Origin of the sequence: Streptococcus sp. NCTC 11567 (assembly GCF_902141215.1) — a bacterium.
In the GTDB taxonomy this organism is placed as follows: domain Bacteria; phylum Bacillota; class Bacilli; order Lactobacillales; family Streptococcaceae; genus Streptococcus; species Streptococcus dysgalactiae.
The window spans coordinates 1,383,316-2,147,716 of the sequence record NZ_LR595857.1; the positions used below are offsets into that span (position 1 = coordinate 1,383,316).

Genomic DNA, 764,401 nt, shown 5'->3' on the forward strand with positions numbered 1-764,401 from the left:
AACAAGGTATTAGCATTGATTTTTTCAGCAGGGTAGTAAATGTACTGACAAAGCAGGTCAATGGTCCCAGGGTCTTTGTCGGGAAAACATTCCTGTAATTTCTTTTTGATGGATCCAGAACCATTTCGCAAGAGGTAATCAAAGGCCTCATATTCTCCATGAAGATCACTCAGAAAATGCTCGGTTCCTTTGGGCAAATGGCAAATGGCTTCTAGGTTAATCATTTCGGTAGCCAGAGAAGACTTTGTTGGGAATTTTTCTTTCAAGAGACGATAGTACTTTGACATGTTCGGTAACCACTCCTTATCGCTTGTCATCATATCAAGAAGCTAGACATCACTTACAGTGGTCCAGCTAACTACTTTTTCATTGTAAAGGTTATTCATCAAAAATGCCAGTAAAAAGTTGAAAGCGCATTCTTTTACATAGATCAAAAAGGCCTTGGGAAATAGCATCCAAGACCTTCCTATCTTAATGTACTTGAGAGTTTCAGAGCAATAACCTTTGCCTCACATGACTAAAACTGCTCAATTGTTGCACAAAGTTGCATAAGGTGATCGATATTAGCATCAGCCTCTTGTTGATCAATCCCGTAACGGTAATCAGTAACAGCAACAACCGTCAGATTAGCAGCTTTCGCGGCCGCAATCCCTTTTTGACTATCTTCGACGACTACTAAGGTTTCTTTTGGTAAACCGAGTGACTGCGCAGCTTTTTCATAAATATCAGGATAAGGCTTGCCACGAGAAACATCCTCACGCGCCAAAATAACCTCAAAATAGTCCTTAATATGACTCGTCTCTAAGGCTAATAAAATATCATCACGATTTGAATTAGAAGCTAAGGCTAACTTGATATTCTTATCTCTCAAAGCTTGGAGACAAGGCCTAACCTCAGTAAACAAGACCTCTGCGTATGGGGGCTTATGCTGTAATTTGTAAGATTCATAAGCTTCAGCGACTGCTTTTGCTTCCTCAGGGGTAAAATGCTCATCTAGCAAGTCCTTCCAGAGTTCTTGAAGATTACCTCCAATAAAATCTTTGGCGCTCAAATGATCAATTGTAATCCCCTTAGCCTGTAAAAAGGCTTCGCGTCGCTGAAAATAGAAGGGCTCTGTATCAAACAATACACCGTCCATATCAAAAATAATTCCTTGAATCATAGCATCCTCCTTTAGATTAGTTTATCACAAGTTTCCAAAACAATCAGCAAAAGCACTAAAAAGAGAATCGCCAAAGGCAAATCCTCTTTTGAAATTCGCAAAATTCCCAACACTTCACGGATTTCTGGAAACTATAGCTTAGTTAAACCAGGATTTTCTTCCTAAATGCAAGACCGCTCCATCAAATGCAAAACAGTGTTTATTTCCCCAAGCATAACCCCGACTGGATGTATACTATAAAAGTAGACAAAACTTTGTGTGTTACAATCTGTTTTAAAAGACACAAAAACGAAAGGACAACCTATGTCAACAGTTAAACGCTACGATGAAGAATTCAAACAATCTCTTGTCAACCTTTATCAAACTGGAAAAACTCAGTCTGAACTCTGTAAAGGCTATGGGGTATCCGCTTCTGCGCTTGCAAAATGGATCAAACAGTATTCTCAAGTCAAACTCGAAGATAATTCTGTACTTACTACCAAGCAAATACAAGAGCTACAAAAACGTAATGCGCAGCTTGAAGAGGAGAACCTTATCCTAAAAAAAGCAAGTGCCATATTCATGCAAAACTTAAAGTAAGACTCCTTGCTGTCTATCGGTTACGCTTTGAACACGCCACAACAACCTTGTGTCGTGTTTTACGTGTCAATCGCTCCACTTACTATAAATTTCTAAAACATAAGCCCTCAAAAAGAGAATTGGATAATCAAATTTATAGAAAACAAATACTTGAAATTTATACCAAAGCAAACAAAAGACTTGGTGTGAAGTCTATCAAGGTCATTCTTCAAAGAGACTACGACACAAAAATCTCTGAAGGAAGAATTTACCGTCTAATGAAGAATATGGCGCTCCCTAAAATGGCTACCATTAAGCCAAAAACAGCTCTTAAAAAGACTCAAAAAACGTATCCTCAAAACTTACTCAACCAGAAATTTTATCCTGACAAACCTAATCAAGTATGGTCTACTGACTTCACCTATATTTCTATTGGATATAAGAAATATGTCTATCTCTGCGCAATACTTGATCTCTATTCTAGAAAATGTATTGCTTGGAAATTGAGTCACCGTATGGATGCAAAGTTAGCATGTGACACTCTAGAATTAGCTCTTAATAAAAGAAAGATTGAAGAAACACTTCTCTTTCATTCCGACCAAGGGTCACAATTTAAGGCCAGGGAATTGAGAAAAATAATTGATGACAATAATATCATGCATTCTTTTTCTAAACCTGGATATCCTTATGATAATGCCGTAACGGAAGCTTTTTTCAAGTATTTAAAGCATAGACAAATCAACCGAAAAAAGTATCAAAATATCAAACAGGTTCAATTAGACTGCTTTGAATACATTGAAAATTTTTATAACAATTACAACCCACATACGGCTAATCTAGGACTAACCCCTAATCAGAAAGAAGAAAATTAGTTTAACGCAATAAAATAACACGGTTTTCTGTCTACTTATTTGACATTAGTCCAAAAATCATTCCTTTCTTCTTCCTAAATTTCCATTATTTTCCATTATCTTTCTGCTTTATTAGTGTTATTAATTTCTTCTAGTCGCTTTTCAACTAGGCTTTTGTTAGAATACCAGTATGACACGACTTGCGATAATGAGCGACCTTCACCTGGACCTCAATCACTTTGGACCTTTTGAGCGTGAGACACTTATCGAAGTGCTCAAGCACGAAAAGATTGATCATCTGCATTTAGCAGGGGATATGACCAACCATTTTTACAAGGACACTGAGCCCTTTCTTATTGCCTTGGCTCAAGACGTCACCGTTACCTTTAACCTGGGCAACCACGATATGCTAGATTTGACTGAAGCTGACATTGAAGCGCACGATTTCAAGACTTACCCTATTGCTCCTAAACTCAGTCTTCTTGCTTTTCACGGTTGGTATGACTATGGTCTTTCTGCTGAAAAAGCTGACGCTGATCATCTTGCCTTCAAGAACCGTTTCTGGTTTGACCGGCGACTAAAACGGCCCTTGACAGATCCTGAACTCACAAACCAGATTTGTCAAGCATTAGAAAAGGCATTGGCTGCGCTTTCTGATCAAACGGTGATTGTAGCAATGCACTTTGTCCCCCACAGCATTTTCACCCTCAAACACCCAAAGGTTAAAGCCTTCAATGCTTTCTTAGGGAGTCCTGCCTTCCATGACATTTTTCGACGTTATGGCGTGAAAGAGGTTGTCTTCGGCCATCAACACAAGCGTTTTTCTCCTCAGACCATCGATGGGGTCACCTATCACTCAAGACCACTAGGGTATGCAAAAGAATGGCAGCTCACTCGTGCGTTTATCAGACAAACAACTCTTTTGACTATTAGAGGAAGATCGACCCCTAGCAAAGCCTACTGTGCTATTAAAGAATTGAAGGCTTTTAAAGACTACTTCGCGCAGCAGTTAGCAGCCGAATTGAGAGATGCCATGACTATTTTTGACAGTAACGAGATGAAAGGATGGACATATGAATATTAAACGACAAACCCGTTTGGTCAGAATGGGCGCCCCAGTAACCATCTTCATTGGAGACAAGCACAAAGCCGCTCTCTATAATGGTGACAGCCTGGATATTGACCTTCCAGATGGTCAAACTCAACTGAGTGTTAAACATAGCAGGCAAACTGCCATAACAGTCAGTGACGAAGATAAGCTACTTCTCAAGGATAATCCTTTAAACCTTCTCTTATTCTGGCCTGGTGTCTTTCTTATTTTAGGAAGTCACGTCTTACTCAGTTTTGATAATCCTTTACTTTTTTACCTGACTCTGGCGGGATTTATTAGCCTGGCTAGTAGTTATTTCGTTCCCCGATTTCACTGGGAACACAACTAAACCCAAGTCGATATGACTTGGGTTTTTCTTTTTTAATCGCTAGGTAATAAGTCCTTAGAAAGCAATTTAAAGACGTTTCCAACTTTCTGATAAAGGTACAAACCAGCTTTTTCAAGTGTCAATTGATCATTAATTCTTTGAGGACCATCATGGTAGTTGACGACTGTCCAGAGGTCTTGTTTGTGATCATGAAGAATTTGAAGGTCACTATCGTTACGCACAACCTCGATAGATGATTCTGTTCGAGCTTTATCAAAGTCTTCTTGACTGACATTTGGCAATAAGGTATAAGCATAGGTATCATTAGCTTGCTGATGCCTTTGGCTAATGGTTATAAAGGTTTGTGTGACTAACTCTTTATTTGTTGACCCTTTGTTAATATCAGACCAGCGTCCTGACTGTTCTTGGCGTGAGAACACTAAGGTTGTCGGTTTATCAAAGAGATAGCCAATATTATTCTTGCCATCTTGAGACAACAACAAGACACTTGTGACATGATCTTTTTCAAGGGTGTCATTTGTCAGGCTGACTTCTTGACCATTAACCAATAGACGATAAGGATTTTCTGGATTATCCTTTCGCTGATCAATGGTTGTGCTAACCGCCTGATCTTTGGTGCTCTGGATGCCAGCTCCTAAGAAGACGATACGGTCATCGAAAATCCCCCAAGCTTTCTTGGCACTGACCGTCCGATCCCAATTCTGGAAATCCATAGCAGCTAAGGCTATTTTGTCATCTCCTTTGATAGCCCCCACAAATGAAGATGGGAGGGTGGACATGCCAGCTTCTTCCTTTGCTTTTTCCTTATAATCAATGGTTAGTTTTTTCAAATAGTCATCTGTAACATCTTCTCGCTTGCCTTCAGCCTCTGTTGTGCCTGGCATTTTTAGAGGATTAACAGTTGGCCAATACTTGTCCGAATAATGGGTCAAATCATGATTATAAAGGTAGAACATGCCATCACCTGTGTACCAACCACGTGTATTTTCATTATTCATGGCTTCAAAATTAAGGGTCCTATTAGAATGCATGGATAAGGCAAAGCCAAAATCTTTGTCAGTATGGTAATAAGCTAATTTATCCATATTCTGAAACACAGAGAGGTTGGTTGACATCGGCATGAGCTTAATAACCTCATTAGCAAGAACCTGTTCAAACAAATTGATGTCATAGTAGCTAGATAAGCTACTCAACATCCTTTCTTTATCATGGAAGGCCAAAATCGACTTTAATTGACCTTGAATCCTATTCTTGTTTGCCTCAGGCAAGACTTGCGATAACCTTAGAATACCACGTAAAGCTTCTAACGCCGCCATCCTTGACGAAGCATTTTCACGACTGATAGAGCGACCACGACTCATGTCCATTAATTCGCCATGAATCAGCAATGGGAAGAAGGATTTTTCAATCCAGTGCTCTATAACCTCTAATTTTTGTGCATTTAAGGCCATCGGTGATGCCTGAATCAACGGGATTAATTGTGACAAGCCATCTATAAGGACATTTCCATAAGCTCCGGTATAAGCCACATTGGTATGGTCAATGTAAGAGCCGTCTTTATAGAAACCTTCTCCTTTTGAACCATCCCTTTGAAACTCAAAAAGTGTATCTAGAGCTTCAATACTTTCTTTCAATTTTACATCATCTTGCGTCAGCAAGGCCTCAATGATTTTCACACGTCCCATGTCCACAAGATTTCCGCCAATGGCCTTAAAAGGATTGACCAAGGTTGAACGAAACTGTTTTGGATCCGGAACAAAATGAGAAATGCTCTTGGTCTGCGCTTTAATTTCGTCTTGAGTAAAATAAGGATAAAGTAACGTCAGCGTATTAACAATGGCTCTTGGAGTCCCAATTTCGTAGTCCCACCAGTTAGCATTGCCTTCGATATCCTTCTGAGGATTATAGTAGTTAAGGTGTAGCCAGGCCAATTTGTCTTTGATTAACCTGATTAACGCTGTATCTTGATAGTACTTCGAAGCTGGGCTATTGACCTGTTTTGCCATTTCTTCCAAACGTCTGTAAGTCGCAGTCATATGAGATGACTTCCCAAAATCCTTTAAGTCTTCCCACAAGTAGGCTTCCTTTTGATTATTGACAAGACTGTTGAGGTTTTTGGTCACACTGTCATCTAGTTTTTGGTTTAATGCCTGCATAGCAGGGTTCGATACGCTATAGGAATCTGCCCCCAGAATCATTTGACGCCATTGAGAAATCAAAGCGGTCATTTCACTGTCATCTTTACCTGTTACTTCAAGAGGCAGATCAGCTATTTTTTGACCTTCTTTGGTAAAGACTTCTAGCAGCGTGTGCCCTTCTTGCAAAGGCTCTACCGTACCATTATCGATACGCACAATTTGGTTTGCCCCAGCAGCTACCTGATAGATATAGTCAGGTATGGCAAGGAGATGCTTTTTAGACAAAGACAAAGCAATTCGCTCTTCCAATGAATGAGTAACCTCCTTGATAGCACCACTAGGTTTGTCACCCGCTTCTCTTAAGGAAATGTTATCAAAAATCACTTGACCTTGACCAGTTTCGTAAAAGAGCTCTAGTTTAATCTGGTTAACCTTTAATTTAGGGACATAAAGCTTTTCTTGGTGTTTCTTCATGGTTCCTGTCGCCATTGGAGAGAGCCACAGACGTTGCTCTTTTAAGGTGTTGTTTTCTTTAATTTCTTCGATAACACGCACAAAGGCTTGCCCTGTCTTGTCCTTTGTTTCAATATCAAAAGAAACCAAGTATTGTTTTTCAGGATTAATGGCAACCGTCTGATGGACACATCCCCTTAACTTCTTGCCTGCTTCATTGGTCATGGTTAATTGCTGTTCAGAGGCATCAATTTGAGGACTACCAACTGTTTGCTTACTATCTTTATAAACTTGCCAACCCTCAGCTGCTTCTTTAGACCATCCCTTGTCTTTGTCTGTTGAAGTCGTTGAAGCTGGACTAGTTTGGTCAAATTGAGGGTTCTTCAAGAGATTTTCACCGGTTAAAGTGACTTGACTCTCGAGATCTGAGTCTCCTTCTTTTTCTGTTGTTGTCACTGCTACATCATTTTGAGATGTCACTTGGTGAGAAAGATCTGTAATTTGTTGCGGTGGCTCTATTTCCTGTGACGTTGGTAAGGCAGTTGTCCCAGATGAGTCTTCGTCTGCTAAAACCGTTGGCGACCATAGCAAGCAGGCTAATAGAATGCTAGAACAAATGTAGGGATAGTATTTTTTGTGTTTCATTTGACACCTTCTTCATTTTTGAAGTTAATAATCCTTTGTTAACTTAACGTATGCTGCTGCTCTTTGGGTGATGGTCTCAAATCGCCCTTGACTGGCCAAGCGGTTAAAATCACCACCAATTCCTAGCACTTGTGCCCCAGCAGCCAACCAATCTGTGAGGTTACCTTCGTTGACACCACCTGTCACCATGACCTCTACCTGAGGCAAAGGAGATTTGATTGCCTGGATAAAGGACATGCCAACTGTAGAACCAGGGAAAAGTTTCACCATATCAACACCTGATTCCAGAGCAGTTACCACTTCATTAACCGTCATACAACCTGGTAAATAAGGTATGCTATAACGATGACAAATCAAAGCCACTGCTCGATTGAAATTAGGACCAACAATAAACTGTGCTCCTGCTAAAATAGCTTGGCGGGCAGTGACATCATCCAAAACTGTCCCAGCACCTATCAATACCTCAGGATCTTCTTTGAAGCGTTCAGCTAATTGACCGATAACCTCACTAGCAAAGGGGTTAGTATAGGTGACTTCAATTGTCTTAATGCCACCTTCAATACTGGCCAGGCTGCAAGCTAAAGCTTCCTCACTAGACTCTCCTCGTACAACTAGGACAAGCCGATTAGCCTTAAGTTTGGTTAAGATTTCTATTTTTCCCATATCATCACCTCTGGATATCTCGTTGATTAGCTAAGACTGCTTCTACTTGTTGGACCCTGTGATAGAGCTGATCTTCAGCTACTGTACATTTTAGGCTCGCTGTTGCCACAGCAAAATCAAGGTTGCGCTGCTTTTCGTTACCTTCTAACAACTGATAAAGCAAACCCGCCACAAAAGCATCTCCACTTCCAACCCGTTGCAAGACTGGGGTCGTCACTTCACAGGATTCATAAAACTGCCCATCATAGGCATAAGCCTTGAAATGATTACTGCCTTGGGCATCATTTGAACGCTCCGTATGGTAAATAGCTTGTAACTGATAGCGCTGATAAAGTCCTGCCAGACGTTCTCTAATCATCGTAGTATCTGCCTTATTCCTATCAAACATGGCAAAATCGTCACTGTCTAACAGCAAAGGTTCCATGCCAAAAATAATATCCGCGTATTGAGCAAAGTGAGAAAAGAGTCGTTTAGCATCAGCTACCGCAATCATACTAGATCTAAAGTTAAGATCAAAAGAAATACAAATATCCCTTTTCTTAGCTTCTCTCGCAAGTATTTCAATCAGGTCCTGAGTTTTTTTGCCCAGCGCCAAACTGATCCCACTAAAATGAAAGTGACGAATGCCTTCAAAAATGGCAGCTAAATCAAGACTATCCTTATCTAAGGCCGAAAAGCTAGAGCCACAGCGGTCATAATAAACCTGACTAGCCCGACAGCCAAAGCCATTTTCAAGGTAATATAGCCCAACGCGATGACCTTGCCAAGCCGTCAAGGACATATCCACGCCGCTTTGCTTCAAAAACTGATGAAAAGCGTGACCAACAGGATTATCTGGTAGGGCCGTAAATAGCCTTGCTTCTAAGCCAAAACCGCCTAGAGTTCTTGCAATATTAACTTCTGAACCGCCGAAAAAAAGCTGAGCGTCGCAGGCATTGGTCAAAGGCTGAAACTGATTGGGGCTAACGCGAATCAGCGGTTCACCAACCAATAATAACTTAGACATGTGACCTCCTTTCCTCGTCAAAATGGAATTACTGTTCAAGTACTGATTTCAAATAAGTAACTAATTCTGACGGCTCCGCATTGGCAAAGAAGTACTCTTGGAAATGAGCGCCAGAAATCGTTTCTTTGAGGAAATCTTGGTCGATGTCTTTGACAATTGCCAACAAATCTCTGTAAGTAATTTTTTTCAAATCACTTAAAATACGTGCATTCCGCTGTTCAGGAATAGCTCGCTCTTTAGGGTAACCGCCACCCATTGGTTCTGCAAAGAGGCGTTCAAATATTAAGGTCAAATTCAACTCTGCTCCCCAACCAAAACCTTTGGCAAAAGGAATGGACAAGGCATTACCACCATTGATTTGAGAAAAGAGATAAGCTTCTGTTGGCTCACTCGCAAAACCACAGGTAACCCCTGGGAAGCTGTTCAAGGCCAACATAGCTCCAACACCTGTTCCACAACCAGTCACCACAAAATCGGCCGCCTTAGTGGTCAATAAAATAGAAGCTAAGAGTCCATTTTGAACATAGGTCAACTGGCTTTCACCTTCTGTGCCATACATGCCATAGTTAAAGACTTGGTAGCCGTGTTTATCTGTCACTGAGGTAAGGGCATCGTAAATAATACCATTTTTAGCCGCTTGGCTATTTTCATTAATTAATGCAATTTTCATATAAAATCTCTTTCTAGTGTGTGATTAAGGTTGTTTTCCAATATAAGCTAAGATGCCACCGTCGACATAAAGGATATGGCCGTTCACAAAATTACTGGCATCGCTAGCTAGAAAAACAGCTGGACCAGCTAAGTCTTCTGTTGCCCCCCAACGTGCTGCTGGTGTTTTAGAAATGATAAATTGATCAAAAGGATGACGGCTACCATCTGCTTGTCGCTCTCTCAACGGAGCTGTTTGTGGTGTCGCAATGTAGCCAGGACCAATCCCATTACATTGAATGTTGGCTTCTCCAAACTCAGAGGCTATATTTTTGGTTAACATTTTCAAGCCACCTTTAGCCGCCGCGTAGGCACTAACTGTTTCACGACCCAATTCACTCATCATAGAACAGATATTTATAATTTTACCATGTCCTTTTGCAATCATCGATGGCAAAACTGCTTTTGACACAATAAAAGGTGCATTTAAATCAATATCAATGACTTGACGAAAATCTTCTGCGGCCATTTCAAGCATCGGCGTACGTCTAATAATACCTGCATTGTTGACCAGAATATCAATAACACCTACTTCATCTTCAATTTGACTAACCATCTGTTGGATACCAGCTTCATCAGTCACGTCACAAACATACCCATGCGCTTCTATCCCTAACTCTCGATAGGCAGCCAACCCCTTATCAACTAACTCTTGTTTGATGTCATTAAACACAATAGTTGCACCCGCTTGAGCATAGGCTTTGGCAATTTCAAAACCAATACCGTAGGATGCTCCGGTAATCAAGGCAATCTTACCTTGTAACGAAAACATATTTTCCATAGGATTCTCCTTTTTGTTATTAGATTAAGTAAACCTGTTTACCAAGACTATAACAAAGTAAACTAGTTTTGTCAATCATTTTAATGAAAACGGTTCAAAAATTTAAAAGAGTACTCTTATCCAAACTGTCATTCTTGTTTAGTCTTGTCCTATACTTAATAGCTATTAAGACTTTTCTACATTAAATAGTGACAAAAAAGACCATTTTTGATTCTTTTTTAGCACAACTGCTCACTTTTTCTTTTTCAAAAATCTTTTAAAAAAAGTATTGACAAAGAATTTTGAAAGCGCTACAATGTTTTTAAGTAAACCGGTAAACTAAAGGAGATCTATTTATGATTGCTATTATTGTTATGGGACATGGACACTTTGCAAGTGGGATTGTCTCATCCCTAGAGTTAATTGCAGGACAACAAGAGAAGGTAACTGCAATTGATTTTACTGCTGAGATGACCGCCGCTGATGTGCAGGACCAATTATCTCGTGCTTTAATCCCAGAAGAGGAAACCTTAGTTCTTTGTGACCTTCTAGGAGGTACCCCTTTTAAAGTCGCTGCAACCTTAATGGAATCTCTTTCAAACACGACGTGTAATGTTCTTTCTGGCCTTAACTTAGCCATGCTGATTGAAGCTAGTTTTGCAAGACAAACAGCAGCTTCTTTTGACGACTTAGTGTCAGGACTTATAACATGTTCTAAAGAAGGCATTGTTGACTGGAAGACTCTTTCTCAGCAAGAAGACGGTACGACAGACGATGAGTTAGGAGGCATTTAATGACACGATCTTTAAAAACCATTGCTCTTGAACCTATCAAGCAGCCTGAACGATTTACCAAAGAAGATTTCCTAAGCCAAGAAGACATTACTCAGGCCCTTGACTTAGCCCTCAAACAAGTTCGGCTTAACATGGACTACTTCAAAGAAGATTTTCCAACGCCAGCTACCAAAGATAACCAATACACCATTATGGACAACACGGAATGGACCAATGCCTTTTGGACTGGCTGCCTCTGGTTAGCTTACGAATACAGTGGAGATGATGCCATTAAAGCTCTGGCTCAAGCAAATGACCTTTCTTTCCTAGATCGAGTAACAAGAGACATTGAGCTAGATCACCATGATTTGGGCTTTCTTTACACCCCTTCTTGCATGGCTGAGTGGAAACTTTTAAAAACTTCTGAGGCTAGAGAAGCTGCTTTGAAAGCGGCCGACAAATTAGTCCAACGCTATCAAGACAAAGGCGGCTTTATTCAGGCCTGGGGGGAGCTGGGTAAAAAACAAGATTATCGTTTAATCATTGATTGTCTCCTAAACATCCAATTACTCTTTTTTGCTAGCCAAGAAACTGGAGACAACCGTTACCGTGACATGGCGATCAATCATTTCTACGCCTCAGCCAATCATGTCATCCGAGATGACGCCTCTGCTTACCACACCTTCTACTTTGATCCAGAAACAGGCGATCCTATTAAAGGGGTCACCCGACAAGGTTATAGCGATGATTCGGCTTGGGCCAGAGGGCAAGCTTGGGGCATTTATGGCATTCCTTTGACCTATCGTTTCCTAAAAGAACCTGAACTCATTCAACTCTTCAAGGGCATGACCCATTATTTCTTGAACCGTCTTCCTAAAGACCAGGTGTCCTACTGGGATTTAATTTTTGGAGATGGAAGTGGACAGTCTCGTGATAGTTCAGCAACCGCCATTGCCGTATGTGGTATCCACGAAATGTTAAAAACCTTACCAGACAGTGATCCTGATAAAAAAACATATGAAGCTGCCATGCACAGCATGCTAAGAGCCTTGATTAAGGATTATGCTAACAAAGATCTCAAGCCTGGTGCTCCTCTACTGCTTCACGGAGTCTATTCTTGGCACTCTGGAAAAGGGGTTGACGAGGGAAATATCTGGGGAGACTATTACTATCTTGAAGCTCTGCTTCGTTTCTACAAAGACTGGAACCCTTACTGGTAACAAACACCGATACCTACATTTAAAAAGGAGATTTTATGACACAACCAAACATTATCATGACGCGAGTTGATGAGCGCTTGATTCACGGACAGGGGCAATTATGGGTCAAATTCCTCAACTGCAACACTGTTATCGTCGCTAACGATGCCGTTTCTGAAGATAAGATTCAACAATCCCTCATGAAAACAGTTATCCCATCCAGTATTGCCATTCGTTTTTTCTCCATTCAAAAAGTGATTGACATCATTCATAAAGCAAGTCCTGCTCAAAGTATCTTCATCGTGGTCAAAGATTTGCAAGATGCCAAACGCCTAGTTGAAGGGGGTGTTCCCATCACAGAAATCAATATCGGTAATATTCATAAAACTGATGATAAGGTTGCGATTACCCAGTTTATTTCGCTGGGAGAAACAGACAAGTCTGCTATTCGTTGCCTAGCCCATGACCACCAAGTGGTTTTTAACACCAAAACAACTCCAGCTGGCAATAGCGCCTCTGACGTTGACATCTTAGATTATATTTAATGAATAAAGGAGATTGATATGGATATCAATTTGTTACAGGCACTTTTAATTGGTCTTTGGACAGCCTTTTGTTTCAGCGGAATGTTACTTGGCATCTACACCAACCGTTGTATTATTCTGTCTTTTGGTGTAGGGATTATCTTAGGTGACTTGCCAACTGCACTTAGCATGGGAGCTATCTCTGAATTAGCTTATATGGGATTTGGAGTGGGTGCTGGTGGTACCGTTCCTCCTAATCCTATCGGCCCTGGTATCTTTGGTACCTTGATGGCTATTACCAGTGCTGGTAAAGTCACCCCAGAAGCGGCACTAGCCTTATCAACACCAATCGCAGTTGCCATCCAATTCCTTCAAACATTCGCCTATACAGCTTTTGCTGGCGCTCCCGAAACCGCTAAAAAACAATTGCAAAAAGGCAATATTAGAGGCTTCAAATTCGCTGCCAACGGCACTATCTGGGCTTTCGCTTTTATGGGATTAGGCCTTGGTTTATTAGGTGCCTTGTCAATGGATACTCTCCTTCACTTGGTTGATTATATCCCACCTGTCTTGCTCAATGGATTGACTGTCGCTGGTAAAATGTTACCTGCTATCGGATTTGCCATGATCTTATCTGTTATGGCCAAGAAAGAATTGATTCCTTTTGTACTAATTGGTTATGTTTGTGCAGCCTACCTCCAAATTCCAACCATTGGTATCGCTATTATTGGTATCATTTTCGCCTTGAATGAATTTTACAACAAACCTAAACAAGTCGATGCAACAACTGTCCAAGGAGGCCAACAAGATGACTGGATCTAATAAATTAACCAAGAAAGATTACCTCAAAACAGCTCTGAGAGCTTTCTTCCTACAAAATGGGTTTAATTACAGTAATTACCAAGGTATCGGATATGCCAATGTCATCTATCCTGCCTTGAAAAAACATTTTGGCAGTGATAAAAAGGGCTTATATCAAGCTTTAGAAGATAACTGTGAGTTTTACAATACTAACCCTCACTTCCTTCCTTTCATCACCAGTCTGCACTTGGTCATGTTAGAAAATAATCGCCCTGAAGAAGAAACCCGAAACATCAAAATGGCACTTATGGGACCTTTAGCTGGTATCGGTGACTCCTTATCACAATTTTGCTTGGCGCCACTCTTTTCAACGATTGCAGCTTCCTTAGCTAGTGATGGTCTGGTTTTGGGACCAATCCTCTTCTTCCTAGCCATGAATATTATCCTAACCGCTATTAAAATCGGTTCTGGACTCTATGGCTACAAGGTCGGCACAAGCTTTATTGATAAATTAAGTGAACAAATGGCGGTTGTGTCGCGCATGGCAAATATTGTCGGCGTTACCGTTATCGCTGGACTAGCAGCTACTTCTGTTAAAATTACTGTTCCCATTACTTTTGCCGCTGGCAAGGTGGATGCAGCCAATGCAGCACAAAAATTTGTGACAATCCAAGGGATGCTTGATAAAATTGCTCCTGCCCTTCTCCCAGCTCTCTTTACCCTTCTAATGTACTACCTCATTAAAAACAAAAAATGGACAACCTACAAATTGGTTCTCCTCACTGTTCTTATCGGTATTATCGGTAGCTGGTTAGGTATTTTAGCTTAATGGTTCACAGAGACCTGTTATGAGCATAGGGAAATAGTTCCTAAGCACATGATGAGGTCTCTTTTCTTTTGGAAAGGAAACGTCCTATGTCTCTTGCTTTCGCACGCTTTAAAGAAACAGTCAATCCAGACTTTTGCAGGAATTACCTGCTAGACTATCAGGCTAACAGCTATGCTGATCAAAAAAGGATAGCTGACCTACTCTTAACCAATACCTTTTTATTTGAAGATAATTGGGATATGGAGCCCTGCCACATTCCTTACCACTTAGATCCCATTACTTGGCAAGAGGCTGTCACAGATGATCCTGAGTGGAATTTTATGTTAAATCGACAGACCTATCTCCAAAAATTAATCCTCGTCTACCTTGTTGAAAGAGATGAACGGTATCTCTTAACAGCTAAAGGTTTCATTCTCAATTGGATTGAATCAGCTATTCCTTTAGACCCTAAGGGGTTAGCTACTAGAACCTTAGATACTGGCATCCGTTGTTTTGCTTGGGTCAAATGTTTGATTTACCTTAATCTTTTTAACGCCTTAACCAAGCAAGAGGAAAGCCTCATCCTAGCTTCCCTGGAAAAACAACTTCACTTCCTCCATGCCAACTACCTTGATAAATACAGCCTCAGCAATTGGGGAATCTTGCAAACCACTGCGATTTTATTAGCTGATGCCTACTTTGGTTCCAACCTTGATATTGCTGCAGCAACAGCTTTCGCTAGAAAAGAATTGAGGCAACAAATCGCACTACAAATTCTCGAAGACGGCAGTCAATTTGAACAATCAACCATGTACCATGTGGAGGTGTTAAAATCCCTTTTGGAATTAACTGCTCTAGTCCCTGATTATCTTCCACAGCTTAGACCTACTTTGCTTGCCATGAGTGATTATCTCCTCAAAATGACTGGTCCTGACCACAAACAGATCCCCTTGGGAGATAGTGATTTTACCGATACCAGAGACATTCTAACACTAGCAGCCACTATCCTTGAAGAACCACACTTAAAAGCTGCTGCTTTCCCCACACTTGATATCGATAGTCTTCTCCTTCTAGGAGAAAAAGGTGTCCACACTTTTGAACAGTTACCCATCCAAACCTTACCAACTTTTGCGCATCACTTTGAACACTCCGGGCACATTACCATCAATCAAGAAAATTATTATCTTTTTTTCAAAAATGGGCCCATCGGTAGTTCCCATACCCATAGCGACCAAAATAGTCTCTGTCTCTATTATAAAGGACAACCACTTTTCTGTGATGCTGGGCGATACACTTACAAAGAAGAACCATTACGCTATGCCTTAAAAAGCGCTAGCCATCATTCTACCGCCTTCTTAGAAGAACAATTACCTGAGCAGATTGATAGCTCCTGGGCTTACCTTTCTTACCCCAAATCCAATTATTGTCACCTTCGACAAAATGGACACATTTACTTTATTGATGGTAGCTACCAGACGCAATTCTCTGATAGGAACAACTACCAACATGACCGACAAATTCTCATCTTACCACCAGGAATTTTTCTTATCATTGATACGATACAGGCTCAAGGCAACCACTGTCTTGTCAGTCAATTTATTCTTGATAATCACTTAGAAGTAAAGACAGATCACCTTAGTGACCTCAGACTAATCAGTGACTGCCCTTTCACTATCGAAGAAACGATTTTGTCAAAAAAATACAACCAATACCTGACTAGTCACAAACTCATCAAACGAAAACTCTTTAAAGATAAGGGTTACACCAGTACCCTGTTAGTCCCTGACGATACCAAAGTTACTCCCTTAACACCACTTCAAACAGGCAAACGCAACCCAATTGAGACCGCTCTTGCTTGGCATTTAAAAGGAAAGCAGTTTGACTACAGTATCTGTGTTCTCCAAGAGGATTTAATTAAAGGAGAAAAACTAGTTCTCCTAAATGGTCACAAAATCAGAGGAAAGGTGGTTGTTATCAACCATATCACGAATGAGATTATTCGATTGAAACACTAAATCTTTTACGAGTCCTTATGTTATAATATGACTAACCATTACTAAATTAAAGGAGTGTATGCAATGCAGCGCAAAGTAACCATCAAAGATATTGCTGAATTGGCTAAAACTTCCAAAACGACAGTTTCCTTTTACTTGAACGGTAAATTTGACAAGATGTCAGAAGAAACTAAAAATCGCATTAAAAGCACGATTGAAGCTACCAACTATAAACCAAGCATTGCTGCCAGAAGTCTAAACGCCAAATCTACCAAACTCATTGGCGTGGTTATTGGTGATATTACCAATAGTTTTTCCAATCAAATTGTTAAGGGAATTGAAAGCAAAGCCCAGGAATTTGGTTACCAAATTATCATCGGAAACAGCAACTACGACCCTTCTCGCGAAGATGAACTCATTGAAAAGATGCTGAACCTCGGAGTGGATGGCTTTATCATTCAACCTACTTCTAATTTCAGGAAATATTCTCGCATTATCGATATTAAGAAGAAAAAAGTGGTCTTTTTTGATAGCCAGCTTTACGAACATCGCACAAACTGGGTCAAAACAAATAATTATGATGCGGTTTACGATACTATTCAACAATGTATCAACAAGGGTTACCAACATTTCATCATGATTACTGGTAATCCTAATCTCTTGAGCACACGTATTGAGCGAGCTTCAGGCTTTATTGATGTCTTAGAAGCTAACCATCTAACGTATCAACAAATGATTATCGATGAAAATCAAACCTCTTCTGAAGCAATCGCTCAATTTTTACAGACTTCTTTAAAGAATCAAAGTTTGATTTTTGTCCCTAACTGCTGGGCTCTGCCCAAGGTTTTTACAGCTATGAAAGCCCTAAATATCAATCTACCAGAAACTGGTTTAGTAGGGTTTGATAACACCGAGTGGACCAAATTCTCCTCTCCAAGCTTAACCACTATCATTCAACCAGCTTATGAAGAAGGAGAGCAAGCAACCAAGATCTTAATTGATGATATTGAGGGTCATAGTAAAGAAGCGAAACAGCAGATTTTCGACTGTCAAGTTAACTGGCAAGAATCAACCTTCTAATACCCCTTTGCCACTCATTAAGCAAACTTACTGAAAAGCAACAAATAAATTGAGATTATCTGTTGTCGCTCTTCTTAAACATGATAAAAAAAGTAACTGCCATTAAAGTATCCAGTAGAAATGACATTCAGAAGAGGTTTATCATGACAATCACCATTATTTCTAACTTATTCTTTCTCAACTCACTAGAAGATAAAGTGATTTTTATCAATAAAGATTATCTGACTACTGTTCCTAATCATAGTTCCATAACCCTCTCACTTCCCAAGAAAACTAATGGCTCAGAAACTTATTCTTTATCCTGCAATCGGCTAGGTCTCCCCGCTATTAAAGTGGAAGACGGAGACACCATTCTTATTGTCAATAATCCTTACTTTAGGATTGCCATTATCGTGGTTTTACTCTGCTTTCTAAGTGTCATTTATTTGAGCTTTTCATCTATCCAAATCCCCTCCTTTTATCAGCAATATCCTCTATTACTTAATTTCCTCTTGATATTAATCACAAATGTCATTCCCCGTTACCGTCTGATCAAAGATGCCCCCAACCTACACACTTAGATATTAAAAAAGGTTTGAGACCTATCGTCTCAAACCTTTTTAGCACCTATTAGATAGCTTTTTCATCTTGACCAAGTGATCGTTGAACAGCTTTGACAAGCTCAACAAGAACCACCATCAAGAGACTTCCGATAATAACCACTAACCATTGTGTGATCGTCAAGTGTGTCACATGGAAGAATTGATTAAATCCAGGAACAACAACTGTTGCCATCAATGCTACAAAGGCCACTGGAATAGAATAGTTGAACAATTTGTTTTTGAACAACCCAACAGTAAAGATGGATTGGTAAACAGATTTCACGTTGTAGGCATGTACCAACTGAATCAAACCGAGGGTCACATAGGCCATGGTCAAAGCATCTGCATGGACATCATGGTAGCTTGTGTGTTCTGGGAACATCAAGGCAAAACCATAAACCCCAAGAACCAGCATGGTTTGGAAGGCACCTTGGTAAAGAATGGCTTCCTTCACCCCACCATCAAAGAAGCTTGACTTACGTCCACGAGGTTTATGCTTCATCACACCAGGCTCAGCAGGTTCAACACCAAGAGCAATAGCTGGTAGCGTATCTGTTACCAAGTTAATCCAAAGCAAATGAACTGGTTGAAGGACATCCCAACCAAACAAGGTTGCAAGGAAGATGGTAGAGACTTCAGCCATGTTTGCAGAAAGCAAGTATTGAATTGTTTTTTGAATGTTTGAGAAGACCTTACGTCCTTCTTCAACAGCTACAATAATGGTTGCAAAGTTATCATCGGCAAGAACCATGTCAGAAGCCCCTTTAGAAACCTCTGTACCCGTAATTCCCATTCCAATACCAATATCTGCCGTTTTAAGAGATGGTGCATCGTTAACCCCATCACCAGTCATGGCAACAACTTTACCTTCATTTTGCCAAGCCTTAACGATACGAACTTTATGCTCAGGAGATACACGGGCATACACGGAGTATTGTTTAAAGACTTTTTGGAACTCTTCATCTGATAACTCGTTGAGTTCAGCACCTGTAAAGACATGATCAACGCCGTCTTCTTCGATAATACCAAGACGTTTGGCAATGGCTTCTGCCGTATCTTGATGGTCACCAGTAATCATGATTGGGCGAATACCAGCTTCCTTAGCTACTTTAACAGCCTGTGCTGCTTCAGGACGCTCAGGGTCAATCATTCCTACTAAACCAGAGAAGACAAGATTAGCCTCAACAACTTCTGTTTCTAGTGTTGGAAGAGCATCAGAATATTTGTAAGCCATCATCAAGACACGAAGGGCTTGTTTAGCAAGACTCTTATTGGTGTCAAGAATAGATTGTTTATCAGCGTCAGTAATAGGACGAATTTGCCCATTTTCTTCAATCTGTGTGACACGCTTCAACAATTGGTCTGGCGCACCTTTAACAGCGATGAAATATTTGCCATCAGCTTGTTTATGAATGGTTGACATCAACTTACGGTCAGAATCAAATGGTAATTCTGCCACGCGCGGTTCTGCCACCATAGCCTCACGTACGTCAAAATTGTGGTCTAACCCAAACTGCACCAAAGCTGTTTCTGTTGGGTCACCAATTAACTTCCCTGAAGGATCAACTTTAGTATCATTAGCAAAGTTCATCACACGGAGGGTATTATTGTCAAAGGCAATATCAGCTGATGAACTTTGAAGTGCCCCGTTGGTATAAACTTTTTCAACGGTCATTTGATTCATTGTCAAGGTACCCGTTTTATCAGAAGCAATGATTTCAGTTGATCCTAGCGTTTCAACAGCTGGTAATTTACGGATAATGGCGTTACGTTTAGCAAGTACTTGAGTTCCAAGAGAAAGCACAACAGTAACAATCGCAGGAAGTCCCTCTGGAATAGCTGCAACAGCAAGTGCAACGGAAGTCATCAAGCCTTCAAGCGGGTGTTGCCCACGCAAGAATACTCCAACAGCAAAAGTCACCGCTGCAATCACAAGGATCGCATAAGTCAAAATCTTAGAAAGGTTGTCAAGGTTTTGCTTCAATGGTGTATCTGTTTCATCAGCATTAGCAAGCATGCCAGCAATATGCCCAACCTCTGTGTACATTCCAGTGTTGGTAACAACTCCCATTCCGCGACCGTATGTCACGTTTGAGTTTTGATACCCCATATTAACACGGTCACCAATACCAGCATCTTCTGAAACAGCAGTTGATAAATCTTTCTCAACCGGTACAGATTCTCCAGTAAGAGCTGCTTCCTCGATTTTTAAAGAATTAACTTCCAACAAGCGCATATCAGCAGGGACAACATCTCCTGCTTCTAGCAAGACAATATCTCCAGGAACCAATTCTTTAGAATCCACTTCGATCACGTGGCCATCACGGCGAATACGAGCCAGTGGACTTGACATTGATTTCAAGGCTTCAATAGCAGCTTCGGCTTGTCCCTCTTGGTAAACACCAAAAGCGGCATTTAGGATAACAACGGCCAAGATAATGATGGCATCTGTCAAGCCTTCCATCCCCTCTGTAAGAACTGAAAGAAGGGCAGCTACAATCAAGATAATAATCATCAAATCTTTGAATTGATCAAGGAATTTCATGAATAAACTTCGTTTTTCGCCTTCATCAAGCTCATTACGTCCATACTCTGCTAAGCGTTCTTTTGCTTGGGCAGACGTAAGGCCTTCGCGACTGGTCTCTAATTGAGCCAGTACGGTCTCTTCACTTTGCGTATAAAACGCTTCATGTCTTTGTTCTTTAGACAAATTAGTACCCCCTTGGTCTTTTTATCCCATGTTCAAATAAAAAGACCTGTTTATTTTCTTAAACAAGTCTCGCTGTTTCAGATTGTACCGGAAATCGAAATTCCGTATTGACGATACAATCACGGCTAACCGTCTGCTACTCCCTTGATATAATAATTATTATAGTAAAAATATCAACGAAAAACAAGAAAAAAACACTAAAAAATAGAGAAAAAACCAAAAATCATCAGATGATTTTTGGTTTTATTTGTTGTTTTTTTATTATATTTTAACTTTTTTGGTGTTATTTAGGGATTCTTATAACTTTTTTATCTGATGATTTTTTTGATTACTCGTCATCAGCCTCAGGAAAGGTCCAACTTAACTCCAGTTGATAACTGGCAAAAGATGCTTCTGTATGAGCTTGTAATAAGTCATAATGAAGAGCCAACTGTTGACTCGCATGATCCAATTGGTAATGTCTGGTATCTGTCAAAAACTGTTGAATCCCCATCGGAGTAGGTAAGGCAATCAAGACCTTTTTACCTGCAAAAAATTTCATGATGGACTGAGGGGTCGAAAAACGGCTCATGGTTAATTCGTTCTCATTGTACTTGATAACAACTTTCTCTTTCTCATCGTTTTGATAAATCAGGTATTGGTAATCACCTTTTTGTCGCCATTCAGCATCGTGAACTTCATGGATGATTTCTGTGTCATCCCCAAATCGAATATGATTCCTTATCTGTAATTTCATGACTTCTCTTTCTGTTCTAGTCTCGTCTGTCTATTCTATCAGTTTCTTCTTATTTTTTCAATTTTTGGTATAATATAAACCATGAATGAAAAAGTATTTCGTGACCCCGTTCACAACTATATCCATATTAATCATCAGCTTATTTATGATCTTGTTAATACCAAAGAATTTCAACGGTTACGACGCATCAAACAGGTCCCTACAACTGCGTTTACCTTTCATGGAGCAGAACACAGCCGCTTTTCCCATTGTCTAGGGGTGTATGAAATTGCCCGGCGTGTCACCGAAATCTTCGAGGAAAAATACCCTGATAATTGGGACAAAGATGAAAGTCTTGTTACCATGACGGCTGCCCTCCTACATGACATTGGTCATGGTGCTTATTCCCACACCTTTGAGACCCTCTTTCATACAGACCATGAGGCCTTTACTCAAGAGATTATCACTAATCCTGAAACGGAAATTAATGCTATTTTAGTGCGTCATTCTCCTGATTTTCCGGATAAGGTTGCTAGTGTCATCAACCATACCTATCCTAATAAACAAGTCGTTCAGCTCATTTCTAGCCAAATTGACTGTGATCGTATGGATTATCTACTGAGAGACTCTTACTTCTCTGCTGCCAATTATGGGCAGTTTGATTTGATGCGAATTCTACGAGTCATTCGTCCTGTTGACGAAGGAATCGTCTTTGACCGCAATGGCATGCATGCTGTGGAAGACTATATCGTGAGCCGATTTCAAATGTACATGCAGGTTTATTTTCATCCTGCTAGCCGTGCCGTGGAACTGATCTTACAAAACCTTCTTAAACGGGCTAAAACCTTATATCCTGAGCAGAAAGCCTATTTCCAAAAAACAGCGCCTGGTCTTATTCCTTTCTTTGAGAAAAATGCCAAACTAACCGATTACCTTTCTTTAGATGATGGGGTAATGAACACTTACTTCCATGTTTGGATGGCAAGCGAAGACCATATTTTATCAGATTTAGCTGGTCGCTTCATCAACCGAAAAATTCTCAAATCGGTCACCTTTGATCAAGAGTCACAAGAAGACTTAGAGCGCTTACGACAGCTGGTGGAGGCTGTAGGATTTGACCCTGATTATTACACTGGTATCCATGTTAACTTTGACCTACCTTATGATATTTATCGACCAGAACTAGCAAATCCAAGAACTCAAATCGAAATGGTGCAACAAGATGGCAGCCGTGCTGAATTGTCCCAATTATCACCTATTGTCAAAGCTCTAACAGGTACTACTTACGGAGATCGCCGCTTTTATTTTCCAAAGGAAATGTTGGAGCTAGATGATCTGTTTGCTTCTAGTAAGGAAGCCTTTATTAGTTACATTTCCAATGGACACTTTCACTTCAGCAATTAAAGTCCTTCTAGATTGAAGAAAAAGTCTGCTTTCTTCAAAGTTCATATTTTTATGATACTTGACTTAGCTAGCACGAACAATAACAACTCCCTACGGGATTTCATACCTAGATGTTGAGCCTAGATCTCAAAAGCTCCGAACGCCAGAAGCGTCATGTTTCTGGCGTTTTTGCTATGGTGTAACGTATCGAGTTTTGGATTGCTTCACTCGCCTATGATTCATACAATGCAAACACTGATACTATTTTTTGATAACATTGTGCACAAATTCTCTTAGAGCTACTTTATCCAGAGATTAAAGTAGAAGACCTTCTTCAATCTTTTTTTGATGGTAATGACAAACATCAGCCTAGATTAAAACGTTTTCTCTTACTTTTCATTCCATTCCTTCTTCTATTTCATGACAAAAACACCTATTTTTAGTATGATAGAGTTTAGAGCATTTTTATAATGACAGTTAAGTATAAATAAGGAGAATGCGATGTCTATCAAATTGGTTGCTGTCGATATTGACGGCACATTAATCACCGATGACCGCCGTATCACCGATGACGTTTTTCAAGCTATCCAAGAGGCTAAGGCTCAAGGTGTCCATGTGGTAATTGCTACTGGCAGACCTATTGCCGGAGTAGTTTCATTACTCGAACAGTTGGAACTTAATCATCAAGGAAACCACGTCATTACCTTTAATGGTGGATTGGTGCAAGATGCTGAGACTGGCGAAGAAGTTGTTAAAGAATTGATGACTTATGAAGACTATTTAGAGATTGAATACTTAAGCCGAAAACTAGGCATACACATGCATGCGATTACCAAAGAAGGTATCTTTACCGCTAATCGTAACATTGGCAAATACACCGTGCATGAGTCAACATTAGTAAACATGCCGATTTTCTACCGAACTCCAGAGGAAATGACAGGTAAAGAAATCATCAAGATTATGATGGTCGATGACCCCGAATTGCTGGATGAAGCAATCAAGCTTATCCCACAAAACTTCTTTGATCACTACACGATTGTTAAATCAACACCGTTCTACTTAGAGTTTATGCCCAAAACCGTCAGCAAAGGTAATGCCATTAGACATTTAGCTGAGAAGCTTGGACTAGACATGTCACAAACCATGGCCATTGGTGATGCTGAGAATGACCGTACCATGTTAGAAGTTGTTGCCAACCCTGTTGTGATGGAAAATGGGGTTCCTGAATTGAAAAAAATCGCCAAGTATATCACTAAATCAAACAATGACAGTGGTGTGGCACATGCTATTCGCGAGTGGGTGTTAAACTAATGTATACGTATAAAATTGGAATATCTCCTGAAGAACACGATCAGTTTGTCTTGTCTCAACCTCAAGCAAACCTACTACAAAGTTCGGACTGGGGACACATCAAAGATAATTGGAAACATGAACGGATTGGCTTTTACGAAGATGGTATTCAAGTAGCTGCTGCTGCTTGCTTGATCAGGCCTCTTCCTCTTGGGTTTAGCATGATTTATATCCCTCGTGGACCAATCATGAATTACTCGAATTTTGAACTCCTTGATTTTGTGATTAAAACCCTCAAAATTTTTGGAAAAAGCAAGCGCGCTCTCTTTGTTAAAATGGATCCAAGTTTACAAATCAAACAATCATTTTTAGGGATAGACAGCGAAGAAAATGACTTCACCCTCTCAATCATCGCTTTTTTAAAACAACTTGGGCTGGAATGGTCTGGCAGAACAAAAGAGCTTGATGAAACGATTCAGCCAAGAGTGCAGGCTAATATCTACGCCAAGGACTTTGAGTTTGAGAACCTGTCTAAAAAAGCAAAACAATCCATTCGCACTGCGACCAACAAAGGGGTTGAGATTATTGTCGGAGGAGCTGAATTGCTAGATGATTTTTCTAGCCTCATGGCTAAGACAGAAGAGCGAAAAGGGATTATCTTACGGGGGCAGTCCTATTATCATAAGTTACTGACCACTTATGCCGATCATTCTTACATTACTATGGCCTTCCTAGATTTACCCAAACAGAAGAATCTTCTTTCTCAACAATTAGACAAAGCAAGCGCAGAACAAGCCAAATTTAATGAAAAAAGTAAGCCTAGCAAAGTCACTGAGAATCAAAAGACTATTGAGCGACTTGAGAAAGAGCTAACAGTCTTAAATACACAACTTTTACAAGGACAAAAGCGAATTCCTTTAGCTGCGACCTTAACTTTAATTTATGGGGATACCTCAGAAAACCTTTATGCTGGAATGGATGATGATTATCGCAACTATCAAGCCCCTCTCCTTACTTGGTATCATACTGCTAAGGAAGCCTTTCAGCGAGGTTGCCGATGGCATAATCTGGGGGGCGTGGAAAACCAGTTAGATGGCGGTCTCTACCATTTCAAAGCTAGATTAAACCCAACCATCGAAGAATTCGCCGGTGAATTTAATATTCCTGTGAACATCATCTCCAAATTAGCTACCGCCGCTTATAACCTACGAAAAAAAATAAGGAGCACCCACCACTGATGGCACTAATCGAAATATCCCAAGAAAGATTTGCCCATTACTGCCAAAGCCTAGACCACCATTCCTTTATTCAGACACCAGAAATGGCTCAGCTATTAACAAAAAGAGGGGCAGAGCCCCATTTTCTAGGCCTTGAAAAAGATGGCGAACTGAAAGTTGCAGCCATAGTCTTTCGTCAAAAAGTCTTAGGAGGTTGGCGTCTTGAACTGAATGCTGGTCCCAATACCAATTCCCCAGAATACTTGAAAGAATTTTACAGCCAACTCAAAGCTTATGCTAAAAAACATCATGTCATTGAATGCATTGTAAAACCTTATGATGATTATCAGCAATTTGATAGCAATGGCAATCCTTTATCCGAAACCAATGAAGAATTGATTGCGCTTCTAACGTCCTTAGGTTTTCAACATGATGGTTTTAAAATTGGTTATCCAGAAGGAGAGCCCGTTTGGCATTATGTTAAAAACTTAGAAGGAATCACTCCTTCTCAACTATCTCAATCTTTCAGCAAAAAAGGGAAAGCATTACTCAAAAAAGCAAACACTTTTGGCATTACGTTACGTTCTCTCAACCGAGATGAGCTCCACCATTTCAAAGAGATTACCGCTGCCACGTCAGATCGTCGAGATTATTCTGATAAGTCCTTATCCTATTACCAAGATTTTTATGATAGTTTTGGAGACTATTGTGAATTCGTGGTAGCAACTCTTAATTTCAATGACTATTTGACTAACCTCAAGCAAAAACAAAATCAACTTGGGGTAAGAATTGAAAAACTTGACAATGAGCTTATGACTCATCCCCATTCTGAAAAAAAACAAAATCAACTTCGTGAACTATCAAGTCAATTTGAGACCTTTGACGTCAGAATTTCTGAAGCTCTTGATTTTCTTAAAGAGTATGGTGCCAAAGAAATAATTCTCGCAGGTAGTCTCTTTTTGTACACTCCCCAAGAGGCAGTTTATCTCTTTTCAGGCTCCTACCCAGAATTTAATCGATTTTATGCCCCTGCTCTACTTCAAGAACATGCTATGTTAACCGCTATAGCAAGAGGGATTAAAACTTATAATTTTCTCGGTATTACTGGTGAATTTGATGGCTCAGATGGTGTGTTAAGGTTCAAACAAAACTTTAATGGTTATATTTTGCAAAAACCAGGAACTTTCCGATACTATCCACGCCCTATGCTGTTTCAATCGATTCAATTCCTTAAAAAGTTATTGAAACGCTATTAATAGTCCCAATATTATCCAAGTTTTAGGGTTTCAAACGGATCCTAAAACTTTTTCGTTTCATTTATTACTATGTAGTATTATTTTAGTTATATCATCACTAACAGTTACCTGTTAATAATAGAAATGAGGACTAGGATTATGACAATGATTAACGGTTATCAACAATCAGATCGTGAAGAACGTTTAGAAATTCTAAACCTTCCGAGTTTACAGCAACGTGCCCAACAAATTATCCCTAAGGGAGGCTTTGGATACATTACTGAAGGTTCTGAAGATGAATTGAATAGGTTACACTAAACTAGACAGTCTTATAAAGTGTTCTACACTTAAGAAAAACGGGAGAAAAACCATGTCTAGAAAAGTACGTCGCCACTTCACCGATGATTTTAAGCAACAAATTGTTGACCTTTACAATGCTGGTAGAAAGCGTAGCAGTCTCATCAAGGAATATGAGCTAACCCCTTCCACCTTCGATAAGTGGGTTAGACAAGCCAAAACAACAGGTTCATTCAAGTCTGTTGATAATTTGACAGATGAACAGCGGGAGCTGATTGAACTCAGGAAACACAATAAAGAACTCGAAATGCAATTAGATATCCTAAAGCAAGCAGCGGTGATTATGGCACAAAAAGGGAAATAATCACTGCTAATAAGGATAACTATAGCATTTCAGCCATGTGTCGTTGGTTGAGCATTCCTCGTTCTAGCTATTATTACAAAGCTGTAGAACCAGTATCTGAAGCGGAACTTGAAGAAAATATCAAAGCTATTTTTCTCGAGAGCGAGTCCAGATACGGATTCAGAAAAATCAAAATATGCTTGAATAACGAAGGTATCACACGTTCACGTCGTCGGATTCGACGCATTATGAAGCGACTCAATTTGGTTTCTGTTTATCAGAAAGCCACCTTCAAACCACATTCCAGAGGCAAGAATGAAGCCCCTATTCCCAACCACTTAGACAGGCAATTTAAGCAAGAAAGACCACTACATGCCTTAGTCACTGACTTAACCTATGTTCGTGTAGGCAATCGTTGGGCTTATGTTTGCCTCATCATTGACTATACAACCGTGAAATCATCGGCCTGTCTCTTGGTTGGCACAAGACCGCTGAACTCGTTAAGCAAGCCATACAAAGCATCCCTTACGCCCTGACCAAAGTCAAGATGTTCCATTCAGATCGTGGCAAAGAGTTTGATAATCAGTTAATTGATGAAATATTGGAAGCCTTTGGAATCACACGTTCGCTTAGTCAGGCTGGTTGTCCTTATGACAATGCCGTAGCTGAAAGTACGTATCGTGCTTTCAAAATTGAATTTGTTTATCAAGAAACCTTTCAATCGCTGGAAGAACTAGCTCTTAAGACTAAAGACTATGTTCATTGGTGGAATTACCACCGCATTCATGGTAGTCTCAACTACCAAACACCAATGACTAAAAGATTAATTGCCTAGAAAAACACTTTATAAATGTTGTACAGAAAAGTGTTGCCTTTTCAAGTTCTAAAAGAATAATCTCATTTGACTTATCTTTAAAATTTACAATAAAAAGAAGAGGGCATTGAACTGCACCCCAAAAGTTAGACAACAAATCTAACTTTTGGGGTGTTTTTCTATGAAATTAAGTTATGAAGATAAAATTGAAATCTATCGCTTACGGCAATCTGGTTGGACATGGCCTAAAATCAGTCAAACATTTAATATGAGTAAGTATAACCTTCAATACATGGTCCGCCTTATTGATATACACGGATTGGAAAGTGTTTGTAAAAGGAAAAATAGGTATTATTCTCCTGAACTAAAGCAGGAAATCATAAACGAAGTTCTGATGAAAGGTAGGTCTCAGCTAGAGGTTTCTCTAGATTATGGATTACCAAATAAGGGAATGCTTCCTAATTGGATAGCGCAATACAAGAAAAACGGGTATACTATTCTTGAGAAATCAAGAGGGAGACCTGTAAAGATGGGACGCAAACCAAAGAAAAAACTTGAAGAAATGACTGAATTAGAGCGTCTTCAATATGAAAATGAGTACCTTAGAGCGGAGAATGCCGTACTAAAAAAGTTGAGAGAACTCCGCTTGAGGGACGAAGCAAGGCTCAAAGAGCAACAGAAATCATTCAAGGACTAATCAATGTATTTGATTTAAGAATCCTACTTAATATTTTGAAGCTGTCTCGATCAACCTACTATTATCAGGTTAAACGTCTAACTCAGGGAGATAAAAACAAAGAATTAAAAGAAGCTATTCAAGATATTTATTCTGAGAACAAAGGGAGATATGGTTACCGTAGAATTCACCTCGAACTTAAAAATCGAGGCTATAAAGTTAACCATAAGAAAGTTCAACGTCTGATGACAGAACTTGGGTTGAAAGCTAGAATCCGTGCGAAACGTCGCTATAACTCTTATAAAGGTGAGGTGGGCAAGAAAGCTGATAATCTCATTAAGCGTCAATTTAAAGCTGCCCAACCACTTAAGAAGTGTTGTACCGATGTCACAGAGTTTTCAATTCCTGCTAGTGATCAAAAATTGTATCTATCACCAGTTCTTGATGGCTTTAACAGTGAGATTATTGCATATCATTTATCTACCTCGCCAAACTTACAACAACTTAAAACGATGCTTTCCGAGGCTTTTCCTGAACAAACTTATCAGGGCACTATTTTACATAGTGACCAAGGATGGCAATATCAACACACTTACTACCATCATTTTCTTGAGGAGCATGGAATGAGACCGTCCATGTCGCGTAAAGGAAATAGCTTAGATAACGGCATGATGGAATCTTTTTTTGGAACATTGAAGACAGAAATGTTTTATGGGTTTGAGAAGGAATTTACTTCCCTCGAAACATTAAAAACAGCTATTTCAGAATATATCAACTACTACAACACTAAACGAATCAAACTGACATTAAAAGGACTAAGTCCTGTGCAATACAGAACTCAATCCTTAACTTAAAATATAATGTCCAACTTTTGGGGGTCACTTCAATAGTGACTTCTTGTTTTTTAAGGTCGTTAATAATTGCCCAAAAACGTTTCCGAGTAGAGGTATCCATACCACTAGTTGGTTCATCTAAGAACAAGAGCTCTGGTTGCCTAATCAAAATCAAGACAAAGGACAAGAGTCGTTTCTGACCACCTGATAATTTTTCTGCTAATTGATGGTATTGCTGTTCGGAAAACCCCAATAGTTTTTGAATAGCTCCCATATCTAAAGGATTATCCACAATCTCTTGTTGAAAACGAATTAAGTCCAAAACTGTCATTTTTCCTTCAACCCTATTTTCTTGAAATAAAACAGCTCGTCGATGATTTAATGTTGGAGATTTAGGTGCTTGTTCAAAAATGCTGATAGCCTGCTCTGCTGTATTATAATCCCCCAATAAACAGTTAAATAAAGTTGTTTTTCCAGCGCCATTTGGCCCAATCACGGCGACACAGTCGCCCTTTTGAATTTGAAAAGTAATATCACTTAATATGGTTCTCTTTTTTGTGATCTTGGTTAGTTGCTTAACATTGATAATATTTTCCACCAATATGCTCCTTTTCTACTTATCTATCTGTTATTCAGTTTAAACTAATAGAGCATCAGATACCAGTCGGTTCTGTCATCATTTGAGATGACAATTGTCAATTAAAAAACCCTAGCCACTTTGGTGACTAGGGTTAAGGTATTATAACATCCCTGCTTGTAATTGATACATTTTATAATAGGTACCTTTTTGATTAAGCAATTCTTCGTGACGTCCATGTTCAATAATTTTTCCTTTATCAAGCACATAGATACAATTAGCATCTTGAATGGTTGATAAGCGATGAGCAATAGCAATGGTTGTACGGCCTTGTCGCATTTTAGCTAGAGAGCGTTGTACAATAGCTTCTGTTTCAGAATCGATATTGGCAGTCGCTTCATCAAGAATTAGAATTTTAGGCTTGCTGGCTACCGTTCTTGCAAATGCTAATAACTGCCGCTGACCTGTCGAAAAGCTTGCCCCTCTTTCACTAACAGGAGATTGGTACTGGTCTGGTAATTTTTGAATAAATTGATCCGCATCGACAAAAGCAGCAGCAGCTTTGACTTCTTCATCACTTAGGCTTTGATACATCCGAATGTTAGAAGCGATAGTCCCATGATATAAAAATGGATCCTGCAAAACTAACCCAATAGACTGGCGCAATTCCTCTTGAGAATAATCACGAATATCATGCCCATCAAGTAAAATATGTCCCGATTGGAAGTCATAAAAGCGCATGAAAACGTTAATGATAGAAGACTTCCCAGAACCTGTCGCTCCTACAAAAGCGATGGTCTCTCCTTTCTTAACCTCAAAAGAAATATTATCCAAAACCTTTTGTTTACCATCATAAGAGAATGACACGTTTTTAAAGGAAATATTCCCTTCTGTGACTTTAATTGGTTGATTAGCTTGCTGTGGTTCAAAGGATTCTTCGTCAATTAATTTGAAGACACGACCTGCTGACACCATCGAGGTCTGCAAAGTTGAAAAGTTTTGAGTAACTTCAATTAAAGGATCAAATAAACGATTAATGTACTGGATAAAGGCGTACATCATCCCAGCCGTAATGGCACCATTAAGTCCTTTGAAACCAAAATAAGCCATTAATACCGCATACGCTAACAGTTTCAAAAGGGACATGGCTGGACGTAAGAAAATACTATCTAAAGCTACCGATTTGTTGGCATAACGAACATGCTCTTGATTGATGACTTCAAACTCATCTTTCAATCGATCCTCTTGTCCAAATGCCTGAATAATACGAATCCCTTCGATACTTTCTGCCAGTTTGCTGTTGATATCGCTGAGTAAACTTCTTGTTTTATCAATCACTTGCACCGATTTTTTTCGATAAAGATTGACCAAAATCACAATAAAAGGAAGAAAAATCACGACTAGGCTTGTTAAGGTCACATCTAACAACAGCATGGTATAAAGGGTCACAGAAAAAATAAAAATAGCAGAAATAAAACTAGATAATATGCCCGAAAACATATCACTGATAGCTTCGGTGTCGTTGGTTATCCGAGAGACAATAGAACCTGCTGGCGTTTTATCAAAATAAGCCATACCTAACACCTGCATTTTAGCAAAGGCATCCCGTCTGATATCTCTGACAATACTATATGACACACGCGCAAAAAAGAGATTCCCAAGGTATTGAACTACACTTTGAATGAGATACATGCCATAGTAACCCAATAAAAGTAGGAAAGCTGGCTGATTCAAAGCTGTCAAATAGTGATCAATGAAGCGTGACGCAATCAACGGTATGATACTTTTGATAACAGTGGTTAACAATAAGAGCGCTAAGGCAAATAGAGTGAGCCATTTATAAGGTTTCAAATAGGATAAGAGGCGTTTAAACACTTGCCATTGATTATTTGTCCTCATGGTCTTCTACCTCCATTTCCAATTGTTGTGAAGCATAGGTTTTAGCGTACCAACCTCCCGCTGCTACCAAATCCTCATGACGGCCACTCTCAATAATACGACCATGTTGTAAAACCAAAATCAAATCTGCGTGAACAACCGCACTCAAACGGTGAGCGGTAATAATGGTTGTCTTATCTTGTCTTGTTTGTTTCAGGTTCTCAATAATAGCATGCTCTGTTTTGGCATCAACAGCTGATAAGGAATCATCTAAAATTAAAATATCTGGGTCCAATATCATCGCACGACTCATCGCAATTCGTTGTTTTTGCCCACCAGATAAGGACACCCCTTTTTCACCGATTAAGGTATGAAAACCTTGTGGCATTTCCATAATATCATTATAGACATGGGAGAGACGTGTCGCTGCTTCTACTTCCTCAACCGATAACTTAGGATTACCAAAACGAACATTTTCTAAAATACTAGTCGCAAATAAAAATTGGTCTTGAGGAACATAGCCCATTAAATGCCGCAAATCTTTAAGACGATAATTCTTAATATTGTGATTATTCAAGCAAATAGCGCCATCAGTCACGTCATATTCTCTCAATAGAAGCTTAATAAGACTTGTTTTACCCGAGCCTGTCTGTCCAACCAATCCTAAGGTTTGTCCTTTTTCTAACCTGAAATGAATATCGGTCAATGTTTCTTCTTTATCGTAAGAAAAATGATTGATATCGTAGGTCAAAGAACCATTAGAAATTGTTGTTAAGGGATGACTGCTTTCTTCAACATCCGAGGCTTGTTCTAATAATTGACTGATACGCTCATAAGAGACACTTCCCCGTTGAACCATATTGAATAAAAAGCCAACTGCCATCAAAGGCCAGACGAGCATATCGAGGTAGGTCATAAAGGTCACTAAATTCCCAATCGTTACTTGCCCAGCCTTGATCATAAAAGCCCCAACTAATAAGGTTAGCACATAGGATAAGCCAAGAAAAAGAAGCACCACCGGATCAAACATGACATCATAAAACATCGTTCTCATGTTCTTCTTAAAGGTCATCTGATTGATTTCCTGGAAAGAAGCTACTTCATCCCTTTGATAGCCAAACGATTTGGTCACTTTAATACCAGCTACACTTTCTTGAACTTTGTTATTCAATTCTGAGAAAGCTGCCTGAGATTCTCCAAATGCCTTATGAGTTTTGCGCCCTAGACGACTAGTTGCGTAAGCCATCAGGGGCAAAGGCAAGACTGCAATGACTGTCATTTGCCAAGAAATTGTGAGGAGCATGGTTAATAAGGTCACAATTGCTGTTATCGAGGCGTCAACCGCAGACATAACCCCACCTCCTGCCAAACGAGTAAGGGAATTAATATCATTGGTCGCGTGGGCCATCAAATCTCCTGTTCGATAACGTTGGTAAAAAGAAGGAGACATCTTGGTAAAGTGCTCAAAGAGTTTAAAACGCATGACACGTCCTAATCGATAAGACGTCCCAAAAATACAGATCCGCCAGACGTAGCGTAAGGCATACATTGCTAAAGCAGCTATGATAAGCCAAAAAAGGTACCAAAGCAACTCGCTTTTAGTTAGTCTCTGGCTAGTAATCCCATCAATCACAATCCCCATGATTTTTGGGGGAATTAAATTCAAAAAAGCCACCAAACTTAAGGATAAAATCCCGATAAGATAGGGTTTCTTTTCTTCCTTAAAAAACCACCATAAGTTTTTCAAAATAGACATTAACTCTCCCTCCGCATTAATATATCTTTCAATCTAATCTTATATCAGTAATAAAAAGTCTCTCCATTGGAGAGAAATTTAGCTTAAATTCGTCTTACAAAGACCTAGACAGGCGATGATGCAGCCATCGATAACTATAAAAGGCCAATAAAGCACCCAAGCTATTTGTCCACAAGTCATCCAACTCAAATACTCGATTAGCATCTATCAGAACATCAAGCAACAGTTGGGTCAATTCGATGATCAAACTGATTCTAAACCCTAGCCATAAACTTTTGCTTGGGCTGTGCCAATTTTTCCATAGGCAATGAATCATAAAAACCAAGGGATAGAGTAAAAAAACATTCATTACATTTTGCCCAATAACCCAGCTAAGTTCCAAAGGGGTTGACAATTGAGGTAGCGACCATAGGCTATTCAAAGGTACCACGAGGAAACGAAGACGTCCAACTTCTATGACATGTGGTGTTTGTATGCCTTTAAACAAGTTGGGTTGAGGGGTAAAACACATCAAAACAATGGCCAAAACATAAGCCGCTAAAACAAGGAGGAAAAACCACCGCCATTTTCTCCTCACTAATCCTTCCTGATTAAAGACTTGCTTTAGCATCCTCTTATGCGTTGGTTGCTGCAGCTTTTTCACGGTCTTTTTTCATGGTATTGGAACGTAATTGTCCACAGGCCGCATCAATATCGGTACCGTGCTCTTGACGCACGACACAGTTGACACCGTTTTTCTTCAACACATCGTAAAATGCTGAAACGCGTTCTTTAGGACTTCTACTGTATTGGTCGTGTTCTGAAACAGGATTGTAGGGAATCAAGTTAACGTAAGACAATTTGCGAATATTTTTAGTCAGGTCTGCCAACTCCTGAGCCTGCTCAACACCATCATTGACCTCATTTAACATGATGTATTCAAAGGTTACACGACGGTTAGTTGTTTCAATATAATACTCAATGGCTGCAAAAAGTTTTTCGAGTGGAAAAGATCGGTTGATTCTCATGATGCTTGAACGTAAGTCATTATTAGGGGCATGAAGTGATACCGCTAAATTAACCTGCACTCCTTCGTTGGCAAACTCACGAATCTTATGCGCCAAACCGGAAGTTGATACCGTGATATGGCGAGCACCAATAGCTAGACCATTGTCATCATTAATCGTCCGTAAGAAACTCATCACATTTTGGTAATTGTCAAATGGCTCACCAATTCCCATAACAACCACATGACTGACACGTTCGTCTTGACCACGCTCATCAAAATATTTTTGAACCAGCATAATCTGAGCTGTGATTTCACCACTGTTTAAATCACGCTGTTTTTTGATTAAACCGCTAGCACAGAAGGTACAGCCAATATTACAACCAACTTGTGTGGTAACACAAACAGAATGCCCATAATGCTGACGCATCAAAACTGTTTCAATGAGCATACCATCTGGTAACTCAAACAAATACTTAACAGTTCCGTCAGCTGACTCTTGAACAATGCGTTGCTTCAGAGGATTGACGCAAAAATTTTCCTTTAAGATAGCAATAAAATCTTTGGAAATATTAGTCATGTCATCAAAAGACTGAACACGTTTTTTATAGAGCCAATCCCAAATTTGGGTAGCTCTAAATTTCTTTTGTCCGTGGTCAATAGCCCAAGCAATTACGTCTTCCCGGGTCAAGCTGTAAATGGATGGTTTCATGGATTACTGATCCTTCTTTCTGATAATAAAGTGATCAGACTTAGCATTAAGCTGCTTGGTCTGATTACGTTTCGACTTGCTCTTATTGTTTTCTTTACGCTTTTTACTAGTAAAGGTTTGTTTGTCAGCTGGTTTTTCCTTTTGAGAACGCTTCTGTTTGTTTTTTTGAGGTGCTACCTGTGGATTTGTTTGACCTGATTTCCGTCGATTTGGTTTTGACTTAGAGGACTTTTTCCGTCTTGGCTGACACTCCTCTTCGAAAGTGATTTCTTTAGGATTAGGATTTTCCAAAACAAAATAGGCACAGCCAAAATTGCAAAACTCTTTAATATAGTCTTCTAAGCGTGAAATGCGGTTTGTTTTTTTAACGTCATTACTGTCCTTGTAAAACCCTTTGAGACGTAGTTGCTCATTTCCCCAATCGCCAACAATATAGTCGTACTTGAGTAAAATCTCTGTATAACGTTGACCAAAACTGGTCGTATCAAAGGCATTTTTAACATTTTCAAGCAAGAGGAACTCTATACCTTCTGCTTTGACCTGCTGGTCAAAGTGACTAAATTCTGGCCCAGGAAATTTATTGTAGTTATACATTTCTGGTGAAATGTCTTTTTTCATGTGACTCCTTTCATAAGAATCCTTAAATATCAATGGTTAGGTTATTTCAATTGTGGTAACTCCTGCTACTCTTGTCAATCATGTGGGAATAGTTTACTTCCTTAGAATTAGAGTGACTGACAAAACCGAGTTTCAACGTTACCCGTAACTCATCTATTATACACTATTTTTAAGCTTTTGTAAGTAGGAAACAAGTCATCATAGCAAGAACGGCTACCAATCACCATTGGTCTAAATTAAATCTCTCACTTAAGATGCTTAAGAATGATTCTCTGTTAAGAACTGGTCTAAGGATTTAGCTGGTCGTCCTAAAACGGTTTCGATAGCTGGGGAAATACCCGATTGTTCACCTGCAGCTATAGCTGTATAGGTACTCACCCAGGCATCGTATTCCCAGTCTTGAGCTGGCCAATATTGACGAGAGGCATAAGCTTCTGGAACGGTTTCTGAACTATAAGGAATGCTTTTTTGACACCAGTGACTAAGTTTCTGGGCAATAACTGACAAACTTAGGTTCTCAGGACCAGTCAGATTCAAGGTTTGGTTCTCCCAATTTTGAGGGTGTTGACTGATTGTCGCTATTACTTCTGTCACATCAGACCGTACGACAGCTGACACTTTCCCCTCTGCAGCTGGCCCTCTTAATTCACCATCTCTTAAGCCCAAGTCAAACCAAAAATCTAGGTAAAAATTATCTTTTAAAAAAGTATACGTTAACCCATTTTCTTTGATGTAAGCTTCGGTTACGGCATGATCTCTAGCTAAGGTAAAGATCGAATTGGGGCTGGCTTGATAAAACGAGGTGTAAATGATGTGTCTAACTCCTGAAATTTTGGCTGCATCAATAAAAGCTTTGTGCTCTTCCAAACGATTAAGGCTCTCATGGGCTGATACCATCACCAAGACATCTACTCCTCGTAAAGTTTTCTGTGTTTCTAAACTACAATCATAGTTGGCTTGGTGAATGGTGGTATTAGGCAATGGAGCAACCTTATGTGGTCTTCTTGCCAATTGGCGAAAAATACTCCTTCTTTAGCTAAAGCCTGTGCGACAGCCTGTCCTAAATGTCCAGTCATTCCTGTAATGGCTAATGTTGCCATAATTATAATTTATTCCTTTCGTTTCACTCAAGGCACAACACTGAATGAAAAGGTGTTATGCTCTTTATTTTTGTCTATAATAACAGTGAGAAGCCCTATCACTACTACAAATCACGGGGAGGAGAGTAAGTGAGTAGTTCAGCTACTACCTCGAATAATTATAGGTGTGGTTCTTCCTATCAAGCACAACTAACTGTGACTAAGAGCACGTAAACTTATACTTGGATAAGCGACTCGTTTGTGAAAGGGAAGAGCAGTCAAGGGATAGGAGCTTCTCTACTTTTGAGAAAGGAGTTTCCTCCTATGTTAAAAATCGTTTATCCTAATTGTTGTGGAATTGATGTGCATAAAACTTTTGTCGTAGCAGTTATTGCCATCGCCAATAATCAAGGAATTACTGAGTACCATCGTAAACGCTTCTCCACCTTTACCAATGGACTCACTCAGCTACGTGATTGGTTGGAATATTATTCCTGCTTCGATGTCTGTATGGAATCTACTGGTAAATACTGGATTCCTGTTTTCAATATCCTAGAAGAACAGACCAATGTCTGCTTAGCTCATCCCAAATATGTCAAAGCTATTCGAGGAAAGAAAACCGACAAGAAAGATGCGCAATGGATAGCCGACCTCTTCAAGCATGATTTAGTTGCTTCTAGCTTTATTCCCCCGCTCAAAATCAGACAACTCCGTGACCTTTTCAGATATCGCATGAAGCTAACACAACTTCAGGTTGGCGAGAAAAATCGGTATCAGAACTGTCTCACTTGGTCTAATCTTCAAATTGCAAGTGTCGTTTCCGATGTTTTCGGAAAAAGCGCTCAAGCTATTATTAAGAGCATCCTTGACAATCCACAAGATAAACCCAATATTGAGCAACTGGTTCACAAGAGAATGAAGAATAAAGTCCAAGACTTGGAAATCGCTATGGAAGGTGCTTTAACATCTGAACAAGCTGAGAAAATCAGAGTCATCAAAGCTCATTATGATGCCTTAGCTATCTGTAAAGAAGATTTGGAACAGATGATTCGGGAACTGGGACAAGACTATCAACATCAAGTAAAACTAATTCAAACCGTACCTGGTTTCAAAGAGGACTTATCTGCTCTCAGAATCATCTCAGAAATTGGTTGCGATATGACAGTCTTTGATTCAGCTGCCAAACTGTGTTCCTGGGCTGGACTTGTCCCTGCCAACAATGAAAGTGCTGGGAAAAAGTTTTCTACGCGCATTTCTAAAGGGGGAAAATACTTGAAACCTTTCCTTGTTCAAGTCGCAAACGCTGTTGTCAAATCTGATAAGCATCCAGAATTGAGAAACAAGTATCTTAAACTCAAGAAACGCCGGGGACACCGAAAAGCAATTAGCGCTATCTGTCGCAGATTACTGGTTTCTGTGTACCAAGTGCTACGGAAACAAGAAGACTACAATCCTGTTTTACAAGGACTGACCGAAATACGAAATCCTGATAAAACGATGTCTGTTCAAGACGCTGTTCGTTTTGCACAACAGCACGGATTCAATGTCGCTTAATCTCAAAAATCAGGTTTCAACACCTCTTTTTAGTGCGCCCAAAATCAGGATAAACAATAAATCAATTAGCTTTTATTTTTTTCAAACTTCTCCTTAAGGATCTCTAGCTTGAGCGAAATGATTAGCAGTCTGTTTGAACCCACTATAGCACTTTTGAAGTTTCCATGCTAATGATTACTTTTAAAAAAAGCCCTTAAGCCTAAGCTTAAGAGCAGTTATAGTTAACTTACCAATTGTATTTGTCAACATTTTCTTTGGTAACAAGGTAAATTGGTGATACGGTCTCTTTATCCACTTTTTTTCCATTGTAGTGGTCAATAGCCGCTTGGATAGCAATTTCACCCATTTTAGCAGGTTGTTGAGCGATTGTTGCTGTAATATCACCTTTTTCAATAGCTTGGTGAGCATCTGGTTGACCATCAATACCAATGATTAAAACATTTTGAAGACCTGCTGATTTAACAGCTTGAGCAGCTCCGAGTGCCATTTCATCGTTTTGGGCAAAAATGACTTGAACGTCTTTGTTTCCTTGAATCATGTTTTGTGCTGTGTTCAAGGCTTTAGCACGGTCAAAGTTAGCTGACTGACTTGATAAAACTTCTAATTTTTCTTTTGCAACTTTATTAAAACCATTACCACGGTCTACAGTCGCTGAAGCTCCTGGAACGCCTGACAATTCAAAGGCTTTTGCTTTTTCACCAAGCTCTTTCACAATGTAATCAGCAGCCATTTTACCCGCTTCAACATTATCAGAAGCAACTGTTGTTAAAACATCACCACCATTGCTACCACGGTCAATAAGAATAACAGGGATACTAGCATTGTTAGCAGCTTTAATCGCTGGCACAATGGCGTCTGAGTCCACTGGATTAATCAAAATAGCATCCACATTTTGGCTAATAAAGTTTTGCACATCGTCCGCTTGACGTGCTGCATCATCTTGAGCATCAGCAACTTTTAAGCTCACTTCTTTTTTATCAGCATACTTGTCTAAACCATCTTTCATAGCGACGAAGTAAGGGTTATTCGTGGTGGAAATAGATACCCCTAATTTCAAGTCTTTAGCAGCTTTTTTTGTCACCTCTTTGCTTGTTCCAGAAGAATTTCCTAGACCAGTTTTTCCGCAAGCTCCTAAGACAAGAAGCATTGACATAAGTAAGGCTAGAAAGCCAAGTTTTTTCGTAAATTTCATGATGTCTCCTTTTTAAAAATTGTTTAACACTAAGACCGTACATGCATTAGCATGCCAACAATAACTGAAACATTTCTCTTATTTTGCAACTTTAAAGCGATCTAGTAACACGGCAATCAAGATAACAATCCCTTTTACCACTTGTTGCCAAAAGGCTGATACACCAATAATGTTTAACCCGTTATTAAGGACCCCAATAATCAAGGCACCAATCAATGTTCCTAGGATACGCCCTTTACCTCCTGATAAAGAAGTTCCTCCAAGAACAACGGCTGCAATAGCATCCATTTCATAACTGCTACCAGCCGTTGGCTGAGCAGAGCTCAAACGAGAAGTAATGATTAGCCCAGAAATAGCAGCCATCATTCCTGAAATGGTATAAATAATAAGTTTGACTTTATTGAGTTTAACACCTGAGGTATACGCTGCTTTTTCATTGCCTCCTAGCGCGTAAACAGATTTCCCAAAGGCAGTTTTGTGCAAGAGCACATACAAAATAAGAAAGACGATAAACATAAGGATAACTGGGAAAGGAATACCGACAATATACCCTTGTCCTAAAAACTGAAAGAGGAATGAGTCAGACAATCCTTTAGTAATGGGATTCCCATTAGTATACACAAGCGTTGCTCCTCGGAAAATAGTCATGGTAGCCAAGGTGACGATAAATGGCGCCAATTTCCCATAAGAAATAAAGAGACCATTTACCATTCCAAATAAGCCACCCATGATAACAGCTAATAAAATAGCTAAAGGAACAGGCACACCTGAAGCTATAAATCCAGTTGAGAGAGCACTAGAGAGAGCTAAAATCGAACCTACCGATAAATCAATCCCACCAGTTAAAATGACAAAAGTCATCCCAAAGGCAATAAAACCATTAGCGGTTAACTGCAAAAGTAAGTTTAATAAGTTGTTTGTGGTTAAAAAGTTAGGATTAATCAGCGTGATGACAATCATTAACCCAACGAGTGCGACCAGAGTGGTTAACTCTGACATGTATTTCATTACTTGTTTCACCTTAATTTCCTCCTGTTGCCAACTGCATGACTTTTTCCTGACTAGCTTCTTCACGAGAAAGTTGGCCAGCAATACGTCCTTCGTGCATAACCATAATCCGATCACTAACGCCTAATACTTCTGGAAGGTCTGAAGAGACCATAATAATAGGCACACCTCTCTCTGCCAATTCATTCATTAATTGGTAAATTTCGCGTTTGGCACCAACATCCACCCCTCTAGTGGGTTCATCTAAAATCAATACTTTTGGAGCAATGCCAATCCATTTCGCAAGGACAACCTTTTGCTGGTTCCCACCAGAAAGATTTCCCACCGGTAAAGTGGGCGTCCCGGATTTTATACGCAAGCGGTTAATTAATTGCTCAACAAAGGTGGTACTGGTTTTGTCGTCGAAGAAACCATGCTTACTGAAATCTTTGGTACTTGGCAAGGTCATGTTATCTTTGATACTAAAGTCTAAAATCAACCCCTCATCTTTTCGATCTTCCGTCAAAAATCCGATGCCGTGCTTAATCGCCTGAGCTGGATTATGAATCATGACTTCTTTCCCATCAATCATAACCTGTCCTGACTGTTTAGGATCCAAACCAAAAATAGTTCGCATCACTTCGGTTCGACCAGAACCCATTAACCCTGAAAAGCCAAGAATTTCGCCCTGTTTTACTTGGAATGAAACCCCTTGAAAAGTTTGTCCGGATAATTCCTTAACTTCAAAGGCAACTGATCCAATAGTAGCTGTTTTTTCTGGATAGTAATCTTCGATATCACGTCCAACCATTTTTTTGACCAGTTCATCTGGAGTCGTCTCTTGAGTTGGTTTCGTGTCAACGACAATCCCGTCTCGCATGACCGTTACCATATCAGTAATTTTGAAGATTTCTTCCATACGATGGGAAATATAGACAATACCAACACCTTCTTCTTTTAAACTGCCAATAATCTTGAAGAGATTTTCAGTTTCGCGATCAGTAAGAGCGGCTGTCGGTTCATCCATAATTAATAATGACACTTCAGACAGGAGGCTTTTAGCAATTTCAATCATCTGTTGCTGACCAACTGAGAGATCTCCAATACGCTTATCCAAGGGAATAGACACTCCTAATCTTTTGAATGCATACCTAGCCTTCTCCTTCATGGCCTTATCATCTAGAAGTCCAAAAGATTTTTTGATTTCTCGCCCTAAAAAGAGGTTTTCGAGTACTGTCATCTCGGGCCATGTGTTCATTTCCTGATGAATAAAGCTAATACCAAATGCTTCTGCTTCTTGTGGATTAGCAAAGGCCATTTCTTTTCCATCAATCAAAATGGTTCCAGAACTTGCTGGAAAAAGTCCTGTCAAAATGTTCATCAAGGTAGACTTACCTGCACCATTTTCTCCCATCAAGGCATGAACTTCTCCTGAAGTCACCACTAAATCAATGGCTTCCAGTACCTTGTTGGTTCCAAAAGATTTGGAAATCCCTCTCATGTCAATTTTCATGCTAGTGTCCCCTTTCTAAATCATCACCCCTGACTGCAAGATGACATTGGAATAAGGAGTATTTTCACCTGTTCTTACAACAGCTTTAGTTGACTTGGTCAACGCTTTTAATTCCTCGTGGCTAACGTACTCCACAATAACTGAACTATCCAATCTAGCTAATAAATCCTCTAATTGTTTTGGATTTTGGCTTTTAATTTCTTCTGCTAAGATAACTTTTTCGACTAACACATGCTCTAAGTAAACTGCTAAGACGTCTTGGAAATTAGGTTGTCCTGGTTTGAGTGCCAAATCAATTTTAGCAACACCGTCTGGAACAGGAAGTCCTAAATCACCGATACAGACACGGTCTGTGTGTCCTAAATCATCTGCCAGTTTAGCCAAATGACTATTCAAAATCCCATGCTTTTTCATAAGCGTCGTGCTCCTTCATTTCTGATAATGTTGGCATGCCACCTTGGGCACCAAATTGTTGAACAGATAAGTGTGAGGCCAAGGTCGCAAATTTTAAAGATTCACGCATGTCTAATCCTTTTGAAACAGCAAAACCAAAGGCTCCGTTAAAGGTATCTCCAGCACCTGTCGTATCAATAGCTTCAGTCTTAATGGCTGGAATCAGTTGAATAACTTGCCCATCAAAGTAAGTAGATCCCTTAGTTCCCAAAGTAACGATAAGACGATTTGGATATGCCTCAAGAATAGTGTCCAATTCTTTATCTGGGAAGAGTTCTTGAACTTCATGTTGGTTTGGTGTGAAATAGGTGACCAAGTCTAGCATCTCTTTATCTGTTTCTCTCGCAGGGGCTGGGTTATAGAGCACCTTGATGCCTTTATCATGACAAAATTGAGCTATGCCCAAATTAGCTTGGTGCGGGATTTCATTTTGAAGAATAACCAAATCAGCTGCTTCTAATAAATCCCATTCTTTTTCCCAAAGAGTTGTGTCAACCTCTCCATTCGCTCCGGGACAATAGATAATTCGGTTGTCATGGTTAAAAATGGTGATTTGAGCAATACCAGACGATGATGGTACCGTTCCCACAAAGTCCACGTTAAGACCGTTATCTGCTAAATTTTGTAATAAGAGATGGCCAAAGGAATCCTCGCCCACAGCTCCCAGCATGTTAATCTGATCTTTTTGGGCGGCTAAGCGACCAACTGCAACAGCTTGGTTAGCCCCTTTACCACCAGGAACCATAGCAAAGCTATCTCCAAAAACCGTCTCTCCCTCTTGCGCAATCCGATTGGTCTTCATCACAAGGTCCATGGAGATACTGCCGACAATAACAATCTTACTCATTTTTTCTCCTTATAGTCTCACGTTCCACATAGTGAACTGGTAATTTTATGCGATTAGCTTCCACTGGCAACTGATTGGCAATGTTATAAACCAGTTCAGCTGCATAATGCCCCATCAAATAAGAGGATTGATGAATGGTTGACAGGGAAGGGTAAATAAATTGACTCATCAAAATATCGTCGTAACCCATCACTTGCACATCCTGAGGAATTTTCTTTCCACGGGAATGCAGCTCGTGAATATAAGCAATGGCGTGAATATCTGACGGGGCTATAATACTATCAATGATTGGATAGACGTCGAGGTTCTTACTAGCTTCCAACTGAATGCTTTCAAAATCAAAACTCTGGCTATCGCAGATGCGAAGGGTAACCTCTTTTTCGTGTAGATAAGAGAGGCTTGCTTCAAACCGTTCATTAATATTTTCGGCATTGTCTAGCGGTCCTCTAATCAAAAGCACTTCTTCTGTTCCCGCTTGCCAAACCGTTTGAGCAGCTAAGAGCCCTCCAGCTTTATTATCTGAAAAGACACCATACTGCGTTTCTTGGTCAACACGGTCTACCACCACAACTGGAATAGGCAAGTCGGGGTAACGCTTGGTAAAGTCATGAGTCGTAATAATACCTGCCGCATTGCTTTGAAGAAGGACATGAACATATTCTTCTTCTAGGGCTTCACTGTCTGAAATATTACCCAACATGACCCGATAACCTTTTTCTTTCAGGTATTCTTCGGCTCCCCTTGCTAGGCGCGGAAAGAAGGGGTTAGAAATATCAGGAAGGAGGAGACCAACTAACTGATTCTTTTTAGTTTTTAAAGACTGGGCCAAGACGTTGGGACTATAATGTAATTTGTCAATGGCAGCCTTAATCTTATCTCTAGCTTCATCAGAAACATAGCCTTTTTGAGAAATATATCTGGAAACTGTTGATTTGGATAAGCCTGCTTCTTCAGCGACTTGTTTGATCGTTGCCATTAGTTGTCCCCCTTTCTATTCATTTGTGGAACCGTTCTCACGTTTGTTATTGTAACCGTTTTCTTTTTGCTTGTCAACTATTTTCTAGCATTTTAAAGAAAGAAATCATTCTTTTTTAGAACCACTAGTTCAACCTGTAAGCTATTAGAGCGTCGATCATCTTGTTGCTACCAGCTAAAGTTTTTAAGGCATATAAAAAAGCCAGCTAGATGAGGTCAAAACACATCTAACTGACTCAACTGTTTCACGATTCAGTTGTCTTCTAGAAGACTAACCTCGTTTATTGACGAAGGTAGGCTAGGGCATCCTGAACAGTTGTTACAGGAACAATTTTCATTTTTGTTTTTAACTGCTTGGCTGCTCGCTTGGCCTCTTCATAATTGCTAATAGCTTTTGGATTGGCTTTTTTAACAGCTTTATCCACAGGATTATTCGGCACAAAGAAAATCTCAGCACCAGCATCTGCAGCAGCAACGACCTTAAGACCCGCACCGCCAATATCTCCAACTTCACCATCTTTACCAATGGTTCCTGTCCCGGCGATATGTCTTCCTTTACGAAGGTCTTCTTTATTAATTTGGTCGTAGATATCTAATGTAAACATTAAGCCTGCGCTAGGACCCCCAACACCTTGGGTACTAAACTCGATTTTGTCTGCTGAATTGACTTTAGTATGGTCTGTTAAAGCAATGCCGATACCATTTTTACCATTTTTTAGTTTGATGATACGACCTGTTTCAGACTTAGGTTCGCTATTACTAATAAACTGCACAGTCACCTTATCACCAAGTTTTAAATGAGAGACATAGTCCACAAGTTCTGTTGAACTCGTAAATTGTTTGTGATTCACTCCCGTTACCGTATCTGCTAAGTTTAAAGTACCTTTAAAGGTTGAATCCTTGCTAATATCTAACACATATACCCCTTTGTAGTCCAAAGTAACTGGTTTGTCTGCCAAGGTCAATGCCTGATAGACCGCAGCATTTTGTGAGGTTTCCATGTAGAATTGATTAATGCGGATATAGTCTGCATCGCTATAACCGCCTGTGGTATCCTCAACTGAACTGATTTCAGTAAAAGGGGTTAGCCAAGCATAGAGCAACTGAGCTAAACTGGCTCGACTGAGACTGACTGCCACAAACTGATAGGAGCCTTTATCTTTATCTTCTTTGCCATTAACCTTGACCACAGATCGAATGTCATAGGCTCCGCCAGGCATTTCAACATAATAAGGAAGAGGGAAAAAAAGGACGATAAGCAGAGCCACGAGGGCAATTAGACTAATCAGCCACCATTTAATTTTTTTAATTGTTTTCATTCATTTTCTCCACTTGAGTCATAACTGATTGAGGCACTAGTCCTTCCAAAGAGGACTGAAAATGAATCAACTCTCTGACTCGACTCGAACTAAGTTGTTGCCATTCATTTCTAGAAATGAAATAAACGGTCTCAAGCGTCGGAGCTAGCATGTGATTGAAATACTCCAAATTGGCTTCGTAATCAAAATCAGCACCGTTTCGTAGTCCTCTAACCAAGTGAGTGACCTGCAACTCTTTGGCTACATCAACAGCTAAGCGATTTTCTGCCATCACGACACTCACATTGGTCATTTCTGCTAAAGCCTGTTTAAGCATCAGTTGACGCGTTTGAGGGGTAAATAGCCCTTCCTTTATAGGATTATAAAAAATCCCGACATAGAGATGGTCACATAATTGGCTGGCTCGCTTAATAATATCCAGATGCCCATTGGTGACAGGATCAAACGATCCTGTATAAAGTCCTATTTTACTTGACATATACTGTTACCTTACTAATACCATAGGTTTTCTCTTTCCAAATCCCTAAGTTTGCAATTTCCTCTGGTAAAACCACGTTTTTATCCGTTTCGCACACCACCATAACGTCGTCACTCAATAACTCATTGGCAGCCAGAGCTTCAATGTTAGCGACAATAGTTTCCTTAGCATAAGGAGGATCCAAAAATACCAAATCAAATTGACCACTCAACTGATGAATAGCACGTTCAGCCTCCATTTTCAGGAGAGTAAACTGTTGTTCTGCTTTGGTCATCTTGATGTTTTCTTGGATAATGGCCTGCGCCTTACGATCACGTTCTACCAAAACAGCAGATGACATGCCGCGAGAAACCGCTTCAATAGACAAACCACCAGACCCTGAAAATAAGTCTAGAACCCGACCCCCATCAAAATAGGGTCCAATCATGTTAAAAATCGCCCCTCTAACTTTATCAGATGTGGGACGAGTTGTTTTACCATCGAGCGTCTTCAAGGGACGCCCGCCAAATTCACCAGATACAATTCTCATACCATTCATTATAGCAAATTTCTAAGGTCAAACCTTAAAAATAATTTCTTTTTTCAAAATTCTTAGTAACTAACCTTAAAAAAAGGCTAGGACAAGGGTCCAAAGCCTTTACTGAGTTCAAAAATAATCGTCACTAAGATTAAAAGTAATCCGAGTCGCCTGTCTGTTTTACCCACAGAATTCTGCGATTAGCTTACAAGATATTATCGTAGCTATCACGAACCTCTTGAGGCCATACGGAAGTTTGGACTTCTCCAATATGTTTTTTGCGCAACAAGAACATGGCCATACGTGATTGACCAATACCTCCACCGATGGAGAGTGGGAAGAGCCCATTTAACAAGGATTTATGCCAATCAAAAGCTAATCGGTCTTGGTCACCAGTAATTTCTACCTGACGTTTTAGGGCTTCCTCATCCACACGGATTCCCATTGAGGATAATTCAAAGGCTGAGCCAAGCTGGTCATTCCAAACCAAAATATCACCATTGAGGCCATGATAGCCATTTTCAGATTCTGTTGTCCAGTCGTCATAGTCAGGAGCACGACCATCATGCGGCTTGCCATCAGGTAGGATGCCACCAATACCAATTAAGAAGACTGCACCAAATTCTTTGGTAATCGCATTTTCGCGTTCTTTGGGTGTCAAGTCAGGGTATTTAGCTACCAATTCTTCGGTGTGAATGAAGGTAATTTTCTTTGGTAGAACCGCTTCAATATCATAACGGGCTTCAACAGCTAACTCGGTTAGACGAATCACCTTATAAATGGTTTCAACGGTTTCTTTGAGATAGGCTAGGTTGCGCTTGCCATCAGGAATGACCTTTTCCCAATCCCATTGATCAACATACACCGAGTGGGTTTGGTCAAGTGAATCCTCATCAGGCCGGAGAGCCTTCATATTAACAACAAGACCTTCACCTTCATTAAAGCCAAAACGGGCTAAGGTGTGACGTTTCCATTTTGCTAGTGAATGCACAACTTCAAAGGTTGCATTAGGAATATTCAAGACATTGACAGATACTGGATTTTCAATACCGGACAAATTATCTTGCATACCATCCCCGACCCGACTTAAAATGGGTCCTTGCACTTCAACAACATCAAGCTTAGCAATCAAATACTGTGTGAACGTATTTTTAACAAAGGAAATCTCCTCTTGTTGATGAATAAAACTTTTCTTCATAGCTCCTCCTTCTTTTTTGGTGACCTCTTGAGTCTATTAGAATCAGCAACATTAGTAAAAGCTGAACCTAGCCTACTCTTATTTAACTTATTGTTGAAAAATAAAAAATAGTATGACTATTATACACTTATTAAAAGTAAAAGAAAAGACCAATTTCATTGAAATTTAGCCTTTCTTGTTAAATATAATGAGTCCTATCGTGAGAGCTATCATGAGGATTGAAAGCGTTAGAAGAGTCAAATCAATGACATCATCAAGAACAAATGATTCGTCGTTCCCGAATGGATTGTCTGACTAGTCAGTGACTTGACGAAAGTCCTCTTGTTTAGCCTGCGATAATTTGTGTGCCAGCATTTGCTGATAGTACATTGTCAATATTTTCGAGTGATGTGATAATGGCTTTGGCATTTGGTTTGTTTTCAACAAAAGCAATGGCAGCTTCCACTTTTGGTAACATACTACCTGGTGCAAATTGGTCTTGTGTGATGTACTCTTTCATTTGAGAGACCGTTACTTCTTCCAATTTTGTTTGATCAGGTTTGTTGAAGTTAACATAAACATTGTCAACCCCTGTCAAAACGATAAAGAGGTCTGCATCCACCAATTCTGAAAGGGTTTGGCTAGCAAAGTCCTTGTCAATAACGGCTTCCACACCCGTAAGGGTCTTGCTAGCTGCATCTTCCACAACAGGCACACCGCCACCACCAGCACTAACCACAACAACGCCAGAATCAACCAGACTTCTGATGACGTTGGCTTCTTTAATGCCAACTGGTTTTGGTGATGGTACAACCTTACGCCAGCCACGACCAGCATCTTCTTTGAAACTTGCACCAGACTCTGCCATCTGTTTTTTGGCATCTTCTTCGGTAAGGAATGGGCCAATTGGTTTTGTTGGGTTTTCAAAAGCTGGGTCTTTGGCATCCACGATCACTTGAGTGACAACAGCTGCCACTTCTTTTTGAATGCCTTGGGCTTGCAATTCATTATCAAGGGCATTGACTAACCAAAAACCAATGCTACCTTCTGTCATGGCAACACAAGTGTCTAAAGGCATTGCTGGATTTTTTTCAGAATCCGCTGCTGCTTGTTGTAACAAGAGGTTACCAACTTGTGGGCCATTGCCGTGGGTCACGATAACTTCATGACCTTCTTTAATTAATTTAACCAATGATTTTGATGTGGAAATCAAGGCTTCTTGTTGTGCTTTTGCTGACGCATCTGTTGAAAGAATAGCATTTCCTCCAAGTGCGACCACGATTTTTTGTTTCGCCATAATTATAATTTATTCCTTTCGTTTCACTCAAGGCACAACACTGAATGAAAAGGTGTTATGCTCTTTATTTTTGTCTATAATAACAGTGAGAAGCCCTATCACTACTACAAATCACGGGGAGGAGAGTAAGTGAGTAGTTCAGCTACTACCTCGAATAATTATAGGTGTGGTTCTTCCTATCAAGCACAACTAACTGTGACTAAGAGCACGTAAACTTATACTTGGATAAGCGACTCGTTTGTGAAAGGGAAGAGCAGTCAAGGGATAGGAGCTTCTCTACTTTTGAGAAAGGAGTTTCCTCCTATGTTAAAAATCGTTTATCCTAATTGTTGTGGAATTGATGTGCATAAAACTTTTGTCGTAGCAGTTATTGCCATCGCCAATAATCAAGGAATTACTGAGTACCATCGTAAACGCTTCTCCACCTTTACCAATGGACTCACTCAGCTACGTGATTGGTTGGAATATTATTCCTGCTTCGATGTCTGTATGGAATCTACTGGTAAATACTGGATTCCTGTTTTCAATATCCTAGAAGAACAGACCAATGTCTGCTTAGCTCATCCCAAATATGTCAAAGCTATTCGAGGAAAGAAAACCGACAAGAAAGATGCGCAATGGATAGCCGACCTCTTCAAGCATGATTTAGTTGCTTCTAGCTTTATTCCCCCGCTCAAAATCAGACAACTCCGTGACCTTTTCAGATATCGCATGAAGCTAACACAACTTCAGGTTGGCGAGAAAAATCGGTATCAGAACTGTCTCACTTGGTCTAATCTTCAAATTGCAAGTGTCGTTTCCGATGTTTTCGGAAAAAGCGCTCAAGCTATTATTAAGAGCATCCTTGACAATCCACAAGATAAACCCAATATTGAGCAACTGGTTCACAAGAGAATGAAGAATAAAGTCCAAGACTTGGAAATCGCTATGGAAGGTGCTTTAACATCTGAACAAGCTGAGAAAATCAGAGTCATCAAAGCTCATTATGATGCCTTAGCTATCTGTAAAGAAGATTTGGAACAGATGATTCGGGAACTGGGACAAGACTATCAACATCAAGTAAAACTAATTCAAACCGTACCTGGTTTCAAAGAGGACTTATCTGCTCTCAGAATCATCTCAGAAATTGGTTGCGATATGACAGTCTTTGATTCAGCTGCCAAACTGTGTTCCTGGGCTGGACTTGTCCCTGCCAACAATGAAAGTGCTGGGAAAAAGTTTTCTACGCGCATTTCTAAAGGGGGAAAATACTTGAAACCTTTCCTTGTTCAAGTCGCAAACGCTGTTGTCAAATCTGATAAGCATCCAGAATTGAGAAACAAGTATCTTAAACTCAAGAAACGCCGGGGACACCGAAAAGCAATTAGCGCTATCTGTCGCAGATTACTGGTTTCTGTGTACCAAGTGCTACGGAAACAAGAAGACTACAATCCTGTTTTACAAGGACTGACCGAAATACGAAATCCTGATAAAACGATGTCTGTTCAAGACGCTGTTCGTTTTGCACAACAGCACGGATTCAATGTCGCTTAATCTCAAAAATCAGGTTTCAACACCTCTTTTTAGTGCGCCCAAAATCAGGATAAACAATAAATCAATTAGCTTTTATTTTTTTCAAACTTCTCCTCATGTATTGCTATCGCGTTAGTCGGTAAATAGCTTCCGCATAAATATCCATAGCGCGGTAAGCATCCGCTAAAACGATGTGTTCATTTTCTTGGTGTTCCGTTTGAACAGCATCAGGGAAAAGGGCACCAAAGGCAACACAATTGTCCATTGTTCTGGCAAAGGTTGCCCCTCCTGATGATTGGGCAGGGCTTTGATCACCGGTTTTTTCTCGATAGACTGTTAATAGGGTCGTTACCAATTCACTCTCTAATGGCACATATAAAGGTGCCAAATAATCAAATTCTTGGTAGGTTAGACCATATTCTTGCGCTTTTTGGCTTAATTGTTGGACCAATTTTTCCTTATCCGCCAGAACTGGAATCCGAATATCTAGGCGAATTTCTGCCTTGTCTTTGGTTAAGGTAAGCCCTGCGGCATTAAAGCTTAATTTGCCTGAAGGTTCATCTTCAACTGGTCCAAAAATGTTGAGTGCTCTGCCATCTTCATCAACGACATTGGCAAGAAAATCAAGGGTTTCATTGGGTTCAAGGACGACTAAGGCTTTGGCAAGTCTGATGAGGGCATTGATCCCATCCGGAGCATCTTTAGCATGCTGAGCAAGACCATACACCGTTAAGCTGTCCTCTTTGACGACGTACTCAAAGCCAAGCTTATCTAGTTCTTTTTGTAAAGCCTCCAGCTTATCACCTTGATAAGAGGCTCTTGCAGGAACAACATTGTAGGCTTGTCCGATTTCAAGTGACAGTTTATCATAACCTTTCCCCACTAATTTTGCCTGAAGTAGGCCTTTTTCGGCATAGGTTAAAGGGAAACTTGAATCAGGAGCAAACCCAAAGGTAGCCTGTTCTTCTACATCATTGTAGCGATTCATGCACCGCCACAAGGTTTCTTCGTCTGTCCCGAAAATAAAGCGAATGCGTTTATTAAAGGTTACACCTGCGTCTATCAAGGCTTTGGTGGCAAAAAGTGCCATCATGCTAGGCCCTTTGTCGTCTTGAGTACCGCGCCCAAACAAACAACCATCGGCTTCGACACAGTCAAATGGATCTGTCTGCCATAACTGACGGTCCCCTTCTGGAACAACATCTAAGTGGCACAGAATAGCCAAGACCTCTTTTTGATTACCTAATTCAGCATAGCCATAGTAACCTTTAGGATCAATATAAGTATGAAAGCCAAGACCTTGACATAAGTCTAAGGTTGCTTCGAGAACATCTTGAATGGCCTGTCCAAAAGGTGTGCCATTTTCCCCTTCATGACAAACAGAAGGGTAAGAAACGATCTGTTTAATGGCAGCTACACAGGCCTCTTGATGTTTAGGTGTGATATAGGATTCCATAGGAACCTCCTATCTGTTAAAAGAATGTTGCAACTACAAGTAATAGCACGCTTACAAGCATCACCATTACAATAAATTTACCAATGAATTTCCACCAAGTACCAAGGTCAACGCGACCAAGCGCAAGAGCTCCCATAACGATCGCTGAAGTTGGAGAAATCATGTTCAAAATACCAGAAGCTGATTGGAAGGCTGTAATAACAAGGTGGGCGGGAACATTTGAGAACTGTCCAAGCGGTGCCATAATACCCATTGTTGCCCCAGCAAGCCCTGATGTTGATGGAATCAAGAAGGACATTGGGAGATAGAAAATATAGGCAAGAATAATAAAGACTTGAGAAGACAATCCTGAGAGTCCAGTTTCACCCCAGTGAAGAATAGTGGCTGTAATCATACCGCCGTTCATGATAACTTGAATACCACGCGCAATTGCACAGATTATGGCTACGCCCAAGAATTCACCTGCACCAGTCAAGAAGGAACTAAGGAAATCATCTTCACTCATACGATAAACGATAGCAACCAATACCCCCATCATGATAAAGAGCATAGTAATTTCTGGAAAGTACCATGTACCAAATGCTCCCATGGTTTTCCCAATAGCGCCACCTAAAATAGGCATAGTGGTTAACCAAGTATTAATATTAGTAAATAGCTTGATGCCAAAATCTTCCCACGGAATCAAACTAAGAATCATAATGACAAAAGTCAAGGTAAAAATGGTCAAAACGTTTCGTTGGCGTTTGCTTAACTCTTCACCAGAATTTTGCAATTGGAAAAATTCCTTATGCTCTTCTGCCTTGTCTGCAACCAACGATTTGCTTGGATCTTTTTCAATCTTACTAGCGTAATTGTAAACGAACCATATGGACATGCCGACAAGGATAAACCATTGGATAATCCGCCAAATCATCCCGTCTGCAATGCTAACACCAGCAGCATCTGCTGCTACACCTGTGGCGAATGGGTTAATTGTTGAAGCCAAACACCCAATTTGAGAACCAATCAGAATAATAGCCACAGCAACAATACTGTCAAAGCCAACGGCAATCATTACTGGAATCAAAAGTGGGTAGAAAGCCATGGTTTCTTCACCCATACCATAGGTAGAACCACCTAAGGCAAACAAAGGAATCAAAATGGCAATCAGCATTTTTTCTCTGCCTTTGTTTTTACGAACAACAGATGCGATTCCTGTATCAAGGGCACCTGTTTTATTGACAACTCCTAAAAAGCCACCAACCATTAAGATAAAGAAAGACACTTGAATAGCTCCATCAGTACCTTCAACACCCAACATGCCTCGGACAGGCGCCATCAAGATGTCAAAGAAACCTTGAGGATTGGATGCCACAGTTTTGTAAGTGCCTGAAATAACGCCACCGTCTTTGGCAGTTTCATAGGCACCAGCTGGAATAAACCAGGTTAATACTGCCATAATAGCAATAATGATAAAAAGAACGGTGTAAGAAGAAGGGATTCTAAAACCCCGTTTTTTTTCTTCTGTCATAATGATTACCTCTTACCTTTTCATAAAAATAAGCCGTCCCAGTTCCGGTCAAGGACACGAGAACCAGAACGACTTGTCATGTAGTTAAAGTACGTTTTTTAAGTAGTTAAATTGTTAAATTAAAGGGGTCACATTGATATGTGAAATGAGTTAAGGAGTACCAGTCCTTATTACACTTTTGGAATAAAGAGGTTACCAAGGGTTGCTGCCATAACCGCTTTAATAGTGTGCATACGGTTTTCAGCTTGGTCAAAATGACGAGCGTATTTGCTACGGAAGACTTCGTCAGTGACTTCCATTTCTTTCACGCCGAATTTTTCAGCAACATCTTTACCATAAACGGTGTTGGTGTCATGGAAAGCTGGCAAGCAGTGCAAGAAGATAAGCTTGTCATTTCCTGCTTTTTTAACAAGGTCCATGTTGACTTGATATGGTTGAAGCAATTCAACACGTTCTTTGAATTTGTCTTCTTCACCCATTGATACCCAAACATCTGTGTAAAGCACGTCTGCGCCTTTAACAGCTTCGTCAGCATCTTCCGTGATGAGGATTCGAGCGCCGCTTTCTTTAGCATAGCCTTCAGCCAATGTCACGATGTCATCTTCTGGGAAGAGTTCTTTTGGTGAGAAGATATGAACGTTAACACCAAGGATAGCACCAGTCACAAGAAGGGAATTGGCAACGTTATTACGTCCATCACCACAGTAAACAAGGGTAAGGCCTTCAAGTTTGCCAAAGTTTTCTTTCACTGTTAAATAGTCAGCAAGCATTTGGGTTGGGTGCCATTCATCAGTCAAACCATTCCAAACTGGCACACCTGAGAATTCTGCCAATTCTTCAACCATGCGTTGGCTAAAGCCACGGAATTCAATCCCATCAAACATACGACCCAATACTTTGGCAGTGTCTTCAGTTGATTCTTTTTTACCAAGTTGGATGTCATTGGCACCAAGGTATTCTGGGTGAGCACCTAGGTCAATGGCTGCTGTTGTAAAAGCTGCACGCGTACGAGTTGATGTTTTTTCAAACAAGAGGGCAATGTTTTTACCTTCTAAGTAGTGATGAGGCACACCACGTTTTTTCAAATCTTTCAAATGAGCTGAAAAATCAATAAGGTATTCTAATTCAGCGCGTGTAAAATCTTTTTCTGCTAGGAAGCTACGTCCTTGAAATACTTGTGTCATCTATTGTCTCCTTCGAGTATTAACTTAATCTTTGGGTTCATTATTTTTTGTGAGATAGAGATAGCAGCCTAATAGACCACCAACAATCGCAACTAGCATTGCTATGTCCATATTCTTCTCCCATTAAGCAATGGTTTTAACAAGGGATTGACAATACTCACCATCTTCTAAATACTTGGGACCATAGGCCTGATAACCTAGGCTTTCATAAAAGGTTTGTGCTGTCAATTCGCTGTGAATGGTTAGTTGGCGAAAGCCTTCCTGTCTGGCATAAGTTTCGAGCGCTTCAATGACTTTAGCACCATAACCCTGCCCTCGATAGTCTGCTAAGGTTGCAATTCGTGTTAATCGTGCTTCTGTTTTCGTTTCAGCTAAAAATCGTCCTGTTGAAACGGGCTGGTCATCATCATAAACAACTGCATAAACCGTTCTTGTTTCGTCATTGGCATCAAATTCATCTGCCATGGCAATGTTTCGTTCAAGGACAAAGACACAGAAGCGAAGATACAGACTAGCTGCCCTTTGAAAAGGCTCCTGACCTACAATCACCTTTACCATAACTTACTAAATATCTTCACGTTCAAATGGCATTGACATACAACGAGGTCCACCACGACCGCGAACCAATTCACTTCCGTGAATCTTGATCAACTTCAAGCCTTTAGATTCAAGAATGGCATTGGTAATGGTGTTACGGTTATAAACCACAACCACACCTGGTGCGATAGTAAGGGTGTTAGAACCATCGTTCCATTGTTCACGACCTGCTGCTACTAAATTGTCACCACCACAACGGATAAGGTCAACTTTTTCAACACCAAGGTTAGCAGCAAGAAGTTCTGCTAAATCACCTTTTTCTTCAACGATATGAAGTTCTTCATTGTCGTAAGTGACAGAGTAAACACGAAGGTCGCCTTCAATTTCTGGGTGAATGGTAAATTTGTCATAGTCAACCATGGTAAAGACAGTATCTAAGTGCATGAATTTACGGTTATTTGCAAATTCAAAGGCCAATACTTTCTTGAAGCCAAGGTTTTGTTTAAAGATGTTAACCAACAATTTTTCAATAGAAGCAGCATCTGTACGTTGAGAAATACCAACCGCAAGCACATCTTTTGAAAGAACAAGTTCGTCCCCACCTTCAATGCGAGTGGTTTCATTACGGTCATAAACCATAGGCACTTTGCCACCACCATAGATTGGGTGATGAGTGAAAATGTATTTACCATAAAGGGTTTCACGGTTACGCGTTTCTGAGAACATATGGTTGAGAGAAACACCTGTACCGATAGTTGCAAATGGGTCCCGTGTGAAATAAAGGTTTGGCATTGGGTCGATCGCAAATGGGTAATTGGATTCAACCAAGTCAGTCAAGCCTTTTTCAGATGCTGGGATCTCTGGAAGTTCAGATTTTTGAACCCCTGCCATGGTTTTTTCAATCAATTCTTGATTGTCTTCGATAGACATCAACAATTCACGAATAGCTTTTTTAGTAGCTCTTCCACGAATGTTAGCTTCGCTTAGGTATTCATCGATGAAAGCTTCGCGAATTTCTGGAGTGACAAGAGATTCTGCAGCTAAGGTTTCAAGGTACAAGACTTCAATACCTTCGTCACGTAAAGCTTGGGCAAAAGCATCATGTTCTTTTTGGGCATCCTCTAAGAATGGAATGTCATCAAACAACAAGCGTTCCAAGTAGTCTGGCATAAGATTTTCAATTTCCTTACCAGGTCTGTGGAGCAACACTTTTTTTAATTTTCCAATTTCAGAATAAACATGAATTGGTGTTTGAGCAGTCATAAGAATTACCTCTTTCTAAATGGTTTTTTGTGAATTCACCGTCAAGATTCTTAACTCTTGCTTACATCCTTAGTGTACTCTATACCTGAGATAAAAATAGGATATTTCTCACGTTCACTTTGTGTAATCGCTTACACTTTTTTACTCAAAAATCTATCTTTATAAATTTGTATTCGTTTACTTGTATGTTTTTTACGTTTTAGTGTAAAAATTTATAGTTATAAATTAAAAAAAGTCAGAAAAAACTTTAAAAAAGTGTTTTTCTGACGATTTGGTCATTTTGTATATTGTAAAAAGTAAGCTTTGTCTAAATAGGTCAAGTATTTCCCTTTAATGGTGATTAATTTGTCTTTTTTTAAATCTCTCAACACATGGCTGACTGTTTCTCTTGTGGTCCCACTCATCTGGGCAATGTCTGTTGTGGTCAACTGAAATGGTAAGGTATCACTATCTTTGCCCATTTCTACCAGCAAAATAGCCAAAGATTGAATCACACGAGAACTGGCGCTTGATGTAATCAAGTTTCGTACCCTCAACTCGTGTAACTCGAGCAGCTTAGACATCTTACTATAAAGATGTTTCATTTGTTGGCGATTTTGAAGCGAGTAGTCTTCAAATAAGTCCGTAGGCAGGTAAAAATAGGTCACATCTGTCATGGCTACCACTGAAAAATGGTAATAATCATCTGTAAAGAGGCCACCGTAAGGAAAAATGGTGCCGTGTCTGATGAAATCCGTATACATGAAAGTTCCTGATTGATCGGACTGCTCCACCTTGAAATAACCAGAGGTCACTAGAAAAAGCTTGTCTCTCTTATCGCCTTCAAAAAAAAGGATATGGTCCTTTTTAGCTTTTCGGAATTCCATTTGACCCACAATTTTGTCAAATTGTTCAATAGAAAAGTGACGAAAATCATTTAATTTTCTAAGGTATTGATAATCTTCTCTTCGAATCACATAAGCCTCCTTTTCTAAACGTCACTTTCATTTTATCATAAAAACCCATATTTTGTAAGCGGTTCATCAAAAACTTTACACCTTCTCCTCTTTTTGCTATACTCGGATTGTTATCAATTACGTTAAAGGAAAATTATAACAATGAATAAGAAAGAGACACGTCATCAACTCATACGTTCCCTCATCTCCGAAACAACCATACATACTCAGCAGGAATTGCAGGAGCGATTGCGTAAAAATGGCATTACCATTACACAGGCAACCCTATCTCGTGACATGAAGGAATTGAATCTGGTTAAAGTGACTTCTGGTAACGATACACACTATGAAGCGCTAGCCATTTCACAAACCCGCTGGGAACATCGGCTTCGTTTTTACATGGAAGATGCCTTGGTCATGTTAAAGGTGGTTCAACATCAAATTATTTTAAAAACGTTACCTGGACTAGCCCAATCCTTTGGCTCCATTTTAGATGCCATGCAAATTCCAGAAATTGTAGCAACAGTTTGCGGGGATGATACTTGCTTGATTGTCTGTGAAGACAATGAGCAAGCTAAGGCCTGTTACGAGACCCTTAGTCATTACACACCACCTTTCTTCTTTAGTAACAAATAAAACTTCACAGAAAACCTTTATGTGATATACAATCTAGTCATCACCTTAGTTCTCACCTTTTACTAGGGCAGCAGCAAGATCTCATCAAAAAGCGAGTAAACGAAAACCTAAATGACAGGACATTCGTTTACTCGCTTTTTTGTTAACCTTCTATTTTACAAAACTCATCATACTAATCTAGTTTTCTGTAAAAAGTGGCACGTGTGGATTGTCTTTATCCAACATATGCAAAGAAGTGATTGCATGAAGGTACATTTTTGCGCTGCCTTCAATGAATTTCAGAGCTTCTTGCAATCTATTTTGACCTTCTTGATCAAGAGCTTCGATAATCAGAAATGCATTTTTGGTGTGTTCTGTCACCATGGTGCGTTCGCCATCTCGCCAGTTAAGGCAACGACAAACCGCTCCAATATCATCTTTATAACACAGCTCATTTGGCAAGGTTGGGTTGTTATCAGCATCCCCAATCAAGTAAAAGTCGTCACCACCATCTGTTATCGTCAGACGCAAATCTCCGATAAAACTGTCACTATCTTCGGCTCCAACAGGTAAACCAAAACGTAGACTAGCCGCATTATAAATATCCACTAGCGGATTGATCGACGGAATGCTTTGACCATTTGACACCCGCTTGAGAAGGGCTTCAATGCTAGAGCGAGCTCCTTTTTTGGTTTTAAAGTGTTGATAGGCCTTGCGGTAGACTTGAACCACCTGATTATCACTAAAATTGTCTGCTGTTAAATAAGCTTTTGCTAACTCATGGCTATCTGCTAAGAGCTGTTTGACATCTTCTGGTGACTCTGCTTGATTCTGAACATCCTTTAATAAGACGACACCTAGTTTGGCATCTGGAAAAAGTTCCCAAAAACTTTGATCTGCTACAAATTCAACCATCTCTTATTCTCCTTTAGTTGTTCTCTTTAAAATACTCTTTTTCCTTTAAAAATGCAATTAATTGAGGGCTTAATCGTCTTGGCCCTCTCACTGCAGCTACGCCATGTTCTTTCATAAGGTCAAGAGACAAGAGACCATCCTTGTACTGTTGGCATTTTCGGAGACGCATGAGTTTGTCAATGTTAGGATTTTTACGATAACCCTCGTTAGGTATATCAGTTTCTAGAACTTGGCAGGCATAGCGAATGGATTTGACTGGGGCTGTTATATAAATCAGCACGTAGTCTCCCACGGCAATACCAGCTTTTTGGGTCCATAAAATCACATCATTGGCTGCAAATTCTGCATCAATATCATAGTATTTCAAATTAGCTGGAATGACCCAATAATCAGGACTATTAGGATTAGAAAGACCGTTGGGGTTGACTAGTTGACGACTTTGCGTAGCTAACCCCCAAAGCTGATCATCTGTTACTTTATCATCCAAGACAACACTAACCCAATTGTTTTTTGACATATGGTAGGCAGGGTAAATGCCCTCTTGCTGCAGTAACTGAGGTAAATCCTTGGGATTAACTTTGACAGTCATCACTTCACATGTCTGTCCTACTAATCTCTCTGGTATCTGGTCTAATTTATCAGCCAAGAGAGAAAAAATCATAGCATACCATTTGCCCCCTACCCGGTAGGTTGCAAGGTCTGGGTGCTTCTCAAAAGGATAGTCCATTGGGTCAGACCATTCTTTGGTGATATGCTTAGCAAGTCTATTAGCTTGCATTGACTGAAAAGGAGTGACTTCAAAACAGGCTACTGATAAGCGCTCCAAGAGTTCCAAATAGGCTGCTCTAACCTGCCCAGTATAGGTTCCTTGCCAGGCTGCTTGTTGTAAAGGCAAATAATCCTCCTCCAAATCACAATCAATAACCCGATCCCAGATATTGCCAGCCTCATCAATCCTAAGCTGCGCCTCAAATTCTCCTTCCATAAACCGTTCGTTATAGAAATAACCATTATCTCGTTTTTCAAAACCGTAAGCCACTAGCTTTTCAACTATGGGGGTCTGTCGGCTAAAATAGTCAGTTGCTAAACTCATGATATCCTTTCTAAGGTTCTTATCTCCAATACCCTAACTTAGGGAAATGGCTGACATGCACTTCCTTTAACCTTACTCGTTTTCCTGTGTGTCGTCTGCCATTAACTCATGCATTTTAGGAAGGCTTAATTGTATTTCAGTGAAGTGGTCTGACTGGCTATGAATGGTCATGTGGTAGCCTTCACCATAGTGAAGTTTTAACCGCTGGTCAACATTTTTAAGGCCCACACCTCCCCTAGCTAACAAGCTCTGACTATTGGTCAGTGAAGAGTCTTCAATGCCTTTACCATTATCCCAAACAGTCAACATCAGATGCTGAGCTGTATCAGATACCGTAATCTTGATCATGCCTTTGCGATCGACTTCTTTGATGCCATGGTAGATAGCATTTTCTACTAAGGGCTGTAAGATAAGCTTAGGAATAACAAAGTCTGCGTAGACATCTAAGCCTTGAACGTCATAACTTAGCTTGTCTCCATAGCGCTGTTTTTGAATAAAGAGGTATTGGCTAACGTGATCCAGTTCATCTGCCAAACGAATGTATTCGTTCCCCTGATTAAGGGCCAAACGAAAATACTTAGCTAGAGACTTGGTCACTTCTACCACGCGCTTGCTGTCATTAAATTCTGCCATCCAAATAATAGTGTCCAAGGTGTTATAGAGAAAATGCGGGTTAATCTGACTAGCCAAGGCTTGTAACCTGTACTGCCCAATCGCCTTTTCCTTATCCGCAACGGCAACCATCAAGCTATCAATTTGATCTAAGAGCGCATTAAACTGATGGGCAAGGTCTGTCAATTCCGGAGAACCTGTTTCTTGGGCACGTAACTGACGATCTCCTTTTTGAATAGCAAGAATAACTTGCTGCAATTGTTGAATGGGACGAATCCATCTGCGTAAGGCTAAGACAGTTGCAAAGCCACAAATCAGACAGGCTAGAAGCCCTGTTCCAAGAAAGGACCAAAAAATTTGGCGCTGCACCCGGTGCAACTGGTCCAAGGAAGCAACACCAATCAAAGTCCATTGACTGTTGGGAATGACCCTTTGATAAACAAAGGATGATTTATCCTTGGCGTAGCCATTTTTAATAGCCAAATAAGGCTTCATCGCAGCCATCTCCTTAGAAGAACTGTAAACACTCTTTTTGGGATGGTAAACAAATTCATGCTTATCATTCACAATAAAGGCAAAGCCTTGGCGGCCTAGCTGAAGCTGATCTAAAGACGCTTCAATAGTCGGGTATGCAATATCAAGTCTTAGCACGCCTAAATTATGACCAGCAGCATCCACTACCTCTTGGGTCACAGAAACTACCCATTCTTTTTTAGAAGAAAGGGATAATTGCCGAGCTGGGGTTAAGATTGGCATGGATTGACGGTCTATGGCTGCTTTATACCAGGGTTCTGCCATCATATCACTGGAGGTTTTCATAATCAACTGAGGATTGGTAGAAACGGTTCGGCCATCCTTAGTCACCAGAACAGCTGCTTGTAAATCGGAATTGGTCGCAAGAACCATCTTCATGAGCTGAAGAACCTGTTTGTCATTTTCTTGATGAATTTGACTAGCAAAGGCTTGAATTTCCGAATTTTTCGCCAGCACCGAAGTTGTTTCTTTAAGAGGCTTGATGTAAGCGTCAATAAATTGGGAACTTTGCCGAATGCTCTGCCGAGTATCACGTTCAATTAACTGCCTGATATTACGAGAACTGGTCTGGTAATAGAGTAAGCCCAGTGTGGTAATAAGGGCAATTACGATCACAAAGACATACGAAATCAACTGGACCAGTAGGGGATAACGCTTCATGCCTGGCCTCCTTTTTTATACTGACTTGGGGTAACGCCTACTAGTTGCTTAAAGCGCTGAGAAAAATAATTCATGTCCTCAAAGCCCACTTGCTCCGCAATTTCATAGATTTTAAGATTACTGGTTAACAAGAGAAGCTTGGCTTTTTTCAACCGTTCTTGTACCAGATAATCTTGAAAGGGCATCCCTAACTCTTTTTTAATCAAGACGCTAAGGTAATTAGGGCTAAAACCAAGCTGCTGAGCCAAGCTTTTTAGGGTCAAATCAGAATCTGCCAACCGCTCATGGATAGCCATTGCTATTGCTGATACTTCTTTTTGAGGCTGCTCAACCAATTCCTGAATGGTTTCTGTTTTCTTGGAAAGGTCTAATTTTTGCTGGAGCTTTCCTAACATATCTTCCACATCGGCCTTGGAAAAGGGTTTGAGCAAGTAATCATCTGCCCCTAACTTCAAAGCAGATAAGGCATAGTTAAAATCATCGTAGCCCGTCAAAAATACCAGATGAGTTTGGGGGGACTCCTGTTTAATGAGTTCTGCTAGTTGAATCCCATTTAATTTGGGCATATTGATATCCGTCAAAACAATATCATAAGGCTCTTTCTGAAACAAGTCCCAAGCCAACTGGCCATTTTCTGCTTCGTTGACCCGATCAATCTTGAACTGGCTAAAATCAACCAAAGAACGAATACCTTGGCGGATAAGGTATTCGTCTTCTACAATTAACAATGAGTACACACGGTGTCTCCTTATCTTTATAAAGGGCCTTGCATGACCCTCTCATACTAGTCTTTCTTCTATTATATCAGATTTTTAGGCCTAACCCTATTCTACAGATGATAATAAATAACCATAGCCCTTAGCTTCCATATCAGCTTTTGGAATAAAGGTAATAGACAAGCTATTGATGCAGTAACGAAGGCCACCTTGGTCTTTAGGTCCATCAGTAAAGACATGTCCCAGATGAGAATTGCCAGAACGGCTGCGCACCTCTGTTCTCGTCATATTGAAACTCTTATCTTCCTTGTAACGAATAACATCTGGGCTGATGGGGCGGCTAAAACTTGGCCAACCACAACCTGATTCAAATTTGTCTTTTGAAGAGAAAAGCGGTTCTCCTGTCACAACGTCTACGTAAATTCCTGCATCAAAAGAATCCCAGTAGCGATTAGAAAAGGCTTTTTCAGTTTCGTTTTTTTGCGTCACTCGGTATTCGTCTGCAGATAGTTTTGCTTTGATCTCAGTGGCACTTGGTTTTGGGTACTTGCTTTCATCAATCACAGGATAAGTCGCTTGGTTGATGTCAATATGGCAGTAGCCATTTGGATTTTTCTTGAGGTAATCTTGGTGGTAGTCTTCTGCCTTAATAAAGTGTTTCAATGGTGCTTTTTCAACCACTATTTTTTTCTTGTAATCCTTAGCTTTTTCTTTGAAGACCTCATCAATAATAGCTAAATCTGCTTTGTCAGTATAGTAAATCCCAGTTCGGTATTGACTACCGCGATCATTTCCTTGCTTATTAAGACTGGTTGGGTCAATAATTCGGAAAAAATGCAGTAATAATTCTTTCAAGCTAATACGGTTCGCATCATAGGTCACTTCAACGGTTTCTGCATGACCAGTCTGATGAATTAACTGGTAGTTGGTGGTATCGCCTCTACCATTGGCATATCCTGACACCGCATCTAGAACGCCATTCACTTGTGAAAAATATTCTTCAACGCCCCAGAAACAGCCACCAGCTAGGTAAATCACTTTTTGATCAACAGGGACATTGGGATCTACTTTAGTGGATTTGACTTTTTTAGCTGGTAGTTGAGGCTTGCCTTGACTAAAAGCCTTGGCTTGACCTTTCTGAATGAGAACAGAAGCTCCGCCTATTAACAAGACCACTCCAACGATAAATAGCCATAATTTCCATTTGTGTTCCATAAACTCAACTCCTTTTTTCTAATGCCTATCAGCTGGTCCTTCCTAATGTATACCTTTAAGGGTCTTTTTGATGTCTGATTTTTTGGCATAACCAATGTGTTTTTTAGCAAGAACACCATCACTTCCAATGAAAACTTCTGTTGGGTAAGATCTGACGCCGTAAGCTTCCAATAGCTTGCCATCCGGATCTAACAAGACTGGTAAGCCCTTATAGTCTGTTCCTTGGAACCATTTTCTAAAGTCTGCTTCTGATTTTTCCCCTTGATGACCTGGCGAGACAACTGTTAGGACCACATAGTCTTTATCTGACATTTTAGCCAGGTCTTCGGTATCTGCCAAGGTTGACAGACAGATTGAACACCAAGAGGCCCAAAATTTCAGATAGACTTTTTTACCTTTTAAGTCTGATAGGCGATAGGTCTTACCGTCTACACTTTTAAGCTCAAAGTCAGGTGCCATAGGGCCTTCGTTGGTCATCTTCTTATCTGATGACTTATCTGTCGTCATGGACTTGTCCTTTGATGTTGACATCTTATCGTTTGTCTTTGTTGCCATGCTCATCTTGTCCTGAGTCATTTCCTTTTTAGCCATATTGTCTTGGGCTGAGCAAGCAGTCAACAAACCGAGACAAGCCAAAGCAGTTGTTACTAATAGTCCTTTTTTCATTGTGTTTCTCCTTTATCCAAAAAGTTGTGCTAAGTTATTTAAGGTTCCTGTCATGAGCAGAATCCCCATAATAATAATCAGAACGCCTCCCACTTTTTTCAGTAAAAACATATGGGGTTTGAGTTTATTAAAATGTTTCAGAACAAAACCAGATGCAAAAGATAAGAGCAAGAAGGGAATGCCTAATCCTAGCGTATAGACAATCATGAGCAGACCACCTTGCCAAGCGCCATTGCCACCGGAAGCAACCAAGGCGAGAACAGAGCTCAAAACAGGTCCTACACAAGGCGTCCAACCAAAGCTAAAGGTTAAACCAAGGATAAATGCATTGAACAAACCGTTGCGATTCTTGTTATTATGGAAAGTCAGTGATTTTTGAAATTGTAAGCTCTTAATGGTAATGAGGCCCATCTGATGAATCCCCAGAATGATGACCAAGGCTCCCAGGAAGTACCGAAACCATACCGCATAAAGGATATTTCCTAAAAAACCAGCCCCATAACCTAAAATCACAAAGATAGTGGATAACCCAAAAATGAAGGCTATGGTCTTGACAATGCCATACCAATAGAGTTTTTTACCAAATATAGTCATTGTCCTTGAATCATCTGCATCCAGTAAAATGCCTAAATAGACAGGAAGGACCGGGAAGATACACGGAGAGAAAAATGATAACAAGCCTGCCGCAAAAACGGAAGCGATTAAGACGATTGATAAGGTCATAAGCAACTCCTCTCTAAGGTTATCCTTATTGTATCTAAAGCAAGACAGACACACCATAGACTGGGGTATGCAAAAACTTGAATTTGATACGCTATCAGATAAATGATTGACTAAAGGGACGTAAAAACCCGACCTCTCTTTTAATGAGGTCGGGTTCATGACGAAAATCATTTTCCATGCTATGTCAAACGTTACAGTAAATAAGGCTAACAAGAAAAGTTAAATACGCTTAGACGCATTGCGATTTCTCTTATGCACATACCAGTACATGACAACCATAATCAACAAGGCTACAAGGCTGGTTGTTAGTACAATCCAGAACCACACACTATCAACTTTGGCAAAAGGCAACTTCACATTCATGCCATAAAAACTAGTAACCATGGCAATAATTGAAATCCCTATTGAAAAAATCGTCAAACTGGTCACATTATTGTTCAAATTGTTGCTGAGGACGTTGTTATAAGAAGACGAAATCTCCTTGAGTACACGAGTGTTTAAATCACACATATTAGACAACTGCCTAGCCTCAATAATGGCATCGCGGAGCTGCTCTGCCTCATCTTCTTCGAGGTCCTGCTGGCCAGGCATGTTTTTTAATTCTGCTAGCATTTGTTCATTTTGCTTAGAACCCATGAGGATGTAAACAGTGCCACTTTGCAAGTTAGCCAAACTTTCCAGATTCGTCTTATTGGCTTTTTGACGCAAGGCTTCAATCAACTTGTCTCGCTGCTGCGCTATTTCATCCATCAGGGGCACGTACTGTTTAGTAAAAGCCGTTAACAGCTGAAACACCAGGTGACGCGGCGAGCGACTCTCATCCAAGTCAGGGAAAACTTCTTCGATTAGCGTCAAACTATGATCATGCCCCAAAATATAGAGAGACTGATCATTCAAAAAGAGAGTAATCGGAATCACACGGGGAATATGGTTGGGATGATAAGCTTCTTCTTGACGATCCAAAATCTGAAAAACAATAGTCAGTTTTTCCTTGTTTTCCTCCATAAATGAGGTTTCATTTTTATCTTTAGCGTAATCAAAGACCTCAGCGTCAATGAGACCTTCTGAGACCAGTGCTTCTTGATCGTGCTCTGTAAGCTGATCAAGATTGATTAACGTGATTGCCGAACTGGCTTTAGGAAGTGTTGGCATAGCAAATCTCCTTTGGATATCTTACGCCTATTATGGATTAAAGGGATGGAATACACAAGTCAAAGGCTTGAGAATTGCCTTCACTGAATCGTTATTTCCCCCAAGAACGGTAAAGTTTCTCAATCAAGCCAACGCCCGACAGGGTTAGGGATTTGGTCATCACAGGACTCGTCAATTGACCTTCTAAAATCATCTGACTGACATGATGAGCTTCTGCCTCAAAATCACTAAACATGGTCGCCTCAATGACAGAACGACTCCCATCAGGTCTGACCAAAGTGGCATGCGTGGTTTTCCAAAAATGAGGAATTTCCAAACGCCCCTTAGTCCCATAAATCACTAGTTCATGGGGTAAGCTGAGATGAGTGGTCAGAAAAATATCCACTAAAACCCCGTTTGATAAAGCCAAAACCAGCTTAGACTGGCTATCACTTTGTCCTTTAGGAAAATGGGCTACACCACTAGCCGACACAATATCAGCATCAAAGAGATAAGGCAAATAAGAAAGAGCGTAAGGCGCCATAAAATGCACAGTTCCCCCACCTTTTTCCAAATCTCTAAACCAGGTCACATGATCAATATTGGGGTAGGCCGTTGTTGACGAAACCGATACAATATCACCCAATTCCCCAGCAGCAATGAGGCCTTTTAAACGCTGTGTCATAGGAATAAAGACAGCCTTCTGAGCCTCCATCAAAAACAAGCCGTGCTCTTGCGCTAAAGCAAAAAGTTCTTCAGCCTGAGCAGCTGTCAAGGTAAACGGTTTTTCCACCAGAACATGCTTGCCTGCCAGCAAAGCCTTCTTAGCCGCAGGAAAATGGTCCTGATTGATACTTGCTACATAAATGGCATCAATCGACGCATCCAACAACATGTCATCAAGACTACCATAAGCCTTAGGCAACTGATGCGCTGCCGCAAAAGCCTTTGCCTTATCAAGTGACCGACTGGATACCGCCACAACCTCGCCATTGCCAGCCAAACGCATCCCCTCAATAAAACGAGGGGCCACCTGCGCCGTCGACACAATCCCATACCGAACCTTAGCCATTCTAACTCCTTTACCATGCATTTGTTAAGCTTATTATAGCATATGTGAGGGGGAAAGAGAGGGGAGAAAATAAATGGAAATTTATGAGTGAAGAAAAACTCAAAATAGATCCATCAAAAATCTAGGATGCAATCCACTCACCCGCGAAGGGTGAGACATGATGTCTTTACGGTGGTCGACAGTACTAAAGAATTTCAATCCACTCACCCGCGAAGGGTGAGACGCGTACATAAACGAAGCGACATTAGCGAATAAAATTTCAATCCACTCACCCGCGAAGGGTGAGACCGTGTATGTCTGTGTGACCTGCACCAAGGTAGGTATTTCAATCCACTCACCCGCGAAGGGTGAGACAGCGCCAAATGACACAGTTTATAGAGAAACGGATGGAAGACATAGAGGTGTTTTAAGCCTTTTTATCTCCATTTCGCTTCTTTTTTAAGTTATTTTTGCGCGAGCAAGCTAGGGTTTTCTGTGAAACCTAGGTTCGCACAAGAGATTTTTACAATAATAAGACACCTTTATCTGGGTCATAGCTGTCTGAGCGACCAAGTGTTTCCACACGCCTCTGCCAATTCTTACCCAATAAATAAAAGCGAATACTATCTGTTTCCCCATCAATGATTTGTGTTAATCGGTGCTTTATATCCACAAATTCCGCGGGTGTCACAGAACATTCAAAAACAGAATTTTGAACACGTTGCCCATAGTCCACACAGAGTTTAGCAACATGACGCAATCTTTTTCTGCCCGCCGATGTTTCAGTATTTACATCATAAGTGACTAAAACCATCATATAACATCTCCTAAACCATAAAAGGTGGATAGCTTTCTAAATCTCCTCGTATGGCCTTAGCTAAAAGCTGCGCTTGCACATAGGGTAATAACATAAGTTTTACTTTTTCTTTTGTAAAAGGATGCTCTACCTCAGTATGCTTACGCTTCTGCCACAAATCAATAAAAATAGCTCTGCCATTTTCCGTCAATAAAATACTACCATTTTCTTTAAACTCAAAGTGTTTTTTCTGAAGTTGTCCTTTATTAATTAACGAAAAGACAAAACGATCAACAATATATGAGCGGAACTCTTCAACTAAATCAAGCGCTAAACTAGCACGCCCAGGACGATCCGTGTGAAAGAAACCAACATAACTGTCTAAACCGACAGCTTCCAAGGCAGATTGACATTCAAAGGTCAGCAAACTATAACCAAAAGACAAGAGGGCGTTAACACAGTCCAAGGGCGGTCGTTTACTCCGACCTTGGAAGTAAAACGTTTTTTTATTTGTTAGCACCAGGTCATTAAATATGCGAAAATACTGATTAGCAGCTTGGCCTTCAATTCCTCTTAAAGAGTCTTTATTATCTGCTGCCTGAACCATCCCTAAAGCCCATATCAATTCGTCATTAACAGCCTCAAAAAGTGTAGTATCAATCTGTTGACGATGATCTCGTTTAAAGCGTAGCAAGTATTTCCTTGAATTGGAAATTTTAGCCAAAATAAACCGCTTTGCGTATTCTAAAGATTCCTCACGATCAGATAAGCGATAATGCTCTCTACGCAACAACACATTCCCATTGGTTGAACCAATATAGCGACCACAAAAACGCCCTTGTGGTGTGTGAAATGATAAATTAATCTGATTTTCCGTACATAATTTAACCAAAGCAGGTGACACACCCAAATAAGAAAAACAGACAATACCGTCAATAATCCGAAACGGAAACCGTTTAAGAACCTTCCCTTCTTGCTTGATGACAATATTGTCACCCTCTTTGGTGACATAAAAATCTTCTTGCGTCAAATACAGGGTATTTAGCAACTTTTTCATAGGTTCATCTCCTCACTTGTCATAGCCTCATTGATGTAACGCGACACACTCCTTGTTTTCTTACTCAATCTGGGCTTACAAATATCGACTAAAGAACAAAGCTGACAGTTTTTAAAATAAGCTGCTTTAGGTAGCATTTGACTCTGATAAACCTTATGCATCTCTGTGGTTAATTCCCTTACCTCTTGACGCAAAGCTGATGTCATTTCAACAGTCACTCTTTGATTGACACTATGGTAATAAAGACAACCTTCGTTAATGTGACAGCCTAGCGTTTCTTCTAAACACATGGTCTGAGCCACCAACTGGACGATATCCCTTGTATCTTTCTTAGGTTTTCCGCGCTTGTATTCCACAACTTTTGGCAACCATTTCCCACGTTTTCCCCTCAAAGACACACCTTGATCATCTTTATAAAATTCCACCACATCCATAATTCCTGAAAGTCCAAGTTCTGCAGAAGAAATGGGCATAGCACGTGAGACCAAAAGATCTTTTCGTTTTTCTTTAATGTAAGGATTATCTGCTTTAGTATGTAGAATTTGTCCATGCGCTGTCGCTTCATTATCAAGCCATTGTTGCTCAATATGGATCAACGCCCATTGACGTTTACAAAATTGGAAATGCTGAATACCTGATAGCATTAAATAATCATCTTCGGCATAGACCATACTAGAGTCCTTCTAGGATTTCAACCGTTAAACCTTTCGCTTCATATTTAGCCAATTTTTCTTGATTTAGATGAATCTGATAAGCGTCATAAGTACTTTTCTCTTCTATTGATTGATGATACTCTAACAAGTCAAAGACACGCGCACTTGAAACATTTCCCAATTTGCTTGAATGCGTAAACCAAAAGACTTCACAAACTCGCATAGAGCCTTCCGGACGTGCAGACGACGCATCATTTTCAAACAAGCTAACCAAAACTTCTTTAATAGCCTCAGCATCTTCCTGAGAAAAACCAGTCTTTTCAGCAAAATAAGCATTGATAGAACCTTTAAGTACATACACACCATAATCTACAAAATGTTTTGTCCCCATAGTATCAGAAGAGCGGCCACTATTATTCTTAGCTTCCATACCATTGGTACTACGCGTAATTTGAAGGCTGGAAATGACAATCGGCTCCAAGGATTTAGCCATACTGATGGAAACTGGTCCACGCACCCCAATTGATTTTTTCAGATAAGTAAAAACTTGTCCAAAAGCACGAACATCAAACCATAATGCATTTGCTTTTTCTTCAATTTCTTTGTCAGGTGTCTTAGCTGTAAAATGTTGTGAAAAGCGTCTTTCTAGTGAACGAAAGTCATCTTCAATACGTTCATTAGCTTGCACAAAAATAGACTTCCCCATATCTTGCAAACGATTACGAATCTTACGTTTGATGGAGACATCACTCATCACACCATATCCTTTGGCATCTGTACGAGGCATGTTTCCATTTAAGGGATCACCATTTGCATTTGCTTCTTTCACTTCAAGAGTTACCATAAAATCAATTTTGTGTTCCAACATCTTTTTACTCCTCACTTTCTGTTACTTCAGTGTTTTGTTTTGTATAGTAATAGTTTTTCTCAGCATAATACCCAAAAATAAAGCGGTAATCTAAGGGTTTTTCCATTGTTTCTGTTTCTAACAGAGGATTTAACAGTTCTAAAATCTCTTCTTTTTCTTTTTCTAATTTCATCCAACTGCCACGACGATTTAATTTCAATGGTTCTTCGTAAGGCTTAATTTTATTTTCCAATAACATCATCAATTTTGTTGGTTGTCCAGTATAGGCTGTCCAATAACGTTCAGCATTGGTAATACGGTCGTTATTGTTTCCATCCAAGCCATAACGCAAGGTCTCGATTAATTCAAAAATTGCTAATAATCGTCCAAAAAGATAGGAACGATTTTGATTGGTATGATCTAGCATCGGTGAAAATTCCTCCCCATTTTGTTTGTGTAAAATTGCTAAGCAGACCTGCTCAACTTGATACCAGTGCTTACGGTAACGATGTCGTTCTTTAACATTGTTACCTAACTTTTTGACAATGGACTGTGGCATCGGTTTACCATCAATCAAACTTGCCACTAACTTTTGAATTTGATCACTTTTGAAGTTATCATTATCTAATTCAAGGAAGCGATCCCTATCAACCCCGTAGGACACATTAAGGATGTCATGAAAAGTAGGGGTTCTTAAGCGACTTTTCCCAAACTTAGATCGCGACTCCCAACTGTATGTTTCCTGCCACTTGTCAAGATTGGTGAGTAATTGGGACGCTTGAAGCTGACGAAAATATTTTAAAGCAATCCGCCCATTGCTGGTTTTATTCAAAATAGCAACGTAGTAAGTGGCATCATTAGCAAATAATTTTTGTCCCTTGATGAATGATTTACCAATTCTTTTATTGTCTTCAGTTGCTAATGCTATAACAGGAGGCGTATCGTCATCATCATCTTCTTCAAGTCCATCATCAAAGATTGGTGATACAATATCCAACCGACTATCATTTGTTAAATCATCGCTGAACCAGTTGATTAAATATTGAGAGGACCCTAACCAAGTACTGGTATTTTTATTTTCTAAAAGATACTTGATCATTAAATGAATCTTTTCGGAAGTTTCATAGCCAACACTAAAAACATCTTCGCGTTCTCTAAAACGTCCTTTATAAGCTTCTCTTTTATTACTAACAGAGATGATTTTAGCATTCCCCATCAAACCTCTATGCTTATCGGTAAGCTGTTCCTCTCGTCCACTAATATTACAAATACCAAGATTTTCACGATTTGCTTCAACAAAAGAAATATAGGATTGGTGTAAGGCTTTAAATGTCGAAACCGATTCATTTTTAAAGCCCTGGAACTGATCAATTGAAAATTCTAAAAAGCAAGCTGATAAATCAATTAATTTTTCTTTTCCAGTGGCATCACAAAATGTGACTTTTAATTGATTATGTTGATAATCAGGACCAATTAAAGAATCAAGAATCAGTGTCAGAAATTCTGGTTTCAAAATAAATTGCTGAACAATGGTTAAAAACCTCTTGACGTCACCCTCCTCACAATAATCAATCCAGTTATTCAGTTGCTTATGAAAAGAATCATACTGAGTCTGCCCCATTTCAGCACTATAATAAGCAAATTTATCGACTAGGGGATGCGGTGCAGGATGACTACCTGACCTAGCAACAGAATCAGCCGTTACAGGAAAAATAATCATTTGCTTATCTGCCATAAATTCTGCCTTGTGAAACTGGCCATCTTTGTCAAGTTTCACTGAAATGATATTTTTACCATTTGACTTTAAACTCGTATGATAAAGCGGCAGTAAAACCGGCTCATTATTTCTTTTTTGATGATCAACCAAGTCTGCTAGCTCTGCTTTTTCATAAGTCTTCAAGAGAGAAGTAAAAAAATCCATCAGTTTTCTCCTTTCTCCATGGCATCATACTCCATGCATTCATCGTTAACCGATTTTATCTCCTCTGGTGCTTTAAAAGCATAACTAGAGAGCGTGTTAACAATATCGCATTCAGACTGTGCTTTAAACGTAATAACTCCATTTTTCATCACAGTCTTTGTAAAGTATGATTTTAATGGTGTCTTTTTGTCCTTCGGATAGGCAAAGGAATGGAACATGATTCCCAAGTCGATATTGACACCATTATAATACGACACAGTAGTCTCATACTCTTCTTGGCTGATATCATCTACAAGCCCTAAACATTCTCTTGTACCCAAAAACACATCTCGACGTCCCCCTTTACGAATAGAACGCTCCATAATGGCTTCATGTTTAGCTGGAAGTCTATCTGAGTTCAAATCTTTTCTATCTTCATTCCAAACAAAATGAAACTTGATCAGATAAACAACATCACTCAAATAGGATACATAACTTAAATCTGCACTATAATCATGTAACAGAGCCCTGACACCCTGTAATTCGGTTTGAATCTGGTTAATAATTTTAACCTCTGTGACGATATTAGTAAAGGTCGGCTTATAATAGATGGCATCAACTATACCATTCAGCGCCTGTCTAGTTGGAACCGAATAGGATGCACGTTCCGATCCCCCTTTTGTGGCTGGATTTGTAAAAAGGGCTCGCTGACCACTTACTCTCACGTAGAAGTCTCTAGATTTGTACAAGCTACTTTCCTCCTTCTGTCTTTGATAATCTTATTTTATCAATAAGTGCTTAAGATGTCAATATTTTTATTTCTATATTTAGTTGTTATTATTTATGTAGTGTGTAGATTGAGCAAATTGAAATGATAGAATAGTTTTGATACAATGTACTTATCATAGTACTTCCTATGTGGATTGAAATTATATTTAGTTATTATGAGCGATGATTGGCAGGTTAACAAGGTCCTCTACCGACCTTTTGTTAATCTGCTTTCGTTTTGAGTTAGAAGTAAAAGCTAGCTGAATCGTATTTAACTCCTCTTTCTGTGTCATAATACTCCGACGTCAAAACCAGAATCTGACCATTTAGATAAGTTTTTGTTGCCTCAAGGAGAGGATCGTTCTCGCGGACATTAACCGTGAAAGGTTGTAAGTCTTTTAGTAATGATTTTATCGTTTGATAATTTTCTGCTGATAAAAAATGTGACGCACCTAATTCTTCTAAATAAGCTAACTTTTTCTTAGCAACACCATAAGGTACGAGAATTCCTATCATGTCATTATTGATGAGGTTCATTTTGGCTCCTGCTGTTTTAAAAGCTTGTTTTAACTTACCTTTGAACTTTTTATTTGCCGTCTGATAAATATTAAGGCTTAAATAGTCGTAGATTGATAGGTTGTCTTCCAAAGGATAATCCATCAGTCCCTGATTATTGGCATAATAATACTCAAAAAAGTCACGGTTTAAAGTTGAGATATCAATTGGAGACCCAATCTTATGAAGAATAGATTCTGTGGCTTCTTTTTTAGCTTTTATTTCTGTCAGCCTAGAAATATTTTCCTCTTCATTGGTCAGATTGACAAGAGTGACTTGCCCTTTATCTCGTTTGCCTTCTCGATTACATCGTCCAGCAGCCTGAACAATAGAATCAATCCCTGAATAGGAACGAATGACACGATGAAAGTCAACATCTACACCTGCTTCTATTAATTGTGTGCTAATACAAATAATAGGGGTATTATTTTGTAACTCCGTTTTGATCTTAGCAACCAAGTCAAGCCTATGCTGCGCACACATATTCGTCGAAAGCTGATAGATCGGTCTATCAGTCATGTCTTTGAGCATAGTATAGCAGTTATGAACCGTTTTTTTCGTGTTAAAAATAGCAAGAACTGAGTTTTCCTCTCCTAAAATAAGATTAATAACATCAGTCAAGTAAACTTTCTGATCACTATCATCAAATTTTCTAAGCTCTGTCCTTGAAAAAATCTGTTTTTCTTCAATCGTTAACTCAACGATTTCAGCTAATTCTCCCAAATTCCCTCCATAACAGATACGATGGTCAATCTCTGAAGAATCATAAGCAGGTTGTGTTGCTGTACAAAGAACGATGGTTGTATCCATAACTTTATTTAAAAAATTCATCGTTAAATTAAACAAAGTGGTGACTTCAATAGGCAGTGACTGAACTTCATCTAGAATCACAACACTATTAATCAAACTTGAAAAACGTCTCAAATTAGCCGATTTTGTTTTAAAAAGCGTTTGGAAAAATTGAACCATAGAAGTCAATACTACTTGACTATCCCAGCTATCAATAAGATAAGCTGACAATAAACTGTCCTTGTCATCATCTTCATTAGCCTGTTTAACCATATTGGAATGGTGTTCTAGAACGCCAAGGTCACCCGTAACTTTTCTAATTTCGGAAGCATTTTGCTCAAGGACCGAAAGAAAGGGCGTTATGTAAAAAAATCTTGATTTGTCTTGATGAACTAATTGGTGAAACGCATAGCGCATACTAAGATTAGTCTTGCCAGCTCCTGTCGGTAAATCTAAGCGATAGATCCCTTTGGAATCCCGTTTACCTCTTTCTTTAACACGCTCAGCAATTTCTGTCCGGATAATATTTAACTGATTGTTTGGTCGTCCAAAGCTAGCATATTTTTGTTCGATGGCAGCTAAATAGGAGTGTTTTAGAAAGGATCGCTCTGTTTTATCCATAGGACTTATCTTAAGGCCATAGGCATTTACTGTGTCCAAAATATCAGCGTTTTTTAAGAGTGACAAGTAAAGTCTCACCATACAAGACTGATAATAATCCCACTCACTCTTATCTTGCCAGTTTAAGGAAGACATGGCTTGTTGGTAATTATCAAAAGCTTTATCAATAAGCTCCCTTAAATCTTTGTAGCCATAATCACATAATTTTTCTTCTAATTTTAGAGCGTACCCTTTAATATCTTCATGATAGTGATAACCATCTAAGTCTCTATTGATACGATTTTTAAATTTATTAAAGCTATAATATTCAGCATCGTCAGAAGAGTAGCATAAATCATACATCCCATGATGAGCAGAGATGACATACCCCACCATTTCGTTGAATGTCATTCTCTCATTTTTATCAACCCCTCGGTTTTTTAGATGAGGCCCAATAATAGAACATAAGTATTTTGCCCCTGCATAAGAGTGATCAACATGCCGATTGGGATTATTTAATAATTTATCTTGAAAGGCTCGATCAGCTTTGCCTAGATCGTGGTATAGACCAATTAAAAAAAGCACATCTCCTTGACCAATTATAGATGCTTCCTGTCGACTAGAACAGGCCACATGCCATAAGTGCTCATCTAAAGACTGCTTTTTTTCAGATTCTTGTTCTGTTTTCTTTTGATAATGTGCCAACGTTTGCTTAGTCATCATCAGCTTCTCTCCCTTGTCGCTAACTCATATCCCTAAATGATATATTAACATTTTTGCAAACAAATGTAAACGGATACAATAGTTGATACTTCCCAAAAAGGCCTCTAAATTAGTTGAGAAAAAAACAAGAATCTTGATGACTCAAGATTCTTATTAGGAGTTCTGTAAAAAGAAATTATTTTTCGGCTAAGCGTAGTTTAGCTTAGGAAACTTAAACCTAGCTTAATTGGAGGGTAAAGTGCCCTATTAAGAGGGAGCTTGGCTACTTACCCTACCAACTTTTGCATCTCTACAATCCGTTCTTGGGTTGCGTCGTATTTGGCTTGGTAGTCAGCTTGTTTGTCTTTTTCTTTTTGGACAACTTCTGGTTTGGCGTTGGCAACAAAGCGTTCGTTGCCGAGTTTTTTGCCGACCATGTCCAGTTCTTTTTGCCATTTAGCCAGTTCTTTATCTAGGCGAGCGAGTTCTTCTTCCACGTTAAGCAAATCTGCTAGTGGCAAGTAGATTTCAGCACCTGTGATGATGCTGGTCATAGCCAGCTCTGGCGCAGCAATGGCTGAGCTGATTTCTAATTTTTCAGGATTGGTGAAACGTTTGATGTAGTTCACGTTGCTGGTGAAGAAGTCTTCCAACTCACTATCTGCTGTCTTCACCAAAATGGTGATTGGTTTTGATGGTGCCACGTTAACTTCAGCGCGCGCATTACGTACAGCACGGATAAAATCTTTCAGACTTTCCACACCTTTATGCGCAGCCTCATTTTCAAAAGCAGGAGTAACCGTAGGGTATGCTGCGGTCACAATAGAACCTTGGGCATATTGGGCATAGATTTCTTCGGTTACAAATGGCATGATTGGGTGAAGGAGACGCAAGATTTTGTCCAAAGTATAAAGAAGGACAGAGCGCGTGATAACTTTCTCAGCTTCGTTGTCGCTATACAGCACTTCCTTGGTCAACTCCACATACCAGTTGGCAAATTCTTCCCAAATAAAGTTGTAAAGAATGTGTCCTGCCACACCAAACTCAAACTTGTCAAAGTTTTCTGTCACTTTAGCGATGGTTTCATTGAGATTGTGGAGAATCCACTGGTCAGTCACATTTCCAGCATCTGAGGCAGCTACCTTAGCCACATTACTTTCAGCTTCTTCCAAGGTCAACCCTTCATTATTCATGAGGATATAGCGAGAAATGTTCCAAATCTTGTTGATGAAATTCCAAGAGGCGTCCATTTTTTCGTATGAGAAACGCACGTCTTGTCCTGGGGCAGAGCCGTTTGAGAGGAACCAACGTAAGCTATCGGCACCGTATTTCTCAATGACATCCATCGGATCAATCCCGTTCCCCAATGATTTAGACATTTTGCGTCCTTCTTCGTCACGAATAAGACCGTGAATCAGGACATTTTGGAATGGCTGACGCCCGGTAAATTCAAGCGATTGGAAAATCATACGTGACACCCAGAAGAAAATGATGTCATAACCTGTTACTAAGGTTGAGGTTGGGAAATAACGTTTGAAATCTTCTACATCTGTGTCAGGCCACCCCATAGTTGAGAACGGCCATAAAGCAGATGAGAACCAAGTGTCAAGAACATCTTCATCTTGAGTCCAGCCATCACCTTCTGGTGCTTCTTCGCCAACGTAAATCTCACCTTCTGCATTGTACCAAGCAGGAATTTGGTGACCCCACCAAAGCTGACGCGAGATTACCCAGTCATGGACATTTTCCATCCATTGGAGGAAGGTATCGTTGAAACGTGGTGGATAGAAATCTACTCGGTTATCTGTTTCTTGATTGTCCATAGCTTGTTTAGCAAGCTCATCCATTTTTACAAACCATTGGGTGGATAGACGAGGCTCAACGACTGCACCAGAACGTTCTGAGTGACCTACTGAGTGAACACGTTTTTCGATGTTTACTAGGGCACCAAGTTCTTCAAGTTTAGCAACGGTAGCTTGACGAGCTTCAAAACGGTCCATGCCTGCAAAGTCGCCAGCTAACTCATTCATGGTACCGTCATCGTTCATGACATTGACTTGTGGTAGATTATGGCGTTGACCAACCTCGAAATCGTTAGGATCATGGGCAGGCGTGATTTTCACAACTCCAGTCCCAAATTCAGGGTCAGCATGCTCGTCACCCACGATTGGAATCAATTTATTCACGATTGGTAAAATAACATTTTTGCCAATCAAATCTTTGTAACGAGGATCTTCTGGGTTTACGGCAACGGCAACGTCTCCAAACATGGTTTCTGGTCGCGTTGTTGCCACTTGAAGGGCGCGTGAGCCATCTTCCAACATATAGTTCATGTGATAGAAAGCTCCCTCAACATCCTTGTGGATAACCTCGATGTCAGAAAGGGCAGTTCTGGCAGCAGGATCCCAGTTGATGATGAATTCACCACGGTAAATCCAGCCTTTTTTGTAGAGGTCAACAAAAACCTTGCGAACTGCTTTTGACAAGCCCTCATCAAGGGTGAAGCGCTCACGGCTGTAGTCCACAGAAAGCCCCATTTTGCCCCACTGCTCTTTAATCGTAGTGGCATATTCGTCTTTCCACTCCCAGACCTTGTCTAGGAATTTGTCACGACCAAGGTCGTAACGAGAAATCCCCTGCTCGCGCAGACGCTCCTCTACCTTAGCCTGTGTCGCAATTCCTGCATGGTCCATCCCTGGAAGCCAAAGCGTATCAAAGCCCTGCATGCGTTTTTGACGAATGATAATATCTTGAAGTGTTGTGTCCCAAGCATGTCCCAAGTGCAACTTACCAGTCACATTTGGCGGTGGAATCACGATAGAATACGGTTTTGCTTTTTGGTCTCCTGATGGCTTGAAAACATCTGCATCAAGCCATTTTTGATAGCGACCTGCCTCAACCTCGGCAGGATTGTATTTAGGTGATAGTTCTGTCATCTTAGTTCTCCTTGATATGAGTCATTTTTTGGATAATAAGCTGCGCTGTTTCAGCAGCGGTGAGATGGGTATTATTGATTTTTTGGTAATGCGTGAGCGTTTTGGGTGGTTCTTCTGGATTAAAAACAGCATATGCCATCGTGGATTGAATATCTTGTTCTGACCACTCGATGTTGCGTTTAAAAGGTTTATGTTTGAGACGATTTTCTGTGCGATTGCGCTTGAGGCGTTCATTGACATCTGTTTCCAATTCAACAAAGAGAACCTCTTGGTCATAAGACTGAAAAACAGCCTGAATCTTGTCAAGAAATGCCACATCATTTGGATCATTGAAATCAATCACGATGGTGAAAATCATTTCTTGGCCATTCTTGGCAAAAGTCTCAAAAAAGTTAAACCGAAGACGCTCTATCAAGGCTGTGCTCTCTTGAGACCAAGGCATAAAGCGCAAAACAAAATCAATGGAATCGTGATTATGAAACAAGGTCATACCTGTCTGCTCGGCAATTTCCTGCCCAATAGTCATCTTACCCGACGCTTGAGCTCCGATAATGATAAGGTTCATTTCCTTTTCCACGCCTCCCACTCACTTCTGAGTAAGCCAAAACGCATGTCGCCACAGCGTCGGCCTTGAACGTCCTTACGGTCACGAACATTAGCTTCCAAGATAAAGCCTAGTTTGCGAGCGACTGCCTGACTTTGCTTGTTGTAGTCGTAGCAGCCCAGCTCAATTTTATGCAAATCGATCAGGGTAAAGCCAATCTCAATCAGGGCGGCAGCCGCTTCTGGGACAATGCCCTGTCCCCAATAGTCTGGATGGAGCAGGTAGCCAATCTCAAAAACATCATCTGCCCGTCGATGATTAAAGTCAATTGAACCAATCACTTTGTCATCGCCTTTTAGGGTAATACCATAGCCTGATGGTAGTCCCTCTTTTTCAAGATTGGCGGGATAAATGTCTTGAAGGTAGGTGATTTCATCTGCTAAACTTTTAACAGGCGGAAAACCAGCAGGATAACTGACCTCAGCCAGTTTAGCAAAGGCAAATATGTCCTCGGCGTCCTCTAATTTTCGTTGACGTAATACTAGCCGTTCTGTTTCCACTTTGGGCAAAGCTTTGCCATTGTATGCTTCTAGCATCTTAACGATCATCCATCACCTTCTTTCAATTCCCCACCACCTCTATTTTGATTCCATCTGGGTCTTCAAAATAGAGAGCGTAGTGATTCTCTCCTCCTGCGTAGGGATAGCGGTCCTCGTAGAGGAGATTGACACTTCTGGTAATCAAGTCTTTTCTCAGTTGGTCAACTTGTTTACGACTGCCACCATAAAAAGCTAGATGATTGAGGCCTATTCGGCAACGATGGTAGCCTACTTCAAGGAACTCAGCTGGTGTTTGGACAAAAACGATGTAGTGTTCTGACTTTTTGAAAGAGAATCCATCCTCCCATTCTTGATAGGGATAATAGCCTAGTTTATTCAAAAGTGGTTCATAAAATTCACGTGACTTTGCTAGGTTAGATACATAAACCTCAACATGATGTAACATGATTTCCTCCTTTTGAAACTACCTGTCTCAACAAAAATTTCTAGTGGACTTTTCCTATTCCATACATTAGTTTTGACAAAAATTCGATAATAATTTTTCCAAAACGTCAAAATCCCCATCCAGCTTACACTAGACAGGGACGAATTTCGTATTACGATTTCCGCGGTACCACCACTGTTTCAGACCACAAAATGGATCTGCTACTTTTCATATCTGATTTCTGATCCTCAGCTACCAGCCTTGACATCTGTGCGGATTTCTCAACACCACCGCTCTCTGTAACAGACCAACTCAATGCACCTCTGATTGCTAATATTCTAACAAATTTATAGGCATTAAGCAACGAGAAGATGACTATTTTTTCAAGCTTGCGCCATTTTCGACCAATTTTTTAACCGTTGCTGGACCAATACCTTTAAGAGCAAGAAGGTCTTTTTCCGTCCACTCCTTAAAAGCTTGCGCTGAATGAATGCCTTCTGCATATAAGGTTTCCACAAGATCTGAGCGAATCCCTTCCACAACTGCTAAGGCTGAAAACTCATCTAGAGAGAGGCTTTCATGAGGAGTGGTTAGGTTGCTGATGGTTTGGCTTCCTTTTTCCACAAGGTCCTTGCTGACTGTCATCGTCTTGTCCACAGCTGTCCCCACACTTTCAACTGCCTTATCAAAAACTTGACCTGCTTTTTTTAACAAACCATTGCGCTTCATTTCTAACTTCAATGCTTTTTTACGATTTTTTTGTTTTGCCACTGTTTCGTGTCTCCTTGTCCTTAATAATGCCTTGCTCCAAATAGGTCATCCGGAATATCATGAAAGGCTTTGCCATTTTTATAATTGTCAAATTTACCTAGTAAAAATTCGTAGGCATCTAATTTGCTTTCGTAGCGAATAAAGGCGTCTTTAGCTCTCTCATCGCCATCTTCTTGAGCTACCTGTTGACTGGTGGTCATGGCTAGCTGATTGACTTGAATCTGGGTTTTAACCCAGTCTTCAAAATCTCTTAAAAATTCTGCTTCATAAGACATGTTGAGTTTCCTCTTTCTGAAATCATCCTTACTATTATACCATAAGGCATGGCTCTTGTGCTATCTTATTCAAAAAAAGCTCATCAGTAATAGGATATGACTTAGAATGGAATGGTCATTGAGAAAACACTTTCCTTAATTTTTTTAGATAATCCTCTAGAAAAAAGATAGGAAGCTATGTTATACTATTGTTCCATAGGAAACGATGTATTTAGAAAGGAAAGACAATGCCTAATCATCATATTGGTATTTTAATCAAGATGGCCAGTCTAGCTTTTGACCGTACTGCCAATCAGTTACTAGCCGATGCTGACTTAACACCAAGTCAGTTTAAAATTCTTAAATACCTAAGCACTCACCAAAATCAGTTAACCAGACAGATTGATTTGGAAACCTTCTTTAAAATGTCCAACCCAACCGTTACTGGGTTATTACAGAATTTAGAGAAAAAAGGGATGATTGAACGACACCCTCATCCTCAAGATAAACGTTGCAATATCATTAGATTGAGTGAGGCAGCTAGCTTGAAAGCTGATGATTATTTGCAAAAAAGCCAAGTCATTGAAGAGCAGTTTACTCAAGCACTGTCTGAAGCAGATCGGTCTCAGCTCAGACAACTGCTACAAACTCTCATTGATCACAACCCTCAACAAAAGCATTGATAGAAAGGACACCATGCAAACCAATAAATTACAAACAGCTCCTATTCCAAAATTACTAGCCACTATGGCTATGCCAGCGATTATCGCCAACCTCGTTAACTCCCTCTATAATATTGTAGACCAGATTTTCATTGGACACGGAGTTGGGTATTTAGGAAATGCAGCAACTAGCGTCGCCTTCCCCCTTACGATTATCTGTTTAGCCTTCGGCTTAACCCTTGGTTTAGGAGGGGCCTCTAATTTTAATTTATCTTTAGGCCGTGGGCAAAAAGAACGAGCAGCTCATGTTATCGGAAATGCTATTTTCCTATCATTGGCCCTCGGAGTACTCATTGGTGCAGTGATTATCCTATTGTTAAAGCCTCTACTTATTTTATTTGGGGCTACTGATGCAACCTTGGCTTATGCCGTTGATTACACTGGTATCACAGCATTCGGGATTCCTTTTTTAATGTTTACCATGAGCCTCAATCCCTTGGTCAGAGCGGATGGCAGCCCAACTTATTCGATGATGGCCATTGTGGTTGGGGCCATCTTAAATACGATTTTAGACCCTATCTTTATTTTTGGCTTTCAATGGGGAATTAAGGGGGCAGCATTTGCAACCTTAATTAGTCAAATTCTTTCTGCCCTCTTTTTAGGCCTTTACTTTAGACGATTCAAATCCATTCACCTCAAAAGTAGTGACTTTAGGTTGGACCGTGATGTGATTAAAAGCATTGTCAGCGTTGGCTCTTCATCTTTTATCTTTCAATCGTCCACCATGTTGATTCAAATTGTCACTAACAATATGTTGCGTAAATATGGTGCCGAATCCATTTATGGTAGTGATATTGCCATTGCTGTCGCTGGGATTGTTATGAAAATTAATTCCCTTTTTATTGCGGTTATTATCGGACTGGTTCAAGGCGCTCAGCCAATCGTTGGGTTTAACTATGGGGCACGTCAGTTAGAGCGCGTTAAGGAGACCACTGCTCTGATGCTAAAAACAGCTATTGTCATTTCTCTGGTTGCCTTTTTAGCCTTTGAACTCTTCCCTAAGCCTTTTTTGACCTTATTTGGTCATGGCTCTGCCCTTTATTTCCAGTTTGGTATCAAATACGTCCGCGTTTTCCTCTTTTTTGTCATTCTTAATGGGGTTCAAATCGCATCCACAACCTTTTTCCAAGCTATTGGTAAAGCCAGCATTGGCGCCTTCTTGTCTCTAACCAAACAAGTTATCTTTCTCTTACCTCTCTTATTTATCCTCCCACATTTCTTTGGTGTAGAGGGCGTGATGTTTGCTGGGCCGATTTCGGATGCTATTGCTTTTATCACTGCTTTAACTTTCCTAAGACGGGAATTTAAGCGCATGCCCCACGATTTACGGGTGACGCATTAACGAACATTAAGCTGCCTAAAAGGCGGCTTTTAAAATCGATTTTTTTGAAAGAAAGGCTTGCACCAACTCACAAGTTATAGTATTATAGAAAAGTAGCCGCTATAGTTAAATGGTATAATAAAGCAATGGTAATGCTTCGTTCCGAGTTCGATTCTCGGTGGTGGCATCTTTTATATGAGGAAACCTTATTATGAGAAGGTTTCTTATTTTTTTTATTCAACCTGATATATTTCCGAAAAACACTCTTATCTTTTCTACTTCTAAATTTTCTTTTCATTAATAAGATGTTTATACCTTTTTTTATCTGCAAATCTAAAGAAATTGCTTCAAATTCAGCTTCTTTTTTCGTGGAGAAAGCTGAATTTGATTTTACTAAATTTTCTTCACAAAATACTTTCGTTCTACTATCCCCAAAATAATATCTTCATCCTTTATTTCCAGAATAACTTACAAACCCTTTTTGGAGAATTTTTTATAAAAAACATTAAAACAATCCACCGACTCCTTTGTATTTTTCAACCAGTTCACTGATTTTTTCAAATACGGTTTGTTTTTTTGTTCGGTAGGCTGGGTTTAGGGGGCTTAATTTTGGTAGGGCTTCGTTGAGTTCTGTCCCATTTTCACTGGCATACTCACGTTTGAGCGAGGTCATGATGTAGCGTTTGGCATTTGCTTCATTAAGTCCTTCTTCGATAATCAGTGCTTGGACTTCTTTTTCTTGTTCTTTGCGAGCAAAGGCGAAGAATCTTTCGATGATATCTGCTTTGTCAACAAGGGCATCTAAGTCTGTTCGATGGATAAAGTCGACGATTAAGCCTTCTTTGGCACGGTTTCCGAGGCTTGCTCTGATAGTTCTGGTGATTTCTTCAATCAAATCGGACTTGTTAGTCCCTTTTTTATTACTTTCAAAGATGAGTTCTAGGATGTAATCTAAATTGATTTCCTGTGATTTCAACAACTCAATTTCAAAAGTGATCTCGTCCCAATTAACTTTTGATTTCTCGTCCTCTTTATTGCGACGCTCGTTGTCATACCAATCTTTGATATCGTTGTAGGTTGAGCGGTAGTCTTGGACTTGTCTTGGTGTTGGAATCGACAATTGTGATAGGAAATCAAACTTATCTTGGTCGAGTTGGTATTTGGTCACAAAGCTCTCAACCTGATCTTGATCCTCAAAATCAATAGTTTGTAAAACTTGCAATTGGGTATACTCATCATAATTGCGAAGAATATTATCCAGTTTCAAGAACTTACCAAAGAGCTTCACGAATTCCTTTTTATCCGCCTCCTTGATGATTTTTTCGGGATTAGGGAATCGCTCTTGCAACTCTTTAACAACATCTAGATAACCACTTTGTACTTGACCACCATCAGTGTAGCCATTCATATAGTCTTCATATTGGCGTTCCAAAAGAATTTCAGCGGTATGCGTTTTACCAAAAAGTTTTATAGCATCAGTTGTGGCCGCTTCAAGATCACGGAAGGTGACGATATTACCAAAGGATTTCGTCGCATTATAGATACGATTAGTCCGTGAAAAAGCTTGGATTAAACCATGGTAACGTAAATTCTTATCAACAAATAAGGTATTAAGGGTTGGAGCATCAAATCCTGTCAGGAACATGCCAACAACAATGATTAAATCAACCTCACGCTGTTTGACCCGTTTTGCCAAATCACGGTAATAATTTTGGAAATCATTGCCATTAATGGTAAATGTCGTTTGGAACATGCGATTGTAATCATCAATGCAGGCACTCAAAAATTCCTTGCTACTAATATCCGTCATATCTTCCGGTGAGAAGGTTTCATCGATAATGTCCCCTTGCGCTGCTTGTTCTTCATTAGCGGCGTAGGAGAAGATGGTCGCAATTTTAAGGGGATTTTCTTTACCGCTTTGTTGGTTTTTAAATTCCTGATAATAGAGTTTCGCTGCTTCGACACTAGTCACGGCAAACATGGCGTTAAAACCGTTACCAGCTGACCGATGGGTTTTCATCCGATAGTTCTCTAAAATATAGGAAGTGATATGACTAATTCTTTTTGGGTGTAATAAGGCTTTTCGATTTTCGGCAGCTGATAACTTGTCCAAGTTCTGTTCGGTCTCAATTGATTTAAATTGAGGACGGACATCATTGTAATCAACCATGAACTTGAGTACCTTCTGATCACGAATGGCATCAGTGATGACATAAGAGTGAAGTTCTTTACCAAAAACAGAAGCTGTCGTTTCCGAACCCAAAGCATTTTCAACCATTATTGGAGTCCCAGTAAAACCAAACTGAGAGTAACGTTTAAATTTCTTTTGCAGGTTCTTTTGAGCTTCACCGAACTGCGAGCGATGACATTCATCAAAGATGAAGACCACCTGCTGATTGTATACCTCATGGTTAGCTTCAGTCTTCATGAAATTATTGAGTTTTTGAATGGTTGTAACAATAATTTTATTATCCGTTTTTTCAATATTTCGTTTGAGACCAGCAGTGTTTTCAGAACCATTGACAGAATCAGGAGAGAATCGTTGATATTCTTTCATAGTCTGATAATCTAAATCTTTGCGGTCCACGACAAAGAAGACTTTGTCAATGCCATCCATCTCAGTTGCTAGTCTTGCTGCTTTAAAAGATGTTAAAGTCTTACCAGAACCGGTTGTATGCCAAATATAGCCACCGGTTTCAATGCCACTTTTAAGTTTACTTTCAAGTGTCGATTTAATTTTCCAGATAATGCGCTCAGCAGCAGCAATTTGGTAAGGACGCATAATCAACAGGGTATTACTGGTATCAAAAACAGTGTAATTGATTAAGACATTTAAAAGAGTATTTTTACTTAAAAAGGTTACTGTGAAATCCTTCAAATCCTTGATAGGGTCATTATTTTTCAAAGCCCAATTCATGGTGAAGTCAAAAGAATGTTTTTCTCTTTTGGTGGTGTTGGCAAAATAGCGGGTATCTGTCCCATTTGAAATGATGAAAATTTGCAGGTATTTATAAAGAGAAGTTGATTCATTAAAACTTTCTTTGGTGTAACGATGCATCTGGTTGAATGCTTCGCGAATAGCAACACCACGTCTTTTCAATTCAACCTGAACCATTGGCAAACCGTTGACTAAAATGGTCACATCATAACGGTTAGAGCTGGAACCCTCTTGGGTCATTTGATTAATGACTTGGACCTTATTGCGATTAATATTCTTCTTATCAAGCAAGTAAATGTTTTGCAGGTGACCATCATCAAAGGTCAAATCATAGATATAATCATCATGCAGTCTCCGCGTACAATCAACAAGGTTATCACTAGGTTTATTGATGTATTCCGTCAATAATCTGGTCCATTCCCGATCAGTAAAGGAGACATTATTGAGGGTTTCAATTTGCTTTCTAAGGTTAGAAACAAGCGTTTCTGGCGTAATGACATAATTTAAATACTCATAACCCTGCTTTTGTAAATCAGAAATTAATTCTTTTTCTAAATCAGCTTCCGTTTGATAGGATGACGGTTGCTCTTGCTTGAGGTATTTTTCTAAAATAATAAAATGGTTGGTTTCAGCAATGGTTGCTGATTGCTTAGTTTGATTCACACACTTCTCCTTTATTGATTTGGAAGAATATTAGTCAAAGGTCAACAGTTTATCGCGATAGTACTCGTATTGTTTTTGACGAAGTTCAATTTCTTTGGGAAGGCCTTCTGACAAGTCAGAACAAATTGTATTAAATTTATCAAGGTTATTTACAATTTCAGTTTGAACTTTAATATTAGGTAAAATGAACTGTATATTTTCTATTGATGAACGCGATAACCTCGGAATACTAGCCATTCTTACTTTGCTTTTAAGCTTATGCTGTTGATGTAATAACACATAATAAATATATTTACTAACAATATTTTCTGAGTTATCAATAGTGAAAATATCATCTGCAGCCCAAAAAGGTATTTTAGAAAACCCAACCTCACCCGCTGCTCCTGCACAAACAATAAAAGTGTTTTTTGCCTGTCTATTATTTCTTTCAAAATATCCAAGAGGGGTTAAACTATTTTGAAATACTGGGTAGCCATTAGTTAAGCTTAATTGACTTTTAACTACTCGTTTTCCACGTTCTAAATCACAGATAGACCCTAACTTAACTTTTATTGGACCAAAGACCCATTGTAAGAGCCTAATTATGTCTTGTCTGTACTGTACTGTCAGTATACATGCCTTCGGCGGCAAAGGTCAACAACTTATCTCTAAAAAATTCATACTGTTTCTGACGAAGTTCAATCTCTTTGGGTAGTCCAATATTTAAATCATTACAAACCGTATCAAAATTATCTAATACCTGAACAATACGTGATTGAATTTCGATGGAAGGAATTGGAATTGACTTATTATTAATCATTGGCTTTGTCAATTGGGGAATTCCAGTCTTAGGAACATCATATCCATCTTCAATATGTTTCATATAATGATATGCATATCTCAAATTTAATGGTATTTTCGGGGTAAGAACCAATAATCTAACAATTGGATAGAATGGTTCAACTTGATGACTTGTCCAACCTATAGTCCCTCGAGCAGAAATTGTCAAACTAGGCTTTTCTATTTTAGGAATGTCAGTCCACCCATAAAGTGATTTGTCATCAATTCCATTTGACAAAATAGGAATATTGTAACGTTCTGTTTTTTGTTCAGAAAAGTTATTTTTGGGAACATCGCCACCAGCAATAACATCAAAGACCTGCTCAATTGTCTTCCATTCCACCTCATAAAACTCATTTTCAATCGACAATAGTTTATCTCGATAATAGTCATATTGCTTTTGGCGTAAGGTCAATTCTGTGGTCAATTCTGTGGTCAATTCTGTAACATAATCAGTGAATTTGTCAAGGATTTTGACAATTTCTTCTTGAATTTCAAGAGGTGGAACAGGGATTTTTATTTCAATTAACTTACTTTTGGTTAATTTTGCTCGAGTACCTCCAGTTAAATAAGTTGAAAAATTCATATATTTAAAATAATGAAATAAAAATCCATTTATTACTTCGTCTTTTCCACGTATTACGTGAACATGGTTATTTGCCCAAAATTTTCCTTTTACTCTTTGTACAGAGTAATTCTCAAGACTTGCTGATCCATCCTCAGCTATTAAAATGTAGTCTCCATCATGTGTATACCCATTTACATAATCCTGAATATTATTTGCACCGTAATATGGAATGTTACCACTTTCTCTTAAAGAAGATTTAACCGGTTTTCTTCCACTATTTGCAATTTCACATGATTCCCCTAATGACTTCCACTCTACACCATTTGGACAAAGTTCTTTAATTAATTTTTCAATTTTATTCATGACTTTCTCCTTATTTGCTTAAATCGAGAACGATTTTGTCGATTTCGAGGCGGAGTTGGTCAATTTTCAAGACGGTTTCTTTAATTTCATTGTTGAGGACATCAATATCTATTTCTTCTCGGGTGTCTTCCTTTTCCAGATATGTTGAAACCGATAAGTTGTAATCTGAGTCAACAATTGTTTGGTAGGGCACGACTTGTGCAAAATAATCTTTATTTTCCTTCTTGTCAATGCTCTCCAAAATTTTATCGATATTTTCTTCCGTTAAAATATTGTTGTTCGTTGCTTTTTTAAATTCAGCGCTAGCATCGATAAATAAGGTGTCGGTGTTGGTTTTGTTTTTTGCTAAGACTAAAATACAGGTTGCGATGGATGTTCCGAAGAACAAATTATTAGGGAGCTGAATAATAGCTTCAACGAAATTATTATCGACGAGGTATTGGCGAATCTTTTGTTCTGCCCCTCCACGGTATAGTATTCCAGGGAATACTACGATGGCTGCTCGGCCTTGTGCAGAAAGATAGGACAAAATATGCATGATGAAGGCAAAGTCAGCTTTGGACTTAGGTGCTAGGACTCCTGCTGGAGCATAGCGGTCATCATTAATGAGAGTTGGGTCGTCTTTACCAATCCAGTTGATAGAATAGGGTGGGTTAGAAACGATGGCATCGAAAGGTTTATCATTACCATGTTTTGGATCCAGTAGGGTGTCTCCCCGTTGGATATTGAATTTATCGTAGTTGATGTTATGTAAGAACATGTTCATACGAGCCAAGTTGTAGGTGGTCATATTGATTTCTTGACCATAGAAACCATCTTCAATAACATGCTCGGTAAATTGTTTCTGCGCTTGTAATAGGAGCGAGCCCGAACCCTCTCGTGTCAAGCAACTGACACAAAATACATTGTCTATTTTTAGACAGCAAAAAGAGAGTGATTTCTCACTCCCTATTGCGTCTATTTCCATATGGTTTTTTGAACTATACTACCTTCACAGATAACTGACTCAACATACTTTTCCATAAGTTCTCGTGTGAGTTCATTATCTGTTACTACTTCTGTTTCATTAGAATATAGTTTTATCTTTTCTTCCAGGTTGCTAATTTCATTATCTATCTGGTTTTTATTTTCTACAAACTTAGCTTTCGTCATTTTACCAAGCTTATACTTTTCAAAATCAGCCATCTTCTTCGCCTGAAGCTTTTCTATCTTCTTTTCTATATCTTTAATACTTATTTTTTCTTTGGGCTTTACCTCTACTTCACCATATTTCTCTTTAATAAGTGCAAGCACCTGATCCTCTAACTTATCTACTCTTGAGTTTCTATGTTCTACATTATTACACTTACAGATCCTACAATGAAAATACTTGTGTATTCTCATACTTCCATCTGGTCGTTTAAACTTTGATTGAGTAAGTCCCAGAATATGGTTACAAGTAGGACATCTTGCAAATCCTTGCAATGGCGATTTTGTCCTCCAAGGGTAATCAGTATTCTTTCCTTTTAAGAAACTATTCTTTTCTTTTATTTCTTGAACCTTATCAAACTCTTCTCTTGAGATAATAGCTTCATGATGGTCATAAACTCTACCCCATTCTTCTTTAGGATTAAATTTAAAGCTACCAGGAGTCAATACCGACTTTTCTTGCATATTGAAGACATAAGTGCCTGTGTAATTTTCATTGGATAAAATATCTACCACTGTACCATTTGTCCATGTTGGTGCATCTCTTGTATCTGATGACACTATGTTATATTCATAATCCATATTGGTAAGTTCTTTTTTACGCTCGTTTGGTGTTGGTATATTCTCTTCATTCATAACTGCTGCAATCTTTCTTGATGCAAGTCCTGTAAGTGCTAAGTCATACACCTTCCTCACAATCCAAGCTGTTTTTTCATCAATAATGATGTTGTGTTTATCGTCTGGATCTTTCATATAACCAAATGGTGGACTCCAGGCAAGAAACTTTCCTTGCTTCTTAAGTTCAGTAGTAACTGTCTTTACTTTCTGCGAAATATCTTTTGTATAGAAGTCATATAACAAACCTTTAAACTGAATATCTAGGTCTGTTCCATTTCCTTTTTCCTTAGCACTATCATAGCCATCATTAATCGCAATAAACCTAATACCAAGAAAAGGAAAAATGTTCTCCAGATAATCACCAAGCGAAATATAATCTCTCATAAACCTCGATAAGTCTTTTACAATTATGGCATTGATTTTACCATTCTTAACTTCTTCTAGCATTCTTTGAAAAGACGGTCTTTTCTCATTTGTGCCTGTATAACCGTCATCAATGTATTCTTCTCTTTGGAAGCTTTTAAATTCATCATTTCTATCAAGAAAATCATTCAGAAAATACCTTTGGTTAATGATACTTTCGCTCTCATCTTTCTTCATCTGATCTTCTACAGATAATCTGATATAAAGTGCAATTTTACTCATCTTTCACGCCTCCCATCAAACTATCCATATTAAATTTAAAGATTATTTCAAAGTTATGATTGCCATAGACAATTATCTTCTCTACTAAGCTATGAATTAAATCAGCTGGTAATTTTTCAACTTTTTTTGCTGAAAATACATCCTTAATCCACTTAATAGATAATTTCTTATCTCTTTCAAGGTCTTTTACAACCTTTTCAACCGAAATAACTTCATTATTGATTGTTGCAATATGGCTAAGAGCAATCTCTCTTTTTAGACTATATTCTTCTCTATCAATCTTACCTAAGCTATATTCTTCATAAGCTTTTTGAATTAGGAGTTCTTCCTTCCCAGTCTTAGTTTTGAGCTTTGAAATATCTTCGTTTAGCTTATCTATACTTTCATAAAACCTTGCAGACACTCTTTCTATTAGCTTTGCCTTACTTGTAGCTTTAGTGATAAACTCTGCTACCTTTTCAGACATCGCTTTATCAAGTTCTCTTTCCATAATAAATACTCTTACTTCATTATCTATCTTGCCTGTACAAGTATCATTTTGAAATGAGTAGTAAAGTCTATCATGGTTTATCCCATAAATTCTAGTTCTTCGATAAAGCTCTTTGCCTGTTGCATTATTGAAAATCAATCCCTTATATCTATTCTCATAATCTCTTTCAAAGTTATGCATTTCTGCACCAAAAGCATTATTCTTTAATCTCTCAGCTCGTCCTTGTAGCACTTTTTCAAAGTCTTCTTTTGAGATAATTGGTTCATGAGCATTTTCATAAATAATATGCTGGCTTTCATCTACATATTGTTGCTTCATTCCTTTTGCAAGATTTTGTTGCTTAACACCTTGCACTAAAGTCCCTGTATAAGCTCTGTTAGTAAGCATTTTGGAAATAGTAGCTTTATTCCACTGTGGATCGCCATCTTGTCTATAAATTCTACCTGTTTTGTAATAGACCATTCCTGTCGCATAACCCTTAGTATTAAAGTGTTTTGCAACCTCATATTGGCTTTTCCCCTCAAGTGTCAATCGGAACATTTCTTCAACAATGAACCTAACATTCTCATCAACTTCTAATTTCTGTCCCTCTTTTAATTTCACAACCTTATATCCATAGGGCGGAACGGAACCAATAAAATATCCATTTCTTGCCCTATTGTGCTTACTTGTCTTTATCTTTACCGAAATATCTTTAGCATACATATCGTTGACGATATTCTTAAGAGTTACTTCAAATGATTTCTTAGAATCTAAATCCTTAACGGTATCAACCTTATCACTAACAGAAATAAACCTTACTCCCAAGAATGGAAATACCTTGTCTATGAGTCTTCCCATCTCAAGATACTCTCTTCCAAGTCTTGATAAGTCTCTTATGATAATACAATTAATTCTTCTTTCACGAATATCTTGCATCATCTCTTGAAATTGTGGTCTTTCAAAGTTTGTTCCACTATATTCATAGTCTATGTAAATATTTACGACTTTGATATTTTCCTTTAGAGCATACTCTTTACAACAAAGCACTTGTGTTTCGATAGACGATGATTTCTCACGCCATTCTTCTTTTCTTTCACTGGATAATCTTGTATATACTCCAGCTTTATAGAATACTTTTTGTGCTTGTTCTTCGTTTTTTCTTATATATCTTTTGGAAGTCCTTGCCATTAACAAACACCTCCAACTGCAAGTTTAGGTTCAACTCTTTCTAAATGCTCATCAAATAACTTGCCCATTGATATTAGTCTCACCTTATGTGTGTTATTAGCTTTAACCTTATCACTATCCACAATCGCTTGAAGCAGATTCACTGTTTCAATATTGTTGAAGACAAAGTTAATTACATTATCCTCTCCAATCTCAATACGATCTATAAAAGACACTAAAGACAGTCGATTCAATTCATCACTTTCAGGATTAGGAACTATCTCAGAAACGAAACTACCTTTATCGTTCATTTTCATTTTCAGTTCATTTACGATATTTTGCTTTGTAATAATTTGTTTCTCAATTTCTCTAATCTTGATAAGATAATTTTTTCTAAATCGTTCAAACTCCTCAGTTGTTATAAGTTCTTCTTCTAAGTCCATATAAAGAGATTGTCTAAGTCTTTCATACTTCCTTTTTTCTGCATATAATGACTCAAAATCAACCTTTAATGTAAACTTTGAAACATCTATTTCGCTAACTTTTTTCAGCAGCTCATTGTACTTAGATAGATATTCATTTAATGCATGAATAGTTGCATGAGTCACATAGTCTTCTTTTACACTATGCCTTGAACACTCTCCAGCATTGTTATATTCAGAGCAAATGTAGAAAATCTTCTCTCTTACTTTTCGCCTGATCATAGGACTTCCACAATCTTTACAATAAAGCATGCCTGATAGAATATAAGGTTTATCTTTAGACTGTTTCACATCACGAAGTAGCATTTTGTTTGCAAGTGCAAATATAGATTTTGATACTATGCTTTCATGAGCATTTTCTATTGCTATCCAGTCTTCTTTTGAAACATATACTTCATGCTTTGATTTATAATTTAATTTTGTGGTTTTTCCTTGTTCCAGAACACCAATATAAACCTTATTTGAAATAATACGGTTTACCATCTTAGCATCCCATTTTGCTTTTTTCACAATAAAACCAGTATTGAAGTTATCACCATTGTTTTTCTTATGCTTTGATGGTGTAACTGTTCCAATACTGTTTAGAAAGTCGGCAATAGCCTTTGAGGAATAACCCTCTATTTTCATATTAAATATTCGCTCAATGATATGAGCTACTTCTGTATCAACTACAAGCTGATGTTTGTTCTTATCATCTTTCTTATATCCAAAAGGAGCAAATGAGCCAATAAACTCACCATTCTTCCTTTTCACTGCTTTTGATGATTTCACTTTCATAGAAATATCTCGACAATAACTGTCATTGATAAAATTTCTAATTGGAAGTATTAAATGTGTATCACTAACATCCGCATTATCACTATCATAGTTATCATTTACAGATATGAAGCGAATACCTTTTTCAGGAAATATCTTTTGCAGATACTTCCCAGACTCAATATAATCTCTGCCAAAACGAGATAAGTCTTTTACCATAATGATAGAAAACTTTCCTTTATTCAGGTCATCAATCATATTCTTGAAATTTGGACGCTCAAAATTAGAACCACTATGTCCATCATCTACATATTCATAAGATAGATCTATGTTCTTTTCTTTTGCGTAAGATTTGATTATTTGTCTTTGATTTGAAATAGAGTTACTTTCATTACTGTCCCCATCTTCTCTTGAAAGACGAAGATACATACACGCAGTATTTCTCATAACAATCCTCCTAAAATGATATTTTGGCAAATAGTCATTTCGGAAGATTACTTCTACCACCTATATTTTACCGCACCCTATTTCTCTTTGTCAGCCCCTCAAATCTTGACACAGGATTTACATAGATACATCTCAACAATATCAAGTAAATCAAGCTTTTCACTTTCGCTTGTAGAGTAGGTTATTTTCTTAGAATAATCATCGGCTATTTGCTTCTTATCCTTATCTTTCTTAACTTCTTTTTTCTTATTCATAGTCTTAACCTCACTATTTTTTTAATAAGTTTTATGACATTGGTAGGTGCATTGGCTGCTACATTGGAATCTCACCACCGCCTCTTATTAAGACGAGCCGGCTTAAACTATTGAAGTATCATTATCACCATTTGCATCACAGAGATAGATTGCCACATCTATCCTTTATGTATTCCTATTTATCGCTCTTTTTCTTTTATCCTTGGCACTTACCAGTATTCATTTAAACCAATCTCTCAGCAGAAAAGTCTTGGCGTAGGTCATAATTCTCCACAAATGGATAACGTCCCACCTTGGTCTATTCAGTTGTCAAAGATCAATTAGCTTTCTGCTATGTAGGATTCTTTGCTTAATAACGGAATAAATTTTCTCTTCTACCTCAAAAGCAAAAAGGATAAATTCCCCCCTACACTTTAATAGTGAAAATTTATCCTTCTTGGTAACCATATTTATGAATTTTTTTGAAAAAGAAAAGCACCTCCGTAGAGATGCCTTTCAAATAAAGTTTTAGCAATATAATGGTTCTTGAAGTTTCTAGTCATTAAGGCAAACATTAAATCCTATCTTCATAGCTTCGTAAACATCAGTCATAGTTCCGCCAAACAGTAGTATTTCGTTCTCAATATCTTCCTTTTCCCAACCTTTTGAGCCATCATTTTCTTTTGCAAACTTGTCCAATACTTTTTTAACAACATTTCAATCATACCTTTTCCTCCTGTAACCCATTTTATTAAGTTTCTATAGGTTAAAAGAATTTATCTTAAATTACAACCCACTTGTAAGAAAAAGGTATTTTAATGTCGATATTAAGTATATTTTTGCTGTTTTTTCGTAATGACCTAAATGCTATTTTAAGTCTTTCAGCAATTCTCTTAACTTGTCCAGTATCTTATTTCTTCTCTTGATAAGAGCAGGATGAGATATTTTTTTCGTTTCAGCTACTGAACGAAGTGTTTCATCATTAAAATAAAGTCTATCAATGATTTCTCTTTCTTCATCATTCAATTTTGACAGTGCATCTCGCACTGCCTCTATCATCATCTGTGTCTGAACAATCTTATCTACATCAAATCCCTCATCAACTATACTATCCTCAAAATGTCCATCATGATCAAAAGACGAGAAAAAAAGCAGGTGATTTTTTCTATCCACCTGCTTCAAATATTTTTCATGATTTTTTTCTTGCCAGTAGACTTTATAAATCTCTTCACTAACCTCCACTTTTTTTCCATTTACAAACAAGAAATAATTTTTTCGCATTTTTATTTCCCTCCATTTCTTTGTTTTCTTGTTTAAAACAAAAAAGGAGGACTTCGGCATTTATGCATACCGAATCCTCCATAATGGATGAAAAATATTAAATTATTTACATGGTAATCCTTATGATTTACTAAATTGAAAATATAAAAAAGGGCTTATATTAAGATATGTATCGTATTTAGTTCTTTGTGACACCATCTTTAAAAGTTCTCCTTAACCTTTTGTATTATTTCTATTTTCTAAAAATCAAATATACTAAGTTGCCTAGTTATTTCTCTTTCTTCAAATTCTTTCAAGTAGCCAAAAATAATATCATTGTCATGCATTATTTTCTCTTTTTCGCAAAAGTCATGGAAGATCTTCATTAATTTAGAATTATTCTTGCTGTTAGCAATATAGCTATTTCCAAATGTTTTAATATATTTATCTTTAACCTTTGGGAATTTTTTATCTAATGCACAATAGAAATACTCTCTATTCCCTTCTCTTAGGGTGAGACCTATACCAAAGCAAATTATCCCCTTTACTTCTGCTTCCTTGCAATAATTTAAAATGCCTGTTAAATTCTCTTCAGTGTCATTGATAAAAGGTAAAATTGGACTTAACCATACAATTGTAGGTATTCCTTCATCTCTTAAAGCAAGCAAGGTCTCAAATCTTTCCTTTGTTGTAGAAACATTTGGTTCAAGCAATTTACATAGCTTTTCATCATAAGTAGTAAGTGTCATTTGAACAACACACTTAGTCTTGGCATTTATTTCTTTCAATAAATCTAAATCCCTTAACACATTTGATGATTTTGTTATAAGCGTTATGCCGAATCCATATTTGTTCACTAACTCAAGTGCCTGCCTTGTATAATTTAATCTAAGCTCTTCTTTAATGTATGGATCTGTCATAGAACCTAATCCAATCATACATTTTTTGCGTTTTCTTCTTAAAGAATCTTCTAAAAGTTGTAGGGCATTTTCTTTAACTTCTACATCTTCAAATCTATGGTTTATCTGATAGCATTTACTCCTTGAGTCACAATAAATACAACCATGTGTACAGCCTCTGAATAAATTTATTCCATTTTTTGAAGATAATATTCCTTTTACCTTCGTAAAATGCATTCTATCATCTCCATGTCTGCTTATTTTTTATTACAATTTTTTTGATGTGCTTTTAATTTCTTCATCGCCCAATCATAATGGCTTGAAGTAGTGCTTACAAAATACGAACCGAGTACACTTCCTCCTACCCACTTATAGACATCTTTTGAAAACAATTCTTCGTTTGTAAATCTCTCAGCTAATTCTAAAATATCTTTATGGGATTTCTGAAACATTTCTTTTGCATCTTCAAGAGAAGTATTTTGATGTTTTTTCCAAAACTCTACATTCATATCTCCATAAGTTTTCCAATTATATGGAGCTGGAATAAAAGGTTTTGCCACTCCCTTTAAATTTGTATTTACCCAATTCAAAAGAAGCTGGTGCCATTCATATAAATGGATCAAAATATCTCTTAGATTTTTATCTCTCTTCCAATGAGCCTCTTTCTTTTTTTCGTCACTTGAAAAGTCAAAAGGTGTGCTTAATTCTTCATCAGACAGCTTAGTAATTAATACGTTTAACTTATCATAGTTTTCTTTCGCTGCAATCATTAAATCTTCTTTTGTTCTTGGTCTTGGCATAATATTTCCTCCTACTTTACGCTATATCTCAATATGGTTTTTAAGTTTTCTTCTGATGTTCTATTCTTGTTGCTCAAATAGATTTCTGTATGATAATCAAATTTTCTTAAAAGACCATGTTTTTCCATAAAACTTTCTAGTTTTTCAAATGAATATGGTTCTGTGTCAAAACTTCCAATATGTAAAATCTGTACTGCTTTGCCACCTTCTACATTATCAAAAATGATTTCATCATATAATTTATTCGGTTTTTTCTCTCTAACATTCTTAATAGCTAAATCAAAAATATCTCTTGTAATAAAATCTGGCTGTTTAATCATAATTGCATATTTCAATTTATTTTTATCAAATTGTTCTCCAAAGTTTTTTCTCCAGATGCCTTCGAGTGGAAATACAGCAAAGTCTTTGTAAGAAGAATTATTTTCATCTATATTCGTCTTTTTAAATAACATTTTTTACCATATGCTAATGTAAACAATGCCGAAACTCTATCTGAAAAATCAGCTAAATTGGGATTACCTTCTCCATTTATCATAATGAACTTCTGATTAGGAACATCTATTATCTCCGCTTTTTGCTTCGCTCCATATAAATATTTTTCTTCTTTTTTCCATTCATATTTCATAGCAAAATTCTCCTTTGTACTGATAAATATATTATACAAAAGTTAACTTGACACCATCTGTCATATTCTATATTTTTTAGTCATAATGTTTATTTTGTTTTTAATTTTATCTCGAATTTCTTTCGGTTCTAACACCTCTGCCGCATCTCCATAGGAAAATATATAGTTATATAAATTGTAATCGTTGGGAAGTTCTACTGTAGCATATAAATTTCCATCTTCATCTTCTTCAATAGCACTGGATACTTCATCATATACTCTAAAAGCCATTTTTCTATCAAATTTTACTCTAACAAATACAGTTTCCTCATACTCCATTTCTTTTTTTAAGACGATACTATCAAAATCATCTTCAAAGGTATTTGGTAAAATTTCAAATTCTTTTATGCGTGACAGCTTAAAATATCTAAAATCATTTCTTGACAAACAAAATGCATACACATACCAATCCCATCCTTTAAATAGGAGTCTGATTGGCTTTACTTTTCTGCTTGTTTCTTTTTTATTACTGGAAAAATATATAAAACGAACAATATTTTTATTGATGATTGCTGATTTTATATCTTTAAATAATTCATCATAAGATTTACTTCGTTGCCAATTTGTAAAATCAACTTCTATCCAGTTGGTATTTTTCGTTTTAAATAAAGCGGTTAATTTGGTTAAAAGTTCATTTCCGTACTCCTTATTTGTCAGTTCTAAACCTTTTAAGGCAATCAAAATCTGTTCTTGCTCGTTCTCAGAAAGAAATGATTTTTTCAATACAAAATCATCCGCTATTTCTATTCCACCACCTTTCCCTTGGGTGGCGTAGATGGGAATTCCAGCACTACTAAGGACATCAATATCTCTATAAATTGTCCTTATTGATACTTCATATTTTTCCGCAAGTTCATTTGCCGTTACTTTTCCTTTTTCCAGTACATAATACAAAATTTTAAACAATCTATTGTTTTTCATTATTTAACCACTCCTAGTAGTTACTATTATACCATAAATATGACATTTTTTGTCATGTTATAAATGTGTTTTAGATAAAACGCTGACATTAACTTCTATACTTGGTATAATTAAGACACAAACTCATATCTCGCTTAACGCTTGCTTTACAAATCATTCTTATGTAGCAAGCACAGTAAGTGTGTACCCACTTACGAAAAATCGATGAAGCAGCCCCCTCGTGGAGTTGCTTCTTTTTTTATCAATTTTAGCTTGTTAGGGAGTACCCTAATACCCCAGATTTTATGAAAGGAAGTAACAAACATGGCAAATAGAATTAGAAATGTTCAGCTGAAAATAAACTTAACAGAAGAAGAAAAAGCACTTTTTGAAAAGAAAATGAAGATGTCAAAATGTAAAACCATGAACCATTTTCTAAGAAAAGTAGTATCTGAATCAGATATTTTTGTTGTTGATTTACAGCCATTTAGAGAAATACAAGGATTGCTTTTTAAGTATGCAAGTAGCGTCAACCAAATTGCTAAACGAGTTAATTCGACTGGTGTTATTTATAGCGATGACATCAAAGATATGCACTCCCAAATTGAACATCTATCAAAAGAAATATGGCAGATACATTCCCTACTACTCAATAAAACTACCGATAAAGGAGATGACATATAAGTGGCAATTACAAAAATTCATCCTATAAAATCTACTCTTAATCTTGCTATTGCATATATAACAAATGAAGAAAAGACAGATGAAAAAATATTGATAAGCACGAATAAATGCTTTGCTTCTACTGCCCATACTGCTTTTATAAAGACTAGAGAAGATAATAAAGTTAATGGAACTGTACTTGCAAGACACCTCATTCAGTCATTTATGCCTGGTGAAACTACGCCAGAAATGGCACATCAAATTGGAATGGAACTTTGTAAGAGAATACTTAAGGATCAATACGAGTTCGTACTTTCTACCCATATAGACAAAGGTCATATTCATAACCATATCATCTTCAATAATGTAAATATGGTTACAGGCAAGTGCTATCAGTCCAACAAGAGAAGCTATCATCAAATTAGGTATCAAAGTGATAAATTGTGCAAAGAAAATAATCTATCTGTTATTGATGAGTTCTACGAAACTTATAGAAAGAAATATAAGACTAATGGTAAGTCATGGTATGAAAACGACCAATTTAAGAAAGGTGCTTCTTGGAAAAGCAGGCTTCAATTTGATATAGATAGAGCTATTAAACAATCCAATGATTGGGATGATTTTCTAAAGAAAATGACTACCCTTGATTATGAAATCAAGTATGGAAAATACATTGCGTTTAAGCACAAAGACAAAGAAAGATTTACACGAGCTAAGACTATTGGAGAAGATTATACTGAGGATAGATTAAAAGAGCGTATCTTAGACAAGACTAATCAAAGAACCTATGCTGTAAAAAAACGTGTAGGAAATATTATAGATATTGCAAATAATGAAAAGATAAAATCAAGCAAAGGCTATGAGTATTGGGCTACAAAACATAATTTAAAAACTGCAGCCGATACTGTTCTTTTGATGCGTGAAAAAGGATTTAAATCTATATCCCAACTTGATGAATACATTAAGGAAAGTGCAGATAAAAGGCAAAATCTACAAGATGAAATCAAAGTTATAGATAAGAAAATTTCAGTTCTATCAAATACTATAGAACAAGTTCATACCGTAAAAATGTATCGCCAAATCTATCTGGAATATAAGAAAGATCCATCTGATAAAGCTTTTTTTGAAGAACATAAATCAGAAATAACACTCTATAAAAATGCCCTTTCAGCCCTAAAAAAATCTTACTCAAAACTTCCAAATTCCAAGGATATTTTGAAAGAGCTTGATTCATTGCATGAAAAAAAGAATACCCTAATGCAAGAGTATTCTTCTGCAAAAACCGATATAAAAGAACTGTATCAAATCAGAAAAAATTATGAGAAATATATGGGTAAGGAGATGGAGAGGTAATTCATTCTCCTTTTTCTCCTCTCAAAAAATCTATAACGGCCATTGCAATTTTTTTAGATAGAATTGGTGGAACAGCATTGCCTATCTGTTTAAATGCAGCTGTTCGTGAATGTTCAAAATAAAAATCATCTGGAAATCCTTGTATTCTAGCTGATTCTCTTACTGTAATTGAACGATTCTGTCTTAAATCTGGATGAATATAGTAATGTCCATCCTTCGCAATATGAGCAACAACTGTATGACTAACAGAGCCATAATCCAAAGCTTTATATCTATCTAAAAAAGATGTTGTATTAGAATGCGTTTGTAGTTCTTCAGGTATATCGATATACCTTAAATTCTTACCTTTTTTCTTAGCTTTTAGTACCAATTTATATATCTTCAAATCATTTTCATTATGAGGTCTTGCGGTATGTTGTGTTAAAATATCATCTTTTTTACGAATATATTTTTCAACGAACTGACTCGAAACATCACAACGATACTTATGAGAACTTCCTCCAGACTTTATACTTGGCAAGTCCTCAAACAATTCTTTTATAGTTGGGGCGGTCTCAACATATTCAGCCAAACAGTCAAAAAATGAGTTATCGAACACTAAATCTTTTCGATGTCCGACAAGTATTAAACGTTCTCTTTTTTGTACTACACCATAATTACTTGCATCTACTATTTGATAATCTACCTCATATCCGCACTTATCAAATTCGCAAATTATTTTTGGCAAGAGTAACTCTCCTGATAAATCCTTAAAAGAAAGCAACCCTTTAACATTTTCAAAAACAAAGAACTTTGGTTTATATTTATCCAGAAAATCTAAATAATGTTTATATAGATAAATTCTTTTATCAGTAGATTTTTTCGACTTGTTATTGGCTCTACCGATTGTAGAATATGCCTGACATGGTGGCCCGCCAATAATACCATCTAACTCATTATTGCCTAATCTTTGGTCAATGAATTCAAAAATCGAAGGTATGGTATCTTTACTGATTTCCTTATTCAATATATCTTTAGTTAGATCTCTTGGTATAATCGAGTACAAATCATCTCTCGAGATTTTACCTTGAATATATTCAAAATATGGAGATAGGTTATTTTCTTTTTTTAAATAGTAATATATATTTCTTAATTCTAAAGAAGAGCAAGCATCTTTGTCCATTTCTATATGACAAATAAAATTATAATAGTCTTTATACCTAAATCCTTCGGTTAATCCACCCGCTCCTGAAAACACATCTACTATATTTAGCATAACCACACCTCCTTTCGTCTTTGATTAAATCAATTATCATACACTTCTTTAATTTCTTCGTATTTATTTATAAATTCTTGATTAAACTTTTTTGCATCTCTTAACAAGTCTGAATATGATCTAATAAATAAATCACCACTTTGTTCTAATGAATTTGCAGTAGTTCTAACTATAGGATCCATATCATATCTGTCAGACATCAAAAATGTTGTTACTTTATCCAATTTATAATGTTTTTGAACAAAAATTTTATAATCTAATGCTTGATTTATCTCCTCTGTTTTAATTTTAATATTCGGTCTCTTCAATTCAATAATAATTAATTCACCATTTACTAAATTACAAAGAAAATCAATCCTACGATTACTTCCCTCTAGTTTTTCATCTGAAAAATTATCTTTTAAAATTTCACTATATGTTTTTTCTCTTTCAAATGTTGTAATTCTAGGATCTAAAATCCAAGGAAACTTTTCTAGAAATGGTTGAATTACTTTAGATTCACTCTCATTTCCATTAACATACTTTTCAAATTGTTCTATAGCTTTTATTCTACCAACTGCAACTTTTGCAAGCTCTTTAGCCTCTATATATTCCCAATCCGAAGTTATTTTTTCAACTTCATCAACTGTTAAATTCTCTTCTTTCAAGTTTTCTATATATAACTGAAAGCTCTCAAATTTATATAAATTTTTTAAGTTGTCCAAAACACGTTTAATTGATTCTATATCATCTGTTTCTGTGGAATTTGTTAATAATGTATCTTTAACTTTCTTGATACTACTTATCTCTGTTGGTGTTAATCCCTTAAAAAATGATTCATCTAAAGTAATAAGTTCTTCTTTTTTCTTTCTCCTATTTTCTCTCCATAAAGATGATATTTTTGAAATCAACTTATTCAAATCATGTTTTAATTGAATTGTATTTTCATTTTCTTCCCAAAGGATTGACTGTCTAGCTGTAGATATATAATCCTCTTCATCTGAGTCATCTATAAAATCAATATTAAAAAATCCAGTTACATAGCTATTAAATCTATCATTTGCCCTATCATCAAAAAATACATTTTCTGAAGCCAATTTGTTTCTAACATATAGTAAAAAACCACTATCCTTTTTCCTTAAAGGAGTCGATTTAGTATATACCCTTCCAGTAATACCATGATCTTTTAGTCTTTTAAATTCTTCTACGCTATTAATATCATTCATAAAGTCTTCTGGAAATTTCCATTCAAATTCTTTTTCTAACTTCTCAAAATAAATTGATTTTGTAATAGGTTGCTCTTGTTGTGAATTTTCATCAATGAGTTTAACCTCAAACTCAGCATCATAAAATGAAAATCTTCTGGACAAGTTATATGCTAAATCCTCAATGCCCATTATTGTACTTTGCTTAATTTCTTTGATTTTAACCACAGTCCCAGATTGTTCATTGGTATTTTCATTTTCACAAATAACTTTTGGCTTATATTCTGATTCACTTTCTGCTTTCATTTCATCATAATTAATACTAAAAGCATTTTTCACGCCATCTTTTATAGAATATACCTCTATAGTCTTTGCAATACCAAATACAGCTAATTTACCTAGACCTTTCTTTCCTGTCACTTTTCTTTTTTTTACTTTAGAAACGCCTGTACCTTCAGCTTTTCTTCTGTTCCTACCGATCACCAAAAAATTCTGATTTAATTCATTATGGTTCATTCCTGTTCCATCATCTGTAACTGTTACTACCTTTTCATCATAGTTGATTTTTATCTCAACATTTTCAGCATCTGCATCGTAAGAATTTGAAATTAATTCAGCGATAACAGGAGGGAATGAACTATATAATTTTATCCCTAAATGATCAATTGTATTCTTATCAAATTTAATTTTAAATCCACTATTTTCCATAATATTACATCTGATAAAACTATCAGACCCTCCTATCATTCCTATTTCCATCTACAATCTATCGATATAATTGTTGTAGGCATACCTATAATTTGTATATCAAACTTCAAACTTGATTCAACCTTAGTCGAAGCATTATGAATTCTGAAACTAAATTGCCAACCGCCATCAAGGTATAGTTCCAATGTATTCTTACTGTCTGGTTTATATTCCAAGCTAACAATCCTTGTTGGAAGTGTTGATATTGGCAATTCAACGCTTCTTTTACGCTTTTTACCCTGTCTATTCAATGTTCCTCTCAAATTGTAGCTTTGAATTTGAGTTATCTTTTTATTATCAATCCCAATTACTTTATAAAAATCAAATTCTCCAAGCAAATACTCAACCATCAATCTAGGAATATCTTTACCAAACAAGCAATTTTGTCTCTCCAGTTCCCCTTTAAATGCATTTAATAAAGGAACATATACATCGTCTTCTTTACTAGGTAATTCACTCCACTTAGAACCCCTTTGTTTTTCAGAATCAAGATATTCAAATATTGGTTTAATATCTTTCCAATATTGTTCAGAACAATCTATTCCATACCACTTTTTTCCAAAATCCAAATTCTTAGATAATCTACTATGTTTTACAGCAAAATGGTTGTGTTTTACGCTAAGACCAATTTCCCACTCAATACCTCGTCTAATAATTAGTACATCTCTTACATCGCCTTCTTTGCCCTTGTCATCTGATTGAATTTTCAATTCCAGCTCATCTAATCCATCATCTAAAATCAAAGGTTCAAGTTCAAATATAGTATTTACTCCAGCTAATGCACTAATCTTGTATATAGCTTTTTCAGAATCAGCTAAAGTATTCCATGCACGTTCTGCAGCATAAAAACTACTGTTTTTTTCTATCTTTGCCGGACGAACTTTTGATATTTCTTCAAACAATGTAGTTAAATAAGAAAACTCATATGCCCTTCCTTGATTATTACTTTTTTCACTCATAGATTCCCTCCGCCTAATTATCTGTGCCTGTTTTTAGGAGACTCAAATTTGAACTAGAATTACGCAAAGCTTCTAAAATGGACTCAGCCATAACATACGCTAAGTTCACAGGAACAGCATTACCGATCATTTTATACGCATCGTTCAAATTCGTATAATAAAATTTAAAATTGTCCGGAAATCCTTGTATTCTTGCACACTCTCTCACGGTTAATCTTCTATATAGTGCTTCCTTACCAGGTTCAAATATATTTTTATTTTTGTCTACTTTAGGCATAACTGGTGCTTGTGGATGCAGTTGACACTGTCTACCAGATGCCTGGACCGTAAATGCCTGTTCATCCCATTGTCTAACTCTATTTCTACTCATAAATATTGGCGAATAGGCACCAATAAAGTATTCATGATTCAAAACTTTACAGTTATCACCATTTGTCTTATTTTTTTCTAATGCTGGAATTGCCGAATCTTTTAAATCAAATATCGCATCTTTAAAAGTCAACTTTGACTCGTATGGTTTAGGCGGTTCAAATTTGATGTTTAAATCCTTCCTAAATCCAACATAGAAAACTCTTTTTCTATCCTGAGGAACACCATAATCACTAGCATTTAACAAATGAATGAAAACATCGTAACCAGCTTCCTCAAATTGAGAAACAATATTTTCAACAGCACTATTATGCCTTTTCGCCATCATTCCTTTAACATTTTCTGCTAAGAAGAACTTCGGTTTTTTATCTTTCAAAATGCGTATGTACTGATAAAATAATTGCCCTCTTGGATCGTCAATGCCCTTTAATGACCCTGCCTCACTCCAAGACTGACAGGGAGGACCTCCTATAATACCATCACATTCAGGAAACATCTCTGAAGGAATACCACAAATGTCACCCTTAATGAGTTTTGTATCATGATTTTTTTCATATGTTTCCCAAATTGTTTTATCGTATTCATTAGCAGCTACCACATTAAACCCTGCTTTTTCAAAGCCCAAGTCTAATCCCCCCGCTCCTGAAAACAAACTAATTAAATTCATTTTATATTTCCTCCGAAGAATCATTAACACATTCCACAATCTCTGAAATATCACATTCCAATACATTACAGATTCTTAGTAACACATCAGTTGTGACATTATCGCCATTTTTAATTTTATAGAATGTACTTTTACTCACTTTTGCTTTTTTCATCAGTTCAGTATTTTTCATATCTTTATCTATCAATTTTTTAAACAATTTTTTATAGCTGAATTTTGACATGACTAACCTCCAGTCATTTTCTTGTTAAAATCATATCGCCTCTATTATACCACAAAACTAGTACTTATAGTACACTTTTATTCTCTTTTCTCGAACCGATTTTACAAAAAAATAATCGGTGCAGCCCTAAGACCACACCGACATATCTTATCTCTCAGTTTCCTTTGAAACTTCTTTCTTCTCCATAGGTTTTGCTTTTTCTTCAGCCTTATATTTCTTTATTGCTCCAAGTACAGATTCTTTCTTTTCTTCTTGGTTCTTCATCTGTTCCTTTGCTTTTAAAAGCTTAGAAGATAGGATTCTGACATTAGTATGTTCCTTTCCGTTATCATCAATGGATGTTCTCACCTGACCAAAAAGCTTTACAAAGTCACCTTGCTTAAAATCCTTTGGAATATCTCCCTTATCTCCATAAGCTGAGCAATTAGTGTAAATTTTATTTCCCTCACCATCTTTTGATACAACTGAGAAATTAACTACTTTAAAAGCTTCTCCATTCTTATTTTCTCTTTCAATTGTTTCAACCTCACCTATGACATTCCCAACAAGGTTCACCAAATCATTATCTTCTTTTTCGATTGCTGCACTTTCTTTAATCTGTCCATTTTCTCTAAGTTCATCAATCAAATAATCAAACTCGTCATTAAGTAAGCTCATACTGTCATTATCCATATATTCCTGGTATAACTTGTCCAATGCATCTTTATCATTGATTCCTTTTTCAAAGCTAATTAGTGCCTTAGCAAAATCTTCATGATTTTCGTTTGCCATTTGTTCTAGTGCATTTCTCATTTCTTTGTAGTTCATAATATACCTCCATAGTTTCTACAAAAGCGAAAAGGAGCTTGTAATAAGCCCCTTAGCGTTCATCGTGTTCTTTTGATTTATTTTCTCGTGTTTCTGTTTGTTTTTCTTCCAACTGATATGACTTAATCTGTCCTAGGATAGACGGCTTTTCAGATACCTTTTCTTTACTTTCTGCCCTTGTGTGAATATTATCCTCTACATCATAAGTAGTTTCAAAGTAGTCACTGTCTCTAAAGTCATTATCGTATCTATCTGGTACACCATCATTATCCAAATCTTTTGCAAGTGGATCATAGATATTACCATCGTCATCTCTTTCAAGACCTAGTGCTTTTTTAAGGTCATTATCATCAATAGATACAAACTCTCCAAAATCTCCATATTCCATTTCTTGTTTTAGAAATTCTAATGCCTTTTCTTCACCTCCAAGGTCTTTGAGATAATCAATCTTTGTAATTGGTTCTCCATTGATATATTGAGTAGCTGTAAAGTCTTCTAAGCTAATTTCATATTGAATTTCATGCTTTTCATCTGGTGTAGTCGTATAAGCAATTCCAATATGGGCAAGGTCAGGAAATAGATTATTAAAGTTTTCATAGGTATAACTGTCATCTTCATATTCCCTTTTACAAAAATCTACAATAGCTCTTTTTACATCTTCAATTAGTGGATTAGGATTTTCTTTTTCTTCCACTTCTCCCATATCAAGTAGCTTGTTTAATTCTGCAAGTCTTAATACTTTTGTCTTTAGCTCATCTGCTTTTTCAAAAGGCTTTTTCAGTTCCTCTTTGGCATTTTCCAGTTGTTCCTTTGTGATAATGAGTTTTTCTTCAAGACGATTTAACCTTTCAGGCATTTTATCAATAGTATTATCAAGTCTTGTGATATTACCATCTGCACTTGTACCAAGTTCTCCTGAATGGTTTGTAGCACCTTTTAAAGTGAAATTATGCTCATTGGTAAAGAAGTTATAGCTTACCTCTAAATCCATATTTCGGTACTGTCCTATGACCTTACTTTCATTAATTTTTATGCCTTTAATCGCTTCTAAGAGCTTTTCTCCAGCTATCTTTTTATCTCGAATTATCTCGCCATTAATCTTGATAGAAGTGAATTTATTTTCACCACTTCCTTGTGGTTCAACATTTTCTATATCTTTTTTCACTGATTCAATTAGCCTTTCAGTCCTTTCTATTTCTTCAGGATATGTCTTTGCAACCTTATCCTCTAATCTATATCGATTGGACTTATAGTTTGCTTCAAGCATTTTAAGTTTCGTAACTTCATTATCCAAATCCATCTTTTCTTTTATCTTTGGATCACCAGTAGCAAGAGCTTTAATCTCAGCATAGTTCAAACTACTTTCATCTACATCTTCTGCAACACGAACAGGAGTCTTTGAAGTCATAATCTGTGAAATAAATTTCTGCTTATTCTCTATCGTCTGCCAAAGGTAAGCATCAAAGGTATTCTCAGTGATGTAACGATAAATATTAACCTCTTTATTTTCATTACCCTGGCGAACAATTCTGCCACTTCTCTGCTCAAGGTCAGCAGGTCTCCATGGCACATCCAAATCGTGCATTGCAATAAGTTTATTTTGCACATTTGTACCAGCACCCATCTTCTGAGTAGAACCTATTAAAATACGAATTTCACCTTTTCTTACCTTTGCAAAGAGTTCATCTTTTTGCTTATCGGTATTGGCTTCATGAATAAAGGCAATTTCTTCCTTTGGTATTCCTAAGTCTACAAGTTTATCTCTAATATCATCATAGATATTAAAGCTGCCATCACCTTTTGGTGCAGACATATCTGAAAATAGAAGCTGTGTTGATTTTTCTTCTTTTGTCTTATCCCAAATAGAAAATACATTTTTAACACATACATTCACCTTTGAGTTTTCATCATCTGGAAGTAATGGATTGATTAAACGCTGATCTAATGCAAGTTTCTTACCATCATTGGTAATCTTAAGCATATTATCTTCTTCAGGCTCTACGGACTTATTACGCACCTTATCAGCCCTTTCAGACAAGCTCTTTAGTATTTCTTTTTGCTCTTCACTTGGTTCAGTTTTAATAACTTTAAAATGAGCTTCTGGAACAGGAAGATTGAGCATATCTGCGGTTTGAATATCTGCTACTTCCTTAAACATACTCATAAGCTCAGGTAGGTTATAAAACTTAGAAAAACGAGTCTTAACTCGGTAACCTGTTCCCTCTGGAGATAATTCAAAAGCAGATTGTGTTTCTCCAAAAGTTGAAGCCCATGAATCAAAATGCTCTAGTCCATTCTTTTTCAGAGTGTCATACTGTAAATATCTTTGCATAGTATAAAGCTCCGTCATTGAATTTGATACTGGAGTTCCTGTCGCAAAGACAATTCCTTTGCCACCAGTCATTTCATCCATGTATCGGCATTTCATAAACATATCCGATGATTTAAAAGCTTCAGATTGTCCAATACCTGCAACATTTCTCATTTTTGTATAAAGATATAGGTTCTTATAGTTATGAGCTTCATCAACAATCAGCTTATCCACTCCCAACTCTTCAAAAGTAATAACATCATCCTTTTTGAAATCATCATTTAACTTTTCAAGTCTTGTTTCTAGTTTTTTTCTGGTCTTTTGAAGCTCTTTTACTGTAAAGTTTTGATTTCTGTCATGCTTATACTCTTCTACATAATTGATAATCTCATCAATCTGATCTTGAATGTGCTTTTGTTGGTATTCCTTAGACATTGGAATTTTTTCAAACTGACTATGACTAATAATAACTGCATCATATTCACCTGTTGCAATTTTTCCTATAAATCTCTTTCTATTCTTTAGTTCAAAGTCTTTTTTATCGGCCACCATAATATTAGCTGATGGGTATAGCTGCATAAATTCACGACCAATTTGCCCTGTAAGATGATTTGGCACAACAAATAGTGACTTAGTACACATTCCAAGTTTCTTAGCTTCCATAGAACTTGCCACCATTTCAAAAGTCTTGCCTGCTCCTACTACATGAGCAAGTAAGCTGTTACCACCATAAAGTATTCTTGCAATTGCATTCTTTTGATGTGGACGAAGCGAAATATCTGTACTCATTCCATCAAAACTTAAATTAGATCCGTCATATTCTCGATTACGAATAGAATTAAATTTTTCATTATAGGCTTTTACAAGTCTATTTCTTCTATCCTGATCGTTAAATATCCAGTTCTTAAACTCTTCTTTTATAAGCTCTTGTTTCTGTCCCGCAAGCATAGTTTCTTTCTTATTTAGTACCGAAGTCTTTGAACCATCTGGATTGAAAATTTGGTCAAATACCTTTGTTTCTTTTAGGTTTAGAGCATCTTCAATAAGCTTATAAGCACTTACTCTGCTTGTACCATACGTCATTTCTGCGAAGTCATTCCCCCTGTCTTTGCTCTTACCTTCAACATTCCATTCACTGGTTAAATATGAAAATTTGACTTTAATATCCCATCTGGCATATCCTGGAGTCTTTAATGTTTCAAACATGAATCTTTCAATATCCTTAGGTGGAATCCATGTTGCACCAAGCCTTACATTGATTTCACTGGCTTCAAGTTCTTTTGGCATTACTCTTTGAAGTTCTGCTTTTTGATATTCCAGTCTGCTTAGTTCATTTACAAGTGTTTCCCTTTCGTTTTCACTTTCTTCTGGAAGCATTTGTTCTGCTTGTCGTAACCTATTGATATAACTACCTACAATACCTATTTTTTCTCTAATATTTCCACTTAGGTACTCATCTTTCGTTACATAGGTATACTTAAAGGAGTTAGTTTCATCGCTACAAGCAAACGGCAAATCACCATCTTCCAAGTCAAAAGAAAGCTTCTGATTAAAACTAACATCCTCTTCCCTAATATTTAGAAAGATTTCTCCTCTAAGTTCTTCTATAAGAGTATTTCTATCCTTATCCGTTAGATTTGTCATGTAACCAAAATCTACATAACCTTTTTGTGAAATAGATAGTACTAATGCCTCAAGTGAAGAATCTACATGGTCAATAACTTTCGCTTTTGTGATAGTTCGTTTAGAAAAAATATCGCCTTTTGCCTTGAAGTTTTCTTCTTCATCCAGTATCTCAATAGAAGCTACCAAAGGGAAATTACTATCTTCTCTTAAGGCTCTGGTGTTACTTAAATTATTTACAAAACCATGTTTCTTAGAAAATCTATCATAAACTGTGTTTAATTTATCCTGAGATTCTTTGATTTCAGCTTCACTAAAGTCTTCTTTCTGCTTGTATATTACATCCTTTAATGCATCATTTAATTCGAGATAATCCTTAATTTTTTCCTTGTTTTTGTCCGATACTTCTTTCTTAATGAAAAGTGAATTTTCTCTGTAATACACCTCACCATCTATGATTGTGTAGGAAAAGTTTTTTACATCATCTGTTGCTGGGATTGATGTTACTTCATCATCTAACAGCTCTATCTCTTCATACTTCGCATCTTTTGATATTCTCTCGCCTGCAGCTTCAATATGATCTTTTAGAGAAGACATATTTATTTCATAAGGTAAAAATGCTATTGGCTCACAAGTAAGAGTTTTTCCAAATCTTCCGCTTACTTCTCTCATGTTTCCAAGAACTTGTTCTGGATGGTCTACAAAATATTTATTATATACAAGACCATTTTCATCTTCCGCTAAATGCACCCAGTCATCATCACGCTCAAGTACACTATCTCTTTTCTTCAGGAATATAATATCTGAGGTTACTTCTGTACCGGCAACACCCTTAAAGGTATCGTTAGGAAGTCTTATTGCACCTAAAAACTCTGCTCTTGCATTTATATATTTACGGATACTTTCGTCTTTCTTGTCCATTGTTCCAGATGATGTGATGAAGGCTATAACACCACCATTTCTCACCTTATCAATGGATTTTGCAAAGAAATAGTCATGGATAAGGAAGTTATTACGATTGTATTCCCTATCATTAACCTTAAATTCACCAAATGGAACATTCCCAATTGCCACATCAAAGAAGTTATTTGAAAAACTTGTCTCTTCAAATCCTTTAACTTGTATATTGCTTTCAGGATAAAGAAGCTTTGCAATTCTACCACTAACAGAATCAAGCTCAACTCCATAAAACTTTGACTTATTCATTTCATCTGGAAGATTACCAATAAAATTTCCAACTCCCATCGATGGTTCTAAGATATTTCCATTCTTGAATCCCATTTCTGAAAGCGTCTTATATACTCCATCAATTACAATTTTAGGCGTATAAAAAGCTGTTAAGGTAGATTCCTTAGCAGCCTCATATTCTGATGGTGATAAATTTTCTTTTAAGAAAGCTCTTGCTTCTTTCCATTGTCCGTCTTTACTTTCATCAAAGACATCAGCCAGTCCACCCCACCCAACATATTTAGCTAAAGTTTCCTGCGCTGTAATATCTAAATCCCTTTCCCCTTTTTCTATCCTGTTAAGCATTGAAATGGCTTCAAGATTATTATTTAACCTTTCAATTGGAGTAAGTTTATCAGGGAAAATATCTTCTGTAATTCTAAAGTTTGATACTTTCTCCTGTTTCTTTTCTTCAAGTCCAAAAAGTCTTTCTAAGTCACTTTCTAATCTATAAGGAATAACTTCTGAACCCGTAATCATTCCTCCAAGAAACTCAACATTATCTTTTATTGTAACAGTCTTAAGACCACCACCCATCTTATCAAAGCGAGTTATAGTGTAGTCTTTATCTTTATAGTGAACTTCGTCTCCAACAAGTAGCTTAGGTCTATCAAAGCCAATCTTTTCTAGTAACTCTTTATCATCTGTAAAACTTACTATAGGCATCATATGATTGCCATTTCTTAGAGGAGCAAGTCTTAAGTCATTCTTTTTTAGAATCTCATTAAAGCTCACTTCATCATCAATCTTATATGCCTCATGATCCATGTAGACCGTTTTTCCAATAGATAAGTCTAATGATTTTTCCTTATCTTCTTCTGGATTAAGGTAATCAAATAGCGTCTCTTGTTTTACTTCAACTTGATTAGCTTCTACAACATAATCAGCAATCTTATATGCTTCATATTTTTCGCTATCAATTAAAGCATCAACCTTTGTGCTTTCCTTAAAATTGACTCCTCGATTAAGTGAATATTCCACTCCATCAAATTCTACTTTTCTTCCAGTATCTTCAAGGCTTATTCCTAAACTATCTTGTTTACTTGCAAGTATAAATTCATTGCCGACTTTAACTGCTATTTTCTCATTCTGATTGTTATATGCGTAGTCTTTAAGGCTATCAACAAACTCGCTCATCGTAACAAAGTCGATATTATCCTTAAAATCTTCAATCTGACTTATGCTTACTTCATCATTTATAAGATAACCTTTAAGCACATTAAACTTAGCAAGTTCAATATCTAACTCTTTCAGATACTTGATCTTTTCTAATGTAACACCGTCCAAGCCTTTGTTCCAATCATCAATAAGCCATTTTAAATGTTCCATCTTCCATACAGGTAGTTTAGGATCTGCAATCTCAGTAATTTCATTGTCATAAAAATCATACTCCTTTATGGCACTCATAATCTGTTCTAATTGTTTGAAATTAAAATCACCAATTCCAATGTTTGTGCCTTGAAGAGCTTCTTCTAATTTACTTGTAGCAAGTCTACTAATTGCAACATCTTTTTCTACTTCGTATTCTTCCATAATAGAGCCAACTTCTTCAGCAAAATTAGGACTTAATTCTTCTTCAAATTCATTTATTACTTCATTGCTAGTTTCTTTAGAAATTACATCATCTTCAAAACTAAGTTCCCCATTAAAGACCATTTGAAGCTCATGCTCATCCATCTGCTTTTTTAATTCTCTGTCTTTAAGTTCTCTAAAAGTCTTTGGGAAATCTTCTAAAATAAGTCTTTGAGCATTTAGTTCTTCAAGCTCATGAATATTAAAATATCCCCACTCTGGTTCAATTCCTAAAACAAGACCAAATGCATCTCCTGTTTCCCTATCATATTCCGTCATATACCATGTCCAGTTGCTTCTAAATGGAATGATATATGCTGCATGAACCTGAGTATCTGCCAGATCAGTATGCTCTTGGTCATAAAGTTTTGGAACACGCTCCAGCATTTCATCAGTCATTAAATTATATGGATCTTCTTTAGAATAGAAAAAGGAAGCATTTTCTGCTCCCTCGTTTATTTTCTCAATGCTATTTTCTAAGCTTCCACTATTTCCTTGATTGCCGTCTCTTTCAAAGCTGAAATCATCGCCTTGTATTCTGAACTCGTTTCGCTCTCTATTTTCCAAGCTTCCATCATCTTCGGCTTCTCTTTTCTCATAAAGTCTATGGCTCTCTTTTGAACCACCATCAAGTGTTTCACTAGACTCTTCTCTTTGTAAAGGTCTATTAGCATTTGATAGTGTTTCTCCTCGCTGCTCTCTGTTAGAAAATCCAATCTCATCACTGCGTAAATTGGATTCGGAAATTCTTCCATAAATTTCTTCTCTTCCTCCAGATTGTTCAAAGTCTTCTCTTTGATTATCGAAATTATCTCGTCCGTATTCTCCATCCCTGAAAATTCGGTTTCCATCATTATCATCTCTTTCGTCATTTGATCGAATAGCATTCTCCATACCTCCTAATTCTTTATTATTTTCATTAAGCTTATTATAATCGGCACCTATACTCTTTGTCAGGTCTTGATTGACAGATAAATTTCTTGTTCTTAACATTGTAGCTTCAATAATATTGCTACAAGCATTGGAAATGCAATTACCAGCACTCATTAAAGAAATTCTATCTAAGTACTTAAAATTTTCTTGTAAGTCATCCATTGAAATAGGATAATCCAAATTAAATCTATTTGAAATTGCAAAGCTAATAGAATTTCTCATAAAGTTTACAAATGAGTTTCTATCTTCATCAGCAATCCTCAGATTATTCGCAAGCTCATATATGCTTCCATCTGCGTATATTCTGCTAAGTGAATATAAGTTCTCTGATAGGCTATTACTTGAATCATAGCCTTGTAGTTCAATCATATCTTTTAATGCATTTTCATGCTTTTCTCTATCAAAAGACCATAGTTCCACTTCATTCACATTTCTATCCATCGATACCGTCTGACTAATATCGAAGATATATCCTACCTTTTGGAAAGCATTACTGTCATTTAGAATAGGTATCCCTTTTTGCCCTCTCATAACAGTTCGATTAAATCTTTCCCTCCACATATCAAAGCTTGCACAAGCAGTTGCGTTGGGATTTTTATCATAGATACTAAGTTGACTTAAAAAGTCATATCTCTGATTATTTCCAATGACCTTTAAGAGTTTTAGATATTCTCTTTCACTATCTAAAACATCTCTTTTTACAAGCTCAATTATGTTGTAAAAATCATTCGTTCTCATCTTTACCTCCTAGTTCTTCAAAATTTCTTTTAATATTGCTTCTAACACGTTCACGACAATGCTATTTCCAGCTTGTTTATACAGTATTGACGATAATTTACCTTTTCTTCCTGGATATATAGCTTTAAGTTTATTAAAGTCTTCATCATCAAAACCCATAAGTCTAAAGCATTCTCGCTCTGTTAAATATCTATATTTACCATTACCTAGATCAATAATTCCTGAATTTGGAATACGCACTTGCTTGGTGGAAATTGTGTAGGCAAACTTATCTATCACTTTAAGTCTTCCTCTAAAATTATTATTCTTAGGATCTCCTCTTATATGTCGAAGCATTGACTCTTGCCTTACTTCATAAAGATTGGAAACATCTTTCTCTATAAATTCAGATATGTCCATTGCTTGCATTTTTTCGAGTTTAGCGAAGTTAAAAAGATTATTTCCCAAGATGCTCACAACAAAGATACGCTCTCTTTTCTGTGGTATTCCAAATTCTATAGCATTTAGAATTTCATATTTGTTCTCATATCCCAGTCTCTCCATTTCTTTTAAGTAATGAAAAAAGGAAGCTCTCAAATTTCTATCGAGAACTCCCTTTACATTTTCCCAAAGCACAACCTTGGGCTTGATATTCATTTCTTCTATTATTCGTATAGTTTCAAAAAGAAGACTACTTCTTGTACCGCTACCTTTTATGCCACCTTTCTTTAAGCCACTTCTACTAAAATCTTGACATGGACTACCATGCATTAATAAATCTATTCTTTCATCTGGTGGATGATAATCTACTATACTTTTAGGCTCAAATTCTTCACCATAAAGTGCATTATAGCTTTTAACACAGTTCTTATCTATCTCTACATAATCAACTGTCTTGTGAGGTATTTTTTGCCTAATTAAAGCTTTTTTAATAGCACCAATACCACCAAACAATTCTAATACATTCAACTCATCTATTTTCATCACCTCCAATAAAACAAGGAGACAAGAATAACTCTCATTCCCTAAAAACTATTTACGATATATTCCTATTGTTTCTCTTATCTTTTCCTCTATACCTTTTAAGAAGTCATCCTTATTTGCCTTGCCATTAGCAATGTCAGATAGTCTCATTTCCCATTCAGCAGTAGTTTCTGGCGATTTAAAAGTATCTGAAACAATAGTCACCAAACTAATTCCTTTATTGGTTGCAATTAGATTCTTTTTATCTCTTTCGATAAAACCTTTGAAAATTAAGCTTTCAATAATACCTGCACGAGTTGCCGGTGTACCAAGTCCTTTTCTTTCTACCTCAATGCCTTTTTCTAATGCTTCATTACCTGCTACTTCCATAGCCTTTAAAAGCGTATCTTCCGTAAAATGTTTAGGTGGTGTTGTATATTTCTCTTTTACTTCTTTATTTTTAATTTCAAATACATCTCCAACCTTTATATCTGGAAGTAGTATATCTTCCGTTTTCTTCGTTTTATATTCTTTTAGATACTTAGTGAATCCCTCATCAATAATCACTTTGCCACTACTACTAAATTCAAAACCATCAAACTCAGCAATAATTTTTGTAGTATTTTCTACCAAAGGGTATCCAACACTTGCATGAAGTTTATTTGATATAAGTCTATATACTCTTGCTTCACTCTCTGGAATCCTTTCAATATCTGCTTGTAGTGAACTTGCTGTCGGTATAATCGCATGGTGATCTGTAACTTTCTTTGAATCAAACACCATTTTAATTCTTTCAGTATCAAAGTCATTCTTACCTAAGATATTGTTAATAGTGCTTGTAATCATATCTTCCGTAAGATAACGACTATCCGTTCTTGGATAGGTAATAAGTTTCTTCTCATAAAGACTTTGAGCATAATCAAGTGTCTGTTTAGCACTATATCCAAAATACTTATTGCACTCTCTTTGAAGTGTTGTCAAATCAAATGGTAGCTCTGGTTTTGTAATCTTTTCCTTCTTAACAACATCTGTAATCTCTATATTATTTCCTACTAAGTTCAGCAGTTGATCTGCTATATCCTTATTGTCTATTCTTTCCGTTGAAACTGTGAAACCATTTAGATATAGATCTACTGTATAGTATTTTTCTTTCTTGAAATTACTGATTTCATCATCCCTATTTACAATCATTGCAAGTGTAGGTGTTTGCACTCTCCCTACACTATAATTTTGCTTATACAAGCAAGAATAAAGCCTGCTAATATTCATTCCGACTAACCAATCAGCAATCGCTCTTGCCTTGGCAGATTCAAATAAATCATCATAGTAACTTCCATCTTTTAAGTTATTGAAACCATCTTTAATTGCACTATCTTCCATTGATGAAATCCAAAGTCGTTTCATCTGCTTCTTACAGTTTGCTTGATTGTAAACAAGTCTAAAAATACTTTCTCCCTCACGACCTGCATCACAAGCATTTACTACATTCCCTACTTCTTTATCATTCAATAGTTTCTTCAAGATACTAAATTGTTTCTTAGTAGATTTTGAAACCTCATACTTATATTCACTCGGAATAATCGGTAAATCTTCCATATTCCACTTAGCATACTTTTCATCGTAGCTATCAGGATTTGCCATCTGAATCAGATGACCTACGCACCAGGATACCCTATATCCACTTCCCTCGTAGTATCCTTCTTTCTTTTTTGTAGCTCCTATTACCTTTGCAATTGATATAGCTACACTCGGTTTTTCTGCAATAACTAAATCCATATTATCTCCAATCTTTCAAATAAAATAAGGCGAAAGATAATACTCCCTCGCCTTTAAATTGCACCAAAAATCATATAGTTTATGGTGCATTTTATTCTTCATCTTCTTCGATTTCTTCAACCTCTATTTCTGATGTTTCTTCACTTTCATCAGCTTCAGAGAAAAAATCATCGTCATCATCTTCTAATGCTTCAAGTTCTTCATTCTCTTTCTTTTTAACAACCTTAAAGTAATAACCTGCACCTAATGCTCCAACTACTACAAGAATCAGAATTAAGTATGTTCCCATATTACTACCCTCTTCTTTTTTCACTGGTTTAGGCTCTTCTTTTATTGGATCTTCCTTTACAATCTCCTTTTGTGTTGCTTTCTTTTCAACCATATTTAACAAATCATCTTCTGAAACTTCTGTTAAAAGCATTACATTCTCGCTATCTTCATCATGATTAATGATTAGATGAAAAGTCTTTCCATTTTTAGTTGTAAAAGTTACAAACTGTCTTGCGTCTGCTGAATACATATCCGTAGGCTTATTATCTTTACCATCGTTGTGGTGAATTGGATAATCTTTGTTTGCATTATCCTTATTCTCTGTAACAGATCCTCTTGCCTTTGATGGTGCTGACGCTACTCCTTTATTGGTATTTACAGGCTTACTTGTTCCATCCATAGAAGACGTATCTTCATTACTTGAAGTCTGTTTAGGTGTTAGCTTATTCGGATAACGGATTTCCTGTTTCTCCTCTTTTTTATCCGACTTAGTTTCTACCTTATTTTCTGTCTTAGATGTTGGTGTTGAAATATTACCAGAAGCATCGCTTCCTTTTCCTGTATTTATAGATGTGCTTGGAATAAAACTACTAAATGATCCACTGTTTTTAGGTACTGGATTTGAAATAGTTGGATTAACATTAGTTCCTATCTTATTTACAGAATTAAACTTTTTCTGTAGTTCCTTAGTCTTCTTTTCTAACTCTTCAATAGATTTTTTAAGCTCAATATTTTCTTTTGAAGAATCAATAGAATCCTTATCCTTTTTGATTTTCTTTTCCAAAGATTCAATTTCATCTTCAAGATTTTTGATTTTATCTTTTTGCTTATCACTTAGCTTGTTTTTGTCCTTAAGTTCCCTACTAAGATTATCCACCTTTTCTTTTAACTCTTTAGACTCCTTATCCATCTTGTCTAAATCATTTTGAGTAATATTAGTTTGAGTTGATGAATCTTTCTTAGGTTCTTCTGTTTGAGTGGCTTTATCCTGTTTTGCTTCATCAGACTTCTTTTCTTTATCTTTCTCATTTTCAGTCTGAGTTGCTTCATCTTTTACAATCTTTTCTACCTTACGGATAATCTCATCTTTCCCATCGCCTTTTACTTCATAATAAAGAAAATTATCAATGAACTTCATATCATCAGGTAACATTGGTAAATCGCCACTATCAAGGATTTGTCCTTTATTCGCTTTTATAATTTCATCCTTAAATACTTTCTCGTCTGAAAATACATATTTAACCTTTACTTCAAATTTCTCTTCCGTTTCTGCAAGAGCTTCAATCGGATTAAGCATTGAAAGTACAGTTCCATCTTTTGCAAATACAATCTGCTTATTTACAGTCATCACACCTATAATTGAAACCAAAAGTAATGCTACTCCAATAAGTGCGACCAATACTTTCTTATTCTTCAATTTGCTTTTCATTACTATATTTCTCCTTTTCTTTTTTCTCTTTAAACATCTTCACTAATTCTTCAAGAGTGATTTTATTCTCTCTACAAATCACTACATATTCCTGGTCTAATAGTTCTTCTTTACGAATAAATAAAGGCTCTAAATCTTTATCGATCTGAGCCTTCTTATCTAATAACTTTTGAATTTTTTTATTAACAGTATTCAGTTCCCTATTCACATTTCCCGCTCCTTTCTATCTTTGTACATTTGGTGGAAATCCAAAGCCTACTGGATGATGTTTACAGAATGTCGCAATCCAATCATCTAAGGTTGTAACCCTTACTACGCCAATATTATCCATTACCTTACCATCACCAATATAGATACCGACATGACCATAAGTAAGTCCAGCTTGTCCACCACTACTGCTACTTTCAACAGCTACAAGCATTCCTACTTTTAACTTTGATCTATCGGAAGTAAATGTATGGTTTCGATACATATCATTAGCATTACCTCCTATATATCCAAGACCTGCATTTTGATATACCTGAGAAACCCACATTGCACACCAACCAGCTCCAGGTGATGGAGTAATATATGCTGCATTTACAATTTTCTTTTGAACATCAGACGATGCTTCGTATTCTTTTCCTCCACCAATGCCACCATTTGCAGTAATGAGATTCGTGTTTCCAAACATTTCACCCATATTCCCCTGTGCAAGGAATAGTGCCTCATAATGCTTTAAATTGTCTGGATACTTGGCGAAGACTTCTCTAACCACACTATCCATTTCCTTTTTACTTAAAGTAACAATGAGTTTTTTATACTCATACGGTTCTTCATGGCTCTCGGTATATTCATTTCCTTCTTCATCAGTGTAAGTTTCAGTTACAGTCTTATACCTTATCTCTATTTCCTCTTTATAATCGACATGGTACATAGTCTTAAATAAGTCATCTAAAATATTACTAACTTCAGATAAATTCTTTACTTCACCACATCTTGAAGTGATATAGGATAAAAGTTCATGAACATTATGACCAATATCTCCATTTTTTCTTACGATATATTCATCATATCCTGGATTATTCTTTTCTACATTTTCAAGCTCACTATATAAGTCATTCTCCTTGTTTGAGAAACTTTGATTAATCTCAGTTAAAACATTTGGTCTTGATAAATATGATGTTGTTAAAACACTACTTGTAGAATTAGCAAATCCACCCATTGTCATGCTTGCAAAGTTAAATACAAAAGTTCCAAAAAAAATTATGGCAACCACTACTATTGCTGCCACTTTTGCTTTTCTTATGATGAAGTCTTTAGATACCTTGAATGTATCCATCAGTGTCTTTTTAACTCTATCTCTAATTCTTGTCTTATTTTGCTTATAGATAGCTGACTTCATCTGTTTCTTCTTTTGAAACTTTTTATAAGTATTTGCTTTTTTATATTTGTCGGTTTTTTTAACCTCATCCATGCACTTTCTAAACTCAAGTTTGGACTTTCTACTTTTAATTTTCCTATCGCTCTTTTCTAAATCATATAGCTTCTTTCTTTTTCTCTTATCCGAATAATTCTTTACGCCATGAATAAGTTTAGAGGAACTTCCTAAGCCTTTTTCAGCAGCTTCAACCGATGCATTTTCATCACTACCAGATGATAGATAAGTACTTGTAACTTCACCAAGTTTTGCGGCTCCAATCACACTTCCACCGACTAAGGTTTCTTTGTTATACCTTTTATAAATCTGATTTTTCTTTTCCCTATCTTTGATGGCTTCTTTACCAGTTTTAGAAGCTTTAGTATTATCTTCCTTTTTCTTATCCGTCCCTTTTCTTGTAAAGAGCTTATCAGAATAGTTCTTTCTTTTAAGTGACCTTTTCTGCTTTTCATAAAGTTTGGATTTTTTATTACCTAAAGGCTCATATGATACATCACTGTCTCTAAAGTCATTATCGTATCTGTCAATAACTCCATCACCATCTTGGTCTTTTGCCAAAGGATCATTGATACGGTTTTCTTTAACCTCTGTTTGATAATCTGACTTGGCTACTTCGGCTTCCAAACTATTACTTCGAGTATTTCTTTTTATTGCATTTTTACTCTTGTTACTTGTGTCTATTTCACTAGTAATATCAGCTCTTTTACTTATCTTCTCATGAATTTTTTCTTGAAACCTGTTTTCTTCTTTGACTACCTTATCCCTGTAATCATCTCCAGTTTTTCTTTTGTAATCCAAGACATCAGCTGTTTCAGCCTTTGTGATGCTTTTCTCTTCTCTTGCCTTTAACTTTTCATTCAAATCTCGCTTTCTTTTTTTACTCATAAGACGCTACCTCACTTCTTCAGGTTTAGTAGTCATCTTTTGATATAGGATTGTGTCTTTAGGGAAATTATCTACAAATGGAACAATGGTGTTTCCAAAGAAAATTAAACCTTCGCCTGCTCTTGAATTGGTGACGAATTTTTCCTGATCCTTTGAGATTTTAAGCTTTACAACAAGCCAATCTCTATCACCTGTTGCTTGATTAAGCATTAGAATAAAATCCGTATTATCGAAAATATTTTCAATTTCTTTACTTGCAAGTAGGTCTTTAACGTTCTGTGTAATTCCTGTTGGAATACCACCCCATTTTCTAAATCTCTTCCAGATTTCCACCGAATACTGTGAAGTCTGTTCATCCTTTAAAAGCAAGTGAAACTCGTCAATGTAATACCTTGTACTTTTGCCGGTATTTCTATTTTGAGAAACCTTATTCCAAACCTGGTCTTGAATAACAAGCATTCCTATTTTCTTAAGCTGCGTTCCAAGTTCCTTAATATCAAAACAAATTAACTGCTTATTTAAGTCCACATTTGACTGATGATTGAAGACATTAAGACTTCCTGAAACATAGATTTCCATTTCTGTTGCAAGTTTCTTTCCTACCTTTTCTTCTTGCCCTTTTAACATATTGTAAAGGTCTTGGAGTATAGGCATATTCTCTGGAATAGGATTTTCAAAATACTTCTCATAAATTCTTGGTAAGCACCTATCTATAACAGACTTTTCTTCTGCCGTAAGTCCGCTACCACCAACTACAAGTTCAAGCATAGATATAATAAAGTTTGCCTTATCCTTAAGTGGTGCATCACCATCTCCATAGTTCATATTTATATCCAGTGGATTGAGATAGTCTTTACTCTTTGCACTAACCTTAATGACTTCTCCCTTGAACTGTTTAACAAGATTGCCATATTCACCCTCTGGATCACAAATAATGACATCATCATCTGTTGTAAGAATAGCATTTGCCATTTCACGCTTTGCAGAAAATGACTTACCAGAACCAGGCGTACCTAAAATTAAGCCATTTGGATTTTTAAGCATTTTTCTATCAGCCATAATAAGATTATGGCTTAGGGCATTTAATCCATAGTACAAGCTATTTGATGAGTTTATGAAAAGCTCCTCTGTTGTAAATGGTAAAAAGACTGCTGTAGATGATGAGGTTAGCCCTCTATCTATTTCAATCTTATTTACTCCAAGAGGTAATACACTGATAAAACCTTGTTCTTGACTATGATCTAAGCGTTTAATCTTACAATTATGCTTACTTGCAATAGATGAAATCTGAGAAATAGTCGTATCTAGCTTTTGTACTGTCCTTGCAAAATTCATAAAGACAATCGTTACGATAAACATACGCTCATCTCTTGTCTGGAGATCTTTTAAAAGCATCTTGATATTATCACCATAGGTAATTAAATCACTTGGCAAGATGTCCATATCATATCCACTTCGAACCGCCTTTTTGTTTTCCTCAATCTTCATCTTATCAATATCTGTATTTTTTCTTTTCACCATTTTAATAGCTTCTGTCTGCTCAACTGCCTTGATATGAAAAGAAATATTGATGTTGTCATCTATATCTAAAAATTCTGCAAGCATTCTATCCGATAGCTCACTTGCAAGTATTTGAAGATGACTTACTGCTCCAATATATTTTCCAAACTTAAAATACTTACTTGGCACGAAGTTAAAAGAATCTGGTGCAATAACAGTCTTTGTACTTTCTCTTGGTTTTAAGTCTTTATAGGAAAAAGAAAAGAGCTTATCTGGATTTAAAATATCATGTAAGACTTTTAGTCTTTCTGTTCCAGTTAAGCCCTCAGCACGAACTCCCATACTCTTTAGATTTGACAATATATCAATCTCAAGTCGCTCAAGTTTTGCAGTCGCTTGCTCCAAACTATCCGCTTCCACTCCAAAAGTAATATACCTCGATTTCTTTAGCCCGTTGTTTCCCTTTGCAAGCTGACTTTTTAACATCTCACGAAACTCTAATCGAATATCATCATAACCATCATTTTTATCCGGTATCTGAATAGCTGTTTTTAATTCATTATTTCTTCCAAGCTGATTGATATATGAAAATTCAATGTCTACACTTGGATCAAAAGAGTTTAAGACATTCACAAATTGATTGAAAATCAAATCTTTATCCTCTTCTAAGGCAAGCTGATAGTTTATATCTTGAAATGCAATACACTTATTAAAGTGCTTTTCATCAAGCTGGCATATTCCACTTTTTAGCATTCTCAGATAAGGTATTGTGTCTTCAACAGTGTATCTCTTAGGCTCTTTCTTAAATATTAAGTCGATTAGAGAAGCTTTTTTCTTCTGCTTAGTCAGCTTTTCTTTTTTCAGGTTTCTTTTGTTTTCCTTTAATATCTTTTGATTTTTTTCTAACTGAATTTGCTGTATTTTTCTTTTCTTGTTCAAGGTAAACCTCCTTTCTCACTCGCTTCTGTGGTTGATAAAACTTGTGTAGATATATGTGCTTAAAATATTTCTCAAAGGTAAGTCCATCTTTTTCAAATAGTGTTACAAAGAAGATTGGAAGCGTTGATACAATTAAAAACAGTATCGCTATATCATTTGGTATAAACTTTCTCATAAATAAATAGACTGGTATACCAACCAGTCCAGCAAGTGTAAATCCTATTAATTGTCTTCTTGTAAGATTAAAGGCTACCTTTGTTTTTACCTTTTTTAAATCTTTGGGAATTGGTACATAGCCCATAGCTTACCTCCCATCTTCTTTTTCCTTTGAAAATGCTTCAAAATGCTCATAGCATGAAGCAACTTCATTTCTCATCTCTTCTAATTCTGACTCAATGAATGCATTTTTCTGCTCTTGATAACAAAGAATAGATTTCACATCATCTCTTGTACTTTTTACTTCATATTCTAAATTCTTTAATTTTTTCCTGTAAAAAATCGAGATAGCAAATGCTCCAATCCCTACTACAATAATTGAAACAGGAAACAACTTTTTCTTTACTTCTATCATTAAAAATCCTCCTTAATGTGCATTTAATACACTCTTTGCAAGCGTTCCGCTCTTTAACATCATTAGACCAAGAAGTAATGCATAGCCTAATATCATAAAAGTACTTGCATGAATGTCTGTTATCTTTATCGTCTTTACTAAAACTGCGTAAATACCCAAGCATATAATCAAGAATAAGCCTTGAAGTCCAATAGCAAACAGACCTTTGATATAGTTTGTTCCAATTTGTCCCCACTCCTTATTTCCCATAGTGGCAAATGGAATTGCTGAAACCGAACAATAAACATATATCTCAAACATTCTGCCATAGACGACTAGCATAATGACTACCGACATAACCTGTATTGCAACTTTAACAAGCGAGGTTTCAAAGAGTATCATCACCAGTTCTCCAAGTCCTTTGTCTTTTAATCCCTCAACCATCTGAACAATTTGATCACCTGAAACGGTGGCAGAAGTATTGATTACTCCTGCCGCCTGATTTACAAGGTGTTGTGCGACATCGAAAACTGCCATTGAGAATGTAAAGGCATGAGATACTAGCCATACAGCTATCCACATCTTTATCATGTATTTAAAAAACTCAAAGGTATCTGTATCGGTTGATATTTGTCAACAAAGTTTTTCAAATATTTACAAATAAAAAAAGAGGTAGCCACCATTTTTAGTAGTTACCTCTAATCTCATCTATATTTTACTTGTCGTAGTTTATAAGCCTTATTGTTTCTTTTTTTACATCTACCTTTACAATATCATATCCTGCATTATAAATAGAATTTCCCATAGGTCTATCTTCACTTGCATACCAATAGCTTGGATAGGTTCTTGCTGATTTGCAAAGTTTTCTGCCTATAAGTTCTTCCACCTTTGAAAAATCAAGCTCTATTTCTCTGTCTTGCCCTTTCAGATATTCTGTTATCGGTGAAAATCTGCTGTCTTTGTGAATATACTTTTTATCTTCTTTTTCCTCTATATAGGTATCTTCCTTTATTTCATCATCCTTTTCTATTTCAAACTTACCGATAAAGTTAAAGTAAATATCTATCCTTTGAGTAAACTTATATCTTTTAAGTTTTTGTTTTTGGTAGATTATTATTTTATCTATCAGTTGATTTATCATTGAGGTTGTGAGTATCGAAAAATCAGTAAAACTCTTAATGGTTTTAATAAACTGTTCTGTGTTATCACTAACGGATTGTAATTTCTCCGTTACCTCCTCAAGTTCAACTATTTCAGTATTTAGTGTCTTTTGCTCCTCTGTGTATTGAACAGCTATCTTATTAAAGGTTTCATCGTTTATTCTGCCACTTGCATTATCTTCATATAGTTTTACAAACAGCCTATCTATCACAACAAGCCTATTTTTATCCGCTTTTAATTTCTTTATATTTTCCTTTTGACTTTTCTCCATTTCTTCAAGTCTTGCAGATATAACGATGTTTTTAAATTCTTCCTCATTATTCTCAATATATTTACTAATATCTTTTAAGGCTTCTAAAATAAGTTCTCTTACTACTTTTGTTCTGATATAATGTGCAGAACATTCATTTCTATGTTTCTGATAGGTTGAACATATATAATTATCGTACCTGACATCTTCTTTGTAATGTCCTGTACCCTTTCTATTTATCCCTCTTGAATTATATAGTTTTTCTCCACAATCTCCACAAAACAGCTTGCCTGTTAGTGGATTTACCGTTCCCTCTCTTGACTGCCTTCTTGTCGTTTTCAAAAGGGAATTGGCAATTTCCCATGTTTCTTTGTCAATAATCGCTTCATGAGTATTTTCAAAAATAGCCCAATTTTCTTTTTTATTGGTGTACCTTCTCTTATCCTTAAAGCTTGGCTTGATGGTCTTAAAGTTTACAGTATGACCTAAGTATTCTTCACGTCTTACAATACACGAAATACTTGTTCCCCACCAACGATATGGTGTGTCAAATTCCTTATTGATACGATTCCCATAGCCATTCATAGCCATATAGTACGATGGAGAATAGACTTTCTCTTTGTATAATAAATCTGCTATCTGATAGGGTCCAAGTCCACTTACAACTAAAGAGTAAATCCTCTTTACAACTTTTGCAGCTTCTTCATCAATAATCCACTTATCCTTGTTATCAGGGTCTTTTTTATATCCATATATGGCATGGCTTCCTGTATGCTTTCCCTCAAGTCCCTTTGCCCTATATACTGCCTTAATTTTTCTACTGGTATCTACTGCATAGATTTCATTAATAATATTTTTGATTGGAATACTTATATCTGTTTCCATATCGGTAGTAAAGGTATCTACATTATCATTTATGGCAATAAATCTTACATTATGCTTCGGAAAAAATTCTGTTGTATAGATCCCTACATGAAGATGATTTCTTCCAAATCTGGACAAGTCTTTTACAATTACTGTTCCTATTTCTCCATTTGCAACCCTTGTTATCATATTTTGAAATTCAGGTCTGTCAAAATTTGTTCCTGAGTAGCCGTCATCAATGAAAAATTCACACTGAAAAAAGCCACTCTGCTTGGCAAACTGGCTTAAAATCTTCTTTTGATTTGTAATGGAATTGCTTTCTCCTTGAAGTTCATCATCTCTTGATAAACGACAATAAAGAGCTGTTTTTCTGTTAGCTTGAATAGACATATTTTCCTCCTGTCTATCAAGCCTACCTACGATATTTGTATTATACTCCTTTTTCATAATTTTTTCCACCATTAATTGTCGCTATTTTTTATAACTTCCTGCTTAATGATTGATTTCATCTTATCTTTCAGCTCTTTTCCATTTTTCTTACAAAAGATATTTACAGTGTATTTTGTATTTCCAATTTCTTTTTGAATTACTTTAGTTTTTTTATTGTCTGTGTTTTCTGTTTGTATGGTATTCATAAATTCTCCTTCCTGTAAAATAAAAAAAGCGATTAGAATTTCTACTTTTCCAATCGCCTTTACTCGTCTATTAAGTTTTGTGCTTTCTTCAGCTTTTCTTTACTTTGTATTTTTCTCCTATCAAGTCCTATTACCCTAAGAGGTAAGCACATTTCTATTATCCTTGAATAAATCCTGCCAAGCATTATATCTTCCTGTTCTTTCTCTATGTCTTTGAAATTTAGGTTTGTAGTTATAATGGTCAGTCTTGCCTTTAGGTATCTTGCATTTATCACATTGTAGATTTGCTCTAAGGCGTATTCTGTATTCCTTTCTATTCCAAAATCATCAAGGATTAGTAGAGTAGGATTTGTTATTTGCTCTATATATTCATTTCTATCAAGGTTAAAGCCACCTTTTTGTAAATCATTTAGTATCTGTGCAAAGTTTCTCATTTTAACAGTATAGGAATACTCTGTGATTATGGCATTTGCTATTGAACAAGCAAGATAGGTCTTACCACTTCCTACATTTCCATATAAGAGTAAACCTACATTGTCCTTTCTCATTTCTTCAAAATGCTTTACATAGTTTTTAGTTTTTTTGATGATTTCTTTGTCGGTATCTTCATCAGCATTTTCAAAGGTATAGGCTATTTGATTTTTGGATATAAAGCAGTTTTTTCTAAGTCTATCCTGTTCAATCTGCTTTTCTCTTAATTTTTCTTGCTCTGCTCTATCTCTATCACATTTACAAGCATTTCTAATTATCATTAGCTTTTTATCTAACATTGGAATAGGCTTTCCGTCTATTCTTTCATTACAAGTCTTACAATAGATATGTCCGTCTTTTTCATAGTGAGTTTCTTTGTTGTAGGTAAAATCTGTACCTTGTATTTTTGTAGTTATCATATTTTGAGTATCTTTGTTATTCATAGCTTTCATCCTCCTTGTTCTTATTTAAGTGGTGGAATGCGTTTTAAGGCTTATTTTTTATATTGGGTATACTCTGATACCTCTTTCAGCTTTAATACTCTAAAAACACCTTTCCACCTTGTTATATGATATTTATAGGCTGTCGCTGTCCTCATAGTTGGTTGAATAGGTTTTAGAACTTTTATTTTGAATATTTTTCTGTGTTAGTTTCTCTTTGTCCTGTTCATACCAATTAAGGATTGTTACATAGTGGTCTTTGTAGTCTTTTCCTGAACCTTTGATATATCTTGATAATTTTTCAATCATCGTATCGGTATGTCCTTTTAGCCTATCCTTTAGCTTTTGGTATTCCTCATCAGTTAATCGAATATTTTTATATTCTCCGTAAAGAGAAAAGGGGCTAGCCTGTTCTATGCTCCCCTTATCTATACTAACCTTATCTAATCTACCCTTACCTATACTATGCGGACAAACGGTTGACACTTGGTTGTCATTTGGTATACCAAGATTTTCAAGCCTTATATATGCTCCGTTTTCTGTTTGTGTTAAACTTTGTTTTTCCGTAATATACATAGTTTCTTTTCGTCTGTCATTTCTGATGTAGTTATTTATCTTCCAATGAGTAATGACTATAATTCCTCTCTCAAAGACAATTACAAATCCCTTTGTAATTAGGATTTTTAAGTCATCTTCATTTGCTCCTATAATTTTTATTATCTTCTTAGGATTATCCACAAATCCGTCATCATCTGCCCTCATTGATAGATGAAAATATAGGCACTGACTACTTAGTGGCATATCCAAAAATAAGTCACTATCCACTATCTTTAGTGAAAACATTCTTTTATCTGCCATGCTCTCCTACCTTTCTTCAAATAAAAAAGACGATAGTTTCTTACTTCTATCGCCTTTTGTAAGTTCATATTTTATTTTTCTGAATCTAATTCTTTTATAGACTCTTCTATTTCTTCAATAGATGGTAAGCTACTTTTATATTCCTGCTCAAGTAATTTGCTAATTTCATACTTACTTATTCCTATTGGCTGTGAGATATTTTCAAGCGAATATTCAGCGACTACATTATCTTTATCTCTGCAAATTAGTATTCCTATGGTTTGATTATCACTATTTGATTTCATATTCTTATTTACAGCTGTTACATAAAAATTGAGTTGACCTGCAAATTCCGGCTTAAATTTTTCTGTCTTTAATTCTACTACAACATAAGAGTGTAGTTTAACATGATAGAAAAGTAAGTCCATATAAAAATCACTTTCTCCAACCTTGATATGGACTTGCCTACCCATGTAAGAAAATCCTGTCCCAAGTTCCAAAAGAAAAGAAGTTATTTGATTTACTAATGCTTCTTCCAACTCTCTTTCATCATATTTATCCCTTATTGTTAGAAAATCAAAGTTGTATGGATCTTTTATTGTTTGCTTAGCTAATTCAGATTGGACAGCCGGTAACCTATTATCAAAATTAGTAACTGCATTCCCAACCCTTTTATATAAATCTCCATCAATCTGATGTTCCAAAACCGTCCTGCTCCATCCATTTTCAATAGTCTTATCTATATAAAACAAAGCCTCTTTGACATCTTTACACTTATACATAATCCTTTGATTATGTCCCCAAGGAATACTTTTTATTCTTCTTTCAATATCCGATAATTGGGTTACAGCTTGTAACCCAATTAAGTAATCATTATAAAAGTTATACCAATATCTTATGTGTTTTAAGTTTACGGCTGAAAATCCTCCCATGTCTGGAAATTCTTTTCTTAAATCACTACTCAATAATTTTAGAAAACTATCACCCCAAGAATATTGCTTTTGTTTTTCAACAATTTCTTTCCCCAAGTTCCAATACAAATCAAGCAACTCATAATTAACTTTTACTGCTGCTTTTAATTGACTGCGTCTAACTTTTTCCTTTAAATCTAAAAGTAATTTTTTATATTCACTATCTCCTATAATAGCCAAATCTTTTTTATCCATTCTAATCACTCCAATCTGATTCTTTAATTTATTCTGTTTCTTACACCAATGGTGGGAGTTTTAATCTTTTTATCATAATCAGCTTACGGTTAACAAGCTCATTTTATCATCAAAGTTTTATTTTAATTGACATAATTATACCAAAAATAAAGGCTCTTTTCTATCTTTCAGTTTCCTTATGAATATGGTCTTTATTCTTGTAATACTTCTTTGCCCATGCTTTTTGCCTATCCTCTTTTTTAATCTGCCTTTGAAATTCTTCTAATGCCATTTTTACACTTGGTTTTTCTCCTCTTGCAATAGCCTTTTTATAGGCTATTTCTATCTCAATATTTATAACTATTCCAAAGTCTTTATTTACTTCTCCTACTACATATTTGATATGGTTTATTTGAGTAATTTCCTCTTTTATAAATTTTTGGTTAAAAGTGAGATGATTTATATCTGTCTGCAACTCTCTTTTTTCTTTCTCCCATTTCTTTGTTTCTATCTTTTCACTTCCACTTAATTTTTTTAGAATAGATTTTGCTCTAATATATTTATCAATTTCTTCTTTATGGGAATTGTAATATTCTTCTTTACTTGTTCCTGCTATTTTACTGAAGATAGAATTACCAGCTCCTTTGTATCTATCATAGACAGTTTTATGTTCTCTCATTATTTTAGCCTGTTTGATTATAGTTTCTATGTTCTTAATTTGCTTATTACAGTCGGCTATGCTTTCCTTATTTTCTTTTAGCTTTGTCAATACTTCATCTTTTTTACACTGTATATCTATGATTGTCTTTAGGTTATTGCTGCTCATATAGGATAGGGCATTAACATATTTTTTAGAGTCAAAATGTTCTTTTCTCATTCTACTGTCATAACTTAGATTTTTAGAAAGTTCCTTTTGAATTTTATAGTAGGTTTCAAGATAGGAATAAACATCAAAAAGGTCTGGAGTTAGGTTATATTCTTCTTGTTTTTCTTTAGAAAATCCTTTCAACAGTCCTTTTACCATATTTATCAAACTTAAAATCCAACTGCTTATTTCTGCAATTTCTTCTTTTAATTTTTTGAACTCTTTATTTAAGGCTATGATTTTTCTGTTTTGGTTTCCTCTCTCTGTCTGTATGCCTTTTTTCTCCATCTGATAACTGCTTGTGCCTAAATGAATTTGTGGGAGTTCTTCTCTGCCTTGTTCTTTAAAGGTGCGTGGATCTATCCTTTTATTTATGTTGTTCCTTGCCAAGTATTCGTTTGCTTTCTTTGAAAAGTTTTCTCTCCACTCTTTTGCTTTGTCAGGTTCGTTCCAATCGTTCAAATTTACTTTTCTTGATTTAAAGTTTCCGCTTTTCAGTTTTATCTTTTCTCCGTTTTCATCAAGGATATATTCTTTTCTGCATTTCGGTTTCCAATTCCCTTTTTCGTCTATTTCTCTAAGGGTAAGTAAGATATGGGCGTGTGGTTGTTCTTCATTATCGCTTGCCATAGGATTATGAATATTACAGTCTGCTATCATACCTTTAGAAGTAAAGTTTTCTTCTATAAATTCGCTGATTAATTTTATTCTGTCCTGTTCATTTAATTCTCTTGGAAGTGTAAAGAGCAGATTTCTTGCAAGTTGTGAATTTTTACTTTTTTCGATTTTCTCAACTTCATTCCATAGGTATTCTCTGTTTGAAAACTCTTTCGGGATATGTTCCGGCAGAAATATTTTTGAGAATACAAGGTCTTCTTTTTTAGAATAATCATGTGTTTTTCCATAGTATTCATCTTGTAATTTATCTCTTGCATTGTATGCAGCTTTTGCAATCACGCTATGCCCTTTTGACCTTGAAACTATATCTACATGGGTATGTAGGCTTTTGATTTCCATTCTTTTTCGCTCCTTTCCATTTATGATTTTTATATTTTTAGGCATAAGAAAAGCAGATAGATTTTTCTTAAAATTTTTCTATCTGCTAATCTCTATACGATATTTAATTTTTATATTTTAGTATCTTTATGATGTCAGGTATCTTCGCTCCCTTTTTCAAAGGGCGCAAAGATACACCGTTTAACTACGGTGCTTTGCGTTCCTGCGGAAAGCCTATCGCTCCGCTAAGAAATTCAAAAGGATAAATCCATTTTGAATTGTAAGGGGGCTACTCCCCCTTAAACCCCTGTGGACTTTGCTTTTTGTAGATTTACCAAGTCAACAAAAAAGCAAAGTGTTAAAAGTTCTCTCCACTTTGCACCATCAATTCTCATATTTACTTTTCATAAAAGCCACCTATCTAATCCTTATTTTTAATCTTCACTTTCTAAAAAATCATCCTCCATATCTTCATCTGAGTTTTCTACTTTCTGATTGTCTAACTTGTCATTTTCATCATTAGGATTTTTAGTTTCTTCTACATCAATTTCTTTATCTTTAATATGAATTTCCGTAAGTTCCTTTAGCTTTTCTCTGTTCCTGTTATCTGATAGTACATAGTCTAAAAAGGCATAAACTAAATCATTATTTGTATCTTCTTGCCTACCTGTAATTTCTCTTTCAAAGGCTTCAAACACTCCGCCCTTTTGAATTTTTCTTTGTGTCTCAGCTTTTCTTTTTAATTGATTTTTCTTTTGATTAAGTAGCTTTTTTCTATTTTGTGCCTTTTCAATTTTGCATGTTTCTTTCTCAATTTCTTCCATTATTTTTTCTAATTCTTTCATCACAATTTCCTCCTTATATATTTTTTCAAACAAAAAATACTAAGCACTCATCTAAATACTTAGCATTTCTTTCAATAATATATATTTTCTTGATTCTTCCCAATTTTACTAAATAACACGCCTATTATTATAAAAATCCCAGATAATGACATAACAAATCTTATTCCCATATACTCCGATAGCATTCCCAGTATTATTATGCCAAATGGTGTAGCAACACTAATTATTGTTTGAATTACAGAAAATACCCTCCCAATATATCTTTCAGAAGTTATGCTTTGAATTATAATATTATTAAGAGTAGAATATAGTGTCATCGCAACACCCGAAACAAACAAAATTATTAAATATAGTATAAAATTAGACACCACACCCAAAAGAAATATTGAGAGTCCAAACACAATTACAGCTTCTTTTATAGTAACAGCATATTTCTTTATGGTATTGTTTTTTGCAAAAAAAAGCAATATCCCTCCAACAAGAGTACCTACCGACCACATTGTCTCATTTAAAGTTAATTTCATTATAGAGCCAACATATACTTGGCTAACCAAAATTGGTGTGAAAAATGCAGGTATTGACACAAAAAAATTGAATAAAACACAAAACACTATAAGGCGATTTAATATTGTACTTTTCTTAATATGATTCCAAACATCATAAATATCTCTTGGGTTAAATATTTTATCTCCAGTATTATTTTCTTGTAATATTTTATACTTTATCTTGCTTAAAATTAAAATAGATATAATAGCAGTCAAAACATCAATGAGCAGGCTGCCCTTAAATCCAAATGTAGCTAATATAACTCCTCCTATCCCTGGAGAAACTAACTGTATCAAAGAATTCACTGTTGAATTTAAGCTATTCACTTTTTTTAACTCACTATTATCACAGATGTTTGGTAAAAACGAATTAACCATCGGTAACTGTATGCCCGCTCCAAAAGAACGTAAAACACATGTGATATAAATATATTTGAGCGAATCATATCCTTTGCTAATCATTATATACAATAATAACGTCACAAAAGCGGTAATAATATCACCGATAATTATTAAAACCTTTTTATTATATCTATCCCCTATATGACTCAGCCCCAATGCTATCAAAGCTTGCGGAATATATGTGCAAAGTATAGTTATTGTCAGAATATATGACGATGAAGTTTTTAATACCAAGTACCATATTATACTAAAATTTACGACTGAAGAACCTAACACTGAAATGCCTTGGCTCAAAATGAATTTTACAGCATCCCTATTTATTTGATAGTTAATCTTATTTTTCATTTTTTAAAATCCTTCAAGAGTTAATTGACCATTTATAATTTTTCTATTAACCCTTTCTTTTATAACATCATCATTATATATTTTATCGCACAAAATCGGACTATTTAAATCGTACTTACTCATAACATTCACCCCTCTATCTGCATAACAATAAGTGCAACCATTGCCACAAGTATTATATGCTCCTATATCAACACTTTCCAAACATAGACACTCCTTTCTCTGTCCTTTATCTTTTTGGTAGTGTGCGTCAAGCCCCGTAACACTTTTTATTAGCTCGCAACTTATACATGCTGTTTTTCTCAAATATTGGGCTTCTGTTTGTTGTTCACAACATAAGTGTATCGGGATACCTTTTGGTTTAGCTATGTCAAGAAAATTTTTCAATATATCAAGTTTCCTCTCCTCACTTACCTCTTTGAAATAATCTTTATTCCTTGTATAAATATCAATAAAACTTATCACCACATGGTCGCAATACTCTCCAATTTGTTCGCATAATTCTTTAAATGATTCTTTATGAAAATTCAAGTCGTATCTATCATTAAGTAAAATTGGATCGTATCTCCAAATCATTTTTTCCTTTCCAATCCTTTTACTTAATAATATAAAATTATCTACAATTTCTTTCTTATTAAACAGATATCTCTCAATGTCGTTCGAATAGTTAGTTATGGTATACAAAAAACAATATTTGTCGTATCCTATTTTTTCAATTTCATCTAAATATTGAACTAATGGGATTGCGTTTTTAGTCCAAAAAACTATAGCTTCCACCAAATCTGGACTTAAAATGATTTTACTTACCATCTTACGATTAACTGGATTTCTTGAGTATACAAATCCCTCTTTTAATCTTTTCACAAACCACTCAGAATAAAAAGCAGGTATATCTGTTCGCCTTGAAACAGATAATATCATATCGAAGACTCCTTACTACATTCTATACTTTTAAAAATATATTCAATATCTGAAGTGAATTTAATTTCAACATTCTTCCTATAATCAATATATTTACCATCAATCAAAAACTCTTTAAATCTTTTTATCATTTCACTACTATCTTCTATTATGAATATAGGTATATTATTCAAATATGCAAGCGTTATTTCGTTCAAAGTTCCATTGCAGCCACCAACAACAATCAATGAATCAGACGATTTAATCGCTAAAACACTCCTACCATCCCACCCCATATCTGTATATACATTGTATTTAGCATTTGTACTTAGTTCTTTTTTTTCTGTAGCTTTATCTCTATAAAGAAATGCAATAGAATCTCCATTAAAATTCTCTGAACCCTCATTGGCAGCAAATGGAATTCCACTTCCGCCACCTGACACTAATGTCCAGCCTTTCTCCGCTACTTTCTCACCAATTCTTTTTGCTAAATCTAGAATTTCTATATTATTTTCGTCCCATGCTCCCGCAATCATAACATTCATAATCTACCTCTTATTTTCTTTTGTTATAATTCTCTTATATCCATTTTTTTTCGAAGGCTTCATTTTTAAAAGTCTATCTAACTTTTCATTAGTAAGCTTTAATATGTCTATATCATATGCAACACAATTTCCTAGCAACAAAATCAACAAATCTGCATGTTCCTCTTCAAAATTATCTAGATCTTTTGTTATAGCCTCAGAAATCTCTCCTACTTCTTCCATAATCAAAGCCATTCTAAAAAGTTTATCTTCTCCGCCATTTGCCTTAAAATTATTTTGTTTATGCAATTGTTTTACTTTATTTAATAACTCTATCATACTTTTCTCCTATAAAACTATTTTTGCAAAACGTATGCAATATGATTAAAATCCTTATTGATACCAAATCTTTTTATCTCAATAATATCAAAATCACTTTCGTTTAAAAGTTTAATCATTGACTTATTATCATGATAATTAGAGGGAGCTCCATGTTCATACTTCCTGCTATGAGATTCAAAGTCATATGCGTTTCCTAATAATGCTAAATCAGGAACCAAATCAATAATTATAACCCTAGAATTTTTACAAACAATTTGATACAGTGATTTCAACAGATTCTCTTGGTCTAAAACGCTATGAAACATAAACGCTGAATAAATATAATCAAATTCACCTATACTACCAATCAGTTCAGAATTTATGCACTCCAAAGAACCATAGATTCCCTTTTTCTTTGCATGTTCCAACATATTTTGGGATATATCTATACCTGTCAACATCAACTTGCACTTACTATTTTTTACTACATTAAGTCCAAGAAGCCCTGTTCCTGTTCCCAACTCCAAAACTTTTATAAACTCACTATTTATTGGCATAAATTTATCAGCTATATATTTACCAAGTTCATCATAAGAATATCCTCTAAGTTTTAATTTTTCGTCCGCTTCTTGCTCATACGTATTAGCCCAATCATCAAAAGCACCAACTATATTTTCATAATAATTATTCATAATGTCCTCCTAACCTTTTTTCCCTAAAATATAGTAACTATAATCAAAATCTACCTGAATTTCGTTAGTTTGGCTCAGTGTCATACCAAACAATTCAATAAAATCACCTATAACACTATACTTTTCACTTTCATAGGCAAATATTTTTTGTATTGACCCAATTGAATACAAGAAACTAAAATAATCCTTCAGGTTCTTATATTTCACAACACAATGAGTATCTATAATGTCTAAAATTTCCATGTCTAAATTACTAACATATTTCTCCATACTAACCCTATTTATTCTTCCTAATAAGTCATTCTCCTCTTTAAATGGTAGTATAGTAGATTGATACTTCTCATTAGGAAACATCATGATTATTTTCCCATCAGATTTTAGTAACTCTTTCATGTGTTTCAGATTATTTCTTTTATCTCTCATGTGATGGAATACCTGCTTTAGGATAATTACATCAAACTTCTTATCACAAAAGTACTCCTCAAAATTCTTTTCCAGTATTTCAATATTGGGATACTCCAAAAGATTATAAGCTTTACTTATCATATCTTTGCTCATTTCTATCCCAGTGATGTTAATATCAGTTTTGTAATGCTCATATAATTTTTTAATAAGCTTTGCTGTCCCACATCCAATTTCTAAAAGCTCTATATCATCAGATAACAGACTATCTATCTCATTGGATATAAGTTCCATCATAAGATTATCCGATCCTTTTATGTCAAAAATGTAATTAGATTTTGTTTCCCATCCCTCTGCTACAGCTCCAGAAAAAGTATCTTTAACTCTATCGACATAATCCATTCAAAAAACCTCCTTATTATTTCATTTTCAACCCACGTTACATCTATATCATATTTCATCACATAACTTTCCAATTCTTATTTAACTTTAGATACATCAAAAATACTATGATAATTATTCGTCACAATCATCACATGAATAAGTTTCGTTACCGTCCAAATCAAAAACTCTATATATACAAGTCCCCAAAGCTCTTGCTATCTCATTCGCCACTCTAAGCGATGGTGGTTCAGATTCCGAATTCCTCTCAAATTTACTTATATACTGTCTTGAAATACTAGCTTTTTTTGCTAAATCAAGTTGCGTAAGTCCTAATTCTTTTCTTCTTTCTTTTATCCTATTCCTCATTTGAGCCATTTCTTTACAATCCTTTCTTTAATTATTATATCATTTTTAAGCAAGATTTGCAACTATATGTGTCATTTATTTCAGTTGCATATTTTGTCGGTTACATCTGATATAGTTCCTGCCCCTGAATCTCACAGCGACGTTTTGTTCTACTTGACAAGCTCTTTTCTGATGCTCAGAATGTCATCGCCTACTTCCCCATAGACACATATCCTTACAGACCGCTCATTCAATTGTCAAAGAACACTTTTCTTTATGTCTGTATGATATTGTATTTTTGCTATTCTTCCCGTATGTCCTAAATCTTGGAATATACGTTTTTGTTCCCACTTTTCCACGTTTGTGGAAATGGTATGGTATAATATTTATAAGAATATTTTGTATCAAGGAGGTTATCTTTTATGAAATGTAAAATAACCTTACAGGAACGCTTAAAAGATTTAAGAGTTGCACACAATCTAAATTTAGAGGAATTGGCTAAACTAACAGGTATTTCAAAATCTGCTTTAGGTAACTATGAAAATGATGATTACAAAGAAATAAATCATGGTAATTTAGTTACACTTGCACAGTTTTATAATGTTTCTACCGACTATTTACTTTGTCTTACCGAAAATAAAAAGCACCCAAATACAGATTTAACTAATCTACATTTGAGTGATGATATGATTGATTTATTGTTAAGTGGTTTTATCAATAACCGTTTACTTTGTGAAATTGCTACACATGATAAGTTTAGGGAGCTTATGGCTGATACGGAGATTTTTGTTGACGGTGTTGCTACTAAGCGATTTAATGACTTAAATTCTTCTCTTGAAACTGTCAGGGCTGAAATCATTAGTCAACATCCCAATATTGATAATGACCATACTTTAAGGACTCTATCGGCTGCTCAAGTGGGTGAAGAAGATTTCTTTTGTCATATTACTCATAAAACATGGGATACTATTCTAAAAGATATTCGTAAAAAACATGAACAGGATATTGATAGTATTCCTGAAGATGATGATACTTTATCATTGCAAAAAATTCGTCAAATCATGGTTTCTTCAGGGAACAATATAGACAAGTTCATTGAAATTTTCTGTAATTCCTTTCAACTAAAGTATAAAAGGTTATCTGAAGATGAAAAGGAATTTTTAAGGAGACTATTCAAGAAATCTCCTATCATTAAAAACTCCGGTATTAACTTTAGGAAAAGAAAAAAGTAGTTCCAATATTTCTAATTCATTTATTTGGTTGTAACAATCGTAAATAGGCTTGATAATTTGTATTTTATATTTGAGGTTATTCTATATTGGAATAACTTCTCTTATAGAATACAACATCGTGCATATTGTTCTTTTGCATAACCATATTTATCAGCTCAATACATAAAACTGCTGTAATGATTAAACCTGCAATTGGAATAATGACACTATCATTGATACTCTTGATAAAGTTAAATACCTCTGAGTTCCATCCCATTGGTGTCTTGCCTATATCAGTTGCAACTGCTCCGACTTTATCATTAATGTCGATAAACATTGACTCAAGATTTGCTTGGATACCTCCGAGAAGAAGCTCTTTAAAAAATTCCTCTATCTTATCGAAAATACCAAACATAAGATACTCTCCTTACTTCAATACGTTTGAAAGCAATGGAATTAGTTTTAAGCCGATTAGGACAATACCGCCACCAGCCATTAGCTGCTTTATGCCTAATTAGAGATTGTAAAATACTTGTAGTGTGTCTGTATTTCCTATGAAATTGTAGTAAATATCAATTGTTTGGGTGATTTCTCCATTCACTACTTCTTTTTCGTGAACATAGATTTTTGAGATGAGTTCGTTTAAGGTTTCTTTGTCCAGCTTCTTTATATCCCTATGTTTTTTTATGAGTTCAATCCATTTTTTGACATTAATATCTTCAAGATCTTCTTTAACAATCAATTTTTGATTATCTTCTATTCTTTGGTTTAGATAGTCTTGTTCGTTTTGTGATTTTTCAAGAATTTTTTGGAAGTTACTTTCACTTATATTATTATCTAGCCAGTCATCATATAGTCTTTCAATCTTTTTAGTTAAGTCTTCCACTCTTATCTGATCTTCGTAAATCTTATCCATAATGAATTTTTGTTCTTCTTCATTATCAATTTCTCGTGATCTTTCAAGTGCTTTTATGATTTCTTTTTCGTCTTTCAATGCTATTTCTGCATTTTTTCTAATATCTTTTAGCACTATCTCATAAAGAGTATCGTAATAAATTCTATGTTGACTACATAAAGACTTTCCATATCTTCTATAAGTGTTACAAGTGAGTAACTTTTCTCTTTTTTTTGATTTGTTTCTTCCAAGATTTAAAGATTTTCCACAATCGGGACATTTTACAATGCCTGCAAATATGCTTTCTTCTCCATTTTTAAATGGTCTTCTCCTGCTCTTTAATTTTTCATTTGCTATATTATAAATATCTTCAGAAATAATGGGTTCGTGTGTGTTTTCTACGATTATCCATTCCTCTTTGGGTTTATCTGATAACCAACCTACTTTGAATTTATAATTAACTTTTTGACTAGCAATATGACCAATATAAACTGGATTTTCAATAATTTCTTTTAGGGTTGTGCAGTCCCACCAATACTCTCCACCATCTACGGTCATTTCTAACTTAGTTTTTTTATTTCTAAGTCCTTTTTTTCTATTCCACCAGGTAGGTGTGGGTATTTTTTCTTCAAAAAGTCTTCTCCTAATTGCTTGTACTCCATAGCCACTAAAAGCTAGATCAAAAATTTTTTCAACAATCCATGAAGTTTCATCATCGATTACTAATTTATGTGGATCATCATTGTCTTTCCTATATCCTATTGGAGCAAGACAACCAATAAATTTTCCTTGCCTTGCCCTTGTCATATAGGCAGATTTCATCTTTTTGGAAACATCTCTTGAATAAAACTCGTTTAAAACATTTTTAAAAGGAACTATTTCGTTGTTTTCTTGAAAGGTATCTACTCCATCATTTAAAGCTATATATCTGACATTGTTCTTTGGGAAGAAATTTTCTGTATAGTATCCAGTCTGCAAATAGTTTCTTCCAAGCCTTGATAAGTCCTTAGTGATGACTATATCCACTTTCTTATTTTCAATATCTCTAATTAGTCTTTGAAATGATGGTCTATTTGTATTTAATCCAGTATATCCATCATCTATATATACATCGTAAATACTCCAACCTTTTGATTTTACATAGTTTTCTAAAAGTTCCTTTTGGTTTTGTATGCTGGCACTCTCTCCTTTCTGCTCATCATCTTTAGATAGTCTGCAATAAATTGCAGCTTTGAATGAAAAGTGATTTGAATTTGTTTGTATCATTTCCTATTCCTCCTTATTTGAGTTTTCAGAAATAACACAACTTTCTCTAAAACTATTTTTATTATAGCACTCTTTTTCATTACTATCAATATTATATTTGTTATACTCAATTTCATTGTCCTTACTTATTTTGCTTGATTTTTTTATTAATCTTAGAAAAGCGTCTGTGTCTGTTCTTCTATTATCATAATTTCTTTTTACAATATATTTTGTTTGTCTTTTTGTCATAGCTTATCCTTTCATGCAATAAAAAAAAGCGATTAGATTTTTAATTTTCTAATCGCCTTTTAAGTGTCATATTTATCTTTTTATTATCTCTGGCATACTTTGATACCTTTTTAGACTTAAAGTCTTTAATAGTGGCTTTCCACCTCTTTTTACCTATAAAGATTCTCCTACATCATAGTTCATTTTTTTATTTCCTCCTTGATGGTTTAGTTTTTCTTTATCTTCCTCATACCATTTTAAGATTGTCGCATAGTGGTTTTGATAGGTCTTACCACTGCTTTCCATGTATCTTGATAGTTTATTTATCATTTTTTCTGTGTGTAAGTTTAATTTTTCTTTTAAATTTTTATATTCTTCTTTGCTTAACCTTACATTTTTGAATTCTCCATAAAAAATGGGGGTGGACTGTTCTTCTCTCCCCTTATCTATACTAACCTTATCTAATCTACCCTTATCTATACTGGGTTGACCACTTGACAACCTTTGGTTAACCAGATGACAACCAACTTTTTCTTCTGAAATATATGCTCCATTGTCCGTCTGATAAAGCTGTTGTTTCTGTTCGATATACATTGTTGGCTTATATCTGTCTTTTCTAATAAAGTTATTTATCTTCCAATGAGTAATGACGATAATTCCTTGATCAAATACTATTACAAAACCTTTGGCAATAAGTATCTTTAAGTCATCTTCATTAGCTCCGATAATCTTGATGATTTTCTTAGGATTATTTACAAACCCGTCATCATCTGCTCGCATTGATAGATGAAAATACAGGCATTGACTACTTAGTGGCATATCCAAAAATAAGTCGCTATCCACTATCTTTAGTGAAAACATTCTTTTATCTGCCATGCTCTCCTCCCTTTCTTCAAATAAAAAAAGACGATAGTTTTTACTTCTACCGCCTTGCGTATTGCTATAATTTAACATAATTATATATTAAATTTTTAAGCCTTTATTATTTAACATCTTACTAAACATATCATTGTACATATCTTTAGAAGATTCTTCTATCTTGGTAATACTTGATATTTTATTTCCCGCATCCTTTGACGAAGCTCCGCAAAGATAAAAGGCTTCATTTTCTGTTCCATAGTCTATTGCTATATATCTATCGTGATACTTTTTACCTGCTATCTTCAGTTTCAGGTCTATATTAGGATAGTCTTTTCTAAAATCATCTAAGATATTTTTTGTAAGCATATCCTTGTTCTTGACATTATCACTAAAGACTACAATTTGAATCTTATCTCTTGCAGCTCTTAAAAGTTCTAATGTTTTAAGTCCTATATAGTTATCTATTACATAAATACTTTTCTTTGCTGATTTATATATTTTTGTATAGGCAACATCAGCTTCTATCTTATCTCCATTCATCAAAAGAAAATGTTTATATGTTTCCGGGTCTATAAAATTATCCATTACCTTTTTTAAATCTTCTTTAGTAGCTAGTGTGTTAATCTTACTATCTATCCTTGCAATATCATTTGTGTTTTGATTTGTTTGAATTGCTATTTGAACTAATTCCTTTGAGCTGATAAAATCTTGGTTTTCAATGATGAAGTCTTTCATCTGCTTAAACATTCGTATTAAAGCCTTGCTCTGTCTAACGGCAAGTTCTCCTCTTAATACAGTCATAAGCATATAAATACCCTGCTCTGTAAAAGCATAAGGTAGTTTTCTACGACCGCCCCAACTTGATGTCGATTTTTTCGATATCAAGTTTTCAAACTCTGATTTCGTCAACTGAAACATAAAATCATCATCAAATTTCTCCGAATTGTTTTTTACTTGCTCGTTAAATCTTGTCGTTGTATATCCATAGATTTCAGCAAGTTCAAAATCAAGCATAACCTTTTGATTTCTTATATAGTAAATCCTATTCTTAATCGTATCTTCATTGATTACTACTATTTCTTTATTTTGATCTGCCACAAAATGCACCTCCAGTATATTTTTTGGACTACAACTTGTAGCCATTTTCTCTTCATTTCATTCAGCTTACAGCTTGTAAGCTAATTCTCCATCATATCTTCAAAGTATAATTGCTATAATTATACCAAAATTATTAAATCTTTTCTATTTCTCCCTCTCTCTCTTTCTCTATCTCTATATCTTTCTCTATCTCTATCTCTTGTCGGACATGGGTTGGACTCATTAAGGACAATGTCTTCTTTTAATTTTATCCAATAATATCTTTTGTTTGTTGCCATATCTGCTCCTTTCTTGATTTTCGATAATCGAAATTCTTGATTTCCGATTTTCGGAAGTCTTGTTATTATGGTTATTTAAGGGTGTAACTTTTCGTTACTCCCTTAGATTTCTCTGGTCATATCTTTTTTGCTTGGTTTTACTTTTTCTTTTACTTTCCTTTTTACTTTTTCTTTTGTCTTATCCTTGTTATTGGATAGATCTTTGTATTTCTTTATTTGTTTTAGGATACTTTCTTTTTCTTTTTTATTTTCTTTGGCTATGACTTGTTTAAAGGCATATTCCATTACTTTTATGTCTTTGGCTTGGAAGAATACTTCATAGTTTTGGCTTTCTTTGTTTTTCATTACTGAAAAGCTTACTCCAAGTTTGTTTAGTTCTTTTTTTAAGTCTTTGAGGTTGCTTTGATCTATGCTTATATTTTCTAGTTGTCCTTTCTTGTAGAGGTCTTTTATTTTCATTTCATCGCCCATAAGGCTTTTTAGGTTTCCGTTTGCTTTTTCTAAAGTTTCATTCATCTTTTTTCTTATTTCTTTGTCTAAGTTGATTGATTCTTTTGCTGCCTTTATTGTGTATGTTATTATGGTTTGTGCTGCTTGACCTGCTTCTTTGCTTATTTCTTCGTTTATCATGTTTTCTCTCCTTTGTTTGAATTAAAAAAAGGGAAGTATAGGCTTTAATTTTTCTATACTTCCCTTTGATTGTTTTTATTTTATTGTTGTTGGTGGTGGAATGCTTTATTTTGATATTTTTATATATTTCTTAGGTCTTTGTACCTTTTATTGTTTTTCTGCTCTTATTTTGCTTTTCCACCTTTAGTAGTTTGTGTGTGTTCTTTTGTCTGATAGATAGTTTTTCATGTTGGAATATATAATCTGTATTTCTTCATTGTTCATTGCTTTTATTTCTTCTGTGCTTTTATATGTTTTGTATGTTCCATCTTGATCTGCTTTTATGAGTTCATCTATTAGCTCTTGCCTTTTATTCATCTCTATTACCTCCTAGATCTGCCTTTATTTTCTTGGTCATATTATAGCTTGGATAAGATATTTTTACCAGGTCTTATATTTCTTGATCCATTTTCTTGTTTTTCATCATTTCTCTGTATTCATTGTCTTTAATAACTTGGTCTTGGAATTTTTTAATCTGTGCTATTACACTTGGTTTTTCTCCTTGTTTTATTAACTTATCTATTTCTATGGATAAGTCTATGCCAAGTTCTTTATTTACAAAATCTACTGAATATTTTATATGATTAATTTCCTGGTATTCATCTTTTATCTTGTCTTTTTCTTTATTTATTTCTTCAAGATTTGCCATTAAAAGATTTTTTTCTTCATTCCATTTTTTAGGACTTAGTTTTTCCTTATCTGATAGAAGTTTTTTTAATTTCTCGCTTACTACTTTATACTGGTCTATGTCTTTCTTATGTTTGTTATAGAATGTATCTTTTGTGAATATATTTTTCTTTTGATATTCTTCATAAACTTCTTTTTTTTCTTTGTAGATTTCATAGTATAGAATTTTCTTTTCTACATCTTCCATTTCTTTATGGATTGTCTTTGCTTTTTTATTTAGCCTATAGCTATTAGATTTTAAATTTTCTATTTTTGTTTGTAACTGACCTATGGTTTCTATGTCATTTTTTCTTAAATAACTATATGCACTCGTTAGCTTTTTGAAGTCATATCTTTCTTTATTAGTTTTTGCATATCCTTTTAGGTATTTACTTTTTTCTTTTTGAATTTCTGAATAAGTTAATAAATAATTTGTTAGATTAAAAAGTTTAGGGTTGTCTATTACCTTATCTCTTTTTATATCCTTAAATTTTTCATAAGCAGTAGATAGGTTATCTAATAAATTTTCTATCCAACCCTTTAATGTTTTTATCTCTTCTTTTATTGTTTTTACAAGGTTATTATATTTTCTTATTTCTCTATTATAGTTTCCCTTGTCAGTTTCTATTCCCTTTCTTTCCATTGCACTTGCTGCTGATCCTAAATGGATTGTCGGTAGATAATCTGAATTTTGTCTTTTAAAACTCCTATGGTCTACTCTTTTTTCTATCTTGTTTTTTGCTAGGTATTCGTTGCAAAGGTCTGAAAAATTTTCTCTCCATTTTTCTACATTGCCTTTATCGTTCCAGGTTGTTAGTTCTACTTTTCTTGTCTTTGGTTTTCCATTTTTGTTTAAAATCTTTTCTCCTTTTTCATCTAGGATATATTCTTTTTTTGACTTTGCTAAGAACTCTCCTTTTTCGTTTATGGGTCGCATTATGGTCATTATATGACAATGAATATTTCCATTTTTATCTTGACTCTCATCATGAATTGCATAATCTACTATCATTCCTTGTGATGTTAGATTTTCTTTTATAAACCTTTCAACTAGGTTTATGTTTTCACTTAAAGATAATTCTTTTGGTAGTCCTATTATGAATTGTCTTGCTAGTTGTGCATTAGAATTTTTTTCTGCCATTTCTACTTTATTCCATAAGGTCGACCTATCATTAAATTCTTTTGGTATATGATCAGGCAATATTATATTTTTTACTAATACTTTTTCTTTTCTTGTATAGTCATGGGTTACTCCATCCCATTCATTTTTTATTTTTTCTCCACTTATATATGCTGCACTTGCTACTGCACTTTTGCCTTTTCCTCTTGATATTATGTTTACTGAAAAATGAAAACTGTCTGCCATTTTTATCACTTCCTTTCTTTCTTTGTTGTTTTAGGTGGAGGCTTAGAAGATTTTTATATCCTCTTTGTGAATGAGCGTTTTGAAATGATAGAATAGAAAAAGCCGACTACTGAATTAATTTTTGTTGTTTCAGTATGTCGGCTTAATTGTTACTTTCATTTCAAATTTTAAAAGTCAAGGGCGAGCGTTAGCGAGTTTATTTACCCTTGACTTTTAAAAAGCGAATGGTTGTTGCTCCCTGCAAAGGTTTGGCTCCGCAGGACGCAATCACCCTTTAGGGTGTATAATTGCGCCCTTAGAAAATCTAAGGGAGATTTGATTATTTTATTTTTCTTAATTTTCTCTCATTATTTTTAATGTTTCTTTATATTCTTTTGTCTTTGTTGCTTCTTCTAGTAGAATTTTTATTTCTTCATCTGTTAGTTCTTCAGCATTTGCTATAAGGCTTTCTAAGATTGCTCCTCTTGTTATGATTCTATGAGTTCTTTCTTTTCTTCTTTTTATTATGTCTTGTTTTAATATCTTCTTTTCTTGATTTTTTAGTTGCCTTAGTCTTTCTTCTGTATCGCCTATTTTATCTTTTATTTCTTTTGACTCTTGTCTTATTTTTTCTAAATTTTTCATACTAATCTCCTTTCTTGTATTAAAAAAGAGATAACATTTCTGCTATCCCTTTCAAAGTTTCACTATTAAAATTTTATGTCTTTTGAAATATCATCTATGTATCTATAATGATTTTCTATTTTTTATTCTTTCTCCATTTGTTCCATTATTTTTTTATTATTTTATAATAATTTCCTCAAATTTAAGATTTAAAAAGGCTAAGTTTTTCTTACCAATATATCTTATATTGAATTAAAATTGCTACCTTAAATATCTTTCCGATTGTCGCATATACATATTATAATACTCTCCTTTTTTTGCCATCAATTGTTCATGTGAACCACTTTCTTTTATTTTACCATTTTCTAAGAAGTATATTGTATCCATTTTATATAAATTAGACAGATGATGAGATATTAATATTAGAGTCTTATCAGAGCATTTCTCCATCAATAAATCAAATATTTCACTCTCAGCAAGAGGGTCTATATTACTTAATGGTTCATCAAAAATGTATATTTTTTTGTCTTGAGAAAAAATTCTCGCTATTGCAATACGTTGCTCCTCTCCTCCCGAAAATAAAGTCCCTTTATTACTAAATTCTCTAGATATTTCTGTGAATATCCCGTTATCACATTTTTCTATCCTTTGCAACATTCTTAGTACTCGTAGCACTTCTATTACATTCCCAAAATCAACATCTTTCTCTGTTACTTCTTTCATTAAAACATTATCAATTATAGGTAACGAATACATTTTGAAATCCTGAAAAAGAACACTTATATTGTCCCTTATAATATTTATTTTTAAATCTTTATATAATTCATTTTTAAAATATAAACGACCCGATGTGGGATCATATAATCTACACAATAATTTTATTAATGTAGATTTACCTGCTCCATTTTCACCAACTATAGCAACTTTCTCTCCTTGCTTTATTTTCATATTTAAGTTTTCTATGGCATATACATTTGTTTCTGGATACATATAACTAACATTTTCTAACTGTATCTCAAGATTTTTCTCATCAACATAATCTACTTCACCATCATATACTTTTACATTGTATTCCAAAAAATTGAATAGATTTTCTAAATACAAACCATGTTCATATATTTCTGGAATAACCCTGAATAATGTGCTGATATACTCAATCAATCGCTGGTTACTGCCGGCTAGTGCTACAAAATCTCCTATAGAAATTAATTTAAAGAAAACTTTTCGTACAATATAAATTACTGTAATCAGATTAACGCCTTGAACAATCAAGTTCTGAAACACTAATACATATGAGTATTTTTTAGAAAAACTTTTAATTATTTTAATTATATTTGATAAATTATAGTTAAATTTCATTTTAATCAAAGATACGAATCCAGAGTGCATTCTTACATCCTTAGCATATTCTCTATCAGTACTAATTTTAAGAAAATAATCCACTTTTCGCTCTAATGGTGTTATTTTTTCATAAAAATCATATTGCATACTTATAGCTTTTTTATTTAAAAATAAGGACATTAATACACTTGAAAATGAAAATATAATTACAATTGGTTCCATAGTTATTATTAAACCAATAAATGCACCAATTCCTAAAATTGATGTCACAAAATTTGAAAGTGTTTCTTGAATATCTTCTATTCTTTTCTCTATCTGATCTTTAGATTTTTTAAATTCATCGTAATATTCCATTTTTTCAAAACACTCTAGCTCAAATTTAACACTCTTATCAAGCAGTAATTTTTGAAAATGACCCACTATAATTCTTTTGTTTTTAGCTATAAAAAACTTTTCTATAAATATATTTATCATTAAAATAATCATATTAGTAAAGAAAATTATAATTATATTTGTTATCAAAGCATCGTATTCAACTTTATTTATTAACATATTAAAAACATACTTAAACAACAAAATATTTATAATGGCTTGAACACTTTTTAAAACGGCATTTGCTATAATCAATGGAATTTGACTAGGTGTACATTCTTTTATTATTTTAACCACTTTTATGTTATAAACTATGCTTTTTTTCTTTTTCATTTCCACACCACAATTATTTAATTACTTCTTAAAATGAAATAAGAAAGCTCATTTACGAGCTTTCTTATTTTTTTAACACCTAACCTATAAAAAATCCACCTGTACAACCTTTGCACCCTGAGCTACAGCCTGTACAAGCATTTCTACAACCCTTACATCTGTCATGATATCCACAAGCAAAAGGTACTATGTCAGGTGTATTTGGCTTTGTGTAAAGCATAAAATCCATACAATGCCCTCCTTTCCAAATATATTTATAATTGAATTAATGCAATTATAGCAATGTTAAAACGCAGGATTCATAATCTACCCTGAACCCCAAATCTTTTTGCAATTTGTATTTTTCACAAATTTCATTCCACCATTTTCTACAATTTTTATCAGCATATAAAAGCTCAGTCTCAACATTTGCAAATAAGCTTTCGTCCATATCAAATTCACCAACTATATTAGGATTATTTCTTATAATCAAGTCAATAGTTCTAATCGAATTAAATTTTTGAACTCTAATCATAAGATTTTTTACTTCTTCTGATGTTAATTCTATATTCCTCTCACAATCCATTTTTATACCTTCTCACTTAATAATTCCATTTATCAGCAATTGCTCTCTCATCATTAAAAATCATTTTTGAAACATAATCATTGTATTTCAATATCTTAATATCATCTGGAATATATATATTTAAAACTTCATTATTTTCTTGCAATAAGTTTGCAAAGTATTTCTGTGCATTTGCCTCTACGAATGATATTTTGCATTGAGTAGATGAAGGAACATTTACCTCACCTGTTGTAATTTTATTATCTAATAAACATCTCTTACATGTATTTGCATCACATTCTAAGCACATTGCCGACTTGCCCCTAAAATATTTACGCTTTTCAGAGAAATCTATTCCATCTTTTAGATTCCCTATATTCCAGTCAGGATTAGTAAAATAGAATCCTGGGCATACATAAAATTTACCATTTGGAGCCAGTGCAACTGAATTTATCCCTGCTGCACAATCCCTAGTCTCGTTCTTTTCTAGCATTATTCTGTCACTCAAAACATTTATCTGTAAAAAAACACCTCTTTCAACAAATAAATCTACAACATACTCACATAATCCATGCAATTGATCTTCATATAGTGTAATGTCACTATCGTTCCACAAATTCATATCACTAATAAACAGATTTATTCGTTTAATTCCGTTGTTGCAAAACCTCTCAATTGTGTTTTTTAACTTTCTAATCTCATTTTTTCTCAAAATGTAGTTTATAACTGGTGTCTCTATATTTTCTGAATATTCATCAACTACAGTTATAGATCTTTGCGGATTTTTAAAAATTCTTCTCCTGTCTATTTCAAAGAACACTTTCTTTTCACTATCTAAATCAATTTCATAACTACCCAGAAAAATAGGCAATACCTCATTGTCTAGACAAAATTTCAAAGCATTATCATATAAGTCCTTAGACATATAATTCCCCTCATTATATCGCTTTGTATAATTGCAAAAAGAAGGTGCATCATCTGATGTAATAAAATAAACATATTTAAGTTCATTATGTTTTGAAAACAACACCTTTTCAATAACTCTATCTGATGTCTTCCCTGTCTCTAATTCATATCTTTTCCAAAAATATTTATTTGCCCTCACATTAGCCTTATGCATTTCGCATATATGCTTTACTCTATTATATAAAGAGCCATTCTCCTGATAATTTTGTGCTACACACCAACCACAATCAGTTCCAACATTACAATTATTACATTCTTCATCACTTACAGAAGTCCAAGTAGTTCCACATAAAGCTCTCAAGGCATTATAATCTACACCTTTATCTATACTTCCAACTATCATTCCCTTTTTATCATCAGAACACATTTCTAAAAATCGTATACACGGATAAATATTCCCATCTGTATCAAATGCTAAGCTCTTATATCCAGCTCCACACCTATTTTGATTCAACGAATTACTAGCAAGTGGTAACCCTCTTCTTTTTTCAAAATACGCTACACTATGGGTCAAATATCTACCACTTTCAAACATGTAATCCGCAAGTTCTTTAAGTTGATTTTCAAATATACTTGGATCTTCTTCTTTCCAAACATCTTCATAAACTAAATTCGACTCAACATTTTTAAATCCAAGATCCCATAAGTGAATTATACTATCTTTTAGATATACTAAATCCTCACTTGAAAATGTCGATTTTTGAAATATTTCATCCTCATAGTCTTGTTTGTATTTGTAAAACGATTTAATAACCTTGTCATAAGAACCTTTTCCATCCCTAGTAATTCTTGTTAAATCATGTTTTTCTTTAGTTCCATCAATACTGAATCCAAATCCAGCATGATACCTGTGCTTTTTTAAATAATCTTCCATTATTTTTGAATCATATAATGTCCCATTTGTGGAAAAGGAAAATTGAAGATTATTAAACCATTTATGCCTTTTGCTATATAGCAACAGACAGATATAATCGCTTATTTTATCTATCAATTCCATTTCTAATAATGGTTCTCCACCAATAAAATCAATCAATAAATTATCTGATAAGTTATTACAATATGGATCATTCACAATAAAGTCTATTATTTTTTTGGCTGTTTCAAATGTCATCTTTTTGAAATTATTCTTCCCAACCATATAACAATATGTACATTCCAGATTACATTCTTCTGTTACACACATAGTTACATTTAAATAATTACCTTTTTCCCATGATATTTTAGAAATCCTATCATTTCGAAATGATCTACTAAGTATTGAATTTATGTCTGCTATAGCCATCATTTTCCTCCTAAGTATCTAATTTTAGATTTTCCATTCTTTTTGAATTCAATACGCATGATGTTATAAATAGCATCAAATATATTACACAAAGTGCAACATTTCCACCTGACTTAGAAAATCCAAGTTTATTAACCACAAATATCTCTATAGCTACAAGCACAATAGAGCCAATTAGCCCTATTACTAACCACAAATCACCTTTATCTAAATCAATAAAGTACAAAGCCAAGTAAAATATTGATACCATTTGTAGAATAAAAGCTAACAAAATATTTAATAAAATAATAAAATCCGAAAAACCATAATCAAAATAATGCTTACCTGCATGAATTGATATATAATTCAGGATTACTAACATTAATACAGACAGAAAAATAATAACTATTTGACTTACATATTTTGACAAAATTATGTTTTTCTTTTTTATCGGTAACATGAACTCGTATTTATACAATTTTAAATCATAATCTTTTCTCTGTGATAAAAGTATTAATAAACTGTTGGAGAATATTACAACTGTGCAATATGCAAAAACAAGCATTTGCGTGCTAGAAAAAAGATTTATCAAAATCCAAATTGTAAGCAAAAACGCATTCATTACACATATGTTTTTAATATTTTTATAATATATTTCTAATAATAGACCTTTCATATATTAGGATTCTCCTCCCTCTGTCAAAATCAGCAAAATTTCATCAAAATTAGGTTTATTTACAACAAATTCTTTATACTTATTCTTTATCTTCGATATATCTTTTACTAAAATATTTACTCTCCCATATTCTCTCCTATATGAAATTATGTCTGTTTTATCGACTTTTTCTAAATCCGTATCATTACAACGAAGTATCCCATAGTTATATAACAATTCATCTTTTTCTTCGCTCAACACGACTTTACCATTATCCATAAAAACTATATAATCAGCTATTTTTTCCAAGTCTGTTGTAATATGTGATGATATATATACCGAGTGTTCTGGGTTTTCTATAAATTCTAATAATATACATAAAATCTCATCTCTACTTACTGGGTCTAACCCTGAAGTAATTTCATCTAATATGAGAAGTTTTGTTTCATGAGACAATGCTATAGCCAACGATAACTTTTTTTTCATTCCAAATGAAAATTGCTTAGTTTTCTTGTCTATTGGCAAATTAAATCGATTCAAATAATTTTTAAAACTATCTTCTTCCCAATTACTATAATTAAATTTCATTACCTCATTTATCTCATTAGGCGTTAATAATAATGAAAAGTTTGGGTCATCTAAAACAACACCTATGTGTTTTTTAATATCTACTTGATTACAATCTTCAGTACCAAATATCTCTATTTTTCCATCATCTTTTTGAAACATTCCAAGTATACAAGAAATAGTAGTACTTTTCCCCGCTCCATTTCTTCCTATATTTCCTACAATAGATCCATAAGGTACTTCAATATTTATATTTTTCAAAGAAAAATCATTTGTTTTATTATTTTTATTTAATCCAGATACCCTTAATGCTAATTTATTTTCATATGAATCCATCATTGCCCCTCCTCATATATCTTTTTTATTAAATCTATCAAATCATCTATTGAAATAGAACTTGATTGTATGCTCTTGACAATTTTCTTAGCTAAATCTTCCACTTCTTTATATGTTTCTATTTTTTGTAATTCAATATTTCTTGCTGATATAAAACTGCCTTTGCCATGAATAGTTTCAATAAATCCATCTTTTTGTAAATTTTCATAAGCCTTTTGAACTGTAATTACAGCTACCTTAAGATTTCTAGCCAATACTCTCATAGATGGTATAGAATCTCCAGTTTTCAAATCTTCATTCATAATTTGTTTTTTTATCTGATTTTCGATTTGTTCATAAATCGGTTCGCTAGAATCGGTATTTATTATAATATTGATATTGCACCTCCTGTTTCAGAAGTGTACTTATGTGTACTTGTTATTTTAATAATACCACCAATAAAAATTTTTTTCAACCCCCTTAATTTCCCAATTTTGAGTATAAAAAAAGACGATATAGTTTTAATTTCTATCGTCTAAATCAAATTATTCTAATATACGTCAAAGTTATGTTACTAAAGTACTAATTTCTTCCATTTTCTAACCTTAGTTCTAAATGTACCAAATGGTGCTACTGTATTTACATGAATAAATTTATACACTTCCCAAGTTGCTGTTTTTGTTGCTTCATCTGCCCATTTTCTCATATGAGGTTTAAATAATTCTTCTTCTGTTAGCTCATCTATCATAAGATAAATATCTTCAATATTTTTTGTTAATTGTTCTTTTAGTTCCTTTAAAGATTTATGAGCGTAAGCTTCTGTAAACCATTGATATAATTCGGCTAATTGATTCCACTTGAATTTATCTGATGGTGTTTTTACTTCAAGTCCTTTTTTCTCATCTTCTTCCCATTTCAATACTAAAGCTGTCCAACCTACTTGATAGGCAAGATTTTCTGCTGGTGTCCTATCAACTTCGTCTACTCTTTTATCTTTTAATTCTTCTGGGATATTATCAAACTCTGAAATATATTTTGCAAAAGTTTTTTTAATCTCATTTTTTAATTCTTCCTTACTTTCATAAGACCTCATATGCCTACCTCCATGGTTTGTATACAGATATTTTACCAAAAATAATTATATCTTAATATTTAATCATAATCTTCCAGTAACTTGTAATTCTTATGTTTTGTGATATCAAATTTATCAGATAGTAAAAGTCTTACTACTCTTATCTGGTATATACACGTGCCTCCATCCATTACTGTTATTTCAATAAAATTTTAGATAACTTTATTAAGATTTTCTTTGATTTCTTATAAATCAAGTTTAAAGAACTATAAGAATTTAAATCTCTTGTTCAAATTCATCTTCAAAACTAATAATATCATTAGGAGTGCAAGATAGAGCCTTACATATTTTTTCTAAATTCTTAAATGTAATTGGTTTATCCTTTCCCATTTGTGCCATAACATTTGTTGTAAGTCCTGCAATGGCTATTACATCTGTTTTCTTTAATCCCTTTTTTGCTAACTGTATCCATAATGGTTTATAGTTAAGTGCCATAATATCCCTCTTTTTCTCTGTATTAGATTTATTTAATTATAGCATAAATATTGATTTCATTCAATCTTACATTGGTTTAGTGATTTGTTTTAGAGAATTTGTTGTGTTATTCCGTCTTTATTTTGCCATAAATTGTTTAATACCCTGAGATTTTGCTCCAGATAGTGATAGGTAATCCTTTGATATTATCTTCGGATTTTCCCCCACTTCACACCGTGCATGCGACTTTCACCGCACACGGCGTTCCATCACAAGAAAGATTTTCACGTTTTAACTAAGACTTACACACTTCGTAACAAATTATTTTTTTCTCTAAATTAGTGGCAATTCTGCCATTTTTCTAAGCTTATTACATTTCTCAATCTGCTTGACTGTTAACCCAAGCTCTTTTATATATTTTTGGATTGTATCTTCTTTTGTTGCATGGATGAGTATATGAACTGCTTCTGTAACAAGAATTAAGTTGCTGTAACTGTCTGTACCGCCTTGTTCAAGCGGTGTCTTGTGATGGCAATGTATATCGTTTGGTGTAAGTTTTATACCTGATACTCCACATCTGCCATATTGAGCTGCAAAGAGCGAGATTCTGTTGTCTGCAAACTCTATGCTTTTATCAAGCACAGGATGTTTCATCAGCCAGACAAGTGTATCTACATCAATTTGTAGATTTTTATGAATGAAAGCTCTGCCTTTTACAGTGTATTTATTTACAACCTTTTTCTTGTGTTTTGCGTCCTTTGTCCTGATATATCCCACTGGAATTAACGGATGTCCATTAAGAAAGCGAAGCTGTTTACTTTTTCCATATTTTTCTTTGATAAATCCTTTGTTTAGTGTTCCACTGATTTTAATATCCAGTCTGTTGTTCATCTGTTTTTTAATGTGAAAGGCTATTTTAGCAAAGTCCAAACTCACGTTTGTTGCTATTTGGTAATAATTATGCAAGCCTGAAACAGTGGCATTATACTTAGCTATTGCTTTGTACTGTTCCTTTTCGTTTGCAGGTCTTTTTATATCTGCAACACTTTTAGAAATATTTTCTTTTGCATTTTTCAGTGCCTTATCACTTATATGCGACTGTACAACAAACTTTTTGCCTTTTGGTTTAACCTTAAGCTTGAAGCCTAAGAACTCCGAGTACCTTTGTTTTAGATTTGTTATTTTAGATTTTTCTTCACTTACATTTAGTTTTAATCTGTCTTGCAACCATTTTGTAACTGCCTGATAGGTTCTTTTTGCATCGTAGTAATTACGGCAAAATATCTTGAAATCATCGGCATACCTTACAATGTATATTTCTTTCAGGTTGCTTGTTCTTAAAGCTCTGTAGGTATGGCTTTTTATCTCTGTTCCTTGACTGTTCGTTCTCTGTTTATATGGATAATGAGTGGGCATTGTCAGCCATTGAGAGGAAACCCACCAATCTAATTCGTTCAAGACTACATTAGATAATAGCGGTGATAATATACCGCCTTGTGGTGTTCCCTTTGTTGGTGTAATTACCTTTTTATCGGGCATAACTATGTCTGCTTTCAGCATTTCCTTAATGATACAAAGTAGCTTTTTGTCTTGGATACCCAAATTCCAAAGTTGCCTTATGAGCTTTGCATGATATACATTGTCGAAAAATCCTTGTATATCAATATCAACCACATAGTGTAAGTGCTGTATCTGCATTAGTCTTGCACATTCTGCGATAGCGTGTTCCGTACTCCTGTTAGGTCGAAACCCATAGGAACTGTCATGAAACTTGGCTTCACATATCGGCTCCAATATTTGCAAGATACATTGTTGTACAATTCTGTCTACAATAGTCGGTATTCCTAAAGGTCTTATTTTCCCATTAGGCTTTCTCATTTCCACTCTCTTTACAGGGCGTGGTTTATACCAATGAAACTGTTTTTGTATGAGAGAAATGTATTCTTCTTCATTTAGCCTTGATAGATGTTTTATTGTTCTGCCATCTACTCCGGCTGTATGACTGCCTTTGTTCCCTTTGATACTACGATAGGCGAGTTTAATATTTTCTCTTGAAGTTATCAGCTCCATTAAATTTGAAAATACTTTATTCTTACTGCTATCTTCATATAAATCATCAAGGACTTTTTGCAAGTCATAGTATTCCGTATAACGGATTTTGCTTTGTTTCAGTGTTTGTTTCGAAGTGGACACAGTCACCATCTCCTTTCGGATTTGATTTTCTTTGTCATACTCGAAGCTGTGTTTGTCTTAATTTCAGTTCTTGTACTTTCCTGTGACTGGTGGCTATCCCTCCACGAACTTATTATTTTCGCTTCATAGGTACTGTGCCACCGCTTTCACCAAGATAAAGAACGGTTATATGCTGTTTTTACAGTCATTTTCCCATTCAACACTTCATTAGCATTAGACTGCTTCCGTGTTCTTGGTTTACCACGTTCCGACAATCTTATCTTTGAATACGTTTAGGTTCTTCCTCTAAGCCTGTGTTTAGCTTTCGCCATATCGCCTGTAACGATATATGGATTTTCATAACAACCATTCTTACTCATCCACAAACACCCCATCTTTGATGGGAATTGCCGTTAGGCAAATTCAAACGTTTAGACTTGTACATTCGGAAGTACGTCAGTGCTTTGGTATACACATTCTCACCATGCGTATTCGACACCCGACATATAGGTAGCACCGTCCACCTCTGAACAGCTTTCGTGTCTGATATGAAATACCAGTCTTACGGCTACTCTCTGCCGACTTCACCGAGCTTTTGACAATGAAATAGTCTAATATTCATTGCCAATCGGAGTATCAGTGTAGGCATTTCAGGGCGTTACCCCGTCATTCTACCTATCAGATTGTCAGTTCTCCTAAGTTTTGAACTTTTAGTCCTTCGACTTAGTGCATAAGCTTTTCACTTATGAACGTGTCGCACGATTATCATTACCATATCCCTCCATAAGGTTAATAACGCCCCATGCTCCGAGACCAGCACCTACTGCCATTACCAAAATCTTTAATACATTAACTGCCTGTGTAAAAAATTCCATGATTTATTCCTCCCCATTTTCTTCTTTCTTTTCAATTTTGTTCATAGACATAACTACAAAATTCTTATATGTTTTTCCATTTTTAGTTCGTTTGTTGAAGCAACCATATACATGAATGAAATCACCTTCCGAAAATTCCTTAGCTACTTCAGATTTATTGCCATAGGCTGCACAGTTGATATACTCTCTACCTTTTCCATATCCTTTCGAAAGAGCAAAATTTACAACTTGAACCTCTTCATCACCTCTTGTAAAAGTTCCAAAAGTAGGTTCTTTTAATAGATTGGCATTGATATTAATCATTTCTTTGTCCATTTTTTCCTCCAATTAAAAAGCGACTGAAAAGTTAATTCCAATCGCCAAGTATTTGTATATTTAGTTGTCTATTAGGTAGGGCTTCTTATCCTTATCATCTTTTCTCCTTTACTTTCTGTAACATATTTAATGGAACTAGCATTTTGTCGTGTATATATTAGTGAGAGGCATTTGAAATACTAGTTAGCTTCTCTGTGAGTTTTTCCTATTTATTGATCGCAATATAAATTGAAAATAGGCATGAAAAAAGACGATAGAATTTTTACTTTTCTATCGTCTAATATGATTTATAAATTTAAGTTTTGTAGAACTTGAATTCATACAAAGTTATCATTCTTGATTTCTTTTGATTACACGTGGATTAGGAAAACCATCAGTGAATACTCTAGTAAGATATTCCTTGCAATTTGGACAATTTACATCCTCAAAATCTCTATTTCCTTCCCAAACAGATTTATCCTCAAACTCTACTGTACATCCACATTTAGGACACGTTACTTGTTTCATAAGAACCTCCCCTGTACTTTCCGTAATATACTATTTAACACAATCTATTTTTATGTTTAAATCTTTTGAACAAAACTTGCTTCTTCACAATTTAACACTTTCTTTAAATCTCTAAAATACAGTTTCTGTTGCTTTTTTAAATATGAACCTATAAATGGCTTAAATATAAGTTTTTTAGAAACTATATTTTCAGTAAAGCCTAAAGTAGTTTTGTCACCATGCGAATAAAATTTTCCTACCCAAATTCCCTTGATATTTTGGTTTTCTATTTCAAATGACCAACATTGATTTTGAATACATTCTGTAACTTCAAAATATGTTTCTATTCCATCTTTAGAAATCTCCACAAATTTATTGTCATCTATAATTCTTATATTCTTTAAATCACTTCGCCAAACAAAATCGTTTAAGTCAGTTACCTTATTCCATACCTTTTCTATTGGACATAATAGTGTGACCTTAATGTTAGCAATAGCCATAATGGTGCCTCCTATAAAACTCTATTTTGTTTATTATACCAAATATACCCATACCACATAAAGCTATAACAGAAAAATATTACAATCTTGTAATTACTGTATTTCCATTAAGCTTAACTTTTCCTTTTCTCTTGATATAGTCTTCAATATCAAACACATTCTTTTTATTATAGTCCTCCAAGAACTTGTAATTCTTGTGCTTTGTAATATCGAATTTATCTGATAAAAACGGTCTAACACCTCGAAGCTGAAAGATACATTTACTGCCATCCATAACTGTTATCTCGTCTTGGCTCATTAGCTCCTTCCCTGTCTTTTGATAATTCAGTCCATAGCTATTGGCATTTGATCTTGTTTCCGATGTGTTATACAGGTCTATGGTTTCTTTACCCAGTGTTTCAGATAGTTCTTTAAGTGTGGTCTTTTCCTTTCCGCCAAGAAACAGGGTACTATCACAGTTACCTACAATTGTATCTGCATTATCCTTGTAAATTGCCTTTAGCTGAGATTGTGCTTGCAATATAATACTTGCTGAAATCTCTCTACTTCGGATTGTTGCAATCAATTTCTCGAATTTGGGAATTAAGCCGATATTTGCAAACTCATCAAGCAAGCACCTTACATGAACAGGTAATCTTCCCCCGTACTCATCATCTGCCTTATCACAAAGCAAATTAAATAACTGTGAGTACATGATGGATACAACAAAGTTAAACGTATCATCTGTATCTGAAATAATAACAAAGAGTGCTGATTTTCTATCTCCAAGTGTATCAAGCTCAAGTTCATCTTCTTTCATCAAGTCCCTAAGCTCCTTAATATCAAAGGGAGCAAGCCTTGCACCACATGAAATAAGAATAGACTTAGCTGTTTTTCCAGCAGCAAGTTTGTATTTTTTATATTGCTTTACTGCAAAATGTGTAGGCTCTTTCTTTTCCAGTGCTTCAAATAGCCTATCAATAGGATTCATATAGGTTTCATCATCTTCCCTGACTTCTGAAGCGTCTATCATATCCAGTAGTGTCGCAAAATTCTTTTCTTCTTTTGGAGCTTCATAGAAGATATATCCAATAAGAGCTGTATAGTAGAGTTTTTCGGCTTTCACCCAAAAATCCTCCCCTGCTTTTTCTCCTTCTCCTTTGGTGTTTGCAATGATTGTCTGCACCAGTTTCAAAATATCTTTTTCAGAACGAATATAGGCAAAGGGATTATATTTCATAGACTTTTTGAAGTTAATGGTATTTAAGATTTTTATCTCATATCCGTTATCTTCAAGCATCTTGCCGCACTCAAGGACTATCGTTCCTTTTGGATCGGTTACACAATAGCTACTGTGCATTTGCATTAGGTTCGGCTTTACATAAAACCTCGTTTTTCCACTTCCTGAACCACCTATAACAAGTACATTCTTATTTCTTGCATACTTTGGATTAGCAGGTCTGCCATTCATTGTTAATCGCTCAGTCTGAGTAAGTAGAATGTTGTTTTGGAACTTCTCATCCATATATGGCTCAATATCTTTTTTATTTCCCCATCGAGCTGATCCATACTCTTTTCCCTGTCTGAACTTTTTAGCGTTTTTACCTTTGGTATAGACAATAAATTTAATTAAAGCTGCTACTCCCACACCCATTAAAATATCAGTTGGATGAATACTTGGAATAAAGCTCATGGTATTAAGCTCTAATATACCTTGAAAAATTTTATCTATCACATCTCCACCAGTATAGGCTCTTACATGGTGAGAAAAGATATTTCCAACATAGAAAAATGCAAGATAGGGAATGTTCTGTTTTAGAAACTTTGCCTTATCTTGCACTTTGAATAAGCCTTTGACGTCTTTTAGTATCTTATCTATCATAGGCTTTGCTCCTTTTGTTTATTCTTGACTTTATCTTTAGACATAGAGTTCTTTGCCATCTCTTTAAATTTCTCTATGTTTTTATGAATTGACTCCTTATTTTTCTCTTTCTTCTCAATATTTGAAAGTACATTTTGAAAAGCTTTATTCATAACTTTTGTATCTTTTGCTTGGAAGAATACCGAATGTGTCCCTGTTTCCTTATCTTTCATCACTGAGAATTTAACACCATGTTTATTCAATTCTTTTTTTAGTTCTTTTAATTCGCCATCTTTAACATTGATTTCTTCAAGCTGCCCTTTCTTAACCATATCTTTGAGTTTGACCTCATTTCCCTCAGCCTTTATAAGTTTATCTAAACCACCATGTTGTTTTGATCTCTGTTGCAACTTCTTTACTTGGCTCAAGATTTCTTGATATGTTGCCTTTAAGACATTAACTTCAATATTAACTACTCTATTAGAAATTTCCTCATTTATCATCAGTAACCTCCTTCCCTCATATCATAACTAACAAGTGCTGTATAATAGGCATCCATATTGCTTGGTGCATTATATGCTGCCGTTAAAATAAATGCTCTTACATTTCTTATTTTTGATTCGTTCTCTGATAAAGCATCTACAAGATACTCCATATGCGAAGAATCTAATTCTCTAAATCGCTCTTGAACAACATATGCTGGTAATTTTGTTTGATTTATTGTAACTGTATCTTCTGCATTCAGTACCATAACATCAGCTAAAACTTTAATTATTTCATCAAATGTTTTAGCAATAATCTTATTGCCCAGCTTCATGTGTTCGTTATACCCTGTACTTTCTCTTAATTCTTCTAAACAAGATTTATATGATTTTATTTTTTTACATCCTTCCTCCATTCCGTCCCTTAAATAAAATATGTCTTTTTCATAGATGGGTAGGTGGAAGGAATTATCTGTAGAAATATATGAAGTAATCTTTGATGAATTATTTGTAGTAATCTCTGGTAATGGTTCATGCAAGTTGCCATAATGCACTGGTTGATTTTCATCAAATGCATCGGTGCTAAATACCTCATTGCATTGGTGGATTTTGCCTTCTTCCATTGGTGCATTTTGCCCTAATGCATTAGGCATAGCACTTTTACTTGCTTGTTCTAATATTTCTCGTTCTTTCTCTTGCTTTCTTTGATTTAGTTCAAGATAAAGTTCTTCTAATTTATTGTCATTTATTGTGTACCACTTCGTTTTATCTCTAGGATCTTTATTATAGTTTCCAACTAAAAGATAGCCCGCTTTTTCAAGCTTAGAAAAAGTTCGTTTAACTGTATCAACACTTAAATAATCGAAATCTTTTTCTTGCCATGCTCTTATTGAGTTATATGTCCAATACTTGCCATCATGATAATTGTTGCCAGACTTCTTATTTATTTCAATCCAGTAATTTATTTGTTGAAGCACAAGAGCTTCATTTAAGCCTAATTCTCTGGCTAACGCCTTATTTGCCAGTATAGGCTGTTCATCAAACAAATACTTACTCATACTATCGCCTCCTTTCTCTTAAATTTAGGCATAGAAAAAGACGATAGATTTATATTCCATCGTCTTAACTCCCTTATATTTCCTTTAATGTATCTTTCGCTACTTCAAGGTATGCTGTAATCCACAGTGCAATTTTAGGTAGCCCATAAGGACTGATTAAGAATGCTAGTAGCATCGCTACCATTCCAGTTGCCATTTCTTTTTGTACAAAGCAAGCTACTGCTCCTATAAATACTAGAAAAGATATTATACCTAAAATCATTCCACTAACTTTTATAATAAATTTTAGAAAAGCAATTAGTATCGACAAGAGCAATATTATTGGAAATAAGATAATTTTCAATGCCCATATCATAACACACCTCTCTACTTCTTTGACTTATCCTCTAAACTCTTAATTCCTGTATTGTTCAACTTCTCAATTGACATCAGCTGAGTTCTGGCAAGCTTTCTAAGTTCTATCATTCTTTCTTTTTGTTCCATACCTTTACCAATAAGGATTGCATTATAGCTTTCCATATTTGCTAGTACCAATAACTCATTCAGACTTGCATAGTCTCTCATATTTCCCTTTAAGTCAGGACTTTCTTCACGCCACTGTTTTGCTCTTTTATTAAATAAGGCAACATTGAGCATATCTGCTTCACTTGCGTATTTATAAGATAATTGTTCGCTAGTAAGATCTTTTAAGAGATATTCTTTGATTGCATCTGTATGGATTTTGTAGTTAATCTTAGAAATTTCTCTATTCAAATTCCAGCCTAATGATAGCTTAGAGTTTTCATCTGACTTAAGTCTTTTGTAATCCTGAATTACATACATCTTAAATTCAGCAGAAATCCATGAAGCAAATTCAAAGGCAATATCTGTATGTGCAAATGCACCACCATATCTTCCGCCTTTTGAGATAATTCCGATTGCTTCTGTTTTCTCTACCCATTTCTTAGGAGACAATGTAAAGGAATTATATCCAGCTTCCGATTTAATTCGGTCGAATTCGACCGAATTAAAATTCATGTTGTTTAAGCTTTCCCATAAACCAAGAAATTCAATAGTATCTTTTCTTCTCATCCAATTTTTGATTACATCACTTGGCTCATCGCTTTTATATCTTGCAATATCCGTTAGACTTATATAGTCGTTTTTAAAGTCTTCAGTATAAATTTGAATAGCAAAACCTTTTGCTTCAATCGTGTCTTTTTTCACCTTAGACATATGAGTTCCTCCTTTATGCTGATGTACTGTTTACAACATTTATTTTCATAATAACTGCTCTAAACAGCACACCAACTATTCATTTTTTTGATTTTAAACTTTGGTAGAAGTTCTAAAACCCTTGTATTTACTTGACTATTTGCCTGTGTCATTATTATGACACGAAACCCACATGCTGGGTCGTAAATTTTATTGATTTTGTTGGTTTCACTACGTCCAAGCATAACAATTTTGGCTAAGAGTTTGGAAACATTTTGAGGTGTGAAAAATTCACCTCCAGATTTACCTGCATTTGAGGCATAGTTGGAAATGAGATACTCGTATGCATCGCCAAAAAGGTCAATTTTATTGTCTTCAAAATTGCCAAAATTTAAACCGGCAATTCCTTCGAGAATATCAGCTAAGCGCTTATTTTTTTCAGGAACTGTATTGCCGAGACGATTACTAGTTGTATCGACATCATCAAAAAGTCCTTTAATATCATTTTCACTTTCATAACCAATGGCACTGGCTTGAATGTCATCAAAAATAGACTTTAAATCAGTATTTAAATTGTCATTGTTTCTAGCATTTTTGACAACATTGGAGAAAAGCTGACTAGGCATAATAAAATACCCTTTGGTTTTAACGGCATCATCTTTTATTTCGTCTGTAATGACAGATTCTGGAGTGTTAGCATAATCAACATTTGGATCATCAGATTCAATGAAATTTTTAAAATTTTCACTGATAAAACGGTAGAACAAGATTCCTAAAATATACTGTTTAAAATCCCATCCATCAACGGCTCCACGAACATCGTCCGCAATTTTCCATATTTTTGAATGCAATTCTTGTCTTTGTGCTTGTTCTGACATCTTAATTCTCCTTGACTCTAATAGTTCTATTATATCAGGAATTCGACTGCAAAAAAAGACAACTCTTCTTATTATTGTAATTTGTCTTTAAAATTAGTTAACCTTTGAAACCCCCATCACAACTCTAAGAAAAAGCTATATTGAATCGGTTACACTAAACTAGATAGTCTTATAAAGTATATTACACTGAAAAAACAGGAGAAAACAAATGTCTAGAAAAATTCGCCGTACCTTCACCGATGATTTTAAGCAACAAATTGTTGATCTTCACAATGCAGGTAGGAAACGGAGTGAGTTTATTAGTGAATATGATTTAACACTATCTACCTTTGATAAATAGATCAGACAAGCCAAAACTAAAGGCTCATTTAAGTCTATTGATAATCTAAGTGATGACCAACGAGAGTTGATTGAACTCAAGAAACGAAACAGATAACTTAAAATGCAGTTAGATATCTTAAAGCAAGCGGCAGTGATTATGTCACAAAAAGGGAAGTAATCACTGCTAACAATAAGAAATCCAAGATGTCAGCTGTTCGTATTGGTAGGCGATGGGCTTACATTTGTCCTGTTATAGACCTTTTTAATCATGAAATAATGGGACTATTGGTTGGCTGAAATAAGACAGCAGTTTTAGTTAAACAAGCCATACAGAGCGTCTCTTATGTCCTGACCAAGGTCAATCTATTTCACTCTGATTGTAGAAAAGAGTTTGATAATCAGTTAATTGGTGAGATATTGGAATCCTTTGGGACTACCCGTTCGTTTAATCAGGCTGGCTGTCCTTATGATAATACCATAGCTGAAAATACCTATCGTACTTTCAAAATTGAATTTATTTATCAAGAAGCCTTTCAATTGCTAGAAGAACTAACGCTTCAGACCAAAGATTATGTCCATTGGTGGAATCATCACCGTATTCATGCTAGTCTAAATTACTAGACCCCTATGGCTAAACGAGTCATCAATTGAGAAAAGCACTTTATAAAAATTGTTCAGAAAAGTGTTGCCTTTTCACAACGGTGATTCCTAAGCCTAAATAAAGGGCATTTAACACTAGTCGTAACATCCACGTGATATCAGTCATAACTTTTCCTCCTAAAATGGTTCATGATAGCATTTGTTTTAACAAATCCTCCAAGAGTCATGACAAGCTCTCAAACCCCAGTCGTTACTTGCTATTTCACCTTGTTTATGGTATCATTTCACAGGTTGTAGGTACGTATTTTGAACATAAAGAGCCTTCTATGAATCAGCTCATAACTTGTTTACCTCACTTCTTAGTTAGACATTAACCCAAAGCAGTTTGCTATGGCTATAAATCACATTAGTATTAGTAAAGGAATCAACTGAATGAAAGACATCATGTCAGATTTTCGGAATCAGGGATGCTCAAAGAGAAACTTTATCGTAGGACCCTGCTCCATTGAATCTTATGATCACATTAGATTGGCAGCTTCAAGCGCCAAAAAATTAGGATACACCTATTTTAGAGGAGGTGCTTATAAACCGAGAACCTCACCTACTTCTTTCCAAGGGTTAGGCCTCGAAGGGATTAAATATTTACATGACGTTTGTCAGGAATTTGATTTAGTCTCTGTCAGCGAGATCATGTCTGACAGTCAGTTAGAAGAAGCCTATGATTACTTGGATGTGATTCAAGTTGGCGCTCGAAACATGCAGAACTTTGAGTTTTTAAAAACGTTAGCTCATGTTGATAAACCAATCCTGTTTAAACGTGGTTTGATGGCTACCATTGAGGAATTTATGGGCGCGCTCTCCTATCTTCAAGAAGCAGGAAAAACAAATATCATTTTGTGTGAACGTGGTATCCGTGGTTACGATGTGGAAACCCGAAACATGCTTGATATTATGGCTGTGCCTATTATTCAGCAAAAAACTGATTTGCCCATTATCGTGGATGTGTCTCACTCGACAGGTAGACGTGACCTTCTCTTACCTGCTGCTAAAGTCGCCAAGGCTGTTGGAGCTAATGGCATTATGATGGAAGTCCATCCTGACCCTGATCACGCCTTGTCAGATGCTGCGCAGCAAATTAATTACGACCAATTAGACCAACTTGGGCGTGATCTCTGGCAAGATTAGGCCATAAGCTGCGCTCTATTGTTACTGTTGGTTAGCAACAAGGAAAGGAATGATTATGCCACAAACACTTCATGTCCATTCTCGGGTTAAGGACTATAATATCCTATTTACCGATGATGTCTTAACTACCTTGGGTGATTGCCTTGGTGAGCGCAAACAACGCAAACTGTTGTTCCTCACTGACCAAACCGTCTATGACTTGTATCACCCCCTCTTCCAAGACCTATGTCATCGCTATACCGCCTTTGTTCACGTTTGTTCGCCAGGTGGTCAATCCAAATCCCTGGACCGCACCAGTGCTATCTATGAACAACTCATCACTGAGAACTTTTCAAAAAAAGACATGATTATCACAGTTGGTGGCGGCGTTATTGGAGATCTGGGAGGCTTTGTTGCGGCTACTTTTTACCGTGGTATTCCCTATATTCAAATCCCAACCACCTTGCTAAGCCAAGTAGACAGTAGCATCGGTGGCAAGGTTGGTGTTCACTTTAAAGGGTTGACCAATATGATTGGGAGTATCTACCCTCCTGAATCCATTATCATTTCAACTCGTTTTTTAGAGACCTTGCCTCAGCGAGAATTCTCCTGCGGCATCAGTGAAATGCTGAAAATTGGCTTCATTCATGATAGACCGCTTTTTCAGCAGTTGCTTGCTAGTCCAAAAATAGGCCCTTATCCGGGACTTGAAGACCTCATTTGTCAATCGATTGCCAACAAAAAACGCATTGTTGAACAGGACGAGTTTGAAAATGGCTTGCGCATGTCCTTAAATTTTGGGCATACCCTTGGCCATGCTATTGAATCGCTCTGCCACCATGATTTTTACCATCATGGTGAAGCCATCGCCATTGGTATGGTAGTGGATGCCAAATTAGCTGTTTTAAAAGGACACTTATCTCAAGAAGACTTGGATAGTCTCCTTCAAGCCTTTGAACGTTACCAGTTACCAACCAGTCTCGAGAAAAATGAGGTATCCGCTCAAGCTCTCTTTGACGTTTTTAAAACTGACAAGAAAAATTCTGACCAGCATATTCTCTTTATATTGCCCACAGAAACAGGTTTTACCACCTTAGCCATTGCCAAGGATGACCAAGCATTTGTTAAGACTTTAGAAGATTTGCTTTAAGATATTAAAAGAACCTTCACAGCCAATTGTCTGTGAAGGTTCTTTTGAGTTATTTTTCTTTTCGATAGAGACCTGAAAATTCTTTGGTAGTAATATTGAGATCGCCAGATTCTGTCACTTCATAGGTGGCAGTTTCTTCGACTTCTTTTCCGAACACCGTACCTTTAAAGGCAATTGTCTTATCTTTTTCATTAATCGTGCCATCAAAGGTGTAAGTCCCAAATAAACTTTCAACGGTTAGGTTGGCTGACTTATTATCGATAACTACTAAGGTTGATTTAGTACCCTCGGTTTTGTTAATATAAGTCCCTTTTAATGACTTGCTACAAGCCACTAAACAGAGTGTCGCTAGAAACACAATGACTACGGATAGTACTTTTTTCATTGATTAAACCTTTCCCCTCGCTCTCAAGTATTAGTAGTGTTTTCTCATGTAAGAGCCTACCAATGGGAGTGATCCTATTAAAAGCATGAAAGCGCCCAAGACCGTTACGGAGTTTGTTACTTCTCCTGTTTTTGGAAGCAAGGCTTGATAAGCTGTCGCTTTTGGACCTGTAGCCATGACCCGGTTGGTCACTTTTTGGACAGGCTGCATCTCGCGAGATACTGCTTGATTACCTTTATCAGCTACGACTTTTTTACCAGACACGTCCGATTTAGAAATGTTATCCATTTTTGATGGAATAGAAGCCTCTGGTTTTGCAGAGTTGTTTGGCGTCATAGGTGTAGACGGTGCTTCTTCTGGTACTGCTGGCACCTGAGGAATAGCTGGTGTGAGTTTCTCTGGTTGAACAGGTTTACTTGGAGTTTCAACGTGTGCTTCTGGATTAGCAGGAACTGTTGCAAGAGCAGCTTTTAAATTATTTAATTTAGCAGTTGCGCTATCGAGAGCGGCTTGCATATCTGCAAGGTTGCGAGCTGTTTGTGCTTTACGTTCTACCGCAGAAGTGACAAGTGCTGACAGATCACCAGATTGAACGTTACCCAATTGTGCTTGTTGTTCTTTTAATTGAACAACTTTGTTAGTTAATTCAGCCACATGAGATTTAGCAGCTTGAAGTTTTGATTGTTGGGTAGCGAGTGCTTGAGCTTTATTAGCTGCAAGGGTACGTGCGGATTCTAATTGTTTTAAAACTTCTTTGGCTTTTGGATTAACTTCTCCCTGGTAAGGATTAAGAAGTTTGGTTGTGTCAAATTTATTAGCATCTTGAATGCGAGATTTTGGTACTTGTAAAACATGTACGGTTACAACGTCACCAACTCGAGAAATAGAAATACCTAAGTATTCCCCTGAAAGACCAGTACCAACTAGAGATTCTGTGTGTTTCCAGTTAGAATTCACATCTTTAGAAATCATACCACCAATAACTTCAAAAATGCTACGTTTTAAATCTTCCATGGTAAATGTACGATTTATAAAGGTAGATGACCGTGACATGCCGGCATCCTCATATGCATTCTCATTGGAAACTGCTTTAAGTCCATTATCAGCCGCGGCTCTATTAATAGCTTTAACATCATGAGCATCTTTAACGGTATCCCAATTATCATTACGATAGTTTTGAGCGACATCTTTGGCAAATTGTACAGCACCTTTAGTAACAAATGTATTACCAACCGTTAGGTTAACACCTGCTTTTTGAGCTTGATCACGAACTTGGTTAATTAAAGATGATGCATAATTAGACAAATCAGTCAATTGATCATCGGTTAAGTTATCAATATCAACAGTTTGCTCGTCACCAGGATTTGTAACGAATGTAAAGTTATTATCACCACCCATCATGTTAAGGTCTTCTGAATAATCGGGGTTGGTATTTTTAGTTCCTAAGGCTTCTGCAAAATCTTTATCTAATTCAACAGTGCTTGGTTGTTTTGTTTCGGTTGATGTTTTAGCAGCTTCGTTTTCAGCTACTTTAAGTGCATCTTGGGCTTGTTGGTTTTCAGCGTGTGCTTTTTCAACGTCTTTAGTTTCAGTTGCAACATCTTCGTTAGCAACTTTAACATCATTTTCAGCAGTTGCCATTTGGTTAGCAACTTCGGCTTTTTGAGCGTCTACATTACTTGCAGAGGCTTCATTAGCTTTGGCTTGTTCAACCGCCTGTGCTGCTGCTTCATCATTCTTTTTAGCTGTTTGAACTTTTTTAGTAAGTTCCGTTACCACTTTTTCTTGATTTTGAACCTGTTGCTCTAATGATTGACGATCTGTCCCCATAGCCACCGTTTGAGGGGAACTAGGTTTTTCAACCGTTTCTGACTGAGCTTGTACTGTCGTGCTAAGAACAGCTGTCAATAAAGCAGCAGATGTCAACATGACTTTGGTATGTTTTGATGTCATAACTCTCTCCTTTTTCCTTTTGGAACATCGTTTTATGTTCATTGTAGCAAAAAACAAGATGAAAAACAATACAATTTGTAATACAATTAAAATAATTTACTTTCTGCCAATTTTGTCTTACAATAAAGCTAGATAGGAGACAAAAATGGCATTTCAACTCAAATCAGATAAAAAAGAATCCGAAATTAAAACCATTCGTTTTCCCTCATCTCTCGTTGAAGATATTGAAAAAGCGATGGTGAATAAAGACGTTACTTTTTCAAGTTTTGTCCTTCAAGCCTGTCAATACGCATTAGACAATATAGATAAGGATAACTGAATATCATAAAAGCACCAAGTGATTGGTGCTTTTATGATGAGTTTATTTAGCTAACAAAGAGAATGAGAACAGTCATCAAGATGATGCTGATGACAATACTAAGGGAATTAACTGGTGCTGGTAGAGCACTCTCGCTACCTAGTTCTCTGGCATAAAGAGGCGTGACAACTGAAATCGGAGCTATCAGGCAAATAGTCAACATTTTTTTGATGACCAGATCAATAGGTAATTGAGAAAGACAGACCAGCATGAGAAAACTAGCAAAGAGGCGGAGCCCTATCAACTGTCCTAATTCTTTCAAGTCTTGTCTGGATAATCTAAAATCAACCATGAGTCCAAGTGTCAGCATGGCAACGAAGGGATTGGCATCTGCTCCTAGTTTGGCTAGGGTTAAGAGAGCTGTTGGAAGAGTAATATTCCACAAAGAGAGCCCAAAACACAGCAGATAGGTGCAAAAAGGAACCGATCGAAACAGTTTTTTGAAGATTGCTTTCAAGGTCACTTGTTCCCCCACTCTTGACACCAGACTGGTAATGGTGTAGTTACCACCAAATACCATTAAGGCATTGCCTGTATCAAAGAGAATGACCTGCATCAGGTAGCTAGCCGGGAAAAAAGACTGAACAAAAGGGAAAGCGAACGTTCCTATATTATATCCAACAAGTTGGATCATGTCTTGTGCTTGGGCAACGGGTTCTTTATGACGACCTCTGAGGTAACCGATACCTAGCAACAAAAGATTACCAGCTATGCCTAACCCCATGGGAATCAAGAGAATAGCACTCATGTTCAGACTTCTTGTAGACACTAGTAAAGCACAGGGAAGGGTAACGGTCATCAAAATGGTAGAAAAGCCCCTACCATGTTCAGACGTAAGAATGCCTTTTTGTTTTAACACATAAGCCAATAAAATCACTAAAATAAAGCCACTGGCCTTTACAATAATAGGTAACACGATTTTCTCCTTTATCTTTTTAGGATATCATGATGCGACTCCTCCTTAACACAGTCCTTTTTTAATCATCCCCAAACCCGCTAGTGATTATAGCCCTTGTTGACAGTCATCTTTAAGGGAATTGACAATCTTGTTGACTAGTTACGATGTTTTGCCGATGTTATCCTTAAACAGCAACGTTTTGATATCATCAACTGGCATTTCCTTACCGGTAATTAAGGCAAAGGCCTCTGCTCCTTGATAGAGAACCATCCCTAACCCATTAATGGTTTTTTGGGCACCATGCTGACGAGCAAAGGAGAGGAGCTTTGTCTCGGTCGGGTTATAGACAATATCAAAAACCACTAAATCTGGACGAATCAGCTCAGGATCTGTAATCAGACTTTTATTTTCTAAGGGTTTCATTCCCACACTTGTGGCATCAATATAAATGTGAGATTGCTTGATAGACTGATGGAAAGCTGCCTGATCTTCCAAGTCCTTCAGCGTTACCTGAGTTGTCGTTGTGTCATTAAGGGTTGTTACCAGTTCTTGAACACCATGCAGACGACTGGCTTGTCGGTTAAATAGGTGTACCTCTTTGGCACCCTCAAAGGCGAGTTGGACAGCAATAGCTTTTCCTGCGCCTCCTACACCTGCAAGGGTAATGACCTGGTCTTTCACAGATACCCCTTCTTCAGCTAAAGCCCTTATAGCTCCAGTGCCATCCGTTATATGCCCTACCAAGTAGCCTTTGCCATCCTGATTGACCACAGTGTTGACAGCCCCCACAAGTTTGGCGGCTGGAGACACCTCATCTAATAAGGGCACAATGGCTTCTTTATTTGGCATAGAGACATTGGAACCACGGATACCCAAGGCACGAATCCCTTGGACCGCATTCGCAAGTTGTTCGGTCCCCACTTCAAAAGCAAGGTAAGCATAATCCAAGCCCAGCTTCACATAAGCTTCATTGTGCATTTTGGGAGATAGGCTATGACGGATGGGAGTAGCAAGTAAAGAGACCAGCAAGGTGTGGCCCGATAGTCGTTGTGACATTTGGAATCTCACTTTCCATTTCAAACTTGTAAAGGCGTCTTCCTTTGAAAAAGACGCCTGCTTTCTATATTATACCTTATTTTTAGAAATCTATCAGTCCCCTTAACAGAGATTGACTTGATTTAGACCAAATCCCAGAGACCAATCTGAAGGCCAGCTTGCTCCAAATCACCCTTTGTTCCTGCAACCAGTTCAAGGGTAATCTCTAATTGCAAGACATCCATCACCTCTTCTAAGAAAATAACAGTTTCTTGCTCCGTCACTTGAACCTGCTGTTGTTCCAAGCAAATCTGGCTAACCGACGATTGACTAGCAGAGCGAAGACTTATGTTCAGAGTGAGAGGATGAGTGGTCCTTTGCCGTAAACTAATGGCACCAAGAGCTTGGATGGTAGCGTACTGATACCGATAAATCAGACGGTCCCGAGACGAGGCAAGCAAGGATTGTTTAGCCACCAAGCTAATATCCTGATGTCGTCTTTTTTCCTCTTGACGTGGGCTAAGCCTTGCTTCTACTGGGATGAGATGACCGTAACAGTTTGCTTGTCCTCTTATCACTACTGACTGGGTAAAAGTTTTTGTCGTAAAATCCCAAGTGATGGGGAAAGCTTTTTTCACCAAATGTCCTTGAGCATCCGTAGCCTGAAGCCATTCTGGTAAGATAATATCTTGCCCTAAATCACCATAAGCCTTATAAGGTGTGAAAGATAAGGGCCAAGCCAGAGCATGCCAATAGGTCATGACTGAAAAATGCCCTTTATCAAACCGCAACTCTTTCTCTTGAACCCTATTGTCAGTATGCATTTTACTAACGTCTGTAGTGAGCTGCTCAAAAGAAATCGTCTTTCCTATCGGGATTTCCCGAAGAGGGTATTTATCTAAAAATGTCGTCAAGAGGTATTCCTGTGAGACACGCTCAGAGACCTCTTTTTGAAATAAGGCTCGCAAATCTCCTGGACCATAGGCACTTACCTTCACTTGTCCTACTTCTCCTGTTAGAGCGAGAATAACCAATAATTTCCCACCGTAAGCTTGTCGGGATGACAAATGATACAGGGTATGGTCAACAGGATTGCCATTATCCACTGCCAGTAACTGTGCTGGTCCTTCGACTTCAATCCGAATCAACTCTTGAGCATGGCTGACCAACTCGCCTGATTTATCTAAAAGCGATAATTCCAGATAAAGCAATTCTTGTGTGGTCTCAAAAGGTGCTTCAAAGGCTTGCCACGTAAGCTGTGCCACTGCTCCATAGGTTCTGACCTGAGAACGTCCACTAGTCTTTTGAATTTGTTTCCCAGACGCATCATAGGCCACTGCTCTTAACAGACCTTTTTGATAAGGAATCCGCCAGGTCAGGTAAAGATTCTCATGAGGAGTTTCAGACGCGTCATCCCCTTGATAGAGCTGATAAGCATATCCCATTGGAGTAGTCATGGTATCAAATGCCTTCGTCCCATAATTCTTTAAACCACCCTGCTCATCTTCAAACAGAAGCTGAACACTGGTAGCATTGCTATAAACCACAACTTCTACTAACCCCTGATCGTCAAGGTAAAGACAGTCTTCTCGCCAGGCTGGCAGGAGGTGGAGGGTAGTCTGATTGTTTGCCCACTGGCTCTGGTAAAAATAATAACTGTCTTTTGGAAAGCCCGCAGTATCTAAAATACCAAAGTAAGCGTTCTTGGGAGACGGCCAAGTGTCCGCAGCACCGCTGTCAATTTTATTCCAAGGCGTTGGTTCACCTAGATAATCAAAACCCGTCCAAACGCATTCTCCTGCAACAAAATCACGGGTAATCGTATCATACCAAGCTTGACTAGCGACAGCTCCCCAATCTACTGTGGCGTGATCGTAAGAGGTCAAGCCATAGGTATCATGAACGATCTTCTTCGTCTGCTGATAATAGGAACGGCTGTTAATGGCAGATGCTGTCTCTGAACCATATATTATCCAATGGGGGTGTTGTTGGTGAAGTCGGTCATAATCGTCTCCATTGGCATAATTGAGACCTACTACTCCTTGAGGCGACTCTAATTGACTAAGCAGCTCTGCCATTTGTGTCGCCTGCTTGTTCCAATAGAAATCACTTTCCTTCAGCTTATTGTCACCAAAGGTAATGGGCCTAGAGGTATCAATCGCAGCAAGCCACTGGCAAATGGCTCTCATCACGTCAGGATAGTGGCTGACATCTGCCGAAAAACCTTCCATCAATTCATTACCGACAGACCACATCAAGACCGACGGGTCATGTTTGGCAGACCAGACCATGGCCTCTGTACTATACTGAGCCCAACTGGTTGCCTGAGAATGAACCCTTTTTAAGTGGGCAGCATTCTCCTCTCCGACGGCTTGATGAAAATAACGTGATAAATCATTGACATTGCCATTTTTAGCATAGGTCCAGGTGTCAAAGGCTTCTTCAATGACAAAAAAACCGAGTCGATTAGCCAATTGACGTAACTTTGGACTGCTGGGATTATGAGTGCTGCGAATGGTATTAGCTCCCATAGCTTTTAGTAAGGTTAACTGCCTTGCGATAGCATCTTGATAGGCACAGGCTCCTAACCCACCTTGGTCATGATGAAGACAGACCCCCTTGATTTTTGTAGCTTTGCCATTCACTAGCAGCCCCTGGTTGGCATCAAAGACAATCTGTCGAAAACCGGTTTCCCGATAAAAAACATCACACGTTTTACCCTGATGCCAAAGGGTCAATTCAAGGTCATACAAGTGAGGTTGATCAGGTGACCACAGATTAACTCTAGGCAAAGTGATGGTCGTACCATATGGTTCTATCCCATCCAAGTCCTGCAGAGACTGCTCAGCTTGTTGATAAACAAGTTGACGATTTTGACTTCCGAGCGTTTGTTCCCACAACTTCAGACTAACCTGATAGTCAGCTGGTGAAACCGGTTGACTAAGGTCAAGTTGCAAGGCAAGTGCGGCTAATCCCTGATTGATATCATCAGTTGGTGCGATTAAGCTAAGGTTGACTTGGTCGTCCTCAAAGTGAACCTTGGGAAGCACAGACAAGCTCACTTCTCGGTAAAGGCCGCTACCCGAGTACCAACGTGAACTGGGAACCTTATTGTCTACCTTGACAGCCAGAAGGTTCTCAGCTCCAAAAGTCACAGCACCAGAGATATCATAGGTAAATTCCTGATAACCATTTAAGTGTTTACCAATGAATTGTCCATTAACATAAACTTCTGTTTCCATATAGGCCCCCTCAAAAGTGAGGGTAACATGACAACCCGCTAACTCCTCATCTAACACAAGGTAATGCCGATACCACCCCACTCCACCTAATTTATAAGCACTTTCTGCTTCTCCATTTCGCGTATAGGGTTGAGCAAGGCTAAAATCATGCGGCAGATTGATACATGACCAATTGGAATCATCAAATGAAGGGTCTTGAGCCAATTGCACATCTGCCCTTAGAAAGCGCCAGCCCTTGTTAAAGGGCTGCTTTCTTCCTTCTTGACCAATATAGTGGTATTGGTATGCCTGCTCCTTGCTATCTGGTGTCATATCAGTCTCCTGCTCCTCGTTACTGTTCGCCCTTAATGGCCTGGTAGTTATCTTTGTAACGGTCTCTGAACTCTTTTGGCGACAAGCCATTTAGTTTCTTAAACATTTTAATAAAATAATGGTTCGTATTGTACCCTGTTTTGTAGGCAATTTCATTGATGGATTGGTTGGTGTAAAGCAATAATTGCTGAGCTTTTTGAATGCGTACCTGGTTTAAATACTGGGCAAAACTACGTTCCGTTTCGTTTTTAAAACATTGCCCCAAATAAACCCCATTAACATGCAACCGATCAGCAATAGCCTTAAGGGTTAATTCCTGATGATATTCTTGACGGATACAGTCAATGGTTTCACTGACCAAATCAGAATACCGTTTTTCAGGTGCACGACTTTTATTGGTCAAGTTCAAGACTTTTTGCAATTCGCTTAAGATTCGGTCAATCGATTGGCTCTCATGGATGGTTTTCACCATGGACAAGTAAGTCATCTTGTCTAAAATAGGAAATTGACGATAAATGTCAGAGAACAACAAGAACGACACATGCTTCACATCCTCTGGTGAGAAGTTCAAGGCCTTCATTTCATGAAAAATGGCTTCTAATTTGGCCAAGATGGTTGGCTCATCACCAATCATTAATGCTTTGTTAAAGGCAAAAAATTGCAACCGAGATTCTGGCATCGCAAGCTTACTGTTGCCTTTGTCAGTTGGTTGTGACATTTGGCTATTGTAAAAAAGACTCTGGCGCACCTGATTGTAGCTCTCATAAACATTTTCCCAGTCATCAACCGTTTCTCCTAAGATGATTTGTTGGATGTCCTCTGAAAATTGCTTTTGTAGATTACTGGTAAAGGCTTTGGCTTGCTGGGCTCTCCCAAGTAAAATCGCCAAGTAAATCTTCTTGTCTTCTTCTTTCTTGAGGTAGCAGGGTTGTTCTTCTTGCTTAAAATAAGCCTCTATACCTTCTATCCACTCGGAACACTCCACATACAGCACCGTAAATCCTGTTAGGGCATGCTCGGGGAGATCCTGGCTAAGTTGATGAAATTCTTTTTCACTAAGTTCATCTGTTAACCACAGCGTCAGAAGGCTGTCATGATAGGTTTCTTGCCGGATTGATTCAGCCTGCTGGGCATCCAACCAGTCTTTAAATTGTTTCATTTTAGCCTGCAATTCTGCCTTATCCACAGGTTTTAGCAAATACCCCTTGGTTTCTAATTCCATAGCCTTTTGCACATAGGAGAATTCTTGATAACCAGATAAAATCAAGGTTTGTAGCTGAGGATGATTAGTTTTAGCTGCTTCTATTAAATCCAACCCTGTCATCCCAGGCATGTTGACATCTGAAATCATGACATCGACTGGGTACTGAGCCAAATAGGCTAAGGCTTCCTGGCCTGATCTTGCTGTTGAAACGACGTCAAAACCAAGAGCCTGCCAATCAATAATCATGGTTAATCCTTGTAGAATCATGTATTCATCGTCAACTAATAATACCTTATACATTAAACATCCTTTCTAATCCTAATTTGAATGATAAAACCACCTTCTGGTGCTTGCGCCATGGTCCAAGTGACCCTATCTCGAAAATGATGAAAGAGACGGAGGTAAACATTTTGCAACCCAATTGAGCTATTGCCTGTTGTTTGTTGCTCTTGAAGTCTTTTTTCCATGTCTGTTAAGCGCTCTTGACTAATACCACGCCCATTATCAAGTACCTGAATCAAAAGATGATCCGTCTCATCTAATGCCTTGATACTCAATGCATTGTCATGGCGACTATAATCAATCCCATGCACAAAATAATTTTCAACGAGAGGTTGAATGACAAATTTAGGAATGGCTAAATCAGCAATACTCTCATCAATTTTAACGTGATAAGCGAAGCTATCTGGATACCGCATTTGATAAAGGTAAATGTACTTTTCACAAAAAGCCAGTTCTTCTTTTAAGGTGGTCATCTTATCTTGGCTAATATTGTTGCGAAGCAGACTCGCAAAGGCATAAATGACATCTGCTAATTCTTCTTGTTGACAACTAAGGGCGTACATCCGAATATACTCTAACGTGTTGTATAAAAAATGAGGGTTGATTTGAGACTGCAGTGCTCTCATTTGAGCATCTCGTTGCTCTACCTCTAACACATAAACTTCGTCAATATAAGCTTTAATGCTGGCCAACATCTGGTTAATGGCTTCTGAGATATGATACAATTCCAATTCCATATGGCTGTTGTCGATAGTTAAAGATAGATCTCCTGCTGCCACCATTTCAACGGTATCCGTAATTTCAGAAACTTGTTTAATGTAATTACGAAAAACTCTAAAAAGAAGTTGAAGCAAAATCCAGGCCAATAACAGACAACAAATACCATACGAAAAGAGCGTCCTGACAGCTTCTTGGAAAAGGTAGGATTTTTTAATGGCAACATAGGCTAGTAAATCACCTGAACGGTTGTATTGAATCTTGTAAGACCTTTTGAGATGGCTTAGATCACTTGCCTGATCAGACTTGATAGCCTGTTTCACATCTGCTTCCAGATGGGGGAAATCTTTTCCTCCTTGATGAAATAATTTACGGCCATAGTAATCAAAGGCAAAGGTTGCCAAGTACTTAGTCTGTTTCTCTTGAACCAGACCGATTGGCTTATCAAAGGTAAGGTAAAGGCGGCCTGTCACATCCCCTGATTCTGGATTTCGAATAGAGCGAACTAAAAAATTTCCAGTCATTTTCTCAGGCTTATTATAGAGCAAGCGACCTGTCTTAATAGCCTTATCAGCGTAAAGATAGGCATTGCTATCATCTAATAGAATCGTCATGGATTCCAAATCAGGATAGAGGTCAAAAAGACGTCTCACTTCTTCTGAAAATAAAACCGTCTCCTTTCCTTTCTCCCAATCATCAAAAACCTTTGAAAAATATTGGTTTGGGGTTAGCATCATGTACTGGTAAAGGTTCCGGTAATCTTCTGCCCTCCCAACCAATTGTTCTAAGACCCGTAAGGTAATATAATTTTGTGATTGTAATGTCCCCAACGTGTCTTCCAAAAGGATCTGTGCTTCGACATCTACCTTTTTATAAGTACTGCTGATAGAGTAACTGCTCAATCCGATAGCAGCTAATAAAAAGAAGGTGACAATGAATAGGCTATATAATTTCATCAACCGATTAATCAAAAAGCCTTGTTTAAAATGCTTGGTGATGTATTCTCCAAATGCTTTAACGCTCATCAATCACTCCATCGACTTGTCTACGATTAGCCTTGGTAACAAAGTCCAAGCAAAAGACTAAAGCCCCGAAGGTTAAAAAGAGATAAAGACCTTTGTATTGCCAAGTCACCAGGGTAATTCCCAGCAAAACGCTCAGCATGAGTAAAAAGGATTTAAAACTTAAAAAGACGCTGATAAAGGCTAATTTCATGTTGTTCCAAAGGTTAATCTCATAACTCACCGCATAAAAACCCATGTAAACATAAGTCATGGTCAGCCAAACCATAGCTATTAAAATCAAGAAAGACACGGTAAACCAGAACAAGGATTGGAACTGCACTGCCCAATGCAAGTTAAAGGTCAAAAAAAGGAAAGTCAAGGCAAAAAGACCAAATCTTAGATTAGCTTCTTTGAAACAGGACTTCCAAAGCTGAATAGCCTTTTTCAAAGAATAGTGTTTTTCTTCTTGAGGTGTTTCTAAAAATAGGGTCACAATCGTCTGCCAGGCAGGCCCAACGCCAAAAATAATGAGTCCTACGAGGGTCAAGAGGTGAAAAATGAGGGTCAATTGGATCATTTTCCAGATGACAAAGCAAGCTTTTTCAATACCGTTCATGAGATTATCCTTTTCTTCTTGCTATTCTTACTAATAATGATACGTTTTTAGAATTAGTGACGTTTCTCCCAGCCAACTTGGCAGTGAAACCTTTCCTCTGATTAATGGATAGGACTCTTCTAATATAGCACAATTTAGAGACTTTGGGAAACGCTTTACTAAGCCAGGTAAGATCGCTTTTATTGGCTAATCAACCGTCTTCTTCCCCATACCTTCTACTGATGTGATGAACAGTTCTCCCCACTAATCAGAAGAAAAGGACCGAGATTTTCCCAGCCCTTAACTTATGATCAGGAAAATGGATTCCTTACTTGTCTTTAGCTACAAAGTCGTCCAACTGTTTTTGAACTTCTTTTTGCACCTTGTCCCAACCAGCACCTTTAAGGTCTGCAAGTAATTTTGGAAGAGCCTCATCAGGGTCTACTGTACCAGTGTTAATACTAGCTTTATAGCGGTTCATGACATTTGAAATATTTGACAATTCTGTTTTGATAGCTTTGGTGTCAACAGTGAAACCAAGGATTGGAGATTCTTTAGCATCCTTGATTGATTGGTCACGTTTAGCAATCATGTCGTCAGTAATGGATTCTTGAGTGTAAAGGATTTTATTGTTACCAGTATTCCAAGCACCCATGTGCATTTTTGGTTGATAGCCATCAAGCAATTTGATTTTCTTGTCGCCAGTTTTTTCCCAAGCTTTGCCTTCGACACCATAAACAAGACCATTTAACAATTCTGGATCGCTGTTAAGAAGAGAAAGTACTTCAACCGCTTTTTCTTTGTTTTTAGATACGTTTGATACTACAAAGTTTGCCATTTGTGCTTGTGATGTTGTTTTTAGCGGTTTAGTCAATGGACGAGACACGATGTCTTTGCCTGCAGCATTGGTCAAGATGGTATCGCCGTAGTCCATAGGACCTTGGGTTTCTTCACGCATGAACCATGTGTTTCCTTCAAGAGGGTAACCCTCTGTATTAGTCGCCGCATCTGTTGGAATCAAGCCTTCTTTATACCATTTGTGCATCAAACGAAGGTTGTCTTTAAAGGACTCGTCTTCGTACTGATTAATGATAGTTGGTTTGTCTTCGTCAATTTTCACAGCAAAGGGTTGGTTTTTGGTTAATGGGTAGTCATAGTCACCTGACATGCTAAAGACTTGGCCAATAGCAAAGGCTGCTGTGTTAGGTTCTTTTTCATGGAATTGTTTCAAGACTGCTTCAGCATCTGCATAGGAATTAATGTTTGAAATGTCAAGGCCATATTTGTCCACTAATTCTTTATTGAAAGAAAGCATTTGCTGAGCATAGACGTTAGCATCCACTGGAAAGGCATAGAGTTTACCATCAATGGTATTTCCTTTAATGTAAGCTGGGTCTAAGTTTTTATAAGTTTTCTTAGCATATTTCGGCATCAATTTTGTCAAGTCAGCAAAAGCACCTTTTTGAGCATTGACTACATAGTTGTTAGCGTAGGCGATATCGTAATTTTCACCAGAGGCAATGATGGTACTCATCTTATCGTCCCAGTCACCCCAACCAATGTATTGAAGGTCAACCGTTGCACCTGTTTTTTCCTTGATACGTTTATTAGCGATTGTCATCAATTCATCGAAGTTATCAGGTTTATCACCCACTTGATACATCAATAATTTGACATCACCATCCTTAGAAGCTGACTTGCTTCCGCAGGCTGCTAAACTAGATGCTGCCAAAACAGTTCCAGTTACACACAAGATTCTTTGCCACTTTTTCATAAGTGAAGCCTCCTAAAAAATGTTTTCTTTTGTTACGATAAGTTATGCAAGATTGACCTTTTTGGCCAAGTCCTAAGGGTTATTCTTTCACTCCGCCAATGGTTAGACCACCAACAAAGTATTTTTGGAAGAATGGGTAAGTCAAGGCAATCGGCAAGGTTGCAATAACCACGATAGCCATACGGACAGATTCCTTCGGCAGCGATGCTAAGCTATCCGCCATTTGAGCACTCATACCAGCATTTTGAGCCAAAGCCTGCAAATTACTTTGAATTTTCATCAGTAAGTACTGCATTGGGTAGAGGTTTTCACTTTGCACATAGAGCAAGGCATTAAACCAATCATTCCAATAAGTTAAGGCTGAAAACAAACTGATGGTTGCAATCCCAGGAACAGCTAATGGTAAGACAATTTTCATAAAAATCATCCATTCACTAGCCCCATCCATACGAGCTGATTCAATAATGCTATCTGGAACTGTCTTTTTAAAGAACGTTCTCATGACCAAGATGCCAAATGGGCCCAGAGCCATTGGTAAAATCAAGGCCCAAACCGTATCCTTCAACTGAAGGAGATTGCTGACCACCAAGTAATTGGCAACCATTCCGGGAGCAAAGAGCATAGTGATAAGCGCATAAACAGTGAAAAAGCGTCTGTATGGGAAATAAGGTCTTGAAATCGCATAAGCATAGGTTGATGTCATCGTTGTGTTAATAGAGGTTCCCACCACTGTAATAAACACGGATATCCCAAATGACCTCATGATTCTATGGGACATGGCTCCCTGAAAAATATACTGGTAAGCCTTAGTTGACCAGACATCTGGAAAAAAACTATACCCATGATTAATCAAGTAACTTTCATCTGTAAAGGAAATAATAATCACGAAGACGAAAGGAATGATACATGAAATGGCAAAGAGGGCAATGAGGATATTAAAAACAGCATTGGTTTTTTTGTCAAAGGTTCTAACGTTGACCTTTTCGACTTTTTTCTTTTTCTCCATGGTTTCCTCCTAGAACAAGGCTGCATCAGGATCCATGCGACGAACAATCGCATTGGTGACTAACAAGATGCTGGTCCCAACCACTGACTGATAAAGGCTAGCTGCCGATGCCATCCCAATATCTCCTGTAGCAGTCAAGGCATTGTAGACATAGGTATCTAACACACTGGTCACGTCATAAAGCGGGCCTGAATTCTTAGGAATAACGTAGAAAAGTCCGAAGTCAGATTTAAAGATATTACCAATATTAATAATCAACAGGATAGACATCATTGGCAATAATTGTGGAATGGTGATGTTCCTAATTTGTTGCCATTTGCTTGCACCATCCACCATAGCAGCTTCATAATAAGTATCAGAAATCCCTTTGACTGAAGCATAGTAGATAATGCTATTGTAGCCTAGCCCTTTCCAGACACTCATAAAGAGTAAAATCAAGGGCCACCAAGTGGGATTGGAATACCACTTAATTGGATCTGCTCCACTGCCAACCAAGAGCTGATTAATGAAACCTTTATCTGTATTTAAAAAGGCAGAAACAAAGTATTCAATAACCACCCATGATAAGAAATAAGGCAACAAGGACATGGTGTGATAGACCTTAACCGTTCTCTTATTTCGTAACTCACTCATGATAATGGCAAAAGCAATCGCAAAGAAAACATTAAAGAGTAAGAAAATCACATTGTAAGCGATGGTATTTCTGGTAATCAACCAAGCATCTTTGGAAGCAAAGAGGTATTTGAAGTTATCCAAACCAACCCAAGGGCTCTCCTTCAAACTTTCCATAAAGCCTCCTGCTGAGTAATGGAAATCTTTAAAAGCAACCACATTGGCCAAAACTGGAATATAAAAGAAAAAGATGAACCAGATGAAACCTGGTAATACCATTAATAATAAGGCGCGGTATTTAATCACATTTTTCCAAAAGGATGTCTTTTTGTTGGTCTGTCTTGTCATTTCCCAACCTCCCTTTGTGTTAATCAGGTTATGGTTTAAGTATAACAAGCGCTTTCATGATTTAAAAGCAACAAATTATAGGTATGATAACACAAAGTATAGAATCGCTTAGAAAGCCTTTTCATTGTTGCTTAAATCTGTCATACTAAGATGAGACATGATCGTCTATTCTACTATAATAAAGGAGAACACCTCATGAGCTTGTTATGTATTGATATAGGAGGCACTTCCCTTAAATTTGCCCTCTGTCACAATGGCCAATTAAGCCAGCAAAGCAGCTTTCCCACTCCCTCTAGTCTGGAAAAGTTTTACCAATTACTCGACCAAGAAGTTGCTCGTTACTCTGCTTACCATTTCTCAGGTATTGCCATCAGTTCACCTGGGGCAGTCAATAAAGAAAAGGGGGTTATCGAAGGCACCAGCGCTATTCCCTACATTCACCATTTTAAAATACAAGAGGCCTTAGAAGAACGGCTACATTACCCTATTTCTATCGAAAATGATGCCAATTGTGCCGCCTTAGCTGAAGCTACCTTAGGAGCAGGAAAAGGCGCTAGTAGCCTAGCCATGCTCGTTCTTGGTACTGGAGTTGGAGGAAGCTTGGTCATTGATGGCAAGATTTACCATGGTGCCCACTTATTTGGGGGCGAATTTGGTTTCATGATCATGAACGACCGCTACCAAACCTTTAGTCAGTTAGGGACAGTGGTAAATATGGCCAAGCGCTATAGTGCAATCGTCAATAACGGAAAAGATTATGATGGTAAAGAAGTGCTCGCTCTAGCAGAGCAAGGAGACCACCTAGCAATCAAGGAAAGGCAACTCTTCTTGCAAACACTGGCCATTGGGATATTTAATCTCCAACATGCTTTTGATCCTCAAATGATTTTGATTGGAGGCGGTGTTTCTCAAGCCGACTTTCTCTTACCAGCTATCGAAGCAGAATTGGACAAGCTCTATCAAGCCGTTGGCATTTCTAATCTCAGGCCTCAATTAGCCATTTGTCACTTCAAAAATGAAGCTAATCTCCTCGGCGCTGCTATTGATTTTTACCAAGAACACAAGGAGAACTAATCCATGGATCGTTTAGACTTTATCGACACGCGCTTTGGCACCGCCAACCAATACGCCTTTTCACAAGGCAATTGCCTACCTCTGACTGGGGTCCCTTTTGGCATGAACTATTTAGCGGTGGAAAGTCACCAAGACCGTGGCGCTTGGTGGTTTCACCCTGACGACCATACCTTTACAGGCATTCGATTGACCCATCAGCCTAGCCCATGGATGGGGGATTTTGCCACCATGACCCTACTCCCCGTTAGTGGCCCAGTCATCAAAGGGGATGTTTTTCATAACCAAACCTCTTACCGACCAAAAGAAGCCCGTTTTCAACCACATCTTATTGAAGTATTTAGCCAGAGACATCGCATTCTTAGTCGGGCAACAGCCTCCATGTATGGTTTTCACTGTGACTTTTCTTTTGAGAATGGCAGGGCAGGGCTGATTATCCACAACCCTGGTAACAGTTTTTGGCAAGTAACAGCAGATGGCAAGACCCTACTGGGTTGTGTTCAAAACGTGTCTGATTGCCATGACAAAGACCTTTGTATGTATGTTCATTTGCAATTTAGCCATCCTGTCACCCACAAATACATAGGTGAGCAATTGAAACACGTTTCTTTAGACGATAAAACAAAAACCTCCTTTACCTACCTCCAGTTTGATGAGACCCTCAAACACTTAGACGTCACTGCCGCCACATCCTTTATTAGTTTTAAGCAGGCTGCTCTTAATTGGCAAAGAGAATTTCCACAAGATTTTGAAACTTCCTTCGTCAAAAATCGTGCCCAGTGGACTCATTTTCTAGACCGTATCGCCGTTGAAGACAGAGATTTTGATAAGGTCAAGTCCTTTTACCACCATTTTTACCGAGCGCTGCTATTTCCACAAAGGTGGTACGAAAAAGATGACAAGGGAGACCCTATTCATTACAATACTTTATCCAAGAAGGTCGTCAATGGTAAATGCTATACCAATAATGGCTTTTGGGATACTTACAAGTCTCTTTACCCCTTACTATCATTGATTGCCCCTGAAGTTTATGAAGATATTCTAGAAGGACTGCTAAGCAGCTATAAAGACACGGGCTTTCTCCCTAAATGGCTCTCTCCTGATGAACGCGGTATGATGCCTGGAACTCTAGTGGATGCCGTTATCGCAGATGCTGCCGTAAAAGGTATCGGAACCCAATTGATGCCTGCCCTGTTAGAAGCCATGCTGGATACTGCCAATAAGCAAAGCGATAATCCCAAATTTGGTCGTTTGGGAGCAGATGACTACCAAGAACGAGGTTATATCCCTAACCATTATCATGAAAGTGTTAACCAAACCCAAGATTATGCCTACAGCGATTTTTGCATTGGCCAAGTGGCGGGCACTTTAGGAAAGGCAGAGCTAAAAGCTAGTTACCATTTCCGCTCCCTTAACTACCGTCAGCTGGTTGATAAAACCAGTGGTTTTCTCAGAAGTAAAGACGCTAAAGGACATTTGCGTCAAAATTTTGATTCTCTTAACTGGGGAGAAGATTATACCGAAGGCTCCAGTTACCAAAACAGCTTTGCCTGTTACCATGATATTTTGGGGTATATTCGATTGATTGGAGGCAATGATGTTTTCGCCAAACGCTTGGAGAACCTCTGTAATCAGGATCCGCAATTTCAAGTGCATGGCTATGGTTTTGAAATTCATGAAATGAGCGAATTAGCAGCCCTTGATTTTGGGCAAATCGCTATTTCTAACCAACCTAGTTTTCATTTGCCATACCTTTATCATTACATCGGCCAACCATACTACGGACAACTTATCTTAAAGAATTTGCTCAACCATGCTTTTCCTAATGATGGCTATCCTGGAGACGAAGACAATGGTAGCATGAGTTCTTGGTATATTCTCAATAACCTTGGTTTTTACCCAGTCACTCCTGGAACAGGACAATATCTTATTGGTATTCCAAATCTTGACAAGGCCTGCCTTTGTCTTCCAAATGGCAAACACATCACTATTAACTGCAAGGGAAATGTTCCTCAATATCAGTTTGTCAATCACGTCGATTATAATCAGCAAGCTTACCATAAACTCTACTTAACTCATGAAGACCTTATCCAAGGCTGCCAGCTGGATTTTCAACTAGGTCTTGTTCCTCCTCATCACCATTATAGCTCTTCTGACCTCCCTTATTCCCTAACCACTTAATAAGTTCATCTAAACAAATTCCCCACTCAGTGATTAACCAAGTGGGGAATTTGTTTAAGTATCAAAAAGATGTTAGTTAACTCTCACAACCAGTCTTAAGCAGTAATATCTGATTAAGACAATCAAAAACCATTACGAACATCAAACTGGGACGTAATGGTTAGTCATCCTTAAAAAAGTGCATTTTTAGTCACTGTTCGTTTGGCCCAGCGGTCTAAAATAGTCACTAAAACAAACAGTAAGAAGAGATACCCAAGCACAATCCATTGCTTTAATGTTTGACTGGTCACCCCTATGTAGGAAATATCAAGCAAGCTATAATAAGCAAGCATCGAAAGGGTTGTCACCACTAACAAGCATCGATAACCTAAAGATTGAAGTTTAGTTTTCCAATGATTAAAGTTGTATCTCAGAAGCTTTATCATAGTATAAGTTAAGAAGATACCAACATACACTAAACCATAAACCAAAAAATAATTAGCAGCAGCTTTATCAGGCGTTAGGTTCAACAAAGGAATCACAAATAAACCAATAAACCAATAAACCGTAAAAAGAGATTGGGAGCGATAAAGGTAAAGAGAGCATAAAATGGTAGCAGCAGATTTGTTCGTGACTTACCATAATAAAAAGCTATGCCTAAAAAGAAAATGAGGCGCCCTACAGAGACAATATCTATACTCAAATTATCCGTAGAAAATGTCAAAAATATTGCTTCAATGGTAATAATACCAAGTGATAAGTAAAAAATTCTTTTGAAGGGAACGCTAATGGTACTAATCCTACTAAATAATGTTAGCAGTAACATTATTTCAATAATATCTAAAAAGATAAAGCTTAAAAATTGAAGAAACTCAATAATCATTCCTCATCCTCCTTTCTTCGGTCTTATGTTTAAGGTTATGACATCGTCTATGAGCCTAAACAAACGATTCTTTGTCAATAAATCTGAAGTCATTTTCCCTGTCAGCTATCATTATTTTTTCATGTTGACTTTTTTATTTTAATCGTAGTCTCTATTTTATCATAAATTTTGTCGTTCTGATAGCTAAATTTCAAAAGGTTCTTGCGCTAAAGTTTCAATCATAAAATAGACTCTATTTCTCCAATTAACAGCAATAAAAAAGAGTAAGGAAGACAGTTCGCCGTAACGAATTCTTCATTTACTCTCTAGTTGTTACTATTCACAAGATACATCTTTTCTATAAAGGTCTAAATGATATGACAGGATCCTTATCAGTTCACGTTTGGTTTAAGTTAAGCGATTATGATTAGCCACTTCCTTGAACCAATAAGCTGAAGCTTTAGGACGTCGCACTTGGGTATGGATATTATTTTCCACAAGGCCATAGCGGTTTTTGTAGGCATTGAGCCAAGACCAGCCATCAATTGGTGTCCATACATGGTAACCAAAACAATTAGAACCTGCTTCTATTCCTTTGTGGAGATAGGTTAAATGTTCTTTCAAAAATTGGATGCGATAATCATCTTGAATCTGGCCAGTTTCATCACGGTAACGGTCTTCTCCTGAAATCCCTACACCATTTTCAGATAAGAACCAAGGAATATTGTCGTAATGGTCACGCATCTTGATGGCAATATCATAGACAGCCTCAGGATAGATCTCCCACCCCTTATCCACGTTCATGCGGCGGCCAGGCATCAGGTAGGGGTCATAATACCATTCAGGACTCCAAGATGGGCTAATCACTGGAATGACATCCGGAGCCTTCACGCGCTTAGGATGGTAAAAATTCAATCCCAAATAATCCACTCTATTCTCAGCAATAAGAGCCAATTCTTCTGGCGTTGATTGCCACAAAACCCCATCTTTTTTCAATACCGCAACCAATTCTTCTGGGAATTTCCCATGAACAGCAGCTTCCATAAACAAGTCATTGTTCCAAAGTTCTGCAAAATCCGCAGCAGCCATGTCCGCTTCTGATTGACTAGCTGGGTAGGCTGGCGTCAGATTGAGAATAGTTCCAATACGCCCATCACTAAGTTCTGCTGGACCTTGCCTGTAAGCTTGAATAACCTTGGCTGTGGCTAGGGCTAGATTATAGGCGACCTGCACTGCTTTTTTCCCATCCACGATAGCAGGGTAATGAAATTGCATTAAGTAAGAGCCTTCCACAACGACCATAGGTTCATTGTGGACAAACCAATCCTTAACCCGATCACCGAATTCTTGAAAACAAACCTTACTAAAGGCGACAAATAAGTCCACAACATGCTTGGACTCCCAGCCACCATATTGTTGATAGAGGGCAATTGGCAAGTCAAAATGATGCAAATTAATAACAGGACGGATACCATTGGCCAAGCAAGCATCAATCACTCGATTATAATAAGCAAGCCCATCGGGATTAATCGTCGCTTGCTCAAAGTCATCAATCAAACGTGTCCACTGAATAGATGTACGGTAGGAATTGTGACCTAGTGAAGCTAACAAGGTCAAATCAGATTCAATCTGATGATAGGCATCCGAAGCCGTATCAGGTCCCACGTAATCGTAAAACAAGTCAGGCTCCTCTTCATACCAATAATCAAAGAGATTGCGGTGCTGCTTAGCAAAACGCCCCTCACTTTGAGGGCCTGAAGTGGCTCCTCCCCACCAAAACTCTTTTGGAAATGCTAACATATCATTCCTTTCTAGCTCGTATGACTAAGCATAATCTTCAGGTCTTGCTTGGGTAACTTGACCTTGATTAGCTGTTAGTTTATCTTGCTGTTGGTAGTAGATGCGATAGTAACGACTTGGAATGTCACTTCCAATACGGTAGTTATGTTCTTGCACATCGGCATAAAGTGTTTCCAACTGAGGCTCCTGATTTAACATAGCCTGCCAAAACACCTGATCTTTTGCCACCCGTTCAAACCAAGGAGCAATAGCTTGTTGAAACGCTGGCTTATCTAGCTTTCTCAAGGTATTGACACGTTCGACCAATTCATCTACCCAAGCTGATAACGTTGATACATCCTTAGCCAGGAGAGCTTCTTCCACTTCAAAAGGAAGGTCCCTGTGCAGATGACGATTGCCATTATGCCAAGCAAATGCCTGTAAAGCTAAGGCTAATTCAGCATCTCCTGTATAGTCTGTTAAGGTTTCTAGCCAAGAGTTACTAGGCTGATAACGGTTAGCATCCCACAGATAATGGCTCATGTCTGTCAAGGTCAGCTTAGATAATTCCCAACTAATCATAGGGTTAGAAACAATCCCCTTGACCTGATAGTCTGGCTGGCATAAAAATGGCGAGCGATTAGCAAAAGGGGTTAAAAAGAGACGTTCTGGATCTTTTTGATAATCATTAACAGGAATATTGTCCCAAATAATGATAGGCCGTTGATATACTGCTGCCATAGTTTCAATATCTGCTTGCGAGATTTGACTCGCTAGCGTGCTTGGGCCTGTCCAGAAAAAGGCGATTTCTTTAGGAATCCTTTCTGACAGCTCTTGCAAATAGATAGAATCATGGTGGTTGTCGTATTCTGTCGGACAGATCACCAATTCTGGCGCCGCATGTTGTTGGTTTAAAAAGTGATGAACCTCAGTTGCCAAGTGGGCCTGGGCATAGGCAGTCTTTTTGAATCGTCTCTCAACAGCATCTACAATTTGGTAGTCAATATCATCCAGCAAAAGCCCAAAATGACAAACACCTAACGCTAGAAGTTGTTGCAATTTTTGATAAAGTAATTGGTAATCTTCTTCCTTGGTATAATCAAAATCAAGTCCCGGACTAATCATATACCAAAAATCAATCCCTTCTTCCTTGGCTACTGCAAGTAGCTCTTTGAAATAAGTCACCCAATCCTCAGGATAGAGGTCTCGCCATTGTTTTCGCTGGTAATCATCATCTTTCGGAGCATACATGTAAGTATTCATCCTTTTACGTCCAATGAAACGTAGGCAATCTAACCGCTCTTCTCGTGTCCACGGTGTTCCGTAAAAGCCTTCAATTATCCCCCGCATAGCAAAAGAAGGACTATGCTTGACAGATACAATCGGTAAATAAAGTTTATCCCCTTTGAAAGTCATCACTTTAAGCAAAGCTTCTTGGGCGTAACGAAAACCTCTAAGGTTTTGGCTTTCAATAATAATTTCCTTATCTTCTGAAACCTTCAGGGTAAAGGCATCCTTATCCAGCTGACGGTTAAAGAAATGTTTAACGGTCAACTCTGCTTGGCCTTCTTCAATCCACTGAAAATACTTTGACGTTGCCAATTCTGGTAACATGGCCGTTTGATTTTCAAAACGGAAAAAACGACCGACAAATCGGCATGTCAACGGCATGTCAAAGACAAGATAGTCTCCTCTTGTCATGACTTCTTGATAATCCCTTAAGGCGTGATAAATGGTCATTTCTGGTCTCCTTTACCTGAGCTAAACGGCTCATGCTATTAACGTCTTTTTTAGTGACTACTTTCTCTAATAAATAACTGGACAGGTAACTGGCAAGAAGTTACAACTTTCTGAGGGCTTTCAATTTTTTGCAGTAGTAATCTTGCTGCCTCTTGCCCCATTTGGTAAAAATCTTGAGCTGCTGTGCTTAATTTGGGATTCAACAAACGGGAGGCTTGACTATTATCAAAACCTACAATAGCAACTTGATCAGGAATAGATAAGCCCGCCTGTATGCTTTTTTGAATCAGCTGAATAGCCAACCAATCATTTTCCACTACCAGGCCTGTCTTAGAGCCTGTCATCTCCGATAAAACGGTCACTAAGCGGTTCAGATAAGCATCAGAGGTTTCAGCTTTTTCCTTGGGAAAATACGAGGATGGCAAAGAAGTTTCTGCCATTGCCGCTAAGTAACCCAAATAACGGTCTCTAACAGATGATACTTCTCCAAAAGAGCCTGTTGCCACAAAACTAATCTGGTCACAGCCTTGCTCAATCAAGTGCTGAGTCAATTGACAGGCACCGCCTTTATTATCCGCTACAACAGCCGGAAACTGAAAAAGATCTAGAGATTTATCCAACAAGACTAGAGGAATGTGATGATGGTCGCAGTAAAACAGGAAATCAATACTGTGATTGACATCTTCTGGGTAATAAATAATACCAGCATAGTCTGATAGGGTGTCTAGCCTTACCGTACTGGCCAATTGAACCATGAGACGGTAACCTGTTTCAGCAATATAAGTCATAATGCCTTTGGCATAATCTCCCAATTCATAATCAGAAGCAAAAGGAAGAATCAACAATAAATCCTTATTCGCTTCAGGGGACGTCACTTGCTTTTTAGCTACGAAGCTTCCTTTCCCACGACTTCTCGTAATCAAGCCTTCTTGCTCCAGTTCTACAAGCGCTCGCTTAGAAGTGATACGGCTAACCGAGAACTGTTCTGACAATTCTTTTTCAGTAGGTAGGCGGTCACCAATTTGCAAACGACCTGATGCTATCTGCTCTTTAATGAAATGATATATCTTTTTGTATAATAATTCTGTCATTCTTTACTCCTGCTATCAGTATATCATGTCAAAAAAGAATTGTAAACCTTTTCAAAAACTTATAGACAAAGTTTAACTTATCATTTATAATGAAACCGAAGATAAATGATATATCATTTGGAGGATATGACATGACAAGACCAATTCCAACTAGTGTAAAGCAATTTATGGCCAAGGTGGAGACCCTTTGCGGAGACCAACACCCTGATTGGGCTCTTAATTTCAAAACCAGCTTTGCCAATACCTTAGAGACAACCCTAAAAACCTACGAAGATGGCACTAGCTTCCTTTTAACTGGCGATATTCCTGCCATGTGGTTACGTGATTCCACTGCGCAAATGAAACCTTACCTCTTCCTCGCCAAGGAAGATGAAGAAATTAGAAAGATTATTGCCGGCTTGGTCAAACGCCAATTCCGCTACATTTGTATCGATCCCTATGCCAATGCCTTCAACGAAGAAGCTAACGGAAAAGGACACCAAACAGATCGTACCCAAATGAACCCTTGGATTTGGGAACGCAAATATGAGATTGATTCCCTCTGCTACCCTATTCAACTGGCTTACTTGCTCTATCGTGAAACAGGAAGCACCGATCAGTTTAATGACGATTTTCATCGTGGGGTAGAACTCATTCTTGACCTATGGACAGTTGAGCAAGATCACTCCCAGTCTCCTTACTTGTTTGAACGCGATACTTGGCGCAAAGAAGATACCCTAACACATGCTGGAAAAGGAAGTCCTGTCGCACCAACAGGGATGACCTGGTCAGGCTTTAGACCAAGTGATGATGCTTGTCAATATGGTTACCTCATTCCTTCAAATATGTTTGCAGTGGTTGTGCTTTCCTATCTAGAAAATTTATATAACAACCTTTTTCACAATGAACCAGTAGCTACTCGTGCCAAGCAACTGAAAGAAGCTATTCAATCAGGTATTGCAGACCATGCCCTTGTTCAAAACAGCAAGGGAGAAACCATTTACGCTTATGAAGTGGATGGTCTGGGACAGTTTTCCATCATGGATGATGCTAATATTCCAAGCCTCCTCGCTGCACCTTACCTTGGTTTTTGCGCTAAAGATGACCCTATCTATCTGGCAACGCGCCGCACCATTCTCAGCCAAGAAAATCCTTATTATTATCAGGGAAATGCAGCAGCAGGCATCGGTTCTTCCCATACACCAGAAAATTATATCTGGCATATCGCCCTTGCCTTACAAGGATTGACCGCTCTTGACCAAGACAGTAAAAAAGAGATGCTTGATTTGCTTGTGGCAACAGATGCTGGTACCCACTTAATGCACGAGGGTTTCGATGTCAATGATCCTTATCAATACACTCGTGAGTGGTTCTCTTGGGCTAACATGATGTTCTGTGAACTACTTCTTGACTATCTTGGCTTTAGCATTGCTCCTTAGAAAGTGAGGCCACTATGGCAACTAAAAAAGTACATATTATTTCACACAGTCACTGGGATCGCGAGTGGTACATGGCTTACGAACAACACCACATGCGTCTGATTAACTTAATAGATGACCTGTTAGAAGTTTTTCAAACGGATCCTGATTTTCATAGTTTTCATTTGGATGGTCAAACCATTATCCTAGATGATTATTTGCAAGTACGCCCCGAACGAGAACCTGAGATTAGACAAGCCATTGCTTCGGGAAAACTCCGTATCGGACCTTTCTATATCTTACAGGACGATTTTTTGACCAGCAGCGAGTCCAATGTGCGCAATATGCTCATTGGCAAGGAGGGTTGTGACAAATGGGGCGCTAGTGTGCCACTTGGTTATTTTCCAGATACCTTTGGAAATATGGGACAAACACCACAGCTGATGTTAAAAGCCGGCCTACAAGCTGCTGCCTTTGGTCGTGGCATTCGTCCAACTGGATTTAACAATCAAGTAGATACCAGTGAAAAATACAGCTCCCAATTCTCTGAAATCAGTTGGCAAGGCCCAGATAACAGTCGTATTCTTGGACTCCTTTTCGCCAACTGGTACAGCAATGGCAATGAGATACCGACAACAGAAGCTGAGGCGCGTCTTTTTTGGGATAAAAAACTTGCTGACGCTGAACGCTTTGCCTCGACCAAGCACCTTCTGATGATGAACGGGTGTGATCATCAACCCGTACAACTTGATGTCACCAAGGCAATCGCCTTAGCCAACCAACTCTATCCTGATTACGAATTTGTGCATTCCTGCTTTGAAGATTACTTGTCTGATCTCGCAAATGATTTACCAGATAACCTTTCAACCGTCCAAGGAGAGATTACCAGTCAAGAGACAGATGGCTGGTATACCCTAGCTAACACGGCTTCTGCTCGCATTTACCTCAAACAGGCTAATACCAGAGTCTCTCGTCAACTCGAAAACATCACCGAACCCTTAGCAACAATGGCTTATGATGTAACAGGTACCTACCCTCACGACCAACTGCGTTACGCTTGGAAAACCCTCATGCAAAATCACCCTCATGATTCTATCTGTGGTTGTAGTGTTGATAGCGTTCATCGGGAAATGATGACGCGCTTTGAAAAAGCCTATGAAGTCGGACACTATCTAGCAAAAGAAGCTGCTAAGCAAATTGCTGACGCCATTGATACCAGGGATTTTCCAATGGATAGCCAACCCTTCGTCTTATTTAATACCAGTGGTCATTCCAAAACAAGTGTTGCTGAGCTCAGCCTGACCTGGAAAAAATATCATTTTGGCCAACGCTTTCCTAAAGAGGTTTACCAAGAAGCTCAAGAGTATTTGGCAGGACTCTCCCAATCTTTCCAAGTCATTGATGTATCAGGAAACACTATCTCAGAAGCAGACATTTTGGACACAAGCATCGCCTTTGACTACGATTTGCCCAAGAGAACCTTCCGAGAACCTTATTTCGCCATCAAAGTGAGATTACGGCTACCAATAACTCTCCCTGCCATGTCTTGGAAAGCCTTAGCATTACAACTAGGAAACGAGACAGCTCCTTCAGCAACGGTCCCACTCTACGACGATAGTAATCAGTGCCTTGAAAATGAGTTTCTAAAAGTTATGATACAAACCGATGGCCGTCTAACCATCACCGATAAACAGTCAGGGGTGAGCTATCAAGATCTCCTACGGTTTGAAGATTGTGGCGATATTGGAAATGAATACATTTCCCGCCAGCCAAATCATGACCAACCTTTCTATGCGGACCAAGGGACCACCAAGCTTAAGATCATTAGCAACACCGCTCAAGTTGCTGAACTTGAAATCCAGCAAACCTTTGCCATTCCTGTCTCCGCAGATAAGCTCTTACAGGCTGAAATGGAGGCTGTCATTGACATCACGGAACGCCAATCAGGACGTTCACAAGAAAAAGCTGAACTGACCTTAACAACCCTTATCCGCATGGAGAAAAACAATCCTCGCCTCCAATTCACCACAAGTTTTGATAACCAAATGACTAATCATCGCTTGCGCGTCTTATTCCCAACGCACCTTAAGACAGACTATCACCTAGCTGACAGTATTTTTGAAACTGTCAAACGTCCAAATCATCCAAATGCTGCCTTTTGGAAGAATCCAAGTAATCCACAGCACCAAGAATGCTTTGTGAGTCTCTTTGATGGTGAAAAGGGGGTCACTATTGGTAACTACGGCCTCAACGAATATGAGATCTTACCAGATACCAACACCATTGCCATCACTCTCTTACGTTCTGTTGGTGAAATGGGCGACTGGGGGTATTTCCCTACTCCTGAAGCCCAATGCCTCGGCAAACACAGCCTATCTTATAGTTTTGAAAGCATCACTAAGCAAACACAATTTGCCAGCTATTGGCGGGCACAAGAAGGCCAAGTTCCTATCCTAGTCGAACAAACCAGCCATCATAAGGGAAGCTTAAGAGCAGAGCATAGCTATGTCACTGGGGCAGACGATCAAGTCGCTCTAACGGCTTTCAAACGTCGCCCATCAGACAATGCCCTTATCACGCGCAGCTACAATCTCTCAAACGATAAAACTTGTGATTTTAGCCTAAGCCTGCCAAATCACAAAGCCAAGGTCACTAATTTGTTAGAAATAGAGAGTAAGCAAACAGCGCCCAACCAACTTGGCAAAGCGGAAATCCTGACCCTAGTCTGGCAAAAAGAATAAACTCTCTTTTACTCCTGACAATGCAATATACTCAAAAAAGGAATAGGTTCTAAATCCTATTCCTTTTCATCTATTATTTTCTAATTCCATACCGTTCAAGGTGACTAACTCTTTTCCAAATCAGTCTCAGCAGTATTACTCCGGGACTCGGTTTTACCTTGACTTAGTTGCTGGCAAAAGCCAATCCAGTCATTCTGATACGTTTTCAGATTAACAATAGCCTCTTTTAAATCTAGCACACTGCTAATCCCTCGTTCTTGACAGGCTAACACACAAACATCATAATAAGGCCAGTCATCAGCATCGTCATAAATCACTGGAATCCTTTCCCAGCCTAACTCTAGAGCACAAAAAGCTCTACTATGACCATCTAAAATCACATCTTGCCCATCCATTTTCCTAATGATAATAGGCTGCATCACCGCTTCATCCTTAGTTAACCAATCCCTGACAGCTCTTAATTTATCTTCTGATAGGTAGTATTGACTCGGCTGCAAACTAGCAATTATTTTTGTCATTCACTAATACCTCTTGAATGGATTTTGGCTTCGTAATAGCCAGGTTATGGTCACCCAGCATTTTTTCCATCCAAATCATATCAAACCATTGGTCAAATTTATAACCCACTTGGTGGAATTTTCCTACGAGCTGATAACCCATTTTTTCATGAAACAGCTGACTGTGGTTCGCTAAATAAGGAGATTCACATGCTGTGCTAGCAATACAGGCATTGCAATTCAAAATACCCATCTTAGTCAAGTACCTTTCTAACGCTTGATACAATTTGGTGCCAAACCCTTTTCCCTTATTCTCCATAGCAAGGTAGATGGTCACTTCAGCTGACCAGGCATAGGCCGCTCGTGCATGAAAAGCACTAGCATAAGCATAGCCCAAGATAGAGCCTGCTTCTTCTGCTACCAAGTATGGGTAAAAAGCCATTATCTGTATCATACGCTTTTTGAAAGCTTCTAAGTCCGGTACTTCATAATCAAAAGTGACCGCAGTATCGGTCACATAGGGGGCATAAATAGCTAAGAGTGCTTCCGCATCCTCTAAGGTCGCCAAACGAACGCTTACGCTCATCACATCTCCTCCTCTTTTATTTATCCTAGTCTCCAATGCTTAGTTATCTCATTCTAACATGTTTTTTATCAGCCCGAAATGGTTTCTCCTCAAAAAGTACCTATTCTCCTGCTAAATCCGCTATACCCCAATTGATTAAGACAAGCAATCCATAGCATCATATCACCAAAGACAGTTTATCCTTTTCTGATTCTGCTTAAATTATCAGACCAAAGAGGAAATAAAGGAGACAACACCCTGCTAAACCCCTTCAAACTAATTGACCAACAATTTACTCACTTGGAAACCTTTCGAAAATACCTCAATTTTCAAGGCTCTTTAATCGCAGTCCTAGATTTTATATTGCATCCCTATACAAGTTGTGGTAACTTATCTAACCGGGACTATCTCGTGTATCCTATCATTCCTTATAATGATTGTTGAAACCTACTATCAATGGTATTGGTATCAATTTAGAAAAAAACATCAGAACAAGCAAAAAGATAACTAGCCTTGTTGTCCTCTGATGACAGCTCGCTTTCTCAGCAGTTACTTTATTCATAAAAACACGAGAACACTGATGACAATGTTCTCGTTTACGTTGAATGTTCTAACTATTGTGTCTCCCATAGAGAGGTCAGATAACATTACTCCCTTTTACCACTTTTCAGACTTTTGTTCAGCCCTCCAAGGTCAGCAGGGACAAAGTTAATATAGTTGAAAAACTACTTAAAATCAAGGAATGTCAGCATTCCTTTTTCTGTAGTTTCACGACAGCCACAACGCTATTATTTTTATCCGAACTTATTCCCATGTCCTCTTCGATAAATGGAAGTTTGAAACGAAGGGATTTCCCCACTTCTATCATATCGTTAGGACTTGTCTGCTTTAATCAAACTTATAGGTATAATTCTGCCATGAGTTCAAGACTTCTGATACGTTGTTTCAGTCCCGGAACTAAAGGAATAACCAAGACTTCACTCGCTTGAGTAGCTTCAATCAAGACATCCAGTTGTTTTTTAACAGTTTCCTTATCACCGATAATAGCTCTTGTTCGGTTGTCTTTTATTAGCTCTTTTTGGTCTTGAGTGAGTGGATAAGCAGACGCATCGTCAGTATCGGGATACTGTGTGAATTCATTAAAGCTATCATTTCCTAACATCCAGATATCTAAGGTCTTCGCCATGGCTTCTGCCTCTTCAGCAGTATCAGCAATGACAATAAAGCTAGCTAATGTAAGATGTGGTTGTGAGCCTTGTGATGACGGCTTAAAGTTCTGGTGATAAATAGCTGAAACTTTTTTAGCTTCTTCCATAGTATTCAGTGGCATATAAGGGAAAATACCAAATACATATCCCAACCCTAATTCTGCCGCTAGTTGAGCCGTTTCTTCACTATGACTGAGAGTCCAGAGTTCTGGTTCCGTATCAATTTTGGGATTAACAGCTATCGGAAGAGGATTTTCTTTATCATGATGCAGGTAAGCATCTAAATCTCTAATAACTTGAGGATAGTCATCCTTAGTATGAATACTCTTCATCGCAGACTGCACTAAAGGATTACCTAAAAAATTGCCTACCCCGAGATCAATACGATTAGGATATCTTGCTTCTAGGGTCTTTATGATTTCTGCAACCTTGTAAGCACTATAGTGAAGGGCCATGATGCCTCCTGATCCTAATCGGATGTGAGACGTTTTCATCCCCAATTCCATCATCATTAATTCAGGACTACTAATAGCAAAAGCCGCAATATTATGATGTTCAGCCACCCAGAAACGATGATAGCCTAATGCCTCAGCTTTTTGCGCCAATTCAATGGTTTCATCTAATGCTTCTTGGGTGGTTCTATTCTTATCAATTAATCCATAATCTAAAACATTCAGTTTCATGTTAATTCCCTCTCTTATTATCCTCTTCCAAGCCGCTGAATCAATGACGTGATTGTCCTGACATCCTCAATCTCATTGATGATCAATTATTTTTTAAGGATGTCGGAATCTAAAATCACTTCCTATATTACCATTATTAGCAAAACTATAGAAGACTTTTAGTTGTTTTTTAGTGGATTTCTCGAAAGGCTTCCATATAATCTTCTTTTAGTTTATATTTTAAAATTTTACTCGCTACCGTTTCTGGAAATTCCTTAACAAAAACAATTGACTTGGGGGTTTCAAATCCAGCTAACCGTTGACGTCCATAGGAAATCAGTTCCGACTCCGTTAGCTTGCTATTATCTTTTTTGATTACAAAGCCAACAACAACTTCTCCCCACTTATCATTAGGAAATCCTAGGACAGCTGCATTTCTAACATCATCATGGCTTCGTAAAATGGCCTCAACACGACTTGAGGATACCGATTCGCCACCTGTCTTAATGATATCCTTATCCCGATCAACCATTTTTGCTAAATGATGATCATCAAATTGAATGAGGTCTCCAGAATGGAACCATCCGAATGCCAATGCTTCTTCGGTAGCTTTTTCATTTTTATAATAACCCGAAAACATTTGTGGAGATCTATAAACAACTTCCCCAGTTTTACCCGGTCCCTCAATCAAGTCCCCCTCATCCGTCATCAAAGCTGCTGCTAAACTAGGATCAGGCTTTCCTAGGTAATTGGTCAGAGGACAATTTTGGTAATAATGCTCTGCAAATTGATCGTGGAAAAAGCGAAAACCAGCAATTGCCTCCGTCTGAGAAAAGGATCCCCAGATAAGCACCTGATCACTACAGATAGCTTTTAAGGTATCATGATAACGAGGTGCTAGTGCTGTGTAGCCATATATAATTGAAGTAAGACTCTTAAAATTATAGACAGTTTCATGTGATTGATAATGTTCAATCAAGTCTCTGAGGGATTCAGAAGAGCCCGCCCATAGTGCAGACACCTTCTCTCGACTAATCATGTCAGCAAGTCCCTCCATAGATTGCTTACGACCAATTAGCAAGGTACCTCCCATTAAAAATGCGGAGCCTGGTAACGTTTGATCGGCTACATGATAGATAACTGGAAGAAAACTAGCAACTTTATAGTCTGTTTCCAGATGAAGACCTCGGGATAATTTCATTCCATAATTGTAGGAAGCGAAGTAAGTGTTGTGATGTGAAATCATAGCCCCTTTGGGCATGCTTGTTGTTCCTGAGGTAAATAGAATTTCCCAAATATCATCTCCGTGAATACGAATTTCAGGTGCTGAAGGTGACGATTGCTCTAAAAAAGCCTTAAAATCTTGACTGTCATTTGAAACTTCTCCACCAAGAGGGATGACGACATTAATCTCAATGCCTTTTTCGTTTAAAAGACCAGAAATAGTAGAAACATGCTCAGCATCTGCTAGAACAAATTTCGGTTCCGTTAACTCAATAATATGCGCAGTGACATCTAATGCCACCATGGTATTGACAGGCACAACAACAAGTCCAGCTTTGGCAATACCTAGTTTAGCAATCATGGCCTCAGAAGAATTATCACAATACAATAAAACCCGATCTCCTCTTTCCAAACCAGTTGCTAAAAGACTGTTTGCAAATTGATTGGCAGCATTTTCTGCTTCTTGATAGGTTAAACGAGCAAAGTCTTGATAGGCATAGGCACCTTCATAAGCCACTATAGCCTCTTTATGGGGATAACTATAAGTCACGCGTTCCAAAAAATCACCAACACTCACCCTATCCCAACGATTGTCACGACGACGATTATATAAACTCGTCACATCAATTGCCATTGAATCACTCCTTCTATTTTTGACGTTGCTGAGACTACATAAAACATTGAAATCAATTATTTCGAACCAGTTTGCTTAGGAGGAAATAAGCGATCAACAATGACCTGAACCGTTTCTATCCTCCTAATTGCAGCAGCAACCTGACCCGCTAAATAGCAACCATGGTCTGTTTCGCTGACAACGGCTTGATGGTAAGCATCTCCAATACAGGCATCTAACTCTTCTTTTGATGCCCCTGAAAATTCTTTTTCCGCATAATCAACAACCAAAGTTGTCTTCAAACTACGAACGGGATGGCCGTATTTTAAACCTGTCACAATAGTTGCAGGCTCATTAGCATCCAGTAACTTTTCTTTATAGGAATTGGGAATTTGGCACTCTTGACTGGCTAAAAATATGGTACCCGCCTGAACCCCTTTGGCACCCAAAGCAATCATAGCCGAAATAGAACGATGATCATAAACACCACCTGCTCCAATGACTGGTACTGAAACAGCATCGACGACTTGGGGGATTAAGACCATGCTAGAAATCTCTCCAATATGGCCGCCAGATTCCTGTCCTTCTGCAATGATCGCATCAACTCCTAAAGCATCCATTTTTTTAGCATGATAAACAGACCCTACCACAGCTAATACTTTGATACCGGCTTCTTTAAGGGCTCGCAAATAGGGAGCTGGATTCCCAGCTCCAGTTGTCACAAATGGTACCTTCTCTTGCACAATGACTTCTACTAATTCAGCAATATTGTTTTGTTGTAACATCAAATTAACACCAAAAGTATGACTGGTTAATTGACGAACTTCGTCAATCAATGCTTTTAATGATGTAGGAGTTTCGCCAACAGATGTTAGGATACCAGCGCCACCAGCTTCGCTAACAGCTGCGACGAGTTTGGGTTGGGAAATGTAGGCCATTCCCCCTTGCAATAAAGGGTAACGACAGTTCAATAATTTTTCAATACTGGTCATGTACTTGCTCCTAAATTTTCAATAATCCCTGCAGCCCCCATACCGCCACCGACACACATACTGATTAAGCCATATCTCTCTCGACGGCGTTTGAGTTCGGAAAGAGCTTTGATGGTCAATACTGTCCCTATCGCACCATTAGGGTGACCTAAGGCAATTGCTCCACCATTAACATTAACTTTATCATCAGCTAGATTTAATGCTTTAATACAGGCCAATGCTTGAGCAGCAAAAGCTTCATTTAATTCAATCAGGTCTATATCTTTTTGTTTTAAACCTGTTTTTTCGAGAACCTTAGGGATAGCTGTGATAGGACCCAATCCCATGAGTGCTGGCTCACAACCAGTCGTATGGCATCCCAAAAATCTTGCAAGTGGTTTAAGCTGATAGCGTTTAACAGCTGCTGGAGAAGCAAGAACTACAAAAGCAGCCCCGTCACTAATTTGTGAAGAAGTTGCAGCCGTGACTGTCCCTTCTTTCTTAAAAATCTTAGGTAAGTGCTCAAGTTTCTCGATACTGGAATCCGTTCGAATCCCTTCATCCTTATCAATGACATGGTCTTCAAGGACAATATCACTTCCTATACGCTTTGGTCTCTGAACCACTACAGGAATAATCTCCTCTTCAAACTTACCAGAAACCTGAGCCAAGTGAGCCTTTTCATGGCTTGTAAGGGCAAAGCGATTTTGTTCTTCAGAACTAATAGAATACTTTTCGGCAACATTTTCAGCAGTAATTCCCATCCAAGGACTGTATGGATTAGGAGATGATTCTAACAAAAGGCTATTGGTCATTTCTGGACTAGTTGCTGGTGTGGTACTGGCAAATTCAAGACCACCAGCAATCAGGAAATCAGCCTGCTGAGACTGGATAAAGGCTGCAGCTGTTGCAATACTCTGTAAGCCAGAAGCACAAAAACGGTTAATGGTTTGACCCGGAACACAAACATCTAAACCAGCTAGCAAACTGATTTTTCTAGCAATGTTCATGCCTTGAAGGTTTTCAGGAACTGAACAACCTACAATCACATCCTCAATGGCGTGAGTGGGAAAACTTTCTCCTAAGGTAGTTAAGACCCCTCTAAGCACCTGAGCAGCAATTTCTTCAGGTTTACTGTAATAGTAAGTTCCCTCTTCCTTTCCTTTACAAATTGGAGAACGTCCATAAGCAACAATATAGGCTTCGGTCATCGCAACCTCTTTCTAATCTAAATTCGTGAATGATACCCTAAGGCTTAGCAAACTGTGACAGTTTTTCAATAGTATCTGGATTTGACAAAAGCTGTAGAAAACATTCTTTTTCTAGGTTTAAGAGATGTTCAAAGTCAATTTTAGTTCCCATTGGCAAAGAACCCCCTCCTAAAACAAAGGCAAGTTTTTCCAGAACAGGAACCTCCGCAGCTGAAATGAAACCTCCTGCTCTATAATTGGCAATCATTCCTTTCATAATCGCAATAAATTCATTGCCAAGAGCACGATAGGATTGAGGTTCCACAGGAATGTAACCTGCCTTATCCAAAAACAGGACACGACTGATTGCCAATTCTACCAAATCTGCCTGTCGTTTCACAATAGTGGTATTAGCTTTTAATAAGCCTAAACGAACTGCTTCATAGGCGTTATTGGACACCTTTTGACCTGAAACTAACAAAAAGCGGTCTACCAAGTCTGTCTTCTTTTGAGCCCTGCTATAAGATGACATCAGAACCGTTTCAGCCAAATAAGCCAAGCCACCACCACCAGGCAACAATCCAATACCATACTCAACAAGGCCGATTTTAAGATTAACATCAGCCAGAACTTCTGAAGAAAGCATTGCAATTTCCGCTCCGCCACCTAGGGCTTTCCCATGTAGCGCAGAAATGATTGGTTTTTTGCTAAATCGCAGAGCTTTCAAAAGCTCGTGTGTCTTAGGATACTGATCTTGTAAGGAAGATAAAAGAGTTTTCTCCTCGATTTGTCTTGACATCAACTTAATGTCATAACCAACTGAAAAATGCTTTCCTAGACTATGAATCACAAGCCCCTTATTATCAGATTCTTCAAGCAATTCAATAGCTTCACTTAAATCATTTAACAACTGGGGATTGATTACGGATTTTGGAGTTGCCATGCTAAATAACAACACACCATCCTCTGTTTGCCTCAGAGAACTTTGGTTAGGTCGATCCCAAATAAGATTTGGTGCCACCTGCATTATCTCCAGAGACGAATCATAGGGATTTTGAGCATAAAAACAGCCATTAATATGATCAAGCCAGTTCGGTAATGGTCCAAATCTTTTTTGCAAGTTTTCTTTCACTTGATTGAAGCCAAGTAAATCCCAAATTTCAAATGGTCCCAACTGCCAATTATACCCATAACGCATAGCTTTATCGATAGACTTATAATTCTCAGTCGCAAAAGGAACTTGAATAAGGGCATAATATAAGACATTTTCAATAACCTGCCTTAAAAATAAACTCAAGGGATCATTATTAACCATGATGTCATGAAAGACAGTTTTTGGAGATGCATTCTTATATCTTTCAAACCATTCTTTTGGAATAGGAGACATTGCTTGATAGTGATAGGTTTTGGGATTGATGACAAGTTTTTTCCCCTCAATGATTTGATAATAACCCTTACCATAACGAGCGCCAAAATAAGAACGATTGACCATTTCTTTAGGTAAAGACCGTTCTTGAAAGAAAGGCGCATCTCGTTTGCTTTGAGCATAGGTTTTTTGGGCCTCATCAGATAACAATAAGCCAGTATAATCGGTCAAAGCGTAAGGGCCCATCGCTGATCGTTTTAAAGCATGAACAGATAGAAAATCAATAGCTTCAATCCCTATATCGGCTTCCTCACCCAGTCTCATCAAGTCGTAATTAGCATAAAAACCTATCCGATTAGCAATGAAACCTAGCACATCATTGGCAATAATCATTTCTTTTCCTAAGGTTTTTGCAACGAATTCTTCCATAAGAGGTTTATACTGCTCTTCAAATTCCGAATGATAACACACTTCTACTAAGGGCATCTGACGAACAGGAGCGAAAAAATGAAGCCCCAAAAAACGTCTCGTCATATCTGGATTCAAAGAACTAGCTATCTTTTCAAGACTTAATGATGAGGTATTAGTAGCAATAAAGGTATGCTCTCCAAGCTGAAAACTAAGTCTTTGCAATAAAGACTGCTTTACCTCTAAGTCCTCCACAACTGCTTCAATCATTAAATCAGCATCAATCCTCTGTTCCAAATAAGCCTCCAAAGACTGGAAGTGAAAATGCTGAATATAAGAAGCTTCATATAAGCGTTTCTTGATATAAGAGAGGACAGCTTGCTCATCCTCTTGCAAATTCTGCGAAGAACTGACCTTGACCAAGGTAACCTCCAAATGGGAATTGAGCAAAAAAGCTGCTAGTTGTTTCCCCATCATTCCCGTTCCCAAAATGGTAATACGTTTTATCATGATTCCTTCTCTCTCAATTAATCTTTAATGTCACGGTATGTGGCCTTATTTTTTGATGTTAACATCTTTCATATCGTCTTCAGTCATTTATGATGGTCATCGATATGTCGTTTGGACAATTTCACAACTGCCTCGGTCCTTGCCGTATGAGGGAACATGTCTACACTTTGGATATAGTGAACATCGTAAACAGTTGCTAGCTGTATCAAGTCGCGGGCTAAAGTAGAGGTATTACAAGACACATACACCATCTGTTTAGGCTGATAACGAAGAATGGTTTTTAATAATTTATCATCTAAACCAGTTCTTGGCGGATCGACAATGATAGCATCCGCTCGGTAACCTTGTTTATACCATTTAGGAATAATATCCTCTGCCTTCCCTGCCTCATAGTAAGTATTATCAAAGCCCATGGCCTTGGCATTTTTCTGTGCATCCTCAATGGCTTCTGGAATGATATCCATCCCTCGCACAGACTTGACTTTCCCTGCAAAGGCAAAGCCAATTGAACCAACGCCACAATAGGCATCGATAATGTGATCTGTGACCCCTACATCCAAGGCCTTGACCACCTCGCCATACAAAACCTCTGTCTGCTCTGGATTAAGCTGGTAAAAAGCCCTCGGTGACAAAGCAAATCCATAGTCCAAAACTTCTTCATGGATCGCCTCTTGTCCCCATAAGATTTCAGTTTCTTCCCCATAGATGTCACTCGATTTAGAACGATTAATATTCAAGGCAACCGTCTTAATTTGAGGAAAAGCCTTGGTCACGTCTCCAATGAGCCCGGCCAAACTAATGTCCTTACTGCTCACAATAATAATCTGCACCTGATCACTAGCCTGTGCTTTCCGAACCATTACCGTCCGAATACCAGCAATATTGCGTTCATTGTAAACAGGCAATCTGTATTTATCCACTAACTGAGTGATGGAATTAATGATTTCCTGTGTCAATGCATCCTGAACCAAACAATAATCAATAGGAACCAAACGGTGACTCCCTTGTGAAAATAGACCAGCTTTGACCGATCCCCCAAATGATCTTAACTGAAACTGCAATTTAGCTCGGTAGTGGTCTGGCTTCTTCATTCCCTTGGTATGCCTAATCTCAAATTGCTCATAACCAGCTGGTTTGAATTTTTTAAGGGCCTGCCTAATCACATCATCTTTGAAATCTAGCTGTTTAGGATAGGCTAAATGCATGATTTGGCAACCACCACAAGTTTCATAAATAGGGCAAGCTGGTTTGACACGATTCTTAGAAGCCTTATTTACCGTTAACAGCTTGGCCTCTGCAAAATTACGCTTAACCTCCGTGACTTGGCAAAAAACATCTTCTCCCTTTAAAGCACCAGGAACGAATACCAAGGTTTTCTGGTAAAAACCAATCCCTTCGCCATTAATCCCCATTCGTTTAATTTTTAAAGGAATTTTCTGTTTAACCTTTATGACCATGTCTTCCCCTTACTCTGTAACTTTTTTAATCTCACTGCCAAAGTCACTCACGAACTAACCTATTTTAGCAGTATTTTCATTTTCTATTTTACCATTTTTGATATAATCAAAGTATGAAAATCACTAAAATCGAAAAGAAAAAGCGTCTGTATCTCGTTGAATTTGATGACAATGACGCTCTGTATGTAACAGAAGATACCATCGTCCACTTTATGCTGAGTAAAGATAAAGTCCTTGACAATGATCAGCTTGAAGACATTAAACATTTTGCACAACTGTCCTACGGTAAAAACCTAGCTCTCTATTTTCTTTCCTTCCAACAACGCAGCCAAAAGCAAGTCAAGGACTACCTGCTTAAGCACGATATTGACGAAAGCATTATTCCGGACATCATTCACCATCTCCAACAAGACAGGTGGTTAGATGACGCCAAATTAGCGGAGACCTATACCCGCCAAAATCAGCTAAATGGTGATAAAGGTCCTCAAGTGTTAAAACAAAAGTTATTACAAAAAGGCATTGCAAGTCATGACATTGATCCTATCTTATCTCAAACTGACTTCAACCAACTTGCACAAAAAGTATCCCAAAAACTCTTCAGTAAGTACCAAGGAAAACTTCCTCCCAAAGCTTTAAAGGATAAACTGATGCAATCCTTGCTCACCAAAGGCTTTTCCTACGATTCGGCTAAACATAGCCTCAATCAACTTAATTTTGACCAAGATAATCAAGACATAGAAGATCTTCTTGATAAAGAATTAGACAAACAATATCGTAAACTCAGTCGCAAATATGATGGTTATACCTTAAAGCAAAAGCTCTACCAAACCCTATACCGAAAAGGTTACCCGAGTGATGATATTACCAGCAAATTAAGAGATTATCTCTAAGTATGACAAAATTAAGTGATTTATTCACACATTTATGATAGACTATAAGGGATAAGTTTAATTGTAGAAAGTTGGTAAGGCATGAAATTACCTAAAGAAGGCGACTTTATTACAATTCAAAGTTATAAGCATGATGGTAGATTGCACCGAACCTGGCGCGATACTATGGTACTCAAAACAACTGAAAATGCCCTTATTGGAGTTAATGATCACACTCTTGTCACAGAAAGTGATGGTAGACGCTGGGTTACTCGTGAGCCTGCAATCGTTTATTTTCACAAAAAATACTGGTTCAACATTATAGCCATGATTCGAGATAATGGCGTCTCTTATTACTGTAACTTAGCTAGTCCATACATGATGGACACTGAGGCCCTTAAATACATTGATTACGATTTAGATGTCAAAGTTTTTGCGGATGGTGAAAAGAGATTACTTGATGTTGACGAATACGAGGTTCATAAAAAAGAAATGCAGTATTCAGCTGATATGGACTTTATTCTAAAAGAAAATGTCAAAATATTAGTTGACTGGATTAATCATGAAAAAGGACCATTTTCCAAGGCCTATATCAGTATTTGGTACAAACGTTATCTTGAACTGAAGAATCGTTGATAGTTGTCTAGCACTCCACAGGAGTGCTTTATTACTAGAGAGGAAAAATTTTTATGGCATTTCAAAAAGCAAAGGAACGCTATGCCAGTTTTGGTGTAGCAACTAGCCTTCCTCCCGAATTGGTTGATACGTTTTGGGAAATCATCGATCACTACCTAAAAGGTGTTTTTCCCCTTAATAATCTCCTTGTTTTCAAACTAATTAAAAACAAACAATACCTTTCTTATGAGTATATTGATCGAAAACGTGGACTACGCATCGTTTTTGATTACAAAGCTCGGTTTGATCCTTTTTACCCAAGAACAATCTATGTAGTCGACAATTCAGGTATTGAAACGATCTTACTCCCTCATGAAATCAATTAAACGAATGCTTGACTTATAGCTACATGCATAATCATACTAAAAAGATGTCCGCTGATCATATTTCAAAGGATATCTTTTTTGTATTCCAAATAATACTAATCCCCTATCAAAAGAGTCAAACAAGAGAAAGGAACTATACATTATCAAAAGGCCAAACTCTATTTCAACTAAAAACCTCTAAACAGATCAATCCCTGACAGAAAACTCAAAAATAGACAATAAAAAAGAAGATCTTAATGATCTTCCGAGGATTTTGAATTTTACCAATTATAAATCATGATAAAAAACAGAATTATAGTCCGTACGGGATTCGAACCCGTGTTACCGCCGTGAAAAGGCGGTGTCTTAACCCCTTGACCAACGGACCATAATAATATAGATAATGGGCACGAGTGGACTCGAACCACCGACCTCACGCTTATCAGGCGTGCGCTCTAACCACCTGAGCTACGCGCCCAAGCTAACAAGCTTGGAAAAACTAATCTTATTAGTTATGCCGGCTACATGACTTGAACACGCGACCCTCTGATTACAAATCAGATGCTCTACCAACTGAGCTAAGCCGGCTAATCTTTTATGCGGGTTAAGGGACTTGAACCCCCACGCCGTTAAGCGCCAGATCCTAAATCTGGTGCGTCTGCCAATTCCGCCAAACCCGCTTCTATGACCCGTACTGGGCTCGAACCAGTGACCCATTGATTAAAAGTCAATTGCTCTACCAACTGAGCTAACGAGTCTTTCCTTCAAAAAATATGACTACTCTTTGAACGGTCCCGACGGGAATCGAACCCGCGATCTTCGCCGTGACAGGGCGACGTGATAACCGCTACACTACGGGACCTGTATCTTTTCAAATACTATGGGAGTTAACGGGATCGAACCGCTGACCCTCTGCTTGTAAGGCAGATGCTCTCCCAGCTGAGCTAAACTCCCATTGAGTGGCCTCTAAGCTAAGCGACTACCGTATCTAACAGGGGGCAACCCCCAACTACTTCAGGCGTTCTAGGGCTTAACTACTGTGTTCGGCATGGGTACAGGTGTATCTCCTAGGCTATCGTCACTTAACTTTTGAACCTCCTTATTCTCATAAGGACTGTCCACTCAAAATTGAATACCTATATTCTAACAAGAACCTTCTACGCTTGTCAATCTCTTTCTTCGGATAAGTCCTCGAGCTATTAGTATTAGTCCGCTTCATGTATCACTACACTTCCACTTCTAACCTATCTACCTGATCATCTCTCAGGGCTCTTACTGATATAAAATCATGGGAAATCTCATCTTGAGGGGGGCTTCGCACTTAGATGCTTTCAGCGCTTATCCCTTCCCTACATAGCTACCCAGCGATGCCTTTGGCAAGACAACTGGTACACCAGCGGTAAGTCCACTCTGGTCCTCTCGTACTAGGAGCAGATCCTCTCAAATTTCCTACGCCCGCGACGGATAGGGACCGAACTGTCTCACGACGTTCTGAACCCAGCTCGCGTGCCGCTTTAATGGGCGAACAGCCCAACCCTTGGGACCGACTACAGCCCCAGGATGCGACGAGCCGACATCGAGGTGCCAAACCTCCCCGTCGATGTGAACTCTTGGGGGAGATAAGCCTGTTATCCCCAGGGTAGCTTTTATCCGTTGAGCGATGGCCCTTCCATACGGAACCACCGGATCACTAAGCCCGACTTTCGTCCCTGCTCGAGTTGTAGCTCTCGCAGTCAAGCTCCCTTATACCTTTACACTCTGCGATTGATTTCCAACCAATCTGAGGGAACCTTTGGGCGCCTCCGTTACCTTTTAGGAGGCGACCGCCCCAGTCAAACTGCCCGTCAGACACTGTCTCCGATAGGGATAACCTATCCGGGTTAGAGTAGCCATAACACAAGGGTAGTATCCCAACAACGCCTCCGTCGAAACTGGCGTCCCGACTTCAATGGCTCCTACCTATCCTGTACATGTGGTACAGATACTCAATATCAAACTGCAGTAAAGCTCCATGGGGTCTTTCCGTCCTGTCGCGGGTAACCTGCATCTTCACAGGTACTAAAATTTCACCGAGTCTCTCGTTGAGACAGTGCCCAAATCATTACGCCTTTCGTGCGGGTCGGAACTTACCCGACAAGGAATTTCGCTACCTTAGGACCGTTATAGTTACGGCCGCCGTTTACTGGGGCTTCAATTCAGATCTTCGCTTACGCTAAACCCTCCTCTTAACCTTCCAGCACCGGGCAGGCGTCACCCCCTATACATCATCTTACGATTTAGCAGAGAGCTGTGTTTTTGATAAACAGTTGCTTGGGCCTATTCACTGCGGCTGACCTAAGTCAGCACCCCTTCTCCCGAAGTTACGGGGTCATTTTGCCGAGTTCCTTAACGAGAGTTCTCTCGATCACCTGAGGCTACTCGCCTCGACTACCTGTGTCGGTTTGCGGTACGGGTAGAGTATAATTAAACGCTAGAAGCTTTTCTTGGCAGTGTGACGTCACTAACTTCGCTACTTAACTTCGCTCCCCATCACAGCTCAATGTTATAAAGATAAGCATTTGACTCATCTTACACCTCACTGCTTAGACAGGCTCTTCCAATCGCCTGCTTTAGTTAGCCTACTGCGTCCCTCCATCACTTTATACTCTAGTACAGGAATATCAACCTGTTGGCCATCGGATACACCTTTCGGTCTCTCCTTAGGTCCCGACTAACCCAGGGCGGACGAGCCTTCCCCTGGAAACCTTAGTCTTACGGTGGACAGGATTCTCACCTGTCTTTCGCTACTCATACCGGCATTCTCACTTCTATGCGTTCCAGCGCTCCTCACGGTACACCTTCTTCACACATAGAACGCTCTCCTACCATGACACTAACGTGTCATCCACAGCTTCGGTAATATGTTTTAGCCCCGGTACATTTTCGGCGCAGGGTCACTCGACTAGTGAGCTATTACGCACTCTTTGAATGAATAGCTGCTTCTAAGCTAACATCCTAGTTGTCTGTGCAACCCCACATCCTTTTCCACTTAACATATATTTTGGGACCTTAGCTGGTGGTCTGGGCTGTTTCCCTTTCGACTACGGATCTTAGCACTCGCAGTCTGACTGCCGATTATATCTCGTTGGCATTCGGAGTTTATCTGAGATTGGTAATCCGAGATGGACCCCTCACCCAAACAGTGCTCTACCTCCAAGAGACTTAACATCGACGCTAGCCCTAAAGCTATTTCGGAGAGAACCAGCTATCTCCAAGTTCGTTTGGAATTTCTCCGCTACCCACAAGTCATCCAAGCACTTTTCAACGTGCCCTGGTTCGGTCCTCCAGTGCGTCTTACCGCACCTTCAACCTGCTCATGGGTAGGTCACATGGTTTCGGGTCTACAACATGATACTAAGTCGCCCTATTAAGACTCGGTTTCCCTGCGGCTCCGTCTCTTCAACTTAACCTCGCATCATATCGTAACTCGCCGGTTCATTCTACAAAAGGCACGCTCTCACCCATTAACGGGCTCGAACTTGTTGTAGGCACACGGTTTCAGGTTCTATTTCACTCCCCTCACGGGGTGCTTTTCACCTTTCCCTCACGGTACTGGTTCACTATCGGTCACTAGAGAGTATTTAGGGTTGGGAGATGGTCCTCCCAGATTCCAACGAGATTTCGCGTGTCTCGCCGTACTCAGGATACTGCTAGGGCTCAAAAGAATTTTAAATACGAGGCTATTACTCTCTTTGGCTTACCTTCCCAGGTAATTCTTCTATCCTTTTAAAGTCCCACGTCGCAGTCCTACAACCCCGAGAAGTAAACTTCTCGGTTTGCCCTCCTGCCGTTTCGCTCGCCGCTACTAAGGCAATCGCGTTTGCTTTCTCTTCCTGCAGCTACTTAGATGTTTCAGTTCACTGCGTCTTCCTTCTCATAACCTTAACAGTTATGGATACTAGCCAGTAGCTAGTGGGTTCCCCCATTCGGACATCTCTGGATCAGCGCTTACTTACAGCTCCCCAAAGCATTTCGTCGTTAGTCACGTCCTTCTTCGGCTTCTAGTGCCAAGGCATCCACCGTGCGCCCTTATTAACTTAACCTTATCTTTTACTAGTATATCTTAACTAGAAAAACTCTTGATTATTCACAGCGTTTTCGGTTTATTTTCTTGTTACTATTCGTACAATCAATTTCTTGATCGTGGAATTTGATATAGATATTCAATTTTCAATGGACAGTTTCTAGGATATCTCTATCCTAATGGAGCCTAGCGGGATCGAACCGCTGACCTCCTGCGTGCAAAGCAGGCGCTCTCCCAGCTGAGCTAAGGCCCCACAAGACCTCTCAAAACTAAATAAGACGACCCTAACGTGTTCCATTTCCTTAGAAAGGAGGTGATCCAGCCGCACCTTCCGATACGGCTACCTTGTTACGACTTCACCCCAATCATCTATCCCACCTTAGGCGGCTGGCTCCTAATAGGTTACCTCACCGACTTCGGGTGTTACAAACTCTCGTGGTGTGACGGGCGGTGTGTACAAGGCCCGGGAACGTATTCACCGCGGCGTGCTGATCCGCGATTACTAGCGATTCCGACTTCATGTAGGCGAGTTGCAGCCTACAATCCGAACTGAGATTGGCTTTAAGAGATTAGCTTGCCGTCACCGGCTTGCGACTCGTTGTACCAACCATTGTAGCACGTGTGTAGCCCAGGTCATAAGGGGCATGATGATTTGACGTCATCCCCACCTTCCTCCGGTTTATTACCGGCAGTCTCGCTAGAGTGCCCAACTTAATGATGGCAACTAACAATAGGGGTTGCGCTCGTTGCGGGACTTAACCCAACATCTCACGACACGAGCTGACGACAACCATGCACCACCTGTCACTCCTGCCCCGAAGGGAAAGCCTATCTCTAGACCGGTCAGGAGGATGTCAAGACCTGGTAAGGTTCTTCGCGTTGCTTCGAATTAAACCACATGCTCCACCGCTTGTGCGGGCCCCCGTCAATTCCTTTGAGTTTCAACCTTGCGGTCGTACTCCCCAGGCGGAGTGCTTAATGCGTTAGCTCCGGCACTAAGCCCCGGAAAGGGCCTAACACCTAGCACTCATCGTTTACGGCGTGGACTACCAGGGTATCTAATCCTGTTTGCTCCCCACGCTTTCGAGCCTCAGCGTCAGTTACAGACCAGAGAGCCGCTTTCGCCACCGGTGTTCCTCCATATATCTACGCATTTCACCGCTACACATGGAATTCCACTCTCCCCTTCTGCACTCAAGTTCTCCAGTTTCCAAAGCGTACAATGGTTGAGCCACTGCCTTTAACTTCAGACTTAAAGAACCGCCTGCGCTCGCTTTACGCCCAATAAATCCGGACAACGCTCGGGACCTACGTATTACCGCGGCTGCTGGCACGTAGTTAGCCGTCCCTTTCTGGTTAGTTACCGTCACATGGTGGATTTTCCACTCCCACCATCATTCTTCTCTAACAACAGAGCTTTACGATCCGAAAACCTTCTTCACTCACGCGGCGTTGCTCGGTCAGACTTCCGTCCATTGCCGAAGATTCCCTACTGCTGCCTCCCGTAGGAGTCTGGGCCGTGTCTCAGTCCCAGTGTGGCCGATCACCCTCTCAGGTCGGCTATGTATCGTCGCCTTGGTGAGCCGTTACCTCACCAACTAGCTAATACAACGCAGGTCCATCTCATAGTGATGCAGTTGCACCTTTTAAATGTTTAACATGGGTTAAACACTTTTATGCGGTATTAGCTATCGTTTCCAATAGTTATCCCCCGCTATGAGGTAGGTTACCTACGCGTTACTCACCCGTTCGCAACTCCTTGGACCGGTGCAAGCACCAGTCCTCAGCGTTCTACTTGCATGTATTAGGCACGCCGCCAGCGTTCGTCCTGAGCCAGGATCAAACTCTCATTAAGATGTGTTTGAACTTACTCGTTCTTTCTGTCGCTGACAGATTTATTTCTCGTTTTTGACGGGTAATATGTCTCCATATCACCCTCACGTTTGGTTCGTCTTATTCAGTTCTCAAAGGTCTTGCCCTCTTTCGAGACAACTATTTTATTCTATCAACTTTTACTAACTTTGTCAACAACTTTTTTACTCTTTTTTTCAAAAATACTTTCAAGTGATAAGTCGCCAAATTTCAAGTTGAAGTTAGCCAGTTTTAACATTTCTACTGGCAACTTGAATAGTATACGATAGGTCATCCTTATTTGTCAACTATATTTTCTCTCTTTTTTCAAAAAAAATAGAACGCAAGTTGTCAAGTCAAGTGCAACCAGTTCATAGATAACTAGAGTTCCAGAGGTTAAGTTGTTCGGGATAGCTCAAACAGGAATGTTGAGGATTGATATTGAAGAAGTCGTCTTGGGCGCTCATTGATGGCTGTAAGATAATTGTCAAGTTCTTCAGAGGTTAGTGGATTAAGTGAGATTCCTTTAGGGACATATTCTCTGAGGAGGCCATTGAAGTTCTCGTTTGTTCCTCTCTCATGTGAAGAATAGGGATGTGCAAAGTAAACGTCAACAGCTTCTAGGTTTGAGAGTAAACTAAACTCAGAACCATTATCCGCTGTGATGGATGCAATAGGATACTGACTGATGAGATGCGTGACAGCGCGGTTAATGGTTTGGGACTGCTTGTCTTCTAGCTTAACTCCTAGTGCATAGCGTGTCTGGCGCTCTACCAAAGTCAACATAACAGCTTCACCTTTGGTTTTCTTGCCGAGAACCAAATCAATCTCCCAATGCCCAAATTCAGAACGATCATTAATATATTCTGGACGTTCTTCGATAGATTTACCTAAAGTCTTCTTATTCGTCTTCATGACTTTCTTAGAACGTTTTCTGATACTAACCATCTTAGGCAAATCGATTGGTTTAATAGCTAACAACCCCTCTTTGATATAACGATAAATCGTTTTGGTATAGGGGACGACTTCTTCAGGATGGTTTACTTTGTAAGTCTGAACAAAACTATCCACACTATGGAGACGAATGTTAGCCGTCAAGGCAGATTCTAATTGTGCAATGAACCTAGCGGAGCAGCCATTCAATTTGAGGTAAGAACTCTTTTGACGATTGGTTTCATAGACACGTTATCCACTATCAGCAAAATAGGCGTTGAAGAAGGTTTGTTTTCCATTCTTATCCTTTACCTGTTCTACTGAACAACGTTTTATTTCTCGGCAGATTGTAGAACAGTGACAACCCAGGAGTCGAGCAATATCAACGGGTTGCTCTCTCATTTTAAGATAAGCAGCAATTTCACCCCGTTCTGTGGCTGAAAGATGAGAATAGGAGGATTTTCTGGTAGAATTAATATTAGACATGTTCATCTGCTTTCCATACTGAATTGGGGAATTCTAGTATATCAGACAAACATGTCTTTTTTGTTGCACTTCATTTTACAACGCGGGAAAAAAATAGAAGTAAGCTGACTTACTCCTATTTGTTAAACTTTATTTGGCTTCAATTAACCCTAAATCACCATCTTCACGACGGTAAAGAATGTTAGTTTCACCATCTTCGGCATCAGTATAGATAAAGAAATCATGCCCTAATAATTCCATTTGTAAACGTGCTTCTTCAACATCCATTGGTTTTAATGTGAGGTTTTTAGTGCGAACCACTTTTACTTCTGGTGTTTCATCTACTTGCTCTGCTTCAAATTCTGTTGTGAAGACTTGACCAGTTGGAACTTTTTCACGATGTTTTTTTGCAATTTTAGTTTTATTTTTTCTGATTTGACGTTCAATCTTATCAACGACTAAATCGATTGAACCATACATATCTTGTGATACATCTTCTGCACGAAGTGTTACTGAACCAAGTGGGATAGTAACCTCTACTTTTGAAGATTTCTCACGATAAACTTTCAAATTAACACGCGCATCTATTTCTTGCTCTTCAACAAAATACTTTTCGATTTTAGTAAGCTTTGATTCTACATAATCGCGAATAGCTTCTGTCACTTCGATATTTTCTCCACGAATACTGAACTTAATCATAGGATACCTCTTTCTCGCGCTTGAAGCGCTTTCTTTATCTTTAATACTATTATACCGCTTTCATGAAAATTTGCAAGTTTTAACGTGCAATTGACAAACTTTTGATGTCACTATTTCCAACATGCATTAATAGTTTTTTCAAAGCGATAATGGTGCTACCGGTAGTGTAAATATCATCAATAATGAGGATTTTTGCTGGTAATTCAGAGAGGGTGGAGAGACGATAGGCATCTTTGGATAATAATCTTTCATTTTTAGTTTTAGAAGACTGACGGCTAGTATCCATTCTTTTAAAAAGCATGCAATAGTTAATATTCCCTGCTTCAAGTATAGCAGTCACTTGATTGAAATGACGTTCTTCATAACGCTCCTTACTGATAGGAACTGGAACAGGAGTAAAATCTGGATAGTCTTTTTTAATAACTTGGGCTAATTCTTGAGCAAAGACATGTCTTAGCAAGTAGTCTCCTTGAAACTTATATTGGCTAAAATAAGCTTTCATAGCAGCGTTATACTGATATAAACTTTTGTGATTAACCTCGTATCCTTTGACTTTCCATTCTAAACAATCAGAACATGGAGAGCTTTGGGAAGGAGCGTTACAGGTTTGGCAACTCGTGAAGCTTATCTTTTGAAACCCTTGTTGACACTCCTGACAGAGAGTTGTTGTTTGAGGTTTCAAAAAGAGAATATCCGTTATTCGCAAGGGTAATGGACTAAATTGTTGACATAGGAGGCATATCATTCAAATAACCTTTCTGATTCATTTCTTTAATTTCTTTTCTTGCATTGCGCATTGCTTGGCTAATCCCATCGTGAAAGAAATACACCTTCCCTGTTGGCCTTTCGATAGATCTCCCCACACGACCTGCGATTTGAACCAAGCTTTGAGAACTGTATCCTCGATGCTGTGCCATAAGCACAAAGACATCCACGCCTGGGAAAGTAACACCCCTTTCCAATATTGTGGTGGTCACCAAAATACCTTTCTTTCCTTGACGAAAGGCATCAATGTCTTTAACTCTGTCAGCTGATTGGCTAGAGACACAGGCAATTTGTTCCTCTGGAAAAGCTAACTTTAATAATTCAGTAACTAATTCTGCCATGGCAATAATAGGAAGAAAAATTAGCAGTGGACATCCTGTTTTCCTTTGTTGACTGATAGATTTAACAAGAGCTCGAGGAAGTTTTTGACAGTGAATTTTTTTTAATAGACCAAAACTCCTGATAAATTTCGGAAGAATTAAAGGATTATCGTGGAATCGTCTAGCTAATGTCAACTTCTCTAGTTCCCCACTTTTGACCTGCTCTTCCAGTTCTTTGGTCGATGTCGCGGTCAATACGATACTACTAGCGCCTTCTTTAGCGGCTTGCTGCGCTGCATATTGTAGTTGATGATTATTGACAAAAGGAAAAGCATCAACTTCATCAATGATTAAAAGATCAAAAGCCTTATAAAAGGTCAGTAATTGATGGGTAGTAGCTACTATAATAGGACTTCTTTGATAAGCTTCTGAGTCAGCATGTAAAAGAGTAACCCGGCAAGAAAAAGCAGCTTTTAAGCGATTAGCAAGTTCTATACAAACATCGACCCTTGGGCTGGCTAAACAAACCCAACCTCCAGCATTAACAACTGCTGCTATGGCTCCATAAATCATCTCTGTCTTGCCGGCTCCGGTAACAGCATGCACTAAAGTAGGTTTTTTAGCATGAACATTCTTGACTAATTGGTTTGAAATACTTTCTTGGTAGGGCGTTAATATCCCCTTCCATTGAAGATAATTGGCTATAGGAAAAGGATGTGGAGGTATATAATAAAGAGGCCTATCAGCTTGATTTCGGCCAAAAACGAGACAGAAGCGGCAGTAGTAAGTGCCACTTGGTAATCTCGCTTCTGCGGTTATCTGATAATGACAGCGTTGACAAGTGACTTTACCTTTTATGGCTACTATACTTTCCAAGGTCTTTGCCAGATGATTTACTTCTTTTGGCAATTGATGTTTTAAAAATAAACGACCGTAACTGTTTTCGATACCTTCCATACTTTATTATTCGACTTTCTTTGCTAATTTTGACCTTTTCTTGTAAAATTTTCTTATGGAAAACTACAAAACAATCAAAGACAATGGTCTTTTTGAAGAAGAGGTCAAAAAATCTCGCTTTATTTGTCAGATAAAACGTATCACTACGGAAGAAGAAGGCAAAGCCTTTATTATAGCAATCAAGAAAGAACATTACAAGGCTAATCATTCTTGCTCTGCGATGATTATTGGTGATAAGAGTCAAATCAAACGTTCTAGTGATGACGGCGAACCTTCTGGCACGGCCGGTATCCCAATGCTTTCCGTTTTAGAAAAGCAAGGTCTAACCAATTTAGTTGTTGTTGTCACTCGTTATTTTGGTGGTATCAAATTAGGAACAGGGGGACTGATTCGAGCTTATTCCGGCGTTACTGCTGCTGCTATTAAAGAACTTGGAATTGTTGACGTCAAGAAACAAGCCGGGCTTGAGGTAACCTTGACTTATCCCCAATACCAAACCTATGCTCAATTTCTCGAACAAGTAGCTTTAATGGAGACTGAGACCCTGTTTTCAGACACCATCACAACCGCTATCTATTTTGATCCGGAACGCGAAGAAGAAATCCTGGCTATCTTGACAGATTATTACCACGGTAAGGTTCAGTTCACAACAATTGACCCAAAGATTATTGAAGTTCCTATCATGAAAGAGTGATAGAACTTTATTATCAGAGTGATAGTAAATCTGTATTTTACTTTGGACTAGTATCCTCTTATACTTGAACTAGACTATGATGATAGAGAAATGAGGAAATTCTATGACAGCCATTTACCATAATATAACTGAATTAGTTGGACAAACACCTATTGTGAAACTTAACCACTTGGTGCCTGAAGACGCAGCCGATGTTTATGTCAAACTAGAATCCTTTAACCCAGGTTCTTCAGTTAAAGATCGCATTGCTTTAGCGATGATTGAGGCGGCTGAAGCTGAAGGAAGGATTCAACCAGGAGATACCATTATTGAGCCAACAAGCGGAAACACAGGAATTGGTCTTGCTTGGGTGGGGGCTGCTAAAGGATATCATGTTATTATTGTCATGCCTGAGACCATGAGTGTGGAAAGACGTCAGATTATCCAAGCTTATGGGGCAGAACTTATGCTAACACCTGGAACAGAGGGGATGAAAGGTGCTATTGCTAAAGCTGAAACTTTAGCGACAGAATTAGGTGCTTGGATGCCTATGCAATTCAATAATCCTGCCAACCCAGCTATTCATGAGAAAACAACAGGTCAAGAGATCTTAGAAGCTTTTGGTGAAACCAAAATAGATGCCTTTGTTGCTGGTGTTGGTACTGGTGGAACTGTTTCTGGCGTTTCACATACTCTAAAAATGGCGAGCCCTACTACTGCTATCTATGCTGTTGAAGCTGAGGAGTCTGCTGTCCTATCTGGTCAAGAACCTGGCCCACATAAAATCCAAGGCATTTCAGCAGGGTTTATCCCCGATACCTTAGATACCAAAGCCTATGATCAGATTATTCGCGTTAAGTCTGAAGATGCTCTAGCAACTGCTCGATTAACAGGTGCTAAGGAAGGATTTTTAGTGGGTATTTCTTCTGGTGCTGCTCTTTATGCTGCTATTGAAGTCGCTAAACAATTAGGAAAAGGCAAACAGGTCTTGACCATTTTACCTGATAATGGGGAACGCTATTTATCAACTGAACTTTATAATGAACCATCAATGCCGTAACAATAGTTACGTAATTGCTCTGCCATTTTCCCAGAGATAGCAACTATCCAAGGAAGGATTTTATTTTCTTGGGAAGAGAACCCTGACCGTAAACTTCTGATTGTAAGAATAACGAAAAAAGAGTCTGGAACGATTACATTCCAAACTCTTTTTTAGTGTTCTTTTTTTAAATACTGCAAGCTTTCTTTAATCCACTGCGGTAATTGCTCTTCAAGTGGCTTAAAGCCAATCTTGTGCCGACTATTGGAAAAGCGATGACGATGAGCAACATGGTGTTTATCTTCTTCAAGGGTTCTGAGAGATAGACTTGCCTTGTGGGTAAATTCATCCACATCAACAACCTGAACCAGTACCTTATCCCCGATTGTCAATAACTGATTGATATTATCAATGAAACCTGTCTTTATTTCTGAAATATGAATGAGACCTGTTGTCCCATTTTCAAGGGCAACAAAGGCTCCGTATGGTTTAATCCCAGTGATGGTGCCATGCAGTTTGTCACCAATTTTCATTAGTCAAATACCTCGATTGTTTCAATGATAACGTCTTCTTTAGGTTTATCCTGTGCGCCAGTTTCAACGCCAGCAATCAAATCCAAAACTTGGAACGAAGTTTCGTCCACAAGCTGACCAAAGACCGTATGACGACGATCAAGGTGAGGAGTTCCACCATTTGCAGCGTAAGAAGCTGCAATTGGAACCGGCCAACCACCACGTTCTAGTTCTTTTTTGGCATAAGGAATCTTACTATTTTGAACAATAAAGAACTGACTGCCGTTAGTATTTGGTCCCGCATTAGCCATCGACAAGGCCCCACGGAGATTATAGAGTTCATCCGAAAATTCATCTTCAAAACTTTCACCATAGATGGATTGTCCACCCATTCCTGTTCCTGTTGGATCGCCCCCTTGAATCATAAATTCAGGAATAATACGGTGGAAGATAATCCCATCATAGTACCCTTCTTTAGCCAAACCTAAGAAATTGGCTACTGTTTTAGGAGCATGATCTGGGAACAAGACCAGGGTCATATCGCCATGGTTTGTTTTAATGGTTGCTTTTGGTCCTTTATGGTTTGGCAAATCCAATTGTGGAAACTGTAATTCTTTGTCAATCAATCCTAATTCCTCCAAGGCATATAAAATGCCATCTTCTTCAACTTTTTTTGTGATAAAATCTGCTTTTTCTTGCAGTAATGGATGTGATACTCCCATTGCAATACTGATACCAGCATAGTCAAATAACTCTAGGTCATTGAGTTCATCTCCAAAAACCAAAATGTTTTCAGGTTTTAATCCTAAATGGTCAACTACTTTTGAAACACCTAGCGCTTTTGACGTACCTTTCAAGACAACATCTGATGAGTTATCGTGCCATCTGACCAAACGAAGGTGCTCTGCTAATTCAGCAGGCAACTGCAAGCCATCTCCCTTGTCCTCGAAAGTCCACATCTGGTAAACATCATGATACTCATTATAATCCGGACAGACCTCTAGTTGAGCGTAGACATTATCAATAGCATTGCTAATCATATCATTTCGGGTGGATAACACTGCTTCATGACGCCCTGCCATTCCATAGTAAATCCCCATCTCATCTGCCCATTTTTTATAGGCTACAACAACATCTGCTGGAATCGGAGCTTGGAAAATAATATTTTTAGCATCATCTTTGACATAAGCACCATTTAATTTGACGCAATAGTCAGCATGTAAATCTTGAACTTCTTGTGGAACACCATAACGAGCGCGACCTGAAGCAATGCCAACCAAGATCCCTTTAGCTTTCAAAGCCTTAAATACTCTTTGAATCGACTCAGGCATATAGCCCGTATCTTTAACCCTCAAGGTGTCATCGATATCAAAGAACACCATCTTGATTTTTTTAGCTTTGTATTTTAATTTTGCGTCCATACATTCCTCCAATTTGCTATCCCATATATTATAGCACTAATTATCATCTTGGGGGACTAAATGGTGTCGGAAAGCGTATACAACAGCTTGAGTTCGGTCATCAACTTCTAACTTGGCTAGAATATTGGACACATGTGTTTTGACGGTTTTCAAGGAGATGAAAAGTTCATCCGCTATAGTTTGATTATCATACCCTTTAGCTAAAAGATGTAAAATATCATACTCGCGCGCGGTTAGCTCTTCATGCAAATCCGGGTGTTGGTCATGCGCTTTAATTTTTTTGTCTACCTCTGTTTCAATGGCCAATTCACCTTTTGAAACTTTCCGAATAGCATTTAGAATTTCGGCTGCACTAGAAGTCTTTAACATGTAACCTTTAGCACCAGCATCAATGACAGGGTAAATTTTCTCATTGTCCAAATAAGAGGTCAAGACCAATACTTTGGCATCTTTCCACTTATCGAGGATTTCCAAAGTCGCCTCAACCCCACCTAATTCTGGCATCACCAAATCCATAACCAGCACATCTGGTTTTAAGGCTAAGGCCAACTCAACTCCCTCACGTCCATTAGAAGCTTCGCCAATAACGTCGATATCTGGTTGTAAATTCAAAAAACTTTTAAGTCCCATACGGACCATTTCATGATCATCCACTAGTATCACTCTTATGTTACTCATCGTCATCTCCCCTCACTATTGGTAATCGAATATCCATAGATACTCCTTTGCCTTTTTGGCTAATTAAATGCATCGTTCCTGCTAAATCATCTACTCGATCCTCAATATTTTTTAAGCCATAACTTAAATCTCTTACCTCATCCATATCAAATCCAATTCCATTGTCAAGCATCTTCAGTTGCAACTCACTTGGTGTCTGATTAAGGTAAACTTCTATACGGCTTGCCTTGGCGTGTTTTAAGGTATTGCTGATAAATTCTTGCGCAATTCGAAAAAGATTATCTTCCATCGCCCTCGGTAATTCGCCGATATTTTCTTTGTAGATGACTTCAATGTTGCTTTTATCGGTTAATTCTTTGAGAATCATATGGAGGCCCTCAGATAGGGTGCGATTGGCTAATTCTGTGGGTCTTAGATGCAAGAGTAAAATCCGTAAATCATTTTGAGCATTTTGCAACATGGCTTCGACAGTCACCAGCTGAGTTTGCAGTTGTTCCTTATCCAGTTGCTCTAAACTCATGGAAACACCGGATAGAATCAGCGAAGAGGCAAACAATTCTTGACTAACCGTATCGTGTAAATCCCTAGCAATCCGCTTACGTTCCTGCTGAACAATTTCTTGGCTATCAATAATATAAGCACTTTCTTTTTTCTGCATGTTAGTTGTCATATGAGACATCTTCTCAGAAAGTCTGCTTAAATTGGTGTTAATTTCAGAAGTTTCCTCTAAATGAATGCGCTGATTATTGAGAATGCGTTTCAAATTTTGATTAATCGTGCGTTTGCTATTATCGTCTAAAATAATCCATAACAAGAGCAACAAGAGGGTCACTGAAACAATTAATAACAAAATAGAAAACCCTAGCCGTTCAACCTGCCACAAGTGACTGCGAAGGTAAGCAAACGTGATACCTAAGTTGTCCATAACCACAAAAACGATGGATAGGATAGTGATGGTAGAATAGAGCCAAACAAGTGCATAGTAACGTTTTTTCATCGTCTATCCACCTCAACGTTTCCTGCAATCGTGGTGACTACAATTTTTACCTTCTTTAGTTGCTGATTCTCTACTTCTCTTAGCTTGATAGATTCATTACGAAGATCATATTGCTGACACTCAAAAAAATCAACACTGCCATATATTGAGCTAACATTCAAGGTAACAGCTACATCAATTGGAACTAAAATTTTGGTATTTCCAAAAATTTTACGAATCACGATAATATTATCCATACCTGTTACAATAACATTAGTTAAGTCAATAATGTCGTTGCCTGAGATGCGAATAATGTTAATATCATCAAAGGAATAATAATCACTTTCATAGTTAGCTGCACCAATCCACTGATGCTTGGTGTTGTCCACATCAATCTTTTCTTCCTTAAAACGAATCAAGGCAAAGCGATTTTTCTTTTTAACCTGAGAAAAATGATTAATAAAAACGTAAATAATCCCCAGTAAAACAGCCAAGATAATATAAGGATTCAGCATAAAAATTAAGAAAAGGAGCAATAAACTCACTGTTAAAAGAAAATTATTGCGGCTATCTTGATTGTAGAAACGTAAAGCCAATAGAATCAATACTAAAATTAGAATAAAACTTGATAAATCGTTGTCCAAAATGGTCATAATTCCCATTGCTAAGAGCAAACATTCAACAAGTAAAAAAAATTGAAATTTTTTCATTAGACCCCTCTCATTTCCTTGTATTTTATCAAAAAAGAACTGAAAATGCACCTTTACACGGTAACTCACAAAAAAGAATAGCCAGCTTAATGCTATTTTAGCATGAAACTAACTATTCTTTGGTTTTATGGGGTTTGACCAGTTGATTCCGATGGGCTTAATTCAGTATTACTACTTGTTCCCGTTCCATCATTTGTTGAGGAACTGCTAGAACTTGCCTCAGAACTGGTTGAACTACTTGAAGAATGCGTTTCTTCTGGGTAAAGGTAAAGGCTTATCTCACCTTTTTCAGAGAGGCTCAATGTGGTACCGTAATAAGGGGTTTGACCACTGACAATAGCTTTTGAACTTGGAGAATTAACCTGAACAAAACCTGTTGCTGAACTTGAGCTTGGAGCATAAGCTTTAATCCTTGAAGCTTCAATACCTAATGCTGTCAAAGTATTTACTGCATCAGCATAGGTATATTCTGTTACCATAGGCATAATGACTGTGTCACTCACGGCAACACTAAGAGTAATTTTAGATTTCCCATTAGGATTAAATTTATCCCCTGCACTCGGAGATTGGCTAATAACAGTATTTTCCGTGTATTCATTGGTCACGATTCGTTCAATCTTAATCTTCGATTTAGGAACACCGTAAGTTTCCATCAAGCTAGCCATGGCTTCTTGATAATCAATCCCTTTGTAGTTTTCCATCTCAAACCCTTTATTACCAATTGACAAGTAAACTGTGATAGCTGAACCCTTGCGCTTGGCTGTTCCCGTTGGTGGATCCGTTCGGACAACATTCCCTTCCGCAACAGTATCACTTTCAATCTGTCTCACCTTACCAACTTTCAAGCCTAAATCTTGCAGTTCCTGCTTTGCAACTTTAAGACTGACACCTGTCACGTTAGGAACTTTTACTGAGGTAGGTTTTGTTAGCACCAAGTAAGTGAAGAGAGCCACACCTACAATAAAAAGAGAAAAGAGGATTTTTAACAAAGTACCCAAGAAACGACCATTTCGCTTCTTTTTTTGTGGTTTCTGGAGCGTATCCATCTGATTAGTGTGTTCTAAACGACTTTCAGTTGTGGACGTAACAGGAGTTGGAGCTACTTTTGGCGTCGTTACTGGTGCCGGTGTTACTTTAGGGAGAGGTTTTGTGCTTTCCACATCATCAAAAATAACTTTCCGTTCACGACTCCGGTTATAACTGAGAGCCGTCATCAGATCACGACTCATTTCAAAGGTTGATCCGTAACGATCGCTTAATTTCTTAGCTGTTGCTCGGATAACCACATTCTCTAAAGCTTGCGGTACATTGTGGTTTTCGTCAATAATAGACGGAAGAGGCTTTTGGAAATGTTGCAAAGCAATGGTAACAGCACTATCGCCATCATAAGGGATATGTCCTGTCAACATTTCAAAGAGCATAATTCCCATCGCATAAATATCACTTTGAATGGTCGCTTTTGAGCCGCGAGCCTGCTCAGGCGATAGGTAATGGACGCTTCCCAACATAGAGTTGGTTTGAGTCAAACTCGTTTCCGCAAAAGCAACGGCAATCCCAAAGTCAGTTACCTTAACCACACCATTTTTAGTTAAAAGAATGTTTTGAGGTTTTAAATCTCTATGAACAATCCCTTTCTGGTGAGCTAATGTCATGGCAGAAAGCACCTCTTCCATGATTCTGACCACTTCATTATTGGATAGAGGAGCATGATCTTGAATATACTTCTTTAAGTCAGCGCCATCTACGTATTCCATTACTAAAAATTGCTGTCCGTCTTCTTCACCTATATCCCGGATGGCAACAATATTAGGATGGTTTAACTCAGCCATGGCACGCGCTTCCCGTTGGAAACGGGCAACCGCTACCTGATCTGTCTGATAATTGGTACGTAAAACCTTGATTGCAACGTCTTCATTATCCAAGATTAGATCATTTGCTAAATAAACATCCGCCATACCACCGCGGCCAATAGATTTTAGAATGCGATAACGACCAGCAAATAACTTGCCAATCTGAATCATTCCATGTCCTCACTTTCGTTGTGAACCAAAGCGATAGTGATATTATCTAGACCCCCTCTTAGGTTAGCCAAGTTAATCATTTCTTGATTTTTCTCATCAAGGCTGAGTTCACGACCTAAGATATCGACAATCTCATCATTGGAAATCATATTGGTCAAACCATCGCTGTTAATCACAAGGTAATCACCTTTTTCTAGAACCTTGATTCCTAGGTCAGGTTCTACTGGAGCAGCTTGACCGATAGATTGAGTGATGATATTTTTTTGTGGGTGGCTAGCGGCTTCTTCTTCTGTGATTTGACCTGCCTTAACCAATTCATTCACCAAAGAATGATCACTGGTCAATAAGGTATAATGCCCATCATGAACAAGACCAATTCGTGAGTCGCCAATATGAGCATAAATAGCGTTAGATTCAACCAAAGCAACTGCTTCAACGGTTGTTCCCATCCCTTTAAAATCTTCGGATTGTCCTAAGTCGTAAATGCGCTGATTTTCTGACTCAATAGTGGTTAACAACCAATCTCTAATCTCACTTAATTCTGTAAAGTCTGTTTTGACCCATTCCCTACCAAGATCTGTAACTGTCATCTCGCTAGCGATATTACCAGCTCTATGACCGCCCATACCGTCTGCTAACACTAATAGGGTGATGCCTTTTTTATTATCAAACTTGTTGATAAAATCTTGATTGTTTGAGCGTTTTTGCCCAATGTCTGTTTTTAATGAAATCTTCATACGTTTTTTCTGACTCAGTCAGTTTCCTCCTAAAATACTACAAGACTCGTCTGACTTGTCCAATAAAGAAGCCATCAGTCTGGTATTGTTCTGGTGTGATAATAAGATAACCATCCTTGACAATATCTGCTTGTGTATGGTTCAGTTTTACTTGTTCAAAATTAGGATGACTTTGTAAAAATGCTTCGATGACTTGACGATTCTCCTCATCAAAAATAGTGCAAGTACTGTATGTTATTATACCACCTTTACGCAAGGTTTGACAAACACTAGACAATATCTCTAGCTGGATAGCTTGCAGAGCATTGAAATCTTGACTTTCTTTATTATATTTGATATCGGGTTTTCGACGAATCAAACCAATTCCTGAGCAAGGAGCATCCACCAAAATCTTATCAAAGCTATCCTTTTCAAAATGACGATGAACCTCTCTGGCATCTAGTTTTCTTGTCTCAATGTTATCAGCAACCCCTAAGCGATTAGCATTTTCCTTCACCAACTCTAGTTTATGATCATAGAGATCTAAGGCAATAACTTTACCTGTTTTTAAGTAAGATGCTATATGAGAGGTCTTGCCCCCTGGAGCGCTACACGCATCAAGAATTATCTCGTCACCGTCAATGCTTAAAGTAGGGGCCACGAGCTGACTGCTTTCATCTTGAATGGTGATATCCCCATTTGCAAAATAATCACTGGCTGCAAAATGACCTGACGCTTTGGTTAAACCAGTTGCTGATAAAAGGGAACGCTCGGCATCTAAATCTTCAGCAATTTTCTCTAACTTCAAAGGGTCTGTCACGCGAATACTAGCCTTACTACGCACAAATAAACTTTCCATGATGGCCACTGATCTGTCAGAACCAAATTGATCTTCTAACTTTTTAACCAACCAAACAGGCAGTGAATACTTGACCGAATAATACTTATTTCGACGCTTAATTGTTCCCATATCTGGGAGAGGATGGCTGGTGAATTGACGTAAAATAGCATTGACAAACTTCTCTGCACCTTTTTTATTGCCACGATTTTTGGCAATACCAACCGCATCGTTAACAATAGCATGCGCTGGTAACTTATCTAAATAAATCAGTTGATAAAGACTGAGCATAAGGAGATAATAAACCCATTTGTCCAATTTATCTCGGTCTTTGACATAATGGGCTAAATACCATTCCAAGCTAATTTTACGTGAAACGGTACCATATACAATCTCAGTTAATAGAGCCCTGTCCTTGGTAGATAAAGCTTTATTGCTTAGCTGCTGATTAAGCGCTATGTTTGTGTAAGCTCCCTGATCAAAAATATGTTCTAAGGTTAGAAGTGCTTTTCCTCGAATACTTATTTTCCAATTATCTGCCAATGAAATCACCCACTTCAAGTTTTCTACCAAGGCCATTTAAGAAATCTGCAATAGCCATTTTAGGTTTCCCCGCAGGTTGCACAACCAGCAATGACAGGGCTCCTTGACCAGCAGCTACCACTAACATATGTTTTGTTTTGGCAATAATTTCTCCTGGTTGTCCTTCCCCTTCAGCTAATTGAGCTTCATAAATTTTAAAACGTTGACCGTATAAAAAGGTATGCGCTACTGGCCAAGGGCTCATCCCCCGGATGTGGTTAAAGACCTCCCGAGCAGGTTTCGTCCAATCAAGTTGTTCTTGCTCTGGTGAGATGTTGGGTGAAAATGTCGCTTGGCTGTGGTCTTGAGGAATAGGTTTTAGTTCGCCAGAAAGGTAACCTGGCAAACTATCCAACAAGAGGTCACGGCCGACAAGAGCTAATTTTTCAAATAGAGTCCCCACATTATCGGTTTCAAGAATTGGCGTACTTGCTTTAGCCACCATATCACCAGCATCCATCTCTTTAACCATTTCCATGATGGTAACTCCAGCTTCTTTTTCCCCATTCATGATGGCATAGTGAATAGGTGCTCCACCACGGTACTTCGGTAACAAGGAAGCATGGACGTTGATAGCGAACGAAACAGCATCCAATAGCTTAGTCGGTAAAAATTGTCCAAAAGCTGCTGTGACAATGCCGTCAGCCCCGAGGCTCATGAGTTCTGCCAATTCTTGCGAACCTGATAATTTATTAGGTTGATAAACAGGCAAATCATAGGCAAGTGCCAATTCTTTGACAGGAGTCATTTTGATTTCTTTTTTTCTGCCAACAGAACGGTCTGGCTGTGTCACAACCGCTAAAATCTCATAGTTAGGATTTTCCAGTAGACCTTTCAATACAGTGGCTGAAAATTGGGGAGTCCCCATAAATAATAATTTTGTCATTAATATCCTCTTTTGTCTTTTTGTCATTATAACACGTTCATCCAATGAGCCAGTCGTAGCTCGCTTACATAAACTGTTGTGGTTCATGGTCAATAATTACTTTTAGATCCCGATTGCCAGCTTCTTGACTCCAGTCAAGAAGGCGATTGAGCGTGTCTTCTAAACGGTCTTCAAAGCGGTACTTCAAGATAATCTGATAGTGGTATAGGTTATGCGTCCGGGCAATGGGTTTCGGAGTTGGCCCTAATATCCTAATATTTTCTGACAACCCTTCTTTAAGAAGCCCCATCACTTGGTAAGCTTTTTTGACCACATCTTCTTCTGTGTGATGGGAAAGTGTAATCCCCACAGTAAAATAATAAGGGGGATAAGCCATCTGACGGCGAATCGCCATTTCATAACGGTAAAAGGCTTCAAAATCTTGTTTCTTAGCTAATTGAATAGCATAGTGATCGGGATTATAAGTTTGAATCAAGACTTCCCCTGGCTTATGGGCACGGCCTGCCCGACCAGCAACCTGTGTTAACAATTGAAACGTTTTTTCTGACGCTCGAAAATCTGGCAAATTTAAGGAGGTATCTGCATTTAGTACCCCAACCAGCGTTACATTTGGAAAATCCAACCCTTTGGCAATCATCTGAGTGCCTAATAAAATATCTGCCTGATGCTTCCCAAAACGATCTAAAATAGCCTCATGACTTCCCTTTTTTCGTGTAGTGTCCACATCCATCCGTAATATCCTAGCTTCTGGAATAACGTCTTGTAGTTCGTCGAAAGCTTTTTGCGTCCCTGTTCCATAATAGCGGATACTATTACTACGGCACTCAGGACAAGCACGTGGGATAGTTTTTTGAAACCCACAGTAATGGCAATTCATGCTCTTGGTATCCATGTGAAGGGTTAAGGAAATGTCACAATTAGGGCACTTATCCACATAGCTACAGTCCCGACACATGATAAAACTAGAGTAACCACGGCGATTTAACATCAAGACAACCTGCTCTTTTTTGGCCAGGCGATCTTTAATCTTATCAATTAAGTAAGGGGTAAAGTTACTAATGGTTTGCTGGCCAAGGTAATCTCGAAAATCAACAATTGTGACTTCTGGAATCTTAGCGAGAGGGTTGGCTCTTTTCGTTAATTGAATAAAATGATAGACACCCTTACTAGCCCTGGCTCGGCTTTCAATACTTGGCGTAGCAGAACCCATAACCACAACTGCTTGATGATGTTTGGCTCTGAGCAAGGCAACCTCTCTGGCATGGTATCGTGGATTACTTTCTTGTTTGTAAGTTGACTCATGCTCCTCATCGATAATAATTGCACCAATACGTTCTAACGGGGAGAAAATAGCAGAGCGGGCACCAACCACAACCTTAGCCTGCCCTGTTTTTATCTTACGCCACTCGTCAAACTTTTCACCATCTGATAAACCTGAATGCATAATAGCCACTTGCTTTCCGAAACGAGAAATAAAACGAGAGGTCATTTGAGGAGTCAACGAAATCTCTGGCACCAAAACAATGGCTGTCTTGTCCTGTTTTAAAACTGCTTCGATGATATGAAGATAAACTTCTGTCTTACCCGAACCTGTAATCCCTTCAATCAAGAAAGGTTTACTCGGTTTACCAATTTGTTCAACAATATCAGTAACAGCTGACGCTTGCTGTGCATTTAAGGTTAAAAAAGAAGACGGTTTGACTTGGTCAAAATAGGGCTCACTGCGATCAATTTGACGCTCATCAATACGAATTAAATTATTTGCCACAAAGTAAGCCACCACGTCTCGAGAAAAGTCTTGATAAAGCGTTGCAAGTTTAGCTTCCTTCGTATGGGTTAGCAGATAGTCTTTTAATAATTGACGCTTTTTGGCACGACTAGAGATGGGATGTACCGCTAAGGCGTCTAAGTCGACGTGATAATATTTTTCTGTCTTTAGGTTTTTCTTGTCTTTGGCTAAATAACTAACAGTAATATGCCCAGCTTGTATAGCCTTAAGAGCTATTTTTTCCTTCTCGCGGCCTAAGGTAGAATATAAGACTGATGGTTTTCCTTCAAAAAGAAAGTCTCTATCAGCCTCTTCTAGACCTGGCTCTGGCCTTAGTTCTTTATCATAATTAGAGTTGAGAAGATTAGGAATCATTGCTTTTAAGAGCGTGATTTTATAAGAAAAAACTGTTTTTCGAAGCTGATCAGCAAGGGTCAATTGTTCTTGGTTTAGAACCGGTTCAGGATCTAAAACGGTCTGAATCAGTTTAAGAGAGGTTGAATCCTCCTGGCCAAAACCAATAACAAAGCCTTGCAACAAACGATTCCCTTTTCCAAAAGGAACATGCACTCGAGAACCAAGCTGCACGAGAGAAACTAACTCTTTTGGAATACCATAAGAAAATGGCTTGTCCGTTTGCATCAAAGGAATATCCACAATCACGTGAGCTACTTTTTCCATTTGCTTCTCCTTTCTGTCCCATTTGCCTAGGGAAATATGAAAAAATCTAAGATTTTATCAACCTTAGATTTTTTCTCCTTCTTCTTCTTTTTCTTTAGCAATTTGCTCTTTAATTTTACGCTCTTCTTCTTCTTTTGCCAAGCGTTCTGCTTCAATCTTTGCACGAACAGCTGCCCGTTTTGCTGAAGGATCTGGATGAATAACAACATTTCCTGACTCAATTTCTTCAAGGGCTTGAAGAGTTGATTTGACTGATTTAAAGCCTTGAGTCGGAGTTGCTCCTGCTTCTAATTCGTGGGCGCGTTTTGCTTGCAAAATCACAAGTGAGTATTTGGATGGAACTTTATCTAATAAAGTGTCAATGGAAGGTTTTAACATCATAACATTTGCTCTTTTCTATCGATCATCGAAAGTCTTTGTCGTTTTAATCATCTTGTCATAACGGCCAATAACGCGTTCAACACGGAAATGCTCCGTCTCAATAATGTGCTTCACACGCTCTGCCGCCAAAGGAACTTCATCGTTTACCACTGCGTAATCATATTCACGCATAAGGGCAATTTCTTCTTTAGCTCTTTCAATACGTTGCGCAATAACTTCTTGGCTATCTGTGCCACGTCCTACTAAACGATCTTCTAGTTCATCTAAATCTGGTGGGGTTAGGAAGATAAACACACCATCTGGCACTTTGGACTTCACTTGAAGAGCCCCTTGGACTTCAATTTCTAAAAAGACATCAACTCCCTTATCAAGAGTCTCATTAACATAAGTTAAAGGGGTGCCATAGTAATTGCCAACATATTCAGCATACTCTAGCATTTGACCATTTTTTATCAATTCTTCAAATTCTTCTCGTGTGCGGAAGAAATAATCAACCCCATCAACTTCACCTGGTCTTTGCGGACGAGTCGTCATTGAAACTGAATATTCAAATTTATGATCTGGCGTTGAAAAAATTTCTTGTCTCACCGTCCCTTTTCCCACACCTGATGGGCCAGAGAAGACGATTAACAAACCGCGTTCAGACATTGTATTCTCCTTATTAGTTGCTTTTTAATAGTTTATCAAAAAGGCTAGTCTTTTTCAAGAACATTTTCAAAGGCAAGTCATAAAGAAAAAGAGGATAATTCCTCTCTTTCTACTTGGCATAATCAACTGCTCGCATTTCACGAATAACAGTCACTTTAATGTTTCCTGGGTAATCTAAGTTGCTTTCAATCTTTTCTCTCACTTTATGTGACAAAATAACAACTTGATCATCTGAGACTTTTTCAGGTTGCACCATGATACGGATTTCACGTCCTGCTTGAAGGGCAAAACTATTTTGAACCCCATCAAAGCTTGTTGCAATCTCTTCTAAGTCACGAAGACGCTTGATGTAATTCTCCATCGACTCATTACGAGCACCTGGACGAGCCGAACTGAGAGCGTCCGCTGCAGCTACTAGCACAGCAATAACCGAATCTGGCTCCACATCTCCGTGGTGGCTAGCAATAGTGTTGACAACAACTGGATGTTCTTTGTATTTACGCGCAAATTCCATTCCAATTTCCACGTGACTACCTTCAACCTCACGGTCAATAGCTTTACCCATATCATGCAAGAAACCTGCACGACGGGCAAGGGCAACATTTTCACCTAACTCACCAGCCAAAATACCAGCTAGTTTACCAACCTCAACAGAGTGACGTAGGACATTTTGACCAAACGAGGTACGGAATTGAAGACGTCCCATGATTTTGATCAAATCAGGATGAAGGTTTGGTGCCCCAATCTCATAGGCTGCAGCTTCACCGTACTCACGAATACGATTATCCATTTCAAGACGATTTTTCTCAACCAATTCTTCGATACGAGCTGGATGAATGCGACCATCTGCAATCAGAGATTCCAAGGTCATACGAGCAATCTCGCGACGAATAGGGTCGAATCCTGACAAGACAACCACCTCTGGCGTATCATCAATAATAACGTCAATACCAGTTAGACTTTCTAAGGTACGAATATTACGACCTTCACGTCCAATAATACGTCCCTTCATGTTATCATCTGGGAGGTGAACACTAGTGATGGTTTGTTCCGTCACATATTCACCAGCAAGACGTTGCATGGCTTGTGACAATAAATCTTTGGCTGTTTTGTCTGTTCTATCTTTGATGTCACGTTCGGCATCTCGAATGCGCGTCGCAATTTCATGGGTCAGTTTGTTTTCCGTCTCCATTAAAATCACTTCACGCGCTTCTGCAATTGTCATCGCAGCAACTTTTTCCAGTTCTGCTTTTTTCTCCTCTTCAAGTTTTTCCACTTGAAGTTGCCGCTCATCAATATGTTTAGATTTATCGGTCAGACTTTGTTCTTTACTATCCAGTACTTTTTCTTTACTTGATAGGTTTTCATCTTTACGGTCAAGAGTTAAGGAGCGCTCCGCTAAGCGTGTCTCGAGTTGTTTAAGCTCTTGTCTTTCAGACTTAAATTCTTGTTCAATCTCTTCACGATATTTTCTTGCCTCTTCTTTTGCTTCTAAAAGTAATTCTTTACGATTTGCTTTACTTTCACGTTTAGCTGTTTTTTTGATGTGTTCAGCATCTACTTCTGCTTTGCCACGAATATCAACAGCTTCTTGTTCAGCGTTTAAAAGAGTCAACTCTGCAGCTTCCTTCGCAGACTTGAGTCTAATCGAAATAAGTGCATAACCTAATATTAAACCAATGAGGGCAGAAACAATTAATAAAATAATATTAACCATGTTTGTACCTCAATATATTCTAGATTTCATTAATAGAAAGCCATCTCTTAGTTTATCATAAATTGAGCGTTTACACAATTGGTATTCTTTCTCACAAACCAAGTACTAGTTGCATTTCTAACTCTGTTATTTTGAAAATGACTGTAACAAATCATCCATAATAAATGATTCGACCTCGGAATAATTTTTTTATGTAGACGGGTTAAAACCACTCTCCAAGAAATTGGCTGTTCCATAGGAATACAATTAATATCGTTTAACTGGTATAATTCTGTAATAGGTGTAGGACATATCGTTAAAATGTGATGGTTTATTTTCGTAGAGTTGAGCATAAAGTCCCAGGAAGAGGACGTCAAAATAATATTAGGTCTGACTTGGTGACGCTCACAGGCCTCCATCACTAAATGGTGGACCATAAAACTCGGATCAAATAGGGCAAGTTGTTCATCTGTTAAATCTTCCCACTGAATAACTTTTTTAGAAGCTAAACGATGGCGTGGAGACAGGCATACAGATAATTCTGATCTCTGGATTTCATAAGTCTCAACCAAATTATCAGCGATGCCTGTTGGGGATAACAAGACTGTGACGTCAACATTTCCCACGAGTAGTTCATTTTTTAGTTGGTAAGCACCAATCTCCTTAAGATTGAATTGAATTCCCGGATTTTCTAAAATCAGTTTTGGCATTACTTCTGAGAAAACAACTGATAAAATAAGAGGAGGAATACCAATATTGATACTTCCCTTTAACCCTTTACTGTGATCATGCAATTTCAAAAACATGTCATCATAGAGACTGAGAACCTTTTGAGCGTCCTTATAATAATTATCACCAAGATAGGTTAACCCAATAATACGTCCCCGTTTGCGTTTAAATAGTTTAACATTTTCTCTTTTTTCAAAATCGTTAATCATCATACTCAGCGTCGGTTGAGAAACATATAGTAATTCTGCTGCTTGACTGAGGTTAAAATGATTTTCAACAATGGCAATAAAATAACGAATTTGTTTAATATCCAAATGGTTATCCCCTTGTCTATTAGTCTTTTTTCCGATAGTATTAATTCCATTATGACATAAGTGATTTTTAATTGCTATTGCCAAATCTATCAAAAAAATTTATATGCTTATAAAAATTCTATATTTTTATTTTGAGCGTTTTCTTGTTATCTTAGAAGTACGGAAAGCGCTTTCTAAAACTGAAAGGATGTTTATTTTATGAAAAACATAGTTATCGTTGAAGCTTTACGAACTCCTATCGGAGCTTTTGGAGGCTCCTTTAAAAGTGTCTCTGCTGTTGAACTTGGAACAACTGTACTGAAAAAAATCCTTGATAAAACGCAAGTAAAGCCTGAAATGGTTGATGAAGTCATCCTAGGAAACGTCCTTCATGCAGGCCTAGGACAAAATGTGGCAAGACAAGTTGCAGTCCACTCAGGAATTCCTGAAAATAAAACAGCTTTCACATTAGATATGGTTTGCGGTTCTGGACTTAAAGCAATCCAATTAGCTACGCAAAGCATCATGCTTGGTGACGCTGATATCGTTATTGCTGGTGGTGTGGAAAACATGTCACAGGCAGCCTATGTGTCAACTCAGCACCGCTTTGGTCAACGTCTTGGTAATAGTCAATTGATTGATACTCTTGTTCATGATGGTTTAACAGATGCTTTTAACAATTACCACATGGGTATTACTGCTGAAAACGTTGCTCAGAAATATGCCATCTCAAGAGAAGAGCAAGATCAATTTGCTTTAGAAAGCCAAGAAAAAGCTGCTAAGGCATTAGAAAATCATCGTTTTGCTGACGAAATTGTCCCTGTCTCTGTGCCTCAACGACGCAAAGATCCTTTAATTGTTACGACGGATGAATACCCAAAAGTTGACACAAGCCTTGAAAAATTACAGCAATTACGTCCTGCTTTCCTCCCTAAAGAAGGAACCGTTACTGCTGGAAATGCCTCAGGAATAAATGATGGTGCAGCCTTATTGATGTTAATGACTGAAGAAAAAGCTCTTGAATTAGGGTTAACACCTTTAGTCACTATTGAAAGCTATGCTAGTGCAGGTGTTGCACCTGAACTGATGGGAACTGGACCAATTCCTGCCACTCAAAAAGCCCTTAAGAAAGCTGGATTAACAATTTCTGACTTGGACTTAGTGGAGTCCAATGAAGCATTTGCAGCACAGTCCTTGGCGGTTTTAAAAGATTTAAAGTTAAACCCAGAAATCGTGAATGTGAATGGGGGAGCCATCGCTTTAGGTCATCCTATTGGTGCCAGTGGCGCTCGCATTCTAGTCACATTAATCCACGAAATGAAAAAACGCCAAGTGGCCAGAGGACTAGCAACACTTTGCATTGGTGGAGGTCAAGGAACTGCTGTTATCGTGAAAAACAATACTTAGTCTCGTGAAAGTTGGTAGAAAAAATGTGTAAATAAATCACAATAAAAGAAGCGGTAGCTCACGTTAAAGACGGTGATACCATTATGGTTGGTGGCTTCATGACAAATGGCACACCAGAAAAATTAATTGATGCACTTGTGGAAAAAGGTGTCAAAGGCCTCACTTTAATCTGTAACGATGCCGGTTTTCCTGACAAAGGCGTTGGTAAGATGGTTGCCAATAAACAGTTTTCAACTATTATTGCTTCCCATATCGGTCTCAACCGTGAAGCGGGCCGACAAATGACTGAGGGCGAGACTGTAATTGATCTTGTACCTCAGGGAACATTAGCTGAGCGCATCCGCAGTGGCGGTTTTGGGCTAGGCGGTTTTTTAACACCTACTGGAATAGGAACCGAAGTTGCCAAAGGAAAAGAAGTTATTACTATTGGTGGCAAAGAATACCTTCTTGAAACGCCTTTAAAAGCTGATGTGGCTCTTGTATTTGCTAACAAAGCAGATAAAAATGGTAATCTGCAATATGCTGGTTCTGAAAACAACTTTAACCATGTCATGGCAGCAAATGCGAAAACCACCATTGTTGAAGCAAGAGAAATTGTTGACGTGGGGCAAATGGATTCTAATTTTGTCCATACTCCTGGCATTTTTGTTAACTACTTAGTGAAAGGAGCCTAACATGGGAACATCAGCTACTGTTCTTTCAAAAGAAGAGATTCAAACACGTATCGCTAAGCGCGTTGCACAAGAATTAGAACACAATACACTGGTCAACTTAGGCATAGGTTTGCCAACAAAAGTAGCCAACTATATTCCTGAAGGCGTAACCATTACCCTGCAGTCCGAAAATGGTTTTGTCGGTCTCACTGGATTAACAGATGATCACTACGATCCTACTATTGTTAATGCTGGTGGGCAACCTGTTAGTATTGCTCCTGGAGGGGCTTTCTTCGATAGCTCAACTTCCTTTGGTATTATTCGAGGCGGCCATGTGGCCGCAACCGTCTTAGGTGCCTTACAAGTTGATAAAGAAGCTAGCATTGCTAATTACCTGATTCCTGGAAAAATGGTTCCTGGGATGGGAGGGGCCATGGACTTATTGGTAGGTGCTAAAAAAGTCATTGTTGCAATGGAGCATACCAATAAAGGCAAAGCAAAAATTTTAGACAAATGCACCCTTCCTCTGACTGCTCAAAATGTTGTTAACCTAATCATTACTGAAATGGGAGTCTTTGAATATCAAGATGAAGGTCTATGCGCCCTTGAAATTAACCCAGATTACACCTTTGAAGACGTGCAAAACGTTACCGAAGTTACCCTAATTGATAAAACAAACTAAAGACTAACCAAGAGAAAGACGAGGACATTATCATGACACATACTAAAGAAGTTGCATTTATCACTGGTGCTGCAAGCGGAATCGGAAAACAAATCGGGGAAACCTTCTTAAAAGAAGGTAAAACGGTTGTCTTCTCAGATATTAATAAAGAAAAGCTAGATGAGGTGGTTGCAGAATACACCAATGAAGGTTACGATGCCTTTAGCGTTGTGTGCGATGTTACTAAAGAAGAAGCTATCAACTCTGCCATTGATACTGTTGTTGAAAAATATGGACGTCTTGATATTCTTGTTAACAATGCAGGCCTTCAACACGTTGCAATGATTGAAGACTTTCCAACTGAAAAATTTGAGTTTATGATTAAAATCATGTTGACAGCACCATTTATTGCTATTAAGCGTGCCTTCCCAACAATGAAAGCTCAAAAACATGGACGTATCATTAATATGGCATCCATTAATGGTGTCATCGGCTTTTCTGGAAAATCAGCTTATTTGTAGTCATGTTTGCTGTGTTACCATTAGCACGTAGTCTTTTCAAAAAAATTGACCTCTCCTGGCACCTCATTCAATCTCCACTTTGGCTTGGAATTGCGACCTTTACGATGACAATCTTACCTGGAACACCCTCTATCCAAAATGTCATCCCCATCCAATACCTCAATACGTCTCTAACAGCCGCTGCTATTCCCAGTGTCTTAGGAGCTATAAGTTGTGTTATCTTTGGTCTCTTTTATATGAAACACTGCCTCAATAAAAGCCTTGCAAAGGGTGAAACTTATGCCACCTATGCTTTAGATACTTCTGAGGTGATTGAAGAAAGAGAACTCCCTCAATTCTTACCAAGCATTGCCCCTCTTGCTTCTCTTATTGTCATTGCTTTAGCGGGGAGCATTTTGGGCAGCGAATTCGTGAAGAAAAACATTATCTACATTGCCCTACTTGTGGCTATTTTACTAGCCGTTGTCTTGTTTAAACGTTTCATTGCAGAACCTCTAAAAACAATTAACTTAGGAGCTGTAGCTTCCATCAGTCCCATTTTTGCTACTGGTTCTGCCGTTGCCTTTGGCTCTGTAGTGGTAACCTCTGTCGGTTTTAATGTTTTTTCAAAACTCATTTTAAACCTTCCAGGTAATCCTTTGATTAGTTTAACGGTTTTAACTTCTTCCATTACGGCTATCACTGGTTCTTCCTCGGGATCGTTAGGAATTGTTTTGCCAAACTTTGCTCAATTTTATTTGGATAAAGGGGTTGAGCCAGAGATGATTCACCGGGTATCTGCGATTGCGTCAAACATCTTTACAGTCGTTCCACAAAGTGGCGTTCTCCTCACTTTCTTAGCCTTAACAGGCTTGACTCATAAAACTGGTTTTAAAGAGACTTTTATATCTGTTGCCGGAAGCACTTCCATTGCCTTAGTCGTGATTATCCTTTCCAATATGGTACTTCACTAAAGAAAGCTTCCACTTTCCTATCAAAAGCAATTCAGAGGACCAGCCTAATAAAATAGTTTATCACTCACTAGGCTGAGACTGACTAGTGAGAAAAAGAATAGCCTACGCTAGTGCTTAACCTGTGGCCAATCTCCTCCACTTAGCTAAGCAAACGGCGTATAAAAACTACCAAAAAGTCCAATGAAGGGCACTGCACCCCATTGGACTTTTTTTCGATGCTTCCATAACGTCTTATTTTTAAGAACTACTGATGACTTACCCAGGCAATACATACTCTTTGAGTTTATTTAATTTATCAAACTTCAACCAGTTTCATCCCTAGTCTTTTTATGTTATGATGAAAAGGTAACCATAAAGGAGATTGAAATGACAAAAGAAGTTATCGTCGAAAGTTTTGAACTAGACCACACTATTGTAAAGGCTCCCTATGTCCGCCTTATTTCTGAAGAATTCGGTCCAAAAGGTGATGTCATTACCAACTTTGACGTCCGCCTAGTGCAACCTAATCACAATTCCATTGAAACTGCCGGTCTACATACTATTGAACACTTACTGGCCAAGCTAATTCGTCAGCGTATTGACGGCATGATTGACTGTTCACCCTTTGGATGCCGAACAGGGTTTCACCTGATTATGTGGGGAAAACATAGTTCAACCGATATTGCCCGCGTGATTAAGGCGAGCTTAGAAGAAATTGCAACTGGAGTTACCTGGGAAGATGTTCCAGGAACAACCATTGAATCCTGTGGGAACTACAAAGATCATAGTCTTTTTGCTGCCAAGGAATGGGCTCAACTGATTTTAAGCCAAGGTATCTCAGATGATCCTTTTGAGCGTCACGTCATCTAACACTCATGTCTTGCATAACAAGATAGCTTAATGAATATCACAAAGACCAGCCACCTTTAAAAAGGTGACTGGTCTTTTTCGTATTATTGGTATTAGTAGATACTAGCTCTATTTCAATAGTCTAAAGCATCTGAGTACCCTTTGGCATTTCCTACAAAATAACCGGTTTTGCAATTAATAGAGAAAAGATATGTCCCATCAGGCTTAAACATATTATAGTAACCATTGCCATTAATAATATTAACAGGTTCTAAAATATACTGATTGCCTGAGATGTACCCTCTTGCCTGTGAGGTAGCAACAATTTTCTCGAGAATCCCTGGATTAAAAGCCCAAGCAGGATTACCACTATCAGCAATAAGTGAATCGTTGTAAGGTACACGAGACAATTGTCTTTGAAGGCTTGCAGGGTTATAGGCCGTGATACCATAACCAGATGATGTAACCGTTGCACTAGACGTCTGAGCTGCCGGTACTTCTGTAGCCTGCTGTGATTGAGCTGCTGCCTGGTCACTTGCCGCTTTCGCTGCTTCAGCCTTAGTTGCTAATTGTTGGCGACCTTCTGTAATACTTGCCTGTAAAACAGCATCCAAGTTGGCATTGCCTGTTGTTAATGTAGCACTTGATAAGTCATCAAAGTTAGCATCTGGCTTGACCTCGGCTGCAACCTTATTCCCGTCTACAATAGTATCTGAAACAAATTTCCCATTGACAGCTGTAATCGCTGTGATTGCTTTTTTCAGCGCATCTACCTTTTCTTTTGCCTTATCATAATAACTAGAACCTTCTAGAGATTTCAGGGCTTTTTCTAACTCTGGTAAGTTTGTAAAAGCACTATTTTTTAGGTTGCTTTTTGTCGCATCCGTATAAAAGGCACTATATTTTTTCTCAAAAGCTTTAACATCAGCCTTCAACTGCTGCGCTTTTTTAGAAGCCGCTGTTTTTGAGGTCTGAGTTGTTGGACTACTTGCAGCTTTGTTTGTCTTAGTATTATCTTGTTTAAGATAATTCCAGCCAAATACAGTAGCAAGGATGGCTAAGAGCAATAAAAGTAAGGCGATTAACCACCCTCTTTTTTGCCTTGGGTTGCTAGCATCAGTATCAGTAAAGAATTGTTCTCTTACAGGTTGTTCTTGTGTTACCTGAGGTTCTGGAATTGTCTTTTCCACTGGATCCGTTACAGGAACCATTGCTTCGACCGGAATACCTGTTGTGACTGCAGCAGCCTCCACAGAAGCCAATTCATCAGGGACACCCTCACTTGAAGGCTCTGATAATTCGGTAGCATCTGGCTCATTCTCTACAAAATCGTCATCAACAAGACCAGCTTTACTCAACTCTTCTCGTTGCTTTTTGATAAAGTTATCTAAACTAGCTGTATCAAGTTCTGTGTACTTAGCATCAAACTTTTGAGAAGAAACTTCGTCACGGTGTTGCTTAATGTACTTATCTAAAATGCTATCATCCTCAGTAACACCTGCTTTTATCTCTGACTCTTTGCGTACCGCTTCACCAACTGTCATTGACTTGGCTTCATTGAGTCCCAATGTTTGCGATTCTTTTGTTACTTCGACTTCTTTGCTTTCTTCTGACACGCTTATTACCTCTCTATATCAGATGTCGCTTTACCCGTTCCCCGTAAAATTGATATAAATCAACTCTTAGGGTACCGTTATAAAGTTTACGCTTCTTGTCAGCCGTCTGGCCGTATTTTTTTTCAAACTGTTCATCACTAGTTAGGATAAATTTACTCCATGTTTTCAAAGGAGCAAATGTTTGTCCCATTTCATTATACAAGATGTCAACTGCTTTGTCATCAAGCAACCTTTCCCCATAAGGAGGATTTGAGATAATCACTCCGTTAACCTTGTCTGTGCGGAAATCTTGAAGACGCATTTGCTTAAAGGTAATCACATCGGACAAGCCTGCTTCCTCAGCGTTACTTTTAGCAATCTCAATCATACGACCATCAATATCAAAGCCAGAAATATCCAATTCAGCATCATAGCGAGCCTCTTGTTCAGCCTCATCACGAACTTTTTGGATGATTTCCTTGTCGACCCAACTCCACTCTTCAAAAGCAAAGGAACGGTTAAACCCTGGCGCAATGTTCATTCCTATCAAAGCAGCCTCGATGCAAAACGTTCCAGATCCACAGGTGGGATCAACCAGGGGTTTATCTGGAAACCAGTTAGATAATGCCAAAATAGCGGCTGCCATATTTTCCTTGATCGGTGCTCCACCTTTTTGAACGCGATAACCTCGTTTAAATAAGCTAGATCCTGTAGTATCAATCATAACAGTAGCTTGGTCTTTTAAAATAGACACCTCGATATTAACAGTTGATCCAACTTCCTGCAGTGGGACTCCTTCTGGCCTATGGAAGTACTTTTGTAATTTTTTAACAACGGACTTTTTGGTAATCGCTTGAACACTTGGCTCATTGTGCAGCTTTGACTTGACACACTTGGCTTTTGAGATTGGAAAGTTAGCTCCTAGAGGGATATAATTTTCCCAATCCAAGGCAAAGACACCTTGAAACAGTTCCTCAAAGGTTCTAGCAGGAAACTGGCCGACGATAATTTTAACGCGGTCTGCTGCCCGTAACCAAAGGTTCGTTTTAGCAATAGCTTCTAAATCACCTTCAAAATAAACTTTTCCGTTTTCGACCTGACAGTCAAAACCTAATGCCCTTACTTCTTTGCCAACAACGGCTTCCAATCCTGCAGCTGCAGTTGCCACTAATTTAAACGTTTCTTTCATAGTTCTCTTTCTTTTAAATCAAATAAAAGCTAGCAAGTGCTAGCTTAACCTATTATGCAATTTTCTATAAGCCATGTTTTGTTCCAGAAATGACTAGGTCTCATCTCTTTCGATAATCATCTGTCTACTGTCTAATAACAGTCAGGATAGCTTGTTCGTTTCCAACTATCCCATGCCCCTACCAAAGTTTGGGTTGCTAGCTTGAGGGGTTTACCGCGTTCCATTTTTTACGTTTCCATAAAAACTTCGTCACTGTGGCACTTTCAGAAGTACTTTGGCATATCCAAGGACTTAGCCATTTTCTTCGCCGTAATGTATAAGCACATCCCTAGGCTTATTTGTTCGCCTAGCACAATCACTACTGGCATCACAGCCAGTGCTAGCATGGACTTTCCTCATAGTATTGAAATACTACGCGATTATCCAAAAATTGCACAGTTTTAATTACTCAATAATTTGTTTACCAAAAACTTCTTTTTCCAACCGACTAATGCGTTTTAGAATGTCAAAATTGGTAGCTGACTGTGTCACACGTGTTGGTTGTGGCATGGTCTGCTGAGAAGTAGCCGACACTGTGTTCCGAGCTTGAAATTTAGCTTTTTTCAAAGCTTCGTTCTCAGCTTTTAAAGCTTCAATCTGGGCACTAAAATTCTCATAATCTTTGATAACGTTATCAAGAAATTCATCGACTTCCTTCTTATCAAACCCTCTCATACTAGTCTTAAACTCTTGCTCAAAAATGTCCTTTGGACTATAAATAATACCTGTCATTCTATGCTCTCCATACGGTCAATCTTTTTACTAAACTACGATTTAGTATCATTATTAATGATACAGAAAAATGGTTTAAAAAGCAAGTATTTAAATACCAATCCCACGCCGTACGCATGAAAACTTTCTCTTCATCCTTTTGTGCCCGGACATCAATTTTGAAAAGATTCCTTTTTAAATCAATGATCTGCTTAGCCTCTTTCTCCAAATAATTGGACTAAATAATCTTCCAAATGGACAGAAATATACCGTTGTTTGCGACGATAACTGAGGTCTTTTTTAGGAAATACCATCACTTTGAGAAAATATAAGCACATTTTTCGGATAAGATTTAGGTTAAATGCGGCTCTTTTATCCAATGTCTGATGATGATCTTCATGATAAACAACGTCCAATAACCAGTGCATACTCTCTATCTGCCAATGACCTCGTACACAATTGGCAAATGTGAGGACATCCGGCTTAAAGCTAAAGATAAAATAACGATTCTCTTGACTCAGCTGACCATCCTTATCAATCGTGTTACGAGTCATCCCAATACCACGTAACTTATGCCATTTGGGATGATTTTGACACAACCATTTGATCTCGGAAGACACCCAGTATTCTCTAACTTCAATCTGTCCCCTAGATTTTTCAACAGTCTGATAATACTGTCCATTTTCTTGGAGTTCTTCCAATAAGTTGACATCACTAAAATAAAGAGCAATATCATCATAAAGTGTTTCTTGATTTCCTTTGACGGCTAAGCAATAGTCTGCTTTACCTTTAATAATCGTATCAACGATAGCCGTCTGCGTGCCCATTGCATCTATCGTTACAATGCTTTTACGGATATCAATCGTCCGCAATAACTGAGGAATGGCAACAATTTCATTACTTTTCTCCTCAACCGCTACCTGTCCCAAACTAAGATGATGACCCCCATCATAAGCCGTTACAATATGAACAGGCTTCTGATTGTTACCTCGATTGCCTCGAATCGTTTTACCGTCCACTGAAATCAGTTGATGAACGGCATCTAAGCTTGTCAATGATTGCTCAAATTGAACTTTAAGCTCTTTTAAACGGTCTGAATTAACAAGACTAATCACACGCTCTAAGGTATCATGAGACGGACAACCTTCACTCAAATCAACGTAGGTCGCAAACAATGGTTCATTCATTTCAATAAAATCTTCCATCTCCTTCCAGGTTTCAATGCCAGCTAACTGACAAACGAAGACAAGAAATAGAATGGTTGATAAGGGGTAGCGAATTTTCCAAGATTGACGACTATCCAATTCAACTGCGCAATCATCAATAGAAATAATAAAATCAATCATCGTAGTCACCTCATCTATAGTGTACTACTTTGATTGATTTTGTCATTATGAATCTAGTTTTCTGAAAACAAAAGTTTCTTCATGCGTTTGGCGTGTACCAATCCTTATTAAAAATGCATTACTATTCTTCTACAATCTCATTTAAGCGTTCAAAGGTCAGAAAGGATAAGTCATAATCTGGAAGCTGTTTCATTTTTGCAACCAAGTATTTAAGATTGGTTTCATGTTCTGTATCATAAAAAACATAGGCTCCTTCTGTATTTGCTAATAAAAATTGATAATAGGAGCTAAATTGTTGTGGATTTTCATAAGTTGGAAAGCTATATTTGACAAAATCTACCGCTTTAAATTGGCTTAGTAGTTCCTGATTTTGTTCACTCCAGTTGTGTCCATGGGTTTCAAAAGGAAATATAGTTGCCACTTGTAAAAGGTACTCTGTTTTCAGGTCGTTCACAACCTCCAATGCCCACTGTTCAAATCCTAAATTTCCTGTAAAAATGAACCAGTCCACTCCTTCTTCCAAGTAATTGATTAGGTCTTTGCGAATAGCTGTTTTTATCATCGAAATCCGCTGGTCTTTGGAACTAAAAATTCCCAGCTCAAAGCTTCGATAACCCGTTATCAGAATTGCAGTCATTCAGTGTTATCCTTTCAAAAAATATGTTATAATGAGAATGCTTAAATTTTTAGCATTAAGTAGATGATGTTAGGAGAACAATGGTCAACTACCCTCATAATCTTATTCGACAAAAAGCACCTTCCGTGCCAAAGCAATCAAAACAAAATAAGGTAGATTTTGCCAATCGAGGCATGTCTTTTGAAGCGGCTATCAACGCGACGAATGATTATTATTTATCGCGGCAAATTGCTGTTATTCATAAAAAACCTACCCCCATCCAAATTGTCAAAGTGGATTACCCTAAACGCAGTCGTGCGAAAATCATTGAAGCGTACTTTAGACAAGCTTCAACGACAGATTATTCTGGGGTTTACAAGGGGCATTATATTGATTTTGAGGCCAAGGAAACCAGACAAAAAACAGCCATGCCTATGAAAAATTTTCATCTCCATCAGATTGAGCACATGGCAGCTGTTGTGGAACAAAATGGAATTTGCTTTGTCTTACTTCACTTTTCAACACTGAAAGAAACCTACTATCTGCCTGCTCGGGCTCTTATTGCTTTTTATCAGATTGATAAGGGGAACAAATCAATGCCCCTCGATTATATCAGAAAACATGGCTTTAAGATAGTTATTGGAGCCTTTCCACAAGTCCCTTATCTAGACATAATAGAACAAAATTTTTTAGGCGGTGATTACAATTAAAAATCCAAAAATCCTTAAATGGCTAAAATATGTACTCGGTGCTATCCTTAGCCTTACCATTCTTGTTATTGTTATTGGTGGTCTTTTATTTGCCTTCTATATTAGTAGCGCTCCCAAACTATCAGAAGCTGAGTTGAAATCAACCAACTCTAGTTTGGTCTATGATGGCAATAACAATCTGATCGCTGATTTAGGCTCTGAAAAACGCGAAAATGTGACGGCTGATAGTATTCCAATCAACTTGGTCAATGCTATCACTTCAATTGAGGACAAACGTTTCTTCAATCACCGCGGAGTTGACCTTTATCGTATTTTTGGTGCTGCTTTCCATAATTTAACCAGTAAAACTACACAAGGTGGATCAACTCTGGACCAGCAATTGATTAAATTAGCTTATTTCTCAACCAATGAGTCAGATCAAACCTTAAAACGTAAGGCCCAAGAAGTTTGGCTTGCCCTTCAAATGGAGCGTAAATACACCAAACAGGAAATCTTGACGTTCTATATTAATAAGGTTTATATGGGAAATGGGAACTATGGTATGTTAACTGCTGCGAAGTCCTACTATGGTAAAGATCTCAAGGATTTATCGTATGCTCAGTTGGCCTTATTGGCTGGTATTCCACAAGCTCCAAGTCAATATGACCCTTATACACAGCCTGAAGCAGCTCAAAACCGTCGTAATGTCGTGCTACAACAGATGTACATGGAAAAAAACATTACGAAAGCTGAGTACGAAGCCGCTCTTGCCACTCCTGTAGCTGACGGTCTTCAACCCCTTCAACAACGCTCGACCTATCCAAAATACATGGATAATTACTTGAAACAAGTCATCGGCGAGGTTAAGAAGGAAACCAATAAAGATATTTTTACCTCTGGACTAAAAGTTTATACTAATATTATTCCAGAAGCGCAACAAACCCTCTACAATATCTATAATTCCGAAGACTACGTTTATTATCCAGATAAGGATTTCCAAGTAGCTTCAACGATTGTCGATGTGACCAATGGCCATGTGATTGCCCAATTAGGTGGTCGTAACCAAGACGAAAATGTTTCTTTTGGAACCAATCAGGCTGTCTTAACAGACCGCGACTGGGGCTCTACCATGAAACCCATCACCGATTACGCTCCCGCTATTGAATCCGGTGCCTATAATTCAACGGCCCAATCTACGAACGACTCTGTTTACTACTGGCCTGGCACAACAACTCAGTTATACAACTGGGATCGCAAATACAACGGCTGGATGACTATCCAATCTGCCTTAATGCTCTCACGTAACGTCCCAGCGGTTAAAGCCCTTGATGCAGCTGGCCTTGACTATGCTCGTTCTTTCCTAAGCGGACTTGGTATTAACTATCCTGAAATGCATTATTCAAATGCAATTTCAAGTAATAATAGCAGTTCAGAAGCTAAATATGGAGCAAGCAGTGAAAAGATGGCTGCTGCTTACGCTGCCTTTGCCAATGGTGGTATTTATTATAAACCACAATATGTCAATAAGATTGAATTTAGCGACGGAACAAGTAAAGTCTTTGAAGAAAAAGGCAAACGTGCAATGAAAGAAACAACTGCCTATATGATGACAGACATGCTGAAAACCGTTCTTACTTACGGTACCGGTACTGCTGCTGCCATCCCTGGAGTTGCTCAAGCTGGTAAAACAGGTACCTCTAACTATACCGATGAGGAACTTGCTAAAATTGGTGAAAAATACGGTCTTTATCCAGACTATGTCGGTACCATGGCACCAGATGAAAACTTCGTTGGCTACACTAACCAATACGCTATGGCCGTCTGGACTGGTTACAAGAACCGTCTTACCCCAGTTTACGGGTATGGGTTAGAAATTGCTGCAGATGTTTACCGCAACATGATGACATACTTGACAAATGGTTATAGTGAAGACTGGACCATGCCAAGTGGACTCTATCGTAGTGGAGGATTTCTCTACTTAAGTGGTACTTACACAAGCAACAATGACTACACTAATTCAGTGTACAATAACCTCTATGGTAACAACACGTCAACATCTTCAAGCCAGTCCTCTTCAGATGATTCAACTGATGCAACTGATGCCAACACTTCAACAAATACAGAAAATGGAGCTGAGCATTCCGCTAATGAAGATAAAAAAACAAACCATTAACCTCAAAAACCTTTCGGCTGGTAGACCGAAAGGTTTTTTTACTGTATTAGGCTAAAGCTCCCATTGGGTCCCATGGTGCTAGAACTTTTGCTTCTGCTTCATAGGCCGCTAATTCCTCTGCACTTAGGAACTCTTTGCGAACAACGATTTGATAGGTATAGTTGTCCATCCAAGCATCGGAAGCGACAAAGTAACCTTTGTCTCCAACTTTATCTCCCCACGAATTTTCAACTTTCCATTTTAATGGTTTTCCAGTCTCATCTAAATCTACACCTGTTAAAACCATCGCATGTGTCATCAAACTTTCACTGTAATCTAAACGCCCTGCCTTATCTTGGCTTAAGGTGATGTCCATGCTAGCTTCAAAATCATAGGTATTTGTTGCTAAAATCCCCTTTTGACGATCTGAAACTTGACCCACATCAGAGCCAAACCAAACAGACTCTCCTGCTTGTAGCTGTTTGATAGCAAGCTCTTTAAAGCGTTCCATCTCTACATTGAGGTAGCGAACCTCACGGCTTCCTACCACATTGCCTAGCATATCAACGGTATAAGATTTGCCATAAGGCTTATCGGCAGTTGGGGCATTGATGACAGATACATAATCAGATAACTTTAAGCCAACAAATTTATCGTAAAAAGCTTGAGGGGTCAATGCTTTTTCAAGATGATACTCATCATCCTTGTCACGGTAAGCAAAGTCAAATTGACGCGGTGGCAAGCCCAAGGTCATGGCTAAAAAGTTAAAAATCTCTTGAAGAAGCTCTGCTTTTCGATCCTCAACTTGTTGGGTATTAGCACCTGATGCAATCAAATCACGAAGAATTTGAGCATCTTGTCGCAACAGTTTATTCAAATATTGGTTTAGCTCACGACTGTTGCTTGAAGCAATAGACTCTGGGTAAACGGATTTTGGCACAACTCCATATTTTTCAAATAAGGACACCACCATATCCCACTGTCCTCCATCTTGTTGAGGAACATCTAAAAGAAATGTCACCTTTCGACTAGTCAAGTCTTGATCAGCTGTTGCTATGACCTGCTCCATAAACCAGTTAGCTTTTTCATACTTATCCCAAAAGAAGGTATGTGCTTGTGAGAGTTCGAAGTTTTCTAATTTAAACTCTGTGATTAATTTGTGCCTGAAAGTGTTCAAAGCGGCAAACATCCAGCAACGACCTGATGCTTTTTGGTTAGACACCTTGTCTTTGGTTAAATCAATAGAGAAGACAAAGTCATTGTCCACTTCACTTTGACGTGTTTCCAATGATTTCAACAAGCCATTGTGGGTAACAGCATTTTCAATAGCTGAAAATTTGGCACTGGCTTCGTAATTAGCAAATAGTTGTTCTGTAAATGTCTCTGTTAATGCTGACATTCGTGTCCTCCTAAAATCATAAGATTAAACCCAGCTGAAAGAAAATTAGCAATCGGGGGCAACCTAGCTAATTTCAATCTAAAGGATTACTTCTATTATAGACCTTATATGATTTTGTTCAAGAAAAAAGTTAGGCTAACCTAACTTTTTTGTATTTTTTTAAAGATCTTTCTTTTTGGATCATTTCCAAAAGTCATCAAAGATGGTAATTGGCAGGTGGCGCTTGTGTTGCCCTTTATGCCACCATTTTTCAATAGTTGCTTGAGCTGCTTCGGAAATCAGCTTCCCTTCCAAATAGTCGTCGATTTCTTGATAGGTAACTCCGAGGGCAACCTCGTCAGCCAAGCCTGGTTTTTGATCTTCTAAATCAGCTGTTGGAACTTTTTCATACAAAGCAGAATCTGCTCCTAAAACCTGTAAGAGCGCCTTCCCTTGACGTTTGTTAAGCCTAAAGAGTGGGAGAATATCTGCTCCACCATCACCAAATTTAGTAAAGAAACCAGTAATGTTCTCTGCCGCATGATCCGTTCCAATAACAGCACCAGCCATTTGGCCAGCAATGGCATATTGACTGATCATCCGCTGACGTGCTTTGATATTACCTTTGTTAAAATCAGAAATCTCAACGCCTGCTGCTTGTAGAGCCTCTACTTGGCCATCAACAGCTGCCTTAATATTAATAGTCAGTGTTTGGTCTGGCATGATAAAGGCCAAGGCCTTTTGCGCATCTGCTTCATCAGCCTGAACCCCATAAGGCAAGCGAACAGCTATAAATTGGTAAGCTTGATCACCTGTTTCCTCCCGTAACTCTGCAATGGCCATCTGGGCTAGCTTTCCTGCGAGGGTAGAATCCTGACCTCCAGAAATGCCTAAGACATAAGTTTTCAAAAATGAGTGCTTACGCAGATAAGCTTTTAAAAAATCAACAGTTTTCCGAATTTCTTCTTTCGGATCAATGCTAGCCTTGACACCTAATTGTCGAATTATCTCTTCTTGTAATGTCATGTCACTCACTCTTTCCATAAGCATCTTTGCGAATTTTATCAATTAAGGTCATCTTGTTTTGCCACACATCACGAGCTAAGTCTACTGGGTAGTCTTGAGGATTCAAGACACGCTTGTATTCATCCCAAAGCTTGTCAAATTCTTTTTTAGCATAAGCCTTGATTTCAGATAAGGTCGGTAGCTGGTAAACTAATTCTCCCTTGACAAAAATATCAACTAAGAGAGGAATTGCATCAAAATTTCTGACAGTTTTCTTAATATAGGTATAGGTCGGATGGAACATCTCAATCTCAGTTAATTCATTAACATTAATATCAGTAAACGTGATATAGTCGCCTTCTGATTTGCCTTTTTCACGACTGGTGATGCGCCAAACTTGTTTTTTACCTGGTGTGGATACTTTTTCTGCATTATTTGATAATTTGATCGTATCACGCATGCTACCATCTTCTTGCTCAATAGAGACAATCTTATAAACAGCGCCTAAGGCAGGCTGATCATAGGCTGTGATTAATTTGGTCCCAACACCCCAAACATCAATCTTAGCCTTTTGCATTTTTAAGTTAAGGATGGTATTTTCATCGAGGTCATTGGAAGCATAAATCTTAGCCTGAGTAAAACCGGCATCGTCTAACTGCTGACGAACTTTTTTCGAGAGGTAAGCCAAGTCCCCAGAATCCAAACGAACTCCTAGGAAATTGATTTTATCTCCCATCTCTTTGGCTACTCGGATAGCTGTTGGCACACCTACTTTAAGTGTGTCATAGGTGTCAACAAGAAATACACAATCTTTATGGGTCTTAGCATAAGCCATGAAAGCATCATAATCATTACCATAGGCTTGCACTAAAGCATGAGCATGCGTACCTGAAACAGGGATACCAAAGCGTTTACCTGCCCTCACATTACTTGTTGCATCTGCTCCACCAATCATCGCTGCGCGGGTTCCCCAAATCGCAGCATCTAGTTCCTGTGCACGACGGGTGCCAAATTCCAAAAGGGGTTCATCCTCAATCACAGAACGAATACGAGCAGCCTTTGTAGCAATCAAGGTCTGGAAGTTAACAATGTTTAAAAGAGCTGTTTCGACCAACTGACACTGACCTAGAGGGCCTTCTACTTGCACAATCGGCTCATTAGCAAAAACCAAATCTCCTTCTTTAGCTGAACGGATGGTCAATTCTAATCGTAACTCTTTAAGGTAGGTCAAAAAGTTTTCTGGATAACCCAGTTCTTCAAGGTAAGCCAAATCTGTTTCTGAAAATTGAAATTGCTCTAGGTACTCCACCATGCGCTGTAAACCGGCAAAAACAGCATAACCATTGTTGAAAGGTTCCTTGCGGAAATAGACTTCAAACACCGCATGACGATTATGAATGCCCTGCTCAAAATAAACTTGCATCATATTAATCTGATACAAATCAGTATGGAGAGTTAAACTATCATCTTTATACATAAAGGGGACTCCTTTGAATTATTGTTACTATTATAACATATTTTAAAAAGGACTCTTTGGCTAGGATTTAGAAATAACTTGAGTTATCGCTAAAGTAAAAAAGAACCGATCCATCATAACATCCTCAAATAAGAAAGAGTTAATGGATTCAGTTCTATATCGCTAATTATTATTTAAATTTGACATTGCTATAAATCCCAAAAACAATAATCCAAATCGTTGCTCCAATGGCACCGATATAGGTGGATTCTTGTAAGAAAAGAGAGATAAAGACAAAGGCAAAGAAAGCAAGGGTCAAAGGCGTTGTCACCTTATATTTTGGCATCAAATAACCATCTGCCATAAAGTCCTTAGATTGACGGTACTTCCAGTGAGCAATCATGGTTAAGGCGTAGATAGCAATGTATACACCTGACGAAGATGCCGTAATGAGTGAGAACGCATCTGCAACTCCTGGTAGGATATTAATCAAAGCTGAGATACCAACCACAACCGCTGAAGCAATAATGGCACGACTTGGCACCCCTTGTCGAGATAAAGTGTTAATCTTTAAGCGATTGGTCAAGGCATTTGGAGTCTCATTAGCAATTTGATAGAGATGACGACCGGTTGAATAAAGCGTTGAGTTAAGCGCTGACGCTGCCGACGTCAAGACCACAAAGTTAATCAAGGCTGCTGCCCATTTAATACCAATCAATTTGAACACCATCACAAAAGGAGATTCATCAACTGGTAACTGATGCCATGGCACAATTGCCATAATAGAGACCAAGGCTCCCACATAAAAGATCACAATGCGGGTTGGAATTTCTTGAATAGCCTTTGGTAGAACTTTTCTTGGGTTAGCCGTTTCAGAAGTGGTAATCCCCACAAATTCGATAGCTTGATAAGCAAAGAAAACCATTTGGAAGGTCATAAAGAACTTCAGCTTTCCATTCGGAAACATGGAAAAATGATCAAAAACATTGGAAAGGCTAGCATGGCCTGTGTGAGTTTCAAAACCTGTCAATACCATGAAAATAGCTGTTGCAATCAAAGCCAAAATAGCTACAATCTTAATCATGGCAAACCAAAATTCAGTTTCTCCAAAGACGCGCACAGCAATTAAGTTGATCGAGCTAAGTAAAACTAAGAAAACCAATTGAATCAACCAGGCTGGCCAGGTTGGAAACCAAAATTGCACATAGGAACCAACAGCAGTGATTTCTGCCATGCCTATAAAAATTAAGGAAATCCAATAAGATAGACCTGAAAAATAACCCCATCCTGGACCAATATATTTGGTGATAAAATTGATAAAGGTGTGTTGATCTGGATCATAATAGAGCATTTCACCGATGGCACGCATCATCATAAACATGAAGGCACCTGTAATCATATAAACGAAAATGATAGACGGCCCTGTCAAGGCAATAGAGCGGCCTGCTCCTAAAAAGAGACCCGTTCCAATCGTTCCTGCAATCGCAATTAGTTGAACATGACGATTTTCTAAGCCCCTTACCATTCCATTTTCTAGTTCGTTATTGTCTTTCTGATCTTTTGTAGACATCATAAACTCCATTCACTAAAGTACTACTTATTATATCCTTTTTTCAGAAAATTTTCAACATTTATCTAAGGGAGAATTGAGCAAAACTGAGGGCTCTACCAGCGGGGTTTAGCCAACAGACCAATTAAAAAGAGTGGGCAGCTGCTCCACTCCTTCTAGCCTTATGACGGCATATTCTCAATGTAATGATAAACTCCTTGACCAGCAATTGCACCATCTCCAACAGCTGTTGTGATCTGACGAAGGTCTTTTTGACGAACATCTCCAATCGCAAAAATACCAGGAATACTTGTCCTCATATGATTATCTGTGACAATCCAACCTTCTGAATCGGTAATCCCTAGTTCACTTACCATACCTGTCACAGGAATCATACCAACATAGATAAAGACACCTCCAAAAGCATGGTCAGTGACTTGGCCTGTTTTCACATTTTCGATTAGGACATTGGAAACTTTAATATCATTGCCTTGAATTTCTTTGACAACAGAATCCCAGATAAAGTCAACCTTCTCATTAGCGAAGGCACGGTCCTGCAAGATTTTCTGAGCTCTTAGTTGGTCACGGCGGTGAACGACGGTTACCTTTTTAGCAAATTGGGTAAGGTAGATAGCTTCTTCTACAGCTGAGTCTCCTCCCCCTACTACAAGTAAATCTTGATTTCTAAAGAAAGCGCCATCACAAACCGCACAGTACGAAACACCTCGACTGGTATAATCTTCTTCTCCTGGAACACCTAAGACACGGTATTTGGCCCCTGTTGCAATAATGATGGTTTTGGCTTCATAGCTGTCATCTTCAGTTGATACGCGCTTGTAAGAGCCAAAATCCTCTACTTTTTGAACAATACCATAAATATTTTCAACCTTAAATTTTTCCAAAGGTTCATACATCTTCATCGATAATTCTGGTCCTGAAATATGATCATACCCTGGATAATTCTCGATTTCAGAAGTATTGTTCATTTGACCACCTGGGGCACCTTGTTCAATAATGCCCACACGTAAATTACTTCTTGCTGCATATAAAGCAGCAGTCATGCCTGCTGGTCCTGAACCTATAATTAATGTATCATACATGCTCTAACTCCTTTGAATAATTCTGTCAACATTGTAGCAATCTCAATTCTTTATTGCAATGATTATGATTTCAAGACAACCAAAATACTCATAAAAGCAAACGATAAAATTGGGATGGTTAAAATAGCAATCATTAACGTCTCATATAAAAATGCCTGTCTTTCAGCCAAACTCTTATCCTTCTTGGTTTTTGCTCGCCATAGCGTCCATAGTAAACACACAGATACCATGGTTAAGCTTGATAAGATGAGTCCTTTAAGATAAAGGCTAAAAATTTCTACTAACATATTTCCACCTAGTCATTCTTACTTTTCCACAAACTTTTCCATAACATCAGATAAGAAAAGCCCAGGAATACCTAGACCTTTTTATTATAACAAAAGAATAGCATTAAATGTATGTTTTTGAATAGCTTGCGAAAAATTCTTTGGTTCGTTCTTTTTGAGGATGTCTAAAGACTTCTTCAGGCGTTCCTTGTTCCAAAATTTTACCTTGATCTAAAAAGAGAACTCTATCAGCCACTTGGTAAACAAAATTCATGTCGTGACTAACCAAAACCATGGTCTGTCCAGATTTAGCAGCATCTGCAATCGATTTTTCGACTTCACCCACTAGCTCAGGATCTAGAGCTGAAGTCGGTTCATCTAAGAGCAAGACATCCGGTTTCATAGCGAGGGCTCTAGCTAATGCCACCCTCTGTTTTTGCCCACCGGATAAGTGACGAGGGTAATGATTTTCGCGATCTGCTAAACCAACCTTAGCCAATTCTGCTCGTGCCAGTTTAGTCGCTTCTTGGTCAGACAGTTTTTTGACCACCTTAAGACCTTCTTTGACATTCTCCAGTGCTGTACGACGTTCAAACAGGTTAAATTGTTGAAAAACCATGGCAAGTTTTCGGCGTAACATTAAAACTTGCTCTGTGGTGATGGTCTCAAAATCAACCGTAAAGTCATCAATGCTAATAGATCCCGAATCTGGTTTTTCAAGATAGTTCATGCTACGAAGGAAGGTCGATTTCCCTGCTCCTGAAGCACCTACTAAAGCAATTACTTGACCTTTTTCAATATCAAGATCCAGACTATCCAAGACTTTCTGACCGGAGAAAACCTTGCTCAAATTTCTAATCTTAATCATCAACGCAATTCTCCTAACCTTTCATTCCTAGCTTGTTCTGGTGCTTTTATGGCCATCCTATTTTCAATCAAGCGACCTACTTGCTCAATTAAAATACTGATAGACCAATAGACAAGCGCAACAGAGATATAACGTTCAAAATAACGGTAATCTGAACCACCCAAAATTTGTGCTTGGGCAAACATTTCGACAATACCTGCATTAAAGGCAAGCGATGTCCCTTTTGTTAAGCCTATCAAGCCATTAATCAAGGTTGGAATAGCCACAACAGCTGCATTGGGAATGATGACACGACGATAAACCTGAACAGAGGTCATGCCTAAACTTTTAGCAGCTTCAATCTCTCCTGTGTCAACAGATAAGATAGCTGCACGAATAGTCTCACTCGCATAGGCTGCTTCATTAAAAGCAAAGGCTGTAATGGCAAAGACGGAAGCTGGAATGGCATTAATATTCCAATCAAAGCCATACTTTTGGTTGAGAAACTTGAGAAAAAGAGGAATACCATAATAAGTCAACATTAGTTGAACGAGAATAGGCGTGCCTCGCAAGAAACTCACAAAAACGGCTTGAATAGGATATAAGATTTTGACTTTATTAATTTTAACAATAGCAAAAATCAAAGCCAAAATTAAGCCGAAAACAGCACCTGCCAGTGTCAAACCAAGGGTAATTGGAAGGCGTTGGATAATATTTGGAATGGCATCAAAAACAGCATGCCAACTAAAAAGTTTCCCATGTGGAATAGGTGAAATGAGTTGATCATACCAAGCCCAACCACTGGTTAAAAACACTGATGTCATGGATTTCCCCTTTATACTTCTTGTCTTAATATTCTAACACTCTTACACCCACATGTAAAATAGTAAATCTATATTATAGCAATAACCAAAACTTATCACGACAGCTTTTTTTGTCAGTCTCTAAAGCCAGATGTGTCAAATCGTTCACTTCCTAGGAAGCTCCGAAACAAAGTCTCCTCCAAAAAAGTTCTGACTGTAAGTTTTTAATTGACCTGACTCTTGTAACTTGGTTAATCCTTTATTAACAAATCTTTGCAGTTCTTTCCCTTTTTTATCCTTAGCAAACACATAATATTCTAGACCATCTTGATGACTGACCACTTTTTCGGTGAGGTGATTCACTTTCAAAGAAAATCCCTGCTCTTTAATAGCCGTCTTTAAAGAAATAGCATCGTAAAAAAGAAAATCTAGCTGACCTTGTTCAACTTGCTGCAAGCGCTGGGGAAGAGGAACTTCTCCTGAAGCGTAACCAAGCTTAATAGGTTTCTGGTTGGGATGAGTTTGATTCCATCTTTCTAAAACCTGCATGTAGTTGGTCCCTGCCATGCCTTGTGTTTTTTCTCCTGAAAGATCCTCAAAACGACGGTAAGCTCGTGATGGTTTGCTTGCTATAGCATAATGAGATTGTGAAATAGGCTTTGAAAAGAGGTATTTTGCTGCTCTTTCCTTACTATAACCAAAATCGTTAGCACCAATATGGTACCGTCCAGAATCAATCCCAGATAAAATTGAAGGAAAAGAAATTGTCTTAATGGTGAGACGATAGGTTTTGGAACCTTTAAAGATTTGTTTCAACACTTCAATGTCATAGCCAGTATGTCGCTCTCCTTCTTTATAGGTAAATGGTTTAGTAGCTGCATCTGTGGCCACGATAACCTCTTCTTTTTGAGAAGCACTGACCTGAGAGATTGTAGCTAATTGAATCAATCCAAGACCTATTAATACGATTCTCGTCACTTTATTGATATACCGATTCATGATGTACCTCTAGTCTGTAATCTTCTCACAAGTCTAACAAAAATAAAAGACTTTGCCTAATACCATTTAACTATCAAACCGATCAAAATATTAATCACATCCTCATTTAGGAGAGGTTTAAGCCTTTAGCATAAGACATATGAATACAAAAAAACAGAGCCTCCATCATATTGCTGGAGGCACCTGTCTTTTACTCTTAAAAACTTTGTTTTTTAGCCTTACGCTCGGCACGGCCTTTGGCACGGTTTTCAGCGCGACGTTCTTTGCGACGTTTTTCATCAACCGCCCACTGAATTTTTTTCTTATAACCTGGTTTGACTTTTTTCTTTTTCTTCTTCACCAAACCAATCATTTCCGTGTCTAATTTTTGATAAGATTTCTCACGGTTTTGACGACGATCTCGGTCATAGGTATCTTGAAATTCTCCATTTTTGAGCATCTTCGGTGTAAAGACAATTCCCATTTTTTCCAACTCTTTGATATCGGAGTCATCACTTGGTTGATAAAGGGTAATAGCAGTTCCTGCCATACCATTTCGACCTGTCCGGCCTACACGATGGACAAAGAAAGATAAATCTTGTGGAATAGCATCATTGATGACATGGCTGACCCCTTCAATGTCAATTCCGCGCGCTGCCAAGTCAGTAGCAACAATGTATTCAAAGTCCAACTTTTTAACTTGGTTCATGATACGCTTACGTTCTCTTGGAGGAATGCCACCATGAATCTTGGCTACCTTCAAACCATTGGCCACTAAAAAGGCATGCAAGTCATCTGCGCGCTCTTTAGTATTGACAAAAAGCATTGCCATATAGGGCTGCATCGTTTTAAGAATCTCTAAAATTTGCCCATTTTTATCCATGCCTTTTGTCGACACAAGCCAGTTATCAATCGTATCAGCAATAACTGTCTCTGTTTTGATTTGTTCAATAACAGGATTGGTTAAGTATTTTTTCAAAAAGGGCTGTAATTTCTGTGGAATGGTTGCTGAGAACACCAAAATCTGAACAGACTTTGGAAGAGAGGCTGCAATCTTATCAACCGTATCCAAAAAGCCCATGTCCATGGTCATGTCAGCCTCATCCACAACGAAAGTCGTGGCCTTATGAATCGCTAAGTCACCAGATTTAACCAAATCATAAATACGACCCGGAGTTCCAATGACAATGTGTGGCTGGCCGCTTTTTAACTTTTCAATTTGGCGTAATTTATCCGTACCTCCCACATAGTTAGCCAAACGGATATCTTTGGGAGAATGCTTAGCAATTTGTTTACAGGCATCAAAAATTTGAGTAGCTAATTCACGGCTAGGAGCTGTAACAACAACTTGCACTTCTGCTTTAGCTTCATCAAGTTTTTCAAAAATGGGCAATAAAAAGGTGTGGGTTTTCCCTGAACCTGTTTTTGATTCCCCAACTAAGTCACGGCCGGAGTTGACAATAGGAATCAAGCGTTGCTGGACTTCTGTTGGATTGACAAAGCCAATTTCCTCCAGTGCTTGCTGGATGTATTGCTTAAAATGATAATCTTTAAATGACATGTTTTACCTCGTTTTCTTCCATATTATATCATTAATGTTAGAGACAAGCAAAAAGAGTGGGACAACACTCACAAAATCAGCCTTTGTGGGTCATCTCCACTCTCTCATCGATTACATTAATCAGAATGCTTTTGACTTTTCTTGGTAGTCCCCTTAGAACACGTATAAGATAGCCAAGACCAGTAAACTTGCTAGGCTTCCTACTCCCCATAGAAAAGCATCTACCTGCCACTCTGACCATGTCTTGTCTTTTCCAGATAGACCACCTAATTCTAAATGGTGGTGGAAAGGCGTCATCCTAAAGATACGACGACCTTCTCCGTATTTTTTCTTAGTATATTTAAAGTAGGATACTTGTAACATCACAGAACTTGTTTCAAGAACGTAGACAATTCCGATAATGAGTAAGGTCCATTCTTGACGCAGGGCAATGGAAATAGCTGCCAACATAGCTCCCAAGGCCAAACTCCCCACATCCCCCATAAATACTTTGGCAGGCTTGTGGTTAAAGAGGAAGAAGCCAAGTAAAGCACCAATCATGGTTCCAATCAATAACAAGACATCAAATTGCCCCTGAACGTAGGCAATAACGCCGTAAGTCAATAAACTAATCACCACTGAGATGGAAGCTAAACCATCGATACCGTCTGTCAAATTAACAGCATTTGAGAAACCAACCACCCAGAATAGAACAAAGAATAGGTAGAAAATTCCCAGCGGCAGCTGATAACCAAACACATTGATCGAAGAAATGCCACTTGGACTAACATGTAAAAAATAGAAAATCAATCCTCCAACCAACTGCAAGGCTAACTTTTGTTTGGCAGTTAACCCTTCATTGATTTGTTTAAAGATTTTTAAAAAGTCATCCAAAAAACCAATGATGCCGTAAATGAGAACTACAGACAGAATCCCTGAGATTAATCCTAGACTTTGACCATCGTGGAAAGAGAAGAAACCAATCAGAAAGGAGATGCTGGTGGCCACTAGAAGAAAAACAGTTCCTCCCATTGTAGGTGTTCCAGCCTTAGCTAAGTGCTGCTTGACGTCTTCATGCATCTGTTGCCCACCAATTTTTTTTAGTTGGTAGAACTTGATAAAATGAGGCATTGCAAAAGCAGTTAACATAAGGGCTATGATTCCTGCGATAAGGGTTAAAAACATGTTAGTCTCCTAAAGTTATGGTAATTTTTTTGATTTTTTTCAAAGATTTGCCAACATCTAGACTCTGTTTAGTAACGCGTCCAGAATCCGATCCTTTAAAGGTTACATCAATTCCCGTCCATTTGGCAAATGTTTTGACATTGGACTTGGTCCATCCATACATATCTGGCAACTCAGTAAAATGGTCAGATAGGATAAGAATCTGCTGGTTTTCCGACAAGCCTTTGCCTGCTTTTTGTGAGATTTTCTTAATCTTACTACCAGTGCCAAGAACAACAGGTTGAACGAGATTGCGGCGTAATTCGCTAGAAGTTTCACCAGGATTTTTACCAATAAAATCTGGCAATTGATAGGTTGTCTTATGTGCATCATCTGCTGCAACAGGTCTTGTCAACGTATCTTGCATTAAGTAAGCTTCTTCTAAAACAGGATTAACCACATCCTGCCAAAAAAGTGGGCCAAAATGTTCTGGCTGTGTCATGGTAACATACATCACAAAATCTGGTTTGTCAGCTGGAACCATGGCAACAACCGAGTAAACATAGTTAGTCAATCCACCATCTTGGTAACCACTTCCATCCTCGGCACCAATCTGAGCAGTCCCTGATTTAACGGCAACTGGAAGATCACCAACCTTGATAATGGGACCATAAGTTTTAGAATAAAGGGTTCCAAACTCAGGGTCTGTTCCTACCCCAATCATGTAATGTCTGGTATCACTAGCAGCTTTCTTAGAAACAGGTTTTCCAACAACTTCTTTTTGGGCAGTCCTAAAACTGGCAGTGTTTGGATCATAAATTTGGCTAACAAATTGAGGTTCCAACATCTCACCATCATTAGAAATAGCCGTAAAAGCTCTTAGCATCTGAGCTTGGGTTACTGAAATCCCTTGTCCAAAAGCACTCATGGCTTGCGTAACGATATTGTCAGAAGGAAGCATTCCAGCATACTCATCTTGTAGACCAAAGCGAGTCGGGAAACCAAACCGGAATTTGGTCAAGTAGTTCATCCACTTAGCATTTCCCATCTTCTGTTCCAATTTGGTCATCCCCACGTTACTAGAAAAAGCAAAGCCTTGGGCATAGTTCATGTATTGCCCTGTAGAGATACCTTCGTTGATTGCCCAGTCTTGAATCGTTGCATCAGCAATGGTCAGCCCATTAGCGTTACTAAACGTTTCATTTGGGTTAAAGACTTTGTCGTCAATAGCTGCCGCTAAGGTCATAACCTTCATGGTTGACCCCGGTTCAAAGTTTCCTTGATGCAGCGCACTATACCACTTGTAGTCTTTATTTTCCAACCCTTTAAGAGTATCTGCGTTGTAGGTTGGTCGTTGTGTCGTGGCTAAAATTTCACCGGTTTTAGCATTTACAAGTGTTGCCGTCGCTAGTTTACCATTAGATTTTGCTTGAAAAATATCCATCTGGGTTTCTAAAAACGTCTGGATAGGTTCAGACAAAGTGGTGTAAATATCTTTTCCATCAACAGCCTTTTTGACAGTCTTACCCGTTCCTAACAAGGTATTTCCATTTCGGTCTTTTTGATAGGTAATCACCCCGTCTTGCCCTGATAAAATCTTGTCAAAAGAGGCTTCTAAACCTGATTTTCCAACTAAGCTTTTGACACCAGTCTTTTTATCTTCGGTCAACGACGCTAATCCAATAAATTCGGAAGCAAAGGTTCCATTAGGATACATACGTCCAGGACTAGCAGAAAAAGCGATTCCTTTGATTTTAGCAGCCTCCATCGCTTTTTGAATGGTAGACATGGTGCTATAAGAAATACCTGACCCTGAAGTTCCAAAGGAGACTTGAAAAAGTCCTTTACGTTTCAATTGTTTGATAACGTCCTTTTTTTTCATTCCTAAATGTTCTTTTAAAATAGCAGCTACCTTATCGTATTGAGACGGCTGTACATACAGTTTTTCATCAGAAGCAGAAACAAAAGACTTATCAAGAATAGCGTAAATGCTGTAAGTTGTTGAGTCCACTGCAATAGCTGTCCCATTACGATCGTAGATGGTCCCACGTTTAGCTTGAACTGTGACAGTTTCTTGATAAACCTTTTTCGCACCTTCTGACAAACTAACCCCAAATTTCTGGTCCGTGCCAATAATAATCATGAAGTTAATAATGAAAATAAAGAAGACGAAGATGGTTAAAAGCATCATGTTTTGCCCAACTCGGACACGGTTTTGAACTGGCGTCCGGCGGTCACGCACAACATAATCTAAAAAATATTTTTGCCATTTTCTCATAGATTACTCGACTTTCTTGATATTCTCATTGCGGTTACTCAAACCTGCTTTACCAGCGATATCAACAATGCGATCACGACGTGACAATTCATTAACTTCTTGCTTAGCATTATTAAGTTCAATTTTCTGGTCTGAAATTTGGCTGTTTAAGCTTGTGATATCTTGTTGCAACTGTAATTTACGGCTTTGCAGGTAAATAATGCTCACTGCCATGCTAATTGCCGTAATAATAATCGTAGCATAAAAAGCTTTCTCAATTCGTGAGAAAGTTCTTATTCTTTTTTGGAGGGCATTTGAGACTGCCTGAGTTCTTTTTTCATTTGTCATAAGCTTATTTCCGGATTTTTTTGGCAACACGTAATTTAGCCGAATGTGCTCTATTATTGGCTGCTAGTTCTTCCTGACTAGGTAAAATTGGCTTGCGTGAGACAAGTTCAAATGTCGGTTTCATATCCTCAGGGATAAACGGTAGCCCTTTAGGCACATCCACCGTACTAGCTTCTTTAAACAACTGCTTGGTCAAGCGATCTTCTAAAGAATGGAAGGTAATGACTGAGATACGACCATCGAGGGCTAATAATTCCATAGCATCCTGAATAGACTCATCAGCTGCACCAAGTTCATCGTTAACTTCAATGCGGATGGCTTGAAAAATCTGTTTTGCAGGGTGACCTTTTTTCTTCAATTCTTTGGCTGGTTTTGCTGCCTTGATTAATTCTGCTAACTCTGTTGTTGTCTCAATAGGCTTGATAGCTCTTGTTTGCTCAATTTTCCGAGCAATCTGCTTAGAGAATTTATCTTCACCATATTTGAAAAAAATCTTAACCAAGTCATTGAATGGATAAGTGTTAACCACATCATAGGCAGTTAAGGGAGCTTGACGATCCATGCGCATATCCAAAGGAGCATCTTGCTTGTAAGAAAACCCTCGTTCCCTTTCATCCAATTGTGGGCTGGAAACACCAAGGTCGTATAAGATACCATCAATTTCATCAACTCCAAGCGCTGTTAAACGTGCTTTGAGGTGTCTAAAATTATCTTTAATAAAAGTTACCTGTCCTTTGTCAATATAAGATTTGAGGGTAACTTGTGCATTGTCAATAGCCTTTTGATCTTGATCAAAACAATAGAGATGCCCTTGTTCACTAAGTTTGGACAACAAATAAGCTGAGTGGCCTGAACCACCTAGCGTTGCATCAACATATATCCCATTAGGCTTGATGTCAAGCATATCCACTGTTTCGTGAAGGAGTACGGTCACGTGATGAAATTCTTTTGTCATAACTTTAATTGTACCATACTTCAAAAGGTTTACAAATGAAAAAGTAAGAGAAAAGGGTTTCATTCCCGAGAGAATCTTCCTTTTCTCTTACTTTATCCTTTTTGTTAGTTATCAGCTAAGTCAACTTAGCAAGTGCTAATTTAGCCGCTGCCTCTAGAGTTTCAACTGCTTGTAAAAGATTTTTAGCTTCTTTAATCACACAACAATCTGTCAGCGGGTTGTCTAACCAAATACCAAAGGTTTGGTTCCAACTCGTATTCGGTAAGTCAGCTAGTAATCTCCTATCGACGTCTGCCAGCTATCTTCGGCAGTTTTGAAGAGTAACTTGTATGTTTATTAATAATTGGTTAACCTTGCTCATTTTTCGACGTTTGATCCAGCTGACAAGCATACCATCTCCAAAAAGATCAAAATAGTCCCACTTACGAACCAACTCCAATTTCTGATGAAGGACCTGTATCTGGTCTAACAAGCCATGTAAAGCAGCCCTTGCTTCTTATTTTTTCTCTTTCATCAGACATTAAGGGACCTTCTAGTAACTTATTTTCTGATATGTCCATCCCCATTAATATAAAATTTACTACTAGTCAAGGCTTCCAATCCCATAGGCCCACGGGCGTGCATTTTTTGAGTAGAAATCCCAATTTCAGCACCCAAGCCAAAGACAAAGCCATCGGTAAATCGTGTTGAAGCGTTGACATACACAGCAGCAGCATCCACTAAATCTTGGAAGGTCTCTGCTGCCTTAATATCCCTTGTGATGATAGCTTCGGAATGGTGACTAGTATGCTGATTTATCCAAGAAATAGCTTCTTCCAACGAGGAAACAATCTTAACAGACATGATGTAATCTAAAAATTCGGTCTCAAAATCCTCTGCTTTTGCAGGCATTGCCTGCTCAAATAACGGCAAAGCCTTGTCATCTACCCGCCATTCTACTGGCTGAACCTGATTGATAGCTTTTTCAAGCATAGGAATAAACCTTGCTGCTACAGCTTCGTGAATTACCAATCCCTCAGCTGCATTACAAACACTTGGGCGTTGGGTTTTAGCATTGATAACAATCTTAGTAGCCATATCTAAGTCAGCTTGAGCATCCACATAGATGTGCACATTCCCCACACCTGTTTCGATGACAGGTACTTTTGCTTTTTCCTTAACGGTCTGAATTAATTTAGCACCACCACGTGGAATCAACACATCCACATAGTCCGTTGCCTGCATCAATTCTTCAGCAACAGCATGTGAAGGATCCTCAACTAGCTGGACAGCATCTGGAGTGATACCTGATTCTTCCAGACTTTGTCGGATCAACTTCACCAAAGCCTTATTGGAGTAAAGGGCATCCTTTCCCCCCCTTAGGATGATGGCATTATTGGTTTTGAACGCCAGACTAAAAGCATCCACTGAAACATTCGGGCGACTCTCAAAAATCATCGCAATCACCCCTAGAGGAACTCTCTTTTGGAGGATTTTAAGGCCATCGAGGTTAGTGTAGCCCTTAATGACTTGTCCGATTGGATCAGCTAAGTCAGCAACCTGTTGAACCCCTTGTGCTATCGCTTCAATCCGTTCTGCGGTTAGGCGCAGGCGGTCAGTCATGATATCAGAAATACCATGTTCTTTAGCATTCGCTAAATCTTTTTGGTTAGCGGCTAAGAGAGTCTGTGTATCGTCAACTAATGCCTTTGCTAAGGTGCTTAAAAAGCGATTTTTAATTTGCGTCGACAAAGGTGCTATTAAAAGACTAGCTTGTTTTGCCCTTTGCCCTAACATTGTTATATCAGTCATGCCTTACCTCTTCTATTTGTTTAAACCATGTGCCTAGTGGTTGCCCTTCAAGCACCCTTAAAATATCTCTGGGATTAGCTCCATTCATCAAGACCATCTGTCCTTTGTTTTCAAATACCATCTGGGCAGATTGAATTTTGCTAAGCATCCCACCTGTGCCAAACTTACTGCCCGCACCACCTGCTGAAGCAATGATTTCTTGCGTAATGACCGTAACATGGCTGCGTAGCTGCGCATCCTCATAAATAGTAGGGTTTTTATCAAAAAGGCCATCAATATCAGACAACATGATTAATAAATCAGCTTTTGTAATACCAGCAACGACAGCAGATAGACGGTCATTATCTCCAAATTTTGTCGCATGATCCATTTCATCCACACTAACCGCATCGTTTTCATTAACAATAGGCACAATGCCCAAACTAATCAGACTTTCAAAAGCATTGGTAACATTCGCTAGACTTTCTGGGAAAACCACAACATCTCTCGTCAATAAAATTTGTGACACGTTGGTTTGGTAGTGTGCAAAAATTTGTGAATAAAGACTCATCATGGCGACCTGACCAACACTGGAAACTGCCTGTTGTTTAGCAAGATCGGTCGGACGTTTTTCCATTTTCAAAATATCTAGTCCAAATCCCATCGCTCCCGATGATACTAAAATAACTTCCTTGCCCTTATTCATCAAACTTGAAATCACAAAAGCCAGTTGGTCGATTTTTTCTAAATTGATTTTACCTGTTGGTAGCACTAATGAACTAGTGCCAATTTTAATTACGATACGTGTTACGTCTTCAAATTGTCGTTTCATCATACCCAAATTATAGCATAAAAAACAGCCCCAGAGGACTGTTTTTCCGAATAATGACCTCTCTTTGTTAAAGCTTCTCTAAGCTTTTCCGGAAGGTTTTTTGAATCCATAAGTGAGCAAGTCCTAAAACCATTAGTGTCAAACAACTCAGTAGAATACTAATCAACAGAGGTTGTTGGATAATATTGGCAATGATAACAGCTCCAAAACCTACTGCACCTGTGACTATTAAATTACCAAAGATAAGGCCCATTGTTAGCCACTGCCCATTTCCTCTGGTAAAGAGTTGTGTCATGTCTTGCCATTTTAAATCCAGAAGCCGGTAGTCACGACGATACATCAATTCCCCTTGCACAATCAGGGACAGGGCGTAGCCAAGACAAAAAGCAATCGTTAGCAGGGGATGGAGGTGTAGCACAAAGAGACCAAGTACAAGATAAATAACCATAGGCACGATCAGTTGCAAACCGACGAGCAAGCAAAATTTATCCAGCAAGAATTTTTTTAACGTTATTGGTAAGCTTTTAATAAAGGTAAAGTTATCCTTTTCAAGTGAAATACCTACTCCAATAAAGCTGGTTGGTGTTGCACACATGATACCCAAACTGACCCCAAATAATAAGGCCACCCCAAAGTAATCTGGGGAAATATGCTTAAAGAAACCTGTGCTACGTGACAAACTTGGACCGATAAAAAGCATCACATACATCAGGGGCATGAGATAGGTTTGTGTTAGTAAAGTTGCATTTTGTAACGTTAATAGGTGATGTTTTCGCAACAACTGCGCCAGTGATTGATTCTGATGAGGACGATTAACTGGTTTTTTAGTTTGCTTGGCTTTGTTCTCGTTACTAATATAAAAAGCCTCACGATAATAAGTTGGCATCACTTTTGTGACAATACCATATACCATAGCTAGAACCAGTAGCAATGGCAACCAAAAGTTAAGGAGGGCCGCAGTAGAAAACGGTGCCTGAATAACATCATAGAATCCTTTGAAATACGGAATAGTTGGGTAATCAGTAAATACGCCATCCGTCATCGTACGATTGTTGTTACTAATATTAATCGCAAAAATTAAGACGAAAGCGCCAAAAGTTGAAACAAACATCATGATAGTTGAAATGAGTTTCCGCTTGCGACTCCTTACAATGATTTTGCCCACCCAAGCATTGATATAAATAGCTAATACCATCGAACTCACTAGTAACACTAAAAAGAGCACGATAGCTACTAAAATAGACAAAGGATTTCCCAATAGTTGCCAGTAGGCAATTAAGAGAAGAGAGATCAGAGGCATCAAAAAGACAGCACCCATCCCTAGCGACGAGACAATTTTTGCAATATAGAGTTCTTCTGACGTTACTGGTAAGTGAATATAAAGTTTTAGGTCATTACTTTCATAAAAAATGGTGTAAAGAGAGCTAAAGGCTGTCAAGGTTGACATGATAAAAAACATAGCAACGTCAAATGAAAAAAGTCCTGGGTAATGACTGAAATCGACACCAATAAACATAAAGAGGTAAATCACCAAAAACATGGCAATCATTAAGGCCTGTTGCCTCATCATGCTTTTATAAGCTTTGAAGTTTTCTTTCGGGTGTTTTTCCTGACGCTTTTTGAGGTTAGCTAAACTTTGTGGATTGGAATAAAGAATATTTATCTTGATAAGTTCCCAAATAGTAGACCAATTCATCCCATCACCCCTCTTCTTGCGCCTTACGCCCAGCGAGTTCAAGGTAGATGCTCTCCAAGTCTTTGTCAGGATGGTGTTCTTTCAACTCATCAATCGTTCCAACAAAAATCAATTTCCCTTTTTTTAGAATCCCGATACGATCACATAACTGTTCAGCGACTGATAGCACGTGAGTCGAAAATAAGACCGTATGTCCAGAAGCTGCATGAGCTTTCATCATTTCCTTAAGGTCAAAAGAAGCTTGAGGATCTAACCCTGTTAATGGTTCATCCAAAATCCAGATGTTAGGATTTGATACAAGAGCACCAATCACAATCACTTTTTGGCGCATCCCATGTGAAAAACTATCAATGGTTTGATTAACTTCTTCCTTCAGTTCAAAAAGTGTTGTCAGCTGTACTAACCGTTCTTCTCGATCCTCATCTGACACCCCATAAATTTTAGCTAAAAACTGCCAATACTCATTTGGAGTTAGATTCAAGAAAATATCAGGAGAATCTGGCACATAAGCAATTTGTTTTTTGATAGCTTCTCTATTTTCTGTCAGAAGTTGACCATCCACAAATACTTCGCCATAACTCGCTTCGATAATAGAAGTCAAAATGCTGATGGTCGTGGTTTTACCTGCACCATTATGTCCGATGAGGCCAAAAATTTCACCGTCATTAATGGTGACGTTTAAATCGCTAAGAGCTTCTTTATCGCCATACAACTTTGAAACGTGTTTAAATTCTATCATGGTATCCTTTTTCCTTTTCTTCTCTATATCTCCCTAGACTGATGAGACTTCCTCTAAAATATAGTTTTCCAGTGCTTTTTTTAAGGGGCAAAGTGACTTTGGGAGTAATAAGTCATTATCAAGCAAGTAGTGATCCAAGTCTTGATTCAACTGGTGCGCAATAACCAGAGGATTGCTCTGCTTAATTAATTTATTGGAAGCCGATAAAAATAACTGTGATAAGACGATATTTTCACGATTTTCCGGGTAATCATAAGCCTGTCTAATCACATCGTATAAGCGCCGTCGTTTCTTTTCCATTTATACTCCTTTATTTTTGTACTTTTACGCTAATACAATAACAATTAAATTATAATTTTTATGAATCGTTTTGTCAATGACTTCCTATCAAAAGAAGTGTATTAGGCAGTTTGAGGAAAAGAAAGAACTGGTTATTTTATTTTAAAAAAAACAGAATAAATCAAATGATTTACTCTGTTTGGGATGTTTAACTTAGAGTGATTTGTATAACTCAGTTGCATTTGCCACAGTGAAACCATATTCTTCGAAGATACGATTTCCTGGAGCTGAAGCACCCCAAGTGTCAATGGTCAATGTTTTTCCTGCTAGGCCAACATATTTTGCCCAGCCAAAGCTTGAACCTGCTTCGATAGCGAGACGTTTAGTCACAGCTACTGGTAGAATACTTTCTTTATACTCTGCTGACTGTTCGTCAAAGATATTTTGTGATGGCATAGATACCACGCGCACATAAATGCCTTCTGCTTCAAGAGCTTCTTGAGTATCCATTGCCAGTTTCACTTCTGAACCTGTTGCAATCAAGATACCGTCAAGGTCACCTTTGGCTTCTGACAAGATGTAAGCTCCTTTGTTAAGGCCATCTTCTGCCAATTCTTTTGTGCCCTCAAGCACTGGAAGGTTTTGACGAGTCAATACAAGCATAGTTGGACGATCTGTTTCAGCAATGGCACGTTTCCAAGCAGCATTTGTTTCGTTACCGTCTGCTGGACGAATAACGTTCAAGTTAGGCATTGAGCGAACACTTGCCAATTGTTCAATTGGTTCGTGCGTTGGCCCATCTTCACCAACAGCGATAGAATCATGTGTCATGACATAAACTGTTGGCAAGTTTTGGAGCGCTGCCATACGAACAGCTGGAAGAAGATAGTTTGAGAAGACAAAGAAGGTTCCGCCGTAAACGCGTGTCCCGCCGTGAAGGGCAATACCGTTCATGGCTGCAGCCATGGCAAATTCACGAACGCCAAACCAGATGTTACGGCCTTCGTAGTGACCTGGTTGGAAATCTGTTTCAGCCTTAACCATTGTGTTGTTAGATGCTGAAAGATCTGCTGATCCACCCCAGAAAGAGGCTACTTGTTCTGAGATTTGTTGGATGGCTTGTTGGCTAGAAACACGACTCGCCATTGAGCTGCCAAGTTCGTGCGCTTCAAGTTCAACTTGAGCAGCTTCGTTAGCAAAGGCTTTTTGGTATTCTGCTGCCAATTCAGGATATTCTGCTTGATAAGCTGCAAACAAGTCATTCCAGGCTTGTTCTGCTTTTTCACCACGTGCTTGAAGTCCTTGAGCAAAACGTTCAGTCACTTCAGCAGGTACTTCAAAATCTTGATGAGTCCATTGGTAAGCTTTTTTGGCAAAAGCAATGCCTTCTGCTCCAAGAGGAGCGCCGTGAACAGCTGAAGTTCCTTGTTTTTCGGCACCAAAACCAATAATGGTTTTGACTTCGATGATGGTTGGTTTCTCAGTTTCAGCTTTAGCTGCTTCAATAGCAGCTGCAATTTCTTCTAAATCATTTCCATCTTTCACAAGGATATGTTGCCAACCGTAAGCTTCGAAACGTCCTTTAACATCTTCTGTAAAGGACATTGAGGTTGGACCATCAAGAGAGATATCGTTTGAATCGTAAAGCAAGACCAATTTGCCAAGTTTTAAGTGTCCTGCCATACTTGCTGCTTCTTGACTGACACCTTCCATAAGGTCACCGTCACCATTCAAAGCAAATGTGTAATGATCAACGATGTCAAAGCCTGGTTTGTTAAATTTAGCTGCTAGATGAGCTTCTGCCATGGCCATACCAACAGCATTTGCGATCCCTTGACCAAGAGGTCCTGTAGTTGCTTCCACACCATCGGTATGATTAACTTCTGGGTGACCTGGTGTTTTAGAACCCCATTGACGGAAGTTTTTCAAATCCTCTACAGATAAATCATAACCAGCTAAGTGTAACAAGCTATAAAGCATAGCACTTCCGTGTCCCGCTGATAGGATAAAACGGTCTCTGTTTGACCAATTACGGCTTGTTTTTGGATTAATGTTCATGAAGTGATTCCAAAGAACGTAGGCCATAGGTGCAGCACCCATTGGAAGGCCTGGGTGTCCAGAATTTGCCGCTTGAATGGCATCCATTGATAGGGTGCGGACAGTATTTACTGCCAACTGGTCAATTGCATCAAATGTCATAAGTAAAACCTCTCTGTTTATTACAACTAAAATTAAACGTTTTCTATTGTCTATTGTATCACAAAAATAGACGCTTTTTTCAGAAAATCCTCCAAAGTCCCTAAATTCTTTTTCTCTATTTTGCCAGAAAAAAACTAGTTTGGACATCATTGGTGAATTCTTTTTGACGATGAATATAAGAGAGCCTGTTGACACAGTGGCCACAGACTCTTTAGCCTTATTTTTTAAAGGAAGCCCAATCTTCCATAAAGGTTTTCAAACCATTTGTCGTTAAGGGATGTTGCGTCATCTTAGCAAACAAGGGATCTGGAATGGTCGCAATGTGTGCGCCTAATTTAGCAACAGCTTCCACATGGGCTGTTGTACGAATACTTGCTGCGATGATTTCTGCTTGGAAATCGTACAAGTCAATGATTTCACGAAGGTCGCTGATTAATTGATAAGCATCTGTGCCAATATCTTCTAAACGACCGATAAATGGGCTAATGTAAGTTGCGCCTGCTTTCATTGCCATTAAACCTTGGCTTACTGTGAAAATCAAGGTCACATTAGTTTTAATCCCTTCTTTTGAAAGGATGTTTGTTGCTTTTAACCCTTCTGTGGTCATTGGAATTTTAACGACGACATTGTCATGCCACTTAGCAATGCTTCTAGCTTCTTCTACCATAGCATCTGCTGTTAACCCTGTCACTTCAGCACTGATTGGGCCATCGACGATGTCACAGATTTCTTTGATAACTGTTTCAAAATCACGTCCTTCACGTGAGATAATGGTTGGATTGGTGGTGACACCATCTACAACGCCAAGTTCATTAATCGCTTTAATAGCGGCTACATTAGCTGTATCTAGGAAAAATTTCATTGTTTACCTCCAAAGTTTTTCAATATATTAACGCTCTAATTGACAACAGTTTATCACCTATCGCCTAGAGTACCTACCTAATTATTATAAAAGTCTGACAGCCCTTAGAAAAGACCAAGTATCACACAGAGTTGTGTTCAAAACTAGACTTAGCTTTTGGGCTAACCAGCGGTTCTTCCTCTTGTTTATTTTTTTGTTGAAAGAGTGATTTGAGAAAATCCTCTAAGGCAGCAAGTTCGTAGGGAGAATTGTACTGCTTTAAGTGATAATAAGGCAAATCTCTCCTCGGTAAGTGAGCATTTTGATAGGTTATTAGGCCATCATACTCTTTTTGAGGATTATAGATTTCTAACTGAAAATCTCGATTATTGCCCAACTGTCGCCGGATGGCAAGCTCTACAATGGCCGACACTACCTTGTTTGACCCTAGTGACAAACCTATTGCAAGGGGGACTTGATGTCGCTCAATAGAAAAAATTAATAATTCTAAGATGTCGTCACTTAGACACTGGCTAAAGTCATTTTCCTGACTAGCTAACCTCCCTGTTTGAAGCATCAAATGATTCATCATGACAGTTAGAATGTCTCGTTTTTCATCATCAACTAGCTGGTAAAGTTGTTCTTTATCCTTTGATTGACTGATTATCGCTCCCTTAAAGAAATAGCTTTTTGCAAAAAAGAGTCCTAAACCATAAATGATTTCTTCTTTGGTCTGCTCTGCAATCACTTGAGCCTTCTTCAAAAGCCATAAAGCTTCTGAAATCCTATCTGCAATCGGACCACCAAAACCTAGAATATACTCCATGCTGGCAACTGGAAGCAAAGGATAGGAGTGCAGAAAAGCAAATAAACTCTTGGCTTCAAAACTGTCAAATTCAAGAGCATAACGTCTTAAATAGTGCAAGAGCACACTTTCTAAACGCTTGAAGAACCTATTAGAGACGATAAAGTCACTATCTTTTAAAAGATTGGAACCTTCGCCTTTTTGGAAAGCCATACGCCTCTGAGAGATCGCTAACCAAATCAACAATTGCTCTAGAGCATCTTTAGATAGAGCTTGACCAATCAAACGCTCAAATAGATTAGCTAAATGCGGTGCATCTATACAACTTGTTAAGTCATTAAGCCCTTTTTTAGTCAACGTATGCCGCCATAATTCAAAGTAGAAATAACGCCACTGCAGTTCACTGCCAACTTGTCTTCCCTGTGACAAAGCCAAATCAAATTCAGCCAATAACTGATTGAGATGGGCTAGCTGCCTGTTCAAGGTTGCTTCACTAACCATTAGTTCCGCAGACAGAGCTGTAATGTTGAACTGTTCATGACAGCACAAGTAAGTCAAGACTTGATAGGCGACCGATTCTTTCAAAAGCGCTGCGACCAATTCTTGCCAAGTCAGCTGCCCATTTTCTTCCAAAAAGACGATATCTTTTTCTAACACCACCTGACAAGCTAAGCCTTGCTCTTGACACAAATGATTAAGGTTATCAATGTATTTCAAAAGGGTCACCTTAGACAAATGGGATTGCTTCATCAAATCTTTTAGCAATAAGCTATTTTTGGAAGCATAGAGAGCCTGCAAGAGACGATATTGAGCTTTTCGTTCTTTATCCATTAACTCTTCAATCTTCATGACTATGCCTCTTTTCAAAGAGTTTTAGACAAGCTTCATGAAGATGATAGGCGGCATCACTGTGGCCTTGTAAAAAGAGAAAATCTTGAAAAGCAAGATGATCATCAGTTAATTTCAGGGCAACTGCTTGGCCTAATTGATTAGCTAGCAGCAAAGTATTGGACTTGGACAAGAGCTGAGCACCAACTAGAACCCCATCCTCTTTCCGAGCTATTAATTTCAGCCAGAAAAGATCTTCTGAGTAGCCGAATTGGTACAAGTAACTACAAGTATCCATGTACAGTTCTGCTTCTTCCTCGGTTAATCCAACACTAGCACGATAATACCCAAAATGATGGCTCCCAAACACCTTAACCGTTTGGAGTGGCGGAATAGGGTAGCCCGCCAAATGAAGTGCCAGAGCTTGTCCTGTTTTTATGGCCTGGTTAATCAAAGGCGTGTAGTATGCCATTCCGAGAACACCAAAATAGGAAGGAATTAAATCTCCAATGGCATAGATGTTCTCCTGACTGGTCTGTAAATGCTCGGTCACCAAAATGGTTTTGTCCAAGGCACAAGACACTTGACCTTCTAAGAGATGACTATTTGGTTTAAAGTTAATCGCCAAAATTGCCAAATCTCCTTGAAACGATTCCCCTTGTTCTGTTTGGGCTACAATTGCCTCATCCACTTCTTTGATGGCTTTCACACGAGCATTCTTGATAAAAGTGACCTGCCTAGCAGACATATCGCTCATAATAGGAGCAATCATCTCTGCATCTGTCTGGTAGACATCTGGACGGTCAGCCGCCTCAAGAAGGACAACGTCTTTTCCTCGCAGCGACAAATTATAAGCAAGATCGAGCCCAATCAAGCCCGCACCAATGACCAAGATTTTCTGGCTGTTCTCAATCAGGTCTAAACTGCTCTGGCTATCATGATAATATTTGGTTACTAAAATCCTACGACTGGGTTGAACCTCCATATAATGAGACTCAGGAGTCGCCCCCATCGCACAAACCAAAGTCTCATACGGTTCTTCAAAAATCCGTCCTTGGCTATCTTTGAGAATCAAGAGATTTGAAGACGACCGGATTGCCAGGACTTCTGCCTCAATAAATTTATGTTGAGAAGGCGGATCCTGATAAGGGCTTTGCCACATGGCTTCAGATAAGTTGCCGATATCTCCTCTCAATAGTTGATTAAGCCCATTGGGAATATAGCTCGGTGCTTTTTCCTTATCAATCACAATCAACTGGCAATCGGGGTTGATGGATTGGTATTTGTCTACAAAAGCCTGTCCAGCAAAGGAAGCCCCAATAATATGTATTGTTTTCGTTCTTGATGTCATAATCATATTATAGCAATTGTTTTCAAGATATGAAAACGTTTTACTGTTATCCCTTAAAAGAAGTCATCAAGGGATTGACTAAGCTAGCCAATCCCTCAATTCAGGAACGTTTAAGACATTATTTGGAAGAGCAAGACCGCTAAAGCTGCTCCAATCATTGATCCTACAACAGGAATCCAGGCATATGACCAATCAGAATCTCCCTTGTTCTTTATGGGCAAGATGGCATGAATCAGACGTGGTCCAAGGTCTCGAGCGGGATTAATCGCATACCCTGTCGTTCCTCCTAAAGATAAGCCGATCCCAATTACTAGGAGACCCACACAAAGGGTTCCCAAACCTGCTGGCATATCGTACAGACCAAAAGCTAAAATACCAAGCACAAGGACAAAGGTCCCAAAAATTTCACTTAATAAGTTTGAACTATTATCTCGAATAGCTGGGCCTGTTGCAAAAGTTCCTAAAATATCAGCTGGATTATCTGCAGCGACATAATGTGGTCGGAATTGAAGGAATACCAGAACTGAACCCAGCATGGCACCTAGCATCTGAGCCAGACTATAAACAATAGCTGTTGGCCAAGCAATGGTTCCCTTCATAGCAAAGGCAAGGCTGACAGCAGGATTCAGATGAGCTGGAGCTATTTTCCCGCTGATAAAAGCTGCCACAGCAACTGCAATTCCCCATCCAGTGGCAATAACGATCCACCCAGAAGCATGGGTTTTCGTTTTGGGCAAGACAACCCCTGCTACCACACCATTTCCTAGTAAAACCAATAAGGCTGTACCCAAAAATTCACCAAAGATATCCATATTAACCCTCCTGATGGCCTTTTAGGGCACTCAAATCATTGTCTGCAATCACGCGACGAAGATCGTCTTCTTGTGCCACTCTTTCCTGATCAGACCATTCAAAATGTTTAGCCATTTCATTAATCACTGGGTCAATCAAAGCATCTAGGCTATCTCGCATAAATAAGAGGTGATTTGTTCTTCTCAAGAAATAATCTGTCGGTTTAAGGGCCATTTCATAATCCATCGCATAATGTAAGGACAAGGTTTCAGCTAAACTTAACCCTTCAGCTGCTGTTAATTGACGAGTTAAGGCAAAGACTTTTGGCGCATTAGAACCATAAAGGTTTGCCAAATACCTAGCATCATCCATCGAAAGACCACTAAGAGTTCCTAATTGAGCATAGGCTTCTATTTCTGAATCTACATTGGCTGGATTGATTTCACCTCCTGAAACAGGATAGGTTTTTGAATTGATAAGCTTGAAGGATTTGCCAAACTCTTCTTTGAGGGTTTGAATAATCCCTGTCAATGCTCCTTCAGCCATTTTGCGATAGTCGGTAATCTTACCACCTGCCAAGGTAAAGAGTCCATTCTCATCACGGTCAAAACTTGAACCTCGTGACACTGCAGACGGATCCAATTCTTTTTCAGATGTGCTGGTTTCAACCTGCTTAATAGCTTTCTCGACTGCTTCTCGACTATCTTCATGGTTAATGTAGGCTTTAACGGTATCAATTAAGTGGTCAAAACTGTCATCGCTGAGTTTACCACTATTGCCACCATTGTAGTCAGAGGCACTATTGCCTGACAACAAGGGGCGAAGACCAGCCCAACTGCTTTCAATATCATCAATGGTCACGTTGGCATTTGGAAAGCGGTTATTGACAACGCCTAACAAATAATCCACATCTTCTTGAGTAACTTGTGGGTGCTCCAAGTCTCCAGTGTAGTCCGTGTCCGTTGTTCCAAAATAAGTTTTTTCTTCACGTGGCAAGACAAAGACCATACGACCATCATTTAACCCTGTGTCAACATAGACAGGTTGAGACACTGGTAATTTTTGACGGTCCACTACCAGATGCACCCCTTTTGTAGGGCGCATTTGATGAATCGGTTGTCCCTTATGAGAGAATTGACGAATCTCATCACTCCATGGTCCTGTGGTATTGATGACCAATTTAGCCTTGATGATGATTTCTTGATCTGTTAATAAATCACGCGCCTTAACACCGATAATCTGCCCTTTATCATCTAGCAAGAAATCTTCTGCCTTCACGTGGCTGGCAATAAGAGCCCCATCACGATTAGCACGCTTAATATTCTCAATAACAAGCCTTGCATCATTATTGCGGAAATCAAGGTAAACGCCACCACCAAGCAGGCCTTCTTGTTTTAAGTCTGGTTCTCGTTTTAAGACTTCTTCTTTGGTTAACACCTTGTTGGCCGCTGGCGTATTGGACACGCCTGCTAAAAGATCATACAAATCCATAGCGACCTTCAAACGGAACATGCTAAAGGTGCTGCCAGGTTCGTCATAAACAGGTAATAACATAGGATCTGGCTTAGGAATATGAGGTGCAATCTGTTGGACCACAGCACGTTCTGAAACAGTATCTGAGACGACTTCAACGTCAAACTGTTTCAAGTAACGAAGTCCCCCATGAACCAATTTGGTCGACCGACTGGAGGTTCCTTCCGCAAAATCTTGCATCTCAATCAGACCGGTATCTAGGCCACTAGCTGCCGCCTGAAGCGCCACACCAGCACCCGTAATACCTCCCCCAATAATCAGTAGGTCTAAATCTCTTTCTTGCATTTTTTGGAGAGCTAAACGTCTTGTCTCTTTTGAAAATTCCATTCCATCCTCCTCTAATTATTCTGCGTCATCGTCTTGCGTGAACACTTGAGTTGCTTTAACAGCGCGTTTCCAACCTTTATACAATTTTTCCTTGCGAGATTCATTCATGCTAGCCTTAAAGAGCTGTCCTGTGGCATTTAACTCTTTCAAAGCATCCATATCTTCCCAATACCCCACAGCAAGTCCTGCCAAGAAAGCTGCTCCTAGAGCTGTTGTTTCTAAATTTTTAGCACGAGCGATGTCAATCCCCAAAATATCAGCCTGGAATTGCATGAGCATATTATTCATGGCTGCACCGCCATCCACGCGGAGTTGTTGAATGTCAATACCTGAATCCACCTGCATGGTATCAATAACATCTCGCACTTGATAGGCGATAGATTGCAAGGTTGCTTTGACAAAGTCTTCTTTGCTGGTACCACGTGTCAACCCAAAGACAGATCCACGCGCATTAGAATCCCAGTAAGGAGCTCCTAAACCGGTAAAGGCAGGCACAACGTAGACTTCATCATCACTGGTAGATGCTAGTGCCAGCTGTTCAGACTCTGGTGAGGTCTCAATCATTTTAAGACCATCTCGCAACCATTGAATGGCAGAGCCTGCAATAAAAATAGAGCCTTCTAAAGCATAGTGAACCTTCCCATTAATCCCGTAACCAATGGTGGTCAAAAGGTTATTACTCGATAGCTGCATCTCATCACCAGTATTCATGATGATGAAAGAACCGGTTCCATAAGTATTTTTCACCATACCAGGCTCAAAGGCTATCTGACCAAATAGGGCTGCTTGTTGGTCACCTGCCATACCAGAAATAGGCACTTCCCCACCATAGAAGTGGAAAGGAGCCGTTTTGCCATAAACTTCAGAATTGGATTTAACCTCTGGCAGCATCGCCTTAGGAATATTTAGCAAGTCAAGAATCTCATCGTCCCACTTGAGCTCTTTGATGTTATAAATCATGGTTCTGGCAGCATTGGAGTAATCCGTCACATGAACTGCTCCATCTGTTAATTTCCAAACCAACCAAGTATCAATGGTTCCAAAAAGTAACTCACCTTTTTCAGCTCGTTCTTGAGCACCTGGCACATGGTCTAAAATCCAACGGATCTTAGTTGCAGAAAAGTAAGCATCAATAACCAAGCCTGTTTTTTCGTGAATCATTGCGGTGTGACCATCTTGTTTGAGTTGCTCAGCAATTGGAGCGGTTTGGCGTGACTGCCACACAATAGCGTTATAAATCGGAAGACCTGTCTTTTTGTCCCAAACAACAGTTGTCTCACGTTGGTTAGTAATACCAATGGCATCAATTTGTTCCGGCTTGATACTGGATTCAATAAAAGCACCAGCAATCACAGACTGGACAGAATTCCAAATCTGATTGGCATTGTGTTCTACCCAACCTGCCTGTGGAAAAATCTGTGGGAACTCTTTCTGGCTACTGCTAATCTTTTCTCCTTTTTTATTGAAAATGATTGCCCGTGAACTAGTGGTTCCCTGGTCAATGGCCATGATGTACTTTTCTTGTGACATGCGTCATCCTCCTTTTTAGTAAGCGTTTTCTTTTTTCTTGTTTCTATTATAACGAAATTTGATGCAAATGTATTATCAGAAATTTTTAAAGGGTCAAAAAAACTGATAAGATACCTATCTCACCAGTCAATTTTTTCTTAACCTTTCTCAACAATGATACCTGCTAGTATCTCACATGTCTTTCAAAAAAAGGGCCCTATGGCCACTCTAAAGATTCAGAGTCAGCGCCTAGAGCCGTAGAGAACTATGTCTCTTAACCATCAGGGCATTATTCCCAACGTCTAAGAGACTATAGGCCATTGGACACGATTGTCATTTCTTTGATGATTATGAAGCATTCCTACTCATTAATCGGTTCAGAGGATTTTTCCACAATGTCACCTGTGTTAGCATCAATAGTGTAGCTGTATTCCTGATCTTTATGATGGAATTCAATGTCATAGACTGCCATGCCATCTTCATTTTCTTGACTAACGGTTACCATTTGAACATCTGCTTCTGACACAGAAGCATCCTTAAAAGCAATTGATTTTGCTTTGTCTTCTGAAAGTTTAACTTTCTTGCTAGTTTGACTTGTCTTTGGTTGATTATCCATGTGATCATCTTTATCATCCATGTCACAAGCAGCAAGACTAAGTAAAGAGAGGCTGGCTATGGCTAGTAGGGAGAATTTTTTAATTGTCATAAGTACTACCTTCTTTCTTTGATTTCTTCTATTATAACTCAAACACATGGTTTTTCCCAATATTTTGACTACACAATATAAAAACGTGTGGTCACTTTGAAGTATCATACCATTTAAAATAAAAGCTAACAGTCATCACGATAAACAAAAAGCAGTTCAGAGCTGCTTTTTGTCTTATGATTTTGGGTCATCTAATGAACGGCCGTGCAAGCCTTTTTCACGTTGCACCTGTCTTAATTTTTCAGGGGTCACGTCGTTTCCTTCTTCGTCCACCAATTTGATGCCTTCGATATGGTGTCTAACAGAACGACGATAGCCTTCAATGTATTCTTCACGGAGTTTTGCCTGTTCCACTTTTTCTGGACCGGTTAGTCCTACCGTTTTTTTCTTTTTAGCAAGCTCATTGATACGAGCGATTTTTTTAGGATCCATACGGTGTTACTAAGGGCAGTTGACAGCAACAAGTTATGTGGGAGTCTCTTCTTATTCTTCAGGAAAGAAATGCCTGCTTCTTTACTTGTCACAAAGGAACGTCTCTAGAACATCTAAGAGTTTCTTCTCAACTGTCCTCTCCTTTCTAATTACTTGGTGTTTAACTGATTAAATGCTGCAATACTCTTGGCCTTGCCAACCAAGGCAGCTAAGAGAGCTAAACGGTTGTTCTTAAGGGCTTGATCTTCTGCCATAACCATTGTGTTATCAAAGAAATCATTAATCACTGGGCTAAGGGCAAAGACCTGCTCTAACTGCTGGGCAGCACTGCCTGCTAGAGTCAAGCCTTGAATAGCTGCAAACAAAGTGTTTTCTTGCTCATTTTCAAAGAGGCTAGGGTCCACCTGAACAGAAGCGTCCGCTTTTTCTGCCAAATTAAAAGCACGTGACAAAGATTCAACTGCTGGTTTGTAGTTTTCCGTATGGCTGGCTTTGACAAGTGCTTCAGCTGCCGCTAACATTTCAGGAACCACAAAGGTTGAACTCTCTAAAACTGCTTCACGAATATCTTTTGGTGCGGCTTTGCCCATCATCTTATCCACACGAGCACGGATAAAGTTCATCACATCCGCCTTATTGGCATAGGTCAAACTATCAAAGGACAGGTCATATAAGCTATCTACCAGCTTATCCATTGGGATGCGCCATCCAAAATGATCAAGAATACGAACGATACCCTGCGTTGCCCGACGAAGCGCATAAGGGTCGTTTGAACCAGATGGAATCAAGCCAACAGAAAAGAATGACAAGAGAGTATCCAATTTATCTGCCAAGGCCAAGACAGCGCCAACTTTGGTTTCAGGTAGCGCACCTCCTGCAGTATCAGGTAAGTAGTGTTCTCGGATAGCCCTTGCCACAGCAGCATCTTCACCAGCTAGAAGGGCATATTTTTCACCCATAATCCCTTGCAGCTCATCAAATTCACCAACCATACCTGTTAAAAGGTCAAATTTGTAAATTTGGGCAGCACGGTCAACAGCTGTGACTTCCTCAGCAGATAGGTTGGCTTCCTTAGCAAGTGATGCGGCAATGACACGCGTACGATCCATGTGTTCAGCAAGAGAGCCGATTTTTTCATGGAAGGTCACATTGGTCAATTTGGCAACCAAATCAGCAATTTGCAATTTCTGATCCTCACGCCAGAAGAATTCACCATCTTCTAAGCGAGCTACCAAAACTTTTTCGTTCCCTTTAATAACATTTTCAATGGCTTGATCATTCCCATTACGAACTGATACAAAGTTTGGCATCAAGTGACCAGCCTGATCACGTACTACAAAATAACGTTGGTGGTTTTTCATTGATGTCACAAGCACTTCCTCGGGAACATCAAGGTATTTGGCATCAAAACTTCCCATAAAGGCCGTTGGGAATTCGACCAAGTTCAAGACCTCGTTGAGCAAGTCAGCATCAATATCCACTTGTACTCCTTGGGCCGCCTCAATTGCCTTGATTTGCTCCACAATCATCTCTTGACGCTCTTTAGCATCAGCGATAACAAACTGGCTGCGCAAATCATCCTCATAAGAGTCTGCACTGGTGATGGTCGTCTCTTTTCCAAGGAAACGGTGGCCACGGCTAACGCGTCCAGAATGGATATCCAAGAAGTCAAGGTCCAGAGCTTCATCATCCAAGAGTACAGTCAAGGTGTGAACAGGACGAATGTATTCAAAACTATTTTTAGCCCAGTGCATGCTGACTGGGAAAGTCATTGCTGTCAACACTTCTGCAACCCCTAGAAGCACTTCCTTAGCAGGTTTTCCAGCTTCGTGTTTAGTCACATAAACGTATTCTTCTCCTTTGACTTCGCGGAATTCGATAGCATCTGTGGTTAAACCTTTCCCACGAACAAAACCTTGTGCCGCCTTTGAGAAGTTGCCATCTGTATCCAAGGCGATTTTTTTAGCAGGGCCTTTGAAATCCTCGGTCAAGTCTGTTTGTTGATCAGCAAGCCCAATCACACGCGCCGCCAAGCGACGTGGTGTTGAAAAGGTTTGTATATTTTCAAAAGAGAGACGGTTTTCTGTCAAGAAAGTCGCCAAGCGCTCTCCCAGTTGTTTTTCACTTGGTGTGACCACATAGGCTGGAAGTTCTTCCAAACCAAGTTCGATTAGTAGATTTTTACTCATTTTATTCTCCTACTTTTTCTTGATGCTTTTCTTAGGGGGCTCGGACGGCAGCAGACTCCTTTGGAGTTTCATGCCTAATTTTCAAGCCTATAGTCTTGAAAATTCCTTCAAAGATCAAGGAAGACACCTTAATCTTTGTTCGCCTACAGCGAAAAGCATCCCTAGAGGCGACCTTCGGTCGCACACTTCTTGCTCACTCTTAACATTACAAAGCTCGCAACTAAGATCATCTTTAAGACAACTTATTCGCCATCTTCAGCTAGTAAAGCTGCTCGTGTTTCTTCGTCCAAGAGTGGGAAACCAAGCTTCTTGCGTTCTGCAACAAAGGTCTTTGCAACCACACGTGCTAAGTTACGGATACGAGCAATGTAGCCTGCTCGTTCTGTGACGGAAACCGCTCCACGAGCATCTAACAAGTTAAAAGTATGCGAACATTTAAGCACATAGTCATAGGCTGGGTGAACCAAGCCTTCTTCCAAAGCACGCGCTGCTTCTTTTTCAAATTTCTCAAAATTTTCTAGCAACATGTCTTGGTTAGAGACTTCAAATGAGTACTTCGAATGTTCATACTCAGGTTGCAAGAAGATTTCACCATATTTAACACCAGGTGCCCATTCAATATCGTAAACCGAATCAACTTCTTGAATATAAGAAGCCAAACGTTCAAGCCCATAGGTTACTTCTGCTGTTACTGGAGAAGTTGCAAGGCCACCAACTTGTTGGAAGTACGTAAACTGCGTGATTTCCATCCCATCTAGCCAGACTTCCCAACCAAGCCCAGCAGAACCTGTTGACGGGTTTTCCCAGTTATCTTCAACGAAGCGAATGTCATGCTCCAAAGGGTTAATACCTAATTTCTCCAAAGACTCAAGATAGAGCTCTTGAATATTTGATGGCGATGGTTTCATCACCACTTGGAATTGGTGGTGTTGGTAAAGACGATTTGGGTTTTCCCCGTAACGACCATCAGCCGGACGACGTGACGGTTCTACATAAGCCGCATTCCATGGCTCAGGACCAATAGCACGCAGGAAGGTATACGGACTCATGGTCCCAGCACCCTTTTCATTATCATAAGCCTGCATGAGCATACACCCCTGGTCATTCCAGTATTGTTGTAAGGTCAAGATGATTTCTTGAAAAGTCAGTTTTTTAGACATAGTGTCCTCCATTATAAATTTCTTGCGACAGGAGCCGTTTGTCGCCGACAATGCGGCAAACGACGAGTTAGTACAGTATCAAGCTCAATCGTACTAGCAATGAGCGTGTGACAATACGACTAAAAGGAGAAAGTTGCTATTGACACTGTGAAAAGTCAATTTTTTTGTTAACATAAAATTCTCCATTCTTAAGATTTAATGTCTTGTGACGTGAGTATCAGCAGCCAATAATGCTGCTGACAGCGAGCTAGTGCATAGGCTAGGCCAGTCGCTATTCAGCGACTGCTGTTTGGCATCAGACTGGTTATGTTTAGTTCCCGGTGTCTACTCCTGCTTCTTGTAGGTAAGCAAACTCCTTGGTAATCGCTTTTTATACAGTTGAAGCTTTGATTCAAAGACCCCGCTATTGAGTGACTCAATAACAAAAAACCACGCTCCTCACCTCCCATGTCCATAGACATAGGGGCGTCAAAACGCGGTTCCACCCTAATTTATTACTTCATTGTCTTTTAATTGTAGTTCAAGTCAAGTCAGATAGCCTTTTTCAAGTCTCACTTGAACAGAAAGCGCCAATCAACAATCCTAACATTCGGCTCTCACCACCCCGAACTCGCTTAAGATAAGAAACTTGCCATTTTCTTTCCTAACGACTAGTTTAACATAAAATACCTGACTTGTCTAATAGGGAACTAGCATTCAGCGCTTAGGGTCTTAAGCTTTGGTCCGAGTGCCGTTTGGAATAATCACTTCCGCCAACAACTTATTTTCTTCACGAATACGGAGGTAAATCACAATCATATAGCATGGGAAAAGCAACATAGCAGTGATCTGCGCGTGGCAAAGCAAAGCAATCCCCACAAGCTCTGGAGCGATATTCAAGAAATAGTTAGGATGCTTAACTGTCTTGAATAACCAGTGGTCAACATATTTATGGTCTTTGGCCAACATTAACTTAACAGTCCAGATGTCACCTAAGATACGTGTCACTTCATACAAAACAGCTATTGAAAACAGCATGAGCAAGAGACCTAACAAACTGATGCCATCAAACTTAATTTGTTTAAGAAGGGCTTCTGTCACTGCAAAGACGTAAATCATGATATGAAGTAAGGTCAAGAATTTTGTGTTTTGGACACCAAACTCTTGTCCTCCCTTAGCTAAAATGGCTTTTTCGTTTTTAATGGATTTTTTTAAGAATACTAATCGAATAGTAAACATCGCTAACATCACTAAAAAGATGATCACAATAGAACTCCTTATGTTTCAATTTATCGTTTTTTTCACAAAACACTAATAAAAATTATAACTAAATGACAAACACTTGTCAAACCGTTTTCAAAAAAAAGATTCAACCCGCTTAGGTTAAATCTTTAGTGTTAGGCTAAAAGTTAGTCGTATCAGGATTTGGGACCTCGGACATCCCTGATAGATGACGAATGCTATCTTTATCTTCCTCTGTCAAACTCACATCAAAAATAGCCATATTTTCCTTGATGCGATCTTCATGAACGGATTTAGGGAGGGGAATAAATCCTTCCGATAGGGACCAGGCTAAGGCAATTTGTGCCACCGTTTTATCATATTTATCAGCTAACTCCTGCATGGTCTTATTATCAAAAATTTCCCCTTGTCCTAGTGGACTCCAAGCTTCTAGTAGAATTCCTTTCTGCTTACAGTAGTTAACCACTTCTTCTTGGAAACATCCTGGTGCCAAACAAATTTGGTTCACAGCAGGACTTATGGTAGCAGTCTTACTAAGTGCTTCGAGATGATGCACCATAAAATTACTGACACCGATTGAGCGAACTAAGCCTTCTGCAACAGCTTCTTCCATATAAGCCCACGCTTGAGCATTTGCATCTTGCCAAGAATCACGTAGGTCTTTTGGATTTGGCCAATGGATGAGATAGAGATCCACATAGTCCAGACCAAGGCGAGCAAGAGAGGCAGTCAAGGCTTCTTTAGCCCCTTCATAACTATGCGCATCATTCCAGAGTTTAGTTGTAACAAATAACTCTTCCCGAGGAATCCCTGAATCTTTAATGGCTCTTCCGACACTTTCTTCGTTTTTATAGATAGCTGCTGTATCGATATGACGATAGCCAGCTTTAATAGCTGCTAAGGTAGATTGATAAGCTTCTTCGCCATTAGCAGCCTGGTAAGTTCCAAATCCTAAAACCGGAATATCATAGCCACTAGTCATTTTTACTGTTGTTACCATCATAAGCTCCTCCTTTAATAATGGTTTCTGTAAGCGATTACCATAACTTATTCTAACATATACAGAGGAAAAGTAAAAAGGATTGGTATTCCAACCCTTTCTTAGTTTATGAGGCATCAAAAACCTTTCGACCATCTAGATAGGTAGCTACAAGCTCCAAATTCTGATCAAGAACAATAAAGTCTGCTGCATGACCGGCTTTGATTTGACCACATACGTCATCAATGCCAACAGAAAGAGCCGGCACATAAGTCGCCATGTGAATAGCTTCTGCTGGACTAGCAATTCCCCAAGCCACTACATTTTTAAGGCCATCTTTTAATTTCAAAATGGACCCTGCCAAATTACCACTCTCCTTGAGACGGGCAGTACCATTCTGGACAATTACAGGAAATTCTCCTAACATATAATCGCCATCAGCAGAACCACCTGCTCGCATACAGTCAGTAATCATAGCCACATGATCATGCCCTTTTTGTTGCATTAAAATATCACAAGCAACAGGTGAGACATGGTGTCCATCACAAATCAACTCTGCATAGGTGTTAGGCAAATTATAGACGGCACCAACCATTCCTGGCTCACGGTGGGTCAATCCTCGCATACCATTATAGGCATGAACCCAAACGCTAGCACCTGCTTGGACAGCTTCTTTAGCCTCTTGATAGGTTCCATTTGAGTGTCCTAAAGCTACTGTGACACCTTGTTTGGTCACTGTGGAGACAAATTCTGCGACACCATCACGTTCGGGAGCAAGGGCAATTTTTTTGATGAGGCCTTTAGCAGCCTTTTGCCAAGCGTTAAATTCATCCAAACGTGGGTTTTTCATATAACTTGGATTTTGAGCGCCCTTATATTCTTCGGTAAAATAAGGACCTTCAAAGTAAATGCCCTGAATCTTAGCCCCTTTAACTTGATCAGCGACTGACGCAACAGTTGCTGAGACCTTCTCTAGTTGCTCAAAGGTAGAGGTCAAGGTTGTTGGTAAGAAGGATGTTACCCCTGTTGACAGTAACCCTTCACTCATTTTATGGATACCTTCTGCAGAATTATCCATGACATCAGCACCTGCGTAACCATGGATATGTGTATCCACAAGGCCTGGTGCAATCTGATAACCTGTGTAATCAATGATTTGGGCATCTGTTGGAGCCGTTTCTGTCCACTCCCCAAAAACATCATTCTCAAGGCTTAAATAGCCTGCTGGTTTCACCTCTGTTGGGTAATAAAAACAATCCGCTTTTAGATAGCTTGTCATCTTTTTTCCTCCCTTTTTCCTTATTATACGCCTTATTCCACACTTTGTAAATGGTATATACCACTTACCACCCTAAAAAAGAAAACCTGATTGGTCATTCAGGTTTTCCATGGTTGCTAGAGTTGATGTGAAAGTACTTTCTCAGCCAAATTTAAAGCATGGTCAGTAATTCGCGTGTAGTGGGAAATAATATCAATAAAGTTAATCCCAGCTTGGGCCGTACACTCTCCACGATTAAGGCGTTCAATGTGTGTTTTACGCAAACGACGCTCTTTCTCCTCAATTTCCTTGTGGCGGATGACAATCATCTGCGCCAGATTGCTATCACTATCTACGATAGCTCGTATAGCATCCAAGGTCAAGCAATGCGTCAAACGATACATGTCCGTTAATTCGTTTCGAGCTGCTTCTGAAAAGCCAATATGCTTTGTGGTAATTCCTTCAATTAAGGTTGCCAATGATTCAGAATGGTCTCCAATTCTTTCCAAGTCACGGGAAGAATCAAGAATACCCGCCAGCACTTCATTTTCACTCGGGCTGAGGGCTTCGTTGGAAATATCAACCAAATAAGTAGTTAGCTCCTCATCAATGGTATTGACTGCTTTCTCGTAACGTCTCACTTTTTCACCGAATTTATCATCTGCTGTCATGATATAGCTGTAGGAAGCTTCAAAAGCCTGAATTGCGTAAGAAGCTAGATGAATCAGTTCTTTATGAGCATTTCCCAAGGCGATAGATGGGGCTTGGGTGATGAGCAAACGGTCAAGGTATAGCGCCTCGTATTTCACCACCTCATCTTCTCCCGGAATAAGTTTCGTTACTAACATCGCCAACAGACCAATAAAGGGAATCAGTAAGATGGTGTTAGTGATATTAAAAGAACCGTGTGAAAAAGCAATCGTCATTTCTGGTGTCAGTTTCAATTCTGTTTGCAACCATAGCATCAAAGAAGTGAATGGAAGCAAGAAAATCATGAAAATAATGGTTCCAATCAAGTTAAACAAGACATGGGCTGCAGCTACACGCTTAGCCGCAATATTGGACCCAATAGCAGCTAATACTGCTGTGATACAAGTACCAATATTTGACCCTAGTAAGATTGGGATTGCTCCTTGCAGAGTCAATAACCCACCTGAAAACAAACCTTGTAAAATCCCAATAATAGCAGCAGATGACTGAATCAACATCGTCAAAACTGATCCGATAAAAACACCTTGGAAAGGTTTATCGCCCAGTGTGGCTAAATAAGTTTGGAAGCTAGACACTGACTTCAAAGGATCCATAGCATCTCCCATAAGATTAAGAGAAAAGAAAATCCCTCCTACCCCGAAGATAATGCGTCCTAAATTATTAAGTCTCTTATTCGAGGTAAAGAAAAGGCAGGCTGCCCCAATAAAAATCATTGGTAAGGCGTAGTCTCCTAATTTAAAACCAATTAAAAAAGAGGTGACCGTAGTCCCAATGTTGGCTCCCATAACAATTCCAATAGCTTGGCGTAAATTTAATAAACCAGCTGAAACCAAACCAACCGTAATCACAGTAACACCTGAACTGGACTGAATCAAGGCAGACATGGCAATCCCAACAAGAATACCAAAAAAGGGATTGCTTGTGTACTTATCAATATAGTACCTGAGTTTATCTCCCGCTGCTTGCTGAAGACCATCTCCCATGTACTTGATACTGAATAGAAAGAGACCTAGGCCTCCAAAGAAATGAAATGCAATGTCTTGCCAATTTACTGACACAATATTGTCCTCGCTCAAATTTTTAGTCTCTTCTATTTTAATGCATTCCTCTCTTTATCACAAGGTTTTTTTAATTCTTAGGATTTAAGAACACCACTGATTAAGAGGCTTAAGTTAAACAGATTCGTCGTTCGATAACTTTTCTAAAGACAGCAAGAACTGACTTAGCAACCTTTTCATTTTTCTCTATTAACGGTATAATAAGGCTATGTTGAATTGAGCCAGTCAAAGGAGAAACTATGCAAAAATCCAAAAAAGAAGCCTTGTATCTGCTGTTAAGCATTTTTACTATTACTCTCATGGGAGGACTTTACCTCGTTTTTGCCAGCACTTCTAAAATGCCAACACCTCTCAGACGGCAAGAACAAGCTGTAGACTTGGCAAAGCAAGCTGACTTAGCGGTCCAGGACGCTGAAAAATTGGGAACTATAGCTGCCACTAATAAAGCTCAGCATGCCATCGACCGTTTAAAAGTATCCTCCAAAAAACAAGGATTACAAGACCGTTTAGAAGCCGTCAAAGCAACTTTAGAACAAGAAGCAGCAGCCACTCGCGCCGTGAAATCTGCTGAAGATGCTCCAAGTCCAGCACTCAAAGATTTGGCTCAAAAAGCTGTCAATGAATTGAACAATTTTGGAAAAAAAGCTGCCCTACAGGCAAGGCTTGACGCTATTGTGCTAGCTAAACCAGTTCCTGAAGAAACCCCTAGACAAGTAATAGATGACAACAATACTACCACTTGGATTCCTGATCCAGAACCAAGTCAACCTCACACGGCTGTCCCTCAGCCGTCTAGTCCCCAAACTACTCCGGAATCATCAACTCCAAGTCCAGCTCCAGAGCCAAGTCAACCTGAACCAAGCCACCCGTCAACACCTTCTCTTCCTACACCACCAATTGATTCAGGTGAGACCCATTCTAAAGAGTAATAGAGAACTTTCTTAGTATCCTTAGAGCTTCGCTAAGCGAACAAGGCCAAGGTTAACCGTCAGCGGCCATAAGGTCTCAGTCATCTTTTGTAATGTTTTGCTTGACTCATAGACTTTCTCTCAAAAATGTAAAAGAAAAAGGCTAGTCCAAATCTATTTGGGCTAGCCTTTTGTGATAGTCTTATATTTCATATCCCATTAGGATACCTTCATCTTCGGCGTAAAAACTACACAGTCCTGATGTTCTCCCTGTTTGGATAACAGCATCTGGATAAATAGCTTTAATTTTCTCGCTAATTTGTTCACAAATTTTTGGGTTATTAGCATGAGCAATATAGACTTTGCCACCTTTGTAACCTGCTTTTTGAATTTCTTCTACTAAAGCAGAGACTGCTTTTTTCTGACCACGTGCTTTCTGCAACAACTCAAGTGTTCCTTCTTTGCTTGCTTGACCGACCATTCGAATGTTAAGGAGTCCAACAACTTTTCCAACCAATTTATTAAGACGGCCATTTTTCACCAAGTTATCAACTTTGGCAAGGACAAAAATCAATCGTGTTTTTTCTTGATAAGCGGTAATTCGCTCAACCACTTCTTCAAAAGAGAGTCCTAGGTTAATCAAACGCTCTAATTCTAAAACGATCAAATCAACTTCTCCACTAGCTGATAAGGAATCGATCACGTGAATATTGGCATTTGGATAATCTTCAAGGAGATCATTTTTAGCCAGACGAGCGCTGTTATGGCTACCTGACAAAGTTCCTGTAATAGTGACAGCAATCACATTATCAACACCCTTATAAGCCTGTAAGAAGGCATCCGGGCTTGGACAACTTGATGTAGCAGCCTTTGAAGATTGGTACATCGTTGCCATCATGTTATCAATATCTAAACCATCGTCATCTCTAAAGATTTCGGTACCAATTTGCAGTGTTAAGGGTACACGTTCAAACTGAAGCTCTTTAGATTGGCTTTCTAAACTCCTAAGGTCGCAGCCCGAATCTGTTACAATTTTCCAAGTCATCTGTTATTTCCTCTTCTCCTCTAAGTCATTCTAAAAGTAAACTATCATCTTTTTGCCATTACGCTGCGATGACACTTTATCAGTTTACCCTCAGGCTATTATTGTCGAGCTTAGTTTTTAGTAATCTAAAAAGGCCCCCCTTAAAAAGAACCCGTCCGAGTTCTTAAAAGACCTCTCACTAGCTAACTTTAGTTGACAAACTAAGCCATTTCCCATAAAATTATATCATTATTAAGTATACTTTCGCTACTAATAACGTATCAGACGTAACACTTGAAAGGTATTTGTGATGACCGACAAAGCAATTTCAAAACGATCGCTTCAAAACTTAACTCAATTTAATCAGGAAGCACGCCAGGTGGCACGTGAATCAATGGAAATCGCCTTGCTGACCCTTTTAGAAAAGAAACCATTAGGAGACATTACAATTTCAGAATTGGTGACTAAAGCAGGGGTTTCTCGTAACGCTTTCTATCGCAATTATAACTCAAAAGAAGCCATCTTAGAGCATCTCTTAACAACCATGATTCGCCGTATTTTTCACGGGCTCAAACAATTTGATGTTAAAACGCAAGCCTATCAAGCTTGGCTCTATCTCTTTAACGAAGCAAAAAAAGAAGCACAGCTACTTAAACTAGTATTTAAACATCATTTACATCACCTGTTAACCCAATTAGTAACTAAGCGCCTCAAGGCCTATCAAAAATGGAAAGATAAAAAACAATCTCACTATAAGCGACTATTTTGGAGCAATGCCATTGTCTCTGTCCTATCTAATTGGATTTCAGATGATATGGTGGTTCCAGCAGAAGAAATGGCAGCTATGGGACTTCCACTACTAACCTAAAAATGAACAAGAACCTTTTCCATCCTACGGAAATGCCCTTGTTCATTTTTTTAGGTTTTGCCCGTTCATTAGTAACAGCTCTTCTCAAATAGGGGCTAACTTCAACTTCTATTATCCCTTCAACACGATTAGTCTTATGACTCTTTGTTAGGTAGCAACACAAATTGATGAATTGCTTGGGCAACACCTGCCTCATCGTTGGTAACAGTCACCTGATCAGCTAATCGCTTAATAGCCTCTGAAGCATTGCCCATGGCAACCCCTAATCCAGCATAGTTAAGCATTTCAATATCATTGGGGGCATCGCCAATCGCCATAACTTGATCAGCACTTAGACCTAAATCCTCTACCAATTCCCTCAAAGCAGATGCCTTGCTGACGCCCTTAGGAAGAATTTCCAAGATATTATCTTGACTACGCACCACATGATAGCTTTGACGAAGGTGATCACTTGCTGCTAACTCAAAAGCATCCAGCGCAGCTTTTTCCCCTAAATACATGGCTTGAAAAATCACCTGATGGGATTGAGATAACTGCTCTAAAGAGACTGCTTGCACGATTGCAAAGACCAAATCTCCATCTGCCTGAACAAGTTCCGGCACTTCTGGTTCAAGGACTAAATAATCTTGTTCTCCTGTTAAGGTTAAGTAAACTCCAGGAAAGGATTGACTAACCTGCTCTAAGGCCTCAATATCGGAGTAGTTAAGTGACTTAGAATGGCGTAGTTGCCAGTCTGGACTACTGTAAGTACTGCACCCATTGTTAAGGATGAGAAATTCTTCCTCAATCAACCCCAACTGATCAAAATAGGGCCTTGTTCCCGATTGAGGGCGACCTGTACAGACGACAATCTTCACTTCAGTATTAGCAGCTTCTTGAATCATCTTAATATTGTCTTCTGGGATTTCTTTTTGCTCATTTAGCAATGTACCATCTAAATCAATAGCAATCAGTTGAATCATCTTATAGTTCCTCTTTCCATTTGATTTTAGGCAGGTTCCATTTTCTACGATGGCCAATCAACCGTAAAGTCGTTAATAATACAACTAAAGCATAGCATTCTAGCGTCGTGTCGGCTAATCTAAAATGGAGAATCAAGGCTGCAAAAATAGACCAACCGGCATAAATTTCGCTACGTAATACACTCGGTTTGCGGCCTGCCAAAATATCTCTGACAACACCTCCACCTGCACCAGTCAAAACTGCGGCGACAATGACAGCACTTAGCGGCTGATTGAGGCGTACCGCATGCAAAGCACCTTGCACACTAAAAGCCGCTAAACCAATAGCATCTGTGAGAACTGCCGCTCTAACCCACCCTCTTGCAACAAGCTTGGGGAATAACATGATGAGCACGATAGCTAAAAAAGCACAGGTAAATTCTGGCTTTTGACCCCAGAGCGCCTCAATCGGTAGCCCAATCAAGGTATTTCGAATGGCTCCGCCCCCAAAGGCTGTTACAAAACCTAAAATAAAAATCCCTAGAATATCAAACTCTTCTTCCATGGCAACAATAGCACCTGAAAGAGCAAAAGCGATGGTTCCAATGATATTTAAAATTTCCCACATGTCGATTGTCATACGCCACCTATTGTCAGTTAATCTTCTCCTAGTTTACCACGTTTTCCTTTAAAAAATAAGTGAAAATAATAAAAAGTGAGGACAAAAAAGCAAGGATAAAACTCATTTTCATCCTTGCTGTAAGAGGTTCAATTGAATAGCCCATACTTATCTTACCGCATCAATGATAGCCGTTTGATCAGTTATGGTTGTTTTAGATTTTTTCTGTCCAAGGAGTAGCTGTTGCTTCCAACACCTTGTTCAACTCGTCAATATTTTGGAAACCTTCAGTACGGAGCCAGTTCCTAGCTGCCTCCTCGCCCTCTCTAATATAAACCGGAACAGCTCCTGCCCAGGTAGCACGTCCACAAAGCACCCCACTAAATTTAGCACCTGCTGCTGCCGCAAAACGCAAAGTTTCTTGGAAAAGTTGGGCAGATACACCAGCACTCAAATAAATATAAGGTAAATGGCTAGCGGCTTCTTGATCTCGAAAGGCCTGAGCAGCCTCTTCTTGACTGTAAAGCACTTCACCTTTAGCAAAACCGTCCACATAGGCCATGTTAACCGGCACTTCAACTTTAAGAACGTCAATGCCAAACCGGTCATCAGAGAAAACAGTCATTGCTCCGTTGACCTTATGAGGCTTCACCTTTGCAAAAGCTGCGCTGCTATTGTCTGCAATGGTTTCGTCATAGCTCAGTATTTCAAGGAAGAAAGGAATATCTTCAGCGGTGCACTCAGAACCGATACGTTCAATGTAGGCCTGCTTTTGCAAGTTGATTTGCTCATCACCATCCACATCATAGTAGAGTAGAAATTTGATGGCATCAGCCCCAGCTTCTTTCAGTCGCTTAACAGACCATTCTACCAGACAATCAGGTAGACGACTAGTTGTAGTCGCATCGTAGCCTGTTTTTTCATAGGCTAGGAGCAAGCCAGCATTGTCATTACGAACCTTGATTGCTGGTAAGCCATATTCAGGGTCTAACAAAATGGATGAGGCATAAGGGGTCAACTCCTCTGATACCAAAACTTTCAGGGTTTCCATTTGCTCAACCCTTGGCTCTGCTTCCTGATGAGCTGCCATCATGCGTTTTAAGGCGCCACGTTGGTCAAAAGCCAGAGCTGAAATAATTCCTCGGTGGCTCACTTTTTCTAAATAAGTTTTTTTACTTGCTGTTATTATCATGTGTTACCTCTCTTACTTGAAGTTCTTGATAAAGTTTGTCAAAATGAGCCATATTGACATGGCCTGTTTTTGACTCTTGAGCGTTTAACATACCTAAAACATTGGCTTTCCTCAGGAGTGTTTCATCGTCATCTCCTTCTGCCAAAGCCCAAGCAATTCCTGCCACAGTAGCATCTCCAGAACCGACTGGATTAGCCACCTTAATTTTAGGGAGGCTGACGCGATAAAACCTATTATGATGTTTAGCAAAAGCCCCTTGGGCACCAAGGGAAATGATAATCCATTCTATTCCTTCAAATAAAGGTTGACTTAACAAGGAAACTAAACGTTCCTCATCTAAAGTAATCGGTTCCCCTAACAAAGCCTCTAATTCTTCCAAATTGGGTTTAATCACGGTTGGCTTGTCTCTCCCAGCTAACACTGCTTTTAAGGGAGCACCTGAGCAATCTAAAACCACTTTGCTGCCATAAGCTCTCGCCATGGTAATCAAATCCTGATAATAGTTCGCAGCAAGTCCCTTAGGTAAACTGCCTGAAAAGATCAAAACATCAAATTGTTTAGCAATAATGCTCATGTGATTCAAAAAGCCTTCGGCCTCGTCCACATCAATATAAGGTCCCGCTTCCAAGATCTCTGTCTGCATGCCCTCATGCAAGATAGCAATACAGTTTCTCGTTTCCCCTTTGATTTTGAAGAATTGGTTAGAAATGCCCTGTTCTTGTAACTGATGAATGACAAAATCCCCCAGTTTTCCACCGATAAATCCTGTTGCCACAACAGATTGTCCTACTTCTGCCAGTACTCGTGTGACATTCAAACCTTTCCCACCCGCTGTTTTGCTTACGTGTGCGACACGATTAACCATGTCTAGAGCCAGACAATCTAAAGGATAGGAAATATCGACAGAAGGGTTTAAGGTAACTGTTAAAATCATCGCTTCTCCCTAATCGTGATACTCGCCACGATCCCATCTTTCTAAGAATTCTGTAAAGAAATCAGGATCTTCTTGGCTGGCATGATGAGTTTCCAAGTGGGCTATTTTAGCAATTAGCTTCTTATTCTCTTCAGTTTCTTTGTATTCTGCCTTGATAAAAGCATCTATAATATCACACATAAGAAGTTCACCCGTGATTTTACCACCAAAGCCAATCACATTGGCATTCAATTCCTCCTTGGCATAAAGGGCTGTTGTCATATCTCGAACAAGGGCGGAGCGAATACCTGGTACCTTATTTACCGCATTGTTAATGCCAACTCCAGTCCCACAAATACAAACACCTAAGTCAGCTTGTCCATTAACCACAGCTTCGCCAACTTTTTTCCCAAAAATAGGGTAATGGGTACGAGTATGGTCGTAGGTGCCACAGTCAATAACGTCATAGCCTTTAGATTTCAAAAAATCAGAAACAGCCATTTTTTCGTTGGTGACAATATGGTCACATCCAATCGCAATTTTCATCTCTTTATCCTCCTTTAAGCCATTTTATTGAGCATGTCAACACGAATTTGATGACGACCACCATCGTAGTGGCCAGTCACAAAACCTTTGGCGATATTCTTCGCTAATTCTGGACCTACAATTTCTGCTCCCATGGTAATCATACGGGCATTGTTGTGACCGCGAGTCATGTAAGCAGAGCGTTCATCTGAAACTTCAGCAGCAACCATTCCTTTTAGTTTTGTGGCTACCATAAAGGGACCTGCTCCGTAAGCATCCACCATAATGCCTAAACGACTTTCTGCTTCATTAACGGCTTTAGCCACCGCTAATGTGTTATCAATAAAATCACTGTTAATATCAGTCACATCAATAATGTCATAGCTTTCTTCTTGAAGAAAACTTTTGATTAATTCTTTTAATGCATTTCCGTGTGCATCTGCACCTAAAATAATAGCCATCGTTTCTCCTTTTCTAATCCAAACTGCTTGCCAATCTACAAAAAGGTAACAGGATTACCTGTCCTTAGGTCAGGATTATTGCCAGCAGTCTTAGTTGTCTTCCATTATTTCTTTCAAGAAAAGCGCTTGCGGGTACCCACAGAGCGCCTTGCCTTACATGAGGAATACTCTTTTCTCTCTAGGGGGATAAAGCAGGAATACCTTAAGCGGTTATCTGCTATTCCCAATAGTTTTTTAGTTAGTCACCTAACCTGATTTTATTTCATTGTTTTCGCATACTCAGCGTTACGTGCCTTCATTTGGTTAGCATACCAAGCAAAGAGACCTAGGTAAATGGCCACAAAGATGATTAACGTAATGATTGAGGCAATCTGACCTGTTGTCGCTTGACCAATCACATAACCAAAGATTTTTTCCATTGGTCCTTCAAGAGTCGAATGCGTAATCAAGGAACCAGCACTTGCACCTGCTGGGAAAGCACCTACTTTTTTAGCCAATTCAGTTGCGAATGGGGCAATCATGGTTCCTGACAAGAGGAATAACGGCAATAAGAGGGAGCCAAAAATAATCATGCGAATCAAACGACCACGTGTGACCACAAGAAGAGCTGGTGTCATCCCCATAGCAATAATTCCCGCCAATGGTAAAATCCCATTGCCAACTTTTGAAAGAAGAACGGCTTCAATCAACATGATTGGGGCAAGAATATTGGCACAGGCCCAGATTTCAGCGCGACCAGCAATGAAAGGCCAGTCCAAACCGATATTGAAACGACGCCCATGCATTCTAGCATTGGCAAAATTGGTAATCCCTTGTGACAAAGGTTCAACAGCTGCGATAAACCAAGAGCCAATCAAAGAGAAAAGTTCCAAGCAGGCACCCGCTGTAAATCCTAGACCAAACCAATTTCTAACAGATTCAACGCTAAAATGAGGGTCTCCCATAATGCCAATCACAAAACCTAGAGCCATTCCGATAAAGAACTTAGAGCCCCAGAAGCCAATTTTTTTGTTCAATTTAGCAGCATCAAAGTCATATTTATCTAGCCCCGGAAAGACCTTATCAAAAATCTTATCTAAGACCATAATGATCGGATTCATCATGTAGTTCATATGAGTCGATGTCATCGGTGATTGAGGCCCTGTTCCAAGGAGGTCATCAAAGGTGGGTTTCATCAAATCAGAGTTAATGATTTTCAATACCCCAACAAGAATAACAGCCACAGTAGCAATCAAAAGAGACACAAAGACTGGCAAATGGTTGCGAGCCGCATACCACATAATCAATAGACCCGTAATGGATAAGTGCCAAATATCAAAAATATCGACGTCAAGGGTGTCAGTTTTTTTCATGACAATCATGACAATATTAACCACCAGCATCACCAGCAAGAAATAAAGGGTATAAGGGGAACCCCAGGTAATTGTTGCAAGCGGTGCCCAACCGACATCAATAATATTCAAACTGATTCCTGTATTTTTGACAAAGGCCTGTAAAGACTCTGAAAAAGCTCCTGTTAAAATTCCAATAATAGCTCCAATCCCTGTCAAAGCGATGGCTAACTTAATCCCACCTTCCAGTGCCTTTGTGAATTTAACCCCGAAAATCATGGCTAAACCTGTCATGACAATCAGCATGACCACACCTGATCCTAACTGAATAGGAAATCCCAGAATCTTGTTAATAATGTCCAAAAAAGGTTGCATCATCTTGTCTCCTTATGTTTTTATTGACTTATTGCAAATGGTTTTCTTTAATCACGCGCTCCAGCTCCGCAAAAACAGGCTCACTCATGATTGGGATACGATAGAGAATCGGTCCTGCTTCTACTGTGGGAATTGGCATCTCAAATCCCAAGTCAGTTTTTGCAATCGGCGTAAAAATATCGTAACGAGAAACTAATTCCTCAGTAATGTCCTTTACCATCACCGCATCACAGTGAACATCGTAACCACGGTCACTCATCTGAGTTTCAATCGCATCTTTAATTTGATGGCTTGAGTTAACACCTGCACCGCAGGCTGCTAGAATTTTAATCATGGTGAAACACTCCTTTTTCTATTAAATAGTTTGAAATAGCTTGTTTATCATCTTTTAGACTGGCTAGATGGCTAAGATTCCCCTTGGTAATAAAGAAGGTAATGAGATTGGATAAAATCGTCGTCTGACCCTCATTTTGACTATTGATAATAAAGAAAAAATCCGTTACGAAACAAGTCTCCTCTGGATTAATCATATGTTGAAAAGCAAGGGGATGACTGTTTTTCACGTAGATGACTTGGTTGACTAAGCAATGCTTAGTTTCTGTATGAGGGATAGCTGCATAGAGAATATCCGAGCCGTCTTTCAAATCAATCTTAAGCCCAGTTGGAAAGGAAGCCTCCCGTTCAACCAACGCCTGATAGTAATCTGCCGTTACATAACCTATTTTTGTTAGGTGGCTAGCCACACGGTCAAAAAGCTCTGTTTGGGTCCTTGCATCAGTAACTAAAATATTTGGAAACACACCATACCGCCTTCCTATGATTTGTTTTACTTTTGTTGTTACCCATCATCTTCAAACAACCGGTAACCGTTTACAAAATCTATTATAGTATATAAACAAACATAAATCAACATTATTTTTGAAATATATTATATTTTTGTTTATTTTTGTTTTATTTATTTTATTTTGTTGAAATCTAATCGTTTGTATGCTATGATAATCCTAATCAAATACATCGGAAAGGAGGTCTTTAAGTGTTAAAAAGAGAGAGGCTTCTAACAATTCTTGAACAGGTCAATGAAAGAGGTATTATCACTGTTAATGATATTATCGAGACCTTAAACGTCTCTGATATGACCGTGCGCAGAGATTTAGACGAATTGGAAAAAGCAGGAAAATTAATCCGTATCCATGGTGGCGCTCAAAGCATTACCATGCCTAACAAAAAAGAACGGTCAAATTCTGAAAAACAAACCGTTCAAACAAAAGAAAAACGTGAATTGGCTTCCTATGCTACTCAATTAGTTAACGATGGCGAAACTATCTTTATTGGACCAGGGACAACTCTAGAATTTTTTGCTGAACAACTGAAAAATCGGAAAATTCGTATTGTGACCAACAGCCTACCTGTTTTCACTATTCTCCAAGACAGTGAAACCGTTGATCTTATCCTTATTGGCGGGGAGTATCGCTCTATTACAGGTGCCTTTGTCGGCTCACTAGCAAGTCAAAATATTACCTCCTTAAAATTCGCCAAGGCATTTATTAGCTGTAATGGGATTTACAAAAACGACGTCGCTACTTACAGTGAAACCGAAGGAGAGATTCAAAAACTAGCCTTCAACAACTCTATCGAAAAATACCTCTTGGTAGACAATCAAAAATTCAATGCCTATGACTTTTTCGTTTTCTACCATCTCGATAACATTGATGCAGTTCTTACGGATTCTCAAATAACTGAGGAAGTCATTGAACGTTATAGTCAGTTCACCCAATTATTAGTAGCCCACGAAAACAAGGAGTAAACGTTTCATCAAGAATGGACAGCCTGTCAGCGCATCGTCCCTCGACACCTTCTGGCAAAAGTGATTTGCTTCCAGAGAGGTGTTTTTATTTTGCTCGGAACACACCTGCTAACGTCAGAGTCTTTATTAGCGACCATAAAAAAGAGGCCCAGTTTAAACTGGAACCTCTTTTGAGATGAAGTAAGGCTACCAAAATAACCTAAGATGATTGATGTAATTCAAATTTGGTATCCTTCAAAGCACGCTTGAGTAGGAACGTTAAAGGACGTCCTGTCACCTTAGCCTGTCCTTTTTCCAAATTTACCTGGACCGATTGTACACCGGGGACAGCTGATAATTTTTCAGTGACCGTTCTTGCGCAACCGTCACATGTCATTCCTGTAACCTGATAATGTTTTTCCATTTTGTATTCTCCTTTAAATGGTTTTTCCTTTTAAACGCAATGCATTCAAAACAACTGATACTGAACTAAAACTCATGGCAAAACCTGCTAACATCGGGTTCAATAATGGGCCTCCAAAAAGATGAAGTAAGCCCATGGCCACTGGAATCATGAGGACATTGTATATGAATGCCCAAAATAAATTTTCCTTGACAATCCTCATAGTCGCTCGACTCAATGACATGGCTTTCACCAAATCCAGCATATCAGGCCTCATCAGAATCACATCCGCCGATTCAATCGCAATATCTGTGCCCGACCCCATAGCTATCCCGATGTCTGCTACGGCCAATGCCGGAGCATCATTAATACCATCACCTACCATAGCAACTTTTTTCCCTTGAGATTGGAGGTTTGTTATCACGCTTGCTTTTTGATCAGGTAAGACTTGACTAATCACATCTGTAATCCCCACTTGAGAGGCAATAGCCTTAGCGGTAGCATCGTGGTCACCTGTTAGCATGATCGTGTGAATCCCCAGTTGCTGCAAAGCTTCGACGGTAGCTTGACTATCTTCTTTGACAGCGTCAGCAATACTGAAAAGAGCTCGTAGCTGCCCCTCTTTAGCATAATATACAAGGGTTTGGCCTTTTCCTGAAGCCTTAGCACAAACTGACTGAACACAAGATAAATCGATACCAAGAATTGCCATTAAAGCAGCATTTCCAATCGCCAAACGACGCCCTTCAAGCTGACCAGTGACTCCTAGGCCGGTTAAAGACTCAAACTCTTCCACTGGTAGACTATCGTAATCAGCTTCCTGAGCAGCACGAACAATAGCCTCCCCTAAGGGGTGTTGAGAATAGGCCTCCAAGGAAGCAGCTTCTTGCAAGATAAGTTGATCATCTCCCGAAAAAGTTAGGAGCTTTTGAAGACTTGGTTTCCCCTCCGTAATCGTCCCCGTTTTATCAAAAACAACCGTATCTACCTGATGGGCTTGTTCTAAGATGTCACCACCTTTAAAAAGAATACCATTTTCAGCTGCACGCCCTGTTCCAACCATAATCGCTGTCGGCGTTGCTAAACCAAGCGCACAAGGGCAAGCGATGACTAGAACAGCGATGGCTGTTGTCAAACTAAAACGAAGGCTTTCCTGCATGAATACCAACCAAAACACCCCTGTTAACAGAGCTAATACCAAAACTACCGGAACAAAGACACCTGAGACCCTATCAGCAATAGCTGCAATAGGTGCTTTATTTTCTTGAGCATTCTCAACTAGTTGGATAATTTGTGCTAACAAGGTATCGTTTCCAAGCTTATCCGGTTTAATCGTGAGGGCGCCTTGCCCATTCAAACTGCCCGCAAAGACATTATCTTTTTCTCCCTTTTCAACAGGCAAACTTTCCCCGGTTAAAAAGGATTCATCCAAACTGCTATGTCCTTCCACGATAATACCGTCAATAGAAACTTTTTCACCTGGTTGAACCAGGACAAGGTCATCATAGCCAACCTCTTCTAACGGCAACAATTGCCATTGGCTATTTCTCCATACCCTCACATCAGTCGCCTTCAAGGATAAGAGCTTTTGAATAGCTTGGGAAGTACGGCCTTTAGAACGACTTTCAAAATACTTTCCTAGCCCAATGAGTGTCAAAATCACTACCACCGATTCAAAATAAAGGGAGTGCACAAAGTGCGCCCGGCCCAGACTGATTTCAACCACTCCATAAAGACTATAAGCAAAAGCAAAGCTGGTTGCTAAAGCTACCAAGGAGTCCATATTAGGATGTCCCTTAAACAAAGCTTTAAACCCATTATGGTAATAATGACGATTTAATACTAAGACTGGAATCGTCAAGAGTAGCTGACTAAAGCTATAAACGAAAGGATAGCGATCTGGTTGCAGAAATGGAGGAAGCCATAAGCCCACCATGTGACCCATAGCTAGGTATAATATAGGAATGGTGAATAGGGCAGACCACAAGACCTGAGACCAATTAACCTTTAGGTCTTCGTCACGACGACCTGTTTGCATATGTTTTGCATGTTCATCAAAGACTTGTGCACCATAACCAGCATCTCTTACCGCTTGAATAACTTTGGCCGTTTCTAAATCGTCATCTTGATAAGTAACCGTGAGCTTCTCAGTCGCTAAATTCACAACGGCCTGTTCTACTTCAGGCAATTGATTGACCGTTTTTTCAATTGTTAGAGCACAAGAGGCACAACTCATTCCCTCCACTAAAAATATCTCTTTAGCCATTAATACGTCTCCTTTTTCTGACAGTGGCACTGCCCAGGCAGGCAATTACACGGAACCTCAAGAACTGCATTTTCTTTTTTGACTTCTAGTAGCTCTTGGAATAGCTCGATTTCCTCTAAGGTCATCGGTAAGTCATAAAGTCGTTCAAGAAGTAGACGCGCGTGTTGCCGCTGACAAATACCGTCTAAAACAGTCGCTAGTGCTTCTTTTTGTAGCAAAGTCTCATCCAGAAGAGCTTGATAAATATAGGCCCTACCTTCCCGGCAAGTTCCCAAAGCCTTTTTTTCCACCAAACGCCCAATCAAGGTTTTAATGGTAGAGTCTGACCATTGATATTTTTTCCTTAAAATAGTAATAATATCGCTACTTTTAATATCACCACTGGCCCACACCACACGCATGACTTCCCATTCGGCAGCTGATATCTGTTGCATAACGTCACCTTCATTCACAATTAATTTACATTTGTAAATCAATTATAACGAATTTAACTACATTTGTAAATAAATAACTTTTACTCGTGGTGCTAGTTAATCTCAAAGTATCTTAGATTATAAGCTAGTATCATTTGCTCAATACTTAACTGTAGTCCTGTTTAACCTCTAGTCAGAGTGTGTTCTATATCAAAAAGACTGCAAAGTTCTGAAAAGCGTGTCTCAATGGTTCGTCTCATGGCCATTAATTTCCAATGGTTATGTTGTTTAGACCCTTCCATGTTTTGTCGTAAAGGAGTCCAAAGATGATATCCTTTTTGAACCAAATGGTCTTTAAGGTCTCTACTAAGATAGCCTAAATCAGCTAAAATATAAGGTTGTCGGCAATTTTCTAGTAAGTCATCAACTGCTCTGATGTCATGAACAGAAGCCAATGTCACAACATAGTTCAGGATATAGCCAGATAAAGTAACCAGCATATGTACTTTAAACCCATAGAACCATAGGTGTTTGGAAGCATTGTAACCAATATCTGCTAATCCTTCAAAAATACGAGCTCTATGATTACGGATAGGTTGACAAAGCAGTAAGGGCAAACTGTCTATGATGACGATGGTCTCATGAGACATGTGATTATTCATGGCTTGTCTAATGATTTGAACTAACCAAATTAACTGTCTTGCTCGTCGATTGAAGCGACTTCTTTCTAGGAGACACCCGCAGGGAAATAAGTGACAGATACGATAGAAGTGCCGTTGTGACTTAATACCTAGCTCAGCTTGTAAAATAAGCAAAACCAATAGTGATTGATCTGAAACCTTAGATAAACTGATATTGTGACGATGTTTGAAAGATTCAGGACAATAATCCCTATACAGCTGATGGCATATTTTTGATAATTGCTTCAAATTCCATTGTAAGTGATGAGATCTAGCTGTATACTGTAAGTGGCTCATTGGGACTAACCTCCTGTTTGTTTAGGCACTTACAGTATAGTCCTTTTAGACTTTTTATTGTATTTTTGAGATTAACTAGCACCACGGGTTAATAGTATACGGGAGGATTGAGAAGCTCGGTAGATACCTTGTTATTGGACGCTTACGTCCAATGCCATTAAGTTAAGTTTTTAAAATACTAAAAAAGCTATTCCAAACCATACCTAAAATAGGCGGACTGGAATAGCTTTTTGTTCTTTGAGATCTTAGCTTAATGACACTGGGTATTATTCTGTTTCCTTATTCTTTTTTGAAATAAACAGAACGGATACACTACTTACCAATAAAACGCCTCCCAAAATTGCTGCTGAACTAACAATTTCGCCAGTTGATGGAAATTTTCCTCGCACCTGATGTTTTTGGGATTGGGAGGTTTTAGGTTGTGGATGTTCTAAAAAATATGTTGGTTGGAAAAGAATCTCACGTTTCGCTTCTTCTCCTACTTTATTTGCTGTAATTCTAGCATCTAATGTTTCTTTTTGTGAATCATAAGAAACATAAACAGTTACCTCATAAACGGTACTATCGTAGGTATATCGCTTATCGCTACCAGCTTTTTGATAAACTCGATAATGATATTCCCCAACATTACCAAATGTTATGTCATCAAAGAAACCTTTACTTGATCCTTTTAGTTCCAGTTGATTTGACTGCGGCATTGGAGCATTAACATCTTTCGCTTCTATAATGAATAAAAATGTCTCTTCCTCAGTTGGTTCCGTTGCTTTAATATCAACACGATTCTCAACACCAATCCTAGCGGTAGTAACTGCAGTTTCAGCCAATGCTGGCTTTACTAGAAATAGGCTAACCAATAAGCTACATATTGACAACACGAATATCAGTTTATTTTTCATATGCTATCCTATTCACTCCTTACTTTACCAATAACAATAATCCTTCCATCTGTTGATGTATCCTCACAAGTCGATAAGGCGATTAGTTGCGTTTTATCAGTTAAAACGATTTCTCTATATTGTAGTGCTTTTTGCTTAATTCTACTCACAATTTCTTTCTTTCTTTGAACTGTCATAACTCCCGAGGGATTAAACAATAACTCATCAAAAGCATCCGTTTCTAGACAAGCTACAATATCAATATTCAACTTCTTTTTAGCCTTTGTTTCTAAAATCATTTTTTTATGCTTCTTAAAAAATGATTTCTCTCGAAATTTAGGTAACTCTCCAAACATGACATCTCCTGCCATATGATGAGCATAAATTAGCGAATAAAAATCTTCAAAAGTTCCACTATTCCGATAGTCTAAAAAGACACTACCTGATAAACTATATTCTCCTTCAACGGACTTGTTGATATATTCTAAATTCGTCTTCCCTTGAACAACCGGGTAGTCAATGTTGGTTCCGTTGACATCTAGCCAAGCCACAACATCCGAATTGAGAGCCAGCAACTCATCAAAATTAGGTCTTTGGTTAGAATTTTTATACTGTCTAAAATGACCGTTATCCGCTGTTTGATAAGTTGCCAATGAATCCCACAATCCCAATCCTGCTACCAACAAAATACTCAATAGAAATAGTAAAACAACCCCATCAACAATTTTATTGAGGATATCAATGAGCTTACTCATTCCATCAATCCTTTATTAGAAGATTATGCTTTTTTACGTTTAACAAAGTAAAGACTACCACCGATAGCTACAATAGCCAAAGCTGCAAATGGTGCAATAGTGTTCACAACACCAGTTGGGATAATACCTTCTTTATTATTTGTTACTTCAATAACATCAGCTGTTTCATCTGATGTTTGAGCATCTCCCAAGTTGTATACTTTAGTGCTATCTCCATCTTTCAATTGAGCAGTAGTTTTGTAGCCGTCTACTACTGTTTCATTAACTTTGTAAGAAATACCGACTGGAAGTTTATCCAAAGTAAGTGTTTCAGTATCTTTCAATGTAAACTGAGCTGGTGTACCAATAGTAACTTCAACAGGAGTTTCTTTTTTGTCTTTATCATGTTTTATGAAGGTTACTTTTTGACCTGCAGTAAATTGGTCATTTGCAGTCAATTCCAAAGTAAAGCTGAACTCGCGATCACGTTCACCAGCGTTGCCAGCAACAACTTTCTTAACAGTCAATGAAGTTGTTTTCAATTTATTGTTAAACTGAATTGGTTCTTTAGCATCTTTAGCTTTATCATGAGAAACAACATATTTAGCTACAAACTTACCATTTTCACCATTGTACACATAAACATCTAAAACATACTCTTTTTTATCATAAGTCACACCTAGAGTTTTTCCTTCTGTTTCCTTAACGACATAGCGATAAATACCAGCTTTAGGAAATTCTACATTAGCGAAGTCAACAGTTGTTTTTTTATTTTTTGTTTCGGGTTTGTCACCATTTGTGTAGTCAACTTTGAATTCTTTGCCAGTCAATTCCACACCTGGTTGTACTTCTAAATTATCCTTTGTTCCTGTTGCAGTTTTATCTGATTCAACAGTAAAATTAAATGATGTGTTGGGCATCAATGTTTTTTCATCAGTTAAGTTTACACTTTTTGTGATTGTGACTGTTGATCCTTCTGGAACTGGTTCAGCTGCACGAACTGTATTAGCACCTGTAACTGCAGCAACCAACATAGCGCTTGTTAAGAATACTTTACATTTTTTCATGATTATTTTCTCCATCTAATTTATATTTTACTTAAATGCCCCTTACTCGTAAAAGGGTACTTACAATTCCCAGAATACTATCTTTGGAGATAGCTCCGAGGTAGCGACTATCTGTGCGTTCTTCACGATAATCAAAAAGAATAAAATAGCTATTTTTCGGAACAGTATAGGGATATGACGGTCCGCTAGAATGGGGAAGAATCTGATAAGGATTTGCCTCATCTTTTTGATGACCATTAACCAGTAGCTTACCATCATTGGTAATGTCTACTGTATCCCCTTCTTGCGCAATAATCCGCCCAATTCTAGTAGCCTCACTGTCTTTGTAAACGACAGCATCATCTCCTTTAAATTGCCTATCAAGACGATAATATAGGACACCATCACCTGGATTTAGACGAGGTTTCATATAATCGTTCTTTACGATAGTTATACCAAATATATAATGAAATAGAATAAAAACTACAAGAGCCACTACACCTACCTTTATTAGCAGCGTCTTCAATCCCTCAAGAAGAGTAGATGTCGGTTTAGCCTGTTTTTCCCGTTCTTTCTTTTTCATCTATACTTTTTTCCTAAACAAATAGCTCCATGCACCTAATCCTGACACAACAACTAGAAGCAAACTTAGGTAAGTCCACGTTGTTGTTCGAATACCTGTAGGGACTACTTCATCCTTCTTGTTTTCAAATGCCACATTGACATCACCCTTTACTGCCACTGCTGACGTTTTAGCGCCTTCTACAACTTGTCCACCAACCAAGACAGTATAACCGTCAGCATTGGTTTCAGCGATGTCATAAGAATAACCATCCGGTAAATCTTTCAGTGTCAAAGCCTCTCCGTCTTTCAAACTGAAGGTACCAACACCGTCAGCTAATTGGATAGGTTCTTTAGTTGTTTGGATGTCCCCTGTAAGTGGTTGTCCTTGTGCATTTTTCAGTGTTATTGAGAATTCAAAGGATTTACCTTTATCTCCTGCAAGACCTGAAACCGTTTTAGAAACCGTCAGTTGATGCGTGCTAGGCTGAACAGAGCCCTCCTTATCTTCCATACGAATTACATCAACTAAACCATCTTCATGGTAAGATGTTCCAATTAATGATTGATACCCGTTATCGTTAGGTACCAAAAAGTCTAAGTCAGATATTTTTGACTCTCCATCATCTTCGGCAAACTTAACAATCTCTCTAGCTGCATCAAATACTTTTTCTTGGAACAATTCAAATCCGTGGTACTCCTTACTAGAATCAATAGGAGCGCTATCTGTAAAATAATAGATTGCTAGCTGAGTAGCAGCTCTAAACTCTAAAGCAGTTAGATCTTTATAGCGGTTCTGCCCCTTGTACCCCATTTCAATAACTTTTTTGATATTTCTTACCAAAGTAGCATTATCTTTTGGTCGTGGAGTTTTGGCATATTTTATCAGCTCATTCGCCTCTAACCTAGTATATTTTACTTGCTTGCCATCACGGTCCTGTTCTATATAATCTCCGTGATCATAACTCTCAGGCGGCTCATGTAAATCAGCATTAAAACAATAAACCACTTCTGGTCCATTTGCGCTTTTGGCATAGTAGAATTTACCATAGGATTTTATTGACCCATCACGAGAGACGAATGTACTATCCTCATCTCGATCGGTATAAGCCTCAGCGGAATACGATGACACTGTCTCTTTATCTCTATTCTCTACAAATTGCTCATCTTTTTTAATAAACACTGTACCATTTTCTACTTTAAAGGTAATAGGATCAGCAACTGCATATCCTGGCGGAGGAGAAACCTCCCTCAGGGTATAAGTACCATTGGGTAATTCTAACTTTTCACCAATACCATCACTCTGAAACTCTTTTTTGAAGCCACCATCAGTACTTTCTACTGATAAAGTTGCTCCTTCTAATAGTTTTGAGTAATCTCCTTCTTTATACTTCCTGATGATGACTGTTGTTTTTGAAGCATCTTCAGCTAGTACAGTATTAGAATGAAGCATTTCTCCAACAAAATTTAGTAATATACCCAATATAAATATCAATTTTATATAAGCTATAACTGATTTTTGTATCATATTTTCTCCTTATGGAATTCAAGTCAAAATCGAAAACTCTTAAAATAACATTTCGTCAAGTTCTATCATATCAATATGCCTAACATAAAATGCCACTTGAAAATCCTTATACTACTGAGTTGCACCATAACTCCGCAGAAACAGCCCAACTAAGTAGCACTGCGTTCAACACACAAAATAGTACTAGAAGGATTTTCCAAAAACCTTTCTTTTTCAAAACCGTCCTCCTCATTTTAATTAATCACTTAAATTTTCGAACAATTATTTCATTCGTATCCCTCCATTTTCCAAAACATTTAATCGTATATTATTTTACAAAAATTTAACAATTAATAAAATGTTCTATTCTTTTATTTTTTGCTATTTTAAAATTTATTTGTTTTTTTTTTTTTCTTTTACGATATTTCTTTACTTTTTCTTTTTTATTTATTAACATTATATTATACCTATATCATTTTTTTGGGGATAAAAATGTCAAAATTAATCAAAAGTCTTCATACTTGTTTAAAAACAACAATTGCTGTTTTCAACGATAAACAAAAACTCATAAATCACTATCAATATGACAATTCAAACACAATTGTTTATCAATACCTTCGTATGTTAGAAGAGTTAGATGAAGTAGATCGGCACTTTTGTTTTTTACAGGGACAATTCGAAGAAATGTTTCTCTTATATAAAGACAAAAAAAGCAAATTAACATTAATTATTGGCCCTTGGCGTACTAATCCTATTAATGTTGATAACCTTAATAACTTGACATCAAGTTACAAACATCAACTCATTGAGTTTTTGGAAAAACTACCTATTTTTTTTCTGAATGATATAGAAGAGTTACTAACACTTGTACATTTCTGTTTTTCAAAAGAAGAATCTAACTTACTAGAATTTCCACTTCAACATTATGTACAATCACTTTTAGACAATGAATGTTATCAAGTATCATCGTACCTACTGGAAGAAAATTATGCTACTTATGACTATATATATCAACAAGAAAATACTGTATTACAGTGTGTTCGTTCAGGGGATACAGAACAGCTTTTACATTTAAAATCTGATTTGAGTAATTTTCTATCTGTTCCACAAACAGGAAATTCACTTCGCTCTGAAAAAAATTTTTCCATCATTTTATGCGAAAAGCTATCTTCTGTCAGTATTGAAGTTGGGATGAATTTTGCAAAAGCATATCATATTAGGAATATGTTCGTTAAAAAAATAGAAAAATCGCAAACACTACCTCAGGTTGCAAAAAATCGAGCCGCAGCCTTTGTCTATTTTACGCATGAAATTGGAAAGCTAAATTCAAAAACATCTCTTTTTCAGTCCCCTTTTATTAACGCTGTTATTCACTATTTGTATAATAATCTCCATCAAAAACTCTCAACTAAAGAAATTGCCAGTCATTTCAATATTAGCGAGAGTAAGTTAAGGAAAGACTTCAAAGCTGTTACTAAAGTAACTGTTAAAGATTATTTTTTCAATCTAAAAATTAAAAAAGCTATGGAAATGCTAAAATCTGGAGTCAAAGTTGAAGACACTGCATTGGCTTTAGGTTTTAAAAATGTTTCACACTTTTCTAGGGTTTTTAAATCTACAACCAAACTTTCTCCAAAACAATTTCAAATTCAATCATGATGATTCAACCTTCTCTTATTTGGTAAACACCTTATAAAATGAACTACACCTTAAAAATTGGCTTTAACTGCCAACTTTTAAGGTGTAGTCTTTTTATTATCTAATTACCCATTGTGCTAGTTAATCAGGCATAGGCAAGAGAATATTTTAAACCCACTCCAAATTCACAGTGACTGTCCTCAAATAAAAGAGAATAGATAAGTAATATGGCCTCTGTTTTAAATTTAAGCGCCTATAAATTTCTGTATCGTAACCCTTCGATTCCAAACTGCTCTAAACTTGAAAATACGGTCTCTATAGGTTTTCTTAAACGGCTTATGTTATGATTTTCAAACGATGAATAATTGGCCATATTTTTTCTTAATTGAGAAATCAGATGAATCACATAATGTTCTAGAACTTCTTTTGTTGTCTGATCCACATAGCCTTTATCACCATCATAAACAGCTGCTAGTGTTACAACATAATCAATGGGAAATCCAGTATCACTGACAAGAACAGAAAATTTCAATCCATAATAATGCAGTTTCTTAGTCGCGTTGTAGCCAATGTTTGCGACATCTGATAAGAGAGTTGCTCGTAAATTACGAATAAGTTGACATAAAGCACAAGGAAAACTATCAATTAAGCCGAAAGAACAGTTTTGACAAATGTCAGAAACCATAAAGTAGTGCATGCGCTGAATACTTTGAGCAAGATTTTGGCAGATACGACAAAAACGTGAGCGTTCTGGAAAATTATCTGGGAAAAAATTATGACGAATGGCACGATAAATAGCACTTGCGGTCCGACAACCTTCTTGAAGAGCCCAGAGATAGCTGGCAATAAGAATCACATCGGATTGCTTTTGTAAGTGGATATTTCGCCGATTTCTGATGTCATTAGGGACAAAGTGCCGATATAAAGTGATAACTTTGGTCAAAATTTTTGAAAAAATAACTTGTGTTTGAGTGTGATTTTCGAGATAATAGTTTTGACTTTGCATATCATTTCCTCATTTCGTGGTTGTTTTGAGTTTATGATATGCAAAGTTTTTTTTATTTTTTCAGAATTAACTAGCACCACGGGTAACTTTTCTCATTTTTCTATCCTTATATTGACAAATGAATCGTTTTTATTATAATATTATTGCAACAAAAATAACATTTACATTAAGGAGATGCCCTTGAAACATCCTATTCGAAAAACACTTGTCACCTTAGGTCTATTACTGACCTTATGCCTGCCGACTCCAGTTGCAGCTAGTTCTCGTTCTTGGAAGAGCTGGTTTATCGAGCAATATTTCTGGCTAAAACGAGACAAAAGCTACTATGCTGAACAAGATGATACCAGTTTTCAAACCTATCTCGATGCTTGCCAAGAACAATCAAATAAGCCTTATGTGCTCGACCCTACTACCGTAAATGGTACCCTTGTCCAAGAAAACTTATTTGACATGCAAGTGTACTCTTGGAATAGTAACGGAAAAACTGATCAAAAAACCATCTTTTATTTAGCAGGTGGATCTTACCTCAATAATCCAACATCTTATCACATCAGTATGCTCAAGACGCTCTCAACTAGTCTTGACGCTAAAATTGTTTTACCCATTTATCCTAAAGCCCCACGTTATACCTATAACTATACTATGCCAAAATTGGTCAATCTTTACCAACACTATTACCATAAAAATCAGAATATTTTCCTTATGGGAGATTCAGCAGGTGGAGGTTTAGCCTTAGGTCTAGCTCATGCCCTACACAATGAATCAGTCCCTCAACCAAAGCAGCTCGTTCTTTTATCACCTTGGTTAGATGTTACTATGTCACACCCAGAGATTCCAAAATACGAAGATGCTGATCCTATTCTATCTTCTTGGGGATTAAAACGAGTGGGAGAATTGTGGGCCTACTCTGCTGATAATACCAACCATATTTATGTCAGTCCTAAAAATGGTCCAATCACTTATCTACCACCAATTACTTTATTTACTGGGACACGAGAAATCTTTTATCCTGATATTCGCGATTATGCCGCAAAACTGAAAGCTGCTAACCACAATATTACCTTCATTACCCAAGAAGGCATGAACCACGTTTACCCAATTTATCCTATCGAAGAGGCAAAAACAGCTCAATACCAAATCATTGATGCCATCAACAAAACCCCTTAATAAGAGGAATAATTCCTACCTGCCACCAGTTAATCTGGTGGTTTTTTGTAGTTTGCACCACAAAATAACAATTAAAAAGAGCCCTATCATAATGATAAGGCTCTTTGCGTCATAACATCCGCACCGCAATACTTAGGATTTGTTGTCAAGATCTCGTAAGAGTTGATCAATTTTATTACCATAGGCGATGGAATTGTCTTTTTCAAACACCAAATCTGGAATTTTGTACATGGTCAATTGTTTGCCAAGTTCACGTTTAATCGTTCCAGTCGCTTTTTCAAGCCCTGTTTGTGCTTTTTGATTATCAGATGCCAAGTCACTCATAATGGTGTAATAAACTTTAGCAAGTGACAAGTCACCCTGCATTTGCACTTCTGTAATGGTTACTCCCTGAACACGTGGATCACGCACTTTTTTCTGAAGAATATCATTTACTTCGCGCTTAATTTCCATCCCAACACGGTCAATACGATGATTAGCCATAATCATTTCCTTTCCACATTTTTAAAACAAAAGCTAGGCTGAAAGCCCAGCTTATGACATTGCTACCTGTTTTGATAACGACAATTAAAGGGAATCTGAGAATTCCATGACAAGACTGGGAGGAATGCCCCAAGTAGCTCATCTGGTAGAAAAAGTCATTATTTCCGACAGAGGAAAAACGTTACATCTCAGACCTTCTTAGCCCCTATTTTCTCACAATTTCTTCCATAATATAGGCTTCAATAGTATCGTCAACTTTAAGATCGTTAAAGTTTTCAATCATCAACCCACCTTCTTGAGCATTACCGACTTCTTTAACGTCATCTTTGTAATGTTTCAAGCTGGCCAGTTTACCATCAAAAATAACGACACTATCACGGATAACACGAACACTCGAATCACGTGTCACCTTACCGTTGATTACCATAAAGCCACCAATTGTTCCCACTTTAGAAACTTTGAAGGTTTCACGAATAATGGCTTCACCAAGAATTTTTTCTTGGTAAACAGGGTCAAGTTTCCCTTTCATGGCTTCTTCTACTTCTTCAATGACTTTATAGATAATACTATGAAGACGAATTTCCACATCATCCGTATCCGCTTGTTGACGAGCTTGTGGGGTAGGGCGAACGTTGAAACCAATAATAACAGCATTTGACGCCTCAGCAAGGGTCACATCGGATTCGTTGATAGCACCTACAGCAGAGTGAACGACATTGACACGGACACCTTCCACATCAATCTTCACAAGAGATGCTGCAAGAGCCTCAACAGAACCTTGAACGTCTGCTTTGATGATGACATTAACAGTCTTAATCTCGCCTGCTTTAAGGGTATCAAAGAGGTTATCCAGACTAACACGTTGCGTGTTTTGACGCTGTTTGAGGAGGGCACGTTTTGAACGCTCTTCACCAGCTGCACGCGCAGCTTTTTCATCAGCGTAAACAGCAAAGTGATCACCAGCCATCGGTGTTTCATTCAAACCAGTAATGGAAACTGGTGTTGATGGCTCCGCAGATTTAACACGACGACCAAGGTCATTTACCATGGCACGGACACGACCAAAGGTATTACCAACAACGATTGGGTCTTGAACATGAAGAGTTCCTTGTTGAACAAGAAGCGTAGCGATAGCACCTTTACCTTTATCCAAACGTGCTTCGATAACAGTACCAATTGCACGAACGGTTGGATCAGCTTTAAGTTCTTCCACTTCAGCTACTAAAAGGACAGTCTCTAACAACTCATCGATGTTTTTATTGAATTTAGCGGAAATTTCCACAAATTCACTGTCACCGCCCCAAGCAGTGGAGATAATGCCATATTCTGCCAATTCTGCAATGACACGTTCTGGATTAGCACCTGGTTTATCAATCTTGTTGATAGCAACAATGATTGGAACACCAGCAGCTTTTGAGTGATTGATTGCTTCAATCGTTTGTGGCATAACACCATCATCAGCAGCAACAATCAAAATCGTGATATCGGTAACTGAAGCACCACGTGCACGCATACTTGTAAAGGCCGCGTGTCCAGGAGTATCCAAGAAAGTGATTTTCTTACCAGCTTCTTCAATCTGGTAAGCACCAATATGCTGAGTAATTCCTCCAGCTTCTCCTGTTGCCACACGTGAGTTACGCAAAGTATCAAGCAAAGTTGTCTTACCGTGGTCTACGTGTCCCATGATAGTTACAACAGGTGCGCGTTCTACAATATTTTCAGGATTGAGGTAATTTTCATCCTCAAAGAATCGCTCGATATCAGCATCATCTACTTCTACCTTAGCCTTAGCCTCAATACCATAATCTACCATCAATAATTCGATAGTATCCCCATCTAAAGACTGGTTTTGAGTTGCCATAACACCCATCATGAATAATTTTTTAACAATTTCAGCGGGTTCACGTTTGATACGTTTTGCGATTTCGGCAACAGTCATGCCTTCCGTGTATTCAAATTCTTTTGGCAATTCATGGAATTTACGCTCGGTTACTGGTTTTGGAGCAGTATTGGTATTCTTAGTATTTTTGCCTTTTTTGGTCTTCTTGTTTTTGTTCCAGTTACTATTCTTTTGATTTCTCACTTGGTTTTGACTATTCCAACTCTTCTTATTTTTCTTTTGTCCCTCTTCTGAATGGTGATCCATGTCACGATTCTTTTCAGGACGGGTTTGTTTTTTACGACGGTTATCTGATGGCTTTGTGACAGCTGCTACTGGAGCAGCCATTGCAACCACAGGTTCAGCAGTTTTCGCTGACGTCTCGCGACGATTATTTTCTTCAGCCTGTGCTTGAAGAGCTGCTTCCTTAGCTTCTTGTCTGGCAACTTGAGCTAAGCGTTTAGCTTCTTCTTGTTCGCGGAAGCGGGATTCGCTCTGGCGAGAATATTCTGCATTCTGCTCAGCCTTTAAGGCAGCTGCACGGGCTTTAAAATCAATTCTAGGTCCACTTGGTTGAGCCTGTTCTTGACGTCTGTTATCAGCAAAGCGATCATTTTGACGATTCCCATTTGTAAAGGAACGGTTACGGTCACGATTGCCAGTTTGCTGACGGTTATCGTTGCGATTGCTTCCATTTGATGGTCTCTGATCAAATCGTCTATCTTTTGATTGACCTTGCGAGCGATGACCTCTACGGTCTTGATCACTATTACCTCGATTAGCCTGACGGGAATCACCACGGCGGTCTTCGGAACGATTTGTGCCTCCTGCTTGCCGACGCGCAGCTTGTTCTTTCGCCCGCGCTTCTCTCTCCGCTTTAAAATTACGGCTTTTTGGTTTAGTAACCGCAGGTTTTTCGGCTACCTCAGTCACTGCCTGCTTTTGTGCTGCTACTGATTGGGCAATGGCTTTAGGCTTATCTGATCGAGAAGGCTCAGACGCGTTAATCGTTGCAGGTTTGACAGGCTTTGTAATGGATTGAGATGTCTTTGCGATAGGTTTAGAGGCTTTTGAAAAACTTGAGACAATCTTTTTAGCATCCGCTTCTTCGACACTTGAGGCATGACTTTTCACGTCCAACCCTAAAGATTTGGCCTGTTCTACCACTTCTTTACTACTTTTACCAATTTCCTTGGCAATTTCATGTAATCTTTTCTTTGACAATTTGTGTCCTCCTATTCGTCTATTCCATAAGAGTCCTCATTTTCTTTGAAAATCCAGCATCTGCAATGGCAACAACCTTCCTCGGCTTACCTAATGCAGCACTTAATTCCAGTGCACTAAACACTGTGGAGACTTCTACACTATAATAATTACTTTTATCTGTTACTTTTTTTGTCACATTGGGGCCAGCATCATTGGCTAGAAAAACCAGTGCTACTTGCTGACTTTGAATGGCTTTCACCACCAATTCTTCGCCAGAAATCACTTTTCCAGCCCTTTGAGCTAGACCAATGAGATTAGATAATCTTTCTAAATTAGTCAAGACCTAACTCTCTTCTTTTGACTTTGTGATCAACATAAGCAATCAAGTCATCGTAAAAACTTTCTGGAATGTCCATTGAAAAACTACGATTAAAAACTTGTTTTTTCTTGGCCATTAAGGCCTCTTGATTGTCTAATTTGATATAGGCACCACGACCATTTTGTTTACCAGTTGGATCAATGAAAACTTGACCATCCTTTGTTTTGACTATCCTTAGGAGATCTCGCTTGTCAATGATTTCACCAGAAACAAGTGATTTTCGTAAAGGTATTTTTTTGACTTTAGACATCAAACACCTCTTTTCTTATACTTCCTCGTTAGCGGCACTATCGTCAGCAATTGATTCTTCCATCGCCATCGCTGCCTCTTTTTCAGCCTCAAATCGGTCATAGTCACTAGCTGATTTAATATCGATACGGTATCCAGTCAAATGTGCCGCTAGGCGAACGTTTTGCCCACGACGACCAATGGCTAATGACAATTTGCTATCTGGAACAACAACTGTCGCACGTTTAAGGTCATCATCATCAAAGAGAACCATGTCCACTTCAGCTGGTGCAATGGCGTTATAGATAAATTCTGCTGGATCATCTACCCATTGAATCACGTCAATGTTTTCTTCGACTGGAATCTCAAGACCTGTCTTAGCGTCCAAACGTTTAGGATGGAATTTGCTAATGACTTTTTTGATATTGCTTCCGCCACGTCCAACAATGGTTCCGATAGCATCAACATTCGGGTTATGACTGCGAACAGCAACCTTCGTACGATCTCCTGCTTCACGAGAAACACTCATGATTTCAACAGTTCCATCGAATACTTCAGGAATTTCTTGCTCCATAATCCGTTTGATAAATTCAGGATGGCTACGACTAACAAAAACGTTAACCCCTTTAGGATTATTTTCAACCTTGTAAACATAAACCTCGATACGGTCATGTGATTTGAAAGTTTCTCCTGGAATTTGATCCTGGTGTGATAATTGTGCTTCAAGTGACCCTAAGTTAACATAGATAAAACGTTGGTCAAAACGTTCAACTGTACCTGTCATGATTTCACCTTCATGCTCTTTGTACTCGTTGAAAGTAACTTCACGCATTTGGCGACGCATTTTTTCCATAATGGTTTGTTTAGCTGATTGAGCAGCAACACGCCCAAATTCATTAACAGATTCCTCAAAACGAATCTTATCCCCTAATTCATAGGCAGAACTGATAGCAAGAGCATCTTTCAAACTAATTTCAAGACGACTGTCAAAAACTTCTTCAACAACCTCACGAACCGTGAACACTTGAAAATCAGCGGTTTTTTCATTAAATTCAATAACACATGATTCTGCCTGACCATAGCGACGTTTATAGGCTGACTTTAGTGATTCTGTGACTGCATCAATAATATCTGCCTTATCAATGTGTTTTTCTTCTTCCAAAATGCGGAAGGCTTCTAGCATTTCTTTGCTCATAATGTTATCTACCTTGCTTCTAAAGCTTGGCAAAAATCCTTTCTTAAAGTAATACATCCACGAGCCCTTAGGGCTCAGTTAGTTTCGTTCCATTTGAATTGGTTGCTAGCCATTGGGTATCCGGCTAATCTTGACTCAATAACTATAGTTTAACAGCTAAACGAGCCTTAGCAACCGTTTGGTAAGGAATGTCTACAGTCTTATGGCGAGTCTTGTCAAGGTAATCAATCGTCAACGTCTCACCATCAAAAGCAAGTAAATCACCTTGAAAAACTTTAACCTTGTCAATTGCTTTATAGAGGCTCACATTAACATAAGAACCTACTGCTGCTTTTAAACTCTCAACAGTTTTCAAAGGACGTTCTAAGCCAGGACTCGATACCTCTAACATATATTGATCCGGAAAAGGGTCTGGTGTAATGGTGTCTAGCAAGGGGCTAATAATATCTGTTAAATCAGAGGTGTCCTCTACCGTGATGCCGCCTTCTTTATCAACCAAGATGCTAAGAACATAATCACTCCCCATTTTGTCATACTCAACGTCTACTAATTCATAGGGTGCCTTAATCTCAGGCGCTACCGTCTTGGTCACGATATCAATAATAGATGTGTTTGCTATTTTGATTACCTCCTCTATTTTCTAATGTTCATTAGGCCAAAGGCCTCTTCAAATTCAACTCAATACAAAAGTGGCGAGAGACTTCTCACCACCTTTCTGTATTATTTAAAGCTATTATACCACAATAAAAAAGGAATGCAAGAAAATATGTTCCTTTCCTCATAGGCAGGCCTTATCACGTTCAGCTTTAAGGTCTATTGTCACCTTTTAGTGGGACAGGCAAACCTTATCCCTCGTCACACAAATCGATACCGTTGTGATAAAAAATACCCAAGTTCCCACGGGGTATTTGTTTGATATCAAAAGATGGGCAAAAACCCTAAAACCATTGATTTATCAATAGAATATAAGGAGAGGAGGGGATTGCTGGTAGCTATCTCACCGTTTTCATCCTTTGTAGAACACTTAAACGTTGGTGTTTTGAAAATATAAAAAGGATAGAAAAAGATGAAAAAACAAAAATAAACGGGTGATTGACGGGTAATGTTACTCCAATTCCCTCAACACCTCCTCCACTCTCTCATCAGTCAACATCTCCCACTGTCTCACAGGCTCACCAGGCAACACATAATCAAAAATCTGTCCGTTTTTGCGCACGATTATTACTGTATCGCCTACGATATATCCGTCATCAATAGCTTGCTTAAACTCATCGTATGTTAGCATAATGCACCTCCTTATCTTATTATTCGTAAAAGTCTCGTAAAAAGGACTTTTTAAATTAAGTCTGGTTTAATGGACTAAAAAATAATTTTAAAAAAATTTATCTTTTCTATTGACATAGTATACAATATTGTATATAATATAATCATAAAGATAAAACAAAAAAAGAGGTAAACAAAATGGAAATCAACGTAACAAGCTTCGAAATGGAAAAAGCAATCGTAGAAGGAAAAATCGAAATGGCTTACTCAAAACGTCAAGGGGCTTGGGTTGCAGAAATCGTAGGAACACACCCAACTTACAAATTAGACCGCAAATTTATTGAAGCAGACGAAGATGACGGTTACTTAAAAACTTGGGAAATTGAAGAAGGAAAAGTATACTGCATCTGCCCAAGCACTAAATACAAAGACCAATACTTTGTGAAATTGGAAAAAGGAACAATCAACGAGCTTACTAAAAAAGAAGTCGAAGAAATGTTTAATTAAGAGGGGGGCTAATGCTCCTCTTTGGGTCAAAAGATGAGAAAATTAGATTTAACAGGGAAAACATTTAATCGCTTAACGGTTATTAAAGAGGTGCCAAACTCAAAAAAAGACACGTACTGGTTATGTCGGTGTTCGTGTGGCAAATTTGTTGAAATTAAAGGAACTGCTATTAAAAACGGAACAACAAAATCATGCGGCTGTTTGGCTTTGGAAATAGCTCAAAACCTAGCTAAAAAGACAGAAATCGCAGAAAATGCGCATAATGGATATAACCAAAAACGTGTTGATGGCATTGCTACTTTTTTGATTAACGATAAGATACAAAAAAATAACAAGACTGGTTATAAAGGCGTTTTGCAATATAGATTAGCTGACGGATCGACAAGATACCAAAGCTATTTAACTGTTGGCGGTAAAAATTATAGTAAAAAAGGCTTTAATACACCAGAAGAAGCATACAATTACAGACTAAAACTAGTTGAAAAATACGTACCGAAGGAAGACATAAAATGAAAGCAGACGAAGAAAAAATAAAACGATTGCTAGCAAACAAAACCCAGCTTTGGGTTGCTGAGCGAACGGGAATAGCACAATCTAAAATATCCCGAATAAAAAACGGAAACATTAAGATGAAAAATATTACATTTGAGGTTGCCAGTAAATTAACGGAACTTGCTGAAGAAATGTTTGATTGAGAGGAGATAAAATCTATGTTATTTGGAATTGGTAGAACATGTAATTTTGGAGACTACAAATGGGAAATCAAAAAATTCCCAAACCTTGAATCGGGTGAGTTTTGGTTGCACAAAGAGCAATATCAATTTGCGGATCGCTGGCTTTTTGATTGCGAAGATGACGCAAAAGATTTTTTGATTGAGTATGGCATTGAAGAAAAAGTCATAAAAAAATGGTTTAGTCTCGCAAGCATATATACGCTTGTCGAAGGTGAATTGGATGAGAAATTTAGTCAAGCATACGTCAATAAAATGATGGGGTATTAATAACACGTATTATTCAAAAAGTCCTATAAAAAGGACTTTTTTGTTTTAGTCTGTTTTGGTGGACTAAAAACATAACACAAAAAAGCCGTCCTCGACTAAGAGAGCGGTTGGTTTATTTATTCTATTATAACACTTTAAGAAAACAAAAAAACCAGCCACATAGGCTGGGAAAAAATAGCTTTTATATTTTATGGATGATAACTACATACTAACAAACAGCAAATAAAAAAGCAAGAGCCGCTAGTGTCAGGCAGTTCTTGCTAGTGTGATTATCTAATGAATGTGCAGGGGTGTCAATAGAGGGGGGGAGCAGAGGGAAATCAATCAATAAATTCTTTAACGAGGTCATAAGCTACAGGGTTTTTACTAACTTTTTTAACTAGGTTCCTTTGTTCCAACTCAATTAATGCATTATTTACTTTTGTTCTAGAATACTTATTATCTAAAATTTCAACAAAATCTTTATTAGTTATTCTTTCATTGAGTAAGTCAAATAATCTATTCTGTGAAAGAATAAACAGTAAATTCTCTTGTAACTCTGTAATATTAAGTTTATCAATTATAGAAGCAATAACTCTTAATTTATCTTTCATCATTTCAGATGTTTCAATCATTAATTCTTGGCCATCGATAATAATTTCTAAAATATCCTGAATAAATAATGTTAAATCGGCCTTATTTTTAGGATTAGAAACTCCAGCAAAAGCTTTCTCATATTTTACTCGATTCTGATAGATAGAATTTGAAATAGAAAGCCCCGTAAACAAATCTAATTTTCTCGATAAATATGAAGATAGTAGAAATCTTCCCATTCTACCATTCCCATCGTAAAAGGGATGAATATATTCAAAGAAATAGTGTGTAATAATAGCTTTAACTATCAAAGGTACTTGATCGCTATTCATAAAAACAATCAACTTAGTTAAATCGGCATTTATAAGTTCTTCGCTAACGTCCCCTTGGTGAACATTTTTTTCTCCCTTGCCCACAAAAGCCAATCCTTTTCTAAATAACTTTCCATCTGGTCTATCCTTTTCAGACATTTCGTCTAGAAAAATATTATCATATATATCTCTAAAATCCGATAAACTTTCAATTTTTTCAACCTTCAAATGTTTAATACCAAAGTACATCTTGACAATCCCAGAGAAGCGCTTATTGGATTTTGGCGATTCGTATGCTTCCTTAATCTCTCTTCGTGTTGATTGGACTCCCTCAATATCGTTTGTACTCTGAATTTCATTTATCACTTGAGTTAGAAATAATTTATCTTGCGCAACCTGTGGTAATTTAAATTCCCTTAAGCGGATACTATTCTGCTGTATTTGCTCTAACAGTTTAGCGTGAGAAGTTAAATTCATATAAAATAAAGGATATTCTTCCCGCTCTCGACACTGCTTTTTGAAAGAGAAAGGATGTATGGTAAGGTTTAATTTTGTCGTAGATGGAGATTCGAGTCTGTTAACGTATTCTTTTTCTGAATCTAAATAGTTCTTATAACTTAATTTTTCTAAAGTTTGATACATTATCCTACCTCATTTCAATTATTTTCACATATTATAACATTTTTTAAAATTGAAGCAAGTATAGCAGTGTATTTTTCTTTCAACTTTAAAAAAACGTAATTTCTTTTAAGTTAAAATCGATTTTAGCTATTATTATTATCCAACATAAAAACAGCCCCCGCAAAGCGAGGGCGTTTGTCTTATCTTAAGGAGCTTTACCTCCTATATTGGTTTTTTAGTTGCGGTGTAAGTAACACCATTAATAGTAATCTCCAGGCTATCAATAACCACATCAATCTTGTCAGACTGCCCGACATCTATGTCGGTCTGTTGATCATACTTGTTAAGTGGTCCATTTTCCTGCTCAATCGCTTTTAGCCTGCCAGCCATACCAACAATGTAGCTACCGCCTTTTTTGCTACCGGCATATATGTCGGTTACACTAATTTACCCCAAAGACTGATAATGTTACCGTCTTTGTCAGTTATCCCAATTGCTAAATAGTTTCGCATACCCGAGCCGCCAACATAGCTAATCCAGTAGTAACCATTCGCATAGCCCTCACTATCAAAGCTGACAGTATCACCTTGTTTGTAGCTATCTACTACTTCACTGGCTAGGCTTGGCCAACGTCTAATATTAATCTCTGCGACATCAAGCGTAAAGGTACCAGATTTTGATGTCTCCACGATGGTGTCAGAGGTTTGTGGTGCTGTATCCACCGTCTGGTTAGTATGGTCAACAGGTAACCTAATCCAGCCGACAACGCCAGTAAAATCACGAGTGTTAAAGCGAGCGGGGCCACCTACTTGCAAGCTATCCCAGTTACCGTCAATATTTTGCTCAACGGTTTTAATCGTATAGCCATCACTATCCTCGATGACAGCTCCTGTATGTCCGTAGGGACTACCAGCAACCTCCATGACAAAAAGGTCACTAGCTTTTGGATTGACTCCAGGGGCATTATATACGACCTCTAGCCCTTGCGCAGATGCGCTATTTAACAAGTCTATGGCATTACCCCATAAATCAATGCCGAACCAGTTTTTGACGATAAAACATGGTAAGTCACAGCATTGCGTCCCATAAGCACCGTCTTTATCAACTCCCATGCCCGAATTGGCAAGGTCGACACAGTATTTTACAATTTCGTTTGCGGTTGTCATTGTTTCCTCCTTATTCGTTTTTAAGGCTTCGGCATCCCATTCCTGTAGGTCGTTTTCCTCAATCAACTGGATAAGCAGTTCCGCATAGCCGCTAGCTGTCGCATAGCCTGCATCTTTAATGACATGACAAGCCTTTTTATAGTCAGTCTCCCCGACAACAGCCTTGTAGCGTGGATTATCGTTTAAAAACTTACCGTGATCAATAATACTGTCAGTCCAACTGTCATAAGCCCTAAAACGGTCTACAATATCCGTCACGACACCTGGCTGATACTCCTCCTGAGTTTTTGTATTAAATGACTTACCCGTCCAGCTTGCATCAGCTTTAATGCCAAATAGAGCGTTGTGTGGTGCATGTTTGCCCCAACCACTCTCTAAAATAGCCTGCGCCGCTGTCAAGGATGGCAAGATTTTGTACTTAGTCCAGCCATCTAAGCAGCCTTGTTTGATTTTATCTAAAAAGGTCATCTGTCCTCCTCATCCAAAAACGGATAAAAGATAAGAGCAACCACAGACATCGGCACATACAGTATTGCGATTGCTATAACTAATGCTAATCGTGTGATTGCTCGCATGGCTTATTCCTCGTCTTTAATTTGTGACACATTCATGAGGACACAAGTAAGTCCTGACAACAGCACTGCTGATAGCATGGTAGGCCAGTTAATATCCGTAATCAACACGCTTGACCCAATAAGACCAACCGCAGTTTGTGCCATTGTTTTGATTGTTTTAATTCCTACTTTTTTAAACCATTTGCTCATTTTTCTTCTCCTTTTTTAAATAGCGTGATAATACGCTCTTTGTTGATAATAACTTCGTCTTCGACGCGACCTAAACGCTCTTCGTGACGATCGATAATTTTTTTGGTAATTTCACGATCGCGATCAAGATTTTTAAGCTCATAAGCTAACTCTTTGAGAGAGTCCTTGAGTTGAGCCATGGCAAACTCATTAGCTTCCATGGCTTTTTTAAAAGGCGTTACAACTGCCTTCCAAAGACCAAAAACAGACATGAGAGCCGCTGCCGCAGCTCCTGCCTGTAGTAAATCAAAGTGCATCTAACCACCTCTAATCCTGCTTAACTAGATCCGCATACTTAATGACTGTGACTTTATCCTCTGATTCTAAGTCCTCTAAACTTTGTTTGTCATACTCAAACGGCTCGTTGACATGGACAAAGACTAAGTTGCCTTCGCCAGCTTGCTCTTCGTGTTTATCGTCGACCACCGTAAACACGTCATAAGCTTGATACTCACCTTTTTTGGCTGGCTCGATTAGCTCTAACATGCCTTTATAAATATCAGGCTCTACTTTATCGCTAGTAGTCAAAACGTGGATCGTTTGTAAGTTAATCATCTTTTGCGTGCGCTCTGCGGACACTTTAGCTAGTCCTGCGGCTGTTTGAGCAGTTTTGGCAGTCTTAGCAGTTTCCTGTGAGATTTTTTCTAAATCGTCCACTTTTTGCACGGCTTCACCCATAGCGATTTCGACGTATTCAGATTTTTTAAACTCTTCCAAGACAGCTTTGATTGTCTCTGTATCGTTAGTTGAGGTTAAGTCCTGCTTAATCAGTTGTGGGATAACAGCGCCGTCATCATCTGTAATAACAACGTATGTGCTTGCGACTGCTCCTGTACTGTCAGGCTGTGGGTATTTTCCTGTGACTTTCCAATTTCTCATAGTTATTCTCCTTTTTTGCTTTCCTCAAATTGTTCTAAAATTGTGTCAATAACCAAGATTTCTACTGAGGTAAATTCATCTTCCGATTCTGCCAAGTATCCTAAAAAGTCAATAAATCGCTTAGAGTATTCATGTCCTTTGATAGTGATGTCCTCGTTGCCAAGCTCTGTCAGTAAGTCGTTAAGCTCATCAATTTTTGTCGGATCCTCAATCTTGATGTTTTTCTGCTCATCGATGACAAACTTGCCATCTTTATCCTTGGCCGCATACATGTCAATGATGTCAGCTTCATCCTTGGCATACTCTTTGATTTTATCAACGACTTTGGCGAGCAACTTCGCACGTCCACGATTAGCACGCATGTTAGTGACTTTGATTTTGTCAAGCACGTCATAAAGTGTGTTTAAATCTTTGTTTTTAAGTGTTAAATCCATTAGTATCTCCTGATTAAAAAAATTCGTTTGGTTTTATATCTTGCGCAGCATCTAAATTATAAATGTCTCCAATAGCACCCCAGCCATGATCCCGGAATTTATTACTGATAACTTGCAAAATACGACCTAAATTCCAGTTTCCGAGCCAGCCCGTATTTTGCCAATAGAGCGTCCCTGCAACGTATGTTTTTGTTGTATGCCTAAAAATTATTCTGTCGCCAATAAGCTCCACGCCATCTGCGTCAGAGTAAGGTGCTATACGTCTAATACGTATGCCTGCATATGCGCCGTCATCATTCCAGTCGACGGCGCCGCTTTTTACTTGCTCAATCGTTTTGTCAGATACGACTCCAAGCGTAACCTGCACGCCGCCCTCGTACCCATCTTTAAAAACCAAAGCGCCAATATTGTTGCGATTTCCATAGCGAGAGCTATTAGTCATTTTTTGCCTATATAAGATGTTTGATGTGCTGTTAAAAACAATCTCTGCATCACTGTTAAACCCCATCTTAGCTGAGTCAAGGTCAATAAGCATAGCCCCATTACGAGCTTTAATCACTTTACCCTCAAGCAAATCGGTAATCGCATAGCTAATTCGAGCTTTGATAAAATTAGCATCCAAGCCAACAATATTGCTGACATCAAGATTGATAACTCTGATTTTCGACGCATCAATTGTCCCGCCGATGATATGGTCGGCTCTGATTTTGATAACCTCGGCTATCTTTGCGGTAAAAGCGCCTTTGACAGTGGTATTACCATCAAGAGTGATGTTTTTTCCAGCAATTGTCGCACCATAAGCATTGAGGTTAATTGCTGAGATAATATCGCTGCCAGACATCTTACTTTGCGGGATTTTGTCTTTGATCGCAAGCATGATACTGTCACCAGACTGTTTGATGTAAGACTGCATTTTTTCCAAGGTCACAGACTGGCTTATCAAGTCTTTTAGCTGAGTAAACTTAGACTGGATAGTGTCACCTTGATTGGATATCTTGCGCTCATAACCTGCCACCGTCTCTTTTAGGGAGTTGTAATTCTTCTCGGCATCTTGCAAGAGCCTTTGATAACTGTCTAGGTCTTGCTGCACACGACTGACAGCGCCTTTACTGTCTCTAATCTCTTGGTAGATTTGGCTAGCAGTTGCTTGTTGCGTTGATTGCAGCCCACTGATTTTTGACTCTAGCACTGTCCGCATGCCTTGGTTGCTACGAGTAAACTCGGCACGTAAGTCATTGAGCTTGTTTTCATAGGCTTCGGTTGTGCCTGATGACGTTGTGGTGATTTTAGCGGACAGCTGCTTAAGCTCGTTATCATACCTTTGCGATAGCCCTTGCGCTGAGGCTTGTATCTCAGCTCGTAAACCGAGTTTATCATTGGTTAGTTGAGCTTTTAAGCCCTCAATACCAGCTTGATAGCTTGCGGTTAATTGTCTATTGGCGTCTTGATAGTCACGTCTGATGCCGTCTATGGTGTCGTTGATAAGTGTTAGCTTTTTGTCAGTATCATTGCTGATACGAGTAGCAATGCCGTCAGCTTTTTCAATGATTTCCGTTGTGATGTTATCACGATGATACTCACGTAACATGCCGTTTGTCGTCAGCTTGATTTTTGACCACAGATTTGAGTTTTTGGTATCTGTCAGCTCTAAATTAATAGACTGTAGACCACTAAGCATCTCCTCAAGACTTTTAAAGACACCAGTTGACTCACCACTGCCCTTAACTACCACAGGCGCAACGTAGTTAGTGGCTTTGTCCCCTCGCTCAATCATGATCTGGTTAAAACGAGTTGTACCAATACATTTGTCGTTAGCTAATTTAACGCTTTTTGTGTCACCATCAGCCGTAAATGTATAATAAGCACGTCCATCTGAGCCGATTGTTAAATTTGACTCGTCTATTAAAATCGTTGGATCTCTACTCAATTGTTACCTCCTAATGTTGCGAAATTTTAAATGTTGGGTTTTTATACTTGTCTATCCCATCAAACGGATAAGTCCACGTCTCGATAGACAGCATTGCGCCTCCACCGGCAACTGTCCGAACTGGTTTTTTTAGCTTAGCAACGATTTTGCCGTCAACCTCAACAGCAACTTTATCAACTCGATGCCAGACAACCCCATAAGTCGCAAAATCCTGATTGTAATCAATGACAGCATAATCATTTAATTTAGATACGTTAGCGTCTACATACGCTGTAATGTTGTAGGCTTCCTGAGGCTCTGCTGATTGAGACCAAATGATCTGATTATTACAAATGACACGACCAATTGCCCGTCCGTCAATCGTGATTGATTGATACAAACCCATCGCGGTAGGAGGCTTTGTAACGCTAGTATCTGGTTTTGATGATGATTGATAATTATACTTATTAGCTTTATACACATCAGCCTGTGTGCTAGATACGATTTTATAGATGTTAACATTTCCGCCATATTCAAAACTATACTTATCGTGTATAGATATATAATAGCTACCTATTTGTGTGTCCTTATCCCAAACCAGTTTTATATCTACTGTTTGCTCTATTAACCGATAAAAAAAGCCATCTGGTATCTCTTGTACTGCCATTACTTACCCCCAGAGCGTTCAAACACAATCATGCCAGTCGTGTCTATCGGCACACTACCTTTATCCACCACACGGACAGATAGATATTGTCCTGTCGTCTCATCTTTGAGTTTGCCTGCGTTGTTAATCAGCGATCGTATATCAGCTTGTCTGATGTAGCCTGATAGCTCCCCTCGTCGTACAACGTCGTAAGGCAAAGCCGCTGGATCTCCTGCTGGTCCCCGTTCTCCTCTTGGACCCATTGGACCAGGCGCACCATTATCTCCTTTAGGACCAGGAGGGCCTGCTTCCCCTCGCTGACCATCTGCTCCTCTTTGACCAGGGTCCCCTTTAGGACCTTTTAGTTGCTTCCGCTGCTCTTCCGTGAGCTGTTCAAAGGTCATTTTACCGTCAGCACCTTTAGGACCTTGTGGCCCGGTCGGTCCTTGTGGTCCTCTAAAATCGCCCTCGACAACAGCCTCTGAGCCATCATCTAACTTAAGTGTTAATTGTCCCTCTGCTAACGTGCCACTAGTTACTTTAGTGCCACTAGTTACTTTAGCGCCAGTGTCACCTTTAGGACCCTGCTCCCCCGCGGGGCCGGGCGGACCCTGCGGACCTGTATCGCCAGTCTTGCCAATCGGACCTGTTGGGCCAATCGGGCCTCTTTCTCCTGTAGGACCTTGAGGTCCCATAGGACCACGCAAGTCTTTTAGCTCACTAAATCGGCTTTCACCATCGCCAACTTTGGGGTAACCCGTAGTCGTGTCAATTCCAATTTCTCGCTCCATTAAGATATCAGAACTTGATTCCCACTCTTGCGTGGACATGCCTCTATGCTGTATCCTTGCTGATGCAACTTCTTTTGACATTAAATACCTCCATTTCCATCAAAAATAACATCTGGGTTTTCCGCCCAGTCCAAAACTAAATCAGCATTATTACCATCCACAACCTCTTTATAATCCATCTCCAGAGCTAAAATTTGCCCCTCTGACGCATTTAAATCTACTTGCTTAGATTTATACCAGTCGCCTGTTAAAATAGCCGTGTAACTCAAAGGATAAACGCTGATAATCTCTTTATCCTTTGTCAGGTCAAAGGTCTGTGGCGCCATTTTTGCTTTGATCGGTGTCAGTACCAGTTTGAGACCTTTATTGTTAGTTTGAGTAAGCGTGATAGCCACTTTTTGAAGCAGCTCACATGTCTGACTAAAGCTAATCGTATAGGTCTCGCCACGCTTAAAGCCACCGTCATTGGCTTCTACCTCAATAAAGTCCTCATCATATGTCTTGGTACGATTAGGGTCGCCAACTAATAAATTTTTGTTGTAGCGGGTCTTACCGTTGTTTCCTAAAATTTCGGCAGTTAAACGAGATTCTTCGCTTGTCTCGCTGACTTTGTTTTTGAGGTCGTCAAAGCTTTGTTTAATCGACGGGATGTCATCAACTTTGATAGCATCTGTGATTTTTTTAATGGCTTCCTCTGGCAAAGCTAGGTTTTTGAGGGTGGCTCGGAACTCTTCAAGCTCTTTATCGGTGCGTTGATTGATTTCTTCCTGCGCTTTTTTGGCTTTTTCGAATTCGGCTATTGCGGCATCATAGGCCCTTTGAGCAAAATTCAAATCCTCAGTATCTAGTACTTTAACCCATTGCTTGCCATCCCAAATCCAAGTGCGCTGATACTTACCATTTTTTTCGAACCAGTAATCACCTATCTTGTGCTCAATATTGTCATCTGGTTTTTCGTACCAGACACGGTTACCATTGATGTCTAGGAGATATTTAGGCAGATTAAGCTCAAACTGCTTTTGGTTGTTAGTAATAACCTTTTGATTATTTTCCAGCGCATTAATACGCTCTGAGACCCCGCCTGTTAAACTTTTAGAGATTGACTGGCCAATCGTACCCAACTTGATCGTGTGATTGCTATCTGTATAGACGTCATAGACAATCTCCACTACTTTTTCGGTCTCGGTTGTGATGCCAAATTTTGGATAGTAGAGTGGTACGATATCGCAAAGCTCTACTTCTTCCATGACCCTGAAATCTTGATAGTCAAGCGTTTGTGACAAGTCGATATAATCAACCTCGATACTGACTTTTGGCGCACCAATGTTATTATCCTTAAGGTACTTCTGAGCCAGCTTTCTGATTTCTTCAACTGTTGGTTCTTTTTTATTTTTGTCATCGTTAAAATGGCTTGACAAATCAACCATCTGGATTCTGCGTTGAGCATATAAGTCAAGATACTGACCATCTAGGATAAACTCGGGCAGCGTCACCAATTGTTCTTCGGGTTGCTCATGCTCGCCTACGTGCGGCTTACCAGAGGCTTCTTCTTGCGGTTTTGGTTGTGGCGTATATCTTACGTAAGGATAGATAGAGGTGTAATTGCCATCTAGCAGGCGCTCCTCCTCTACGCTGACGATATTGCGACCATACTCCAGCACAGTAGGTGCTTTGCGCCCCATTTGTTTGTGTAAGATGATGGTACGATTGTCGAACTCGTACTCACCACCGTAAACATCCAAGATTGAGCCCGCGACACCTCCGAGAGCGCCACGGGCATTGCCGATTTTATCAACTTCCCAGTTAAAACTCCCGAGCGTTAAGATGTCGCTTTTAACATCAAACTTATCATCACCGACAAGGTTTTCTTTCCAGACTTCTAAGGCTGACTCAGCACCGATACTAGACCCATTCACAAATGGTTTTAAAGCAATATCCTGTGTGCGCATTGAGATGTGTCTTGCAAAAATCTCAATGTGATCCTTGCTATTTCGTAGTACCCGATTAATCTCAAAAGTTTGCCACTTAGTCCTACGACCAGCGTCAGACTTAATCTTCATCTCCTCTTTAAAGACAGAGGCAAAGACACCATCTAAAGGATATTTGATATATAGTGAGTAATTGCCATTACGCTCACGAGTGACTTTAATCTCGTAAGCGTCTGCAATCTCTCCAAGACCAAAAGTCCTAAACCTGGTCTCTTTAGCCTCATATAAAACTGGTATCATACTTTAACCCCCCAATTAGGTATTGCGGTGATCGTAAAGTCACCAGTCCATGAGATTTTATTTTGGCCTACATCAAATAAAGGCATACGGTGATGTTCTGTTCTTACGATATTATCCCAAGCGGATAAGACATCTTTATAAACAAGATGCCTTTCCATGTCTATGACGAGTTCTCCTTGCACATTTTCCAGCCCGGTCTCAAAATCATTAATGGTTAAAACACCATTACCCGTACCTTTGATTTTTAAGATAGGTTTAGCCTGGACATTACCAGGGTTTTGCAAAGTAGCACCGCTGACAAGCGACACACTTTGTTTACCTGTTTTTAAGTATTTGATAGGGTGGATTAAAAAGTTAATCTTAAGCCTACCGAACTGCTTTAAAATCTCGTCTATCTCAAAAAGATTGACGACACTAGCACGATAGATATAATCCTTGTCCCAAGATAAAACTAAATCATGCCAACCTTTGACGTGTAACCACTCGCTTATCTTTTGCTCATAAACTGTGACATCGCCAACCAAAGAAAACGGGAAGTCTTGTTCAATGACTTTCAAACGGTCATTATCCTTTAAGAGTACACCGTCACGACCAGCTACTTCGATTAAATCAACGTCATTATTTGTTGATTTTATTGACCGCTCGCGTTCTAGTAACAAACCTAAATCATTGCTTTTAGTACCATTAAATTCAATGTATCTCACTAATCTAACCTCCCTCCTTCTCCGTTTGTGTAGTAAGCTAATTCTCTGAGTAGCCGCCTCATATTTTCTTGGCTAAACATATCTTCTGAATTACTGTTATTAGTAGCGTTCAAGGTATAATTATTTGTGACATTTCTGTCATCTCTGTCTTTAAGTAGTTTAATCAATTCTGCTATTTGAGGGCCATTATTGACAATTACTTGCCCTTTGTCACGCACACTTTTTAAACGTGTTGTTAGATTGGCAATTTTGGTATCATCAAAACCTATTCCATTTGCATAATGCGGGAATAATTGTTTTGTTCGGCTTGCCTTTAAGACTTTAGATCCTCTCGGCAGAGGAAGGATAACATTTCGACCACTTGGGATAAATGATTCTCCGGTTGGTAAGGTAACCAACTCTTTATAGAGAGGACCTTTTTGGTCATTGACCATGGCCAGACCGCCGGGGTGGAAATCAGTCCCTTTTTCGTGTCCGAAAATCTTACGGACAAACGTTGTAATGGTTGTCGTAACACTTCTTGGGATTCTAGCTAACGACCACATAACATTTTCTGCAACGCCACTTGCATTATCTTGAGCTCTAATAACAGCGGGACTTTTTTGTTTAGGACTATTAACAGCCCTATTAGCACTCGCAACATCTGGCCCGGTCTTATTCGATGCCTTCACATCAGCCGGTACTTTCTGCTTGACATTATCAATCTTACTTTGCGCCGACTGAGTATCACCTGCTGTTTTGTCGCTTGCATTAACATCGGCTGGTACTGTTTGCTTAACACTGTCAAGGGCTTGTTGAGCCGACAGCGTTGGTTCTTGTGTTAGATTTTTCGCTAACAAAACTTTCTCTTCTGGCGTTAACGCTTGCCATTGTGCTAATAACTCTTTGCTATCAAAAATTTCAATCATAGCCTGTTGCCCATCGACAACTAATTTTTTTTGCTCAATAGTCATGTTTTGCCATTGGCCACCTGCCACTAGCATTTCAGCAAGAGCGGCTCTACCTGTTGGTTCAACATCTGCATTTTTGACCATGATTTCAAAGCTATTCCAACCTTCTGCTGTTGACAGCAACTCGTTTAAACTTTGTTGTGGATTGTCGCTAGTAAAGAGACTATCCCACTGAGCGTTAGCTGCCGCCACCTCTGCCGTGGCATTAGCGGTATTGCGTGATAAGACTTTCAACGTTTCACCAGATTTTTCAGTGTAATAAGCTAGTTTACGATAAGCATCGTCATAGCTAATGCCAAGCTTTTGTGCCATGTCAGACGCCATTTGGCTTATCCCCCGATGAATTTCTTCTTGGCTCTTACCAGATTCTTTTAACCGTTGGACTCGCTCCCTCTGGATAGCAAGATACTGATCACTTAAAGCTTTAGTCTTCAGGTTGTGCTGCATGTTTAGTTCGGTAAGTCTATTCAAAACTTCTTGTCTAGCGGCCAACTCTTCAGCACTCAATTTACTAGTGTCACTTCCAAATTGTTTTAAAATTTCTTTTAACTCTGCTTTTTTTGTCTTATATGCCGAATTTTCTTTATCAAGCATCTTGACGGTATTTTCAGATACTTTTTCAAGTTGTCTAGCATTAAGAGCATCTAACTCGTTATTTAAAGCAGCTGTTAAAGCTTTCTTTTCTGACGCAGAAAACTTCATCAAATCAAGCTGTGTGCTAATCATTTCTCTTTGATTTCTTAACACTAACTCTTTTTCCGTCTCAGAAAGCTTACTCATGTCGCCATTATGTTTTTCCATAATAGCTTTTATCTGAGCGTTCATCCCTTTAACATTATTAACAACGGCTTCAGTCTTGGATTTCAAAACATTTATGGTTTCTTCTGACAACCCTAATTTTTTAGCTAAGTTTATATTCTTGTCTAATTTTGATTGAGCTAATTTTTCAATACTTCCGACCAAGTCGTCAAAAGCTTCCGTCACTTTCTTAACGCTACTTGCGCCTGCCTCGAACATTTGCAAAGAAGTGTTGGTTTCGTCAACTTTTTTCTTAAAGTTGCTCAAAGCAACAGCTTCCGTCTGAGAAACAGCAGTCCCCCACTCTTCTGTACGTTTGTGGGCTTTATAAATACTATCGGCAATTAAACCTATGCCTACAACGGCTGCACCACCTAGCAAAACACCCCACGTTACTGGGTTACTTAGTAAGGCAACTGCTCCAGCCATACCACCCATAGAAGTCGCTGCCGCTTCAGCACCAGCACTTGCTGCTACGGCACCGGCTTTAAACGTGCGTAGCCAACCTGATAAAGCACCTAACCCACGGCCCATCTTACCAAGGGCTTGGATAGTGCCTCCGATAACACTAAAACCATTACCCAAAATAGATAAAGCTGGTCCTGCTGCAGCTGCGATAAGCCCCCACTTAACAATTTGCTGCTGTTGCTCTTTGTCAAGCGAGTTAAATTGCTTAGCTAAATCTGCCGCCATTTGAATAATTGGTTTCCCTGCTTCGAGCCCATTTCTCAATGCGTCAACTAGAGGCCCGCCAAACTCAATGGCTACATCGTTGATTTCGTTCTTGAGCATTTTTAGCTTAGATTCAGTTGTTTCATAGCGTTTATTAGCTTCGTTGGTCAACGCTGTATTTTCTTGCCAAGCTTTGTTTGAGGTGTCTAGAGCCTTGCCTAAAGTCTCGGATGCTAAACCTAAAGACTTAAGCATGTTAGACTGTCGAATACCACTTAAGCCAAGTTCGTCAAGCACTTTTGTGGCACTTTCGCCTTTTTTGTCAAGTTGACCAAGTCCCTTGATAAATTCCTGCAAAGCAACAATAGGTTTTTCTTTCCATGCTTTAGCAAAATCGGCGGATGACATATTAGCGATTTGAGCAAACTTAGTTAAATCTTCACCACCTGCCGATACTGCACGCTCAATAGCTGATAACGACTGAGTCATCGCTGTGCCACCAGCTTCTGCTTCAATACCAACGCTTGACATAGCAGTTGCTAAGGCAAGCATTTCTTGGTTTGTTAAGCCCGCAAGCTTACCAGATGCTGCTATACGGTTGGTCATTGCAAGGTTGGTCATTGCAACAATGTCTTTTTCAGTTGTCGCAAAGTTATTCCCTAACGCAACGACAGCACTTCCAAAACGCGAATACTCAGATGATGCTAGACCTGTAATATTTGCAATTTTAGCAATAGACGTCGCCGCTTCTTCTGCGGATAAATTGGTAGATTCTCCTAAATCTATCATTGTACGAGAGAAACTAAGAATATCTCCTGTCTTAACTCCTAATTGACCTGCTGCTTCTGCAACGTGAGCGATTTCAACAGCACTGGCTGGCAACTCTTTGGCCATTTGTCTAATGCCTTGCGACAACTTAGCATAGGATACCGTCGCCGTTTCATCCACGGTTTTCTTGACACCGGCAAAAGCAGATTCATAATCGACAGCCGCTTTAATAGCATAACCAGCTCCTGCAACAATCGGAGCCGTAACTCCTCTTGTAAATGCAGCACCAACTCCAGCTACCGAATCGCCAAACGACTTCATCTTGCCGCCCACTCTTTCAGCCGCTTTACCAAAACGAGTAAAGACACTAGTTTCTGTAGCTAAAGCTCGCAATCTGTTTTGCAATTCCGTGACTTTTGCAGCAGTATCCAACATTGCTGATTTTGCGCCAATAAGTTTTTGCTTTTGTTCAGCAGTAGCATTATTGACATCGCCAATTTCTCTTTTTAAGTCGCTATACTTTTGAGATTGAGTCTTTAACAAGTCTTGATAGCCTTTTAAGGCACTGCCTGTTTCAGTATAGACTGCTTTAAGCCCCTTAATTCGTCCGCCGTGTCCGCGAAAACTATTCTCAACAGCTTTTAACGAGTTGTCTAAGCCTTTCATATAGGTCTTTAAGTTTCTTGTATTTGACATAAAGGGTGATATGTCTAATGTGGCTGTTGCCACCAAATCACCTATATTCCCCATTCAGTCTCCTTTCTAGCCGAAAATGAATGGGAAAGCCTTGTCTAAGGTCGTTTCAATCACTTCTTCTTTTTCGACAGTTTCAATTTCTAGCGCTTGTACCATAAGTTCAATGTCAGTTAAGCGCATTTTTTTAATATCTAAAATGGTGTACCCATTTTTTAATAGACTTTGTATCCACAAGAGTAAGTTTTCTTTAGCTTCTTGAGGAGTTATTGTGCCTTTTTTTCGGCTTCTTCTTGCTCTCCTCCGAGTGCAGCGATATAAAGGTCGTTGAGCGTGTTTAAAACACTCATGTCAGATTGTTTTAAGTCGTCAACAGTAAACTGACCAGCGTACATATCAACAAACATTTGCAAGTAAGATTCGTTAAGTTTTCTATGCGCTTTAGAATCTAAACGTCTTTTCTCATCGTTAAATACAGCGCTTTGTCTAACTTGATGCTCAACAGCCAACAAATTATCTTCGACATTGATAAAGTCTTTCGAAAAAACTTTATCAACACCGCCTTTTTTTAAGGTAATTTCGTACATATCTACTCCTTGTCAAAAATAAAAGGTTGGATTTTAAATCCAACCTTAAACAACTTCATCTTCACGACGGCTATCAGGAAGACCATCAGAACTTCGATGGTCTTCCACTACGACTTTGGGAATACCATTCCTTTGAACGTTTCTAACTTAAATTTTTCAGCATCTTCGCGGCCGATAACGATAACATCACCGTTTTCTCCACGGGCTACAAAGTTTCCGGTTACAGTATCAGTTTTAGGATCTGGTGCCCCATCCTTGGTTTGTGCTTCCATTCCAGGGATATTAAATTTACCTTTTAGCAAACCGACCCAGATAGCTTTGCCATTTTCATCACTTGTACGGAACATACAAGCCACATCATTTGGCGTGAGTGATTTATTGTACTTCTCAATCCCGTTTTCTACGGTGATCCCAAAGAAATCTTTGCGTGCATCAGACGTCAAGTCTAACACTTCAATTTCAAGTTTTGTTTCAGTGATTCCACCAGACAAAACTACGTATGGGCCATCATCGGCAGCTACAGTTACTAATTCATTGGTAATATCAAGTTTTGCCGATTTCATGCCAGGAAGTTTTTTAGATGTTGCCACCTTATCGTTGTCATCAACTACCCCATATTCAAAATCACGTAATCCAAATTTTACTTTTCCCATTTTTTCCTCTTTTCTTTAATAAAAATCAAAATAGCGGTATTTCCTTACATTCATGAGTAAGTCAATATCGCTATCTTTATATCTTGGTTTTTCGTTTGCGGTGTATCTTTCAAAACCGCCTTTTTTTAAAATATCATCTATACATTTGCTAATTTGGTCAGCTTCTGAAGCTGTTTTGCACCAAAAATTGATGGTGATACGTTGCTCATTACAAAGTATCTCATCATCAGCATAATCAGCAGGACCATCTAGCGTTGTGTTAATTCGCATAAAAGGCGCTAACTCTGCTTTGCGTAAATCAATAGGGTTGTCTGGAATGTCATAGGTAAATATGCCTTGCTTAAATCCATTTTTAAAAGAACCACCTCTGAGCTTATCCAACAGCTCATTTAGTGTCTTATCGTTACTTAATAATTTATAAGCTGTCGTTTCAGCAATCAAAGTCCTAGTCCCTCCTTCACTTTTTCAGCGTAAATCTGCTTAGCTTTTGGTGTCATCTGATTGATTGTTTTTTCCTTAAAGTCCTGACCGCGTTGATAAATCGTCCCATCGTTAGGATAGTGAGCACGCCAACCAGTTGCTTTACCATAACCGATTTCTTTTGAAACAATACCGACATTAGCTCCTTTAAAACCACTGATAACAGTATCTTCTTGCAGTCTTTCTTCTGTTTCAATCTCATAAACAGGAGTATTTGCTTTAAGTGCTTTTTCAAACTCCTTAGCAACTTCAGTTACTGCTGATTTCGCTGTTTTAGGAGCTTTTACTTCAAGCTTTGTGAGATTAGCTAAAATTTCATCCAAACCTTTTGTCATGATAGGCTCACCCCGCTGATCATAATCATGTCCTTCCCAGAATCGTCAGGTTCAATTTTATCTATCTTATAGATACGATTGTTAAATTCAACAAACATCGTGTTATCAATAGATAACTTAGGGTTATACCTAATCAAAAAAACCTTAGTATCTTTGTTGGTAGGTAGGTTGCTAGTGTTTTGAAACTTGGACTGGTAGTTAAAATCTCTTAATTGAGTTTTTAACACCTCCGCCCAACATGTATAGATGTCTTTTCTAATTGCAGAGATAACCTCTCCGTCTTCATTCTGACCGCCAGATTGACTAAAGATAGTTATCCTGACGTTCATCTTGCGTGTGATCACGATTCATCACCCCTCAGTCTTAATTGATGGATAATGTTTAACACACCATTAGCCAACGGATAGCGCATACTATCCGCTGACAGGCCACGGTGTTCGTACTCTTCCTTGACTTGTTTTTTGACGGCTAAAGCAAATTTAGCGCTATCCTTAAACGTGTCTGCGGTTGAGTCGCTGTCTATCGCAAAACAAATTTGTTCTTGAGCAGATTCAATCATTTCTTTGATGATGTCATCCTCAAATTCAAAGTCAATTTTACAATAGAGCTTTACACTGTCTAATAATTCTTTTGATACAGCCATAGCTATACCTCTTCAACGCCTGCTAGCGCAAGTAAATCTGATTTCAAGGTCTTACCACTAAAGTCAATTCCCTTGCTTGTTAAATAGCGTTTAATTTCTTCTACAGTGCTCTTACTAGTTGGTTTCGCCACTTCTTCAGTGGCCTTATGAGGGCAATTGTTCTGGCGTGAATGTCACATAGTAGCCAGCTTTGTCATCTATCTTAGCGACACCAAAGCGAAGGACAGCTTGCAAGTATTGTCCATAGATTTCGTTATCTGCCCAGCGAAGACCTAAGTCTTTGCGGTCAGCAAATAACACGCCGCGCTTAAAATCTCCGATAAAAGCCGAGTCTTTACCAATTACGTCATCAGATAGGACAAATACTGGTTTTCCAAGGAACACTTTGCCAGACGCAGAGGTGATTGAGTCTTGAAGCAAGTAGCGACCATTTTTGTCTTTTAAAGTATCTAGGGTTTGATAAAAACTTTGAGATACAATAAATGACACATTGTAAGCTGGATCTAAATCTACATTTAGGATTTTTTTGATGTCATCTAATGTTTTGACACCAGCTTTAGCCTCAAATGTTTTTAGGACTTTAGCAATTGCATCATTAGTTGTATTAACTTTCATTTGACCGATTGTTTCAGCAACAATACCAACCAAATCTACATCTGCGTCATCAATTGACTCTTGAGATAGCGGGATTGCGCCACGGTAAGTTTTAACTTCCCATTCAACGTTTTTGAATTGTGGTTTGCCTAGTTTTGGATTTTTTTCTAATTCTTCAACGCTAACCATTTTTTCAGTCGCACGTTGCAATACTGGCCATTTCCCTGATTCTTTTTTAGCTGGGTGGATGCTAGTAAATTGTTTTAAATCAACAACTGTCTTAACCTCACGAGCTGGTGTATAAAGAATTTCCTCGCTAGAAACAGGTTTTACGTCTGTTTTCTTAACACCATCAGTCTCAGGGTCTACTGGTGTTGTCTGATTAAGTGGAATAAGTACTTCATCTTTACCTTCGAATCGTAAACCTTCATTAACAACCTTTCCTTTTGAACGAATAAATTCGTTAACGCTTTCGCGGTATGTTTTAGTTCCTTGTGGCACTTCTTTTCCTCCAGTATTTTCTGCACCGCCTTTTTCAATGCTAGCTTCATACATTTTCAAGTCATTTTCTGCTTCTGCTAGGTTTGCTTTAGCTTCTTCAATTTCTGCTTTAATTGAACGAGCAGCTTCAAGGTCATCTGATTCCAAAGCATTTTTTACTTCTGTTGTTTTCGTAGCAATCGCTTGGTTTAAACTAGCGATAGTCGCTTTAATTTCTTTGATTTTTTCTTCGAACATAAATTCCTCCAATAAAAAAAGAGCCTATAGCCCTTGTAAAATTTCTTCTTTTTCAATTTCTAGTAACATATTGCGAATTTCTTTTTTACGTCTATTTCTACTTGCGTAATAATCATCAATTACCGCTTGTGGCAATATTGAATTATCAATGCTAGCAACTGCTTCAAAAGACATCACTTCGTCAGCAAAACCTTTTTCTACGGCATCTTGAGCGGACATAAACGTTTCATTTCGCATCAAATCCATGATTTCATCTTCCGATAGCCCTGTTTTTGCGACATAGGCATTCACGATAGCTTTATCGCTAGATTTCAGAGCGTTAGAAGCTTTGTCTAGGTCATCGCTATTACCAGACACCCAATTAAAAAGTGCTTTGTGCACCATCATCTGAGCGGTTGGACTCATGACGACTTTATCAGCTCCCATAACAGCCACTGATGCTGCACTTGCAGCCATACCAGTGATTTCTGCGGTTACTTTTCCTTTATAATTTCGCAAAGCCGTATAGATTTCGCTTCCGACAGTGACTAGACCACCATTTGAATTAACTTCCAAGATAATATCGCTATTGTCTTCGGGAAGGTTATCAAAAATACTTTTTGCACTAACGGCTTCCATTCCGTAATAGTCGTAAACTTCTTGAGAGTTATTTGAAATTAGCGGACCTTTAAGATTTATCCTCTTTGGCATTTACCTCACCTCCTTTCCCTTTGATACCAACCTTGTCCTGATATTCTTCTTTTTTGTCTAAAAAGACATAGTTTAGGCTAGACTGGTATCTATCCATATTAGGATCTGTAGATTTTTGCTTACCAAGTTCAACAAGTCCTTGATTAGGTGTCAAGATTTGGTTGTTAACCAATTTGACAATCTCATCAACATTACGACCTGTGACACTCCGTGTGTCAAATTCGATATGATACAGACGTCTGTCCTTGTCATTCAATGTTTTAAGCCCTAATTCGCTTGTGATCGCGTCAAAATAAAAAGGCAAGTCGTTTGTGACATAGTCCTCCATCAGTTGAGCTACAGATTGGTTAGGGCTATTAACGCCAAGTTTATAGCTTGGTACTCGTAAAGCCTTGGCAATCTGAGCGGTTGAAAAATTGTTACTCGTGATTAATTGCAAAACGTTAGTATCAATTTCTAGCGGTGTATATTCCATTGTGCTATCAAATACTAGCGGACTTCCACCAACAGAACCTTCTCGCATTTTTTCAAAGTCTTGTCGCGCTCTTTGCCGTGCTTCTCCACTTAATTGAGCGCCCTTCATGGTTAGAATGCCACTCGAAAAACCATCCTTGAAAAACTTAATTAAAGTATTGATACCACCTTTTTGTAGGTCTATCTCATCACCCAAAGACAGTAAAGGAGACCTACCCAAAATTGTGTCATGGCTAAAGAATTTCCAGTGAATGACATCGTGAGCGAAGCATTTAACCTGTTTCGCTGTTAAAGTATCAGTAAAAGTGTAGATGATTTCATGATTATCCGTTTCCTCAACTGTTGTCTCTGACGGTCTGTAAAACTGAAACTGCAAAGCCTGACCTGTTTTGGGGTCTCGTAAGATACGAGAAAAGGAGTTGCCGGTCAAAATGGCATTGACTGCCATAGCAAATTTCCAAGTCCTAGCACTCGCATTATTTGTGGATTTAACATTTAAAAGATAATTAATATCCTCGTCATGAATAATATCTCCAGTAATATCTTTTTTAAGTAAAGGAAACCTCGCAATATCTCCTGCTATGATGGATGTCGCAGTTAGTACGTCGCTGTTTTTTAACGCCGACACCCCAAGATATTGTTGAGAAACATCACCAGCTAACACCGACGATATGTAGTCATCGTAGGACACCTTTGAACTTCCCAAAGGTTGGAAAAAACTCATAAATTTCTCACCTCCTTTCTAAACCATTAACATCTATGTTCGCCACTTGCGCTTATAATTTTTCTTAATGTAGTCAACATCATCACCAATTGCCTTGATAGCTACTTGGTTATCTAAAGTAGCAGCTTTAACAGTCGCTAACTCTTCGTTTGTTGCCATAGCGTTGTGTTGTACGATTCCTGTTAGCACTGCAATTTGTCTGTCTTGACTCTTAATTGCTTCTGCTTGCATAGCATTTTCTGCAATCAATAACACAATAGCTTGTTCGATTTTGCGTTTTTTCTTAATGCGTTTATTCATTTTCTTCCTCCTATGCTATCTACGTAGATAGCCAAAATAATTAATATAAGGCCACTTGCGATAAAACCAACTTTATCACCAAACAAAAAAAGACCGTGTATTAACAGCCCTAATCCAACTAACAAGATTAATGTATGTATGTTTTTTAAAATAAAACCAATCAAAATAGCGTCTCTCCTCCTAAAATCTTTTCACTTGTCCAGTAACCAGAACCATCAAATGGCTCTAAGTAACAAACTGCATACCCATCAAGAGCAGCATCAAGGGGGTCAATCTTATTGCTATTCTTATTCTTGTCGATTCTCATGCCATTATTATCAGTCTTGATATAGGCATTGTTGACAGCCATGGTCAGCAAAGGGTTACCAGAGTGCTTTATTTTGCCTTTTTTGAGGTCGTCACGGAATTGTTTTGTCGGCATGTTCAAAACCATCGTCGTCTGATTAACCTCAATCAGAGGCCACTCTGGATGCCTTTTTTCAATCATTGTAAGTAATGTTCCAAATTGATAAGGATCAAAACAAATTCCATTAACTTCCCAGTCGTTTGAGTAAACCATCTCTTCAATTTTTTCTAGGACACGCTCATCATCAATAACCCCGCTTTCAAGTGTTGTTATCTCGCAATAACCTTGACGTTCCAGATTGCTATAGGAGACGCCATCTCGTTTTTCCTTGGCTGTTAACCCATATTTGGTAGCAACAAAAGAAAAGCTATCAAGATACCAGTAGTCATCCATCATAATAACTGGTGTGATAGCAAATAAGTCACTCACACGCCCAACATCAACCCCTAACCAAACCCTGCGTTTTGTGGTGTCTGGTTTATCAATCTGAGCAAGTTCCCAAGATTGCTTGTCAATATAGGATTCCTCGCTAGATTGACGCCACATATTAAAGTTTTTAATCAGGACTTTATTAATTTCCCCTGTTTCGAGAGATACTCGTCTACGAGTTCGTAAATAGTCCATAATCTTATCATGTAAAGTTTTAACCTCAAGGATTGGATTGGATTTTATCCAGTTTGATTCATCCTTAATTTCCTCTTCATTATCTTGTTCTGCGACATATCCAAAATAGCCATCATCTACAATTTCTCCATCTAGTATCTTAGTGATGTATGGATACTCAATTGTGTGCATAGGGACATTCAAATCCATCCCTGCCGTCGAAATAATCAAGATAAACGGGTTATCAAGCTGACCTTGACCAGATTCTAAAAGCTCTAGCATTTCATTAGTCTTTGATGCTGCGAACTCATCTAAGACACCGACATAAGGCTCAAATCCATCTACAGCCCCAGTATCTCGACTAAGTGCTCTGATATATGATTCGTCATGTAAGTTTTTAAGCTCATCACGGACAATTTTTGTAGCCTTTCTGACATCAGCGTCCTTCGCTCTGAGAGATGATAACTGCTTCTTTGCCATATCCCAAGCGATTTTAGCCTGCGTTCTATCATTTGCAGTACAAAACAATTGTCTGCTCATAGATGGGTTATGGCCAAACAAAAATTCGTAAAGTAAGATACCAGCTATCAGGATTGTTTTGCCGTTTTTACGAGCAACAGAAATCATAGCCTTTCTGAATCGCCTCAAGGAATGATCTGTTTTCTTTCGCCATCCATACAAATTCCCGATAATGAACTTTTGGAACATCGCCAACGGGTAAGGTTTCCCCGTTTTTACATCTGGCAAAATCTCAATAAAGTTAATTGGATCAGCTGCTTTTTTCGGTAAATAGTCAAACTTAAAATCTTCATTATCTATCCTTTTGAGGTCATTCAAATGTCTTAAACAAGCTTTAAATACTTTCTTACTTGATTTTATCTGTTCATCAACGACCATTTTTGCATAATAAAAAGCATCATCTTTATAGATGTCGCTGATTGCTGAATAATCGTATTCCACTTTTATCACCTACAAACCTATGCGGAATGATTGACCTATCGATTGCTTACAATACCGACCATCTTCTTCGCTAATATACTCCACTAAAAAACCATTATCCCACGGATTGTTTTGGGCGTCATCTGAATCATACTTAACAATTAATTTAGTGATACCATTTATTTTCTCACCGTTGATTTCAACAATTGGAAACTTACCATTTTCTACCAGCTTAACAGAAAATTCTTTAACTCGTTCCATTTTTATCCTCCAAATTTATCAAATATACTCTTGGGTTTTTCCTCTTCTTTAGGAATAAACATTTTCATACGACTATCCACAGTCAAGCCAAGTTGGCTTGCGCTACTTCTGATGTTCGCAGCGGCTTTTTCCAACGTTAAAATAAGAGGGCTTGGTATCAATCCTTTATCTGGATCATTCGTAAAATAACCAACCTCATCTAGTTTTCTACTTGTTTCTTTGTAGATAGCATACCATGTGCAATATAACTCTAATAGTCCTCTATCGAGATTTCTTAGGGGTAGGTTTTGGAGGTCTTCTATGATTCTCCTATACTCGTACTTAGCAACATTATTAAAATGCTCAGGAGGTGTCTTTTGTAACTTTTTAAGACCATCAGAAGCCTTATTTTGCGCGGTTTCTCTCGTTATTTTTTCTTCTTTTGTAAGATGTTTTTTTGTCGTTTCAACTAGCTTTAAATTTCTTCCCATAAGACCTCCTTTACACGAATATTGACAGTTTAAAAATTTCAAAAAGGGAATTTTTTGCACGGAAAAGGGCGCGTTCTTAAGTTTCCGAACAATATAGCCCCGTTTAAAAATGAAGGGGGTAGTTTCCGAATATTAACGTACTGTTGTTAATTTTTACACCCGTTTTTCTATTAATTGTTTTTACGTCTTTCTCGTATCGCTTTACTATCGTTACACGCTTTACAGCTTGCTTGCAAGTTGTTCCAATCTAATCTCTTGTTCCAATCTTTCTTAACTGAGACAATGTGGTCAGTCATAGTAGCTTCCCCGCCGCACATAGCACAAACATAATCGTTTTGCAATAGAACTTGCTTGCTTGTTTCTCTCCACAACTTAGAGTTATAAAACTGCTTAATCTTCCTATCATACTTCCAGCGATTACGATTATAGTCACGATACTCTGCTGATCTATCGTCGTAGTCGACTGTCATCCGTCTACCTCCAGCAATGATTAGCTTCTGCGGCCTCATACCCTAACCTCCAATAAAAAATACGTATTTTTTGCGCATACCTATTGACATCCACCTTGTTTATGTGTATAATATAAGTATAGAAGGTGAGGTAAGCAATATGCCAATGACCCCAAAGCAGATGATAAAACTGCTAAAAAAGAATGGGTTCTACGAAGTCAGTCAAAACGGAAGTCACAAAAAATTCCGAGACAATAACGGACATCAAACCATTGTTCCAATGCACAATAAAGACCTCGGAAAAGGTCTTGAAGATACCATTCTAAAGCAGGCGGGTTTAAAATAATCCGCTTGCCAGATGGTGTGCTTGTCTCACAGTAATCAAAGGAGAATCATTATGTTAATTTATCCAGCTACATTTACACAAGACACAGACTATATCATGGTTACATTTCCAGATGTACCTGAAGCAATTACTCAAGGTAAAGACTTTCAAGAGGCTTATGAAATGGCTGTCGAAGTCTTAGGCTTTGCGCTTGAAGACTATACTGATTATCCAAAGGCTAGCTCCGTTTCCGATTTAAAAGAACAGTATCGTGATTCTGATATTGCTTTAATTGGCATCGATATGGTTGCCTACATGAAAAAATACCATTCCAAAAAAGTCCGCAAAAACGTGACTATCCCTGAATGGTTAAACGACGCAGCTGAAGATAAAAACCTCAACTTTTCTCAAGTCCTTACTGAAGCGCTTGAATTAAAATTACAAGCATAAGAGCCACTTTTGTGGTTCTTTTTTGCATAATAAAAAGCCACCACAATGTGATGACTGAGTCGTCTCTATAACTTTTCTAAAATTTTAACTCCAACTATTTTCTCGCTCAATGGACTAGTTGGGTCGAAAACTATCTTTTTACAGCAAATATAGCTAACTTTATGTAACACTCCCGATTGTAAAAACTCTGGGAAACGTAAATCTTTCGCAACTTCAAAACTATACTCGCCTTCATCAAATGATTGATTATCCGATATTTTTATTTTCCCTGTATAACTATGTGAGTTTAATACAGTTATCTCACCAACTATCTCAAAATTTTCTTCCGTCAGATAAGAGCGTTTTTTAAATAAATCTGCATTATTTGAGTCTAATGTCAAATCTCCTACATCAGAGCCGAAATTAACAGATTCTATCTTCGGATTAATAACTTTAGCTAATTCTGTAAAATGAGGTGCTAAATGTTCACCTAACTCTGATACATAACCTGGGTATTCATAATTATTAATGGTAACATCATTGCCGTTGTTTACAATAACGATTGCTTTATCTCCGTTGTTTTCAATATGCACAGTTTTTCCTTCTTTCTTAGCTGCGGAGACTTTTTTCAAAAAATCAAAAGAGTTTAAAATACATTCCCAAATCAAATCTCCGTGATCTCCAACAATTGGCACTAAAGGCAATATATATGTTTGACAAAAAAGAATAACGTCTGCTTTGAACGAACCGGGTCTAATATCTGATATATAGACTTTGAAATCGTTAGCATTTTCTGCGGTCATTCTACTCTCGTTAATCAAAAACAAATAAGTCTTCTCAGATATTTTCTCGAAACTTTGTAACGATTTAATGAGATATTTTAATTCATATCCTTTGTCATCATCCATTGCTTCGCCTGATATATGCAAAGCAATTCTTTTTTCGCCTTCTGAAGCCATATTCTACTCTCCAAATTTTTTTATCACTTTAATAATACTATTAACAAAGCCCTTACACAATAGGTATAATAGGCTTTTTGATAAAAATATGGAGTTTGCATTAAATGCAACAGGAACAGTCGGAATCGAACCGACTTACAACCGTTGTCCCCACTAACCACAAGCAAGGTTGCGACCCTTGGTTTTGGACTTGCGGTTAATATGTCGGTTGGCACTGTCTTGTCCAACCTTGACATCGACTTAGCAATCGCTAAGCCTTAAAAAAGCCCCATATCAGAACGTATCTGCCTTTAAAGGAATGGGGGGATTGTCTTTTCCAACTGTTTCCAATTTGGAAATAGCTGGTATTGAGACGGCAGGATTCGAACCTGCAATATCATAAGATGCGTGCACATGACATTTTCTCACGTCTCAACAACTCTCTTCACATTTGCGACTTACCCGACCGGTTCAACCGAGTAATTTAACACCTTTAACGCAAAGCTACTAAGCTTTAGTAAAATAACAAGTTTGACCGTAGTTAAAGTTGGCGACTAAATAAAATAGTCAGTTGGTAAAATGGTTATCTCTTCTTGTTATTTTGCTATACTACAATATTAACACTGTAATTAGTATTATGTAGTATCAATTTGTATCTAATTAGTATTTTTTAGTATCAATTCCAGACTTTCCTTACCTCTTCTGACAAACATAAAGTATTTATTACGATTACCTATGTTCAAACGTTCTCTGGCTCTCTCATAGTCCCCATCACAGTCAAGATAGGTCGTTAGTAAAACGTGACTCTCACAAATGCCCATGCTTTGCACAATCAAATTAGCCATTTCTTGTCGACGGTCTTTTAAACGCTCAATCTGATCACTATAATAGCTAACCATATGCAGCATCTTTATGTTTTTGTCTTCCTGTGATTGTTTAACCCCACCAGACACTCGCATATCGGACCACTGAGGAGACTTAACAAGCGACCGACTCATTAGGTTAGCGTCTCTTTCAAGGGTCTCTATGAGATGTGGGATAGTCTTTAATTCTTCCAAAAAATTATTAGCTTTTGTTGTCGGAATGTTGCCCATCTAACTCTCCATTCATGATATAATATTGTTAGGAATTTTTAATCATGAAGGCGTTCTGCATGGACGTCTTTTTGTTTTGTGGAGAAAAGCCCTCTCTTCCTTTTTATTTTGACACAGGCGCAGTATGTCAGTGTTAGCGCCTTGCATAATAGCCAGTGACCGATAACCAGCGTTAGATTTTGTTTTTTTGGTCAAGGAGATTCTTATCACATCCTTTTTTAATTAATTTCGGTCTACACCTTACGAACCTTTGACAATTCGCAAGGCTGATAAAAGATTGAAGGTTTCTAGGGTAAGTTTAAGGACGATTCCAGGTCCTACCCCCACAGAGCCACTGCAGGCTCTTATGCGCTTGCGTGGGGTTATAAATCTGTCAGTGGCACCCACGTAAACTGTGGGAACTGCTCTGCTTCTTGGCGTTTAAGCAACGCAGCGTTTAGTGGGTTGCGTACCGTCCAGACAAAGCCATCATCAAATACCATTTTTACGTATTCAATTCCTTCCTTGTCAAGCAACACTCCTAATTCTTCAGTCATCTGTTACCTCTTTCTTTAACACTTTTGACAGCGCAGAGTGACTTTCGTATAATAAGTCAAATGTTGCATCAGGGTTAAATATCATTACTTCAAAGTCGTTCTCACATTTATCAATTAAATCACTTAGCCTATTTACTAAATTTTTGATTTCTCTTTTATTCATTCCGTCACCTCAATAACTTCGTAATTATCGTCATCAAATACATTAAAACCTGATTCTTCTAAAGCTTTTCTAGTGTGGCTAGCATTAAGAGATAAAGTACTAATTCCGTTAGAAAATAACCAACATTCGCTATTCTTATCAAAATTTAAGTAATTTTGGTTAGGGCTTAGTCGTTTATCTCTGACTTTGTACAGCTTTTCTTTTTTGACTGTGTAGCCGTAAATAAGAGCGTTAACTAAATCTTTCTTAATTTTTCCCCCGCAGTTATAAAGAGTTTTCATTTCTTTGGTTTTACTATCTTTATATTCCAATCCATTACCCCAGCCTTGCCTTGTAACATGATAGAGTTGATTAGGTAAGTTGTCGGGAAATTCTTTCTTCAATCCTTCTAGCCAATCCGCCACAAACTGCGGAATTTCTGGTTTTGGTTGGTCGAGTGTGTCAAGCAAGGCTTTTACCTTATGGGCTGGAATCATTGGAATCTTCCAAAGCTCATCACTATCTACTGACGATTTGTCTACTATTTTTTTCGCTTCTTCAATGTTCATTTTGTACCTCGGTTAAAATAGTTTTAATTGACTTCTGTATTTATTTATTCTTTCGCTGGCCAACGTGTAGATACTACTGTCTAACTCGCACCCAACATAATCAAAACCAAGCTCTTCGCATGCTATCAAAGAGCTAGCTGAGCCTACGTGAGTATCTAAAATTTTGTCACCATCCTGAGCATAATTTTGCAATAGCCAAAGATAGAGATTGACTGGTTTTTGTGTAGGGTGGATTCTAACCTCATTTAGAGACTTATTCCCTTGCTGAAGGTGACCTTCCGATATTGACTTACCTTGCATCATGCCATTCCACATATAACGAAACAGTCGCACGCTATCGTAAAAACTGCAATAAGCTATCTCGCAGTCTGAAAAACTAGACTGCCCATTGACCTTGTCCCAAACTATACGTCCCGAGCTAAAATGATAATCATAGTAATTGACACCCCAGATAATTTGATTTTTGGATACTCTGAAGAGTTCATCAAAATACTTCTCATCTGGAACATGCCATTCAGAAGTCTTGCCGTATAAACGTTTGACGCCTATAGGGCTAACCTTGCGACCATAGTAATTTCTTTTTTCGGGACCTGAAAAATAAGGTGGGTCAACAATAGCTAATTCAAAATATTTATCAGGGTACCTGGCCATTAACTGCATGCAGTCCTCATTAGTAAACAATCTCACCCTCCAAAATTGTAATATAACTCGTATTTATTCAAAACGTCATACGCTTTTGAAATAAATCCTAAATAGTTAATGTCTGCTTGAAACGTTTGTATCAACATCAACTGGCTAGCAAGATGGTTTTCTAAATGATCAAGGACCAACTTATCCAATTCGCTATTCAGTTCATCAATGTTAATCTCTTCTTTTTCAACTTCAATCCTGATTTGTTCCCAATTTTCGTGATTGATTTTCCACTTGTCTGATGTTAATTGCTTTTTAGCTTTACAGTCATATAGTTCTCGACTGCATTCATCAGTCGTTTTTTCTTTGTCAATAACGATAAAAATTACTGAGATCGGTGTATCTTCAAAAGCATTCTCAATCGTATTTAATTCTAGCAATTGATTTCCAATTAATTCTCTCATTTTTGATTCAAGCGAACGATAAGCAATTCCAGGGAACATAATGTAAAATCCGTAGCGCTTTGAATATTCTAGCGACTTTAGTAAAAAGATGTCATCGACTTTCCCTGACTTTTTCCAAGGGAAAAGCTTTTGAATTTTCGCTTTAGCTTGGTCTGACTGCTCTTTAAACATTAGCGAAAACGGTGGATTCATGACAACAGCATCGTATTTTTCTGTTTCATTGTGCAAGAAAAAGTCATTGTTAATCACATTTGCACTTGGAAAATTTTCTTGTAAGACTTCGCATGCTTCACTTTGAATTTCCACCGCTGTAAATATTGACGGTTGGATAAATTGCTCAAGTTGCCCAGAACCACCTGCTCCATCAAATACAGACGGATTATCACCACAGTATTTTTTAACTTTTTCAGCCGTGTATTTACGTAATTCAGCACCAGTGATATACTCAGCAAATTTATTAGCTTTTTTGCGGTTATTGTGTTCTTTCATCTATCCCCCGTTTCCAGTTTTTTTTCGAAGTAAAATTTGCCGTCAAAAGGTTTTATACTAACAATTCCGTAATCGGCACCTAATCGGCTGATAAATGGTTGCATGATCCTCTCGTGTACTGTCATAATTTGCTCTCTAAACTTTTCTAAAGTAAGTGTTGACTTATAAAAATTGCATGATTGGCAAGCTGGCATATAATTACTGATGTCATCAGCTCCACCATTCCTAAATGGTATCAAATGGTCAACTCTTAACGTTTTAATATCAAGCATTTTTCCACAATAGGCACAGTGACAGTCATATTTTTTAAGTACTAGTTGCCTAGTTTTTTTGCTAATCGATTTACGTCTCACACTATCCCCCATTCCCGGTCAATTCCGCAATCCGTTTAGTCTGTCTAGCTCTATCCTCACTAGCACGTTTAAGCTGCTTTTGTGTCCTGCTTAGCTGAGCGCGTAGTCCGTATATTTGTGGCTCGTAGTAATTTTTAAGTGATATGCCAAGCCCTGATACGACAATCAGCATAATAGCCAAAAAAGTGATGATATGGTTTCGTCTGCTGATCTTCTGCTCTTGCTGAAACATTGTGTCAACTAAACAGTCAAGTATTTCTTGTTCTTCAATCATTCTTCCACGCTTTCCAATAGGCTCTCTAATTTACGCACCAAAATATCTTTTCGAGTATCTAATTCATCTACATCTCGTTCTAATTCGTCAATTTCACATTGGTAATCGTCAATCAAAAGATCTATGTCATTGATTTCATCTTCTATTTCTTCAATTAATTCTTCTTTTCTCATTCATCTACCTCTCTCAAAAAATATTCCGTCGATCGCTTATCATTAGCTAGCTCTAGCCGTCTAATAAACTGCATCGCTTCTCTTTTTGTTGCGAACTCATGCTCTGTAAACAATCTCTTGTCATAAACTATGTAAGTCGCTGTAATGCCTTTGTTGTAAAACTCTCACAACGTGTTTTTTAGTAATCATTTTGCTCTTTCATCCAGACAGCTAACATCACACAATAATTAGCCATGTCGTTTAACGTGTCTGAGAGGCTCTCTGAGACGTTTTGTTTATTTTTGATAAGATTACACACCCGATTGTATTTATCGGCTATACGGACGATTCCAGCGATGATTCCGAGGTCGTCAAGCGACTTTTCAAAAGAGTTTCCGTAATCTGCGTTTTTTGCTAAAAATGTTTGATAGTTTTTATCAAATGCTACTTGCATTGATTCTGGATTAATTTTATCTGTCATCCTTTTACCTCTCTCAAAAAATCTATAATCAATTTACACTCGCTCTTATTTGGCAATATTTTGCGTTTTAAGAGCGCTTTTAGCTTCCAAGCATAAATACCTATCTTGTCTGCTAAAACTTCGTCAGACACCTTTGTTTTGTCTCTACGGGCTATTAATAATTCCACTACATCATAAGGCAACAGATTATTGTAAGATTTAGGTGTGTATTTAATATCTTTATTAAACTGCCTGCGTCTTTTCATAGTCCCATCTCCCATGCTTTAGTGAGTGCATCCATACGCTTGATTTTTTTGACAAGCTTAACGTTACCATAATTTTTAAACATCCACTTTTCATAGATTTCGTCATCCTCGTCCGTCTTTTTTTGTTTAAGACGGTAAGACTGCTTAATTAAGGCTACCATTTCCTCAGTCGTGTAGATTTGTTTAAACCAGTCCAACACGTTCGGAGGTGGCAATCTATTAAGATTTTTATAGTATTTGACAGATTTATACACTCTGTCAGCTTCTTCTGGATCCGTGATTATAATGTTGTCGTCTAAAAACGCTTTGATTGACGGCTCCATTTGTTTGTAAAAATCATCTACTAGTGTCATAATTCGTTTATTTCCACCTCGATTCTGGGATTTGGACTATATATCTTCCGTGTAGTGTGCTCGACAATGATGTTGTCATCTATCCACACAATTTCCGCTTTTGATATACTGTCGTATAATGCTTTTTCAAGGTTGTCCAAATCGGGCTTATTTGGCACATATAAGCGCTCATTTATGTAGTCTTGATACTTTTGTTTAGTCTTATCCCTAGCACGCTCTGATGGCTTTTTAGACATCAATTTCGGTGCTTTTAGATAAAAGGTGACATCATTCTTTATACTGTCATCAAAATAAGGTCCATCATAATTGTTTTTTACGTAGTCTGTGACTTGTTTCCTCCAAGCCATCATATCTTTGTCTTCGTAAGCCCCGCTCCATCTGCTAAAGCGTGGGCGCTTTTGAGGTTTTGGCTCAATCGGTATTGTAAATTTAACCACTACTCCTCCAAATCGTCGTCATATCCGATGAACACTGCGTGTCTGCCGTTAGGTTTTCTTTTTTTATATGATGGCGACGCCATAAACGTGATAGAGTTGGCTAAAATGCCCAGCCTCTCTGCTAGCTCATGTTTTGTGCCAATATCAACAAAAACGTCGTCATCGTAGACCGCATATATTCTTTGTCTGCGTTTTTTTTGCTCCATAAGAACTCCTCTTAGAATGGAAGATCGTCATCTGAGATATCCATCGGGTTTGAATTACTAAATGATTGACTGTTATCGTTCTGCGAAGAGTTGCCTTGTCCAGATTGTTGATTGCGACTTTCCAACACTCGGAAGCTTTCTGCGACAACTTCCGTCACATAGACACGTTGGCCTTGTTGATTTTCATAGTTACGTGTCTGAATACGCCCTGTGATGCCGATTAAAGTACCTTTTTTAGCCCAGTTTGCTAGATTTTCGGCAGACTGTCGCCAAATCACACAGTTAATGAAATCCGTTTCTCGCTCTCCGTTTTGCTCTTTAAATCTGCGGTTTACCGCAAGTGTGAACGTAGCTACAGCCACTTGACTTGGTGTGTAGCGAAGTTCGGCATCCTTGGTCATGCGACCTACAAGTACAACATTATTAATCATTTTTTAGTCCTGCTTTCTTTTTGAGTTTATTAATCAATTCGTCCGCTGAAACAATGTGTTCCGTATGCAAATCTTCTAGTGCCTCCACTTTTAAAGTATCGGTTAGCCATTTTGTTAGCTCTTCCACGCTTTGGTTTTTGGCTTTTGCAATATCGCTTAGATCAGATTTATAAGTCTCTACTTGGATATTGCTTATTTTAGGAGTTTTAAAAGTTGCCTCTTGTGTCTTTTTTTGTTCTTTGCGTTGCGTATCTTCTATAGCAATCGCATCTACATCTTCCTCGCCAATTCCAAACAGCCCTTGCAAAGCATACTTGCCTGCGTACGAGCTCACTGCACCAGTCCATTGCGGGACTTGCATTTGTTGTATCTGCTTAGGCTCTCCTGTTTTATAGTCTTTAGTATTTAAAACAGGCACACTGTCTAGTTCAGCATATCTCGTTGCTTGGTGTTGTTCATCACCAAGTCTAGCAGTTGCTGTTGCTTTGATAAAAATTCTACCGATCAATTCCACCAACTCGTCAGATACCGTCAATTCCCATCCGCTATTTAGCGTTTTAAAGTGTGTGAAAATATCTTCTGCATTGCGGAAAGTATATTTCACCCCTTGTTTTGTCGTTTTTGTTATTTGCATCTTTGTCTGCAGTTCTGCAAAAGTCATGCTCATTTACTTCACCTGTAAACTTTCTGTTTCGATTAGTTCAACTCCAAATATATCAATCCCAGATTTCAAAGCTTTTGAGATTTCATCTTTTCTTGGTTTGTATTCAATTTTTTCTTGCATGTAATCAAGAGGAATTTTTGTTTCGTCCAAAATCTCAACTTTTTTACTTCTCCGCAAAGACACCTTAAATATTCCAGCGTCAACTTTTTTCTTTTGGCTCAATCCCATTGCGTGCCTGATCGTCTCTTTGTATTTTTCCGCTTTTGCTTCCGCCTGTTTTTGCTTTTTATAAAAAGCTTCTTTTTCGGCTTTATACATTTCGGCATCAGCCTGCGCATTTTTTAACATTTTGACAAAATACTCAATGTTATTTTCCAAGTCTGACTGGAAATCGATGCTGTCAAGTGTATCTTGGAATATTTCTTCGTCTAAATCCATTGACTGTAATTGTGCGTAAATACCTTCTAACTCGTATAAATAAGCCATGTTATTTCTTCTTTCTGTGTTTCAGTTGCCAATTTTCGGCTTTTAATCTATTGTTTTCCTGGCTTAGCGCTATGACCCTATTTTGTAACTTGTCTATCTCTTGTCCTAGCAAAGCTTGGACCTCAAAATAGTTACTCTCCCAGTCTTCGCTAAATTTAAAGTCATCGAACTTGCTCATACAACCCCTCGACGGCCGCATGTATGTCTGTTTGACCTGCGCCAAGATAGGTAAAACCCGCTGCCAAAAAGACTTCTTGCGCAGTTAATATTCCACCGAATTCATCAACTGCCTGGTAAAGGTAGATACTAAACGTTCCAAGTTCTTGTTTAGCTCTTAATTTTGCTTTTTCTACTTGTTCTGGTGTCATACTTCCTCCTAAATCGCATATTTCTTGCGCAATTGCCGCAATAGTGTCACGTACTGTGATTTATCAACTAGCCCAAAATCAAGCAGCTTCTCACGCTCTTGATGGCTTGCTCGGTACCAGATAAGCGTCTCTCTATGTTGTTTTGTCATAACACATTCTCCTGTTTATATCGCTCTATTCTCAACCGGTCTGCTTCTGCTGTTGTAATGCCAAGCCCAAATGCGTATAGGTTGATAGGATTTAATACAGGTTTAACCCCGTTTGCCTCTTTTCCTTTTTGGCAATACTCGACAAATTGGTTAAAGGTCTCTATACTGGCCTGCTTGCCATACATTTTTTTAAGCAAGGTATTGAACCCACTAAAAATCTCCTGATCCATCTGGTACCTCACTTGGATTTACTTTTAAATCATCATACGTCGGATCTTGGTAGTCTGGATTCGACCAGCTAGGGACGTTGGATTTACGTGAAGTAGTTGTCAATGTTTTTGATTTTTGTTGTTCAAACCCTTCTTGCTCTTGATTAGCTTGTTCAACGGTTGTAAAACCTTTTTTCTTCCAGTTATCTAGAATGCTAAAAGTGTAAGCAGGAGCCACTATTCCTTGTTCAGTTGTTCTAGTGATGGCTAACTTGACTAAATCCATATCCATCCCATCAAGACCGATATAATCTAATAATCGCTGAATATGATTTTCATTTGCTTTTAGCCCCTCAGCTCTGACAAATTGACCAAAATTGAGATTTGATTTTGGTGGTGGCGGAGTATATCCTCCTCTATCCTCCTCTAATCTATTCTTATCTAACCTATCCTTATCTAATCTATTCTGTGGTACGTATTCGTTACGAAGCTGGTACGACTTTGTATCGTCAACAATTATTTGGCTCTTTTCCTCTGTGTAAACAGTAGGTTTGTACATATCTTTTCTAATGACATTATGTATTTTCCAATCTTTAATAAGGATAATTCCGCTATCAAAGTTCAAAACGAATTTTTTTGATAGCAATACATTCATATCGTCGTTCCCTGCGCCAACATTTCTCATTATCCGCTTAGGTGAATCTACAAAACCATCATCGTCTGCATGCATATTAAGATGAAAATACAAGTTTTGCGATGACGCTGGCATGTCAAGAAAACGATCTGTGTCAGTGATTATATTGCTAAACATCCTTTTTTGTGCCATTTATCCTCCTAACTTGTAGTCCACTAGTGTGATAAAGTGGTTCAACTTCGCTTTATCTCTTGTTTCTAGTTTGCTTTTGTCAATCTGTTTTAGTAAGTAGTTAACGCAGAATTTTTTAATCATCTTCTAGCACCAATCCCTCTAATCGCTTATCATAGCTAGACACAAACCACTCTTTCAATTCCTTGTAAAGTTCTAGTGCTTGGTCGTATTCCTCTTCTAGCAATTTTCTGTTTTGTGTCTTGCCGAAAACACTAAGAACAAGTTTTCGGATATTGTCGTGAACATCTCTAGCCGCAACATCACTGTAAGAAATAATTTCGTTATCCGTACCAAAATAATGAGGGATTTGATTAAAGACGTTTTTAGTTGGGTTGTATCCACCAGCTTCGTTGAATTTTTCAACAATCTTAGGATATTTTTCATTGATCGGAATCAATTCATCATCAAAGCTGACATCTTTGAATAGTCCTTGTGGTGTACGTTTTTCTTTCGCTTGTTTCATGCGCTCGGCTACTAATTCATTTAATTCTTCTTCAGTTAATGTGTAAGTTTTCATACAGTCCTCCTATTTTTGGGTACAATAAAAACCCTTATCTAAACGACAAGGGCGCAAAAAATACCCTTGTCAGGTTGACTGAAAAGGGTACACATGATAATATATTTGTGTACCTGTTTTCAGGTCGGGGACTCTGTAACGTATCAGCTCGCCAAAGTAGATTACGTTGCAGGGTCATTTTTTATTTTAGGTCGTCAACAGCTTTTCTAATAACTTCAGACGTGGTAAGATTGTTCTTTTGAGAATAGTCCTTTATTTTTTGACTTTGCTCATCATTAAACCTTATCGTCACACGAAGATTCTTAGGGTCAGTTGTCGGGCGACCTATTTTTCGTTGATTGTCAGTCATAACTCCTCCTTTCGTCTGACATAATTATTATAACCCTTTTGTCAGACATAAGTCAACCCCTAAATCAAACTTTTTTAATATTTTTTCAAGGTACCCTATTCAGTTGTCAAAGGACTATGTGGTTTCTACCAAACCTGCTTGCCAGGCAAACCATGCAACTGGTTATATCTACGTGTACCAGCTTCCCAACCGTTGTTTTCAATCGTCCATTTTGGTTTTTCTTCCTGTTTTTTTGGTTTCGCAAAAATAAAATCTAATAGTTTCATGTTATACTCCAATTTCTGTGATACCACTCGATGACTAAATCTCGTGGGTATTTTTCCCGACCTCCCGTTTCAATACGTGGGAAATCTTTGTGGCTGTTAAATCTTGCGTCAAATGTTTTAGGGTCAACCCCAAACATCTTACTAACTTGCTTTTTATTGAGTTCTAGCGGATAAATTTCCGTCTCATTGTTAATCATTTTCATGACTTTGACCTTGCGATCAATAAGGCCTGCTTCAAACTCATCTAGCATTTGTAATAATCTGCTATCCATGATAAAATTACCTCATAAGTATTATTGTCGAGTCCGATTCCCGTCGGACTTTTTTGCTATCTAAATTCGTCTAAGCTGACTTTTAATCCTGTAGATAGCTTGACCATGTTCGGCCATGACAGATGTTTAATCCTTCCACTTTTCAAATCGCTAAAGTGGCTTTTGTGAATCCCTGTCAATTTTGCTAATTTGTTCATATTGAGATTCCTCTCAATCATCAATTGTTCGATTTTTTTCCACATCATTTTATACCGAAATATCAATATATTGTGTCTGATTATTTTTTACTAGCACAATATGTTGTGGCTTTCGTTCCTTTCTGATATAATTTATTTGAATATGACCTCTCACCGTTGTATTCAAAAATTATGGAAAGGAGGGAAGGAGTATGGAGACATTTAGCTATCCAGAAAATGCCAAGGAACTGTACAAGAAGCATAAGAAAGCAATAGAACAAGCTTGCGAACCAATCGCTACCATGTTAGCTTTAAATAATCCTGAATTAACAGACCTAGCAAACGAAGCTTTAGAACTCTACGCAAGGACAATTTACAATGCATGCGTTGACGCATCTATTATCATTCGAAATCGTGAGCATCAACATTATCGTAACCAATAAACTCTGATTGTCGCTTTGTAATATTTTCTGCTTTTATCCTGCTAGCATCTATTGAAAAATAGATGCTCTTTTTCTTTCCGCTATACGGGTATCGTTTTGGTCTCATGCTCTACCCCACTTTCTCATTTAAAAATTTATTAATAAAATACTGCTGGCCTTTACCTGTCATCTTGGTAGTTTTGCTGATACGGATACTGCCATTCGGCTCCTGGTGCGTCCGTTCCTTGACTTCGAACAGCTTCATGTCCATGCTTCGTTGTGTCGGCATGTTGTAGCTCTCGCCATTTTTTCGAATCAGGAAGCCATTCTCACGCAACCAAGCGAATAAGCGATTTTGACCGATGTTATAACCATTCTGACGCAATATTTTAGCAAAATCACCAATCAAGATAGATGTCTCACTAGCCTCAACCGCATCAGCAAATAGCACCTTTGGACGGTCTGCCTCGATTTGTGCTTCCAGCTTATGTACTTTCTTGTCTGCCATCAGCAGGGCTCTTGCCATGATTTTCTCGGGACTATTAAAGTCCTTTTCGACCTGAATAAAGTATTTGCGGACTTGCTTAGATTTTTCATTCCGTTGCAACATCGCAATTTCTTTTGCCATATCTAGTTTTAGAATGTGGTCTGTATATTCTGTTTGATTGCCCTGAGCTGTTAGTCTTTTTTGACTAATAGCCATGAAGTCTTCGTTTTCAACGAAACCATATTCGCTCATTCGCTCAAGCCATTTTGTATATTGTGTTTTAATTTCAAGCACTTTGTGCAAATCACGACCACTGACAACTGGCTCGTGATTGTCGTTTACTGTAATGTTGATTAGTTCGTTCATAGCGCCCTTTCTAGTTTCACGTTTCGTGAAGCTCATGGTGTAAAAATTTCGCCTAATTCTTTGTGAAAGAAATTGGCGATTTTGAACATTTCACTCTGAGTGAAGTCTCTTTTACCTAATTCTTTATCTCGGTAAGTGTTAGAAGACTTATTAATAACTTTGGACATCTCTTCTTGTGAAATTCCTTTTTCTTTTCGCAATTTATACAGAAGAATTTGCATTCCCCCACCCCCTTTCTAATTTGGAATTATCCAAAACAACATAGCTTTAAAATTTTCTGTGGTATAATTTAAATAAAATGATTGGAGAGAAGTATGTATCGTTATCAGCTTGAAAAAGCAAATGATTGGTTTTACTTTTACGGTGTAGATGACAACCACTATCCACACAACATGCAGCAATTACCTGAAGTTGCAGAGACGTTTTTCCCTGAGATTACAAAACAACCGTTAAAAATTGTAAATGGTAAGTTAGTAAATTCCCCTATGGCTTTCCCAGATAATGGTATTATATTTTTAAATACAGCTGGTTCTACTTATTACTCTCAAACCATCTATCAGATTGGACACGAACTTTGCCACTTCTACATTAATGCGAATATGGTTGATGTCCACCTTAGACCTAATATGTTTTGGTTTGAAGAAACGTTGTGTGAAATTTCATCTCATCTTTTTCTCGACGAATACATGAAGCGATTAGGTTGGGATAACAAAGTTCAATCTATGCCGTACGATAGCTATAGTCAGTTTTTACTTTCTGAACAATTCATCCAACCTTTCAATACAAAAGCTTTATTCCTTGCTTATAGTCAAGAGATTGAGTACCTCAAAAATCATTCGACAGATAGATTAAAGAATAGTTATGTTGCGAAAATTCTCTTGCCAATCTTCCGCCAGCTACCATCGCTATTACAGGAGGCGCGAAAGTTACGAAACATCTATAGCATTTCTGACTTCGAGACATTTTTAAACGCTTGGGCAGATTGTGTCAGTCAGGAACATAAATCAGCTATTCGGGAAATCAAAGAAAATCTATTGCTCCTGTAGGTTTTAGTCTTCCAAAAATCCAAGGGCTTTCTCTTCATCTTCATTAAGCACTCGTTTTCCAAGAGGGCCAAGATTTGATCCGATACCATAATCAACAATTCCCTTTCCAGACGATAAAGCAGATACAATCTCTTCTCTTATTTCTGTCTGCGGCTCTAACACTCGTTCTATATTCTCAACTTTTTCAAGAATAATTCCAACAGTTCTCACTACTTCATTGAGTGCTGTTCTTTCTAGTTCGTTCATATCGTTACTCCTTCCCACTCCCTCTTGGGAGTTTTTATTTTGTAATAAACCAAGCTACTAACCAAGTGATACCACCTAGCACTAACAGCGCTGGTAATACGCCACCTTCAAATTCGATGCTTGTTTTTTCTTTGCCATCACGACTAGTAAACGTGTGTTCTAAGTTGCCAAGCATTAGCTTTTTCCAATTCATGCAACCTCTCCTTTCATTCTTGCGGAGATACAGCCAATGTGCTAAACTAAACTTACCCCGTTAGGGGTGGGGGAATTTCACCCCCTATCCGATTACCATGTAATCGAGTGTTTTATTTTTAGCTTAAACCAAAGAATCTTGATTTCCACTTCTAGTTCTTTGTGTTTAGGCTTTTTGTTTAGCCTAGACTTCATCAGCTGTACCTCCTTTTGTTTTGCTTAATTCCTTAAGCTTGATTATATTATACTTCACTTTTCGTGAAGTGTCAACTATTTTTTTGTTTTTTAACAAAAAAACTTTTCAAAACGTGAAATTATGTGTTATACTTTTATTAAATAAAAAGAAAGAAGAAATCTGATGAACGACAAAGAGCTAGCTTTATATATTGGTTCTAAAATCAAAGAATTGCGAAAAAATAAAGGACTAACTCAAAAAGAGTTAGCGATTTTGGTTAACATGGGTGATACTACAATTGCTAATTATGAAAAGGGGTTTAGAACACCTAAAAAAAACACACTATTTAAGTTAGCTAACGCATTATCCGTTACTATTGATGATCTCTTCCCACCTATTCAAAAAATCGACAATACTAAACACGAACTCAAAATTCCTACTTCTCCACTTGTCAAAAAAATAACCACAACAGTCGTAGAATTAAATGTTCCCCGTAAGCAAAAAGTTTTAGACTTTGCAACAGAACAATTAAAAGAACAAAAAAATAAGATTACCTCTATAGAAGAAAAACTCTACGAGTACAAAGTCTATGAGAAACTTTCAGCTGGTACAGGTTATGGATATTTTGGTGATGGGAACTATGATACTGTTTTTTACGACGAAGAATTGGATTACGATTTTGCTTCTTGGGTTTTCGGAGATTCTATGGAACCAACTTATCTGAATGGAGAGGTTGTACTTATAAAACAAACTGGCTTTGATTGTGAAGGTGGCATCTATGCCGTAGAGTGGGATGGACAAACCTATATTAAGAAAGTTTATCGTGAAGAAGATGGCTTAAGATTAGTCTCTCTAAACAAAAAATATAATGACAAGTTTGCTCCTTTTAGCGAAGATCCTCGAATAATAGGGAAAATCGTTGGTAACTTTATGCCGAAAGAACATTGAGGTGGATAAATGAATTTAGAAAACACAAAACTAAGAACAAAATGTCCGAGTTGCGGAAAGTCTATTATTCTTACTTTTCACACTAGAAGATGTCCTAAATGTTTTTTGGATTTTAAAGAAGATTATGTGAAGCGAATTTTTTATGATTATGAATCAAACGTAGCGAATTCTGCTTTTACAAAAGTTGGAGAAAAAATGACAAGCGCAGGCGAGGGGATGGAAAAGACGGGTAACGTAATACAACAGATAGGTTGCGTTATAATGCTTATTCCTATTGTGTATATTTTATTCCAACTTATTTCAGCATTTAAATAAAAAAAACCCCACGCTCAAATTTGGCGAGGAGAGCGTGAGGCAAAACCGTATAAGAAACAACCATTAAAAAGGTCGTTTTCTTGTACCCATTTTAACAGAAAAATGAGGTGAAAACAATGGCATTTTATCGAAAATTAGGTTCTGGGTGGGAGTATCGCATCACCTATCGTGACAGTCAAGGTAAAAAAAGAGAAAAATCAAAACGTGGATTTAAAACAAAAACACTTGCAAAAGTCGCTGCTCAGCAAGCAGAAATTGATTTAAACACGCTGACTGCTGACCTTTTAGATATTACTGTTTTAGACTACAACAGGCGTTGGGCAGACATATATAAAAAGCCTCACATTACCGCAAAGACGTGGCAGACATACACCAAAAATTTTAAGCACATCGAACATTATTTTGGGACTCGGAAGCTCAAGAGTATCACACACACCTTTTATCAGCAAGTCCTTAATGACTTTGGCACAAAAGTAGCCCAACAAACTCTGGATAAATTTCATTATCAAATCAAGGGTGCTTGTAAAATGGCCATTCGTGATGGCATTATTAGGGATAATTTTGCCGATGGGGCCATTGTTAGATCGCAAAAACCCGCCAAAGAAGAGTCAGAGAAATTCATGGAAGAATCAGAATACCTCACCTTTATCAAGGTTGCCAAAAGCAAAGTCAAGTACCCATCATACCTGACAACGTATATCATAGCCGTCACTGGTTTACGGTTTGCAGAAGTTCAAGGGTTGACTTGGAAAGACATCGATTTTGATAATGGCTATATCGATATTAATAAAACTTTTGATTATTCAATTTCTCAAAATTTTGGTCCGACCAAAAACGAGCAGTCCATCAGGAAGGTACCGATTGATAAAAATAGCCTTGAGCTACTAAGGAATTTTAAGAGCAACTATTATCAGAATAATAAACTCGATCGTATATGCTTTGGAGCGTCAAATAATGCAACGAACAAAGTTATAAAAAGAGTGACTGGCAGAAATCTAACCAATCACTCGCTAAGACATACTTACGCTTCTTATTTGATAGCACAGGGTGTTGATTTAATATCAGTCTCCAAGCTGCTAGGTCACGAAAATCTCAACATCACACTCAAAGTTTACGCTCATCAGATAGAAAGTTTAAAAGAAAAAAATGACCATCAGGTCAAAAACATTTTTCAAAATCTCAAATTTGACGGGTGAAAGACGGGCGAAGACCCCGAAACCCTTGATATACCAAGAGGATAAAAGGAGAGGAGGGGATTCGAACCCCCGAGCCCCGTTAAGGACTACACGCTTTCCAAGCGTGCGCACTCGGCCACTATGCGACCTCTCCATAGATAAAGAAATTGATGGAAACACCAACCTCTTTAGTTTATCATGTTTTACTGAAAAATACTACTAGAATTTTGCTTCAACACGGTAAATCACTTGACCCTTACTCGAAAACTTTTCTTCATATTCGGTCATCACGTTGTCTTCAAAGTCACTCGCATGCAAGTCAAGCCAAACCTGTTTCAAAGTCATGCCGTATTGGGAGAAGCTAGCTAAACTGTATTCAAACAATCCACGATTATCTGTTTTAAAATGAATTTCCCCGTTTTCAGGTAGGATACGCTTGTAAGTGTCTAAAAAGTCTTTATAAGTCAAGCGACGTTTCTCATGCTTGGTCTTTGGCCATGGATCTGAGAAGTTCAGATACATCATGTCCACTTCACCATCCTCAAAATAATTAGTTAAACTTGATCCATCCACTCGCAAAAGTTTGACATTGGGTGCTTCTGAGACTATTACCTTATCCAAGGCATAGCTTAGGACAGATAACTGGATGTCAATACCAATATAGTTAATATCAGGATTTTTCAAAGCCATTCCTGTAATGAAACCACCTTTTCCTGATCCAACCTCGATATGGATAGGATTAGCGTTTCCAAAGACATCGTGCCAACGACCCTTGGCATCTTCTGGATTTAAAATCACATAGTGTGGGTTATTAGCTAAGTGCTCTTCAGCACCTTTTCGTTTTCTAACTCGCATTATTTCTTTCTAAACATTTCTCTAAATTTTCGCAGGGCATAAATCTCCTGATTCACATGCTCCATATCACGCTTGTCAAAACATTTGAGGATTTGTGTCAGGTAAGAAAATTGACCATACCAAATGATTTTTTGCATGACCTTGTCATTATTTTTATAGCCATAGTAAGATAACCATTCTGCCCAGCGAGACCTTGGAATATAATGGCTCAACAAGTAGGCAACATCATACATCCGATCAGTCAGCCGAACAGAATCCCAGTCCACCAAAAAAATCATGCCACTGGTGGTAATTACCCAGTTGCTATGTTTGATATCTCCGTGAACAATGGTTGCTACTTCTGAACGAAATTCTGGCAAACTACGTTTAAGCTCTTTAACGATGGCTTGCAAGTAGGAATTCTGTTGAATTTGCAAAGGCGCATTTTGCTCAAAATCAACCAATAAATCATAAGGATTTTCGATTTTATAGTTAAGTTGAAGTAATTGATTAACCAGCTTTTTAGATTTATGGAGGCGTAGCAAAATATGAACAATTTGTTTACTGTTCATGTCTTCCTTAGTTAAGGTACGACCATCCAGCCATTCCTGGGCGCTCATCATGTCTCCATTACCCATGCGTTTGGCCCAAAGCAATTGTGGAGCAATCTGTTCTTTGGCTAAGGCAGGTAGGATAGGTGTTGTGTTTAATTTAATGAAGACACATTCTCCATTTGGATAAGTGCCCTTATAGGCTTTGCCACTCTTTCCCCGCAAGGGAGTCAAAGCAAGATCTTGTTCTGTCGTGGTCACCTTATCACCCCTCCTTTTCTATCTTTTCTAATCGTTTATTCCTATTTTACTTGTTTTAGACTACTTAGTCAATTATCTTCTTCAACTTATAAGGGAGGTAGAAAAGCGTAATGACTCCCATGACCGCTACTAAAATAAGGGCTTTTTCTAAAGAATGGCAGAGCAGGAGGTTGATAACTAATATCAGACAACTTAATCCTCTCAAAAAAGTCAATAGATTCGCCCGCTTCCCTTGATGATTCCCTGGATAAAGACTAGTCATGTAGTGGTAATCGTAATGGTGGTAAAGAGACAACAATTGAAAAAGAATCAAATAATTAAAGACCAAGGCTAAAGCCACTGATAGGTAAGCGTTAGAAATAAACAGTAAGGCTAGGGAACTCAATAATAATAAGCGTAAAAAGAGTCCTAAATAGTCTGAACTTCGTAAAAAAGCTTTTAAATAGAGCGTTAGCCAGAGGTGCTTACTATTTTCTTTTACCAATTTTAGAAGAGGATTTAAATAAGATCTTTTCTTAACCTTTGTGGAAATTCCCTTAACATTTGTGAAAAGAGAATAAAACTTTAAGATAGCCTGTTTACGATTACTCTCAAAAGCAATGGCTTTTTCCCAATCCAGTCCATCTTTCTTTAAAAAGTGTCTTACTTTATACCCCAAAAGGAGTCGTTTAAGAGCTAGTAATCCCAAAAGTAAAAGAGCAAAAGTAACTAAGGAGAAGCCTAGGCGATTGAAGATCGGATATAAAAAGATGAGGATAGCTGTCTGTAAACAGCCCCAAATTACAAGGGCAGAGCGTTCAGCTTGTTTAATATGAGCAACCACAGCTTCTTCTTTCGGAAGTAGAAAATGGTGATCAGGCTCTTCTAAATAAGTTGCCACCGAGCCCAAGTGAAGCAATAACAGCATCCCCACCATGAGAAAGAGCCATATAGGCCAATGATTACTAGGAAAATGCTTCAATAACTGGCTGTATTGCACCAAGCAAAAACCAAACAAAAACATCAGGACCAAGACAAAATGGTCATTAAAGACATAGCGCAGGTATTTGCTCTGTTGTTTTTGAAAGTCTTGACGGCGTTTCAGAAATAATGCTTTCATGCTTAGCCCTCTTTTGTCAATGCCAGGTAAATATCGTTAAGGCTAGCAGAAGCATCACCGAAGGCATCCTGCAGGTCAGCAAGCGTTCCCTGAGCCCTTACTTGACCATGATGCAGAATGACAAAACGATCACACATTTTCTCAGCAGAGTCAAGCACATGAGTACTCATTAAAATCGATTTGCCTTTGCCTTTTTCAAGCTCCAAAGTCTGAATCAAGTCTGAGATAGCCAACGGGTCTAATCCTAAAAATGGCTCGTCAAGGATAAACAGACTTGGATCAATCACAAAAGCACAGATAATCATGACTTTTTGCTTCATGCCTTTTGAAAAATGAACAGGAAACCAATCTAATTTATCAGCTAAGCGGAACATCTTTAAAAACGGTTCTGCTCGTTTTTGTGCCAATTCCACATCAATATCATAGGCCATAGCCACAGTATTAATATGCTCTGCCAAAGTTAATTCTTCATAGAGGCTAGGTGTCTCTGGGATAAATCCAATTTTCTTACGATAGGCAGCTGGATCTGCAGTCAAGGTTAGTCCATCAATCGAAATTTCTCCCTGATAAGGTTTTAAAAAACCAATAATTTCATTGATAGTTGTTGATTTTCCAGCTCCATTTAAGCCTATCAACCCAACTAATTCACCATTGCCAACAGAAAATGAGACCTCTTTTAAAACGGGAATATTGAGGTAACCCCCCGTTAGATTTTCAATGTTTAACATATAAATTCTTTCTAGTTTTTGATATACTTATAGTACATTATAACAAATTCAACTAGAGAAGGTGATATAAAATGGAAAATTGTATTTTTTGTAGCATCGTTCAAGGAGGCATTCCTTCCTCCAAAGTTTACGAAGATGAGCAGGTCCTTGCCTTCTTAGATATTTCACAAACCACATCTGGTCACACCTTGGTTATTCCTAAAAAACATGTCCGAAATATGCTGGATATGGATGCTGAAACGGCGAGTCAAACTTTCGCTCGCATTCCTAAAATTGCTCGCGCTGTCCGAAAAGCAACAGGTGCTCCTGCCATGAATATCATTAACAATAATGAACCTCTTGCAGGACAAACGGTGTTTCATGCTCATGTCCACTTAGTTCCTCGTTATCATGAAGAAGATGGTATCTCAATCCAGTACACTACTCATGAACCTGATTTCCCAGCTTTGGCAAAATTAGCAGAGCAAATTAGCCAGGAGGTGACATCATGAAAACCAAAACCTTCCTATCATTAGGACTTCTAGCTTTTGCAGCTTACAAAGGTTACCAAAAACGAGACCTTATTAAGGAAACTGTAACAGCAGGCTTAGATGCCAAAGAAGCTATCCAGTTTGATTTAGATAAAATCAAAGGTGACTTGGCCCTTATTCAAGATCAAAGCCGTCATATTCAAGACATGGGACAAGATTTGACTTACAAGTGGCGAGTTTTCAATCAAGAAACACAGGCGTACTTGTCTGAAATACAAACTCGACTTGCCAAATACCAAGACAAAACAAACACTAACTCTGACATTCCCTCTCAATCGGATATCTAACAAGTACCAACACGTGTGCATCATATTTAAACTTAAATAGACAAAAACAACCAACTGAGTATTCTCAAAAATAGAATGCTAAGCTGGTTGTTTTTGTTTCTTTATTTTGTGACAGAATCTAGCCATCAACTCTTCCAAAAATACATACAATCTAGCCTTAAGGAAGAGAGGTGGTTGTACCGTCAGAACCTCCATCAGAGGTACTATCACTAATTACTGGAGCTTCTGCTTGCGGCGCTGGAACTACGGGTACACTACTTGATGTTGTAGTGTCTTGAGCGCTAGTATTTCCCTGATAGGCTGGACTCGTCTCACTTCCACCTGAGTAAGAAGAATAGCTGTTACTATCAGAATAGGATGGGCTTTGCCCTGAAAAATCATAGCTATTATCAGAAGACTGGCCCTTGCTTGAGCCATAAAGGTTTTCATAGACTGTGGCACTGGTCTTAAGTTGAGTGACCTTACGAAGTCCTAATTCACCTCGAATACGATTTTGGGTTTCTAATAAGTGGTCAGAAGTGACAATTTGATAAGAACCACCATCAGACAAGGTCGCATCTTCTCCTTTTAATTGATAAGTTTTTATCGTTTTGAGGGCATCCCGATAACCTAATAAACTTGGGATGGTATTTGATGAAATCTCAATATTAGTCTGCATATTTCCACTTACTGCAGATAAAATCTTACGATAAGAACTAATACTGTCTAAGGCAAGAATTTTTTTCAGCACTTTCTGAATCACTTCTCGTTGACGCTTTTGACGCCCATAGTCACCTTCTGGGTCATCATAACGCATACGAGCATAAACCAAAGCCTGTTCTCCATTAACCTTATGAGTCCCAGGGGCAACTGTAGCTTGGTATTCTGGTTCATTATCTGCAATTGAGATGGGGAAATCAAACTCGTTGGTTACGGTAATGCCGCCAACCGCATCCACTAAATCAATAAGCCCTTGCATATTAATCTGAACATAATTATCAATAGTGATATTCAAAAGGTCCTGGACAGTCATGATAGCCATTTGGGCACCGCCTGCTGCGTAAGCAGCATTCAACTTAGCTTCAGCTCCATTCATGTCATTGTTCTTTGGACCAGACAAGGTGATGAGAATGTCGCGTTCTAAGCTGGTCATGGTTGTTTTTTTAGTTTCCGGATTGACCGTCACTAAAATCATGGAATCACTATTTCCTTCCCATTGGGAAGTTCGCTCTGAGGAACCTGTATCTACCCCCATTAACAGAATAGAAAAAGACTTGGTCTGCTTAATCGCATCACTTTTTTTGGAAGACGTCGAAAAGTCTTTAAAGGTTTTTGATAGTTCTCCTGTTGAGAAAGTATAAGCACTCGTTAGATAAACACTTAGCGCCAGGACTGTCGTCAACACAATCGCCATCAACATTACTATTATTTTTTTTCCAATTTTCATTGATTCACTTATTAACCCAGAGGCATACACATGCGGTAAACAGCCAGGTCATCTCCATCTTTTGATTTAGCACCATTTTCTATGGTGCCGTCAATATGAAAGCCATATTTTTTATAAAGGTGAATAGCTCTGCTATTTCTCACCTGAACTTCTAACATAAGGGTTTCGATATAAGGGGTCTCCTGAGCCCAATCCAGTACAACTTCTAGCAGTAACTGACCAATACCATAACCACGATAAGGCTCGGCCACTAACATAAACAAGTCAACTACAGCTTTTTTGGCAGACAGCATTTCTCCAGCAAGATTAAGAAGGCCTATGACTTGGTCATCTATCTTCGCCAACAAGCAAAAATCAATCAAAGACTCTTGGCTTCTTGCTAAAAAGCTGGCTAAGCCTTGAGGAGTTGCCTCTAACATCGGTTCAATACCAGTGATAAAATCAGTTTCCTCGGCTGCGGCTGATATCAAAGACAATACTGCCTTTGCATCTTGTGGCTGCCCTTCTTCAAGCGTAACGGTTTTCTCACTCATGGGAAATTGCCTCAAGTAACTGTCGTGAATGCTCACCATGAGCTACCACGTCTAGCTGTCGTCCATCGTTTTGTTTGGTAATGGTAATCTCCAAATAATCCTCTAACAATCCTTCACCTAACAATTCTCCCCATTCAATAACAGTAACACCGTTACCAAATAGAAAATCATCTAGATCAATAGAGTCTGGGTCATCGCCAATTCGATAGACATCTAAGTGATACAGCGGAAGCCGCCCTTCGTATTCCCTGACAATGGTATAGGTGGGACTCTTAATCATTTGGTCAATACCTAAACCTTTGGCAATGCCTTTGGTAAGAGTTGTTTTTCCTGCACCTAAATCACCAGTTAAGACAATGACATGTCCCGCCGATAAGCAATTCCCAATCATTTGCCCATAGGCAATCAGGCTATTTTCATTTTCACTATAAAACATAGCCATATTATATCAGAAAAGAAAGAGACTTCCAAGCGCCACCCTAAGGTGTCTTTCAGATTGAAGCGTCCCCTCCTTTCTAAACGTCAGTTGAGGTAGAACAACAATGAAAAATACTCTCTTAATTGGAAACCAAATCCAACTACGAGAGTATTCTCTATGAGTATCATTTTTTGTTAAAGAATAGCTAAAATAATGAAATTTAGGATAAACAAGAAGGTCGATCCCCAAAGAATTGGGTGGATTTTGTTAGCTTCTCCCTTCACGATTTTCACTAAGCAGTAAAAGATAAAGGCTGCCGCGATACCATATGAAATAGAATAGCAAAGTGCCATAAAGAAAGCTGCGAAGAAAGCTGGGAGAGCATCTTCAAATCTACTCCAATCGACATCAAGGAAAGAAGAGACCATCATCACCCCAACAATAATTAAAGCTGGCGCTGTTGCTGCTGCCGGAACAATACCTACTAATGGCAATAGTAATGTTGATAAAAGGAAGCACACAGCTGTTGAGATAGCCGTTAAACCTGTACGCCCACCCTCAGCGATACCTGCAGCTGACTCGACGTAAGTTGTCGTATTTGATGTTCCAAACAAGGCTCCGATTGACGTACCAATCGCGTCTGCAAAGAGAGCACGGTCCATTTTTGAACTAAATCCAGTACTGTTTTCAAGGGCATTCTCATCTTCTTGCGAGAAGATACCTGTGCGGCGACCCGTACCGATGAATGTCCCAATGGTATCAAATGTATCTGATAAACTAAAAGCAAAAATAGTCATCAAAACAAGTGGCAGGCGGCTAGAATCACTAAAGAGTGACTGCATACCACCAAAGGCAGCCAAGAAGGTGGTTCCAAGTTCTGAAAAAGCAGATCCAATGTGATTGCCATCAAAGTTAAGAGTTGATAAATCAACAACTCCCATAGGAATTCCCGCAAGCGTTGTCGCAACTATCCCAATCAAAATAGCACCACGAACATTTCGGATAACTAACACTGCAGTTAATAACAATCCAAAAACAGCTAATAAAACACTTGGATCAGTGAAGGTTGAAATAGCTGGCACTACTCCCCCGTTCGCATTAATCGAAAACACACCGTCAGCAAATGTTTTAGCGGTAGCTTTGGCAGGCTCGACACCGTTCACAGTTACAATATTAGCGGCTGAAGCAGAAAAAGTAATGATGTTTGCGTTTTTAAATCCTAAATAGGCTACAAAGACACCAATCCCACCACCAATCGCATGTTGTAAGCTGACAGGAATAGCCTTAATAATGCTTTTGCGGAATTTGGTAACTGTAATAAAGACATTAAACAAACCACAGATAAAGACCATTGCCAAGGCTTCTTGCCATGAAAACCCAAGTCCAAAAACAACTGTGTAAGTAAAGAAAGCGTTAAGCCCCATCCCTGGTGCTAATGCATAAGGAACATTGGCAAATAGTCCCATAATCAAGGTTGATATAGCAGCTGCAATAATTGTTGCTAAAAACACTGCCTTAGAAGGCATCCCTGAAGCACTCAAAATGCTAGGGTTAACAAATAAAATATAGGACATGGCAAAGAATGTTGTTAAACCAGCCATAATCTCAGTTGAAACACTGGTTCCATTCTCTTTTAACTTAAAAAATTTTTCCATTTAAATGGAGTCTCCTTAACTAATCTTAGGTAAAATCAAAAAAGCCCCTATCTAACCAATAGATAAGCTCGAATTACCTTATTATCAATTGTTCGTATTTTATCGAACGATAAAATTATATTACCACTTTATTGTTCTCATTTCAATGATTTTTGATTATTTTTTTGATTAGAAAAACAAATTTTAGAATATTTTCTTAATGAATACGCTTAATTTAGCTTTCTTCTTCCACTGACGACAAAATCTGATATAATTTAATCATGACTAAAAAAATGATTGCTATCGATTTGGATGGAACTTTATTGCACCATGACAATACCATCTCTACCTATACCCAAAAGACTATTAAAGCCGTTCAAGACAAGGGCCACCATGTCATTATTTCAACAGGAAGACCTTATCGCATGGCCTTGGATTATTATCTCCAACTTGATTTGAAAACCCCTATTATCACTTTTAACGGCTCTTTGACTCATATGCCAGAACAAAAATGGGTTTTTGAACATAATGTTACCTTAGATAAAGACTATTTGTTAAAGTTACTCAAATATCAAGATGACTTTCAAATGGACTTCATTGCTAGTGAGTATCGTCGAAACTTCTACATTACGATGACTAAACCTGAAAGCATCGATCCTCAACTTTTTGGTGTTGACGAAATCACGCCAGATATGGCTTTGGAAATTACTAAAATTACTCGAAATCCAAATGCTTTACTGATGCAGACGCATCACGAGGACAAATATGCCCTTGCCAAAAACATGCGTGCTTTCTTCAACGATGAGATTGAAATTGATTCTTGGGGCGGTCCTCTTAATATCCTTGAAATTTCATCCAAAAACATTAACAAAGCTTACGCCCTAAATTACCTTCTAGGTATCTTCAATATGGATAAAAAAGACTTGATTGCCTTTGGTGATGAACACAATGATACTGAGATGCTGGCCTTTGCTGGAACTGGCTATGCTATGAAAAATGCAAGTCCAGTCTTACTTCCTTATGCCGACCAACAACTCGATTTTTCAAATGAAGAAGATGGTGTAGCCAAAAAATTGGAAGAGCTTTTCTTATAACAACAAACGAAACCCTTTGTTTTCAGAAAACAAAGGGTTTTCTTGTTGTGATGTTTACCTCAAAATGAAAACGACTCTAATTATTTCAACATTTTTCAGCATATTCTTCATTTTATACAGCATGAAAATACCTGTTATATCAATAATCTACCTATTTAGTACCAAATTCTGAAAATTTTTTCATATTTTGTACTATTTTTCCGAAAGGGCTTGATTTTTTAGTGAAAACGTTTTAAAATAGAGACGTTCTTGAATTTCGTTTAAGTGAAAAAGAATTGCCAAAATTTAGTTTTGGAAGGAGATTATTCTTCTTCATTTCAACGAAAAATATTTTAAAGGAGGAAGAACAAGAATGGGTATCGGTATTATTATTGCCAGCCATGGTAAATTTGCTGAAGGTATTCATCAATCAGGTTCTATGATTTTTGGTGAACAAGAGAAAGTTCAAGTTGTTACTTTCATGCCAAATGAAGGACCAGATGATTTGTATGGACACTTCAACAATGCTATCTCACAATTTGATGCTGATGATGAAATCCTTGTACTAGCTGACCTTTGGAGCGGATCTCCATTTAACCAAGCTAGTCGTGTGGCAGGAGAAAATCCTGATCGCAAAATGGCAATCATCACTGGTCTCAACTTGCCTATGCTTATTCAAGCTTACACTGAACGTCTTATGGATGCTGGTGCAGGTGTTGAACAAGTTGCTGCAAACATCATTAAGGAATCTAAGGACGGTATTAAAGCCCTTCCTGAAGAACTTAACCCAGTCGAAAAAACTGCTGCAACTGAAAAAGTTGTTAACGCACTTCAAGGAGCTATTCCTGCTGGAACTGTCATCGGAGACGGTAAATTAAAAATCAACCTTGCTCGTATTGACACACGTCTTTTACATGGTCAAGTGGCAACAGCGTGGACACCAGCTTCTAAAGCTAACCGTATCATCGTTGCTTCAGATGAGGTTGCTCAAGATGACCTTCGTAAGCAATTGATCAAGCAAGCAGCACCTGGTGATGTTAAAGCTAACGTTGTTCCAATCAGCAAATTGATTGAAGCTTCGAAAGATCCTCGTTTTGGTAACACACATGCACTTATTCTTTTCCAAAACCCTCAAGATGCCCTTCGTGCGGTTGAAGGTGGTGTTGAAATTGAAGAATTGAACGTCGGTTCAATGGCTCACTCAACTGGTAAAACAATGGTTAACAACGTTTTATCAATGGATAAAGAAGACGTTGCTACTTTTGAAAAATTACGCGACCTAGGTGTTACATTCGACGTCCGTAAAGTTCCTAACGATTCTAAGAAAAACTTATTTGAGCTTATCCAAAAAGCTAACGTTAAATAAGTTTCAAACGCTATAAGGTTTTAAAACGATGACTAGCTAACTTATTAGCAAAAAGTCCTCGTTTACTATACTTTGAAAGGATTACAACATGTCAGATATTTCGATTATTTCTGCAATTTTGGTCGTTATCATTGCCTTCTTCGCTGGTCTTGAAGGTATCCTCGACCAATTCCAAATGCACCAACCACTTGTTGCGTGTACGTTAATCGGTCTTGTAACTGGTCACCTTGAAGCTGGTGTCATCCTCGGTGGTACACTTCAAATGCTTGCTCTTGGTTGGGCAAACATCGGTGCTGCCGTTGCCCCTGATGCTGCGCTTGCTTCTGTTGCTGCTGCTATCATCATGGTTAAAGGTGGCGACTTTACTCAAAAAGGAATTACATTTGCTTATTCAACAGCTATCCCACTTGCTGTTGCTGGTCTTTTCCTTACAATGATCGTTCGTACTTTGTCAACTGCCCTTGTACACGCTGGTGACAAGGCTGCCTCTGAAGGTAACTTCGCAGGTGTTGAACGCTTCCACTTTATCGCACTTCTTCTTCAAGGATTGCGTATCGCTATCCCTGCAGCTCTTCTTGTTGCTGTTCCTACTTCAGCAGTACAATCTGTTTTGAATGCTATGCCAAACTGGTTGAACGAAGGTATGCAAATCGGTGGTGCGATGGTTGTTGCTGTAGGTTATGCTATGGTTATCAACATGATGGCTACTCGTGAAGTATGGCCATTCTTCGCCCTAGGTTTTGCTCTTGCAGCTATCAGCCAATTAACCCTTATCGCTATGGGTGTTATCGGTGTAGCAATTGCCTTCATCTACCTTAATCTTTCTAAAAAAGGTGGTAACGGTGGTAATGCAGCAGGTTCAGCTGATCCAATCGGCGACATCTTAGAAGACTACTAGAAAGGGGTAAGAACAAATGACTGAACAAATTAAATTAACTAAATCAGACCGTCAACGTGTTTGGTGGCGTTCACAATTCTTACAAGGTTCTTGGAACTACGAACGTATGCAAAACATGGGCTGGGCTTATGCACTTATCCCTGCTCTTAAAAAATTGTATACGTCTCCTGAAGACCGTGCAGCTGCTCTTGAGCGCCACATGGAATTCTTTAACACTCACCCATACGTTGCAGCTCCAATCATTGGTGTAACACTTGCCCTTGAAGAAGAACGCGCAAATGGTACGCCAATTGATGACAAGGCTATCCAAGGGGTTAAAATCGGTATGATGGGACCTCTTGCTGGTATCGGTGACCCAGTATTCTGGTTTACAGTACGCCCTATCCTTGGTGCGCTTGGTGCTTCTTTAGCTCAAGCTGGTAACATCGTTGGTCCACTTCTGTTCTTCTTTGGATGGAACCTTATCCGTATGGCCTTCTTATGGTATACTCAAGAATTTGGTTACAAAGCTGGTTCTGAAATCACTAAAGATATGTCAGGTGGTATCCTCCAAGACATCACTAAAGGGGCATCAATCCTTGGTATGTTCATCCTTGCCGTTCTTGTTCAACGTTGGGTATCTATCAACTTCACTATTGACCTTCCTGGTAAACAATTGTCAGAAGGCGCTTATGTGGTCTTCCCAGACGGTGCTGTAAAAGGTGCTGAATTGAAAACTATCCTTGGTCAAGCAATGGGTGGTATGAGTCTTGATAAAGTTCAAGATCAAACCCTTCAAGGTCAGTTGAACTCACTTATCCCTGGTTTAGCTGGACTATTGCTTACATTCCTTTGCATGTGGTTATTGAAGAAAAAAGTTTCTCCAATCGCAATCATCATTGGCTTGTTTGCATTTGGTATCCTTGCTCACGTTGCAGGTATTATGTAATCAATCTATTGAAGTCTGGGACTCTCTCAGACTTCTTTTTTGATGAGATTTTGAGCAAACTCATGTTTAAAATATGGTATAATAACTAAAACTAATCAGTGAAAGGAACTCACATGGCTCAATCTTTAAACACAAGTGTCGAGTACAAGACAAAGGCTGTTTCCTACCTAGGAATAGGAGGAAAAGTCGGTCACATCTTACTGGGTGACAAGGCCCTTGAATTTTATAACGATAAAAATGTCAATGACTACATCCAAATTCCCTGGTCAGCCATTAATCACATTGGTGCCAATGTCTCAGGAAAAAAAGTTAGTCGTCACTTTGAAATTTTTACGGATCAAGGCAAGTTTTTATTTGCTTCTGGAGACTCTGGAAAGATTTTAAAAATCACCCGCCAACATATTGGCAATGATAAAGTGATCAAATTGCCAACCTTGATTCAAACACTTATAGCAAAACTATTTCCAAAAGCAAAAAAATCAGAGTAGACTAACTGCTCTGGTTTTTTATCGGTTATTTTTTTACTTTTTGAAGAAGCAATTGAAAGAAAATTGAGATCAGTTCACCTAGTGAACCAGCTGTCCTTACAATCCTTTAGTCTTCAAATGGAAAGGTGCAATCCACCCACGACAAGACCTGGTGAAAACCAAGTTGTCTAAAAAGAACAATTCGAACCTTTTCAAGCCCAAAAGCTAAAACGTAAATAAGAAAACTCACGCCAAAAATCAAAAAAGGATAGACAAAAATAGGCGCGTTGACAAAGGGTTCTGCAAAATCTCGGATAACAAATTTAACGAGCAAAGGATGAAGATGCCCTAAATAGACACCTAAAGTTGTTGGCGAAACTAACAGAATAAAAGACCACAACAAACTGTTAGGTTGGATAGTCATTTTAGCAAAAAGGATAAAAAGAGCAATGGCCCCCAAAGTTAACGTTGGAGAAACATACCAGTACCAAATATTACCTACCATAAATTTCATGACATAAGTCGCAATCAAGGACAAGAGATAAGTCATTACCAAGTACCTTGTCTTGAAGACCTCTAGGTCAATCCTTCTCAAATAGGCACCAATGATATAAAGAATGATGAGCCAAGTCATTTCAAATCCTTTACTCAAGGAGAATTCTGCTACCCTGTTATTCATGAGTGCAGGCACCAATGAGAAAATCGTCAGCATCAGTATCACAAGCCGTTTTAATTGACGATCAGACATGGCTTTCAAGCCACTATTTATCATGGGCATAAAAATCAAGAGTCCAAAGTAAGCTGTCATGTACCAGTAATTACCGCTAACAATAGGAAAAAGAGCTTGTCGCCAGTTAGTTAAGCTCACTGGAAATCCCAGCAAAGCGAAAACCAAGGTCATTCCGAAAGTGTAAAAAAAGACCTGCACCCAAACAGAGAGTAACTTAGAGTATCTATAGTGAGAGTATAAGCCAACATAGCCACTGATTAAAGCGTAACAATTAACCGCACCATAGACAAAAACTTGAATGGCCCAGGTTGTAATAAAATAAGCATCTGCTTGACCTTCTACACTTGACCTCAGACCACCTTTTCCTAAAACATGTGTAATCACAATCATAAACATGGAAATGATACGTAAAAGGTCCAAGCCATAGTGATGCTTATTAACCAATAATGTGTTTTTTTCTGACATAATCTTAGTTTACCACAAGTCTCTTTCTTAAAAAACCATTAAGGCTCTTTTACGACCAGCTTTCTAAAGCTTTACACAAACACTTGTGCTTTTGAATTTAGGAAAAAAGTTCTCCTGATTTGAGTTTACATTTTCTTGTTTTTTGTTATAATAGTGCTAACGGATAAGTAATATCCCTTTTCCTTTCAGAAAGTCTGTGGTCGCTGTGAACAGATAGGAAAACGATATGAAATTCTACCGTGTCGTCAATAAAATAACAATTAAGTGCACAGATTGTGAAGCTGGATGGAACCGCGCCAAAGCGCTCCAGCAACTTCATCATCTGTGTTTTTTTATCGTCAGAGAATAACAGGCCTAGCCATTTGACTCAGTCTGGTTCACTGACAGCTACTAATAACCATCTATCTCAAAGGAGTTTATTTATGCTAGATCTTAAACGTATTCGAACCGATTTTGACGCTGTCGCTGCCAAATTAAAAATCCGTGGGGTTTCAGAAGATACTCTAACACACCTCAAGAATCTTGATGAAAAACGTCGTGCTCTTCTCGTTCAATCAGAAGAATTAAAAGCAGAGCGTAATATTGCTTCTGCAGCCATCGCCCAAGCAAAACGCCAAAAAGAAGACGCTAGCCAACAGATTGCTGACATGCAAAACGTTTCTGCCGACATCAAAACCATTGATAGCCAGCTCGCTGATATCGACCAGCAAGTGACTGACATCATCACTGTTTTACCTAATACTCCTCACGATTCTGTTCCTGTTGGTGCTGATGAAGAGGACAATGTCGAAATTCGCCGTTGGGGCACTCCTCGTGACTTTGACTTTGAGGTTAAGGCTCATTGGGATTTAGGTGAAGATCTCGATATTCTAGACTGGGAACGTGGAGCAAAGGTTACAGGTGCTCGTTTCTTATTCTATAAAAATCTTGGCGCTCGTTTGGAACGTGCCCTATATAATTTTATGTTGGATGAACATATCAAAGAGGGTTATCAGGAAATCATCACGCCATACATGGTCAACCATGATTCTATGTTTGGTACAGGTCAATATCCAAAATTCAAGGAAGATACCTTTGAGTTATCAGACACAAACTTTGTTCTGATCCCAACGGCAGAAGTTCCATTGACCAATTATTACCGTGGGGAAATTCTAGATGGCAAAGAGCTCCCAATTTACTTTACAGCGATGAGCCCGTCATTCCGCTCTGAAGCTGGTTCTGCAGGACGTGATACACGTGGTCTTATCCGCCTACACCAATTCCACAAAGTTGAGATGGTCAAGTTTGCTAAACCAGAAAAATCTTACCAAGAGTTGGAGAAAATGACAGCCAATGCTGAAAATATTCTTCAAAAGCTCGGCTTACCATACCGTGTTATCGCCCTTTGCACTGGCGACATGGGCTTCTCAGCTGCTAAAACTTATGACCTTGAAGTCTGGATTCCAGCTCAAAATACCTATCGTGAAATTTCATCATGTTCAAATACAGAAGATTTCCAAGCACGTCGTGCTCAAATCCGTTACCGTGATGAGGCTGACGGTAAGGTCAAACTTCTTCACACCCTTAATGGGTCAGGACTTGCTGTCGGTCGTACCGTAGCAGCCATTTTAGAAAACTACCAAAACGAAGATGGTTCTGTTACCATCCCTGAAGTACTCCGCCCTTACATGGGTGGCGAAACCGTCATTTCACCTAAATAATAAACTCACCCCAGAGATCAATTAAAATGATTTCTGGGGTTTACTATTTTAAAGAGTTACCACATCACTTGAAACTCACTACATTGCCCCTTTAACAACACTTTTCTTCACACTAGTTTATCAAAAGTCTTATTAGTATACTTATTTCCTTATTTACGAGACCAGTTAAAAACCCTTTTGGAAAGGCCTCCCTTAGCTTGATAAACACGTAGGGAGACTCCAAAAGGATTTTTAATAGCGACGAAAACGTTGGTAACGTTCTTCTAATAATTGTTCAAGCGGTTTCGCTTGTAAATTGCCCATTTCTTCGATGAGATGGGCTTTTATCATCTCAATAATTTCACTTGAAAAATAACCATGTTCTGGAATAATACGGTCTACTATGCCCATTTGATACAATTCGCCTGCGGTAATCTTCATCAATTCAGCAGCCTCTGTCGCTCTTGAACCATCTTTCCATAAAATAGAAGCAAAGCCTTCTGGACTAAGGACTGCATACATGGTGTTTTCTAGCATCCAGACCTGATCGGCAACCGCTAAGGCTAATGCACCACCAGAGCCTCCTTCACCAATAATGATGGCGATAATGGGAACCTTAAGATCACTCATTTCCATCAAATTTTTAGCAATGGCCTCACCCTGTCCTCGTTCTTCCGCACCAACACCAGGATAAGCACCAGCTGTATTGATAAAGGTCACAACTGGTCGTCCAAATTTCTCTGCCTGTTTCATTAAACGTAGGGCTTTCCGATAACCTTCAGGATTGGGCTGCCCAAAGTTTCTTGCTAAGTTATCCTGTAAGTTTTTACCTTTTTGGATACCAATAACCGTGACTGGTTGACCTGCAAGGTAAGCTAAACCACCAACGATAGCACCATCATCTGAAAAATGACGATCCCCATGCAGCTCCATAAAATCATCAAAGATAAGGCTAGCGTAATCCAAGGTGGTTAAACGCCCTTGATCACGCGCTTCTTTCAAAACTCTTGATACATCTGTCATTGGCCACCTCCATGAAATGCTACCAAGTGAGCAACCTTGTCTCGCAATTCTGTTCGTTTCACGATAGCATCTACAAAACCATGGTCTTGTAAAAATTCTGCTTTTTGAAAATCATCCGGCAAATTCTCACGTACTGTGGTTTCAATAACACGGCGTCCAGCAAATCCAACCAAGGATTGAGGTTCTGCTAAAATAATATCCCCTTCCATGGCAAAACTAGCTGTTACCCCACCAGTAGTTGGATCTGTCAAAATAGTGAGGTAAAAGAGGCCTGCATTAGAATGTCTTTTCACAGCTGCAGAGACCTTGGCCATTTGCATAAGGCTCATAATCCCCTCTTGCATACGGGCGCCTCCTGAAGCCGTAAAAATCACCACCGGCAGGTTTTCTTCGATAGCCAATTCAAACAATCGGGTAATTTTTTCCCCAACAACAGTTCCCATACTAGCCATAATAAAGTGAGAATCCATAATAGCAAGAGCAATCTTTTGCTCCTTAACCATAGCCTTCCCTGTCAAAACAGCTTCATGCAGACCAGTTGTTTCCTTGGCTTTTTGTAATTTTTCCTGATAACCTGGAAAACGTAACGGATCCTTGGTTTCAATACTTGTAAATAATTCCTGGAAAGAGCCTTCATCAACTGTTAAGGTCAGCCGCTCTTGGGCAGAAATCCTAAAATTATAAGAACAAGTCGGGCAAATCTTGGCTAAACCTAAATCTTTTTTGTAAATCATATGCTTGCAAGCTGGGCATTTGGCAAAAAGTTCATCTGGCACTTCTGGGATAACCTGACTCACCGAGCCTTTGAGGGAATTATTGGGAGTAATACGGATGTATTTATCTTTTTTACGAAATAAGGCCATACCTTCTCCTAATCTTTATTGTAATGTGGTAAAAATGTTTCCATCAAGAAGGAGGTATCATAGTCTCCTGCAATCACTCGTTTATCGGAAATCAAGTCCAATTGAAAATCAGTATTCGTAATGATACCTTCAATTTCCAATTCAAACAAGGCTCGCTGCATTTTCATCAAAGCATCAAAACGATTATCCCCATGAACAATGATCTTGGCAATCATACTATCATAATAAGGAGGAATAGCGTAGCCACTGTAAACAGCCGAATCCACGCGTAGCCCTACACCACCACTTGGCATATACAAATCTGTAATCTTTCCTGGGCTCGGCGCAAAATTAAAGGCAGGATTTTCCGCATTGATACGACATTCAATAGCATGTCCAGTAATGGTGATGTCATCTTGAGAGACAGAAAGAGGTTGCCCTGCTGCAATTCTGATTTGTTCTTTGACAATATCCACTCCTGTTACAAATTCTGTGACAGGATGCTCAACTTGAACACGGGTATTCATTTCCATAAAATAGAATTCCCCACTGTCCTCATCCAACAAGAACTCAATGGTTCCTGCATTTTCATAGGCTACAGCTTTAGCTGCTCTAACCGCTGCTTCTCCCATTTCTTGGCGAAGCGTATTGCCAATAGCAATGGACGGACTTTCTTCCAAGACTTTCTGGTTATTCCGTTGCAAGGAGCAGTCACGTTCACCCAAGTGAATAATCGTTCCGTGAGCGTCACCTAAAATTTGCACCTCAATGTGTCTAGCTGGATAGATGACTTTTTCTAGATACATGGCTCCATTTCCGAAAGCACCTAGGGCTTCTTGACTGGCAGCATTAAAAGCTGCTTCCAAATCTGCCTCTGTCTCCACTTTACGAATCCCTTTACCACCGCCACCTGCCGATGCTTTTAACATAACAGGATAGCCAATCTTATTGGCAATAGCTAAGGCTTCTTGGGCGTTATAAACTTCACCATCTGATCCTGGAATAACTGGCACTCCTGCCTTGATCATTTCAGTACGGGCATTGATTTTATCACCCATTTTATCCATAACCGATGCGGAAGGGCCGATAAATTTGATGTTCATCTCCTCACACATGGTCGTAAATTTTGAATTTTCACTTAAAAAGCCGAAGCCTGGATGAATAGCTTGCGCTCCTGTCACAATAGCTGCTGACAAGACGGAATTCATGTTCAGGTAAGATTCCTTGGAACGGGCTGGTCCAATACAGACAGCTTCATCTGCCAAAATCGTGTGAAGAGCTTCCTTGTCTGCTTCTGAATAAACAGCAACTGTGGAAATCCCAAGTTCACGCGCTGCGCGGATAATACGCACCGCAATTTCCCCACGATTGGCAATTAAGATTTTTTTAAACATAAGGGTTTCTTCCTCCGGAGAATCGTTATTCTCATTGCCCGAAGGCAAAGGTCAATATCCCGCTTGCTGCTAGCTTGCCATCCACTTCTGCCTTAGCTTCCACAACAGCAATCGTGCCACGGCGCTTGATAAAAGTGGCTGTCATGACAAGTTGGTCCCCAGGAACGACTTGTTTTTTAAACTTCACTTTATCCATGCCCGCGTAAAAAACCAACTTCCCTTTATTTTCTTCTTTTGACAATTCCAGTACACCGGCTGTTTGAGCCAGAGCTTCCATAATCAGAACACCTGGCATAACCGGATACTGAGGAAAATGCCCGTTAAAGAAAGGTTCATTAATGGTCACATTTTTAATGGCAACAATGCGATCCTCTGACACCTCTAATACACGATCAACCAATAACATCGGGTAACGATGAGGCAAAGCCGCTTGAATTTCTCTAATATCCATCATTTGATTCGCACCAATCCTTGTCCAAATTCAATGACATCTTCATTTGATACCAAAATTTCTGTAATCACACCATCACATGGCGCTGGCACTTCGTTCATCACCTTCATGGCTTCGATAATCACAAGGGTTTGTCCTTTTTTTACGGTATCTCCGACTGCCACAAATGGCGGCTTGTCAGGACTAGCTGCAAGATAGGCTACACCAACCAGAGGACTTTCAACAATATCACCTTCAGCTACAGCTTTTTCTGATGGTATTGTTTCCTCAACGATACTCTCCGACGGTGGGGTTGAAGCAGGCGTCTCCGAAATGACTGGACTCGGGACATTAGTTACCTGCGGCGCAGGCGTTCCTTGCTCTTGACTAGATACAGCTTGGACAAAATGTTGTTCATTTTTACTAAAGGCTAACTCACCTTCATTTGTTTTAAATGAAAATTCACGTAGGCTTGAGGCATCAAACTGTGCCATCAAATCCTTGATTTCTTGAATATTCACGTTAATCCTCCCAACGCTTGAATGCTAGTACCGCATTGTGACCACCAAAGCCAAAGGTATTTGAAATAGCATAGTTGATAGCCGCTTCTTTTCCTTCTCCAAAGATGACGTTTGCTTCAATATCTTCTGACAAGGCTTGAGTACCAGCCGTCATTGGAACGTAGTGATGGCGCATAGCTTCAATAGTTGCAATAGCTTCCACCGCTCCTGCAGCACCAAGAAGGTGACCCGTAAACGATTTTGTTGAAGACACCGGAACATCCTTACCAAGAACGGCTACAATCGCTTGACTCTCGCCTTTTTCATTGGCTGGCGTTGATGTTCCATGAGCATTGACATAATTAATATCACTCGCCTCAATACCAGCTTCTTGTAAGGCTAGGTGAATAGCTTTACGCGCACCCAATCCTTCTGGATGAGGAGAGGTCATGTGGTAAGCATCGCAGGTATTTCCATAACCCACAATTTCTGCTAAGATCGTCGCCCCGCGTTCTTGCGCATGCTCTAGGCTTTCTAAAACGAGCATTCCTGATCCTTCTCCCATGATAAAGCCATTACGATCTTTATCAAATGGAATAGAACTTCTGCTTGGGTCTTCAGTTGTTGACAAGGCTGTTAAACTTTGGAAACCAGCAATCGCAAATTTTGTGATAGCCGCTTCTGAACCGCCAACCATCATCACATCCTGCGTTCCAAATTTAATGGCACGGAAAGCATCTCCAATCGCATCATTGGAAGAAGCGCAGGCAGTATTAATTGATTTACATACTCCTTGTGCTTTCAATTTCATGGCCACATTACCTGCAGCCATATTTGGCAAGGCTTTTGGCAAGGTCATTGGTTTCACACGTTTTGGCCCTTTTTCATGTAGGCGAATGACTTGTTCTTCAATCTCTTGGATACCACCAATTCCTGAGGCAACAATAACCCCAAAACGATCGGCATCAATGCTATCAATATCTAAGTTAGCATGCTCAACAGCTTCCATCGCTGCATAAAGAGCATAAAGAGAATACATATCAAAACGGTTCAAATCTTTTTTCACAAAGTATTTGTCAAATGGAAAATCTTGAATTTCAGCCGCATTTTTGACCGCATAATCAGTGGTGTCAAATTTAGTAATAGGACCAATACCGATTTGACCAGTTTTCAGATTGTTCCAAAATGTTTCAGGATCATGCCCGATTGGAGATGTTAATCCATAACCTGTTACTACTACTCTTTTAAATGTCATTTCACTACGTCTCCTTATTGCATTGTCATACCGCCATCAATAGCGATAACTTGTCCTGTAATATAGTCTTGTCCAGCTAAGAAACTTGCTAGTTGGGCAACTTCTTGCGCTTTTCCGATGCGTTTCATAGGAATCTGTCCTAAAATTTGCTCCTGCATCTTCTCAGAAAGAACGTCTGTCATATCTGATTCGATAAATCCTGGTGCAATAGCGTTTACTCGAACATTCCGAGCAGCAACTTCACGGGCAACAGACTTGGTAAAACCAATCAAACCTGCTTTTGAAGCAGCATAGTTCGCTTGACCAATATTTCCTGTTAAACCAACCACACTAGAGACATTAATAATAGCTCCTTGGCGAGCCTTGGACATCGGCTTCAAGACTGCTTGTGTCATGTTAAAGGCTCCAGTCAAATTGATTTTCAAGACGCGTTCGAAATCTTCTTCCGTCATTTTAAGCATTAATTTATCATTGGTAATCCCAGCATTATTCACCAAAACATCAACTGAACCTAAATGTTCAATAGCTTCGCTGACCATGCGTTTAGCATCGGATGCTTCTGAAACATCTCCAGAAATAGCGACGACAGTTACCCCGTAATCTGCAAAGCTGGCAACGAGGTCATCAGAGATAGCAGAGCGACCATTCAAGACAATATTAGCTCCTAAGCTGGCAAATTGATGAGCCATCGCTAAACCGATACCTCTTGTTGAACCTGTAATAAAGATATTTTTCCCTTTAATTTCCATGAGTTTCCTCTCTATCTATCTAAAAATGAGCGTAAGCTTACCATGTCTTCGATACTGCTGCATGGCAATTGTTTGTTAATTTTCTTCACAAATCCTGTCAAGACCTTACCTGGTCCAATCTCAATAGCCTGAGTCACTCCGTTTTCAGTCAAAGTGGCAATGCTATCATAAAAACGCACAGGCTCCATGACTTGACGGACTAATAGTTCTGGGATACGGTCTTTTTCCATAATACTTGCTTCAGTATTACCAACAAGAGGAATATTAAAATCATTAAAGGTATAATGTTCTAATTCTCTCGCCAATAAACGGCTAGCTGGTTTTAACAAGGCTGTATGGAAAGGCCCTGAAACATTCAAAGGAATTAAGCGTTTAACACCTTTTTCCTTCAATAATTCAACGGCAACATTCACGGCTTCTGCCTGCCCACCGATGACAATTTGGCTTGGGGTATTATAGTTAGCCGGAGATACCACTCCGTGCACAGCTGCTAGTTGACAAGCTTCTTCGATAATCTGAACATCTGTATTCATCACAGCAACCATCTTACCAGACCCCGATGGGGCAGCTTCTTCCATCAAGCGACCTCTTTTAGCTACCAAAGCTAACGTGTCTTCAAAAGAAAGAGCTCCAGATGCCACCAAAGCAGAATACTCTCCTAAAGAAAGTCCTGCTACCATATCTGGTTTAATGTGATGCAAACCTAAAACACGATAGATAGCAATCGACGAGGTCAAAATAGCTGGCTGAGTGTAGCTGGTTTGGTTGAGTTTTTCCTGATCACTGTCAATGAGACGACGCAAATCATATCCCAATACTTGACTAGCTTGGTCAAAGGTTTCGCGAACAATAGCAAAGTGATCGTAAAAGTCTCTTGCCATTCCTAATTTTTGAGCACCTTGGCCAGCGAATAAAAAGGCTGTTTTTGTCATTGTCATTATCCTTTACCTTGTAGCTCAGTTATCTAAAGAAACTGCTTGCCAGCGCTTAGATTCTTCTTGGATAACACTGGCAGCACCGTAGTAAATGTCTTTTAGAATAGCTTCGCAGCTCTCTTCTTCCTTCACAAGACCAGCAATCTGACCTGCCATAACAGAACCATTTACCACATCACCGTCGACAACTGCGTTTCGAAGAGACCCTGCTCCCATTTCCTCAATATCATCTGCCGTTTTTTGATTTGTTAAAAATTCTTTTTCAGCCTTGGCATAAGCTGAGGTCAATTTGTTTTTAATAGACCGAACAGGATGACCCACAACCTGAGCAGAAATCACCGTATCGATATCTTTTGCTTTCAAAATTTTATCTTTAAAATTTTGGTGGGCATTAGATTCTTTAGCCACAACAAAGCGTGTGCCAACTTGGACAGCTTCAGCACCTAGCATAAAGGCTGCTGCTGCTCCACGGCCATCGGCAATCCCTCCTGCCGCAATCACAGGGATAGAAACAGCTTCGACCACTTGTCTCACGAGAGTCATAGTTGTTAATTTACCAATGTGTCCTCCAGCTTCCATGCCTTCAGCAATCACTGCATCGACACCAAGTTTTTCCATCCGTTTGGCAAGAGCCACACTTGGAACCACTGGAATAACAATAATACCTGCCTGATGCAGACGTTCCATGTATTTTCCTGGATTTCCTGCACCTGTTGTGACAACTTTGACACCTTCTTCAATAACCAAATCAACAATATCATCGGAAAAAGGTGACAACAGCATGATATTCACCCCAAAGGGGTTGTCCGTAATCGCTTTAACACGGTCAATGTTGGCTTTAACAACTTCTTTTGGAGCATTTCCCCCACCGATGATACCTAGCCCACCAGCATTGGACACTGCTCCTGCTAAATCACCATCTGCGACCCAGGCCATACCTCCTTGAAAAATGGGATAATCAATATTAAGTAATTCTGTAATATGTGTTTTCATAATAACCTTCTATAAGTAATAAGGAGAATAATTTGATAATCAAACTATCATGATAAGAAGAAAGAGTGAGCTAGATCCTAAAAAGGGTCTAATCTCACCCCAACGGTTTGACTAATACATCTTATATTATCCAGTCATGATAGAGACAGGGGACAGCTCACTTTTAATCAGTTGCTTCTATATCAGTCAATCCTAGTTTTATTTTGTTTTTTCTTCAACGTAGGCAACAAGATCACCCACAGTGTTCAAACCTTCTTCAGTTTCAATTTGGATATCAAAGGCATCTTCGATTTCTGAAATAACTTGGAAAACATCAAGTGAATCTGCATCTAAATCATCAAATGTAGTTTCTAGTGTTACTTCTTCTGTTTCCTTACCAAGTTCTTCAACTATAATTTCTTGTACTTTTTCAAATACTGCCATTTTTATTTCTCCTTAAAAATATAAATTTATTTTTATAAATGTGCTAGGCACATGATATAACTAGATTTTAACAATTAGACTTCCCCATGTCAAACCTCCACCGAAACCGGAGAGCAAGACTTTTTGGGTACCATCTAGTCTAATCTGCCCATTTTGGACAGCTTCTGATAAGAGAATTGGGATACTAGCTGCACTGGTATTCCCATAATGTTCCATATTCTCAAGGAACTTCTCCCTAGGAAAGTCAATTTTCCGAGCCATTTTATCCAGGATACGACGATTAGCTTGATGTAACAGGAGATAATCTAAATCATCATTAGTTAGACCTGATTGCTCAAGTATCTCAGAAATGTTTTTAGACACATCTCTAATCGCAAAATCAAAGATAGCGCGCCCATCCATTTGGATAGTGTGGGTAACTTCTTGACTAAGAGAGAATGGGGAAGAAAGTCCCGTTTGCCCCGAAGTCAAATGCTGCCCACGCGCTCCATCTGTATGTAAAGATTCTGCTAAGAGATGCTGGCCTTGACTAGCTTCTAGCAGAACACCTCCAGCGCCATCTCCAAAGAGAACAGCTGTCGTCCGGTCTTTCCAATCAATGAGTTTTGATAAGGTTTCTGCCCCAATCACCATCCCCTTTTGATAGGACCCTGACGAGATGAGCTTATCAGCCATAGTCAAAGCAAAGACAAAACCACTACAAGCAGCTGTTAGATCAAAAGCAAAGGCTCTCGTAGCACCAATAGTCGCTTGAACAATTGCTGCCGTCGAGGGCATTGTACCATCAGGACTAATCGTCGCAACGATAATAAAATCAATTGCATCAGCTGCTAGACCAGACTTTGTCAAGAGTTGTTCTGCGACTCGACTCGCCAAATCACTAGTGAGCTCCTCTCTGACAATATGCCTTTGGGCAATTCCGGTTCGAGAAAAAATCCACTCATGGCTGGTATCCATTATGTTTGCTAAATCATCATTGGTCACTAGCTGTTTGGGAGCATAGTGAGCCACCTGACTGATTTTCGAAAAGACCATTTAAACCAAATCCTCCAAAAATTGATGTAGGTTACCTAGTCCGCGCATTAACGCTTGCATCTCTTCGTCACTCATATCAGCAATCACATGTCCAACCATGTTTTTGTGAAACTTAGCATGAAGGCGATCCAAAAGGCGACCTTTTTTTGTTAGTGACAGGTAAACCACCCGTCTATCTGAACTTGACCGCGTTCTTTCGATGTAGCCTTTTGCTTCCAGTTTATTCAAGCTAGTGGTTACTGTTCCCAATGTCACCATTAGTTCTCTAGCAATGTCACTTGGCGTCACCTGATCATATTTTCCAATAATCTCAATGGTGTGCATCTCTTTTAAAGAGACATCACTAAACTGACTCGTCTTTAAGCTCATTTCTTCGATAACCAAAATCCGGTTGAAAATATCAACTAAGTATTGGTTAATTTTGTCATATTCCAAGTAAACACCTCCTAGCAATAAACTTTGACAATCAAAGTATATCAAAGGTCAAAGTATTTTGCAAACAATAGCTGTCTTACTTCCCTTGGAAATTTGGTCGTCGTCTTTCGCCATAAGCTCTGACACCTTCTTTGAAATCCTCTTTGAAGGCTAGCTCTTCTTGAATGTCAAGTTCTTTTTTAGCATACTCTTCCCAGCCGGTAAAGAAACTCTGCCACACTAAAGTCTTCATTCCAGCATAGGAATTGGAAGACCCACGTCTTAACCGTTTTAACAGTTGAAGACAGACTTTGTCTAACTTATCGGACTCGGCTGCACGATAGACAAAGCCATAGTCAAGCCCTTTTTCTGCCGTCACCCCTTCGCCCGTCATGACAAGATAAGTGGCACGATTAAGACCAACAGCACGTGTTAGTAGAAACAGACCTCCCGCATCTGGTGCCAAACCAACATTCACAAAGGCTTGAATAAATTTTGTTTGGGTACTGGCAATGCAAAAATCCGCTGCCAAAGCAATATTAAATGCTGCTCCAGCTACTGCACCGTCTGCACAAAGAATAACCGGTTTCGGAAGTTGTTTGATCGCAAAAGAAATTTCTTGGACTAACTCCGCAATCTTAACCAATGATTGCACGTCATCCTTTTCAACCGCAGTTTGCATCTCAACCAAGTCCCCACCAACGGAGAAAACTTTCCCAACAGCTTTAATCATTAAAAAGCGTACGGATGGATTTTCCTTTACTTTCGTCAAAGCTTGTAAGATTTCTTGGCAAGTTGGAATATTAAAGCCATTTGAAACCTCTGGACGATTTAAGGTTAGCGTCGCAAGGTCGTCTTGAACGTCAAAAATGATATAGTTAAACGGCATCACAGTCCTCTTTTCTGATAATTTATTTGATAGCAAAATTATTTTATAAATAAATGATTTGATAATCAAATTAATTACCTAAATATAATACACCAGTTTTTTCTCTTTGGCAAGAAAAAAATTGACAGAAGTCACCGAAAACGTTTTCGCTATCACCATAAAATTAAAAAAACGTACGCATTTAAAGAAATAACTCTCTAAATGCATACGTTGACGTCGTTTAAATATCTTCTAAAGCATCTTTGACTTTATCAAAGAATCCTTTTTTCTTTGGATGTAATGGTTGTTCACCACTTGCCTCAGCGAAGGCTTTTAAAGCCTCTTTTTGAGCATCGTTAAGTTTAGTTGGAGTGACAATATTAACAGTCACATGCTGATCTCCTTGGCCACCACCACGGAGTTTTGGTGCCCCTTTTCCTTTAAGACGGAAGGTTTTACCAGTTTGCGTTCCTGCTGGAATAGCCATTTCCACATCACCATGTACTGTCGGAATGTCCACAGTATCCCCTAAAGCTGCTTGGGTAAAAGAAATGTCTAGGCTGTAATAAATCGTCGAACCATTTCGCTCAAATTTCTTACTTGGTAAGACATTCAAAATAACGAATAGGTCGCCATAAGGACCTCCATTAAAGCCTGCTTCCCCTTGACCTTGAAGACGAATCTGTTGACCAGTTTCTACACCAGCTGGGATTTTAACCGAAACTTTGTGAACTTTCTTTTCGTGACCAGTACCATGACAAGTTGGGCAGGGTTCTTTAATCTCTTGACCAGTACCATGACAGACATCACAGGTCACTTGTCGACGCATCATTCCAAGTGGGGTTTGAGTATCAACAGTCATCACTCCTGAACCATGACACTTATGACAAGTTACTGGACTGGTACCAGGTTTGGCACCTGAACCTGAACAAGTGCCACAAGTTGCTTCACGATTATAGCTAACTTCCTTTTCAACACCAAAAACCGCCTCTTCAAAGGAAAGATTAACACGGTATTGTAGGTCATCTCCTTGACGAGGAGCATTAGGGTTACGCATGCCACCGCCACCAAAGAAACTTGAGAAAATGTCCTCAAAACCGCCAAAGCCGCCTCCATCAAAGCCACCAAAGCCGCCTGCTCCCCCACCGAAGCCACCGTTGGCGCCTGCTGCACCATATTGATCATAAGCTGCGCGTTTTTGAGAGTCACTTAGCGTTTCATAAGCTTCTTGGACATCCTTATACTTTTGTTCAGCACCAGCTTCCTTATTAATGTCTGGGTGATATTTCTTAGACATTTTTCGATAAGCTTTTTTAATATCATCTTGGGACGCATCCTTAGAAACCCCCAGACGATCATAATATTCTGTATTGTTCATAATGTAAGATACCAAGCCGTAAAACGACTCAATGAAAAATAGGAAAGCCGACGAAGATACTCTCGTATCTAGGAGGTATTTCTCTTTTTTCGCAGAGTCGTAGGCGTGTGCAAATCCGCAAAAGGGATTTTACACGCTTTGGCCTGTGTTCGAATAATCGAACTTGTATTCCTTTCTTTGAAATTTAGAAAGTAGCCCGTGTTCAGTTAAGAACATTTTCCTTTCTGTAAAGGTTATTTTGAAATGAGATGAGCGTCAAAGTCTGACTTGAAATTCTCAAATTCCTCTTCTGAAAGATTAAAAACTAAGTCTTCTTCTGCGTAGGTCGCTTCTTCTCTGAAGAATTTATTCGCATCCTCTGTTAAATTAAGCGACGTGAGGACTGTTCTTGCAAATTCCTGATGAGCAAAGCCAATTGCTGTCACGATATTTTGGTCTTTCAAAACTGAAAGTGGCTTGAAATTTTCCTTTGGGATAAAGTCAAAGTAATCAAAGAAATTTTGCCAAATTCCTCCAGTGAAAGTTTTGTCTTTTAGAAGTCCTGCTTTCGCCAATAAAATGGGAGCCGATGAAATTGCAGCAATCAGAATAGATTCTTCATTTAGACCAGCTAAAAATGTGAGCAACTCCTTATCACGTAAGGCCGGCTTAAAGTCAATCATTCCTGGTAGGATGAGGCAAGAATAATCATCAATGGAAATCTGCTCAAGAGTTTTTGTAGCCTGACAAGAGAGCCCGTCCTCTGAAACAATGAGGTCTTTGGATGTTGCGATGTAGTCAATATCAACACCAAAAGAAAGAACAAGTGTACTAGTTAAGACCGTCACTTCATAAAGGGAAAAATATGGATAAATCAGACAAGCAACTTTTTCATGAAATTCCTCTTTAGTTCTTCTTAGCCAAAAACAGAGGTTGGTTGTCAACCTCTGAGTTTGTACCATATTTGTAAGTTAAATTGAGCACAACCTAAAATCCGAGTGAAAAAGATAAACTTCCTTGTGTGCAAGCACACGCTTTTTTAGTCTGTAAACCTTAACCACTCGCTCTTTGTCTCTAGGCTCATGGGATAAAACAGTCCGCAGGACTGTTTTATTTCTCCGTAAACTCACCGTCTACAACACCATCGTCATTTGATGAATCACTTGTTTGAGCGCCTTCTGCACCTTGTGCTGCTTGTTGAGCTGCTGCAGCTTGCTCGTACATTTTAACAGCTAATGCTTGTGCTTTTTCGTTAAGAGCGTCAAGTTTAGCTTTCATGTCGTCAAGGTTGCCAGATTCTTGGGCAGCTTTTAACTCGTCAAGAGCTGATTGAGCAGCATCACGTTCTGTGTCAAAGCCTTTGCCTTCAGTTTCTTTGATTGTTTTTTCAGTAGCAAAGATAGTTTGGTCAACTTCGTTTTTAAGATCAACTTCTTCTTTACGTTTCGCATCTGCTTCAGCATTTGCTTCAGCGTCTTTCATCATGCGATCAATTTCTTCTTCTGAAAGACCATCATTTGACTTGATAACAATGTGTTGTTCTTTTTGAGTACCAAGGTCTTTTGCTTTTACAGAAACAATACCGTTTTTATCGATATCGAATGTTACTTCAATTTGTGGAATACCACGAGGAGCTGCAGGAATATCTGTCAATTGGAAGCGTCCAAGAGTCTTGTTGTCTGCTGCCATTGGGCGTTCCCCTTGAAGAACGTGGATATCAACGGCTGGTTGGTTGTCTGCTGCAGTTGAGAAGACTTGTGATTTAGACGTTGGAATAGTGGTGTTACGATCAATAAGTTTTGTAAAGACACCACCCATTGTTTCGATACCAAGTGACAATGGAGTAACGTCAAGAAGAACAACGTCTTTGACATCACCAGTGATGACACCACCTTGGATAGCAGCACCCATAGCAACTACTTCATCAGGGTTTACAGATTTGTTTGGTTCTTTACCAGTTTCAGCTTTAACCGCTTCGACAACTGCTGGGATACGAGTTGATCCACCAACAAGGATAACTTCGTCGATTTCTGACAATGACAAGCCTGCATCTGAAAGGGCTTGACGAACTGGAGTTTTCGTACGTTCTACAAGGTCGCGAGTAAGGTCGTCAAATTTAGCACGAGACAAGCTCATTTCTAAGTGAAGAGGACCAGCAGCACCTGCAGTGATAAATGGCAATGAGATTTGAGTTTGAGTGACACCTGACAAATCTTTTTTAGCTTTCTCAGCAGCATCTTTCAAACGTTGAAGCGCCATTTTGTCTTGAGAAAGGTCAATACCATTTTCTTTCTTGAATTCTTCGACTAAGAAATCAATGATTTTTTGGTCAAAATCATCACCACCAAGTTTGTTATCACCTGCTGTTGCCAATACGTCAAAGACACCATCACCTAATTCAAGGATTGAAACGTCAAAGGTACCACCACCAAGGTCAAAGACCAAGATTTTTTCTTCTTTATCTGTTTTATCAAGACCATAAGCAAGGGCTGCCGCTGTTGGTTCGTTGACAATACGTTCTACTTCAAGACCAGCGATTTTACCCGCATCTTTTGTCGCTTGACGTTGCGCATCGTTAAAGTAGGCAGGAACTGTGATAACCGCTTTGGTTACTTTTTCCCCAAGGTAGTCTTCAGCATAACCTTTAAGGTATTGAAGAATCATAGCTGAGATTTCTTGTGGTGTGTATTCTTTACCATTTGCAGCAACTTTTTCAGAAGTACCCATTTTAGATTTGATTGAGATGATTGTTTCTGGGTTTGTGACTGCTTGGCGTTTTGCAGCATCACCCACAATGATTTCACCATTTTTGAAAGACACAACAGATGGTGTTGTACGGTTTCCTTCTGGGTTAGCAATAATTTTTGATTCAGTTCCTTCAAGAACTGCAACTGCTGAGTTAGTTGTACCTAAGTCAATACCAATAATTTTAGACATGTGTCATACCTCTTTTTAATTTTTCTTATACTAGTCTAGTTTAACGACTTGGCGGTCGAAGTTTTGTGTTTTCTTTTTGAGCTCAGTGCCTTCGCAATCGCTGCGCAGTCACCAAAATTAATTATAAACAACAACCATGGCTGGTCTTAGCAAGCGCTCATGTAGTTTATAACCTTTTTGGAATACCTGTGCAATGCTATCTGCTGGGTGTTCATCATCAGCTGGCAAGGTTTGAACTGCCATGTGCAAATTGTGATCAAAACTTTCCACAGCAACTTCTTCGATACCCTCTTCTTTAAGGGCTTGAACGAGACTTTCTTGAACCATTTCAAGTCCCTTTTTAACGTCGTCTGTTAACCCCTCAACTGCTAACGCACGTTCTAAGTTATCAAGACTTGGGAGAATTTTTTTCGCTAAGTCTTGCGACCGGTAACGTTGCAAGTTTTGACGTTCTTCATTAGCACGGCGTTGGATGTTTTGCATTTCTGCATGAGCACGAAGGTATTTGTTTTCAAACTCCTCGGCACGCTCATTGGCCAATTCCAAGTCTGTTTTTTCAGGAGTTTCCTCAACCACTTCTTCTGTTGATACTTCTTCTACTTCAACAGTTTGGTCAAGTGACTCTTCCTTGACTTGCTCTTCTTTTGCTTTTTTTGACAAGGTAACACCTCTTTCTTACTTTTTCATTGCATCAGCTAGCCTTAGTTAACTTCATAGTGATTACTGTTCAAATAACGGTAGTAATCTCGTAATTTAACAGCTAGAATACGCCCAATAACATTAATCAAGCTGACACTACGGCGATAGTCCATATCAATAGGCCCAATCAGACTAAGTAGTCCAAATCCACGATAAGGAATCAAAAATTTGTAGGTCAACAAGGTCACATTCGCTAAAGCAGCCTCTTTGCTATCTGCTACTCGCACCATAGCCATGTCATCTTCAGCCATGCTTTGCCTAATCGACAAAGCAAGTCTCTGCTCATGGTCAAGGAACTGATAAGTAGCTAGGCCAGCATAGTCCAGAGCTGCTACTTTTCCAGAAACAAAAACGGTCTCTTGAAAAAGCCCTTCAAAAATGTAATCAAATAAATCTAAAACATTGTCAGTCACTGTGAAATACTTTTGAACAATCTGCGGAATTTCTGTTCGTAATTTATAGTGAACATCCATCACATCTCTACCTAGTAAGCGCTCATCCACGATCTCCTTGAGAACCAAAAGATCCTTGCTAAGAAAGTTTTTAGGGATGGCAAACTGAACAGTTATAGGTTTTGATTCATCTAAAGTTAGCACCGCTAAGGCATCATGATTTGATAATTGAACGATATCAAAGGCTGTTAATTTCTGCCTAGCAGGTTCAACATCTAAAATAACAGCTGTATATCCTGTGATATCTGCTAAAATCTGACTGGCTTTAGCGAGAAGATCTTCTAGTCTAAAGGCTTCAAAATCGAAGGCCTTGACCAACTGATAAACATCTTGCTCATCAATACTATCTAAACTGAGCGAGTGCTCCACGAAATACTTAAATCCTGCTGCACTCGGCATCCGTCCACTAGAAGTATGTGCTTTTTCCAGAAGACCTAGCCTCTCTAGCTTTGCCATATCATTTCTAATCGTGGCACTACTTGAGTCAATGGCCGACTGTAAAGCTTTTGAGCCGACTGGTTCATGAGTCTGTGTAAATAATTCCACGATGAGATTTAAGATGTCATTTTGACGCTCGGTAATCACAAACCAATCACTCCTTTCGATTAGCACTCTATGTATCTGACTGCTAATTTATATTTCTATTATACTCCTTCCAAAACACATGTCAAGGAAAAAACTCAAAAAATTAGCACTCATTTTTTAGAGTGCTAATTTTATCAATCATAACTTGTCAGGTCTTTTTCTTCAATCACTTTAATCAATCGTTTGGCATAGGTAATGTCCTCGCTATAACGATAATCTTGTAGACTCTGTGCTGGAGCCTTATAACCTTTTTCGGTTGCCAAGCTTCGATATAGTCGTTTATCAATCTGTTGCCCTTGACTAAGCATACTCAAATAATCTCTGATAGAACTTTCCCTATCCTTATACACAGCATATCGGAAAACTTGCCCACTTTTTAGGGAATCTTTTAACCTGATGCCGGACTGACCTAAGTCAGCCTCCTTAGAAAAGAGATTATGATACTTAGCAGCCAGTAAAGTTCTTCCATTGTCAGTTTCTAGAAGAATTTGGCCAATCAAAATGGAAGGCCTAATCCCATAATGTTCTGCTAGAGGTTTAACTTCTGGCACAAGGGTTTTGATAAATTGGTCTTGACTGTAACCAACGTTGACTTCCTTTGTCGCGCTAGCCATTCTACCATTAAAAAGGAGTGGACCAATGATCAAAACTAAAAAGAAGAGGAGCAAGGTGATAAAGTAGGGAAATTTCAGTCGACTTCTCATTGTTTCTCCTTTAGAGCACTGATATATTCTTCGAGGGTTAGGCGGTGCTTGGTCATGTAGCGAGCGGAGGCTTTACCGACATAACGGTAGTGCCAATCTTCATACCCTACTCCTGTGCTTTTGGTTTTACCATCGGGAAAGCGGAGCACAAAACCATATTCAGGTGCTATTTTTTGAACAGCTTGAGCCACTTGAGGATCACTAGCATTTAAACTATCCACGGTACTCATATCAATAGCAAGCCCTGTCTGATGCTCACTAGCTCCCGCAGGTTGTGAATACGTTTGAACCAAAGCTTCGGCAGCCTCCTGAGTCAAACTGGGATCGTTAGCCATTTCTTGATCAATATATGATTGGTAAAGCTCTGCTTGGTAAGCTACGGAGCGATAGCCTGAAATAAGGTGCTCTTGTGGGTCAATAGCCTGAGCTGCCGCTAAAAAATCAGCAGTAGCCTGTTCAATACGCTTGTCCACCGACACCCCATTCACATCAACCAATTCTGGGCTCAATTCCTCAGTTATATGGTCCCGATTCACTAAAATCAATTCCCAATCTTTTGGAGAGACTTTAGGAAGCCCTGTGGACTCTTTGCTATTTTTGACCACTTTTTGACTGCTTGCCTGTTGACTTGAAGGCGTCTTGGTGGCCTGCTTCTCTGGCTTAATAAAGAGGTAAATACCTCCGACAAAGAGCAGGACAACCAGTGTTTGTAATAATAATTTAAAATGATTATGCTTCATCTGACTTTGCTTCTATTATTTCACGGCCACGGTAGCGATAACTCATATCTCCAATGGTTTTGATGGTAAATTGCCCATCTTCAAATTCGACAACAGTGACACTGCCGTTATCAATATATTGTTTCTCACGGTCAGGATCGATTAGCCACATAAATGTTCCAATAGTCATCCCATGGCTAACCACAAGAGCATTCCCGCCGCCAGCATTTTGAATGGATAAGGCAATCGCCTCAAAACCGTCCCAGATACGCTTGCGAAGAACTTCCCACGGTTCTGCCCAATTAGCTGTATCAACTTCTACGATACTTTCTGCTAATTCAGAATAGGGAACATCACGTAGGTTATCACGGTTTTCAAAGGCTTTTGTTCTTGGAAGGACACCTAGAAATAATTCTGAATCGTAAGCGCCATCTAAGCTACCAAAGCACCACTCACGAATGCGTTTATCGCGGGTGTACGGGAGGAATTCATTTTCAGATTCTCTCAAAATAATCTCCATGGTTTGCATGGTCCGGCCTGAATCGCTAGAAAAAGCAGCTTTAAAAGGTATGCCTGAATCCTTTAAGCCTAAACCTAATTCGCGGATACCTTCTTCTCCTTTTTTGGTAAGAGGTGTGTCACTCCACCCTTGAGCACGCCCAATGGTATTAAACATGGTTTTCCCATGTCTGGCAATATAGAGTCTTGTTTTCGTCATGTTAACCTCCAAAAATCTCTTCTTATTATTATAGCATGTAACAAAAACACTTGCAAAAACAGAGATATTTAAAAATCTCTTATGAAGATTTTTGACTTTTCGAATCGTAGTCGTCCCTGTTCCTCTTGTGACAGTTACATTTTGCAAAAAGGTGTCAAAACGGTAACATGAACAATTTTTTGTTAACTAACTGATATGAAATCTACATATAAGAAGCCTATAATAGAAAAGCAACCGATAAAAAGATAAGACATTTTATGTTGCAAAAAAAGGCTGTTTGGCGCTATGCCATGCAGCCTTTTTTTATTATCGTTTTCCAAATATAGCTGAAACAAGAACAATCACTATGGCAGCTCCCAAGATTGATGGAAAGACAGCCATACCAGCTAACTGAATCCCCCAATCCCCAAATAAGCGTTGTCCCACAGCTGATCCAATAAGACCAGCTGCAATATTAGTGAAACAACCCATGGATTGACTCTTTTCAGTGATTTTACCAGCTATCATACCAATAAAAGCACCAACAATTAAAGACCAAATCATGTTCAATACTCCTTTATCATATCATCATTTTTAACTGACTTGAAATAGATTAGCGATTAGCAAGTCTTCTTCAGAATCTTTTTTGCCTCTTGACTGCTTTTAGTAACCATCTTTCTCTTTGATAAAGCAACAAATCTCTAAAGGAAATCAGTAGAACAGCAACTAAAATCAAAGCCATTCCTAGAAGATCAATAACGTAAAAAAGTTCTTTCATTAGCACAATGGCGAAAAAAACCGATGCTACTGGCTCTATGGACGCCAACAAAGTCGCCTTAACGGGACCGATGAGTGAAGCTCCTTTTAAGAAAAAGGTGTAAGCAAAAATAGTTCCAATCCCAATAATTCCAATAAGGGCTACTAGATTATCAGCCGTTAACATAAGGGGATAGCGCCAAGCCCTCGTTACGATTGGAAAAACCACTCCTCCCATTAACATCGCAAGTCCAATAACGATCAAGCTGCCCCAAGTCTTAATCATATTAACGGGTTTAATCACGCAATAAGCATAGGTAAGGGCTGAAAAAACTCCCCAGAAAAGACCAATTGGGCTAATGGCTAAGTGAGATAGTTCTCCATGACAAGCCATAATAACTGTGCCAAGTATAGCTAAGAGAATTGCTAGAGATTCTGTGATAGTCGGCAACCGTTTAGCTGTGGCGGACACAAAAATCAACACTAAAATAGGAGATAAATACTGTAACACAGTGGCTGTGCCAGCATTGGAATAACGGATCGCCATCAAATAGGCGTACTGATTGAGCCCCAATCCTAAAAGACTATAAATCAAGAGTTCCTTGAAATGTTTTTTAGTGGTCACAAGGGCAATGACTTTTTCTTTGTGACGCCACAGGACTAGGGCAGTCAAGACGACCCCTGAAATCATGAGCCTTAACGACGTTAGCAAATGAACATCCGTGCCATGAGCCATTAAATATTGACCAGAAGCACCTGAAATTCCCCAAGCTAGCCCTGCCAAAAGAACCATTAAACTACCTTTAACCGTTTTTGACATGCTATCCCCTTTCTCTGCTTCATCACCAACCATTTTAGCATAGTTTTAGAAGCTTTGATAGTCCATCTAAGCCTACAAGTTTTCCTATTTCCAGAACTGAAAAGAATAGCAGGTCACCAACTCCGCTACTTCAATCCTAATCCGCCTAAAACAAATAGACAAAAAGCAGCCCACCTTCCAGGGTGACTGCCTTTTAACAAACTAAAAGTTTGTTCAAAAAAGTTTAATCTAACAGTTTTTGCAATTCTTGAGCTAATAATTGTTGAGCGACTTGTGGATTAGCTTGACCTTTGGTTGCCTTCATCAAGAAGCCTGTGAAAGCCTTATCAGCATTACGTTTGCCTGATTTGAAATCAGCCACTGCAGCTTCATTATCAGCAAAGACTTGATGAATAATTGGTACCAGAACAGCTGGATCAGAAATCTGAACAAGCCCTGCTTTTTCCACATAAGCACGTGCTGAGCCACCGTTTTTAGCCAAATGCACAAAAACCTTCTTAGCCATTTTAGAAGAGATTGTACCATCAGCAATGATAGCAATCATCTCCACCAAATTTTCTGGTGTCAGAGCGATTTCTTCAATGGTTTTGCCTTCTGCATTTAAGAATTGGGCAACTTCTCCTTGCAACCAGTTAGAGACTTGCTTGGCATCGCCACCAAGACTTACTGCAGTTTCAAAGAAATCTGACAAGGCTTTGGTAGCTGTTAGCTGGCTAGCATCATAAGCTGAGAGGCCAAGTTCCTCTTCATATTTAGCACGACGCCGAGCTGGGAATTGAGGTAATTGAGCACGCATCTCGTCAATCCAAGCATCATCAATCTCATATAATGGCAGGTCTGGTTCTGGGAAATAACGATAGTCCGCTGCCCCTTCTTTGACCCGCATCAAAATAGTCCCCTTATTCGCTTCGTCATAGCGGCGCGTTTCTTGGCGTATCACACCACCTGAACGCAAGAGTTTGGCTTGACGTTCCACCTCAAATTCAAGCCCTTTACGGACATTTGAGAAGGAGTTCAAGTTTTTCAATTCGGTCTTTGTTCCAAATTGTTCTTGCCCGTAAGGACGAAGAGAAATATTGGCATCCACACGCATGGAGCCTTCTTCCATCTTGACATCAGAAATGCCCGTATACTGGATGATTTCTTTCAGAGCTGTCAAATAAGCATAGGCTTCTTCAGGAGAACGCATGTCGGCTTCTGACACAATCTCAATCAAAGGAACTCCTTGGCGGTTAAGGTCCACATAAGAATAACCATCTGTGCCATGAGTGTTTTTACCAGCATCTTCTTCCAAGTGTGCGCGTTCAATACGAATTTTCTTGGTTGAACCGTCTTCTAGTTTGATATCAATCCAGCCGTTGTAACCAATCGGCTCATCAAACTGTGAAATTTGATAAGCTTTAGGATTATCTGGGTAGAAATAATTTTTGCGGTCAAAGTGCATCTCTTTATGGATGTCCATATTAAGGGCAAGCGCTGCTTTTATGCCCGCATCAATCACCCCTTTGTTCATGACTGGTAAGACCCCTGGGAAAGACCAATCAATCACATTCGTGTTGGCATTTGGGTCCTCACCAAAGTGAGCTGACGAAGGTGAGAAAATTTTGGAATTGGTATTTAATTCCACATGGACTTCAAGCCCAATAATGGTTTCAAAATTCATTACTTGTCACCTCCAAAAATAATCGGTTGTTGCTTGTGATAATCTGTCACCGCTTCAAAGGCTGCTGCTGCTTGATAGATGGTTTCTTCAGCGTATTTCGGACCAATTAATTGAAGCCCTACTGGCAAGCCATCGACGAATCCTGCTGGAATGGAAATTCCTGGCAGACCAGCCAAGTTAACTGGAATGGTCAATAAGTCGGCCAAATACATGGCAACAGGATCGTGGTTGAGTGTGTCTAAGCCAAAAGCAACCGTCGGTGTTGTTGGGCCTAGAATAAGATCATAATCCGCAAAGACCTTGTCAAAATCTTGAATAATCAAAGTGCGCACTTGACCGGCCTTTTTGAAATAAGCGTCATAATAACCTGATGACAAACTAAAGGTCCCAAGCATGATACGACGTTTAACCTCATCACCAAAGCCTTGGCTACGAGTGTTAACATAGATTTCATCCAAGTTTTTAGCATCGTCAGCACGGAAACCATAGCGAATGCCATCAAAACGTTGTAAGTTTGAGGACGCTTCTGACGAAGCAATAATGTAATAGACAGCCACACCATATTTGCTATGTGGAAGACTAACTTCCTCAACAGTAGCTCCTAAGGCTTCAAATTGTTTAGCTGCCGCAAGAACCGTTTCCTTAATCTCAGGATCAATCCCTTCGCCAAGATACTCTTTAGGAAGGGCAATCTTCATGCCTTTAATGTCACGACCAATCTTAGATGTGTAGTCTGCAATGCGAACAGGTGCTGAAGTGGCATCCTTGACATCGCTACTTGCAATCACATTTAATAATTGGGCATTTTCTTTGACTGTCGGAGCAAAAGGTCCAATCTGATCAAGTGAACTTCCAAAAGCAATGAGACCATAGCGAGAAACAGTGCCATAGGTTGGTTTCAAACCGACAACACCATTAAATGCAGCTGGCTGCCGAATAGAACCACCAGTGTCTGAACCAAGAGATAAACGGACTTGTCCTGAAGCGACTGCTGTTGCCGAACCACCTGATGAGCCTCCAGGTACTTTTGTGTGGTCCCAAGCATTTTTCGTTTTCTTGAAATAAGAGGTTTCTGTTGAACCACCCATGGCAAATTCGTCCATGTTGGTTTTTCCAATAACAATCATGTCTTTAGCGTAGGCATTTGCTACTGATGTGGCATTAAAAATCGGCTCGTAGTTATACAACATTTTTGAAGCGGCTGTGGTTAGGATTCCCTTGGTTGAAATATTATCCTTAACAGCTAACGGAATACCTGACATGAGGTTGTCAGCATAAATACCTTTGGCATCAATTGCCGCAGCTTGTTTAAGAGCAACTTCTTCTGAAACAGTAATAAACGATCCGACAGCCTCCTCACGAGACTTGATGTCTTCAAGTGTTGCTTGGGTCAATTCTGTTGCTGAAATCTCCTTAGCTACAAGGAGGTCATGCAACTCTTCAATGGTTTTATGATTAAAAGACATTAGGCATCTCCTCCGTCATCCAAAATAGCAGGTACCTTGATAAAGTGATTTTCTTTTTCAGGAACATTTTTAAAGAGCAAGGCACGGTCTGTTCCTTCTTCAGCGACATCTTGACGCATCACATTTTTCTTATCTGCCATAGTTGTTGTAATGGCAACACCTTCGGTATCAACTTCGTTCAGCAATTCAACCATGTCAACGATTTTAGATAGGGTCGTTGCAAAGGTTGTTGTCTCACTTTCTGAAAATGATAATTTTGATAGCTTCGCGACATGGCGAACTTCTTCTTCAGAAATTTTCATGATTTCTCCCATCCAAGATGACAAGAAGTATTCCAGTTCCAAAGAACAGCTCTGCTATTCTCTAAAGGTAGCGGAAAAACTTCTCACATCATTTTTACATAGTCTCAATTATTATATCACAATTGTTCCCATTTACCATAGGTGACTAATGCAATTCTAGAAAGCCATACAGCAAAAAACTTCCTGACTAAGGTCAGAAAAACTTAGTCAGGAAGTGTGACAAACTAAACTCTATTTGTCTTGGGTAAGACTGTGGCCTGAAGCTTTGATGGCAGCCTGAGCAGCCGCCAAGCGAGTAAGCGGCACTCTAAATGGCGAACAAGAAACGTAGGTCAGGCCTTGGCTGTGGCAAAAGGCAATGGAAGCAGGATCGCCACCATGTTCCCCACAAATACCAAGTTTCAAGTCAGGCTTAACCGAACGGGCTAATGAAATGGCGGTACTAAAGAGACGGCCAATCCCTTTCTGATCAAAGGTCTGGAACGGATCCTTGTCAAAAATACCCCTGTCAACGTATTCCCCCAAGAATTTTCCAGCATCGTCTCGGGAAAAACCAAAGCCCATTTGTGTTAGGTCGTTTGTGCCGAAACTGAAGAAATCCGCATACTGAGCGATGTCATCGGCTGTCACACAAGCTCTTGGAATTTCAATCATCGTCCCAATGGTGTAAGCCAACTCTTGATCTGCAGCTGCCAGTTCTTCTTGCATGGTTTGCTCAATGAGGGGGCGTAAGGCAGCCAACTCTTTAGCGCTGCTAATCAGCGGCACCATGATTTCGGGTGTTACTTCATAGCCTTCTTGTAAAGCTTTGATTGCACCTTGAGCAATGGCTTTAACCTGCATTTGATAAATTTCGGGGTAAGCAATGGCTAAACGACAACCACGGTGCCCCAGCATAGGGTTAAATTCTTCCAAGTCAGCAATGCGTTTGTGAAGGTAATCTAAGGGATAACCCATCTGCTCTGCCAAATCCTTAATCGCTTTTTCCTCATGCGGCAAGAATTCATGTAGTGGTGGGTCTAAGAGACGAATGGTACAGGCTCTGCCATTCAATACTTTAAAAATCTCATAAAAATCCTGACGTTGGAAAGGCAATAGTTTGTCCAGAGCTTTGAGACGGTCATCTAAACCATCTGCTAAAATCATTTCACGAACAGCTGTAATCCTGTCTTCCTCAAAGAACATGTGCTCGGTGCGGCACAAACCAATGCCTTCTGCCCCAAAGTCAATCGCTTTTTGGGCATCACGAGGGTTGTCAGCATTGGTTCTGACCAACATATCACGCGCCTCATCAACCCAGCTCATAAAGGTGGTGTAGGTGTCATCAACTGTTACGGAGGTCATGGCTAGTTCTCCCAGATAAACTCTGCCTGTGCTGCCATCAATAGAAAGATAGTCTCCCTCGTGAATCTGTCTGCCATCCACATCAATGGTTTTTGCAGCTTCATTAACCCGTAATTGACTACAACCGGCCACACAAGTTTTCCCCATACCTCTTGCAACAACTGCTGCGTGAGAAGTCATGCCCCCACGAGCCGTTAAAATACCAGTTGCCTTGACCATCCCTTCAATATCTTCTGGAGATGTTTCTTGCCGTACTAAAAGGCAAGGTTCTCCTTGTTTGGCATGAGCAACCACATCCTCTGCATGGAAATAAACACGGCCCGAAGCAGCTCCTGGTGAGGCAGGTAGTCCTTTTGCTAGACAAAGAGCTTCTTGACAGGCTTTGGAGTCAAAAGTAGGATGGAGCAACTGGTCCAGTTGACTAGGCTCAATGCGTAAAATAGCCTCTTCTTTGCTAATCAGCCCTTCTTTCACCAAATCAACGGCAATCTTGATAGCGGCCTTGGCAGTACGTTTCCCATTACGGGTCTGTAGCATATAAAGCTTACCCTTCTCGATAGTGAATTCCACATCCTGCATATCACGATAGTGCTTTTCCAGAAGCTGAGTGATAGCAACAAATTGATTATAAATAGCTGGCATCTCTTTTTCCAGAGTGGCAATGCTTTGAGGTGTCCGAATGCCTGCCACCACATCTTCTCCCTGGGCATTGATCAAATATTCTCCAAAAAGGACAGCCTCTCCTGTGGCAGGATTACGGGTAAAGGCAACTCCCGTACCACTATCTGCTCCCATATTACCGAAAACCATGGACTGGATATTCACCGCTGTTCCCAATTGATCTGAAATATCATTGAGCTGACGATAAATACGAGCCCTTGGGTTATTCCAAGACCGAAAAACAGCTTTAATCGCCAATAACAGTTGTTCCTTAGGATCCTGAGGAAATGCTTTCCCCATTTCACTTTGGTAGATGGTTTTGTATTCAGCAACAATAGCCATGAGATCATCAGTTGTCAAATCGGTATCACTCTGATAGCCCTTAGCTTCTTTAATCCGATCAAGCACCGCTTCAAATTTGTACTTAGGGATTTCCATAGCCACGTCCGAAAACATTTGAATAAAACGGCGGTAACTGTCATAAGCAAAACGTTCATTTTGAGTACTTGAAGCCAGCCCAAGCACACTTTTATCATTTAATCCGAGGTTTAAAATGGTATCCATCATGCCAGGCATGGAAAAAACAGCACCCGACCGAACAGAGACAAGAAGTGGATTGTCGTCACTGCCTAATACCTTCCCCTGAACCTTCTCCAATTCCAGCAAGGCCTGGTCAATTTGGTATAACACCAGCGAGCTGACCTGACCGTCTTTTTCATAATAATCATTGCAAGCTTCTGTGGTAATGGTAAACCCTTGCGGCACAGGCAGGCCAATAGCTGTCATTTCAGCCAAATTTGCTCCCTTACCACCCAGTAAGTCACGCATGTCTTTGTGACCTTGATCAAACCGATAAACAAATGTCGTTCCCATGATAAGCCTCCTATTACCTGTCGTAATCTTTAACAACAGTTACACCATTTGACGTCAATAATTCTAAAATAATACTTGCAGTCTCCTCAATCGCCTTATGAGCGACATTGATCACCGGACAATTGAGAGATTTCATGACCGCATCTGCATAATCCAATTCCTCCAAAATGCGGTCCATTTTAGCATAATTAGCTGCGCCCGAGACACCAAGTGCCTTTAAGCGTTCGCTTCGAATATGATTGAGTTTTTCAGGCGAGTTGGTCAATCCGATAATCCGCTTAGGAGACACCTGACTCAATTCCTTAGGAATTGGAATTTCGGGCACCAAAGGGATATTAACCACCTTTAATTGTTTGTCGGCAAGGTACATGCTAAGAGGAGTTTTAGACGTCCTTGATACCCCCAGCAAAATCACATCTGCTTTCAAAATCCCTCTTGGATCCTTGCCATCATCATATTTGACTGCAAATTCAATCGCATCCACACGTTTGAAGTAATGATTGTCCAAACGCCGCAGGATTCCTGGTTCTCCCAACGGCTTAGCACCCGAGATACTAGCCATAGCCTTAATAACGTTTGTTAACAAATCAACGTAGACAAAACCTTCTTCTTGGCATCGTTTTTCAGCATAACTTGCCAGTTTTTCATCCACCAAACTAAACATTAAAAAAGCTGTTGTTTGTCTAGCTTCTTCAAAAACCTTATCAAGCAAGTCGACTCTATTAATATAGGAAAAGCGGCGAAATTCCCAGTGGTCATGATTGGGAAATTGGTAAATACAGGCCTTAGCTAAGGCTCTAGCCGTTTCTCCTAAAGAGTCAGAAACAATAAAAATCGATAGTTGGTCTTCCATGAGAACCTCCTTCAATATCCCTACAATTCTAGAAAAAGACGACTAATAATGGTTTTAGATAACTTCCCTACCACGGTCATTTTATCAGGAAAATCAGGATCTAACCGAACCACGGGTAAGCTATCAACTTCTCGTTTAACCAGTAAATCCGCTGCCTGACTAACTGAGGCATCCTCCAAAACAGTGGTCACATTAGGAACACGAGTCATAACCATACCAATCGGTAGCTTGGTTAGGTCGCTACCTCCTATCGCCGCCTTGAGCAAGTCTTTTCGAGAAACCAAGCCACAAAGGTAATTGTCCTTATCCAAAACAAATACCCCTCCACTATCTTCCATAAAGAGGCTAACAATCACGTCATAAACCGAATCGTCTTGATGAGCTGTGAGCGGAATACCCATGACATCAGATACTTTGACATCTCTAATAGAGGTTTGAGCTGTCGCTAAGATGCCTTCCCCCTGGTAAAAATAGCCAACTTTGGGTTTAGCATCTAAAATGCCCAACATGGTCAGAACAACCAAATCCGATCGTAAGGCTGCTCTAGTAACTTGAAGGAGGTCTGCAATATGCTCCCCAGTGATAGGCTCTTCTTTTTTGACAATCGCTATAATAGCTTGTTGCCGCTGAGTTAGTTGAATAAGATCACAACCTTTCTTATATGTGATATACTATTTATTATATATGGTACATTATATCCGATATTAAAAACGTTTTCAAGTAAAAAGTCATCACTTTTCTTTTTCAATCCCCTTTCTGGCCATTCCTTTTTCTTCTAGTCCCTAACAAGTCACAAAAAAAGACCTCTTTAGGTCTTTTTTAACGATTTATATTACCTAACTTTCTAAAAGGTGAGAGCCTCATCCCAAGCTTGAGTTCCACCCTCTACTGACACAGCAGAGTAACCTTTGCTTTCTAAAAAGGCAACCGCTTGAGCTGAACGTGCTCCTGACTGGCAAATCACGTGGTATTCTTTGCCGTTATCAAGTTCTTGATAATGGTGAACAAAGCTAGACAAAGGCATATTAAGAGCACCGGGAACATGACCTGAAGTATATTCATCAACTTCCCTAACGTCGATCAAGGCCACGTTATGTTTCTGACGTGCTGCTTTTAAAGCCGATACAGATTCTGTTCTAATCATGACTAATCCTTTCTGGGTAAATCGATTGGTATAGGGCATAAGCTCCATCCAGATTGACCACATCAAAACCATTTTGTTTCAAGATTCTCTCTGCTAAATAGGACCTTAGGCCACTATGACAGCTCACAATGTAGGAAACACTCTTATCCAGTTCTTCTAGACGACCACGCAGTTGATCTAAAGGAACATTAATACCATTACCGAAATGTCCTCCAGCGTATTCCGTTGCCGTTCTAACATCTAATAAACGTTTGCCTTTCGCCAACTCTTCTTCCAATTGGTACCATTGAACAGATTGGCTAAGGCCTTCCAGTACATTCAAGGCAGCGTAGCCTAGCATGTTGACAGGGTCTTTTGCTGAACCAAATGGTGGAGCGTAGGTTAACTCTAGTTCCGGCAAATCAGCGACGCTTAATCCGGCTTTAATAGCTGTCGCTAGAATATCAATCCGTTTGTCCACTCCTTTAGCCCCAACCGCTTGAGCCCCATAAATACGCCCATCCGTTTGACTAAAGATTAATTTAAGGGTCATTGAACTAGCTCCTGGATAATAGGAAGCATGATCATTTCCTGTCACATGCACAACAGCTACATCTTGAAAAGCATCCCTAGCCGCCTTTTCTCCTAGACCCGTTGTAGCTGCAGTTAGATCAAAGACACGCACAATAGCAGTGCCTAAACTGCCTTTGTTCTTTCGAGAAAGGCCAGCGATGACATCAGCTACCTGACGTCCTTGACGGTTAGCTGGACTAGCTAGAGCGATTAAGGCATCTTGACCTGTTAATTCTTGCTTCACTACAATGGCATCACCTACTGCATAAATATCAGGTTGACTGGTTTGATAAGAAGCATCAACTAAAATACCACCACGTAATCCCAAAGCCAATCCAGCTTCTTTGGCTAAAAGTGACTCTGGTTGCACTCCCACGGACAAAATAGTCAGTGAGGTCTCTAAACGTGTTCCGTCTTCCAAAACAAGCTTTCTACCTGCTTCTTCCATGGCTGTTAGAGATTGTCCTGTGATAACTGTCACCCCTTGCTTCTGCAACTCTTTTTGAATAAAGCTCGCCATTTCTTCATCCAGAGGAGGTAAGACATGATCAGCTTTTTCAACAATAGTGACGTCGTAACCTTTTTTAACAAGGGCTTCTGCCATCTCAAGACCAATAAAACCAGCCCCTACTACAGTGGCTTTCCCAACTTGTTGCTGTTGAACAACTGCCATAATCTTATCTAAGTCCGGGATATTTCTTAAGGTAAAGATATTTTGAGCATCCGACAGACCATCAATATTGGGAATAAAGGGTTTGGCCCCTGGTGAGAGAATTAATTTATCATAACTTTCTTGGTAGCTCTTGCCATCATGTTCAAGGGTAACCATCTTATTGACTGGATCAATATGCAAAGCTTCTGTCTCAGGTCGGACGTCCAAATTAAATCGAGCTTTTAGACGTTCAGGCGTTTGCACCAATAATTGATGACGCTCAGCGATTTCACCAGATACATAGAAAGGCAAGCCACAGTTTGCAAATGAGACATAAGGCCCTTTATCAATCACGATAATTTCTGCATCTTCCCTTAATCGTCTTAAACGAGTAGCTGCTGACATGCCACCAGCAACACCACCGATAATAAGTACCTTCATTGTTTCTCCTTATCTCTTTATTTCTTTTTCACTAACAAAGTGTTATCAGTCCAATGCGACATGCCACCTTTAACATCAACCACTTGATACCCCTGATTCGCAAGAAATCGGCAGACCCTTTTACTTCGCATACCTGATTGACAAATCACATAGAGAGGTTCCTGTTTATCCCCTCGAAATTGTGCTAAACCAGACAGAGGAGTGTTGGTAGCTTGTCGAATATGACCACCTTGATATTCTTTTCGTGTTCGAACATCCACGAGCTGTAGTTTGTCCTGTTTGAGCAGCTCAACTAACATTTCTACTGAAATACTTGGTATTCTTAAAAAAATGCATGCTAATAGTTTAGAAATCATGTAAAAGACCTTTCTTTTCTGCATACCCCACAGGGTATGTAAAGAATAACACGTAGACTTTTGAAAGTCAATCAAAAAGTTTGAAAATAGCGAATTCTGAAGTCTTCCAATCTCCTTCAAAAACAATACCAGAGTGAATAGCAAAAGCACTTCCTCATAGTTGACAAAGGGAACAAGGACCAGTATAATGAAAAATCAGAAATGAGGTAAGCCATGAAAAGAGAGAAAAAAGACATCCTTAATCGCCTTAAACGGACAGAGGGGCAATTACGTGGAGTTCAAAAAATGATTGAAGAAGAACAAGCCTGTTTTGATATTATCACACAGCTAACTGCTATTCGATCAAGTATCAATAGCACAATGGGATTGGTCATAGGCGAGAAAATAGCCCAACTTATTGAGGAGCCGGAAACAGATCCTGTTTTACAAGAAGAACGCCTCAATCAAGCCATTCAACTCATTGTCAAAAAATAGATTATCGTCCAAACGTCGTTTAGCAGCCACTAAAAAGGAGACATCGTCTGATGCCTCTTTTTGTTGTTACTCAATAATGGTCGCGCCCAAAACCTGTTCAAAATGAGCCAAGGCCCACTGGTGTGATTGATCTGATATACTCGCAACTGCTGAACGAACAACCTCCAGCTTGTAACCTAAATTGTAAGCGTCAATGGCAGTATGCAAGACACAGATATCGGTTAGAACTCCTGTTAAGACTACTGTATTAACACCACGTTCGCGCAGCCGAATATCCAAATCTGTCCCCGAAAAAGCAGAATAGTGACGCTTATCTAACCAGAATACTTTAGGGTCTTGTTTTATCTGTTGATAGACTTTGTCCAAAGGACCATAAAGGTCACGCCCTTTACTTCCCTTAAGATTATGAGGGGGGAAAAGTTTGCTTTCTGGGTGCCATGGATCGTTCTCATCATGACAATCAATAGCAAAGAAAATATAGTCCCCTCGCTCAAATGCTTTTTCGGTCACCTCAGCTATGGTTGACGAAATAGCTTGGGCAGCTTTTCCTGCGCTCAGCTTCCCATCATCTGCGACAAAATCGTTTGTGTAGTCAATTGAAATCAATGCTCTCATCAGTATCTCCTAAACAGGGGAACCCCCCTTATCTCCTCTATTGCTCTCAATTGTAACAAATTTCTTTACAGGTGTCAAGACAACTAACCTAGCCAAAAAAAGACACCAAAAAACACCTCTTAAAAAGAGATGTTTTTTGTTTAAAATTCTTTCAATTTATCAAAAATACCCTCATTAATAACTTTGAGGTAGGTTCCCTTCATGCCGAGAGAGCGACTTTCAATAATACCAGCACTTTCCAATTTACGAAGGGCATTGACGATCACAGATCGTGTAATGCCAATACGGTCAGCAATGACAGAAGCTGTTAAACGCCCTTCGTTACCATCCAATTCACCAAGAATAGCTGCAACAGCCTTCATTTCTGAATAAGATAGGGTGTTAATAGCCATGTTGACAGCAGTTTGCTTGCGGATCGTTTCTTCCAGGTTTTCTGTTTGAAGGTTTAACAACTGAATCCCAACAACCGTGCTTGAAATTTCAACCAAGATGAGGTCCTCATCACTAAACTCATTATCGTTGCGCCAAATGATAAGAGATCCTAGACGCATACCTCCACCATAAATCGGTGCAATTGTTGTCAAACCATCTGGATAGATGTCTTTCGATTCCACAGGAAAAATGGTTAATTCACTTTCCACTGAAAGATTGGCCTCAGTGTCGTAGACACGGCTAGCTGCTTTGACATAAGTATCTGGAAATTGCTTAGCTTCAAAAAATTCCTCAACACGGTCTGTGTTGGTTTTATATTTCATGGCATAACCAAGTAGGGTTCCTCCGCCATTGATAATGCAGGCATTACAGTCAATAATATCTGCCAAGCGAGACGCCATCGTATTATATGGGAGTTCTGTCTCCAAGCTATCTACAGAGCGCTGTAGAATAGACGTAATTTTACGAGTTTTTTCTAATAAGTTAGGCATTTTCTTCCTTTTCCTTCGAATTATTTGCTTTTCAATTATAACAAAGCCGGTCTACTTTTGCAAGGAATTATCAGAAAATTATCTATTCTTTTGACAATTCAAAGTAATAGTGGTAACTTTTTCCGTTTATCTCATAAAAGCGACCACATCAATGATAGTTAGTGTCACATATTATAAAAGCCATTACTGTCGTAGGCATCACAAAAGAGACCACATCAATTGTGATCCCTCGTGTTTTTTAATTAATTGGATATGAGAAATATATTAGCGTTTGTACTGATGTAAGACGCGGGTGATTTTTTCCTGAACATCTTCTAATTCTTCCACGGTTGGTAAGTACACAATTCGGAAGTGGTCTGGGTCCTTCCAGTTGAAGCCTCGGCCATGAACCAACATCACCTTTTCTTGTTTTAATAATTGGAGCACAAATTCTTCATCATCATCGATACGATACATATTACGATCAATCTTAGGAAAAAGGTAAAGACCTGCTTTGGGTTTAACTGCAGATAAGCCTGGAATCGCATTGATGGCTTCATGGATAAAATTACGTTGCTCAAAAATACGTCCACCTGGCAACAAGAGCTCATCAACAGACTGACGACCGCCTAGAGATGTTTGCACTACCTGTTGGGCCAACACATTGGAGCAGAGGCGCATATTCGCTAGCATATTCAATCCTTCGATATAGCCTTTCACGTGATCTTTTGGCCCAGATAAGACCATCCAACCTACTCGGAAACCAGCAATACGATGGGATTTTGATAAGCCATTCATGGATACACAAAATACATCTGGCGCTAAACTAGCAATGGCAACATGCTCCTCTCCGTCCATAACCAATCGGTCATAGATTTCATCGGCAAAAATAATCAGCTGGTGCTCTCTTGCAAGGGCAACAATATCTTCTAGGACTTCTTTAGGGTAAAGGGCACCAGTGGGATTGTTAGGGTTGATGACCACAATAGCTTTGGTGCGACTCGTGATTTTTGATTTGATATCAGCAATGTCAGGATACCAATCCGCTTCTTCATCACACAAGTAATGCACAGCTTTGCCACCACCCAGACTGACACAGGCTGTCCATAGAGGGTAATCTGGCATAGGAACCAACACCTCATCCCCATCATCAAGCAGGGCTTGTAATGACATGGAAATTAATTCTGACACCCCATTTCCCAAATAAATATCCTCAATATCTATCTCCGGGAAACCTTTCAGCTGACAATATTGCATAATGGCTTTGCGGGCAGAAAAGATACCCTTGCTATCTGAATACCCTTCACTAAGCCTCGCATTGACAATCAAATCACGGATGACCTCATCAGGAGCCTCAAACCCAAAAGCCGCTGGGTTACCGGTGTTTAATCGAAGGATTTTTTCACCGTTAGCAATCATACGGTTGGCTTCGTCTAAAACAGGACCTCGAATGTCGTAGGCGACATGTTCTAATTTTGATGATTTTTCAATAATTTTCATAGTCTCATTTACCTCGTATCCCATATTATAAACCAAAATAAGTAAAATAGAAAGAATTTATCCATTCCAAGTCCCGATATCAAATAGGGAAGTTTCAATCTAAAAACTTCAAAAACAACCCTATAACATGACCGATTAGTACAGCAAATTATGCAGGGCGTATATCAAAAAGCCGTTGTAGGAGGGTGTTAGTATTTTGGTAACCTCATTTGTTACAAGGAATCTTTTTTCTTTCAGGAAAAACATTAAACCGCTTTCATAATCAAACAAAAAAGAGTATAATAAGACTAACAATAAAAGTTATTGTTTTGACAAATGGTAAAGGAGGGCAATCTTATGTCACAAAAATACGAACGTATCCTCGTCGCTATCGATGGCTCCTACGAGTCTGAATTAGCCTTCAACAAAGGTGTCAACGTTGCATTACGCAATGGGGCTTCTCTCTTTTTGACTCATGTGATTGATACACGCGCACTTCAAAGTGTTGCTACTTTTGATACCTATATCTACGAAAGATTGGAGCAAGAAGCCAAAGAAGTTTTAGGCGACTTTGAGAAACAAGCCCGAGCTGCAGGTATCGAAAACGTCAAACAAATTATTGAATTCGGCAATCCCAAAACCTTACTTGCTCATGATATTCCAGATCGCGAAAAGATTGATTTAATCATGGTCGGAGCTACTGGTCTCAACACCTTCGAACGCCTCCTTATCGGTTCATCTTCTGAGTACATCATGCGTAACGCCAAAGTGGATTTGCTTGTGGTGCGTGATACCTCAAAAACCCTTTAAACAAAAATTACAACCAGGTTTTAGATGAACTCATCAAAAGAAGGTCAATTATTCCCTTCATGTCAAAAGCAACGTCCTATGGGCGCTGCTTTTTGTTTACTAATAATACCTATCATTTATTTATCAAGTATTATGCTATTGAAGGACATTTAACTATCCGATTTATTTTTCAAGCCGCTGCAAGGATTTTTGGAGCTGTTTATCTAGTTCTTTTTTTATCGCTGATTCAGGAGCATAACGCTCTTCCCAGTCATCAGGCTTTTGAACTTTATGCGTGACAGGATCAAAATGAGCCTTACCATCAGGAAAAATCTTACCCATATTAGCTTCATGCACCGTCTCGAAAATAGGCTGAGGGTCAACACCCATTAAGACAAAGGAACCGTAAGTGAAATAGAGGAGATCCGCCAAGGCGTCCACTTGCCCCACCAAGGGTGACTCTGTTCGTTTTTTATCTTGAACTTTACTGGCAGCTTTATCAATGGCTCCATGTAAATTGAGGAGAGATTGGGTAAACTGCTGCTTATCTCCCTTACTAGCAGCATAGAGAAATTCCACGATTTCTTCAACCTTAAAATCAGCGCGATGTCCTGCTTCTGTCAAGGCGTAACTTCTTGGTGTCTCAATCGTATCTCCATCCATCAAACGATGGAAGTCCTTAACCTTATTAAAATTCTCATCACGGCTCTTAAAGCTTTTTTCCACATCAAAATGGATGAGTCCATAGTGAGCCAAAGCTTTAGAAATGCCATCATGATTATTTGAAGCGGTGGTAAAATGAGCACCACTTTTAACCACAGCTTCGGCATTCCCCATGGCAACACCAACACCAACACCTGATAACATTTCCAAATCATTATCCGAGTCACCAAAGGCCATCACCTCTGATAGTTCAAATCCAAACATCTGACCTAGACGCTCAATTCCCTTGATTTTGGATTGGTCTACCGAAATCAAATCTAAAGAATAAGGGCTACTTCGTGTAATCTTGATGTGAGGAAATTTTTCTTGAATCTTACTGGTTTCGTCAGCTGATGCTACTAGCACAATCTGGTAAATGGGCTCACGCATAATGGTCACCAGGTTGCTAAAACTTTGAGGTTTGACTCTACGAACCAAATGCTTAAAACTCCCCTCAACCGTCTTCACCCAGCTTTTAGGCACAATGCTACTAACCACTTGCCCAAATTGGCTGGTTCCCATGTCAATAATGCGAGACCCCGCTAAACCAGAAGCGGTCCCCAAAGAAACCTCTCTTTTTTTATCACTGGCATACCGAATAATCTTATAAATCATAGACTTAGGCAGTTGATTTTGGTAGAGAACCTTATCTCGGGTCAAAATGTATTGCCCATTATAAGTAACAGCAAAATCAAGCCCAAAATTTTCTAAGAAAGGCTGCACAAAACCAGGCCCACGACCAGTTGCTAAACCAACCATAATGCCTTGTTTTTTTAACTGTTGAATGGCTTTTTGTGTCGTTTTTTGGACATTTTTGCGATCATTGAGAAGGGTACCATCAATGTCGAAAAAGACTGCTTTTATTGTCAAAACCTTCTGTTCTCTCTTCTGTTTATGATAGAATAGATTATATCATAAAACGGAAAGAAGTATGCCAATTAAATGAAAGAAATCCTTGTCTTACACACTGGGGGAACTATCTCCATGCAGGCTGACGATTCTGGGAAAGTCACACCCAATCAACTGAACCCTATGACTCAAGTTGGCTTAACAACCCAAGACGTTCACCTTACTGTGGTGGATTTTTTAAACCTTCCAAGTCCTCACATTACTCCTTACCACATGCTAAGCATTTATCATTATATCCAAAAAAAGGCAGAGTATGTAGATGCTGTGGTCATTACCCACGGAACTGATACTTTGGAAGAGACAGCCTATTTTTTAGATACTATGGCTTTGCCTACCGACTTGCCCATTGTCATCACGGGAGCCATGAGATCCTCAAATGAAATTGGGAGCGATGGGATTTACAATTACCTTACTGCCCTTAGAGTAGCAAGTAGTGACAAAGCTAAAGGCAAGGGCGTCCTAGTGGTTATGAACGATGAAATTCATGCTGCCAAATACGTCACAAAGACCCATACCACCAACATTTCTACCTTTCAAACACCAACTCATGGTCCACTAGGAGTGGTTATGAAAAATGACCTCCTCTTTTTTAAAACTGCCGAACCTCGGGTTCGCTTTGATATTCGCAGTATTTCTGGAACGGTCCCTATCGTTAAAGCTTATGCGGGAATGGGAGACGGGAGTATTTTAAGTCTCCTCACACCCGATCGCATTCAAGGGTTAGTCATCGAAGCTCTTGGAGCTGGTAATGTTCCCCCTCTAGCAGTCACTGAAATTAAACGTCTGATTGCTTTAGGTATCCCAGTCGTTCTTGTCTCTCGTTGCTTCAATGGGATGGCGGAGCCAGTTTATGCTTATCAAGGAGGCGGAGCCATGTTACAAGAGGCTGGCGTCATGTTTGTGAAAGAGTTAAATGCACCTAAGGCCCGCCTCAAACTCTTAATCGCCCTCAATGCTGGGCTTAGCGGGCAAGCATTAAAAGATTATATTGAAGGCTAACCAGCTATAAAAAGAATTCCCACTAATGGTTTAGCGGGAATTTTTTTCGTCAAGGCAAGGCATTCCCTGCACTTCGATAAATAGCATACCAATCTTGACGGCTAAGGGCTATTTGGGTAGCTTTTGAAATCTTTTTGAGCCTGTCAGGGCTCATGGACCCAACAATAGCTTGCATCTTGGCAGGATGTCTTAAAATCCAAGCAATCACTACGGCTTCCACAGAAACTTGGTGATGGTCCGCTAAACGAGTAAGGGTTGCATTTAAAGCGACATAATCAGGATGACCTGCGAAAAGACCTTTTCCCAGATCAATTTGGAAAGGCGACCAAGCTTGTATGGTGGTTTGGTTCAATCGACAATACTCGATAGTCCCATTATCACGGTCTATAGCAGCTTGATTACGCATGTTCACATTCAACCCTGCATCAAATAAGGGAGTATGGGCTGGTGATAATTGCAATTGATTGACTGCCAGAGGATCGTCTAAATAGGTTTGTAGCAGTTCCATTTGAAAACGATTTTGATTACTAACTCCAAAGTGTTTCACTTTACCAGCTTTTTTAAGTTGGCTGAAGGCTTCTGCTACCTCCTCAGGCTCGACCAAGACATCTGGACGATGAAGAACAAGGAAGTCCACGTAATCCGTTCCCAACCTTTCTAAACTTGCATCGACCGATGACAGAATATGCTCTTTAGAAAAATCAAAATAGCCATCACGAATACCGTATTTGGTCTGCAAGATAAACTGATCACGGGATAACCCCAAGGCTTTTGTAGCGTCTCTAAAGCGAACTTCAGATTGGCCTCCACCATAAATATCCGCATGATCAATAAAGGTCATACCCGTATCCACTGCCGTTTTTAAGACCTCTTTAGCAGAGGCGAGGTCTAAGGCTGCTAGACGCATACAGCCAAGTGCAATACGTGAGCCTTGACAGTCCGTTTGACCAATTTTTTGTAACTCCATTTGATGTCTCCTTCGTCCCATGATGCTCATATTATATCAAAAAGAGATAGACTTAGCTCTTTCCAACTCTATTAGTGATATCATATACCGTAGCGCAGCTATTCTTCAAAAAAAGCATTTCTCATTAGTTACTTCAACTCACACTTTTGGAAAAGGTAAAGGCGAGTATCCCTAAATAATCAATGACCCTCGGTCCTTAATCAAAGTCTGCTGTCGTGTCAAGGTAATTCAGCATCATCTGCCATTCTTCCTGTTGCTCCCAGTGAGGCTCTGAGGTAATCATCGTCGCTACTTTGCGAGCTTCTTCCAGAATCGCGTAGTCCTCTACAATATCTGCGGTTTTAAATTCGGGAAGACCTGATTGGCGGGTTCCAAATATTTCGCCAGCGCCCCTCATTTTGAGATCTGCCTCAGCAAGAACAAAACCATCATTGGTTGTTGTCATAATGGCCATGCGTTCCTTTCCTGATTCTGTTTTAGGATTAGCTACTAGAATCGCATAGGACTGCTTGTGACCACGTCCGACACGGCCACGTAGCTGATGCAGTTGACTAAGTCCAAAACGGTCCGCATCCATGATGACCATGATACTAGCGTTGGGAACATTGACACCGACTTCAATGACTGTTGTTGACACCAAGAGATCAATCTCTTGAGCCTTGAAAGCCTGCATAATAGCTTCTTTTTCATCTGCCTTCATCTTACCATGCATAAGGGCTATACGGGCTGATGCTTTAAAATAAGCTTTTAATTCAGCTTCCAAATCCACAGCATTTTTAAGGTCCAAAGCTTCAGATTCCTCAATCAAAGGCGAAATCACATAGGCTTGTGCCCCTTGCTCCAGTTCCGTTTTCATCCAAGCCAAAACGGTGTCCAATTGTTGGTGCTTAACCCAACGAGTGACAATAGGTTTTCGACCAGCTGGTAACTCATCAATAATAGAAACATCCATTTCCCCATAAGCTGTAATAGCTAATGTCCTTGGAATAGGGGTTGCCGTCATCATGAGCACATCTGGATTATCACCTTTTTCGCGGAAAATACGGCGTTGTTTCACTCCAAATCGGTGTTGCTCATCTGTGATAACAAGCCCTAATTTGTGATATTGAACAGCATCTTGAATGAGCGCGTGGGTCCCCACAATCATATCCACCGACCCATCTGCAATGGCCGCTAAAGCCGTCCGTTTTTCAGGAGCCTTCATACCTGACATCAGAATGGCAATAGAGAGGTTCGGAAAAAGCTTGATTAGACTATCATAATGCTGCTCAGCCAGAATTTCTGTGGGTACCATTAGTGCCGATTGAAGCCCTGCTGTATAAGCCGCATACATGGCAAGGCTAGCAATAACTGTTTTCCCAGAACCAACATCCCCTTGCAACAGCCGATTCATATGGGCACCTGAACGCATATCCCTCAAAATTTCCTGTAAACTACGTTCCTGCGCTTGAGTTAAAGGAAATGGCAGAGCAGCAATTTGATGATTTATCTTTTCCTGATCAAATGCGATGGCTAATCCACTGTTTTCTGACCTATTGGCTTGTTTCAAGACCTGCAGTCGCAGTTGAAAATAAAAGAGTTCTTCGAACTTAATACGCCTCAACGCCTGCTTATAGTCAGTCAAGGTTTTAGGAAAATGCATGGCATAAACTGCTTCTTGCCTTGGCATTAATCGATATTTCTCAAGAAGACTATCTGGGATATTCTCTTTCAATTCGTCTAAAGCACCACTATCAAAAGCTGCTTTAATGGCTTTAATGAGTGCTGTTTGACTGACTCCCTGAGCTACATGATAAACTGGCTGCAAGTCATCCTCCACAGTCATCAGCAATTTCATACCTGTTAGAGCTGTTTTTTTCTGGTCCCATTTTCCAAAAATAGCAACTTCATTGCCCAGCGTTAATTTATCCTGTAAATAGGGTTGGTTGAAAAAACTAACCCCTATCACCACTTCTCCTTGTTTGATTTTAAAGGTCAGCCGGTTTCGTTTGAACCCGTAATATTGTACATTCGGCGGGGTCACAAGGGTTCCTGTGATAACGGCTTTTTCACCATCTAACAGCTCTAACACCGACTTGCTCTTAAAATCTTCATAACGAAAAGGATAGTAGAGCAATAGGTCTTCTATCTGATAAATACCTAATTTTTGAAATTTTTCTGCTGACTTGGGTCCTAGGCCTTTTAAGTGAGCAATCGGAGCTGTTAATAGCATTTTTCTTCCCTTCACAAAAACTCTTGTATCTATTATACAAGAGTTTCAACTTATTTTCAGATAAAAGCCTCTTAACCATTCAAGAAGTTTTTACCCCTGCTCAAGGGGTTAGTTGATAAATGCTGTCACAGACCAGACTCAAAAGTTCTTCATCATGTGATATCACAATAACCACCTTGTTTTGGCTTTTTAGTTCTTTAAGAAGCTTAGCCAGGGCGTGCATCTGGAACACATCAAGTCCACTACTTGGCTCATCAAAGATAAAAATCTCTTTATCGGACAACAGACTAGCTGCAATCATAACCCGTTGTTGCTCGCCCCCTGATAGACTGGCAGGGTGACGATCAACCAAATGGGCTAGGGCTAATTGTTCAAGCACTGCTTCCGTCATAGGATGCTTGTTATGTCCCAGATTGACTTCTTTCAAAACAGACTCCGCAAACAATTGTAGACTGACATCTTGTAAGACAAGACTTGTTTTGGCTAATCGTCCTTTAGCTGTCAGCACTTGATGCTGAAAACTGATTTGAGCATTCGGATCTTCCAAAACACCTGCCAAGTAAGCAACTAACTGGGATTTCCCTAAACCATTTGGTCCGGTAATACCTGAAATTTTCCCTGCTGCAAAACTAAGCTTGTCAATCTGTCGGAGGCGTTTAGAGCCAGCTCGGACAGTTAAATTGTGAATACAAAGGTCATCCTTGTCGCTATAGTGCTGACTGCTCCTTTTTTCTATTAGAACAGGAATGACATCAGAGAGGTCTAAACTGCGCAAGCCCATGGCTTGACGATCTGTGTCGGACAGGGCCAGTAACTCCTCGCTTGTCAGTGTTTTGGTCAAACGTCCTTGACTAAAATAGAAATAAGCATCGGCCAGATCCGTCAAGTAATGCAAGCGGTGTTCTGCTACAATGATAGTCTTTCCGGCTGCCTTTAGTTGACACAGGTAGGCTTTGACAGCTTCTATACCTGCTTGGTCTAAGTTGGCAGTTGGCTCATCAAACACCATAATCTCTGTACCTTGCATGATGGCGGTAGCAATAGCAACCCGTTGCTTTTGACCGCCAGAGAGGTGAAACATATCGCGAGTTAACACGTCTTGAACGTCAAAATCTTGAGCCAAAGTCTTCAAACGTTCCATGATCAGATTGGGATCAAGCCCTTGATTTTCACACGGAAAGACCAATTCGTGCTGAACTTCGCGATAGAAAAATTGGCTGGCAGGATTTTGAAAAACGGAGGCCACAGATCTGGAAAATATTTCAACACTATCTATGCCTGCTTGGCAATCAGCAACCTTTAAACTGCCCTGCAATTCTCCAGTATAATAATCAGGAATCAGGCCGTTGAGCAATTTTAAAAAGGTAGACTTGCCAGACCCTGAAGGACCACAAAGAACAATCAACTGACCAGCAGTCACCTCCTGGTGACTCACTTGACAGGCTACCTTGTCACTTTGTTGGTAAGCGAACTTCAGATTTTTAGCTGTTATTATTGGAAGACCATGATGGTGATGGTGATGATAATCCAAAATTGTACCCCCCAATCTTGCCATGTTAGGCGTGAGATAAAGCATTCGCTGGCACCTTTTTTGACCGCCAATCCTTTGGTTAAACTGGCTATCGTAAGGTCTTGGCTACTCCTTAGTAAAGATAACAGTAAAGGCACCAACACATACTCCAAATAATGCCTTGGTTTAGTCAACACTGCCCATTTATCCAAAAAAATTCCTCTAATTTTTAAGGACTGATGAATCACGCGTGTTTCTTGCTTGATGATGGGCAAAAAACGAAACATAACAGCAAAGGTCAATAACCAAACCTCAGGAAGACGCCATTTGCGTAAGCCGTGTACCAGCTCATAAATCATTGTCGTCTTAATCACAATCAAAGCTGCCAACAGAGAGGGGTAAATCAACTTCCCCACAACGGGCACAAAACTTAATAAATGGTAAAAATAGGATGGTAAAGCTGATAATGGCGCAAGAGATAAAGCAAGCAGCGAGAGGTAAATGAGCCCCATTTTGAGAGATAAGACTCTCTTGCCCAAGCCATATAAAAGAGCTAAAAAACCTGCTACTACCATTAGTTCCAGCCAACCTTCGATACGAAAAAAGAAGCAAACATTGGCTAATACTAATAGCAATAACTTTGTACGGACGTCAAGCCTCATGACAACAATCCTGATTTCATAAAGTGTTTTCGCAACAAATAATGGGCAAATGCTGACCCAAGTAACGCTCCCACGAGAACTGTCCCTATGAACCAAGTGACATGTCCAAAGCTAAAGTCGTACATGACACGATTGATATAGGTCATGTCCTTACCACGCGCTAACAAGCTTTTCACATAAGCATCTTTCAGCAACCACATCAACAGAATAGGACCGCTATTAACAAAGGCAAATACAAGGTAGGACAAATTGTTAAGGACTTTGGATTTGTACTTTCCTAGAGATGCGATGACATCTGCCAAGAAACCAAAGATGAGACTAGGAAACATGGCCGCAAAAAAATGCCCACTGAGAAAGAAAAAGCCGCCCATCACAAGTCCCAATAGAGTTACTGGACCAAATTTTTGTAATTTAGCAATTAGGAGGAAATAAACTGTCCCTCCCAGTAGAGCTGCAAAGGCCGGGGCGTATAACATGTTTCCCGAACGGTCAAAAAAGAGACCAATCAAGGTGCCTAGGCCGACACAAATAAAGTAGAGAGCGGCAAAAGCGCCCGTTGTCATAATATCTTTAATGGTTAATTGTTTCATCGTTCTTTCACCTCTGTTAGGGTACCGTTTTTCATGTCGTATAATTGATCAACACAAGCCAAGGTTGAAGACCTGTGCGAAATCAAAAAGACCATTCCTTGACAATGTTTCTTGATTAAATCAATGAATATAGCTTCATTTAGAGAATCTAGATGAGAGGTTGGTTCATCAAAAATATAACAGCTGGCATGTTTCAAGAGGGCTCGCATTAATTCTAGTCGCTGACCTTCACCAGCTGAGAAATCTGTCGTACTCGTGATCACCGTGTCCAAGCCCTGTTCGCAAGCCAGAAGACGTTCTTTCATACCACAAACCTCAGCCAGATCCCAAATTTCCTCATCTGAAATAGCTGCTTGACCAAAGGTCAAATTTTCACGAATCGTCTGTTGGAATAGCTGCGCGGTTTGGGGAACGTAGGCAATATTAGCCTGCAATTTAGCTGCACTTAGCAACCGACTGTCCACATCATCTAGAAAAATATTTCCAGCCTCCCAATTATACCATTTCATGATGAGTTTCACCAAGGTGGACTTTCCAGATCCAGACTCTCCTTGAATGCCGATAATACCTTTTCCCGAAAAAGCAACCGATAAGTGCTTAAAAATCTGTTCTTGACGCTGAGGGTAGGCGAAACTAACATCTTCAAAGGCAATTTGAGTTATCTCTGCTACTTCCTCTGTCCCCTCATCCACCACAACTCTTTGATCTAAAAGCCCAAAGATGTTTCTAGCTGCATTCATGGCTCGCTTAAATCCTAAAGGTAAGCGGCCTAATTCTAAAAAGGGCGCAAAAGAAGCCGTAAAAGCTACAAAAGATAGCAACCCACTCTCAAAGGACAAGTCCTCTTGGCGGATTCCCTCAAATACTAAATAGGCAAAACTTAAAATGGTGAGCCCAAGCCAGAAAAAGGTTAAGGCCATCTGTAAGAATTGTGCCTGCGCCACCTTACGATCAAGGGCATTGACCAGCTTACTTTTTTCAGTCAATTGAGCAAACTGCTCTTCCAATACTTGGAACTGCAATAAGTCTTTGACCGCCCGTAAACTTTCCAAGAAATAAGAAAGATAAGCCTTTCGTCCTTCATTTTGGTTTGCCAACAGAAGCTGTAAGAGCTTAGCAAAATAAATTGGAATAAAAATAGCCAGACAGGCATAGGTCAACATCGCTAAGATGGCTAGTTTCCAACTCATCTGCCAAAAAAAGAAAAACATCAGGCCTGCTGATACTAAAGCTGTGCAAACAGGAGCAATAGTATGAGCAAAGAAGACTTCCAAGGCCTCAATATCTTCCCCAATCATCTTAAGCAGATGCCCACTATCTTGGTGATCGATATGGGCCGGAGATAAGGCTCGTAATTTCTTGAAAATCATATTCCGAAAAGCAGCCAGGCTATGAAAGGCAACAAAATGACCAAAATAATGTTCCCCGTACCGGGCTAATCCTCGTAAAATAGCCAAACTAAGCAAAAGGTATAAAAGGCCTATAGGAATCGGCTGTTGCTTGATGGCTAACAAACCCAAATAAGCCAGTCCTGTTGGAATACTAACAGTAATGATAAAACCCGTAACAGCAAAGGTTACCGCCAAGGCAATCCAAGGAAGTAAAGACTTCATCAGACGTAACAAACGTCCAACCAAGGTCATAGTAGATGACACCTGTTTAGCCATAAAGACATTCCTCCAATCTTTCTTGAGTATCAACGAGTTGACGATAAGAAGGTTGATGAAGATAGAGCTCCTGAGGGTTTCCTAAACAAGCTGGCTGTTCTGAACTTAAAAAGAGCACTTGATCAGCCCTTTTCAGACGTGATATTTTATGCGTAATCACAATGACTATTGCCTTCTTAGCGAGCTGCTCAATCAAACCATCAATAATCCGTTCGTTCTCAGCATCTAGGCTAGAGGTTGCTTCGTCAAAAATATAAAGAGAGCGTTGGCTAAGCAAAGCCCTAGCACAAATAACTTGCTGTCTTTGACCAGGTGACAACAGATTGCCGTTTTCACCAACCAGTGTATCAAGACCATCAGGCAACCAATTAATAAACGTCAATAAACCGTGTTGATCAATCCATTCCAGCACTTCTTTTTTAGACAGGTTCGCTGCCAATGTTAAATTGTCATAAATACTTCGATTCAACAGGGTAGATTGGTCTGAGACATAAAGCAACTGTTGATTAAGACTGTCCATTGATACCTCTTTACTGTCGACATCATCAAAAAGAATGTGCCCACTTGTAGCCTGCTGCCGCTTCAAAAGCAACTGAGCAAGGCTAGTTTTCCCTTGTCCGGAAACGCCTGCAATCGCTGTTAACTGCCCTTGGGTTATTCTCAGGGAAATAGTATCGAGCACTACTTTTTCCCCATATGCCAAGGTCAAGTCCTTGATAGTAATCTGACTAAACACTCCTAAGTCTTTTGTCTGGTTATCTTTTCTTTCTGGAACACTATCTAAAAAAGTAAAGATGCGATCAGCCATCTTAGTCGTCATCATCACCAAATGCATGCCATACCCTTGCTCACGAATAGGAGCAAAAAATTCTGTTGCGATTAAAAGAAAGAACAAAAAGTGAAAAAGTGAAAGACTCCCAACTGCCAAAGCTTGAACAGCTAAAAAGCCTGATAAACCAATGCCGAGATACATCACCGCATCCATATAACCAACGGCCTGTAATTGAAAACCTAGCAGGGACATGGTCGCTTTTCGAAATTGCTCTGCCTTCGTTGTAAATTCACGTTCATAGCGTTCCGCTACCTGATAAGAATAGAGGGTATTAAGGCCCTTAAGATCATCCATAAACAAGTTTCCCACATCCATATAAGAAGACCAGTACTGGCTCATAATTTGCTTAGACCGCTTTTGCATGGCTACAATCGATAGAGGAATCAGAGGTAAAGTCAATAGGAAGACCACTCCTGCCAAAGGATAAATCAAACAAACTAGTAGCATAACCGTACTACAATTCCACTTGGTTCTCATTGATAAAGACAGATAGTAAGCATAATAAGTATCGAGACTATCAATCCCTTGTGAAGCCAACGTCAAAATATCTGCACTGCTAGCATTGGCATCAAATTGCCCGTCTAACGCCACAAATGCCTCAAAAAAGGATTGTTTCAACGAATCTCTAGCAAATTGTGAAGCGATTCCTTGCAATCGTTTGGCCAGTAGAGCAAGAGCAAAGCCGGTCATGTTTAAAAGTAATAACCAACCTACTAGCGAGCCCAAAGCAACAGCTTGTCCGACCCAAAAGGCTGCAAATGTTTTGGCGATAAGGTAAAAACTGATAACCCTCATTAAAAATTGTAACCAAGCTAAAAATGCTGATACATAAAGCAAGCCCCTCTTCGGGGCAACCCTCTCTCTCAGCCGTTTAAGAAGTGAACGTCGTTTTTCTTTTGATATCGTATTTCTTGTTTCCTTCATCTATTTTGCTTTCTATGTCTCCTTCTGATTACTAATAACATCGGTCTCATTGACCAACGAGGTAATGACAAAGTTCCGTCCATCTTTTTCAACAAAAGGAAGATCAATATCAAACACCTCTCGGATAAATGTTTGTCCCACTAGTTCTCTGGGGTGACCCTGTGCATAAAGACGACCATCTTTTAAGGCAAGCAGGTGATCTGAAAGAGACAGGGCCTGATTAATGTCATGCAAAACCAAAACAATTGTTATTCCTAAGTCTTGATTAATTCTAGTAATAAGCCTCAGAATATCTATCTGGCACTTGATGTCTAAATAGGTGGTTGGCTCATCTAAAAAGATGATATCTGTCTCTTGAGCGAGAGCCATCGCAATCCACACGCGCTGTTGCTCCCCGCCAGACAGACACTGGAGATCACGGTAAGCATAATCACTTAACCCTGTCACCATTAATGCCCAAGCAATTCTCTCTTTGTCTTTCTTGCTCAAAGCCTTTAAGAAGGAGCAATGAGCTAGCCTAGCCATAGCGACCAATTCGCCAACTGTCAAATCATCTACTACCCTATGGTACTGATGCACTACGGCAGCTTTTTTAGCGAAGGCTTTCAGAGAAATCTTGTCTAATGCTTCCTGCTCCAGCCAAACCTGACCTTGTTTGACAGGAAAGTTTTTGGTTAACAGACGCAAAAGAGTCGACTTGCCACTGCCATTTGCCCCCATAATAGTCGTGATTTTGCCTTTTGGGATGGTAAAGTTTAGATCATCCAAGACAAGCCTTTCCTCATAGCCGAAAGAAAGGTTCTGAACCTTCATATGATAAGCAGTCTTTGTCATATCACATCAGACCTCCTTAACAAGTAAATAAAGTAAGGCCCGCCTATAATACTCATGATAATAGCTGGACTGATTTCAAAAGGATAGGCCAAACGTCTGCCTAGAGTATCTGCTAGCAAAAAAACAAAGGCTCCCAATAAGGCCGAAAATGGAATTAACACCTGATGTTTGCTTCCCACCAGTAAGCGACTGATATGAGGAACAATTAATCCTAAAAAAGAAACCACCCCAACTACTGACGTTGCTGCAGAAGCTAGTAACACCGCAATAAGAGATATCCCCAAGCGTAGTAGATGACTGTCCATCCCTAAGTTGCGAATCACCTGATCATCTAGCAACAGCAAATCACAAATTCTCGAAAATAGCAGAGCCAATCCTAAACCGATAAGGGTGTAGGGAAGTAAGACGCCAACATCTACCCATGTTTTTTGGCTAATTTGCCCTGCCAATAAAGCATTGACTAAAGGACTTGCAGAAGCCGAAAAACTCGTTAAGGCAGTTGACAACCCCATAAATAAGGCATTGATAGCAATTCCAGTTAAAATAATGCGGACAGGATGTAATCCCTTTTTCCATGCCAAACCATAAATGAGCAAGAAAGAGACTCCCCCTCCTAAAAATGATAAGATTGGCCCATATAGCAGCAGCTGTGGTAAGAGTAAACTGGACAGTAAAACCATAAAACTGGCACCACTACAAACCCCTATAATAGCAGGATCCGAAATCGGATTTTTCAAGACTGCTTGAAACAGCACTCCCGAAACAGCTATCCCAGCTCCTGCCAATAAAGCAATGACAATCCTTGGAAACCGCAAATCGTAAATCAAAGCAACTTGAGGATCATAGGCCACAAAAAGGCCCTTTACTATTGCTCCATAAGAAACCGATAAGCCCCCTAAGGAGAGGGCCACAGCACTCAAAATAAGCAAAGCCAAACATAACATGATGACGTAAATTGTTCTTTTCAACCGTTTTTTCGCATGAAAAGCTAGGTCTTGTTGTAAATCTAATGTTGCCATTCTATTGTTTACCCTCTACTTGGTCAAACATCTGAGCCAAGGTTTCCAAGGCCTCTGGGTAGTTGAATTTGGCACTCATGCCAAATAATTGATTATCCAAGTCATAAACCTTCTCTTTTTGGACTGCCTCAAAGTGTTTCCAAATATCATTTTCCGCAAATTCCTTATCAAACATGCCTTTTACCTTATCCGGAATAGCATGCGCTGTCCTTAAAATCAAGTCAGGTTTCTTAGCCAACATGTCTTCTGGGTTAGCTGATAAGAATTCTTTGTCGCTAGATTGGTAGACATTTTCACCACCTGCTAGCTCTAAGAGGTTGCCAACGTAGGACTGATTGGTAGCAATCAAGTAACTGCCTGGTAAACCCATAAGAATCAGCACTCTTGGTTTTTTCTTCCCTTGACGCTGGGCTTGATAAGCTCGGTAAAAAACTTGGTAGTCTTTCCACAAGACCTTAGCTTCTTGTTGACGGTCAAACAATTCCCCTAACTCCTTAATAGACTGGTACATGCCCTCCACACTGCGTAAATTCAAAAAACCGTACTCGGTATCCAATTGTTGATACTTAGGTTCCAAATCTTCTTGCAAAGCATTTGGGCTTAAAATCCAAGTAGGCTTCAAAGAAGCTACAACTTCCATATCAGGATTCATGGGTAAGCCAACACGCTTAACCTCGTCATAACGTTTTGGAAGCTGATATAATTTGCTATCGCAAACCCCGACTAAGTCTAGGTTTAGACGATCACAAATATCGGCAACTGCAACCGAAGTCGCTACAATCCTCTGGCCATTAGATGCTTTCATTACCTTCGGGTGTTGATTGACACAAGCTGTTAAAAGAAGAACTACCATAGCTAGAGCCAATAACTTAAATTGTTTGATCATTCGTTTTTCTCTTTTTCCATATCCACAACACCATTCCACCTACTATCAAGATAAGAGTTGGGAGGTAATAAATAATGACCGGCAAAGTCTTCTGAGCAGGAACCTTTGTTTGTTTCTTGTCTAATGAGGTCACCAATCCCACCTGAGACGATTCCTTGGAACCTGTTAATCTGGAAAATCCTTCTGCCTTAGCTTTTGATTTTGGTTTTAGTGGCTTGTTAGATGTTTTAGCTGCCTGAGCAATGGTTTTGTGTCCCTCTCTTGCCTTATTCTCAGAAACTTCTTTGGTGGCAGGAGTTTCTTGGTCCTGGGACTCAGTTCTGCCAGTTACCAATTGCGCTATCATATTGCCAGAATAACCTTCTTCAAGTCCAGCAGGAGAAAGGTAAAAAATCACCTCTCTTCCCATTGGTTCTACAAACATACTCCCTCGAATAACACTGTTGACATCAGGTAGGCTAATAGCGATATCTTTGGTTGTTCCATTATGATCTGTACCTTGTTGCGTTATGCTATAAGCTACTGCCTGAAAACTCCCTCTACCCCCAGGCTGCACCCAGAAATGGTAGTCTCCTGAAAAATCTGCTAAGCTCATGCGAAAGGTTAACAACAAGTCTCCCGAATCTGAAGTCTCCAACATGCCATTTTGATAAACAGTCCCTTCAACCATTCCCTGACCAATGTCAAAAGAATGCTCCCCACCACTATCTTCAATATCTCCTGATACCGGATGACGATAATTTCTCTGAATGAGACAACTATAAATTTGTCCCCTATCCGCAAAAACCTGCCCTGCCATCACTGATAATCCTAAGATAATCACTATTAAACCTTGCAGAATATGTTTTGTTACTGCCTTTGTCATTTCTTCCTCTCATCTATTTCTTTGTTGGTATCGCTTAAGTGTTACACCAATTTAGCTGTTTTCTCTTGACTAAACACCCCTAATCCATCTATAAACCTATAAGACGCGAAAAACACACCTAGTCTTTGACCGCTCTAAATCAACGATTTCAGCACATCAATCATAGGCATGTTATTCGCTCTAACAAATCATCACTTAGTGTTTGTGAAGAAGCTTATTTGAATAATTTTTTTCGACCTAAAACTAAACCTAAAGCAGCAATGACAAATGTAGATAAGCCAGCTATCAGATGGTAGCGATTAGGGCTATCTTTAAATTTTGGCAGTTGACCTGAACCACGTTTTGTCTCGCCCGATGTGGAGTGTTTCCCTGTTGACTGCTGTTCGCCAAGTGAAGATTGATGATCAGAAACCAAGCGCTTCAATTTATCCGTCTTAGTTGACTCATCTTTTTTTGTAGCATCGTCTGACTTGGCTTGAGCAGACGGCTTCTTAGCTAGTAGGTCTGTTAAGTTAGCTATTCCAGCACCTGATGATTGATGAGGTGCTGTTGAAGTTTCTTGTTTTGCAGCCGGTTTATCTGTTGATGGACCTACAGGCAACGCTTCCCCAGTATTTCTTTGAGAAGGTTTTTCTTCTGTCATCTTGCTCTTGTCTGTTGTGAGGCTTTGCCAATCCAGCTGCATAAAGACCGTTTGGAAGCCTGAACCTTTTGAAATAGAATCCATAATAGGAACAAAAACTTGCAGTGGTACCAAACCATCTTTTTTAGCTTGTTCAATCAATTTAAAGCGGAGCACCTTAGGGTATTGTTTTCCATAAGCATCCTCAAGCGGATTACCTGTGGCATCGGTCACATAAGAAATGACCTCAGCTTTTTCCTTCTGACCGACAGGCTTTCCAGCTAAATCTCTTTGGTAACCATCTACGAAATAGCTCAATTCACCAAGGTAGCCTAACATTTTACCAACCTTTATCCCTCTAAACTCAACTTCTAAATAGGAAACACCTTTTTTAACTACCAAAGTCACTCGATGATTAATAGCCTTGTTTGACATGGACTCAGATGCTAAGTCAGTTTTTAACATGCTGGCATTTAAATAGTAAATACCATCACGCAATTGTTTTTGATTTAATGCTCTAAGACCTTTCTCAACCAAATCTTTCTGATGTGAATGTGGTCCTTTCGCCACAAGGATATCATTAGATGTCAAATAGATATGTTCTTTTTGAGTAGCAAATTTCTTTGTTATTAAAGCTTTGCGAATCCGATATGTACCCGGATCTTTTAAAGAAAACTCTCCCGTTAAGTCATCTTTCGGATCATTTGAGAGAAGCTTTTCATCAACTGTCACATACTGTCCATTGGAAGCTTTTTTTTGCAACTGAATCACAATACTCCAATCGACTTGCATATCATTAAGTAAAGAAACAGTATCTGAACCTTTTTCTTGTAACAATTGTTGATATTCTTCAATAGACACTAGTTCTTTATCAATGGCAGAATTTGTTTTTTGCTCCCAATAATACAAATCTAAAAGACTGAAAGCTTGATGATATTTTATTTTTTCGCCATCTAAAGAAGCTTCAAGTTTTGCAATATGTTTTTGTGGAGTCAGTTTGTGTTGTCCGATAAGAGCTCTTACTTTTGGACTCACACTTTTTATCTGATTGAACTTCACATCTAAATTAAGCGTTTCAACATCTGGAAATACTGATTCTTCAACCTGAGTAAGCAAGTTATTGAAAAAATCAAGTTTTGTTAATTGGTTATTCTGTTTAAATATACCATTTGGAAGATTTGAAATTTCATTAGTTGATAAATCGAGTACAGATAATTTAGGAAGATTTTTAAATGAAATATTATCAATACGAGTAATATGATTTCTACTTGCCACAATAGTGCTTAAGGCGCGCAATTTTTCTATTGTTTTTGGCAGTAGTGCTAGATTATTTTGAGATAAGTCGATAAAATTAAGTGATGTTAGAGGCTCTAGCGCTTTTTCAGGTATCTCCTCAAGACTATTTTCTGCGAAACCTAATGAAGTCAGACGAGACAATCCTTCAAATGGATTATCACAAAGTCGGCCAATACGATTCTTGGAAAGATCAAGTTGCTCCAGGTGATGAAGCGACTGGAATAGTCCTCCTTCAAGAGAGTGAATAAAGTTACTTGATAAGTAGAGTTCTCTTAATTGAGCATTGCTTTTAAATGTATCTTTGTCTAGATAAGTTAAATGATTACTTCTTAAGTTAAGAAATCGAAGTTGCTTCATTTGACTAAATAACTCTTTTGGAATTTCCGTAATTTGGTTTCCATCCAGATGTAGTTCTGTAATATTTTTAGCATGTTTCAATAAAGAAATATCTGTTAACTCGTAATGGTCTAGACGCAACTCACCTCGAATCTGTTCTAATTCCGTTTTTGATAATTTACCATCGCCGTCTAAATCTTTGCCAAGTTTAACTAAAACTTTTTCAAGACGTTCAGTCCCAACCCCTTTTTCTTTATCATCAGTTTCTACCTGATAACCACTCCAGCCTTTGGTAACGGTCTTACTAAAGGTCATGTCAAGTTTGGTGTATTTGTCATAGTGGTTTAAATCACTTTCTTGACCTCCCATGGCTGATACCAAAACAGCACCTTTGTGTAATTTATCCAAATCATCAATAGGCATGGTAAATTCGCTTCGAATATAGCTACCATTGATATCTTTTTGGCCAACTTGTTTACGCACTGCTGCTGGGTAGGTCCCTTTGCTTTCAATAGAAAAGTCAATCAAAAATTGTCCCAAAGCAGTATTAAGCATGGAAATTTCCATTGTACCATCTGCTTTAACCACTAATTTGGCTCTTTTATCAAAAGCACCTTGAAGCATGGAGGACTCTTCTGAGTTTTCTTTATTAGCTTTAAAGTTTAGCGTATAGGTTCCTTCTGTGAGATTGTTAATAGAAACCTCACCTGCTTGATAAGACTCGATGGTATCTTTTAACAGTCGATGAGTATCGGCGAGTAGCTTACTATCTTTGATTTCTTTGTAAGAATCCTTGATGACTTGAAGTTTCTCAGCCAGATCTTTGACCGCGTCTTTGTTGCTTTCTTTAGCAATAATCGCATCCGCTTCTTTGATAGCTTTTTCCAAAGTGGTGACATCCAACTTTGTTGATTGTCTGTCTTCAGCAGTCACATGTTGTTTTTGTTTGGCAGATACAAAATGGATTTGACCATCTTTCTTGGTAACGGTAATGGTAATGTCTTCAAATCCTTTTGAGGATATCACGATTGTATTTTCTCCATCTTTGAAAGCTTTTGTTCCAAGATGAAGCCCTGTCATATTCGAGACCCAGCCATTAGTATCTTTTACAGAATCTGAAATAAGATCTTTATAAACTGTACCATTGACTGTAACCTTTGTGATTTGCTGAGTCAAAGCTTTTATCTGTTTGTTATCAGAATAACGATCAATTTCTGGAAATAAAATTGCCCCATCTTCTTGACTCAATTTTGTTATTAATGACAAGTTATCAGCTGTTTGACCAGACGGGGCATTCTTGGTCTCAGCTTTTTCTGTTGATTTGTAATCAAGAGCAGAGTCTTGATTAACGGTTTCTAGCGAATCTGTTGTTTCCAGTTTATGAGCAGACAAAAAGGTCACTTTATTACCGGTTTTTTCAAAGTTGACTAAAATCCCACCATCCTTTTTATTGACAATAATCAAGTCATGCTTGCCATCTTTTATTAGCTTAGCATTTACCTTAATCCCTTGATAATTGATGTCAAAACTACAGTCACCTTCTAATCCTTTTTCGTAAATGTCCTCATCAAGAATAATCTTCTCAATATGTTTATAGTATTGTTTTCCCGCTAATTGATCAGCGTAAGGACCAATCTCTTCAAACAAGAGAACACCCTGAGTTAGTTTCACCGTCGTGACAAGCTGCGACGGAACCAAACGTTCTTCGGAATTAACGATTTGACTAGAATGCGCCAGCAATAGAGCTGACATTGCCACAAGTGCGTATTTGCTGATTTTTTTCATTTTCAATCAACTTTCTAAAAATTTTATAAAGTTATGAACTTTTTTGTTAACTTCACTTAATTTAACACTTTGTGATTACTTTGTCAAGACGCTTCTAAGAGCGCTTTCTCAGACAGATTAACTTTTATCAAACCTATACAACTCAAAAAAGACCCAACTCTCATTTAAGAGAATTGAGTCTGGAGAAAAGTGATTAGCGTTTATTTTTTACCGACCACATAGGTCAATTGGTCTGCTTGTTGGGCAGTGAATGTTCTGTAGGATACTTTTCCTAAGCCTATGCAGTTAGATTCTGAGATAAGAATAGAGCCGTCTTTTCTGACATCTTCCACAATGGAGACATGGCCGTACATCCCATCAGCACCAGCTTGACCTGGCGCAAAAGATACTGCATAACCAACTTTTGGTGTCTTAGAAAGAGCATAACCTGCCTTGTATTTCCAGTCCCCACCATTTCCCATGAATGGATCGAATTGGTAGCCCAGTTCTTTGGCGCGGTTATAAACATACCAAGTACATTGACCCCAAGCGTAACTAGATGCTTGATAACTCAAAACATCGTAACTCTTAGAGAGTTTGTAGCCCGTTGGTACTTCTGCAAAGCTCGAAGAAGATTGAATTTTCAATTCTGCCGGGATGGCTGGTGTGCCTCCATGGGCATCAATCCATTCATCCATGTCTTCCATGATTTGAGCACGACGTTTACCACTTCCAGTGATGTCAGTAAAGTAAACCCCACCGTCAGTCGCAAAGTTCAACTGTCCTAGTGAGAACTTAGCAGCTTTTGCATCTTGGAGCGCAAAATTAGTATTTTTATTCTTGATGATGGTTTCTTGAGTCATTTTAATGATAGCCACATCATCGTTAAATTTACTCGCCTGTGTTGGGTCTATGTCAAAGGCCGCATAACCAAACATATTGGCACCAAGTAAGGTAGCGACACCTTTGGTTCCCAAAGAACTTTCTGCCATGGCAATAGCAACAATGGCACGGACATCTAGTCCACTTTTTTTCTCCCATTGCAACAATTTCTCACCATTGATGCGAGTTTTATCATAAGAAATGCCTGTTGATTTCAAATAACCATCAATTTGCTCTGCTTTGATGCCATAACGACGGGATAAGAGATTATGCGTATAAGCATCTTTACCACTCCAATGCTCCACATAGGCCGCATAAGTATTAACAGATGGAAGTACTGGTATCTCCAAATTTAAATCAGAGGCAAAAGGTGACCACGGAAGAGGTGTCACAGCTGCCGGAACTTGTGGAGCAGGGCTAACGGGAACAGGGTTTTCCTGAGGTGTTTTAGATGGCTCTTGACTGCTAGGAGTCTTGTCTTGTCCTTGATCTTGACCAGGAATAGTAGCATTTGGTGTTGTTACTTGATCTGTTTGGTCTTCAAGTTCTGGACGAGTAGGCTCTGCAGGATTAAGAACATCAGATTTGGCAGAAGTATCGTCTGATGAAACATGGTTAGTTTGATCTTCTGTCGTCACATTAGGGTCTTTTTCTTTCTGAGAGTCCGAGTCAGTACTTGTGACGTCATCAGTGCTTGTCGCAGTTGCTTGATTGACTTCAGGCAAAGCATCCTGAGCTAATACCGTCACACTTCCAGCAGTTGGAGCTAAAAGGCTTAGTAGCATCATCATTCTTAATAACTTGTTTTTATTCATGTATTAATTGACTGTTTCTTTCTAGTTTTCTACACTTTATTGTAACACTAAGCAGAAGTAAAAAGCAATCATTTTTTTGTACTATTATTCCAATACACCCTTGGAACACGATCACTAAGGAGACATAGAACCTCATAATTAATAGTGTTACGATAGTTTGCGATATCTGTTGTAGAAATCACTTTTTCTTGATCTTGACCAATCAGGGTAACCTTTGTTCCAAGCGGATAGGCTCTAGGAAGGCGGATGGTCATCTGGTCCATAGAGACCCGACCAATGATTTCACAGGGTTGTCCTTCAACAAGCACAGTGAAACCTTGCATATCCCGCGTCCATCCATCTGCATAACCAATGGGCACCGTCCCCACATATTCGCTAGTCTGAGCTTTGTAGGTTGCCCCATAGCCTACCGTCTCACCAGGGGCGATTTCCTTAACATGCACCAAGACAGATTCTAAATTAAAGGCTTCTTTTAAGGGGAATGGCAGTGCTAACTGTGAACCGCTTGGGTTTAACCCATACATGACAATCCCTAAACGAACCGCATTAAAAATAGTCTCACTGTGCCAAAGACTAGTCGCTGAATTGCTAGCATGAACCAAACTTGGCTTGTCGGCAAGCTGATCAACCAAATTGGTAAAGAAAGTCAATTGCTGCTCAAACTTTACGGTATCAGCTTCATCAGCTGTGGCAAAATGAGTGAAAATCCCTTCCACTTCTGCCCCCATGCTCTTCAAGCCGGCAATCAGGTTATCAACTTCTGTTACTGAGCGAAGCCCGATTCGTCCCATGCCTGAATCAATTTTGATATGGACCTTAAGCCCTTTCAAATCTGGCCATTCTTGCTTGGCCATCGCCAACCACTCTAAACTAGCCACTGTCACTGTAACCTGGCGAGTAATCGCCAACTCTAGCTCATTTGGCAGCAAAACCCCGAGAATTAAAATCTCTTTATCAATACCTGCTTGACGTAATTGCAAGGCCTCATCAAGATTTGACACACAGTACCCATCCACTTGAGGGAGAAGTGCTTTTGACACCTGGACAGCACCATGACCATAAGCATCAGCCTTGACAACTGCATACGTTTTTACCCCTAGTGGAATATTCTCTTGGACACTGGCAACATTCTCCTTAATAGCTTGTAAATTGACCCTTGCAACTGTTGGGCGATGGAAACTCGAAATCATTTGTTTTCCTCCAAAATAACACTGGCTTGTACATAGTCTCCGCTATGTGAAATGCTGATAAATACTCTGCCTTCAAAAGGAGATTGGGTTAATAAGGGACGCCCCTTGGCATCACTTAAGATTTCAATATCTTGAAAAGTAAGCTGCCCAATACCTGTTCCCATAGCCTTGGCAAAGGCCTCTTTGCCTGCCCAACGACCCGCCAAATAACTGATTTGACGCTTATAGGGATACCCCTCAAAAACAGCCATTTCTTGCTTGGTCAATACTTTTTGCGCAAAGCGAGGATTTCTTTGATAAACCTTTTCAACGGCTGACATATCTTGTAAATCTATTCCATGTCCAACAATCATTTTTTGTTTCTCACCTTTTATCTCGTTTTTTGGGACAAAGACCTAAACAGTGAGAAGCCGAGAAAATTTCCCAGCTTCTTTCTAGTATCATGATCATGTCATGAGGCTACTATACTCTCTTTAGAAAGCTCTGCGGCCATGACAATTTTTGAATTTTTTACCTGAACCACATGGGCAGGCAGCATTACGCTCAACTTTTGAGAAATCAATATCTCCCTCTCTATCGTCGACAAAAGCCTGTGATTGAATGTTTTGAGGTGCTGCTGTTGTGGCATGTTGACTCGCACGTTCACGTTCTTGTTCGTGAATTTGCGCTTTCATCATGGTACGGGTCACATCAAATTCAATGGCACCAATCATGTCCTGGAACATTTTGAAGCCTTCTGCTTGATACTCTACCACAGGGTTATTTTGAGCATAACCACGCAGACCAACAGCATTGCGGAGCTGGTCCAAAGCATCAATGTGTTCTGTCCATTTATTGTCCACAATCATCAAAATCAATACTTTTTGGAATTCGATAATAGCTTCTTGATCGCGAAGTTTTGAGACTTGTTGATCATAGATGGCAAGAGCTCTTTGATAGAGGGTTTCTTTGATTTGATCATCTTTCAACCCACGTAACTCTTTAGCACTGATAGACTCTTCTGGAACAAGTGACGTGCGTGCAAAGGTCACAATGGCATCCACAGCATCCTTACGATTGCTACGTGAATGAGCGTCAACCGCACGGTCAATGGTTCGCTTAATCATAGCTTTGATTTCTGGACCAAGGTCGCGGTTGGCAGTGATAACATCACGACGGTTAGCGTAAATAATCTCGCGTTGCTCACGCATCACATCATCGTACTGCAAAACTTGTTTACGGGTATCGTAGTTGTTCCCTTCAACACGTTTTTGAGCAGATTCGACTTGGCGTGCCAACATACCTGACTTGATGACTGTATCTTCTTCGTCTAATTTCATACGGTCCAAAAAGGCCTTGATACGGTCTGAACCAAAACGTCTCATCAAATCATCTTCTAGTGATAGGTAGAATTGTGACTCACCTGGATCACCTTGACGTCCTGAACGGCCGCGAAGCTGGTTATCAATACGACGGCTTTCGTGACGTTCAGTACCAATCACGCAAAGCCCACCAAGTTCACGAACGCCTTCACCCAGTTTAATATCGGTACCACGACCCGCCATATTGGTGGCAATGGTCACCGCTCCACGCTGGCCAGCATTCATAATGATTTGTGCTTCTTTGAAGTGATTTTTAGCATTTAAGACTTCGTGAGGAATACCAGCTTCCACCAATTTGCGAGAAATTAAGTCACTTGTCTCAACAGCAACGGTACCAACAAGGATTGGTTGTCCTTTATCATGACGCGCTTTGACATGTGCTACCACAGCTCTGAACTTAGATTCTAGAGTTGGGTATAGTAAGTCCGTGTGGTCAATACGCGCAATCGGGCGGTTAGTTGGAATTGGAATGATGCGCATGTTATAAACTTCGCGGAATTCCTCTTCTTCAGTTTTAGCGGTACCTGTCATCCCTGCCAATTTTTTGTACATACGGAACATGTTCTGGTAGGTAATTGAGGCACTGGTTTTTGATTCTTCTTGGATACGAACGCCTTCTTTGGCTTCAATAGCTTGGTGCAAACCATCTGAGAAACGACGACCTTCCATCGTACGACCAGTAAATTGGTCGACAATGAGAATTTCACCATCTTCGCTGACCACATAATCGATGTCTAACAACATGATATAGTTGGCACGAAGGGCATTATCAATAAAGTGAGTTAAGGCAACATTTTCAATATCATACAGATTGTTTAAATTAAAGTAACTTTCCGCCTTGTCAATCCCTGAATCACTCAAACCAATTGTTTTGGTTGGGACGTCAATGATGTAATCATCTACTGTCAAGGTTTTCACAAACATATCTGCACGGATATACAATTGATTGGTTTCCGAGCTAACAGCTCCTGAAACAATCAAAGGTGTTCTCGCTTCGTCAATCAAAACGGAATCGACTTCATCGACTAAGGCAAAATTGAGCGGGCGCTGCACCATATCCTCTTGACGGACAACCATGTTATCACGCAAATAGTCAAATCCGACTTCAGAGTTAGTTGAGTAGGTAATGTCACAGTTGTAAGCTTCACGTTTTTCTGCCGGAGATTTAGCTGCTAAGTTAATCCCCACAGAAAGGCCTAGCCAACTATACACTTCACCCATCTCAGTCGCATCACGGGTTGACAAATACTCGTTGACAGTGATAACGTGCACGCCTTCGCCTGCAAGGGCGTTAAGGTAAACAGGCATGGTCGCAGTCAAGGTTTTCCCTTCACCGGTACGCATTTCAGGCACATCTCCGTTGTGAAGGACAACTCCCCCCATGATTTGAACACGGTATGGATACAAACCAAGCACGCGTTTTGAAGCTTCACGGACAACCGCAAATGCTTCGGGAAGTAATTGTTCAAGGGTTTCCCCTTTTTGATATCGTTCTTTAAATTCTGGTGTTTTTGCTTGTAGATCTCTATCTGACAATGACGCCATGTGGTCTGCGTAAGATTCTACTTTTCTTGCAATTTTTTCTAATTTTCTTAGTTCGCCTTTGTCATTTTCGATGACTTTGCGTAGAATATTGGCCATTCTCTTTCCTTTCGATCGTCTAATCATTTCATTCTAACATAAATAGGCAGGCAGTTCAAGAAATCATGATAAAGATGTCAAAGAAAAAGGCAGCCTAAAGCGCTTCCTTTTTCTTCTCATTTTTCTGCTATGAAATTACATCGGATGGTTGGGATGACTGACAATCATTTCCAATTGTCCATCGAATGACCATGACTTGACATCGTTTGGCAAGATAAAGTGCATGCCTTTCTCCAGGTCATAAGCCTCTTGGTCAACATACAGTTTTCCTTGACCATTTAAGACACTAACGAGCAGATAAGGGGCAGACTGTTTCATATCCACCATTTGACTCGTTAACCACTTGTAAACAGTGAAAAATGGTGTTGATACTAAGGTTGTTGCTGTGATATTATCTAAAACCATGGTGGCAGGCACGCTGTTTTCAGGCTTACCAATAGTTAAAACATCAATCGATTTTTCGATGTGTAAATCACGAAGATTACCATTGGCATCTTTGCGGTCAAAGTCATACACCCGATAAGTGGTATCAGAGGATTGCTGAGTTTCTAAAATAAGAATCCCCTTGCCAATCGCATGCATGGTTCCGCTCGGAACATAGAAAAAATCTCCTGCTTTAACTGGTATGCGAGTCAGTAAATCATCCCAATCGCCAGCTTCAATCATGGTACGAAGTTCTTCTTTAGACTTGGCTTGATGGCCATAAACAATTTCTGAACCTTCTTCGGCGGAAATAATATACCAGCATTCTGTCTTGCCTAATTCCCCTTCATGCTCAAGTCCATAAGCATCATCAGGGTGAACTTGGACACTTAGCCAGTCATTAGCGTCCAAAATCTTAGTCAATAAAGGAAAGACCTTTTCTTTAGGATTACCAAATAAAGCAGGCTCATCCGCATATAATGTGTTTAGAGGTTGGCCTTTATAACGCCCATTCATTACCGTTGAAACGCCATTCGGATGAGCAGAAATAGCCCAATACTCACCAGTTGTTTCGCTTGGAATGTCGTAAGAAAAGACATCTCTTAACTTGGTTCCTCCCCAAATTCTATCATGCATAGTTGATTTTAGAAATAATGGTTCTGACATAAGTTTCCTCGTTTCTGATAGTATTCTTTGTTTATTATAGCACGTTCTGCTGAGCTCTGCTTTCTTTTTCCTAACCAGCAAAAAGGATATTTCCTACTTGCCTTCTGCCGCCAATTTAGCTAAGGCAAAATTGCCCAAGGTAGCAGAGCCATTATCAGCAACTGCTGGCGTGACAATATAGTCTGGCAAATCAGGGACAGGAAGATAGTCATTTAAGAGGGTTTTAAATTTTTCGTGCACGCGCATTACCATATGGTCTTGCGCCATAACTCCACCTCCAAAAACAATCACTTGTGGTCGATAGAGCATTGTCGCTTGTAGGGCTGCTTGGGCAATATAAAAAGCTTGAACATCCCATACACTGGCATCCTGTTCAATCAATTCACCCCTTGTTCCTGTTCTAGCTTCAAGACTGGGGCCAGAAGCCATGCCTTCTAGACATCCCTTATGGAAAGGACAAACACCCAGAAAGCCATGTTCCACATCCTCTGGGTGGGCCATGACATAGGTATGCCCGGCTTCCGTATGACCTAATCCTCCGACAAATTCACCTTTTTGAATGGCTCCAGCACCAATACCGGTCCCAATCGTATAGTACACCAGACTTTCTACACCTGGACGAGCAAGGGCTTCGCCATAAGCAGAGCTGTTGACATCTGTCGTCACATCAAAAGGAATCTCAAAAGCGGTAGACAACTGCCCCAGCAAGTCTACGTTAGCCCAGCCTGGCTTAGGAGTGGTTGTGATATAACCGTAAGTCTCTGACGACGGATCAATATCAATCGGTCCAAAAGAGCCAATCGCAATACCAGCCAAATCAGCCTCGAAAGCTTTAAAATAAGCGATGGTTTGCGCAATCGTTTCCTCTGGTGTTGTGGTCGGAAATTGTGTTTTATCCACCACTGTATACTCCTCATCACCCACGGCGCAAACAAACTTTGTCCCGCCGGCTTCAATACTTCCATATAATTTTCCCATATTTTCTCCTTTTTATGATTACCCTTGTCATTTCGCCTATAGTATAACAACACCTTCTCAAAAAAAACAAGGTACAAAGTATAGGTAAAATAACACAAATTTAAGGTTTTTAGGATGCTATCATTTTCTTGTCATTTTTTCATCACTTACATGGAAAAAGAGTTGATTATCCAACTCTTTTCACTTTATCTTACAATTGCCAGTTGATTACCAACCGCAACTTTTCCTTGAGCTAGGAGATTAATGCTATGGTAGTCGTTACTATTGGTTACGATTATCATCGTTGTATCATCCAATCCTGCCTGCGCAATCTTGGTAGAGTCAAACTGTCCAAGAAGGTCTCCTTTTTTCACCATCTGTCCTGCTGTCACAAAAGGAACAAAACCATCTCCCGCCATTGAAACAGTGTCAATGCCAATATGGAGTAATATTTCTGCTCCCTGTGTCGAAGTGATTGCGTAAGCATGACCTGTTTCAAAGACAATTTCAACTTTGCCATCAACTGGTGAGTATAGGGTATTATCTTCTGGCTTAATCGCTAAGCCTTGACCCATAGCACCTGATGAAAAAACAGGGTCTGAAACCGCAGATAAGTCTACAACTGTTCCATTCAAAGGACTATATAAAGTTTCCTCTGCTAAGGCTGGCTGATCAGCCGTTTGATCAACTTCGACAGCTGGTAACGGAAGGGTTTCTCTATCTTGATAACCCCAAGTATAAGCAATCGCAAAGGCTACCCCAAGACCGACAAGCATAGTCACAAGGTATTGTAATAATTGGCCATTCAAGTAAAGGAGAGTTCCTGGTAAGACCGTAATCCCAAAACCAGTTCCTGCAATGCCAAAGAGCCCAGCGACCCAACCACCTAAGGCACCACCAATAAGACCTGAAACAAAGACTTTTGGATAACGGAGGTTGACCCCAAAAATAGCTGGTTCAGTAATCCCTAGAAGAGCTGACAAGGTTGATGGAAAGGCCAGACCTTTTAGTTTTGTCGATTTGGTTTTAACAGCAACAGCTAAGGTAGCTCCAGCTTGAGCAGCTGTTGCTGCTGTTAGGTAAGCATTGAAAGGATCTTTTCCGGTATTGGCAATTAGCTGCGCTTCTAGGAAGTTAAAGATATGGTGAATACCAGTCACTACGATTAATTGTTGGATTCCCCCAACAATCAAGCCTGCAATACCAAACGGCAAATGCAAAACGGCCTGTGTCCCAGCCAGAACAAGGTTTTCAAGAGAATGGAAGACTGGTCCAATCACGAATAACCCTAAAGCACTCATAATAGCAAACGTTAAAAATGGTGTGACCAATAAGTCCAAAGCTTCTGGCACTCGTTTATGTAACCATTTCTCCAGTTTCGCCCCTACCAGACCAACAAAGAAGGCTGGCAACACAGTTCCCTGGTAACCAACAACAGGAACGAATCCAAAGAAAGTAAGTGGTTTAACATCCCCACCAGAGGCAACTACCCAGGCGTTTGGCAATTCATTGGACACCAACATCAAGCCTAAAACAATACCGATAATAGGGTTACCCCCAAATACCCTAAAGGCTGACCAAGCCACTAAGGCTGGCAAGTAGACAAAGGCAGTATCCGTTAGGATGCGGGTATACATGAGGAAGTTTTCTCCGTATTCATGTACCCCAAACAAATCCATGATGGCTGGCTGAGTCACCAAGCCACGAACACCCATAAAGAGACCTGTTGCCACAATAGCTGGAATAATAGGAACAAACACATCCCCAAACGTACGAATCGCCCGTTGGAACACATTGCCCTGCTTAGCAGCTTCTGCCTTTTGCTCACTAGTAGATGATGTTGGTAAACCAAGAGCAACGACTTCGTCATAAATTTTATTGACGGTACCTGTCCCAAAAATCATCTGATATTGACCAGAGTTAAAAAAAGCTCCCTTTACTTTATCAATAGCTTCTGCTTTTTCCTTATCAATCTTTCCTTCATCATGAACCATCACGCGAAGGCGAGTTGCACAGTGGGCAACACTTCTCACATTTTCTCGGCCACCTAAAGCCTCAATCACTTCAGTTGCAATCTGACGATTATCCATGGCTACAACATCTCCTTTTTCATTTGGTGTCAGCCTTCAACAATTCTACAAGCTTTGCTGCTGAGAACCTACTTGACCGACGGTAGTGAATCCGCTTCACTTCTTGACTATCATTTTATCACTAATATTTTTTATGTCAAGCGTTTGACATATTTTTGTTTTATTTGCGCTAAAGCATTGATTTTTAAAAAGAAAACGTTTAGTATATTAATAACAATAACTGTCAAACAAGGAGCTTTCTTATGGATCTACCACAAGCTGTACGCTACCGCCCCTATGAGAAATGGAGCCAAAAAGACTATGAGGCCATCATCAAAAAAATAGCCCAATCTCCTTGGAGAAGTCGGTTTCACGTTGAGGCCCGAACAGGACTACTCAACGACCCCAATGGCTTCTCTTATTTCGATGGTCGTTTCCACCTCTTTTATCAAAATTGGCCTTATGGTGCTGCTCATGGTTTGAAGCAATGGGTACATATGACCTCCACAGACCTTGTCCATTTTACGGAAACAGGAAGCCGTCTTTTGCCAGACCATCCTCACGATAGCCATGGTGCTTACTCCGGCTCTGCTTATGCCATTGATGACAGGCTTTTTCTCTTTTACACTGGTAATGTTCGGGATGCCAATTGGGTCAGAACACCATTACAGGTTGGCGCGTGGATGGATAAACAAGGAAATATTTCCAAAATGCCACAGGTATTGATTGAACAACCTGATGACGTGACCGAACACTTCCGAGACCCGCAGGTATTTTCTTATCAAGGGCACTTCTATGCTATTATCGGAGCTCAAGATTTAAATCACAAAGGAAAAATTAAACTTTATAAAGCTGTGGATAACCATGTGGATAACTGGCATTTTATCGCAGATTTGGACTTTGATGATTCTGGTACGGAATACATGATCGAATGTCCTAATCTTGTCTTTGTCGACGACAAACCCGTCTTGATTTTCAGCCCACAAGGACTAGCCAAGTCCGAATTAGATTATCAAAATATCTACCCCAATACCTATAAAATCTTCAAAGACTTCAATCCAGAAACTGGCGAATTGCTAGGAGGTGGCCCCCTGCAAAACCTTGATTTTGGGTTTGAGGCTTATGCTACTCAAGCCTTTAATGCTCCAGATGGCAGGGCTTTAGCTGTATCATGGATTGGGCTACCAGATATTGATTACCCAACAGATTCTTATGACTATCAAGGAGCTCTTAGCTTAGTCAAAGAATTAAGGATTAGAGACGGAATTCTCTATCAAGCACCTGTTTCAGTCCTAAAAGACCTTCGAGGACCGGCAGAATTATTCCATAATAAAATAGACAGTTCCAACTGTTACGAATTGGAATTGACAATTCCGAGCCAAGAAAAAGTCAGCTTAGTCTTATTTGCAGACCAAGCTGGTAACGGGCTAAGCCTAACGATAGATACAGATCAAGGGCAAATCAGCATTGATCGAAGTAAAGCTGGGGTCCAATACGCCCAGGATTATGGTACCGTGCGCTCTTGCCAAATGCCTCCAGGCCGTGTTACACTTAATATCTATGTGGATAAAGCTATCCTTGAAATCTTTGTTAACCAAGGACAAAGGGTTCTTACCAGCCGTGTCTTTCCACATCAGGGACAAACAGGAATCCAATTATTGGAGGGACACGTTTCTGGGTATTATTATGAAATGAGGTATTAGGCAAGTGGTGGCAAAATTAACAGACGTAGCAGCCTTGGCAGGGGTCAGTCCGACAACTGTGTCACGTGTGATCAACAAAAAGGGCTACTTATCTCAAAAAACAGTGGATAAGGTCAACAAGGCCATGCGAGAATTGGGGTATAAGCCCAATAACCTAGCCAGAAGTTTACAAGGAAAACCAGCTCAGCTCATCGGCTTAATTTTTCCTAATATCAGTAATATCTTTTATGCCGAGCTTATCGAACATCTGGAAATTGAATTGTTTAAAAACGGCTACAAAACCATTATTTGCAACAGCGAACACAATCCTGTCAAAGAACGCGAATACTTAGAAATGCTCGCTGCTAACCAAGTAGATGGTATCATTTCCTCTAGTCACAATCTAGGTATTGATGATTACGAGCGTGTCGAAGCACCAATTGTAGCCTTTGACCGTAACTTGGCTCCTAACATTCCAATCGTTGCCTCAGATAATTTTGAAGGCGGAAAACTAGCAGCCCAAACCTTACAAAAACATGGCTGTCAAAAAATTATCATGATTACAGGTAACGACAATTCCGAATCGCCGACAGGTCTTCGTCAATTAGGCTTTAACTACCAGCTCAAACGAAGTGCTGAAATCATCAAATTGCCAAACGACCTCTCTCCTATCCGTCGTGAAATGGAAATCAAATCTATTTTGGCAACCCGAAAACCTGACGGTCTCTTTGTTTCGGACGATCTCACTGCTATTTTAATCATGAAGGTCGCCAAGCAGCTAGACATTGCTATCCCACAAGACATGAAAATAATTGGTTATGACGGCACTACTTTTGTGGAACAATATGTCCCTCAATTAGCAACCATCAAGCAACCTATCGAAGAAATCGCAAAACTCAGCGTCGAAGTGCTTCTCAAAAAAATTAAGGGAGAGAAAACCAGCAAGGATTATATTTTGCCAATTATCTTACTCCCAGGAGAAAGCATTTAGTGTCCCTCAGAAATTACTCTAAAAAAAGCAAACCGGAGAACTCTTTAAAAAGACGAGAGTAGCCTGTTTGCTTTTTTGATAGTCACAAGACAACACATAAAATCGGACCAATTTAAGATTGGTCCGATTTATCTTTAGTTACTTGCTGAAGAAGCTTCTGAAACAAACTGGCTAAGCAAGCCATTAATAAATTTGGCAGACGTTTCATCAGAATATTTTTTAGCAACCTCAATGATTTCATTTAAGGCCACACGGTCAGGCGTCTCGTTGAAATACTTGATTTCAAAAAGTCCTAAACGTAACAAGGTTTTATCAGTCACCGTTAGGCGTTCTAATGACCACCCCGTCTTCAAATGTTCTGAAATCGTGCGATCAAGCTCCTTTTTGTGATCGTTAACCCCGTTGACAAGATTTAATAAGAAAATTGGCAATTCCAAAGCCTCATTTCCTTCATCCACGACCTTATCATAGTCATAAGCAAATTGAGAAGCAACCAAGAAATCACCACCCATTTCCATGCTGAACAAGGCTTGAAAAGCACGCTCACGCAAGTCTCTTCTTGAATTTTGAAAACTTTTAGTCATCCAAAAAATCCTCATCAAACAGTGACTTCAAATCTGGCTTTGGTGTCTTTTCAGGAACAATTCCTTCAACATGGATATTGACTGCTGAGATTGTCACTTCTGCCATATCATATACCGCTGATTTGACAGCTTTTTGAATAGCCATAGAGACCGTAGGAACCTTAACACCATACTGCAAATAAACATAGATATCTGCAGTTACGCTACCATCTTCTTGTGTTTGAAGGTAAACCCCTTTGCCTAGACTTGCTTTATTAAAGCTATCTGCCATTTTTTTGTTATGAAGGGAATGAACGCCCTCAACTTGTGTGGTAGCAATCCCAGTAATAACCTCAAGTACTCGTGGTGAAATAACGATTTCACCGATATGTTCAGTTGTCATAGCATTTCCTTTCTCTTCTTTAGACTAACCTGTTCTGACAAAGGATTAAGCACGAGAAACGTAAGTACCTTCTGCAGTGTTGATGATTAGTTTTTGACCAGCTTCGATAAAGTCTGGAACGTTGACCACAAGACCTGTTTCAAGAGTTGCAGGTTTACCAGAACCTGTGACAGTTGCACCTTTGATAGATGGTTGTGTTTCGGCAACAGTCAATTCAACGGTTGTTGGAACAGTCACTCCAATCACTTCGCTTCCATAGAATTGGATTTTAACGTCTGAGTTTTCAAGAATGTAAAGCAACTCTTGCTCAACGTTAGCAACTGGAATTTCGTACTGATCGTAAGTGTCAGTATTCATGAAGTAAGCAGTGTCATCCATTTTATATAGGTATTGTGCTGGAACAGTTTCAATGATAGCTTGCTCAAATTTTTCATCTGGACGGTAAGTTGTGTCAAAGGTAGACCCTGTACGCACATCACGCAATTTCATACGCATAATTGTGTTTCCTTTACCTGGTTTATGGTGGCTAGCTTCAAGGACACGAATTAATTTTCCTTCTGATTCGAATGTCATACCGGCTTTAAGCTTACTTGCTTCAATCATTATTATTTACCTCTTACTAAAATATTATCACTTCATTTTACCACAAAAGCGCCCTAGGCTCAAATCTTTTATGACCATTCGCCCAAGCTAACCATTAGGTCCTTCCTTACCACCCAAAATGATGTGAGGCACGTCGTGTTGCACGTACGCAACTCCCTTTTTCTCCATTAGTTCAATCGCAAACGGGTGCGGACGATAATGTGCTTTGTAAGTAATCTTTTTAATCCCAGCCTGCAACAGAGCCTTGGTACAGTTGATACAGGGAAAGTGCGTTACATAAATTTCAGTTCCGTCAGTCGAAATCCCTTCTTTCGCACATTGAATCAAAGCATTCATTTCAGCATGAACTGTCCTGATGCAATGTCCATCTTCCATATAATGGCCCGCTTCATTACAATTATCTGTGGCAGAAACACCACCATTATAACCCGTGGCAATAATACGATTATCCTTTACCAAAACAGCTCCCACAAAGGCGCGGTCACAGGTAGAGCGTTTGGAAATAAGCTCTGCATTGGCCATAAAGTAATCTTGCCATGATAAACGATTTGTCATTGCTTCGTCCTTCTAATCCTTCCCTAAGATAATTTACAACACAATCAGTTCCTTTGGTGCCAAGGTCAATACTTGACAGCCAGTTTCTGTGATGACCAAGTCATCTTCAATACGGACGCCATATTTATTATCCAGATAGATTCCTGGCTCGTCTGTTACCACCATTCCTGCTTGAAGAAGTTGCTCAGATTTACCAAAAAACGGATTCTCATGGATGTCAAGCCCGATACCATGACCAATGCCATGTGTGAAGTGACTACCATAACCAGCCTCAGTGATGAGTTGGCGCGGAATACCGTCAAAATCGCTATAAGTCATACCAGCGCTAGCTTTATCAATGAGAGCCTTATTAGCAGCAAGAACAAGAGCATAAATCTCACGTTCTTCATCAGTAACTTGGCCAATATGAATGGTCCTCGTCATATCACTAACATAGTGATTGTAGTAACACCCAAAGTCCATGGTCAAGCTCTCTTTATTCTGGATAACCTTGTCACTGGCGCGTCCATGAGGCATGGCAGAGCGATAGCCTGAAGCTACAATGATATCAAATGATGTGCCGCTGGCACCATACTGACGCATACGAAAATCTAAAAAATTAGCAAGGTCACGTTCAGTGGTTGTCCCTGGTTTAATAAAATCAAGGGCATCTTCAAATGCCTTGTCAGAGATCGAGCAAGCTTTAGCAATGGTCTCGATTTCAGAAGTATCCTTAACGAGACGTAATGCCTCCATAAAGTCTGACTGAGCAAGCAAGGTTATTCCTGACAGTTCTGTTTGCATGGTCTGATAAAACGAAAAGGCAACTTGGTCTTCAAAACCAAGGTAATCTACTCTATCAGCCTCTAACAATTCTGCCACAACCTTGAGCGGCGTGCGGCTTTCGATAATATCAAAGCCTTGAACGCTAGCTTTAGCAATCAAGGTATAACGTGAGTCTGTGATGAAAATACGACGACTGGATGTTATTAAAACAGTAGCTGCAGTCCCCGAAAAACCTGTCAGGTAGTAAATATTAGTTAAATGAGTAACCAGAAGAGCCTCTAGTCCCTTCTCTGCCATCAACTTTTGGCATTGTTTTAATCGTTGTTCTAAAAATCCTGACATCGCGAACTCCTTTGGTAACTTTTGAGAATATTGTAGCATGAAAAAACTACTTTAAGTTTACCATGATTTGAGAGCATTTAAAAGATTAAAAGGAGCTCAAACGAACTCCTAATCCTATTGTTGTAGTTTTACTTTCAAATAATGACCAGTATAGCTTTCTTTAACTTGAGCTACCTCTTCTGGTGTCCCCGTGGCAACAATCTGACCACCTCCGACACCACCTTCTGGTCCTAAGTCAATAATATGGTCAGCAGATTTGATAACGTCCAAATTATGCTCAATCACAAGAACCGTATTACCATCGTCTACAAAGCGTTCCAAAACTTTTAATAGCCTTGCAATATCATCTGTGTGTAAACCAGTCGTTGGCTCATCTAGGATATACAAGCTCTTACCTGTCGAGCGTTTGTGCAATTCACTAGCCAACTTCATCCGTTGAGCTTCTCCCCCAGAGAGGGTGGTAGCTGGTTGACCTAAGGTCACATAACCAAGTCCAACATCCTTAATCGTTTGAATTTTTCGAGCGATTTTAGGAATAGCAGAGAAAAATACCAAGGCATCATCCACAGTCATATCAAGGACTTCTGCGATATTTTTTCCTTTGTAATGCACCTCAAGCGTCTCAGAATTATACCGTCTGCCGTGGCAAACCTCACAAGGCACATAAACATCTGGCAAAAAGTGCATTTCGATTTTGATAATCCCATCACCTGAACAAGCCTCACAACGCCCACCTTTGACATTAAAAGAGAAACGGCCTTTTTTGTAACCACGAATCTTAGCTTCGTTGGTTTGGGCAAACAAGTCTCGAATATCATCAAAGACACCCGTATAGGTGGCTGGATTTGACCGTGGCGTCCTTCCAATCGGACTTTGGTCAATGTCAATCAAGCGTTCAATATGTTCAATACCAGAAATAGAGTGATATTTACCAGGCTTATCAGCATTACGGTTTAATTTTTGGGCGACAGCCTTTTTCAAAATACTATTAACCAAGGTTGATTTCCCTGAGCCTGATACCCCTGTGACCGCAATAAATTTACCCAGTGGGAATCTCACGTCGAGGCTTTGAAGATTATTCTGCGCTGCTCCTTTTATTTCAATGAATCGGCCATTACCAGAACGACGCTCTAATGGCACTGGAATGAATTTTTTACCAGACAAATATTGACCCGTGATGGATTTTTTATTCTTAGCCACTTGTTTCGGCGTTCCAGAGGCAATAATTTCTCCACCGAACTCACCTGCCCCAGGCCCCACATCAATCAGCCAGTCTGCCTGCATCATGGTGTCTTCATCGTGTTCTACCACAATTAAGGTATTACCCAAATCACGCATTTTTTTCAGGCTTTCGATCAAACGGTCATTGTCTCTTTGGTGCAATCCAATAGAAGGCTCATCCAAGATATAGAGCACCCCTGATAAGTTAGAACCAATCTGTGTCGCTAACCTGATTCGTTGACTTTCCCCACCTGATAAAGTCCCAGCAGCACGTGATAAGGTCAGATAATTCAGTCCCACATTATTTAAGAAGGTCAGGCGGTCATGAATTTCTTTGACAATCGGTTTAGCAATGGTACTTTCATTTTCTGTGAGTTCCAGTTCTTCCAACAACTGCAAGTGGTCGGCAATCGATAATTCTGAAATTTGACCAATATGAGGTCCTTCTTCGCCACCCACATGCACACACAAGGCTTGGTCATTCAAACGGTAACCATGACAAGTCGCACAGGTCAATTCGTTCATATAACCACGCATCGCATTGCGCGTATAATCACTATTAGTTTCGTGATAACGGCGATTAACATTAGTCACAACACCTTCAAAAGGAATGTCAATGTTACGCTCACCACCAAAATCATTCACATAGTGAAAATGAAATTCTCTATCCCCTGAACCATAAAGAACTAAATCCCTTTCTTCCTCAGTCAAGGCCTCAAAAGGTGTATCCATATCCACCCCAAAACTTGCCATAGCTTGCTCAAGCATGGTTGGGTAATAATTGGAGGAAATAGGATTCCAAGGCGCCAAAGCTCCCTCTTTCAAAGACTTACTTGGGTCAGGAACAACCAAGTCCAAATCCACTTCCAACTTAATGCCTAGCCCATCACAGGTCGGACAAGAGCCGAACGGCGCATTAAAAGAGAAGAGTCTTGGTTCTAATTCAGGAACCGTAAACCCACAGACAGGACAGGAATAATGCTCAGAAAAGAGCAGTTCATTGCCATCCATAGTGTCAATCATAAGGTAGCCATCTCCCAGCCTTAAAGCTGCTTCAACCGAATCAAATAAACGGCTACGAATACCATCCTTATTAACCAGACGATCAATAACCACCTCGATGTTGTGCATCTTACTTTTTGACAGCTCCGGCACTTCTGTCACGTCAAAAATATCCCCGTCAACGCGCACACGGACATAGCCGTCTTTTTGAATTTTCTCAAAAACTGTTTTGTGTTGCCCCTTCTTCCGACGAACAACAGGAGCTAAAATCTGCATTCGAGTCCGTTCAGGGAGGGCCAAGACCTGTTCAACAATTTGCTCCACAGAAGACGCCGTGATAGCACCATGCCCATTGATACAGTAAGGTGTGCCCACACGCGCATATAGTAGACGTAAATAATCATTGATTTCAGTCACCGTACCAACCGTTGAGCGAGGGTTCTTACTGGTGGTTTTTTGGTCAATGGAAATAGCAGGGCTAAGACCGTCAATGGAATCCACATCTGGTTTTTCCATATTACCCAGGAATTGCCTAGCGTAAGCTGATAAACTTTCTACGTAACGACGTTGTCCTTCCGCATAGATAGTATCAAAGGCTAGACTAGATTTTCCTGAACCTGATAACCCTGTCACGACAACTAATTTGTCTCGTGGAATTTCCACGTCAATATTTTTTAAATTGTGGGCTCTTGCCCCATGAATAATTAATTTATCTTGCATCTTGAATGTGCCAAAAGGCACCCTCCTCATCGAGCTTTCTTATATTATAACAAAAATTTCTGATAACCTATTGCCCCAAACTTTGCGATTTTTGGTATAATAGATAAGTATTGAGAATTTTTCAGAAAATCCTTGAGAAGGCTTTATTATCAAGGTTTGATGTCAATCTCTACCAGTTAATCATCAAAAAGGAGGGCTTGTCATGAAACAAATGTTTCTTTCATCGGCAATTGAATTCAAAGAAATAGAAACATTCGAGCCAGGAGCTTGGATTAAACTGGTTAACCCTTCCCAGGAAGAGTCTCTGGAGATCGCTGATCAATTTAACATTGATATTTCTGACTTGCGCGCCCCTTTGGACGTGGAAGAAACCTCACGTATTGCCGTAGAAGATGATTATACCCTAATTATCGTAGACGTCCCGATATACGAAGAACGTAACAATAAAAGTTACTATATTACTATGCCTTTAGGCATTATTGTAACGGAAAATGCTGTTATCACAACTTGTTTGCATGACATGACCCTTTTCGATCATTTTCACAACCGTCGGGTCAAAAATTTCTATACCTTCATGAAGACACGCTTCGTTTTTCAGATTTTGTATCGCAATGCCGAGCTCTTTCTGACTGCCTTGAGGACCATTGACCGCCAAAGCGAACGTTTGGAAGCTCAGCTTGAAGCAGCTACTCGTAACGAAGAACTTATCGACATGATGGAACTTGAAAAATCCATTGTCTACTTAAAGGCTTCTTTGAAGTTCAACGAACGCATCGTTAAGAAATTATCCAGCTCAACCAGCTCCCTCAAGAAATACATTGAGGATGAGGATTTGTTGGAAGATACCTTGATCGAAACCCAACAGGCGATTGAGATGGCTGGCATTTATGAAAATGTCTTGAATGCCATGACCGAAACCACTGCTTCCATTATCAACAACAACCAGAACACCATTATGAAAACACTGGCCTTGATGACCATGGCTTTAGATATACCAACTGTGATTTTCTCTGCCTATGGTATGAATTTCCAGAACAATTGGCTACCGCTAAATGGTTTAGAACATGCTTTTTGGTATATTACCTTGATTGCTATGCTCCTTAGTTCCTTTGTTGTGATTTACTTTATTAGAAAAAAATGGTTCTAGAGTGGAGCAAGCTGTAGAATGTAGTTAACACCTGACAAAACTCTGTGTCAAACGGCTAGCTCCAAAGTTTCATTACCACTAGCTAATATCATTGACTTACTGTAACTAACCCATATAAAGAAGGGATTCCCATGGAATTACAAGAACTTACCAAAAAAAATCAAGAATTTATCCACACCGCTACCAACAAATTGATCCAAGATGGCAAGTCCGATGAGGACATTAAACTGATTCTCGAAGAAGCCATTCCAACTATTCTCGAAAACCAGAAAAAAGGAGTCACCGCTCGAAATCTATTAGGGACTCCGACCGCTTGGGCAGCTTCCTTTAGCCAAGACCCTAGTCAAAAAGCAGCAGAAACTGATAAAAACACCAACCCTTGGTTGATGTGGCTCGATACCTCTTTATTGTTTATTGGGGTGGTTGCTCTGCTAAATGGCATTATGACCTTCTTCAACACAAACGCTACAGTTACAGGGTTGATCTCTTTATTGGCACTGGGTTTTGGTGGAGGAGCTTCTATGTATGCTACCTACTATTTTATTTATCGCCATCTCGGCAAAGATAAAAGCCTTCGTCCAAGTTGGTTCAAAATCATCGCAGCCCTGTCATTAGCCATGTTGATTTGGATTGCCTTGTACTCTGCAACTGCCTTTTTACCAACCTCTCTTAACCCACAGTTGCCTCCTCTTGCCTTGCTCATTATTGGTGGTGTTTCCCTTGCTTTACGCTATTACCTACAACGCAAATACAACATTCAAAACACTATGTCACCTGTTAACAAATAACAATCATTTCATCCTTGCTGTCTACGCAAGGATTTTCGTTTACTCTCATCTGTATTTTAGACAAAATTCATCTACATGCATAGACTATTCTAATCAACTAAAAAACAGTCCGAAATGGACTGTTGGTTTATTAGTCTTCGTTTACGTAAGGCATAAGAGCCATAACGCGAGCACGTTTGATTGCTGTTGTTACTTTACGTTGGTTTTTAGCTGAAGTTCCAGTTACACGACGAGGAAGAATTTTTCCACGTTCTGAAACGAAACGGCTAAGAAGCTCAGTATCTTTGTAATCAACATATTCAATTTTGTTAGCTGCGATGAAGTCAACTTTTTTACGGCGTTTGAATCCGCCACGACGTTGTTGAGCCATGTATTTTCTCCTTTATAAATTATGATGTTAAGGGCTCTTAAAAAACGACTGAATTTTAGAAAACTGGCAAGAAATCTTGATTTCCTAGGGAGTTGATCTAAATTCTAAGTTCTAAATTTTTAGCCCGAACTCAAATAATTTCGTATTCGTTCAATCCATTCTGACTAGAATGGAAGATCGTCATCTGAGATATCCATCGGGTTTGAGTTCCCAAATGGGCTATCATCTCTTCCAAAGTTAGGCGTTTGTTGTGCAGGCGCTGAGTAACTGTTTGATGATGAAGTGTTATTGTTAAAACCACCATTAAATGAGCCAGTTGAGCCACCTTCACGTGTAGCACGACTTTCCAACATTTGGAAATTATCTGCAACAACTTCTGTTACATAGACACGTTGTCCTTGTTGGTTTTCGTAGTTACGTGTCTGAATACGACCCGTAACTCCGATCAAAGCACCTTTTTTAGCCCAGTTCGCTAAATTTTCAGCCGGTTGACGCCAGATCACACAGTTAATGAAATCTGCCTCGCGTTCACCATTTTGGCTTTTAAAGGTACGGTTAACAGCAAGTGTGAAGGTAGCCACAGCTACTTGACTTGGTGTGTAACGAAGTTCTGCATCCTTGGTCATACGACCAACTAGTACTACATTATTAATCATAAACTACCCTCTTAGTTGGAATTAAGCGTCAAGTTTAACGATCATGTGACGAAGAATGTCACCATTGATTTTTGAAAGACGGTCAAACTCGTTAAGAGCTGCTGCGTCAGTCGCTTCAAGGTTAACGATGTGGTAAAGTCCTTCACGGAAATCGTTGATTTCGTATGCAAGACGACGTTTTTCCCAATCTTTTGATTCAACAACAGTTGCACCGTTGTCAGTCAAGATAGAGTCAAAGCGTGCTACCAAAGCGTTTTTAGCTTCTTCTTCAATGTTTGGACGAATAATATAAAGAATTTCGTATTTAGCCATTGATGTTTTCCTCCTTTTGGTCTAATGACTCGCTACCTTTGTAACGAGTAAGTGAGGGATGCTCACAGATTACTAGTATACCTGAAACTGATGTTAAAATCAAGGGAAATTTGTTTTTTGTCATAAAAAAGATACCCACTGCACACCATGGGTATCTTATGATTATTTTTTAGTGATAATCTCCCTTCTACAATCATTTCATAAGGAGTTGTATTACTCGTTCCTCTAAAGAGGAGATAAGGTTTTGATTGTTAATGCGCAATCTCCTTTCTATGAATCAATGAAATGGTTTTTTAAAAGGATATCTTGTTCTTGATTTTCGTTTTTTTTGTTCAGTTGTTCGTAAACTTTACACAGGATTCACCCCTTACGCTATTTTTTGCAATAGGCTATGGTGTCTCCGTTTTTGTATCTTGCTACGTTCATAAGACCCTCCTATTTTGAAATGCAGTATTCCCTGAGTGACAATAGCAACACATAAAATAAGTAAATCTTTCACACTGAGTGATAATAATAATAACTGGAATATGGTTGTAGCAAACTAACCGTTAAACAAGTCCTAAAAAGGTTCCAGTCAATAGAGTTATCCATAGATAAGCAAATAATAAATGCAAGAAAAGCAACGCAACGAGATTGTAATATGGTTTTATAGCTTTCTTATTCCTTAAATATCGAATACTTGAAAGAATAATTGGCACATACAACACCATATAGAATAGCATATGTAGATTATCTGGGATTCGATTGAGAAGAAAATTATAGCCAACCATCACTAAAATAAATAAGATTATTTCAACGGTGTGGTTCTTAACCCCTCCAGCTAGGCTATATACCACTAATAACAGCAAAGCATATAACACTGCTGACATGAGAACCATTGCTATTTCCTCCAATATCCAGCTTACTTATTAATTGTTAATGGCGTCCTTGTTCCACATATTATTATGAGCTAATAGATGTCTCCGTTTTTGTATCTTGCTACGTTCATAAGACCCTCCTATTTCGAAATGCAGTATACCCCTGAGTGACAATAGCAACACATTAAAATAAGTTCATCTTCACTGAGTGACAATAACAATATCAAGGATGACTAGTGACAAGTTAACTAGTCTCCGTTTTTATAGCGTCCTTTATTGAATCTTAGCATAACATACGTCCTTTCAATATTGGAGATTTTTCAAACTTATACTGTTTAGAGCGCTCCTTTGGCCAATTTGGATTTCTCGATAAGTTTTAGCATGTGATCACATTTGATAGCGTTGTAAAATTGGTTTGCCTACCGTTTGTTGGAGTTTTTAATCTCCGTTTTTGTACCGTGCGACATGTCCGTTCATCATAAGAATACCTCCTATAATTAGTTGTCACTTGTCATCCTTCTTTATAGTTTTATTATAATGTAAGCGTTTACTAAAGTCAAGTTTTTAGAGTCTTTTCTTTTATCAAAAAAGGTTTAGGACCTAAACGTTCTAAACCTTCATCAATTCGGTTGACTGCTTCCTCTGACGAGGTCTGTTATCATTGTTTAAACACCCAAAAAATAAGTAAAAAAAGAAAAGGCAATAAACAATTTTATCCAGAGGGCAAAATATAAAATCAATGCTAAAATAAAAAGATTAAGTTTTCGAAAAAGAATAGCAACAAAAGCACACAAAATGCCCAAAGCAGGAAACACTTTAGTCATCATAAACCACTCCAGTTGAAGGCCCTCTAATGACGTATCAAAAGGGTAAAGGTAATTCAAAAACAAAATCAGTATCATGAAAGCGAAAAATAGCCATGAATACTGATCTACAAGATGTTTTAGCTTTAAAAACATACTCCCTCCTCTCAATCTTTATTATCTCTTTTATTAATTTAATACGGCTTATCCCACATATAGATGAGATATTCTTAATTTTATTATAATCTATTTTGGGCAAATGTGAAAATCTCATGGAACAATTTTTTCTTATTTTTTTTGGTAGCCTGTGTTACAATAACAACATGATTGATTTAAAGGATTATGGCATTGACATGTGGGACGAAGAAACCATTATTTCTTTCCGTCGCACTCTTTTAAACTGGTATGATCAAGAAAAACGTGATTTGCCTTGGCGCCGAACCAAAAAACCTTACCACATCTGGGTTTCCGAGATTATGCTCCAGCAAACTCAGGTGATTACGGTTATTCCTTATTACGAACGCTTTTTAAATTGTTTTCCCACCATTGACAAATTAGCCAATGCTGATGAGGAACGCTTGCTCAAAGCATGGGAAGGCTTAGGCTATTATTCCCGTGTCCGTAACATGCAAAAAGCAGCGCAGCAAGTCATGACAGAGTTTGGCGGGGTATTTCCCTCCTCCTACGAGGACATCTCCAAATTAAAGGGAATAGGCCCATACACTGCTGGAGCTATTGCCAGTATCGCCTTTGACCTTCCTGAACCTGCTGTCGATGGGAACGTGATGCGTGTTATGGCCCGTCTATTTGAAGTGAATTATGACATTGGAGATCCCAAGAACCGGAAAATTTTCCAAGCATTGATGGAAAGATTAATCGATCCCGACCGCCCTGGAGATTTCAATCAGGCCTTGATGGATTTAGGTACGGATATCGAATCTGCTAAAAATCCTAGACCAGACGAGTCTCCTATCCGCTTTTTCTGCGCTGCATATTTACACGGCACCTATGATAAATACCCTATTAAGGAACCAAAGAAAAAACCACGTCCTATTGAGGTTCAAGCTTTTATTATCGTCAATGCTGACGAGGAACTACTTTTAGAAAAAAATACCAAAGGGCGATTACTGGGTGGTTTTTGGTCCTTCCCTCTAATGGAAACTAGCTTTGTGAGTCAACAGCTAGACCTTTTTGAAGAAAATCACCCTGATCTCGTAAGGGTTTCTAAAACCAAGCTTTTCGAAGAAACTTACGGGTTGGTGCCCCGGTGGACAACTGACACTTTTCCTCTGGTAAAACACACCTTTAGCCATCAAAAGTGGACCATCGCTTTAACAGAAGGCCTTATTTCCCAACAAGAACTTCCCAAAGGGAAAGAAATGGCTTGGGTCAAGCTCTCTGATATGGAAAACTATCCTATGGCAACACCTCAAAAGAAAATGCTAGAGGCTTATCTAAAAGGGAAAGAATCGTCGATGACGTCAAGATAAAAAAGAACTGAGAGTGAAGTGACCCCCAAAAGTTGGACATTATATTTTAAGTTAAGGATTGAGTTCTGTATTGCACAGGACTTAGTCCTTTTAATGTCAGTTTGATTCGTTTAGTGTTGTAGTAGTTGATATATTCTGAAATAGCTGTTTTTAATGTTTCGAGGGAAGTAAATTCCTTCTCAAACCCATAAAACATTTCTGTCTTCAATGTTCCAAAAAAAGATTCCATCATGCCGTTATCTAAGCTATTTCCTTTACGCGACATGGACGGTCTCATTCCATGCTCCTCAAGAAAATGATGGTAGTAAGTGTGTTGATATTGCCATCCTTGGTCACTATGTAAAATAGTGCCCTGATAAGTTTGTTCAGGAAAAGCCTCGGAAAGCATCGTTTTAAGTTGTTGTAAGTTTGGCGAGGTAGATAAATGATATGCAATAATCTCACTGTTAAAGCCATCAAGAACTGGTGATAGATACAATTTTTGATCACTAGCAGGAATTGAAAACTCTGTGACATCGGTATAACACTTCTTAAGTGGTTGGGCAGCTTTAAATTGACGCTTAATGAGATTATCAGCTTTCTTGCCCACCTCACCTTTATAAGAGTTATAGCGACGTTTCGCACGGATTCTAGCTTTCAACCCAAGTTCTGTCATCAGACGTTGAACTTTCTTATGGTTAACTTTATAGCCTCGATTTTTAAGTTCGAGGTGAATTCTACGGTAACCATATCTCCCTTTGTTCTCAGAATAAATATCTTGAATAGCTTCTTTTAATTCTTTGTTTTTATCTCCCTGAGTTAGACGTTTAACCTGATAATAGTAGGTTGATCGAGACAGCTTCAAAATATTAAGTAGGATTCTTAAATCAAATACATTGATTAGTCCTTGAATGATTTCTGTTGCTCTTTGAGCCTTGCTTCGTCCCTCAAGCGGAGTTCTCTCAACTTTTTTAGTACGGCATTCTCCGCTCTAAGGTACTCATTTTCATATTGAAGACGCTCTAATTCAGTCATTTCTTCAAGTTTTTTCTTTGGTTTGCGTCCCATCTTTACAGGTCTCCCTCTTGATTTCTCAAGAATAGTATACCCGTTTTTCTTGTATTGCGCTATCCAATTAGGAAGCATTCCCTTATTTGGTAATCCATAATCTAGAGAAACCTCTAGCTGAGACCTACCTTTCATCAGAACTTCGTTTATGATTTCCTGCTTTAGTTCAGGAGAATAATACCTATTTTTCCTTTTACAAACACTTTCCAATCCGTGTATATCAATAAGGCGGACCATGTATTGAAGGTTATACTTACTCATATTAAATGTTTGACTGATTTTAGGCCATGTCCAACCAGATTGTCGTAAGCGATAGATTTCAATTTTATCTTCATAACTTAATTTCATAGAAAAACACCCCAAAAGTTAGATTTGTTGTCTAACTTTTGGGGTGCAGTTCAGAGACTTAATCCTCTTCAGTTCTTTTGTTTTACTTTCTTTTAGCTTAATTCAGCCACAATAGCCTTAATCTGGTCTTTGGTATGAACACCCGCCACTTGTTTCACCACTTTACCGTCTTTTTTGAAAAGCAAGGTTGGGATAGACATAATACCAAATTGTTGAGCAGTATCAGGGTTTTCATCTACATCCAATTTCACAATTTTGAGTTCATCTTCATCCAATTCTCCAGCTAACTGATCAAGGATTGGCGCTTGCATCAAACAAGGTCCACACCAAGTTGCCCAAAAGTCAACGAGAACTAAACCATCATTTGTTTCTGTTTCAAAAGTAGCATCTGTTACAATATGTGCCATAAGTTTTTCTCCGTTCTTCAAGTTTATAAGCCTATTGTATGGCAAATAGGCTGATAATGCAAGAATCTGCTACGCACTGCCTATCCTCCAAGAAAAAGGTCTTTGTGTCATTTTTTCTAGCAATGTTTTTATACAACGACTATCGTAGTGATTTTAAGACAAGTTTGGCTACTTTTGTCAAACTAGTACTAGTTAGACATAATTAATTACAAAGGAGGTTATTTTTATGGAACATTACGACCTTATTGTTATTGGATTTGGTAAAGCAGGTAAAACATTAGCCGGCAAGATGGCTCAGCTAGGGAAACGGGTTGCCCTCATCGAGCAAAATGACCACATGTATGGCGGTACCTGTATCAATATTGGCTGTATTCCAACCAAATCATTAATTGTTGCAGCAGAATCTAATGCAACTTTCGAGCAGGCAATGGAGCATAAAGATACAGTTGTTAGTCGGCTTCGTCAGAAAAATGAAAACGCTTTAACCAGCTCGAGTGCTGTTCTTTACAATGGGAAAGCTCGCTTTTTAGCTAATAAAACAATTCTCATTGAAGCCGGTAGCGATCGACTTGAATTGGAAGGAGAAACAATTGTCATCAATACAGGGGCCATTTCTAATCAGTTCCCAATTCCTGGCTTAGCTGATAGTCATCATGTGGTTGATAGCACTGGCCTTCTGTCCGTAAAAGAACAACCTCAACGCCTGGCTATTATCGGTGGAGGAAATATCGGACTAGAATTTGCTAGTCTTTACGCTAAATTAGGGAGCCAAGTGGTTGTGTATGAGGCTGCCCCAGAAATCTTAGGACGTTATGAACCAAGTGTCGCCAAATTAGCAAAACGTTATTTAGAAGAAGAGGGTATCACTTTCCATCTATCTGCGTCGGTTGAAGAAGTTAGCAATAATGAGGCCGGTCAAGTTCTTGTTAAAGCTAATGAAGAAACGGAAGCTTTTGACCTCTTGCTCTACGCTATGGGACGAAAACCTGCTACGGAAGATTTAGGATTAGAAAACACCGATATCACAGTGACAGATCGTGGCGCTATTTCCGTTGATGATTACTGTCAAACAAGCGTTGAAGGGGTTTATGCTGTTGGAGATGTAACTGGTGGTCCTCAGTTTACTTACACCTCTTTAGATGATTTTCGAATCGTCCTTGGGCAATTGACAGGAGCTAGCACCTACAATCACAAGGAACGCGGGCCAATCCCTACAACGACCTTTATCGAGCCACCTTTATCTCAGGTTGGTTTGACAGAAAAAGAAGCTCAAGAAAAAGGAATTCCCTACAAAGCCAATGAACTTTTGGTGGCTAATATGCCACGGGCTCATGTCAATAATGATCTTCGAGGTCTCTTTAAAGTCCTTATTAATACAGACACCAAAGAGGTTCTAGGGGCGACCTTACTAGGAGCACAGTCTCAAGAATACATTAATCTTATCAAGATGGCTATAGATAATCATATCCCTTATACTTACTTAAAAAATCAAATCTTCACCCATCCCTCAATGGCAGAAAACCTCAATGATGTCTTCAATATCTAATAGCCACATTCAAAAACAAGCCTGTCTCAACTGTTACTTTCGGTAGAGGCAGGCTTGTTTTTGTTATCTTTTCAGAAAGAGTGTGGAACATCTCAACCTAAGTTCGCAATGGTACACCCTGATCCACCCGCATTCTGTGGAGCATAACCAAAGCTTTTAACATGTTTGTTTCGTCTGAGGTATTTGGTAACAGCTTCACGGATTACACCAGTGCCAATCCCATGAATAATATCCACTTGGCTCATATTATTTAAGAGAGCTTGGTCAATAAAGGCGTCTAGTTCTTGCATCGCTTCTTCATACCGTTTGCCACGCAAATCCAGACGGGCACGAGGACCACCACCAGTAGCAGCCTTCTTGACCACGTTGATGGCTTTTTTCTTTGGTTTTTGAACTTCCTCAACAACCTTCACAAGACTAAATTCATCTTCTTTGAGGGTCATTTTGATCAGTCCAACTTGCGCTTCCCACTTCTTATCTTTGAGTTCTTTTACCAAGGTTCCTCTTTGGCCATAGGCTGTTACAATAATATCGTCTCCTACTCGAGGAGCTCGTAATTGCTTCGCTTTCTTTAGGACCTTGTTTTGAGAAAGACTCTTTTCTGGCACTAACTGTTTGAGTTGCCCCTTGGCTTCAATAACTTCGTGAGGTTTAAGTGCAGCTTTGTCATGCAACTGGTTTAAAATACTGTCACTTTCTGCTAAAGCTAAGTCTACGATCTCACGCGCTTCAAGGGTAGCTTTTTCAATTTCCTTATCTTTGGCCTGTGAGAACTCATTGTACAATTTTTTGACCGCACGGTTAAATTTGAGGTTATCTTGCTCCACTTCTCGAATATGATCAAGCCGCTTACGACTCTCCAGAGTTTGTTTCTCTAACTGTTCGATAATACGGTTAACATCACTATCTGTGTCTGTCATGTTTTGAGCTTCTTTGACAATGTGCTCTGCCAACCCAAGGCGTCTAGCAATTTCAAAGGCATTTGAACAACCTGGAACTCCCTGCATAAAGCGGTAAGTTGGTTTTAAACTCATGCTATCGAACTCCATACTGGCATTTTCCACATAGGGAGTTTCGATGCCATATGCTTTTAGTTCAGGGTAATGGGTAGTCGCCATGGTTTTGATATTAGTTAAGCGTAACTGCTCCAAGATTGCCATAGCAAGACTTGCTCCTTCTTGCGGATCTGTTCCTGCCCCTAGCTCATCAAAGAGTACTAAACTGTCTGCATCAGCTTGATTCAAAATAGCAACAATATGAGTCATATGGCTAGAGAAAGTTGATAAGCTCTGCTCAATGGATTGTTCATCGCCAATATCAGCAAAAATACCACTAAAAACAGCAACTTTGGAACCTTTATCTGCTAGAATAGGCAGACCCGATTGGGCCATTAGCTGGGCTAAACCAAGTGTTTTTAGCATGATGGTTTTACCACCAGTATTCGGACCAGTAATCACAATAACAGCCAAATCTTTAGAGAAATGCAAATCATTAGCAACTGGCTCCTGCAAAAGAGGGTGGCGCACATTTAACAACTGTAAACTTTTATCATCCGAAATAGCCGGGACCGTGGCCTTATTGTCTCTCATATAGAGGTATTTGGCTCTGATAAAATCCAGATGCCCCAGAATCCAAGCATTATTGGTAAGAGCTCGACTATGAGGTCTGATGAGGTCAGATAAGGCTTGAAGGACACGTGACACTTCATGGCGTTCGTCGGCTTGTAACTGCGTCAGCTCTTCATTTAGTTGAACAAGAGCTCGTGGTTCAATATAAACCGTATTTCCTGAAGCCGAAATATCGTGAACGACCCCTGCCACCTTATTACGGAAAGTGTTTTTGACAGGTAAGACACTACGCCCGTTTCGGCTAGCAATCAAGCTTTCTGACAAATAGTCACCTTGCTTTTTGAGTAAATCTTGTAAGACATTCCGGCTCGCATGTTCTTTGTCTGAGATGCTACGACGAATTTTTTCTAACTCGGGACTGGCAAAACTTTCCACAAAACCACCGTCATTAATAGCCTGAAGACTGCCTTGAAGGCTAGGAAAAAGCTCCAGATTTTCAAACAAACGCTTCAAGGCTTGCAGCTGAACGTTTTCCAAATCAACATAAAAGCGACTCGCTTCTGCTGATACCTGAAGTATTTTTTTGACTGCTAATAATTCGGGAATGCTCAAATCAGCTTCCAGTTCCAAACGTCTCATGCTAGCTGAAATGTCAGACAGACTGCCCAATGCAAAGTGATGTTGCTCTACAAAAATGCCAGCCATCTCTTCAATTTCTAAAAAGTAATGTTTGATTTTGTCATGATGATTGAGGGGTTCAAGTTGGTCTAATTCACGGTTCCCCTGCTCTGTCTGCAGGTAGACCCGAAATTGTTCTTTGACCTTATCAAATTCTAACTGTTCTAAAATCTTTTTATCCATATAAATATTATACCTAAAATTATTTAAAAAAGGGCAAGAAAGTCGTTCTCCATCAACGACTTCTCAGCACTACCATCCTATCAATAGCCTTTCTAATAAAAAAACCTATGACTAGCTAGCCACAGATTCTATCGTGTTATAATCAACACTGTTTATTAGACAATCGCCTGAATCCAAAGTTTGTGAATAACCGTCGTAAAAGGCGGGAAATGTTCAATCAGCAAGCGACTGAGAGAACTAGCCTGCAAGTGATTCTGAATAAAAGGCATAGGAATCGTTGCTAAAATAGACAAGGCCATGCTAACAAACAGGAGTGATACCAGAAGAGCTAGTATACCACTGACAACTTTTGCTCTTTGGTTGTCAAAATAATCAATTGGGAAAAAGTGGACCAGTACCCCAACAAGTCGAACCACAGCATAAGTTCCTAAAAAGAGAGCAAAAAAAGCGATGCCAGCATAATAGACCTTGCTCAAATCAAACAAGTCGACTTCCTTAAAGAAGAAAGTGGTCACTCCTTCTACAGGGTTAGAGTAGGGGATCCACAGGGTAATCTTGTGGGCTAGACCGACATAGAAATGGTGAGCCACCAACAAAGAAACTAAAGCTCCCAAAGTATAAAAACTTTGGAGAATAATCCCTCTATTGTAACCAATATAGACATTCCAAATCAAAACAAGCACAATTAGTACGGATAACATGACTAAACCTCATTCACATCTACTTGATTAGCCTTTTCTTGAAGACCCGCCAAGGCTTTTTGACGGAGGTCTAACAGTTCCGCCTCCATTTTTTCAATCTCAATTTCTCGACTTAATTGTGTTGATAAGGTATTAATAGTCATCAAGATAGCAATGGTCTCATTATCAGCTTCCGGCAAATGCTCTTTGATGGTATGGTATTTTTCCTTAGCCACACGTTCAACTTCTTCCATAAAAAGATTGTCTTTGTCTGTTGTTAATGTTAGTGTTTTTTCACCAAAGGTGAATTTATAACGATTAATACTTTTCATAGGGTCACCTCTTTAGCATTATACCGTAAAATCAAGCTTTCGTAAAATGTTCACGACTACTAGTCCCAGCTTTTTAACGGACTACGAGTCTCTTTTCTCCCCAAAATAAACTTGGGAATTGACCATAGTCTGTCATTTTATGTTAAAATAGTTCTTATGGACACCTTAGTTTTAAAAATAGATGCTCAGTTGAGTCAATCGCTAAAAGAACAGTTAGTTGCTAATCAAATCAGCAATCGAAACCCGTATGTGGCTTTCGCTGCAAAAAAAAACGGGGTTACCTTACTCTTATATACCTCTGGCAAATTGGTCTTGCAAGGTTCATCAGCTGATGCTCTGGCAGAGGAACTTGGCTTGCCAGTAACCAATTCAAATTCCCAAAAGGCGAGCACCAACCAAAATTTGCCCATGATTGGGAGTGATGAGGTAGGAAACGGTTCTTACTTTGGTGGCATTGCTGTTGTGGCAAGTTTTGTCGATCCTAAAGATCATTCCTTCCTGAAAAAGCTTGGGGTTGATGATTCTAAAACCTTAACCGACCAGACCATTCGGCGGATTGCACCTATTTTAGAGGAAAAGATTTCGCATAAATCCTTGTTACTCTCTCCCAAAAAATACAACGAGATGGTGGGCAAAGACAAACCCTACAATGCGGTTTCAGTCAAAGTAGCTCTTCATAATCAGGCCATCTATTTGCTTTTACAAGAAGGGATCAATCCGGAGAAAATTGTGATCGATGCTTTCACTAGCCAATCAAATTATGAAAAGCATCTAAAAAAGGAAAAAAACCATTTCCCAAATCCTCTAACCTTTCAAGAAAAGGCTGAGAGTCTCTATTTGGCAGTAGCGGTTAGCTCGATTATTGCTCGAAACCTCTTTTTAGAAAACCTTGATACATTAGGCCAAGAATTAGGCTATCGTTTACCAAGCGGGGCTGGACAAGCCTCAGATAAAGTCGCCAGCCAACTCTTAGCCGCTTATGGCATGTCTAGCTTAGCATATAGTGCTAAACTCCATTTTGCCAATACTCAAAAAGCCCAAGCGCTTCTCAAATAAACATCATTAAAAAGGAATTATATGAAACATTTTATTAAAGAATGGGGCCCATTTACCCTCTTTCTCATCCTCTTCGGTTTATCTCGTCTTTTCTTGTGGCAAGCTGTTAAAGTTGATGGCCACTCCATGGACCCTACGTTAGCCCATGGGGAACGTCTCATTGTTTTAAACCAAGCTAGAATTGACCGTTTCGATATTGTCGTTGCCCGTGAGGAAGAAAATGGGCAGAAAAAAGAAATTGTCAAACGAGTTGTCGGCATGCCAGGTGATACCATTGCCTACAACGATGATACGCTTTACATTAATGGTAAAAAAACAGATGAGCCTTACCTAGTTAACTACCTTAAAGAGTTCAAAAAGGACAAGCTTCAAAAGACTTACGCTTACAATAGTCTATTTCAGCAATTAGCTGAAACATCGGATGCCTTCACCACTAATGCTGAAGGTCAAACACGTTTTGAAATCAGTGTACCAGAAGGTGAATACCTCCTTCTTGGAGATGACCGAATTGTCTCACGCGACAGCCGTGAAGTTGGTAGTTTTAAAAAAGAAAAACTTATCGGTGAAGTCAAGGCTCGCTTCTGGCCACTCAATAAAATGACTCTTTTTAAGTAAAAAACAAGCCTGCCTTCGGGCAGGTTTTCGACTATCTTGTATAGACAGAAAGGTCCCTTATGGAACACTTTTTTACTGGTACTGTTGACCGCATTATCTTTGAAAATGCAGCTAATTTTTTTAAAATTCTCCTCCTTGCCATCGAAGACACAGATAGTGATATTGACGACTTTGAAATCATTATCACAGGGACGATGGCTGACATTATTGAAGGAGATGACTACACCTTTTGGGGGGAATTGACCCAGCACCCTAAATATGGACAGCAACTCAAACTAAGCCGTTACCAAAAAGTCAAACCTAGTTCATCTGGTTTGGTTAATTATTTCTCCAGCGACCATTTTAAGGGGATTGGAAAGAAAACAGCGGAGAAAATCATTGCCCTCTATGGCAATAATACTATTGACCATATTTTAGAAGACCCAAGTAAATTAGAAACTATTTCTGGTCTGTCCAAGGCTAATCGTCAAGCCTTTGTCGCTAAACTGAAATTGAATTATGGCACAGAGCAACTGATTGCTGGTCTCGTCGAACTTGGCCTTAGCAACCGTTTTGCCTTTCAAGCGTTTGAAAAGTATAAAGAAGAGGCTCTTGACCTTGTTAAAGAAAATCCCTATCAGTTAGTCGAAGATCTACAAGGTTTTGGGTTTAAGATGGCAGATGCTCTCGCTGAAAACTTAGGGATTGAAAACGACTCTCCGAAACGTTTTCGTGCAGCCCTCCTTCACTGTCTCTTGGAAGAATCCATCAATCGAGGAGATACTTATGTCCAAGCACGACAATTATTAGACTTTGCCATCACACTCCTTGAAGATGCACGTCAAGTAGAATGTGATCCTGCTGCTGTGGCTGAACAACTAAGCGAGTTGATCATAGAGGGCAAAATCAAAAACAGTGACACCAAACTGTTTGATGCTAGCCTTTATTTTGCTGAAGAAGGGATTGCTAACAACATCTCTCGTCTCTTAGATACTCCTTTAAGTCAGTCATTTAGTCATGATACCATTCAAACAACCATCCAAGCCGTTCAAAAAGACTTTGCCATCACCTATGACCAAGTGCAGCAAGAAGCCATTACTAAGGCCTTAACCAGCAAGGTCTTTCTCCTAACAGGTGGTCCCGGAACAGGAAAAACAACTGTTATTCGAGGCATTTTGCAGGCTTACGCGAACCTGCATCAGATTGATTTGGATAAAAAAGACCTTCCTATCTTGTTAGCAGCTCCAACAGGTCGAGCTGCACGTCGCATGAATGAGTTGACTGGACTTCCTAGCGCAACCATCCACAGGCACTTAGGCCTCAATGGCGACAACGATTACCAAGCCATGGAGGATTATCTAGACTGCGACTTGCTGATTGTCGATGAATTTTCAATGGTGGATACCTGGCTTGCCAACCAGTTGTTAGGAGCTATTAACTCAACAACTCAAGTGATTATTGTCGGAGATAGTGACCAGCTTCCTTCGGTTGGACCCGGTCAAGTCCTGTCAGATCTTTTAAAAGTCAATAGCCTGCCCCAAATCGCCTTGCAAAAGATATTTCGTCAATCCCAAGAATCTACTATTGTCAATTTGGCAGACCAGATGCGTCGAGGAATCTTAGCTGCTGACTTTCGTGATAAAAAAGCTGACCGTTCTTATTTTGAAGCCCAAGCAGCCTTTATCCCTGACATGATTCAAAAAATTGTCCTATCTGCTATTAAAAGTGGCATCCCTGCTGAGGAAATTCAAATTTTAGCGCCTATGTACAAAGGACAAGCTGGCATCAATCATCTTAATCAACTCATGCAAGAACTTCTCAATCCCTTGCAAGGACAAACAGAATTTCTGTTCAATGATACGCATTTTCGTAAAGGTGATAAAGTCCTGCACTTAGTCAACGATGCTCAGTTGAATGTCTTTAACGGAGATATTGGTTATATTACAGATTTGATTCCTGCTAAATATACCGAATCTAAGCAAGACGAATTAATCTTAGATTTTGACGGTAGCGAAGTCACGTACCCTAGAAATGAATGGCTAAAATTAACCTTAGCCTATGCCATGAGCATTCATAAGTCACAAGGGAGCGAGTTTCAAGTGGTGATTTTACCTATCACACGCCAAAGCGGCCGACTCTTGCAACGAAATGTGATTTACACGGCCATTACTCGGTCTAAAAGTAAGTTAATTCTGTTGGGAGAATATACTGCCTTTGAGTATGCTATTAAACACGAAGGCGATAAACGCCAAACCTACTTGATCGAACGCTTCCAAGAACAATCCGACTTAGCCTCCTCTCAACCTAACCAAGAGCTAAAATCAAAAGAGCAGACCTCCCTTTTTTCTAATACGGCAACCCTTGAGGACGACTCTCAAAAATCTTCCTCTCAATCAACAAACTCTAACCCCACTGAGAACTCTCAGTCAGATAATGATGATTTTAGGTTAACACCTGAGAATTATTCGACTATCGATTCGATGATAGGGCTTACAGAATCAGATATTGCCCTCTTTTTCCAGAAAAAATCCTAGAAAAACGGACATTTTTGATTAATCTATGGTATAATATTTTTGTATTAAACACATTGTACAATTTCGGATTAAGGACTCTAGGAGGATTATATGATTTCTTATGAAAAAGTGCGTCAGGCACTCAAAACGTCTACTATTGCCATTATTATTCTAAACGGGCTTGGAGTTGTACTGTCATTAATGGGATTTGCAGGGATTTTCTACTTACAAAGCCAACTCAAGAATGAAGCATTTCGGGCCCAATTAACAACTGAGCAATTGGCACAGCTACAAAGCAGCATGACACCATTTATGATTTTCTTATCTGTCTTAAATGTCCTTGCTATTATTGCTATCATTGTCTTTTGTGCTCAAAACTTATCTAAATTAAAACAAGGTCTAACGGTTAGTTATATTCCTTATATCTTAGGCCTTATCCTTTCTGTTATCGGCTTGGTTAACCAGTTCACAACAACCTTGTCAATGGTTGGAACTATCCTTATCCTTGCACAAGCTGCTCTTTATGGCTTTGCTTTTTACAAAGCCAAAACCCTTAACGACAAAGACACTGATACCGACCAAGACCAATCAATACTGTAATATCACACGAAGTAAGATAAGCTGACTAGGACTTTTCCTAGTCAGCTTATTTTTGCCTCTAGAAATAGGAAAGAGGAAAGCCTTCTTCCTACGATAAATCCAAAGCGATATCTGCCATCTTGTCCTCCAAGTTGGTCATGGTCACTCCCAACAAACGAATACCTACTGTATGTTCTGGTAAGGTATCAAAGATAGATTCGGCCACCTGCTCAATTTGTGCGGCATCCCTTGTCAGTTCTGGCAGGGTGACTCGCTTAGTTAAGGTGGTAAAATCAGCATAACGCACCTTAAGCACAATGGTCTTCCCTAACTTTTTATGGTCTTGTAAGAGAGCGGCCACGCGCCTAGCATTTTTACTGATTTCTGCTTTGATATCGGCTTCTTGATAAAGGAGTTTGGCATAGGTTCTCTCACTACCAATCGACTTTCTTATACGATTGGGTTTGACTGGAGAATGGCTAATGCCTCTCGCTTTACGGTAAAGATTAAAACCAAAGCGGCCAAAATGGTCAATCAAGGTCATTTCAGGAACTTCTAACAAATCCTGCCCTGTGTAAATCCCCATCTCATGTAATTTTTCAACCGACTTTTTACCGACACCATGAAACTTTTCAATAGGAAGGTCGGCTAAGAAGGAGAGGGCATCTTGGGGCAAAACAAGCGTTAGCCCATGCGGTTTTTCAAAATCACTGGCTAATTTAGCTAAAAATTTATTATAAGAGACTCCCGCCGAGCAAGTGAGGTGAACCTCATTCCAGATATCATGCTGAATCAGTTTAGCGATTTTCACAGCTGACTTAATCCCCAACTTATTATCAGTCACATCAAGGTAAGCCTCGTCAATAGACATAGGTTCAACCAAATCAGTATAACGTTTAAAAATATGGCGAATTTCCTGACCAACACTGCGGTATTTTTCGTAATTCCCAGAGATAAAGATAGCTTGAGGACAACGCTCATAAGCCTCTTTAGAGCTCATAGCAGAATGAATCCCATATTTCCTAGCTTCATAATTACAAGTAGAGACAACACCGCGTCCCCCAGTCTCTCTAGGATCTTTCCCAATCACAACCGGTTTCCCTTTTAAGACTGGGTTGTCTCTTTCCTCAACTGCAGCAAAAAAGGCATCCATGTCAATATGGATGATTTTTCGTGACGTGTCATTAAGCAGTGGAAAAATAAGCATCGGCCCCTCCTGACTATATTATACTCCTTAGAGCATCTAAAGCCAAAAAAATACATTCTAATACAGTTTGTGACTGTTTCAACAATCTGTATTATAAAAGAATCTTAATTTTGTCAAGAATTTTGCTTGGGAAAACGTTTCCTATATGTTAAACTTAGAGTTGTAAATGTAACAGATCGCTTTGTTACTAGAATTTAAGGAGAAATATATGGCAACTGTTAAAACTAACACAGATGTTTTCGAAAAAGCTTGGGAAGGCTTTAAAGGAACTGACTGGAAAGAAAAAGCAAGTGTCTCACGTTTTGTACAAGCTAACTACACGCCATACGATGGCGATGAATCTTTCTTGGCTGGTGCTACTGAACGTTCACTTCACATCAAAAAAGTTATCGAAGAAACAAAAGCACACTATGAAGCTACACGTTTCCCATACGATACTCGTCCAACTTCAATTGCTGACATTCCTGCTGGATTCATCGATAAAGACAATGAATTGATTTATGGTATTCAAAACGATGAATTGTTCAAATTGAACTTCATGCCAAAAGGTGGTATCCGTATGGCGGAAACGACCCTTAAAGAAAACGGCTATGAACCAGACCCAGCAGTACATGAAATCTTTACTAAGTATGTGACAACTGTTAACGACGGTATCTTCCGCGCTTATACTTCAAATATTCGTCGCGCTCGTCATGCCCACACTGTAACTGGTCTTCCAGATGCTTACTCACGTGGACGTATCATCGGTGTTTACGCTCGTCTTGCTCTTTACGGTGCAGACTACTTGATGCAAGAAAAAGTCAATGACTGGAATGCTATCACTGAAATCGATGAAGAATCAATCCGTCTTCGCGAAGAAGTTAACCTTCAATACCAAGCACTTGGTGAAGTGGTTAAACTTGGTGATCTTTACGGTGTTGACGTTCGTCGCCCAGCAGAAAACGTTAAAGAAGCTATCCAATGGGTAAACATCGCTTTCATGGCAGTATGTCGTGTGATCAACGGTGCAGCAACTTCTCTTGGACGTGTGCCAATCGTTCTTGATATCTTTGCTGAACGTGACCTTGCTCGTGGTACCTTTACAGAATCAGAAATCCAAGAATTTGTGGATGACTTCGTTCTTAAACTTCGTACCGTAAAATTCGGACGTACGAAAGCTTACGATGCGCTTTACTCAGGTGACCCAACATTCATCACAACTTCTATGGCTGGTATGGGTAACGATGGTCGTCACCGTGTAACTAAGATGGACTACCGTTTCTTGAACACGCTTGATAATATTGGTAACTCTCCAGAACCAAACTTGACTGTTCTTTGGACTGATCAATTGCCAGAAGCATTCCGTCGCTACTGTATGAAAATGAGCCACAAACACTCTTCTATCCAATATGAAGGTGTGACAACAATGGCTAAAGAAGGTTATGGTGAGATGTCATGTATTTCATGTTGTGTATCACCACTTGACCCAGAAAATGAAGAACAACGTCATAACATCCAATACTTCGGTGCTCGTGTAAACGTTCTTAAAGCCCTTCTTACTGGTCTTAACGGTGGTTACGATGATGTTCACAGAGACTACAAAGTGTTTAACGTTGTTGAACCAATCACATCAGAAGTTCTTGAGTACGACGAAGTTATGGCTAACTTTGAGAAATCTCTTGACTGGTTGACAGATACTTATGTAGATGCGCTTAACATCATCCACTACATGACTGATAAATACAACTACGAAGCAGTTCAAATGGCCTTCTTGCCAACACACCAACGTGCTAACATGGGATTCGGTATCTGTGGTTTCGCTAACACAGTTGATACCTTGTCAGCTATTAAATACGCAACTGTTAAAACTATCCGCGATGAAAATGGCTACATTTATGACTACGAAGTAACAGGTGACTTCCCTCGTTACGGTGAAGATGACGACCGTGTTGATGACATCGCGAAATGGTTGATGGAAGCTTACCACACACGTCTTGCAAGTCACAAACTTTACAAGAATGCTGAGGCTTCAGTATCACTTCTTACCATCACTTCAAACGTTGCTTACTCTAAACAAACTGGTAACTCTCCAGTTCACCGCGGCGTCTTCTTGAACGAAGATGGTACAGTTAACACTAGCCAAGTAGAATTCTTCTCACCAGGTGCTAACCCATCTAACAAAGCAAAAGGTGGCTGGTTACAAAACCTTAACTCACTTGCTAAACTTGAATTCTCACACGCTAATGATGGTATCTCATTGACTACTCAAGTATCACCTCGTGCTCTTGGTAAAACATTTGACGAACAAGTTGATAACTTGGTAACAGTTCTTGATGGTTACTTTGAAAATGGTGGTCAACACGTTAACTTGAACGTTATGGACCTTAACGATGTTTATGACAAGATCATGAACGGCGAAGATGTTATCGTGCGTATCTCTGGTTACTGTGTCAACACCAAATACCTTACACCAGAACAAAAAACTGAATTGACTCAACGTGTCTTCCACGAAGTGCTTTCAATGGATGATGCCGCTGAAGCTATCTCAGGTCAATAATCAGACAAGGCTCGTTATGCCTTTGCATAACGCCCTTAGTCATTCTTATAGAAGCAGGACATCAAACAGTTGTCCTGCTTCTTTTTTTAGCTTATAATAACCTTATGATAATCAAACAAACTCGAAATACTCTAGCTGATACTTATTTAGATGCTGTAAAAATCAGACGTCAAGTCTTTATTGGTGAACAGGGAGTTCCAGCTGCTATTGAAATCGACCGTAATGAGGCTTACTGTCTTCATTTTGTTCTTTACGACAATAATGGCAAACCTTGTGCTACTTGTCGTCTGCTGCCTGATTCCAATCAGAAAACCGTTACCTTACAACGCATGGCTGTCCTCAAAGAATACCGTGGCCAGGCCCTAGGACAAGAGTTAATGACTTACGTCCTAACCTATGCCCAAAAACAAGGAATTGAACGTATCAGCCTGCATGCTCAATTAAGCGCTCGAACCTTCTATGCCAAATTAGGTTTCCAAGAAGAGGGAGAGCGGTTCGAAGAAGCAGGAATTGAGCATATCACAATGACAAAAGACCTACCTCATTCACCATTATAAACATCTAAAAAACCCTATAACGAAGTGGCAGAGCAATCATGAAACTTATTATCTCGTGATAAAGGCTTCCAATAGTTATAGGGCTTTTCATAGTATTTTGAATCTGATTGGGCTAATTGGACATTATTGTCCTTGACAAAGGTGACCTGAGATGATTGCAGAACCTTTGGCTGGTACGATAAGATTCAAACGCTCTGCAGTGCTATCTACATGACTATCTCCGACAAGAAGTGCCCAGTCAGCACCCGTCATTCCTAAATCCAAAGCAGTGATGTCAATCTGCTCTTCTTGCTCTGACTGAGACCAAACAAAGAGGTAACAAGCTTCTCTAGTGAAACGAACAAAAACAATCACCTGTTCTGTCATGCGCAGAATTCTGAAGCCGCCTGTTTGGAGACTTTCCTCAGTGGTTTTTAGACGACAAAGCGTTTGATACAACTGATAACAATCTTTTTCTTGCTGGGTTAGCTCTCTAGACCAATTCATAGGATAGCGTGTACCTTCGTTGCTCTTATGATGGCCTCCGAGTAACTGCTCGTCACCATACCAGATATTAGTTGCTCCTGGAAGTCCAAAAAGACAGATAGAAGCTCCTTGGTAGGCTGCAAATGCTACGCCATCCATGTGATAAAGCCTTGGCACATCATGAGAATCGATTAGATTAAACATCTGATACTGGATTTGTGAAGGAACCTTGGTCATGAACTGTAAGATGCGTCGGCCAAGATGTCTAGCAGTCTTAGGGTAATTAATCTGAGCCAAATCAGGTTGCCTTTCCAAAAACAAGTCACAGGTCCCTGCGAATTCTCTCAGAGGTCTCGCCGCTTGGAAATAATTCATGGTGGAATCCCACTGCTTGGCGTCGTACATTTCCCAAGCGTCAGCCCATTCTTCCGCAATAATAGCAGCATCCTTTTTGGTTGCCTTAATCTCTTGGTAGATTTCCCGCCAAACCTCATGGTAAACATCTAACACATCATTTCTAGCCATCACATCTGCCACATCAAAGCGCCAACCATCAATATTAAAGGGCTCTTTGAGGTATTTTTTGAGAACAGAATTCTCATTACGGTAAATAATATCTCTGAGGCGTTGAGACCCGTAATTGAGTTGAGGCATGGTTTCTACACCAAACCAAGACTTGTAGTTGTTTTGCTCATCGATAAAGAAAAACTCTCGTTCAGGAGCATCAGGATTGTGATAGGCTCCCACACTTTTGTCGTAAAATTCACAGGTCTTGTTAAACCATTTTGAGGAGGAACTGGTGTGGTTAATTGAAATGTCCAAAACCAGTTTCATACCGCGATGATGAATTGCTTGCGATAAGGCAATTAAGGCCTCTTCTCCACCCAGACTTGGGTCAATTTCGAAGTAATCCAAAGCATCGTATTTGTGATGAGTGGGTGAGGTAAAAATGGGGTTGAGGTAAATCCCATTAACCCCTAACTCTTGCAAGTAGTCTAGATGATCAATAATTCCCCAGAGGTCCCCTCCATAGAAATCCATCGCAAAAACATCAGCATATTCTAAGGGCTGGTCTTCCCAACGCATTGGCCTTGGAGACTTGCCATTGTAAGTAAATTGCTCTGCTGTGATCCCTATTTCTGGTCGTCCATTAGCAAAACGGTCTGGCATGATTTGGTAAAAAACCGTCTGGGATAACCATTCAGGAGCATCGTAGTCTGTATAAATTTTAAAATTGTGACTATCATCTGGCAGGTAGTCGCTGATACCTGCTTGGGTGTAAAAATAAATAGCCTCTTTAGTAGTGAGGTAAAATTGATAAGACAAATAATCATCTAAACAAAGAGCGTCAACTTGATAATAGGATAAGCCATTTAAAGTCTCTGTCTTTGTCATTTCTTCGACAATTTCTACCCCTTGCTTTTTGTAGCGCAAGAAAACCTGTTGAAGAATCAGGTTTTCTTTGACCCGTAAGCTGATTTGAATAGTGTCTCCTTTTCGCGGATACGGCTTAGACACAAAGTGTTTAGTGCTATCTGAATAGACGGTTTGTAGTAAGGTTTGCATGTAACAATCTTTCTCTTTCTAAGCTAACTCATTAAGAAGACCCAAAAGAAGCCTAAGCACCTCTCTTGGGTCTTACTCATACTGACTTATTTCTTTTCGTTTTTCAAATAACGATCATAAGCGGCTTGGTGAATAGACTTATACTCTTTTAGCCCCATTTTATCAAGGCTAGCAAGGTATTCATCCCATTCTTTATCAATTCCTCCTTCAGTTACCCAGTGAGCTTGTTTCGTCTGAATAAAGGACATGATGTCAACCGAAATGACTGATAAGCGGTTTAGTTCTTCTTGAGTGAACATAACATTTGGAAAAGCTGGTTGAGCAGCATCTTCCACGACTTTTTGTGCTTCTAATTTAAGACCATCGCCGGCACCTTTAGGCAAGGTTACTTTCTTATTGAAATCATCTGGAGCGTACTTCGGTCCAAAACTTCTGAGTGAATTCACCCAGACAAAAATATCTTGTTCCCCATCTGGTGCTTCTAGCACGGTATAAGTGCCATCGTCATTCTTTTTAGTGGCCTTGTCAAAAGAGCCATAGAAGGTTTGAATCGTAGCATCTTCGGTGTAGAATTGGTCAAAGAAGGCTAGGATTTTCCCTGGATCCTTAGCTTGATCGGTAATCATCAGCTCATTACGTCCATAACCACTACCATCCGCATGCACATAAGCTTTGCCATCAGGACCTGTGATTGGAGGCATTGGGACGTATTCTGCAGCATGTTTACCAAAGAGGGCATCTGCTGTCCAACCTGCTGAAATACCGACAATAGCATCCCCATTGTTTTGACGTTTAGCTTCTGCTTGAGAGCTATCTTGGGTGAAAATTTCTTGATCAATGAGTTTTTCTTTGTATTGATCGTGAACCCATTTTAGCCCTTCTTTGTAGTAGTCGGCCGTTGGAGTAAAGGTGATTTCTTTTTTATCATTAACTGTCCAATATTTTCCAGATTCCCCTGGACTAATCACCGTGCCAAAAGGTAGGGCATAAGTGAGAATTGGATCAACCCCACCGTTTTCAAACGGAATTTCATCTGACACATTTCCATTGCCATTGGCATCTTTATCACGAAAGGCTTTAGAAACAGCGACTAAATCTTCGTAAGTTTTTGGCATGTCTAAGCCAAGGTTGTCCAGCCATTTTTTGTTGATATATAACTGGTTAGCAACCTTAGGGCTCATTGGCTCACGCTTTGGCAAGGAGTAAATATGCCCGTCTGGATCGGTAACAATAGCCCGCATGTTGGGATCTTTTTTCATGATTTTTGACAGATTTGGCATGTGTTTGTCAATTAAATCTTCCAATGGAATGAAGCGATTTTTAAAGACAGACAGGTCACTATCTGAGAAGCTAATAAATCCTAAAAAGGCATCTGGTAATTTACCACCGGCCATCAAGACAGCCTTTTGATCCGCCCAATCGGAATTTAAATAGATTTTCCAATCCACATCTACCTTAGCTTTCTTTTCAGCTTCTGCAACGAAGCCTTTAAGGAAATCTTTCCCCCAATCTTGCCAGCGGACAGTAGCCACAGTAAAATGATTCTCTTTTTGACTAGCGGTGTCACCCTTCTTATTAGACTGACAAGCTGCTAAACCTAAACTCAATGCTGTCACAAGTGATGCTGCTACCAAACGGTTAACGGATGTTTTTTTCATCATATCTCCTTATTTTTTCTTTTTTAAACACATCTTAATTGAAATCTCAAACCACTTATTCCTTTGCTAGCGTCCCTCCCTTTCTTTTCTCGGACTGTCTCTCATAGGGCTTTAAGAGCTTTTTGAAAAACAGGACCTTCCAAACGACTAAAAATGAGACCCCACCAAAGGTGAGAAAATAGAACGCTGTAAACAGTCCAACGGAACTGCTAACAAAGAAGGCATAGACTAGCAAGTAAGGTAAGAGCATCACTATAATCTTTCCTTTTTCATAAGAAAAAAGTTGAAAAACAGCTCTCACCATACCCATGAGTGAATTATCATAACGAGCTAAAAAATAATAGGCACAAAAAGTCACCAGTGAGACGTAAAATCCCATCACTACTAAGCTCATCGACCAAAACAAGTAAAGGATTCCTGTCATCTTATCAAGTAAACTGATATTCATCACAAGAAACAATATGAACAAACTACTCAAGCAAAAGAAAATCGTGCTTTGTTTGGCATCAGCTTTAAAATAGCGATAAAAGCGTTGAGTGACTTGACCTCGTTGGCCGTCCATCACATCGATAATGGATCGGTAAAGAGCTGTCAAACTAGCCCCAATACTCAAAAGAGGCAAGCTAAATGTAAGAAATAAACAATTGAGAAGGGCTAAATCAAAGCATGTCTCTAAAAAAGCTATTACCCGACTATTAGGATTAAGTAGTTTATTCATTCATCGTTATCCTATTCTTTAATAGAACCAATCATCACACCCTTATTGAAATGTTTTTGAAGCAAGGGATACAAACATAAAATAGGCAAGGTTGACACCACAATCGCTGCGTATTTCATCATTTCAGATAAGGCTCTTAATTCGGAAGCTAGACTACCCGTAGCCTGCTTCAGCAAGGATTCGTTGGTCACTAAAATACGTCTCAAAATCAATTGCAGAGGTTGCAAATCAGCGTCTGTCAAATAAATCAAAGCATTGAACCAAGAATTCCAGATCCCAACCGCCGTCCATAAACCGATAACAGCGATAATGGCTTTTGACAGAGGTAGTACAAATGAGAAGAAAAAGCGAATAGTTCCTGCCCCGTCCATTTGAGCGGCTTCCCAGAGTCCTTCTGGAATATTACTCTTAAAAAAGGTCTTAGCCACAATGATATTGTAAGAAGAGACCGCAAAAGGAACAATCATTACCAAGGCATTGTTTAACAAGCCTACATCTCGAATCACTAAATAAGTTGGGATGAGACCACCCGAAATAAACATGGGAACAAGAAAGAGAAATTGAATGGCTTTCTTCCCAAACAGCTCATTTCAAGAAAGGGCATAGCCTGCTGGGAGATTAACAGCTAACCCAAACAAGGTCCCAAAAACGGTATATAAAATGGTGTTACGGTAGCCAATCCAGATGCTCCTATCTTTTAATAAGGCATCATAAGCGCTCAGACTCCAATGTTTAGGCCAAAGCAGAACTTCTCCTCGCGCCACTGACGACGGATCACTAAAAGAAGCAATAATAACAAACCACAAGGGATAGACTACTAGTAAAATAATCAACGAAGCAATCACATAGAGGCTAATATCAAAGATGACATCTGAAGCTTTTCGATTCATAAATGTTTTCAAACGTTTCAAGTCAACTCTCCCTTACAATAAACTGTTTTCAGTGTATTTCTTGGCTAGCCAATTCACAGTTAAGAGGATAACCAAATTCACCAAAGTATTAAACAAGCCAATAGCCGTCGATAAGCTATATTGAAAGCTCTGCAACCCCATTTTATAAACATAGGTTGAAATGATTTCACTAGAAGCCAAATTAAGAGGATTTTGAAGTAGCAAGACTTTTTCAAAACCAACACTCAAGAGCCCTCCAGCCCTCAAAATCAAGAGAACCACCATTGTTGGAATGAGATGCGGAATATCAATATGAACTATTTTTTGGAAACGGCTAGCCCCGTCCATATCAGCAGCCTCATAATAGGTTGGATCAATAGAGGCTAAGGCTGCAATGTAGACGATACTATCCCAACCTGAGTGTTGCCAAACATCGCTCCAGACATAAATGTCTTTGAAAAAACTAGTATTGGCTAAAATATTTGGGAAAGTCAGCCCCAATAGCCGAAAGAGATTGGCTACGATGCCTGTCTCCGGTGAGAAGAATATCAATATCATTCCGACAACAACCATTACTGAGATAAAGTGTGGAAAATAAGTGGTTACCTGAAAGACTTTTTTAAATTTTTCACTTCGTAGTTGGTTAGACAACAAGGCAATCGCTATCGGCAGAGGAAAACCAATAAAAATACTATACAAGCTGATAGCTAGAGTGTTTTTAATCGTTAAGCCAAATTGATAGGAATGGAAAAATTGCGAAAAATGTTTAAAGCCTACCCAAGGACTTCCCGAAAAACCTAAGGAAGGAGAATAATCCTTAAAGGCAATCACTAGTCCATACATGGGGTAATAAGAAAAAACAAGAAGCAATACCAAAGAGGGCAGTAACAGCAAATAAAGTGGTAAGCTCTTTTTAAATTGCTTACGGTATGTCGCAAGGTCACCCTTACTAACAGAAGGAAAGAGGGGCATTTGTTCTCCATTCTAATAAATCTACGTCCTATCACAACTCACCGGTAACGACTGTTGTGAGGAACCTAACACCGGCTAACCATTACAGATAGCATTGAAAATTAGTTTATCGTTAAACCAAATGAAACGATTTCGCAAGACGAAACTTGTAACAGAAAGTTATCACCTCTCTTATTTAGGTAAAAAGAGATTAAAACACAGTTGTTGGCTACCTTTTGAGATAAGAAAATCAAATTTCAGATAGGTTTATCGTTAAACTTAGCGCATAGTTTTAGCCTCCAAAAATAGTTTTTCCCCTTCGAAGAAATACTTCCCCAAAAAGCTACTAAATTCTTTCTCAAAACCTTATCGTCCAATAAGCGGTGGCGGTCAATTAGGTTTATCGTTAAACTATAATGCTAAAAACTTACCCTCGTCTCCATGATAAGGGTTATGCAATAATTAGTGCAAGCGCTTTCTTTTTTTATTATAGTACGTCTTTGAAAAGATGTCAATATCATTAAGGAAAAATTTTGCAACGATTTTTTAGGGCTGGTCAAATACAGGACTTGTGGTATGATAGACTTATCACTATCGTATTAGCGATCCAAATACAGGAGTACTACAGTGGCAACCATCAAAGAAATTGCGGCAGAGTTGGGAATCAGCCCTATGACCGTCTCAAATGTATTAAATAATAAAAAACATAAGGTCAGCGAAAAAACCTATCAACGTGTCATGGCATTAGTGCAAAAAAGAGGTTATATCCCTGACGCCAATGCGCGCACGCTCAGTAGTGGTTCTTCGCGAATCATTGCTCTGTGGCTTCCTTCTTTTGAACAGAAAAGCCTCCTAGAAATCCCTTATTTGTCAACAATTACCGCAACCATTTCTCGATTTGCTAACCAGAATCATTATGAAATCATGTTGCTTTCCACACCATCGGTTCAAGAGTTTTGCCATGCTGTTAAATCGTGGGGAATTGATGGCGCTGTGGCTTTTGGGGTTTCTTCTGAAAATGCTCAATTAATTACACAAGTCCTTACCATACCGACCATCTTTATTGACTCCTACGTTGAAGATCCTGGCATTTGTACCATTAATTCTGATGATTTTTCAGGTGCTTATTTGGCTACTAAACATCTTTGTGAATGTGGGCATACTGCTATCGCATTTGCCAGTGGCAAGGAAGTCTATCAAGAAGACCGCTTTCGCCAAAATGGCCTCCTCTACCAACGCTTTTTAGGCTACCAAAAAGCTATTCAAGAATACAATTTAGACAGTCATCTCTTGGGAGAAGAGATTTCCTTTGAGGGAGGGGTACTTTTAGGCAAAGCTATCGCACAACATAATCCCAAACAGGTTACGGCTATTTTCTCAACTGCAGATGAAATGATTGTGGGAATAAAAGAAGGTCTTGAGTCCTCTGGTCAAAAAGTCCCTACTGATTTTTCACTCATTGGCTTTGATAATTTACCTTTCACCTCTTATACAAGCCCTAAACTAAGTACCGTTCATCAAGAAACCACTCAAAAAGCTCAATTAGCGATTGACTCTCTACTTGCTTTGATGTCTGGTAAACCCATTCAGAATAAACAAGTCCTCCCCATCCAACTGCTGAAGAGAGAATCTGTTCTTGACAGAAGAAAACAATCATAACCTTCTCATCTCGGGGATGCTCCCCTTTCTCTGTTAATCAAAAAGGTCACATTTTTACAGTGTGACCTTTGTTTTTTCATGATGCTGACTAAACACATGGCAGACATAAGACTAGTGATTATCTGACATGTAGTCAATGATAGCGTCTCTAATGCGACGACGTTCTCGAATCCAAAGGGGACGATCATCTTTATCATAGGTTCGATTTGTCAAGAAGATAGCTGCTTTTTGCTCTTTCTTATTCAACATGATAAATGGACCCGTATATCCCGTATGGTCAATCCAATCCTGTTCCAAATTCCAACCAAGGGAACGCGTTTTTTCTTGGAGACTGTAGTTGCTCCACAGCGAATCTGAAAAGGAATCCTCGAGATAATGCATAGCAAAATGTTCCAAATCGTTGAGGGTTGAAAACACCCCCGCTGATCCCGCCTGTTTTCCTAGCACTTTGGCTTTAGGATCATGAACGTGTCCGTCGTTCACTCCTTTTAGTGTAGGTACAGCAGTGGGTCTTGGGCCAAATGAGGTTTGTGGCATATCAAAAGGCTGAAAAACCAATTCTTGAAAGAGTTGTTCCAAAGACTTGCCGCAGTAAGTTTCTAACATAAAACCAAGCAGTAAAAAATTCACGTCAGTGTACTGGAATGTCTTATCCTTTTTAAGGGATAACTGATTTAAGGCTGCTTTTAATTCCTGTGCCTGAAGGTGATCTCGATTCGGAATATAAGGGTCTAGTCCACTGGTGTGGGTCAATAATTGGCGGATGGTCACTTCATCATGAACCATGTCTGGATAATAGGTTTTTAGGGAGTCATCGAGTTTTAGTGCTCCGCTATTGATCAAGAAAATACAGACAGTAGCAACTCCAACCACCTTTGACACACTAGCTAAATCATAGACCAAATCTGGCTGAACAGGTTGGTCGCCATCTATTGTGCCCAGATAATGCTCTTGCCACTGACCAGACTGAAAAAGGGCTAAGCTAGCCCCTCTGTATAATCCTTGTTGCATATGATCATTTAGTTGTTCTAACAAACCAAGGGTCATTTCATAAACCAAATTTCTATCTGACTTGGATCAGAAATCACCAAGACCTTATGCTTTTTGTCTACATAAACGGGATGACCCGCTTCTTCCAGATGTGTTTTTAAAGCTGCCATGTCATAATCGGCAGGCACTTGAAACTCTAAAATCTCTAAATCCCAAGCAATGTGAGGATCGATGGTTAAATCGGGACCTTCCTCTTGAATGAAATCCATCGCAACAGGCAATCGCTCTCCAAATAGGTCATGGTAAAAAGCTTTTGATTGTTCCTCACTAGGGACGTTTAGGACGATAATATCAAAGCTAAATTGACTAAGACCCTTGAAGCCTTCCTCTTTTGTGAAAGCAGGCAATTCTACTCCTTCAAGGGTTTTGATATCATCTTCAGCATGTAACAAGAAGCGATCCCCTTCTGGAGAAACGGTTTCAAAAGCATAGCCTTTTTCCCCTTTAAATAAGGTCTCATAGCTAGCTCCATGAGCGAGTAATTGTTCGATATCTTTAGGTTGGGCTGTTTTAATCACAATAGTGTTAATTTTTTTAGGCCCTTCTACTGAACGTGTTCTAGCTGAAGGAGATTCCTCAATTACAAATCGTTCTTGCCCCTGTCCCCACGATGAAAAAATCGCAATTGCATTTTCTTCTGACACTAGACGAAGACCTAGGGTCTTTTGGTAAAATGTAATGTTCAAGTCACGGTTGTTAACACGTAAAACCGGGGTTTTAAAGACAAGGTTCTTAAACAAAGTCATAATTTCCTCCTAATCCTCTGTTATTATAGACAAAATTCTGATTTTTGACAAGAAATTATGCGCTCCTTATAAAGCGCTTAGGGGCCACTTAACGACTCCCCCCTGTTAATCTTAACAATCTCTCCAAATAAGAAAAAATAATGATAGCCTTAAAGATTTCGATGTTTTGTTTTCTTCTTGTTTCATGAAAAGAAAACAAGTATTTACATTTTTGAGAGAGTCAAATTGACGGCACTCCTTTTTTTTTGTAAACTAGAAGGTATGAATGAAATGATTATCCTTAGACTGATACAAGCTTTGCTAGTCTTAGCAATGCTTTTTATTTTCCTATTACTGGTTAGGCATATCCGAAAAAACAAGATCAATCCTTTTAAACGATTTTGGACTGGTTTTTGGATTGGTTTAGTAACCGATGCGCTTGATACCCTTGGGATTGGCTCTTTTGCCACAACCACAACATGTTTTAAACTAACCAAGTTAGTGACTGACGACCGGAAACTCCCTGGAACGATGACAGTTGGGCATGTCCTTCCTGTGCTTATCCAGTCCCTATGCTTTATTTTCGTGGTTAAGGTTGAAGTCTTGACCCTGGTCACGATGGCGGCAGCAGCCTTTATCGGCGCTTATTTTGGAACCAAAATTACCAAGAATTGGCATACTCCAACGGTTCAACGAATACTTGGCGGTCTCTTAATTTTGGCCGCACTTATTATGATTTTCCGTATGATTTTTCACCCTGGAGATAATCTCTCTGACTCTGTGCATGGCTTACATGGTATTTGGTTATTTGTGGGTATTGCCTTCAATTTTACCGTAGGTGTTCTCATGACGATGGGATTGGGTAATTACGCTCCAGAATTGATTTTCTTCTCACTCATGGGGCTTAGCCCAACTGTTGCTATGCCTGTGATGATGCTTGATGCTGCTATGATTATGACCGCCTCTAGCAGTCAATTTATCAAAGCAGATCGTGTCAGTTGGGATGGCTTCGCTGGCATTGTTCTTGGTGGCATTATTGGGGTTTTACTCGCTGTCTTCTTCTTGACAAATTTGGACCTTAATAGCTTAAAACTCCTCGTTGTTCTAATCGTTATCTTTACAGGAGGTATGTTAATTCGTTCTTCGCTCAACCCATCCATTGCTAACAAGCAGAAACAGACTCATTAATGGTTAATTTTTTAGAATCCTTTGAATCAGTGACTTTGGAGGATTTTTACAATTGGCTCACAAATGACAATTAAAAAAGAGGCCTGAGCCTCTTTTTTGTTTATTATTTAATATAAAGGAATTTGAATAGTGCTACTGCAGCGATTGCAGCAAGAATAGGTGCCACAACCGGAACCCATGAATACCACCATTTTGAATCACCCTTAGCTTGCCCAAGTACAGATTTTGGCAAGAGGTGGTGAACAAGACGAGGACCAAGGTCACGTGCAGGGTTAAGGGCCGGTCCAGTAGGACCTCCAAGTGAAGCTACAAGTGCCATCACTAAGAAACCAACACCGATGTGAGCAACAGCAATACTACCTGTTACATATGGAGCCACTTGTTGAGAAGCGATGACTTCATCGTAACCAGCATCAAGCAATTTGCCAACTAGTTCTGCACCAAAGAAGTTCTTTGTCAGAGCAAGCGCACCAAAGAAAAGAACGAATGAACCAGCAAATTCATTAGCAAAACCGTTGATGATTGATGCTTTTTGGCTAGCTTTTGTACCGTCATCAAGAGCTGAAATAGTTGAGAAGGAACCCAAAACTGGATTTGGATTTTCTGTTTTTCTAAAGTAAGGGCCGTAAACACCAACCACTACAAGTTGACCAAAGATTGCTCCAAGTACTTGTGCGATGATGTATTGCGCAACGTGTGCCCATGGGAATAAACCTGAAACAGCTAGTCCCAAAGTAAAGGCAGGGTTAATATGGTTTCCTGAAACATTACCAAACATTAAAGCTGGCATCATAACAGCAAGACCGTAACCCAAGGCGATGATAATCCATCCTGAGTTATTCCCTTTTGTTCCTTTTAAATCAACGTTTGCAACGGCACCATTCCCTAAAATAATAAGCAAGGCAGTCGCAAGAAATTCTGTGATGTACTTCACAATCCATGTAACATCCATGTGTCTTTAGTTCCTCCATTTTATGATATTGTTTAGACAAGTACCATTCTATCAAGTATAATAGATAATGTAAAGCTTGTTCACCTAATAAAAACGTTTACTTTCAAGAAAGGATTTGACGCAAATATGAAATACAATCAATTTTCTTACATCCCTACTTCCATTGAAAATGCCCTTGAAGAACTCCACTCTTTAGGCTTTGACCTAAGGATGAAAAAGAGCCAAAAAGAGAATCTAGAAGCTTTTTTGCGTAAGTTCTATTTTCATTTTCAAAACACTGATTACCCACTAAGTAACTTAATTGCTAGTGATAGCATGGATTTGCTTACTTTTGTGACATCAGCTGCTCCTCTAACGAAGGATGTTTTTGAATTGGTTGCCTTGCAATTACTTGGGTTTATTCCAAATGTGGATTTCACATCAGCTAAAGACTTCAGCGAATCAATTGGTTTTCCCGTCCAGTTTGATGGTCAAAATATCATCAGCTCCCTTCATCATTTATTAGCCACTCGTATGAAATCAGGAATGACCTTAGTTGATCATTTAGTCAGCCAAGGCCTCTTGCCGATGGATAACCAGTACCACTATTTTAACGGAAAGTCTCTGGCAACTTTTGATACCAATGACTTGATTCGGGAAGTCGTCTATGTCGAAACCCCTGTTGATACTGATGAAGATGGCAAACTAGACTTGATCAAGGTCAATATTATCCGCCCTAAAACCAGCCTGCCGTTGCCAACCGTTATGACAGCCAGTCCTTATCATGAAGGGGTGAACGAAGTTGCCAATGATAAGAGATTATATCCAATGGAAGCTGAGTTGAAGGTAAAAGAACCTCACACCATTTCTGTTTCACGCGTTGATTTCATGCCTTTTAAAACACAACCAGCTGATGTCCCTGTAACAGAGAGTCAAGAGAGTTTTAGCTATATTGGTTCCTACACCCTCAACGACTACTTCCTTGCCCGTGGATTTGCTAATATCTACGTTTCGGGTATTGGAACAGCTGGATCCGCTGGCTTTATGACCAGTGGGGATTACAATCAAATTGCGAGTTTCAAAGCTGTTATTGACTGGTTGAATGGCAGAGCAAATGGGTTCACAAATCACAAGAGAGAGGCCCAAGTTAAGGCCGATTGGGCGAATGGACTTGTTGCTACAACTGGAAAATCTTATCTTGGAACCATGTCAACAGGTCTTGCCACAACAGGCGTTGATGGTCTAGCCGTTATTATTGCTGAAGCAGCCATCTCTTCTTGGTATGACTATTACCGTGAAAATGGCTTGGTCTGCAGCCCTGGCGGTTATCCTGGCGAAGATTTAGACGTTCTGACTGAATTAACCTATTCTCGTAACTTGCTAGCAGGTGATTATCTCAATCATAATAGTTATTATGAAATTTTATTACGAAACCAAACACGGGCCCTCAAGCGTGAGTCTGGAGACTACAATCAATTCTGGCACGATCGCAATTACCTTCAAGAAGCAAAACATATTAACTGTGAAGTGGTTTATACCCATGGCCTTCAAGACTGGAATGTCAAACCAAGGCAAGTCTATAACATTTTCAACCAGCTTCCTGAAGCTGTTGGCAAACACCTATTCTTGCACCATGGACAGCACGTCTATATGCACAATTGGCAATCTATTGATTTCCGCGAAAGCATGAATGCCTTGCTTTGTCAAAAAATGTTAGGCGTTGACAATCATTTCCACCTAGAGGAGATCCTTTGGCAAGACAATCAAACAGAGCAAAGCTGGAAAGCGCTCAAACAATTCGGAAGTTCAAAGAAACAAGAGCTTCCACTTGGTAACGATCGTGTTCTCATTGATAACCATTATTGCGAGGACGACTTCACTTGCTATGGCAAGTCTTTCCAAACCTTCAAAGAAGATCTCTTTGAAGTCAAGGCAAATCAAGCTCATGTGGATATTATTTTAGAAGAAGATCTCCCGCTCAATGGAGAGATGACCTTGCAACTAAGGCTTAAATCCAGTGAAAATAAAGGCATCCTCTCTGCTCAGGTGCTCGATTATGGCAAGAAAAAACGCTTCGGTGATACACCAGAATATATGGACCTCACTAGCATCGACAATGGGCAAAATTTCTCTCGAGAAGGACTCAAAGAACTCCCATTTAAAGAGAGCCCTTATCGCGTCATCACCAAAGGAGTAATGAACTTGCAAAACCGGAATGGGCTGCTCACCGTCGAAGCCATCCCAAATGATGAATGGATGACGGTTACTTTCCCACTTCAACCAAGTATCTACCACTTAGAAAAAGGAGATACTCTCAGAATCCTTCTTTACACCACAGATTTTGAACACACGATTCGTGACAATAGCAATTACGCTCTGACCGTTGACCTCAGCCAGTCTCAACTCCTTGTCCCAGTTGAGGAAGGCTAACTAACCAAAAATGCTCACCAGATATCCGGTGAGCATTTTTTGAATGTCAAACTAGTCATTACTACAACAAGCTTATTGACTAACCTTTTGACCTGCTTCTTTTCCTGAATGTAAACTATAGATGGTATCAATATGTATAACACCAGCCGCTTTTGGCAGTCCCATTTTGCCTTCAGCCCAAGCTTTAGCCTCGTCATAAAGAGGACCTTGATCTACCATTTCTGCTCGTCCACAAAAACGATAGCCTCGTAAGCAATCACGATTCACATAAGCCACCTCAATCTTACCATTATCCTGAATATTAGCTTGCGTTTGACCACCTGTATTTTCATTAAAAATGAGGGTGTGATCATCTAGCAAACGCATGGAACGTTTAGGTCCAATGTTAGGATTCCCTTCGTGATCAACGGTTGCCACCATTGCCAATTGGCTGGCAATCATTTCTTTCATTTCTTCTGTAAACATTTTATAACTCCTTTTATCAAATAGTTTCGTCCATGGACTACTCTCTGATTATAACACGATAAAAGAAGAAAAGGCAAAATAAAATAACCTTATTTAATTTTTTTATTAAGCTTTGTTAAAATTGTTCTTTCAAATAAATAGAAAAAGCTACCAAGGTAACTTTGTTGCTTTAATTCATAAAATCCGAATCGACGCCTAAAAAAATATCATCAACAGAAACTGCCAATGCCCCAGCAATACTTTTTAACTTTTCATATTTTGCCCGTCTTAGCTTATGAATATCTTTTTCATATCTAGCCAATGTCCTAACAGAAATACCGGTTAAGCTTGATAATTCTTGCTGTGTCATTTTCTTTGTTGTTCTTAACTCTTTTAAAGTTGATTTGGTCACAATTTTCCCTCCACACTAAAATGAGATTAGTTAATCATGTTAAGTTTATTATAAACTTCGGTTTTTATGAAGTCAAGTTTTTAGAGAGTTTTTAGACCATCTTTTACGATACCTTTTGCTTTAACCTCTTTTATGGTATCATATTTTATATAAAGAAAAGGAGAAAAATATGTCCGCCAAGAAAACTTTTTTTGCAAGTAATTTAAAGTACCTTAGATTAAAAAAGAACATGGAACAATTAGAACTTGCTAATCTCCTAGGACGAAAAAGCTCTTCTTCAATCAGTGAGTGGGAAAAAGGAAAATATACTCCAAAGTCTGGTCTATTAAGTGATATCGCTGCTATCTTTGATGTTAGTTTAACCGCCCTAATGGAAGAAGATTTAACCTTAGAAAGTAAGGGAGTCTCTTATCAGTTGCCACAACGAGAGTTAGCGATGATTTCAGAACAATTATCCGAAAATAACTACACTAAGTGGGTTGACTTCGCACAAATTCTTTTAGAACAACAAGCTAAAGAAGATCGTGAATTAGATAACCACTAAGTCGGGCTAGTCTATGACAAAAATAGTTCATTTCTAGACTTATTCTGTCATTAGCCAGACCCTTGCTGCTAATCCATCTTATCCATAGCGACTTTCTTACTGATACAGGCTAGTCTACTAACTGACATTGTTTTTATTGCCTCTTTTTATGTGTTATAATAGTTAGTATTAAATTAAGGAGAGTATAGTCTTATGATGAATATGCAAAACATGATGAAGCAAGCACAAAAGCTTCAGAAACAAATGGAGCAAAAGCAGGCGGATTTGGCTGCTATGCAATTTACTGGAAAATCAGCTCAAGACCTTGTCACTGCCACTTTCACGGGTGATAAAAAATTGGTTGGGATTGACTTCAAAGAAGCTGTTGTAGATCCTGAAGATGTGGAAACCCTTCAAGATATGACCACTCAAGCCATTAATGATGCCCTTACGCAAATTGATGAAGCAACTAAGAAAACATTAGGCGCTTTTGCTAGTAAATTACCATTCTAAAAAAACAAAAACTAGCTTGAGAAGGATCTCAGGCTAGTTTTTTTATGAGTAAGTGCTTATCCTCTTGAGACAATGTCCTCTTTTGCCAGTTCCAAGCAATACGATTTTTGATGGCAATGGGAGCAGGTTAACTTTCTAGTTCGTGGTGTATGGCCTGCAAGGGCAAATTCTGTCCATTTTGCTTCAAATGTTTGATGACAAGAAGGACAAAGATAACAGATATTTTGGTAATACCAGCATAAGGTTCCTAGTAAGACTAAAAGGAACACCGGGATTAATAAATATTTCCAGACTGTCAATTGGAGAAAATAGGCTCCACCCACAAAAAGTAGAGTTTCCACTGTCAAACAGACAATTAAAGTAATAAAGCGTTTTTTCCAAGCTTTTTGATTTTTCATGCTAAGCGAAATGTCCATCAGAAAATCTAGTGACTGGGGGTCTTGTTTTCGAGGTCTGTCAAGTATCTTGACAGCTATGTCAACTTGTTGCTCTTTTGCGGCCAAGTCTTCCTTGGCAGTCGCAATATGATCAACTAGAAGCAATTCCAGCACCTGGGCTGCATTTTCCTCTGCTAAGACTTTGCGAATCTGCTCAATGGAAAATCCCAAATCGCGCAGAAAGCAAATCATGCGTAATTGTTCTAAATCAGAATCCGTATAGAGTCGCCATCCACCTTCTGTCAATGCTGTCGGAGTCAATATTCCACGTTGATCGTAGTATTGGACGGTTCGAATAGAAACCCCAGCTAAGTTGGCCAATTCTCCAGTCGAATAGAATTGAGACATTTCCACACCTTCTTTCTATCATTTAGTGATCAAAAGCGACTCGTGTGCACCCGACTCCCTCTTGATATGCCCCTAGCTTATCACATGACCTAGCGTTACAAGCAAGGGCTAACCCTAGGGATTTTTGTTACTTTTTAGAAATAGCAGAGCCCTTAGTCAAAAAAGCCTCCCAAAGCTACGAAAGGGTTATCGGTAATCACTTCTTCTTGCTGGCTGAGATATGCTTTGTTCGTATCTGTTTCTAAAAAAGACTCATAGATTGCTGCTGTCATTCTGGCATCTTCTAAGCTATTATGACCTCGACCCTTAATGCCTAAAAAGGTTGCCACTGTTTGCAGACGAAGGTTAGCAATCCCATTTAAGTCTGCGCTACGTCTATCGTAAGCTTCATCAAAGAGGTCAATCTGGTATTGGTCCCTTAAATCCAAGCCATTTTCAGCTAGAATAGGCAGGTCAGATTTTTGAGCATTATAACCAATCAGTGGTAACTCTCCCACAAAATTTTTAAACGCAGCCATAACCTCCTCTACTTTTGGTGCCGCAGCAATCTTGTCAGATGTGATTCCTGTTAGGCCATTGATAAAGCTCTGTAAGGGAACATCTGTGTAAACATAGGTGTCAAAGCTGTCAACTTCTTTATGGTGGTCATATTTGACTGCTGATACTTGAATGACATGACTAACGTCATTGACAGTGTTAAATTCTAAATCAAAGGCAATATAAGTATCTAAGTGTTTCATGTTTTCCTCCAAAAAAGACCCTGATAGGGCCTTAATCGTTTTTCTGATTATTTAGCAAACAAGCGGGTTAAAAAGCCTTTTTTAGGGCCAACTTCAGCCTGAACTTCTTCGACTTGTAAGCGAGCTTGGTTGGCTTCTGCTTTAGCTTCTTCCAATTCTAATTTTAGGGTTTCTTTATCAGCCATGGCTTTAGCAGTTAATTGTTGCTGCTGATCCAATTGTTTATCTTTTTCAGCGATCTGCACGTCTTTAACACGCATTTGCTCATCTTTTGAGGCAAGTTGAGCATCTTTGGCTTTGAGTTGCTCATAAAGGCGCGTGATTTCAGTGTTCTTCTCATCCACAAGAATCTCTAAAAGCTCACGTTGTTTCGTTTCTTCACTGATAGGCTCATCGTCAAAAATTGTTTTTTTATAGATCTCTTCCAGCTTAACAAGACCACTGCGCTTAACCACAGTAACGCCTTTTTCATTTTTGTCAAGATCTTCTTCGGGTAAAGACTTAACACGATTATTGACGGCCTGACGACTCACTCCCAAAATATCAGCTAGTTCACTAACTGTCTTTTCAATTGCCATATTTTCCTCTTTACTAATCACTGAATATTCTTACTAAAAATAGTAACATAATAGGAGTATTCTGTCAATTTGACCTCATTTCAGTCCACGCCGTACGCATGAAAACTTTCTCTTCATCCTTTTGTGCCCGGACATCAATTTTGAAAAGATTCCTTTTTAAATCAATGATCTGCTTAGCCTCTTTCTCCAAATAATTGGACTAAATAATCTTCCAAATGGACAGAAATATACCGTTGTTTGCGACGATAACTGAGGTCTTTTTTAGGAAATACCATCACTTTGAGAAAATATAAGCACATTTTTCGGATAAGATTTAGGTTAAATGCGGCTCTTTTATCCAATGTCTGATGATGATCTTCATGATAAACAACGTCCAATAACCAGTGCATACTCTCTATCTGCCAATGACCTCGTACACAATTGGCAAATGTGAGGACATCCGGCTTAAAGCTAAAGATAAAATAACGATTCTCTTGACTCAGCTGACCATCCTTATCAATCGTGTTACGAGTCATCCCAATACCACGTAACTTATGCCATTTGGGATGATTTTGACACAACCATTTGATCTCGGAAGACACCCAGTATTCTCTAACTTCAATCTGTCCCCTAGATTTTTCAACAGTCTGATAATACTGTCCATTTTCTTGGAGTTCTTCCAATAAGTTGACATCACTAAAATAAAGAGCAATATCATCATAAAGTGTTTCTTGATTTCCTTTGACGGCTAAGCAATAGTCTGCTTTACCTTTTATAATCGTATCAACGATAGCCGTCTGCGTGCCCATTGCATCTATCGTTACAATGCTTTTACGGATATCAATCGTCCGCAATAACTGAGGAATGGCAACAATTTCATTACTTTTCTCCTCAACCGCTACCTGTCCCAAACTAAGATGATGACCCCCATCATAAGCCGTTACAATATGAACAGGCTTCTGATTGTTACCTCGATTGCCTCGAATCGTTTTACCGTCCACTGAAATCAGTTGATGAACGGCATCTAAGCTTGTCAATGATTGCTCAAATTGAACTTTAAGCTCTTTTAAACGGTCTGAGTTAACAAGACTAATCACACGCTCTAAGGTATCATGAGACGGACAACCTTCACTCAAATCAACGTAGGTCGCAAACAATGGTTCATTTATTTCAATAAAATCTTCCATCTCCTTCCAGGTTTCAATGCCAGCTAACTGACAAACGAAGACAAGAAATAGAATGGTTGATAAGGGGTAGCGAATTTTCCAAGATTGACGACTATCCAATTCAACTGCGCAATCATCAATAGAAATAATAAAATCAATCATCGTAGTCACCTCATCTATAGTGTACTACTTTGATTGATTTTGTCATTATGAATCTAGTTTTCTGAAAACAAAAGTTTCTTCATGCGTTTGGCGTGATTTCAGTCGTGCTAAAGGCATCAATTATTTCTTGAAAGCATTGTTAGATGAGTGGAAAAACAGTATGACATATTAGCTCATTTACATTACTATTAAATACCTTACCTTTATGCTAAAATAAGGCTATGACTCAATACGATACGATTATTATTGGAGGGGGTCCAGCTGGTATGATGGCCGCTATCTCCAGCAGCTACTATGGATATAAAACTCTCTTGATTGAAAAAAACCGCCGCTTAGGTAAAAAATTAGCGGGAACCGGTGGTGGACGCTGTAATGTGACCAATAGTGGTAGCCTTGATGACCTTATAGCAGGCATTCCTGGAAATGGCCGCTTTTTATACAGTGTTTTTTCCCAGTTTGACAACCATGACATCATTGCCTTTTTCGAGGAAAACGGCGTCAAACTCAAAGAAGAAGACCATGGCCGGATGTTCCCTACCACAGATAAATCTAGGACAATCATTGATGCTCTTGAAAAGAAAATTAAATCTCTTGGAGGCAAGGTACTAACCAACACTGAGGTGGTTTCCGTTAAAAAACAAGATGACCTCTTCTACCTCAAATCTGCAGACCAGACTTTTAGCTGTCATAAATTAATTGTGACCACAGGAGGCAAATCCTATCCTTCAACTGGTTCAACAGGTTTTGGACTTGATATTGCAAGGCATTTTAAATTGACAGTGACTGATTTAGAAGCTGCTGAGAGTCCTCTGTTAACTGATTTTCCTCACAAAGTCTTGCAAGGTATTTCCCTAGACGACGTTACTCTTAGTTATGACAAACACGTCATCACACACGACTTACTCTTCACTCACTTTGGCCTTTCAGGTCCTGCAGCTCTCCGTTTGTCTTCTTTTGTGAAAGGCGGGGAAATAGCAGAGCTAGATTTTTTGCCACACTTATCAACAGATGACTTAACCGCTTATCTGAGTGATCAACGTGATAAAAACATCAAAAATGCTCTTAAAGGCCTACTGCCTGAACGAGTAGCTGATTTTTTATCAGAAGATTATCCCGAAAAGGTCAAACAACTCTCTCCAAAACAAGAGAAGGAATTGCTTGATAAACTCAAACACCTCCAGATACCCATTACAGGAAAAATGTCTTTGGCTAAATCTTTTGTGACCAAAGGAGGCGTGGATTTAAAAGAAATTAATCCTAAAACCTTGGAAAGCAAGAAAGTTCCTGGGCTGTATTTTGCTGGGGAAGTCTTAGATATTAATGCTCACACCGGAGGGTTTAATATCACTTCTGCCCTTTGCTCCGGCTGGGTAGCAGGGAGCCTGCATTACGACTAAAAATAAGAAGCTTAAGATTTCTTTCTTAGGCTTTTTTGGTCACAATCACTATCAGGAGGTTACATAACTTCAAAACCAAGTACTCTGCACCCCTCTGCCGTCAGATAGTTCCGAACTTCTTCATCAGCAAGTAGTTTCTTACGCTCAACTAATCCTGCTCTAGCTAACTGATTTAATCGACCAAATACATATTTTACTGCCTCTCCAATCAATACTGCAATATGCCAATCCATTGCCCAAGGCAACCTATACAAAATTTTCAAAATCATCAAATCACGTTCGCTAATCTGCAAACCTTTTTTTACCATTTCTCACACCTCTCAAATCTAAAAATTTCATCTCGCCCGCCGAACTTGAACTAAGGGAAGAAAGCTAAAAGGGCAGACTGTCCCCTAAGAAAAAGGGGAGACAAACCACACGTTCGACGTGAGTATTTATCAAAACAGTCTGCCCTACAAGTTCCAAACCGTCGCCTCGGTCGCTTGCCTTATCAGGGGGTTACAAAAAATCATAACCAGTTAAATATTTTTCTTGCATTTCTTATGAAATATTGTATAATGGACTTATGTTTTCTTAACTGGTTCATTACTAGTTAAGAAAATCCAGAGTACTGATAGGAACTCTGGGATTATTAATATTATAGAAGGAGAAAGCAATGGCAAAGAAATCAAAAATTGCTAAATACCACAAGCAGCTCCAACTGATTGAACAGTACGCTGACCTCCGTCGCGAACTTAAAGCCAATGGTGACTATGAAGCACTTCGCAAATTGCCTCGTGATTCAAACCCAAACCGCTTGAAAAACCGTGACATGATTGATGGCCGTCCACACGCTTACATGCGTAAGTTTGGTGTAAGCCGTATCAATTTCCGCAACCTAGCGCACAAAGGTCAACTACCAGGAATCACTAAAGCTAGCTGGTAAGCTTACTTCACCTAAAGCAAACGATTATTTTGCAGGTAATTGTTTGACATATTAGTAATCATAGAAGCCAATTACTTATCATCATGACAATCCGGTATGCCAAGATACCGGGTTGTTTTTGTGTGTCAATAATTGAACAACTGTCACCACAATACTTTCAAAAGTCCTAGGGCTGACTGGAAGAATACAAGTCAGCTAAACATAAACTTGTTTATGTTTCAATGAGATTCTATGAAGTAATCGTCGCACTATTATCGGTTAACACAGAAAAAGCCTGCCTCTAGGTAGGGCAGACTACTTTCAAGATTAAACTTAAAATACCTTTAGAACTAATCTTTATGGAACTGGTCAAAGGTTAAGCTAGGCTTAGCATTCAAGTCCAAGCTGGCAAAGTGTTGCTTATCGTATTCGACAGCTGCCGCTAAGGCAATCATGCCAGCATTATCCCCACAAAGCCTTAGTGGCGGAATGACCACATCAATGTCAGTGATTTCCTCTGCTAAGCGTTCGCGCAAGCCCTGATTAGCAGCGACACCACCTGCTACCACCAACATCTTAGCTGGGTATTTAGCCAAGGCTTTTTTAGTTTTAGCTAATAAGATATCAAGAGCGGCAGCTTGGAAAGAAGCACATAAATCTTCCAAGACCAATTCTTCTCCTTTTTGCTCCGCATTGTGATGAAGGTTAATGAAAGCTGATTTAAGCCCAGAAAAGGAAAATTCCAAATGATCTTCCTTAATCATGGCACGAGGGAAATGATAGGTATCTTGCCCTTTATGAGCCAGTTGATCAATTTCACGACCAGCAGGATAGGTCAAGCCCATGACACGTCCCACCTTATCATAAGCTTCCCCAACAGCATCATCGCGCGTTTCACCAACAATATGATAGGAACCAGGTTCTGTGACATAAACCAATTCGGTGTGGCCTCCTGATACCAATAAGGCTAACAAAGGATAAACCAAGGGTTTTTGTTCACGCGCAGCCATGAGGTGCCCTGCCATATGATTGACTGGAATCAAGGGAAGGTCATTGGCCCAAGCAAAGGCCTTGGCTGCTGCTAAACCGACTAGGAGTGCTCCAACAAGTCCAGGACCATAGGTCACGGCAACTGCTGAAAGGTCAGAGGCCTGAATACCAGCTTCTTGCAAAGCATCCTCAAAGCAGGTGGTAATCACTTCTACATGGTGCCTGCTAGCTACTTCTGGCACAACACCACCAAAGCGTTTATGGCTCTCAACCTGACTTGCAATGATGTTACTCAATAAAATGTTATCGTTTTTTAAAATAGCAACGCTGGTCTCATCACAAGAACTCTCGACTGCTAAAATATACCTATCTGTCATGTTTTCCTTCCCGTTTCATCACCAAGGCCGCTTCAATAGGATCATGGTAATACGCTTGTCTTTTGCCGACAAACTCAAAACCAAATTTCCGATACAGGCCTTGGGCTTTACGATTTGACTCCCTCACTTCTAAAAAAATATCGCCGATAATCTCATCTAAATGTCTCATCAACTGAGAAGCTAGTCCCCGACCTTGATGACTGGGTAAAACTGCGATATTAGTGATTTCTGTCTCTCCAATTAAGGATTGAATAGCTAAAAAAGCCAGCAACTTTCCTTGCTCTTCAATCAGAAAATAATCTGTTTGATCCTGTTGCATATCTGCCAAGACTTGCTCCAAAGTCCAAGGCGACTTTTCATAAGTCATTTCGAGGAGCTGGTGAATGGCTCTCGCTTTTTCTTCAAGTGTTTTCATCTTACACCCGCTTAATGTACTGGCTGTCATCACTCACTTGATGATCCTTCAACCAATTTTCTTCAGCCTCTACCCTCTTTAGGTATTGAGGAACAAAGGCATCTACATTTTCTGGTGCCAATCTTTGCCCCAAAAGACCGCATTCGTAGGCTGAAGGGAGGGTTGGCACGATTCTGGATTGAGGTAGTTCCTCTTGAATGCGCTCAGCAAAAGGAGCCGTTTCTCCAACAAAAGTGAGATTAGCCTCCCCTTCTAATTGAGTCAAAATAGCCTCTAAAGACGAATGACTTTCTGGCAGAACTAGTTTCCCTTGTCGGTAGTAACCCACATAAGCATTTTGGCGTCTGGCATCAACTAAGGGCACTACCAAACTGTCTGGGTATTGCTGACAGGTTTGTGCTGCCAAGGCATATAAACTCGAGACGCCAACTAAATCGATGCCTAAACTGTAAGCTAGCATCTTGGCCGTCGCAACTGCTACTCGCAACCCTGTATAAGATCCAGGTCCTTGCGCCACCACAATCCTGTCCAAATCCTTGGGTTTGAGATCTACAGAAGCCATCAAAGAATCAATAGCCGGCATAAGGCTAATGCTATGATTTTTCTTGATATTAAGTGTCATGTCCGCCAAAAGCCGTTCATTTTCCAGGATGGCAAGGGAGAGGGTTTTATTTGAGGTATCAAATGCAAGTATCTTCATGTTTTGTCTTTCTAGTGCAATTTCTAGTTTCAATTATAACACAAATGAAGGGACAACATCAAAAAGGCTCTCCTAATAAGGGCTGAAGGGACTAATAAATTTGTCGAAACTTTTTACTAAAGGGTGACTTTATGGTATAATTCTAGTAATTGCACAGAATCAGGAATTAATCTACTACACAATAATGACATCATACTAAAACCGTCAAAACGATACATTCCTAGCGTTTTGACCTATTTGTTATTGTTTGGATAATTGATTCACAACGAAAGGACTATTGACTAAATGATTTATAAAGTTTTCTATCAAGAAACAAAAGACCAAAGCCCACGTCGCGAGAATACCAAGGCCCTATACCTTGATATTGACGCTACTGACGAACTTGAGGGCCGTATTAAAGCACGTAAACTCGTTGAAGAACACACTGGCTACAACGTTGAGTTTATCGAGTTACTTTCTGACAAACACCTCGATTACGAAAAAGAGACTGGTGTTTTTGAATTAACGGAGTTCTAAGATGACAAATATCAGTTTAAAACCTAATGAAGTTGGGGTTTTTGCCATCGGTGGTCTCGGGGAAATCGGAAAAAACACTTACGGGATTGAATACCAAGACGAAATCATCATCGTTGATGCTGGTATTAAATTCCCAGAAGACGACTTATTGGGAATTGACTACGTTATTCCAGACTATTCTTATATTGTTGATAATTTGGATCGGGTTAAGGCCCTTGTCATCACACACGGTCACGAGGACCATATCGGTGGGATTCCTTTCCTCCTCAAACAGGCTAATATCCCTATCTATGCAGGACCTTTAGCCCTCGCCCTCATCCGTGGGAAATTGGAAGAACACGGTCTCTGGCGTGACGCTACGGTTCACGAAATCAATCACAACACTGAACTAACCTTCAAAAACATGAGTGTAACCTTCTTTAGGACGACTCACTCCATCCCTGAACCACTTGGTATTGTGATTCATACCCCACAAGGAAAAATCATCTGTACAGGGGACTTTAAGTTTGACTTTACCCCAGTAGGAGACCCAGCTGACTTGCACCGTATGGCTGCGCTGGGTGAAGAAGGCGTTCTTTGCCTACTCTCTGATTCGACCAATGCGGAGGTCCCAACCTTTACCAATTCTGAAAAAGTCGTTGGCCAGTCCATCTTGAAAATTATCGAAGGCATTCATGGACGCATTATCTTTGCTTCCTTCGCTTCAAACATCTACCGTTTGCAACAGGCTGCTGAAGCTGCTGTCAAAACTGGACGTAAAATTGCTGTCTTTGGACGATCAATGGAAAAAGCGATCGTTAACGGGATTGAACTTGGCTACATCAAGGTTCCAAAAGGCACCTTTATTGAAGCAAATGAGCTTAAAAACTACCATGCCAATGAAGTATTGATCATGTGTACAGGTAGTCAGGGAGAATCGATGGCTGCGCTTGCTCGTATTGCCAACGGGACACATCGCCAGGTTAGCTTACAACCAGGCGACACGGTTATTTTCTCATCTAGCCCAATTCCAGGAAACACCACAAGTGTCAACAAACTGATCAACACCATCCAAGAAGCTGGCGTTGAAGTTATCCACGGAAAAGTGAATAATATCCACACGTCAGGGCACGGTGGCCAGCAAGAGCAAAAACTCATGCTGCGCTTGATTAAACCAAAATATTTCATGCCTGTTCATGGGGAATACCGTATGCAAAAAGTCCACGCAGGACTCGCTATGGATACCGGTATTCCAAAGGAAAATATCTTTATCATGGAAAACGGCGACGTCCTTGCCTTGACAAGTGATAGTGCTCGTATTGCAGGTCATTTTAACGCACAAGACATTTACGTTGATGGAAATGGTATTGGCGATATTGGTACAGCTGTCTTGAGAGACCGTCGTGATTTATCAGAAGATGGTGTTGTTTTAGCTGTTGCTACTGTTGATTTTGAGACTCAAATGATTCTAGCTGGACCAGATATTCTAAGTCGTGGCTTCATTTACATGCGTGAGTCAGGCGACTTGATTCGCGAAAGCCAACGGGTGTTATTCAATGCTATCCGTATTGCCTTGAAAAACAAGGATGCCAGCATCCAATCAGTCAACGGGGCCATTGTCAACGCCCTTCGTCCGTTCCTATATGAAAAAACCGAACGTGAACCTATTATTATTCCGATGGTCTTGACACCGGACAAAGACTAATATCTTAACACGAGTTTAACCACTCGTGTTTTTTGTTGTCCTCTCATCAAGCGATATTTGGTCCTAACTTATTAAATGAAATCGACATATTTTTCCCATCAAAAAAGGATTAACGACAAAACCAAATGCAAGGTTTTTAGTAATCCTTTTTCTAATGTCTCAATTATTTTGTGACTGCTTAATGATACTCCCGTCGATATTGGTCTGCTTCTTCTTGGGTAGCTAAGACAAAATGGCCTGGCGTAATCTCATGCATCTGACGTTCTTGGCCGTCCAATTCTTGACTTGGATCATATACATCAGCCACCCGCTGACGTTCTTTGTCTGGATCTGGTTCAGGAATAGCCGAGAGTAGGCTCTTGGTATAAGGATGAATAGGATGATTATAGACATCATCTGAGGTCCCAATCTCCAACATTTTACCCCAGTGCATGACTCCGATACGGTCAGAAATGTATTTGACCATTGACAAGTCATGGGCAATAAAAAGATAAGTCAATCCACGTTTGTGCTGAAGCTTTTGCATCAAGTTAACTACCTGGGCCTGAATCGACACATCGAGAGCTGAGATAGGTTCATCAGCAATGATAAATTTAGGTTTAACTGCCAAAGCACGGGCAATCCCAATCCGTTGACGTTGACCACCAGAAAATTCATGGGGGTAACGTGTCAAATGGTCCTTGTTCAACCCAACCAAATCAAGGAGTTCTTGCACGCGTTCTTCTCGTTCTGCCTTTGAAGCTGTGAGTCCATGAATATCTAGCCCTTCTGCCACAATATCTCTGATTTTCATACGGCCGTTAAGACTAGCCTGAGGATCTTGGAAAATCATCTGAGCATCCTTACGAAAGGTCCGCAAGTCTTTCCCTTTCAAATGAGAAACGGTTTCACCATTAAAAATAATTTCCCCTTCATTAATATCATAAAGCTTTAAAATGGCGCGACCAACAGTTGTTTTTCCTGATCCGGATTCCCCAACCAGTCCAAACACTTCCCCTTCATAAATATCAAAGCTCACATTATCAATGGCTTTGACTTCGTTTTTCTTTCCCTTATTGAAAGTTAAGGAGACATTTTTTAACTCTACTAATTTCTTTCGATTATCATTCATTTAGCTTGCCTCCTTCTCGTTTTTGCCATTTTGCCCATCGTTTTTGAATTTGAACTGGCGGAGTGACTTTGGGCGCTCGCTCATCTAATAACCAAGTTGCCGCATAATGGGTGTCGCTGACCTTAAACATCGGCGGAGCCTCCACATGATCAATATCCAAGGCAAATTCATTGCGGGCTGCAAAAGCATCTCCCTTAGGAGGATTAAGCAAGTCAGGCGGCGTTCCTGGAATAGATTCTAAACTCCCTGAGGCGGTATCTGTGGTTGGCATAGAATTAAGCAAGCCCCATGTATAAGGGTGTTGCGGGTTATAAAAGACTTCATCCACCGTTCCATACTCAACAATTTTTCCAGCATACATTACCGCGACACGGTCAGCCATACCAGCCACAACTCCAAGGTCATGGGTAATGAAAATAATAGATGATTCCGTCTGTTGTTGGATTTCTTTCATTAATTTCAAGATTTGTGCCTGAATGGTAACATCAAGTGCTGTGGTCGGTTCATCAGCAATCAGGATTTCTGGATTAGCTGCGAGAGCGATAGCAATCACAGCACGCTGACGCATCCCACCTGACCACTGATGTGGATAATCATTAATATGCTCTTCAGCATTTGGAATACCTACTTGATGCATCAATTCAAGAGCACGACTCAAGGCTTTTTGCTTACTAATATTCTCATGAATCAAAATAGCTTCAGCAATTTGCATTCCGATTTTCATCGTTGGATCGAGACTGGTCATTGGGTCTTGGAAAATCATGGCAATTTCTTTACCACGTACCTTAACCCATTCTTCTTCCTTAAGGGCATTGAGTTTTTTTCCTTTAAAATCAATTTCCCCAGAAAGGTTAGCATTTTTAGCATTTAAGCCCATCAAGGTCCTAGTGGTCACTGATTTTCCTGATCCAGATTCCCCAACAATCGCAAGCGTTTCTCCTTTTTTGAGGTCAAAACTAATATCGCGAATAGCTTTCACATCCCCTGCATAGGTTTTGAAATCAACGTGGAGGTTTTTAACACTTAAAATGGTTTCGTTTGTCATTTGTTCTCCTCCTATTCGTTATTTGATTTTGGATCAAAGGCATCGCGTAGCCCATCTCCTAAAAGAATAAATGCCAAGGAAATAAAAACTAAAGCAAGAGCTGGAAGCAAGACTTGATAAGGGTAATATTGCAAGTTTTCCTGAGCATCTGTAATCAAAGAGCCAAGTGAAGCAGTCGGTGGTTTGACACCAAGGTTGATGGCAGACAAGACTGATTCATACATAATGGCACTTGGTACTGTCATCATGATTTGCACAATGATAATCCCTGAAATATTTGGCAAGACATGTTTAAAGGCAATTTTGACATTGCTTTCGCCTAATGCCCGAGAGGCTAACACAAAGTCGCGTTCACGGTAAGACAAGGTCAAATTACGCACCTGCCTAGCCATAGAAGTCCAACCCACAATCGCAATCGAAATAATAATTGAGGTTACTCCATTTCCAAGCAAGAGTCCCAACATGGTTACAATAACTAAGTTAGGGATAGAGGAAATAATCTCAATAATCCGTTGCATGACCGTATCCACCTTACCTCCAGTAAATCCAGAGACTAACCCGTAAGTGACCCCGATAATAAGGTCAATTAAGGTTGCGACGATAGCAATCAAAAGCGAAATCCGAATACCCACCGTAATGCGTTTGCCAAGACTACGTCCCAGATTATCCGTTCCTAATAGAAATGTTTTCCCTTCTGGGACACCTTGGTCAGCATAAGCATCATTGGCCTCCGTATTTCCAGCATAGGTAATGGTTCCGTTCCAAAATGGCAAGCTACTGCTCAATTTAGGAGGTAAATTACGGTAAATGCTAACTTCCTTACTGTTAAAACTATTGGCATCTTGCTTAGAAACCACTGCATTTGACCCTACTGAAAAGACCAGTAGCACAGCCAAAAATAGCATGGCAACAACCGCTAATTTATTATGTTTTAGACGACGCCAAGCATCCTGCAGAAAAGACAGTGCTGGCTTTTGAATTTTTTCTTGTGAATCAGAGCTTCCTGCCCCCACAAGTTGAAATGACTTTCTTTCTTCTACCATAACACTCTCCTATCCCAACCGCACACGTGGGTCTGCTATACTAATGATGATATCAGTTATCAAAATAGCTACCATCAACATGAGGGCGTACACAATCGTTGTTCCCATAATCACAGGATAATCTTTTGTTGGAATGGACGATACAAATTGTTGCCCAATACCTGGAATGGAAAAAATTTGTTCAATTAAGGCCGATCCCGTTAAAATATTAGCAGCCATAGGCCCTACCAAGGTCAATACAGGAATCATAGAATTCCGATAGGCGTGTTTTCGAGTCACTTGACGTTTGGTTAATCCCTTGGCACGCGCTAATTGAATATAGTCAGAGTTCAAGGTTTCAATCATTTCACTACGGAAAAAGCGAGTGACTTGAGCAAATACAGGAATAGCTAACGCTAACGTTGGCAAGATCGTTTGCCCAAAGGTTCCCCAGCCAGAAAGTGGTAATAAAGCCCATTTGAAACCAAAGTAGTCCAACAGCAACAAACCAATAATAAAGGCTGGCACCGAAATACCAAGAGTAGAAATCACGCTTAGAATGGCGTCAATCTTATTATTTTTATTACGTGCTGAAACCGCTCCGACAAACAATCCAGAGCTAATCCCTACCACAAGGGCTTGAATACCCAAATGAACGGAAACACCTAGCCGTTGCGAAATCAATCTAGTGACTGATTGGTTAATAGATTGGTAGCTGGTACCAAAATCACCATGTAAAATATCAAATAGGTACTTCAAGTATTGTTGCCACAAAGGTTTATCCAAGCCATATTGCTTATTCATCATGGCAATCATTTCATCAGTTAATTTAGGGTTATTGTATGGTGTCCCTGGCATAACCTGCATCAAAAAGAAAGATAAGGTCACCACAACCCACAGTGTCGCTAGCAAAATAGCCACACGTTTTAAGAGATATTTTGTCATATTTTTCCTCTAACAAAAGCAAGAACTGACCGAGGCCAATTCTTGCAATATTTCGTTACCATAGACCGTTACAATGAAGTGAGATAGCGTAAACTTCTAAGAAACCTACTAATCCCCTATCGTCTCGTTAGCCTGATTATCATAATGTCTTAGCTACTTTTCTTAGTAAGTAAGCCAAGAGCTGCCATTACGTCATCCTAAGCGCCAACTAAACAATGGTATGATACTATCTGAGCTCATTCTTAGTCTCTTGCAGTGTTTTCTGACTTATTTTTTATAAGCGTATGTAAAGTCAACGTTTAATCCAGTTGAGTTACGGATAAGTCCTTTGATGCTTGGATTTTGCAAACCTTTACCACTACGGAAATAAAGTGGGTTGTAAAGGGCATTGTCATAAAGCGCTTTTTCAGCTGCCTTGTAGTCATCTGCTGCTTTGTCTGTATCAAGAGCATCTGTTGTTAAGGCTTTTTCATAAGCTGAATCGTAATCTGAATTAGTGAACTTACCATAGTTGTAAGCAGAACCTGATTTAAACAAACCGTAGAAGGTTGATCCTTCTGGGTAGTCACCTCCCCAAAGGGCTACAGCTACTTCAAAGTTTTGGTTTTTGGTGTCTTCCAAACGTTGTTTGAACGGTACAAATTTTTCTTCAACGGTTAAACCAGGAAGGGCCTTCTCCCAAGTTTCTTTGATATAATCAACAGAAGCTTTGGCAACTGGGGTATCCGCATCAGCAGTGATGGTTACTTTAAGAGAATCTTTTCCAAGCTCAGCCAAACCTTCTTTGAAGAGCTTACCAGCTTCTTTTTCATCATATTTGTAACCTGGTGCAACATGTTTTGCCAAGTCTGTTCCATCGGTTAACTTCGCTAAACCAGTTGGTGCAATGCCAGTTGCTGGTTTTGAACCCGTATCAACAGCAGCAGAAACAATACCTTCACGATCAGTTGCTAAATTCAAGGCTTGGCGAATCTTAAGATTGCTGAGGGCTTCAACAGACCCTGTTTGATTGTAAACCATGTAAGCTGTGGTTGCTTCTAACACTGGGACAACATCTTTATTCTTTTTATTGGCGTTATAGATAGCAGATGTTCCTGAAATGTTAGCAAAATCAAGTTTACCTTGTTTGTACATTTGAACGGCTGTGTCTGGTTTTTTAACGGTTTGAACTTTGACCGTTTTAGTCTTCACGTTCTTAGCATCCCAGTAGTTTTTGTTTTTCACTAACTTAAAGGTGCCACTTGTACCGTTCCAATCCTTGACCGTATATGGTCCAGAGTAAAGTTGTTTTTCTGATGTAGTACCGTAGTCTTTACCCGCTTCTTTAACAAAGGATTCTTTTTGAGGAACAAAGTTAGAGAAGGATAGCAAACTCTTGAATTGTGGAGCTGGTTCTGTCAAGGTAAAGATAACTTTATTGCCATCAGCCTTAACGCCTAAACTATCCAAATCGGTATTCTTACCAGTATTGATATCTTCAGCATTTTTTAAGTGAGATTCTGTTGCCAGATAAGCATATTCAGATGCTGTGGCAGGGTCTACCATACGTTTCCAGGTATAAACAAAATCTTCTGCAGTTAAATCACTACCGTCAGACCATTTCAACCCATCACGCAAGGTTGCTGTATAGGTTAATCCATCTTCTGAAACATCCACTTTTTCAGCTAGATCCGGTTGAAGTTTCCCTTTGGCATCCACACGAAGAAGATTACTACCAGAGTTACCAATGGCTAAACTTGAATACGTGTCTGTGTTTTTGGAAATATCAAGGGTGATGATTTCGGTAGGCGTGTACCAACTGATTTCATCCTTATTATCGGTAGAAGCCGCTTTATTTCCACATGCCATTAAAAGCGTAGCTGACGCAAGTGTTAATGTTCCCAGTCCAATTCGTTTCCATGGATATGATTGTAATCCTTTCATCTCTAAACCTCCTAGAAAAACTGTTGTTAAAATTATTAAGTTAAATTATATCACAAATCTGAAAAAAGGGAACACATTTATCTGAAAATTTTTGAATTTATTTTTATAATAGATATATCGCTATAAAAGCTGATATTAAAATGTTTTTTAGCTTTTTAAAGAATAAATAAACACATGATTTGAATAATAATATAAAAAATCCCACTCGACCACTGAGCGGGATTTCATTTTTCTAATAATTGTGAAGGTAGTTATCAATTTCCCATTGAGACACGAAGGTAGCATAGGAAGCCCATTCAATACGTTTTGCTTCCAAGAAATTGGTGTAAATATGATCACCAAGTGCCTCTCGAACCACTTCGTCTTTTTGCAAGGCCTTCAAAGCGTTATGAAGGGTTGATGGTAAGTCAACAATACCTGCTGCATTACGTTCTTCGACTGTCATGGTGTAAATATTAGCTTCCACTGGCTCGGGTGCTTCAATTTTATTAATAATACCATCTAGTCCAGCTTCAAGCAAGACTGCAAGAGCTAAGTAAGGGTTTGCCGTTGGGTCCACGGAACGTAACTCTAAACGAGTCCCCATGCCACGCGATGCTGGCACCCGAATCAATGGCGAACGATTGCTTCCTGCCCAAGCCACATACACAGGCGCTTCATAGCCTGGAACCAAACGCTTATAAGAGTTAACCGTTGGATTGGTGATGGCAGTATAATTGTAAGCATGTTTCATCAAACCGCCTAAGAAATAGTAAGCGTCTTCTGATAACTTCATGCCACGCTTATCATTTTCATCATAAAAGGCGTTGTTGCCTTGCTTGTCAAACAAGGACATGTTACAGTGCATTCCTGATCCAGCAATCCCAAATTTAGGCTTAGCCATAAAGGTAGCATAAAGTCCATGCTCACGCGCAATTGTTTTAACCACAAGTTTAAAAATTTGGATATTGTCACAGGCTTTTAGGACATCAGCGTATTTAAAATCAATTTCATGTTGCCCAACCGCTACTTCATGGTGACTAGCTTCTACTTCAAAGCCCATTTTCGTCAAGACATTGACAATTTCACGGCGCGTGTTGTCTGCCAAGTCAATAGGAGCCAAATCAAAATAGCCACCATTATCGTTAACTTCAAGAGTTGGATTCCCCTTGTCATCCATTTTAAAGAGGAAAAATTCTGGTTCTGGCCCAAGGTTAAAGGATTGATAACCAACCTCGTCCATATGTTTCAAGGCTTTTTTCAAATTGCCACGTGGGTCTCCTGCGAAAGGTTTTCCTTCTGCAGTATAAATGTCACAAATCAACCCTGCGACTGCCCCATTCTCATCCCCCCAAGGGAAAACAATCCAAGTATCTAGGTCAGGGTAAAGGTACATATCAGACTCATTGATACGCACAAATCCTTCAATAGATGAACCATCAAACATGGCTTTATTCGATAACACTTTTTCTAATTGCTCTTCAGTTGCAGGAATTTCGACATTTTTCATAATTCCCATGATATCAGTGAACATCAAGCGAAGGAAGGTTACATTTTTCTCTTTGACTTCGCGACGAATGTCAGCTGCTGTGATTGCCATTGAATAGGTCTCCTTTACGTTTCATCCGAGTCGTATCTTAGATACGAAAATTACCAATATGTTGTGAAGGGGTAGAAAAACCACTTTGAGTTAGCAATTCATCATGTAAGATCCGTCTAACATCTGCATCCGTCAAAGCTTTTTGTTTTTGCAACAGTTTATCTTGACGCTCAATATATTCACGCTTAATCGCTGCAATATTGAGTCCTTCAGCTAAAAAGTCCTTAATCTCCAATAAACGATCCATATCATTTAAAGAAAACATGCGACGGTTGCCTTCCGTTCGCTCAGGTTTGATCAATTCTTGATCTTCATAATAGCGAATCTGTCTAGCAGAGAGGTCCGTCAATTTCATGACAGTACCGATAGGGAAAACAGCCATTGATCGTCTAAGTTCTTTTTCTTTCATGACAAACTCCTTTCACACCCCCTATTATAGGCTGAAAAAAATAGGCTGTCAAGCCTATATGTCATATTATCTAACATCATTTTGCAGATTTTTTCTTGAACCATCTATTTTTAATCAATTCCACGTCAGCATTGACCAAAATAGCCACAAAAACCCCACAGAAAGTTTCAAAAACACGTGAAATCACATAAATGAACGTTTGACCTGTCGGAATCGACAAAGTGATAATTAAGAGAGCAGCTACAGCACCAATAATCCCTGATTTATTATTGAAAGCGACGTTAAACATAATGGTCAACATCGTTAAAATAGGAACCAAAATGAGTGTCACCAAAATATGTTGCTGAAAAAGGGCATTGAAAAAATAAAAGACCAAAGCTAACAGACCACCAATACTATTGCCTAATATCCTTGAAAAACCAAACGATACGGTTCTATCCAAATCTTCTCTCAAACTAAACACAGCCGTCAAGGCGCCAATCTGCAACCCTTCCCAATCAAAGAGAATAAAGAGCAACAGAACAAAAAAGACCGACAAACCTGTCTTAAATGTCCTCATGCCAATTCTAAATTTTTGAGGGTCAAATCTGTATTTCATCTTACCCGCTTTCCTTACCTTACTTTCTTTTTTAGACACAGTTTATTCTAACATGATTACCTGACAAAGAAAACTAATTTTATGTTCCCTCTAAAAGAAGACGTTTTCCTTTCTAAAAAATAACATGTCACCTTTTCTTCCTCCCACAAAAATAATACTTGCCCCTATAAAACCAACCTCTGTATTGCTGCCCGCCTACCTTTCTAATCACACAAAAAGATGATGATTCGCTCTCTTTACCTTGCCGGTACCTCAAAGATTTCAAGAGCAAGTCAGTCAGAGTTATCATTCTTATACAGTCGCTAAGACCAGCAAAAACCTGACTTTAATTAGGCTAATTTCCCTTACTGATTTTAAATTCTAGGAATACTACTTGATACACTAAAAAAGAGTTGGTTACCCAACTCTTTTCATTCTTAAATGACAGAAGCTTAGCTTCTTCTATCTCTAGCCTCAGACTATCTTTTAGATCGTCTGAACTGATTTGTTGTTTATTTTTCAGTAAGTGCTGCAAGTCCTGGTAAAACTTTACCTTCTAGAAGTTCCATAGATGCTCCACCACCAGTAGAGATCCATGAGAATTTGTCAGCACGACCAAGGTTGATTGCTGCAGCAGCTGAGTCACCACCACCGATGATTGATTTAACGCCTGGTTGTTTCACGATAGCGTCCATCACACCGATTGTACCAGCTTGGAAGTCAGGGTTTTCAAAGACACCCATTGGACCATTCCAAACAACAGTTTTCGCACCAGTCAAGGCTTCGTCAAATTTAGCAATTGATTTAGGACCGATGTCAAGACCAAGGAAGCCTTCTGAAACTGCTTCACCTTCTGTATCACGAACAACATCGTAACCAGCAAAGGCATTTGCTTCTTTTGAGTCAACTGGCAAGATCAATTTACCATTTGATTTTTCAAGCAATTCTTTAGCCACATCAAGTTTATCTTCTTCCACAAGTGAGTTACCGATTTCGATGCCTTGCGCTTTGTAGAAGGTATAAGTCATACCGCCACCGATAAGGACTTTGTCAGCTTTTTCAAGAAGGTTTTCGATAACACCGATTTTATCAGATACTTTTGAACCACCAAGGATAGCCACAAAAGGACGTTCTGGTGTTTCAACAGCCTCTTGGATATAAGCAATTTCGTTTTCAAGAAGGAAACCAGCAACAGCTTTTTCCACGTTTGCTGAGATACCAACGTTTGATGCATGAGCACGGTGAGCAGTACCAAAAGCGTCGTTTACGAAGATACCATCACCAAGTGAAGCCCAGTATTTACCAAGTTCAGGATCGTTTTTAGATTCTTTTTTGCCATCAACGTCTTCAAAACGAGTGTTTTCAACAAGCAGAACTTGTCCATCTTCCAAAGCCTCAATAGCTGCTTCTAATTCAGCACCACGTGTAGCACCAGGGAAAATAACGTCTTGTCCAAGTTTAGCAGCCAAATCAGCAGCCACTGGAGCAAGTGATTTACCAGCTTTGTCCGCTTCTTCTTTCACACGGCCAAGGTGAGAGAAAAGAATAGCACGTCCACCTTGTTCAATGATGTATTTGATAGTTGGAAGTGCCGCAGAAATACGGTTGTCGTTAGTGATCACGCCATCTTTCAAAGGTACGTTAAAGTCAACACGAACAAGGACTTTTTTACCTTTCAAATCAACGTCTTTAACTGTTAATTTAGCCATTTGAATAGACTCCTTAATATTTTTTATACTCTTCTATTATACCACAATTCTCTTGATAAAGTTAAAATATGAAAACAATAAAATAATAATTTCACAAAATAGAAAATCCTTTCCAAAGAAAGGATTGATTTTCAGAAAATAGCTATCGTAAAAAAGGAGAGACGACTCTCTCCTTTATCTGACTTACTTTTCGAAACTTTCCAGAGCCTTACGACGCTCTTTTAATTGATGAGAAGCATCAAGTTTGTCACCTTTATAAACCGCACTTTCCCATGATCCATACATTGGGTTAGGGAAAATAATAAATTGACGCCCAAACTCTTCTTGTAATTCTGATAATAATGCTGTTCTATCTTCTTCAGATTTTTTAGAGAAATCAGCAAAATCAACAAGATTATCACCAAATAACATAATCAAGTTAGTCGTCTCTTTCACTTTTTGCCGGCGAGCTTCTTTTGATTTAACGCCTTCTTCTAAGAATAAGAGGTGGTCACGGCCCTGAACTGGAATGCCCTCTTTTTGGAGATTTTCCATAGTAGCATCGACTTGGCTCACTGCACGGTCTGAGATGTAATAAATTTGAACCCCATTTTGATCTGCAAATTGCAAGAATTCTTTAGCGCCTGCGACAGGTTTAGCTTCTTTCTTTTGTACCCAAACATCCCAACTTTCTGGTGTGAAGCTTGTTCCCTCTAAGATATTCTTAGCTTGGTAGGGACTATTGTCAAGGACTGTTTCATCAATGTCTAACACAATAGAATAGGGCTTGTCCGTTGCCTGTCCTAATTGATTTTTCAAACGATCAGTCGCTAGTTGATAACCTTGTAAATATAGCGCTTTAGCTTCTGCAGCTCGCTGATACCACAACACAGACATGGTATTTTCATTAGATCGTAACTGCTCATCACTATAAGTAACCTTAGTCTGTTTAACAGTTTCTTTACTATTAACGTTGGCTTTATGGTCAAGCTGGGCACAGCCTGTCACTAAAAAAAGGGACAGGGCAAGAGATATGACACTAGCAACTTGTTTCGTTTTCATTGAAAAACTCCTTTTTTCTTATTAAAGAAATTTTAACCTTATTTAATTTAAAAGTCAAGTGCTGTTAAATACAAAACAAAACCATTGTTCTATTGAAACAAAGAGAATACTTATCTTATACAGCTCCAATTTACATCAAAAAAAGAACCTAACAAAAGCTAGGTTCTAAACATTAATAACTAATTATTTAGCGATTTTTGCAAAGTACTCAAGTGTACGAACAAGTTGAGCAGTGTAAGACATTTCGTTGTCATACCATGATACAACTTTAACCAATTGTGATCCATCAACTTCCATAACTTTAGTTTGAGTTGCGTCAAACAATGAACCGTATGATACGCCTACGATATCTGAAGAAACGATTGGATCTTCAGTGTAACCGAAGCTATCGTTTGAAGCAGCTTTCATAGCAGCGTTGATTTCGTCAACAGAAACGTTTTTGTCAAGAGTTACAACCAACTCAGTTACTGATCCAGTTGGAACAGGAACACGTTGTGCAGCACCGTCAAGTTTACCGTTCAATTCTGGGATAACAAGACCGATAGCTTTAGCAGCACCAGTTGAGTTAGGAACGATGTTTGCAGCACCAGCACGAGCACGACGAAGATCACCACCACGGTGTGGTCCATCAAGGATCATTTGGTCACCAGTGTAAGCGTGGATTGTAGTCATAAGACCTTTTTGGATACCAAATGCATCGTGAAGAGCTTTAGCCATAGGAGCTAAACAGTTTGTAGTACATGAAGCACCTGAGATAACTGTTTCAGTACCGTCAAGAATGTCGTGGTTAGTGTTGAAAACAACTGTTTTAACGTCGTTTCCACCAGGAGCTGTGATAACAACTTTTTTAGCACCGTTAGCATGTAAGTGTTTTTCAGCAGCTTCTTTTTTAGCAAAGAAACCAGTTGCTTCAAGAACGATTTCAACACCGTCAGTTGCCCAGTCGATGTTTTCTGGATCACGTTCAGCAGAAACTTTGATGAAGTTTCCGTTTACTTCAAATCCACCTTCTTTAACTTCAACAGTTCCGTCAAAACGTCCTTGAGTTGTATCGTATTTCAACAAGTGTGCAAGCATGTTTGGATCTGTAAGGTCGTTGATACGAGTTACTTCAACACCTTCAACATTTTGAATACGACGGAATGCAAGACGTCCGATACGACCGAAACCGTTAATACCAACTTTAACTACCATTAGTGATTTCCTCCTTATGAAAATCAAAAGAATATTATTAAAGGGAATACTCCCTACCTATTGTGAAAAGATTAACTTACAACCATCTGTAATAACCTTTCAACAGAACTATTATATAACTATTTCAGAAAAAATGCAAATAAATTAGCCATTTTCATAAAGGACACTTTCCTCGTTTGTCCCATAAAATAACCTAAAACTAGGAAGCCCCTTTCTTAAATCTTTACTAAGGCTTCTTAACGTTTAAAAGAAATCACTCCTTTTAGGCTGGACTGTACTATAAAGTTGGCTGACCTAAAAAAGAGGTTAGGATAGCTATCCTTAACCTCTTAGTGGTGATTATTCACCTTTGTTTTTCTTAATGATTTCTTCTTGAACTGACTTAGGAACATCTTCATAGTGGTCAAATACCATCATGAACGTACCACGTCCTTGAGTTGCAGAACGAAGAACTGTTGCATAACCGAACATTTCAGCAAGTGGTACATAAGCACGAACGATTTGGCTGTTACCATGTGCTTCCATACCATCAACACGGCCACGACGAGCTGTCACGTGTCCCATAACGTCTCCAAGGTTATCTTCTGGAGCTGTAATCGTTACAAGCATCATTGGCTCAAGGATAGCTGGTTGTGCAGATTTAGCTGCTTCTTTAAGTGCAAGTGATGCAGCGATCTTGAAGGCAGTTTCAGATGAGTCGACATCGTGGTACGAACCATCGTAAAGTTTAGCTTTAACGTCAACCATTGGGTAACCAGCAAGAACACCGTTTGCCATAGATTCGATCAACCCTTTTTCAACAGCAGGGATGAATTCACGAGGAACCACACCACCAACGATAGCGTTTTCGAACTCGAAACCTTTACCTTCTTCGTTTGGTGTAAATTCAATCCAAACATCACCAAATTGACCTTTACCACCAGATTGGCGTTTGAAGAATCCACGAGCTTGTGTCGAAGCGCGGAATGTTTCACGGTAAGATACTTGAGGAGCACCTACGTTTGCTTCAACTTTGAACTCACGACGCATACGGTCAACAAGGACATCAAGGTGAAGCTCACCCATACCAGCGATAACTGTTTCACCTGTTTCAACGTTTGTTTCAACGCGGAATGTTGGATCTTCTTCAGCAAGTTTTTGAAGGGCAACACCCATCTTGTCTTGGTCTGCTTTAGATTTTGGTTCAACCATCAATTGGATAACTGGTTCTGGAACTTCGATTGACTCAAGAATAACTTTTGCTTTTTCATCAGTCAATGAGTCACCTGTTGTTGTGTCTTTCAAACCAACAGCGGCAGCGATATCACCAGCGTAAACTGTTTCGATTTCTTGACGGCTGTTCGCGTGCATTTGAAGGATACGTCCGATACGCTCACGTTTTCCTTTTGATGTGTTCATCACGTATGAACCTGAGTTAAGAACACCAGAGTATACACGGAAGAAAGTCAAACGACCTACGAATGGGTCAGTCATGATCTTGAAGGCAAGGGCTGCAAAAGGCTCTTCATCAGATGCTGGACGTTCTTCTTCAGCGTCTGTGTCTGGGTTGATACCTTTGATTGCAGGGATGTCAAGTGGGCTTGGAAGGTATGCGATAACCGCATCAAGCATCAATTGAACACCTTTGTTTTTGAAGGCAGAACCACAAAGTACTGGGAAGAATTCAACGTTGATTGTTGCTTTACGGATACCAGCAATCAATTCGTCGTTAGTGATTTCTTCACCTTCAAGGTATTTCATCATCAAGTCTTCATCAGTTTCAGCAACTGCTTCGATTAATTTTTCACGGTATTCTTGAGCTTGTTCTAAGTATTCTTCTGGAATATCTTCTTCAAGGATATCTGTACCAAGGTCGTTGGTATAGATTTCTGCTTTCATCTTGATCAAGTCAATGATACCACGGAAATCATCTTCTGCACCTATTGGCAATTGGATTGGGTGTGCATTTGCTTGAAGACGGTCATGAAGTGTTTGTACTGAGTAAAGGAAGTCAGCACCGATTTTATCCATTTTGTTGGCGAAAACGATACGTGGAACACCGTATTCAGTTGCTTGACGCCAAACTGTTTCAGTTTGAGGCTCAACTCCTGATTGTGCGTCAAGAACGGTTACAGCACCGTCAAGAACACGTAGGGAACGTTGTACTTCGATGGTAAAGTCCACGTGTCCTGGTGTATCGATGATGTTAACACGGTGACCGTCCCATTGAGCTGTTGTAGCGGCAGAAGTGATTGTGATACCACGTTCTTGCTCTTGCTCCATCCAGTCCATTTGTGATGCACCTTCGTGTGTTTCACCGATTTTATGGATTTTACCAGTGTAGTAAAGGATACGCTCTGTTGTTGTTGTTTTACCAGCATCAACGTGAGCCATGATACCGATATTACGAGTTTTTGCAAGTGAAAATTCGCGAGCCATGTGTTTCTCCTATTTTTTAGTTTACTCTTTATTATAGCATTATTTAGAAAAAACGGATAGGCAGGACCTACCCGTTTTTTCTTCTTATTTTTGATAATAAGAGTTCATTAGTTTGATGTGAGTAACTCAAACAGTTATCGTTAAGTTGTTACATCTTATAATTGAACACGAGTTACAGACCTTCAGTGAATAAAGACAGACTCCCTTATACACAAACGCACAGTGTCACTTCTCTATTTTTCACTGATATGTTAACTCTTTATATCTTATTAATTGAGTTCGAGCTACAAGCCACTGACAAAAAGATAATGGTTCCTAGAAACTGAAGTTTCTGTGTCACTACTCCTATTTTGTCTTGGACTTGCTTAACGCTCTCACATCTTATATTAGTTGAATTTTAGCTACAAATGTCTGCCAAAAAGATAAAATTGCCTAGAAACTGAATTTTCTACGTCAATTTCCCTATTTTGGCTAGCATTTGTTTGACGCTAAAATATCCTATATTACCAACGGAAGTGTGCGAATGCACGGTTAGCTTCAGCCATCTTGTGAGTGTCTTCACGTTTCTTAACTGATGCACCTGTGTTGTTTGCAGCATCCATGATTTCTTTTGCAAGACGATCTTTCATAGTGTGCTCACCACGTGCACGTGATGCGTTTACCAACCAACGAAGTCCAAGTGTAGTACGACGTTCTGGACGAACTTCAACTGGGACTTGGTAGTTAGAACCACCAACACGGCGTGCGCGTACTTCAAGTACAGGCATGATGTTGTCCATTGCTGTTTCAAATACTTCAAGAGCATCGTTTCCTGTTGCTTCTTTGATAGCGTTGAAAGCATCGTAAACGATAGTAGCAGCTGTACCACGTTTACCGTCAAGCATAACACGGTTGATAAGACGTGTTACGATTTTTGAGTTATATAATGGATCTGGTAATACTTCGCGTTTAGGCGCTTGATTTTTACGACTCATTCTTTCTTATCCCCCTTCTATTATCCTTTTGGACGTTTAGCACCGTATTTAGAACGGCCTTGCTTACGGTCAGCAACACCTGCTGTATCAAGTGCGCCACGAACGATATGGTAACGTACCCCTGGAAGGTCTTTTACACGTCCACCACGAATAAGAACAACGCTATGCTCTTGCAAGTTGTGTCCGATACCTGGGATGTAGGCAGTTACTTCGATAAGGTTGCTCAAACGTACACGAGCGAATTTACGAAGGGCTGAGTTAGGTTTTTTAGGTGTCATTGTTCCAACACGAGTTGCAACTCCACGTTTTTGTGGGGCAGCCATTTTAGTTTGAACTTTTTTGTGACTGTTGTAACCAATGTTCAAAGCTGGTGAATCTGATTTTTCAACTTTAGATTTACGTGGTTTACGTACCAACTGGTTAATTGTAGGCATCTACATTCTCCTGTGTTTTTTATTTTTGGTTGACATGGCACTTGGTGACAGCCCATATCCGGTGCACTTTTTGCAACAATTGTCAGCACGTCTCTGTACACTTTTGAGAGACCAAAAGTAAAAAGTACCGTCTAATATAATAACACAGACGGTGCTTCATGTCAAATAGATTTTCCGCTTTTTTAGCTTATTTCAACTTACTGTTTAGAGACTCATACAATAATAGAATGCTAATCTGACTACAGGATAAACACAGGCTTTTATCTAGTGTCCTTACGAAGTTTAACCCCAGTCAAACCAACTGCCGCCAGCATAACCACACCTGCTTTAAGAGCTCTTTGAGTACTTTCATCAACATCAGAAATGAGATTGCTCGTTGTAGAAGATCCTGAGCCATAAGATGTCTTAGATGAGGGCTGAGTAATCGAAGATGTGATTTTAGACACAATGGCATTACTTGCTACCATTTCAGAGGTTTGGCCAACAAGCGCTTCTGCTACAAGACTTGTATTTTCAGCAGCTAATCTTGCTGAAGCTTCTAATAGTTGTTTCGTTTCTTTAACCATTTCTTGAACAAGCGGAGTAGTATCTATCTTACTATATGATAGCGGTTTTACGCCCGTAAGAGGTGGAGCTACTTGCAAATCAGGCACAGTAGCTATATCTTCGTCTAAGTGGCGATATTCCTTTTCATTAGCTAAGGTTTTAAGCAAAGTCAACTGGTGTTCTGTGGTAGCAATAGTAGCTTCTAGACTGCTTTTCTTAGCTTGTAAGGCTGCTAAAGTTTCTTGTGCATTTAACAAAGATGAGGTAGTTTTAGCCAAATCTTGCTTAGTATTATCAATGCGCTCACGTATCACTTGAAGGCGGTTAGGATTCAATTTAAAGTCCCTTAGATATTGCAAATGAGCTTTTTTAGCCACCAGTGCTGTCACTCTGGCTGCGGCTTGCTCTGCTAAGGCTTTTGTCTGGTGCATTGCGGCTTTCAACGATGCTAGCTTAGCTAATGATTGATCACGAGTAGCTTCGAGTTGTGCTTGTTTTGCTTTAGCTGCTAGTAATTCTGTTCTCAAAGAACCTTTAGTATCATTTAATTGTCTCACTTGAAGGTTTAAACTGTCTGACTGCTTAAGTGTGCTTGCTAATTTACCTTGAAGTTGACTTACTTTAGCTTGGGCTGCCATAATGTCAGCTTCTTGATGAATAGCCGACAAACGATTTTCTAATGAGCTTACTTTTCCTTTGATTGCTGCAATAGTATCAGATACAGTGCCTACTCTTTGGGCATAATCTTTTGTACTTCCAACGGCTTTTATAGGGGTCTTATTAAAGCGTTGATGGTTAGCAATGTTAGACTCTGGAAACATTACAAAGTGTTCATTCAAAGATCCTACATTGCTGGTTGAAAATCCAAGGTAAACAGGCGCATTAGGGTTATGTTTATCTACACGTAAAAAGTTAATAGCATGACCATATGTATTTCCGTGTAAATGATCTGTAAAGAGCATATACTTGATACTGTCATAAATACCACGTTTAATACCATTCACAGTATGCACATCGTTAAAAGCACCGATATTCTCGTACATGTTATCATCATTTCGAATAAGCCCTGACGCTCCGGCAGAGTCTTCAATAATAGTTTTATCATGAGGCCCAACACCATAATGCCCTGATGCCCCTGGCTGTCCGTAGACAAATGATGGTCTTGTATTACCATGAGTTTTCTTATAGCTGGTACTAAGTAATCTTGCAAATTCTTGTGATCCTGCTGTAACAGTAACTGGTGGTAGACCTAATTGTCTTCTTACACTATTAATCATGTGAGCTGCAAACTGCGCTAGCTCATTTTGCACTTCTGGTGTCAAATTATCGGGATCAACAAAGCGAGTGCGGTCTGCTGGAATATCTTGGTATTGATTTAATTGATTACCTGGACTAGCTTTGGCAATAATTTGATCTGCATGCTCTTTGTAATAATTATTGTAACTAGCTGATCCAATATAACCACTAGCTTCTAATTTTTTAAGTTCCTCAAGAGGATAGCCTTGCGGTGCTTTCATGGTATTAGTACCCACAATGCTATCTTGAGTAGACGGAGCTGAGGATTTAAGACGACTAAGTTCTGCCTCTTTTTCTGCTAGAGCAGCTTTCTGAGCTGCCAACTCTTCAGTCAATTGCTTTTTAACTTTAGCTTTTTGATTTTCTAAGTCAGCTTTAGCTTTCTCCAATTCTGAGCTTAATGCTTTTGTATTATCATTAGCCGTTTGAGCTGCTTTAGTGATAGCATCAGGATTGCTAATCATAGCATTGAGCTTAGCAATATTTTGTTCAGACGTTTTGACTTGTTCAACTAAATCTTGAGCTCGAGTAGTTTCTGCTGAAATGCTAGCTTTTTGTTCTGACAATGCAGTCTCTTTTGAATGTTGATCTACTTGAGCATTATGAAGCTCTGTTTCAGTAGCTGTTAACTCTCTTTGATATTCGGCTCCTTGGGCTAATAGCGTCTCCTCACTACTTGCAAGAGTATTAGTGTAAATTTCTTGTGCAGAGGTTAAAGCTTTTTGTTCATTATCTTGCTGCTCTTTTAAGTGGTTGATTTCAGCAGTAGTTTTTGTCAGAGCGGTAGCAAGCTCTGTCAGTTCTGCTTGTTGTTGATTTAGATTAGTTTCAACAGCTTCAACAGCTGCCTTTGTCTCTTCACAAGTTTCTGTTTTTGGAAGACTCTCTTCACTAGTATTACTTGCTTTAGCTCCCTCTGGTGCCAAATCGTCTGCCTTAACATGATGGGACACACCGACACTGGCACTTAATAAAGCGATAGTCGATGTCAAGGCAATTTTTTGCTTAACTTGATTTGGCTTTGGTTGTTCTAAGTCCATTCTTTCTCCTTTTTCCATTTATCGAAAATATTACCAACTTCTACAACAACATTGTTGTTTTTGACATCAATCTCTGAAACTTTCAGCAATGATTTGAAGGTCATTTGCTCACGCTCTGATTGAGCGTTTTCTGCAAACACAGCAACACCAACTAAAGTGCTGTCAAATTCTGTCAAGAGACTGATCATTCCCGTAATCGTCCCGCCACCTTTCAAAAAGTCATCCACAATCAACACTCGACTGTTTGGTTTCAAACTTCGTTTGGACAAAAACATTTTTTCAATACGGTCACTCGAAGCGCTGGCATAGTTGACAGAGACGGTAGACCCTTCTGTGATTTTCAAATCGCGTCTCACAATGACAAATGGAACATTCAAAATATTAGCAACAGCATTCGCAAGGGGCACTCCTTTGGTTGCAACTGTCATGACAGCATCAACCTTTTGCCCTTTAAAGGCATTGGCGATAATACGGCCTATGTTCTGTAAAATCTTAGGGGTACTCAAAAGATCTGATAGGTAGATGTAACCACCTGGTAAAATACGGTCGCTTTCTGATAACCGTTGGCATAAATCTTCAACAATTGTGCGAGCTTCCGCCTCTGAAATACTTGGCGTAAAAATCACACCACCACTAGCACCTGTTAGCGTATCAATCTCTCCAATATTGGCCTCATCAAAGGCTTTTTTTATGATAGCAATGTCTTCTGAAATAGAAGATTTAGCTGCTTCATATTTGGTAGCAAAGGTGTTTAAACTGGTTAATTTATAAGGGTTGTTAATCAAGTAATTTGAAATTACAACCATACGTTCACTTCGTCTTAATTTCATATTTTCCCCATTTTCGTGTACTTTATCATATTATACCATATTCTTCATAAAAAACGAACATTCGATTAAGGAAATGTCCGTTTTTCTTCTTATTCAAAATCAGTATTTAGGTTTATAGAAAGAACGATTATCCATAGCAAAAATACGATTGGTCATTTCCCCCTCGCTAACGCGGTTAAGTGCCGTGGTCATCATCATCATGTTGGCATCAATGTTATCAATCATGTGAATAATTTCAGCTTCCATAATACGAGGACGAACGGGACTACCGTATTCTAATTGGCCGTGGTGACTCAAAATAACATGACGAAGAACAATCACTTCCTCCTTACTGTCATCAATGTTGAGCTCAGCAATCACTTTAGTAATTTCTTCGTTAATCAAGGCAATATGGCCAATCAGGTTACCACGAACCGTGTATTCTGTATTATCTGGTCCTGTCAATTCCAATACTTTTGCAAGATCATGGAGCATAATACCCGCAAAAAGTAAACTTTTATCTAATTCAGGATAAATGTCACCGATACTATCCGCCAATCTTATCATTGTCGCGGTATGATAGGCAAGCCCCGATTCAAAAGCATGGTGGTTTGTTTTAGCTGCAGGATAAGTATAAAATTCTTTATCATACTTACGATAAAGAGCCCTTACAATTCGTTGCCACGTTGCATTTTCAATTTTAAAGAGCATCTGTTCCAAATAGTCACGTACTTCTGTCACACTGACAGGTGCCTTTTCTTTGAAGTCCTTTGGATCATTGGGCTCACCTGGGCGAACATTTCGCAAGGTGATTTGATTAACCTGAGGGGTACCATTATACACCTCGCGTCGCCCTTTCATAAACACGACTTTACCAGCAGTGAATTCTTCCACATTATAAGGTTGGGCATCCCAAAGATTTCCTGAAATTTCGCCAGTATCATCCTGAAAGGTAAGGTTAATAAAATCTTTCCCAGCTCTTGTTTTACGAACTTCTGCCGACTTAATGAGGTAGAACCCTTCAAAAAGCTGGTCTTTTTTCATTTGGTTAATTTTCATTGTTTTCCTCTTCTAATAGGGGCATGTTTAAGAGAGATGCTGTTGCTTGGTCTTGATAGGTTTCAATCGTATTTAGAGCACGAACAATAGCATTTGTCCTTGTTGAAATGAGCTGATCCAGCGTATTATTAGCTGTATTCATTTGCTTTTGAGCCTTGGCAAGCAGGCCGCCAAATTTATCGAATTCTAACTTGACATTGCCCAAAATTTTACTGATGTCATCAGCATTTTTTTGGATATTAAGGGTCTTGAAACCAACAGATAAGGAATTGAGCAAAGCAGACAGGGTCGACGGACCTGCAACCACGATATTTTCTTCCCGACGAAGGCTATCAAAGAACGCAGCATTTCTGACCACTTCTGAATACAGACCTTCGGTTGGTAAAAACATAATACCAAAATTGGTGGTCTCTGGAGGATTCAGATACTTTTTACGAATGTCTTTGGCAAAGCGTTTGATAGCTGCTAACAAAGCTTTTCGGCTATTTTCAATAGCTAATTTATCTCCAAGTTCGTAAGCATCTTCTAAACGATAATAATCTTCAAGAGGGAATTTTGAGTCAATCGGTAGGTAAATATAACCGCCTTGACCATTTCCTGGGAGCTTAATCGCATATTCTACGCGTTCACTAGAACCACTAACCGTTACAAATTCTCTTTCGTACTGGCTTGATGTCATGATATCCTCAATGATTTGGCCTAGTTGAAGTTCGCCTAAAATGCCTCGTGTTTTGGTATTGGACAAAACCTTATTTAAAGTACCCACATCTTGAGCCACGCTACGCATTTCTCCCAAGCCTTTATTGACACTTTCTAGTTGCTTGGATACAGAATCGAAAGAGGCGTGCAGACGATTTTTTAAGGTTTCTTCCAATTTTTCTTCAACAATCTGGCGCATTTCCTCCAAACGTTTTTCGTTAGATTCTTGCATATTTTTGAGCGATTGGTTGACCTGCTGGTTAATTTTTTCTAAGCGTTTGTCAGACCGGTCCCTACTATCAGACAAACTACGGTGCAAGACGTCACGAATATCTGTTAATTGTTGGTAAAGGTCTGCTTGTTGTCGGTTCATCAGCTGTGTTAGCTCTAACAATTGTTGCTTGTTAGCTGTATCCAACTGGTAGGTCATTTGGTCAGACAAATTATCCGCGTTGCCTTCTAGGGTTTGGGCAAGCTGATGTTGAAGGCCGTTGACTTTGAACAACAGATAAGCCCCTAAACCTAAGAGAACCAAGACCAAAAGGAACAAGATAAGGTCCATACTAACTCCAATCTTTACTTTGAATAATAATCAAGTAGCCACTTGGCAAGCTAACTGTAATAGGTTGATGGATAAAGGCATTACTGGAATAGATTTTCTTTTTGAAAAAGTTGGCCTGAGTTAACTCAAACTTGGCACCTGTAATGATCAAATCTGATTCCCCTTCTGCCATGAACGCCACATAGGTCATCCCTTCCTCTTGATGAATGAGGTGTCGGCCTGCCGGGCGATAGGTAATCATATTTTGTTGGTCACGCAAGGCGATTTGTGCCATAAAGGGAGCAATACCAGGGTCGCTAGGCAAAAAAATATTGGATAAGAGGTGGTCCATTCGACCCCCAAAAGCCCCAAAAATGGTCACTTCCGCCTCAGGAAAACGAGCAAAGACCTCTTTAAGGGCTAATTCCGTATCCGTATCATTTTTTTCTGGATTAGCAGTGATGAGAAGCTCTGCCTTCTCCTTTATATCCGTAAATGCTTCTTGGGAAACCGAATCAAAATCACCAACGGCCATATTCAAAGGAAGCCCATTTTCCAATAAAAACAGGCTCCCACTATCAATACCGACAAAATAATCAAACTCACGGGTGAAATAAGAAAGATCTCCCCCAGAAAAGAGGGCTACTTTAGTCATGTAGGGCCGTCCTTAGAGTCTGCACTTGGCTCACCAAGTCACTGGCTTTGAAAAGGTAAGACCCTGCTACAAAGACATTAGCTCCAGCTTCGTAGCAAGCACGAATGGTCTTATTGTCTACTCCTCCATCAACCTCAATGTCAAAGGACAATCCTTTTTCATCTCGCCATTTGGCTACGGTAGCCACTTTTTCTAAACATTCTGGGATAAAGGCCTGACCCCCAAAACCTGGGTTGACTGTCATAATGAGGACTTGGTCAACTAAGTCTAACAAAGGTTCTAGGGCTGTTGCAGGAGTTCCTGGATTAATCACTACCCCTGCTTTCATGCCAGCTGCCTTGATTTTTTGAAGGGCTCCATGAATATGACGAGTACTTTCTGTGTGAATGGTCATGATATCAGCACCAGCTTGTGCAAAAGCCTCAACATAGCGTTCAGGATCAACCACCATTAGATGGCAATCAAAGACCAATTTACTGTGCTTTCTCATACTTGCCACAACATCTGCACCAAAACTGATATTAGGAACAAATTGACCGTCCATAATGTCAATGTGAACGTATTCGGCATCTGTTTCTTCAATACGAGCTAGCTCAGAAGCAAAATTAGCGTAATCAGCTGCGAGAATAGATGGGGCAATTTTTAGAGTTGACATGGAGTAGACCTACTTTCTTTTGATAACTTTTTTATATGTTTCACGACGGTTTTCAATTTCACTGAGAAATTGGAGGTAATGCTCATAACGAACTGGCCACAACTCTCCCGTTTCAAGCGCCGCCTTGACAGCACACTTGGGTTCGTGGGTATGGGTACAGGATCTAAACTTACACTCATGGCTCAGCCGGCGCAGCTCTGGAAAAGCCTCGTTCAAATCTTCAGCATTAGCAATATCATAGTCTAATGATGAGAAACCTGGCGTATCCGCGATTTTTCCGCCATGGGTATTATAAAAGCTAACCGCCCGGGTGGTGTGACGACCACGCCCTAGACTATCGGAGATTTCTCCTGTTTCAAGAGCCAATTCGGGGGCGATTCGATTGAGAAGGGTTGATTTACCAACACCTGTTTGTCCCATAAAGACGGTAATTTTATCAGCTAGCAAAGGCAACAATTCCTCAAGACTGGTCACAAAATCGTAGCCGATCGCCTGATACTGTCGACCAATAGCTTCAATCTCCTCGGGACTATCTAATAAGTCCATCTTAGAGATATAAATCACCGGATGAATGGCTTTGTGTTCAAGCAAGATGAGAAAGCGATCCAAGAGATTGCTATTAAATTCTGGTTCTTTAGCAGACATAATAACCACCGCTTGGTCAATATTGACGATAGGTGGTCGGACCAAACTGTTTTTACGAGGATGAATCGCTAAAATATAACCTTCAGAGTTATCCTCTGCTGAGAAATCTACGATATCTCCAACATAAGGTGTCTCACCGCGCTTCCTAAAATTACCACGCGCTCGCGTCTGATATACTTGTCCTTCTGACTCCACGTAATAAAAACCAGCCAGAGATTTAATGATTTTGCCTTGCAACTGTGCTCCTTTGCCCTACTATAATATCTCTATTATATCAGAAAAACGCTCCCAAATCAGCATTTGACTCTAAGTTTCGCTTGTCTTAAAAACTGTCAAGATTCTCTAGACCACTGGCTATCATTTAGGTTACTGCTTTTTAAAAATAGAATATTTTATCAACTAAAAATCAGATCACTGATGATTTTTTGAGGTAGGAAACGATATGAATTTTAAGAAGACCTTTGCTATTTACGAAAAAGAGTCTAACCGTACCGCTATAGTCACGCTCTTGTTAATTGCCCTTTTTTTCGGGGTATTAAAAAAACTAGCTCTGCACTGCGATGCCTTAACGGCCAGCTTCAATAAGAAAAATCCCCCTGAACTGAACATCTCTGTTTTGTCTACAAGGGAATTTTTTTATTGTCACCGGGGGAAAGCTTTTATAATCCAACTTCTTTTAAAGCATCAGCTAATTTGCCAAAATCTTGAATCGACAAGGCCTCACCACGAATAGAAGGCTTGATATCTGCTAGTGCCAGACCTTTTTCAAGTTTAGCCTTGATGTCTTCAGACTTGCCAAAATGGCTAGTCAAGTTATTCCACAGGGTCTTGCGACGATGGACAAAACTGAGACGAGACACTCTGAAAAAGAAATCTTCGTCCTCAACCTCAATCAAAGGCTGGTCGCGACGCACCATTTTGAGGATAGCACTATCGACATTTGGTGCAGGTACAAAGACGGTGCGCGGCACAATGAAGGCAACCTTGGCAGTCATGTAATACTGTACCGCAATGGACAAGGAACCATAAGCTTTAGTGTTTGGCTCCGCAGAAATACGATCTGCCACTTCACGCTGCATCATGACTACAAACTCTTGGAATGGAATTTTGCTCTCAATCAAGTGCATGAGAATAGGCGTTGTGATGTAGTAAGGTAGGTTAGCCACCACCTTGATAGGCAAATCAGGATTTTTAAACTGCTTGATTTGGGTCTGCAAATCAGCTTTCAAAATATCTTGATTGACCACTTGCACATTATCAAAATCGCGCAAGGTATCTGCCAAAATCGGCACCAAGCGGTCATCAATCTCAAAAGCCATCACTTCAGCAGCATTTTCTGCCAAAAACTCCGTCAAAGCCCCAATTCCAGGACCAATTTCGATAACGTTGACATTCTGATCAATCTCAGCCGTGTCAACGATTTTCTGTAAAATATTGGTATCGGTCAAAAAGTTCTGACCGAAAGATTTCTTAAAGGTAAATCCGTGACGATCAAGGACAGCCTTGGTCACGCTATAATCTGCAATTCTCATATATTCTCTTCTTTTTATGATCACTTTCTTTTTGGTATTTGAACCACTAGTCTAAACTTTTTTGCCAAGACACGCCATTCAGTTAACGGGGTTGTTATATTCCATAGTACTCTTTACCCCTCATACGTCTCCATCACTTCTTCCACTTCTGATAGGGTAATGCCAAATAATTCGAGGCGTTTGATCAGTTGTTTACCGTTGGCATAACCGATGCGGAGCTTTTCGCCCAAGTATTCCCTGCGTTTACGGCTATCTGCCGCCATTAAAAGCCCTAGACGAATCAGGTCTGTTTGACGAATGTCAAAATAAGACTCATCATCATATTGCTGAGTGACTTTCGCAAGTGCCTTTTGGAGGTCCTCAAAGCTGGCATGTTCAACACCTAAGGAACGGCCCTTACTCTTAGAACTCGGAACCGCCTCGTTTCGATTTAAAAAGGCGTGACGAGCTGTTGGCACAGCAGCCATAATGAGCTTACGAATGCGCTCACCATTATAATCTGGGTCTGTTAAAACGATGACACCACGCAAATCGTTTAGGCGATTGATTCGTTCTAAATCTTCCTCGGTGATAGCGGAGCCTCTGGTCTCGTAGGTGTCCACATTGTAAAAACGGCGTAGGTTAGCCGTGTCGTCCTTGCCTTCTACAACAAGAACCTCTTGAATATTAATTTTTTCAGTCAAGCTTGAATACCCTCTTTGCATTAGCAGTCGTTGCTGCAGCAACTTCTTCCACAGTCATTCCACGTAGCTCTGCGATTTTATCAACCACATAACGGGTATAAGCTGTACGGTTTTGCTTGCCGCGTTTTGGCACTGGAGCAAGATAAGGAGCATCTGTTTCCACCAAAATCTTATCCAAAGGCAAGTGCTGCGCAGCCTCTTGAATATCAAGAGCTTTTTTGAAAGTCACCACCCCTGAAAAAGAAATCATCATGCCAAGTTCAATGAAACGCTCAGCCATCTCAAGCGAGCCTGAGTAAGAATGCATGATGCCTCCACGAGGGCCAACACCAGCTGCTTTGATGACCTCATAGGTATCTTCCAAGGCATCGCGGGTGTGTACTACAAAAGGCAAATCGTGCTCTTTCGCTAACTGGATTTGGCGGTTAAAAACCTCAACTTGAACCTCTTTTGGGTCCTCCATCCAATAATAGTCTAAGCCAATTTCACCTAAGGCAATGACTTTAGGGTGTGCTAGCTGGGAGACGATAGACTCCTCAACTGCTTCAGAATAAGAGCCTGCTTCTGTCGGGTGCCATCCAATAGTAGCATACACGTTAGGATACTGGTCTGCAAGAGCAAGTGCTCCCTCAATAGTAGCCTGATCAAAGCCAACCACATTGTGATAGGCTACGCCCATTTCTTGAGCCAGAGCCAATTCTTCAGCTTCACGTCCTTGAAATTCTGCTACATTCAAATGGGTATGGGTATCAAAAATAGCTAGATGTTCGATGTTATTTGTCATGACTTTATTATAACATAAAGATATGACTCCTATAATAAAACTTGCCAGCTTTTAACAGGCAAAAAAAGCCTCCAAAGAGGCTTTTTCAGATTGAAGACAAACATCGATTTGGTGTTTGTCTTCAATCTGAGGCATTTTAGAAATGCCTACAGCACCTCATTCTCAAGACACGATTGTGTCAAATGCTAAAGCCATGGTCGATCTTTTCCGTCAAGAGGGAGCATTTATTACCTTTGTCCGCGTTAAATTTCACGATGGGAAAGATAAACTCAATCCTAACGCCATGGTTCAACTCCCTGGAAAAAGACCTGAAGCTGCCTTCTCTGATTTTGCTGATGAACTCGGAGTGACCGAGACAGACTATGTGGTAAACAAACGTGGTTTCAGTGCTTTCTTTGGTACTGACTTAGATTTACAGCTACGTCGCCGTGGTATTGACACCATTGTTTTAGGGGGAATTTCTACCCATGCAGACGTGGATACAACAGCTCGTGACGCCTATCAATACGGCTATGACCAATACTTCCTAACTGACATGATGGGAGCTGCCAGAGCTGACCTACATGAATTTCCTATTAAGAATCTCTTCCCTCTGATGGGACAAACAGTGACGACTCAAGAATTTTTGGAGTCAGTAAAAGACTAATCAAACGCTATGCGATTGAAAAGAATTGTTCATCATCCTTTTCTAATCTATGTTATACTAGTAGGTAATTAGTCCTTTAAGGAGTGTGCCTGTAACATGTCTAAAAACCACCGACTTATTACCAAAATCGAAGCCGCCTTGGATCATATGACCAGTTTGGAGAAGAGCATCGCACAATTTTTCATCACCACTGATTTAACTCCAGAGGAATTAACAGCCTCCCAAATGACGAAACGGTTACATGTCTCTCAGGCTGCCCTGACTCGTTTTGCTAAGAAATGTGGTTTCACTGGTTACCGTGCTTTTGCTTTTGATTATATTCATGGCTTACAAGAAGCTCAAGATACCTTTCAGTCGATAAGTCTGGAATTAACCAAGAGGGTCTTGATGGACTATGATGCTTTGATTAACAAGACTTATGATTTGGTTGATGAAGACAAGTTATTGCGTCTAGCTAGCTTGATAGATCGGTCTGAACGCGTTTATTTTTTTGGAAAAGGGTCCTCTGGTCTTGTTGCGCAGGAAATGAAGCTGCGCTTTATGCGACTTGGTTTTATCTGTGATGCTTATTCCGATACCGATGGCTTTACTTGGGCTAATAGCCTGGTCAATGACAACTGCCTTGTTTTTGGTTTTTCATTATCTGGTAAAACACGTTCGGTCATTAAAGCCTTGCACCAAGCCAGCCAACGTGGTGCGAAGACTATTTTATTAACCACAGCTACTGATATGGACTTCGGTGATATCTTTGATGTAATTCATGTCTCATCAACCCATCAATTGAATTATGGGAATCGCGTGTCACCACAATTTCCTCTCCTTATTATGATGGATGTCATCTACGCTTACGTCTCAGCCATTGACAAACCTCATAAGGATAAAATTTTTAAAGATACAATTATTACCGAAGACAACAAACACCTTTAGGCAAAGACTAAACCTAAAGGTGTTTTTTATAGAACAGAGACTGAAATAAACGGTGACACTTGTCTTTGGTCACCAAACAGTTAAGAGAATAGAGAAAGCGTTAACCTTTCAATCTTTACCTTTCCTGTTTCTGCCTAAAATGATAGTAAGCCCCAAAAATGCCAGCATTATTTCCATGACTAGCAAATTGCAGTTGGGTATTCTCCGCAAGGCTAGGAACCAAGTAGCTGTCAAGGGCTGTCTTTAATTTATCAGCTAAATAGTCTTGTTGTGCCATGATTCCTCCACCAAGCACCACCACATTTGGATTAACCACATAGCAAATATTGGCAATGCCCTGCCCTAAATAATCCACCTGTCTATCAATGGCAGTGATGCAAACCTCATCCCCTGCCTTAGCTTGGTCAAAAATACGACGGCCATCCCATTGGCTGACGTCATCACCATAAGCTTCTGCTACGTCTTGAACAAGGGCTGTCGTAGACGCTAGATCTTGAAATTCCCCATCTGATAAGTGAAGGTAACCAACCTCACAAGCTGCATAACCGCTACCATGGAAAACTTGGGAATTAAGCAATAAACAACCCCCAATCCCCGTTCCGATGGTCAGGCAAAGAGCCACAGGATAATCCTTGGCACTACCGGAAATAGCTTCGGCTAGACCAGCACAGTTAACATCGTTTTCCACTTCACAGGGTAGCCCGAAAGTCTCTTCAATTTCCTTTTTAAACTGGGTTCCAGCATAGTTAGGAATCTGGGGACCGGCATAAAAGATTTCTCCCTTATCAGGATTAACCATTCCTGCAGAAGAAATGGCCACTCCAGCCAAAGCCACTTGGTCTTGATAGGTCTTTACCAAGCCCTTGACCTTTTCCAAAATAGAGGGACCACCTTTATAGGCCTCAGTAGCCATTTCCTCTTTTTCCAACAGGTCTCCTGTTTCGGAAATTAAGCCATACTTGATAGCAGTACCACCAATATCAATTACTAAATAGTGCTTCATCTTTTCACCTCGTGCCTTAACAAAACGTTTCCTTAGCTTGACTAATAAGGGAAGCGGCCCGTTGGCAAATGACCATGTCTTCCTCAACTAACTCAGATAATGGGGAACGAACAGATCCAATATCAAGGCCTTCATTAATACGAAGTACTTCTTTAATAACCCCATACATATTGCCGTGAGCAGAAACAAGGACACCGATAATCTCGTTAATAGTATATTGAAGGGCCTTGGCCTTTTCTAAATCCTTGTCAGCTATAAGTTGGTTCAGCCTTAAAAATAATTCTGGCATAGCCCCGTAGGTGCCACCAATGCCTGCAGCAGCACCCATCAAGCGCCCTCCTAGAAATTGTTCATCCGGGCCATTAAAAACAATATGGTCGTCCCCACCAATCGCACAGAAGGTTTGAATATCCTGCACTGGCATGGATGAGTTTTTAACCCCAATCACGCGCTTATTAGCCAACATAGTCTTATAAAGGCTTGGCGTCAAGGCAACCCCTGCCAGTTGAGGAATATTATAGATGATAAAATCTGTGTGAGGAGCTGCCGAAGAAATCGCATTCCAATAATCAGCAACTGAATATTCTGGTAACCGGAAATAAATAGGCGGAATAGCTGCAATGGCATCCACGCCCAAACGTTCTGAATGAGCTGCCAATTCAATACTATCTTTAGTGTTGTTGCAGGCAACGTGATTAATAATCGTCAGCTTGCCCTTAGCGACTGCCATGACATTTTCTAACACCAATTGACGGTCAGCAACGCTCTGGTAAATACACTCTCCAGAAGAGCCATTAATGTAAAGCCCCTGAACCCCTTTGTCAATATAGTACTGGGTCAAGGCACGCACACGCTCAGGGCTGATATTCCCCTGGTCATCGTAACAAGCGTAAAAGGCAGGAATAATGCCTTGGTATTTCGTAAGATCTGTCATAGTAATGTCCTTTATTCAATGTCATTATTAAGTGGGAATCGCCTAAGAAGAGATTCCATGATAATCAAGTAGAGGTAAGTTAGGCTACTGATGCCGATGATAGCTAGCAAAGACACGCCTCCAAATAACGTTAACAGAGACAATTGTAGGCTAAATATCGTGAGACAAATAAAAGCCAAGAAAGCAAAACTCCATGGAAAAAAGAGTCCTGCTAGTAAAAAGCTTCGCTTAAACAGCGTAGATAGGGAAAGGTCTCTTTTGACGGCCTGAGGATAAGCGTACAAAAAGAGTATAACCACCAGAAATAAAACAGCAACGCAAAGTACTTTAAACCCTTGAAAAACTAGGCCTGATTGGTTTCGAATTAAGAAAAGATCTAAGAGACAAATACTCATTATCCCAAGCTCAATAAGGCCAAGGCGTAGCCCACTTTTAAAGTAATATTTAAAATGAGATCTATAAGTAGTAACAAGCTGACTAACTTGACCTTCTCGCCAATCCAACAAACTCGCATACAAAGCCATTTTAGCAACCCCAATTGTCAGAAGAGGAAGGCAGGACAAGACAAATAAGAGATTAAACACGAGCAAATCAAATAGTGCTGCACTAGCCCTCATCCATTTACTATCAAGATTAAAAAGAGAATGTAAAAGTCCCTGTTTTTTCGACGTCACACCATCACTTCCTTTCCATCAATTGGTTCACTGCCAAATCAACCTAATCTGCCATTAACACTTTGATTAAGCATTTTGTAACTGCTTCCCCTGCTTGGTTAAAATTATTGGGTTGATGAGGCTCATTAGGAAAAAAGTAAGCAAAGCTATCATCAACCAAATCTAGGTCATAGGTTCGATCACCGGTTACAAAGCCAATATCAGCTTCTTGTTCAAAAGGCACTACTTCAGCTTGATTACCTATACCATAACGAATGCACTCATTCCCAGCTAGCAAAAGGTGGCAATCTGCATACCGTTTGTGGTATTCCAACAATGAATTGTCCGCTTTACTCAATTGATTTCTTTGAATAACTGCAAATACTTTCTCCCCTAAAATAGGATATTTCCCTTCAGCTAGTTGCCTCAAATCTGTGGTTTGTAAAAAGGTAATCGCCGCATCCAAATGAGGGTGAATCCCTCGGTAACGGCTAATATTTTTTAAACGATCATAAATCATGTTAGAAACCTTTCTTGATTTAACCTTTCACAGCACCCATAGTAATGCCTTGGGTAAATGATTTTTGGAAGACAAGAAAGACCGTTACAATAGGCACTGCAGCCATGGCAGCCCCTGCCATAATCAAGCCATAATTAGTAGCCATTTCAGCTTGCATAGTAGCAACACCAAGTGAAATCGTTAAATTTTCCCGAGAGGTTAACATCACCAACTGCATAAAATAATCATTCCAAGTATTGATAAAGGTAAAGATCGCTAGCGCTGCAAAGCCTGGTTTGACAATAGGGAAAGCCACATTGAAAAAGGTGCGAATCTCGCCACAACCATCAATCTTGGCGGATTCCAATAACTCGGTTGGAATATTTTCTGAAAACTGTTTCATGAGGAAAACGCCAAATGGCCAGCCCACAAGAGGCAAAATAACAGCTGCCAAGGTGTCATGGATTCCCATAAAATTAACAATCCGCACAAGAGGTACTAGAACAACCTGTTTTGGCAAGGCCATGGCAGCAATAAAAATCGAAAACAAAATCCGTTGTCCATAAAACCGCTTTTTGGCCAAGGCATAGCCAGCCAAAGAGGAAGTGCCACAAACCAAGAACATGGTCGCCACCGAAATAAAGACACTATTCCACAACCATTTTAAGGCTGGATTTTGCACTACCAAGGCCTTAAAATTTTCAATAGTAGGTGCCTTTGGCCACCATTGCGGTGGAATCATAATGGTATCGGCTTGAGCCTTGAATGCTCCTGTCATAATCCAATAAAATGGGAAAATAAACAAAATGGTCAAGATGCATAGAATAACAGTAGTCAGAACATCCGATGCGGTTAGTTTCTTTTTCTTCATCTTAATATCCTCCTAATATTCCACATCATTACCTAAAATTTTAAATTGAGCAAAGCTGATGATTGCAATCATGACTGCCAAGAACACACCCATTGTGTTGGCATAGCCGTATTCAGAGAGCTTAAAGGCTTTTTCATACAAATAGTACATGAGGGTACTAGTTGAATAATTTGGCCCTCCAGACGTCAAGAGTTGAATCAAAGCAAAACATTGGAAGGAATTAATTGTTGTTATGACAGCAATATATAAGGTTGTTGGCAGGAGACTTGGCCACTTGATATTCCAAAACACCTGAAATTCTGTGGCGCCGTCTACACGCGCAGCTTCTACCAAAGAGTTATCAATATTTCCCATAGCTGCAATATATAGAATAATAGGCTGCCCAACAGATGTGGTTAATAAAATAACAATAATAGCTAACAAAGCCCAGTGCTTATCTCCCAGCCAACTGATGTTTTGTTCAATCACATGAGCATATTTTAAGACATAATTCAAAATCCCCGACATCGGATCATAAATCCATTTCCAAACCACCGTCACCGCAACACTTCCGGTAACAACAGGTAGAAAGAAAACTGCCCGATAAAACGAACGTGCCACCACATTTTTGTCATAAGTCTTAGCAGCCACAAAGAGAGAAAAGAAAACCACCACTGGTACTGAACCAATTACGATAATCAACGTATTGATAAGAGATTTCATAAAGATAGGATCTTGAAACATCCTAGCATAATTGGCAAAACCAACAAAGGTAAACTCTGTCATGGAATAATTGAAAAAGCTCGTCACAAAGCCCATAATCATCGGTATCAAGACAAAAATCACAAAGAAAACCAAGACCGGAGCTAAGAAAGCGTATGAGATGAGCGTCTCTCGCATTTTTAATTTATTGACGTTCACTTGAAATACCTCTTTTTTCTGTTCAACTTTTCTAAAAAGAAAAGCTTCTTTCCAGTGACCATTTGGCATGTGCATTGAAAAGAAGCCACTTGTTAGGAACACTTATTGTGTTTTTTTGATTGTCTTGTTTGCTTTTTCAGTGAAGGCTTTCAAGGCATCTTCTGGTTTTTCATCACCATTAGATACGGCTTGAACCATTGGGAACCAGAGGGTTCTCATTTCCGCAAACCCATCAATCGTGTTGTAGTATGGTGAGTAGAAACTTGTCCATTCAGCAATTTTTTCCATTCGTTTGTCTTTGTAAAGATCCCCGTAAGAAGTTCTCACAGGAAAGGCACCTGTACGGACAACATTTTTAGGTCCCCATTCTTTATCATCAGCGATAAATTGGATAAATTTCTTAGAGGCAGCGACTTTTTGTTCATCTTTGTTATTAAAGACCGCAAAACCATTTACGAGGTATTCTAGTTCTGGTTTGCCATCATCTGATGGGAATGGGATTTCAAGGTAATCCACTTTACTAGCTTCTAACAATTTAGCTTGGATGCCTGGTTGTGCAGGCGCCCAAAGAATGGTAAAGGAAGTTTGGCCATTCGCAAAGTTTTGAATATCAGCTGAACCATCGTACTGAGAGCCATTCATCATTAAACCATCTTTAATCCAATTGGAAATCTTGGTCATGGCTTTAATAGAGTTAGCATCATCTGTGGTGTATTTGGTTACTTTGTCATCGGTAATATGACTACTATAAAGGTTAGCAAAGAAGGCACGTGGTCCTTGGTCACCACCTTGACCATTAGCAAAGAAAGAACCTGGGTTATATCCTTTGTCCTTCAATGCTTTCAAGACTTTTTCAAAATCATCTGTTGTCCAACCCTCTTTCACAAGGTCAAGGACACCAGCATCTTTGAGCATTTTTTTATTCAACGCCATGTAGAATGGAGCAGAGCTGATAGGATACATGTAAGCTGTATCTCCTGCTTTTGAGGCTTGAATCAATTTGTCATTGTTAACATCTTTGGTAAACTCTTCTGTGAACAAGTCATTCAAGTCAGCCAATTTCCCATTTTTACCATATTGAATGATACGACCTGGAGCATCAAAGAGGACATCAGGAGCTGTTCCAGCTTCAATAGCAGTTGTGATTTTCTCAGGACCAGATGTAAAATCAATGGTTTCCAATTTTACCTTGATTTCTGGATTAGCTTTCTCAAAGGCAGCAATCAATTTCTTCTCATAGGTTCCCACGCCATCTTCAGCTTTTTCTTGCGTGAAGACCGGGAAAGCCCACCATGTGATTTCTGTCTTAGCAGTATCAGATTTACTTGCACCAGCCTCTTTCTGGCTCTTTCCGCCACAAGCTGCTAGTCCTAAAACAGATGCACCAAGCATCGCTAATGAAGCTAACTTCTTCATGTTCATCGTAAAATCTCCTTTTTTTGATGTGTGTTTCTAGTTTGACAACCACTATTAGGATTTGAGCGCTTCGATAAAACGCTCTGCAATTTCCTTAGGCCTTGTGATGGCCCCTCCAACAACAATACCTGCCACCCCTAAGTCATTAATTTTCTTGGCTTCTTCTGGAGAATGAATCTTCCCTTCGGCAATGACAGCAACACCTTCTTTGCAAAGGGCTTCTATCAATGCCACATCAGGACCTGCTTCCTGACGGCTATACGGGGTGTAGCCTGACAAGGTTGTTCCAACAAAATCAATGCCAGCCTGATGGGCCACTAGTCCTTCATCAAAGGTACTAATATCTGCCATGAAAAGCTGATTGGGGTACTTTTCCTTAACTTGTCGAATAAAGCTAGCAATATCCAAGCCATCATGTCGGTTACGCTTGGTACAATCCATAGCAATCACTGCAATATTTAAGGCTGCTAATTGGTCCACTTCGGCCATAGTAGCTGTAATAAAAGGCTCTTGCGGCGGGTAATCTTTTTTGATGATACCGATAATTGGTAGGTCTGTTATGGCTTGAATTTCTGTAATATCCCTAACGGAATTGGCTCTGATGCCGACAGCACCAGCTTCTTGAGCAGCTTTTGCCATCAGTGGCATAATACCTCCAGTCTCTGAATAGAGAGGCTCACCTGGCAAAGCCTGACAAGAAACAATAATCCCACCCTTTAACTGCTCCATGAGCTTTTCTTTGGTTGGTTTATCAGGCATAATGTCTACTCCTTGTGCTTCTTAGTTTTACTAAAGAGAACGTTCACAAATTTATTATAACAAGAAATAAAGCGTTTTCAATACTTGTTAGACGTTTAGAAACTACTTTCATTTTTAGCCTAAATTTCTCTTTTTTTGAATTTGCTTTCAGATAAGGAAAAGCTGTTGGTAAGGCTGCTAGTGATTACAGAGCATCCACTACTTTCTTTTCTAATAAATGGTTGCCAGAAGACCGTTTTATAGCGATTGTTTTTAAGGACACTTTGAAAAACCACAAAAAAACCAAGAGCCTCGAGCACTCTTGGTTTACTTTAGTTGTATTTTTTGCAATTAAGCTGATAATACTTTACGTCCTTTACGACGACGTGCAGCAAGCACGCGACGTCCGTTTTTAGTTGACATACGGTGACGGAATCCGTGTTTACGTTGACGACGGATTTTACTTGGTTGATAAGTACGTTTCACAGTGAATACCTCCTCATAGATTTTGTATTCGTTTAGCCGGCTATTTGTGATATCAGTTACTAAACATACTATAATATTCTATCTTAAAGAGGGTCTGCTGTCAAGATTTATTTTCGTTTTTCAACAGTTTCTCTCATTTAAGAGATCGCTCATTTCATAAAGTGTCTCTTCTCTGATACTGTTCTTGTACCTTACCGTTGAAACCTTATCAGTGGCAACCATAATCAATGAAATCAGTAAAACAAACGCTTAAGCTGGTCATACAAAAAATCTTCGATAGTTGAACTAACTACCGAAGATTCTTTTTAGGATCTAACGTTGAAGACTGACTACCACATAACGGTTAGGATCATTGCCTTCAGAATAACTTTCAACCCCTTCAATGGTTGAAACGGTTTTATGAACGATTTTACGCTCACTGTTACTCATAGGATCCATGGTGTAGTCCTGGCCAGATTCCAACACACGCTTCGCAATCTTTTGCGTAAAGTCAATCAGGGTTTCTGTTCGATGTTCCACATAATCATGGACATTCAAAGACACTGAGAAATTTTTTGAATAGCGGTCGTGCAAGAAATTTTGAGCTAACAACTGCAAGGATTTCAAAACCTTACCATGGTAACCAATCACACGTCCCGCCTCTGGTGTTTCGATTTGCAAATTGATTTGGCGACGGTTGTTACTTGTTTCAACGGTGGCTTCGATATCCATTTCATAGATGATTTTAGTCACATAATCGGACACTTCCTGAGCAGCTTTTTCAATATCTTTGCTTAAACCATCATCACCAGCATCTTGGGTCACTGCTGATTCTTCGACTGGGCTTGAGGGTTGTTCTACTTCTGTTTCAGTGGCTGTCTCAGCAAGATCTGAAAGAGTTTGCTCTGGACTTTCTTCAGGCATGAGAGAAACCACTTTAGTATCTTCTGCTTCTAACTCTTGAGCGGCTTTCATTTCTTTAAGTTCTACATCAGCAGGATTAATCACGGGAGCATTTTGACGATTAATATCCTCTGGAACACCTCGAATGGCTTTTTTATCAGCCTTATAAACCGTCTTGTCGCTGATACCTTCAATATCAACTTGGGCTGGCTTTTTACCGAACCCGAGGAAACCTTTTTTCTCTTTTGAAATGACTTTGATATGCGCTTTAAGGCGTGATAACCCTAACTCTTGAAGTCCTGTTTCGATAGCCTCTTCGACTGTTTTTCCTGTAAATAATACCATAACCTAAACTCCTATTTTCTCTTCATTGCTTTTTTACGAGCACGACGTTCACGAAGACGGCGTTCTTTTTCTTCATTGGCAAGACGTTGTCTTTCCGCAATAATCTTAAAAGGATTGTTTAATAACAGTAGTTGTACCACTTGAAAGGCATTGGAGACCGTCCAATAGAGCACGACCCCGCTGGCCAAGGTGAAGCCCATGAAAAAGATCATTAGCGGCATCACATAAATCATAATAGTCATCATGATGTTTTTTTCTCTAGCCGCGAGGTTGGTTAACCACGTTGATAAGAATGTAAAGAGAGCCGCTAAAACTGGCAAAATATACAAATGGTCATGCTGTGCCAATTCCACCCACAAGAAGGTCCCTGTTTTCAAGAAAGGTACCCGTGTCAATGCTTGGAATAGGGCAATCATGACTGGCATTTGAATCAAGAGGGGCATGAGGCTAGCATAAGGGTTGACCCCATATTTTTTGTAAAGGGCTTGACTTTCTTCAGCTAACTTCATCCGCGTTTCTGTGTCTTTCCCAGCGTACTTCTTTTGCAATTCTCTAAGTTCAGGCTGGATGTCTTGCATCTTCTGACTTGATTTGATTTGCATGTTGAACAAAGGCATGAGCAAGAGACGAATGATGAGGGTAAAAAGAATAATCCCAACCCCAATGGACCCATCAAAGGAGAGCCATTGAATCGCTCTGGCAAAAAGATAGACCATCTGGTCCCAACCACTGGTCGACTGGGCGGTTACTTCGCCACGGCCACAAGCCGCTAATAATAGAACTAAAGGTGCTAAACCTGCAATTTTAATGTTTTTCTTCACTCTCAAAACCTTCCTCAAGCAATTGCGCTAACTTTAAAACATGATGTAAATTTTGTTGAAGCTCATGGTAATCCAAAGTTTCTACTCCCTTGCGGGCAATTACCACAAAATCTTCTGATTTGAGCTGATTTCCTAGGGCCATAAGAACATGACGAATCTTCCGTTTCACAGCATTTCGTGTGACGGCATTTCCTAATTTTTTACCAGCTGAAATCCCTACTCGGAAGTGTTTTTGATCTTTTGCTAAATGATAAATGACAAATTTTCGATTTGCCGTGCTTTTGCCAGCCTTAAAAATGGCTTGGAAATCTTTCTCACGTTTGACACGATAGGTCTTCTTCAAAACTTAACTCCATAATCTAAATTATTACCATTATACCACATCCCCTAAAAAATTAAAAAGCCCTAACCCTTTCAGATTAAGCCTCTTTCTGTACTATTTCTAGTTTTTGTGCTTCAACTGCCTCTTGTCACTCCATCTTTTCGTAGCATAGTTCTTCTTTCGACAAAGGAATAACTTTCAAAAAACAACCATAAAAAATCAGAATCCACAAGACGTCAGCTACTTGTCCTTGTATTTAGCTATCAAAAAACCCGGCAAGCCGGGCTTTGATACTGATTTTATAATCAGTTAATGTGATATCCAAACAAAGACAACTGACATCGTCATTTTGTCTGCCGAGCCATCATATCAAAAATACTATTTGTTTATGGAGAGAGAGAAAACAATATTTTGATTGAATTGGGGATTGATTGCTCGATAAACTCATGACTTCGTAAATCTTTATTTACACTAATTATTATAGCGAAAAATACTTCAATAAGAGCATCATTTCCTGAAATGTTGGTTTTTTGTCCTAAAATGTCAGTTATTAGGATTATTTTTAATGTAAGGCTTCCCATTTTTCAAAAAGGCATTTCATTTTTAAGCGTGAGACCATACAGGAATCCCCATTATCGAAATAGAGGAGCTGTTTGGATTTATCAATACGCACAACCTTATCTAGATTAACCAAGTAAGATCTATGGCATAAGAAAAGCTTTGGAGCCACAGCTTGTATCTCAGATAAATTACCATAAAACTCCAGTCTCTCCGTCTGAGTCCACAAACACACCTTGTGGGGTGTCGTAGCAGTAGCAAAATAAAGGATATCTTTGTAAGGTAATTTTAACCTTGTCTGAGGGGTCTCAAATAAAAACATGTCTTCTGATTCTCGGCTAGACATCATCTCATAGGTATAGCGGATACATTCTTCAATCTGATCCCTAAATTGTTGTTTATCAACTGCTTTGTCAATAAAATCTAAGGCAGACACTTTGTATTTAAAAGAAATAGGAGCAAATTCAGAATGTGTGGTAACAAACACAATGACCGCATTGGGGTCTTTTTGTCGAATATCTGCTGCCAATTCAAGCCCTCGGCGATCCTCATCACCAATCTCAATGTCTAAAAAATATAGCTGGTGATCGCCTCTTTCTTGAATGCTTTCAAATAATTTATGAGGATTGGCAAACACTTCTAGCTGATTACAAGGGATTTTAGCTTCTTCCAAGATGTCTGCCACTACAGATTCAATACGTGTCTGTTGGATAAAATCATCTTCAAGAATAAAAATATTCATCATAGCTTATCTCATTTCTAACAATTGCCTCAAGCGGTAGTGATCACTTTTACTTGAAAGCGTAATTTGGGGATGACCATCTAATATTTCGAAAAAGCGTGGAAGACTCTTTTGACGGTCATCAAAAAGACTTACCATATCCACACGATTCGTTTTTGTACTATTTTCAATAATAAAGAATTGTTTCCCCATCTTGTTTAAAATAGGCAATCGATAAAAAGGGTCTTCGGCTACCTTTTGCTGTCTCAATAGCGTTGTCCACTAGTCCAGTAAACAGTACAATAAGGTCTAGGAGTTTTATCGGTAAATCATCTATCACATCGGGAATTTCAATATAAAGATCAATGCCATAATGCTGCGCTTCAAGCAGTTTAGAATTCATGACACTACGTACTACTGCTTCTTTGATATTGTCTAACGACGACATTTCATAGCCCGGCCGTCTCAGAGAGGTAGCTGATTGCTGAACAACGGTCTCATAAACTTGAGTAATACTTTCGATATCACCACTATCAATACTATCTTTGAGACTGATTAAGATATTTTCTGAATCATGCTTAACTGTTCTGATATCACGGTAAAGTTGTTCAATCGACTGATTATAATTCTCTAAGTAGGCAATACGCTCACTCTGGGCTTGGGCTAACTTTTGTGATAACTGGTCCTTGGCAAAACGGTCTAACTTCACAATAATCCATATGAGAATAGCCAAATAGATAAAAATCAAAATAGAGCGGTAACGGAAATATAATCCTAAAAACTCACTCTGGACCTTCACCAAAAAATGCACAAAGAAATAATAGGAAAACATGGTGGTATTCATCCAAAAAACCCACTTTTTCATTTTATCTTCGCTGATAAACCTTAGCAGGCTAAGATCAATGCTAAAAATATAGCTGAAGAGGTAAAACATGGGAAGAATCAGCAAATAACACAGTTCGAGAAGCCTAAGGTCACTATTGATTTGACGAATGCTAAATCCTAGCACAGCAGGCAAGAAGAAGGAACCAATCACCCGAAAAAGCAATTCAACAATCATAATGGCAAAGAAGCCATTGAAGATGTGTTCAGATAGTTTTTTCTGAGGGGCAAATAATAAGCTGACACCGATAAAGAAAAGTTGATCAATCAAGATGACATTATCAAAAAGGACATTTGCCACAATAAAGATAGCCCCTGTCACACATAAGGGTTTCCACTTAAGCTTAATCCCAGAGGACTTTGAAAAAATGATCCAACTATCTATAAAGATGGTGGTATAGAAGAAAAACATACTATGTATAAAAATCATCTAACTACCCTCCACCTTTGGAATTGTCAACGTTTGACTAAATTGATGACGATAACTCTGAGTTCGCAAGCCAAGTTGAGGGTATTTTTGGATAATCCGTTGAGCATTAGCGAGACCTATCCCACGGCCTGATCCTTTAGAAGAGTAACCCTCTTCAAAAACTTTGGTAATGTTCACTTTTTCCTTGGTGCTATTAGTAACCGCAAAGACCTGCTGATCATCCAATAAAAAGTAAGCAATGGACATCCTAGGAACTTTAGCCTCTAAAGCTGCTTCGATGGCATTATCACAAAAGATAGACATCAACAGCAACAAATCTAACTCTGGGAGATAGGTCGCTTCAATCTTATCAGGGACCTCCACATTAAGGGCAATACCAGATTTTTCGGCACTGATAATCTTCGCTGACAGTAGACTTTTAATGGATGATATCCCAATTTTTCCTAACTTGGAAATATTATAATGTTTGTCATCCCAGTAGTCGTTAGCGTCATGGACGGTCGAAGCATACACCTCTTGGATATGGCTCACTGATCGTGTTTGAATGGCTTTGCCTAAGCTTTCCAAACAGTTCAAATAATCACTCTGAAAAACCCTAACATCCCGATAGAGTTTTTCCAGATGTTTGCCATAAGTTTCCAGATTAGCTACATAAGCCTGTTGCTCTTTTTTCAACTCGTTTTTGAGGTACTCCTTGGATTTGTGATTAAAATAAGACAGTAGATAGACCAAAAGAAGCATGAATATTAAAAAGAGCAATTTATAGGAAGTTGGCATGACCATAGAATGCTTAAAATGTAAAAAAGGATCAGTAAATCCTAAAATCATAAAAATATCAATATAGTAAGCCACAATGAAGATTAATAAAATTTTATAGAAGTTACGAGATCTGACGGAGTAGTCCGTTTGGAAGATAATTTTATAATCTTTCCCCACAAGGTAATTAATGACGGCAAAACTTGGAAATATCATGGCATACGCTAAAAAATCTACCACAATATGACTAAAGTAAAGGTCATTAGATAGAAAAATGTAAGGAATAATGATCATCACAATGAAGCGGGATAATAAATCAATAAAGACGCCGGGCGCAAAAGCGAGGAAAAGCGACTTTAGAGAAAACACTTGGTGATTTGCCTGCCTCAAGATTATTAAAAATAAAAGAGGGTCAATCAATAAAGGCGAGAGGTATGGAAATTGATTAAAAAACAAAGCTATCGCCAAGACAAATAATTGTTTCCAAGCTGGTAATGTAATATCAGATAAGAAGGAAAAAATTGAGATTTCGGTCAAGTAATAGATGATAATAGATACAAATAAAAAAATATAATCGCTACTGGCCATTTTTCCTCCTTTCTAACTTTATTATTTTAGCATATTTTCAAACGTTGGCTATAATACTATTTGATTACAATTCTTTAATCAAACTCACCTAAAAAACGTCAAAAAAATATTGTACACTAATTAAGCTCTAAAAACCATCTCCTGATGTCAAAACTGAGCATCTTTTTTCAAGAAACTAGCTTACGACCAGCCTGACAACCCAAATTTTCTGGTTAGAAGGTAATAAACACTATATTGGAAACAAACGCAAAAAACTGAGAAGTTTCCTCCTCAGTCCCAGGTTGTAGACAATGTACCTCTAAGAGAATTTGTTTACAATATCATCCAAAAATAGTATCACTGTTTGCCTTGTATTGGTCATAGATGAGCGAAGCGAGCCCAAACTCGATACTTTACGCCGTAGCAAAAACGCCAGAAACATGACGTTTCTGGCGTTCGGAGATTTTGAGACCTAGGCTCAACATCTAGGTATGAAATCCCATAGGGAGTTGCTACCGTCCGTGCTAGCTAAGTCAAGTATCATAAATAATAATAACTTTGACGAAATCAGACTTTCTCCTCAGTCTTTCCATGCCTTAGGCCTTATTAGAATAGATAAGACTTATGACAGGTTTTTAAAGCATCTTGTTAATATGTTCGATAGATTTGTCACGACCTAGCAAATAGATTGTATTTGGTAATTCAGGGCCATGCATTTCACCAGAAACAGCAATACGGATTGGCATAAAGAGGTTTTTACCCTTGATTCCTGTTTCTTTTTGAACAGCCTTAATTTGTGGGAAAATGTTTTCTGGTTTGAAGTCTTCATCTGACATAGCTTCCAATTTTTCCTTGAAAGCTTGCAAGACTGTCGGAACAGTTTCACCTGCCATGACTTCTTTTTCAGCTTCTGTCAATTCTGGGAAGTCTGAGAAGAAAAGATCGGTCAGTGGAATAATCTCATCTGCAGATTTTAACTGTGGTTTGTATAATTCTACTAGCTTCTCAGCTTTTTCAGTCAAACGGCCTGCTTCTTCAAGGAAAGGTTTGCAGAGGGCATAAACTGTTTCAAAATCCGCATTTTTCAAGTACTCATTGCTCATCCAATCCATTTTCTTCTGATCAAAGGCAGCTGGCGACTTGCTGAGGCGATTTTCATCAAAAAGGTCAATTAACTGCTCACGAGAGAAGATTTCCTCTTCTCCGCCAGGATTCCAACCCAAAAGTGCAATAAAGTTAAAGACAGCTTCAGGCATATAGCCTTTTTTGCGGTAATCTTCGATAAATTGGAGAGTATTGGTGTCGCGTTTGGATAATTTTTTCCCTGTTTCAGAATTGATGATAAGGGTCATGTGACCAAAGGCTGGTGCTTCCCAACCTAGGGCTTCATACACCATCAATTGTTTTGGCGTATTGGCTATATGGTCATCCCCACGGATAACATGTGAAATTTGCATGTCATGGTCATCTACAACAACCGCAAAGTTGTAAGTTGGGTAACCATCTTTTTTCTGAATAACCCAGTCACCACCGATATTGCCACCTTCAAACTCAATATCGCCTTTAACCATGTCCGTCCATTTGTAAATACCAGCTTCATTAACAGCTAAACGAACGGTTGGAACAATTCCTGCCGCTTCACGCTCGGCAATGTAAGCTGCTTTTTGCTCTTCTGTCATGCCAAGAAATTCATTGATATAGCGTGGTGTCTCACCTGCTGCTTCTTGGCGCTCACGCTCGGCTGCCAATTCGTCTTCAGTCACGTAAGACTTGTAGGCCTTGCCTTCTGCCAATAGTTGATCAATGTATTTTTGGTAGAGATCTAGACGTTCTGACTGGCGGTATTGCTCATGGGTTTCTGGGCTTTCATCCCAGTCCATACCAAGCCATTTTAAGTTTTCTAATTGCGAACGTTCACCGTCTTCCACGTGACGTTTACGGTCGGTATCTTCAATCCGAATGATAAACGTACCGCCATGATGACGTGCATAAAGGTAGTTAAAGAGCGCTGTCCGCGCATTTCCGATGTGTAGTAATCCCGTTGGACTTGGTGCGTAACGCACACGAATTGGTTTTGTTGACATGTGAGTCTCCTGTAACATTTTCAAAATTCAATCGTTTCTATTATAGCACTAATTAACCAAAAAAGGGAGGGGATTTCTTTTTTTCAAATCATAGCTGTTCTCTCTACCCAGAATCCGTCAGGAATTATCTTGTTAGACCACATCTTGAGGAGAACTAATAGGTGCTAGCTGGCGGTTCTTATACACATAAGCAATGAGTAAAACACTCAACCCCATAAATAGCATGCTAATCCAGTCTAAAGGAACTAACACCACAAGCCCTGATACCAAAAGACGTGATAGGACAGCGCCAAACTGAACATAGGTTCCAATTCCAGACCCGCTCATGGCAAGCCTCTCTTCGGGTAGAGTATTCATGATAACAGCATTTAATTTAGGATTAATCATCCCAGAAATAATGGTTGTTAAGACAAGGCTACAGTAAAGGCCATAAATAAAGTGAAGAAGGAGGCTAATAAAGATAAAAGGAGTCATGAGGGTAATCAGTTTAACCAAGAAAAGCAGACGTGTCTCTCTAAACACTGTCATGGCTAAAAAGCCACCTAAAATCGTTCCTGCAATATTAAAGGTTGATAAAAGCGCCAATGTGGTAACAGGATTGATGACCAACATCGATTTGTCCTGACTAATGAGGGCTGCGACAATCAGTGAAATAACTGTAAACAAAGCGTTGAGAAAAGGGGCCACTACTAAACATTTACTAATATCAGGATATTTGATGCATTCCTTAGCTGCAATTACCATATTGCGCCATAAATCTTTGATGACATGTGTTTCTTTCTTCTGATCTACTAGGATTGGACGTTCCTTAACCAAAGCGTCTAAGGATGGTGCTAAGAATACCATAAAACAAGCACAGATTCCAAAGGTAGCCGCATTCACAAATGCTAAACTTCTAAAACTAAACACAGTAACCAAAACAGCGCCAAGAGTCTGGAAACCAACAGAAAAGAGAGACCTAGCTGTCTGGCGAAAAGCGAAACTATCTGCACGGTCCTCATTGGACACAATACGAAGACTTAGAGGGGTGTAAAGTCCATCCTCGTATTGTCCTGCCAGATCAGATAAGACATTGATGAAAGCCACCACCACAACAACCCAGAGGCTTGGTTGAAAACCAATAATAATACCGACTATCACATAGAGTCCTACTCGAAAAAGTAAGGTCTGGATGATCGTTTTAACCTTATGAACCGTTTTATCCGCCCAATATCCCATAATAAAGCCTGTCAAGTAGGGCAACGCCTCTGAAAGACCAACAATCGAAATGCCTAGCTTGGCATCAGGGAGCTGCAAGACGTAAGCCATTAAAGCCAAATAGTACATCACATCTCCAAAACTGGACAGCATATCACTGACGAATACAGCCATAAAGAGCTTATTAGTCAGTAGTTTTTTCATGAGGTCTCCTTTGTTTAATTTGCAGAATTTTCAGATGAATTAACTGTTAAGAAAAGAGCAGAAAACTGGTCGTCTATTCTGCTCTATGAATGGCCTAAAGGTAATGAATCTCCATACTTGAAAAGACCAAATCAGCAACGATAACCAAGACTTTTTCCGTTTCTGGTGCTGTAGGAGCTTGATTAACCGAGCTGAAAATATGATCCCCCACAACCTCTACTCGCCAATGACGCGGAAGATAAATGGTTACGGATGAAAAGACGGCATCAACAGTGTAAGTAGCCTGTTCTCCCTCTATTTCAGCACCATCAAAGTAGACTGTTGCACTTCCAAACAAAACATCTACAGAATCATTTGAAAAATGATTGTCATTAATGTAACGGCTAAAACTGCCAAAAGCCTTGCTCATGCCTTTATTAAGATGTTTAACCATCTTATTATTTTCAAAGGATGTCTGGTTATTATAATATGAAAAGGCGGAGTTGCCATAGCGAGAAAGGTTAGTACCTTTGAAAATCAAGGTCAACCCTAAACCAAATAGAATCGTCACCAGCATCAATAACCAGCTGGTGATATTAACCCAATGGAATATATCGTTTAACTGGGCAAAACTACAAATAGCCAATACTGTTCCTAAAATAAAATGACGTTTAGCAAGTTGGCTAACGGCCCCAAAGGTCAAAAAGGCAATCCAGACAACAGTCCAAATAGGTAACTGGGCGAGGCCCAACTGTTCTTTGAAAAGCAAGAACCCTGCTAATAAAATCAATCCAATTCCTAATAATATGCGTTTCATACGTTACCTCATTTCTCTAAGCTTCTCTTTCAATAGTTGATAATAGTGACGTGACACATGGACCTGTTTATGGGTCTCGTAAAAACAAATACGGCTCGTCCCTGAGAAAGATTTTTCCAAGGCATAAATGCAGCTTGTATTGACAATAGTCGCCTTAGCCACACGACAGAAAGTCGTCGGAAGATAAGCTTCTAATTCATATAATTTAAGTTTGACCTCATAGGCATTGTCTTTTGTATGGCCAAAAATTTTAGACTCATCTGTCTCAAAGAAGAGAATATCGGAAAGAGCTAAAAAATATTCATTGTTACCCTTGTAAAAAATCAGGGGTTGGCGCTCCAGTTGGAGAAGCGCCTGCTGAAGTTGAAGAACCTGCTCTGTGACCTGCGCTGCTTTAATGTTGATTTCAATATCCTCACAGGACGCATCTAATTCAATCACAATCTTCACTGGGCACCTCCCTTCCCTGTCCTAAGAAAGATTTAATCTAGTCATCACCTTTGTTACTCTATTATAACAAGCTTTGACCTGAATACAAGGGTATTTAAGTAAGTGGTCTATTTTTCGACCTAAGTGGTTTAAACCAAGCACTAAAACAGCGCAGACACTTGCTACTGCGGATCTATGGCATTGCTTACCCCCCTTATCAATCAAAAAAGCCCCAGAAGGGCTTATCTATCAGGTATGACTAACGGAAGGTAAAAAAGGTTTCAACATCGTCGTAAAGTGTTCAAGGTTTAAACTTTGCACATAGATATCACCAGTACCTTTGAATGTATTCACAATGCCTTCGCCTGTGCCAAAGGATTGTAAGAGGCCATTTTCTAGGTGAATGTTATAGTCCAATTCTTGGCTCCAAGCCACGACATGAGCGTTATCAATCGTAAGACTGTCTTCAAGCAAACTTATTTTTTTGATGGAACCAAAGGCGTTGGCTAACAACGTTCCCTCACCTTGTGTTGACATCACAAATAAGCCGCCTTGACCACCCAAAAAGGCCTTGCCAATGGACTGGCGTTTCATCACGTAATGCGCCGCCCCATCCATTGCCAAGAAGGCGCCTTCATTCAAACAGTATTGATTAATTCCTAGTTCTAAGGAAATTACTTGACCCGGCATCGAAGGAGCTAGAGCGAGCTTGCCATGTTCATCTTTGGCAACTGCCTTTGTCACAAACATCGATTCTCCAGAAACCATGGAGCGTCCAATGGCACCGACTAGTTTCCCAAACCCAGAGCCACGACCGTTCAAACTTGTTTGCAAGGTAACCGACGGTGTGTGGTATACCATACTTCCTTGTTGGAGAAAGATAGAATCTCCTGCTTCTAAATCAATTTCCACAAGAGGAAATTGCATATTGCTATCAATCTGATATGTCATACGGTTATCTGCCATCGCCGTCTCCTTTGTATGAGTTTGTTCATACAAAAAGTATACCGTTTTTTTGAAATGCTGTCCACTCCTTACCTAATGGTTCTCACCTTTTTCCATCAGCAAAACAGGCACAGCACTTTAGAAAGCCAAACTTATTTACACCACAGGTGTCATGCGTCCAGTGTCCACATCGTAGACAGCTCCATTGATCACCACATCATCAGGAATCAAAGGAGACTGACGCAAAATAGCCATATCTTCTCTGACACTTGCCTCCACGTCTGTAAAAGGCAGAAAATCTCTATCCCCTACTTCAACGCCTAAGCTATCTCGAAGCTGCCTCGCAAAACCTTCATTAGTAAAGGTTTGCGCTCCACAGTCTGTATGATGCAAAACTACAATTTCGCGCGTTCCCATTTGCTGCTGAGAAATAACCAGCGACCGAATCATATCCTCTGTCACACGCCCACCCGCATTCCGTAAAATATGGGCATCTCCAAGGGCGAGGCCTAAGGCTTGTGCCACGTGCAACCGCGAATCCATACAAGTCACTATGGCCACCCGCGTTTTAGGTTTTAGAGGTAAATGTGCTGTGCCATGCAAAGCTACATAAGCTTCGTTAGCTGATAAAAAATGGTCAAAATAAGACATGCTTAAACTCCTTTTGCAAAATAGCAGAGCTATTTTAGTTAGTAGTCTGCCTATCTTAACATCTTTTAGTAGAAATAGCTGAATTAACCACTTAGACGGTCGATATCGTTCGGAAAGTTTTTAAAAAACAAATGATTTGGATACTTTCTTGACGAAGTTCCTCCTCACTTGCTCTTACTTTCTAATCTTTTAGCCAAAAACGGCCTTTAAAACCTGACCAACTGTTGTCACACCCACCACTTCAATACCATTAGGAATACTGATGCCCTGCAGAGCATTTTTAGGGGCGTAAATTTTAGTAAAACCAAGCTTGGCTGCTTCATTAATTCGTTGTTCGATACGGGTCACCCGCCGAATCTCACCAGTCAACCCAATCTCTCCTAAGAAGGCTTCCTGAGGGTTGGTTGGTTTTTCTTTATAACTGGATGCGATGGCTACGGCTACAGCTAAATCAATGGCAGGTTCGTCTAGCTTGACACCACCAGCCGATTTGAGGTAGGCATCTTGATTTTGCAAGAGAAGCCCACAGCGTTTTTCTAAGACTGCCATGATTAGGCTTACGCGATTGAAATCAAGTCCCGTAGTGGTTCGTCTAGCATTACCAAAAACGGTTGGGGTTACCAAAGATTGGACTTCCGCTAAAATTGGACGACTACCCTCCATGGTCACCACAATGGCGGAGCCTGTAGCACCATCTAATCGTTCTTCAAGAAAAACTTGGCTTGGGTTTAAGACCTCAACAAGTCCAGCTGATTGCATTTCAAAAATGCCGATCTCGTTGGTAGAGCCAAAACGGTTTTTCACCGCCCGCAAGATGCGAAAAGTATGATGCCTTTCCCCTTCAAAGTAGAGAACGGTATCCACCATATGTTCTAACATACGGGGACCAGCTAAGGTTCCTTCCTTGGTAACATGTCCTACAATAAAGGTTGCAATGTTGTTAGTCTTTGCAAGTTGCATCAATTCGGCAGTGACTTCTCTCACCTGACTCACTGATCCTTGAACACCTGTAATATCAGGACTTATAATGGTTTGGATAGAATCAATAATCAAGAAATCTGGATTCAGGTTTTCAATCTCTGTACGAATGGCCTGCATATTGGTTTCAGCATAGAGGTAAAATTCATTGTCAATATCCCCCAGACGCTCACTCCGAAGTTTAATCTGCTCTGCTGATTCTTCCCCAGAAACATACAGAACAGTTCCCTTATTAGCTAGCTGGGTAGATACCTGCAAGAGCAAGGTGGACTTCCCAATACCTGGATCCCCACCAATTAAAATCAAGCTCCCCGGAACGACACCGCCACCAAGGACACGGTTAAACTCTGCCATATCGGTCTGTGTCCGATGATAGCTGATATTGTCCACATCTTTTAATTTAACGGGCTTACTTTTCTCACCTGTCAAACTGACACGAGCATTTTTAACCTCTTTGACCTCAACTTCTTCCACAAAGGAAGACCAGGCCGAGCAGTTTGGGCAACGCCCTAAATATTTGGGTGACTGATACCCACATTCTTGACAAATGAAGGTTGCTTTTTTCTTTGCTATGGTACTCTCCCCCTTGATAAAATCAGCAAGCTAGTCCTGTTGCATTCAGTAACAGGATCCTATTGGCTATAACACAACTGTCTTATTTTCCGGTAGAACCAAAACCACCTGTTCGTTCACCGCTGGCTTGATCACCATCAGCAATCAAGAAAGGCATGAAAACACCTTGGACAATGCGCTCACCAACTGCCAGTGTAACCGGCTGGTCCGTAATGTTTTGCATCTGCGCAAAAATATGCCCTTCATTAGCGTCATTGCCATAATAATCCCCATCAATCACCCCAACGGAGTTAATTAAAACCAACCCTTTTTTACGAGGATTTGACGAACGGTCATAGAGGTAAAGTACCTCACCATCTTGCATATAGGCCTTAACTCCTGTCGCCACCAACTTAATCTCTCCTGGTGCAATGGTTACGTCCTCAGCAACAGACAAGTCATAACCAGCCGCATGTGCTGTCTCACGTTTTGGTAATAGGTCCTTGTTGGTAAAGTCTGATACAAGCTCAAACCCACGAATCTTAGTCATCTTTTTCATATCCTTTCAAGTCAATCATATCCTCTTATTATAGAATATTCGCAAAAGAATAGCAAAAAAGCGATCACTTTTGAAGGGACCACTTTTTAAGCCTACTATCACATCTCTTCCCCGCGATAACTAAAGCGGATGTGGGGGAAATCATTATCCAAATCCTTGTCTGCCATAAAAGCTTTGGCATCTTTTTTTACTTGAACCAAATCAATGCCCTGCATTTTGGCAGCGTAGACACAGCCACAATAGCATTGGCGGTAAATATCATACTCCTCACACATTTCAACTGATCTGCGATAACCGTTGTTTTTCTTGAAATCACTTGGCAGGTATTTGGTGGTGTAAACCTTTTGCACATCGATGCCCACATCATTAATGGTTTGCGAATTTTTATGAGGACTGATGGTTAGGGCACTGGCAAAGTAGTCAAAACCAAGTTCCACTGCTTTTTGAGCGGTCTTGTCTAGTCGGTAATCAAAACAGACACGGCAACGGTCCCCACCTTCAGGTTCCTCTTCTAAGCCTCGCACTTGTCGAACATACTCATTAGGGACATAGTCCGCTTCGAGAAACTGAACAGTATTGCCTGTTTTAGCGTTGAACTCAGAGACAAACTGTTGTGTCACATAAGCTCTGCGATGGTATTCGTCCTTAGGGTGAATATTAGAATTGGCAAAGTAAACCGTAATGTCAGCAAACTGCGTCAGGTATTCTAGAGTGTAAGTGGAGCAAGGGGCACAGCAGACGTGCATTAAAATACTGGGACGCACGGATTCTTTCGCCCAAGCCTCGGTCATCTGCTGCATGACCCTGTCATAATTTATCTTTTGATTGGGATTCATGTTAGCGAGAATCTCTTGTAAATCAATCATTGTTGCTACTTTCTAGTTGTTTTTTCTCTTGCTTGCTATTATACCATACCAATCAAGAAAGCTTGACTGCTTTATTGATAAGCCAAAAAACTCCGCTAAGAAGCGGAGCTGATACCATCTATTCAAAGACGAATTGATTGTGATACAATTCGGCGTAAAAGCCTTTTTGATGTAATAATTCCTGATGGTTTCCTTGCTCAATGACCTTACCATCCTTGAGAACAATAATGTGATCTGCATTTAAAATGGTTTTGAGGCGGTGAGCAATGACAAAGCTGGTTCGACCTGCCACGATAGCTTCCATGGCCCGTTGAATTTTACTTTCGGTAACTGTATCAACATTTGAAGTGGCTTCATCCAAAATCAATACTTCAGGATCAGTAAGCAGGGTTCTGGCAATAGAAATTAACTGCTTTTGACCTGTTGAAAAGACATTGTCATCATCTGAGACATAGGTATTGTACCCTTTTGGTAAGGACATGATAAAGTCATGAATATGGGTCGCACGCGCAGCAGTTTCAACCATGTCTTGACTAATGGTCTGATCACCAAAACGAATATTATCCGTAATGGTTCCTGAAAAAAGAACTGACTCTTGCAACACAATCCCTACCTTTTGACGAAGACTATCCAAATCGTAGTCACGAATATCACGGCCATCAAAGGTAATCGAACCTGCATCCACATCATAGAAACGGTTAATCAAGTTCATAATAGTGGTCTTTCCAGAACCTGTCGGTCCAACCACGGCAATCATTTTGCCCTTGGGTGCAACGATTGACACATCTGATAAAACCTTTTGCCCAGGAAGATACCCAAAATCGACGTGGTTAATCGCCACTGCTTCTTTTAAGCTGGTGAACGCTGGTGCATTTTGTGGACGAACTTCTTCAGTCTCATCAAACATTTCTTGAATACGATGGGCACCGGTAAACGCCAACTGTAATTCTCCCCAACTAGACGCAATTTGCATCATGGGTTGGTAATATTGTTGCGAATACTGAACAAAAGTCACCACCAAACCGAGAGCTGCAGCAGCTTGTATGGATTTGTCATTGAGGACAATTGCTGAACCAGCAAAAATCACGATAGCTGTATTAATCAGGCTCATCCCATTCATGACTGGGAACAACAGTCCTGAGAACAGACGCCCTTTGAAGGTTGCCTGCCGAACCTTCTCATTGTGTTCCAAAAAACCTGCAACGGTTTCTTCTTGAACGCCCTGTACAATAATCGCTTTTTGGCCAGAAATTTTTTCGTCCATGTAAGCATTTAAGGCACTAACCTCTTGCTGTTGGATATTGGTGTATTTTCTTGCCAAACGAATGATAATGACTAGGAAAATAAGAGCAACTGGGGTTGAGGCCATGGTTAGCAAAGCCAAGCGGCCATCTTGCCTAAACATCATCCAGACCAAGCCGATGTAGAGGGCAATATTAGTTACCACTTGAACCAAGGATTGGTTCAGCGAGTTTTGAATATTATCCAAATCACTTGTGAAACGAGAAAGAATATCCCCATCTTTATGGCGGTCAAAAAAGGCAACCGTCAATCGTTCTAATTTGCCAAATAAGCCCTTGCGCATGCGGTTGGTTGAATGGGCCACAATACGCGTAAACAAGAAACTGTAAATCAAGTTAGCTAAAATGGTAAAGATATAAGCCATTAATAACTTGAACATCACAGCATTAAAAGCAGATAAATCAGGACTAAAATGCGTCTGTCCACTCATCTTAGCAACATAATAAGCTTGTCCTATTTTTCCCAATTCGGTCAAGGATTCACCCAAGAAGACAGGCGCCTTAACCTGCAAGTAAGTTGCCAGAATAATGGCAGCAGCAATCACTACAAATGATATCCGGTAACGTTTAAAATAAAACCAGAAAAAACGTGCTGTCTTCATTAGTCTTCCTCCTTCCCTTTTTGGGTCTCATAAATTTCACGATAAATCGCATTATTAGCTACCAACTCAGCATGAGTTCCTTCGCCAATCAGTTGGCCCTGATCGAGAACTAAAATCTTATCAGCCTTTACCACTGACGAAATTTTTTGGGCAATGATCACTGTGGTGGTCTCTTTCAACTCTTTATTCAAGGCTTCTTGAACTAATCTTTCTGACTTGGCATCCAGAGCCGATGTTGAGTCATCCAATACAAGAATCTTAGGTTGGTTAATAACACCACGCGCAATCGACATTCGTTGTTTTTGACCACCAGAGAAGTTATTGCCCCGTTCTTCCACTTGGCTTTCATAGCGGTCATCCATACGATCGATAAATTCTTTGGCTTGAGCAATACGTGCTGCTCGTTCCATGGCATAATCATCTGAAGTTGCTGATCCTTGACGGAGATTGTCTGCAATGGTTCCCGAAAAAAGAATAGCCTTTTGCAACACGATAGAAACCGTTTGACGAAGAGTCGCTTGGCTCAAGGATTTAATCGGTTTGCCTCCCAGCAAGATTTGACCTTCTTGCGGGTCAAACAAGCGCGGAATAAGCTGTGCCAGTGTAGACTTCCCAGCACCAGTAGCACCGACAACACCAACCATTTGACCAGGTTCAATCCTAAAGGAAATATGGCGTAAGGTCGGCTCATCATCATTAGGATAAGTAAAGCTGACATCCTCAAAGACAATACTACCTGAAACCTCTTCTTCTTGCTCGGTGTCAAAGGTCATGGTTGACTCAGTATCTAGCACCTCTTTGAGACGACCAATAGAGACAAAGGCACGACTTGCTTGCATGCCCATAAAGCCAACCATGATAATTGAAAACATGATTTGCATCATATAAGTCATGAAAGAAGCAATATTCCCAATAACGGTAGGATCTGTTTCAACCATGCCTGAAACCATATAGATGGACACGTACACTGCCAGATAAGATACCAACATCAAAGCAGGTTGCATCAACGAAAAACCGTAGCCTATAAAGAGATTCAAATCTAATAGTTCATTGGACGTTTCTTTAAATTTGGCATATTGTTCCCGTTCTTGCACAAAAGATTTAACCACACGCACGCCACGAAGATTTTCCTTAGCAATTCGATTGATCTTGTCCATCAACTTTTGGAATTTCCCAAAACGTGGGCCCATCTGACTCATGACCAAAGCCATGATAAGACCAATTAAAATAACCATCAGCACAATCACCCACCACAAGTCAGGTAGGGTCTGCACCGCCATGATAAAAGCTCCAATAAAGAGAATCGGCAGACGAAAAAGCACTTGAAACAGCATCATTACCAAATTTTGAATTTGATTAATATCATTGGTCATCCGAACCACGAGGTTCCCAGCATTGAAAGCTTCTACATTGGCATAAGAAAAACTCTGAATTTTTCGGAAGGTCTTCTCACGAATATCCGCTGAGACCCCTTGAGCAATCTTAGCAGCTAAAATAGTATTAACTGCCCCTGCAATCAATCCCATCAGCGCAATGATAAGCAACAATATCCCCACATTGTAAATCTTATCTTGGTTATTTTGAATAACAGCACTCAGCACATCTTTTAAATAATGAGGCTGAAGCAAACTGCTCGCTACCACCCCAATAATCATGATGAGCGAGCCCAATGCGTACCATTTGTAACGCAAAATCGCTTCTTTAAGCATCGTTCTCTCCTTTATAAGTTAGCATATTTTGCTTAAGCTGCTGAATCACCTTTTTAACCGTCAGCAACTCCTCTCTCGTGATTTCTTTAAAGAAATAATGTTCAATATCCTTGCGACATTCTTGCAACAAAGGCAGCTTCTCTCGTCCTGCCTTAGCCAAAATGACTTGCTTGTAGCGCTTGTCTACTTGGGAAGGAAGAACCTTAATAAAACCATTTTTAACCATGCGTTTAACAAGATTACTGGTAACTGATTTTGAAATTTGGAGTTCTTTTTCAATGTCCTTCACAAAAATTTCTTGATCTTGATGCTTGGATAGAAAAACCAAAACGTGTCCCTGGGGTCCTGCTAAATGTTCAAGGTCATATTTCTTTGCAATTTCATCGCTAATTTGTTCAACCTGATGTGTCAACTCACGCAAATCTGCAATTACTCGTGACATCTGTTACCTCCTTAATAGTTTTCATGATAAGTATTTTAGTTCTCTGGATAACTATTGTCAATTAAAATGTCTTGATTTTTAAAAATTCTAATTTCCATTCCAAACCGGCAAGACTTGAACCCCTCTGCTATCTTTTCTAATAGAGTTACCTTTCCTCTTATGTTATAATAAGATGATTAGCTCTTAAAGGAGAAGATAAAATGACAAAACAAAAAGTAGCTATTTTAGGACCTGGTTCCTGGGGAACTGCCCTATCACAGGTGCTAAATGATAACGGCCACGACGTTCGTTTATGGGGAAATATTCCCGCTCAAATCGACGAAATTAATACCGAACATACCAATAAACACTATTTTAAAGACATTGTTTTAGATGAAAAGATAAAGGCTACTCTTGATTTAAGAGAAGCTCTAGCAGATGTTGACGCAGTGCTTTTTGTTGTCCCAACCAAGGTGACGCGCTTAGTCGCTAAACAAGTGGCTGAAGTGCTAGACCATAAGGTTGTGGTAATGCATGCCTCTAAAGGGTTAGAACCAGGAACGCACGAACGACTATCGACTATCTTAGAAGAAGAAATTCCAGCTAATCTCCGCAGTGAAGTGGTTGTTGTCTCAGGACCAAGCCATGCTGAAGAAACCATTGTTCGTGACATCACCTTGATCACAGCAGCTTCTAAAGATATCGAAGCTGCAAAGTACGTCCAATCCCTCTTTAGCAACCACTACTTCCGCCTCTACACTAATACCGATGTGGTAGGTGTTGAAACAGCTGGTGCCCTCAAAAACATTATCGCCGTTGGAGCCGGTGCCCTTCATGGATTAGGTTACGGGGACAATGCTAAAGCCGCTGTGATTACGCGTGGTCTAGCTGAAATCACTCGTCTCGGTGTTAAACTAGGGGCTGATCCCCTCACTTACAGTGGCTTGTCTGGTGTAGGCGATTTAATTGTCACAGGTACTTCTGTCCATTCTCGTAACTGGCGAGCTGGGGATGCCCTTGGACGCGGTGAAAAACTCGAAGATATCGAACGCAATATGGGCATGGTTATCGAAGGCATTTCCACCACTAAGGTTGCCTACGAAATCGCTCAAGAATTGGGTGTTTATATGCCCATCACAAGCGCGATTTACAAATCCATCTACGAAGGAGCCGATTTTAAAGAGAGCATCCTTGGCATGATGTCAAATGAATTCCGTTCTGAAAACGAATGGCACTAAGCCATAGATTATAAAAAGTGAGGAGTTACTGATGACCAAAGTCAGAAAAGCCATTATTCCTGCCGCAGGTCTAGGAACACGTTTTTTACCTGCTACCAAAGCTCTTGCCAAAGAGATGTTGCCCATCGTTGATAAACCAACCATCCAGTTTATCGTCGAAGAAGCGCTAAAATCTGGCATCGAGGAAATCCTTGTGGTGACCGGAAAAGCTAAACGCTCTATCGAGGACCATTTTGATTCAAACTTTGAATTAGAATACAACCTCCAAGCTAAGGGGAAAAATGAACTGTTGAAATTAGTGGATGAAACCACTGCCATTAACCTTCATTTTATCCGTCAAAGCCACCCAAGAGGACTGGGAGATGCTGTCTTACAAGCCAAAGCCTTTGTGGGCAATGAACCCTTTGTGGTCATGCTTGGAGATGACTTAATGGACATTACAAATGCATCCGCTAAACCTCTCACCAAACAACTCATGGAAGACTATGACAAGACGCATGCATCCACTATCGCTGTGATGAAAGTTCCTCATGAAGATGTGTCTAGCTATGGGGTTATCGCTCCTCAAGGCAAGGCTGTCAATGGCCTTTACAGTGTAGACACCTTTGTTGAAAAACCACAACCAGAAGATGCGCCTAGTGATTTGGCTATTATTGGTCGTTACCTCCTAACCCCTGAAATTTTTGATATTTTGGAAAGACAGGCTCCTGGAGCAGGTAACGAAGTGCAACTCACTGATGCTATCGATACCCTCAATAAAACTCAGCGTGTCTTTGCACGAGAATTCAAAGGTAATCGTTACGATGTTGGGGATAAATTTGGATTCATGAAAACGTCTATCGACTATGCCCTAGAACACCCGCAGGTCAAAGAGGACTTGAAAAATTACATTATCAAACTAGGAAAAGCTTTGGAAAAAAGTGAAACTAAGTAACTAAGAAAACATCAACTAAGTCTCTCGTAATGACTAAAAATGACATTAACTCCCTTGAAACGAATCGTTTCAAGGGAGTTTTTACTTCTTGTTCTTTCTTCAAAGATCGTCTGTACTGCCCCGTGACATTTCCAAGGGAAATAAGCCAACACCTTAACGAAAAAGGTGTATAATAAGAACATGAAAGCACTATGTTTTTTTATTGGGATCAATATCATGGCGCTGGCTGTCGCACTCTCAAAACTCTCCACTTTAGGAACTTCTCCGATTGCAGCCATTCCAAATGTTCTCTCCGAAAGTTTCTCCCGTTCAATTGGGGAAACGACCATTTTCTTTATGATCTCTCTTGTTGCCTTACAACTGCTGATTCAGCTCCCTAGAAAGGCTAAGGACCTTTTTTCTCTTGCTGAGTCAACTGATTCCCGGGGTCTTGTTTGGAAGCCTGATTAATGCTTATGTCAGCATGCTCAAGCCTTTGATACACTGGCATAGTTATGCCTTACAGCTCTTGACACTCTTACTCAGTATCCTTATTCTAGCCATAGGAGTTGTGATTGAAGTAGCCTCTGATTTTATCGTGATGCCTGGAGAAGGACTTCCAAAAACTATTGCCAAGACCTATCAGTTAGCCTTCCCAAACGTCAAGCTCTTTTGTGACATCAGCATGGTGTTAGTGGCTCTTATCTTATCGTTTGCTTTTGGACACCCTTTTTTAGGTATTCGTGAAGGTATCCTTTTAGCCACCTTCCTCACAGGTCCGCTCGTATCCCTCATCGTTTATAGTCAAAATAGAATCACAAAAAAATAAGTTTGAGGCAAACCAGTATTCTGACCATAACAAAAGCAGAGCTCCTCTCGATGGAAGCTCTGCTTTTTTAGTTTTGAGTGTTTCTCTTATTTTATTTGAGGCGATTATTTTCTTGCCCTGCAACTTTCTAAACGACATAACCGATAGATTCTGCTATTCTCTATCCCTCGTCTACTCTACGAACGAAAACCTAGGAGTAAGACCACACCTAAAGCAAGACCATAGGCTAATAAAGCCAAGGCTTTCTGAGATTTCGTTAACCTTAATTTTTGAAGGTTATTTGAAAATCCTAAGCCAATTAAGGCGCCGCCCACGACACCACCAATGTGTCCTGCCATACTTACATTTGGCATGAGCAAATTCAGTAATAGATTGACCACAATCAAGGTCTGGTAAGATTTTCCAAGATCTCTTAAAGCTTGGTTATTCCCAAAAGTACCTAAAACCATAATAGCTGCAAACAGTCCAAATAAAGAAGTTGACGCCCCAGCAGCTACTGTCTCTGGTGTGAGCCACATGGTAAAGGCATTTCCCATAACTCCTGAAAAAACATAGAGCAAGAGAAAGCGGTGCGACCCCCAAATCTCCTCAGCCATTTGACCAACAAAATAGAGGGTTAAGGCATTCACAAAAAAATGCCCCCAGCCAATATGCACAAAAATCGGAGTGACCAGACGCCACATCTGATTTGGAAAAGCCTTGACGGCCAGTCCATACATCCCACCAAATTGATAAATCGCTTGAGAGCTAGTCGCTTGAGAACCATAAACCAACTGCATGGCCATAAATACCAAGGCTGTTAACAGTAAGAAGAAAATAGTAATGGATTTCTGTTTTAAAAAACGTGTCATCTGCGGTAAAACTCCTGAACGTTGATATCATGGGATTCTGGGACAAATGCCTTCATTTGGCAATCGTAAATGGTGCTAAAAGTCGGGCCATCGTAATCTTGCAAATAACGGTCATAATAGCCACCACCATAACCGATACGAAACCCTTGCTCGTTAAAAGCCACACCAGGAACATGCAGGCAATCAATAGCAGACTTTGGAATTTCCTCCTGACTCTGAGGTTCTAAAATACCAAAGGAAGATAGGGCTAAATCGTCAGCCTGATAGCCTACAAAAATCATGTTTCCTTTCTCCAGCACCTTTGGTACCACAACAGTCTTTCCATCTGAAAGCGCCCGCTGGATAAAACCATCTGTTTGGTACTCAGTTGGTAGCGACAGGTAGGTCGCAATCACCTTTGCGTCTTGATAAGCAGAGCTATTGACCACATCTTCCAACAAGGCCTTGTCTTTTTGCTGTTTAAGGGTTGGAGGCATGGTGCGCAAGGCTTGCAACACCTCTTGCCGAATGTCTTTTTTTATCATGCCCCTATCATAACATAAAGTCAGAAAAAGATTCAAGGTGCGTTTCCTGTCAAGCATTAGTCAAAGATATCTCACAAAACTTTGTAATGACAAGCTTTCGAAAACTTCTAAAATGAACTTAGCCACTTTTTAGGTATGAAAAAAGCACCTCTAAGAGGTATACTTGTAGTTCACCACAAACACAAGGAAACTCAAAAAGATGCAAGATTATTATACACCAAAAGGCAAACAATTGACAATCCATGAGCGTCAGCAAATTCAACGCTGGAAGCTGGAAGGTCGCTCTAATCGTGAAATTGCTCGCTTACTAGGTAAGGCTCCCCAGACCATTCATAATGAAATCAAGCGAGGATTGGTTAGGCAACAGGTTCGTAAAGGAAAGTTTGAAGCCGTTTATTCTGCTCAACATGCTCAGTTGGTCTATCAAGAAAATCGCAAGCGTTCTGTTAGACCCATTAGACAGCGTAAGCAAGATAGGGCGGCTATTGAACACTACATGCGTCAGAACTATTCCCCTGAGATGATAGTCAAAGCTAAGAGAGTTCAAGTCCCTGTATCTACCATCTATTACTGGATTCATCATGGGAAATTAAGTCTTGGTAAGGAGGCTATGCTTTATCCGAGAAAGGCTAAGCAGGCTAGAAAACATGCCAGTCCTTATTTTAAACCCGCAGGAAAGAGTATTGAACAACGCCCAGATAGCATTAACCAGCGTCTTGAAGCTGGGCATTATGAGATTGATACAGTCATTCTGACGAGGGCTAAAAATCAATGCTTACTCACCCTAACGGACAGGAAAACACGTCATCAGCTGATTCGATTAATACCGGATAAGTCTGCTCAAGCCGTCAATGAAGCTCTTACGGGGATTCTAAAAGACTACACCGTCAACTCTATCACAGCAGACAACGGGACAGAATTTTCTCGCTTATCAGATGTCTTTCCAGCAAGTGACATCTACTATGCCCATCCCTATGCGTCATGGGAGAGAGGCACTAACGAAAACCATAATCGCCTGATTCGCAGATGGCTCCCTAAAGGTACCAAAACAACGACCCCTAAAGAAGTCGCTGCTATTGAACATTGGATCAATCATTATCCTAAACGACTCTTCAACTACAAGTCGCCAGTAGAAATGTTAAAACTGGCTAACTTCAACTTGAAATTTGGCTACAAATATATATTAAAAATAAAGGAAATCTAAAAAAGGATTTAAGGAAAGTTTAAGGTTCCTATCGTAGAATAAAACCATCCTAAAAAGCGGTTTACCCAAACCGTTGGGAGAATAGGATTTCCCTTGTTTTCCCTTTTCATAAATCTCCTGGGCACCTATCCTCTTAGGTGCCCTCCCTTATTAAGCCTAATCAGTTCGCCGACTGGTTAGGCTTTTTAGCTAGCTGACATATGCCTCCCAACCTATGTCTACTCCTTAGAAGCAAGTAAGAAAGGATTTCTGAAACAAACAAAAAAGCTGAGAGCATTTGCATGCTTCCAGCTTCTTTGTTAGAATCTCCTGTTATGGCAACAAGTGATTCTTCGCTTACTAATCATTGATCGTTGAAAAGGTTGTTAAGCTTTTGACGCTTTTCTTTTGAGAAGACCCCAAAGTGATACTAAGAAGAGGATCATTGCTCCCACGATAGTAGATAGGACGTGTTCAGCTTCCCCTGTAGCTGGCAAGCTTACCTTAGCCTTAGGTTTTTCAACGGCAGGTAGTTGTGTTTTTTCTTCCTTAGGCCACTCGTTGTCAAAATGAATGGAGATTTTAGGCTTACTATCTTCAACTTCAGTTGTGGATCCTGATTGTCCATGTTCATTCGGTAGAGTTTTCTCAAATTCAACAATCTCTCCTTGACCACCAATCATCACATCTGGACCTTTGGTATCCTCAACCTCAGTTGTAGAACCAGATTGGCCTTGTTCAGTTGGTAAGCTTTCCTCAATATCAACAACCTCTCCTTGACCACCAATCATCACATCTGGACCTTTGGTATCCTCAACCTCAGTTGTAGAACCAGATTGGCCTTGTTCAGTTGGTAAAGTTTCCTCGAAATCAATAGATTGACCCGCCTCAGTAATCGACTTGTCATTATCAATCATTACAATAGGATCATCACCTACAATTAATGTACTGTCTACCCAAATTTGTCCTTTCTCATCAATTGTGAAGGTAATTGGAGCTGCCAATTCATAACCTTCTGGCGCTGCCGTCTCCACAAATTGATAAGTCCCTGGCATCAAGTAGAAATCTTTAACTGTGCCGTCTGATACCCATGATTGAATAGTTTGACCTGATAGATTACGTAGTTCAATCATAGCACCTGCTAATTCTTTACCATTAATATCACGTTTTGAGAATTTAACGTGAGTCGTACTATCTTCCTCAATTGTAGTATTACCAGACTGCCCAGTCTCTCCTGATAGACCTGACATGGTATCAATCGGGCGAGTATCTTCAATAGTTGTGGTATCACCTGATTGATGTTCCTCTGTTGGCAAAGTTTCCTCGAGACCAAGAATTGGTCCCTGTTGAATGATAACTTCACGTTTGGTATTGATAATATCATTACCCGAATAAGTGACATCATAGCCAGCAGGAACAGTTACTTCTTTAACAGAATAAACGATTTCTTTTCCTGATTCTCCATGCTTCTTCAAGTTTTTAAATTCGAAGGACCATTCATCACCTGAACCAGAAACATATTTTGTCTGACCTTCAACAGCTACCCCATCAGCATAGAGCTGCACTTGAATAGCTTCAGGACGGTCAGTAGCTGCATCGTTTTTCCAAAACTTACGACCTTTGAAGGATGTTAGTGTATCTTCACTAATAACTTTAGAACCTGATTGACCAGTAATACTTGACTCTCCAAAAGCCAAAGTAAAGTTATTTCTTCCAAAAATAAAGTCCGATTCTATAAGAGAATTAGTTACAGTAAAATGATTATTACTACTTTTATAAGATACAGCAAATCTCTTATTATTAAGAGTGATTTCTCCTCCAATTTCCCCATCTTCTACTATTTCATATACATTTTCTTTGTTTTTATTAATACTATCTGTTATTGTAAGATTTCTAAATTCTTCCTGCCAGTTATTTCTACTATTAAGTTTAACAAATTTACTTGTTCGCTTACCATTTTTCACAAGATAGATAGTAATCTCTGGAAGATCTTTTATTTCGATCCCTTTCCACTCTTTATTGACCTTGATAGATATTCTCCTCTGTGGAGTGGGAATAGAGTTAATAAGTATAAAAAGCCTATGAAATCAACATTTTCAAGGATTTTTGCTTTGCATTGACAACAATTTAACAACAAAATAGATTATTTTTTTATCAACTGCGTTGAGGGCTCCTTTTTTCGTTCAACAGACTACGCTAGTCAAACTTCAAAAAGGAGTGTCAATAGTTAAAATTTGTGATATAATCCTAAAGCAATGCTTTCCTCGAGCAAATCTTTTGCTAGAGAGGAGGTGTTCATTAATGGGCTACTTCTCGGAGCTCCTTATTGCCATTATGGCAGAAGTCATTGCAGGAATCAGCTTGTATTTCATCTGCAAATGGTTGGATGGCAAAAAATAATAAGTATTGTCAACCTAAAAACACCCGTTAATCTGATAGGAACGTAAAAAAAGCCCTCAACTATTGGCACTAGTTGGGGGCTTTGGTGTTCTAATGAACTACTTCTCAGTATCTAAAGTGTACAGTATTTTACTAAAATTGTCAAATTTTACAGTGTGTTGATTGCCATTAAATTTGCTTTTCCTAACATGATTTTCTGTCACTACTACTTGTCCTGTCATTCGATTAGCAACTTCTTTCATAGCATTAGGGCGTAGATTTTACCAATGGACTACCTACTAGAGAAAAGACAAATCTACATTCTCCTATTTGAGCCTGTGCTTGTTTCCAGTATTGCAAATTCTCTAAAGTATCGTCATCAAGATACAATAACCTATTACCTGAAATAGATTTTGTATCTGTAACATACCATTCTTTTTGATTTTTATAATACATTGAACAATCTATTAGGACTGTACCGCTATCAAAATCGATCTTCGACCACTCAATAGCTTGTAATTCGCTTGTACGAACTCCAGTCATAAAGAAGAACCAAAACGTGGTAAAATATAGCAAATCATAAATATCAGACTTGTCAAATGTACTGATGAATTTCTGAAATTCTTCAACTGTCCAAAAATCAACTTTAGGCTTATCTTTCTTGACATTGCCAACCTGTTTAGCCACATTGCTAGGCAACATACCAAGCCGAACAGCTAAATCAAAAACTTGTTGTAGTATCTGATGTACAGAACGAATATAATTATTTGATAGCCCTTCAATAAACATAGCATTCTGCCATTGCTTAACATGGGGAGGAAGAATATCTGATAATTTCATATTATCAAAATAGGCTAGTCTTTTAAACTTTGAACGTGACATATCAAAAGTACGTTGTCTAACTTGACTTTGATAATCTGGTATAAAATAATCATCTAGGAATTTTTTAAACGTCATTGAGCTATTGCTTGATAATGAACCTTTCCCAAAATCAGCAAGTATTCTCATACGCCATTCTAAAGCTTCTTTTTGTGTTTTAAAGCCGTTTTTAAACTTATGTATCCTTTTACCTGTTATAGGATCAAATCCAAGTGATACAGACGCTCTAAACGTACCATTTGACATTGGATAGACATTAGGCATTTTAGGCATGTTCTACTGCTTCCTTGTCCATCAAATCAGCTTCATCAATCTTCACACCTAAAATCTCTTCAACGGTTTCAAGAGGAACTCGCCCTAATCCCTTGCTTTCATACCATGTTAGTCCTTGGCTAGCTAATTTTGCTTTTGCTTGCTTTACTAACATCATAGCCTGCCAAGAACTAAAACCAAGTTTCATTAAATCTTTTTTTACCACAAACATAGTTTTTATTTCCCTTTCATGTTAAAATGTAATTGGTTATTTTTATATTTGATGCGGTTTGCCGACTGCATCATTTTTTTAATTTTTTGATAGTTTGCTTTATTTTTAAAAAACACATAAATATCTGGAAAATCCTTATATAAACTCTTTTCATTTCTGAAATCAATTAAATAAACATTATCCAATTTAACCTTTTCAAATATGATTATTTTCCTAGTCATTTGTCACGTCCTTCACATTCTTTGGCAAAATTCTAGGATAAATATATTCCTCTAATAATTTTGTGATAAACTCGTCTTTGTTTTGTGATGAATACAAATCTTCATAGTTGAAATTTAAAACAACACTAGAGCCATCAGAGCGTTGATAGTGATCATTAGCTTTATTTTTCTTAACTTCTGACACGCTATAAAAGGTATCTTCCATACCGTGCTTTTTAGCTATCTCCGTTGAAAAATTAACACGTCTTAAATACTGGTTTAAATCTTCTGTTTTGATATTGCCAAAAAACTGTTTGGGTGACATATAAGCAGTCATCACAATCAATCTAGGGACAACCAATTTATTTTGATAACGTGCCGACATTCTTGCAGAGTTAAGGGGGTCAAAGAGTTTTAACCAATCACTCGCAGATAAGCTATCTTCTCGCAAGTCATCTAAAAATAAAATTTCCTCACCGTAATAATTATCAAATGGATTTTTTGAACTAGCAGGATAATACTCACCTTTTAAACCATTTTCTCTTAACCGTTTTGACACTTCTAAAATAAGCTCATTGGCAAGATGGGTTTTTCCAATACCAGGTTCGCCTTGAATATAAAGAACTGTTAGCTGATAGTTACCTTTTTTCAAATCTTTTAGACGTAATACTGTCTCACGTTCTCCAAAGAAATTAAAGCTTTCTCTGAATTTTTGTTGGTTATTGGCAAATAAGAAAGCTAGTTCGTCATCTTCCATAACTTCCAAATAATTTAATTCTCCCTTTTGGACTTTTGATAAGACTAAGTCAAGACTTTCATCAGATTTCTCACGTTTACGAGTTGCAGCATATTTTTCAAAATCTTCTATATTTTGATTGATAAAGGTTTCATAATCAAGCGTATCAAACGTTTCGACATCACTTGCCGGATATTGGTGTTTATCCTTATCCTTGGCATGAATAAGATAAGCTAAAGCATTGATACGTGTATAAGCACGACCTCCTTTTGATTTTGGAGTTTCAATGCGTTCACGTTCTAAGCCTAAAACACTAGCTACTCTTGATAAATCAATTTGTTTTGGAAAGTCAATATAGCCGTGTACGTGAGGTTCAACCAATTTTGTACCATAAGACACATCTTTATCATGCACCACTATGGCAAACTCCACAAATTCCTCATCTTCTACCAGTGTTCTGATACGGTCAAAAATCAATCTAAAAATCTGTTCTTTATTTGTTTCCCAGTCATCAAGTAATTGTTTATCTTGAATAGACCAATCCCAAAATATTGATTTTAATTGTTGTTCAAATAAAAATCGTCTGTTTCTAATTCGTCTTGTCATATTTTCCTTTTCTAATTAATACAGGGTTTTCAAATTATTTTTAATCATTTTTCAATATTTTTTGGCATTATACTTCACTTTTTTTGAGAATAATGCCATGTATAATGCCAAGTAAAATGCCATGATTTTAGCTCTTTTTCTTCCCTAACGCGTACGCTGCCACCGTTGGTATTGGCCACGGAGAAATGCTTTCAAATCAAGGGTTTTCCTTGTTTTGCACCATTCTATCGTCAAGTCCAGAATGGCGCCCGCGCATAGGTTTTGGCATTATGGCATTATACTAACCCTAAAAAACTCTTGAGCTAAAAATTATGTAAAATTTTAGCCAAAAAATCGCAATTCTTGAAAACTCATGAAAACGACTTTTAGCTAAAAATAGAACTGATTTTTGGTAGCTTGGTAGCCTAGCACTCCCGCTGGCTAGGGATTCCCTATCCCGCCATAGCGGGAGGTGCCGGCTAAGCTCCCAAAAGCCCTATTTTCAGCTCCTTACAGCAGTTTTAAGCCACTAGCCACTAATTTTAGCCCCTTATAGCCTGCGTTACGTCCATCAACCCATTGTGCCATAACTCGAGTATCCAACAATTCCACAAAGACTAGTTGAGCGCCTGCCATAGCTCCTTCGATCTCATCAAAACTACCTAGAACTTCGATTGTGATCGTCTTGACATCTTCCAAATCAATCAAGCCTTGTTCTACTGCACTAGCTGTACGTTCATCAATTCCATTCAACATATAGCCTTCTACAATATCAGTCGGCTTACCGTCTTTATACTTGTTTTTAGGACGAGTTTGTGTAAAGTCAATTTTTACTTTTTTAGGGATATAGAATTGTGAGCTATCTAAAGCCATTTCTTTAAGATTTAAGTCACTTGTCAATTTCATTTTGTTAGTTACCATTAGTATTTACCTTTATCTTTCTTTTTAAACGGAGACCAACCTTTAGACTGGCTTTCTTCCAGTTCAGTTAGTCGTTCCTCTAGTTTCTGTACCCTATTTTCAAAGGCTGTTAGCGTCGCATTTTTAAAATTGTGGGCTTTTACTAGCTTATTTAGAGTGACTTTTATATCAGCAACATCTTGCTTTAGTTGTCGTTCCTCACGAGCCTTTAAATCGCCCCAAATTTCAACGACAGATTGTGCCATGTTTTTTGTTTCATTTATCCGTTCAGACAACCTGATAAACTTATCAAATTCATCTTCTGTAAACTGATACACATCTTGCACACGTCTGCGACTGACACGCATTCTAATCTTTTTAAATTCATGACCAGATAAGCGTTCTACTGTTATCCGCCACTTTTTAACCGAACTAAACGATTTTCCAGTGGCTTCCATAATGTCCTTGTACTCGTAATACTCCTTATAAGCCATTCTCCTATTCTCTTTTCTTTAAAATATGGTATAATCAAGATAATTGATTTTGGTAAGTCTTTGAGGAATTAGATTTCTTCAAAGACTTTTTTCATACAGTCATAAACAGTTACCTCACTTTCACTTGCCAAACATTTGTATAGTTTGGTATAATTAGTCTTGTTAGGACTAATTATAGTTTAGTCCAAATAAGACTATTAGTCAAGAGAAAAGTAGTCTTTTTTGGAATATTTTTTAAAAAAAGGAGTAACCAATGTCCAATTTTCCACAAAAACTAAGAGAAGAGCGAAAAAAAAGGGGGTATACCCAAGACGAAATGTCAAAATTATTAGCGATAGGACAAAGTGCTTATGCAAAATGGGAAAATGGTAGAACTGAACCTACTCTTGAAAATGTAGTTAAATTAGCAAAAATATTTGATACCACCACCGATGAACTATTGGGAAGACAAGTCGACTTTGGGGATAAAATCATATTTAATATAACTAACTATGACTTAAGCAATATAAAGAACCTTAGTGAGCAAGAACTTTACGATTTGAAATCAACAATAGTACTCGAACTATTAGATGATTCCATCGATACTCAAACAGTCAAAAATAAGTTAACAACTAAAAACAAACTTGACAAAGACCAAGAATTCATTTTAGATACTATACTAGCTGAAGCCAAAATATTTGCTGATGAGGTTCTAGCATTTGAAAAGTTCAGAAAATCAAAAAGAAAATTCAAATGGCCATGGCAAAAGGATTAACAACAATTCAACAACAACACATTCAAATAATAACGAATAATACTTATTGGTTGTATTATCAAACGCTATAAAATCAACAATCCTAGTTAGTCAATATCTGACTATTAGCGAGTATGAATAGTATTATTAGAATTCAATATTTTCGCAGAAAGTAAGTTTTGATAGGGTTTATAATCCTTATCTTGCTCAGTGGTTGTGTAAATGTTTAACTTAATATTCTCTGGTAATGTTTTTGATTTGATATCTATTAATTCTCTATATGCTTTTAAAGCATCATGTTGTAAGTTATTACTTGCATCTGCCATATCTGTAAAATACCAAATTGCTTTTTGAGTAATATCATGAAACTGTACATCGGAGAGACGATATTTTTTTTGTAATTCCCTATTTCCATTTTCAGAATCGCCATAGTAAATAACTTTTAAAATCGCATCCCTAAGCTCATCACCTGATAACCTTTTGTTAGATGCCAATCTGTCCATCTGATTAGAGTTCGCCTCTTCTTTTTTATATTTTGGATAATTTGTTCCTTCCCATTGTGTTGGCGGGTAGGTAAGCCTTAGATTAAAACAGTATACATTCTCTACTTCTCCATCTGATGATTTCACATAAATAAAAGGAACTGAGGCGCCAGTTATATCTTGTTTGCTAATTTTATAGCCTTCATATATAACTTCAGCTTCCACTTTCTGCATCGAAAAAATTCCCAACACAGCAAAAAGAAACAATACTAGTGTCTTGAGTACTTTGTTCTTCACTTCTCTCTCCTCCAAAAGTGAGCGCCCCAATTTGTTTGATTGCTAAACTGGGACACTCAACTTTGTTTTTTAACTTTCCGTTACTAGGATAGCACATTAATCGGTTTTTCCGAAATAATCTGGTGGATTTTTCCTTCCTAAGAGTTTCTACTTTTTTATCTAATCTCAAGAGCTTTATTCTATTATTTTTAATTTTTATAACTTTTCATTTTTTTAGTTTTTTAGAATATTTATTCATTTTTAGGTCTTTCAAAATCTTTTGTCATTTTAAATCATCCTTTTCATCGTTAATGGTCACTCCTTAAAAGACGTCACTTTTGTCTTACTTCTTGTTAAATCAGCTGAATTGCACTCTTTTAGTTGACTTTTTGAAAAGTTCCGTTACAATATATAGGAATTATACAATTTAATTTAAGGAGAGAGAAATTACATTGTTAGATCATTACTTGGAGCCCGACATTATTGACCAGAAGGTCTTAATGGCTATTTTATTGACCGAAAGAGAACTGACCTTAGAGTCTGTTTGCTCGCAAACCGCTTTGACTGCTCAAAAAGTGAAGCAGTATTTCCGCCAGTTTAACGCCCTCTTTAAAGGTTCTCTACGCATTGAACTCGTCAAATCGATGATTTATTGTGAAGTGCTTGAAGATAAGGAAGATGGTTTCTTCTACGATATCTTTGGTTTGTCAGACACTTTAAAGATGCTTACCTTTTTACTGACTGACAACCAGCATAACAAGGCCATTGCAACCTACACGCGCCAGCATTTTATTTCCCAATCAAAGGCTTACCGCCTTATTCATAAACTAAAAGACTACCTCCAAACCATTGGCTTGGACGTTGTGGACAATACGGTTGTTGGGGATGAATTGCGCATTCGCTATTTAATCGCCCTCTTGCATAAAGAGTATGGCATTGTGCTGTACGATATCCGTCCTGAAGACATTGAGATCATTCATTCTTTTATCTTTGCGACACAAAGAAACCTGAAACCGTCTGCCTTTTTGGATAAGAAATTCCTCTTTTTTGACATCTTACTGATGTTGTCCTGGAGAAGGCACAAGCATCCTGTTCGCTTACCTGACTTACCGTTATTTAACCAGCTCAAAACCTTATCCATTTTCGATGAAATCAAGCATTATGCTGCCTCTGAAATTGAACCTCGAACCCAGCGTCAATTATCAGCTGACGATTTTGACTACCTCTTTTTGATTTACTTAACAGCGGATAATTCTTTTCTCACGGATTACTGGACAGCAGACCATAGAGAGCAGCTTTTTAACGTGATTGCTGAAGATTCCGACTATCGACTATTGGCGAGTCGCTTACAAGCACTGGTAGGGGACCATTATGACATTACCCAGCACATGTCTAGCTTACTCCCTTTCTTTAGAAGGACCCTCTATAATTTACAGACGCTCATTACCTTTGATGGTTACTATTCTGACCAGTATCAAGGAAATACCCTCTTGCTTGAAAAAATCAAAACCATTATCAAAGATTGGCTAGCTGATACTGGCAGACAGGGAAATCTCAGCATGGGGCATCTCCATCTTATGTGTTTGTTGTTTGAGCAAATTTTGGAGAATTCTGTGAATCCAATCGCCATCACCATTGTGGAGAGCCAAGAAACGATTGGTGATGTTATCACTCGATTTATTAGTTCGACCGTTCCTGCTTACAAGATTGACCTGTCACGGCTCAATATCTTGTCTGAAAACATTTATCATTATGATAAACCGGTTGATTTGGTTGTTACCAGTCAAAACTTGATGCCTTTTCTAAAAGAACTTAAGGTCTTTCCAAAAGAGACCTGCTTGATTGGTTTAAGTTTAGATGGTATTCAGCAACAATGTGAGGACTTGACTAAAACTATCTTAGCCTTGTACCAACAACATTATCAAAAACGTTTGGAAGAGCTCTTGGTCTCTTCCTGATCCCTTGTCAAAAAACATCGTCCCTAAAGCCTTTAGTACTTTAGGGATTTTTTTAATCCTCATGATAACAAAAAAGCCCTTTCGGGCTTTAGTCTGTTCTTGCTGTGTAAAGTTTAGGATGCTTTATATTCTGTGTAGCCCTCTGTTTTAAGGCTTGCAATCAGATTTTCTAAGTCTTCGGTGTTGTAGCCACCTACCGTCTGAGCATCTTCAGTAACGAGTTTGTCATTGACTACTTCTGCGCTATAACCATAGTAACCATAACTTACCGTTGGTTTCCCGCTATAAGTTTCTGTAATTTTATAGACTGTTACCAACCTGACTTGCTCACTGCTGTCACTAGAGAAAAAGCCAGAATAGTTTGGATCATACTTTAAATAATCCCCTACTTTTTCAATAGCATAGGTGTATGAAGAGGTGTTCTCATGTTTAGACTTCACAAAGTCATCATTTTTAGCCAATAAATCGTTGAGGTTCTCTATTTCAGTAATATTCTTCAAGCCAGACACTTTGATGGTTATTTCTTTAGGCGAAATGCTTTCCCCTTTGGCCAATAGCTGTTCAAGATATGATTCTGATAAGCTCAGTCTAACTTTATCTCCATTAGATAGATTTTCTTCCTCATCATTGTCTCGGAAGGGTTCTTGACCGTCCTTATCTTTTGGTAAGACCAAGCTAGCATAGTTATTATAACCTTTGAAGGTCACTGGATTGTCTTTCAGGAAATCCTTAAGGCTCACCGTTTTGATTTTTTCTAATCCTTTAACCGTGAAAACTTTCTTTTCGGATTTAACGGGAGATTTACTGCTTGTTGATGTCACACGAAAAATTACCTTATCCCCATTTTTAAGGTTATCTGCATGATCAAAGTCACACCTAATGGTCCCTAGCATGGTCATGGCGCGGTCATAGTTGGCTTGTAACTTAGGATCTAACCGAATATCTGTCATCAAGACAGGGTCATTGGATAATAACTCTTCTGTCTGCTTTTTAGTAAAGCCAGCTGAACGGTAAACAACTCTGGTCACCTCATTGCCAACATCTCGAGAATTATAGGTCAGCGAACCGTAACCATCATAGCCACTATAAGATGGCTTCACATGGCTGACAATGCTTTTAGGTTGGCTCTTGTAATAGTGGTAGCCAGCAAACCCTACTAACACGAGGACAATACCTACTACCAAGTGTTTACTATTTTGTTTCATCCACTTTTTTAACTCATCCACATTTATTGACATCTGTCTTCCTGCTTTCTTGTCGGTACCTTGAGTGATTAGTTGTTAGTCATGGCATCAATCAAGCGATCCGTTTGCTCAGCTGTGTGCTTTCCAACATCCGTCGCTTGGTAACGTTGATTGATAAGGGCTTGGATATCTTCTTTACATTGCATAGCCTTTTCTTTTTCAAAAACAGCTACGCTAATAGGATGCACTTGACCAGATGTTAACCCCAAGGTTAAAACAGTTTGGAAGGAACTCAACACGGTTAAGATACCATAAGCACCTAAAATCAGACCGCCAAAGAAAGAGTCAGATAACATATTCATCCCAATGAGGGCAAACAAAAGACCCCAAAAGAAAGATTTCAAATCTAACTTGAACGAGTCATCGACTGTCGAAACTTGCTCCACAGGAATCGTACGGTTTTGCGCACCAAGTGGAATAACCTTTAAAATGGTATTAGGATTAGATACTTTAATAAAGTTTCCCTCTAAACTCACCGTTGCCTTTAAGTAATATGTCAAGTATGACATAATGAATGAATATTTCATCTCAATCTCCCTCTGAAAACAGTAGTTTCGGTTTTTCCGAACTAATACTTATTATATGCTAGCCCATAAGAACCTGTCAATATTATTTGAGAAAAAAATTAAAAAAGCCAAATTTCAAGTTGAAGTTAGCCACTTTTTAGGTATGAAAAAAGCACCTCCAAGAGGTATACTTGTAGTTCACCACAAACACAAGGAAACTCAAAAAGATGCAAGATTATTATACACCAAAAGGCAAACAATTGACAATCCATGAGCGTCAGCAAATTCAACGCTGGAAGCTGGAAGGTCGCTCTAATCGTGAAATTGCTCGCTTACTAGGTAAGGCTCCCCAGACCATTCATAATGAAATCAAGCGAGGATTGGTTAGGCAACAGGTTCGTAAAGGAAAGTTTGAAGCCGTTTATTCTGCTCAACATGCTCAGTTGGTCTATCAAGAAAATCGCAAGCGTTCTGTTAGACCCATTAGACAGCGTAAGCAAGATAGGGAGGCTATTGAACACTACATGCGTCAGAACTATTCCCCTGAGATGATAGTTAAAGCTAAGGGAGTTCAAGTCCCTGTATCTACCATCTATTACTGGATTCATCATGGGAAATTAAGTCTTGGTAAGGAGGCTATGCTTTATCCGAGAAAGGCTAAGCAGGCTAGAAAACATGCCAGTCCTTATTTTAAACCCGCAGGAAAGAGTATTGAACAACGCCCAGATAGCATTAACCAACGTCTTGAAGCTGGGCATTATGAGATTGATACAGTCATTCTGACGAGGGCTAAAAATCAATGCTTACTCACCCTAACGGACAGGAAAACACGTCATCAGCTGATTCGATTAATACCGGATAAGTCTGCTCAAGCCGTCAATAAAGCTCTTACGGGGATTCTAAAAGACTACACCGTCAACTCTATCACAGCAGACAACGGGACAGAATTTTCTCGCTTATCAGATGTCTTTCCAGCAAGTGACATCTACTATGCCCATCCCTATGCGTCATGGGAGAGAGGCACTAACGAAAACCATAATCGCCTGATTCGCAGATGGCTCCCTAAAGGTACCAAAACAACGACCCCTAAAGAAGTCGCTGCTATTGAACATTGGATCAATCATTATCCTAAACGACTCTTCAACTACAAGTCGCCAGTAGAAATGTTAAAACTGGCTAACTTCAACTTGAAATTTGGCCAATTTTCTTTTATATAGGGAGAAAAGCCTATTGACTCTATGGGAGACATTAAAAAAAGTTATCTTTGACGACGTGTTGTAATAAAGAGATGTCTTAGAGACAACTAAAAAGGCCTCCTCTATGAAGTGACCCCCAAAAGTTGGACATTATATTTTAAGTTAAGGATTGAGTTCTGTATTGCACAGGACTTAGTCCTTTTAATGTCAGTTTGATTCGTTTAGTGTTGTAGTAGTTGATATATTCTGAAATAGCTGTTTTTAATGTTTCGAGGGAAGTAAATTCCTTCTCAAACCCATAAAACATTTCTGTCTTCAATGTTCCAAAAAAAGATTCCATCATGCCGTTATCTAAGCTATTTCCTTTACGCGACATGGACGGTCTCATTCCATGCTCCTCAAGAAAATGATGGTAGTAAGTGTGTTGATATTGCCATCCTTGGTCACTATGTAAAATAGTGCCCTGATAAGTTTGTTCAGGAAAAGCCTCGGAAAGCATCGTTTTAAGTTGTTGTAAGTTTGGCGAGGTAGATAAATGATATGCAATAATCTCACTGTTAAAGCCATCAAGAACTGGTGATAGATACAATTTTTGATCACTAGCAGGAATTGAAAACTCTGTGACATCGGTATAACACTTCTTAAGTGGTTGGGCAGCTTTAAATTGACGCTTAATGAGATTATCAGCTTTCTTGCCCACCTCACCTTTATAAGAGTTATAGCGACGTTTCGCACGGATTCTAGCTTTCAACCCAAGTTCTGTCATCAGACGTTGAACTTTCTTATGGTTAACTTTATAGCCTCGATTTTTAAGTTCGAGGTGAATTCTACGGTAACCATATCTCCCTTTGTTCTCAGAATAAATATCTTGAATAGCTTCTTTTAATTCTTTGTTTTTATCTCCCTGAGTTAGACGTTTAACCTGATAATAGTAGGTTGATCGAGACAGCTTCAAAATATTAAGTAGGATTCTTAAATCAAATACATTGATTAGTCCTTGAATGATTTCTGTTGCTCTTTGAGCCTTGCTTCGTCCCTCAAGCGGAGTTCTCTCAACTTTTTTAGTACGGCATTCTCCGCTCTAAGGTACTCATTTTCATATTGAAGACGCTCTAATTCAGTCATTTCTTCAAGTTTTTTCTTTGGTTTGCGTCCCATCTTTACAGGTCTCCCTCTTGATTTCTCAAGAATAGTATACCCGTTTTTCTTGTATTGCGCTATCCAATTAGGAAGCATTCCCTTATTTGGTAATCCATAATCTAGAGAAACCTCTAGCTGAGACCTACCTTTCATCAGAACTTCGTTTATGATTTCCTGCTTTAGTTCAGGAGAATAATACCTATTTTTCCTTTTACAAACACTTTCCAATCCGTGTATATCAATAAGGCGGACCATGTATTGAAGGTTATACTTACTCATATTAAATGTTTGACTGATTTTAGGCCATGTCCAACCAGATTGTCGTAAGCGATAGATTTCAATTTTATCTTCATAACTTAATTTCATAGAAAAACACCCCAAAAGTTAGATTTGTTGTCTAACTTTTGGGGTGCAGTTCACTAGGGAAGCCTTTTCTCATTATCTGTTTATTAGAGGCGAGCGTTAAGCTCTGCTGATAATTCTTCAAAACCTGGTTTTCCAAGAAGCGCAAACATGTTACGTTTGTAAGCTTCAACACCTGGCTGATCAAATGGGTTAACAGCATTCATGTAGCCTGAAACAGCGATAGCAAGCTCAAAGAAGTAAATAGTGTAACCAAGAGTAAATTCGTCTTGAGCTGGAAGAGTGACAAACATGTTTGGCACGCCGCCATCTGTGTGGGCAAGAAGCACACCATCTGTAGCTTTCTTGTTAACGAAATCAACGTCTTTACCTTGAAGGTAACCAAGTCCATCTAGGTCTTCTGCTAATTCAGGAATGATAACATTTTTACGAGGTTTATCAACACGAATAACTGTTTCAAAGAGGTTACGGTAACCTTCTTGGATAAATTGACCAAGTGAGTGTAAGTCTGTTGAGAAGTTAGCTGAAGTTGGGTAAATCCCTTTTTGGTCTTTTCCTTCTGATTCACCGGCTAATTGTTTCCACCATTCTCCAAAGTATTGAAGAGATGGCTCGTAGTTAGCCAAGATTTCAGTGATGTAGCCTTTACGGTAAAGCACATTACGAACAGCAGCGTATTGGTAAGCAATGTTTTCAGAGATTTTGTCTGAAGAAAGGTCTTTACGCGCTGCATTTGCACCTTCCATAAGAGCTGTGATATCTGCACCTGATGCAGCAATTGGAAGCAAACCAACAGCAGTCAAGACTGAGAAACGACCACCAACGTTGTCTGGCACCACAAATGTTTCCCAGTTGTTAGCGTCAGCTTCTACCTTAACAGCACCTTTCACTTTGTCTGTTGTAGCGTAAATACGCTTGTTAGCTTCTTCTTGGCCATATTTTTTAACCAAAAGTTCTTTGAAGACACGGAAAGCAATCGCTGGCTCAGTAGTTGTTCCTGATTTAGAAATCACGTTTACTGAGAACTCTTTGTCTTGAACGTACTCTACAAGGTCTGCTAAGTAAGTTGATGAAATAGAGTTTCCAGCGTAAAGAATTTGTGGCGCTTTGCGCTCTTTGGCAGTTTGCAAGTTAGCAAAGTGATGGTTTAAGAAATCGATAGCAGCTTTGGCACCAAGGTATGACCCACCAATACCGATCACCACAAGAACTTCGCTGTCTGACTTAATTTTTTCAGCAGCAGTCAAGATACGTGCAAATTCATCTTTATCATAGTTTTCTGGAAGATCAAGCCAACCCAAGAAATCTGAACCTGGTCCAGTTCCTTCACGCAATAACTTGTCAGCTTCTGTGACTTGGCCTTGTAAAAAATCAATTTCATGTTGTCCCGCAAATGACTCGAGGACTTTTGAATAATCAAATGTAATATGTGACATGAGTTTCACTCCCTTAAATTTTAGGTTCCACTAGTATGATAACCTTTTCTATCTAATATTTCAATGGTTTTTATCGGATTTCGACCTCGAAAAAAGCATCATTTTTGAAAAGGTTTTCAAACTTTCAACCTTATGAAACAAGCTATGCGTGGCTCCTCTAAGGACAATGGAGGTGACGATAACCTTTTGTTTTCATAGTTTCTGAAATTTTTATGAAATAATAGAAATACTTACTCTAATTATGTGTCTTTATTCTGGTGAGGCAAGAGGTTTAAAATTTGGCTCTCCAGGTCATTTTCCGTCATATCTGCAGTGGTGACGTGTTTAACCACTCCTTTCTTATCAAGGAAAAAATAGGTGGGAACAGCAGTTACTTGTAACTGATTAGCAGCCGCCGTCTGCTGATCATAATAAATAGGAATCTCATAAGGCAGTTGTTGACGGTAGTTAGCTGCCCTGTCTCTAGTTTCTTTGCCTTGTGCGGATCCGGTCGCATTCAAAAAGATAAAAGTGATGTCGTCATGGTAAGTTTGGTATAGTTTACTCATGATAGGCATCGATTTTTGGCAATGCTGACACCAGCTGGCCCAATCCATCAGAACCATAGGCTTGCCTTTAAACTCACTTAGAGACACGCCTTGCCCCTCTTGTGTCATAATCTGGACATCAGGAAGTGGTTGGTTAATCCAACGACTAGCAGGAATAGCTTCCGGTTGAGCTGGGGAAGTGACTTGTTTAGAACGCCATAGCATAAAGCCTAAGACAATCACAAATAAACATAATATGCCAATAAGCGCGTAAAAATGACGATAGGTCCTCATCCGTCGAACCTCTTTTCCAGGTATTTTCATTTACTTTATTAAATCATAACACAATATCATCTTTGGCTGCTTAATCTTGTCTATCAAAAAACGACCTTCAGGCCGTTTCATTTGTTATTTGAGGGATTTGATAATTTCAATACGGGTAATAACCCCTTCGTGCATATGATCAATGCGCAAAGCGATATCCGCAAAGGCAATCGATGCTCCAATTGATGGGAGTTTATCTTCCATTTCTAAGTGACGAAGCATCAATTCACGCATCAATTCATCTTTACTAGCAGCTGGTAAAGTCACACGCGCCAGCACATTTGCCACCTTAACTTTCTGGCTACCTCGGACAACCACGCTAGACGTGTCATCAAAACTAGTAAAGAGGTATTTCCGAGTGGCAAACAAAATGGTTAGCGCCACCACACTTAGCAGGGAATCTACAGGCGAGCCATGAGCAACAACAATCTGACGCGCAATGGCAAATAAGAGAACTTCAATAATGGTGCCTGAAGTATGTTTACTCAACATTTTGATTAACTCGACACCAATCGCAATACTCATCGCCTGATTGAGAAAATTCTGCAAGTAGGTGTCCAAACCACTCTTAATTGAGAAAATCCCGGTCAGCATCAAGGCCAAATGCCCAGTCAAAATCAACAACGATACTAATAATATAATGGAAATCAAAATCTCAACATAATACGACAATTCGTATAACCTAACTTGTAAATATTTTCTCATGCTATCTCCTTCACATTACCTCTTCTCATTATATAAAAATTATCATCGTTTGAACACTAAAAAAGCAAGCCCTAGACGGACTTGCTAGTGTGTTTTTAAGTAGATATCAAAATGACTAATTTCTTCACTATTAAAAACCTTATTATCTCTATACCTTTTAAAGAAACGATTTCGACCTAGAAGCTTATCATCCTTATTAAATAAATCAACTTCATAATGTTTACTATCTTTGGTAGCTAGAAAAAAACTCCCCGATATATAACGCGATTCCGAATCATAGATACTGTATGTTTCCATTAGAAATTTTCTTATTTTAAAATCAAATTCTTGCAAAGTAAATTGCTTATGCTTTATTAAAATAGTATAAGAGGGGAGACTGGTTTCTTCTCCATCTTGATTTAAAATCCCTACAAACTGTAATGATTGAAGTTTGTCATCCGAATGTTTCACAACACCACCATAAATATTATCTACATTGGGTGATGAAAAATTATAAGGGAGCCCAAAGACATCTACCTTATCCCCTTTGATAAAGTTATCAGTAATCCCTAAAGATACAATAGAATCAACATATAAAACGCATCCAGATTTCTTTTGTCCAGTATTAATATGTATATTGTTCGTAGTAACAAATGTAATCTCTACATTTTCATACTCAAGTGGAGTAACATCATAAGCAAATCTTAAGCTTGCTTTCAAATCTTTTAATATTTCATCCGCATAAACTAATTTACTTCCATAGCTTAAAACCCATGACAATATGATAATTTTCAAAATTTTGATTTTCATTTAAAACGTTTTATGTCCTGTTTCATACCTCTTAACCTCAATAAAAATATCAATCAATTTCAACAACTGATAACACTATAGAAAGCTGAGATTACTTTAATAAAGGTAACAAAAAAAGAGCACACACCTGACAATCGCTTAGGGCTGCTGGATTCCTCCCCTGACCCACTTCACGCACAAGTGTTGCTCCACTTTTATTATAGCATATTATGATGCATTTGCAAGGGCTTCTTCTTGAAGGCTTTAGCACACTTTTCTTTGATTCCTGCTAATGGCTTCTCGTTGTCTCATTCATTTTAGTGAGGAAGTTCATAAAGGACGTTTTTCAGAAAATACAATTTTATTTTGAAAACGTTTCACTTTCAATCAATTGCTCTTCTCTCTATGGTATAATGAAAGGGATTAGATTAGAACGGGGTTGGTTATGAAAAAAGGGATTAAATGCTTAACAATAATGACTTCTGTGATGCTTGGCTTATCTGCCTGTAGTCTCATTAGTCAACCTTCTAACCAAGAAAATAGCCTTACTTTAACAGGTCAAAAACGACAAAAAGCCATCGCAAAAGTGGGACAGCATTACTATTTTCAACAACTGTCTAAACCCGAACAAGAAAATTACCTCACCTTGCATGACAGTCTCTCACAGTTTCGTGAAGTTATCAGTTTAGCACCTACTTCTAAAGAAAGCCTCATCAAAACTGTAGATGCTTTTATGATGGATAATCCTGAGTTTTACTGGATTACTTCGGCGGATTACCGTTTTGAACTTTCGGACCAAAATGCCTTTGTCACCTTTCCACTGCCAAAAGACGTTGAAAAAACCTACCAAACCTTACAAACCATCGGTGACAGTATTATAGCTAAAATGCCAGTAGAAAATGATTATGAGCGAGTCAAGTACTTCTATGAGGTGATTATCCAAGATACCGATTACAACAAAGCCGCTTTTGAAGCTTATCAATCGGGTGATCAAACTCAGATTTCTTCTAACCAGGATATCAAAAGTGTCTTCATTGATCATTTATCCGTGTGTAATGGTTACGCCCAAGCTTTTCAATTTCTCTGCCAGAAAGCTAATATTCCCGTTGCCTACATTAGAGGAACAGGAACATCTCGCCAAACGCAGGAAGCCTTTCCTCATGCTTGGAATGCTGTCCAGCTTAATGGTCAATACTACGGAGTAGATACGACTTGGGGCGATCCCGTCTTTGATAACCATTTGTCCCAACAGCAGCAAACTGGCATCAATTACAGTTTCCTTTGCTTACCAGATCAACTCATGTCGTTATCTCACCAAGCTAGTAAAGACATCGTCTTCAATGCCAAAGAGACCTCTAAAAACGTGTGGAAGATTCCGGTATGTACAGATGATAGTCTCATTTACGCTAAGCGTAACCAAAGTTATCTGACTACTTTTGACACTAATGTCATCCTCAACAGCCTAGAAGGCCAATTGTTACAAGGACAAGAACAGGTTAGTCTCCAATTTGCCAATCAGGCTGACTATGACCAGATGGTTGCAGATGTCGTCGATAACCAAGCCAGATACCACAACTTGTTTAGTCACTACTGGGACAATTATAGTGGCTTCTCTTATGGACTCTTAGCAGAAACCTTGAGTATTACCTTTACCAATAGTACCTAGATGACGAATAACCACAGGACAGTGACTGCCCCTTTCTATCTTAAACACATCTATCCGCCCAAAAAGAGACTTAGTTATCCTTCTAAGTCTCTTTTTCTTGATTAGGTTTCATCATTAGCAAGCAGTGCTTCTTGCTCTTTAGCTAGGCGCTTAGCTTCTTTTTGACGTTCACGTCCTTGTCTAAAGAAGGTTTGCATGATGTTAGCACAGTCTTCTGCTAGCAGTCCACGCTCCACTTGCACGCGGTGGTTCAAACGCTCATCTGTCAAAATCTGGTAAAGGCTGTCTGTCCCACCAAATTTTTGATTGCTGGCCCCATAGATGACATGGGGAATTCTTGCTAGCCCAATAGCACCACTACACATCACACAAGGCTCGATGGTCACAAACATCGTGGTGTCCAATAATCGCCAATTTCCTTCATGAGCGTTAGCCTCGTTAATAGCCATCATTTCAGCGTGCATAATGGCTTGGTTACTCTCTTCACGCGCATTGTGCCCACGACCAATAATCTCGCCATCCTTGACAATGACACAGCCAATGGGGATTTCAGCTTTCTGCAAGGATTTTTCGGCTTCTTTTAAAGCCTCTTGCATGAAATAAGTTTGTTCGTCTAAACTATACAACATTAGGAAAAACTCCCCAAATCCCACGACTTGTGAGGCAATGCCAATTCAACAGGAATACTTCCTGCGTACACTTGTGTTTCTTGCCTTAACACTTCCAAGTGATTGTCAGGATCAATACCTTCTGGAGGAACCGGTGGCATGTGGGTCAGGACAAGCTTCTTAACACCTGCCTGGCTAGCCATTAGTCCTGCTTCCTTACTGGTCAAATGTGCCATATGATTGTCATTGCCTTCGTATAAGTAAACATCTGCTAAGAAAAGGTCTGCTTCTTTTGCGAAGTCTGCCAATCCTTCAAAATAACCACTGTCTCCAGTAAAGACAAGTACCTGGCCAGTCGCTCTCTCTACAATTCGAAAGGCATAGCACACAACTGGATGAACCGTTTTAAGAAAGGTAATGTCAAAAGGACCAATCCGTTCAACTCCAGTGACATCATAAGCTTTTCCTTCGGAAACATCAGGAATGCTTAACTTAGCAAATTCGTGTCGATCCTTATCATGCCCATAAATAGGTAGTACCTTTGGTTCCCACAAGTGTTTAGGGTAAAGTTGAAAATAATGTCGCAATACTCCTAAGTCGGCTACGTGATCAGGATGGTAGTGGCTAATAATCACTGCATCCAAATCGAGAGGACTGATTTCTTTCTCCAGCTCATTGAGCGCTCGACTACCAGCATCCATCAGTAATTGAAAGCCGTCATGTCCTGTCAGCAAATAAGACGTTGTTCCTGCCTCTTGGTAGGGATAAGCTCCCCAGGAGCCTAAAGTGGTTAATTTCATCTCAAACCCTTCTTTCTTGCTTTCCTACTATTATAACAAAAATTAGTGTTAAAAAGGGGCTGAGACTCACCAAAAACAGGTCCTAGCAGATAAATCCGCCAAGACCTGTTCAACACAACTTAACTATTTGATGATTAGATTACTGTTTTGTATTCAAGAAACTGTCTTTGTATTTAACAGCAATAATCGTTGCAATAATTGCTTTGATAGTATCCCCTGGAATAAAGACCAAGTTTGATAACAGAGAAGTCATCAACGGCATCCCTGTGTAAGCTGCCAACCAAATCGCTCCCATCACATCTACTAGCAAGACTCCAGAAATGAATAAGGCTAAGAAAGCAAGTGGTGTGTTCTTTGAGAACCAGTTACGGTAAAGTAATGAAAAGGCAATTGGGACAAGAAGGTAGGCAATAACGTACCCAGCTGATGGTCCCATCAAGACTGGAATAGTGGTTCGTGATCCTGAGAAAACTGGTAAGAAAAGCCCAATCACTAAGAATAAGAAAACAGATAGGGTTCCCTTTTTACCACCCAGCATCAATCCAGCCAACATGATGCCTAAGTTTTGTAAAACAATAGGGACTGGGATAAAGCCTAACGGGATAGCAGGAATAAAGCCTAAAATAATGATCAAAGTGGTCATCATAGCCACCTTAACAAGTTCCTTGGTTGTAAACATCAGTTACGACTCCTTTAAAAAATAGATATCCTTGTGTCGATGACAGGCCGGATTAAAGGGACTTTGACAATAGGGACAATGACCACACGCATACCCAGCTCGACTCAAGAGCTTTCGACAATGGCCACAAATCACAGGAAACATTTCAGCAGGCCCTGTTGGCACAAAGGCATGCTCTGTTAACTGGTCATGGCAATGGTAACAAGCATAATAAGTCTGACAAAAAGCACATTTGAGGCCAACAATATCAAGAGTTGTGTGATAGTGCAGGCATCGATACTCTTGGTCAAGGTCAATTCCAAAACAGTCCGTCATATCTCATCCTCTTGTAATAGTTTAATCAAAAGCTTACCCTTTGTCAACCGCATTTTTTGAAAAGGGTAACTATTTTCTGAAAAAGAACAAGGAAAAAACAAATTTTCAGCTCTGAGCATCGCACAGTACCTACTTGTCTACACAAAAAATCCTGAAACCAGAGACGATAAGCTGCCATCCGTTTCAGGATTTTATCATATCTAACTAGAAATTACGGTTAGATTTGTTATAACCATACCGTTCAAGGAAATCTTGGCGGAATTCAAGTAAATTATCGTCCATAATAGCCTGACGTACTTTTTTCATCAAGTTAACCAAGAAATAAAGGTTGTGGTAGCTTGTCAAACGAATACCAAAAGTTTCGTCCGCTTTTAGTAAGTGACGAATGTAGGCACGGCTATAGTTTTGACAAGTGTAGCAGTCACAATCATGGTCTAATGGCGTGAAATCTTCTGCAAACTTAGCATTTTTAACCACAAGGCGTCCCTCACTAGTCATACAGGTCCCGTTACGAGCAATACGCGTTGGCAAGACACAGTCAAACATATCCACACCGCGAATCACACCATCAATCAAGCTATCCGGTGCTCCTACCCCCATCAAGTAACGTGGTTTGTTTTCTGGTAAGAGGGGAGTCGTAAAGTCGAGGACGGCATTCATTTCTTCATGGCTCTCCCCAACAGCCAAGCCTCCAATAGAATAACCTGGGAAATCCATAGCCACCAAATCTGCCGCAGACTGACGACGAAGGTCCTCAAATCCAGCTCCTTGAACAATTCCAAACAACCCCTGATCATGAGGACGACGATGGGCTTTTAAGCCACGTTCTGCCCAACGGCTAGTACGTTCAATGGATTTTTTCACGTAATCATAAGGTTGGTAAAATTGTGGGCACTCGTCAAAACTCATCATGATGTCAGAACCAAGATTGTTTTGGATAGAGATGGCTTTTTCGGGTGATAGAAACATTTTTGAGCCATTCAAGTGATTTTTAAAGGTGACCCCTTCTTCAGTGATGTTTCGTGAATCGGCTAAAGAGTAAACTTGAAAACCGCCCGAATCGGTTAAGATTGGCTGATCCCAATTCATGAACTTGTGCAGACCACCTGCACGAGCAATCAAATCATCTCCTGGACGCAACCAGAGGTGATAAGTGTTTGATAAAATAATCCCTGATCCAATAGCTTTTAACTCTTCTGGAGACTGTGTTTTAACAGTAGCCTGAGTTCCTACCGGCATAAACATAGGGGTTGGGAAAGTCCCGTGAGGGGTGATAATTTCTCCCAAGCGTGCACCCGTGTGCTTTTCTTTTTTGATAAGGCGATACTTAATCGGATAATCTGTCATGTGCTTTCTTCCTTGCTATCAAGATAAACAGTCTTGAGCTTTTTTGATCTGCCTGAGTTTCCATCATAATGAAGGGCTTCAAGATGACATGTTGTTCCAGCGCCTATCATTTTATCAAAAAATTGCAAACTTGTCATGCCTTCCTAGACAGCAGAATTACCCTTATTACAAACTTTCTAGCTTCTCTATTTATGGTATAATATGGCAAAGGAGTTTATTATGTCAATTAAAGAAATAAAACGCCAGGCAAAGACGACCCTAGCAAATCTTTCTGGTAAATATTTACTATTTTTAATACCAACCATTCTCACTATTTTTCACTTTGGTATCGAGGTTCATCAAGGCTATGTCATGGCTACAGGCATCAAAATGTCCTTGAGGGCCAACTACTTCCCTTTACTTATTGCCCTCATCATTACCCTTTTTACGTTATCAGCCGCCTTTACCATGATTGATGTTGTTAGGCATTACCGTCGAGAAGTGACTTTCAGCGAAACAACAACGGCTTTTTCAGGAGAATACTTTGGTAAGTTGGTGGTGCTATTTATCATGAAACGGTTATTCTTCCTCGTTTGGTCCTTGATTTGGTTCCTTGGCCTTTTCATCTTCATCCTAGGTCTATCAGCCTTTTTGATGAATGCCAAATCAGGTACAGGTGTTGCTATTTCCGTGATCTTTTTAGTGTTTGGGGCCATCTTAGCTCTAGTCGGGTTTGGAATCTACCTCAACCGCTACTACGCCTATAGTTTGGCAGAATATATCCTTTACGACAAGGTGAAAGAAGGAACCTATTTGGGTACGGTTGATACTATCGAAATTAGCGTTGCAATGATTAAGGGGTATAAATGGAAACTCTTCTTATTACAACTCAGCTTTATCGGTTGGTTCTTGCTAAACATCTTGACGCTGGGGTTACTAAACATTTACCTCTTGCCTTACTTCACAACGGCCAATGTTATTTTTTATAACCAACTAAAACAACGCTTTGATGAAAGTGACGAACCTTTTGAAGGGGAGCATCTCCGAATTCCTAAACTGTCAAATCATCAAACTAAACCTGTCATGTGTGATGACTCACACGACTAATGCTTCACTGCCTTTTCTGATACTGATAAAAATCCTCCAGTGCTCTGTTCAACACTGGAGGATTTTACGATATTTTCATTAATAGAGAGGTTTAGAACCATTTCTCCCGTGATGTTAACGTTAGAAGTCGGATTTGCCTTTGGCCTGACACTCTGGACAAACACCATAAGCGATAACAGGGATACGTGTCACCTTATACCCTGTCTGCTGGTGAGCCTCTTTGGCAATGTCCATGACATCTACGTCCATAAAGTCAGCGATTTTGCCACAAACTTCGCATACCACATTGACATGCTGATGTCCCATAAAGTCATAATAAGTGGTTAAATCATTGCTGATCTTTAATTCTGCTACAAAGCCTTCATCCACTAAGACTTTCAAATTATTATAAACCGTCGCTAGACTCATGTTAGGGAATTTAGGCTGTAAGTCACGGTAAATCTTATCGGCACTAGGGTGCTCTGTTGACTGAATCATGTAAGAAATAATGGCTTTACGCGTTTCCGTAATCCGAATATGTTTGTCCCGTAGATGCTCTAGGACGTTTTCATAGGCATCTAGGGCTTGCTGATGTGAATGAATGTCCATAAGCTGCTAACTCCTATCATTTTTTCTTTATTATATCACAAGATAAGGATTTCAACGACTAAAGATCTATCCTTGTTTGATGATTAAGTCTAAGTAGTCAACCTTGAGGCAGCGATTCATGACAATCGCCTGCTTGCCCGCAGATCGCAAAATCATTTCCGCTTCTTGATTGTCAAGACCTAATTGCGCCCAAAAGACTTTGGCTTGACTCTCTAAAAAGTCTCTGGCAACTTCTGGTAAAAACTCACTTCTGCGAAAGACATCTACAATGTCAACCTCAAAAGGAATAGCTTTGATTGTTGCATAGACTAACTCTCCTAAAATCGTCTGCCCTGCCAACTTGGGATTAACAGGAACAATCTGATAGTCCATAGCTTGCATAAACTTGGCAACCTGATAAGCAGCCGTATCTTGTCGGTCAGAAAGACCGACAACAGCAATGGTCTTAGCAGATTCTAGGTAAGTTCTTAAGATATCATCTGAAGGATTTTGAAACCGGTAGGTCATTTTCTACTCCTCACCTCTTTAAAAGAGAACATAGTAACAAGCCACAAAGACCAAGATAAAGGCTAAGGCAATCAAAAGCATAACACCAGCCAATTTTAAAATCATTCGTAACAAGAGCTCAAAACCGTTCATTAGTTCCCCTTACTGTTTCTATTTTCATGTTATTATAACATATCTTATAAAAATGAGAAACTTCATGAAGAGAGTTACTTGGCTTCGTACCAGCTCTGTCCTGCATTTTCATCTGCGCGTAAAGGAACTGCCAAGTCAACAGCGGCTTCCATGGTCTCTTTGACTAGCTTTTTCACAGCAGCCAACTCCGTGTTTGGCACTTCCAAAACAATTTCATCGTGCACTTGAAGGAGCATTTTAGCTTTAAAACCACCTGCTTGCAAGGCGTTGTCCAGGTTAATCATGGCAATTTTTAGAATATCAGCTGCGCTCCCTTGAATGGGTGAATTGATAGCTGTACGCTCCGCAAAAGAGCGAACGTTGAAATTACGAGAGTTGATATCCGGTAATTCACGACGACGCTTAAAGAGGGTCTCTACATAGCCCTTGTCTTTAGCCTCACGCACCACATTTTCCATATAGGCTTTAATCCCAGGATAGCGTTCAAAATAGGTATCAATATAAGACTTGGCCTGTTTACGGGTGATACCAAGGTTATTTGACAAACCAAAATCAGAAATCCCATACACAATTCCAAAGTTAACAGCCTTGGCATTACGGCGGTCATTGGCAGTAACATCTGCTGCCTTGTCAATCCCAAACACACGCATAGCCGTTGAGGTATGAATGTCTGCCCCTTCATTAAAGGCAGCAATCAAATGCTCATCCCCTGAAATATGTGCCAGTACCCGCAATTCAATCTGTGAGTAATCTGAACTCAACAAGACGGCATCTTCATGAGATGGGGTAAAGGCCTTACGAATCAAACGCCCCTGTTCCAAACGAATAGGAATGTTTTGAAGATTAGGGTCCACACTAGACAAACGCCCTGTCTGGGTGAGATCCTGCACATAGCGGGTATGAATCTTGCCATCAGCCAGAATATAATCCTGTAAACCAATCACATAAGTGGATTGCAATTTAGTAATCTGGCGGTAATCCAAAATTTTAGCCACAATTGGAGCAATCGGTGCCAAACGTTCCAAAACATCAACAGCTGTAGAATAACCTGTTTTGGTCTTCTTAGTCATCTCAAGAGGTAGTTGCATCTTCTCAAACAAGATACTGCCCAGCTGTTTAGGCGAATTAATGTTAAATTCTTGGCCAGCCATATCATAAATCTCTTGGGTGAGCGCTTCAATAATGACCTTGTTTTGCTCTGCCATATCTTGCAAAGTCGCCCTATTAACCTTGATCCCTTCAATCTCCATTTTAGCAAGGACATTAGCCAAAGGCAATTCAATATTCTGATAGAGGTCTAGTTGCTCATGGGCAGTGAGCTTGTCTAGCATTTGAGACTTGCTATCTAATAATACTTTGACCTTACGAGCTAAATGCCCAAGTAGAACCTCTTTTTCAGGAACAGCTCTTTTGACACCCTTGCCATAAATGCTGTCATCTGCTTCTAGGGAAATATCGGTGAAAAGCCTTGCAATAGTAGTGAGTTCATTGTCTTCCACATTTGAAAGAAGGTAGTTAGCCAATCTGGCATCATAGCTAGGTGCCACTAAATCAACTCCTAGATGACTCAATAAGACTTTGCTACGTTTAAAATCATAAGTAGCAATGGGTTTTTGGAAGACCTGCTTAAAACTATCCGTCGCTAATAGGCTAAGGTCAGTGGATGCGTAAATCTGCTCACCATGTCCCCAAGCAAAACCAATGATGGCCTCACGATGGTAATTATCCCGAAGCGTTTCAAAGTAGAAGATGTCTTCTGCGCTAAACAAATCAGCAGACACATTGGTCACTTCTTGATAGGAAATGGCAGCTACTGGCTCTTGAGGCATCTGACTCGCCAAACCTTTTTTCAGTTGGACAAAATCCATTTCATCGTAAAACTTAGACAGACTAGCAACATCAGGACCATTGTAGACAATATCATCTAAGCCAATTGTGATAGGAGATGCTGTATTGATAGTGGCGAGCGTTTTAGATAGGAAAGCTTGGTCACGATCATTAATCAAGTTTTCTTTCATTTTGGAAGCTTTGAAACCTTCAACGTGCTCGTAGATACCTTCTAAACTACCAAATTCATGAAGGAGCTTGAGCCCAGTTTTTTCACCGATTTTGGTCACTCCTGGAATATTATCCGATTTATCCCCCATCAAGGCTTTGAGGTCAATAAACTGGTTTGGCGTCAAGCCCATTTTTTCCATGAGGTAAGCCGGTGTGAATTCTTCAAATTCGGCAACCCCTTTTTTAGAAATTTCAACCACGGTATTTTCGTCAGTTAACTGGATCAAATCTTTATCACCACTGACAATGGTCACATCAAAAGGCACTTCTGTGCGCTCCGCCATTTTATCAAGCGTCCCGATAATATCGTCTGCTTCGTAGTGTTCCAACTCATAATAAGCAATACCAAGGGCTGTCAACATCTCACGAATATAAGGAAATTGCTCACGAAACTCCTCTGGTGTCTTGGCGCGACCAGCCTTGTAGTCTGCATACATTTCTGTCCGGAAGGTGGTTTTGCCCGCATCAAAAGCCACCAGCACGTGTGTGGGCTGGACTCGCTTCATCATGTGGTCTAACATCAAATGAAAGCCATAAATGGCATTGGTATGAAGACCGCTATGATTTTTAAAACGGTCGATTTGATTGTAGAGGGCAAAAAAGGCACGAAAGGCAACAGATGACCCATCAATTAACAGTAATTTATTCTTGTTTTCCATAGCCTTATTATAACACAGTAGAGCGGGCTTGACTCCTTCAAGCCATTGCTTTTGCAGAGAAGCTAACCACCCCAACTTAAAAAAAGCCTAGGAGATTTCCTAGACTTCTATGGTGTTGGGTTATGATAAGCATTTCCTACAGTTAGCTTATTTAGTCCAACTTGATACCTTAGATTGGTTAGCCTCTACCCATTTTTTAGCGGCTGCTTCTGGGCTCATGCCTTTGTTGATGTCAAGCATGACTGCTTCCATATCTTTTTGGGTCCAGTGGAACTTATCAATGATTTTGTAGACATTTGGAAGGTCTTTTTTCAAGCCTTTACGAGCAATGGTATTGATGTTCTCAGCAGAGCCAAAGGTTTCTTTAGAATCTTTGAGATACTTCAAGTCATATTTAGCAAACATCCAGTGTGGTGACCAAGCTGTCACGACAATAGGATCTTTTTTCTTGATGGCTTGGTCTAAGGAAGTCGTCATGGCTCCTGTTGATGCCGCAACTAATTCCCAGCTTGATAGATTATCATAGTCCTTAAGAGCATTTTTGGCAGCTGTCATGATTCCTGCACCTGGCTCAATTCCTGTGATTCTTTGATCGGCTTGACTAGTTAAATCCTCAATACTGTTGACATCTGTCATGTATGTTGGAACAGCTAACCCAAGTTTGGTCCCTTTTAGGTTAGGCCCTAAATCATCTAATTTTGACTTGTATTTCTGATATTGTTGACCATGGGTGACTGGCAACCAAGCACTAGTTGAAAAGTCAGCGTTGCCATTAGCAACGGTTTGCCACATGACAGCATTGTCAAGCGGTGTCAAGGTTACATGGTAACCTTCTTTTTTCAAAACTTCTGCAATCACGTTAGTTGAGGCAACTTCAGAATCCCATTGCACGTAGGCAATGTTAACATTTTCACCTTTGTCTGCCATACCAGAAGTCATAGCCATAATACCGCGTCCTAAAGCAGCTATCAAAAAGACAGCAAGGGCTGCTAGAGCAATCCATTTATTGGTTTTGCCGGCTTTAGCTTTTTCTTGTGGTTTACTGTTGAAAAGCTGTGTCATACGGTCAAGAACAATAGCCAAGATAACCAAGGCAAGACCACTGACAAATCCACTACCAATATCAGCGTGCTGAAGAGCTGATAAGACTTCACGTCCTAAACCAGGCGCACCGATCATGGATCCTGTGACAACCATGGAGAGGGCTAGCATCATGGTCTGGTTGACACCCGCCATGATGGTATTTTTAGCTAAAGGCAATTCTACCTTGAAGAGCTTTTGTTTCCCAGTTGACCCAAAGGCATCTGAGGCTTCAATCAATTCTGTTGGAATGTCACGAATAGCCAAGTTTGTAAAACGAACCGTTGGTGGTAAGGCAAAGATGACTGAGGCAAACACACCCGGAACCATACCAATACCAAAGAAGGCAACGGCTGGAATCAAGTAAACAAAGGCCGGCATGGTTTGCATAAAGTCCAATATAGGATTAACCACTTGACGGACCGTGGCATTTTTAGCCATCCAAATCCCTAGTGGGATACCAATCAGAACTGAAATTAAACTGGCAACCAAGACCAAGGTAAAGGTATTAATTAATTGTTCCCAGAGACCTTGGTTATAGATAAAGAGCAAGCCTAGGAAAGTAAAGGTTGGTAGGGGCCATTTTTTCTTAGCAAGGAAAAACATAGCCGCTGTTACCAAGACGATAAAGAGAAGGGGATGAATAAACAAGAGAGTCTTGGTCATCCAGTCCATCAAGAAGCTTCCCACAGCTTGTAGGACATCAAAAAGTCCTGAGAAGGTTTTGGTTATCCATTCCGTTAATTGTTCAACCAGTTGAGCCACTGGTAATTTCGTTTGTAATATCGTTTCCAAAATGCAATCACTCCATTCTAGTTAAGGTCTTCATCTGGGATGTTAGCTAAAGCTTCAATCACTCGTCCTCGGATCACAACCCCTAACAGACGGTTATCATCATCTGTCACTGCAATCGGTGCAGAAGAGTCATAAATCAGTGGCATAATATCTGTGATAACGGTGTCTTTTGAAACCGTTCTAACGTCACGGTCGATGACTTCTGATAGTGGTAACCCTTTTTTGCGGGCTTCAATAGCCGCATCAGCTGTTAAGCTACCCACTAATTGGCGGCGGCGATTCGTCGCCATCAACATAGATACCTCTTCATTATGCATACGGTTCAAGGCAACTTGAGGTCCATCTAATTCAATGGTTGTCGTTAGCGGTTTAATCATAATATTTTGTGCTGTCAAGACTTTAGAACGGTCCACATCTTCAACGAATTCACGAACAAAATCGTTGGCTGGGTTAGTCAAGATTTCTTCTCCCGTTCCAATTTGCATGATTTGACCATCTTTCATCAAGGCGATTCGGTCACCAATCCGCAAAGCTTCATTCAAATCGTGACTAATAAAGATGATGGTTTGTTTCATACTGTCTTGCAGATCAAGCAATTCATCTTGCATTTCACGACGGATTAAGGGGTCAAGGGCTGAAAAGGCCTCATCCATTAATAGGATTTTAGGGCTATTTGCCAAGGCACGCGCTAAACCAACACGTTGTTGCATTCCACCAGAAAGTTGGTCAGGGTATTGGTCCTTGAAATCCAGAAGACCAGAATTATCAAGAGCTCTTTCAGCTAATTCCTGACGCTTTTCTTTTGGAACGCCACGCAATTCCAAACCAAATTCGGTATTTTCCAAAATGGTTTTATGCGGAAATAGGGCAAAGCTTTGGAAAACCATGTTAATGTCATGACGGCGAACTTCACGCAGTTGCTCTGCAGACATGGTTGAAATGTCTTTACCTCCAAGTAAGATCGATCCGGTTGATGGTTCAATCAAACGGTTCAACATGCGAACAAGAGTGGATTTCCCACTTCCTGATAGCCCCATGATAACGAAGATTTCACCTTCTTTAACCTCAAAGCTAGCATCATAGACACCTACAGTTGCACCTGTTTTCTTGAAAATTTCACTTTTACTTTTGCCAGCCTTGACCATTTCAAGGGCAGCCTTTTGTCGTTTGCCAAAGATTTTACTCAAATGTTTGACTTCTAAAATAGTATCCATTTATTCCTCTCCTAAATGATAAATTATGTCTGGGTATGATTTTGGCATGCTACAACCTAGCAGTCACCAAAATAAGAAAAGTAGCCCTACTTTTTTAGTAGCTATATGGTCACTTTTTTGCTTAAAAAAAGAATCTGCCGAAACAGAACATAACTATGTTATCATGTGTGGTCACTTTGTGTCAAGGACAAGGTCCTGATTTTAGGACTATTGATCAATCCTATAACCGTTTCTAAGCTTGTTATCACTGTTTTTTTAAGATGATATTTTTTTGACTGGATAGTGAATTCTGCGCTATTTTCCCCTTAAATTGGCACTTTTAGGGTCACTTTGAAACAAAAAACCACCTTAAAAAAGGTGGTCACTCACTCTAAAATGGCAACGAACAGTCGTGTCAAAACTAAGATTTTTTAGGATAATCCGTAAAACGTTATTCCGTATCTGTTGTCTCTGATTTACGGCTAGTGTAAACCTCTATATGGCTTGGAAGTACTTTAATGCTTAGAGGCAAGTCATCGCCTTCATCGCCATCGACATTACTTTTAAGACTGGCATCTTCCAGTGCAATGTGAACTTCCTTGACCCGTTCATAACCCAATTGGTCACTGCCTTCCGTCTCAGCTGAAAATAGGCTTGGTAAGGCTGCTAATGTGTCAAAAAAGGTTTTGTCCTTGATATAAACCAGGTGAAGGTAACCATCATCTACTTTCGCATTGGCTGTCAGTTGATCAAATCCTCCAATGGAATTGGTCAATCCAACCAGAATGAGGGAACTTTTTAACTGCTCTTCTTTCCCATCGCGAGTCAGTTGGAAAGTGTAACTGGTATTGGTCACGACTTGTTTGAGGCCTGATAAAAAGTAGGCAAGAGGTCCTAAAGCTGTTTTTGCCTTATCATCCACATTGTTAATGGACTCAGGAATATTACCAATAGCAACAATGTTCATAAAATAAGCATCATTGACCTGGCCAACGTCAATAGCTTTATGATGGTCCAAATCAAGACTGTCAATTGCTTGATCAGGATCCAAAGGAATATCCAAGGCACGGGCTAAGTCATTGACTGTCCCCAAAGGCAAAAAGCCAAAACGTGGACGATAAGACTGCCCCGATATCCCGTTGATAGCTTCATTAACAGTGCCGTCTCCACCCATCGCAAAGACACTATGGTAACCATCATCTGTTGCTTCTCGCGCGAAAGCCTTGGCATCTCCAGCTTCTTTGGTATGCTTGACAGTGACCTTATCGAAATGATCAGACAGTTTTTGCTGCATCTTCGTTTCGTATGCTTTGGCCTTTTCCCCACCTGAAGCGGGATTAACAATCAGTAACGCATCTTTCATCTTTAGACTCCCTTCCTTGTGGCTGCTTTTCAACCACTCCTATCTGCCTTTATTGTAACACAAACCTTGGCATTTGCCTTTCCTAGAGACTGTTTGAATAGTAATAGCTACTCACTCACCATTTTGAGCATCAAAAAACTCACCCAAGTGAGCAGGTCCACAAAACCAACTGGCTTTGTGAGCTACCTCTAGCTTGGATGAGTCGATGGGTATTAAAGAAGAGCTTTGAATTGGATATTTGAGTCTTCTAAGAAGCAATCATCAAAACCACGTGGGTGGTGATATTCGATGCGGTCTTGGTCTTGTGGATAAGTGTATTTACCACCAACTTCCCAGATAAATGGATGGAAATCGTATTGAAGGCGTTCTTTACGCATTTTCCACAATTCAAGGATTTCATCTGTTGATGCCATAAAGTTTGACCAGATGTCATAATGAACTGGGATAATGACTTTGGCATGGAGATTTTCTGCCATACGAAGCAAATCAATCGAAGTCATCTTATCTTGAATACCAATTGGGTTTTCCCCGTAATTGTTCAAGGCAACGTCAATCTTGTAGTCACGACCATGTTTAGCAAAGTAGTTGGAGAAGTGAGAATCAGCACCATGATAAATGGTTCCACCAGGTGTTTCAAAAATGTAGTTAACAGCTTTACGTGCCATTTCATCATCCGTCACCGCTAAACCTGCCAATTCACCACCTTGAGCGTCTGCTCCTTCGACAGGAAGAGTCACCAAGCAAGTACGGTCAAAAGATTCCACAGCTGTCACTTTCATGTCTTTAAACTCAAAGCTATCACCTGGTTTCAAGATCATGATACGGTCTTCAGGCACACCCCATTTTTTCCAAATTTCGCCGCATTCGTATGGACCTACAAATTTAACGTGGTCAAGTTTTGGATTGTTGATAATGGCTGCCGCAGTATTGATATCAATGTGGTCACTATGGTAGTGAGAAACCAAATAGTAGTCCAATTCGTTAATCATGAATGGGTCAATGACCATTGGCTGTGCTCTAAGGTTTGGTTGCAATTTACGCACACCTGCCATGTTAGCCATTTGATGGCCGCGCACCATATCTTTCACTTTTTTAGTTGATTTACCACGCGCAGACCACAAATCCATAACAATATTAGCACCGCCAGGGGTTTTAATCCAGACACCGCAGTTTCCTAGCCACCACATGGCAAAATTGCCATCTGGCACCACTTCTTCTTCGATTTCTTCGTTTAACCACGTTCCCCATTCTGGGAATGTGCTAAGAATCCATGATTCACGTGTAATATCTTGTACTTTAGCCATTAGATTTCCTCCAAGAGTGTTCTTCTTTTCTATAAGTTAAGTATAGACTTTCTTACCACTGATAAAAAGACCAAGTCTCACACAGTTCTGTGTTCAAAAATGGACTGGATTCAACCCTAACTAAGCTAGTAAAATGCCTTTAACGTGATGCTTTGCCTTCCTGAGATGATGAGAATAAGAGCAAAAATTGTCCCCCAAAACAAGGGGAGATATTTTCTCAGGACATACTAAAAACCTCAGTTATGTTTTTTCTACGTCATAGAAAAACTGAGGTACCTTTTTTGATATGTAGACACTCACAACAATTCCCGGTGAATGAGTTTTTCAATTTTAGAAGTCAGCGCATAGCGGTCGGACTCGCCTTTGACAACTGCCTCGATCGCTTTAGCCAGCTCTGTGGAGAAACGTGAATGCTCTGTCAAACGCCCCTGTTTAGAGAAACGAATCAGCTTAATAATATCATCATCACTTAAAATCGGATTGACAATCAGCATGGGAACTTTGGTTTCCAAAGCATCTGTTGTGGCAACAATCATGTCCACTGATAAGAGGTCATAGACGCTCTGATACTGCTCTGTTGTAAAGACTGCTTCAATCTGACCATTGGCCAAATACCGTTGGCACTGTTTGAGCAAGAGCTTTTGAATCCCAATCCCGTCGTCTGACACGATGACCAACTTGGTTTTGTCTTGATCAGCAGTGTTATTGCGTAATTCTCCCCCTAGATGTATGGTCAGATAGGCCACGTCATCATCCGTCAGGCTAATATCCCAATCCTTTTCTAAAATGGTGGAACAAGACTGCGCCATGGCAAACAATTCTTCGTATTTTTCCTTGATGTGATCTGTCAGCGGATTAACCGAAAAAATGCCATAAGCTTTGCGGTAAACAAGTGCCTTACAGTGAGTGGTTAACTGCTTCAACAAATCCTGCTTATGGGTGAAATGCAGCTGGTAGCGGTTCTCCAATTGGTCAATAAAATGACTAATCGTGGCTCGCATCTCATCATAGTCTTGACTTTCCACATGGTGATCCTGATCTTTTCGGAAAGATAACATGAGCATGGCTACCATTCCCACTTCAATATCATCCAAGTGAAGCTTGAAATTCTGATAGAGTTCTCCAGCTAATTCTTGAGCAATCTGGTACTCTTTACGCTTCCAGATGAGGTTAAAATCCTTTTTGAGAGCACTTTTGATGTCTGAATTAAGCTGCATGTTACGATAACTCAGGAGCATGAAAGGCAAGATTTGTAACATGAATTGGCTGTCTTGAGTATTAATTGTCTTTCCTAGACTAGCCTGAGACAACAGAAGGTACTCATGGAAATAAGCTAGAATATCTTTTGAAAAGTAAACGGAAAGCCCCTGTGTTTCTGACAGTTTGCGGTTAAACATGTCAATAAAGCTACTATTTCCTCCTTGATAAACATCCACCAATAGTTTGTAGAGGTATTGGATCAAAGCCATCGGGTGACAATCAAAATAGTAGCCTCTGGCTTTAGTCGCGTGCAGTTGAATCTTATACTGCTTATCCTCCAACTCTTCTCGAAGTTCGGTCAAGTCATTCAAAATAGTATTACGGGACACGTCATTGATTTGCATGAGCTTGTCAATAGTCACACGCTCCGTAGACACCGCAATATACACCGATGATAGACGCCTGCGTTCATCACTTTTCATGACATAGTTGTAATCAGTCACTTCTTCTAACAACAAGCGGCAGGCAGCCTTTTGTTCGTCAGTTAAGAGAATACCAACTCTTGGGTAAGATATAATCTGCTCCACCTCTCTTGGCAAGGCCTCATTAATCTTATCAAGCTGATAATAGACTTTGCGCCGCGATTGATTTAAGGCATGTGAAATCGCCATGACCGTTTCAGGCGCTTCGAGTTTGAGCAAATAAGAGAGCAAATCATAACTCTTTTTATCCAAAATCATCATTGTTACAAACCTCCTCTCTAAAAATCTGTCTTTGTCTATTTTATCATGATTTGGACAGCTTGACAGCTATCTCCTGTAAAGAATCTTGTTAGCAGGGCAAGTGTGTCGCTTTTATTAGAAACCCTATTTCTCCCCAATCATCGCTAAGAAAACTCTTCAATAGCGAGGTGAAGTCGTCATTTTCCACAGTAGCGATACCGAGCAAAATGAGGCTGGGACTCCTGTCCACAGCCTTCATTACTGTCAATACGCTCTGTATCAGACCAAGACGCATGCTTCTGCTTAATGCGCATCACCTTTTTGCCCATAATAAGCATTTGGGCCATGTTTACGTAAATAATGTTTATCCATAATGTATGTTGGTGCAGGCTCTACACGTGGATTGATTTGCTCAGTCAAACGATTCATCCTAGCCACTTCTTCTAAGACAACAGAGTGGTAAACGGCTTGTTCTGGGGTTTTCCCCCACGTAAATGGGCCATGGTTACGGACGACAATACCTGGCACCGCCATAGGATCTAAGCCTCGCTTGCTAAACTCTTCTAAAATCACGCTGCCAGTTTCTTGCTCGTAAGCCCCATCAACTTCTGCTTTTGTGAGAGAGCGAGCACAAGGAACCGGGCCATAAAAATAGTCAGCATGGGTAGTCCCATAAAACGGAATATCACGACCTGCCTGTGCCCAACCGACAGCTTCTGTGGAGTGAGTGTGGACAATACCGCCCACTTCTGGCCAAGCTTTATAGAGCTCCACATGAGTTGGTAAATCTGAAGAAGGGTTCAAATCACCTTCGACCACATTCCCATCAAGGTCTGTAACAACCATGTTTTCTGGTGTCAAAAGCTCGTAGTCCACACCAGAAGGCTTGATGACGATACGTCCTAACTCACGACAAACTTCGGAGACATTGCCCCAAGTAAATTTGACAAGGCCATGTTCTGGTAAAGATTTATTGGCCGCACAGACACGTTCCCGCATTTCTTGTAAATTTTTTGCCATATTACGTCAACCCCGCTTTTTCAATGAGTGGGTAAAGAAAATCCTGAGCTTCTTTGATAGCAGCTTTTGTTTCCTCTACCGTTTCACAATTTTCTGACCACATTTCAATCAAGAATGGCCCATTGTAGTTGGTTTTCTTGATGACCGCAAACATCTCTTCCCAGTCCACACAACCTTGACCAAATGGCACATCACGGAATTGCCCTTTTGAAGTTTCTGTGACAGCATAAGTATCTTTCAAGTGGAGGGCTGCAATGGACTTGTGGCCATTGTAAAATTCACTCCACAAATCATTATGCCAGGCAGACACATTGCCTGTATCAGGATAGACAAAGAGATAAGGTGAATCAATTTCTTTTTCAACTGCCAAATATTTCTCAATAGAGTTGATAAAAGGGTCATCCATAATTTCAATGGAAAGCATGACTTGGGCTTCTTCGGCCCAGTCACAAGATTGTCTCAAGTTTTTGATAAAACGAGCACGGGTTCCAGGTGATTTTTCTTCGTAATAAACGTCGTAACCAGCCAATTGAATAGTACGTACCCCAAGGTCCTGTGCCAATTCAATACACTGTTTCATCAATTCAAGAGACTTGGCTTCAATAGCAGGATCATTTGATCCTAGTGGGTAACGTCTATGACCAGAGAAACAAATGGTCGGGATGCGAATTCCTGTTTCATAAATGGCTTTCACTAAATCAAGACGTTCTTTCTTAGTCCACTCTAAACGAGCTAAGCGAGCATCTGATTCATCAACAGACATTTCCACAAAATCAAAACCTAAGTCTTTTGCAAATTGCAAGCGTTCACGCCAGGTAAACTGTTTTGGGGTTGCTTTTTCATAAATACCAATAGGACGTGCCATAGGTTACCCCCAGATACGTTTGATTTCATCTTTGAAGGCACGCGCCGCTGCAGCAGGATCTTCTGCTTCAGTAATGCCTCGCCCTGCGATAAAGGTAAAGACATCCACCCCTTCAAAAAGTTTCAAAGTGTCTACATCAAGCCCACCAGTTACTGACACGCGGAAGCCCATGTCAATCAATGTTTTCACCTTGTTAAGGTCTTTTTCACCCCAAGTTTCGCCAGCAAGAAGGGCATCACGTGATTGGTGGTAAATGGCTTGGGAAATCCCAGCGTCAAGCCATAATTGAGCTTGTTCATAAGTCCAATCACCATAAAGTTCAATTTGAATCTCCCCACGGTCTCCGCGCACTTCTTTTATGGCTTTGAGGGCTGCTTCCATGGTTGGAATCGTCGCACAGCAGATACAAGTCATCCAGTCAGCACCACGTTTTGCATTGTTTTTAGCCACCGTGCCACCAGCATCAGCACATTTAGTATCTGCCACGATGATTTTTTCTGGGAAAAGGCTGCGCAAAACCTCAACCAACTCGCTTCCGACTTGAAGCAAGCAGACCGTACCGGCTTCGATAACGTCTACTTCATGGCCGACTGAAACGGCTGCTTTGATAGCCCCTTGCAAGTCAGAATGGTCTAAGGCAACTTGTAAATTTGGAAGATGTGTCATGTGTTTTTCCTAGAACTCTCAGCGGCTATGAAAAAGCTGATGAGGAGTTCTTATCCTTTCAATAATGATTGTGAGTTGTTTTATCCGTTTAAGTCAGTAAGGTATCGATTAAGAGTTTAAATCCAAACCTTCTAAATACGGGCTATTTTTTGATTCTTCTACCATTGCTAGAACCTCCTCAGGGCTTTGGCAGGCCACCAAGCGTTCAATGGCATTATCTAGTTCAAACAAGGCCACAATTTGTGGAATAGCCACTGTTGTGTGGATAGAGGGGTCTGTTGCCGCCAAGGTCAAGAGAACAGAAACCTCTTTACCATCTGAGAAGGTAACTGGTCTTGTTAAAGTAATCAAAGAAAAGGCATTACGGTCGACCCCTCGACCTGCTTCTGCGTGAGGCATTGCCATCCCTGGCATCAGCACATAATAAGGGCCGTATTTTTCTGTTGATTCAATGATGGCGTCGTAATAAGCTGACGTCACTGCTCCGCTATCAATTAAGGGCTGAACAGCCAATTGAACAGCTTCTTGCCAAGTCTGTGCCTGTAACCCCAAACGAATAGAGTCGTTAGCAATAAAGGCTTGTTTTAAATTCATAAACATATCTCTTTCTAGTGTTTTTGTTTAAAAACACACCATTTTCTTGTCTGTTAACTGACTTTTGCTAAAGAGAAAGAGTTGGGAACCTTCGTCACAACTCCTCCTTTTTGTTTTAGAATCAGCTTATAGCACTTCTTGCAATTTGGTTTTGATTTCATTGTCATCCATCAGGTTATCAAGACCAACTAAGTGACCCTTCGTACGACCATCAAGTTCATGAATCAAGTGGTTTGAAGCCACCACAATATCATAACCAGAAGCCAGACCTTTTGCTTCACCAACAGAACAAGACGCAGATTGAATATCAGTCACACCAAGTTGACGAAGCGCATTTTCAACTTTCATTTTAATCACCATAGATGATCCCATGCCATTGCCGCATGCTGTTAATACTTTAACCATTCGTTTTTCCTCCAAAGTTCTTAGGTTTATATCTTGTTAAAATAGCAGAGCTATTATGCGAGAGTGGTGCTTATTGAGCTTCACCACGGTAATAAGCTTCTTTATCTTTAGCTTTTGCGAATTGCAATTGTGGAATAGCAAGAAGGAAAATGCAGACAAGAGCATAACCTGCAATGCCAAGGAATTTGAAGAGATAACCAAATGGTAACCATGGAAGAACCAAGTCGATGTTTCCGTGATAACCACCTGTAAGGCCTAGTAAACCAACAGCTACTGCACCGAGTGCAACTTGCAAAATACCTGAGATAAAGGATAATGCAACTGCTGCTTTCCAACCACCACGTTTATCTGCATAAACCGCAATTGCCGCATTATCAAAGAATACGGGAACGAATCCTGTGATAATTAAGATTGGATTTTTAAAGATAACAAGAAGAGCAATGGTGATTAATTGACCAATCAAACCAAAGGTAAATCCTGAAAGCACCGCATTTGAAGAACCAAAACCGTAAGAGGCTGCAACGTCAACCGCTGGGAATGACCCTGGAAGCAATTTGCTTGAGATCCCTTGAAAGGCATTGGTCAACTCAGAAACGAACATACGTACACCTTGCATCAAAATGAAGAGGTAAACAGAGAAGGTGAGTGATGTTTGAAGAATATACATGAAGAAAGCTTGCTTAGCTGGGTTGAAAGCGCCTGGTCCGATTAACTCTACATTAGACATGATGTCTGGACCAAGGACAGCCAAGATAGCTCCAAAGAAGACTAACATTAAGGTTGCTGACGCAACAACGGTATCGTGGAAAATATTTAAGAAGGTTGGTAATTTTAAGTTATCAAGGTTTTCTTCTTTTTTACCAAAGATTGGAGCAACCTTATCCACAAACCAAATCGCAAATTGTTGTTGGTGACCAATCGCAAAGCCACCGCCACCTGTTAGGCGTTGTGTTGCTTCAACCGTCATGTTTGAGCTGACTGCCCAGTAAAGACCACAGATAATACCAACCGCCCAAGCACCAAAGGCATTTTGGAATTGAGGGATTAAGAGAAGGACAAAGACAGAGATAGTTGCTGCCTGTTGCACCATGATATGACCAGTGATGAAAAGGGTACGAACTTTAGTGACTTTGCGAAGCGCAACGAGAAGAATGTTAACCCCAAAACCAATCAAAAGAGCTGTAGTGGCTACACTGATGAAGCCCATTTCTTCTAATTTCGTATTGGCAGCCGCAAGACCAAAGTAAGGGTCAATAACAGCCGCTTTCAATTCAAATTTCTTAGCAAGAGCCACTAAGATTGGACGGAAGGTCGTTACCAGACCACCTGCACCAACGTTCAAAATCAGATAACCAACTGTCGCTTTGACAAAACCGGCAAAGACTTCATAAATTGGTTTTTTAAGGAGTAAATACCCAATTAAAACCAAAAGACCTACAAAGAAAGCTGGGTTTTGCAAAATGTTTTGCGAGAACCAGTTTAGGGGAGCTAGGAACATTTCCATGAGAACTACCTCTTTTCAAAGTTTATAAATATAATGTTTTTATATGTTCATTATAGGTAATGAAAGCGTTTTAAAAAAGACCAACTATCACACAAAGAAGTGTTCAAAATTAGACTTCAGTTAACTTATTTTAATATTTAACTATACTTAATTTATTTAAAACTCTTTAAAAACAGTGGTTAATCTCCTAACCCAGCCACATATCATCGAAGAGCCCTTGGGCTTTTCCAACGAAAAAAGACCCCACTGGAACAGGTCCCCAGTGGAGTCTATATAGATATCAACTATTGTTAGTCTTTGATTGTTACTTTACCACGATATTAACAAGCTTGTTAGGGACTGCAATCACTTTGACAATGTCTTTGCCTGCAATCTCAGCTTGTACTTTCTCATTAGCAAGGGCTGCAACTTCTAAGTCTTCCCTAGAAAGATCCTTAGCAACCACTAATTTCGCTTTGACTTTTCCTTTGATTTGGACAACGATTTCCACATCGTTTTCAACCAATTTGGACTCATCCCAAGTTGGCCAAGCCACATGAGCAATGGACTCATCTGATTGAGTAATCATTTGCCAGAGTTCTTCACCCAAGTGTGGCGCAAATGGAGCAATCAATTGCACAAAGCCTTTGGCATAGTCCACAAACAACTGGTCTTCTTTGTTAGCTGCATTGACAAAAATCATCAATTGAGCAATAGCAGTATTGAACTTCATGGTCTCAATTTGTTCAGTAACAGCTTTGACAGTTTCGTTGTAAACTTTATCCAAGGCGCCGCTATTTTCCGCCACAATCTCCCTAGTCGTTACCAAACGGTAGACGCGGTCAAGGAACTTACGAGAACCTTCTAAGCCTTCTTCGCTCCAAGCGATTGAGGCATCTAATGGCCCCATGAACATTTCATACACACGCAAGGTATCCGCACCGTATTGTTCCACCACGTCATCAGGATTGACAACGTTTTTGAGTGATTTAGACATTTTTGCTGGTGCTTGTTCAAGCTCCTCACCTGTTTCGATATGGAAGAAGCTGCCATCACGTTTTTCCACCTTGTCAGTCGCTACAAGCGCTCCACGATGGTCACGGTAACTCGTTCCCAAAATCATCCCTTGGTTAAAGAGTTTTTGGAATGGCTCTTTGGTTGGCACAACGCCTAAATCGTAAAGGACTTTATGCCAGAAACGGGCATACAGGAGATGAAGCACTGCATGTTCGGCACCACCCACGTAAATATCAACAGGCAGCCATTGTTTCAACAATTCTGGATCCGCCAAAGCTTGATCATTTTTAGGGTCAATGTAACGCAAATAATACCAGCTTGAACCAGCCCACTGTGGCATAGTATTGGTCTCACGACGACCTTTAACACCATCTTCGCGGGTCACTTCTAACCAATCAGTCAAGTTAGCTAGTGGTGATTCACCTGTTCCTGAAGGGCGAATATCTGAAGTTACTGGCAAGACAAGCGGCAACTCATTTTCAGGAACAGCTGTTGAAGTGCCATCCTCCCAGTGAATAATTGGAATCGGCTCACCCCAATAACGTTGGCGGCTAAAGAGCCAGTCACGCAAGCGGTAAGTCACTTTTTCATTTCCAACTTCCTTGTCTTCAAGCCAAGCTACCATCTTAGCGATTGCGTCAGCCTTGTCTAGACCGTCTAAGAAGTCGGAATTAATGTGACGTCCATCCTCGGTATAAGCAGCTTCTGCCACATTACCACCCTCAAGCACTGGAATAATCTCAAGGTCAAATTGTTTGGCAAATTCCCAATCGCGTTCGTCGTGGGCAGGTACAGCCATAATAGCACCTGTACCATAACTTGCTAGCACGTAGTCAGCAATCCAGATTGGCACTTCTTTGCCGTTGACCGGGTTAATAGCGTAGCTACCCGTCCAAACACCTGTTTTTTCCTTAGCGAGGTCAGTGCGGGCCAAGTCAGATTTCAAGCTCGCTTGGCGTTTATAGTCTGCCACGGCTTCAGCTTGTTCGGGGCTAGTAATCTCGTCAACAAGGGCATGTTCTGGCGCCAAAACAGCATAAGTCGCTCCAAACAAGGTGTCAGGGCGCGTGGTAAAGACGGTAAAGTCTTTGTCACTGCCTTTAACCTTGAAGGTCACATTGGCACCGGTTGACTTACCAATCCAGTTACGCTGCATGTCCTTGATAGACTCTGGCCAGTCAACCTCTTCTAAATCTTCTAAAAGACGTTCAGCATAGGCCGTGATTTTAAGCATCCATTGGCGCATTGGTTTGCGGACAACAGGGTAGCCACCACGCTCAGAAGTTCCATCAGGCAGAACTTCCTCATTGGCAATAGCTGTTCCCAACTCTTCTACCCAGTTCACAGGAACCTCTGCCTCATAGGCCAAGCCTTTTTCATACAATTTGGTAAAAATCCATTGCGTCCACTTGTAGTAGTCTGGGTCAGTGGTATTAACCTCACGGTCCCAATCATAAGAAAAACCAAGGGCATTGATTTGGCGTTTGAAGTTAGCAATATTTTCCGCTGTAAACTCTGCTGGATCATTACCGGTATCCATAGCATATTGCTCAGCAGGCAAACCAAAGGCATCCCACCCCATTGGGTGCAAGACATTGTAACCTTGAGCACGTTTAAAGCGACTTAAAATATCTGTTGCTGTGTATCCTTCCGGGTGTCCGACGTGAAGACCGGCTCCTGAAGGGTAAGGAAACATATCAAGCGCATAAAACTTAGGTTTCGAAGCGTCTGTTCCTGTCTTAAACGTGTGATTGTCAGCCCAGAAGGCTTGCCATTTTGGTTCAATGGCTTTATGATCGTAAAATGTCATGTGAAATCTCCCATGTAAAAAAGTCTAGTCTTCTTATTATAGCATGATATGAGACTTTTAGGAATGGGCAAGACAAGACTAGCACCTTGCTTTTGAGACTTCAGATGATTAGCTATTTTTAAAACCTGCTTTAGCATCAACCATCCTCACAAAAAGCTAGACTTGCCCTGTAAACAGAACCAATCTGGACAAATAGACTTAAAAAGTAAGTGCTTGCTCAAAATCTGCCAATAAATCTTCGATATTTTCGACACCACAAGACAAGCGCAGCAAACCATCAACAACCCCTTGTTCTAACCGCGCTTGTGATGATAAGCAAGCATGAGATATCGTTGCTGTATGTGACAAAATCGACTCTACTCCACCTAGAATAACGGCTAAAATCGGCAACTGAATACGATGGGTAAAGGTCATCAGCTCCTCCTTAGAAGCCAACTCAAAGGGTAAAACAGCACCACCATTCTTAGCCTGTTGCAGGTGGGTATCGTGATTAGGATGACTGTCTAACCCAGGGTAATGTAGCTTAAGAACTTTGAGGTGCTTCGCTAAATAGCTAGCGAGTTGCTGAGCATTTTTACCGCTCGTTCCATACGGATTCCCATAGTTTTCATGCCACGAAGAATCAGTCAAGCGTCTTCGACTCCAACAATTGCTCCAAAGTTTTTTTGAAAAAGCTTGAGCTGATTGTAGATAGCCTCATTATTGATAGCAGCTAAACCAGCTACCACATCACTATGACCATTGATAAATTTGGTCACACTTTCTACCACAATATCCACACCCATAGCATGGTTCAATCTAAGTCTCAAGTTCAAGGTTTCTTCAGTAGGCTTTGGACACAAATAACAACATGGTTTTCTTCATTAACAAAAAAGAACTAAAACAATTCACTTATGAATGTTAAATAGTTCCCTTAGCCAATTATCAACAACCAACTCGTGGCGGTTTTCTAATTCTAGGTCGCCACACTTCTTATCCAGATAAATATCCCGCGTTGTAAAATGAAGTGCAACAAAAAAGACATGTTTGTCTGATATACTAGAATTCCCCAATTCAGTATGGAAAGCAGATGAACATGTCTAATATTAATTCTACCAGAAAATTTTCCTATTCTCATCTTTCAGCCACAGAACGGGGTGAAATTGCTGCTTATCTTAAAATGAGAGAGCAACCCGTTGATATTGCTCGACTCCTGGGTTGTCACTGTTCTACAATCTGCCGAGAAATAAAACGTTGTTCAGTAGAACAGGTAAAGGATAAGAATGGAAAACAAACCTTCTTCAACGCCTATTTTGCTGATAGTGGATAACGTGTCTATGAAACCAATCGTCAAAAGAGTTCTTACCTCAAATTGAATGGCTGCTCCACTAGGTTCATTGCACAATTAGAATCTGCCTTGACGGCTAACATTCGTCTCCATAGTGTGGATAGTTTTGTTCAGACTTACAAAGTAAACCATCCTGAAGAAGTCGTCCCCTATACCAAAACGATTTATCGTTATATCAAAGAGGGGTTGTTAGCTATTAAACCAATCGATTTGCCTAAGATGGTTAGTATCAGAAAACGTTCTAAGAAAGTCATGAAGACGAATAAGAAGACTTTAGGTAAATCTATCGAAGAACGTCCAGAATATATTAATGATCGTTCTGAATTTGGGCATTGGGAGATTGATTTGATTCTCGGCAAGAAAACCAAAGGTGAAGCTGTTATGTTGACTTTGGTAGAGCGCCAGACACGCTATGCACTAGGAGTTAAGCTAGAAGACAAGCAGTCCCAAACCATTAACCGCGCTGTCACGCATCTCATCAGTCAGTATCCTATTGCATCCATCACAGCGGATAATGGTTCTGAGTTTAGTTTACTCTCAACCTTAGAAGCTGTTGACGTTTACTTTGCACATCCCTATTCTTCACATGAGAGAGGAACAAACGAGAACTTCAATGGCCTCCTCAGAGAATATGTCCCTAAAGGAATCTCACTTAATCCACTAACCTCTGAAGAACTTGACAATTATCTTACAGTCATCAATGAGCGCCCAAGACGACTTCTTCAATATCAATCCTCAACATTCCTGTTTGAGCTAGCCCGAACAACTTAACCTCTGGAACTCTAGTTATCTATGAACTGGTTGCACTTGACTTGACAACTTGCGGCCAGATAAATAATAATAAAAACATTAATATATAACTTGATTTGTTAACAAAAAGTTAGTATAATATAGTCATATCTCAAATTAAAGGAGTTATCTTCTTCGTAAGACTACAGTTATGAAAAGCCTAGAGCTGCGTAAGCAGTTCTAGGCTTTTTGATTGGCTAAAATGTTTTTACTAATGACCCCTCAAGGTAAAAAAGAAAAGACATACCGCCTATAAAAGGACGTGCCCAAAACACAAGTCGCAATGGTTTCTAGCTAACCAGCACCAAAAAAGCTGTAATAGTTCAAATAGAATGATAAAAAGATTGATGCAATTAGTTATTAATGTGATTTTCATAATATATAAAAATACTTTATTCGTGGCTTTATCTGCTTTTTCGGTCAAAGATATAACAAAAGATTAAAAATATGATATTTAATGATTAACATAATATGAATATAGTATAAGTATACTATAATTTAAGGAGTATCTATGAAAAAGAAATTATCTTTATTTATGATCGCAACTGCTGCTGTTGTGGGCCTTAGCCTTGCAACACCGGAAAACTAAACTGTTTCAGCAAATGAGGCTACAACTACTCAAGAATGTAATTACGATTTTTACGGATATTGTGGGTCTATCAGCTGGTTATTCTATAACACAAGAGATTTTTTATTAGGTAACACTACTGTAAAATAAAAAAAGTCTCTCCATAGTGAGACTACGGTTATAAAAAAGCCTAATGATTAAGGTGCGGTTGCAAAGAACTGTTTTAAATTCGTTTTTGCCTAACTATATCCACTGGCTAAGGAGTCAGCTTAGAGTTGATTATCAAGTGTCAAATCAACTTTTCCCACCAATGTAAAATGATTCCCCATATAAACTTGACAGGAAGTAACAAAGGGTAGCTTCCCCCAAATCCTTCATTATAACCCTCTTTGTACCCATCTTTATAACCATCTCTATAATGCTCATGATTAGAGTCATCAATATCCTTAGGTGATTTTGGTACTTCAGGGTCAGGTGGGGTCAAATCGGTCCATTCGGCTACTTTTCCATCTTCTTTCCCCTTTGTTAAACCTTGGTTATAGCCTAATCTCCAAGGGTCTTTATCCTCCTCATCTGCCATAACAGGTCTTGCTATAAGCAACATAGCAGTAAGTAGAGCCATCAAGAGGTAGACGAAGCGTAGTGGCTTGTAAGATTGTTGTTTCATGATAATAGTTATCTCCCCCTTTTATGTTATGCTTTGCTTGTTAAAAAGCATCTTGTTAGTATTATAGATTAGAAGTAGCTTAGATTCAAGGTAACTATGTAAGAAAAGAATAACTTTTTGATTAGCATATCAAAAAGCTTGTCTATGAAAATATCTCATAGACAAGCTTTTTGTATTTGTGTGAGGAGTAGGCACATGGCCTCAAGAGATAAGCAGCATCAAGGTGCTTGACGAACCTCTTGAACCAGTCCTACTTATAAGTAATCGAACCATATGGGCTCAAGGTTGATCCTGAGATGTTGACATTAATTTCTTTAGACAGTTTCACATCTCTTTCGTCGATCACTTTTCGCCACCATTCCCAAGCTAAGCCGGTGCACTCTCTAGCCATGATACGGATATTTCGTGAATTAGCTCCTAGTGGGATAACTGTGCTAAATGGTGATGTCTTACTATACCAGTTGTTGTCCCAACGTCGTTTTGTAATCACTTCTTTTCCTTTGTCATCATAATTGATTTCATCCCAAAGGATTTCATATTGAGCAACATAGGCACCTTGATGAGACAGGTTAATTTTTCCACTCGTGTACTCGGTAGATGTTGTTTCAACGTATTCACTTCTGTTATTGACACCCGCAATTTTATTATTTTTAAGGAAAACACTGGTGTATGAAATAGGATAAGCTGGGTTTTTTCTACTGAAGGTAGCATTATCTTTGATAACGTTTCTAATAACATCAAAGTCTTTTGTGACTACCTTATTGTGCTCTGCAGCATCTCCTCCTAAAACGACAGCTGTAAATGAACTATTTTCTAAAATATCAGAGTATTTTCCATTAGTTTTAACATCTGTTCCTTTTAGAGCTGCACTAAAGGCCGCTTCAACATCATTACTTTTAGAACTTGTTTCTAGTTTGACAAAAACAGTTCGACCATAAGCTACGTTACTCACAAAGAGTGGCGGGGCTTCATTGCTGACACCTTTTCGTTGCAACTCTTTAAAGGTCACTGATTTATCAAACACATCCGCAGGATTATTAGGAAGGTTTGCTGATACGGTGTAAAAAATTTGCTTGTATGCTGCAATCATCACCTTCTTTTCACCTTTTGAAATCGACTTGAAATCAATGCCTAAAGTACCATCTAAGATTTTACTATTAACATTTAGAGCTGCTTCAATCTGTGATTTAGAATATACCATTGATTCAGTATATTGTGTTCTGGCAGGAAGCGTATTACCACCAGAATAATTATCATGCCATTGGTTAACAAGATTATCAATAGCTGTTGAAACATTGGCATAGGTAGGGTCATTGACCTCAACCGTTGCTTTGTCTCCCATACCTGGTAAATCAATATGGATTTTTTGTGGGTTTCGCTTGGTGACTACTGCGTCTGGTTTGTTTTCGGTAAAACCTTTATTAGCCAGCTGAAGGGCTGCTGGATAGGTCCTATCAGTGACAGAGTCAATGATGGAAATATCGACCGGTGTAGTGTTGATATTTTTTTTCTTTCTTTCAATGACAATAAATTTGTCAGCTTTCTTAACGCCTTCTTTAGGAACAAAGTTTTCAATGGTTTCACCATTTTTAGCAAGTACTTCAAGCTCATTATAATTTAGTGAATAAATCTTGTCATTGATTTCTTCAGTATGATCTTCTTCGCTTTTTTTATTGTCTTCTGAGTTTTTTTCTTCTTTTTCTGCAGATTCTAGTGGCATTTCTTTGGGAGCAAGCTTAATCATATCGTTAGAGTTAAGCATATCATCCATTTTCTGACCTGCTTTTTCTGTAGTTAGCTCACTACTTTCTGGTTTTGGTTGTTCATTTGTCGTTGTGGTTTCTGTATTGGCAGTGTTTTGTTTGTTCGAGTCAGCATTAGCAGTAACAAGATTACCAACGATAAGAGCTGCCGTTAATAGCCCAGCGACGCGACTGTATTTTTTAAATATTTTTTTATTAGACATGTCCTTCATACCTTTTTATCATTCTAAAATGTTTCTATTGTTCTTTCGACCATATCAAGCATAGTATCTTGATAGTGAGCAAATTCTCCTAATTTGTAATGTGCCATAGCCTCTCTAATATGCGCATCTTTTAACGCTTTGGTTATATTAGCTAGTATGCTTTGACGGTTTAAATAAAATGGCAAGCTTTCGTAATAATTTAATAACATGTTTTCAGCGTTTAGGGTTTGAACCGCTTGGTAAATGTCTAATGCTTGACCGCTATTTGACATTTCTAATAATGCTTCTTCGATGTTAGCTTTCAATTGAGTATAGCCTTTTATGAAAGCAGGGTAAATCCCATACTCTAAAATAACTTCTGGATCAGAAATATCTCCCATATAGGAGTCTCTTTTAGTGATACGATACTCTTTGTCACTACCTATCAAGTATTTTTTTAAATCATTAACAGTTACTTCTTTTTGAAACATTTTTTGGTAATGTTCTAAACCCTTTGGCACCTTATACATATTGTTACTTCCTATCTTGCATTTTCTTAATTTTGAAGCGACCAGTTACTTTTTTATGGTCACCATTTGGAGCAATGATGGTAGGATCAATAATCTCAAAATAGCCTTTGGCATCAATCTCTGCTAAGACAGCTTTAGATTTTAGATCTTTAACACTAATCGATGGGAAAATTAATTCACTTTCTGAATTTTCAATGTGTTTTCCTGACCACGTTTGGCAACCAGGAATGTTGAGCGAATTTGCTCCAGGAGTATCTCCGCTAGCTGTTCGGATATAGCCTAGCTTATCAATGTTTTTTGTTAGTTCAGAATCGTACTCATATTGATAAACCCCATCGCTATATTTTCCGCTATCGACACCTTTTATATTTTCAATTTGGTCAGCTGATTTTAACTTACCTTGATCAGTAAAGAGCAATGCCATATCTTCAGCAAAACTTGTCACAAAAAGACCGTTTTCTTGTCGACCAATTGTCGACTTTCTTTTAGCATCATCAAAAGCTAACATCAAATCTTTTTTGCTTGTAACGTGGGAAGCTCCGCTTTCTTTGTAGACTTGTTTTAGTTTTTCAACAAACTCTTTTTTGTAGTGGTATTTGCGGCTAACGTACATACGGTAATACTCAGCACGTGACGCAACAGCAGACATCTGAACAGCTTTATCAGCATACTTGTCGGCAGTTTCAATAAACTCATCTGCTTGTTTATCTGTTACCCATTTATCTTTAATTTCTTTAAACTTTTTTTCAAAAATATCGCGTTCCATATTGCCAAAAGTGACCTCTGACAAGGCTAAAATATCCTTGTTTTGACCCTGATGGACCTCTGTTACCTCAATATCAATACGATCAACATCTAATTTTTTATCAATCTCAATGTGATGCGGTTTTTTAGTGTAGGTGTCGCCTAATTCAATTTTTTGAAAGAGGACCAATTTATTCCCGTTATAGTATTTAACATCAGCCTTTGCAATTCTATTTTTCTTGTAGTAATTCTCCTTGCTAGATGTATCTCCATTAACAATTAAAATTCTCCCAATATGCATCGGGGACGCAAACTTGTAAGAAAGTACCTCACCAATACCACCGCCAGGTGAATTTTCCTCCCAAACAGTACTCATTGAGCCGTCTAATGTGTGCATGACATGTTTGTCTTCTTTAGAGGAAGTGGCGTTAGCTTCCATAACTTTGGTCATTTCATATTTGACATCGCTTTTTTTACCTTCTTTGCCACTAACAGCGTACGTTGTGTTATTAGCTAATAAACTGCTACCCATTGCTCCAGCCAAAGCAATAGCAACACTTGTCTTCGCGACAATATGAGCTAATGTTACTTTTTTGTTTCTCATGTAAACCACCTTATATTATTTTTAAGTAAACTATACATTAACAAATAGTTTTTGTCAATGCGATTTATTAACATCGTTTTAGGATTTTCTATAAAAAAAATGAACAAAAAACAAGTAGGCAACTGTTACAGTTTTCAAGGTAATATGTGCATCTTATCATCACAGAACCTTCACATCTGTTCTATTTAAACCAGATTAAAAGTACTAGTTAAGTATTTGATAGTAGCAGCGTTATCAGTAATAGATCTGTTAATTATCTCTGATTACAATGATGTTAACAATAGTCATACCTTTATTTGTACACACGCTTCACTTCCAACTAAAAAAGGTCTGATGGTAATACTTATACCATCAGACCTTTGAGAGCCTATAGTTCTGCGATTTGGTAAAGTTCAACTTCGGCTACTGTTTCTGATCCAAACATGTTCAACATCAGTTTCACCTTGTTATTTTCAATCTCAACCACACGACCTTCTTGTCCCATAAAGGCACCGTCAATGATTTGAACCACATCGCCCTCTTTGATGTTGGTATCAAAGACATCAATGGTTTGCCCCATAGATAATAGGATGGCACGGATTTCTTCTTCAAGTAGTGGCGTTGGTTTAGAACGGTTCCCGTGTGAACCCACGAACCCAGTAACGTTTGGCGTGTTACGCACCACGAACCAAGCTTCATCTGTCATGACCATTTCTACCAATACATACCCTGGGAAGCGGTTTTCTTCGATTTCTTTGGTTTGCCCATTTTTTTCCACGTTAACGGTTTGCGTTGGGATTTCCACGCGCAAAATATTGTCCAACATGTTGTAAGTCTGCGCACGTTGCAAGAGGTTTTCTTTCACCTTGTTTTCGTAGCCTGAGTAAGTTTGGAGGACGAACCAGCCCTTGTCAAAAGAATCTAACATGATGTTTCCTTTCATTATAAAAAAGCCTCTTTTGGCTTTTGCGATGTTTTCTATTACCCTCATTATAATAGAAGAAACTGTCACTGTCAATGAAAGACCTTGCTCTTGACACTTTCGAATCTCCTTTTCAAACTGAGCTATTAAGCACTCAAAAAGGCTGGGAACAATTCCCAGCCTGGCTTTTCCAAGCGATGTTTTCCAATTTCTTTTAGTTAACTTAGAAGAAATTGATCAATGATAATACGCCTTTTGACAACAACTGGTCAAAGATATAGATAATCACCGTAAAGAAAGCTGTGTACTCAAGAACTGAGATAAAATCTTTCCAACGTTGCTTACGGTCTGGCCATGTTGTGTCTTTTAAGACTTTAAAAATCCCACTAATGAATCCCATCAGGCTCTCCTCTTAACGTGTTTCCTTGTGTAAGGTATATTTTTTACAATACTTGCAAAATTTGTTGACTTCTAGACGTGTTGGTTTTGGGGTGCTGCTTACTCCGATAGAGTAGTTGCGGCTGCCACATTCGACACACGCTAGGCTTGCTTTTTTCTGTGCCATAACGCCTCCGTATTCCATATTTTACCATGATTTTTAGAATTCCGCAAGCTATCTGAAATAGTCCACAATACCGTTCCAGATGGATTGGGCTTTATCACGCAAGCCAGATTGATCAACGGCATCAGATAAGGATTTTGAGGCTTCCTCAGCTGATTTTCTCAAGCCATCAATGATGGACTGGGAATCAATCCCTGTCTGGTTACCCGTTTCATTAATCCCATAGACAGCTGCAATGCCATTTTGAGCGTAAGCATTATCCACATGGAATTGGCTTCCTTTTGTGTAAGGGAGGATATAAGAGGCTTGGGTACTAAAAATCGTTGAGGCTGTTCCTGCACTGGAGTCGGTCAGGTAATGGTTTTCATCGGTCTGGTTAAAGCCCACCCACTGACTGATGACCACATCTGGGGTGTAACCAATGACCCACTGGTCTCCTGCAACATCTGGGTTAAAGCTCGTTTCGGTGGTTCCTGTTTTTCCAGCCAAGGTATAACCATAGACGTTAGCGTTAACAGCTGTTCCGTTTGAGAAAGTCCCTAACATCATGCTTGTCATCTTGTCGGCAACAGATTGGCTAATCACGCGCTTAGCCCTATCGGTAAAGGCTTTGACCACCTCACCTCTAGCATTTTCAATGCGGGTGATGAGATGAGCAGGGTGAATCACCCCATTATTAGCAAAGGCAGCGTATGCCTGAGCCATTTCCAATGGATTGGTGGTCACACTACCGCCGAGAGCTACGCCCAACTCTTTTTTGGCAGAGGTCATGTCTAGACCGAACTTTTTCCCATATGCAAAGGCCTTATCAATACCAATGTCATTTAAAGTCGAAACAGCTGGAATATTGTAAGAATTGGCTAGCGCTTGATACATGGGCACGTCTTCTGATTCGTAGTTGCCATAATTGTGAGGCTGATAGCCGTCAAAATCTTGAATCGTGTTCGGCAGCTCTTTTTCAATTGACCAGCCAGAAGCAACGGCCGGTGCATAGACCACAAGAGGTTTTATGGTCGACGCTGGGCTTCGTTGCGCTTGGGTCGCGTAGTTGAAACTTCTAAAGGTTGGGTTCTCACTACTATTTACTCGACCAATCAGTCCACGAACCGCCCCTGTTTTAGGGTCTAGGGCAACACTGGCAGCCTGCGCAGAGCTGCCATCATAGGCTGAGACAGGGAATAGATTATCATTATTAAAGGTCGTCTGCATACCTGTCTGGTAGTTTTGATCCAATTCTGTATAGACCTTGTAACCATTATTAACAATATCTTTTTCAGAAATACCGTAGGTTGAGATGGCCTCATTGATCACCGCATCAAAGTAAGATGGGTATTGGTAGTCATCTGACTTGCCAACGTAAGTATCGGCCAAGCGATTACCCATGCCAACTGTTTTAGCCTCAGCAGCTTGATCTTGGTTGATTTTCCCTGCATCAACCATAGCTCCTAAGACCGTATCTCTTCGGTTGGTTGCATTTTCGAGGGAATAATAAGGGTTGTAAATTTCAGGTCCCTTGAGCATTCCAGCTAAGGTAGCAGCTTCATCCAAGGTCAGGTTGGCAGCTGTGGTTCCAAAATACTTTTGACTAGCATCTTCGACACCCCAGACCCCATTCCCAAAATAAGAATTATTGAGGTACATGGTGAGGATGTCTTTTTTACTGTATTTTTTGGTTAATTCTAGGGCTAAGAAAAATTCACGCGCCTTTCGCTTAATGGTCTGATCTTGCGACAGGTAGGCATTTTTAGCCAACTGTTGGGTAATGGTAGAGCCACCTCCAAATCGGCCAGCTGTTACCACTGCGAGCAAGAAACGTTTGAGATTAATCCCATTGTTGCTATAGAAAGTTCTGTCTTCTGTGGCAATCACTGCATTTTCAAGGTCATCTGAAATGGCATCCAATTCCACATATGTGCCTTTTTGTCCAGACAAACTCCCCGCGTATTCGCCCGTATGGTCGTAAATGACGGTTGTCGCTTTCAAGGCATCTTGTAAGTCAGAAACCTTGGCTGTTTTTGAGAGGTAAAACAGGTAGGATCCTAGGAGCAAAACAAGAGTTCCTATTAAAATGACGAGAATCTTGCCAATATGGTAGCGACGCCAGAAACGGCGAATAGGGTTCTGCGGCGACGGCAAAATAGCCTCTAGTTTTTGTAACCAGACGGGCTGTTTTTTAGGGGCTGTTTCTCGAGATTTGCTGCGCTGAAAGGCAGCCGAAGCGCTTTGGTTTGCTGCTGAATCAGCTATTCCCACTTCCTGATAAGGCTCTTGTGACTGGAAGTCGTTACCGTCATCAAATCGTTGCGCTTGCAAGGCTTCTTCTTTTTTTAAGGCTTGTTTTTCCTGATAGCGTTTCGGAAAAAATTTTTTTTGTAAAAGTTCTAGAAATGTCATAGAGTCATTATACCACTAAGACCTTAAACAAGTCTTGACTAGCTAACAGGAATGTGTTTTGAATAAGCCACACCATCCACCTGGAACAGCAAGCCTTCTGGTCCACCATGGTGTGCAAATTCTGTCTGGATGGATTTACGGGCTGGGTAGCGACCGTTAAATCGTTCTTTAATAATCTTTTCCATCACAGGCACATTCCAAATATCTCTGAAGAGGCAGTCCATTTGAACCACTGCTTCCAAGGTCAAGCCAACAAGCCCCAAACGGCGTTCCATTTCATCAAAGGCACCATTAATCTGGCTTTCAATATCTTGGCCAATATTACCCACGCAATAATTCAAATAGTAAAAGTCTCCTGCTTCTACAAGGCCTGTATGAGCCCACTCTTCGTTAACGTCATAGCGTCTAATTGTTTTCATTATTCTTCCTCTAATTATCGTTAAGCTTTTTATCATATTATAACAATTTCTGTTCAAATCTTATATTAAAAACCGTTGCAAAAGCATTTTTGACCATTAAAAAGACAAGTTCAAAATAGTCGTTACTGAAATCTTTCCTATTTAAATTAAAAACCTTGTTAGCAGCTGCTTTACCTCGCTTGAAATAGTTCTAGCGGTTAGCCAACAAGTCAATCACTCTGGAAAATTCTCCTTTCCTTGCGGTTCATCAGCTAATTTTGCCCTAAAACATGCTATAATAACACTAGATTATTTCCCTATAAATAGGAAACCTAAAGATTAAAATAGAAAGATAGGACCCACGAATGAATAAATTCCAAGCCTTTAAAGAAACCTTATCTGCGGACAGTTTAAAAGCCATCTACGATGAAACCCGCCTTGAAGTGGCTAACGACGAACGCGAAGGAACGGAAGCCTTCTCTGCTGCGCTTGCCACACAAATGGCTGTCAACCTCGTTGAAAAATACCACGAGTGGCTCAATGAAGACCGTCACTAAACCTTCTCAGGGCTTTACCGTTAGGTTTCAAAATCCTTATCAGACATTGACCGTTAAGGAACTTTTGGAGGACAAACTCTTGATTCCTCGAAAAATTAGGCATTTTCTGCGAACCAAAAAGAATGTTCTGGTTAATGGCAGTGCCATTACTTGGCAAAGTGCTGTCAATAGCGGAGATCAGGTTGAGCTTTTCTTTGATGAAGAGGACTACCCTGATAAACCTATTATGATGGGGCAAGCCAATAAGGTAGACTGTCTTTATGAAGATGACCATCTTATCATCGTCAACAAGCCTGAAGGGATGAAGACCCATGGCAATGAGCCCACCGAACTAGCCCTTCTCAATCATGTGTCTGCTTACACCGGACGAACCTGTTATGTGGTTCATCGGTTGGACATGGAAACGAGTGGTGTCATTGTCTTTGCCAAAACCCCATTTATCCTCCCTATTCTCAACCGTCTTTTGGAAAAACGAGAGATTAGCCGAGATTATTGGGCATTGGTACACGGAACTCTCTCTAGCAAAGAAGTGAGCTACCGTGAGCCTATTGGTCGCCACCGTCACGACCGACGAAAACGCGTGGTTGATGTGAAACAAGGTCAAAAGGCTGTGACAGACGTCAAGCTTCTCAAATCTTTCAAGCAAAACGTCAGCCTAATCAATTGTCGATTACAGACGGGTCGGACCCATCAAATTCGAGTTCATTTGTCTCACCACGGTCACGCTCTATTGGGTGATCCCTTGTATTCAAAAGGAAAAGCTGAATGCCCTCGTCTTATGCTGCATGCCCATCAACTCCGACTAAGACATCCCTTAACCCAAGAGATGATTTGCGTGCAGGCCAAATCCACAACTTTCGAGACCGTCCTACAACAAGTAAAGGCCAAGGGATAACCCCTTAGCCTTTTTTAGTTATGCCACCAACTTAGCTTACTTGTGCCAAGTCCTTTGGTGAGATTTGTTTTTGCTCAGTATCTTTAAGGTGATCAGGTGATTTACTGTTTGGTCAAACTTAATCCCGGTAGTGGTTTGCTATAATCAAAATCACTATTAGTTCCTGCTTGCCAAACGATAGGATTGGCTGTGTTACCAGATACTTTAAAACCGTAAGCGTATTTGACGTTAACGCCACCTAAGCCTCCGCCTGGCGCTAGAGCACCGACATCACTACCCACTTCTGGGGTGTAAAGATAAAGGCCATTTCCTTTATCTTCAACTTTGGTAATTTTAGCGGTTTTGGTTTGGCTAGGCCGATTTCCTGTTTTATAGTCAACCTTAGTGGTAATGATACCGTCCTCAGCGATGGTCACGCTGATAGAAGCATCCTCTCGTTGTCCTGTCCAAGTCCCTAACATATTTTCAGGGAAGACCGACGGGGCCTTGACTTGATTGTTTTCATTGGCAACGGTGATGTTTTTAGGCCCTGACTGACTAACGAGGTAAACCTCTCCCACTTTTTTCAAGGTCATTTTACCCGTCAACTCTTGACTTATCCGTCCTGAGGTTTGTTTGGCAGGGTCGGTTGCTTTGTCATACATGAACTCATAGGTAGCTGTAAAATCAAGCAGATAGGATTCCTTGCCGACCTGAGTCATTTTGGTAAGGAGGATAGAGGGAATGCTAAGGCTACTTGCTCTGCGGCTATCTGTCTGGAATTTTGCCTTAATAGATTCTTTCAATCCTCGATAAAAATCATTGCTGGCACCTGCTTCAAAGACACTTCCTAAGGTCGCAGCATCTTGACCAGTGCTGAGGTACTGAATCAGCTGATCAAAGGCTGACACCAAAATCTGCCCTGCTTTTTCTTCATCCAAGAGGTTATCCACAAGTATCTCCAGATGCCCGCCGTCTTCGATACCTGCTAGAGGGTGTTTGCTAGAAGTGAGGTCTCCGTCTGGGAAAGTCTTTGTGATATAGGCTTCAGCCCCTTCTGTTACCGGGTAATCTTGTATCTGAAATTCTCCTTCTTTTAAGGTCCCTACGCGGTTATCATCAAAATAAAGTTCCCCTTCTTTGACATTGCTTGTCACCGTAAAGGTTTTGAACGTCACACTCAAATTCAGGACAGGATTCTGCCCATCATAGGTCTTTTTGACCTTGATTTTACGACCATTATGCTGACCGTTGATACTGGCTGTGTAGTCAGCCATCGGGAGACGGTCTAGCTTGACTGAGAAGGCTTCTGAATCCGACACAGCCACTTTCTTCTGGTTTAAGAGGACATCCACTTGAGGCACATTGGTCTGTATGGTCAAATCCATGGGTTTTAGGGCTATCCGATAATCTGGGAAAATCAGAAAACGACGTCCCACAGACACAACCTGAATAGGACTTTCTGGTCCAGCTTCTTTCAGTTCTTTAGCTTTTTGAGCTAACTCTTTTTGGTTATAGCGTCTAAAATGAGTAAATCTAGCTTCGTCGTTGGTAATTTGTTCCTTGGTATCTTCCCACACCAAATACTCTTTGATGTTTTCAAACACAGGCCCAGAGGTTGCCGAGCGAGCTTTTAAATAGGTATTAATACGGTTACCTTTAGAATAATGAAAAGCCCCAAAAAGCAGCAACAAGAAGAAACTTCCTACAATGATAGCTAAGGTTTTAAAGCGTTGTTTATTACGAAATAACTTGGTCATATCAATAAGGCCAACTTTCTGTGAGTTTTCTCTATTATATCATAAAATAACTAGTGCTTTTTATAGAGTCCTTGACGGAAGAAGACCTGAATGTAACGATTTCCCAAAGTCGAAAGGCATTGCTGGGATAGAGAAAATAAGGCATCCCTCTTATTTCTATAATTCTCGCAATATTTAGATAACTAACAATTTCAAAATGCTTGCGAAAAAACTTGAATTTTAAAAAGGGCAGTCTTATAATAGCTGGTGAAAGCGTTATCAAGTTTTTAGGAGGTTTCGCATGACAAACAAAAAAATAGCTCTTGGGCTTCTATCTGTACTAGCAGCATTATCGTTCCAAAATGTTAGTTACGCTTGTACTGGTTTTATTATTGGTAAGGACTTAACAACAGATGGGTCCATTATTTATGGCCGAACAGAGGACCTAGAACCAAACCATAACAAGAATTTCGTGGTCCGTCCTGCCAAGGACAACAAGGCTGGAGAATTATGGAAAGATCAAGCCAACGGCTTTGAGTATCCTTTACCTGAGCATTCTTACCGTTATACCGCTGTTCCTGATGTGACGCCAAAAGACGGGGTCTATGATGAAGCTGGTTTTAATGAATTTGGGGTATCCATGTCCGCAACGGTATCAGCTTCAGCCAATGATGCCATTCAAAAAATTGATCCTTACGTTAAAGACGGCTTAGCCGAATCATCAATGACCAGTGTTATTTTGCCAAGTGTCAAAACAGCCCGTGAAGGCATTGAACGCATTGCTAAGATAGTTACCGAAAAAGGGTCTGCCGAAGGAAACATAGTTACCCTCGCTGACAAAGACGGCATTTGGTACATGGAGATACTTTCTGGCCACCAATACGTCGCCATTAAATTCCCAGATGACAAATTTGCTGTTTTCCCAAATACCTTCTATCTCGGCCACGTTGATTTTAATGATAAGACCAATACCATTGCCTCAGCTGATGTGGAAAAGGTAGCTAAAAAAGCCAAATCTTACACGGAAGTGGACGGTAAATTTCACATTGCTCAATCTTACAATCCGCCGCTAAACGATGCCAACCGATCCCGCTCTTTCTCAGGCATCAAATCCCTTGACCCTGACTCAAAAGTCACCTACAAAGACAAAAACTACGAATTACTTCAAAGCACAGATAAAACCTTCAGTCTAGAAGATGCAATGAAGCTCCAACGTAACCGTTTTGAGGGACTGGACCTTAAACCACTTGACCAAATGGCATTAGATGGTAAAGGCAAACCAAAATCCAAAGATGCTGTTAAGGGCTATGCGTATCCTATTTCCAATCCAAATGTTATGGAAGCCCACATTTTCCAATTGAAAAAGGACATTCCTGCTGAATTGGGTGGTGGTGTGATGTGGCTATCTATTGGCAGTCCTCGTAACGCCCCTTACTTGCCACACCTCGGCAATATTAGTAAGACCTATGAAGCCTATCAAGAAAAGAGTACCAAGTATAATGATAAGTCATGGTACTGGACGGTGTCACATATTAATGACCTTGTGGCTGCCCATCCAAAACAATTTGGAACTAAGGTTATTGACGAGATAAAAGAGCTCGAAAAAACGTGGATAACTGAACAAGACCAAACCAACAAAGAACTTAGCCAACTCGTGCAAACAGATCCTACAGCTGCCCAAGAAAAAGCTGACGCGGTCTCCATGGCTCGAGCAGAAAAAACCTTCAAGCGCTTAAAAGCTATTGAAGCCAAACTAGTGAAAGAAAGCCCTAAAAATCAAAAAGCAAGTCAGAAATAAGAAGCATAGGGTTATATTTCTATCGTTAAGCCTACAAAAACCTCCAAAAGCAAGAGAAACCTTGATTTTTGGAGGTTTTTTGATTGGGAGATTCTTTTTGGGTCATATACAACAATAAGGCCTCGCTCATGCGAGACCTTATCAAGTAGGAGGGGATGAATAAGATGAGTTTCGGTCTAAGAGAAAGGTGTTAATAACTCCTCTCCCTGTCGTCCAAACACTTATTCGATTAAGGATTGTCCTTAGTATAAGGGAAGAGGCTTAAAAAAACCTTAATTCGCTTTCAAAAAAACAAATCCCTTATGCTATACTAATGACAAGAGGTATAAACTATGGAAGTCATCAAAAACTGGGTTAATATTTGTGTCAAACAAGGAGAACACGTTCTTTTGCTCAACCGACAGCACGATAACTTTCCAGGTTGGATTCAGCCAGGTGGAAAGGTCAAGGAATCCGAATCATTCTTTGAAGCGGCGCTTAGGGAATTAAAAGAGGAAACGGGTCTAACTGCTCTTAATCTGCAATTAAAGGGAATTTCTGGTTTTATCAACCCTGATAAGCCAGAACGCTATGTCTATTACGATTTTCTCTGCGAGACTTTTGAGGGGGAATTACTGACTGAGTCTCGCGAAGGACTGCCAAAATGGCATGCCATCAGTGAGTTGGACACCCTTGATATGCAATAGGATATTCGGCAACGCCTACCGCTTTATTGGCGTCAAGGATCGTTTGAGCGGATTAACTACTGGTCTGAAAGCCAGAAAAAAGTGGTTAAAACGATTACTCATTTGTATGATTAAGGTTTATTTAAGGTAGGCACTCTATACTATCCTTATCCTAAACTTTTTCTTTTTCAGAAATCTCATATTCTCCTAAAACAATTTCTTATTCCATTGCTTTAGGAGAGTATTTAAAAAAGTAGCCTTGACCAGTGTCAGAGCTACTTTTTTTTATGCAGTGAGTAAATCTAGGTCACATCAAGCAGCCTAGATTTATTCATTATTAGTTGTTTTTATTTAGAAGCCACCCATCATGCCTGGATCCATTCCTGCTGGCATTGCTGGCGCAGCTGGTTCTGGTTTGTTGGCAACAACTGCTTCAGTTGTTAAGATGAGACTAGCCACAGAAGCAGCATTTTGAAGGGCTGAACGGGTTACTTTAACAGGATCGATAATACCTGCCGCAATCATATCTACCCATTCACCTGTTGCCGCATTAAAGCCTGTTCCAACAGGGCTATTTTTCAATTTGTCGATGACAACGGAACCTTCGTAACCAGCGTTGAATGCAATTTGACGAACAGGTTCTTCCAACGCACGAAGAACGATATTGCGGCCAGTAGCGTCATCGCCATCAAGCTCAAGAGCAGCTACTTTTTCGATCACCGTAATAAGTGCTGTTCCACCACCAGCAACGATACCTTCTTCAACGGCTGCACGTGTGGCATTCAAGGCATCTTCGATACGAAGTTTCATTTCTTTAAGGGCTGTTTCTGTTGCAGCACCTACCTTGATGACAGCCACACCACCAGCTAATTTCGCCAAGCGTTCTTGTAATTTTTCACGGTCAAAGTCAGACGTTGTGGTTTCTAGTTGTGACTTAATCAAGCCAACACGGTTGGCAATGGCTTCAGAACTTCCTGCACCTTCCACAATAACTGTGCTGTCTTTATCCACAGTCACTTTAGCAGCTTGACCAAGAGCTGGCATCGTAGCGTCTTTCAATTCAAGACCCAAGTCTTCTGTAATGACTGTACCACCTGTCAAGATAGCGATGTCCTCAAGCATAGCTTTACGGCGATCACCAAATCCTGGAGCTTTGACAGCAACCACATTGAAAGTACCACGAATTTTATTCAAAACAAGGGTTGGAAGAGCTTCGCCATCAACGTCATCGGCGATAATCAACAATGGACGGTTGGTTTTAAGAACTTCCTCAAGCAATGGGAGAATATCTTGGATGTTTGACACTTTTTTGTCAGTAATCAAGATAAATGGGTTCTCAAGGTCTGCAACCATTTTTTCATTGTCTGTGACCATGTATTGAGACAGGTAACCACGATCAAACTGCATGCCTTCTACCACTTCAAGCTCTGTCTCCATACCACGTGATTCTTCGATGGTAATGACACCGTCATTGCCCACACGTTCCATGGCTTCTGAGATGTATTCTCCAACTTTTTCAGAACGAGATGACACAGCAGCAACTTGAGCAATCGCTTCTTTACCAGAAACAGGCTGAGCAATAGCTTTCAAGGCTTCAACGGCTGTTGCTGTTGCTGTTTCAATCCCACGACGAATACCAATTGGGTTGGCACCAGCAGTTACATTTTTAAGCCCTTCACGGACGATAGCCTGTGTCAATACTGTTGCAGTTGTGGTTCCGTCACCTGCGATATCATTGGTTTTAGAAGCAACTTCAGAAACCAATTTAGCTCCCATATTCTCAAAATGGTCTTCTAATTCAATCTCTTTAGCAATGGTAACCCCGTCATTGGTAATCAAAGGAGATCCAAAAGCTTTTTCAAGAACCACGTTACGACCTTTAGGACCAAGCGTTACTTTTACCGTGTCCGCTAACATATCAACCCCACGCACCATAGCAGCACGCGCATCTGCTGAAAATTTAATATCTTTTGACATATTCAATCCTTCTTTCTATACAGAGATTTCTCGTCTTATTCTGCGACAATAGCGATGATGTCAGATTCACGAATGATAGACACTTTTTCACCATCAACAGTTACTTCCAAGTCATGTCCGTTTTCAACCAACACTTCCTGCCCAACGGCTACTGACGGAAGAACAGCATCACCAGTAATGGTACGAATGCCATTTTCGCTGACAGCAAGAACTGTCGCTTTGCGTGTTGACTCTTTATGAGTGCCTGCCAGAACAAAACCACCGACGGTCTGTTCTTTGTCTTCGTCAAATCTTACGACCACACGGTCACCTAATGGTTTTAACATGTATATTTCCTCCAATAAAAGAATCTTTAGTCATTTAGCACTCTTGTTGTACGAGTGCTAACTTTCTCCTCTATTTTACCACTTGGTCAAAAATAGTCAAGAAAAAAGAGTCCGTTTTCATAAGAACAGACTCTTTATTGTTCATTGGCTCTTAGCGATTCCGTTAGGGATAAGGAATCACTCAAGGTTAAAGCTGAGTTTTCCATGAGAAAGGCCAATTTTCAGGGTATGACCACTTGCCAATTCACCAGCAAGAATCAATTCAGACAATTTATCTTCCACCTGAGTTTGCAAAGTGCGGCGTAATGGACGAGCACCCATTTCCACATCATACCCTTCTTCTGATAAATACTTGAGGGCCATTGGCTGGAATTTGAGGGTAATGCCTTTTTCTGCCAAAGTAGCCATCAACGGCTGCACTATAATCTTGACTACTTCTCTCATATTGTCCTGAGTGAGGCTGTGGAAGACAACCTTTTCATCAATTCGGTTGATAAATTCTGGTCGGTAAGCTTTTTTCAACTCTTCCAAAATCCGTTTTTCCATGGCTTGGTGGTCATGGCTAATGCCTTTTGCCCCAAAGCCAACTGTTTTATCATCACGCAGAGCTGTTGCCCCTAGATTACTTGTCATGATAATAATGGTATTTGAGAAGTCCACTTTACGCCCACGGCTATCTGTCAACATGCCATCATCAAGCACTTGTAAGAGGACGTTGAAAATATCAGGGTGAGCTTTTTCCACCTCGTCAAAGAGGAGCACAGAATAAGGCTTGTTTCTGACCTTCTCTGTTAATTCACCACCTTCATCGTAACCAACATAGCCTGGAGGTGCGCCATTAAGGCGAGAAGCCGCAAATTTCTCCATATACTCTGACATATCAAAGCGGATAAGGGCGGACGCGTCATCAAAGAGAACTTCTGCCAAGGCTTTTGCCAACTCGGTCTTACCAACCCCTGTTGGACCAAGGAACATGAAAGAACCGATTGGACGTTTACCTGTACGAATGCCTGACTGATTACGGCGAATGGCTCTAGAAATAGCTGAGACAGCATCTTCTTGCCCAATCACGCGCTTATGCAGTTCTTTTTCCAAATTAAGGTATTTTTTGCTATCAGCTTGGCTGAGTTTTTCCAGTGGAATACCTGATAGCTTGCTCAAGGTCGTCAGGATGTCCTCTTCTGTCACAGCTGTTGGCTTGCGATGTTGCCCTTTAACGTCTTTTGCCAACAAACGAGAGGCCTTCTTCATATCGCCATCAATCAAAGCTTGATCTAATGGCGTGATGATTTCTGGCGTAGATTTTTTAACCATACCTTGCACTGTAGCACTGGCTTCATCCAACAAATCAATGGCAGAATCCGGAAGGTTTTTGCTGGTCAGATAGCGATGTGCCATTTTCACAGCGGTTCTAACAGCCTGATTAGCAATGGTCACATTATGGTAAGTCTCGTAAGAGCCTTTTAGTCCTAGCAGAATCTGATAAGCATCTTCTACATTAGGTTCTTCAATTAAAATCTTAGCAAAGCGGCGCGAAAGAGCGGCATCTTTTTCAATGTGTTTTTGGTATTCTTCCTGCGTTGTTGCACCCACCATATGGAGGGTTCCACGAGATAAGGCTGGTTTTAAAATATTGGCAGCATCAAGCGTGCTATCAATACCACTTCCTGATCCCATAATGGTGTGCAATTCATCTACGAAGAGAATAATTTTGCCATCTGACTCAATATCGTCAATGATTTGATTCATGCGCTCTTCAAAATCCCCACGAAAACGGGTCCCCGCAACAACACTCATCATGTCTAATTCTAGAACACGCATGTCTTGCAGCTCATAAGGAATAACACCATTAGCAATACGTTGGGCTAGGCCGTAGGCAAGGGCCGTTTTACCCACACCTGCATCACCCACAAGAACAGGGTTATTCTTTGTTTTACGACTCAGTACTTGAATCATCCGTGACACTTCAGCATCACGGCCAATAACTGGCTCTAAGAGACCTTGGCTTGCCATCTCGGTCAAATCACGTGTAAAGTCCGCCAAGTCCCCAGCCGTGCTTGGTGGCTTCATCATGTCTGAAAAAGAACCTTGATTTTTGGTTTTCTTTGGCTTACGCAACTCGTGGATAGCCTTAATTATTTCCTTGCTATAGCCTGCATGAATCTCGATAGCTTTTCGTAAATCAGCTAAGCGAGGCTCCCCGTTTCCTTTATCCTTGATAGTATAACCCGCCATCTCTAATAAGCGAGTCGCCATAATATCTGGATTAAGCAAAATGGCAAAGAGAACATGCTCTGAACCTACCTCTTGGTCTTTGGTGACTTGACTGATAGCTTGGGCAAATTGCAAAAGGTTCGTTAAGGTTTTTGACTGAGGCCTAAAGTCAATGTGAGACACTTGGTATTTAGGACTTTTGCCCATCGCTAAAATAGCTGCAGCCTCATATTCTTCCACTGCAACCTTAGCATCAAATTCGCTTAGCACCAAACCCGCTAGGGAGTGATCAACCCTCGCCATAGCTAGCAATATATGCCAAGTTTCTAGATATTGGCTATCAAAGCGGGCTGCTTGAAACTGCGCCTGCCTGAAAATTTCTTGCATCTTCAATGAATACATGATCATTAATTGCTTCCCTTTCTATCTATACGCTGTAATAAACGGTAGAGCATTCGAGCACGGATTGCCGGCCCTTCCACACCTAGAACCTCATCAGAAGCCATGGCTAAAATGAGATTTCCCTCACGTTCTGTGATGAGGTGTTCGTCAAAGAGGAGTTGAATCGAGTCGGTAAAGACTTGCTCACTAAGATGATCCTCAATAGAAGCCATTAGATTGCCAATCAGATGGTGCTTGTCTGAAAAATGAACCTTGGCAATACGAATATAGCCCCCGCCACCGCGCTTGCTTTCGACTTCGTACCCGCGACTTTCTGTAAAGCGGGTTTTAATAACATAGTTAATCTGGCTTGGAACAACTTGAAAGGAATCCGCTAGCATGGAACGTTTAATTTCTGCAATTCCCGATTGGGCTAATAACTCTTTGATATATTCTTCAATACTGTCTGAAGTATTTTTTGTCGGCATGCTGTCACTCCTTTACTCATGAAGCATCTCAGTCTCTTAAAGGCACGACAGACGTGCGATTTGACTAAAACTGACTATTATTATAACAAATAGAAGACCTGAAAAGCAACTCTTTGCCATTGACAAGAGAGGTAAGAGAGAAAAAAGCAGGCGCTAGCAATAGCACCTGCTTTTTTCTCTTGTTTGTTAACCTGACTAAGCTAATTTAGTGATATTAACTGCTTGAGGGCCACGTTGACCTTCTTCAACGTCAAATTCCACTTTTTGTCCTTCTTCTAATGTTTTGAAACCATTAGTTTGGATTGCTGAAAAATGCGCGGAGACATCTTGACCGTTCTCAGTTGAAATAAAACCGAAACCTTTTTCAGCGTTAAACCATTTAACTGTACCTTGTGCCATATACATCCACTTCCTTTCTATAAAGCATTTGTAAAAATAGAGAGAAATAAAGATGTTGAAACACAAATACTAACTCAAAAACTAATTTACTTGCCAAGTGTAACACGTTTTGAAACCCCTGTCAATCTAAAACCTTAAAAAAAGATGATTGTTTTTTTACTTTTTCTAAATTTTTTAAGATTATACTCCCTATTTGATTGGTCTCCAAGGGATCATAAGCTTATTTTATCTCAAGTTAGTGATTTTTTGTTACAATAAAGATAAATCGTTGATGCTAACAAACTCCTACCTAAAGCGACGTAAGAAGGGAATTCTCCTTATTAAACGAAGGGATAGAAGGCGAGGCACCACAGGGCAAGAAAGGTCAAAATAACCTTTCCTATCATTGATAATAGAAAGAAGGTCAACTGATGACACAAACAGCTATTGACACACATGCCCATCTCTGGTCAGATGAGTACCTAGATTGATTAGAAAGCTTAGGTGGTAAAGGAATTGCCATCGCTAAAGGACTAAATGCCACCGGGGAGCCACAAGATTTAGCCAAACGCCTTGACATGATGGACAAGGCTGGTGTTGATTATCAAGTGCTCTCGGCAACGCCACAAGTTCCTCAATTTGGCAAACCACAAGAAGCTCTTGCAGCCGCTGAAATGATTAATAATTTTTACCATACTATTATTGACCAGCAGCCCGACCGTTTCCGCGCCTACGGTGTCGTTCCTTTGCCACATGTTGAAGAGGCTATCCAAGAAGGGAAACGCATCATTGAAGAACTAGGTTTTTTAGGAATCGCAGTCAATACCGTTCTTGAGACAGGCCAATCCATTGCTGATGACGCTTTTTTACCCTTCTTTGAAGCAATGGATGCTTTGGGAGCAATTATCTACATTCATCCCACAGGTTGTGGAGCTTTAAGCCCTATGGTCAATGATTATGACCAAGAGTGGGTGGTGGGAGCACCTATTGAAGATATGTTGGCCACCTTGCAACTTTTGAAAAGAGAATTCCCACAAAAATTCCCACACCTTCGTTTCCATATTGCGCATTTAGGTGGTGGTATTTCCTTTCAAATGCAACGCATTCTCGATAATTATGAGGACTGGCGTAGTTTTTCATACCATCCGCTTGAAACCTTCCAGAAGCACTTCTGGTTTGATACAGCCAATTTCCTCGAAGCCTCTCTTCTCCATAGTAACGAGATTTTAGGAAATCAACGCTTATTGGCAGGAAGTGATTTTCCTTATTTCCAAAATCAAAAATATACTCGAGCATTTTCTTACATCCGAGAAGCAAACTTGACTGATAATCAGAAAACAGCCATTTTAGAGACTAATGCTAAAGCCCTTTATGGTAATCGTTGGTCGCTTTCTAAACTTCATTAACGAAAGCAATTGAGACAATAGCCTTAGCAGGCTTTGTCTCTTTTTTAATCACTTGACCTAAAAAAAATATAGCAAGCTATGCTATTATGTTACTATTGTTTTGTATAGCAAGCTACCCGTGGTGCTAGTTGATGTCAAAGTATACTAAAAAGCCCAAAAGAGCTATACTGTAAGTGACGAAACAGACAGGAGGTAGTTCTTTTGAGCCACTTACAGTATACTGCAAAATCCCATCATTTACAATGGAGTATAGCACAATTAACTCAAATATGTTCTCAATGTTATCGTGATTATTGTCCCAAATCAATAAAACATCGTAAAAAGGTTGGCTTATCTAAGGTTTCTGATGTGTCACTTCTTGTTTTATTGTTACTTCAAGCTGAGTTAGGAATAACCTCTCAACGCCGTTTCTATAGAATCTGTCACCTTTTCTTTTGTGGAAACTTACTGGAGAGAAGTCGCTTTAATAGACGGACACGACAGCTTATTGGGGTGGTTCAACTCATTCGTCAAGCGTTGAATAAGCCAATCTCATCAGATACCATTGTGATCATGGACAGTTTTCCTATGCCTTTGTGCCAACCTATTCGCAATCACAAAGCGAAGGTTTTTAAAGGTTTAGCTGATATTGGCTACAATGCCTCTAAACACTTATGGTTCTATGGGTTTAAAGTTCATATGCTGGTCACATTATCGGGTGTTATGTTGAACTATGTTGTGACACCAGCTTCTGTCCATGATATTAAAGTCGTTGATGAACTGCTAGAAGGCTGTAAACAAACTGTTGTCCTTGCGGACTTAGGATATCTCAGTCAAGAGCTAAAAGATAAGTTGGGACATAAAGGTTATCATTTGTGGACGCCCTTGCGTCAAAACATGGTCGGCGCAAAGCAACATAACAACAGGCAGTTGCTAGCATGGAGACGGACAATTGAAACTCGCTTTTCGGAACTTTGTTCTCTATTTGATATTGAGCAGACATTGGCTAGGGGACTATCTGGATTACAATTGAGACTTGAACAATTCATACTAGCTTATAATTTGAAGTATTTTGAAATCAACTAGCACCACGGGTAGCAAGCTATATATAAGGAGGCAACATGTGCGAGAAAAACACTGTTTACCTGATTAAACGTGCTAATTTAAGTTTTGATAAAATTGCCAATCATACGCTGGCATCCTATGGCATTACCCATAGCCAATTTAAGTGCCTCAAATACCTTTATCTCTTTGATAATGGTAGCCTTAACCAGAGGGATTTGGAGCATTATTTTAACATGAGCAATCCAACTGTCACGAGGATTCTGCAAAATTTGGAGAAAGAAGGGTGGATTAGACGGCTAGCTAATGGCAAGGATAAGCGTCAAAAGCAGTTGTACCTCACTGACAAAGCCTTGAGTATGCAAGAAACCTTTAAAGAGATTGCCACCCAACTGGAAAATCAGTTGACCCAACGCCTTACTGATGACGAATTGAATGACCTCCAAACCTTATTACGTAAAATGTTAGCCATTTCGCTAACTGCCGAGAAAGGAGCAGACCGTGACCACATTTAGAAAATTAACCACATTTAAAGGAAGTAACTTCCTTACAGATTGAAGACAAACATCGATTGGTGTTTGTCTTTTTTAGTGTTTTTAGATAAAAATGGCTGTTTCCGTGCTTAAACCACCTCATCTGAACAAAATAAAAAGGCTCTCCCGCCATCCTTTTGACCAGTTTTTTGAGATTTAAGCATGCCAAAGTCAGTCCAACCTTATCTTCCATTTTGGACTTGCCTTTCTCTCTCGTATAGCAGAGATTGTGGTATTCCTTGGCTGTGCCAAACAGTCGTTCAATCGTCTCTTTCCGATGCTGGTAGAGCTCCTTCATCCCCCTTTGATGACGAATGTCCTCGCACTGTTCCAAATAGTCTTTCCAAATATGCCGTGTGACAACTTTTTGGTGGTTCTTACTGGTCGTACATACAGATAACAGGGGACAATTGGCACAAATTGCAGGGTCACTTTTGTATTCTCGGTAGCCTTCTCTGGTCGTAGTGCGGTAGGTCAAGGCTTGATGTTCAGGGCAGATGACACAATCAAAGTGCTCATCATAAATCAATTCTTTCGGACGTAGAAGGTCTTTCTTTCCTCTTGGTCGTGTGTAAGGAAGGACAGGAGTGATCTCCTTATCAATCAGAAACTTGGCAATGCTAGGAATGTTATAGCCGGAATCCGCAATAATAAACTGTGGTTTCAAGGGTTCAAGCTTGGCAAAAAGTGCAGGAAAAGCCTGACTATCATGGATATTGCCAGCCTCAACACTATAAGCAAGCGCCCATCCATACTTGTCACAAGCCACCTGAGCAGAATAAGCGAAGACTTCCTTATGATCCCCTTTGTGAAACCAGCCACTTTCTGGATCGGTTGTGGAGATTTTCTTAGCGACGGGCCCTAGCTCTTTGGCGGGCCCTAGCGGCTTTTTTCCATGCTTCTCCCTATCCCGATTGATTTCGATTTCTAGCTGTTCACTCATGAACTTGGCTTGTTTTTCCACCTCTCGGTTGATGAACTTGCGATTATTAGCCGCAGCCTTAATATGAGTCCCATCTATGAAAATCTCCGTCGGGTCAATCAAGCCTTTTTCTTGAAAGCGACGGGAATAATTTTTGCCATAGGTTGTGACATGTGGCACCTTGTCATCCAAAGTCAAACCTAAAAACCAGCGATAGACAGTATTCACTTCAATATCCTTGATGGTCTGACGCATGGAACGAATGCCATAAAAGCACTGAATCAGAGGGATTTTAACCAACATGACAGGATCAAGGCTAGGGCGACCATTATCAGACGAATAGGTGTCTTCTACTAGGTCATAGATGAAGTCGAAGTCAATCACAGCTTCCACTTGGCGCAGGAAATGTTCATCAGGCACTAACTGGTCAAGGGTATAGAAACCGTACTGATTGCGGTTATAATCAGGTTTTTCTTTGTGTAACATAGGAGAACCTCACAAATCCTTTTGCGTGTCTTATCGTTTTTTAGCTCTTGCAATTCGTCTAACAGCTTCTGCTTTTCGTAGTCTGCTTTCTCTTTTTCATTCATCTTAGCCATTTTTTTAGCTTCCGATTTCTCCGCTTCTTGTTCTGACTTCCACTTTGCAAACTTTTTGTCGATGATGGCATCCACATCTGCATCTGTGTACTTTTTTTCGTCTTGCGGTTGTTTTGCTTCTGGTACCACTTGCTCTTCAACCGTTTCAACTGTTTGTGTTTCTTCTGCCATGGTTGGCACCTCCTATGTTTTAAGTCGTCCCCGACTATAAAATCCATAGCTTTTTACGTCGTCAATGCTTGGACATAATAAAAAGCCGTATTGCTACGACTTTGGTTTAGATTAGTGCATAACCTGCAACGCTTGTATAGTTAAATTCTGCAGTACGTTCCTTCCCAGTGGAAATACCCTTGTACTTAAATTTAAAACCCTGAGTTGTATATTCAAAATCTAAAACATTTCTGAACATAAATGTTTTACCTGCATTTGTAAAAATAATTAGCTCCATTTCTTACCCCACTTACGCTTATGATTTTTCTTAATGTAGTTAACATCATCGCCGATTGACTTGATGGCTGATTGGTTGTCTAGCGTCGCTGACTTAACAGCGTCTATCTCGTTATTTGTAGCTTGAGCATTTGCTGACACAATGGCTCGTAATTCGGTGACTTCTTTAATTAGCATCACAACCGCTGTTTCCAATTTACGTTTTTTCTTAATGCGCTTATTCATGTTTCCTCCTATTTTTAGGTACAAAAAAAGACGGTTCCCCGTCTGTTGTTATTTAATTGTTTAAATATTTGATAGCTTCTTGGTATTTTTTATAGCGTTTTAAATCTTTGCCAGTCACCTCAGAGAGACGAGATAAATCAGAATTGTGTTTTAAATCAGCTAATTTTACAGTTCTTGCAAGTTTATTTGTTTTAACAAGGTTTAGATAGGATTGATAGTCTTGCCCTTTTTTCTTTGTCAGTATATCAACTGCCTCTATAACACTTCGAGGAAAACCATGCTCTTCCAAGTCAAGTAAAGTCAAACTTGTATCTTCGATAACATCATGAAGATAAGCCGTTGCCTTTTCTTCATCAGTTTTTACAAAACTTGCAACAGTTATAGGGTGCTTAATATAGTCGACACCGGCCTTATCAACCTGTCTAAGGTGGGCTTTTTTAGCCACTTTGAAAGCTAGCTCCACAATGTTCATGCCGCTGTCAATCCCGCAATAAACATTTTAGCTTCTTTTTCTGTTACCTCTTCAAAATCACTGAAATCACTAAAAAATAAACGATCGTACCAAGCTTCTTGTTCTTCCCAGCCTTTTGCGCTGTTATAAACTTCTGTTAAACCATTAGAATATCTAACAATTTTGGGGTGTTCAGTTTTTATAAAAAAATATTTTGTAATCATATTAATTCACCCTTTCTATTTGGCTAGGTTTAGTTAAAGATTTGCTAAGCTCAAACATCATTTTGTCTAGTTCAGCTTTCCGTTTTCGTGTTATATTAGGAAGTCTTCTCTCCTCGTATAATTCATGTAGTTTCCCATTTTTTAAGTCAAAGCTTTCTTGGGTATGATACTGAATTTCAAACTTGATATTGTCTTTTGACACAACCGTATTAACACCGTTATACGGCCCATCATCTAGCCATGTGTTTTTCACTTTTTCAATTTTAAAACCATTTTTCACCAATGCACTTTTCATGCTATGATAATCATCAAAGAAATTGTCCGGTTTAAATACAGCTGTATAACGTAGCGCGTCATTTATATTGTTTGCAGCCTCTTCCAGTGAGATCTCGTCCAACAAACTATCGGTAGAGATTTTCCTGGATAAAGACTCTAAACTTTTTAGTCTAAAATCCAGCCCTTGTAAATTGCCATTTGATTGCTTAGTAATATGTTTTAGTTGCGATGTGATTCGAGGCTCTATCAATGATACTGCCGACAAAACGTTACGAGCATAGGTTGATGACTCTTTCATACTTTGATTATACTCCGTTTTATTAAGCTTATCAAGTGATTCATGATCACTACCATTTTTCTCATCCACCCCTACGACTGCACAACGACAATATGGATGAAACGGTGGGGAATTTTCCCCCGTTCTCCACTTGTCAAGATGATACGGCCCATGCTTGGCTATATCCTTACAAATATCACATGCTTTAGGCTCTGGGATAATATCAAACATAGTAAAGCCATTCTCCGCCATGGATAATCTGCCAACTTCCATTTGTACCCTTGCATGCTCCGTTATCGCTAGTCGCTTTGCGTAAGATGCTGACACATCAAACTCTCGTCTAATATCCCTTGCAATAGTTAAGCCGTTTTTACCTTTTAGGATAGCACTCTGAACACTTTGAGATATGATGCTGCGTAACTTATCTTGCCTGTCCCAAATGTTATCTGACCATTTTGCTCCTTTGAAATTAGCGTTAACAACTGCATCAGCTAAACTTTTTACACTCGCTTGGCTAGCAACTGATAATCCTAATAGTCCAGCTTGAAACTCGATTTCTTTCCGATAGCCTTCATCAAGAAATTTCTTGGTTAGCTTGTGTTCGCCGTTGGCAAGTTCTTGCATTTCTAAATCAATGTTTAAGCGCAATAGTTCCAAAGCATTCGTTTTCATGGCTAAGTTGTAAATAGACATAGGGTGCTCTACGGAGCTTCTAACTCACTCTGCAATAGATTAGTTAAAAAAATTGTTGGTCGTCCTATGCGTAATCACTCTCTACGTCATACTTACGCATCTTTTTTAATCCTAAAGGGCATTGACCTAATATCCATATCTCAGTTGCTTGGGCATGAGAACCTAAACATCACTTTAAAAGTGTATGCCCATCAGCTAGATAAACTCAAAGAAAAGAACAATCAAGTAATAAAAGACATCTTCGGACATTTGACCGATTTTTGACCGACTTTATTTCTTTTTTTCTCTTTTTTTATCCTGTCGCAAAAAATAAAAACCTTGATTTAACAACGTTTTTACGAGGTTAATCAAGGCTTCATTTGTATATAAAAGGCGGTAGACGGATTTGAACCGACGATCAAGCTTTTGCAGAGCCGTGCCTTACCACTTGGCTATACCGCCACAACACAAATTATTTTACCTTAATTCCCTATATCCGTCAAGTATTATTTCTAACTCCCAGATGTCACCATTTCTCCCTCTGCTAACAAACTGCCCCTTAATGTTTTGGAAAAAGTCCTTTTTTAGATTAAGTTAGCTTAATTCATTGAAAAAAATTTAAATGAAAGCGCTTTAATGTGATTAAATTTTCTGTTAAAACCAATTTTATTAAACCTTTGATTTCACAGGCTTGGTGGCTTATTTAGAATGATTTTAATGTATGTGATGCTATTCACATCTAAATTGTCAGAAAACAATAGGCACTAATCTAGGAAAATCAAGGGTTTTTGATTGGACATCCGCTTGTCGTTCTTTTATAATACAAGTATAAAAATTTAATAAATAAGAGGAGGACAGCTACATGTCTCTAATTGGAAAAGAAATTACTGAATTTTCAGCCGATGCTTACCATAATGGTAAATTTATCAAGGTAACAAGCGATGACGTTAAAGGCAAATGGTCTATCTTCTGCTTCTATCCAGCAGATTTCTCATTTGTTTGTCCAACAGAGCTAGGTGACCTTCAAGAACAATATGAAGCACTAAAAGCATTAGATGTTGAAGTTTACTCTGTTTCAACAGATACTCACTTTGTCCACAAAGCTTGGCATGATGATTCAGATGTTGTTGGTACAATCACTTACCCAATGATTGGTGACCCATCTCATCTTATTTCTCAAGCCTTTGAGGTTTTAGGAGAAGATGGTCTCGCTCAACGTGGAACATTTATCGTGGACCCAGATGGCATTATCCAAATGATGGAAATCAATGCTGATGGTATCGGACGTGATGCTAGCACATTGCTTGACAAGATTCACGCTGCTCAATACGTTCGTAAACATCCAGGTGAGGTTTGTCCAGCTAAATGGAAAGAAGGCGCTGAAACATTGACACCAAGTCTTGACCTAGTTGGTAAGATTTAACACCCCTAAGGAGGAAGATTATGGCATTAAGTCCTGATATTAAAGAACAACTTGCCCAATACCTCACCTTGTTAGAATCTGACCTGGTTTTGCAAACTTATCTTGGTGATGACGAACAGTCTCAAAAGGTTAAAGACTTCGTGGAAGAAATTGCTGTGATGTCTGATCGTATTTCGGTTGAAGAAACTGTCTTAGACCGTAAACCAAGCTTTAAAGTTGCGAAAAAAGGACAAGATAGTGGGGTTGCCTTTGCTGGTCTACCTTTAGGCCACGAATTTACGTCTTTCATCCTTGCCCTCTTGCAAGTATCTGGACGTGCTCCAAAAGTAGATCAAGATGTTATTGACCGCATCAAGGCTATTGATCGCCCACTGCATTTTGAAACCTACGTCAGCTTAACCTGCCATAACTGTCCAGACGTTGTTCAAGCTCTCAACATTATGTCTGTTTTGAATGACAAGATTTCACATACTATGGTGGAAGGTGGCATGTTCCAAGATGAAGTGAAAGCAAAAGGCATTATGTCTGTACCAACTGTCTTCTTAGATGGTGAAGAATTCACTTCAGGCCGTGCTACTATCGAACAACTCTTAGAACAAGTCGCTGGTCCCCTTTCAGAAGAAGCCTTTGCGGATAAAGGGGTCTATGATGTCCTTGTTGTTGGTGGTGGACCTGCGGGCAATAGCGCTGCTATCTATGCAGCCCGTAAAGGATTGAAAACAGGTTTATTGGCTGAGACCTTTGGTGGTCAGGTCATGGAAACTGTCGGCATCGAAAATATGATTGGTACCCTTTACACTGAAGGACCAAAATTAATGGCCGAAGTAGAGGCCCATACCAAGTCTTACGATGTGGATATTATCAAAGCACAACTAGCTACTTCTATCGAGAAAAAAGAAAACATCGAGGTTACTCTAGCTAATGGTGCGGTTTTACAAGCCAAAACTGCTATTTTAGCTCTTGGTGCCAAATGGCGTAACATCAATGTTCCTGGAGAAGATGAATTCCGTAATAAAGGGGTGACTTACTGCCCTCACTGTGATGGTCCTCTCTTTGAAGGCAAGGACGTTGCTGTTATCGGTGGTGGAAACTCTGGATTAGAAGCTGCCCTTGATTTGGCTGGTCTTGCTAAACACGTTTACGTGTTAGAATTCTTGCCTGAGCTCAAAGCTGACAAAGTGCTTCAAGACCGCGCAGCTGATACTGCTAACATGACTATTATCAAAAATGTTGCTACTAAAGACATTGTTGGTGACGATCATGTTACTGGTCTCAACTACACTGAACGTGATAGCGGTGAAGACAAACACATTGACCTTGAAGGGGTCTTTGTCCAAATTGGTCTTGTTCCAAATACAGCTTGGCTCAAGGATAGCGGTGTGAACCTAACCGACCGCGGTGAAATTATCGTGGATAAACATGGGTCAACCAATATTCCTGGTATCTTTGCTGCTGGGGACTGTACTGATTCAGCTTATAAACAAATCATTATTTCAATGGGATCTGGGGCTACTGCCGCCATCGGTGCCTTTGACTACTTGATTCGTCAATAATAATACCCTATCAAAAGAAGCTTTGAGCTAATGCTCAAAGCTTCTTTTTGGGACTTTTTAAAGGATGCGACCTTGGTCAACGACAAGTTGACCTTTTTTGTAAACTTGATGGATCAAGTTAGTGGCAAAGAAATAAAGAGGGTAATCAATATTTGGAGCGTCAAAAATGGCAATATCTGCTTCTTTACCAACTGTCAAACTGCCAACTCTCTCCTGACGATTGACAGAATATGCCGCATTAATAGTAACAGCATTTAACACTTCAATGGGCGTTAAGCGTAACATGAAACACCCTAACTGCATGACAAATTGCATATTAGCTGTTGGACAACTACCAGGATTACTATCTGTTGAGAGAGTAATGGCCATGCCAGCATCAATCATCTTGCGCGCTGGTGCATAGGTATCTTCCATTAAACTAAAGGTAGTCGCTGGGAGAAGATTTCCAATCACGCCTGCTTGACTCATTTTGGCGATGCCCTCATCAGTTGCCATCATTAAGTGTTCTGCACTTATGGCGCCCAATTCTGCTGCTACATCAACCCCACCGATAGACGCAATTTCGTCTGCGTGAATACGAAGCTTGAAGCCTAATTCTTTAGCCTTACTTAAAAGATAACGTGATTCCTCCGCAGTAAAGACATTCTTCTCACAAAAAATATCACAAAATTCTGCCAGATTCTCTTTCTTCACCTCTGGTAACATCTGCTCAACAATCTCATCGAGGTAAGCCTTAGCATTCCCTTTGTATTCTTCTGGAATCGCATGAGCTGCCATAAAAGTGGAGACCAAATCAATAGGATGATCTTTTTCCAAGGCAGCAACAACATCCAATTGGCGTTTTTCTGTTTCCCAGTCAAGGCCGTAACCACTTTTAGCTTCGACGGTAGTTACCCCGTGAAGCAACATATAGTCCAGCAATCTCTTAGATTTTTGATAAAGATTGTCAAAGCTAGCTGCCCGAGTGGCCCTTACCGTGCTTAAAATGCCTCCACCTTGAGCAAGAATGTCTAAATAAGGAACGCCTGCTAGTTTCTGTGCAAATTCATGTTCTCGACTACCGCCATAAACCAAATGGGTATGACAGTCAATAATACCAGGTGTCGCAATTTTACCTTCATATGAACGCACAACAGTCTCTGGTCCAATTAAACTAGCATCTGGCTGTCCAGAACCAAGAGCCATGATGAGACCATCTTTGAGAGCCAAGTAACCATCTTCGATAATGGTAGCTTCTTTCATTTCTTGCCCGGTCAAAGGATGACCAGGATCATTGGGGCAAACGATTTGATTAAAATGTGTTAATAAGACATCAGCAACCATAAAAACCTCCTTTGTTAGCATGACTTGTTATCAGATTGCGATTCATTCGTTATAAGGGAAAGACACTGCTCAGTCCCACTCTTTTGACAGGAAATTTGCTGGTCAATCTGCTTTTGGAAGACTAGCTTTGGCTCCTCCTCTAACTGATGACTTAAGTCTGTCATCGTTCAGCACTTGGGACAAAAAGTCTCTCTTTCCCTAGTTTCATTTTGTCATACCATCATCTTACTGTCAAAGCGTCAAATTTTAGTCAAAAAATAGGTTATCGCGATATTTTTAGACTTTTTTAGCATTTCTATCTCTGGTTGACTTTTTATAGACTAGGCTAAGTTAGACTAATCTCGACAATAAAAAAATAATTTAAGGAGGAGTTTTCTATGTCATTTTACAGTGAAACTGAAATAGCTGCTGCTATGACCGTTAAGTTAGACGATGTTTTACCTGAAAAGACTGTGTTCGAAGAAGGTATCCGCAGAGCACCGGACAGAGGTTTTCGATTGAGCCAGTCTCAAACCGAAATTGCCTTAAAAAATGCCCTACGCTATGTACCTACGAAGTTCCACGAAGAAGTCATTCCAGAATTTTTGGAAGAACTCAAAACCCGTGGCCGCATTTATGGCTACCGCTGGAGACCAAAAGATCGCATTTATGGAAAACCGATTGACGAGTACAAAGGCACTTGTACAGCCACCAAGGCTATGCAAGTCATGATTGACAATAACTTGAGTTTTGAGATTGCCTTGTACCCTTACGAATTAGTTACTTATGGAGAAACTGGTTCTGTTTGTGCTAACTGGATGCAATACCAATTAATCAAAAAATACCTAGAGGTCATGACTGATGAACAAACCTTAGTGGTTGAGTCTGGTCATCCAGTTGGTCTCTTCAAATCCAAACCTGAAGCGCCTCGCGTTATCATTACAAATGGCCTTTTGGTGGGTGAATACGACAACATGAAAGACTGGGAAATCGCCGAAGAAATGGGTGTCACCAACTATGGTCAAATGACCGCAGGTGGTTGGATGTATATTGGTCCACAAGGGATTGTTCATGGAACATTTAATACTCTCTTAAATGCTGGTCGTCTCAAACTTGGAGTGGCTGATGACGGTGATTTGACCGGTAAGCTTTTCATCTCATCTGGTTTAGGAGGCATGAGTGGGGCACAAGGTAAGGCTGCTGAAATTGCTAAAGCCGTTGCCATTGTTGCTGAAGTTGACCAATCTCGGATTGAAACCCGTCATTCGCAAGGCTGGGTTAGCCAAATTGCTGAGAGCCCTGAAGAAGCTCTGCAATTAGCCCAAAAAGCCATAGATGCTAAGGGGTCCACTTCGATTGCTTACCATGGTAATATTGTTGACCTTTTAGAGTACGTCAATGACAAGCAGATTCATGTTGACCTTTTGTCTGACCAAACCTCTTGTCACAACGTTTATGACGGTGGCTACTGCCCAGTAGGTATTAGCTTTGACGAAAGAACCCGGCTCTTGGCAGAAGATAAAGATACCTTCCACCAAATGGTTGATGATACCTTGGCACGGCATTTTGAAGCTATTAAGACGTTAACTGAAAATGGCACCTATTTCTTTGACTACGGCAATGCCTTTATGAAGTCTGTTTACGACTCTGGTATTACAGAAATTTCTAAGAATGGTCGTAACGACAAAGACGGCTTTATCTGGCCATCCTATGTGGAAGATATCATGGGACCTATGCTTTTTGACTATGGCTATGGACCTTTCCGTTGGGTCTGCTTGAGTGGTAAACACGAAGACTTGGTGGCTACTGACAAAGCTGCCATGGAAGCTATCGATCCTGACCGCCGCTATCAAGACCGTGATAACTACAACTGGATTCGTGATGCTGAGAAAAATCAACTCGTAGTTGGTACCCAAGCCCGGATCCTTTACCAAGACTGTATCGGTCGTGTGACTATCGCCCTTAAATTTAATGAATTGGTCCGCAAAGGCAAGATTGGACCTGTCATGATTGGTCGTGACCACCATGACGTGTCTGGTACCGACTCACCATTTCGTGAAACCTCAAACATTAAAGACGGTTCCAATGTGACCTGTGATATGGCGGTGCAATGTTACGCTGGTAATGCTGCGCGTGGCATGAGTTTAGTGGCCCTCCATAACGGTGGCGGAACTGGTATCGGTAAAGCCATCAATGGCGGCTTTGGACTTGTTCTAGATGGTAGCGAACGCATTGATGAGATTATTAAATCTGCTATTGCTTGGGATACTATGGGCGGTGTTGCTCGTCGCAATTGGGCTCGCAATGAACACGCTATTGAAACCGCTATTGAGTATAATCGTCTCCATGCAGGTACTGATCACATCACTATTCCATATTTGGCTGACGATGACCTTGTGACTTCAGCGGTAAATCAATTATTTCAGTAAAAGCAGCTAGACAAAAATGTAAGCGTTATCTAAAGTAGGTAACCTATTCCCTTAATGAGTAACTCAATGACATAAAAGGAGATTAAACATGGCGAAAATTGTTGAATGTATTCCCAACTTCTCAGAAGGCCAAAATCAGGCTGTTATCGACGGCTTGGTAGCGACGGCCAAAAGTATTCCTGGAGTGACCCTTCTCGACTACTCTTCTGATGCGAGCCACAACCGGAGCGTGTTTACCTTGGTTGGAGATGACCAGTCTATCCAGGAAGCAGCTTTCCAACTGGTGAAATACGCTTCTGAAAACATTGATATGACCAAACATCATGGTGAACACCCTCGTATGGGAGCAACCGATGTCTGCCCATTCGTTCCGATCAAAGACATCACTACACAAGAGTGTGTCGAAATTTCCAAACAAGTCGCAGAACGGATTAACCGTGAACTTGGAATCCCAATCTTCCTTTATGAAGATTCTGCCACACGTCCAGAACGTCAAAACCTTGCTAAAATCCGTAAAGGTCAGTTTGAAGGCATGCCAGAAAAACTATTGGAAGAGGACTGGGCACCTGATTACGGAGACAGTAAGATTCACCCAACTGCTGGAGTAACTGCCGTCGGTGCTCGCATGCCATTGGTTGCCTTCAATGTTAATTTGGATACTGACAATATAGACATTGCTAATAAAATTGCTAAAATTATCCGCGGTTCAGGTGGTGGCTACAAATATTGTAAAGCTATCGGTGTTATGTTAGAAGACCGCCATATTGCCCAAGTCTCCATGAACATGGTTAACTTTGAAAAATGTTCTCTTTACCGTACTTTTGAAACCATCAGATTTGAAGCGCGTCGCTACGGTGTGAATGTTATTGGTTCTGAAGTCATCGGCTTAGCGCCAGCCAAGGCCTTAATCGATGTGGCTGAATACTACTTACAAGTTGAGGACTTTGACTACAATAAACAGGTTCTTGAAAACCATTTGCTAGGTTAGGAGGTTCTCTATGGGTTTAGTTGATTTAAGCTTAACAGATTTCGCTAAAGTCCTTAGCTCAGATGCCCCTGCTCCAGGTGGTGGTTCTGCTGCTGCACTATCAGGTGCCAACGGCATTTCCTTAACCAAGATGGTCTGTGAATTGACTCTTGGTAAGAAAAAGTATGCTGATTATCAAGTTATCATTGAAGACCTTCATACCAAAAGTAGTCGCTTGCAACAGGACTTATTAGATGCCATTGACAAAGATACCGAAGCCTTCAACCTGGTTTCTGCCGTTTTTGATATGCCAAAAGAGACTGACGCAGACAAGGCTGCCAGACGAACTGCCATGCAAGAGGCCTTGAAAACAGCTGCACAATCACCTTTTGAGATGATGACCCTCATGGTCGAAGCACTTGAGATCACTGCAACAGCTGTCGGTAAGTCTAATACAAATGCTGCTAGCGACTTAGGAGTTGCTGCTTTAAACTTAAAAGCAGGTTTACAAGGCGCTTGGTTGAATGTTTTGATTAATCTGTCTGGCATCAAAGATGAAGACTTTGTTACCGACTATCGCCAAAAAGGACAAGCCTTACTAGACAAGGGCTGTCATTTGGCAGATGACATCTACACGAAAATTCTCGATATTGTTTAACAAGTAAAGGAGCAACTATGGTTTTATCAGATATTGAAATAGCCAACTCTGTCACTATGGAGCCTATCAGTAAGGTTGCCAATCAATTAGGGATTGACGAGGAAGAGCTCTGTCTCTATGGCAAGTACAAGGCAAAAATTGATGCCCGTCAACTGGTCGCCTTAAAAGACAAACCTGATGGCAAACTCATTCTTGTCACTGCTATCTCACCAACACCAGCTGGTGAAGGCAAAACCACTACTTCCGTTGGATTGGTAGATGCTCTTTCTGCCATTGGAAAAAAAGCAGTTATTGCCCTTCGTGAACCTTCTCTTGGTCCTGTTTTTGGGGTTAAGGGAGGAGCTGCTGGCGGTGGCCACGCGCAAGTTGTCCCAATGGAAGACATCAACCTTCACTTTACAGGGGACTTTCATGCCATCGGTGTCGCCAACAACTTATTGGCTGCCTTGATTGATAACCACATTCACCATGGCAATAGCCTAGGCATTGATTCCAGACGTATCACTTGGAAACGTGTGGTGGATATGAATGACCGCCAGCTTCGTCATATTGTTGACGGCTTGCAAGGCAAGGTCAACGGGGTTCCTCGTGAAGATGGTTATGACATTACCGTCGCCTCTGAAATCATGGCAATCCTGTGCCTATCCGAAAATATTTCTGACCTCAAAGCCCGCCTTGAAAAAATCATCATCGGTTACAACTACCAAGGTGAACCTGTAACAGCTAAAGACTTGAAAGCTGGTGGTGCCCTAGCCGCTCTGCTCAAAGATGCGATTCATCCTAATCTCGTGCAAACCCTGGAACACACACCAGCCCTCATTCACGGTGGCCCATTTGCTAATATCGCCCATGGCTGTAATAGTGTCCTCGCCACCAAACTAGCCTTGAAATATGGTGATTATGCCGTTACCGAAGCTGGATTTGGTGCTGACCTTGGAGCTGAAAAATTCATTGACATCAAATGCCGCATGTCCGGCCTTCGTCCAGCAGCCGTTGTCCTAGTAGCCACTATTCGTGCCCTTAAAATGCACGGTGGCGTTCAAAAAACTGACTTGGCTACTGAAAATGTTCAAGCCGTTGTGGATGGTTTGCCTAACCTTGACAAACATTTGGCTAATATCCAAGACGTCTATGGCCTTCCAGTTGTCGTTGCAATCAATAAATTCCCGCTTGATACCGATGCTGAATTACAAGCTGTCTATGATGCCTGCAACAAACGTGGCGTTGATGTTGTGATTTCTGATGTTTGGGCAAATGGCGGAGCTGGTGGCCGTGAACTGGCTGAAAAAGTCGTGACACTAGCCGAGCAAGACAATCAATTCCGCTTTGTTTATGAGGAAGACGATAGCATTGAAACCAAACTGACTAAAATCGTTACCAAGGTTTACGGTGGTAAAGGCATCAACTTGAGCCCAGCAGCCAAACGTGAACTGGCTGACTTAGAACGTCTCGGCTTTGGCAACTACCCAATTTGCATGGCCAAAACCCAATATTCCTTCTCAGACGATGCCAAAAAACTTGGCGCACCAACTGACTTTACAGTGACTATTAGCAACCTTAAAGTGTCCGCAGGAGCAGGATTTATCGTTGCCCTAACAGGTGCTATCATGACCATGCCTGGCCTTCCAAAAGTACCTGCCAGCGAAACAATTGATATTGACGAGGAGGGCAACATCACAGGATTATTCTAATCGGAAATAAGGAGAGAACAAATGACAAAGGTAACAATCAAAACGCCCTCTGATTACCTCCAGACAGATTGGTCTGGTGGCAAAACGAAACAATTGTTCCTTTATCCTGAGAATGGAGACTACGGAGAGAGAAAATTCTCCTACCGTCTCTCAACTGCAACCGTGGCACTACGACAGACAACCTTTACCTTACTTGATGGCTATCACAGGATCCTAATGAGCCTAGACAAGCCCATCACATTAAGTGATTTGAGTCATGCTAAAGAGATTTCCCTAACTCCTTTTGAACCCTATGCGTTTGAAGGCGATGCCAGAATAGTCAGTCGTGGAACCTGCCAAGACATCAATTTAATGTATGATGATCATTACCGAGGGCAATTATTACCCGTCTGGTCTGACACACCATTTGAGGCACTCAAAGCGGACTGCCAACTGCTTTATGCCCTAAGCAAGCTGACTTATTCTGTGACCAATCAGGTGAATCAAGAACTTGAAGCCAATCACTTGTTGGTAATCGACCAGGAGGCCAGCCTTTCAGACCTAAAAGTTTGCTCCAATCAAACAAGCCCCGTCCAAACCCCAGTAGCTGTTTGGGTAGGCTTATGGCACAACTCCTAATGGAACAAGACCGACGATGTCAGTAGCAAATTATTGACTCAAGTCTCATCTTTTTAGGCTGTCATTCACATCATCACAACAGCTACTTATTTTCTCATCGCTAATCAATGTCTCATCACCGTCGTTAGACTTAAGAGGCAACCTCCTAACACGAGGTATTCTTCATTTCCTAGCGACCCTACCCATTACATTTGAACGCAACTTGCATACAAAAAGGAGAGCATTATTATGGCGTCAAATCACATGAACGAACAAGAAAGAGAACAGGCTAAGTTTAGCTTGAGCGGTGCCACTCTTTACGGTATCAATGCCGTTATCGGCTCTGGTATCTTTCTCTTACCTAGGGCCATTTACAAGGGCCTCGGCCCTGCATCCATCGCCGTTATGTTTGGGACAGCTATTTTGACCATCATGCTGGCGGTTTGTTTTGCAGAAGTCTCTGGTTATTTTGGGAAAAATGGCGGAGCTTTCCAATATTCTAAACGAGCCTTTGGTGATTTTATCGGCTTTAACGTTGGCTTCCTTGGTTGGGCCGTTACCATCTTCGCTTGGGCAGCCATGGCAGCTGGATTTGCCAGAATGTTTATCATTACCTTCCCAGCCTTCGAAGGTTGGCACATTCCTATTAGTGTTGGACTGATTATCTTACTGTCTTTGATGAATATTGCTGGCTTGAAAACCTCTAAAATTTTCACCATCACAGCCACCATTGCTAAGTTAATCCCAATCGTTGCCTTCTCTGCTTGTACCCTTTTCTTCATCAAAAATGGGCTTCCTAACTTTACCCCTTTTGTTCAATTGGAACCAGGGACTGACCTCTTAGGGGCTATTTCCAATACTGCTGTTTATATCTTCTATGGCTTTATCGGTTTTGAAACCCTCTCTATTGTCGCTGGGGAAATGCGTGACCCTGAAAAAAATGTGCCACGTGCTATTTTAGGATCAATCAGCATCGTCTCTGTCTTATACATGCTGATTATCGGTGGAACTATTGCCATGCTTGGCTCTCAAATCATGATGACCAATGCACCTGTTCAAGATGCCTTTGTTAAAATGATAGGCCCTGCTGGCGCTTGGATGGTGTCAATCGGTGCTTTAATTTCCATTACAGGTCTTAACATGGGAGAATCCATCATGGTGCCACGTTACGGTGCTGCCATTGCTGATGAAGGACTTTTACCAGCAGCTATTGCCAAGCAAAATAAAAATGGCGCACCACTCGTTGCTATCTTGGTTTCAGGAGCAATTGCTATTGTACTCCTACTCACTGGCTCATTTGAAAACTTAGCAAAACTCAGTGTTGTTTTCCGCTTCTTCCAATACATTCCAACAGCACTAGCCGTTATGAAATTACGGAAAGATGCTCCTGATGCTAATGTGATCTTCCGAGTACCATTTGGCCCTATTATCCCGATTCTTGCAGTTATCGTTAGTTTAGTTATGATTTGGGGTGACAACCCAATGAACTTTGTTTATGGTGCAGTTGGTGTCATCATTGCAAGTAGTGTGTACTACCTTATGCACGGACGTAACCACCAAATGGACCAAATGCCCCCTAAGGAACAAATCTAGGAGAAAAAACTATGACAAGAGTGATTAATTTAGATGGCGAAAGCCTTACCCTCGAAGATGTGATTGCGATTGCTCGCCAAGGTGTAGCCTGTCGCATTGATGATAGTGCTGTTGAAGCTGTGAATGCCTCTCGTAAAATTGTTGATGACATTGTCAGTGAAAAACGGGTGGTTTACGGGGTGACCACCGGTTTTGGATCTCTTTGTAACGTAAGCATCTCACCAGAAGATACAGTTCAACTCCAAGAAAATTTGATTCGTACCCATGCTAGTGGATTTGGTGACCCATTGCCAGAAGATGCCGTGAGAGCTATCATGCTGATCCGTATCAACTCTCTCGTCAAAGGGTATTCTGGTATTCGTCTATCCACCATTGAAAAGCTGGTGGAACTGCTCAACAAAAGGGTTCATCCTTACATTCCTGAAAAAGGGTCTCTAGGGGCTTCAGGAGATTTGGCGCCGCTTGCTCACATGGTGCTTCCTATGCTTGGTCTAGGGAAAGCTTACTACAAAGGAGAGCTTCTTTCTGGTCAAGAAGCTCTTGATAAAGCTGGTATTGACAAGATTTCTTTAGCCGCTAAAGAAGGACTCGCCCTTATCAACGGAACAACTGTTCTCACTGCAATCGGTGCCCTTGCAACCTATGACGCCATTCAATTATTGAAACTGTCAGACCTAGCTGGTGCCCTATCCCTTGAAGTGCATAACGGGATTACTAGTCCATTTGAAGAAAACCTTCACACCATTCGCCCACAAAGCGGCCAGTTGGCAACAGCCCGCAATATCCGAAACCTCCTAGAAGGTAGCCAAAACACAACCGTGGCTACTCAATCTCGTGTGCAAGACCCTTACACCTTGCGCTGCATGCCTCAAATTCATGGGGCTAGTAAAGACAGTATCGCCTATGTCAAATCCAAAGTTGACATTGAAATCAATTCTGTCACAGATAATCCAATTATCTGTAAAGATGGCCACGTTATTTCAGGAGGTAATTTCCACGGAGAACCAATGGCACAGCCTTTTGACTTCTTAGGCATTGCCATTTCTGAAATTGGAAATGTTTCTGAACGCCGTGTGGAACGTTTGGTCAATAGCCAGCTCAGCAAACTACCATCCTTCCTTGTCAAATACCCAGGTCTCAATTCAGGCTTTATGATTACCCAGTACGCCTGTGCCTCTCTTGCTTCTGAAAACAAGGTTTTGGCACATCCAGCCAGCGTGGATTCTATCCCATCTTGTGAAAACCAAGAAGATTTTGTCAGCATGGGCACTACCGCTGCTCGCAAGGCCGGTGAAATCCTTAAAAATTCTCGCCGCATCGTGGCTACTGAAATCATGGCAGCCTGCCAAGCTCTTGATCTCAAACCTGAAAATCATGAACTAGGTAAAGGGACTAAGGTTGCCTACGATCTCTTCCGCAAGGAAGTTAACTTTATCGAACACGATAAAGACATCGAAATCTACGATGAATTAAACAAGGCATCAGCAGTCATTGAAGACCCAAGCTTCCTCGAAGCGGTTGAACAGGCAGTTGAGTTGAGTATCCAATTTTAGTGAATAAGGTACTTCTTTAACCAAAAGGGGCTGTGGCAAAAGTCATGGCCTCTTTGGGCTAACTGACTGGGACCAAAAGCAGACGATTTTATTGCTCTGCTATTCCTAAAAAGCAATGACAAAGGCCAAGAAAGTGTTGACTCTAAGCTTTATTTTGCTATCATAATCCTAAAGGAGATGACGCGCATGCTAGAAGATTACTACCCATCTACCACCAGTTACTACCATGGTGCGATTGATGACGACTTATACGCTGCCAAATGGGGCATGGTCATGACCTTCCTTGACCTTAATGACAGCTCACTAACCCCATTTGAAGGGACACATTTTGCCTTGATTGGCTTTAAAAGTGATAAGGGGGTTTATATCAATAATGGTCGTGTCGGAGCAGTTGAAAGTCCAGCCGCCATACGAACCCAGCTCGCCAAACTCCCTTGGCATTTAGGAAACCAAGTCATGGTTTACGATGTGGGAAACATTGACGGCCCCAACCGCTCTTTGGAACAACTGCAAAGCAGTTTAAGCAAGGCCATCAAACGGATGCGTGACCTTAATCTCAGACCCATCGTCTTAGGAGGTGGCCACGAGACAGCCTACGGGCATTACTTAGGCCTTCGTCAAAGCCTAGCCCCAAGTGACGACCTAGCCGTCATTAACATGGATGCTCACTTTGATTTAAGGCCCTACGACCAAACAGGCCCCAATTCTGGTACAGGATTCCGCCAGATGTTTGATGATGCTGTTGCGGAAAATCGCCTTTTTAACTATCTTGTTTTAGGCATTCAAGAACATAACAATAACCTCTTCTTATTTGACTTTGTAGCAAAATCCAAGGGCATTCAATTTTTGACTGGGCAAGATATTTATCGCATGGGCTATCAAAAGGTTTGCCAGACCATTGATCGTTTCTTAGAAGGGCAAGAAAGGGTCTATCTGACCATTGACATGGACTGCTTCTCAGTTGGTGCTGCACCTGGGGTTAGTGCTATCCAATCCCTCGGTGTTGACCCAAAACTTGCCGTCTTAGTTTTGCAACACATTGCAGCTAGCGGAAAATTAGTTGGCTTTGATGTGGTTGAGGTTTCACCACCACACGATATTGATAACCACACCGCCAATTTAGCAGCCACCTTTATCTTTTACCTCGTACAGATTATGGCACAACATAGCTAAAACCCTCTGATGTGAATCAGAGGGTTTTCCTTAGCTTTTAGCAGATAATTGTTGACGCAAATCGTTCAACTCACTCACCAAATGACAATCTCGGTAAGGGTTGAGGTTAGTACTAGCAATCTCATAATAATACTCAAAGGATTCTGACAACAGGTGGTCTGCCATTTCCTTTTCCTGCTGACTTAGGGTAGCTCCTTGACGTATCAATTGGTACTTGACCACAGCCATCAAATAGAAAACCAAGCCCTTATCTCGCGGATTGCGATACCTAGACATCAAGGTTTCTCTGTAATCAAGTAGGGTCAAGGCTGGCTGATAATTACCCTTTTTCCATTGAATCATGGCCAGGTAAATTTCAAGTTGCGTTTCTTTCCAAGGATAACTATGATTGACCAAAGCTTCCTTAGCCAAACTCAAGATTTGCTCAGCTTGTTCAAAATCAGCTAAATAAAAGTAGGAAATCCCTAATCCAATATAAAAAATACTCACCGATAACTCAGCTGGCTTGTTTTCGGTCAAGGCAATGGCTTGTTTTTGATAAGCAACGGCCTTTTCAAACTGATAGCGAATCTGGGCAATCTCCCCCAAATAATCTAAGGCAGCAGCAATCTGAATCGCATAGTTAGCTTGCAAGCCTGGCGTCACCTTAAAGAAGTCAATCGACTGTTGAAGCAGACGCTCTGCCTCATTTAACTCCCCAATAATCAAATGATAGAGACCGTTTAACCGCAAACTAATCGCAATGGCCTCAAAATGATTAGCAGCAACCGCTGCCTCCAATGAAAGACTAGTGTAATAACGCATTTCTGGCTTGTTTTCCACTTGGATACAGTAATGAATTAACTGGCGATAGCCTTCTAGCAAGAAGGAGGGTTGTTGTAGCTCGGTTGCCAAAGCGATGACCTTTTGAATGTGTTTAATCCCTTCTTGATACCTCCCTGTTCGAATATCATAACGGCCTTCAAGGTAAGAAAAACGAATAAGCAACTGCTGGAAATCACGGTTATTATCATAGGTCAGTTCCAAATCCGCAATGCTTTGCCGAATCTTATCAAACTGCTCTTGCATTAAGCGTTGATGGTCACGATCTGACTTTTCCAAGGAGCCAATACTCTTTGAATAAATGGGAAACAGCTCATGCTGAAATGGCAAGGTAGCATCTAGATAGTTAAGGTTGTATTCCAAAGCCTTAATCACCTGCCGTGATTCCTGATAATGGTAAGCAATGTCATCTAACAAGTGAGGGCTTGGTGTCAAAATAGGCAGTAAATCTTCTAACCGTTTGGCAATTTGTCCGTGCAATAAACGCCTTTTTGACAAAGATAAACGGTCATAACTATAGAGTTGAATAATTCGCTGACGAAATGAAATCAACACCTCCTCTCCCTTATTCTCTTCCACTAAAATATAATAGTGGCATAGACTATCCACCATCTCAATGACTTCCTCAAGCGGCAGCAGCATCAGCTGAGCCAAGGTGTTTAAAGGCACGGCTCCTCGGCAACAAGATAGGTAGTGCAACAGTTCATCATCACGGCTATTGAGATTAGCTAATTTTAGCCCCAATTTAGCCTTAATAGCAGGGGTTAGAGGCACAAACTTTTCTTTTCGCAACAAGGTTTGGGTGTATTCTGATAAGAAAAAAGGGATTCCTTGACTAGCTTGATAGAGGTGATCAATTTCTTGCTCCGTCACACTCTGGCTCCCCAATTGACTGCGGATATAAACTGAACTTTCTTGTCGGGTGAACGGTTCCAGTCGAATACTTTCTAAGCGTCCCTGACTGATTAAAGCATTTAGACAAGTTCCCAGTTGAGGAGTGGTTCCTAAATGTTTGGTTAAAACAAAAGCTATGGGATAATGGGACAGCTGATTCATGACCCGTTGCAGTAAGGTCAAACTGTCCTCATCCATCCAGTGACAATCTTCAATCAATACTACTAAAGCCTTGATGTCTGCTAGATTTTGTAAAATATCAACCACAAAGGAAACCAACAAACTGGTATGGTCTTTAACAAAAGGATGCGCCACATGCTCTTGAAAAACGGTCGCCGTTGGGAAACATTGTTTGAGTGCTGCTCGCCACGCTTTGGTCGACAACAAGCGATGCTGAATCACCAAGTCGCCTAAGCCATCTAAAATATTACGCCAAGGCAACAAAGAGTCCATAGCCTCTTCTCGAAAACAATTAGCCGTCACAATTTGGTAATCCTGCGTTTGATTAGCCAGCACTTGTCTCGCCAGCGTCCGCTTACCAATCCCAGTATCTCCAATCAAAAGTAAAGCGCCTACTTCTCGATAGGTTAAACAATTAGCAAAATAAGCTTCTAGTTGCTTAATTTCATCAATCCGACCCAAAAAATGATTACTATTACGTAAAAAATGTTTGATTTTACGTTCATTACGATCTTTGGCGACTACTTCCTGATAAATCTGTTGGCTTTGCGGACTAGGTTGAATCCCTAATTCTTTATCCAAAACATTCACTAATTGATAATAGGTCTCGATGACCTTACTAGGACGATTATCTTGCTGATAAAGTCGCATCAAGAGCTGGTAATTTTTCTCTTCAAATTCATCACGTTCAATAAGTTGTTTTAAATGCTCTTCAGTATCTTCAATGGCATCCAGAGATAACCCCTCTTCGATTTTTTGATAACAAGTTTTAAGGTAGACCTGCTCACACTGCATGCGAATTTTTGAGACCCACAGGTCAAATTCCTCACCGCTTTTAAGGTAAAAACCTTGTAAAAATTCTCCCTGATACAGTGCCAAATGCGCAAGGGGAGCTTCCAAAAAGCGGGCAATATCGGTTTGAATATCAAGAGCTGGATTTAGGCGAAGCATATTACGATTAGGACAGATAATCACATCACTCTGCAAGACCTTATTAGCCTGATAGATGGTGTTGCGCAAGTTCTTCTTGGCAGTCTGCGTGTTTTTGTTTTCCCATAACAAACTGGCAGCCATCTCACGACTCACAGAACCATTAACAGCTAAATAATAAAGGAGTGCATTCACTTTGGCAAAAGCAAAAAATTGTTCTTCGTTATTGAGCAAAATACGTGGAATGCCAAGCAACTGGAAAGTGATAACGTTATTCATGTAAGCGCCTCCAATAGTAATACAAGTTCACTATAACTTAATTCTAAGTATTTCGCAAGTTTTCTCCCGTACCCTTTCAGAGGTCCATCGTTTTTATAGGGTTTGGACTTGCTTTTAAGCCTTTTTTTTGATAATATAGTAGGGTCGTGTAGACGGCAAATACTCATTCTAGACCAATTGTGGGCTTGTTGCCGCTAGGTTAGCCTGCAAGTCGAAGTTTAGAAGAGGGAAAAAACATTTTATAAAGGAGAAACTACTCATGGCAGTAATTTCAATGAAACAACTTCTTGAGGCTGGTGTTCACTTTGGTCACCAAACTCGTCGCTGGAACCCTAAGATGGCTAAATACATCTTCACAGAGCGTAACGGTATCCACGTTATCGACTTGCAACAAACTGTAAAATTAGCTGACCAAGCTTACGAATTCGTTCGTGATGCAGCAGCTAACGACGCTGTTATCTTGTTCGTTGGTACTAAAAAACAAGCTGCTGAAGCAGTTGCTGACGAAGCAACTCGTGCAGGTCAATACTTCATCAACCACCGTTGGTTGGGTGGAACACTTACTAACTGGGGAACAATCCAAAAACGTATCGCTCGTTTGAAAGAAATCAAACGCATGGAAGAAGAAGGAACTTTCGACGTTCTTCCTAAGAAAGAAGTTGCACTTCTTAACAAACAACGCGCTCGTCTTGAAAAATTCTTGGGCGGTATCGAAGATATGCCTCGTATCCCAGACGTAATGTACGTTGTTGACCCACATAAAGAACAAATCGCTGTTAAAGAAGCTAAAAAACTTGGTATCCCAGTTGTAGCTATGGTTGATACAAACGCTGATCCAGATGATATCGATGTTATCATCCCAGCTAACGATGACGCTATCCGCGCCGTTAAATTGATCACTGCTAAATTGGCTGACGCTGTTATCGAAGGCCGTCAAGGTGAAGATGCAGACGTTGCTTTTGAAGCTGACACTCAAGCTGAGTCAATCGAAGAAATCGTTGAAGTTGTAGAAGGCGACAACGCTTAATTAGCACAGAGTTTCTAACTCTCGTGACAAACTTCGTTTGTCTTTAACAATCGAAAACCAAACGGGGCAGAAAGCAAACCGCTCTGTCTCGTTTTTTTAAACGAAAACAAACATAATTTGGAGGATACTACACATGGCAGAAATTACAGCTAAGCTTGTAAAAGAATTACGTGAAAAATCTGGTGCCGGCGTTATGGACGCTAAAAAAGCACTTGTTGAAACAGATGGTGACATGGACAAAGCCGTTGAACTTCTTCGTGAAAAAGGAATGGCTAAAGCAGCTAAAAAAGCTGACCGTGTTGCTGCTGAAGGTTTAACTGGCGTTTACGTTCATGGTAACGTTGCTGCTGTTGTTGAAGTTAACGCTGAAACTGACTTCGTTGCTAAAAACGCACAATTCGTTGAATTGGTAAACGCAACTGCTAAAGTAATCGCAGAAGGCAAACCAGCTAACAACGAAGAAGCTCTTGCACTTGTAATGCCTTCTGGTGAAACACTTGCTGACGCTTACGTTAACGCAACTGCTACTATCGGTGAAAAAATCTCATTCCGTCGTTTTGCTTTGATTGAAAAAACTGACGAGCAACACTTCGGTGCTTACCAACACAACGGTGGCCGTATCGGGGTTATCTCAGTTGTCGAAGGTGGCGATGATGCTCTTGCTAAACAAGTATCAATGCATATCGCTGCAATGAAACCAACTGTACTTTCATACACTGAACTTGATGCACAATTCATCAAAGATGAACTTGCTCAATTGAACCACGCTATCGAACTTGACAACGAATCTCGTGCAATGGTTGACAAACCAGCTCTTCCATTCTTGAAATACGGTTCAAAAGCTCAATTATCAGACGATGTGATTACTGCTGCTGAAGCAGACATCAAAGCTGAACTTGCTGCTGAAGGCAAACCAGAAAAGATCTGGGACAAAATCATCCCAGGTAAAATGGACCGCTTCATGCTTGACAACACTAAAGTTGACCAAGCTTACACTCTTCTTGCACAAGTTTACATCATGGACGACAGCAAAACTGTTGAAGCTTACCTTGACTCAGTAAACGCTAAAGCGATTGCTTTTGCACGTTTTGAAGTTGGTGAAGGTATCGAGAAAAAAGCTAACGACTTTGAATCAGAAGTTGCAGCTACTATGGCTGCTGCCCTTAACAACTAATCACTTATTTCTGATAAGTCTAAAAAAGGCAACCTTCTTTCCCTGAAGGTTGTCTTTTTGTTGTATCAAAACGGACACCAATAAGGAAGCAAAAAACTGATCCTGTGTTTCACAGAATCAGTCATTTTTATAATCACAGGCATTTGAAGGTTTATCAACTACCTAATTACCAAATAATCACACGGTCTTTCGGAGCTCTCCACATAGCATCGCCTTCTTTAATATCAAAGGTCTCATGGAAAGCATCAAAGTTGGTTAAGGTGACATTTGTTCGCAGTTCACCCGGGGCATGAACATCAATGCTAGCTAGCATTTGCATGTATTCCTCACGGGCCTTCATACGCCAAATCGTCGCAAAGTTAATAAAGAAGTCACGGGCTGAGAAGTCTTCTTCTGATTGTGCCGCTTCTAAAGCACAAGCTACCCCACCTAGATCAGCGACGTTTTCTGAAACTGTCAATTTACCATTGACCTTAGCACCATGTGACTCTAAGCCGTCAAACTGCGCCACAATCTTATCTGTACGCTCTTTAAAGGCAGCATAGTCTTCTTGTGTCCACCAATCATTTAGGCTACCATGTTCATCAAAGGAAGCACCATTGGTGTCAAAGGCATGTGAAATCTCATGCGCAATGACTGCACCAATTCCACCATAATTAGCTGAAGAACTCTGTTCTAAAGAATAAAACGGTGCCTGTAAAATTGCCGCAGGGAAGACAATCTGATTTTGCTGAGGATCATAATAAGCATTGACCAAGTGGGCTGGCATATGCCATTCACTACGATCAACTGGCTTGTTCCATTTACTCCAAGTGTGAGCAATCGTGATTTTTGCCAAGTTCTGTGCATTTTCAACCAATGACAAGCTCTCATCAATCACTTTTTTAGCATAGGTTTCTGGTAATTTTTCTGGGTAACCAATATGTGGCGTGATGACATTTAATTTAGTAATGGCTTTTTCACGTGTGGCTGGTGCTAACCAATCAGCCGTTTCTAGACGAGACTTATAAACCTCAATCATGCGTGCCACCTTGCTTTCCACATCAGCCTTAGCTTCTGGGGAGAATTTTTGACCAGCATACCATAAGCCAAGCGCTTGGTTAAACGGTCCTTGAGCCAAATAAAAGGCTGCTTTTTGTTTATCCATGGCTTGAGGCGTTCCAGATAAAGCACGCGCATAGGTACCAGACTGTACACGAATCTCATCGGTCAAGTAAGCATTGTAAGCATTCGCCGCATCCACAATCAAATTAGCTTTGAGTAAATCCCAGTTAGCTTCAGAGTAGTAAGTGGCTGCAAATTCTGTCCAAAAACGTTCTTCAGGGACAATAACCTTGTCAGGTACTTGGCCTAAAATCTTTTCAAAAATGCTATCCAAAGGAAGCTCTGGAACTAGTTTTTTAAAATCAGCCCACACATAAGGATGGTATAATTTGGCATATTCTGAGCCTTCCTCACGAGACAAGACATACTTGGCCAATTGCTTATCTAGCTCAATTACCTTATCCAAAAGATCCTTGATTTCTTCTGTTGAAAAACCAAATTGAGGTAAAAGCTTTTCTTGCGACTGACGCCAAATACCACGTAATTCCTCGGCCTTTTCGTTACCTTCTTCATAATAAGTCGTGTCAGGCAACAGAATGCTTGGCGCTTCTGCCCAAAGCACATTCAGCTGAGCATTCATAAAATCTGGTGCCACACCAAATGGAAATTCATTAGGCTGACCTGATAATTCGTACTCCGCTACCTTTGCAGCAAACTCTGCAAAAGAGCCCAAAGCCTTGTAGTCTTCAATCATGGGAAGAACAGGCGCCACACCAATCTCATCACGTTTAGCGTAATCAGCCACCAAACGGTGAAATTTAACAAAGTTTGCTAAAATTGCATCATCAGGGACATGATCCCCTGCTAACCAAGCATCTGTAGTATCTAGCATTAATGCCTCAATTTCATCTGCTAAGTCTGAAAATCCACCTGTTCGAGGCTTATCATCGGGAATAACTGCTGTTTCAGCCCACTTCCCATTCACAGCCTGGTAAAAATCATCTTGATAAGTTGTCATTGGTATCTCCTTATATCATTTTAAATTTGTAGAATCTTTATCTTAAACTCTACTTATAATCTTTTCCATTGTACCAAAATTTAGCTAAAATAACTTATCTCAATTGTTTTTATTTAGAAAAAATAAGAGTTTAAAAATAAATATATGAGAAAACTTCTTTTTTCGTGACAATCACCAAAAGCCTGAGGCCTAACCTCAGGCTTTTAGTTAGTTATCAGCTAAGATAGCAAGTGTCTGATAAGGTTTCAGTATCACTTTTTCACAAATAGAAACTTTCTCATAGTTGCTGATTAAGACCTGTCCATGTTGATAACGTGGAGGTAATTCCAGTTCGACCTCATCAGCATAGAAATGATTGAGAACAAGCAAACACTGGTCACCTAAATGGCGTTCAAAGGCATAGACAGCCTGACTATCTTTAAAAGCAGCCCGATAGTCCCCTTCAGCAATAATAGGGAGTTCCTTCCGCAAAGCAATCAAGCGTTGGTAGAAAGGAAAAATACGTCCCTCTTTTTCTGTTTCGACATTGATGTCTCGATAAGATTTGCCAACCTCTAACCAAGGCTTACCAGTCGTAAAGCCAGCATGTTCACTAGCATCCCATTGCATTGGTGTTCTGGCATTGTCCCTTGACTTGGCCTTGATAATGGCAAAGGCTTCTTCTGCACTTTTACCTGAGACTAATAAGCTTGAATAAGCATTGAGACTTTCCACATCCACATAATTATCCATACTATCAAAATCTGGATCAAGCATGCCAATCTCCTCACCCATATAAATGTAAGGCGTTCCTCGTGACAAATGGATGGAAGCCGCTAACATCGTTGCACCTTCGTTTCGGAAATGTGTTACATCAACAAAACGATTCAGGGCACGTGGTTGATCATGGTTATTGTAGAACAAGGCATTCCACCCATTGCCTTGACTCATGCCTTCACCCCAGGCATGGAATAAGTCTCGCAGCGCTGCAAAATCAAAAGCCATAATAGTCCATTTCTGACCATTCTCATAATCAACTTTTAGATGGTGGAAATTAAAAGCCATGGACAACTCTTCCCGTTCGGGAGCCGTGTATAAAAGACAGTTGTCAATAGTCGTGGCAGACATTTCCCCTACTGTCATAAACGAATCATCCTGACCAAAACTGGCTTGATTGAGATCATGAAGATAAGTGTGAGTAATAGGACGATCCGTATAAGCTGGCTTACCATCATTGACCGGACAATCCACCAGCTCTTCATCTTTCCCAATCAGGTTAATCACATCAAAACGGAACCCCTTCACTCCTTTATCTCGCCAAAAATTAACCACTTTAGCCAATTCCTCACGAACATGTGGGTTCCGCCAATTCAAGTCAGCCTGTGTCACATCAAACAAGTGTAAGTAGTATTTGCCTGTATCTCCAAAAGGCGCCCAAGCATTCCCACCAAATTTAGAAACCCAATCAGTCGGCTGATCTCTCAAGATAAAGAAATCCTGATAATAAGGGTCTCCTGCTAAAGCTTTTTGGAACCACTCGTGGTCTGTGGAACAGTGATTCAAAACCATATCCAGCATTAACTCAATCTGATGCTCCTTAGCAGCTTTTACCAAATCTTCAAAATCAGCCATCGTCCCAAAATCAGGGTTGACCGCCGTATAATCTGAAACATCATAGCCATTGTCTCGTTGTGGACTAGGGTAGAAAGGGTTCAACCAAATCATATCTATTCCTAGTTCTTGTAAGTAAGGCAATTTATCAATGATCCCTCGCAAGTCTCCCACACCATTTCCAGTAGTGTCCTTATAGGATTTTGGGTAAATTTGATAGACGACTTTCTTTTTATCAATTGTCATGAGTTTTCCTCCCTAAAATAGTTTCAGGAACTGATCTCAGTTCCTGAACGTTTTCTCTTAGTAAACCTACTTTTTCACCGCTACTACTAGCTTATCATTAGCCTTAATCTGATGCGGTAAACTACCTTCAACAGTTACCGTAAAAGTATCTTGATTAGTCACCACAAGAGGCGTTTCAGTGGCGTATCCAGCTTCAGAAATAGCTGCTATATCAAATTGAATCAATGTTTGTCCAGCCTTAACCTGATCACCTTGCTTCACCAAAGCTTCAAATCCTTGACCATCTAAGTTAACCGTATCCATACCAATATGCATCAATAATTCCAAACCTTCAGCCGTCACCAAACCAATAGCGTGTTTGGTTGGGAACAAGACCGATACTTCAGCATCACAAGGCGCTACTAACACCCCTTCTGTCGGTTGAAGAAGAACACCTTGGCCCATAACTCCCTGTGCAAAGACAGGATCAACAGCTTCAGACAACGCTTTAACTTCACCCGTTAAAGGGCTGGTTAAAGTGATAACTGTTCCTTGCATAGTCTTATGTGGAGCAGTTGCCGCAGGAGCCTCCGAAACGGGTGTCTCAGCTAGTTTAGCCTCATCTTCTGTCTTGGTCATGATATGTGATTTACGGAAAAAGAAGGTTAAAAACATCGGTACCACAATGGCTACTGCCATACAGATGAAGAATGGAATCATATACTTCACATTGATAGCCATGAAACCTGGTAAGCCACCAACACCAATAGAATTTGCCTGAACATTAAAGGTTGTTGATAAGAGACCCGCAATACCTGATCCGATCATTCCGGCTACAAAGGGATAAACATATTTAACATTAACCCCAAAAAGGGCAGGCTCAGTTACCCCAAGGTAAGCAGAAATTGCTGCAGGAAGCGATATTTCAGCCTCACGTTCTTCATGACGATTCATTAAATAATAAGCAAAAACCGCTGACCCTTGAGCGATATTTGAAAGAGCAATCATTGGCCACAAACCAGTTGTACGAGTTGCAGTATCAGCAATTAATTGGGTATCAATGGCATTTGTCATGTGATGTAAACCAGTAATAACTAGCGGAGCATACAAGGCACCAAAGATAGCACCGAATAGCCATTTAACAGGACCAGTCAAACCAGCTAACACAACAAAGGAAATCCCTTTACCAATAGTCCAACCGATTGGCCCCAATACCGTATGCGCTAAAATCAAAGCTGGAATCAAAGAAAGGAATGGCACAAAAATCATTGAAACCACTTCTGGAATCCGTTTACGCCAGAAAATTTCAAGATAAGCAAGGGACAGACCAGCTAAAAGGGCTGGAATAACCTGTGCCTGATACCCAATACGATTAATGGTAAAGAAACCAAAATCCCAAACCCAGTTTTTGGCAATCTCAGCAGCAGGCGTTCCTGCTACCGCATAAGCATTCAATAATTGTGGTGACACCAAACAGATACCAAGGACAATCCCTAAAATTTGAGTGGTTCCCATCTTACGCGTCACAGACCAAGTAATCCCAACTGGTAAGAAGTGGAAAATAGCTTCCCCTGGTAACCACAAGAAATGGTTAACCCCTGACCAGAAAGGAGATACCCTCACAATCGTATTCCAAACAGGATCCCCAGCAGCATCAAAAACTAATTTCCCTTTTTCGACCTGCTGCCCAAGAAATTCAAAAGGCACACTCTCCAAAATATTACGGAAACCTAAAATAAGTCCCCCAACAATAATCGCCGGAATAATAGGTGTGAAAATCTCAGCCAACATGGTCATCACCCGTTGTAAGGCATTTTGATTACTTTTAGCTGCTGATTTGGCAGCTTCTTTAGACACCCGTTCAATACCAGAAACAGCTGTAAAGTCATTATAAAACACTGGAACATCATTACCAATGATTACCTGAAACTGCCCAGCATTGGTAAATGTCCCTTTAACTACAGAGATTTTTTCAATCTCTTTGACATTTGCCTTATTATTATCATTCAAAACAAAACGCATACGCGTTGCACAGTGTGTGACAGCCTTGATGTTTTCTTTACCACCAATAGCAGTTAGAAGACTCTTAGCATCCTGTTCAAATTTTCCCATGTGACATCCCCTAGTCCTTTGTTCTAGTTGCTTTTAACAAGCAACGTCAAAATGAAATATTCAAATTCTTAGATAGAATCTGACTGACACCTTTATTGTAATCGATTGCAAATTTGTCTACAAGTTGTTTGTGCCAAAAAAGCCATTATTTTGGTAAAATAAAAGGTGTTGTCTGTAAAAAAATAGACAAGTGGAAAGGTAATTTACCCTATGACAAAGTATGAACGTATTTATAAAGACCTCGAAACAAAAATAAACAAAGACTTTTACAAAGAAGGGGATTTTTTACCTACTGAAATAGAATTGAGTCAACAGTACCAAGCTAGCCGAGATACCGTCCGCAAGGCTCTCTCGCTTCTCACTAAGGCAGGCCTTATCCTCAAAAAACAAGGACGTGGCACCCAAGTGATTAAGCATCATCAGATCATGTTCCCCATCTCAGAACTAACTAGCTATCAGGAACTCGTCTCTTACTCAAATCTAGATTCTAAGACCAACGTCATTGCCATTGATAAACTGATTGTGGATGAGACACTTTCAAAATTGACCGGTTTTAGCAAAAACAGCTTGGTCTGGCGTGTTACACGCCAACGCGTTGTTGAGGGTGTGGCTTCCGTCTTAGACATTGATTACCTTAGTAAAACTTTGGTGCCAATAATGACAAGGGAAATCGCAGAGCATTCTATTTATCAATATTTGGAAAAGGAACTCCATCTCGCCATTGACTTTGCCCTCAAAGAGGTTACCATTGACCAAATAACCGATCGTGATAAAATTTTACTTGACCTTGGATCAGACCAACATGTTGTTTCCGTCAAATCCAAAGTCTACCTTTCCAATAATAACCAATTCCAATTCACCGAGAGTCGCCATAAACTGGAAAAATTTAAATTTTTAGATTTTGCTCGGCGCAGACCAAAATAAAGACAGAAAAAAGCCTTGCAAAATGCAAGGCTTGCTTTTCTTTTTCTTGACTCTGAGTTTCCCCATTATCAACTGTGTTATTGTAAGTGTGCACTTACTTGACCTGAGCTTCTGTTTTCTCAAACAGACTTGAGACTATATTATCATATTTGAGAAGAGGCGGCAAGCTTTTTCAGGTAAAAAAATAGTTTTTTATCAAATTGTAAAGAATGTGATAATAGATATTTTTCTCATCAAATGAGAGCATCGGAGACATAGCTGCTCCTTACACCCTAAAATAGCTACGCTTCCTCAAATAAAGCCACGTGCTTTTCTTGATAGCTTTGTCCCCAATCTGACATCGCTTCAATAACAGGCGATAAACTCAACCCAGTTTCTGTTAAGGAATACTCCACCCGAGGTGGCACTTCTGCATACACTTCCCGATGAACCAATCCGTCTGCTTCCATAGCCCTTAATTGGGCAGTAAGTACCTTTTGACTGACCGAACCTATTGAGGACTTCAACTGCCCAAAACGCAAGGTCCCCTTTAGCAAGTCCCTTAATATTAATAATTTCCATTTATTCTCGATTACCGATAAGGTTGTTTCTACGGGACAAGCCGGTCTTTTTTTCAGCATAGGCAGCAGCTCCTCCTAGTATCTTTTTGTAACTTATAACCCATTATAGACTATTAGAGAGAACAGAAACAAGATAGGGCTGACAAATGAGTTACTTTTTAGTGCCTATACCACTTATTTGTGCCTACTTTTCTTTTTGAAACCGATTGGTTATGATAGATTTAATTAGTTTTTGGAGGTAATAGGATGACATACCCTTACAACTCAACCATCTCTTTAGGAACGGTTTCTCTAAATGTTACCGATCTAGCAAAGATGACAACCTTTTACACAAGTATTATCGGTTTACAGATTCTCTCACAAGACACGACATCTCGTCAATTCACTACAGACGGTAAAACCGTTATCTTAGAGTTACGACAAACACATTTATCAGGCGATAAAGCTTATGGCCTTTATCATACAGCCTTTCTAGTTCCTGATCGTCATAGCTTAGGACTTGTTCTCAATCATTTCTTAGTCAGAGGTGTCTCTTTAGAAGGCGCAGCAGATCACGGTTATAGCGAAGCTATCTACCTCAGCGATCCTGAGGGTAATGGGATTGAAATCTATCATGACAAACCCGTTGAGCAGTGGGATACCCGGGACAATGGGCAAATTATTGGTGTAACTGAGCCAATGGATGCTCAAAGTATGTTGGATCAACTAACAGATATTCCAGAACACTTTTTACTAGCTACAGGCACACGCATTGGTCATCTCCATCTGAGTGTCAAAAATGCTCTGGCTTCTTCACTTCTCTATCAAAAGGTTTTTGATTTAGGCGATAAAATGACCATTCCAAGTGCTAGCTGGATTGCTTCAGGGAACTACCATCATCACCTTGCATTCAATCACTGGTCAGCCCCTTACCTCAAAAAACACCAAGAAGGTGCTCCAGGCTTAGCCTTCTTGACCATTCACATTGAGACGCCCCTGCTTTTTTCAGCCACTCTCAAAAAAGCAAGATTACACGGCCTAGCTATTTTACAAGAAGATTCTTCTTCTTTCACGACAGAAGACGAGGAAGGTATCCGTGTAAAAGTTATCCTTGGACAAAACTAGTTCTCTTGACAGGAAGCAACTAACTTTACTACAATAACACTATGCTAACCTTTTTAATTCCAACTGCAAAAGAAATGGTGATTCCTAAAGAATCTTATCCACACCTACTGCCTCAACCAAGCCAGGCCATTTTAAAGGCAATGGCAGCTATGACCACAGAGGACTTGGCCAAAGCCTATCGTATCAAAGAAGAGGCAGCTAAACAAGAATATCAGCGCTGGCAAGACATAGACTCTCAACAAAGCCTCGCTTACCCTGCCTACCAACTGTTCAATGGCCTTATGTACCGCCATATCAAGCGCGATAAGCTCACTACCCAAGAACAGGCTTACCTCACCCAGCAGGTTTACATCACCTCATCCTTTTACGGTATCATTCCCGCTAATCATCCTATCGCAGAGCACCGCCATGATTTTCACACCAGAATAAAAATTGAAGGACAAAGCCTCAAGTCTTACTGGCAGCCCTGTTATAATCAGTTTGCCAAAGAGCATCCCCAAGTGATTTCCCTTTTATCCAGTGAATTTGACGATGTCTTTTCAAAAAATTGTAAACAATTGTGGATAAGTCCTAAGTTTATGGAAGAGAAAGAGGGGCAACTCAAGACCCATTCGACCATTTCAAAAAAAGCTCGCGGAGCCTTCCTTACAGCTTGTATGGAAAACAACTGCCAAACCATCGATAGCCTGAAAACCCTTGTCTTTTCTGGTTTTCGTTACTATTCAGAACTATCAACAGACCACGAATTTGTCTATATTAAAAAAGAGGCCTAGCCTCTTTTTTTCTTCTTCTTCACAAAATGTCAACTTGTCAACAACCTGTGGATAACTATGAGGATAATGTGGGGAAAACCAGGGAATAACAATTACTTTCTCCCCAATTCACCCTTAAAGAACCTGTTTTCACATGACCTTTTCAAAAAAATCATGTGGATAAGTCAGCTTCTTAAAGCAAATCCTCCCGACTAATTTGTTCAAAGGTTTGGTCCCCATCGTTTAACTTATCCCAGATAATCACTTCTTTAGCAGCCAAAGACTTTTGAACATCGATAATTCGCTGGTTAGAAGAGCCTCTAAATTGCAACATGAGGTTCTTTTTTGTGATATCAAAACGTCCATCCACCAGAATATCAATCAATGACAGCATTTCTAGTTTATCAGGTGTCTCAAGCATTAATTCTTCCCAAGTATAACCTGTCCAAGACCAAATGTCTTTTTCTGGCAATTCACGCCGAATACGCTGAATCAAAGGGATTAGAAAACCCGTATTCAAGAAAGGCTCCCCCCCTAAAAGTGTTAACCCCTGGACATAGGGCTGAGCTAAATCTGCCATGATTTGTTCTTCTAGCTCTTGGGTATACGGTACTCCAGCTTTAAACGACCAAGTTGCCGCATTGTAGCACCCCTTACAGTGAAAGAGACAGCCAGAAACATACAGAGAGTTGCGGACCCCTTCCCCATCAACAAAATTAAACGCCTTGTAATCAATGATTCGCCCTTGACTTAGTTCTTCAGCTTTCCATTCGGTAGGTTTGGGATTATTCCAACATTTTTCTTTCATGACCTATCCTTTTTGTCTTTCGATCCAATAGCGTTCTGTTCCCTCACAACTGTCTTCCAAAACCCCGCCATTAGCCATAATAACTGCTCGACTAGCAGTATTGGTTTGATGACATGTTACCAAGATTCTTTTAATATTTTTAGAAATCGCAAAGCTGATAGCTTGTTTAAGCATTTCCTTAGCATAGCCTTTCCCACGTTGACTAGGACGAACAGAATAACCGATATGACCACCTTTTTCAAGTAATCTCTCATTTAACCGTAAGCGAAGATTTAAGAACCCAATAGCCTGACCTCTCTCATCAAATGCGACGTATTGAATAGCAGGCACTCCTTGACTGGCCAAACCCATTTCCTGTCGCAAGGAATCTTCCAACCATGTTTCATAGTTAAAGACATTGACGTTAAAATGCCATAACCCATCTGTAGCACTTTTCTGCTCTAAAAATTCGTTAATCATTGACAATACAGCATCTTTATCTTTTAAAGTCGGTCGTCTTATTTCCATATCAATTCCTAATCCTTAGGCAACTCTACCGTTAACTCTCCATAAGAAAGCTGAGAGTCAGCAATCTGTTGACAAATCCAGTGGCTTAAAAGACTAGACTCAGGGATGACAGGATTGACGCCTGTGCTAATAGCTTCTAAAAAGGCATCGATCATTGTTTCAAAACCTCTTTTGTGCAAGGTAGTGTCCCAAGAAGCAAAGCCAAGCACCCTTTTTTCAGTACCTTTATAAATAGATAACTCGTCTAAGTTCTCTAAATGATAAGTTTCTTCAGCCCGTTGAACTTCCATTACCTCACGACGACTCCCTGATTGTAAATTCATAGAAGCTGTAGTCGTCATGCTTTCAGTCATCAAGGTTACCATAACTTGACTCAGTAAGCCTGCTTCCAGATGATATTGAAAATGCCCTTTTAGTAAGGTCCCTTCTGTCAAGAATAAGGCTGTATCTAAAGGATGGATAAAGAAATCAAAGAGCTTAAAAGTCATGTCTCCTGGCCGGTTCAAGTCATTTTTTTCAACAGTCACTTTACGCTTAGTTGACAAACTTGACAATTCCTTGACACGAGGTGTAAAACGCCTGTTAAATCCTGCCATCAGAAAAGTCTGATTTTTTTTGGCTAAGTCATAGAGGTTCTTTGTCATCAGGTAATTGTCAGCTATAGGTTTATCAATAAAGACTGGGATCCCCTGATTTAAAAATAAACTAGCCAACTCTGCGTGGGCCGATGTGGCCGCATGAATAAAGACGCCATCTAAACTTGCCTTTGACAACTCCTTGACATCACTGTAAAGAACAGCCTGTCCAAATAATTGACCAACTTGCTCTCTAACGTCTCTATTTCGAGTGGACAGGTGCCAAGTCACACCACCCAGTTGTCGCATATAAGGTAAATAGGCTTTCTGAGAAATAGTACCTAGTCCCACAACACCAATATTAAGCATAGTTGACCTTCTTTCTTCACCATATTTCTTATTTAGCTTGTTTTTTGGCTTTCTCTAAGAATTGAGCCTTGAGTTCTTGAACTCGGGATTTTTTATCTGCCTTTTTTGTAGAGTTCTTCTCATGGAAACGTTCCACCTGTTGCATTCCTTTATAATCTAATTGATATTTTCCCATTATCTCTTCCTTTCTCTTTCTTCCTCATAAGCTGTTTCTCACCTGAACTCTGGACTTATCAATGCTTCGTCCAAAGAGCAGGCTCACCAGCACAGCTTATTCAACAATAAAAGATTGCTTGCATGAAGCAACCTTTTAAGCATATCATATTTCTATCAAAAGAGCTCTTACCCAGCTTTAACCTACTACAATCCTGGATATTTGATAGTTGACCCATTCATGTGCTTCACACGCGCAGAAATTTCCTTATGACGACCATTAACCATTGGACGCGCTTGCGGATTTCCCAAATAGCCACAGGTTCGTTTGACCACATCAACTGTTTTAGGATCATTATTGCCGCAGTTTGGACAAGTAAACCCATGTTCTGTTGGTGTAAAATCACCTTCGAATTGGCACTTGTAACATTTATCAATAGGTGTGTTAGTCCCCAAATAGCCCACACGATCATAAGCATAATCCCATACCGCTTCCAAGGCCTTTGGATTTTGTTGTAAAACAGGGTACTCACAGTAATGAATGAAACCACCTGAAGCGCCTGCTTCTGGGTAAGCTTTCTCAAAGTCAAGCTTTTCAAAAGGTGTAGGATTCTTACGCACGTCGTAGTGGAATGAATTGGTGTAATATTCTTTGTCTGTAATATCTGTTACAAGTCCAAATTTTTCAGTATCCAGACGGCAGAAACGATCTGTCAAACTTTCAGACGGTGTTGAATAAACCGAAAAATGATAGCCGTATTCATCTGACCACTCTTCACAAGCCTGTTTCATAGCTTTCACAATAGACAAGGTAAAGTCCTTAGCTTCTGAATTACCTTCCCACTCACCACCATAGAAAACAGAGGAAACTTCATACAAACCAATATAACCGAGCGAAACAGTCGCACGACGGTTTTTAAAGAGGTCATCTACATTCCCTGTCTTCTCTAACCGTTTCCCAAAAGCACCATACTGATAAAGAATAGGGGCGTTGGCTGGTGTTGCTTCTTTGACACGTTCCACACGATAGACTAAAGCGTCTTTACTAATGTGCATTCTCTCATTAAAAAGCTCCCAAAACTTGTCCATATCCCCATTTGATTCCATAGCAATACGTGGTAAATTAAGGGTTACGACCCCAAGATTCATACGACCAGAAGTCACATCTTGGCCATGCTCATCCTTCCAACCTTGGAGAAAAGAACGGCACCCCATTGGTGACTTAAAAGATCCCGTCAAATCAATGATTTTATCGTAGGATAAAATATCTGGATACATCCGCTTAGTGGCACATTCCAAGGCTAAGGTTTTAATATCATAGTTTGGTGAGTCAGGCTCTAAATTCAAGCCACGTTTCACGGTAAAAATTAATTTGGGGAAGATGGCTGTGCGATGCTCACTCCCAAGGCCATTAATTCGAATGGTCAGAATAGCTTTCTGAATTTCACGTTCAAACCATGATTTTCCTAGACCAAATCCTAATGATGTAAAAGGGGTCTGACCGTTAGAAGTAAAGAGCGTATTAATCTCATACTCCAAGGACTGCATGGCATCGTAAATATCTTTTTGCGTCTTCTCGAAGGCATAATTTTCACGTTTATCTTCGATAACCCATTTTTCTGCATCGGCTAAATGTTTTTTGAAATTAAGCTCCGCATATGGTGCTAAAAACTCATCAATTCGGTCTGCCGTACAGCCACCATACTGGCTAGATGCTACATTAGCGATAATCTGTGAGATTTGAGCTGTCGCTGTCTGAATGGATTTGGGACTTTCAACCTCAGCATTCCCGATTTTAAAACCATTGGCTAACATGCCCTTAAAGTCGATCAAACAACAGTTTGTCATTGGAGTGTAAGGACTATAATCCAAGTCATGGTAGTGAATATCACCTTTTTGATGGGCATTTGCAACATGAGGAGGCAACATTTTTAACCCGATGGATTTACCAACAATTCCAGCAGTCAAATCCCGCTGCGTATTAAAGACATCACTGTCTTTATTAGCGTTTTCGTTAACCACCGTTTGGTCTTTATTGATTAGTTTATCAATCGAAAAATTAATATCCGTTGCTTGAGAACGCGCAAAATCACGCTGTGTTCGGTAATTAATATACTCCTTGGCAATGGCATACTCATTAGCAGCTAGGAGTTCATGCTCTACAATATTTTGAATTTCATAAATCTTAATATCGGTCGGAAAGCGCTCATTGATTTCAGCAATGACCCGTTCAGAGATAGCTTCCAACTTAGCTTCAATAAGTGGTGACATTCGAGTGACCTTCATACTAGCCTTTAGCAAGGCGCTATATATTTTAGTCGCATCAAAATTAACAAGGCGGCCATCTCGTTTAATCACTTTAATCTCAGGTTGAATCAGAACCTTATCTTCTTTTAGTGTTATCATGTCGAATCTCCTTATGGATTATTATATCATGACAAACAAAAAAATCAATATATTGTGTCAAGATTTTTGCTTAAACACAAGATATTGATTTTAATCTTATTTTTTATGATAGAGGGTAAAGCCTTTCACATCAATCTTTTGATCGACCTTATAATTAGAAGATAACATATTACGAAGGATTGTTGGCAATTTCATTTTTTGATTAACCACAATATAAACTGCTTCATTTTCCAGCAATTCATCTTCTAGAATTTTTTGATGACTGACCTTCTTCGTGTTGACGTTTGGTGAACTAAATTGTGACACTGATTTAGCCTTGCTCTCTAGATAGATTTTAGAGGTATCATCCCAGACATAGATAGGTTGATGACCATCTAATTGTTGTTGCAAATAGCTAGCGATATGAGACCGTTCCTGGTTAGTAGCCATACTAGTAATGGTATGGTAAGAAGGATAAGCTATCGCCGCTAGCAGCAACACAAACGGCAAATAGAAGTGTTTCTTGAGGTATAGTGAAAGAACACGTCCCACCCCAGTTCTACTACCACGACGTCGACGATGACTGCGTTGCCCCAAATCTAACTCATATCGTTGCCCAATTGGTATAGCTGTTAGTATCAAACCAAATGGTAAAACCGCTAAAAGATGGTAAGGCTGGTAATCCTGAGACAAGGCTGCCACAATAAGATTTCCCAAAATAACGAAAGTAAATAGCCATTTAATCACCACATCCGAAGATGTTTTAAGTTGTTTGATAAAACTAAAGACGCCAGTTAATAACCCTAGCCCTAGAGCAAGAAAAATCTGAATACCTACACCAAGTGGGAGAGAGAGAGAGCCTACTCTAAAAAAAGTAAATTGATAAGCCACAGCTTGAGCTAAGTAGGGGTTTAATATTTGCAAGTTCAAAATAAAATAACCTGCCGTGTAAAAAACCAAAATCATTCCCCAAACAGAAGCTAATAATTGGTAAAATCCTCTTGCAAGATGTTTTTGATGGATATTGTAAACAAGCACTGTGACACAAGCGAGAACCCAAAAAATTAATGTTCTAGGTTCAATTAGCATGGAAAGAGCTCCCATAAACCCAAACAGAATAAAGGCCTCATCCTTTATCAAGTCCGCAAAGTACTTGGTTAAAAACCAGGCAGAAACCAAAACAAAGGGCATCGCTAACTGAATAGGGTAGAGTCCCCCAAAGCCAAGACCTAACGATAAGACGTAATAACCGATTGAAAAAGCCAAGGCAACCTTTTGAAAACTGGTAAAATAATTAATAAGCTTATAAAGGTAGAGTCCCGACAAATAGAAACAAAAAGCCTGAACAAAAACCAACCAAAGGGTTGTCCCTAGATAATAGCTAAGCGCAATGACTACAAAGTATAACAAACCACCAGTTGTAAAGACGTCACTATATGGGATTTGCCCTTTTGTCAACATCATCCCAATGTATAAATTTTGAGACTGAAGACTGTTAGCAGCATCAGTGAAAAACGGAACTGCAATTGTCAGTGCACTAATGATAAGACTAAAAAATAGCAAATAAGATTTATGAAGCGTTGGAACCTTAGTCTCATATTTTGTTGTATGAACAGTTGGACCATCATTGGCCAATTGTATCGTTTCTTTTCGGATTAATTCGTTGTTTAACTGAGTCACTGTTTTTCTCCTTGAACTGTCATATTCTCCAACGGCTAACTAGAAGTCTGTCCGGGTAAAACAAGTCTATCCATTTCTCTCACTATTCTTCATCATCGTTAAAAAATATCATAAAACAAGTATAACAGAATCTCTTATTTAGTCAATTTCTGACAAAGCGTGACATAGTGCTGTAACTCTCTAAACCTGTGTAATGATTTGTCTTGATAAGCTTTCAAAAACGCAGCATCTTTCTGGTTAAGTTTCTTACCCATGCTCACCTCCTCATCTACCTATTCGAAAAACAGCAAAAAAAAATAGCCCTATGGCTACTTTTTCGTTATTGTTTAATAAGTTTTAGTCTTCATCTAAAAAACTATTGAACACTTCTTCGATCATGTCCCATTCAGCATCTGAATCTTCAGGAATTGGTTGTAAATCACCTTCTGTACCATCTTCATTTTCAGTAAATGAGTAGGCTTGAATTTCAACTTCACCAGATTCATCTTCTTCAGAACCAGATGGCACCAAAAGAACATAGTTTTTACCAAATTCTTCGCGGCCATCAATGGTTAACAAAATTTCAAATAACGTTTCATTCCCTTGTTCATCCACAAGTGTGATGACTTCGTGCTCGTGATCATGTTCATGATTATGTGCCATTTTTATCTCCTTAATAATTGCGATCTAAATAATTTTGTAGAATTAGCTGAGCTGCTAATTTATCAATAACTTTCTTACGTTTTCCACGGCTAACATCAGCCTGTTCAATCAGCATACGTTCAGCTTCAACAGTTGTCAATCGCTCATCTTGATAATGAACGGGAAGGCTAAAGAGACTTTCTATCTTTTCTCCGTAAGCTTTACTGGCCTCCACACGTGGGCCGCTAGTGTTGTTCATATTTTTTGGCAAACCCACAACAAATTGATCAACTTGGTATTGCTTGACAAGCTCACCTAGACGTTCAAAGCCAAATTCTTCTTTTTCTTCATCAATCTTGATAATTTCAAGGCCTTGAGCCGTAAAACCAAGAGGGTCACTAATGGCTACACCAACAGTCTTAGAGCCAACATCGAGTCCCATTATTCTCATTTAACGTCAATCCCATTTCCTTGCAAATAATAGCGGACAAGCTCTTCTACAATCTCATCACGCTCATATTTACGAATTTGATTTCGAGCATCATTGTAACGAGGAACATAAGCTGGGTCCCCACTTAAGACATAACCTACAATTTGATTAATTGGATTATAGCCTTTTTCATCCAGTGAATGATAGACGGCAGTCAATGTTTCACTAATCTCCTTTTTGTCGCCATCATCCAATTTAAAGCGGACGGTTTCATCTGTAAATCCCATACTTACACCTTCTTTCTAAAATTAAGTGCTATGCTTTATTATAGCTCATTTTTTAATAATAAACAAGAATTTCAAGTCAAGAAGGTACGAAAAAAAGCTCCAGAAGAGCTTTTAAAGTGCTGCACGTAAACGTGCTTCAGTATTTTCAATATTACGGATAGAGCGTGGGAGAAAAGCACGAATATCATCTTCCTTATAACCCACTTGAAGGCGTTTGTCATCAATTAGAATCGGACTTTTAAGAATACGAGGGTTATCCTGAATCAAATCAATCACTTCACTAACACTTAGCTCTTCAATATCACAATTAAGTGCCTTAGCATATCGATTCTTAGATGAAACGATACTTTCCACACCATTCTCAGTTTTTGATAAGATGGCTAAAATTTCTTCTTTTGTTAGTGGTTCTTTTCCTAAATTCTGTTCTTTATAAGGGAGCTTGTGGGCATTTAACCAAGTTTTTGCCTTTTTACAGCTCGTACAACTTGAAATCGTATAAATTTTAATCATGTTGTTAACTCACTTTCTATTTCGTGATAACCATATTGTAGCACAGTTTTTAGTTCATCAATATAGGTCTTCGGACCTATTTTTTTAATTTTAAAGATATTATTTGGGTAAAATAAGGTTTTTGACCTGCCTTTTCTTGAATTATCAGTTATTTTAATCCTTTGTTTGTTATCCTAAGTTCTGCTCTTTCCGCATTGTTTTGAAATGATGATTTCCATCCACTCATACACCTACCAACAGTAGTTCTACTATTCGTTAACAATGCATTTAAAAAAGCCCCAAAGGGCTCTTTTTTAATCTTCAATTTCAATCCCGTTATCTAAATCTAAAACAAGATCATCGGTTTCTTCTGCCGCCACTGCCATAGCAGATTCTTCTTCGCTTTCTTCAAGCAAACCAAATTTAACACGTACTTTACGATCAATCTCATCAAATAATTCTGGATGATCCGCCAAATAACGCTTAGCATTTTCAGAACCTTGACCAATTTTCTCACCATTATAAGAGAACCAAGCACCTGCTTTTTGGATAATGTCCAAATCAGAAGCAATTTTCACAAGCTCTCCAGTACGGGAAATGCCTTCTCCATACATGATTTCAACCTCTGCCACTTTAAACGGAGGAGCTACCTTGTTTTTAACAACTTTGATTTTTGTTTCTTTACCAATACTACTGTCTTTTTGGTCACCAGTTCCTTTAATTTGAGTGGTTCCACGCACATCTAAACGAACAGAAGCATAGAATTTCAAGGCACGACCACCCGGTGTTGTTTCAGGATTTCCAAACATCACACCAACTTTTTCACGCAATTGGTTAATAAAGATAGCGATAGTTTTTGTTTTGTTAATAGAAGCTGATAGCTTACGCATCGCCTGACTCATCATACGTGCTTGCAATCCGACATGGCTATCGCCAATATCACCATCAATTTCAGCACGTGGCACTAAAGCTGCTACTGAATCGACAACAACCAAGTCAACCGCACCAGAATCAATCAATTTACCTGCAATTTCAAGTCCTTGTTCTCCAGAATCTGGTTGAGACAAGAGGAGTTCATCAATATTAACCCCAAGCGCAGCAGCGTAAGCTGGATCAAGCGCATGCTCGGCATCGATAAAGGCTGCGATTCCACCTTCTTTTTGAGCTTGTGCCACAGCATGTAAAGCCACAGTTGTTTTACCAGAAGATTCTGGACCATAGATCTCAATGATACGTCCTTTAGGATAACCACCTGCTCCAAGCGCAATATCAAGAGCTAGGCTTCCTGAACTCATAACCTGAACTTTTTGCTCTGCACGTTCTCCCAAGCGCATCACTGCACCCTTACCAAAATCTTTTTCAATATTTTTTAGGGCATCATCAAGTGCCTTACGACGCTCGTCACCAAATTTTTTAGTGATTTCTTCGTTTTTTTTCAATTTTTTTGCCAATATCTTCTCCTCTATGATTAGGGTTAATCGTCCAGCAGTTAACCACCAATTATCTTATGATAATCTTTTCTTGACTGCTCAATCCCTAAAATACACTGCTATTATTATAGCAAATTTTCAGGTTTTAATAAAGTTTTACGGACCATATTAAAAGCATGTAAAGTCGCAATATGACGCACATCTGAACGGCTTCGCCCGCTAATCAAAACCTTTATTGATTCTACCTTATTTTGAGTGGCAAGGCCAATGAAAACTGTACCTGCAGGCTGTTCCTCCAACATATCTGGTCCGGCAACACCTGTTAAACTTACCCCAATATCAGCACCAGTCAATAACCTTGCTTGCTCCGCCATCTTCTCGGCCGTATAAGCACTAACAACTCCATGCGATATCAAATCCTCTAAAGGAATGCCTAGCATTCTCGCTTTTTCTTCCATGCTATAAGTCACAAAGCCTCCATTGAATACTTGAGAAGCTCCTGAAAAACTCGCCAAAGTTGACTGAAATAATCCCGCGGTTAGACTTTCTGCTGCAGTAATTGTCTTATCATATTTTACTAAGAGCTCAAATACCTCACGCGCTAAGGAATTATCCTCCCTATAGCCATAAAGAAAATCTGATAACGACTGGTTGTCAGGAGTTTTTCGCGACAATAGCTGCGCTTCTAGTGGATCTAATTTCGTATCTGCTAATGTTTGATTTTCAGCTTTCGTTGATAAACGAAGGGTCACTTCACCAGTTTTGGCATAAGGTGCAATAGTAGGATCAGTTTGATTCTCAATAAGGTCTGATAAGACCGTCACCAGCTGACTCTCACCAATCCCAAAAAATCGTAAAACTCTCGAATAAAGTTTGCGAGATTGTGTGGACAAAAAAGGAAGCAGTTCCTCATTAACCATAGGTTTTAATTCACTTGGCGGCCCGGGTAAAACAACATAAATCACCTCATTAACAGTGATTAAGCCACCCACTGCAAGTCCTGTTCTATTTTGCAGAGGGCTTGAACCAGCAATGATTTGAGCCTGCTTAGCATTATTTGCCGTTCGAGACGACTCTTTACGACTAGCATAAAAAGCGTCCAATTTTTGACTAGCTTGTTCTTCAAAGACCAAATCTCTATTAAGATATTTTGCTAAAGTCTGCTTGGTTAAATCATCTTCCGTGGGGCCAAGACCACCGCATAAAATGACCAAATCACTCCGCTGACTAGCAGTTGCAATCACTGAAAGTAAACGCTCCTCGTTATCCCCAACAGCCGTTTGAAAATAGACATCAATACCTAGCTCTGCCATTTTTTCCGACAGAAATTGAGCATTGGTATTCACAATTTGACCAGTCAAAATTTCGGTACCTACTGTAATCAGTTCAGCTTTCATTTCCCCACCTACTTATCTATTCGTAATCTAATTTCATTTTATCAAAAAATCTCCCAATTCACGACGAATTAGGAGATGGTATCGTTACTTGTTTTCTATTATGTTGAGAGGGACACAGAAAGACTAGTCTTCACTAAATTGATAGAAATCAAGCATCACACCCTCTGGTCCCTCCACCCAGACCGAGTAGGTTCCCCATGCCGTCTTGACTGGACCATTATTAATAGTAAAACCTGAGGATTTTAAGCGTTCAACTTCCTTGTCAACACAGTCAACTTCAATATGAAGAATGATACCTCCGTGAAGTGACGTAATGGGTTTGAGGGGGTGATCCGATACCATTAAACAATGACTTCCTAAAGTGAACTGTGCAAAATGCTCATCTGCATAATCCACAGCTAAGTTAAGCAGTGATGCCAAAACTTGGGTAGCCTTTGGAACATCTGAAACAATAAGATCCGTTTGATTAAGGTTCATCACTATCTCCTTTTAGTTGTTATTAACTTAAAAGCACACGTTTCTTCATGGTCATTTACCAGACCCGATGCTTGCATAAAAGAATAAACCGTTGTAGGTCCTAAAAATCTAAATCCTCTTTTCTTTAAATCCTTAGCTAAGCAAACAGATAAATCTGTTTGAGCAGGAACAGGGTGCTCTTGATTGACAAGGTTGTCAATTGGCTTTCCTCCAACAAAATCCCAGAGATAAGTGGTAAAACTACCAAATTCTTTTTGAATTTTCTGTACTGCGATAGCATTGTTGACAGTTGCTGCTAACTTTAGCTTGTGACGGATAATGGATGGATTCTGTAATGCATCAGCAATCTCCTCATCGGTAAAGGCTGCCACAGCCGAAATGTCATAATCATGAAAAACAGTTCTGAAAGCTTGGCGTTTTTTCAAAACCGTCAGCCAAGATAACCCGGACTGGTAACTTTCAAGGCACAGCAATTCAAAAAAATCTCTATCATCATCCAGGGGGTGACCCCATTCTAAATCGTGGTAATCACAGTAAAGCTGGTTATCCTTAGGAACCCATGAGCAACGTTTCATGTGAAACACCTACCCTTTCATTAACAGTTTCAATGCTGATTTGATGTATTGCTCTGCCGTCTCAGAGGTCCCCTCAAAGAAGGCACGAATTTTTTTCAGCTCTGTTGCTTTATAACCTAGGGCAAGAAGGGCTTCAATAGCCTCATCCAACTGGTCATTGTTTGAGGAGGTAGACGGTTTTGCTTTACTGGTCTCTTGTGGAACCTCCACAAATTTTCCGGCTAAGTCAAGAACCATCTGTTGTGCCGTTTTTTTCCCGATTTTAGGAAATTTAGTCAAGTATTTGATGTCACTGGTATCAATGGCATTAACAAGCCCCTGATTATCATCAACTGCCACAATAGCGAGAGCTGTTGTCGGACCAATGCCTGATACAGAAATTAATTTCAGAAAAACATCTTTTTCGTCTTCCGTATGAAACCCAAACAACAAGTGAGCATCCTCACGAATCACTTGATGCAGGTAAATAGTTACCAGTTGGTTGACACTATCTGTAAAGCTATAAGGATTTGCTACATTGATAATATAGCCTAGTCCATTTGTTTCAACGACAATGTATTTTGCCGTAATTTTGGTCAATTGACCTTTAATATAATCGTACATATTACACCTTTTTCATTTTTGCAGAAACAACCGTAAAATAAAGGCCTAGCAAAGCAATGACTACAAACAGGAATTGCACGCCTAAAGGGCCTGTAAAATGGCTAACAGAGACTAGTAGGCTAGCCAAAATAGCACCTAAAGGTTGTGCCATTGACACAAAGCCCGTGTAAGAGCCTATTTTGGAATGATCCATCATATTAGCACGTAAGACTTGACTGGCAGGGACATTTATCATTTCCCCAATGGTTAGTAAAACAACTGATAGCCAAATAGCATAGAGCTGCGTAAAGGTAAATGCCAAAAGCATGCCCAGAGTAAATAGTAAAGAACCAATCACAAGTTGAGGCAATAGTTTCCATTTTTCAGTTAATTTATTCACTATTGTCATGAAAAGAACAATCAACAATGTATTGGTAAAAACCATTAATGACAACATTTTAGAACTAGTTACCTGGAAACCTAACACGGTAGTTGGCTGAAAATACAATTTCAAATGTACTGGCACATAGTTATCCATTTGCATCCAGATACTACCAGAAAAGATAGCACCTAAGGTAAACAAGACAAAGGCACGATCATGAAACACCTGACGATAGTTTCGAAAACTATCCAGCAAGCCTTTCCCATGGTCAAAAGCGTGTGTCTCTGGTCTGGTCTCATCAAAATAATAATAAGCAATGCCAAAACAAAGTACATTGACGAGTAATAAAGCTACTAACAAGGCTAAAAAATGATGGTCATAAAAAAGCCCAGATAGCCCTGCACCAAACATGACAGCAATATTGATAAACCAATAATTGATGGTGTAAACAAATCGACGATTACTCTCATCAGTCAAATCAATCAACATGGCTTCATAGGCGGGCCCATAAAAACTAGAAGCAATCTCTACCAATCAAATACCAGCAAATGTTAACCAAGGAATAGCTGCATTAGGCAAATTAGCTAAAATAGTCAGAAACCAGCCTAGTGTTGTTCCTACTGACCCAATCATAATGACTTTTTTGCGACCAAGAGCATCTGACAGATGCCCACCGTATAAAGTTCCAACAAATCCCATCAAACTGGTAATCATCATTAAGAGACCTGTCCAAAACGTACCAAAGTAAGTCGTATAATACATGGCCATAAAGGGAAAGATACTACTGCCTAAGGTAATGGTCACAAAGCGTACCAGTTGCCTCAGCTGAATCTGCTTAGGAAGGTTTAAAAACTCTTGCATCTCATCCTCTCTAATATTTTCCTAGCTCTCGCAGGCTAGTATGATTTTCTTGGATACGACGGAACATTTTTTCCATATCTGCCTTACTGAAATTAATCAACACGGGTCTACCATGAGGGCAGTTATAAGGATTTTGACATTGGGCTAATTGCAGTAGCAGATTTCTTGCTGAATAATCATCCAAGCTATGATTTGCCTTGATAGATCGTTTACAACTCATCATAATAGCTAACTCTGCTCGGTAAGTTTTGATAGAGACCTCATTGGTTAGAAGTAACATGTCACACATTTCATAGACACCAGATGCAATCTCTTCTTCTTTCATCCAGATAGGATGCTCTCTCAAAATGAAAGTATTGTGCCCATAAACTTCTAGGAAGATACCAACTTCATTTAAGAGTGCCATTTTCTCCTGTAAGTTAATGAAATCCGAGCCGGAAAACTCAAACAAATAGGGCACCAACAGCTGCTGTAAACTACTGTCAACCTCACCTATCTTATCACGATAATATTCGTATTTAACCCGCTCTTGGGCAGCGTGTTGATCGATAATAAATAAGCCATCTTTACCTTGAGCAAAGAGATAAGTCCCATGCATCTGACCAAAATAATCCAATTCAGGAAATACTGATTGCTCTTCATTTTCCAAACGGGTTAGCATTTGAGATAATTTCTGTTTGTTTTTCAAATCAAGTCCAGGGTGATCAGCATCAGTTATCTCATCCTGTGATCGACTAGCACGTTTTACTGAGGAAAATCCTGTATTCTCTCCTAAATCAGGAAACTGCTCCGTCCTTTGATCCTTTACAGTCTTGTCAATCTCTGTATTATGAAAATTACTCTCAGGTATTTTTTCAGAAACATCCGATTCTTTAACAAAAAAGTCATTTCTTTGAGGATCATAATAAAGCCCTTTAGATTGTAATGGAAGTTGTGTTTGCTCTGGTTTAGAAAAGTGTCGTGTGCTTGATTTAGCTAAGTTCTCCAGAGCATCTGGAATCAAATCTTGCTCCTTAAGACTTTCAGAAATCGCCGTACTAATTAAAGCCATCAACTCACGCTCTTTTGAAATACGGACCTCTTGCTTAGTAGGGTGAACATTGACATCGGCCAAATAGGGGTCAATCTGAATATCAATCACCACAATTGGGAAACGTCCAACCATCAACTTAGAGCCGTAACCATCTAAAATAGCTCGATTGAGCAAGAAATTTTTAATGTAGCGTCCATTGATTAAAATGGTCATATAATTGCGGTTGGCGCGTGTCAACTCTGGTAAACTGACATAGCCCGACACTTCAAAGTCCAAATCGGCATTGGAAATAGCAATCATTTTTTTGGCAGTATTCAAGCCATAAATCCCTGCAATAGCCTGCCGCAGGTCCCCCGTCCCTGATGTCTGAGTTAATTGACGGCCATCACTAATAAGGGTGAAAGAAACTTCTGGATGTGCCAAACTCAAACGATTGACCACATCAACAATATGGGCTAACTCTGCCTGTAAACTTTTCATGTATTTGAGGCGAGCAGGCGTGTTATAAAAAAGGTTTTCAACCTTAATCTTGGTACCTACAGGCGTCGACGTTTCCTCGAGCGTTTCAATCTCTCCGCCGATAGCAACTAAAAGAGAACCGTGATTATCTTCCTTAGTAGCTGTTTTTATTGTGATTTTACTGATAGAAGCAACCGATGGTAAGGCTTCTCCCCTAAAACCAAGTGTTCTAATTCGAAAGAGATCACTTTGACTTTTTATTTTACTGGTAGCATGTCGCCGCAAACTCAAAGGAAGGTCTTCAGGCGACATCCCTTCACCATTGTCCGTAATCTGTATCTTTTTGAGACCAGACTCTTCAATATCAATGGTGACTTGGCTACTCTTAGCATCGATAGCATTCTCAACCAATTCCTTGACAACACTCGCTGGCCTTTCTACAACTTCACCAGCTGCAATTTGGTTGGCGAGAACTTCTGGTAATTCAATAATTTTTGTCATAATTTCCTCGCATTCTTATGGACTATTATAACATACTTAATAAATGGCCGAAGGTCTCGGGCATTTTTGACAGCATAAAAAATGCCTTCAATATAGAAAGCATCTTTTTCATTTTCAGCTGAAAAGCTATAACAATTTTTTCAATTCGTAAAGGGTTGTCATTGCTTGAAGTGGAGTCATGTTCATCACATCAATAGCTTCTAACGTGTGAATAATCTCCTGAGACTTATCCTCATCAGGAAACAGCGATAACTGTCCCTCTCTAGCAGCGCTGCTTGGCTCAACTTTTGAAGGGACTGATATTATCTCAGCAGATTGTGCTTGCGCTTCTAAACGCGTAAGCACCTCATCTGCTCTGCTTAGCAGGGCCTCAGGAAGTCCTGCTATTTTTGCTACGTGAATACCGTAAGATTTATCCGCCGGTCCCTCAGCAATCTTATGAAGGAAGGTTACATCGCCATCTTTTTCAAGCGTTGCTACATGAACATTGACTAGACTTGTCAACTTAGTTGACAAGTCTGTCAACTCATGATAGTGCGTTGCAAACATGGTCTTAGCACCAACTCTATCATGGATATATTCGATAATTGCCTGAGCCAGTGCCATACCATCATAAGTTGCCGTACCCCTCCCTAGTTCATCAAATAGAATAAGGGAATTGTCACTGGCTCGTTTGATTGCTTGGTTTGCTTCCATCATCTCCACCATAAAGGTTGATTGCCCAGAAATCAAATCATCAGCAGCCCCAATACGCGTAAAAATCGCATCAAATAGAGGCAAATCAACATGGTCAGCAGCTACAAATGAGCCCATCTGGGCCATGATAACCGTTAAGGCCAGCTGTCTCATATAAGTCGACTTACCGCTCATATTTGGACCTGTAATCAATTGAATGCTTGTCTCTTGGTTAAAAGAGATACTATTGGGAATGTATTCCTGCACTCCCATAACCTTTTCAACAACCGCGTGACGACCTTCTTGAATTTTAATCACATGATTATCATTGAACTGCGGCCGGATATAATGATTGGTTTCGGCAACGGCTGCTAAACTTTGCAAAACATCCACCGTTGCCAAAGTTTTAGCCAGTTTCTGTAAACGATTAATATAGGTTTCAACTTGAGCTCGAATACACATAAAAATATCGTATTCTAAACTAGATGACTCTTCCCTAGCCTCTAACATCTGACCTTCAATCTTAGCCAATTCTGCTGTTCCATAACGCTCAGAATTTTTTAAAGTTGCCTTTCTGAAAAAATGGTCGGGAACTAAGCTAAGATTTGAATTCGTAACGTGAAAATAATAACCATCTTTTTTATTGTAATCAATTTTTAGGTTATTAATGCCACTTGCTTGACGCTCTTTGGCCTCAATATCCGCAATCCAGCCTGTCCCCTCTCGCATTACTTTACGATAATGGTCCAAGCGCTCATCAAAACCATTGCGGATAATACTTCCTTCACTAATAGTTGCTGGTGCATCTGGATCAATGGCTGTTCTAATCAAGTATTCCAACTCAGGCAAACTGTCAATATCATTGACAAGTTTGTCAACAAAAGGACTATTAAAAGACTCTAAGATAGCTTTGATATAAGGCACTTGGGCTAAGGTATGCCCCAATTGAAGTAAATCTTTCGGATTTGCCTTGCCAAAAGACACACGGCTAGATAAACGTTCGATATCGTAAACACCTTTTAAGCTATTGCTTAAATCTGTTCGCTCAATAAAAGCATTCAGAAAAACTTGAATAATTTCTTGACGCTCTAAAATAGCTTCTTTAGAAACCAAAGGTCGATCAATCCATGAGCGCAAAAGCCTCATCCCCATAGCTGTCTTGGTTTCATCTAACAGCCAATACAGACTCCCATGTTTTTTATTCGTTCTAGCATTCTCTACCAAATCTAGACTTGACTTAGTGGCATACGACATCTGCAAATAATCCTTGATTTCATAGTGAACCAAGGCTTGCAAGTGGCTGAGTTCTCGCATTTGTGTTTTGTGAACGTATTGCAAGAGTTTTCCTGCCGCTGTCAGTTCTACCGTTGTCAATTGACCGTCAATTAAAGATTTATCTTCATAGACCGTTTCTTCATAAGAAAGCAGCAAATTCATCTGCTTGACCAAAATCGTCTGTTCTTCTTCAGATAAATCAAAACCTAGTAAGACTTCTTTTGCCTTGAGGTTTTGGATTTCGCTACGAACACTCGTAAAGTCCGCCAAATCTGTCACGCAAAATTCACCTGTGGACACATCCATATAAGCCAATCCATAACGGCAACCATCAAAGTCAACAGCTACCAAAAAGTTATTGGCGCTATCTGGCTTAGCTGAATCCACAACCGTTCCAGGAGTTATGACTTGAACGACCTCACGCTTCACCACCCCAACAGCTTGCTTTGGGTCTTCCATTTGTTCTGCGACAGCAACCTTGTAACCCAACTCAATTAACACATCAATGTATTGTTGGGCAGAATGATGTGGCACGCCTGCCATGGGAATTGGATTTTCCGCATTCTTGTTGCGACTGGTCAAACCAATTTCTAAGAGTTGTGCTGCTTTGACAGCATCATCATAAAATAATTCATAAAAGTCACCCATCCTAAAAAGCAAAAAAGCATCTGGATAATCTTTTTTGATGTCCAGATACTGTTGCATCCCAGGAGAAATGTTAGCTTTTGCCATTCGTTAGCTCCTCGTTTAACTGTTCTTCTATACGTTTGGTGATGTATTGAATCAAATCACTTGCATCTTGCATTTTCTCACGATAATCATCAATCACTGGTTGGTGGTTGAGATGATATTCTAATTCTTTGGCCTTGTTTGAAGACACAGCGGCAGCTTGATTTTTCGCTATCTTTTGGAATAGCTCCGCCTCTTGCTGATAACGTTTCATCTGGTAAGCTTGGTCTTCAAACTGATCAAGCTGAGATAACTGCTGTTTGGCTTCTTTATAGGCAATAATGCTAGGGTGGGCATTGATAGCCACGATTAAATCCTTCAAGGCATTTTGATAGCTTGTCATAGGCCAGCTGCCAAATCTTTTTCAAAACGCTTGGCAATCTCTTCATCACGACAAATCACCAATAAAGTATCTGCTCCTGCAATAGTTCCTAAGATATCTTCAATGTCGTCATTGTCAATCAGATTAGCCAATACATCAGCCTCTCCTAAGTTAGTGTGGAGAACAAGCATAAATCCAGCGCGATCAACTGATAACACATAAAAACGCACCTCAGGGCTAAAGGGGGTCGCAACAGGTTCAGACAAACTATAATAGAGTTTGCCTTGCTCATCCCTTAATTTCAAGAGACCAATTTCCCTCAAATCACGCGATAAGGTGGCTTGAGTGACGACAATACCTTCTTTTTGAAGAGCTTTCTTAATATCTTCTTGTGTGCCAATATGCTCCGCTTGAATGATTTGTTTAATTTGATGTTGTCGCTCTATTTTATTCATGATAGATCACCCCAATTGTATAATTATCCTCTCAAATTATAACAAAAAAACTGTATTTTTTCATCTTTCCCCTGTTATTTACTCCATTATTTTAAGAATACGAAAAGGAAACGTCACTAAAAACGATTGACAGTTAACGGCGTTGATCTTTTGACAACTTTTCCTAAAGAAATTTTGTAAAGCAAGAAAGACCTTTGAATTTGACAGTATAAATTATCAATCCTCTCCTCGTTTATTTTAAAGAAATATGTTAGAATAGGGTGACAAACAATTTTTAGGAGATGCTGTATGGATACTAAAACTCTAATCGCAAGTGAAATAGCCAAAGTTGTTCCAGAGTTAGAACAAGATGCTATTTTTAACTTGCTTGAAACCCCAAAAAATTCTGACATGGGAGACCTTGCCTTTCCAGCCTTTAGTTTAGCAAAAGTCCTTCGCAAAGCCCCTCAAATGATTGCAGGCGAATTAGCTGAACAAATCGAGGGGAGCCAATTTGAAAAAGTCGTAGCTGTCGGCCCTTACATCAACTTTTTCCTTGATAAAGCTAAGATTTCCTCACAGGTCCTTGAACAAGTGATTACAGCAGGTTCAGACTATGCTCAGCAAGACGAGGGTCAAGGGCGAAATGTTGCTATTGACATGTCAAGCCCAAACATTGCTAAACCATTTTCAATCGGTCACCTCCGCTCAACTGTTATTGGTGATAGCCTTGCTAATATCTTTGCTAAAATGGGTTATCAACCTGTAAAAATCAATCACCTTGGTGACTGGGGTAAACAATTTGGTATGCTAATTGTTGCCTACAAAAAATGGGGAGATGAAGCTGCTGTCCAAGCACATCCAATCGATGAACTCTTAAAACTTTACGTCCGTATCAATGCTGAAGCTGAAACTGATCCCACCGTTGATGAAGAAGCTCGTGAATGGTTCCGTAAATTGGAAGATGGCGACAAAGAAGCTACTGAATTATGGCAATGGTTCCGTGACGAGAGTTTGCTTGAGTTTAACCGTCTTTATAACCAACTCAATGTAACCTTCGATAGTTACAACGGTGAAGCCTTCTATAATGATAAAATGGATGAGGTTCTTGAGCTATTAGAAGCGAAAAACCTTCTTGTAGAATCTAAAGGTGCCCAAGTTGTTAATCTTGAAAAATATGGCATTGAACACCCTGCCTTGATCAAAAAATCAGATGGCGCTACTCTTTACATTACCCGTGACCTAGCTGCCGCACTTTACCGTAAACGCACTTATGACTTTGCTAAATCCGTTTATGTTGTTGGTAATGAGCAAGCTGCTCACTTCAAACAATTAAAAGCAGTGCTAAAAGAAATGGGTTACGATTGGTCAGATGATATGACACACGTTGCTTTTGGACTTGTCACAAAAGGCGGCGCTAAATTATCAACACGTAAAGGTAATGTTATTCTTCTTGAACCTACGGTTGCTGAAGCCATTAACCGTGCAGCTTCTCAAATTGAAGCGAAAAATCCAAACCTTGCTGACAAAGAAGCCGTTGCCCATGCCGTTGGTGTTGGTGCCATCAAGTTTTACGATCTCAAAACAGATCGTATGAATGGGTATGACTTTGACCTTGAAGCCATGGTTTCCTTTGAAGGAGAAACTGGACCTTACGTTCAATATGCTCATGCTCGTATCCAATCTATTCTACGTAAAGCTGACTTTACGCCATCTGCAACCACCACTTACAGTTTAGCTGATGCTGAAAGCTGGGAAATTATCAAACTTATCCAAGATTTCCCACGCATTATCAAGCGAACATCAGATAACTTTGAGCCTTCTATTATGGCTAAATTTGCTATTAACTTAGCCCAAAGCTTTAACAAATATTATGCTCACACTCGCATCCTCGATGACAACTCAGAACGTGATAGTCGCTTAGCCCTCTGCTATGCTACTGCCACTGTGCTTAAAGAAGCACTTCGTTTACTCGGTGTAGAAGCACCAAATGAAATGTAACCTAAACAGCATATTATTAGCCCTCTCCACAATAACATGGAGAGGGCTTTTGGTTTTGTCAAAAAATATTCAAAAGTGGTCTTTATCAATCTCCTCTAACTGCCCGTCCCTAATAACATAACAGCGATTGACCACAGATGATACAAACTGCTGATCATGTGACACTAGAACAAAAGGATAAGGGTACTGTTTTAAACACCTTTCCAGCGCTTCCATGGCAACAAGGTCCAAATAGTTCGTTGGTTCATCCAGAATCAGCAATTGGTGATCACCAAGCATAGCACCTACTAAAGCCAACCGAACCCTTTCACCTCCAGATAGACTAGCTATCTTTTGGTGTGCTTTTTGATAAGGAATCCCCATCATAGCTAGATAATTGAGAATAAGTCTGCTGTCTTGATTAGACTGTTCTTGTACAAACTCAAAAGCAGTTAATTGACTATCTAATTGCACCTGATCTTGCTTAAAAAAAGTTAGTTTAAGGTGGTCACTATAAAATCCAGGTAAGTCCTGATTGGCCAGAGACTCTAAAAACGTTGACTTCCCAGCCTTATTTCTACCAATAATAGCTAATTTACTGTCAGCTCTAATAGCTATGTCTGGATATGTAAACAAAATCTGCTTATTCCGAGATAAGTTCCCCTCTCTTAGATGGATAAGGGTGTGAGGGATTTTCTTCTCCTGAGGATTGAATTTCAATTTAGCCCAAATCTCTTTGCTTTCCTGTCTATTAGGTGTAAGTTTGGCTAAACGATTTTCCATCGCCTTTGCTGACTTGGCTATCCGCTTAGCCTGAGAATCATAACTACCTGCAAAAGCATTCACTTTCCAATCTGAACGTGAGATGTTTTTTTTAGGCTTTACCATTTGGTTGGCACGTTCTTTTTTCGCTTGAATTTGCTTTGTTAGCTTAGTCACCTGACGCTGATAGTTAGCCTTTTCAATAGCTTGTTTTTGCATTTCTAGTTCTTTGACTTGTCTATAGGCGTCATAATTTCCTTGATAAACCTTTATATCCTGTTTTTCAATGGCCCATATTTGTTGAGCTATCTGGTTCATCAAATAGCGGTCATGGCTTACCACTAAAAGAGTACCACGATACCGTTTGAGTTGATGAATCAACCACTTCTGATTAGCCTTATCTAAGTGTGAACTAGGTTCATCCAGAATGAGCAAAGAAGCATTCTTTTGAAAAAGTACCTTTAATGAAGCCATCACCTTCTCTCCACCAGATTGGTTTTGAGCTGCTTGTAGTTGAGGCAAGTAAGCAACGTCACTATGTAAACTAAGTTGACCCTGATAAGATCGCCTTTCTCCTATAAGAGTTTGCAAAAAGCTCGTTTTCCCAGAACCATTGTCACCTATCAGAAAAACCTTATCCCCTTGATGAAGGTGTAATTGGTTAATCGATAAGAGAAGATTTCCTCCTACTTCTAATTGGTAATGAGACAATGTGAGTATTTCCATCGTGTTATCCTTTCTCTGACAAGAAAGGTTTGAAAAAGTGCACACAAAAAGCCCTGATTTTCAAACCTCAAAGTACACACTACTTCCTTGATTCACAATCATTCAAAGATTAGTGTATGACGATGAGTTAGTTGTTAATCATGGCTTTTTTCAACCTCTTATTTCATTTGTTGCTTTTATTTTAGCAGCTTAGGTTTCTTCTGTAAAGCCTTTTCAATAGGCTTATCAAAATTTTTACGACGAATTTTAAAATCTGAACTAATCACTTCATCCACATCAAGAATGGAGATAAAGGCATCTGGGTCTAATTCTGATAGTATCCGTTTCACTTCTCTGACTTCTGTTGGATTAAGGGTCACATACATGATATTGTAATCATTCCCTGAATAAGCCCCCTGACCCTTCAAGTAAGTCACCCCACGGTTAATTTCATTTAAAATAGCCTGAGCGGCAGCTTCAGAATGCTTGGTAATGATAATCATACCACGGATAGTATACCCACCATTTTGGACAACACTAATCATTTGGCTAAAGACAAAACTAGCCACTAGGGTGTAAAGCATATGTTTTAAGTCCACATAGGTTAAGGAAGCCGTCAAAACAAGGGCATCAACTAGCAGTAAAGTCTGACCTAATTTAGCTCCAAATTTTTCTTCAGCAATCCGTCCGATAATATCTGTTCCTCCCGTCGTTGCACCATAGCGGAAAACCAGGCCGCTGCCAATCCCCGAAAAGAGTCCTGCTACGACAGCTACTAACATCATATCATTTTCTAGACCCAATTCCATGGGAACCTTTTGCCACATCCAGATAAACACAGACATCAGAACTGTTCCGTAAATAGTCAATGCTAAGGAACGCTTCCCAAAAATTTTTGCCCCTAAAATAAAAAGCGGGAGGTTAAACAAAAGAGAAGAGTAAGCGGGGTTAATCCCAAAATGTGCATGTAGAATTAGGGTTATCCCTGCCACACCACCTTCAGCTAAGGCATTGGCCATATTAAAGTTAACAAAGCCAAAAGTGTAGATGGCCACTCCTAGGGCTATTAACAACAGTTCTATTAGTTTAGTCAGTTTATCGTGACGTGTCATTCATTATCCTCACTATTCGTTAAAATGGGTTACCGTTTGGAAACATTGCTTCGACTTTTCTTTTTATGGTATTTGCTCTTAGTGGCGACAAACTCTGGGCTATTCACTTCATCCACATCAAAATAAGAGACAAATGCATCCGGATCGATTTGAGCTAGAAAGGCTTTTAACTCCCTAATATCTGTTCGCCCCAAAGCCACATAAATGACTTTTTTATCACGACCAGAGTAGGCCCCTTCACCATGTAAGTAAGTGACCCCCCTCCCTAACTCCTCCATAATGAACCGAGCAATTGTCTCCGATTGATCTGAAATAATAAGGGTGCCACGTGCCGTATAACCGCCTTGTTGTACCAGACGAACAATCTGACCATACATAAAGCTAGCAATTAAAGCATACATCATTTGAGGTAATGAAATATAGGTTAAAGAAACAATCATGACAAAAATATCAATCCCCAAAAGGGCTTGATTCAGTTGTAAACCTAATTTGTCTTCAAATAATTTGGCAATAATATCTGCTCCACCGATGGTTCCCCCATTTCGAAAGACAAGTCCTCCACCAAGACCTCCTATAATCCCAGCCATCAACGAAACCACTAAATTATCATGATCCAAATCAACTACCAAAGGAAGTTGCTGAAAGACCCAAACAAAAAAGTAAAGCGAAAAAATGCCTGTCACTGTGTAAACCATAGCTCTTTTTCCAAAAAGTTTGGCGCCTAGTAGCACTAGAGGCAAATTTATCAGATATCCTGTCAAGGAGGGGGCGATATCAAACAGGGCCTTCCCAACTAACGTTAGACCAGCTAGTCCATTAGCCGCAATCCGATTAGCCATATAAAAATAAACAAAGGCAAATGCATAGATAGCTGCTCCTAAAATAATAAAGCAAAAATTCTTTAGCTGTAACCGTTGATCAACTGTCATAGCACCTCCTGTGTTTTTTATTAATCTTCTTCAACAAATCGACCGATAATCCTCACGTTTTCAGCAACTGAAACAAAGGCTTGAGGGTCTGCTTTTAACATCAACCATTTAAATTCTGTGTATTCTTCTCGTGTCAAAATGGTAATTAAGACGGCTTTTTGTTCATGCTTATAGGTACCCTCTGCATCATTAATACTCGTCACGCCACGATGCAATCGTTTGTGAATCATTTGAATCACACGCTCTGGATGACTTGTAATAATGGTTGCCTGCATTTTCTTTTGCTTGGTGAAAATGGCATCCGTAACACGGCTCGATACAAAGATAGAGACCATAGAATAGAGAGCGTACTGCCAACCAAACAAGATGCCCGCAAAGGTCAAAATGGCACCATTCACCATCAATGACAAACTTCCCACATCTTTTCCAGTTCGCTTTCTAAGGGTCAAACTAATAATATCAGTTCCACCACTTGAAATCCGTGATTTAAAACCTGTACCAATCCCCATACCCATGACCAAACCACCAAAAATAGCATTGATAAGAGGATCAGTCGTCAATGTCACTTGAGGCATGATTTGAATAAAGAAAGAGCTCATGCTAACCGTGATAAAGGTAAAAATGGTAAATTGGTGCCCAATTTTATACCAAGCTAAGATAAGCAAAGGAATATTGATCAAGTAAAACGCAAGCGCAATAGGAAAATCGTAACCTAAAAGACGATGACTAAGAGCTGAAAAAACCTGTGCTAGACCAGTTGCCCCACTTGAATAAACATGCCCTGGCTGGAAGAAAAAATTCACAGCAATACTGGAGAGAATGCCATAAAGCAGAGAAGCCGAAATCTTCTCTGCATATTTTTCTCTTGAAATACTTCTTAGAGCGTGGAGTAGCCCAACTTTCTTGGCTCCCCTACTAATGACATATTTAACTTTTTTCTTGTAAGTTGTTTTCTTAATCATGACTTTCTATTTGAAGACTGAGTTCTTCTAATTGTTTTTCAGAAACAAGACTAGGTGCTTGCGTCATTGGATCAGAGGCTTTGTTATTTTTAGGGAAGGCAATAACTTCTCGAATATTGTCTTTTCCAGCAAGCAACATGACAAAACGGTCAAGACCAATCGCCAAGCCACCATGTGGTGGGAAGCCGTAGTCCATCGCTTCTAGTAAGAAACCAAATTGGTCATTAGCTTCTTCTGCAGTGAACCCAAGAGCCTTGAACATGCGCTCTTGCATCTCTTTTTGATTGATACGCAAGCTACCGCCACCAAGCTCGTAACCATTTAATACGATGTCATAAGCAATGGCCCGTACCTTAGCCAAATCACCCTCTAACTCATGAGCAGATTCTGGCGTTGGAAGAGTGAATGGGTGATGAGCTGACATATAACGTCCTTCTTCTTCTGACCACTCAAACATTGGCCAATCAACCACCCAAAGGAAATTGAACTGCGACTGATCAATCATGTCAAGGTCCTTGGCAATACGATTACGAAGGGCACCTAATGTATTATTAGCAACCTCAAGAGTATCCGCTACAAATAAAACCAAATCATTCTCAGCAAGTTTTAATTGACTTGACAACTCTGTCTCAATTGCTGTCAAGAACTTGGCTACTGGGCCTGCTAATTGACCATCTGTCACCTTAACCCAGGCAAGGCCTTTAGCGCCAAATTGTTTGGCAAACTCAGTTAATTTGTCAATATCTTTACGAGAGTATCGATCTGCATTTTCCTTAACCACAATCGCTTTGACAGCTGGTGCTTCTGAGAAAACCTTGAAGTCAATTCCCTTGACAGTCTCTGTCAAGTCTTGTAAAAGCATTTCAAAACGTGTGTCTGGTTTATCAGAGCCGTAGCTATTCATTGCTACATCGTAACTCATGCGTGGGAATGGTAAAGTTACATCTATTCCTTTTGTCTCTTTCATCACTTTAGTAATCATGCCTTCAACGATGTCTTGAATCTCTTGTTCAGAAAGGAATGACGTTTCCAAGTCAACTTGTGTAAACTCAGGTTGACGGTCACCACGTAGATCTTCATCGCGGAAACATTTCACAATTTGGTAATAGCGATCAAAACCAGCATTCATCAATAACTGTTTGGTAATTTGCGGACTTTGTGGCAAAGCATAGAAATGCCCTTGGCTAACACGACTTGGTACCAGATAGTCACGCGCACCTTCTGGAGTTGATTTTGTCAACATAGGTGTCTCGACATCAATAAACTCAAGGTCATCAAGGTAATTACGGATAGAATGAGTCACTTTTGCACGTAGCTTGAAGTTTTCTAACATTTCTGGACGACGTAAATCTAAGTAACGGTAACGTAAACGTGTGTCGTCACTTACTTCAACGTCATCTTTAATTTCAAAAGGCGTCGTTTTAGCTGTGTTTAAAATGGTCAAAGCAGATACTTTTAACTCAACCATCCCTGTCGCCAACTTATCATTGGCTTGTTGTCGAGCTTCAACAAGACCTTCCACTTCAATCACATATTCACTACGTAGACGTTCAGCAGTTGCCATCACATCACTAGACACATCCTCAGGATTAATGACTAATTGCATCACACCCTCACGGTCACGCAAATCAATAAAGATGAGACCACCCAAGTCACGTCGGCGTCCTACCCATCCTTTCAATGTGATTGTCGTTCCAATGTGTTCTTCGCGAACACGCCCTGCATACATGCTACGTTTCATAAATAAATTCCCTAAAACAAACAGAATCCTGTGAAACCTGCTCGTTTCCAATTCCTTTCACAATATAAATCAATTAATTCATTCCCTACTATTATAGCAAAAAGCCCTTAAAAACCCCACCCATTTAAAAAGAGTTTTTCTAAAGATAGAACAAGAATACTGAGTCGTCAGCATTTTGACATATCAAGTGTCCTCACAGAATACTAAGAAAGCTAATCAATCCCCTTACAGAAAACAAACAGGTGCAACTCCCTTCTAAAAAGAGAAGTTACACCTATTTTAGTGATTATCTTCTAAACAATCATATCAACACAAGCTTATGACGACAATAAAATCATTAAGACAATAATTGCTCTGAGACGTTCGCAAAGTTAGTCATCATATCTTCAAAACTGACTTCCAATTCTTGGCGGCTACGATTATTCTTAATCACAGCTTTGCCTGCTTCAACTTCACTTTCTCCTAAAGTCATTACCAATTTTGCTTTAAAGGTATCGGCTGATTTAAACTGAGCCTTAATCTTACGGCCAAGGTAATCTCGTTCAGCTGTAAACCCTTGACGGCGAATGGCTTGAACCAATTCTAAAGCTTTGCTATTAGCACCATCACCTAACACAGCAAGGTAAACATCCATCTCTGTCTCAATTGGCAAGGTAATGCCCTGCTTTTCAATAATCATCAAGAGACGTTCTAAACCAAGACCAAATCCAAATCCTGGAGTCTCAGGCCCACCAAAATAACCTACCAAACTATCATAACGTCCACCCGCACAGATAGTTAAGTCAGAACCTTCCACAGACGTGATGAATTCAAAAATAGTGTGGTTATAGTAATCAAGGCCACGCACCATATTGGTGTCAATCACATAAGGAATGTCAAGTGCTTCAAGCATAGCTTTGACTGCCTCAAAGTGCGCCTGACTTTCCTCATCTAAGTAATCCAAAATAGAAGGCGCCTTTTCAACGGCTAGTTTATCTTCTTTTTCTTTAGAATCAAGCACGCGCAGTGGGTTTTCATCCAACCGACGTTGACTATTTTTAGATAACTGATCACGCATTGGAGTCAGGTAGTCAATCAAGGCTTGACGATAGGCCGCACGACTTTCGGGACTTCCTAAACTATTTAAGTGAAGGGTGACATCCTTAATGCCCAATTTTTCAAAGAGGTGATAGGCCATCGCAATGGTTTCAACATCTGTTGCTGGATTAGCAGCGCCGAAACATTCTACCCCAATCTGGTGAAATTCACGTAAACGACCAGCTTGAGGGCGTTCGTAGCGGAACATGGAACCGATATAATAAAGTTTGACAGGTTTTTGGACCTCTGGCGCAAACAATTTATTTTCAACATAAGAACGTACCACTGGAGCTGTGCCCTCTGGTCGCAAGGTAATGTGACGATCTCCTTTATCATAGAAATCATACATTTCCTTCGTCACAATATCAGTCGTATCACCCACAGACCGCGAGATTACCTCGTAGTGTTCAAACATAGGGGTACGAATTTCTCCATAATTATATTGGCTAAACGTATCACGCGCAACAGATTCCACATACTGCCATTTCGCAGCATCTCCAGGCAGAATATCCTGAGTTCCTTTTGGTTTTTGAAATGCCATGGTTAACATACTAAGAGAGTGCTACTTCAAGACATAAACGCCTTTAGCTAACAATTACCTTAACCAAATAGCTTGTCTTTCAAGTTTTTAGCTTATACCAACAATCGTCATAAGCTTACAACCCTCTTCCTTTCTATTACTCAATAATTGCTTCTATTCTAACATTTTTCCGCTTCTTTTTGTAGAATAGCAGAGCTTTTTCTAAAATTTTTGTCAAGTAACTTTACTTTACAAAAAAGTTGTGGTACTATATTAAAGTTGGCGAAAGCCATAACACAACAAAACAAATAAGTTGGGTCAAAAACGTAAGCATATAGGGAAAAGTTCCTTTTAACCCTTGACTTAGTTACTACAAGACCCTCAAAAGTTTAAATCGGAGGATAGAAAAAATGGCAGTTCCTGCACGTCACACGTCAAAAGCTAAAAAGAACAAACGTCGTACACACTACAAATTGACAGCTCCATCTGTACAATTCGACGAAACTACTGGAGATTACTCACGTTCTCACCGTGTATCCCTTAAAGGATACTACAAAGGACGTAAAATCGCTAAAGCTAACGAAGCTAAATAATAGAAGGGAGATACCATGCGCGTAAATATTACACTTGAACACAAAGAATCTGGTGAACGCTTGTACCTTACTTCAAAAAACAAACGTAACACTCCAGACCGTCTTCAATTGAAAAAATACTCACCAAAATTACGTAAACACGTAACATTTACAGAGGTTAAGTAAGGGGTTCACTACACGTCATTAGACGTCAAAACGTTGATTTTAAGCGATTTTTGAATTTTTGAAGTTCATTACATTGTAATATAAATCAATAAGAACTCTACCTTTTACTCTACCTTTTTTAGATGAATATATCATTTGGATATTGAAGTTAAGCCCTGTTATCATTTGGATGGCAGGGCTTTTTTATATTTGGTACACTAACTTCTTATCTATATTTTGGTGGAGCTGAAATTGACATCTACAAAGTTTAATGTTAAAATTCATTCAAAAATATATTTGAATGAGGTGTTTTATGATTCAAAATGTTGTTACTTCAATAATCCTGTATTCTGGGACAGCCGTAGACTTACTTATTATCCTAATGTTATTTTTTGCCAAAAGAAAAAGCAGAAAAGACATCATTAACATCTATTTAGGACAATTTCTAGGCTCTGTTAGTCTAATATTGCTAAGTTTGCTTTTTGCATTTGTCTTAGATTATATTCCTAGTAAAGAGATTTTAGGTTTGCTCGGTTTGATTCCAATTTTCCTAGGCCTCAAAGTTTTGCTTTTAGGAGATTCTGATGGAGAAGCTATTGCCAAAGAAGGTTTGAGCAAAGATAATAAAAACCTGATTTTTCTAGTCGCTATGATTACTTTTGCAAGTTGTGGTGCTGACAATATTGGTGTCTTTGTCCCGTATTTTACTACCTTAAATTTAGCGAATTTGATAGTGGCTTTACTGACCTTTCTAGTCATGATTTATCTCTTGGTTTTTTCTGCCCAAAAATTGGCACAAGTCCCTTCTGTTGGAGAAACTTTGGAAAAATATAGCAGATGGTTTATTGCCGTTGTTTATTTAGGATTGGGGATATATATCCTGATTGAAAACAACAGTTTTGACATGCTATGGACTGTGTTAGGCTAGGAGAAAATATTTTGAAAAAAGATAGTATCTGCCAAGTGAATGTTATAAATCAACAAAATGTTACAACCGCAACGAACTACCTTGAAAAGGAAAAAGTCCAAAAATCACTTCGCATTTTATCAAAGTTTACCGATAATAAACAGATAAATATCATCTTTTATCTCCTTGCTGTTGAAGAACTCTGTGTCTGCGATATAGCCTGTTTACTAAATCTCAGTATGGCATCTGCCTCCCACCATCTTCGTAAACTAGCCAATCAAAACATCTTGGACACTAGAAGAGAGGGGAAAATTATATATTATTTTATAAAAGATGAGGAAATCAGAGATTTTTTTAATCAACTAGGATAACAACTATTTTTACTACTTTTCCATGTTTATAGGGGGCTTATCTATGAAATTTTTTGATGAAAATTACTCACAAGTAATACCTACTCGTATCAAATGTTTAAGAAAAAAGTATAATTTAAAGCAAAGTGACCTAGGTAATGCAGGTCAAGTTAGCCAAGTTGAAAAGGGAAAGCGACAAGTTACCGCTTCAATATTGCTTTATTTGAATACTCAAACCGACTCGGACTATAAAGAAATTATTTTTGGAGATATTGCCAAATTTGTTGAAAATATGTTTTACCACTGCTTCAGCTCTATTTTATTTAGAGATTTGGAAACTGTAGATAAAAGAATGTATTCTTTTTCGGACGATGATTTAATTTCAATACAATCCAGCTGTCTTAGACTTTCCAAGACATTCGCAAATTTCAATATTCAAAGAAAAAATTTTTTGGCTTCTGATGAAACTGAAATGGATACTTTTCACAAGAAAGATGACATTGACATTACTGTTGGTGAAAAAAGTTATAACCTCGCTAGAAGTTTTAGAACCAGTACTATCAATGAATTAACTGTCATTGATTTTGAAGAAATGTTTGATATTCTTTGGTTGATGTTAGGGGATAATTTAATTAAATCATTTGAAGTTTATGTCTGTGGCATCCTATTTGAATTAGACGGAAATGGCATACCCTCAACATTTAGGCCAGAAAACATTGACCCACTTATCAATAAATGGTGGTATGATAATGTTTCGACAGAAATTATCCCTAACCTAATAAAAAAACTCAAAGAAAATCCACTATTTAATATCGGATTCCTGGTTGATGATATTCTAGAACGAATGTATAAAGAAAATATCCCAAAATCTTACCTTACGTCCGTTCCGTTAGTTATTTCCAAAAAAGCAAGGTCAACTTTTTCGTTGAATGTGACTGGAAGTCAAAAAATAGATGAATTAAAAACTTTACAGATAAATAATGACTTTATGAAGTTAGTAAGTCAAGGTAAAGATATCACAGACTTGTACCAAAAATATTCTGAAGAAGAGCTAACAAATATAGGTATTCGAATTCATAAATCCAGTGATATAGAAAGGATTGAGGAAAGAACTTTTGATGAAATAATCAGTTGGGTCTCTAATCCTTATGCAACAAGACCAATTCAGGAAAGATCTGCTATTCAAATAGAGCCAACAAGATTTTCACTAGAGGATAAGAAAAGAATAGAAGAAACTGCATCTCAGGGAATAAATGACATCGAACTTATTGATTTAGTTGACCTCTATGACATTAATTTAGACAATACAAGTGTCTCTCGCCATATTGAAGGTTTATTAACAAACAATACACAAGTAACACACTATTTCCAAGAGAAATTAAACGAAGAATTACTTGAAATGGCTTACTCTCTGGATAAGGTTCAGCAAGCCTTTATTAAATTATTAAATGAGGAAGAGATAAGAAAATTTGCACTCTAATGACTAGGCATTAATGCTTAGTCTTTTTTTTACACTCATTTTTACAAATTTGGATTTCGTAGAAAAACGGAGAGTAAAAAATTTCGATAGTTTTTGCACTATACTGAACATATCAAGAAAAAATCTTGAAATAAATTTTTAACAGTCCAAATTGATGCGCATCAAAAGGACGGAACTAAACAGATATGAAGATATGACAGTAATGGTCATATTCTGCATTGTATTGTTCCGCCATGTTTTTGGTGTGCCTTTCGTCATACTCGGCGTTCAATGCTCGCTCATATCGTTTCTTTCCGCTCCTAAAACGGGCTGTTGGAAAGAGGCAGATATGCAAATACATTACCCTACAAATGTTGAATTAGTAGATGGTCTCGAGCCACATGAACAAGAATTTTGGCTTAATGAGCTAAAACACTTAGATAGACTAGAAGAAAATTATCAACGTAAAATCAGATACCACCAAATATCTAGTCTAGACTTTGTTATCTCTGAAGATGGACGTGAAACGACACTTCAAGAACTTATTCAAAGCAATTCTTGTTCTGGTGAAGACTATACCATCATGGAAGTTGAAGAGCAACTTTATTGTGAGGCATTAGCTGAATTAGATGAAGAACACCGTACCGTTTTTAAAGCTATATTTGAAAATGGTCTAAATACTACAAAAGCTAGTCAACTAATTGGTCGGTCTGATAAGACTGCTAAAAAGTACTACAAGGAAGCCTGTAAACAGGTTCTTAAAAAAATGCAATCATAATAGATTAACTAGTAGTCAACAAAAGACTACTAGTTTTTTTAAAAAAATTCCGAAAACCATATTCTGAATCTCCTATATATAGGAGGTGATGGATATGACCTAGATACAGTATCCAGCTCATGATAAAAACCGAGCACGTCTCATTCACATTATTTTCTATAATATAGGAGGAATTGCCCATGGCATTCAAAATGAAAACCACCAAAGGTGGTTACACAACTACATTGGCTGATAAAATCATCAGTCAAAATCTACCAATTTTCTCTCTTAGTACCGAACTTGAACCACAACAACGGTTTGAGGATGGGAAACCAACAGGAGAAATCGTTGCTTACAAGGCATGGTTTGTACAAGAAGGTCAAGACCCTTTCCAAGTGAAGTTTGAAGATACTATTAAGCTACCAGCTTTCCAATCCATGATTCAATTCGACACCCTACAAGCCTGCGAAGTAAAGTATAACATTTACTTCAAAGCGAACGGGTATCAAGGAGGTTCGGTAATGACTTCACAATCTCGTGATGTGCTGAACCAATCTTTCCTGCAATCTTATCTGCTCCAGAGCCTAAACATGGCTCTTGGGGCTTTAATGCAGGGAGAAACCAGCTACACCAACTCGTTTAATATTGTTATCGAAGAAGACGGATTTATCTTTGTCCCTCGTTTACCATGTGCTTATATCTTGGATGATGACTTGTACAAGAAAATTTTTCTGATTGCTAACGCTTCTCTCTATCCTCAATTTACCCTCTTAAAACAAAATGCAACCTATTTTGTTCCACTCGAAACAGATGACTTACACATTCAACGTGGATTGTTTTTCCCTTGGAAAAAGGGAATTTCAGAACGTTTAACCATTCCTGATTTAGACAAATTTTAAGCTAGCGTACCACAAGGAAAAATTCCCATTATGAAGCACTTTGAACTTAATTTGGATAAGGTCAACCACTGGGCTATTGCTGGAAATTCTGGTTCAGGGAAGTCTTACGCCCTGACTTACTTCTTGAGTGTACTAAAACATATGTCCGACCTGATTATCATTGACCCTAAATTTGATACCCCAAGCAGATGGGCAAGAGAAAATCAAATTGCGGTTATCCACCCTGTTGAAAACCGTTCAAAATCAGATTTTGTCTCACAGGTCAATGAACAATTAAGTCAGTGTACAACTCTCATTCAGAAGAGGCAGGCTATCTTATATGATAACCCCAATCACAAATTCACTCATCTGACCATTGTGATTGATGAAGTTCTAGCCTTATCAGAGGGAGTTAATAAGAACATAAAAGAAGCCTTATTCGCCCTACTCTCGCAGATTGCATTGTTGGGAAGAGCTACAAAAATACATTTGTTCTTAGTTAGTCAGCGATTTGACCACAATACCATTCCTATATCAGTGAGGGAACAACTAAACGTATTATTACAAATTGGGAATATCAATCAAAAAACCACTCAATTTTTATTTCCAGACCTAGACCCAGAGGGGATTGTTATTCCGATAGGAAACGGTACAGGTATCATTCAAATTATCGATAATGAGCACCCATATCAAGTCCTCCCCCTACTCTGTCCAACCTATTACACCAAGCGAGGTGTTTTATGACAACTAAAACCTATTTCATGAGGACTTTCAACCTAATTCTATGGTTACTCATCTCCTCCCCTATTTGTTGGCTTTTTGGTTGGTTATTCCATCATGTTGCTGTTCAAATTAGAACTATCACTATACTAGACCTTGAAGTTATCACAACTTTGTTTTATAGAATCAGTTCCGTTATTTACTTATTGGCAACAACAGCTTTTATAATTGCTTTGACATTAACTAGTATAGAGATAATGAATCGTTTGAAAGAAGATAGCTTTGAGAACTATGTTCAATCCGTGTATCATACTTTTCTATTACGATACTTTCTAACCCAGCGTGATAAAAAACAGAGAATAACCAACTTTGAACATCAGTCGGTCACAACAACCAATCCCGTTCATAACGGATTCAATCGGGCTGTTCGCAGGTGTATCGTAGATATTCGTGCGGATTATATGGTTATCTTTATTAGAGTACCGAAAGACCAACAAGGACAGAAAATCCTAAAAGAAATGGAAAGTCAACTAAAAGAAGAGATTGCAAGTCAACATACAGATTATTATTTCTCTTCTCCCACTCGTGTTCGTAACCAGTTATGGTTCATTGGTAAAAAGCGTTAATCTTTAGGGGCTGTGGCTTGCGAAGCAAGAGCCAAACAGCCCCTTTCTTCTTTTCTCATCTTGACCTATTGGGGTGACTACGACCCCCAATAGGTCAATAATCAATAATCATAATTTTGAGACTAAGACTACCAAAATCACCCTAAAATTCTCCTTATAGATAAGAACTAGAAATGAGGTACCTGCCTATGGCAAAAGAAAAACGCTCCAGCAAATGGGCCTTCCTTCTCTATCAAGAGAGCGCCCCTGAAAATTATTTGGATATCCTTGAAGAGATACATGTCCCCTTTGTACTCAGTCCTTGGCATGATAAAGATGTTAACAAGCAAACGGGTGAATTTAAGAAATCGCACAAACACGGCGCTTTGTTCTTCGATTCATTAAAAAGCTACTCACAAGTCTCAGAACTTTTAACAGAAAAACTGAACACCCCTGCCCATGTAGAAATCGTCATGTCTCCTAAAGGCATGTATGATTACTTTATCCATGCTGAAAATCCTGAGAAGAGCCCTTATGATATTGAAGATATTGAATCAGGATGTGGTTTTGAACTTGATAAATTTCTCATTAGCAATAACAATGATGAATTTCTATCAAGTGTAATCGATACTATTGAGGAACATAATTTTACGGAGTTTAATAACCTTGTTATGTATGCACGTGATGAAAACCCAATGCTCCTAAGTATTATTGTTGATAAGACCTACTTCTTTGCAAAATATCTTGATTCACGTCGTCACTCAGGCTATGGAAAGGAGAACGAAGATAATGACTAATATTGAGTACGCTAAACTAACTCAGATTGAACAATTGCTGAATGTCTTAGTAAGCATCAGTCAATATCAGCAAGAAAAACAGAAAAACTTAAGTATCGTAACTCAGAAGGAATTGTTGTCACTCCTTCAAATTTCTCCTAACACCTTGAAATCATGGGAAAAAACAGGACTAAAAAGACTTGAACCTCCCATAGAGGGCACAAGAACAGTCTATTATAAGATGGAAGATGTTATAAAATATTTAACTCCTTAACTCAAAATGTGCTAAAATAAGACTATCACAATAAATATATGTGAGGTTGTTATTTTAGCCTTTTGTATATCCGAAGCAAGAAGGCTAGTATGCAAAAAGAAACTATCATTCATAATAATCGAAAGGTAACGAAAACTACAAAAAATAACGGTACAATCAGCTACACTCAAAGAGGTGTTTACATCGGGATTGATATCAAAACAGGTAAAAAAGTCACTTCATCTATTACAGCTAAGACCCTACGAAGTCTTGATAGAAAAATCATTCAAGCTCGCCTTGATTTTGAAACAAAAGGTTCAACACTAAAAGAGACAATGGTTATCAATAATTTTGAAGAACTTGCTGAGGCATGGTTTATTAGTTTCGTAACATGGGTATCATCACAAAATACAATTAACCGTGTGAGAAGTTATCTGGATACTTACATAATCCCAAAGTTTGGAGAATATAGATCAGAGGAAATCAAATCAGCAGATATTCAAATTTGGGTCAACAAGTTAGCACAGCAATCAAAAAAATCTGTTGAATCTGGAGCTAAAAAATCAAAAAAAGGTCATGCTAAAGATTTTGGAGCTGTTATTTATAAGTTAAGCGATATTTTTGATTTCGGCATAACCAATTTTGAACTTACCCATAATCCAGCACGTACAGTCAAAATCCCACCCAAGCCAAAATTAACTAAAAAACGTGTTATGGTGTTACATGATGACGATTTGGCTAAATGGCTAAACTACCTCAATAGTCTTCCTGATACACGTGCAAACCGTCGCTTTCACATCATCTGTGATACGCTTTTAGCCTCTGCACTACGTATCAATGAATTGCTTGCTCTCACTATTCATGACCTTGATTTTGAGACAAATGAAATTATTGTCAATAAAACACTTATGTGGAAAGCAGGGAACAAGAAACTCGGTATTAAAGGAGAGATGATTTGCAAGGATAGTGCAAAAACCGACTCAGGAAATCGTCGTGTGGCTGTCCCTCTTCAGATTTTAGAAAATCTACAAGCCTTTCATAATGAGATGGCAAACTACTTCACTAAACATGGAGTTCCAATTTCTGATTTAATCTTCCCTACCATTTACGGCAATTACATGTGTGATAGGAATAAACGTACAACTCTGAAAAAACGTCTAACAGAGTTAGAATTACCAAACTATGGTTTTCATCTATTCCGTCATACTCACGCTTCTTTAATGCTGAATGCTGGTGCAAACTGGAAAGAACTTCAAGAAAGAATGGGGCATAAATCCATCCAAACAACTATGGATACCTATGCTGAACTTGCTCCTAAAAAGAAAGCTGAAGCAGTGGAGATTTATCTGAAAGAAATAGCCAAACTAACAAGCTAGTCTAATGACTACATTTTTGACTACATTTTTTGAATGAATACACTAAAAACCTTAATTTAACAACACTTTCAGCCAGCTAAAACAACATTTTAAACCTTTACAGAAGTAAAATAATTAAGTAAACGAAAAGCCCTTGAAATCTACATTTCAAAGGCTTTTTTCTTTTGGTTTTAGCAAAATAACTAAAAGTAAGAGAAGCTAACTTCTATTTTTAAAATCCCTTTTTATAGGCTTACAGTTTTCACTCCGCTGCTCTGTTAAAAATATGATACAATAAGATAACTATTTTTAGGAGGCAGTTATGGTTTCGTTTATTTCTCGCGTCTTTAAGGGGATGATTATTGCGCTTGGGTTTATTTTACCTGGGGTATCAGGGGGAGTTTTAGCAGCAATTCTTGGTATTTACGAACGTATGATTTCGTTCTTAGCTCATATTCGCGATCATTTTATGGAAAATGTCCTTTTTTTCCTACCGGTTGCTATTGGGGGTGTTCTAGGAATTGCTCTTTTTTCCTATCCTGTTGAATTTCTATTAAAACACTATCAAGTTGTGGTACTTTGGGGCTTTGCCGGTGCCATTGTTGGGACAATTCCAAGTCTTGTTTCTGAATCAACCAAACACTCAAAGCGTGATCAGGTCGATATCATCTGGTTAGTGGCTACTTTTGTCGTGTCTGGGCTTGGACTCTATTTTCTAAATGACCTTGTTGGCACTCTACCAGCTAATTTTCTAACGTTCATCTTAGCAGGAGTCTTGATTGCCTTGGGCGTTTTAGTTCCTGGGCTTAGCCCATCCAACCTGTTATTAATTTTAGGTTTGTATTCTCCTATGCTAACTGGCTTCAAATCACTTGATTTAATAGGAACATTCTTACCTATTACTATTGGCGGCATTTTGGCCATCCTCGCCTTTTCAAAAGCTATGGATTTCGCCTTGACACACCACCATTCACGGGTCTATCACTTTATTATCGGCATTGTTTTATCAAGTACGATTTTGATTTTAATTCCAAATAGTAATAGTAGTGAATCTATTTCATATGTAGGCGCTGGTTTAGGAACTTGGGTAATGGCTATTATTCTCTTTGTTTTAGGGATATGGCTAGGCCTTTGGATGAGTCAACTCGAAGAAAAATACAAATGAGTTGAATTGACAACTACTTGACAGTCAAAAAAAAACAGATAGAATACTTATTCCATCTGTTTTTTTGCTGTTTTTTAGTAATCTTAAACATTCACTAAGATGATTTCTTTTATCTCTTCAACTGAAAGAACCTGTCCTGAAGAAACCAATTCATCATCCAGTAAAAGAGCTGGGGAAGCTGGATTTCCATATAGAGCAATGGTTTCAGCCTCTCTAACATAAGCAATAGATACCAACAGATGAAGTGCTTTACAAGCTTCAAGCAAGTTAGTTTCCAAAGCTTTACACTCAGCATCACCTGTTCCTAAAATTTTAAAACAGTGATCTGAAATAATCATTACCTGTTTTTTGTTTTTGGAACAACAGTTGCCCTTGCATCGACAGCTCTTCTTTTCTGAAGTCATTTATTTTCCTCAATCTATCATCATTTTTCTTAGTTTACACTATCCTCCCCAAACAAGCAAGTTATCCTGAATAACCTTATTTTACTTTTTGGTAATTGCCTGCGTTGATTTTTTTAAAATCTCAATAAAACAGTGGGTAAACTGAGCAGTCATTCCCCAAATGGTTTCTTCCAGATTTTCATAAAATGGAATACTACGGTACTGCTGGCTAAATTGGTAATCTTTCCCATGACGAATACGATCAAAAGGAAAATCTGAAGTTTTGAGAGGACTAGCTTCAAGATGATAAAAAACTGGCTCGGTAGCAAGTAATTGTTGTAAAGGGACCGTAAACAACCTGTCAACCTCTTCATTAGCCTCTATACTCTTCCAGTCATCAGTTAATAGTTGTCCAACGAAACAGTGAATGGTTCTAGATGACTGCACTAAATAATCAATTTCTCCCCAAAGCTGAATCTGAGAGGAGTCGACATTTAATTCTTCCATTGTTTCTCTAATAGCAGCCTCTTGGAGGCTTTCATGACCTTCGACTCTACCTCCCGGGAAGGCTACTTCTCCGGGTTGAGAAATATGTTGACTTCGCACTTCATATAAGACATGCCATTCATCATTAACGGCAACAAGAGGTAAAAATACAGCGTACCGCTTTTCTTCCCCTAGTGGTTTTGCTTGATAGTGTTTTAATAACTCTTCCATAGCGTCATCCTCATTATCCTTTCCGATAGCTTTATCTTCATCATAACTAATCTTCACTTTTTGGTCAACTGATTACTCCTAATTAGTGATATCTTATATATAAATTTTTTATATATAAAAAATTGACATATCAAAAAAGTAAGCTTATACTAAATGTGTAAAATAATTATATATAAAAATTTTATACATGAGAGGAGCCCAAAATGTATTTTCCAGTATCGGCTACCTTGATTGAATTTTTGATTTTAGCCATTGTCGAAAAAAATGATTCTTACGGCTATGACATTAGTCAAACCATTAAATTGGTCGCCAATATCAAAGAATCAACTCTCTATCCTATTCTTAAAAAATTGGAAAAGGCAGGTTTTTTGACAACTTACAGTCAAGAGCATCAAGGACGTAAACGCAAATATTATGCTATCACTTCTTCTGGAGAAGTACAGCTACTATTTCTAAAAAAAGAATGGCAAAAGTATACATTTGCCATAGATAGGATTATTGAAGGGAGTTTGAGACATGACAAGGACTGAATATCTAGCGGAACTAGATAAATACTTGCGAAAATTACCTAGGGAAGACTACCATGAAGCTATGGATTATTACATTGAATATTTTGATGAAGCTGGTCCTGATAAAGAAAATCAAGTTATCGAGGATTTAGGAAGCCCCAAAGAGGCCGCTAGTGAAATCATCGCAACTGTTCTAGGAAAACACATGGCAAGTCCTGAAAAAACACCTGAAAAGCGAGCAACTATCGTCGGGCTAGCTATTTTAGCACTCTTTGCTGCGCCTATCGCTTTACCGGTTTTATTGGCTTTAATTCTCTTTATTATTGCTTGCCTCATGGCTGGAATAACAGCCATCGTTGCTGCCTATGTTTTTGGCCTTGTAGGGGTACTTGTTGCAGGAATCACCCTCTTTGAAAGTTTGACTTTACTTGGTTCATCTCTTCCTGCTCAGGCTATGGGAATTGGTAGCGCCTTGCTGAGCTTTGGTGGTGGTATTCTCATTTGGATTATTGCCACTGCACTCCTGCGTTTTTCAGGACGTGCCTTCGTTGCCTTTATTAAATGGATTAGTCAAAAGAAAGGAGCTCAAGCATGAAAAATATCTCACGCAAATGTTTTATGACCAGTGTCGTGTATATTGTTTTAGGAGCCATTCTTTTAGGAGCTGGTTATGCAACTGGCGGGCTTCAAGACATTAAACACCAAACAGCCCCTAAAAAGGTTATCCAAACAGTTGATCACGTAACAGCTCTTGATATTGATACCAATTTTTCAACTATTACAGTAGAAACAGGGCCTGTCAAAAAAACAACAGTAACCTATTACACACATCCTAAATTTATTGATCCTTTAGAAATAAAAATAGAGAACGAGACACTTCATATTTCTGAAAAACCCAGAGATGTCATCATCACCGGAGGTATTGAACTGATCGGGTTTGGATTAAATAAAAGTGACCGAAACCACAACTACCGAACCACTACCATAACGCTTCCAAAAGGTACCAGTCTTAAAGAGTTCACAGGCTCAAGCATGCCTCAAGCCACTATATCGGATTTAACGATTCAAGACCTTGAATTCAGTGGTGGTCTGACACTGCTAAATACTAGAATAAAGAAAGGGAAGGTTTTTGGAACATTTGACGCTACTGATAGCTTGTTAGCCAATCTTGAGTTGAAAGCCGACTATTCGTTGTCAAGCCTTACGAATTCTAGTTTAGAAAATGGGACGATTAGCTTAGGGCATGGACAATTAACCACAAAAAATACTAATCTTAAATCTGTCACCATCCAATCTCTATCTCCTGGTGGAGTTGAAGCCGAAGAAACAAGCCTTGAAAATGTGACTTTCACTGTTACTAGTGAGCAAGAAAGCGAGGAAACCAATGATAATGGTGCTATATTCACTGCTCATGCTCTTACCCTTAAAGGCACTAATACTATTAGTGGTGGTGATGTTGCTGTTGACATAACTTTGACCGATCCAAAGACGACCGACTATAAGGCAAAAACCGAAGATGGTAAAATCTCACTTGGACCACTGCTTACTCCTGCGAAAATTGATAAAGGAACAACTTCAGATAACATTACTTACACTGCTAACACTGAGAAAGCTACTGGAAGCTTGACAGTTGAACTCAACAAGGGAGATATTATTCTAAAATAGCCCCTCACTTGTAAAATAACCATTGACTTTAAAAAGTACTGTCAACCACTTGTAACAATAAGACAAAAAACAGCATCTAACATAATGATTTGAGATGCTGTTTTTTTGTCTTATTTACTCAACCTTAAACAGTTTTCTTAGGTCGATAAATGAGCAGCGCTAACACCATAAAGGCTAATAGAAAGCCTGTTAACACTTTGATTTCAAGTCCAATATTGCCATCCAATGAAATAGTTTGCCGCAAACCAGACACCACATAAGTCATTGGCAAGAAAGGATGTAACGTTTGGAAAAATGCCCCACTTAACTCAATGGGATAGGATCCACCCGAAGAACCAACTTGAAGCAATAGCATAACTAAAGAAGCAAAGGAACCATAGCGATCATCCCACCCAACTAGGGCTGTGACAAGTGCCATCAACGTCCAACCGCTTAATATGATAAAACCTAAGGTTTTCATGCCATAATGTGCTTCAAATCCCAATAGCTGAATAGCTAAGTAAAGAATAATAGAACCCACAGTTGAAATGAACCCATTAATCACCAATTTTTGTTTGGCCCAATCCCACTTATTCTTAACTGGACGACCAGATAAAGAATTAGCAAAGATAACATTGGTTGACAAGGCCACAACCATTAGAGAAACGGCAATCATATAAGGTGCCATACCAATCCCATTTGTCTTGACATCATCTCTATCTTTTTCGTTTAATAAAACTGGTTTTGAAACTGCTCTAGCGTTTTTATCTTGTACGGAAACAAGTGATAACTGTTGAGAGGCTTTAGCCAAAGAACCGTTTAAGGTTGACAAGCCTGTTGACAAGTCTGTCAACCCACTTGTTAATTGATTGCCACCTTGACTCAATTGGAAACTACCATCGGCTAGTTTACCTGCACCTTCTGATAGTTGTTGGCTGCCATTCAATAATTCTCCTGATTTTGTTGATAGAGCTGTCGCTCCTTCTGAGAGTTTTGTTACCCCAGAACCAATGGCAGTATTATACCCGTTTAATTGTGCTAATCCTGTTGTCAATTGATTACTTCCTGGTAGAACTTGTTGATTTAAACTACCATTTACCTTTGATAACCCCATTGACAACTCAGATAATGCAGAACTCGCTCCAGGTAAAGCCTGGTTAGACTGACTCGCAATCTGGGAAACAGCTGATTTAAGCTGGTCTAATTGAGCTAAGTTATTTCCTTGGGACAGAGTTCGTAAACCTGTTGACAGTGTTTGAACAGAACTTAAAATAGTTTGAGCTGCAGATACGGTTTGACTTTTATCAGATTGACTGAGGGCCGCAGCTAACTCTCCTTGTTGTTCAGCAGTTAATGATTGGTAAACGCTAGTAGCTTGGAGAGCCGATAGTTCTTCATTCTGAGCGGCAGTCTCTTCAGCAATGACTTGTTTGGCAGCTTGAGCGATAGCTCCTAAGCTATTACCTAACTCATCAGCATTAAGGTTAGGGGTTTCCATTGTTGATAGCTCTGTATTTAGTTGCTGAATGCCTTGATTTAGGACTGGTAGCCCTACAATTAAGGATTGAATTCCCTTAGCTTTCTCGTCAGAAAGTGTTGTTGCTTGTGTCAACTGTGAAAGACCCTGATTAAGCTGAAAAGCTCCCTGGGATAACCTAGAAACCCCGTTCAGATAATTGGGGATGTCCGTTGATAATGTTCCTAATCCATTCTTGACTTGGTTGACACCATCTGTATAGGTAGTCAAACCTGATGTCAATCGACCAGTACCTTGTTGAAACTGTTGGCTAGCATCCGTTAAGGCTGCTAAGTTCGTCGAAAGTGTTTGACTCCCCGCCTGAGCGGTCTTCGCTCCTGAAGCCAGTGCTTGACTTCCAGTTGAGGCTTCTTTTAATCCTGATTGGAGCTCCGTCATACTGCTAAAAACTGCTGAGGTGTAAATCTTCGTAATGTTTTGCGAAACAGACTCTTTCAGTTTTGTCATCGCTGTTTCACCCATCTTAGCAGCAACCATTCCATGTCCTTTACTAGTTTGGTAACGGATAGTTAGTTTTTGGGGTTTAGGATTTAATAAGGTTGTTGCTCGCTGAGAAAGATCTTCGGGTAAAGTAATGACCATATAATAATCACCTTTTTTAAGACCTTTTTGAGCGCTTTTTGAAGATACAAAATGATAGTCTAACTCTTTGTTTTTAGACATCTTGTCCACCATATCATCACCGATTGTTAATGATTCATCAGCCATCTTTGCAGGCTTATCTTGATTAACAACAGCAATGGGAAGGTCATTGACACGACCATAAGGATCCCACATTGATCCTAAAAACGATAAATTATATAAGGCGGGAACCAGTGCCACACCAATCATTGTAATGATTAATTTGGGATTTTTAATAAGTGCTTTAAGTTCTTTTAACATTTTTTCTCCTAAAATGGACATACTGTTCAAAAATTATGATAGAATATATTATACAAGTAAAATCAAAATTTACAAGATAAAAGACATCGTTTTTGGACATTATGTCTAAAAGTGTTCAAAAGGAGATTCTGATAATGGTCAATCGAAAAGAAAACACAAGGCAAGCCATTCTAAAAGCAATGGTTACCCTATTAAAAACCGAAAGTTTTGATGACATTACAACCATTAAACTTGCTAAAATGGCTGGTATTAGCCGATCGAGTTTTTACACTCACTATAAAGATAAATATGAAATGATTGACTATTACCAGCAAACCTTTTTCCATAAGTTAGAATACATTTTTGAAAAAGAATACCGAAATAAAGAACAGGCCTTCCTTGAAGTCTTTGAATTTCTCCAAAAAGAACAGCTTCTCTCTTCCCTTTTATCTGCTAACGGCACCAAAGAAATACAAACCTTCATCATCAATAAAGTTCGCCTTCTGATAACCACTGATTTACAAGATAAATTCAGTACTGAAGAATTATCTCAAACAGAAAAAGAATACCGAAGTATCTACTTAGCGCATGCCTTTTTTGGTGTCTGTCAAAGTTGGATTGCAAAAGGTAAAAAAGAATCACCTCAAGAAATGACACAATTCGTTCTCAAAATGCTTACGAGTACCTAAATAGTCCCCCTTACGCAAGTGTTATTGTTACAAGTCATCAGTAAGACTGATGACTTCAGATTGAAGATAAAAATGGCTGTTTCCGTGCTTAAACCACCTCATCTGAACAAAATAAAAAGGCTCTCCCGCCATCCTTTTGACCAGTTTTTTGAGATTTAAGCATGCCAAAGTCAGTCCAACCTTATCTTCCATTTTGGACTTGCCTTTCTCTCTCGTATAGCAGAGATTGTGGTATTCCTTGGCTGTGCCAAACAGTCGTTCAATCGTCTCTTTCCGATGCTGGTAGAGCTCCTTCATCCCCCTTTGATGACGAATGTCCTCGCACTGTTCCAAATAGTCTTTCCAAATATGCCGTGTGACAACTTTTTGGTGGTTCTTACTGGTCGTACATACAGATAACAGGGGACAATTGGCACAAATTGCAGGGTCACTTTTGTATTCTCGGTAGCCTTCTCTGGTCGTAGTGCGGTAGGTCAAGGCTTGATGTTCAGGGCAGATGACACAATCAAAGTGCTCATCATAAATCAATTCTTTCGGACGTAGAAGGTCTTTCTTTCCTCTTGGTCGTGTGTAAGGAAGGACAGGAGTGATCTCCTTATCAATCAGAAACTTGGCAATGCTAGGAATGTTATAGCCGGAATCCGCAATAATAAACTGTGGTTTCAAGGGTTCAAGCTTGGCAAAAAGTGCAGGAAAAGCCTGACTATCATGGATATTGCCAGCCTCAACACTATAAGCAAGCGCCCATCCATACTTGTCACAAGCCACCTGAGCAGAATAAGCGAAGACTTCCTTATGATCCCCTTTGTGAAACCAGCCACTTTCTGGATCGGTTGTGGAGATTTTCTTAGTGACGGGCTCTAGCTCTTTGGCGGGCCCTAGCGGCTTTTTTTTCCATGCTTCTCCCTATCCCGATTGATTTCGATTTCTAGCTGTTCACTCATGAACTTGGCTTGTTTTTCCACCTCTCGGTTGATGAACTTGCGAGTATTAGCCGCAGCCTTAATATGAGTCCCATCTATGAAAATCTCCGTCGGGTCAATCAGGTCTGTATTGATACATAGCCCAAGAATATGCGTAAAAATGGACTCAATCAAGCCTTTTTCTTGAAAGCGACGGGAATAATTTTTGCCATAGGTTGTGACATGTGGCACCTTGTCATCCAAAGTCAAACCTAAAAACCAGCGATAGGCAGTATTCACTTCAATATCCTTGATGGTCTGACGCATGGAACGAATGCCATAAAAGCACTGAATCAGAGGGATTTTAACCAATATGACAGGATCAAGGCTAGGGCGACCATTATCAGACGAATAGGTGTCTTCTACTAGGTCATAGATGAAGTCGAAGTCAATCACAGCTTCCACTTGGCGCAGGAAATGTTCATCAGGCACTAACTGGTCAAGGGTATAGAAACCGTACTGATTGCGGTTATAATCAGGTTTTTCTTTGTGTAACATAGGAGAACCTCACAAGTCCTTTTTCTTATATTATACTCCTAAATATCATGAAAAGCCCCTAGAAAAGTGATTCTAAGGACTTTGTCTTCAGTCTGAAGTCATCAGTAAGACTGATGACTTTTTTATAAACCATAGATTAGAGTAAACTTGTTACGAGATACAAAAAAAGCCCACTGTTGTAGGCTTTTTGTAAGTTTAATCTTAAAATTAAAGCATTTTGTTGTACAGTTAAGATTACTTAGCTTTACACGCTCTTTACACTCCCTAAACCCTAATATGATAGGCTTTCTAACCAAACAACTTATAATTAGACATTGTTAAATACTCCCCCAAAGTTCGCCAAAAGGGGAGCAAAAAAAGGGCCTTTCAATAGCCCTAAGTTATGAGTTCAGCAGGCAAGAAACTAGCACCGCTCCAAGGTGCTTTTTTAGTTCCCTGATATCTTGCTGATACTATTGTATCAAAAAGCACGCGCTTATATTCGGTTATCTTCTCATTTTGATACTTTTGTTAAGTTATCTTGCTTACCTTCGTTTCTATCTTCCAATATTGGCGATTTTTCCAAGATAGCGCGTGATCATCTATTTTTAGACCCGCATAACCTTCCCAAAGCCTTTACATTATCAAAACTTTTAAAAGGGAAAATTGTACGCAAAAAGGTCGGCGTTGATCCCCCTTGGCCAATCCTACCCCCGTTCTAAAAAAGAGGGAACTAATCATAACCCTTACTTTATCCTACTGCATTTTACTGTATCAACTAGTATTTTGTTACTAATCCTAATATCATGTTTTTACAAAGTCGCTTGCTGTTCGCTCTCTGTTCAATCACTCGCCACCTCAGTAAAGTCTTAGTGCTTTTAGGATGTCCGAAATGTCCGAAATCTTCCTTTAGGGTGTTAGAAATGTTAGGAAACTTCTTTTAGGGGTGCCGAAAGTGCCGATTTCACCCTTTAAGGACTCCGAAAACTCCGATTTTATTACCTAGCTACCATTTGTTCAGGCGGTCCAAACATATCATCAGGAAAGCCACAAACAAGTATGAGATACTGACAAGCTGTGTAATCTATAAACAGCTCCCCATTTTCCAGGGTCTGAAAGTACTTACTAGGTAATGTCCCAATATATAGACCTCCTTTGTAAATAGATAAGCCACCCGTTCGGCTTAGTAACAGCCCTGTATAGCGCTGACGTAAACCATGTTTTAAAGCGTTCGTATTCCCATACTTAGGTTTCCTGTTGCCTCTATTCCCTTTTGCTATCTGGTTCCCTGGTAAAAACCTACCTCGGCTATCGCGTTCCATATAGCACCTCCTTACCGTGTTCGTTTGGTAAATAATTCTCAGAAATTCGTAACCTTCTTACACTCATATTCAATCCATACTTTTTCTACCTTAACCATAAACTGTTACCTTTATCCAAGTACTTCATAAACCTACGGTAATGTTTCCAGTACCTGGTGTGTCTCATTCTTTTAGGGCGACTTGGAAAACTATCAAACATGTACCTGCCATGCTTAGGGGTCCAACCTGACTCTACCTTCCTAGCCTCTCTTAATGCACATTCCCAATAATATTGGCAATCTGTCTTACTGCGGTTTAGTGTCTGCTTATGGATCTGTTGACACGTTCCACAACTAAAATATAGATACCGCTTATATAGTTTCCTGCAACGCCTACCACAATCTGGGCAAAGAAAGAAATACCTGTAACCGCCTTTTGTTCCTGGTATTCTGGCCAATTCAAAAATATCTCTACCCATAACAATAAAAAGGTTATCCAAATCAATCGTCAAGGGATAATCGTCTAATTCACCCTTCCCCTGGGTTATCCCTTTCTTTTTCATGGCTTTGGTGAATGTCTCTATATACAATACTTTCATTTTAAAAAACCCCTATACTGTAAAAACCCAAAACTATTGGCTTAAGTCCTAGAAACAGCAAAAAGAGGCGGAGCCTCTCATCAGCATTCCAGCTATTCAGTATCTGCTTTATAATCAGCAAGTCCGCTATATTCATCATCTTCATCTAATGACTTCAATAGCTCGATCCCTTCAGTTCCTACCAGCTCTAGTGTGCCGTATGCTGTCATAAAATCCATAGGAATAGGATTATCAGAAAGCAAGCGCTCCGCATAGTCCATAAGTTCCAGCTCATAGGCTACCACCTTATCTAGCAAGCTATCAAAGCCTTCTGACTGTTTGAGTTGTTCCACGCGCTCCAGCTTATACTTACTTTCTACGGTTTCTGCCTGTGGATTGTTATAATAGTCTTTGAACCCGTCACAAATCCTCTTGAAGATCTTACTTAGTTCCTTATCTTCTGCATACTCCAGCATTAGCTGACCTTTGCCCTTAATCGTTGCCTCAATTACTGGCGCGTGATAAGTCCCAAACATATAACCAAAGACTGCATTACTTGCCACTCTGGCGGTGTCAATGTCTTCAAAGTCATAAGTAAAAGTAAATGTTTGTGCTGTGTCTGAAAATGTTTTTAGTGTCATGGTGTTTGTCTCCTATTTCTATTTTAAGATAATTTATGTAAAGTTTTGTGTTTTGTTGACCTTGTTGTTACTTTTGTTGACCTTCTAGGTAACACGCTTAACCATTTATGTATCAAGGTTTACGGGGATTTGTTACCTTGTTGACCTTCTTTCCAACTCCTTACCCTTATATATAAATTACTTACTTTTTTCCTATATAGAGAGTTAAAAAGAAGGTAACAAGGTCAACAAGATAGCGATAAAACTAGCTATATCAAGGATTTTAGATGTTTACCTTTTCAAAAACAAGGTCAACAAGAAGGTCAACAAATTTCTTAAAAAATCAGTAATATCAGGGGTTTTCTGCTTCAAAAGAAGGTCAACATTATTCTTTTTTAGTAATTGAGTGGTTAACGTTTCCTAGTTTTTTCCGTTCAAACTCTAAAGGGTCTAACTTGTCATAATCTTCTAGCTTTACCCTTGCCCTTTTGAGTTGGTACTTATTCGGTGTTAGTTGTTGTAAATGTCTGATTGTTTCCTTACCAGCACCGTAAACGTTTGGCTTAGGTATTCCCATATCTTCAGCATAATGTTTCAATGACCTTGTCACAATAAAAACGGGGACAACTTCTAGCTCATGCCAACCTTTTTCCATGTACTCATTTTTAACCCATGATAACAAGTAATCATTATCTTCCTGGTACTCCTCTAGCAAGCCTTTGACTGCCTGCGGTTCGATAAAATGAGTAAACGGCTCCTGGTTGATAGCTTTATAAAGGACGTACTCTAATACCTCTTTATTGGCCAAAAAATCATTTTTGATCCAGGGCTTTTCTTTCTCACCGTTAAAGTCAGCATTAAAGGGGACAATCATAATACGCCTATACCAGCCCTTTGTCTTATTCCCACCGTTGGGGATATAGTTACCAGAAAAGATATTAAAGAGTTTGAAGGTCGCTTCAAAAGCTGGGCGCCCCTTTGGATTGACTAGCACGGTGTCCCCACTGGTAATACTCATTAGGTCAGACGGATTTTTTAAATATTCATTAGGTGCCTCGTCTCCAATGTTGCAAACTTTACCTACTAGCGTTTCCAGGTTATGCTTTTCAGCAAACTGTGCGGGCTTCAATGCTGATACGTTACTTTCTCCTATCAGATTGATAAGGAACCGCTGAAACGTCCCTTTTCCGTTGTTACCGTCCCCGTAAAAGATAGCAAACTTATTCCGTGTATGGTTTGGGTTGATAGCCTCCAGGATAATCTGCCAAAACAAGGTTACCAGCTCACTATCATTGCAAGCGATTGAGTTTAACCAATCGTCAAATGTCTTCCCCTCCCTATCGGTTGGGACCCGTTTAGGCGCGTGATAAGCTGTGCTGATTTTGCTTGTAATCACATATTTAGGGCTGAAAGGAAGTAGATCTTTAGTCCTTAAGTCAATAATGCCATTCTGTACTGGAATAAAGTAGGCGCTCTCCAGCGGTTTCTTTATCCTTGTCAATGTCCTAACCATTAGCTTAATCTGGGGCCATTCCCTGGGCTTAATCCTCACGTCAAAAGTCTTGCAAAATCGGTTAAATAGGTCATTACTAGCCGTATATATTCCCTCATCTAAATCATAGATATAGAGTAGGCTATAATCAGGTACGTTGCTTTTACTGATAAAAGTAAAGTTGACAATTTCGCTTAGCATTTTGGCAACTGTGAAAACCTGGGGCATGGCCACCTTTTCGGTAACGTCCCCTGTACTTTCATTTATTTTGGTTTCCGTGTGTTCTTCCCGCCATTGTTCCCCAGCTTGAAAGATACGGTTTTCCAATTCCTTCATTGTCCTGGGCGGTTGCTCATTTTCACGCGCCTCTAAGATTTCACTTTCCAGTTTTTTCAATTCTTCCTTTTCTATGGTTCTATCCTCGCTTTCTAAATTCTGCTCTTGCTATACTTTCAAAAGTCCTATCTAGCTCCCTCTCTGGTAAGGGGTTAGCTGTCACGCTGTTAGCGATCTTTGTTAATTCGTAAGCTGTTTCTATATCACAATCGACCCACTTATTAAAGAGTAACCCCACAAAGCGCGTGAGTGCCACATTCCGCCCTCCCTCGTCTCCAAAGCCATTAAAAAGCGTATCTATGACCCTCATAGTGATAGACCGCTGACCGCTTGGCCGTGCTGTGTACGTCTGCGGTTTTACTCCCTGGCCACTTGTTCGGTTTTGGTTTGATTTTGGTACTGGATAATCTAGGCCATGCTCTACGATTTTTTGATAGTCTGCTGGGTCTCCTGTTGTGACTGGTAAGCCCTGGAGTTGTGACCAGGTTAAGCTAGCCATGTCAAAAGGTAGCCCTATCTTGTCCGCTATCTCCTTGACTACCTGCTTATAGGTTTCCTCATTCATCACATCCCCAGGCTTTACCACAAGCCTAAAACGAGGGCTTTCTGGGGTGTGCTTGATTGTTGGGTACAAGATATAGGAAAAGCCAACCAAGGCGCTAGAAACAGCCTCTATAAAGCCCTGGGCTGGTCCCTTAATCTCATCATAATCAAGGAAAATCAAATCACGATATACCAGGCTAGTATTATTCCGCTTGTAGCTCCCTGTTTTCTCTGCTGTGATTTTTCCACTCAAACAATAAGGCGCCTGGGTTCTTTTGTATTCCTCCATGTCAGCACCTTCAGGGACTACTAGGGGCTTAAAGCGCTCAATATACTGGAATGGCTCCATTTTATCAAACAGATAGACAAGGTTACTTTGAAAGCCTCTAGCCTCGTAAATTACCACATTATCGCCCCTTTCTACGTTTCTTCTTCAGCTTTTTAATCCTTTGTTGTTCCTTTATCTGGTCCAGGGTCGGCCTGCGGTCTTTGTAAAATTTTTCATCATGGTACTTCCCGCCACCTTGTGCGGGGTGTACGCTATACCTTGCCATTTTCCACCCCCAAAAATACAAGAATATCACTGACCCTGTAAAAGATTTTCCTAGTGTCTTCTAGTGGGGGCTGGTAACGTCTTAGCCCATTATCTTCCCAACGTTTCAAGGTCTTATCCTTTATGCCTAGTTCATCTTTAACCTGCTGTGCTGTGATTAGCCCTAATAGTCTTGGCGGAGTTTGCTCACGCGTCTCCAGGTAACTTCCTACCAACTCCAGTACTCCCTGGGTTAGATACTGTTCACTTTCTTTACTTAGGCTAAACATTCATATCAGCCCCTTTCAGTAATTTCTTATAGCTTTCCAGGTTCGCCTTAATCAGCACGTCCAGGCGCTTGCCTTCAGTGTCATATTGGGCCTTTAGTTCTCGGATACCTTCCAGGCGCTCGGTGTCATTAGCTGGGATATAGTAGCCACTAACTAAACCACGTTTGGCCACAATAGGGACCCCATGGCGGACAATAAGACGGTGAATGTTCTCCCTCAATGTCCTGATGTCCAGGCCTAACAATTCCGCAATATACTTCCCTGCGCGTGGATTGTTAGCACCCACTGGAATAAGCCTTAAAATTCTTTCTTCAAGTTCTGTCATATATCTCCTCCTTAGTTATAGTATTTTCCTTGTGATTGAATATAAGCACCGTAGCGAGTGCTCACGGGTCTTATTGGTATATTTGTATCTTCTTTTATGTCTATGACTGTATGGCTCTTAAAATGGCTAAGGAGAGCAGATAATAGAAGAAGTAGTATGATTGAAATAATAGCTTGTGTTGGTGTTAGATTTAGTTCTTGGATCATAACTTAAGTACCTCTCTGTATTCACCAATAATAGTTCTGTGATTAGCTAGTAATTGTTGTAAAGCTAAGTTAGAAGTGTTTAATAGCGAGATAATACTATCTCTGTCATCTTCCATGCTTGCTAACTCAGAAACCTTTAAAATATCTCCTAGCTGACCTAATAGGCCTTCATAATCTGTTAAAATACTAAATTCATTTGTTGTCATGCCTGCGCACCTCTAAGTTGGTAACTATTGATAATATCTCTAGCATTGTCTTGTTTCAAAATATCGTCCATTTCCTCTTTAGTGATAGCCTTATTGACAAAATAATCCTCAAATAGATTAATTACGCCCTGAGAGAAGTTATTTTCAACTAAATAATCTTTGATTTCTAATACTTCCTGCTTCATAATTTTTTCCTTCTTGTACTTTTTTTCTTTGTATTGGCCAATGGTGGCTTATTCCTGAATTAAAGACTTAATTTAATGGTTAATTACTATACGTGTTTCTTGTACATTTCTTTTTGGCCAAACTACTGCCAGCGATTACCGCTAAGGACTTACCAAGTTGAGCTTGTGGTCGTGTAGGCCCTTGACCAAAACAATAGATCGCCAGGGGTGATTTTCTTAGTGTGGTTTAGTTTTCACTAATGCCGATACCAACACTAATACTTTTAAGCTCTAGTTTTAAGGGATAGCGCCCTCCGTATGGTCATAATGCCCTAGATATGCTATAATCTAGCTAATAAATCTTTACTAAAACCCTTTTAATAACAGCTTGCCTGCTGATGGAAAGGTTTATAATCATGAAAATTATTGAAGTTAAAAAGAAAAACGGTGCTACTGTGTACCGCGCTAGTGTATATCTGGGAGTTGACCAGGTAACAGGTAAGAAGGTAAAGACCAAAGTAACAGGTCGGACACAAAAGGAGGTTAAGCAGAAAGCTAAACAAGAAAAAATAGCCTTCCAGCAAGACGGCTTCACCAGGTTTCAAGCTACGTCAATAGCAAGTTATCAGGAACTATCTAGCCTATGGTGGGAAAACTATAAGCATACTGTCAACCCCAACACACAAGATAACGTTAAGAAGTTGCTTGATAACCATGTATTACCACTCTTTGGAGTCTATAAGCTCGATAAGCTGACTACGCCACTCATTCAAAGCATAGTTAACAAGCTGGCTGAAAAGACCAACAAGGGGGAGCCTGGGGCTTATCTGCATTATGATAAGATCCACGCGCTTAATAAGCGTATTTTACAGTATGGCGTGACCATGCAAGCAATATCTTCTAACCCTGCGCGTGATGTCGTCTTACCTCGTAACACTCAAAAGGCTAAGAGAAAAAAGGTAAAGCATTTTGAAAATCAAGATCTAAAAAAGTTTCTCGACTACCTGGGAGGGTTGGACCTGGCCAAATACAGAAATCTGTATGAAGCCACCCTATACAAGTTCTTGCTAGCCACTGGTTGCCGTATCAATGAAGCCCTAGCGCTAAGCTGGTCTGATATTGACCTGAAGAATGCAACCATTAGCATTACCAAGACACTAAACCATCTAGGGCAAATCAATAGCCCAAAATCAAAAGCAAGCTATCGGGACATAGATATAGACCAGGCAACTATTACCATGCTGAAAGCCTACCAGCTTAGACAAATTCAAGAGGCTTGGAAGTTAGGGGGAACTGAAACAGTTGTATTCTCTGACTTTATCCATGATTACCCAAGTAACAAAACCCTGGGTACACGTCTAAAAACTCGGTTTAAACGTGCTGGAGTTCCTAACATTGGCTTTCATGGTTTCCGCCATACCCACGCTAGTTTACTGCTTAACTCTGGAATACCTTACAAGGAATTACAATACCGCTTAGGTCATTCCACTCTATCCATGACCATGGATATTTATAGCCATCTCTCAAAAGAGAACGCAAAAAAAGCCGTCTCGTTTTACGAAACAGCACTAAAAGCCCTCTAGGGGGAGCAAAAAGGGGAGCAAACCCAGAAATCAACGATTTAAGACAAAGCAAAAAGCCCACGGTTGTAGGCTTTCTGTAAGATATATCTTAAAATTAAAGCATTTTGTTGTAGAACTCAACGACAAGTGCTTCGTTGATCTCTGGGTTGATTTCATCGCGCTCTGGAAGGCGAGTTAGTGAACCTTCAAGTTTTTCAGCATCGAAAGATACGAAAGCTGGACGTCCAAGAGTAGCTTCAACAGCTTCAAGGATTGCAGGAACTTTCATTGATTTTTCACGAACTGAAATCACTTGACCAGCTTCAACGCGGTATGAAGGGATATCAACACGTTTACCATCAACAAGGATGTGTCCGTGGTTAACGAATTGACGTGCTTGACGACGAGTAGTTGCAAGACCTAAACGGTATACAACATTGTCAAGACGACGCTCTAAAAGAACCATAAAGTTGAAACCAAGAGTTCCTTCTTTGATTTTTGTAGCTTGTACGAACAAGTTACGGAATTGTTTCTCACCTAAACCATATGAGAAACGAAGTTTTTGTTTCTCAGCAAGTTGCAAACCATACTCTGAAAGTTTGCTACGGTTGTTTGGACCGTGTTGACCTGGAACGTAGTTACGACGTGCCAATTCTTTACCTGTGCCTGTAAGTGACAAACCAAGGCGACGTGATTGTTTCCATGATGGACCAGTATAACGTGACATATTACATGTCCTCCTCTAAATTTTTTGAGGAAATAACTGTTTGAAAAATCCTGATTCGTGCAGGGGGTTTTCGCCTAAACAGCAAAGGTTACTTGAATAGATAACCACCTGTTGACGAGCTTCATATTTTTCTGCTGTTATTTCACACAAAGAATAGTATACCATAGATAAGAAGCTTTGTAAAGCTATTACTCATCTTCAACCACGCCGTACGCATGAAAACTTTCTCTTCATCCTTTTGTGCCCGGACATCAATTTTGAAAAGATTCCTTTTTAAATCAATGATCTGCTTAGCCTCTTTCTCCAAATAATTGGACTAAATAATCTTCCAAATGGACAGAAATATACCGTTGTTTGCGACGATAACTGAGGTCTTTTTTAGGAAATACCATCACTTTGAGAAAATATAAGCACATTTTTCGGATAAGATTTAGGTTAAATGCGGCTCTTTTATCCAATGTCTGATGATGATCTTCATGATAAACAACGTCCAATAACCAGTGCATACTCTCTATCTGCCAATGACCTCGTACACAATTGGCAAATGTGAGGACATCCGGCTTAAAGCTAAAGATAAAATAACGATTCTCTTGACTCAGCTGACCGTCCTTATCAATCGTGTTACGAGTCATCCCAATACCACGTAACTTATGCCATTTGGGATGATTTTGACACAACCATTTGATCTCGGAAGACACCCAGTATTCTCTAACTTCAATCTGTCCCCTAGATTTTTCAACAGTCTGATAATACTGTCCATTTTCTTGGAGTTCTTCCAATAAGTTGACATCACTAAAATAAAGAGCAATATCATCATAAAGTGTTTCTTGATTTCCTTTGACGGCTAAGCAATAGTCTGCTTTACCTTTTATAATCGTATCAACGATAGCCGTCTGCGTGCCCATTGCGTCTATCGTTACAATGCTTTTACGGATATCAATTGTCCGCAATAACTGAGGAATGGCAATAATTTCATTACTTTTCTCCTCAACCGCTACCTGTCCCAAACTAAGATGATGACCCCCATCATAAGCCGTTACAATATGAACAGGCTTCTGATTGTTACCTCGATTGCCTCGAATCGTTTTACCGTCCACTGAAATCAGTTGATGAACGGCATCTAAGCTTGTCAATGATTGCTCAAATTGAACTTTAAGCTCTTTTAAACGGTCTGAATTAACAAGACTAATCACACGCTCTAAGGTATCATGAGACGGACAACCTTCACTCAAATCAACGTAAGTCGCAAACAATGGTTCATTCATTTCAATAAAATCTTCCATCTCCTTCCAGGTTTCAATGCCAGCTAACTGACAAACGAAGACAAGAAATAGAATGGTTGATAAGGGGTAGCGAATTTTCCAAGATTGACGACTATCCAATTCAACTGCGCAATCATCAATAGAAATAATAAAATCAATCATCGTAGTCACCTCATCTATAGTGTACTACTTTGATTGATTTTGTCATTATGAATCTAGTTTTCTGAAAACAAAAGTTTCTTCATGCGTTTGGCGTGCATCTTCAACATTCTGTTTTGGAAAAATGTAATAGTAAAATACAAGGCCAATACAAATAGCTGCAGGAATAGCATAACAATTACTGCGTAAGCTCATGTCAAGCACTGCTCTTAATCGTTCTTCTATATTATAATCTCCAAGTGAATTGGCTGCATATCTACTACTCAATATCAACATAGAAACAAAAAAGATTGCAAGATAAGCGTAGAAAGTATATTTAAAAGATAACTTTCTATAATCTGTTTTAACTTGAGTTTCCTCAATCATTAGAGCTTCCAAAGAAAAATGTAGTTTCTCCGAAATTGCCAACATATTCCGCTTACTCGGATAAGTTTCACTATTTTCCCATTTCGATATGGTTTTATCAGATACCTCAAGTTGCTCTGCTAATTGCGCTTGCGTCAAGCCATTCTTGTCGCGGTAATCTTTCAGTTTTAGGGCTAAAATCGTTTGTTTGTCCATAATGAGACCTCCTTTTCACGCTTAGTCTATCTCAAAAGTGCTCTCTTTTACAGGACATTTGTCAAAATAGAGAAGAGTAGAGACAAAATATCTTGTTATCGTTAACAGTACTGTCAATTTTCTGTAAAGAAAAAGCCTCTATGAGGCAAAAATCAATCTAAATAACGAATCAATGTCTTTTCAGTTAAAATATCTGAGTAAGTATAAGATTCAACGTAGGAATTATTGATTGCTCCTGGGACATCTGAACTATCATTATATTCAATAATAAATAACGAACTGTAAACTTCAATCAATCGGCCAATCTTATTTTTCTCACGTTTACGACCATTTTCAAGCGTTAACTCTACTAGTTGCCCTTCGTGGGCTTTGATATCTTCTTTAATTTTCTTCATTTTTGCAACATCTGCAAATGCATCACTCATTTTTTTCTCTCTTTCTTATCTTTCCTCAAATTGGGCTATGGTTGAAAATTTATTATACTCTTTTTGAAACATGAGTTTCACTGTTCCACGCGCTCCTGCCCTGTTTTTCTCAAGAATTACTTCAATGGTATTGTCTTCAATAGCTTCTTCAGCTTCTTCGCCCTCTTTCCGATAATAGTCATCACGGTATAAGAAGGCCACAATATCCGCATCTTGCTCAATAGATCCCGATTCCCGAATATCTGATAGAACCGGTCGCTTATCCTGTCTTTGTTCAACACCACGGGAAAGCTGACTAAGGGCAATAACTGGCACTTTTAATTCCTTAGCTAGGATTTTAAGCTGTCTTGAAATATCTGACACTTCTTGTTGCCGATTTTCTGGTTTGGTTCCTGTAATCAACTGTAAGTAGTCAATTACAATCAGTCCTAAACCGCCATCAACTTCTTGGGACAATTTTCGTGACCTTGCCCGAATTTCAGTGATTTTAATACCTGGCGTGTCATCAATATAAATCGGTGCTTCTGCCAAAGCTCCTTGAGCAATGGTGACGTTATTCCAATCTTGATCTGTCAATTGACCTGTCCGTAAGCTATGCGAATCAACCATTCCCTCAGCTGCCAACATACGGTCAACAAGACTCTCTGCTCCCATCTCCAAAGAAAAAATAGCAACAGCCCTCTTTTGCTTCGTGCCTACATTTTGGGCAATGTTAAGGACAAAAGCCGTTTTACCTACTGCTGGACGAGCGGCTAGGATAATGAGTTGATCAGGGTGTAAACCTGTTGTAATTTTGTCAAGATCTCTAAAGCCCGTTGGTAAACCAGTGACATCAGAAGTCTGCTTCGAACGAGCTTCCAAATTTTCATAGTTAACTTTTAGCACATCTGAAATTTTACGAAAACCGCTACGGTTACTGTGCTCATTAATTTCAATTAATGCTCTTTCTGCACCAGCAATAATGTCTTCTGAATCAGAAGCCCCTTCATACGCCAAGTTGACAGTATCTGTCAATCTAGCAATGATATCACGCAACATCGCCTTTTCAGCAACAATTTTAGCATAATAGTCAGCATTGGCACTTGTTGGAACACTATTGACTAATTCAACAATATAGGACAAACCGCCAATGTTTTGCAAGTCTCCTTGATTATCTAAAATTGTTCTAACAGTTGTTGCATCAATGGCATCGTTACGATCGCTGAGGGTAATCATTGCCCGAAAGATAATTTTATGAGCGTACTTATAAAAATCGTTTGGACTGATAAATTCTCTCACTGTAATCAGCTTATCAGGCGAGATAAAGATTGAGCCTAGGACAGATTGTTCTGCCAATAAATCTTGGGGTTGAACTCGTAATTCAGCTACTTCAGGCAACCTCAACACCTCCAAATCTTATTCCGTTTTGTCTCTTATGCTTCTGTGATAGTCAATTTAATCTCAGCTGTTACTTCCTTATGTAATTTCACAGGAACTTCAACCAAACCAATGGCACGGATAGGATGATCTAAAATAATATGACGTTTATCAACTTTTACCCCAAATTGCTTTTGCAATTCTTCTGAAATCTTTTTAGCTGTGATGGAACCAAATGTACGTCCATCTGGGCCAACTTTTTCTTGAAATTGAACACGTGTCTTGTCTTCATCCAAAATAGCCTTAATTGCTTGAGCTTCTGCTAAAATTTCAGCTTGAGCTTTTTCTTCGGCTTTTTGTTTTCCTTTTAATTCACCGATGCTTTGACTAGTTGCTTCTTTAGCTAAATTTTTCTTAATAAGGAAATTTTGAGCATAGCCTGTTGGGACCTCTTTGATTTCCCCTTTTTTTCCTTTTCCTTTAACATCTGCTAAGAAAATAACTTTCATGATTCCACCTCTCCTGTCTCTTTCATAGTACTATCAATAGTTTCTAATAATAACGCTTTAGCTTGGGGAAGGCTAATGTCTGTCAATTGACAAGCAGCCAAATTAAAGTGACCCCCACCTCCTAATTTTTCCATCACACGCTGAACATTAATCTTACTGCGACTTCTAGCTGAGATGGCAATCTTGTGTGATTCTGTTTCTACTAACACAAAGCTAGCTTCAACATGTGCCATTGACAATATGGTGTCCGCCGCTTTACTAGCAATCACATTGCTGTAAAGTTTTCCATTTTCACCTGCTGCCACAATAATACTGTCACCTAGACGCTGGCCTTGAAGGATAATTTCGTTGACTTGTTTATACTCATCAAAATCTGTTGCTGAGATAGTTTGAATCTCAACGCTATCACTCCCTTTGCTTCTTAAATAACTAGCGACATCAAAAGTTCGACTTGTGACACGTGTCGAAAAGTTTTTAGTATCAAGCATAATACCAGCCATTAGAACACTAGATTGAATTTTATTTAACCGTTTTTTGGCATTTTGAAATTGAATGAGTTCTGTCACCAATTCGGCTGCGCTACTTGCCCCACTTTCGATGAAGGTTAGAATAGCATTATCTGGGAAATCATCGTCCCTTCTATGATGGTCGACAACGATAACATCTTCGAATTGCTCATAAAATTCTTTAGACAGGGTCAGTGAAATTTTTGAGTGATCAACCATTACCAAAAGAGATCTTGGAGTTACCAAGCCCATGGCTTGTGAAATGCTAATGAGACGAGTTTTGCCGTCAGCTTGAAGACGTTCGATAGCTCTCTCAATATCTGAACTCATTTCATCCGGATTATACACCGCGAAACTATTTTCAATAATATTGCTTGCAAAAAACTGCATCCCAACAGCAGAACCTAAGGCATCCATGTCGAGTTTTCTATGCCCGACAATAAAGACATTGTCCACCATCTTAATACGATCTGAGATAGCTGTCATCATCGCCCGGGTACGTGTCCTAGAGCGTTTAACCGTTGATACAGAACCGCCACCAAAGTAAATAGGATTGGTGTGATCCGCATTTTCACGAATGACAATCTGATCCCCTCCTCGAACAAGCGCAATATTAAGGTTTTCAAGAGCCACTTGTCCAATTTGGCTATGTTTTTCTTCGCCAAATGAGATACCTATACTAAGGGTCAAGGGGCGCTGTGCTTCCTGAGCTTCTTTGCGAAATTCTTCTAAAACAGAAAATTTATCATCCATTAATGCTTTTAGGGTCTTAAAATCCGTAAAGAAATAATAACGGTCCATATTGACACGACGATAAAAAATCTGTTTTGACTCCATAAATTCGTCAATAAAATTCGCTACAAACGAATTAATCTTGGAGGTGTCTGCATCAGATAGATCATCTGTGAGATCATCGTAATTATCAACAGAGATAATGCCGACAACAGGTCTTAACATGCTAGCATCAGCAGATTGTCTATTGCCTACAAAACTATCAAAAAAGTAGAAAATTCCCGACGCGACGTCAATATAGGACGTGTACTTATTACCAGAAACTTCAAATGTCTGCGAAATGTCTCCTCGACGCTTTTCAGTGAGTATTTGTTGAATTAAATGATTCTGTAAAAGACCATCTTCTGTCGTAAAAATTAACTCGGCGTAAGGGTTATACCACTCAACGGCATTAGTTTCTTGATCAAACTGAACAACACCAACAGGCATTTTATCTAAAAGTGTTTTGAGATTATCTTCTGTCTGCTCATTTAATAATTCAATGTGATCTAAATCTGATAATTCGTAAACCTCTTTTTGGTACCAAAGAAGTGCAACAACAAATAGTAATACAAGAAAAATGACTGATAGGATCAGCATTTTCGACTGCATAATTCTAACGCAAAGCGCTAGCAATCCAAATAAAATCAAGCCCATCATAATTAAATGAATGGTTTCAAAACGAAATCTTTTCATTCTCTAACCTCTTAAGCTCTTATTATATCATAAAACAGCCCTGAAATACAGAGCTGTCGGTTGGTTTGAGGTTACAATTTCATGTCTGGACTAGGATTTACGACGCGCCTTACCATTTCCTTCTAAATAGACCATCAAAATGCTAATGTCAGCAGGGTTAACGCCCGAAATACGGCTAGCTTGACCAATCGTTTCAGGATTAATCTTTTTAAATTTTTGACGCGCTTCCGTTGCAATGGAATCAATAGCATCCCAATCAATATTAGCAGGAATTCTTTTTTCTTCCATCCGTTTCATCTTAGCAACTTGATCTAAAGCCTTACGAATGTAGCCTTCGTACTTGATTTCTGTTTCCAAAAGTTCAATGATTTTAGCATCTAAATCTTCTGCCGCAGGGCCAACAAAAGAAACCGCCGTAGCATAATCAATTTCTGGACGACGCATGAATTCTTTAGCAGTCATCGCATCGGTTAACGGTTTGAAGCCTAGATCTTGAACGCGGTCATTGGTTTCTTTAATCGGTTTTAACTTGATACTATCTAACCGTTTTAATTCGTTATCAAATTGGTTTTTCTTAATTTCAAAAGCGTTCCAACGGTCATCATCAACCAACCCAATATCGCGACCAATTTCTGTCAATCGCATATCAGCATTATCATGACGTAAAATCAAACGATACTCAGCTCGCGATGTCAACAATCGATAAGGTTCCAAGGTTCCTTTAGTAACCAAATCATCAATCATAACGCCAATATAAGCATCGCTCCGTTTCAAAATAAGTTCTGGCTTACCTTGAACTTTAAGGGCAGCATTAATTCCAGCAATAATCCCTTGGCCAGCAGCCTCCTCATAACCAGAAGTTCCATTGGTTTGTCCTGCTGTAAAGAGCCCAGAGATCAATTTGGTTTCCAGCGTGGCACGTAGCTGGTGAGGTAAAACAATATCGTATTCAATAGCATAACCAGTTCGCATCATTTCAGCCTTTTCAAGTCCCTTGATAGAATGAATCAATTCTTTTTGAACATCTTCTGGAAGACTCGTTGACAACCCTTGAACATACACTTCTTCTGTATCACGCCCCTCTGGCTCTAAGAAAAGCTGATGACGTTCTTTATCAGCAAAGCGAACAATCTTATCTTCAATAGATGGGCAGTAACGAGGGCCTACACCTTTAACAATGCCAGAAAACATCGGTGCTCTGTAAAGGTTCTGATTAATGATATCATGACTAGTTTGATTCGTATAAGTCAACCAGCAGGGGATTTGATCTTTGAGATAATCAGCATCTTTTGACATAAATGAAAAATGATTAGGTTTGTCATCACCTGGCTGAATTTCCGTTTGATCGTAATCAATAGAAGATGCTTTGACACGAGGAGGAGTACCTGTTTTAAATCTGCCAATTTCTAAGCCGAGTTTTTTTAAATTATCTGCTAAGGTTACTGATGCCAAACTATTATTAGGCCCAGAAGAATATTTGAGTTCTCCTAAAATAATTTCACCACGGAGGGCTGTTCCTGTTGTCACCACAACAGCTTTAGCCGCAAATTTTTGTCCTGTTGCTGTTAAAACACCTACCACTCGACCATCTTCCACTAGAATATCATCAATCATCGTTTGGCGAAGAGTCAAATTAGCCTGTTTTTCAACGGTATGTTTCATTTCACGCGCATACAGGGATTTATCTGCTTGAGCTCGGAGAGCGCGTACAGCTGGGCCCTTACCTGTATTAAGCATTTTCATCTGGATATAGGTTTTATCAATATTTTTACCCATTTCGCCGCCAAGAGCATCAATCTCTCTCACCACTATCCCTTTGGCAGATCCTCCAATGGAAGGATTACACGGCATAAAAGCCAACATATCAAGGTTGATTGTTGCCAATAAAGTTTTACAGCCCATACGACTAGTTGCTAAACTGGCTTCAACACCAGCATGACCTGCACCTATGACAATAACGTCATAGCTTTCTGTAAATTCATGTGTCATTTTTTCAAATCCTTTATTTCAGTCTATTCATTTAAAATCATACGCTTTAGTTTAGTCTTCAATGTGGACAATATGTCCTGGCCATTTAGCCAACTCGGTTTGTAAAAACTCAGGAACGAGATTAATTTGATCCAGCTGACTAATTGGAACCCATTCACACACCTGTTTCTTGGTATTTTCTATCATCTCAAGTTTAGGGTCTTCTAAGGGGCTTACCAAATAATGAAATTCAATATTATGCCAGAAAACATCATCGATATCAAAATGATTCTCAACCACAAAAGCCAGTTGATTAACCTTAGTTCGAATACCAACTTCCTCTAAGGTTTCACGTAAAACAGTTTCATGCGTTTTTTCACCTACCAAACTTGTACCACCAATGGTGTAATATTTGCCAGTTGCATCTCTGGTTAAAAAATCTTATCCTCTCTAATCATCAAAGCACTAGCTCTTAAACTAAAGATTATCTGACCTCTAGTCGTTCTAAAATCTAGTCCCATTCGTCACCTCATTTCTCGAACCAAACCATAAAAAGAGCCAAAACCCTAGAAAATTGCAGGATAAAAAACCTACAATATTCATGAGCTTTGACCATCATTGCTATTGTTACTATCTATTTTAAAAAATTCCTTGGTAATTGTCAATTCTACACGTTAGTTATTTATTGACACCTTTGTCAAGTAACTTAACAATTTTGTCAACAATTTGTCAAGTTACTTAAAAGCTCCTTGAATACCCATAATTAACATTTGCATCCCTATAGTTGTCAGAATAAGCCCCATCACCCGCGTGATAACAGCCATAATATTTTGACCTAAAAAACGAGCAATATCTTTGGCGCTTAGTAAAAGTAGGTAAGTCAGTAAACAAAGAAGCAAGAAAGCTGTCAAGGTTATGAGACGATGTTCCCAGCCTCCTTGAGATAAAGTGATAGCTGTAGCTATGGTACCCGGACCTGCAAATAGTGGCATAGCTAGGGGAGACACAGCAACAGCCGTTGGATCTGCTACTAACTCGTTTCCCACATGTTTCGCATCTGGTGAATGAACACCATTAATCATATGATAGCCTGTTAGAGCCACTAAAATACCACCTGCTATTCTTAAAGTAGCTAACGTGATACCAAATAAAGTAAACAGAACATGTCCTGTCATCACAACTATAGCTATAATAACAAATGCAATCGTTAAACTTTTACGAGCTATCCTTTTAGAAATAATCTGATCATCATCTGCTACCAAGGCAATGTAAGCTGGTAAATTGGATAAGGGATTCATAATCGCAAAAAAAGCCATAAAGGTCAATATAAATTTTGAAACCATTTCTAACGCCTCTTAATTCATGACTTCATTTTTAAATGTATTGACAAGGTTGCCCATCTCTATAGGCCATATCAATCATACCACCACCAAGACATTCTTCACCGTCATAGAAAACAACAGCTTGACCTGGAGTAATAGCACGCTGTGGCTCTGCAAAAACAACTTCTGCCTTGTCTCCTTTAACATGAACAGTAACCTTGGAATCGGGTTGACGATAGCGGAATTTAGCGGTACATTCTAATGTAAACTCTTCTGGCATCTCACGTGTAAAGTGAACAACAGAAGCATCAAGACTAGTTGACATCAGTGACTCATGATAAAAACCTTGGCCAACATATAAAATATTTTGTGACAAATCTTTACCGACCACAAACCACGGTTGATTGTCTCCTCCATGTTGACCGCCAATTCCAAGACCCCCACGTTGACCAATAGTGTAATACATGAGACCAGCATGTTCTCCCATATCACGCCCATCAACAGTCATCATCCGTCCTTTTTGAGCAGGTAAATACTGACTTAAAAAGGTTTTAAAATTCTTTTCTCCGATAAAACAAATGCCAGTTGAATCTTTCTTCTTAGCTGTTGCAAGCCCTGCCCGCTCAGCAATTTGCCTTACTTCTGGTTTTTGTAAATGTCCTAAAGGGAACAAAGTTTTTTGCAATTGTTTTTGAGATAATTGGCTTAAGAAGTAAGTTTGATCCTTACCATTATCAGCGCCACGTAGCATGTGAACTGTCCCATCTTCGTCTCGCTTTACTTGAGCGTAGTGTCCAGTTGCCACATAATCTGCCCCGAGTGTCATCGCGTAGTCAAGAAATGCTTTAAACTTGATTTCCTTGTTACACATAACATCAGGATTTGGAGTTCTACCTGCTCGATACTCAGCTAGAAAATACTCAAAGACCCTATCCCAATATTCTTTTTCAAAATTAACTGAGTAGTAAGGAATGCCAATCTGATCGGCAACTGCTGCTACATCTTTGTAATCTTCAGTTGCTGTACACACACCAAATTCATCTGTATCATCCCAGTTTTTCATAAAAACACCGATGACATCGTACCCCTGCTCCTTTAAAAGCAAAGCTGTCACAGATGAATCAACACCACCACTCATACCAACAACAACACGTGTGTTTGAGTTATCTGTCATAAAAAATTCTCCCATCAATTTTAAGATATAAAGAACACCGTAACGTTAAATGCGAAACAATTATTCTTCATTGTCAACAACGGACGATTGAAGGTCGTCGTTTTCAAAAGTCGATTTGAAGGTCGATTTTGAAGCATCCTTAGACGCTTAGACTATTATATCAGTAATTAGTCGGAACACCAATCATTTTATTGCTCAATAATTTTTTATTACAAAAATAATTTTTTATAATTACAAGAGTATTTTTAAACTTTTTTCTGTTATAATAAAAGTAGAAATAAAAAACGGAGTTGCCTATGAACACACAAAAATTTCAATCAGTTTTTGACATCATTGGACCAGTGATGATTGGCCCTTCAAGTAGTCACACTGCTGGTGCAGTTAGAATCGGCAAAGTTGTCCATTCTATATTCGGAGAAATTCCCGATGAAGTGACTTTCCATCTCTATAATTCTTTTGCAAAGACTTATAAAGGACATGGGACTGATAAGGCTTTGGTTGCTGGAATTATGGGAATGGATACAGATAACCCTGATATCAAGCGTTCTCTTGAAATTGCCCACCAAAAAGGCATTAAAATTTATTGGGATATTTTAAAAGATAGTAACGCTCCCCACCCCAATACAGTTAAAATCAGTGTTAAAAAAGCTGATAAAAGCATGAGTGTTACCGGTGTTTCCATCGGAGGGGGAAATATCCAAGTTACAGAATTAAATGGTTTCTCTGTCTCATTATCTATGAATACTCCTACCATTATTACTGTCCACCAAGATATTCCTGGCATGATTGCAAAAGTAACAGATATCCTATCTTCCAGTAATATCAATATCGCTACAATGAATGTTACTCGTGAATCAGCTGGTGAAAAAGCCATTATGATTATTGAAGTCGATTCTAGAGAGTGTCAAGACGCTGTCAAGTCGATTGCCAAAATTCCTAACATTCACAACGTCAACTTCTTTGACTAGAGAGGAAAGTTATGTTTTACACTATTGAAGAACTTGTCAACCAAGCTGACCAAGAATTTGGTGGCAATGTGGCGGAATTAATGATTGCCACAGAAATTGAGATGACCGGACGAAGTCGAGAAGACATCATTACAATCATGTCACGCAATCTAGAAGTTATGAAAGAGTCCGTTCAAAAAGGGTTGACGCCTACCAAATCAATCAGCGGGCTAACGGGGGGCGATGCCCTCAAAATGGAACACTACATCCAAGAAGGGAAGACACTGGCTGATACCACCGTTCTCACTGCTGTTAGAAATGCCATGGCTGTCAATGAACTAAATGCTAAGATGGGGCTTGTCTGTGCAACTCCCACTGCTGGTAGTGCTGGCTGTCTGCCAGCTGTCCTTGCCACAGCCATTGACAAGCTTAACTTATCTGAAAAAGAACAATTAGAGTTCCTCTTTACAGCTGGTGCGTTTGGTCTTGTTATCGGAAACAATGCCTCTATTTCTGGAGCCGAGGGAGGCTGTCAAGCAGAGGTGGGATCAGCATCTGCTATGAGTGCTGCTGCACTCGTCAAAGCAGCAGGTGGTACCGCTCATCAAGCCAGTCAAGCGATTGCTTTTGTCATCAAAAACCTATTGGGGCTTATTTGTGATCCTGTTGCTGGCTTAGTAGAGGTTCCTTGTGTGAAGCGAAATGCTTTGGGAGCAAGCTTTGCCCTCGTTGCAGCTGATATGGCTTTAGCTGACATTGAATCCCAAATCCCGGTAGACGAGGTGATTGATGCAATGTATCAGGTAGGTTCTGCTATGCCAACTGCTTTCCGTGAAACGGCTGAAGGAGGACTAGCAGCAACCCCAACAGGTCGTCGTTATAGTAAAGAAATTTTTGGTGAATAACATCTACTGATTTTAGGAGGGGACTTTGACAGCTATTTTATTTGATTTGGATGGGACTTTGGTTGACTCAAGTCCTGGTATATTAAATGCCTTTCAATATACTTTTAAACAAATGAATCACATCGTCCCAGATGCTAGCTTATTATCAACTTACATTGGCCCTCCTTTGGAAACAACTTTTAGAGCCTTTTTTGAAAATAAAGACCAAGTTGAACAAGCTATTTTACATTTTAGAGCATTCTACAAAGAATCTGGAATCTATCAAGTATCTGTCTACGATGACATCGAGACACTTTTAAGAACGTTAGTACAGGAAGGCTTTGACCTATATGTAACCACTAGTAAACATGAACCAATGGCTATCCAAATGTTAACCAATCTAGGTATTGCCGATTACTTTACAGGAGTCTTTGGTTCTACTTCTGTCCGTTACCATAAAGCCGATGTCATTCAAGCCTGTTTACAAACCATGTCAACATCAGCCCAAAATCCTATCATTATTGGAGACACCAAATTTGATATTATTGGTGGCAAACAAGCTAACCTTACAACAATAGGTGTGACTTGGGGCTTTGGTAGTCAAGAAGAGTTACAATTGAGTAAAGCTGATTACATTGTCAAGCAACCTCTCGATATTTACACTTTGCTCCAAAATCTGTCAACCTTAAGCTGAAACAATCAAAAATGACTGTCAAACTTACTGACAGTCATTTTTAGTTGTTATTTTTAATGAGCTTAATATCCCCAAGCTGATAAGCCTTGTGCACGGTAAGCATTCAAAGCGGAATTCACTTGATCTTGAACAGTTGCTGTTGATCCCCAACCTGGCATCGTCTGGAATAAACCTGACGCTCCTGAAGTATTCGCAGCACTTGGGTTACCATTAGATTCACGCGCAATAATGTGTTCCCATGTTGATTGTGGGACACCAGTTGCAGCTGCCATCTGAGCTGCTGCTTGACTACCAACCACACCAGCAGTATTTCCGTTAGAAAGAACAACACCACCTGAGCTGTAAGCTACTGGAGCTGCTGTATATTGAACAACTTGAGTTGTTTCTTGTTGAACAACCGGAGTTGCTTCTGCAGCTGGTGCTGCTTGCTCTGCTGCTGGAGCTGGCTCTGAAGTTGCCTCAGCCGATTCCTTTTTTGGTTCTTCTTTAACAGCTTCTTGACTAGTTTTTTTAGCTTTTTTTACTTTTTTGATAACCTTAGGCTCAGATTTCTTAGCGTAAGAATCTGTATCAACATTTTTGCTTGAAAATGCAAAAATAACTGCTAACATCGCAATAGCAACTGCGATAACCCCAAAACTAAAATAACGTTGTTTTAAATTTTCTTTTTTAAACATTCAATTAATACCTCACTTTTCTCCGTTATCCATAATAGCCTTTAATTATTACCTTGCCATTGAAGATATATTAAAATTATTACAGCAATATTTATATTACAAGAAGTTATCGGTATGAAAAGGCTCTCCCAATCTTCAAACAAAAATGGAAGAGCTTTCTTATTTATTTGAATGCTTTTGAACACTTATAAAGGATTTTTCAAGAAAAAGAGCAGGATACCTAAGATTAAAACTGAGCTCACTGCAAAACTATCTTTTAGTTGCCAATCTAGTTGACGGTATTTAGTACGATCCTCTCCTCCTTGATAACCTCTGGCCTCCATAGCAATAGCCAGGGCATCTGCTCTTTTAAAACTAGAAGCAAATAAAGGAATTAAAATAGGGATAATGGATTTCACTTTTTGAACCAAGTTTCCTTCACCGAAATCCACACCTCGCGCCTTCTGCGCATTCATGATACGGGTAGTATCATCCATGAGAGTTGGCACAAAACGCAAACTTAAGGACAGCATCAACCCAATTTCATGAGCTGGAACCTTGAACCTAGTTAAAGGTTTTAACAAGGACTCAACGGCATCCGATAAACTCAAGGGGGTTGTTGTTAGGGTAAGTAACGTTGAAAAGAAAATAATTAAAACAAAGCGCATAAAAATTAAAATCGCTTGACTGAGCCCTAAATCAGTGATAGTAATAATACCCAGACGAAAAATAGGTGAGCCACCTTGGGCGAAAAACATCTGAAATAGAGTCGTAAAAAGGATAATTCCAATCATTGGTTTAACCCCATTCAAAAAGAATGATAACTTGATTTTCGATAAGAAAACAACACCTAAGGTAAAACCCAACATCAATAGATTGGTCACCACATTATTCGCCCAAAAAATAATAATAATGTAAATGATCATTGCTGACAATTTACTTCTAGGATCCAGACGATGAATAAGGGAGTTACCTGGAATATAACGTCCCAGAATCAATTTATCCATGTCTAAGCACCTCCCTAAGCTCTTCTAAGGTAATAGGTAAAGAAGAAAGAGCCATTCCTCGATCAACAAGTCCTTGAGCGAATTTAGTCACTTTAGGAACACCCAGTTGTTTTTCCTCTAAGAAATGAACCCGTTGAAAAACAGGTTTTGGTTCTCCTGACAAAATTATTTTTCCCTCTTCCAGAACATACACAAAATCAGCATAGTTTGCCACATCGTCCATCAGATGAGTTACCAAGACAATGGTCATTCCTAGTTGATGAAGCTTTTTAAATAAGGTCATCAATTCCTTTCGACCTTTTGGATCCAGGCCTGCTGTTGGCTCATCCAAAACTAAAACATCCGGCTGCATAGCTAAAATACCAGCAATAGCTACACGTCGCATTTGACCTCCTGATAATTCAAAAGGATTTTTATCAAAAAGATTTTCTGAAATACCTACAAGTGCCAGCTTCTCACGCGCTAAAGCTTCTGCTTCTTCCTGAGAAACCCCAAAATTTTGAGGGCCAAAAGCAACATCTTTTAAGACAGTTTCCTCAAACAACTGGCTTTCTGGAAACTGAAACACTAGACCTACGTGCTTACGAACAGATTTGATGTCTTTATTTTTAGACTGATTTGTAATCTCCTGCTTGCCAACCCTAACAATTCCTTTAGTCGGAGTATGTAATCCATTCAACAACTGCATAATCGTTGATTTGCCAGAACCAGTATGGCCAATAAAGGCTGTATAAGACCCGTCTAAAATAGTTAAATCAATGTCAAAAAGGGCACGCCCTTCAAAAGGGGTCCCTGCTTGATAAGTATAACTTACATTTTGGAAATTAATTGACATAATTGGTTTTCTAATTCCTTTTCTGTGAGATAAGAAGCTTCAATTGGGTAACCTTCCTCTTTAAGCATCTGTACAACAGAAGCGGTGAAGGGAATATCAAGGCCCAACTGGAGAAGATCGCCGCCTCTTGCAAACAATTGTTCTGGCGTTGAGGCTGACTCCACTTGTCCATCTTTCATCACTAAGACGCGATCACTCAGAGCAACTTCATCTAAATCATGGGTAATGGAAATCACTGTTATCTGGTAATCTTCACGAATCGACTGAATAGTCCGAATCAATTCTAAACGTCCTTTTGGATCAAGCATACTAGTGGCTTCATCTAAAATAATGATTTTCGGCCTCATAGCAACAGCTCCTGCAATAGCAACCCGTTGTTTTTGCCCACCAGATAAGCGAGAAGGTTCCCTATCTTTAAAATCTTGCATACCTACGAGTTGTAAAGCCTGGTTGACACGCTCTTTCATCTCTTGATGGGCAATTCCTTTGTTCTCAAGCCCAAAAGCAACATCATCTTCAACTGTAGCTCCTACAAATTGATTGTCAGGATTTTGGAATACCATACCGATTTTATGACGAGTATCCCAAACGTTTTCTTCTGTTAGCAATTCACCATCTACAAAAATATCCCCTGAATCAGCTTCCAATAAACCATCAATGAGACGAACAGTCGTCGATTTTCCTGATCCATTATGACCAATAATAGACAACCACTCACCTTGTTTCACATGAAACGAAACCTGATTTAAGGTTGGTTTTTCCTGATTTGGATGGTAATGAAATGTAACCTGTTTGAGTTCAATAATATTTGACATGATTATTTAAAGGTATCCTTGAAGAGAAAACTTGCTCCTTTGAAGTAATCATAACCAGAATAAATGGTAAAGAAAAGAGCAACATAGAGAAAGACATTTCCTAATAATGTCCAGTGACAAAGCAAGAAAATGATAGACAACATTTGAGTTGTTGTTTTTATCTTTCCTGGCATAGCAGCTGCCAAAACTTCTCCACCTGTTTCAACAAGTAATAAACGAAGCCCAGTCACAGCCAATTCTCGACAGATGATAATAGCTGATACCCAAGCAGGCGCCAGACCCAGTCCAACTAACATGATAAAAGCACTCATCACAAGCATTTTATCTGCTAGAGGATCAGCAAATTTCCCAAAATTAGTAACAACACGCCACTTACGTGCAAGGTACCCGTCTAAATAGTCAGTTAAGCTAGCGACTGCAAAGATAATAGCTGCAAATACATGCCAGCTGAGTTCATTAGAAAAAGAGGTAACCAGGAGAAAGAGGGGAATCATTACAATTCGAATAAGGGTTAATAAATTGGGAATATTTTCTTTTTTTGTCATTTTCGTACCTTAATTATTGAATTTTAAATGTGATATAACTTAAATCAGTACTTGTTAAAGCAGATAAGTCAAGGGGTTGTCCGTCAACGGTTACAGACACGCCCTTTGTGATACCCAGTGTCAATAAAGACTCTGTTACATCAGCAGGTAAGGTTGCCGTATATGTCGGAGATTCTTGCGTTAGTGTAGTGCCACTCTCTCCAATTTCAGAATTAGTCAAGGAAATCCAACTACTTTCTGCATCTGTTAAGGAAACAGTGATGTCAACTGTTTCTTTCGATTTGGTAACTGTTGCTACCAAATAGTTATCTGCGCCTTCTGTTGTGATTTGAGTTTGAGGTTCACTTGAACTTTCTTTTGAAGCTGCTTTCGATTTTTTAGAAGCCTCAAGTAAAGCCATTTCAGCTTCTTTAGCACGCTGACCTTTTTCAAATTGTTTCCAGACACCAAAAAAGATAACCCCGACAATCGCTATAGCAACTAAACCTAAGATAAAAGCGGGTACTATTGATTTTTTAGAGTAATCACCATTGTCATAGCGTCTTGAACGTGAGACATTTGTCTTTTTAGGCACCAAACGATCATCACCTTTAAACTGACTGACAGCTGGTATAGCCTTTGCAGGGGTTTTAGAGTCCAAACCGACTGTTTTGACGGGAATAACCAATGTCTCCTGAGTTTTTTTAGGTGGCGTCGAGGTGTAATGAGGGTAAGGCATTCCACCAGTTGCCATTTTTTCTTGCAATCGCTTCTGACTTAGTTTTTCTTCGACAATTTCTGTTACTGATTTCGTATCACTCTTTTTTTTAGCATTCACTTGATAATGATAGCGGCGTTTTAAAGTAATGAAATCTAATTCCACAATATCGGCATAGTCTTTTAAATACTGGTCAAATTTCTCTTCTGGAATAATCTTAAATTGATCTAACTCCATTGCCAATAAGTAATGAGAAGAAATCCCTGTTTTGGATTCAATATCATCTAATGTGATATTTTTGCCAACACGCGATTCTCTTAAAACCTCACCAAGACTTTTTTCACTCATACGGGTACCTCAAAAATATTATAATAACTCCATTATAGCAGATTTTGAATTATTTTGGAAAGACAGTAAAATCGGAAACATCTGCTTCTTCAAAAAAGGCTTCCCCAATAACAAGAATATCTGTCAAGGTTATAGTCTCTATAATTCTTGGAAGATCAAAATAGGTTTCCTTATCAGATAAATAAAGGTTAAATTGACTCGTAAGATGATCAATAGAGTCTAAACTTTGAATAAAGTCGCCATACATTTCTTGTTTTAAAAGGGTTAAATGCTTATCTGTCAACTCTTGTGATTGCCTAATGTCTGTTAAACGACGGCGAATGTGATTTGACATAGCAATTGGTTCAGCCGTATCCAACGATATTAAAATAAATTGAAAATCATCTTGAATTTCAATTTCTATATCAAAGGAATCATCTATTTTCCCTTCTTCGTACCATTCATGGTAAGTTTTAGAAGTCCATCCTAGAAGCATGGCTAATAATAATTTTAAGGCCACACGGTAAGTTAATAGAGAATAGTTATCTAAAACGAGATGACCTCGGAAACCAACAACTAACTTAGCAGTGGCTACATCCATATCGATAGATGATGAAGGGATGACTGGATAATGGTGCAATTCTTCTACAATCACCATTTTTTCTTCAGAAGAAGGTAGAGCTTTTTGGAAAGTTTGGATAGCTGCAAAGATTTCGTCAACATCAATATCACCAATCACTAATAAACTCATATTAGAAGGGTGATAAAAATAGGAATGGTGTGCATCCAACAAAGCTTTTGTGATATCTTGAATTGATTCTTTTGTTCCTGCAATATCATTAGCTAGGCTAGTATCAGGAAATAAATTTTGCAAAATCCCGCTATAAGCACGGTAGTCAGGATCGTCCTGATACATGTCAATTTCTTGCTCTATAATTTTCTTTTCTCTGTTGACGGATTCATCTGTAAAGTGAGCAGAAAGGACAAAACTCTGAAGTAACTTGAGACCTTCTGAAAATGCCTTAGCAGTTGAAAAGAAGTAACTTGTCTTATCGAATGTGGTGAAAGCGTTTGTCTCTGCACCCAGCTGAGTGAATGCTAGAGAAATGTCCTCCCCTGTCTTATCTTCGAAAAGCTTATGCTCTAGAAAATGAGCAATCCCTTCTGGAGCAATAGTAGACTTGTCATCCACTGTCAACCTATTGTCAAGAGAACCAAAATCAACTGTCAACATAGCTGTCTTTTCCGAATAACCAGTTCTCTTTATGAAATAAACTGTTAATCCATTTTCTAATCTACCATAGTAAAGTGTCTCGTCAATATTAGGGTAATCTATCTTTACTAGTTTTGTCATCTTATTTTCCTTCCAAGAAGTAAACTGTCTGGAGTTTTAATAAATTGGCAACTTTAATGATATCTACTTTACTAACCTTGTCAATCTCATCAATCCAATGTTTAATCGAATAAGAAGGATCAATATAGGAAGCCATATAAGTCATCTCAATCATGTTTTTACTGTAATCTTCAGATAAGAGAGCATTATTAATAAGCATTAGTTTAGTCTTTTTCATTAGTTGCCCTGAAAATCGTCCCATCTTAATATCGTTCAATTCCTTGACAATTAATTGTAAGGTTTTTGTCCTATTTTGACTGTCAATACCTGCGTAAACATCAAACAAGCCAGTGTAAACATCAAATCGACAACCGATACTGTAAGCCAATCCCTCTTCTTCTCTGATTTTTGTGAAGAAACGAGAATGAGCAAATGAGCCTAATAGACCATTCAAAACAACTAAGGCGTAATATTCCCTTTGTCCAAAAACCAAAGGAAAGTGATAAGCCAGCTGGAGGATGGACTGATTGATATCCTTTTTTTCAATGGATTCCTTGATAATATTAACAGCATCCTGTAAATAAAAGAAATCCAATTTTTTCTTACGAGCATCAAAAGGAAACTGATGTAACAATTGAACAACACGGTAATCGTCAAAATCTCCTAAGACAAAAATATCAATCTGATCTTCATTGAGCATCTTATGGAATTCTTGATAGCTGGTATAGGCAGTTTCTTTGGTGATGAGTTCTGCAGTACCATATTTAGATACTTGTAGTTCTTTGTTAAGGTAAAATAATTCTTTGATTTTAAGAGAACTATAATAAAACGAGTCTTCTTTATCCGATTCAACATAATTAATCAAGTTAGACTTTTCAATATCAAAAACCTTAGGTTGGTATTGAGCGATTGATAATAAAGGCGAAAACAAGATTTCCTTTAAAAATTGAATCATTTCATCTAAAACTTTTTCCCCTTGAAAAGCATATCGATCTTGAACAAAGGTAATATCAATGTCAACAATGTGTACCAAGCCTTTAGTTGACACATTCGTTGACAAGTTGGCTCCGTAAAGTTCTGCCAATTTTTCTCTAAACAATTTAGCTGTTGGGTAGCGATCATTAGCTGTTGCTAACATCTGTGCCACTAAGACTCTTTTGGCTACTGTTTTTTGGTTCAAATCACCTGAAAAACGAAAGGTAATATGATTGGTTTTAAACCGTTTGGTCTTAATCAGATGAAGTTGTACTCCCTGAACAATTTTCATAATGTTTCCTTAATAAATAGTGTGATCCTTACGATTATACCATTTTTATTCAGGTTAGGTGAGTGATAACTTTTTAAATTCCTTACGATTAAACAAAAAAGAAGCAATTGACTTGCTCCTATGATTTACTGCAAAATAAGGCCAGTAATACCTCTAAAAAGTTTCAACCACACTTTATTCTTAAAAATACAGATTATATTATATCAAATAACGTCTCACTTTGGAATAGTCAAATAGCCTTTATTCAGCTATTATTATTTATTCCTGTTTTATGCTATAATGACTTGAATGACAAAATGGAGATGACAATGATATACAAATTATTTACAGAATTTATTACCCTACAAGCCCTTCTTAAAGAATTAGGAATTATCCAAAGTGGTGGCGCTATCAAGGGATTTCTCGCTGAAACAACCGTTCTATTTAATGGTGAAGATGAAAAACGTCGAGGCAAAAAAATCAGAATAGGGGATAAGATTTCTCTACCTGACCAAGACTTAATTATCACTATTGTTGAGCCTAGTCAAGAAGAAAAAGAACAGTTTGCCGAAGAAATGGCTGAAAAGACACGTGTAGCGGCTATAGTGAAACAAATGAACCAAGCTAACAAAAAGACTTCTTCTAAACATAACAATCGTCAATCTACTACCAAAAAGTCACTAAAAGCAACTAAGAAAACTAAAGGTAAACCAACTGCACCTGTCCGCTTCCCAGGTATCTAATATGTGGATTAAAGAGTTAGAGTTAAAACATTATCGCAATTATGACCACCTGCTTGCCTCATTTTCATCGGGTTTAAATGTCTTTATCGGTAATAATGCTCAAGGAAAAACCAATTTTCTCGAGGCAATCTATTTTCTATCACTTACTAGAAGTCATCGCACGAGGGCTGATAAAGAATTGATTCATTTTGATCACTCAACTGTTTCTCTTACTGGTAAGATTCAGCGTGTTAGTGGTACTGTTGATTTAGAAATCAATCTATCAGATAAAGGACGCGTGACAAAGATTAATGCGCTAAAACAAGCAAAATTATCTGATTATATTGGAACGATGATGGTTGTGCTTTTTGCACCAGAAGATTTGCAACTAGTTAAGGGGGCACCTAGCCTTCGTCGCAAATTTATCGACATTGACCTTGGTCAAATTAAACCTGTTTACTTATCTGAGTTATCCCATTATAACCACGTGCTTAAACAGCGTAATAGCTATTTAAAAAGTGCCCAGCAAATTGATGCGGCTTTTCTAGCTGTTCTAGATGAGCAATTAGCTAGCTATGGAACCCGTGTCATGGAACATCGTATTGATTTTATCAATGCATTAGAGAAAGAAGCAAATACTCATCACCAAGCCATCTCAAATGGTTTAGAAAATCTCTCTCTCTCCTATCAGTCGTCAGTTGTCTTTGACAAAAGAACTAATATTTACCAACAATTTTTACACCAACTTGAAAAAAATCATCAGAAAGATTTTTTCCGTAAAAACACTAGTGTGGGCCCACATCGCGATGACTTAGCCTTTTACATTAACGGAATGAATGCTAACTTTGCTAGTCAAGGTCAGCACCGCAGCCTTATTCTTTCCTTAAAAATGGCTGAAGTTAGTTTAATGAAGGCCTTGACTGGAGATAATCCTATTCTTTTACTAGACGATGTCATGAGCGAGCTAGACAATACACGACAAACAAAGTTACTTGAAACAGTAATTAAAGAAAATGTCCAAACCTTTATCACAACAACAAGTTTGGATCACCTGTCACAGTTGCCAGAAGGTATCCGTATTTTTCACGTGACAAAAGGAACCATTCAAGTTGATTCTGAAATTCACTAATAATATCAAAAAAAGGGTTCAGTTAAACTGAACCCTTCAGATTGAAGACAAACATCGATTGGTGTTTGTCTTTTTTAGTGTTTTTAGATAAAAATGGCTGTTTCCGTGCTTAAACCACCTCATCTGAACAAAATAAAAAGGCTCTCCCGCCATCCTTTTGACCAGTTTTTTGAGATTTAAGCATGCCAAAGTCAGTCCAACCTTATCTTCCATTTTGGACTTGCCTTTCTCTCTCGTATAGCGGAGATTGTGGTATTCCTTGGCTGTGCCAAACAGTCGTTCAATCGTCTCTTTCCGATGCTGGTAGAGCTCCTTCATCCCCCTTTGATGACGAATGTCCTCGCACTGTTCCAAATAGTCTTTCCAAATATGCCGTGTGACAACTTTTTGGTGGTTCTTACTGGTCGTACATACAGATAACAGGGGACAATTGGCACAAATTGCAGGGTCACTTTTGTATTCTCGGTAGCCTTCTCTGGTCGTAGTGCGGTAGGTCAAGGCTTGATGTTCAGGGCAGATGACACAATCAAAGTGCTCATCATAAATAAATTCTTTCGGACGTAGAAGGTCTTTCTTTCCTCTTGGTCGTGTGTAAGGAAGGACAGGAGTGATCTCCTTATCAATCAGAAACTTGGCAATGCTAGGAATGTTATAGCCGGAATCCGCAATAATAAACTGTGGTTTCAAGGGTTCAAGCTTGGCAAAAAGTGCAGGAAAAGCCTGACTATCATGGATATTGCCAGCCTCAACACTATAAGCAAGCGCCCATCCATACTTGTCACAAGCCACCTGAGCAGAATAAGCGAAGACTTCCTTATGATCACCTTTGTGAAACCAGCCACTTTCTGGATCGGTTGTGGAGATTTTCTTAGCGACGGGCTCTAGCTCTTTGGCGGGCCCTAGCGGCTTTTTTCCATGCTTCTCCCTATCCCGATTGATTTCGATTTCTAGCTGTTCACTCATGAACTTGGCTTGTTTTTCCACCTCTCGGTTGATGAACTTGCGAGTATTAGCCGCAGCCTTAATATGAGTCCCATCTATGAAAATCTCCGTCGGGTCAATCAGGTCTGTATTGATACATAGCCCAAGAATATGCGTAAAAATGGACTCAATCAAGCCTTTTTCTTGAAAGCGACGGGAATAATTTTTGCCATAGGTTGTGACATGTGGCACCTTGTCATCCAAAGTCAAACCTAAAAACCAGCGATAGGCAGTATTCACTTCAATATCCTTGATGGTCTGACGCATGGAACGAATGCCATAAAAGCACTGAATCAGAGGGATTTTAACCAACATGACAGGATCAAGGCTAGGGCGACCATTATCAGACGAATAGGTGTCTTCTACTAGGTCATAGATGAAGTCGAAGTCAATCACAGCTTCCACTTGGCGCAGGAAATGTTCATCAGGCACTAACTGGTCAAGGGTATAGAAACCGTACTGATTGCGGTTATAATCAGGTTTTTCTTTGTGTAACATAGGAGAACCTCACAAGTCCTTTTTCTTATATTATACTCCTAAATATCATGAAAAGCCCCTAGAAAAGTGATTCTAAGGACTTTGTCTTCAGTCTGAAGGGTTCAGTTAAACTGAACCCTTTTTTTGATATTATGTGGCGATTAAGATTTGACTATACCTAATAAAATAGCACCTACGATAAAACAAATAATTCCTGTGACAACCCAACGCATTTCTTTTTTGGTTTTGGTTTCGCCTAGGAATAAAATGCCTCCGACAATCGAAATGATAGCACCTAATTGTGAGAAACTAAAGGCAATAGCAAGTCCTGCCTTTGATGCAGCTAGAAGCATGAAAATATTACCAATGCCCCAAAGTAATCCAACAACACTATTTTTAATCACATATTGGTCAAAAGAGACTTTAAATGACATGAAGGTTGCTGCTCCTAGGACCATACCAAATGCCATTGGTAAAATAACAGATAAAACATCAAATTTCATGATGTTATTAAATAAGACTGCATACATCACGTAACCAATTGTTGAATAAGTGAGCGCCCTAAATCCTTTTGAAAAATTATGAAGGTGATTGACTTGTGCATTAGCATCATCTTGTTTACTAGAAAAGTAGAAACCAACAATCAGAAGTAATAGTGCTAGACTTCCTACTACAAATTGCATCGGTTTTGTCCATTCATGAAAAACGAGGACACCAATCAAACTTCCCAGAACAAGTTGAGAGCCACTTGACAAAGGATTGGCAACTGAGACTCCCATGTATTGCATGGCATGAAATTGACCAGTTTGACCAATTGACCAGATAAAACCGCCTAAAATCCCAAAAATCCAAAGTTGTAAAGTCATTTCAGGTCTGACAATTAGCCAAACAACAAGTGCAAATAGCAAAGCTCCTAAAGTCATTCCAAAGGTCTGTTGTGAGGGTTTACCACCAATTTTGTTACTAACAAAACCAATACTGCCCCAAGCAAACATCGGAACAAGCGCGTATAAAATACCTTCCAAAATCTCATCTCCTTTACAGTAAGTTTACAACATTATAAAATTTCTATCATTAAAGTGTTTTCACACGAGAACTAATTATAGCTTATTTAGCAGGAAAATACAATAATATTTACCAAAAAACTGTTACTAGTACAAAGTTGACACTGGTATTCAATGACGAGTTAAAAAAAGCCGAGAGTAGACTCGGCCTTTAGTTTACATCAATATCATTTTAATGTACAGAATAGTTTGGTGCTTCATTTGTGATTTGGACATCATGTGGATGACTTTCAATCAAGCCTGCACCAGACATTTCAACAAATTGAGCATTTTCATGTAATTCTTGAATGTCACCTGCACCAACATAGCCCATACCTGAACGGATACCACCTAACATTTGGAAGACAATATCTGAAGCAGCGCCTTTATAAGCAACACGACCTTCAATTCCTTCTGGAACCAGCTTATTAGCTTCATTGACAGAGCCTTGGAAGTAACGATCACTTGATCCTTTCTTCATAGCTGCAATGGAACCCATCCCACGATAAGTTTTGAATTTACGGCCTTGGTAAATTTCAGTTTCACCTGGAGCTTCATCTGTACCAGCAAACATTGATCCAAGCATAACAGCATTACCACCGGCTGCAAGAGCCTTAACAATATCGCCAGAATACTTGATACCACCATCAGCAATAATCGTTTTGCCATATTCACGAGCAACAGCAGCAGCATCGTAAATAGCAGTCACTTGAGGAACACCAACACCTGCAACCACACGAGTAGTACAGATAGAACCTGGTCCAATACCAACTTTAACAACATCGACACCTGCATCATAGAGAGCACGCGCTCCTTCAGCAGTAGCAATGTTTCCAGCAATCAAGGTACGATTTGGGAAATGAGCACGAATCTCAGCAATTTTACGAAGCACGCCAGCTGAATGGCCATGAGCAGTATCAATAACGATAGCATCCGCACCAGCTTCAAACAAAGCTTCTGCGCGGTCAAACGTGTCAGAAGTAACACCTACTGCAGCAGCAATAAGCAAGCGACCAAACTCATCTTTAGCAGCATGAGGAAACTCGATGACTTTTTCAATATCTTTGATAGTGATTAAGCCAGATAGGCGGCCACTTTCATCAACCAAAGGAAGTTTTTCAATACGGTGTTCGTGAAGAATACGTTCAGCTGTTTCAAGATCTGTACCAACAGCAGCCGTAACGAGATGCTCACTGGTCATATGTTCAGAGATTGGTGCATTATAATCTGAAATAAAACGCATGTCACGGTTAGTAATAATACCAACTAGCTTACGATTTGCCAATGTTTCAACAATAGGAACACCACTAATACGGTAACGTTGCATTAATTCTTCAGCTTCTGACACTTTGTGGTCAGGAGTTAAGAAGAAAGGATCGATAATAACGCCATTTTCAGAACGTTTTACCTTGCGGACTTCTTCTGCCTGCTCTGTAATAGACATATTCTTATGAATGACACCAAGGCCACCCGCACGCGCAATCGCAATAGCCATTTTACTGTCAGTGACAGTATCCATAGCTGCTGTGATAATTGGGATATTTAATGTCAAATTGTTTGCAAGTTTTGTTTTTAAACTGACTTCATTTGGAAGAACATGACTTTCTGCCGGAATGAGTAAGACATCATCAAAAGTGTAGCCTTTTTTCAAAAATTTAGTGTCCCAGTTTGACATTAAGATAATCCTCTTTTCTTTTATTTTAGGGAATAATTCCCCAGTCTATTTTTTTATTGTTACTATCATATCACGCTAAAATCATTTGTCAACAAAATGTTTTTATATCTCTCCAATATAATAGAATGGCTAAATTATCAGACTTTTTACTGTATTCAAAAACACTTTGATAAGGCATCTCAAGCTAAAAAACCAGGTGCTAAAACCTGGCTTTTTTTAAAAATAATTAATTCCCATTGCAGATTTAACTTCTGATAAGGTTTGAGCTGCGACAGCCTGCGCTTGTTCACTACCTTCTTGTAACATACGGAAAACTTCCCCCATATCTTTAGCGTACTCCAAACGTCTTTCACGAATAGGTGCTAATTCACGTTCCAAAATGTCTAGAAGGTAGCGTTTCGTTTTAACATCTCCTAAACCACCTCTTTGATAATGCTCTTTCATAGCCGCAATATCAGTTTGATCCTCTTCTCTTCCAAAAATATCCAAGTAATGGAAAACCATATTCCCTTCAATTTGACCAGGATCCTCCACTTTAATATGGTTCGGATCGGTGTACATGCTCATGACTTTTTTACGGACTGTATCAGCATCGTCAGAAAGATAGATTCCATTTCCTAAAGACTTAGACATTTTGGCATTGCCATCAAGTCCTGGCAAGCGTCCAGCTTTTTCATTTTCTGGGTAAATGCCTTCAGGTTCCACTAAACAGTCTGTATGGTAAGTGTGATTGAAACTTCTCACAATTTCACGTGTTTGTTCAATCATCGGTTTCTGGTCATTGCCCACAGGAACAAAATTAGATTTAAAAGCTGTAATATCAGCGGCTTGTGATACTGGATAAACAAGGAAACCAGATGGTATACTTTCACCAAAACCTTTCTGAGCAATTTCGGTTTTAACGGTTGGATTTCTTTCCAAACGTGCCAATGACACCAAATTCATATAGTACATGGTCAATTCAGCTAATTCTGGAATCTGACTTTGAATAAAAATCGTTGATTGTTTCGGATCTAAACCAACAGAGAGGTAATCCAAGGCAACATTTCCAATAGATTCTTTAATTAATTCGGACTCTTTAGCATGATCTGTTAAAGCCTGCTGATCGGCCAAGAAGACAAACATCTTATACTTGTTTTCATTTTGTAACATCACGCGATTTTTAAGACTTCCTACGTAATGGCCTAGGTGTAATTTACCAGTTGGTCTATCCCCAGTTAAAATAATTGGTTTTGTCATCATTATCTCCTAAATATTCATTATTGCATTACATAAAAAAATCCCCACGCTAAAATAGCGTGAGGGCGTTATGACAAGTAATACGCGGTACCACCTCAATTAATACCCACAATAAAACAGGATATTATCTCAATCTTCTCCATATTAAGAAGTTGCACGATAAGGGGTGCCGACCTGAAAGTTATGTGTTCCTTCCAAACTATAACCATTAGCCCATTTCATCTTGCTTGTTGTTAGCTCGCACCTACCGCTAACTCTCTAAAAACAAGGAAAAGATTACTCTTCTAACGTAGCATTATTCTATGAAATTTTGAGTATTTTGTCAAGTTCCTTAGATTTTTAAAAATAAGTCTTGACGGTCTCAACCTATTTAAGAGATAATGAATCTACCATTTTTAACCACCTCAAAAGGAGACCTTAGCTACATGAAAAAACGTGTGATTGATTTATTGCTTGTTACCATTGGATCATTTATCACAGCAATTGGTTTTAACACCATGTTTGTTGATAATCATATTGCCTCAGGTGGAATGGTTGGTATTTCAGTAGTTATGAAAGCCTTATTTGGTATCAGTCCTTCTCTCTTTTTAATGGTTAGTAACATTCCCTTACTGTTAATGTGTTACTTTTTTCTTGGTAAACATAACTTCATTAAAACACTCTATGGGTCATGGATTTATCCTATTGCCATTCGTTTAACCAACCAATTACCCACTTTAACACACAATCAATTATTAGCTGCTATTTTCGGAGGTATTATCTGCGGTATTGGACTAGGCATGGTATTTTGGGGAAATTCTTCAACAGGGGGAACAGGTATTCTAACACAAATTCTTCACAAGTACTCCCCATTATCACTTGGTGTCGCTATGACTATTGTTGACGGTATTAGTGTTCTCATGGGATTAATGGCTCTCTCTGCTGACGACGTCATGTATTCAACGATAGGCCTACTCGTTATTGGATATGTGATTAGTGTCATGGAAAATGGTTTCGATTCATCGAAGAATGTCATGATTATTTCCAAAGATTATCAAGCTATCCGAGAATATATCACAACTGTTATGGATCGTGGGGTAACTAAAATTCCAATTCGTGGTGGTTATACCACATCAGATAAAGTTATGTTGATGGCCATCGTGTCAACTTATGAATTGCCTGCGCTCCAAGAAAAAATTCTTGAAATCGATGATACTGCTTTTATTGTTGTCATGCCTGCAGCTCAGGTAATGGGTCGAGGATTCAGCTTAACCAAACAATACAAACGTGAAGACAAAGATGTTTTATTGCCTATGTAGTGATTAGCCCCTTTCTGATTGAAAAATGGGGCTTTTTTAGGTACAATGAAGGTTAGATAAATAAGATGAGGTGACAAATTGCTTACAGTTTCTGATGTATCACTACGCTTTAGTGATCGAAAACTTTTTGATGATGTAAACATCAAATTCACAGCCGGTAATACTTACGGCTTAATCGGTGCCAATGGTGCCGGAAAATCAACTTTCCTTAAAATCCTTGCCGGAGATATTGAACCAAGTACTGGTCATATCTCTTTAGGTCCTGACGAACGCCTTTCTGTTCTTCGACAAAATCACTTTGACTATGAAGAAGAGCGTGCTATTGATGTTGTTATCATGGGAAATGAACAACTCTACAATATCATGAAAGAAAAAGATGCTATTTACATGAAAGCTGACTTTTCAGAAGAAGACGGAGTTCGTGCCGCTGAGCTGGAAGGTATCTTTGCTGAGTTAGGTGGCTGGGAGGCAGAAAGTGAAGCTTCTCAACTTCTCCAAAATCTAAATATTCCAGAAGACCTTCACTACCAAAATATGAGTGAACTGGCTAATGGAGATAAGGTGAAAGTCCTTCTTGCTAAAGCGCTCTTTGGTAAGCCTGACGTTCTATTACTTGACGAACCAACCAATGGTCTTGATATTCAATCTATTTCATGGTTGGAAGATTTCTTGATTGATTTTGAAAATACAGTTATCGTTGTTTCCCATGACCGTCACTTCTTGAATAAAGTATGTACTCATATGGCCGACCTTGACTTTGGTAAAATCAAACTCTTTGTGGGTAACTACGATTTCTGGAAACAATCTTCTGAGCTGGCCGCTCGTTTACAAGCTGACCGCAATGCTAAAGCAGAAGAGAAAATCAAAGAATTACAAGAATTCGTTGCCCGTTTCTCAGCTAACGCCTCTAAATCAAAACAAGCAACCTCTCGTAAAAAAATGCTTGATAAGATTGAATTAGAAGAAATTGTTCCCTCAAGTCGTAAATACCCATTTATTAATTTTAAAGCAGAGCGTGAAATGGGAAATGACTTCCTCACTGTTGAAAATCTTTCTGTAACGATCGATGGAGAGAAAATCATTGATAATATCAGTTTCATTTTACGTCCAGGTGACAAGGCTGCTATTATTGGTCAAAATGATATTCAGACAACTGCTCTTATGCGTGCTTTAGCAGATGATATTGACTACGAAGGAACCATTAAATGGGGAGTGACAACAAGTCGTTCTTACTTGCCAAAAGACAATTCAAAAGATTTTGCAACAGATGATTCCATCCTTGAATGGTTACGACAATTCGCCTCAAAAGGTGAAGATGATGATACCTTTTTACGTGGTTTCCTAGGACGTATGCTTTTCTCTGGAGACGAAGTTAAAAAATCTGTTAACGTTCTTTCTGGTGGTGAAAAAGTACGTGTCATGCTTTCTAAGTTGATGCTATTGAAATCAAACGTTCTTATTCTTGATGACCCAACTAATCACTTAGATTTGGAATCTATTTCAAGCCTTAATGATGGTATCAAAGACTTCAAAGAGTCTGTTATTTTTGCCAGTCATGACCATGAATTTATTCAGACCATTGCTAACCATATCGTTGTGATTTCAAAAAATGGTGTTATTGACCGTATTGATGAAACCTATGACGAATTCCTTGACAATCCTGATGTTCAAGCCCGAGTTGCTGAACTTTGGAAATAGAACCTTATGATAAATGAGGTGGCTAAGAAGACTTCTTCCTAGCCACTTTTTTTAAAATGTTATTAATGAAAGATTGGTCAGCTTATGAAACATCGTCATAAATGGGCAATTGCTGGACTTGCTAGTTTTCTTTTACCAATTAGCATTATGTTTACTGTTCTTCTTTCAATGGGAATTTCTTATCAAGGAGAAAGAACTATTCTAGCAAGTGATGCCTTTCATCAATATGTTATTTTTGCTCAAAACCTTCGTAATATCCTTCATGGATCTGATAGTCTCTTTTATACATTTACCAGCGGACTAGGTTTGAATTTTTACGCTCTCATAAGCTATTACTTAGGGAGTTTCTTTTCTCCCTTGTATTTCTTTTTTGATTTAGCATCTATGCCTGATGCCATCTATCTCCTTACTTTATTAAAATTTGGATTTATGGGACTAACTGCCTGCTATGCGTTTCATAAACTCTATCCAAATATTAAGGCTTATCTGATCGTATCACTATCACTTTCTTATAGTTTAATGAGTTTTTTGACTAGTCAACTTGAACTCAATTCTTGGTTGGACGTTTTTATTCTTTTACCCTTGATTTTATTAGGACTAAATCAAATCATCCTAAAAAAGAAAACAGGTTTATATTACGTTTGTGTGAGTCTGCTCTTTATTCAAAATTACTACTTTGGCTATATGGTTGCTATCTTCTCCTCCTTATATGCCTTTGTTTGTCTTTTGAAACTCAATAATTTCAAAAAAGGTTTAGTTGCTTTTTTAAGGTTTACAACAGTGTCAATCATGGCAGCCTTAACAAGTGCTGTTATGCTACTTCCTACCTATTTGGATTTATCAAGTTATGGAGAAACGTTCTCCCCTGTAAAACAACTCATAACTACCAATGCTTGGTATTTCGACCTCCCTGCAAAACTCTCATTAGGAGCTTATGACACGACTAAGTTCAATGCTCTTCCTATGATTTATGTCGGCTTGTTTCCTTTGTTACTTGCAGTGATTTTCTTTACCTTGTCAAGTGTTCCTCTAAAAATCAAATCAGCCTATGCAACACTCTTAGTCACTATTGTGTCAAGCTTTTATTTACAACCACTAGATCTCTTTTGGCAAGGCATGCACGCACCTAATATGTTCTTACATCGTTATGCTTGGACCTTCCCAGTAACGCTTCTTTTGTTAGCATGTGAGGCCTTAACCAGGCAAATAGAATTTTCAAAAATCAAAATAAGTATTGCTTTTATATTTCTAGTCTTAATACTAGCGACACCCTACCTGACAGCACACCGATATGATTTTTTGACACCAAGTTTCTTTTTACTTAGTTTAGCTTTTCTAGTAGCCTATACCATATGCCTACTTGCTTTTCAGTCTCGCCAAATTCCTGTAGGTTTTTTACTTAGCTTTACACTATTTTTTACCATTCTAGAAGCTAGCTTAAATACGTATTACCAAACCCAAGGTATAAATAACGAGTGGGTATTTCCTACTAGACAAGGTTACCAGAATCAATTAAAAGATATTGACAGCATTGTTAACAATCTGTCAACCAAACGTCAACCTTTTTTTAGAATGGAAAGGTTATCCCCTCAAACAGGAAATGATAGCATGAAATACAATTATCATGGCATTTCTCAATTTTCATCTGTTCGAAATCGCCTATCTAGTTCCTTACTTGATCGTTTAGGTTTCCAGTCAAAAGGGACTAATTTGAACCTGAGGTACCAAAATAATACTCTCATTATGGATAGTTTACTTGGTATCAAGTATAACCTTAGTGAAAATTCTTTGGATAAATTTGGGTTTACAAAGGTTAATTCAAGCGGTTCCATGACTTTATATCAAAATCATTATAGTAGTCCTTTAGCAATATTAACAAGGGGGGTTCACAAAGATGTCAACATAAGTGTCAATACACTTGACAATCAAACTAAGCTATTAAATCAATTAAGTGGGCAATCCCTAACTTACTTTCATCTTCAACCCTCTCAGCTGATTTCAGGTGCCAAACAATTCAATCAGCAAGTATCAGGACAGAGCAAGTCCTTGCAACAATCCACCGTCATTACTTATCAGGTAACTATTCCCGAACGTAGTCAGCTCTATGTAAGCATACCAAATATTATTTTTTCAAATCCCAATGCCAAAGAAGTTCGTGTTAGTATCGATGGTAACTCATTCACCTACACTACAGATAATGCCTATTCCTTCTTTGACTTAGGTTATTTTGAACATGCTAAAGAAGCAAATCTTTCCTTTATTTTCCCCAAAAATAAACAAATCAGCTTTACAACTCCTCACTTTTATAGTCTATCTATCGATTCCTACCTTAAAGCTATCACCGCTATCAATCAAAAAGAAGTCCACGTTTATACCAGTAACAACAACGTTATTACTAATTACAATGCTAAGGAAGATGGCTCTCTCATCTTTACAATTCCTTATGACAAAGGATGGTCAGCTACAAAAAATGGTAAGCCTATTCCTATTACAAAAGCTCAAGGAGGATTCCTAACCGTTTCTATTCTTAAAGGAAAAGGTCAAGTCATTCTTACCTTTATTCCAAACGGATTTAAACTAGGCTTGATGCTGTCTCTTTTCGGAATAATCTCGTATCTTTTCCTAGTCTACTATCAAGTCACAAGTCAGAAAAAGAAAAGACAGGTGACAAACGAAAAGGTTCACTATCCTTAGTGGGGAATGATCCAACTAGTTTTATACTTACTCTTAACACAATCAAAAAGCTGTTCAATAACGAACAGCTTTTTGATGTCTATCACTTTCTTTTAATTCGTCATAAGTCACGTTCTGAAGCAATACAATACTCATCAGAGAAATAGTTGAAATAGGCTTTTAGTTTCTTTTCTTAGTTAAATAAAAAAATCCTAAGATAATCTTAGGAAATATCTTATCACTCCGGCAGTAGGACTCGAACCTACGACATCATGATTAACAGTCATGCGCTACTACCAACTGAGCTATGCCGGAAAAAGAAAAAAATTGCCTCAATGACAATTCTGATAGTCCGTACGGGATTCGAACCCGTGTTACCGCCGTGAAAAGGCGGTGTCTTAACCCCTTGACCAACGGACCAGAAGTTTTGGAGAAGTTCTCCTTAACACTCTTATTATTATATCAGATTGATTTTATTTGTCTACACTTTTTCAAAAAAAATATAACTTTTTTTCAGGAACCTTTTCTATGGAAAACTTCTAAAATGAACTTAGCCACTTTTTAGGTATGAAAAAAGCACCTCTAAGAGGTATACTTGTAGTTCACCACAAACACAAGGAAACTCAAAAAGATGCAAGATTATTATACACCAAAAGGCAAACAATTGACAATCCATGAGCGTCAGCAAATTCAACGCTGGAAGCTGGAAGGTCGCTCTAATCGTGAAATTGCTCGCTTACTAGGTAAGGCTCCCCAGACCATTCATAATGAAATCAAGCGAGGATTGGTTAGGCAACAGGTTCGTAAAGGAAAGTTTGAAGCCGTTTATTCTGCTCAACATGCTCAGTTGGTCTATCAAGAAAATCGCAAGCGTTCTGTTAGACCCATTAGACAGCGTAGGCAAGATAGGGAGGCTATTGAACACTACATGCGTCAGAACTATTCCCCTGAGATGATAGTCAAAGCTAAGGGAGTTCAAGTCCCTGTATCTACCATCTATTACTGGATTCATCATGGGAAATTAAGTCTTGGTAAGGAGGCTATGCTTTATCCGAGAAAGGCTAAGCAGGCTAGAAAACATGCCAGTCCTTATTTTAAACCCGCAGGAAAGAGTATTGAACAACGCCCAGATAGCATTAACCAACGTCTTGAAGCTGGGCATTATGAGATTGATACAGTCATTCTGACGAGGGCTAAAAATCAATGCTTACTCACCCTAACGGACAGGAAAACACGTCATCAGCTGATTCGATTAATACCGGATAAGTCTGCTCAAGCCGTCAATGAAGCTCTTACGGGGATTCTAAAAGACTACACCGTCAACTCTATCACAGCAGACAACGGGACAGAATTTTCTCGCTTATCAGATGTCTTTCCAGCAAGTGACATCTACTATGCCCATCCCTATGCGTCATGGGAGAGAGGCACTAACGAAAACCATAATCGCCTGATTCGCAGATGGCTCCCTAAAGGTACCAAAACAACGACCCCTAAAGAAGTCGCTGCTATTGAACATTGGATCAATCATTATCCTAAACGACTCTTCAACTACAAGTCGCCAGTAGAAATGTTAAAACTGGCTAACTTCAACTTGAAATTTGGGGAACCTTTTCTATTCTTAGTTTATTAGAAAAAAATAATCAGACTTAGTAGCCTCCTCAAAATTAGCATTGACAGTCTTAACTGATTTTTGTTAAAATAAGGAAGTTAAGGTCTCATAGCTCAGCTGGATAGAGCATTCGCCTTCTAAGCGAACGGTCGCAGGTTCGAATCCTGCTGGGATCAAAAAACTAAGCACTGCTCAGCAGTGCTTTTTTCTTTATTTCGTTATCTTTAAGAGAATATCTTCTAAAGTTTCACATGAAACTGTAGTTATTTATGATATGGGCTGCCCTGAGCTATCATAAAAGCGCGATAGATTTGCTCAATCAAAACCAGACGCATGAGTTGATGGGGTAAGGTTAATAATCCAAAACTCATTAAGACATTGGCTCTTTTTTTTATTCTAGGATCAAGTCCAAGACTTCCTCCAATAATAAACGTAATATCTGAGTATCCTTTAACAGTCGTTTCTGAGATGAGTTGACTAAATGTTTCGGAAGGAAATTGTTTTCCTTCAATAGCTAATACGACTACAAAATCACGCTGTCCAATTTTCTTTTCAATCCGCTGAGCTTCCTTAGCCATGATCATTTGGTTCTCAGCATCACTAGCTTTATCTGGTGTTCTTTCATCAGTTAACTCAATCATTTCGAATTGACAAAAACGGGAAAGTCTTTTTTGATATTCTGAAATACCATCTTTGAGGTATCTTTCTTTTAGTTTTCCAACACAAATTAGTTTTACTTTCATAGCTTAATTGTATCACAAGAACATTACTTTTTACACAATTTATCCACAAGTTATTTTTCTTCAACTACTAATAAAAACCTTTGTACAAAGGTCTTTATTAGTAAAAAGAAAAGTAATCCACAGGCTGTGGATTACTTTTCTTTTTTTTATTTTTAAGGTATAATTAAGCAAAGTTCTATAAGCTATGGACAAATAATTCGGAGGACAAAACATGCCAAGTATGAAACATATCTTAAAATCCTTAAGTGTTTTACTAATTGGATTTTTAGGAGGATTAATAGCAATTATTACATTTAATAATCTCTACCCACATTCTCCTTCAAAAATAAATTCAGGTAAGGCAACAACTAGTAATATGGTTTTTAACAACACAACCAATACTACTAAAGCTGTCAAAGCTGTTCAAAATGCAGTGGTATCAGTTATTAATTATCAAGATAACCCTTCTTCATCCCTTTCTAACCCTTATACAAAACTCTTTGGAGAAGGGCGTTTAAAAGAGAATAAGGATGCTGAATTATCTATTTTTAGTGAAGGATCTGGGGTCATTTATCGAAAAGATGGCAACTCCGCTTACGTTGTTACTAATAACCATGTTATCGACGGAGCTAAACGGATTGAAATTCTTATGGCAGACGGATCTAAAGTTGTTGGTGAATTAGTTGGAGCTGATACTTATTCGGATTTAGCTGTTGTTAAGATCTCTTCAGATAAGATAAAAACAGTAGCTGAATTTGCAGACTCTACAAAACTAAATGTTGGAGAAGTTGCTATTGCTATCGGCAGCCCACTAGGAACACAATACGCTAATTCTGTTACTCAAGGAATCGTCTCTAGTTTAAGTCGTACTGTAACTTTAAAAAACGAGAATGGTGAGACTGTCTCAACAAATGCTATTCAGACAGATGCTGCTATTAATCCTGGAAACTCTGGTGGACCACTAATTAATATTGAGGGGCAAGTAATCGGAATTAATTCAAGTAAAATTTCTTCTACCCCAACTGGTAGCAACGGTAATAGTGGTGCTGTTGAAGGAATTGGTTTTGCTATCCCATCTACTGATGTTATTAAAATTATTAAACAGCTAGAAACTAATGGTGAAGTTATCAGACCTGCTCTTGGAATATCCATGGTCAATTTAAATGATTTATCCACAAATGCTCTTAGCCAAATTAATATTCCAACTAGTGTAACTGGTGGTATTGTAGTAGCAGAAGTTAAGGAAGGAATGCCGGCATCTGGCAAACTTGCTCAGTACGATGTGATTACAGAAATTGATGGCAAAACAGTTAATTCAATTAGTGATTTACAAAGTAGTCTATACGGACACGATATTAATGATACTATTAAAGTAACTTTTTATAGAGGAACTACAAAGAAAAAAGCAGATATCAAATTAACAAAAACTACTCAAGATTTGACTAAAACGCAGTAAACAAGCTACCTAAATACTATTACATTTTATCACATAAAACAGTCCAAAGGACTGTTTTATGTTTCTTATTCTATCCAGGAACTCCCTTATGACAAAAGAATTATTGATAGACCTACCAATTGAAGATATTGTTACAAATCCCTATCAGCCAAGGATACAATTTAATCAAAGAGAACTCCAAGACCTAGCAACTTCTATTAAATCAAACGGCCTCATTCAACCTATTATTGTTCGAAAATCTGACATTTTTGGCTATGAGTTAGTTGCTGGAGAACGACGACTTAAAGCTTCAAAAATGGCTGGTCTAAAAAAAGTTCCAGCTATCATCAAGAAGATCTCTACACTCGAGAGCATGCAACAAGCTATAGTTGAAAATTTACAACGTTCTAACCTTAACGCTATCGAAGAAGCTAAAGCCTATCAGTTATTGGTTGAAAAAAAACACATGACTCACGATGAGATTGCTAAATATATGGGAAAATCAAGACCTTATATTAGCAATACCTTACGTCTGTTACAACTCCCAGCACCTATCATTAAAGCAATTGAAGAAGGAAAAATTAGTGCGGGACACGCGCGTGCTCTTCTCACACTAACCGACGAAAAGGAACAGTTAGTTTATGCTAATAGAATCAAAAATGAAGGGTTAAGTGTACGACAAATTGAGCATATGGTAACTCCAAAACTCAAAACCACCCCTACCCAGAAAAATAAAAATATTTTTATCACTTCTTTAGAAGATCAGCTGGCCCAATCTCTAGGGCTACCAGCCAAAATCAAATTGAAATCAACTCAGAGTGGTCAATTGCTGTTACCATTTGCTAATCAAGAGGAATTAAACAGAATTATCAACAAGTTGCTTTAGCTTGTTGATAGTCTGTTTTTTTATTTCTACTTTTCCACAGTCTATTAGAAGCCTCTTCCCTTTATTGTCAAGGTTTTTTATTATTTCCACAGGCTGTGGAAAACTTTAGTTAACAGTGTGAATTACCTTTCCACAACTTGTGGGTAACTATAACTATTCTTTCAGGTTTTGTGGAAAACTGACTGGATTTGTGTTAAAATAGTCCTATAATTATCCACAAGAAGGAACCTAGT

707 protein-coding genes, 14 tRNA genes, 3 rRNA genes, 2 other RNA genes, 32 pseudogenes and 1 CRISPR repeat array (1 of these 759 cut by a window edge) are annotated in these 764,401 nt (G+C 39.2%); of the genes and pseudogenes, 164 read left to right on the top strand and 594 right to left on the bottom strand.

Going from position 1 to position 764,401, the window contains the following annotated elements:
- On the bottom strand, nucleotides 1-287 hold the 5' end (the start) of the coding sequence (locus tag FQT67_RS06960) for a fructose-bisphosphatase class III (protein WP_046177293.1). The gene continues 1,627 nt to the left of window position 1, outside the view; 287 of the gene's 1,914 nt are visible here — the first part of the coding sequence; its start codon is at nucleotides 285-287; its stop codon lies beyond the left edge, outside the window.
- Nucleotides 288-517: 230 nt separating this feature from the next.
- Nucleotides 518-1,162 carry an HAD family phosphatase gene (locus FQT67_RS06965; protein WP_003059496.1) on the bottom strand — a complete coding sequence of 215 codons (645 nt, stop codon included), beginning with the start codon at nucleotides 1,160-1,162 and terminating at the stop codon, nucleotides 518-520.
- Between the two features lie 303 nt (nucleotides 1,163-1,465).
- Between FQT67_RS06965 and FQT67_RS06970 the strand changes: the two genes are divergently transcribed.
- From FQT67_RS06970 to FQT67_RS06980, 3 genes are all read left to right on the top strand, one after another.
- Nucleotides 1,466-2,592, top strand: a protein-coding gene (locus FQT67_RS06970; protein WP_143936391.1) for an IS3 family transposase whose coding sequence is annotated in 2 segments (ribosomal slippage) — nucleotides 1,466-1,700 and nucleotides 1,700-2,592 — 1,128 coding nt in all. Because the reading frame shifts where the segments join, the coding sequence is not laid out codon by codon here.
- Nucleotides 2,593-2,761: 169 nt separating this feature from the next.
- Entirely contained in the window at nucleotides 2,762-3,655 is an 894-nt protein-coding gene (locus FQT67_RS06975) for a metallophosphoesterase (RefSeq protein ID WP_003062469.1), read from the top strand.
- Nucleotides 3,645-4,010: a hypothetical protein gene (locus tag FQT67_RS06980; RefSeq protein ID WP_003059333.1), complete on the top strand. Its 366-nt coding sequence runs from the start codon at nucleotides 3,645-3,647 to the stop codon at nucleotides 4,008-4,010. The genes FQT67_RS06975 and FQT67_RS06980 overlap by 11 nt, the downstream gene beginning before the upstream one ends.
- A 32-nt stretch (nucleotides 4,011-4,042) precedes the next feature.
- On the opposite strand, the gene FQT67_RS06985 is transcribed toward FQT67_RS06980, so the two are convergent.
- The 5 genes from FQT67_RS06985 to FQT67_RS07005 are packed head-to-tail and all read right to left on the bottom strand — an operon-like array spanning nucleotide 4,043 to nucleotide 10,404.
- Complete coding sequence (locus tag FQT67_RS06985; RefSeq protein WP_046177481.1) at nucleotides 4,043-7,246, bottom strand: polysaccharide lyase 8 family protein; 3,204 nt, start codon at nucleotides 7,244-7,246, stop codon at nucleotides 4,043-4,045.
- 24 nt (nucleotides 7,247-7,270) lie between these two features.
- Nucleotides 7,271-7,909, bottom strand: a complete 639-nt coding sequence (locus FQT67_RS06990; protein WP_003059335.1) for a bifunctional 4-hydroxy-2-oxoglutarate aldolase/2-dehydro-3-deoxy-phosphogluconate aldolase — start codon at nucleotides 7,907-7,909, stop codon at nucleotides 7,271-7,273.
- Between the two features lie 4 nt (nucleotides 7,910-7,913).
- On the bottom strand, nucleotides 7,914-8,915 hold the full coding sequence (locus FQT67_RS06995) for a sugar kinase (RefSeq protein ID WP_046177480.1): 1,002 nt from the start codon (nucleotides 8,913-8,915) through the stop codon (nucleotides 7,914-7,916).
- Nucleotides 8,916-8,943: 28 nt separating this feature from the next.
- A complete protein-coding gene (locus tag FQT67_RS07000; RefSeq protein ID WP_003060429.1) occupies nucleotides 8,944-9,585 on the bottom strand; it encodes an RpiB/LacA/LacB family sugar-phosphate isomerase in 642 nt (213 codons plus the stop codon).
- 24 nt (nucleotides 9,586-9,609) lie between these two features.
- The gene (locus FQT67_RS07005; RefSeq protein ID WP_014407439.1) at nucleotides 9,610-10,404 is read right to left on the bottom strand and encodes a gluconate 5-dehydrogenase; all 795 of its coding nucleotides are present in this window, start codon (nucleotides 10,402-10,404) and stop codon (nucleotides 9,610-9,612) included.
- Between the two features lie 335 nt (nucleotides 10,405-10,739).
- Here FQT67_RS07005 and FQT67_RS07010 point away from each other — a divergent pair, with 335 nt between their 5' ends.
- The 8 genes from FQT67_RS07010 (at nucleotide 10,740) to FQT67_RS07045 (ending at nucleotide 18,122) form a co-directional block, all read left to right on the top strand.
- Nucleotides 10,740-11,177 carry a PTS sugar transporter subunit IIA gene (locus FQT67_RS07010; protein ID WP_003054777.1) on the top strand — a complete coding sequence of 146 codons (438 nt, stop codon included), beginning with the start codon at nucleotides 10,740-10,742 and terminating at the stop codon, nucleotides 11,175-11,177.
- Nucleotides 11,177-12,376 carry a glycoside hydrolase family 88 protein gene (locus FQT67_RS07015; protein ID WP_046177479.1) on the top strand — a complete coding sequence of 400 codons (1,200 nt, stop codon included), beginning with the start codon at nucleotides 11,177-11,179 and terminating at the stop codon, nucleotides 12,374-12,376. Before FQT67_RS07010 ends, FQT67_RS07015 begins: the two co-directional genes overlap by 1 nt.
- A 35-nt stretch (nucleotides 12,377-12,411) precedes the next feature.
- Complete coding sequence (locus FQT67_RS07020) at nucleotides 12,412-12,900, top strand: PTS system mannose/fructose/N-acetylgalactosamine-transporter subunit IIB (RefSeq protein ID WP_003050046.1); 489 nt, start codon at nucleotides 12,412-12,414, stop codon at nucleotides 12,898-12,900.
- A gap of 18 nt (nucleotides 12,901-12,918) precedes the next feature.
- Nucleotides 12,919-13,701, top strand: a complete 783-nt coding sequence (locus FQT67_RS07025; protein WP_003054785.1) for a PTS mannose/fructose/sorbose/N-acetylgalactosamine transporter subunit IIC — start codon at nucleotides 12,919-12,921, stop codon at nucleotides 13,699-13,701.
- The gene (locus tag FQT67_RS07030) at nucleotides 13,688-14,509 is read left to right on the top strand and encodes a PTS system mannose/fructose/sorbose family transporter subunit IID (protein WP_011889050.1); all 822 of its coding nucleotides are present in this window, start codon (nucleotides 13,688-13,690) and stop codon (nucleotides 14,507-14,509) included. The genes FQT67_RS07025 and FQT67_RS07030 overlap by 14 nt, the downstream gene beginning before the upstream one ends.
- Nucleotides 14,510-14,595: 86 nt before the next feature.
- The gene (locus tag FQT67_RS07035; protein WP_046177478.1) at nucleotides 14,596-16,503 is read left to right on the top strand and encodes a heparinase II/III family protein; all 1,908 of its coding nucleotides are present in this window, start codon (nucleotides 14,596-14,598) and stop codon (nucleotides 16,501-16,503) included.
- A 63-nt stretch (nucleotides 16,504-16,566) separates the two neighbouring features.
- Nucleotides 16,567-17,562, top strand: a complete 996-nt coding sequence (locus FQT67_RS07040; protein ID WP_003061548.1) for a LacI family DNA-binding transcriptional regulator — start codon at nucleotides 16,567-16,569, stop codon at nucleotides 17,560-17,562.
- A 143-nt stretch (nucleotides 17,563-17,705) separates the two neighbouring features.
- Nucleotides 17,706-18,122, top strand: coding sequence for a hypothetical protein (locus tag FQT67_RS07045; protein WP_046177477.1), 417 nt, complete (start codon nucleotides 17,706-17,708; stop codon nucleotides 18,120-18,122).
- 49 nt (nucleotides 18,123-18,171) lie between these two features.
- Here FQT67_RS07045 and FQT67_RS07050 read toward each other — a convergent pair whose 3' ends face one another.
- Both FQT67_RS07050 and FQT67_RS07055 read right to left on the bottom strand, forming a co-directional pair.
- Nucleotides 18,172-20,853, bottom strand: a complete 2,682-nt coding sequence (locus tag FQT67_RS07050; RefSeq protein WP_046177476.1) for a cation-translocating P-type ATPase — start codon at nucleotides 20,851-20,853, stop codon at nucleotides 18,172-18,174.
- Nucleotides 20,854-21,181: 328 nt separating this feature from the next.
- Nucleotides 21,182-21,589: a DUF1934 domain-containing protein gene (locus tag FQT67_RS07055; protein WP_003057950.1), complete on the bottom strand. Its 408-nt coding sequence runs from the start codon at nucleotides 21,587-21,589 to the stop codon at nucleotides 21,182-21,184.
- An 81-nt stretch (nucleotides 21,590-21,670) separates the two neighbouring features.
- Here FQT67_RS07055 and FQT67_RS07060 point away from each other — a divergent pair, with 81 nt between their 5' ends.
- The 7 genes and pseudogenes from FQT67_RS07060 (at nucleotide 21,671) to FQT67_RS07090 (ending at nucleotide 29,677) form a co-directional block, all read left to right on the top strand.
- Entirely contained in the window at nucleotides 21,671-22,972 is a 1,302-nt protein-coding gene (locus FQT67_RS07060) for an HD domain-containing protein (RefSeq protein WP_046177475.1), read from the top strand.
- Nucleotides 22,973-23,452: 480 nt separating this feature from the next.
- Nucleotides 23,453-24,262 carry a sugar-phosphatase gene (gene yidA / locus FQT67_RS07065; protein WP_046177474.1) on the top strand — a complete coding sequence of 270 codons (810 nt, stop codon included), beginning with the start codon at nucleotides 23,453-23,455 and terminating at the stop codon, nucleotides 24,260-24,262.
- Complete coding sequence (locus FQT67_RS07070) at nucleotides 24,262-25,479, top strand: lipid II:glycine glycyltransferase FemX (RefSeq protein WP_065358642.1); 1,218 nt, start codon at nucleotides 24,262-24,264, stop codon at nucleotides 25,477-25,479. The genes yidA and FQT67_RS07070 overlap by 1 nt, the downstream gene beginning before the upstream one ends.
- Nucleotides 25,479-26,714 (top strand): aminoacyltransferase, encoded by a 1,236-nt coding sequence (locus tag FQT67_RS07075; RefSeq protein WP_046177473.1) that lies wholly within the window; start codon nucleotides 25,479-25,481, stop codon nucleotides 26,712-26,714. Before FQT67_RS07070 ends, FQT67_RS07075 begins: the two co-directional genes overlap by 1 nt.
- A gap of 138 nt (nucleotides 26,715-26,852) precedes the next feature.
- Nucleotides 26,853-26,993 (top strand): annotated as a pseudogene (locus tag FQT67_RS07080) (lactate dehydrogenase); the annotation flags it as partial.
- A gap of 70 nt (nucleotides 26,994-27,063) precedes the next feature.
- A pseudogene (locus FQT67_RS07085) lies at nucleotides 27,064-28,168 on the top strand (IS3 family transposase).
- Between the two features lie 160 nt (nucleotides 28,169-28,328).
- Nucleotides 28,329-29,677 (top strand): IS3 family transposase gene (locus FQT67_RS07090; protein WP_143936392.1). Its coding sequence is split into 2 segments (ribosomal slippage): nucleotides 28,329-28,770 and nucleotides 28,770-29,677, totalling 1,350 coding nucleotides; the frame shifts between segments, so codons are not numbered across the junction.
- Here FQT67_RS07090 and FQT67_RS07095 read toward each other — a convergent pair.
- The 7 genes and pseudogenes from FQT67_RS07095 to FQT67_RS07125 form a co-directional block, all read right to left on the bottom strand.
- Nucleotides 29,619-30,254: an ABC transporter ATP-binding protein gene (locus FQT67_RS07095; RefSeq protein ID WP_232619997.1), complete on the bottom strand. Its 636-nt coding sequence runs from the start codon at nucleotides 30,252-30,254 to the stop codon at nucleotides 29,619-29,621. The genes FQT67_RS07090 and FQT67_RS07095 overlap by 59 nt on opposite strands.
- Nucleotides 30,255-30,395: 141 nt before the next feature.
- Complete coding sequence (locus FQT67_RS07100) at nucleotides 30,396-32,132, bottom strand: ABC transporter ATP-binding protein (RefSeq protein ID WP_046177569.1); 1,737 nt, start codon at nucleotides 32,130-32,132, stop codon at nucleotides 30,396-30,398.
- A complete protein-coding gene (locus FQT67_RS07105) occupies nucleotides 32,119-33,867 on the bottom strand; it encodes an ABC transporter transmembrane domain-containing protein (RefSeq protein ID WP_046177570.1) in 1,749 nt (582 codons plus the stop codon). Before FQT67_RS07105 ends, FQT67_RS07100 begins: the two co-directional genes overlap by 14 nt.
- Before the next feature lie 94 nt (nucleotides 33,868-33,961).
- The gene (locus FQT67_RS07110) at nucleotides 33,962-34,477 is read right to left on the bottom strand and encodes a VanZ family protein (protein WP_012767302.1); all 516 of its coding nucleotides are present in this window, start codon (nucleotides 34,475-34,477) and stop codon (nucleotides 33,962-33,964) included.
- 4 nt (nucleotides 34,478-34,481) lie between these two features.
- A complete protein-coding gene (rlmN, locus tag FQT67_RS07115; protein WP_046159306.1) occupies nucleotides 34,482-35,564 on the bottom strand; it encodes a 23S rRNA (adenine(2503)-C(2))-methyltransferase RlmN in 1,083 nt (360 codons plus the stop codon).
- Between the two features lie 3 nt (nucleotides 35,565-35,567).
- A complete protein-coding gene (locus tag FQT67_RS07120) occupies nucleotides 35,568-36,182 on the bottom strand; it encodes a YutD family protein (protein ID WP_003061776.1) in 615 nt (204 codons plus the stop codon).
- Nucleotides 36,183-36,440: 258 nt separating this feature from the next.
- Nucleotides 36,441-37,282, bottom strand: a pseudogene (locus tag FQT67_RS07125) (SDR family oxidoreductase).
- A 303-nt stretch (nucleotides 37,283-37,585) separates the two neighbouring features.
- Between FQT67_RS07125 and FQT67_RS07130 the strand changes: the two are divergent.
- A complete protein-coding gene (locus tag FQT67_RS07130; protein WP_046177576.1) occupies nucleotides 37,586-38,815 on the top strand; it encodes an IS110 family transposase in 1,230 nt (409 codons plus the stop codon).
- Nucleotides 38,816-39,041: 226 nt separating this feature from the next.
- On the opposite strand, the gene FQT67_RS07135 is transcribed toward FQT67_RS07130, so the two are convergent.
- From FQT67_RS07135 to arcC, 11 genes are all read right to left on the bottom strand, one after another.
- Entirely contained in the window at nucleotides 39,042-40,007 is a 966-nt protein-coding gene (locus FQT67_RS07135) for a substrate-binding domain-containing protein (protein WP_022554978.1), read from the bottom strand.
- A gap of 78 nt (nucleotides 40,008-40,085) precedes the next feature.
- Nucleotides 40,086-41,027 carry a ribose ABC transporter permease gene (gene rbsC / locus FQT67_RS07140; RefSeq protein WP_046177544.1) on the bottom strand — a complete coding sequence of 314 codons (942 nt, stop codon included), beginning with the start codon at nucleotides 41,025-41,027 and terminating at the stop codon, nucleotides 40,086-40,088.
- A 1-nt stretch (nucleotide 41,028) separates the two neighbouring features.
- A complete protein-coding gene (locus FQT67_RS07145) occupies nucleotides 41,029-42,507 on the bottom strand; it encodes a sugar ABC transporter ATP-binding protein (protein WP_046177543.1) in 1,479 nt (492 codons plus the stop codon).
- A gap of 15 nt (nucleotides 42,508-42,522) precedes the next feature.
- Entirely contained in the window at nucleotides 42,523-42,921 is a 399-nt protein-coding gene (rbsD, locus tag FQT67_RS07150; RefSeq protein WP_003061114.1) for a D-ribose pyranase, read from the bottom strand.
- The gene (gene rbsK, locus FQT67_RS07155) at nucleotides 42,896-43,807 is read right to left on the bottom strand and encodes a ribokinase (protein WP_003061715.1); all 912 of its coding nucleotides are present in this window, start codon (nucleotides 43,805-43,807) and stop codon (nucleotides 42,896-42,898) included. The genes rbsD and rbsK overlap by 26 nt, the downstream gene beginning before the upstream one ends.
- Nucleotides 43,800-44,783: a LacI family DNA-binding transcriptional regulator gene (locus tag FQT67_RS07160; RefSeq protein WP_003053684.1), complete on the bottom strand. Its 984-nt coding sequence runs from the start codon at nucleotides 44,781-44,783 to the stop codon at nucleotides 43,800-43,802. The genes rbsK and FQT67_RS07160 overlap by 8 nt, the downstream gene beginning before the upstream one ends.
- 280 nt (nucleotides 44,784-45,063) lie before the next feature.
- A complete protein-coding gene (locus tag FQT67_RS07165) occupies nucleotides 45,064-46,101 on the bottom strand; it encodes a SepM family pheromone-processing serine protease (RefSeq protein ID WP_015057897.1) in 1,038 nt (345 codons plus the stop codon).
- Nucleotides 46,088-46,579 carry a pantetheine-phosphate adenylyltransferase gene (gene coaD, locus FQT67_RS07170; RefSeq protein WP_003051905.1) on the bottom strand — a complete coding sequence of 164 codons (492 nt, stop codon included), beginning with the start codon at nucleotides 46,577-46,579 and terminating at the stop codon, nucleotides 46,088-46,090. Before coaD ends, FQT67_RS07165 begins: the two co-directional genes overlap by 14 nt.
- A complete protein-coding gene (rsmD, locus tag FQT67_RS07175) occupies nucleotides 46,569-47,108 on the bottom strand; it encodes a 16S rRNA (guanine(966)-N(2))-methyltransferase RsmD (protein ID WP_041781651.1) in 540 nt (179 codons plus the stop codon). Before rsmD ends, coaD begins: the two co-directional genes overlap by 11 nt.
- Before the next feature lie 193 nt (nucleotides 47,109-47,301).
- Complete coding sequence (gene asnA / locus FQT67_RS07180; RefSeq protein ID WP_003061055.1) at nucleotides 47,302-48,294, bottom strand: aspartate--ammonia ligase; 993 nt, start codon at nucleotides 48,292-48,294, stop codon at nucleotides 47,302-47,304.
- Nucleotides 48,295-48,619: 325 nt separating this feature from the next.
- Entirely contained in the window at nucleotides 48,620-49,570 is a 951-nt protein-coding gene (arcC, locus tag FQT67_RS07185; RefSeq protein WP_012767309.1) for a carbamate kinase, read from the bottom strand.
- A gap of 303 nt (nucleotides 49,571-49,873) precedes the next feature.
- Here arcC and FQT67_RS07190 point away from each other — a divergent pair, with 303 nt between their 5' ends.
- The gene (locus tag FQT67_RS07190; protein ID WP_046177576.1) at nucleotides 49,874-51,103 is read left to right on the top strand and encodes an IS110 family transposase; all 1,230 of its coding nucleotides are present in this window, start codon (nucleotides 49,874-49,876) and stop codon (nucleotides 51,101-51,103) included.
- A gap of 103 nt (nucleotides 51,104-51,206) precedes the next feature.
- Here FQT67_RS07190 and FQT67_RS07195 read toward each other — a convergent pair whose 3' ends face one another.
- The 6 genes from FQT67_RS07195 to FQT67_RS07220 form a co-directional block, all read right to left on the bottom strand.
- Nucleotides 51,207-52,538 (bottom strand): dipeptidase, encoded by a 1,332-nt coding sequence (locus FQT67_RS07195; protein ID WP_046177334.1) that lies wholly within the window; start codon nucleotides 52,536-52,538, stop codon nucleotides 51,207-51,209.
- A gap of 16 nt (nucleotides 52,539-52,554) precedes the next feature.
- A complete protein-coding gene (locus FQT67_RS07200; protein WP_046159638.1) occupies nucleotides 52,555-54,048 on the bottom strand; it encodes a YfcC family protein in 1,494 nt (497 codons plus the stop codon).
- A gap of 170 nt (nucleotides 54,049-54,218) precedes the next feature.
- Nucleotides 54,219-55,232 (bottom strand): ornithine carbamoyltransferase, encoded by a 1,014-nt coding sequence (argF, locus tag FQT67_RS07205; protein ID WP_014612468.1) that lies wholly within the window; start codon nucleotides 55,230-55,232, stop codon nucleotides 54,219-54,221.
- A 123-nt stretch (nucleotides 55,233-55,355) separates the two neighbouring features.
- Complete coding sequence (locus FQT67_RS07210) at nucleotides 55,356-55,790, bottom strand: GNAT family N-acetyltransferase (RefSeq protein WP_003057404.1); 435 nt, start codon at nucleotides 55,788-55,790, stop codon at nucleotides 55,356-55,358.
- 6 nt (nucleotides 55,791-55,796) lie between these two features.
- Nucleotides 55,797-57,032: an arginine deiminase gene (gene arcA / locus FQT67_RS07215; protein WP_046177335.1), complete on the bottom strand. Its 1,236-nt coding sequence runs from the start codon at nucleotides 57,030-57,032 to the stop codon at nucleotides 55,797-55,799.
- A gap of 275 nt (nucleotides 57,033-57,307) precedes the next feature.
- Nucleotides 57,308-57,988: a Crp/Fnr family transcriptional regulator gene (locus tag FQT67_RS07220; protein ID WP_003061466.1), complete on the bottom strand. Its 681-nt coding sequence runs from the start codon at nucleotides 57,986-57,988 to the stop codon at nucleotides 57,308-57,310.
- Between the two features lie 141 nt (nucleotides 57,989-58,129).
- Here FQT67_RS07220 and FQT67_RS07225 point away from each other — a divergent pair, with 141 nt between their 5' ends.
- Entirely contained in the window at nucleotides 58,130-58,603 is a 474-nt protein-coding gene (locus FQT67_RS07225) for an arginine repressor (protein ID WP_003057398.1), read from the top strand.
- Nucleotides 58,604-58,780: 177 nt separating this feature from the next.
- Here the strand turns inward: FQT67_RS07225 and FQT67_RS07230 are convergent, their stop codons facing one another.
- The 22 genes from FQT67_RS07230 to FQT67_RS07340 form a co-directional block, all read right to left on the bottom strand.
- A complete protein-coding gene (locus FQT67_RS07230) occupies nucleotides 58,781-59,497 on the bottom strand; it encodes a B3/4 domain-containing protein (RefSeq protein WP_003057390.1) in 717 nt (238 codons plus the stop codon).
- 13 nt (nucleotides 59,498-59,510) lie between these two features.
- Nucleotides 59,511-60,590, bottom strand: a complete 1,080-nt coding sequence (locus FQT67_RS07235; protein ID WP_046177336.1) for an MmcQ/YjbR family DNA-binding protein — start codon at nucleotides 60,588-60,590, stop codon at nucleotides 59,511-59,513.
- Nucleotides 60,591-60,662: 72 nt separating this feature from the next.
- Nucleotides 60,663-62,396 (bottom strand): sensor histidine kinase, encoded by a 1,734-nt coding sequence (locus FQT67_RS07240; RefSeq protein ID WP_046177337.1) that lies wholly within the window; start codon nucleotides 62,394-62,396, stop codon nucleotides 60,663-60,665.
- On the bottom strand, nucleotides 62,393-63,133 hold the full coding sequence (locus FQT67_RS07245; RefSeq protein ID WP_011184771.1) for a response regulator: 741 nt from the start codon (nucleotides 63,131-63,133) through the stop codon (nucleotides 62,393-62,395). The genes FQT67_RS07240 and FQT67_RS07245 overlap by 4 nt, the downstream gene beginning before the upstream one ends.
- Nucleotides 63,134-63,220: 87 nt before the next feature.
- Entirely contained in the window at nucleotides 63,221-64,327 is a 1,107-nt protein-coding gene (msrB, locus tag FQT67_RS07250) for a peptide-methionine (R)-S-oxide reductase MsrB (RefSeq protein WP_003055983.1), read from the bottom strand.
- Between the two features lie 42 nt (nucleotides 64,328-64,369).
- Complete coding sequence (locus FQT67_RS07255) at nucleotides 64,370-64,993, bottom strand: TlpA disulfide reductase family protein (RefSeq protein WP_046177338.1); 624 nt, start codon at nucleotides 64,991-64,993, stop codon at nucleotides 64,370-64,372.
- Between the two features lie 12 nt (nucleotides 64,994-65,005).
- A complete protein-coding gene (gene ccdA2 / locus FQT67_RS07260) occupies nucleotides 65,006-65,716 on the bottom strand; it encodes a thiol-disulfide oxidoreductase-associated membrane protein CcdA2 (RefSeq protein ID WP_012767317.1) in 711 nt (236 codons plus the stop codon).
- A gap of 219 nt (nucleotides 65,717-65,935) precedes the next feature.
- Complete coding sequence (locus FQT67_RS07265; RefSeq protein WP_012767318.1) at nucleotides 65,936-66,868, bottom strand: magnesium transporter CorA family protein; 933 nt, start codon at nucleotides 66,866-66,868, stop codon at nucleotides 65,936-65,938.
- A gap of 91 nt (nucleotides 66,869-66,959) precedes the next feature.
- Nucleotides 66,960-67,919 (bottom strand): Gfo/Idh/MocA family oxidoreductase, encoded by a 960-nt coding sequence (locus FQT67_RS07270; protein ID WP_041789084.1) that lies wholly within the window; start codon nucleotides 67,917-67,919, stop codon nucleotides 66,960-66,962.
- A gap of 125 nt (nucleotides 67,920-68,044) precedes the next feature.
- Nucleotides 68,045-68,273: direct repeats of the CRISPR family, unit length 32 nt; unit sequence ATTTCAATCCACTCACCCGCGAAGGGTGAGAC.
- 148 nt (nucleotides 68,274-68,421) lie between these two features.
- Entirely contained in the window at nucleotides 68,422-68,715 is a 294-nt protein-coding gene (cas2, locus tag FQT67_RS07275; protein WP_003044506.1) for a CRISPR-associated endonuclease Cas2, read from the bottom strand.
- A 10-nt stretch (nucleotides 68,716-68,725) separates the two neighbouring features.
- Nucleotides 68,726-69,751, bottom strand: coding sequence for a type I-C CRISPR-associated endonuclease Cas1c (cas1c, locus tag FQT67_RS07280; RefSeq protein ID WP_046177339.1), 1,026 nt, complete (start codon nucleotides 69,749-69,751; stop codon nucleotides 68,726-68,728).
- The gene (cas4, locus tag FQT67_RS07285; RefSeq protein ID WP_015057909.1) at nucleotides 69,748-70,422 is read right to left on the bottom strand and encodes a CRISPR-associated protein Cas4; all 675 of its coding nucleotides are present in this window, start codon (nucleotides 70,420-70,422) and stop codon (nucleotides 69,748-69,750) included. Before cas4 ends, cas1c begins: the two co-directional genes overlap by 4 nt.
- A 1-nt stretch (nucleotide 70,423) precedes the next feature.
- Nucleotides 70,424-71,272: a type I-C CRISPR-associated protein Cas7/Csd2 gene (gene cas7c / locus FQT67_RS07290; RefSeq protein WP_015057910.1), complete on the bottom strand. Its 849-nt coding sequence runs from the start codon at nucleotides 71,270-71,272 to the stop codon at nucleotides 70,424-70,426.
- A 4-nt stretch (nucleotides 71,273-71,276) separates the two neighbouring features.
- Nucleotides 71,277-73,172, bottom strand: a complete 1,896-nt coding sequence (gene cas8c, locus FQT67_RS07295) for a type I-C CRISPR-associated protein Cas8c/Csd1 (RefSeq protein WP_046177340.1) — start codon at nucleotides 73,170-73,172, stop codon at nucleotides 71,277-71,279.
- Entirely contained in the window at nucleotides 73,172-73,900 is a 729-nt protein-coding gene (gene cas5c / locus FQT67_RS07300; protein WP_014612478.1) for a type I-C CRISPR-associated protein Cas5c, read from the bottom strand. The genes cas8c and cas5c overlap by 1 nt, the downstream gene beginning before the upstream one ends.
- Before the next feature lie 262 nt (nucleotides 73,901-74,162).
- Nucleotides 74,163-76,586 carry a CRISPR-associated helicase Cas3' gene (gene cas3 / locus FQT67_RS07305; RefSeq protein WP_143936393.1) on the bottom strand — a complete coding sequence of 808 codons (2,424 nt, stop codon included), beginning with the start codon at nucleotides 76,584-76,586 and terminating at the stop codon, nucleotides 74,163-74,165.
- Between the two features lie 266 nt (nucleotides 76,587-76,852).
- Complete coding sequence (locus FQT67_RS07310; protein ID WP_046177341.1) at nucleotides 76,853-79,501, bottom strand: valine--tRNA ligase; 2,649 nt, start codon at nucleotides 79,499-79,501, stop codon at nucleotides 76,853-76,855.
- 1 nt (nucleotide 79,502) lies between these two features.
- The gene (locus FQT67_RS07315; protein WP_041789086.1) at nucleotides 79,503-80,066 is read right to left on the bottom strand and encodes an AAA family ATPase; all 564 of its coding nucleotides are present in this window, start codon (nucleotides 80,064-80,066) and stop codon (nucleotides 79,503-79,505) included.
- Entirely contained in the window at nucleotides 80,063-80,653 is a 591-nt protein-coding gene (locus FQT67_RS07320; RefSeq protein ID WP_012767323.1) for a GNAT family protein, read from the bottom strand. Before FQT67_RS07320 ends, FQT67_RS07315 begins: the two co-directional genes overlap by 4 nt.
- 13 nt (nucleotides 80,654-80,666) lie before the next feature.
- Nucleotides 80,667-81,050 (bottom strand): VOC family protein, encoded by a 384-nt coding sequence (locus tag FQT67_RS07325; protein ID WP_012767324.1) that lies wholly within the window; start codon nucleotides 81,048-81,050, stop codon nucleotides 80,667-80,669.
- Between the two features lie 354 nt (nucleotides 81,051-81,404).
- Nucleotides 81,405-81,800 carry a helix-hairpin-helix domain-containing protein gene (locus FQT67_RS07335; protein WP_012767325.1) on the bottom strand — a complete coding sequence of 132 codons (396 nt, stop codon included), beginning with the start codon at nucleotides 81,798-81,800 and terminating at the stop codon, nucleotides 81,405-81,407.
- A gap of 20 nt (nucleotides 81,801-81,820) precedes the next feature.
- Nucleotides 81,821-82,075, bottom strand: coding sequence for a DUF1912 family protein (locus tag FQT67_RS07340; protein ID WP_003055949.1), 255 nt, complete (start codon nucleotides 82,073-82,075; stop codon nucleotides 81,821-81,823).
- Between the two features lie 227 nt (nucleotides 82,076-82,302).
- Here FQT67_RS07340 and FQT67_RS07345 point away from each other — a divergent pair, with 227 nt between their 5' ends.
- The 3 genes from FQT67_RS07345 to FQT67_RS07355 all read left to right on the top strand — a co-directional run bounded on the left by FQT67_RS07345 (nucleotide 82,303) and on the right by FQT67_RS07355 (nucleotide 84,284).
- Nucleotides 82,303-82,737, top strand: a complete 435-nt coding sequence (locus tag FQT67_RS07345) for a MarR family winged helix-turn-helix transcriptional regulator (protein ID WP_003055986.1) — start codon at nucleotides 82,303-82,305, stop codon at nucleotides 82,735-82,737.
- A 13-nt stretch (nucleotides 82,738-82,750) separates the two neighbouring features.
- Nucleotides 82,751-84,118, top strand: coding sequence for an MATE family efflux transporter (locus tag FQT67_RS07350; protein WP_046177342.1), 1,368 nt, complete (start codon nucleotides 82,751-82,753; stop codon nucleotides 84,116-84,118).
- Nucleotides 84,119-84,213: 95 nt separating this feature from the next.
- Nucleotides 84,214-84,284 (top strand) — tRNA-Thr (locus FQT67_RS07355).
- Between the two features lie 318 nt (nucleotides 84,285-84,602).
- Here FQT67_RS07355 and FQT67_RS07360 read toward each other — a convergent pair.
- From FQT67_RS07360 to FQT67_RS07415, 13 genes and pseudogenes are all read right to left on the bottom strand, one after another.
- Nucleotides 84,603-87,698 (bottom strand): type I restriction endonuclease subunit R, encoded by a 3,096-nt coding sequence (locus FQT67_RS07360; RefSeq protein ID WP_143936394.1) that lies wholly within the window; start codon nucleotides 87,696-87,698, stop codon nucleotides 84,603-84,605.
- A 30-nt stretch (nucleotides 87,699-87,728) separates the two neighbouring features.
- Nucleotides 87,729-88,328 (bottom strand): restriction endonuclease subunit S, encoded by a 600-nt coding sequence (locus FQT67_RS10960; RefSeq protein WP_110407880.1) that lies wholly within the window; start codon nucleotides 88,326-88,328, stop codon nucleotides 87,729-87,731.
- The gene (locus tag FQT67_RS07370; protein ID WP_046177343.1) at nucleotides 88,276-89,448 is read right to left on the bottom strand and encodes a restriction endonuclease subunit S; all 1,173 of its coding nucleotides are present in this window, start codon (nucleotides 89,446-89,448) and stop codon (nucleotides 88,276-88,278) included. Before FQT67_RS07370 ends, FQT67_RS10960 begins: the two co-directional genes overlap by 53 nt.
- A gap of 10 nt (nucleotides 89,449-89,458) precedes the next feature.
- Nucleotides 89,459-90,364: pseudogene (locus tag FQT67_RS07375) on the bottom strand (type I restriction-modification system subunit M); the annotation flags it as partial.
- A gap of 41 nt (nucleotides 90,365-90,405) precedes the next feature.
- Nucleotides 90,406-91,899, bottom strand: coding sequence for a recombinase family protein (locus FQT67_RS07380; RefSeq protein ID WP_046159418.1), 1,494 nt, complete (start codon nucleotides 91,897-91,899; stop codon nucleotides 90,406-90,408).
- On the bottom strand, nucleotides 91,892-93,559 hold the full coding sequence (locus FQT67_RS07385) for a recombinase family protein (RefSeq protein ID WP_046177344.1): 1,668 nt from the start codon (nucleotides 93,557-93,559) through the stop codon (nucleotides 91,892-91,894). Before FQT67_RS07385 ends, FQT67_RS07380 begins: the two co-directional genes overlap by 8 nt.
- On the bottom strand, nucleotides 93,559-95,223 hold the full coding sequence (locus FQT67_RS07390; RefSeq protein ID WP_046177345.1) for a recombinase family protein: 1,665 nt from the start codon (nucleotides 95,221-95,223) through the stop codon (nucleotides 93,559-93,561). Before FQT67_RS07390 ends, FQT67_RS07385 begins: the two co-directional genes overlap by 1 nt.
- Before the next feature lie 98 nt (nucleotides 95,224-95,321).
- A complete protein-coding gene (locus FQT67_RS10785; RefSeq protein WP_162837486.1) occupies nucleotides 95,322-95,477 on the bottom strand; it encodes a hypothetical protein in 156 nt (51 codons plus the stop codon).
- A gap of 846 nt (nucleotides 95,478-96,323) precedes the next feature.
- A complete protein-coding gene (locus FQT67_RS07395; protein ID WP_046159459.1) occupies nucleotides 96,324-96,737 on the bottom strand; it encodes a sigma factor-like helix-turn-helix DNA-binding protein in 414 nt (137 codons plus the stop codon).
- Between the two features lie 239 nt (nucleotides 96,738-96,976).
- The gene (locus FQT67_RS07400; RefSeq protein ID WP_046177346.1) at nucleotides 96,977-97,852 is read right to left on the bottom strand and encodes a radical SAM protein; all 876 of its coding nucleotides are present in this window, start codon (nucleotides 97,850-97,852) and stop codon (nucleotides 96,977-96,979) included.
- Nucleotides 97,853-97,872: 20 nt separating this feature from the next.
- Complete coding sequence (locus FQT67_RS07405) at nucleotides 97,873-98,415, bottom strand: ClbS/DfsB family four-helix bundle protein (protein WP_143936396.1); 543 nt, start codon at nucleotides 98,413-98,415, stop codon at nucleotides 97,873-97,875.
- Between the two features lie 11 nt (nucleotides 98,416-98,426).
- A pseudogene (locus FQT67_RS07410) lies at nucleotides 98,427-99,040 on the bottom strand (GyrI-like domain-containing protein).
- A 60-nt stretch (nucleotides 99,041-99,100) separates the two neighbouring features.
- Complete coding sequence (locus tag FQT67_RS07415) at nucleotides 99,101-100,000, bottom strand: YafY family protein (protein WP_143936397.1); 900 nt, start codon at nucleotides 99,998-100,000, stop codon at nucleotides 99,101-99,103.
- A gap of 303 nt (nucleotides 100,001-100,303) precedes the next feature.
- On the opposite strand from FQT67_RS07415, the gene FQT67_RS07420 reads away from it, so the two are divergent.
- Both FQT67_RS07420 and FQT67_RS07425 read left to right on the top strand, forming a co-directional pair.
- Nucleotides 100,304-100,663 carry a plasmid mobilization relaxosome protein MobC gene (locus FQT67_RS07420; RefSeq protein WP_046177347.1) on the top strand — a complete coding sequence of 120 codons (360 nt, stop codon included), beginning with the start codon at nucleotides 100,304-100,306 and terminating at the stop codon, nucleotides 100,661-100,663.
- Entirely contained in the window at nucleotides 100,664-101,995 is a 1,332-nt protein-coding gene (locus FQT67_RS07425) for a relaxase/mobilization nuclease domain-containing protein (protein WP_143936398.1), read from the top strand.
- Nucleotide 101,996: 1 nt separating this feature from the next.
- Here the strand turns inward: FQT67_RS07425 and FQT67_RS07430 are convergent, their stop codons facing one another.
- From FQT67_RS07430 to FQT67_RS07570, 30 genes and pseudogenes are all read right to left on the bottom strand, one after another.
- Complete coding sequence (locus FQT67_RS07430; RefSeq protein ID WP_143936399.1) at nucleotides 101,997-103,250, bottom strand: DNA cytosine methyltransferase; 1,254 nt, start codon at nucleotides 103,248-103,250, stop codon at nucleotides 101,997-101,999.
- 29 nt (nucleotides 103,251-103,279) lie between these two features.
- The gene (locus tag FQT67_RS07435; RefSeq protein ID WP_046177056.1) at nucleotides 103,280-105,142 is read right to left on the bottom strand and encodes an ATP-binding protein; all 1,863 of its coding nucleotides are present in this window, start codon (nucleotides 105,140-105,142) and stop codon (nucleotides 103,280-103,282) included.
- 41 nt (nucleotides 105,143-105,183) lie between these two features.
- Entirely contained in the window at nucleotides 105,184-106,140 is a 957-nt protein-coding gene (locus tag FQT67_RS07440; protein ID WP_143936400.1) for a HaeIII family restriction endonuclease, read from the bottom strand.
- Nucleotides 106,141-106,153: 13 nt separating this feature from the next.
- Nucleotides 106,154-107,176, bottom strand: coding sequence for a DNA cytosine methyltransferase (locus tag FQT67_RS07445; RefSeq protein ID WP_046176999.1), 1,023 nt, complete (start codon nucleotides 107,174-107,176; stop codon nucleotides 106,154-106,156).
- Nucleotide 107,177: 1 nt separating this feature from the next.
- Nucleotides 107,178-107,399: a helix-turn-helix transcriptional regulator gene (locus FQT67_RS07450; RefSeq protein ID WP_000033212.1), complete on the bottom strand. Its 222-nt coding sequence runs from the start codon at nucleotides 107,397-107,399 to the stop codon at nucleotides 107,178-107,180.
- 147 nt (nucleotides 107,400-107,546) lie between these two features.
- Nucleotides 107,547-108,206 carry a hypothetical protein gene (locus FQT67_RS07455; protein ID WP_046177000.1) on the bottom strand — a complete coding sequence of 220 codons (660 nt, stop codon included), beginning with the start codon at nucleotides 108,204-108,206 and terminating at the stop codon, nucleotides 107,547-107,549.
- Between the two features lie 52 nt (nucleotides 108,207-108,258).
- The gene (locus tag FQT67_RS07460) at nucleotides 108,259-116,610 is read right to left on the bottom strand and encodes a helicase-related protein (protein ID WP_046177001.1); all 8,352 of its coding nucleotides are present in this window, start codon (nucleotides 116,608-116,610) and stop codon (nucleotides 108,259-108,261) included.
- Between the two features lie 9 nt (nucleotides 116,611-116,619).
- On the bottom strand, nucleotides 116,620-117,567 hold the full coding sequence (gene dcm, locus FQT67_RS07465; RefSeq protein WP_197733770.1) for a DNA (cytosine-5-)-methyltransferase: 948 nt from the start codon (nucleotides 117,565-117,567) through the stop codon (nucleotides 116,620-116,622).
- A gap of 54 nt (nucleotides 117,568-117,621) precedes the next feature.
- Complete coding sequence (locus FQT67_RS07470; protein ID WP_046177003.1) at nucleotides 117,622-119,328, bottom strand: DNA topoisomerase 3; 1,707 nt, start codon at nucleotides 119,326-119,328, stop codon at nucleotides 117,622-117,624.
- 91 nt (nucleotides 119,329-119,419) lie between these two features.
- Entirely contained in the window at nucleotides 119,420-121,027 is a 1,608-nt protein-coding gene (locus tag FQT67_RS07475) for a CD1107 family mobile element protein (RefSeq protein WP_046177004.1), read from the bottom strand.
- Entirely contained in the window at nucleotides 121,005-121,235 is a 231-nt protein-coding gene (locus tag FQT67_RS07480) for a conjugal transfer protein (protein ID WP_143936401.1), read from the bottom strand. The genes FQT67_RS07475 and FQT67_RS07480 overlap by 23 nt, the downstream gene beginning before the upstream one ends.
- Before the next feature lie 15 nt (nucleotides 121,236-121,250).
- Nucleotides 121,251-123,332 (bottom strand): CHAP domain-containing protein, encoded by a 2,082-nt coding sequence (locus FQT67_RS07485; RefSeq protein ID WP_046177006.1) that lies wholly within the window; start codon nucleotides 123,330-123,332, stop codon nucleotides 121,251-121,253.
- A gap of 6 nt (nucleotides 123,333-123,338) precedes the next feature.
- A complete protein-coding gene (locus FQT67_RS07490; protein WP_046177007.1) occupies nucleotides 123,339-125,771 on the bottom strand; it encodes a VirB4-like conjugal transfer ATPase, CD1110 family in 2,433 nt (810 codons plus the stop codon).
- A complete protein-coding gene (locus FQT67_RS07495) occupies nucleotides 125,674-126,072 on the bottom strand; it encodes a PrgI family protein (RefSeq protein WP_046177008.1) in 399 nt (132 codons plus the stop codon). The genes FQT67_RS07490 and FQT67_RS07495 overlap by 98 nt, the downstream gene beginning before the upstream one ends.
- A 3-nt stretch (nucleotides 126,073-126,075) precedes the next feature.
- Nucleotides 126,076-126,342, bottom strand: a complete 267-nt coding sequence (locus FQT67_RS07500; protein ID WP_046177009.1) for a hypothetical protein — start codon at nucleotides 126,340-126,342, stop codon at nucleotides 126,076-126,078.
- 12 nt (nucleotides 126,343-126,354) lie between these two features.
- A pseudogene (locus FQT67_RS07505) lies at nucleotides 126,355-126,942 on the bottom strand (CD0415/CD1112 family protein); the annotation flags it as partial.
- A 94-nt stretch (nucleotides 126,943-127,036) separates the two neighbouring features.
- On the bottom strand, nucleotides 127,037-129,058 hold the full coding sequence (locus tag FQT67_RS07510) for a recombinase family protein (RefSeq protein ID WP_080937724.1): 2,022 nt from the start codon (nucleotides 129,056-129,058) through the stop codon (nucleotides 127,037-127,039).
- Nucleotides 129,058-129,231, bottom strand: coding sequence for a hypothetical protein (locus tag FQT67_RS10790; protein ID WP_155995276.1), 174 nt, complete (start codon nucleotides 129,229-129,231; stop codon nucleotides 129,058-129,060). Before FQT67_RS10790 ends, FQT67_RS07510 begins: the two co-directional genes overlap by 1 nt.
- A 59-nt stretch (nucleotides 129,232-129,290) precedes the next feature.
- Entirely contained in the window at nucleotides 129,291-130,145 is an 855-nt protein-coding gene (locus FQT67_RS07515; RefSeq protein WP_143936402.1) for an ATP-binding protein, read from the bottom strand.
- 132 nt (nucleotides 130,146-130,277) lie between these two features.
- Nucleotides 130,278-131,000 carry a hypothetical protein gene (locus FQT67_RS07520; RefSeq protein ID WP_046177010.1) on the bottom strand — a complete coding sequence of 241 codons (723 nt, stop codon included), beginning with the start codon at nucleotides 130,998-131,000 and terminating at the stop codon, nucleotides 130,278-130,280.
- A 71-nt stretch (nucleotides 131,001-131,071) separates the two neighbouring features.
- The gene (locus tag FQT67_RS07525; protein ID WP_046177011.1) at nucleotides 131,072-132,145 is read right to left on the bottom strand and encodes a PDDEXK nuclease domain-containing protein; all 1,074 of its coding nucleotides are present in this window, start codon (nucleotides 132,143-132,145) and stop codon (nucleotides 131,072-131,074) included.
- A 160-nt stretch (nucleotides 132,146-132,305) separates the two neighbouring features.
- Nucleotides 132,306-134,006, bottom strand: a complete 1,701-nt coding sequence (gene mobQ / locus FQT67_RS07530) for a MobQ family relaxase (protein WP_046177012.1) — start codon at nucleotides 134,004-134,006, stop codon at nucleotides 132,306-132,308.
- A 413-nt stretch (nucleotides 134,007-134,419) separates the two neighbouring features.
- Nucleotides 134,420-134,830 carry a hypothetical protein gene (locus tag FQT67_RS07535; protein ID WP_143936403.1) on the bottom strand — a complete coding sequence of 137 codons (411 nt, stop codon included), beginning with the start codon at nucleotides 134,828-134,830 and terminating at the stop codon, nucleotides 134,420-134,422.
- A gap of 71 nt (nucleotides 134,831-134,901) precedes the next feature.
- Nucleotides 134,902-136,122, bottom strand: coding sequence for an MFS transporter (locus FQT67_RS07540; protein WP_143936404.1), 1,221 nt, complete (start codon nucleotides 136,120-136,122; stop codon nucleotides 134,902-134,904).
- A 3-nt stretch (nucleotides 136,123-136,125) separates the two neighbouring features.
- A complete protein-coding gene (locus FQT67_RS07545; RefSeq protein ID WP_046177017.1) occupies nucleotides 136,126-137,043 on the bottom strand; it encodes a DUF1848 domain-containing protein in 918 nt (305 codons plus the stop codon).
- Nucleotides 137,040-137,567, bottom strand: a complete 528-nt coding sequence (locus FQT67_RS07550) for a hypothetical protein (RefSeq protein ID WP_143936405.1) — start codon at nucleotides 137,565-137,567, stop codon at nucleotides 137,040-137,042. The genes FQT67_RS07545 and FQT67_RS07550 overlap by 4 nt, the downstream gene beginning before the upstream one ends.
- Nucleotides 137,568-137,570: 3 nt before the next feature.
- Nucleotides 137,571-137,885 carry a MazG nucleotide pyrophosphohydrolase domain-containing protein gene (locus FQT67_RS07555; RefSeq protein WP_143936406.1) on the bottom strand — a complete coding sequence of 105 codons (315 nt, stop codon included), beginning with the start codon at nucleotides 137,883-137,885 and terminating at the stop codon, nucleotides 137,571-137,573.
- Between the two features lie 17 nt (nucleotides 137,886-137,902).
- Complete coding sequence (locus tag FQT67_RS07560) at nucleotides 137,903-138,559, bottom strand: methyltransferase domain-containing protein (protein ID WP_046177018.1); 657 nt, start codon at nucleotides 138,557-138,559, stop codon at nucleotides 137,903-137,905.
- A gap of 9 nt (nucleotides 138,560-138,568) precedes the next feature.
- Nucleotides 138,569-139,363, bottom strand: a complete 795-nt coding sequence (locus FQT67_RS07565) for a class I SAM-dependent methyltransferase (RefSeq protein ID WP_046177019.1) — start codon at nucleotides 139,361-139,363, stop codon at nucleotides 138,569-138,571.
- Nucleotides 139,364-139,477: 114 nt separating this feature from the next.
- Complete coding sequence (locus FQT67_RS07570; RefSeq protein WP_261308901.1) at nucleotides 139,478-139,720, bottom strand: helix-turn-helix transcriptional regulator; 243 nt, start codon at nucleotides 139,718-139,720, stop codon at nucleotides 139,478-139,480.
- A gap of 392 nt (nucleotides 139,721-140,112) precedes the next feature.
- On the opposite strand from FQT67_RS07570, the gene FQT67_RS07575 reads away from it, so the two are divergent.
- A complete protein-coding gene (locus tag FQT67_RS07575) occupies nucleotides 140,113-140,922 on the top strand; it encodes a helix-turn-helix transcriptional regulator (protein WP_004612248.1) in 810 nt (269 codons plus the stop codon).
- Between the two features lie 115 nt (nucleotides 140,923-141,037).
- Here FQT67_RS07575 and FQT67_RS07580 read toward each other — a convergent pair.
- The 31 genes and pseudogenes from FQT67_RS07580 to FQT67_RS07715 all read right to left on the bottom strand — a co-directional run.
- Nucleotides 141,038-141,316, bottom strand: a pseudogene (locus FQT67_RS07580) (CD0415/CD1112 family protein); the annotation flags it as partial.
- A gap of 12 nt (nucleotides 141,317-141,328) precedes the next feature.
- A pseudogene (locus FQT67_RS07585) lies at nucleotides 141,329-141,412 on the bottom strand (Maff2 family mobile element protein); the annotation flags it as partial.
- A 3-nt stretch (nucleotides 141,413-141,415) separates the two neighbouring features.
- A complete protein-coding gene (locus tag FQT67_RS07590) occupies nucleotides 141,416-143,062 on the bottom strand; it encodes a recombinase family protein (RefSeq protein ID WP_143936407.1) in 1,647 nt (548 codons plus the stop codon).
- Nucleotides 143,063-143,065: 3 nt separating this feature from the next.
- On the bottom strand, nucleotides 143,066-143,290 hold the full coding sequence (locus FQT67_RS07595; protein WP_046177020.1) for a hypothetical protein: 225 nt from the start codon (nucleotides 143,288-143,290) through the stop codon (nucleotides 143,066-143,068).
- Between the two features lie 153 nt (nucleotides 143,291-143,443).
- Nucleotides 143,444-144,145: a hypothetical protein gene (locus FQT67_RS07600; protein ID WP_046177021.1), complete on the bottom strand. Its 702-nt coding sequence runs from the start codon at nucleotides 144,143-144,145 to the stop codon at nucleotides 143,444-143,446.
- Between the two features lie 87 nt (nucleotides 144,146-144,232).
- Complete coding sequence (locus FQT67_RS07605) at nucleotides 144,233-145,228, bottom strand: ORF6N domain-containing protein (protein ID WP_046177061.1); 996 nt, start codon at nucleotides 145,226-145,228, stop codon at nucleotides 144,233-144,235.
- Between the two features lie 119 nt (nucleotides 145,229-145,347).
- A complete protein-coding gene (locus FQT67_RS10795) occupies nucleotides 145,348-145,506 on the bottom strand; it encodes a hypothetical protein (RefSeq protein ID WP_161793433.1) in 159 nt (52 codons plus the stop codon).
- A 102-nt stretch (nucleotides 145,507-145,608) separates the two neighbouring features.
- Nucleotides 145,609-146,136, bottom strand: coding sequence for a PcfB family protein (locus FQT67_RS07610; RefSeq protein ID WP_046177022.1), 528 nt, complete (start codon nucleotides 146,134-146,136; stop codon nucleotides 145,609-145,611).
- Between the two features lie 183 nt (nucleotides 146,137-146,319).
- The gene (locus tag FQT67_RS10800) at nucleotides 146,320-146,493 is read right to left on the bottom strand and encodes a hypothetical protein (RefSeq protein WP_002841910.1); all 174 of its coding nucleotides are present in this window, start codon (nucleotides 146,491-146,493) and stop codon (nucleotides 146,320-146,322) included.
- Between the two features lie 73 nt (nucleotides 146,494-146,566).
- Nucleotides 146,567-148,207, bottom strand: coding sequence for a MobQ family relaxase (gene mobQ, locus FQT67_RS07615; RefSeq protein ID WP_143936408.1), 1,641 nt, complete (start codon nucleotides 148,205-148,207; stop codon nucleotides 146,567-146,569).
- 333 nt (nucleotides 148,208-148,540) lie between these two features.
- Entirely contained in the window at nucleotides 148,541-148,831 is a 291-nt protein-coding gene (locus FQT67_RS07620) for a DUF3847 domain-containing protein (protein WP_046177023.1), read from the bottom strand.
- 240 nt (nucleotides 148,832-149,071) lie between these two features.
- Entirely contained in the window at nucleotides 149,072-150,856 is a 1,785-nt protein-coding gene (locus FQT67_RS07625; protein ID WP_261308902.1) for an ABC transporter ATP-binding protein, read from the bottom strand.
- Nucleotides 150,857-151,130: 274 nt separating this feature from the next.
- Nucleotides 151,131-151,421, bottom strand: a complete 291-nt coding sequence (locus FQT67_RS07630) for a CXXX repeat peptide modification system protein (protein WP_046177024.1) — start codon at nucleotides 151,419-151,421, stop codon at nucleotides 151,131-151,133.
- A gap of 16 nt (nucleotides 151,422-151,437) precedes the next feature.
- Entirely contained in the window at nucleotides 151,438-153,651 is a 2,214-nt protein-coding gene (locus tag FQT67_RS07635) for a radical SAM peptide maturase, CXXX-repeat target family (protein ID WP_080937727.1), read from the bottom strand.
- 7 nt (nucleotides 153,652-153,658) lie between these two features.
- Nucleotides 153,659-154,303, bottom strand: coding sequence for an ABC-2 transporter permease (locus tag FQT67_RS07640; protein ID WP_046177026.1), 645 nt, complete (start codon nucleotides 154,301-154,303; stop codon nucleotides 153,659-153,661).
- A 3-nt stretch (nucleotides 154,304-154,306) separates the two neighbouring features.
- Entirely contained in the window at nucleotides 154,307-155,188 is an 882-nt protein-coding gene (locus FQT67_RS07645) for an ABC transporter ATP-binding protein (RefSeq protein WP_143936409.1), read from the bottom strand.
- Entirely contained in the window at nucleotides 155,185-155,562 is a 378-nt protein-coding gene (locus tag FQT67_RS07650; RefSeq protein ID WP_074017833.1) for a GntR family transcriptional regulator, read from the bottom strand. Before FQT67_RS07650 ends, FQT67_RS07645 begins: the two co-directional genes overlap by 4 nt.
- A 176-nt stretch (nucleotides 155,563-155,738) precedes the next feature.
- Nucleotides 155,739-156,257 carry a ClbS/DfsB family four-helix bundle protein gene (locus tag FQT67_RS07655; RefSeq protein WP_004830103.1) on the bottom strand — a complete coding sequence of 173 codons (519 nt, stop codon included), beginning with the start codon at nucleotides 156,255-156,257 and terminating at the stop codon, nucleotides 155,739-155,741.
- 62 nt (nucleotides 156,258-156,319) lie between these two features.
- A pseudogene (locus FQT67_RS07660) lies at nucleotides 156,320-156,439 on the bottom strand (conjugal transfer protein); the annotation flags it as partial.
- 73 nt (nucleotides 156,440-156,512) lie between these two features.
- Nucleotides 156,513-156,731, bottom strand: coding sequence for a helix-turn-helix domain-containing protein (locus FQT67_RS07665; RefSeq protein ID WP_046177027.1), 219 nt, complete (start codon nucleotides 156,729-156,731; stop codon nucleotides 156,513-156,515).
- 312 nt (nucleotides 156,732-157,043) lie between these two features.
- Nucleotides 157,044-158,903, bottom strand: coding sequence for a group II intron reverse transcriptase/maturase (gene ltrA / locus FQT67_RS07670; protein WP_046177028.1), 1,860 nt, complete (start codon nucleotides 158,901-158,903; stop codon nucleotides 157,044-157,046).
- A gap of 722 nt (nucleotides 158,904-159,625) precedes the next feature.
- Entirely contained in the window at nucleotides 159,626-159,757 is a 132-nt protein-coding gene (locus tag FQT67_RS07675; protein ID WP_000394211.1) for a Maff2 family mobile element protein, read from the bottom strand.
- A gap of 3 nt (nucleotides 159,758-159,760) precedes the next feature.
- On the bottom strand, nucleotides 159,761-160,072 hold the full coding sequence (locus FQT67_RS07680) for a hypothetical protein (protein WP_046177029.1): 312 nt from the start codon (nucleotides 160,070-160,072) through the stop codon (nucleotides 159,761-159,763).
- 330 nt (nucleotides 160,073-160,402) lie between these two features.
- A complete protein-coding gene (locus FQT67_RS10805) occupies nucleotides 160,403-160,579 on the bottom strand; it encodes a hypothetical protein (RefSeq protein WP_161793434.1) in 177 nt (58 codons plus the stop codon).
- A gap of 56 nt (nucleotides 160,580-160,635) precedes the next feature.
- Nucleotides 160,636-161,058, bottom strand: a complete 423-nt coding sequence (locus tag FQT67_RS07685; protein WP_046177030.1) for a polyketide cyclase — start codon at nucleotides 161,056-161,058, stop codon at nucleotides 160,636-160,638.
- 79 nt (nucleotides 161,059-161,137) lie between these two features.
- A complete protein-coding gene (locus FQT67_RS07690) occupies nucleotides 161,138-162,919 on the bottom strand; it encodes a VirD4-like conjugal transfer protein, CD1115 family (protein WP_046177031.1) in 1,782 nt (593 codons plus the stop codon).
- Nucleotides 162,916-163,401, bottom strand: coding sequence for a PcfB family protein (locus tag FQT67_RS07695; protein ID WP_046177032.1), 486 nt, complete (start codon nucleotides 163,399-163,401; stop codon nucleotides 162,916-162,918). Before FQT67_RS07695 ends, FQT67_RS07690 begins: the two co-directional genes overlap by 4 nt.
- Entirely contained in the window at nucleotides 163,401-164,438 is a 1,038-nt protein-coding gene (locus tag FQT67_RS07700) for a DUF6017 domain-containing protein (protein ID WP_046177033.1), read from the bottom strand. Before FQT67_RS07700 ends, FQT67_RS07695 begins: the two co-directional genes overlap by 1 nt.
- A 73-nt stretch (nucleotides 164,439-164,511) precedes the next feature.
- Complete coding sequence (locus FQT67_RS07705) at nucleotides 164,512-164,793, bottom strand: CD1845 family protein (protein WP_046177034.1); 282 nt, start codon at nucleotides 164,791-164,793, stop codon at nucleotides 164,512-164,514.
- 11 nt (nucleotides 164,794-164,804) lie between these two features.
- Nucleotides 164,805-165,653, bottom strand: coding sequence for a KilA-N domain-containing protein (locus FQT67_RS07710; protein WP_046177035.1), 849 nt, complete (start codon nucleotides 165,651-165,653; stop codon nucleotides 164,805-164,807).
- Nucleotides 165,654-165,802: 149 nt separating this feature from the next.
- Nucleotides 165,803-166,510: pseudogene (locus tag FQT67_RS07715) on the bottom strand (type I restriction-modification system subunit M); the annotation flags it as partial.
- A gap of 208 nt (nucleotides 166,511-166,718) precedes the next feature.
- Here FQT67_RS07715 and FQT67_RS07720 point away from each other — a divergent pair.
- The 3 genes and pseudogenes from FQT67_RS07720 (at nucleotide 166,719) to aroB (ending at nucleotide 169,745) form a co-directional block, all read left to right on the top strand.
- Nucleotides 166,719-167,452 (top strand): annotated as a pseudogene (locus FQT67_RS07720) (IS3 family transposase).
- 411 nt (nucleotides 167,453-167,863) lie between these two features.
- Nucleotides 167,864-168,616, top strand: coding sequence for a bifunctional 3-deoxy-7-phosphoheptulonate synthase/chorismate mutase (locus FQT67_RS07725; RefSeq protein WP_003055978.1), 753 nt, complete (start codon nucleotides 167,864-167,866; stop codon nucleotides 168,614-168,616).
- Between the two features lie 55 nt (nucleotides 168,617-168,671).
- The gene (gene aroB, locus FQT67_RS07730; RefSeq protein WP_003055955.1) at nucleotides 168,672-169,745 is read left to right on the top strand and encodes a 3-dehydroquinate synthase; all 1,074 of its coding nucleotides are present in this window, start codon (nucleotides 168,672-168,674) and stop codon (nucleotides 169,743-169,745) included.
- A 49-nt stretch (nucleotides 169,746-169,794) separates the two neighbouring features.
- Here aroB and FQT67_RS07735 read toward each other — a convergent pair whose 3' ends face one another.
- A complete protein-coding gene (locus FQT67_RS07735; protein ID WP_003055945.1) occupies nucleotides 169,795-170,130 on the bottom strand; it encodes a hypothetical protein in 336 nt (111 codons plus the stop codon).
- Between the two features lie 30 nt (nucleotides 170,131-170,160).
- Entirely contained in the window at nucleotides 170,161-172,083 is a 1,923-nt protein-coding gene (locus FQT67_RS07740; protein WP_046177036.1) for an SEC10/PgrA surface exclusion domain-containing protein, read from the bottom strand.
- Nucleotides 172,084-172,228: 145 nt separating this feature from the next.
- On the opposite strand from FQT67_RS07740, the gene FQT67_RS10810 reads away from it, so the two are divergent.
- A complete protein-coding gene (locus FQT67_RS10810) occupies nucleotides 172,229-172,402 on the top strand; it encodes a YlcI/YnfO family protein (RefSeq protein WP_003056432.1) in 174 nt (57 codons plus the stop codon).
- Nucleotides 172,403-172,448: 46 nt separating this feature from the next.
- Here FQT67_RS10810 and FQT67_RS07745 read toward each other — a convergent pair whose 3' ends face one another.
- The 9 genes from FQT67_RS07745 to FQT67_RS07785 all read right to left on the bottom strand — a co-directional run bounded on the left by FQT67_RS07745 (nucleotide 172,449) and on the right by FQT67_RS07785 (nucleotide 185,470).
- The gene (locus FQT67_RS07745) at nucleotides 172,449-173,357 is read right to left on the bottom strand and encodes a permease (protein WP_046177037.1); all 909 of its coding nucleotides are present in this window, start codon (nucleotides 173,355-173,357) and stop codon (nucleotides 172,449-172,451) included.
- 141 nt (nucleotides 173,358-173,498) lie between these two features.
- The gene (locus FQT67_RS07750) at nucleotides 173,499-174,395 is read right to left on the bottom strand and encodes a shikimate dehydrogenase (protein ID WP_003056426.1); all 897 of its coding nucleotides are present in this window, start codon (nucleotides 174,393-174,395) and stop codon (nucleotides 173,499-173,501) included.
- A 122-nt stretch (nucleotides 174,396-174,517) separates the two neighbouring features.
- Entirely contained in the window at nucleotides 174,518-177,928 is a 3,411-nt protein-coding gene (locus FQT67_RS07755; protein WP_046177038.1) for a glycoside hydrolase family 2 TIM barrel-domain containing protein, read from the bottom strand.
- A 19-nt stretch (nucleotides 177,929-177,947) separates the two neighbouring features.
- A complete protein-coding gene (locus FQT67_RS07760; RefSeq protein ID WP_046177039.1) occupies nucleotides 177,948-179,432 on the bottom strand; it encodes a response regulator transcription factor in 1,485 nt (494 codons plus the stop codon).
- Entirely contained in the window at nucleotides 179,432-181,156 is a 1,725-nt protein-coding gene (locus FQT67_RS07765) for a sensor histidine kinase (RefSeq protein WP_015057952.1), read from the bottom strand. The genes FQT67_RS07760 and FQT67_RS07765 overlap by 1 nt, the downstream gene beginning before the upstream one ends.
- Nucleotides 181,146-181,751, bottom strand: coding sequence for a YesL family protein (locus FQT67_RS07770; RefSeq protein WP_046177040.1), 606 nt, complete (start codon nucleotides 181,749-181,751; stop codon nucleotides 181,146-181,148). Before FQT67_RS07770 ends, FQT67_RS07765 begins: the two co-directional genes overlap by 11 nt.
- A gap of 307 nt (nucleotides 181,752-182,058) precedes the next feature.
- Entirely contained in the window at nucleotides 182,059-183,504 is a 1,446-nt protein-coding gene (locus FQT67_RS07775; protein ID WP_003058201.1) for an ABC transporter substrate-binding protein, read from the bottom strand.
- Between the two features lie 79 nt (nucleotides 183,505-183,583).
- A complete protein-coding gene (locus FQT67_RS07780) occupies nucleotides 183,584-184,510 on the bottom strand; it encodes a carbohydrate ABC transporter permease (protein WP_046177041.1) in 927 nt (308 codons plus the stop codon).
- 9 nt (nucleotides 184,511-184,519) lie between these two features.
- A complete protein-coding gene (locus FQT67_RS07785; RefSeq protein ID WP_015057956.1) occupies nucleotides 184,520-185,470 on the bottom strand; it encodes a sugar ABC transporter permease in 951 nt (316 codons plus the stop codon).
- A gap of 195 nt (nucleotides 185,471-185,665) precedes the next feature.
- On the opposite strand from FQT67_RS07785, the gene FQT67_RS07790 reads away from it, so the two are divergent.
- Nucleotides 185,666-186,544, top strand: coding sequence for an ROK family protein (locus FQT67_RS07790; protein WP_046177042.1), 879 nt, complete (start codon nucleotides 185,666-185,668; stop codon nucleotides 186,542-186,544).
- Between the two features lie 3 nt (nucleotides 186,545-186,547).
- A complete protein-coding gene (locus tag FQT67_RS07795; RefSeq protein WP_046177043.1) occupies nucleotides 186,548-188,722 on the top strand; it encodes a GH92 family glycosyl hydrolase in 2,175 nt (724 codons plus the stop codon).
- Between the two features lie 170 nt (nucleotides 188,723-188,892).
- Here the strand turns inward: FQT67_RS07795 and FQT67_RS10965 are convergent, their stop codons facing one another.
- From FQT67_RS10965 to FQT67_RS07815, 5 genes are all read right to left on the bottom strand, one after another.
- Nucleotides 188,893-189,243: a hypothetical protein gene (locus FQT67_RS10965; RefSeq protein ID WP_261308903.1), complete on the bottom strand. Its 351-nt coding sequence runs from the start codon at nucleotides 189,241-189,243 to the stop codon at nucleotides 188,893-188,895.
- Nucleotides 189,240-189,584: a hypothetical protein gene (locus FQT67_RS10970; protein ID WP_261308904.1), complete on the bottom strand. Its 345-nt coding sequence runs from the start codon at nucleotides 189,582-189,584 to the stop codon at nucleotides 189,240-189,242. Before FQT67_RS10970 ends, FQT67_RS10965 begins: the two co-directional genes overlap by 4 nt.
- Before the next feature lie 387 nt (nucleotides 189,585-189,971).
- Entirely contained in the window at nucleotides 189,972-191,363 is a 1,392-nt protein-coding gene (locus tag FQT67_RS07805) for a glycoside hydrolase family 1 protein (RefSeq protein ID WP_046177044.1), read from the bottom strand.
- 24 nt (nucleotides 191,364-191,387) lie between these two features.
- The gene (locus tag FQT67_RS07810; RefSeq protein WP_046177045.1) at nucleotides 191,388-193,082 is read right to left on the bottom strand and encodes a beta-N-acetylglucosaminidase; all 1,695 of its coding nucleotides are present in this window, start codon (nucleotides 193,080-193,082) and stop codon (nucleotides 191,388-191,390) included.
- Nucleotides 193,083-193,132: 50 nt separating this feature from the next.
- Nucleotides 193,133-194,173 carry a GntR family transcriptional regulator gene (locus FQT67_RS07815; protein ID WP_046177046.1) on the bottom strand — a complete coding sequence of 347 codons (1,041 nt, stop codon included), beginning with the start codon at nucleotides 194,171-194,173 and terminating at the stop codon, nucleotides 193,133-193,135.
- 131 nt (nucleotides 194,174-194,304) lie between these two features.
- Here FQT67_RS07815 and FQT67_RS07820 point away from each other — a divergent pair, with 131 nt between their 5' ends.
- On the top strand, nucleotides 194,305-195,591 hold the full coding sequence (locus FQT67_RS07820) for a glycoside hydrolase family 125 protein (protein ID WP_022555019.1): 1,287 nt from the start codon (nucleotides 194,305-194,307) through the stop codon (nucleotides 195,589-195,591).
- 14 nt (nucleotides 195,592-195,605) lie between these two features.
- On the top strand, nucleotides 195,606-198,311 hold the full coding sequence (locus tag FQT67_RS07825) for an alpha-mannosidase (protein WP_046177047.1): 2,706 nt from the start codon (nucleotides 195,606-195,608) through the stop codon (nucleotides 198,309-198,311).
- A 104-nt stretch (nucleotides 198,312-198,415) separates the two neighbouring features.
- Here FQT67_RS07825 and FQT67_RS07830 read toward each other — a convergent pair whose 3' ends face one another.
- The 8 genes from FQT67_RS07830 to rlmD all read right to left on the bottom strand — a co-directional run bounded on the left by FQT67_RS07830 (nucleotide 198,416) and on the right by rlmD (nucleotide 208,982).
- Nucleotides 198,416-198,829, bottom strand: coding sequence for a ParB/RepB/Spo0J family partition protein (locus FQT67_RS07830; protein WP_003062260.1), 414 nt, complete (start codon nucleotides 198,827-198,829; stop codon nucleotides 198,416-198,418).
- Nucleotides 198,810-199,394, bottom strand: a complete 585-nt coding sequence (locus tag FQT67_RS07835) for a GNAT family N-acetyltransferase (RefSeq protein WP_046177048.1) — start codon at nucleotides 199,392-199,394, stop codon at nucleotides 198,810-198,812. The genes FQT67_RS07830 and FQT67_RS07835 overlap by 20 nt, the downstream gene beginning before the upstream one ends.
- An 877-nt stretch (nucleotides 199,395-200,271) precedes the next feature.
- Nucleotides 200,272-201,264 carry an LLM class flavin-dependent oxidoreductase gene (locus FQT67_RS07840; protein WP_046177049.1) on the bottom strand — a complete coding sequence of 331 codons (993 nt, stop codon included), beginning with the start codon at nucleotides 201,262-201,264 and terminating at the stop codon, nucleotides 200,272-200,274.
- A 169-nt stretch (nucleotides 201,265-201,433) separates the two neighbouring features.
- Nucleotides 201,434-203,101 (bottom strand): AMP-binding protein, encoded by a 1,668-nt coding sequence (locus FQT67_RS07845; RefSeq protein WP_143936412.1) that lies wholly within the window; start codon nucleotides 203,099-203,101, stop codon nucleotides 201,434-201,436.
- 56 nt (nucleotides 203,102-203,157) lie between these two features.
- Nucleotides 203,158-204,072, bottom strand: coding sequence for a nitronate monooxygenase (locus FQT67_RS07850; RefSeq protein WP_046177050.1), 915 nt, complete (start codon nucleotides 204,070-204,072; stop codon nucleotides 203,158-203,160).
- A complete protein-coding gene (locus FQT67_RS07855; protein ID WP_046177051.1) occupies nucleotides 204,069-205,262 on the bottom strand; it encodes a thiolase family protein in 1,194 nt (397 codons plus the stop codon). The genes FQT67_RS07850 and FQT67_RS07855 overlap by 4 nt, the downstream gene beginning before the upstream one ends.
- A 37-nt stretch (nucleotides 205,263-205,299) precedes the next feature.
- Nucleotides 205,300-207,525 (bottom strand): 3-hydroxyacyl-CoA dehydrogenase/enoyl-CoA hydratase family protein, encoded by a 2,226-nt coding sequence (locus tag FQT67_RS07860; protein ID WP_046177052.1) that lies wholly within the window; start codon nucleotides 207,523-207,525, stop codon nucleotides 205,300-205,302.
- An 83-nt stretch (nucleotides 207,526-207,608) separates the two neighbouring features.
- Complete coding sequence (gene rlmD, locus FQT67_RS07865) at nucleotides 207,609-208,982, bottom strand: 23S rRNA (uracil(1939)-C(5))-methyltransferase RlmD (protein WP_046177053.1); 1,374 nt, start codon at nucleotides 208,980-208,982, stop codon at nucleotides 207,609-207,611.
- A gap of 113 nt (nucleotides 208,983-209,095) precedes the next feature.
- Here rlmD and recX point away from each other — a divergent pair, with 113 nt between their 5' ends.
- From recX to FQT67_RS07880, 3 genes are all read left to right on the top strand, one after another.
- Entirely contained in the window at nucleotides 209,096-209,872 is a 777-nt protein-coding gene (gene recX / locus FQT67_RS07870) for a recombination regulator RecX (protein ID WP_046177054.1), read from the top strand.
- Nucleotides 209,873-209,953: 81 nt separating this feature from the next.
- On the top strand, nucleotides 209,954-210,487 hold the full coding sequence (locus FQT67_RS07875; RefSeq protein ID WP_003061431.1) for a DUF402 domain-containing protein: 534 nt from the start codon (nucleotides 209,954-209,956) through the stop codon (nucleotides 210,485-210,487).
- A 53-nt stretch (nucleotides 210,488-210,540) separates the two neighbouring features.
- Complete coding sequence (locus tag FQT67_RS07880; RefSeq protein ID WP_046177055.1) at nucleotides 210,541-210,852, top strand: DUF960 domain-containing protein; 312 nt, start codon at nucleotides 210,541-210,543, stop codon at nucleotides 210,850-210,852.
- A 295-nt stretch (nucleotides 210,853-211,147) separates the two neighbouring features.
- On the opposite strand, the gene FQT67_RS07885 is transcribed toward FQT67_RS07880, so the two are convergent.
- From FQT67_RS07885 to FQT67_RS07955, 15 genes and pseudogenes are all read right to left on the bottom strand, one after another.
- A tRNA-Glu gene (locus FQT67_RS07885) sits at nucleotides 211,148-211,219 on the bottom strand.
- A gap of 16 nt (nucleotides 211,220-211,235) precedes the next feature.
- Nucleotides 211,236-211,309 (bottom strand) — tRNA-Ile (locus tag FQT67_RS07890).
- A gap of 37 nt (nucleotides 211,310-211,346) precedes the next feature.
- Nucleotides 211,347-211,419: transfer RNA gene (locus FQT67_RS07895), tRNA-Thr, on the bottom strand.
- Nucleotides 211,420-211,429: 10 nt separating this feature from the next.
- Nucleotides 211,430-211,511 (bottom strand) — tRNA-Leu (locus FQT67_RS07900).
- 5 nt (nucleotides 211,512-211,516) lie between these two features.
- Nucleotides 211,517-211,589 (bottom strand) — tRNA-Lys (locus FQT67_RS07905).
- Between the two features lie 31 nt (nucleotides 211,590-211,620).
- A tRNA-Asp gene (locus tag FQT67_RS07910) sits at nucleotides 211,621-211,693 on the bottom strand.
- 19 nt (nucleotides 211,694-211,712) lie between these two features.
- A tRNA-Val gene (locus tag FQT67_RS07915) sits at nucleotides 211,713-211,785 on the bottom strand.
- Between the two features lie 16 nt (nucleotides 211,786-211,801).
- A 5S ribosomal RNA gene (gene rrf, locus FQT67_RS07920) occupies nucleotides 211,802-211,917 on the bottom strand.
- Nucleotides 211,918-212,010: 93 nt separating this feature from the next.
- Nucleotides 212,011-214,913: ribosomal RNA gene (locus FQT67_RS07925) — 23S ribosomal RNA — on the bottom strand.
- A 161-nt stretch (nucleotides 214,914-215,074) separates the two neighbouring features.
- Nucleotides 215,075-215,147 (bottom strand) — tRNA-Ala (locus FQT67_RS07930).
- Between the two features lie 53 nt (nucleotides 215,148-215,200).
- A 16S ribosomal RNA gene (locus FQT67_RS07935) occupies nucleotides 215,201-216,749 on the bottom strand.
- Together the 16S, 23S and 5S rRNA genes with 8 tRNA genes alongside form the textbook arrangement of a ribosomal RNA operon.
- A 392-nt stretch (nucleotides 216,750-217,141) precedes the next feature.
- Nucleotides 217,142-218,164, bottom strand: a pseudogene (locus FQT67_RS07940) (IS30 family transposase).
- 129 nt (nucleotides 218,165-218,293) lie between these two features.
- Nucleotides 218,294-218,842 carry a ribosome-associated translation inhibitor RaiA gene (gene raiA, locus FQT67_RS07945; protein ID WP_003061817.1) on the bottom strand — a complete coding sequence of 183 codons (549 nt, stop codon included), beginning with the start codon at nucleotides 218,840-218,842 and terminating at the stop codon, nucleotides 218,294-218,296.
- 79 nt (nucleotides 218,843-218,921) lie between these two features.
- Entirely contained in the window at nucleotides 218,922-219,587 is a 666-nt protein-coding gene (locus tag FQT67_RS11045; protein WP_012767419.1) for a ComF family protein, read from the bottom strand.
- Nucleotides 219,559-220,884: a DEAD/DEAH box helicase gene (locus tag FQT67_RS07955; RefSeq protein WP_015017291.1), complete on the bottom strand. Its 1,326-nt coding sequence runs from the start codon at nucleotides 220,882-220,884 to the stop codon at nucleotides 219,559-219,561. Before FQT67_RS07955 ends, FQT67_RS11045 begins: the two co-directional genes overlap by 29 nt.
- Nucleotides 220,885-220,939: 55 nt before the next feature.
- Between FQT67_RS07955 and FQT67_RS07960 the strand changes: the two genes are divergently transcribed.
- Nucleotides 220,940-221,578 (top strand): YigZ family protein, encoded by a 639-nt coding sequence (locus FQT67_RS07960; protein WP_004230529.1) that lies wholly within the window; start codon nucleotides 220,940-220,942, stop codon nucleotides 221,576-221,578.
- 103 nt (nucleotides 221,579-221,681) lie between these two features.
- Nucleotides 221,682-222,617, top strand: coding sequence for a cysteine synthase A (gene cysK, locus FQT67_RS07965; protein ID WP_003062335.1), 936 nt, complete (start codon nucleotides 221,682-221,684; stop codon nucleotides 222,615-222,617).
- Nucleotides 222,618-222,769: 152 nt separating this feature from the next.
- Here the strand turns inward: cysK and FQT67_RS07970 are convergent, their stop codons facing one another.
- The 14 genes and pseudogenes from FQT67_RS07970 to FQT67_RS08035 all read right to left on the bottom strand — a co-directional run bounded on the left by FQT67_RS07970 (nucleotide 222,770) and on the right by FQT67_RS08035 (nucleotide 238,153).
- On the bottom strand, nucleotides 222,770-223,129 hold the full coding sequence (locus FQT67_RS07970) for a S1 RNA-binding domain-containing protein (RefSeq protein WP_003056775.1): 360 nt from the start codon (nucleotides 223,127-223,129) through the stop codon (nucleotides 222,770-222,772).
- Nucleotides 223,129-224,529 (bottom strand): bifunctional Cof-type HAD-IIB family hydrolase/peptidylprolyl isomerase, encoded by a 1,401-nt coding sequence (locus tag FQT67_RS07975; protein ID WP_046177466.1) that lies wholly within the window; start codon nucleotides 224,527-224,529, stop codon nucleotides 223,129-223,131. Before FQT67_RS07975 ends, FQT67_RS07970 begins: the two co-directional genes overlap by 1 nt.
- Nucleotides 224,530-224,565: 36 nt before the next feature.
- Nucleotides 224,566-225,207: a response regulator transcription factor gene (locus tag FQT67_RS07980; RefSeq protein ID WP_014612503.1), complete on the bottom strand. Its 642-nt coding sequence runs from the start codon at nucleotides 225,205-225,207 to the stop codon at nucleotides 224,566-224,568.
- Nucleotides 225,200-226,204 (bottom strand): sensor histidine kinase, encoded by a 1,005-nt coding sequence (locus tag FQT67_RS07985; protein ID WP_003061197.1) that lies wholly within the window; start codon nucleotides 226,202-226,204, stop codon nucleotides 225,200-225,202. The genes FQT67_RS07980 and FQT67_RS07985 overlap by 8 nt, the downstream gene beginning before the upstream one ends.
- Nucleotides 226,201-226,893: a cell wall-active antibiotics response protein LiaF gene (liaF, locus tag FQT67_RS07990; protein ID WP_046177467.1), complete on the bottom strand. Its 693-nt coding sequence runs from the start codon at nucleotides 226,891-226,893 to the stop codon at nucleotides 226,201-226,203. Before liaF ends, FQT67_RS07985 begins: the two co-directional genes overlap by 4 nt.
- 125 nt (nucleotides 226,894-227,018) lie before the next feature.
- Entirely contained in the window at nucleotides 227,019-228,914 is a 1,896-nt protein-coding gene (gene pknB, locus FQT67_RS07995) for a Stk1 family PASTA domain-containing Ser/Thr kinase (protein ID WP_003052158.1), read from the bottom strand.
- Complete coding sequence (locus tag FQT67_RS08000; protein ID WP_014612505.1) at nucleotides 228,911-229,651, bottom strand: Stp1/IreP family PP2C-type Ser/Thr phosphatase; 741 nt, start codon at nucleotides 229,649-229,651, stop codon at nucleotides 228,911-228,913. Before FQT67_RS08000 ends, pknB begins: the two co-directional genes overlap by 4 nt.
- Nucleotides 229,652-229,688: 37 nt before the next feature.
- Nucleotides 229,689-231,011 carry a 16S rRNA (cytosine(967)-C(5))-methyltransferase RsmB gene (gene rsmB, locus FQT67_RS08005; protein ID WP_041781656.1) on the bottom strand — a complete coding sequence of 441 codons (1,323 nt, stop codon included), beginning with the start codon at nucleotides 231,009-231,011 and terminating at the stop codon, nucleotides 229,689-229,691.
- Nucleotides 231,001-231,936, bottom strand: coding sequence for a methionyl-tRNA formyltransferase (gene fmt, locus FQT67_RS08010; RefSeq protein ID WP_014612506.1), 936 nt, complete (start codon nucleotides 231,934-231,936; stop codon nucleotides 231,001-231,003). Before fmt ends, rsmB begins: the two co-directional genes overlap by 11 nt.
- A gap of 64 nt (nucleotides 231,937-232,000) precedes the next feature.
- A complete protein-coding gene (locus FQT67_RS08015; RefSeq protein ID WP_143936413.1) occupies nucleotides 232,001-234,385 on the bottom strand; it encodes a primosomal protein N' in 2,385 nt (794 codons plus the stop codon).
- Nucleotides 234,386-234,448: 63 nt separating this feature from the next.
- Nucleotides 234,449-234,766, bottom strand: coding sequence for a DNA-directed RNA polymerase subunit omega (gene rpoZ / locus FQT67_RS08020; protein WP_003056768.1), 318 nt, complete (start codon nucleotides 234,764-234,766; stop codon nucleotides 234,449-234,451).
- A gap of 15 nt (nucleotides 234,767-234,781) precedes the next feature.
- A complete protein-coding gene (gmk, locus tag FQT67_RS08025; RefSeq protein WP_046177468.1) occupies nucleotides 234,782-235,414 on the bottom strand; it encodes a guanylate kinase in 633 nt (210 codons plus the stop codon).
- 109 nt (nucleotides 235,415-235,523) lie between these two features.
- Entirely contained in the window at nucleotides 235,524-237,131 is a 1,608-nt protein-coding gene (locus FQT67_RS08030) for a ribonuclease Y (protein ID WP_003059710.1), read from the bottom strand.
- 126 nt (nucleotides 237,132-237,257) lie between these two features.
- A pseudogene (locus FQT67_RS08035) lies at nucleotides 237,258-238,153 on the bottom strand (LysR family transcriptional regulator).
- Between the two features lie 198 nt (nucleotides 238,154-238,351).
- Here FQT67_RS08035 and FQT67_RS08040 point away from each other — a divergent pair.
- The 6 genes and pseudogenes from FQT67_RS08040 to FQT67_RS08065 all read left to right on the top strand — a co-directional run bounded on the left by FQT67_RS08040 (nucleotide 238,352) and on the right by FQT67_RS08065 (nucleotide 243,176).
- Nucleotides 238,352-239,539 (top strand): acetyl-CoA C-acetyltransferase, encoded by a 1,188-nt coding sequence (locus tag FQT67_RS08040; RefSeq protein ID WP_046177469.1) that lies wholly within the window; start codon nucleotides 238,352-238,354, stop codon nucleotides 239,537-239,539.
- Between the two features lie 35 nt (nucleotides 239,540-239,574).
- Complete coding sequence (locus tag FQT67_RS08045) at nucleotides 239,575-240,213, top strand: CoA transferase subunit A (protein WP_258862794.1); 639 nt, start codon at nucleotides 239,575-239,577, stop codon at nucleotides 240,211-240,213.
- A 1-nt stretch (nucleotide 240,214) separates the two neighbouring features.
- Entirely contained in the window at nucleotides 240,215-240,874 is a 660-nt protein-coding gene (locus FQT67_RS08050; protein ID WP_014635622.1) for a 3-oxoacid CoA-transferase subunit B, read from the top strand.
- A 32-nt stretch (nucleotides 240,875-240,906) separates the two neighbouring features.
- Nucleotides 240,907-241,368: pseudogene (locus FQT67_RS08055) on the top strand (SDR family NAD(P)-dependent oxidoreductase); the annotation flags it as partial.
- A pseudogene (locus FQT67_RS08060) lies at nucleotides 241,359-242,327 on the top strand (GntP family permease); the annotation flags it as partial. The pseudogenes FQT67_RS08055 and FQT67_RS08060, both read left to right, overlap by 10 nt.
- Before the next feature lie 366 nt (nucleotides 242,328-242,693).
- Nucleotides 242,694-243,176, top strand: a complete 483-nt coding sequence (locus FQT67_RS08065; protein WP_003061594.1) for an S-ribosylhomocysteine lyase — start codon at nucleotides 242,694-242,696, stop codon at nucleotides 243,174-243,176.
- A 113-nt stretch (nucleotides 243,177-243,289) separates the two neighbouring features.
- On the opposite strand, the gene FQT67_RS08070 is transcribed toward FQT67_RS08065, so the two are convergent.
- The 6 genes from FQT67_RS08070 to FQT67_RS08095 all read right to left on the bottom strand — a co-directional run bounded on the left by FQT67_RS08070 (nucleotide 243,290) and on the right by FQT67_RS08095 (nucleotide 248,672).
- Complete coding sequence (locus FQT67_RS08070) at nucleotides 243,290-244,771, bottom strand: cell division site-positioning protein MapZ family protein (protein ID WP_014612513.1); 1,482 nt, start codon at nucleotides 244,769-244,771, stop codon at nucleotides 243,290-243,292.
- Nucleotides 244,772-244,784: 13 nt separating this feature from the next.
- Complete coding sequence (locus FQT67_RS08075; RefSeq protein ID WP_046177471.1) at nucleotides 244,785-245,939, bottom strand: class I SAM-dependent RNA methyltransferase; 1,155 nt, start codon at nucleotides 245,937-245,939, stop codon at nucleotides 244,785-244,787.
- A 62-nt stretch (nucleotides 245,940-246,001) separates the two neighbouring features.
- An RNA gene (gene rnpB / locus FQT67_RS08080) (RNase P RNA component class B) lies at nucleotides 246,002-246,370 on the bottom strand.
- 13 nt (nucleotides 246,371-246,383) lie between these two features.
- Nucleotides 246,384-246,710 (bottom strand): cell division regulator GpsB, encoded by a 327-nt coding sequence (gene gpsB / locus FQT67_RS08085; protein ID WP_003060950.1) that lies wholly within the window; start codon nucleotides 246,708-246,710, stop codon nucleotides 246,384-246,386.
- Between the two features lie 191 nt (nucleotides 246,711-246,901).
- Nucleotides 246,902-248,035, bottom strand: coding sequence for an ISAs1-like element IS1548 family transposase (locus FQT67_RS08090; protein ID WP_115256893.1), 1,134 nt, complete (start codon nucleotides 248,033-248,035; stop codon nucleotides 246,902-246,904).
- A 121-nt stretch (nucleotides 248,036-248,156) separates the two neighbouring features.
- Entirely contained in the window at nucleotides 248,157-248,672 is a 516-nt protein-coding gene (locus FQT67_RS08095; protein ID WP_003056762.1) for a DUF1273 domain-containing protein, read from the bottom strand.
- Between the two features lie 80 nt (nucleotides 248,673-248,752).
- On the opposite strand from FQT67_RS08095, the gene recU reads away from it, so the two are divergent.
- Nucleotides 248,753-249,361, top strand: coding sequence for a Holliday junction resolvase RecU (gene recU, locus FQT67_RS08100; protein WP_003060942.1), 609 nt, complete (start codon nucleotides 248,753-248,755; stop codon nucleotides 249,359-249,361).
- Nucleotides 249,348-251,513 carry a penicillin-binding protein PBP1A gene (gene pbp1a, locus FQT67_RS08105; protein WP_046176776.1) on the top strand — a complete coding sequence of 722 codons (2,166 nt, stop codon included), beginning with the start codon at nucleotides 249,348-249,350 and terminating at the stop codon, nucleotides 251,511-251,513. Before recU ends, pbp1a begins: the two co-directional genes overlap by 14 nt.
- A gap of 46 nt (nucleotides 251,514-251,559) precedes the next feature.
- On the opposite strand, the gene pepC is transcribed toward pbp1a, so the two are convergent.
- From pepC to FQT67_RS08280, 34 genes are all read right to left on the bottom strand, one after another.
- A complete protein-coding gene (pepC, locus tag FQT67_RS08110; RefSeq protein WP_012767435.1) occupies nucleotides 251,560-252,891 on the bottom strand; it encodes an aminopeptidase C in 1,332 nt (443 codons plus the stop codon).
- 180 nt (nucleotides 252,892-253,071) lie between these two features.
- Complete coding sequence (nadE, locus tag FQT67_RS08115; RefSeq protein ID WP_003055492.1) at nucleotides 253,072-253,896, bottom strand: ammonia-dependent NAD(+) synthetase; 825 nt, start codon at nucleotides 253,894-253,896, stop codon at nucleotides 253,072-253,074.
- A gap of 1 nt (nucleotide 253,897) precedes the next feature.
- On the bottom strand, nucleotides 253,898-255,352 hold the full coding sequence (locus tag FQT67_RS08120) for a nicotinate phosphoribosyltransferase (RefSeq protein ID WP_046176777.1): 1,455 nt from the start codon (nucleotides 255,350-255,352) through the stop codon (nucleotides 253,898-253,900).
- Between the two features lie 169 nt (nucleotides 255,353-255,521).
- A complete protein-coding gene (locus FQT67_RS08125; protein ID WP_046176778.1) occupies nucleotides 255,522-256,901 on the bottom strand; it encodes an amino acid permease in 1,380 nt (459 codons plus the stop codon).
- Between the two features lie 161 nt (nucleotides 256,902-257,062).
- A complete protein-coding gene (gene trxB, locus FQT67_RS08130; RefSeq protein WP_003060633.1) occupies nucleotides 257,063-257,980 on the bottom strand; it encodes a thioredoxin-disulfide reductase in 918 nt (305 codons plus the stop codon).
- A 62-nt stretch (nucleotides 257,981-258,042) separates the two neighbouring features.
- Entirely contained in the window at nucleotides 258,043-258,267 is a 225-nt protein-coding gene (locus FQT67_RS08135; protein WP_003061227.1) for a DUF4059 family protein, read from the bottom strand.
- A 103-nt stretch (nucleotides 258,268-258,370) separates the two neighbouring features.
- Entirely contained in the window at nucleotides 258,371-259,114 is a 744-nt protein-coding gene (locus FQT67_RS08140) for an amino acid ABC transporter ATP-binding protein (protein ID WP_003059173.1), read from the bottom strand.
- Nucleotides 259,114-259,917: an amino acid ABC transporter permease gene (locus FQT67_RS08145; RefSeq protein WP_046176779.1), complete on the bottom strand. Its 804-nt coding sequence runs from the start codon at nucleotides 259,915-259,917 to the stop codon at nucleotides 259,114-259,116. The genes FQT67_RS08140 and FQT67_RS08145 overlap by 1 nt, the downstream gene beginning before the upstream one ends.
- A 144-nt stretch (nucleotides 259,918-260,061) precedes the next feature.
- Nucleotides 260,062-260,895: a transporter substrate-binding domain-containing protein gene (locus FQT67_RS08150; protein WP_015017310.1), complete on the bottom strand. Its 834-nt coding sequence runs from the start codon at nucleotides 260,893-260,895 to the stop codon at nucleotides 260,062-260,064.
- 196 nt (nucleotides 260,896-261,091) lie between these two features.
- Nucleotides 261,092-262,435 (bottom strand): DEAD/DEAH box helicase, encoded by a 1,344-nt coding sequence (locus tag FQT67_RS08155; RefSeq protein ID WP_046176780.1) that lies wholly within the window; start codon nucleotides 262,433-262,435, stop codon nucleotides 261,092-261,094.
- Nucleotides 262,436-262,588: 153 nt separating this feature from the next.
- Nucleotides 262,589-263,599: a phospho-N-acetylmuramoyl-pentapeptide-transferase gene (gene mraY, locus FQT67_RS08160; RefSeq protein WP_003060616.1), complete on the bottom strand. Its 1,011-nt coding sequence runs from the start codon at nucleotides 263,597-263,599 to the stop codon at nucleotides 262,589-262,591.
- Nucleotide 263,600: 1 nt separating this feature from the next.
- Nucleotides 263,601-265,856 (bottom strand): penicillin-binding protein PBP2X, encoded by a 2,256-nt coding sequence (pbp2X, locus tag FQT67_RS08165; protein WP_015057993.1) that lies wholly within the window; start codon nucleotides 265,854-265,856, stop codon nucleotides 263,601-263,603.
- A 3-nt stretch (nucleotides 265,857-265,859) separates the two neighbouring features.
- Entirely contained in the window at nucleotides 265,860-266,183 is a 324-nt protein-coding gene (gene ftsL / locus FQT67_RS08170) for a cell division protein FtsL (protein ID WP_046176781.1), read from the bottom strand.
- 4 nt (nucleotides 266,184-266,187) lie between these two features.
- Nucleotides 266,188-267,138 carry a 16S rRNA (cytosine(1402)-N(4))-methyltransferase RsmH gene (rsmH, locus tag FQT67_RS08175; protein ID WP_316246015.1) on the bottom strand — a complete coding sequence of 317 codons (951 nt, stop codon included), beginning with the start codon at nucleotides 267,136-267,138 and terminating at the stop codon, nucleotides 266,188-266,190.
- A 540-nt stretch (nucleotides 267,139-267,678) separates the two neighbouring features.
- Nucleotides 267,679-268,929 (bottom strand): glutamate-5-semialdehyde dehydrogenase, encoded by a 1,251-nt coding sequence (locus FQT67_RS08185; protein ID WP_014612520.1) that lies wholly within the window; start codon nucleotides 268,927-268,929, stop codon nucleotides 267,679-267,681.
- On the bottom strand, nucleotides 268,922-269,743 hold the full coding sequence (proB, locus tag FQT67_RS08190) for a glutamate 5-kinase (protein WP_046176782.1): 822 nt from the start codon (nucleotides 269,741-269,743) through the stop codon (nucleotides 268,922-268,924). The genes FQT67_RS08185 and proB overlap by 8 nt, the downstream gene beginning before the upstream one ends.
- Nucleotides 269,744-269,807: 64 nt before the next feature.
- Entirely contained in the window at nucleotides 269,808-271,436 is a 1,629-nt protein-coding gene (locus tag FQT67_RS08195) for an ABC transporter permease (protein WP_046176783.1), read from the bottom strand.
- A gap of 4 nt (nucleotides 271,437-271,440) precedes the next feature.
- Nucleotides 271,441-272,175, bottom strand: a complete 735-nt coding sequence (locus FQT67_RS08200) for an ABC transporter ATP-binding protein (RefSeq protein ID WP_015057994.1) — start codon at nucleotides 272,173-272,175, stop codon at nucleotides 271,441-271,443.
- Nucleotides 272,176-272,208: 33 nt separating this feature from the next.
- A complete protein-coding gene (locus FQT67_RS08205) occupies nucleotides 272,209-272,475 on the bottom strand; it encodes a bacteriocin immunity protein (protein WP_046176784.1) in 267 nt (88 codons plus the stop codon).
- A 192-nt stretch (nucleotides 272,476-272,667) separates the two neighbouring features.
- Complete coding sequence (tkt, locus tag FQT67_RS08210; protein ID WP_046176885.1) at nucleotides 272,668-274,653, bottom strand: transketolase; 1,986 nt, start codon at nucleotides 274,651-274,653, stop codon at nucleotides 272,668-272,670.
- Nucleotides 274,654-274,870: 217 nt separating this feature from the next.
- Nucleotides 274,871-275,515, bottom strand: coding sequence for a fructose-6-phosphate aldolase (gene fsa / locus FQT67_RS08215; protein WP_002983569.1), 645 nt, complete (start codon nucleotides 275,513-275,515; stop codon nucleotides 274,871-274,873).
- Nucleotides 275,516-275,636: 121 nt separating this feature from the next.
- Nucleotides 275,637-277,148 carry a helix-turn-helix domain-containing protein gene (locus FQT67_RS08220; RefSeq protein ID WP_046176785.1) on the bottom strand — a complete coding sequence of 504 codons (1,512 nt, stop codon included), beginning with the start codon at nucleotides 277,146-277,148 and terminating at the stop codon, nucleotides 275,637-275,639.
- Nucleotides 277,138-278,478, bottom strand: a complete 1,341-nt coding sequence (locus FQT67_RS08225) for an FAD/NAD(P)-binding oxidoreductase (RefSeq protein ID WP_172601564.1) — start codon at nucleotides 278,476-278,478, stop codon at nucleotides 277,138-277,140. The genes FQT67_RS08220 and FQT67_RS08225 overlap by 11 nt, the downstream gene beginning before the upstream one ends.
- Before the next feature lie 110 nt (nucleotides 278,479-278,588).
- Nucleotides 278,589-279,290, bottom strand: a complete 702-nt coding sequence (locus FQT67_RS08230) for an MIP/aquaporin family protein (protein ID WP_046176787.1) — start codon at nucleotides 279,288-279,290, stop codon at nucleotides 278,589-278,591.
- Between the two features lies 1 nt (nucleotide 279,291).
- Complete coding sequence (glpO, locus tag FQT67_RS08235) at nucleotides 279,292-281,130, bottom strand: type 1 glycerol-3-phosphate oxidase (protein WP_046176788.1); 1,839 nt, start codon at nucleotides 281,128-281,130, stop codon at nucleotides 279,292-279,294.
- Between the two features lie 15 nt (nucleotides 281,131-281,145).
- Nucleotides 281,146-282,660 (bottom strand): glycerol kinase GlpK, encoded by a 1,515-nt coding sequence (glpK, locus tag FQT67_RS08240; protein WP_022555065.1) that lies wholly within the window; start codon nucleotides 282,658-282,660, stop codon nucleotides 281,146-281,148.
- Nucleotides 282,661-283,000: 340 nt separating this feature from the next.
- A complete protein-coding gene (locus FQT67_RS08245; RefSeq protein WP_052719514.1) occupies nucleotides 283,001-283,393 on the bottom strand; it encodes a PepSY domain-containing protein in 393 nt (130 codons plus the stop codon).
- A 126-nt stretch (nucleotides 283,394-283,519) separates the two neighbouring features.
- Nucleotides 283,520-283,777 (bottom strand): DUF896 family protein, encoded by a 258-nt coding sequence (locus FQT67_RS08250; RefSeq protein ID WP_002983550.1) that lies wholly within the window; start codon nucleotides 283,775-283,777, stop codon nucleotides 283,520-283,522.
- A 149-nt stretch (nucleotides 283,778-283,926) separates the two neighbouring features.
- Nucleotides 283,927-285,966: a glycine--tRNA ligase subunit beta gene (gene glyS, locus FQT67_RS08255; RefSeq protein WP_046176790.1), complete on the bottom strand. Its 2,040-nt coding sequence runs from the start codon at nucleotides 285,964-285,966 to the stop codon at nucleotides 283,927-283,929.
- Nucleotides 285,967-286,208: 242 nt separating this feature from the next.
- The gene (gene glyQ, locus FQT67_RS08260; RefSeq protein WP_003061240.1) at nucleotides 286,209-287,126 is read right to left on the bottom strand and encodes a glycine--tRNA ligase subunit alpha; all 918 of its coding nucleotides are present in this window, start codon (nucleotides 287,124-287,126) and stop codon (nucleotides 286,209-286,211) included.
- 711 nt (nucleotides 287,127-287,837) lie between these two features.
- A complete protein-coding gene (locus FQT67_RS08265) occupies nucleotides 287,838-288,371 on the bottom strand; it encodes an isoprenylcysteine carboxyl methyltransferase family protein (RefSeq protein WP_003059177.1) in 534 nt (177 codons plus the stop codon).
- A 136-nt stretch (nucleotides 288,372-288,507) separates the two neighbouring features.
- Entirely contained in the window at nucleotides 288,508-289,347 is an 840-nt protein-coding gene (locus FQT67_RS08270) for an aldo/keto reductase (protein WP_046176886.1), read from the bottom strand.
- Between the two features lie 106 nt (nucleotides 289,348-289,453).
- A complete protein-coding gene (gene nagA / locus FQT67_RS08275; RefSeq protein ID WP_003054133.1) occupies nucleotides 289,454-290,605 on the bottom strand; it encodes an N-acetylglucosamine-6-phosphate deacetylase in 1,152 nt (383 codons plus the stop codon).
- 116 nt (nucleotides 290,606-290,721) lie between these two features.
- Nucleotides 290,722-292,353: a Na/Pi cotransporter family protein gene (locus FQT67_RS08280; RefSeq protein ID WP_046159559.1), complete on the bottom strand. Its 1,632-nt coding sequence runs from the start codon at nucleotides 292,351-292,353 to the stop codon at nucleotides 290,722-290,724.
- A gap of 239 nt (nucleotides 292,354-292,592) precedes the next feature.
- On the opposite strand from FQT67_RS08280, the gene FQT67_RS08285 reads away from it, so the two are divergent.
- Nucleotides 292,593-293,282, top strand: coding sequence for a hypothetical protein (locus FQT67_RS08285; protein ID WP_046176791.1), 690 nt, complete (start codon nucleotides 292,593-292,595; stop codon nucleotides 293,280-293,282).
- Nucleotides 293,283-293,463: 181 nt separating this feature from the next.
- On the opposite strand, the gene FQT67_RS08290 is transcribed toward FQT67_RS08285, so the two are convergent.
- Entirely contained in the window at nucleotides 293,464-294,306 is an 843-nt protein-coding gene (locus FQT67_RS08290; protein ID WP_003054136.1) for a DegV family protein, read from the bottom strand.
- Nucleotides 294,307-294,595: 289 nt separating this feature from the next.
- Between FQT67_RS08290 and FQT67_RS08295 the strand changes: the two genes are divergently transcribed.
- On the top strand, nucleotides 294,596-295,153 hold the full coding sequence (locus tag FQT67_RS08295) for a TetR/AcrR family transcriptional regulator (RefSeq protein ID WP_003054132.1): 558 nt from the start codon (nucleotides 294,596-294,598) through the stop codon (nucleotides 295,151-295,153).
- A 134-nt stretch (nucleotides 295,154-295,287) separates the two neighbouring features.
- On the opposite strand, the gene FQT67_RS08300 is transcribed toward FQT67_RS08295, so the two are convergent.
- From FQT67_RS08300 to FQT67_RS08345, 9 genes are all read right to left on the bottom strand, one after another.
- Nucleotides 295,288-296,115: a Cof-type HAD-IIB family hydrolase gene (locus tag FQT67_RS08300; RefSeq protein ID WP_003054134.1), complete on the bottom strand. Its 828-nt coding sequence runs from the start codon at nucleotides 296,113-296,115 to the stop codon at nucleotides 295,288-295,290.
- A 1-nt stretch (nucleotide 296,116) separates the two neighbouring features.
- Nucleotides 296,117-296,734 (bottom strand): trimeric intracellular cation channel family protein, encoded by a 618-nt coding sequence (locus FQT67_RS08305; RefSeq protein WP_003054137.1) that lies wholly within the window; start codon nucleotides 296,732-296,734, stop codon nucleotides 296,117-296,119.
- 193 nt (nucleotides 296,735-296,927) lie between these two features.
- Nucleotides 296,928-297,905, bottom strand: a complete 978-nt coding sequence (gene lacD / locus FQT67_RS08310; protein WP_046176792.1) for a tagatose-bisphosphate aldolase — start codon at nucleotides 297,903-297,905, stop codon at nucleotides 296,928-296,930.
- Entirely contained in the window at nucleotides 297,886-298,839 is a 954-nt protein-coding gene (locus tag FQT67_RS08315; RefSeq protein ID WP_003061423.1) for a tagatose-6-phosphate kinase, read from the bottom strand. Before FQT67_RS08315 ends, lacD begins: the two co-directional genes overlap by 20 nt.
- A gap of 9 nt (nucleotides 298,840-298,848) precedes the next feature.
- Nucleotides 298,849-299,364 carry a galactose-6-phosphate isomerase subunit LacB gene (lacB, locus tag FQT67_RS08320; RefSeq protein WP_003052284.1) on the bottom strand — a complete coding sequence of 172 codons (516 nt, stop codon included), beginning with the start codon at nucleotides 299,362-299,364 and terminating at the stop codon, nucleotides 298,849-298,851.
- Between the two features lie 14 nt (nucleotides 299,365-299,378).
- A complete protein-coding gene (gene lacA / locus FQT67_RS08325; protein WP_015058003.1) occupies nucleotides 299,379-299,804 on the bottom strand; it encodes a galactose-6-phosphate isomerase subunit LacA in 426 nt (141 codons plus the stop codon).
- A gap of 257 nt (nucleotides 299,805-300,061) precedes the next feature.
- The gene (locus FQT67_RS08335; protein WP_012767470.1) at nucleotides 300,062-301,513 is read right to left on the bottom strand and encodes a PTS galactitol transporter subunit IIC; all 1,452 of its coding nucleotides are present in this window, start codon (nucleotides 301,511-301,513) and stop codon (nucleotides 300,062-300,064) included.
- Nucleotides 301,514-301,538: 25 nt separating this feature from the next.
- Nucleotides 301,539-301,844, bottom strand: coding sequence for a PTS sugar transporter subunit IIB (locus FQT67_RS08340; protein ID WP_003052292.1), 306 nt, complete (start codon nucleotides 301,842-301,844; stop codon nucleotides 301,539-301,541).
- Nucleotides 301,837-302,310 (bottom strand): PTS sugar transporter subunit IIA, encoded by a 474-nt coding sequence (locus tag FQT67_RS08345; protein WP_003062658.1) that lies wholly within the window; start codon nucleotides 302,308-302,310, stop codon nucleotides 301,837-301,839. Before FQT67_RS08345 ends, FQT67_RS08340 begins: the two co-directional genes overlap by 8 nt.
- Before the next feature lie 233 nt (nucleotides 302,311-302,543).
- On the opposite strand from FQT67_RS08345, the gene FQT67_RS08350 reads away from it, so the two are divergent.
- Entirely contained in the window at nucleotides 302,544-303,314 is a 771-nt protein-coding gene (locus FQT67_RS08350) for a DeoR/GlpR family DNA-binding transcription regulator (protein ID WP_046176793.1), read from the top strand.
- Between the two features lie 199 nt (nucleotides 303,315-303,513).
- Here the strand turns inward: FQT67_RS08350 and FQT67_RS08360 are convergent, their stop codons facing one another.
- The 9 genes and pseudogenes from FQT67_RS08360 to FQT67_RS08400 form a co-directional block, all read right to left on the bottom strand.
- On the bottom strand, nucleotides 303,514-303,717 hold the full coding sequence (locus FQT67_RS08360) for a heavy metal-associated domain-containing protein (protein WP_003057059.1): 204 nt from the start codon (nucleotides 303,715-303,717) through the stop codon (nucleotides 303,514-303,516).
- 13 nt (nucleotides 303,718-303,730) lie between these two features.
- Nucleotides 303,731-305,962, bottom strand: coding sequence for a heavy metal translocating P-type ATPase (locus FQT67_RS08365; protein ID WP_046176794.1), 2,232 nt, complete (start codon nucleotides 305,960-305,962; stop codon nucleotides 303,731-303,733).
- Complete coding sequence (locus FQT67_RS08370) at nucleotides 305,962-306,396, bottom strand: CopY/TcrY family copper transport repressor (RefSeq protein WP_022555074.1); 435 nt, start codon at nucleotides 306,394-306,396, stop codon at nucleotides 305,962-305,964. Before FQT67_RS08370 ends, FQT67_RS08365 begins: the two co-directional genes overlap by 1 nt.
- 92 nt (nucleotides 306,397-306,488) lie before the next feature.
- A pseudogene (locus FQT67_RS08375) lies at nucleotides 306,489-307,352 on the bottom strand (IS982 family transposase).
- A 266-nt stretch (nucleotides 307,353-307,618) separates the two neighbouring features.
- Nucleotides 307,619-308,248 carry an FctA domain-containing protein gene (locus FQT67_RS08380; protein ID WP_003060486.1) on the bottom strand — a complete coding sequence of 210 codons (630 nt, stop codon included), beginning with the start codon at nucleotides 308,246-308,248 and terminating at the stop codon, nucleotides 307,619-307,621.
- A gap of 8 nt (nucleotides 308,249-308,256) precedes the next feature.
- Nucleotides 308,257-308,982, bottom strand: a complete 726-nt coding sequence (gene srtB, locus FQT67_RS08385; protein ID WP_046176795.1) for a class B sortase — start codon at nucleotides 308,980-308,982, stop codon at nucleotides 308,257-308,259.
- Between the two features lie 23 nt (nucleotides 308,983-309,005).
- Complete coding sequence (locus FQT67_RS08390; RefSeq protein ID WP_111679036.1) at nucleotides 309,006-310,028, bottom strand: QVPTGV class sortase B protein-sorting domain-containing protein; 1,023 nt, start codon at nucleotides 310,026-310,028, stop codon at nucleotides 309,006-309,008.
- Nucleotides 310,029-310,059: 31 nt separating this feature from the next.
- Nucleotides 310,060-310,590 carry a signal peptidase I gene (gene lepB, locus FQT67_RS08395; RefSeq protein WP_003060262.1) on the bottom strand — a complete coding sequence of 177 codons (531 nt, stop codon included), beginning with the start codon at nucleotides 310,588-310,590 and terminating at the stop codon, nucleotides 310,060-310,062.
- On the bottom strand, nucleotides 310,591-312,021 hold the full coding sequence (locus FQT67_RS08400; protein WP_227986141.1) for a Cys-Gln thioester bond-forming surface protein: 1,431 nt from the start codon (nucleotides 312,019-312,021) through the stop codon (nucleotides 310,591-310,593).
- A gap of 546 nt (nucleotides 312,022-312,567) precedes the next feature.
- On the opposite strand from FQT67_RS08400, the gene FQT67_RS08405 reads away from it, so the two are divergent.
- Nucleotides 312,568-313,734 (top strand): YSIRK-targeted surface antigen transcriptional regulator, encoded by a 1,167-nt coding sequence (locus tag FQT67_RS08405; RefSeq protein WP_046176797.1) that lies wholly within the window; start codon nucleotides 312,568-312,570, stop codon nucleotides 313,732-313,734.
- Nucleotides 313,735-313,966: 232 nt separating this feature from the next.
- Here FQT67_RS08405 and FQT67_RS08410 read toward each other — a convergent pair whose 3' ends face one another.
- The gene (locus tag FQT67_RS08410) at nucleotides 313,967-314,719 is read right to left on the bottom strand and encodes a transposase (RefSeq protein ID WP_080937714.1); all 753 of its coding nucleotides are present in this window, start codon (nucleotides 314,717-314,719) and stop codon (nucleotides 313,967-313,969) included.
- A gap of 180 nt (nucleotides 314,720-314,899) precedes the next feature.
- Here FQT67_RS08410 and FQT67_RS08415 point away from each other — a divergent pair, with 180 nt between their 5' ends.
- Complete coding sequence (locus tag FQT67_RS08415; RefSeq protein ID WP_046176798.1) at nucleotides 314,900-315,886, top strand: alpha/beta hydrolase; 987 nt, start codon at nucleotides 314,900-314,902, stop codon at nucleotides 315,884-315,886.
- Between the two features lie 132 nt (nucleotides 315,887-316,018).
- On the opposite strand, the gene rbfA is transcribed toward FQT67_RS08415, so the two are convergent.
- From rbfA to FQT67_RS08450, 7 genes are all read right to left on the bottom strand, one after another.
- Nucleotides 316,019-316,369 (bottom strand): 30S ribosome-binding factor RbfA, encoded by a 351-nt coding sequence (gene rbfA / locus FQT67_RS08420; RefSeq protein ID WP_002994317.1) that lies wholly within the window; start codon nucleotides 316,367-316,369, stop codon nucleotides 316,019-316,021.
- A 205-nt stretch (nucleotides 316,370-316,574) separates the two neighbouring features.
- A complete protein-coding gene (gene infB / locus FQT67_RS08425; RefSeq protein WP_012767488.1) occupies nucleotides 316,575-319,472 on the bottom strand; it encodes a translation initiation factor IF-2 in 2,898 nt (965 codons plus the stop codon).
- 19 nt (nucleotides 319,473-319,491) lie between these two features.
- A complete protein-coding gene (locus FQT67_RS08430) occupies nucleotides 319,492-319,794 on the bottom strand; it encodes a YlxQ-related RNA-binding protein (RefSeq protein ID WP_003052320.1) in 303 nt (100 codons plus the stop codon).
- Nucleotides 319,787-320,083, bottom strand: a complete 297-nt coding sequence (locus tag FQT67_RS08435; protein ID WP_003057040.1) for a YlxR family protein — start codon at nucleotides 320,081-320,083, stop codon at nucleotides 319,787-319,789. The genes FQT67_RS08430 and FQT67_RS08435 overlap by 8 nt, the downstream gene beginning before the upstream one ends.
- A gap of 15 nt (nucleotides 320,084-320,098) precedes the next feature.
- A complete protein-coding gene (nusA, locus tag FQT67_RS08440) occupies nucleotides 320,099-321,256 on the bottom strand; it encodes a transcription termination factor NusA (protein ID WP_003057051.1) in 1,158 nt (385 codons plus the stop codon).
- A gap of 142 nt (nucleotides 321,257-321,398) precedes the next feature.
- Entirely contained in the window at nucleotides 321,399-321,893 is a 495-nt protein-coding gene (rimP, locus tag FQT67_RS08445) for a ribosome maturation factor RimP (protein ID WP_044022604.1), read from the bottom strand.
- Nucleotides 321,894-322,361: 468 nt separating this feature from the next.
- On the bottom strand, nucleotides 322,362-322,541 hold the full coding sequence (locus FQT67_RS08450; RefSeq protein WP_046176799.1) for a hypothetical protein: 180 nt from the start codon (nucleotides 322,539-322,541) through the stop codon (nucleotides 322,362-322,364).
- Between the two features lie 176 nt (nucleotides 322,542-322,717).
- Between FQT67_RS08450 and FQT67_RS08455 the strand changes: the two genes are divergently transcribed.
- From FQT67_RS08455 to FQT67_RS08470, 4 genes are read left to right on the top strand one after another with little or no spacing between them, the layout of a single operon-like run.
- The gene (locus FQT67_RS08455; RefSeq protein ID WP_015984836.1) at nucleotides 322,718-323,026 is read left to right on the top strand and encodes a hypothetical protein; all 309 of its coding nucleotides are present in this window, start codon (nucleotides 322,718-322,720) and stop codon (nucleotides 323,024-323,026) included.
- A gap of 33 nt (nucleotides 323,027-323,059) precedes the next feature.
- Nucleotides 323,060-323,539: a hypothetical protein gene (locus tag FQT67_RS08460; protein ID WP_046176800.1), complete on the top strand. Its 480-nt coding sequence runs from the start codon at nucleotides 323,060-323,062 to the stop codon at nucleotides 323,537-323,539.
- Nucleotides 323,536-323,721, top strand: coding sequence for a helix-turn-helix transcriptional regulator (locus FQT67_RS08465; RefSeq protein WP_046176801.1), 186 nt, complete (start codon nucleotides 323,536-323,538; stop codon nucleotides 323,719-323,721). Before FQT67_RS08460 ends, FQT67_RS08465 begins: the two co-directional genes overlap by 4 nt.
- A gap of 15 nt (nucleotides 323,722-323,736) precedes the next feature.
- The gene (locus FQT67_RS08470; RefSeq protein ID WP_046176802.1) at nucleotides 323,737-324,027 is read left to right on the top strand and encodes a hypothetical protein; all 291 of its coding nucleotides are present in this window, start codon (nucleotides 323,737-323,739) and stop codon (nucleotides 324,025-324,027) included.
- A gap of 320 nt (nucleotides 324,028-324,347) precedes the next feature.
- On the opposite strand, the gene FQT67_RS08475 is transcribed toward FQT67_RS08470, so the two are convergent.
- The 28 genes and pseudogenes from FQT67_RS08475 to FQT67_RS08605 form a co-directional block, all read right to left on the bottom strand.
- Complete coding sequence (locus tag FQT67_RS08475; protein WP_053042312.1) at nucleotides 324,348-325,553, bottom strand: Fic family protein; 1,206 nt, start codon at nucleotides 325,551-325,553, stop codon at nucleotides 324,348-324,350.
- Nucleotides 325,554-325,754: 201 nt separating this feature from the next.
- A pseudogene (locus FQT67_RS08480) lies at nucleotides 325,755-325,937 on the bottom strand (holin); the annotation flags it as partial.
- Between the two features lie 32 nt (nucleotides 325,938-325,969).
- A complete protein-coding gene (locus FQT67_RS08485; protein ID WP_046176804.1) occupies nucleotides 325,970-327,166 on the bottom strand; it encodes a glucosaminidase domain-containing protein in 1,197 nt (398 codons plus the stop codon).
- A 110-nt stretch (nucleotides 327,167-327,276) separates the two neighbouring features.
- Complete coding sequence (locus FQT67_RS08490) at nucleotides 327,277-327,462, bottom strand: holin (RefSeq protein ID WP_002988802.1); 186 nt, start codon at nucleotides 327,460-327,462, stop codon at nucleotides 327,277-327,279.
- A complete protein-coding gene (locus tag FQT67_RS08495) occupies nucleotides 327,459-327,758 on the bottom strand; it encodes a hypothetical protein (protein ID WP_002988799.1) in 300 nt (99 codons plus the stop codon). The genes FQT67_RS08490 and FQT67_RS08495 overlap by 4 nt, the downstream gene beginning before the upstream one ends.
- Nucleotides 327,759-327,768: 10 nt before the next feature.
- Nucleotides 327,769-328,380 carry a DUF1366 domain-containing protein gene (locus FQT67_RS08500; RefSeq protein ID WP_046176806.1) on the bottom strand — a complete coding sequence of 204 codons (612 nt, stop codon included), beginning with the start codon at nucleotides 328,378-328,380 and terminating at the stop codon, nucleotides 327,769-327,771.
- Nucleotides 328,381-328,382: 2 nt separating this feature from the next.
- Nucleotides 328,383-328,814, bottom strand: coding sequence for a DUF1617 family protein (locus tag FQT67_RS08505; RefSeq protein WP_046176807.1), 432 nt, complete (start codon nucleotides 328,812-328,814; stop codon nucleotides 328,383-328,385).
- 13 nt (nucleotides 328,815-328,827) lie between these two features.
- Nucleotides 328,828-330,741 (bottom strand): gp58-like family protein, encoded by a 1,914-nt coding sequence (locus FQT67_RS08510; protein ID WP_046176808.1) that lies wholly within the window; start codon nucleotides 330,739-330,741, stop codon nucleotides 328,828-328,830.
- 10 nt (nucleotides 330,742-330,751) lie between these two features.
- Nucleotides 330,752-331,387 carry a hypothetical protein gene (locus tag FQT67_RS08515; RefSeq protein WP_046176809.1) on the bottom strand — a complete coding sequence of 212 codons (636 nt, stop codon included), beginning with the start codon at nucleotides 331,385-331,387 and terminating at the stop codon, nucleotides 330,752-330,754.
- The gene (locus tag FQT67_RS08520) at nucleotides 331,387-332,238 is read right to left on the bottom strand and encodes a collagen-like protein (RefSeq protein ID WP_046176810.1); all 852 of its coding nucleotides are present in this window, start codon (nucleotides 332,236-332,238) and stop codon (nucleotides 331,387-331,389) included. The genes FQT67_RS08515 and FQT67_RS08520 overlap by 1 nt, the downstream gene beginning before the upstream one ends.
- Nucleotides 332,238-334,385, bottom strand: coding sequence for a phage tail spike protein (locus FQT67_RS08525; protein ID WP_143936415.1), 2,148 nt, complete (start codon nucleotides 334,383-334,385; stop codon nucleotides 332,238-332,240). The genes FQT67_RS08520 and FQT67_RS08525 overlap by 1 nt, the downstream gene beginning before the upstream one ends.
- On the bottom strand, nucleotides 334,382-335,089 hold the full coding sequence (locus FQT67_RS08530; RefSeq protein ID WP_046176812.1) for a distal tail protein Dit: 708 nt from the start codon (nucleotides 335,087-335,089) through the stop codon (nucleotides 334,382-334,384). Before FQT67_RS08530 ends, FQT67_RS08525 begins: the two co-directional genes overlap by 4 nt.
- On the bottom strand, nucleotides 335,089-339,027 hold the full coding sequence (locus tag FQT67_RS08535; protein ID WP_046176813.1) for a phage tail tape measure protein: 3,939 nt from the start codon (nucleotides 339,025-339,027) through the stop codon (nucleotides 335,089-335,091). The genes FQT67_RS08530 and FQT67_RS08535 overlap by 1 nt, the downstream gene beginning before the upstream one ends.
- A 209-nt stretch (nucleotides 339,028-339,236) precedes the next feature.
- Entirely contained in the window at nucleotides 339,237-339,557 is a 321-nt protein-coding gene (locus FQT67_RS08540) for a hypothetical protein (RefSeq protein WP_046176815.1), read from the bottom strand.
- Nucleotides 339,558-339,664: 107 nt separating this feature from the next.
- The gene (locus tag FQT67_RS08545; protein WP_046176816.1) at nucleotides 339,665-340,210 is read right to left on the bottom strand and encodes a major tail protein; all 546 of its coding nucleotides are present in this window, start codon (nucleotides 340,208-340,210) and stop codon (nucleotides 339,665-339,667) included.
- Between the two features lie 15 nt (nucleotides 340,211-340,225).
- The gene (locus FQT67_RS08550) at nucleotides 340,226-340,651 is read right to left on the bottom strand and encodes a hypothetical protein (RefSeq protein ID WP_003055350.1); all 426 of its coding nucleotides are present in this window, start codon (nucleotides 340,649-340,651) and stop codon (nucleotides 340,226-340,228) included.
- Entirely contained in the window at nucleotides 340,648-341,025 is a 378-nt protein-coding gene (locus FQT67_RS08555) for an HK97-gp10 family putative phage morphogenesis protein (RefSeq protein WP_003055321.1), read from the bottom strand. The genes FQT67_RS08550 and FQT67_RS08555 overlap by 4 nt, the downstream gene beginning before the upstream one ends.
- Nucleotides 341,022-341,369: a phage head closure protein gene (locus FQT67_RS08560; RefSeq protein ID WP_046176817.1), complete on the bottom strand. Its 348-nt coding sequence runs from the start codon at nucleotides 341,367-341,369 to the stop codon at nucleotides 341,022-341,024. Before FQT67_RS08560 ends, FQT67_RS08555 begins: the two co-directional genes overlap by 4 nt.
- A complete protein-coding gene (locus FQT67_RS08565) occupies nucleotides 341,366-341,668 on the bottom strand; it encodes a head-tail connector protein (protein WP_046176818.1) in 303 nt (100 codons plus the stop codon). Before FQT67_RS08565 ends, FQT67_RS08560 begins: the two co-directional genes overlap by 4 nt.
- 144 nt (nucleotides 341,669-341,812) lie before the next feature.
- Entirely contained in the window at nucleotides 341,813-343,000 is a 1,188-nt protein-coding gene (locus FQT67_RS08570; protein ID WP_046176819.1) for a phage major capsid protein, read from the bottom strand.
- Between the two features lie 24 nt (nucleotides 343,001-343,024).
- Nucleotides 343,025-343,690: a head maturation protease, ClpP-related gene (locus FQT67_RS08575; RefSeq protein ID WP_046176820.1), complete on the bottom strand. Its 666-nt coding sequence runs from the start codon at nucleotides 343,688-343,690 to the stop codon at nucleotides 343,025-343,027.
- On the bottom strand, nucleotides 343,668-344,888 hold the full coding sequence (locus tag FQT67_RS08580; protein ID WP_003055341.1) for a phage portal protein: 1,221 nt from the start codon (nucleotides 344,886-344,888) through the stop codon (nucleotides 343,668-343,670). The genes FQT67_RS08575 and FQT67_RS08580 overlap by 23 nt, the downstream gene beginning before the upstream one ends.
- A 33-nt stretch (nucleotides 344,889-344,921) precedes the next feature.
- Nucleotides 344,922-345,188, bottom strand: a complete 267-nt coding sequence (locus FQT67_RS08585) for a hypothetical protein (protein ID WP_003055359.1) — start codon at nucleotides 345,186-345,188, stop codon at nucleotides 344,922-344,924.
- Nucleotides 345,185-345,352 carry a hypothetical protein gene (locus FQT67_RS10815; protein ID WP_023080038.1) on the bottom strand — a complete coding sequence of 56 codons (168 nt, stop codon included), beginning with the start codon at nucleotides 345,350-345,352 and terminating at the stop codon, nucleotides 345,185-345,187. The genes FQT67_RS08585 and FQT67_RS10815 overlap by 4 nt, the downstream gene beginning before the upstream one ends.
- A complete protein-coding gene (locus FQT67_RS08590) occupies nucleotides 345,349-347,103 on the bottom strand; it encodes a terminase TerL endonuclease subunit (protein ID WP_046176888.1) in 1,755 nt (584 codons plus the stop codon). Before FQT67_RS08590 ends, FQT67_RS10815 begins: the two co-directional genes overlap by 4 nt.
- Nucleotides 347,104-347,106: 3 nt before the next feature.
- Entirely contained in the window at nucleotides 347,107-347,337 is a 231-nt protein-coding gene (locus tag FQT67_RS08595; protein ID WP_046176821.1) for a hypothetical protein, read from the bottom strand.
- Nucleotides 347,338-347,339: 2 nt separating this feature from the next.
- On the bottom strand, nucleotides 347,340-347,807 hold the full coding sequence (locus FQT67_RS08600) for a phage terminase small subunit P27 family (protein WP_023080043.1): 468 nt from the start codon (nucleotides 347,805-347,807) through the stop codon (nucleotides 347,340-347,342).
- A gap of 170 nt (nucleotides 347,808-347,977) precedes the next feature.
- Nucleotides 347,978-348,316, bottom strand: coding sequence for an HNH endonuclease signature motif containing protein (locus FQT67_RS08605; RefSeq protein WP_046176822.1), 339 nt, complete (start codon nucleotides 348,314-348,316; stop codon nucleotides 347,978-347,980).
- 100 nt (nucleotides 348,317-348,416) lie between these two features.
- On the opposite strand from FQT67_RS08605, the gene FQT67_RS08610 reads away from it, so the two are divergent.
- Nucleotides 348,417-348,602 (top strand): type II toxin-antitoxin system HicA family toxin, encoded by a 186-nt coding sequence (locus FQT67_RS08610; RefSeq protein WP_001132273.1) that lies wholly within the window; start codon nucleotides 348,417-348,419, stop codon nucleotides 348,600-348,602.
- Between the two features lie 51 nt (nucleotides 348,603-348,653).
- Nucleotides 348,654-349,031, top strand: a complete 378-nt coding sequence (locus FQT67_RS08615; RefSeq protein ID WP_046176823.1) for a type II toxin-antitoxin system HicB family antitoxin — start codon at nucleotides 348,654-348,656, stop codon at nucleotides 349,029-349,031.
- A gap of 65 nt (nucleotides 349,032-349,096) precedes the next feature.
- Here FQT67_RS08615 and FQT67_RS08620 read toward each other — a convergent pair whose 3' ends face one another.
- The 28 genes and pseudogenes from FQT67_RS08620 to FQT67_RS08740 all read right to left on the bottom strand — a co-directional run bounded on the left by FQT67_RS08620 (nucleotide 349,097) and on the right by FQT67_RS08740 (nucleotide 361,194).
- The gene (locus FQT67_RS08620; RefSeq protein ID WP_053042313.1) at nucleotides 349,097-349,969 is read right to left on the bottom strand and encodes a hypothetical protein; all 873 of its coding nucleotides are present in this window, start codon (nucleotides 349,967-349,969) and stop codon (nucleotides 349,097-349,099) included.
- Nucleotides 349,970-350,604: 635 nt separating this feature from the next.
- The gene (locus FQT67_RS08625) at nucleotides 350,605-351,042 is read right to left on the bottom strand and encodes a DUF1492 domain-containing protein (RefSeq protein WP_003052405.1); all 438 of its coding nucleotides are present in this window, start codon (nucleotides 351,040-351,042) and stop codon (nucleotides 350,605-350,607) included.
- A 362-nt stretch (nucleotides 351,043-351,404) separates the two neighbouring features.
- Nucleotides 351,405-351,578: a hypothetical protein gene (locus FQT67_RS10820; protein WP_158001801.1), complete on the bottom strand. Its 174-nt coding sequence runs from the start codon at nucleotides 351,576-351,578 to the stop codon at nucleotides 351,405-351,407.
- Nucleotides 351,571-351,741, bottom strand: a complete 171-nt coding sequence (locus tag FQT67_RS10825) for a hypothetical protein (RefSeq protein WP_172453886.1) — start codon at nucleotides 351,739-351,741, stop codon at nucleotides 351,571-351,573. Before FQT67_RS10825 ends, FQT67_RS10820 begins: the two co-directional genes overlap by 8 nt.
- Nucleotides 351,738-352,289, bottom strand: coding sequence for a DUF1642 domain-containing protein (locus FQT67_RS08630; RefSeq protein WP_053042314.1), 552 nt, complete (start codon nucleotides 352,287-352,289; stop codon nucleotides 351,738-351,740). The genes FQT67_RS10825 and FQT67_RS08630 overlap by 4 nt, the downstream gene beginning before the upstream one ends.
- 12 nt (nucleotides 352,290-352,301) lie before the next feature.
- Nucleotides 352,302-352,976, bottom strand: coding sequence for a DNA methyltransferase (locus FQT67_RS08635; protein ID WP_046176824.1), 675 nt, complete (start codon nucleotides 352,974-352,976; stop codon nucleotides 352,302-352,304).
- Nucleotides 352,973-353,872: an N-6 DNA methylase gene (locus FQT67_RS08640; protein ID WP_046176825.1), complete on the bottom strand. Its 900-nt coding sequence runs from the start codon at nucleotides 353,870-353,872 to the stop codon at nucleotides 352,973-352,975. The genes FQT67_RS08635 and FQT67_RS08640 overlap by 4 nt, the downstream gene beginning before the upstream one ends.
- A complete protein-coding gene (locus FQT67_RS08645; RefSeq protein WP_261308905.1) occupies nucleotides 353,869-354,225 on the bottom strand; it encodes an HNH endonuclease signature motif containing protein in 357 nt (118 codons plus the stop codon). The genes FQT67_RS08640 and FQT67_RS08645 overlap by 4 nt, the downstream gene beginning before the upstream one ends.
- A gap of 1 nt (nucleotide 354,226) precedes the next feature.
- On the bottom strand, nucleotides 354,227-354,499 hold the full coding sequence (locus FQT67_RS08650; protein ID WP_080937715.1) for a hypothetical protein: 273 nt from the start codon (nucleotides 354,497-354,499) through the stop codon (nucleotides 354,227-354,229).
- Entirely contained in the window at nucleotides 354,496-354,672 is a 177-nt protein-coding gene (locus tag FQT67_RS08655; protein WP_046176827.1) for a hypothetical protein, read from the bottom strand. The genes FQT67_RS08650 and FQT67_RS08655 overlap by 4 nt, the downstream gene beginning before the upstream one ends.
- Nucleotides 354,669-354,861 (bottom strand): annotated as a pseudogene (locus FQT67_RS10980) (hypothetical protein). The gene FQT67_RS08655 and the pseudogene FQT67_RS10980 overlap by 4 nt, the downstream one beginning before the upstream one ends.
- On the bottom strand, nucleotides 354,851-355,132 hold the full coding sequence (locus FQT67_RS08665; RefSeq protein WP_046176828.1) for a nucleotide modification associated domain-containing protein: 282 nt from the start codon (nucleotides 355,130-355,132) through the stop codon (nucleotides 354,851-354,853). Before FQT67_RS08665 ends, FQT67_RS10980 begins: the two are co-directional and overlap by 11 nt.
- Nucleotides 355,129-355,377 (bottom strand): hypothetical protein, encoded by a 249-nt coding sequence (locus FQT67_RS08670; RefSeq protein WP_046176829.1) that lies wholly within the window; start codon nucleotides 355,375-355,377, stop codon nucleotides 355,129-355,131. Before FQT67_RS08670 ends, FQT67_RS08665 begins: the two co-directional genes overlap by 4 nt.
- Nucleotides 355,374-355,730: a hypothetical protein gene (locus FQT67_RS08675; RefSeq protein WP_046176830.1), complete on the bottom strand. Its 357-nt coding sequence runs from the start codon at nucleotides 355,728-355,730 to the stop codon at nucleotides 355,374-355,376. The genes FQT67_RS08670 and FQT67_RS08675 overlap by 4 nt, the downstream gene beginning before the upstream one ends.
- Nucleotides 355,727-356,167, bottom strand: a complete 441-nt coding sequence (locus tag FQT67_RS08680) for a RusA family crossover junction endodeoxyribonuclease (RefSeq protein ID WP_046176831.1) — start codon at nucleotides 356,165-356,167, stop codon at nucleotides 355,727-355,729. Before FQT67_RS08680 ends, FQT67_RS08675 begins: the two co-directional genes overlap by 4 nt.
- Nucleotides 356,167-356,373 (bottom strand): hypothetical protein, encoded by a 207-nt coding sequence (locus tag FQT67_RS08685; protein ID WP_046176832.1) that lies wholly within the window; start codon nucleotides 356,371-356,373, stop codon nucleotides 356,167-356,169. Before FQT67_RS08685 ends, FQT67_RS08680 begins: the two co-directional genes overlap by 1 nt.
- An 11-nt stretch (nucleotides 356,374-356,384) precedes the next feature.
- Entirely contained in the window at nucleotides 356,385-356,804 is a 420-nt protein-coding gene (gene ssb / locus FQT67_RS08690) for a single-stranded DNA-binding protein (RefSeq protein ID WP_046176833.1), read from the bottom strand.
- Complete coding sequence (locus FQT67_RS08695; RefSeq protein WP_046176834.1) at nucleotides 356,797-357,471, bottom strand: ERF family protein; 675 nt, start codon at nucleotides 357,469-357,471, stop codon at nucleotides 356,797-356,799. The genes ssb and FQT67_RS08695 overlap by 8 nt, the downstream gene beginning before the upstream one ends.
- Nucleotides 357,472-357,954, bottom strand: coding sequence for a siphovirus Gp157 family protein (locus tag FQT67_RS08700; RefSeq protein WP_046176835.1), 483 nt, complete (start codon nucleotides 357,952-357,954; stop codon nucleotides 357,472-357,474).
- A gap of 161 nt (nucleotides 357,955-358,115) precedes the next feature.
- Nucleotides 358,116-358,322, bottom strand: coding sequence for a hypothetical protein (locus tag FQT67_RS08705; protein ID WP_046176837.1), 207 nt, complete (start codon nucleotides 358,320-358,322; stop codon nucleotides 358,116-358,118).
- Between the two features lie 8 nt (nucleotides 358,323-358,330).
- Nucleotides 358,331-358,471: a hypothetical protein gene (locus FQT67_RS08710; RefSeq protein ID WP_000166038.1), complete on the bottom strand. Its 141-nt coding sequence runs from the start codon at nucleotides 358,469-358,471 to the stop codon at nucleotides 358,331-358,333.
- On the bottom strand, nucleotides 358,468-358,701 hold the full coding sequence (locus FQT67_RS08715; protein ID WP_046176838.1) for a hypothetical protein: 234 nt from the start codon (nucleotides 358,699-358,701) through the stop codon (nucleotides 358,468-358,470). Before FQT67_RS08715 ends, FQT67_RS08710 begins: the two co-directional genes overlap by 4 nt.
- On the bottom strand, nucleotides 358,682-359,506 hold the full coding sequence (locus FQT67_RS08720) for a DnaD domain protein (RefSeq protein ID WP_046176839.1): 825 nt from the start codon (nucleotides 359,504-359,506) through the stop codon (nucleotides 358,682-358,684). Before FQT67_RS08720 ends, FQT67_RS08715 begins: the two co-directional genes overlap by 20 nt.
- A 115-nt stretch (nucleotides 359,507-359,621) precedes the next feature.
- Nucleotides 359,622-360,065: a hypothetical protein gene (locus FQT67_RS08725; RefSeq protein WP_046176840.1), complete on the bottom strand. Its 444-nt coding sequence runs from the start codon at nucleotides 360,063-360,065 to the stop codon at nucleotides 359,622-359,624.
- Between the two features lie 181 nt (nucleotides 360,066-360,246).
- Entirely contained in the window at nucleotides 360,247-360,414 is a 168-nt protein-coding gene (locus FQT67_RS08730) for a DUF6290 family protein (protein ID WP_027970310.1), read from the bottom strand.
- Between the two features lie 125 nt (nucleotides 360,415-360,539).
- The gene (locus FQT67_RS10830; RefSeq protein WP_172601565.1) at nucleotides 360,540-360,680 is read right to left on the bottom strand and encodes a hypothetical protein; all 141 of its coding nucleotides are present in this window, start codon (nucleotides 360,678-360,680) and stop codon (nucleotides 360,540-360,542) included.
- A complete protein-coding gene (locus FQT67_RS08735; protein WP_046176841.1) occupies nucleotides 360,677-360,952 on the bottom strand; it encodes a DNA-binding phage protein in 276 nt (91 codons plus the stop codon). Before FQT67_RS08735 ends, FQT67_RS10830 begins: the two co-directional genes overlap by 4 nt.
- 56 nt (nucleotides 360,953-361,008) lie before the next feature.
- Complete coding sequence (locus FQT67_RS08740; protein ID WP_046176892.1) at nucleotides 361,009-361,194, bottom strand: helix-turn-helix transcriptional regulator; 186 nt, start codon at nucleotides 361,192-361,194, stop codon at nucleotides 361,009-361,011.
- 146 nt (nucleotides 361,195-361,340) lie between these two features.
- On the opposite strand from FQT67_RS08740, the gene FQT67_RS08745 reads away from it, so the two are divergent.
- On the top strand, nucleotides 361,341-361,571 hold the full coding sequence (locus FQT67_RS08745; protein ID WP_046176842.1) for a hypothetical protein: 231 nt from the start codon (nucleotides 361,341-361,343) through the stop codon (nucleotides 361,569-361,571).
- Nucleotides 361,572-361,680: 109 nt separating this feature from the next.
- On the opposite strand, the gene FQT67_RS08750 is transcribed toward FQT67_RS08745, so the two are convergent.
- Both FQT67_RS08750 and FQT67_RS08755 read right to left on the bottom strand, forming a co-directional pair.
- A complete protein-coding gene (locus FQT67_RS08750) occupies nucleotides 361,681-362,403 on the bottom strand; it encodes a phage antirepressor KilAC domain-containing protein (RefSeq protein WP_046176843.1) in 723 nt (240 codons plus the stop codon).
- Nucleotides 362,404-362,435: 32 nt separating this feature from the next.
- Entirely contained in the window at nucleotides 362,436-362,624 is a 189-nt protein-coding gene (locus tag FQT67_RS08755; protein ID WP_046176844.1) for a helix-turn-helix transcriptional regulator, read from the bottom strand.
- 93 nt (nucleotides 362,625-362,717) lie between these two features.
- On the opposite strand from FQT67_RS08755, the gene FQT67_RS08760 reads away from it, so the two are divergent.
- Entirely contained in the window at nucleotides 362,718-363,449 is a 732-nt protein-coding gene (locus FQT67_RS08760; RefSeq protein WP_046176845.1) for a hypothetical protein, read from the top strand.
- A gap of 3 nt (nucleotides 363,450-363,452) precedes the next feature.
- Here FQT67_RS08760 and FQT67_RS08765 read toward each other — a convergent pair whose 3' ends face one another.
- Both FQT67_RS08765 and FQT67_RS08770 read right to left on the bottom strand, forming a co-directional pair.
- Complete coding sequence (locus FQT67_RS08765; RefSeq protein ID WP_046176846.1) at nucleotides 363,453-363,695, bottom strand: hypothetical protein; 243 nt, start codon at nucleotides 363,693-363,695, stop codon at nucleotides 363,453-363,455.
- A 34-nt stretch (nucleotides 363,696-363,729) separates the two neighbouring features.
- A complete protein-coding gene (locus FQT67_RS08770; protein WP_115256797.1) occupies nucleotides 363,730-363,888 on the bottom strand; it encodes a hypothetical protein in 159 nt (52 codons plus the stop codon).
- Between the two features lie 357 nt (nucleotides 363,889-364,245).
- Between FQT67_RS08770 and FQT67_RS08775 the strand changes: the two genes are divergently transcribed.
- The 3 genes from FQT67_RS08775 to FQT67_RS08785 all read left to right on the top strand — a co-directional run bounded on the left by FQT67_RS08775 (nucleotide 364,246) and on the right by FQT67_RS08785 (nucleotide 366,521).
- Complete coding sequence (locus FQT67_RS08775) at nucleotides 364,246-365,010, top strand: XRE family transcriptional regulator (protein WP_046176847.1); 765 nt, start codon at nucleotides 364,246-364,248, stop codon at nucleotides 365,008-365,010.
- A gap of 9 nt (nucleotides 365,011-365,019) precedes the next feature.
- The gene (locus FQT67_RS08780; protein ID WP_046176848.1) at nucleotides 365,020-365,325 is read left to right on the top strand and encodes a membrane protein; all 306 of its coding nucleotides are present in this window, start codon (nucleotides 365,020-365,022) and stop codon (nucleotides 365,323-365,325) included.
- A gap of 116 nt (nucleotides 365,326-365,441) precedes the next feature.
- The gene (locus FQT67_RS08785) at nucleotides 365,442-366,521 is read left to right on the top strand and encodes a tyrosine-type recombinase/integrase (protein WP_046176849.1); all 1,080 of its coding nucleotides are present in this window, start codon (nucleotides 365,442-365,444) and stop codon (nucleotides 366,519-366,521) included.
- Nucleotides 366,522-366,567: 46 nt separating this feature from the next.
- Here the strand turns inward: FQT67_RS08785 and FQT67_RS08790 are convergent.
- The 5 genes from FQT67_RS08790 to FQT67_RS08810 all read right to left on the bottom strand — a co-directional run bounded on the left by FQT67_RS08790 (nucleotide 366,568) and on the right by FQT67_RS08810 (nucleotide 369,973).
- Nucleotides 366,568-366,654, bottom strand: a tRNA-Ser gene (locus FQT67_RS08790).
- Nucleotides 366,655-366,719: 65 nt separating this feature from the next.
- Nucleotides 366,720-367,355 (bottom strand): tRNA (guanosine(46)-N7)-methyltransferase TrmB, encoded by a 636-nt coding sequence (gene trmB / locus FQT67_RS08795; protein WP_046176850.1) that lies wholly within the window; start codon nucleotides 367,353-367,355, stop codon nucleotides 366,720-366,722.
- Nucleotides 367,355-368,146 carry a phosphotransferase family protein gene (locus FQT67_RS08800; protein WP_003052472.1) on the bottom strand — a complete coding sequence of 264 codons (792 nt, stop codon included), beginning with the start codon at nucleotides 368,144-368,146 and terminating at the stop codon, nucleotides 367,355-367,357. The genes trmB and FQT67_RS08800 overlap by 1 nt, the downstream gene beginning before the upstream one ends.
- Nucleotides 368,147-368,210: 64 nt before the next feature.
- Nucleotides 368,211-369,245, bottom strand: coding sequence for an ABC transporter permease (locus FQT67_RS08805; protein ID WP_046176851.1), 1,035 nt, complete (start codon nucleotides 369,243-369,245; stop codon nucleotides 368,211-368,213).
- Between the two features lie 2 nt (nucleotides 369,246-369,247).
- Nucleotides 369,248-369,973: an ABC transporter ATP-binding protein gene (locus tag FQT67_RS08810; RefSeq protein WP_003057032.1), complete on the bottom strand. Its 726-nt coding sequence runs from the start codon at nucleotides 369,971-369,973 to the stop codon at nucleotides 369,248-369,250.
- Between the two features lie 71 nt (nucleotides 369,974-370,044).
- Here FQT67_RS08810 and FQT67_RS08815 point away from each other — a divergent pair, with 71 nt between their 5' ends.
- Both FQT67_RS08815 and FQT67_RS08820 read left to right on the top strand, forming a co-directional pair.
- Nucleotides 370,045-370,464 (top strand): HIT family protein, encoded by a 420-nt coding sequence (locus tag FQT67_RS08815; RefSeq protein ID WP_046176852.1) that lies wholly within the window; start codon nucleotides 370,045-370,047, stop codon nucleotides 370,462-370,464.
- Nucleotides 370,461-370,790 carry a hypothetical protein gene (locus tag FQT67_RS08820; RefSeq protein WP_003057072.1) on the top strand — a complete coding sequence of 110 codons (330 nt, stop codon included), beginning with the start codon at nucleotides 370,461-370,463 and terminating at the stop codon, nucleotides 370,788-370,790. Before FQT67_RS08815 ends, FQT67_RS08820 begins: the two co-directional genes overlap by 4 nt.
- 157 nt (nucleotides 370,791-370,947) lie before the next feature.
- Here FQT67_RS08820 and FQT67_RS08825 read toward each other — a convergent pair whose 3' ends face one another.
- The 4 genes from FQT67_RS08825 to FQT67_RS08840 form a co-directional block, all read right to left on the bottom strand.
- Nucleotides 370,948-372,216 carry an LCP family protein gene (locus tag FQT67_RS08825; protein WP_046176853.1) on the bottom strand — a complete coding sequence of 423 codons (1,269 nt, stop codon included), beginning with the start codon at nucleotides 372,214-372,216 and terminating at the stop codon, nucleotides 370,948-370,950.
- Nucleotides 372,217-372,227: 11 nt separating this feature from the next.
- Nucleotides 372,228-372,749 (bottom strand): GNAT family N-acetyltransferase, encoded by a 522-nt coding sequence (locus tag FQT67_RS08830; RefSeq protein ID WP_046176854.1) that lies wholly within the window; start codon nucleotides 372,747-372,749, stop codon nucleotides 372,228-372,230.
- Nucleotides 372,742-373,185, bottom strand: coding sequence for a tRNA (adenosine(37)-N6)-threonylcarbamoyltransferase complex ATPase subunit type 1 TsaE (gene tsaE / locus FQT67_RS08835; RefSeq protein WP_014612541.1), 444 nt, complete (start codon nucleotides 373,183-373,185; stop codon nucleotides 372,742-372,744). Before tsaE ends, FQT67_RS08830 begins: the two co-directional genes overlap by 8 nt.
- Before the next feature lie 176 nt (nucleotides 373,186-373,361).
- Nucleotides 373,362-374,822 (bottom strand): NCS2 family permease, encoded by a 1,461-nt coding sequence (locus FQT67_RS08840; protein WP_143936416.1) that lies wholly within the window; start codon nucleotides 374,820-374,822, stop codon nucleotides 373,362-373,364.
- A gap of 260 nt (nucleotides 374,823-375,082) precedes the next feature.
- On the opposite strand from FQT67_RS08840, the gene FQT67_RS08845 reads away from it, so the two are divergent.
- The 5 genes from FQT67_RS08845 (at nucleotide 375,083) to FQT67_RS08865 (ending at nucleotide 379,554) form a co-directional block, all read left to right on the top strand.
- Complete coding sequence (locus FQT67_RS08845) at nucleotides 375,083-375,895, top strand: Cof-type HAD-IIB family hydrolase (RefSeq protein ID WP_003059790.1); 813 nt, start codon at nucleotides 375,083-375,085, stop codon at nucleotides 375,893-375,895.
- A gap of 352 nt (nucleotides 375,896-376,247) precedes the next feature.
- Entirely contained in the window at nucleotides 376,248-377,240 is a 993-nt protein-coding gene (locus FQT67_RS08850) for a PTS sugar transporter subunit IIB (protein ID WP_046176856.1), read from the top strand.
- A gap of 88 nt (nucleotides 377,241-377,328) precedes the next feature.
- The gene (locus FQT67_RS08855) at nucleotides 377,329-378,138 is read left to right on the top strand and encodes a PTS mannose/fructose/sorbose transporter subunit IIC (RefSeq protein WP_046176857.1); all 810 of its coding nucleotides are present in this window, start codon (nucleotides 377,329-377,331) and stop codon (nucleotides 378,136-378,138) included.
- 16 nt (nucleotides 378,139-378,154) lie between these two features.
- On the top strand, nucleotides 378,155-379,066 hold the full coding sequence (locus FQT67_RS08860; protein WP_003056641.1) for a PTS system mannose/fructose/sorbose family transporter subunit IID: 912 nt from the start codon (nucleotides 378,155-378,157) through the stop codon (nucleotides 379,064-379,066).
- A gap of 113 nt (nucleotides 379,067-379,179) precedes the next feature.
- Nucleotides 379,180-379,554 carry a DUF956 family protein gene (locus FQT67_RS08865; RefSeq protein ID WP_003052496.1) on the top strand — a complete coding sequence of 125 codons (375 nt, stop codon included), beginning with the start codon at nucleotides 379,180-379,182 and terminating at the stop codon, nucleotides 379,552-379,554.
- A gap of 106 nt (nucleotides 379,555-379,660) precedes the next feature.
- Here the strand turns inward: FQT67_RS08865 and FQT67_RS08870 are convergent, their stop codons facing one another.
- Nucleotides 379,661-380,728, bottom strand: a complete 1,068-nt coding sequence (locus FQT67_RS08870) for an acyltransferase family protein (protein ID WP_003056639.1) — start codon at nucleotides 380,726-380,728, stop codon at nucleotides 379,661-379,663.
- Nucleotides 380,729-381,150: 422 nt separating this feature from the next.
- Here FQT67_RS08870 and serS point away from each other — a divergent pair, with 422 nt between their 5' ends.
- Nucleotides 381,151-382,428: a serine--tRNA ligase gene (gene serS, locus FQT67_RS08875; protein ID WP_003052500.1), complete on the top strand. Its 1,278-nt coding sequence runs from the start codon at nucleotides 381,151-381,153 to the stop codon at nucleotides 382,426-382,428.
- A 231-nt stretch (nucleotides 382,429-382,659) separates the two neighbouring features.
- On the opposite strand, the gene FQT67_RS08880 is transcribed toward serS, so the two are convergent.
- The 32 genes from FQT67_RS08880 to FQT67_RS09035 form a co-directional block, all read right to left on the bottom strand.
- Nucleotides 382,660-383,430 (bottom strand): acetyl-CoA carboxylase carboxyl transferase subunit alpha, encoded by a 771-nt coding sequence (locus FQT67_RS08880; RefSeq protein WP_022555094.1) that lies wholly within the window; start codon nucleotides 383,428-383,430, stop codon nucleotides 382,660-382,662.
- Nucleotides 383,427-384,293, bottom strand: coding sequence for an acetyl-CoA carboxylase, carboxyltransferase subunit beta (gene accD, locus FQT67_RS08885; RefSeq protein WP_003056659.1), 867 nt, complete (start codon nucleotides 384,291-384,293; stop codon nucleotides 383,427-383,429). The genes FQT67_RS08880 and accD overlap by 4 nt, the downstream gene beginning before the upstream one ends.
- Before the next feature lie 8 nt (nucleotides 384,294-384,301).
- Complete coding sequence (locus tag FQT67_RS08890) at nucleotides 384,302-385,666, bottom strand: acetyl-CoA carboxylase biotin carboxylase subunit (RefSeq protein ID WP_003052506.1); 1,365 nt, start codon at nucleotides 385,664-385,666, stop codon at nucleotides 384,302-384,304.
- A gap of 31 nt (nucleotides 385,667-385,697) precedes the next feature.
- Complete coding sequence (fabZ, locus tag FQT67_RS08895; RefSeq protein WP_003056661.1) at nucleotides 385,698-386,120, bottom strand: 3-hydroxyacyl-ACP dehydratase FabZ; 423 nt, start codon at nucleotides 386,118-386,120, stop codon at nucleotides 385,698-385,700.
- On the bottom strand, nucleotides 386,117-386,617 hold the full coding sequence (gene accB, locus FQT67_RS08900; protein ID WP_003052510.1) for an acetyl-CoA carboxylase biotin carboxyl carrier protein: 501 nt from the start codon (nucleotides 386,615-386,617) through the stop codon (nucleotides 386,117-386,119). Before accB ends, fabZ begins: the two co-directional genes overlap by 4 nt.
- A 1-nt stretch (nucleotide 386,618) precedes the next feature.
- On the bottom strand, nucleotides 386,619-387,851 hold the full coding sequence (fabF, locus tag FQT67_RS08905; protein WP_003052511.1) for a beta-ketoacyl-ACP synthase II: 1,233 nt from the start codon (nucleotides 387,849-387,851) through the stop codon (nucleotides 386,619-386,621).
- A 14-nt stretch (nucleotides 387,852-387,865) separates the two neighbouring features.
- Nucleotides 387,866-388,600 (bottom strand): 3-oxoacyl-[acyl-carrier-protein] reductase, encoded by a 735-nt coding sequence (fabG, locus tag FQT67_RS08910; protein ID WP_003052513.1) that lies wholly within the window; start codon nucleotides 388,598-388,600, stop codon nucleotides 387,866-387,868.
- Nucleotides 388,601-388,611: 11 nt separating this feature from the next.
- Nucleotides 388,612-389,532 carry an ACP S-malonyltransferase gene (gene fabD, locus FQT67_RS08915; protein WP_003056664.1) on the bottom strand — a complete coding sequence of 307 codons (921 nt, stop codon included), beginning with the start codon at nucleotides 389,530-389,532 and terminating at the stop codon, nucleotides 388,612-388,614.
- Between the two features lie 24 nt (nucleotides 389,533-389,556).
- Complete coding sequence (gene fabK, locus FQT67_RS08920; protein WP_046176858.1) at nucleotides 389,557-390,528, bottom strand: enoyl-[acyl-carrier-protein] reductase FabK; 972 nt, start codon at nucleotides 390,526-390,528, stop codon at nucleotides 389,557-389,559.
- Between the two features lie 198 nt (nucleotides 390,529-390,726).
- Nucleotides 390,727-390,951, bottom strand: coding sequence for an acyl carrier protein (locus FQT67_RS08925; protein ID WP_003045024.1), 225 nt, complete (start codon nucleotides 390,949-390,951; stop codon nucleotides 390,727-390,729).
- A 60-nt stretch (nucleotides 390,952-391,011) separates the two neighbouring features.
- The gene (locus tag FQT67_RS08930; protein ID WP_012767502.1) at nucleotides 391,012-391,986 is read right to left on the bottom strand and encodes a beta-ketoacyl-ACP synthase III; all 975 of its coding nucleotides are present in this window, start codon (nucleotides 391,984-391,986) and stop codon (nucleotides 391,012-391,014) included.
- Nucleotides 391,987-392,421 carry a MarR family transcriptional regulator gene (locus FQT67_RS08935; protein WP_003052521.1) on the bottom strand — a complete coding sequence of 145 codons (435 nt, stop codon included), beginning with the start codon at nucleotides 392,419-392,421 and terminating at the stop codon, nucleotides 391,987-391,989. It abuts the gene before it with no gap.
- A gap of 76 nt (nucleotides 392,422-392,497) precedes the next feature.
- Entirely contained in the window at nucleotides 392,498-393,289 is a 792-nt protein-coding gene (locus FQT67_RS08940) for an enoyl-CoA hydratase (RefSeq protein ID WP_046176859.1), read from the bottom strand.
- Between the two features lie 220 nt (nucleotides 393,290-393,509).
- Nucleotides 393,510-394,646: a molecular chaperone DnaJ gene (gene dnaJ, locus FQT67_RS08945; RefSeq protein ID WP_003060169.1), complete on the bottom strand. Its 1,137-nt coding sequence runs from the start codon at nucleotides 394,644-394,646 to the stop codon at nucleotides 393,510-393,512.
- Between the two features lie 233 nt (nucleotides 394,647-394,879).
- Nucleotides 394,880-395,587 carry a DJ-1/PfpI family protein gene (locus tag FQT67_RS08950; RefSeq protein WP_232619993.1) on the bottom strand — a complete coding sequence of 236 codons (708 nt, stop codon included), beginning with the start codon at nucleotides 395,585-395,587 and terminating at the stop codon, nucleotides 394,880-394,882.
- A 148-nt stretch (nucleotides 395,588-395,735) separates the two neighbouring features.
- The gene (dnaK, locus tag FQT67_RS08955) at nucleotides 395,736-397,562 is read right to left on the bottom strand and encodes a molecular chaperone DnaK (RefSeq protein WP_046176860.1); all 1,827 of its coding nucleotides are present in this window, start codon (nucleotides 397,560-397,562) and stop codon (nucleotides 395,736-395,738) included.
- A 117-nt stretch (nucleotides 397,563-397,679) separates the two neighbouring features.
- Nucleotides 397,680-398,222, bottom strand: a complete 543-nt coding sequence (grpE, locus tag FQT67_RS08960; RefSeq protein ID WP_003052530.1) for a nucleotide exchange factor GrpE — start codon at nucleotides 398,220-398,222, stop codon at nucleotides 397,680-397,682.
- A gap of 41 nt (nucleotides 398,223-398,263) precedes the next feature.
- Nucleotides 398,264-399,298, bottom strand: a complete 1,035-nt coding sequence (gene hrcA / locus FQT67_RS08965) for a heat-inducible transcriptional repressor HrcA (protein WP_003053834.1) — start codon at nucleotides 399,296-399,298, stop codon at nucleotides 398,264-398,266.
- Between the two features lie 134 nt (nucleotides 399,299-399,432).
- Nucleotides 399,433-400,002: a glucosaminidase domain-containing protein gene (locus tag FQT67_RS08970; RefSeq protein WP_046176861.1), complete on the bottom strand. Its 570-nt coding sequence runs from the start codon at nucleotides 400,000-400,002 to the stop codon at nucleotides 399,433-399,435.
- Nucleotides 399,999-400,742 carry a D-alanyl-D-alanine carboxypeptidase family protein gene (locus tag FQT67_RS08975; protein ID WP_003053883.1) on the bottom strand — a complete coding sequence of 248 codons (744 nt, stop codon included), beginning with the start codon at nucleotides 400,740-400,742 and terminating at the stop codon, nucleotides 399,999-400,001. Before FQT67_RS08975 ends, FQT67_RS08970 begins: the two co-directional genes overlap by 4 nt.
- On the bottom strand, nucleotides 400,732-401,439 hold the full coding sequence (locus tag FQT67_RS08980) for a histidine phosphatase family protein (protein WP_003061134.1): 708 nt from the start codon (nucleotides 401,437-401,439) through the stop codon (nucleotides 400,732-400,734). The genes FQT67_RS08975 and FQT67_RS08980 overlap by 11 nt, the downstream gene beginning before the upstream one ends.
- Nucleotides 401,440-401,745: 306 nt before the next feature.
- Nucleotides 401,746-401,982: a GlsB/YeaQ/YmgE family stress response membrane protein gene (locus tag FQT67_RS08985; protein WP_003061408.1), complete on the bottom strand. Its 237-nt coding sequence runs from the start codon at nucleotides 401,980-401,982 to the stop codon at nucleotides 401,746-401,748.
- A 70-nt stretch (nucleotides 401,983-402,052) separates the two neighbouring features.
- Nucleotides 402,053-402,994 (bottom strand): DMT family transporter, encoded by a 942-nt coding sequence (locus tag FQT67_RS08990; protein ID WP_048327534.1) that lies wholly within the window; start codon nucleotides 402,992-402,994, stop codon nucleotides 402,053-402,055.
- A gap of 223 nt (nucleotides 402,995-403,217) precedes the next feature.
- Complete coding sequence (gene gatB, locus FQT67_RS08995) at nucleotides 403,218-404,657, bottom strand: Asp-tRNA(Asn)/Glu-tRNA(Gln) amidotransferase subunit GatB (protein WP_046176863.1); 1,440 nt, start codon at nucleotides 404,655-404,657, stop codon at nucleotides 403,218-403,220.
- Nucleotides 404,657-406,123, bottom strand: a complete 1,467-nt coding sequence (gatA, locus tag FQT67_RS09000; protein ID WP_046176864.1) for an Asp-tRNA(Asn)/Glu-tRNA(Gln) amidotransferase subunit GatA — start codon at nucleotides 406,121-406,123, stop codon at nucleotides 404,657-404,659. Before gatA ends, gatB begins: the two co-directional genes overlap by 1 nt.
- Complete coding sequence (gene gatC, locus FQT67_RS09005; protein ID WP_002988561.1) at nucleotides 406,123-406,425, bottom strand: Asp-tRNA(Asn)/Glu-tRNA(Gln) amidotransferase subunit GatC; 303 nt, start codon at nucleotides 406,423-406,425, stop codon at nucleotides 406,123-406,125. The genes gatA and gatC overlap by 1 nt, the downstream gene beginning before the upstream one ends.
- A gap of 231 nt (nucleotides 406,426-406,656) precedes the next feature.
- Nucleotides 406,657-409,302, bottom strand: a complete 2,646-nt coding sequence (gene ppdK / locus FQT67_RS09010; protein ID WP_046176865.1) for a pyruvate, phosphate dikinase — start codon at nucleotides 409,300-409,302, stop codon at nucleotides 406,657-406,659.
- A gap of 13 nt (nucleotides 409,303-409,315) precedes the next feature.
- Complete coding sequence (locus FQT67_RS09015; protein ID WP_003053848.1) at nucleotides 409,316-410,155, bottom strand: pyruvate, water dikinase regulatory protein; 840 nt, start codon at nucleotides 410,153-410,155, stop codon at nucleotides 409,316-409,318.
- Nucleotides 410,156-410,175: 20 nt separating this feature from the next.
- Complete coding sequence (locus FQT67_RS09020; RefSeq protein WP_274047907.1) at nucleotides 410,176-410,769, bottom strand: helix-turn-helix transcriptional regulator; 594 nt, start codon at nucleotides 410,767-410,769, stop codon at nucleotides 410,176-410,178.
- Between the two features lie 230 nt (nucleotides 410,770-410,999).
- Entirely contained in the window at nucleotides 411,000-411,299 is a 300-nt protein-coding gene (locus FQT67_RS09025; protein ID WP_015058017.1) for a rhodanese-like domain-containing protein, read from the bottom strand.
- Nucleotides 411,292-412,944: an FAD-dependent oxidoreductase gene (locus FQT67_RS09030; protein WP_003059881.1), complete on the bottom strand. Its 1,653-nt coding sequence runs from the start codon at nucleotides 412,942-412,944 to the stop codon at nucleotides 411,292-411,294. Before FQT67_RS09030 ends, FQT67_RS09025 begins: the two co-directional genes overlap by 8 nt.
- Nucleotides 412,945-412,961: 17 nt before the next feature.
- Nucleotides 412,962-413,300, bottom strand: coding sequence for a rhodanese-like domain-containing protein (locus FQT67_RS09035; RefSeq protein WP_046176894.1), 339 nt, complete (start codon nucleotides 413,298-413,300; stop codon nucleotides 412,962-412,964).
- A 213-nt stretch (nucleotides 413,301-413,513) separates the two neighbouring features.
- On the opposite strand from FQT67_RS09035, the gene FQT67_RS09040 reads away from it, so the two are divergent.
- Nucleotides 413,514-413,774 (top strand): metal-sensitive transcriptional regulator, encoded by a 261-nt coding sequence (locus FQT67_RS09040; RefSeq protein WP_003053835.1) that lies wholly within the window; start codon nucleotides 413,514-413,516, stop codon nucleotides 413,772-413,774.
- A 66-nt stretch (nucleotides 413,775-413,840) separates the two neighbouring features.
- Here the strand turns inward: FQT67_RS09040 and FQT67_RS09045 are convergent, their stop codons facing one another.
- From FQT67_RS09045 to FQT67_RS09055, 3 genes are all read right to left on the bottom strand, one after another.
- Nucleotides 413,841-414,392, bottom strand: a complete 552-nt coding sequence (locus FQT67_RS09045; RefSeq protein WP_172601569.1) for an isochorismatase family cysteine hydrolase — start codon at nucleotides 414,390-414,392, stop codon at nucleotides 413,841-413,843.
- Between the two features lie 137 nt (nucleotides 414,393-414,529).
- The gene (codY, locus tag FQT67_RS09050) at nucleotides 414,530-415,312 is read right to left on the bottom strand and encodes a GTP-sensing pleiotropic transcriptional regulator CodY (RefSeq protein ID WP_003053880.1); all 783 of its coding nucleotides are present in this window, start codon (nucleotides 415,310-415,312) and stop codon (nucleotides 414,530-414,532) included.
- Between the two features lie 264 nt (nucleotides 415,313-415,576).
- Nucleotides 415,577-416,791, bottom strand: a complete 1,215-nt coding sequence (locus FQT67_RS09055) for a pyridoxal phosphate-dependent aminotransferase (RefSeq protein WP_046176867.1) — start codon at nucleotides 416,789-416,791, stop codon at nucleotides 415,577-415,579.
- 336 nt (nucleotides 416,792-417,127) lie between these two features.
- Between FQT67_RS09055 and FQT67_RS09060 the strand changes: the two genes are divergently transcribed.
- Nucleotides 417,128-417,580, top strand: coding sequence for a universal stress protein (locus FQT67_RS09060; RefSeq protein WP_003052566.1), 453 nt, complete (start codon nucleotides 417,128-417,130; stop codon nucleotides 417,578-417,580).
- Between the two features lie 162 nt (nucleotides 417,581-417,742).
- Here the strand turns inward: FQT67_RS09060 and FQT67_RS09065 are convergent, their stop codons facing one another.
- Entirely contained in the window at nucleotides 417,743-419,131 is a 1,389-nt protein-coding gene (locus FQT67_RS09065; protein WP_003052568.1) for a Cof-type HAD-IIB family hydrolase, read from the bottom strand.
- Nucleotides 419,132-419,203: 72 nt separating this feature from the next.
- On the opposite strand from FQT67_RS09065, the gene FQT67_RS09070 reads away from it, so the two are divergent.
- The gene (locus FQT67_RS09070; RefSeq protein WP_003053845.1) at nucleotides 419,204-420,169 is read left to right on the top strand and encodes an asparaginase; all 966 of its coding nucleotides are present in this window, start codon (nucleotides 419,204-419,206) and stop codon (nucleotides 420,167-420,169) included.
- Between the two features lie 49 nt (nucleotides 420,170-420,218).
- On the opposite strand, the gene FQT67_RS09075 is transcribed toward FQT67_RS09070, so the two are convergent.
- The 19 genes from FQT67_RS09075 to FQT67_RS09165 all read right to left on the bottom strand — a co-directional run bounded on the left by FQT67_RS09075 (nucleotide 420,219) and on the right by FQT67_RS09165 (nucleotide 447,180).
- Nucleotides 420,219-421,136 carry an aldo/keto reductase gene (locus FQT67_RS09075; protein WP_046176868.1) on the bottom strand — a complete coding sequence of 306 codons (918 nt, stop codon included), beginning with the start codon at nucleotides 421,134-421,136 and terminating at the stop codon, nucleotides 420,219-420,221.
- Between the two features lie 196 nt (nucleotides 421,137-421,332).
- The gene (recG, locus tag FQT67_RS09080; protein ID WP_046176869.1) at nucleotides 421,333-423,348 is read right to left on the bottom strand and encodes an ATP-dependent DNA helicase RecG; all 2,016 of its coding nucleotides are present in this window, start codon (nucleotides 423,346-423,348) and stop codon (nucleotides 421,333-421,335) included.
- A 100-nt stretch (nucleotides 423,349-423,448) separates the two neighbouring features.
- A complete protein-coding gene (locus tag FQT67_RS09085) occupies nucleotides 423,449-424,903 on the bottom strand; it encodes an ABC transporter ATP-binding protein (RefSeq protein WP_046176870.1) in 1,455 nt (484 codons plus the stop codon).
- Complete coding sequence (locus FQT67_RS09090; RefSeq protein WP_046176871.1) at nucleotides 424,840-425,520, bottom strand: energy-coupling factor transporter transmembrane component T; 681 nt, start codon at nucleotides 425,518-425,520, stop codon at nucleotides 424,840-424,842. Before FQT67_RS09090 ends, FQT67_RS09085 begins: the two co-directional genes overlap by 64 nt.
- Entirely contained in the window at nucleotides 425,517-426,110 is a 594-nt protein-coding gene (locus tag FQT67_RS09095) for an MptD family putative ECF transporter S component (RefSeq protein WP_003053895.1), read from the bottom strand. Before FQT67_RS09095 ends, FQT67_RS09090 begins: the two co-directional genes overlap by 4 nt.
- Nucleotides 426,107-427,777 carry an ABC transporter ATP-binding protein gene (locus tag FQT67_RS09100; protein WP_046176872.1) on the bottom strand — a complete coding sequence of 557 codons (1,671 nt, stop codon included), beginning with the start codon at nucleotides 427,775-427,777 and terminating at the stop codon, nucleotides 426,107-426,109. Before FQT67_RS09100 ends, FQT67_RS09095 begins: the two co-directional genes overlap by 4 nt.
- A complete protein-coding gene (locus tag FQT67_RS09105; protein WP_046176873.1) occupies nucleotides 427,770-429,533 on the bottom strand; it encodes an ABC transporter ATP-binding protein/permease in 1,764 nt (587 codons plus the stop codon). Before FQT67_RS09105 ends, FQT67_RS09100 begins: the two co-directional genes overlap by 8 nt.
- 12 nt (nucleotides 429,534-429,545) lie before the next feature.
- Nucleotides 429,546-430,367 carry an ABC transporter ATP-binding protein gene (locus tag FQT67_RS09110; protein ID WP_046176874.1) on the bottom strand — a complete coding sequence of 274 codons (822 nt, stop codon included), beginning with the start codon at nucleotides 430,365-430,367 and terminating at the stop codon, nucleotides 429,546-429,548.
- The gene (locus FQT67_RS09115) at nucleotides 430,364-431,386 is read right to left on the bottom strand and encodes an iron ABC transporter permease (RefSeq protein WP_046176875.1); all 1,023 of its coding nucleotides are present in this window, start codon (nucleotides 431,384-431,386) and stop codon (nucleotides 430,364-430,366) included. The genes FQT67_RS09110 and FQT67_RS09115 overlap by 4 nt, the downstream gene beginning before the upstream one ends.
- A gap of 1 nt (nucleotide 431,387) precedes the next feature.
- Nucleotides 431,388-432,272 (bottom strand): heme ABC transporter substrate-binding protein IsdE, encoded by an 885-nt coding sequence (gene isdE, locus FQT67_RS09120; RefSeq protein WP_022555116.1) that lies wholly within the window; start codon nucleotides 432,270-432,272, stop codon nucleotides 431,388-431,390.
- The gene (locus tag FQT67_RS09125; protein ID WP_115257004.1) at nucleotides 432,256-433,137 is read right to left on the bottom strand and encodes a heme-binding Shp domain-containing protein; all 882 of its coding nucleotides are present in this window, start codon (nucleotides 433,135-433,137) and stop codon (nucleotides 432,256-432,258) included. The genes isdE and FQT67_RS09125 overlap by 17 nt, the downstream gene beginning before the upstream one ends.
- A gap of 214 nt (nucleotides 433,138-433,351) precedes the next feature.
- Nucleotides 433,352-437,176 carry a leucine-rich repeat domain-containing protein gene (locus tag FQT67_RS09130; RefSeq protein WP_046176876.1) on the bottom strand — a complete coding sequence of 1,275 codons (3,825 nt, stop codon included), beginning with the start codon at nucleotides 437,174-437,176 and terminating at the stop codon, nucleotides 433,352-433,354.
- Between the two features lie 200 nt (nucleotides 437,177-437,376).
- Entirely contained in the window at nucleotides 437,377-438,852 is a 1,476-nt protein-coding gene (locus FQT67_RS09135; protein WP_046176877.1) for a CHAP domain-containing protein, read from the bottom strand.
- A 68-nt stretch (nucleotides 438,853-438,920) separates the two neighbouring features.
- Complete coding sequence (gene alr / locus FQT67_RS09140; protein ID WP_046176878.1) at nucleotides 438,921-440,042, bottom strand: alanine racemase; 1,122 nt, start codon at nucleotides 440,040-440,042, stop codon at nucleotides 438,921-438,923.
- The gene (gene acpS, locus FQT67_RS09145; RefSeq protein ID WP_022555120.1) at nucleotides 440,039-440,395 is read right to left on the bottom strand and encodes a holo-ACP synthase; all 357 of its coding nucleotides are present in this window, start codon (nucleotides 440,393-440,395) and stop codon (nucleotides 440,039-440,041) included. The genes alr and acpS overlap by 4 nt, the downstream gene beginning before the upstream one ends.
- Nucleotides 440,396-440,515: 120 nt before the next feature.
- On the bottom strand, nucleotides 440,516-443,044 hold the full coding sequence (gene secA, locus FQT67_RS09150) for a preprotein translocase subunit SecA (RefSeq protein WP_003060499.1): 2,529 nt from the start codon (nucleotides 443,042-443,044) through the stop codon (nucleotides 440,516-440,518).
- Between the two features lie 135 nt (nucleotides 443,045-443,179).
- Nucleotides 443,180-444,133, bottom strand: a complete 954-nt coding sequence (gene manA / locus FQT67_RS09155; protein WP_015058026.1) for a mannose-6-phosphate isomerase, class I — start codon at nucleotides 444,131-444,133, stop codon at nucleotides 443,180-443,182.
- 93 nt (nucleotides 444,134-444,226) lie between these two features.
- Nucleotides 444,227-445,111 carry a fructokinase ScrK gene (scrK, locus tag FQT67_RS09160; protein WP_012767530.1) on the bottom strand — a complete coding sequence of 295 codons (885 nt, stop codon included), beginning with the start codon at nucleotides 445,109-445,111 and terminating at the stop codon, nucleotides 444,227-444,229.
- Nucleotides 445,112-445,296: 185 nt separating this feature from the next.
- The gene (locus FQT67_RS09165) at nucleotides 445,297-447,180 is read right to left on the bottom strand and encodes a sucrose-specific PTS transporter subunit IIBC (protein ID WP_046176879.1); all 1,884 of its coding nucleotides are present in this window, start codon (nucleotides 447,178-447,180) and stop codon (nucleotides 445,297-445,299) included.
- A gap of 242 nt (nucleotides 447,181-447,422) precedes the next feature.
- On the opposite strand from FQT67_RS09165, the gene FQT67_RS09170 reads away from it, so the two are divergent.
- On the top strand, nucleotides 447,423-448,862 hold the full coding sequence (locus FQT67_RS09170; protein WP_046176880.1) for a sucrose-6-phosphate hydrolase: 1,440 nt from the start codon (nucleotides 447,423-447,425) through the stop codon (nucleotides 448,860-448,862).
- A 4-nt stretch (nucleotides 448,863-448,866) separates the two neighbouring features.
- Nucleotides 448,867-449,832 (top strand): LacI family DNA-binding transcriptional regulator, encoded by a 966-nt coding sequence (locus tag FQT67_RS09175; protein ID WP_046176881.1) that lies wholly within the window; start codon nucleotides 448,867-448,869, stop codon nucleotides 449,830-449,832.
- A 134-nt stretch (nucleotides 449,833-449,966) separates the two neighbouring features.
- Here the strand turns inward: FQT67_RS09175 and nusB are convergent, their stop codons facing one another.
- The 6 genes from nusB to uvrA all read right to left on the bottom strand — a co-directional run bounded on the left by nusB (nucleotide 449,967) and on the right by uvrA (nucleotide 456,006).
- The gene (gene nusB, locus FQT67_RS09180) at nucleotides 449,967-450,416 is read right to left on the bottom strand and encodes a transcription antitermination factor NusB (protein WP_003059451.1); all 450 of its coding nucleotides are present in this window, start codon (nucleotides 450,414-450,416) and stop codon (nucleotides 449,967-449,969) included.
- The gene (locus tag FQT67_RS09185; protein WP_003059449.1) at nucleotides 450,409-450,798 is read right to left on the bottom strand and encodes an Asp23/Gls24 family envelope stress response protein; all 390 of its coding nucleotides are present in this window, start codon (nucleotides 450,796-450,798) and stop codon (nucleotides 450,409-450,411) included. Before FQT67_RS09185 ends, nusB begins: the two co-directional genes overlap by 8 nt.
- 45 nt (nucleotides 450,799-450,843) lie before the next feature.
- Complete coding sequence (gene efp / locus FQT67_RS09190) at nucleotides 450,844-451,401, bottom strand: elongation factor P (protein WP_002993230.1); 558 nt, start codon at nucleotides 451,399-451,401, stop codon at nucleotides 450,844-450,846.
- An 87-nt stretch (nucleotides 451,402-451,488) separates the two neighbouring features.
- Nucleotides 451,489-451,956 carry a deaminase gene (locus FQT67_RS09195; RefSeq protein WP_003059460.1) on the bottom strand — a complete coding sequence of 156 codons (468 nt, stop codon included), beginning with the start codon at nucleotides 451,954-451,956 and terminating at the stop codon, nucleotides 451,489-451,491.
- A 33-nt stretch (nucleotides 451,957-451,989) separates the two neighbouring features.
- Complete coding sequence (locus tag FQT67_RS09200) at nucleotides 451,990-453,063, bottom strand: Xaa-Pro peptidase family protein (RefSeq protein ID WP_046176882.1); 1,074 nt, start codon at nucleotides 453,061-453,063, stop codon at nucleotides 451,990-451,992.
- A gap of 114 nt (nucleotides 453,064-453,177) precedes the next feature.
- A complete protein-coding gene (gene uvrA / locus FQT67_RS09205) occupies nucleotides 453,178-456,006 on the bottom strand; it encodes an excinuclease ABC subunit UvrA (protein WP_046176883.1) in 2,829 nt (942 codons plus the stop codon).
- Between the two features lie 202 nt (nucleotides 456,007-456,208).
- Here uvrA and FQT67_RS09210 point away from each other — a divergent pair, with 202 nt between their 5' ends.
- Complete coding sequence (locus FQT67_RS09210; RefSeq protein WP_011888617.1) at nucleotides 456,209-457,153, top strand: magnesium transporter CorA family protein; 945 nt, start codon at nucleotides 456,209-456,211, stop codon at nucleotides 457,151-457,153.
- A 131-nt stretch (nucleotides 457,154-457,284) separates the two neighbouring features.
- Complete coding sequence (locus tag FQT67_RS09215; RefSeq protein WP_003059462.1) at nucleotides 457,285-457,941, top strand: DUF1129 domain-containing protein; 657 nt, start codon at nucleotides 457,285-457,287, stop codon at nucleotides 457,939-457,941.
- A gap of 130 nt (nucleotides 457,942-458,071) precedes the next feature.
- Here the strand turns inward: FQT67_RS09215 and rpsR are convergent, their stop codons facing one another.
- The 4 genes from rpsR to FQT67_RS11050 form a co-directional block, all read right to left on the bottom strand.
- On the bottom strand, nucleotides 458,072-458,311 hold the full coding sequence (rpsR, locus tag FQT67_RS09220) for a 30S ribosomal protein S18 (RefSeq protein WP_002983142.1): 240 nt from the start codon (nucleotides 458,309-458,311) through the stop codon (nucleotides 458,072-458,074).
- Between the two features lie 164 nt (nucleotides 458,312-458,475).
- Nucleotides 458,476-458,967, bottom strand: a complete 492-nt coding sequence (locus FQT67_RS09225; protein WP_002983122.1) for a single-stranded DNA-binding protein — start codon at nucleotides 458,965-458,967, stop codon at nucleotides 458,476-458,478.
- 21 nt (nucleotides 458,968-458,988) lie between these two features.
- On the bottom strand, nucleotides 458,989-459,279 hold the full coding sequence (rpsF, locus tag FQT67_RS09230) for a 30S ribosomal protein S6 (RefSeq protein ID WP_002983117.1): 291 nt from the start codon (nucleotides 459,277-459,279) through the stop codon (nucleotides 458,989-458,991).
- A gap of 1,522 nt (nucleotides 459,280-460,801) precedes the next feature.
- On the bottom strand, nucleotides 460,802-461,095 hold the full coding sequence (locus FQT67_RS11050) for a hypothetical protein (RefSeq protein ID WP_003052683.1): 294 nt from the start codon (nucleotides 461,093-461,095) through the stop codon (nucleotides 460,802-460,804).
- 167 nt (nucleotides 461,096-461,262) lie between these two features.
- Here FQT67_RS11050 and mutY point away from each other — a divergent pair, with 167 nt between their 5' ends.
- Nucleotides 461,263-462,429 carry an A/G-specific adenine glycosylase gene (gene mutY, locus FQT67_RS09240; protein ID WP_143936417.1) on the top strand — a complete coding sequence of 389 codons (1,167 nt, stop codon included), beginning with the start codon at nucleotides 461,263-461,265 and terminating at the stop codon, nucleotides 462,427-462,429.
- 46 nt (nucleotides 462,430-462,475) lie between these two features.
- Here the strand turns inward: mutY and FQT67_RS09245 are convergent.
- Together FQT67_RS09245 and trxA are read right to left on the bottom strand one after the other, a co-directional pair.
- Nucleotides 462,476-463,824, bottom strand: a protein-coding gene (locus FQT67_RS09245) for an IS3 family transposase (protein WP_115256712.1) whose coding sequence is annotated in 2 segments (ribosomal slippage) — nucleotides 462,476-463,383 and nucleotides 463,383-463,824 — 1,350 coding nt in all. Because the reading frame shifts where the segments join, the coding sequence is not laid out codon by codon here.
- Nucleotides 463,825-463,916: 92 nt separating this feature from the next.
- Nucleotides 463,917-464,231 (bottom strand): thioredoxin, encoded by a 315-nt coding sequence (gene trxA, locus FQT67_RS09250; protein WP_046177433.1) that lies wholly within the window; start codon nucleotides 464,229-464,231, stop codon nucleotides 463,917-463,919.
- Nucleotides 464,232-464,457: 226 nt separating this feature from the next.
- On the opposite strand from trxA, the gene FQT67_RS09255 reads away from it, so the two are divergent.
- A complete protein-coding gene (locus FQT67_RS09255) occupies nucleotides 464,458-465,777 on the top strand; it encodes an FAD-containing oxidoreductase (protein ID WP_046177432.1) in 1,320 nt (439 codons plus the stop codon).
- 92 nt (nucleotides 465,778-465,869) lie between these two features.
- Here FQT67_RS09255 and FQT67_RS09260 read toward each other — a convergent pair whose 3' ends face one another.
- The 3 genes from FQT67_RS09260 to FQT67_RS09270 form a co-directional block, all read right to left on the bottom strand.
- The gene (locus FQT67_RS09260) at nucleotides 465,870-468,206 is read right to left on the bottom strand and encodes an endonuclease MutS2 (protein WP_046177431.1); all 2,337 of its coding nucleotides are present in this window, start codon (nucleotides 468,204-468,206) and stop codon (nucleotides 465,870-465,872) included.
- A gap of 155 nt (nucleotides 468,207-468,361) precedes the next feature.
- Nucleotides 468,362-468,907: a CvpA family protein gene (locus FQT67_RS09265; RefSeq protein ID WP_003056838.1), complete on the bottom strand. Its 546-nt coding sequence runs from the start codon at nucleotides 468,905-468,907 to the stop codon at nucleotides 468,362-468,364.
- A gap of 2 nt (nucleotides 468,908-468,909) precedes the next feature.
- Nucleotides 468,910-469,218, bottom strand: a complete 309-nt coding sequence (locus FQT67_RS09270) for a hypothetical protein (protein ID WP_003052702.1) — start codon at nucleotides 469,216-469,218, stop codon at nucleotides 468,910-468,912.
- 156 nt (nucleotides 469,219-469,374) lie between these two features.
- Here FQT67_RS09270 and rnhC point away from each other — a divergent pair, with 156 nt between their 5' ends.
- From rnhC to FQT67_RS09290, 4 genes are all read left to right on the top strand, one after another.
- Nucleotides 469,375-470,274 carry a ribonuclease HIII gene (gene rnhC, locus FQT67_RS09275; RefSeq protein WP_042357991.1) on the top strand — a complete coding sequence of 300 codons (900 nt, stop codon included), beginning with the start codon at nucleotides 469,375-469,377 and terminating at the stop codon, nucleotides 470,272-470,274.
- Nucleotides 470,275-470,295: 21 nt separating this feature from the next.
- Nucleotides 470,296-470,889 (top strand): signal peptidase I, encoded by a 594-nt coding sequence (gene lepB, locus FQT67_RS09280; protein WP_012767541.1) that lies wholly within the window; start codon nucleotides 470,296-470,298, stop codon nucleotides 470,887-470,889.
- Nucleotides 470,890-470,948: 59 nt separating this feature from the next.
- Nucleotides 470,949-473,402: an ATP-dependent RecD-like DNA helicase gene (locus FQT67_RS09285; RefSeq protein ID WP_046177430.1), complete on the top strand. Its 2,454-nt coding sequence runs from the start codon at nucleotides 470,949-470,951 to the stop codon at nucleotides 473,400-473,402.
- Nucleotides 473,403-473,492: 90 nt separating this feature from the next.
- Nucleotides 473,493-473,981 carry a hypothetical protein gene (locus FQT67_RS09290; RefSeq protein ID WP_046177429.1) on the top strand — a complete coding sequence of 163 codons (489 nt, stop codon included), beginning with the start codon at nucleotides 473,493-473,495 and terminating at the stop codon, nucleotides 473,979-473,981.
- A gap of 88 nt (nucleotides 473,982-474,069) precedes the next feature.
- On the opposite strand, the gene dinB is transcribed toward FQT67_RS09290, so the two are convergent.
- Nucleotides 474,070-475,167, bottom strand: coding sequence for a DNA polymerase IV (gene dinB / locus FQT67_RS09295; RefSeq protein WP_003059896.1), 1,098 nt, complete (start codon nucleotides 475,165-475,167; stop codon nucleotides 474,070-474,072).
- Nucleotides 475,168-475,375: 208 nt separating this feature from the next.
- On the opposite strand from dinB, the gene pflB reads away from it, so the two are divergent.
- Nucleotides 475,376-477,703: a formate C-acetyltransferase gene (gene pflB, locus FQT67_RS09300; RefSeq protein WP_003056840.1), complete on the top strand. Its 2,328-nt coding sequence runs from the start codon at nucleotides 475,376-475,378 to the stop codon at nucleotides 477,701-477,703.
- Nucleotides 477,704-477,807: 104 nt separating this feature from the next.
- Complete coding sequence (locus FQT67_RS09305) at nucleotides 477,808-478,260, top strand: GNAT family N-acetyltransferase (RefSeq protein WP_046165971.1); 453 nt, start codon at nucleotides 477,808-477,810, stop codon at nucleotides 478,258-478,260.
- 123 nt (nucleotides 478,261-478,383) lie between these two features.
- On the opposite strand, the gene FQT67_RS09310 is transcribed toward FQT67_RS09305, so the two are convergent.
- The 5 genes and pseudogenes from FQT67_RS09310 to FQT67_RS09330 all read right to left on the bottom strand — a co-directional run bounded on the left by FQT67_RS09310 (nucleotide 478,384) and on the right by FQT67_RS09330 (nucleotide 484,529).
- Entirely contained in the window at nucleotides 478,384-480,291 is a 1,908-nt protein-coding gene (locus FQT67_RS09310) for a glycoside hydrolase family 13 protein (RefSeq protein WP_046177428.1), read from the bottom strand.
- Nucleotides 480,292-480,377: 86 nt separating this feature from the next.
- Nucleotides 480,378-481,949: an extracellular solute-binding protein gene (locus tag FQT67_RS09315; protein ID WP_046177427.1), complete on the bottom strand. Its 1,572-nt coding sequence runs from the start codon at nucleotides 481,947-481,949 to the stop codon at nucleotides 480,378-480,380.
- A 55-nt stretch (nucleotides 481,950-482,004) separates the two neighbouring features.
- Nucleotides 482,005-482,667: a YesL family protein gene (locus FQT67_RS09320; RefSeq protein WP_046177426.1), complete on the bottom strand. Its 663-nt coding sequence runs from the start codon at nucleotides 482,665-482,667 to the stop codon at nucleotides 482,005-482,007.
- 11 nt (nucleotides 482,668-482,678) lie between these two features.
- A pseudogene (locus FQT67_RS09325) lies at nucleotides 482,679-483,578 on the bottom strand (carbohydrate ABC transporter permease).
- Between the two features lie 12 nt (nucleotides 483,579-483,590).
- Entirely contained in the window at nucleotides 483,591-484,529 is a 939-nt protein-coding gene (locus FQT67_RS09330) for an ABC transporter permease subunit (protein ID WP_003056823.1), read from the bottom strand.
- Between the two features lie 606 nt (nucleotides 484,530-485,135).
- Here FQT67_RS09330 and FQT67_RS09335 point away from each other — a divergent pair.
- Nucleotides 485,136-486,167, top strand: a complete 1,032-nt coding sequence (locus FQT67_RS09335) for a LacI family DNA-binding transcriptional regulator (RefSeq protein ID WP_003056847.1) — start codon at nucleotides 485,136-485,138, stop codon at nucleotides 486,165-486,167.
- Nucleotides 486,168-486,278: 111 nt separating this feature from the next.
- Here FQT67_RS09335 and FQT67_RS09340 read toward each other — a convergent pair whose 3' ends face one another.
- Nucleotides 486,279-487,214 (bottom strand): serine hydrolase domain-containing protein, encoded by a 936-nt coding sequence (locus FQT67_RS09340; protein ID WP_015058044.1) that lies wholly within the window; start codon nucleotides 487,212-487,214, stop codon nucleotides 486,279-486,281.
- A complete protein-coding gene (locus tag FQT67_RS09345) occupies nucleotides 487,211-487,963 on the bottom strand; it encodes a CppA N-terminal domain-containing protein (RefSeq protein ID WP_015058045.1) in 753 nt (250 codons plus the stop codon). The genes FQT67_RS09340 and FQT67_RS09345 overlap by 4 nt, the downstream gene beginning before the upstream one ends.
- A 261-nt stretch (nucleotides 487,964-488,224) precedes the next feature.
- Between FQT67_RS09345 and FQT67_RS09350 the strand changes: the two genes are divergently transcribed.
- A complete protein-coding gene (locus FQT67_RS09350; protein WP_041781620.1) occupies nucleotides 488,225-489,130 on the top strand; it encodes a sulfite exporter TauE/SafE family protein in 906 nt (301 codons plus the stop codon).
- Between the two features lie 103 nt (nucleotides 489,131-489,233).
- On the opposite strand, the gene gla is transcribed toward FQT67_RS09350, so the two are convergent.
- A complete protein-coding gene (gene gla / locus FQT67_RS09355; RefSeq protein WP_003054261.1) occupies nucleotides 489,234-490,082 on the bottom strand; it encodes an aquaglyceroporin Gla in 849 nt (282 codons plus the stop codon).
- 126 nt (nucleotides 490,083-490,208) lie between these two features.
- Here gla and FQT67_RS09360 point away from each other — a divergent pair, with 126 nt between their 5' ends.
- Nucleotides 490,209-492,491, top strand: coding sequence for a Xaa-Pro dipeptidyl-peptidase (locus FQT67_RS09360; protein ID WP_015058047.1), 2,283 nt, complete (start codon nucleotides 490,209-490,211; stop codon nucleotides 492,489-492,491).
- Between the two features lie 72 nt (nucleotides 492,492-492,563).
- Here FQT67_RS09360 and FQT67_RS09365 read toward each other — a convergent pair whose 3' ends face one another.
- Nucleotides 492,564-492,956 (bottom strand): pyridoxamine 5'-phosphate oxidase family protein, encoded by a 393-nt coding sequence (locus FQT67_RS09365; RefSeq protein ID WP_003054260.1) that lies wholly within the window; start codon nucleotides 492,954-492,956, stop codon nucleotides 492,564-492,566.
- A gap of 169 nt (nucleotides 492,957-493,125) precedes the next feature.
- The gene (locus FQT67_RS09370) at nucleotides 493,126-493,347 is read right to left on the bottom strand and encodes a helix-turn-helix transcriptional regulator (protein ID WP_003060222.1); all 222 of its coding nucleotides are present in this window, start codon (nucleotides 493,345-493,347) and stop codon (nucleotides 493,126-493,128) included.
- Between the two features lie 169 nt (nucleotides 493,348-493,516).
- Between FQT67_RS09370 and FQT67_RS09375 the strand changes: the two genes are divergently transcribed.
- Together FQT67_RS09375 and FQT67_RS09380 are read left to right on the top strand one after the other, a co-directional pair.
- Nucleotides 493,517-493,891: a helix-turn-helix transcriptional regulator gene (locus tag FQT67_RS09375; RefSeq protein ID WP_002988207.1), complete on the top strand. Its 375-nt coding sequence runs from the start codon at nucleotides 493,517-493,519 to the stop codon at nucleotides 493,889-493,891.
- A 192-nt stretch (nucleotides 493,892-494,083) separates the two neighbouring features.
- Nucleotides 494,084-494,383, top strand: a complete 300-nt coding sequence (locus FQT67_RS09380; protein WP_046177424.1) for a YbaB/EbfC family nucleoid-associated protein — start codon at nucleotides 494,084-494,086, stop codon at nucleotides 494,381-494,383.
- 56 nt (nucleotides 494,384-494,439) lie between these two features.
- On the opposite strand, the gene FQT67_RS09385 is transcribed toward FQT67_RS09380, so the two are convergent.
- The 4 genes from FQT67_RS09385 to FQT67_RS09400 form a co-directional block, all read right to left on the bottom strand.
- The gene (locus FQT67_RS09385; RefSeq protein WP_046177423.1) at nucleotides 494,440-495,168 is read right to left on the bottom strand and encodes a MerR family transcriptional regulator; all 729 of its coding nucleotides are present in this window, start codon (nucleotides 495,166-495,168) and stop codon (nucleotides 494,440-494,442) included.
- Between the two features lie 152 nt (nucleotides 495,169-495,320).
- Nucleotides 495,321-495,908 (bottom strand): 3'-5' exonuclease, encoded by a 588-nt coding sequence (locus tag FQT67_RS09390; protein WP_003062505.1) that lies wholly within the window; start codon nucleotides 495,906-495,908, stop codon nucleotides 495,321-495,323.
- A 47-nt stretch (nucleotides 495,909-495,955) separates the two neighbouring features.
- On the bottom strand, nucleotides 495,956-496,486 hold the full coding sequence (locus tag FQT67_RS09395; RefSeq protein WP_002992269.1) for a DUF536 domain-containing protein: 531 nt from the start codon (nucleotides 496,484-496,486) through the stop codon (nucleotides 495,956-495,958).
- A 173-nt stretch (nucleotides 496,487-496,659) separates the two neighbouring features.
- Nucleotides 496,660-497,793: an ISAs1-like element IS1548 family transposase gene (locus FQT67_RS09400; RefSeq protein WP_143936418.1), complete on the bottom strand. Its 1,134-nt coding sequence runs from the start codon at nucleotides 497,791-497,793 to the stop codon at nucleotides 496,660-496,662.
- A gap of 221 nt (nucleotides 497,794-498,014) precedes the next feature.
- Between FQT67_RS09400 and FQT67_RS09405 the strand changes: the two genes are divergently transcribed.
- Nucleotides 498,015-499,190, top strand: a complete 1,176-nt coding sequence (locus FQT67_RS09405) for an NAD(P)/FAD-dependent oxidoreductase (RefSeq protein WP_046177229.1) — start codon at nucleotides 498,015-498,017, stop codon at nucleotides 499,188-499,190.
- A gap of 59 nt (nucleotides 499,191-499,249) precedes the next feature.
- Here the strand turns inward: FQT67_RS09405 and FQT67_RS09410 are convergent, their stop codons facing one another.
- Nucleotides 499,250-499,498, bottom strand: a complete 249-nt coding sequence (locus FQT67_RS09410) for a hypothetical protein (RefSeq protein ID WP_042357993.1) — start codon at nucleotides 499,496-499,498, stop codon at nucleotides 499,250-499,252.
- Nucleotides 499,499-499,845: 347 nt separating this feature from the next.
- On the opposite strand from FQT67_RS09410, the gene rpsN reads away from it, so the two are divergent.
- Entirely contained in the window at nucleotides 499,846-500,115 is a 270-nt protein-coding gene (rpsN, locus tag FQT67_RS09415; protein WP_003052772.1) for a 30S ribosomal protein S14, read from the top strand.
- A 329-nt stretch (nucleotides 500,116-500,444) separates the two neighbouring features.
- Here the strand turns inward: rpsN and tsaD are convergent, their stop codons facing one another.
- The 3 genes from tsaD to tsaB are packed head-to-tail and all read right to left on the bottom strand — an operon-like array spanning nucleotide 500,445 to nucleotide 502,576.
- Nucleotides 500,445-501,461 (bottom strand): tRNA (adenosine(37)-N6)-threonylcarbamoyltransferase complex transferase subunit TsaD, encoded by a 1,017-nt coding sequence (gene tsaD / locus FQT67_RS09420; RefSeq protein ID WP_003056674.1) that lies wholly within the window; start codon nucleotides 501,459-501,461, stop codon nucleotides 500,445-500,447.
- Nucleotides 501,451-501,876, bottom strand: coding sequence for a ribosomal protein S18-alanine N-acetyltransferase (gene rimI / locus FQT67_RS09425; RefSeq protein WP_003056684.1), 426 nt, complete (start codon nucleotides 501,874-501,876; stop codon nucleotides 501,451-501,453). The genes tsaD and rimI overlap by 11 nt, the downstream gene beginning before the upstream one ends.
- 1 nt (nucleotide 501,877) lies before the next feature.
- Entirely contained in the window at nucleotides 501,878-502,576 is a 699-nt protein-coding gene (gene tsaB, locus FQT67_RS09430; RefSeq protein ID WP_046177230.1) for a tRNA (adenosine(37)-N6)-threonylcarbamoyltransferase complex dimerization subunit type 1 TsaB, read from the bottom strand.
- A 285-nt stretch (nucleotides 502,577-502,861) separates the two neighbouring features.
- On the opposite strand from tsaB, the gene FQT67_RS09435 reads away from it, so the two are divergent.
- Nucleotides 502,862-503,092 carry a DNA-dependent RNA polymerase subunit epsilon gene (locus FQT67_RS09435; protein ID WP_003056704.1) on the top strand — a complete coding sequence of 77 codons (231 nt, stop codon included), beginning with the start codon at nucleotides 502,862-502,864 and terminating at the stop codon, nucleotides 503,090-503,092.
- 1 nt (nucleotide 503,093) lies between these two features.
- Nucleotides 503,094-504,776, top strand: coding sequence for a ribonuclease J1 (rnjA, locus tag FQT67_RS09440; RefSeq protein ID WP_003056700.1), 1,683 nt, complete (start codon nucleotides 503,094-503,096; stop codon nucleotides 504,774-504,776).
- Between the two features lie 178 nt (nucleotides 504,777-504,954).
- On the opposite strand, the gene FQT67_RS09445 is transcribed toward rnjA, so the two are convergent.
- From FQT67_RS09445 to FQT67_RS09560, 24 genes are all read right to left on the bottom strand, one after another.
- On the bottom strand, nucleotides 504,955-505,887 hold the full coding sequence (locus tag FQT67_RS09445) for an ATP-binding cassette domain-containing protein (RefSeq protein ID WP_003060110.1): 933 nt from the start codon (nucleotides 505,885-505,887) through the stop codon (nucleotides 504,955-504,957).
- A complete protein-coding gene (locus tag FQT67_RS09450; protein ID WP_012767556.1) occupies nucleotides 505,880-506,932 on the bottom strand; it encodes an ABC transporter ATP-binding protein in 1,053 nt (350 codons plus the stop codon). The genes FQT67_RS09445 and FQT67_RS09450 overlap by 8 nt, the downstream gene beginning before the upstream one ends.
- Before the next feature lie 11 nt (nucleotides 506,933-506,943).
- Nucleotides 506,944-507,975 (bottom strand): ABC transporter permease, encoded by a 1,032-nt coding sequence (locus tag FQT67_RS09455; protein ID WP_046177231.1) that lies wholly within the window; start codon nucleotides 507,973-507,975, stop codon nucleotides 506,944-506,946.
- A 9-nt stretch (nucleotides 507,976-507,984) separates the two neighbouring features.
- The gene (locus tag FQT67_RS09460) at nucleotides 507,985-508,899 is read right to left on the bottom strand and encodes an ABC transporter permease (protein WP_003052794.1); all 915 of its coding nucleotides are present in this window, start codon (nucleotides 508,897-508,899) and stop codon (nucleotides 507,985-507,987) included.
- A 267-nt stretch (nucleotides 508,900-509,166) separates the two neighbouring features.
- Nucleotides 509,167-510,822: a peptide ABC transporter substrate-binding protein gene (locus FQT67_RS09465; RefSeq protein WP_003058031.1), complete on the bottom strand. Its 1,656-nt coding sequence runs from the start codon at nucleotides 510,820-510,822 to the stop codon at nucleotides 509,167-509,169.
- A 232-nt stretch (nucleotides 510,823-511,054) separates the two neighbouring features.
- A complete protein-coding gene (glnA, locus tag FQT67_RS09470; protein WP_015017410.1) occupies nucleotides 511,055-512,401 on the bottom strand; it encodes a type I glutamate--ammonia ligase in 1,347 nt (448 codons plus the stop codon).
- A gap of 37 nt (nucleotides 512,402-512,438) precedes the next feature.
- The gene (locus tag FQT67_RS09475; protein WP_003058022.1) at nucleotides 512,439-512,810 is read right to left on the bottom strand and encodes a MerR family transcriptional regulator; all 372 of its coding nucleotides are present in this window, start codon (nucleotides 512,808-512,810) and stop codon (nucleotides 512,439-512,441) included.
- A 76-nt stretch (nucleotides 512,811-512,886) separates the two neighbouring features.
- On the bottom strand, nucleotides 512,887-513,408 hold the full coding sequence (locus tag FQT67_RS09480) for an aromatic acid exporter family protein (protein ID WP_046177232.1): 522 nt from the start codon (nucleotides 513,406-513,408) through the stop codon (nucleotides 512,887-512,889).
- A 491-nt stretch (nucleotides 513,409-513,899) separates the two neighbouring features.
- Nucleotides 513,900-515,096 carry a phosphoglycerate kinase gene (locus tag FQT67_RS09485; RefSeq protein WP_003058011.1) on the bottom strand — a complete coding sequence of 399 codons (1,197 nt, stop codon included), beginning with the start codon at nucleotides 515,094-515,096 and terminating at the stop codon, nucleotides 513,900-513,902.
- Between the two features lie 183 nt (nucleotides 515,097-515,279).
- Nucleotides 515,280-516,137 (bottom strand): 5'-nucleotidase, lipoprotein e(P4) family, encoded by an 858-nt coding sequence (locus tag FQT67_RS09490; protein WP_003058027.1) that lies wholly within the window; start codon nucleotides 516,135-516,137, stop codon nucleotides 515,280-515,282.
- Between the two features lie 183 nt (nucleotides 516,138-516,320).
- Nucleotides 516,321-517,331: a type I glyceraldehyde-3-phosphate dehydrogenase gene (gap, locus tag FQT67_RS09495; protein ID WP_003052840.1), complete on the bottom strand. Its 1,011-nt coding sequence runs from the start codon at nucleotides 517,329-517,331 to the stop codon at nucleotides 516,321-516,323.
- Between the two features lie 339 nt (nucleotides 517,332-517,670).
- A complete protein-coding gene (gene fusA, locus FQT67_RS09500; protein ID WP_003058029.1) occupies nucleotides 517,671-519,749 on the bottom strand; it encodes an elongation factor G in 2,079 nt (692 codons plus the stop codon).
- A gap of 503 nt (nucleotides 519,750-520,252) precedes the next feature.
- Complete coding sequence (gene rpsG, locus FQT67_RS09505; RefSeq protein WP_002992078.1) at nucleotides 520,253-520,723, bottom strand: 30S ribosomal protein S7; 471 nt, start codon at nucleotides 520,721-520,723, stop codon at nucleotides 520,253-520,255.
- Nucleotides 520,724-520,743: 20 nt separating this feature from the next.
- A complete protein-coding gene (gene rpsL / locus FQT67_RS09510) occupies nucleotides 520,744-521,157 on the bottom strand; it encodes a 30S ribosomal protein S12 (RefSeq protein WP_003052844.1) in 414 nt (137 codons plus the stop codon).
- A 260-nt stretch (nucleotides 521,158-521,417) separates the two neighbouring features.
- On the bottom strand, nucleotides 521,418-524,039 hold the full coding sequence (locus FQT67_RS09515) for an SEC10/PgrA surface exclusion domain-containing protein (RefSeq protein ID WP_046177233.1): 2,622 nt from the start codon (nucleotides 524,037-524,039) through the stop codon (nucleotides 521,418-521,420).
- On the bottom strand, nucleotides 524,030-524,869 hold the full coding sequence (gene purR, locus FQT67_RS09520; RefSeq protein WP_003058017.1) for a pur operon repressor: 840 nt from the start codon (nucleotides 524,867-524,869) through the stop codon (nucleotides 524,030-524,032). Before purR ends, FQT67_RS09515 begins: the two co-directional genes overlap by 10 nt.
- A 99-nt stretch (nucleotides 524,870-524,968) precedes the next feature.
- Nucleotides 524,969-525,907, bottom strand: coding sequence for a 3'-5' exoribonuclease YhaM family protein (locus FQT67_RS09525; RefSeq protein ID WP_046177234.1), 939 nt, complete (start codon nucleotides 525,905-525,907; stop codon nucleotides 524,969-524,971).
- Nucleotides 525,897-527,168, bottom strand: a complete 1,272-nt coding sequence (locus FQT67_RS09530) for a DNA recombination protein RmuC (RefSeq protein ID WP_003056075.1) — start codon at nucleotides 527,166-527,168, stop codon at nucleotides 525,897-525,899. Before FQT67_RS09530 ends, FQT67_RS09525 begins: the two co-directional genes overlap by 11 nt.
- Before the next feature lies 1 nt (nucleotide 527,169).
- Nucleotides 527,170-527,802 (bottom strand): thiamine diphosphokinase, encoded by a 633-nt coding sequence (locus FQT67_RS09535; protein WP_003056070.1) that lies wholly within the window; start codon nucleotides 527,800-527,802, stop codon nucleotides 527,170-527,172.
- A complete protein-coding gene (rpe, locus tag FQT67_RS09540; RefSeq protein ID WP_011054175.1) occupies nucleotides 527,795-528,457 on the bottom strand; it encodes a ribulose-phosphate 3-epimerase in 663 nt (220 codons plus the stop codon). Before rpe ends, FQT67_RS09535 begins: the two co-directional genes overlap by 8 nt.
- Before the next feature lie 9 nt (nucleotides 528,458-528,466).
- Nucleotides 528,467-529,339, bottom strand: a complete 873-nt coding sequence (rsgA, locus tag FQT67_RS09545) for a ribosome small subunit-dependent GTPase A (RefSeq protein ID WP_003061995.1) — start codon at nucleotides 529,337-529,339, stop codon at nucleotides 528,467-528,469.
- 422 nt (nucleotides 529,340-529,761) lie between these two features.
- Complete coding sequence (rsmA, locus tag FQT67_RS09550) at nucleotides 529,762-530,634, bottom strand: 16S rRNA (adenine(1518)-N(6)/adenine(1519)-N(6))-dimethyltransferase RsmA (protein ID WP_003060952.1); 873 nt, start codon at nucleotides 530,632-530,634, stop codon at nucleotides 529,762-529,764.
- A 113-nt stretch (nucleotides 530,635-530,747) separates the two neighbouring features.
- Nucleotides 530,748-531,338, bottom strand: a complete 591-nt coding sequence (gene rnmV / locus FQT67_RS09555) for a ribonuclease M5 (protein ID WP_015058062.1) — start codon at nucleotides 531,336-531,338, stop codon at nucleotides 530,748-530,750.
- The gene (locus FQT67_RS09560) at nucleotides 531,310-532,101 is read right to left on the bottom strand and encodes a TatD family hydrolase (protein ID WP_046177235.1); all 792 of its coding nucleotides are present in this window, start codon (nucleotides 532,099-532,101) and stop codon (nucleotides 531,310-531,312) included. Before FQT67_RS09560 ends, rnmV begins: the two co-directional genes overlap by 29 nt.
- A 142-nt stretch (nucleotides 532,102-532,243) precedes the next feature.
- Between FQT67_RS09560 and FQT67_RS09565 the strand changes: the two genes are divergently transcribed.
- On the top strand, nucleotides 532,244-532,747 hold the full coding sequence (locus FQT67_RS09565; protein ID WP_046177236.1) for an isochorismatase family protein: 504 nt from the start codon (nucleotides 532,244-532,246) through the stop codon (nucleotides 532,745-532,747).
- Between the two features lie 96 nt (nucleotides 532,748-532,843).
- On the top strand, nucleotides 532,844-533,674 hold the full coding sequence (locus FQT67_RS09570) for a MurR/RpiR family transcriptional regulator (protein WP_003056079.1): 831 nt from the start codon (nucleotides 532,844-532,846) through the stop codon (nucleotides 533,672-533,674).
- Nucleotides 533,675-533,789: 115 nt separating this feature from the next.
- Here the strand turns inward: FQT67_RS09570 and FQT67_RS09575 are convergent, their stop codons facing one another.
- The 27 genes and pseudogenes from FQT67_RS09575 to FQT67_RS09710 all read right to left on the bottom strand — a co-directional run bounded on the left by FQT67_RS09575 (nucleotide 533,790) and on the right by FQT67_RS09710 (nucleotide 560,773).
- The gene (locus FQT67_RS09575) at nucleotides 533,790-534,677 is read right to left on the bottom strand and encodes an ROK family protein (protein ID WP_046177237.1); all 888 of its coding nucleotides are present in this window, start codon (nucleotides 534,675-534,677) and stop codon (nucleotides 533,790-533,792) included.
- Nucleotides 534,678-534,693: 16 nt separating this feature from the next.
- Nucleotides 534,694-535,611: a dihydrodipicolinate synthase family protein gene (locus FQT67_RS09580; RefSeq protein WP_046177238.1), complete on the bottom strand. Its 918-nt coding sequence runs from the start codon at nucleotides 535,609-535,611 to the stop codon at nucleotides 534,694-534,696.
- Nucleotides 535,612-535,622: 11 nt separating this feature from the next.
- The gene (locus FQT67_RS09585; protein WP_011017318.1) at nucleotides 535,623-536,285 is read right to left on the bottom strand and encodes a DUF624 domain-containing protein; all 663 of its coding nucleotides are present in this window, start codon (nucleotides 536,283-536,285) and stop codon (nucleotides 535,623-535,625) included.
- 43 nt (nucleotides 536,286-536,328) lie between these two features.
- On the bottom strand, nucleotides 536,329-536,784 hold the full coding sequence (locus FQT67_RS09590; RefSeq protein WP_046177239.1) for a YhcH/YjgK/YiaL family protein: 456 nt from the start codon (nucleotides 536,782-536,784) through the stop codon (nucleotides 536,329-536,331).
- Nucleotides 536,785-536,803: 19 nt separating this feature from the next.
- On the bottom strand, nucleotides 536,804-537,634 hold the full coding sequence (locus FQT67_RS09595) for a carbohydrate ABC transporter permease (protein ID WP_003056064.1): 831 nt from the start codon (nucleotides 537,632-537,634) through the stop codon (nucleotides 536,804-536,806).
- Between the two features lie 12 nt (nucleotides 537,635-537,646).
- A complete protein-coding gene (locus FQT67_RS09600) occupies nucleotides 537,647-538,534 on the bottom strand; it encodes a sugar ABC transporter permease (RefSeq protein ID WP_003052879.1) in 888 nt (295 codons plus the stop codon).
- A 102-nt stretch (nucleotides 538,535-538,636) separates the two neighbouring features.
- Complete coding sequence (locus FQT67_RS09605; RefSeq protein ID WP_023611095.1) at nucleotides 538,637-539,956, bottom strand: ABC transporter substrate-binding protein; 1,320 nt, start codon at nucleotides 539,954-539,956, stop codon at nucleotides 538,637-538,639.
- Between the two features lie 48 nt (nucleotides 539,957-540,004).
- Nucleotides 540,005-540,709 carry an N-acetylmannosamine-6-phosphate 2-epimerase gene (locus FQT67_RS09610; protein WP_003056091.1) on the bottom strand — a complete coding sequence of 235 codons (705 nt, stop codon included), beginning with the start codon at nucleotides 540,707-540,709 and terminating at the stop codon, nucleotides 540,005-540,007.
- Between the two features lie 330 nt (nucleotides 540,710-541,039).
- Nucleotides 541,040-541,174 carry a 50S ribosomal protein L34 gene (gene rpmH / locus FQT67_RS09620; RefSeq protein WP_002885866.1) on the bottom strand — a complete coding sequence of 45 codons (135 nt, stop codon included), beginning with the start codon at nucleotides 541,172-541,174 and terminating at the stop codon, nucleotides 541,040-541,042.
- Nucleotides 541,175-541,486: 312 nt separating this feature from the next.
- Nucleotides 541,487-542,401 (bottom strand): RNA-binding cell elongation regulator Jag/EloR, encoded by a 915-nt coding sequence (gene jag, locus FQT67_RS09625; protein ID WP_046177240.1) that lies wholly within the window; start codon nucleotides 542,399-542,401, stop codon nucleotides 541,487-541,489.
- Nucleotides 542,402-542,412: 11 nt separating this feature from the next.
- The gene (locus tag FQT67_RS09630) at nucleotides 542,413-543,240 is read right to left on the bottom strand and encodes a YidC/Oxa1 family membrane protein insertase (RefSeq protein WP_100249539.1); all 828 of its coding nucleotides are present in this window, start codon (nucleotides 543,238-543,240) and stop codon (nucleotides 542,413-542,415) included.
- Nucleotides 543,206-543,565, bottom strand: a complete 360-nt coding sequence (gene rnpA, locus FQT67_RS09635; RefSeq protein WP_003056083.1) for a ribonuclease P protein component — start codon at nucleotides 543,563-543,565, stop codon at nucleotides 543,206-543,208. Before rnpA ends, FQT67_RS09630 begins: the two co-directional genes overlap by 35 nt.
- Nucleotides 543,566-544,106: 541 nt before the next feature.
- The gene (locus tag FQT67_RS09640) at nucleotides 544,107-544,847 is read right to left on the bottom strand and encodes a LytTR family DNA-binding domain-containing protein (RefSeq protein ID WP_003061418.1); all 741 of its coding nucleotides are present in this window, start codon (nucleotides 544,845-544,847) and stop codon (nucleotides 544,107-544,109) included.
- A gap of 3 nt (nucleotides 544,848-544,850) precedes the next feature.
- Nucleotides 544,851-546,135, bottom strand: a pseudogene (locus tag FQT67_RS09645) (sensor histidine kinase).
- Complete coding sequence (locus FQT67_RS09650; protein ID WP_015058070.1) at nucleotides 546,136-547,479, bottom strand: GHKL domain-containing protein; 1,344 nt, start codon at nucleotides 547,477-547,479, stop codon at nucleotides 546,136-546,138. It lies immediately after the preceding pseudogene.
- A 614-nt stretch (nucleotides 547,480-548,093) separates the two neighbouring features.
- Entirely contained in the window at nucleotides 548,094-549,542 is a 1,449-nt protein-coding gene (gene gltX, locus FQT67_RS09655) for a glutamate--tRNA ligase (RefSeq protein ID WP_003053372.1), read from the bottom strand.
- A 132-nt stretch (nucleotides 549,543-549,674) separates the two neighbouring features.
- Nucleotides 549,675-550,943 (bottom strand): MFS transporter, encoded by a 1,269-nt coding sequence (locus FQT67_RS09660; protein WP_046177241.1) that lies wholly within the window; start codon nucleotides 550,941-550,943, stop codon nucleotides 549,675-549,677.
- A gap of 94 nt (nucleotides 550,944-551,037) precedes the next feature.
- Nucleotides 551,038-551,739, bottom strand: a complete 702-nt coding sequence (locus FQT67_RS09665; RefSeq protein ID WP_003053382.1) for a hypothetical protein — start codon at nucleotides 551,737-551,739, stop codon at nucleotides 551,038-551,040.
- Nucleotides 551,740-551,742: 3 nt separating this feature from the next.
- Entirely contained in the window at nucleotides 551,743-552,189 is a 447-nt protein-coding gene (locus FQT67_RS09670) for a LytTR family DNA-binding domain-containing protein (RefSeq protein WP_015017430.1), read from the bottom strand.
- Nucleotides 552,190-552,417: 228 nt separating this feature from the next.
- Nucleotides 552,418-553,134, bottom strand: a complete 717-nt coding sequence (locus tag FQT67_RS09675) for a TIGR00266 family protein (RefSeq protein WP_003061597.1) — start codon at nucleotides 553,132-553,134, stop codon at nucleotides 552,418-552,420.
- Nucleotides 553,135-553,269: 135 nt separating this feature from the next.
- Complete coding sequence (locus FQT67_RS09680; protein ID WP_003053380.1) at nucleotides 553,270-553,764, bottom strand: carbonic anhydrase; 495 nt, start codon at nucleotides 553,762-553,764, stop codon at nucleotides 553,270-553,272.
- 189 nt (nucleotides 553,765-553,953) lie between these two features.
- The gene (radA, locus tag FQT67_RS09685; RefSeq protein WP_037589774.1) at nucleotides 553,954-555,315 is read right to left on the bottom strand and encodes a DNA repair protein RadA; all 1,362 of its coding nucleotides are present in this window, start codon (nucleotides 555,313-555,315) and stop codon (nucleotides 553,954-553,956) included.
- An 82-nt stretch (nucleotides 555,316-555,397) separates the two neighbouring features.
- Nucleotides 555,398-555,844: a dUTP diphosphatase gene (locus FQT67_RS09690; RefSeq protein ID WP_003053378.1), complete on the bottom strand. Its 447-nt coding sequence runs from the start codon at nucleotides 555,842-555,844 to the stop codon at nucleotides 555,398-555,400.
- A gap of 107 nt (nucleotides 555,845-555,951) precedes the next feature.
- Nucleotides 555,952-556,719 (bottom strand): epoxyqueuosine reductase QueH, encoded by a 768-nt coding sequence (locus tag FQT67_RS09695; RefSeq protein WP_014612596.1) that lies wholly within the window; start codon nucleotides 556,717-556,719, stop codon nucleotides 555,952-555,954.
- A 118-nt stretch (nucleotides 556,720-556,837) separates the two neighbouring features.
- A complete protein-coding gene (locus FQT67_RS09700) occupies nucleotides 556,838-558,622 on the bottom strand; it encodes an ABC transporter ATP-binding protein (protein WP_046177242.1) in 1,785 nt (594 codons plus the stop codon).
- The gene (locus FQT67_RS09705; RefSeq protein ID WP_046177243.1) at nucleotides 558,622-560,331 is read right to left on the bottom strand and encodes an ABC transporter ATP-binding protein; all 1,710 of its coding nucleotides are present in this window, start codon (nucleotides 560,329-560,331) and stop codon (nucleotides 558,622-558,624) included. The genes FQT67_RS09700 and FQT67_RS09705 overlap by 1 nt, the downstream gene beginning before the upstream one ends.
- Nucleotides 560,324-560,773 (bottom strand): MarR family transcriptional regulator, encoded by a 450-nt coding sequence (locus tag FQT67_RS09710; protein WP_003053369.1) that lies wholly within the window; start codon nucleotides 560,771-560,773, stop codon nucleotides 560,324-560,326. Before FQT67_RS09710 ends, FQT67_RS09705 begins: the two co-directional genes overlap by 8 nt.
- A 200-nt stretch (nucleotides 560,774-560,973) precedes the next feature.
- On the opposite strand from FQT67_RS09710, the gene FQT67_RS09715 reads away from it, so the two are divergent.
- The 4 genes from FQT67_RS09715 (at nucleotide 560,974) to FQT67_RS10990 (ending at nucleotide 563,732) form a co-directional block, all read left to right on the top strand.
- A complete protein-coding gene (locus FQT67_RS09715; protein WP_046177244.1) occupies nucleotides 560,974-561,990 on the top strand; it encodes an NAD(P)H-dependent glycerol-3-phosphate dehydrogenase in 1,017 nt (338 codons plus the stop codon).
- Nucleotides 561,991-562,021: 31 nt separating this feature from the next.
- Nucleotides 562,022-562,924 (top strand): UTP--glucose-1-phosphate uridylyltransferase HasC, encoded by a 903-nt coding sequence (gene hasC, locus FQT67_RS09720; protein WP_003061497.1) that lies wholly within the window; start codon nucleotides 562,022-562,024, stop codon nucleotides 562,922-562,924.
- A gap of 180 nt (nucleotides 562,925-563,104) precedes the next feature.
- The gene (locus tag FQT67_RS10985; protein WP_236558959.1) at nucleotides 563,105-563,374 is read left to right on the top strand and encodes a hypothetical protein; all 270 of its coding nucleotides are present in this window, start codon (nucleotides 563,105-563,107) and stop codon (nucleotides 563,372-563,374) included.
- Nucleotides 563,375-563,399: 25 nt separating this feature from the next.
- Complete coding sequence (locus FQT67_RS10990; RefSeq protein WP_236558960.1) at nucleotides 563,400-563,732, top strand: hypothetical protein; 333 nt, start codon at nucleotides 563,400-563,402, stop codon at nucleotides 563,730-563,732.
- A gap of 176 nt (nucleotides 563,733-563,908) precedes the next feature.
- Here the strand turns inward: FQT67_RS10990 and FQT67_RS09730 are convergent, their stop codons facing one another.
- Both FQT67_RS09730 and FQT67_RS09735 read right to left on the bottom strand, forming a co-directional pair.
- On the bottom strand, nucleotides 563,909-564,583 hold the full coding sequence (locus FQT67_RS09730; protein WP_046177245.1) for a rhomboid family intramembrane serine protease: 675 nt from the start codon (nucleotides 564,581-564,583) through the stop codon (nucleotides 563,909-563,911).
- A complete protein-coding gene (locus tag FQT67_RS09735) occupies nucleotides 564,580-565,107 on the bottom strand; it encodes a 5-formyltetrahydrofolate cyclo-ligase (protein WP_046177248.1) in 528 nt (175 codons plus the stop codon). Before FQT67_RS09735 ends, FQT67_RS09730 begins: the two co-directional genes overlap by 4 nt.
- Before the next feature lie 199 nt (nucleotides 565,108-565,306).
- On the opposite strand from FQT67_RS09735, the gene FQT67_RS09740 reads away from it, so the two are divergent.
- Nucleotides 565,307-566,311: an IS30-like element IS1239 family transposase gene (locus FQT67_RS09740; protein WP_143936419.1), complete on the top strand. Its 1,005-nt coding sequence runs from the start codon at nucleotides 565,307-565,309 to the stop codon at nucleotides 566,309-566,311.
- Between the two features lie 365 nt (nucleotides 566,312-566,676).
- Here FQT67_RS09740 and FQT67_RS11030 read toward each other — a convergent pair whose 3' ends face one another.
- The 7 genes from FQT67_RS11030 to FQT67_RS09775 all read right to left on the bottom strand — a co-directional run bounded on the left by FQT67_RS11030 (nucleotide 566,677) and on the right by FQT67_RS09775 (nucleotide 572,947).
- Nucleotides 566,677-568,362: a Cna B-type domain-containing protein gene (locus FQT67_RS11030; RefSeq protein WP_348639761.1), complete on the bottom strand. Its 1,686-nt coding sequence runs from the start codon at nucleotides 568,360-568,362 to the stop codon at nucleotides 566,677-566,679.
- A 574-nt stretch (nucleotides 568,363-568,936) separates the two neighbouring features.
- On the bottom strand, nucleotides 568,937-569,821 hold the full coding sequence (locus tag FQT67_RS09750) for a site-specific integrase (protein ID WP_261308906.1): 885 nt from the start codon (nucleotides 569,819-569,821) through the stop codon (nucleotides 568,937-568,939).
- Nucleotides 569,814-570,032 (bottom strand): DUF3173 family protein, encoded by a 219-nt coding sequence (locus FQT67_RS09755; RefSeq protein ID WP_000498423.1) that lies wholly within the window; start codon nucleotides 570,030-570,032, stop codon nucleotides 569,814-569,816. Before FQT67_RS09755 ends, FQT67_RS09750 begins: the two co-directional genes overlap by 8 nt.
- 5 nt (nucleotides 570,033-570,037) lie before the next feature.
- On the bottom strand, nucleotides 570,038-570,253 hold the full coding sequence (locus tag FQT67_RS09760; protein ID WP_000197061.1) for a hypothetical protein: 216 nt from the start codon (nucleotides 570,251-570,253) through the stop codon (nucleotides 570,038-570,040).
- Nucleotides 570,246-571,574 (bottom strand): Rep family protein, encoded by a 1,329-nt coding sequence (locus tag FQT67_RS09765; protein ID WP_000198400.1) that lies wholly within the window; start codon nucleotides 571,572-571,574, stop codon nucleotides 570,246-570,248. The genes FQT67_RS09760 and FQT67_RS09765 overlap by 8 nt, the downstream gene beginning before the upstream one ends.
- Nucleotides 571,575-572,063: 489 nt before the next feature.
- Nucleotides 572,064-572,474, bottom strand: coding sequence for a hypothetical protein (locus FQT67_RS09770; RefSeq protein WP_000258404.1), 411 nt, complete (start codon nucleotides 572,472-572,474; stop codon nucleotides 572,064-572,066).
- Complete coding sequence (locus FQT67_RS09775) at nucleotides 572,474-572,947, bottom strand: hypothetical protein (RefSeq protein ID WP_053040510.1); 474 nt, start codon at nucleotides 572,945-572,947, stop codon at nucleotides 572,474-572,476. The genes FQT67_RS09770 and FQT67_RS09775 overlap by 1 nt, the downstream gene beginning before the upstream one ends.
- A 253-nt stretch (nucleotides 572,948-573,200) precedes the next feature.
- On the opposite strand from FQT67_RS09775, the gene FQT67_RS09780 reads away from it, so the two are divergent.
- Complete coding sequence (locus FQT67_RS09780; protein ID WP_046177934.1) at nucleotides 573,201-573,701, top strand: helix-turn-helix transcriptional regulator; 501 nt, start codon at nucleotides 573,201-573,203, stop codon at nucleotides 573,699-573,701.
- Nucleotides 573,702-573,805: 104 nt separating this feature from the next.
- Here the strand turns inward: FQT67_RS09780 and FQT67_RS09785 are convergent, their stop codons facing one another.
- A complete protein-coding gene (locus FQT67_RS09785) occupies nucleotides 573,806-574,459 on the bottom strand; it encodes a thioester-forming surface-anchored protein (protein WP_143936420.1) in 654 nt (217 codons plus the stop codon).
- Between the two features lie 431 nt (nucleotides 574,460-574,890).
- Here FQT67_RS09785 and FQT67_RS09790 point away from each other — a divergent pair, with 431 nt between their 5' ends.
- A complete protein-coding gene (locus FQT67_RS09790; RefSeq protein ID WP_046177532.1) occupies nucleotides 574,891-576,396 on the top strand; it encodes a helix-turn-helix domain-containing protein in 1,506 nt (501 codons plus the stop codon).
- Nucleotides 576,397-576,509: 113 nt separating this feature from the next.
- Here the strand turns inward: FQT67_RS09790 and FQT67_RS09795 are convergent, their stop codons facing one another.
- Both FQT67_RS09795 and FQT67_RS09800 read right to left on the bottom strand, forming a co-directional pair.
- Nucleotides 576,510-577,634: a hypothetical protein gene (locus FQT67_RS09795; RefSeq protein ID WP_046177533.1), complete on the bottom strand. Its 1,125-nt coding sequence runs from the start codon at nucleotides 577,632-577,634 to the stop codon at nucleotides 576,510-576,512.
- A 35-nt stretch (nucleotides 577,635-577,669) separates the two neighbouring features.
- Entirely contained in the window at nucleotides 577,670-578,167 is a 498-nt protein-coding gene (locus FQT67_RS09800; protein ID WP_003058263.1) for a hypothetical protein, read from the bottom strand.
- A gap of 206 nt (nucleotides 578,168-578,373) precedes the next feature.
- On the opposite strand from FQT67_RS09800, the gene FQT67_RS09805 reads away from it, so the two are divergent.
- The gene (locus tag FQT67_RS09805) at nucleotides 578,374-579,363 is read left to right on the top strand and encodes an IS30-like element IS1239 family transposase (protein WP_143936421.1); all 990 of its coding nucleotides are present in this window, start codon (nucleotides 578,374-578,376) and stop codon (nucleotides 579,361-579,363) included.
- Nucleotides 579,364-579,499: 136 nt separating this feature from the next.
- Here the strand turns inward: FQT67_RS09805 and FQT67_RS09810 are convergent.
- The 6 genes from FQT67_RS09810 to ffs all read right to left on the bottom strand — a co-directional run bounded on the left by FQT67_RS09810 (nucleotide 579,500) and on the right by ffs (nucleotide 584,826).
- Nucleotides 579,500-580,848, bottom strand: a protein-coding gene (locus tag FQT67_RS09810) for an IS3 family transposase (protein ID WP_115256712.1) whose coding sequence is annotated in 2 segments (ribosomal slippage) — nucleotides 579,500-580,407 and nucleotides 580,407-580,848 — 1,350 coding nt in all. Because the reading frame shifts where the segments join, the coding sequence is not laid out codon by codon here.
- Nucleotides 580,849-580,931: 83 nt separating this feature from the next.
- Nucleotides 580,932-582,281 carry a glucose-6-phosphate isomerase gene (locus FQT67_RS09815; RefSeq protein ID WP_003058262.1) on the bottom strand — a complete coding sequence of 450 codons (1,350 nt, stop codon included), beginning with the start codon at nucleotides 582,279-582,281 and terminating at the stop codon, nucleotides 580,932-580,934.
- Between the two features lie 239 nt (nucleotides 582,282-582,520).
- The gene (locus FQT67_RS09820) at nucleotides 582,521-583,102 is read right to left on the bottom strand and encodes a TlpA disulfide reductase family protein (protein WP_003058257.1); all 582 of its coding nucleotides are present in this window, start codon (nucleotides 583,100-583,102) and stop codon (nucleotides 582,521-582,523) included.
- A 114-nt stretch (nucleotides 583,103-583,216) separates the two neighbouring features.
- The gene (locus FQT67_RS09825; protein ID WP_003058266.1) at nucleotides 583,217-583,837 is read right to left on the bottom strand and encodes a hypothetical protein; all 621 of its coding nucleotides are present in this window, start codon (nucleotides 583,835-583,837) and stop codon (nucleotides 583,217-583,219) included.
- Nucleotides 583,838-583,921: 84 nt separating this feature from the next.
- Nucleotides 583,922-584,626 carry an exotoxin beta-grasp domain-containing protein gene (locus FQT67_RS09830; RefSeq protein WP_143936422.1) on the bottom strand — a complete coding sequence of 235 codons (705 nt, stop codon included), beginning with the start codon at nucleotides 584,624-584,626 and terminating at the stop codon, nucleotides 583,922-583,924.
- Nucleotides 584,627-584,729: 103 nt separating this feature from the next.
- Nucleotides 584,730-584,826: signal recognition particle sRNA small type (gene ffs, locus FQT67_RS09835), an RNA gene on the bottom strand.
- Between the two features lie 224 nt (nucleotides 584,827-585,050).
- Between ffs and FQT67_RS09840 the strand changes: the two genes are divergently transcribed.
- The gene (locus FQT67_RS09840; RefSeq protein ID WP_046177460.1) at nucleotides 585,051-586,271 is read left to right on the top strand and encodes a transglutaminase domain-containing protein; all 1,221 of its coding nucleotides are present in this window, start codon (nucleotides 585,051-585,053) and stop codon (nucleotides 586,269-586,271) included.
- A gap of 101 nt (nucleotides 586,272-586,372) precedes the next feature.
- Here FQT67_RS09840 and tadA read toward each other — a convergent pair whose 3' ends face one another.
- The 5 genes from tadA to tgt all read right to left on the bottom strand — a co-directional run bounded on the left by tadA (nucleotide 586,373) and on the right by tgt (nucleotide 590,020).
- Nucleotides 586,373-586,900, bottom strand: coding sequence for a tRNA adenosine(34) deaminase TadA (gene tadA, locus FQT67_RS09845; protein WP_012767586.1), 528 nt, complete (start codon nucleotides 586,898-586,900; stop codon nucleotides 586,373-586,375).
- Nucleotides 586,900-587,679 (bottom strand): MBL fold metallo-hydrolase, encoded by a 780-nt coding sequence (locus FQT67_RS09850; RefSeq protein ID WP_046177461.1) that lies wholly within the window; start codon nucleotides 587,677-587,679, stop codon nucleotides 586,900-586,902. Before FQT67_RS09850 ends, tadA begins: the two co-directional genes overlap by 1 nt.
- Before the next feature lie 139 nt (nucleotides 587,680-587,818).
- Complete coding sequence (locus FQT67_RS09855; protein WP_003053494.1) at nucleotides 587,819-588,358, bottom strand: biotin transporter BioY; 540 nt, start codon at nucleotides 588,356-588,358, stop codon at nucleotides 587,819-587,821.
- Between the two features lie 3 nt (nucleotides 588,359-588,361).
- The gene (locus tag FQT67_RS09860) at nucleotides 588,362-588,673 is read right to left on the bottom strand and encodes a CHY zinc finger protein (protein WP_012767589.1); all 312 of its coding nucleotides are present in this window, start codon (nucleotides 588,671-588,673) and stop codon (nucleotides 588,362-588,364) included.
- 204 nt (nucleotides 588,674-588,877) lie between these two features.
- Nucleotides 588,878-590,020: a tRNA guanosine(34) transglycosylase Tgt gene (gene tgt, locus FQT67_RS09865; protein WP_012767590.1), complete on the bottom strand. Its 1,143-nt coding sequence runs from the start codon at nucleotides 590,018-590,020 to the stop codon at nucleotides 588,878-588,880.
- A gap of 219 nt (nucleotides 590,021-590,239) precedes the next feature.
- Here tgt and FQT67_RS09870 point away from each other — a divergent pair, with 219 nt between their 5' ends.
- Nucleotides 590,240-591,106: a DUF975 family protein gene (locus tag FQT67_RS09870; protein ID WP_046159235.1), complete on the top strand. Its 867-nt coding sequence runs from the start codon at nucleotides 590,240-590,242 to the stop codon at nucleotides 591,104-591,106.
- 120 nt (nucleotides 591,107-591,226) lie between these two features.
- On the opposite strand, the gene perR is transcribed toward FQT67_RS09870, so the two are convergent.
- From perR to FQT67_RS09950, 16 genes and pseudogenes are all read right to left on the bottom strand, one after another.
- A complete protein-coding gene (gene perR, locus FQT67_RS09875) occupies nucleotides 591,227-591,694 on the bottom strand; it encodes a peroxide-responsive transcriptional repressor PerR (RefSeq protein ID WP_046177462.1) in 468 nt (155 codons plus the stop codon).
- A 66-nt stretch (nucleotides 591,695-591,760) separates the two neighbouring features.
- Nucleotides 591,761-592,201, bottom strand: coding sequence for a CoA-binding protein (locus FQT67_RS09880; RefSeq protein ID WP_003055717.1), 441 nt, complete (start codon nucleotides 592,199-592,201; stop codon nucleotides 591,761-591,763).
- Between the two features lie 206 nt (nucleotides 592,202-592,407).
- Complete coding sequence (gene polA / locus FQT67_RS09885) at nucleotides 592,408-595,050, bottom strand: DNA polymerase I (RefSeq protein WP_046177463.1); 2,643 nt, start codon at nucleotides 595,048-595,050, stop codon at nucleotides 592,408-592,410.
- Nucleotides 595,051-595,197: 147 nt separating this feature from the next.
- Nucleotides 595,198-596,925, bottom strand: a complete 1,728-nt coding sequence (locus tag FQT67_RS09890) for an ABC transporter permease/substrate binding protein (RefSeq protein WP_015058091.1) — start codon at nucleotides 596,923-596,925, stop codon at nucleotides 595,198-595,200.
- Nucleotides 596,926-596,942: 17 nt separating this feature from the next.
- Nucleotides 596,943-598,139 carry a glycine betaine/L-proline ABC transporter ATP-binding protein gene (locus FQT67_RS09895; protein ID WP_003055694.1) on the bottom strand — a complete coding sequence of 399 codons (1,197 nt, stop codon included), beginning with the start codon at nucleotides 598,137-598,139 and terminating at the stop codon, nucleotides 596,943-596,945.
- Nucleotides 598,140-598,569: 430 nt separating this feature from the next.
- Nucleotides 598,570-599,481, bottom strand: coding sequence for a diacylglycerol kinase family protein (locus FQT67_RS09900; protein ID WP_046177464.1), 912 nt, complete (start codon nucleotides 599,479-599,481; stop codon nucleotides 598,570-598,572).
- Nucleotides 599,482-599,693: 212 nt separating this feature from the next.
- Nucleotides 599,694-600,785, bottom strand: coding sequence for an L-ascorbate 6-phosphate lactonase (ulaG, locus tag FQT67_RS09905; RefSeq protein ID WP_003052974.1), 1,092 nt, complete (start codon nucleotides 600,783-600,785; stop codon nucleotides 599,694-599,696).
- 296 nt (nucleotides 600,786-601,081) lie between these two features.
- Nucleotides 601,082-602,728: a transcription antiterminator gene (locus tag FQT67_RS09910; RefSeq protein WP_003055705.1), complete on the bottom strand. Its 1,647-nt coding sequence runs from the start codon at nucleotides 602,726-602,728 to the stop codon at nucleotides 601,082-601,084.
- Between the two features lie 282 nt (nucleotides 602,729-603,010).
- Complete coding sequence (locus FQT67_RS09915) at nucleotides 603,011-603,727, bottom strand: L-ribulose-5-phosphate 4-epimerase (RefSeq protein ID WP_003061002.1); 717 nt, start codon at nucleotides 603,725-603,727, stop codon at nucleotides 603,011-603,013.
- 1 nt (nucleotide 603,728) lies between these two features.
- On the bottom strand, nucleotides 603,729-604,592 hold the full coding sequence (locus FQT67_RS09920; RefSeq protein WP_046159233.1) for an L-ribulose-5-phosphate 3-epimerase: 864 nt from the start codon (nucleotides 604,590-604,592) through the stop codon (nucleotides 603,729-603,731).
- 3 nt (nucleotides 604,593-604,595) lie between these two features.
- Nucleotides 604,596-605,258 (bottom strand): 3-keto-L-gulonate-6-phosphate decarboxylase UlaD, encoded by a 663-nt coding sequence (locus FQT67_RS09925; protein ID WP_003055711.1) that lies wholly within the window; start codon nucleotides 605,256-605,258, stop codon nucleotides 604,596-604,598.
- A gap of 108 nt (nucleotides 605,259-605,366) precedes the next feature.
- Nucleotides 605,367-605,852 carry a PTS sugar transporter subunit IIA gene (locus FQT67_RS09930; RefSeq protein WP_003060663.1) on the bottom strand — a complete coding sequence of 162 codons (486 nt, stop codon included), beginning with the start codon at nucleotides 605,850-605,852 and terminating at the stop codon, nucleotides 605,367-605,369.
- Nucleotides 605,853-605,978: 126 nt separating this feature from the next.
- Nucleotides 605,979-606,257, bottom strand: a complete 279-nt coding sequence (locus FQT67_RS09935) for a PTS sugar transporter subunit IIB (RefSeq protein ID WP_002986367.1) — start codon at nucleotides 606,255-606,257, stop codon at nucleotides 605,979-605,981.
- Nucleotides 606,258-606,327: 70 nt separating this feature from the next.
- A complete protein-coding gene (locus FQT67_RS09940; RefSeq protein WP_046159232.1) occupies nucleotides 606,328-607,761 on the bottom strand; it encodes a PTS sugar transporter subunit IIC in 1,434 nt (477 codons plus the stop codon).
- Nucleotides 607,762-608,065: 304 nt separating this feature from the next.
- Nucleotides 608,066-610,567: a leucine--tRNA ligase gene (leuS, locus tag FQT67_RS09945; RefSeq protein ID WP_046177465.1), complete on the bottom strand. Its 2,502-nt coding sequence runs from the start codon at nucleotides 610,565-610,567 to the stop codon at nucleotides 608,066-608,068.
- A 198-nt stretch (nucleotides 610,568-610,765) separates the two neighbouring features.
- A pseudogene (locus tag FQT67_RS09950) lies at nucleotides 610,766-611,355 on the bottom strand (PLP-dependent transferase); the annotation flags it as partial.
- Between the two features lie 287 nt (nucleotides 611,356-611,642).
- On the opposite strand from FQT67_RS09950, the pseudogene FQT67_RS09955 reads away from it, so the two are divergent.
- Nucleotides 611,643-612,665: pseudogene (locus tag FQT67_RS09955) on the top strand (IS30 family transposase).
- Between the two features lie 529 nt (nucleotides 612,666-613,194).
- Nucleotides 613,195-613,269: pseudogene (locus FQT67_RS11055) on the top strand (SpoV family signaling peptide); the annotation flags it as partial.
- Nucleotides 613,270-613,540: 271 nt separating this feature from the next.
- Here the strand turns inward: FQT67_RS11055 and FQT67_RS09965 are convergent.
- The 9 genes from FQT67_RS09965 to FQT67_RS10005 form a co-directional block, all read right to left on the bottom strand.
- Nucleotides 613,541-613,918, bottom strand: coding sequence for a hypothetical protein (locus FQT67_RS09965; protein ID WP_015058103.1), 378 nt, complete (start codon nucleotides 613,916-613,918; stop codon nucleotides 613,541-613,543).
- A gap of 250 nt (nucleotides 613,919-614,168) precedes the next feature.
- On the bottom strand, nucleotides 614,169-615,884 hold the full coding sequence (gene slo / locus FQT67_RS09970) for a cholesterol-dependent cytolysin streptolysin O (RefSeq protein WP_115257056.1): 1,716 nt from the start codon (nucleotides 615,882-615,884) through the stop codon (nucleotides 614,169-614,171).
- A gap of 23 nt (nucleotides 615,885-615,907) precedes the next feature.
- Entirely contained in the window at nucleotides 615,908-616,393 is a 486-nt protein-coding gene (locus FQT67_RS09975; protein WP_003058235.1) for an NAD glycohydrolase inhibitor, read from the bottom strand.
- Between the two features lie 4 nt (nucleotides 616,394-616,397).
- Entirely contained in the window at nucleotides 616,398-617,741 is a 1,344-nt protein-coding gene (gene nga / locus FQT67_RS09980) for a nicotine adenine dinucleotide glycohydrolase (protein WP_003058231.1), read from the bottom strand.
- Between the two features lie 367 nt (nucleotides 617,742-618,108).
- Nucleotides 618,109-618,648, bottom strand: a complete 540-nt coding sequence (gene nusG, locus FQT67_RS09985; protein WP_002987881.1) for a transcription termination/antitermination protein NusG — start codon at nucleotides 618,646-618,648, stop codon at nucleotides 618,109-618,111.
- A 217-nt stretch (nucleotides 618,649-618,865) separates the two neighbouring features.
- On the bottom strand, nucleotides 618,866-619,042 hold the full coding sequence (secE, locus tag FQT67_RS09990) for a preprotein translocase subunit SecE (RefSeq protein WP_003052994.1): 177 nt from the start codon (nucleotides 619,040-619,042) through the stop codon (nucleotides 618,866-618,868).
- A 12-nt stretch (nucleotides 619,043-619,054) separates the two neighbouring features.
- Nucleotides 619,055-619,207: a 50S ribosomal protein L33 gene (gene rpmG / locus FQT67_RS09995; RefSeq protein ID WP_003052996.1), complete on the bottom strand. Its 153-nt coding sequence runs from the start codon at nucleotides 619,205-619,207 to the stop codon at nucleotides 619,055-619,057.
- Between the two features lie 48 nt (nucleotides 619,208-619,255).
- Nucleotides 619,256-621,598, bottom strand: a complete 2,343-nt coding sequence (gene pbp2a, locus FQT67_RS10000) for a penicillin-binding protein PBP2A (RefSeq protein WP_046177489.1) — start codon at nucleotides 621,596-621,598, stop codon at nucleotides 619,256-619,258.
- Nucleotides 621,599-621,636: 38 nt separating this feature from the next.
- On the bottom strand, nucleotides 621,637-622,017 hold the full coding sequence (locus FQT67_RS10005) for a RidA family protein (protein WP_003054743.1): 381 nt from the start codon (nucleotides 622,015-622,017) through the stop codon (nucleotides 621,637-621,639).
- Nucleotides 622,018-622,361: 344 nt separating this feature from the next.
- On the opposite strand from FQT67_RS10005, the gene FQT67_RS10010 reads away from it, so the two are divergent.
- Nucleotides 622,362-622,553 (top strand): hypothetical protein, encoded by a 192-nt coding sequence (locus FQT67_RS10010; protein ID WP_003053001.1) that lies wholly within the window; start codon nucleotides 622,362-622,364, stop codon nucleotides 622,551-622,553.
- Entirely contained in the window at nucleotides 622,537-623,448 is a 912-nt protein-coding gene (locus tag FQT67_RS10015; protein ID WP_003061567.1) for an RluA family pseudouridine synthase, read from the top strand. The genes FQT67_RS10010 and FQT67_RS10015 overlap by 17 nt, the downstream gene beginning before the upstream one ends.
- 101 nt (nucleotides 623,449-623,549) lie before the next feature.
- Here the strand turns inward: FQT67_RS10015 and FQT67_RS10020 are convergent, their stop codons facing one another.
- Complete coding sequence (locus FQT67_RS10020; RefSeq protein ID WP_046177490.1) at nucleotides 623,550-625,187, bottom strand: hypothetical protein; 1,638 nt, start codon at nucleotides 625,185-625,187, stop codon at nucleotides 623,550-623,552.
- 280 nt (nucleotides 625,188-625,467) lie between these two features.
- On the opposite strand from FQT67_RS10020, the gene FQT67_RS10025 reads away from it, so the two are divergent.
- Both FQT67_RS10025 and FQT67_RS10030 read left to right on the top strand, forming a co-directional pair.
- On the top strand, nucleotides 625,468-626,964 hold the full coding sequence (locus tag FQT67_RS10025) for a C69 family dipeptidase (RefSeq protein WP_015017475.1): 1,497 nt from the start codon (nucleotides 625,468-625,470) through the stop codon (nucleotides 626,962-626,964).
- A 332-nt stretch (nucleotides 626,965-627,296) separates the two neighbouring features.
- A pseudogene (locus FQT67_RS10030) lies at nucleotides 627,297-627,764 on the top strand (8-oxo-dGTP diphosphatase).
- Between the two features lie 216 nt (nucleotides 627,765-627,980).
- Here FQT67_RS10030 and groL read toward each other — a convergent pair.
- The 5 genes from groL to FQT67_RS10055 all read right to left on the bottom strand — a co-directional run bounded on the left by groL (nucleotide 627,981) and on the right by FQT67_RS10055 (nucleotide 633,414).
- Nucleotides 627,981-629,606: a chaperonin GroEL gene (gene groL, locus FQT67_RS10035; RefSeq protein ID WP_012767614.1), complete on the bottom strand. Its 1,626-nt coding sequence runs from the start codon at nucleotides 629,604-629,606 to the stop codon at nucleotides 627,981-627,983.
- Between the two features lie 35 nt (nucleotides 629,607-629,641).
- Nucleotides 629,642-629,932, bottom strand: coding sequence for a co-chaperone GroES (groES, locus tag FQT67_RS10040; protein ID WP_003054738.1), 291 nt, complete (start codon nucleotides 629,930-629,932; stop codon nucleotides 629,642-629,644).
- A gap of 177 nt (nucleotides 629,933-630,109) precedes the next feature.
- The gene (locus FQT67_RS10045; protein ID WP_046177491.1) at nucleotides 630,110-632,554 is read right to left on the bottom strand and encodes an ATP-dependent Clp protease ATP-binding subunit; all 2,445 of its coding nucleotides are present in this window, start codon (nucleotides 632,552-632,554) and stop codon (nucleotides 630,110-630,112) included.
- On the bottom strand, nucleotides 632,554-633,015 hold the full coding sequence (locus FQT67_RS10050; protein ID WP_003054759.1) for a CtsR family transcriptional regulator: 462 nt from the start codon (nucleotides 633,013-633,015) through the stop codon (nucleotides 632,554-632,556). The genes FQT67_RS10045 and FQT67_RS10050 overlap by 1 nt, the downstream gene beginning before the upstream one ends.
- A 195-nt stretch (nucleotides 633,016-633,210) precedes the next feature.
- Nucleotides 633,211-633,414, bottom strand: a complete 204-nt coding sequence (locus tag FQT67_RS10055) for a cold-shock protein (protein ID WP_046177492.1) — start codon at nucleotides 633,412-633,414, stop codon at nucleotides 633,211-633,213.
- Nucleotides 633,415-633,914: 500 nt separating this feature from the next.
- Here FQT67_RS10055 and FQT67_RS10060 point away from each other — a divergent pair, with 500 nt between their 5' ends.
- From FQT67_RS10060 to FQT67_RS10070, 3 genes are all read left to right on the top strand, one after another.
- The gene (locus FQT67_RS10060) at nucleotides 633,915-634,799 is read left to right on the top strand and encodes an amidohydrolase family protein (RefSeq protein WP_261308909.1); all 885 of its coding nucleotides are present in this window, start codon (nucleotides 633,915-633,917) and stop codon (nucleotides 634,797-634,799) included.
- Between the two features lie 201 nt (nucleotides 634,800-635,000).
- Nucleotides 635,001-635,864, top strand: coding sequence for an IS982 family transposase (locus tag FQT67_RS10065; RefSeq protein WP_046177583.1), 864 nt, complete (start codon nucleotides 635,001-635,003; stop codon nucleotides 635,862-635,864).
- Between the two features lie 35 nt (nucleotides 635,865-635,899).
- A complete protein-coding gene (locus FQT67_RS10070) occupies nucleotides 635,900-636,355 on the top strand; it encodes a MarR family transcriptional regulator (protein ID WP_046177586.1) in 456 nt (151 codons plus the stop codon).
- 4 nt (nucleotides 636,356-636,359) lie between these two features.
- Here FQT67_RS10070 and FQT67_RS10075 read toward each other — a convergent pair whose 3' ends face one another.
- From FQT67_RS10075 to FQT67_RS10100, 7 genes and pseudogenes are all read right to left on the bottom strand, one after another.
- Nucleotides 636,360-637,781 (bottom strand): IS1182 family transposase, encoded by a 1,422-nt coding sequence (locus FQT67_RS10075; RefSeq protein WP_143936423.1) that lies wholly within the window; start codon nucleotides 637,779-637,781, stop codon nucleotides 636,360-636,362.
- 23 nt (nucleotides 637,782-637,804) lie between these two features.
- Nucleotides 637,805-638,065: pseudogene (locus tag FQT67_RS10080) on the bottom strand (DUF4355 domain-containing protein); the annotation flags it as partial.
- 106 nt (nucleotides 638,066-638,171) lie between these two features.
- Nucleotides 638,172-638,342 carry a hypothetical protein gene (locus FQT67_RS10835; RefSeq protein ID WP_172601566.1) on the bottom strand — a complete coding sequence of 57 codons (171 nt, stop codon included), beginning with the start codon at nucleotides 638,340-638,342 and terminating at the stop codon, nucleotides 638,172-638,174.
- Nucleotides 638,333-638,566 (bottom strand): hypothetical protein, encoded by a 234-nt coding sequence (locus tag FQT67_RS10085; protein ID WP_046177129.1) that lies wholly within the window; start codon nucleotides 638,564-638,566, stop codon nucleotides 638,333-638,335. The genes FQT67_RS10835 and FQT67_RS10085 overlap by 10 nt, the downstream gene beginning before the upstream one ends.
- Nucleotides 638,567-638,618: 52 nt before the next feature.
- Nucleotides 638,619-639,038 (bottom strand): HD domain-containing protein, encoded by a 420-nt coding sequence (locus tag FQT67_RS10090; protein ID WP_046177130.1) that lies wholly within the window; start codon nucleotides 639,036-639,038, stop codon nucleotides 638,619-638,621.
- Complete coding sequence (locus FQT67_RS10095) at nucleotides 639,035-639,241, bottom strand: hypothetical protein (RefSeq protein WP_003052398.1); 207 nt, start codon at nucleotides 639,239-639,241, stop codon at nucleotides 639,035-639,037. The genes FQT67_RS10090 and FQT67_RS10095 overlap by 4 nt, the downstream gene beginning before the upstream one ends.
- Nucleotide 639,242: 1 nt before the next feature.
- Nucleotides 639,243-640,487 carry a phage head morphogenesis protein gene (locus FQT67_RS10100; RefSeq protein ID WP_046177131.1) on the bottom strand — a complete coding sequence of 415 codons (1,245 nt, stop codon included), beginning with the start codon at nucleotides 640,485-640,487 and terminating at the stop codon, nucleotides 639,243-639,245.
- On the opposite strand from FQT67_RS10100, the pseudogene FQT67_RS10105 reads away from it, so the two are divergent.
- A pseudogene (locus FQT67_RS10105) lies at nucleotides 640,488-640,751 on the top strand (tyrosine-type recombinase/integrase); the annotation flags it as partial.
- A 106-nt stretch (nucleotides 640,752-640,857) separates the two neighbouring features.
- On the opposite strand, the gene FQT67_RS10110 reads toward FQT67_RS10105, so the two are convergent.
- A tRNA-Cys gene (locus FQT67_RS10110) sits at nucleotides 640,858-640,928 on the bottom strand.
- A gap of 400 nt (nucleotides 640,929-641,328) precedes the next feature.
- On the opposite strand from FQT67_RS10110, the gene ahpC reads away from it, so the two are divergent.
- A complete protein-coding gene (gene ahpC / locus FQT67_RS10115) occupies nucleotides 641,329-641,889 on the top strand; it encodes an alkyl hydroperoxide reductase subunit C (RefSeq protein WP_003058719.1) in 561 nt (186 codons plus the stop codon).
- Between the two features lie 20 nt (nucleotides 641,890-641,909).
- On the top strand, nucleotides 641,910-643,442 hold the full coding sequence (ahpF, locus tag FQT67_RS10120; protein WP_012767623.1) for an alkyl hydroperoxide reductase subunit F: 1,533 nt from the start codon (nucleotides 641,910-641,912) through the stop codon (nucleotides 643,440-643,442).
- Between the two features lie 57 nt (nucleotides 643,443-643,499).
- Here ahpF and hutI read toward each other — a convergent pair whose 3' ends face one another.
- Nucleotides 643,500-644,765 (bottom strand): imidazolonepropionase, encoded by a 1,266-nt coding sequence (gene hutI, locus FQT67_RS10125; protein WP_003060891.1) that lies wholly within the window; start codon nucleotides 644,763-644,765, stop codon nucleotides 643,500-643,502.
- Nucleotides 644,766-645,142: 377 nt separating this feature from the next.
- Between hutI and FQT67_RS10130 the strand changes: the two genes are divergently transcribed.
- The 8 genes from FQT67_RS10130 (at nucleotide 645,143) to hutG (ending at nucleotide 655,405) form a co-directional block, all read left to right on the top strand.
- A complete protein-coding gene (locus FQT67_RS10130; protein ID WP_046177132.1) occupies nucleotides 645,143-647,173 on the top strand; it encodes a urocanate hydratase in 2,031 nt (676 codons plus the stop codon).
- 88 nt (nucleotides 647,174-647,261) lie between these two features.
- Complete coding sequence (gene ftcD, locus FQT67_RS10135) at nucleotides 647,262-648,161, top strand: glutamate formimidoyltransferase (protein WP_046177133.1); 900 nt, start codon at nucleotides 647,262-647,264, stop codon at nucleotides 648,159-648,161.
- Between the two features lie 10 nt (nucleotides 648,162-648,171).
- Nucleotides 648,172-648,798: a cyclodeaminase/cyclohydrolase family protein gene (locus FQT67_RS10140; protein WP_046177134.1), complete on the top strand. Its 627-nt coding sequence runs from the start codon at nucleotides 648,172-648,174 to the stop codon at nucleotides 648,796-648,798.
- A 17-nt stretch (nucleotides 648,799-648,815) separates the two neighbouring features.
- Nucleotides 648,816-650,489, top strand: a complete 1,674-nt coding sequence (locus FQT67_RS10145; protein ID WP_046177135.1) for a formate--tetrahydrofolate ligase — start codon at nucleotides 648,816-648,818, stop codon at nucleotides 650,487-650,489.
- A 21-nt stretch (nucleotides 650,490-650,510) separates the two neighbouring features.
- Nucleotides 650,511-651,107, top strand: a complete 597-nt coding sequence (locus FQT67_RS10150; RefSeq protein ID WP_046177136.1) for a HutD family protein — start codon at nucleotides 650,511-650,513, stop codon at nucleotides 651,105-651,107.
- Between the two features lie 228 nt (nucleotides 651,108-651,335).
- Nucleotides 651,336-652,679 (top strand): APC family permease, encoded by a 1,344-nt coding sequence (locus FQT67_RS10155; RefSeq protein WP_012767629.1) that lies wholly within the window; start codon nucleotides 651,336-651,338, stop codon nucleotides 652,677-652,679.
- Nucleotides 652,680-652,690: 11 nt separating this feature from the next.
- A complete protein-coding gene (gene hutH, locus FQT67_RS10160) occupies nucleotides 652,691-654,232 on the top strand; it encodes a histidine ammonia-lyase (protein WP_046177137.1) in 1,542 nt (513 codons plus the stop codon).
- 186 nt (nucleotides 654,233-654,418) lie between these two features.
- Nucleotides 654,419-655,405 (top strand): formimidoylglutamase, encoded by a 987-nt coding sequence (hutG, locus tag FQT67_RS10165; RefSeq protein WP_046177138.1) that lies wholly within the window; start codon nucleotides 654,419-654,421, stop codon nucleotides 655,403-655,405.
- Nucleotides 655,406-655,435: 30 nt separating this feature from the next.
- On the opposite strand, the gene FQT67_RS10170 is transcribed toward hutG, so the two are convergent.
- Nucleotides 655,436-658,510: an AAA family ATPase gene (locus tag FQT67_RS10170; RefSeq protein WP_046177139.1), complete on the bottom strand. Its 3,075-nt coding sequence runs from the start codon at nucleotides 658,508-658,510 to the stop codon at nucleotides 655,436-655,438.
- Between the two features lie 259 nt (nucleotides 658,511-658,769).
- On the opposite strand from FQT67_RS10170, the gene rpsB reads away from it, so the two are divergent.
- Together rpsB and tsf are read left to right on the top strand one after the other, a co-directional pair.
- Nucleotides 658,770-659,537 carry a 30S ribosomal protein S2 gene (gene rpsB / locus FQT67_RS10175; RefSeq protein WP_003053073.1) on the top strand — a complete coding sequence of 256 codons (768 nt, stop codon included), beginning with the start codon at nucleotides 658,770-658,772 and terminating at the stop codon, nucleotides 659,535-659,537.
- Between the two features lie 133 nt (nucleotides 659,538-659,670).
- The gene (tsf, locus tag FQT67_RS10180; RefSeq protein WP_003053075.1) at nucleotides 659,671-660,711 is read left to right on the top strand and encodes a translation elongation factor Ts; all 1,041 of its coding nucleotides are present in this window, start codon (nucleotides 659,671-659,673) and stop codon (nucleotides 660,709-660,711) included.
- Between the two features lie 166 nt (nucleotides 660,712-660,877).
- Here the strand turns inward: tsf and pepO are convergent, their stop codons facing one another.
- The 3 genes from pepO to treP form a co-directional block, all read right to left on the bottom strand.
- Entirely contained in the window at nucleotides 660,878-662,773 is a 1,896-nt protein-coding gene (pepO, locus tag FQT67_RS10185; protein WP_046177140.1) for an endopeptidase PepO, read from the bottom strand.
- 207 nt (nucleotides 662,774-662,980) lie between these two features.
- A complete protein-coding gene (gene treC / locus FQT67_RS10190; RefSeq protein ID WP_002991331.1) occupies nucleotides 662,981-664,609 on the bottom strand; it encodes an alpha,alpha-phosphotrehalase in 1,629 nt (542 codons plus the stop codon).
- Between the two features lie 66 nt (nucleotides 664,610-664,675).
- Nucleotides 664,676-666,700, bottom strand: coding sequence for a PTS system trehalose-specific EIIBC component (gene treP / locus FQT67_RS10195; protein ID WP_046177141.1), 2,025 nt, complete (start codon nucleotides 666,698-666,700; stop codon nucleotides 664,676-664,678).
- Between the two features lie 210 nt (nucleotides 666,701-666,910).
- Between treP and treR the strand changes: the two genes are divergently transcribed.
- Nucleotides 666,911-667,624, top strand: a complete 714-nt coding sequence (gene treR, locus FQT67_RS10200; RefSeq protein ID WP_002982243.1) for a trehalose operon repressor — start codon at nucleotides 666,911-666,913, stop codon at nucleotides 667,622-667,624.
- A gap of 281 nt (nucleotides 667,625-667,905) precedes the next feature.
- Here treR and FQT67_RS10210 read toward each other — a convergent pair whose 3' ends face one another.
- The gene (locus tag FQT67_RS10210; protein WP_046177142.1) at nucleotides 667,906-668,244 is read right to left on the bottom strand and encodes a helix-turn-helix domain-containing protein; all 339 of its coding nucleotides are present in this window, start codon (nucleotides 668,242-668,244) and stop codon (nucleotides 667,906-667,908) included.
- 186 nt (nucleotides 668,245-668,430) lie between these two features.
- On the opposite strand from FQT67_RS10210, the gene FQT67_RS10215 reads away from it, so the two are divergent.
- Nucleotides 668,431-669,288, top strand: a complete 858-nt coding sequence (locus FQT67_RS10215; protein ID WP_046177143.1) for a VOC family protein — start codon at nucleotides 668,431-668,433, stop codon at nucleotides 669,286-669,288.
- 41 nt (nucleotides 669,289-669,329) lie between these two features.
- A complete protein-coding gene (gene yaaA / locus FQT67_RS10220; RefSeq protein ID WP_022555238.1) occupies nucleotides 669,330-670,061 on the top strand; it encodes a peroxide stress protein YaaA in 732 nt (243 codons plus the stop codon).
- 172 nt (nucleotides 670,062-670,233) lie between these two features.
- Here yaaA (FQT67_RS10220) and nrdG read toward each other — a convergent pair whose 3' ends face one another.
- The 20 genes and pseudogenes from nrdG to argR form a co-directional block, all read right to left on the bottom strand.
- Nucleotides 670,234-670,848: an anaerobic ribonucleoside-triphosphate reductase activating protein gene (gene nrdG / locus FQT67_RS10225; protein ID WP_003058750.1), complete on the bottom strand. Its 615-nt coding sequence runs from the start codon at nucleotides 670,846-670,848 to the stop codon at nucleotides 670,234-670,236.
- 3 nt (nucleotides 670,849-670,851) lie between these two features.
- Nucleotides 670,852-671,355, bottom strand: coding sequence for a GNAT family N-acetyltransferase (locus tag FQT67_RS10230; RefSeq protein WP_003058815.1), 504 nt, complete (start codon nucleotides 671,353-671,355; stop codon nucleotides 670,852-670,854).
- 8 nt (nucleotides 671,356-671,363) lie between these two features.
- On the bottom strand, nucleotides 671,364-672,299 hold the full coding sequence (locus tag FQT67_RS10235) for a Gfo/Idh/MocA family oxidoreductase (protein ID WP_046177144.1): 936 nt from the start codon (nucleotides 672,297-672,299) through the stop codon (nucleotides 671,364-671,366).
- 28 nt (nucleotides 672,300-672,327) lie between these two features.
- Nucleotides 672,328-672,474 (bottom strand): hypothetical protein, encoded by a 147-nt coding sequence (locus tag FQT67_RS10840; protein WP_003053094.1) that lies wholly within the window; start codon nucleotides 672,472-672,474, stop codon nucleotides 672,328-672,330.
- 185 nt (nucleotides 672,475-672,659) lie between these two features.
- A complete protein-coding gene (gene nrdD / locus FQT67_RS10240) occupies nucleotides 672,660-674,858 on the bottom strand; it encodes an anaerobic ribonucleoside-triphosphate reductase (RefSeq protein ID WP_046177145.1) in 2,199 nt (732 codons plus the stop codon).
- Between the two features lie 96 nt (nucleotides 674,859-674,954).
- On the bottom strand, nucleotides 674,955-676,517 hold the full coding sequence (locus FQT67_RS10245; RefSeq protein WP_143936424.1) for a DUF2079 domain-containing protein: 1,563 nt from the start codon (nucleotides 676,515-676,517) through the stop codon (nucleotides 674,955-674,957).
- A gap of 336 nt (nucleotides 676,518-676,853) precedes the next feature.
- Entirely contained in the window at nucleotides 676,854-677,159 is a 306-nt protein-coding gene (locus FQT67_RS10250) for a DUF1292 domain-containing protein (protein ID WP_003058733.1), read from the bottom strand.
- A gap of 10 nt (nucleotides 677,160-677,169) precedes the next feature.
- On the bottom strand, nucleotides 677,170-677,589 hold the full coding sequence (gene ruvX / locus FQT67_RS10255) for a Holliday junction resolvase RuvX (protein ID WP_003053103.1): 420 nt from the start codon (nucleotides 677,587-677,589) through the stop codon (nucleotides 677,170-677,172).
- Nucleotides 677,586-677,855: an IreB family regulatory phosphoprotein gene (locus FQT67_RS10260; RefSeq protein ID WP_003045720.1), complete on the bottom strand. Its 270-nt coding sequence runs from the start codon at nucleotides 677,853-677,855 to the stop codon at nucleotides 677,586-677,588. Before FQT67_RS10260 ends, ruvX begins: the two co-directional genes overlap by 4 nt.
- 111 nt (nucleotides 677,856-677,966) lie before the next feature.
- The gene (spx, locus tag FQT67_RS10265; protein WP_003053105.1) at nucleotides 677,967-678,365 is read right to left on the bottom strand and encodes a transcriptional regulator Spx; all 399 of its coding nucleotides are present in this window, start codon (nucleotides 678,363-678,365) and stop codon (nucleotides 677,967-677,969) included.
- A 293-nt stretch (nucleotides 678,366-678,658) separates the two neighbouring features.
- A complete protein-coding gene (gene recA, locus FQT67_RS10270) occupies nucleotides 678,659-679,795 on the bottom strand; it encodes a recombinase RecA (protein WP_003058758.1) in 1,137 nt (378 codons plus the stop codon).
- Nucleotides 679,796-679,899: 104 nt separating this feature from the next.
- Nucleotides 679,900-681,171, bottom strand: a complete 1,272-nt coding sequence (locus tag FQT67_RS10275) for a competence/damage-inducible protein A (RefSeq protein WP_143936425.1) — start codon at nucleotides 681,169-681,171, stop codon at nucleotides 679,900-679,902.
- 123 nt (nucleotides 681,172-681,294) lie between these two features.
- Nucleotides 681,295-681,648, bottom strand: coding sequence for a VOC family protein (locus tag FQT67_RS10280; RefSeq protein ID WP_003058738.1), 354 nt, complete (start codon nucleotides 681,646-681,648; stop codon nucleotides 681,295-681,297).
- A 2-nt stretch (nucleotides 681,649-681,650) separates the two neighbouring features.
- A complete protein-coding gene (locus FQT67_RS10285) occupies nucleotides 681,651-682,223 on the bottom strand; it encodes a DNA-3-methyladenine glycosylase I (RefSeq protein WP_003058799.1) in 573 nt (190 codons plus the stop codon).
- Nucleotides 682,224-682,232: 9 nt separating this feature from the next.
- Entirely contained in the window at nucleotides 682,233-682,826 is a 594-nt protein-coding gene (gene ruvA, locus FQT67_RS10290) for a Holliday junction branch migration protein RuvA (protein WP_003058778.1), read from the bottom strand.
- A 1-nt stretch (nucleotide 682,827) separates the two neighbouring features.
- A pseudogene (locus FQT67_RS10295) lies at nucleotides 682,828-684,048 on the bottom strand (MFS transporter).
- Between the two features lie 10 nt (nucleotides 684,049-684,058).
- Nucleotides 684,059-686,041, bottom strand: a complete 1,983-nt coding sequence (gene mutL, locus FQT67_RS10300) for a DNA mismatch repair endonuclease MutL (protein WP_046177146.1) — start codon at nucleotides 686,039-686,041, stop codon at nucleotides 684,059-684,061.
- Nucleotides 686,042-686,167: 126 nt separating this feature from the next.
- Nucleotides 686,168-688,723: a DNA mismatch repair protein MutS gene (mutS, locus tag FQT67_RS10305; RefSeq protein WP_046177147.1), complete on the bottom strand. Its 2,556-nt coding sequence runs from the start codon at nucleotides 688,721-688,723 to the stop codon at nucleotides 686,168-686,170.
- Nucleotides 688,710-689,063 carry a YlbF family regulator gene (locus tag FQT67_RS10310; protein ID WP_003062220.1) on the bottom strand — a complete coding sequence of 118 codons (354 nt, stop codon included), beginning with the start codon at nucleotides 689,061-689,063 and terminating at the stop codon, nucleotides 688,710-688,712. The genes mutS and FQT67_RS10310 overlap by 14 nt, the downstream gene beginning before the upstream one ends.
- Complete coding sequence (gene argR, locus FQT67_RS10315; RefSeq protein ID WP_003055516.1) at nucleotides 689,060-689,497, bottom strand: arginine repressor; 438 nt, start codon at nucleotides 689,495-689,497, stop codon at nucleotides 689,060-689,062. The genes FQT67_RS10310 and argR overlap by 4 nt, the downstream gene beginning before the upstream one ends.
- A 288-nt stretch (nucleotides 689,498-689,785) precedes the next feature.
- Between argR and argS the strand changes: the two genes are divergently transcribed.
- A complete protein-coding gene (gene argS, locus FQT67_RS10320) occupies nucleotides 689,786-691,477 on the top strand; it encodes an arginine--tRNA ligase (RefSeq protein WP_046177148.1) in 1,692 nt (563 codons plus the stop codon).
- A gap of 69 nt (nucleotides 691,478-691,546) precedes the next feature.
- Here the strand turns inward: argS and FQT67_RS10325 are convergent, their stop codons facing one another.
- The 6 genes from FQT67_RS10325 to hisS all read right to left on the bottom strand — a co-directional run bounded on the left by FQT67_RS10325 (nucleotide 691,547) and on the right by hisS (nucleotide 699,285).
- Entirely contained in the window at nucleotides 691,547-692,944 is a 1,398-nt protein-coding gene (locus FQT67_RS10325; protein WP_014612639.1) for an ATP-binding cassette domain-containing protein, read from the bottom strand.
- A 176-nt stretch (nucleotides 692,945-693,120) separates the two neighbouring features.
- Nucleotides 693,121-694,035, bottom strand: coding sequence for a YitT family protein (locus tag FQT67_RS10330; protein ID WP_003055540.1), 915 nt, complete (start codon nucleotides 694,033-694,035; stop codon nucleotides 693,121-693,123).
- A 29-nt stretch (nucleotides 694,036-694,064) separates the two neighbouring features.
- A complete protein-coding gene (locus FQT67_RS10335) occupies nucleotides 694,065-694,964 on the bottom strand; it encodes a YitT family protein (RefSeq protein ID WP_046177149.1) in 900 nt (299 codons plus the stop codon).
- A gap of 20 nt (nucleotides 694,965-694,984) precedes the next feature.
- Nucleotides 694,985-695,926, bottom strand: a complete 942-nt coding sequence (locus FQT67_RS10340; protein ID WP_003055524.1) for a YitT family protein — start codon at nucleotides 695,924-695,926, stop codon at nucleotides 694,985-694,987.
- Entirely contained in the window at nucleotides 695,919-697,667 is a 1,749-nt protein-coding gene (gene aspS, locus FQT67_RS10345) for an aspartate--tRNA ligase (RefSeq protein WP_003055520.1), read from the bottom strand. Before aspS ends, FQT67_RS10340 begins: the two co-directional genes overlap by 8 nt.
- A 337-nt stretch (nucleotides 697,668-698,004) precedes the next feature.
- Entirely contained in the window at nucleotides 698,005-699,285 is a 1,281-nt protein-coding gene (gene hisS, locus FQT67_RS10350; RefSeq protein WP_046177161.1) for a histidine--tRNA ligase, read from the bottom strand.
- Between the two features lie 389 nt (nucleotides 699,286-699,674).
- Here hisS and rpmF point away from each other — a divergent pair, with 389 nt between their 5' ends.
- Nucleotides 699,675-699,857 carry a 50S ribosomal protein L32 gene (gene rpmF, locus FQT67_RS10355; protein WP_000290414.1) on the top strand — a complete coding sequence of 61 codons (183 nt, stop codon included), beginning with the start codon at nucleotides 699,675-699,677 and terminating at the stop codon, nucleotides 699,855-699,857.
- 15 nt (nucleotides 699,858-699,872) lie between these two features.
- Nucleotides 699,873-700,022: a 50S ribosomal protein L33 gene (gene rpmG / locus FQT67_RS10360; protein ID WP_002982147.1), complete on the top strand. Its 150-nt coding sequence runs from the start codon at nucleotides 699,873-699,875 to the stop codon at nucleotides 700,020-700,022.
- 39 nt (nucleotides 700,023-700,061) lie between these two features.
- On the opposite strand, the pseudogene FQT67_RS11010 reads toward rpmG (FQT67_RS10360), so the two are convergent.
- Nucleotides 700,062-700,286: pseudogene (locus FQT67_RS11010) on the bottom strand (FanG protein).
- A 28-nt stretch (nucleotides 700,287-700,314) separates the two neighbouring features.
- On the opposite strand from FQT67_RS11010, the gene FQT67_RS10370 reads away from it, so the two are divergent.
- The 11 genes and pseudogenes from FQT67_RS10370 to FQT67_RS10420 all read left to right on the top strand — a co-directional run bounded on the left by FQT67_RS10370 (nucleotide 700,315) and on the right by FQT67_RS10420 (nucleotide 709,226).
- Nucleotides 700,315-700,929 carry a CadD family cadmium resistance transporter gene (locus tag FQT67_RS10370; protein WP_009880708.1) on the top strand — a complete coding sequence of 205 codons (615 nt, stop codon included), beginning with the start codon at nucleotides 700,315-700,317 and terminating at the stop codon, nucleotides 700,927-700,929.
- An 11-nt stretch (nucleotides 700,930-700,940) separates the two neighbouring features.
- The gene (gene cadX, locus FQT67_RS10375) at nucleotides 700,941-701,279 is read left to right on the top strand and encodes a Cd(II)/Zn(II)-sensing metalloregulatory transcriptional regulator CadX (protein ID WP_000711091.1); all 339 of its coding nucleotides are present in this window, start codon (nucleotides 700,941-700,943) and stop codon (nucleotides 701,277-701,279) included.
- Between the two features lie 43 nt (nucleotides 701,280-701,322).
- A complete protein-coding gene (locus FQT67_RS10380; protein WP_046177150.1) occupies nucleotides 701,323-702,738 on the top strand; it encodes a helix-turn-helix transcriptional regulator in 1,416 nt (471 codons plus the stop codon).
- Between the two features lie 328 nt (nucleotides 702,739-703,066).
- Nucleotides 703,067-703,495, top strand: a complete 429-nt coding sequence (locus FQT67_RS10385; protein ID WP_046177151.1) for a sigma factor-like helix-turn-helix DNA-binding protein — start codon at nucleotides 703,067-703,069, stop codon at nucleotides 703,493-703,495.
- 179 nt (nucleotides 703,496-703,674) lie between these two features.
- Nucleotides 703,675-703,977, top strand: a pseudogene (locus tag FQT67_RS10390) (hypothetical protein); the annotation flags it as partial.
- A gap of 18 nt (nucleotides 703,978-703,995) precedes the next feature.
- Nucleotides 703,996-705,096 (top strand): annotated as a pseudogene (locus FQT67_RS10395) (cell division protein FtsK).
- On the top strand, nucleotides 705,093-705,698 hold the full coding sequence (locus FQT67_RS10400; protein ID WP_046177152.1) for a hypothetical protein: 606 nt from the start codon (nucleotides 705,093-705,095) through the stop codon (nucleotides 705,696-705,698). The pseudogene FQT67_RS10395 and the gene FQT67_RS10400 overlap by 4 nt, the downstream one beginning before the upstream one ends.
- A 188-nt stretch (nucleotides 705,699-705,886) precedes the next feature.
- Nucleotides 705,887-706,474 (top strand): replication protein, encoded by a 588-nt coding sequence (locus FQT67_RS10405; RefSeq protein ID WP_046177153.1) that lies wholly within the window; start codon nucleotides 705,887-705,889, stop codon nucleotides 706,472-706,474.
- Nucleotides 706,467-706,727 carry a MerR family transcriptional regulator gene (locus FQT67_RS10410; RefSeq protein WP_046177154.1) on the top strand — a complete coding sequence of 87 codons (261 nt, stop codon included), beginning with the start codon at nucleotides 706,467-706,469 and terminating at the stop codon, nucleotides 706,725-706,727. Before FQT67_RS10405 ends, FQT67_RS10410 begins: the two co-directional genes overlap by 8 nt.
- An 89-nt stretch (nucleotides 706,728-706,816) precedes the next feature.
- Nucleotides 706,817-708,082, top strand: a complete 1,266-nt coding sequence (locus FQT67_RS10415; RefSeq protein ID WP_143936427.1) for a site-specific integrase — start codon at nucleotides 706,817-706,819, stop codon at nucleotides 708,080-708,082.
- Nucleotides 708,083-708,383: 301 nt separating this feature from the next.
- The gene (locus tag FQT67_RS10420; protein WP_015017505.1) at nucleotides 708,384-709,226 is read left to right on the top strand and encodes a DUF368 domain-containing protein; all 843 of its coding nucleotides are present in this window, start codon (nucleotides 708,384-708,386) and stop codon (nucleotides 709,224-709,226) included.
- Nucleotides 709,227-709,309: 83 nt separating this feature from the next.
- On the opposite strand, the gene FQT67_RS10425 is transcribed toward FQT67_RS10420, so the two are convergent.
- Entirely contained in the window at nucleotides 709,310-709,564 is a 255-nt protein-coding gene (locus FQT67_RS10425) for a thioredoxin family protein (RefSeq protein ID WP_236558961.1), read from the bottom strand.
- A gap of 147 nt (nucleotides 709,565-709,711) precedes the next feature.
- Complete coding sequence (locus FQT67_RS10430; protein WP_044565657.1) at nucleotides 709,712-710,326, bottom strand: CoA pyrophosphatase; 615 nt, start codon at nucleotides 710,324-710,326, stop codon at nucleotides 709,712-709,714.
- A gap of 203 nt (nucleotides 710,327-710,529) precedes the next feature.
- Between FQT67_RS10430 and FQT67_RS10435 the strand changes: the two genes are divergently transcribed.
- From FQT67_RS10435 to FQT67_RS10445, 3 genes are read left to right on the top strand one after another with little or no spacing between them, the layout of a single operon-like run.
- A complete protein-coding gene (locus tag FQT67_RS10435) occupies nucleotides 710,530-710,856 on the top strand; it encodes a PadR family transcriptional regulator (RefSeq protein ID WP_003059571.1) in 327 nt (108 codons plus the stop codon).
- Nucleotides 710,843-711,430: a DUF1700 domain-containing protein gene (locus FQT67_RS10440; protein WP_003060115.1), complete on the top strand. Its 588-nt coding sequence runs from the start codon at nucleotides 710,843-710,845 to the stop codon at nucleotides 711,428-711,430. The genes FQT67_RS10435 and FQT67_RS10440 overlap by 14 nt, the downstream gene beginning before the upstream one ends.
- The gene (locus FQT67_RS10445; protein WP_143936428.1) at nucleotides 711,427-712,500 is read left to right on the top strand and encodes a DUF4097 family beta strand repeat-containing protein; all 1,074 of its coding nucleotides are present in this window, start codon (nucleotides 711,427-711,429) and stop codon (nucleotides 712,498-712,500) included. Before FQT67_RS10440 ends, FQT67_RS10445 begins: the two co-directional genes overlap by 4 nt.
- Before the next feature lie 124 nt (nucleotides 712,501-712,624).
- Here FQT67_RS10445 and FQT67_RS10450 read toward each other — a convergent pair whose 3' ends face one another.
- A complete protein-coding gene (locus FQT67_RS10450) occupies nucleotides 712,625-714,898 on the bottom strand; it encodes a YhgE/Pip domain-containing protein (protein WP_046177156.1) in 2,274 nt (757 codons plus the stop codon).
- 134 nt (nucleotides 714,899-715,032) lie between these two features.
- Here FQT67_RS10450 and FQT67_RS10455 point away from each other — a divergent pair, with 134 nt between their 5' ends.
- On the top strand, nucleotides 715,033-715,566 hold the full coding sequence (locus FQT67_RS10455; protein ID WP_046177157.1) for a TetR/AcrR family transcriptional regulator: 534 nt from the start codon (nucleotides 715,033-715,035) through the stop codon (nucleotides 715,564-715,566).
- 27 nt (nucleotides 715,567-715,593) lie between these two features.
- Here FQT67_RS10455 and FQT67_RS10460 read toward each other — a convergent pair.
- From FQT67_RS10460 to FQT67_RS10510, 11 genes and pseudogenes are all read right to left on the bottom strand, one after another.
- Nucleotides 715,594-717,026 (bottom strand): annotated as a pseudogene (locus FQT67_RS10460) (IS1182 family transposase).
- Between the two features lie 977 nt (nucleotides 717,027-718,003).
- The gene (locus FQT67_RS10465; RefSeq protein ID WP_046177447.1) at nucleotides 718,004-718,327 is read right to left on the bottom strand and encodes a hypothetical protein; all 324 of its coding nucleotides are present in this window, start codon (nucleotides 718,325-718,327) and stop codon (nucleotides 718,004-718,006) included.
- Nucleotides 718,328-718,412: 85 nt separating this feature from the next.
- Nucleotides 718,413-718,904 (bottom strand): hypothetical protein, encoded by a 492-nt coding sequence (locus tag FQT67_RS11015; RefSeq protein ID WP_046177448.1) that lies wholly within the window; start codon nucleotides 718,902-718,904, stop codon nucleotides 718,413-718,415.
- A gap of 92 nt (nucleotides 718,905-718,996) precedes the next feature.
- Nucleotides 718,997-719,524 (bottom strand): hypothetical protein, encoded by a 528-nt coding sequence (locus tag FQT67_RS10475; protein WP_046177449.1) that lies wholly within the window; start codon nucleotides 719,522-719,524, stop codon nucleotides 718,997-718,999.
- Between the two features lie 364 nt (nucleotides 719,525-719,888).
- Nucleotides 719,889-721,391, bottom strand: coding sequence for a DNA primase family protein (locus FQT67_RS10480; protein WP_115257080.1), 1,503 nt, complete (start codon nucleotides 721,389-721,391; stop codon nucleotides 719,889-719,891).
- Between the two features lie 19 nt (nucleotides 721,392-721,410).
- Nucleotides 721,411-722,280 carry a primase alpha helix C-terminal domain-containing protein gene (locus FQT67_RS10485; RefSeq protein ID WP_046177450.1) on the bottom strand — a complete coding sequence of 290 codons (870 nt, stop codon included), beginning with the start codon at nucleotides 722,278-722,280 and terminating at the stop codon, nucleotides 721,411-721,413.
- Between the two features lie 134 nt (nucleotides 722,281-722,414).
- Nucleotides 722,415-722,696, bottom strand: a complete 282-nt coding sequence (locus FQT67_RS10490) for a hypothetical protein (protein ID WP_046177451.1) — start codon at nucleotides 722,694-722,696, stop codon at nucleotides 722,415-722,417.
- A complete protein-coding gene (locus FQT67_RS10495; RefSeq protein WP_046177452.1) occupies nucleotides 722,689-723,021 on the bottom strand; it encodes a DNA-binding protein in 333 nt (110 codons plus the stop codon). The genes FQT67_RS10490 and FQT67_RS10495 overlap by 8 nt, the downstream gene beginning before the upstream one ends.
- An 11-nt stretch (nucleotides 723,022-723,032) precedes the next feature.
- Nucleotides 723,033-723,227 (bottom strand): hypothetical protein, encoded by a 195-nt coding sequence (locus FQT67_RS11020; protein ID WP_080937740.1) that lies wholly within the window; start codon nucleotides 723,225-723,227, stop codon nucleotides 723,033-723,035.
- Nucleotides 723,224-723,433 (bottom strand): hypothetical protein, encoded by a 210-nt coding sequence (locus FQT67_RS10505; protein WP_046177453.1) that lies wholly within the window; start codon nucleotides 723,431-723,433, stop codon nucleotides 723,224-723,226. Before FQT67_RS10505 ends, FQT67_RS11020 begins: the two co-directional genes overlap by 4 nt.
- Entirely contained in the window at nucleotides 723,430-723,618 is a 189-nt protein-coding gene (locus tag FQT67_RS10510; protein WP_046177454.1) for a hypothetical protein, read from the bottom strand. Before FQT67_RS10510 ends, FQT67_RS10505 begins: the two co-directional genes overlap by 4 nt.
- 395 nt (nucleotides 723,619-724,013) lie before the next feature.
- Here FQT67_RS10510 and FQT67_RS10515 point away from each other — a divergent pair, with 395 nt between their 5' ends.
- A complete protein-coding gene (locus FQT67_RS10515; protein WP_046177455.1) occupies nucleotides 724,014-725,180 on the top strand; it encodes a site-specific integrase in 1,167 nt (388 codons plus the stop codon).
- 94 nt (nucleotides 725,181-725,274) lie between these two features.
- On the opposite strand, the gene rpsD is transcribed toward FQT67_RS10515, so the two are convergent.
- The 11 genes and pseudogenes from rpsD to mnmA form a co-directional block, all read right to left on the bottom strand.
- Nucleotides 725,275-725,886, bottom strand: coding sequence for a 30S ribosomal protein S4 (gene rpsD, locus FQT67_RS10520; protein ID WP_003053152.1), 612 nt, complete (start codon nucleotides 725,884-725,886; stop codon nucleotides 725,275-725,277).
- Nucleotides 725,887-726,176: 290 nt separating this feature from the next.
- Complete coding sequence (locus FQT67_RS10525) at nucleotides 726,177-727,310, bottom strand: ISAs1-like element IS1548 family transposase (protein ID WP_046177456.1); 1,134 nt, start codon at nucleotides 727,308-727,310, stop codon at nucleotides 726,177-726,179.
- Nucleotides 727,311-727,355: 45 nt separating this feature from the next.
- Entirely contained in the window at nucleotides 727,356-727,868 is a 513-nt protein-coding gene (locus FQT67_RS10530) for a helix-turn-helix transcriptional regulator (RefSeq protein WP_046177457.1), read from the bottom strand.
- A 152-nt stretch (nucleotides 727,869-728,020) separates the two neighbouring features.
- Nucleotides 728,021-728,293 (bottom strand): Veg family protein, encoded by a 273-nt coding sequence (locus tag FQT67_RS10535; RefSeq protein ID WP_003055136.1) that lies wholly within the window; start codon nucleotides 728,291-728,293, stop codon nucleotides 728,021-728,023.
- A gap of 15 nt (nucleotides 728,294-728,308) precedes the next feature.
- Nucleotides 728,309-729,670 carry a replicative DNA helicase gene (gene dnaB, locus FQT67_RS10540; protein ID WP_003055105.1) on the bottom strand — a complete coding sequence of 454 codons (1,362 nt, stop codon included), beginning with the start codon at nucleotides 729,668-729,670 and terminating at the stop codon, nucleotides 728,309-728,311.
- A 35-nt stretch (nucleotides 729,671-729,705) separates the two neighbouring features.
- The gene (rplI, locus tag FQT67_RS10545) at nucleotides 729,706-730,158 is read right to left on the bottom strand and encodes a 50S ribosomal protein L9 (RefSeq protein ID WP_014612656.1); all 453 of its coding nucleotides are present in this window, start codon (nucleotides 730,156-730,158) and stop codon (nucleotides 729,706-729,708) included.
- Nucleotides 730,155-732,131, bottom strand: coding sequence for a DHH family phosphoesterase (locus FQT67_RS10550; RefSeq protein WP_046177458.1), 1,977 nt, complete (start codon nucleotides 732,129-732,131; stop codon nucleotides 730,155-730,157). Before FQT67_RS10550 ends, rplI begins: the two co-directional genes overlap by 4 nt.
- A 90-nt stretch (nucleotides 732,132-732,221) precedes the next feature.
- The gene (gene mnmG, locus FQT67_RS10555) at nucleotides 732,222-734,120 is read right to left on the bottom strand and encodes a tRNA uridine-5-carboxymethylaminomethyl(34) synthesis enzyme MnmG (protein ID WP_003055145.1); all 1,899 of its coding nucleotides are present in this window, start codon (nucleotides 734,118-734,120) and stop codon (nucleotides 732,222-732,224) included.
- Between the two features lie 51 nt (nucleotides 734,121-734,171).
- A pseudogene (locus FQT67_RS10560) lies at nucleotides 734,172-734,620 on the bottom strand (NUDIX domain-containing protein).
- Nucleotides 734,621-734,833: 213 nt separating this feature from the next.
- Nucleotides 734,834-735,442: a MarC family protein gene (locus tag FQT67_RS10565; RefSeq protein WP_003055111.1), complete on the bottom strand. Its 609-nt coding sequence runs from the start codon at nucleotides 735,440-735,442 to the stop codon at nucleotides 734,834-734,836.
- Nucleotides 735,443-735,473: 31 nt separating this feature from the next.
- On the bottom strand, nucleotides 735,474-736,595 hold the full coding sequence (mnmA, locus tag FQT67_RS10570) for a tRNA 2-thiouridine(34) synthase MnmA (RefSeq protein WP_003055143.1): 1,122 nt from the start codon (nucleotides 736,593-736,595) through the stop codon (nucleotides 735,474-735,476).
- A 296-nt stretch (nucleotides 736,596-736,891) separates the two neighbouring features.
- Between mnmA and sdaAB the strand changes: the two genes are divergently transcribed.
- From sdaAB to FQT67_RS10585, 3 genes are read left to right on the top strand one after another with little or no spacing between them, the layout of a single operon-like run.
- Complete coding sequence (gene sdaAB / locus FQT67_RS10575) at nucleotides 736,892-737,563, top strand: L-serine ammonia-lyase, iron-sulfur-dependent subunit beta (RefSeq protein ID WP_003055144.1); 672 nt, start codon at nucleotides 736,892-736,894, stop codon at nucleotides 737,561-737,563.
- 11 nt (nucleotides 737,564-737,574) lie between these two features.
- Nucleotides 737,575-738,447, top strand: coding sequence for an L-serine ammonia-lyase, iron-sulfur-dependent, subunit alpha (gene sdaAA / locus FQT67_RS10580; protein WP_003055113.1), 873 nt, complete (start codon nucleotides 737,575-737,577; stop codon nucleotides 738,445-738,447).
- Between the two features lie 25 nt (nucleotides 738,448-738,472).
- Entirely contained in the window at nucleotides 738,473-739,120 is a 648-nt protein-coding gene (locus FQT67_RS10585) for an HAD hydrolase-like protein (protein WP_003055101.1), read from the top strand.
- Nucleotides 739,121-739,182: 62 nt separating this feature from the next.
- Here FQT67_RS10585 and FQT67_RS10590 read toward each other — a convergent pair whose 3' ends face one another.
- The 8 genes from FQT67_RS10590 to FQT67_RS10625 all read right to left on the bottom strand — a co-directional run bounded on the left by FQT67_RS10590 (nucleotide 739,183) and on the right by FQT67_RS10625 (nucleotide 746,602).
- A complete protein-coding gene (locus tag FQT67_RS10590) occupies nucleotides 739,183-739,797 on the bottom strand; it encodes a transglycosylase SLT domain-containing protein (RefSeq protein ID WP_022555289.1) in 615 nt (204 codons plus the stop codon).
- A 185-nt stretch (nucleotides 739,798-739,982) separates the two neighbouring features.
- Nucleotides 739,983-740,783, bottom strand: coding sequence for an energy-coupling factor transporter transmembrane protein EcfT (locus FQT67_RS10595; RefSeq protein ID WP_022555290.1), 801 nt, complete (start codon nucleotides 740,781-740,783; stop codon nucleotides 739,983-739,985).
- Entirely contained in the window at nucleotides 740,776-741,618 is an 843-nt protein-coding gene (locus tag FQT67_RS10600; RefSeq protein ID WP_003055138.1) for an energy-coupling factor ABC transporter ATP-binding protein, read from the bottom strand. Before FQT67_RS10600 ends, FQT67_RS10595 begins: the two co-directional genes overlap by 8 nt.
- Nucleotides 741,594-742,433, bottom strand: a complete 840-nt coding sequence (locus FQT67_RS10605) for an energy-coupling factor ABC transporter ATP-binding protein (RefSeq protein WP_003060711.1) — start codon at nucleotides 742,431-742,433, stop codon at nucleotides 741,594-741,596. The genes FQT67_RS10600 and FQT67_RS10605 overlap by 25 nt, the downstream gene beginning before the upstream one ends.
- Before the next feature lie 2 nt (nucleotides 742,434-742,435).
- Nucleotides 742,436-742,978: a CDP-diacylglycerol--glycerol-3-phosphate 3-phosphatidyltransferase gene (gene pgsA, locus FQT67_RS10610; protein WP_003062173.1), complete on the bottom strand. Its 543-nt coding sequence runs from the start codon at nucleotides 742,976-742,978 to the stop codon at nucleotides 742,436-742,438.
- Between the two features lie 13 nt (nucleotides 742,979-742,991).
- Entirely contained in the window at nucleotides 742,992-744,023 is a 1,032-nt protein-coding gene (locus tag FQT67_RS10615) for a helix-turn-helix domain-containing protein (RefSeq protein ID WP_003061371.1), read from the bottom strand.
- A gap of 49 nt (nucleotides 744,024-744,072) precedes the next feature.
- Nucleotides 744,073-745,356 (bottom strand): pitrilysin family protein, encoded by a 1,284-nt coding sequence (locus tag FQT67_RS10620; RefSeq protein WP_012767684.1) that lies wholly within the window; start codon nucleotides 745,354-745,356, stop codon nucleotides 744,073-744,075.
- 1 nt (nucleotide 745,357) lies between these two features.
- Nucleotides 745,358-746,602: a pitrilysin family protein gene (locus FQT67_RS10625; protein ID WP_012767685.1), complete on the bottom strand. Its 1,245-nt coding sequence runs from the start codon at nucleotides 746,600-746,602 to the stop codon at nucleotides 745,358-745,360.
- Nucleotides 746,603-746,910: 308 nt separating this feature from the next.
- Here FQT67_RS10625 and yaaA (FQT67_RS10630) point away from each other — a divergent pair, with 308 nt between their 5' ends.
- Together yaaA (FQT67_RS10630) and recF are read left to right on the top strand one after the other, a co-directional pair.
- Nucleotides 746,911-747,324: a S4 domain-containing protein YaaA gene (yaaA, locus tag FQT67_RS10630; RefSeq protein ID WP_003055132.1), complete on the top strand. Its 414-nt coding sequence runs from the start codon at nucleotides 746,911-746,913 to the stop codon at nucleotides 747,322-747,324.
- Nucleotide 747,325: 1 nt separating this feature from the next.
- A complete protein-coding gene (gene recF / locus FQT67_RS10635; protein ID WP_003055088.1) occupies nucleotides 747,326-748,432 on the top strand; it encodes a DNA replication/repair protein RecF in 1,107 nt (368 codons plus the stop codon).
- A 36-nt stretch (nucleotides 748,433-748,468) separates the two neighbouring features.
- On the opposite strand, the gene FQT67_RS10640 is transcribed toward recF, so the two are convergent.
- From FQT67_RS10640 to trpS, 4 genes are all read right to left on the bottom strand, one after another.
- A complete protein-coding gene (locus FQT67_RS10640; RefSeq protein WP_143936429.1) occupies nucleotides 748,469-749,911 on the bottom strand; it encodes an IS1182 family transposase in 1,443 nt (480 codons plus the stop codon).
- A gap of 140 nt (nucleotides 749,912-750,051) precedes the next feature.
- Nucleotides 750,052-750,915 (bottom strand): GRP family sugar transporter, encoded by an 864-nt coding sequence (locus tag FQT67_RS10645; protein ID WP_003055126.1) that lies wholly within the window; start codon nucleotides 750,913-750,915, stop codon nucleotides 750,052-750,054.
- Nucleotides 750,916-751,126: 211 nt separating this feature from the next.
- Nucleotides 751,127-752,608, bottom strand: a complete 1,482-nt coding sequence (gene guaB / locus FQT67_RS10650) for an IMP dehydrogenase (RefSeq protein WP_046177553.1) — start codon at nucleotides 752,606-752,608, stop codon at nucleotides 751,127-751,129.
- A 216-nt stretch (nucleotides 752,609-752,824) separates the two neighbouring features.
- The gene (gene trpS, locus FQT67_RS10655; RefSeq protein WP_042358028.1) at nucleotides 752,825-753,847 is read right to left on the bottom strand and encodes a tryptophan--tRNA ligase; all 1,023 of its coding nucleotides are present in this window, start codon (nucleotides 753,845-753,847) and stop codon (nucleotides 752,825-752,827) included.
- Between the two features lie 425 nt (nucleotides 753,848-754,272).
- Between trpS and FQT67_RS10660 the strand changes: the two genes are divergently transcribed.
- From FQT67_RS10660 to FQT67_RS10670, 3 genes are all read left to right on the top strand, one after another.
- Nucleotides 754,273-755,145, top strand: a complete 873-nt coding sequence (locus FQT67_RS10660) for a YitT family protein (RefSeq protein WP_003060785.1) — start codon at nucleotides 754,273-754,275, stop codon at nucleotides 755,143-755,145.
- A gap of 78 nt (nucleotides 755,146-755,223) precedes the next feature.
- Complete coding sequence (locus FQT67_RS10665; RefSeq protein ID WP_003055142.1) at nucleotides 755,224-756,843, top strand: ATP-binding cassette domain-containing protein; 1,620 nt, start codon at nucleotides 755,224-755,226, stop codon at nucleotides 756,841-756,843.
- Nucleotides 756,844-756,927: 84 nt separating this feature from the next.
- Nucleotides 756,928-759,537 (top strand): YfhO family protein, encoded by a 2,610-nt coding sequence (locus FQT67_RS10670; protein WP_046177554.1) that lies wholly within the window; start codon nucleotides 756,928-756,930, stop codon nucleotides 759,535-759,537.
- 220 nt (nucleotides 759,538-759,757) lie between these two features.
- On the opposite strand, the gene FQT67_RS10675 is transcribed toward FQT67_RS10670, so the two are convergent.
- Together FQT67_RS10675 and FQT67_RS10680 are read right to left on the bottom strand one after the other, a co-directional pair.
- Nucleotides 759,758-759,831, bottom strand: a tRNA-Asn gene (locus FQT67_RS10675).
- A gap of 33 nt (nucleotides 759,832-759,864) precedes the next feature.
- Nucleotides 759,865-759,936: transfer RNA gene (locus tag FQT67_RS10680), tRNA-Glu, on the bottom strand.
- 211 nt (nucleotides 759,937-760,147) lie between these two features.
- On the opposite strand from FQT67_RS10680, the gene FQT67_RS10685 reads away from it, so the two are divergent.
- On the top strand, nucleotides 760,148-761,146 hold the full coding sequence (locus tag FQT67_RS10685) for an IS30 family transposase (RefSeq protein ID WP_115257089.1): 999 nt from the start codon (nucleotides 760,148-760,150) through the stop codon (nucleotides 761,144-761,146).
- A gap of 81 nt (nucleotides 761,147-761,227) precedes the next feature.
- Nucleotides 761,228-761,301 (top strand) — tRNA-Arg (locus FQT67_RS10690).
- A gap of 87 nt (nucleotides 761,302-761,388) precedes the next feature.
- Here FQT67_RS10690 and rlmH read toward each other — a convergent pair.
- Nucleotides 761,389-761,868: a 23S rRNA (pseudouridine(1915)-N(3))-methyltransferase RlmH gene (rlmH, locus tag FQT67_RS10695; protein ID WP_003057960.1), complete on the bottom strand. Its 480-nt coding sequence runs from the start codon at nucleotides 761,866-761,868 to the stop codon at nucleotides 761,389-761,391.
- 211 nt (nucleotides 761,869-762,079) lie between these two features.
- Between rlmH and FQT67_RS10700 the strand changes: the two genes are divergently transcribed.
- Nucleotides 762,080-763,303, top strand: a complete 1,224-nt coding sequence (locus FQT67_RS10700) for a trypsin-like peptidase domain-containing protein (protein ID WP_046177498.1) — start codon at nucleotides 762,080-762,082, stop codon at nucleotides 763,301-763,303.
- Between the two features lie 88 nt (nucleotides 763,304-763,391).
- Nucleotides 763,392-764,168 (top strand): ParB/RepB/Spo0J family partition protein, encoded by a 777-nt coding sequence (locus FQT67_RS10705; RefSeq protein ID WP_003054458.1) that lies wholly within the window; start codon nucleotides 763,392-763,394, stop codon nucleotides 764,166-764,168.
- Nucleotides 764,169-764,401: the final 233 nt, after the last annotated feature.

Excerpts from the sequence above, each read along its gene's own strand:
- accD (WP_003056659.1), bottom strand. The coding sequence starts at position 384,293 with ATGGCCTTATTTCGTAAAAAAGATAAATACATCCGTATTACTCCCAAT.
- rpsL (WP_003052844.1), bottom strand. The coding sequence starts at position 521,157 with ATGCCTACAATTAACCAGTTGGTACGTAAACCACGTAAATCTAAAGTT.
- gatA (WP_046176864.1), bottom strand. The coding sequence starts at position 406,123 with ATGTCTTTTAATCATAAAACCATTGAAGAGTTGCATGACCTCCTTGTA.
- groL (WP_012767614.1), bottom strand. The coding sequence starts at position 629,606 with ATGTCAAAAGATATTAAATTTTCAGCAGATGCGCGTGCTGCTATGGTG.
- FQT67_RS10055 (WP_046177492.1), bottom strand. The coding sequence starts at position 633,414 with ATGGCACAAGGTACAGTTAAATGGTTTAACGCTGAAAAAGGTTTCGGT.
- argS (WP_046177148.1), top strand. The coding sequence starts at position 689,786 with ATGGATACTAAAACTCTAATCGCAAGTGAAATAGCCAAAGTTGTTCCA.
- tgt (WP_012767590.1), bottom strand. The coding sequence starts at position 590,020 with ATGACAGATTATCCGATTAAGTATCGCCTTATCAAAAAAGAAAAGCAC.
- FQT67_RS10280 (WP_003058738.1), bottom strand. The coding sequence starts at position 681,648 with ATGAACCTTAATCAAACGGATCTTATTGTTTCAGATGTTCCAAAGGCT.
- FQT67_RS10685 (WP_115257089.1), top strand. The coding sequence starts at position 760,148 with ATGCAAGATTATTATACACCAAAAGGCAAACAATTGACAATCCATGAG.
- FQT67_RS10090 (WP_046177130.1), bottom strand. The coding sequence starts at position 639,038 with ATGAACATTGTGGAGCTAGCTTTCAAAGTGGCTAAAAAAGCCCACCTT.
- FQT67_RS09710 (WP_003053369.1), bottom strand. The coding sequence starts at position 560,773 with ATGTCACGAGTAATTGCAGATTTGCGTGAGTTGACACATCAGGTTGAA.
- FQT67_RS09455 (WP_046177231.1), bottom strand. The coding sequence starts at position 507,975 with ATGGTAGAAGAAAGAAAGTCATTTCAACTTGTGGGGGCAGGAAGCTCT.
- FQT67_RS09855 (WP_003053494.1), bottom strand. The coding sequence starts at position 588,358 with ATGTTTACAACCAAGGAACTTGTTAAGGTGGCTATGATGACCACTTTG.
- rpsD (WP_003053152.1), bottom strand. The coding sequence starts at position 725,886 with ATGTCACGTTATACTGGTCCATCATGGAAACAATCACGTCGCCTTGGT.
- FQT67_RS09975 (WP_003058235.1), bottom strand. The coding sequence starts at position 616,393 with ATGTATAAGGTGCCAAAGGGTTTAGAACATTACCAAAAAATGTTTCAA.
- FQT67_RS09070 (WP_003053845.1), top strand. The coding sequence starts at position 419,204 with ATGAAAGAAATCCTTGTCTTACACACTGGGGGAACTATCTCCATGCAG.
- FQT67_RS07680 (WP_046177029.1), bottom strand. The coding sequence starts at position 160,072 with ATGGACAAAGAAATGATTAATATCAATGCCAATCTATTAAAAGAACCT.
- FQT67_RS09085 (WP_046176870.1), bottom strand. The coding sequence starts at position 424,903 with ATGGCAAGATTGGGGGGTACAATTTTGGATTATCATCACCATCACCAT.
- FQT67_RS08075 (WP_046177471.1), bottom strand. The coding sequence starts at position 245,939 with ATGAAAGAAACGTTTAAATTAGTGGCAACTGCAGCTGCAGGATTGGAA.
- FQT67_RS10495 (WP_046177452.1), bottom strand. The coding sequence starts at position 723,021 with ATGACAGAACTTGAAGAAAGAATTTTAAGGCTTATTCCAGTGGGTGCT.
- FQT67_RS11020 (WP_080937740.1), bottom strand. The coding sequence starts at position 723,227 with ATGATCCAAGAACTAAATCTAACACCAACACAAGCTATTATTTCAATC.
- FQT67_RS10015 (WP_003061567.1), top strand. The coding sequence starts at position 622,537 with ATGAAGACCGTCACTAAACCTTCTCAGGGCTTTACCGTTAGGTTTCAA.
- FQT67_RS08580 (WP_003055341.1), bottom strand. The coding sequence starts at position 344,888 with ATGAGTTTTTTCCAACCTTTGGGAAGTTCAAAGGTGTCCTACGATGAC.
- FQT67_RS07030 (WP_011889050.1), top strand. The coding sequence starts at position 13,688 with ATGACTGGATCTAATAAATTAACCAAGAAAGATTACCTCAAAACAGCT.
- nusG (WP_002987881.1), bottom strand. The coding sequence starts at position 618,648 with ATGTTAGATTCTTTTGACAAGGGCTGGTTCGTCCTCCAAACTTACTCA.
- FQT67_RS09650 (WP_015058070.1), bottom strand. The coding sequence starts at position 547,479 with ATGGCCAGTAGCGATTATATTTTTTTATTTGTATCTATTATCATCTAT.
- FQT67_RS07020 (WP_003050046.1), top strand. The coding sequence starts at position 12,412 with ATGACACAACCAAACATTATCATGACGCGAGTTGATGAGCGCTTGATT.
- FQT67_RS09610 (WP_003056091.1), bottom strand. The coding sequence starts at position 540,709 with ATGCCTGATAAACCAACCAAAGAAAAGCTCATGGAGCAGTTAAAGGGT.
- FQT67_RS08340 (WP_003052292.1), bottom strand. The coding sequence starts at position 301,844 with ATGATTAAAATTCTAGCAGCCTGCGGTGCAGGTGTTAACTCAAGCCAT.
- FQT67_RS09090 (WP_046176871.1), bottom strand. The coding sequence starts at position 425,520 with ATGAGGCTTGACGTCCGTACAAAGTTATTGCTATTAGTATTAGCCAAT.
- FQT67_RS08465 (WP_046176801.1), top strand. The coding sequence starts at position 323,536 with ATGAAAGCAGACGAAGAAAAAATAAAACGATTGCTAGCAAACAAAACC.
- FQT67_RS07710 (WP_046177035.1), bottom strand. The coding sequence starts at position 165,653 with ATGTCTAAGGTGAAAAAAGACACGATTGAAGCAAAAGGTTTTGCTATT.
- FQT67_RS09660 (WP_046177241.1), bottom strand. The coding sequence starts at position 550,943 with ATGAAAAAACTACTGACTAATAAGCTCTTTATGGCTGTATTCGTCAGT.
- FQT67_RS07520 (WP_046177010.1), bottom strand. The coding sequence starts at position 131,000 with ATGGCAGATAAAAGAATGTTTTCACTAAAGATAGTGGATAGTGACTTA.
- FQT67_RS07600 (WP_046177021.1), bottom strand. The coding sequence starts at position 144,145 with ATGGCAGATAAAAGAATGTTTTCACTAAAGATAGTGGATAGCGACTTA.
- FQT67_RS09580 (WP_046177238.1), bottom strand. The coding sequence starts at position 535,611 with ATGACAGATCTTACGAAATACCAAGGCATTATTCCTGCCTTTTACGCT.
- FQT67_RS07560 (WP_046177018.1), bottom strand. The coding sequence starts at position 138,559 with ATGAATAATTATTATGAAAATATAGTTGGTGCTTTTGATGATTGGGCT.
- nrdD (WP_046177145.1), bottom strand. The coding sequence starts at position 674,858 with ATGATAACACTAAAAGAAGATAAGGTTCTGATTCAACCTGAGATTAAA.
- FQT67_RS07610 (WP_046177022.1), bottom strand. The coding sequence starts at position 146,136 with ATGATAAACGAAGAAATAAGCAAAGAAGCAGGTCAAGCAGCACAAACC.
- FQT67_RS10020 (WP_046177490.1), bottom strand. The coding sequence starts at position 625,187 with ATGACCAAGTTATTTCGTAATAAACAACGCTTTAAAACCTTAGCTATC.
- FQT67_RS09930 (WP_003060663.1), bottom strand. The coding sequence starts at position 605,852 with ATGAATTTAAAACAAGCCTTTATTGCTAACGACTCTATTCGTTTGGGG.
- rpsG (WP_002992078.1), bottom strand. The coding sequence starts at position 520,723 with ATGAGTCGTAAAAATCAAGCGCCTAAACGCGAAGTATTACCAGATCCA.
- FQT67_RS08195 (WP_046176783.1), bottom strand. The coding sequence starts at position 271,436 with ATGAATTGGTCTACTATTTGGGAACTTATCAAGATAAATATTCTTTAT.
- FQT67_RS08570 (WP_046176819.1), bottom strand. The coding sequence starts at position 343,000 with ATGTTCGAAGAAAAAATCAAAGAAATTAAAGCGACTATCGCTAGTTTA.
- FQT67_RS09410 (WP_042357993.1), bottom strand. The coding sequence starts at position 499,498 with ATGGTAAAAAAAGGTTTGCAGATTAGCGAACGTGATTTGATGATTTTG.
- FQT67_RS10005 (WP_003054743.1), bottom strand. The coding sequence starts at position 622,017 with ATGAAAACAATTAGACGCTATGACGTTAACGAAGAGTGGGCTCATACA.
- FQT67_RS08540 (WP_046176815.1), bottom strand. The coding sequence starts at position 339,557 with ATGTACGAAATTACCTTAAAAAAAGGCGGTGTTGATAAAGTTTTTTCG.
- lepB (WP_012767541.1), top strand. The coding sequence starts at position 470,296 with ATGAAACATTTTATTAAAGAATGGGGCCCATTTACCCTCTTTCTCATC.
- FQT67_RS10705 (WP_003054458.1), top strand. The coding sequence starts at position 763,392 with ATGACAAAAGAATTATTGATAGACCTACCAATTGAAGATATTGTTACA.
- FQT67_RS09940 (WP_046159232.1), bottom strand. The coding sequence starts at position 607,761 with ATGGAAATGTTCCTAGCTCCCCTAAACTGGTTCTCGCAAAACATTTTG.
- rpmG (WP_002982147.1), top strand. The coding sequence starts at position 699,873 with ATGCGCGTAAATATTACACTTGAACACAAAGAATCTGGTGAACGCTTG.
- FQT67_RS07395 (WP_046159459.1), bottom strand. The coding sequence starts at position 96,737 with ATGCGAAAAAATTATTTCTTGTTTGTAAATGGAAAAAAAGTGGAGGTT.
- cas7c (WP_015057910.1), bottom strand. The coding sequence starts at position 71,272 with ATGTTGGAACACAAAATTGATTTTATGGTAACTCTTGAAGTGAAAGAA.
- FQT67_RS10515 (WP_046177455.1), top strand. The coding sequence starts at position 724,014 with ATGAAAATTATTGAAGTTAAAAAGAAAAACGGTGCTACTGTGTACCGC.
- FQT67_RS10805 (WP_161793434.1), bottom strand. The coding sequence starts at position 160,579 with ATGAAACAAGTAACGTGTCCTAAATGTGGATGTACAGTAGAGTTTGAG.
- FQT67_RS07455 (WP_046177000.1), bottom strand. The coding sequence starts at position 108,206 with ATGAACTACAAAGAAATGAGAAATGCACTAGAACAAATGGCAAACGAA.
- hasC (WP_003061497.1), top strand. The coding sequence starts at position 562,022 with ATGACCAAAGTCAGAAAAGCCATTATTCCTGCCGCAGGTCTAGGAACA.
- FQT67_RS10825 (WP_172453886.1), bottom strand. The coding sequence starts at position 351,741 with ATGAATAAAAGAGAAATCAAAAATTTAGTAAATAGGCTAAGTGATTTA.
- FQT67_RS07845 (WP_143936412.1), bottom strand. The coding sequence starts at position 203,101 with ATGGCAATTGATGTGACGAGTTTATATAATCGTCGTCGTGACAATCGT.
- ppdK (WP_046176865.1), bottom strand. The coding sequence starts at position 409,302 with ATGGGAACGACATTTGTTTATCGGTTTGATCAAGGTCACAAAGACATG.
- FQT67_RS07010 (WP_003054777.1), top strand. The coding sequence starts at position 10,740 with ATGATTGCTATTATTGTTATGGGACATGGACACTTTGCAAGTGGGATT.
- ftcD (WP_046177133.1), top strand. The coding sequence starts at position 647,262 with ATGGCGAAAATTGTTGAATGTATTCCCAACTTCTCAGAAGGCCAAAAT.
- FQT67_RS07110 (WP_012767302.1), bottom strand. The coding sequence starts at position 34,477 with ATGCTAAAGCAAGTCTTTAATCAGGAAGGATTAGTGAGGAGAAAATGG.
- FQT67_RS09570 (WP_003056079.1), top strand. The coding sequence starts at position 532,844 with ATGTCTAAAAACCACCGACTTATTACCAAAATCGAAGCCGCCTTGGAT.
- FQT67_RS09840 (WP_046177460.1), top strand. The coding sequence starts at position 585,051 with ATGAAAAAAGGGATTAAATGCTTAACAATAATGACTTCTGTGATGCTT.
- aspS (WP_003055520.1), bottom strand. The coding sequence starts at position 697,667 with ATGAAACGTAGCATGTATGCAGGGCGTGTTCGCGAAGAACACATTGGA.
- FQT67_RS10670 (WP_046177554.1), top strand. The coding sequence starts at position 756,928 with ATGAAACATCGTCATAAATGGGCAATTGCTGGACTTGCTAGTTTTCTT.
- FQT67_RS09920 (WP_046159233.1), bottom strand. The coding sequence starts at position 604,592 with ATGGCACGTCCTATTGGTATTTATGAAAAAGCAACCCCAAAACAGTTT.
- FQT67_RS08830 (WP_046176854.1), bottom strand. The coding sequence starts at position 372,749 with ATGAGTGAGAAAACCGTTACGCTTGAAGAAGGGCAGCCACAAGATGCA.
- FQT67_RS07820 (WP_022555019.1), top strand. The coding sequence starts at position 194,305 with ATGACAAGACCAATTCCAACTAGTGTAAAGCAATTTATGGCCAAGGTG.
- FQT67_RS07055 (WP_003057950.1), bottom strand. The coding sequence starts at position 21,589 with ATGAAATTACAGATAAGGAATCATATTCGATTTGGGGATGACACAGAA.
- FQT67_RS09340 (WP_015058044.1), bottom strand. The coding sequence starts at position 487,214 with ATGACCCTTGGTTTGTTAGAACAACTAAATGATCATATGCAACAAGGA.
- FQT67_RS08315 (WP_003061423.1), bottom strand. The coding sequence starts at position 298,839 with ATGATTTTAACAGTTACCTTAAACCCTTCTGTCGATATTTCCTATCCT.
- FQT67_RS09595 (WP_003056064.1), bottom strand. The coding sequence starts at position 537,634 with ATGAAGAAAAAGAAACTAACCGCATCGGATGTTCTGACTACTGTTATT.
- trpS (WP_042358028.1), bottom strand. The coding sequence starts at position 753,847 with ATGACAAAACCAATTATTTTAACTGGGGATAGACCAACTGGTAAATTA.
- scrK (WP_012767530.1), bottom strand. The coding sequence starts at position 445,111 with ATGGGAAAATTATATGGAAGTATTGAAGCCGGCGGGACAAAGTTTGTT.
- FQT67_RS08940 (WP_046176859.1), bottom strand. The coding sequence starts at position 393,289 with ATGCCGTTTAACTATATCATTTTTGACGTTCAAGACGACCTTGCGACG.
- FQT67_RS09225 (WP_002983122.1), bottom strand. The coding sequence starts at position 458,967 with ATGATTAATAATGTAGTACTAGTTGGTCGTATGACCAAGGATGCAGAA.
- FQT67_RS09530 (WP_003056075.1), bottom strand. The coding sequence starts at position 527,168 with ATGGACCTTATCTTGTTCCTTTTGGTCTTGGTTCTCTTAGGTTTAGGG.
- msrB (WP_003055983.1), bottom strand. The coding sequence starts at position 64,327 with ATGGAACACAAATGGAAATTATGGCTATTTATCGTTGGAGTGGTCTTG.
- FQT67_RS10830 (WP_172601565.1), bottom strand. The coding sequence starts at position 360,680 with ATGAAACTATTAGATTTTATTTTTGCGAAACCAAAAAAACAGGAAGAA.
- FQT67_RS08475 (WP_053042312.1), bottom strand. The coding sequence starts at position 325,553 with ATGTATCAAACTTTAGAAAAATTAAGTTATAAGAACTATTTAGATTCA.
- recX (WP_046177054.1), top strand. The coding sequence starts at position 209,096 with ATGAAAATCACTAAAATCGAAAAGAAAAAGCGTCTGTATCTCGTTGAA.
- FQT67_RS09775 (WP_053040510.1), bottom strand. The coding sequence starts at position 572,947 with ATGGCTTATAAGGAGTATTACGAGTACAAGGACATTATGGAAGCCACT.
- FQT67_RS08730 (WP_027970310.1), bottom strand. The coding sequence starts at position 360,414 with ATGACTGACAATCAACGAAAAATAGGTCGCCCGACAACTGACCCTAAG.
- FQT67_RS08145 (WP_046176779.1), bottom strand. The coding sequence starts at position 259,917 with ATGACATCAGTGTTTTTAACCAGTGGTTGGGCTTGGTATGATCAACTC.
- FQT67_RS11015 (WP_046177448.1), bottom strand. The coding sequence starts at position 718,904 with ATGAAAGTATTGTATATAGAGACATTCACCAAAGCCATGAAAAAGAAA.
- recF (WP_003055088.1), top strand. The coding sequence starts at position 747,326 with ATGTGGATTAAAGAGTTAGAGTTAAAACATTATCGCAATTATGACCAC.
- FQT67_RS10425 (WP_236558961.1), bottom strand. The coding sequence starts at position 709,564 with ATGATTATTTCAGATCACTGTTTTAAAATTTTAGGAACAGGTGATGCT.
- FQT67_RS08725 (WP_046176840.1), bottom strand. The coding sequence starts at position 360,065 with ATGAAAACTTACACATTAACTGAAGAAGAATTAAATGAATTAGTAGCC.
- hutH (WP_046177137.1), top strand. The coding sequence starts at position 652,691 with ATGACAAGAGTGATTAATTTAGATGGCGAAAGCCTTACCCTCGAAGAT.
- FQT67_RS09480 (WP_046177232.1), bottom strand. The coding sequence starts at position 513,408 with ATGAAATACAGATTTGACCCTCAAAAATTTAGAATTGGCATGAGGACA.
- FQT67_RS06975 (WP_003062469.1), top strand. The coding sequence starts at position 2,762 with ATGACACGACTTGCGATAATGAGCGACCTTCACCTGGACCTCAATCAC.
- FQT67_RS09490 (WP_003058027.1), bottom strand. The coding sequence starts at position 516,137 with ATGAAAACGAAACAAGTTGCTAGTGTCATATCTCTTGCCCTGTCCCTT.
- argR (WP_003055516.1), bottom strand. The coding sequence starts at position 689,497 with ATGAATAAAATAGAGCGACAACATCAAATTAAACAAATCATTCAAGCG.
- ruvA (WP_003058778.1), bottom strand. The coding sequence starts at position 682,826 with ATGTACGATTATATTAAAGGTCAATTGACCAAAATTACGGCAAAATAC.
- FQT67_RS10790 (WP_155995276.1), bottom strand. The coding sequence starts at position 129,231 with ATGAATACCATACAAACAGAAAACACAGACAATAAAAAAACTAAAGTA.
- FQT67_RS08095 (WP_003056762.1), bottom strand. The coding sequence starts at position 248,672 with ATGACTGCAATTCTGATAACGGGTTATCGAAGCTTTGAGCTGGGAATT.
- FQT67_RS08120 (WP_046176777.1), bottom strand. The coding sequence starts at position 255,352 with ATGTATAAAGATGATAGTTTAACTCTCCATACTGATTTGTATCAGATT.
- cas2 (WP_003044506.1), bottom strand. The coding sequence starts at position 68,715 with ATGATGGTTTTAGTCACTTATGATGTAAATACTGAAACATCGGCGGGC.
- FQT67_RS08220 (WP_046176785.1), bottom strand. The coding sequence starts at position 277,148 with ATGAAGATTGAAGAGTTAATGGATAAAGAACGAAAAGCTCAATATCGT.
- FQT67_RS07550 (WP_143936405.1), bottom strand. The coding sequence starts at position 137,567 with ATGAATGTTATGATTGCGGGAGCATGGGACGAAAATAATATAGAAATT.
- cas8c (WP_046177340.1), bottom strand. The coding sequence starts at position 73,172 with ATGGATTTTTTTACTTCTCTCTTGAAGACTTATGAAAAAGCAGAGCTA.
- FQT67_RS07620 (WP_046177023.1), bottom strand. The coding sequence starts at position 148,831 with ATGAAAAATTTAGAAAAAATAAGACAAGAGTCAAAAGAAATAAAAGAT.
- FQT67_RS09200 (WP_046176882.1), bottom strand. The coding sequence starts at position 453,063 with ATGTCAGGATTTTTAGAACAACGATTAAAACAATGCCAAAAGTTGATG.
- FQT67_RS10155 (WP_012767629.1), top strand. The coding sequence starts at position 651,336 with ATGGCGTCAAATCACATGAACGAACAAGAAAGAGAACAGGCTAAGTTT.
- FQT67_RS07765 (WP_015057952.1), bottom strand. The coding sequence starts at position 181,156 with ATGAGCGTTAAAGCATTTGGAGAATACATCACCAAGCATTTTAAACAA.
- rlmD (WP_046177053.1), bottom strand. The coding sequence starts at position 208,982 with ATGGTCATAAAGGTTAAACAGAAAATTCCTTTAAAAATTAAACGAATG.
- FQT67_RS09170 (WP_046176880.1), top strand. The coding sequence starts at position 447,423 with ATGGATCTACCACAAGCTGTACGCTACCGCCCCTATGAGAAATGGAGC.
- FQT67_RS09435 (WP_003056704.1), top strand. The coding sequence starts at position 502,862 with ATGATTTATAAAGTTTTCTATCAAGAAACAAAAGACCAAAGCCCACGT.
- rpsR (WP_002983142.1), bottom strand. The coding sequence starts at position 458,311 with ATGGCTCAACAACGTCGTGGCGGATTCAAACGCCGTAAAAAAGTTGAC.
- pbp2X (WP_015057993.1), bottom strand. The coding sequence starts at position 265,856 with ATGAGAAAATGGCAAAAATATTTTTTAGATTATGTTGTGCGTGACCGC.
- FQT67_RS10820 (WP_158001801.1), bottom strand. The coding sequence starts at position 351,578 with ATGACTGAAGAATTAGGAGTGTTGCTTGACAAGGAAGGAATTGAATAC.
- FQT67_RS09680 (WP_003053380.1), bottom strand. The coding sequence starts at position 553,764 with ATGTCTTATTTTGACCATTTTTTATCAGCTAACGAAGCTTATGTAGCT.
- raiA (WP_003061817.1), bottom strand. The coding sequence starts at position 218,842 with ATGATTAAGTTCAGTATTCGTGGAGAAAATATCGAAGTGACAGAAGCT.
- FQT67_RS10600 (WP_003055138.1), bottom strand. The coding sequence starts at position 741,618 with ATGTCAATTAATTTCCAAAATGTAAGTTATACTTATCAAGCAGGGACC.
- FQT67_RS09475 (WP_003058022.1), bottom strand. The coding sequence starts at position 512,810 with ATGAAAGAAAAAGAACTTAGACGATCAATGGCTGTTTTCCCTATCGGT.
- polA (WP_046177463.1), bottom strand. The coding sequence starts at position 595,050 with ATGGAAAACAAGAATAAATTACTGTTAATTGATGGGTCATCTGTTGCC.
- fsa (WP_002983569.1), bottom strand. The coding sequence starts at position 275,515 with ATGAAATTTTTCCTAGATACAGCTAATGTAGCCGCTATTAAAGCGATT.
- FQT67_RS07435 (WP_046177056.1), bottom strand. The coding sequence starts at position 105,142 with ATGGAAAATAGTGGATTTAAAATTAAATTTGATAAGAATACAATTGAT.
- FQT67_RS08390 (WP_111679036.1), bottom strand. The coding sequence starts at position 310,028 with ATGAAAAAATGTAAAGTATTCTTAACAAGCGCTATGTTGGTTGCTGCA.
- FQT67_RS09850 (WP_046177461.1), bottom strand. The coding sequence starts at position 587,679 with ATGAAATTAACCACTTTAGGCTCCTGGGGAGCTTATCCCTACCAAGAG.
- FQT67_RS09330 (WP_003056823.1), bottom strand. The coding sequence starts at position 484,529 with ATGCCCCTCTTTCCTTCTGTTAGTAAGGGTGACCTTGCGACATACCGT.
- FQT67_RS07575 (WP_004612248.1), top strand. The coding sequence starts at position 140,113 with ATGAAATGTAAAATAACCTTACAGGAACGCTTAAAAGATTTAAGAGTT.
- FQT67_RS09360 (WP_015058047.1), top strand. The coding sequence starts at position 490,209 with ATGAAATACAATCAATTTTCTTACATCCCTACTTCCATTGAAAATGCC.
- FQT67_RS07665 (WP_046177027.1), bottom strand. The coding sequence starts at position 156,731 with ATGGCACTTAACTATAAACCATTATGGATACAGTTAGCAAAAAAGGGA.
- mutY (WP_143936417.1), top strand. The coding sequence starts at position 461,263 with ATGATTGATTTAAAGGATTATGGCATTGACATGTGGGACGAAGAAACC.
- FQT67_RS08655 (WP_046176827.1), bottom strand. The coding sequence starts at position 354,672 with ATGAGAAAAGAAGAATTAATTGAAGAAATAGAAGATGAAATCAATGAC.
- FQT67_RS08715 (WP_046176838.1), bottom strand. The coding sequence starts at position 358,701 with ATGGATCAGGAGATTTTTAGTGGGTTCAATACCTTGCTTAAAAAAATG.
- FQT67_RS07325 (WP_012767324.1), bottom strand. The coding sequence starts at position 81,050 with ATGTTACATCATGTTGAGGTTTATGTATCTAACCTAGCAAAGTCACGT.
- serS (WP_003052500.1), top strand. The coding sequence starts at position 381,151 with ATGCTAGATCTTAAACGTATTCGAACCGATTTTGACGCTGTCGCTGCC.
- FQT67_RS08505 (WP_046176807.1), bottom strand. The coding sequence starts at position 328,814 with ATGGATTTAACACTTAAAAACAAAGATTTAAACACACTTTATGACGTG.
- FQT67_RS08270 (WP_046176886.1), bottom strand. The coding sequence starts at position 289,347 with ATGGTAACAACAGTAAAAATGACTAGTGGCTATGATATTCCGGTTTTA.
- FQT67_RS09215 (WP_003059462.1), top strand. The coding sequence starts at position 457,285 with ATGGAATTACAAGAACTTACCAAAAAAAATCAAGAATTTATCCACACC.
- FQT67_RS10400 (WP_046177152.1), top strand. The coding sequence starts at position 705,093 with ATGACAACTAAAACCTATTTCATGAGGACTTTCAACCTAATTCTATGG.
- jag (WP_046177240.1), bottom strand. The coding sequence starts at position 542,401 with ATGGTATTATTTACAGGAAAAACAGTCGAAGAGGCTATCGAAACAGGA.
- FQT67_RS08615 (WP_046176823.1), top strand. The coding sequence starts at position 348,654 with ATGTTAATTTATCCAGCTACATTTACACAAGACACAGACTATATCATG.
- FQT67_RS09270 (WP_003052702.1), bottom strand. The coding sequence starts at position 469,218 with ATGAAAAGTATTAATCGTTATAAATTCACCTTTGGTGAAAAAACACTA.
- FQT67_RS08585 (WP_003055359.1), bottom strand. The coding sequence starts at position 345,188 with ATGAATAAACGCATTAAGAAAAAACGCAAAATCGAACAAGCTATTGTG.
- rplI (WP_014612656.1), bottom strand. The coding sequence starts at position 730,158 with ATGAAAGTTATTTTCTTAGCAGATGTTAAAGGAAAAGGAAAAAAAGGG.
- FQT67_RS10985 (WP_236558959.1), top strand. The coding sequence starts at position 563,105 with ATGAAAGCACTATGTTTTTTTATTGGGATCAATATCATGGCGCTGGCT.
- FQT67_RS10235 (WP_046177144.1), bottom strand. The coding sequence starts at position 672,299 with ATGCTTAATATTGGTGTTGTGGGACTAGGTACTATTTCTCAGAAAGCC.
- rnjA (WP_003056700.1), top strand. The coding sequence starts at position 503,094 with ATGACAAATATCAGTTTAAAACCTAATGAAGTTGGGGTTTTTGCCATC.
- asnA (WP_003061055.1), bottom strand. The coding sequence starts at position 48,294 with ATGAAGAAAAGTTTTATTCATCAACAAGAGGAGATTTCCTTTGTTAAA.
- FQT67_RS10660 (WP_003060785.1), top strand. The coding sequence starts at position 754,273 with ATGAAAAAACGTGTGATTGATTTATTGCTTGTTACCATTGGATCATTT.
- treC (WP_002991331.1), bottom strand. The coding sequence starts at position 664,609 with ATGACAATTGATAAAAAGAAAGTCGTCTATCAAATTTACCCAAAATCC.
- lacD (WP_046176792.1), bottom strand. The coding sequence starts at position 297,905 with ATGATAATAACAGCAAGTAAAAAAACTTATTTAGAAAAAGTGAGCCAC.
- FQT67_RS07810 (WP_046177045.1), bottom strand. The coding sequence starts at position 193,082 with ATGACCATTTATCACGCCTTAAGGGATTATCAAGAAGTCATGACAAGA.
- proB (WP_046176782.1), bottom strand. The coding sequence starts at position 269,743 with ATGATGAAACGACAATTTGAAGACGTAACACGTATCGTAATTAAAATT.
- FQT67_RS09305 (WP_046165971.1), top strand. The coding sequence starts at position 477,808 with ATGATAATCAAACAAACTCGAAATACTCTAGCTGATACTTATTTAGAT.
- FQT67_RS10100 (WP_046177131.1), bottom strand. The coding sequence starts at position 640,487 with ATGTCTATTTACAACTTAGCCATGAAAACGAATGCTTTGGAACTATTG.
- FQT67_RS07515 (WP_143936402.1), bottom strand. The coding sequence starts at position 130,145 with ATGAATAACAAAGATACTCAAAATATGATAACTACAAAAATACAAGGT.
- FQT67_RS07850 (WP_046177050.1), bottom strand. The coding sequence starts at position 204,072 with ATGACCAGTATTGAAAAATTATTGAACTGTCGTTACCCTTTATTGCAA.
- FQT67_RS07370 (WP_046177343.1), bottom strand. The coding sequence starts at position 89,448 with ATGAATAAAATTGAAAAATTAATTAAAGAACTTTGTCCAAATGGTGTA.
- FQT67_RS10070 (WP_046177586.1), top strand. The coding sequence starts at position 635,900 with ATGTGCGAGAAAAACACTGTTTACCTGATTAAACGTGCTAATTTAAGT.
- glnA (WP_015017410.1), bottom strand. The coding sequence starts at position 512,401 with ATGGCAATCACAGCAGCTGACATTCGTCGCGAAGTCAAAGAGAAAAAT.
- mobQ (WP_143936408.1), bottom strand. The coding sequence starts at position 148,207 with ATGGCAGACAGTTTTCATTTTTCAGTAAACATAATATCAAGAGGAAAA.
- FQT67_RS08670 (WP_046176829.1), bottom strand. The coding sequence starts at position 355,377 with ATGAAAAGACGCAGGCAGTTTAATAAAGATATTAAATACACACCTAAA.
- FQT67_RS07265 (WP_012767318.1), bottom strand. The coding sequence starts at position 66,868 with ATGCCAACACTTCCTAAAGCCAGTTCGGCAATCACGTTAATCAATCTT.
- FQT67_RS08285 (WP_046176791.1), top strand. The coding sequence starts at position 292,593 with ATGCAAAAATCCAAAAAAGAAGCCTTGTATCTGCTGTTAAGCATTTTT.
- FQT67_RS08650 (WP_080937715.1), bottom strand. The coding sequence starts at position 354,499 with ATGATTGAAGAACAAGAAATACTTGACTGTTTAGTTGACACAATGTTT.
- FQT67_RS08335 (WP_012767470.1), bottom strand. The coding sequence starts at position 301,513 with ATGATGCAACCTTTTTTGGACATTATTAACAAGATTCTGGGATTTCCT.
- FQT67_RS07420 (WP_046177347.1), top strand. The coding sequence starts at position 100,304 with ATGGCAAATAGAATTAGAAATGTTCAGCTGAAAATAAACTTAACAGAA.
- gmk (WP_046177468.1), bottom strand. The coding sequence starts at position 235,414 with ATGTCTGAACGCGGTTTGTTAATCGTCTTCTCTGGCCCATCAGGTGTG.
- FQT67_RS10490 (WP_046177451.1), bottom strand. The coding sequence starts at position 722,696 with ATGTTTAGCCTAAGTAAAGAAAGTGAACAGTATCTAACCCAGGGAGTA.
- FQT67_RS07590 (WP_143936407.1), bottom strand. The coding sequence starts at position 143,062 with ATGATACAAACAAATTCAAATCACTTTTCATTCAAAGCTGCAATTTAT.
- FQT67_RS08775 (WP_046176847.1), top strand. The coding sequence starts at position 364,246 with ATGAACGACAAAGAGCTAGCTTTATATATTGGTTCTAAAATCAAAGAA.
- FQT67_RS07675 (WP_000394211.1), bottom strand. The coding sequence starts at position 159,757 with ATGGAATTTTTTACACAGGCAGTTAATGTATTAAAGATTTTGGTAATG.
- FQT67_RS09830 (WP_143936422.1), bottom strand. The coding sequence starts at position 584,626 with ATGAAAATCAAAATTTTGAAAATTATCATATTGTCATGGGTTTTAAGC.
- FQT67_RS08745 (WP_046176842.1), top strand. The coding sequence starts at position 361,341 with ATGGAGACATTTAGCTATCCAGAAAATGCCAAGGAACTGTACAAGAAG.
- FQT67_RS07440 (WP_143936400.1), bottom strand. The coding sequence starts at position 106,140 with ATGAGTGAAAAAAGTAATAATCAAGGAAGGGCATATGAGTTTTCTTAT.
- FQT67_RS10835 (WP_172601566.1), bottom strand. The coding sequence starts at position 638,342 with ATGGAGCTAATTATTTTTACAAATGCAGGTAAAACATTTATGTTCAGA.
- FQT67_RS07770 (WP_046177040.1), bottom strand. The coding sequence starts at position 181,751 with ATGAACGGTATTGAAAAAGCTTGCTTTGTCATCTGGAAAATGATCCAA.
- FQT67_RS07210 (WP_003057404.1), bottom strand. The coding sequence starts at position 55,790 with ATGGTAAAGGTGATTGTAGGTCAGGAGCCTTTTCAAAGGGCAGCTAGT.
- rsmD (WP_041781651.1), bottom strand. The coding sequence starts at position 47,108 with ATGAGAATTGTATCTGGTGAATTTGGCGGGCGTCCCTTGAAGACGCTC.
- dinB (WP_003059896.1), bottom strand. The coding sequence starts at position 475,167 with ATGCTTATTTTTCCACTGCTTAATGACACGTCACGAAAAATCATCCAT.
- FQT67_RS08855 (WP_046176857.1), top strand. The coding sequence starts at position 377,329 with ATGTCAGATATTTCGATTATTTCTGCAATTTTGGTCGTTATCATTGCC.
- glyS (WP_046176790.1), bottom strand. The coding sequence starts at position 285,966 with ATGAGTAAAAATCTACTAATCGAACTTGGTTTGGAAGAACTTCCAGCC.
- FQT67_RS10310 (WP_003062220.1), bottom strand. The coding sequence starts at position 689,063 with ATGACAAGCTATCAAAATGCCTTGAAGGATTTAATCGTGGCTATCAAT.
- FQT67_RS08860 (WP_003056641.1), top strand. The coding sequence starts at position 378,155 with ATGACTGAACAAATTAAATTAACTAAATCAGACCGTCAACGTGTTTGG.
- FQT67_RS09395 (WP_002992269.1), bottom strand. The coding sequence starts at position 496,486 with ATGGCAATTGAAAAGACAGTTAGTGAACTAGCTGATATTTTGGGAGTG.
- FQT67_RS07385 (WP_046177344.1), bottom strand. The coding sequence starts at position 93,559 with ATGGCAAGGACTTCCAAAAGATATATAAGAAAAAACGAAGAACAAGCA.
- FQT67_RS09105 (WP_046176873.1), bottom strand. The coding sequence starts at position 429,533 with ATGAAGGAAACAAGAAATACGATATCAAAAGAAAAACGACGTTCACTT.
- FQT67_RS07555 (WP_143936406.1), bottom strand. The coding sequence starts at position 137,885 with ATGATAGAGTTATTAAATAAAGTAAAACAATTGCATAAACAAAATAAT.
- FQT67_RS08040 (WP_046177469.1), top strand. The coding sequence starts at position 238,352 with ATGAAAAACATAGTTATCGTTGAAGCTTTACGAACTCCTATCGGAGCT.
- FQT67_RS08050 (WP_014635622.1), top strand. The coding sequence starts at position 240,215 with ATGGGAACATCAGCTACTGTTCTTTCAAAAGAAGAGATTCAAACACGT.
- FQT67_RS09465 (WP_003058031.1), bottom strand. The coding sequence starts at position 510,822 with ATGAAAGGATTACAATCATATCCATGGAAACGAATTGGACTGGGAACA.
- FQT67_RS07855 (WP_046177051.1), bottom strand. The coding sequence starts at position 205,262 with ATGACCGAAGCCTATATTGTTGCTTATGGACGTTCTCCAATTTGTAAA.
- FQT67_RS08950 (WP_232619993.1), bottom strand. The coding sequence starts at position 395,587 with ATGGTACAAACTCAGAGGTTGACAACCAACCTCTGTTTTTGGCTAAGA.
- FQT67_RS09315 (WP_046177427.1), bottom strand. The coding sequence starts at position 481,949 with ATGAAAAAAACATCCGTTAACCGTTTGGTAGCAGCATCACTTGTGACA.
- FQT67_RS09780 (WP_046177934.1), top strand. The coding sequence starts at position 573,201 with ATGTCCAATTTTCCACAAAAACTAAGAGAAGAGCGAAAAAAAAGGGGG.
- mnmG (WP_003055145.1), bottom strand. The coding sequence starts at position 734,120 with ATGACACATGAATTTACAGAAAGCTATGACGTTATTGTCATAGGTGCA.
- FQT67_RS10075 (WP_143936423.1), bottom strand. The coding sequence starts at position 637,781 with ATGTTACACAAAGAAAAACCTGATTATAACCGCAATCAGTACGGTTTC.
- FQT67_RS09450 (WP_012767556.1), bottom strand. The coding sequence starts at position 506,932 with ATGACAAACGAAACCATTTTAAGTGTTAAAAACCTCCACGTTGATTTC.
- FQT67_RS09765 (WP_000198400.1), bottom strand. The coding sequence starts at position 571,574 with ATGACAAGACGAATTAGAAACAGACGATTTTTATTTGAACAACAATTA.
- FQT67_RS09390 (WP_003062505.1), bottom strand. The coding sequence starts at position 495,908 with ATGAAACACTTAGATACTTATATTGCCTTTGATTTAGAATTTAACACT.
- FQT67_RS10510 (WP_046177454.1), bottom strand. The coding sequence starts at position 723,618 with ATGAAGCAGGAAGTATTAGAAATCAAAGATTATTTAGTTGAAAATAAC.
- FQT67_RS09195 (WP_003059460.1), bottom strand. The coding sequence starts at position 451,956 with ATGACAAATCGTTTATCATGGCAAGATTACTTTATGGCCAATGCAGAG.
- FQT67_RS07740 (WP_046177036.1), bottom strand. The coding sequence starts at position 172,083 with ATGACATCAAAACATACCAAAGTCATGTTGACATCTGCTGCTTTATTG.
- FQT67_RS08015 (WP_143936413.1), bottom strand. The coding sequence starts at position 234,385 with ATGGAAAAAGTAGCTCACGTGATTGTGGATATTCCTTTGATGCAAACG.
- FQT67_RS07510 (WP_080937724.1), bottom strand. The coding sequence starts at position 129,058 with ATGGTGGAAAAAATTATGAAAAAGGAGTATAATACAAATATCGTAGGT.
- FQT67_RS08850 (WP_046176856.1), top strand. The coding sequence starts at position 376,248 with ATGGGTATCGGTATTATTATTGCCAGCCATGGTAAATTTGCTGAAGGT.
- FQT67_RS09095 (WP_003053895.1), bottom strand. The coding sequence starts at position 426,110 with ATGAAACAATTAACCATTAAAGATATTATGACAACGGGCGCTTTTGCC.
- yidA (WP_046177474.1), top strand. The coding sequence starts at position 23,453 with ATGTCTATCAAATTGGTTGCTGTCGATATTGACGGCACATTAATCACC.
- FQT67_RS08735 (WP_046176841.1), bottom strand. The coding sequence starts at position 360,952 with ATGGATAGCAGATTATTACAAATGCTAGATGAGTTTGAAGCAGGCCTT.
- treR (WP_002982243.1), top strand. The coding sequence starts at position 666,911 with ATGACAAAGTATGAACGTATTTATAAAGACCTCGAAACAAAAATAAAC.
- gatB (WP_046176863.1), bottom strand. The coding sequence starts at position 404,657 with ATGAATTTTGAAACCATTATTGGGCTTGAAGTCCATGTGGAATTAAAT.
- pgsA (WP_003062173.1), bottom strand. The coding sequence starts at position 742,978 with ATGACAAAAAAAGAAAATATTCCCAATTTATTAACCCTTATTCGAATT.
- FQT67_RS09640 (WP_003061418.1), bottom strand. The coding sequence starts at position 544,847 with ATGATGAATATTTTTATTCTTGAAGATGATTTTATCCAACAGACACGT.
- aroB (WP_003055955.1), top strand. The coding sequence starts at position 168,672 with ATGCCACAAACACTTCATGTCCATTCTCGGGTTAAGGACTATAATATC.
- FQT67_RS10530 (WP_046177457.1), bottom strand. The coding sequence starts at position 727,868 with ATGGACAAACAAACGATTTTAGCCCTAAAACTGAAAGATTACCGCGAC.
- FQT67_RS09400 (WP_143936418.1), bottom strand. The coding sequence starts at position 497,793 with ATGATTGATTTTATTATTTCTATTGATGATTGCGCAGTTGAATTGGAT.
- FQT67_RS08370 (WP_022555074.1), bottom strand. The coding sequence starts at position 306,396 with ATGCAACAGATATCAGCTGCCGAATGGGAAGTCATGCGTGTGGTGTGG.
- FQT67_RS10050 (WP_003054759.1), bottom strand. The coding sequence starts at position 633,015 with ATGCCGACAAAAAATACTTCAGACAGTATTGAAGAATATATCAAAGAG.
- FQT67_RS09800 (WP_003058263.1), bottom strand. The coding sequence starts at position 578,167 with ATGAAATATTCATTCATTATGTCATACTTGACATATTACTTAAAGGCA.
- FQT67_RS10250 (WP_003058733.1), bottom strand. The coding sequence starts at position 677,159 with ATGGCACATAATCATGAACATGATCACGAGCACGAAGTCATCACACTT.
- FQT67_RS08520 (WP_046176810.1), bottom strand. The coding sequence starts at position 332,238 with ATGTCAAAAGAAGTTGCATCAGCAAGGATACAGCATAGAGGCATGTCC.
- FQT67_RS08400 (WP_227986141.1), bottom strand. The coding sequence starts at position 312,021 with ATGCTTCATTCTAATACTGTACTAGCTGAAGATGCTTCAAAAACAACA.
- FQT67_RS10620 (WP_012767684.1), bottom strand. The coding sequence starts at position 745,356 with ATGACAAAACTAGTAAAGATAGATTACCCTAATATTGACGAGACACTT.
- FQT67_RS07400 (WP_046177346.1), bottom strand. The coding sequence starts at position 97,852 with ATGCATTTTACGAAGGTAAAAGGAATATTATCTTCAAAAAATGGAATA.
- FQT67_RS07500 (WP_046177009.1), bottom strand. The coding sequence starts at position 126,342 with ATGATAGAAGTAAAGAAAAAGTTGTTTCCTGTTTCAATTATTGTAGTA.
- FQT67_RS07075 (WP_046177473.1), top strand. The coding sequence starts at position 25,479 with ATGGCACTAATCGAAATATCCCAAGAAAGATTTGCCCATTACTGCCAA.
- FQT67_RS07350 (WP_046177342.1), top strand. The coding sequence starts at position 82,751 with ATGCAAACCAATAAATTACAAACAGCTCCTATTCCAAAATTACTAGCC.
- rpsN (WP_003052772.1), top strand. The coding sequence starts at position 499,846 with ATGGCAAAGAAATCAAAAATTGCTAAATACCACAAGCAGCTCCAACTG.
- gap (WP_003052840.1), bottom strand. The coding sequence starts at position 517,331 with ATGGTAGTTAAAGTTGGTATTAACGGTTTCGGTCGTATCGGACGTCTT.
- FQT67_RS10025 (WP_015017475.1), top strand. The coding sequence starts at position 625,468 with ATGACAAACAAAAAAATAGCTCTTGGGCTTCTATCTGTACTAGCAGCA.
- FQT67_RS07195 (WP_046177334.1), bottom strand. The coding sequence starts at position 52,538 with ATGGAATCCTATATCACACCTAAACATCAAGAGGCCTGTGTAGCTGCC.
- FQT67_RS09740 (WP_143936419.1), top strand. The coding sequence starts at position 565,307 with ATGCAAGATTATTATACACCAAAAGGCAAACAATTGACAATCCATGAG.
- nga (WP_003058231.1), bottom strand. The coding sequence starts at position 617,741 with ATGAGAAACAAAAAAGTAACATTAGCTCATATTGTCGCGAAGACAAGT.
- liaF (WP_046177467.1), bottom strand. The coding sequence starts at position 226,893 with ATGAAAAAATTTCAATTTTTTTTACTTGTTGAATGTTTGCTCTTAGCA.
- FQT67_RS08785 (WP_046176849.1), top strand. The coding sequence starts at position 365,442 with ATGGCATTTTATCGAAAATTAGGTTCTGGGTGGGAGTATCGCATCACC.
- FQT67_RS07830 (WP_003062260.1), bottom strand. The coding sequence starts at position 198,829 with ATGACAAAAATAATTGCTAGTTTGCAGCCGAGTCAATACTACCTATCA.
- FQT67_RS10440 (WP_003060115.1), top strand. The coding sequence starts at position 710,843 with ATGACAAGGACTGAATATCTAGCGGAACTAGATAAATACTTGCGAAAA.
- FQT67_RS09040 (WP_003053835.1), top strand. The coding sequence starts at position 413,514 with ATGAAAAGAGAGAAAAAAGACATCCTTAATCGCCTTAAACGGACAGAG.
- FQT67_RS07200 (WP_046159638.1), bottom strand. The coding sequence starts at position 54,048 with ATGACAGAAGAAAAAAAACGGGGTTTTAGAATCCCTTCTTCTTACACC.
- FQT67_RS11050 (WP_003052683.1), bottom strand. The coding sequence starts at position 461,095 with ATGTTTTTAAAGCTAAAACATCTTGTAGATCAGTATTCATGGCTATTT.
- FQT67_RS10170 (WP_046177139.1), bottom strand. The coding sequence starts at position 658,510 with ATGAATAACGTTATCACTTTCCAGTTGCTTGGCATTCCACGTATTTTG.
- FQT67_RS09100 (WP_046176872.1), bottom strand. The coding sequence starts at position 427,777 with ATGGCTAAACAGGTGTCATCTACTATGACCTTGGTTGGACGTTTGTTA.
- FQT67_RS08925 (WP_003045024.1), bottom strand. The coding sequence starts at position 390,951 with ATGGCAGTATTTGAAAAAGTACAAGAAATTATAGTTGAAGAACTTGGT.
- FQT67_RS08245 (WP_052719514.1), bottom strand. The coding sequence starts at position 283,393 with ATGTGTTTGAGTTATAATAGAAGAAATCAAAGAAAGAAGGTAGTACTT.
- perR (WP_046177462.1), bottom strand. The coding sequence starts at position 591,694 with ATGGACATTCATTCACATCAGCAAGCCCTAGATGCCTATGAAAACGTC.
- FQT67_RS09310 (WP_046177428.1), bottom strand. The coding sequence starts at position 480,291 with ATGCAAACCTTACTACAAACCGTCTATTCAGATAGCACTAAACACTTT.
- FQT67_RS09870 (WP_046159235.1), top strand. The coding sequence starts at position 590,240 with ATGTCAATTAAAGAAATAAAACGCCAGGCAAAGACGACCCTAGCAAAT.
- FQT67_RS09825 (WP_003058266.1), bottom strand. The coding sequence starts at position 583,837 with ATGAGAAAATATTTACAAGTTAGGTTATACGAATTGTCGTATTATGTT.
- FQT67_RS07955 (WP_015017291.1), bottom strand. The coding sequence starts at position 220,884 with ATGGAAGGTATCGAAAACAGTTACGGTCGTTTATTTTTAAAACATCAA.
- FQT67_RS08360 (WP_003057059.1), bottom strand. The coding sequence starts at position 303,717 with ATGGAAAAACATTATCAGGTTACAGGAATGACATGTGACGGTTGCGCA.
- gatC (WP_002988561.1), bottom strand. The coding sequence starts at position 406,425 with ATGAAAATTTCTGAAGAAGAAGTTCGCCATGTCGCGAAGCTATCAAAA.
- argF (WP_014612468.1), bottom strand. The coding sequence starts at position 55,232 with ATGACACAAGTATTTCAAGGACGTAGCTTCCTAGCAGAAAAAGATTTT.
- rpsF (WP_002983117.1), bottom strand. The coding sequence starts at position 459,279 with ATGGCTAAATACGAAATTCTTTATATTATTCGTCCAAACATTGAAGAA.
- rnmV (WP_015058062.1), bottom strand. The coding sequence starts at position 531,338 with ATGCAAAGAGGGTATTCAAGCTTGACTGAAAAAATTAATATTCAAGAG.
- FQT67_RS08695 (WP_046176834.1), bottom strand. The coding sequence starts at position 357,471 with ATGAGCATGACTTTTGCAGAACTGCAGACAAAGATGCAAATAACAAAA.
- FQT67_RS10150 (WP_046177136.1), top strand. The coding sequence starts at position 650,511 with ATGACAAAGGTAACAATCAAAACGCCCTCTGATTACCTCCAGACAGAT.
- tsaD (WP_003056674.1), bottom strand. The coding sequence starts at position 501,461 with ATGACAGATAGGTATATTTTAGCAGTCGAGAGTTCTTGTGATGAGACC.
- FQT67_RS08675 (WP_046176830.1), bottom strand. The coding sequence starts at position 355,730 with ATGACACTAGTAGATGATTTTTACAAACAAATGGAGCCGTCAATCAAA.
- FQT67_RS09760 (WP_000197061.1), bottom strand. The coding sequence starts at position 570,253 with ATGACTAGGAAAATAATCATATTTGAAAAGGTTAAATTGGATAATGTT.
- FQT67_RS08755 (WP_046176844.1), bottom strand. The coding sequence starts at position 362,624 with ATGCAAATTCTTCTGTATAAATTGCGAAAAGAAAAAGGAATTTCACAA.
- rsmA (WP_003060952.1), bottom strand. The coding sequence starts at position 530,634 with ATGAGAATTGCAGATTATAGCGTGACCAAGGCTGTCCTTGATCGTCAC.
- FQT67_RS10085 (WP_046177129.1), bottom strand. The coding sequence starts at position 638,566 with ATGAATAAGCGCATTAAGAAAAAACGTAAATTGGAAACAGCGGTTGTG.
- FQT67_RS08750 (WP_046176843.1), bottom strand. The coding sequence starts at position 362,403 with ATGAACGAACTAATCAACATTACAGTAAACGACAATCACGAGCCAGTT.
- FQT67_RS09025 (WP_015058017.1), bottom strand. The coding sequence starts at position 411,299 with ATGATTAGAACAGAATCTGTATCGGCTTTAAAAGCAGCACGTCAGAAA.
- FQT67_RS07430 (WP_143936399.1), bottom strand. The coding sequence starts at position 103,250 with ATGCTAAATATAGTAGATGTGTTTTCAGGAGCGGGTGGATTAACCGAA.
- FQT67_RS07320 (WP_012767323.1), bottom strand. The coding sequence starts at position 80,653 with ATGATCGTTAAGATGCTAGAAGCATACAATGGCAAAGCTTTGCCCAAA.
- FQT67_RS10410 (WP_046177154.1), top strand. The coding sequence starts at position 706,467 with ATGACTAATATTGAGTACGCTAAACTAACTCAGATTGAACAATTGCTG.
- FQT67_RS07545 (WP_046177017.1), bottom strand. The coding sequence starts at position 137,043 with ATGATATTATCTGTTTCAAGGCGAACAGATATACCTGCTTTTTATTCT.
- FQT67_RS07535 (WP_143936403.1), bottom strand. The coding sequence starts at position 134,830 with ATGAAAGAATTAGAAAAAATAATGGAAGAAATTGAGAAAGAAACATGC.
- FQT67_RS09515 (WP_046177233.1), bottom strand. The coding sequence starts at position 524,039 with ATGGACTTAGAACAACCAAAGCCAAATCAAGTTAAGCAAAAAATTGCC.
- recG (WP_046176869.1), bottom strand. The coding sequence starts at position 423,348 with ATGCTATTAACAGCTCCGATTGCTCACTTAAAAGGCCTAGGACCCAAG.
- FQT67_RS10640 (WP_143936429.1), bottom strand. The coding sequence starts at position 749,911 with ATGTTACACAAAGAAAAACCTGATTATAACCGCAATCAGTACGGTTTC.
- nusB (WP_003059451.1), bottom strand. The coding sequence starts at position 450,416 with ATGACTAAAAGTTTTCAAAATTCAAGAAGAGACTTGCGTGAGCGTGCT.
- fabG (WP_003052513.1), bottom strand. The coding sequence starts at position 388,600 with ATGGAAATTAAAGGGAAAAATATCTTTATTACAGGTTCAACAAGAGGT.
- FQT67_RS09185 (WP_003059449.1), bottom strand. The coding sequence starts at position 450,798 with ATGACAACTGAACATATCGGTGAAATCGTTATTTCACCACGAGTACTT.
- FQT67_RS10260 (WP_003045720.1), bottom strand. The coding sequence starts at position 677,855 with ATGGGATTTACAGATGAAACCGTCCGCTTTAAATTGGATGATGGCGAC.
- FQT67_RS08470 (WP_046176802.1), top strand. The coding sequence starts at position 323,737 with ATGTTATTTGGAATTGGTAGAACATGTAATTTTGGAGACTACAAATGG.
- FQT67_RS10505 (WP_046177453.1), bottom strand. The coding sequence starts at position 723,433 with ATGACAACAAATGAATTTAGTATTTTAACAGATTATGAAGGCCTATTA.
- FQT67_RS10435 (WP_003059571.1), top strand. The coding sequence starts at position 710,530 with ATGTATTTTCCAGTATCGGCTACCTTGATTGAATTTTTGATTTTAGCC.
- FQT67_RS06985 (WP_046177481.1), bottom strand. The coding sequence starts at position 7,246 with ATGAAACACAAAAAATACTATCCCTACATTTGTTCTAGCATTCTATTA.
- FQT67_RS10525 (WP_046177456.1), bottom strand. The coding sequence starts at position 727,310 with ATGATTGATTTTATTATTTCTATTGATGATTGCGCAGTTGAATTGGAT.
- pepO (WP_046177140.1), bottom strand. The coding sequence starts at position 662,773 with ATGACAACTTATCAAGATGATTTTTACCAGGCTGTGAATGGGAAGTGG.
- FQT67_RS09375 (WP_002988207.1), top strand. The coding sequence starts at position 493,517 with ATGTCCGCCAAGAAAACTTTTTTTGCAAGTAATTTAAAGTACCTTAGA.
- FQT67_RS08845 (WP_003059790.1), top strand. The coding sequence starts at position 375,083 with ATGACTAAAAAAATGATTGCTATCGATTTGGATGGAACTTTATTGCAC.
- FQT67_RS09915 (WP_003061002.1), bottom strand. The coding sequence starts at position 603,727 with ATGGCAAAAAATTTACAAGAAATGCGGGAACGTGTCTGTGCGGCCAAT.
- FQT67_RS10465 (WP_046177447.1), bottom strand. The coding sequence starts at position 718,327 with ATGGAACGCGATAGCCGAGGTAGGTTTTTACCAGGGAACCAGATAGCA.
- FQT67_RS07445 (WP_046176999.1), bottom strand. The coding sequence starts at position 107,176 with ATGAATTTAATTAGTTTGTTTTCAGGAGCGGGGGGATTAGACTTGGGC.
- FQT67_RS07315 (WP_041789086.1), bottom strand. The coding sequence starts at position 80,066 with ATGAACCTTATCATTATCGGAGCTCAAGCGTCGGGTAAGATGACTATT.
- FQT67_RS07525 (WP_046177011.1), bottom strand. The coding sequence starts at position 132,145 with ATGGATAAAAAAGATTTGGCTATTATAGGAGATAGTGAATATAAAAAA.
- FQT67_RS09695 (WP_014612596.1), bottom strand. The coding sequence starts at position 556,719 with ATGATTGATTTACAAGAGATTCTCGCTAACATGAATCCCAATCAAAAG.
- FQT67_RS07160 (WP_003053684.1), bottom strand. The coding sequence starts at position 44,783 with ATGGCAACGATCAAACAAGTCGCTGAAGAAGCAGGCTTATCCAAATCA.
- FQT67_RS08490 (WP_002988802.1), bottom strand. The coding sequence starts at position 327,462 with ATGAGCAAATGGTTTAAAAAAGTAGGAATTAAAACAATCAAAACAATG.
- FQT67_RS09750 (WP_261308906.1), bottom strand. The coding sequence starts at position 569,821 with ATGCCTAAAATGCCTAATGTCTATCCAATGTCAAATGGTACGTTTAGA.
- FQT67_RS07700 (WP_046177033.1), bottom strand. The coding sequence starts at position 164,438 with ATGAGTAAGTATTTGTTTGATGAACAGCCTATACTGGCAAATAAGGCG.
- FQT67_RS08880 (WP_022555094.1), bottom strand. The coding sequence starts at position 383,430 with ATGACAGATGTATCAAGAGTTTTGAAAGAAGCGCGTGATCAAGGGCGT.
- FQT67_RS08685 (WP_046176832.1), bottom strand. The coding sequence starts at position 356,373 with ATGGAGCAAAAAAAACGCAGACAAAGAATATATGCGGTCTACGATGAC.
- FQT67_RS08720 (WP_046176839.1), bottom strand. The coding sequence starts at position 359,506 with ATGGCACAAAAAAGGATGTTTAGCAATATAATCACTGACACAGATCGT.
- FQT67_RS07255 (WP_046177338.1), bottom strand. The coding sequence starts at position 64,993 with ATGAAAAAAGGACTATTAGTAACAACTGCTTTGGCTTGTCTCGGTTTG.
- FQT67_RS08710 (WP_000166038.1), bottom strand. The coding sequence starts at position 358,471 with ATGACAAAACAACATAGAGAGACGCTTATCTGGTACCGAGCAAGCCAT.
- lepB (WP_003060262.1), bottom strand. The coding sequence starts at position 310,590 with ATGAAAAAGAAAGAACGGGAAAAACAGGCTAAACCGACATCTACTCTT.
- FQT67_RS10285 (WP_003058799.1), bottom strand. The coding sequence starts at position 682,223 with ATGAAACGTTGCTCATGGGTTCCTAAGGATAACCAGCTTTACTGTGAT.
- FQT67_RS07750 (WP_003056426.1), bottom strand. The coding sequence starts at position 174,395 with ATGTCACAACGACTATCGGGCCACACCTTGCTGGTCTCTTTACTTGCT.
- FQT67_RS09405 (WP_046177229.1), top strand. The coding sequence starts at position 498,015 with ATGACTCAATACGATACGATTATTATTGGAGGGGGTCCAGCTGGTATG.
- FQT67_RS08525 (WP_143936415.1), bottom strand. The coding sequence starts at position 334,385 with ATGATACCAGTTTTATATGAGGCTAAAGAGACCAGGTTTAGGACTTTT.
- FQT67_RS09690 (WP_003053378.1), bottom strand. The coding sequence starts at position 555,844 with ATGACTAAGATTCGTGGGTTTGAGCTTGTATCAGACTTTACCAACAAG.
- FQT67_RS08630 (WP_053042314.1), bottom strand. The coding sequence starts at position 352,289 with ATGAACATTGAAGAAGCGAAAAAAATAGTAGACAAATCGTCAGTAGAT.
- trxA (WP_046177433.1), bottom strand. The coding sequence starts at position 464,231 with ATGGCACATATTGTAACAGATGCTACTTTTGAAACAGAAACAAATGAT.
- FQT67_RS07880 (WP_046177055.1), top strand. The coding sequence starts at position 210,541 with ATGGCATTTCAAAAAGCAAAGGAACGCTATGCCAGTTTTGGTGTAGCA.
- mutS (WP_046177147.1), bottom strand. The coding sequence starts at position 688,723 with ATGGCAAAAGCTAACATTTCTCCTGGGATGCAACAGTATCTGGACATC.
- spx (WP_003053105.1), bottom strand. The coding sequence starts at position 678,365 with ATGATTAAAATTTATACGATTTCAAGTTGTACGAGCTGTAAAAAGGCA.
- FQT67_RS09485 (WP_003058011.1), bottom strand. The coding sequence starts at position 515,096 with ATGGCTAAATTAACAGTTAAAGACGTTGATTTGAAAGGTAAAAAAGTC.
- FQT67_RS09925 (WP_003055711.1), bottom strand. The coding sequence starts at position 605,258 with ATGACACATCTTCCAAATTTACAAGTTGCCTTAGACCATTCTGACTTG.
- FQT67_RS07000 (WP_003060429.1), bottom strand. The coding sequence starts at position 9,585 with ATGAAAATTGCATTAATTAATGAAAATAGCCAAGCGGCTAAAAATGGT.
- FQT67_RS07025 (WP_003054785.1), top strand. The coding sequence starts at position 12,919 with ATGGATATCAATTTGTTACAGGCACTTTTAATTGGTCTTTGGACAGCC.
- FQT67_RS09035 (WP_046176894.1), bottom strand. The coding sequence starts at position 413,300 with ATGATTTCTAAACTATTAGCATGCATTTTTTTAAGAATACCAAGTATT.
- cas4 (WP_015057909.1), bottom strand. The coding sequence starts at position 70,422 with ATGGTCTATGCCGAAGATGATTATTTAATGCTATCAGGTATTCAGCAT.
- FQT67_RS09705 (WP_046177243.1), bottom strand. The coding sequence starts at position 560,331 with ATGCTTAAAGAAGCGATTTTGCGTTACAAATGGTACGCATTGGGCTCG.
- tsf (WP_003053075.1), top strand. The coding sequence starts at position 659,671 with ATGGCAGAAATTACAGCTAAGCTTGTAAAAGAATTACGTGAAAAATCT.
- FQT67_RS07405 (WP_143936396.1), bottom strand. The coding sequence starts at position 98,415 with ATGCCAAGACCAAGAACAAAAGAAGATTTAATGATTGCAGCGAAAGAA.
- FQT67_RS08825 (WP_046176853.1), bottom strand. The coding sequence starts at position 372,216 with ATGAAAATTGGAAAAAAAATAATAGTAATGTTGATGGCGATTGTGTTG.
- FQT67_RS07795 (WP_046177043.1), top strand. The coding sequence starts at position 186,548 with ATGGATCGTTTAGACTTTATCGACACGCGCTTTGGCACCGCCAACCAA.
- FQT67_RS07045 (WP_046177477.1), top strand. The coding sequence starts at position 17,706 with ATGACAATCACCATTATTTCTAACTTATTCTTTCTCAACTCACTAGAA.
- FQT67_RS07380 (WP_046159418.1), bottom strand. The coding sequence starts at position 91,899 with ATGAGTAAAATTGCACTTTATATCAGATTATCTGTAGAAGATCAGATG.
- mnmA (WP_003055143.1), bottom strand. The coding sequence starts at position 736,595 with ATGACAGATAACTCAAACACACGTGTTGTTGTTGGTATGAGTGGTGGT.
- FQT67_RS07630 (WP_046177024.1), bottom strand. The coding sequence starts at position 151,421 with ATGGATTGTGAGAGGAATATAGAATTAACATCAGAAGAAGTAAAAAAT.
- FQT67_RS07345 (WP_003055986.1), top strand. The coding sequence starts at position 82,303 with ATGCCTAATCATCATATTGGTATTTTAATCAAGATGGCCAGTCTAGCT.
- FQT67_RS07485 (WP_046177006.1), bottom strand. The coding sequence starts at position 123,332 with ATGAGTAAAAAAAGAAAGCGAGATTTGAATGAAAAGTTAAAGGCAAGA.
- FQT67_RS09795 (WP_046177533.1), bottom strand. The coding sequence starts at position 577,634 with ATGTCAATAAATGTGGATGAGTTAAAAAAGTGGATGAAACAAAATAGT.
- FQT67_RS10450 (WP_046177156.1), bottom strand. The coding sequence starts at position 714,898 with ATGTTAAAAGAACTTAAAGCACTTATTAAAAATCCCAAATTAATCATT.
- FQT67_RS10325 (WP_014612639.1), bottom strand. The coding sequence starts at position 692,944 with ATGGAAATACTCACATTGTCTCATTACCAATTAGAAGTAGGAGGAAAT.
- FQT67_RS07825 (WP_046177047.1), top strand. The coding sequence starts at position 195,606 with ATGGCAACTAAAAAAGTACATATTATTTCACACAGTCACTGGGATCGC.
- FQT67_RS08865 (WP_003052496.1), top strand. The coding sequence starts at position 379,180 with ATGGCTCAATCTTTAAACACAAGTGTCGAGTACAAGACAAAGGCTGTT.
- ftsL (WP_046176781.1), bottom strand. The coding sequence starts at position 266,183 with ATGACAAATGAAAAAAGAACTCAGGCAGTCTCAAATGCCCTCCAAAAA.
- FQT67_RS09290 (WP_046177429.1), top strand. The coding sequence starts at position 473,493 with ATGATTTCTTATGAAAAAGTGCGTCAGGCACTCAAAACGTCTACTATT.
- arcA (WP_046177335.1), bottom strand. The coding sequence starts at position 57,032 with ATGACTGCTCAAACACCAATTCATGTTTATTCTGAAATTGGAAAATTA.
- FQT67_RS10340 (WP_003055524.1), bottom strand. The coding sequence starts at position 695,926 with ATGATTAAGAAAACAACTTACAAGAAAAAAGTTAAATATGTCATTAGT.
- FQT67_RS10335 (WP_046177149.1), bottom strand. The coding sequence starts at position 694,964 with ATGACAGTTGATCAACGGTTACAGCTAAAGAATTTTTGCTTTATTATT.
- FQT67_RS07105 (WP_046177570.1), bottom strand. The coding sequence starts at position 33,867 with ATGTCTATTTTGAAAAACTTATGGTGGTTTTTTAAGGAAGAAAAGAAA.
- FQT67_RS08770 (WP_115256797.1), bottom strand. The coding sequence starts at position 363,888 with ATGAATTGGAAAAAGCTAATGCTTGGCAACTTAGAACACACGTTTACT.
- nagA (WP_003054133.1), bottom strand. The coding sequence starts at position 290,605 with ATGACAAGCTATCTAAAAGCGGATTGTTTTTATTACCCAACAGAGGTG.
- FQT67_RS08980 (WP_003061134.1), bottom strand. The coding sequence starts at position 401,439 with ATGACGAAAACAAGACTCTATATTGCCAGACATGGGAAAACCATGTTT.
- fabZ (WP_003056661.1), bottom strand. The coding sequence starts at position 386,120 with ATGATGGATATTAGAGAAATTCAAGCGGCTTTGCCTCATCGTTACCCG.
- FQT67_RS10550 (WP_046177458.1), bottom strand. The coding sequence starts at position 732,131 with ATGAAAAGATTTCGTTTTGAAACCATTCATTTAATTATGATGGGCTTG.
- FQT67_RS09565 (WP_046177236.1), top strand. The coding sequence starts at position 532,244 with ATGCCTACAGCACCTCATTCTCAAGACACGATTGTGTCAAATGCTAAA.
- FQT67_RS08205 (WP_046176784.1), bottom strand. The coding sequence starts at position 272,475 with ATGGAAAAGAAACGACGGCGCTTATACGATGTGATTAGACAGGCTTAT.
- FQT67_RS09385 (WP_046177423.1), bottom strand. The coding sequence starts at position 495,168 with ATGTCTCAATTCTATTCGACTGGAGAATTGGCCAACTTAGCTGGGGTT.
- ssb (WP_046176833.1), bottom strand. The coding sequence starts at position 356,804 with ATGATTAATAATGTTGTACTTGTAGGTCGCATGACCAAGGATGCCGAA.
- FQT67_RS10130 (WP_046177132.1), top strand. The coding sequence starts at position 645,143 with ATGTCATTTTACAGTGAAACTGAAATAGCTGCTGCTATGACCGTTAAG.
- coaD (WP_003051905.1), bottom strand. The coding sequence starts at position 46,579 with ATGTCAAGTAAAATAGGACTTTATACAGGATCGTTTGATCCTGTCACC.
- FQT67_RS10010 (WP_003053001.1), top strand. The coding sequence starts at position 622,362 with ATGAATAAATTCCAAGCCTTTAAAGAAACCTTATCTGCGGACAGTTTA.
- FQT67_RS07570 (WP_261308901.1), bottom strand. The coding sequence starts at position 139,720 with ATGGCTCAAATGAGGAATAGGATAAAAGAAAGAAGAAAAGAATTAGGA.
- FQT67_RS08150 (WP_015017310.1), bottom strand. The coding sequence starts at position 260,895 with ATGAATCGGTATATCAATAAAGTGACGAGAATCGTATTAATAGGTCTT.
- FQT67_RS07145 (WP_046177543.1), bottom strand. The coding sequence starts at position 42,507 with ATGAAAATTGACATGAGAGGGATTTCCAAATCTTTTGGAACCAACAAG.
- FQT67_RS09030 (WP_003059881.1), bottom strand. The coding sequence starts at position 412,944 with ATGAAGGTACTTATTATCGGTGGTGTTGCTGGTGGCATGTCAGCAGCT.
- FQT67_RS07655 (WP_004830103.1), bottom strand. The coding sequence starts at position 156,257 with ATGAGGTCTTATGAAAGTAAGGAAGAATTAAAAAATGAGATTAAAAAA.
- mraY (WP_003060616.1), bottom strand. The coding sequence starts at position 263,599 with ATGTTTTTAACCCTTATCGCAGGAATCATAGCCCTTATGTTAACTGCT.
- FQT67_RS09895 (WP_003055694.1), bottom strand. The coding sequence starts at position 598,139 with ATGGATACTATTTTAGAAGTCAAACATTTGAGTAAAATCTTTGGCAAA.
- FQT67_RS08410 (WP_080937714.1), bottom strand. The coding sequence starts at position 314,719 with ATGCAAAGTCAAAACTATTATCTCGAAAATCACACTCAAACACAAGTT.
- FQT67_RS08815 (WP_046176852.1), top strand. The coding sequence starts at position 370,045 with ATGGAAAATTGTATTTTTTGTAGCATCGTTCAAGGAGGCATTCCTTCC.
- FQT67_RS07130 (WP_046177576.1), top strand. The coding sequence starts at position 37,586 with ATGTTAAAAATCGTTTATCCTAATTGTTGTGGAATTGATGTGCATAAA.
- FQT67_RS08380 (WP_003060486.1), bottom strand. The coding sequence starts at position 308,248 with ATGAAAAATAAACTGATATTCGTGTTGTCAATATGTAGCTTATTGGTT.
- FQT67_RS09730 (WP_046177245.1), bottom strand. The coding sequence starts at position 564,583 with ATGACACGTTTTTTAAAACAGAAATCCATTACTATTTTCTTCTTACTG.
- FQT67_RS08135 (WP_003061227.1), bottom strand. The coding sequence starts at position 258,267 with ATGTTAGTAGAAATTTTTAGCCTTTATCTTAAAGGACTCATCTTATCA.
- FQT67_RS07595 (WP_046177020.1), bottom strand. The coding sequence starts at position 143,290 with ATGACAAAAAGACAAACAAAATATATTGTAAAAAGAAATTATGATAAT.
- FQT67_RS09700 (WP_046177242.1), bottom strand. The coding sequence starts at position 558,622 with ATGAAGACAGCACGTTTTTTCTGGTTTTATTTTAAACGTTACCGGATA.
- acpS (WP_022555120.1), bottom strand. The coding sequence starts at position 440,395 with ATGATTGTTGGACATGGAATAGATTTACAAGATATGTCAGCCGTTGAA.
- FQT67_RS07735 (WP_003055945.1), bottom strand. The coding sequence starts at position 170,130 with ATGAAAAAAGTACTATCCGTAGTCATTGTGTTTCTAGCGACACTCTGT.
- FQT67_RS10145 (WP_046177135.1), top strand. The coding sequence starts at position 648,816 with ATGGTTTTATCAGATATTGAAATAGCCAACTCTGTCACTATGGAGCCT.
- pbp2a (WP_046177489.1), bottom strand. The coding sequence starts at position 621,598 with ATGACATTTCTAGAACTTTTACAAAAAAAATTTTTTCCGAAACGCTAT.
- FQT67_RS07060 (WP_046177475.1), top strand. The coding sequence starts at position 21,671 with ATGAATGAAAAAGTATTTCGTGACCCCGTTCACAACTATATCCATATT.
- ruvX (WP_003053103.1), bottom strand. The coding sequence starts at position 677,589 with ATGAGAATAATGGGACTCGATGTTGGCTCTAAGACTGTTGGTGTAGCC.
- FQT67_RS06980 (WP_003059333.1), top strand. The coding sequence starts at position 3,645 with ATGAATATTAAACGACAAACCCGTTTGGTCAGAATGGGCGCCCCAGTA.
- FQT67_RS08555 (WP_003055321.1), bottom strand. The coding sequence starts at position 341,025 with ATGACAAAAGGTTTGGATGAAATTTTAGCTAATCTCACAAAGCTTGAA.
- FQT67_RS08435 (WP_003057040.1), bottom strand. The coding sequence starts at position 320,083 with ATGTCTAAAGTCAAAAAAATACCTTTACGAAAATCACTTGTTTCTGGT.
- rbsD (WP_003061114.1), bottom strand. The coding sequence starts at position 42,921 with ATGAAAAAGCATGGGATTTTGAATAGTCATTTGGCTAAACTGGCAGAT.
- lacA (WP_015058003.1), bottom strand. The coding sequence starts at position 299,804 with ATGGCTATTATTTTAGGTGCAGATGCACACGGAAATGCATTAAAAGAA.
- FQT67_RS08930 (WP_012767502.1), bottom strand. The coding sequence starts at position 391,986 with ATGGTCTTTTCGAAAATCAGTCAGGTGGCTCACTATGCTCCCAAACAG.
- FQT67_RS10810 (WP_003056432.1), top strand. The coding sequence starts at position 172,229 with ATGGCATTTCAACTCAAATCAGATAAAAAAGAATCCGAAATTAAAACC.
- FQT67_RS11045 (WP_012767419.1), bottom strand. The coding sequence starts at position 219,587 with ATGATATGCCTCCTATGTCAACAATTTAGTCCATTACCCTTGCGAATA.
- dnaK (WP_046176860.1), bottom strand. The coding sequence starts at position 397,562 with ATGTCTAAAATTATTGGTATTGACTTAGGTACAACTAACTCAGCAGTT.
- FQT67_RS07040 (WP_003061548.1), top strand. The coding sequence starts at position 16,567 with ATGCAGCGCAAAGTAACCATCAAAGATATTGCTGAATTGGCTAAAACT.
- FQT67_RS08405 (WP_046176797.1), top strand. The coding sequence starts at position 312,568 with ATGTCAAAATTAATCAAAAGTCTTCATACTTGTTTAAAAACAACAATT.
- FQT67_RS07960 (WP_004230529.1), top strand. The coding sequence starts at position 220,940 with ATGGAAAACTACAAAACAATCAAAGACAATGGTCTTTTTGAAGAAGAG.
- FQT67_RS08065 (WP_003061594.1), top strand. The coding sequence starts at position 242,694 with ATGACAAAAGAAGTTATCGTCGAAAGTTTTGAACTAGACCACACTATT.
- sdaAB (WP_003055144.1), top strand. The coding sequence starts at position 736,892 with ATGAACACACAAAAATTTCAATCAGTTTTTGACATCATTGGACCAGTG.
- FQT67_RS07705 (WP_046177034.1), bottom strand. The coding sequence starts at position 164,793 with ATGATATGGGCATTGAAAATTATCTTATTTCCAATAATATTGCTCTTG.
- FQT67_RS08625 (WP_003052405.1), bottom strand. The coding sequence starts at position 351,042 with ATGGGCAACATTCCGACAACAAAAGCTAATAATTTTTTGGAAGAATTA.
- FQT67_RS08820 (WP_003057072.1), top strand. The coding sequence starts at position 370,461 with ATGAAAACCAAAACCTTCCTATCATTAGGACTTCTAGCTTTTGCAGCT.
- FQT67_RS07340 (WP_003055949.1), bottom strand. The coding sequence starts at position 82,075 with ATGTCTTATGAAGCAGAATTTTTAAGAGATTTTGAAGACTGGGTTAAA.
- FQT67_RS09860 (WP_012767589.1), bottom strand. The coding sequence starts at position 588,673 with ATGACGGACTGTTTTGGAATTGACCTTGACCAAGAGTATCGATGCCTG.
- FQT67_RS08565 (WP_046176818.1), bottom strand. The coding sequence starts at position 341,668 with ATGGCTGTATCAAAAGAATTATTAGACAGTGTAAAGCTCTATTGTAAA.
- FQT67_RS10840 (WP_003053094.1), bottom strand. The coding sequence starts at position 672,474 with ATGGGAAAATATCAATTAGATTATAAAGGAATGCAACAGGTGGAACGT.
- FQT67_RS07790 (WP_046177042.1), top strand. The coding sequence starts at position 185,666 with ATGAGCTTGTTATGTATTGATATAGGAGGCACTTCCCTTAAATTTGCC.
- FQT67_RS10475 (WP_046177449.1), bottom strand. The coding sequence starts at position 719,524 with ATGACACTAAAAACATTTTCAGACACAGCACAAACATTTACTTTTACT.
- FQT67_RS07835 (WP_046177048.1), bottom strand. The coding sequence starts at position 199,394 with ATGAGCGTAAGCGTTCGTTTGGCGACCTTAGAGGATGCGGAAGCACTC.
- FQT67_RS09735 (WP_046177248.1), bottom strand. The coding sequence starts at position 565,107 with ATGATAAAAAAAGACATTCGGCAAGAGGTGTTGCAAGCCTTGCGCACC.
- secE (WP_003052994.1), bottom strand. The coding sequence starts at position 619,042 with ATGGGATTCATTAGTGGGATTTTTAAAGTCTTAAAAGACACAACATGG.
- FQT67_RS09135 (WP_046176877.1), bottom strand. The coding sequence starts at position 438,852 with ATGAATAAAAACAAGTTATTAAGAATGATGATGCTACTAAGCCTTTTA.
- FQT67_RS09115 (WP_046176875.1), bottom strand. The coding sequence starts at position 431,386 with ATGGCAACATTAGATTTACAACAAGACCTAGCTTTTCATGCGAAAAAA.
- rlmN (WP_046159306.1), bottom strand. The coding sequence starts at position 35,564 with ATGAAACCATCCATTTACAGCTTGACCCGGGAAGACGTAATTGCTTGG.
- FQT67_RS09755 (WP_000498423.1), bottom strand. The coding sequence starts at position 570,032 with ATGTTTGTGGTAAAAAAAGATTTAATGAAACTTGGTTTTAGTTCTTGG.
- FQT67_RS09350 (WP_041781620.1), top strand. The coding sequence starts at position 488,225 with ATGAATGAAATGATTATCCTTAGACTGATACAAGCTTTGCTAGTCTTA.
- FQT67_RS10430 (WP_044565657.1), bottom strand. The coding sequence starts at position 710,326 with ATGGAAGAGTTATTAAAACACTATCAAGCAAAACCACTAGGGGAAGAA.
- FQT67_RS09165 (WP_046176879.1), bottom strand. The coding sequence starts at position 447,180 with ATGGATAATCGTCAGATTGCAACTGAAGTGATTGAGGCTTTAGGTGGC.
- FQT67_RS09525 (WP_046177234.1), bottom strand. The coding sequence starts at position 525,907 with ATGAAAATTAACCAAATGAAAAAAGACCAGCTTTTTGAAGGGTTCTAC.
- cas3 (WP_143936393.1), bottom strand. The coding sequence starts at position 76,586 with ATGATGACTAAGCAAACGTTGGCACATTATCAAAAGAAAACAGAACAA.
- FQT67_RS08455 (WP_015984836.1), top strand. The coding sequence starts at position 322,718 with ATGGAAATCAACGTAACAAGCTTCGAAATGGAAAAAGCAATCGTAGAA.
- FQT67_RS08765 (WP_046176846.1), bottom strand. The coding sequence starts at position 363,695 with ATGAACGAACTAGAAAGAACAGCACTCAATGAAGTAGTGAGAACTGTT.
- FQT67_RS09965 (WP_015058103.1), bottom strand. The coding sequence starts at position 613,918 with ATGAAACAACAATCTTACAAGCCACTACGCTTCGTCTACCTCTTGATG.
- FQT67_RS07390 (WP_046177345.1), bottom strand. The coding sequence starts at position 95,223 with ATGAGAAATACTGCGTGTATGTATCTTCGTCTTTCAAGAGAAGATGGG.
- FQT67_RS08600 (WP_023080043.1), bottom strand. The coding sequence starts at position 347,807 with ATGGGAAGAAATTTAAAGCTAGTTGAAACGACAAAAAAACATCTTACA.
- FQT67_RS09345 (WP_015058045.1), bottom strand. The coding sequence starts at position 487,963 with ATGACTTTGTTTAAGAACCTTGTCTTTAAAACCCCGGTTTTACGTGTT.
- pknB (WP_003052158.1), bottom strand. The coding sequence starts at position 228,914 with ATGATTCAGATTGGCAAGTTATTTGCTGGTCGTTATCGCATTCTAAAA.
- FQT67_RS07755 (WP_046177038.1), bottom strand. The coding sequence starts at position 177,928 with ATGACACCAGATAGCAAGGAGCAGGCATACCAATACCACTATATTGGT.
- FQT67_RS08760 (WP_046176845.1), top strand. The coding sequence starts at position 362,718 with ATGTATCGTTATCAGCTTGAAAAAGCAAATGATTGGTTTTACTTTTAC.
- srtB (WP_046176795.1), bottom strand. The coding sequence starts at position 308,982 with ATGAGTAAGCTCATTGATATCCTCAATAAAATTGTTGATGGGGTTGTT.
- FQT67_RS08665 (WP_046176828.1), bottom strand. The coding sequence starts at position 355,132 with ATGACAGATAAAATTAATCCAGAATCAATGCAAGTAGCATTTGATAAA.
- FQT67_RS08975 (WP_003053883.1), bottom strand. The coding sequence starts at position 400,742 with ATGAAGCATAATCATTTTAAATTATTATTACAAACACTGGTTGTCCTG.
- tadA (WP_012767586.1), bottom strand. The coding sequence starts at position 586,900 with ATGTTGTATAGTTTAGACGAACAAACTTATTTCATGCAAGAGGCTTTA.
- FQT67_RS07470 (WP_046177003.1), bottom strand. The coding sequence starts at position 119,328 with ATGGATTTAGTTATTGCAGAAAAACCGAGTGTAGCTATATCAATTGCA.
- FQT67_RS08030 (WP_003059710.1), bottom strand. The coding sequence starts at position 237,131 with ATGGTTAATATTATTTTATTAATTGTTTCTGCCCTCATTGGTTTAATA.
- ahpC (WP_003058719.1), top strand. The coding sequence starts at position 641,329 with ATGTCTCTAATTGGAAAAGAAATTACTGAATTTTCAGCCGATGCTTAC.
- FQT67_RS07240 (WP_046177337.1), bottom strand. The coding sequence starts at position 62,396 with ATGAAGCGTTATCCCCTACTGGTCCAGTTGATTTCGTATGTCTTTGTG.
- cysK (WP_003062335.1), top strand. The coding sequence starts at position 221,682 with ATGACAGCCATTTACCATAATATAACTGAATTAGTTGGACAAACACCT.
- rpsB (WP_003053073.1), top strand. The coding sequence starts at position 658,770 with ATGGCAGTAATTTCAATGAAACAACTTCTTGAGGCTGGTGTTCACTTT.
- FQT67_RS10535 (WP_003055136.1), bottom strand. The coding sequence starts at position 728,293 with ATGAGTGATGCATTTGCAGATGTTGCAAAAATGAAGAAAATTAAAGAA.
- FQT67_RS07980 (WP_014612503.1), bottom strand. The coding sequence starts at position 225,207 with ATGAGTAACATAAGAGTGATACTAGTGGATGATCATGAAATGGTCCGT.
- FQT67_RS10605 (WP_003060711.1), bottom strand. The coding sequence starts at position 742,433 with ATGTCAAATATTATTGAACTCAAACAGGTTACATTTCATTACCATCCA.
- FQT67_RS08890 (WP_003052506.1), bottom strand. The coding sequence starts at position 385,666 with ATGTTTAAAAAAATCTTAATTGCCAATCGTGGGGAAATTGCGGTGCGT.
- FQT67_RS08610 (WP_001132273.1), top strand. The coding sequence starts at position 348,417 with ATGCCAATGACCCCAAAGCAGATGATAAAACTGCTAAAAAAGAATGGG.
- FQT67_RS10215 (WP_046177143.1), top strand. The coding sequence starts at position 668,431 with ATGACATACCCTTACAACTCAACCATCTCTTTAGGAACGGTTTCTCTA.
- FQT67_RS09820 (WP_003058257.1), bottom strand. The coding sequence starts at position 583,102 with ATGAGGACCTATCGTCATTTTTACGCGCTTATTGGCATATTATGTTTA.
- FQT67_RS09815 (WP_003058262.1), bottom strand. The coding sequence starts at position 582,281 with ATGTCACATATTACATTTGATTATTCAAAAGTCCTCGAGTCATTTGCG.
- FQT67_RS10800 (WP_002841910.1), bottom strand. The coding sequence starts at position 146,493 with ATGAATAAAAGGCAAGAGCTAATAGATGAACTCATAAAAGCAGATCAA.
- FQT67_RS07760 (WP_046177039.1), bottom strand. The coding sequence starts at position 179,432 with ATGTATAAGGTATTATTAGTTGACGATGAATACATGATTCTACAAGGA.
- FQT67_RS09460 (WP_003052794.1), bottom strand. The coding sequence starts at position 508,899 with ATGACAAAATATCTCTTAAAACGTGTGGCTATTTTGCTAGCGACACTG.
- FQT67_RS09210 (WP_011888617.1), top strand. The coding sequence starts at position 456,209 with ATGAAACAAATGTTTCTTTCATCGGCAATTGAATTCAAAGAAATAGAA.
- FQT67_RS10565 (WP_003055111.1), bottom strand. The coding sequence starts at position 735,442 with ATGGTTTCAAAATTTATATTGACCTTTATGGCTTTTTTTGCGATTATG.
- FQT67_RS07625 (WP_261308902.1), bottom strand. The coding sequence starts at position 150,856 with ATGAAAAAGAAAAAAAGCATAGTTTATAACATAAAAGTGGTTAAAATA.
- FQT67_RS08970 (WP_046176861.1), bottom strand. The coding sequence starts at position 400,002 with ATGAGAAGTCGACTGAAATTTCCCTACTTTATCACCTTGCTCCTCTTC.
- tkt (WP_046176885.1), bottom strand. The coding sequence starts at position 274,653 with ATGACATTTGATGCAATTGACCAGTTGGCAGTAAATACTGTCCGCACC.
- codY (WP_003053880.1), bottom strand. The coding sequence starts at position 415,312 with ATGCCTAACTTATTAGAAAAAACTCGTAAAATTACGTCTATTCTACAG.
- FQT67_RS10445 (WP_143936428.1), top strand. The coding sequence starts at position 711,427 with ATGAAAAATATCTCACGCAAATGTTTTATGACCAGTGTCGTGTATATT.
- FQT67_RS07015 (WP_046177479.1), top strand. The coding sequence starts at position 11,177 with ATGACACGATCTTTAAAAACCATTGCTCTTGAACCTATCAAGCAGCCT.
- FQT67_RS09770 (WP_000258404.1), bottom strand. The coding sequence starts at position 572,474 with ATGGTAACTAACAAAATGAAATTGACAAGTGACTTAAATCTTAAAGAA.
- rsmH (WP_316246015.1), bottom strand. The coding sequence starts at position 267,138 with ATGACAAAAGAATTTCATCACGTGACCGTACTCCTTCACGAAACAGTG.
- leuS (WP_046177465.1), bottom strand. The coding sequence starts at position 610,567 with ATGACATTTTACGATCATAAAGCCATTGAACCAAAATGGCAAGCCTTC.
- FQT67_RS10380 (WP_046177150.1), top strand. The coding sequence starts at position 701,323 with ATGAAATTTTTTGATGAAAATTACTCACAAGTAATACCTACTCGTATC.
- FQT67_RS08295 (WP_003054132.1), top strand. The coding sequence starts at position 294,596 with ATGACCGACAAAGCAATTTCAAAACGATCGCTTCAAAACTTAACTCAA.
- FQT67_RS08140 (WP_003059173.1), bottom strand. The coding sequence starts at position 259,114 with ATGATTAAGATTAGAAATTTGAGCAAGGTTTTCTCCGGTCAGAAAGTC.
- fabF (WP_003052511.1), bottom strand. The coding sequence starts at position 387,851 with ATGACATTTAAAAGAGTAGTAGTAACAGGTTATGGATTAACATCTCCA.
- FQT67_RS10590 (WP_022555289.1), bottom strand. The coding sequence starts at position 739,797 with ATGTTTAAAAAAGAAAATTTAAAACAACGTTATTTTAGTTTTGGGGTT.
- FQT67_RS10415 (WP_143936427.1), top strand. The coding sequence starts at position 706,817 with ATGCAAAAAGAAACTATCATTCATAATAATCGAAAGGTAACGAAAACT.
- FQT67_RS07725 (WP_003055978.1), top strand. The coding sequence starts at position 167,864 with ATGAAAGACATCATGTCAGATTTTCGGAATCAGGGATGCTCAAAGAGA.
- FQT67_RS10625 (WP_012767685.1), bottom strand. The coding sequence starts at position 746,602 with ATGAAAATTGTTCAGGGAGTACAACTTCATCTGATTAAGACCAAACGG.
- ulaG (WP_003052974.1), bottom strand. The coding sequence starts at position 600,785 with ATGGCTAAAGTACAAGATATTACACGTGAATCATGGATTCTTAGCACA.
- FQT67_RS09320 (WP_046177426.1), bottom strand. The coding sequence starts at position 482,667 with ATGAATAAACTACTTAATCCTAATAGTCGGGTAATAGCTTTTTTAGAG.
- FQT67_RS09715 (WP_046177244.1), top strand. The coding sequence starts at position 560,974 with ATGACAAAACAAAAAGTAGCTATTTTAGGACCTGGTTCCTGGGGAACT.
- yaaA (WP_022555238.1), top strand. The coding sequence starts at position 669,330 with ATGCTAACCTTTTTAATTCCAACTGCAAAAGAAATGGTGATTCCTAAA.
- gla (WP_003054261.1), bottom strand. The coding sequence starts at position 490,082 with ATGGATGTTACATGGATTGTGAAGTACATCACAGAATTTCTTGCGACT.
- FQT67_RS07190 (WP_046177576.1), top strand. The coding sequence starts at position 49,874 with ATGTTAAAAATCGTTTATCCTAATTGTTGTGGAATTGATGTGCATAAA.
- FQT67_RS08500 (WP_046176806.1), bottom strand. The coding sequence starts at position 328,380 with ATGAGAAATTGGAAAGTCACAGGAAAATACCCACAGCCTGACAGTACA.
- FQT67_RS07495 (WP_046177008.1), bottom strand. The coding sequence starts at position 126,072 with ATGGGCTATGTACCAATTCCCAAAGATTTAAAAAAGGTAAAAACAAAG.
- FQT67_RS09560 (WP_046177235.1), bottom strand. The coding sequence starts at position 532,101 with ATGACAAATAACATCGAACATCTAGCTATTTTTGATACCCATACCCAT.
- FQT67_RS08200 (WP_015057994.1), bottom strand. The coding sequence starts at position 272,175 with ATGATAGAATTTAAACACGTTTCAAAGTTGTATGGCGATAAAGAAGCT.
- FQT67_RS09125 (WP_115257004.1), bottom strand. The coding sequence starts at position 433,137 with ATGACAAAGGCAGTAACAAAACATATTCTGCAAGGTTTAATAGTGATT.
- FQT67_RS07565 (WP_046177019.1), bottom strand. The coding sequence starts at position 139,363 with ATGGATTATGTCGATAGAGTTAAAGATACTTTTTCTGGAGCTGTAGCA.
- FQT67_RS07540 (WP_143936404.1), bottom strand. The coding sequence starts at position 136,122 with ATGAAAAATAAGATTAACTATCAAATAAATAGGGATGCTGTAAAATTC.
- FQT67_RS06995 (WP_046177480.1), bottom strand. The coding sequence starts at position 8,915 with ATGTCTAAGTTATTATTGGTTGGTGAACCGCTGATTCGCGTTAGCCCC.
- FQT67_RS07805 (WP_046177044.1), bottom strand. The coding sequence starts at position 191,363 with ATGTTAGCATTTCCAAAAGAGTTTTGGTGGGGAGGAGCCACTTCAGGC.
- mobQ (WP_046177012.1), bottom strand. The coding sequence starts at position 134,006 with ATGGAAATCAAAAGCCTACATACCCATGTAGATATAGTTTCAAGGTCA.
- FQT67_RS07310 (WP_046177341.1), bottom strand. The coding sequence starts at position 79,501 with ATGACAGAACTATCACCTAAATACAATCCTGCCGAGGTTGAGGCAGGT.
- FQT67_RS09075 (WP_046176868.1), bottom strand. The coding sequence starts at position 421,136 with ATGGAGTTACAAAAAATTGGTCAAACGGACTGTCAAGGCTCACGTATT.
- FQT67_RS06965 (WP_003059496.1), bottom strand. The coding sequence starts at position 1,162 with ATGATTCAAGGAATTATTTTTGATATGGACGGTGTATTGTTTGATACA.
- FQT67_RS08090 (WP_115256893.1), bottom strand. The coding sequence starts at position 248,035 with ATGATTGATTTTATTATTTCTATTGATGATTGCGCAGTTGAATTGGAT.
- FQT67_RS07100 (WP_046177569.1), bottom strand. The coding sequence starts at position 32,132 with ATGAGGACAAATAATCAATGGCAAGTGTTTAAACGCCTCTTATCCTAT.
- gltX (WP_003053372.1), bottom strand. The coding sequence starts at position 549,542 with ATGTCAACAAAACCAATTCGTGTGCGTTACGCACCAAGTCCAACGGGA.
- FQT67_RS08125 (WP_046176778.1), bottom strand. The coding sequence starts at position 256,901 with ATGTCTACAAAAGATCAGAAAGACAATAACGAACTAGAAAATGGAATG.
- FQT67_RS09285 (WP_046177430.1), top strand. The coding sequence starts at position 470,949 with ATGGAACACTTTTTTACTGGTACTGTTGACCGCATTATCTTTGAAAAT.
- FQT67_RS09015 (WP_003053848.1), bottom strand. The coding sequence starts at position 410,155 with ATGGAAGACCAACTATCGATTTTTATTGTTTCTGACTCTTTAGGAGAA.
- trmB (WP_046176850.1), bottom strand. The coding sequence starts at position 367,355 with ATGCGAGTTAGAAAACGAAAAGGTGCTGAAGAGCACTTAGCTAATAAC.
- FQT67_RS07970 (WP_003056775.1), bottom strand. The coding sequence starts at position 223,129 with ATGAAAATTGGTGACAAACTGCATGGCACCATCACTGGGATTAAACCA.
- FQT67_RS08870 (WP_003056639.1), bottom strand. The coding sequence starts at position 380,728 with ATGTCAGAAAAAAACACATTATTGGTTAATAAGCATCACTATGGCTTG.
- FQT67_RS10330 (WP_003055540.1), bottom strand. The coding sequence starts at position 694,035 with ATGACACGTCACGATAAACTGACTAAACTAATAGAACTGTTGTTAATA.
- FQT67_RS08225 (WP_172601564.1), bottom strand. The coding sequence starts at position 278,478 with ATGACATCAAGAACGAAAACAATACATATTATTGGGGCTTCCTTTGCT.
- FQT67_RS09575 (WP_046177237.1), bottom strand. The coding sequence starts at position 534,677 with ATGAAGCACTATTTAGTAATTGATATTGGTGGTACTGCTATCAAGTAT.
- FQT67_RS10795 (WP_161793433.1), bottom strand. The coding sequence starts at position 145,506 with ATGGCAACAAACAAAAGATATTATTGGATAAAATTAAAAGAAGACATT.
- FQT67_RS08985 (WP_003061408.1), bottom strand. The coding sequence starts at position 401,982 with ATGATTTGGTCTTTAATTGTTGGTGCTTTTATTGGTATGATAGCTGGT.
- FQT67_RS07645 (WP_143936409.1), bottom strand. The coding sequence starts at position 155,188 with ATGATGGATTCATATGAAAATAAATTAGCATTAAGGGTATCTGGATTA.
- FQT67_RS10455 (WP_046177157.1), top strand. The coding sequence starts at position 715,033 with ATGGTCAATCGAAAAGAAAACACAAGGCAAGCCATTCTAAAAGCAATG.
- FQT67_RS10045 (WP_046177491.1), bottom strand. The coding sequence starts at position 632,554 with ATGATCATGTATTCATTGAAGATGCAAGAAATTTTCAGGCAGGCGCAG.
- groES (WP_003054738.1), bottom strand. The coding sequence starts at position 629,932 with ATGTTAAAACCATTAGGTGACCGTGTGGTCGTAAGATTTGACGAAGAC.
- treP (WP_046177141.1), bottom strand. The coding sequence starts at position 666,700 with ATGGGAAAATTTGAACAGGATGCTAAGAGTCTTCTAACTGCTATTGGT.
- ccdA2 (WP_012767317.1), bottom strand. The coding sequence starts at position 65,716 with ATGACCTTATCAATCGTCTTAATCGCTTCCGTTTTTGCGGCAGGCTTG.
- alr (WP_046176878.1), bottom strand. The coding sequence starts at position 440,042 with ATGATTTCGAGTTTCCATCGCCCAACAGTTGCAAGGGTCAATTTACAA.
- FQT67_RS07005 (WP_014407439.1), bottom strand. The coding sequence starts at position 10,404 with ATGGAAAATATGTTTTCGTTACAAGGTAAGATTGCCTTGATTACCGGA.
- nadE (WP_003055492.1), bottom strand. The coding sequence starts at position 253,896 with ATGACATTACAAGAAGAGATAATTCGACAATTAGGTGTCAAGGCTAGC.
- rpmF (WP_000290414.1), top strand. The coding sequence starts at position 699,675 with ATGGCAGTTCCTGCACGTCACACGTCAAAAGCTAAAAAGAACAAACGT.
- FQT67_RS08840 (WP_143936416.1), bottom strand. The coding sequence starts at position 374,822 with ATGGAAAAATTTTTTAAGTTAAAAGAGAATGGAACCAGTGTTTCAACT.
- cas1c (WP_046177339.1), bottom strand. The coding sequence starts at position 69,751 with ATGAAAAAGTTGCTAAATACCCTGTATTTGACGCAAGAAGATTTTTAT.
- FQT67_RS08495 (WP_002988799.1), bottom strand. The coding sequence starts at position 327,758 with ATGCACTTTGATTTACTACAGGCAGGAGCTGCGGCAGCGGCTCTCATG.
- rpmG (WP_003052996.1), bottom strand. The coding sequence starts at position 619,207 with ATGGCACAGAAAAAAGCAAGCCTAGCGTGTGTCGAATGTGGCAGCCGC.
- FQT67_RS07635 (WP_080937727.1), bottom strand. The coding sequence starts at position 153,651 with ATGATGGCTATAGCAGACATAAATTCAATACTTAGTAGATCATTTCGA.
- FQT67_RS09380 (WP_046177424.1), top strand. The coding sequence starts at position 494,084 with ATGATGAATATGCAAAACATGATGAAGCAAGCACAAAAGCTTCAGAAA.
- FQT67_RS07690 (WP_046177031.1), bottom strand. The coding sequence starts at position 162,919 with ATGATAGATAAGATACTAAAAGACGTCAAAGGCTTATTCAAAGTGCAA.
- mutL (WP_046177146.1), bottom strand. The coding sequence starts at position 686,041 with ATGACAAAAATTATTGAATTACCAGAAGTTCTCGCCAACCAAATTGCA.
- FQT67_RS09605 (WP_023611095.1), bottom strand. The coding sequence starts at position 539,956 with ATGAACATGAAGAAGTTAGCTTCATTAGCGATGCTTGGTGCATCTGTT.
- FQT67_RS07230 (WP_003057390.1), bottom strand. The coding sequence starts at position 59,497 with ATGGTTGAATTTGTAGCAGATCAAAGTTTTTGGGAACTTTTTCCAGAT.
- FQT67_RS08305 (WP_003054137.1), bottom strand. The coding sequence starts at position 296,734 with ATGACAATCGACATGTGGGAAATTTTAAATATCATTGGAACCATCGCT.
- FQT67_RS07135 (WP_022554978.1), bottom strand. The coding sequence starts at position 40,007 with ATGAAATTTACGAAAAAACTTGGCTTTCTAGCCTTACTTATGTCAATG.
- FQT67_RS07460 (WP_046177001.1), bottom strand. The coding sequence starts at position 116,610 with ATGAGAACGAATGATTTTTACAACATAATTGAGCTTGTAAAAAGAGAT.
- slo (WP_115257056.1), bottom strand. The coding sequence starts at position 615,884 with ATGTCTAATAAAAAAATATTTAAAAAATACAGTCGCGTCGCTGGGCTA.
- glyQ (WP_003061240.1), bottom strand. The coding sequence starts at position 287,126 with ATGTCTAAAAAACTGACTTTTCAAGAAATCATCTTGACCTTACAACAA.
- lacB (WP_003052284.1), bottom strand. The coding sequence starts at position 299,364 with ATGAAAATTGCGATTGGATGTGACCATATTGTCACCAACGAAAAAATG.
- guaB (WP_046177553.1), bottom strand. The coding sequence starts at position 752,608 with ATGTCAAACTGGGACACTAAATTTTTGAAAAAAGGCTACACTTTTGAT.
- FQT67_RS07785 (WP_015057956.1), bottom strand. The coding sequence starts at position 185,470 with ATGACAAGACAGACCAACAAAAAGACATCCTTTTGGAAAAATGTGATT.
- FQT67_RS08000 (WP_014612505.1), bottom strand. The coding sequence starts at position 229,651 with ATGAAGATTTCATTAAAAACAGACATTGGGCAAAAACGCTCAAACAAT.
- uvrA (WP_046176883.1), bottom strand. The coding sequence starts at position 456,006 with ATGCAAGATAAATTAATTATTCATGGGGCAAGAGCCCACAATTTAAAA.
- FQT67_RS07840 (WP_046177049.1), bottom strand. The coding sequence starts at position 201,264 with ATGAAACTGAATGTTTTAGATTATGGATTAATTGATAAGAATAGAACC.
- FQT67_RS09590 (WP_046177239.1), bottom strand. The coding sequence starts at position 536,784 with ATGATTTATGATCGTTTAAAAAATATTAGCCGTTACCGAGGGATTCAC.
- FQT67_RS07685 (WP_046177030.1), bottom strand. The coding sequence starts at position 161,058 with ATGGCTATTGCTAACATTAAGGTCACACTATTATGTCCAATAGAAAAG.
- FQT67_RS07640 (WP_046177026.1), bottom strand. The coding sequence starts at position 154,303 with ATGAAAGGTCTATTATTAGAAATATATTATAAAAATATTAAAAACATA.
- FQT67_RS08250 (WP_002983550.1), bottom strand. The coding sequence starts at position 283,777 with ATGGATCCTAAAAAAATCGCTCGTATCAATGAGCTTGCTAAAAAGAAA.
- FQT67_RS07860 (WP_046177052.1), bottom strand. The coding sequence starts at position 207,525 with ATGATAAAACGTATTACCATTTTGGGAACGGGAATGATGGGGAAACAA.
- FQT67_RS08575 (WP_046176820.1), bottom strand. The coding sequence starts at position 343,690 with ATGCCAAAGAGGATAAATCTTAAAGGTCCGCTAATTTCAAATAACTCT.
- ahpF (WP_012767623.1), top strand. The coding sequence starts at position 641,910 with ATGGCATTAAGTCCTGATATTAAAGAACAACTTGCCCAATACCTCACC.
- FQT67_RS08535 (WP_046176813.1), bottom strand. The coding sequence starts at position 339,027 with ATGGGGAATATAGGTGATTTGGTGGCAACAGCCACATTAGACATATCA.
- FQT67_RS09110 (WP_046176874.1), bottom strand. The coding sequence starts at position 430,367 with ATGACAAAGACTGCTTATCATATGAAGGTTCAGAACCTTTCTTTCGGC.
- rpoZ (WP_003056768.1), bottom strand. The coding sequence starts at position 234,766 with ATGATGTTAAAACCTTCCATTGACACTTTATTAGATAAAGTTCCATCC.
- FQT67_RS07775 (WP_003058201.1), bottom strand. The coding sequence starts at position 183,504 with ATGAAAAAGTGGCAAAGAATCTTGTGTGTAACTGGAACTGTTTTGGCA.
- secA (WP_003060499.1), bottom strand. The coding sequence starts at position 443,044 with ATGGCCAATATTCTACGCAAAGTCATCGAAAATGACAAAGGCGAACTA.
- FQT67_RS09535 (WP_003056070.1), bottom strand. The coding sequence starts at position 527,802 with ATGACTAAAGTAGCCCTCTTTTCTGGGGGAGATCTTTCTTATTTCACC.
- FQT67_RS10405 (WP_046177153.1), top strand. The coding sequence starts at position 705,887 with ATGGCAAAAGAAAAACGCTCCAGCAAATGGGCCTTCCTTCTCTATCAA.
- rnhC (WP_042357991.1), top strand. The coding sequence starts at position 469,375 with ATGGACACCTTAGTTTTAAAAATAGATGCTCAGTTGAGTCAATCGCTA.
- FQT67_RS08605 (WP_046176822.1), bottom strand. The coding sequence starts at position 348,316 with ATGAGGCCGCAGAAGCTAATCATTGCTGGAGGTAGACGGATGACAGTC.
- pflB (WP_003056840.1), top strand. The coding sequence starts at position 475,376 with ATGGCAACTGTTAAAACTAACACAGATGTTTTCGAAAAAGCTTGGGAA.
- arcC (WP_012767309.1), bottom strand. The coding sequence starts at position 49,570 with ATGGCGAAACAAAAAATCGTGGTCGCACTTGGAGGAAATGCTATTCTT.
- FQT67_RS07165 (WP_015057897.1), bottom strand. The coding sequence starts at position 46,101 with ATGAAAACAATTAAAAAAATTAAATGGTGGCTGATTAGTCTAATTGCC.
- efp (WP_002993230.1), bottom strand. The coding sequence starts at position 451,401 with ATGATTGAAGCAAGTAAGCTTAAAGCCGGTATGACATTCGAATCAGAA.
- FQT67_RS07415 (WP_143936397.1), bottom strand. The coding sequence starts at position 100,000 with ATGAAAAACAATAGATTGTTTAAAATTTTGTATTATGTACTGGAAAAA.
- FQT67_RS07975 (WP_046177466.1), bottom strand. The coding sequence starts at position 224,529 with ATGGACGCAAAATTAAAATACAAAGCTAAAAAAATCAAGATGGTGTTC.
- FQT67_RS10095 (WP_003052398.1), bottom strand. The coding sequence starts at position 639,241 with ATGATTACAAAATATTTTTTTATAAAAACTGAACACCCCAAAATTGTT.
- FQT67_RS10595 (WP_022555290.1), bottom strand. The coding sequence starts at position 740,783 with ATGGATAAATTGATTCTGGGACGTTATATTCCAGGTAACTCCCTTATT.
- FQT67_RS08700 (WP_046176835.1), bottom strand. The coding sequence starts at position 357,954 with ATGGCTTATTTATACGAGTTAGAAGGTATTTACGCACAATTACAGTCA.
- FQT67_RS07780 (WP_046177041.1), bottom strand. The coding sequence starts at position 184,510 with ATGGAGAAAAAGAAAAAAGTCGAAAAGGTCAACGTTAGAACCTTTGAC.
- nrdG (WP_003058750.1), bottom strand. The coding sequence starts at position 670,848 with ATGAAAGAAAAATGTTGGAATAATCCCAAACCTACCGAATGGAAAGCT.
- FQT67_RS08810 (WP_003057032.1), bottom strand. The coding sequence starts at position 369,973 with ATGTTAAACATTGAAAATCTAACGGGGGGTTACCTCAATATTCCCGTT.
- FQT67_RS10970 (WP_261308904.1), bottom strand. The coding sequence starts at position 189,584 with ATGATTATTGAGTTTCTTCAATTTTTAAGCTTTATCTTTTTAGATATT.
- sdaAA (WP_003055113.1), top strand. The coding sequence starts at position 737,575 with ATGTTTTACACTATTGAAGAACTTGTCAACCAAGCTGACCAAGAATTT.
- FQT67_RS08365 (WP_046176794.1), bottom strand. The coding sequence starts at position 305,962 with ATGGCTAAAGAGATATTTTTAGTGGAGGGAATGAGTTGTGCCTCTTGT.
- FQT67_RS08185 (WP_014612520.1), bottom strand. The coding sequence starts at position 268,929 with ATGACTGATATAACAATGTTAGGGCAAAGGGCAAAACAAGCTAGTCTT.
- fusA (WP_003058029.1), bottom strand. The coding sequence starts at position 519,749 with ATGGCTCGCGAATTTTCACTTGCAAAAACTCGTAATATCGGTATCATG.
- FQT67_RS08460 (WP_046176800.1), top strand. The coding sequence starts at position 323,060 with ATGAGAAAATTAGATTTAACAGGGAAAACATTTAATCGCTTAACGGTT.
- tsaE (WP_014612541.1), bottom strand. The coding sequence starts at position 373,185 with ATGTTTTATAGTGAAAATGAAAATAGCCTGATTGCCTATGGGCAAATG.
- FQT67_RS10615 (WP_003061371.1), bottom strand. The coding sequence starts at position 744,023 with ATGAGTGAAAAAAGTCTTGGTGAGGTTTTAAGAGAATCGCGTGTTGGC.
- isdE (WP_022555116.1), bottom strand. The coding sequence starts at position 432,272 with ATGATCAAACAATTTAAGTTATTGGCTCTAGCTATGGTAGTTCTTCTT.
- FQT67_RS08450 (WP_046176799.1), bottom strand. The coding sequence starts at position 322,541 with ATGCTAACATACGATGAGTTTAAGCAAGCTATTGATGACGGATATATC.
- FQT67_RS07475 (WP_046177004.1), bottom strand. The coding sequence starts at position 121,027 with ATGAAAAGCAAATTGAAGAATAAGAAAGTATTGGTCGCACTTATTGGA.
- glpK (WP_022555065.1), bottom strand. The coding sequence starts at position 282,660 with ATGTCACAAGAAAAGTACATCATGGCCATTGACCAGGGAACCACTAGT.
- FQT67_RS09805 (WP_143936421.1), top strand. The coding sequence starts at position 578,374 with ATGCAAGATTATTATACACCAAAAGGCAAACAATTGACAATCCATGAG.
- nusA (WP_003057051.1), bottom strand. The coding sequence starts at position 321,256 with ATGAGCAAAGAAATGCTAGAAGCCTTCCGCATTTTGGAAGAAGAAAAA.
- FQT67_RS07985 (WP_003061197.1), bottom strand. The coding sequence starts at position 226,204 with ATGAAAAAACGTTACTATGCACTTGTTTGGCTCTATTCTACCATCACT.
- FQT67_RS09260 (WP_046177431.1), bottom strand. The coding sequence starts at position 468,206 with ATGGATAAAAAGATTTTAGAACAGTTAGAATTTGATAAGGTCAAAGAA.
- FQT67_RS08990 (WP_048327534.1), bottom strand. The coding sequence starts at position 402,994 with ATGTCAAAAACGGTTAAAGGTAGTTTAATGGTTCTTTTGGCAGGGCTA.
- pepC (WP_012767435.1), bottom strand. The coding sequence starts at position 252,891 with ATGTCAGCATTAACAGAGACATTTACAGAACAACTATTTGCTAATTAC.
- FQT67_RS09445 (WP_003060110.1), bottom strand. The coding sequence starts at position 505,887 with ATGAATGATAATCGAAAGAAATTAGTAGAGTTAAAAAATGTCTCCTTA.
- FQT67_RS07225 (WP_003057398.1), top strand. The coding sequence starts at position 58,130 with ATGAATAAGAAAGAGACACGTCATCAACTCATACGTTCCCTCATCTCC.
- FQT67_RS10210 (WP_046177142.1), bottom strand. The coding sequence starts at position 668,244 with ATGCTGAAAAAAAGACCGGCTTGTCCCGTAGAAACAACCTTATCGGTA.
- FQT67_RS08805 (WP_046176851.1), bottom strand. The coding sequence starts at position 369,245 with ATGAAAGCATTATTTCTGAAACGCCGTCAAGACTTTCAAAAACAACAG.
- FQT67_RS10140 (WP_046177134.1), top strand. The coding sequence starts at position 648,172 with ATGGGTTTAGTTGATTTAAGCTTAACAGATTTCGCTAAAGTCCTTAGC.
- FQT67_RS07695 (WP_046177032.1), bottom strand. The coding sequence starts at position 163,401 with ATGATAAATGAGGAAATTTCTAATAGAGTAGTTAATATTGAAGTTAAT.
- FQT67_RS10700 (WP_046177498.1), top strand. The coding sequence starts at position 762,080 with ATGCCAAGTATGAAACATATCTTAAAATCCTTAAGTGTTTTACTAATT.
- FQT67_RS08705 (WP_046176837.1), bottom strand. The coding sequence starts at position 358,322 with ATGACACCAGAACAAGTAGAAAAAGCAAAATTAAGAGCTAAACAAGAA.
- fabK (WP_046176858.1), bottom strand. The coding sequence starts at position 390,528 with ATGAAAACACATATTACAGAATTACTTAATATTGATTATCCCATTTTT.
- FQT67_RS09265 (WP_003056838.1), bottom strand. The coding sequence starts at position 468,907 with ATGTTATCCGTACTAATTGTGCTTGTTTTGATTTGGAATGTCTATATT.
- FQT67_RS09900 (WP_046177464.1), bottom strand. The coding sequence starts at position 599,481 with ATGAAAGATGCGTTACTGATTGTTAATCCCGCTTCAGGTGGGGAAAAG.
- FQT67_RS10275 (WP_143936425.1), bottom strand. The coding sequence starts at position 681,171 with ATGAAAGCTGAACTGATTACAGTAGGTACCGAAATTTTGACTGGTCAA.
- hisS (WP_046177161.1), bottom strand. The coding sequence starts at position 699,285 with ATGGCATTTCAAAAACCAAAAGGAACTCAGGATATTCTGCCTGGAGAT.
- rimI (WP_003056684.1), bottom strand. The coding sequence starts at position 501,876 with ATGAAAACACTTGAAGAAAAAGCGAGAGCCATTCACCAGCTCCTCGAA.
- FQT67_RS10785 (WP_162837486.1), bottom strand. The coding sequence starts at position 95,477 with ATGAATAAGAAAAAAGAAGTTAAGAAAGATAAGGATAAGAAGCAAATA.
- FQT67_RS07035 (WP_046177478.1), top strand. The coding sequence starts at position 14,596 with ATGTCTCTTGCTTTCGCACGCTTTAAAGAAACAGTCAATCCAGACTTT.
- FQT67_RS10385 (WP_046177151.1), top strand. The coding sequence starts at position 703,067 with ATGCAAATACATTACCCTACAAATGTTGAATTAGTAGATGGTCTCGAG.
- FQT67_RS09935 (WP_002986367.1), bottom strand. The coding sequence starts at position 606,257 with ATGGTTAAAGTATTAACAGCATGCGGCAATGGCATGGGATCATCTATG.
- FQT67_RS07235 (WP_046177336.1), bottom strand. The coding sequence starts at position 60,590 with ATGAGTTTAGCAACTGACTATTTTAGCCGACAGACCCCCATAGTTGAA.
- glpO (WP_046176788.1), bottom strand. The coding sequence starts at position 281,130 with ATGGAATTTTCAAAAGAGACAAGACGTTTAGCTCTCCAAAAAATGCAA.
- FQT67_RS07875 (WP_003061431.1), top strand. The coding sequence starts at position 209,954 with ATGAAATTACCTAAAGAAGGCGACTTTATTACAATTCAAAGTTATAAG.
- FQT67_RS10420 (WP_015017505.1), top strand. The coding sequence starts at position 708,384 with ATGGTTTCGTTTATTTCTCGCGTCTTTAAGGGGATGATTATTGCGCTT.
- FQT67_RS07815 (WP_046177046.1), bottom strand. The coding sequence starts at position 194,173 with ATGACAGAATTATTATACAAAAAGATATATCATTTCATTAAAGAGCAG.
- fmt (WP_014612506.1), bottom strand. The coding sequence starts at position 231,936 with ATGACAAAATTATTATTTATGGGGACTCCCCAATTTTCAGCCACTGTA.
- purR (WP_003058017.1), bottom strand. The coding sequence starts at position 524,869 with ATGAAATTAAGACGAAGTGAACGTATGGTTGTAATTTCAAATTACTTG.
- FQT67_RS08620 (WP_053042313.1), bottom strand. The coding sequence starts at position 349,969 with ATGGCTTCAGAAGGCGAAAAAAGAATTGCTTTGCATATATCAGGCGAA.
- FQT67_RS08290 (WP_003054136.1), bottom strand. The coding sequence starts at position 294,306 with ATGACTTGGAAAATTGTAACAGATTCGGGCTGCGACCTTAGGAGTTTA.
- rlmH (WP_003057960.1), bottom strand. The coding sequence starts at position 761,868 with ATGAAAGTAAAACTAATTTGTGTTGGAAAACTAAAAGAAAGATACCTC.
- rbfA (WP_002994317.1), bottom strand. The coding sequence starts at position 316,369 with ATGGCTAATCATCGTATTGACCGTGTTGGGATGGAAATTAAGCGCGAA.
- FQT67_RS10230 (WP_003058815.1), bottom strand. The coding sequence starts at position 671,355 with ATGGAAATAAGACGACCGACTTTAAAAGATAAAGATGCTGTATTGTCA.
- trxB (WP_003060633.1), bottom strand. The coding sequence starts at position 257,980 with ATGTATGATACATTAATTATAGGTTCAGGACCAGCAGGCATGACTGCT.
- FQT67_RS07070 (WP_065358642.1), top strand. The coding sequence starts at position 24,262 with ATGTATACGTATAAAATTGGAATATCTCCTGAAGAACACGATCAGTTT.
- fabD (WP_003056664.1), bottom strand. The coding sequence starts at position 389,532 with ATGACAAAAACAGCCTTTTTATTCGCTGGCCAAGGTGCTCAAAAATTA.
- FQT67_RS10370 (WP_009880708.1), top strand. The coding sequence starts at position 700,315 with ATGATTCAAAATGTTGTTACTTCAATAATCCTGTATTCTGGGACAGCC.
- FQT67_RS09060 (WP_003052566.1), top strand. The coding sequence starts at position 417,128 with ATGTCACAAAAATACGAACGTATCCTCGTCGCTATCGATGGCTCCTAC.
- recU (WP_003060942.1), top strand. The coding sequence starts at position 248,753 with ATGGTCAACTACCCTCATAATCTTATTCGACAAAAAGCACCTTCCGTG.
- FQT67_RS09665 (WP_003053382.1), bottom strand. The coding sequence starts at position 551,739 with ATGAAACGCATATTATTAGGAATTGGATTGATTTTATTAGCAGGGTTC.
- FQT67_RS09055 (WP_046176867.1), bottom strand. The coding sequence starts at position 416,791 with ATGAAAATTATTGAAAAATCATCAAAATTAGAACATGTCGCCTACGAC.
- FQT67_RS09910 (WP_003055705.1), bottom strand. The coding sequence starts at position 602,728 with ATGATGATTTTGGATAAAAAGAGTTATGATTTGCTCTCTTATTTGCTC.
- FQT67_RS08515 (WP_046176809.1), bottom strand. The coding sequence starts at position 331,387 with ATGGCAGTACAAGAGATACCAGATGGCTTTTTTTATCGGTTAATAGAG.
- tsaB (WP_046177230.1), bottom strand. The coding sequence starts at position 502,576 with ATGAAGATACTTGCATTTGATACCTCAAATAAAACCCTCTCCCTTGCC.
- FQT67_RS08230 (WP_046176787.1), bottom strand. The coding sequence starts at position 279,290 with ATGGATATCTTTGGTGAATTTTTGGGTACAGCCTTATTGGTTTTACTA.
- FQT67_RS07450 (WP_000033212.1), bottom strand. The coding sequence starts at position 107,399 with ATGTCAAAATTCAGCTATAAAAAATTGTTTAAAAAATTGATAGATAAA.
- manA (WP_015058026.1), bottom strand. The coding sequence starts at position 444,133 with ATGTCAGAACCATTATTTCTAAAATCAACTATGCATGATAGAATTTGG.
- FQT67_RS08595 (WP_046176821.1), bottom strand. The coding sequence starts at position 347,337 with ATGGAACGAGTTAAAGAATTTTCTGTTAAGCTGGTAGAAAATGGTAAG.
- FQT67_RS08780 (WP_046176848.1), top strand. The coding sequence starts at position 365,020 with ATGAATTTAGAAAACACAAAACTAAGAACAAAATGTCCGAGTTGCGGA.
- yaaA (WP_003055132.1), top strand. The coding sequence starts at position 746,911 with ATGATATACAAATTATTTACAGAATTTATTACCCTACAAGCCCTTCTT.
- dnaJ (WP_003060169.1), bottom strand. The coding sequence starts at position 394,646 with ATGAACAATACAGAATATTATGATCGTCTGGGGGTTTCTAAGGATGCG.
- FQT67_RS08545 (WP_046176816.1), bottom strand. The coding sequence starts at position 340,210 with ATGGGAAAAGTAAAATTTGGATTACGTGATTTTGAATATGGGGTAGTT.
- FQT67_RS09255 (WP_046177432.1), top strand. The coding sequence starts at position 464,458 with ATGGAACATTACGACCTTATTGTTATTGGATTTGGTAAAGCAGGTAAA.
- FQT67_RS09130 (WP_046176876.1), bottom strand. The coding sequence starts at position 437,176 with ATGAAAAAAATCAGCAAATACGCACTTGTGGCAATGTCAGCTCTATTG.
- rbsK (WP_003061715.1), bottom strand. The coding sequence starts at position 43,807 with ATGAGTAAGATTGTTATTGTCGGCAGTATCTCCATGGACCTTGTGATG.
- FQT67_RS08485 (WP_046176804.1), bottom strand. The coding sequence starts at position 327,166 with ATGACCTTTTTAGATAAAATCAAACAAGGCTGCTTAGATGGCTGGACT.
- hutI (WP_003060891.1), bottom strand. The coding sequence starts at position 644,765 with ATGGTTGCTGATGTCTTATTAACACATTTTAATCAAATCGTTTGCCCC.
- FQT67_RS08740 (WP_046176892.1), bottom strand. The coding sequence starts at position 361,194 with ATGTGGAAAAAAATCGAACAATTGATGATTGAGAGGAATCTCAATATG.
- FQT67_RS08640 (WP_046176825.1), bottom strand. The coding sequence starts at position 353,872 with ATGAAAGAACACAATAACCGCAAAAAAGCTAATAAATTTGCTGAGTAT.
- FQT67_RS09880 (WP_003055717.1), bottom strand. The coding sequence starts at position 592,201 with ATGACCTACCGGTTTCAAAATCCTTCAGATGATATCTTAAGAACTTAC.
- FQT67_RS08300 (WP_003054134.1), bottom strand. The coding sequence starts at position 296,115 with ATGATTCAACTGATTGCTATTGATTTAGATGGTACATTGCTAAATGAG.
- FQT67_RS09365 (WP_003054260.1), bottom strand. The coding sequence starts at position 492,956 with ATGTTTACAGAAGAAATGAAAGAAATGATTGCCAGCCAATTGGCAATG.
- FQT67_RS07270 (WP_041789084.1), bottom strand. The coding sequence starts at position 67,919 with ATGGCTAAGGTTCGGTATGGGATTGTGTCGACGGCGCAGGTGGCCCCT.
- FQT67_RS08155 (WP_046176780.1), bottom strand. The coding sequence starts at position 262,435 with ATGTCATTTAAAGATTATCATTTTAAGCAATACATCCAGCAAGCACTG.
- hutG (WP_046177138.1), top strand. The coding sequence starts at position 654,419 with ATGCTAGAAGATTACTACCCATCTACCACCAGTTACTACCATGGTGCG.
- rpe (WP_011054175.1), bottom strand. The coding sequence starts at position 528,457 with ATGTCAACTCTAAAAATTGCCCCATCTATTCTCGCAGCTGATTACGCT.
- FQT67_RS06990 (WP_003059335.1), bottom strand. The coding sequence starts at position 7,909 with ATGGGAAAAATAGAAATCTTAACCAAACTTAAGGCTAATCGGCTTGTC.
- gpsB (WP_003060950.1), bottom strand. The coding sequence starts at position 246,710 with ATGACAGGTATTATTTATAGTCCAAAGGACATTTTTGAGCAAGAGTTT.
- FQT67_RS09675 (WP_003061597.1), bottom strand. The coding sequence starts at position 553,134 with ATGGCAGATAACCGTATGACATATCAGATTGATAGCAATATGCAATTT.
- FQT67_RS07120 (WP_003061776.1), bottom strand. The coding sequence starts at position 36,182 with ATGAAAAAAGACATTTCACCAGAAATGTATAACTACAATAAATTTCCT.